Source organism: Aquimarina sp. EL_43 (assembly GCF_943422735.1).
GTDB classification, from domain to species: domain Bacteria; phylum Bacteroidota; class Bacteroidia; order Flavobacteriales; family Flavobacteriaceae; genus Aquimarina; species Aquimarina megaterium.
Genome location: NZ_CALSBR010000001.1, coordinates 3,575,629 through 4,498,374 on the forward strand (window position 1 = coordinate 3,575,629; position 922,746 = coordinate 4,498,374).

The window sequence follows — 922,746 nt, forward strand, 5'->3', positions numbered from 1 at the left end:
TTAAAGATTATATCCGGGTAAGTACACTAGAAGATACGTTTATGTCACATAAATCCTTAACAAGTATCAGTGAAGAACTTCCTTCAGAAAATTTTATAAGGATTCATAAATCGTATACCATAGCTATAGATAAAGTTAAATCTATAGAAGGAAACCTTGTCGAAGTGGGAGAAAAAAGAATTCCTATAGGGAGGAATTACGCGGCTCATGCCAAACAACGAATATTAAAAAACAAATCAAATTTATTAAAATAAAAATAATGGTTTTAACTACATTGGACTACATAATCATAGCCTCATTTTTCTTAACCACAATTATTATTGGAGTTGTGGTATCTAAAAGATCTGGAAAAGATACAGCAGAGTATTTTTTATCTGGACGTAATATGCCATGGTGGTTACTAGGTTTTTCGATGGTAGCAACTACATTTTCTACCGATACCCCAAATTTAGTTACTGATATTGTAAGGCAGGACGGTGTTGCTGGTAACTGGGTATGGTGGGCTTTTTTATTAACAGGCCTTCTAACCGTATTCGTGTATGCCAAGCTATGGCGTAAATCAAATGTTACGACAGACTTAGAATTTTATACATTGAGATATAGTGGAAAACCCGCTAAGTTTTTAAGGGGGTTTAGGTCGATATATCTTGGGGTGGTATTTAATATAATTGCCATGGCTGCCGTAAACCTTGCTGCCATTAAAATAGGGCAGATTATGCTTGGACTTTCGCCAATACAGACTGTTTTAATAGGTGGAGTGGTAACAGCTGTTTTTAGTTCTTTAGGAGGTTTTAGAGGAGTGATTTATACAGATTTTGTGCTTTTCTTTGTTGCAATAGTGGGTGCAGTAGGGGCCTCTTATTATTTGATTAATCTTCCTGAAGTGGGCGGGTTGAGCAATTTGGTCTCTCACCCAAATGTATCTGATAAACTTTCATTTTTTCCGGATTTTTCTAATACAGAAGCATTAATTGGAATTTTAATTATACCATTAGCAGTACAATGGTGGAGTTCATGGTATCCCGGTGCAGAACCAGGAGGTGGTGGATATATTGCACAACGTATGCTTGCTGCAAAAAATGAAAACCACGCAATAGGTGCTACTTTCTTTTTTAATATTATGCATTATGCACTACGACCTTGGCCATGGATTTTGGTAGCATTAGCATCTTTAGTAATGTATCCAGATATTGCTAGTATTCAAGAGGCTTTTCCTAATGTTGAATCTAGTAAATTAGGACATGATTTGGCTTATTCGGCGATGTTAACAAAACTCCCGGCAGGACTATTAGGACTTGTCTTAGCTTCTCTGGGCGCTGCATTTATGTCAACGTTATCTACACATCTTAATTGGGGATCATCATATATCGTTAATGATTTTTATAAGCAACAAATTAAAAAAGATGCAAGCGAAAAAGAACTGGTAAATGTTGGACGAATTACTACAATAGTTCTCATGGTGACTAGTGCTGTATTTGCACTTTATCTTACTAATGCCAAGCAGCTTTTTGACATTATTTTAATGTTTGGAGCGGGAACAGGATTAGTATATATTTTGCGTTGGTTTTGGTGGAGAATCAATGCATGGAGTGAAATATCCGTAATGTTTTCTGCAATGCTTATCCCATTAATTTTGACTTTTACGCCTCTTGGTGATTCATTATTTGGATATACCAATGATGCCGGAGAAATAATATCAGGTGTATTTCCTTCCTGGTTTAGATTTATAGCTATGGTGATTATAACTTCAATAGTTTGGATTGTGGCAACTTATCTAACTAAACCAGAATCAAAAGAGACTTTACGCTCTTTTTATAAAAGTATTCAACCTGGTGGGCCAGGCTGGAAAAAAATTGTTGATGAAGCTAATGCAGAGGGGATAAAAATAGTAGAATCTAATGAGAAATGGTCTGTACCTTCTGGAATTCTAGCAATGCTATTAGGTTGTGTATTGGTATATAGTTGTTTGTTTTCTGTAGGGAACTTGCTTTACGGAGAGTACATCATGGCGGGAATTATAGGGGTATTAGCCTTAGTTTCTGGTTTTTTATTGGCGAGAGTTTGGAAATCAATAGGAAAGAACCTAATGTCGTGAGGATAACTAAACGAATACAATCTGTTGATTTTTTAAGAGGACTTACTATTATGCTTATGATCCTGGTAAATACACCAGGAGATTGGTCTTATGTGTATACACCGTTGTTACATGCAGAATGGAATGGTCTTACTTTAGCAGATTTTGTGTTTCCTTTCTTTTTATTTATTGTAGGGATATCTATATCGTTTGTATACAAACATAAAAAGGCAGATTGGGCGATATATAAAAAAATCTTAATACGTAGTCTAAAATTAATTGTACTAGGCCTATTTATCAATGTATTTTTACCTTATTTCCCTTTCATAGAAACAGAATCTATACGTCTACCTGGAGTATTGCAGCGAATAGGAATTATATTTTGCGTAGCCTCGATATTGTATTTGAATTGTAATCGAAAACAGCTAATTTTTATAGCAGTTACTATTCTTGTTGGGTATTGGATATGGTTGGCATACATTCCATTGCCCGATGGGACTTCTCCTACTCAAGAAAGAGGACCAAATAACTGGGCTAATTATCTGGATTACGTATTGCTTAAAGGGCATATTTGGAAACCAGATTATGATCCAGAAGGTATACTTAGCACATTACCGGCTATTGTAACAACAATTACCGGAATTTTTGTTGGAGAGGTTTTGGCAAGTACAGCAAAACGAAAACTTGTTTTATTGGCGGCAATGGGAGGAGGTTTTATGATCATAGGGTATTTATGGGGTATCTTTTTTCCGATCAATAAAGTGTTGTGGAGCAGTAGTTTTGTATTGGTCACATCGGGATATGCCACTTTGTTTTTAGTACTATTTCATTATTTTATGGATCATAAAAAACATGATTTTGGTAGTCTTGCGAAATATGTAGGGGCAAATGCAATTATTATCTATTTTTCTTCTATGATATTTGCCAAATCTTTTTATCTGATTAAAATCGATTCTCAAACTTCGGTGCATCAATTTCTTTTTGAAACATTTTTTGTGTACCCGTCGATTGATAAACCATTGTCCTCTTTTTTTTATGCATTGGTTGTTGTTGGTTTTTATACACTTTTGGCATACTTTTTATACAAGAAAAAGATATTTATTAAAGTCTAGATTATAATAAAAACATTTATAAGGGTACTACAAGAAGTTAAGACAATTGATAATTAAAAATACTTCTTGTAGTGTCTTTACTATCAAATACTTTGTCTAAAAAAATTAATTAAAAAATAAACCTATCGAGGTCTAATATCTCCAATTAATTGATCTTTTTTTCTTCAAAAACGAACAATTATAAAATTGTATAATTAGATTAATCCAAAATTTCATTTATTGTCAATATGATGGTTTTTGTGTGCTAAAAAGTGTCACTCGTATAATTTATTTCTCCAAGAGGACGTAAAAGTAGTATTTTAAGATCAGGGTTTTAAATAACTAAAAGAAAGCCAACGACTTAACACAAATGTTGTAATAACAATGACACACAAACTCACTACTCCAAAAAACCAACAGGTTTTATGCAGGAAATCATGGATTATGATTTTTACTGTATTACTTTTTACTATTCATCTAACCTTTTCTAACGATGATAATACATATCCCGAGATATCAAAAACAACTGATTCTTTCTCTCTGGATAAGTTTTTACCTATACATCCACTATATCAAGTTAATGATTTGATAAATAAAGATTTATGGAACACCTTGTTTCCGTATCGTTTTGGTGCTAAAGACACCGGAGGTGGTGTTTGGGTACTAGACCCAAAAGATGATTTTTATACTTTCGAATCTTTTATCGAGGCCATTAATAGAATGAGTAAAATCGAAGTGATCTTTGAGAGAAGATGTGGTACGAACGCTTATAGAATTACACGTACTGATAAGACTACAGGAATATCAAAAGTGATTCGAACCGATGTAGATTTTGATGCACCAAGAAATACTGATAAAGAAATTGTTACCGAAAAAGTAGATTATGGATCTTTTTTAGGTGAAGGAAGCCTTGAAACCAGAAAAAGAGAAATCACAGCTTTTTTTGCTAATATCTCTCATGAGACTACTGGGGGGTGGTCAACTGCCCCGGGTGGACAGTTTTCTTGGGGCTTACATTTTCGTGAAGAGCCTACGAATGCTTCTTATGCTTCTCCAGATACAAATTATCCTCCAACTCCAGGAAAATCATATAAGGGAAGAGGCCCCATACAGTTATCATACAATTATAATTACGGTCCTGCCAGTGAATTCATTTTTGGAGACAAACAGATACTTTTAGATCATCCAGAAAAAGTAATCGAAGATGCTGCTTTGGCTTTTCAAACTGCTATTTGGTTTTGGATGACGCCTCAATACCCCAAACCATCGGCTCATGATGTAATGGTGAATAAATGGACTCCTAATGAGTTGGATAAAACCAAAAATAGAATTCCGGGACTAGGGATGACTGTAAATATTATTAATGGAGGTGTAGAATGTGGACAAGGTACAGAAAAACCTCAGGTATTAGATAGAATAGGATACTACGAAAGGTTTACAGATATTTATCAAATAGGGACAGATATGGATGGAGTTCATGATCTTTCTGATTGTGGATGTAAAGATATGGCTAGGTATGGCGGTGATACTGCCGATCTTACAGCAGAACCTTGTGCACAAAAACCTAAGGTAACATTTACAACTCCCAGAAATAACCAAATGTTTGAGCAATCTACATTTTCACCAATTTCCGTAAGCTTATCCATAGATGAAAAAAATACAAAATTGGTAAGCGTTACTACAACTGTGGAAAATCAAACTTTTGATGGAGTAACATTCAGTTGGACACCATCTAGCTATACAAACCATGTTTTAAGCGCTAATGCGGTATTTAAAAATGGTACTACGGCAACATCAGAAATTAAGGTTATTATTTGGGATGGAATAAATCTTGACTGCCAGGAAGTGCCCGAATGGAATGCATCGAGGATTTATAAAGACAAAAATAACTATGTAAAATATAATAATAACGTCTATAAAAACAAATGGTATGCAGATAGCAGTAATGTTCCTGGAAGTGATACCGTATGGGAGTTTGTAAAAGAATGCGGTGTTTCTAATGGAAGTAGCCCTGTAATAACATGGGAATCACCAGATAATGGGCAGGTCATAGAACAAAAAGAGCTTGCGCCGATTACTTTAAAAGCCAATGCTACCGATACCGATGGAACTGTTCAATCTTTTATTTTTAAGTATAATAATACTAGTATTACTCCTACCTCTTCAGGAAGTACCTATACGGCTAGTTTTACACCAACTGCATTTGGAGAAATTACGATTACAGCATCTGCCACAGATGATCAAAATAATACCTCAGAAAAAGCAATTTCTTTTACTGTGAAAGAAAAAACAACAGGAGGAAATAATAATGCTCCTACTGTTAGTATAACTTCTCCGGGAGATAATGCCACTTTTGAAGCAGGTACTTCGATTCCTATCACGGTAAATGCATCTGATAGCGACGGGACGATTGCGAAAGTAGAATTCTTTAATAATGATAATAAAATAGGAGAAAGTAGTGCTAGCCCTTTTAGTTATACATTCGAAAACGTTATAGTAGGAAATTACTCGTTAACGGCAAAAGCAACAGATAATAAAGGGGCATCTTCAACCTCTACTGCAATAACAGTTACGGTGACTAACGGTGGAGGAAATGGGAATTGTGCAAATATACAACAATATGTTGCAGGTACTTCTTATGGATTAAATGATGAGGTAGTAAATGAAGGAGAAAAATTTAGTTGTGATATTCCTGGGTGGTGTTCATCTACTGCAGCATGGGCATATGCCCCCGGTACAGGAGCACATTGGCAAACAGCTTGGACAAAAATCGGAGCTTGTGGTAAAAGTAATTTTGAAATAACTTCAAATAACTACTCTGTTTTTCCAACTATAACTCAGGATATTGTAAACTTTAGAATAAAAACAGATAATACATCATGGGTTAAGATCAACCTATATCATCTTTCTGGAAAATTGATAAGTACACAATCATTTAATGGAGTCCAGGCAAAGACACTAAAATCATTTACGCACGATCTGTCAAATCTCAAAAATGGTCTTTATCTATTTAAAATATATATAAATGACGATGTTTATTTTGAGAAAATCCTTAAAAATTAACTACTAAGGAACTATTTCGGGTAGTTTTTATTACTGATTTAACTACCCGATTATACATATAAAAACTCGAATTAATTAATCACACTAATCATGAAAAATTTTTATACATTTTTGTTTATGTTTTTTTGTGCGCTATTGATGCATGCACAATACACTTTTCCTACCTGTTCACCAGAGTGGGATGCAAGTAAAGTCCCTTATAAACAAGGGCAAGAAGTTTCTTATAATAATATTAATTATAAGTGTAAATACTATACTAATGATGCTCCGGGAGCCGGCTCCTGGGAACTAATAGGACCATGTGGAGATGGAGGATTAGGTCCAGATTACTCTGGTAAACAACGAATTATAGGATATTTGCCTACCTGGGTTGCTGATTATGATATCAAAAATAAATTTAATCCAGAGGTAGTAACACATCTAAATATTTCTTTTTTGATGTTTAAGCAAAATAATAATGATTATAATAGTTCAAATTTTGCTTCTATATCTTTTGATGAGTTTCAATCTAGAAAAGTAGATTCTGTTCTTAACGATTTGGGTGTTCTTCAAAAAGCCAAAGCCAAAGGAGTAAAAGTATCTGTTGCATTAGGAGGGGCTACTGATTATGCGTTCTTATGGTTAATGACCAAATATCAAAACAACGATAATAAATTAGATGAAATTGCAACATTGATTGCTAATTATGTTACTCAGAATGATTTGGATGGTGTTGATTTGGATATGGAATGTTGGTGGGCAGACCCAGCCATTAGCGGGACTTCAGATCAGGGAGGAAGAGTAAGAGGAAGCAAATGGGGGGATGCTGATAAAGGCCCTCATCCCGCAGGTATTGGGTTAACAAAATTAAGCCAGAAACTAAGAGCCAAAATACCTAATAAGTTAATTACAGCCGCTGTATTCGGAACATCTTGGTATGGAAATAACTATGATGATGGTATGGCAGACTATATGGATTGGATTGGTCTTATGTCTTATGATTTTACAGGATCATGGGATAAATCTCCAGAAGGACCTCATTCTTCTCTTTATAAAGTAGAACCAGGGACTTATCAAGGACAAACAGCAGATAATCCAATTTATTCTGCGCAAGATGCATTAGAATATTGGATGGGATTTGCTCCACCAGCCTGGAATCATGCAGGAGGATTTAATGTGCCAAAAGCCAAATTAGCTTTCGGACTACCTGTGTATGGTTACGATTTTTCTGAAAAAAAGCCTGATGGAGGGAATGGAGCTAAATTTGTTCCTTATAAGGATATCATAAAAGATTTTGCTAATGCAGCAACAAGTTATGATCCTAAGGATCCTAAAAATCTAAGAGGATACATAGGAGAAAATGGAAAAAAGATATACTATAACACACCAAAATTAGCTGGAGAAAAAATAAAATATTCTAAGCAGTATGGGCATCAGGGGTTAATCATATGGGAACTTACACAAGATACCGATTATAATTCACCTTCAAGTATTCTTAAAGCAGTAAATGAGGCTGCAGGAAACACCGACCCTATAAACAATTCACCAACAGTAGTGTGGGAAGCTCCTACAAATGGACAAATTATCGAATTAACAGAATTGTCTCCGATAACACTAAAAGCCAGTGCTACAGATTCCGATGGAACCATTCAATCTTTTATGTTTAAGCATAATACTACTAATATTAGCGCTACAGCAAATGGAAGTAGCTATACAGCCAGTTTTACTCCTGCAGCATTTGGTGAAGTAACGCTCATTGCTTCTGCTACAGATAATAAAAATGCAACTTCAGAAAAGACAATTGTTTTCACAGTAAAGGAGAAAGTAGTGGGAGGTAATACACCTCCATCAATAACTCTTATCGAACCAAAAGATGCAGATGTTATAGAACAAACAGCATTGTCATCAATTCAGTTAAAAGCTACGGTAACAGACGATACCCAGGTAAGCTCTGTGAAATTTATGGTAAACAATATTGAAATTACTCCATCTGCAAATGGTACTCAATATACTACAGACTGGACTCCTAGCGCCTTTGGTGAAGTATCTTATAAAATTATGGCTACAGATAATGAAGGACTATCTACCGAGACAGTTGTTACGTTTACTGTGAAAGAAAAAGTAGCGGGAGGAAGTTGTGATGGAATAGCAGAATGGCAAGCTGATAAGGTATATGCGACAGCAGGGCAAAAAGTAAGCTATAACGGTAACCTCTATACTAATAAATGGTGGACAAAGGGAGAAACTCCAGGAAGTAGCTCTGTATGGGAATTTGTTTCTAGTTGTGACGGAGGCTCTGGTGGTGGAGATTTTTGTGGATCTCCACAATGGATAACATCTATTGCATATAATAGTGGGGATCAAGTATACCATAGTCAAAAAATCTATAAAGCCAAATGGTGGACAGAAGGTGAAACTCCTGGTAGTAGTTCTGTGTGGGAGTTTGTTTCAGATTGTGTTCAGAGTAACCCAAATATGTCTTCTGTTGCATTTCAAACATTGGTAGATGATGTTATAAAATATCAGATAACAGTTCCTGAAGTGTGGTGGGTGAAAATTGATGTATATGATATCTATGGTAAGTTAATGCATACAAAATCTTTAAGAGAATATACAGGAAGCAGAGATTTTACACAAGATTTATCGACTCTTAAAAGTGGAATCTATATCTACAAAATTAATATCAGTGGAGAAGTAATCACCAAAAAAGTAATTAAAAAATAAAATTAAGTGATAGAAAATTGCCAAATGACGGGTCCTGAAACATTGATTTGCTAACACAAGCTCAACGATTTTTTTACAGGTGCATTCTAGGGCCCTGATTTGGCAGATTCATTGACTATAATATAAACGCTAAAACTTCATCGTTATGAAAATAACAAGTTCAGTATTCTTTTCGGTTCATTGCAAACTTGACAGGCGATGAAAATGAAGATTTAGTTAGGAAATACGGTGCTAAACAATATACCGATTAAAATTTTGTTTGTTATGTTGTGAATAGATGCTAGTCATTTATCCATACTAAAGATCCGGGTATATCTCGGATCTTTTTTTGATTTAAACGGTAACTCCATTTATGATTTTACCTTTAACTTTTTTTATATAATTTCTTCCCATAGGGAGCGATTTATCATCGATTTCGATACAATTTTTATCAATTGCCTTAATTTTATTAATGGCGATAGTATATGATCTGTGGATTCTTATAAAAAGATACTCTGGTAGTAGCCTGGTAATTGCAGATAAGTTGTAATGTGTTACATAATCTTTGTGATCTGTTTTTATAATAACATAATCCTTAAGACTTTTTATGTATAAAATATCTTCAAAATATATTTTTATCATTTTTTTATCTACTTTAATAAAAATGTGATCTTCTAATGAAGATGTATATGGCAGTTTGTTCACCATATTTAATGTCCTGGATATTTTGTGTAAAGATTTTACAAGCCTCTTCAAAGAGATTGGTTTTATTAAATAATCTATGACTCCTAACTCAAATCCTTGTACAGCATAATCTTCATCAGAAGAAGTTATAATAATAAGAGGAGGATTGTGTATGTTTTTAATAAATTCTAACCCATTAACCATAGGCGTATAAATATCGACAAAAACTAAATCAATCGAATTTTCACGAATAAAATTAAAAGCATCAACAGCATTATTACAAACAAAAACTACCTCGAAATGTTCAAAATGTGCCAAGTGTTTTTTTAAAGCACTGATAGCTAGCGGGTCATTGTCTACAAGTAAACATCTTACTTTCATTCTATAGTCTTTTAGAGATTATTCTATAAATAAATAGTTGTTATTTACTCCTTTTTTTTATGAATAAATCTTACTTCCTATCTGGGTATGTAACCTGATTTATTCTTTTTTATTGTTTTCTTTTTAAAAGGTTTTTGTTCGATAATCTCTTTTTCCTATAGAAATTATAGAATATGAGTAAAATGCATCTTATTCCTGTTTTTCTTCTGAAAATCTACAGTTTTAAGTCATTCAGCTAATTAGTTTTTTTAAACCCCGAGTTCTTTCTACTTTTTCATTGAAAACTACAACGTTTTCGTAAATAATAACACAAACCATTTATAACTTAAGGTAAGAAATTATGAAAAAATTAAACCAAACTTTTAAGGCTTGGTGTTTTCGAGATTTGTATCTGAAAACATCTTTGCTTTTTATTTTTATGTGCGTTTCGAGCATTGCTTATGCACAAGTGAACACAGGAGGAAGTGCTACCACTTCTGATCATCAAAAACAGATTATAGGATATATTACCAACTGGGACGCCTGGAAAACCAATACGGCAGGAGTACCTGAAGCAGGAGCTCTTACGCATTTAAATATTGATTATTCTAAATACACGATTCTAAATTATTCATTTTTTGGAGTAGCTCGTGATGGTTCTTTGCATAGTGGAGATCATAGAAATAAGAATATATATCAAGATGGTGTGACACAAGAACCTGCAGATTTGTTTTATACAGATTTGTACAGCAGTTGGGATTTACATCTTTTATTCGGAGAATTAGAATATGTAAACTATGTAAATGAAGATATAAAAAGACGTGCAGAAGCTCAAGGATTTCAAGTAGAGGTCGGAGCTAGTACCTGGACACACCCAGTTTGGGGACTAAGCGGTGGATTACCGTTACCTCTTAAAAAAGAAAACGGAGCTCTGGGATTACTGGATCTTGCACATCAAAAAGGAGTAAAAGTGATGGCATCGATTGGTGGATGGAGTATGTGTAAACATTTCCCAGAAATGGCTGCCGATCCTGTAAAAAGAGCAAAATTTATTGAAGACTGTAAAAGATTAATCAATATTGGTTTCGACGGAATTGATTTAGACTGGGAATATCCAGGACCATTTTCAGGAATGAATTTTACAGGTAGTCAGGCAGATTTTGCGAATTTTGAATCTTTACTACAAGAAATTCGTAATGCTATAGGACCTACAAAATTAATTACATCGGCTATGGCTGCAGATCCAAGAAAACTGGATGGATTTAATTGGTCTGGAGTAGTTGCTAATATGGATTACTTTAACATGATGACTTATGATTATAATGGTGGTTGGTCTAATAAAGCAGGACATAATGCTCCTGTTTACCCATATACCGATGCAGAAGTATCTTTTTTTAATTGGCAATCTACTTTACAGAAATTAATAGAGAAAGGTGTTCCTAAAAACAAAATATGTTTTGGAGCTCCATTCTATGGTAGAGGTGTTGTTACTGAAGGAAATGCAGATCTTAATGTAAAAACTGTAAAAAGAGCAGAAACTGTTCAACCCGATGGACCTATACAAACGGCAGCAGATTATACAAACTGGCCAAAAGAAGTATATGATGGTACACCAAATTATTTCTTTATCAAACAAAAAGCTTTATCCCCTAATAGCGGATGGACCAGAAAATGGGATGACGAAGCTAAGGTTCCTTATTTGGTGAATGGAAAGTATTTTTTAAGCTATGATGACGAAGAATCTATTGGTATTAAAGCTCAATTTATTAATGATAATGAGTTAGGAGGGACTATTATTTGGACAGTCTATGGTGATCTTGAATTTGGAGGTACAGCAACTTCTTTTGGTAGAAAACTTAAAAGATGGTCTAATGTAAAATCCCCTTTGGTGAATAAAATCAATGAAGTTTTTGCTAATGGAGGACCAGGAGGAAATGTTTCTCCTACAGTTAATATAACAGCGCCTGCTAATAATTCTACTTTTACAGAAGGAGACACAATACTTATTACTGCAAATGCAGCAGATAGTGATGGAACTATTGCTAAAGTCGAATTTTATAATGGTAGTACAAAATTAGGAGAAGACACAACATCACCTTATGAATATTCGTGGTCGAGTGTTTCTGCAGGTAATTATACTTTAACAGTAAAGGCAACTGATAACGGTAATGCTTCGACAACTTCTTCTGCGGTTTCTGTATCTGTAAACGGTAGTGGCACAAACACACCACCTGTAGTAAATATAACAGAACCAGCTAATAATGCTACTTTTACAGAAGGAACTACTATTGTTATAAAAGCAAATGCATCAGATCCTGATACTGATGGTAGTATTACAAAAGTTGAGTTTTATAATGGTACAACTCTGTTAGGAGAAGATACTACTGCACCATACGAATATTCATGGGCAAATGTCGCTAAAGGAAACTACACATTAACTGCAAAAGCAACAGATGATAAAAATGCAGCAACAGTATCTTCTGGTGTTTCTGTAACTGTGAATGGTAGTACCGGTGGGGGATGTGATAATATACCACAATATGTAGCAGGTACTTCGTATAGCAAAGATCAGGAAGTGCAAAATGAAGGAGAGAAGTTTACATGTAATATTCCTGGATGGTGTTCTTCTGCTGCAGCTTGGGCATATGCACCAGGTACCGGAGCTCACTGGCAGGATGCATGGTCAAAAACAGGAGACTGTACCGGAGGTACTCCTAATACGAGTCCTACGGTAAATATTACTTCTCCAAATAACAATAGTTCGTTTCAAGAAGGAGCATCTGTAACAATATCTGCTAATGCATCAGATGCAGATGGTACAGTATCTAAAGTTGAATTTTATAATGGTAATACAAAACTAGGAGAAGATGTTTCTAGTCCTTACGAATATGTTTGGCAAAATATCTCTGCAGGAAACTATGCAATAACTGCCAAAGCAACAGATAACCAGGGAGCATCGACCACATCTTCTGTAATAAGCATTACCGTTAATGGGGTTAATAATACTCCTCCAACAGTTACGATTACTTCGCCCAATAATAATGACTCTTTTAGCGAAGGGACTTCAATCTCTGTTACTGCAAATGCTTCTGATAGTGATGGAACTATTACTAAAGTAGAGTTCTTTAATGGAGCCACAAAACTGGGAGAAGATACTAGTAGTCCTTATGCATATACAATTTCTAACGCATCTGCAGGAAATTATACGTTGACAGCTAAAGCTACTGATAATGGTGGAGCTACTTCAACTTCTTCTGCGATATCAATTTCGGTGACTACAGTAGGAAATGGTAATTGTGATGGATTACCACAATATGTTGCAGGAACTTCATATAGTAAAGATCAGGAGGTACAAAACGAAGGAGAGAAGTTTACATGTAATATTCCTGGGTGGTGTTCTTCTGCAGCAGCATGGGCATATGCACCAGGTACTGGAGCTCATTGGCAATCTGCTTGGTCAAAGACAGGTGATTGTACAGTAAGAAATTCTGCGGTTAGCGTATTTCCGAATCCTACCGAAAATGGTATCATAAATGTGATGATAAATTCTGGAAAGTCTAACTCTAATTTTAGATTTGAAGTACATTCCCTTAACGGAACTAAGTTATTAGATTTTGAAAATAATGTGATGAATGGGAAGAATGGTAAAACATTTGATATTAGTTCTTTAAAAACTGGTTTGTACTTATATACGATTACTATAGGAAAAGAAAAAGAATATGGTAAGATGAAAGTATCAAATTAATTTAAAATAGTTTTTGTAACCATAAAAGAGTACTTCTTCTACTCTTTTATGGTTACTATTAAGAATCTTATTATATAAATTACGATTACAGATTTTTTGATGGGTTGAATTATTTATCAACCCGTTGTGCGTATTGATGTTTTTGAATCTTAAAATTCGTCAATTCGAGTGCTTGTATATTTCGATATAACACTTAAATAGTAAAACCATGTTTAAAACACACACAAACTCAGTAAATTTTATTAGAATTAATTGTTCATGGCGACAGTTAATTTGTACGACCCTATTTCTAACAGTAATTCTATCTGTTTTCCCCCATGGCACAGTAACATACCCACCAAGTCGTGTTTGGAATTGTTTTCAGGAAGACCCTGAAAGTCCAGATTCTGCGGCTTGTGTTGCAGCAGTAGCTTCTCATGGCACGCAGCCATTGTATGATTGGAGTGAAATTAATCAAGCGAATGCTAACGGTAATCATCAGCAATATGTGATGGATGGGAATCTGGCTAGCGGTGGCAGGCCTGAAAAATACGGAGGCATGGATCAAGTTAGATCCGATTGGGTGTCGACAAAAGTTTCTCCGGGCCCATTTACAGTAACTTGGACAAATCACGCTCCTCATGCAACTGCTTATTATGAAGTTTATATAACCAAAGCAAGCTGGACACCCGACCAGCCATTAACATGGGATAGTCTTGAACTTTTAGTACGAACACCTCCAAGTGCAGCAGAAAGGATTGTTAATATTCCGGTAACACTTCCTGTTAGGACAGGTAAACATGTTATTTATAGTATTTGGCAAAGATCAGACAGTCCAGAGGCATTTTATTCGACTAGTGATATCAATTTTGATGGAGGAGGTACCGATACACAGGCACCTTCTGTTCCTACTGGTCTAGGAGCATCAAATGCTACACAAACTACAGTAGATCTTGCCTGGAATGCTGCTACCGATAATGTAGCTGTAACGGGATATGATATATATCAAGGAAATACTATTGTTGCTACCGTAACTGGTACTTCTCATCAAGTAACTGGATTAACAGCAAACACTTCTTATTCTTTTAGAATAAAAGCGAAGGATGCTGCAAATAATCAATCTGGTTTTAGTAATACCACAACTGCAACTACACTTCCTGACACCGGAGGAGGAGACTGTGCAGGAATACCACAATATGTAGCAGGAACTTCTTATAGTAAAGATCAAGAAGTACAAAACGAAGGAGAAAAATTCACATGTAATATTCCTGGATGGTGTTCTTCTGCTGCAGCTTGGGCATATGCACCAGGTACTGGAGCTCACTGGCAGGATGCATGGTCAAAAACAGGAGACTGTACCGGAGGTACTCCTAATATGAGTCCTACCGTAAGTATTACTTCTCCAAATAACAATAGTTCGTTTCAAGAAGGAGCATCTGTAACAATATCTGCTAATGCATCAGATGCAGATGGTACAGTATCTAAAGTTGAATTTTATAATGGTAATACAAAACTAGGAGAAGATGTTTCTAGTCCTTATGAATATGTTTGGCAAAATATCTCTGCAGGAAACTATGCGATAACTGCCAAAGCAACAGATAACCAGGGAGCATCGACCACATCTTCTGTAATAAGCATTACCGTTAATGGGGTTAATAATACTCCTCCAACAGTTACGATTACTTCGCCCAATAATAATGACTCTTTTAACGAAGGGACTTCAATCTCTGTTACTGCAAATGCTTCTGATAGTGATGGAACTATTACTAAAGTAGAGTTCTTTAATGGAGCCACAAAACTGGGAGAAGATACTAGTAGTCCTTATGCATATACAATTTCTAACGCATCTGCAGGAAATTATACGTTGACAGCTAAAGCTACTGATAATGGTGGAGCTACTTCAACTTCTTCTGCGATATCAATTTCGGTGACTACAGTAGGAAATGGTAATTGTGATGGATTACCACAATATGTTGCAGGAACTTCATATAGTAAAGATCAGGAAGTACAAAACGAAGGAGAGAAATTTACATGTAATATTCCTGGGTGGTGTTCTTCTGCAGCAGCATGGGCATATGCACCAGGTACTGGAGCTCATTGGCAAGATGCTTGGTCAAAGACAGGTGATTGTGGAGGAGGAACAGGAGGTGCTCCTGTAGTAAATATCACATCTCCTTCAAATGGAGCAACATATACTGCTGGTAGTTCTGTTGTTGTTAATGCAACTGCAACCGATGATGGAACTGTTACTAAAGTAGAGTTCTTTAATGGTACTACAAAACTAGGAGAAGATACTACTAATCCGTATTCTTATACAATTACTAACGCACAATCTGGTAGTTATTCTTTAACTGCAGTAGCAACCGATAATGAGAATAATCAAACCACTTCTGATCCAGTTGTAATTAGAAGTAGTACAGGAGGAGGAAATAATAATTTACCAGGAAAAATATTGGTTGGGTACTGGCATAATTTTGACAATGGCTCTACTACTCCAAGACTGAGCGAAGTATCCAGAGATTGGGATGTGATTTGTGTTGCATTTGCAGAACCTAAAGCAGGAAGTACAGCCGATATGCAATTTAGTCCGTATAGTATTTATAATGGAAATACTCAGGCTTTTATAGATGATGTTGCTACTGTAAAGAGTAGAGGACAAAAGGTACTAATTTCTATCGGAGGTGCTAATGCAAGAGTAGAATTGAATAGTGAAGCTGAAAAGAATTTATTTATAAGTTCTATGACCAATATTATCAATACATATGGCTTCAATGGGTTGGATATAGATTTAGAAGGAAGCTCTCTTTCACTGGATAGCGGAGATTCTGATTTCAGGAATCCAACTACAGCAAAGATCAAAAATCTTATTGATGCTACAAAAGCTATTAGAACCAATATAGGTGCAAATAGATTTATATTAAGTATGGCTCCGGAAACAGCTTATGTACAAGGTGCTTATGGAAATTATTCTGGAATTTTTGGAGCATATTTGCCTGTAATTCATGCATTGCGTAATGAAATGGATTATATTCATGTTCAGCACTATAATACAGGTTCTATGTTTGGTAGAGATGGAAAAATATATCAACCAGCTACTGCAGATTTTCATGTTGCTATGGCAGAAATGTTAATTACTGGTTTCCCAGTTGCTCAAACAGGACTTACGTTCCCTGGTCTTAGAGCAGATCAGGTTGCTATTGGATTGCCTGCTACTACTCAAGCAGCAGGAAGCGGATATACTTCTGAAGCAGTTGTACAACAAGCCCTTGATTATTTGATTAAAGGAACTTCTTATCCTGGAAGAACATATACTACTAATTCTACATATCCTAGCTTTAGAGGTTTAATGACCTGGTCTATAAATTGGGATTTGGTAAATAACTCTACCTTCTCTTCAAGTCATAGAGCATATTTAGATGGATTAGGTGCCAGAGCTGCTAATACACAAAATAGTATAGGAAAAATATTTCCTAATCCTATTTCTGGAAATGTAATTAACATTGCCTTAGATAGTGCTATTTCTAAATCAGGTTCTGATTATTTCAGGTTCCAGATATTTAATACTAATGGAATTGAAGTTTATAGTTTTGAAAACGACAGACTTCAAAGAGGAGAAAGTGTTAAGAGTTTTGATATCGGTGAACTAGAATCGGGAATGTATTTTTATACGATTTCAGTTTCCAAAAACAAGACAACAGGTAAAATAATTAGAGAGTAATTTATTTTAATTTTCTAAGTGTATTACTTAAAATGGAGTCCAGATATCTGGACTCCATTGTTTTTGACTTAATTTTCTTAAAAAGGATTTACTCAACTCTACTGTAGTTTTCGGCAAGTGTATATTGCCCATTTTTATCTATATTAATTTGTTGATAAGAGTTAGAATCCATCATTAGTTCAAATCTAAAAACTTGAATGGTATCTACAATTTTCATCATTGGTCCCGAAGCATATTCTAAGCGTTCTTCGAGCACACCATCTTTAATTGAGTAGGTGCCATAACCAAACCATTCGTTATTATCTTTTGGATCAAAGCGAGTCCACATCACTTTTTCTTTGCTATACATTTTAACCTGGCGATATCCATTTTGATTTAATATAGTATCGCTTATTTGGTTATCTTCATAAAGAAATTGATGTTTAAGTTCCCAAACACCTTCAAGGTTATAAGGCTCAATATCGGTAGTTTTATTCTGCCGTGTAACAGTAGAAAAAAAGCACACCCCTAATAGAATCAGTACTAAGGTTTTCATGATTGAGAGGTTTAAAGTGAGTATCTTATTAAGTTACGAAAAAAAGACGAGATAAAAGAACTTGATTCGCTTTTGTGGTATTGTTAAAATATTGATTTTAAGTATTCTATATGTGTAGAGGTAGTTGGTTTTATTTATTTCGATATTTATGAAATACATCGATTTCTAAGAAAAATTGATACTTTTTTTTCGAAAATAATAGTTCTTCGGTTGTTATTTTTTTACCTGTATTATGTATCAGGAGTATTCAAATCTTTAATTTCTGACTAGGAATACGGATTCAAATTATTATTTTTAAGACCAGAATTAAATATTCTAAAGGAATATAGGCTATGATTCGGCGTGGAGGAGCTGAGGTAAAACAAGTAAACAAATCCATTATGAAAGGATTTTAGATTCAACTCCTGCCTAACGCCGAGATTATAGCCATATTTTAGTCCAATATCAATTCCATTTGGATATTACATCGCTCGTATGGAGTTGAGTGCCCCGCTACTTTATTAAACCCTAGTTTATGATACAGGTTAATTGCAGGTTCTAATACGGTATTACTTTCTAAATATATTTTTTGCGCATTTAACGATTGTGCTTTTTTAATTATAGCTTTTCCTAATAACCAACCTATACCTTTACCTTTTGCTTGTGGAGAAACAGCCATTTTGGCAAGTTCAAAATCGTAGTGAGGATCATCCATTTTTATCAAGGCACATACACCAACAGGTTTTTCCTCATATAATGCGACTACTATTTCACCTCCTTTGTCTAAAATGTACTCTTTTGGGTTATCCAGAGCTTTACGATCGGCTTCTTCCATCTTAAAAAAGGTAGTAATCCATTCTTCATTAAGGTTTTTGAATGGAATTTTATATTTAGACTCATAAGGAACGATCTCAACTTTTTTTATTTCTCTAAGTTTCTTTTCCTCTTTAACGCGATGAAACATTGATTTTTGATTCAAAAGAAATTCAAATTCTTCGATAGCATGCCACATATTGTGCCTACTCTGATTTAATGTAACTTCTACAGCTTTTTGTACATCGGTATATTGATCTTTAATATGATTTGCGATCTGCCTGCCTTTAGGAGCTAATGCGATATTATTCTTTCTCCCGTCATTTTTGTCTTTTTTTTCACATAAAATTTGTTCTTTAACCATCTCCCGAACAATTTTACTTACAGAGGGGTGAGAGTGGCCAATCTCATTAGCTATAGCGGTAATAGATTTTTCGCCATTCTGAGACAGAACATAAAACACAGGAAACCATTTTGGTTTTAAATCTACATTATACATTTCATAAATTTTTGTAGCATCTTCTGTCATTTTCTCACTTAACATTCTAAGCCTGGTGCCAATGGCTATAATACCAATATTATCAAAAAAATTCATTTGCATAATTAATTACGTAATCAGTTACGTAAATATAACAATTTACTTTCTTTTTTCAAAATAAATTCATTTCCCTGAAGATAGTAGGATGGGGTAGAACACTAAAAAACAGTTTGAAACCCTATATTTTTTAACGTTTTTGTACTAAAAGACCCGATCACAAGGATCGGGTCTTTTATATAAAATAGAAGTATTTTACTTTTTAGATCCGTTTTTCATATTCTCTTTAACAAGACCATAGAACTTATCAAATTTTGGATCAATTATGATTCTGGTAGCAGTTTCTATACTTTGCGAACCATATTCACTTTTTCCCAGAACATCCATTCTTTTAGGGTCTACTTTAAAATCATTTTGTAACGCTCTTACTACCGATGCAGCTTGCTTTGTACTAAGATCCCAATTATCGCTAATACTTTTGTCCTTAAAATTAATAGCATTGCTATTTCCTTCGACAATGATTTTTAAATCAGGTTTTGCGTTTAAGGCATTTGCTATCTTTCCTAAGATACCTTTTGCTTTATCTTCAATAACACAATTATTATCATCCTCACCAAACAATACCGTATTAGCCAGAGTGATTAACACAGCTCCGTTTTGTACGGCAATATTAGCATCACTACCAAGTGCATTTTTTAAAACCGTTAACGTGGCTAGTTTGGTAGAATCAGTTTTTCCAATTGCATCGTTTATGGTCTTAATTTGTTTATCTTTTTCCTGAAGACTTTTAAGAGAAGTTTCTAAGTTTTTAGCTTTCTGATTAGATAACTCGGTAAAACTACTCATGTTGGTCAAAAGAGAAGCATTAGTTTCTTTTAGATCCTTTACTTGCGCTTCCATCGTTTTTACCTGAGTTAATGTAGCTTTTTCCTTTTTACGAGAATCATTTAACTCGGCTTCGGTAGTTTTTAATTCCTTTCTTAGTTTATCTATCTCTTCAAGAAGGTCCTTTTTTTTCTGTGCATGAATAGACAAAGTCGAAATAAACAATACACAAACAAATAAAATAATTTTTTTCATCGATCTTTAATATGATTTGTTGCAATTGCTAAAGTAAAACATTTTTATAAATAACATGGCAACTGGTCGTTATGACTTTTCTAATAGTTGCTTAGCATTTTTAATACTAGAATTGATTTGATCCTTTAAAGAATTCACTTTAATTTCTTCTTCCTTAAGCAGTTTTATTTGTGAAGATACCTTTTCTGGATCTGTTGTACTGCCTTCTTCTTCATGAGGGAATTTATCACTAAAATCGCTCATCCAGGTCATCATAAAGTCATAAGCATCTTTTACATCTTGTTGTGCTTTTGCATACGATTTCCCTTGATCAGTGGTATCTATTTTAGTTTCTAATTCTTTAATAAGACTACTCATTTCTCCCATTTTTGGCATAACTTCGTCATGTACATCAATTACTTTTTGCATGAGAGTATCAAATTCTTGTTCTTCTTTAGAAAGTTGATTACAGGATATAAATACTAATAGGAGTAGTGAAGTTGTGTATAAAAATGATGATTTCATAATTGTAATTTTTAAGTTTTTATTTTTTAGATAGCCTAAACGTTTCAAAGATATTATTTTTCCTTTTTCTTATGAAGTTTAGCTGCTTTGTATTGCTGTCCGATTTTATTCATTTTATGCATTTGCATAATAATAAAAAGGAGGCAAAATGAAATTGCTGTAATTAGAATGAAAGCTAACATATACATTAGATTAAGACTTTTTTATTTTATTTCTTAGATATTCTGTACTAATGATCAAGAGAAGACTTGTTCCGAATAAAGGAAATACGATGGCTAAGATTCCTATCAGTATGATGATTCCATACCCGATTTTGAAGGTTACAGGTACTTTTGGGACTCCCCAATTTCCTTTACGTTTTCGTATTATATAAGAAACCAGTGCTGAGATGCTCATTATAGTTAATGCTATCGCAGTTAGTAACATCAACCACCAGCTCCAGGCTCCAAACTCTCCTTGATGAAATGCCATAACCCACATTCGACCACGCATCAAAACCCCAACATCATCCCAATTATTAGATAGAATTTGCCTGCCAGAATATTGATCAAAGTGAATCTTTTTTTGAGTATTTAGGTTTGACGGGTTTACATTAGACACGCTAAAAACACTTTTAGGGCCTTTTGGAAAATGAACGAGTACTGTTCCTGGGAGTTGAAGACCTTTTGCCTTTGCTACCATCTGATCTAATGTTAAAGCATCTCCTTTATCTTTTGATTGTAATTGATGTCCTTTCCATGTAGTGGGGTAGCCTGTATTGGTTATTTTCTGAAGGTTTTTAAAATTTTCACCAACTACATCTGTCCAGGGAAAACCACCGGCGAGAATAAGGAGTAATAACCCAGAAATCCAAAATCCTGTAATTGCATGCATATCTCTATAAAATGTTCTTTTCCCCTCGTTTGTTCTGGGAATAAAAACACCTTTTATTTTGCGACCACGGTCGGGCCACCAAACATATAATCCGGTGAGTATTAGAACCACCATCCAACTAGCAATAAGTTCAACGATTTTGGTTCCAAATTTACCTGCTAGCAATTCACCGTGCAGTTTTCTAATTTTAAACATGTTAGTATTTCTGGTGATGATTTCTCCAGAAACATCTCCCGAATATGGATTTACATATAAACTGCTTTTACCACCAAAACGCCCTGATATAAATTCAGTGGCCTGGTTAGCAGTAGAAGTTAGAACCATTGTATTGGGTTTCTTTACAGCATTTTTGTTTGCGATTTCCCACTGTTTTTGAAGAGAAATCGGAGCTCCTTGTACAACGACTTCTTTAATGTCTTTATGTTTCGAAGCTTCATAATCTGTTTTAAATAAATATATCCCGCCGGTTATAGAAAGTACAATGATAAATGGAAGCGATATTAATCCAGCAATGAAGTGCCATTTCCAAAGCCATTGATTTAATTTTTGATTTTTTTTCATTTCTTAACTAAATTTAATCCTCGCAGGTTTTTAAAACCTGCGAGGACTGGTTATTAGAAGGTATATTTCACTCCAAGATGAAAAGCTCTTGGGTTTCCAATCGTAAAACTGTTTTCTCCTCTAAATCTATTAAAAGAGGCTCTGGCGGCATACAACTCATCAAAAACATTAAGTGCATGACCCCATATTTCAAAACCTTTATAATGAATGGTAGTTCTTAGGTTAAAAATAGAATGCCCATCATAGGTTGCTGTATCAAAAGTGCCATCTTCATTTTCTATCTGATTTTCAAAACTGGTATTGTATTTACCTACCAATTCGTGTTCTGCCGTTATACTAAATCCAAAATTGTTTTCATAATTCTTACGATAAGTAATTAAAGAAGTCCCTAATAGATTGGGAGCTGTTTCTCTGTCGGTATCAGAATAGTCAATTCCTCTATCAAAAAACTCTACATAACGATGCTGTGCATAACTACCATTATGGGTTATCGATAATCCTTCTATAGGAATCCAGGTTATGCCATACTCAATACCATATGATCGAGTTTTACCAGCATTGGTGCTAAAAAAATTATCATCCTGATCTCTTAAGGTAATTAAGGTGTTTTGCCCTTCGAGAAGATAAATAGCAGCATCTAATTTTAATTTTGAAGGAATAGCAAAATAACCTCCAAGTTCGTAATTATGATAACGACTTGGTTTTATACCTAGTAGTTCATTTCGATTGCGATACAATGTAGAAACCTGAGGAGGTGCAAACCCTTGTGAATAGTTTGCATACATCCCGGTTTTTGTATTAAAATTATAATTGACACCTAACTTTGGAGTTAGATTATTAAAATTATCGACAGCATCATCTACGCCTACGGTTTCGACTTGATTGTCATAATCGTATTCAAAACCATCATACCGTAGTGCTGCGGTTACTTTTAAAGCTTCTACAGGTGATATTTCATATTGAAAAAAGCCAGCATAATTAAATATATTAGCTTTATAATTAAGAATAAAATCTCTGGAATTAACAGCATACTCCAGATTTCTTCCTGTTTCGGGATCCACAACGACTTGTATGGTCTCTGCTACATAATCTTGTGGTGAGTAATCTGCAGTAGTACCAATGATTAATGAAGAATTGGCAAAGTTGAAATCTAACTTATGCTGAATTAATCCTACAAAGCTTTTAAACCGATTAGAGTTTACTTCTCCCGAACCTAATCCTGTTAATTGCCCCTGATTTCTAAATTGACGTATTCTATAGGACGGAATTTGATCCATTCGATTATTTCTAACCATAAAATTGAATGAAGTTTTATTGGTATCGTTCCAAAATTTGTCTAGTGTAGTTCTAACTCTAAATGTAATTGCTTCTCTTTCGGTAAACGTTTGATCACTTTCATAATTTCCTTCATTGTAATCAGTTTCACTTAAAGAACCAGACATGTCTGACCGATAATCTACAAGATCAAAAACAGTTGTCCATCTTGCGGTTTCGGTAATGTCATACACTGTTTTAAAAGTAACAGCCAACTTTTCATAATCACTATGTTCTATGGGGCCATCTTTTCGCTGTACATGATGGCTACCCAAATAGAAGCCGAAGTTTTCACTGGTTTGATCAGAAACTTCAAACTCATATCGAGTTAGCCCTAAGTCATTAATTTGAAAACCAATACCACCACTAAGTTTTTCTGTTGGGTTTTTGGTAATAAAATTAAAGCTACCTCCGATAGCTTCGCTACCATAGATACTTGAAGCCGGGCCTTTTAATACTTCAACTCGACCAAAAGAGGTATTGTTCATCTCTAATAATGCGTTATGATTAAATACCGAAGTAGGTCGAATTTGCATACCGTCTTCCAGGTATAAGAACAACGCTTTTGTAGAAATAGGAGTACGAACAGCCATAAAATGTTGTTCATTACTTGCTGATCGTGAAGTAGACATAAATACTCCGGGCACCTGGTTTACCAATTGGTCAATACCAAAAGCTTTGGTTTCGGCAATTGCCTGCGTTTGTATTGAAGCAATAGATCCCGGTACTTCAGAACGTTTTTGAATTTCTCTACTGGCAGAGGTTACCAAAACTTCTTCTAAGGCTACATTATCTTCTGCTAATCTAATGGTATTAAAAGCATTTGTTAAATTTACTTTTTTGGGGATATATCCCAGAAAACTAATAGTGACTTCTGTAGAGTTTTCTAATGTAATTTTAAAAACTCCTTCCGAGTCACTCATTACTCCATTAGTGGTACTATTAGATTCAATAATAGTTGCCCCTGATAATGGATTGTTAGTATAGTCTACTATTTTTCCTTTATATGATTGTTGTGTATAGCCGTATACCCCTAAACATAGGGTAACTGCATAAACTAATATGTTTTTCATTGTATATAATGAGTTGCAATGACGATTCTTTCCTAATTATTAGGGTACCATTAAAAACACCACGCTTTTAAGCGTAGTAAGCCGAAAATAAATAGCCTGAACTCAAAAACCTTTTCATACAGAACCAAACAAAGAATCTAATTTTTTCTTTGTCGAGGTATATAGATTGATGATTTTTGAATTTTACTATGTATTTATTCAACTAAAAATCTTAGTACTGATAACAGAAAGTACCGCCTTTTTAATATTAAAAAATGTTGAATTTTTTGTAATAGTAATGTTTGAATAAGAACTAATGACCTATCCAAAAATTAAATTCAAAATATGGAGTGTAATTAAGAAAAGGTATATTCAGGAGGGTGATCAATATCTTTAGAAATAGTTTTTAAACGGCAGTCTTTTAATTTCCAATTCTGAGTATGTTCTGAAACAAACGGATTTGTGTTTTTTATTTGTATTGTGTTTTCCTGAAAAAATAGAGGAATAAAAGCTTCTGTTATAATGGTAGTATCAGAATTTTCTTTTGAAGGTTGTGTTTTTGCCTTCATTTGACTCATTAAATAACATTTACCATTACAATTAAGACGAGGGCGTTCTTTATTCACACAATATTTTTCTACAATAGTGTCGATATTAAGTTGGTAGTAGAGTACGGTACTGATTTCCATAGCAGGGCGTATGGCAAAAGAAAAAAATAATAATATGGAGAATAGAATTCTCATCAGTATGCATAAAATTTCGTGCAAAAATACAAATTTGGATTGTTCTTTTATTCTAAAAAACAAATAAGCTGTTGTTAAAAAGCCTATTCGTTGACCTTTAAAATTTTATGGAAATCATATAACATCTGTATGGACCACTTTAATGGTATTTTATTATTTTTTTAGAAGCTGTTCTAAGCTTTTGAGATAGACATTTTTCTTTGATCGTACTTCTACTGATTATAAGCCTATTTGATTTATGAAATACTATTTATACCATCAAAAAAGATAAACGATCAAATTAAGGTTAATATTAGATCGGTTTTGGATAATATACTATTGATATTCATTTTTTAAATCAACTAATTTTATATCAACTAAGAAACACAAACTTTAAAACAATGAAAAACAACCAACTACGTTCAATTTTCCCTGAACACAAGAACAAAATTATTTCTACACTTCAGCGTATTTATGAAGATACTGGCCCAGCATAATTGTTTGGATTCAGTTTATTTTTAAAAGACACTTGCTTTGATTTTTACATACAATTAAAAGGCAAAGAAACATCTAGTGACCGTAAATAATATATTCGTTCATATAGATGTTAAACGATTACTAATTTATGGTGTTGTATTATATATAGACAATATCATAAAGGGCTTATTACCTATTTTCGAGTATAAAGAATATCCTTTACTCTCGAGAAATACTTATTTATTTAAAACTTAACTTATTTATCCTAATCGATAAACCTATATAAAAGATCGAGGGATATTTTTACACAAATCTTATGAAATCTTTACAGTATTCTCTATTTGAGAAAAAAACAATGTGGCTGCTTTTTGGCCTTATAATGATAATCCAGTTATCATTTGCTCAACATCACAAACCTATACCGAAGTCATCAAATCATTCATCTGATCATTGCTCGAGAGTTTCTCATGAAGATGATGGCCCTATTCCGAATGCTAAAGCCAAAGACAATACTTTTGGAATCGCTAGAAAGGCTGCTTGCCAATATAGTACCAATGCAGAATGGGGAAGTTTATCTACTTCTGCATTAATTAGTGCTATGAGGCAAACTCATGATTATGATTGTTATAGGGATCTATTTAGCTATAGCTCTTATTCGACTAGTATTTTTTCTAATGCCAAAGTAAAAGCTGTTGCTAATGAAGTAAGAGGTTTGGCATCCTCTTATAATGGTACCAATAGCACGGGTATGTTTGGATTAACAATTTATTTACATATTGCTATTTATCTGGATTTTAATCAAACATCAATTGATTTAACTCCAGACACTTATAAGGCAATACATGAGGCAATCGCTGGTTTGGGAAGTAACTCATCACTTCTTAATCATAATGTATATGCTATGGATGTATTACAGGAAATACTAATCGTTGCAGGCGATTTAAAATCACGTCATAAAGCAGCTTCTATCAATCTTTTTGAGAGAGTGCTACGAGATTTTGCAGTTAATGAAACCTGGACATCTATTACTGATCCTGATATACAAAAAGCATATACAAAAGCAACTAATGCAGTTTACAATGCTTTTTATAATACAGTAACCGATGATTTCGTAAACGGATTGGTTAGTGACAAACAATCTATTGACCTGTTAGGAAAGGCAGCAGTAAATAGTGCATTAATTAATAAAGGAGGAGATTTTCAATATTTATGGCAAAATGCAACAGGTGCATTGGCCATATTAGCAGAATCAGATAAACTTATTGGAGATATACAAGGACACCTGGCAGCTATAACCAATTATTTTCCCAAATTATCTCCCAGTTGGGCAAAAGCAAAAATGGCCTTGAATAAATATGGAGATTGTAGTGCATATAACCTTTGTCAACATCCATTATCGATACGACAAGAAGTAGAAGAATATTTGTTTCCTAAGACAGTATCTTATGATGATGATAAAATGATCATTCGTACTCCTCTTAGTGATGAAAAAATACAAAACCTATATCATGCAGCTAAACAAGTGCAAAGTCAGTTTTTTAGATTAGTACAAACCGATGAACCGGTTGCAGGAGATACCAATACTACTATTAACATGATTGTTTTTGGTTCTAAACAGCAATACGATGATTATGCACCATTGTTATTTGGTATTCGTACCGATAATGGGGGGATGTACTTAGAAGGGATTGCGACTTTTTATACTTGGGATCGAACTGTAGGAGTAGAAAGCTCTTTATCTTTAGAATCATTATTTAGACATGAATATTGTCATTATTTGCAAGGAAGATATTTGGTGCCAGGTAACTGGGGATCATCAGAGATTTATAACAACAGTCGATTAGTTTGGTATGAAGAAGGTATGGCCGACTTTTTTGCCGGATCTACAGATACTAATGGAGTACAAATGCTAGCGCAAAATACCAGAGCGATTATCAATAGAGGATCGGGTTGGCCTTCTCTTAATACTGTTTTTAATTCGAGTTATGATAGTGGAAATTTTTATCATTATACCTACGGAAACGCGGCCTGGTATAATTGGTACCTTAATAATTTTGACTATTTAAAACGTTTTTTTGAGTATACCCGAAATAATGACATCTCTGGATTTGATAATTTTGTAAGTGAGCTTAGAAATAATGGAGAAACTTCGTATAATAATTTCTTAAATAAGGTAAAAAATGAAGAAGTTATAGGGTGGCAACCCACAACAAGTTGGTCTGATGATAATCAAATTAGTATAGGAAGTCCTGCTGCAATTCAAAATGAAATAGGAAACCTGCCCAATACCAGTAATATTTCGGTTTCGATCGATGCCGAAAAATCCTATAGACGTTTTAAAATAGAAGGTAAGATAACAGGAACAGGATCAGGAGCAGCTCCTAAAGATATTGCTCAACAACTTGATAATACTATATTAAAACTTAGAGAGAATGAACTCGTAAATAACTTTAAGTATACTGTTGGGTATTTTAAAAATTTAAACTCATCAGGTAGCCGTTCTGCCGATTTTATAATCACAGGACCACTTAAAGATGCCGATATTAGTGATAATCCTGTAGCAGGGTTTTCGGCTACAAATAAAACTACTATTGCAGGAGGAAAAATAAATTTTGTAAACGAATCTACAGGCCATATTACAGGTCTTGACTGGTCTTTCCCTTCTGGTGCTCCTTCTAGCGCTACTAACGAACAAAAACCACAGATAACATATAACTCTCCAGGAGAATATAATGTTACCTTAACAGCACAAGGAACAGGAGGAAGCAGCGATACAAAAACGATTCAGAATTATATTAAAGTATACCCGTCTAGTGCAAATACATATTGTAGTGCCACAAATAAAGAAGGAGGAGACGATGTTCATATCACAAAAATTCAATTAGGTGATTTTGAAAATACTTCAGGATACACAACATCTTATGTAGATTATACCTCGCTGGCAGCAATAATACGAACCAATCAAAGTACTACATTAGATATTACAGTACAAAATGAACATTGGACGTATAATGCATTAGGGGTATGGATTGATTGGAATCAAGATGGAGATTTTGTCGATGCTGGAGAAGAAGTTTTTCGTAAATATGCTGCGGGGCCTTATACGAAACAAATTACGCCTCCATCTGGTGCAAAATTAGGGACAACACGAATGAGAGTAAGAATGAGTTATGGAGCAGAAGATAATATAACTCCTTGCGGAACGCAAAACAGTATTGGAGAAATTGAAGATTACTCTATAATTGTTACTAATGATCCAGCTCCGGTTAATACTCCACCGGTAATTACATTGCTAAAACCTTCTAACGGACAGAATTTTGTTCAAAAAGAAAATATAGCTATAGAGACTGTTATAAAAGATGACGAGAAAGTCGAAAAAGCAGAATTAAAAGTAGACGGAGAATTAATTTCTACAGATTATGTAGCTCCTTATCAATGGACTCATATTAATAAATTAAACTTTCTGTCTCCAGGGCAACATGAATTAACGGTTACAGCATATGATAATGATGGTGCAACAGATTCTAAATCGATAACATTAAATATTGAAAAAGCACCTATAACGTTTTGTGACGCATCTAATGAAGATAGCTCGTTACACATTACTCAGGTAGTTTTTGGAGATATCAATAACAGTACTGCTCATAATCCCTATTCTGATCATACCAATTTATCTACAGTTGTTCAAAAAGGGGAGCAAATTGCATTAACAATAAAGACTATAAATGAACATTGGTCATATAATGCAATTGGAGCTTGGATCGATTGGAACCAGGATGGGGATTTTATAGATACAGATGAAGAAGTATTTTCTCTTTACGGTCCTGGGCCCTATAATGGCACAGTAACTGTACCTTCTTCTGCCTTAACGGGAACTCCATTACGAATGAGAGTGCGAATGGGATATGGATCTAAAGATAAAATAAATCCTTGCGGAAATGATACGTATTTGGGAGAAGTAGAAGATTATACGGTGTATGTTGGAAATAGCACAACGCCAACGTGTAATGATGGTATCCAAAATGGTGATGAAACCGGTGTAGATTGCGGAGGTTCATGTACTCCTTGCCAGACAACACCTACCTGTAATGATGGTATTCAAAACGGAGATGAAACTGGTGTAGATTGTGGTGGTTCATGTACTCCTTGTGCTACTTTAACTTACTGTGCAGCGAATGGTAATGACCCATCTGCAGAATATATTAGTCGAGTTCAATTAGGTACTATTGATAATACATCTGCAGTAGGAAGTGGAGGGTATAATGATTTTACCTCTGTATCAACAGCTTTGTCTAAAGGAATTGCTCATACGATTACGATAACTCCAAAATGGGCCAGTACAGTTTACTCTGAAGCTTATAGCGTATGGGTTGATTATAATCAAGATGGGGATTTTGAAGATCCTAATGAACAAGTGTGGAGCAAAGCGGCATCAAAAGATACTTCTGTAAGTGGAAGCTTCACAATTCCTGATGGAGCAAAAAATGGAAATACCAGAATGCGAGTATCAATGAGGTACAATACAATACCATCACCATGTGGCTCTTTTGATTATGGCGAAGTTGAAGATTATACGATCTCTATAGGAACAGGTTCTACACCTACTTGTAATGATGGTATCCAGAATGGAGATGAAACCGGAATAGATTGCGGTGGTTCTTGTACGCCTTGTAATACAGATACAGGAGTGGTCTATGTAGATATTAATGATATAACCGTTACCTCATCAAATACCTGGGAGTTCTTTAGAATAGAAACCGGAGATAATAAAGATTATGGTGCCTGGTATACTAGCAATTCTGTAAGATTGGTTACTTATGATAAAGATCTTGTCTGTGTAGATGCTAGTAAAAATGTGACATTAATAGGAGAGGGGATAGGAATTGATAGTGCTAGTAATTTTAGGGCAGAATCTAATAGTTACATTATAAGTTCTTCAGACTATACCGATTGGAAAGGAAAATCTGGCTTTGTAGGGTTTACTTTTAAGGTTAGTGGTAACACACATTATGGGTGGTTTCATATCTCTGTAGCTAATGATGGTTTATCTTACACTATTTTGGATTATGCATATCAGACAAATCCAAATCAGACGATTACTACCAAAGTAATGGGAGTTAAAAATCGCAATGATTATAGCTTAGGTAATACCATTACTATTTCTCCTAATCCATTTACCGAAAATTTTGTGATCAATACATCAACATTGGATAAAAAGGATTTAGTAGTAAAAGTTTACGATATACAAGGAAAATTGTTGATTGATAAAAAATATGGAAAAAACCCTGGACAAATAACTCTGGGTGAGCAGATCAAAATGTCTGGAAGTTATTTTGTGAAAATAATGACAGATACAAAAACAGAAACTTTACAAGTCCTTAAATATTAGTTTTAAGTATAAATAGGTTTGTTATTATAAAAGGCTGTCTGAAAAGACAGCCTTTTTTATAAACCATATAGATGTTAAACTTAAAAATGAAGTTTCATACCTTCATGAGAGGCTATAAATCCTAATTTTTCATAAAACCGTATGGATTCGGATCGTTTTTTATCTGTAGTAAGTTGTAATACATGTGCTCTTTTTTGTTTTGCTCGCGCTATGGCCCACTCAAACATTTTTTGCCCTATTCCTTTACCTCTTTGATCTTCCCGAATTCGTACAGCTTCAATTTGAGCTCGTATTCCTCCCTGGTACGTTAAGTATTGTATAAAAGATAATTGTAAAGTGCCAATAATTTCAAAATCATTATTTTCTACTACAATTAATTCCTGGTTTGGATCTGCATTAATAGCTGTAAAGGCTTCAAAATATTCTTTTGGGAGAGGGATTTGATAGTTTTCTCGGGTTTTTCCTAGATCATCATTAGCAATCATTTGTACGATGAAAGGAATATCTTCTTGGGTTGCTTTTCTGAAATTCATAGTGTATACGTATATAGAGCACTTTGACTCAAATAATCCTTTTATAAAGGTAATACTATCTTATATTTTGATAGTAAAATCTGTCTAGTTTTTAAATATATACTCTTGATATTCATTTTTTAAATCAATTAATTTTATATCAACTAAGAAATACAAACTTTAAAACATTGAAAAACAATCAACTACGTTCGGTTTTTTCTGAACTTAAGAACGAAGTTATTTCTGCAATTCGAGGTGTCTATGAGGATACTGAGTCGTCTAAAAAAGATATGCTTATAAAAAGTATAAACAGAGCACTATAAATACTCTCTTAACAAGCAGAATGATAGTGTAACAGTTTATGCGTTCTCAAGCTTTATGAACGATATAACTTTTAGATGGGAAGAAGAAACAAGAGTAGACAAGCCAGTAGAGGTGAAAATGAAGACCATAGAGTTCTTTGATAAAGAATCAAAGACAGGCTTTAGAGGAGCTTAAAATCGATCAGTTGATCTTTCAAATGGATTTCTTTACTCAAAGCAAGACAATAGCACAACAAGAATTTTTATTTAAAGTAGCAGATTTACAAAGTCATAACATACTTACGTTTGTTGAAATAGATAAGGTTATTGGTGTTATACGAAAGTAGGCAACCAAGATTACATAAGAGAAGTATCCCATTTTCGTATAACACCAATTTAATTATCTCCAGAAACCTTTATTCTCTAAACTTATTGAAGTACTTGGAAATGAGCCTTGCCTTTTTATTTTAACAATTATGCTTTGTTCTTTTATATTCCAAATTATAAATATTGGGTCTTCTTCAAATGTGCATTTCTTCATAGAGCCTTTTGAGCTTGTAGAACTTCCCCCGTCTTCATGAAATGAGGTTTTTGTCTCTAGAATTTCATCTATTTTATAAAGGGCAAAAGGATCACCATACTCTTCTACCATACGATTAAAAAAAGACTTGTCTATGGCGTGATTCATTCTAATGGAAAGCTCTTTAATCACATCGTTTTTATCTGTTACAATACTAAAAGATTGATATGGTTTTCCTAAATAAATACCTGTGTTTGGAGTGATTGTATAAGAGTTATAGCTAATCTCTTTTACGTTAAGTTTAGCACTAGGAATCTCACTTATATGTTTACCAATAAGCTCTGTGTTTAAAGGGCTTCCCATTAGAATAGTTATTATAGTTAATAATACTGTCATTTAAGTATTGCAGTTACCTGTTGTAATTAAACTGTGTACAAAAGGTGCTGGATTTTTAAAATTATATGGGTTTTGTTTTGATACGCTTCCTCCAATTTCTCTCATTCTATCCTTCATCCTATCAAAGAAGTAGTTCTCGACTTGTAACGCACTAGCCTTAGGATTTTGCTTAAAATATATTTCTGTATCTTCTTCTGCTAAGTGCATCATTGATGCTGTGGCTGTAGCTGCGTGTCCGTTTTTATAAGAGTTAGGGACAATAAAATAAAGTGTTGGAAAGTTAACAACTCTAGATTCAAGTCCAATACCACCTGTATCAGAATAAGCTGTAAAGAAGAAAGCTTGCATACCAGTAACCGAAGCTCCTTTAACTAAACCTCTTCGAGCATATTCCCAACTTGAGCAATGAGGTATTCTTGCTTGTCGTGAACCGTCGCCCGTACCAATACCACCACCTCCAGAGCCACCGCCGCCTCCAGAGCCACCGTCACATACTTCATAGCTATAGAGCACATCGATCTGAACAGGATTACCATCTACAGAGATTGTATTGATCACATAAAATGTTTGGCAATCTGCTTTTGCTGTGATCTGTGTTGACGTTATAGGATTGAGTATTTCTTTATGAGCCTCTGCGTTATTAGGTTGAAAAAATGAGGTGCTTTCAGAGGTAATATTGTTATTATAACTAGAGTATTTGTATTCTATATACGGTAACTTAAGCATTTGTTCAATATTCCTGAAATTATCTTTTGTATTAAGAAAAACTTTTAGTGACTCTTTGAATTCACTTTTATCTATAGTCAAAATTATATAAGACTTTGCGTAAATCTTGTTTGGTAAATTCTCTAGTTTTATTTTGTTTTTAGTCGTAGTTGTCTTAGATATTAAAGGGAAGTAGATATTATCTTCAACTAGGAAATAACCTTTCCAATCGGGAGCACCGTAATAATTTGGGTTTTCATCAAACTTTTGATTGTGATTCTCTTCATACCATGCTTTTGCCTTTTGGCTAATATGATTTTCTATAGATAGCTCTTCTTTTTGGCAACCAATCATCAATAAGATCATTGCAAAAAAGAATGTAAGCTTTAATAAATTTTTCATATAGTTAAAATTTAGAATTCAAAGCTAAGTAAAAGAAAGAAAACTAGTGTTACGGGATAACAGTAAACATTAAGAGGTAAAGAAGCGGATAGATATAAAAGGGTAAATATTCATGTGTTCTGTTGATAATTTTGTTGCTAATAGTTAGATTTTCAAATCTAACGAGATTAGTAAGATACACTGTTATCAGTATTTTGGGCCAAGACCAAATAAAGTGAAAAGATAAAATGATAGATCCTACTCCTAAGGTAAGTAATGCATTAAAAATATTACCTACATGTTTTTTTATACTTAAAAATTGAAAGAATTCTACCCACATCCCTGGTTGTAAAAAATGAGACAAACCAACTATTCCTAGATTTATTGCGGTAAATAATTCTATGGATTGAATGATACTCATTATACGATCTATTGATTTTTTTGAGCACAAACAATGAGGGTCTCTACTTTCATTGTTTTTCCGTCAATTTCTTGTCCCGGTTCCTCCTTTTCAATATGATTGGTAACGATAAAGTCATTATTGCGTAATAATTGAAATACTTCTGATTTAGTAAACATATCAAATCCATATTTCACAAAAGGATATGCTGCCATACTTGATTTTGGTCTTAAAGAAATAATCAATTTCCCATTGGGCTTTAAAACCCTTCTAATTTCTTCTAAAATACGTTGGGGGTCTTCCCAAAAATAAATGGTATTAATGGTGAAAACAGTATTAAACTCACCATCTTCAAAAGGAATCTTATCGGCATTGGCTAAGAAAAAACCAACTTTTCCTTCTTTTATTAACTTCTTATTTAGGGTAGTGGCCTTATTCACCATTTCTTTAGAATAATCACAACCCTTATATTGTACAGTATTTTCAAGAGTAAAAATGTCTTTCACAAAAAAACCATTTCCCATACCGATTTCTAATATTGCATCATTTGCCTTTGGGACCAATGCATTAATAGTGTGAAGGTTGATAAGTTTATTACCGACATTCATCTTTTTACCCATTTCTATTCCCCAATCTCCCTCGGGTTTTCGTAATTGTTGGGCTATGTTTTTAAGTTGTTCTTCTGTCATTTTTGGATTAAAAAAAAGGGATATAACAATTTATTCTATTTCTTATCAGGATTACTACTTTTCTGATCACTACTATTTTTAAGCTCAATTAATGTTAGTTGCGCGGCAGCACACAGTTTTTCTACACCATTCTTTATGATAAATACTTCTGATTTACAAATCGTTAAAGTTTTTCCATTTTTTAATACGCTTGATTTCCCTATTAACAATTCTCCGTCTCCGGGTGCTATTAAATTGATCTTAAACTCTACTGTTAGAACAGAGGAGTTTTCTTCCATCAATGAAAATCCAGCATATCCTGCTGCATTATCGGCAATTGTACTAATGATGCCAGCATGAAAAAAACCATGTTGTTGTGTTAAACTCGAATGATAAGGTACATGAATCTCGCAATATCCCGGTTGAACATCAATCAGTTGTGCATTGATTAGCTTCATGAACTCTTGACGTTCAAAGCTTTCTTTAACTTTTTTCTTATACGTATCTGATTTAGGCTCGAATTTCATTCTATGTGAAAAGTAACAAAATTATGCTTAATAAGAGACTAATTATCTAGAAAAATCAATTCGTAAGATCTTTGTTTGCTGTGGTGAATAAAGGTAATGATACTTTATATTTTACGACCAGTAATCGAATTATAATGATTAACATGGCAGTAGAGATATATGTGATATTTTGATCCAAATCAAACGAGTATAGCACCATAAAACAAACTCCACCTGCAATAGAAGCGGTAGCATATATTTCTTTTCTGAAGAGTACCGGTATTTCATTACATAAAATATCTCGTATTACACCTCCAAAACATCCAGTTGTAGCTCCCAGAGCAACCGAAACAATAGGTTCTAATCCTGCATTAATCCCAGTTTCAACCCCAATTATCGTAAATACTCCTAATCCAATAGTATCAAATAAGAAAATCGATCCTTTAAGGTAATCGAGCTTATTTCTAAAAATGATAGAAAATATAGTTACTCCTCCTATTAAATACATCGTGGTTGTATTTTGCATCCAGGAAACCGGGGTATTACCTATAAGAATATCTCGAATAGTACCTCCACCAATAGAAGTGACAAATGCAATGATAAAAATCCCAAAGAGATCTAATTTTCGGTGCATTGCACTTAATGACCCCGATATTACGAATGCAATGGTTCCTAAAATATCTAAGATATTAAAAATTGTCATTTCATTGATTTTGAGGTTAAATGTAATATAACTTATCTGATTTTAAAATATTAAAGTTTTGTGTTATTTACATAATAAAAAAGAAACATGTTTTTAAGAAGCAATTAATTATCTAAACTATTCACAAACTCAAATTACGATTCACAAATCGTTTTATTGGTCTGAAATCTTAACTGTTACTTTTAGTAAATAATATATTTAAGATACTTTAAAAATGAAAGAAAAATTACTTACACTAGGTTTATTTTTTATGGCTGTACATAGTTACTGTCAGATTATTAATTTTCCTGATGCAAACTTCAAAAATAATTTACTTAATCATTCTCCTGCAATCGATATAAACAATGATGGCGAAATTTATGTAGCAGAAGCGCAAAACTTTACGGGCAATCTTTGGGTTAGTTCGGCAAACAGCATAGTTGATTTAACCGGAATACATTTTTTTACCAATATTACCGGCTTTTACATGAGAAATAATTTGATAACCGAATTAGATTTGAGTAACAATAAATACCTAAGAGTTGTTCAGGTAGACGGAAATCAAATACATAAAATGAATTTGGGAAACAACCTTGTTTTAGAAGGATTGTATTGCTCTTTTAATGAATTAACCGATTTGGATGTAAGCAGATACCCATCTTTAAGTTTTCTAGATTGCCGTGGTAATCCAGACCTTAAGGCATTGGATATAGCAAATGGAAATAATCCCGTGACGAACTTTTATCTAATCGCTACTAATAATCCAAAATTAGCATGTATTAATATTGATCCAGGATTCACTCCTCCTGTAAATGGACATTGGCAAAAAGATACTTCGGCTAGTTATAGTCATGTTTGTCCGCAAAGTGCAAGTACTCAAATAGATTTGGGACCTCTTTCTGATGAGGTGCCAGAATCAGGTAAAAGAGTAAATAATGACATCATTGTATATCCAAATCCGGCAAATAACTTTGTTAATATTCGATCTGAAGAAATAGTAAAGAAACTCACTTTGTATACATTCGTTGGAGAAAATGTAACAGAGAAACAGAATACTAATGAACTAAATATTTCAGAGATAAAGAGAGGAATATATTGGCTTGTGATAGAGACAAAAAGTAAAACAATAAGAAAAAAGATTATAAAAGAATAATATACTTCGTAACCTATCTAAATCGCATACTATCATGAGAAACTACTTACACATATTAGTTTTAATACTCAACCTTTCTTTTTTTAACCAGTTCTATGCGCAAGATCAAATGGTTTATTTATTAGAACCCTCACGAGACGGGAAAAAACAACAAATTTTGCAAATTGGTGAAAACAATGGTGTAAAATTATTAGCTATGGCCTCTTGTAAACAATGTATGCCAGCTGTTTATACTTATAATCCAGACGCAAGTAAAGCTTCAGGGAAAACTATTTATGGTACTTCGGGTATCTATGTGATCCCTTATGATGAAAATAGCTATATATCTGTAGCTCCTAAAACACCGGCAGTAGCTATAGGAGAAGGTATTTGGGAGACTTTTTTATATGCCAATTTCTTTAGTGCAGATAAAGCTAAGGTCGCTGGTATGAATAAAAAGAAAGTAGAAGATTGGGCAATAGACTTTTCAAAACAGATTATGACAGGTGGGGTTGGCGCACAAGCTGTTGATAGTGATAGTAACCTTTATTATCCAGCCGCAAAAGAATTGCATAATGGAGAGTCGTTTAATTCGGTGAATATAGATGTTGAAAAAGGCAAAGAACTACTCTTAAAATTATCTAATGGTCATAGCGAAGATTATAGTTTTATGATAGAACTAAGTAAGGTTTTAGGAGTCGATGTTTATGATGTTGGAGGCAATAGACGAGAGTATATGTTTGTAGAAAGTCCGCTATCGATTATTTGGGCAAAATATAGTTCGGGAAGTGATTTAGGAAAATCTACATGGGGTACATACGAGACTTTTAATTATTTTCATAAAGATCAAAAAGTAATACGAAATTTACTGGTGAGTAAAGAAACTCAGGATAAAATAGATGCAAAACTGGAAGATTGGTCATTAAAGGCAAAGGAATACACAGAAAAGACATATGCTGCAAAGGAAGCCGAAGCCATAAAAAACAGACGTTTGCCAGCAAAAGGATTTAGTAACTTAGCATTAGAAAAACAAGCTACACTGGCGGCAAAATCCTGGGCAAGCCAATATCACTGGGAAGAAACGATTATCAAAGCTTATTTCACGGGTAACGATTGGAGCATTTACAGAAATACACTAACAGGTGTACAGCTTGGCAGACGAATATCGGGTGTTATTATTATGAAACGTAAGGATGGTAAATGTAGTTTTCAGTATGCGACATTTGCACAACAATACAATGGTAACGGGTATCAAAAAGTTTTTACAGAAGGTATTGTTAGAGGGCAGAATGTTTTAGAGTGTACCTATGTGAAGTAATAACCATGATCCTATCAGTATATAGTGTTTTTATGATAGAGTTAACTCTACCAGATTAGGCAATCTGGAAACATAAAACAGTTATTCGGAAACAATTTTATTTATATCGAAAAATTATTTTTATAATTGATAGTATAAAAAAATGGATGAAAGAAATTATAGCGCTATATAAAAAAATAATTGCGATTGGTACTGCCGATACATTCTCTGATATACAAAACAAACGAACAAGACTTGTAAATATTTATGTTTTAATTTGTTTACACACGTCAATGATTTTTTATGTAGGAGATTTAATTTTTGTTCAAAAACCGATATCAGACCATTTTACAGCGTACGTTTCTTACATTGCCTTAATAAGCATATTAGTATGTAACAAAAAACATCTTTTTGATTATGCAAAAATCATGTGGATTGCATATCTATTTGTCTTTATTAATTTATCGGCATTAAAAGTTAATCCCGGTATCTATACAGAGTATTATTTTCTTTTGATTCCGGGAATTTGTTTATCTATTTATCAAAAAAATAGCATTCCGATTATATGCACATTGTTAAGCATTATTTGTTTTTTTATCCCTTATTATTTTTTTGATATTTACCCAGTAGATCACCCTAATAGAATACAAGTTGTAGTTATTACTTGTTTGTTTTACAGTATTTATGCAATAGTAAATTATTTTAAAAAGCATAATATTGCTAACGAAGAAAAATTAGCATTGGCATATAAACAGTTAGAGGAGACAAAAAAAAGTGAGGTAGCACATTTACAGCTAAAATCTTTAAAAGCACAAATGAATCCTCATTTTATGTTTAATGCCATGAATTCGATTCAGAACCTGGTACTTAAGGGAGATAAACAAGAAGCATATGATTATCTAACTCAATTTGCCACTTTAATACGAGGTAACCTTAATATGAGCGAAAAGAGCTTTGTGTATTTTGAGGAAGAATTGTCTCTTTTAAAAAAGTACTTAGAATTAGAACGCCTTAGGTTTAGAGACTCTTTAGAATATAGTATTGAGGGAGCAGATACTATAGGAGATATAAAAATTCCATCTATGATTATTCAACCTTTTGTAGAGAATGCGATAAAACATGGGTTGTTACATAAACAGGAAGGTAAGAAAATATTAAAATTAGAATTTCAGCAAGATGAGGTTTTTAAGTGTATTATTACCGACAATGGTGTAGGGTTAAGAGCATCTAAAACCATAAATAAAGTAAATGAAGCAAATCAATCTTTTTCTACCAAAGCAATTGAAGATAGATTGTTATTATTAAAAGATTACTACAAGACAGATATTGGTTTTACCTACGAAAATGTGAAAGTAGGTACTAAAGTAATTTTAAAAATACCTTATACCATAATAAGTGACTAAGATGAATGCTATTATTGTTGATGATGAAATAAATGCAAGAGAAAATCTAGGCTATTTACTAGATTCCTTTTGCTCAGAAATTAATGTAGTAGCCGAAGCAACGCATGTAGATGAAGCTGTAAAATTGATAAATAAACACAAGCCAGAACTGGTGTTTTTAGATATCGAAATGCCTCAAAAGAACGGGTTTCAACTTTTGAATGCATTTGAAGACGTTCATTTCCATATTATTTTCGTCACTGCTTATGATCATTATGCCATAAGAGCATTTCAGATAGCAGCAATAGATTATTTGTTAAAGCCCATTGATGTTTCGCTTTTAAAGAAAGCAATAAAAAAGGTAATACGAGTACATAACAACTCGTTTGGTTATGATCGCATTGAAACCTTATTAGAAAACAGGAAAGGCTTAAAAAAAATAGCAATCCCTTATAAATCAGATTATGCTATTTTGGATATAGATAATATACTGTGTATAGAAGCAGATAGAATGTATACCATCTTATATACCGTAGATCATAAAAAGTATATGGTTGCCAAAAAATTAAGCTATTATGAAGAGCTATTATGTAAAGACACAGATTTTATAAGATTACACCGTTCTTGGATAGTGAATAGTAATAAAATAGAAACTTATTCTAAAAAAAATAAAGAAGTTGTGTTACAAACACAACTTGTAATACCCGTAAGTAAAGGTTATAAAGATAATTTTGAAGCCATTTTTTATACTTAAAACATAAGAGCTGCCACATATTATAAGTTGATTGCTTTTCATTTGTCTACAACCAAATCATAAAAATAGTTGCTCTCTATCCAACATTTCTTAAAATCACGTAGAAAAAATATTGTAATGGATTTAAGAAAGGTTTTCTATTTTTTTAGAAGAAAAAGTAGCAACTATTTTTCATTAGGAAATTAAAATGATCCATTCGGAAGTAAATTCTTAGTTCAAACTACCAAAATATTCAGTTTTGTGATGAATTTTAAAAACCCATTTCATGAAAACAAAAATATTTTTTTTAAAGAGTTTATTAGTAATTGGACTATTAATTTCTAGTTGTAATACAGATGATGATCAATTGATTAATTTAGCCCCAGTAATTAAAGCACAATCTTTTAGTGTATTAGAGTCAATTGCCGATACAGAAGTAATTGGTACAGTAACAGCAACAGATACAGAGAAAAATGAATTAAGCTATAGTATTACTGTAAACAACGATGACCTGTTCGAAATCACTAAGACAGGAGCATTAAGTCTTATTACGGGGAAAAACTTGGATTTTGAAACCAAAAAATCTCACGAAATTACAGTAGAGGTAACCGATGGCAACACTAAAACAAATGCAAAAATAACCATTAATGTAACTGATGTTGATGAAAATGTGGCTCCAGAGATAGCCAATCAGGATTTTTCATTTGCAGAAGATGCTTCTGGAGTGTTAGGAACTATTGTTGCTACAGATTCGAATAATGATGATCTTACATTTTCAATTACAAGCACCACTCCACAGAACACTAGTATTTTCGAGATATCAAACTCTGGTGAGATAAGCTTAAAGGCTAGTGAGAATCTTGATTATGAAACTCAAACCAGTTATACTTTAAATATAGAAGTATCAGACGGGAACTTAGCCACTACAGCTGTAATACAAATAGAAATAACCGATGTAAATGAAGCTCCGGTATTTGTTAATCAACCCGGGTTTATAGCAGCAGAAGATATTGCAGATACAGTATTGATAGGAACAGTAAGCGCAACTGATCCAGAAGGTAATAACCTTAGTTTTGGCTTGTCGGGTAATCCAAGTGGTCTTTTTGAGATTAGTAATGATGGTGATTTAAGTTTGGCACCAGGAAAAAATTTAGATTATGAGACAGATACTAGTCATACTATTCAGGTTCGTGTAACCGATGGGAACTCTACAGTATTTAAAAATATATCACTTATGGTAACCGATGTCCCAGAAGTTATAGCAGTGTTTTAAATATATTTTTAGTATCCTATTTACCATTGGTATTTAGACTACTTTAAAGTTTTACATGCCCTCACAAACAATTCTGAATCAAATTTAGAATGAACTTTGTGAGGGCTTGATATTATGATCTGTTTTTTAATGAAATAGAAAGGAAAAAAGAGTAATTATGATAGTTATACTTACTATTCATAAACTCAAACTATCGTTCGCAAACTGTTTCATGAGCACTAATTCTAAACTGCCTATTTTTGTTGCATGAATGTAATTAAAGCAATATTGGTAGATGATGAGCAAAGAGCAAGAAACGTTTTATCCAATTTGATAAAACGTTGTAATTTAAATATAGATATTCTTGCTCAGTGCAGTTGCCTTGAAGATGCTGTAAAAGAGATAAAAGAATTACAACCCGACGTTGTTTTTTTAGATGTACAAATGCCTAACTATGCTGGATATGAGATTGCAAATTTCTTTGAAGAAATGAATTTTGATATCATTTTTGTAACCGCTTTTGATGAGTATGCTATAAAAGCTTTTGAGTTATCGGCTATAGATTATCTGGTAAAACCTATTGATAGAAGACGATTAATAGAAGCTGTAGAAAAACTGCAAAGCAAAATAGAAAAACAAAAAAAGATCGAAGATTACCAGGTTTTACTAAACACTATAAAAGAAAAAGAGTATAAACAGATCATACTTCCCGAATTAGGCAATAGACGTATTATTGCTATTAATACTATAATTGCTATTGAAGCAGATGGGTCATATAGCAAAATTTATACAACCGAAAGTAAACCGGTGACCACAAGTAAAAATCTAAAATACTTTGAAAACCTACTTCCCGAAGGCACCTCTTTTTTTCGCTCTCACAGAACCTGGATGATAAATTTAAAGTATATTGAAGTCATAAATAAATCTAGTTTGACTATAACATTGGCACAAAATATAACCGCCAAAATCTCCAGAACTCGTTTTAGTTCTTTTGAGAATACAATACGATAAACTTTATGAATGTACTACTACAATTAATTAACCTCGGAATTACAGAAAACAGTACTCCGTTAGAGATAAAACGTTCTAAAGTTCTTAATTTTTGTTCTTTAATCTCTTTATTTGTTTCGTTGTTCTTTTTATGTTTTGATTTTGCAATACAACAATTGACAACATCCAGGGTAATGATTTTGATTGCAGAAATTGTTATATTTTGTGGAATACTGTACTTGCAAAAATTAGAACATCTTTTTATATCCAGATTAGCATTTATATCTGTAGTCATGCTAATTCTTTTCTTGCATGCAAACTTTACATTTAGAGGGTTTTATGCAGAGTACCAGTATATGGTAATTCCTTTGTTTTCATTATTGTTTTTTGATAAAAAGTATATTCATTATATCGCGCTTGTACTTTCTATAACTTTATTTTATCTACCCAATTATTTATACCCCATTTATCCCGAAAAATACTTTGGATATACCAATGTTGTATTTATGTTCATAGGCGTATTTTTTATTGTGAATCTCTTTAGGAATCTAAACATAAAAAATGAACTATCCTTAAAAGAGAATAATGATAAGTTACAGAAACAGAATAGCATTATAGAAACGCAAAAGCTACTGTTAGAAAAGGCGTACTCAGAATTAGAAGTAAGCAAAAAGAATGAGCTGGCATTTTTACAATTGAAGTCTTTAAAATCCCAAATGAATCCTCATTTCATATTCAATTCGCTTAATTCTATTCAGGATTTAATCCTTCAGCAAAATACAGACGCCTCTTATGACTATATCGTTTTATTTGCACAATTGGTAAGAAATACCTTAAACTATTCTAATAAAGACTTTATTGCTATTGATAAAGAATTAGAGTTTTTAGAAGTATATCTTGAACTAGAGAAATTAAGGTTCGAAGATGATTTTACATACACTATTCAGCATACAAATACAGAAGGTCTATCGGTTCCTTCATTAATTGTACAACCATTTATAGAAAATGCGCTAATCCATGGCTTACTACATAAGGCAGGTAAAAAACGACTTACCATAGATTTTATATTTACGGACCATCTTTTATGTACTATAACCGATAATGGTATTGGTAGAAAAGAAGCAAAGAAAATCCAGGAACGACAAGGAGTTCGTCATCAATCTTTTGCGCTAGAAGCTATACAACAACGATTAGAAATCTTAAAAGAGCAATATGGTGCAGGGGTAGGATATCATGTACAAGATTTATATGATAATGAGCTTACTACAGGAACAACAGTAGAAATCAGAATGCCTTTTCAGAAAAAATACTGATTAGTAGGAATATTTGAACTTATAATGGGATAAAGGATGATAAAAAGAATAACAGTCTGGTATAAAAAAATAATAGCTATTGGTATCCACGACGAATTTAGTGCGATACAAAATAAACATACAAGACTGGTAAATATTTATATACTGATTGCTTTACATACCAGTATACTTTTTTATATAGGGGATTTAATTTTTATTCAAAAGCCTCTAAGTTCGCATATCATAAGTTATATATCTCAGTTTTATTTAATTTCTGTATTGATATGTAATAAGAAAGGTTTTTTTGGGTTCGCAAAAATGTTGTGGATTTTATATTTATTCATTTTTATAAATTTATCTACCGTAATGGTTAACCCTGGGATTTATACAGAGTATTACTTCCTTCTAATCCCGGGAATTAGTTTATCGATTTATCAAAAAAAAACTTTACCAATAATATTTACATTGGTAAGTATAGCTTGCTTTTTTATTCCTTACTATTATCTTGATATATACTCTAAAGATCACCCGAACAGGATGAATGGTGTAGTGGTCATAATTTTATTTTATTGTATTTACGCAATAGTTAATTATTTTAAAAAACTTAATATCCGTAATGAGAAAAAATTGGAGTTAGCTTATAAAGAATTAAAAGAGTCTAAAAAAACAGAATTGGCCCTACTACAATTAAAATCGCTAAGGTCGCAGATGAACCCGCATTTTATCTTTAACTCTCTTAATTCTATTCAGGATTTAATCCTGCAACAAAATACAGATTCTTCTTATGATTATGTAGTATTGTTCTCACAACTGGTTAGAAATACCTTAAACTACTCTAATAAAAACTTTATTGCTATTGATAAAGAATTAGAGTTTTTAGAAGTATATCTTCAATTAGAGAAATTAAGATTCGAAGATGATTTTACATACACTATTCAACATACTAATACAGAAGGTTTATTGGTTCCTTCACTAATCGTACAACCTTTTATAGAAAATGCGTTAATACACGGACTTTTACATAAAGAAGGTAAAAAACAACTTACCATAGATTTTACATTTACAGACCATCTTTTATGTACTATAACTGATAATGGTATTGGTAGAAAAGAAGCAAAGAAAATCCAGGAGCGACAAGGAGGTCGTCATGAATCTTTTGCCCTAGAAGCTATAAAACAACGATTAGAAATCTTAAAAGAACAATATGGTACAGCGGTAGGATATCATGTACAGGACTTATATGATAATAAGCTCGCTACAGGTACAAAAGTTGAAATCAGAATGCCCTACAAAAAGAAATATTAATCCTGTTCACAAACCCAAATTGAGTTTCACAAACTCATTTGTACTCTTCTATATAGTCATCTGTATTCTTGTTGAAGATTATATGTAGATGAATTTAACCTACATCTATATAAACACTTAATATAAACTTCAAAAAAAGGTAAAACTTTTAGTAATTAATCCAGTGGCAATAATTTTTTTATGAAGGTTATTACAATTTCTTTACTACTCATTATTCAGATAACATACGCGCAAGAAAAAGAATTAGATAGTATCAAAAGGAGGGTAGATACTTATCTTCAAAGAGATTCTACAAGAGTTCAACTTTTAAACCAATTAACCAAGTATTACACACTTCGGGATATCTCAAAAAGTAAAGCTTTACTTCTAGAAGCTATAGAGATTAGCAAAGAGATTGGTTATATAAGTGGATTAGGTAGCTCATATACGGGTTATAGTATTTTTCATACTCAATCAGGTAACTATGATAAAGGTCTTGTTTATGCCTTAAAAGCAAAAAAAATTCAAGATAGTATTAATGATGTGTCTGGCTTATTATTAACCAATAATTGTATGGCTAGAATATACATTCATTTAAAAAAATCAAAAAAGGCAATCAAAATTCAATTAGAAAATTTAGAGCTTTTAAAAAACCAACCGTTAAGTCCTCAAAAAGCGGGAATACATTTTTATTTGGCTAATGCCTATGGCGAGATAAATAATTTTGATGAAGCAGAATTTCATTATAAGAAAGCCAAATATATTGCTGAGAAAACAAAATTTACAACAGGGGTTTACATTGCAAATTCGTCATTAGGTGTATTAGCAAATAGGAGAGGTAAGTTTAAAGAAGCAATTCTTTATTTGAAGCCAACTTTGAAATTTTATGAAGAAAATAATCAATCGGCCAATATTGCACATACTAATTTAGAAATGGCAAAGTCCTATGCCAATATAGGAAATGTTAATAAAGCAATAAAGCTTACTGACAAAGCAATACGTATTTATAAAGATCAAAAAAATCTAAAATCATTACAATCTGCATACTTAAACCAAAGTAACTTCTATAAACGAATTAATAACTATTTAAAAGCTAATAAATTTTTAGAAGATTACTATAAGATTAAGGATAGTCTTTTCTCTTATGACAATAAAGTCGTAATGGAAGAAATGCAAGTTAAGTATGAAACAGAAAAAATAAAAAAGGACAAAGAATTAGCTGAACAAAAAGCAATTGTGGTCATTGCCCAAAAAAGACAGAATAAAGAATATTTCATTATCACTTTGGCAGGGATAGGTTTCTTATTCCTACTTTCATTGTTTTATTTTGAAAGAACTAAAATAAAAAGAAAAGCAATATTTCTTTCGCGAGAATTAGAAGAAACCCAAAAACGACTAGAGATAGAAAAACAATATAAAGAAAGCGAATTAAAGGCTTTAAAATCTCAAATGAATCCTCATTTTATATTTAACTCCCTCAATTCTATTCAGGATTTAATCCTTCAGCAAAATACAGATTCTTCTTATGATTATATCGTTTTGTTTGCACAATTGGTTAGAAATACCTTAAACTATTCTAGTAAAAATTTTATAGTAATAGAGAAAGAACTAGAGTTTTTAGATGTATATCTTCAACTAGAGAAATTAAGATTTGAAGATGATTTTACATACACTATACAAAGCATAAATACAGAGGGTTTATCTGTACTTTCTCTAATAGTTCAACCTTTTATAGAAAATGCATTACTGCATGGTTTGCTGCATAAAGCTGGTAAAAAACAACTTACTATAGATTTTACTTTTACAGATCACTTGTTATGTACGATCATCGATAATGGTATTGGTAGAAAGGAAGCAAAGAAGATACAGGAGCGACAAGGTAATCACCATGAATCTTTTGCCTTAAATGCTATACAACAGCGATTAGAAATCTTAAAAGATCAGTATGGTACAGATGTGGGATATCAGATATTTGATTTATATAATGATCAATTGGCTATGGGTACCAGGGTAGAAATCAGAATGCCATATCAAAAAGAGTATTAATTGGTGATGTAGTTCTATGTACTGTAATAAAAAACGGATTATAGAAAATTAAAATCAGCTTGAGAGGTATGTACATGCATTATCAGGATAAGAACTAAATGGTATTATCCCATACAAAATAGGCTAAACCCCACTTGCCTAAGTGGAGGAGGGTACTTATATAAGTGGATAAGTTGATGGCATATATGTTATAGGGGTACTTATGGTAGTGGGTGCTGCTACCTGTAACTCTGGTTAGGGGTACTTCGATTAGTGGGAGGGGGTACTTAAAAGAGAGGTGTGTCCTATGTTTAACAGAGGAAGTACCTGTGTTGAACATAGGATGTCCCTGTGTTTGCACACGGGGAAGGGCACTTCTGCAGTAGGGGGAGGGTACTTGATAAGTACCCCCAGGTATCCTATTTTATCCTAAAAAAGTTTAAACGACTTCATTTTTTATAGCTTTTAAAATATAGATTGCCAATTCATTTATATAATGGTATACTTCATATTATCAGTAGCATACCTTCTTTTTTATAGCAAACTTTTCCATTCACAAACTCAAATAGCGTTTCACAAACTCATTTGTTTGCTTCTGCCTGGTTGTCTGTATTCTTGCCAATGATTAGTAATTCAAAAAATTAAAATATGGTAAAACAACTACTCCGATTTCAATATTTATTTCAGAATGTATTGCGCTTTTCTAAACCAAAACATAGCTATATCGCTGTTTTAGTAATTGGTAACTATTTGGAAACAAAACATTCTTAAAAAACTATTAGAAGGAATCCCTTCCTTTTCTAACACTCTCAAGTATACATCGAAAACAAACATCAAAAAAAGTAACCCATAATAATGAGAAACTGTACTATGAAAACAATTAAATTACTTTTGCTAGGTATAGTAATACTAGCACTATCTTGTAGTAAAGATGATGATGCTACACCACCAGTTAATAAAGCGCCAGAGATCAAGGCGCAATCCTTTACCGTATCAGAATCAGCGACAGATACAGATGTATTTGGTACCGTAAAAGCAACCGATCCAGACAAAGATGCATTAAGTTATAGTATTACCGCAAACAGTGATAACCTATTCGAGATCACAAAAGCAGGAGCACTAAGTTTGGTAGCAGGAAAAACATTAGATTTTGAAACCAAAACTTCTTATGAAATCACTGTAGAAGTGACTGATGGTAAAGCCAAAGCATCTGCAAAAATAACAATTACCGTGACAGATGTAAACGAAAATCAATCACCAGTAATTGATGATCAAACATTTACAGTAGCCGAAGATGTTACAAATTCTGTTATTGATGTCGTAACAGCAACAGATCCAGAAGGAGATACATTAACCTATAGAATTAAAGATAATGATGATAACCTATTTGAAATTGCAGGAGATGGGATACTAAGTCTTGCTCCTAATAAAGTTTTGGATTACGAATCAAGGACTAACTATGCAATTACCATAACAGTTTCTGATGGAAATGGAGGAGAAAGTTCTGCTAGAATATATATTAAAATAACCGATGTTTTAGAAACGGGAGATGAAGCATTTAGGGTTCGTACTCTAGCAGGTAATGGAACTCATGGTTTTACAAATGGTACGGGTACATCAGCGCAGTTTTCAACTCCAATAGGAGTAGATATAGATAGTAATGGTAATATCTATGTAGCAGATCGAAACAATAATGTTATTCGCAAAATTACTCCGGCAGGGGTAGTGAGTACTTTTGCAGGAAGTACTTTTGGATACGCAGATGGTACGGGTACTGCTGCTAAATTTAATAGCCCTTATGGCATAGCTATAGATGCAAATGATAATATATATGTAGGAGATTATATAAATCATCGCATTCGTAAAATTACTCCGGCAGGTGTGGTGACTACATTAGCAGGTTCTGGTGTTGCAGGTTCTGCAGATGGCACGGGTACCGCTGCACAGTTTAATGAACCTTATGGATTGGATGTAGATAGTAATGGCAATGTTTATGTAGCAGATTATGGAAACAACCGTATTCGTAAAATTACTCCCGCTGGTGTGGTGACTACCTTTGCAGGAAGCTCTCGTGGTTTCGCAGATGGCACAGGTACCGCAGCCATGTTTAAAGCTCCACATGATGTTGCAGTAGATAATAATGATAACGTATATGTAACAGATGGTTTCAATCACCGTATTCGTAAAATCACTCCGGCAGGTGTAGTTACTACGTTTGCAGGAACTAATCAAGGTTTTGCAGACGGTACAGGTACGCAAGCGAGGTTTAATACTCCAGAAGGTATAACTATTGATAATTCAGGAAATCTATACGTAACAGATCGGAGTAATCACTGTATCCGTAAGATTACATCTACAGGTGTTGTAAGTATTCTTGCAGGATCAAATGATTTTGGATTTGTAAATGGTACAGGAGCAACAGCGCGATTCAGACAACCTGCAGGGATTACAGTAAATGCATCCGGAGTTTTTTATGTCACAGATGAATCAAATCACAGTGTTCGTAAAATAGAACCTTTTTCAAATAATTAAAAAACATAGTATGAAAACAATAAAACTACTGTTGCTATGTACAGCAATATTACTACTATCCTGTAGTAAAGATGATGATGCAACGACCCCTCTGGTTAATAAAGCACCAGAGATTGCAGCACAATCCTTTAATGTATCAGAATCGGCAGCAGATGCAGATGTATTTGGTACCGTAAAAGCTACCGATGCAGACCAAGACGAGTTAAGTTATAGCATTACTGCAAACAGTGATGGTCTATTCGAAATCACTAAAGCGGGAGCATTAAGTTTGATAGCAGGAAAAACATTGGATTTTGAAACCAAAACTACTCATGAAATTACTGTAGAAGTAACTGATGGTAAAGCCAAAGCAACTGCAAAAATAACGATTACAGTTATCGATGTAGATGAAAATATGCCACCTGTTATTGCAGCACAAAGTTTTACTATTGCAGAAAACAGCTCTTTTAATACAGTTGTTGGTTCTGTGGTTGCTACAGATCCCGATGGTGATACGCTAACGTATACACTTACTAACTCTATTGGTACAGTAGCTACATTTGAAATTGTAGGTAATGAGATCAAACTAAAATCAGGTGTTTTAAATTATGAAGATTTTACAAAACATAATGTTACTATTACTGTAGACGATGGTACACTTACGGCATCGGCACAGGTTACCATAAATGTTACAGATGTAAATGAAGCGCCAACATTCCCGGATCGTAATTATAGCTTTACCAAAGCCGAAGATATTGATGATACGGTTATTATTGCTACAGTAACGGCTACAGATCCAGAAGGAGCTACACTATCCTATAGCCTTCAGGTAAATCCTGGTAGTCTTTTTGAGATCAATAGCTCTGGTGAGATAAGCCTGGTAACAGGAAAATCACTGGATTATGAAACAGTTACTACTCACAATGTAAAAGTAAGAGTTACAGATGGTAATCTAATCGATACTCAGGATATTATTATAAATGTAACCGATGTAAATGAAGATGAATATACCGTAAGTCCTTGGATGGGTAATGGTACTCCTGGTCTTGTAAATGCAGTAGGACAATCTGCAAGATTTGATAATCCAAAAGGGATGGTTGTTCTAGGGAACAACATTTATATAGCAGATGCAGATAATCATGTTATTAGACATATAGACATTACTACAGGAGCCGCTACCATTTTTGCAGGTTCAGGTGTTGCAGGTTCTGCCGACCATGCAACAAATAAGCTTAGTGCTCAATTTAGGAACCCTTCTAGTGTAGCAGTAGACCGTTTTGGTAATATATATGTTGCAGATACAGGTAATCACTCTATCAGGAAAATTACGGCAACATCAGTTACTACTATAGCAGGTGCAGGTATTATTGGATATACAGATGGTAATGCATCCATTGCTCGATTTAGATTTCCTACTGGCATTACTGTAGATGAGGATGGTTTTAATGTTTATGTAGCAGATCATGGAAATCACGCTATAAGAAGAATAAGCATCGCAGGAAATGGTACTACAACGGTAAGTACCATTGCAGGAAATGGATCCAGTGGAGATGTAGATGGTCAGCACGGTACCTCTAGGTTAAACTTACCAACGACCATAGCGCTTCACAAAACCCAAAACCTATTATACATAACAGACACTGGAAATAACAAGATCAAAACAATACCTCGTGGTGGATCGACCATAACTACTTTAGTATCAAACGGAACTGGTTTTGCACGTCCTTATGGTATTGTACTCGATCAAAACAACGACATTTTTTATACTGCAAATTATGATAATCACAAAGTTTATAAATCGGTTAAAGGTACTAATGGTGATTTTACCACCACAGCTATAGCTGGCTCATCGGCAGGGTTTGTTAATGGCCCGGGATCTACAGCCAAGTTTAGAGGACCTTGGGGTATTGGGTTAAATACTCAGGGAGTACTTTTTGTTAGCGAGTTCAACAATCATGCGATTCGCAAAATTACAAAAACACAAACGCCTTAAAACTAGACTAATTCAATCCACATCTCAGGTTTTAGGACTTGAGGTGTAGATTGATGTTTAGTAAAACGATGATATACCCAAAATTTAGACTATAATACAATGAAAAAAATTTCCAAAGCTCTCATGCTTTTTACTATTGGGATAGTATTACTTCTTAGTAGTTGTAGCAAAGATGATGAGGCAACAACGATTGTAACTCCGCCAACCAATACAGCACCAGAAATTAAGGCACAATCTTTTAACGTATCAGAAACTGCAGCCAATACAGATGTATTTGGTATGGTAAAAGCTACCGATGCAGACAAAGATGAGTTAAGCTATAGCATTACTGCAAATAGTGATGATGTATTTGAAATTACTAAAGCAGGAGCACTAAGCCTGGTAGCAGGAAAAACATTGGATTTTGAAACCAAAACTACTCATGAAATTACGGTAGAAGTAACCGATGGTAAAGCCAAAGCATCTGCAAAAATAACGATTACTGTTATTGATGTAGACGAAAACATGCCACCGGTAATTACGGCACAAAGTTTTACCATTGCAGAGAATAGCTCTTTTAATACAATTGTAGGTAGTGTAGTGGCTAGTGATCCTGATAATGATAACCTTACATATACCATGACTAATCTTGCAGGTGCTGTAGCCGAATTTGAAATGACGGGCAATGAGATCAAACTAAAATCAGGATTCTTGGATTATGAAACGCTTACCAGTCATACCGCAACAGTTACAGTAAACGATGGTACATTTACAACATCTGCGCAGGTTACTATTACAGTTACAAATGTAAATGAAGCGCCTGTTTTTGGGAATAGCTCTACTACATTTACTGCTGCCGAAAATATAGCAGAAACTGTTGTTATAGGTACTTTGAGTGCAATAGATCCAGAGGCTGATGCGGTTAGCTATAGGTTGGCTAATAATGTACACAGTGATAATTTTGAAATTGATGTGAATACTGGTGAAATAAGCCTAAAATCCAGAGGGAGCTTAGATTTTGAAACCAGGACAAGTTACTCATTCCAAGCCCATGTAAGTGATGGAACGTTAAACGCAACCCCTGTTACAGTAACCATAAACATTACCAATGTCTCTGATGTAAATGTAGAGAGTATTTTAGCTCTTAATAAACAGCAAACAGGAATAGTGGTAGATGCTTCGGGAAATATATATGTAGCAGATACTCGTAAAGATCGTATTCTTAAATATTTTTCTTCGGGAGGAACAACTGTTCTGGCAGGATCTGGCGTTGCAGGATTTGCAGATGGTCCTGGTATAACTGCTCAGTTTGATAACCCTAATGGTTTGGCAATAGATACAGCAGGAAACATTTATGTTGCTGATACTGGTAATCATCGAATTAGAAAAATTACTCCTGCCGGAGTAGTATCTACTATTGCAGGATCGGGTATTAGCGGTTTTGTAAATGGTACAGGTACTGTAGCTCAGTTTGATTCCCCGTATGGGATTGATGTACACACAAATGGTGATATATATGTAGCAGATACAGGTAATCATAGTATCCGTTATATTAATACTGCTGGTGTAGTATATACACATGCAGGGACAGGTAGTAGTGGTCTTGTTAATGGCAACACCACCACAGCCCAGTTTAATGAACCTATTGATGTAGTTATAGGTCTATCCACAAACCTATATATAGCAGATGCTTCTAATCATGTGATTCGCCAGATTACCGATACGGGATCAGTACTCACTCTTGCAGGGTCTTCACAGGGATATACAGATGGTGTTGGTACAGTGGCTCAATTTAGTTCTCCGTATGGAGTTACCCGAGATACCAATGGTAATATATATGTAGCCGATAAAGATAATCATCGTATTCGTAAAATTACTCCGGCAGGAGTCGTGTCGACCTATGCGGGTTCTGGTACTATGGGCTTAGTTAATGGTAATGCTGCAGTTGCCCAATTCAATGAATCTATCAACCTGTGTATAGATGGTTCGGGAACCATTTTTGTTACCGATTATAATAATGATTATATCCGAAAAATATTTGTTCAATAAATAATAACACAAATAGGGTTTACTGTAAAAGTTTTACAGTAAACCCTATTCAACTTAAATAAGATGATATTATGAAAACTATAAAACTACTGTTGCTATGTACAGCAATAATACTACTATCGTGTAGTAAAGATGATGACCCTGCTATTACACCGGTTAATAATGCCCCAGAGATCAAAGCACAATCTTTTAATGCTTCAGAGTCGGCAGCAGATACCGATGTATTTGGTACTGTAAAAGCTACCGATGCAGATAAAGAGGAGCTAAGCTATAGCATTACTGCAAACAGTGATAATCTATTCGAAATCACTAAAGCAGGAGCATTAAGCCTGGTAGCAGGAAAAACACTGGATTTTGAAACCAAAACTACTCATGAAATCACTGTAGAAGTAACCGATGGTAAAGCCAAAGCGGCTGCAAAAATAACGATTACGGTTATCGATGTAGATGAAAACATGCCTCCGGTTATTGCAGATCAAACATTTAGTGTGGCAGAAAATATAAATACAACAGATGTAATAGGTACTATTGTAGCAACTGATCCAGATGGCGATAATTTGACTTATACACTTACTAACCCAGATAATCCTACGACGGCATTTATTATTGAAGATGATAAGATAAAACTATCCCAAGGAGAGTCGTTAGATTTTGAAACTACAACTAGTCATGTTGTAACCATTACCGCAAGTGATGGAACACTTACGGCATCTGCACAGATTACTATTAATGTTACTGATGTAGTAGAAACAAGTACCGTAACAGTGAGTACTTTTGCTGGGAGCTTTTCTGGGTATGTAGATGCTACAGGTACCGCGGCAAGATTTGCTCTTCCTTCAGGGTGTGCAATAGATAGCCATGGTAATCTCTTTGTCGCAGATGTATCTAATCAACGTATTCGTAAAATTACCCCGGCAGGAGTAGTAACTACCTTTGCAGGGAGCACTTTTGGATATGCAGATGGTACAGGTACTGCGGCACAATTTAATGCCCCATATGATATTGCTATAGATGCAAATGATAATCTTTATATTGCAGATTCTAATAATAATCGTATTCGTAAAATTACTCCGGCAGGAGTAGTAACCACGCTTGCAGGTTCTGGGATATCTGGTTCTGCAAATGGTACAGGTACAGCAGCAAGATTTAATGGCCCTAGAGGGGTAGCAGTTGATGCTTCAGGAAATGTCTATGTTTCAGACTATGGTAATCATCGTATTCGTAAAGTTACTCCAACGGGAGTAGTAACAAATCTTGCAGGAGGGTCTCCAGGTTTTGCAGATGGTACAGGACTTAATGCAAGGTTTAATCACCCATCTGGATTAACAGTAAACAGTAACGGAGATATATACGTATGTGATAATGCTAATCATCGCGTTCGTAAAATTACTCCAGCAGGAGTAGTAGCTACTATTGTAGGGAATGGTACCGCAGGTTTTCTTGATAATACAGGTACTTCTGCAAGATTTAGCTACCCTAGAGATATCACCGTAGATGCCAATGATAATTTGTATGTGACAGATTTTGGTAATCGTAGAGTTCGTAAAATTACTCCTGCTAAAGTAGTTACTACTATTGCAGGTAATGGATCTACAGGTTCTACAGATGGTGATGGGACAGTTGCAACATTTAATTCGGCTTATGGTATTGCTTTTGCAGGTTCGGGAACTTTTTATGTAACCGATAATGGAAGTAGCCGTATTCGTAAAATTGTCATTTCTAATAATCATTAAAAAAAGATAAACCAGACACTATTCTAAATTCTAATATTTGGGATAGTGTTGCTATGTTACCTTATAATTTTGAATACAATAAATTACTATAAAGAAAACTAAAATGAAAAAAATCACAATCTTAGGATTATGCATATTATTTTTTAGCTATAACCTAAAAGCGCAAGGAGGGATAAAACATCAAACCGAAGAATTAGAATCTATACAGGCAGGAAATTATACCGCGTATTTAACACAGCAGAGCAGTAGTGGTACCTATGAAGGAGGCTTGGATGTATTGCTATATAAAATTACCAATTTTAAAGACTATAGAATTCAGCCAGGAGCACACAAAGAGGTGTACATGTTGTTCGGAGAAGATCCTGATCGCCCCGATGATCATAAAGAAACCATGTTTTTACCCGATAATGAAGCATTCCCGATAACCTATGTTCAAAAAGTTTTTGAAGGAAGCCCGGCAATGCAAAAAGAGATAGGATATTCTCCTAGAATTAATAGGCTGTCTGATGGAAATCGAATAGTTTTTATTGATGGTAAAATTTTTATGATTGAAGATTGGGTAGATAAGGATAATTATAAACTTGAAGCTGTTTTGGAGTTTCAAGCTAAAAAAATGGGAGGTTTAAAAAAGATGAAGGAAGTGATGAAATCTCCTAAAAAAATGAAGGCAATGCAGCCGCATAAGACGCTTCAGGAATATTTAGACAATGCATATCATAAACAACAAGAAGTATATGCAAAATGGATAAAGGATTCTAAAAACGCAGCACTTATTGAAAATATAGACCAGATTAGAGAATTTATAATAGGAGCGATTAATAAGCAAAGAGATGACTGGTATAATTCTGCAGAGTATAAGCGTATTAAAGAAAGAAATGCATCTGCAAGACAAAGCAGTCTCGAAAGCGAAGTGACTATTACTAACAATACAGGAAAGGACATTTATATTTATGCAGAAGGCTCTAGCAATGGATCACGAGTTTCAGCAAATGGAAGAGGTACTTTTAATTGTAAGAAAAACCAATACTATAGTTTTAGTGGAAACTCATCTGCAAGTAACGGGACTTTGGTTGTTACAGCAAATCAAAGCTGTGGTACAACGGTAAATGTAAATTAAAGACACTTGTTGTTGTCTTTACAAGTACTCATCCTACCCTGATTTGAATTTGTTTTTAGAAGATAAAACTTTTTCTAGAACGATTGAAATGGATAACCAGAGGCAGACGTAATAATCGTCTGCCTCTTTGTTGTTTATAATGAAAATATTTATGCTTTTTATGTTGATATACTATTGCAAAAGTAGTTGTTGTAATTGGTAGCTGTAGTAAATTCAATATATAAAGCTTAGATATAAGATGTCTATATAGATATAACAATTCTTAATAACTTTACTGTAAGGTTTATGATCAAATTGCTACTTTTACATCATATAAAATGATGAGAATATGTCTGATACAATAGAAAGAATAAAGTGTCTTATTATAGGTTCGGGTCCTGCAGGATATACTGCAGCAATATATGCAGCAAGAGCAGATCTTAAACCCATTATGTACACCGGTATGGAACCAGGTGGCCAATTAACAACTACAACAGAAGTAGATAATTTCCCCGGATACCCAGAAGGAATCGATGGGCCAACAATGATGGTACAATTACAACAACAAGCAGAGCGTTTTGGTACAGAGGTACGTATTGGGATGGTAACTGCTGTTGATTTTAGTAAAGAAGTTGGAGGAATCCATAAAGTAACCGTGGATAACGCTACGCAGATTGAAGCAGAGACCGTTATTATCTCTACGGGAGCTACGGCAAAATACCTGGGATTACCTAGCGAACAAAAATTACGAGGTGGTGGAGTATCGGCATGTGCGGTATGCGATGGGTTCTTTTACAAAGGACAGGATGTAGCAATTGTCGGAGCAGGGGATACTGCAGCAGAAGAGGCTACATACCTAGCTAATATATGTACTAATGTTACGATGTTGGTTCGTAAAGATCATATGAGAGCTTCTAAAGCTATGCAACATCGAGTAAATAATACATCCAATATTAAGGTGATGTATAATACTGAAGTTGATGAGGTATTAGGAGATCAGGTGGTAGAAGGATTACGAATGGTAAATAATCAGACAGGTAATAAAGAAGAGATCGAGATTACTGGTTTGTTTATCGCTATTGGTCATAAACCAAATACAGATATCTTTAAAGGACAATTAGATATGGATGATACCGGATATTTGATTACCGAAGGTAAGTCTACAAAGACGAATATTCCGGGAGTGTTTGCCTCAGGAGATGTTCAGGATAAAGAATACAGACAAGCTGTTACTGCTGCAGGAACAGGATGTATGGCAGCTCTGGATGCAGAACGATATCTGGCAACAGTAGAAACTAGTGACGAAGTTTCTGCCTAAGCCGAAAAAAATATAGCATTAAAAAAACATCTCGCTTAGCGAGATGTTTTTTTAATTTATCTTAAACCTACTAGGAACGTAGTCTATATTTTTCTTATACAAAATAGCTTCATTGGAAAAGGTGTTTATGATGACCTTTGGTTCACCAAGCAGGTAAATTTCGGTTTTATCTTTAGCTTCAATACTAATTTCTTCGTTGGTCAAAATATAACAATCACTGGCACCTTCTGCGATTAATGTAGTTTTGGCAACACTCAATTTTTCACCATAAAAATCGGTGTCGCTATCTACTCGTACTAACATCGATTTTACTTCTCCTTCAAGTTTAGCATATCCTTTTTGGTATAAATCTACTTTAAGACTATCGGTTGTAATAATTCCTTTTATTTCTGAACTTTCATTTATTTGATAAGTAACTTCCTGAGCTGTAACATGTAACTCTACTATCGATTTTCCATTGGTTATACAATCTACTTCATTGGCATCAGCTGTAAGAAATACTTCGGCATTATCATTTGCATTTACAATTAGTTTAGTAGTGTTTATAGGAGACAATGATCTAACATTTACTTTGTCATATAGTATAATTTTCTTTAATTCTGAAGCATAAGAGATATCGAGATTTAATGCTTTTGCACGTCGCATATCCCGATCCGACTTGATTGTTAAAACACTATCTACAACTTCTACCTGTATAACCTCTTGCAGATTACTATCTGCTTCGATCTTTACTTGATTATCATTACTTTCATCTAGTGTAACTTCGAAACCTTCATGAATTTCTATGGTATGGAAGTCTTCAACGTCTAGTTGTTCTGTGCTAACAATTTTGTTGCCTTTAATTTTTTCCTTTTGTCCATAGGTGTTTCCCAATACCAGAAATGCCAATAATAACAATAGTGCTCTCATATTTGTGCGAAATTTATATACTAATAAACAGTTTTTTTTGCCTTTAAGTATAGTTCTGTATAAAACTTGTTACAAATATAAATAGAGAAGTGGTTTAAATTATTTCAGATTTAAAAATAATAGAGCGTCATTCTTTGGTATTATATGTTTATGAAATATTTTGTTATTACTAAAAGAAGGTTGCTATATGGCAACCTTCTAAAATATCTAGTGTTTTTACCTAAAATGATTAATTATGAACATCGGTATACCCTTTCCAATGTTCTCCAAAAGGAGCGAAGCGATATGAACCTCTTCTTCTCGCCCAGCTACTATTTGTTGTTTTTCTTGCCCACCATCCCGGTTGTATAGTATGCTCCTTTTGTTTAGTCTTATTTTTACCATAGGTAAGGTGAGCAGTTATACTCCCATTACTATCATGAAAAACCGATGTATACATTTGTATATATTTCCACGTAGCAGAGGATTGATAACGTTTACTGCCAAATTTACTATTATAACATTGCTCTGCCCCTTGATGACTATCACAGAAAGCTTTGGTTTCTATATTAAGATTTGTTGTAGTCATTAACTTTGTAGGGAATTTTGCAATAGAAAAAACCGAGTGATCTAATTTTTCTACTACTGGTCTATTGCTTGATACCTTTGTTTTTTCATCAGAACTTGCAAAATCTAGTAGAGCTTTAGGTACAGGAGTGCCTTCTGGAGTAAGGGATAAGTACACCTTGAGCATAGAGTTATTTTTAAAATCAATAAACATCTTGGTGTCATTAGGACCAGATTCTAAAGTAGCGATATATGGGTCTGATTCTTCATATCCTTTACTCATGGTTAAACTAATTCCGTTAGAGAAATTGAAGGTTGCCAAATCAATTTCTTCGACTTCTGAGATGTCATTTGTTATAGTATCTTCTTGGATATCCTGATCTTCTTCTTGACAGGAGATAATAACAAGTGTAAAACATGCAATGAGCACGAATTTTGTGATATTTAAATACTTCATTTTGTGATTTTTTAAGTTTGTTAATATTTGAAGCAAACTTAATACTGTCAAATTATGAAGTGTCCTGATTTTTTGATTTTCAAAAAATCAGGACACTTTCTTGTATTTTTATACTCTATAAGAAGAGAGGAAGTATTTTTAACTAGATTTAAAAGGAACAGGGGTCTTATAAAAAAAACTGCCCGGAAAGCATTGGTTGGTTAGTGTTGCTTTCTCAGACAGCTTAGTTTTGGTTGATTATTGATTGGGTTGTTAGCTCTTAGTGGCCTCTAACATCTCCACCAGAGTTATCTGTTTCAGATACTTTTTCTGGATTTCCGTAGTAAACAACATCTGCACCACTTGTTGCTTTCCCGGTAAACTCATTTTTTGCATGGATTTTAATAGAAGCACCACTTGTTGCTCTTGCTTCGGATACTAAACTTAACAAATCTTCTGCACGAATATCTGCACCACTGGTAGCATTTGCTTTATGATTGTTTACTTTTCCGGCTAAATTCATCATGGCACCGCTGGTAACAGAAGTTGTTATTGTTTCGGCTTTTACCTTTAATTTAATATCTGCACCACTAGTAGCACTAAGATCAAGTTCTTTTTGAACTACAGGCTCATTAGAAGAGACACTTGCACCACTATTAACATGAACTTTATTGATTTTGTCATAGGACACAAATACATTTTTTTCGTCAGCAAAGTATATATTTTCATCAGAAGTAACGTATAGCGTATTGCCTTCTACATATACTTCGATATGATCGTGTAAGTTTTTATTGGCTTCTACGATTACTTTTTGATCAGAATCATCTACCAGGATAACATCTAAACCTCTACTTGCTTTAATAGCGTTAAAGTCCTGGTTAATAGTTCTTTCTTTTCTAATTACTTCTCCCTGGCCTTTAACCCCATTAAAGACAACATTACAAGAGCAGCATAAAGCTGATAAGCAAAAGGTGATAATAATTTTGGCTAGTGTGGTCATAATTGTTTGTTTTGATATGTTTAACTGTTTGTTTTTTGATTAGTCTGCCAGAAGCAGATTGATTTAATTTTCGGTTTTTATTTCTATTCCGTCCTCGTCTATTTTTACTTTTACGGGTTCATTATTTAGTTCTACTCCGTCTTCTCCGATTTTTAATTTAAAATCGTTGTCTTCAGAGTTTATATTTATGTTTACGCTATCATCGTCTTCGTCCCATTCGTTATATTCCCAATCATTATCATCTTCTGGGCATTCTTCACATTCGAATTTCCCATCAACTAATTTGATGTATTCTCCTTCTTTACCATCAATAGAGATATAATCATCGTATTTCCATGAGTTATTAAATCCAGAAGTGTTATCATTTGCATACACGGTAATTCCTTCTGGTAATGTTAGGGTTACTTTTATTTCCTGATCTCTGTATTTGTTAGCATAATCAGTAATTGCGTATCCATCTAATAAGAGTGTATTACCATGCACTTCATACCCGTATTTGAGTTCTTCGGCTCTTTTAGAAGCTTCTTCATAGGATCTTCCTTCTGCATTTTTTTCTATTGTAATTCGTACTGTCGAATCTCTTTTAGAAGCTTTTAAATATACTTCTATATCCTGGATAACGATTACTCGATTTCCTTGGTCATCTCTTTTGATTTTATAATCATTTCTATGATATAGATGTTTGGTATATCTGTTATTTCCCTCCATTTTAATGGTTAGCGTATCGTTGCTTGTGATAGGAAGTACTTTTTGCTCCATAATCACTTCTGCGTCATACGCTTCGAGTGTAGCTTGTCTAACTCCAAGAATTCCTAACCCGATAAGAGAAAATATCCATACACCTAATAAACCTAATTTGGCTGGTGTTCCGATAGATTTTAGGTTTTTTATCAGAATTTTTAGACCAAGAATAAACAGGAAGAAAAAAGGTATTCCTACGGCAAAAAATGTTACTAATGATACTAACCATAGTGGAACTTCGGGATGGCTGCCTACTTCAATATATTCTACCCAGGGAGCATCCATAAATCCAAATGTTCCTATCGTAAACAGACCAACAAATAAACTAATAAGAGTAACTCCGGCCACTATAATAAGAATCACACCTATAAATTTCACAAAAATCTTTAAGAAGAATAGTAATACATCGCCTAAGGCTTCAAAAAAAGTAGTAGAACTGCTTTTTACTTTGCTGCTATATTTTTGATAATCTACATTTTTTACAGTATCTGCTACACCATCAAATCCTTCTTTAATTTTCTTTTCTATATTACTAATATTAACAGCTTCACCTTTCATTGCCAAAAAATCGGCTGTTGTTTTTGCTTCTGGTACAAAAATCCAAAATGCGATATAGATCAGAACAAATGCTCCACTAGAGAAAACGGTAAACAATACCCAAGCTAATCTAATCCAAATTGGTTCAATCCCCAGATAGTGACTTAAACCAGAACTTACTCCTCCAACATAAGAGTTTGTTGTATCTCTAAATAGTTGTCTTGATGCTTTCGTTTTTTGATATGATGCTTTTGGTTCATCTTCGAAGATTTCTTCATCTAATCTATAATCTTCTGGCTGTCCCATTACAGTAATTACTTCTTCTACTTCTTTGTTTCCGATAACCTGTCGTTCATCCTTTATTTTTTCACTGAACAATTCTGCTATTCTGGCTTCTATATCAGATATAATCTCATCTCTCCCTTGTGAATCGGTAAATGAGCGTTTTATAGCGCTGAGATAGCGTTGCAGTTTTAAGTAAGCGTTTTCGTCTATATGAAAAAATATGCCTGCTAAATTTATATTAACTGTCTTATTCATTTTACTTCTTTTTTTGTTTGGTTACCAGATTTACAGCATTCCGTAATTCGTCCCAAGTGGTATTTAATTCGCTAAGAAACAATTTTCCTGTTTCTGTGAGTCCGTAATATTTTCGTGGTGGTCCCGACGTAGATTCTTCCCAGCGATAACTCAGTAATCCAGCGTTTTTGAGTCTAGTTAATAAGGGATATATCGTGCCTTCTACCACAAGCATCTTTGCGTCTTTAAGGGTTTCTAAAATTTCAGCTACATAGGCATCATCGTCCTTAAGGATAGAAAGTATGCAATATTCCAGAACACCTTTGCGCATTTGCGCTTTTGTGTTTTCGATCTTCATAAAACTAATTTTTAAAAGTTAAACTGTTCATTTTTTGATTGATGTTTGGTATTTGATGATTGATGATTATTTTAAAAAATATTGATCAGAGAGTACTACACCGGCAATAAAAACAGAGGTTAAAATATAATTGATTAGGTTAAATTTTGAACTATATCCCTGTTCTTTTGACGTTTTTATAATAAGAAAAAATAAAGTAAAACATACAATTAACGGTAGTATCCATTGTCCAAGTCCGAGCCATTGGCTTATTCGAGCTTCATCATTAGGGTTAAAAATTGATACAATCATGGCCATTAACCTAAATGAAAATGCAAAAAATAAGAATGGATACCAATATGTGTTTTTTGTATTTCTGATCACATAAAAAAACACAAATGCTGTTAGTATAGTAAAAATAGGCCCTGCTGCGCTTACCAAATATTCATGCCATACCGATGTATACTCTCCTTCTGCTAAGAAAGCCGAATTAAGTGTCATCTTCATAGGATATCCTAATAACTTTCCTGTAAGTAAATGTGCCAATTCATGAAAAAAGAAGGACAACAGAACAGCAAGAGCAGTTATCAAAATATATTTTATGTTAATTGTTTGCTTCATTATATTATTTTATAAATCGTATAGATAATGGGTATCTGTAACTTTCTCCTTTGTTTGCTTTTAAAGCAGCAGTGATAACAAAAATTATTTCCAGAAAAAAACCGATTAGTGCTATAATTCCGATAAACGATGCTCCCATAAGAGTTCTAAAACCTCCTGCATCAGAAAAATTGATAGAAAAATCATTAAAATGAAATAAATCTGTAATGGTAGCATCTCCAAAGACATGAAAGATAAAAAACGGAAAAGAAAATATTCCCAGTATTACAGTATATAATAGAATACTTAATTGAAAATTGATGGCTTCCTTACCATGATCATCTATAAAATCTGATTTATCCTTATTGGTAGTCCATAGTAATATCGGAACTATGTAATTTCCGAAAGGAATAAAGTATTTTGAGAATGCACCTAGATGCATAAACGTTGCGATATTTTTGTGATTTTTGATTGACATTGTAAAAGTATATAATAGTTTCTTATGCAAATATATGGTTAAAAAAAGGTATTATGCAAAACATAGTACCATAATTTAACATAAATTTAAGATTTTCTGCTCTTTTCTTGACTATTTCTTTTACCTATATTGTGAGAACTAAAAATAAAACTCATGGATATTACTCCTAGAAAACTTAATGCATTCTTATTATTTAAGTTACCCTCTGCATGGCTATGTGGTGTAAGGGTTAAAAATATAGATACAACAAGCTGTACTGTTAGTGTAAAACATCGATGGATAAACCAAAATCCTTTTAAATCTATGTTTTGGGCAGTGCAGGGAATGGCGGCAGAATTAACTACCGGAGCCTTGGTAACAGGATATATAAGAGACAGTGGAAAAAAAATATCAATGCTGGTAGCAAGCAATAATGCTACATATACTAAAAAGGCTACAGGTAGAATCACTTTTGTGTGTACCGATGGGCATTTGGTAGAAGACGCAATTAAAAAAACAATTGAAACAGGTGAGGGGCAAACGGTTTGGATGAAATCAATAGGAACAAATCAAGATGGGATTGAAGTTTCTACATTTAATTTTGAATGGACAGTTAAAGTGAAGAATGAAAAGTGAAAATTTTACTACAAAAAATAATTAGACTGTAACACTTTATGAAATTCGTTTACTCATAAAGAAACTATTCATTAATCATATACTATAAACATTTAAAAAAATATGACAGCACACGAAATCGACTACGAAATTATAGGAGAAGAAATGCAGTATGTAGAGATAGAGTTAGATCCACAAGAGGGGGTGATTGCAGAAGCAGGAAGTTTTATGATGATGGACGATGGCATAAAAATGGACACGATTTTTGGTGATGGCTCTGCAAAAGATACTGGAGTTCTAGGCAAAATATTTGGAGCTGGTAAACGATTGCTAACAGGGGAAAGCTTGTTTATGACGGCTTTTTATAATCAGGTGGGTGGAAAAAAGAAAGTAAGTTTTGCTTCTCCATATCCGGGAAAGATTATACCTGTAGATCTAACTAATTATGGAGGGAAATTTATTTGTCAAAAAGATGCATTTTTATGTGCGGCCAAAGGAGTTTCTGTAGGAATAGAGTTTTCTAGAAAATTAGGAAGAGGACTATTTGGTGGCGAAGGTTTTATTATGCAGAAATTAGAAGGCGATGGTATGGCCTTTGTTCATGCAGGTGGGACTACATCTAGAAAAGAACTACAACCAGGCGAAAAACTAAAGGTAGATACAGGCTGTATTATTGGATTTTCTAAGGGAGTACAATATGATATAGAATTTGTAGGAGGGATTAAGAATACTATTTTTGGAGGAGAAGGATTGTTTTTTGCTACATTAACTGGTCCAGGAGTTGTGTATATACAATCTTTACCATTTAGCAGACTTGCTAATAGAGTATTGGCTTTGGCCCCCAGAGGAGGAGGGAAAAGTAAAGGCGAAGGTAGTATTCTAGGTGGTTTGGGAGATCTTTTAGATGGCGATAACAGTTTTTAACAGTGTTAAATAAGCGCCAAAAGACTGTTTTTTTAGTTTTATTTACATATATTAGCTAGAACAACTTTAAAAACTATAAGATTATTCCTACAATTACTTGTTTAAACCTAACATTTTTTAAACCCCTATTAATTTATGGCTAGAGCAATGTTTGATTACACAAAAACTGTGCTTAAAAAAGTAAGTTTTGATGTTAATCTTTTTACTAAGGAAGTTTTAAAAGCACTAAACAGACTACTTCCTCACGAGATTGAAGAATTAAAAATCTGGATTCAATCATTAACAATGAAACAACCAGAATTACAATCTTGTTTAATCTATTTAAAATCATAAAAAAAAAGCGACTTTCTAGTCGCTTTTTATTTTTGCCATAGGGCTAATGATTTTTACATTTTGAAAAGTAATCGCTCCTTTTACAACGCCAGCAATAGTAGAATGCAAAGCATCAATAATTTGCATTTTTAGTTCACTTTTATTAAAAATTAAACTCACTTCTCTCGCAGGAGAAGGCTCGTTAAAGTAATGAAGATTACTTTTTTCACCATTCTTTATATCTAAAGTATGCAAATAGGGTAGAAGTGTCATTCCCAGACCTTCATTAGCAAGCTTTATAAGAGTCTCAAAACTACCGCTTTCTAATTGAAAATGATCTTCCTCATAACTTTTCTTAGTCTTACACAGGTTAATAATTCCATCTCTAAAACAATGACCGTCCTCAAGAAGAAGCATATCATCGATATCAAGATCAGTAATATCAATTTTATTCTTCTGATTTAGTCTATGAGTAGAAGGAATATATCCTACAAATGGTTCGTAGTATAAAACACGCTCTTTTATGTTTTCGTTTTCTAAAGGAGTTGCTGCAATTGCCGCATCCAGGTGACCATCTAGAAGACGTTCAATTATAGCTTCTGTATGTAACTCCTCTATTTTTAATTTTACCTTTGGATATTTTTTTATAAAATTGTTTAAAAACATAGGCAAAAGAGTAGGCATTACAGTAGGAATAACCCCTAATTTAAATTCACCACCAATGAACCCTTTTTGTTGATCTACTATATCCTGAATTCGTTCGCTCTCGTTTACGATATTTTTTGCTTGTTGAACAAGTTTGTTGCCAACTTCTGTAAGTTCAATAGGTTTTTTACTACGATCAAAGATGAGAATATCTAACTCTTCTTCAAGCTTTTGAATTTGCATACTTAGCGTAGGTTGAGTCACAAAAGTTTTCTCTGCAGCCTTCGTAAAATTTTTGTGTTCTGCTACCGCTAAAACATATTTTAATTGTGTTATGGTCATGGTCTGTGTTTTGGGGAACAAAAATATAAAAGCTATTGATATTATTTATTAAATAATTATTAAAAATTTGTTTTATCTATTGTTTTTTAAACAAAAAAGGAATAGCATAGATGAGATGCAATTCCTTTTTAAATATACCTGTTAGTTAGGTCTTGATTGATGAATATAGATTTCTAATTACATTCTAATTTCTAGTTCCAGGTTTTCTGAGTTTACTTCGAATTTGGCTTCACCCCATAATGGTGGACCATAACTCATATTGTTATTAGATACACCATAATCTTCTTTTGGCATTCCGCCAGGTTCAAAATCCATTCGATTATTTCCATTCACATCATGAAAACATGTAATAGCAAATACTCCTTCGGGAACATTAGAAAAAGTAATTTTTGCTACACCATCTACAATTGTGCTTTTTTCACCTTTGATTGGTGCAGCTTTCATAAAAGTATTTTCATCATAAAGCCCAAAAATAACTTCTCCTTCAGAACTTGTTATGTTGGGAACGGTTACTGTAATGGTTACTCCTTTAGTTTTTTCTTGAGCGTGAAGAAGAAAGTTAGAAACTAAAAGCGCGGCTAATAATGCTAGAGTTTTCATATGATAAAGTTTTATAGTTATTTGTTTTTTGATGAGTCAAAAGTCTATAAATCTTTATTTGAGAACAATAAGAAACTCCTCAGTTGTCATTTTTATAGGATGAAATGTAATTTAAAAATAACTATGTGGGATAAAGAGCTGTGAAATTATATGTCCAGTGGGTTGAAGATGGTAATCAGAAATCCAAAGTTTTATTTATCAAATAGCTTGTATTGCCCTTTTAATCGTATCGTTATGGTAATATCTTCTTTGTTGTTGTTTCTGAAATACCAACCGTGTTTACCTTCAAAAGGGGCTGTAAATGTTCCAGCCATATTGTTAGAGTATGCCAAAGTATAACTCTCATAAAATACATTTTCGGGAGGATTTTCTTGTTTTACTTCTCCATGAAAATCTATATAAACAATAGCATCACTTGCAGTACTCCATTCATATTTTATACTTCCATATTTTAATGCTTTAAACTTATATTCTATACCTTTTCCTGCAGGAACAGTAACATGAATAGTATCATTTTGTTCTGTAAATTGTTCTAATGGTGGTGGATTGTTTGCTTCTACAGGTTTAGGTACGTTAGGTGCAGAACCTAATTTTTCTAATTTCAGTTTCTTGAAATTTAATTGAGATACTGGTTCTGTATCGATTGTCTCTATTTTTTCAGTATCATTTACATACAATCGACTAAAACCAAAGAGTTTTCCTGTTCCTAGCGGGTCTATATTATATTCTGCAGGTAAAACTGCTGTTATAAGCACGACAAAACCAATAAACAACGCTATGAAAATTGATTTTATAAGTTGCTTTTTATTCATTATGTGAGTATTACTTGTTGTCATAATTTAGTGTTATGTCATAAAATATCCTGTCATTTGAAATCCAAACAATAGAAAACCTGCTGCCATGAGAAGTATATTAGTGAGATTAGAAAATTTAACATAACTGTTATATCTTCTCCAGATTCCTAAAAGTACAAGAACTAATCCTAAAGCCAAAAACTGCCCTATTTCTACCCCAATATTAAAACCGATTAGATTTACAAATAACCCTTCTTTATCAAACTTAAATTCTTGTAATTTGGTTGCTAGTCCAAAACCATGAAACAATCCAAAAATTAATACGGCTATTTTAGTATTGGGTTGTTTCTTAAAAAATTGTTTAAACCCTCCCAGGTTATCAAAGCCTTTATATACAATCGATAACGCGATAATAGCATCTATTAAAAAAGCATTTACATTAATATCTGCCATGACACCAAGTAATAGGGTAAGACTATGACCAATCGTAAAAAAACTTACGTATAATAGTATTTCTTTTGTTTTGTACAAAAAGAAAATGACCCCTACCAAAAAAAGTAGGTGGTCATATCCCGTTATCATATGTTTTGCGCCAATGTATAGAAAGGGACCAAAAGCGATTCCTTTATTTCCTAATAAAAAAGACTGTGTCTCATCATCAACACCATGTGCATTTGCTGTTATTGAAACCAACACAAGCACTAGAAATGTAAAGAATGTTGTAGTGTTTTTAAACATTGTTGCAATATAGATTAATGTGCGTGTCCGTGTTCTTTTACTTGTCGGATACTATCTAATCTTGCTTTTTCAGCTTCGTCAACCTCTGTTGTTGATTCTTGAGTAGCTTCTACTTTAGCAGGATCTGTGCTTTCTTCTTTTTTTTCTTTTTTCTCTGTACAAGCCCCTAAAATTGCTAAAGCTAAAACGGCTGTGATCATTGATTTTTTAATTGTCATGTTTGTGTTTTTTTAGATGAGTTAATTCTAATAAGTTTCTTTTAATTTTTTGAAGTAATACTATTTAGTTAACTTAATTTTTTGATTAAAAATGTATCTTCTCCTTAATTTCTAAAACAAAAAATCATCATTTTTAGTATGTATGATTTAATAAGTAAAAATAGTGTTGCTTACATGGTAAATATAGTTTTTTTCTAAGATTGCCACAAAGAATGTATATCTCTTAGTGGTATGAATATTCTATAAAAATAGAAAACATAAAATAATGATTTTATAGTTGCATAGGTAGTAAACAAATTCTAATTAAAGAAGCTTTTTTTGTATTGATTTAGAGTACCTATTTTTAGTATTACTCTCGAAATTTTTAATGCATATTTTGGGAGTATATAATTCAAATATATTCTATTTGGGAATTAAATAAGTTTCTTATTTAATTTTCATTAGTTCTTTAGTAATGATTTCTTTGTTAAGGTATTCACTATATAGATTCATAAAAAGTTCTGATGCTTTTTTACTATCATCATAAATAGCGCCAGCAGCAATAATGAGTGCAGCATTTTTTTCATTTTCGGCATAATAGAGAGGAGGGTGGCCATCATTATCTTTGATATTTAGATCGATCTCTTTTGTTTTGAGTATTTTTTTTAAAACCGATATGTTTCGGTTAAATGCTGCATGATGCATTATGGTTTTACCATTTGCATCAACTGCATTAATATTGGGAGCCGCATTTAGTAATTGGATTGTCAAAACATTATTTTGATCTTGAGCAGCAAGATGCAGAACAGATATTCCTTCACCATTCTTTAGCATTACATCTGCATTATTTGTTATAAGGTATTTTACCAAACTTTTACTATAAACATACCCACCATTAATTGCAAAATGTAAAGCCCCAATATCTTTATGATACATACTATTATATCTATTATCGATGTTGGCACCATTTGCTAATAAAATATCAGCACATTCTATTTGATTAAAACAAATGGCTTCATTAAAAGGTGTACTTTTATGATTACTCAACTCATCTACTTTTACACCATTTACCAGTAATAGTTTAACTAGATTATGTAACCCTTTACGGGCAGCATAATGAAGCGCAGAGAATCCATCATACTTTTTTCCTTCTTTACTAGTAACATTAGCACCGTTTTCAATAAGATATTGGCTAATTTCTTCATTTCTGTCTGAAGCTTTTATCAGTGCGGTTGCACCATTACTATTTATTGCATTGATATTAATACCTTCTTCAATAAGTAATTTAACAACATCTATTTCTTGATAATAAGCAGCTTTGTGAAGCATAGTTTCACCATAAGAGTCGGTTATATTAATATCAATTCCTTGAGCAATTTTCTCTTTAATTTGATTAATATCTGATATGTCTAAACTGTTAAATTCTGTCATAATTTTTTATAGATTAACACAGCGGTTATCCTTCTTTATTAGTATCTAATATCTGATCAAAAATTAATATAAAAATATTACATTTTGTAGAGAAGGTAGGTTTCTAAAATTATAATAACCCCCTGGCTTTGATCTCAAGGTATTTATTAATAGTATTAACGGTAAGGTTTTCTGGGGTAGTTAATACCGTTTGTATCCCATGTTTTTGTAATTCTTTTACCATTACTTTTTTGTCATATGCAAATTGTTGTGCAATAGTTTGATCATAAATGGTTTGTAGATCCTCGGCATTTTGTTCAATAAGATGATCAAGCTCTGTATTCTGAAAGAAAATCACTACCAATACATGTTTTTTTGCTAATGCCCGCAAATACGGAAGTTGCCTTTTTAAAGAGGATAGATGTTCAAAATTAGTATATAACAAAAGTAAACTTCTGTGATTTATTTGTCGTTTAACATGAGTATATAGCAATCCATAATCAGAATCAAGAAATTGGGTCTTAACATTATAAAGGGTTTCAGAAATCGTATTGATGTATGTTTTTTTTCCGCTAGACGGCAAAAAATCATTTACTGTATTAGAAAAAGATAACATCCCAACTTTATCATGTTTTTTTAAGGCAATATTAGAAAAAGCCAGTGTACTATTAACTGCATAATCCAGGAGACTTAATTCTTTAAAAGGCATTTTCATAACACGACTGGCATCGATTATAGAATATATAGGTTGAGATTTTTCATCCTGAAATTGATTAATCATTAAGTTACCGTGTTTTGCCGAAGCTTTCCAGTTAATGGTACGAACATCATCACCGATTACATATTCTTTGATTTGCTCAAACTCCATTGTATGTCCAATACGTCGTATTTTTTTAAGTCCTATTTGAGTCAACTTATTATCAATAGCCAAAAAATCATACTTTTTCATCTGGATAAAAGAAGGATATACTTTTACCATTGCAGCTTTATCAAAACTATAACGACGTTTTGCAAGGCCTATTCTGGTCATGGCATATACATATAAATTTCCGAAGATATATTCTCCTCGTTTTACAGGGCGTAATGAGTATTCGAAATCTAAAATTGACTTAGGAGAGATGCTTCCTTTTTTAAGGAAATCACGTTTTTGAAATTGCACAGGGATCTCATCGATAACCTCTACATAGGTCGAAAATTTATAATTACTTTTTATTCGTACAGGAACAGCATTAAAATCACTATTAGAAAACTTATTTGGTAAAATCCTATTGGCATGAATTCCATTTCTAGTATTATATAAAGCCACAATATCAAACAGAAAAACAATTATTAATCCCCATACCAATAACCAGACAATTGGATATATTGGAGTAAACCAGTATGATAATAAAAACAATACTGATATTAGCGTGAGTATATAAAATACTCTGGAGCTTAGATATAGTGATTTTAAAAATTGGATCAAAACTAGCGTGGTATTTCTACAGATTGCAGGATCATTTCTATAACATTTTCTGTTGTCATTCCTTCCATTTCACGTTCTGGTGATAAAATCAAACGATGACGTAACACAGGGAAAAGAGATTTTTTTATATCCTCTGGGGTAACAAAATCTCTCCCGTTAATTGCAGCAAAAGCTTTTGAGGCATTCATAACAGCAATTGATGCCCTTGGAGAACCTCCTAAATATAAATGTGGATGAGTTCTGGTTTTGGTGACAATCTCGGCAATATATCCCAGGATTTTCTCTTCGATGATTACATCTTGTGTTTTTGCTTTAAATTCTAGTAATTGCTTTGGAGTAATTACCGGATCAACCATCTCTAAAGGTTTTGCTGTTTTTCTCTCATGATGGGTTTTTAAGATATTTACTTCATCTTCAAAAGTAGGGTAATCTACCTTTATTTTAAATAAAAACCGATCTAATTGTGCTTCTGGTAAGGCATAAGTTCCTTCTTGTTCTACGGGATTTTGGGTTGCTAATACCATAAAAGGAGGATCCATAGGGTATCGAATACCATCTATAGTTACTTGTCTTTCTTCCATTACTTCAAACAAAGCTGCCTGAGTTTTGGCGGGAGCACGATTAATTTCATCAATAAGAACCATATTAGAAAAAATAGGCCCTTTTTTAAATTCAAAGTCACTTGTTTTCATATTAAGTACAGAAGTTCCTAATACATCACTTGGCATAAGATCTGGAGTGAATTGAATTCGATTAAAATCAGTCTTTAGTGTTTTTGCAAATAATTTGGCAGTTACCGTTTTTGCAATTCCAGGCACTCCTTCGATTAAAACATGACCATTAGATAACAGGGATACAATTAATAACTCGATAAAATCCTGCTGTCCCACAATTACCTTTGCCAATTCTGCCTTTAGTTTTTCTACAGATTGTTGTAGTTCACTAAGATCTATCCTGTTCTGAAAACTTAGGTTTTGCTCTTGAGAGGCTGCCTCAGGAGCTTGCTCCGGGTTTGTGTTATTTTTAATTTCTTCGTTTTCCATTTATGATTCGTTTAAATGATATATCGTTTTTTAAGATCGGCTTTTGAATATGCTTATTAACTCATAAAGCTTTAATAAATCTTCTTTTTCGATTTTTACTTTTTTATTTAGTTCATCAAAATATTTAAATAATATTTTGGTATCCTCTATGCTATTATTACTTCTGGCAGCAATATCGATTATTGTTTTTTCATTGAGTTCATTTGTCGGAATTCTAAGCACGTTACGTACATAATCCAAAAATAGGAGATTTTGCTTCGTAGCAATTTCTTTATGCTTCCCTTTTTCAAAATACATTCCGCTAATCGTCTTTGTAAAAGATAAAGTCTGATTTTTTAAAGGTTCTATAATCGGAATACTACGTTGTTTTCGTTTTCCTTCAAAAATTACAAAAAGTACTACTCCAATAAGCACAAAGTAGTATGCCCATTTGAGGTAGCGATTATTTAAAAGCAAGAAAAGTGGAGAGGTATAAAATGTTTTTCCTGATTTATAATAATTATCCCATAGTATTTTTTGATTGGGATTTATATATGCCAAAAGGTTTTGAGTATATTGATAATTCTTGTCTGTTAGCATAAAATAATTCCCAAAGGCCTCGGGAAAAGTATGTAATAGAATTTTCCCTTTACCAAAAGATTGTTGTATATAGTTTACTTTTGGGTCTTTGACCTTTAATGTATCATTATATAATTGTGTAACTCCTAAAATAGTGGCATTTATCGTATCTAATTCATTAAAATATGGATTGTAAATATCTTGATCATACAAAAAAGGTAACTGCGTTTTAAGCTCTTTATTAACCAATTCAATAAGAGGTTTAGTAGATATGTTATCTATAGATATAAGATTATCTGTCTCAATATTAAGAGTATCTAATAATCGATTTTCTATAGTTTTTGCCGATACAAATAATGTGTTCCCGTTTTCAACCCATTTTAATAGGGTATTTAGCTCATTTTTATCAAAGTTGATCGATCCATTAATAAAAAAGTAAGTTCCGGATATAGAATCATTATCGTTAAGAAACTCGTAAGGAGGTTGGTTTATATCTTGTAATCCTTGGGTATCAAAAGATTCCTTTATTAAATTATAAGATACAAAGGAGCCCAAAGGAATTTTATCTGTCTTTGCATAACTGGGATACCAGTTTACAGGTTCGGGTTCACTAGCTTCAATATAGGTGAGTATACCAATAGCTGCTATAATGATGATGATTAATATTTTAGAACTTTTGGTCATCACATTAACGTTGGATAAGATGGGTTATAGAAGTAAACTCTTTTTCAGCTTTCAGGTATAATTTTTCATTAACCTCAAAGCTACCGTACCAGATAAAATCATATAATTTGGTGATGGATTTAAATTGATGTTGTACCGAGTCGTCTGCTAACTCCTTGATATAATCGGTATTAGTTTTTTGAGCTTCCCATTGAATTAATTCTACATCGGATAACTTTTTTAGTACAAATAGATAATAATATCGAATTGCCAATCTATAATTTTTATGCTGCAAAGCCTGATCAATCAATTGTTGAATATCTTGATTTTGAATAATATCTTCATCTTCTGTTAGTTCTATCTGTGGGGCAAGTTGTTTTTCAAGAAGCATATCCGATGGATTCACTTTCATAAACAACCAACCTAATAAAAATAATACACCTATAATCAAAAGATAGGGGAGTAGTCTAAAAACTATAGCCCAGAATCCGGTTACTTTTTCTGTACCAAATAACCACGAGATAAATCGATTCCAGAGTTGAGTCACCCAGTTCTTAAACTGCGTCCACCAATTATCAGGTTCTTGATATTCGGTATAATCAAAATCATCTTGTGTTTTAAACTCCTCTATTTTTTGATGATCAAACTGTGGTGCTTTTTGCTGAGAGTCGAGATCATAAACTAACTCCTGGGGATTAGATATTGCAGTACTATCCTGAACTCTTGCTGATAAAAAGAGTGGTAGAAAAAATAAGACGTAGTAAAGAATTTTCAATTTATTCTGATTTACCTAAAGAATCAATTTGTTCTAATGCGCCTGTAGCGTGTTTTCTTTCATTCAAATTATAATATATAAATGCAGTAGAAATTGCGGTGATAATATATAATATATATTGAGCTGCTGATGATAAGGTGTTTAAGGCGATGAAAACCCAATCAAACATAGTAGATGGATCAGCCAAAGATCCTTCTGAAGCAGCAGTAAATGTTTTCGTAAAGGTATAGATTAATGCTGGAATAGAAAATACAAAGCCTATTACTCCTATAAGGATAGCAATAATAAAAAGTGTGGCAAAGGTAATCCACCATTCGTTTTTTACGAGAAGGAAACTATCATTGATCGCATCAGAAATACTAGTACCCCGAAATACCAGAATTGAAAAAACCAAGCTCATAGGGACATATAAATAAATACCAGGAATAGCACAAAGCATAAAACCAAAAAAGGTAATCAATCCCGAAAGAATTCCTAATCCGATAATATTTCCAAAATCTTTTTTTACTCCATGTAATATAACTTCAAGATCGACATTACCTTTGTTGTCTATATAATTTTTAATATAGTGTAAAACGGTACCAAAAAGTAATGCATAAAACACGAGTAACGTTGCCAACATTGCAAAAAGAGCAATAATAAGGGTTCCCGAATTATACATCCCACCATTTCTAATACTCACCGGATCAAAAAGATTGGCAGAAGAGTGCGTGTAATAAGCAGAAGCAAGTAAAAGCAATATAAATGAGATTCCCGAAGTTTTTAACAAAACAGATAGCAATGATTTACCATTTTGTCGTATAAAAGCAAAAGTATCTGTTAGGATATCTCCTAATTCTCTTTTTTTCTTAAATTCTATGTAGTTATTATTCATTTTTTAGTCTGTTATAAAGTTGTCTGGGGTAAATTACATAATAAAACAAGATTAGGGCTAACGACCCAGATATGATTAAAATAGCCAGCCAATCGGGCATTTCTGTATGTCTGGTGACAAAGCCTTCTAAAAACCCTGCTAATATAAAAAAGGGAACTGTGCTAATCACAATTTTTAACCCTGCTTTAATTCCTTTAACAAAAGAAGTAAGTCGAGTATACGTTTTTGGAAATAAAATAGAGTTTCCTACAACCAGACCTGCACATCCTGCAATAATAATCACAGAAATTTCAATCGTACCATGAATCCATATTGTGCGGGCACTTTCCCAAAGCAATCCTTTCTCGTAGAAAAAATACTGAAAAGAACCTAGCATTATAAAATTTTGCATCAGCATATATATAGTTCCTATCCCGAATAGTACTCCTAGAATAAAGCAATTAAGTGCTACTTTGATATTGTTAAGGGTTATCCCCAAAAACATATTAGTTTCTCCCATTTGTTTGTATACTGCCATGGGATCTTCGTTAGCAATATTCTCTAAGGTCATATTTACATAAGCATCACCTAAGATCGATCTTACAAAAGCCCCATCTGTGGCAGAAGAATATGCTCCTATAGCCGTAAATAAAACAGAAATTAGAAATGCAATGAGTAAGTGTTTTTGATATTGATAGAATTCTAAAGGGAATTCTTTAACCCAAAAAGAATACAATCGGTTTTTTTTCTCTTTTTTTGTTTTATAGATTTTTTGGTGAGCACTAGATGCTAAACCATTTAAATAATTAAGAGTTTGACTATTAGGATAAAATGTCTGAGCATAACTAAGGTGATCAGTTATCTCTATATATAAATTAGAAAGCTCATCTGGAGTTATTTGAGCATTATTAACCAGAACACTTTCAAATTTTAACCATTTATCTTTATTTTGCCTCACAAAAGCCGCCTCACGCATGTATCGAAGATTAAGAGGCTCAAAGAAACATAATTAATGGATAATTTTCAAATAGAAACTGCTCAAAATGTTAGTATACAGCAAAATGCTGCCGGAATTGGAGAGCGTATTCTAGCGTATCTTATTGATCTTTTGATTATCATAACATATTTTATCATTGCTATATTTATGATTGGAGCATTAAGCCTTGATTATGGAGATGAATGGGCTTTTTGGTTAATTTTAAGTTTACCTCCGTTCTTATATTTTATATTGTGGGAAACATTTTGGGATGGTAAAACTCCCGGTAAAGCAACGATGAAAATAAAAGTGGCCCGTATGGATGGGGCAAGACCTGCTTTTTCGAATTACCTGGTGCGATGGTTACTTCGTTTATTAGATATTACTTTGGCATTTGGTGGTGTTGCCGTTGTCTCTATTTTATTAAATGGTAAAGGACAACGCCTGGGAGATATGGCAGCAGGTACTACTGTGATTAGTGAGCGGCAACGTGTACGATTTAACCAAACCATATTAGTCGATATCCCAGAAGACTATGTGGCCATGTATCCCCAGGTTACTGTTTTTAGTGATGCAGAGATGCGTAAAATAAAAACTATTTATACAGAGGCAAGACGAGATGCAGATCATAATATCATTCTCGAACTTTCTAAAAAAGTAAGTGCTTTGATGGATGTTACTCCACAAGAAAAACCATTACAATTCGTAGATCGCGTAATTGCCGATTATAATTATTATACACAGAAGTTGTAATTTTTAGATAGCCTAATTAATGAAACTCTTAGAGCATATTGAGCTAGTTGTTTATCCCTTCAGCTTTCATAAAAATGCTTTCTTTTTCTAAGTACCTTTTTTTGTCTTGAATTACCCATAAGGATGTAATAAAAATAGAAGTTAAGATTTATAAATTGATAAGTTAAGATTTATAAATGCTTAGTACCACACCTTTCAATACAGTATACTGTTACCGTATCTTTATAACACACAACATGTTATGATGTTGTAAAATATTTTCGCGAAAATAGTCGTAAAAGTTGTAAGCGACTTTAAAAAACAACCAACAAATTAATTCTTAAAACAATAATCATGTTAAAATCTATTTTAAAAATTAATGGCGTTAAATCATTAACCAGAAGTAACCTAAAACGTGTATCAGGAGGAAAAATGAGAGGAACAGATTGTAGTGTAGTATTTGCTGCATGTGATGAACAACACCCGACAAATGATAATAAATTTGAAAAGTGTCTGAATTACAGTGGTTGTGGTCCTGCTTTCTAAGATGATAATACCAACGGTAATCATCATAAAAGAAGTATTTAAAACTTACTTTAAAAAGCCCTTTCAAAGGGCTTTTTCTTTTTTAATAAACAGGAATAAACTTAGGTCTAGCTAGATACTGCAAAACCAATTTCTCCTTTGTTTTATTCCTTCTCTTCAGTTTTTATCAAAATAGTTTCTTTTTTAGGGTAACAATTTTTTTTCTTGTTGATATGATGGTATAAATCATAAAACTTTTATAACATGAAAAAAATGAATTTTAAAAAATTAGAATTAAACAAAAAGACTATTGCACAGGTAAAAGGTGGGTTGGCGCATCCTATGGGGCCGTATAAAGAACGTGTAAAGTGGGCTGTGGGAACACACAATACATGTCAATGCGAAACCATTGCTGCACCGTGCTAAATTTTTAAAAGCGGACTTAGGTCCGCTTTTTTCTTTTTCTTGTTTGGGATTTTACTCGATAATCGAGATTTAAATGCTCCGAGGCTTGCCTCGAAATCTAAATCATTTTTCAATCCAATGCCTCATGGGCTTACCCTGAGGTAGTTTACTTAATCACTTCTGCTTTTATAAAAATATTTTCTTTTGGCCATTCGCTACCGTCTGTAGGAACGTTAGAAATCTTATCGGCCACATCCATTCCTTTTACAACTTTTCCAAAAATCGTATGCTCTCCATCTAGATGAAAAGCTCCATTTTTAGCAATTACAATAAAGAATTCGAATGGAGTGGAGCGATTTGATGGATTATCTACCCATTGTTTGGATAAAGCAACAGTTCCTCTGGTGTGTCTTAAACCTTTTACAGGTTCCTGCGGAATGGTATAGTCTCCAATTTCATGGCGTTTGTTTGCCATTTGTTGGCGATCACTATTACCTCCCTGGATCACAAAACCTTTGGCGACACGATAGAAAAAAGTTTCATCAAAATATTTCTGTTTTACCAGGTAAATAAAATTTGCTCTGTGTATAGGTGTCTTTTTGTATAATTTGATATGAATATCACCGTGTATAGTTTTTATATTAACTAATGTTTCTGGATTTTCTTTACCATAATTAGTCAGGAATTCCTCTAAATTATCATTAGTGAGTCTAAATGGCTCTTCTTCAGTATCTTTATTTTCGTTATCCGATTTTTTTTCATTCTGCGCTGCTGTGGTATCTTCTTTTCCCTTTTTGTCATTTACAGAAATTGAATCTGTATTTGTTTTTACATCCTGTTTATTTTTCTTAGAATGTGTATCTTCACAACTAGAGAATATGAAAATAGATACGCAAAAGCATAAAATTGATTTGGTAAATGACATTTGAAACATTTAAGAATTTAATCCCAAAAATAGAAAAAATGTCAGTACCGGGAGAATCTTCCCATTTTATTATGGCTCCAGAAGCTCGTATGAAAGCATTGAATCATCTTAAAATTGAAGAGAGAAGCCCTAGAAATGCAGCAGTGATGATGTTTTTTTACCCAAAGAATACCATAACTCATCTTGTACTGATTTTACGACCCGAATACGAAGGAGTACATTCGGGGCAGATTGCATTGCCGGGAGGAAAAGTAGAGATGTATGATGTAAACTATACAGAGACAGCACTACGAGAAACTCATGAAGAGGTGGGAGTACAGCCTAATACTGTTACTATTATTAAATCCCTAACCAAAGTATATATCCCTCCTTCTAATTTTTGGGTACATCCGTTTTTAGGGTTTTCTGACAGAAGACCCAATTTTATCCGCCAGAAAGAAGAAGTTGCAAAAGTTATCGAGGTTCCGTTAACAGAACTTCTTAATGAAGATAATGTTGTTTTTAAAAAATTAACTACTTCTTATGCAAAGAATATAGAGGTACCTTCCTTTGAACTAAACGGTTACGTAGTCTGGGGGGCAACTGCAATGATGTTAAGTGAGCTTAAAATGCTTTTAAAGACGTCAATAGCATTATGATTTTGTATATTTGGCATTCCTAATACAACCGGTTTTCTACATATGGGATTATTTAAAAGAAATCCATTTGGACATATATTATTTTTAAAAAAATGGCTTATCCGTATTATGGGTGGGTTAACGCATAGTCGTTATAGAGGTTTTAATGAATTACAAATTGAAGGAAGCGAAATTTTTAAAAACCTTCCTGATAATAATGTGTTATTTGTTTCTAATCATCAAACTTATTTTGCTGATGTAGTAGCAATGTTTCATGTTTTTAATGCAAGTCTAAGTGGTCGTACAGACTCTATTAAGAATGTAGGGTATTTATGGCAACCCAAGCTTAATTTATATTATGTGGCTGCAAAAGAAACGATGAGAGCCGGATTATTAGCAAGAATTCTTGCGTATGCCGGAGCTATAACCGTAGAGCGTACCTGGAGAGAGAAAGGGAAAGATGTGAATCGCCAGGTAAAAATGAGTGATATTACTAATATTTCTAGAGCATTAGATGATGGGTGGGTGATTACATTTCCGCAGGGAACTACAAAACCTTTTAAGCCTATTCGTAAAGGAACGGCTCATATTATTCGAAAATATAAACCCATAGTAATTCCTATTGTAATAGACGGTTTTAGAAGATCTTTTGATAAAAAAGGTATTCGTATTAAAAAACGAGGAATATTACAATCTATGGTGATAAAAAAACCACTGGATATTGATTATGAAAATGATTCTATCGATGATATCGTAAGTAAATTAGAGTTTGCTATAGAACAACATCCATCTTTTCTTAAAGTAATTCCGAAGGAAGAATTAGAAGCCGAGGAAGAACTTAATAAGAAAAGACAGTGGGAATACTAATCTTTTTAGTAGTTTATTACGCTCCCTCTCTCAAAAAAAGCCAAGAGATCATTCGACCTTTTGACTTTTTGTTAGTTCAATTTGCATGAAAAAATCTACTAGGCTATTTGGCACATTCCCCAAAAACAAAAGAATTCTTCGTGCTCAAAACCAGGTATCGAATTTAAAACATTACAATCAGCATGATTATAACAACGCATACCTGTGTTACCTCCATTAATAGATTTTTGCTCTTTTTTATTTAAAACTTGAGCTCCTTTTAATTGCATTATTTTTTTCATTTTGTTAAAAATTAGTTGTTTTATAGTAGCAAACATTTTAAGACAGTTGCAGTTTTCTGTCTATTATCCTGATAACTTCTTGTTTTTTAATCTTTACATGTTGTTCCAAAAATAGAACCAGGTGTTTAGGTAAATGAACATATAGAAAGTGTAACTACGTTTCCGTTTATAATTTTTTCTACTCCACAACTTCCTGAACAGCAATCATTATCCTCTGTACATTTTCTTGCTACATTTTGACATCCATAAGTACCACCATGAATCGATTTCTGATGCTGTTTTTTAAGTATCGTAACTCCTTTTACTTTTAAAATTTTAAGAATCATTTTTAGTGTTTTAAATTAGAAATACAATAAAAAACCTAAGGATTGGTCTTAGGAAAAGTAATATTTAATCTAACTGCTCAAAACAACGTCCAAAAGAACAATGACCGCCACAAAGGCTAAGACATTGATCGCCATAGTATGTACCAGCTTTGATTGTTTGTTGTTCGTTTTTGCTCAATTGAGTTGCTCCTTTTAAATCTAAAATGTTATTAATCATGATGATAAGTTTTAATTACCTACTCTGTTAGATAAGGTTTTCGGCTGCCCCTTTATCAAAATTGATCGCTGTGGATAATTTTGATTCTGAAACTAAAGTATGTAGCAATTAGGGAGATTAAAAATGAAGTATGGCCATTTTAAACAAAATAGCCATAAAAAAACCCTGCATATTAGCAGGGTAATACATATTTTGAAAAGTAATATTTATTTTTCGTTATAACAATAATCGATTATCCTTCCGTTTACTTCTGCAATATCACTTGTTAAAACACTGGATCCTCCTTCTATTTTTTTCATAGAACCTAAGTTGATCCTTGCTATTGTTAACTTTTTGAGATTAATTTTTCGTGTTACGTCTTTTTTCATTTTTAAGGTGATTTAGTTATTGATAAGCTTTTTTCTTAAGTATATAAGAATCTAGAAAAATGTATTTCATTAGAAATATATTTTATTTTAGGAGCTTATAATAATTACTTATGGCTAAATTGTTTAAAATAGCCATGAGTTATATACTAATTTTTGAGTCTAAATGTTGCTTATCTAAACTCTTAATATAATAGGACGGATTGATGCCTGTTTTTGCTTTAAAATGTTTCACCAGAGAGTAACTGCTTTTATATCCAATTTCTGAAGCAATGGATTGAATAGAAAATGACCTGAATTTTTTATCATCCTTTAATCTTTTTAGAACATATTCAATTCTAAGATCATTGATGTAATCCGTAAAGTTTTTTTCTTTGTGAATGTTTATTATTTTAGATAAATATGTGGCATTGGTTTTTAACTTTTTTGCCATGGACCGTAAATTACATTCAGATTTTAAAAAGTATTCTTGAATTTCTAATTTTTCTAGACCTTTAATGATCTCGTTGATTTTCTGATCGCCAATAATGATTTCTTTAGACGATTCTTTCTTGTTGATCGTAGTTTGTTTAATAAATTCTAAATCGTTAATTTCTTTCATTAATTTATTAAACAAAGTTTTATTGGATCGTTGTTTTTTGATATACATAAAAACAATACAAGCTAGTGTCGTTAATGTGATTAAAAGGATCCAGAATATTAGGTTTTTTGCTTGCTTATCTTTGGTTTGGCTTGCTTTAAGAGTTACTATTTCTTTTTGAAGCCTATTCGTTTCTTTTTCGTGAATAATATCTACTGTTTGATCCTTATCTTTTTGATAAGATTCATTTAGCTTAACATATTTGTTACTCCACAGATTTGCTTTTTTGTGTTCTTTTTTTTCATTGTAACAATGAGCTAGAAGTAAATGAGATCTAATCGCTGGAGGTTTTAAAGAATCATTTTCTGAAAAGTTGTTTATACTATTCGTTAATACATTAATTGCTTTATCATAAAATTTTTGCTGATAATAGCAACTTGCAATGAAATAATTAGTATTGATTACAGGATAAGTTTTGTTGTTAATCTCTTGTTGGGATAGAATATTTTTTGCTTTAAATAAAAAATCTAAAGATGTATCATATTTTTTTTGGTAATAATATACCATTCCTTTTTTTATGTATAAGTCCAAAATGGCCTCTTTATATCCTAGCTCTTTGCTTATATCTAGTCCTTTTTCTATATAATATAATGTAGAATCATATTGTTCTTTATCTAAATATACCTCGCTAGTAAGAATCAAAATACTAGCATGAGCCCCTTTTTTATAAAGATTAGTATTCGGAATTAATTTAAGTGAGCGACGTGCAGTTTTTAGAGCTTTGTCTAATCTGTTCATTCTTTTGAGAATAACAATGAGCCCCGAATTCGCCTTAATTTCAATTTCTTTATGCCCTGTTAATTCTGTAATATCTAATGCTTTTGAATAGGCATCAAGTGCATCTTTGTTTTTTCCATCTCTAAGATGTATATGACCTTTTCTAGCATATATAATAGATAATAAAGAGTCGTGGTGTGATTTTTTAGCTATTTGTTCGGCCTTGTCATAATAAAACATGCTTTTTTCATAATCTTCGTTGTCGTAAAGTAACCCAGCTTGTTTAATATATGCTATAGCATCTTGACTATCATTTTCTTGAGCAGAAATACAAAAGGGGTTGAATACAAGAATAAATGAGGGTAAAATAAGGTATTTACCTAATAAAGGTTTATAGTGGGTTGTCATTATGAAAGAATGTGTGCTATCAAATGTAAGTAATACTTTTATTTTTCCAGAATATTTACATCACATACTCATAAATGGTTAAATTTGGTGACAGACAAATAGTTAAACCAAGAGAAAATATTACTCTTGGTCTCTATCATTCTAACCACAATTTAAAATCTTTTACCCGTTCTCTAGCTACGATAATTTCTTGTTCGTTAAAATGATTAAGTTTGATTTGTAATCTCGAATTGGTATACGATATAATATCTTGTATCGCATTTATATTGATGTAAAACTTTCTGCTTGCTCTAAAAAACTGCTGTGGATTTAGTTCATCTTCAAGAGATTCTAGAGTGGTATCGATCAGATAATTTCTATTATCTGTTGTATGCAGATATGTTCCTTTGTTTTCAGAATAAAAACATTCGATATCTTCTACCGAAAATATTTTTAAATGCTGTCCAACCTTGGTTGTAAATCGCTTTTTATACGTGCGATCCATAGGATTTATGAGCAGCTTTTTAATATCTTCAAAATCTACCTGAAGCTGTTGTTTTTTTGGTAATTGCTCTTTGTATTTTTGTACAGCAACTTCTAATTCTTCGTCATCTATTGGTTTTAACAGGTAATCGATACTATTTAATTTAAAAGCTTTGAGCGCATATTCATCATAAGCAGTCGTAAATATGATGGAACTTTTTATGGTAATTGCATCAAATATTTCAAAAGATAACCCATCACTAAGTTGAATATCCAGAAAAATCAAATCTGGATGTTCGTTTGTACTAAACCATTCTATAGATTCTTGTACAGAATGTAACATAGTATGCACTTTTATATTTAACTCACCAAGCATTCTGTTAAGACGTCTGGCTGCAGGTTTTTCATCTTCAATAATTATAATGTTCATTCTTTTATAGTTAGTTTTAAAGTTTTAAAGAGGTAAAGAATTCATCCTTAGTGTATGTCACTTCTGATTTTACACTTAGATAGTATCATTTTTATTCCCAACGTTGTTGCTCCTGATTTTGTTCCTCGTCCATGTATTCTCTAATCTTACGTTCTTCCCAATTTTTATCAAACATAGGATTTATTCTATAGGCTTTGACTGCATGAAAAGCTAAACCAATTCCCCATCCAAATGCTGCCCATAAAAACCAAGCATAATGCCATTCATTTTGATAATAATTTAATCCGGCCAGAAACCCAATAACAATAATATAAGAGAATAGATTATTATAGAATTTTTTTAATTCTTCTACACGCTCTTTTGCTCGTTCATATCTTTTTTCTTTATCAAAATCTTTCATAATGTATTCGTTTTATAATTTGATACTATATTTTTTGACCTTCTTAATCATCATTTTTACCTAAAAGCAGAGATTCACCAAGAATTAGCAATCCATGAAGCAGTAAAATTATCCCCCAAAGTACTGGGATGATAAGCATGATCCTATCAAACCAACTTTTTATGATTTCTTGATTCTCTGTAGTAACCGTACTGCTAAAAACCAGATATTCTCCTTTTAAGAATAATAGTGCGATATTAACAAATACAAAAATCGATAGATGATAATAAAACCTTTTCTCTTTTTGTACCTTTATTTTGGCTAGATTAAATATGTTTTGTCTTTCAAAATCTTTCATGATGGTTTTACTTAAAAAGATTTAAAAATTATCATTATGCATAAATTCTTTGATCTTACGTTCTTCCCAATCTTTATTATATAAAGGGTTTATTCCGTATGTTTTTATAGCATGAATGATTAAACCGATTCCCCAACCAAATGCTACCCATAAAAACCATGCATGTCTCCATTCATTTTCGTAATAATTTAATCCTGCTAGAAAACTTATGACGATGATGTAAACGGATAGTTTGGTATAGAACTTTTTTAATCCTTCTACTCGTTCTTTTGCTCGTTCATATCTTTTTACTTTTTCGAAATCTTTCATAATCACTAATTTTAAAGTTCTTGATGGTTTTTTAAAGAATTAAAATTTATCCTTGTCCATAAATTCTTTGATTTTACGTTCTTCCCAATCTTTACTGAAAATAGATTTTTTAAAGAATTTTTTCAAAAAGAACCTCTCTTTAAATACCCATAATCCATGTCCGAGTAATGCTATTCCCCATACTACAGGAGTTAAAAAGGTGTTCCAGAATCTCCAGTTTTTAAAACCAGAATCATTAGGATCTGCTCCAATAAATACTGTTAGTTTAGACATAAAAAACAGTAGAGCAATATTGATTACAATATACACGGCAAGGTGAGAATAGAACCCTTTTTCTTCTTCAAGTCTTTTCTTTGCTTTTTCGTAAGCTTTTTCTTCGTTATAATCATTCATGATAGCTGTCATTTGATTCGTTCATATATTTTCTAATTTTTTTCTCCTCCCAGTCTTTTCCTAATATGGGATGATACCCATAAGCTTCAGAATAGTGAAATATGAGTCCAATTCCCCAACCTACAATAGGAAATATAACCCAGGGGATACCAAATCCGGTGGTTTTATAGTTTAATATTGCCAACCCGGGAATAACAATCATATAAGCAATCAGGTTTCCATAAAATTCTTTGATTTTTTGTACACGTTCTTTTGCTCTTTTATACTTTATACTTTTTGTGTGTTCTATATTTTGTGAAATTGTCATATCTGCTGATTTTATTTGTTTTGTTAATATTGGAAGTTCTGCGATAAATGCATTCTCTGTTTTATATACAGAAAACTTCCTTTTTGTCAATAAACCATATCGTTGTTGTACATTTCCTAATCCCACGCCACTACTTTGTTTAATGACTTCTTTGGGTTGAAGATTATTCTCGACGATGAGAAAATTATCTTTTTCATAAATTTTGATGTGCAACGGATTCTCTGGCATCACTATATTATGTTTTACAGTATTCTCAAGTAAAATTTGTAATGATAGTGGTACTACTCTGGCTTCAGGATTTAATGCTTGCTCAGGAATCTCAAAAATAATACTGTCTTCAAAGCGTAATTGTATCAAGGTCATATACGTTCGAGCAAACTTTAACTCTTCGTCTACAGTAACCAATTCTTTATCTTTTTGTTCTAAAACATATCGATATACTTTTGATAACGATGTTGTAAATTTTTGAGCCATTTTTGGATTCTCCTCAATTAGTGAGGTCAATACATTAAGGCTGTTAAACAAAAAATGAGGATCTAATTGATTCTTTAATGCCGCAAATTTTGCAGAAACAGTTCCTGCTATAATCTTTTGCTCGGTAACTTTATTCTCTTGTAATGCTTTATAGAAATATACCGTATGAAAGAATAGCGAAATAATAACTGTTAGTAATAATGGAAACAGGTAATCTTTAAAGGATTGATTGGCAATAAACTCTGAGCTTGTTTGGGTTTTAAGAATGACTACAGCAACAACAAATTGGCATATTGCATATCCCACCATTGTTATGATGATAGAACCTCCGGCTCCAATTAAAACTCTTTGTAACCCCTTGTTTTTCCATTCGAATTTATTATTTAAAATGCTAAAATAAAGAGAGTTTAGATAGGTTAGAATGAAACAATACATATAGGCAATGGTCCACCATTTTACAGTAAGGATTCGGTCAAAATTAAATCCATTTACTAATAAAGTTACTAATGCAACTATTGCAGAAACTACTAGTGAAACAATGGCTATTTTTTTTAAATCATTCATATACCTCTTTTTATTTTAATATGATCAAGGGCTAATTTTTGATTTTAAAATTATCCTTTACAGTTTTCCTGAACACGTTTTACCTGATCTTTGCCCCATTTTGGGTAAAATGGAATATCATGTGATTCGTTTTCAAAATACAAGATAGCTTTTTCTACCTCAGGACAAAAGACTTTTGGGTCTTTGCCGAAGAATTTTGCACCTCCCATTTTCCATTCGGCATGGTATAAAGTCGCTCTGGGGTTTTTAGGTTCTAATACCTTTGCCTTTTGGTATAGTTGTTCAACTTTGGCAGACAATGTCATCCCATATACCGAAGGATTATATGCAACATATGCTGTGTTAAGCAATGCTTCCATGATTAGTATTTCGGCATTGTCACTTGTGTATATTTTTGCTTCATTAAGATAATCCTGAGCTTTTTTTAATCTGGATTCTATAGCTTCTGCATCTTTTATACTAAAAGTAGTAATAATATGAACCTGAGCAGCATAATAATAAGGTAACCAATTTTCTTTTTCGGCTTTCGCAATACGTTCAAAAAGATTGATAGCTTCATCAGGGTTTTTATTTCCCCATAATTCAAAAGCTTTAGTCATTCCTTTTTCATATGATGATTGAGCGTTGGTAGCAGTAATAGTAAAAAAAGCAAGTATAATAACTATTGTTTTCATGATGGTTTAATTTTTAATTTATAGTGTAAAGATCATGAGGTAACTGATCTTTTTAAAGTATTTATGACCGAAGTGTATTTTTTAATGGATGAAATGTAAATGCATTTATAATTTGATAGATTGTACGATTGCTTTATCCGAAATAGAGAACCTGGCATCTTCCCATTTTGGAGGCCCGAACCTTCCTTTTGCATTATTACTAACCCCATAAGGTTCTGTAGGAATCCTAAGAAAGGTGTTAAGTCTTTGGTTCTCATCGGTATCATGATATAATGAAATAGCATATTCTCCTTTAGGGACATTTTTGAAAATAACCTCAACACTTCCGGTTTTGGCTTTTGTACTAATAGATTGGTATATTGTATTCAAGAAATTACCTTTACTGTTATAGAGTCCTACCTGTATTGTCCCCTGGTTAGATTCTATATTGGTGACAATAACGGTAAGAGAATGTTTCGATTCTTGAGCAATCCCTGTTTTTATGCATAACACAAGCAATAGAATAACTGTATATTTTAAAGTTTTCATAATAGTATAGATTATAGTTTTACTAAGTTTTATAGATTGTCTAATTGGTTATCGGTTTTATTATCACTGATGGTCCAGAAAAAACCAACGATAAAAAAGCGATCTGCATTAGGTCTTATAGCACGTCTGGAGAAGTTTCCATCGATATTAGGAGTATTTGCATATTGATAGTTAAAAACATTATCAAACCCCAGAACATTAGAAACCGAGAAGTATAGGATCTTTTGTTGACTAATAAGGTATGCCCAACTCAAATTGACTGAATTATAAGTTTTTGTCTTTTTATTTTGAAATACTGACTGATTAGGATCATTATAGGGTCTGCCAGAAGCAAAATTGTAGGTGGCACTCATTAATGATTTCCAATCTTCGATCCAGTATTTTGTGACCAGAGAAAGGTTGTGTTTTGCGGCAAAATTTGGAGTCGCTTTATTAGGATAATTTTTGTAATCTCTTTTGGTATCTAGATAAGAATAGCTAGCCCAATACTCAAGATTCTTGATAGACCTGTTATCTCTCCAGAAGATATCTAATCCAGCTGCATAACCACTTCCGTTATTAGTGTATAAACTGGTAAACTCTGGGAGATCTGTATCAAATTTAACGAGTTCTTCATAAGATTTATAATAGGCTTCGGCTCTAAAAGTCCTTCGATTATTTTGATATAAGTAATTAAAAATATAATGCGATGATTTTTCGGGTTCTAGAGTTTCATTATATTTTAAAACATCTTGTTGTGGTGCCTGGTAAAAATCACCATAGGCTAATGATACCTGAGATTTTGATGATGTTTTGTAGGCTAAAGAAGCTCTGGGTGAGATCTTGGTATACTCTAATAACGTATTATGAACTCCTCGAACTCCTATCTGCATCGCTAGTTTTTTGCTAAAAAACACATTAGCTTCAGTAAAGGCTGCAGTACTATTATTATCGAATGAGCTTTTAAAAGTATTGGTGTTAGGAACAGAAACATTTTCTGAAAATGCACTTACATATTGTTCTGCACCAAAATTTAATTTAAAACGATTGCTAAATCTCTTTCTTAATTTCAGTTTAAAATGAAAGCTATTCTCATTATTATCAACATTAGTATTTACAATTTTAATATCGTTATGATCATTTGCAAAACTAGTCCCGGTTGCAATAGTCCAATCGTTGCCCAGGCGTCCTTTATAGGAAGTATTGAGGTATAAATTTCTGTTTTTAAGTCCAAAATTAACTCCTTCAGGTGTATTGATATCTTCTTGAACAAGATCAAATTCGGCATAGTTTAAACCTCCGTATACCTTTAAAAGTCCTTTTTCAAATGTATGGCGGTATACCGCTTCTCCTGATAGTGATTCGTATGGTTTTTTCCAATCTACCCGTTGTGAAATGATTTCCTGATATGGTTTTAGGTTTAGATAAAAAGCATTAATACTTAGCGAGTTCTTTTTCCATTTTTGTGTATTCCCTACACCAAGACCAACACTAATAAACGATAAATCTGTTTTTTCCTGATCGGGTTCATCGATGGTATTTAATAATAAAACACTAGATAAAGCATCACCATATTCTGCAGAATAACCCCCGGTAGAAAAGTTAGTACCTTTAAAAAGAAAAGGCGAAAATCTTCCACGAGTAGGAATATTATTTGTGGTTGCTGCAAAGGGTTGAAAAACTCTAAGTCCGTCGATATAGATATTAGTTTCATTAGCATCTCCACCGCGTACAAAAAGCCTACCGTCTTCGGCAACGGTAGAAGTTCCTGGTAAGGTTTGGAAAGCACCAATATAATCCCCTGCGGCACCAGCAGTGGTAACAATATCGATAGGGGAGAGTACAGAAGCCTTGCTGTTATCACCCGCAGAAAATGTACCGGCATTAAGAACGACGCTACCCAAAGAATTTACATCTTCTCGTAGTACAATTTTTAAGTTATTCATTGCAGAGACGTCGGTTAACATCGTATACGTTTCAAAAGAAAGAAAAGAAACCAGTAAGGTTTGAGGCCCTGTTTCTGAAGTAGAGAAAGAAAAAGCTCCATTGGTATCAGAGGATCCTCCATCATAAGTTCCGTCTAGATAGACATTTGCTCCTTCGATAGGGATTCCCGATGCATCAGTCACATTTCCTGTAATAGCTGTTTGGGCGTTTGTTGATAATAGAATTGTGATAAAGACAAAGGTTAGTGCTAATTTCATGTATATAATAGTTTTTTGATTGTGAGGTCAAAAATGGTCTATCTATACAAAAACCGAAATTGAATTTTACCGAACTGTAGAATTTTAAGGATTAATTGTAATGTTGTTTTTTTCTTTTATGTCTTGTATTAAAATTTAAAGGAATAGTAACAACGGCTTGAAAAGTTAATGCTCCTATAGCATTTGCTCCCATGTCACCCCAGGACGCATAATGATTTGATGATGTACTATCAACAACTTCCTTTAAACTGCCTATAATTATGGTGGTAGAAAGAGAAATTAATCGTTTTTGCAATTCGGGAAGGTTTTTATGTTTTGGATGAATCGATAAATATGTATAAGTAATAGTACTTATACCAAAAGATCCAACACTATGCATAATTTTATCTTTTTGCCAAAAATCAGTGTTGTTTGTGTTTTGTGCCATCACTTCTGCACATAATAGGATAGTAATAAAAAGTAATATTCTTTTCATGATCTTTAGGTTTTAGGATGTTAGTAGCACTGCGAAGTCATATGAACTTCTGTATCACCATTCTGTTTTATGAAAAAGAGTATCGGATAGGCTTTTATAATAAATATCTCGAACTTAAAACAGGTATTTCGATATGGCTATAGATCCAAATTACTTATATAAGCAGTGAGATTCCTGAAGAATTCGTCGAGATGTTTTTTAGTATGGCTCAATGGTTTTCTATAAGCGATGAAGGTAAATTGCTTTATTGATTTATATTGTTCGAAAGCGATGATGCTTTTCATAAGATTGTTTATAGCTTTTTCTACTTTATTGTAGTTAATGCTATGAACACAAACATTGTCTTACCTACCGAAAGATTAGAGTATGGTGAAGAAGTTATGAAAAAGAAAATTAAAGTGCTTTTGTACTAATCAAACATTAAAGTACTAGAAACGTACTTGTCATTCTATTCTCAAGTATAGAGTATAACAGCATTACACTCGTTCTATAGTATTTTCCTTATTCTTAAAAGGTCTAACAATTAATCTTGCTGCTTTATCATAATTAATATAATTATATACCCAATTAAAAAAGGTAACAAATCGATTTCTAAAACCTACCAGGAACCATAAATGAATAAACATCCAGATAAACCAGGCAAAGAACCCTCCGAATTTAAATTTCCCGATATCGACTACAGCTTTATTACGACCAATGGTAGCCATAGATCCTTTGTCAAAATACTTAAAAGGGATCATGTCTTTGCCTCTAAGGTAGCGTTTTAAGTTTTTGGCAAGATGGCTTCCTTGTTGTATTGCTGGTTGTGCCACCATTGGATGCCCTTTGGGATATTTTTTAGTTTCCATTACAGAGATATCCCCAATAGCAAAAATATTTTTATACCCATCGACCTGATTGAATTCATTCACTTTATATCGATTGGCTCTTGGTATTAGAGATTCTGCATCTATTCCCGATACAGGAGCCCCGGTTACACCAGCAGACCATATAAAAGTTGCAGTTTTAAGAGATAAATCAGTATTCGTACTTACTATGTTATTTTCATAATGTTGTACTTGTGTATTGGTATGAATATGTACTCCTAATTTTTTTAAGAATTTAGCCGCTTTTTCTGATGCATGCTCGCTCATAGGAGGGAGTACACGAGGTGCACCTTCTATCAAATGAATTTCCATATCATCAAAATTCATATCGGGATAATCTCTGGGAAGCACATTTAATTTTAATTCTGCAATTCCTCCCGCTAGTTCAACCCCTGTTGGACCGGCACCTGCAAGTACAAAACGCAGAAGCTCTTTCCTTTCTTCTGGATCTGTGGTAATTACTGCCTGCTCAAGATTCTCAAGCATTAAACTACGTAAATTTAATGCTTGCGGTAGATTTTTCATTCGCATTGCATTATTTTCTATAGTAGTATTTCCAAAAAAATTGGTTCGTGCACCTGTAGCAATAACAAGATAATCATAAGAAATGCTACCGATATTGGTATGTATATTTTGAATATCTGGATCAATAGCTGTTACTTCTGCCATTCTAAAAAAAGTATTTTTACCTCTTTTTACAATTTTACGAAGTGGATATGCAATAGAATCTGGTTCTAATGATGATGTAGATACTTGATAAAGAAGTGGTTGAAAAGTGTGGTAATTATGTCTGTCTAGTAAGACCAGTTGTACATCTTCTTTAACCATTTTTCTTGCTAATGCAACTCCGGCAAAACCCCCGCCAATTACGACTAATCTGGGTAAATTGGTATGTGGAATATTCATAAGATATATGTTGTATTACAAAGATAAAGTGATAAAATTATATACCCTACAGAATACTTGGATTTATGACTAAAATTATCATACTTTTATTTTTATTTGTAACATAAATGTTTTCTTGACTACATATAAGAAGTAACCGACCAAAGTGAATAAAGAATTAGAACATAGTTTTGTAACCAATCTTGAGCAAAATCAGAATATTGTGCACAAGGTATGTCGAATATATACCAGTGATCCAGATTCACATAATGATTTGTTTCAGGAAATAACGATTCAGCTTTGGAAAGCATATCCTAAGTTTAGAGGAGACGCAAAATTTAGTACCTGGATGTATAGAGTTGCATTAAATACGGCTATAACATTATACAGAAGATCCAAAAGAAGTATTAAGACCGCAGATCTTGATACGATGAATTTTAAGATAAAAGCTGAAGAATATGATGACGAGGTAGAGCAACAACTTAAACTAATGTATGCAGCAGTAAAACAATTAAATGATATAGAGAAAGCTTTGGTTTTCTTATATCTTGAAGATAAATCATATCGAGAAATAGCTGATACCATGGGTATTAGCGAGGTAAATGCCCGAGTAAAGATGAATAGAGTAAAAACGAAGTTGAAAAAAATATTAAATCCGTAACCCCATGGATGAATTAGAACTATTAAAGAAAGACTGGAAGAAGCAGGAAGATGTGCTTCCTAGATTGTCTTATAAGGAAATATATAAAATGATACTAAAGAAATCTTCTTCTATTGTAAGATGGATTTTTATCATTAGTATTTTAGAATTTCTATTATGGGCTTCTTTGGATGTCGTATTTAGACTAAACGGAATGTATTCGAAGGTAGAAAAGGTAGATATGGGGTCATTCTCCTTGATAGCTTCGATTGTTTCTTACGGTATTTTGCTATATTTTATTACTCGTTTTTATATAAATTATAAGAAAATAAAGGCTACTGATTCTGCTAAAGTATTAATGGAAAATATTATAAAAACCAGAAGAACGGTAAAACGATATATCTGGGTAAACATTAGCTTTTTTGCATTAGCGATGATTGCTACTATGAGTTATGCGCTTATATTTACAGAAACATTTCAGAATAGATCTGCCGAAAATCAATTGCCAGTATGGTTGGTCGTAGTGGTTACTTTATTTGTTACTTCAATATTTATAGGAATAATAGCATTGTTTTACAGGGTTATTTATGGGATTTTTACCCGAAGATTGAAAAGGAATTATGGGGAACTTAAAAAACTTGAGATATAATTATTTATTCTCATTAAATGCAGATGGTAATAGTTGAGGAATAAATTTTACCAGTAAAGGCAATAGTAAACTTCCACCTGGTAGAATAAAAATAGCCAAAGAAGGTATCGTTTTGCAGATATCAAGGAGTTGTTTTTTTACTTGTTGTTTTTCTTCTTTAGATAAATCCCGCATAGTAGACTGCCCTAATAAAATCATTAGATCTTTACTTTCAGAGATTTCTTTAATTAATCTTTTTTTATTCCTTAATATCAATATACTTACCGTTCGCGAGGTTTGCTGATAAAAATGTAATGCAGGATTCGAGTAATTAAAAAATGAAATATCTTCTTTATGTTCATTAATGAACGATTGTACCAAATCGATCGATTCTGCTATTACTGTATGAGGTAGTTCAAGTTCTGTCCCAAGAGCCAGCATAAAACTCTGTTCTCCTGTATCTACTTCTCTATCATTCCAAACAGCTAAACTGGTAAGATCCAGGATATATTTTTTTTCAATTTCGTCTGTATATGGATCTAGTTCTATATAATCAAAACTAGCTTCTTCTTCTGTAGAAATACTAGTATACCGTACAGATGAGGAGAATAACTTAACCAAAAGCTTGTCATATTCATCTTGCTCTTTTTTAGAGTTTAGTGCAAGAAAAACAGTATTTGTTAAGGTTTCCTCTAATTTGGCAGCGTACCCAAAAGGATCTTTGTCATGTATAAGAAAATACTCAAAAGCTAATACATCAATAAATAATAATGCATTTGTTAATAAATGACTAAAGTTTTTCCTAAAAACAGATTCATTGGTTTGTATACGGGCATGTATAATTTTTTCGAGCTTTTCATTTTTATTCCCAGGAAGTATATTCCCCAAAGAAAAAATAGATTTTTTGGTATCTAAAAAACCATAGAACTGTACAAGTGCATCAACACAATCATTTTTATCAGCATTTTCGATTGTATCATAGTAGGTAATTACTAGTGCAGCAAATAAATTGATTTTTGTCTTTTCTTCTTCAGAATAAACAATATCAGAATCATTAACTATAATAGTATCTATAGAAGTACCATAGATAAAACCTATTCGTCTTAAATCGAGATATAGCTCATCAAATGACCATTGAGGTAAATTAGGGTCACTATCGAGATCTCGTAAAAATTTTTCTATCCAACCCGAAGTAGAAGGATTCATTGATTAATGATTTGTTACAAAGTTAATTTTATTTTAGTGAAATGCTATTTTGAAAAGTTATTAAAATGTATAAAGAAAAATGAAATTTCGAGAACACAATAATGGTACGGGAACAAGTCTTATGTAGCACGTAGCATATCAAAAGATAGTAAAATTGTATTAGAATACAAGATTATTAAGTTACAGCAGAACATTTATATTAATAACAACGCAAGAAACGGGTTTTGAGAACCTGATAATTATAAGAGTTTTACGATTTCAGAGAAAAGTATGAATAAAAACATGTAGAGGCACAAAAACGGTGAAAGAAATACAACGTAAAATAGAAACTATAGATTGGCAAATAATAATTGATAAAATGAATAAAAGAGGATATGCCATTATCCCAGAATTTCTTTCAGAAAACCAATGCAGTGAAATGGTAGGCCAATACGATAATCCGAAAGGTTATCGTAAAACAGTAGTGATGGAACGATACAGATTTGGTTTGGGAGAGTACAAATATTTTGATTACCCATTACCAGATGCCGTACAGGCTATAAGAGAAAAGATATATCCAAAACTTGTTCCAATTGCTAATTTGTGGATGAGAGTATTAAAAATAGATAAAACCTTTCCTAAAACACTTCGGGAGTTACGGGCACTATGCCATTCGAATAACCAGGTAAAACCGACGCCGTTGATTTTGAAATATGGAGTAGGAGGGTTTAATACGCTACATCAGGATATGTATGGAGACGTCTATTTTCCTCTCCAAACTGTTTTGTTTTTAAGCGAACCTGATGAAGATTATACAGGGGGAGAATTTGTAATAACACAACAAATCCCAAGAGCTCAGTCTAAAGCTATTGTTTTAAAACCTAAAAAAGGAGATATGCTTATTTTTACAACTAATTTTAGACCTGTAAAAGGAACAAAAGGGTATTATAGGGTAAATATGAAACATGGAGTGAGCGAGTTACATAGTGGTAAGAGGTATACCTTAGGAGTAATTTTTCATGATGCTGTTAGTTAGAAAATGATACAACACAAGGAAATAGGAAATATAGACTTACGAAAAAAAATAAAGCAAAAAGAAATTTGCTTTGGCGGTAACCGAAAACTTAAAATTTATGGAACTTTGAAATGTCGGTCGGGTAAGAGAATGAAACGAGAAAACCGAGTGTTTTTTGGGTCAGAAAATGAAGCAAAGAGTCATGGATACAGACCCTGCGGACATTGCATGAAAAATGAATATAAAAAATGGAAGAATGGATTTATTTAGTCATATTATAGATCATGAAAAAAATATATTGCCTTATGATGGAATTGTAAATTATTATGGGAAATTGATGTTATCACAGCAAGCACATCATTATTTTAATCGTTTATTAGAAAATATAGAATGGAAAAATGATGAGGCTATTATTTATGGTAAACGAATCATAACCAAACGTAAAGTGGCATGGTATGGAGAAAAACCATTTGAATATACATACTCAAATACTACAAAATTGGCATTACCCTGGATACCAGAATTGTTAGAGTTAAAAGGGCTTATCGAACAAAAAACTAGTGAAACATTCAATTCTTGCTTGCTTAATTTGTATCATACAGGTAGCGAAGGAATGGCTTGGCATAGTGATGCCGAAAAGGATCTTAAAAAGAACGGAGCAATTGCATCATTAAGCTTTGGAGCAGAGCGAAAATTTGCCTTTAAGCATAAGATTACAAAAGAAAAAAGAGCATTGGTTTTAGAAAATGGGAGCTTGTTAATAATGAAAGATACAACACAAACTAATTGGTTGCACCGTTTGCCTCCTACAAAAATGATAAACACCCCAAGGATTAATTTAACTTTTAGAACTATAATTGAAAAAGATGCATAAAACAAAAAGAGGCTATTTTATAAAATAGCCTCTTTTTGTTTTTATAAAATAAATTTTTATTGGATAATACCTCCACAACTCACTCTGCTACCAGCAGCACCAGAAGGTTGAGAAGTAAAATCATCGATACCTTGATGCACGATAATTGCTTTACCTACAATGTTCTTTTTATCATCATCACAACCAATACACCATTCGTTAGTAGCAAAAGTAATATTACCATTACCACTTGCATCAGCTTTAAAGTTTCCTATATCTCCCTTATGATATCCTTCTTTAGCACCCCATTTCCCATGTGGTTCCATAGTTGGATTCCAATGTCCTCCTGTAGATTTACCATCAGCCGACGTACAATCTGCTTTTTCATGAATATGGATAGCATGCTCTCCTTCGTCAAGCCCTGTTAATTCTGCTACCATATTTACCATACCTTCAGATTCGGTAAAAATAACTTTACCCGAAACCTTACTGTCACTTTTTGGTTCTAGAGCAAACGCTATAGTCTTTGTGATATTCTCTTCTTCTTTTTCCTGATCCGTAATAGTATCTACATTTTCTTTAGTATTCTCCTGATCTGTTGCTTCTTTCTTTTCTCCTTTACAACCAAATACAGCTATTGATAAGAAAGCTAACACTACCAATTTTAACGTTTTCATAATTTTATGATTTGTATGTCATTTACAAACGTAATATAATGCAGTTTTAGTTTATGACAAAAAAATTAAATAAGAAATCCCAAAGCATTATAAAATAAGTAAATTATATTCTTTTTACGAGTTCTTTATTATCCCGTATACCTCGTTTTAGATTTTCGGTAATAATTAGAGCTTTATCAATTCGAGACTGAGAGTTTTTTATTTTCAGAATATAGTAAATTAAGCTTCGCTTTTTCCCATCGGTTAAAGATTCGAAAATCTCAAAAGCTTCCAGATCACTTTGTAAAACAGCATCAAATTCTTCTGGCATTTCTACTCCATATTTGGTAGTGTCTTCGTGTAATGTAACTTCAAAAAAATCTGTAGGAAAGACTTCCAATTTTTTTTGATTTTGTTTGTTAAAAGTAATATAGTAATTATTTTTCCATTTTTGTAAAGCCGCATGATATTGTATCGACACCGTATTAAAAGTAATTTCTACAATCACCCTTTTATGTCCTTCTTCTATAAGGTATTGTGCAATTTTATTAGGTACAATAATGCTATGACTAGAATAGAGTGAAGTTTTAAAAATATGAGTTTTCATTGCTTTCGAATTTACCAAAAAAATAAAACAAAGTTTGTTTTATTTTTAGAATATCTTGTTTAATGTTTTTGTAATAGTGTTAATCAAATTTGATATTTAGTAAAGATAACTAACGTTAGTTTTAGAAAAAAATGATATTAAATTCGATGCTTTTTCCGTAATGCAGAAAAGGGATTCGTATCCTTCTCTTTTTTTAGGTAAATTTTTGGGTAAAAAATATTTTGATCTTAGAACCTGTATTTATAATAGCTAAGCAAAGTATTATGAATAACAAAAAGTGCTGCAATGTAGATATTGAACATATTTCAATAGAATTGTTAAATTTCGGGTATTTTATGAGGTATTTTCATTTGTTTTTATAGATGCTTTAATTTTTGTTAATTTTATAGAACACAAACTCAAAATTTTATTTTATGAAAAAAGGTTACTCGTTTGTCATTCTATTATTATTAATAGGGCAAACAATTCTTGCACAAAATTCGAACGCTCTCGTTCGAAATCACTTCAGTGATATTGCTAAAAATGAATCCTCAAAAACGTTCAATACTGATTTTTCAGAATGGAGAATAACAGATGAGGTTCCTTCATTAAAACCTGGTATTACACATGTATATGTTAATCAACTTTATAATGGGATTCCTATTGTAGACGGGGCATATAAGTTGACAGTTAATAATGGCAAAATTACTTATGAAATTGATCAATTTATTAAAGGAGTAAAATCAAAAGTAACTTCTACTAAAGCATCTTCTACAGAAATTTCGGCAATAAATGCAGTTATACGAGCACATAACCTGCCTTCTGCCAAAAGATTATCTAAGACGGTAAGTAAATCTAACGGAAATGATGTTTCGCATTTTATGGATTCTGGAATCACAGCAGATAATGAACCCATAAAAGTTAGCAAAGTCTATAAATTACACAATAATGAATTACGTCTTTGCTGGAATGTGAATTTATATGAAAAAAATGGTCATAATTGGTGGAGTAGTTATGTCGATACTAAAACAGGCGAAATTATTTATGAAGATAACTGGGTAGTAAAATGTACTTTTGAAGGTGCTGATCACAAATCACATAGTGATGAATCTGTACTTTTTGAAACTAAGCCACTAGTAACAGTTGCAGAAGCACCAACGGCAGCTTTGGCGCCTGATTCGTATAATGTACTTGCAATGCCAGTAGAAAGCCCAATACATGGTAGTCGTTCTATAGTTACAAATCCGGCAAATGCTACTGCATCTCCTTTTGGATGGCATGATACTAATGGAAGTAATGGAGCAGAATACACCATTACAAGAGGTAATAATGTATGGGCACAGGATGATATTAATGGAAATAATGGTACAGGTTCTTCTCCTGATGGAGGATCAAGCCTTGACTTTGATTTTCCATTAAATCTTAATCAGGATCCTAGCAATTATAGAGATGCAGCTATAACTAATTTATTTTACTGGAATAATATTATACATGATGTATTCTACCAATATGGTTTTAATGAAGCTAGTGGTAATTTTCAGGAAAATAATTATGGTAAAGGAGGAGCAGGAAGCGATTCTGTAAACGCCGATGCTCAGGATGGTAGTGTTACTTGTAATGATCCAAGAACCAATTGTATCAATAATGCAAATTTTGGTACTCCACCAGATGGAAGTAACCCAAGAATGCAAATGTTCTTATGGAATAGAACAACTCCTAAGAGAGATGGAGATTTTGATAATGGGATTATAGCTCATGAGTATGGACATGGAATTTCTACTCGATTAGTAGGAGGACCTTCTTCTAATGTTTTAGGAGGATCTGAGCAAATGGGAGAAGGCTGGTCTGACTTTTTTGGATTAATACTTACCATGAAAGCGGGTGACGTAGGTACAGATGGAAGAGGTGTTGGTACATATGCGCTTGGCCAACCAATTTCAGGAAACGGAATTCGACCAACTCGATATTCTACAGATACATCTATTAATAGTACAGATTATGGAGACATAAATAATCTACGTGTACCACATGGAGTTGGTTATGCATTCGCAACAATTCTTTGGGATATGACCTGGGCTTTAATAGATCAGGAAGGTTTTGATGCCGATTTTTATAATGGAACTGGTGGGAATAATATTGCTATGGCCCTTGTTATCGAAGGATTAAAGAATACCGCTAATAACCCAGGATTTGTTTCGGGTAGAGATGGAATTCTTCAAGCAGATAAAGACCTGTATAACGAAAAATATAAGTGTTTGATCTGGAAAGCTTTTGCAGCACGTGGAGTAGGACAAGATGCTAACGAAAATAATAATGGTGGATCTAATACTAATTCAGACCAAACCGTTTCTTTCGTAAATCCTTGTGATGATCCAGGTCCGGATCCAGGTAATTGCTCTGGTGATGTAACTTCATTCCCATTCTCAGAAAGTTTTGAAACTAATTTAGGAGAATGGGCACAGGCAACATCGGGAGATGATCTAAACTGGACCAGAAATTCTGGAACTACTCCTTCTACAGGAACAGGACCAAGTAGTGCTGCAGATGGTACGTTCTACCTGTATGTAGAAGCTTCAGGTAACGGAACAGGATATCCTAATAAAAGAGCTATTTTAAATTCTCCTTGTTTAAACTTTAGTAGTTTAACAACTCCTAAACTTGCATTCCGATACCATATGGTAGGAAGTGCCATAAATACTTTGGTTGTCGAAGCAAGAACCGATAATACAGGAAACTGGACAAGTGTATTCTCTAAAACAGGTGCTCAGGGTACCAATTGGAATACAGCAGATGTAGATCTATCTGCATATGCTGGTAACGCAAGTGTGCAATTACGATTTAATGTAGTTACAGGTAGTGGTACTAGCGGGTGGCAAAGTGATATTGCCATAGATGCCGTAAGTATTCAAAATGGCACCACAAATCCACCAGTGTGTGATGCATTGAATTTTAATGATTTCCAGATTAATGCATTCTCTAATCAAGATAGTGCAGGTAATTTCTCAATCGTAAGTGGTGGAGCTGGATTATCAATGCAGAATAATACATGGAAATATATTAGCCTTAACTATACTGTTACAGCAAATACAGTAATAGAATTTGATTTTAGCAGTACTTCTCAAGGTGAAATCCACGCAGTTGGTTTTGAAAATGATAATTCATTGACTTCTTCTAGATATTTTAAAGTTCACGGTACTCAAAATTATGGAGTAACCAACTTTGATAATTATGCTAGCGGAACCAAGAAATATGTTATTCCTGTGGGTGATTTTTATACAGGTAGCATGGATCGTTTAGTATTTATAAATGATAATGATGCTGGTAGCGGAAATAACTCAATATTCTCTAATGTTAAAATTTATGAAGGATCTTGTGGTGGATCGTTAGTAGCAGAAACACTTGCAGCATTTGGAAGTATGACTCCAATTTTAGGTGATGAAGATGAAGGTGAGGTATCGACCATTAGAATTGCACCAAACCCATTGAAGAAAGGAAACTTACTTCGAGTGTTTGTTCCTAGTAAAGAAATATCAAATACATCATACTCGATTATAAATATTATGGGGCAAGTAGTTGGAGAAGGAAGGCTTAATAATAATGGCTTTATCAATCTTGATCGTTTGGGTGCAGGTATGTATATACTTAAAATCCAAAATTCTGAAAGAAAAGAAAAAGATACAATAAAGCGTTTTATTATTGAATAACTGATTTGTAGAGTAATACTAAAGACCGTTCTTTCGAACGGTCTTTTTTGTTAGAGATGTATTAAATATTGTTTTGTCTTTTAAAACTAATATGGTAATAAATGGCACTAAACCATGAGGAAGACGATATAATACTTCGTAAAGGTTTTGATGAATAGATTGCAAAGGAAAATCCATATAAAAATTAGCGATAATTCTGGCAAATGCGGTAGCCAAACCCCATATTAGTGCATACCACAAAGTATATATAGCCGTTTTTGGAACAAAAATTAAAGCAGCAATTACAAAATCCAGAATACCGGCGATGTATAAAAAGGTGATAGCCGCAGATTCTGAGCACCCAATAATTTGAATAACCATATCTACAAATTTTCCGGGAACAGGATAAAACCCAAAAGCGTATAGTCCATGCGAAAAAAAAGTAACTGCAATTAATATTTTTAGAGTAAGGATAAACCTTTTAGAAGTAAAATTATCAGTATAGGTATAGAGTAAAACAAAAGGTAAACCAAATTGGATGCTATGTTCAAAAAATTGAGCCGTATGATAAAACTTTTCTTTAGTGAGAAGAACGGCCAGAATTATTAAAGAAACTCCTCCTGCCAGTATAGGAAAACGCACCCATTTTTTATTACTTATAGTAAAACCTAATGCGCAAAATGCAGCTATTAGATAGAGTATACCATTACTTCTAATAATAGCTTGAATAGTATTATCTGTCGTGCTACTTGTCACATAATCTTTCCATGAAATATTAAAAAACCCCTCGATCACAGGTTTTAAAAGAGCTTCATCCCAAAAGAAAGACCGATATGGAGCATCCCAGAACAAATGCTGCCATGCTCTGCCAATGAAAATCAGAAAAACTGATATTTTAAGAATACGTAATGCTTTAGGATTTTTCATGATACAAATTAAAAGTAATCAATGTTAATAGGATCTAAACTCATTGTTATGTTTTGTGAAAGCTTTTGTTACCTGATTTAATTCTTAATTAAGATTAAAGCAGGTTTAATTTGCAGCTTATCATTAGTTTAATTTTGTAATTCATTAACCAAATATTACACAGCCATGAAAAAAATCTATCTACTTATTGTAGCCCTTATTGGGTTGCAGACTTATGCTTCTAATGATAAATATCGTTTAACCCTACGCGATAACCCAGCCACTTCTATAGTTATTGGGTGGGATCAGATTTCAGGAAATAACCCTATGGTATATTTTGATACAGTAGACCACGGTACCAATTATACCAATTATAACTATTCGAAATCTCCAGATCGTATGGTTCATTATCGTGGGATGAATAATCATTTTGTTCGTTTATCAGGATTAACTCCAGGTACAGCATACTATTTTGTGATTAAAGATAGTGAAGGAGTGAGTAAACGATTTTGGTTTAAAACCGCTCCACAAGAGAATAGCAGATTTTCCTTTATTGCTGGCGGAGATTCTAGAAATAATAGAACACCCAGATTAAACGCAAACCGTCTGGTAGCAAAACTAAAACCGCATGCGGTACTTTTTGGGGGAGATATGACCGATAATGATAGTGATTCGCAGTGGAGAACGTGGTTTGATGATTGGCAGTTAACTATTGCCAACGATGGAAGAATGTTTCCTATTCTTGCAGCTAGAGGAAATCATGAAAAAAGTAATAGTACGATTATTAATCTATTCGATGTACCTTCTTCTGGAGTACATTACGCAATTACTTTTGGACGTAACCTTGTACGCACCTATACATTAAATTCTCTTACAGCCATTTCTGGAGATCAAACAAACTGGTTAAAGAATGATCTTAATGCCAATCAGGATATTATCTGGAAAATTGCGCAGTATCATTTTCCGATGCTTCCTCATGTATCTTCTAAGATAGATAACCTTATAGAATATGCAAATTGGGCTCAGTTATTTTATGATAAAGATGTAAAATTGGTAATAGAATGTGATGCACATACAGTAAAAAGCACATGGCCATTACGGCCTTCTACGAATTCTGGTAATGAAGGTGGATTTGTAAGAGATGAGGATGGAACAGTCTATGTAGGAGAAGGAGGTTGGGGAGCGCCATTACGAGATAATGATGATATCAAAAGTTGGACAAGGGATTCTGGTAAATTCAATCAATTTAAATGGATCTTTATTGATGAAGCAAAAATTGAAACACGAACTATAAAAGTTGATAACGCAATACAAGTAGGAGAAGTTTCTAACCATGATGTATTCGAAATCCCCAACAATCTTGATATCTGGAATCCCTCAAACGGAAGTGTAATTAAGATTATAAATAAAGCATTTAACGCACCTCAAATTTCTTTTACTACATTACAAGAGGGGCAGCATATTCCTGCGGGAAACACAACGATCGAAGTAAATGCAACAGATAGTGATGGAGAAATTGATAGAGTCGAATTTTATATAGATGAAAATTTGGCTGATGTGGATACTACTGCTCCGTATAGCATCCTGAAAAATTTAACTAATGGCATTCATAATATTAAAGTAATAGCATATGATGATCATGATCTATGTAGTGAAAAGGAAATAACAGTCAATGTCGGGCAGTTTTCAGGAAATCTTACTGTACCCGTATCAGATGGATATGATGATGTAGAAGAAAATTTTGTGGGTCAGCTTTATATAGATAGCAGTGATCTAGAATTGGTATATGATGCTACAAATCTTATAAGTTTTCAAAAAGTAGGTATTCGCTTTCAGAATATTGTAATACCACGAGGAGCAACTATTAATAGTGCATATATCCAGTTCACAGCCGATGAAAGTCATCATAAACAAGCAGAACTAGAGTTTTCCTTACATAATAGTGATAATTCCCCTCTGTTTTCTAATGAAAATAATGTATCAGGTAGAAATGTTGTATCTCATAAAGTACGATGGAAACCTAACCCATGGATTGCTGGGCAAAGTGGTAGTGCTCAACGAACTCCAAACCTTAAAGGGATGGTACAACAAATAGTAGATAAAGGAGGATGGAATCCCGGTAATAATATGAGTTTTATTATTCGTGGAAAAGGAAAAAGCTCCTGGAGAATTCAATATAAAAGAGTAGCAAGCGCTTATGAAAGTGGTTCGGATAAAGCGGCTAAATTGATAGTGAATTATACTTTTGGCAGAAATTCGAGAATCGCAGAGCGTAAAGAAGATAAAATTAGCACTATAACTACGACATCATTAGATACCGAATTACATAAAATTAAAGTATATCCTAATCCATTTGATGAAGCGTTAAATATCACGATTCCTATAGTACAAGATGTAATACATATTGAAATTTATAGTACTCAAGGAAAACTTGTATTTTCTAAGAAAACACAAATCAAAAATAATACAGTAAGTATTCGTCCCGAAATTCTGGATAAAGGAATATATGTTATTCAGGTGATAGATAAAAACGGATATTCTTTAATGACTAAAAGGGTAGTCAAAAAATAGTATACATATAGAAAATGAAGGTGACGCTTAGTTACCTATGTTAATTAATCTCTTGTTGTTTGTTATGATTTTTTAAAGTTTATGTTACCAAATTTAATTCTCAATTAATAGTAAATCATGATGTATTTAACGTATTCATAATAAAGTACTTTTGATTTCTTAATACACTAACCCTAACACACAAATAATGAAAAAACTTATTTTTCTTATTGTAATTCTTTTGGGATTACAAACTCAAGCTTCTAATGGGAAATACCGCCTAACTTTACGGGATAATCCGGCCACTTCAATAGTAATTGGGTGGGATCAGACATCGGGAAATAGTCCTGTTGTTTATTATGGAACTACTGATTATGGAACAAATTATAGTAGTTACCCAAATTCACAAGCTCCAGACAGAACAGTTTCTTATAAAGGAATGAATAATAATTTTGCTCGTCTTACAGGATTATCTCCTAACACAGCATATTATTTTGTAATTAGAGATAGCCAGGGAACCAGTGAGCGTTTTTGGTTTAAAACTGCTCCGGCAGATAATAGTCGATTATCTTTCATAGCAGGAGGTGATTCTCGTAACAATCGTACGCCAAGAAAAAATGCAAATCGCTTAGTCGCAAAACTAAAACCCCATGCAGTATTATTTGGTGGAGACATGACTAATGGAGATAGTAATTCTGAATGGATTGATTGGTTTAATGACTGGCAACTAACAATTGCGAATGATAACAGAATGTTTCCTATTATAGCTACTCGAGGAAATCATGAAGATAGTAACAACAGTATTTATAATCTTTTTGATGTACCGTCATCAAGCGTATATTATGCGCTAACTTTTGGGAATAATTTGGTAAGAACATATACACTTAATACAGAAATTTCTATTTCAGGAAGCCAAACCACATGGTTGCAAAGTGATCTAAATGCCAATCCCAATGTAATCTGGAAAATGGCACAATATCATAAACCCATGCGACCTCACGTTTCTTCTAAAAGAGAAGGAAATAGCCAATACAGTAACTGGGCACAACTTTTTTATGATAAAGGTGTAAAATTAGTGGTAGAATGTGATGCTCATACCGTAAAAACTACCTGGCCCGTTCGCCCATCTACCGGATCTGGTAATGACGAAGGATTTGTAAGAGATGATCAAAACGGAACTGTATACGCAGGAGAAGGTTGTTGGGGAGCTCCGTTACGTTCTAATAATGATAACAAAACCTGGACTCGTAATTCTGCAAAGTTTAATCAATTTAAATGGATCTTTGTAGACGAAAATAAAATTGAAACAAGAACAATTAAGGTGGATAATGCGTCTCAAGTTGGAGAAGTTTCAAACAATAATGTATTTCAAATACCTTCAAATCTAGACATATGGAATCCTTCTAATGGCTCTGTGATAACTATAAACAATACAAATGTACCAGATAATGAGGCACCTTCAGCACCAACAAACTTAACATCATCTAATATAACTGCAACTTCGGTATCTTTAAGCTGGAACGCATCAACCGATAATATAGCGGTTTCAGGATACGATGTATATCAAAATAATACTGTAATAGCTACTACAGCCTCTACAGGATATGCTGTAAACGGGTTATCTCCAAATTCTACTTACTCTTTCAAAATTAAAGCAAAAGATGCAGCAGGAAATGTTTCAGGATTTAGTACAACAAAAAGTATTACTACATTAGATGGATCTGCTACACTTTATACACTAGGGATAACAACTATTGGAACCAGCGATTCAAAACACGCTACCCGTAGAGCTATGCCATATACAATGAGTGAAGATGGTATTTTGCAAAGTATTACAATGCATATTGCAGGTGGAACCGGAGATGTGCAATTAGGTGTATATGCAGATAACAATGGAGTACCTGGCAATAAGGTGGGGCAAACCAATGTTACTATAGTAAGATCAACCAGGGGGTGGCAAACCGTTTCTTTACAAAGCCCGGTTACTGTAAATAATGGAGATACGATATGGTTGGCCTGGATATTCTCTAACAATCCTGGTATCGCTTATGTATCCGGAAGCCCGGGAAGATATCAGGCTACTGGATCAAGTTGGTCTGCAAACGGTAACAATATGCCATCAAGTTATGGTAGTGGATCTCAAAGTAATTACAGATACTCGGTGTATGCAAATTATATGCGTAATCAATCTTCTACGACCTATACCTTAACTACAAGTACAGTAGGGCAAGGCACTATAAGTGGAGGAGGAACTTATAATGATGGGAGTTTGGCTACTGCAACTGCAACTGCAGCATCTGGATGGCAGTTTGATGGATGGAGTGGAGCACTTGCAGGAACCACAAACCCTGCCACCATTACTATGAATGCTAATAAAAATATTACTGCTACTTTTAGCGAAACCTCTACAGGAGGGACGCAAACTATAGAAGTTGCTATTAGCAATGGTAGTGATGATGTAGAAGAGGACAAAAACGGAAGTTTATATACAAATAGTAGTGATTTAGAATTGGTTTATGATAGCAGTAATAATTCTAGTTACCAGGTTATTGGGTTACGATTCAGATCGATAGGAATACCCAAAAATGCAACCATAACCAATGCTTATCTACAGTTTACGGCAGACGAAAGTCATAGTGCGGGAGCTACATTAGAAATATCACTTCATGATAGTAGTAATTCACCCGCATTTTCATCATCTAATAATGTTTCAGGAAGAGTAGTGTTTTCAAATAAAGTTACCTGGAGTCCACAATCCTGGTCCCGTAATCAAAGTGGAAATGCGCAGCGTTCTCCTGACCTGAAAAATATGGTGCAAAGTTTGGTCAATAAAAACAATTGGTCATCTGGTAACAATGTAAGCTTTATCATTAGAGGGAAGGGAAGTAGTTTAACCAGTACATCAGCAAAGAGAGTAGCAGATTCATATGAAGGAGGTGCTGCCAAAGCAGCTAGATTAATAGTAGAATATACAACTGTTAGTGCCAGATCTTCTGAAGCTATTGTAATTGCACAAAAAGAATCTTTTATGGTGCATCCTAACCCCTTTACTACAACAATTAATATTTTTACATCTTTACCAGAAAAGAATACATCTTATACAGCTGTCATTTATAACCTGGAAGGAAAAATAATTTACAAGGAGAAAATTTTAACAACAGCATCAAATAAAACGATAACAATAACTCCAAAGAGCATTGATTCTGGGATTTACCTACTTTCAATAAAGAATCAAAACAGTGAGATTGTAAAAACACAACGATTAATAAAACAATGATATAATCTAAAAAAAGATTAAATATATATTGATAAGAGTCACTAATTTCATAATAAATTAGTGGCTCTTTCTGTTGTAGTTTTTAAATCAAAGTAGTAATTACCTGTGTTTCGCTATGCAATGTCTTATGAACCGGGCATTTATCTGCGATTTGTAAGATTCTGGTAATTTGTTTTTCGTCAAGATTTCCTTCTATCTTTATTTCTCTTTCGAAAGTATCGATTTTTGCTGTTGGATCTTCACAGTTTTCACAGTCTGCTATATGAGATTTACTATAGCTGGTATGAACTTCTACATGTTGCAAATCCCATCCTTTTCTGGCAACATACATTTTTATAGTCATAGCTGTACAAGCCGATAATCCGGCTGATACATACTCATAGGGTGATGGTCCAAAATCATGGCCTCCTACACTTTCTGGCTCATCTGCAATCATATAATGATTACCCACTTTCATTTGTGTAGTATATCCTTCAGCATTTCCTAAACTGGCAACTACATGATGTTGGCTTTTAAGTTTTGGTTCTTCAGGAATCTCAATGTATCGTGATGACCATTCGGCAATAACATTTCCTGCATATACAGAATCTTCTTTTCGCATCAGTAAGTGATCTGCTCCATCTAGTGTTACAAAACTTTTTGGATGTCTTGCTGCATGATAAATTTCTTCGGCATTTTTTATGCTTACTGTAGTATCCTGCGGAGAATGCATAACCAAAAGGGCTTTATTTAAATTCTTCGCAACATTAGGAAGCGATTTGGTTTCCAGGTCATCCAAAAATTGTTTTTTTATTGTGAAATCTCTTCCGCTTAGATTAATTGTGGCTTTTCCGTTTATTTGAATTTCTTCTAAACCGCTTTTTAATAGATGGGCGACATGCTTTGGATTAGAAGGAGCGCCAATAGTTGTTACCGCTTTGATACTATCTATTTTTGCTGCTGCAAATATTGAAGCGGCACCACCAAGAGAATGTCCGACAAGCAGGGAAGGAGCTTTATACTCTTTTGCTAAAAAATGTGCTGCAGCTACAAGATCTTCAACATTACCAGAAAAGTTAGTATCCTCAAAATCACCTTCGCTTTCTCCAAGCCCGGTAAAATCAAATCTCAATACACCAAACCCTTTAGAAGTAAGTCCTCGACTTATATTTCGTACCGCACCCAAGTTTTTATTACAAGTAAAACAATGCGCAAATAGCGCAAAATTATGGGGATGTTGATCTGCAGGAAGTTCTAAACGCCCAGATAGTACTTGACCTTCGGGATTGGTAAAAGTAACTTTAGAAAGACTCATATTAATGATAGTTTGTACTAAAGGTCGAACTTTTTGCTTTAAAATAACATTTTAAGTACTAATAATTTAAACCTGTCAGGAATTCGTAGACTGACAGGCTTTTTGATTTATACTTTTTTAATGTTGATCAACTAAAATAGGATTTCCATCAGGGTCGGTAATCATAAAAGATGCAGGTCCCTCGTTCTTATCTGTACCATTAGACATTGTAACTGTAATTCCTTCTCCATTTACCTTTTTATGAATGTCACGAGCATTTTCTGAATTAAAAGTAAGCGTGTTTTTAGGAAACATTCCCTGAAACAAACCAATTTTTGATGCTCCGTTTTTAAGGATAACCCATTTTTGATCCAAATTGCCATCGATCATTGTAAAGCCCAGTTTTTCATAAAAGTCTTTAGAAATTTTAATATCCTTTACTGCTAATGAAATTGAAAAAATACCGAGATCCATGATTTTTTTGTTTTTGGTTATATGCCAAATGTACGACCTTCTTTTTTTCCATGTTTTGTTGGGTTGAATGTCGAATGAGGTGGTGATAAGTTCACCTTCTCTTAAACTGGAAAGATGCTTGTGAATATTTTTATTACCATTAGGATTTGTAAATTCCTGAATCATTTCGGTTTGATTTTCTTCTTTTAGAGTCATAGGGCCGATTCCTACCGTACCATCACTTCCATATTGAACAACAATACCCTGGTTTTTGGTAAAATCCCAATATTGACGAAACTCCCAAAAAGTTCCTTGTTTTTTTCCTTTAATTAATCCGTAGAGTTTACCGGTGATACTTTGTTTTCCGATTCCCCATTTCCAATCCATACCGTATTGATCAAAGGGTTCATTTTTACTTTTATATGTTTTATTATCTGTAACCCAGCTACCGATTGATTGTTCCATATTTTCAAGAAACCAATCAGGGATTTTTTGTTGAGAAAATATCGTGTGTGTAGAGATTAAAAATATAAATATTGTGATATATGTTTTCATCATATTGCTTTTTGATTTTATTTTTCAGCTAATTTCTGCCAGTTGTTTAATAAAAATTCGGTGTCTTTTTCGGCTTGCTCTGTTCCCATTGATAAAAAATACCCACTTAGAAAAGGGCTTTTGAATTCGTAGGCAAAATCCAGAAAAAGACGGGTTTGCTTAGAACTTATAGCTTCTAATTTCCAGGAACCGGATAATGATTTTAGAGGAAAAGGGTAATCTTCTTTTTGAGTATTCACAACAAACTGAAACTCTTTACCAGGATTCCATAATGTACAGGTTTCTTCCCAACTACTTCCATCGGGTGCACTACAAACACGTTTCATCCCTAAACCTTCTCCTTCAACAATCTCTACATGATTAATATTAGGAGCCGTTACTTCGTGGTAGTTACCTACATCAGAAATTATTTCCCAAACTTGATCTTTGGGAGCGTTAATGACTCGCTCGGCAGTAAAGTGCTGTACACCTTTTGCCTTTGGATATTGAACAAAACCATATACCAGTATAATAACAATATCAAGTACCAGAAATAAAGCTATTCCTTTTAAAATTTTACGTATCATATCTATTTTTTTAATTGTTTTTACACTTTAAAAGTACCTAAGAAAATCATGGAAAGCCTTGAAAATAGGGTGCACTCAATTAATTGAAACTCATTCGTTATATATTCTGCGTGATTCGGTTTTTCATTTAATTAAGTAGTACTATTTTTATACTATGAATAGTATTGAGTCTTTTGCATTTATGGTTACTTTTCTGTTAGGAGGAGTTATTGTGGTTGGCGGTTTTGTTATTTTGGTAATTCTAAAAAGTACATCACTTAAACAATCGAGATATTTTCTGGCCATAACTCTTTTTGGTCTCATACAGCACTTATTTACTTACTTATTGTTTACTACTCAATTGATCAGGCAATGGCCACATATGTTAGGGGTTGGATATCCATTGTTATTTTTGGTAGGTCCCTGTTTTTATCTATTTGTGAAGAGTTATGCAGATTCTTCTTTTAAGCTAAAGAAAATAGACGTGATTCATATTTTACCTTTTTTAATAATGTTGATACTTCTTTTTCCTAGGTATTTAGGAAGTTCAGAAGAAAAACAGGAAATCATACAATATTATTACGATATTTTACCAGGTGGCGCAGTAGCCTTTTCTGATTGGTTGCAGGCAAGTTTACATTTGATTTTATTATTGATATATTCGGTAGTAACCTTAGTAATGATATATAAAAAGGACAAAAAGAATAGTATTTTACTAAAACGATTTGGTGTCTTGCTGGCGATTTTAGCTTTTACCGAAATCATATTACAAACAGGGTTTTTACTTACAGGTGCTTCTGCAATAACGGCAGAGATTATTCTTTCTGGACTAATGTCGATAACCATATTATTATTAGGGTATTGGATCGTGGATATAAAGCAAATTCTCCCGGTATTGGAAGGGAAAAAATATAAAACATCACCATTGTCTGAAATGCGATCACAGGAAATACAACAACAAATACAGGCTTTTTTTGAAAATGAAGACTGGTATGTAATACCTAACTTCAAAATTGCAGATTTGTCAAAGACTATTGATGTACCATCTCACCATATCTCGCAAGTATTGAGTGAGAAAATGAATTCTAATTTTTATGAAATTATCAATCATCATCGCATTAAAAAGGCTAAAAAAATGTTGCAATCGGGTGCGCTACAGAAAATATCAGTTCAAGCTATTGGAGAAGAGTGCGGATTTAGTAGTAAAACCAGTTTTTACAGAGCGTTTAAAAAAGTAACTTCGATGACGCCAACGGAATACCTAGATAAAGATTTTTAAATAAAATACTGCTATAAGTTAATTATTAATGATTTCAGAAAAGTAAAAGAGAATATAAATACCACTAGGGTATCATGCCTTTTACTACCACCCAGTTTCCTGTATCTTTAGATTCTTCAGAAGCCATTCCTATGGCTTGTAATTCTGCAACCAGATGTGCATTAGCAAAACTTGGATTTCCACTTTCTACTGCATCTAAAAAATGAGTAATCGATTCTCTCATTCCGGGCCAGTCTGCATATGGTTGCAGTGCAGGGAAATGTTCTGTTAAAGATTTTTCTTTAGTTCTTAATTTCAATTCTCCTGTTAAGATATCGATTAGAATCTCTCCTTTACTGCCAATAACCTCTATAGTAATGACCAGCTCATCTACACTATCTATATTAACTTTTAGTTCACCCCAAATACCGTTGTAATCAAAAAAACCAGAACTTCGGCTTTGTCTTCGTCCACTAGTTCCATGACCATCCATAATAAGAATCCGATTTGGACTGGCATTAAGTAATATGTTAAGGACATGAACATACCAGAGTGATAAACGATTGATATTTGTTGTATCCTGATCAGGTTCTGGTCCCCAATTAGATCTTAAATCAATAGTTGCAGTTTGGATTTTTCCAATAGCTTCATTTTTTATGAGTTCGGCAGCTTTTGCTATAACAGGAATAAGCCCTAGTTCTAAATCGGCATGTGTGATTTGTGAAGCATTTACTAACTTTTTCAACACTTTAGGTATCAGATCTCTGGTATGACCAATAGGAGGTTCATAAAAGATAGCTTTGCCAGAATCTAGTGCTTCCATTACAATTTTACCATGCAAGGCATCAGGTACAGCAATCATTACAGCATCAATCGAAGGTGAATGTAGTAAATCTTCGTAATTATTATATATATCTATGGTATTTCCAAATTGTGATTTGATAGCCGCGATGGTAGCATCACTTTTTGCAGAGATAGCAACAATATTAGCCCTGCCATCATATGTAAGAGCGGGTATATAAGCATCTTTGACCCAGTTGCCGTAGCCTATGATTCCTATCTTTATTTTAGACATGCTTATTTTTTTTATTTTTCTTAAAAACTATGATACATAAACCTATTTGTAGGAATAATGCAAGACTATTGGTTGTCCATAAAGCGATTGCTTCAAACCGAAGTCCATAGAGAGCCCAAAATGAATATACAAATAGCCAGCCCATAACATAACCCGGTGAAAGGCTACTAGATTGTTTTGATTTGTACTCCTTAATAATTTGAATGGCGGTTATAACACAAACAAAAAAACCAATAGAAAAACCGATAATTTCAAATATTGATTCTGGAATAGATTGTAAAAAGTTCATTTTTATATGGTTTTTATAATTGCACAGGGGTTTCCGAAAGCTAAGGTGTTATCAGGAATGTCTTTGGTTACTACAGAACCTGCTCCTATGGTAACATTATTACCGATAGTAACTCCAGGTAATATAACACTGTTTCCACCTATCCATACATTATCTCCTATATGTACAGGGCTTGTTAATGTTGTAAAGGGAGCATTACCCGATTTTTGTATTCTATCAGAGGCTTTTACAGGATGCTTTGCTGTATATATCTGAACAAAAGGCGCAATTAATCCATTTTTTCCAATGGTTATTGTATTATCATCGATAAACATGCAATTGGTATTTATTACTGTGTTTTCTCCCACAGAAATATGTACTCCATAATCACAAAAAAAAGGTGGTTCGATCCATGCACCATCTCCTATACGGCCTAATAAATCTGATAGTGTTTGTTTTTTACCTTCAGTATCAGTAGAATCCAAAGTATTATATACCTGCATTAATTTTCTAGCTTTATGATACATTTTGATTAATTCGGGATCCCTGGTATCATAGGACTCACCAGCCAGCATTTTTTCTTTTTCGGTCATATGCATGTTTTCTTAAATTAAATAACGACCGTACAAAATTAGCTTTGTTTGGGAAGAATATTTTTTACCTATGTTAAAAAATGTTGTTTAGCTCTTAATCTACTTAAAGTAACTTGAGTAACTCCCAGAAAAGAAGCAATATAGCCTAGCTTTACACGTTTAAATAAATCAAATTTCTCTTTGGTAAAAGTATCATAACGTTCTTTGGCAGACTGTGTAGCCAATGCAATATGACGTAATTCGAGATCAAGAAATGCTTTTTGATGTGCTATTCTGGACCAATTCGCAATTTCAATATTGGTTTTGTATAATAAGTTTAATTCATGTACAGGAATAGCATATATAATAGAATCTTCTAATAAATCCACACATTCGAATCCCGGTTTATTTTCATAACAACTTAACATAGAAAATGCTAATTCTCCTTCTTTACTAAACCATGTAGTAGCCTCTTCTCCATCAATAATACAATAAGAACGAGTCAACCCTTTTTCTATGAAATAGTAATTCTTGTCTACAACCCCGCTTTTAATGAGTACATGCTTTTTAGGAAGATGTAGTTCTGTCATCTTACTGGTTAAAGATGCTATAGAAGCATCGCTTACAGCATACATACTTTTTATACTAGATATAATTTTTTCCACGTCTTTAGGGTATAGTTCTTATGTTCAAAAGTAAGAATTTAGCTGTATCTCTTATCTTATTTTATATAATAAAGAAATTCTATATCTCTTTTATAGTTTTAAACTAAAGAAACTTCTATCAAAGATCTTGAATTATTAAAAACAGAAATGAAGCAATATCAATGATAATTATATATCTAAGTAGACTTTATATAGTTTTGAAAGGCTACTTTATAGGATTGTCCGATTGATAATTTAGTACCATTAATTGTTACCGAATTAGAATCAAAAGCCGAAATATGGCTTACTTTAATAATAGTTGATTTATGAATCTGTATAAACCCTTTTCCTAGTTCTTCCAGAGCATTTTTAATCGATTGCCTGGCCAGAATATTTTTATCTTTAGTAATGTAACTTATATAATTACCATCTTTTTGAAGATATAAAATATCATCGATATTGGTTTTAAATTGTTGTTGACCACTTTTTATATAAATGATACCATTAGCTATTTTTTGTGGTTCTGGTTCTTCAATAGTGTCCTTAATCTTAAGTACAGCTTTTAGAAAACGTTCAAACGAAATGGGTTTTAATAAATAATCAGCAACCTGATATTCATAACTCTCTACTGCATATTCAGAATATGCTGTTGTTAATATAATTTTAGGAGGGTTTTCTAATGTTTTTATAAAAGATATGCCAGATAATTGAGGCATATTGATATCTAGAAATATTAAATCTACATCACATTCTTTTAAAAACACCAATGCTTCGATAGGATTTCTAAAACTACGAATGCATTCTACAAAAGATAACTTTTTGATATAACCTTGTAATAACTCTATAGCATTAGGTTCATCATCTATAATTACAGCGGTAATCATATAGTAAGATTAATTTTTAATAGTACATAAAAGATATGCTCATCTTCTTTGATATCCAAATTATATTGATTTGGATAGATTAGATTCAAGCGTTTTTTTACATTTTCTAAACCGATACCAGAGTATTTTTTTTCGAATTCAGTTTTTTTAAGGTGATGTTTTGAGTTTTTAACTTCAAAATGTAGTAGGTTATCTTTAAACTCGAGTTTGATATGAATAAAAGATTTGGTCTGGATATCAAGACCATGTTTAAACGCATTCTCGACAAATGGAATTAATAGTGTAGGTGCGATTTTTGGATCTTCATCATTTGTTTCTGTAATCAATGAAATTTCAAAAGGATCTTCTGTACTATATTTTAATTTTTGAAGAGCAATGTAGTTTTCTATAAATTCAATTTCTTTGGAAAGTAATACTTGTTCCGCTTGAGTATCATAAATCATAAATCGCAACAGATCCGACAGTTTTGTTATCCCCGAAGAAGTCTCTGTATTTTCTGACCGTTCTGATATCGCTAATAAATTGTTTAATGCATTAAACATAAAGTGTGGATTGATCTGTGATTGCATCAATTGCAATTCGGCACTTATCTTTTCTTTTTCTAAAGCTTGTTGATGCGTTTCCATTTTTAGTTGATGTCTTATCATTCCATAGACCACTGCAGCAATAATAAAAAAGAGGTTATAAAATATAAAAAATCGTATCATGATAGGATGAAACGTCGTATTCTGAAGATATACAACTCCCAACTCAATTAACAGAAGATCGGCTAAACCTAAAAGGAGTAAGCCAGAAAAAATCAAATACTTTTTAGAGGAATAGTATCTTGGAGTTAAGTAAAAAGTAACGATATAAAAGAAAGGAATAATACTCATCATTCCTATAAAATTTGGAAGAATAAAAATCCCCATTTCTATGGTTTCCTGTATAACGACTCCATCTACATCTTCTACGGTGTTTTCAACTATTCCTACCTCGGTTGTCAATAGTAAAATAGCAATAGAGGCAATCCAAAATAGAATATTCAGGAAGACCTCGATCCATCGTTGTAAAGTTATTTGTCGTATGCTCACAATTCAAAAGTATAGATAATTGTTGGACCAATTCTGTAAAAGTGATGTACTCTTAATTTATGGTACAAAACAAAAAAATAAGGTAGGAATACGTTTGATAACCTGAGTTTTGATATATATAACTTAGTTTTTACCTAGGTAACATTTTGTTGTAAACTGTTGATAACCCTTTTAATATTGTCATTCAAAATCATAAAAAAAGGAACAGATGAAACATGTATTTAAGATGATAGTACTGATAAGTTTTCTACTATCTTGTAAACAAGAACCAACAGTAGCACAGGAAGTAGTTAGTAGTGCTACTGTAACCAATAAAGATAAATTATCAGACTATCTCAATGAATTAGAAAAATCAGGATTTTCTGGAAGTGTTTTGGTTGCTCAGAAAGGAAAAGTACTGCTGGAACAAGGATATGGGTATTCTAATCGAGAAAGCAAAACCAAAAGTACCTCTGAAACAGTTTTCGATATTGGCTCGATCACTAAGCAATTTACGGGAGCTGCTATTTTAAAATTAGAAATGCAGGGTAAACTTTCTGTAGAAGATAACCTTTCTAAATATATAGCTAACGTACCCGATGATAAAAAAGATATCACTTTACATCATCTACTTACGCATTCTTCTGGATTTCAATCAGCAATAGGAGATGATTATGAAGATATTTCTACTCAAGAGTTTATCGAAGAAGCTTTTAAAAGAAAATTAGTATTCAGACCAGGGACAAAGTATACATATTCTAATGTGGGATACAGTTTCTTAGGTATTATTATAGAAAAAGTTTCAGGAATGTCTTATGAAGAGTATTTGATGAAACATCTGTGGAAACCCTCTGGGATGCACCAAACGGGATACAAAAAACCTTTGTTTAAAGATATAGCAGTTGGATATCGCAAGAATAAACATTGGGGAAAGCCTACAGATAAAAAATGGGGTGTAGATGGGCCATACTGGCACTTAAAAGCAAATGGAGGAGTACTATCTACTACACAAGATATGTATAAATGGCACCAGGCATTGCTAGGAGATAAAATTCTGGATGCTACAGCAAAAACCAAGTACTATGGTAAACATATTGAAGAAGGAGAGGGGGCAGGGTCATATTACGGATATGGATGGGCTATTTTCCCTACACCTCGTAATACCGAATTGATTGCTCATAATGGAGGTAATGGAATTTTCTTTGCCGATATGTGGCGTTATCTTGATGAAGAGATTACTATTATTATAATGACCAATACGGTAGACCGAAAATTCGAAAATATTACTTCTCAGATTGCTGGAATACTTTTAAAACCTGATTTCAAGCCTACTGTTAATAAACAATCAAAGGGAACAATAATCGGAGAAATGGCAGATCAATTAGTAGATGAATTTATGAAGACAATACATCAAAATGACCAGGATATCTGGAAATCTTTTACAGAAAAGAGAATGACTCCAATGTTTAAAAATTCTTTTTCTATGCAAAGACATTTAGCGATGTTTAAACAATTACATGAGGATCTTAAAGGAGGAAAGATCGTGCAAATTATGGTAAAAGAAAATGAAGTAGCTCTTGGTGTTGAAACCAAAACCGGGGTAGAACAGATTCTATTTGATGTTACTCCCAATACTAAAGGAGAATTAAGGATAGAAGGTATACGATAAGGGTGTAATATTCTTTTCTAGTAACCAACTTTTCTAAATTTATTAATGAAAAAGGTGTAACACTATCTCTTTTAATGAATTTAGAAAAGTTGGTTATTACTTATAATAGTATCTGTTTAAGTATTGTCATTCCTAATTCTCCATTCAGGAAATTTCCCAAGCTTTACTATCTGTTCTATTTGTTTTTCTAAATCAGGAGTAAGTCTGAGCACCTTTCGAAAAGGAGTTGTTTGTATAGTATTGCAAATATTTATTACTTCGTTCTTTAATTTTTGATCTCCAGTTATATTGATGTTAGCTAAACATCTTGTAAAATATGCTTTATGTTTCTGCTCTCCTCTAAGTTCAAATTGCCAATTTCGAATTATTCCAATAGAAAGCTCCTTGAGTTTTTCCGGAAAACTTATATAGCTAATTGTAATGGAGTATAGCAAATTACGTTTCCAGCCAATCTGTTTTTTCCAATTACGGATTAAGTATTCAGTTTCATTTAACCAAGTTGAAATTTCAAAAAGCGGAATTTTTAATACCTCTCGGTATCTATGAAAACCTATTTTCTTATTATTAAAAACTTCTATTATAGTAAGATTTATTTCTTTTCTATAACTCGTTGAATTTTTGAGTATACGTAGTGAATGATAAACAATTCTCCAATCTTCATTTTGATGATTACGTATAATTTTTAAAGCATAATTTTCAAGATCATTATTTACTTCTAGTTCTCCTAATAACCGTAGAGCACTACTAAGTGTTTGATAATCATTGTGTAATTTTTCAGAGTTTAAGATGTTTCGTGCTACTTGTTTTGTAATTTCTTCATTCTTAAACAATTGTAAAGTAGTGGGAAACACTTCTTTATACAAATGAGGGTTTTCGGATTTTAGGAAATTTTGCGCTGCTTGTTTTGCAACCTTCTCTATTTTTAACAATTCTAGCGCACTTTTAAATGATTGTTGAATCTTATGAGGGTTTTTAGATTTCAGAAAATTTCGCCCAGCTTGTTTTGCAATTTCTTCTTCTTTAAGCAATTGTAAAGTAATACAGAATACTTCTTTATTTAAATGAGGGTTTTTAGATTTCAAGAAATTTCGTGCTGCTTGTTTTACAATTTCCTCTTCTTTAAATAATTGTAAACTAATACAAAATACTGCTTTGTTTAAATAAGGATTTTTAGATTTTAAGAAATTTCGTACAGTTTTTTTAACCATTTCTTCTTCTTTAAATAATTGTAAAACAATACAATATATCTCCTTATAAGAATGAGGATTTTCAGATTTCAGGAATTTTCGTACTGCTTTTCTAATAATTTCATCTTTTTTAAACAATTGTAGGACAATACAAAATATCTCCTTGTGTAAATGTGGGTTTTCCGACTTTAAAAACTTTTGTGTGGCTTGTTTTACAATTTCCTCTTCCTTTAATATATACAGACAACTTTTAAATAGCGAACGATTAGCATAAGGATTTTTAGATTTTAAGAAATTTCGTGCAGCCTGCTTTGCAATTTCTTCGGTTTTTAGTAATTCTAAGGAATTAAAAAATGATTGTTGAATTATATGAGGGTTTTCGGACTTTAAGAAATTTCGTGCAGCTTGCTTTGCAACCTCTTCTGTTTTTAATAATTCTAAAGAACTTTTAAATGATTGTTGAATCATGTGAGAACTTTCTGAACTCAAGAAATTTCGCGCTGCTTGTTTTGCAATTCCTTCAGTTTTTAAGAACTCTAGAGAACTTCTAAATGATTGTTGATTTACATGTGGATTTTCAGAATTCAAGAATTTTCGTGCAGCTTGTTTTGCAATTTCTTCAGTTCTTAACAATTCTAGAGAATCTTTAAATGATTGTTGATTTACATATGGGTTTTCAGAATTCAAGAAATTTCGTGCAGCTTGTTTCGCGATTTCTTGATTATGTAAGATCTTTAGAGAAGAGGAGAAAGCTCCTTCATATTTATGAGCATTTTCGATAGCGAGGAATTTCGTTGCAATTTTTTCCGAAATATTCCCTCCAATTCTAATTAATTGGTCACTTACAGTCGAAAAATCAAAATCAAGTTCATATTTATACTTCTTCAGGAATTCAAAAATGTCATATACCGTATTATTATGAAATGGAGAATCAAACACGTCACTTGCGACTGACCAACCATATTCTGCCATAGTATCATGGTTAAACATTACTCTATGGTATACTCCATATTTTTTAGATTCAAAGCTTTCAAAATGGAAGTATTTTTTTATTAAGATGTTTTCAGTTAAAATACTAATATCTATTTCATACATTTTAGGAATTGAATAGTTTCCAAAATAATAGCGAGGCCATTGAAGAATGGTTTTTATGGTTAACTTGCTTCCATATTGATAATAAAGATTGGCGTATTTATATAAAACAAAGGCTAAACCACTCCAGAATGGATCATTTTCGGTTTTTAACTTTTCAATATCACTTTTGATTATGTCTTTATAACGTTTAAGTAAATCTTTTTGGGCATCGTTATGGTCATAACAAAAAACGAAAAGTGCTATAAAAAGACTTGATTTAGATACATGTTCTAATTCTTTGGGGCTTAGATTTCTATATAAACTAGGTATGTTTCCAAATATATACTCAAGTAAAAACTTGTTTTCTGTGTTGCTTAGATCATAGATGTGATCAGAATATACGTAGTTATCATAAATTTTTTTGACTCTGTTTTTTCTATCTCCAATAACTAATTTTGCATTATTCACATCATTTAATGCGAGGAGTAATTTACGAACGACCAATATATTAGCACATTGTTCAACATTTCGATACCAATCCTCAAGAATGATCAAATATTTTTCATCTGAATTTTGCTTAATGTCATATATGAATTCATTATCTAAAAAAGATTCAATATCATCTTTTAACCAATATAAAGTAAAATCATTTCGGAGATCGTAACTAAGTCTTCTCAAGAAAACTGATTTTCCACTACCTCCTTGACCTCTAATTATTGTAGCCACAGATGTCCTTCTTTCAAAAGAAGATTTAATACTATCAATAACATTGTTATATATTTTACGAGGTGCATCCCATTGTTGAAAAATACCATACCATTGGATACGTTCTTGACCACTATAGTATTCTAGTTTACATTCTTTTGTTTTTCTGTTATTAAATTCCTCTGATTTTCTAATAACGAAATCATCATCTATCAAAATGGCACCCTCTTCAGTATTATAAAGATGTTTTAGTATAAATGGAGACTCTTCAATTCTTTCCTCTAGATATTCCCAATGCCAAACAACGATATTTATCTTGTTGGTAGATAGTTTGTTGCAAACATCTATTAAGCTTTCATTTTTTACTTTGGTTTCAACGACTTTGAGAGAAGCAGTTGTAGCAAAAATAAACTCTTTTAAATCTTCTTCGAAAACTTCTCTTGCTTTTTTAAAATCTTTTATTAATGCTTTTATTAATTCTGAAGCCTCAGGTTTTGTTCTTTGTTTACATTGAATCACATGATATTTACTGGCATTTGTCCAGTAGATATCAATACCATTTTGTTTATATTTCTTATATGTAAATACATTAGGTCCAAAATTCCCTCTAGCAACCCACTTACATAAATTTTCAAATGATTTACCATTATCTGGAGGAGATTTCATCTATAGTAATAAAAATGAGTTCGTATTCACTATAGCACACAATAGGGGGGGTAGTTAATGAAAAATAACTATAATTTGTACCATAATACTAAGTTAATTAATTTATCTGAATTTTCAATAAGAAAATTTTGTACCATCAATTATAGTGTCATCTATTCTTGTCATACTACGCCTGTCGAAGTACTCCTATTGTATTTTTAGATGTCTTCGATAGGTTTTAAGTATTGCCACTGGGAATATGCTCTAATGTATTTAAATATTCAATGTTAATTATACGATTAAATCTTTTTTGGTACTGTTTTTTGGGAAGAAATCTCAATAGTAAAAGGAGTAGCTTTTTTTGAAAATTATTATTTGTCATTGACATGCTACCAATTTTCCAGGATTGTTTCACAATATATTTAACTTTTTTAAATCTTATATTTTGATATTCAGAAAAAGCATTATCGGTATTGTTTTTTAAACAAAGCCCCAACGTGTATGCATCTTCGATAGCTTGACAAGCTCCCTGTGCAAGATTTGGTGTAGTAGCATGAATAGAATCACCAATAAAAACAGTATTGTTTTTAAACCAGTCTTTATAGCTGGGATTTATATCTGCCAGTTCATTTTGAAGGATATCACTTTCGGTTGTTTTGTTTAACATATCCAACACTATGGGAGCAAAATTTTGATACGTATCTAATAGGTATGATTTTAAAGATGTCGACACATCTTTATTGAAATTCTTTTTTTCCTGTACAGCTAACCAGAATATTTTAGTATCGTTTAACGGTAAGAATAAGAACCGTAATGTCCCTTCAAAAAGCTCATAATACGTATGTTTTAGATCAGAATTAATATCAAAATCAGTAATTCCTCTCCAAATTATTTGATGAGTATGTCTTATTCTAATTTCGGGGAAAATAGACTTTCTAACGGTAGAGTTAATTCCATCAGAAGCAATTAAAGTATCAAATTCTATAGCGGTATGATCTTTAAATGTAATCTTTACGCTTTCTTTATTTTCAATACTTTTAACTTCTTTACCTAGCTCATACGAGTTTTTATCTAATTTGCTAGAAATAACATCTATGATTGAAGCTCTGTGAATACAATAAACCTCTTCTGGGAAAGGAACTGTTTTTAGAGTTTTTAATTTTTCGGTTGCAAGTATTGTTCTTTTTAGTAAGTGCCCTTTTGTTCTTAATTCTTCGCCTATATTAAGTTTGTCAAATATTTTTAAGGCATTAGAAGCAAGTCCGATACCTGCTCCGACTTCTTTAAATTCATTAGATTTTTCAAAGAGCTTAAAATCCTGGTTATTCTTTTTTAGAGTTAGAGCCATTGTTAAGCCTCCGATTCCTCCTCCGACAATTGCAATCTTATCTTTTGTATCCATTTTTGGATCTCTTATTTTAGCCATAGTACTGATAATGTCTTTTATATGGTACATTTGTATCTCGAAGGGAGAGAAAATGGACTATACAAATTACTAATTATTTTTTATTTACTCGATGGCATAAACTAGTAACTTTACAATACCAAACAACGTTCAGTTAGAGTGAATAGGGCAATAGAATACTCTTAGTAATCTTATAGTATTCTATTGCCCATTTGTTTTATATGGGTTTGTTAAAAAGAATAAAATCCTACCAGAAATAATATTCTATTAATACCATACCAGGATTACCTGCTGCAGAATTGACCTCAAATACGTCAACACCATCACTTCCTGATCCAAAAACACCAAATGGTCCAATCTTACCGCTTTTATCGTCTGAGCCCGATAGACAACTACCACAACCACCGGCACCACCTGTTGCAGTTACTAATGTACCAACAGAACTGGTACCTCCTGGGTTTCCTGGACAACCATTGGTCCATGGGATCGAACAAGTAGCGGGAACCCCGCCAGTACCTACAGTAACTGCTAATGTAGCTCCTGGTGTAACGGCTACGATTTGATTTCTTACATAGTTTCCTGCTTCACCACCAGCTCCAAACTCTCCTCCAGGACCTCGAGAACCACCAGATCCACCACCGCCAATCATGGTTACCCTAATTGAGGTCACGTCTGAAGGTACTGTAAATGTACCACTGGTTTTAAATAGTTGTCGCTCTAAGGCTATAGTTGTCAGGCTAGATAGATCGGTTGTAATTGTTCCTCCTGCATCTGTGATTTCGAGATTTGTCCCATTAAGAGCAACACTAGTATTTAATTCGTTAGTTGTAGAGCCATCACTTAAATCAGAAATTTGACTTTCTGTGATAGTAATTCCTGTAGATTTGTCCCAGGCAGTAAAAGTTGGGTCTGTTTCGTTTAGGGTACCAGTTATATTTTCTGCTGTTTTAGCATGCAAAGCATAAGGTACACTCATTAGTTGACTTGTACCAGTAATGGTATAATTGGTTCCTCCTTCCGGATCTGTCTCAGTTTTTATAAAATAGGGGCCACCGCTCCAATTGATAGTAGAAAAATCGTCTGAAGTAGTTCCTGTACCAATTTCTAAACTTACCAAACCATTAACATTTGTCGAGGGGGCATGTGTTTCTGTATATACGGCGGTTCCGTTTACACTACCTTGCAAAATACTAATTTGCATACCTACTGGTTTTTGGGTTACAAGGGCGTTATCGGCATCTCTTACTACGGCCTGATAACTCATTTTTTCTGGACTTTGAGCCCATGATATTGTGGTTAATACAATTCCAATTAATAGAGTAATTTTTTTCTTCATACTTTGGTTGTTATTAATTCTTTATTATTTTAAATTTTGTTACTTCTCTATCTCCCATTAATATTTCCATAAAATAAGTCGCATTGGGTAGGTTACTGGTATTGATAGCGGTAGTTGTTGTAGCAATTGTATTGCTTGCTACCACTTTACCATGCGAATCATACAATTGATAACTCAACGCTTCAGGGGTATTTTGCACTTGTAGGTTAAGTATGTCTGTTGTGGGATTGGGATAAGCTGAATATGTAATGCTTATAGTTTCGTCATTTTCATCATTATCACTAATGTTGTAAATTTCATAGGGTTGTTGTACTCCCTGGGTTATACTTTTGTCGTTTCCGGTATGAGTAGAATAAACGATTTGTCCCAGGCTGTAACTAGCAGAGCCTCCTGTACCAGTAGTTTCACCGCCTGCGGGGATTAGACTTTCTTGTGCATGTAGTCCTCCTAATCCTAAAAGGAGAAACGCAGCACGTAGCATGTTTTTTTTGTGTTTCATAAGCTGTTTATATTTAATCTATTATGTGGGATAGTTTTATGAGGTTTACCTCGAAACCTGAAAACTATTTTTTGCAGAATGCCTTGTATAGTTCTATTAGGTGCTTGATTGTAAGGGAGTATAGTGATAACTTCCATTCGATTTTAAAGGTATGTTGTTGGTTGTTAGTCTTTTATTTAAAAATCTGCATAAATTGGTAATGTTAACGACAACCAAAGTAATTAAATAGAAAGAAATTTCCTATCAAAAAAATAAAAAATAACAAATAAGTATCGATAATTGGTTAATAAAATACGATAAAAGAAAATAAAATGTATGGAATTTGTTTTTATGAATAACACCATAGATGCTTTTTTATCGATCAGAAGTAGAGGAAGTCTCTCCCGGGCAATGGGTATTGCTTTATGAAAAAAGATTTTATGAACCCAATGATACATCTAAGGTGCAAATCCATACCATCGAGATATGATATTATTACAAATATTTGAGTAAGATAAGTAGGGAAACCTATAGTTATTGGTTTATAAAATAATCCCAGGTTGCTTTCGAAATATCAGATATCATTTTCTCGTTAGTTTCAAAGTTTTCTGTAGACTCTGTGATAAAAACACTTATGATAAAGTATTTTCCATTAGGTAGAAAAACAATTCCGATGTTGTTTACCGCGGCTGTTATCCCTGTTTCTTTATGTGCTCCTGACCAACCTGTTTTATGCGCTACTATTGTTTCTTTAGGTAATTGCCCTCTTAATCTGTTCTTACCTGTTTTAGTTCCTTTCATTACACTCCACACAAATTCGTGGCTTTCTTTAGAAAGTAGACCGTTACTGTTCGTATAAAATGTTTCTAGAATCTTGTTCGCTTCTTTTGGTGTTGTCCAATTTAAAAACTGCAGATCCCAATTATTTTGCATCGTTTCTTCGTTTATTTTAACAGAAAAATCTTTAAAACCGAGGTTAGAAAAATAATTTTCAACAGTTTGAGGTTTGCCAAGAAGTTTTAGTAATACATCGCAACCTACATTATCACTTAAAGCAACTGTATATTTTATAATTTCTGCTACAGTAAGTGTACCTCCTTCTGGATATTTTTTTCGTATAGGACTCCATAACCCAGGCAATAACTCACTTTTCTTGATATCAATTTTTTGCTCAAGAGAAAGATTGCCTTTATCTATTTCAGATAAAATAGTTAATGCAATCGGAAACTTGAATACGCTTTGCATTGGGAAGTGTCTTTGTCCATTGATGCTCAACGTGTCTTTAGTTTCCATTCCATTGATTGCAACTCCAACTACTGCATTTTTAGAATTTATAATATCCTCAATTTTCTGTTTTAATGTTTCAATCTTTTGCGAATATCCTTGTGTGAAAATTATTAAAAAGATTAAGAATGTTATAGGTCTTTTTTTTACCATAATTTTTCTTTTGCTTGTTGCTAATGGTCTTGTGTATGAAACGTAGCGCGTAAAAAGACGCTAACTTTTCGGATTAACACAGCACCGAATTTTTATATTTTGTTTTTAATTTTTAAAAGTCAAATCAACTATTTGACGAACCTGTTATGAAAACCAAATTTTCAATTTAGTAATGAACGCCTTATTGGGCATAACTATTGTTATGTGTTGGCTGTTCTACACTCAACCTATCAAAATACTCATTCATCTTATCCCAAATTGCATAGTATTCTAGTTCTTTAGAACGTTCATCATTTCCCATATCTGTATTAATCACAATATACCTTCCTGTTTTTTTCTCTTTATCAAAATACATCCACGTTCCAACCCCCGCATCACCTCCTGAGTGTCCTACGTACCCCAAAGCACTATGCCCAATAAAAATTGCAGGACTGTAATCTCCGTTGTACGGGTTACTTGCATTTCTTGATTCAAAGTTTTCTTCTTCTAATTGTTCTGTAAAGAGTTCTTTATAACTATTTTTTGAGAGTAATGTACCTTCACCACAATATCCTTTAACCAGTTCTGCTAAATATTTTGCCATATCGCTACTTGATGAAATAAGCATTCCATCGGGATAAGTTATTGCAGTATAAAATGGTAAAAGTGTATTGTCATTTCTATACAACCTAGAATGCTTTTTTATATTAACATCTTTTAAGGACCAACCTGTCGAATTCATACCTAATGGTTTAAGTATATGTTCTTTTGTAAATGAATCGAATGTTTTACCTGTTGCTTTTTCAATAACTAAAGCACACAAAGTAGCGCCTATATTTGAATAGTTATAACGTTCCCCTGGTTTGAAGTTTAGATAATTATCACCTTGATAAAATGTACCATTGATTTCTAAATATCCTTTCAAGTATTCTTCCATAGGGATATTGAATTCAGATGAATTTAATCGCTGTGCAGGGTAATCTGTACTCACATCTGTTAAATCTTGATTTTTTGTGAGAATCCAAGCTTTTTGCATATACTGCTCGGTATCATTAATACCTGATGTATGTGTGGCTAATTGTCTTATTGTTATTCTTTCATTTGGGTAATTAGGATTAATTACTTCGAATGGCAAATAATTGTGAATTGGGTCGTCAAGTTTTAATTTTCCAATTTCTTGTGCCTTCATTAATGAAATCCCTATTAAAGTTTTAGATACAGAAGCAATATGTTGAATTGTGTTTTCAGTATATTCTTCTTTTGTTTCTCGATTTGAATACCCAAAACCTTTTTCGTATAACACTCCGTTTTGGTTTACCATAGCAACAGCAAACCCGTTTATTAGTCCACTTTTCTGAATAGAATCTAATTCTGCTGTCAAGGAATCCCTTACAGTTTGGCTTTCACTTTTAGGATTATCGTTGTTTTTTTTACTTTGATTACAGGACGAAAATGCAATTCCTATGATTACTATTAAAGCTATTTTTCTCATTTGTTCTTTTGGTTTCCTTAAAAGATTAAAAAAATTGATTCTTGTTACAGTTTCGTTTTTTAGTTTGCCAATAATAACGTTATATATATTAGTACATATATACCCGATGGCGAATTTGCAATTTGTGTTTTTACAACTTCAAAATAAATTTAAAACAACAATTTCTAATTCATGATCTAAATCTGCATAATTTCTAGCAGAACTAAAAATATAACCCTCTGAATTTAAAACAATCTTATCTATAACCAAGTTATTGTGAATGTATTTTAACAAAAAAACAATCACATATAAGTGACTGTTTTGATATGTTTTATGGATTGCAAATCTCTGCCATCGGGGTTTTTACATTGACCTTTGTTTTAAGTTTATACTTTTTATCACTTAAACCGCGATTGCTTATACACATGGTTATCTACTGGCTACGATTGTCATATTATATTGCTGATTCGATCAATAATTATTTTATCTCCGTTGTTATTTATCAAATCTTCTTTTATTCTGAACACCCATTTTCTATAATCATTCGGGAATAGAACTTGTAAGCTCTCTACCGCATATTTTAAATCATATTCATCATAATGATATTTGATAATTTCTAGTAAAGTATTCTTAATTTTTTGGTGTTCAATTGTATACCTGGAAAGTAATTGTATGGCAGTTGTTCTAATTAGTTCCCTTTCGTCAAAAGCATAGATAAGTATTTCTTCTAACCCTTTTTGTAAAGGAAAATTAGTGGAGTATAATACATCCAAAATATTATGCAAATTATCCAGGTGGATATCTTCTCTTTTTATTTGATCTATTAATATATCTGTGACTTCACTTGCTTTTGCATTGACTCCAATATACCCTAAAAGATTATAGGCATATGTTCTGGTAGTTTCATTATTGTCATCTTTAATATAAGCTTTAAGCTCAGCAATTAGATTTGTGTCATTTAATTTTTCTGCAACTCGATACGCTTCCCATGATAATGTTTTGTTCCCTATCGGTTCATTACCGTCTTTTACACCAGACATATTTTCTATGAGTTCTTTTAATTCCATTATTGGTGATTCATTTCATATAACTCGACCGATTTTATATTTTTTATATAAACGATATATTCTTTTTCTTTGTTGTCTTCGGTATCAGTTGGAAAAATAGATTCTTCACAATGTTTAAAAATAACTCTGGGATCTTCTTCTTTGTAATTAAAACCTTTTACTTGTGTAACAAATGGTTTGTGAATTTTTGATTTTAAAGTAACCGTGATTTTATCGTCAAAAGTACTGTAGAGCACCAGATCTTGTTGTATTTCACTTTGTTTAGTAGATGACATAACGTATTGTTTTTTAGTAAAATGTAATCAATGTTGTGAATTTTTGACTTGTAAGTTACGGCAATATGTATGAGCAGTAGTGGGTTTTGCACAATTACTTTTTGGTTAGCAAGGTGCTTTGATTTAATGAAAAAACGATTAGAGTTAGCACCTAAGCTGTTATTGCTTATACAGATTGTTGTGTAGGGTTATTTATTTTTCTTTTTTAACCACCAATCAAGTCTCGTTTCTTGTTTATAATTTGTTAGTCTTGGTTTTGTTTCGGCTCTTTCAATTTTTAACTCGTTCAAATTTGCAACAACTGACCAAATGGTTCCAAATTTCTCCTTTTTTAAATTCAAACAGACACATTCATTAGATAAGATTTCTTTAGCTTTATTTAAATCTAAACTTCCTACAGACGAGAGGTTTTCTTTTATTCTGTTATAGCGTTCCGAACTTTTACTCCACTCTACATCACCTTTATCGTAAGGTTTCATTTCTTTTGATATGAACTGATTGGTTATGGATATGAAATTTTCGTTTTTTTTTGGTCTTCGGATGAAACTCTTTTGCGGAGCGGATTCAACTACTGCAATATCAAAATTTTTATCAGCAATTAGGAAATTGTTTGCGGAGGCAACGGTTGTTTGTTGAATTAGATTTATGGCTTGTTCGGTAGTACTACAATTTTCAAGTACTTTCCTAATTATAAAATGAAATCCAATTCCAGGTTGAACCTTTGTTCCATTTACAAACGACATTGCTATTGATAGCCCTTTTTCATTAATTCCATCTGAGCGTCCGATAAAAACATCAGATTGACTTATGTATGAAAACTTATCTTTTGGTGCTATCAAACTACTTTCGGTAAATTTTTTAAACTCAAAAAGCATATCATAGTTTCTACCAACAATTACAGAGTCATTATTTTTAAAAGCGAATACACTACATTGTCCGCTTGTTTCGAAAATACCAAGACTTAATAGGAAAGCTCCAAGGTTTTTAGGTTTGTCATTAATTCCTTTTGCAAAACCTTTTATTTCATCTATGACTTCAGGATAAAAATTTTGTAATTCTTTATATGAATCAAGTCCAAATTCTTTCTTTTTAGAACTTATTTCGGGAAGTACAAAATTTGCCTTTTCTTTAAGTAGTGTTCCATACTTAAGTCCCATTTCGTAAAATTCTCCATATAGTCTTGGATGATACATTCGTGTTATAAGCTTTTTTTACTTTTCAGATTCTAGCTTTTCAAGTCTTAATTGTAATTCAATAAGCTTTTTATTAATCGAGTTCAACTCTTCGTTTTTTCTTTCAAGATTTTTAATTTTTTTATCTTGCCGAATAGTATAAAGAGTCAACTCCTCAATTTTTTTAAGAAGATTCATATCCATTTCTGCTAGCATCACTCCGTTTTGTTCAAACTCTTTTGCAGATGGTATTTCTGGAAGGTGACTATTCTTTTTAATAAATCTTTCTACTTCTTCTATACTTCTTAAGTTATAATCTTTTTTAAAAACATAATCAGGAGCAGGAACATTCAGGTCAATTTTCACTTCTTCTGCATGAATATTTCCTTTTACAGTTAATTTCATATCTGGATTCATCGTGCCTATACCTACATATCCATTCGATTCAATTGTCATTCTTTCGACCAGGCTTGAAGATTGTCCGATACCATTATTTGCTAATGATGTATAAAATTTGATTTCACCATTACCTCCGCTGATTGAAGATGCTTTTACTGATGAATGGGTATTTATAAAACCATTTCTGTCAGCATTTGCTTGCGAAAACCAATTTATAAATCCATATCCTGACTTATTTCCAAAATTAAACCACTCTTGTTTATCTAGAGATAAAGTATTATTATATCCACTCGCAACAGATCCAACTACTTGTAGTTTCATACTAGGGTTTGATGTTCCAATTCCAACATTTCCATTACCTAATATTGTAAACTTTCTGCTCGAAGATCCACCATGAGTTCTAGTATCAATTCCTAAAGCATATTCATAATTACCAGCAGTCTGATAGTTAGGGCGGAAACCGTAGATTTTAACCCCAGATGTGTAAGTCCCAGATGAATTATATTTACTCCCAAATGATATTGTTCCTGTGATTCCATTAGAATTATATATTTGATCACTATACAAGCTTAGATTAAAATTTGTACCTGTGAAAAAAGCATTCGTTATACCTGTTGTTGATCCATGATTTCTATTCCCGATTTCAAGTTTAGCATTAGGTGTTGTTGTTCCAATTCCTACGTTACCCGTTGTAGGAAATGTGTTTTGAGCTTTAATTCCAAAGCTTATTCCAATAAGTCCAATCAATAAGATTGTTTTTTTCATAATTATTTTTGTTTCTCAGTTTACTATGTATGTCCTAGTAGTTGTATATGTTACTTAAATATTTTTTAAGATTCTGATTAACGTTAATTTTTTCTGTTTTAAAATTACCACAAAAATCGGCTCGTTAGTTCAAAAAATTAATAGAGTTTCTTTGTGTGAGAGAATTGCTTATAACAATGTTATATACGCAATAGTATACATATACCCGTTTGTATCTATTTATGACCGTTTGTAAATATTTGTTTTATCATGATGCTGTACATAAAGATGCTGCCATATATGTATAATAAAAATGTATGCGTCATGATATACCTCTGGTTTGTGACGAATAGTTATAAAAAAGTGATGATTTTAATGGGGTAGAACTCGATGGCGCAGATTTGTAATCCTCGCCATCGGGAGTGATGTATTATAAACCGAAAATATCTGATTTATTGTTTTGAGTTGATAAATTTGATAGCCACAATAATATTCTTATCTTTTGTTAAATCTTCAAAATTGTGTTGTTTTATAACCTCTATATCAGGAATAATAGTCTTAGTAAATTTAGCAGATCTATCTGTCCCATAACTTTCAGTAATTGCAGCCTTTGTATCATATGGTAATTCATATAAGTCATTTGCAGTCGTACTCCCATAACTTTCTTCTCCAATCACAATAGTATTTTTACGACCTCTAAAACCCAAAACTACAAATTCTCCTGCGCTGTTTGTCATAATTCCTGATATTAGAGCAACAGGAACCTGTGATATTGGTTTTAAGTTTGGTTTTACAGCTGTATTTATTTTATGATTTTTATATAAAGTACCATTATAAATACTGGTAAGAATTTTTACATTTTTATCAATATCCAGAGACAGGTGAGTGGTACCATTTCCTAATAAATGATACAATCCAGCAAGCATTACATTAGAATTACCACCAATATTTAAACGAAGATCAATTATCCAGCCTTTAATGTTGTGTGATTGATCTATTTTTGTAATGGCATCATAAATTTCTTGCGCCGCTTTATCCAATTCTTCTCTCGTGGCATCTTTTAACAGCATTCCTGGTATAAATACATAACCATATTCCTTCTCAATAACTTTTGCTTCAAAGGATTTTCCATTTTCATAGGCATCTGCAAGACTTTGATTAAATTGTTCTTGAGATAATTGTTTGCCAAGTGTACTTTTATACCAATCTTTTTCCGAAAAAAGAAGTAAATGATTTCCTTTAATGGTATCAAATAGTTTTACTGTAATTTTTAAAGACTCTTCAAAGGATTTACTTTTTAAGGCCTTCTCTTTTATATAAGGTTTCAGACCTAACCAATCTATATCTTTAGTATGTAAATAGTTCTCTTCTAGTTCTACAAATAGTTTATTATAAAATGTATTAATACTGTCTTTAACTGTTACATGTTCGTTTTGACTATAAGTGTTTAATGAGAAAAGTAAAAGACACATAGTAATACCTGCAAAGATTGATTTCATAATGTTATTTTTTTGTTTTTATGAAAACAAAACTAAAGGCAATCATAATGTTTTTTAAGAAAAATGGCCAAAAGGATGTCCAGAAAAAAGATACTGGACATATTAGTTTTTAAGACTTGCTTTGTATTGGGAAGGAGTTAAGCCAGTAAATTTCTTAAAAACAGCATTAAATGAAGATTTCGAACTAAAACCAGCATTTTCGGCTATGGCTAATAGTGTGTACTTTTTTTGATCTTCGGTTTTTAAAAGCGTTTTAACTTTTTCAATTCTAAACCTATTGATATACTCTGAGAACGACATTTCAAATGATTCGTAAATGAATACCGATAATTCTTTTTCATTTATTTCAATTAGATAGGCTAAGTCTGACAGTTTTAAATTTTTATTTTTAAAAACCTCTTCCACTTTCATATAATGTTCAAGTTTTTGGGCTAATATACTAGGTGTTTTATCTTCAATCGAATTTTGCTTTTTAAGTGTAAACGTATTGAATAAATAGTTTGATTTTGTAAGCGACTCGAATCCTACCCAATAGATGTATATTGAATTTAAAATTAAAATAATTGAATAGACTATTCCATTATATAGATCACCTACAATATGCACAATTACTGCTAATACTATGTTTAAAATTATGACAACTATAAATACATAAGAAAATTTTAAGAGCCATTCCCAGTTTTTTTGAGAAACCTTAGTTCCTCTTATTTGGGTTTTGTATCTCGTTAAAAATTTTATTGCCAGGCTTACTAAAAGAAGGTTAAAAATTAAATAGACGTATTCGTTATATGTAAAGAATCCCATTTTATATACATTCCAAAAGATATCTTTATCTAAACCTGTATGAAGTTTTATATACCAATAAATTCGTAATATACCATAAAAAAAAGCTGGTAAAAATAGGAGGTATTCATAGTTTGAAATGATTTTTTCTTCTTTGGATATTTGACTTCTTATAAAAAAATAAAAGCCAACTGCAATAAGATACTTATATGGAAAAGGGAAAGAAGTTAAAGGAATAAATCCCAGGGTTGAAATCTTCATATACATTAGTGCATATATGAAATTAAAAAAGGATAATGAGAATAAAAAAAGAATAAAATTATTGAATGCCTTTTTATTATCTTTTTTTTTGAAATATAAATACAAACAAAGTAAAAAACCTTGTATGGCTCCAAAAAGAACAATTATAGCAATTATATTTAGCATTCAGCAGTGTTTTAAGATTATTAACCGGGTAACGCAGATTTGCAATCCGTGCTATTAAAACTTCAAAATAAATTTAAAACAACAATTTCTAATTCATGATCTAAATCTGCATAATTTCTAGTAGAATTAAAAAAATATTCCTTCTGGATTTAAAACAATCGTACCTATAATTGGATTATTATAAATGTATTTTAACAAAAAAACAATCACATAATAAGTGACTGTTTTGATATTTTGATATGTTTCACGGATTATAAATCCGCATTATAAGACTACTCGGTATCATTAAGTAATTCATTGAGCTTTTTCTGAGAAAAATCCTGATCAGGGTTCATTTCCAGCGCTTTTTTGTACCATTGAATGGCCAGGTCAATACTGTCCATTTCTCTGTATGCATCAGCAACACTATCGAACCAACCAGAATCTTCTGGCTCGAGTTCGACATTAAATTTAAATAGGTCTAATGCTTTTTCGGGATAATTTCGATCTATTAACCAATAGCCTAACTCGTCTATATAGCCACCTCCGAATACATAGTTTTGATTAGGCTTTTGCTGCTCCCGAAGATAAACCGCTTTGGTTTTGGCAATCCCATCTTTAAGAATATGATCTTTGAGTTTTAAGTGGATGGGCGCTTTTGGTATTATGGAATCGTTAAAAATTAAGTTTTTTAGTATAGTTCCTGAAGCATAATTTGACCAGAAATAATCGGCGTTGACCATCATAGCAATAGCAGATTTTTTAGCTGGAATAAATGCAAAAAAGGTACTGTATCCCGTATCTCCTCCCTGGTGAAATACTATTTTATAATCGTTTATATTATTTAAAAACCAACTTAAGCCTACACTTTTAGTTTTATTAACTTTAGTTTGGGAGGTTGTGAGCAACTCATAGGAACTTTCTTTATAAATTCTTTTTTTATTGATGATTCCTTTATTCATATTGACTTCTGCCCATAACAACATATCTTCGATATTAGAATGTAGTGTAGAACTTCCGGCATGTTTCCTGTTATAAGGGTAGATCTTACTTACGACTATGTTTAGGCTGTCACCAATAACGTGGGGTTTTGTAGCCAAATTTTTTGGCACATCAGGTTTAAAAAAAGTACTGTTTTTCATTCCCACAGGCTCAAAAATATTTCCTTTCATATAATTTTCGAAGGTCATTCCGGAGACTTTTGAAATGACATCGCATAAAATATCAAAAGCAGCATTGCTGTAACTGTATTGATCGCCAGGAGCAAAGTCGAGTTTGATGGATTGCTGACTTCTGGAATACCGTTCGGCAGCTCTGTCATCATACTGCGGATTGTCCCATTCATAATCATCAACATTAGGTATTCCAGAGGTATGATTAAGCATGTGCCTAATAGTAATGTCTTTGTAGCGTTCATCAGCCATGACAAAATATGGCAGGTAATGTATTAGTTTTTCTTCTAAATCAATTTTTCCTTTCTCCATGAGCTGAATAATAGCAGTTGCCACAAAAGGTTTTGATACAGAAGCCATGTGAAATAATGATTTGGTGGTCAAGGAATCTCTTGTGTCTAATCCCTTAACTCCATGTGCATTGGCATAGATAATGTTACCATTTTTAATTACTCCCACGGCGATACCGGGGACATCGAATACTTTTTTTTGTTTAAGAACCGTAGTTTCAATTTTTAATACTTCTGGTGATAAAGCTTTTTGAGGTTTATCCTTACAACCGAACATCGTAGTAAAACAAATACCAACGAGTACTATCTTTTTCATAATGATTATGTTAGTGGTTAATGTATAGATAAAGGATTTAGGTCTTTGTTACACCAATAGTGTCATTTTTCACAAAACTGTAATGTTGTCTACATTCTACAGAAACGAATTGAGCTTGATTATATAAGAAGTAGTTCAAATATAATGTACTATAACAAAAAACAGTCAAATTATAGTGGCTGTTTTGATATTTTGCGATGTTTCTCGGATTACAAATCCACGTTATCAGATTCGAATTTAGTTCTAGGGCACTTAGGATCGTAACCGCGGTAGTACATTGTTGGTAATAATATTTTTTATTCAGAAATCACAGGTGTTTTTCCGATTAGTTCGTCTCTTTTCAGAGTGTTGACCATAAATTTAGCTACGTTTTTTCGGCTTATTGTCGGTTTTGGTATTGGCTTGTTATTATAACTTTCTATTACTTTTTTTTCTTTTTTAAAGTTAGTCAGCCCTACAGGTCTTACAATAGTCCAGTTTAATTTCGATTTTTTTAATTCGTTTTCTTGTCTTTCGTGGTCTTTGTATGCAATTCCTATATTACTATTTTTGATAAACCATCTAAACCAACTTGGGATTTCTTTTTCCGTTTCGGCAACTCCCCATGCAGAACATACTATGATTCTTTGAAGTCCGTCTTCTGTAGTTAGTGAAATTATGTTTTTAATAACATCTGAAAGAAATGTTGCCGGTGTTCTTAGTTTAGACCAAGGAAAATCAGATTTTCGAGAGATATTCAATGCGCTTATTATTGCATCACAGTCTTTTATTGCATTTTCTAAATCAGAAATTTGTTCAGGCGAACCTTTTAAGATTTTCAGGTTGTTGTGATTTTCTTTAATTTTTTTAGGTTCTCGAACTAAACAACATACTTTATAACCTTGATTCAAAGATTCTTCAAGGATTAATTTCCCAGTTCTTCCTGTTGCTCCAAGTATCAATATTTTCATTCTTAGCTTTAGGTTTAATATTGGCCAACGGTGAGTATAAGAAACGTACGGCAAGTAAAAATCGGTACATTTATAGTGTTAACTGTTGGTTTTTATCTTATTCTTTGGTCTAAATGGCTTTATAACATCTTCATTACATTCTAAAAATGGTCCATCCATTAAATCTATACAATATGGAATAGCAGGAAAAACGGCACTCAGACACTCTCTTATCGATTTTGGTTTTCCAGGAAGATTAATTATTAAACTTGATTTTCTTAGGCCGGCAGTTTGTCTTGAGAGGATAGCAGTAGGTACATATTTTAATGATTCTGATCTCATAAGCTCTCCAAATCCAGGCATCATGCGATCACATACGGCTTCAGTAGCTTCTGGTGTAACATCTCTTTTAGAAGGACCTGTACCTCCTGTCGTAATTACTAAACAGCAATTTTGATTATCAACCATATTAATGATTGTTTTTTCTATCAAGTCTTGTTCATCCGGAATAATTTCGTGCAAATCTGTCCATTCAGAATTCAAATATTCATTTAGAGTATCTATAATTGCTTTTCCACTCTCATCTTCATAAATCCCAGCGCTAGCTCTATCGCTAACTGTTATAATTCCTATTTTGGTTTTCAACATATCTTTAATATAAGCTTCTTTGTTTTTAATTATTGGCAAAAGCTAACAACTTGTATAAATCCTGTTTTAATAGGGTTTATACTTTGTTGTAGTGTGTTTAAATTCATTTTTATTCTGTTGTAATAGGCTCATTTTGATTGCTTTTTCAAGTAGTTTAGGTTCACTCCCAGGACCTATAGTTAGAAGTTTTGATCCTGTTATTGGTACCCCATTAAACGGTCTAACATGTACTTCACCATTTGGAGTTCGTTCAAAATAAGTGTACTCTTCTTCATTTCCAATTTGAGTACAGCCTTTCACACGTAAAACACTCTTTGGAATTGCATTACAAATATCATAAATGCAATTTGAATTCGGTAAACTTGGTAGATCAGTAGAGCAGGAAGACCAATGCGTTTTAAGATGTTCAAACTTTTGAGCATTGTTTTTAGATGGGGAGAGTTTAGGAATAAGTGAAACATCAATCTTATCCATGTTTATAATTTCTGCTAATGGGTTGAGTTTATGTAGTTCTTTAACTACAAAGGTTAACCTGTCTAATGGTATATTTTCAATATGCGTTAATACAATCAAAGAAGATACCTGAATCTGATTTGCTTCAAGTTCATTATGTTCTCCTCTTTTTTGCCAATTTCTAACATCAACAACCGATATTTGAACAGGTGGTAGAAACCGATCGTTGAGACCAACTCCAAGAAAGCTCATGAGTGAACAGGCATCAGAAGTACCGTTAGCTTCAATAAGCGTAATTCCATTAGTTCGCTTAGGAATTCTATTGACAAAATCTCTAAGTTCATTTATGCCACTACAACAAATACAACTACCACTAAGTGCTCTGACTTGTTTAGACTCTATTTGCTCGATAAATTGTTGGGCATCAAGGTTTGCATTTTCATAATCATTAAGAATAATAAAAGGCTTCCAACCTTTGTCAATATAACCGATCATCAAGTGTTTTAATAATGTGGTTTTTCCTGCTCCCAAAAAACCAACAACTGTAATAATAGCTTCCATGTCTTTTCAGTACGTGTTTTTATTATTTTTTGTGTACACTATACAACTATTTCTATTCCGATAGCACAGATTTGCAATCTATGCGATTAAAACTTTAAAATAAATTTAAAACAACAATTTCTAATTCATGATCTAAATCTGAATAATTTCTAGCAGAACTAAAAATATAATCCTCTGGATTTAAAACAATCGTATCTATAACTGGTTGTTATAAATGTATTTTAACAAAAAACAGTTATGAATTCTAAACCATGATTTAGCCAATCAATATGTTTTTTCCTTGTATTCATTTATTTTAATTGATGAGAACAACGTTATAGATGTAATAGTATACATATCCCGATAATGCAGATTTGTAGAGTGTTTTTTATCTTCCTATTTCCAAAATCTTTGCTAAACAAATTTCTGCTGTCAATTTCTTTAATTCCTGAACCTTTTCTGCCAAGTATTCTAGGTGATACTTAGAAATCTGAAACTCATCCATTTTGTATCTGGCATCTATATAAGCTCGCCGTAAAAGCTCAAATAGTTCTTTTTCTTCATCTGTTTGGCGAGGAAAAATATCAAAACGAACATCGCAGTTTCTAACTCTAATATCTAACTTGTTTAAATCATGTTCTTTTGGCCTGTAATCTGTAAAAACTAATAAAGTGGTAGTGTAAAGCCTTTCTGTCGTTTGATGTAACTGGAAAGCTGCTTCATTCCAGTACTTTTTTTCAAAGTTGAATTGAAAGTTCTCTAAAAAACGAGCTGAGCTCGTAAACCATTGATCAAAATGTTCTTGTGCTTTTTGTTTGGCTTCTTTTGGTGTTAGTTTTTTAGGGTTTTGCAGTTTAAACTTACCACTATCATATAAGATTATCCCTTCTTTTTTGATATCTTGAAAGAAATAATTCCCCATCGAAAGCGCTTGATTAAGTTGTTTAACCGAATGAAAGATGATATTAATAGTCGTTAACACTTTACCCGCAAGTTCTTTGTCTACTTTTTCTTCTATTTTGTGATTGTTTTTTAAGTCATCATGTGTGGTAGCTACAAGGATATCAAAATCACTTTTGTATTCATAGATAATTCCTTTTTCTATATACATATCTTCTACTTGCTCACCTCTGGCATAACTCCCAAATAAGATGATCATTTCTACTCCTTTGCAATTTTTTAAAAGCTCGGCAAGTAATTGTAGTTCTTCTTGTTTTTCTTTAGGTAAAAGATGTGTTATTTGCCCCATAAATGCAAGATAGGAAATTATTTAATTGGATAAGAATTGTTATACGATAATTGTCTATAACGTGTTTGTGTATGGTTTGTTGCGTGTTTTTATGGTGTGAATCTACTATTAGGTTGTTATGAATATAACATTATAGAATTATTAGTATGAGTTAATTAGAAAATAAGCATTAACCTAAGACTTAGGAAAATGCTTAACATAGTAGGATACGATGTTGTAGTTAGTACTTTATCTTGATTTTTGATTTAATTTATGTTAATTGTAATATATTTGATTGATTCTTTTGAATTTTCAATGCTTAAATCACTTAATACAATTCACAAACCAGATAAAATTTATCCAACAGCTGGAAGTCCAATGTTGGTTACTTGCGATGATTTACAATTTTGGGTTTGTAAGCATAGTAGGGAAGTTTCTAAATTAATAAATGAATTACTAGGTTCAAGGTTCGCTTATTTTTGGGAATTAAAAACACCAGAGATAGCTTTGATTAACGTTAAAAAAGAGCATATTCCGTCAGGTGTTCAAGGAATTAATTTTGACAAACCTTGTTTTGGTTCAAAGTATATTCAATCAAGTCAAGAGATAAATGATAGTGTTTTAGCTTCTTTCAAGGATGCAAGTTTTAGACGAAAACTAGCAAACAAAGACGACTTTTTAATGATAGCTTTTTTCGATATTTGGCTTTCAAATGAGGATAGAAATCATAATAATAGTAATTTGTTAATTGATTTTACAATTCCAAATGAAATTTATTTTACAGTCTTTGATCACGATGCTATTTTTAATTCAAATGCATTAAACAGAGGAATATATCAGATTAATAATTTTGAATCCTTGATTGATACTGAATTGGCGAACATCTTATTCAGCAGTGGCCGAAATCTTGTTAAAGTTGTTGATAACTTAGTTAAGAAGTTTTACATTTGTGCTGAATCTTGTGAAGACAATTTAAAAGATATTATCTCGTTAATTCCACCTGAATGGGATATTGATAAGGCTTCATTAATAGCTCAGTTAAGGGATAATTTATTTAATGAAAATTGGCTTGAAAGTTGTGAGAATAACTTTAGAACAATGATTCAGGAAAATATAAAGTAATGAGAACTTTTTTTAGCATAGTATATTTAACCATTAATCCTAGTCTTAAAGAAAAGATTGGTATTGGAATGATTATGTCTAATGGAAAGGATATAAAATTTAAATTCTCAGATACTAAACTAGGTATAATTAAACAATTAATTCCATCTCAAAACTATAGTTTTTTAAAGTCATATTTTAAGAACCTAAATAATGATTTGAATGATGAAGTTGTTCAAAATAATTTGATTGAATTTAAAAAAGAGAACGCTCATAGTTGGGTTAATGAAAAATATTTTAGTTACCTACATAGATATTCAAATAATATTGTGAAATTTTCAGAACCGAAAGAGATAGATATAGCTTTCGATGAAGTAACTTTTCAGAGTTTATATGAAAACTATATTTTTAATAATGATGCAGAATTTGTACCTAATAAGGTTAAGCAAGATATTGTTAAAATTGTCAAAACTAGGCTATATTCAAAAATCAAAACAAAGGTTGATTTGGATGTAGACGTTAGTCCAAATGATTTTAAAGAGTTGATTTCATCAGTGAATGTAAATTTTATTGGTAAAAATGGTCAGATTGTCTCAGGTCAGACAATAGATTTCTCAAAGAGATATGTTGATTTAGAAAGAGATTTGACTAAGTATATTTCTTTTACCAAAGCTGTTGATTATGAGAAAGGAAGTGGACATTATTTCTTAGTTGGAAAAGAACCAAAAAAGAAGATGGGTCAAAAAAATCATTCTATTTGGAAACATATTTATGAAAGCAATATTGTAGACTATGTTCCTTTAAATGAGACTGACAAAATAAAAGATTATATTGATTCTAAAGATGTTCAACCTTATTTTGAGAAGTAGTAAATTGTTATTTAGACCTTCGTTTTTTATTTTGAATCCTCTGGAGTTAAGTAAGTCTTTAACTGAAATGAGTTCTCGAAGATTAATTTGCTTAGATCTTATTATTTTTTTAAACGCCAAATTTTATATTTGTCAACTTTGCAAATAAATACAGACCTTTTACTAAGAGAAAAATCCGCACTATTGGATTGATTTAGTCTGCTCAAATTTTTAAGTTTACCAACATAACTAAAATGAACAACATCCTTAAAAAAGGCTAATGGAATAACTTTTTAAAAAATTATTGCCTTGTGTAGCGATTATCATTGTTTTGCTTAGTTTTTTCTTGTTCCATATATTCGTAAACTTGTTTCGCTTTCGGCCTCCATTGAATAGCCATATCATTAAGTTTGGTAAATTTTCCTTTAGAGTGGACTTTTATTTTTTCCAGTTTCAATTTAGTCTCAATGTTGGAAGTTGTAGTAGCTAAAATAATACTATTATCATCTTTAATTCCATCCTCAGACATCGTTTTCAAGTCATAATTAACTAGTTGATTTCCCTTTTTGTACTGTTTAGACTTATCAAAAAGAGTTCTTATGTAATGCTCAGATGCAGAATGATTAAAAAATATGTTATTTGTACAGTTTAAAAACTGTAAGATATTCAAAGAATCTATAGAATTTGTATCTGATAATTCAACAACGGATTCCTTTTTATTTCCAACTTTATAAATGTCGGAATCAAATATTATCAAGAGATATTGTTCATTTAAAGGAAAAAAGATTTGTTGTCCAATCCAACCACTACCGTTATAGTTTATTCCGTCAAACCAGTTTTGAGATTCCATAAATTGATTGTATTCCACTACTGGAAAGTCTGATGTGATAAAAGGATTGTTAGTGGTGTTTTTTAGTAATTTGAAATTTAAATCCATAGCTAACATTACTCTACCCTTTAAATTTTCAAGCATTATTTTATGAAGATTTCCGTTTTTTACAAACTGATTTAATACATCTTGTTTTTGCTTGTTATAGAAGGTTGGATCTATTTTGTCAATTCTATCTTTTTGGTTGAGTAGAGCTTGTCTCATAAGATTTATACGCATTGGATTTCTAGATTCCATTGTGAAAATCAAGTGTAACATATCTGATTGTTCCGATGAAAATTTTTTTGGGATACTTTCATTTTGAATATATTTTAACATCAAAGGAGATAATACATTTTCAAGATTTTGGTAAAAATCTTCGAGGACACCATCTTTACCATAAAAGTATTTTTTAGAAGCCTGTTTTTTTAATTTTCCATCTTTTATAAAAAATTCACTTTTAGTATTAAAAACACCTATTTGATTCAAGTTATTCAAATATGAAAAATGCCTTAAATAGAATTTAGGCACGTAGTGTTGGTTAGCTTTTTCTGTATTGGTTTTCAAAAGGTTAGTTTAAATTACACACGACAACCTTATACATGCAATAGTACACATATACCCGTTTGCAAATATTTGTATGTATCGTACAATAAAGATATCACCAAATTTCAAAAATAAAAATAGTATATATAACCATACACCAATCATTTTGCTTTAATCAAAAATTTATATTACACTTAATATATTTTGAATTCACCATAGATCATTTTATAACCACCAACATATATTTAATGAAAATCATATAATATTTTGTAATCACCATAATGTTGGTTTTTGTATCTTGTATGGTGGTCATTTATTTTTATACGGTGATTCCAAAATGTATTATGGGGATTATTATATCAAGCGCGGGGACCAATAATAATAGTATGTTAGGATTTTCTGTATGTGCTAATGTACCCTTTAAATCGATCTGGATTGCTTTTAAAAATATACTTGCCGGCATTACGTATTTCGTCTACAGCTTCTTTTAAATGCGTATACGACTGGTTCCTTGTTTTTACAACCTCACCACTCTGTTTTATGGCACTATTTACCTGGGCGAGTAGTTGTGCCATCTCTTTAGAAAGCTGTTCGGCATGATCTAATTTCTGTATATCAAAATTTATGCTTTTTAGCTTAGCGACATTAGCTTTCCCCAAAACACTAAGATTACTAAGATCCTGTATCAAATCTGCATAGCTTTTTCCTTTAGCAATATCTCTAATAGCACTTATAAGTTCTTTATGATTACGAAATGTATACCTAAAACCGGCTAATAGCTCTTTGCGCAATTCATAAGCTATAGGGAGCTTTTGTTTCCATTCTTTTTGGGATTCTTCCTGGCCGTTTTTTCTTCTTATCCATAAGGATTGTGCATATCGTAACGCCCCTGTACGTTTTGTGAGATCATCTACATAATGTTGCCAATCAAAGTTGATGTTAAGAAAATCCTCTTTATCCTCCTGTACCCATAGATATAGATCTTCAGCTTCCTGAAGGTATACGTCTATGGGAATATTAGCAATCTTAATATTAGCATGCGGGATCGCTTGTAATACTGCAAGCTTATTTTCATAATTGTGTTTAGACATCACCCAGGTTTTTGGCTTAACTTAGAGTATTAAGAAGTGTTTCTGTAGATACAATTGTAGCAAATTCATCTTTTAGACTTGCTATGGCTGTATCATGTATTAATTGTGCACTATACTCTTGCCCGTTAGCGCCTATCTTATTAAAAGTGGCAACAGCATCTTCTATCAAATAGGTGTTAAATCCAAAATTACCTGCCATTCTGGTTGTGGTAGATACACAATGATCTGTAGTTAACCCTATAATAACCAGAGTATCTATATTCTTGCGCTCTAATTGCTCTTTAAGATCGGTTCCTATAAAAGCACTATTCACATCCTTTTCGATAATAGGTTCATGGGTTAGCGGAGTATTAAAATCCATAAATTCATTACCTACATTACCTTTGGCCAGGGGAGAAGCAGGAGTAGTAGAGCAGTGCTTGATATGAAATACCGGAAGATTATGCGTTCTCCAAAATACCAGGAGCTTTTGCATATTGGTTTCGGCATCAAGATTGTTACGCTCTCCACCCCAATAAGCAATATCTTCAAACCCTTTCTGAATATCTATTAATAATAATGCCGGAGTATTATCTTTTGAAATACGCATTAGTTTTTTTCTTTTTTTCTAAAGTCAGTATTATAAATCACGCCTAACTGTAATCGATCATAATTAACACCGGTAAAATGATTTTTGAGATATCCCAGTTGTATACTAAAATTTGATTTTACATTATACCCTACAGCGCCGTATAATCTGTTTTGACCAAAAATTGGTTCTTGTAGATTAATAAATACTTCGTCATAAACATTTAGAAACCATTTTTGATTAATAGGATAGGTGAGTTGTAAACGATATCGTGCTCTATGTTCGGTAAAATCATCATTCTGTGTGCTTATAAATCGTTGCTCTAGGCGGTATCGATGTTCGAATTTAAATTTTCCTACAGTATTCTTCAAAATAAACTGCTCGAAGATTCGATGTTCATTTGTGTTTTCTTCACCAGGAGTATCTTCAAATGTACCATCGGTGCTAATAAAACCATATCCCAAGGTAGCTATTGCTTTATCGCTAATATGATAATTTAACCCTGTTCTTAATAGTAATTGATTAAAACTTGAAGCAACTTCATAAAACCGAAACTGCGCTTCAGAATGAATACTAAGTTTATCACTTACACGATTTGTCCCAAAATACATGTACCAGGCCCCCAACTCATTTTCACCGTTGTCCTGGGCATTAGAAAAATTAAATGTTGCAAATAGTAATAGAAAGAGAAATAAGATCTTTGTGTTCATAATGTAGAATACGTTTTGAGTTTTTTCCAAAATTAATAAAGTAATTCTGTTGAAAATCTAATTTAATGTGAAAACTAGCACAAATTTAAAATAAACAAATATCCTTTACCTGTTGTGTATTTTAAAACTAATACTATAAAAAGCGTCAATTCGAGTGGTTTTTCATAGTGACCTCTCGACTACGCTCGAGATGACACGAAGAAAAATTGTACTTCGGCAAGGCTTGTCCTGAGTTTATCGAAGGGCTCAGCAGGACTATCGAGAATAGCTTTTTTTATCCCAAATCCTTGTCATCCTGAGTGTATCAAAGGGCTCGATACACTTCTTCCTATGGTCGAAGCACTTAATTTGACGGCTTTTAAAAACTAAATCCTTACATCGAATTCACGTTAAACTAATATATCTTACAACTTTCTTTTGCTAATCATTTCAAAAAAGGCTTTGCGATAGGTATCGCTTATAGGCAGTGTCTTATCATAAATATAAACATGAAGAGAATCTGTCTTGATAATGTGATTAATCGAAACGATGTATGATTTATGAACCTTAATAAAGGTAGTAGAAGGGAGAGTACTTTCTATATGTTTTAAAGTACTATAGGTAATAATCTGTTTGTTTAATAAATGAATCGCGACATAGTTTTTTAATCCTTCTATATACAGGATATCGTCTAGATACACTTTTTCATAATTGTTTTTACCATCTGTCTTGATAAATACGTATTCTTTTGTAGTTGTAGTAGTATGAGATAACTCTTCTTTTTGTTTCACCTTGAGAACAGCCTGGTAAAAACGATCAAATTCGAAAGGTTTTAATAAATAGTCCACAGCATTTAGGTCATATCCTTCTATAGCAAATTGCGGATAGGCTGTAGTAAAAATAATCTGTACTTTATCTTTGATGATTTTTGATAATTGAATACCAGATAAATCTGGCATCTGAATATCCAGAAATACTAAATCAATAGCATCACTTTCGATATGTTTTAAAGCTTCCAGAGCCTTTGTGGTACTAGCAATACACTCCAAAAAAGATACTTTTTCTACATAATTTTCTAACAAACGTATCGCAGGCGGTTCATCATCTACAATAAGACAACGTAATGATGTATTCATAATGGTATTTTTAAATAGGCCTCAAAATAAGGCTTTTCTTCTTTACGGTATACTATGAAATCATTTTTGAAAAGAGCAGTTAACCTCTTATGAATACTTGCATATCCTATTCCTTGCTCCACATATTTTTCTGAAGTAGCAATTTTATTTTTAGTGCTGATTTCAATAGCATTTGGATGAATGGTAATGGTAATATTTGCCCTGGCAGAGGTATCATTAACAATCCCGTGTTTAAAAACATTCTCTATAAAATGAATCAATAACATGGCAGGTATTTCTTGATCTGTTATAGTACCACTTACCTGGTAATCTACTGCCAGATTATCTTCATAACGTTTTTGAAAAAAGTAAATATAGTCTGCAATAAACTTAAGATCCTTTTTTAAGAGTATTGTATCCTGCTGAGTTTCATAAGTCACAAATCGCAATAAATCTGACAGCCTGTGGATATCTGCTGCAATTTTGGGCTGACTTTCTATAAGTAGTTCAGAGTAAAAACTGTTAAGCGTATTAAAAAGAAAATGTGGCCCCAGTTGCGATTTAAGCAACCTTAACTCGGCCTTTTTATTTTCGATTTTTAATTGATGGATTGCTTCTTTATGATCTACAAATCGAAAGAAAAGGTATATGGCCGTACTAAACAGCAAACTTTTTGAAGCATAGTAGGAGTTGTCGAATACATAGTACCCAAAGTGGCGGAAATTGTCTCCGTAATTATGCAACCCGGTAATAGAGTAGAGTATCACTTCCTCTAACAAATAGCGAATACCTGCATATAAAAACACTAATACAATTATGCCAAAGCAGTATTGCATAATACGTTTTCGCGAAAGCATAAGCGGGCATAATATTTTATAATTTATCACATAAATACTGAAAAAGGTAAGGTAATTACTGATTCCTAACAAGAATATGGGGTATTCTAAATAGTCTGTCCAACTTGTTTTCTGCTTGTAGATATAGTCTCCATAGAGATCCATAATAATAATAAGGATGCCAAGCAGTAGGTGATATCTCCAACGGGATTTAAATACGATCATGGTTCAAAAATAATATTTTGAATAGGTAATCTATACGTTTCTGGTTACAATGCCCTTTTTTTTTATACCAAACCGGTAAACCATACAACCAAATATCAAATAGTGCTGTTATCCCTCTTTTGTCCTGTAAATCTCTGTAGAAGTGTAAACCTGTGATCTGTTATGCCAGTATGGTCTTTTTTTGCTTTAAAATCGAAGAACAATGAAATCACTTATCACCCTTAGTATTATAGTCTTATTACTATGCTTCTCTTGTAAAGAACAACCAGTAGATGTAGATGCTGTTGCGATCAAAGAAGAGAAAACAAGTCCGGCAGCTGTTATAGATGCGTCGTATATCGCTACAAAGACAGCGTATTTTACAGTTACAGATACCGCTATTGTAGGAGAAGGTCGTGCAATGCTAGATCGTATTATTTCTCAATCACAGTTTGTGATGTTTGGAGAACGCCACGGATCAAAAGCGACTTCGCAATTGATTACAAGACTTATCCCCATGTTACACAAGGCCGGATTTAATAACACCGTTTTTGAAGTAGGTCCATACTCGGCAAAAAAATTGGTGGACCTTTCTACACCGCCATCGGCTACAGTAGAGCATCTTAAGCAGTTTACCACGCAATATGCCCTAGAAGAAGATCATGAGATCCCGATCCCTTTCTTTGATGGTCTCGAAGATGCTTATTTTCTTCAGGCAATTCGCGAGCGTAATATGAACATCTGGGGGCTTGATCAGGAGTACTTTTCATCTACATTATATTTTATGGATGAGCTACTCACTTTTGTTGCCGATACTCCAGACTATGCCATCATCAAATCAGAAAAAGAACAAGCTTCTAAAATCATTGCCTCCTGGTATGCAAAAGATAATGTACCAGATGCAGAAATTAAGCTTTTTGAGGAAATTCAAAAAGAACCTGCTGTGCAACAATATTTAAATCGCTTTCGCGGAAATGAGAATACCCAAAAGATAATTAAAGACTTAGAAATTAGTTGGGATATTTATACCCGTTGGCGAGAAGATTCACATGCAGATCGAATAAGCTATATGCGTAATAACTTCTTAACACATTATAATAAGGCATTACAAACAGAGTCAAATCCTAAAGTATTCCTGAAATTCGGAAATCTGCATGCTTCAAAAATTTTAACCAATGGTTGTTATGACCTGGGAGACCTCGTTACTCAACTTGCCAAAGAGCAAGGGAGCAAAGCCACTATCATAAATACATGGCACCGTTTTTATATTAATGAAAAAGGAGAAGAAATTGATTACTTAGAAAAATACGCTTCTTACTATAAACGTCTACGAGATTTTATGAGCCTGGCAAAACGGGATCAATGGACCATCATTGATTTAGAAGCTATACGTAGTGACATCCAAGAAGGACGAATAGCGCTACCAATAAATGGCGATTACCACAAGATTAAGAGTTTAATTGATGGCTATGATTATCAACTCATTCTGCCTATCGACAAAAGAGTAACCCCAAACAAAAACTAGTACAAACCAGGGGTCGAGGTAAGAAAATGATGTCAATTCGAGTGATCTGATACTTCGACATAGCTCAGTACAGGCTGGAAGATTGTACTTCGGCAAGGCTTGTCCTGAGTTTATCGAAGGGCTCAGCAGGACTATCGAGAATAGTGATTTTCTTATGTTGAACCCTGGTTACAATACACTTAATTCAATAATTTAAAAATAATACTATTATGCGTAACCTCATTTTAATCTTTATTACTGTATTCACTCTATGTTTATCCTGTAACGCTCAGGATCAAAAACCTGTTATTAGTATTTTGGGTATGATGCATTTGCATAACCCGGGAGCCGATGAAGTAAATATGGATATGGGTAATATTCATTCTGATAAAAGACAGGCAGAATTAAAAGAACTTATTGATTTGATCGCTAAGTTTAAACCCACCAAGATTGCTATAGAATCGTCGTTAGGAGATACCTTATGGAGTCAGACCTATTATACCAAGTATCTAAATGGAGTATTAGAAAAAGAAATAAGTAAAGAAGATAAGTGGAGGTTATCTAGCGAAACTGTCCAGATATCTTACCCTTTGGCAAAACAGATGGGACATGATAAATTGTATCCTATAGATACCCATACAGAATTTGATACGGCTCCTGTTATTGCCTATGCCGAACAAAATAATCAACATGTACAATTAGCCGAGTTTAATGCGCTGATTAATAGTATGCAAAAGGATGTAGAATCTATATCCAAAGGCTCTGTTTTAGACATTGTAAAGTTTGCTAATTCTGAAAATTTTGATAAAAATTACAATCAAAAGTTTTACCTGAAACACCTGGTTTCTTTTGGTAAAGGAGATAACTATATTGGTGCCGATGTGGTTGCGAAATGGTATTTTAGAAATTTAAAGATTTTTACTAACCTTACTAGAATTGTTACTCCTAATGATAGAGTTTTAGTAATTTATGGTGCAGGTCATAAAGATATCTTGGTTGACCTTATTAAAGATAGAGCAGATTGGGAGTATTATGATATCAATACATTACTACATTTTAAAAAATAATATACTACGCAAAGGGTTTACCATAAGCAAAGAAGGTATAAAATATAATATGTTAACGCAATTGGTAAATAATACATCGTAACCTTTTTGGGATGGTTTTAAGTTTGTAACTTAGTGACACACAAACTATTTTGAATTTTTGCTGAGGATGGTTTATGGGGCCAGAATCATAACTACGTAAAGGTTCAAAACTTAAAACCAAAAAAATGAAACGTATATTAACAATCGCCATTGCCTTTTTTACGGTAATGAGCTTTGCACAAACTCAACCACAAAAACCCAGTGAACTAGTAGCCCAGCAAAAATCATCGGGCTCAAATTTTGAAACTACTCAGATTTTTACTGCAATTACTAAAAAAAGTAATGTACAAATTCCGAAACAACTTAAGGATTATGTGTTGCTTTCTTTAGATCAAAGTAAAATGAAATCTTTACAAGGTAATTTCCCGAATACGATGAACTTAAGTATTCCGGGGAAGAAATCAGCAATGTCACTAGACCTTGTTAAAGTAAGCATTAGAACAGACGATTTTTCGGCTATAGATATGCCTTCGGGCAAGGTGCTTTCTCGTGATAACGTAGCGCACTATCGAGGTGTAGTAAAAGGCCAGTCTAACTCTCTGGTCGCTCTAAGTTTTTATGAAGATAAGGTATCTGGTTTTATTAGTATCGATGGCCAGGATGGTAATATGGTAGTAGGACCTGTAGATAACAGTAAGAGCCATATTCTTTATAAGGATAAGGAAGTTAGTTATTTATATGATATTTCGTGCCAGGTAGAAGAGGATATCGAAAAAGGAGGATACACTATTGAAGAATTGGCAGATAACCCACAAAGCAAAGCAGCTGCAAAGTGTGTAAAAATATTCTTCGACATATGTACAGATGTTGTAAGTGATAAAGGAGGAGCTCAGGCGGCTTCTAATTATATCGAAGCTGTATTTAATCAAGTAGCTGCGTTATATGCCAATGATCAGATATCTCTTAAATTATCGGGTACCAAAGCCTGGACCTCTAATCAGCCTTTTAGCAATAATAGTCTTGATAGCTATATCAGCTATAAAAACCAAAACGGCCTTAATGGAGATTTAGCGCATATGGTAAATTATAGTTTTGGAGGAGGACTAGCAGGAGGAATCGGAACCCTGTGTAACTCATCTAGAAAAGCTGCAGTTTCTGGTATCAGAGGTAGTTATCAAAATATACCTACCTATTCTTTTGATGTATTCTTAATATCTCATGAGGTAGGACATAATGTAGGATCACGACATACACATGCATGTGTATGGAATGGTAATAATACTGCTATAGATGGTTGTGCCGGTTTTACAGAAGGAAGCTGTTCGATACCAGGAAACCCTGCTGGAGGAGGAACCATTATGAGCTATTGTCCTAATACTAGTGTTGGAGTAAATTTCAACAAAGGATTTGGTTCACAACCTGCTAATGTGATCCGTAATTATATCGCAGGATCAAGTTGTTTACAAACTTGTGATGGTGGTGGATGTAATACGGGAGATGCTGTATCGGTAACATTTACCAATAATACAGACTGTACCTTAGAGTATTACCAGAATAATTCTTTACAGGGATCTGCTAATGCCGGAGGCTCGTATAATGCAAATACTACAGTAGGAACTGCATGGCAAGCCAAAAAAGCTTCGGGAGGAGATACCGTAGATAATTTTACTATTGCTTGTGGTCAAGCAACCTATAATTCTACAGGAAATTGTAGTAGTGGTGGCGGTAATTGTGATGGTGTAGCGCCTTGGTCTCCAAATGTTAACTACAGTGTTGGTGATCGAGTAACCTATAACGGATCTCTGTATGAAAGAACTGCTACAGGATGGACTAATTTAGGACCATGTACTACAACAACCGATCCTTGTGCAGGAGTAGCACCATATTCTTCGGGTACTGTATATAATGTGGGTGACCGTGTAACGTATAATGGATATCTGTACGAAAGAACCGCTACAGGATGGACGAACTTAGGTGCTTGTGGAGGATCATTTAGTAGTGCTTTCAAAGGAGATGGACCAGCAGGAGGATTGCAATTGAAAGCATTCCCTAATCCAGCAAAAAATCTTTTAAATCTTGAAATTAGTAATGCAAAATCTTCTTCTCAGATCAATATCAAAGATATAAACGGAAGAACATTAGAGATCATAGATTTTAAAATGCCTCCAGAAGGAAATGTAGTAAGAAAGACTGTAGATATTAGTAAGTTATCTACCGGTATCTATTTTGTACAAATTACTACCGATAGTAAAACACTTACTCAAAAGATTTTTGTGAAATAATTTTTTAAATACCAATAAAAATTGGCCCTAATTAAAGGCTGCTCATATGGGCAGCCTTTTTTTTGTGATCTATTTACCGAGAAATAATATGATAATAAGAATAATTATAAAATACCCCTGAAAAACGGGTAGTGATAAATATAAAAAACCGATAGGTTTGTTGATGACTATTCAATTGTAAAAGTAAAAGTTGAAGGATTAACAGGAACTCCAAATTGGTAAAAAATAATTTGCAATACAATTATATAAAGAGATATCATTTAACCTTAAAATAAAATATAAAATGAAAACGATACGTGAGCATATTGGGGCACATCAGATTAACCTTTCGGGTTGCAATGTTTCTTCAAAATTAGAGGGAGAGATTCCAATTTTTGTTTTTGATTATCTGTCTATGAGTAAAACGCTGAGGTATCAGCTATCTACTCACACCTGTGAACTTTGTGGATATAATCCAGGTTCATTAGATATTATCTGGGTAGATGGGCAAGATGAACTTCTTAAAGAAGATGTATCTTCATTTTGGTTTTGGGATGATAATGGACTAATTCCGTTTGCGTATATCGGAAAAGGAGCAGAAAAAGGCCCTTTTAGCGAACACGAAGGTGTTTTGTTTTTGAATACAACGAATACCAAAGAATTTGATCAGATGTCGATTGTAGTACTCAATGTAGAAAAAGATAATGTTAAACTTACCACAATTGCCAATAATTTTGAAACTTTAAAGATTATCAAAAGTGAAACTAACCGTCAAATTTCAGAACAATTAAAACAAGAAGGAAACAGTTTTTTTGGCGAAGGTAACTTTGATGCAGCTGTCCAAAATTTTTGTAAGGCAATACAAGCAGATTATACAAACCCTAATCCGTATAATAACATAGGAATGATTTCGCAGGCAACCAATGACTATTTAGATAGGGGTGAAGCTTTTTTTCAATTATCTTATCTAGTAGATCCAGAATATACTAACGGAATGCGAGGATATAGTGGTATACTTGCTAGTAGAGGGAACCTGGAAAAAGCAATAGAAATTATGAAGGATTGTATTCAAATAGAAGAATCAGCAGTAAACTTTGCTATTTTGAGCCGTTATTGCTTAGATAACGGTGATAGAGAAAATGCAGAAAAGTTTTATTTAAAAGGAGCAAATATCGATCAAAATCATCCAGAGTTACAAAAGGTAAAAGATAGTTTGTAACGTTATTGATGACTATCATGAATAATAAAAGAGGCTGAATTCTTTGTTTTTAACTTAGGATTCAGCCTCTTTATGATATAAAATTTTAAACTCTTTTTTTAAGACTCCGAATCAATCTTAGTAGATTCGGTTTTACCGTCATTAATCATTTCGGTACCTGCACTTTTTAGATATTTATCTAAGAATTTCAAAATTCTACCATAAGCTTCGATTTGATTTTCTTTTTTTACAAATCCATGTCCCTCGTCTTCAAATAATACATATTCTACAGGAACACCACTTTTCTTAACTCCTTCTACAATTTCATCAGATTCTACTTTTAAAACTCTGGGATCTTTGGCTCCTTGAAGAACAATCAATGGTTTTGTAACTTTTTCAGTGTGAAAAAGTGGAGAAATTTGTCGTAAACGAACAGAATCAGCGGTATTTGGATCTCCCATTTCTGTGTACAACGCTTCTTTAAAAGATTCCCACCATGGCGGAATACTTTTTAGCGTTCTTAACCAATTTGTAACTCCAAAAATATTTACACCAACCTTAAACTCTTCTGGAGTATAAGTAAGGGCTGCCATAGTCATATACCCTCCATAAGAACCACCAATGATTCCTATTTTATCGGCGTCTACGATATCTTGTTTTGCCAGCCAGTCTTTTCCTGCAACACAATCTTTTAAATCCTTATCCCCGTGATTTCGGTCATCCATTTTGAAAAAAGTCTTACCATAACCACTACTACCTCTGTTGTTCACAGCCAGTACAGCATATCCATGATTTACCAAATACTGAATTATAGAACTAAACCCTTGTCTGGATTGTCCTCCGGGGCCACCATGAACCCAAACTAATGCAGGAACTTTATGATCAACAGTTGCTTGTTTAGGCTTATAATATATAGCAGGAATATCTAATCCATCAAAAGATTTAAAACGAACTACTTCTGAAGTAACCAAATGATCTGGATTGATATCTTTATTTAAAACATCTGTTAGCTTATGGTATTTTTTGGTTGCAAGATCATAAGAGTATGAATTGGTAGGCGTATTTGACCCTCCAACGCTAAGTAAAGCCATAGATTCATCTCTCGAAAAACGTGCCCTATTAATTTGTTGATTTTCTATAGAAGGGAAATCAACAATAGTACCTGTGGCTACTTCTTTTACCTCCATAACCGTCTTAGCATCTTCATTGGTAAACATTACCTGGTATTTTCCGTTTCGGGTAAAATAAAAACCAGAAATATCCCAGTTTTTTTCTAGAACCTTTTCTTTACTGCCATCTTCAAGATTATACTTCATTAGATAACTAAATTCTGCATTATCATCGGTAGTATAATAGAATGATTTACCATCTGGAGAAAAATCCTCTGGTGAGTTTCCACTTAAGTTATCATTAATCTTAACTTTTTCTTTGGTTTCGGTATTCAATAGGTAAAGATCATTATCATTAGTATTGATAGACTTAGAAAGTGCTATATACTTTCTATCTTCAGACATTCCGCCAAAATCCATCCCATCAGTATTCTGATAAATTAATTTGGAGGTAAAATCAGCAATATCCATCTCATAGTGATCCATATATTTAGGATCTCTTTCGTTACTACCATAAAAGAAACTCTTGCCATCTTTTGCCCATCCTCTAAATAAAGCTCTTACATTCTTTTCTGGAGTTAGACGTTTGATACCAGAGCTGTCTTTAACAAAGATTTTATAAATTTCATCACCATTACCATCCATTCTGAATAAGATTCTATCATCCTCGGGGAAATACGATATCCCAAAAACCGATGCACTATCAGATTTGGTTACAGGCATAAGTTCGCCACCATTGGTAGCAACTGTATACATATTATAAATCCCAGAACGGTTACTGGTCATAAGTACCTTGGATTTATCTGCAGAAAATCCATTCGAAAATGCATTTTCGTTATCCATAAATTGTTCTATCGAATACTGGTCGATCTTGATAGACTGAGCGATTTCTTCTTTTTTTTCTTGCTTACAAGAATAGAAGAGGAGCAGACCCATACTAAATGTGAGTAGTTTTTTCATGAGTGTTTATTTATTTATTCTAAAGTAAAATTCTTAATTTCTTTAAAAGGAGAAGCATCTAACTTCTCAATAGCTTCACGATAAGGTTTCCAATGGTTTATAAAAAATTCGTTGGTCTTTACCAGCGCATCTTGTAATGCATCTTTAGCTTGTTTTATCAAGGTGTTCTCTGTAGAAGTTAGTCCGTTTTGACGACTACCCACATACCATCCTGCTGTACCCATACGTTGCATCACCGTTACTTCTGGATTACGAGTGATTCCTTGACGCTTATCTTCCTTACCAAGATAGATAGCAATTACACTATCGATTTTTTTAGAAATATCTTTAGATAATTTAATCTGATCTTTATATTTCTTTTTATCTAATTTTTTAAGCTCTTTCTGGTATTTTGAGGCTATATCCTTACTCTCTACCAATTGTTTTACAGCATCTGCTGCAGACTGCCTCATTTTTTCCATGTTTTTTGAAGCAGCATAAATTTCGTTGATATTCTTCTGGGATATTTGTAATCTAGGATCAGATTTAACCTCGATCATGGTTTCAGATTTTTGATCCCCATATTCTAATACCAGTTTATATTTACCAGGTTTTACATCAGTACCACCAGGTTCTCTATCTTGTTTTTGGATTTTTCGCGAAGGTCGATCAACACCTTTTTCATTCATAAACCATTTTGTTTTATGAAATCCTGTAGAATCCGGGGTCTTTTCTTTTAAAGTTCTAATCAAACGATCACCATCATAGATTTTAAGATGAATAGAATCCCATTTTACCTTGGCTTCTTCTTTCTCACTATCAGACTCATCTTCATCGCTTTCCTTTTTATTCTCTTCTTTGCTAGGTTCTTCTTTTTTCTTTTCTTCTACTTTTATGTAATATGAAATAAGAGCTCCATAGTCACGATTTTCACCATTATATAAGGCGTCTCCTCCAAAACGACTACCTGTAGGTTGTTGATAAGCGGCCTGATATGCGATTGGAGGCTCAAAAAGATGTAATTTCTGACTTAAAATAGTACTGTTTTTTGCCAATGCTCTTAGTGGTCGTATATCATCTAATACCCATGCGGCTCTACCAAAAGTACCAATAACCAAATCATGTTCTCTGGGTTGTATTACCAAATCTTTTACCGATACGGTAGGAAAACCTTTGGTCCATTTTGTCCAACTGTTTCCTGCATTAAGAGAAATGTATAATCCATCATCTGTACCCAGGAATAATAGATTTTTTTCTATAGGATCTTCAACAATACTAAGCGTATAGCTTTTTACATCATTTTGGTCAACAATACGTTTCCAGGTCTTACCATAATCAGTAGTTCTAAATGCATATGGTGTATAGTTAAATCTTCTGTAATCATTAGCGACCAAAAGAGCTTCTCCTTTCTTTTTGTTTGAAGCTTTGATTTGCACAATCCAACTTCCTTTTGGCAATTCTTTTATGTTACTAGATACATCGGTCCAATTTGCTCCTCCGTTTTGAGTAATATGTACTTGCCCGTCATCTGTAGCTGCCCAAAGCATATTTTCCTCTAGCGGCGAAGGCTCAACAACCAAAACAGTACAGTGATTTTCTGCACCTGTAGCATCCATAGTTAATCCACCACTTTCTGCTTGTTTTAGCTTTTCGGGATCGTTTGTCGAAAGATCTGGTGATATTATTTTCCAGGTAAGTCCCTTATCTGTGCTCTTGTGTACAAACTGACTTCCGAAATAGATTGTATTATTATCGAATGGATCAATATTGATCGCTGCATTCCAGTTAAAACGCAATTTTACTTTAGGATCGGGGTGAGTAGGGCGCACAGTATAATTGTTACCCGTCATCCAATCATAGCGGCTTACATATCCTTGCTGGCTCATCGTCCATCCATATCTAGAGTCATCTTTATCGGGTACAACATCAAACCCATCACCAAAGGATATTTCTTGCCAGTATGAGTTTCTGATTCCTTGTGCTTTCCATACATAAGCTGGGCCTCTCCAGCTGCCATTATCCTGCATACCTCCGTATACATTATAAGGAAATTCATTATCTACATTAATATGATAAAATTGTGCGACAGGAAGATTTCCTATAAAACGCCAGGATTTACCTCCATCTCTTGTGATGTTTAATCCCCCATCATTACCATCGATCATATAACTCCCATCATTAGGATGAATCCACCATGCATGATGATCGGGGTGTACTCCATTATCAACACCATATGCAGGCATTAACTGTGTAAAGTTTTTACCACCATCTTCAGAAACATTTACATAGGTAAATACAGAATATACTCGATTCTCATTTTGTGGATCTACAAATATATCAGAGTAATAAAAAGGACGATTACCGATATCTTTTTTATCATTAATTTTTTTCCACTTAAACCCTCCGTCTGTTGATTTGTATAGTGCATTCTTTTTGGCCTCGACCAATGCATAAACAATATTAGGCTTATTAGCTGCTATTGCTAATCCTATTCTACCTAAATTACCTTTTGGAAGCCCATCTTTATCGGTACGTTCTTCCCAATTCTTTCCTCCATCATGAGTGATGTAGAGACCAGAACCCTCTCCTCCCGAATTAAAAAACCAGGGATCACGCTTATGTTCCCACATGGCAACTATTAACTTGTTAGGATTTGTAGGATCCATGACAAGGTCTGCAGCTCCGGTTTTATTATTATTGAATAGAATTTTGGTCCAGGTAGCACCGCCATCGGTAGTTTTAAAAACTCCTCTTTCTGGATGTTCTCCCCAGGGAGATCCAATTGCTGCAACATAAACGATATCAGGATTAGTAGGATCAATGATTACTTTATGTATATGACGGGTTTTCTCTAACCCCATAAGTTTCCAATTTTTACCACCATCCAGAGATCTATAGATACCATATCCACCGTTAAGACTATTTCTAGGATTTCCTTCTCCGGTACCTACCCAGATTACTGATGGATTTGATTGTTGAATAGCCACGGCTCCTATAGAAGCAGTAGCTTCATTATTAAAAATTGGAGCCCATTTGATTCCTCCAGAAGTAGATTTCCAGAGTCCACCAGAAGCGGTTCCTGCATATATAATATCAGGATTGGTAGTTACCACATCTATAGCAGTGACACGACCACTCATTCCCCCAGGACCTATATTACGTGGAGTATTATCTTTAATAAGGTCCATGGTGAATTTCTGAGCAGATAATGTAGAAATCACACCTAGTAGTAACAGTAAAAATATTCGTTTTTTCATTTTTTTGGTTGTGAATTAATTATAGTTGTATTTGTTGTTCTAATGTTGTGAGAAATGATATATCGGGATATCTGTTTTTTAAATCTAAAAGTTCTTTCTTCTTTATTTGGGGCGAAATATGGGTAGCGATTACCTTTTTCGGATTGATATATTTTTTGATCAATATTGATGCATCATCTTGTAAAAGCATCCAATACGGTAGAATAGCAACGTCGATACCAGCATCATGCAATTGTAGCTTACTAAATAATTCAATTTCTTCGAGCCAGTTGGTATCTCCTACATGCAGAAATTTCTTATTGTTTATTTTAATAATGTATCCTACATTTTGTACAGCAACATGTCTTTTGCCGGCATGATTTATTTTAAGCCCAGTAACCTTTACTTTACCAATATCTATAGTTTGTTTGGTATAGTCTTTTGTAGTGATTGTAAATACTCTACCTTTAAAATCAGAGAAATTCTTAGTGATTTGATTTGCTCCAAAAAGGACAGCATTTTTGTTTAGGACTAAATATTCCCGAGATAACGAGGCGCTAAAATGATCCCCATGATAGTGTGTGAATAAAATAGCATTAGGTTTAAATCTGGTATTGATTTTATGCACTACTTCTTTAGAAGGAAATAGATAATCATCTCCATATTTTGTGTGCAGACCATCAATTAGTACAGAAGATTGATGATCAGATATTAAAACACCCATATTACCTGTATAGGTAAGTGCTATATTTTCTTGTGAAATGCCAGAAATACTATAAAGAAGACCAGAGAGAAAGAAGAATATTTTTAACACGTTCTAATGGATTGATTTTGAAAAGCCTAAAGTAAATAAAATGAATACGCTAAAGTCTTAAAGCCGTGTTAAGGTAAAATGAGGTAAATTTGAAAGATTAAAAATCGTATTAGTAATGAAATTTATAGAACTCACACTCAAGAATCATACAATCCTTCATGGCTTTGATGCTCGAAATCGAGAGGTTACAGAAGAAGTAGAAGTAGAAGAGGCTTCAAAAAAAATAGTAGCGGTTAAGAGAATTTTATCGATCAGCGAAAAGTATATTTTAATAAAATATGCATATGATAGAGTTATATACTGGGAATATATGGAGGATTATGAAACTATAAAAAAGATGCTTGTATCATAAATGATTGCTATATTTTTTTAAATTCCTTTGGAAAAGAAGAAGGTTCAAAATCCCAGAAATAGGGAAGTAGATAGTAAGTGATTACTATAATTAAGATAATAGATATAATGTTTAACCAAAATCCTTTTTTCATCATATCGGGAATGGTTAAATAGCCCGACCCAAATACCACTGCGTTAGGCGGAGTAGCTACAGGAAGCATGAATGCACATGATGCTGCGATTGTTGCGCCTACCATAAGAATAAATGGATGTACATCAAGTGATAGCGCCATTGATGCCAAAACGGGTAATAACATTGAAGTAGTAGCAACATTTGAAGTGATTTCGGTTAAGAAATTTACAGCAGTAACAATAAAGGCCAAAAGAGTAATCAAATAAACTCCTTGCAATAATGTCATTTGCGTACCGATCCAAAGCGCTAATCCCGATTCTTTAAAACCAGATGCCAAAGCAAGACCACCACCAAATAGTAAAAGTACGCCCCATGGTAACTTTACTGCCGATTGCCAGTTCATTAATGGTTTTCCTTTTTCTCTACTGGGTAGAAGAAAAAGAAGTAATGCTGCAGTAATGGCAATTATGGTATCGTCTATAGCCGAAAAAATAGGCTGTAATAAAAAAGACCTTGTGATCCAGGCAAAAGCAGTGCATATAAATACTGCGAGTACTAGTTTTTCTTCAAAAGATATTGTACCTAATTCTTTCAGTTGTCTTTTTACCTCATTTTTCCCTCCAGGAAATTCTTTCTGTTTAAAAGAAAATGCGATTTGAACCAAATAACGCCAACAGATGAATAACATTACTAACGAGATGGGCAAACCTATAACAATCCAATTGGTAAATGTGATCTCAAAACCATAGATTTCTTTAACAATCCCAGCTAGAATAAGATTAGTAGGAGTTCCTATAAGTGAAGCAACTCCTCCGATAGATGCACTATACGCTATAGCCAGCATTAGCGCTTTTCCGAAGATTTTATTTTCATCTTCGATAGTGTTTGGATTATCGGTAAGTTGAGTAATTATGGCAATACCAATAGGTAACATCATTACAGATGTCGCAGTGTTAGAAATCCACATTGATAAAAATGCTGTAGCAATCATAAAACCAAGAATCATGGTTTTAACATTGGTACCAATAATATTTATAATACTTAACGCGATACGTTTATGTAGATTCCACCTCTCTATCCCAATAGCCAATATAAACCCACCTGCATATAAGAAAATATTATGATTGCCAAATGCTGCAGTTGTTGTTTTAATATCCAAACCACCAGATAACGGAAATAAAATAATGGGCAACAGTGAAGTGGCTGCAATAGGAATTGCCTCGGTAATCCACCATATAGCAATCCATAAAGTACTAGCCAGTATCGCATTGGCTTCTTTACTTAAACCCTCGGGGTGAAAAAAAAATAATACAAGAAAAAAAATTGCAGGGCCAGATATGGCTCCTATTTTTTTAATACTTACATTCATGCGATGCTGTTGTTAAGAAATCATAGGTTTAGTAAATGATTGATAAAAGTATAGATAAAAGAATTAAATCTTTATCCCAAAGCATAGAAATATTACTTTGGGAGTATAAGGTAATAGTTAGCGTGGTCTCCATAAATTCTATAAAAAGATATGGCAGAAAGAAAAAAGATGTATTGTATAAATGGGTTTTGTTAAGGTATCATAACCTTAGATTTGTCACTATTTCGTGCAGAAATAAGATGAAAGTTTTTATCAACTTTTACAATAATTATTTTACCAGTATGTAAATTAACCATCTTCCATCTAAAACCATAAGATGTTTCGAAAATCGCAGATCTAGCTGTTTTTCGTAAATCAATTTCATCAATGTTTTCGACGATTTGATTCGCCAAAAGATCAAGTCCTCTTTCTTTAACTTCTTCGGCAGAAAGTTTACGATCGCGAGGGTTTTGACTTTGATCAATAGTAATTTGGTATGAAGATGCTTCAATACTACTATTGGGAAATACTAAAAAAGAGAAAAATACTAAAAAAGAGAGTATGTAATTTTTCATAATCTAACGATTTTGTGAATTACATACTATATCACTGAATAATATGCAATTACGTTGGGTTTACGTGTATTGTCATAAGTATTTGTATAGTGCTTAACAATTATCTTAAAAAAGGGGTGTTGTAAAATTAACGTTTAAATACCTTTTTTAGGATATTATTATGTTAAAAAAATGATAATATCTCTTAAAATTTTGCTTTTCTACCTTTTATTGTTATAAAAATCCACATCCATAGTTTTAATATGGTGATTATTTCATTCTCATTTCTTATATAGTTTTTTACCAGCTTCATAATATTTATCTCCTTCTATCCAAAAAGGAGTTGTCTCGTTGTTAGCAATGTTTCTGCATGCTAAAACATAAGACTGAAAAAACTTAAATAAATAGTCGTAATCCAAGGTATCTGGATTGTCGGTAACCTGGTGGTAGTACTTTGTGATTTCTTCGTCAAAAGCTGTGAATCCCATACTAAAAGTAGGTGCAGGAATCCCTTTTGCAGCAAAGTTTACATTATCAGACCGATCAAATAATCCTTGCTCAGGAGCAGGATCATCGATGGCTTTTAGTCCAAATTTGGTAGCGGCGTCTTCGATATCTTTTTGTGCGGTTGTTCTGCTCAAACCAATAATCGTTGCCAGTGTTGTATCATTATAGCCTCCATTATCACTATTAAAACAATATACCATTTGATGTAAAGGAATTACCGGGTGGTCTACATACCATTTACTTCCTAACAACCCTTTTTCTTCTCCTGTGAACAGGATAAAAAGCGCTGACCTTTTGGTTGGATATTTTGCAATATTTTCTGCTGCAGAAAGTACAGTGACCGTACCTACTGCATTATCTCTAGCTCCATTATATATCGAATCATTTTCAACAGCTTTACCAATACCCACATGATCGTAATGAGCAGAATAAATGATGTATTCATTTTTAAGCTTAGGATCGGTACCTTCTACATAACCAACAACATTTTGCGAAGTAACTGTACTTTTCTTGATTCCCTCAATAGTAAATTCGATATCAATCTCTTTATTTGTTGCAAATAGTTTACTAATATCCTCATTCTTGTCATTTACCCATACATGAGAAAAGGTATCAGAATCATTTTTGTTATGATCAATGATAGACATCTTTTCACCATTTAAATTATGTTCAATTCTTGTCCACAAACGATCATCAACATTACAGATTTCGATAATACCAAGAGCACCTTTTTGCTTGGCTAGCTTCATTTTTTCTCTGGTTTTAGAAAAGGCCGGTCTAATCTCTTTATTTTCCTTAGATCCTATAATAGTTATTACATATTTTCCTTTTACATCAACAGCATTATAATCTTCTTCGAGACCATAATTTAAAAACACTGCTTTGCCTTTAAAATTGGCATTTTTTGGTATAAAAGCTGCTATTTTATTCAAAACCAAAGCTCCTGTCTTAAGCTCGGTCTTTTTAGCACTGGATGTTTTTTTTAGATTTACATTTTGAAAATAACTAGTGGTTTCGGGAATTGGCTGTACTCCGTACCCTCGTAGCATATTAGCAAGATATTGCGCAGCAATTTTATTTTCGGGGCTTCCGGTTTGCCTACCTTTTAGTTCATCTGAAGCCAGAAAATAAATATGCCCTTCAATTTCACTTTTAGAAACAGTAGATTTTACTTTTTCGACATCATCCTGTGCCGAAATAGAGATTGTAAAAAGAAAAAGTAACGAGAGTATAATAGATTTTTTCATGAGTGAGAATGATATAATTGTGTGATCAAATTAATGGTATAGCGTATAATTAAATATAGCTACCTTCTTTTCAAAGATAACAATTGTTTGTACTTTGTTATAATACAAGAAGTTGTTTTCTAATAAATATTGTCAAAAACAAATGTTAATTCTCATTTCTTCGATAGATAATAAGTTCTTATCTTTTATAAATTATACTAACTTTATCTAATGAAAAAAGAAAAAAAAGTATTTAGAAAAGGCTTTGCATTCAAAATCTTTGAGGCACCAGAACAGTCTCTGTTTGATAAGCTTTTTGATATTTTTCAGGAAGTTATCACTCATACTTCGGGAGATCTTGACGAGGCTTTAGACTGGATGAGAGAATTAGATAAAGAATATCAACTTACTGATGAGAATTACACGCTGGATGATTTTGTAGAGGATTTAAAAAAGAAGGGGTACATTCGAGAAGAGATCAAACCAGATGGTAAAGGAGGGATGTCTATTACAGCCAAAACCGAACAGGCAATTCGCAAAAGGGCATTAGATCAAATTTTTGGAAAGCTAAAACGAAGCGGAGCAGGGAATCACAGAACAAATTATATTGGTAAAGGGGATGAACACTCTGGGGAGTTTCGTAATTATCAGTATGGAGATTCGTTAGAGCAAATATCAATAACAGAAAGCCTTAAAAATGCACAGATCAATCATGGTATTGGTGATTTAAATCTTACCGAAGATGACCTTGTAGTCGAAGAAACTCAGTTTAAAGCACAAATGAGTACAGTACTAATGATTGATATTAGTCACAGTATGATTCTGTATGGTGAGGATCGTATAACTCCTGCCAAGAAAGTTGCAATGGCACTTGCAGAGCTTATTATTACCAAATACCCTAAAGACACATTGGATATCTTGGTTTTTGGTAATGATGCATGGCCAATTGCGATCAAAGATTTGCCTTACTTACAGGTAGGACCATATCATACGAATACTGTAGCAGGTTTACAGTTGGCTATGGACATGTTGCGAAGAAAGCGTAATACAAACAAGCAGATTTTTATGATTACCGATGGTAAACCCAGTTGTTTAAGAATGCCAGATGGACAATACTATAAAAATAGTAATGGATTAGATAGGTACATCGTAAGCAAATGTTATATGATGGCTCAACAAGCCAGGAAATTACATATCCCCATAACGACTTTTATGATTGCACAAGACCCCTATTTGATGCAATTTGTAAGAGAGTTTACCTATGCGAATCAAGGAAAAGCATTTTATACCGGCCTTAATGGTTTAGGTGAAATGATTTTTGAAGATTATGAAACGAATAGAAAAAAAAGGATACGAGGATAAACTCGTTTTGAATTTAAAAGTAATTGTAAGAACGAAAAAGAAAAGATGAAAATTTTAGATATAAAGACATTAGGCCAATTAAAAAAATCGGGATATAAAAGTATATCAATAAAAGATGAATTAAGAAATAATCTAAGAATTAAGATTAGTAATAACGAAGATACTTTTACAGGTATTCATGGGTATGAAAATACAGTGATTCCCGAATTAGAAAGAGCAATTCTTTCTAGGCATAATATTAATTTATTAGGGTTACGGGGTCAGGCAAAAACCCGTTTGGCAAGACAAATGATAAATCTGCTGGATGAATGGGTTCCTGTGATAGAGGGGTCAGAAATTAATGATGATCCGTTTCATCCTATTTCTAGATATGCGACTAACTTGATAGAAGAAAAAGGAGACAACACGCCCATTAGCTGGTTACATCGATCAGAACGTTTTGCAGAAAAATTAGCAACTCCAGATGTTACTGTAGCAGATATTATAGGAGATGTAGATCCAATAAAAGCCGCTAATCTAAAATTAAGCTATGCAGATGATCGTGTGATTCATTTTGGGATGATCCCAAGAGCAAACCGGAGTATTTTTGTTATTAATGAATTACCAGATTTACAAGCTCGTATACAAGTGGCATTATTTAATATTTTACAAGAAGGTGATATCCAGATTAGAGGATTTAAACTTCGATTACCATTAGATATACAGTTTGTGTTTACAGCAAATCCAGAAGATTATACGAATCGAGGAAGCATTGTAACACCTTTAAAAGATAGAATAGGATCACAGATTCTTACTCACTACCCCAAAACTGTAGCAATAGCAAAAACAATTACCCAGCAAGAGGCTAAATTAGATTCGAGGCAAGCCGATTTGGTTTATGTACCAGAGATTGCAAAGGATTTATTAGAACAAATTAGTTTTCAGGCTAGGGAAAGTGAGTTTATTGATCATAAAAGTGGTATAAGTGCCAGGATGAGTATTACTGCTTATGAAAATTTGTTAAGTATGGCAGAATACCGGGTATTGCGATCTGGCGATGATCAAACAGTATTGCGATTAAGTGATTTTACCGGGGTTATTCCTGCTATTACCGGCAAAGTAGAATTGGTATACGAAGGAGAGCAGGAGGGAGCTGCTTCTGTAGCAAATTCCTTAATTGCTGATGCTATCAAGACTTTATTTCCCGAATACTTTCCGAAAATCGAAAAACTAGAGAAAGAAGGTTATGAAAGCCCATATCAAAATCTGATAAATTGGTTTTTTGAAGAGAGCGGATTCGAATTACTAGATGATATATCAGATAAAGAGTATAAAGAAAAACTAGATGCCATTACGCCGCTTAAGAATCTGATTAATGAATATCATCCCGAAATGAGTACAGAAGAAACTTATTTTATGATGGAATTCTTATTGTGGGGATTGGTAGAATTTAAAAAACTAAGCAAACATAGATTATCAGAAGGATTTCATTTTAATGATCTTTATGGAAGTTATATAAGTGGGTTATAGTTGGTAACGTTTACCACCAAACTAAAAAAAAACATTAATAAGAATCTTCATTACTTCTCATCCAGAGTAATGGAGATTTTTTTGTGATAATAATATCTGCACCTGCTCTTTTATATCTTCAAAAGAAAACCAGGCGTCACTATATTTTGGATTAGTAACCCAATGTGTCTTCTCCTTTTTTATAGAATATTTAAAAACATCATTCAGCATTATAAAAATATGTAAAACTTAAGTAACATTTTAGATCATTAAGACATATATAGATACACAAAAAAAACTTAATTCAAATGATTAAAATATTCACATTACTATTAATGTTGTCATCATTTATTTCATTAGGGCAGCAAACAACAGAATTTATTATTTCCGGCGGTATACAGGATAACGATCCAAATATTAATAATGTTTTATCAGATGCGGTTACAAGTCTTAACGGAAACGGTACTATTACAATAAAAGGAGATATAGAAGTTCGTGTTGATTTCAATATTCCTGAAGGTATCGAACTAAAGTTTTTTAAAGGGAATAAATTTATAATAAAGGGTAATACTACACTAACCATAAATGGTAGTATTAATGCAGGTCAATATCAAATTTTCGAATTAGAGGATAATGGAACTGTCGAAGATTGTTTTTGGGATAGATGGGATTTTACTTTAGATGACGGTAAAGTTAGAGGTAATTTAAAAAACAATTATGTAATACCACAATGGTGGGATATTGATGATACTGGTGTTATTCCGTGTGGTCAAAATTTTCAAAAAGCAATTGAATCATTTCCAAGTGTTCAAAAATTTGTAGCAAATGGAAAATTTTTACTTGAAAAGACTTTACATTTAAATCAAAACAACCACTATTATGATTTTAGTGGTGCTACTTTTGTCGGGGTTAATGAAGATAGGGACGTATGTCAAGCTTTTAAGGATAGTTATCTATTATGGTATAATACTCCCGCACCTCATGGGTTGCCAACAACATTTCCAGCTACTGATACAGGAGGTTTAATTAATATAGGAAAACTTAGAGACTTAACAGAAACGTCTCCTTATTCGGTTGTAAATGTAACTTTATACGGAGGTATTTATATCCCTAAGAATAAATATGACAATGCACTAGGAATATTAAATGCCAAGAATATAAAAATTTTAAACGTAACTATAGACTGTTATAATGGACAAAGAGGAATTGCGCTCCAACCTCATAAAAACTGGAATGTCCCAACAAGGACAGACCATATAATTGTTAGAGACGTTATTCAACAAGGAGGAACTAACGTTTTCAATATAGATATTGACTCAAATAGTAATACATCTAATGTTATTGTTTCTAATGTTGTTGGACATGATATTGGAGGTCATACAGCTGACCCAAATGATAGTATTAGAGAAGCGGCTTTTAGAATTTCCTCTGGAGGTTCTATTCAAAAAATTCATAATATTACAATTTCTGAAGTAATACTTTCAAGCGTTTATAAAGCTTTTAATGTTAGTGGAGCTAGCGGTATTCTTTCAAATATTCAAGTTATTAATTCAGAAACGAATTGGTTAGAGGGAACTAATCCAGATTTAAAAGTTGAAAATGTTAGAATACATTGATTTACGATTTAATCTAAATCAAATAGAATAAATTACCACCAAACTACAAAAAAACGGTCATAAGAATCTTCATTACTTCTCATCCAGAGTAATGGAGATTTTTTTTGCGACAATGCTACCTGTACCTGCTCTTTTATATTTTCAAAAGAAAACCAGACATCACTATATTTTGGATCGGTAACCCAATCTTTTTTCTTCGGAATATTAAAATGACAACTACCATATTGTTCTGAAGTAAAACCCTTTAATGGTATCCAAAAACCAACAATGCATTGATTGTTTATAATAGGAAATAGCTCTTTTTTCATAGATAAAGGAACAAAAAGATTTGCCATATAACATACACATTGATGAATACTTTTTGGATCTATATGCAAGTCTTCTAGAATAGGTAGGGTCTCGTTTCTGTAGAGTAAGGGTAATTGTTTTGTTTTCAGTTTTTCTACTTTTTGAAGTAACGCATCTTTACGGTTTGGGCCAATCCATTGTAGAAGTTCACCTTGAATTAATGGGTCATACAGATAAAATTTGTATACAATTTCAATATGTAAAGTGTTATTATTTCTACGATCTTTTACCAGAAAATCTAATTCTCCGATGGTGATTTTATCCTGGTATACCTGAATATTCTTTGCTATAATCTCGTACTTATCAGTATTGGTAATACCATATTCAAAAAAAAATTCTATACGCTTACCTAATACTTCATTATCCCGAATATTAATTTCTGTTTCGTTAGGTAAAACATCGTTTTCTAGTACTTCTTCGATATCAAAAGGAGATAATCCTAAAAGAGTTTTGTCGGTCCATAAGGGTTTACTATTTAAAAACCCTAGATATTCATTTTTGATTGACATTTAAGCTTTAGGTAAATTTTGATTTTGAAAAAACCGAAAAGTATTTATTAATGATAGGTTTCAGTATTTTTCTATCTACAGGTTTAGAAACAAAATCATCGCATCCTGCATCTAATGCTTTTTGGATATCTTCTTCTGTAGAATACGCCGTTTGCGCTACAATAGGTAATCCGGGTCTCATTTTCTTTATCTTTCTTGTAGCTGTATACCCATCCATTACAGGCATTCTTATATCCATGAGAATTAAATCTATATGTTCATTTTTTTTACAAATCTCTACTGCTTTCTTACCATTTTCTGCACGATGAATTACAAATTTATACCCTTTCATTTTAAGTAATATCGTTTTAAGAAATAAAAAATTTACATCTCCGTCCTCTACAATTAAAATAACTTGTTTTATAGGAATATCCGGAATCTTTTCTTTATCTAAAGGAGTATCAGATGTCACAGGATTAACAATGGGATTGTATGGTACAGTTAATGTAAATATTGAACCTTTATTAACCATTGAAACAAAAGTAACATTACCACCGATTAGATTGGCGTTTTTCTGAGCAATTGATAAACCTAATCCAAGACCATCATAGCTTTTTGTAGCTTCTTTTTCAGATTGTGAGAAGTTTCTAAATATTAGTTCCTGATCTTCGGGTTTAATGCCGATTCCCGTATCTATTATGGTAATCACCAAAGAACTATTTTCAATTTCGCAAGAAATTTCTATCATACCTTTGGTTGTAAATTTAATTGCATTATCAATAAGATTTTGTAAAATCTTGTGGATTTTTAGTTTATCCATAAGTATGATCCCCTGATCATCTGTTAATTTATTATTGAGGTATATTGCAATATTTTTGCTAATCGCTTTACTCTGAAAATCGGAAAATAGTTTTTGCAACGTCTCATTAATATTTATTTCTTCAAAACGAACTTCGACCTGATTAGTCTCTAATTTTGAAATTTCGATGATATCATCGATAATGTTGATTAATTGATTACTACTATTTATAATAATTTTTGAATATTCTTTTTGTTGATCCGATGTAATTTGTGGGTCATTAAGTAATTCAGAAAAACCAATAATACCATTCATAGGCGTACGTACTTCATGAGAAATATTATGAATAAATGCGGTTTTTAATTTGTTACTCTCTTCGGCTCGTTCTTTAGCAATTTTTAATTCTTTTGTTTTTTGTTTGATTAAGTATTTAAGATATCTGTTAAGAAGAAGAATAACAATTAACGACAATAGAATAATTCCGGTAAGTGTAATCCAGAAGCTTGCTTTTTTATAAAAAGGAACGACGGCATTATATAGCCAATTGTCAAAAATGATTTCCTTTTCATGATCAGTAATATTATTAGTCGTCTTAGCAATAATATCACTAAGCATAGCATTACTTTTTTGAACTGCAAGGCTTGGAGCGTATGTATATGGAGTTTCTGAAACAATTTTAAGATTATCTAGGTTTTCTGTTTTTATAAGGTAATTGGCTACTGCTTTTGGTCCTATATAAGCATGGTATTTTCCGGAGCTAACTTTTTTTAAACAACTTAAATCATCTATTTCTGTAGAAATGTTGAGGTCTTTTTCATACTCTTTTAGGATCTCATATATCGCATAATCTTTAGGAACTGTAATTATTTTGTCGTTATAGTCTTTTAGATGTGTACCATAATCAACATCTTTTTGAGTTACAATAGTATGACTAGACTCAAAGAGTTGTGAGTAAAAATTAAAGTAAGCATCTCTTTTATTGGTTTGTTGGATTTCTAAAACGATTTCAATTTTATTATTTTTTGCATCATTTAGAAGTTGTTCCCAATTAGTATACAGTTTTCGTTGAAATTTGTGATTTGTTTTCTTTTCGATAAGGGAAAGATAATCGATTAAGATACCATCTATTTCGTTATTCTCATTAATAAATTGATATGGGGCATAATATGGAAAAAGCCCAACAGAAATACTATCATTGTTTTGTAGCCAATCTTTCTCTTTGTCACTTAAGACGGTAGATTTCGAACAAGAAAAAAATCCTATCCATATACTAAAGAAACAGAAAATATATAGTAATTTTTTTGCCATAGCTTTTTACTAGTTATCCCTTACTTTTCTTGCTCCTTATTAATAAAGATACTATTTAATAGTAACACTTTCAAGAAACACCAGGCTTATTTATAGAACAAAGTGAATTAATATAAATTCATAAATCATAAACTTTTATATCCTAAGACATTGTATTTCTTTTAGAAAGAATATATAGATAAATGTTTATGGATAACTTTTTTTAAAATTTCTGGATCAATAGGTTTAGCTATAAAATCATCACATCCAGCAGCAAAAACGTTTAGTATATCTTCTTTGTTAGCATAGGCTGTTTGTGCAATCACAGGAAGTTCTGGATGTAATTTTTTTATCAGTTTTGTAGCATCATATCCATCCATTTCTGGCATCTTCATGTCCATAAACACCAGGCTTATGGGATTGTTTTCTTTACAAAATATTACTGCTTCTTTTCCATTTTTAGCACGATGAATGGTAAAGTGATAATTTTCTATTTTTAGTAAGATTGTTTTAAGGACCAAAAAATTAACGTCGCCATCTTCTGCAATCAGGATGGTGTGTTGTCTGGTTTTTGTGTCTTTGTATAATGTAGATGATATTGTATTAAGAGGATTAGAAATGGTAATAGGGCGATAGGGCAACTCGACTCGAAATGTAGATCCTTTGTCAGGAATAGAAGAAAAAGATAACTCACCTTTCATCAGGTTAGTGTACTCTTTGGCGATAGTAAGCCCCAATCCTAATCCTCCATATTTTCTTGAAATTTGATTTTCTGATTGAGAAAAACTCTTAAATATAAGCTGTTGATTCTTAGGGTCAATTCCTATTCCAGAGTCCCGTACATTAATAACCAAAAGATCTGCTTGTAACATAACCGAAATAAGTACAGCTCCTCTTTGAGTGTATTTAACCGCATTTTTAACTAGACTAGTTATAATTTTGATAAGCTTAGATTTGTCAATATGCACATAACGTTGATTGTCTAACAGGTTATTATTAAGTATAAGGGAAATCCCTTTTTTCTTTGCTATTATTTCGAAAGTTGAAAAAACAATATCAAAAACTTCGTATAGGTCAGTCTCTTCCCGAGTAAGAATGACCTGTTTAGTTTGTAGTTTAGAAATTTCAAGTATGTTATCCATACTATCAATTAATTGTTTACTGCTGTCAACTATAATTTTGGTGTATTTTGCTTTTTGGTTATCTGTTGTGCTAGATTCTTTAAGAAGTCTCGAAAAACCAATAATACCATTCATTGGTGTTCGAATTTCATGGGATATGTTATAAATAAATGCTGTTTTTAATTGATTATCCTTTTCGGCATTATCTTTTGCTATTCTAAGTGCTTTTGTCCTATGTTTTACAGTGTAACCCAAATAAAAGTTGATCCCTAAAACAATGAGTAAGCCTAGCAATATAAAAAAGACAAGAGGAATCAAAAAATTGGGATTTTTATAAAATGGTTTTGTTTTAGTGTAAAGCCAATTTTCTACAATATTTTGTTTTTCGCTATCAGAAATATTGTTAATTGTTTTTTGAATGATTTTATTTAAAACAGTATTGTCTTTATCTACAGCAATACTTGGGATATAAGAATATTTAGTCTCGGCTATGATTTTAAGATTGTCGAAGTTTTTAGACTTTATTAAAAAATTAGCTACAGTTTTTGGACCAAAATACGCATCGTGTTTTCCTGTCTGCACCATTTGTAGTGCTATACTTTCGTTGAGATAAGTTTTCAGTTTGATTTCTGGATGCTTTTTTCTTAAGTATTCTTCTGAAGAATACCCAAGAGGAACTGTTATAGTTTTTGTGCTAAAATCTTTTAAAGTAAGTCCATCAGGAGTATCTTTTGAAGCTACAAGAACAAAAGGAGTGTTAAAGAATTCGGTATAAAAATTTAGATATTGACTTCGATCCCAGGTTTGTTGAGCTTCCAGAATCATATCAATCTTTTTACTCTTGGCATCCTTTACCAGTTGTGACCAATTAGAATAATACCTTTTTTTAAATTTATGATCTATTTTATCTTCAATCAGGTTAAAGTATTCAATAAAAATACCTTCAATAGTAGTGTTGTTATTTATAAATTGATACGGAGGGTAGTACGGAAATAAAGCAATTGTAATAGAATCATTTTGTTTTAACCAATCCGCTTCAGCGTTCGTTACTATTTTTTCTTTTGAACAAGAAAAAAATAAAATTGAACACAGAAAAAACAGAAAGGGTAAAAGAAATGTTTTTCGATTACGCATTTAAATCAAATCTTCTAAGGTGATGATAATGATGTTGTTAACATATGTTAGAATTAAAGATAAGCATTATTTGCCCAACTATTAAGATAAGATATGCTACTTTTTTATTTCTGTACCGTCGGGATATAAAGCGAACCTGCCTTTAGAAGGGGAATGCACATGATCATAACTATCCCAAGGCCAACCTCCAAATTCTGTTTGTTGATATTCTTGTATAGCTTCCCTGATTTCTATTTGGCTGTTCATAACAAATGGCCCATGTTTTACTACAGGTTCGTTAATAGGCTTACCTTGCAATAGTAATATATGAGCTTCTGTATTACCGTTTTTCAAAGTAAATTCCTGATCTGCGTTTAGAATAATTTCATGCTGTACAGGAATAGTATATCCTTCACTAGTAACTTCGGTTCCTTTAAAAAAATATAACGATCTGTTTATACCCTTAGAAGCTGTAGGAAGGTTAAACGTTGCATTAGCATCCATTTTGATAGTCCATATTGCTATTTCATTAAGAGGATCTGCTGCCCAGGAATCAGGAGCAGAAGCGGGAGCTGCTGTATCATCTAATTTTCCAGCAATTAGGGTAATCTCGGTATCCTGTCCAAACTCATCCTGTTTCTTTATTTTAGGAACTTCTTCACTCCATAACATTTTAAAATGTGGCTCTACCATTTTCTTATCCCTCGGAAGGTTGAGCCAAATCTGAAACAATAAAAAAGGATTTTCTTTTTCGGTATGTAACAATGGGAACATTTCAGAATGTTGAACACCTTTGCCCGCTGTCATCCATTGTACATCACCGTTACCAAAACGTCCTGCAGCCCCAAGTGAATCAGAGTGATCCACCAATCCTTTCTGGACAATTGTAACAGTTTCAAAACCACGATGCGGATGTGCCGGAAAACCAGGAATCTTGGTGCCATGATACATTCGCCATCCATCTTTAAGCGTAAAATCCTGACCGATATTACGTCCTTCTAACGATGCATCGGGACCTAATTCTCCGTTTCCTTTTGGATATTGATCCTCGTGATATGCACAAAATAAAAATGGATCACTGGTTTCCCAAGGGAAGCCTAACGGTTTGATTTTAATAATTGCAGCCATAAGCTTAATATTTTGATCCCTTATTTATATTAACAGATGATTTGGTAATAAATGCTCTAATATCATCATTCGCTTTAATCAGATCTTCATTTCGAAGGTACATCATGTGACCACTGCGATATCCTTTAAAACTTAGGCGATCTTTAAGTTTTCCATTTGCGTTAAGTTGCCACATCACATATTTAGCATTAAAATAGGTCGTAGCACCATCATAATAACCCGATTGGATCATCGTATGAAGGTTCGCATTCATGGCCATAGCTCTTCTTAGGTTTTCACCGGTATTATTACCTTTGGTTCTATCCCAGGGTCTAACAGGGCCAAACATATTGTATTTTAAATCGGTTTTAAATTTTAATTCCTGACTGTAATAATAGTTAATAGCAGGCGTAAAAGAATGAAGCCAGGAAGTTAATTCACTATTATAATCAGGATTATCCCCTGCGTCTTTTATATCCATTCCTTTATAGCGAGAATCCAATCGGCCAATTGTAAATCCTTCTTTATCTCGTAAAAGGTCTTTCCAGAAATATGATTTTGGAACTTCGAGATTATGTTGTCGTATTGTTTTTTTAGAAAGCCCAGAGTAGTACGCCATCTTGTTAATAACTTCTTCTTTTTTGGAAGCGTCCAGATATCCGCTTTTTACAATGGCTGGAAGCAGTTCATTAATGGTATAGTTCTCTACTTCTGGAAGTACTTCGAGTAAATCTTTATTCTGAAGCTCTGGAGACAACATCTTATGATACCATGCCGCTGCTGCAAAATAGGGTAATCGATTTGCTATTTCTACAGGGCCATCAAATTTAAAGCCTATTTCAGTAGGTGAGACTAATATTACTCCGTTAAGATACATCCACTGGCGATTTTGAAGCTCTAGAGCCAGACCAGAAACTCGTGTGGTTCCATAGCTTTCTCCGATAAGGTATTTTGGAGATCGCCAACGATTATTTCGCGTTACAAATGTATTGATCCAATCGGCCAGGTATTTTACATCTGCTTTTACCCCGAAGAATAATTTTTTATCAGGCATTTTTCCATCTTTTCTGGGGATCATTCTAGAATATCCTGTATTTACCGGGTTTACAAAAACAATATCTGCTACATCCAATACCGAATTTGGATTAGCTTTAATTCCGTAGGGTTGTACAGGAAATCCTTCATTATCGATCTTAAGAATACGAGGCCCTGTATAGGCAATATGCATCCAAACCGAAGCTGATCCCGGACCACCGTTAAATGAAATGAGTAAAGGTCGATTTTCATCATTTTTAATATCAGATCTTTTGTAATAGGTATAAGATAAAGAAGCTATAGGTACTCCTGTTTCATCCCAAACTGGTTGAAATCCCACCGTTGCTTTATAAGCAATGGCTTTTCCTTTTATCGTAGTTGTATGATTAGTTACTATAGTAGTATCAATAGGAACTTTAACGTTTTGTGCTTCGGCATAAAGCGAAATAACAAACACTGTAATGAATAAAGAAAATATGTTTTTCATTTTTATGGTATCGTAATTAGTATTTTTAGTTTTTACTGGCATTCTGAGCAATTTGTTGCAATTTTTGATCGATAGCTTCTTTAGATAACCAATGCCCTCTAATCATTACACCAGAAACCTGTGTTAAAGCTTTGATGTCTTCTAGTGGGTTTGCATCCAGAATAACAATGTCTGCATCCAATCCCTCTTTGATTTGCCCAAATGTATCTTCTTTACCAAAAAACAAGGCAGGATTCATTGTTCCTGATTGCAGCACATCTAATGGCGTTAACCCAGCTGCTATCATTCCGTTGATTTCGTGATGAATTGAGAATCCGGGAACATTAAATAATTGCGGGGCATCAGAACCTAATAATATTTGATGACCACTATCGTGTAATTTTTTTAATAATGTTCTTCTTATAGTATTAAATTGTTGCCATTGTTCTTTATTAAAATTGGGGTTCTCTTCGGTATATTGACCTTTTCGTTGCTTCCAATTTTGCAAGGTAGAAGCAGGCATATATTTCATTTCGGGATCTTTCAATAACTCATCGGCAGTGACCGGAGCAAACCATCTTTCGAATAAACTTTGAGTAGGAACAATCCAGGTATTATTGTCTTTTGCAAGTTGTACCAATTCATCAATTTTGGACTCATCTGCCAGAGGAGTGAAATTGTACCCAAAGAAACCATTATCTCCCGGGTTTACATTTTCAGATTCGGGAACCAGTCCTTCTAAAAAACCATCGATGTGATCAATAGAAGCGTATTTACTTTGTATAGCATGTCGTATACCAACATCAACAGGAACATGCCCAGAAAAAGGAATACCTACTTCGTTGGCAGTTTTTACCAATTGATCGAATACTTCTATCGTAATACCAGGATGGATTTTTAAGAAATCATACCCTTCTTTTTGATACGCTGTTATTTTGGCAACAGCTTCTTCTTTTGTCTTTATAGAATTTCCGTTAAGAGATGGGCTAGAGGTAAAAATTCTAGGACTTAGGAGATCACCGGTCTCTGCACGTTGTCTTAGTTTTAGATGAGAAGGATCACCAAGCATACCTCGTATTGTTGTTATCCCGTTAGAAAGGTATAAAAACAAAACCTCTTCGATACGTTCTTTTGATGTCGAAGGTTGTGGGATATGTGCATGCATTTCTGTTAATCCTGGAATGATGTATTTTCCTTTGGCATTGATTTTTGTAGTATATCCTTCTGGATTTTCTATACTACTAGTGACTCTTTTTATTTTTCCAGAATCGATTACAATCTGTTGTTTTTCGATAGTAGTACCATTACTTACATCTACAATAGTGGCATCTGTAACCAGGATAGCAGTTGTACTCACTTGTTTTTGAGGTTGAGCACAAGAGGTAATTAGTGCTGTAAGTAGTATGAAAAGATATGTTCTCATCACCAGAGTTTTAAAATTTGATTGTTGATCTTTTTAGCCCTTGCAAGGGCCATAGATCTAATTATGTCCTATGTGACATCCACATCCTGGTTTCATAAAGCTTTGTGCTTCTTTATGCCATGGGAAAGCTTGACTATAATTAGCATTCTCCCACCAGAATTTAGTTCGTGTTTTGGTTGTATTACCAATCTCATTCATGGTATCGGTATCATATAAGCGTCCGTTTACCATAGTATATTTTACAGTTTCTGTATTTCTGATATTTTCTAAAGGATTTTTATCAAGAACGATAAGGTCGGCTAGTTTTCCTTCTTTTAATGAACCAATATCATTTCCTGCACCAATATATTCTGCGCCATTTAGAGTTGCAGCTCTTAGTGCTTCGATATTAGTCATTCCTCCTTGCTGAAGTAACCATAACTCCCAATGCGCTCCCAGACCTTGTAATTGGCCATGTGCTCCCAGGTTTACTTTAACTCCGGCGTCGGTTAATGCTTTACATGTTTTCGAAACCAGGATATGTCCATTTTCATATTCTTCATCAGGAACCATAGTTCTATGTCTTGCGCGAGCATCTACAATAGCTCTGGGAGTATATTTAAGTAGTTTTTCATTTTCCCAAACCTTATCTTTCTGGTAGAAATAGTACTCCCCATTCATCCCGCCATAATTTACAATTAATGTAGGCGTATACCCTGTATTACTAGTTTTCCATAGTTCATTTACATCTTTATAAACCGGAGCAACAGGAATATTATGTTCAACTCCTGTATGTCCATCCATAATCATACTCATATTATGATAAAAAGTTGATCCTCCTTCGGGTACTACATTGATTTGAAGCTCTCTTGCTGCCTGTATCACTTGTTGACGCTGATCTCTACGTGGTTGGTTATAACTCTTCACAGATTTAGCGCCAAACGCTTTAGTTCTTCTTATAGAAGATCGTGCATCTTCCAGTTTATTGATCACTGCTTTAAAGTCTCCATCTGCTCCGTATAGGATAATTCCTGTAGAGTAGAGGCGTGGTCCCACCATTTCTCCACTTTTAATCATCTCAGACATAGTAAAAATCGACTCTGTATTGGCAGAGGGGTCATGAGATGTGGTTACCCCAAAAGCTAGATTGGCATATAATTGCCAATGTTTTTGAGTTGTTAGACCATATCTAAACCCTCCTACGTGTGCATGTGCATCTACTATACCTGGCATAATTGTTTTACCTTTTACATCATATACCTTTGCGTCGCCTGGTACGGGCACTTCAGAAGTAGTTCCGATTTTTTCAATACGGTTGTCTTTAATAATGATAGTTCCATCTTCGATTACCTTATCACCTTCCATCGTGATTATTCTGGCATTGGTAAATGCAATTCTACCTTGTGGTACATCTGTTTTTACCTCTAAACCGATTTTGATCCCTGTTGCGGTTACTTCTCCTACTTTTTCTGGAGAGTTAGGCAAAAATGTAAAGCGGTCTTTAACCTCATTAGAGAAGTACTCATCCCCAAGGGTCCATATTATTTTTTTACTATCTCTGGACCAATGAAGATTAACCCCTGCATCTTTAGAGACTTGAGATACTGGTACAGCCTTAGAGTTATTATCCAGGTCTATTTCTTTACCATTAAGGACGAGTGGAGCAATAAATGCTTTATGCAGATTGGTAAAAGCAATCCATTTATTATCAGGACTAGGTACTAATCGGTTGGCATATTTAGATTTTATATGTGTCTTTTTATCTTTTCCATTAAGATCAACAGATTTTAACTCCTTAGTAAGGTTTCCAAAGTATGTACCTCCGGTTTGATAAAAGATACGTTTTCCGTCTTTAGAAAACATAGGATATTCGCCTTCTTCTGTTATTAGTTTAGCATTACTACCAGAGGATGACATAGTATAAATACCAGTATTTTTAGTAAAACTTAAACCCTGATCACTATTTCCATCTTCTTTTCTGAAAGCGATCAAGTTATTTGTTGCATTAAATACCGGAGTTCTATAAATTCCTTTTTTTGTGGTTAGCTTGGTAGAAGTACCTCCCGAAGCAGGAATTTTATGTATTGCTCCCAGATTTTCATCATTCCAGGTGACATACACAATATGTTGACCATCTCTAGAGAAGCTAGGCTCAAACTCAAAATCAGAAGATTGGGTAGTAAGACGTTGCGGTTTCCCTTTGGGTAGACTTTTACTCCATAAATGCCCAAGAGCACTAAATACTATAGTGTTACCATCTGGAGAAGTAACTGCGTTACGAATTACTTTGGAGGTAAACTTTTCGGGAGAAACCGGAGTGTTAAAATGCAAAGTTTCGGCAATTTTGATAGTAGCATCTACCGTAAACGGGATATTAGTCACTTGCTGATTCTCTACATTGATTTTATTGATTTTTCCACCAGCCCAGAATATGATTTCTTTGTTGTTAGGCATCCAACTAAAATTAGGATATATCCCAAAAATCGCCCATGCCTCCTGTTGATCTTTGTTTAAATTATCATAGATTGGCCATTCTTCACCGGTTTCTAGATTATGAATATACAATACCGTTTTGGTACGAACTCTTTTTACGAAAGCGAGTTTTTTGCCATCCCTAGATACTTGTGGTCGTGCAGCGCCTCCTGGTCCCCCAGTAACAGTAATCGTTTTTCCGGTTTCGAATTCATATCTCTTAATAGCATAAATCTGTTTGTTTGGATCTTTATTGTACTGAAAAAATCCACCAGGATACATATCCTCTGCATAGTACATATATTTACCATCAGGAGAAATATGAGGTTCATTAACATCCTGTTGGTCATTTTTTCTCTTGGTTAATTGTAACCCAGAACCCCCCGTGATATGATACTGCCACATTTCACCTGCACCCAGGGAACGCTGAGAGGTAAAGTGTTTTCTTGCTACCAAATAATTACCATCGGGCATCCAGACAGCATTGTTTAATAATCTAAACTTTTCTTTGGTAATTTGTTTAGGCTGACTGCCATCACTATTCATCACCCAAATATTATCACCTCCACCGGCATCACTGGTAAAAGAGATTTTTTTACCATCTGGACTAAAACGAGGTTGTACCTCAAAAGGGATTCCTGTACGTAATACTTTAGCTTTTCCGCCAGAAACAGGGATACTATAAATATCTCCCAAAAGATCAAAAACAATAGTATTCCCATCAGGGCTAACATCCAGATTCATCCAGGTACCCTGATCTGTGGTAAATGTATGATCTTTATAATTAAATTCTCCTTTGGGATTAGAAACATCCCATTTCTCTTCTTCTTTTTTGTTTTTTTTTGTCCTTTTGAGCTTGAGTATTGAAGATTAAAAATACCCCGATAATCAGAGAGGTAACAATATGTTTGTGCATGATGAGTAATTTATATGATCCGAAAATAAGGATTTATCATACAAAATATCTTAAAGTGATGTTAATGCGATTTTGAAAAAAAATAGAATCTTAGATTCTATTTTTTTCATCTTCAATCCCTGTTTTACGTTTTCTGGATTTTTTTACTTCTTTACTTCCAAAAGTATAGGTTAAATTAAAATTAACCTGTCGGCTATCCCAACCTCCATTACCTTGTATGGATAAGTCTCCAAATCGAGTATCTCCTTTCCATGGAGAAGTATATAAGATATCATTAAAAGCTAAACGAGCATTTAATTTATTAGAGAAGAAACGTTTTTGAAAAGCAAGGTTTAATGAACCTAAACTTTTGATTTGATATGTTCCTCCCCAGATAGATGGTGAGTTAAACCATCCCGAGATTTCCATTTTGTAACCTTTGGGTAATGAAAACGTATTTTGACCATATAAACTTAACGTGTTTTGAGATACAGAAACAAAGTCTTCATTATTAGCTTCAAAAATGGTTCTGTATGCATTAAGACTGTAATATACATTCCACCAGTCGTTAATTTTGGTAGGGTAGGATATACTTAGATTAATAACTTTTTGATCTGCTACATTTCTGGTAATAATGAAGTTTTGATTTTCACCCTGGGATTCGGTTACTTGTGCAAAATAATCACCTATTATACTGTAACTTAAAGCGGTAGTTAGTCTATAGTTATAAGTATGTGCAAGTTTTATGTTATCGGTGTATTGTGGTTGTAAAAACGGGTTTCCTTTTCTAAAAGATAATTCATTAATTTTATATTCAAAAGGATTTAAATTTTGGTAGTTAGGTCGTTGTATTCTTCGACTATAGGTCAATGCAAAAGAATTCTTTTGATTCATTTGATAAGTGATACCTCCGCTAGGAAAAAAATCAACATAATCCCTTTTTACTCTGTCGTCAACTGTATTTTGACTACTAAATAATTGTCCATCAGATTTGGTTTGTTCTACTCGAAGACCAAATTGTATGTTTAGTTTTTTGAATTTACGGTTATAGTTAAAATATCCGGCATGAACCTGCTCATCATATGCAAAATCATTGCTTTGATCAAGATTAAGAATATCTTGCCCATTTATTCTATCGAAGAAATCAAATTCATTCTCAGTATTTATATTAGAATATTTAACACCCAATCCTAATTTTCCTTTAAGAAAGTCTTGTTCGTAATCTACTTTTGCTGTAAAAATGGTAATATCTATAGGCGTATTAAAGAAATTAACGGTTTCACTTTGTAGTTCGGTTTCGTCTCCGTTATAATACCGATTGGGTTGCAGGTTTGCCCTGTCATTATTATACTGCCCATAATCCAGATCTATATTCATGCTATATCCTAGAGTATCTTTATAGCGATAATTTAGATTAGCGTATAGATTACTGGTTTTGGTGTCGGTATCACTTCCGGCAACTAAAACTTCTTCTGGAGTACTATTTCCTGGAGGAATAATAAGCGTTCTGGAATCTGTATTTGAAATAGAATTATTAAAGTTTCCGGTAAGAATAACACCTAAAGTAGATTTACTATTCATGAAGTAATCATATCCTAATTTTAGGTTATTACTATTGTTTTCATTAACTGTTTCTGATTTGGCATCAAGAATAGTATTGTTTTGTGTTCTGTATAAGTCTATAAAGCTAAAACTCTTTCCAAAACGATTACTATACGTCCCAAATAGGTTAGATTTTTTATTTCTGGTATTAAAGGAAACAGAAGTAGTATATCTTGCATAATCTCCATAAGTGATTCCGGCATTTGCAGAACCATTCGTACCTAAGCTTTTATCCCTTTTTAGCTTAATATTGATAATCCCGGCATTACCTTCGGCGTCATATTTTGAAGATGGTTGTGTAATAATCTCAATGGCTTCGATATCGCTAGATTGAATAGTTTTTAAGTAGTTAATGAGATCTTCTCCTCTAAGTACAGAAGGTTTGTCATCTATATATATCAATACTCCGGTTTTACCCTCTACAATAAGATTATCATTATTATCAACGATAACTCCGGGAGCTTTTCGTAAAAGTTCATAACCAGATGTTCCTGCCGCGCTAAGGGTATTTTGTACGTTAAAAACAGTCTTATCTGCCATTACCTGTACAACTGGCTTTTCTGCAACTATAGTTATTTCATCCAGGTTTTCTGTTTTTATAGTAAGTGTAATCTGGTTTAGATCTATATCCTCTCCATTAACTATAATTGGAGCAGACGTATAGTCATCGAACCCAAGGCTGGAGATAATACCTTGATATGTTCCGTTTTTGACATTTTCGATATTAAACTCACCTTTTGTGTTGGTGATCACTCCTTTTATGAATTCTTTGTTAGAAACTCTGATAAGAGAAATTGTAGCAGCATCAATTGGCATTGATTGTTGATCCAGAACAATACCCTTTATCGTATTCTGGGCTTTTATAACATTTAAAGACATAAATACAAGGACGATACATACGATCCATTTGTTGTTTTTTCCACACATAATTGTTTTGTTTTTTTGTTTCGACAAATTTGAAAAATGAAACAATATGGAACATCTGTAAACCGACGAGTTGACTATTACTTCGTTAAACAGGAAAGGACAACTTATCTTGATATAGGACAATTCGTCGAAATATATATGCCGAAGAAGTGTTTTAGTTTTAGCTTTGTACTTATTAGAATACAATTATGAAAAAGCCTTTTTTACAAAGAAGAATTTTTGACATTCGGATTATCGAACTTATTGTTTTTAGCTCTATCTATTTATTTTTTGCATCTGCCTATCATATTGCATTGTGGATAAATCGTGGCGGATATCAGCAAGAGGATAACATACTGTTTGATCCAATAAGTTTTATGGATGATAGCGGATTAGGTTATACCTTAAAATTCATTATCACTCTTCCTATTTGGTGGCTTCTTTTTAGAAAATTAAGGACGTGGTCAATAAAAAAGAAGTTACTGCTACATCTAATATTGCTCCCTTTATTTGTTATCATATGGCAACAATTGTATAGTTTTTTTAGTACTATATTTGGTTTTTTCTATTTAAAAGGACCTGCACAAATTTGGGATATATACCTTCCTGCTTTATTTTATATTTTACAATTTGGAATCTTTCATTCTTATCAATATCATGTTGACAATCAGAAAAAGATAAAAATTGAAGGAGAATTAAGGGCTGTAGCGTTAAAAAGTGAGTTGTCGGCATTAAAAGCCCAGCTAAATCCACATTTTTTATATAACGTATTTAATACCATTAGTGCTTCAGTGCCTCCAGAAAATGAAAAGACGAGACACTTAATCGCAGAATTATCAGATTTGTTTAGATATCAATTACAAGCTTCTCAAGTCGAAAAAGTTCTTTTAAAAGAAGAGTTAGATTTTGTGAAAAAGTACCTAGCACTAGAAAAAGAACGTTTCGAAGAACGTTTACAGATAGAAATTGATGTAGATGAGAAGGTGATGGAAGAAATGATACCTCCTATGTTATTACAGCCACTGGTTGAAAACTCTGTAAAACACGGACTTGCTTCCCTGATAGATGGAGGAAAAGTATCAATTACAATTTCTAAGAATGATGATAAACTATTTTTTGAAATTGCGGATACAGGTGTTGGAATAAAGGACAAAGAACAAGTATATGGTAAAGGTATAGGATTAACCAATACCAAGATGCGAATAGAGAAGATGTACAATTCTACTCTTAAACTAAGTGATAATACACCACAAGGATTAAAAGTTAATTTTGTTATATAATAGATGAAACGAGCATTAAAAAAATTAAACGTGTGAAAAAAGTACTCATTATAGATGATGAAGCGGCTGCAAGGAAGCTGATTAAGGAATATTTGATTGATTTTCCAGAACTTATTCTGCTAGGAGAAGCTAATAACGGAGTAGACGCGGTTAAAATGATAAATGAATTTAAACCAGATCTTGTATTTATGGATGTACAAATGCCAGGAATGAGTGGGTTTGATGTATTAACGCATATCGAGGAAATACCACAAATCATTTTTTCGACAGCATATGATAAATATGCATTACAAGCTTTTGAAGTACATGCAATTGATTATTTACTTAAACCATATACCAAAAAAAGATTTAAAGTAGCTATCGAACGTTTAAATTCGTATATGGGTGAAAACAAAGTAAGACCTCTGGCAGAAAGTCTATTGATGGATCAACCTAAATATCCAGAACGAATACTCGTGCAGTCACAGGGAAAACTAATTACAATAGCCGTAAAAGATATTATTAGAGTAGAAGCTTATGGGGATTATTCTAAATTAATAACAGATACAGGAGTGTATCTTAGTAATTTTGGTATTTCGGTTCTGGAAGAAAAATTTAATAATACAATTCTAATTAGAGTGCATCGCTCTTCTATTATAAACCTCAACAAGGTAAAAGAGTTGAATAAGTATACAAAGAGTTATGATGTAATTATGCAAAACGAGGATGTGGTAAGAGTAAGCCGAGGTTATATGGATAATATAAAACGACTAATGTTTTAACTATATATTACCAATTCCCTCTGGATTTTATATTCGCTTCACAGAATTTAATAATCTCTACAATACGTTTATCACGGGTTTCTTGTCGTTTGGCTTGATTAATCCAATAGAGGTAACTTTTACGGTAGCTTTGTGCAAAGTTTTGGTAGTTTTCAAAAGCCAAAGGGTTTTGATCAAAGGCATGTTGTAAGTCTTTGGGAATGACACCATTTTCTACATCATCCAGAGCAACCCATGAACCGTTCTTTTTGGCTACTTCGATACTTATCAAACCACTTTGATGCATCAAATCATTTTTGATAAGATCTATGATGTAGGTTTTATTGACTTTGCTCCAAACACTTTTGGGTTTACGAGGACAGAAATATTGCTTGCGACGTTGATCATCTAATCTTTTTACCGTAGAATCTATCCAACCATAACATAGTGCTACTTTTACAGCTTCTTCCCATCGCATACTTGGTTGTTTGCTTTCTACTTTATAAAGTATAAGATAAACTCCCTGAGATTGATGATGATTTTCATGAAGCCAGGAACGCCATTCCTGATCATTTTTAAAATATAATTCGGGTTTGTCAGACATAAAAAAAGACCTTGATAAAATTACGTTTTCAAGGTAATAATTTTTTGGAATACAATATATATTCAAAATATAATCAGATTCCTTTTTGATGCCCTGCTTTTTTTTAGTTTTGCATTCTTAAATTAGAAAGATATGATTTCTGTAGACGGAATTGCTGTAGAGTTTAGTGGTGAAACATTATTTAGTAATGTTTCTTTTGTTATTAATGAAAATGATAAAATTGCCCTAATGGGTAAAAATGGTGCAGGTAAATCCACTATGATGAAAATTATTGCCGGAGTGCAGAAAGCAAACAAAGGGCATATTAGATGTCCTAAGGAAGCAGTGATTGCATATTTACCGCAACATCTATTAACAGATGATGATTGTACTGTGTTTGAAGAGGCATTAAAGGCGTTTAGCGATATTTTGGGGATGCAGGAAGAAATGGATCGGTTAAACAAAGAACTCGAAACTCGTACCGATTATGAATCTAGTGAGTATATGGCTATCATCGAAAAAGTAACCGATCTGGGAGAGAAATTTTATGCTGTAGAAGAGGTTAATTATGAAGCCGAAGTAGAGAAAGCACTAAAAGGACTTGGGTTTAAGAGAGAAGATTTTACACGACCTACTAGTGAGTTTAGTGGCGGGTGGAGAATGCGTATAGAGCTTGCTAAAATATTACTACAGAAACCAGACCTTATCCTTTTAGATGAACCTACCAATCATGTAGATATAGAATCTGTGATCTGGCTAGAGGACTTCTTGATCAATAAAGCCAAGGCAGTTATTGTGATCTCTCATGATAAAACGTTTATCGATACGATCACCAATAGAACTATAGAGGTGACAATGGGAAGAATCTATGACTATAAAGCAAATTATTCGCATTATCTTCAGCTACGAGAGGAAAGAAGAGCGAATCAAATAAAAGCATACCAGGAACAACAGAAATTTATTGCAGATACCAAAACATTTATCGAACGGTTTAAAGGAACCTACTCAAAAACCAATCAGGTAAACTCACGAGAACGTATGTTAGAGAAGTTAGAGATTATAGAGATTGATGAGATCGATACTTCATCTTTAAAACTTAGATTTCCCGCATCAGTTCGATCAGGAGATTATCCTGTAATAGCAAAAGATTTATCAAAAAGTTATGATGACCATGTAGTATTTAAAAACGCAAATTTATCGATTTCGAGAGGAGAAAAAGTATCATTTGTAGGACGTAACGGTGAAGGTAAATCTACAATGATCAAAGCAATTATGGGAGAGATTGAGTACGAAGGGGCTTGCAATCTGGGACATAATGTTAAAGTAGGATATTTTGCTCAAAATCAAGCAGCATTATTAGATCAGAACCTTACCGTGTTTCAGACAGTTGATGAGGTAGCAGAAGGAGAAGTACGAACACAGATCAAAAATATTTTGGGACAATTTATGTTCGGAGGCGATGATATCGATAAAAAAGTAAGTGTTCTTTCGGGAGGAGAACGAACACGACTGGCGATGGTTAAGTTACTTTTAGAGCCTGTTAATCTTTTAATTCTCGATGAACCTACAAATCACCTGGATTTAAAATCAAAAGATGTACTAAAGGAAGCTTTATTAAATTTTGATGGTACCTTAATTTTGGTTTCTCATGATCGTGACTTTTTACAAGGGCTATCACAAAAGGTATTTGAATTTAAAAATAAAAGAGTAATTGAGCATTTTGAAACTATAGACGATTTTCTTTCTAGAAACAAGATTGAAAACCTAAAAGAAATTGATCTTAAATCATAACGGCACGACTGTTATTGCTTTAAAAACCAATACATCACTCACCAAGGCGCTATAAATAATATACGATCTATCAAAAAATCCGTTAGATTTGTAGACCAATAATCTAAATGTAATCAAAGAAGGTTAGTTTTTTTTGAATGATAAAAGTATCGATGTATAAAATATATAGCGAATGGAAGTATTAGAAATCATATTATTGATTTTGGCATATTCCCTAATTATCATTGCATTATTTTTGGAGGTTATTTGCTATAAAAAAAACATTGAAACGCTTGAAACTATATATTTTACGATTTCACTACTTTTATTAATCGTTGCATTAACAGTGACCTATTTTTTTAGACCTTTTAACCATTCCGATAATACTAATATTTTTATTTTATTGGCGATGATATTGGTTGCACTTACTACTCCTTTGCATATTCTAGAAGAGAGACGTCACACCATAAAACCTATTTTCAGAAAAGTACTAATAGCCTTTTCTGGATTGCTAACCATACTTGTTATTGCGGGTCATTTTATTAAAATATTAAATGTTTTACAGTATGTAGTAGCACTATTTTTAGGGATTTCTGTTGTTTTATCTATGATTCTGATAAGAACGACCAAACCAAAAGTTAACATAGCACATCGTGAAAAAATAGAACGGTATATTGCTATTGCCGTCCTAATTATGATTCCACTTTCTTTATTAACCAATTATGCTGTAGACCTAAATGGCATAAACACAAAAATAGGATTTACACTTCCACTGATTTTTATTGTACTTGCAGGAAGCAAATTATGGAGTGATATAGAACGTCTGTCTCTTTTTAAACCCAAAAATACGGTGAAAGAGCAAAACCTAATTAATTACTCCTTGACCAATAGAGAAAAGGAAATTGCTTTACTTCTTATTAAAGGAAATACATATAAGCATATATCAGAACAGCTATTTATATCAATTCCTACTGTAAAAACACATGTTTCTAATATTTACAGAAAATGTAAAATAAATAACAGAATAGAACTTATTTCGTTGTTATCTAGTTGATTACTCTTGTATTTTGTCTCTAATACGGGTATCATACTTTTGTATGATATTTAGAATAACCTACTATTTAGTACAAATTCCCTATTGTTGCAATATCGTTTGTTATCCATTTTTGCGGTATTATTTTCATAAACATAATACCAAAACATGAGACAAATTTTTCTAATGACTTTCATCCTGTTCTATTCATTTAATGTGTCGGCGCAAGGAGATATACTACCTACTACAGATAAAAAAAGATTAGATTTTGCCAAAACCTATTTTGAATTGGGTGGAAACTTGCTCCCATCATTTACAGGGAAACGGCTCTCGGGAAATGAACTTATTAGTTTTAAACATCCAGAAACTCTAAATACAACCTTATATTGGGGTGGCTTTCATTTTTGGGGACATGCAGAATTCTACGTATCCTTTCCTTTAAAACAGTTTAATCTTAAATCGAATGAAGAAACAGATGTAGAATTTACACATTATACCGTTACCGGTGCCCGGTTTTTGCCTTGGGCATATCGAGAAAATAGACTCAGACCTTATGTTGGTATTGGTTGGTCTGCTTTAGATTTTAAACAAATTGTAAAGCCAGATGAAGATCAGCCTAAACTTGAAAAAAACTTTGCATGGACTGCCGATGCCGGAGTATTGTATGGGTACAAAAATTTTACGGCTAGATTAGGAGTCAATTATTATCCTGATAACGTATGGAATTACCCCATATCCAAAACTGAATTTCAAAAGATTAAGACTCCAAATTTTAGTTTACAACTAGGGCTACTCTATGCGATGGATCTTACCAAAGATAATGGAGATCCAACTATTAATAAAAGATGGAACAGTTATCCAGAAGTTTCAAGCCTGGGCTATAATGCTTCAAGTTTTGGTGATTTTTTTGCTGCTGTCGGACCCTCTGTTTCTTTTTCTCTTGCAGAATCTGAATACAACAATAGTGAATACCCCTATCTAAATAAAAAACAAGCATCTGGCGGCTATTTTGATATTGCTTTGGGATATCAGTTTAATACTGCTAATATGTTTACAGCAGTATCGTTTAGAAATCCAAAATTTGAACAACAAGCATATGGAACCAGACAAACCATTAAGAAAACTTCTATCGCATTAGAAACAGCTAAATTCTTAACCGATTATACTGGTTTTGCACCTTTTATCGGTTTAAATGTAGCCTATGATCATATCAAATATTCAGAAATTACAGATGAGGGAAGCAAAAAACTAACATTTAATAAAATTGAACCTGGTATCACTATTGGATGGGATATTGTTCCCGGGAAATCCGAAGAGTATTTAATTTTAAGAACAAATTTACGTTGGTATCCTCTCTCTTCTTTCGAAGTAGATGGGGAAAAATTTAATTTTAATCAATTAGAATACAATTTAATACAACTTGTTTTTTACCCCGAACGATTTTTGAGATCTAAAAAGAACATTTTTAAGTAACCTAATAAAACTTTCTTTAGTACACGATAAAAAACAAACCAACAAATATTTAAAATTATACGTTTTATTAGACCTCACAGGTTTTTAAAACCTGTGAGGTTTTGATAATAAATTAACGATATACTTAATTGGATCAAGAATAGTTATTTTTTGTCATGTACTGAGAAAATTTTCAAATCAGAAAGTATACTGACATAGGGTTGTCATTCCTCCACTTTATTTTTACTTCGAAATAAATAAAAGTAGAAATGAAAAATAATAAAATAAACTTTATAGAATTACAAGCAATAGATTTAAATGAAATCAAAAAATTCTATGGTAATACTTTTGGTTGGACCTTTACAGATTATGGAGATCAATACTGTGATTTTCATCAAGCGGGAATTGATGGAGGATTTGCCAAAGTAGAAAAAATTAGTACAGGAGGTACTCTAGTTGTTTTATATCATGATGACTTATCACATGCATTAGAAAATGTGCGAAAAAATGGTGGAAAAATATCCAAGGAAGTATTTTCCTTTCCTGGTGGGAGTCGATTTGAGTTTATAGATCCCAGCGGAAATAAACTGGCAGTTTGGACAGATAAGTAAAAAGGATAGATATAAAATAAAAAACATATAATGAAAAAAACATTAGTAGTAAGTTATGCCCCAAGAAGAGGATCATACACAAAAGAATTGGTAGATGAGTTTATTAAACTAGCCGATAGTAAAACAGAAATTACATTTTTAGATTTAGTAGCTTCTCCACCAGATTTATTGCTTGATGATAATCTAAATTTAATATTATACGGAGGACAACCAGAATATACAGCAGAAGAGAAAGAAAGACTTTCAAATCATTTTCAATTAATCCAACAAGTATTAGATGCAGATAACATTGTATTAGCTTCTCCTATGTATAATTTCTCGTTGCCAGCTACAGTAAAAGCCTGGATTGATACTATAGTAGTTATTGATAAAACGTTTGCCGTTACAGAAGACGGTAGCTTTAGAGGGCTTTGTGAAGGAAAAAAAGCATTAATATTAGCAGTGGCTGGGGGAGATTATTCTGAAGAAACTGCTCAGGAATACTTTTCTCCAACTATTAAAAGAAATTTTGAATTTATAGGAATTCCTTCTAAGCAAATTTCTGCTTTTGGAGTAACTCAGTATCCAGAAAAAGTAGATACCATTATGTTAAACGCAAAAACTGAAATTTCGAAAGTAGTAGAGCAATGGTATTGAGCCATTGTTAGGTTTGGTGTAACATTTTTGAAAGTTTTTGATCTATACATAAAACTTTTCAATTATGTCAAAAAAACAATCTAAAGCATTTTTTTACGTATTGCTTTTTCATATTGTGGTTACCATGAATTCATATGGTCAGACAGATACGCTGTTATTAAACTACGAACAGTATACATTAAAAAACGGACTTGATGTTATATTACAACCCGATCCTAATGTAGAAGATGTTTCTGTAGAATTTTGGCTTCGCAAGGGAATTAGCATGGATAAACCAAATCAGTATGGTTTTGCCCATTTTTTTGAACATGTTATGCCGTTTGGTATAATGGATAGTCTTAAACGTGCGCAATTAAAAACCTATCGAACAGGGAGCAATGCACAGGTTAAAAAGGATTATACTCGATTTTATGTAAAAGTAAAACCAAAAGGAGTTCGCCTTGCTTTAGCAATGGTAGCCGGACGATTAAAAGCAGGGACTGATCGTATTACAGAAAAGCGAGTAGAATTTCAAAGAAAAAGAGTACTGTCTGAAATTAGTAGAAATGCCAGAAATCCACAATGGAGCGCACCAGGAGGAATGGCGATTTATACAGGTACCTTTGGTAAAAACCACCCTTATGGCAGTAGTGGGTATGGGGTAATCGAAAATAACAAGAATTTTAAACTAAAAGAGTTTAAAGAACGCTATAACGAAATTGTATATGCAGATAACACAGTGCTTTTTCTGGTGGGTAATTTTGATATAGAAGATGTTAAAAAACAAATAGGCGTATATTTCAAAAACCTTCCATCAAAAGTAAGAGATCACAAAATAATAAAGCTGGCAAAACATGTAGAAGAAAATATAACGATGAAAGCTCCTCACCCTAAGGATACTATACAAACAATGGTGTTTTCCTGGGCAGTACCCAAATGGGGATCTCGCGATGATGGTACTTTAAAACTTATTGCAACTATACTCGATACTCGTCTTAATGACAAAAGTCGTTTTCCAAAATCATTTATAAAAAATACGGTGTCTACAGATATGTATGAGTTTGCAGGACAATTCGCAATACGCACTACTTTTACTGCTGTAAAAGATAGCACACAAATAGAACACCTCGTTTTGGATAAAGTAAATAAATTTATAGAAACTGGAGTTACAAAAGCAGAACTAATAAATGCCGAACAAAGTGAAATTAGTGACATAAAAGAAATGCAACAACGACTAGGTTTTCAATGGAGTAGGACAGAACTATTAGGAGAAAGCTTTTTGTTTACAGGAGATCCAGGATTTTATGTTAAGAGACTCGAAGGACAATTGCAGCTCACCAGGGAAGATGTGAAAAAAGGAGCAGAAAAATGGCTAAAGCAAAAACCGTTTAGAGTATTATTTGTTTCAGATACAAAAGAATAGATGTTTTTATAATAGTTAACTCTACAATTAAAGGGAAGGTTAGTTGTTTGTATGTGTGTTCGAGTATTTTGGGATCTCTGAATTCTTACATTACACACTTAGCGCCTTTATTGAAAACCTCAATGGAGAAATCAGAAAGTATACCAAAAACAAATTATCATTCCCTGCCGATCAGGCTGTAATGAAATCTGTATATTTGGCTACCAGAGAGGCTACTAAAAAATGGCCTATGCCAATTAGAAATTGGGGAATAATCCTCAATCAGTTCTTAATCATATATCAAAAAAGGGTAAGACTTTAAAAAAGTCAAACCCTCGATAGTTTAAGTTACACACTTAATGAAATAGTGTCTTACATTACAATTATTGGTTTGTATTATAATAGTACCTGTCTTTTTAGTGATCTTTCTTAAGAATAAACTCACTTTTCTAATTGTTAACAGAGTGAGTGGATTTTTTGTTTTCTTCCTAAATCTGTCTATCCTTGAAATAGTTTGTAAAAAACTGGTTTGCTTTTATATTTTGGTCTTTTCCAAATGTCTCTACAAAAATAGCAAAATCCTCCCAACAAGCTATATACTCCTTCCCGTTAATATCAATGAATAAGGAAGGGAAGAAGTCTCGAGATAGAAAAGATTTGAACCTTAAATCTAGATATTCGTTAAATGAAAGGGTTGAATGTTCTAATTCTCCTTGGCTATCCAGTGTAACTATGTTTGAACCATTTTTTAACATAGCACAGTTTGGGTCATCCATTGAAACACCGTCAAATACAATATCGAAATCGGTTATTTCATTATTGCCCCACCCTAGGTTTTCTCTCATGACAGGTACTCTTTCTAACTCTGGAATCCATAAATGAATTTCAAAGTCAGAATCGTTATAACCATTTATATAAGCCCCATTCATTTGTTTATACAGGTTCACCACTTCATCAGGGACATTTTCTATGTGTGAAAATGCTGCTTTTACGGACTCTTCTGTAACTGGTTCCCCAATCCAAAAATCACTTATTGTAAATTTACCATCTATTAAAAGAGCATGAGTCTGTTCTAATCGTTCTCTCCAATTTGTATTAATGCCCTTTTTAGTTGTTTTTAGTTTTTCAGTGCTATTAGCCAATGATTCTTTAACAACGGCTGTCGGTTCTTCATATATTATTTTTTGGGGTTCAGAAATAGTAATTTCTACTTTATCTTTAGAATCTAGACCTGGTATATCTGCAAAGGCCTTTAAAAAGAACTTTGAATTATTTCTATTAAACTTAATATCATTAATGGTCAATTCAAATTGCCAGATGTTAGTATACCCAGGCTTTATAATCATGCCATTCGTATCAATAATTACTTTTGCAATCTTTTCTTTTTTTGATACACTTTTTTCACTTTCAGTGTATGTCACTTTGTTTTTGTCTTCATGTATGTTTTTATGTACTTCTATACGTTTCTCTATGTAGCTTTGTTCTATATAAACAACAATTTCTTTAACAGGAGTTTCTATTTGTTTCCCTGTCAAAGATATTTTTCCAAAGACGTTGCTATTAACTGTAAAATTCCTAGTTGAAAGATCAATTTTTAGGTCTGGATTCCCTATTCCGACCATAGATTTCATTTTATTAAAGAAGCTCATTTTATTTATATATTTAATTTATTAGTTAATGATTTTTTAGGGAATGATCTTTTCTCTGTATAAAGAACCTAAGCTATATCCCTGTCGGATATAATTATCTATATTATCTAATTGTTTATATTTCAATAATCACAAGATGTGAGATATCTTTCTCTGTTTTATAAAGTATGTGTTTTTCAACATAAAGACCATTAAATGTATTCTCGTGTATTTGTTAAAAATACTGGGATACATAAGAGGGGTCAAAATTAGACAATAGTAAATTTATTAAAAAGCTCAAGTTTCTGAAGAGACAGTTATTATTGCTTGAATCCATTGTTTTTTATGAGATACTCATTTAGTTGAAGTTTTAAAGGGAGCAACTATAGTTCCCGCTTTTAATATTATATGCTTATCCCGATGTTTCCCCTAATCTTACCTAACCTCCCTGTAGGGCTTGATTTTTTATCTTGTAGCATAAATGATCATAAAAATTACGGTCCAGTGTGCCTAGTAATCACAAGAGGTTCAGGTTAATGAAAAATTATTGGGGAACTTAGCGGACAAGCATGTAATATTATCCTATTATAGGGTTACCCATTTAGTTCTCAAAACGTAGATTATGAGAAGTAATTTCGCTTTGCAAAATAGTGATCCTTTTAAACATAGTATCAATATTCATAACGCATGAGGTACATTACTAATCTAATACACGCGACTTAACTGGGAAGCCCTATTCTATTAATTTAAAAAGTATGTATATGCTAAGAATCGGAATATATAGGTGATCAAAATTAATTTCCAAATTCTGGATTCATTCATATGGTGGTATAATACCAGATAATGGTCTGAGTATCCAGCAAGGGGGCCAAAAATTCGTACCACCTACCATTATGCAATCTTTCTTGAGCATAGGAGGTTTTTAATTAAAACAACCCTAACTAAGTTATATGAGATCGCTTCGTTAACTTGATAATTTATAACCTTGTATGATAGTATTTCCTAAAAGCCTGTTTTCATTATGTCATCATATAATTCAATGTGTAAATGGTATTAAATCAAAAAGAATAAGTGTTTTTTATGAATTCGATAGCATCTTGTTTCAGTATTTTAGTAGTGTAGTATGAACAATACAAAAGAAATGCTGATACAAAACTATCAATCTGGTTGGACACATGATTTTAATAGTATCAAGAGAGTGATTAAAGAAGCACTTCGAGATACAGAAATTACAATCGAACATGTTGGCAGTACTGCAGTTAAAGACTTAGCCGCAAAACCCATTATAGATATTGATATTGTCTACGGTAAAAACGTGTCTTTTGATACAATAGAAACAGGATTAGAAAAACTGGGGTATTATCATACTGGGGATCAGGGAATAAAAGAAAGAGAAGCTTTTAAGCGAAAAAAAACACATACGAAGCATACCATATTAGATTGCATTACACATCACCTTTATGTTTGCCCGGTTCATAGCAGAGAATTGCAAAGACATATACTGTTTAGAGATTATTTGATAAAGAATACAAACGAAAGAGAAGCATATCAAAAAATTAAACTCGAAATAGCCAAAAAAGCGAATCAAGATCGAAAAGTATATGCCAAATTGAAAGAGACTATGGCAAAAGAGTTTATTGAATCGGTTCTTAAAAAAGCTAGAAAAGAAAAAGCATAAAGTACGATCATGTATAAATACTGTTGACATAGGGTTGTCATCATTGCATTTTATTTTTGTTTTATACGATTAGATAACTGCCTATTCTGGTTAGTCTAATTTTGTAAATGATACATAAAAAGAGAATATATGATGAAACACGAATGGAGAAAAAAAGAAAAAGGAGTGTATATACCCAAAAACACCCCCGAAATCATTGATATTCCTCAATACAATTTTCTCACTATCGAGGGAGAAGGCAATCCTAATAGTGAATTTTTTTCAGATTATATAGGTGTATTATATGCGGTTTCATATGCGATAAAAATGGGATTAAAAAAAGAAACTGTACCCAAAGGATATTTTGATTATACCGTTTACCCGCTAGAAGGCGTTTGGGATATTACTGAAGAAGCAAAGAAAGCATATAAAGGTACTATTAATAAAGATGACCTGGTTTTTAAATTAATGATCAGGCAACCCAACTTTGTTGATGATAAATTAACGAAACGTATGATTGATCAAACCAAGAAAAAGAAACCTCATGTATTATTAGAAAAAGTAAAATTCGAGAAAATATCAGAGGGCAAGTGTATACAAATGATGCATTTGGGAAGTTATGATAACGAACCCGAAAGTTTTAAGGTGATGGAAGAATTTGCTGAAAAAGAACATCTCTACAGACCGTCTAAAGCGCATAGAGAAATTTATCTATCTGATTTTAGAAAAGTACCCGCCGAAAAACTAAAAACAGTTTTACGATTTAAAGTAGTTTCAAAATAATTTATATATAACACAAAGCATCACCTTCAAAATTAAAAATCTAGGGATACATTATGGAGTTATAATATAATTTACTTTATCAACTCCTGTGTTTCCGGTAACTGGGTTATAGGCATATACGACAAGCTCATAACTTCCTGTAGTGTCTATATTGATTGTACCTTCAAATACGTTAGGTGAATTAATAATAAGATCTATTTCATCAATTTTGGCACCATCTTTTTTTAGGATTCCTTTTACTTCTATTGTATTGGCATCCCAAAGGCCACCATCACTAATGGTACAACCACACATCATTACAATATTAGATTGCACAGCAATACTTTTTTTGTCGAGAGCTTTTAATGAGATAAACTGATGTGTTCTTGGAGTCAGAATATCAACTACAAAACCTGGAATCTCGATTACAATTCCATCTCCCAAAATATCTTTTCCGGGAATTATCCATAACGCTGTTGATGCGTTTACTGTAGCCTGTTTTTTATTTACAGGAGCAAATACCTCTATGGTTACAAAAACAGGTTCTGATATGTCTAATTCTGCTAGAAACCCAGAGGTGTTATCATCTGTAATTCTTACATTTCGTTTTCGTGGTGTTTTCATGATTAGAGTTGTGTTTCCTGTACCACCACTGGTTTTACCTTGCGAAAGAATATCACCTGTAAGCTGATTACGTATGATGATATAAGCACCCCCGATAGAGGTGCCGATAAATTTTGCATCTTTTGCTTTTGCTCTTACCATGACTTTGGTAGGGGTAGCAAATGCAGTATAACTAAAAAGCGTTACTAAAATAGTCAATATTGTTTTTTGAAACATGATCATTTATGTTTTGAAGTGCGTATTGGGTATAACTTCTTATGGCTAATCAAAAATAATAAAGATTATGGCAAAGCGATATGTGTAACAGCTATAAAAATATCTTAAACTTATATCTCTTTTATCATAAGTATAATTGTTATATCAAGTACTTTTTTGAAGCGTAGCATAAAAAAAGTACCTTGATAAGTTTGGTTTGAGTTTGTTAAAATACTATATCACAGTATATCTCGAGATGCTATTGTAACAAAACCTGTAATGAGTCGTCGACACTAATACATCAAAAAACGTATCGTAATGAATTCAAATCAAAAAACAGGAAGAATTGCAGGACTACTATTTCTTACCATCATAGCCGCTGGCATGTTTGCAGAATTTTTTGTTCGCCAAAAGATTTTTGTGACCGATGATCCAGCTGTGACTGTAGCTAATATTGCTAATAACGGGTGGTTATATCGACTAGGAATTGTTAGTGATTTGGTGATGATTCTTGCATTTTTCTTCTATCCATTAGTTTTGGATAGAGTGTTTAAGCATGTTAATAAAGAATTGTCCAGACTTATGGTATCGTCGGTCATGATCTCTGTGGCGATATTATGTGTAACAATGCTTGCAATGATAGCACCATTGTTACTAACTAGTGGGGCTGATTATATGGAAGGATTTACTACTAATCAGATAAACGGCTTGGTTACGTTCTTTCTAAAACTACATACCAATGGTTACGTTATTTCACAGATATTTTATGGGTTGTATTTGTTTCCACTTGGGTATATGATTTTTAAATCTGGTCTTGCTCCAAAGATTATTGGTATGTTGTTGATACTTGGGTGTATTGGTGATCAGATCGATGTTATTCGATATTTTCTTTTCCCGAATAGCGAGTCGGTATTATTAGAAAACATAACTATACCAGCAGACCTGGGTGAGATGTCACTATGTTTATGGTTATTGATTATGGGACTGCGAAATAGGAAAGTAGAAACCGAAAGTGTTGCTTAATTACCAAAGGTATTAAAAGACATCGTTACCAAAAATTATTCAAACTGATTGAGTATGTAATAGAAAATCTACTTAGAAGTTAGCTTAGATGCTGTTTTTAATTCAATATTTATTAGTATAATTAAAATAATGATTTCTACTATAATATATCCCCAACCAAAAACAGTTATTTTCTGGTAATGTTGAAACGTTACACCTATTGAAATAAAGCAATATATAAGATTCATCAAAGCAATAGCAGTTAAAAAATACCTCTGGTTTTTCTTAACTCTTAGATAGCAATACAAATCATAGAGCGCAAAAAAGCAAGGAAAAAAAGCAAGAATGTAAAGTGCTTTTGCAGGAATCCCGAAAATGTTTTCGAGTTTCACTAAAACAACTCCTAATAAAAAAGCAGAAAGTAGTGCTCCTAAACCATCGATTAGAAAAAGTCGTTTAGGATGCACTACCATTTTATTGATAATCTGTCGAAAAACCATAGTTTTCTTGTCGTATTTAGCTTAAATAGCTTTGTATATAGTATAACCTGTTTATACAAGTATACAAAGAAATACTATATAGAATAAAATCTATTTGACAATTGTTAATAACCGATATTATCATACTATTACATCCGTTAGGTTTTCTATTATTCTTTTGCGAATAAAGGAATAGCTTAGGCTTAATTGTGCGTTTGTTTTCGATTAAAATATCGCCTTAGCACATAATTCCTTAAGATACTTAAAACAGTTAAGTAGATAGTTAGGATTATATTTTTACCAGAATTGTTTTCTATACCCAATATTGGAAATATAATATGCAATGAAATCATGGTGATACAAAAACCAATAGTTACATTCGCTAAACTTTCTATAAAAGATTGTTTTTTAGTTTGCATTGGGTAATAACTTGATTTTTGAAGTTGTGTTATACTTATCTATTTCGATAATCCTGTAACCAAAAACAGTAGTGTTTATTTCTATAGCATTTAGAGTTTTCTCTACTTGATAAGAAACAGCAGGAGTAATGTGTTGTGTAATATTTTTGTGAAGTATAGTACTCTCCATATGATAATGTCCGCAAAAAATGGTAATATCATTAGAGCTACCTTCAAGTAAGGAAATCACATCTTCCCGGTTTTTGAGTTTTCCAATTTCATCGACTTTCAGGTTAAGACCAATAATGGGGTGATGTACAAAAATGATAATTGGGGTTGTTGAAATAAGTTCTTTTTCAAGCCAAAGCAATTGTTTCTCATCAATTACTCCTTCAGAGGAATCTAAGTATATGAATTTGTAATACTCTTTTATAGTGCTGCTGTATAATTTTTCTGAATCGTAATCTGCCCCTTTGTTATAATACTTTGAAATTTCAGAAAATGTATCATGATTTCCCAGAGTAATGGATAAGGATTTAGTTTTAAGTTGTTCGAAAAAATATGAGACCCCTTTGTTTTCGCCAATATCTCCTGTACAAACAATCCGGGTAATCTTTTTATCTTCTATATCCTTTACAATACTGTCGAATTGTTTTCGAGCCAGTACACCATTTTTTAATGGGTATTCTTCATCTAAATGCAAATCGGTTATATGTGCTATTTTTTCATACATAAACTTTTGTTTTAATGAGAACAAAAATAGATATGTACTGTATGATGGATTTATAAAATCTTGCAGATTTTATAAATTTTTTCTGTATTGAGTAGGAGTAGAGCCTGTGTGTTTTTTAAATAGATTAGAGAAGTAAGATGTATTATCAAAACCACATTCGATGGCAATTTCAAAAATAGAATCTTTAGCATATCGTAATTTATGCTTTGCTTTTGCTAAACGAATAGCGGTTAGATATCCTAAAGGTGTAGTCCCGTTAATTTCGGTGAATAATCGGTGTAAATAATACTTGCTGATACCCATATCTCTACTCATACAGTCTAGCGAGATGTCTTCACCAATATTATCATTTAAATATTCTTTGGTTACCGAAATTAATTTAAACAGTTCTTTTTTTGTATTGTGTTTCACTATTTTTAATGTCGCAAACCCGGTATCAATATTAGCCTGTTCTTGTACAATTGTCTCAGAGATACGAATGAATAAATTCTCTATTTGTCGATTAAAATCGAGTGGACTATGCTCATAGAGATTAGTGATTTTATCCAATAAAAGCCCTACTTCATTATTTGATTTTTTTTGAGTCACTTCAAGAAATTCAAGTTGTGATGTATCACTAGTATGATACTTATATATTTCGCTGATTAGTTTGGGAGATAAGAAGAAGGATAATCCTTTTGTCCCTTTTTTTGCTTCGGTAGTAATGCAGCTATTATTATTTATAATTAAATATTGGTTTTTTGTAATCTTAATGTCTTGATTGCCGAAATTATAGTGTTTAGTTCCTTCGATTACATACTTTAAAGAATAAGTAGAGGTATATGATATAGAAATATCATCATGATGCTTAGCGTATAATATTTTATTTTCTAATTGATTCGTAAATGTTGGAGTAGTCGTTATTTCTTCAAGTTTTATCATAAAATCAATTATAAATCAAAAGATTTGGCGTGTAGGTTTAAAACTTTAAACTTAGGATTAATCACCAAAACTGTATTAACGATAGTCACTGTTACAGCGTGTTTTTTATTTTAAAATTTTGTCTATTACTTTATCATATCGTGTATCCATACAAACACTAATGTCTGTTGTCATAAATTTTCCATTATAAAAAAGACTAAAAATGGTTGCCGGACTCGGAGCAGATTGAGCTTGTTTCATGGTTTCTAATTTAATTATTTTTAATGGAATTTTTCTGTTTTTTGCAGTTTCGATCAGAGAGTTTTTTGCATGAAACTCTGCAAAAGGGCAACGATTAGAATAATAAACTACGATTCCATTTTTTTCAGAACATTCTCCACTTTTCACAGATTCATTAAATTTTGGTAATTCGGCTTTTGGATTTATTTTTTTTGCTAAAAGGCTAAATCCACTCGAAATTCTTTCAACCTCCTCAAATCCTTGTTTTAGAAACCATTTTGTATCACTCATAAAATGAAACTTCTTAGTTCCGACAACGGTGACTAATCCATCTTTTCCTTGACTCTTGGCGTCGTCAATTGCTGTTTTTAGCAATTTTTTTCCATACCCATTCTTTTTGAATTTTCCAGATACCCAAAAACAATTAATATTCAGGTAATTAGATGCTTTAATTGGGATCCAGGCATTTTCTGCAGGGCCATATTCTATAAATACTTTTGCTCTTTGATTAATTCGCCTAAATACATATCCGTTATTAAATTCCTTAGTTAACCAATCTTTTTTGGCCTGATAACTATCAGAACATTTCTTATCAGATATTGCACAGCAAATATGTTCTGCCGATATGTTTTCTGTATTTAAGTCAATTAATTGTTCCATTTTTGTTTTGTTGATGAAGCCTAATCTAAATGTATGTGTCTAATTAAGAAAAACACAGCCAGATCAATTGGCTATTCAGCATCTGTTTTATATGTCGACATAATCTCTTAATTTTTTTGAGTTAGGTGGGTTTTTTATATCTACAAATTTGGTTGATTTTTGATGATAAAGTTACCTCTTGCTTCCTCTTTTAATTAGAGTGTACTGATTTAAATTTGCCAAGAAATAGTGCGATGAGTAGTATTCCTATTCCAATCCCCGTAAATGCACCTTTAGCCAGATCAGGTAATTCTATATAATGCGAAAATATTTGTGTTAATGCTATTATCAATAAACCCATTGATAATAGCATTAACGATTTTTTTTTAGTAATACTAGTCATTTTATTGTTTTTATAATTAGTATTTCAATGGCACTATTTGTTACAGTATCTATTTCAAATTTTAGCTTGTTTATTAGTTCTTTTAAACCACCGAAAATTAGTGCTGTTAAAAGAACCTCTAAATGAGGAATAGAAATATTACCATCCATTTTCTGGTCCTCCTCCCGAGGATTGACCATTAGATAAATGTATTCGTCTTTCCTTAGTAACAGTTTGACCATTTTTGTATGCTCTAACATAAACTGTTACCAAGCCACTGGTGGTTGGAGTCATTAATACAGAGCTAGAATCAGAGTTATTTACCTGAGATCGTTTTAGAGAACCATTAGGATAGTCAATTCCCCAAACCCATCTGTCTACAGGTATATTACTAGACACCCAAAATTTGTGATACAAGTAACCTCCAATATGAGCATAATCAATATCAATGCTTATAGATGATAATGTTAAATTTATGGTTGGGATACACTCATTAACAGATAAAACTGTTGGGTTCGTAGATGTATTATTACCATTGTAAGATATACCTGATACCTGGTAGAGTTCTACGCTTCCGCTATTCATTAAGCCTACGATATCTACATTCTGGTTAGTATTAACAATTCCAGACATCCCACGCCAGCTATCTTTAATCACCCAACGAGAATCACCTGTCCAGCCTATAATTGTAAAAGCATGGTAGGATAACCCAGCGGCAGGTATATTGTAGTTTCTAAATTTTTTAGCATCATGAACTCCATTTTGGATACCTGATACTTTCACTACTATAGGGCCATCATTTAAGATCTTCATTTTAATATCATTAACAGAGTTAATGTCATTTGTACTTAATTGAGTGGCATTACCTACTGTGACATAATTACCTAAAGTACCTCCATCATCAACAGCCCAAACGGGTGGAGAAAAGTTGGTATCTAGAAACATCCTATATGATCTTTGACCGTTTGCATGATTTATGTAAGCTAATACGCTAGCTCTCGGGATACTACACCCATTTATATCGGGATTATTTACAGGACATGTTTCGGGTGCAAAGGCATTAATTCCTCCACCAGCTGCTGCTAATGGAATTTTAAAACTTGAATTTAAAACAGGAAGGTAATAAGGAGCATTCCATACTTTATAATCTAGATATGCATCAGAAAGTGAAAACAGACTAGAGCCATACACACTGTTCTCGATACCATAAGTTGTTTCTATAGCTGCATTAAAAGCAAAGGCTAAACATGGTCCCTGGTCAATTTGGGTTCTTGCCGATGTTACAAAATCTCGATTACCACCTGTTGTTGGGGCATTATTCCATGAGAAATCGCATGGGATATTTTGAGAAAATAACTGTGTTGAAAATAGTAAGAATAATAAGAGTAATGATTTTTTCATGATGGTGTGGTTTTAAAATTGAGTACTATTTACCTATACATAATTTATATATAAAATAGCATATAAAAGATGCTGGTTTTTCGATTAAATAAAGAACCGAATTTTTAATGTCTCTAAAATACTAAATTTTACTAGCATAGTTTCAATAGTCAGATTGATAGACATATAAGAGGAAAGAAAATAAAAATTTTAGAATGCTACTGTTTGAGTTAAATATTTGAAAATCAATTAAATAACAAGTGGTCTTTTAACCAGGCTCAAAACCTTACGTATCCCATAGCATATTGTTTTTCTTTACTCTGAAAAATAGAGTAGGAGGTGTAATTAGATAGTACGTCTTCTAAATATTGTGCTTCATTATATTCAAAACTGGTCGATTACTTACCATTTATCTAGTTGATACAATTCGACCATTTGCTTTTTCATGTATTTTTCTGGGGTATATTTTAGGATGAAATTCCTAATGATTTCACTAAATCGATTTGTTATTGCAATTTTTGATGTAATTCTGGATTGCTTAACTAATTTTTCGACTTTTGATTTTCTATAGGCATAAAAATCATCATAAGCCGTTTCTAGGGTATTCGATTTTTTAATAAAGTGTGCTATATAAAAAGCATCTTCGATGGCTTGAGCACCACCTTGCCCTAAATCGGGAGTCATACTATGTGCTGCATCTCCGATAAGGCAAATATTTTGATAGTTCCATTTTTGTAGTAACTCTAAATCCGAAAGATCACCTCTAATGATGTTGTCGATTGATGTATTTTTAATCAAGTCATTAACCAGGGGATGGTATCCCGAAAACATATTCGTTAATTTATTCTTTAGGTTTTCTCTATCATCCTGCAAATTAGGTTCGCTTAATTTTACGGCAAACCAATATACTTTTCCTTCAGATATTTTAGATATTCCGAATTGAAACTTTTGCCCCCATAATGTAAAACCAACTGATTCTAGTTCGCTACCTAAGTTATAATCCGAAATCCCTCTCCAGCAGGTTTGCCCGGTATACCTTATTTTACTATTAGGGAATAATTGCTTTCTTACACCAGAATGAATACCATCTGCACCAATAATAGACTTGGTTTGAATTGAAGTCCCGTCTGTAAAATTAACTTTTAGCGATTTGTCACTATTTTGGACATATTCTTTAAAAGTTTTATCCAGTACTATATTTTCCTGCTTTATGTATTTGTATAAAATTTGCTGTAGTTTCCCTCTATGAATCGCCATGGTAGTATATCCAAATTTTTCTTGAACAAACTTCTGATCAGAATCAGATATTGGTTTTAACTTGTGATTGGCCACTAAAATTCGGTTGAAACTATTTCCAGAATCCTGAATTTCTTTTAATAACTCGGGATTAATCCATTCTAATACTTGTAGTGCATTTGGTGATAGCCATATTCCTGCTCCCACTACTTTTAAACACGCTGCTCTTTCATATAATGTATAAGGGATATTCAATTTATCAAAGGATAGTGCTGTTACAAATCCTCCTATTCCTCCTCCAATGATTGATATAGTATTTGCCATTATTTTGTATTACCAGTAAAACATCACGTATTCGCTTTTTTTAACCCGAATTCTGCAATAGATTTTCTAATGCAAAACTCGGGTTTAGCTTACCAACTCTTATTTTGATATGCGTATGTTTCACCTTAGGTGTATGCAAAGATCAGTTTAAATTATTAGTTATCATTTGATATAGATCAAGTTTTACTATTAAATTAAAGTTTAATTTCTTCAACTTTTCGCACATTATTATTGTCATATTCTGCTATTGTTAAAGTTTTAACGGTTCCGATGATTTCAAATTCATCTTTGTTCCATTCATCAACCATTTTTTTGCAGTCTAATTTGTTTAACGAATTTCCGATTCCGATATGTGGTATAAAATCCAGGTCTAATCTGTGGTTTTCTTTTAGGGTTCCGCTATAAAGTTTATCATGGATTTTAACAATATTGCTATAGCCTTGATCTGGTACAAGGAATGTATGGTAATATTCGTTAAAAGCATCTTTGTTTATCGTAGCACAACGCAACACAAAATCGAAACTATTACATGTTGCTGCTTGTTTTTTTATTTCGGCTATAAAATCAATTTCTGTTTGATCAAATACAGGAAATACGATAGTAAAATGAGGTTTGACTACATGATAAAAAAGTTGGTCGTTTTCTTTTCGGTAGTTTTGTATTACATCAAAATCTGCATTTTTGATTTCGGGGTATGCCAGGACTAAATATGCCATTTTTTTGATTCAGATAGTTTTATAAAATGTGTTTTAATGGTTGTGTGGTGTATATGTATCCAGAACGAGATATATACAGTGTGTAAATGGTTACTCTAGTGCATTCTACCTTTAAATTTATGTTTTTCTCTACTAGGGATATACATAAATTTTCCCTTCTTGTCTATATAACGACTGGTTATAGAATTTTTCAACACCACTCTAGCCACACCATTAACAAAACTCTCTGCTTCTTGAAACTGAGGTTCAATCACAATTTCTCCTTTTAGATTCATATATCCATACTTATTAGAAGATAGGTTATCATCTTTTACTTGAAACGAAATCATTCCTTCAGAAACCTCGCCTAAGGCTATGTTTTTTTTGACTTTAAAAACAATCTCTCCTTTTGTATTAATGAACCCAGTTTCTGTTTTAGTAAAAAATCGTGCTACTCCTTCATTAAAATTATCAATAGTTTCAAATCTATCATCAGGTTTAATTATGATTTCTCCTTTTTTATTTACGAAGCCGTGACCTTTCTTTCCTTTTTGATTAAACATAGCAAGTCCGTCACTAAAATTATACCCGATATAATAACTATCAATCTCAAGTATTACCTCTCCTTTGGTATTTATGTATTTTGTTTCATTTTCGGTATCTCTTACAGCAGCTAATCCTTCTTTAAATTTGGTGGCAGAATAATATTTTGGTTCAATTGCTATTTCTCCTAATTTGTTTATATAGCCAAAATTGCTATTTATTTTTACTAATGCTAAGCCATTATAAAAATCTCCCACATTTTCATATTTGGGCTCTATTGCAATCTCACCATTTTTATTTACAAAACCATAAGTAGAACCATATCCGCTACCGAATTTTTCTATTCTTCCCATTCCATCCTTAAAAGGATAGCACATATCAAAATATTGATTAAGCAGTTGTCCATCTTTTTTAACGTAGGTATGTTTTCCTTCATTAGTTGTAACTTTTGCAAAGCCATCTTTAAAATCACCTGCTTTTCTAAAAATGGGTTTAATCACAATATCTCCTTGCTCATTGATGTAACCAAATTTGCGTTTCATTCGTACACAAGCTAAGTTTTCTGAATATTTTTTTGCAAGTTCATATTGTGGTTTTAAGATAGAATCACCTTTATGATTTATATACCCATAAAGTCCATTATTCATTTTAACAGGTAAAAAGTTTTCACTTTTTTTATTTTGTGAATTACAACTTGTTATAAATAGTAAGGTAACCGAAATTAGTAAAGTAATTTTTTTCATTTTTTGAATTAAATAGGATGCTAGAAGTATGTGTTACGGCAGAGCAAAATGTTACCGGGTTGTTGATATTTTATACTGTGTTGGTTACTGGTCTTTTCTATATTTCTATTCATTTCGAACTATATTTTTTTAGTTGATAAATCGAATACAATCCAATAAAAAACTCTGCAATTATTCCAAAAATATAACCTCCTGTGGGCAACCCGTCTATTACCATGCTCAATGCACGTCCGGCCGCAAGAGTGAGCATAAATAATATATTTAGCTCAGTAGCACGTTTCCAATATTTTTTTTTACAAACCCCCAAAATCCATACTATAGCAACCCCAATATATAAACACATTATAGCTTTTAGCATATTAGAAAGGTCAATTGTATTGACTTGAATATCTAATTGCTTAGACAAAATTGAAGGCGAACCGTAAATTATTCCTGTTGGTAATACAATTGATATAGAAACGAGAAGATGTAAGTTTTTTAAAATCCAATTTATTTTACCCGTCATATTTTTGATCCCGATTTCAGGTTTTTGATAGTTTATTTTTTGAGTTTATATGTTTAGCTAAATTAGTAAATCTTTAAGGATACTACGGTATTTAAATCCTTAACAGGATTAAGAGAGCCCAACGCGATGCTTATAACATCGTATTGAGCTACTCGATGGGATAATCGAATTTTTCTTAGTCTAACTCTTTTCCTTTCTTTTTGCTGTAGGTAGTTTTTTTAGCCTAATTACTACTACAATAAACATTAGTAAGCAGTAATAAATAAAAATATCACCTACAAGAGAATATACAGTCGTAGTTCCTTTTGTTGGTAGTTGCGTTATGAGAATCTTACTATTATCTGTGAAGTGATCCATTTCACTAAGTGTTTTTCCGGTATAATTAAAACTAGCTGATAATCCAAAACTTGTTTGACGTACCAGATTAAAACCTTGTTCTATGGCTCTAAATTTTGCCATGTTCGTATGAATGGGGTCAATGCCTTTCCAATCATTACTTGGTACCAACATAATATCAGTGCCTTTGGCTTGTTTTAGATATTCGGGAAAATCCATATCAAAACAAATAGCCGATCCAATTATTCCATATGGTGTTTTTGATGTTTGGATGGTAGAACCTTTTATATTACTCATAGCAGCTTCTCCACCAGGAACAGGAATCACTTTCCAATAATCGATAGTTTTTTTACCATTTGGGTCAAATAAAACAAATTTGTTTTCTAAAGGTTTGTCATTTGTAGGATCAATAACAGCAACAGCTGCGCCAAGATATATTTCATTTTCCTTAGCCATTAAACTAGCAGATTCATATAATTTGTTTTCATCTTCTTTTAAAACAAGAGCATTTCCCTCTGCCCAAAAGACTATTTTTGCTCCTGCTTTGGCTTCTTTTAAACTTCTATCTAATAAATTCTGATTTAAGTCGAGGGCTTGTTTTTTAAATTTTTCTTTACCACCTTCCAAATTAAGACCATAAAAATCGTTGTCGTAGATTCGTAAGTTATCTATGGCAGAAATAGAAGCTATTCTGATGGTCTCGGCATTAGATTTTTGAAATAATAAACGATAACTACCATACCCTAGCGTTAGCCCGATAGTTACACTATATATCAAAATCCCTTTTTTAACTTTTACCCATTGCAACTCTCGAATTAGTATCCAATTGATTATAGAAGCAAACCAGCCTATCAAAAAAGTAATATATCCCATTCCAAAAACAGAAACCGATTGTAATAAAACATTTTGTGATTGTTGTGTATAGGCTATGTGTCCCCAACTGCCATATGGTAGAAATAGACTACTTACATACTCAATAAGAACTAATGCTGTCGGAAAGATTAAGGTATGTAAAAACGTGTTCCGATTTTTTGAAAAAAGCAAATCTATAAGATAAGGTATTGCAGCTATCAATCCGTAGGGAGCCATTATAAGGGCATACATGAGAAAGGGAAATGGAAGAATCTCAGAATTCTGAAATAGAGTTGCAATTACTAACAGCACACATGCTAACAAAAAGCCTTTAATAACAGAGAGCTGGCGAACTGCATAAAGTAACATAGTGATTGAAATCCAGGGAGCAAAAAACATAGTGTAACCACCATTCGAAATGAGGAGTACTAATAGTAGTATTACTAAAAATGTTAATTTACCGAGTGTATTGTTTACTGTTTTCATTTGTTTTTATGGTATTGATTATAGGAAACAAAAGTAAATTGAACTACTCGTTAACCCCAGTGTTTTTAGGGTTTAGGTATAAAACTATCGTTTTTAGGGACAAAAATTTTAACGATAATTAGCACTGTTATAAAACAGTTGATTTTAGGTACAGAAAATTATAAGGATAATAATTGTTTCTTATAACTTTTAGAAACAGGAAGCTCTATTTCGGTCAAGTATATGGTGTTTTGATCCTTCCAGGATTTAAAATGAGATGGATTAATGAGATGTGAACGGTGTACCTGAAACAAAAAATCCAAATCTTCTTGTAGTGCTTTTAACGAAGACCGAATTAGTTTAGAATGCAATACATTGTTTTTTAGATAAAAAATCTCGACATAATTCTGTGCATTAGAAATACAAATTAATTCTGATTTTTTAATTTTTAAGATGTCTAACTTATTCTCTCCTTTAATCGTTACTATATCTTCTTTTATAGGTATTAATTTGATTAAATACCTTCTGGCTATAACAACAACAGGTAGCGCTACCAAAGCGACTCTTAAAGTAATGATAGTATTGAATTCAAAAAAAGTATAATTACCATTCAATAACGGACTTTTGTAAAAAATAAATGTTCCTATAGTATAGAGTACTTGATAAAAAACAATAGCTCCTATTTCATAACTAAAAGACCATTTCTTTGTTTTATCATAAATATATTTTTGAACCACACTTAAGCATCCATACACCAAAAATGCAATGAAGTTAAATCCTACACTTATTCTAATCCAACCCGTTAAACCTATGCTTCCATCATCAAATGGTCTTACAAAAAAAGCAAAAACAAAACCCCAAAGACCAATAAATATTCCTACTAATAAGTGATGTTTGATTGATGGGTTTAGTGTATTCATCTCCATTTTTTGCTTGTTACCAACGTGTAGTAAACTCAGTCTTAGCATTGTTGATTAAATCGTGTTTGTGTAGCGATCGCTAGAGCAAACTATTTGATCAATAGAGTTTACGAAGTGTTATGTTTAGTTTATTTGCTCAAAGCTAAGAAATTTTATTTTCCATCCACAGCGAAAGACAAACAGTGTTATAAAAGCAGGTCTGGGATGATAGCGTACCCCCATATCGACAAGGGTATACCCCCTCGTTGATATGGGGTCGAATGTATCAAAAGGTAGTTCGAGCTGATATTTTAATGCTTCGAAGAGTGATGATGACCTTTCGAAGGGATACAGTGAGAGATCGAACTGATATTATATGGCCTAGAGGGCTTGGCAGGAGGGATAAAAGTGATTTTTTTTGGGGTTCGATGCCATAAAAGGAGTCTTCGAAGGACTTCGGTAACGCTTCGAAAGATGTCTTTAAGGGGTAATAAGCATCCCAATAAGAGGTAACTGCTATAAGACAATTGTACCAGGTAATGCTTTGGGTTATGTTTCTGTATATAAAATGCTATAAAAAGCTATCTGTAAGGATAGCTTTTTTGATTACTATTTATAATTCTTACTATTAAAACTCTCTAACAAAACTTACGTTAGTTATCAATCCTTTCTCTATTTTATAAATAGAAACATATTTAGTCGGTTTTCCATCATTGGTAACTATTTCATGATTTATAACATAAGGGCCATTGGTGATTTGATTTTCTATTTTAACCGACACCAATTTATTTTCGAAATCTGTTTTAAAGATAGATGCTAACCTATCTGAACCGGTTCCCATTAATTTATCTGGATAAGTAAACACTTTTACATTTTTATGGTACAATTTTATAAATTCATCGTAATTATGGGCATTAAAAAGCCTCATTCGTTCATTTACTATTTCTAAAGGTGTTAAATTTGATTCAAATTGTTCGCTTGGATTTGAATCTACTGCGTTTTTTTCGGCTTCAGTATCACATCTTGTTATTAAAAGAAGTGCTAACAATAGTAGTAGTGGTGAATAAATAATTATCTTTTTTTTCATGATGAAGTATTTTAGTTTTTAGGGAAATTTTTATCGTTTTTTATCTCTTTAATTTGCTCAATATGGCGATTGGTATGCGAAGACATGTAGAGAAAAACCTGGTAAAGATCTATGCTTCCAAAGTTGGCAAAATGGTTTCTTAAGTCATCTTCTGTGGTCTTTATATAATTGATGTGTTTTTCTCTTTTTGCTTTAAATTCATTAATAGTTGTTTTGTGATTACCATACTTTCCTATGGGTTCAAAATCTTTTTGAGTTTTTGTTTTTTCTGTACGATTGTGTACATGTTCTATTAATTCTTTATCCGTGAATTTTAAGTCTTTCCGCCTTTCAGGATCCGAAGGAAGCTCCAAAGATTCTTTAAGTATTTCAAATACCTCATTTTCTAAAATTGTAATGTGTTCTGTGCATTGTAGTATTGACCAAGACGATTCATTAATTTTAAAATTGAGCTGTGCTTCACTTAATCCATTTAATATGTCTAATAAATTACCTTTAGAGTTATTTAATTCGTTGATTGCAAAATCTCGCTCTACTGGTGTCAATTTATTATTAGAAACCGAACAGTTTACTAGTAAAACAAACAGGATAATTAATTTTTTTTTCATTTTTTAACGGGTTTACATATTATCTGATTTTAATTATTCGCTCTGTTAAACCTTTATTTTTAAAATAATCTTCCAACTCCAAAGATTCTCCAACTTGAGCATGGTGTAGTAAAGTGAGTCCGTGTGGCCCTTTTGCAAAAAGCAATTCGGGATAAGCATCCAAAACTGGGGTTACTAATTCTGTTCTCCCTAGCATGGTAAGAGCAAAAAGGTTAGCTCTTGCACCTTTAGATATTAAATAGTTTACAATCTCCTTATTACCTAAATGAGAAGCACCTTCAATGGCTTCTTCAAAGTCACCATTACCCCAATCATAAGAGGCATAAATTAGATTTGGATATTCATTAAGCATTTCTTTAACCAGTCCTAATTTTGAATGTCCGGCAACAACAAAATCCTTTACTAATTTTTCATCTAATTGATTAGATTCTTTTTTTTGTTGGCTTGAACTACTTTTCTGTGCTTTTAAAAGTAGATAAGTAGGTATCGTAACAGCTGTTCCAATTCCTAAAAGCGATCCATATATAAATTTTTTTCTGTTCATTTATTTGAATATTATACAATGAACTCATCTTGGGTAATGCTTTTGCCTGCAAAATTCACATTTTGCACCCTAATTTTGCTATTTTTTTCACCGTAGCTAAGACTATGCTGAAAAAAAATAATTTTACTATGGTACAAAAGCCAAACTTTTCGGCTTAAAACCACTACTCAAGATGAGTTCAATACAATATTCTGTAATAAATGATAGAAATACTTTAAAATACATGTACCTTTTAACGAAAAATAGAAGTTTTTACCGCTTTCTATAGACCGAAGGAGTAAGTCCCGTTTTTTTCTTGAAAGCAATATTAAAAGAAGTCACATTACCAAAACCAGATTCGTAGGCAATAGTTGCAATTTTTTCATTAGAGTATTCGGCATCTTTTAATAGGACTTCAGCTTTTTCAATGCGATACTGATTTACAAACTCGTAAAAATTTTGTTGGGTGTTTTCGTTTATAGCTTGTGAAATTTCCCGTGCTTTTACATTTAATTTTTCAGCAACAATTTTTAACGTAATAGTATCATCTAAAAAAACATGTTCCTTTTCAAAGAGTTTCTTAATACTTTGAAATAATGCTCTAGAGCTGCTTTTGTCTAAACGCGAACTATCATATTTTTGGAGATTAAACTTATGTCTATTTAAAAAAAGATAGCTAAACGCATAAATTAGTAAAGAATAAAATATCGGTCCTCTTATATAATACATTCTAAAATCGAAAAGATTTCCTACATAATGCAGCCAAATGAGTGTAGAGCCTATTAATATATTACGATACCAATTTACAATACTGTTAGATGCATTCGAACTATTTTTTCGTAAATATGACCATGATAGTACCAGGTAAAAAAGCAAATGAAAAACGACAATCCCATAGTTCCAGAACGATTCAAAATTTCCGTTTCTAGGTATAAATGGGATCAAAAAAAGAAACAAAACGAAAGGCGTAAAATGGATGTAGTATGTATATGTAATTTCTTTATTCTTCTCAAAAAGAGTAATTCCATATAACCAAAGAGAAGGCGCGGCAAATAGAATACCAGAAACGCCAATATTATTTTGCCAATTCTCTAATGGTATGTAATAATTTAATACCGATTTACCAATTCTAATAGTAAGACCTAATAAAAAGAGTCCTAGAAAAATATTAGACTTTCTATGGTTATTCTTAAGGGTAATTAAATATATACTTAAAAAAATCCCCTGTGCTAAACCAAGGGATGCAAGAATTAGGATAAGACCTGTTGTTAACATTTAATTAATTTAAAACTTTTTAATCAGTAATAGACTTATTAACGACAAAAATCAATTTTTTTCAACTAAAATTCTTTAATGAACATGTTTATTTAAATAAATATTATGATCTAAATCGATCTAAATGTGCTACAACAAAGATATATATACCAGCATATATATTCGTTTGTAACCGATAGTACGGATTTGCAATCCGTACTATTAAAACTTTAAAATAAATTTAAAACAATTTTATCTATAACTGGACTGTAGCTTACCGATAGGCGATTATGATTTCATATACAGTATTATGAGATGTTCATTTCTTTTGGATCAATTGAAAGTACTTAATTGCTATATATCTTCTTCAATTTTTATTTCGCCAGTCTTTTTACCACAATTGATGACATTAATAATTGTTGGTTTTTCTGGTTCAGTCATATCAAATATTATAACCGGATACTTTCCTTGATTAGTCCAGGCAAAACAAATAGCATAATTTTCAAAAACACTAATTCTTGTCAAATAGAGTGTTTCATTAGGTTCTGTAAAAGAAAAAGCATAAACTGTTTCTTTTAATTTTGAATCTGTTACAACTATCCTGTATTTATCCATTGCCAGCGCATATCGGTCTGTTTTAGCTTGAAGCTTATTTATAATAGAGAACAACTCCTTATACTTTAAACTAAACACCTTTTTTGGATCGATTGCAACGATTGATTCATTTTTTCTTAAGGTAATAACATAAGGATTACCTGAAGAAACTGTGCCAACAATCTGCTGGTCTACTTTAAAAAGCTGTTTTGGCCCACTATTAATAGAGATAAAAGATGTCATGTGAGGAAATTCAGGAACAATAATTCCCATTTCTTCAATTGTATCACCTAATTTGAACCACCTGATTTGATTTTCTTCTTGAATTAAAAACAGCGTATCATCTATTATCTTTATAGATGAATACCACGGAGTTCTACCATCAACCTTAATTTTAACCTCAATTTTTTCTACCTCTTCTAAATCTGGATTGAGGATATAAAAACCATATGCCAATACGTTACATGCATACAATTTATCATCATGTATAAAAAATCCTCCCGTTTTTTCACGTTTTGTTTCTATTTCTAAGGAATTTTCATGAATGGCGATTTTCCATAAAGTAACTCCTGTTTTTTTTGCTGCTAGTAAATTATTAGCTAGTATTTCCTCTGATTCTTCACTATCATCCGAAACCTCTTTCCTAAAAGGTTTAGTTAAGACATATATATTCGATTGATATAACTCAACTTGTACCGGCTCTTGATCTAACCTAAGGGATAACAGCTTACTCGAGTTCAAGTATACCAACGAGATGTCTCCATTTTTTTGAGCTATTATCGCTTTCTCAGAGTCTAATGTCTCTGCCAAAGGTTGACTTTCAAGTTCCGTTTTTATTATATTCATTCGTTTTAGTTTATGCGCGAAACTAAATCTTTAAATTATTTATTTCATCCCTGTTTTCCGTGAAATTTATGAAGCATTTCTCATAACGTTTGGCTAAACTGCGTTTTAATGCAGTTTAGGTGTTGTTGTAGCGTGTTTTAATTTTTATTCATTTTTTATTCTCCAATTTTTTATTAGTTCAGTTCTTTGTTCTTCTTCAATAAAAGGCTTAATATTTCTTAGTTTAAATAAGTTCTTAAAATCTTTTGATATAAGATTTGATTGATCGTTTAAAAAGGTGTTAGAGTCTTTATTAAATTCAATTATTTCATCTGAGTTTAATTCTAAAATTAGATTTCCTTGAAAAAAACCTTCTTCATAATAGTAATCTATAAAAATTCTATTTTCAGCCATTGATTTATAGACAACACTATTAAAAGGTTTAATTAAGATAACTTCTAAGTCCTTTGGAATAGTATCTTTTTTCTTTATAGTTGTTTTCGTACTATTTGACTTTGAATTACAACTTATAAAAGTCATTAATCCAATGGTAATTAAAAGTCCGATTATTATATATGTTTTTATTTTCATTCGTGTTCGGTAATGTGCTGCAACAAAGATATATATGTGCCAGTAGATATATGATCGATAGTACGGATTTACAACTAATACCGATAGCGCAGATTTGCAATCTGTGCTATCGGGTTATGTTTCTGTATCTAAAATGCTATCTGCTAACTACTATAACCTTTTGTGCATTTTGACATTTTTGAATCCCAAATTTGTCAATTCGAGCCCTTAGATACATTCAGGACAGGCCTTGCCGAAGTACATTTTTCTTCGTTCACTATAAAAGACCACACCTTATATTATCTTAAACAAATTTCCTAATACTCATCATATAACCTAAATGTAGTCCTTCGTGATAATTATTGAATTCGAAGGCATCCATTAGTGAACTTAAATGAAATCCTGTTCCTGTCATTCGTTCATTGTAGGTATCAAAATTCCCTTTATGAAAATCATCTTCTGTTTTTTTAATCATAGACATTAATAAAACTTTTAGTTCCTCTACTTCGGATTTAGTTGTTAGCCCTGTTGGTTTTGTGCCAGGTTTATAAAGCCCATATAGTTCGACAGGAATATGACCATTAAGTCCAGAACCTTTATAGATTAACGCTTGTTGAGCAACTATTATATGCCCGATATTCCAAATCAGATTATTGTTAAACCCATTGGGTATAATATTTAATTGTTCTAGTGTGTGTGTTTCAAAATATTCTAAGTAGAGTTTTCGACTTGTTTTCCAAGCTTTAAATATGGACTCCATTTCTGTTTCTTTAGTTATTATACTCATCATTTTTTATGTGTGGTAACAAAGATATACATGTTCCAGTACATATATACCGATGGCGCAGATTTGCAATCTGTGCTATCGGGCAGTTTTTATTTTTTAGGTAAATACAATTTTAGTTTTCTAATTTCCAATTCGTCTACATGTCCCATTTTACTTTCGTCTTTTGTTATCAAGTGCATATGTACATATGAATCGTGATGTGTAAATACTCCTTTATGTTCGGTCGAGAAAAAACCAACTATTTCAACATTTTCATTAAACAATTCATAATTGGTTTGTCCTTGATGGGCTTCTTGAGGTGATGATACTTTTGTTCCTTCTGGCAAGTTCTGTATATGAATAGTTGCACTTGTTTGCCCGATTAATTTGAATACAAAAGGTCTTTTAAAATCAGTTGTTTTATTGTCAATGAATTTCTCTACATCTTTAATTGTCCTAACATTGGCAGGTAATTCAATTTCATTCCATTCTGTTACGTTTCCGTAAACCAAGAAAGGTGCAGAAACATCAAATGTTTTTTTAACGGTCATTGTCGAATCAGAAGTCACTTTTGATACATAACTTTTTCCATTATTAATCAGCAATTCTCCTGTTAAATAGCTTTCTGGTCCAATTGCATAGAGGCCATTTTTGTCAGCAATAGTATCAAGGTTAATACTGCTACCTAACTCTCCTTTCCACATCACATTTTTCATCGCTCCGACAATTTTAATATCGGTGTAGGTTTCTATTTTTTTAGAGCTATCTTTTTTGTGTGTAGAATTACAACTTATCAGTCCAATTGCCAGAAGTGTAAATGCTATTTGTTTTATATTCGAATTCAATTTTTTTCGTTTTGTCAAATTACCACCAACAAAGATATATATTCATCAGTAGATATATATCTGTTTATAATGATCGGTAAACGTTTGTTTGTGTTTTTTATACTGTAATTTCTCTAATACCGCTATTGGAGTCCCAAATTCGTCAATTCGAGTGCTTCGACCATAGGAAGAAGTGTATCGAGAATAGAATTTGGGATCAAAAAAGCTATTCTCGATACATTTTGTCTTTATTTCATTACGACAAAACACTCGAATTGACGCTTTTTTATTTTTTTGAACATGGTGATAATCTAATCCATTAGGCGTGCTTTATAACTCAAAAGTCGTATCTTCGCATTGCGAAACTTATCAAAATAATATTAATGATGCATTTATCATTCACTAGGTTTAAATAAAAATACTGGAGAGGCAAACGGGTGTAAGTCCCGAAGACCTTCAAGGCATCGCTTTGATGAGTTTCGCGGTGACCTCTCTTTTTTATTCATCTTAATCCATTAAATTATGCGAAACTCAAATGGTCAATGTCCTTGTACAACAAACGAGGCGAATGAAACAACACTCAACACACCTTTACATCCCAAAGAAGTAGATCTTTTAGGCTACCTTAGATACCATGGGGTTGATGATCTTATTAATTCCTTAAAAATGATTCATGACTTTGCATTGTATCATACCGATTTGTGTTTTGATACCGAAGAAAAACAAGCACTACTAGACCTAAAAATCTTATGGCAAGGATTAGAACAATTAGAAACTTTGTAGCGCTAGATTTTTTGAAATGGTATAAAAAGCTATCTGTAGGGGTAGCTTTTTTTGGTTCTAGTTTTGTGTAGTTGGTTTATTGTGGTTATCTGTACATGTTTCTCAATGATGACAAGGATTTAAGGTACAAATCCGCCTATCGGGTTATTATGTGTTAATATTCGTTTTTGACACTGACTTTAGCAATGATGAGTGGATTCGGATGTAGTCGAATCCGCCGTAATTGAGGATACATTGTTAGGTGCAGTTTTTTATTAATCAAATGTTGTTTTCCAATTTTCTGAAGAATTTGCTTTAAAACATAACCTTATTTGTTCTTCGGTATTTTTTTCAGTTGCGAGTAAAGGTAAATTATCTACAGCGAAGAAATTCCGTTCAGTTGTTTCAATATTTGGAATAAATTCTGCATTGTCTTCCAAAATATCGCATTGGACAAAAATTTTACAAACACCATATGCGTATAAAGGTTCATTGTGTTTATTCCTGTCTTGAACTGCAATTATACTTAAAGGTTTTACAGTAAATCCAGATTCTTCTTTTACTTCTTTTATCGTATTTGATTTTATTGATTCGTTAACATCAACCCAACCTCCTGGCATAGACCAAGTTCCATTTTTTTCTTTGACTAAAAGGATTTTATTATTGCGAAAAATAGCTGCCCTCGTATCAAGTTTAGGTGTCTGAAAACCTGTTTCATTACAAAATACGTCTTTTACTTTTTCTAAATTCCATCCAGATTTTAAACTCATTATTTCTGCTGAAATTTCTCTAATTCTTTCAAACCTTTCCAAGTCAAATGGGTCTTTTGAGTAGGTAATTCCAGTTTGTGAAATAAATTGAAGCTCTATTGCCCATTTTAACCAAGGATTTTCTTTGTCAGAATCATTGCTTTTATTCATATTTTTAAGCTTTGTTATTCAGATTGCACCTAACAAAGATATATATGTACTAGCACATATATATCCTTTTATAATTATTTGCAAACGTATGCTTGTGTTTTTACACTATAATTTCCTGGCGATGCTTTCTAATACCGCTATCGGTTAATCCTATCTCATAGGCTTCGGCATATACCTCGTCGCGGGCTTCTAATTCGTTCCAGGCATCGTTTAGTAGGCTCATTTCTATCCTATCCAGATCAAAGACATCATTATATTTTACGGTTTGATTTAATTCTTTCTTTTGATTTGGCTCTTGTAGTAATACACTAATAATCTTTCTTTGGATACCTTTAATAATCTGTTGATCTTCTTCGTGATGGTCTTTTAGGTTATATTTTACTTCGAGATGCTCTAATAATCCTTGTACTATTTTTTCTCGTTCGATATTCTTGTCTTCAGAAATTTCTCTGATTTTACGGCTCAATTTGTTCATTTTTTTAAATCCCTTGTTTTCTTGATGTAGCGATGTAATATACCGTAGGTATATTTTAGGTACTAAACTACTATTCCCTTTTTAGATATTTTTACGGGAACCCGCAGGAGTGAGATAAAAGTTTAGTTCTAATGTTATAGTGTTCTGTGAGCTATTACTTTTTGGGCATCACATAAGAAACATTAAGTAGAATTAGAGCATCGAAGTAAAAACTTGATTTGGATCAAAAGTTTGTGTTTGTTAAATCTATAATTTTGCTCTCGGGTGTTAAAAAAGAACTTACCAGCGGGAGAATATATCGGTTAGAAGATCTCGATGAGCTTTTACAAGGCATTAAGGATGATACCTATATCTGGAAAAAAGAGATTATAGAAGGAAAGTCTGAAAAAATTCACCTAATTGGATATCCAAAAGAGTAGGATATTGTATTTCGTAACCCAATCTTTTTTATGAATTATCTCAATGTATTTCTATAAAGATGTCTTTATTGTCATTCTCTAATGGAGATGGTTCGAGATGAGCATGCCCGATATCATAAATTTTACCCGATACTTTTTCTATTTTATACGATGATTCCTGAAATCGCGATACGACACTTACTGCATAATGATTCTCATGTTCTCTAATGATCATATCATCCTCAAAATCCTCTACATTAATAGAACCAACTTCACTACTCTTATTAATAGATTCGATTATAAATTGAGTATTTTTCTTTGTGTCTTCTGTATGTTTATAAAATAGGATTTCCTTTTTATGATCAAACGCTGTAGGGTTAGAAACCGGATGGCGAGAAGTTACTTTTTCTATTAGGAGTACCGTAGCATCAAAATAGAAAACAGTTTTTTGAGGTAGATATTTTATGGGATTACTAAAGGAAATAAAAACCTCTTTACCATCGGTAGTTACTCTAATTTTAGAGAAATTTTCTGTCCCAGCTCCTTTACCGACCAGCTGTAGAGCAGATTGCACGATAGTATTCTTTCCCGAAGCTATAATTTCTGTGACTTCTTTATTCATTGTAATATCTTGAGAAAAACATGTAGTATGGTGTAGTAGAACTAGAACTAGAGAGAATATGGTAAAACATTTCATTAACTCATTTTTTATGAGTACTAAACTACCGTAATGATTTTTATATTCCTAATGATAAGAAATAGGAATATACATTTGACACCGGCGCAAAACCCATTGTATATACCAATTATGATCCAATATGTTTTTTGGATTTTACTATTATATAATTAGTTTTTGATAATAGTTAACCTCTGGTGCTTCTATTAAAAAAGCAGTGAGCTTTGCCATGACCCCATTGTTAGAAATAAAAGCTATATAATCTGTATGGTGACTTTTACTTAGCCATTCCTCATAAAATACCATTTCATTAGCCTCTTTGTCAAAAAGTATTTTTACAGATAAACAACCATTAAACCCTCTTACATTAGGTAGATTCTCTTCAAGAAAATTCATGAGATTATTTACCATAGAATTTTTGACTTTTGATTTTAAAATTACTTCACAACTTGTTCTCATTCGTTTTTATTTAATCAATATTTGAAGCAAAAATAAAAAGCAAAGAGTTCAATATTCTTAATCTAAATTAAGAAATGAACTTAATGTGTAAAATTTACCTGTGCATTGAAAACGAGGGAAAAGAAAAAACCTCGACCTAGCGCTGAAACCTGCGCTCTTTTTGTTTATGTGATAGATGAATTTTAAATATTCTTAGCGAACAATTTATTCGATGGTTATTTGTTTATTATTCCGCGTATAAAGTGGAAAATATCGCTATTCATAAATTAATCCTTTTTGAGGTATCCCAGTTGCAGCCTATTTTTATGTGATCAAAACTAATATATTATGCTCAATAATGAATACTCCTATCTTCGATGTGATCACTGTGGAGAAATTTATAATAAGAACGAAGTACATAGCTTTTGCTTAAAAGATAATCAACCTTTGGTTGCGCATTATAATATGCGTAATCACTTCTCTAAAAATGATTTACAAGGTAGGCCGACAACGATGTGGCGATACCATGAGCTGTTACCAGTAGAAAAAGAAGAGAACCGCATTAGCCTGGGAGAAGGGTTTACACCACTTCTGGCATTATCAAAACTCGAATCTACCTATAACCAATCTCAATTATTGCTTAAGGACGAATCTGGTAATCCTACAGGTTCTTTTAAAGCTCGGGGAATTAGTATGGCAGTAAGTAAAGCAAAAGAACATGGGATTACAGCAATGTGTATCCCTACTGCCGGAAATGCAGGAAGCGCTCTTAGTGCGTATTGTGCTAAAGCAGGAATCAAAGCTCATATTTTTATGCCAGAAGAAACTCCTAAAACGTTTCAGCTAGATTGTGAAATCATGGGAGCTAATGTTACTAAGGTAAAAGGAAATATTGCAGATGCTGCCAGTATGATGAGATCAAAAAATGATGGATCCTGGTTTGACGTATCTACATTGCAAGAACCTTTTAGACTAGAGGGAAAAAAAACAATGGGGTACGAAATAGCAGAGCAGTTACAGTGGAAATTACCAGATGTAATTCTATACCCTACAGGGGGAGGTACCGGATTAATAGGAATCTGGAAAGCCTTTCTTGAAATGAAAGCCTTACAGTGGATAGATCAGATTCCTACCCGAATGGTAGCTGTTCAAGGAGATGGATGTAACCCTATTATTACTTCTTTTCGCAAAGAAATGGATCATATACCAAAACATGAGAACCCTGCCCCCACAATAGCCAATGGATTAAGAGTGCCAAAGCCGTTTGGAGATCGATTGATCATGAAAACATTATATGAAAGTAACGGAACAGCCATTTCTATTTCTGATCATGAAATAAAAGAAGGGATGCAGGAATTTGCAAAAATAGAAGGATTATTTATTTCTCCAGAGGGCTCTGCAGTATGGGCAGCATATAAAAAACTAAAGCAGACCCATTGGATAAAAGATAATGAATCGGTAGTACTACTTAATACTGGTTCTGTATATAAGTATACCGAAAATTTATATTCATAATTTATTATTTAAGAGAAAAACAACTTGTTACTGATCCAAAAAAACTGGTAACTACATAAGATAAATACTGTTTCACTGAAAACAGGGTAGTGTAAACAGTGTATGGCTTCTACTTTTGGATTAAATAATTGATTAGCAAACAGCCACCTAATACAGTGACTAGGGCTTACTATGCTCTGTATTGTACATTCAATTATTGATAATCACACATTTAATTCTTAAATAACAAACCATGAAAAAAACATTTTTTAAAACTCTTTCTGTTTTGATGCTAGTTATCTTTATAAGCAGCTGTGAAACCGATGACGGTACTCTTGATGCTATCCAGGAGCAATCAAAAGAGACGATAACCGATAACGCTACTACGAAGATGAGACCCTTTGAAGATCCTTTCTTTAAAATTACAGGATTTGATGGCCCTTATGATGTGATTAATGGTGAGTATGTACCTCATATAGGGACTTATGTAAAGGTAACGGCAAATAATCCTTTCGGGTTTTGGAAAACTACAGGATGTTTTAAACAAGTAGGATCACGATTTCTTAGAACAAATAAAGAAAAAGGCTCAATTATACATTATGTAAAAAGAGCAGAAGGAGGATTTAACAGTGTTGGGCGTAATTTTATTGCAATTCCTGTAGTATCGCTACCGCCACCGCCGCCGCCATGTCCTACCGGTGAACATACCAAAATGAGACAAAGCTTTTCTACATATGCTGCAGCCAGTAATTATGATGAGAGATATACATATAACTGGACAGTGGTTAATAAAGGAAATACATACCACGGAACGGGAAGTAGTATTAGACTGCGAGGTTATGGAAATTTTAATGTCACACTTTCGATTGCCCAGGATGGCTGTACTACCCAAACCAGGACTCAAAACTTTTATGTTAATATAGGAAGGTAATTAGGCAGCAGACTTGCCTTCAACATTTGAGTTATAAGCATACAAAATAGGTATATCTAATGTAGTATGGCCATGGCTTGCTATGTTCTGTATTGAATATTCTAATTATTTACAATTACAGATCTAATTCATAAAACAACAAATCATGAAAAAAACAATTTTAAAAATTGCTTCAATTCTAATGCTAACCATCTTTATTGGTAGTTGTGAAAAAAAAGATAGCAATCTTGATATATATGATCATGAAATGAAGGAAGTTCCTTCAGAAACAGTTTCAAATAAAAGAAATGAGAATAATAAAGCTACAAATGTTGCAGTTAATAAGTCTTCTAAATTATGGAAAATTCTGAAATATGTACCAGGTAAAGTTATTGTTGAAAATGGACAAACTATTCCGGAAGTAGGTGTTAATATAATTGCAGAAGGATATCACCCTAATTTTCTTTTTTGGATAGTAGACGGCTGTTTTGAAATTGTAGGGTCTGACGAAGAACAAAAGGTAACAATCAAAAGAGTCAATAAAAATGAGGGACATATTTATTATACATATATGGAAAATAATAATATCATGTCAAATTATAGAAAGTTTGTTGCTATTCCTCCAGATCATTCTTCAACACCATGTCCTACCAGCGAGCATACCAAAATGAGACAAAGTTTTTCTACATATACTGCGGCCAGTAATTATGATGAGAGATATACATATAACTGGACAGTCGTTAATAAAGGAAGTACATACCATGGAACAGGAAGCAATATTAGACTGCGAGGTTATGGAAATTTTAATGTCACGCTTACTGTTACCCTGGATGGTTGTACTACCCAAACCAGAACTCAAAACTTTTATGTGAATATTGGAAGGTAATTAGGCAGCAGACTTGCCTTCAACTTTGAGTTACATAGGCATATCTAATGTAGTATGACCATGACTTGCTATGCTCCGTATTGAGTATTCTAATTATTTACAATCACACATCTAATTCATAAAACAATAAATCATGAAAAAAACAATTTTAAAAATTACTTCAATTCTAATGCTAACCATCTTTATTGGTAGTTGCGAGACAGATGATGGTACTATTGATAATCTCGAAGGAGAATCAAAAAGCTTATTAACAGAAAATCAGTCAGAAGGTTATCTTAATGACAATGCCAACGAAGCAATGTCCCAAACCGACCCTGTTTATTTTAGGATTATAAGCTATGACAACCCTAATGGAAAAGCCTATTCGATTATAGACGGAAAAATCATAGTATATGTAGGAACATATATAACTGCAGAAGCAGAAGGCCCTGGATATTGGAAAGTTACTGGAGATTTTAAGATTATAGGAGACCCTACCAAAAGGAGAGTGCGAATTCTTCGAACTGGTAGAAAAGCTTCGTCTATCATATATATGTATCCAGTACCAAGTGGAGAGGCTGGTACTGTACTTACTTTTGTAGAAGTTCCATCATCGGTTCCACCTACAGCTTCATGTCCAAGCAGTGGACATACAATGATAGAGCAAGTTTTTAATTCTGTTCTTGATGCCAAGAATTATGATACCAAGTATACCTATAAGTGGAAAATTGTTCATAATGGCCGTACCACTTATAAAACAGGACGAAGTGTTTTGTTAAGTAAAGGAGGATCTACCATTACCCTTTCTGTATCTAAAAATGGATGCACTACTCAGTCAAGTGGACCTAAAAACTACTTTGTTAGATAAGAGTAGTCTAAATTTGATGTAAACAAAAATTACCCTATTAAACAGGCTGTCTTTTTAGACAGCCTGTTTTTATTATTTAGTAAAATTATGACAGGCAGACTGCTATGATAAATTAAACCGTTCTTTTAGAGCTTGTTTAACGCGTTCTAAACCCGCCAGGATATATTCTTTGCGTTCTCCAATCCCTATTCTGAAATGATGGTCCATCCCATAACAATCTCCTGCCAAAATAAATACACTTTTTTCTGTTCGTAACCATTCTGCCAGTTCGGTAGAATTAATATCTAAATTGTATTTTATAAATAACATTCCGCCACTCTTTGGGGGTACATATTCAAATAAATCCCCATATTGATCGAGCCATTGCTTTACTACTATTAAGTTTTCATTAAGCATGGTTCTGTTTCGGGTTAGTATTTCTTTACGTTTTTCGGGTCTTAATGCGATCTCACCAATATAATGACTCATAATACCTGCAGTAATAGAGGTATAATCATGGTATGCCCATGTATCTGCAATTAACGTTTCTGGTCCTATTAACCATCCCAAACGTAATCCGGGTAGGGCATAAGCTTTAGACAACCCACCATTAACCATAACCTTATCATACATCCCAATAAAGCTTTCTATGATTTCTCCGTTTAATTCTGCTCCACGATATACTTCATCACAATATACCCAGGCATCTACACTCTTTGCGATAGCTACGATTTCCTGCATTTCTTCAGAAGAGAGCGTATATCCCGTAGGATTATTAGGATTACATAGTGCAATCATTTTTGTTTTTGAAGTGACCAGGGTCTTTAATTCTTCGATATCGGGTCTCCATTTGTTTTCTTCACGTAAATGAAATGCTTTTGGGATGCACCCCATTTCTTCGGCAATACCCCAGATCTGCATATAGTTGGGGACCATCATAACCACTTCATCTCCTTTTTCTAATAAAGTATGGCAAGCAATAAAATTTGCTTCAGAAGAACCATTGGTAACCAATACATTTTCTTCATTGGCTCCATTATACATAGCACTAATCCTTTTACGCAATGGGATAGAACCGTTAGTTTGCCCATATCCTAAAACAGTATTGGTAAGTGTATCTATCTGATCCTTCTCTAATAGTTCATTAAGCGTATAAGGATGAAAACCACTTTCGGTAAGATTATAATCTACCGTGTTTTCAAATAAGGATTGTACTCTTTCGAGCTCAAAAATTGGAATATTCATTCTATTATATTTTAGTATTCATGTATGTTTTATAAACAGCTTTTGCAATCATTATATCTTGTACTGCAACTCCTGTAAGGTCTACTATTGTTATTTGATGATCATCGGTGCGTTGTAAGGCAGGGTCCTGAATTGCACTACCAAGCTCAACGATTTTTTCTTCGGAAATTGCTCCATCTTTAACGGCTCGATATATTTCGCCTCTACTTTTACTTTGCGGAATACTATCTGCAATAACGATATCTGCTTTTTGAAGCAATTCACTATCAAGTTCCTGCTTATCCGAAGTATCAGAGCCTACTGCTGTGATATGGGTGCCCGGCAAGATATCTTTTACATCGAGCAGCGCGACTTCAGAAGGAGTAGTAGTAACAATTAGAGTACTATTTTTTGCTACTTCTGCTGGAGTTTTGGCAATATAGATATCAAAATCAGTATTCAATTCTGCTTTAAATTTCTTTGCATTTTCGAGTGTTCTTCCCCATACCCATACGGTTTTACAAGGATTGTTTTTCTGCAGAAATTGCAACTGTAATTTGGCCTGTATCCCTGTACCTATAATACCAATGGCGTTTATTTTTTTTGAAGCAAAATATGTAGCTGCCAAAGCACCTGCTGCTGCAGTTCGAATATCGGTAAGGTACCCTTCGTCTAATAAAATGGCTACAGGTTGTCCTGTTTTCTGACTAAATATGAGCATCATTCCCTGGCTGGAAGCTATTCCTAATTTTGAATTGTTATAAAAACCAGAGGCAATTTTGATAACATAAAAATCATCATTCTTTATATATCCATATTTAATATGTACATCCCCGGGAGGATCTTCAAATAGTAATTCACCTACAGGCGGAACCACCGTTTTACCATTACTGTAGTGTATAAAACCTTCTTCCATAGCCGCAACTACATCTAATGATTGTATACTTTCTTTAATGTCTTTCAGATTAATAATAGTCGCCATATTTCACCATTATTTGGGTTAATAATTGATTATCTATTTTTCTTCCTGTTAGCACCAGAACCACATTTTTACCATCATACGCTTTGCTTTGTAATAATGCTGCTACCGGAAGAGCAGCGGTAGGTTCAATTTCTACCTTATGATATTTCACCATAAACGCTACGGCTTTTTTAATATCCTCTTCTTCGATGACTTCAAAACCAGACAAGTATTTTTTGCAAATATCAAAGGTGATGGCGTTATTTTCAATTCCGCCTGCAGATGCATCTGCAATAGTGGATAAAGTACTTGGAGGAACAATACTGTTTTTTAGTATCGATAAATGCATTTCTGATGCATTTTTAGGTTGACAACCAATGACCGAAACATTATTATGAGTACTAAAATAAGTACTTATGCCAGATGCCAGTCCACCACCACCAACAGGAGTTAAAATAACATCTACTTCTGGTACTTGTTCTTCTATTTCGACAGCGATAGTACCTTGCCCTTTAATAATTTCTTGGTCATTATAGGGATGAATTAAAACACCATTGATGTCTTTTGCATAGGCTGTTGCTTTTTCTTCGGTTTCCAGGCTATTTTCACCATAGAAAATAACCCTCATCCCATATTGCTCAAGAGCTTTTATTTTTGCGTCACTTGTTTTTTTCGGAAGGAATAAAACACCTTTAAATCCAAATTTTTCTGAGGCATAACCAAATGCTGCAGCATGATTCCCGGTAGATGCTGCTACAAAAGTTTTGTCAAAAACACTTTTGTCTAAACTATGTACCTTAGTAAGAACTCCTCGTATTTTAAACGATCCCGTATATTGTAAAAATTCCATTTTTAGAAAGACATTCGCCCCAGATATTTTACTTAATTCAGGAGAATACGCCATAGGTGTTCTATTCAAATCAGGCTTGCTGATTTTGTATGCATCAATTATATCTGTAGCCCGTATCATTATTTTGAATTTGGAAAATTTTGATCTATCGCTTCAATAGATTTCTGGATTAATTTTGCTACGTTTTTATAATATTCTGGATGTATTTCTTCGACATCATCGGTTGCCTGGTGATACCCTGGGTGATCTTCTTCGCTAAAAGTAATATTAGGGATTCCTTTCCTGAAAAAAGGACCATTATCAGAAGAAAACATCCAATAATCTTTGGTTTTATCTTCTGGATCGTCATGACCATAAGAAACAGTTAACGGGCTATCTTTTGCAATACTTTCGATTATAGGTTTAAACTGTGGATAAGGATAGGTACCAACCACATATATTTCGTTTTTAGGATTACGGCTAATCATATCCATATTGATATTGAGTTTGATATCGGATAACAAAACCGGCGGGTTATCTACAAAATATTTAGAACCAAATAGTCCTAATTCTTCGGCATCAAAAGCAGCAAAAAGAATAGAATGCTGAGGTTGGTTTTTAGAAAAATGCTTTGCTAAGATCAATAGGGCAGAAGTACCAGAGGCGTTATCATCTGCGCCATTGTATATAGTGTCGTTTATAATGCCAAGGTGATCATAATGCGCACCAATAACGATATATTTTTTGGGATACAATTTTCCTTTTACATAACCTATAAAATTAGTTCCTGTTCTCTCTTTTTTGGTTTTTCTATCTTTAAAAGTAAAATGAGAATCGTAATCAGTATCTAATTTTTCTAAACCGATGTTTTTAAAATATGACCTGATAAAATCTTGTGCTTTTTGATTATTTCCTGTACCTCTTCCCAAGTACTGATCTGATGATATTTGTTTTTGAATATCCAGTAATTCGGTTGTTTCTATTCCCGAATCTGTTACCACATCATACTTTTTTATTTCGTTAGCTGTCATCCAATGAATACTATCTGCAGGAGCTGCTTCTAAGGTATACCAGTAAAATGCTGTAGGAATATTCATTTCGGTATAGTAGTTTAGATATTTTTTATGCTCTTGATGATCTTTCGGAAAATCTAGTGCTACACTATCTTCTCCCGACCAGGAATGCACCCCCAGCTTGGCTGTAGCATGAATATCTCGTTTTTCTCCTGCCAAAAACATATCTGTTCCTCCAGAAGCCACCATTCCGTTTTCTGGGATGTAAGTGTTTATATGATGTTTCCTGATTTCACGAGAAGCAAGAAGATTTATCTCATCGTCTATAGACCCGGGAACCTCTTCCATTACCAATGTGGTTACTTTTGGGTTTTCGAACAGGATTTCTTTAATATCATATAGTGTATTAGAATAAATAACACCATTCATATATAGAGTGTCTTTGGTAGTCTGATTTTCTTTAAAATAAAATTCTGCTACTTGATCGCCTTCCATTTTCATCAATATCCTTTGCCCAAGAGATGTGGTATATAAAATTTGTGGAAAGAAATACAAAGTGACAATAAAAACAATGATGATTGCCACAAATGCGATGATAACTTTTTTCATAATAGTAATGTGTTAATTAATACCAGATGTAATAAAAAAAACCTCCGTACACCAAACCAACTTTTGTTGATTAAGGTATACGGAGGTTTTCCGTAAGAAATTCACTTGTTTTTCCGATGTTCTTCCTTAAGCTAAAAAACAAGAGTGTAACATACTGTTACTATATTTCTGTCTATACAAATATAGAAAAAAAATAATTCAGTAGATAAAAATTAGAAGTATAGCTCCTAAATGGCTGTTTAGATAAGTGAAATTTTGGAGGATATCATTTTTTTTGAATAAAATAAATATCTACATAATCGGTAACTTCACTACAAGGATTACTCATCTCCTGGAGTCTCCAGTATTTTCTATTTCCCTTTACTTTAAAATTGAATTCTCCTTCTCTTTTGCAAGGTTTTCCGTTGTTTATAAAATCTATCTGGGTCTCAATAGTTCCATTAAATACCAGGTGCTTTGCAGAACGTGGAGTAATAGTGCCTTTAATTTTTAAGAAATCACTATTTTCTTTACTATTTTGATGACCTTCTATTGTGTACACATTGTCTTTATCTGTTTTTTCGATTTTGACAGTTCCAAAATGGTCCCAAGAAATCCATTGAAGTGACAGATAATGATTACCTATCAAAATCTTATCCAAATTATTTTGCGAAAAAGAAAATAATGGCAAGGATACTAAAAGAATTAAAACTATTTTTTTCATACGTTCTCATGTTAATCAGTGATACACCTTTCGATTACTATATATCATTAGACCAAAGATAGATATCATAAATGATTTGTGTCACCTTGTTTTCAGTGAAATCTTTACGTCGATAACTTCTTGATAGTGTTATAGAATCGTTGTGATCATTTTCTTGAAAAAACTCAATACTCAAAAAACGGTTTGAAAAAAATAATCAAACCGCTATTACTTTTCTTTATAAGGTATTTATGGTTCGACTATTTGTTTCATAACGGGGATTACCATTTCCCATCCTTTTAGAGATTCTTCGTATCTCTTTTCTCCTAGAGCAACGGTAGCAAAATTTCCTTGAGTTAATTTTAGTGTAGTCTTATTGTTTTTTTCTTTCAGATAATATGTCAGGCTCAAATAATTTTCAGGAATGTCTTCAATTTCCATGTTTGGGTCAAACATTGTAAAAGTTACTAGTTCCCCTTTTTTATACTCTACTATCTTTCCTTTTACATAGATAACCTCTTTACTATCTTCGGTTAGCCCTTTCCAGAAGATAGGATTCCCTACTTTCCAATCTGATATGACTTCACAACCATACATGTATTGTTTGGTTATTGTTGGGTTTGTTAATAATTCCCATACTTTTTCTTTATTGACATTGAATTGAATTTCTTTTTCGATCATCATAATTGCAGTAGTGTTTTTTGATTTACAACCTATTAATAATAAAGAGGAGATTACTAATAAGGAAAATCTGGTTTTCATACATTTTAGTTTTACAATTTGAAACCAAAAATGCCACCATTTTCTTCTTTTAGATTGTACGATCGGGATAATTTCTAATACTATCGGGAGTAGTACCAAATTCTTTTTTAAATGCTTTTGAAAAATGTTGAGGAGAACTATAACCAGTTTTGTAAGCAATCTCTTTTGCAGATAAATCTGTTCCTAATAATAGTCTTTTGGCTAGATTCATTCGATTATTGTGAATGTATCCAAATACAGTAGTACCAAATAGTTCTTTAAATCCTTTCTTAAGTTTGTATTCGTTGAGACCAATTAGTTTTGATAATTGACTAATTGTTGGCGGGTTATCTATTTGCAGGGTTAAAATTTCTTTTGCCTCAAATAGTTTTTGTTTATCAGAATTAGATTTAATGAATTTGTTCGTGGTATTTAATTCATAGAGTTCTGCCTGTAATACGAGAAGTTCTATACTTTTAGATAACAGGAATAAGTCTTTGAGTTCATTGGTATATTGTGCATATAGAATCTCATTAATGACTTGCTGTATTTTAAAATTATTAGGCCTCCATTCATTAGATAAAATAGCATTTTCATTAAGGATTACTTTATCGGCAAGTTTTTTTAGTGACTCATTACCATTTTGAGCAATATGAATAAAGAAATCTGTATTGAAATTAACTCCAAAAGTCTCAATTCTTTTACTTTTGTTAGATACTTCGATTTCTATTCCTTTAGAATACATGATATTATTGTGTGATCCTACTAAATCGAAAGAAGAGTTTAGCTGTTTGTACTTAAAATTATAATTTCCACTTAATCCAAAATGTAGTCTTACCGATTCAGAATCGTTTTTAGAGATATAAGATCCAAATGTTTTATAATCAATAATATTGTGAGAAATTGAAATCTTATCCAATTCCCATTTTTTTGAGGTTACAATTTCGTTTTCGGATGTCACTCTAATTTTCTTTTATCAAAAAAAACAATTTACGATAATGTATTAATATACCTGTTAGTACATCTATCACATCATAATTGGTTGTTACTTTTATTTTATAGCATCTTTCCTAAAATCTCTTTCATCATTTTGGCAGCCAGAAATGCTGTCATATTCTGAAAATCTCTGTTAGGATTGTATTCTACGATATCGGCCCCAACAATTTCGCCTTTTATATTGTGAATTAAATCAATTACTTGCCTAGACGATAGACCTCCTGGTTCGTGATGCGAAACTCCGGGTGCATAGGCCGGGTCAAAACCATCCATATCCAGTGAGATATATACAGGATTATCAAATTGAGATATTTTGGTTAAGTCCAGGTTTTTCATTTGATGAATTTCGACATTAAATTTTTCTGCTTGCTCTGCTTGATGTGTGTTTAGTGTTCTAATCCCTACCTGAACTAACCTGGCAGCAAATCCGTTTTCCATAATTCTTGCAAAAGGACAAGCATGAGAATATTTATCACCTTCAAAGTTATCGTACAAATCAGAATGCGCATCGATATGTAAAATATCTAATTTTGGATATTTTTTATGATGTGCCTTAATGATAGGAAAAGTAATAGAGTGATCTCCTCCCAGGGTAAAAACTTTTGTTTCAGGTGCTAAATGATTCGAAGTTATGGTTTCGATATCGAAATAGTCTGAAATATCAAAATCTCCCTTATCGATTATTCGGGAATCTTCGATTGTGATTTCGTTTTCGGTAAATAAATTAAGCGAACCGCAGTGTAATGCTTCTCTAATTAGTGGGGGAGCAAGACCGGGACCTTGCTGAAAAGAAGATTTTTTATCAAATTGTATTCCTTGTATGACAATTTTACTCATTTGTTTTTTGGTATTAATTCTGATTTATTTGCCTGAGTAATTTACAAATAGTATCGTTAATTGGTGTTGCAATTCTATTTTGTAAAGCTATCTTTTCGATCGCCCCGTTTTTTGCGTTAACTTCTATGATGTTACCGATTAACCGATCTGATAACATCGAACTTCCTTTTGTTTTTGAGTAGGTCGCTATTTTATGTAATATTTCAGGTTCGAAACTACTTTCGATTATAGCTCCGTCTGATTTTGCAACTTCAATTCCTTCTCTCAATAAATTTTTAAAGAGATCAACTACTTCCTGATTTTCGAAAACAGAACATGTTCTTCCGGTTAAGCATAATATGGACCCCAATGTAGAACTTTCTATTAGTTTTTTCCAATTTTCAGTTTTGTAATCAAGTACTTCTATTATTTGCACATCATTTTTGGTAAAAAGCGCTCTAAATCGTTTAGCTAATTCGCTTTTTTGGACTTTAAGTGTTGGTTTTGAGAATTGTAAGTAATAATTATCCTCAATAGGTTGAGTAGGGCAATCAATCATACATTCCAAAATATTTTCATCTCTGGTAAAAGGTGTAATAGATGCTTTTAATTCTATACCGTTTCTTATAACAACAACTTTGGTATGTACTCCAATTAATTGAGCGAGCTGCTCTTTAGCTGCTTCAAAATGATATTCTTTTAAACATATTATTAGCCAATCGAGTTCTTCTGATCTTTCTTTTTTAGAGTCGATAGGTATTTCTATTTTTTCATCTTGATATTGTATTTTGATTTTTGATTTTGGGGTTCTCGTATAATAGAATATGTCGTTTTCAGGATGTGCTACTAATATCCGTGATATTACAGAACCTATTGCCCCCAAACCTAATACTCCAATTCTTTTCATTTATTCTTTTTGCGAGATGTTATGTTAACATGAAAGAAACTCATGTGCTTATATAATATGGTTTTAATATTCATGAAATTCTTTTATCGTAAAATCATTTATATTTTGTTTAGACCTAAGTAGTGCATTTAGATAGTATCTATGAAAATAACCATTTAAAACTACAATTCTTTGATTTCTATATTCTTCTGTGAAATGAAGAATGTTTTTAGACATTGTTTTATTTCTAAGCTGCCAAAAATCAGATGCTCGTTTATAACCTTCGAGATAGCTAATGCTGTCTCCATCTGCTTTTTTATGATATGTAGTTTTAAAAGCAGGGATATTAGCCATTATTTTTCCCAATTTTTTATATTGAAAATCCTGTCTGATACTAGATACACTATCGGTCTTTAGGTTGTTAAATGCTTTTGGACCCAAATAGGCAAAAGAATTTAGGGTATCATTTATGACTAAAAATTCTTTGTATACTTGTTCTTCTTGCGGATTAAGGACTCCATTTTTATATAGACTATCGAGCATTTTAAAAGCTTTACTATCTGTTGGTCTGGAGCCTATTTTGATTCGGTATTCATTTCGCCCTGTAAAATCATATGGTCTTACTTTTACATCAAAAGTGTTCATGTATTTTATCGTAGCGATATTCTCATTGCTATCCCAGGTCTTTTTGAATTTAAAATCTGTTGTAAAAAAAGAAGAATCACATTCATATAGGATGAGATCTGGTTTTATTTTGACCAGAATATTATATAGACTATCCGAATTAAAATTTTCTATGGGTTGATGAACGGTTCCCAAAAGAATTAATTCTGTGTTTTTCTTACTACAAGACAGTATTATGAAACAGCTAAGAATTATAATGATATTCTTATTCATGTGAATTTTGGTTTTTGATAAGGACCAACAATTAAATATAGACACCAATGTAATTATAATTTTTAAGTATTTTGCTTGTGGTTATAAGGTTTAGAAATATAAAACATCATAAATGATAACTTGGTAGTATGAGTTTTTTAAATACTAATGTTCTTGTTTTAAGATGTAGAGAAAAAATACACGAAGCAATTATTATTAATGGTAAGGGTTTATATATTTTTTGGTTAAGTAGTATCCTATTATAGTAATGACTTCATTAATAATAAATAGCAATCCAATTCCGATGATGGGCTGCGCTAAAAACTTTTTTTCAACCATTAAAAACTCAAGAATTCCAAATATTGGCCCCCACAATATATAAGGGAAAAGAACCAGGTAAAAAAGGAACCATATTAACTTATGTTTATTTTCTATTGATCGATACGCTTTTATAAGAGGAGGTAGGCAAATTAACCAAATAATGATAATTACTGACCAATATATAAACGAAGAGTCTCCGAAAAGCTTAGCTGTAGCATAAAATTCATCATTCATCTTAAAAAAAGGAGAGATCATTCTTTGAAGTGGTAATTGAGCAAAAATGATAGCAAAACCTAAATGTTTTTTATAATCTGATGATTTGTTCCTTAGAAAATGTGCTCCCAGGTACATCATGATAAAACTAAAAATTGGACCAATGTATGTTGCTATTAATGACTTTGAATCTTGCTCACATGCCGTCTCAAAATAATTGAATGTCTTTACTCCCCAATCTCCACAAATAAAATACCCAGAAAAATGATGCACTAGTTCATGTAATGATGCATATAACATTATGATACTATAAAAGGCTAGGCAATACTTCCAGGTTATTTTTATTTTGATCATGAATAAAAAATGTATGAGATGTAAAGAAAACTAATCATTACTTTTCTTTTGCTTACCAGTAATTAAAAACTCTAATAAAGCAGTATTAAGACTATCTCCTGTATTGCTATTGGTAAATACAACATATCCCATATTAAGATCACTATACAGTACAGCCTCACATCTAAAATCACCATTATTACCTCCATGCCCGAAACTAGACCCAAATGGTGTTTTTTGCATATGGATACTTAATCCAAAATAGTTTTCCCATCCTTCTGGACTAGGATCTTCTTTATCTTTAGGAATTCTGGTTTGTATTTTGAACATTTCTTTATAGGTTTCTGGTTTTAGTCCTTTTTTGTTCTGTAATCCTAATAAGAAATTGGTAAATGTTTTAGCCTCTGTATGCATACTCCAGGCCATACCTGGATTTTCTGGTAATGAAGCCTGTGATGGCAGGTTATCAAAATGACCATTAGATACTACTTTGGCCAGGTATTCGTTTTTAGAAAAATAGGTGTTTTCTAAACCTAATGGTGTAAGCACTTCTTCTTTTAGTATAGTATTGATATCCTTACCTGTTACTTTGGTAACGACTCTTTTTAAGTATTCAAAACCTTCACCAGAATATCGATATTTGGTCCCTGGTGTAAATTTAATATCAATCTTTCCATCTTCGTTCATCCAAGCCCAGTTTGGAAATCCTGTTTTGTGAGACATTACATGTCGAGCTGTTATAAGTTTATAGCGATCATCATGTGCAATGGCTTTAAATGGCAAATATTCATATAATGGTTTATCAAGATCAATAATACCGCGTTCTACCAATCGCATTACAGCAAAACCAAAAACAGGTTTGGTAATCGAAGCTGCTTCAAATAAGGTGTTGTGATCTACTTTCTTTTTTGTGAGTGTGTTCTTTACTCCATAGGTTTGATGATAGACGACTTTACCATTTTTAATCAAAGCAAGAGATACTCCGGGGATTTGATAATGTTCCTGATATGTTTTGATAAAGGTATCCACTATAGAAGCTTTTTTGATATCAAAATCGTGTAAAATTCCTTTGTCTGGAATTATATCTGGATCAGGAATGGTAGATAATTCAAATATTGGGGCAGTGATGGTTTTATTTGATACTGCTGTGATTTTGATATTGGTATCTTTTGTATTTATTCTAAAAAGCTTTTCGTCTCTAAATTCACTTTCATCTTGATAAAATAAACCTGATGCGGGTGAAATGATATACTCACCAGAAGGAAGATCTAAGGAGTAATTCCCTGTTGAATCTACTACAGTTTGTATCCAAAGGGCGGGATTATGAGTAGATGTAAATCGAATTCGGTTAGGATAGCCTTTCATAGCACTATTTTTCCATTTTAATTTTCCGCTGATTGTACCTGTTTTTTCTTTTTCTTTCATCAATATTACATCACCAAGTCTTCCTGGGGCACTACTTTTACCGCCACTATTTCCCCAGGCAATAAAAGAATTAGAGTTTTGATCATCGTCGGCATCTTTATCTATGAACACATGATCGATTCCAATAGATTTTCCTACAATCAAGGTACTATTCAGTTTTACTTTACATTCATAAATAGTAGTGTTTTTATTGCGTTTGGATTTAATCTCTATAGCATCCCAATTTGTGTTTTTCTTTGTGGGATCCCAGCTTATAGATTGATTATTGGTGTCTTTGTAATTTTCACCATATTGATATAAATCTACACCAGAACCATCGGGAGAGTGTTGCTGGTCGATATAAAAATTGAAGGTATCTTGTGTATTCCACTCTGATGCGTCGGTAGTATCTACAATATGAGAATCGTCTGTTATTACAACAACAATATAAAGTGCTTTTTCAGAGAGATTATATCCCACCTGAAAATAAGCATCAAAATCATTTTTGTCTTTAGGCCCACCACCATATGGCAGTTTATTGATAGGATAACGAGTAAAATCTTTTGGCCAATCTTGGGTATTTCCATCAATAGTTATGGAAGATACGGGATATGCATGGGCGATAGCGCCATTAGAGATTTCTATTAAACTTTCTGATTTTGTTTTTGTATCATTCAAATTACTGTATGCAGTATTGAAAAACACAAAAAAGAGTAGTGCTATATGCACTACTCTTTTTGAAATATTACGATGTTCGTTGGATTGATGATGAATGGTATCTGTAAGAGAATTAAAGCGCAAACCCATAATGATTGATTTAAAATGTGAATAAATAGCTATATTCCTTAAAAAAGATGACATTAAAGAACATCATCTTTTCTAAAGATACTATTGTTTAAAGATTGTTACAGTTTTGCAGTTATAAATTGAAATAAAAGTTAAACAAGGAGGTTTTAAACTGTGCTGTTATATAGATTGGTATTAATCACTTAGTTTATGAAATATTGTTTTTGGATGTTGTGAAGACGTATACCCTGTAACTTTTTTATTTTTATCTTTTATAAATGTGATCTTATGGTTTGCCAGGTTTATAAAAGTATTATTTTGCACATGAAAAATTGGATAGTTTCTATCGTCTATTATAGCATATAAGGCTTTTTCTCTAGAGTTAATTTTTAATTTCACCTTGGCTCCGTCCAGATACTCATAGGTTCCGGTATATGCTTCGAGAATTGTTATGTCATTATAATTTTTATAAGGATCATCTTCTGATAAAATTACCCCTTCTCCTGGTATCCATTTATCATATTCCATATGGTATGCTATTCTTCGCGCTTCATTAAACCCTTGGAGTTTTGCTACCAAATGTAAAGCACCATCAATACCGGCAGAAATACCAGCTGTGGTGATTACTTGTCCATTATCAACAAATCGGGCGTCTTTTATCACTGTTATATTTGGATAATTAGTTTCTAAGCCATTCAATGCGTTATGAAAAGTGGTTGCTGATTTACCATCAAGAATTCCGGCTTTTGCTAGTGCAAATACTCCTGTACATACAGAGAAATGGTATTTGATATTTTGTTGGGCTTTTATCCATTCAATTACTTGTGGATCATTAAAAGCACTCGAAGAATTTCCTCCAAAAAAAGCAAGTATATCTGCATTAGGACTATTAGCTATACTATAATCCGGGAGTATTTTCAGGATTCCCTGGGAAATAATAGGTTCTTTGGTTTTAGAAACCGTAAAAACTTCAAAATTTGCATAGGCAAATACTTCCATAGGTCCAGCAAAATCTAATACTTCTATACCAGGTTGTAAATAGAAAGCAATTGTCATTTTTTTGTTAGCTAGTTTTTGAAGCTCTTTTTCTGTAGTAAGTTTCATATTACAATGATGGCAGGTTCCAGGTTTATTAAATTTTAAAGTATCGCAACTACTATTGCAAGGAGGACAGACATAAATTTCATTAGAAGTTGCTGAGGGTTGTGATATAGCCGATATATTGATCAGAAATAGTAATACTAATAACTTTTGCATTATTTTTTGAGTAATGATTAATTTTTCAAAATTAAATGTCTTTTGAGAATCTTAAAAGGACAAGTGTGCGCAGTATTAGGACAGATAAATTATATATAAGTGAAGTTAACAGGTAAAATTTCTTTATGCTTTTTAAGTAAAGCTCGTAATTGGTTCGTACTTTTTAATCCACATTGGTTGGCAACATAGCTAACTTTATTACCATCGGCCAAAAGGTGTATGGCTTTATCTACTCTAAGTTTTTCGAGATAGGCACCAATGGTAATCCCCGTTGTTTTTTTAAAGAGCCGTGTAAGATTACGACTACTCATATGCACATACTCGGCCATATCTTCAAGAGTGAATGAAGTATGGAGATGTTTTGTCATATAATCTTGGGCATCATGAATTCGAGTATCCAGATGATTTCGATATTGTAAGAAAACACTTAATTGTGGATCGGATTCGCTACGGCGAAAATATATAACTACTTCTTTGGCTATATCTGTAGCAAATTTGGGACCATATTGTTGCTCAAGAATAAATAAGGAAAGGTCAATACCAGAACTAACTCCTGCACTAGAGTACAGACGATCATCTACAACGAATAATCTATTATTTACTAGATTGACTTCACCAAATTTATTTGCAAATTCGTTAAAGTATTTCCAGTGTGTTGTGCATTTATGCCCATCTAATAATCCTGATTCAGCAAGTAAAAAACTTCCGGTACATACAGAACAGATATTGACTCCATTAAAATGTTGAATATTTAACCAATCCAAAAATGCTTTACTTTTTTGTATAAATTCAGAATCAGAAAGTAATTGAAATTCTATCCCTGGTATAAAAATAAAATCACCCTCTGTTAATTTGAATTTCTCAAAATTAGAAAGCTTTGCAAAATACAATCCAGCACTGCTCTGTATTTCTTGTTCATTGCTTATGGTAACAAAATAAAGATTGATATCGGCTCCATATTCTTTTGCTTCATAAAAGATATGTGCTGGACCATTAATGTCTAATAAATGAACTTTGGGTGGTATGACAAAAATGATATCTTTGATAATCTTATTTTAAGCTAAAATACTAATAAATAGTATTATTTAAAGACTATTAAATGGGCAAAGAGAAGGTTTTTATGCTTCGTTTTCTTCAATGATTTTATTTTTTAACTCGATAATTTCTAAAAGAGTCCGTATTTCTTTTTGAATACTACTTCTAACGAACTTAATAAAGATAATAGCACCAATAACATAGGAAACGTCGATCAACACCATTTGCCATGTGGTAAAGTATAAGCTAAATTCTGGAGTGATCATATAAAAACCAATAGTGTACAATGCAATAATAGTGATCGTGATTGGTCCATGAATACGTTTTCTAAACTTATAAAATGCTATTGTATTATTGGTTGTTTTTAAGACATCGTCTATTATATCTATCTTTTTTGATTTTAAGACACTACCACACTCAATTAGTATTCGTAGTAGTAATCCTCCTATCATTAAAGCTACTCCAATTCTACTAAGTATTTCTTTTACCGGAGCTATATAGTAGAAAAAGGCAGATATTCCTACTATTGTGATTGATAGTATTATGATATTTCCGTAGTGAAAACGGGTATTAGAATTTTTCTTCGAAGTAATAGAAGATAGTGTCTCTTCTAATACTCCAGAATTACTCTCAATATCTTTTTTTCCTTTTTGCCACTTACGTTGCAAATCATCAAATTCATTACTCATGATCTAATATTTTTTTAAGTCGTTTCTTTATTCTGTGAATTTTTACTCTAACATTGGTGGGTTTAATACCTAAAACATGTGATATAGTTTCATAGTCCTGTCCTTCTAACACCATCATAATGATTAACCTATCCAGTTCTTCTAATTGGCCTATAGCTATATACAACCCTTGTTCTTGTTCTGCATCTTGATTTTGTGACTCATCAACCAGTACATGTTCAATTTTATCAAAGGATAATCTCTTTTTCTTTTTTTCTTTTCTTATGTATTGCAGGCATGTATTTACCGTGATTCTATACACCCAGGTTTTATGAGTGGATTGCCCTTTAAAGTTTTCGAGAGCATTCCAGATATTAATGAATACTTCTTGCGAAAGATCATTAGCCATATCGATATCTCCTTTCATAAAACCGAGACACATTTGCTGAACCATAGGATAGCACTGGTGATATACGGTCTCAAAAAGCTGTTGATTCTTTTTACTCATTTGCGAGGAAAGTGTTTACTGTTGTATAAAACCATTCGGGTTGATCAAACATAATAAAGTGTCTGCTGTTTGAAGCCATCTCGATAGATTTGTTTGCTAAAGTAGCATATTGTTTTTCATAATTAGACTTTGCAATTTCTACAGAAGGAAAAGATGCTCCCAGAATTAAGGTTTTTGCAGTCACTTTGTTTAAAATTTTTCTTAAATCAAGCTTCAATAAATCGGTATATCCATATACATAGGTTTCGCGATCAGCTTCCATAATCCAATTGATTAGAGTATCTACTTTATCTTTATTATTGGTCATGTTTTGTGCCATCATGGTAGCAGTCTGTTTAAACTGTGTATCTTCTGCCTGTAGCATTTGCTTGTTATATGGACTATCGTATTGTATTTGACTTTCTGGTACACCAGGCATCATTAATTCTCGCATACACGGGATAGAATCTACAATAACTAATCTGGTAATTGTATCGGGTAGTGCTGCAGCAAGATCAATAGCTAGATTTCCACCCATACTGTGCCCTATAATTGTTACATTGGTTAGGTTTTTATCTTTAATATATACGATCAACTCTTTTTTAATGGTATCATACCATGGCATTGCAATAGGCGGGTTACCATTAAAACCAGCGTAGGAAATAAGATGAGCCTCACTTTTTGTAGTTAAATGTTCAACAGTATCGTTCCATATCGATCCGGGAGTAGTAAAACCTGGTAAAAATAATACAGGATTTCCTTGTCCAACTATTTTGGTCGTAATAGCCGATGTTTGACTAAATCCCAGGTTAATGATAACTAATGCTAAGAGGGTAATTCTAAATGTTTTCATGTCTTTATTTTTATTGTATTTCTATTTTGATTTTCCCCTTTGATGCAGAAAGTTGTGAATTGTTACACGTGGGATAAAAAAAATAAAAATAAATACAAAAGACCTGTTAGAACTTAGTCAATAGTTGGTTGATAACATACAGAGGATATTAGAGTTATTGAATATATACATATAAGAAGAGAGATTAATGTTTGGAAGAATCGTTAAATTGCCAAAGGACATTTACAATTTTCCATGTGCCGTTTATTTTTACAATATGCATATAATCAATCCACTCATCGGCAATAAGTTTTACAGAAGCTGTTTTATCAAAAACATCTAATATAATAACCTCTTTTTTTGGTTTTTTGGGAAACTTATCTCCGTTACTATTATAAAACTCTGAGAGAATTACCATAAAGTCTGTAAACGTTTCTCGAAGGTATTCTTTGTTTGTAGCTTTGTTTTTCCAAAAAGTTCTTTTTACCATTCTAGGATGAGCAGCACGTTCAAACTGCTTAGGGTTTACATTGTGTTGTGCTTCTAGATAATCAAGAGCTACTTGTTTAATATCCAGAGAATCTTGTTTGGATTGTGCATTTGTTTGATAGGAAAGTAAACCGATACAACATAGTAAAACAATTTTAAACATATATTTCATGATAAAGACCTTTTATTTTTACTTCTAAAAATATAAGATATCTAATAATTAAATTTGAAAGTTTTCTTAAATATTAACGAACAATAAGTATTAATTTTTTATTGCTGAGAAGTAAAATATTCTTTTGGAGATGTTCCCATCAATTTTTTGAAAGACTTATTAAATGTAGTTTTAGAATTAAAACCTGCTTCCTGCGCCAGCCCAAAAAAAGTTAAGTTTTTTGCTTTATCTGTTTGTGCTAATTCTACAAATTCTTTAATCCGATGATAATTGATGTATTCAAAGAAATTCATGCCGATATTTTCGTTCAATAATCGTGCTATTTCGGGGCTACTTACTCCTAGCATATCGGCAAGTTCTGCTTTTAATAATTTTCTGTTGAGATATGGTTTTTTCTCTACCATTAATCGATCTAATTTGGCTTGTAACTGATCAAGATCGGATTTGGATAATTTGGATTGCGTATATTTTTTTTGAACTCCACTGGGGATGATTTTAAACAGATCAGGAGAAATCATACCGTAATAAGCAATAAAAAGAATGATTAATGCAATACTTAACCAAATCGTCTCTCTTGCTGTTCTTTCTATCATTTCGAATCCAAAAATACTAATGAAATAGACAACCACCCAAGATAGCAAGCAAATACCAATTGCGATTAGGAAATTAAGAAAAAACTGAGTTTTTACAGTATAACTTAATTCGTTACGTAACTCTTTTCTAAAAGAAAGAAATAATTGTAGACTCATTACCCAATATGTGATATTGAAGAGCAATCCAATGCCTATAAAAATAGTTATGGTACGAAATAATTCTCCACTTTTAATTCTTGCTCCTATGACTTCGTCTGTAGGAAGCATAAACATAAAAACAACAAAAATGATATAGAAAACCCCGGGGAGATAGTGTAACAAATCCTGGTACGAAAAGCGTTTGTTTAATAAAGAAGATTTGGTAAACAAGTAAATTGTAGATCCAAATAATAGTGTTGCAAACTCAGAAAATGCAATCAACCGAAAGTTTTTACCAAAGATATCAGATATATAAAGGACTCGCCCCGATAAACCAATCATAAGAACCAGAACCAAAAAAGCAACATATCCATTAATGTTTTTTCTGTTTTTTGGCGAAAAAAGATAAATACAGAGTAAAAATAAACTCTGGAAATAACCAAAATATACAAGTTGATTTAAAAGTGTTTGCATAATGATGTATTAAGCAGGTTATTTAATAACCTGCTTTTTATAGGTCTAAAATAGTTACTAAATCTGAAACTGGTTCACATGTTTCACCGAACTATGATCCATTTTTAGGTTTTCTTTATAAAATTGTTCAAAAGCGGCTTTATTTTCCCAGGTGGTAATAACCAAATAATCTGGATTGTAGTTATATCCAAAAGGAGATGCACCTTCTGTAAACTCAACTTGTGTTTGACCACCTGCTTTTTTCATTTTTTGTATCCATCTTTGTTTAAATTTTTGAAAAGACGACTTGTCTTTATGCCAATACGCAGTAACAATATTAAATTTCTCAGGATTAATACTAAAAGAAAGATCTTGTTTTAATTCGTAATAAGTAAGACCAAATGTAGACCAGATATTTCTTCTCTCTTCATGAAAATCAGGCATTATTTTTTGAATATCCTGTAAGAATTTTTCTCGCCCATTAAGGGTATCCCAATATCCAAAAATCATACTTTCGGGATGATAATTACCTTGAGTCGGACTTCCTTTTATTGCAATCCCCGGTAAATTATGATATCCCATTTTTTCGGCAACGGGAAATGCAGTTTTAAAATAATGCTGTAGTTTTTGTTTAGTGTCGGGTTTGGTATTCAGAAATATGATATCAAATACGTGCCCTTTTTTTAGGGTATATGATTTTGTCTTTGATTGCGCATTCAGGGATGTAAAATTAACAGTCAAAAAGAGTGTTAATAACGAGATTTTTAAAAGCTTCATATAGTTCTTCAGTTTTAATTAATGAATTTTTTTACAAGACAAATGTATATGCTATCATCTGGGAAATGAAGAATAATAGGGGGCGAAAGGTACATATACCGTATGTGTACTTTTATTTGAAGATAAAATCGCGAAAATCGATGATGTAGAGATGATCCGATTAAAACTTACTAACTCTTGGTATGAAGTATATACTTAATTAGTATTTGTTTTAGTATTGATTTGATCAACCAAATTACAGATGTATCGATTAAATTCAACATTTCTTGCACCATAACTGGCAAGCCCTATTAATTTTACTTCCTGGTTTTCTTTAGAATTTAATTTTATGATAAATAAAGAGTAGCCTTCTTTGGTTCTAAACCTAAGTTCTTGTTCTTCTCTTATAATTTCATAATCACTCAACTCATCAGAATAAGGTGATTCTTTTATTAGAATATAGTTTTCATAAAAAATGCAATTAGGGCTTGGCTTAATTTTACTCAAAAGGAAGACAAGAGTAACTATACTAATTACTACCATACTACCTATTATCATAACGATCATCTTTCTAGAGTTTTTATACATTGTTAACCACGCCTTATACTATCTAATGTACTAAAAATTATTTTCTTTTTCCTATCGTAAATTGCTTCTTGTTTCAAAAAACACTCCGAAAATCTACAAATTAGAGCCATTCAGCTAATTAGTTTTTTAGACCTTTTCCTTATTTCTATCTTTTAAGGAATCTCAATATATATTAATCCAACTTATTTAAAACGTAAACAATGAAACACAAACTCTTATTCGTCGTATGCTTACTCTTTACTTTATGTATGTATTCCCAAACATTTATTAGAGATTATAGTAATCCTACAGCAACTTATCAATTAAAAATGGAATTTTTACCACAATCCTGGGGAGATGTTTATCTTGATATAGAGATGAAAAACACGGGAAATAGCGGTATTAATGCCAGAAATGCGAAAATTCAGTTTTTATCGGATGGTACTCCAAGCCTTGTAAATTTTACACCAAATGGAAGTATTTCATACCCAACTGTAACTATGACCCATCTACAAGATGGAAATCAATTTATTAATTCCTTAAATATAGGACTTCCTGAAGCATCCTGGGTAGATCATATTTTATCTCCTAATGAAAGTTTTAAACTTAGAATTGATCTTAGAACAGTAACATCAACATACAGTGATCTTGCAGATTCTGTTAGATTTTATACAGAAGATGGAGTTCCTTCTTTATTTACAAATGTAACAACTACGGTAACAGGAAATGATACTAATGCTGTTGTGGTTAACTATAAAAATATGAGTTCTAATGCTCAATCCACAGAAACAATTACTACATCGAAAACTTCTTCGTTAAGAGTAAATCAGCAATACCAGATATGGGCAGATAATTTTGTTGTAGGTATGACTCAATACACCAGTGCATATTCAGAATTATCACCTTTATTATTTACTCCTTCTGAAACAAATACCGCTATTGCAATAGGATTTACTAAATCTACTATCCGAACAGAAAATGTAACTGTTAATGTATCTGGACTTCCCAGCGGAGTTTCTACAGCAATTACGCTTAAGAATAATGATATAAACGGTGTAGGTAAAAACACACAGATTGCTAATGGTAGTACTACTATATCACAGGTTCTCGAAGGAAACTATAGTGTTACAATATCTGCCTATACCGATAGTGCTAATAACCTAATTTATACTCCACAATACACTGCTAATCTTACAGTAGCAGCAGGAGGTAGCAATACTCTGGCTGTTTCTTTTACCGCTTCTTCTGTGCATGAGTTTACTGTTAAAGGGTTTCCTGAATACCTATCTCATGGAACTATAACAAATGCAGCGGCTTCTTTTGACGATAACTTTAAGAACTCGCCTTTAAGTGTTCTTTTTAAATATTCTGGATTAGATGGTGCAGGGGATAGAGGTAAAATTCCTGATATGACTCCTACAAAGAATACCATTGAGCAAGCACGAAGACTAGAAAATAATCAAGGTGGTAGAAAAATACTTCCCGTGATGGTACATTACACTGCCAACGCTAGTGGAGGAGGGTCTTTGGAAGCAATAAAAGATTTGTCTGAAAATCAGAACCTATATTTTCATTATAGAAATTTGATTCAGGAAATTAAAGTTATGTTAAGCTATGAAGATACCGATCATCCTAATCCCGGAGCTTTTGTAATTAGTCCAGATCTAATAGGTGCTATTCAACAAGATGTCGTTTTTGGAAATGATCATAATATCAGAACGATGAGAGTTGAGGTTAATCAGGATATCAAAAGAGCTTTTGAAGATGAAAATTTAAGTATTACGGGACTTCCTTCTTTTTCTGATAACCTAAAAGGTTATTTTCAATCGGTTAACTTCCTTATCCATCACGTCGGAGAATGTAAAATACCTTTTGGATATCAGCAAAATGTGTGGGCTGCTGGTTCTGCCCGTTGGGTGTTTGAAAAAGCAGGAGAGTTTAATGATCCTGTGAGTGAAGCAATAGAAGTAGCAGATTTTATGAATAGCCTTGAGCTTTATACAGGAGATTGGAAACCAGACTTTATAGCTTTTGATCGATATGAAAGAGATTGTTTTGGACCGGCTGCAATACAAAATTATGCATGGACTGCCAGACATTGGGATAAATATCTGATCTTTTGTAAAGAAATAGCAGAACGAGTAGGTAATGTACCTATTATGCTATGGCAAATCCCCGGTGGGCATATCCCTACTACAGATGAAAATATTGTTAATTTCGATATTGCTAATCATTCTTCGGGTTCTGCTCCTTATTTTCTTGGAGATAGTAGAATAGGAACGAATCTAAATAAAATTCATCCAGATTTAAAAAATATATCGTTAGCAGCACTTCCTCATTATGATGCAAATACGGTTGGAGAGCTTTTGGCTAAGGATAATGGTTATGATTGGGGAACCTCTAATCTGCAAAGATTAGCAGATATGAATGTTTTTGCAATTTTATGGGGTGGAGGATCTACCACAGGAATAGGTTCTATTGGTACTAATGGAGATGATGATCGGTGGTTAGCTACAAAAATAAGTGAGTATTACAACAATCCTCCCGTGTATAAAACCGTTGCGATTACACCATATCAAAATGCAGCATATTGCCAGAATGGAGCGAAATCCTCATTGCCACCTAATGAAAATAGTAGAGGGTTACAGGATATAAAAATATTTCCTAGTCCTGCAAAAGATCAATTACAGATAAGTAACTCTGTTGCCGGACAAGAATTTGTGATAATGATATTTGATATATATGGTAAAAAAGTAGGTGAATATAAAAAACAAAATGAGAATAGTATAGACGTATCTACTTTATCTAAAGGAGCCTACATTATTAAATTATACCCTCTATCTAAAGAAGAGAGCATCTCTAAAATATTTTACAAAGACTAACACTACCTGTTTAAAGAATAGATGTTAACTAAATTAGAAACCAAAGCCTATCAAAAGTATTTAATCATCATATATGATATAAAATACGGATAGGTTTTGGTTACTACTAAAAAAATATTTTTTGAATAGATAATTTTACACTATTTGTTTCTGGAAATAGAAAAAATAATATTATCTGGATTATCACTATCTATTCTATCTTCAATATGATTGAAATTATTTCTCATGAGTAGTTTTTTTGAAGGCTCATTGTTTTTATGTGTAAAAGCTTCTATATGATCTAACTCCAAAGTTTTAAACCCATAATTTAGGATACTTATCAGAGCTTCGTTCATGATTCCTTGCTTATAAAAATCTGGATGTAAATCGTAGCCTACTTCTGCTATTTTTTTGTCTTCAGAGAAATTCCACAGACAGATAGTACCAATAAGTTCGGGATTATTTTTTACCGTTATTCCCCAAAATAACCAATCTTGCTGATCAATACCTTTATTAATTTTGTTGATAAAACTAATAGCTTCTTCAGTTGTATTTGTTTTAGGTCTTTTTACAAATGTGTTAACGATTTCATTAGATCGTAAAAAGAGAATCACTTGGTCATCACTTTCTTTTAATTGTCTTAGGAATAATCTTTCGGTTTGTAGTTCTGGAAACATTATAAATTTAGTTTTTTGAAACTTTTATAAAGGCTAAAAATATTCAAAAGAATTGTATTCTCATACACATTTAAAATTACTGACAATCATTTTAATTATATACTATATAAAAACAGCCAAATATTTAAATATTTGGCTGTTTTATAGCTTTAAAAATAGCTTATCTTATTTAACAATCATTTCTATGCGAAATACATGTTCCTGTTGCGCAAGCAAAGTTGCAATTTGGAGCAATACTAGAATCACAATCCCCTGTACCAGTACCTCCTTTAATTTTTTGAGCACTAAACTTAGAAATTGTGTTTTTGTTGAGTTTAAGTTTTTTTAATTGCTTTTTCTTCATGATATATATTTAATTTTGATTAATATCTAAATGTACCAAATTAGCAGTGTTATTTTTTAGAGATCGAATTAATTAACTAAAAATTTAACTATGCAGGTATTAACCGATTAAATAAAACAGCGGTTTTTACTTAAAGTATTCTAACAATCATACCCCAAGAATCATTTGATATTACTATTGATTACTTGAATAAAATAACTAACCCTCCAATTGCTGTCATAATTAAAATAAATTTTCGGTATTGGTGATCTTTAAATTGTTTTACTACTTTAAGTCCAATAATGAATCCCAATATAACTCCCGGAATCAAATATAACTCCACAGTTAACGACTGAATAGTTATGGTATCCCAACTAAAAATATGAAAAGGTAGTTTAAACAGGTTAATGATAAAAAAAAGCCAGGCTGCAGTGCCGATAAACTCATTTTTTGGTATTCGGGTTGCCATAAAAAAGATATTGGTAAATGCTCCTGCCAGATTTCCAATCATTGTAGTGAAACCTGCTGCAAATCCAGTAGTGCCAATAAACCAAAGCTTATTAGGAATGTTTTTTTTGTCGTATCGTTCCCAAAAAAACATGATGATAACGCTGATAATGATAATGACTGCCATTCCTTTCTTAAATATATATTCGGGAAGATCTTTTCCTACGAAAACAGCTATTAGAACTCCACCGATCATCCATGGGAGCAATTGGAAGAGATATTTCCAACGGACATGTCGATTATAATAGAGTACAGCCAAAACGTCTGCAAAAATTAAAAGAGGCAGTAGTATTCCTGTAGATGCTTTTGCACCATGTGCCAATGCCATTAGAGTTACAACCACAATCCCCATTCCTTTGAGCCCTGATTTAGATACACCTAATATAAAAGCAGCGGTAAAGGGAATAAGGTAAGATGTCATTTTATAATACTATAGTTCTTTTACATTTACGTAAAAATTGGGATCTACAGTAAGCTTATTTCCTTTAACATCTTTTGTTTGCCAATTAGCATTAGGCTGTATCCATTCTGGATTACCATCTATAAAGAGACGTACAGGCATATCAAATTTATCTACGATATTGTTATAACGATATTTTAATTTGCCGTCTTTAAAATTATATTCGAGAACAGGTACTTTTATAGTTCTTAGATATTGATCAAAAAACTGAGTTAAATCGATGTTGGTTTCTTTGCTAATATAATCTTCGATCTGTTTTGTTGTGACTGTTTTATGATAAAATGTAGAATTAAGCCCTCTAAGGACAGACCTCCATTTTTCATCATCTTCTATAAGTTGCCTAAGTGTGTGTAACATGTTTGATCCCTTAAGGTACATATCACTTGACCCTTCATTATTTACGTTATATGTACCTATAATTGGAGAATCATTTTGTATTTTTTTTCTGGTACCTATTACATATTCTGCAGCGGCCTTTTTTCCATAATGATAATCAAGAAAAAGACTTTCAGAATATGCTGTAAAACCTTCATGAATCCACATATCTGCAGCATCCTTATAGGTGATGTTATTAGCAAACCATTCATGACCAGATTCGTGAATAATAATAAAATCAAATTTCAATCCCCATCCTGACCCAGAAAGGTCATTACCAAGATATCCATTTATATATTTGTTTCCATAAGTGACAGAGCTTTGATGTTCCATCCCCAGATAAGGTACTTCAACCAGTTTAAAACTATCTTCATAAAATGGGTAAGGACCAAACCAATGTTCAAAGGCTTTCATCATCTTTGGGGCATCTTTAAATTGTTTTTTTGCTTTTTCCAGATTGTCTCTTAATACATAATAATCCATATCGAGTTTACCTTTTTCACCTTCATATTGTTCTCCAAAATGCACATAATCTCCGATATTGATATTTACACCATAGTTATTGATTGGATTACTTACGAACCAATGATATGTTTTGGTATCATTGTCATGTTTTTCTGTTTTACGCAATCGACCATTAGATACATTCATAAGGGTAGATGGTACATTAACACTAATTAGTAAACTATCTACTTCATCATACATATGATCTTTGTTGGGCCACCAAACACTGGCTCCTAATCCCTGGCATGAGGAAGCTACAAAATGTTTCCCATTTTGATCTTTTTTCCATGAAATGCCACCATCCCATGGTGCCCGAACGGCTTCACGAGGCTTACCGCTATAGTATACTTCTATTGCATTTTTGCTATTTTCTTTTTGTGCTGTTGATAGTGTTATAAAATGAGCATTTCCTTCAGATGTTACTTGTAACGGTTTATTATTCTGAAGTACTTTTTCTATTTTTAAAGGCGGTTGTAGATCGATTTGCATTACGTTATGCTCTTTCAACACTTTATAATGAATTGTATTTTTTCCTGAAATAGTTTTTTTATCCGGATCTACAGCAATATCAAGATGGTAATAGGTTAAATCCCACCAAGCTCTTTCTGGAGTTATTGATCCTCGTAATGAATCTTGCCTGGTAAATTGTGATTCTTGCGCAGATAGTAGCGTAAGGCTTAAAATGCTAAAGACTATAGTATAGAATGTTTTCATCTATGGTATGTTTATTTCTCGATAATTATACTTAATGTCTAACCGTTGGATCAGTAGAATTCGCATAATAATCAATTTTGTATTAGTTTCGAAATTATTAGCAGACTCTTTTCTGTACTTTATCTAAAAGTTTCTGATGGAAATACAACTGGACTCTCATGACCGTTTTTTCCGACAGTGGCTATTCCGAAGAAGAAATTGTCAATAACAATGCCATCTAAAACAAAATTGTCTACATTTCCTACAAAACGGCTATGATCCCAGGTGGGAGAAGTCGTATCTCGCCAGTATATTTTGTAACCTTTGATGTTAGGGTCATTGGTTTTTTTCCATTTAAATTTTGCTGAAGGCTCTACAATACCACCTATTTTTACTTCGGATGGGGCAGGAGGAGCCCACGCAATACTTGCTAAATTTATAGCATTAACTGCGGTGAGTTTTGCAGCATAGTCAAAATTAACATGTTCTACAACATCTCCGTATTTGATTCCGTTTTCCTCACGAATGTTTTGATGTTGTTGTGTGTAATTTTCATGCGCTTCCATAATTCGAATTCCGGCGTAGCCTAAATCATTAAATGGTCTGTGATGCCCACCACGACCAAAACGATCTAATCGATAAATCATCATTGGGTTCATTTCTGGCATATAAGTTTTTACATTTTTATGGATATATCTGGCCAATTGACGTGAAATTCCATCAACTTCTCCACCATAAAAACGTCTACGTCTTACTGTTTTTTCGTCATCGGTAAGATTGGTAGGTTCAGAAAATATTCTAAAAGCTCGATTATCAATAACTCCGTCTACTCCTTTAATATTTCCAATCATATCATTATTAAGGATTCCTATAATATCCCAGCCTTTGTTTTTAGCGTATTTTGCTAATCCACCACCACCAAAGAGACCTTGTTCTTCTCCAGACAATCCAACATAAATAATACTGTTCTCAAAAGTGTATTTTGATAATACCCGTGCGGCTTCAATGGTTCCTGCCATCCCGCTAGCATTATCATTAGCACCAGGAGCATCGGTAGTAAAATCCATAGTATCACTGGCTCTAGAATCGATATCTCCACTCATAATAATATAACGATTAGGATACTTTGTTCCTTTTTGTATAGCTACTACATTTACAACCCAGGCATCATGAGGTACTCTGGATCCCATATCTTTAGTAACAAAATCTTTTTGATAAAATACATCTAAACAGTTTTTACAATCGGTAGAGATTTTCTCAAATTCTGTTTTGATCCACCTTCGGGCTGCTCCAATACCTCGTGTTTGAGAAATAGTATCACTAAATGTATTACGAGTTCCGAAATTTGCTAATTTTTTGATATCGGTTTCAATCCTATCTGCAGAGACTGCATTAATGATATCATAAATACGTTGATCTGTTTGTGCGGTTAAAATGGTAGATAATACAAGTAGGGTAGCGGTAAAAAATGTTTTCATTTGTGTGAATTTGATCGCCTAATTTAAAGAAAAGAGCCAAGTAATGATGATATCTTAACAAATTTATAAGATGTAGATATACATCACTGAATAAAAACAACTTTGGCTATTTTCTTATTTTTTACTTCATAAATGGCAACAGCACTATAATGTTGTTTATTAATGGTAAGAAACTCTTCATCAATAACAACATTACCCATAACAATCCTGTTTTTGACTTTACAATTAAGATCAGGTGTGTTGTTAAAGAAATCGGCATATCCTTCTTTGATTTTTTTATGACCCTCATATAAGAATTTATAAGGGAAATTGTAGACTTTTATATCTTCGGAATATGTAGCAACAAAAGCATCAATATCTCTTGTATTGTATGCATCGAGTTGTTCATCAATAATGTTTAGAGTACTTTTTTCAATAGTATTATCGTATTGAGGTCTAATAAAAGTCACCTTTGCAATCTTTCCGTTTTTAATTTCATATATAGAAATGACCCTTACTTTTCGATCACTATAAGTAACATATTCTTCGTCGATTACTTTATTGCCCAGTACAATACGATGTTTTATTTCACAAAAAAGATTAGGTTCATTCTTAAATTTTTTTGCATAATATGGACGCATAGCTTCTTTGCCTTTATATCGAACTGTATTTGGATAGTCATAAATTAATACATTGTCATTATATGTAGCTAAAAAAGCATCTATGTCTCTGGCATTATAGGCGTCTAATTGTTTTTGAACAATATGTTCTGGAGATACATCTGATACTACAGCGAGCATGTTTCCGGTAGTATTTGTTGCTATTCTGGAAATATTACCAACTTCTTTATTCATAAAAGTATAAAAGATGTTCCAGCCAGAATCTGTTTTTGGATTAAACTTAAAAATCTGATTTTGTTTTCCCATCAGGATAGTGCCATCTGGTAACCAACACATATCTTCGGATCCTGATATTGTATTTATGATTTTTTTGGTAGCTCCCGTTATAGGGTCAATCGATCTAATTTCCCAATTTTTATTTTCTTTACTGATATAACTGATTAGGTTTGAATTTGGCATTTTATGCAACGATCTTCCTACTTTTTTTTGAAAAGTATGATTGGTATTCTCTTTTATATTGGATATGACCAATGACATAGCATTATCTTCGAGCACAGATGAAACCAATATGTCTTGATTAAACCAGGTATGATACCCCACTTTAAGCCCTTCTAATAGAACTTTAGACTCCCCGGTTTTATAGTTGTAACGATACAAGAGTTGTTTACCATCTTGATCAAGACGAATAGAAGAAATTTCATTTTCCCCTGGGATTTTAGTAGGGGAGTATTCACTACCATTTTTGGTTTCTGTAATCCAATCTACTTTAGCTTTTTTACTGTCATATACAGCTATGTCTGTTTGTTTATTACGGGTAGAGGAAAACAAAACCATGGTATCATTAAAAATAGAAGGTTGATTATCATATCCTTTGTTGTTAGATATGTTTCTTTGGTTGTTAAGTTTTATTGTTTCTCCTTTTTTGATGATATCAAAAAGATATACCTCGGTGTCGGTTTGTGAGAAAGTAGGAATTGCAGCGAGTAATACTAAAAGAACAATTATGTGCTTCATTGTTTTTGTTTTCTAAAATACATTGAAATATTGACGTTATTCTTAAGTAAATGTTAATGAACGCATTTATACTTTTTCAATTTGCTAAAAAAAATGTTGTTTTCGCTTTTTTCTTTCTGTAGCTCTTCCTATGCAACTCAATCCCGAGTGGCTGGACACAACAGAGCTAAAACACAATTAGCTTTTACTTAAAACTAAAATTAATCAAAAAACCCAGAGCTAATGCTCCGGGTTTTCGAAAGTTGAGTTAGAAAGGCTATTGAGGGAACAATAGTCAGCTTTAAATATTTTTATATTTTAGAACCATACTCCATATACACTTAGTGATGGGTTTGACGTACTTAAGAAAGTCGCTGCTTCATTCGGAAAAGCATTAGTAGTTGACCTAAATGGGCCTCTACTAGTATAAATAAGACCATCTGGATCAGCATCTGCTGGATTAGGACTTCTAAGAAAATCAATCAATGATTGAATTCGACTTTCGATAAAGGCGTTATTGCCAGCATTACCTTGTGTTGTACTAGGTCCTTTATAATCTAAAATCAATTTTTTATTTACAATTTTTGCTTCAAAATCATAAAACAACGTAAAGTTAGGTAGTGATACACTTAAAACTGTATTATTACCAGATACACTAGGATCGGTAGTAAGTATAAAATTATTAAAAGATATACCAAATGGGGCAACATTTGTATTGATTTCTGCTACGATAGCATCAATTCCTGCTGAGGTTAGGGGATTAGACCCTAAGGCCGGACGATATAAAAATCTACTACCTGATGCGCTTTGACCAATAGTGAGAATATCATTATTGATATAAAGAGGCAAATTTGAAGGAGCTATAACAGCAGTATTTCCATCTACAGTTGAAGTGAATGTATTAGTCACTTCATCATATGTAAATACTTGAAACTCTATACCAGCAAACGTAACTGGATTAACGAATGTTATACCATTTTCTGTTAGTTCGATAGCAAGTTCATCTATTTTCTCATTATTATCTGCATCTTCGTATATAACTGTAGCTATTCTGGTAAGCTCATCATAAGAAAAGGATCCTGAAAATATAAGATCAGCGGCAGAATTGGTGATAGTGATTCCTCTAAAAAGAAGTGTAGTGTTATGACCATCTTTAACACGCTCATCTAGACCTTGAAGCTTTTCTACATTTTCTTTATCATCGGCTGTTGCTTTAACTAAAGTAAGAGTTGATTTATCTTCTCCTTGATCAGTTTTACTTTTTAGTTCAATCTTATCACTACTAACACTTACGATTATGAACTCAAATTCTGCTCCTAATCTAAATCGTTCAGCTTCAAATAAACTGTGTAATGTAGAGTGGTTTTCAAAAACTAACTCTGGAAATTGACTTTTTCCAACTCTATAAGTAGTTGGTGTATCATTTTCACCATTATTGTGATCAGATACTATAGTAGCACTATTATCTGTATTAAACTTAAAGTATATATTATAAACTCCTGTTATTTCATTTCCTGGACGGTAATCAGCTTTCCATCCAAATTCTGAATCGGTAAGTGTTTTTTTATAACTTTCTAAAAGAGCATCAACACGGCTATCGACGTCTTGATCAAATAACGGTTCTACTTCATTATCGGTACTACAGGCCATAAAACCCAAAGTAATCAATAGTAATGTATATATTTTTATGTTTTTTAACATGTCGTTCTAATGTTTAATTAGTTAATACTGTTTAAAAATTCGTCTCTTACAGTTAAAAGATCGATTCCTACATCTTCTTTCATGTATTTTACTACAGCATCATATTTTTGTTTAATACGAGCTTTACCCGTATTTATTTCGGCACAGTTAGCCGGAGCTCCCGCAGCAGAGCAATCAATAGGGGTAATATAAGTAGCTTCAAAAACAGCAGGATCAGTAGTAACAATGCGAGCTATGATTTCTGCAAAATCTTCTGCAACTGAAGAAGTACCATAAGGAGTTACCATTCCTCTTACAATTGCGTTGTTTATTGATGCAGTACTATTTTCATTTCCACCTTCAATTAGAGTTGTCCATGTTCCTTGTGATGTATAATCATCACTTGAGATTTTGAAAAAGGACTCTACATCAAAATTGAAATTCTGATCTACTATATGAGCAAACTCATGGTGTAAGGTTCTAAATGTTTGTATAATCCAAGCAGTATTATTTGGAGCATACTCATTAGCTTGTGTAAGTGTTACTCTTACTCCAGCATCTGCAACTCCAAGTGTGATTGTACCATCACCATTGAATAGAGGAGAACCTATTAATACAATTTCTGCAGGGAAATACGTCTTTAAGAAATCTTCTCCTTGGTCTGAAGCTTTGTTATAAGGCTCTATCCATGCTTGCTTGATTAATTCGGCAATAGGTTGCACTACATCTCTACGTGGTGGTACAGCAGATTTTGTAGGATCTATATATCGATCTACAAACTTATATATTACATCACACCCATAAGGATCTCTAAACTCTTGTTTAAGGAATATATCAAGCGGATCAGTTGATTCAGCTTCTCCTTCAAAAATAGTTGTTGGTTGTAATGTTTCTTCTCTATCACATCCAGATATTACTATTAAACCTAGGATGATAAATAATATTGGTTTTATTAAAATTTTTGATGTTTTCATAATTAATATTTTTTATCTAGGGTTTGGGGTTAATCCAAATGAAATAGCATCATCAGGAATTTGTATTGCTTTTCTTAGATCGTTTGCAGTAAGTTCGAGAGTTCCTCCTCCTTCACTTACAGGCAATACATGAGTAACAGGAAGATTAAATCTTTTGATATCGAACCAACGTAACCCATGATCTATGAATTCCTTTTTTCTCTCATCTAATAATAATTGAGTAATAGCATCGGTTTCACTACTTGCAGAATAAAATGTAACAAGAGCGGCAAGATCGGTATATTGATTTCCTGCATATCTATTATTGGCAATCAAATTAATATCTGCCAATGCTGCAGCTTGATCACCAAGGAACAGGTTCGCTTCAGCTCTGTTTAATATTACTTCTTCTCCTTTTAACTCTTGAGAAATATGATATGCTAATCCCGAATTAGAAGAAAGGTTTTCTCTAAAGAAATATTCTCTAAGTCTAGAAAGGTATCTCGCATCTGTACCTACGTTCCAGATTCCTGTAGATGTTCTTGCATCTGCTGCGTTAAAGATATTCGAAAAGGTATTGTTGATACCTGCACTATTTAATCTATACCCAATACTACGACGTTGGAATGTACTAAATTTTTGAACAACCAATACATTACTTTCGTCTTCTGGACTACCATATTTATCGGCAATATCATTATAACCTGATCCTGTAAGTGTTGCATAATCTTTAATATAAGTCTGTGGAGAACCTCCAAGAAATAAATCACTATATGTTTTACACTTAGCATAATCTCCTTTCCATAAGTAAAACCTCGATGCAAAAGCCTGAGCAGCTTTTTTAGTAAAATGATACTTTTTTGTCCCCGAGAAAAAATCATCCTTGATTAGGGCTAATCCTTCTAATAAATCTTTTTCAACAAGGTCGTAAACTTCAGCCACTGTATTACGCGTGTAAGTTGGTAGAAATTCGGTCTCAGGCTTTAATACATAAGGTACTCCTAAGTTTGAAGAAGCATTTTGATCGTAATGCATACCAAACATGTTCACTAACATGAAGTGGTTATATGCTCTAGAAAGAAGAGCCTCTCCTTTTACTGCATTTTTTAAATCTTGATCTCCTTCGAGATTATCAATTACTGCTAATACTTCATTGGTCTGTGCAATAGCTTCATAGGTTTGATCCCAAAAATATGTCGGAGTATCCTGAAAAATAGCGGTTACATTATCCCAAGTATATATCTGAGTATCCTGAAGCCTAATTGTATTTCCTCCCGAAGTTTGGATAACTCCTTCAGAATCTGGATTTCCTGTTGGTCCTACTAAGTCTGTATATGCATCTGTAAAAGCATAACTACCTTGTGAGTACGCATCTGCTACCACTTTGGCAGCTTTTTCAACAGTATCTAATTCTAATCTATCATCTGGGGTTTCATCCAAATAATTCTCACAACTTGAACCAATGGTTACAAGAAGTAGTAGTAATATATATGATGTTAATTTATAATTCTTCATAATTAATCTTTTTTTAGAATCCAACATTAAGTGAAAGAGATACAGTTTTAGGCACTGGTAATGCAGCTCCTCCAGAATTAAAGAATTCAGGATCCTGACCATTTAACCCTTTGTCAGAGTATATTAAGAATAAATTCTCTCCTTGTAAACGAATTCTCGCAGAGGTAAGACCTAATTTTTCAGCATATGAAGAAGGTACAGAGTATCCTAATGCTATAGATCTCATACGTGCATATGTTCCGTCTACTACTCTTAGGTCACTATTGTTATATAACTGATATGCATTATCTCCTGCAAATACAACTCCGTTATTTACAAAACCGTTAAGTTCACTTATTAAAACACGATTATCCAGTATAGCAGGGATATTTGTTACGTTTTCGTCTCCCGGAACAGCCCATCTGTTGATTAATTCTCCAGGAAGAGAGTTGAAATCTGTATATGCTGCATCGAAATTACTATTTAAACGAATCTTGTAATCGAATTTAAATGAAATGTTAGCTGATAAAGAAAAACCACCGTACTCAAAAGTATTGTTAAGCCCACCTGCTCCTCTAGGTTGGGTAGGTCCTTCATACTTTAATACTTTTTCAATATCTTCTCTACTTTGAAGATCAATATTGGTCACTCTATTATTGTCGGCATCAAAGAATGTTGGGATACCAAATTCATTTAAACCAGCAAATCGAACTGAGTATAGTGCAGAGATTTCACGACCCGTAAAAGGTGCTCCAGATGGTGATATTAAATCTACCATACGAGGATCAAATTTAAGTTCTTCTACTTCTTCAGTATTATAACCTACATTAATATTTGTAGACCATTCAAACTTACTTGTTTTTAGGTTTACTGTAGATAGGGCAAATTCATATCCTTCAACATTTAGGTCTGCATAATTCCCTGTTTTAAATGCTTCACCACCTACACCACTTGTTTTAATAGTTCCGATAAGATCAAAAGATTGACGAGTATAGTACCCTAATTCACCAGCAACACGGCTATTAAACATAGAAAATTCTAATCCAACACTAAATTCTTTAAGCTTTTCAAAAGTTAAATTAGAGTTTTCTAACGAATTAATTCTAATTACACTTTCTTGATCCTGAGGACGTAATGGTGTCTGACCTCTTAAGTCAAGAGAAGCACTTGTGTTTGATGGACCTCTACCTCCTGATAAACCATAGGTAGCTTTTAATTTTAAAAGATTTACCCATTCTGCTTTAAAGAAATCTTCTTTGTCAATATTCCATGCTCCACTTACATTATAGTTTGTAAGATATCTTGCATCTGGACTTGATCCTTGTAAGTTAGATCCATCATATCTTATTGTACCATTAATTGTATACTTGTTATTTAAAGTATATCCTGCATTGAAGAAGAAACCAGTAAAACGATCTCTAAAGTTTGCAATATCAAAATATTGATCGTTATTGTCAATTGCCTGATCAATAGCATCTGGATTGGTGTTAATTAGATATCCATTATCATAAGAGATACCAATACCATTGTATTCTCTACGTTGTCTTGTAGAAGATTTTATTTCTTGTCCTAAAAGGAATGTAAATTGATGATTGTCTCCAATATATGGATTCCAGGAAACAGAATTTCTCCAGTATACATAGTCTAAAATATCTTCATTAAAAATATTTATACCACCTTCTGGTAATATAGAGTATGGAGGTCTGGTTAAATTATCTCTATCTTGATATAAGAAAGGGTTTACATTTGCCAAAACGCCTTCATCTGCTCTAAATGCTTCTGCCTGATTAGATTTATCACCAATAATATGCTCTCTTTGAGTGATTGCTTTACGGTAGTTAAAGGTAGAAGTAGCTGTTAAATTATTAGTAATCTTATAATTTAAATCTGTTTGGAATGTAATGTCGGTTACATTAATATTAATATAGTTGTTTTCTAATTCATGAATGATGTTAAAAGGAGCATAGTTTTTTCTAAAGAACTCTAGGTTACCATTTTCATCGTATGGAGTAACACTTCTACTGTTGGTTAAAGAAAAACTATATGGGTTGATCTCGAATTCACGCTCAAATTCACCGGTTAATGGGTTTAATGATCTATCATTAGTACCCGGAGCTTTTTGCTTTCTAAAACTACCCGTTAATGATGTATTTATCGAGAATTTGTCAGAAAGGTTAAATTTGGTATTTAGTTTTGTGGTGTATCGCTGAGCGTTATCACCAATAGTTTGTCCTTGATCATTAAGGTAACTCGCAGAGAAATAATAAATTGCATCGTCACTTCCTCCGGATACACTTAAAGAATGTGTCTGTTGTAATGAAAAATCACTAAAAAGTGTTTTAAACCAATCTGTATTGGCTACCTGGTAACGTCTGAAAAAACTATCTGCTAATTCTCCGTTAGCTCCAATCTCTACATCATTAGTTCTTCTTAGGTTGTAATACTGACCTAAAACACCATAAGATTCTGCAAGCTGAGCTGTGGTAAGATCTATTAATCCTTTATCTACCAATTCTGCATATACAGATAATTCCTGTTGAGAATTTAATACATTAAAATTTGTATATCGAGGTCTTAAACGATAAGCAAAATTATTACTGTAGTTTACACTTAATCCTCCTCTTTTACCTTTTTTGGTTGTAATTACGATTACACCATTCTTGGCACGTGCTCCATATAAAGCTGTAGCAGAAGCATCTTTTAGGATAGAAAAACTCTCAATATCATCTGGGTTTAATCCAGCAATAGAAGAACCAATTAATGAATTGATATCTCCAGAAGCTAAATCCTGTTGATCTAATTCAACATTGTCTTCCAGAATTACTCCGTCAACTACCCAGATTGGGTTATTGTTACCATTAAGAGATGTGTTACCTCTAATTCTAATTCTTGGTGATGCACCAAATGAACCAGAAACATTATCTACAACAACACCTGCATCTCTACCTTCTAAAAGCCTTGAGGCATCAGAAACTCCTTCAATTTTAATGTCTTCTAGATTAAGTTTTGTAGCAACTCCGGCAAAAAGACGACGATCTACTTTTTTATAACCATCTGTGATTATAACTTCGTCTAGTGATTCTACAGATTCTTTTAATACGATATTAAATGTTTTTTTATTCTTATCTGTAATCGTAAGCGTTTGAGTTTCGTAACCTAAGTTTTCGATTTTAAGTATATCTGATACCGAAACTCGCATCGTAAAATTTCCATCAAAGTCTGTAACTACTCCTTGAGTAGTTCCCTGAATAGATACAGTAGACCCGGGGATGGGGAGACTGTTTTTATCAACTACCTGCCCGCTAATTTCAAACCCTTTTTGAGGTTTAACAAGCGCAGACTGTCGTTTTTTGATTGTTGGTATATTAGAATTAACTTCTTTTTTTACTAATACGATTTGCTTATCTACTATTTTATAAGAAACATTAGTGTTTCTAAATATTTTATCTAAAACATATTCTACTCTTTTGTTAGAAACTTTAAAAGATACCTTTCTTTTAGTATTTACCTCGGCATCTTTAAAAAATACTTTGAATTCAGTTTTTTGCTGTATTAAATCAAATACTCTCTCAATTGTAAAGTTTTTCACGTCTAGTGAAATCTTAGTGTTTTGAGAATACGTATTTGCGTTTATTCTAAATAGAGACAATATAATTAATAGTATTGTTAGCCTCATTTTCAAATTAAATATTAATTTTGCCACACCATTTGTGTGGTTTTGTCTAATTATTTTCATATTTTTAATATGATTTAATGATTGAACCATTGTTAAATTACGCTTACTCTAAATCGGGAGATGTTGCAGCATTTCTCGATTTTTTTGTTTTCTAATCATTTTGGAAACATACTTTTTTTGCTTTAGGGGTTAATAATTATTTCATTTTCTTTGATGGTGAAATTAAAGAAGGTATTGCTTTTAAACGTTTTTAGCACATCTTCTATATTTTCTACATCGAACTGACCTGTAAATTTTTCTTTCTTTATTTTTTGGTAATTAATTGTTATTTTCTTGTCGTAAGACCTCTCTAGTTTCTTAATGATATTCTCAAAACTTTCATTTTTAAAGAGTAATATCCCATCAACCCAAGCGGTATAATTTTCTGTTTTTACTGTAGAAATATTCAAATTCCGCTCTGATTTCAAAAGACTAGCCTTTTGATTTGGTTTAAGTATTTGATCGGTATCTTTATTAAATCGTCCTTTGTTTTTAAATACACCAACACTACCTTCTACCAGAACAACTTCAGAAAATGGATCATCAGCATAAGAAGAGACATTAAATTTTGTTCCTAAAACTTCAGTTTTAATACCATTGGTAGATACAACAAACGGAGCTTCTTCGTTTCTGGCAACTTCAAAATAGGCTTCACCAGATAATTCTACTTCACGAACCTGCCCGGCAACAAAATGCACAGGGAATTTTAATGTAGAACCTGCATTAACATGAACCGTCGTACCATCAGATAGTTCTAATTGAAATTTTCTTCCATAAGGAACTTTTAACGTATTGATCCTTGGCGTTACTTCAGCGATGTTATTTTTTTCGTTGTGATATACTATTTTACCTTTTTCCTGAACCCCTACTACAGTACCATCATTATTTTTAATTTCTTTAAATAACTCATTCTCTTGTATGGTTTCAAGAGTACCATCGCTTAACTGTAATGTTACTTCGTCTAGAGTAGAATCAGTACCAAAAAAAGTATTGTTGTAGTATAAAGTACTGCCAATTATAAGCCCTACAAAAACTGCAGCATATTTTAAATAATTATTGATTCTATTTTTGCGGATTTTAGTATGAGATTTTGTACTTTGTATATGTTTTTGGAATGATGATGCTGCTTTTTGATTATCAAAATCATTTTTGCCTAATTGGATGTAATGATCGGTGATAATGTATTTTTTAAATTCGTTTAAATTTTCTTCATCATTCAATAATTTTTTGAACTCGGTGAGTTCTCGTTCGGACATCTCATTATTTAGGTATTTAAGTATTTGATTTATATCCAAATCTTTATTTTTTTTCATGCGAATTATTGGCTTATTTATAGTTAAGACTTGAAAAAAATAAAAAACCCTTACTTCGGAAACTATTTTTTTTATTATTTATGTAAAGTTTTTGTTAATTGTTTTGCGAGAGGGTTTAAAAATGAGTTAAAAAAAGAATACTATAAAGAACGAGACCCAAATAAAGGAACTTAAGAAAGGTAATGAGTTTGTATATAGGCATTTGTATGAAATGTACTATAACGAATTGTGCTCCTATATCTATAGTTTATCAAGGAATAAACAACAGTCAGAAGACGTTGTTCAGAACGTAATGCTTAAGATTTGGAAGAATAAAAAAAAATTAAATATTAATACTTCTATCAAGAGTTATTTATATAAAGCATGTTATTATGAATTGATAGATACTTATAATAAAAATAAAAAAGAGTTAAGTTATATAGAACAAATACAAAAAAACACTTTAGATATTTTTGTAGAGGACGATACTGATTTTATCAAGAAGAAAATACACCTTGTTCAGGCAGAAATCGAAAAACTTCCTCCAAAATGTAAAGAAGTATTTGTTTTAAATAAAATTCAAGGGTTTAAATATAAAGAGGTAGCAGAACAATTGGATATTTCGATAAAAACTGTTGAAGCTCAAATGTCAAAAGCTATGTCAAGAATTAAAGAAGCTCTAGAGCCTATTGATTAGGATATCTCTTATTAAAAAGAATACTTTCAAACCTATTAATACTTAGATACTTATTTTCTTAATGTATATATTCCGAAAATAGGGCCTATACTTAAAAATACATATAGCATAGTGTTGTCTAATTTTCCTGTTAAAAAAGATAATAGCTGAATACTAATTATAGTAATGGCAAATCCAATACAATTGATAATTGTAAGAGCTGTGCCTCTTAATTCGGGTGGTACAGCAGCAGCTACCATTGTTGAGAATTGAGGAGAATCGGAAATGACTAACATCCCCCAAATACTTAAAGCAATTAAAAATAATTCGGGTGGTAATAGGAAAAGCAGGGGAGAAGCAAGGCAAAATATTCCAGAAAATAATAATGAATTATATGCTACTTTTCTACTCCCGGTTTTTAATGAAATCAAACCGCCTAGAATACAAGAAATAAAACCAACACCTATGATAATAAAAGACCAAAATGGCACCTGTAGTTGTATAGATTGTAGGCGAGAATACGTTTTAAGGATAATAGGGATAAACCCCCAAAATGCATAGAGTTCCCACATATGCCCAAAATATCCAAAAGCAGCTTTTTTAAAACTGGGGATGTTAAAAAGTTGTGTGACTATCCCAAGTTGAAGCTTAGAAACAAGTTTTCTATATGGACCATCAGGAACCAAAAACCACATTGCTGATCCTCCAACAAATGCTAAAATAGATGTACTAATAATGACTGCTTTATAATCACTACTCCATGAAAATTGATTAATTAAGTGAGGAAAAGCTGTTCCTAATACCAAAGCACCTACAAGATATCCAAGCGCTTTTCCGAGCCCATCTTTATAATAATCAGAAGCTATTTTCATACCAATAGGATATATTCCTGCAAGGAAAAAACCAGTACCAAATCTTGCTGTAAGTAAATTAAAAACTGTGATGTCAGGAATAAGCAATGATAGGTTGCTAAGCCCTCCTAAAAAAGCACAAATCATAAATATACGAGAAGGAGAAAACCGATCGGCTAATGTTAACAAAGCAAATGTAAGTGTTCCTACAATAAACCCGAATTGTACAAAGGATAAAAGATACCCCAGAATATTAAACCCCACATTAAACTGAGAGGCAAGGTCATCGATAACAGCATTACCAGCAAACCATAGCGAAGTACAAAAAAACTGCGAAATGATAATCACCGGGAGTATGTAGAATTTTGATTTCAATACATTATTCTTCTAAAATGATTGTGCCAAAAATATCGGCATTAATCCATCCCAGGTTTTTTTCTTCTCCCGGGATAAAAACAGAACCTATAAAATTTTCTCTTTCTTTGCTGCCATCATTATCATTATAAGCAATAGCAAAACCTAGTTTCTGATCTTTTTTTAAGATCATTGGGTCATTAACTTTTCCTTCTTCATAAGTGTCATCATATACGATAATCTCAAATTCCCATACCGATACATCACCATTAGTAACACGTTTAGAACTAACATGATTGTTATATAGTAAAGGTTTTTTATGCTTATCCAGATCCACCACATTTCCATCTAATGCCACATGGTATGCAAATGCATTATTAGAATATTGATGATCTCCGCCAGAGTTATCTGCGTCAATAAAAATTTCTACACAATCATCATCCCACCATAAACTTAACGGATCTTTGTTTTGATCAAATAAAACATCATCCTTGATTTCGACTAATACATATAAAGCCTCTGGAGTCCAGACCACTTTATATCTTCCAAAAAAATCATCAAAGGTATAAGGTGCCCCTAACCATCTTTGATCAAAACCATACCAGGTAGCTTCTTTCCATATAGGGTCATTCATCATGCCATCTAACTTAGGAACAATTACTGCTTTTTTAACTTTTCTGATTTGATGATCAATTTTAACGTTCTGTTTTCGTAAATCTTTTTGATCTAGGATTGCCAGTTCGTCGTTAGTCGAGTTAGGAAGGTTTTTTTTACAGCTTAGTATAAATAATAAAATGAATAATAAAAGTATTCTTTTCATAATGAGATTTAGTGACATAATCATGATAAATGTAGTGAACAAAATTTAAAAATTAGTTGTAGCATATAAATAAGTAATAATCATTTGTATTTCTAACGGTAGATTACGGGATAACCAGAAATGGATATTTTATATTCATATGATATTAAAAAGTGTATTAAGTTGAGTTTTGATTTTAGTAAGTATTCAATAAAACGTAATACTCATTTTTAAACAAAATACTAGGTTTTTCTTTTATTCTGTGTAAGTAATAAAAGGATGAGGTAAAAGATATATAGACAGAATTTAGGTGCTAAATAATAATAAGGAGCTCTTGGTTATTATTGTTTGGGACGAAAAAATATGGAATATCGTATATAAATACCATACATTTTTTGTCTATGTAAAGTGTATTACAATTGAAAAATAATTATTTCCATCCCACTATAATTATAACGTTTTACATTATATCCCCATAGAGTTGCAGTCGAAGATTGACAATTGTTATTTTCGATACATATTAAGAAATCCTTAAGGATTTGTAGTTTGTTAAAAGCAATTTTTGGAGCACCATGAGCACCATAGAGCGTATAATCAGAATCTAAAATAGAGATGAGATGATCAATACTTTCTCTATATACACTAAGATCATTGTTGTTAAATAAAAATAAAGCCCCATTATATAAGTAATCTCCTAAAAAAGCAATTTTGTTGGTCTTGTCAATAATTGCGGTAGATTCTATGGTATGACCAGGGATATTAACCAATTGTATAATTCTATTACCCAGATCTATATCCTCGTTAACTGGGAGCCATTCATTTACTTGTACTTGAGATGGATGTTCTCCTATAAACAGATCTCCGGTAGTAAAAGAAAATATATTATCCCCAGTGATACGTTCTTTTAAAAAAGGTAAATCTGGAAAAACAATGTTTTCGAATTCTGATATGTTTTGATTGTGGTCAAAATGAAAATGTGAGAGTAAAAGAGAAACCGGCAAATTGGTTAATTGGTCTGTGATATGCTTAATTTTAGTTCCATTTTCAGGTTCATTTTCACCAGAACCAGTATCATACATTATAGCTTTATTATCTCCGATTAATAAATAACTCACATTGGTCTGAGAACTTTTAGGCTCTTTAATAATATAAGTTTTATCTTTTAGATAATCTACGTCATACCAATTAGATGTTATTGTAATTCCTTCATTTTCAGTTTCAATGATAGGGTTTTCTGCAGTGTTGTCATTATCGGCACAAGCAACTACTACTACTACTACTACTATATAAAAGATGATCATTATAATCGGTGTTGTTGTTTTCATGTTTTAATAATATTAGTTGTATGCCTTGCTAAAGGTACAATAAGAAAATATTTTCTTTAAAAACAGGCGGTATACATGTCTTTTGGTTAACATGCTAGAATTTGACACTTCATTCTAGAATGAAATAAAAAAAATAAAGCTGTTTTACTTTTGCATTACACAGAAACCAATACGTAAAATGAAACACTCGGCAAGAATATTTTGGAAGAAAAATCAACATGAAATATTTAGGGATGGGAAATATAGCAGGGCGCATGCCTGGCATTTTGATGGAGGCGCAGAAGTACTAGCTTCTTCTTCTCCAGACATAATTCCTACTCCAATGTCTGATGCATCTGCTGTAGATCCTGAAGAAGCGTTTTTAGCATCTGTTTCGAGTTGTCATATGCTATTTTTTCTTTCTATTGCTTCAAAGAAAAAATACGTTGTAGAGCGTTATGAAGATCATCCTGTAGGGTTGTTAAAAGAAATAAATGGAAAAAAAGCAATTACTACGATTACGTTATTCCCTAAGGTAATTTTTAAAGAAAACTCTCCTTCAATAAAAACTATAGAGCAAATGCATAATCTAGCACATTCTAATTGCTATATCGCGAACTCTATTATAGCAAATATTCAAATTAAACTAATATAAAATCAAGTATGAGAAATTTAGCAATCAAATTAGACAATAAACCCGGAGCTTTGGCAGAAATGGGAGAGGTTTTAGGAAATGCAGGAGTGAGCCTCGAAGGGGGAGGTGTTTTTGTACATAACAATATAGGAATAGCCAATTTTTTGGTAGAGGATGCAGAGAAAGGAAAGAAAGCATTAGAATCTTATGGGGTAGAAGTCTTTGCAATTAATAAAGTATTAATTCAGAAATTAAATCAGGGAGTACCTGGGCAGTTAGGAAAAATTTGCCGTTTGATGGAAAAAAATAATATTAATATAATAACACAATATAGTGATCACGATAATCAGTTAATATTAGTTGTAGACGATCATGAAAAAGGTAAAGTCGTTTCAGAGAATTGGAGTAGAGGAATATATTAAAACACACATTATGAATTCGATAGAAATTATTTTATTAAACTGTATAGAGACAAGAAGGCGAAGTATTAAACTTTGGAATGGAATACCAGAAGAATATTTTGATTGGAAACCAGATAAAAATGCATTCTCAATTATTGAAATGATTAGACATGTATTAGAAACCGAACATTTATTTCATAAAATAATTGAAAATAGAGGAAATCTGGGTAATTATCATTCACCATGGCAAGAAATGAAGTATGAAGATCTGGAGTTTGAGCTAGAGATGGCAAAAAGTTATAGAAAGAATTTTCTTAATATGATAGAAGGGGTTACAGAGGCAGATCTTGAAAACATAAGAATAGAAAGAACAGAAGTAGGGCAGAGCAAAAAACTTGGTGACTATCTCAATAGAATTGTGTTTCATGAAGCAGTGCACATGGGACAGATGCTTGATTATTTAAGAACACTTGGAGTAAAAAGACCTAAAATATGGGATTGAAAATGATGATATCGGTTATATTATAGTAAATTCAATGCACAAATGTTATTGTATTAGTTTTGTGTATTGAAACCAGATCATATTGTGATAATAGTTAATGGAAGAGTTTGAAAATAAATTTGCTGAGATTGCCTCTTTATTAGGGGATAAATCTCGATCTGTGATGCTATGGTGTTTACTTGATGGTAGAGCATATACAGCTCTTGAGTTATCTGTATGTGCTAATATCTCTGCACAATCAGCGAGTAATCATTTAAAAAAAATGATTCTGGCTAATATATTGCAGGTAGAAAAACAAGGAAGACATCGGTATTATAGGTATGCAAGCTCAGAAGTAGCTCAAGTTATTGAATCTATGGCAGGGCTAGTATCTATTAATGATGAATATATCAGAACAAAAAAGCCAGAACTTAAAGGTATTACATATGCCAGAACCTGTTATGATCATTTGGCAGGAGAAATTGGTGTAAAAATTACTGATGCCTTGCTAGATAATGGTATGGTAGAAATTGTAGAGCGAACCTATAAAATTACTTCTATAGGAAAGAATTGGTTTCAAAATGTTGGTATTGATATCAATGATGTAATGTTGCAAAAACGATCTTTTGCTCATCCATGTTTAGATTGGAGTGAGCGTAGACACCACCTGGCAGGTGCATTGGGGGCCTCTTTTCTTACAATGATGTTACAAAATGACTGGATACGAAGGAAGAAAGATTCAAGAGAGATTTTGGTAACAGGAAAAGGAAAGCTAGAATTGAAAACAAGACTAAACCTAGAAATCTAGAGTAATCATCTTTTATATCAAGAAATATTATTTTTCACGGAAAAGAGGGGGGTGAAAAAAAACTTCGACCCCTAATTTTGATTTTAACAAAACATGTTTAGTGCCATATAGCTGGCCTATCATATATTTTGTTGTTTATCATGTGATTAATTATTAGCAATATCTTAAATTTTTAAAACAAATTATGAAAAAAACAATTCTTGAAACAATTATGGTATTAGTACTGGTTATTTTTATAGGTAGCTGTGAAAAAGATGACAGTATTCTTGACACTCCCAATAGAGAATCAAAAGAAGAAACTCTTGCAAAAAACAATAAAAATGATGAGAATAATGAAGATAATGAAAATAATATAGAAGAGACGACCTCTTTTAAGCAAGATGTATATGTATGGAAATAATTTCTGGCAATTTCTTTAGGAATATAAAAAGATCACCCTTTATCTAGGGAAGTGTAATTTAAACTCTGTTTGAATAAAATTATTTTTTTATTCAAACAGAGTTTAATGTATAATCTCTTTCTTTATATTCTAATGATTACCCAATAAAATACCCATTTTCTTTGGCAATTTTATCAGCAATTTTGGTTCTTAATGCAACTACATTTGGTTGATTCGCATATTTAGTAAAACGCTTAAGTCCCATTAACATCATTCGTTGTTCATCTCCTTCTGCAAAAGAAACTATTCCTTCTTTTCCTTTTCTAATAATGATATCTACCGCATTGTACAGATATAATTGAGACATTGCTATTTGAGTCTCCTGAGCTTCTTCACCAAAACGTTTTGCATTTTTCTCGGTACGTAAGATTGCAGATTCAGCCATGTAAATTTCAATTAAAATGTCTGAAGCAGCTAGTAACAACTGTTGATGATCCTCTAGTTGCGGTCCAAATTTTTGAACAGCAGCTCCTGCTACCATTAAGAATACCTTCTTAAGCTTAGCTATGATTTCTTTTTCTTCAGAAAATAAAACTGAATAATCAGGAGTGTCAAAAGATGGAATACCGGTAAGTTCATCTGCAACTTTCATGGCAGGTCCCAGAAGATCTACATGGCCTTTCATCGCTTTCTTTACTAACATCCCTACGGCAAGCATACGATTGATCTCGTTGGTACCTTCATAGATACGGGAGATACGAGCATCTCTCCATGCAGATTCCATTGGGGTATCTGCAGAGAATCCCATACCACCAAAAATCTGTACACCTTCATCAGTACAACTTTGTACGTCTTCAGAAACGGCAACTTTAAGAATAGAACATTCGATTGCATATTCTTCGACACCTTTTAGTTCTGCTTCCTGATGTGTGTTTCCTTCTGCTTGACGAATAGCAATTCTATCTTCGATATTTTTTGCCGCTCTGTAACTGGCAGATTCATCGGCATATGTATTAGTCGCCATTTCTGCAATTTTAGCTTTAATAGCACCAAAATTCATAATAGGTGTTTTGAACTGGATACGTTCATTAGCATATTTAGTTGCCTCACCAATCACACGACGTTGCGCATCAAGACAGGCAGCAGCAAGTTTGATACGGCCTACATTTAATGCGTTCATTGCAATTTTAAACCCATTACCTCTTTCTGATAACATGTTTTCTACCGGTACTTTGGTATCGCTAAAGAATACTTGGCGAGTAGAAGAAGAGTGAATACCTAACTTCTTTTCTTCGTCACCGAGAGAAATTCCATTAGATGGATCATTTTCTACAATAAATCCTGTAATATTTTTATCGTCTTCAATACGAGCAAAAACAATAAACAAACTACAGAAACCAGCATTAGATATCCACATTTTCTGTCCAGAAATCAAATAATGCGTTCCATCTTCAGAAAGAACGGCTTTTGTTTTACCAGAATTAGCATCTGATCCCGCACCTGGTTCTGTTAAGCAGTATGCTCCGAACCACTCACCAGTAGCAAGCTTAGGAACATATTTTTTCTTTTGCTCTTCATTACCATATAAGGTGATTGGCATAGTACCGATACCGGTATGAGCTCCAAAAGCAGTACTAAACGATCCGGTAGCTCCAGAGATATAATCACAAACTAACATTGTAGATACGAATCCCATTCCCAGACCATCATATGCTTCGGGTACAGAAACTCCTAAAAGTCCAAGTTCACCAGCTTTACGCATACACTCTTCTGTATATGCATAGTCTTTACTTTCGAATCGCTCCCAATGTGCCCATAGCTCACGATCTACAAATTCTCTAGCGCTATCACGCATCATTCTTTGCTCCTCAGAAAAATCTTCTGGAGTAAATACATCTTCACAATTTGTTTCTTTAACAAGGAATTGTCCTCCTCTAAGAATATCTTTATTTATAGTTTTATCACTCATTTTTTTAGTAAGGTTTTAGTAGTTAGTATTGAGGCCAATTAAAAATGTAATTTTTTAATACTTAGATCTCAATTCTAATTTTAATTTAAAAATTCATAAATACCTGCGGCACCTTGCCCTGTACCTACACACATGGTTACCATTCCGTATTTACCTTTCATATCACGTTTACGCATTTCGTCGAATAATTGAACCGAAAGTTTTGCTCCCGTACACCCTAGCGGGTGTCCTAATGCAATTGCACCTCCATTAACATTCACGATATCCTGATTGAGACCTAATTCTCTCATTACTGCAAGAGATTGAGAAGCAAAAGCTTCATTAAGTTCTATAAGTTCTACATCATCTTGTTTTAATCCGGCTTGTTTTAAAGCTTTCGGAATAGCTTTTACAGGGCCAATACCCATGATTCTTGGTTCTACACCGGCAGCGGCATAATTAACTAGTCTTGCAATAGGTTCAAGGTTTAGTTCTTTAACCATTTCTTCACTCATGACCATCACAAAAGCAGCACCATCACTCATTTGTGAAGAATTACCAGCAGTTACACTTCCTCCAGCTTCGAATACAGGTCTAAGTTTACCTAGCACTTCTTTACTGGTTCCGGCACGAGGTCCTTCATCTTTAGATACAGTATATGATTTTGTTGCCTTTTTCCCATTTTCATCAACGTAGATTTGCTCTACATTAATAGGAACAATTTGATCCTGAAAACGATTTTCTGCTTGAGCTTTTAAGGCCTTCATATGGGAGTTATATGCAAATTCATCTTGATCTTCTCGAGATACTTTGAATTGATGAGCAACTGCTTCTGCAGTATTACCCATTCCCCAGTAATAATCTTCGTGTCCTGATTTGGCTAAGTCGTAATTAAGTTCTGTCTTATACCCTGTCATAGGAACTGCACTCATGCTTTCTGCTCCACCTGCAATAATGCAATCTGCCATTCCAGATTGTATTTTGGCTGTTGCAATACCAATAGTTTCTATTCCTGATGAACAAAATCTATTTACCGTTACTCCGGGAACATCAACAGAATTTAATCCCATTAATGAGATTAAACGCGCCATATTTAATCCTTGAGACCCTTCGGGCATAGCATTACCAACAATTACATCGTCAATACGTGCTTTGTCAAAGTTAGGAAGCTCTTTCATCATATGTGCTATGGTTTCGGCTGCCAATTCATCTGTTCTTTTAAACCTGAACACCCCGCGAGGAGCTTTTCCTACGGCTGTTCTATATGCTTTTACTATATATGCTGTTTTCATTGTTTTCTTTTTCTAGTTTCTTAGAGGTTTTCCTTTTTTAAGCATATGCTCGATACGCTCAAGAGTCTTACGTTCTGTACAAAGTGACAAGAAAGCTTCACGTTCTAGATCCAATAAGTATTGTTCTGTAACCAATGTTGGTTCAGATAAATCTCCTCCTGCCATTACATATCCTAACTTATTAGCTATTTTATGATCATGCTCAGAAATATATTTACTAGCTTCCATAGAGTCAGTTCCTACCAAGAACATACCTAATGCTTGTTTCCCTAAGACTTTTACATCCTTACGTTTTACAGGTTGTGTATACCCTTGTTCTGCCATTAATTTTGCATGTGCTTTTGCTGTAGCAATCTGGCGATCTTTATTAACCACTACAATATCTTTTCCTTTTTGAAGAATATTGGTATCATATGCTTCATAAGCAGAAGTAGATACTTTGGCCATACCTATCGTTAAGAAATGTTCCTGTAGTACATTAAGTTCTACATCATTTTTCTTAAAAGTATCTGACGCTCTTAATGCCATTTCTTTTGATCCACCACCACCAGGGATAACACCAACACCAAATTCTACGAGTCCTATATATGTTTCTGCAGCAGCAACTACTTTATCGGCGTGCATAGAAAGCTCACATCCGCCACCAAGTGCCATCCCGTGAGGAGCTGCAATGGTTGGAATCGATGAGTAACGCATACGCATCATAGAATCCTGGAAATATTTAATAGCCATATTAAGCTCGTCATATTCTTGCTCGACAGCCATCATAAATATCATTCCGATATTTGCACCTACAGAGAAGTTTGCAGCTTGATTACCAACAACTAATCCCTGGAAATCTTTTTCGGCAATATCGATAGCTTTGTTTAATCCGGCTAGCACATCACCGCCAATAGTGTTCATCTTACTTTGAAACTCTACATTTAGGATTCCATCACCAAGATCTTCTACTACGACTCCGCTATTTTTAAATACTTCTGAAGATTTACGAATATTATCCAGAATGATAAATGCATCTTGTCCTGGTACTTTTACCTGTTCTTTTTTAGGAATATCATAGAAAAATGTAGCTCCGTTATTTACGGTATAAAAGGAAGTACTTCCTGATGCGATCATATCCAGTACCCATGAAGCAGGTTCATAACCTTCTGCACGCATCATTTCGATTCCTTTTTCTACTCCGACAGCATCCCAGATCTGAAAAGGACCATGTTCCCAGCCAAAACCAGCTTTCATTGCATCATCGATTTTATATAAATCGTCTGTAATTTCAGGAATACGATTGGAAACATATGCGAATAATGCAGATAAATTTTTACGATAAAATTCTCCAGCTTTATCTTTTCCAGATACTAATACTTTAAAACGATCTACTACTTTATCTATAGTTTTTGTCATTTCAAGAGTAGCAAAAGAGGCTCTTTTCTTTTCTCTATATTCTAAAGTATCTAAATCCAAAGACAAGATTTCTCTTTTTCCATCGGCACCAACATTCTTTTTATAAAATCCCTGCTTGGTTTTGCTTCCTAACCATTTGTTTTCCATCATAGAGTTGATGAAATCCGGAAGTTTGAATAACTCATGGCGTTCGTCATCTGGGCAATTATCGGCAATACCATTAGCCACATGAACCAGAGTATCGAGACCTACCACATCTACAGTACGGAATGTAGCCGATTTTGGACGACCGATTACAGGGCCAGTAAGTTTATCAACTTCTTCTATGGTTAACCCCATTTCTTTTACCATATGGAATAAACTCATAATACTAAAGATTCCTATTCTATTACCAATAAAAGCAGGAGTGTCTTTTGCAACTACAGAAGTTTTTCCCAGGTATTGTTCTCCATAACCATTTAGAAAATCCAAAACTTCTTGAGAAGTATTTGGGCCAGGAATGATTTCGAATAATTTAAGATAACGAGCAGGGTTAAAGAAATGAGTTCCACAGAAATGTTTTTGGAAATCTTCACTTCTTCCTTCACTCATAAAATGAATAGGAATACCAGAGGTATTAGAAGTAATTAATGTACCTGGTGTTCTGTGTTTTTCAAGATTCTCAAAAACTATTTTTTTGATATCTAATCTTTCTACAACAACTTCTATAATCCAATCTACATCTGCAACTTTTGCGATATCATCTTCCAGGTTTCCTGTAGTGATTCGATTTGCAAATTTTTGATGGTATATAGGAGAGGGTTTGGACTTAAGAGCAGCAGTAAGCGAATCATTTACTAATCGATTACGCACCACTTTGTTGTCAAGAGTAAGGCCTTTCGCTTTTTCTTTGTCGTTAAGTTCTCGAGGGACTATATCGAGTAATAGTACTTCGACACCAATATTAGCGAAATGACATGCAATACCGGATCCCATGATTCCTGAACCGATAACTGCAACTTTTTTAATGATTCTTTTCATTTTTTAACTTAGAGTTGTTAAGGTTTTATAGATTCTTGTTTTGAGTAAATTTTTTTGGATGATATCAGATCATTTATGGTCTGAAACACTTCTAAGAAAATATCTAATTTTTCTTGTGGTACATGTTTTCTTACTGTAGCATCAAAAGTAAAAACCACTTCTTTAGAGAAATTTCTCATTTCTAGACCAAACGGAGTGAGATAAATCAATACACCACGTCCATCCTGAGGGTTTTTCTTTCTGAAAATCAATCCTTTTTCCTCCATGGTTTTCAAAGTGCGTGATAAACTTGTAGCTTCCATTCCCATTTTGGGACCTAATGAAGTAGAAGGTGTACCGCTTTCTGGATCTATGCTTAGTAATGCAAATCCAGTAGCCATTGTACTTCCTTTTTTGCTGGCTTCCTCATTATACATCTTAGCAACTGCCATCCAGGTAGCTCTAAGTGCATAATCGATTGTCTTTTCTCTCATTCAAAAAAATTATTATAAATGTAAAGGTAAGAAAATTTATTATGCGTGCATAATAAATAAAGTAAAAAAATTGAGAAAAGTTGATGTAATTTACACTTTTTTGTTGAATTAATAAAAAAACTCCCCATAAAATGAGGAGTTTACTGATTAACAGTTAAAGCTTACATATGTTTTGCGTTGTAATCAGTTAATTGAATTAGCCATAAATTTTAGAATAAAGATCTTTGTATTTTTCTTTTATTATTTTTCTTTTTAATTTCATAGTAGGAGTGAGGTGACCCGCATCAATACTCCATTCATCTGCTGTAAGTTCGAATCGTTTAACACGTTCCCATTTTCCGAACTTTTTATTATGCTCGTCGATTTCTTCCTGGTAACGATCAATAATTGATTGATTTTTAAGAGCTTCTGACATAGAGTTTCCTATTTGTATGCCTTTACGCTCTGCCCATTCTTTTAAAAACTCGAAATTAGGTTGTATAAATGCTGCAGGCATTTTTTCTCCTTCACCAATTACCATTATTTGCTCGATAAAACGAGATTGTTTCATGGCGTTTTCTATTAATTGCGGAGCGACATATTTACCTCCAGAAGTTTTAAACATTTCTTTTTTACGATCGGTAATACGCAAAAAACCATCACTATCAACTTCACCAATATCTCCGGTATGAAAATACCCATTTTTTAATACCTCTTTGGTTTTTTCTTCATCTTTATAATATCCTAACATTACTTGAGGACCTTTTACCAGAATCTCACCATCTTCTGCTATTTTTACTTCGGTATCTGGGATCATTCTTCCTACAGTGCCTATTTTCATTCCTCTGTTTCCTGTTTCATTTACAGAGATTACAGGGGACGTTTCGGTAAGGCCATATCCTTCCATAACTCCCATTCCTGCCGCATTAAATATTCGTGCAAGTCTTGGCTGTAGTGCAGCACTACCAGAAGCAATTAATTTTAAATTACCTCCCAGAGCTTCTTGCCATTTGCTAAAAATAAGTTTTCGAGCGAGACCTAATTTTTTTTCATACCACCAGCCATTTGCTCCATAAGGTTCGTATTTTAACCCTAGATCTACTGCCCAAAAGAATAATTTCTTTTTAATACCTGTGAGATCAGCTCCTTTGGCAATAATTTTGTCATATACTTTCTCTAGTAATCTCGGTACCGCAGTCATAACCTCGGGTCTAACCTCTTTTAGGTTGTCACTAATAGTTTCTAAAGATTCTGCAAAATATATACCTACACCGCGATATTGATATAAATACATTAACATTCTTTCATAAATATGACATACGGGAAGAAAACTTAGAGCTTTTGTTTCTCCATCTACAATAGGGAACCGGGTAGAGCTGTTTATAGCATTGCTCACTACATTTTTATGACTTAGCATCACACCTTTAGGTCTTCCTGTAGTTCCTGAAGTATATATTAGAGTAGCAAGATCATCTTCTGTTACAGAAGCCATAATTTCTTCTACTTCGGATTGGTTACTGTTATCTTTACCTAATTCAAGAACTTCATTCCAACTTTTACAACCTGAAATATCATCATAAGAATAGACTTCTTTTAATGAAGGTACATTATCTTTAATGTTTTTAACTTTCTGAAATACTTCTTCATCGGAAACAAAACAGTATGTAGCTTCAGAATGATTTAAAACATATTCATAATCTTCTTGAGAAATTGTAGGATAAATAGGAACATCCTGTGCTCCAATTTGAAGAGCACCAATGTCTGTGATATTCCATTCTGTTCTGTTATTAGAAGATATAATTGCTATTTTATCATTGGGTTTTACTCCTAATCGTAACAAACCACGGCTAATTTGATTTGCTTTTTCTACATATTCCTTAGTAGAAGTAGCAATCCATTCACCATTATATTTAGTTATTAAAGCCTTGTCTAAATTAAATTTTTCTAATTGATAATGTGGGAAATCAAATAATCTCGTAATTTTTGTCATAAGTTGTTTAAAAATAATTTTTGTAGCCTTCTAAAGCTCTTTTTCGATGGTTGTTTTTAAGGTAATTGGGTAACTAATTTACAGATAAACAAATTAGAATACACCATTGCCTAAGAACTTAAAAGAACTATTATGCGCGCATAGTTTCGCAAATTATAAAAAATCTTATAATACACAACTCTAAGATATAAAAAAAAGGAGCTTTAATTTGTTAACTCCTCAATATTTTATCGTTTTTAATGAAATATTTATTGTTTAAAGGCCTAAAAATAGTATTAATAAAATTTATAGAAGAAGAAATTTAATGCCTTATTAGGTCATTTTTTATGCATTCAAAATTTTTAACCTCTACTTTTCCATTGGTTGGAATCATATTTTGCCAAACCCAATTATAATGCTCAATTACTTTTTTGGCTTTTAAGTGGGGTCTGTCTCCTGTGGTGTGACCATCTTCTATCACAGTTATATTATAGTCCTTTGTTAAAGCCGATTGGACAGTTGATGCGACACAAAAATCAGTCGCACAGCCTGTAATAAATAACTCGTTAATATTTAGGTTGTTTAGTTTTGATTGAAGCCTTGATTTATAAAATATATCATTTGCATATTTGTCTACAAAAAGATCTGTTGTTTTAGTTTCTAAATCATCTAATAATTCCCACTCTACTGTATTTGGTATAAACTCATTCATTTTTGTACCATCATGTTGAACAAAAAGCACAGGAAAATCAGAGGCTCTAAATAGTTGAGCAAGCGTATTAATTCTACCTACGACTCCTTTTGTATCATACCGTGGAGTTTTTGAAGTAAAAGACCCCTTTTGCATATCAATTATTAAGAGCGCTTTTCTGTTTTTCATTCAGAAGCACTTTTTTCTAACCATTTTCGGGCATTTACAAAGGCCTCGATCCATGGGGACACTTCGTCATGTCTATCTTGCGGGTAGTTGGCCCAGTTCCATTGAAAAATTGAACGCTCAATATGAGGCATCATTACCAAATGACGACCAGTTTTATCTGTCATCATAGCTGTATTATAATCCGAACCGTTAGGATTAGAAGGATATCCTTCATACCCATATTTTGCTACAATGTTGTATTGGTCTTCGGGAAGAGATAAATCAAATTTTCCTTCGCCATGAGAAATCCATACTCCCAGTGTACTTCCTGCCAAAGTAGATAGCATTACAGAGTTATTATCCTGTACTTTCACAGAAGTAAAACTACTTTCATGCTTGTGAGAATCATTATGGATTAGTTTACCATGTTTTTTATGTTCTGGATTAATAACCTCCAATTCCATAAATAACTGGCAACCGTTACAAATACCTACAGATAAAGTGTCTTCTCTTTTGAAGAAGTTTTTTAAGGCTGTATTTGCTTTTTCATTATATAAAAAGGCACCTGCCCATCCTTTGGCAGATCCTAAAACATCACTATTAGAAAAACCTCCTACGGCTCCAATAAACTGAATATCTTCTAATGTTTCACGACCAGAAATCAAATCGGTCATATGCACATCCTTTACATCAAAACCAGCCAGATACATGGCATTAGCCATTTCACGTTCAGAATTACTTCCTTTTTCACGTATGATAGCTGCTTTTGGTCTTTTAAACTCATTAGAAATCACAGGTCGTTTACCATCAAAGTGTTTTGGAAAAGAATAGTGTAGTGGTTGGTTTGCATAATTTTCAAACCGATCTTTTGCTAAATCATTTGCAGTTTGTTTTTGATCTAATAAGAAAGAAGTTGTATACCATGTATTTCTTAATTCTTCTATAGGAAGATCAAAAGAGTCGTTTTGATTTTTAATTGATAAAGAAGCTTCTTCTTTTATGGTACCGATATTGAAAAACTCAATATTGTTTTTAGAAAGAATAGACTCGATATCTGAGTTTGAAGCGCTCTGAAAAACAATTCCCGAATTTTCTGCAAACAATAACTTAACTGAATCAGGTTCTCCAATTTTGGTAAGATCAAGCTCTGCTCCAAGATTAAGATCTGCAAAACACAACTCTAATAATGTAGTGATCAATCCTCCTGAAGCTATATCATGACCTGCTACGATTTTATCTTCTCTAATTAGATCTTGAATCACATTAAAGGTGTTCTTAAAATTAGCAGCGTTCTTAATATTTGGTGCTTCAGAACCAATTTTATTTAATATTTGTGCAAATGAAGAGCCTCCAAGCTGATGTTTATCATTAGAAAGATTAATATAATAGATATCGCCACCATTTTTTTGTAAAACGGGTTCAACAATTTTGGTGATGTCATTACAATGTGCAGCTGCAGATATCACTACGGTTCCGGGGGCAATAACTTCTTCATTTGGGTATTTTTGCTTCATAGATAGTGAATCTTTACCCGTAGGCACATTGATTCCTAAATCAATTGCAAAATCTGAAATTGCTTTTACCGCTTTATATAATCTTGCATCTTCTCCTTCATTTTTACAAGGCCACATCCAGTTTGCAGATAAAGAGACAGATTGCAAACCTTCATGTAGTGGTGCCCATATGATATTAGTCAACGCTTCGGCAATAGAATTTTTGCTACCAGCTTCCGGGTTAATTAAACCTGAGATAGGAGAGTGCCCAATGCTAGTTGTAATACCTTCTTTACCATTATAATCAAGAGCCATAACTCCACAATTATTTAAAGGTAATTGTAATGGCCCAGCACATTGTTGTTTCGCAACTTTTCCTCCTACACATCGATCCACCTTATTGGTTAACCAATCTTTACAGGCAACAGCTTCTAATTGTAGTACTTGTTCGAGATAGTTTCGAAAATTTTCTTTGCTATAAGAAAGATTATCATATTTACGATCAATGGTTTTGTCGTTCATTATGGTTTTGGGAGAACTACCAAACATATCTTCTAATGCCAGATCCATTGGTGTATCTCCTTTGGTCTTGGATTGAAAGGTAAAACGATGATCTCCGGTAACATCTCCTACTTCGTACATAGGTGAGCGTTCACGCTCTGCAATACGTTGTAGTATATCTATATTTTGTTGACCGATCACTAATCCCATACGTTCCTGGGATTCGTTACCGATGATTTCTTTTGCAGATAATGTGGGGTCGCCTACAGGTAGTTTATCCAAATCGATTTTTCCTCCAGTTTCTTCTACCAATTCAGAAAGGCAATTAAGGTGCCCTCCTGCACCATGATCATGTATTGATACAATCGTATTTTCTTCGCTTTCTACCATACCTCTAATAGCATTAGAAGCACGCTTTTGCATTTCTGGATTAGAGCGCTGTATCGCATTTAATTCGATACCGCTGCTAAATTCTCCTGTATCTGCAGAAGATACGGCTGCACCTCCCATACCAATCCGATAATTTTCTCCTCCCAGAATTACAATTTTATCTCCTTTTTTTGGAGTGGCTTTAATAGCTTGTTCGGCTTTACCATATCCAATCCCACCTGCCTGCATAATTACCTTGTCGAAACCAAGTTTGCGAGCATCTTCTTCATGTTCAAAAGTAAGTACAGATCCTGTAATTAGAGGCTGACCAAATTTATTTCCAAAATCAGAAGCTCCGTTAGAAGCTTTTATTAAAATATCCATTGGGGTTTGGTATAGCCAATCTCTTTCTTTCATGGTATGTTCCCATGGGCGATTATCTTGTAATCGAGAATAAGAGGTCATATATACTGCGGTTCCGGCAAGAGGTAAAGATCCTTTTCCTCCGGCAAGACGATCTCTGATTTCTCCTCCAGATCCTGTTGCGGCCCCATTAAATGGTTCTACAGTAGTAGGGAAATTATGCGTTTCTGCTTTAAGAGAAATCACACTATTAAATTCGGTTTCCTGATAAAAATCAGGTTTATCAGCAGTTTTTGGGGCAAACTGAGTAACTTTTGGTCCTTTTATAAAGGCTACATTATCTTTATAAGCAGAAACAATATCGTTTGGATGTGTCTCTGATGTCTTTTTGATTAGTTTAAAAAGTGAAGTAGGTTGTTCTTCTCCATCAATCACAAAAGTCCCGTTAAATATTTTATGACGACAGTGCTCAGAATTTACTTGCGAAAACCCAAAAACTTCTGAGTCTGTAAGTTGTCTTCCTATTTTTTTGCTAACTCCTTCGAGATATTCAATCTCTTCATCACTAAGCGCTAAACCTTCAGCAATATTATAAGCAGCAATGTCATCAATTTCTATAATCGATTCTGGTTCTATATCTATGGTATAGATCTCCTGATCTAATTTGCTATACTTTTGAGAGAGCATAGGGTCAAAATCAGTATAATCTTTTGTAACACTATTAAATTCTTCTATTCGTATAATCCCTTCTATACCCATATTCTGAGTGATCTCTACGGCATTGGTACTCCATGGAGTAATCATTGCGGCACGAGGACCAACAAAAAAAGCGTCAATAGACGCCGCAGATAGTTGAGGTTGGTTGCCAAATAACCAGGTTAATTTTTTTATAGTTTCTGGGGAGATTTCATTAGCTGTTTGAACTGCAAATACTTTCTCGTTTTGGTTTCCGAAGAAGTGAATCATACTTCGATTATTTGTGTTGATTTTTATTAAGCTGCAAATTTACTACTTTCTTACTAAAATTTGGTAAAAAACTAAGATAGAATCCCAGAGTTATTCACCGAATTTTGAACAATGTTTCAGAAATCTAATTGTGAAACTATTTTTATTAGAATGAATTGTCCTAAACATTATCACTAGAACAACGAGTATTGTATTGTAGTCGATTTATTGTTTTCTTTCTAACAATGCCATATAAAACCCGTCATATCCGGATTGATGCGAAAGTACTTTCTTATCTTTGATTAAAGTGAAATCATTTCCTGTTTCTTTAGAAAGGAAATTCTTTACCTGATCCTGATTTTCTGACGGTAGAATAGAACAGGTTGCGTATACTAATTTCCCTCCGGGTTTTACCATTTTAGAATAATTCTCAAGTATTTCGGCTTGTGTATGTCTGATTTTATCTAAAAACTCTGGTTGTAATTTCCATTTAGCATCGGGATTTCGTCGCAATACTCCCAAACCACTACAAGGAGCATCGATAAGAACACGATCTGCTTTACCATGTAATTTTTTGATGTCTTTTGTGCTTTCAATAACTCGGGTTTCGATATTGTGTGCACCATCTCTACGTGCTCTTCTTTTAAGCTCTTTAAGCTTGTTGCCATAAATATCCATAGCAATAACCTGTCCTTTATTTTGCATTAATGCTGCTAAATGAAGGCTTTTACCACCTGCACCTGCACAGGTATCTACAACACGTTGCCCTGGCTGTACTTCTAGAAAATCGGCTACCAATTGAGAAGAAGCATCTTGTACTTCAAATAATCCATTTTTGAATGCTTCTGTGGTAAAGACATTCGTTCTTTCGGTAAGCCTAAGTGCGTTTGGATATCCTTTAATAAATTCAGTATCGATCTTTTCGTCTTCTAGCAGACTTCTAAGTTTTTCTTTTGATGTTTTTAAAGTATTTGCACGAAGAATTACGGGGGCCTGCTCATTAAGTGCACTAATTTCTTTATCCCACAATTTACCCAATTCCTGTTCTCCTAATTGATCCATCCAATCGGGAATAGATTCTTTAAATTTTCTTATTTTACTTAATTCATCAAAACGCCCTTTGATACGACGAGTAGGTGTAGGAGCAATTTGTTTCCAATCGGGTAAAGAAATCCCTCTTAGCGTAGCCCATACAGCAAAAACTCTCCATAAGTTTTCTCGTGAGAAAGGCTCTTTTACTTCAGCTATTTCGATATATAGGCGTTTCCATCGTACAATTTCATATACGGTCTCTGCAATAAAACTACGATCACGTGACCCCCATCTTTTGTCTCGTTTCAGTAATTTCTGAACCACTTTATCTGCATAGCTTCCTTCATTAAATATTTCGTGTAATCCATCTATAACAGCAAAGACAAGATTTCTATGTAAACGCATTGTATTATTTTTTAAGGTGTGCAAAGGTAGACCTTTGTGATCAAATACTATTATATTTGACTATAATTATTGATATCAGAACCTATGAAACTAATCTATGCCTTATTATTTGTTTTGACTTTTGTTTTTTGCACTACAGAAGAGAAAGTGGTTACTCATCATTTTTCTAAAGTTGAAATAGAAACTATTTTAAAAGATTCTATAAGTATACGAGCCTTAGATATATATAACGATACTTTGATTGGTTTTGGTTATAATAAAGGCTACGGTTTTATAAATCTTGCTACAGAAAAGAGGGCTATTATCGAGTTTTCGGAGGTTGATACTATAGAAAAAAAGAAAAACTGGATTGCAGAACAACGTGCGGTTGCTTTTACCGATAAGTCGTTTTTTAGTCTCGGAGTAAGTTCCCCCGCACGATTAAGAAAAATAGATAGAAAGAGTAAAGAGGAGAAAATAGTATATACCGAAATGCACGAAAAGGCGTTCTATGATGCAATTGCGTTTTGGAATGTTAACGAAGGAATTGCAATGGGAGATCCTACAGATACGTGTTTGTCTATACTTATTACAAAAGATGGGGGAGACACCTGGAAAAAGATTTCTTGTGAAGACCTACCCAAAACTTTTGATGGAGAAGCGGCATTTGCCGCAAGTAATGGAAACATTGCAATTATAGGTGATAAAACATGGATAGCTACAGGAGGAATGAAGTCGAGGGTGTTTTTCTCTCCTGATAAAGGAAAAACATGGGAAGTTTATGATACTCCTATCATTCAGGGAAAAGAAACTACGGGAGCGTATTCTATTGATTTTTATGATGAGAATAACGGTGTTATTTATGGAGGAGATTATACAGCTCCAGAAGGTAATGAGGCGAATAAAGCGATTACAAAAGATGGAGGGAAAACTTGGGAATTAGTATCAGATGGTAGTGGAGCAGGGTATAAGAGTTGTATACGATATATACCTAATGGCGGCGGTAAAGAAATGGTAGCTGTTGGGTTTACAGGAATATCGATTTCTAATGATCTGGGAAAAAGTTGGAAAGAATTAAGTAAAGAAGGTTTTTATACGGTAAGGTTTATAAATGATAGTACTGCAATAGCGGCAGGTAAAGGAAGAATTGCCAAACTGGTTTTTAAATAAAAAAGAGGTTTATAACAACCTCTTTTTCTGTTTTATTACAACGGTATTAGTGCCTTTTTCTTCGTTCCTTAATTCTTGCCAACATACGTTTATGAAAATCTGCTTCTGCTTTTATGAGTTTTAGAATTTTCTTATTAGGCATGATCTTCTTTAAATCGACAATTAATTTTTTTCGAGATTGTGATTTTTGTTCTTCCAACTCCAAAAAATTATCTATAGCATCTTCGGCTTGTTTATCACTTAAACCATTAGGGTTATCATTGGCTTCTTTTATACTCCTAATTAATTTACGTTCTTGACGTCTAAGTTTTCCAACGGTCTCTTCATGTGCATTATAAACTGGCCAGAATTGCTGTGCTTCTTTACTGGTTAAATCTAATTTTTCAGTAATATATGCGATTTTAAATGCCTTTATTTTTTCTCTTGACCCATGTTGAGCAAAAGCACCTATAGAAAAACAGGTAAGGCAAATAAGTAAAATTATCTTTTTCATGTGTTTATTTTATTGTTTTAGGGGGCACATGGAATCTTTGGCGATTAAAAGAATTATAGATTGATGTTTTAATAATTATTTTAATCGAGTCGGTTTCATGTGTTTATTTTATTCTGTAAATATAATATCATCATCTAAATCCTCTTCTGATAGATATTCTAATAAAGTTTCATCATCGATTAATTCTTTTTCGAATGTTTCCGAATATGTAATATCATCATCTAATAGCGCTGCTATTTCTGTAGTACTTAATTCAACATCTTCTTCATTAAAATAAGCATGTATATCAGCAATTTCAATAGAATCGAAATTTACTTCTGATTCTTTTGGTATGGATATAGATATGATAATAGCAATCATAGCGGCAATACCAGAGAAGTATAAAATATTTCTTCTGGTTTGTAATGAGATAAGTTTTCCTTTTGGTTTATCATCATCAATTTTTTGCAATATAGTATCTTCCAGAGTAGCAAAATAGTCTTCGGGAACTTTAAAACCCAAATTCATTTTGGGGCTCAGTTGGCTATCGGTATCAGAAGCTATTTTTTCAAAAAGTTTGTTTTCAAAACTTTCAAAATATCCTTCTGGTACTTTAAAACCGTCATTGTTTTTATGTGATTTATGTTTTTTCACTGATAGTAAGACTTTTTTAGTATAAAAAGGTTTAATCTTTTTTTAAAAATTCTTCAATTTTTTTTGAAGCTAAATGGTATGATGCTTTTAATGCTCCTTCACTGGTTTCTAGAATTTCTGACATCTCCCGATATTTTAGTTCCTGAAAATATTTCATATTAAAAACCTGTTGTTGTTTTTGTGGTAGCGTAGCTATTGCCTTTTGCAACATTAGTTGTATCTGATCTCCCTCATAATATACATCTGCTTCGAGGTTCTGAATTAGTTGTAAACTTAACTCTTCATTACTAATATTATATTTTTTAGCTTTTTGATTAAGAAAAGTAATAGACTCATTTGTTGCTATGCGATATAGCCATGAGTATAATTTACTATCTCCTTTAAATTTTTTTATATTCTTATATACTTTAATAAACACATTTTGTAATATGTCGTCTGTGTCATCATGATTTTTTACCATATTCCTGATATGCCAATAAAGCCGCTGTTGATATATAGCAACAAGCTTACCAAAAGCGATATTTATATGCTCTTCTGATTGTAAGGCAATGAGTAGGTCTTGTTCTTCCTGAGTGTTCAAAAGTAAAATTAGTTTTATTGAAAAGATCAATTATTTGATCTTAATACTACTATATGACTAATGTACATAAAAAAGGTTTAATTGGGGTAGTATAATATTTTTGTAAGAATTTTGTAGGAATAAATGTTAAATAATATGATTATTTACCTTTTTTATAGATAAAAAGCACTTTTTGTTTGGTTATCTGAAAATAATTACTATCTTTACAGTGTAATTAATAATTGAGTTCTTTCATTTCCCCCAAGATGAAAGTTTTTATAAAAGTGAGTTTTAATTTTAGAGTAAGCCCCTAAATTAAGATGATTTGTGTGAAGAGAAAGAGTGCGAAAGCACTCTTTTTTATGTTTTATACTTTTATATTTCACAACTAGGTTAAATTTCTTAAATTGTAGGTAAAAGATTACAAAAATGTAATTTATATTAGGTTTTTAATGTTAAAAAGCGTAATTATTAGATAAAATGCATTTTTTGTTTGGTAGATTAAAAATAATTACTATCTTTACAGTGTAATAATGATTGAGTTCTTTCATTCCCCCCAAGATGAAAGTTTTTATAAAAGTGAGTTTTAATTTTAGAGTAAGCCCCTAAATTAAGATGATTTGTGTGAAGAGAAAGAGTGCGAAAGCACTCTTTTTTTCTGTTTCATATTTTTTGTATCAAATTAACAATTGTAGGTTTATTACTACAAAATGTGATAATTTCCATCTTTGATAATGTTAAAAAACAAAATTATTAGATAAAATGCACCTTTTATTTGGTGGATTAAAAATAATTACTATCTTTACAGTGTAATAATGATTGAGTTCTTTCATTTCCCCCAAGATGAAAGTTTTTATAAAAGTGAGTTTTAATTTTAGAATAAGCCCCTAAATTAAGATGATTTGTGTGAAGAGAAAGAGTGCGAAAGCACTCTTTTTTATGCTTTATACTTTCGATAACCTTTACTTAAAGAAGATTTGTTGTTTATTTAATGAATAATATTGTAGGTTTTATACTACAAAAAAAACGACTATATTTTTAATTTGTGCTGATAAAAAGTACTTTTTATAGGTAAAATTCAATTTTTATTTGTGTGTACCGGATTTTTGCATTATATTTACACCATAATTAAAGAAAGTTAGTCTTTCCATCCCCCCCAAGATGGAAGATATTAATAAGAGTGAGTTTTAATTTTAGAATAAGCCCCTAAATTAAGATGATTTGTGTGAAGAAAAAGAGTGCGAAAGCACTCTTTTTTATTTATATAATAGCTATTATCGAGGATTTACCTATTCTAGTGATTGCATATTTACCAACTTTTGATAAATACCATCTTTAGAAATAAGCTCATCATGTGTTCCTTGTTCAACAATTTTTCCTTTTTGCATTACAACGATTAAATCTGAATTTTGTATTGTAGATAGCCTATGTGCAATTACAATACTTGTTCTATTTTTCATCATGTTCTCTAATGCAGATTGCACCAACCGTTCGCTTTCGGTATCCAAAGCAGAAGTGGCTTCATCCAAAATCATGATCGGAGGATTTTTTAATACCGCACGCGCTATAGATAAACGTTGCTTTTGTCCGCCACTAATTTTATTACCGCTATCTCCTATATTGGTTTCAATACCGGCCGGTAAATCTTTTACAAATTCCCAAGCATTAGCAATTTTTAAAGCTTTTATAATTTCTTCGTCAGATGCAGTTGGATCTCCAACCAGTAAATTATTTTTTATAGACTCATTAAATAAAATAGAATCCTGGGTAACCAACCCCATTAAATCTCTTAGGGAGTGTTTAGTGAGATCTTTGATATCAACACCATCTATTTTTATGTTTCCTTTATTTACATCATAAAAACGAGTAACCAGATTGGCGATGGTAGATTTACCACTACCAGATTGACCAACCAGAGCAACAGAACTACCTTTTGGTACTTTTAAAGAAAAATCGTTTAGCACATACTCATCTTCATATTTAAAAGAGATATTTTCTATACTAATATCAGAGGTAAACTCTTTTTTCTCTTTTGCATCAGGGTGATCTTGTAGAGGAGAGGTGGTATTTAGTATTTCTAGTACACGTTCTGCCGCTGCATTACCTCTTTTTACTCCATAACTCGCCTTAGAAATAGCTTTTGCTGGCGTAAGAATATTATAGGCAAGACCCATATATACAATAAAAAGCCCTGGATCTAATGATTTTTCAACCAGTACCATTTGCCCCCCATACCATAATAAAATAGAAATAACGGTTATACCCAAAAATTCACTTGTTGGAGATGCAAGATTTTGCCTGTTTAGTAGCGTATTAGAGAAATTATAGAAACGTGAAGTAGACTTTTGGAATTTTTTTCCAAATATTTTTTCAGCATTAAACCCTTTGATAACTTTTAATCCACCAAGAGTTTCTTCAACAATAGAAAGAAAAAAACCTTGTTCCTGTTGTACTTTATCCGAGTGTTTTTTTAATTTTTTTCCAATTAAGGAAATCAAAAACCCCGATATAGGAATAAAAATAAAGACAAATATTGTCAATTTTAGACTTATCAATAACATGGTGAGTATCGTAAATAGAATCATTAGAGGTTCTCTTACGATAAGTTCTAATATAGATAAAAAGGAATGTTGTATTTCTAAAACATCTGTAGATATTCTAGCCATAGTATCTCCTTTTCTTTTTTCTGAAAAATATGACAATGGTAATTCTACTGTCTTTTTGTATAATTCATTACGTATATCTTTTAGCACACCATTTCTTAGGAATGTAATAAAATACATGGCTAGATAATTAAAAATATTCTTAAGAAAGAACATACTAATTACCAGAACGACCATAAAAATTAGAACGTCCTCATTACCTTCATCGGCTTTTTGTGTTACAAAATAATTAAGGTAATCTTCACCGTATTCCTTAGCTTTTAATATGCCTTCCCATTTTGGTTTAACCCTAATCCTTTCAGTTTTGTCAAAAAGAACCTTCAGCATGGGAAATAAAGATACCATAGATAGTGTTCCGAAAAGGGCATAAAAAATATTAGAAATTATATTTAATATAGCATATACTTTATAGGGTTTCGCAAAGCGAAGAATTTGTTTAAAATAATTCATTAAAAATATACTGAACAGCTATCACTGTTGTTTAAGTTAATTGTAAGTCTTTTTTGATGGCTTCAATTTTACCATCTAATTGTTGTTGCACAGTGGTAAAGTCGGCACTGGTATGAAGTGATTCCTGTACACTGATATAAAATTTTATTTTTGGTTCTGTTCCGCTTGGTCTGGCTGCAATTTTACTTCCTGCTTCGGTATAAAATATCAAAACATTTGATTTTGGGATATCGATACTATATTCTGTATGATCCTGAATGTTTTTGGCAATACCCGTTTGATAATCCTCGATCAGTACTACTTTTTCTTCATTTAGAGATTCTGGAGGATTATTTCTTAAATCCACCATAGTTTGCTTAATCTCTGCAGCACCATCGATTCCTTTTTTCACTAATGAAACCAAATGCTCCTTATAAAAACCATGTTTTGTATATAAATCTAATAAAGTACTATAAAAAGAACTACCATTTGCTTTAGTAAAAGCAACAATCTCACAAGCAAGTAGGGTAGATGTTACTGCATCTTTATCTCTAACAAAATCACCAACCATAAATCCAAAACTTTCTTCGCCACCACCAATAAAGTGTTGCTCGGGGAAATCTTTGATTAATTTGGCAATCCATTTAAAACCGGTTAGCACTTCTTTATATTCTACACTGTAGGCCTGGGCCAGACTTTGCATCATAGGAGTAGATACTATGGTAGAGGCAATAAATTCATTACCCGTAAACCCTTGTTTTTTATAATTTTCTAACAAAAACCAGGTCATTACAATCATAGTCTGATTTCCGTTAAGTAACTGTAATTCTCCCTGGTCATTACGCACAGCTATTCCTAATCGATCACAATCAGGATCGGTACCGATTACAATATCTGCATCAACTTTGGCAGCAAGTTCCATGGCCATAGTTAGGGCTTCTGGTTCTTCTGGATTAGGAGATTTTACGGTAGGAAAATTACCATCGGGTTCTGCTTGTTCTTGTACAATATGTACATTTTTGTATCCTGCTTTTTCGAGAGTTTCGGGTACAGCAGTAATAGAAGTACCGTGTAAAGAAGTAAAAACAATTGTTGTATTGTCTTTTGCTTTCTGGGTAGCTGCAAAACTTCCGTTTTTTACACTTTGTTCAATAAAAACGGTATCAATCTCCTGATCTATTTTTTGAATAAGACTGGGATTGGTATCAAATTGAATATCTGAATATTTTAATGCGTTTATTTCTGAAATAATCTCACCATCCTGCGGCGGAACTAATTGTCCGCCATCCTGCCAGTATACTTTATAGCCATTATATTCTGGCGGATTATGACTTGCAGTAAGTACAATACCACAATGACATCCTAATTCTCGTACGGCAAAAGATAATTCTGGAGTAGGGCGAAGGCTAGAGAATAAATAGACTTTAACTCCATTAGCAGAAAATACATCTGCAACTACTTGTGCAAGCGTATCACTATTATGTCTACAATCATAAGCGATTACTGCTTTGGGCTGTTCTCCAGCAAATTGCTTGATCAGATAATTACTTAATCCTTGTGTGCTTTTTCCCAGGGTGTATTTATTGATTCGATTGGTACCTACGCCCATGATACCACGCATACCTCCGGTACCAAATTCGAGATCTTTATAAAAACTCTCTTTTAATTCTTCTGAATTAGTATCCTGTAAATTTTTAATTTCTTTTTGTGTAGCGGTATCAAAAACCGGAGTTAACCACTCGTCAACTCTTAGGTTTATAACAGAATCTGTGATTTGCATGCTTGTGATTTTAGTGCAAAAATACTATTTAATTTTGGTAAAAAAGTTTCGAAATACGCATAAACTGCTTCGATATATAATTCATCTTGATTTTTTATGTCTGCAAGATGAATTGAGTACATTAAAGATGTATCTTTTCTGCAATGCTATATCGCTCTTTACTTCGTTTACTGGTTAGGATAATTTCTCCTAAGAATCCTGCCAGGAAGAACTGTGTTCCCAGGATCATAGAGGTTAATGCTACATAAAACTCGGGGCGTTGTGCGATGAGTCTCCCTTTGGTTTCTATAAAAAGTTTATCGATTCCCAGGTATAACGAAAAACAGAACCCTATAATAAAAAGTAAGGTGCCGATAAGACCAAAAAAGTGCATGGGTCTTTTGCCAAAACGCGACATAAACCAAATGGTGATTAAATCTAGGAAACCGTTAATAAAACGACTCATCCCAAATTTGGTTTTACCATATTTTCGAGCCTGGTGTAGTACTACTTTCTCACCAATTTTTGCAAAACCGGCATTTTTGGCAAGTACCGGGATATAACGATGCATCTCGCCATGTACATCTATATTTTTTATTACGATATTTTTATACGCCTTTAGTCCACAGTTAAAATCATGTAATTTAACACCAGATGTTTTTCTGGCCGCAGCATTAAATAATTTTGAAGGTAGATTTTTGGCAATAACAGAATCATATCGTTTCTTTTTCCATCCGGAAATAAGATCATATCCTTCTTTGGTGATCATATCATACAATTCTGGGATTTCTTCAGGATTGTCCTGTAAATCAGCATCCATAGTGATCACTACATCACCTTGTGCTTCTTTGAATCCCGAGTGTAGCGCCTGAGATTTGCCAAAGTTTTTTAAAAAACGAATTCCTTTTACCTGTTGGTCTTTTGTGGATAACGCAGAGATGGTATCCCACGATCCATCGGTACTACCATCATCGATAAAGATAATTTCGTAAGAAAAAGAATTGGATTGCATAACTTTTGCAATCCAATTGTATAATTCGTTAAGTGATTCCTGCTCATTAAGCAGTGGTATGACCACAGATATATTCATATATTAATATAAGTCTTGTTTCTTTTGCATTGCTAATCCTGCAAATAGGGAAATGATAAATCCTATAAATAAACTCCAGATTAACGCAAATGCTGAAAGCATATATGGAGTTGTAAATTTCTTAGTCATCTCCAGGCTTTGATTTAGTTGTTCTTCTGGCATATCAGGAAAACGCTCGATCATTTGTTCGCGCTGTACTTCATTCATTTGGTTTACAATATCCGGCTCAATAACGCTCATTAACAGAATCGTCCAGATAACGCTTATAATACCACCAATAAGAGCAATACCTAGTCCAATTTTTATGGCTTCACCAAGTTTAAGAAATCCACCGTTAGCAGCTTTATATGCTTTTATTCCGTATACGGTAACACCGACCATAATTGCCAAACCGATAACAGAATGTACCCAGTTTTGCTCAGCATATCCATCCATAACATAGATTACTACTCCCATCAAAACAGAGAGAATTCCCAGGATTACCCCGTAATTGATTATAATTTTTTTGGTTGATGCTTTATCATTTTCCATATATACTATAGTTTTGGTTATTATAAACCATAAGTACACAAATATAGTAAATTGTTACAGGATGCGTAATAAATTTATAGTATTGATCACTAAGGTCTCCTTCGTATTTTTGGATATAATAGACATAAGTTTTAGAGTAATAAGTAGATAAATAGGTTTTTAGATTAAAAAACATCTCGTTTTTTTTGCATGATGGCTCCTCCAATTAAAGAAATGAGAAATCCTGCGAATAAATTCCAAATTAATGCAAATAGGGATGTTATAAATGGAGAGTTAAATTTTTTTATTACTTCCATACTTTGATTAATTTGTTCTTGAGACATATTTGGGTCACGTGTTATCATTTTATCTTGTTGATTATTAATCGTTTGATTGACAATGTCTGGTTCTATGACACTGGTTATAAGAATGTGCCAGATTACTCCAATTACTCCACCAATAAAAGCAATACCAATACCTGTTTTTAAAGCCTCATTTAACCTTAAAAAGCCATTATTTGCAGATTTGTAGGTGTATATACCATAGGTGGTTACACTTATTAATATGATTATGCTTATTATAGTATTTACTCGACTTTGATTTGTGTAACTATCAACCGCATAGAGAATGACACCATTTATGACAGATATAATTCCCAGAATTAAGCCATATTTTAATACGTGTCTATTGATAGAAGTAGTTACTTTTTCCATAATGTAAAATTGTTTTTTTTTGTCTAAAAACCATAAGTGTACAAATATAATAAAATGTTACAGCTGTTGTAAAAATAGCACTTTATCGATATAATTCATATTTTTATCGTATATTTACTAAATTATTACGGTTTTACCGTAGTTTAGATATGGTGTCAACAGGCGTAAAATATGGGGATTCGCTTAAAACGGTTGTAAATGATTAATCTGTTGATATCTTGTGTTTTAGGAGTGATACTGTTGTGGATTCTTGGTAAAACAAACTTTTTTAGAATTACTTACCCCAATTTAAATTGTATAAAAATATATTAACGAAACTAGTATTTATGAGAAAACTATTACTTTTTACATGTGTGATTTCTTTCCTTACTGTAGCTTCTTGTTCTCGAGATGTGGAGTCTACTGAAGTTTCATTGACGGAGAAAGAAAACCTGGTCAAACAAACCATTATTGAATTTAATAATAGTGCTATTAAAACTGGGAAGTATAATAGACTTGTTAGTTCTGTGTCACAGAAATCTGCGACGGGACAGCTAAGTGAGGTAGAATTAGAAGAGTTAGTTCAGGGTTTTCTAGCTTCCCAAAATCAAGCATTTTTGGATGTATATTATCAACTCGTAACTTTAAATATGACAGCTGAAGAATTTTATAGTATTGCTCACCAATTTGAACATTTAAGGTTAACTACAACAAACGGGTTAAGTAAAGGTTCTGATTGTTGTGAAGCGTCGGAGGCACTTGAACAGAATGGAAACCCTTTGGGGTTCTTGGGTAAATTTGTATGTGGCTGTGAAGAACAGTAATATCTTGATGCTATCCTCAATAGTTAATAGATGTTTACCACATCAATTAATTTACATTTCTTTATTTGCGAAATAATTTTGCATTTAAAAAAATAGTTGTAAATTTGCACCTCGAAAATAGAAAAGAATAATACAATGAGAAAAGGTATTCACCCAGAAAATTATAGATTAGTTGCTTTTAAAGATATGTCTAACGATGAAGTTTTTTTAACTAAATCTACAGCCAATACTAAAGAAACTTTAGAAGTAGATGGTGTAGAGTATCCGTTAGTGAAATTAGAAATTTCAAGAACATCACATCCTTTCTATACCGGTAAGTCAAAACTTATCGATACTGCAGGACGTATTGATAAATTCAAAAACAAATATGCTAAATTCAAAAAGTAATTTAGTAGTATACTATAATAAGAAGCCTTTCCATCTGGAAAGGCTTTTTTTATGCTAATTTATACCATTCCCAAAAATTCACATTAATTAAATCTGAGTTCAACGTAAATTATAATGCTTAAAAAGCGTCAATTCGATTTCTATGACGTAACCAAACGATTTTGATAAAAAGTTTGATTTTTGATTAATGCAAAAATGATGTGTATTATTTTGTTTCTTACAGCATTTAATACACTCATTTTGTTTTTTCCTTCATCTACTTTTCTATGGTAATATATGCTTAGATCATTCTCTAATCTAATTGCACTCATAGCTCCTAGATGTAGTAATCTTTTTAGTTCTTTATCTGCAAAATTAGATACTTTCGGTTTTCTAAAGATAGATGTTCCTGACGTATTTTCAAAAGGAGCTACTCCGGCATAACAAGCAAGTTTTCTAGGCTTGGTTATGGTTTTAAACTCATTGGTTTTTACTAACAAGTTCCAAGCTAAAATTTTTCCAACACCTGGAGTAGATACAAGCTGTTTATGTAAAGTTAATAGTTTTTGATCTTGCTTTACAATTTCTTGTATTGATAGCTCAAAATCTTTAATCTGTTTATCCAATTCTTTGATTAACCTATTATTCTTTGTTGTTAATTGCTTACTCATTTTTTTATTAGTTAAGCACAGATATTCCTTGTTCTTTATAACTAATGCTTTTCTTTGTTTAATTCTGTGCTTTCTCTCTGTTAGAAGCACTTGAAGGTCTTTTATTTTTAACCTTTGCGCAGTAAAGGGGGCTACTTCTGCATAATTGCTTTTAATGAATTTAGCAATTCTCAAAGCATCTATCTTATCATTTTTACCTCTAACTAATCCCATACTTTTCTTTAAATGCAGTGGATTAATAACATAAAACAAACACTCTAATTCTGATAATAATTCCATTAAGCTCCAACCATACTTTCCTGTATTTTCCATACAAACATAATTTACAGATTTGCTAGATAAATGTTTACTGAAAAAGCAACGAATGGATTTTGGCGTATTATCTATTTTAAAAGACTCTTGATGCTCTGATAAAACACAGATGTCTAAAGTAGATTTACTCACATCAATTCCAATAAATTTTAAATTGGTTTTCATAACTTTGATTTTAATGAATTATGTTATAACTCAACTCCTTAATAATGGGCTCTAATCCCTAATTTCTATTTGAGTTTATAACTGAACGGAAAAGGTCTGAATCAAATTATAAGCTTTAAAACTTAGAGTGAATAGATAGTGTACCTTTTCCGTTCTTTAAATTATAAAATATCTCAATGCTAATCTAAAGGAGTGTTTTGTCATAATGGAATGGAGACAAAATATACTTCGGCAAGCTCAGCAGGGCTATCGAGAATAGCTTTTTTAGCAAATCCTTGTCATTCTGAGTGTGTCGAAGGGCTTAATACACCACGTCCAAAAACGTGGCACTCGAGTCTATGTGATTTTCTTAGATCGAACTCAAATTATGACAAATTCATTTTACTATTTTAACGTGAATAATGGATATGAAATTTTTGTCAGTTTGAGTACCAGATCTCTGATTTGGTGTATCGAAAACAAGAAAATGTATAACTAAAAAGTACTTCTCGATACTAAGTTTTTATAGAATTTTACTCGAAGTGATGTATCTGCTCTTAAATATTATTTATGTTATTTTACAAATAAATTCGTCAAACAACACTATTTTTAATATTAACGTCTTTATTTTTGCAGCCGTATAACTAACTAATTTTTTGAAATCAAAACATGAATTATATTCTTTTTGACGGTGTCTCACGTAATGCGTTATTACCATTTACTTATACACGACCAGTTGCCGAGATTAGGATTGGGATATTAACCATTCGCGAGAAATGGGAGAAATATTTGGGATCTACTACTTCTACAGTAACTGAAGAATACCTAAGCGAAAAATTTCCTATGGTAGAGCTGGCAGAGAATATAATGATCAATGCTTCTTATTTACCATCAGAGCAGTTGGTGGCTGCTATCAAAAACCTGAAACCCGAACAGGCTATTTTTTGTAATGACGAACCTATCGCTTTTTATGTTAAAGAGGAGCAGGAGGTAGATTTTGAAGCCTACGAGATAATAACGTACGATACGGATGTGTTTACGGTACAGCATACCTGGGATATCTTTTCAAAAAATGAACAGGCGATTGCCGATGATTTTAAGCTGCTAACACAGGATAGGGTGAGTCAACCTATTCCTGAAAGTAATAATATCATTGCACCCGAAAATATTTTTATTGAAGAAGGAGCAACACTCGAATTTACAACACTTAATGCAAGTAAAGGACCGATATACATAGGAAAAGATACCGAAATCATGGAAGGTAGTATGATTAGAGGGCCTTTTGCGCTTTGTGATCGGGCTGTAGTAAAGATGGGAGCAAAGATTTATGGTGGTACTACTATTGGAGTACATTCTAAGGTAGGAGGAGAGATCAATAACTCTGTAATATTTGGGTGCTCTAATAAAGGACATGATGGGTATATGGGAAATTCTGTAATAGGAGAATGGTGTAACCTGGGAGCAGATACGAATACCTCTAATCTTAAAAATAATTATGCCGAAGTTCGCTTATGGAATTATGAAGCAGAAAGTTTTACAAAAACAGGATTGCGATTCTGTGGTTTGATGATGGGGGATCATTCTAAATGTGGTATCAATACCATGTTTAATACAGGGACTGTTGTAGGGGTAAATGCCAATATTTTTGGTACAGGTTTTCCACGTAATTTTGTGCCTAGCTATAGTTGGGGAGGAAGTGCCGGTTTTACGACCTATTTAACCAAAAAAGCTTTTGAAGTGGCTAAAGTAGTTATGTCGAGAAGAAAAGTTGAGTTTACAAAACAAGAAGAACAGATTCTTGAGCAGATCTTTGAAGATACCAGGCAATGGCGAAAGAGTTATGAGAAGTAATTTTTTGTACTGATCTAACTAAATGGTTTTGATCATCCCGATCCATCGACTTGACTAAGGGTAAACTAAAGGTTGGGATCCACTTTATGTAGTTGTTGTAATAGATTCCGTTCTTCAACGGAATGACAAATCAACTCATTTCTGTGTTCAATGAATTTTATTATGCCTTTAGGATTTTTACACATCAAACCTTAATTATTTAATAGGTTCTTTCCACACTCGTTTTAGTACCAGGAAATTTTGTGGGTTATTGGTGAGTCCTTTTACGTTTTTTTGAGTAAATCGAACTACTTGATCATAATATAGAGGAACGATAGGAGCATTCGCAATAATGATAGAGTCCATTTTTGCATAGTGCTGCTCTCTTATTTTGATATCGGTTATTAAGAAACTTTCTTCGTATAAGCGATCAAAAGTTTCATTTTTGAAATGTGTATAGTTAGGGCCGTGAGGAGTAAAATTTTTACTGTAATATGGTGATAGAAAATTCTCGGCATCGGGGTAATCTGCAATCCAGCTGGCACGAAAAGATTCTAATTTTCCTTTCCATTTCTTTTGACGTATCGTCGAAGATGGCATTACATCTACAATAATGTTTAATCCAACTTTCTCAAGTTCTCGCTGTATAAATTCGCAAATGCTCTGATAATTTGCATCTGTAGCAATTCGTATGGTTGGATTGTTGTTTCCTGTTTGCTTTTTATAGGTTTCTACTAACTTACGAGCTTTTACAGGGGCATACTCATATCCAGGAATTTTATTAAACCCGGGAATACCCTTTGGGATAAAACCGTGTATTGCAGGGGTTCCTATACCATTTTTTAAATAGGTGATCATCTTTTTCCTGTCGAAACCATGATTGATGGCTTTCCTCAGTAGTTTCGATTGTATTTCCTTTTTGTCTGTATCGAGGTAGAAACCCAGGTATTCAGAATTTAGATAAGAGCCTTTGCTTATATTGATACGTTCTCTGTATTTCTCTCTTAACTTTCCGCTAGGGGTTAATAATTCATCTTTATATGAGGCATCTAAGCTGTTTAATAAATCGATATTTCCTTTGGCAAACTGTAAAAATTCACTTTGCTTGTCGGGTAAAAAGGTAATGGCTACAGCCTCGAGATAGGGGAGTTGTTTGCCATTTTTGCCCTTTTCAAAATACAATTCATTTTTACGTAAAACGAGCTTGATGTTTTCTTCCCATAATTTAAATTTAAAAGGACCAGTACCAATAGGGTTCGCTCTAAACTCACTACCATAAAACGATACAACTTCCTTAGGAACCACAGAGCAATATCGCATACTCATTAATCCCAAAAATGCGGGAAAAGGTTTTTTTAGTTTGATTTCAAAAATAGTATCATTAATAGCTTTATAGGTGTCTACTGTTTTAAGAACCCAGTTACCAGGAGATGCTACTTTGGGATCAACTAATCTATTAAAACTATACACAAAATCCTCTGCAACAACATATCGAGTACTGTCTTTGGTTTTAAATTGTTCATGTTTATGAAACTTTACATCATCTCGAAGTATAAAGGTATAGGTAAGGGCGTCTTCAGAAATTTCCCACCTTTTTGCAATATCCGGCTTAATATGTAAAGAATCGTCTAGTTGTATCAAACTGTTAAATAACTGATTTGTAGACCAGATATTAGCAACATCCCTCGCAAATGCAGGATCTAATGAGCTTATGTTTTCATATTGATTATACCGAAATACCAAATGATCTCTGTTTTCTTGAGAAGAATCTTTACAGGATACGAGAGTAAGTAAAATATAAGCTATTGTTAAATAGCGAATTATGAAAAAATAATGAACACACTTCAATTTTAGTAAACGAATTATTGTTGGTATATTTGCACCCTGAAAATTTATTCTAGAGTGACTCAATATTTTTGAGTTTTGGTATGGGTAAATATAATGAGATTTCTGCCCCTGCGGAAATGACACTTATGTTTTATGAGAAAAAAAGTTGCTTTTTATACTTTGGGTTGTAAACTGAATTTTTCAGAAACCTCTACAATAGCAAGAAATTTTACAGATGAAGGCTTTGATCGTGTAGATTTTTCTGAGAATGCAGATATCTATGTCATTAATACATGTTCTGTTACCGAAAACGCAGATAAAAGATTTAAAACCATAGTTAAACAAGCGCAAAAGGTAAATCCAGATGCTTTTGTAGCTGCTGTGGGATGCTATGCCCAGTTAAAACCAGAAGAATTAGCTTCTGTAGATGGTGTAGATCTTGTTTTGGGAGCTACAGAAAAATTTAAGATCACCGATTATATTAATGATCTCTCTAAGAATGATTTTGGAGAAGTGCATTCTTGCGAAATCGAAGAAGCCGATTTTTATGTAGGTAGTTACTCTATAGGAGATCGTACCCGTGCATTCTTAAAAGTGCAGGACGGTTGTGATTATAAATGTACTTACTGTACAATCCCGCTTGCCAGAGGAATTTCACGAAGCGATACCCTGCAGAATGTATTAAAAAATGCTAAAGAAATTTCTGAAAAAGGAATTAAAGAGATTGTGCTTACCGGAGTTAATATAGGAGATTATGGTAAAGGTGAGTATGGAAATAAGAAACATGAACATACTTTTTTTGAACTTGTACAGGCATTGGATGAGGTTGAAGGTATTGAACGATTGCGAATTTCGTCTATAGAACCCAATTTACTTAAAAATGAAACTATAGATTTTGTGTCAGGTTCCAGGACTTTTGTGCCACATTTTCATATCCCTTTACAATCTGGGAATGATGATATATTAAAACTGATGCGTCGCAGATATCTTAGTGATCTATATGTTGATAGGGTACAAAAGATTAAAGAAGTAATGCCTCATACATGTATTGGGGTAGATGTTATTGTTGGTTTTCCTGGTGAGACCGATGATCACTTTTTAGACACCTATAACTTTTTATCTCGATTAGATATCTCATATTTACATGTATTTACCTATTCTGAAAGAGATAATACAGTAGCTGCAGCTTTAGATGGTGTGGTTTCTCTGGATGTTAGAAAGAAAAGAAGTAAAATGTTAAGAGGATTATCTGCAAAGAAAAGAAGAGCGTTTTATGAAAGCCAGTTAGGAACCGAAAGAACAGTTCTGTTTGAGTCTGAAAATAAAGAAGGATATATACATGGTTTTACCGAAAATTATGTGAAAGTAAAAATGCCATGGAATCCATTGTATGTGAATACCTTACATAAGGTGAGATTAAGAACTATTGATGAAGATGGGATGGTGAGATTTGATTTTATAGCATAAAAATCAAGCGAAGTTCAATATATAACACACAAAAGCCTGCTGTATAGCAGGCTTTTGTGTGTTATAATAGAGTAGTATACTATATATTTATTCCTACGGGAAGTAAATCTTTATATTTCCTTCGGTTTTTTCGCATAAATTTTGCAATAATAGGACTAGTAGGTACTAATCTAATATTACGTTCTTCAATTACATTAAATACTGCAACGATAAAATCTTGTTCGTAACCTTTTTCGAGGTGTTCTTCACTCATGATAAGTTTAGTAAGAAATATTTTTCTTTCTTGTAGCGCGTATTCGATCTTTGCTTTTTGACCGTCAATTGTAGTTTCGAATTGTCTTAGAAATTCGTTGTCGATAATTTCTAATTCAACAGCACTCATGTTCTCCATATTTTTTTAAATTATTGAGATATTTAATCAAATGTTTATAAGGAGCTAACCTTACTAATCATAACCATCTTAATTAGAGAAGGTTTTTCAGATACATATCTGAAATATAGGTTTTTAACCTAATAAAAATGAGGTTTTACCTTGTCTTATCTAACTAAAATTAGTTAGTTCTAAAATTCCCTTTTGCAAAAATTTAACTCAATGTTTCCTTTTTTCTAACAAAGGAATACTATAATTTTGATACGCAAAGATAAGAAAATTAGAGTTTTAAATTTAATACCCACTGTTAAAATACCTATGTCGCAGGAAGTTAGCCATGTTTACTTTGTTCCAGGGATGGCAGCAGATGTTTCGATATTCGAATATATTAAGCTTCCCAAGGATAAATTTGTAACTCAAACCCTACCTTGGAAAATCCCAAATAAGAATGAATCTATAGAGGATTATGCTAAACGTATGTGTGAAGAAATTGAGCATAAGAACTGTATTTTGATCGGGGTATCGTTTGGAGGTGTGATGGTGCAAGAGATGAGTAAGTATTTGATTTTAAAGAAACTTGTTATTATTTCGAGTGTAAAAAACAAGTTCGAATTACCTACCCGAATTAAAATTGCCAGAAAAACCAAGGCTTATAAACTGTTGCCAACAGCAATAGTTTCTAAGATAGATAATTGGGAAAAATTGGCTTTTGGTGATTTTGCAAAAAAACGTGCAGCCATGTATCAAAAATATTTATCTATAAATGATAAAAGGTATTTGGATTGGGCTATAGAAAATATGGTATGTTGGGATCAGGAAAAAACACCAGATAATCTTGTTCATATTCATGGGGATAAAGACATCGTTTTTCCTATCTCAAATATAAAAAAATGTATAACAGTTGATGGGGGAACTCATGTTATGATTGTAAATAGAGCAAGGTGGTTTAATAAAAATTTACCCGAAATAATTAGTGATAACTTACGTTAATCTAACTTTTTACGCTATATTGTACAATAAATTTTATTCCCCAATAAAATCAAAATCTACTTAAGTAATGAAAACAATTAAGAAATTTTTAGTTCTTCTAGGTGTGCTGTTCACCTTCGGAATTTTAGTAAACGCTACACAAGACCATCAGCCAGAAAAACCACTAGCTCAAGAAATTCTGGAAGAAAAATTAGTAAATGATTATAACGTATATGCTATTGCAATGCCAGATAATCTTAATTTTTCTGGAGAATTAGTTCCTATAGAAAATCCGGATATAAGAGAGCGAATGGATCGAGAATTGTTGGTTAACACCTACTGGCAATCTAATGGTTTACTCCTTTTTAAGAGAGCTAATAAGTATTTTCCTATTATAGAACCAATTCTTAAAGAACAGGGTGTTCCTGATGATTTTAAATACTTGGCAGTAATAGAAAGTAGCTTAACTCAAGCAGTATCTCCTGCAAGAGCAACAGGATTTTGGCAAATCTTAAAAGGTACTGCAAAAGAATATGGACTAGAGGTAAACGAAAATGTAGATGAGCGTTATCATATTGAAAAATCTACAGAAGTAGCTTGTAAATACCTTAAAAGTGCAAAAGAAAAATTTGGTTCCTGGACTTTGGCAGCAGCAGCATATAATGCAGGTAGAGCTGGGATTAATAGACGACTAGAAAAACAAAAAGCAGCCTCATATTATGATCTTTTGTTAGGAGAAGAAACGGGAAGATATGTGTTCAGAATTGTAGCAGTAAAAGAAATCTTGAGCAACCCAAAGAAATATGGCTTTAACTTTAGTAATGAAGATTTATATACTCATATTCCTACATTTAATGTTCTGGTAGATGAACCTATTGCAGATTTTACTGACTTTGCTGAGCAATATGATATCAATTATAAGATTCTAAAACTACATAATCCCTGGCTTAGAGAAGCCCGTTTAAATAATCATTCTGGTAAAGAATATCTTATAAAAATACCAAGAGAAGGATATTATAAAACAACAACCGGGCAATAAAAATTTGAGATTTTTTATTAAGTTAGCAACTTGTTTTAAAGTAGTTTTAACTCATATTTGAAACTGCTTTTAATAAGAGAACGTTGTGTAATTACACGTTCTTAATTTTATAATTAGTTACCAGGTGATTATTAAAATTTAAAGGTTTGAATACTTCAGTACTTATTTCGTTAATCTTAATTGGATTATTAGCTGGGTTTTTTAGTGGTACATTGGGGATAGGAGGAAGCGTGATTATGATTCCTCTTTTGATTTTGTGGATAAACTTTTCTCAACACGAAGCGCAAGGAACCAGTCTTGCTGTATTGGCGGTTCCTGTAACGTTATTGGCAGCATATAATTATTATCACGAGGGATTCGTAAATTGGAAATACGCGATTGTAATAGCCGTAACCTTTATTATTGGGGGATATTTGGGAAGCAAACTGGCAATTTCTATAAACCAGGAATTACTAAAAAAAATCTTTGGAGGTGTATTACTGCTGGTAGCTCTAAAAATGATAATGGGTAAATAGATAATTATTAATTATCCTTTTTGTTGCTTATAGAATCTCGTTCTCGCTTATATCTTTCGTATTCTTCGTCAATATTTCGCTCCTCATCTGTACGTCCGTCTTCATTTTCTTTTGCTTCAGCTTCGGTATTATTTATTTCAGTATTTAAATCCAGATCAGCAATTAAAAGAGAAACGCCTTTGGATAACGAATTAAAGTGAATATTGTAAGAGTTACTTAGTGTTTCACTAGAGTGATGAGTAACAATTTTTCTAATATCTAATATTTTTTTATTTCCATCCATAAAATACATCATAGGAAAACCTAATGCATGTTTTAGTTTATTGATAATATATGAATCCTGATTCGTCTTTTCATCAATATGAACTAAATGTATGTTACTATTGTATTCTTTTACTTTTTCTTTTAATTTCTCTTTATTATCCCAGAAGAGTACTACAAAATCAATCTGATCATGAAATCTATCTGCTAAATCATTTAGTGCAGGAATTTCTCCGATACCAGGAACACACCAAGAAGCATATGTGATAAGAAAAATTGGTTTTTCGTAATCTCTTAAAAGAATAGGATCTCCTTTTAGCGGATATACATTAAAGTTATCCATATAGGTTCCGCTAAGGTGATTAGTTACCAGGGAGTCAAATAAGAATTCTGCACGTTCCAGATCTTTATCTTTATAGGCAAGATCAATTTTTTGGTTATATTTTACGATATGCGCCGAAATAGCAACCGAAAATGGTATTTGTCTTTCTTCTTGAGCAAAGGAATTGCTAAAATATAAAGAGAGTATTCCTAATACTAATAATTTCTTCATTATAAATAGATTACGGTAGCTAATGTAATATAATGCCATCAAAAAAACATTTTTTAGGTGTAAAACTTTTTGATGTTCACTTAATTAAAAAACGTTCTAAAGATTGTATTAAACTATCATTAAACGTAATTTTCTGTACAATTAGTATGCCTAAATTTTCTTCATTTGCTGTTTCATCATAGTGATCTGATCCTTAAGCATATTGTGTTTATCTAATTTTTTGGCTTCTGTAAGCAACATTTGAGCTTCTCTTTTACGGCGTTTTGTCATTGCAATACCGGCAAGATTTAATTTTGCCACGGCAAGATCTTGATTCATCGATAACCCCAGTTTTATTGCCTTTTTAAGGTGTTTTTCGGCTTGTGTGATGTTGGTTTGAGATAACATAATACCGAGAAGATAATTGTAATACCCTTGTTGTTTTGTAGTAAGAGCACTTTCTGGGTTTTTGATTTTGTCTAACCATTTTCTGGCACCATCAAAATCTTGTTTACGTAATCTTAAGAAAGCCAGGAGGATTAATTCGTTTTTAAAATATAAAAAGACGAAAATTGCAGCTAATAAAATAAGCATAATTCCATTACCTACATATCCTTCTACTATCTGCCATATTGCTACTCCGGTAACGATTGCTGCGATTACTAATTTTATATTTTTGTTGTACATTTTTAACCTTATTTTATTGTTTTGTAGTTATTTTTAAATTTTATTGATGTCGGTATTTTGGTATCTGGCATAGTAGAGATTAGTGTGTTTCCTTTGCATATACCTTCTGAGCTTCCTTCTTGCATAAGCCCCGTTTTATTATTAACTGTGATCATTGCTTTTTGAGAACCAGATACTATTATAGTAGCACTGGCATTCGTATTTTCCATTTCTATTTCTGATGTGCCTGCAATTGTAGCACTCTCATCCATAATTGAAGCAATGTTCCATTTATTTTTGCTTTTCATTTTACCGGTATACTCATTTTCCCACTTGTCACCCGCAGTAGCATTATTATCACCATAGATATATGTCATTTGCTCAAAATTACCTAATAATTGGTTGTCTCCCCATTGTTGATCCAAACTAATGCGAACTTGTTTTATAGCATTAGGATCTGTAATACCAGCATTTTTAATCATATTATCGATAAGGGTTTCTGTTCCTTCTAAGGCATTAATCTTACCATTTTTTTGCATTACCATAGTAACAGGAGAATTGATTAGCCCTTGAAAAATACGTCCCTGTACATCTGTAGAATCTGGCGTTATAGAAGTATCCATATCCATAAGAACCCCTAGAGAAGGAGAGCTTGTTTTCATTTTTAATGTTTGGTATTTCATTTCTATATAAAACAAGCTGTTTTCTATTTTTGTCACTATAAAAGACATTTCTGCACTAATATCATTTGTGATTATTTGTTGCCCTCCAGAAATATCTTGCGTAATTATTTGTTCAGAATCCTGACGAATTGCAAAAGAATCTCCAACATTAAGATTATATTGCAAAGCAGTTTGAGAAAAACCAGTAATCGACAGTATCAATACTAGTATAAAAAGGATTGGTTTTTTCATAAAAACAGGATTGCGATTTTCTTGTGCAAAGAAACTAATTTTTTTGGATAAAAAATATTTGATATTTACGTTTGTCAAAGTAAAAACTCTTTGTATATTTGCCCGCAGTTTTGGGAAGAAATTCTCAGAAAAGATCGAATTAGATATTTCAAGAAGATTTATAAAGATATATAGCAATGAAAAGAACGTTTCAACCATCGAAGAGAAAGAGAAAAAACAAACACGGTTTCAGAGAGCGTATGGCTTCTGCAAATGGTAGAAAGGTGTTGGCTCGTAGAAGAGCAAAAGGAAGAAAGAAGATATCTGTTTCGTCTGAACTAAGACATAAGCACTAATGATAACGTTCATTAAAAATATTGAAGGTGTTACTTTATAGGTAACGCCTTTTTTTATATCTAATACATAATTTTATAGGAAAAGCAATACCGTTATTACATGCCAAAAAGAGAAAAACTAAAGAGTATACTTATTATAGGATCGGGACCAATTGTTATTGGTCAAGCGTGTGAGTTTGATTATTCTGGTACACAAGCCCTACGTTCTTTAAGAGAAGATGGGATAGAAACGATTCTGATCAATTCGAATCCAGCTACAATTATGACAGATCCTTCTATGGCGGATCATGTATACCTTAAGCCATTAAATACAAAATCAATAATAGGGATTCTAAAAGAACACCCTCAGATTGATGCTGTATTACCCACAATGGGAGGACAAACTGCTCTTAACCTTTGTATAGAAGCAGATGAAAAAGGAATATGGAAAGATTTTGATGTAGAGATCATAGGAGTAGATATTGATGCTATAAATATTACTGAGGATAGAGAGCAATTTAGAGAACTAATGCTTTCTATTGGGATTCCTATGGCTCCTCAGGCAACCGCCAATTCTTACCTAAAAGGAAAAGAGATCGCTCAGGAATTTGGATTTCCTCTTGTTATTAGAGCATCATATACACTTGGTGGTGCAGGGGCATCTTTTGTTTATAAAGAAGAAGACTTTGATACATTACTTACTCGCGGGTTAGAAGTTTCTCCGATTCACGAAGTGATGATCGATAAAGCTCTGATTGGGTGGAAAGAATATGAATTAGAACTGTTAAGAGATAATAATGATAATGTAGTTATTATTTGTACTATAGAGAATATGGATCCTATGGGAATCCATACCGGAGATTCGATTACGGTTGCTCCAGCAATGACGTTAAGTGATAAAACTTTTCAGCGTATGCGTGATATGGCAATCCATATGATGCGTAGTATTGGAGATTTTGCAGGAGGATGTAATGTGCAATTCGCAGTAAGTCCCGATGAAAATGAAGATATTATTGCTATCGAGATTAATCCTAGAGTTTCTCGTTCTTCTGCATTGGCATCAAAAGCGACAGGATATCCAATTGCAAAAATAGCTGCAAAACTGGCTATTGGATATAATCTGGATGAATTAGATAACCAGATTACCCAATCTACTTCGGCTTTATTCGAACCTACATTAGATTATGTAATTGTAAAAATACCACGATGGAATTTTGACAAATTCGAAGGGTCTGATCGTACATTAGGGCTTCAGATGAAATCTGTTGGAGAAGTTATGGCAATCGGTAGATCATTTCAAGAAGCATTACATAAAGCTACTCAGTCTTTAGAAATTAAAAGAAACGGACTTGGTGCCGATGGAAAAGGATATAAAGACTATGATCAAATTATAGATAAACTTACCTATGCCAGTTGGGATCGTGTGTTTGTAATCTATGACGCTATCCAAATGGGAATCCCATTAAGCAGAATACACGAAATCACAAAAATAGATATGTGGTTCCTAAAACAATATGAGGAATTATATAATCTTGAAAAAGAAATTTCAACATATACTATTCAATCCCTTACCAAAGAATTAATACTAGAAGCAAAACAAAAAGGTTTTGCAGATAGACAGATAGCTCATATGGTAGGGTGTTATGAAAGTGAAGTATACAATAAGAGAGATGAATTAGGGATAAAAAGAGTGTATAAATTAGTAGACACCTGTGCTGCAGAATTTAAAGCTCAAACCCCTTATTTTTATTCAACTTTTGAAGCAGAAATAGAAACACCAGAAGGAGAAATATCGGTCTCTAATGAGAGTGTTGTTAGTGATAAAAAGAAAATTGTTGTTTTAGGTTCGGGACCTAACAGGATTGGACAAGGAATAGAATTTGATTATTGTTGTGTGCATGGCGTTTTGGCATCTGCAGAGTGTGGATATGAAACGATAATGATCAATTGTAATCCAGAAACTGTATCTACCGATTTTGATACTGCCGATAAACTATATTTTGAACCTGTATTTTGGGAACATATTTATGATATTATCCGACATGAGAAGCCCGAAGGAGTAATTGTTCAACTTGGTGGGCAAACTGCATTAAAACTAGCCGAAAAGCTGGATCGCTATGGGATTAAGATTATAGGAACAAGTTACCAATCACTAGATCTTGCTGAAGATAGAGGGCATTTCTCTAAATTGTTACAAGAAAATAATATCCCATATCCCGAGTTTGATACTGCAGAAACTGCGGATCAAGCACTTGAGGTGGCTGACCGTTTAGATTTTCCAATTTTGGTGAGACCGTCTTATGTATTAGGAGGGCAAGGCATGAAGATTGTAATTAATAAGCAGGAACTAGAAGAACATGTGGTCGATTTATTACGTAAAATTCCTAATAATAAATTGCTATTAGATCACTATTTGGATGGTGCAATCGAAGCAGAAGCAGATGCAATATGTGATGGTGAAAATGTGTATATCATAGGAATTATGGAGCATATAGAACCATGTGGAATTCATTCTGGAGATTCTAATGCTACTTTACCTCCGTTTAATCTTGGAGAATTTGTAATGCAGCAGATTAAAGATCATACACATAAAATTGCATTAGCATTAAACACTGTGGGGCTAATAAATATTCAGTTTGCAATCAAAGATGATATGGTATATATCATTGAGGCGAACCCAAGAGCTTCGAGAACAGTACCTTTTATTGCTAAAGCATACGGAGAACCTTATGTAAATTATGCAACCAAAGTGATGCTGGGAGAAAAGAAAGTGACAGATTTTGACTTTAAACCCCACTTAGAGGGATATGCCATTAAGCAACCTGTATTCTCTTTCAATAAATTCCCTAATGTTAATAAGAAATTAGGTCCAGAAATGAAAAGTACCGGAGAGAGTATCTTGTTTATTGATGATCTTAAAGATGATCAATTTTATGATCTATATTCAAGACGTAAAATGTATTTGAGTAAATAGGATCTTATATATATAGAATTTATAAAAACCAGATTGTAGAATATACAATCTGGTTTTTTTATTTGTCATATACATTAAAACTGTAGAGTTGTATACATTCAGACCTATTTCTTAGCCTGGTTTTGTGTATTACTTTTTTTATTCATGTTCTTTGGTCTAGATAGATAACATAGTACAAATAAAACTTTTATAGCATGAAAAATTTAAATTTCAAAAAAATGGAAAAACAAGAATTACATTCTATTATGGGGGGAACAAGGAGAAGAGTAAGAAGAGTGGGAGTAGCATTAAGAAGAAGAAGGAGTAGTGGATTTATGGATGAAAATTCTGAAGAGATTGATTTTTAGTGATATAAATTATCGCTAGAAATTAGGGAAAGCTATTGTTTGATATGTAGATATCAGGCAATAGTTTTTTTAATTAAATACATCTACTAACTAATTTTTAATACATGAATATGAATTTTGAAATGTATGATTTTGTTGTTTTATAGGTATCTGGATTATGTAAAAAGTAATTTTTTGTTAGAATTTTAAAAAAAACACACATTTTAGTCCAAAAAGCATAATTTTTTTGATAATAATATTATAGAAATAGCACTAATTCTTATCGAATAAGATTCGTATATATGTTAATTTAAAGCTAATTATGTGTTAAATATAGTTAAATTCACTTTAATTCCTTTCAGTTTTTGATGCCGTTTTTCTGCTGAAATTTCCCCTAAATTGTCGGTTCTAGTTTTTCGTTTAATCCCTTGATTTTCAATAATGCAACACTGTTGCATTATTGAAAATCAAGGGATGGTTTATTTAGATTGAAGTTAAATAAATGAAATGTAACTATTTGTTTGTTACGTGTTTGCCGTATTTGTTTATTTGAATTTATCTCTACTTTTGAATAACAAATTTTAATGAGAGCTCAACATTTTTAATTTAAAATCTAGAATTAAACATTTAAATAGAAAAATCTAACACATAATGAAAACTCAACTGAAATTTTTAAGTATACTAACAGTCTTTTCTCTCTTCTTTTATAGTTGTGAAAAAGACGCCGATGGGGTTACCAATATAGAAACGGGAATAGAGACTACAGAAACTGTAGGAGCAGAACAGGCGATACCAGGAGAATATATTGTAATTTATAAAGAAGATAAATCTCTATTTGGTAAAAGTGCTGGTATGAAAGCTAAATCCCAGCAAACGTTATCCAAATATGCAATAGCAGAGGATAACATAAAACAAACCTATAGCAGTGCTATCCAGGGTTTTCATATAGAAAACTTATCTGAAGAGCAGGTAAATACGCTTAAAAATGATCCTGAAATTGCATATATCCAGCCTAATTATATTAGAACACTGGATGTTGAAATGGGAAAACCTGTGAGTCAACTTCCTGCAACTGTACAAGACAAAGCAGCGAACAAAGGTTCTTGGTTACCTAGTGGAGACTTTTTACCATGGGGTATAAATAGAGTGGGTAGAGCAAATGGTACTGGTAGAACTTGCTGGATTATTGATAGCGGAATCTCACCACATAGAGATTTAAACATTGATTCTAACCGAAGCAGAAGTTTTGTTGGTGGATCATGGCAAGATCAAAATGGACACGGAACTCATGTAGCAGGAACTGTTGCTGCAAAAAATAATGGTTCTGGAGTTATTGGGGTGGCTTATGGCGCTACAGTTGTTTCTGTGAGAGTTTTAAATGCACAAGGTAGTGGTAGTGATGCAGCTATACTTGGAGGTGTAGATTATGTTGCCAGAAATGCCAGAAATGGAGATACCTGGAATTACAGTATAGGGTATAGAAATCGTCATACTAATGTAGCTACAGATAATGCATTTAGAAACCTGGAACGAACAACTTATGGGGCAATGGCTGCAGGTAATAGTAATGATGATACACAGTATTATTCACCACAAAGATTACGAACTAGAAACTCTTGGAATGTTGGTAACATGACCAGAGGTGATCGCCCTGCAGGAACTTCTAATTACGGAAGAAGTGTAGATCGTTGGGCTCCTGGTACCCAAGTATGGTCTACATGGTTAAACGGACAATTTAATAGAATCTCTGGTACTTCTATGGCGTCACCACACGTGGCAGGAATATTATTACTAAGAGGTAACAGTACAGGAACAGATGGTTCCGTAAGTAAAGGTGGCCACTCGGCTCCTATAGCTACCACAAATTAATACGGTAGTTTCATATTTTGAGTATGTATTAGAGAGGCTGGGTGATTCCAGCCTCTTTTTTGTGTTTTAAGAGAGAGTTACAGTGTTATTTTTCTAAAAAACCATCAGCTTCCCAATCTAAAATAATATCTATTGTTGCCTGTGGTAACCTACCTTCTGGAGGCATTACATTAGCTCCTGTTGATTTAACTAAAAGAACAAGATCTCTATTTACTCCAACTATAGTTTCGGTGTAATTGCGCATAGGAAAAGGAGCTCCGTTTTGTGCAGGAACAGTGTGACAACGTACACATTGAGCATCTATAATTGCCTTAACATCTGCATCATAAGTTGTAATTTTATTCGGGTTTGGGTTTGTATCAGGATCCGGATTGGGATTAGGTTGCGGGCTATCATCACCACTGCTACAGTTAAAGCAAAGTAAGGCGATGAGCAGTATTGAAATTTTTTTGAATATACTTTCCATAACGGGGGTTTTTGTATGAAATATACAAAGATTTTGCTAATAGATAGTATGATGTAATGATCTTGACTTAATTATAAGTCGATCTTTACATTATATTGGTCAAGGATTTCCAGATGAGATTCGAGCTCAAATTCTGAATCTTTAAAACGATTACGCCTTGTAACCGCATCTTCTTTACGTATAATACTTCTTACAAATCGACGTATTGCAGTTTTGTTTTCTAAAATTAACCCTGGTATAGGCACACTTTTACCTTTGTCGTTTTTAGCCACCATAGTAAAGTAACTCGAATTACAATGTTTTACTTTACCGGTTTGTATGTTTTCTGCCTCGACTCGTACTCCAACAACCATAGAAGTATTGCCTACATGATTTACTGATGCTTTAAGCGTTACAAGTTCGCCAACTTCGATAGGTTTTAAGAAATCCACTTTATCTACACTGGCAGTCACGCAATAAGCCTCAGAATGTTTGGAAGCACATGCAAAAGCAATTTGATCCATCAAAGACAAGATATAACCACCATGTATTTTTCCACTAAAATTAGAATGAGAGGGAAGCATGAGTTCTGAAATAATTACTCTAGATTCTGTATTGGTTTTGTACTTTTTCATTCTATTATTCATTTAGTTGATAATGTGTGATGTAAGAACTATACTACTTATTTCTAAAGTGAGGAGAGTCTTCCTCAACGACATCGATCACAAAATACTTTGTATCTCCAAGCCAGGAAACTTTTGCAAAACGCTCTTTATATTTTAGTTTTACATATCTACCCTGAAATTTTTCGAGCTTCTTTATAATATCTTCTTTCTGGCTTTCAACAGAAAAACTAAAAATTTGTGCTCCAGAGATCCCCTGACTAATTTCGCCCTCCCAGGTTTTAAAAACCACACCTTTATTACTAAATTTTATAAGTTCACCACTTCGGGTTCCTTCACTATAAGATGCATAATATATAAATGCATACCATGCAGCAAAAAGCGTTAAAATTACAATAATGAGTATTGCGAGTATTTTTTTCATATTTAGAATGCGTTATATACTTTGGTCATAAATTCATCAATCTGATTGGGTTCGAGCCATCGCGTAACTATAACCAGATTTTGTTTTTGGTCAATCACAATAAAGTTACCACCAAAGCCTGCGGCGTAGCACAAATGTTCTGGTAATCCTTCCCAATGCCTGGATCCTTTTTGGTTAAGCCACCACATAAAACCATAGTTTGGGTTGGCCTGCGAAGGTTTGGTCGCTTCTTTGATCCATTCTTCAGATAATAATTGTGTTCCGTTCCAGTTTCCGTTGTTAAGAAAAAGTAATCCGAACCGGGCATGATCTAAGGTATTGATAAATAATCCACCACCAGAATGACCACCTCCGCTTACAGATTGCATATTGATACCATCAACTGCAACCCAAGAATTATCATACCCATACCACCTCCATGTGGTTGATGCACCAATAGGATTCATTATTTTTTCTTTTAGTACCTGTGGTAATGGAGTTCTCCAAACATGTAATAAGGAATATGCCAATACGTTAACACGAACATCGTTGTACTCAAAGACAGTTCCGGGTTCGCTGAGTTTTCTAAATTTCCAATCATCGATACCACCTTTTCTTGGGGGACGATCTGCCCAGTCATATCCACCCCATAGTTGTCCTGACCAATCTGAGGACTGTGTAAGTAAGTGTCTCCAGGTAATTTTCTTGTTATGCTTTCCATCAAAGGTATGATCCCATATGGTAGTATAGGTGTGATCATCAACAGAATGTATTAACTTATTATCTATAGCTAACCCAGCCATAGTAGATAGATAACTTTTGGTAACACTAAATGTCATATCTACTCTGTCTACGTCTCCCCATTTTGATATAATGTATCCGTCCTTAATGATGAGACCAGCAGGACCGCCTCTTTTTTTGGTAGGCCCCAGAATTTTGTGATAGGGTTCTCGCTCAAAACCTTTTACAATAGCTTCGCGTAGATCTTTTGATCCCGAGTATTCATGATCCAGAGCAAACTGTACCGCTTCCTGAAGCTTTTGTGCATTTATCTTAAATTCGGTTGGATTTTTTTCCTCCCAGTTTCCGCGTTCGGGAAAATAAATCTGTTGTGCAGTAGCAATATGAAAAACGTTTCCGAAAAGAACTACAAAGAAATATATTTTTATAAGTATAGATTTCATGTGTTTACATCTTTTAATTATTTGTAAATACCAGTTTCAATCTTTTAGTGTTGAACAAAGTACTTTATTGTTTTTTTAATCAATAAGAAAAAGCCAATTACAAAAAGAACTGACCCTAAAAAGGAAAAACCTTGTGTGAAATATATAAAGGTTACGTAAGAATCTACTCCTAATGTACTAATATATGTAGCACCCACAATATTCGAAATACCACATAATAAAGATATAATACTACCAGTGGTTAATAATACCCCTTCTGTTAAATACATAGTATAGCTATAACTAGTTGTGGTATTGAGGTTATAATGCCTAAAAAAATGTGTTTAATGATCTCTGTAATACCTTGCTCCATAATTGTTTTTATTCAGAAACCTTATTTTTAATAATTTTCAGGATCATTATATAGAAACCGATTATGAAAAGTATTGATCCAATGAATGAAATAGTATTTATTCCAGAGTTAATAATAAGGTATGCGTCAAACCCCCATGAATCTACAAACCTATAGATAAATTGATGTAAAATTGCTACAATAAGGATCAGGATGTTACCGATAAGTATAAGGACACCTTCTTTTGTTGTTCCTTTTTTGCTTATATAATAAATCGTAAGTATTATAAATAAAAGGATGGGTAGAATGTAAAACAGCCCCCCAATGATCCTATGTATAATTTCTGATACGTTAGAACTTGACTCCATGATTATTGATATATGTTTTGTTGATTATTCATTTTCTTCGGTAGCTCTTTTAATCACAGCTTCGGGTAATGATTTTTTGGCTTTGGCCCCCATTTTTTTGAGTTTTTCGACACTGGTAATCAGATTTCCTCTCCCTTCAACTAATTTATTCATTGCAGCAGAGTAATCTTTTTTTGCATCATCTATCTTTTTACCTACCCCAGTGAGATCTTTTACTAACCCTTCAAACTTATCATATAGAGCCCCAGCCTGCCGTGCAATCTCAATTGCATTACGTTGTTGTTTTTCATTATTCCACATAGTATCAATAGTACGCAAAGTAGCCAAAAGGGTAGAAGGAGTAACGATCACTATATTTTTTTCGAAAGCCTGGTTGTATAATTTATTATCCTGATTAATCGCTATCGCGAAAGCGGGTTCTATAGGAACAAACATCAAAATAAAATCTGGTGATTCGATATCATACAGATCTTGATAGTTTTTTTCTGAAAGTTGATCTACATGACGTTTTAATGATGTGATGTGTTCTTTAAGGTGAGTACCTCTTAGTTCTTCATTTTCTTCATTGATATAACGTTCATATGCAGTAAGTGCTACTTTAGAGTCAATAACCATCTTTTTACTGTCTGGCAGATAAATCACTACATCGGGCATCACTCGTTGCCCATTATCAAGAGTAAAACTTTGTTGTACAAAATACTCTCTATCTTTTTCTAATCCAGACTTCTCTAATACACGTTCTAACACCAATTCTCCCCAATTACCTTGCATTTTACTATCGCCTTTAAGTGCTTTGGTAAGATTAGTAGCTTCTTTGCTCATTTGTTCATTAAGGTCTTTAAGGCCTACTATTTGCTGACGTAGTGCTGCGTGATAATCGATACTTTCTTTATGAGTTTGTTCTACTTTTTTCTCAAAAGTATTGATCTTTTCTTGTAATGGATTCAGGATACTTTTAATATTCTCTTTGTTCTGTTCGGTAAATTTATTAGACTTCTCATCGAGGATTTTATTGGCGAGGTTCTCAAATTCTTTGGTGAATTTTTCCTGAAGTTTTTCTACTTCTTCTTTTTGCGATGTATTTTTAAGTTGAAGATTTTCGTATTCTGCATTACGACGGGTAAGTTCTGTATTGAGAAAATCTTTTTCTCTACGAATCTCTTCACGTTCTTTAATCAATTCTGATAGTTGTTTTTCGGTAGTGTTTTTAAACTCATCAAATTGAGATTGAAGCAAATTTGCCCTTTCATTAGTAGCACTTTTTTCACTGTTATGCTGTAATGAAACTACATATTTTCCAATAAAAAAACCTACGATAATTGATATGATGATTACCCCAACGGCAATGATAATCGGTGTGTATTCTGACATGTTAATATTTTTTTTGCAAAAAGTAAAGGTAATTATTTATATCAAAGTTAATCTTCCTTTTTGACATTTGAAAAATCATATTTTTTCATTGTTTGTTGAAGTATTTTCCAATGATTTTTTATTTGCCTTTTAATTTCAGGTGCATTCATTTCTTCTGAAGCCCTGTAAGCATACTTAATATAGTTACCTCTATATTTACGATAATATTTTTTACTTCTTGTTTTCCATCGACGTATTTAACTTTTTTAGCAGGAAGTAACCTTTTCTTTCTTCCTTTAAAGCTATACAGACGATAAATTTTTCTTTTAAAAATAGGAGCGTCATCCAATAAATATTTTTCTTTTATTTTCTCAACTCGCTTATGTTTTCGTCTTATAGTATCTTTCATGTCTCGATAAAATGAAGCCAAATTTTTCGACTTTAATAAAGTTTGATAGCCATAAAATTCAAAACCTAAATAATTAAGAGGAATATTCTTTTTTAATCCTGTATCGGTCATTTTAAAAGATTGTAATCTTCCATTGTCTATTTTAAAAAGTGTTTTTTCTGTTTTTTCTATTGATATATTAAGATTGATTTTTTCTATTTCTGATAAAACAACTTTTTGTATTTTCTTTACTTGATTTTTATTGCATATAACAATTATATCATCTGAATATCTTCTGTAAAAAATATTCTCCTTTGATGTAAGATTAATAATGGATTCATCAAATGGAAGCATGTATATGTTAGCAAGTAAGGCACTAATGGGTAAACCCTGTGGAATACCAACTATTTTACCATCTTTTCTTTTTTGATTTTTATGAATAATAATATCTGAATCAATAAGCTCCTTAATATTTTTAACTAAAGTATGTTTACCTTCTTTTTTTAAATGTGCTAATTTTTTCTCATCAAAATGACCATTTGCAGTTCTAAAATCATTAAGTTTTACGTATGAAAACCTAGTTATAGCCTTAAAGATATTGTAATGATCTTTTGGTAAAGATTTACATTTCAATATTTTTGCCCAAATTAACTTTAATTTTTTATGATTTAGACTTGGAAAAAAATTTTCAATATCTAGGGCTAAAACAACACAGTTCTCTCTCTTTTTGACTTCATCAAAAATGTCTTTTGCAAAATGAACGTTATTTTTAAATTTAACTTTACTTTCTGTCTGAATACGTCTGTAGGCGGTAATAGCATTTGACAGTTCTTCATTTTTGGATAAATACTCTTCATACTTAGGTGATATCAATTTTTGAGTATAATAAGAAAAGATATGAGAATCTATATGAGTCGCATATAGAATTTCTCTAATTTTTGTGTTATTCTTGTGTGATGGTCTTTCAATTCCATCAAAGTACGAAGATTTATATCTTCTTTGCTTCATCTGTTTAAAAATCAGAGGAGAGAAAGAATGTCTAGATACCTTTTCTGCATTAGTAAGGTATTTCTCAATACTTTTTTTTGATAATACTGGAATTTTGTTTGTAAAATGAGGATATCCTCGATCCTTAAACCAATCTTTTTGTTTTTTCATAAATAAAAGAAGTAAAGAAAGTCCTCATGCGAAAATTGATAACAAAATAGAACTTAACATCTCAATTGAGATTGAACCACTAACCGAGTTCTCGATTCCCGCTTCCTTGGTACGTTCAATAACTTTAATCCAATTGCCATAATGATAATAAATATCCTGACAGAATTACTGTTCAATGTAACAATTCCTATAGTTTGGAGTCTTATAAATAAGATACCCAAGTGGTACAGAATTTGCATTATCTTACTTGAATTAGTATTCACTCTTTCGAATGAGGGTATACTAATTAAAGTGATTACACTTTTCCTAATCTACATATTTTAATTAACCCTGTAAAACAGGTTTGATCAGGTGATACAATATTGTTAATATTTATCATTGGTTCAGCCAAATGTTCTATCTCTTTGGAGAACTTTCTTACTTCATATTAAAAGTAATCTTTTATCTTTATATAAAAACTTTATTATGGATAAAATATCTGCTTTTTCTATTGGTGAAATTGTAACCTTGAATTCACATCCTTTGTTTAAAGATTATTTAGTTAATTCTCATGCAGATCAAATTCCTCCCTTATTTGTTATTGGAGAGGTATTTTTTGAGAATGATAAAAAGAAGTTATTTAGTGATGAAATAGAAAATTCGCAAATCTCAGATTTAATAAAATATACTTGTGTATATTTCAATAATAAGAAAAGTGAATTCAATGAAGTAATGATATATCATTCTTTATTAAGAAGTTATGGGGATCTAAAGTACCATAATGAAATAGATAATTCTAAAAAGGATAAAATTGATTCAACTTTAATTACTGAAGTAAAAACAAAATATGTCGAATCGGAATATGTTTATGGAAAAGTAGTCCAATTTAAAACTAACAAATTAGAAAGTAGAAAAAAAATTAAAAAGGCAATGAAAGATAATAAGCCATACCCTTCGTTTACATCTCCTGATTTTATTTTATCAGGAGTTAAAAAGGAATCATCTGATGGATTGTTTTATGGAAACGGAAAACCAAAAAAAAAGGTTTCCGAGGTGCTGTATAAAGTAATGTGGTTTAATCATTTTCAACAAAAATTTAGTGAGAAATATCTTCCTAAGGAATGTTTTATTGAGGTTTTGGAAGAAAAGGAAACACCCCCTAAAAAGAAAAATAACGTATAATTGTGTTAATTTATTTCTTTCCCGAACAGGTTTTTGATTACTAAATCATAAGAGTCGTCTACTCCTTTCTTATTAATACAGTATTCTCGGTATTCTTCTATGTTCATGATCGTAAGAATTTAAAATAAAATATCGAGGCGTTTAACTTCGTACTTTATACCTTCCGGATTTAGAATCAAAAAGAATCAGGTCTTCGGGAAAAAGAGAAGAAAAAGCTCGGCATTGCACTAATTCTTTGGGTCTTCCAAATTCGAAACCGTCTTGATTCATTACAATCATTTTATCACATAATTGTATTGCAAAATCGATTTCATGAGTCGAAAAAAGAATAGTTTTTCTAGTTTCAAAAGCTAGACGTTTAAGTAGTTTCAATATATACGCCTTATGATATACATCTAAGTGAGTAGTGGGTTCATCCAGCATAATAAAAGGAGTGTCTTGAGCAATCGCGCGGGCGATAAGTACTTTTTGTAACTGCCCGTCACTAAGTTCAAAACATCTTTTGGCAACCAAATCACCAATATGTGTTACCTCGATCGCTTTTTTTATTTGCTCTATATCTTCTTCTGCCATTTTTCCTACCCAGTTCGTATAAGGTTGTCTGCCAAGGGCTACTAATTCCTGTACTGTTAGGTTTTTTGAAGCAATTTGTTCTGTTAATACAATACTTAACTGCGAAGCCAGTTCGACAGATTTGTAGGATTGAAGTTCTATATCAGATAACATGACTTTACCATGTAGAGCAGGTTGTACACGGGATAGAGTGCGTAGTAAGGTAGATTTACCGATACCATTGGCACCTACCAATCCTACTAGTTCTCCTTCGTGTAATTTTAGATTGATATCTGCTGCAATAACATTAAGTTCCTTTTTGGTGCGATAACCAATAGAGAGATCTTCTGTTTTAAGAACGATATTTAGGGCTTCACGATTAATAGATTTAAGGTTTTAGGGTTCAAAGTTTTCTATATCAAATATAAAGAATAGAATTTTAAACAATTTTTCTATACTTTTTCTTTCTGATAAACGAAAATAAAAACCCGAAAATGGCAAGGATAAATAAAGGAACCAATATATTGATAACTTGCCATAGCGTTTTACGGGCAACAACTTTTTCTACATTCAGAAATGAAATTTTGACTTCTTTACTCCTAATTTCGATAAGACCAGAATCATCTAACAAGTAATTTACTGCGTTTAATAGAAACTCTTTATTTCCATATTTTAGATTCATGGTAGGATCAAAACCTAACTCTATTGGTTGTCCTTTTCTCGTTTGGTTTTTAATAATATCACCATCGGCAATAACGATCATTTTTGTAGAAACACTCTTATCTTTGTGATCTTGTATTTTATATGGCTTTATTCGATCTTTATAGGTAGATTTAAAACTTCCCTCGAGTAACACCGCTAGGTTTTGAGGTCCTTCGTTATAGCTAGCAATATCTGGTTTTTTTCTAATAATATTTTCTAATCGTATTTCTTTGGGTACCCCTTCTATTTTTGATTTATCAGAACTTGTAAGTAGTATCGTCTTTTTTATACCATTTTTTAGGGTGTCAATCTGGTTCGAAAACTCGAATTTTACAGATTCTGTATTTTTAATAATAGGGTGGTTGCCAGTACTTTTGGTTAATGATCCATAAAACCAGGGATATGGAGTAAATTGAGTATTATTACCTTGCCCAGAAGCTAATACCAGTGGTGCAGAATATAAATCGTTTACCAAGACGGGATTAACTCTTAGTCCGTAAGAAAATAAAGCGTCCCCTAATCTTAGATCCTGCATAATCGCAACAGAGGATCCTTCAGGATTCATTAAACTATCGATTTCCATAGCTACAGATTCTAATAACCACAATGACTTTCCTCCGTTCATTACAAATTGATCCAATACATATTTTTCTTTTTCAGAAAAAGCTTTTGTGGGTTTAGCGTTGATAATCATATCAAATTTTTGCAACTCGTTTAATGTTTTTGTGGGATTGCTCGATACCGAATCCAAAGTAAATGCTCCAACAAAATAGTAATCTTGCAAGGTTTTGATAAAATCGGCAATTTTGATATCGGGTAATTGCCCATTTCCTTTAAGCACAGCAATTTTATGTTTTTTAGGATGTAGTAACTTGGTTAAACCATCTGCAAAAGCATATTCTAATTGTTGAATAGAACTATTTACTCTTTCTTCGGAAGTAGCTCCAATAGTATTTTTGATTAAAGAAATCTTTACGCTTCGGTTTTGATAGCTTAGAATAGCCCAGGGAACTAAGGTTTCGGTTTCGGTTTTTCCGTTTTGCTGTACGCTAACCTCCATTGGGGTTAGACCAAACTTTTGTAATTCTGTAATGGTTTGGGCACGTATTTCTTCTTCTTCTAGTGGATTAGTGAAAATGTGCTGGATATTAGGGTTTATGACATTAAACTCTTCTAAAATTTGTTTAGTTTCAGATTGTAAACGTCTAAACTCTGAAGGAAAATTTCCTTCTAGTAGTACATCGATAACAACAGGAGCAGCAGCTTCTTTAACTAGGTTTTTTGTAGCTTCAGAAAGTGTAAAACGACCATCTTGGGTAAGATCAAAACGATTGTATAATGAGTTTCCTGTCAAAAATAAAATGATGGTAAGGATTAGTGTAATACCAATAGGTTTGATTTTTTGCTTGGCAGTACCTTTTTTAAGAATGATAATAGTAAGAACTACAAATAATAGAATACTACTTAAAAAATAAAAGATATCTCTAGTGTCTAAAATACCTTGACTTATGCGTTCGTAATGCAATTGCATTCCTAGTTGTTCTAGGAAAGTATGTATTGCTTCTGGCAAGTTGTAATTTGCAAGTCCGCTAAAACCAAAATAAAAAACGAAACACAGAAACAGAGCAATCAAAAAGGCAACAATTTGATTGTTGGTAATCGAAGAAGAAAATATACCCATTGCAGTATAGGATGCTGCAAGTAATAGCAGTGCAATGTAAGAACCTATCGTGCTGCCGATATCGAGATTGCCTATTGGTTTTCCTAACTGATAAATAGTAAGTATATAAAGGAGACTAGGGATCAAGGCAATTAGGATTAAGGATAAACTACCCAGATATTTTCCTAATACCAGTTGCCAGTTTTTAATTGGTTTTGTAATCAAGACCTCTAAAGTTCCCTGTCTCTTTTCTTCTGCAAAACTTCTCATGGTTACAGCAGGGATAAGAAATAGCAATATCCATGGAGCAATCTGAAAAAATGGCGAAAGATCGGCAAACCCGCTATCCAAAATATTAAATTGCCCTTTAAAGACCCATAAAAAGAGTCCGTTAAGAATTAAAAATATAGCAATCACCAAATACCCTACGGCAGAGGAGAAAAAGGTATTGATTTCTTTTCGTATTAATGCAAACATAGTTTTTTTAGGATTGAGGTTTTTAAGTTTGTGGTATCAGGAAAATCTGAAACCAGATGTGATAAACTTTAAACTTCGGTTACGCTCCAAGCTTCGGGCCTTTGGCTAAATTTATTTTTGGTATTTGCCCAAACTCCTTTGAATAACGTAGAGTTTCTATAGTTATTGAGATGTTCTTCGGATTCCCAATGACTATAAGTGAAAAATTGATTGGTTTGACTTATATCTCTTATTAATTTTAGATGGCTACACCCTTCAAAATTTCTGATCTTCTCTTTATTTTGCTTAAAGTTTTCTAAAAAAGCATCAATTTGATCGGGTAAGAATCCCATTTTTACGATTCGTATTATCATTTTTTAATTTTCAAAAGTATACCTACAAGGGTTTTACAGTTTATTCTCGATTCTTTTTAGATATTAATTTATTCAAAACTAATGCTTACCGTATCCCTGTAATATAATCCAAAGAGACTAGAGGCTCCTCCAACAGTTTTAGGGTTACTCTTATAAATAGCTAGTTCTAAGTATCCTGAAGAATTAAAGACGGCTAATTTTTTACCATCTTCTTCTCGCTTACTTTTTTCGATATCAAAATTTATAGCATCACTATATCTATTATATACATTTTCAAATACCGCTGTACGTGCTGTGATTTTAAATTTTCGTCCTTTACCTATCTCATCAAATAACTTACGTGTAATGTTGGTAACCAAATTACCATAATTGTCGATATAGATAATGCTACCTACAATCTGCTTATCTCCAAGATTTACAATAGGAGTAATCCCTTTTATGGTTTTGATTTCTGAGATAGTTTTTCCAATAACTTCTAGTGTACCACCTCGGGCAATATGACAGGCCACAGCAACAAAAACATCTAACACAGGAAAATTAGAAACAATGGCATCATGAATATTTATTTCGACGACCTTCTCAGGATTAAATTCTGATGTGATTAAACCTACCAGTCCATTATTAGCGCATATAAAATAATGTTCATCTAGTTTTACAGCAATATGTTTATTTTCTGGATTAGGTTCACTATCGATCCCTATGATATGAATACTTCCTTTGGGAAAACTTTTATAAGCATTTTGTATGATATATGCGGCTTCTGTTATATGAAAAGGTGAGATTTCATGGGATATGTCAACAACTTTGGCATCTGGCAATTCGGTATAAATAGCCCCTTTAACCGCAGATACAAAATGATCTTTGATTCCAAAATCTGTAGTTAAGGTAATAATTGGCATGTATAAGAATTGTTAATATCTTTTAGTTGTAAGCACTTAAAAATATGTAAATTTGTTTTGAAGTTATTCAAAGCTTTTCTTTGGACAACAAAATGATGATAAAACCATCGTATTTACTGTTTTTTTGATCACTGATTCATATAGTGACGATATAAACATTTTGCTTCGTTTTAAATTTCTATTTTGTTTTCCCGACAAAAACTTGAACAACTTTAGCAAACTTAGTCAATCCTAAAAAAAAATCATACTAAAATTCGTATAGCTTTTGAACGAACTTATTATAGAACTTACAGAAATCAATCCGAGAGAGTTTTTCGGACTTCAGAATAGCAATATTCAATTATTAAAAAAATACTTCCCGAAGTTAAAAATTGTAGCAAGAGGCAGTAAAATGAAAGTATATGGAGATGAAGATATGCTCGAAGAGTTTGATATGCGTCTTAATATGCTTCTTGAACATTTTAGTAAATACAATAAACTGGATGAAAATGTAATCGAACGTGTACTCACTAGTGAAAGTAAAGCAGATTACGAAACATCGGCTAATAGTGGAGAAACGTTGGTGCATGGGGTAGGAGGTAAATTAATTAAAGCCCAAACAGCTAACCAGCGTAAACTAGTAGAATCCTGTAATAAAAATGATATGGTTTTTGCTATAGGACCAGCCGGTACCGGAAAAACGTATACAGGAGTTGCATTAGCCGTTAGAGCACTAAAAGAGAAACAGGTTAGACGTATTATTCTTACTCGTCCTGCAGTAGAAGCCGGCGAAAATCTTGGATTCTTACCAGGAGATCTTAAAGAGAAGCTGGATCCATATATGCAGCCTTTGTATGATGCTTTACGGGATATGATTCCTAATGAAAAACTAGATAGTTTTATAGAAAAAGGAGTTATACAAATTGCTCCTATGGCATTTATGCGTGGTAGAACATTAGATAATGCTTTTGTAATCCTTGATGAGGCTCAAAATACAACACATGCACAGATGAAGATGTTTCTGACACGTATGGGTAAGAATGCTAAGTTTATTATTACCGGAGACCCTGGGCAAATAGATTTACCAAGAAGAGTTACTTCTGGACTTAAAGAAGCTTTACTGGTACTTAAGAATATTCAGGGAATTGGTATGATTTATCTGGACGATAAAGATGTGATTCGTCATAGATTAGTGAAAAAGGTAATTGCAGCCTATAAAGAAATTGAAAATAGAAATGGATAAATAGTTTCAGGTTTTTAGTTTCTAATTGAAATTAAAGCCAGAAACCCGAAACCTAAGTAATGAATACAATTGTAGATACAAACTATAATTTTCCTAATCAAAAATCGGTATACAAGGGAAAAGTAAGAGAAGTATATAGTATAAATGATGAACTTTTGGTAATGATTGCTACTGATCGTTTATCTGCATTTGATGTAGTTATGCCAAGAGGAATTCCTTTTAAAGGGCAGATTCTTAATCAAATTGCAACCAAGATGATGAAAGAAACCGAAGATTTGGTGCCAAATTGGTTAATAGCCACTCCAGATCCTAATGTAGCAGTAGGGCACCTCTGTGACCCTTTTAAAGTAGAGATGGTAATTCGCGGATATTTATCTGGTCATGCAGCAAGAGAATATAAGGTCGGTAAACGAATACTATGTGGTGTTGCAATGCCAGATGGGATGAAAGAAAATGATAAATTTCCTGAACCTATTATAACACCTTCTACCAAAGCTGATAATGGAGAGCATGATGAGGATATTTCTAGAGAAGAGATTTTGTCAAAAGGAATCGTTTCTGAAGAAGATTATTTGATTCTTGAAGATTATACTCGTAAACTTTTTCAAAGAGGAACAGAGATCGCTGCCAAAAGAGGATTGATCCTTGTGGATACCAAATATGAGTTTGGGAAAACAAAAGAGGGTCAAATTGTATTGATTGATGAAATTCATACTCCGGATTCTTCTCGTTATTTTTATGCTGAAGGATATGAAGAACGACAACAGAATGGAGAATCACAAAAACAACTGTCTAAAGAATTCGTAAGACAATGGTTAATTAGTAATGGTTTTCAAGGTAAAGAAGGCCAACAGATTCCCGAAATGACAGATGAATATATTAGTTCTGTCTCTGAGCGATATATCGAATTATATGAAAATATAACAGGAGTATCTTTTATAAAAGAAGATGTCTCTGATATACAGGGAAGGATAGAAGAGAATGTACTTGATTATCTAAAGATAAAAAGTTAGATGTTAGCATCTAACTTTTTGTCCTTATTACGGATTAGCAAAATTTAATCTTTATTCATTACAATCTGGCTCTTGGCACTGTAATTCTCTGCAAAAAGAGCCACATCGATAACAAACGCCATTGTCATGTGGCATACATACAGGATCTATATCTCCTCCATTAATAGATGATTGTTGCTTTCTGTTTAACTGTTGAGCTCCTTCGAGATGTAAAATGTTTGTTAGCATGATTTTTGGATTTTTAAGATTAATAATTACCTAATTACTATGATGGCATACGGTGTATGTCATGCAATGTAAGGTAGTTGATTTTTGAAATAAAAAACCATGTCAATGATTTGAAAAAAGACTTGATAACCTATGATTTGAAGGTTTTTTATATGGTTTGTATTAAAATCAAGCCTATCATCAAAAATGAATTAAAACTTATCCTACGAAAGTCAGTTTTTTAAGAATGTTAAGATGTTAAGCCACCTTATATTCTAACAATTGTATATTATCTTGTAAGCGCTCTTTTACGATACTCATCATTCGTTTGTTTAACGCAGAAGAGTTTTTCATATAGATCTGGTATTCTTCTACAGTGAATTGCCCAATAATCATTCCTTTTAAACTATTTCTGAATTTCATATCCTTTTGGATAGCATTCTCTATAAAATCAAAGCGTTTTTCTAAGGATAACTCATAGAAAGTATTCTTTCTTTTTTTAATATAGTTTTTAAATACTTCGATCAATAGGTCTCCCTGTAATTTTATAATAGGTCTAATCGTTTTGTTCTGAAATTGTTCATCATTAGACATGTTTTCAGAAACTCTTGCATTTAATAACTGTGGTCGTATTGCCAATAAATTTGTTTCCCTGTTTTCCATAATAAAGAAGGTTTACTAAAAATAAGTATTTGTTATGCTTAAAAATCAAGACTATGTTTAGAGTTTTAAACGACTTATAAACAATAAAAGAGTTGCATATATGGAGTGTTTTGTTATACTAATCTAATCTTTTTATTTTCGTGCTACATTACCTTAACAATAAGTTATTTATAATAAAAGCCCTCTATATAGAGGGCTTTTGTATAACAGGGTGTTTTTTCGTTTATTTCTTTATGAATTCTTCTTTGCTTAAAATTTTGGCAGGAGTTTCACCAGATTTTTCAAGGTATTTGTTAAATTTTGCTACCTGCTTACCATTTATTTTTTCGTATGCAGCCTTAGCTTCATTTAATCTAGCCTCTAATACTTCCTGATTTTCTAATTGGGCAAAAGAAGGTTTTTCGAACTGTTCTGCCACTTCGCCATATAAATCAGATAATTTTTCTCTTAGTTGAGGTTCGGCTTCATCAACATAATTATCACCTGTAGTGACTACCAGAGTTTCTTTTAATGCATTTAATTCTTTAACAGCTGCAGAAGTAACTTTTTGTGAAGCTGGGTCTTTTTTTAATACTGCTTCGGCTTTCTTTATATTTTGATCAATTTTATGAACCAGATATGCCAGATCTTCCATATCGTTAAATAACTCTTGCGTTGTTTTATTATGAGCAATTCTGCCTTTTTCTGATATTAAAGAAGTTGGGTCATTTTGTAGCGTTATGGTACTTTCATATTGTTTTTTACCTTTCTTAAGTACTATTTTATAAGTGCCTTCAGAAGCTCTTGGCGCAGTAAATCCACCAAAGGTAAATGTTTTTCCAGCAGCTACTTTAGGTCCTTTTTTCCTGAAATTCCAGGTTACTATATTGATACCTTTAGCTTTTCCGGGAACAAGACTTACTATCTCGGTACCATTTTGATCTTGTACAGATAGCGTCATTTTTCCAAAAGTATGTCTCTTTTTGAGGTAGTAGATAATTTTTGCAGAAGAGCTTGGGTTATCTCCTGTAAATTGAAGTTCTGTACTTCCTCCACCAAAACCACCTTCTTCTTTGATTATTGAAGGTTTAGTATTAAAAAAGTGAACATCTTTGGCAAGAATTTCTTGATTTATTTGCCTTAGAGGGGAGATATCATCAATAATGATAACACCTCTACCGTGGGTCCCTAATACAAGATCATTAGTTTTTTTCTGTAGATCAATAAAATGAACAGCAGCAGCAGGCATATTATTGGTGAAGCGCGACCAGTTTTTACCACCATTTATGGATATAAATAATCCAAATTCGGTTCCTAAGTATAGTAGGTCTTCATTTACATAATCTTCCTGAATATTTCTTGCAAACCCTATGATTTCATCTGTCACCAGGGATTTCCATGTTTTTCCAAAATCAGAGGTTTTATATACATAGGTGTTCATATCTCCCGATGCATGACCATCAAACACAGCATATGCCGTTCCTTTATGATGTGAACTAGCTTCTATGTGATATACCCAGGTATTTTTTGGTAATCCTTGAATATTGGCTACTGTATTAATCCAGGTTGCTCCACCATCTTGAGTAACCTGCACATTACCATCATCGGTTCCTACCCAAATTACTTTTTGATCAATTGGGGATTCTGCAATTGTAAAAATTGTAGTATGTGTTTCGGCTCCCGACTTATCTGTAGAGATACCTCCTGATTCTTTATCTTGTTTTGCAGGATCATTGGTAGTAAGATCTGGTGATATTTTTTTCCAGTTGTCGCCCATATCATCACTTACATGAAGGAATTGACTACCCATATAAAACCGATCCGGTAGATGGTTACTCACTGCCATTGGAGCATTCCAGTTAAAGCGTAGATCAACTTCTCCCTTAATAGGTAGAGGAGCAATGTTTTTGGTGTAATTCTTATCTACATCATATCTCCATACATTTTGTGCTCCTTGCATTTCAGAATAAATAATATTCTTGGTTGGGTGTTTTAATACTCTGAATCCATCTCCATATCCAACGCGATTCCAATCACGTGCTTCTATACCTCCTGGAGAAGAAGATGGTCCCCACCAGGAACCATTATCTTGTAGGCCTCCATAGATATTGTAAGGCTCTTCATTATCTACACTAATATGATAGAACTGAGAAATTGGTAAATTATCTACCATATCCATTGTAGATCCACCATCCCAACTTCTGTATACTCCACCATCGGTTCCTACATACATTCGATCTGAGTTGTTGATGTCAAAAACAACATCATGTATATCTGCATGCATATTTCCCAGGTTTTTGAAGGTTTTTCCTCCGTCTCTAGAGATAGATCCAAACAACCCTCCTTTAACCAGAATATCCGGATTTTTTGGATCTACGACGATTCTTGAGAAATAGAAAGGTCTAACTACCAAACCAAAATCTCCATTTAATAATTTCCAACTGGCTCCTGCATCATCAGAGCGATATAGTCCTTTATCTTCTTTACTTTCTACTACTGCGTATACTATTTTGGGGTTAGAGGGGGCTATTGCCAATGCAAATCTCCCCAGATCACCTTTAGGAAAACCGTTATGGATTTTATTCCATGTTTTTCCGGCATCTGTAGATTTGTACAATGCGCTATTAGGTCCTCCTGAATTAAACCCCCAAGCGGTTCTTCTAAACTCCCACATCGCTGCATAAAGCGTATTAGGATCGTTGGGATCCATTATAAGGTCATTAACTCCTGTTTTTTCATTAACATAAAGTATCTTATTCCAGGTTTTTCCTCCATCTACCGTTTTGTATACTCCTCTTTCTTCACTATCTCCCCATAAAGCCCCTAAGACTCCAACATAAATTTCATTAGAGTTTTTGGGATTAATCTCTATACTACCAATTCGTTCTGAGTTTTCAAACCCCATTTTTTTCCAATTTGCCCCTCCATCTGTGGATTTATATAACCCATCACCGATAGAAACACTGTTTCTGGTCCATATTTCACCTGTTCCTACCCAGATAGTATTATCGGGATCATTAGGATCAATTTTTACTACTCCTATTGATTGTGCATGATCATCGAATACAGAGGAGAAGCTTGCTCCCCCATTCGAGGATTTCCAAACTCCACCACCAGCAGTACCGGCATATAGTATTCTATCGTTGGTAGGGTGATTTTCTAAATCTATAATCCGACCACTCATGAGGGCGGGTCCGATTTGTCGTGCTTCAAGGTTTCCGAATAGTTCTTTGCCTTTTAGAACAACTTCCTGTGCTTGCAAGTGTATGGAAAAGAGTATAGCCAAGCTTGCAATTATAAATTGTTTGTTCATAATTACTGGTTGTTTATTTAGAATAAAAAATCCCCAAATTTTTGATTTGGGGATTATAATTTGTGTTTATTTTCCTTCTGGGAAAGCGAATAATGCAGCTTCTACTTCTGGATTGAGATCAAACTCCTTGAAATCCATACTTTGGAATTGACTACTTTGTGAGAAAGGAAAGTATAGTCCTTCTACTTCCTGGTAATCACTAATAGACATTTTTATTTTCTGACCTTTCATTGGACCTTCCTGAATCTCTTCTTCAACTATGATAGGTACAAAATTTTCGGTATCAAAATAGTAATGAGAAATATTAGGTTGTGATTGACCATTAACAGTAATTGGATCTTTGGTTACCTTTATTTTAAAAGTCTCTGTTCCATCTACAGTTTCCTTACCTATAAGCTCTATTGCATACCCTTTTTCTTTATAATTTAAAAATGGAGAAGGCCAATCTTTGATTTGCTTCTTCATATTTTCTGTAGCTTCATTGTCACTCTTTTCAGCTTCCATAGTTTGCTGATTTCTAGACCATGAAGTTTTTCCGTCATATGCAGCCCAGATCATTTTATTTCCTTGTAGTTCGATTGTAGTAGACTGGCGTCCATCTTTCATCATAACCTGTTCAAAAGGAATTTCCATCCCTTGCATTTTCATTACTCCTTTCATAGTAATGCCTTCTAGTTTTTCCCAATTTTCTTTTCCCCCTGTATTTTCGAAGTAATTATTAACTATTTCATCTGCAGTTTGTGCATAGAACGATGTTGAGATAGCTAGTACAAGAGCTACTGTAATAGATTTTAAAGCATTCATTAGTTGTGATTTTTATGATGTTGTTGTAACAATTAGTCAATCTAGTAACATTTTTGTTACACTTTTTTAGATATTTTTATAGTTATAGGAGCAAAGTAATTGTTCAGAATCTTATTTTTTTAATTAATTTTCATCACATAAATATAAAAAAGCAAATGCATGAAATTTGGCAAAGTAGAACACCCTGATATCATAGATTTTAGCTTACCAGATGATCATAAGGATACGGTAAGAGTTTTAAATACTACAGCAAAAGGAAGTTTATCAACTTATGTTGGTTGTGCCAAGTGGAACAGGCAAGATTTAAAAGGATTTTACCCCAGAGGAACAAAGGATGAACTAGAGTATTATTCGAGACAGTTTAATAGTATTGAATTGAATGCTACATTTTATAGGATTTTTCCTGAAGATCAGTTTAAAAAATGGTACGATAAAACTCCAGAAGGATTTAAATTTTTTCCAAAACTCGTACAGAATATTTCTCATCTAAAAAGATTAAATGAAGATGTAGCGCCTTATGTAGATGAATATTTATCTAATGCAATTCACTTAAAAGAAAAGTTAGGAACCATATTTTTACAAATGCATGGTAATTTTGCTCCTAAAAATTTTGATAGAGTTATTCGATTTATAGAAAAATGGCCTAAAGAAATACGTTTGGCCGTAGAATTTAGGCATACAGATTGGTTTAATGATGTAACGGTAGCTGGTGAATTATATAGCCTTCTTGAAAGTAATAATATATCGAATATCATTACAGATACGGCGGGTAGAAGAGATTTACTTCATATGCGTTTAACCAATGATGAAGCTTTTGTGAGATATGTTGGAGCAAATCACAAAACAGATTATACAAGGCTAGATGACTGGATAAAGCGGCTTTCTACCTGGAAAGATGAAGGGATTAACCATATACACTTTTTTGTACATCAAAATTTGGAGGTAGAATCCCCCTTACTGTCTAAGTACTTCATTAAAGAATTAAATGATCATTTAGGAACACAATTAGGTTTGCCAAACCATTTATCAGACGATCTCAAATTATTTTAGCATAGAGCTATGGAGCTATCAGGTAGGTTTTACTTATGATTTAACGGTATTACCTTCTTTTGTAAATGTTAAAAGTTTAGTTTTTGTTGCTTTTAAGCGAACATATATGTATTTTGCCGATGAATTTAAAATTAATGTTGTAGGAAATTACTTAATATTATTGTTTTGAATTCAGTTATAATTACTCATGGTCCCTTAAATATCAACTGTATGAATAAACTTTTACGCTATCCTCTTATATTTGTTTTTTTGTTAATTGCTAATCTAGCTAATTCTCAATCTAGTACTACCATCAATCATTCTAATCACGAACAGGAAAATATATTTTCTTTTCTTACCGATCAGCCTATTTTAATCCAAAATCATGTATTTTCTAAAAAGAAGGTTTTTTCTTACGATTTTAATGTCGTTGAAACCGAAAATGATCATGCAGATCATGATCATGCTAATGACGTAGTTTTGTTAGATATCATATTCTCTGACGAAGGGTCTGATTTTAACTGCTCTGGTGGGTTTTGCATGAATAAATCTCATTTTCATAAAAAGGGATTAAGTATGAAAAAACAACTCTTTGATTATTTTATGAGTATTGCTTGTTAGTAGGATTTAACAATTAAGCTGGTTATTTTTTGATTAAGTTGAATTATGAATAGATATTCAATTACTTTTGCAACTTAAATCAAATATGTATGACGTTTTTAGAGTTAGGAGTACCCAAAGATCTTAATAAAGGTCTTAAGGAGATGGGAATTACAAATCCTACAAAGATTCAAGAACAGGCAATTCCTGTTTTAATGAGTCAGCAAACCGATTTTATTGGGAAAGCTCAAACCGGAACTGGAAAAACTGCAGCTTTTGGAATTCCATTATTATCCCGAATTAACCCTTCTAAAAAACATGTTCAGGCTTTAGTTTTGGCACCTACTCGCGAATTGGGTCAACAGATAGCAAAACAACTTTTTAAGTTCACTAAGTATACAGATAAGATTTTTACCGAATCGGTATATGGTGGCGAAAAAATTGAAAAACAACTTTCGAGATTAAAAAGACCTACACATATTATTGTAGCAACACCAGGCAGACTTATAGATTTGATGAATAGGAAAGCGGTCGATATTTCTGAAATAAAGACATTGGTTATGGATGAGGCCGATGAAATGTTAAGTATGGGGTTTAAGAAGGATCTAACTACAATTTTGTCCAAAACCAAAGGAAATAGAAATGTTTGGCTTTTTTCTGCTACGATGCCGTCTTCTCTAAACGAAATTATAAATTCTTATGTTAGTAAAAGTGCAGTACAAATAAGTATTGATAAAGATGATGCAGTTAATAAAGGGATACAACATCAATTTGTTGTAGGTGATGAGGTTAATAAATTAGATACGCTTGCGTATTTTCTGAAAACGCAAAAAGGGGGTAGGGGAATTATTTTCACAAAAACTAAAGCTGCCGCCCGAGTACTTCATAAACAACTAAAAGCTAAAAATTATGAAGTAGGCCTTCTCGAAGGAGAAATGACACAAAAAGATAGAGATAAAGTAATGAGAGCGTTTAGGAAAAAAACGTTACAATTACTAGTATCTACAGATGTTGCAGCAAGAGGTATCGATGTTGCTAATCTAGCTTTTGTTGTTCATTATCAATTGCCGGATCAAATAGAATATTATACACACAGAAGTGGTAGAACAGCCAGAGCAGGAAAAACAGGTTTATCCTTAGCTCTAATAACCAAATCAGAGGTGCAGGTTATAAGAGAACTAGAAAAACAACTTGGGATACGATTTAACCAGGTTAGATAATCAAAAACTATAGTTTTTGATTCTTATAATTCTTTCTACAATTATGTTGTTTGTGATGTACTTATTTTTGATATTACCGATAAAAGTTGGTCAAAATTTACAGGCTTAGAGAAGTAATCATCAAACCCGATATTAATAAAACGTTGCTCATCGCCAGGCATAGCATAAGCTGTTACTGCAAAAACAGGAATGTTTTTGAGGATATCCAGTTTGCGAAATCTTTGAAGTAATTCACAGCCATCCATTTGATTAAGGCCAAGATTAATATCAACCAGAATAAGATCCAGCACTTCTTCCTTCACAACTTTAAGGGCTTGTGAACCATTTTCTGCAATAATAACATTAGAATCATTTCTGGATAACATTTTATCCATTACCATTGCGTTTATTTTATTATCTTCTACGTAGAGAACATTCATAGGCATTTTGGAATTATAATATTAAATTCGGTACCCTTACCTATTTTACTTTTAACTTTTATTTTCCCTTCCAGGATTTCAATATATCGCTTAGATAAGCTTAGTCCGATACCGGTTCCTTCATATTTACGACTCATACCAATACTTTCTTGCATAAAAGGATCAAAAATTTTCTTAAGATTCTCGTTATCTATTCCAATACCAGTATCAGTTATTGAAATATAAACATTATTTTTTGAATTTTGAGAATTAACTTTAATAATTATGCTTCCTTTATTAGTGTATTTAATTGCATTATGGATAATATTATTTATCGCAGCCCTAAATAAATCTTTATCAATGTTAACCTGTGGACTGGTTTGATCGAGTTCTAATTGATACGTTAATTCCTTCGCTTCGGCCATATGTTTATATTCTCTGTACGAAGTTTCTATGGTATAGTTAATGTCTAATTTTTGTACGTTTATATTCTTTTTTATAGCTTCGATTTCGCTAAAATTAGATAAGTTATTGATAGTGTCGAGCAGTCTGTTTTTACTTTCTTCCAAATACTCCAGAAGTTTTTCTCTTTCATCAGGTTTTTCCTCGTCTAATAGGAGTTTACTTACTGTCATTATACCATTTAGCGGAGTTCTTATTTCATGGCTAAAATTGGATAATATATTTGATTTAAGACTATTCAACTCCTGTTCTTTAATATGTGATTCTTTAATTGCTATTTCTGCTAGTTTTCGTTCTGTAATATCCAGAAAACTAACAAGAACAGAGTTTACTTTCTTTTCATGATCAAAAACAGGAGTGTATTTGGCTTCTAGCCATTGTAAATCACCCTTATGAGTAATGCGCTCTATTTCTTTTTTTACAATATTTCCTTTTAGAGCTTCATTAAATTCATGAGCAAAGGAATTCTTGAAATTAAGGGGCATAACATCTATAAAACGACAAGAAACTTGATTTGGATTTACATTAAAGTCTCTTTTTATAATTTTTACCGATTTTTCATCAGTCATTAGGATTATCCCTTTTGTATCTAACAGAATTGTATATGCAAATCCGTTATTAACAATTGCTAGTAATCGGTTTTTACTTTCTACGATAGTCTTTTCATTAATCTTTTTTTGATGAACATCGATCAAATTACCAATCATTCGGGTTATTTCTCCCTTTGCGTTTTTTCTTTTGAAACCGTACACCTCATAATGACGATATCCTTCATTAATATGCTTAAGCCGATAATAATTATAATAGTAATTACCTTCTTGATTAAAGTTATCATGTCTCCTTTTAAGCATTTTTGCTACATCATCTGGATGTATCATTTTTCTAAACTCTTCTTCTGCTACAAAATCCTGATCCAAAGGTAATCCCAACATTTTTTTAAAATCCGAACTATAAAAAACTTCATTGTTCTTAACATGATAATCAAACAATCCAGATTGTATTCCTTTTAAAGCTAAATGTTTGGTTTCTTCACTGTATTTCAGCTTTTCAATGTAATTGTACCGATCTGTAACGTCTGTGATAGTTCCGTTTACGTATACGACTTCATCTTTATAAATAACAGGTTGCCCTACAACTCTAATCCATTTCTCATTTCCTTTTTCGGTAATAATTTTTTCTGTATACTCATAAGTTTCCTTGTCTTTGATAAGGTTGTCGAGGAAACTTTTTATTCTCACTCTGGCATCTTCGGGATAAAAACTAATTTCTTTTTCTCTTGTTATAGGAGTACAGGAACTTAATTCGCTTATTAAGTAACATCCATCTGACCAATACATTTCATTATTCTTGGGATTAAAATACCAGGCACCTGTTTTGGCTAATTTTGAAATGGTTAATAATGCCCTATGTTCTTTGTATTCTTCTGTAGTATCTATTCCTGTTGCATAAATTAAATCATTATGTAGTTTGAAATCAAATTTTATAGAGACTACTCCTTGATTTTCTGTAGGAAAGCTTAAAGATACATTGATAAGTGGATTACTATTAGATAAACCAGATGTCGAATTTAAAAATACAGATACATCTTTATCAATTATAAAATCGGTAATGAATTTTCCTTCAATTTTATTTTTATCAAGAGGAAATAATAGTTCGCACCTATTATTGAAAGAAATTATTTCTCCATCTTTTTTTAGAATAAAAAGAAATAGTAATGTTTTTTCTGATGAAATCCCAAATTTTTGTAAAGTTAAAGACATACGTACTGGTTAATTCTACTTAAAGTTACAAAATGATTTGTAATTTTCTGTTTGGAATTGACTTCAAAAAAATAATTTTCCTTGTATCATAGTTGAGATACCTTAAACTTTGCTCGTAGTGTTTCTTCATAAAATACAAGAATAATTACAGATATTTCTGATAATGTGAATATTAATGTTTTTGTAACTCATTGGAACGATAGAGATATTTTGAAGAATATAAAACAAAAATATTGTAACCTTGATCTTGAAAAATAAAGAAAAGCTCTCTAAAATTAGCTTTAGAGAGCTTACCATAAATAGTAAATACTACCTAACCCAAAAAAACAACCGACTTATTTTTAAGTGGATTCAGATACGATTACTATACCTCTCCAGATATATATGGAGCCTGTATATACTTAAAAAGGGAACATAAAAAAGGGTTTTTAATAAACGCATCAGATGCGCTATACCTACTTATTCTCTGATTCATTTATAAATTAAGTATTATGAGTAACGAGATTGTTGATATGATAAACCATGTCGATATTCCCAGAACTGCGGGTTTCCATCCAACCACTTTTATTTTAGAAATAGATAAATTCATTCCTACAAGAAAGAGAACTACTACAAATATTGATTTTGAAATCGTATATACCGAATTTGTAATTGTACTAGAGATAGATGAATAACTATTTATGATAATTGTTAAAACAAAGATTATTATAAACCAGGGTATTTTTTTTGAATGGAATTCACCCTTGAATAGCAGAGAAGAAAAAATAGCTACCGGGACAATCCACAACGTCTTAACCAACTTAATGATTGTAGCTATTTTTAAGGCTTCTTCTCCGTAGATTTGCGCAGCACCAACCACAGAACTGGTATCATGAATGGCAATAGCGCTCCATAAACCAAATTGATATTCAGATAAATTAAATATGTGCCCTAGAGTTGGAAAAACTAATAACGCTATTGCATTAAGGATAAAAACTATACTTAAAGCAATAGAAATATCTTCTTTTGGGGCATTTATTGTAGATGCTATTGCAGCAATAGCACTCCCACCGCAGATAGCAGTTCCAGAAGAAATTAGATGAGCTGTTTTTTGTTCGACTTTAAAGGTTTTCCCTAATACAATACCGATGCATAAAGCAAAAATCACAAAGAACATGATATACATAAAACCATTTTGGCCAATAACGAGGGTTTCTTGAATATTGAGGTTAAAACCAATTCCGATAATAGCAAGTTGTAGTAAAAAGCTAATGGCTTTGTTATTAAATACAAGAAATCGATTCCCGAATACATTGGTAAATATAAAACCTAATAATAAGGCTACAGAACTATTTATAACTGAAGATAAACATGCTATTATAATTAGAGAAAATATAATTATTCTGATTGGTCGAATCGCCTTTTCTTTCTTTAAAAAATTCATCTACGTCTTGTTAATACTGGATCGTAGATGCAAATTTGAACGTTTTCACAGAATAAATTTCATTACAATTTGTAATCCCTTATTCCATTAGGTTATAATGGGCAGCAAAGAAGCGCTTTGTTTTTTCTACAGTATTCGAATATTCTCCATGTAAATTCACCATATGAAAAACACGCTTAATAGTAAAAGAAGTAATATCAATGATTTTTAATTTATTATTCATTAACTCATCTGTAATACAATGAATAGATAGAAAAGAGTAGGAGCCTGAGTGCATTAAATATGTTTTGATACTTTCTGTACTTCCTAAGGTCATCTCAATTGTTAATTGGCTAATATCTACATTTACATTTTGCAGAGCATCTTTTATAATGTTTCTGGTGCCAGAACCTTTTTCTCGCAATATTAATGGTAGTTGTTTTAATTCTCTTAGAGTAATTTCTTGCTTTTTTAATGCGGTGTTATCTGCACTGGTGACCAAAACAATTTCGTCTAACACAAATGTTTCATAATGTAGAAGTGGATTAGAAGTATTTCCTTCTGTAAAACCAATATCTACCTGTTTATTAATAATTGATGATTCTATGTGTTCAGAATTATTATTGAGAAGAGTGATGTTGGTAGTGCTGTATTTTGCTTTAAATTTTGATAATATTTTTGGTAATATGTATTGAGAAATTGTGGTACTTGCTCCGATAGTGATCTTATCTGGGAATTTACTGTTTAGAGCTAAAAAATCATCTTCTAGTTGATTATATAAACTCAATATTTTGTTGGCATATTGTAATAGTAATTTTCCTTCTGGAGTTAAACTTATTTTGTTACCATGTCTGTTAAATAATGCTTTACCAAAATGTTTTTCTAATTCGTTAATATGTTTTGTTATCGCAGGTTGTGTGATAAAAAGCATTTTGGCAGCTTTGGTAAAACTTAGAAAATGTGCAACTTTTTTAAAAACTTTTAATCTGTAGATCATTAGATTATACTTAAGTGATTTGCTTTCGATAAAAAGACGTATTGAAAAAGTAAGTTTCGATACGTTAATCTCTTTCTTAGCAGTATTAATTATAACGTTTTACTTTGTATATTCCCTACCAGATATGCAATTTGCAATTGAAGTAATGAAAAATACACTTAAAAAAACCGTAAAATAAAATTACATTTTACGGTTTTTAAGATAATTAAACATTTAAGCTGCTAAAAATTTGTGTCCTAGAATTTACCAGACCAGAATTTTGATGAAGCATCAGCATCGTGGGGTCCATTACCTTTTGTATTTCTTTGTATTTTATGAGACCTACGTATATCGCGATATTTTGTTCTTCGTGTCCATCCACTTTCAATAGTTCTGGTGATTTTAGTCTTCCACTGTTTAAAACGTCTTACCTGTAACTTGTGTTGCCATCTACCATCACATGCTTTGGTTAATGCTTCCATATGACGCCTTTTATGGCCTCCGTCATTTACCCCAAAACTAGAAGTTTTGTTCCAACTACATTTTCTATAGGGGCCACCAGAATTACCTGATAAAGAATAACAGTCTAGAAAACAACTACTTTTTGTTTCACCTGTATTTTCTTTAGTTTCTATTTCAAAAGAAACAGATTTCATGTCTACCGATAGTGTTTTACCAATGTTGTTAGTAATTTTTCTTCCAGAGATTAGTTTTTGAGCGCCTTCACCATAATCTTCAATTAATTTATAAGGAATTTCGGCATTTTTCGGAGCTATTTTTAGATATAACTCCAAAAAGGATTCATTATCATCCATTTTAATCAAAGAATTTTCTGAACGGGTATATTCATCAATACCGATGCCTTTTTCTCCTTTAACTGCAAAAAAGTCTACTTCTGTTCCGTTAGAAATTAAAATCTTAGCCATAGAATATGTAGCGTCCTCTTCTTGGTCGATAGATTCAATTCTTTGTTCATCACCATCTTCATGCTGACAAGCAAAAAACATAAAAATGGATACAAGAACACATACAGGCACAGCCCATGATTTTGATTTCTTTTTTAAAAATGATCTTTTCATATTGTATTGTGAGTTTAAGTTTGAAATCCAAATGTATAGATCTTATATGTAAAAAGATTATTGCAATTTGTTATGGGGTATCATGTTATGTTATAACTCATTAGAAATTGGATGAGGTATTGGGAATTGAGTGATTTTAGAAATAATAGATATCTACTTTTAGTGTATTCTTATCAAAAAATATATTATCAATATCATTCATCTCTAAAATCAGAATATTTGCTTAAACTTAGATACTCATTTGTATCTATATAAAACACAATGATTAGCAGATTGGTTATAATATTTATAGGATCATGCATAATATGTATATCTTGCTCATCGAGCCATGTTACTCAAGAATCAGATATTAGAACTTCTGATCAGCAAGATGGTGGTAATGATATATCGCACGAAGAATATGATCTTTTGTTTGTAGGTAATAGTTTGACGTATAGTAATAATTTGCCCAGATTAGTAACACAAGAAGCAAAAAGAAAAGGGATTATGATTACGACTACCATGTTGGCTAAGCCTAATTATGCTATTGTAGATCATTGGACAGATAAAGAGGTTCAACGTCTGATTAAAACAAAGAAATATGATTTTGTGATTGTACAGCAGGGGCCTTCGTCCCAAACCGATGGGAGAGAGATGCTTCTTAATTCTGGAAAAGAATATAGTAACTTATGTATTGCAAATGGTGCAAAACTGGCTTATTTTATGGTATGGCCATCAAGAATATACTACCATACTTTTGATGGTGTTATTAAAAACTATACAGACGCAGCGATCAAAAATAAAGCAATATTATGTCCTGTAGGAAAAGTATGGAAACAACATTTTGATGAGACCAACGATTTTTCATATTACAGTCCAGATCAATTTCACCCTTCATTATCTGGTAGTAAAGTGGCGGCCAAAGTAATTGTAGAATCGCTGTTTTTGAAGTAGTTATTTGTATTGTAAAGCGTTAAGAGTGCTTACCTTGTTCAAAGATTCTCGGTATTTTTATACTATTGATCACTCCAGAATTTTTATTATTTCTAATATCAAATGAATAATTACCTTGATATAAGGTGTCTATTCGTTCTAAAACATTACTGATACCATTACCGAAAACAATTTTTTCTTGCTGTAATTGTGCTCCATTATTAGTTATTTCAAAAACAATATCATCATAGAGCATGAAAATTTTTATAGCAATTATAATGGTATCATGAGTATACGAAAAACCATGTTTTATAGAATTTTCTACAATTGGTTGTAAGATAAGTGGTGGTACTTTTTCGAATAGCATAAAATCGGCAATATCAATCTTAAAATTTAATTTTTCTCCAAATCGTAGTTTTTCAATACCTAAATATTTGTTTAAAATTGATAACTCTTCTTCTAAAGTAATATATTTTACATCTTTGATACTTAGTGTTTTTCTTAACATTTCACTTAAATCGGCTAATGCATCTTGCGATTTTTCAATATCAATATCCATTAAGGAAGAGATGTCATTTAATGCGTTAAATAGAAAATGTGGCTGTAGCTGTGATTGTAAGATTTTAATTTTTGAATCCAGTAATTGTGTTTTTAAATTAGATTCTTTTATTTCCTGATCTTTTTGTTTTTTAAAATAATAATAGGCATATAGAATGGTGATTAGCGTGAAATAGACAAAAAAGTTAAAGTTTGAACTATAAGCTAACCTTAATAAAATTAATTTAATATCAATAACATCGGTATATCCAAGAACATATTTCTCATATCCTAGTAGCAAAACAGAGCTATAGAGTGATAATAAAACTGAAATTAAAGTATGAATAATAATACTAATGGGTAGAGAGAATTTACGCATAATATATACTCTCGTAAATATGATCGATAGTATGATAAATATGAACTTAGTACCATAATTAAATAAATAATTCATGATAAGCCCAATCCAGGTAAATGATTTAAATGAAACTCCGCTTATTTTTTGAAAAAGAGCATTGACAAGACCAAAAAGACATGCTAAAATATAAAAGAGAACTATAAATCTAAAAAGTTTTTTATCTAGCATTTTAAGAATTCTTAATGTCAATTTTCTTTAAAAAAGATGTTTTGTACGTTTTTGTTAAAGAGAACGATTTTTCATCATTCATGGTAATACTATAATCCCCCATACCTTCTCCTATAACCTCTTTAATTTCTTTTAATCTAACGATAGTTGACCTGTTTATACGAATAAATTCTTTTGGATCTAATTTTTTAATAAAATCACTCATAGAAATACGATATACATGCTTTTGACCCGAATATGTGAAAATCTCGGCATAATATGCAGATGAAATGATGTATTTTACATCGCTAGTCTCAACAAAATAATACTTCTTTCCTAGTTTTAAAACAATTCGCTCTAAATAAGTGTTACGCTCCTCTAATATGTTTGTTTCTTCATTTTTTAGAAATTGAATCAAGCTACTCATTTTTGAAGAAAAGATTTCTTTTTCATTTATTTTAATACGATTGATACCTCTGTGTAAAGCTTCAAAAAACCGATCTTTTTTAAAAGGCTTTAATAAAAAATCAATTGCCTGCACCTCAAATGCTTTTACTGCAAAGCTATCAAAAGCAGTCACAAAAATAATAGTGGGAGTACATTCTGGATGCACTTTTTTTAGTACATCAAAACCAGTCATATCTGTCATTTGTATATCTAAAAAAACAAGATCGGGCTCTAACTCACGAATATATTGAATGGCTTCCTTACCAGATGATGCTTCAAAAATAGAATCGGTTACTTTGGCTTCAATAATTAATTTTAAAATCCTCTTTCTGGCCAAAGCTTCATCATCAACAATAAGTATTTTCATAATAATGGATCTAGGTAGTAAGTATGTAGTTTTATTAAGCTGTTTATAATTTAAACTTTTAATTCATAGTATCAAATCATTTTTTAAACACTTCGAAGTATAGAACTGACTGTAAGTAAACGAAACATTTACCAAATTGTCAAAAAAATGATATTTATGACCTATTTCATGATATTTTTGCTCAATTTTTTACATAGTAATTTATCATATTTGATGTATAGACTATCAAAAAATAACTTCTAGAGTTAATAGAAAGTGTTTTTGCAAAAAAAAAACATAACGATCATGAAATTTAAAATACTCATAATTCTTCTTTTGGTAACTTTAACGGGCTATACACAAAGCATAAATGAACTCTACAAAAAGAGTATCGAAGCGTATAAGAATAAAAACTTTGAAACTTTCGAAAAACTTAATTTAAAAGCTTTAGAGTTACACCCTTCGCAGCCTACCATATTGTTTAATTTGGCGGCTTCTTATGCGCTTAATGGTAAGGATGAACAAGCTTTTGAACTTTTGAGTACTTTGCTGAGTTGGAACTCAGAATTAAAATTTGAGGATGAAGATTTTAAATTTCTTTTAGCAGAGAAGAGGTTTGCAAATGGTTTAAAGAAAAAAGCTTCCTTTTTTTCAACTCAAAAAGAATCAAGTTCTATTCTTTTTGAAATATCAAACAAATACCATGTCGAAGACGTAGCAGTGATAGATAGTATGGCTTACTTAACAGATGTTAGAAATGGATTTATTATTAAATATAATCTAAAAACTAAAGAATCTGAAGAACTTCTATCTGTTGCAGGTGCTGCTTTTGCAATTATAAAAGGAATCGATGAGAATTCTATTTGGGTATCATCCTCTATGTTCCCAAACTATAGTAAATATGACAAAGAACAAAATAACAAATCATTGGTGTATAAGATAGATACCCAAAACGGAAGCATAATGACCAAAATAGAAATACCAGAAGAAGCTGTTATTGGGAGTATGGTTTTAGCTAAAAACAATAAAATATATGCTACTAATTCTGTATCCCCAAAAATATTTGTAATAGATGCCAATAAAGGAGTGCTCGAAAATTCTTTTGAAGTAAACGAAGCATTTAATCTACAAGGGATAACTCTTGATAATACGCATGAACATATATATGTAGCCGATTATATTAAAGGAATCATGAAATTGAGTTTAGCAGATTTTTCAGATAGAATGTGGTATGAATCTAAAGCATATTTATTAAAAGGCATAGACGGTTTAAATTATATTAATGATAATACATTAATTGCTATCCAAAATAATTCTAATCCTAAAAAGGTAATACAACTTACTACAGATGCTAATAAAGTAATTAAAGTCGAAATCTTGGATAATGCATTGCCACATAATGGAGAGCCTACTAACGGTAAATTTTATAAAGAAAAGGGGTATCTTTATGTTTCGAACAGTCAATGGCCTTTTTATGATAAAAAGAACACTCCATTAGTAGAGCAATGGGAGCCACAAAGAATTAGAATTTTAAATCCTTTCTAAAATGATTGAAGAAGAAATTATTAGATATAAAGAAGAACAGTTATCAGAAATCAAGAATGTTTTTTTTCTAAATGTCCCTGAGTATTTTGCAGAAGAAGAGTGGAGCGACTTTACAGAGTATTTAAAATTGCACAGTGCTACATATTTTCTTGCTAAGAATAAAAATGCTGTAATTGGTTGCGGGGGTTATCATAAAAGTAATGATATTACCGCAAGGCTTTCATGGGATTTTATTCACCCAGATTTCAAAGGTAAAGGGATAGGAAGAAAAATTATCTCACACTGCTTAGAAGAGATAGACAAAGACGCAGATATACATAATATTGAAGTTTGGACTTCGCAGCTTGCGTATCAATTTTATGCAAAATTTGGACTAGAAACGTACCATATCGAAGAACATTATTGGGGAAAGGATTTACATCTCTATAAAATGAAAACATGATTGTTTGTAGAATTCCTTTTTTTAAGAGGCACACGTATAGACCTTTAAAAGATAACCGATCATAATTAACTAAGGTATGAATGTTATAATAAAATACCTCAGCAATAATTTAGGGAATTTGTACTGTTGTGTATTTTTTTAATCGAAATAAAGAGTGTGATATCAAGTTTCTAATCCGATTAATTTTGGAAGGTATTTTAAGGCTTCTTTATCACGACTTTTAAAATAGGTATATGCATGTTCGGGTAACCAATGTTTGTCGACAAAATCTATAAATGTGGGAAGCAAATGATTCCTGTATTGTTTCACTTCTATTTCTTTACCATTTGGTAATCTATGAAGGTAGGTTTTAAATTCACGGTTATATTGTGGATAATTTTCTTCAAGATGTTTTTCAAAATGAATAGAAACACTAATATCAGGCCTTATTTCTTTACCGTCTAAAGCTTTGTTGGGTAAAATATACCCTTCTTGTTCAAACCGTCCATATAACCTAATAAAAAGTTCGCTTAATACCGAAAAATAGCCAGAAGATACGCGATCCCAATTATCATTAAACCGGATTACAAAATTGGGTATTTCTAATCGCTTTGTAGTATAATATCCTCTAACACGTATTAGCGGTAAAACCTGATTGGTGACCCATTTTCTAAATTTTTTAGCACTGTTTGTGGTACTTTTAAAAATTAAAGAATATAAACCACTTTCAGAAATCAGGTTCGCATTTTTTTGAGTTCCATTATAGAATGTTTCGGTAGCAAAACGTTCTTCTATATCCAGTGTACTCCATACTTCATCTGGATTTCCTAACTCTAGCACTTTCACTACTTCATCAACAATAAACCAAATTTGATTATTGATTTCTACAGACGTTAGCTGCTGAAAATAATTAGTTTCTTTTTTTACAATTTCTGATTTCATCACCATGGTTTTCCAGAGAAATAAAAATAATCACATATATATTATCTCACAATGATAATTGTCAGATTCTGAAATCTTTAAATACTTTCATAGCACTGGACTTATGAGTGAGTTTTAAAGAGTGCTCTAATGACATTGGTCATATTAAAAGAGAAGTGTAGTCTTTATATTTGAGATGGATCATATAAAAGTTTATTATGGACATATCTATATTTTTAGCAAAATTTTGGGGTTGGTATTTGATTATGTTTTTCTTTATATTGAGCTTTAACCCCAATAGGATTAAACAGATTTTTGAGGACCTGAAGGATCAAAAATTTGTAATAATAATCTCGTTTATAGCAATTATTGTGGGATTACTCAACATCCTTTTTCATAACATATGGGAACCAAGTTGGAAATTTATCATTACAGCCATAGGTTGGGCTTCATTAGGTATGGGGTTGTTGCTATTTGTCTTTCCGAAAGGAACCGCAAAATGGTTAGAATTTATCAATATAAAATTAGTACAAGTGTTATATGTACTACTGTTTTTAATAGGAGTTCTCTTACTGAATGCAGGATATGAACTGGTTCCGTATTAATCTTTTTAAAAAACATAATTACTGATAATGAAAAGAAGAAAAAGGATGATGATGGATATTCTGGTAGTATTAGGGTTAACATTGATTGTTTGGATAGTGCTTACTGTCATTGTGGGTAAAAAAGGGCCAGAAAAGTTTGCTATTGTAGGAGCAGCTAGTAGTGATCAGAAGGCACTTATCGTTTACGACCCTGATCCGATTTATAATCTTGATGAAAAGGTAAGCAAATCATTTGCAGAAGGCTTATCAGAGAAGGGGTGGGGGTCAAAAGTGGTAACAGTAGCTGCTGCCAAAAATTTTGAGAAAGAGTTTTTTGATTTATATGTATTCTGTGCAAATACTTATAATTGGGCCCCTGATAAAGCAATTCGTGACCATATAAAAAATATTGATTATTTACAGGGAAAGCATGTAGTTGCAATCACTTTAGGTAGTGGCTCTACAAAAAGATCTCAACGTTTGCTTGAAGAGTTGATCAAACAAAAAGAAGCTACACTTATTGATTCAAGAACATTTTGGTTAATGAAACCCAATACCGAATCAAAAACAAAAAGATCAAATAGTGAAATAGCTGTAGAAATGGCAAATAATTTTGGAAGAGAAATAGCTGAAAGAATTAGTAATTAACCTAAAATAGCCATGGTTTTTTTACTAGTTGATTTATACTTAGATAGATATTGTTTTTCTGTTTTTACAGTTTCCAAAATTTAAGTTGCTTTTCAAATAATTCTTACACAAAATGTACCATTATGAAAACTCTAATTGTTTACTTTTCCTTTTCTGGAAACAATGAATTATTGGCTAAAGATGTAGCCAAAGACCTAGAAGCCGATCTGTTGCAAATCACCGAACCCAAAAAGCGAGGGATTTTCAGGATTATGTTAGACATGTTGTTTAATCGTTTTCCTAAGATCAATGAACTAAACATTTTATGGGATGAATACCACCATATCGTTTTGATGGCTCCCATCTGGAACTATATTATAGCGCATCCGATGAAGACCTTCATCAAAAAAAGTAAAGAGGATCTTAAAAACTATTCATTTATAACGTTGTGTTCTGGGCGTGATACACAAAAAGAAAAGATTGCAGCTCAATTAGAAAAATTAGCACGCTATGAACCTAAAGTAATAATAGAATTCGAGACACGAACATTCATTACTCCAGAACAAGAGAGTAAAGGCGCTTATAAAGTAACTCAAGAAGATCTAACAAGATTAAAAAAAGCAGATGCGTATCATAACTTCTTAGAAACATATATAACCAAAAAAGAAACGGCATAAACGAGGTGTATTGTGAGGTTATTTTAATACTACTTCTACTTTTGGTAGAGTTCGTCTTGTTGAGTGGTAATCTTTATTGGGGTACAAGAATTAATAATGTTTGGATTAGATTTGATCTTGATCCAATTTTTGATGGTCTTCTTTAAAGAGTATAGAAAATGAAAAAGCTCATAAATATAATGTTTATGAGCTTTTATAGGAACTAAATAAATCCCTTGCGGAGAATGAGGGATTCGAACCCCCGGAGGTGTGACCCTCAACAGTTTTCAAGACTGCCGCATTCGACCACTCTGCCAATTCTCCAGTGTTTAGTCTCATCAGGTATTCCCTGAATGCGGGTGCAAATATAAAACCTTTTTTAATTCTAAAAAGAAAAATTTAAAATAATTTAAGAGATATTTTCTTTAAAGATGGTATTCCCTTAATCATATAAGATGAATTGAGTATATTGTGCTTTATTAATTAAATTGTTACATGAAAAATACTATAATACTAGTTGGCTCATTTATAGTCTGTTGTTGTGGAACTTCACAAAATTCTACATCTACTAATCCAAAAATAGATTCACATACTAGTGTGAATACAGAATTAACCGCGGTTACTTATGCCGAAAGCATTACGGCCAAAGAATTAAAAGAATATTTATACGTTTTTGCAGGTGATGACTTCGAAGGACGTGATACAGGAGAACCTGGTCAGAAAAAAGCCGCAGAATATTTAAAAAAGCAATACCAAAGAATGGGTATTCCTTCTCCTTTGGGAGGAGATGATTACTATCAGGAAATCCCAGAAAGCTATTTTAGAGGAGGTATTAAGTCTTCAGAGAATGTATTGGCATTTATTGAAGGTACAGAAAAACCCGATGAGATTGTAGTGATTTCTGCGCATTATGATCATGTAGGAACCGATAAAGAAGGTAATATTTATAATGGTGCCGATGATGATGGTTCTGGAACAGTAAGTATATTAGAAATAGCAGATGCCTTTATGAAAGCAAAGAAAGATGGGAAAGGACCAAAGAGATCTATTTTGTTTTTACATGTTACAGGTGAGGAAAAAGGACTGTATGGGTCAAAATTTTATACAGAGAACCCTGTTTTTCCTTTAGAAAATACAGTAACAGACCTCAACATAGATATGATAGGAAGAATTGATAAAAAACATGAGGGAGAGGATAAAAACAACTATGTATATTTAATCGGTAGTGATCGGTTAAGTACAGAATTACACAATATCAGCGAAAAAGTAAATGCAGAGCATACCAAATTAGATTTGGATTATACATATAATGCTGAAAACGATCCTAATCGATTTTATTTTAGAAGTGATCATTACAATTTTGCAAAACATAATATTCCTATCATATTTTATTTTAATGGAGTACATGAGGATTATCATAAATCAACCGATACACCAGATAAAATAGAATATGAACTCATGACTAAAAGAGCAAAATTAGTATTTTATACTGCTTGGGAAGTAGCGAATAGAACAGAGAGAATTATTGTTGATGGTGCTAAAGAAGGTGAATAACGAGATGTTAAAATAAAAACACCAAACTATAATAAAATAAAAAAAGCCCTTGAAAAAGGGCTTTTTTGTTTTTAGGGGTGGAAGACGGGATTCGAACCCGCGACCCTTGGTACCACAAACCAATGCTCTAACCAGCTGAGCTACAACCACCATTTAATTTCGGGTGCAAAAATAAAGTATTTCTATCTATCTACAAACATTTTTTTGAATTAAATTAAATCAAAAATAGAATCGACTGCTACATAGCGTTCTACGGTAAAGCCTTCGGCATGATGTACCCCTATTATTCGTCCTAAATCGGCAGCACGATACTTTACGCTTTCAATAAAATTCTTGCTTGAGATAGGAGTAACAGGCTCTTTACTTCCGGCATCGTAAAATTGGGAAGTATATGCCATAACGCTTTCTATCTTTTTATCTATATAACTACTAATATCTATTACAAAGTCGGGTTCAATATTGGCCCATTGTATATAGTGATATACTTGTTTGGGCCTCCATGGATCTTGATTTACACCATCTAGAGTGGTTTCAATTTTTTTCAATCCAGACAAAAAGCAAGAATCACTAGCTAGTTTACTTCCTTTGCCATGATCTATATGGCGATCTACAATTGCATTACAAAGTACAATTTCGGGTTTATATTTTCTTATTTTTTTTATAACCTCTAATTGGTGATCTTGATCATTTGTGAAAAAACCATCTTTAAAACCTAAATTTTCACGGGTAGCAACCCCTAAGATTTTAGAAGCATTTTTTGCTTCCTGATCTCTAATTTCGGGAGTACCTCTTGTTCCTAGTTCTCCCCGGGTAAGATCCAGTATTCCAACTTTTTTACCTCTACTAACTTCTTTGGCTATGGTTCCTGAGCAACTTAGTTCTACATCATCAGGATGAGCTCCTATGGCTAGAATATCTAACTTCATATTTTAATGTTCTAATTCTGGGACTTTTACTTTTTCTATAGCTTGTTGTATATCTTGCATTAAATCTTCTTTTTCTTCAATTCCTACGCTCAATCGTAACAATCCATTTTTAATTCCTTGTAAATTTCGTTCTTCTTCGGTGAGTAACGCATGTGAGGTAAGGGTAGGGGATAGCATAGTACTTTCAACTCCGGCAAGACTCATAGAGCTTTTAATTAGCTTTAATTCTTTTTGAAATTTACTGGCATCTATACCTTCTTTTAATTCAAAAGATAACATACCACCGTAACCTGTCATTTGTTTTTTAGCAATTTCATGGTCGGGATGTGATTTCAACCCAGGATAATAGACCATAGCGATATCTTCATGCTTTTTAAGCCATTTAGAAAGTTTTAGCGCATTCTTATTTTGGCGTTCTACTCTAATACCGAGTGTTTTTATACTTCTCTCTAACATCCATACTGTAAAGTCGCTTAAACTACCACCAAAGTTTTTTGCAACCTGAAAAATCTGATCGATATTTTTCTCGGTAGAGATAACAGCTCCAGCCAGAATATCACTATGACCTCCCAGGTATTTGGTAGCAGAGTGAATAACGATGTCTATACCAAATAGAATTGGGTTTTGATTTACAGGAGATGCAAAAGTGTTATCTATAATAGTAACGATGTTATTTTCTTTTGCTAAATCAGCAATAGATTTAATATCAATAATTGTTAATAGAGGATTAGAAGGTGTTTCTATATAGATTACCTTGGTATTAGCTTGTATTTTTTGTTTAAAACCTTCTGGGGTTTGAGCATCTACATAAGAAAATTCTATACCATGTTTTTTAAACTCTTCATTAATAAGATTAGCAGTTCCCCCATAGAGTGTACGTTGTAAAACAATATGATCTCCTTTCTGTAAAAATGCAAATAGTGTAGTACTTATCGCTGCCATACCACTACCAAAAATCAGAGAAGATTCTCCTTTTTCGAGCTTAGCTATTTTTTTAGATAAAGCTTCTTGATTGGGAGTGTTAAAATATCTGGGGTAACGTTTTACATCTACATCTTCAAAAGCATAGGAGGTAGACATATATATTGGTGATATAGCTCCTTTAAATTGTTCATCTTTAATTTCGCCATGATGAGTGCAGATGGTATTAAACCCTATATTTTTTGTATCCATAATGAGTGTAGTAAATCTTATAGTTATCGCATCTAAATTAAGATTTTCAGAAGAAATCAAATAAGATTTAACAGATTAAATGATCGAATATAACAGATTTCGTTTCACCCTTTTTGATTGGGTTATATCATTTTTACTTTTGAGATGTTTCTCATTATTGTCTGGAAGAATTGTTGAGTGTCATAAGGTTTTATGATTACATCATTCATGCCTACTGATAAGGCTTGATTTCTTATTTCTCCTTCTTCAACAGCTGTTAGTGCTATAATCGGAATATTGGTATTAAAAGTTCGTACTACTTTGGTGGCTTCAAGACCATTCATTTCGGGCATGTTTATGTCCATCAATACCAAATCAAACTTTTCATTTTTTAACATTTCGATCGCATCCATACCATTGTTTGCAATATTACAAGTGTATCCTTTCTTTTTAAGGATGTTTTGAGTGACAATTTGATTTATTTTATTGTCATCTACAATAAGAACATAGAAATTGCTTGTTCCGATACTTAAGTTTTCTCCTGTTTTTAATGAAATCTCTTGTTCTTTTACAGCTTTTTCATAATAGAGATCAAAATAGAATTCGGATCCCTGGTTTTCTTTACTTTTTATATGAATTTCACTATTATGAAGATGAATTAGTTTTTTAACAATTGCTAACCCTAATCCTGTACCTTCATATTCTTGATTTTCGTTCTTTACTTGAGCAAAGTTGTCAAAAATTGTTTGTTGCTTATTTTTAGGTATTCCTATTCCATCATCTCTAACAATAAAGCGTAAAATATAATTATCTTCTTTATTATCGATACATTTTACATTAACCCAAATGTTTCCATCTTTAGTAAATTTAAGAGCATTACCAATTAGATTTATTAAAATTTGTGACAATCTTACCGAGTCTCCTAGTAAAGTGGTATTTATTTTTTTGTCTATCTCAATATGAACCGTATTGTTGTTGCTTTTTTGTTTGGTATGAAGAGAATTAACAATTCCTTCTATTAGTGTTCTAATATCAAAAGATACTTTTTCGAGTTTAACTTCATTGGTTTCTATTTTACTTAACTGTAAAACATCATTAATTAAAGCTAAAAGGTAATCACCAGAAAACTTTAAGGATTCTAGATATTCATTAGTTTTCTTTTTATCAGGATTTTCCATTAATAGGGACGTAAGTCCAATTACGCCATATAACGGTGTTCTAAGTTCGTGACTCACAGTAGAGATAAACTGGGATTTTAAAGTAGATACTTGCTCTGCAGTTTCTTTGGCACTTATTAATTCTTTGTTTTTGTCTAGTAAGTCATTGTTAAGCCTTTTCTTTTGTATATTATTCTTATAAGAACTAATTAAAAAAGCTAGTGATATTAGAATTAGTATAATACCCAGAATAATACTGATCCTCCATTTTACGACTTCTGATTCACTTTCTTTTTTCTCAGATTCTGCTTTTTTTGCTCTTTTTTCAAAAATATCAACCTCATACTTAATATTGGCACGTCTAAGCTCTTTTAATTTCTTATGATTGTTTGCCTGTAATATATTTTGAAATTGTTTTTTCTGATAGCTGTATGCCTTTCGGTAATCATCTTGTTTAACGTATAAACCAGATTTGGTTTCGTAAGCAGAAGCTAACTCTTCATAATATCTAGAAATTAGCTCATCGTTATTTTCTTTATTTTTAGTTTCACCAATAGCATATGATATTGCTTTATCTGTGTATTCTTCTGATTTTATAAACTTTCGTACACTAAGGAAATATTTTCCTAAAAGACTATTTAATTTGGTTTTATCCAGATTTGAAGATTTTTGGTGAATCAACTTTCTTGCTGGTGCCAGATATTCATAAGAACTGTCAAAATCATTTCTGGAAATATAATATTCCCCAAGATTTAATAATGGGCGTATCATCCTTATGGTATCTTTTAATCTTACAGCAAACTCATAAGATTTTTTATAATATCCAACTCCTTGTTTACGTGTAAGATTGTGCTTAGTATATACTCGTGCGAGGTTATTATATAGATCTGTTTCTAATACTTCGCTCTTCGAGCTTCGGGCATAGGTTAATGCTCTTCTATAATATCTTCTGGCTTCATTATCGTCTTCACTGGTTTCATAATTTTTGGCAATAATATTATTTATATACCCAAGACTCTTATCATCATTATTGTATTGGGCATAATGAAGTGCAGCTTGGGCTATTTCCAAAGACTGTTCATACTTATATTCTTCCTGTAATTTTTCGGCCTTTTCGATATAACTTTGAATACTATCAGAAGTTATAGAAGATTGAGATTGTACAGAAAGAGTAAAGCTTACTAAAAATATTATAGTTATATGTTGAATAAAATATTTCAACGCTTAATAATTCTTGGTTTATTTACGTTGACGAAAATACAAAAATAGATTTAACACAGTGTAATTCACCGTAAAAAAAGTGCTATTTATCCGTAATTTTTGTAGGTAAACGGATGTTTGTGTAGGAATTTGACTCGTTTTGTAAAAAAACTTTCTATGATTAGAAAAAACTATTTAAATATAAATAATTAAAATTATAGAGTAATTATTGTTCTATAAGTAGGTGTATATTTGCGTTGTCAAAAATTAATCAATTATAAATTTTAAAAAATAAAAAAATGGCATTTGTAGGTAAAAAATTCCCTAATCTAGACGTTGATGCAATGAACGATATGGGAGATACTTTTAAACTTAATGTTTTAGAAGAAGCTAAAAATAAAAATAAAAAAGTATTGCTTTTTTGGTACCCTAAGGATTTTACATTTGTTTGTCCAACAGAATTACATGCTTTTCAAGAGGCTTTAAATGAATTTGAAAAAAGAAATACAATTGTAATTGGTGCTTCTTGTGATACTCCAGAAGTTCATTTTGCATGGTTAAATACATCTAAAGATAACGGAGGTATAGAAGGAGTAACCTATCCAATTCTTGCAGATTCTAACCGTAATCTTGCGAGTACATTAGGTATCCTTGATATCACAAATGAAACTTACAATGAAGAAACTGGTGTTGTAACTGTAGAGGGAGATAATGTAACGTATAGAGCTACTTATTTAATCGATGAAGAAGGTACAGTTTTTCATGAAGGAATAAACCACATGCCCGTTGGTCGAAATGTAGCTGAGTTTTTAAGGTTGATCGATGCATATACACATGTACAAAAAAATGGAGAAGTGTGTCCTGCAAACTGGGAAGAAGGAAAAGATGCAATGAACGCAGATAGAAAAGGAGTAGCTTCTTACCTAGCAACTCATTAATAGACAATCCTAATTAAAAATTTCTCTGGGCAGTAATCCCCAGAGAAATTTTTTCTAAACTTTAATTCAAATACTATGGTACAAGAACTAGCAGCAGATAATCTTTCACAGTTAATACAAGATAATGATACTGTGATTGTACAGTATTCTGCCACCTGGTGTGGTAACTGTCGGATTATGAAACCAAAATTTAAAAAACTGGCTTCAGAAAATAATGATACAACTTTTGTTATCGTTGATGCCGAAAAATATCCTGAATCCAGAAAACTAGCTACGGTAGATAATCTTCCGACATTTGCTGCATTCAAAAGCGGAGCTTTTGTGAATCAGGTTCAAACTAATAAATTTGATATTCTAAAAAATTTGGTAGATGAAGTTACCGGTAATTAAACACCTTACGAGCTTTATCGAAGAAAACGATGAAGATTTTATCGTAGAAACTATTGAAACTCTAGAAGCTTTAACAGAAGTACCTTCATTAAAAGATGAAGAGTTGGATGTTATCGGAGAGCTAATCTCTAATATGTATGGTGCCCTAGAGGTTGATAAAATGATCAAAGAAGGTACTCCAAAAAAAGAAGCTCTAAATAGCTTTATGAAAAGAGTCCTTGGATCTATAGATACCTGAAAAATAAAAAAACCTACCATAAGTAATTGTAGGTTTTTTTATTTTCTAAAAACTTTATTAATATTACAATATAATCTTACTAATTTTATAACTCTTAAAACAACAATCATTTATTATGGCTTCAATAACATTAAAAGGAAATACAATTCACACTAGTGGAAATTTACCAGAAGTAGGACAAAACGCACCAGATTTTGAAATGGTGAATGCTGATTTATCTACCGCAAAATTATCTGATTATAAAGGAAACAGAGTAGTTTTAAATGTTTTTCCTTCTATAGATACAGGAATTTGTGCAGCTTCAGTAAGAGCATTTAATAAGGAAGTAAGCAATTTATCAAATACTAAAGTATTGTGTATATCACGCGATTTACCCTTTGCCCAAGATCGTTTCTGTGGAGCAGAAGGATTAGAAAATGTGATTAATCATTCTGATTTTAAAACAGGAGAGTTTGGAAAAAACTATGGACTAGAAATTGTAGATGGACCATTACAGGGGTTACATTCTAGAGCAGTTATTGTTCTTGATGAGAATGGAACCGTTTTATATACAGAACAAGTGCCAGAAATAGTACAGGAACCAGATTATTCTGCTGCACTCGAAATATTGTCTTAGTATCTTATGAGTAAAGCATTAAAATTTGTAGTTGGCAGATTGCGAGGTTGTGGTTATGCTTTTAAAGGAGCTCTGTTGTTGATCAAAACAGAACCAAGTATACAAGTACAGGTTGGGATTGCAATAGTAATGACAATATTAGGTTTTTATTTCAATATTACTTCGATCGAATGGATTTTGCAAATTTTTGCTATTGGATTGGTAATGAGTGTTGAAGGGATAAATACCGCAATCGAAGCAATCGCAGATTTTGTTCATCCAGATTTTCATAATAAGATAGGGGTTATAAAAGATATAGCCGCGGGAGCTGTTTTTATTGCTGCAATTACAGCTATTATAATTGGATTGTTAATTTATATCCCTTATTTAGTTTAGAAAATTTTTTAGTCATTTTTACGTTCCAATATAGATATTCGTATTTTTGCGATAAGATACCCAAAAAATGGCCAAAAGAAAGGTAAGTACAAAAAGGAAAACAACAAAAAAACCAAAGACTTCGCTAAAAGAAAAATTTACGTTATCAAGACAACAGAAAGTTGTCTTAGGTAGCTTCTTATTCTTTTTGGGGATAGGATTATTTTTTGCTTTTGTTTCGTTTTTCTTTAATTGGAAAATTGATCAAAGTGAAATATCACAGTTTTATAATAGAACATCATCTCCAAAAAACTGGTTAAGTAAATTTGGAGCTACTGTAAGTCATTTCTTTATTTTTAAAGGATTTGGAATTTCTGCATTAATTATTCCCGTGTTAACCTCATTAACAGGAGTGTATTTATTCTTTGACCTCAATAAAAAGAAATTATTTGGGTTTTGGTTTTGGGGAGGACTAGTCATGCTATGGATATCCGTTGTTTTGGGTTTTGTAGAAAAAGGTGGCGGGTTATTAGCTGGTATTATAGGGTATGAAACTAATGATTTTTTAAGAGATTATATAGGTTTTATAGGTACTGTTCTGGTACTTGCCTTTTTTGCAATAGTATATATTGTAGTACGACTAAGATATACTCCCGAAAAAATATCTGATTCTTTAAAAAATACCCAAAAAGCTATAGCAAAGGATTTTGAAGTAACCCCAGAAACGAATAATAACCAAACTGTATCCACCACTCCTATCTCTGATAGCTCTAGTTCTAGTATTAAAGAAAAAATAGATTCAATCATTGCTAAATCCAAAGAGGTTACTAAAAAGAAAGAGGATAAAAAGCTAAATGAGAAGGAAGACACAATTAAAAAAGATAATAATACCGAGGAGATTACATTAAACCCTACAATTAATGATTTTTATGGAGATCCGAATAATCGAGATAATGAGGTCCCAGAAAAGCTAATCATAAAATCAGAAGATAATCCCGAGGATATCGCAATGGAAGTCGAAACTACAGTAGAAGAAGAAGTGGTTGGAGACCTAAGTGCTAAGCTGGTTAAAGATTTTGGTGAGTTTGATCCAAAACTAGAGTTAGGAAACTATAAATTTCCGGCAATTACTTTATTAAAAGATTATACCACACAATCGGGAGGAATTACCATTGACCAGGGAGAATTAGAAGAAAATAAAAACCGTATTGTAGAGACGCTTAAAAATTACAAAATTGAAATAGCGCAAATTAAAGCTACCGTTGGTCCTACAGTAACATTGTATGAGATTGTACCCGAAGCCGGAATTCGAATTTCTAAAATTAAAAACCTCGAGGATGATATCGCATTATCATTAGCAGCTCTGGGAATTCGTATCATTGCTCCTATACCTGGTAAAGGGACTATTGGTATAGAAGTACCTAATAAAAAAGCCACTATCGTATCGATGCGATCTGCAATCTCTTCTTCAAAATTTCAGAATGCAGAAATGGAATTACCATTATCTTTGGGTAAAACGATTTCGAACGAAACATTTGTAGTGGATCTTGCCAAAATGCCTCACCTTCTTATGGCAGGAGCTACAGGGCAAGGAAAATCTGTTGGGCTTAATGCGATACTTACATCGTTACTTTATAAGAAGCATCCCGCAGAAGTAAAATTTGTTTTAGTAGATCCGAAAAAAGTAGAACTTACATTGTTTAATAAGATAGAACGGCATTATCTGGCCAAACTTCCTGATACAGAAGAGGCTATTATTACAGATAATACTAAAGTAATTAATACACTTAATTCTTTATGTATTGAGATGGATGCTCGGTATGACCTGTTAAAACAGGCAATGGTTAGAAATATTAAAGAATATAATGTAAAGTTTAAAGCAAGAAAATTAAATCCTGAGAACGGACACAAGTTTTTACCCTATATTGTGCTTGTAGTAGATGAATTTGCAGATCTTATTATGACTGCAGGAAAAGAAGTAGAAACTCCTATAGCCCGACTGGCTCAATTAGCTCGTGCTATTGGGATACATCTTATTATAGCTACTCAACGACCATCTGTAAATGTAATAACAGGTATGATCAAAGCTAATTTCCCTGCCAGAATAGCATTTAGAGTGACTTCTAAAATAGATTCTCGTACAATTTTGGATACAGGAGGAGCAGATCAATTAATTGGTAGAGGAGATATGTTGTATACACAAGGAAATGATGTTGTAAGAATACAATGTGCCTTTGTAGATACTCCAGAAGTAGAACGAATAACAGATTATATTGGTAGTCAAAAAGCATACCCAGATGCACATCTGTTGCCAGAATATCTGGGTGAAGAAAGTGGCACAAGTCTTGATATAGATAAAAAAGATAGAGATAAACTTTTTGCTGAAGCTGCAGAAGTAATTGTAACAGCTCAACAAGGATCGGCGTCTTTATTACAAAGGAAATTAAAATTAGGGTACAATCGAGCAGGTAGATTAATAGATCAATTAGAAGCTGCAGGAATCGTTGGCCCTTTTGAAGGAAGTAAAGCAAGACAGGTTTTAGTACCTGATTTAATTTCGCTTCAGCAGTTACTGGATAATGAGTAATTGGTTGGTTTATAATATGATAATGGTAATTAGTAATTAAAGAAGAATAAATAAAATGATAAAAAAGGCTATATTTTTACTATTTGTATTGGGTATAACTACTGCACAAGCCCAAAGTGCCAAAAATCTTTTGGATGAGGTTTCCAAAAAAGTAAATAGCTACACCAATATTGTTATTAACTTTAAATATGCTATTAATAATAAGGCAGAACATGTTGCCCAGGAGACCAGAGGAGATGTAACGTTACAAGGAAATAAGTACTTACTTAATATCATGGGCACCAAACGTATGTATGATGGTAAAAAGTTGCATGTAATTGTTCCAGAAGATGAGGAAATTAATATTTCTTCTCAGGATGAAGATGATGGAACAAGCGTAACCCCTTCAAAAATGTTAACTTTCTATGAAGATGGATATACCTATAAAATGGATATTGTTCAGGATGTAAAAGGTAGAAAAATTCAATATGTAAAATTGATACCCATTGACTCAAAAAGCGATTTAAAAGAAATATTACTTGGTATTGATAAGCAAACAAAGCATATTTACAAAATGATTCAAAAACAAAATAATGGTACTAATGTTACAATTACGGTGAATAGTTTTAAAACGAATCAACCGCTTTCAGAAACATTATTTGTATTTGATAAATCAAAATATGAAAATTATTATATCAATCGCTTAGATTAGAAAGAATTAAGACATAAAGAAATATAGGTATAAAAAAGAACGGGTGTAAAAATTTACACACGTTCTTTGGTTTTAATTAATGTATATTTTTAGCGTTTAGAAAACAGAAAACGAGTGAAGATTTTAGATCGATATATTTTAACAACTTTTGTAAAGACATTTTTCCCGCTCTTTGTAATTATTATGTTTATCCTTTTATTGCAAACAATCTGGTTGTTTATATCAGAGTTGGCAGGAAAAGACCTCGATTTTTCAGTAATAATAAAATTTTTGACGTTTGCAACACCTAGATTGATTCCCATGGTTTTGCCACTAACTATTTTGTTAACGTCTATTATGATTTTTGGGAATTTTGCCGAGAATTATGAGTTTGCCGCGATGAAATCTTCAGGGATATCCTTACAGCGAGCTATGAGAACCTTATCTGTTTTTATCTTTTTTGTAGGGATAGGTGCGTTTTTATTTTCAAATACAGTGATCCCGTCCTCGGAGAAAAGATTTATAAATCTTCGTAAAAATATAGTTAAAGTAAAGCCCGCAATGGTAATAACCCCTAATCAGTTTAACGACTTAGGGGATATAAATATAAAAGTAGCAGAAAAATATGGTGATAATGATGAGTTTCTTAGAGATGTTATCATTCATAAGAAAGCTGCTAGACCCGGTAATTTTACAGTTATAAAAGCTGTAGGAGGGGAGTTAAAAGGTAATATCAATTCTGATTTAATCACCTTAATCCTTAATGATGGTAATTATTATGATGAGATTCAACAGAATTCGCCTCAAAAAAGAAATAGATTGCCTTTTGCCAAAACACATTTTAAAAAATATGTTCTTAATATAGATTTGTCATCCCTGGGTAATGTAGATATGGATGAACAACAATATAGCAAAGGGTATAACATGCTTAATGTTAATGAGCTAAAGGATCAGATAGATACATTATCTATTGAGGTTAATAAGAATGTGAAGAATATGACGGTTGAAATTGATAGAATGATTGGATTTGAAGGGTTAAATAGAAACATTAAAATAGTTGATTCTCTTCCAAAAACAAGTAATGATACATTGCAGATTATAGATTATTTTAATACACTTAAAAAAATACAGATATACCAGATTGCTTCGTCTACTGCCGATGGAGTAATAAGAAAACTAAATTCTACTCAAAAAAATCTAAGTTTTAGGAAAAGAGCATTGAATAAATACGAAATGTCATTGCATGATAAATTTGCTTTAGGAATTTCGTGTATCTTATTGTTCTTTGTTGGAGCTCCTTTGGGAGCTATCATTCGTAAAGGAGGGTTAGGGCTACCAATAGTTATCGGAGTAGTACTGTTTTTGACCTATCATTTTATTGGAATCTTCGCTAAAAATAGTGCCGAAGAGGGAGGAATCCCTCCATTTGTGGGCTCGTGGCTTTCTACATGTATTATATTTCCATTAAGTATATTTCTAACATATAGAGCAACTACAGATCAAGGAATTTTTAATCTGGACACTTTTATCCAGCCAATAAAGAATTTCTTTGCAAAACGATCTTCTAAAACCAAAAAATAGATTTCTTTTTAAATATCTTTGCCGGTAATAAATTTAAGAGTATGATTATGTCACAAGCAACTAATACCACAAACAAAACGAAACTGAATACCATTCAAGAAGCCATTGAAGACATTAGGCAGGGAAAGGTGATTATTGTGGTAGATGATGAAGATCGTGAAAATGAAGGAGATTTTATTGCTGCGGCAGAGAAAGTAACTCCAGAGATGATCAATTTTATGGCAACCCATGGCCGCGGATTGATTTGTGCTCCACTTACAAAAGATCGTTGTGAGGAGTTAAATCTCGATATGATGGTGCAGAACAATACTGTATTACACGAGACTCAATTTACTGTATCGGTAGATTTAATAGGGCATGGATGTACCACAGGAATTTCTGTGCACGATAGAGCCAAAACCATAAATGCATTAATCAAGGAAGATACAAAACCTCATGACCTGGGAAGACCAGGGCATATTTTCCCGCTCAAGGCGAAAAATGGAGGAGTATTAAGACGCACAGGACATACTGAAGCGGCTGTAGATTTAGCAAGACTTGCAGGTTTTAAACCGGCAGGGATTTTGGTCGAAATTTTGAACGAAGATGGTACTATGGCGCGTTTACCTCAATTAGTAGAGGTTGCCAAGAAATTTGATCTTAAATTAATATCGATAGAAGATCTGGTAGCATATCGTATGCAGCATGATTCTCTGATCGAGAAAAAAGAAGATTTTGATATTACTACACGTTTTGGGAATTATAGACTTAGGGCGTATAAGCAAACAACTAATGATCAAGTGCATATTGCCTTAACATTGGGTTCTTGGAAAGAAAATGAACCTGTACTTACCAGAATCAATTCTACATTATTTAATAATGATATTCTGGGGACACTAACCAATAATGCCGATAAACGCCTGGATGCTATGTTTCAGCGTATTAATAGCGAAGGTAAAGGAGCGATAATTTTTATTAATCAAGAAAGCCAATCGCTTAATCTTTTAGGGCGTTTAAGTGCTTTAAAAGAAATTCAAAATGGAAAAGATGTCGTAAAAGCACCAAAAATAGCTATGGATAGCAAAGATTTTGGTATTGGAGCACAAATTTTACATGATATTAATATTCATAAACTACGATTAGTTTCTAATACGGTACAACAAAAACGTGTCGGAATGATTGGATACGGATTAGAAATCGTAGACTATGTAGGGTATTAAATAGATACCTTATATCTTATAATACACTTTTTACAAGGACACCTTTTAAAGCTTCAACCATTTTTGAGGCTCTATTTGCTACTTCTGTTTCAGACCAATTTAACTTGATTAAGCAAGAAATAGTACGACCCATCCATAGATCGCTTGCATCAAACGGCCTATTGTTTTTTTTGTAGCCCTGATTGTATTTCCTGAGAAAACTTACTAAGAGATTTTTGTTCTAAAAGGTGCTCCCATTTTTTATAGTAATGCCAATTATTGTCGAACCAATAAAAACAAGCATCTACACCATTTTCTCCCAAGGCTTTATGTGCTTTTCTGGCTATATCTTCTGTAGGTAAAAATATATTTAGAAAGGAATAATTTTCTACCCCTGTTTCTGGCACTCTTCTAAAGGAAACTTCGGGAACTTCTGCCAGAGCATTGCGTAGTATAGTATAATTTTTTTCTTGGATTGTTAATGTATGATCTAATTTTCTTAGCTGTGCAATCCCCACTGCTGCATTTAATTCAGATAACCTATAGTTATATCCTAAGAAAGGATGTGTTTCTGCACCACGATCATTACCAACATGATCGTGACCATGATCCTGGTATTTGTGTGCTCGATCTGCAAATGTTTCAGAGTTGGTAATGATACCACCACCTTCACCGCAGGTAATTGTTTTAACGTAATCAAAAGAAAAACAACCCAAATCTCCATAACTTCCTAATGGTTTTCCATCGTAAGTAGCTCCGATAGCCTGGCAAGCATCTTCTAATAGAATAAGGTTATGTTTATCACTAATTGCTTTTAACGCGCCAAGATCTGCCATAGATCCGCACATATGCACAGGCATAATTGCTTTAGTTTTAGGAGTGATAGATGCTTCAACAGCTTTAGGGTCTAAGGTAAGTGTGTCGTCTATATCACATAGTACTGGGATCGCTCCAACAGATAATATAGCTTCAAAACTTGCTACAAAAGTAAATGTAGGCATGATTACCTCATCTCCAGATCCTATACCGGCACATGCCAATGCAACTGTTAAAGCCGCGGTTCCGCTAGAAACTACCTGAGCATATTTGGATTGCATTCTGTTTGCTAAATCTCTTTCTAATTCTAATGCTTTATAATGACCATTTCTCATAGGATCAAATCCATATCGCATTAAAACTCCATTATCTAAAACATCCTGAACTTCTTTTTGTTCTTCTGCACCAAATAACTCAAATCCTGGCATAAGTATAGTGTTAAATTAAAAACTCTTTCCAGCAAAAATACCGAAAAGAGTTTTGATTTTACAGTGGTTATTCTAGATTTTTTTGATTATACCGCTACTTAATATTTTTTGTAGTGTTAGTTTAAATATAAGAAACCAAAACTTAGAAGGTAATGATAGTATCTGTAATTGGGCGTCTTACTTTTTTTAACTCAGAAAACATATCATCTTCTGCTCGATACCCAATAGGTAATACCAGTACCGATGTTAACCCTAAGTCATTAAGATTAAGGAGTTCATCGTATTTTTCTGGTATAAAACCTTCCATAGGGCAAGAATCTATTTTTTCGATCGCACATACGGTAAGTATATTTCCCAGTGCCAAATATGCTTGTTTTGCAGCCCAGTTTGATATCTCTTCGGGAGACTTATAAGTAAAAGAATCTACGAGTTGTTCTTTAAAAGGTTTTAATATTTCTTCGGGAGTATCCCTTATTTCTTTTACAGTATCAAAATACTTGGATATGTATTGTTCTCCAATTGTTTTTTCGATACAAAATACTAATACATGAGACGCATCAGCAACTTGTTGTTGATTCCAGGAATGTGTGGTGAGTTCTTTTTGCAAGTCTTTATTCTTAATTACCACTAGTTTTAATGGTTGTAAGCCATATGAGGTGGCAGTAAGGTTAAAAGCTTCCGTTAGTGTATCTATTTTTTCCTGAGAAACAATTTGCTTAGTATCGAATTTTTTGGTGGCATAACGCCAATGTAAACTTTCTATAATATCCATTCGAAGTTTTTTTAAGTATAAGGCAAAGATAGTATGATAAGATTTACCTTTGACAGATAAAATGATAAGAAAAAACTATATCACAATTGTATGAATGCTATAGAAGAATTAATTAATAAATCTGAAACAAGAATCTTTAAAGCTGTGTTTCCTAATACGACCAACCATTACGAAACTTTGTTTGGTGGTACGGCATTACAGCTTATGGACGAAGTATCTTTTATTTGTGCTACTCGTTTTAGTAGAAAAAAAGTAGTTACCATATCTACAGATAAAATTGATTTTGAAAAACCAATACCCGAAGGAACCATTGTAGAACTTGTAGCAAGAATTGCAGAAGTAGGTAGAACCAGTTGTTTGGTGAAAGTCGATATTTACAAAGAAGATATGTATAGCTATGATAGAGAACTAGCAGTTACTGGGCACTTTAAGTTTGTGGCTATAGATAATAATAAAAATCCAATTCCTATAGTTGACAAATAGTACTTTTTGGACTAACTATTTTTAATTTCCAGATTCAAAAATAGAAAGATTGCATACGCATTCATCATAAAAAATCATAGCCGTTTCTATATGGTCTATGTAACTAAAGTTTGCTAATTTATCAAGAATAAAAGATCTAAGATCATCAGAATCTTTTACTCCAATGTGAATCATAAAGTCAGTATCTCCTGCCATATGATAAAACTTAATAACCCCTTTAAGTGTTCGTATTCTTTTGATAAAAGAATTTATAATTTCTCTTTCATGCTTTTTTAAACGTATAGCTACTATTACTTGTACATTGATTCCTAATTTTTTTAAATTAAGATCAGCGTTAAAAGCTTTAAAAAAACCTTCTCTGGTTAATCTTTTTAATCGTTCATGACAAGTAGAGGGGGCAATATCTAGCTCTGCAGCTACCTCTTTGTTTGAAAGCCGAGCATTATTTTGTAATAGGTTCAAAATCTGAATATCCTTCTGATCTAACTTCATATTTACTATCTATTTAGAATTTATTTCGTTTTTACTGAAATTTAATATGAATATAATTCATATAATTTGTAAATATAGTGAATTTTGTTCGTGAACTTGTAAAATTAAATTCAAAAATGAATATAGGTATAATAGGGTTGGGTACCGTAAGTAGAGGTTTTTTAGAAATTCTGGAACAAAAAACAGATTGGATTTCTCAAAAATTTGGAAGTGATATCAAGGTTGTAGCTGTCAAAGATATTGCAAGAGGAAACATATATAATCCCCAGGGAATAAATATTAGTGAACTTTTAGATAAACTAAATAATGGGGAAAAGATAAGTGATACTTCATTAAAAGATGGAGACTCTCTTTCTGAAATAGATAGTGTAGACCTTATTGTAGAGGCAACATATAGTGATTATACAACAGGAGATCCTGCATATACTTTTATCAAAGATGCTCTTACAAACGGTAAGCATGTAGTTACTACAAATAAAGGACCGGTTGCATTGCATTATACAGAGCTAAATAAGTTAGCAAATGATAATCAGGTGATGTTACGATATGAAGGTACTGTATTAAGTGGTACTCCTACATTTTCATTAATTGAAGAATGCCTTGCCGGAGATGATATCGTAAGTATACGAGGAATTCTTAATGGTACAAGTAATTATATACTATCAAAAATGTCTCAGGGAGACTCTTTTGAAAATGCGTTAGGAGTTGCTCAGGAAAAAGGATATGCAGAAGCAGACCCTACTAATGATGTTAAGGGATATGATGCAAGAGGAAAAGTAGCTATACTTTCTCATAAAGTTTTTGGTGTTGATCTGGGATTAGATAACATACCTACCGTAGGTATAGATACTATTTCTAAAGAACAGCTGGATACTGCAAAAAAAGAAGGGAAAAATATTCGCCTTGTAGGTAGCTTAACAAAAACTGGAAAAGCTATAGAGGCAAGAGTACAGCCAGAAGCTTTGGATAGCGAAGATGCGCTATCAAATATTGGAGGTGTTACTAATGCAATAGAAGTCTCTACTGCATATTTAGGAAAACTTATGGTCACAGGACCCGGAGCCGGGAAGCTTGAAACTGGTTACTCTGTATTCTCAGATGTATTATCTATAATTAAAAAATAGTTGAGGTATGATAAGCACTTTAGATAAGATTGATACCATGAAAATGTTGATTGGAGAAAATTGGATAGAAAGCTCAACAAAATTACCGGTATTAAATCCGTATTCAGGAAAAGAGATGTACGCTGTTTCTTGTGCTGATGCAGATCATGTGCAGAAGGCTTTAAAATCTGCAGAGTTAGGAAAAGAGATATCAAGAAATCTATCACCTTATGATAGAAGTGAAATTATCGCCAGAGTAGTTGTTTTCTTAAAAGAAAGGAAAGAAGAATTTACTCAAATCATAGTAAACGAGGGAGTTAAAACCAAAATTGAAGCTGCCAAAGAAGTAGATAGATGTATCAATACATTAACTCTTTGTAGTGAAGAGGCCAAAAGACTTACGGGAGAAACTGTGCCTTTTAGCGCATTTGCCGGGGCCGCTTCGAGAACAGGGTATTATGTACACGACCCAATTGGTATCATTACTGCAATTACACCGTTTAATGATCCCCTTAATTTGGTGGCTCATAAATTAGGCCCTGCAATAGCCTCGGGTAATGCGGTTATACTTAAACCGTCAGATTTCACTCCAATTTCTGCAATAAAACTAAGTGAGTTGTTTCTAGAGGCTGGTTTACCTTATCATATTCTAAATATCATAACCGGGCCGGTAAGTAATTTTGGGAATACATTAATTACAGACTCGCGTATTAACATGGTAAGTTTTACAGGGGGGACAAAATCCGGAGAGGCGATCATAAAAGCTGCTGGAATTAAAAAAGTAGCGATGGAACTTGGTTCGAGCTCTCCGGTAATAGTCATGGATGATGTTGATATAGATGCCGTTGCAGAAAACTGCATAGGAGGTATGATATGGGCAGCGGGCCAAAACTGTGTAGGCGTAAAACGAATGTATGTTCATGATGCGATCTATGATGCGTTCAAAGAAAAAGTAATTACCCTGGCAAAATCAGTAAAAATAGGTGACCCAAGTGATGCTAATACAGATATGGGACCTATTATTACTCAAGAAGCAATTGGTGTTATAGAGAACTCAATTTCCGATTTAAAAAATTCTGGTTACCAGGTTTTATGTGGAGGAAACCGGGTAGGTAACGCTTTTGAAGCAACACTCATCGAAGGAAACCATGACCATCCCCTAAATGGTAAACAAGAAATCTTTGGACCTGTAGCAACAATTTCCAGAATAAGCTCATTAGAAGAAGGTATTAAAGCAAGTAATGATTCTCCTTACGGATTACATGCAGGAATTTTTACAAATTCGATCGAAGCAGCATTTAAGGCAGTTAACCAATTGCAGTGCGGTGGAGTTATGGTTAATGATTCTTCTGATTACCGAATCGATATGATGCCTTTTGGCGGAATTAAACAAAGTGGTATTGGCCGGGAAGGCGTAAAATCTGCTATACGGGAAATGACCACAACTAAAATTGCATGTTTTAACCTTTAAATAAATAATAGATATGAATAGTATAGAAAACATAGAGATGTTATCAGATGAAACCGTAACCAAAAATGGAAACATGGATATGGCTAAGGTGTTATCACCTAGGAGAAAATCTACGGCAAGCACAACCATAGAAGAGTTGGCGATCGAGCAGTTAGAACATTTTCAAATTGATGTTGATAGTGCGTATGGAGAAGCTTTGAAAGGTGCTGCTATGGATATTTACCATGCACAATCAGATATTTCTAAATTACAGGAAATAACCAATAATACAATTGCAAAATTAGATCAGGGAGAAAAAGTAGCGTACTTTAATGCTAAACGTTTTTTATCTTTTCAGATAGCAAAAGTATTAGAAACATTACAAAATCCGCTAAGCAAAACCTATCAGTCTTTAGGGCAATCAGACGAATCTTTACAAGCCAAAGGACCTCATCCTTTATTTAATAATATTGCAGCCTTATTTTCTGCAACTCCAGTAATCGCACGTACTTCTACATACGATTACTCTTGTACAGAATGGGTTGATGATGCTTTTAATGGTAAAGAATCAATACACCATATATACTCTAGATTATTGAATCCTACCTCTATGGCTTTGGCTACTCATATGGTGCATATAGAAGCAGGTAAATATGCAGATGAGTATACCGCATGGAATTTTAATAGCGGTATGGCGGCTGTAGATGCGTTATTAAGTAATGTATTAAACCATGGAGATGTTCTTATACTTTCTAGAAATATCTACGGAGGGGTTTACCAGTTAATCGAAGATTTTTTTGCTAAAAAGAATAAGTTTGCCATTAATGTGGTTTGGTTTGATGGATATTCTATTGAAGATTTTAAACCAGTATTAGAAAAAGCAAAAGAGGATTATAAGGATATTCTTTCTTCTGGTAACAAATTGCATGTCTATATGGAATCCCCTTGTAACCCTCATGGTTATATGCTGGATGTGCCTGCTATTTGTAAAATTTCTAAACAAAATGGAGCAACGGTAATGTTAGATGGTACTGTAGCAACACCGTTTTTAATCAAACCATTACAACATGAAGATGAAGAATGTAGACCAGATTTTTTATTCCATAGCTATACCAAAGATATTACCGGATCTGGTAATGCAATAGCAGGAGGTATTATAGGTAAAAATAACTTAATGTTCTTGCCAAAAGGAGACGAAGTAGATGGAATAAAATGGGATGAAACTTTATTCTGGAATGTATACTATATTAAAGGCGCTTTCTTAGATTCTGATACCGCATTCGAGGTGTTGTCTGGTATGAAAACACTAAGCATGAGAATGGTTCAAAAATGTGTAAATACTTTGGTATTGGCTAAATTCTTTGACTCTAATCCTGGTATTACAGTACACTGTAATGGATTAGAAAACAACCATAATCATAGTATCATGAAGAAGATTAGTAAGTATCAATTAGCTTCGCCTTTATTTACTATTGATTTTGAAAAAGCAAAAGTATCAGATAAGTCATTTAAAATGTTCTTTGATACGTTAGCTCCCGCATTTGGTCTTCAGGTAAGTTTAGGGCAGATTAATACAACACTTCTATGCCCTGCATTTACATCTCATTCTGAGTTAAATAAAGATGCTCTTCTAGAGGCAGGTATCCATAAAACAACAATGAGAGTATCTGTAGGTAATGAAAACCCAAAAGAATTGATACAACACTTCATGCAATCTGTAAAATTAATGATAGATCCAGAAAAACCAGGATTCTCTAGTTCTTTCTTATCCCGAAATGAAGTAGATAAATTATATGCAGATACATATATGGAAGTACAACAACAATTAATAGATCACGGATACTTAAATTAAATACATTAACAATTAAAACTTTAAACAATTATGATTAACGGAATTAATTTAGAGGCCTTAGGGACGTATAAAAATACAGTTGAACAGGATCCTAAGAATGGAATGTATTCTGGAGGTATTAAAGCGACCTGGTTAGGAGGAACTAAAGTAGGGGTTGAAACCAATGCATTACAGCTTGGAGATGAGAAGATACCTCATAGTTTTTCTTTTGTTATAGACGAGCCAGAACAACTATTAGGAGAACATTCTTCTCCAACACCTCAAGACTATTTATTAGGAGGACTTTCGGGTTGTATGATGGTGACTTTTGTAGCTATGGCTTCAATAAAAGGAATCGAATTAGAAGGAGTTTCTTTAGAGATAAAATCAACTTTAGATTTACAAGGATTTTTGGGGATAAACGAAACTTCTCCTGTAGGATATGATGCAATAGAATATTGCTTTACTGTTGAAGGAAACGGTACAGAGCAGGATTTTAAAGAAATTGCAGATCAGGTTATCCAATTTTCACCAAACTATGCTACTGTATCAAACAAAGTGAAAATGATTTCTAGCCTGGTAGTTAACCCTACAATGGTAAAAAATTAGTTAGTTTAGTTTGAATTTACCCGTTTTTGGCGGTAAATAAGGAAAGGCTGTATGAAAATTTCATGCAGCCTTTTAATATATAGAAACCCAAGTATTATCTATTGTGCTATTAATGAGTAGATCCTGTTCTTCGACAGAATGACAAATTAGCTCATCTCTGTATCATGTAAATTTTTGTCGTGTACAAAGTGTAGAGCAGTAAATTGAAAAGATGAATTTATTATATGCCATAAGTAATAAAGAGAAAAGGCTGTTTAAAATTTTAAACAGCCTTTTACAGAATACACAAACAACCAAGTTTGCTTATTTACAATTAACCAATTTCTGAAATAAAAATGTCACTAGAATTAGAATGTTTTATTGCTTTGCTACTGCTATTGAGGCAGTATACCCTCCTTTAGTAACATTACCATCAGTAAAAATCTTACCAGTTCCATTAACAAGTAATATACCTGCCAAATGAGGAGAAGCCATTGAAGTACCAGATTTTAGTGCAAATTCGTTACCGCCTATACCACAAGACCAGATTCTTGTTCCCGGAGCCCATGCATGTACATTGTCTCCGTAGCTAGAACCACCTGCAGCAGCATCTGTATTAGTCATGTTTCCAACTACCCAGCATCCTTCGATATATGCTCTTTGTGGCGAGTAATATTGTACATCATCATTATTATTACCAGCAGCCATAGCGCCAAATGTAGTTCTTGCTAAGTTTCTAAAAGCCGTTTCGTAAGCTACACTAATTGTTCTGCTAGTAAACCCTATACTATAGTTCCATACATCACCATAACTAGCATTATTAGCAACATAATTGATTCCTGCAATGATTTGCGCTTGTGTTCCTGATCCGCTATCACTTAATACTTTTACCGCAACAATTGTAGCCCCTGGAGCAACTCCAACAACACCATCCCCATTATGCATTGCACCAATGGTTCCTGCCACGTGAGTACCATGACCATTTCTGTCTCCCCAATTGTTATCTACAAAAGTGGTACTACGATTATAATCGATGTTAAGATCAGGGTGAGCATACACACCGCTATCCAGAACCCAAGCCGTTTTTCCTGTAGAGTAGGTATACCCTCCAACTCTTACAACTCCCCAGTCTACATAATCTCCTCCGGTTTCATAATAACCAGTGGTAGCTGCAGCCTTATTAGAGTCTTTTCCTGTTGTTACAGTAGGCATTACTCCTTGTTCTACGGTAACATCTAATCTCTCGATGTAATTCGGCTCTACAGCAAGAATGTCAGGATCGTTTTTAAGTAACTCTACTTCTTTTGTAGAAATACCATCAACGTTAAATCCCTGTATCGCAGTTTCGTAAACAAATTTCATTTTATCCGAAGAAATTTTGTATTTAGATAAAATACCAGATGCTTTTTGGGTTACTTTTTGTTTGTTCTTTTTTAATTTTTCATCCTCTTTAAAAACAATAATATAGCTATTAGGAACAGCTTGTGCAGCACTAATATCTGTAGAAGGAATTTCTGTTGATACTTCCCCAGAGACTTCTTCTTTAGAACAAGAATTTAAAAAAGTTGCGATTCCAAACATGATTAGAACCATCTTAATGCGAATAATTTTTTGAATTGTTTTCATAATATTAAGTTTATGTTAAGGTTTCAAAAATCTATAAATACATATGTTTGGCAATTGTATTCTTAGTTTTTTTGTTAAAAACTGAAAACTATTCTAAAAAAGAAGGTTTTTTAATACGATATTCGAATTTTATTAGGGCTAAATGAGCCAAGGTGCTGCTATGTAATGTGTTGTTTAATAGGTTTTTACTTTTCTTCTATTTCGAATTTATTCTGAGTGAACATGCTTTATAAAACATATGGGAATAAAAAAAACACATTGAGAACAATGTGCTTTTTTTATATGTTGTTTAATAGTTGTTAGCTTTTAGCCAACTGCTTTATTTTAATTCTGAAAGCAGCAAAAAGTAGTGTCATAAATGGACTAAGCCAGTTAAAAATAGCAAAAAAGAAATAGTCTAATACTGGTACATTAAGCACTCCACTTTGATAAGCTCCACAAGTGTTCCAGGGAATTAAAACAGAAGTAACAGTTCCCGAATCCTCTAAAGTACGACTAAGGTTTTCTGGAGCTAGTCCTTTATCTTTATAGGCTTTGGCATACATTCTTCCTGGTACTACGATAGCTAAATATTGATCAGACGCAGTTACATTTAGCGCAAGGCAACTTACTACTGTACTGGCAAAAAGACCAAATACCGAATCAAATAAATTCAATAAAGCTTTACTAATTCTAGCTAGTGCTCCAATCGCATCCATCACACCACCAAATACCATTGCGCATAGTATTAACCAAATGGTGTTTAACATTCCGACCATTCCTTTAGAAGTAAAGAGCTTAGTAAGTTCGGCATTAGATGTCTGTATTGATGTTTTTGTTGTTATTGCATTCATCACTCCTTTATATGCAGAATTAAATGTGAATTCGTCACTACCGGCAACGGTCGTTACAATTTCTGGTTGAGCAATAACGGCAGCAATAGCGCCAAGCAACGTACCTATAAGTAAGGCAACCACTGGAGGTGTTTTTTTAATAATTAAACCGATAATCAAAACAGGAACAATAAATAACCAGGGAGAAATATTAAAAGCATTATCAATAACATGTAATTGCTCACTAATTTCCGGAGTTCCAGATGTATCAATTGTAAATCCTATAACAATAAAAACCAATAGTGTGATTACTATAGTTGGTATGGTTGTATACGCCATATATTTTATATGAGAAAATAATTCCCCACCAGCCATTGCAGGAGCTAAATTAGTAGTATCGGATAAGGGAGACATTTTATCTCCAAAATAAGCACCAGAGATTACAGCACCTGCTGTCATTCCGAGAGAGATTCCCAAGGTGTCACCAATACCAATAAGTGCAATACCTACAGTTGCAGAAGTAGTCCAGGAACTACCTGTTGCAATAGATATGATGGCACAAATAATTACACAGGCAGCCAGAAAAATAGTTGGATTAAGAATTTGTAAACCATAATAAATCATGGTTGGGATAATACCGCTAATCAACCAGGTTCCTGCTAATGATCCCACTAGTAATAGTATAATTAGTGCACTAGAGGTTGATTTTATATTTTTGGCAACTTCTTCCATCATTTGTTTATAAGTTACCTTATTATAAAACCCTACTATCGCTGCTACTGCAGCTCCCAAAAGCAAAACAAACTGATTACTTCCGCTAATTGCTTCATCTCCATAAATATAATAGACATTAAAGAATAGCATAATAACCAATGCTATAATTGGGATCAAAGCTTCCCAGATGTTTAATTCTTTATTCTCAATAATATCTTCGTTTTGGGGATCGGTAGGTGTGATGTTTTGACTTTCCATATGCTAAATTCGAAATTTTATGGATGTAATGTTACGATATTAATAAAAGCTATGCAACGTCTGCATTGAGTTTAATTACGTTCAAACCTAAAAATAAAAGGAGTAAGAGTATAAAATATTAATTTAAAATAACAGGAATGTGTTTTTTATCTTGTTTTTATGCATTTTGCCGATATTTTTAATTTTATCATATGTTGATTTTATCATAAAATTTGTAATGTGTTGTACTTTTGAAATGTGAAAGAAGAAGAGTAAGAGAAAAATTGGATTTTTTTTGATTGTTTTGCGACTTTTTTTGTCCCAATAAAATAATTCTTATGAGTTGTTTTATCCACTAAACCTAATAAGCCTCATACCCAGAGGCTTTTTGCTTTTTGTATATATTCATGTAAGATGTTTTATGAGTTTTATTTGATCATATTGATGTACTTGTTTCTTTGATTTTTTTAACCTTCATTTTAATTTACATACGATATTTAATGAGCTGATTATAATATAATTATAATTATATGTTAAATGAGATATGTATTTTGTCTTGTTTTTTGGTATTTTGTCGATATTTTATTATTTTTGATGAGGTTGTTTTGTAAGATTATGATGATAACAACATACTTTTGAAGTATCAAAAAGAAAAAATATAAAGAAGTTAAAATATTGATTAGCCCATTGAACTAGAATTAGTCTTTTTTGCCCAAATTAATTTCGCCCCAAACCCTAATAAGCCTCATACCCCAGAGGCTTTTTTTATTATGGATATAATATAATGTGTTGGTATAGTTAAAAAATCGTTATTTTAATTTCAATACGATTTTGATAGTGTAGGTTTCATTTTTTATATTGAAATTAGTCGAAAACTAATAGGATGGAAACTAACACATATAAAGGCTTAGAGTTATTTTGTTTTTTTGTATTACTACCGATAAGCTTTTTATTAGATTCTCACTTTCTTTTTAAAGTCATACCTACCGTTTTGGGGTTTGTTTATATTCTTGTCCTTCTTAAAAAGAAAGGACTGTTGAGATTGAAGTTTCCTGTTAAAGAATATTGGAAACCTTTTTGGAAAGAAATTATAGTTAAGTTTGGGATTATTGCGATAATAACTGGGCTATATGTCTTTCTAATTGCTCCAGATAAGTTGTTTTCTGTACTTATAAAAAGACCAGGGTTATGGATAATTATTCTTTTTGTATATACATTTTTGTCTGTTTGGCCACAGGAGATTATATATAGAACCTTTTTTTATGAGCGTTATGAAAATCTGATTAGTAATAAGTGGTTGTTTATTTTTATAAACGCAATCCTTTTTTCTTTAGCTCATCTTTTTTTGAGTAGCTTTTTAGTACAAGTATTAACTTTTGTTGGCGGTTTGTTATTTGCTTATACTTACCAAAAAACAAAATCCACTACCTTAGTCTCTATAGAACATGCTATTTATGGTAATTGGTTATTTACTGTTGGCATGGGAGAGATGTTAGCCTTTCCTGGCCCCGGATAAATCACAAAAAATACTCGATAAGCTGGCGTACTGCTTTTCCACGATGACCAATCTTGTTTTTTTCTGATAAAGAAAGTTCGGCAAATGTTTCGGTATACCCATCGGGTAAAAAAACTGGATCATACCCAAAACCTCCTTTTCCTCTTTTATCTTCGGTAATAAAACCAGGGCATATTCCTGTAAATGTTTTGACTTTTCCGTTTGATACCAAGGCGATTACAGTTTTAAACTGTGCCTTACGATTTTCTTTTTCTTTTAACTCTTTTAAAAGTTTATCCATATTTGCATTAGCATCTTTGGCTTCACCAGCATACCTTGCAGAGTATACTCCGGGAGCACCATGCAACGATTCGACTTCAAGCCCTGTATCATCGGCAAAACAATCAAATCCATAATGCTCTTTGATATAATTAGCTTTTTGCATTGCATTACCTTCAATAGTTGTAGAAGTTTCGGGGATATCTTCTATGCAACCTATATCACTAAGCCCTACTATTTGGATAGTAGGAGGCAGTAATGCTTGTACTTCTTTTATTTTGTTAAGATTATTGGTAGCAAATACGATTTTCATTTAGATGTGTAATTTCTAATGTATAGTTTTCAAAAAAATATGTTCTCGTTATGCTTTTGCATCAAAATCTAATACCCATTTCTCCTGGACTTTGAGCACCTGTTCGATAACATCTCTTGCACATCCTTTACCTCCTTTTTTATAGGACACATATTTAGAAGCTTCTTTTACTTCTGCCACTGCGTCTTGAGGGCAAGTTGGTAAGCCTACCATTTTCATAACTGGTAAATCAGGAATATCATCACCCATATATAATACATTTTTTATGTTGATATTATTAGTTTCGAGATATTCATTTAGTTGTTCTACTTTGTGATGCGCTCCAAGATATATATCTGTTATTCCTAAGCCTTTTAAGCGTTGACGAACACCTTCATTTTTTCCTCCAGAAATAATACATACTTTAAAACCCTGTTGTATTGCAGTTTTCAAAGCGTACCCATCTTTAATATTCATTGTTCTTAGCAGTTGTCCATCGGTATTGATAATGACAGTACCATCGGTAAGTACTCCATCTACATCAAAAATAAAGGTGGTAATATGCTGCAGGTATTCTTTATAACTTTTTTCCATATTTAGATTGTATTGCTTTGGTAAGGGTTTTATATAGTTTTTGTTGTGTAGTATCTGTTATTATTTTTAAATGCCTGTTTATCGTTTTAGAATCATTACGTATCCCTGGCCCTGTTTGAGCCAGATCAGGATTCATTTTTGTGATTTTTTGAGCAGTCTCCAAAATCAAAGGATGCAAAATTTCAAAAGGAACATCGTGTTCATTACAAATATCGTTTGCTGTTGAAAACAAATAATTTGTAAAATTATTTACGAATACAGCAGAAACATGAAGTATATTACGCTGTTCTGAAGAAATTTCATATACCTTTTCAGAAAGGGTAGTGCTTAATTTTTTTAATAGCGTAAGATCGGTTTCATTTTCAGCTTCCAAACAAAAGGGAATAGTGCTAAAATCAACAGCTTTATCTTTGCTAAATGTTTGTAAAGGATAAAAAACACCTCTTCTATTGGTATTTATCAGGGCATTCATAGGAACACTGCCAGAGGTATGAACAATAAGTTTATTTGTAAAAGGTAATAGATTAGAAACCTTTTCAATTGCATCATCACTCACCGCCAGAATATAAATATCAGCTTCTTGTATAGAGCTAAAATCTTGTGTAATAGTGTTTTCTTTCTGGTTAGGATGTAACAGTAACCCTTTACGATTATAACACTGTACAACTTCTACCGATTTTTGATTATAAAAAGCAGTATACAAGTGTTTAGCTACATTACCGGCACCAAGAATTATAACTCTAATCATTTGGCTAAAATAAGGAAGTTCCCTTAAAAAGCAGAGTAATCCATTTTTTCATTTTTATTTTAAATAAGTTCTATAGTAAAAGGCGGTATTCATAATAATCCATAATAAAAATATTTCGGGAGTATAACTCATCAAAATTAGGCCTGGTTTAAAAAAACGCAAAATTTTGTAACCTTTTTTACATGCATTTATCTAAGGTTTACAATAGATCCTCGTGTAGTTAATACAATAGTGAAAAACTCGTAAAAATCAATACTACATAAATGATTAAAAATTTTACATAATTCATTAAAAATGAACGCTATGAAACTAAGAAAAACAATATTCTTTCTGATGCTCTTTGGCATTAGTATACTTTTTACTCAATGTAAGGATGATGATTTAATTCCAATACCAAAAGAATTGGTAATACCACCTCCGATAGAACTTAATTTGGATCCGACTTTGGTTGCCGAGGGAAAAGAAATTTTTAGGCATGATACTTTTGGAAGTGAGGCGCAATGGACAGATTTATTAGAGTTAGATAAAGCTATTTTGGGAGCAGCCAATGGTGGGTTTGGGCCTGGTCTTGACCCAACTACAGCTTTAACAATAGGACTTAAAGTAGATGCAGAAGTATTACCACAAGCTGTAGTCGATGGTATTACAGATGGAAGTATTGATTTAACAGATCCAATGACCACAGTAGCTTTGTTAGATCTAGATGCTGTTGTTGGCGTAAAAGGAAGCTTTGATGAAAATAAAAAATTAACCTCTGTAGGAATCACATGTGCTTTATGTCATTCTACAGTAGATGACTCATTTACTTCTGGAATTGGAACAAGAAAAGATGGTTGGGCAAATACGGATCTTAACGTCGGAGCTATTCTGGGATTTGTTAAAAATGCTCCTCTTGCAGCTATTTTGAGTGTTGATGTAGAAGCTTTTAATAGTGTTGTTAACGCATGGGGCCCAGGAAGATTTGCTCCCACATTATTAATGGATGGAAAAGTAACAAAACCTAACGGAGAATTAGCAACATTGGTAATACCTCCAGCTTATGGGTTACAAGGAATAACTCATGAAACATATACTGGTTGGGGTGAGGTGTCCTATTGGAATAGATTTATTGGTGTTTTGGTCATGGGAGGACAAGGAAATTTTTCTGATCAAAGATTAAATGATCCCGAAAAATTTCCACTTGCAGTAGAAAGAGGACTGTTTGATGTTAGCGCACCCGTAGACATGGTAGATTCGAAACTGGAAAGCTTACGAGAATATCAATTATCAATACTAGCCCCGACTCCAGATCCTGATAGTTATGATGAGACTTCGGCGATTCGTGGTAAAATATTGTTTGAAGGCAAAGCAAATTGTATTTCTTGTCATTCTGGGCGTGCTTTTGCAGACAATATATTACATACTCCAGAAGAAATTGGGATTGATGACTTTGAAGCAAAGAGATCTCCCACAGAAATGTACAGAACACCACCATTAAGAGGAGTGTTTGTTAAATCTAATGGTAATGGATTTTTTCATGATGGGAGATTTACAACCCTAAATGATGTGGTTATACATTATAACGATCATTTTAGTTTAGGGTTATCAAATCAGGAACAAAATGATCTGGTCGAATATCTAAAAGCACTATAAAAGAAATAAAAAGGCCAAATTCTATATTCATAACAGATTTTGGTCTTGTTTTTTGATGTTTTTCCTAGAAGTAGCTAGCATTAAAAGTATATAGAATATGACATCTTTCTATAAAAAACGAAAAAGTAGTATCGGTTATACTTATACTTCTGTTAAAACCATAAAATCAAAAGGCGATCATGGTACATTATCCTTCTAAAAATAGTAAATTTGCCCAGCAAAAAAAGAAAGGTTACTATGCAAGATAAGCTAGCGAGTATTTTGTTCTCCACACGATTAATGGCAGTTTTATTTATTGTTTTTGCGTTTTCTATGGGAGTAGGAACGTTTTTAGAAGATGCACACGGAACCACAGCCGCCAGAATTTGGGTGTATAATACATGGTGGTTTGAGGCTATTATGGTGTTTTTTGTTATTAATTTCTGCGGAAATATTGTACGTTACAAATTATATAAGAAAGATAAATGGGCAACATTATTACTTCATTTATCTTTTATTTTAATTATCATAGGAGCTTTTGTTACTCGATATATAAGCTATGAAGGCGTTATGCCCATTAGGGAAGGTGAAACTACATCTACTTTTCTTTCTGAAAAAACATATTTATCTGTTTTTCTGGATGGAGAAATTAATGGAGAACCCCGAAGACGTATCATTACAGAAGCATTAGAGTTAGCAGAAGCAACTACTAATGATTTTACTATTCATACCGATTATAATAAGCAACCCGTTACAATAACATATCAAAACTATATCCAGGGAGCAGAAATGGGATTAGTTGAGACAGAAGATGGAGAGAACTATCTTAAAGTTGTAGAAGCAGGAGATGGTAATCGTCATGATCATTTTCTAAGAGAAGGAGAAGTTTCTAATATTCATAATATATTGGTTAGTTTTAATAAACCGACCAAAGGAGCAATAAATATTACCTATAAAAATGATGATTACTTTATAGAATCTCCTTTTGATGGATCATTTTTAAGAATGGCAGATCAGATGCAAGGATTAGTATTTAAAGATAGTCTTCAACCTTTAATGCTTAGATCACTGTACCAAACAGCCGGAATGCAATTTGTAATTCCTGATCCTGTAATTACTGGTAAGTATGATGTAGTTCCTATAGAAGTTAAAGACAAAGGACAGGAAGATGCCTTGGTATTAAGTATCTCTACCAATGGAGAAACTAAAGAAGTTAAGCTATTGGGAGGAAAAGGGTATAATAATGATATGACCAAAATCTCGTTAGGAGGTTTGGATATGTATTTTAGCTATGGCTCTAAGCAAATGGAATTGCCTTTTGCATTAAAATTAAATGACTTTATAGCCGAAAAATTTCCCGGGACACAGAATGTTTATAAATCTTTTAAGAGTAAGGTTGATATTGTAGAAGGAAATTCTTCTCAACCATATGATATTTATATGAACCATGTACTAGATCATAAAGGATATAGGTTTTTTCAAGCTTCTTTTGATCCAGATGAAAAGGGAACTGTGCTTTCTGTAAATCATGACCGTTGGGGTACATGGATTACTTACCTAGGGTATATGCTATTATATTTAGGATTAATGTTAATTCTTTTTACCAAAGGATCACGTTTTAAGGAAATAGAAGATAAATTGAGTAAAATAAAGAAAAAGAAAAAAGCATTAACCATATTTTTGGCATTAATAGTATCTACTTTTTCTTTTGCGCAAGACCAACCTCAGCCTGATCATGCAAATCACTTACCATCGTTACCTAGTAAGGCACAATTAGACTCGGTTATTTTAGCCAATGTTGTTCCTGCTGCTCATGCGGCTAAGTTTGGAAGTATAGTGATACAGGATGAAAGAGGGAGAATGAAACCTGTAAATACTTTTTCCTCAGAATTATTGCGTAAACTTAGTAAAAAAGATACCTATAAAGGTTTAAATGCAGACCAGGTGTTTGTATCGATGGTAGAAAATCCATTTATCTGGTACAGTATGCCAATTATAGAAATTAAAAGAGAAAATGATAGTATACGTAAGATATTAGGAGTTCCGAAAACCGAAAGAAGAGTATCTTTAATAGATCTTGTAGAACCAGACGGGTCGTATAAGCTAGCTCCTTATTTAGAAAAAGCAAGTAGCACAAATACCCCGAGTAGTTTTGAAAAAGATTTTCTTAAAACTCATGAAAAATTTTATTTACTTAATCAAGCTTTAGGAGGAGGGATTTTAAGAGTTTTTCCGGTTCCGGGTGATGAAGGAAACAAATGGGTTTCTATGCCCGAGCTAAATGAATTTAAATTTAGCGGAATGGATTCGGTATACACCAGACAGATCATTCCGATTTATCGTCAATCATTACGAGATGCAAGAAAAACAGGGGATTATAGCAAACCTGATCAATATATTGAAAGTATTAAAAGTTTTCAGAAAAAATTTGGAAACGAAGTACTACCAACAGATAAAAAAATCAAAGCAGAAATTGTACTGAATAAATATGATATTTTTAGAACACTATATCGATACTATGGAGTAATAGGCTTACTACTAATGATCTTTGTAATTGTTAGAATATTTAAGGATTCTAAAGTTGTAAGAGCTTTAGTAAATAGTGCAATTGGTATCGTTATTCTTCTTTTTATTCTACACACTGCGGGATTGATAATACGTTGGTATGTCTCGGGACATGCACCATGGAGTGATGCATATGAATCTATGATTTATGTTGGATGGACAACGCTGGCAATTGGTCTTGCTTTTGGAAAAAGAAGTAACCTTACCATTGCAGCTACCACTTTTGTGGCTGCAATCATCTTGTTTTTTGCTCATGAAAACTGGACAGATCCTGCAATTGCAAATTTACAACCTGTATTAGATTCATATTGGGTATTGATTCATGTATCTATTATTGTAGGTAGCTATGGACCATTCTTTGTTGGAGCAATTTTAGGAATCCTATCACTGTTATTAATGATATTAACGACAGAATCTAATAAGAAACGAATGGATCTTAATATTAAAGAGATAACCATTATTAATGAGATGGCACTTACTATTGGGTTAGTAATGCTTACTATTGGTAACTTTCTGGGAGGGATGTGGGCCAATGAGAGTTGGGGACGCTATTGGGGTTGGGATCCAAAAGAAACATGGGCTTTGATAAGTATTATGGTGTATGCCTTTGTGATACATATGAGATTAGTTCCTGGCCTGAGAGGAAGATGGTGGTTTAACCTGGCCTCTATTATCGCAGTATATAGTATTCTAATGACATACTTTGGTGTTAATTTTTACCTCAAAGGATTGCATTCATATGCTAGTGGTGATAAAGTAATTACGCCTAATGCAGTCTATTACTCTATCGCTTTTTTAGCTCTACTAGGCATAGTTTCATATTGGAGAAACAAGGTGCATTATAAGAAAAATAAAAAAGCAATTTCTACAGAAAAATAATCATGTCTTTTATTTTATAAGGTTCCCAAAATTCATTTCTGTGATATTTTGATACTCGTCTTGTGATTTTATATTAAAAGATAGAGTTACATATTCTCTGCGACTACTAAAAATAATTTTAAGAAGATTATGTGGTAAAACCCACTGTTTGCTAAGGTTTTTATGTTTTTTTTAAGATCATCTTAAAAAAAATAAAAAAAAATATTCCTCAGTCCCGAAAAATGGGACTCATTACTCGTATTCTTGTACTGTAATAAATAACTAAAGAGTATTACCTGGTATAGGAGAGGCAATTTTGAAGAAAGCTATTCATTTTATAAAGTAGCAAATTCAGAACTTCTTTGTTTAGATTAGACTTTGATATTGTAGTATTTAAAACTAATGTAATAACTCTTTCACTAATGAAAAGAAACTTTAGATAACAGGTAGAGTTTTTGTGCAGTGATGTTGGATTATTATTACTTAATAGATTTAAATAAAATTTTAAGAGATGAAGTGTTTAGCATTCAATTGTTTTACTGTCTTTTGCTTAAAAACACCAATTCTGTTAAAGATAAGTTAACCATAAATTGTTTTATTTTGATTTGAAAAAATAGTATGTTTGCCCGAGCAATAAAATTGATATAAACCCCATTAATTTTAATGCTAGTCCTACAAATAGTTTCATAAATATCTAAGAAAATATTGTTTGAAAAAAAATACTTAAGTATTTGATTTTGAGTGATTTGTTTGAGTGATAGCCGATAGCTTTAAGTTATCGGACAGGGAGATTTTTGGCTTATTTTTGAATCATTTTTTCACCTTAATTAAAAGTAACTAACTGACTAAAAATAAAAAATAAATGAAGCAAATAAAAGCACGTTTTGGTGATTCTATTGCATTTGTCTTAACAGTATTTTTAACATTTCCTTTATTGGCTCAGGTTTCTTCGACAGAACGCCAGGCATTAATAGATTTTTATAATGCCACTAATGGAAATAATTGGAAAAATACGATAGAGGGAACTCAACCTTGGTTGATCAATGACTCTAATTCTTTAGTAAGTGATTGGTATGGTGTTACAGTACTAAACGGTAAGGTTACCAAATTAAGTTTTTTTAAAAATAATCTAACTGGTACTCTGCCAAACTCTATAGGAGATTTATCTTCTATAAATCAATTAGTACTTAGTGGTAACAATATTGGAGGGGAATTACCTACAAGCTTGGGGCAAATGACAGGATTACAATCACTTCATTTGAGTGGTAATGAATTTTCTGGAGCAATACCAATAACAGCATTATTAAATGCACCAGGTTTGTCACGTTTATATTTTGATGGTAATAATTTTTCGGGTACGATTCCACCTCAATTAGGGCAATTAACAAATCTTACGTTTATTAATATGGGCTATAATCAGTTAACAGGAACAATTCCGGTTGAACTGGCGCAGCTTTCAAAATTAGGATCCTTATACTTATCAAATAATAAGCTTACAGGATCTATACCACAAGAATTAGGACAGTTAACTAGTCTTCAAAAACTTTCCTTGGCAAGTAATGAACTTACAGGAGGTATTCCTGAAAGTCTAGCTTTATTAACTAACCTTGGATCTTTATCACTGAGTGGTAACCAACTTACAGGAATTATTCCTCCACAATTAGGGCAGTTATCAAAATTATATGCTCTAAGCCTAAATAATAATAATTTAACCGGGACATTACCATCAGAACTTGGACAGTTAGTAAATATGAAGCGTTTGTATATTTCTGATAATCAAATATCTGGAAGCATTCCTTCTAGTTTTGGACAGATGTCAAAATTAGAAAATTTACAATTAGGAAAGAATCAACTTACCGGTAGTATTCCTTCAGAAATGAGTTTATTGTCTAATATGGTGAGAATTGGCTTGTCGAGTAATAAAATTAGTGGTGACATACCCTCAGAACTAGGTCAATTAACAAAAATAGAGCATATTCACTTTCATAATAATGACTTAACCGGTTCGATTCCAATATCATTTAAACAATTGGTTAATTTAAAAGCATTATACCTTTATAATAATAACCTTTCTGGGAAAATTCCTCCAGAAATGAGTACGTTACCCAAGTTAAGTAATTTTGGGATTTCAGGTAATCAATTTATATTTTCTGATTTCGAATCTGAATTCACTGCATATCAAGCAAACTTATCTAGTTTTACTTATAATAACCAAAAAAATGCAGATGTCGAAGAAACACTTAGCGCATCTATAGGAGGGAGCGTTACACTAACATCAAACGTATTTACAAATTCTAGTAATACATATCAGTGGTATAAAGGAACTACGATTATTCCTGGAGCAACCAATAAAGAGTATACAATTGCAAATGTAAGCGAAACTGATGCAGGAGTTTACAAGATGCTTGTTAAAAACAGTGTAGTAACAGGACTTAGTATCTATCGTAATGATATAGCGTTATTGGTAACCCAAGGAGAGAATACTTGTGGGGTCTCTGCTGCAGAACGTCAAGCGTTAATAGATTTCTATAATAGTACCGATGGCGCTAATTGGACAAACCATACCAATTGGTTAACTGATACTCCTGTATGTGATTGGGCTGGTGTTATTGTTGAGAATGGAAAAGTAACAAAATTAGCTTTATCATATAACGGGTTAAAGGGAGTAATTCCAGCATCTTTTGGAGACTTGATACACCTTACATCTGTTAACTTTGCTATTAATCAATTATCAGGATCTTTGCCAGGTTCAATAGGCAACTTGGTAAATGCAGAGACATTTACTGTTGAGCGTAATGCCATGACGGGTACTATCCCCACATCTATTGGTAGTATGGGGGCATTAAAGATTTTAAACTTAGGTTCTAATCAATTCTCAGGAGGAATCCCTGTTTCATTGCAAAATCTTACGAATCTAACTGCATTAAGTTTGTTTCGGAATCAACTTACTGGTTCTATTCCAGCCGAGTTAGGAAATCTATCTAATCTAGAATATCTTAATTTGTTCACTAATCAACTTACGGGAGTAATTCCTGCCTCCATTGGAAATTTATCCAAGTTAAAGAAGTTGATGTTATATATCAACGGTTTAGAAGGACCAATGCCTTCAGAATTGGGTAATTTATTGAGTTTAGAAGAGCTTCATTTTGAACGTAATGCTATTACAGGTTCAATTCCAATATCTTTTGGGAATTTGTCGTCTCTACAATACTTAAACCTTGGAAATAATTCATTAAGTGGTAGTATCCCAAAGGAATTAGGTAATTTATCTAATTTAACAAAATTATATCTTTTCTGGAATAAACTAGAAGGTGAGATTCCATTAGAATTAGGCAACTTAACGAAGATAGAAGTTTTAAGTTTTACTAGAAATTTACTTACCGGAGTAATTCCAGCTTCTATAGGTCAGTTACCTGGTTTAACAAACTTAGGGTTAGGTATAAATAGGTTTTCAGGAAGTATTCCCTCTGGATTATCGAGTTTGGCATCTTCAGATATTCTAAATTCATTAAGTTTTGAAAGTAATAGTTTTGTTTTTAGTGATTTTGAAGCAAATTTCACTACTTATAAAAGCAACTTAACTACATTTACTTACCTCACACAAGGTAAGGTAGATCAATCAGAGACTTTATCTGTAGCTGCCAATGGTAGTATTACATTGTCTAGTACAGCATTAACCAGTACAAATAACAGTTATCAATGGTATAAAGATGGAGCAGCAATTACAGGAGCAACCAATAAAGACTTGGTCATTTCTAATGCTACCGATGCTGATGCAGGAGTGTATCATTTTACGGCTACTAATAGTGTAATAACAGATCTTACACTAACCCGTAATCCCATAACCTTATCAATAGGCGCTGGAGATACATGCGGAGTATCTGCAGCTGAGCGTCAGGCATTGATCGATTTATATAATAGTACTGATGGTGCTAATTGGACGAATACGATAGCAAATAACAAACCTTGGTTAGTCAATGACCCTACTTCTAAAGTATGTGATTGGTTTGGTGTAACAGTGAGTGAAGGTAAGGTGAAAGGAATATCACTACCAGAAAATAACCTTACCGGAACTTTACCAAATTCTTTAGGAAGTTTGATAGAACTAAGGACAATATATTTACATTCGAATAATCTGTCGGGTAATATACCTTCAAGTTTTGGAAATTTATCCTTTCTAAGATTTTTGTTTTTACACTCTAATAATTTAGAGGGTAATATACCATCTGAATTAGGTATGCTTTCTAATCTAATTGATCTTTTGTTATTTAGTAATCAACTTACAGGAGTGATTCCTCCAGAGTTGGGTAATTTATCAAAATTACGTGATCTCAATTTATCTCGAAATAAATTGTCAGGTTCTATACCGAGCGAATTTGGACAATTCTCAAATACTCTTTTTAGGATAAATATTTCTTACAACTATAATCTAAAAGGAAAAATACCTTCTTCTATAAGTAATTTGACTGGTTTAACAATTTTTAGAATGAATACAAATAAGTTTGTGTTTTCAGATTTTGAAGCTGACTATAATAATTACATAAATAAATTAGGCACTTTTCAAGTTGCTCCCCAAGCCAAGGTAGATCAGGAAGGGACTTTATCTGTAGCTGCCAATGGTAGTATTACTTTATCGAGTACAGCATTAACCAGTACAAATAACAGTTATCAATGGTATAAAGATGGGGTAGCAATTACAGGAGCTACCAGTAAAGATTTGGTTATCTCTAATGCTACAGATGCTGATGCAGGGATATATCATTTTACAGCTACAAATAGTATAGTTACAGGTTTAACGTTAACCCGTAATCCCATAACCTTATCAATTGGTGCTGGAGATACATGTGGAGTATCTGCAGCTGAGCGTCAGGCATTGATCGATTTATATAATAGTACTGATGGTGCTAATTGGACGAATATAACAGTAAATAATGAACCTTGGTTGATTACTGACTCAGCTTCTAAAGTATGCGATTGGTATGGAGTTACCGTAACCGAAGGTAAAGTGACAGAATTAAAACTTGATAATAATAATTTGGTAGGTACGATTCCAAATTCCATATCTGATTTATCAAATTTGAAATCTTTGTCCTTAAATAAGAATACTATTTCGGGAAGTATTCCTAATACCATAGGAGGGCTGGTAAACTTAACGAATTTATCTATCGACAATAATAAGTTAACAGGTACAATTCCTGTATCTATTTCTGGTTTATCGAAACTAACAAACCTTTCTTTATATTTAAATAGATTAAGTGGAGCAATTCCTTCTGAGTTAGGTAGCTTGTCGGATTTGAAGGTTCTTCATATTGGTCTTAATCAATTTCAAGGTCAGATACCATCAAGTTTGGGAAATTTGTCTAAGCTTACGTATCTATATTTAAGTAACAATAAACTAGAAGGTGAAATTCCTTTAGAATTGGGTAATCTAATAAACCTACAAACCTTAGAGATTTCTAATAATAATTTTTCTGGTACAATCCCTAGTCAAATATCTAATTTTGCAAATCTTCTTCATTTAAGATTTAAGGGCAATGATTTTGTATTTAATAGTTTTGAAACAGAGCATCTTGCATACAAATCAAAACTTACAAATTATATATTTTCTCCCCAAGACAAAGTAGATCAAACAGAGACTTTATCTGTAGCTGCTAATGGAAGTATTACATTGTCTAGTACAGCATTAACCAGTACAAATAACAGTTATCAATGGTATAAAGGTGGAGCTGCAATTACAGGAGCAACCAATAAAGATTTGGTTATCTCTAATGCTACCGATGCTGATGCAGGAGTATACCATTTTACAGCTACTAATAGTGTAATAACAGATCTTACATTAACCCGTAACCCGATTACTCTAGAGGTTACAACGGCGGTAAATGAACTTGAGGTTACGATAAATACGAAAGACCTTCCAAATTCAGAGTTTGATATAGTATCGGGTAGTACAACAATACCAGGTGTAATAAGCGGGAACGCGGATAGCGAAACACTTGTTAATCTTGGAGCCAATACTGGAGAGAATAAAACGGTTCTTATTAATGTAAAACCTTCTCAAAATGCAGGAGCACTTCATCTAAGATTTATAGCAAATACCAGTGGTATTTCGAATGTACAGGTATCCAGTGGAGGTAATTGGCTGGATTTCTCACCCGATTTTTATCGTGTAGAAGGGAATACAATATATTTCATGAATAAAAAAACTACTCCGGTTGTACCGTTTACAATAAATCTAATTAATGGAGTACAATACGATTCTTCGGTACCATTAACCATTAATGTTAACAACAGTATTGATCTTATCGGAGCCACTGTAGAGATTTTCTCTCCCTCAAATGCTAATATAGTTGTTCAGCCAAGTGCTAGCATTAATGGTTTTGTCTTAGATACAACATTAACAGAAGTAGGATCCTATACGTTTATCATGAAAATTCAGAATAAATCCTTTAAAGGACATTTTCTGGTGGCTGGATCTGGTCAAACAGGAAATGGTTCATTTTAAAAAGCAATAATTCATAATTACTTATAAAATTAAATAAGGTGAAAATAAATAATAAAATACACTTTTTGATAACAATACTTATGCTGCTGGTCATAGTTTATTTATGCTTTCAGCAGTATAACGCCAAAAAAAACGTAATCGTAAATGCTCAAACAGTCTTAGAAAACTATCAGGGTTTTAAAGAAGCTCAGGACTTGTTCGAGATCAAAACCAAGGAGATGCAAGATACGTTCGAAAAGCAAAAAAGTATGTATGAATCCAAATCTAATGAGCTCGAGATTATTTCTGATAAATTATCCAATCAGGAAAAGATTGTAAAGAAAGGAGAACTAGAGGTTATTAAAGCCAAAACGGTTCAGTTAGGTAAGGCAATCGAACAGAAAGTGATAGCTCAGGAAGAAGAATTACTACAAGGCGTATATAATAAGATTAATGATTTTGTTAAACGCTATGCAGAAACTCATGATATTGATTTGATAGAAGGAATAACAAATTCTGGAAATATAATGTATGCATCAGATGCCATAGATATAACACAAGATATTATAGAAGGATTAAATAAAGAATATGTTGAAGGGATTAAAGAATAGTATATACATTTTTCTGTTGATTGCTATAGGTTGTAGCTCTTCAATTAATAGTGAAAAAGAGCTTTTAAAGTGGTTAGGAGATCCAGGTCATGGATTTATAAAAAAAACAAAAGCAAATGGCTTTTTGTTATCAATGAAATATTTACCAGCAGAGTATCTAGCACTTAATGAGATGAAAAAAGATAACAAAACTGATATGAAGGATTTTCAGGGATATGTAGATAAGTTTAAAAATTCTAAAACTTTTTTGTTGACCATAAGTCATGACGAAGAAACAGTAAATGTAAGCAATTATAATGTTGCTAATCTTAGTGAATACGGGCAGAGAATAAGGGATTTAAGTTTCAATATAAAAGAAGTATTGGTTTTAATGACAAACTCTGGTAAAAAATATAATCCTGTTTTAACCACTATGGAAAATGCATATGAAATAGCTAATAAAAAGTCAATTTATATGGTGTTTTCAGACGATCAAAAAGAAATATTGAATTCAGAACAATTAGACATTGTATTTCAGGATACTTTTTTAGATACCGGAATAAGTCATTTTGTTTTTGAAAACGAAAAAATAAATAATCTACCAAATTTAAACTTTTAATTAAGAGCACTTATGATTTCAATACGTAAGAAAAATATTAAGATCATTACATACTTTTTGTTATGTGATATGTTGATTGGAATTTTTGTACCATCAGTAGGTTCATTATATGCTTTAACATCAGGGCCTGGTTCACCAGAGTTTTCGAGTTTTGAACCTGTGGCAACTACAAATCTGGTGGATCCTTTGTCAGGTAATTTTACGTATAATCTACCTGTAATTCAAATTCCCGGACCTGATGGCGGAGGGTATGCAATGTCATTATCTTATCACAGCGGAACTTCATCAGAAGAAGAATCTTCATGGGTTGGGCATGGCTGGACTTTAAACCCAGGAGCAATAAATACAGGTGTTCGAGGCTACCCCGATGAGTATAACAATGCACCAATTGATGTGTATAACAAAACAAGGCCAAATTGGACAATGTCGGGTGCCGTAAAACTTAATGTTGAAGCTTTTAGTGTTGGTGTGGGGATTTCTGATTATGTACGATATAATAACTATCAAGGAGTTTCCAGAACTTCGTCGATAGGGTTGTCTAAAGGATTTGCTAGTTTATCTCTTAATCGATCAGCTACAGGAGTCACGTTTAGTGCGGCAATTAATCCTTACGCTCTTTTAAGTAATAATGGAGGTGGTGATAAGAATAAGAAAAAAACTAAAACAAAAAAGAAGGCAGAAAAAAATGATGCTGATAAAAATGCCAAAAAGAAAATGTCAGTAAAAGTTAATGCTAAGCCAAGAGGTTTAGGATCGACTTCACTTAATGCAGCATCTACCTTTGGATTACAAACATTTACCGATGTCGGGCAGTCAGTTTCTTTAACGAAACTTAAAGGAATGAATGTGAATTTAAGTTATGGATTACAGGTTAATCCAGCTGTTGCTCCTGTTGGAATTGAAGGAGGGTATATTGGTTCATTTTCTATAAACCATTCTATAGCACATCGTATTTTGAATGCTTCAGGATATATGAATGGCTCAAGTGCGAAATCTGATTATTTTACAGAAAAAGCTCAGCTTTTTGATAGACGAGATTTCTTTATTGGTATTCCTTTCAGTACACCCGACAATCATGCTCTATCTGGTGAAGGTCTGTCTGGCGGGTTTCGTGCTTTTGCAGATGGCCCAAGAACCTTTAGTAATGATGAAAATGTAAAGAATAGAATAAAAACCTATGGCGTTGGTATAGAAGGAATGATAGGTACTAATGTTGGAGTAGGGGTAAATCTTTCTTTTGGAAGGAGTAAATCAGAAATGAACTATTTCTCAGGAACGGGATCATATAGTAACCTAAAATACAGGTTTTATGGAGATATGGGAGGTAAGGTAAATTTTGCTAATAATGATATAGCAAATATAGAATTGGGTGCAAATCCAAATTTCCCCGGGGTAAAAAGAGTAAGTGCTGCTGTTAGAGATGAAGGAAAAGCGTTTTTAGACCCTGCTATTGATTCAAAAATCAATACCTCATCACATATCGAAAAATTAAGTACTGGAGGATACGAAATATTTAACGAAGCAGGAATTAAATACGGATATTCCCAACCAGTAATGGTTAGAAATACATCAAATCTTTCTTTTGGAATAGATGAAAATGATAACATAGAAAAAAATCATTTAGCATATACAACGACCTATTTATCTAATGACTATAAAGTAGATGTCTGTAAACAGGATAGAGTAGCCGGAGAGGTAAGAGCTCTCCCACATGAAAATATATCGTTATTAAAAGTCATTACGACTCCAGATTATATTGATCTTGGTACCGCTGGGGTAGATGACAGTGATTTTGGTGGATGGACTTCGTTTGAGTATCATAAAAAATACGGAGAGGCTAGTGAGAAAGGAAAATGGTATCGTTGGAGAACTCCTTACAATGGTCTTTTCTATAATAAAAATTCGATCTCTGATGTTAAAGATGATGCGGGTTTTGTGACTACAGGAGAGAAAGAAGTATTTTTTCTTAAAAAAGTAGAGACAAAAACTCATGTAGCCTATTTTGTTACCAATACATCTAACGCTGCTAGGTTTGGAGTTACGGGATCAGGAGCAAGTTATTTGCGAGGATCACAAACAGCAAGATTAGATGGTCTGGCTGCTCAGGATTTAACAACCGAAGAAGATCCTTCTTCTAAAAGTGCAACAGCAAAAGGAACAGATGAATTAGAATATCTTGAAAAAATAGTATTGTTTTCTAAAGCCAGACCAGATGTGCCATTGCAGGTAACTAATTTTCAGTATGATTATTCACTAGTTCAAAACTTACCGAATAATAAAAATGGAAATTATCCTAATAACAAAATCTCTGTAAATAGTGGGAAATTAACACTTAAAAAAGTATGGTCAGAATTTGAAGGAGTTGTAGACTCTAGAATCAGCTCATATAAATTTGGATATCAATATACATCTAATCATCAAATGGATGTCCAATATTCACTATCTGCTCAAAATCCTGATTACGGCCCGCATCTTTTGGATGCATGGGGATATAATCAATTTGATGTAAGAGGTAATGTAAATAGTGCAGAAAACAGACATCTTAATTTAATTACATGGCCATATCAGGGAGATATTCCACAAAAGCAATTTGACCCCGCTGCATGGCAGTTAAAACAAATAGTGCTACCATCTGGAGGAGAAATTCTAGTAGAATACGAAAGTAAAGATTATTCGTATGTTCAAGATAGAGATGCTATGGCAATGGTACGATTGTCAAGCGCTTCAAACACATATGATGACCCTACATATACTTTAGATTTATCTGATATAGGAGGGTATTCTGATGGGTTATGTGAAAAAATTAATGAATATTTCTTAGAAGGAAAACCTAACGCAGGTGGTGAAATTGATGTTCGTAAAAGGATATATTTTAAGCTACTATATGCATTAGAAGATAATAATCCCGATTTATTAGGATGCCAATCAGAGTACATAACAGGATATGCTAAGATCTCAAAAATTACTTGTAATGGAAGCTCAATTTCTATTACTCTAAAATCGAAAAATAGAAAAAATCACACAAAATATTCAGGAAATACATTTACAGAAGAGTCCCAAGAAGATCGAAACTATAGGCTAGTACCTAGACAAGCCTGTCATGATTATTATGTCACACAAAGATGGGGTAAATATTCTGCAGGTTGTGAGGGTAAAATAGAAAAAGAATATGAAGATGCAATTGCAGCCAGACTTTTAGACTGTAATGGAGATATTGGTAGTACAGATTTAGGAAAAGCTATCAAAACATTAAAATATGCGCAAAAAGGAATAGAAAAATTAGCAAACAGAGGGATAAATGTTTCATTTCCTGATAGAGGTGAAACATGTAAAAAGCTAAATCCTGGTTTATCATACCTTAAAATACCTATCAATAAAGCAAAACGCGGAGGAGGAGTTCGGGTTAAAAAAGTTTTGATGTATGATAAAGGTATAGAATCTGGAGATGAAGCTACCTATGGTCAAGTTTATAAATATGAACTAGAGGACGGAAGGTCTAGTGGTGTTGCGACTAATGAACCACAAGAAATGAGAGAAGAAAACCCTCTGGTAGAATTTCTTCCTAAAAAAAATCAATCCTGGATTAATAGGATGATTGCTGGTAAAGACAAAGAACAAACCGAAGGACCAATAGGAGAATCATTACTTCCGGCTGCTTCGGTAAGTCACTCAAGAGTGGTTGTAGAGAACATCCATACCGGCAAAACAGGTACAGGGCATACTATTCATGAATTTTATACATGTAAAGATTATCCATATGATAAGTTATATGATTATAAATTATATGAAGGAAATGAAAGAAAGTTTGATTTCGCTAATAAACATCCAGAACGTGGTGTTTCTTATTCTGTACTTCAAGAAAATATGCATCATGATAGACTTAACCTTCCCAGCCCTTATTTTGCATACGGTTTTGATAAAGCGTGGGCTTCTCAAGGATTTAGATTTATACAAAATGGGATGCATGGTGTTCCTAAATCGGTAAGAACATATGGGGGTAACTATACGCCTGGAAATACAAGCTATATCTCTTCTGGACAAGATTTTTATTACTATGAACCGGGAGAAAAAGTAAAACTATTTACAGGGTTTGATGGGCAAGATTCAGGTACTTATGTGTGGGATGTACCGGGTAAAGAAATGGATGTTACTCAAGAAGGATATAGTATTGAAAATGAGGATTTAGATTTTGAGTTTGAAATAGACGTAAGTGTTGGATTAACTATACCACCGCCAATATTTGTATCATTTGGCTTAGTATTTAGATACAAAGAACAATTATTAACCAAATACGCTACATCAAAGGTTATAAAATATCCAGCGATTCAAAAAAAGATAGTTTCATATACAGATAATATCGCATCTACTACAGAAAACCTTGCATTTGATTATGCTACCGGACGCTCTGTTTTAACAAAAACGTACGATGCATATCATGGTATTGATTTAACTGTTGCAAACCAAAAACACGATGGATCTATATATAACCTGAATATTCCTGCCCATTGGAATTACGATAAAATGGGGCAGAAGTCTAATATATCAAGTAATACAAATCAATTACTAGCTAGTGCAGGACAGTTTGTAACGTATGGAGCAGATGCTAACCCGATTAATGACAATGGTACTTGGAGTATTAAGTCGAATAAAATTATATCTGCGGGAGCAAGTACTTATAATGTATTGGCAGGAGTTTCTGAATGGACAAATAATCAAAGTGTAAATACTGAATATGGATCCTTAGGAAATCCATCAGTATATAGAATGCATGAAAATTATACATTTAAAGGAAACGTAAAGAAATCTTCAGACCGAAACACAAATTCTGGAAAAATTTATGAAGGTGGTATTGTAGAAAACTTTACCCCGTTTAATTATAATGCGAATTCACAGGACGAAAAATGGGTAAAACTCACAGAAGTTACTAAGTATTCACCTAATGGAGCAGCATTAGAAGAACAAGATGTTTTAGGAATATATAGCGCTTCTAAGTACGGGTATAATTTTACGCTTCCTACTATGATTGCTAAAAACTCAACCTATGAAGAAATGTATTTTGAGCATTTTGAAGATAAAGTAGGTGTCGAAACAGGCTTGGTAACAGATATAGCACACTCAGGAATATATTCAAAACAAATTGTATCTGGTGAGAGTTTACTAAAAAATGTTATCGCCGGAAACCTATTGTCAAGTACTGGGGGGTGGTTAAAATTTTGGACAAAATCTGATGAAAAACTGATTAATCCACAGATTCAAATCAATGGTAATACATTGACTCCAGAGTTTATGGCAAAAACAGGAGAGTGGTCCTTGTACAGAACTTACATAACGCCACAATCTTTTGTTTCTGGCCAGGCAGTTTCTGCAAGTCTAAGTTTTGAAAATCCGCAAGTATATATAGATGATATCAAATTTAATCCTAAAGAAGCACAAACAACGTGCTATGTGTATGATGTAAAATCACTTCGATTATTAACCTTATTTGATGATCAACATTTTGGGTTGTTCTATCAGTATAATGGAGAAGGACAATTGATTCGCAAGCTAATCGAGACAGAAAAAGGATTAAAAATAATAACAGAAACGCAATATAATTTACCAAAAGAAAGCCGTGAAAGAATTTAAAGTAATAGCCCTGATTGCATATTGTTGTTTTCATTTTAGTGGATATGCTCAAAATGAAACCTCAAATAAATGCAGAGATAGAATTTTAGAATATCTGGATGGTATGCAGGAAGTAATATCTCCAAAGAAAGGACAGGTGTATTATATGAAATATAGTACCAATACAACTTTTTTTAAAAAGCATAACCTACCTGTTTCTTCTACCAAAAGTGAAATGCTTATCTCAGAATATAAAATCTTTATGGATGATGAAAACATGAAGATATATGGAGATGATAAGGAAATGTTTGTGGTCTTACCCAAAATAGGAAAGATATACTGGAATGATTCTGATCCAAGGTTATTTACGGATAATAATGCACAACAAAAATTTTTAGAAATAGAGAGAACACTTTTAAAATCAATAGGCACGATTGATTGTGTAACTAATGGTAATAAACAGAAAATTACCATAGTACCTAATAAGGATTTTGAAAAAAAATCAGGGTTAATACGACAGGTTTTAGAATATGATGTGAATCAAAAACGAGTTACAAAAGTCGAAAATCGATTTAATGAAAAAAGTAAGATCAAAAAGCAGATGGTGCACTATGAGATTATTGACTACAAGAGCTCTAAAAAAATCAAAAAACCCTTGGAGTACATTTTTAATGGAACAGAATTAAAGGGAGTTTACAAGAATTTTGAAATTATAGATAACAGAAAAAATAAATGATGTTTTGTACACTAAAAAATCACCGAAATGAAATGTCATTTTTTAGTATATCAATCCTATCGGACAACTTTAAAAATAAAATTTACAGATGAAAATTAATTGGTCACTCACAAGAATCATCTTTTTACTTTTTCTAGCTAGCGGTACATTGTTTTCGCAAGATAAAGGAGTATACTTAGATAATGTTATGTTAAGTATTCCTGGCACAGGAGAATCAACTTCGGGCAGTTTAAATTTTATTACGCCGTGTTCTACTTTTAATGTTAATGAAGGAAAAGTATGGGTCAAAATTGACCTGGGAGAAAATTACGAATTTGGATATGATAATTTTGGGGTTCCATTTGAGATAGGAATGGATCTCGAAATAAAAGTCCTTACAGACAACCCGAGTATTGATCTGGCAATATCATTTAAAGTTGAATTGAATAATAACAAACCAGAAAGTGTCGTTTTTCTCGATCTTAACCAATATATAGATACAGATAATAATAGTACAGGACTCTCTTATCTCGGAAATAAAATTAATGGTGTTCGTGCTACCATTAGTAACCTTACGAATACTGCAGTTACAATTAATACAGGAACAGCGTTAAATGTTGGACTAAACTATGAAATGAATTATGGTATTGATGTAAGTGCAAACACGGTAAGTAATTTAACAAAAACAGCTGTAGCCAATAGCAAAGCAATAGTGTTTAATTGGACAGATAGTTGTAATGCTCCGGGATACGAATTACAGATTATTAGATTATATAACACAGATCCGGCAACATCATCTGATCAAAGAACAATAACAACAACTATTGATTGGGATAAGGCATTATCATTACATGTAGACGGAGCTACAACTTCTATCGATCTCACGATGGGAGAAGGACAAGGATATTATGCATGGCGAGTTAGACCAATAGGAACGTATTACGAAAATGGAATTGGTAATAATAAAAACTGGGGGAGTTGGAATGCTCTAGATTATACAGCATGTACTTCGTGTATATTTACACCTTCAACAAGCGCTAATCAGGTATTCTTTTTTACAGATACCGACGACCAAAAAAATTACCAGTACAGTAGAGTTTTTACCGAAAATAACAAAGTAAGTGAGCAAGTGACCTATGCTACTTCTTTAAACCAAGTTAAGCAAACACAACGATATATACCCTCAAAAGATTATAAGGTAATTACACAGACAATTCTAGATAATTCGGGAAGGCCTACTATAAACACATTACCAGTACCAATTGTTGGAGAAAAGATAAGTAATTATAAAGAAGGTTTTGTACAGACGAGTAAAAGTCTTTACAAAGCTAAGAATTTTGATGAAGAGGATAATTATAGTACTCCGGCAATGATAGATGCTACTGGTGCTTTTGAATACTATTCTGGTGCCAATGCAGATAAAAGAATACCAGATGCAGAAGGGTATCCTTTTACCAGAGTTATTTTTAGTAACGATGGTACTGATCGTGTTGTTGAACAATCAGGTGTTGGAAAAACACACATGATAGGTAATATAGCTGATGGAAAAACAAGAACTACAAGAACTTTATATTCTACACCTACAGAGGATGAATTGGTAAAATTATTTGGAGATGAAGCACCTAATCATCAGGATGTTGCAAAAATTGTAACCGTCGACCCTAATAGTACAAGATCGGTTTCTTATATCACTAAAGAAGGAAATACAATCGCTACAGGGCTTACTTTTAGTGAAGATGATACTGTGTTAGATAGTGTAAAAGATACAAATCCGGATAACACAGTTAAAGGGGTAACCGATAGAATAACTAATAATATAAAAACATCAACAGGATTTTTAGCATCTAAACGTATTACTATTTTAGAAGACGGAACAGATGTAAATATAAGTTATACAATTACAAGACCTGTATTAGATGGGTTATGCCATAATTTAGAATTAGATTTAGACTATAGTCTAAAAATTGAAGTTTTTGATATAGGTACAGGAAACGTAGTACATAGTTTTGAACAACCAACCTTAAAAGATTTAACAGATACAACAAATGACGGTATAGATAATGTTACTGTAGATTTCGGAAATGTAATTTTAAATACAGGTACATATTATATTCAAAAAACATTAGTACCTAGCGATTCTATAAAGCTTGATTTGGTTAATGCAGAGGATAGTATTAATAAACTTATAAAACCATTTTTTGATTGGATTATTGATTTTTCTAATGAAGTGGATTGTGAAGAAGAAATGGAATATCTGTATAATGATATTTTCCATTTTGGTAAACTAGTGTATAATAAGCAACTTGCAGCAAATATTGTTACCGATGCTACTACAGGAATAAGAATCGCTACTGTTAATTTTGATTGCGCAGGATGCTCTGATGAAAAAATAAGTTTTAGGAGTAAAGATCCTAATGATCCTGAAGCAGATGACGAATTTTTAGATTATTACCTAGGTAGAGAAGATCAATATAAAATCACAGTTTATTATTTTGACCCCAGTGGTGATTTAAAGGCTTTTAATTATGATACCGATACCTCAATTGAGGGAAGAAGACCTGTAAAAGTTGGATTTGAAACACCATGTTGTCAGTTTCAGGTACCTATAATATTTACACCCCCTTTCCGTACTCCAATTCCAAAAGCTTTAGAAGCATATCGAAATAATAAACAATTAGATGATCAGGTGGTAGAATCCATCTCATACTTTGGGACAGGAGCAACTCCGTTAACTACTCCAAACCCAGATAATCATATAAATCCAAATCCAAATTTCTTATTAGATACAGAAAACAACTTCACTTATGAGAAACTAAACGATGGTTCGGTAACGCTTAAGAATACTGATGCTTATCCTATTGATTTTGAAGGGTATGCTATCTCTATGCTTTACGAATGTAAAAGTGCAGTTAATACTGGATATACAAGAGAAAGAGCAGCAGAAGAAATTTATGCTCAACTAGTAGGATGGCAACGACCTGGGGTGTTTAATCAAATGGTTTATCATATGGCTACAGATCAATATGGTGATCAGGATTGCCCTAAAGTAGAAGAGGATATTCCTAATCATCCAGTTCCAAATGGAAACTACGAATCTTGTGATTACCCAAAACCTAAAGTGATATTACCAGGATCGCAGTACTCTGCACAAGAACTGGCAGAATGTTGGGAACCTATCGTAATAGAACTAGTAAATAAATTATGTGTTGGTGATTATGATTTGGACTCAAATGAAGAAAATAATGTAGCAGATAGTTATGACACAAGAGGTGGCGATAGTAGAGGGCATTTAAGAAAAAATATAAAAAACTTTATCGTACGATGGATCGCAAAGCGTAAACTGGTAAGAAGAATAAGAAGACAAAATGTAAGTACTAATGGTGTTGCTCAGGATCAGGCAGAGGCAGAGCTAGGTAGTGTAGTATATAAATTCTTTGAATGTACGGGTTACAAATTTGGAGATATCATAAATGAAGTACCTAAAGACAAAGCTCCTAAGGCTAATTTCCCAGTATTTCAACCCGACTTCGATACGTTGGTGAATTCAAAAACCAATCTAAAATATACAAAATATGATCGAAAAAGGCTAACGGGCCTTATAGGGGAATGGTTAGACCTTTTTGATCCGGAAACAAGAGAACATTATTATAATATTAAAGATCCTGTGTATGCTTTTAAGTATTTTGAATATAAAGAAGGAACATTTCCTATTCTTGAAGCAGAGACCTGTTTTAGAGATCCTAATATTTGTATTGAAGAAGTAGTTAATGAAACAACAGGAGAAATTGAAGAAAAAGAGTTCGGTTGTTGTGGTGAATATCCCGATGGAACTCCCATCCCCTGTAACTTTTGTGATGTAGGATATATACAGTGTGAACAAACTTCAAAAGATTGGAATTGTGATCAACGTCTTACTTTTTATAACCTGGTAAAAGACTTTAAAGAAGAAGTGGTACCCGATGTCGTACCCGTTAATTGTGGAAATTATTTTGAAGCAACCAGTTATGTGTTAAATCCGGATTATGAAAAAGAATCAGGTTTCATATTAACCTTTACCAGTGCAGATGTATTACCAGGAACATTATCTGGATTAGAATTTTTATCAGCAGATTTATTTGCAGAAAACGGAGGGTATATCACTAATAGTTTTGCAGATATGCCACCGATTCCTCAAGATAGATGGTTTATTGATCTGGCAGGTGAACCGCAAGCTACCGGAGTTAGTATGATTGAAAATGAAGTTTCATTATTGATGAAGGAATGTAATGAGAACTGTGATGACAAACGAGAATTCTTTAAGCGAAACTTAATAGAACTGTTTGAAAACAGGTGTTATGTAATTGGCAAATGTAAAATCGACCCTAATGATAATATAGTTCCCGAAGAAGATATTGAAGCATTAGTAGAACAGATTGTACAACAATGTAAAAAGCAATGCGAGGTAGATACCTATGCTTGTATAGATGAAACATGTAGACTTTTGGGAGCACCTACACGAGTAGATAGGTCAGATCCTAACGCTATTTCTAAATATACTATCGATCTTAGTTTCCCAGAATTAGGAGTGTCTGGACCTGTAGTCGCTGGATTGTCTACCAGAGAAGAACAGAAATTAAAATATTTTGATCCGTTAACCGGGATAACAACTCAAACAAACGAATCTCCTATAGAAGAAAACCTCCCTAGCGGATTGGTTAAGTACTCATATAACACATCGGCATATCCTTTTGTAACGATTTGGGATATTAGACAATCTCTTACCTATGCGCAATCTACCAGATCGAAACAGGCATTAGAATGGACAGTAAAATTAGATATTCCTAGTAAATGTGATAACACAGGAAATTATAATCCGGATTTGACATATGATACAAATAATTTACCTGTAGAACCTGTATACGTTTATAACAAGGATACCAAAAAATGGGAACAACAATCTTTTGAAATATGTACAGATCAGGCAGATTATATTACTCGCCAAAACCCTAATGGACCTGGAGATACTTTTGTAGATAGAGATAAGTATATCAAGACTACTAAAAAACCATTTTCTCCTACTGACCCTGATTTTGATCCGGTCGAGTCGCCAAAAACCGGAATAAATGTAGTCATTGATCCTAATAACTAAACCTATAGCAACGATGAAAAATAGAATCAAACATAGTATGATCCTGATTTTTGGGATGTTTTGTACGACACTTTTTTATGCGCAACAAAATACATTTGACTTTGAGGTTTATGAAAAAGAAAAAAATGTATTTGAAATCTCACTTCAGTTTTATGAAGTTGCGAATGTAAAGTTTATTCAGGTAGATCTAATTGAAGATGGGAATGTGTTAGATAACCAAGAAGCAATATTGAATAGAAAATCAGATAATAACTTCTATTTGTTTTATAATCAAAAAGAAACCTTAGTCTATTTAGATGATCTAAAAATGATCATAGAAAAGAAATGGGGTAAAGCAAAACCGAGATCTATAGCTCTAGAAGTTCGACTTTTAAATAACGAATTTCAGCTAATCACCAGGAACCGTAAACAAATCAGATAACCAACTCGAATACACACAAGATGAAAAAAATATATACTGCACTTTTTCTATTACTTACTGTAATAGGATATGCACAATCCAATGCTGATTTGTTGATAGAAACATCTACCAATGCTTCATTGGTAGTCTGCGGCGATGAAGTAACTTTTACCATTAAATTAACCAATAGAAGTAATGCTGTTTTATCTGGTATTGTATATAATTCTACATTACCGAATGGAATTACTTTGGTGAATTCGCAATATCCTAATAGTAGTAGTACAGCTGGCCAGGTAAAGTTTGCAATACCTAGTATTCAGGCTAATGAAGTTACTAATTTCACCTATACTGCAAAAGGAAGCTGTACGTTATTAACCGAGTTTGATTCTGCAACACAAACCAATGAGACATTTGTTGTAAGAAATACAAATTCAGTCGCATATAAGGTAAATGCTGGGGCAGAACAAACAGTAACTGGTACTTCAGAATCGTATAATGTTAATTTTCCAGAACTATTTGTAAAGGTAAAAGATCAGGATGTTAATATACAGGTAGGTATATTAGAAAAAGATGCTGATGGTTCTGTATTTGACAGAGAAATTGAAGTAAGTAATAGTGGTCTTGGAGCTGTGAGTGAGTTTAGATTATATGTAGACTACGATGCCAATATTGATTTTAATGAACTCAAACTATCTACGGGTCAGGTATTAACACCTGTTGGCCCAGCAGTCACTTCCCCTTTAGGAACGGGATTACAACGTCTAGAATATACGATTACCAATTTTTCAACAATAGGAAATGGTAATGCTGTTTTTGAACAAAATGAAAGATTGACATTGATAGATAATGTTTCCCTAAAGGCAGGAGATTGTTTTCCGTCTATGGCTACAAATTATACTGCGGTATATGGTTGTAATGCTACTTTTTGTGAAGCCATAGATGATAAAGATGCGACTTCTGTAAATTATTTGAGTTTTGTTCAAGGATCTCCACGAATAGCAGCAAGTAGTACTGTTATTAAATCTGGTGATTTATGTGGAGATCAAATAATTTTGGAATATAAATACAGTAATTCTGGTAATGGATCATCTTTTTCTGATGCAGATCATGCATATAATCTATCTCTTCGAGAAGTAAGCGAATTATTTAAAAACTCTAGTGTTAAGAAGGTTATCCTTAATAATGTAGAAATACCTATTTCGTTTATAGATTCACAGGATAATCTTCATTACGATTTTTCTCGTAATGATAATAATATTTTCTCTACAGATCCAGATGGAATCGGTGTAGGATTGGATGATATAGATAAAGATGGCGTTTATGATGATTTACCTGTAGGAGCGACATTAACTTTAAGAGTTGAGTTTAACTTAACATGGGATCCTCAATATTTTGTTGACCTAAGAGATCAAATAGCTTGGGCTGTACTTAATGGTTATAATAATGCATGCTCTAGGCCTGGTCGTTATTCTGGACAAAATGTAGTATCAATACTATCGTCCGAAATAAATCCTCCAAGAGATCAGATACCATCTGAATTAAAAACAGATGAAACAGCAATCTTTAAATTTTATGTTAACTATCGTAATTTATTAAATGATCAAAGTGGATCCGTTGTGATTCCTGATAATTACCTTTCTAGATTTAAGTTGCCCCAAGGATATTCGATTGAAAAAGTAGAATGGCATAGAATAGCTAGAGTACCAGAAATTCTTACGGTTATTCCAATTGCTAATGGTTTTGAAGTACGTGGAGGAGGTGCTAATGGTTGGTATGAAACTACTGTTTCTGTAGACTGTAGTGACAGTCTAGTAGAAACAATAGAAGATGTAGATTGGACCATGTATAGAGATGTCTGCAACGATTTTAGTAGTCTTGAACTTTTGGAAATAGCCAAAACTTCTTCTGCTATTTTTACTACATTCGATCGATGTACTACTGATCCCGGTGGCCCCGGAGGTGGAGGTGATACTTGTGATTTTGAAACAGAAATATTTGAAGTAAAAAGAAATACTTTTGGATATGTTGAAAACCAAAATGGAGCTAATTACTATTCCGCTAATGAATTAGCAGGGATACCTAAAGTTAATGCCAATTCTGCGGGGATTCAATTGAAAGCTGCTTATCCTAATGATAAGGCATTAATAGAGGCGAAGGGGCTTTTAAATACAGATGGAGCCGAATCTTATAATGAAATAACATTTGAATTTGCATTTAATTTACCCGAAAATTCTAACATTGAATTATTGAAACATACTGATGATGGAATTCTATCAGTAAATAGTACAAATTATCCACTAACATCTCCTCTGGTTTCAATAGATAATAGACAAAGAATTACATATTCATATACCGTTCCTATAACCCCGGTTTCAGGATCAAATATTGTTTTAGAAGTCAAAGAACTTCAATTACAATTAGAAAAAATGTCTAGTGTAGGTTTAGCAAAAGGTATATATGGTTTATCGGTGTTTAGAGGTAAATTTTTAGGAAAAACTACTTCTGGAGCAACAGGTTGTGGAAAATCTAAAGGAGATTCTTTTGATCTACTTATTCCAAAAACCAATGTACAATTATATCAATATAATAGTGTGCGATGTGACCTTGGTTATCTTTTAGTAAATAATAGATCAGAACCGGCTAATGGGAGTGATGATTTTCCAAATGAGTTTCGTCCTGTTTCTATTGAGACAAGTCTAGAATTTTCGTTTCCTAAAGGGTATCAATTTGATTCTAAAACAGATGTATTACCAATTTTTTATAGTTATTATATAGATAATGGAAATAGCGGAACTGGAAATGTTCTTTTAGATGTTGTTTCGCAATCATCATCTCTAAATACAGTAGACTTAAAAAATATTCCCTTATTAAGTGATAAAATATCGGGGTATTCTGTTAGAGGAAATTTAGAGCCTGTTTGCGACGCTAACTTTGAAATTCCAAGATTTGGTAATAACACCAATACATATTACTCTAATTTATTTTATAAAGACTTGTTAGAGAATCCTGATGTGACTATAGATTATTCTACACTTCCAAATTATCGTGAGAATAGCTCGTTTGTAGAATACTATAATGTGCCTTATAGTGTTTCGACAAATCAAGTTCAAGAAGGTTTTGAACGAACAACAGATTGGCCTGTACAGATATGTAATGAAGCACCTACTAATTCATCTTACTATACAATGTCGAATGCATGGATGGCATTAGAACTAAAAGTAGGTGATGAAAGCACTATTTTAGTGGGAGCCAAAGATCAGAATGGAAATATAATTCCTCAGGAAGATATCATATTCTATGGACCAATTAATCCTAGATCAGGTAAACCAACAAATATGTTGGTAAAGCTAAATAACTCTAAAGTTTCTCCAAAAACCTGTGTTTCCATTTATCCAATAGCAGAATATAGAGTTTGCGAAAATGATGTAGAACAGGATATAGATGTAATAGCTGGTTGGTATTGCGATTCATGGCCCCTTTCGGGAGAAGCATATGATGAAACTTCAGAGTTGACAGCAGTAACTTCAATAAATAACCCTGGTGTTTTAACTTGCCAATATGAGTACAAAAAAGATGTAGTAACCTTACGGTACAAAACCGGAGGAATTGATTGGGAAGTAAACCGAGTAGGCAATGAAGTAGACCTTTGTGAGGATATTGCTTTTGATGTAAAAGTAGTAAGCTCTAAGTTTGCCAATGTATATGACACCAATGTTACTGTTGATTTACCAGTTGGAGTTTCTGCTTCAGATGTAAGTACGATAACTTATACCTATAGTGGAGCATCAGCTACAGTACCTGCTTCTTTTATACAACAAAATGTATCAGGTACCCAAGATCTAATCATCAAAGCATCAGATTTAGTAACTTCTTTACTTGTAGCATCAGGAGATCTTACCGATGCAACAGAAAGTACGATCCCAGGAATTCGTTTACCCGGTAAAAATGAAATTAGCTTTAGAATAAGCCTGAATTCGGATTGTAACTATAACCCAGGAAAACCAGTTAAGTTTTTCCTAGAAGGAACTACCAACTGTTCAGAAAATATCAATCTTCAGTTTGATCGTTTTATTCCGCTTAAAGGATTAACTACTCCGGATATAACAGTAGACATTACAGGTAGTAACTTTTTGGTTTGTAATGATAGTAATGAAGTAACTATAGCAGTGGTAAATGCAAGTGTTAATCCTATTGCTCAACAACAATTGGTAGTTACATTACCAACCGGGGTTACTTATGCAAATGAGGTAAGTGGTTTTCCTGCACCTACAAGTACTACGGCAACTACAGTAACCTGGAGTCTAACGGATTTAGATACTAATAAAAATCAAACTTTTAAAATAAATACCCGTTTAACTAATCTATCGGGAACTAGTTTTGAGTATCAGGCAGAAACCATACAAAACGGGCAAGCTACTTGTATTTCAAATAATCAGGTTTGTGACCTTGAGGTTACTACAGCTAGTGATACTGTAGAAGTGGTAAACTCTCCGTTTCCGGGAATAACGATCAATACATTAAGCAGTTCTCCTGTGTGCGAAGGTGAAGATGTGGTGGTAGAAGTTGTACTTTCTGGAGCATTAGCAGGAGGAAGTTATACCTATACCTGGAATGTACAGCCTATATCTTCTAATGGTAATCAGTTTACTTTTAGACCATTAAATTCAACATCATTACAAGTTACTGTACAATCTGCAACAAACCCTGCGCCTAATTGTAGCGGTACTGCAACTGTAGATGTAGAAGTATACCCAAGTGCAGAGATAAACCTTACTTTGGTAGATGGTGTAAGTTGTTCTGGTAAGTCTGATGGTAAAGTTACCGTTAGCATTACAGGAGAACAAGGCACTGGGTATTTAGAGCAAGAGCCTTTCGAAATTGTAAATTCTACCTATCCTAACCTGGTTACTATTGGTCAACAATTAACAAATGGGCAGGAATTAACTATAGAAAATATACCCGAAGGAAATTTCAGTATTACATTCAAAGATAATTACGGTTGTCAATTTGAAAAATCAATAGCAATTGGTGTTGTAGATAAACCTATAGATGAATTATGTGTTTCGTTATTACCTTGTGATGTCACAAGTGGTAATGTAACGGTATCATTTAATACGCTAGATGTCCACCCATCTCTTACAGGAACAAATTATACAGGAAGGATATATAAAGTCACAGGAGGGACATCTGAAAATATTGTTACTTATACAGGAACATTTCCTGATGCACAAAGTCATGAGCTTATAAATGCAATAGTTGGGGATAGTTATTTTGTAGAAATCACTGCAGCTAATGGATGTATATTTTCTACTCCTTTTAGACCGAGAACTATTGGAGCTAGTGTAACTATTAAAGAAGATTCTCCTTATCTGGAAGTTTGTTTTGCTAATGACACTTTAGATGTAAACTTTGAATTAAAAAATAATGGGAATTCCTGTTCAATTTATACTGTTTCGGGGTATACTGTATTCTTTGGAAGCGTAGATAGTGAAGGAGAATTCGTAGGAACACCAGAAGTGTTTGATGATATTCCGTCATTAGGAAGTGACCCTACACCATTTCAATTACAGAATGTTGGCCCTGGTAATTACAAAATTTTTGTTCAACCAAGTGCCGTTACATCATATAATGGTGCTCTTGAAGCTTGTGGGACATCGAAATACTTCAATATAAAGGCGCTTTCTAACTTATCTGTAGATACGATCGCTAATAATCCACAATGTGCAGGAGAAGATTCTGGTAGTGCAGAGGTTGTGGTAACAGGAAATTCAGGAGCGGTTAGCTATGAATGGACCAATACTGCCGGCGAAGTGGTTTCGATAGGGTATATTGCTACAGGGCTTATAGCTGGTGAATATAGTGTAGTAGTTGCAGATGAGAGTGGATGCGGAGCAACAGATCCGGTTAAAGTAACCTTAGAAGATCCAACACCTTTAGATACTCCAATAATAGAAGATATCCAAACCAGCTGTGATGCAGTTTCTGGATCAGGAATAACGGGAGGTACAGTATCTGGATATACATCAGGAACTGCACCCTATACATTTACATGGTATTTGGTAACCGAAGAAGAAGTTCTTCCTCCAGACGGAGATCCCGTTATTGAATTGGTAGAAGAATTAAAATACCAAGAAATTGTTCAGGAAGGTGGTACTTCTAGTTATCCTGGTATTACACCAGGTAATTATAAGGTTGTCGTAACAGATGCTAATGGTTGTACTGCAGAAACAGTAGTTACAGCGGTAACACAACCTCCGGTAAGACGTAATTATAATATATGTTTAAGTTGGGTATCTCCGACTCAAAAAGAAAGAAATGATACAGAGCCAGATACTACTCGTACGGTTAAACCTATTGGTCCATCTACATTTAATCAAGCGATCGCATCCAAAGTAGAACTTTGTGTTGTTGAAAATATAGATAAGTTAGAGGCTAATGTAAATGAGGTTCTTTATAATACAGGAGGACTAGATGATGAGGTGACGTTAAAATATACTCAGGGAACAAGTGATACTTATCATTTCACTCTATACTATTATGATCGTGCAGGTAACCTGGTACGTACAGTACCACCAGAAGGAGTTCGTACGGTTAGCGATCGTAGTGCAACTGCACATACATATGTTACGGGATATGACTATAATAGTATTTCACAATTAGCTAGTCAAAATACACCAGATGGAGGTACTTCACAATTCGTATATAATGATATTGGTCAATTATGGTATTCTCAAAACGAGCGCCAGCAACGAGAAGGAGTATTCTCCTATGTAGTATATGATGAACTGGGGAGAGTGCGTGAAGGTGGAGAAGCCAAATTAAATGGAAAAATATTCCCTGCCGATTTCTTGATTAATAATCAGGCAAATCCACAAGTGGCAATCGATTTACCAATGATTGATAAAACTGAATATATTCAGACCACTTATAATGATAGAGTAGAAGAAATTTCTTATCGAGATCAAAAACAACGTTTTTTACGTAATAACGTAAGTTTTATTAATAATAAAGATAAAAACGGTAAGCTTACTAAAACATATTACAGCTATGATCCACATGGTAATGTAGAGTGGTGCGTACAGGAACTCCCAGGGATCGGAAGAACGACAGTTGCCTATACATATGACTTAGTATCGGGTAATGTAAACGAAGTTCATTTCAACAGAGGGCGAGTAGATGAATATCGTCATAAATATACCTATGATGAAGATAACAGAATCGTATCTGTAAAAACATCTAAAGATGGTTATGTATGGGATGAAGATGCCCGATATGATTATTATCTACATGGCCCTTTAGCAAGAACCGAACTAGGTGAAGATAAGGTACAGGGATTAGATTTTACCTATACCATTCATGGATGGCTAAAAGGTATCAATACACCAGATCTTGCACAGAATGCGTATAACCCAGATGCAAATAATAAACGTGGTGATGCCGCAACAAAACATGCCAAAGATGAATTTGGTATGGCATTAGGGTATTATCGTGGAGATTTTACTCGTGATGGAGTGTTAAATTCTGGACTTACAGCAGCCAATCCGTTTAATCTGGAAAATGCAGTAAACGGTGTACAACAAAATCTGTATAACGGTAATATTAGCACCTGGACTTCTCAGGTCGCAGAAGAAGCAAAAGAGAAAAACAGAGCGAGTTACCTTACCGGAAATAGCTACCGATATGACCAGTTAAACCGAATTAAATCATCAACTACACAATTATATAGTGATACCAATCAAACTTATGGTGCTATAGGAGGCAGTGCCAATGCCTTTAAAACATCTTATGAGTATGATAAAAATGGTAACCTGCAACGATTAAAGCGTCATAAAGATGACGGACAGCTAATAGATGATCTAACGTATCACTATAACCTTGAAGATCCAAACCTATCTAATCGTTTAACATATGTAGATGATGCTGCAGGACAAGTAAGTACAGTAATCAATGATTTACCTGATCAAAATGTAGGAAACTATGAATACGATGAAACAGGGCAGTTAATTCGCGATAATAGCGAAGGATTGCGTTACGTATGGACAGCCGCTGGTAAAGTATCAGAAATTATCCCGGATAATACGGGTAATCCTGATACGCAAAAAGTACACATGTCATTTACTTATGATGGTATGGGTATGCGTGCCATGAAGCAAGTAAACCGTATGCCATATAATGTAACAGGAGAAGGTCCGCAAATTCATAATCCGGCAGCAGTAGAAACAACCTATTACACTTGTGATGCTTCTGGTAATGTAATGGGAATCTATAAACGCGAGGATGTTAAGGTAAATCCAAATGATGCAACCGATAATACCTATACAGCAACGTTTAGCATCTCGGAGAGACCTATCTATGGTAGTGATCGTGTTGGACAGGATGTCTTTAGCGAAGTAATCTATACGCGTACCTATGGATTTGATACTATAGAAAACTATGAAGAGGTAGCAGTACAGTTTATGAGTAATATCACAAACGCACTAGACAATGTATTCTTAGTACAAAATGATAGTAAAGAGTTAACAGATACAAATGGTGCTGTAGTGCAGGTTCCTGGAACCAAAATGGCGAAAGCTAAAGCAGATCGAACGTTTAATGCATTACAGTATGAAGCTTTACAACAAGAAAATGAAGCTATTGTACCTATTGTAACAGATAATAATGTTTTCTTAATCGAGAATACACAGGGTGAAGTTATAAGTTACGGTGCAGTAGCGACGAATTACTTTAGTACTGATCCCGATCGTTCTGTATTATTGATCTACGATGCATCAGGTAATCTGGTATCAGGATTAGAAACTATTAATGTTGATACAGCTACATCAATTGATCCGCATGCAAAAACAGTAGTAGTAAAACACCCATCTAATCCTAGTGAGTATTTGATATTCTATAGAGATACAGCTTCAGGACTACATTGTGCTACCTTACGTAATAGTGGTGGAGTATCGATTACGGGTCACCAAAACTTTGCCTATAGCAATTATGGGCGTCATATGGCAGTGATCCAGGACGAACAACAAAAAAAGGCATATCTTTACGCCACCATGCATACCGATGGTACTGTAACGACGCCACCGGGAACCAACCTGGTTCGTTTTACAATTGGTGAAACGGGAACTGTAAGTTTTGATGGTACATTGCTACCAGCATACTTTGATAGTTTCGATGCAGCAGGTAATGGAGAGTTGCAGATCGCAACCGATGGTACCGCAATAAGTGTGTATCATAATATCTCATTACCCGCACAATGGACCGCAGCTACAGATGCAGAAATTCGCACCTGGCAGCTCGATCCGGATACGAAACTACCAGTAGTAGCAAGTGTATCGACTATTGCAGTAACCAACGGTAATATTGGTAAAGGTTCTTTGATAAACACAGGAGATGATATCTATTATACGCAGTATACGCAGGAGGTAACAACCAATGCAGATACTAAGGTCGTAAAACGAGCTTCAGATAACCAGGTAGTAGCTACTAACGCATTAGGGGACCTTAGAGTAAATAAGGATAATAAACTCTACCAGTTTGTAGGTACAACGAATAGTGGGCAGGAATGGAACCTAGATACTCAAACCAGTACAATACTAAATAATTTACCTGCCGCTACCGGAGGAGTAACAGGATACCAACCGTATCAACCGTATACTATTCTTACTACAGAAGATGAAGCAACCAGTGGGTTGGTATATCGTGATCTGGGTAATAAGTATTATGAGATTAAGGATCACCTTGGTAATGTACGAGTAGTGGTAAACGATCGTAAAAATCTGGACCCTGCTACAGGAGACTTAACGGCTAAGGTGGAAAGCTATAATGGTTACTATCCGTTTGGGATGCTACAACCTAATCGACATAAAGACTCTAAATCCTATCGATATGGATTCCAGGGACAAGAAAAAGACGATGAGATTAAAGGTGAAGGGAATAGTGTAAACTATAAGTATAGAATGCACGATCCTAGATTAGGGAGGTTTTTTGCAGTGGATCCGTTGGCTAGAAGATATTCATATAATTCACCTTATGCGTTTGGTGAAAATAGAATAATTGATGGAATAGAACTTGAAGGACTAGAATATATGCATTATTCAGTTTGGTTTGTGGATGATAGTGGTGATGTACGACTTCAGCGAGTACTGGATGATAATATTCCGAAGAAAACTTATGGTAATTGGTTATTGAATATTACGGATGGTTTTTGGGGTATGATGGATGATGGAATGGCAGATATTGCAGTTGTTTGGTATCAAGGAGAGAGAGATCAAATACCCATTGGATATTATATTCCAGTGGATGATTTAGTCAATGTAAATGTTAAAGATTTACATATTCGATCAAAGAAGTACTTAACAACTTATACAGTAAATTGGTTGCAAGATGTTTCGGGAGCTGTATCTTTTAGTAGACTTGCTACTAGCTTTCAGAGAGCTCACATTCAGGGGCTTAATAGGTTGTCTAGTTATAAGTTTAAAAAATTTAACCCTAATAAACCAGCATTAAAAAAGGCAGGTTTAGATATTCCGAAAAGTAAGAATGGAGGATCTCCTGATTTCGCAAATACAGATCACCTTTATAAAGCTGGAAAAGGAGAGAAATCAATAGTTGAAATAGAATTAACAGGTAGCAGAAAAGCAGATTATAAAGTCGCTAATGAAGCTGCAGGACTAGAAGCTAAACCAGATGGATATACATGGCATCATTTAGATGATTTTGATCCTAGCACAGGAAAGGCTACTATGCAACTAGTTAAAACTAAAATACATCAAAAATCGGTGCCTCATTCAGGAGGGGTTAAACAGTATGAAGTGTATAAAGATGTTGAATATAAAGAATAATATATGATTTTCAGAAAGACTAACAAGAGTATTGTAAAAAGTGACGTGAATTTTTTGGAAAAAAAATTTAATATAAAAATCCCTGATTCATTTGTTGATTTTATAATTAAAAATAATGGAGGGTATATAGAAAATAATACTTACACTGATGAGAAGATAAGTTTTACAATTGATGTTTTTTTAAGTATCAAATATGGAGAATTAACATTGGAAGAAACAATAGAAGATCATCAAGTTTTAGAAGATAATATACCTAAAGATTTAATGCCTTTCGCATTAGATGATGGAGGTAATTGTTATTGTATAGGTATTGATTCAAGTAACTATGATAAGGTTTATAAGTGGTATTTTGATACTGATAAGAATCAAAAAATACTTTTGGAGGATTGTTTTAATGATTTTTTATCTAAATTTTCATAGCCTCTATATGTTACTATAGAGTAAATTAGTGATACTTGGAAAGGACAACAAGAATATAATACTAGAAAAGATAGAAATGTTTTTTTTGTATTTCTTTTTATGTTGTTCAAGAAGTTACTAGTGAGATTTGTAATCTATACACTTAGTAATAATAACAATAATAAAGACAAAAGCTACCTATTTCTAGGTAGCTTTTGTCTTTATACTAAAGAGGATTTTATCTATATAAAATGTGTTTTATATAGATTAATATCAAAAAAAATAAAAAAAAAAATTCCCAGTCCCGAAAAATGAAACTCAGGACTCGTATTCTTGTACTGTGAAAAATGATGTAGTGCGAAGATTGAGTATGATTTTTGTAAGATTTAGGTTAATGTAAAAGCATGGTGACAAGTGATTTAATATGTTTGATTACACATGCCGAAAGGTGTGAAAAATAGTATAGAGAACTAGCTTTTTTTAAGAAAAATAGACCCCTTAAAGTAAAGCTAAATCTTAACTTTTTAACAACTTAAAAATGAATATATTTGCGACTTCATTTTTTATAAGTATACAGAGTTTATCTCTATGTGTTTATTCTGGAGTTTGATGTTTAGTGCATTGATATGTAGTTGGTTATGTTGATTTTTTAGTTTGGGTTTTTGACCTTTTATACTAATGGTTGATGTTACTTGCTAAGTACAATATACTATATAATAAATGACATGTTAAGAATAAAAATAGTATAGCAGTATAGCAATAAGTTTGCGCAAAAAAATAATAACCACGTTGGTTGGAAAAGTATCGTAAAGGAATGCAAAAAATAATATATATAAGTATCATATTCACCTGCCTGTTGAGTTGTAAAACTTCGCAGGAACTGTTTAATAAGAAAAATATTAGTACTACCGAATATAAAGAAAGCTTTCATATTACAGAGGATGAGCCAAAACCAAAATCGGGAGTAAAATACTATTGGTTTAAATCCAGAAAAGTACAGGCTACACAAAGTGATTATGCAGGAGAATTATTGGATGGGGTATATACCAAGTATTATTACTCTAATGAATTGGCAGAGAAAGGCAATTTTAATAAAGGAAAAAAGATTGGTGTCTGGAAATCCTGGTATAAAAATGGTCAATTAGCAACTACAGAAAACTGGAACAAAGGAATACTAAATGGCAAATGCGTATTCTATGATAGTATTGGTAATATAATATCAAAGGGTAAGTATACTAGTGGTAAACGATCTGGAAAATGGGTTTTCGTACAAAAAGGTGACACTATAGATTATAGTAAAAAAGTACGTAAAGAAAAAGATACACTAAAGTCAGGGTTCTTTGGTAGACTATTTAAAAAGAAAGCAAAAGATTCAGTAGCTCCTCAGGAGAAAAAATCAGGTTTCTTTAAAAGGCTTTTTTCTAAAAAAGATAAAAATAAAACAACTTCTAAAAAGACAAAGAATAATAACCCAAAGGTAAAAGGGAATACTAAAAGGGGAGTTGAAAAAGCAAAACAAAAAAAGACAACTAACGATAAACCAAATTTCTTTCAACGATTATTTGGTAAAAAAGAAAAGGATAATACGTGATAAAAGCTGGTTCTATAGCGTATGCGATACTAATTTGTATTGTAGTAGGGATATTTTGTTATTCACTGTTATTGATGAGTGGATATTCTAAAATACATCAGGGAATGCTTGATGCCCATGCCGAACTAGTATCTAACAATGAATCAGCACAAGAGTATTTTCTTGCAAAAATAGAAGATATCGAAGAGAAGAGAATTACCATAGATGTTTTTGATAATGGTATGGTTTCCTCTGGTAGTATAAAGCCATGGGGATTTTATAAGGTATTGTTAACCACTTCTGTTTTTAAGAAAGACACTATAAAAAGAGCAGCTTTGATAGGGCAGTGGCAAAAAGAAGATGCAATGGCACTATATCTTTCAGATGCATCTAAACCTTTATTTATGGTAGAAAAAGCCAAAATAACAGGTAATGTGTTTTTACCAAAATCAGGTATAAAAGCAGGGTATATCACTTCTAATGCATACCGAGATACAAAATTTTTGATAGGTACAAAACGTAATTCAAAAACGAGTTTACCAAAAATCGACCATGTAGATTTTGCATATGATATTGATAATGTACGCCAAATTATGCTAAATGAAATAAAAGACGATGTTCTTTTATATAACAGTTTTAGTAAGCAAACACTGGTTATAGAAAGCGATACTATAATCATAAATAATAAAAAGCTTTCGGGAAATATTGTTATAAAATCTAAAGACTCTATCTATATCAAAAAAAATAATGTATTAGAAGATATTATTATAGATGCTCCGAAAGTAGCTTTTGAATCTGGTTTTACTGGTAATGTACAGGTGTTAGCAGAGAAAGTAGTGGGACTTGAAGAAAATGTAGTTTTAAAATACCCATCGGGTATTTTGATGAATAGAGGTAATGTCGATAAAAGAGAAGTTACTATAGGAAAGAAAAGTAAGATTTTGGGAGGAGTGGTGATAAATGATATAAATAGAGGACTAGATAAGATAGTTACCGTAGAAGAAGATGCCGAAGTAATAGGTGATATCTACTGTAGTGGCAAGTTACAACTTAAAGGAAATGTAATAGGTACAGTATACACAAGTAACTTTTACCTTAGGACAGAAGCTTCTGCATATGATAATTATATTTTAAACGGAACAATTGATAGGAAAAGTCTTCCTGATGAATTTGTAAGGATACCGCTCTTTAAAAATAAAAGTGAATACTTTAAACCCTATGCAATTATTAAACAAATATAATGTTAAAGCGGGGTCTGTTATAGAATCGGTAATTGCCATGACTATCATTGCAATTTGCTTGTCTATGGCACTAATAATTTATAGTAGAGTGTTGGGCTCTGATCATAGTATTGCTCATTATCAGGCTCGGCAAAAAGTAAAAGAATTGTTTTGGGAAACAAAAAGTGAAAAACAATTTATAGATGAAGATTATGATTTTGAATCTTTTACCGTAGTAAAAAAAGTAGAGAAATTAGAAAATAACGCAGGATATAAAGTTGTATTTACGATAAAGGTACAATCAAAAAAAGAAACATATCAATACATTGTTAGAGAATAAAAAACATATACGATTACAAGCATTTACAATGCTAGAACTCGTTATTGGCATGGTGATATCATCATTGGTGATTACGATGGTATATGTTATTTATGATAATTTATCTAGACAAGTAGTGGTTTATGCAGATCAACAAGATGATTTAATGACATATAACCAGTTTCAAAACCTTTTTTCAAAAGATGTTCAACTTAGTACATCTATAGATATAGATGATGATAGACATATTGTATTAGAGAGTACTAATAAAGAGATACACTATTTTTTCAAAACAGAAAAAATCATTAGAAAAGCAGAAGCTGTAGATACTTTTAATATAAAAGTTCTGGAGGTTCAGTTTGACCAAAACGAAAAAATTGAGGAAAAATATCAACTCATAAAACTAAAGATTGAGATACTTGGAGCAAGTTTTGATTTTTTTGAATCAAAAGAAATTTCTCTTGCATCGAGAATGAATAATTATTTGCTGGATGAGTATTAATATTTCAACATATAAAACGAAAAATGTCACTAAGGCAAAGAAGAAAAACGATAGTTTTTTCTCTAAAGAAGTGAGTTTTGGTAATCGTTTTTCTGATAAAGATAAAATGGATTTCTATAAAGAACTTTCTGTTTTATTAAATTCTGGGGTAGATTTTAGAAAGGCACTTGAAATATTAAAAGACCAGCAAAAAAAGGAGAAACACAAGAATCTGATACAGGCTATAACAAAAGAAGTGGTGCAAGGTAAAGCCTTATTCGAGGCGTTACGAGACTCTGGGAAGTTTTCTCCGTATGAATACTTTAGTGTTAAAATTGGGGAAGAGACCAGAAAATTAGACGAAGTATTACTAGAATTATTTCAGTACTTCGATAGAAAAGTAAAAATGAGGAGGCAGTTGTTATCGGTTTTTACATATCCTTCGTTTGTATTGCTGTTAACTTTTGGAGTACTTTATTTTATGATGAAGTACGTCGTGCCTATGTTCGCTACTGTATTTAAACAGTTTGGAAAAGATTTACCAAACTTAACTAAAAAGATTATTTATGTTTCAGAGCACTTTTCGACCATAAGTATAGTTTTTGGTACTGCTTTGATCTCTATAATCGCTTTTCACTTTTACTTTAAAAACAGGACTTTTTATAGAAAAGCAATATCTAATGTAATTATACGAATCCCGTTTTTTGGTAAACTGGTAAGAAAAATATACATCACTCGTTTTTGTCAATCACTAAGCTTGTTATTATCTGCAAAAACTCCATTAGTAACTTCTTTGGATTTAGTGCAGCGTATGATATCCTTTTATCCGTTAGAATCAAGTTTAGATATGATCAAAAAAGAAGTAACAAAAGGAACTCTTTTTTCAAAAGCGTTAGCCAAACATTCTATATACGATTTTAAATTAGTTTCGCTTGTTAGCGTAGCCGAACAAGTAAATAAATTAGATGATATGTTTGAACGATTGGCTAAACAATATGATGAAGAAGTGCAGCACCAAACTAAGATGATTGGTGTTATTATGGAACCATTAATAATTGTAATCATAGGTTTGGTTGTGGGTACTGTATTAATTGCAATGTATTCACCTATGTTTGATTTAAGTAAAATTATTCAACCTTCTTAAAAAAGGAAAATGAAGATAAAAAAGAACACCAGTAAAAAGGTTTATGTAAAGGCATATTCGATGTCAGAATTGGTAATTGTACTATGTATTATTGGGATTTTAATACTATTGGTATTACCAAACCAAACGGCTGTAGTATCTCAAGCAAAAGCCATTGAAGCCCAGAGTATGCTTAACCATCTGTATGGATTAGAGAAGAGCTATTTTTATCGAAACTCTAAGTATACAACTGATTTTGAAGCCTTAGGCTTTGAACCAGCGCTATCTATTAGTGAAGGAGGACAGGCTGTGTATAGAATTGAGATCACAGAGGCGTCTACTAATTCTTTTAAAGCAAGAGCGGTTTCTCTATCCGATTTTGATGGCGATGGTACTTTTAATACCTGGGAGATTGATCATAATAAGTTATTAAAAGAAACGGTAAAGGACTAATGACATACGTATTAGTATCCATTTTATTCATCTCTTTGGGGATAATGTTATATCAAGATGTCAGGTATAGACATATACATATTGGGCTACCTATTTTGGTGTTTGTGGTGAGTATGTATATGAATAAAGATATCATAGTTCTTTTTGATGGTTTGAAATCATTGGCGTTTATTGGAATTAATTTTCTTTCAATAGTAACATATTTTTCCATTAAAAAATCAAAATTTCAAAATCCATTTCAACAATATATTGGTATAGGAGATTTGGTGTTTTTAATCGCCGTAATTCCTCTCTTTTCCTTTAGAAATTATATGTTGTTCTTTATTTCTGGGATGATATTGTCTTTAGTATTGTATGCGATATTTCAGAATAAAAGCGAACAGAAAACAATACCATTAGCAGGATATTTATCACTATATATCATTGGTTTGATGATTCCTAATCTATTTTTATCAACTAACATTTTTTACGACTTTATCATTTGAGCACTGATACCAACATACAAATATCTGTAGAACTAAAACAGCTTATTAATGCTGATTTAGCACATCATTATAGTATTATTCCTAAGAACAATACCGAAGATGTAATGGAACTCTATATTGACGCAGAAAAAGTAAATTCTCAGGTCAAGGAAGAGTTAGAATTGTATTTGGGAAAACCATTAAAGTTTGATGAGATTTCGTCAGAGAGACTAAATAAAGCATTGTTTGTCTATTACAGAAAGAATAATAGAGATCAGGAGGCAACACAAAGTATATCTACTGTAGAAAGTAGCTTTTTGGATACTTTGATTTTTGAAGCTAAATCTATTGGTAGTAGTGATATTCATTTCGAAGTGTATGAAGAAGAAGCAAGAGCAAGACTGCGTATTGATGGTGTTTTAGTTGAAAAATATAAAATTCCTAAAGAGAGTTATTTAGAATTAGTAAATAAGATCAAAATAGAATCTAATCTGGATATCACAGAAAAAAGATTACCACAAGACGGAAGGATCGATTATAAAGATTTTGATATTAGGGTTTCTATATTACCCACCTTACATGGTGAAAAAGTGGTGATGCGTCTGTTAGGAAAAGATGCTTCTAATATTAGATTAGAAGATCTGGGGTTAGAGTCAGAAGAAAAAGAAAAATATCTTGAAGCCGTAAAAAAGAATAATGGTATTGTATTAATTAGCGGACCTACCGGATCTGGTAAAACAACAACGCTATATGCTACGCTTAAACTCCTTAATGATGTAAAAAGAAATATAGTAACTGTAGAAGATCCGATTGAATATACGTTAAAAGGAATTAATCAAGTACAACTTAAAGAAGACATCGGACTTACTTTTTCTTCTGCATTACGGTCATTTTTACGGCAAGATCCAGACATAATCATGCTTGGAGAAATCAGGGATGCCGAGACAGCCAAAATGGCTATCAGGGCTTCATTAACAGGGCATTTAGTGTTGTCTACAATACATACTAATTCTGCACTGGGAACCATATCCAGATTAGTTGATATGGGAGTTCCTGCATTTTATATTGCAGAGACCTTAAACCTATCTGTTGCACAGCGATTGGTTAGAAAATTATGTCCACATTGTAAAAAAGAGACTCCTTTTAATGAAGAAGAACTTCCTAGGAATTATAAACTTCCTAGGGCCTTATCCACACATCATATGCCAGTAGGATGCACAGAATGTTACTATACCGGGTATAAGGGTAGAAGAGCAATTTATGAAATTGTATCGATCACAGATGATGTCGTGAATGCTATTAAAAATAATAGTCATAATCTAGAACAAAATATAAGTTATAAATACCAAAGCCTCGCGGATAAAGCTTTTAATTTATTAGAAGAAGGGGAAACTTCTCTCGAAGAAATTTATTCGCTGCTAATCAAAGCTTAATTATGAAGAAATTTTTATATTATATAGTATTAGTTTGTATAATTCCACTTTCGTATGGACAGCAGGACATGCAAAAGATCGAAGAACAAATTAATGCATATGCAGAGGAAACTCCCGAACTTAATGAAACGATACAGATTGATGTCTCGGGACTTACGCTATATGATTTTCTAACCTCTGTTGCAATAGAACACAAGCTAAATATAAGTGCAGATCAGGATCTTAACCAGATTGTTTCCAGTAGTTTTTTTAATGTTCCTGTTAAAGATGTGTTTCTTTTTGTGATCAAGAAATATAATCTAAGTATAGAGTTTATAAACAAAATCATTGTTTTTAAGAAAACTGTAAAACCAAAAGAACTTCCGAAACCAAAAGTGCTTAAAGAAATCGATGTTACTTATAATAGTCAAAATGATTTCTTGGCGATTAAACTTAAAAACGATTCTTTGCCTCGCGTAGCTAAAAAGATTACCGATGTATCTGGCAAAAATGTAATCTTAGGACCTAATGTAAAAAATGAAAAAGTTTCTGCTTATATCTTAAATAGACCATTTGATCAGGTAATGGAGATGATGGCTAAATCTAATAAATTAATAGTGACCAAAGATGATAATGGGTTTTACTATGTAGAAAAAGATCAAGCGCCAGCAGCAGGTACTGCTACTAGATCATCGAGGAAAGGTAAGAAAACCAGGGGCCCAGAATCATCTGCAGAAATAACGGTTCTTCCAAGTGGGTTTTTGAGTGTTCAGGCATTTGATGCCGATATTACTTCGTTGATATTAGAAGCAGCAGAAAAACTCAATGTAAACTATTTCATGTATGATAAACCTGCAGGAGCTACAACAACATTGGTAGTAAACGAAATTACTTTTGACGAGCTTTTGGATCATGTTTTTATGGGTAAAAATAGTACGTATAAAAAAACAGATGATTTTTATCTTATCGGAGATCAAAATGGAGAAGGACTTAGGAGTACAGAACTTATACAACTAGAAAATAGAACAATAGAAACTGTTTTAGAAACATTACCTAAGGACTTGATAGAAAATGTAGAACTTAAGGAGTTTATAGAACTTAATGGATTCGTGGTTTCTGGTTCAAGACCAAGAATATTAGAGTTAAAAGAATATATAAAACAAATTGATAAAGTAGTACCTATGATCCTTATAGAGGTGCTTATAGTACAATATCAAAAAGGGTACGACATTCAAACCGGGATTAAAGCAGGAATTGATAAAAAAGAGAGAGTTACTTCTGGGGCTTTATTTCCACAATCTGAAGTTACTATAAATTCATCTTCTGTAAATAAGTTGATCGATGCTTTTAATGGGTTTGGTATTTTTAACCTGGGTAAAGTTGCAAAAGACTTCTATCTTAGTTTAAAAGCTCTAGAAAATAATTCTATAATCCGATTGCAATCAACTCCCAAGATTTCTACACTAAGTGGCCATGAAGCAAAAATTTCTATCGGAGAAACTAATTATTACTTCGAACAAAATAATAGGTTGATTAATAATGGAGTAAGTAGTGATATTTTACAGTCAGGTCAATGGAAAGCTACAGATGCAAATTTAAGTGTTAATATAAAACCTTTTGTCTCTAAAGATGAACAAATAACACTAACTATTGTTGTAGAAAAGAGTGCCTTTTTAGGAAGAGCAGGAGAGAACGCTCCACCAGGAAAATCAACCCAGCAGTTTGAGTCCTTGGTTCGAGTACGAAATGGTGAAATGATCCTTCTGGGAGGATTGGATGAATTAGAAAAAGAAAACTCTGGGACCGGTACACCTGTTTTATCTAGAATACCAATAATAAAGTGGTTTTTTAGTAGTAAAACCAAGAAAAAGAAGAAGTCAAAGTTACACGTGTTTATTAAACCGACTGTTGTTTACTAATGTTAGAACAGATAAAAAATAATATTTTAAAGCCTTTTCAGGAAAAACAATACGCTATTGTAGGTGTAATATTGAGAGATACTCCAATATACAATGTGCTTATAGTAGATAAGAAATCTGATGCTTTGTCGGTAGAAACTTCTTTTTCTACAGAGGATTTTAACGTTGTTAAAGATAAAGTGAATACATCAGTTCCTTTACTTCTTAATTTTTATGGAAAAGGGATTATAAATAAACAAGTTTCTGCAAAAGGAAACTATTTAAAAGAAGTATTGTTTAATGCTTCTATTGATGATTTTTATATTTATGAACTACATCAAAATCAACAAAATTTTATTTCAATTGTAAGAAAAGACGTCTTAGAAAAATTCTTTGCACTGTTTTTAGAAAATAAATATTTGGTTGTAGATTATAGTATTGGCCCTTTTGTAGGGGTGCTATTTAAAGGGCTATCTAATACTTCATCAATTATTTCTGCCGATTATGAATTGAGTTTTGAAAATGATTACCTAATAGAAACCCAAAAACTGGATACTATTACCAAAGAATATATCTTGGGGGAGGAGAAGATTAACAATATCCAGGTTCCTTTATTTTCTACACTACTTCATTATTTATATCCATCAGATGATTTTAGCTACGATGCAGAATTTTTGAAAGAAAATAAAAAAGAAAATGTACTTAAAAAGGCATTTAATACCGTAGCTACAGTATTGGGAATTTTTTTCCTGTCTGCATTATTGATTAGCTATTTGTTATTGAATTACTATAATGACAAGTATGTAAGTTATGAATCTCAATTATATAACCTTAATGATACTTATAATCAAGTAAAAAAATTAGAAAACGAAAAAGAGAACAAAACAAAAATACTTCAGGAATCGGGTATTTTAAATCAGAACTTTCTTTCTTTTTATATGTACCGTATAGTAAATTCTATTCCTGATAATGTAGGACTTAATAGCTTGAAGGTAAACCCTGCACAGAAAAAGATCAAGAATTTTGAAAAGATAATATTTGAAACAAATACCATTATTATTAATGGTAATTCTAGTTCGAGTATGCCCATTAATTCTTGGGTTAAAGAATTGAAGAAGGAAAACTGGATTTCCAAAATAGAGATTTTGGATTTTAGTAAGAGTAGAAATAAAAAAAGTGAATTTACTTTAAAAATCATTGTAAAATAGTGTTTGCAAATCTAACATATAAACAAAAATTAATTGGGCTTATAGCGATTGGAATATTGCTATTCATGGCAGCGAATAAGAGGTCTTTTAAAATCACTCGACATGCCTATGATCAGGTTCGAGAATTAGAAGATAAGTTAGAATATGTAAACTCATCAACAACCGATGTTACTCAAACACAGACAGAATTAAAGTTTTATGATAAAATAATAGGAAAACAGGGAGTAGAACCTGAAGAAATACAACAACAAATATTGGATTTTGCATCTACATATGATAATGTATATGTTTTTAACTTAGATGAAATCCATATAGCAGAAAGTAATGGTTTTAATGTAATTAGTAACCAATTGACACTAGAAGGAGATTTTAATGGACTATTAGAAATAGTGTATGCATTTGAGAAAAAGTTTAAGTTTTCAAATATTGTTAGTATTTCATTTGTAAAAGAAAAAGAATTCCAAACACGAAAAAATAAATTAAGAGTAAAGATAATATTTCAGAATTATGAAAAAAATAGTTAATATAGGTATAGTTTTTAGCAGTTTGTTTCTGTTGATAGCGTGCGATGATGTCCTCGAAGAAGATATTACAGATGATTTGGTAACAACGGTAGCGCCAAAAGATAAAAGTAATCTCGATGGTAATTCGGTTCAGTTTAGATGGGACGAATTAGCAGATGCAGACGATTATAGAATACAGGTAGTAGAAGAGGCTACACAAAGAAGTGTGTTGGATTCATTAGTTAAGGGGAATAACTTTACATATGGGCTTAATCCTGGTGAATATAGCTGGAGGATACGAGGAGAAAATTTTGCGTATACCACAGCCTATAGTTTTCCTATTTCTTTTACTCTTTCTGTATCAGACGATTTAACAAACCAAACTGTATTTTTAACGTCACCATCAGAGAATTTTTATACGAATAAAGATGCTCTAATATTAACCTGGGATAGAATTCAGTCAGCGACTTCATATACTGTAGTTGTTGATAAGACCATTCAAGGAAATACAGCTACCGAAATCCAGACTCCTGATTTAACTAATAATAATTTTACACTTAATTCTACGGTCTTGAGTGAAGATGCGATATATACCTGGAAAGTAAAAGCTGTAAATGATAATAGTGAAACCAAATTCTCAACGAGAAAGATTTTTCTAGACACCCAGGCACCTAATCAACCCACATTGGCATCACCTAATAACGATGCAAAAGGATCATCGCCTATTACGTTTACCTGGAATATACCTAGTGATACCGGAGAAATACAATCTACATTGTCTAGCGTTATAGAAGTAGCAACAGATAGTGGTTTTGCAACCATAATTGAGACTGTCCCAACTAGTTCGAACTCTCAGGAAATAACATTTTCTAATTTAGGAGATTACTATTGGAGAGTGAGAATCTTAGATCAAGCCGGGAATAAAAGTATTTATAGCGAAGTTAGAAAAATAACGGTTGAGTAAATAAAACCTAATGAATTGTAATTTTTAGGCTAGTGAATAAGAAGATTTTAAATAGCGTTCTGATTTTTTTTATGCTTGTCATCTGGGCAATTGTTTTTAATAAAATTTTTAATTTTTTTGGAAACAATGTAGAAGAGAGCAACGTATCGGTTAATCCAATTACTATTGTGGATCCCAGGATGAATTTTTCGAAAGATACTTTTGATCTTAGAAAAGTTGAAAGAGATCCATTCTTAGGAAAATATGTTGTTTCTAGAGGACAAAAGCGTAAAACAAATACGAAACTAGTATCGAATAACAAGTCTAAGAAAACAAATGTAACTCCTAAAAATAGTGTTAAGAAACCATGGCCTAAATTAAGTTATCATGGTTATGTAAAAGGATCTAAAAGTACTTCAGAACTAATCTTGATTAGGATGAATAATAAATTTTATAAGATTAGAGAAGGGGATATGCTAGAAGATATTTCTGTAAAAAGGATATTTAGAGATTCTATAATTATAAAAAGAAGTAGAGAGAGTAAAACCGTACTAAAAAGTAAATAATAAACTGGGTATACTATTAAATTATACCCAGAATACTTTCCGTAATTTAGAAAATATACCACTTCATCACCTTGCTCTATATATCCTAAAAAGAATATTCTTAAACTCTTTAAAAAAAACTTCTATCGATTTTAATGATTAATATACTGTTGAGGTGTTATCTTTTGATTAAAATTTCGACGTACTATATACCAATCAAGTGATTATTGTGTTTATAGAATTTACACCAGAAATAAATAAAGTATACTTTATAGATCAATATACTTTTTTCCAGATTTTATCTGGTAGTGGTAGTATTCAGGTTGATTTTAAAAATTACTTCGATTGGAAAAACAAAGCCATTTATCTCGAAAAAGGACAGTATATAAAATTTCTTTCAGATAACTTCCTGATCCGAAAAATAGAATTTCCTGATGAATCGGTTATTAGAAATAAAGAATTTAGAGTATTATTTAAGCATCTTATTTCTCTTGGGTATATTAATTTTGATGAATCCAATGATTTTCATAAAATAACAAACCAAATAGCACATGATATAGAAGTAGATCGTATCATAGATGCTTCTGCAGAACAATGGTATTACCAAAATCCATTTCAGGCAAATAAGGAAGAGTACCGTGTTATTTTTGATACAAAGGATATCATTGATATGCAATATTCTAGTAATATTAACAATAGAGAACTCACCGCTTTGATTGATAAAAATGGATATAATATTCAGTCTCTAATTAAAAACAAAATAGGAATTTCTCTAAAATCTCTGTTATCTGGTAAAAAACTATTAGAAAGTAAAAAGGAGATTGCTTTTACCGATAAAAGTATTAAGGAAATATCTTATGATTTGGGATACAATGATCCGGCGTATTTTACCAGAGTTTTTAAAAATAATGTGGGTAGAAATCCGTTAGAATTTAGAGAAGATTTTGACTATCAAAATAGAGATCTTTTCTCTCAGAATATCCTCGAACTTCTTCAGCAATATCATACCAAAGAAAGAACACTTGACTTTTATGCTTCAAAAATGAATCTTTCTCCAAAAGTACTATCCCGAAAAGTGAAAGATAAAATGCAAACTTCTCTGGGGAAACTTATTAGATCTGAGATGATTAATACATCAAAGTCTCTTTTGATTAAAAACCTTACAATTAAAGAGATTTCGATAGAATTAGGTTTTGAAGAGCCTAACCATTTCTCGAACTTTTTTAAGCATTATACAGGGGAATCCCCATCGCATTTCAAGAATAAAAAGTACAAGAACTAGTGCCTTTTTTGTAGCCCTCTTTCCTCGACATATCCAGAAATTTGTAGTGTAATTACAAAACAATATTTGTTTAATCATTTAAAAATAAAACAATGGATATTAAAGCATTAGCTACAGAAATGGATAGTATTGTTACACAAGGAGCAATAGTAGATGCAGTAAAACAATTTTTTGCTGAGGATGCGACAACCTCTGATTATAATAACATTACTACCAAAAATAAAGCGCAAATGGTAGAAAAGATGGAAGGTTTTGCCAATTCTATTAAAAAAGTAAATGATATTACTCATCACCATACGATAGTAGATGGTAATGTTTCGGCTTCAGAATTTACATTTGATTTCGAGATGACCGATAATAGTACAATTTATTGGCATGAAATTATAAGACGAATATGGAACAATGACGGACTGGTTATACAAGAAGAATATTTTAACGCTTAAAATCAAAACATGAAATTAAGAATTATCACTCCCACATTGCATGGTGTGGCTGATTATTCGGCAGCAGTAGGCCTTATAATATTGCCAACGTTATTAAATCTAGGGAACTCTTCGGGAATAGCATTTTGGTTTTCGATTATAACTGGGCTTGCAGTAATTATAGTTAGTGTACTTACAAATTACAAATTAGGGATTGTAAGAGCAATTCCATATCAGGGACATCTAGCGATAGATCTTTTGGTAGCGATCACATTTATGATACTTCCCTTTTTGTTTGATCTAAAAGGAATTGACGGGTATTACTATTGGATAAATGCCGCTGTAATTTTTCTGGTCGTCTCTCTAAGTGAAAGTAAATAACAATTTTAAAATTATACATATGAAAACTTTAAAAAATATAAAAATAGTACTAGTAGTAATGATAATGACAACCATGACTACTATTGCGCAGGATAAGAAAGGAAATAATATTGATAACAGCAATATAGCGCTACAGGGATATAGTCCTGTATCTTATCTGGATCTCGGTATTGCACAACGAGGAAACAAAGAATATAAATCTGAACATGAGAAGGTTGTGTACTATTTTACTTCTAAAGAACAGAAGTCTAAATTTGATAAGAACCCTAAACAATACTTACCACAATATGGAGGATTCTGTGCATTTGGTGTATATGCTGGTGCTAAATTTAGACCTGATCCGAATAAGTTTGTAGTAAAAGATGGGAAGTACTTTTTGTTTTTGTATAATATAGAGTTAGATGCACAACAATTATGGCTTGCAGAAAACAATCACAAAAAATTAGTGGCAAAGGCTAATAGTAATTGGGAGAAACTTCGTAATACTTATAATTAAAGGTTTTGATACTTTTCTTTAGTCTAGTAGAAAAGTTCTAACCGGTGTTTAGTTTTTCTTTTGTAGAGCACCTTAGCTCATTGGTTAGGGTGTTCTTTGATGAATAGGATAAAGGATGAAACAAATCTTAAATAAGTTAAGTAAAACCATATTATTTTATAATTTACTAATCAGTTTATAAAACGCAGTATCTATTATGCAAAAATTATTGTCTTTGATTTCAAAATGTAGTGAGTGTGCAGCGCAATTAGAACTAGGACCAAGACCAATAGTTTCGGCACATGCGTATAGTAGAATAGTAATCATAGGGCAAGCTCCCGGAAGTATCGTTCATAAATCGGGAATTCCATGGGATGATAAGAGCGGGCAAAATTTAAGAGCCTGGATGGGGATAGATGATGAAACGTTCTATAATCCCAAAAAAATAGCACTTGTACCCATGGGGTTTTGTTACCCGGGAAAAGGGAAATCCGGAGATCTCCCCCCTATAAAAAAATGTGCTCCCTTGTGGCATCAAAAACTATTGACCAAAATAGAAAATGTAGAACTTGTTTTACTCATTGGGAAATATGCTCAAGAGTATTATTTGGGTGATCGATTAAAAAGAACGTTAACAGATACAGTAAAGAATTATAAAGAATATTTGCCAGATTATTTTGTGTTGCCACATCCTTCGCCAAGAAATAATATTTGGCAAGCAAAAAATGAATGGTATAAAAAAGAGGTTATACCACAGCTACAACTACAAGTTCGCTCAATACTTAAATAATTCATATAAGAGCTCTGATCTTGTCTATTAATCCTCTATTCTTAAACAGTGTCTTTAAAATGTAATTGCAATTTTCCCTATGGTTTTGCCTGATTCTAATTTTTGATGAGCTTCTTTAAAGTTCTCAGTAGTAAAACCATTAAGGGTACTATTGAGTGTTGATTTAATTTTATTGTTATCAAGCAATGCAGCTATTTTGTTTAAGATATGATGTTGTTCAATCATATCTTCTGTCTGATACATAGATCGTGTATACATTAACTCATAGGATAGGGTGATGCTCTTAGATTTAAAAGATCCTATATTGATTTGGTTATCGGGAGATTCTGCTATCGTGCATATATGCCCTTGTGGATCAATTAACTCGATTATGTTTTCCCAATGATCAGAAGTTCCCGAAAAATTTAGAATGTAGTTTACGGTGTTGATCCCTAAAGCATTTACTTCTTCAATAAGATTATGATGATTTACAACATGATCTGCTCCCATATTCTGGCACCATAAACGACTTTCGACACGAGAAGCAGTAGCTATAACGGTTAAATCGGTTAGTTTTTTGGCTAATTGAGTTGCAATAGAGCCAACACCACCTGCACCACTAATAATTAGTATCGTTTTTCCTTCCCCTTCTCCTGGGGTTAACTTAAGTCTGTCAAACAACGTCTCCCATGCGGTTAACGAAGTTAAAGGCATCACAGCAGCTTCGGCATCAGAAATAGTATTCGGTTTTTTACCTACTATGCGCTCATCCACTAATTGATATTCGGCATTAGATCCGGGACGTGTAATATCTCCTGCATAAAACACTTCGTCTCCCGTTTTAAATAAGGTTACTTTGTCACCTACAGCTTCAACGATACCTACAGCATCCCAACCTAATATTTTTGGAGAATCTAATTCTTGATTTAGCGCACTTTTTTGACGAACTTTATAATCCACAGGATTCATACCTACTACCTTGATTTTTATTAATAAATCATGTCCTTTTGGTACAGGCCGATCTGTTTCGAACTGAATTAAACTATTTTCTTCACTTATGGGTAATGATGTTTTGATTCCTATTGCTTTCATAAAAATATGTTTTAATAATTTAGAGCAAATTTATACCTTTGTGCACGTTTTTTAATAGTATATATTTTCGTTTTAAATGTAAAAATGTGTAATTATGAATAAAAAGAATTTATATGAACCTTTTTCGATTGCTTTTGAAACATTAGATCAATCTCCAGTACATGAGCATAAAAACAGTTTTTTTGAATTGGTTTATATTTTATCGGGTACAGGAATTCAACGTGTAAATAAGAACGAATTTCAATATCATCCCGGACATATGCTTTTATTAACCCCTACAGACATATCTTCTATAGAAATTAATACAACCACACAATTTTTCTTTTTGAGATTTAATGATATTTATATTAAATCAGGGAAAATAAGTGCTGATAATATTCAACGATTAGAATTTATTCTAAAAAATGCAAATCATCAACCGGGCTGTATTTTAAGAAACCTAACAGACAAAACATTGGTCAAACCTATGGTCGAAGCTATGATACGCGAATATGTTAACCGGGATTTATATAATAAAGAAATTATACAGCAGTTGGTAAATACATTAATCGTTATTGTGGCGAGAAATATTGCAAAATACCTTCCTGATGAGGTAGATGCAGGAACAGAAGAAAAAGCGATGAATATATTACAATATATACAAGAGAATATATACGACCCTAGCAAATTGAGAACTGAAGAAATTTGTGATCGGTTTGGTATTTCTAAAACATACCTTGGTCGTTATTTTAAAAAACATACAAGAGAAACATTACAGCAATATATTACGAATTACAGAGTTCGATTAATAGAAAACAGACTTCAATATAGTGATATGCGCATAACCGAAATTACTGATGAATTAGGATTTACAGATGTTAGTCACCTTAATAAATTCTTTAAAAAGAATAAAGGGATTAGTCCTACAAAGTATAGGAAAGAATTTATATAGGTTTGCAATTATTTTACCACATAAAGTCTATATCATTTTTTCTGAAATGTATACAAATTACAATTTCCGATAAAAAACATGAGCATCTACATACCCTTTTTCAAAATGTTTAAAACCTCCGGGTATGGTTCCTATAATCTCAAAACCATTTGCCAACCATACTTTTATAGCGGCTGCATTGGTACTAACGACCAGGTTAAACTGCATTGCATAATACCCTAGCTCTTTTGCAGCATCAATAGAATGAGCACAAAGCTGATGACCAAGACCCATTCCTCTTTTTTGACTGTCAACCATATATGAAGCATTAGCAATATGATTTCCATACCCAGGTTGATTGGGCTTTAAAATGTAAGCTCCTATGATTTCTTTTTCTAATTCTGCTACAAAACAATTATTGTTTAGATTGATCCAACTGTTTTCGATATGCTCTCGAGAAAAACTATCGTCATATGGAAAATAGATTTTTTGATCTACTACTACTTTCCACAGATTCCAAATTGCTTCAAGATCTTTTTTATTTGCAGGTCGAATATGTATTTCAGGAGATTTCATATTAGAAAGATTTTTTTAAAAGGTTAATAATATCCCTTACTACGGCTGCAGAGGTGGTTATAGGGTCTTCTTCATATATTTTCATAGATAATTCTTCATAATAATCGGTTTGTAAATGAATACCCATTTCCCATCCATCACAATTCCCTATAAAGGAACTGGCTTCTACCTTTGTGGGTCGAACCGATAAACTCCAGATACCTGCTTTTTTTTCTGCTACAGCTAATAATTTTATTCTTTTATTTTGTATTGCTGCCTGTTTAATGTCTTTAGAAGTAATAGCTCTGATACCTTCTATTTGTATGTCAGAAATAGTACCAGAGAATTCTGTAAAAGATTTCATGATGATATACAATTTGTTTGCGGTATCATATCCGTCAATATCCAGGGATGGATCGGTTTCTGCTGCACCTAATCTTTGTGCTTCTTTAATAGCTTCATCAAAAGATCCATCTTTTTCTAATGCTTCTAAAATAAAATTAGTGGTAGCATTAAAAATCCCTTTAAAGCCAATAAGGTTTGTCGCTTGCAGATCACGTTGTAAAATATTAATCACTGGTAATCCCCCGCATACTGTTGCGCTATATGCTAGTTTACTACCATGCTTTTTGGCCAGTTGATGCAATTCATCATAGGCTAATACCAAGGGAGCTTTATTTGCACTAACTACGGAGCATCCTTTACTAAGAGCGTTTCGAATTGCTTGTAATCCCGGATTTCCTGTTTTAAGATTAACTGGCGATCCATCGATCAGTACATCAGCATTTACATGGTTTGTGATTTGTTCTATAGGTATGCCCGAGAGATATCCTTCTAACTGGTTTACTTTATTTCCATTTGATTTTAAATGAATTAATTCTTCGTAGGTATATCCATTTTCTTTTATGGCAATTCCAGAAGAGTCAGCCACACCAATAATGTGTATTTCTAGGTTGTGACTTTTTGTGATTATAGCCTTTTTCTCTATCAAAATTTTAAGTACACCAATGTTTACGGTACCTAAACCTATCAGAACTGTTCTTATTTTTTGTATTGAAGTATGATCATTCATGTGCTATCTTATCACGTTATTCTTAATAAATATAAAAGTTGTTATTTTAAAAATTGGTAATCGTCCTTAACTGTTTTTAGATTTTAGTATTTGTTCTAATTTAGGTTATAATTTATTTTTTTAGATTGTCTATCCATTTATTTATGATAACTTTCTGAATTATCATTCTTACGGTATGCTAATTTAAATCTGTATTCTGTTTATAATGTTCTAAAATCATTTGGAAGAAAATTTTAGATGCTTTTTTTTGATAATTACCCTTAAGGTATCGTATTGCCGATCGTAATTTGAGTTTCTTTTTGTTTATAGGAATACTTTTAAGAGTAGGTAAATACTGTGTGGTCGATTTTGTAAGAACAGTTGCCCATTTTCCGGTTTCGATGAGTCGAATTAAGGTGGGAATATGATTTAATTCTATTTGATATTGATAAGAAAGTTCATGTGTTCTAAATGCTTTATCCAGGACTTTTCTGGTTGTAAACCCTTCTGCGGGTACGGCTAAATCTATTGTGTTAAGCTCTTCTATAGTGATTTGTTTTTTGCTGGCAAATGGATGGGATTCATGTATTACCAATGTTAAATAAGATTGAAATAAAGGAATAGTAGTAATCATTTGATCATCTGTTGCTTTATTAAAGGATAAAATAAAGTCTAACATACCTGATTTAAGTTTTTCTATTAACTCATCTGATGTACCGAAGAAAGCCTTAACCTGTATTAAAGGAAATTTTGTAGAAAAGGATATCAATGTTTCTGTAAACAAGTTGGTTAAACCATAGGTTACTCCAATATGTAAAGTCCCGGATTGTAAATTTTGTAAATCCTCTATCAATTGTTTGGCGTTTTCGGCATTTTTAAGCGTATGCCTCGCACGGGTTAAAAATAAAGAACCAGCCTCTGTAAGTTGTATTCTCTTTCCTATTCTATCAAAAAGAGGAACCCCTAATTCTTGCTCTAAAAGCTTTATTTGCTGCGAAAGCGCACTTTGTGTTATGAATACTTTGTGAGAAGCTTCAGTAAAATTTAAACACTCTGCCGCTTTAACAAAATAGTTTAACTGGCGTAACTCCATAATTAATAAGTTTTGCTAATGTATATGATAAGAAAATAATGTTTTACTAATGTAAAAATAATTTTAAACTTTGTACTTCAATTCCTTTATAACTTATAATAAAAGAGGGTGCCAATACCGTAATGAAAACAAAAGCAGAAAGAAATACTAGGCGTTATAAAGATATCCGAAAAGCGGTCTTTATCCCAGGTTTGGCTGCTTTCTCACAGTTTTATATGTTTCAGCCATTATTACCATCATTAAGCGAAAGTTTTTTGGTTTCTCCGGCTGTCAGTAGTTTGGTTGTTTCATCCTCTATGATTGGTATTGCTTTAGGCCTTTTTATGTTTGCGTTTTATGCAGATATACTACACCGTAAAAAATTAATGTTGATTGCTTTATTTCTGTCTTCGTTAATCACAATGCTCTCGGCAATCTCATGGAATTTTAATGTACTGGTCGTTTTTGGTTTTATAAAAGGGTTTTTGTTATCGGGAGTGATAGCAGTTGCCATTGTTTATATTTCTGAAGAAGTTGAGGTAAGATATGTTGGGGTTGTGATTGGGATATATTTAGCCGGAAATGTATTAGGTGGTATGTGGGGGCGTGTGGTAGCAGGTTTAATTTCTAGTTGGTATGATTGGAGAATAGCCACACTATTTATTGGAGGTGTAGGCATGGTATTAAGTACTTTCTTTATGAGACTTTTACCACAATCCTTAAACTTTAATCCACAAAAAATTCAAACATCTTTAAAGCTAATATACATGAAAAACTTCCTTAAAAATCCATTGTTTTTGGGAGTTTATATTTTGATGATCTTAATGATGGGTACTTTTGTGAGCATTTATAATTATTTAAGTTTTAGGCTAGAAATGCCTCCTTTTTCACTTCCGCATTATGTTATTTCCCTGTTATTCCTAATTTATATCACGGGAGTAGGAGGGACAATAACAATTGGAGCATTAACTCATCGAGTTCACTCTTTTCGTATGCTTAAAATTCTGTTAGTACTATTTCTAATAGGAACATTAGGGCTATTTGTAGAAGAGTTGTGGTTATTAGTATTAGGTCTAAGTTTACTTACGTTTAGTTTATTAGGGATCCAGACTGTAGTAAACAAGATAATATCTCAGTATGCTATTGAAGGAAAAAGTACAGCAAATTGCTTATACTTAATATGTCAGTATATGGGAGCAGGTGGTATCGGAAGTTCGACAGGGCATATAGTATCAAAATGGGGGTGGTCTAATTTTCTTTTTACTTTATTAGGATTCATTCTTTTTTCATTACTATTATTTATGCTGTGTGCCAGGCGGTATACCAATACATATAAATTAACAAAAGAGGTTTCTTAGAGAAGATCATAATTTAATTTTAAAGAATAAATTTATTTAACTATGCTAAAATCTAATCACTTATTGTTTATAATTCCAGCATTAATATGGGGATCTACATGGTACATCATTAAATACCAATTGGGAACTGTAGATCCTATAGTTTCTGTTGCCTATCGGTTTGGATTAGGTGGTATTATATTATTGGGATATTCTAAGATTAGAAAACTTCCGTTATCATTTACAAAGCAACAACACTTTTTTATTGCTTTACAGGGAGTTCTGCTATTTGGAACAAATTATTGGTTGGTATATTTATCAGAACAATATTTAAGTAGTGGATTAGTGGCTGTAGCATTTTCTACATTAATTTTTATGAATATAGTTTTTGGAGCGATATTTTTAGGAGATAAAATAAAAAAACAAATCATAATAGGAGCTGTCTTCGGACTTTTAGGAACAGTTCTGATATACCAGGCCGAGTTTAGAAGAATAGATTTAACCAATGATCAGCTTAAAGGATTGATATTTTGTATTTGCTCTATCATTTTTGCTTCTTTGGGAAATATTACTTCTTCAAATAATCAACGTAAATTTAAACTTCCTGTTATCCAAACCAATGGTTTCGGAATGCTATATGGTGCAACTGCTATGTTATTAATAGCCTTGTTTAGCGGAAAATCTATAGGTTTCGATACTTCATTTTCCTATATTTCATCACTCGCATATTTAACGGTTTTCGGATCTATTATAGCATTTACTTCTTATCTTACTTTAATAGGCAAAATAGGAGCAAGTAAAGCTGCCTATGTTATTGTGGTGATACCAGTAATTGCCTTAACCATTTCTACCATTTTTGAAGGATATAAACCCGATATATATGCTTTCATGGGAATTGTACTTATTATTTTCGGAAATGTACTAGCATTAAGAAACAAAAAAACAAGCTGATTAAATTCTTGGCAAACTAAAGGAAACTATATAAGCATATATAACTGTATACTAATCTATTGATTTATTGTATGAACCCGTCATTTGAAAAATATTTCATTTGGTCTTTTTTTATGAAGAAAATTGTAAAGAAATTTAATAAACAGGATAAAGAAAAATTTCTTGCAGAAATTAAAAAAAGGAAAGATTATATGGATTAAAAAAACGATTCAAACCTTTTAAAAATATTACTTTTGGTTAAAAAATAGTTCTTAATGTCTCGACATTACATTACCAAAATCATACATAAACCTTATCCTTATCTATTTTATTTCAAAAGAAATTTAATAATTGCTTTTGTACTGGGAATGTTAATCTACATTATTAATGTATTAGCTGTAGACGAAAATTATGTGAATACAAACTTTGTCTTTTCAAAACCGCTCCTCTGTATACTTGCAGGGTTAATGACTTTTTTCGGTATTCTCGTGGTACTCGAAGTTATACCTCGAATATTTTTTAAGCCTGATTTAAAAGAAAATTGGACTATAGGAAAAGAATGTCTTTTAATTGTTTCGCTTTTTTTTGTAATTACTATTTTTAATAATACCCTGTCTCTTGTAATTAGCAAAGAGCCCTCTAATAATATCATATTACATTTTTTAAACTCATCGCTATACGTTGTTCTACTTGGTATTGTTCCGGCTTTTCTTCTTGTATGGATCAACTACACCATTCTTTTAAAGGAAAACTTAAAAAAAGTCTCCTTATACAATGAACAACTTGAATCCAGAATTACATTTACAGAGAGTGAAGTATCCGATATTATAAGTATACAAACTAATAATAAAAACGAAGTTCTGGAACTAGATATTGGTTCCTTCTTATTCGCTAAATCCGAAGGAAATTATATAGATGTTTTTACCAAAATATCTGGTAAAGTACATTGTAAACCATATCGACTTACAATTCAAAAGCTTGAGGAAGAACTTGGTAATTATGCATTTATTATTAGTACCCATCGATCGTATGTTATTAATATAAGAAACATTAATACTACCTCTGGCAACGCCAGAAATTATCGCATTAGTTTTGAAGGAGTCCCTCATGAAGTTCCTGTGTCAAGAAATAAATTTCAGGCATTTAAAGATGCTTTTACGATTAAAAAAGTGTAATCTTATCAAAGATTACACTTTTAAAAATTGTGATTATTAAATATGTTTTCTACAAGGTATACCCCAGGCCTAATCCTAAGAAAAATCGAGAATCGAAATCTGCGGGTCTGTTTCTACCTTTATCTAAAAACCCTTTTAAGGAAACCCATGCAAATGCACTAATACTAAAATTATTAATGTTGTAACCTAGAGATTGAGAAAAGCCATAATTAAAATACACATATTCATTTTTGTACTTTTCGTATACCGAATATTGTGGGATTCTTAAAGTTCCTTTTGATTTTAAATGTGTTGCTCCTATAAAAGGTTCTAGCGATAGATAGAATTTTTTCTTGTTAAATGGGTAATAAGTAACATCAAAAATAGAATACAATCCTATATCTCTTGTATATCCTTCTACATAATCGGTAAACAAGTTATCTGTTTCGGCTATGTAACTATTTTGATGAGCCACACCATATGATAACGTAAAATGTTTGCTGTCTAGACACATTAACTTTCCTTTAAATATATACCCATAGTTTTTTCCGTAACTGGTATTTAATATATCCTGAGTGTATAAAAGTTCTAATTTCCATCGTTTTTGACCTGATTCTTTGTTTCCTTTTTGTCCCTGAACCAAAACCGGTAATGAAAGAAAAAACAAAAGTACTACTACATAGTTTTTCATGATGTTGTATTTATAGAATTATAGATAATCCTTTTTTAAAGGTTATTATTGGGCTGTTTCTATGCGAAGTATTCTTTAATCTCTCATGATGTAGAATTAAACCAGTATAAGACCGTTTATCCATTTTTTCCTTAAAGGCATTATAAAAAAGATTGATCGAAGCTCCTTCTAAATCACCAACAGTTATATAAAGATTTTTATCTAATGAATCGTGTGTGTCAAAATAGTGCTGTTCTAAATCAAATAGATATGCATTATACCACATGAAATTTGAACTTGCAGCAATAATATTATCAAAAGAATTGGGTTGATCTTGTTGAAATAATATATACAAAGCAAGATATCCACCTAGAGAATGACCAAATAATGTCCTTTCAACACTTTCAATTTCAAGTTCATTTTCGATATGAGGAATAAGTTCGTTATTTACAAAATTGATAAATTCTTTTGCACCTCCCGAAGTTCCGGGAAAATCTCTGTCTTCAGGATAAGAGTAATCTCTTCCTCTCTGGTTTTTATTGGCATATCCCACTCCTATAAGGATAATATCCTCTCTACCAGATTCTGCAACGATATCTGCTGCTTCTTTAAAATAATCATCTCCATCTAACATGTAAATTGTATGATAGCTATTTGAAGGATCATAAGCCTGAGGATACAAAATATTAATACTATATGTAGTATTTGTATGATCTGATGTAATCGCAAAGGGATGATTGTTTTTTATTGAAGAAAGGTTGTCTTTCTCGCAACTGTTTAGGCTCAATATGCCAATGATTAAACACAGAAAACTCATAGAGTTCTGAATAATTTTTTTCATAATGATTCTTATTTTTTAAATTTCTAATTCCAGCAAAAGTATTTTTGAAGCCTTTAAATACCGCTTATAGAAAGGTGATTGGTACGAAGTGTCATCTTTTTGTGATGTACTGGAGTCTTAGACAAAAGATAGATTCATTTAGAAAAAGGAGAGGGGATATGATAGAAGTATATTATTTGTGATCTCTTGTCATTTTCTTTTGTATGTAAATGTGACGTTTTCGGTATTCTTAGGTTTCATTGTCATCAGGTTGCCCTGAAACGAAACTATAAATACCTGAACATCGATAGCACGATTGTAGTCAATTAAATGTAGCTCGGGTTTGTGTGCATTCATATACCAATACCCATTTGATCTTGAAGTATCCGGATGTGTTTTACGGTATGTTCCTGTCCAGCGAATAAAAATAGCTTCTTTCCCTTCTGGATTGTAAGATTTTGTAATGTTTTTTTGATTCTTATATACAGAAACCAGTTGCCAGTTTCCGACAGCTTTATCTTTGGGAGACTTAGGTACATTAGAGATTCTGGATAAAGAAACTATTACTTTCATTCCATCTTCTATACGTATCCATTTCATTTTATCATTAGAAAACTCAACTTTAAAAGCTCCGTACTCATCTTTACCATTTTTACTTTCAGGAAGAAATTGCTTTTCTTTTTTACTGTATGTCCAGCTACCTTCGTCATTTTGTAACCATCCATTACCAGCCTGATAAGAGTGATCAGTATTGTATTTAAACCATTTAGCGATTGGAGTCATTTTTTTGTCACCTACACTTACTTGATCTACAGTCCATAACCCTGTTATAGATTGCCCATTTATAATGCTCGAAACAGACAAGATAATGCTTAGAAATAGTAATTTAGTTTTCATTTTCGTTAGTATATAGTATTGCTGTAATTTTTTTAGCAAGATCAAGTTCATTTGTTTGATCGCCTGTATTGGCAAGAAAAGCGATAATATACTCACCATTTTCGATATTTATAAGCATAGATTTATATCCTTCAGTAGCTCCTCCATGTATGATGTACTTTTTATCGACACCTATATTTCCTATACGATATTGCTTTTCTCCATCAAATACCACCCAACCGTAACCATAAGAGATTTCCTGGTTAATCTCTGATAAATGATTGGTTTGCATAAGTTTTATCTGTTTGTTATTAAAAAGAACAGGAGAACTCATTTCTTTTCCCCAACGATAGAGATCTTCTGCAGAAGAAAATATTCTTCTGCCAAGGGTTAGATCAATAAATTGATTTCGCATCCAGTCGTTAGTTGTTTCGTTATAATTATATCCTTCTACTACATTCTCAAAAACAATACGATTGTCAGAAGTACTAAAAGTATGTTCTAGCCTAAGTGGTTTTGTAATTTTTTGTTCTAAAAGCTCAGAAAAAGGAAGTTGATAAAGGTTTTCCAGAATGATAATAAGTATGTGATAACCGAAATTGCTGTAATAAAATTGCTGGTTTGGATCACCTATTGCAGGAATCTTACTAATGAAATCAATATATTCCTTATTATCAAAGTGTTTTCGCTTAAATTTTAAGTGTTTATTTTTTGAAAGATTTGGATGTACCTGGCCATAATCTGGTAAACCAGAAGTATGACTCAGTAAGTTGTGAATTGTGATATTCTGATTAAACTCTCCCAAGTACGAATATGTACTAATATGATCGGTAAGATGATCATTAAGAGATAATTTACCTTCTTCTACGGCTATAAGAATTAGTGCTGCGATAAATGACTTATTGATAGAACAAATGTCAAAACGATGATCTACTTGCATTGGGATGTTCCAGATTCTATTAGATATGCCTATCGATTTTTTATAGACTATTGTATCCTTAGTACCTATCACAACAGTGCCATCAAACCGGTTTTCGCGGTGTTCAATTTCAAATAAATTATCTAACTTGCTTGTTAGAAAATTAGTATCTGTGCTCTTTTGTTTAGAACAGGATGACGAAATAAGAACAATGCATGTAGCAATTACAATATATTTTTGCATATTTCTATTTGGTTGCGTTGTACAAAAGAATACATCAGGATAAACTTTCTCAATTAATTTTGGTGTTTTGGTACGAAATTTCTTAATGTGTGGCGAATAATTTGGGAAACTTCTCAACAAGTGATCTGGCATATTTTTTAGATACCGGAATGACCTCACCCGTAATACATACTTCTACCTTGTTGTTTAGTCGATTTACATGATCAATGTTATTAGAATTGATGATATAACTTCGATGGCATCTTATTAAAGATTGATTTGAACCAAACTCGTCTTCAATATCTTTTAAATTTTTACGCATTAGATGTATATTAACCTGTTGGTTCGACAAGTAGAATATTTCGATGTAATTGTCTGCTGATTTGATATAAAGTAAATCTTCTATACTGATTTGAAACCGTTGTTTTTGATTATTGGATACAATCACGATTGGCGAATTAGGAGAGTTGTGCAAATGACTTAAAAAGTGATCAATTAAAATGCTTAAAGTAACCGGAAATGCAATAATAAGAGGATATTCATAGAGAAAAGGCCAATAGCTTGTCCAGTATAATTCTGTCCACTGATAAAAATAATTAAATACAAGAAATGAAAGGTTAAGCCCAATAAAAGTAGCCATTAGTGCAGTTACAAAAGGTTTAATTTTTTTATCAATAATAAACCATGGACTTAAGTGAAATTCAACCAAATAAAATGAAAGAGAGGTTATAATTGCGTGCGATAGCGATCTAACAAACATGCTATGTCCGGTTATGGCCGGTATTTCATCAATATGGTAAGCTCGATAAACAAACAATACCAGAAAAATAAAAAAACCCGACAAAATTGTAACGATCCATTTGTAGTTGTTATTTCTAATATTTGATAATAATCTAATTTGCATGAGTTGCTAGAGTAATGGCTTGCTAAATACAATTCTGTATTTTTTAAGTAAATATAAAAAATCTGCTAACCATTATTTGATTCCATCCGATGTGCTTCAGCTTTTGTTTTATTGCTTTCTAAATATATTAATATCCTGGGTGCCCCTCTTTTAGTAGATTTATTTCTTTCCTTATTATTTTTTATTGGATATCTTGAGAATTCTACCTCGGTTTTTATTTATTATTAAAGTTGAACACATTTATTATTTGTAACTTTTCCTCCGGTCACAATATCAGATAGGATTACAGAAGTTGAAGGAGTCCCATATTGAGATAAAATATCGATAAACTGTTCTAAATGATAATTATCTCGTACTACGACTTTCATAATAAGACAATGAACTCCTGTTATTCTACTGCACTCCAGAATTTCAGAAAAATTACCAACTAATTCTAAAAAGGGGTAAAACTGGTTGTCTTTAAAACTCATAGAAATGTAAGAAGATAAAGAATATCCTAGTTTTACATAATTTAGTTCACTGGTATATGATAGTATTACTCCAGTATCTTCTAACCTTAGAACTCGTTCGCCCACTGCAGATGACGAAAGTCCAATTTCTCGACCTATTTGAGCATATGAAAACCTCGAGTTTTTTTTTAGTAATTGAATTATTTTTAAATCTAGATTGTCTTTTATCATTATTGGCGGGGTTTTAAAAATTTAGTGTAGAATTGGTAAAGAATTAAGCTAAATTTTATTAAAAATATATTATGGTTGTTTAAAATATAAACTTAACAATGAATTTGTAATATTCTTAGTTATAATTATCATAAAAAACCTAAATGTTTTCTTAAATAAAAAGCAAGGTAACGTATTGTTATTAAGCGATTTTGCCTGGTTTTGATAACATGTTTTGTGAGCTTTTTAGTGTCTGTTTGTAAATTCTTGGTTTGTTAACTAAAAAAAACTTAATTCATCGGATAATGGTTATTTTTTCAGGTTACTTCACTTAGATACGAACTTGATGTTTAGCTAATTTTGAATAAGAAAGTAAACCAATTTTAATTTTTAAGAATTGACACTTGTATTTATGATATTGTATGTCCGTTTTGATACTTGATATATTTTTATGAAAAGTTGAAAAAGCTTTTTTGGGTGAGTTTATAAGCAGATTTGTGATTTCAAAATGTATAAAGTTGCCAATAAAGCTAAAACGGATATACAATTTTAAAATCAGGTTATTTTTCGGAAGAACAAATTGATTTTTTCTCACTCTTTTCAGCACTAATGTAATACTAGTTACATGTTAGTCAAACATACAAAGAGTATTATGAATTTTAGAAGTTCTGTTTTCTTAGTGAAACGATGAAAATGTATATAAAAACTTACACGGTTTTCTCTCAAATTTAGACTATAGTTTTAAGTGATCCTAAGTAAATGGATATAGTTGAGTTTTTAAGTCTGGTTTTGAGTTTTTCTCCCTACAATACATTGTTGTGTAATGAATAATAAGGAGAAAAGGGTTTAGGATGAAGAGGTATGAGTAAATCCTCTTCACCTTGATCCTTAATGCAGAATGGTTACATAAATTTCTGGGCCAAATATGGTACTTAAATACAAATAAAAAGATAACCACTTGCTGCGTTGTAATATGTAAAAGTTAGAGGACCGTATTATTTTTTCTGCTCATTTACGTCTTCAGAATACTTCTAAAAAAGAATCAAAATTTAACGCCTTAACACAAATCAAATCTAAAATGAAAAAAAATGTATTTAAATGTATCATGATCATGATGATTATGATATTACCCCTCAATGTTGCGATGGCCCAAGATGCCCCAAGACCTGACGGTATCGTAATGCCTAGTAAAGCCCGGGACTTTACGTATCATGTACAGCAAAATAAAATGCAGTATTTAGATTTATCAGCAACCAGCCCACTTTTTAGCTATGGTCCTTTAACTAAAGAAACCGCAGCAACCTATGTAAGAGAAATTCCTATACGCATTGGTACAGGAAAAGATGCAGAAACTATTGGGTTTTCTGCGTTTAGCGATTGGGTTGTAAGTAAACTTCCAAATAACGGTAAACTGTATTATGAAGAAACCTTAATTACATCCCCAGGCAGTATCCCTAGTTCTAGAGGTTTGGTATATGTACCAAACCCAGGATTTACAGGTGAAGATACTATGACGTATCACGCAGTAGAAACTACAGGAAGTTCTACATCTACAGGAGCTATTACATTTAAGGTAAACAGTCCAGAAAACTATGTGATACCAGCAGGTTTTCCAAAGAATCAATGGGGGTTATTTATACCTACTCCCGAGGAGCCAGCAGAATGGCCAGATAGAGAAGCGCCTAATGCATGGTATGTCAATAACAAATGTAATCCTTGTGCTACTTCGGGTAAAGGAACTCCTAACTTGCCTCGTGCTACCTTACCTCCTCATAGAACAGTGTTTGGACCAGGAACTCTTATTAAGATTATTCCTTCAGAGACTCCTTATTATTTAAACAATTCAGGGCAACATATCTATACGTTTAATGGTGCTGCCGATAACCCTGTTTTTATAGTAGGAGCAGATAACCACCCCAATCAGCCTATCATAAGTACATTAGAGAGCCGTACTTCCACTACCTTATTAGCTATGGAGGCTAATAATTTGATAATTAGTGGTCTTAGGTTCTGGAATGTAAAAATAGGAGGAGCAAAGGATGCATCTAATACTAATGTTGTTGTGCGCCACTGTCAGGTAGCTTATTCAGAACAAACCAATGGTTCTGCTCTTAGCCCTCAAGGGCGTAGGGCATCTACAGATATCAGTATATTTTCTTGTTCGGTACGAGATAATGGGTTTCGAGATGATAAATTTGAAGAAATGGATATACATGGTATAGGGTTCTATAGCTGCACTGATTGTATGATTCTGGATATAATTTCTAGTGGTAATGGAGGCGATTCTTACCAACACCTTCAGAAAAATGCAAATGGCCAGGTCAATATAGGAAGACTTAAAGGTCATGGTGAAGGAGAAAACTGCGTGGATATCAAAGCTCAAAACGGAGTTGCTGTAGTAGATTCTGATTGCTGGGATTTACGAGCAATACGATGGGTTGGTGGCTCTGGAGGTAATGCCCAATGTTTCTTTACAAATGATGATGATATACCCCAACAAGTAGGAGATGTACTTTTTTATAATAATAGAGGATGGGATACCAACGGTAATGTGGTTGAATGTTCTGCAGGTGGAGGAAGGCATTTCCTTATAGGGAATCGTATCGAAGATGTGGCAGGATCGGGGATTAATTTAGAGAATTCTAATACGTCTGAGGTATATGTAGCCTTTAATACTACTAACAATGTATTTGATGCAATACATAGTAGACCTCACGGAGGCAATACAAAAACTTATATATTCGCCAATGCGCATAATGAAGCACAGGTTAATGGTTGGTTACTAAACAAACGAGATTATAGAACTTATGATTATAATTTTTATAGCGAAAACGAGGATGATATCATATTTTCATGTTGTAGCAACAGTAATCGTCGTTTTTATGAAGGATTAGCGGCCTGGCAGCAAGTTTCTGGTAAAGATGCTAATGCTGTGGCAGGGGTACAAATGGATTTAAACGATGACTTGTCTTTGGGGTCAGGGTCAGAACTAATAGATACTATAGATGAAGCACTTATTGACCAAATAGCCCCTGGCTTTTTTGACTTTATAGACCTTTTTGATCTAGGAGAATGGAGAGATGCTAACGGGGTAAATAGAGTAAGCCCTTATGATGCAGGAGCGGCAGAGTTTGGTTCTGTAGGACCTGTTAATCCTCGCCCTATAGCGAGAGATGATATAGCGATTATTAATGCTAATAGTTTCAATAATGAGATAGATGTATTGACTAACGATAATTATGGAAGAGATGGAGCGAGTGTAGATAATCCTATTGTAATTATAACACAACCGACTAACGGTGTTATTAGTATAAACGATAGAGGCACCAACATACAAGACGATGATCTCGTTGTGTATACTCCAAATATAGGTTATTTGGGTAGAGACTCCTTTGTATATGAAATTAAAGATAGCAATGGAGACACAAGCACGGCTGAGGTAGATATAAGTGTGTTTCTGGTTACTCCACCTCTAGCTAATGATGATAATGTAACTGTAAATCAAGATAGCAACAATAATGTTATTAATGTATTGGCTAATGATGTTAATTTTGATTTAGCAACTGGTACTATTACGATTGCTACATCACCCGCAAATGGTACAGCAACGGTTAATACTACAGATGGTACTATTGCATATACTCCTAATATAGGTTATTTGGGTAGAGACTCCTTTATATATGAAATTAAAAATAGTAATGGAGACACAAGCACCGCTAAGGTAGATATAAGTGTGTTTCTGGTTACTCCACCTCTGGCAAATGATGATAATGTAATTGTAGATCAAGATAGCAACAATAATGTTATTAATGTCTTGGCTAATGATGGTGATTTTGATTTAGCAACTGGAACTATTACAATTGCAACATTACCCGAAAATGGTACAGCAACGGTTAATACTACAGATGGTACTATTACATATACTCCTAATGCAGGGGTTAATGGTACTGATTCATTTACCTATACACTTACCGATGTAAATGATACCACAAGCTCTGCAACAGTAACAATAACGATTACTCCAACAGGTACTACGCCTCCAGTTGTATTAGAAAATGGAGTACCCGTAACCGGTATCAGTGGCCCTGATGAGGCAAAATTTTATTATACGTTAGAAGTACCTGCCGGAGCAACAGATTTGGTATTTGAGTTAACAACACCTGCAGGAGGTTCTGGAAATGGAGATTTATATATAGGTTTTGAAAAAATACCAACATTTACAGATAATATTTGTAAATCAGAGAGTAATTCTAGACCTACAAATGAACGATGTGAAATTGCAGATCCGGTACAGCCAGGAACATACTATATATTTGTAAACCCATATAAAGAAGCGATTAACAATTTAACATTAAAGGCTAGCTATGCTGTTCCTGAATCGTTAGTACCTATGTTGCAAAACGGAGTGCCAATTACAGATATCAATGCTACCGATATAGAAGAACTTCGTTATACCATGGTAGTACCTGCGGGGGCAACGGATTTATCATTTACATTGAGAAGAGATCCTAAGATACGTCCAGGAGATGCTGATTTATATGTAAACCTTGGCGTACCAGCAACATTTACAGAAAATATTTGCGCATCTGCAGGGAATACAAGTAACGAAGAGTGTTTAATCCCAGATCCAGTGCAGTCTGGAGTGTATCATGTATTAGTAAACCCTTCGGGTGGCCCTATTGCAGGGTTAACACTTGTAGGAAGTTATACCGAGCCATCGAATACTGCAGGAGTTGGTGTGGCAAATATTACAATTTCTCCAATTCCGGTAAATGATCATATTAATGTACGGTTACCTAACATAGAATCTGGTAAAATAGCTGTATTTGATCTTGTAGGAAATCTTTTGTTAAAAGAATCTTTTACAAATACATCAAAAATTATGCTAAATGTTAGTAGTCTTCCCAAAAGAAAATTATATGTCATGAAGATAACAACGAAAAATGGTAGAACCTATGTTAAGAAGATGATGAAGTAAAAAGAATATTAATTTTTAAGGCTAAAAAGTGACTAGTCCTAACAAAACTGTAAAGGTTTTTTAGGACTAGTTTTATTTTAAACCGAATTCTAAAAATAAACTACCAAAAAATAAAACCTACTCTGCTTATAATTATGACGAAAATACAGATCAAAGGTTTTATTGTTGATAAACACTTTATTTAATGGGTTTACGCTCTTTTTTTCAATAAAATGAGTTTTTTACACTTGTGTAAGTTGTATAATTTTATTCTCCCTTTGTTGCTTTTAACCTTGAAGTCTCTTCAGGTAGTACTTAAACTAAGAAGTTTTTTATTATGATAAAACCTTTTCTTATGAATTTACGTAGATACTATTGTTGCTGATATAGATGTGTCAAAAACGGTTATAGTATTTATTGAAAAATTATAAAATTAAATCTTAGTATATCGATTAAAGAGGTTACTATTATTTGCCCAAATCTTAAATATTTCTATGAGAATAAAATTATGCTTAGTACTATTTTGTGTTATACTTAATTCATTTTTTGTTATAGCAAATGAAAAAGATTCTTTATCAGTAATTAAAAAAGAAAAGATTAATGATGAGTTTGGCCATTTACAAAAGTTGAATGAAAAATTTCTGATACAAAATGTAGTAAAGGTAACCTCCCCAGAATTTAATTATACAACTATAGAAGAGGAGTTTTCTCCAACTCCAATAGACGTTAGCAAAGCCAAGGTAGTTGCAAAATCCTGGTTTGAAAAGATAAAAAAATTAAAAAAATGGGTGTCTTCGCTTAAAATAGATAAAGTCGAAGAATTCCCTGTAGGGATTCGAAAAGAATTAAATGGAGTTGAATATCAGTTAGGTTTTGTAAAAGCAAAATTTACAAAAGACTATACAGAGCTTACAGTTTTTGCACGACTTATTTTACCTCAAACAGATGAAGAAGGAAAGCCTATAGAGCTTTACTTTGGCGCCGATAATGTTAGACTTTCTCATGATGGAGGTATTGTAGGACAACCTAAACTTGTTTTGTTGGGAGACGTCTTCATGCCGTTCAATGCCGGGAACTGGTTGTTTGCTATGAAAGGAGGGTTGGATTATAAGACAGGGAACGTAAACAATAAAACATATGTTACCATTGATTGTGATGGTATAAATGAGATAGGAATAACAGGAGAAGTACAATTTTCTAGAAATATTATACTACCTGTTGATGAAAAAGGAAATACATTACCAGATACACGCCCATATATTGGGGCAGATAATAAAATGATTGAAGTTCCTAATCGAGTAAGAGGTAATATTAAAGCTATTGTTACTGATTGGAGTGATCTTCTTGTAGAAATTGATATTTCCCCTTTTGTATTAGCTAGTCAACCTGATAAGTTTGTGTTTACTGCAAGTAGAGCGGTTTTTGATTTCAGTGACCTAAGAACAGAAGGGGTACAATTTCCAAAATTCTATGAAGAAGATGGGTTGCTAGTCCCTGATAAAGAATCTTGGAGAGGAGTATACGTAAAATCCCTAAAAGTAGGATTGCCAGAAGTATTTAAAACTAAGCAAAGTATAGTAACCAATGATCGTGTTAAGTTTGAAGCATCAAATCTGATCATCGATAGCTATGGTGTTTCAGGGAGTTTTGAAGTAGAAAATCTTTTTACTATTGATGCTGGCCGTACTTCAAAATCAAAATCCTGGGCATACTCTGTAGATAAATTGAATATCGATATTGGAGCGAATCAACTGATAGGTGCTAATTTTGAAGGAGAAATAGTACTTCCAATTTCATCTCTGAATAAGAAAAAAAAGAACAATGATGACAAAATATCAGGATTAGCATATGTGGGATTAATTTCTGAAGATGAATACTCATTATCAGTATCGCCTGTAGAGACTTTAGATTTTGATATTTTTAGTGCAAAAGCACAGTTACTACCAAATTCTTCAGTAGAGCTAAAGGTGATAGATGGAAATTTTAGACCTAAAGCAGTTCTTAATGGCAATATGTCAATTTCCGCAAGTAATAAGACAATATTGCCTAAAGAAGGCAAAGAAACAGTCGATTTTAAAGGAATCAAATTTGAAAACCTGGTACTTCAGACAGAATCTCCCATTATCCAGGCTGATTATTTTGGATACAATGGCTCAGTAAAGCTAGCAAACTTTCCTGTCACTATTAATGATATTGCTTTTAAATCTACTGATGCAGAGGCAGGTATCGAATTTGATCTGTTAATTAATCTAATGGATAAAGGAAACAAAGGTTTTTCTGCAGATACACACCTTGGGATTTATGGTAAATATAAAGAAGAAGGGTATCGACAAGAATGGGATTATGACCGTATAGAACTTTCTAAAATTAATTTGGAAGCCAATTTAGGAGCGATTCAGGTTAAAGGTGCATTAGAACTTATGGAAGATGATGAGGTATATGGAGATGGATTCTTAGCAGATGTACAAGCCACTTTTGGCAGTTTTGGCCCAATAAAAAGTAAAGCAATTTTTGGAAAAAAAGACTTTAGATATTGGTATATAGATGCTGCGGTACATGGATTAAAAATACAAACAGGTCCATTTCAGATAAATGGTTTTGCAGGAGGAGCAACATATAAGATGAGTAGAAAACCTAATGCAGGATCGTTTTTTAATGATTCAGGACTTTCATATGTCCCAAATGAAGATAATAGACTAGGCGTCAAAGCGATGGTGTTTGGTGCGATAGGAGACGAAAGTGCCATGGCTATTTCTGCAGGATTTGATATAGAATTTAATGGTAATGCAGGTGTAAACAGAATGGGGTTTTATGGAGAAGCCCAAATAATGAAATCATTTAGCTTTTCTAATCCAACAAACATACTTAGAGAAAAGCTATCTAAGTTGGTCGAAAATGAAAAAATAAAGAAGGTATTAGATAATAAGATAGGTAGGTCTCTATTAAAAAAAGCATCAGAAGAGTATGAGCCAGATATTGTTGGCGAAGCAGAAATTAGTGCAAAAATAGGAATGGATTTCGACTTTGTTAATGATACCTTTCATGCAGCACTAGAGATTTATGTAGATACTGCCGGAGGTGTTATAAAAGGAAGAGCATCAAACGGAAGAGCAGGATATGGAGTCGTGCATGTCTCTCCTGATGAGTGGTATGTGCACATGGGAACGCCAACAGATCGATTGGGTTTAAAAATGGATGTAGGCCCCATATCAATAAAATCAGGAGGGTATTTTATGATGGGTGATTATATCCCAGGAAGCCCACCTCCACCTCCAATAGTAGCGAGTATACTTGGTGTAGATGCAAATAGTCTGGATTACAACAGAGATGAGAATGCCTTAGGAGAAGGAAGAGGATTCGCATTTGGAACAGATTTTAGTGTAGATACAGGAGATTTGAAATTTGCCATCTTATATGCTCGATTTCAGGCTGGACTTGGATTTGATATAATGCTTAAAAACTATGGGAAAGCACGCTGTAGAAATACAGGTGATGAAATAGGAATCAATGGATGGTATGCCAACGGGCAAGCGTATGCATATTTACAAGGTGAATTAGGGATTAGGTTTAAAGTCTTTGGTAAAAAGAAGAAAATCCCCATTATCAAAGGTAGCGCTGCTATCCTTATGCAAGGTAAAGGGCCTAATCCATATTGGTTTAAAGGGTATGCAGCAGGAAAATATAACTTGTTAGGAGGTTTAGTTAAAGGTAAATATAGATTTAAAGTTACTATAGGAGAGGAATGTGAAATCGATAATGCATCTCCTGTAGGAGGAATTAAAATGATAGCCGATTTAACTCCTAAAAATAGTGCAACAGATGTAGATGTATTTATGTCTCCTCAAGCAACTTTCTCTTTACCAGTGAATAGAGAAATAGTAATACCCGAAGATGGAGGAGATATGACCTATAAGGTGGTACTCGAAAAATTCACACTAACAGACGAATCAGGTATCGAGATTGTAGGTAGATTAGATTGGGGATCTAATATGGATAGAGTTACTTATGTATCAGATGATGTTTTGCCATCTGAAACCAAAATAAAAGCTTTGGTAGAAGTAAGTTTTCAAGAAAAAATAAATGGAGCATTTCAAACAATTCTGGAGAACGGACAAAAATTCACCGAGATAGAAGAAAGAACTTTCATCACAGGTAATGCGCCAAAAAATATTCCACTATCTAATATTCAATATTCATACCCTGTAGTAGATCAGCAATTGCTTTATTCAGATGAGCATCCAACGGGATATATTCAATTGATAAAGGGGCAAGATTACCTTTTTGATAATAACCAATGGAAAAGTACTCTGAGATATATAGATAGCAATGGTAATCAGGAGGAGTTTGATTTTAAATATTCTAATCAGGCTAATAGAATCACCTATGCCTTACCTAAGGTAAGTAAAGATACCAAATACCAGATGTCTATTGTAAGTGCCTCTAAAGGAGCAAAAGGAAAGGCTAACAATCAAAAATCAACTACCACAACAAATTTTGATGATGATAATACATTAAGTATTACTAAAAACATTGCTCAAAATGTGTTTAGAGAAGGAGAAATTGACCGATTAACATATGATTTTAAAACCAGTGTATATAAAACATTTAAAAGCAAAGTAAAAGATCTGGATATTAATAATAATAGCTACGAAAAAATAAACTCTTTAGTAATTAATCTTGTTTCTAGAATAGATACTTATGAAGGTTTTGGTTTAGTAGAATTGAAAGGGAATAAATTTTCAGAAAATAAACCTTTGATAACTATAGAATCTGATCTAAAAGATGCTTATTTCAACAGAGATATAAACCCGGTTTTATACCAAAAATATCCAGAGGGCAGTAAGTTTAGTGTTTCTAGAGATTATTCAATATATGGTTATGTGCCTAAAAAGGCAGTTCCGGTGATAGGAAGTTACCTTACTAGCTTAGAAAACAATGTGGATTCAGGTTTTATACAAACTAGTTTTCCATTCAGATATAATTTAGCTCAGGTATATTATGAAGATTTTGAAAGTATTCAAGATAGAGTACGGTGGGCATATGTTAAAGGCTTGGGAGTAACCCCACAAGAATTAAGTATTATCAGTGAGCGCTTTAAGTTTATACTATATGGTAAGTATGGTGTTAAGTTACAATACATTTTACCTGGAGGAATAAAAGGAACTTCTGCTACTTATAAATATACTAATCCTATTAAGTAAACTGATGATATCAACTAGAAACATAGACTTTTGTAGATGCAGATATTTGATATACCTGTTGTTTATTGCCATTTCTTTTGAAGGTCTTTCTCAAGATCTTCCAAAAGAAGAAATAAAGGTAATTGCAAGGGTTAATAAAGATAAAATCCTATTACGATGGGCGGTAACAACTCCATCAGCATGGCTCAAGGCTAATAAATATGGGTATGTTATAGAGCGATATACAATTATAAAAGAAGGGCAATTGCTCGATAAACCGGTAAAAAAACTAATTACACCAACCCCTTTACTTCCTAGACCCGTTGAAGAATGGGAAGTAATTTCAGAAACAAACGACTATGCTGCCATTTTGCTACAAGCATTATATGGAGATAGTTTTGAAGTAGAAGAAATGCAACAAGGAGGCATTGCAGCGATTATTAATAAATCCCGAGAGATAGAACAACGTTTTTCTTTTGGGTTATATTCGGCAGATATGAATTTTGAAGCCTCAAAAATGGCAGCTTTAGGATATGAAGATACAGATATTGTTGCAGGAGAAGAATATTTATATGAGGTAAAAACGGTTGTACCCGAATCAATATTGAACATCAAAAGTGGTACTATCTCTGTAAAATTAACAAATGTAGAACCATTACCACCTCCTATAGATTTAATAGCCATACCCAAAGACAAAAGCGTAATGCTTACTTGGGAATATGAACTTTTTAAATCTATATATAATTCATATTATATAGAACGCTCAGATGATGGTATAAATTTCAAAAGACTAGGAGGAGATACTCCACTGGTAAATTTAAATGACACTCCGGAGACTCCTGCAAAAAGGATGTTTTATATTGATACATTGCCTCAAAATGATAAACAGTATTATTATAGAGTATATGGAATATCTCCATTTGGAGAGAAGAGTGAACCTTCTAAAACAGTATCAGCAAAAGGAGTAAAAAAACTCGTAGCTATACCGTATATATCAAAACACGAAATAGATGTTTCTGGCAATATTGTGCTGTCATGGGATTTTAAGAAAGAAGCCGAAAAAGAAATCACAGGATTCGAACTCAATTGGGGGTCAACCGAAAAAGGACCATATAAAGTAGTACAATCAGAAATACCTCCCGGTGCAAGAGAAATAGTATATACACCTGTTGAATCGGCTAATTATTTTAGAATAGCGGCCATTGGTAAAAATAATCAAACAACGAGTTCATTAACGGCTTTTATACAAACCATAGATTCAATACCACCTAATGCTCCAATAAACATAGAAGGTGCCATTGATACATTAGGAGTTGTACGATTAAGGTGGAACCCTAATTTAGAGAGTGATTTGCTAGGGTACAGGGTTTTTAGAGGTAATAGAAAAGATGATGAATTATCACAAATTACAGTAGACCCAATAATTAAGAATAATTTTGTAGATACTGTACAGGTTAAATCTTTAAACACTTCTGTTTTTTATCAAATTGTAGCAGTTGATAAACGGTATAATATGTCAGAATATTCAAAGCTTCTGGAGCTTAAGAAACCAAATGTCATATTACCATCTTCTCCCGTATTTTCGGGTTATAAAGTCAATAAAAATGATATTTCTCTTACATGGATAAATAGCACAAGTTCTAGTGCCAAAAATCATATTTTATATAGGCAAGATGTAGAAAAGTCTAAGTGGAAATTGATTTTTAAAACTGATACTATATCTAAGTATATCGATACCGAAATTGCCCCAGGAATTAAATACCGATATGCGATATATGCAGAAAATGAAGAAGGAGTTAAATCTAAGATGTCTACTCCAATTACCATAACAAGTAAAATATCTGTAGATAAAGATTTTGTTAAAGGTTTTGTACTTATTCCAGATAGGGAAAATAACAAAATAGTATTGAGCTGGAAAAAAATGCCTCCCGAAGTTACAGAGGTTTTAATCTATAAATCAAAGAAAGAAGAAAAACCAATACTGTGGAAACAATTACGAGGATCAATTAATAAGCTGGTTGATGAATCCGTTTCTCCAAATAATACGTATGTATATCAACTAAAAGGCATTTCTAATAAAGGAAACCACTCTAGATTGAAGAAAAAAGAAGTGAAATTTTAACCCAAACAGTTAATTTCTTATTGCAAGAAGTGATGAAAAGAATGGATAATAACATGGATATGAACAATTTATTTATAAAAAATAGTTTTTGTGGCTTTAAAAGTATATTAGCTACGATTATTCTACTTGTTACAATTGCAAAAGTATCAGCTCAGGCCAGTGAACCAAAAACAAAAATAGTAATAGAAGATTTTACACGTGGACTAGGATTTGATCCCCGTACAGATCAAATATATGTTTATGCAGTATATAAAGACCCTACCAAAGGATATCCTATACCTGCTTTTGGAGGTAAAGGCCCGGCAAATGGTCAAGCCTTTATTTTTTGGAGTAAATTTTTCTATTATGATGTGTTTAAATATCCTTTTAATACGGCGGCTAATAATCCTTTACAAAAAGATTTTCTAACATTCTCTGATTTTAATGAGAATGTTCAAAAATCCATAAGTCATGATCAATCACTGGTGGCTCCTTTTGAACAATATTTGCAACGAGAGTTTTTCTTTGAACATGAAGTGAAAGAAATACGAATTCATTTCAATTATAAACGTAGAAAAGGTAGTAGTAAAGCGCATCAAATTGCATATTCTTTTCCTGTTGGAGGGTTAGACCCATGTGAGGTACAACTTATTAATAGAGATAAAGTTAATGCAACTCTCCCTCCTGCAGCAAGTATAAATCCACAAGATATTAATTTTAGATTTAGGATAATTCCTTTACCAGGAATAACACGAGGAGGATCTGGAGTTAATATTGCAGGATATGGAGATAAAATGCGAGTTAATGCTACAGGACCTAACCATCCTAATGCATATCATTGGAAATACAGGATAGAAGGTCAGGGAGGATCGAGGCAGCAACGTATAGCAAACTCTTTTAGACAAGGAGATCTTGGTAATGGTAATCTTGGGTTTATTAATAAAACCGATTATCAATGGATCGACATTCCTATTGCTCCTAATAGATCAATATTTGATTTAAGACCAAGTGATTTTCTAGGAGGAATTGGTAACGAAGATGCCTATGTAAATAAAACTATTATTATAGGAGCCTTTGCAAGAAATGGATGTGATAGTCATACCGTATACCATAATTTTACATCATTTAGGATCGTGCGATCAGCTCCTTATTTTGAAATGGCAATTAATACTCCTGTAACCTGTAAAGGAGGTAATGATGGCAAAGTAACTATTGATTTTGTTCCGTTTAAACCAGGAGATCAATTAAATTTTACGCTTCAGAAAAAACTTGCCAATGGTAATTATGATACGGGTATATCGTATTCGAATATAACACCTTCAGGAACAGTGTCAAGGATGACTTTTTCTAATCTTTCAGCGGGAGATTACAAGTTAGGTCAACTTATAGGAAAGTATGTAGAAGGAGGGGTTCTTCGTAATTTTTACACAGATGGAGAGTTTCATGAATTAGAGTTTACCATAACCGAACCGGAAGCGGTTGCTTTTACAAGGGAACCAGCCGATGATAAAACCGATGTTTGGTGTTTTGATGGAGCCGATGGTGAGATTTTGTTAACTGCTACAGGTGGCGTTGGTGGATATCAATATCTTTTGAGAAAAGAAGGAGATACTTTTGGAACCAATTGGGTCTCATTTGCTTCGGCAACAACACATTCTATTACAGGATTAGGAGTTAATACGTATTATATAAAGCTGAGAGATAGAAATGGTTGTATCGCAAAAGATCCTTTAAATAATGATGTAGTGAAACAAGTAACCATAGATAAGCCTGATACTCCGGTCGATGTTGAGGTAGAGCTTATTAACGAACCAAGAGCTTTTGGTTTTGAAGATGGAAGAATAAGCGCTAGAATTTTTAACGGAACTCCTTTTGCATATGGTACATATACATTTGTATGGAAAAATGAAAAAGGGGATGTACTCAATACAACTATAAATACTGTCCTATCCGGAGATCAGGGATATCAAACCATATTGCATTCGGTTGGTTCAGGAGTGTATACACTTGATGTATTTGATGCTAATTTTAATCCTGCTACAGACAAAAAAGGATGTTTTACGGTTAATGTACAATTCAATTTAGAACAACCAAAACCGTTACAAGTTACCATAGAGGTTTTTAATCCTATTTCTTGTCATATCGAAAACGAATATAGTGATGGGATAGATTTTATACATCCTATTGGTATTCCAGACCAGTTTCAGGATGGAGCATTAATAGCAACTGTAACAGGAGGAGTTCCTTTTGATACATCAACACTTGCTAGTGCAGGAGAGTGCCGAGAAAATTTTAGCCCATATTGTTATCGTTGGAAAAAAAATGTAGGAGGGATTTGGCAAGATATTAATGATAACGACAATAGTATAGAAAATTTAAGTGAAGGGACTTATGCATTAAATGTAGAAGATGCAAATGGTATTGTTTTAGGAACTTATGAAGAGTTTATAAATGTTGATGGTTCTAGAGAATATAGATTAGTTCAGGAAATTGATACCACAAAATACTTATCGCAACCGGATAAATTAGAAATTTCCTTTCAAAATACAGAAGTGACTTGTGCTAGCGGAGGTGATGCAACAGTAGAAGCAGTGGTTACAGGTGGAACAAAACCATATACTTACCAATGGAGTAATGGAGAGACAACATCTACAATAAATAATCTTATAGCGGGTACCTATCTTGTTTTTGTAACAGATGCTAAAGGATGCCAGATTGAAGGTAGGACAAAAATTGATCAACCTAACGGTATTGAAATAACCCCCATATCAGTAATATCACCAACATGTTTTGGAGGAAATGATGGAAGTATACGTGTAAATATCGAAGGAGGTAGCCCTCCTTATCGTTATCGTTGGAATACAAATAGTACATCTACTACGATTACTGATTTATCTTCGGGAGTCTATAGCATAGAAGTAACCGATAGTAAAGGGTGTAAAGCTATTTATGAAGAAATATTGAAAGATCCAGATCCTGTTATTGTTCGATTAGAGAATAAAAGAACTCTTTGCAAAGATCAATCATTTAATCTTGATATTACAATCAATGATCCTGGAGCGACGTATTCGTGGTCAAGTGATAATGGGTTTACCAGTTTGGATAGTAAAGTGGAACTTAATCAATCTGGTAGATACATTGCTACTATTACAAATAGTATAGGATGTGTTGGGATCGGAGAGATACAAGTAGAAGTTTTAGACACTCCTATAGATTCAGATTTTTTGATTACTACTCAGGCATATACGAATCAGGAGGTTATTCTGGTGAATATTAGTGAGCCGGTTGGAGAAAGAGTTGAATGGACAATCCCTGAAGGAGTAGAAGTAGTTTCTGAAACAGAGGATCAAATAATTCTCATGTTTGAAGAAGAAGGATCGTATGATGTTAACTTAAGGTCGATCCAAGGAGATTGTTATCAGGATTTTGTGAGGACCATTATAGTGCAGCCAGCCATAGTAGGCCCCACAGCCCCTTCTTCAGAAAGTGAATTTATAGAAGAGTTTATTGTATTTCCTAATCCTAACAACGGAACTTTTAAGACCAAGATTGGCCTGGCAGAAGAAGCTAATATAACCTTAAAGATCATAAGCCTAATGTCTGGAGCAATAGTAGATCAACGTGTCGAAAGTAGTAATGTTGACTTTTTATTAGATTATTCTCTTGCCTTACCTACAGGAGTATACTTAATGTTATTAGAAACCCCTAGAGGTTCAGAAACCCGTAAACTGGTATTTGAATAGACATTTCTATTTCTCTCTAAGTTTTGTAATATGAAAAACATAATATATATCATATCAATACTTTCTCTTTTTGGCTGCGCCAAAGAAGAGGCCATCCCTGTTATTGTTGATTTTGACGTTGAAGTTTTTAATGATGATTTTTCTATTCCTGTACAAGTTGTCTTTATTAATAAAACAGAAGGAGGAGAAGACTATGAATGGACTTTTGAAGGAGGAATTCCCTCTAGATCTGTTAACCGTAACCCAGGGGTTATACAGTATGGTCAAAAAGGTGCATATACAATAGAACTTACGGCAACTAATGAGGATGGCTCAAGAGATACCAAAACCTTAGAAATACAAATAGATGATCCTGTAATAGTAGATTTTGAGGTCACTAATTTGGTAGATAATTTTTCGCCGGCATCCTATCGTTTTCAAAATAATTCCTCTGGAGCAGATACTTTTTTATGGACTTTTGAAGGAGGTATCCCTGCAACATCTACAGAGCAAAATCCAGGAGAAATCGTTTTTAAAGAATCAGGAGATCATACGATTACATTACGGGTCAGTAATGGAAGAGAAACTTATGAGCAACAAAAAACAATTACTGTAGCCCCATTTTTGGTATCAGATTTTGATTTTGAAATAGCTTTTGATGATGATGATTTTCAAATCCCGGCACGTGTACACTTTAAGAATAGATCAGTTAGTGCTACATCGTATGAATGGAGATATGAAGGAGCTTCAAGTTTTATGTCAACAGAAGAAAATCCAGAAGTGATATTTGTTCAGGAAGGAGTTCAGACAATTCGCCTAACAGTTTCTAATGGAAAAGAAACTAAGACAATCAGTAAACAAATAGAGTTTTTTAAAAATACAAACCTCAGGGAACTAACAGATGTCAGGTTTGGTATTAATACCGCTCATATCACTAATAGTATTGGTGCTTTTTATAGTACTGCCGACCGAAAAATATACGCCAAGAATGAGATTACTTCTGATATAGATAAACGTATTGATCTTCCTTTTTTTGGGCTAAGTGATACGTTTACTCGCAATAGATTCGTGAGTCCTGATGCGTTATCAGGAACTACATTTGATGAGTTGATTGATCCTAAAAAAACCATTTTTATTAACTCTCAAGAATTGTGTGGCTGCTCTGCTTCGTTAACAGTAACAGAGTTTGATAATATGGCAGATGACACATTACTTGAAAGCCTAACCATACAAGAAACTCATGGAGGACTACAAGACTTTGATGATACATCGGTACCAAGAATTGTTCTTTTTCAGACTCAGGAAGGTAAAAAAGGAGCTATTAAAATCAAAAGTTTTATTAGGGATGGGCAGGATTCCTATATACTCACTGATATCAAAATCCAAAAAGAAAACAGATAATAAATCATGTATTTAAAAATGAAGGAGGTTTTTAGAAATTATAATATTATGCAAAAAAAATATAGATATTTCCTTTTATCGTTTGCAGTATTCTTTATAACTATTGCAAAGGCACAGGTATTTCCGGTAGATATTACACCCCAGGTAATACCGCCTTATAGTTTGCAATTATCAGAATATACAACTTCTGCTTCAGAAAAAGTATTGGTAAACCTATTACTAACAGATATCACAAGATCTAACTTAGAAATTCGGTTAAAACTTTATATAGAAAACAATGCAGGATTATCTATACAGAGTACTGATGTTGTGATTGGTGCAAATCCTATTTTTTTAGATGGAGGGATACCTTTGCGTTTAAGTAATATTGATCTTCAACCTTATTTTGCATTTCAAAACTTAACAGGAATAACTCCTCAAAAGTATGGCACAAGCCTACCAGAGGGCATGTATCGTTTTTGTTTTGAAGCCTATGAAGTTATATCTGGCAAACAGATTTCTCGTAAGAGTTGTGCGATGGCCTATTTGGTACTTAATGATCCGCCGTTTTTAAATCTACCTAATAATGGAGAACAGGTTGCAATGAGAGATCCACAAAATATTATATTTCAATGGACTCCAAGGCATCTTAATGCCACCAACGTAGAATATGAATTTACGCTTACAGAGCTTTGGGATAGTAAAATGGATCCTCAAGCGTTATTTTTGGCAAGCCAACCTTTATACCAAACGACTACTTCTGCAACAACACTGTTATACGGTCCATCAGAGACCACGTTATTACCAAATAAGAAATATGGTTGGCGTGTACGTGCCACAGTAAGTGATGGCATAAGTGAATCTTCAGTGTTTAAAAATAAGGGGTATAGTGAGATTCATAGTTTTACGTACTCAGGAGATTGTGCAGAGCCATCATTTGTATTGGCAGGATCACAAAGCCCGACTTCACAAGCGATCTATTGGAAAAGTGTAAATCACTTAAAATACAATGTGCAGTACCGTAAAAAAGGTGTTGAAAATGCAGTATGGTTCGAGAGAGAGACTTTAGATGAACCTATTACAGTATATAACCTAGAACCAGGTACAAGTTATGAATTTCGTGTTGGAGGGCAATGTATAGAGAATGGGCCATATACCTACTCTCAGATTTATGAATTTACTACAATTATTGCTTCTACTAATGATAAAGTTACTGTTATTAATTGTGGTATTACACCCGAAATAGTTATCACCAATCAAGACCCATTGGAAAACCTGAATAAAGGAGATGTATTTATGGCTGGAGATTTTGAGGTAGTAGTAGAGAATGTAAGTATATCAGGGCAAATGTTTTCGGGAAAAGGATACATAAAAATACCATATTTAAAGGGCTTAAAAGTAAAAGTAACCTTTGATAATATTGAGATCAATACAGATAAGCAATTACTAACAGGAGTGGTAGAAACTATTTATGATAAGAATAGTGAGGGGGTGGTTGATGTAGATGATATAGATGATGTAATAGATTCGGTAGTAGACACCGTGGTAGATATAATTAGAGAAGAAGAAAATGAGAACGTAGAGGAAGCTACTGGTGATGATTTAGTAAAACCTGATGAGAATGAAAATGAGGTGGTAGATGTATCTCCTATTTCAGAAAATCCTGATGTAACTGTTCCTAATGAAAATGAAGATGGAGGAGAGGCTCCTGTTGTACCTGATAATCCGGTAGCTACACCAGTTACAGAACCTAATCCAGTAGACAATAATAATATCGATACAGAAAGTTACGAAGGTAGTATTCCTATTGATGAAGATATAAATACTAAAATATGGTTTGAATCAGATGACACATTGTATGGAGATGGAGAAACTATTGATATTCAATACAATTCTGAAGAGTTACCAGTTATATTTCAATTAAAAGATTATCCAAAAGAGACAAAAGAATTTAAATGGCAAATTTTTAAAGAAGAAGAAGACCAAACCATAAATTTCATTATAGGACAGGGCATCAATGCTGATCAGGACACATTTAGTTTAGATCTCAAAAGGTGGAGTGGGACAACGAGATTGAGAATTACTTATGATGATAAGAAAATAGAAGTTAATCTAAATATAATTAAGAAAAGCTTTGATTTTGTAGAGTTAACCGCTACACATAATGGTAAGAGAACAGCAAAATCGGGTCAAACACTCTATGTGGTTAATGATTGGAGTATTCTTAAAGGTTTAGGTAATAAAGAAATTACCTATAAAGTTGATCTTGATCCAGACCCTAAATCAAACGAATATTATAAGGATATCACCTGGTCTTTTGATGAACAAAATGTATTAAATGATAAAAAAAAGATTACTAGAAAATTGAAGTATGCAGATTCTACTATAGTAGTTAATAATCAAAGAAAAGTAATCCCTAAATCTGTAATAACTAAGGTTAATGCAGGTTATCCTGAGAAAAAAGAAAAGAGTGTTACTGTTCAGTGGATACAGGAAAAAAGAAGGAGAAGAGATCTAGCTAAGAAGTTTAAACCTATATTAGAGTCATTTGACAAATTTAATAAGTTATCAGAAGCAATAAAAAAGATAGGATTTGGATGTGGCCTTACATTTTTTGATAACTATAAAGACTTGATACGAAGTAAGGAGTTTAAATATATTTTTGAACGTTATAAAGAAGAAAATCAGGAGAGTAGGTTTTATAATAAAGTAACGCAATTGAGACTGATGGCTAGTGGTGTTGATATAGCAAAACTAGAATGTGGAAAAAAAATTAAACTCCCTGTACCATTTCTTCCTGATCCCGAAGCTGAACTTAAACTTAAAATAGAAATAGGTTTGAGAGGAACAGCAGATATTAAATTTGAAGAAGAAGTTGAAACAGAAGTTGTATACTTTAATAATAGTTCAGTTTCTGGAGGTGGATATATCACTCCAACTATTGAATTTGGAGTTAAAAATATTGACATAATATCGAAACGAGATTCATCGGTAAAAATGGATCTTAATGCAGGTATAGCATTTAAGTATCCATATAAAGGAAATCCTGATTTATTGGGATTAGAAGCTTATATATCAGACGCTTATGCTTATGCTTCTTTAGAAAATCCATCCACGGGATCATCATATAGACATCATCTATTCCAAATTGATATACAATCAGAGTTCGAATTGTATGCATTTAATCTCAAAAAGCTTTTTGAAGAAGAAAGTAAAGAATAAACAACTTAAGGGTTATGAAAAATTTTTGGATTCTAATTTTATTTTTTGTTGTGTACGGGGTGGCTGGCCAAGAAAAATGTATAACAAGTATTCCCACATTTGGTTTTCCGGTTACAAATAATGTTTTCTATTATACAAAATATCCACAGGGCTTTAAAATTTATGCCGATTGTAATGCTGCTGCAACTTGTAAAAATAAATATCCCGAAAGTACACTGCGATCTGTCTTATCAAGTAAAAATTATGAATGGGATCAAAGCAACTATAATTATAAAATAAAAAATGATCCTAATCGGTATGAAACAAAAAGTAAACAAGATAAAAACTTAGTCTATGCAGAATTATTAAACAAGATCATGTATGAAACAAATGGACATGAATTTGCAATTATAAAGTATACTGTTACTATAAATAATGAAAAAATACCAGCCTGTAGTACGTTGATAAAAAAAAATGATCAGTGGTTTGTTTATGTAGCGACCAGAACCATGGCTAAGATGTATATGATGTTTAATTATCTGTCTTCTAGTTCTATAGATGCTATTTTTATGCATAAAAAAACAAATATACAATCATTAGACAATCAAATAGAAGAGATTTATACATCAGGAGTGCTAGACTTCTCCAAAGCTATATATTCTGAAAGCGCTGAGATGACTCGGGAAGAATTAGAAAAAGTCATCGATCCATTAATGACTCAACAATATTTTGGTATGAATAGATAAAAAGATAAAAAGTAGACACATTAAATAGTAACCACATGAAATATATAATTCCCCTATTTATTACATTTCAAATGTTTTCTCAAGAAATAGATTACAGCCAATTTGATAAAGGGATACCTATTAAAGTTAACTACCTAAAAGAAATATATGATCAGGTAATGTATACGTATAAAGATAGTTTATTTACCAATGCGAAATCAGATGATGATTTTAGATCAATTCTTAACGCTTTAGGGGTAGATAGAGATAAGGTACAGCCAATTTTTAGGTATATTTTTTATAGTAGTAATAAGCAATATTCTATTTTTAAATATAAAACAGCAGGAAATGAGTTAGAAACAAAAACAATGACAAAACTACTTGTTTTTGAAAAAGGTGTATTCAGCGTAGTAGATACCCCTACCAAAAATGTAAAACTCCTTTATGAAATTTTTAAAATGATCAACCTTGATTTTTATAAAGCTATTAAGAGTGAATCTAACAACTCTAAGTATTCAGAAATAAATAAGCTTAAATCGTTATTAAAAGATAATAACCAAATCATAGATACTAAGAAACTATTAGAAATTATAAATACGAATAGAGAAAGCCTAGATAAATATTTAGATGATAGTTTATAATAATAGATACGAAGACATTATCTACATTTTCTTATAGAAGCATATTCTTTGTTTTATCACCAATTGAGATATAAAAAATACATCAGGTGTATGTACTTCCACTTTTGAGTAACTATTATTCATCTGTTATACAAATTTACTATATCATATCAATGCTATCAATCTCTAAGAGAGTAAAATAAAAAGGATCATTAAAAGAAAATTAGCAAAATCTTAAAATACACAATATCAATATAATAATTTGACATTAGTTAGAATTATGAAAAAGAATAGGTTAACCAGAATAACATCCATATTAACACAATTACAGTCTAAAAAGGTAATAACAGCAAAAGAAATAGCCAATAGATTTGAAATTAGTTTACGTACTGTATATAGAGACATAAAAACTTTACAAGATGCCGGAGTACCCATTGGTTCAGAGAATGGAATAGGTTATTTTTTGGTTGATGGATATTCATTACCACCTATTATGATTACAGAAGAAGAAGCTAATGCTATACTTGTTGCCGAAAAGTTTATTCAAAACCAGGGTGATACATCTTTGATAAAAGATTTTACTTCATTATTGATTAAGATAAAATCGGTTCTACGTAATACTGAAAAAGAAAATATAGATAAACTTGAAAATAGAATAGTGCCATCTTATTTAAAAAAAACGATTAAAAGTAATTGGTTATCTATAGTACAAAAGGCAATAGCCAATACAATAGTGTTAGAAGTTATATATCACTCTCTATATAAAGATGAAAAAACAAAACGAGATATAGAACCTTTAGGCCTTTATTTTACAGATGATAAAGTCTGGGTAACTATTGCCCATTGCAGGTTAAGAAACGAAATAAGAGAGTTTAGACTAGATCGAATTGAAAATATAACAAGTAACGGGAAAACATTTAAGTATCAGCACAATTTTGATCTTCAAGAGTATTTTATAAATGTTTCCTGAACCTAGATGACATAAGGCTGTCACCCTACTATTTTACATTTGCCGTATACTAAAATTAAAAATAATAAACCATGAATCACAGTGAAATTACAGAAGTATCAAAAATGTATCCAAAAGCATTTAAAACCTTAGATACCAACCTAATTGATAAATATTTTGCCAAAAATGCCGTCAAAACAGGATTTATTTATGATTATGATGATAGCAAGTGGATGGATATATCTACCATTACGCTTAACGAAATCAAAGAATGGGCTTCTTCATACAACAAAGAGAATATTATGCCAGAATCTGAAATCAATGTTGAGATTTTAGATGTACAAGAAAAAATTGCAGTTGTTAAAATAGACATGTATTGGGCAGAGCATAAAAAAGGTTGCGACTACTTATTGCTTGTAAAAGAAAATGATTCCTGGATTATTGATAAGGTGATGTATCAGAGTGTGTTATAAATAAAGTGTTACAAAGGCTATTGCATTACGCCTAATAGAAGGATAACTACAAGGATTACGAATTCAAAATGCCAGGTTAGATGACTATACATTGAGAATTAAACAACTTTTAATTCTTAGCGAAAACCATGTCTAACCATAATTATTGAGGATTAGAGTTACTGCAATCACCTAAGATAAACAACAGAATGAAAATCAAATATATAAATCAGAAACTGAGAGAACCGTCTTTTTATTTTTTCCGTACGTACTTCTAGAAGTATATGATTAATACAAATAAAAAATATTTTGATTTTTAATAAGTGAGTACTATTAGCCCCACCAATGTAAAACATATATATAAATTACTAGCAATATTAGTATTACCTATGCTATCGATGAGTCAAACAATTGATTATGATAATATAAAGAGTAGCAACCCTTTTAAAATTACAGGGCAAATTTCTGCTAATGGAGTATATTACGAATCCAATCAAAATATGAATCGAGAACAATTTACTTATTTTTTACAAGGGGCTCTTAACATAAATATTTATAGCTTTTCAATTCCTGTTTCTTATAGTTTTTCAAATCAAGGAGAGAATTTAGGGTATGATTTACCTTTTGATTTTAACCGTATAAGCTTGCACCCAAAATACAAATGGGCTATAGGGCATATAGGAAATGTAAACATGAGTTTTTCACCTTTTACCTTAAATGGACATCAGTTTACGGGAGGAGGAATTGATCTTACTCCACCTGGTTCGCTAAAAATAAGCGCTATGGCAGGTAGATTGCTTAAGGCAGTAAATGATGATGGTGATCCAAGAACAATCCCTTCTTATGATCGTATGGGATATGGAATAAAAGCAAACTTTGAAAAAGAAAAATATAAAATAGGAGTGATTGGTTTTTATGCCAAAGATGATGAAAATTCTATAGACTCTATTCCGGAACAGAAACAAATATTACCTCAGGAAAACCTGGTAATAAGTGTAGAAGCCGAAGTTAAGTTAGGAAATAATTTTACTATCGAAGGTGAATATGCAACCTCTGCCATCACCAAGGACCTTAGAGCAGAAGAAATAGAAAATAATGATATTTCTCCGATAAGAATACTTTTTAATAATCGCACATCAACAGAATATTATAAAGCTATTAGTACCCGTTTGGGATATGCCATAGGAAAAATAAACTTTGGATTGGGGTATGAACGTATAGATCCGGGATATGAAACTCTGGGGGCATATTATTTTAATAATGATTTTGAGAATATAACCTTAGATATATCCAATACATTTTTTGGAGACCGACTTGCATTAGCATTTAATATTGGTTATCAAAGAGATGATTTAAACAATGTAAAGAACAGTAATACAAATCGTACAGTAGGAGCATTAAATGCAAATCTTAGCCTATCTGATAAGCTTAATATTTCTGGATCATATTCTAACTTTAGTACGTTTACCAATATCAAACCAAATCAATTTGATGACATTAATAATGGAAACCTTTTGACCGAACAAGTAGAAAATCTCGATTATAAGCAATTATCACAGACAGCCGCTTTGGGAATAAACTATGTACTCTCGGGTAAAAAATCTGCACGGCAAAACCTAACGATGAACTACACTCTAAATGATGTTTCTAATGAGCAGGGTGGAGTAGTAAGACTGGGAGATGCCTCTACTTTTCATAATGTAAACCTCGGACATACAATAGGTTTTTCTAAAAGAAACCTAAGTATTACAACCTCTCTTAACGGGACTTACAATACTATTGGGAGAGAAGACGCAACCACTTGGGGGCCTAACCTAAGTGTTATCAAAAAGTATTTCGAAAAAACATTACAAACAAGATTTTCTGTCGGGTATAATACCACTAACAACAGTACTTCAAATATTAGTATAATAAACCTTAGAGGCGGGATGACTTATGTGCTGAAGAAGAAACATAATTTTAATCTTAACCTCATACAATTATTTAGAAATGGTAGTAGTACTGGTAACCTAAGCGAGTTTACAGCGACTTTTGGATATAATTACTCTTTTGGACTTAAAAAACCAAAAATTAATTTCAATAAAAAACCAAAAGAACAAAACGATACTATTAGAGTACAATATAGAAAGTATCGCTATGAAGGTTTGCCTAAAGATATTACACCGCAGTTATTAGCACTTCCCAAAAAAGAAGGTTTTGCTAACCTTATAGAAGATAAAAAAGGAAAGTTGATAACATTAGGGAAACAACTGGTAGAAACCCAGAATAAGGATAAAAGGGTATACAGAGAGATAGCTGTCAACTATCTTAAATCAATGAACCTTTATTTTGATTTTATAGAATTTTATAACGAAAAAATCTATGAAGCTTATTTAAAACTAGTTCGTGAAGCTCAGGATGTTGATCGTGAAATACGAGATGAATATACCATCTTAACTGGTAAAATAAATAGTGCAGAACAAAAAGATCCAGAAGATCTAAAACGGCAAAAAATATTAGAGAAGAGATATGAATCTCATACCAAACTATTACAATCATTATTACTATGGAATCTAAAACCTGAAGATATAGAAAATACAGAAGGAGATATTATGATACTCAAAAAACGTAATGCAGTAAAAGTATTCTCTATGTATCAAAATAAAGAATCAGAAGAACAAATAGTTAATTTTATTGAAATTAGACTGGCTGATTTGTTTCATAAATTGCTCGAAGAGTAAGAATAAAAAAACAAAAGCAACTATCATTAACAGGGGCTTTTTTACTTAAATTAAAAACTTCACTAAATTATTTTAGTGATTCTTAAAACCAAATTGAATCATGGTAAAAGACAAGTTAGATCAGAAAATAATTAAATTACTTAAAAGTAACTCTAGATTTTCTTATGCTCAGATAGGGCGCGAAATTGGACTTTCATCATCTGCAGTAGGAGAGAGAATTCAGAGATTAGAAGAAACCGATGTAATCGAATTTTATACCACAATAGTAAACTACGAAAAACTCGGATACACTTTATCTACTTATATATCCATGCGTTTTAAAACTGTAGATAGGTTTTTTCACTTTCTAAAATTAATAGGAGATTTTTCTGAAATACTAGAGTGCAGTAGAATTACGGGAGAAAATTGCCTTATTATGAAAGTAATCATCTATGATCATCATCATCTAGAAGATTTTATCGATATTTTATCTCAATATGGAACACCTTCAACTTCTGTCATATTGTCGGATATTGTAAAAGAAGGTATCGTTATTAAAAAAAATATCGAAAGACATCATATATGAATGAGTTGTTAAGAGTTCATAAATTACCGTATTCTGTTTAAGCAATTTTTAAATATTGCATCAGGAAGAGTATCGGTATATGAGGATTGTAAATTCCTTGAAAAATCATTCATTCCAGAAGATGAGAAGACGTTAGTTTTTCATAGTCAAATAAAAAAAACTCACAGACCTTTATGATCTGTGAGGATATCATCAATCTCGTTTCGTTAAGCTTATAATTATCAATCAGAGTCTTTCGATAGACTCAGGATAATTCTGTGGAAGATATTTGAAAATGTACATTTGAAAGCATCTCGACAAGCTCAATGTGATATGAAATTTTAAACCTTATCTTTTAACTAGACCACATTGGGGTATCATGCAGACACAATAATGCAATGTCTGTATAAAATAGAATGTTTAATTTTTCAAGGGGAGTAATTAAGCAATAGGATATTTCAATGATGAATTAAAAAGGATCTACAGGAACGCCTACAGTACAGGTTTGTCTTACCGGTATGATGTGAGTTATAGTTTCTCCATAGTCAGTAGTTCCGGTTACTTTTACAACGCATTCTCGTAGTAATCCTATATCTACATTACAGTGCCAAGAATCAACAAATACAGAGAATCCTCCATTTCTGGATTTATCTACATTTAGTATGTGTGCCCATGGAAATGTATTGTTAGGGGTAACTATTTCTGCTCTCCAATCTGTTTTAAAAGAGTTGACAGCAACCTCATGCCTCCCTCCAAATGCGGCAAATTCGATAGTAGGACAGGTAGGAACTACAAAGAAGACAGGTTTCCCATATAATTCCCGTAGAGCTTTTTTGTCATTTTGGCTAAAATTGGTTAATTTCCTGGAGATATCATAGCATGCTAAAAAAACTGACTTACGATCTACACTCGTTAGATTTGGAGTCCCGGGAATATGTGCTACACCAAGAAAATCTACAGATTCTGCCCCTCCACTAGGACACGAAATTCGTCTATTGAAATAATCTGTATGTTTAAACCCTAAGGTGTGTCCTATTTCATGCATTATTATTATAAGAAGGTCTTTTTCATTATGAACACCCTCCTCTTTCATCTTATCAGTGTATAAGGTTACAAATTTTCCCGGATTTCTATTAAGGGGTTTTTGTGCGATAGCAAAAGGAGTACGCTCACCATCAGGTTTGTTTTCTGATGCTTTCACAATGACATCATGATCTCCGCCATTAGCAATATTACCAAAATCCAATTGAAAATCTAACCTTAGCTTTCTGGATTCATCTCTGTATTTTTCAACAGCTTCGACCAACGCCCTATGCATTTCATTTGTTAAAGATTCTTTTGGATCACTACTACCAGTTACTCCATATATTCTAATCGTCCGGTTTTGATTTTGAGGTATGCTGATCAATCGATCTTTCTCAATGGAAAACTGCTTACTATCAGTTTCAGGTGCGTTGGCTATCATTTCTTTTAACTCTCCTTTTGAAATTAACACATCGCCTTGCAATAGATAATATTCTTCTGTTTTTTTGGTAAAGGGATCTGTAAAAGTTGTAACCGTTAAGTCACTTGAGTCATACCCCAACTGGGCAAATTGCTCTTTTGCTTTGGCTAAATAACCAGATTCTGTCACTTGATCCAAATCTACGGGATTTGCACCATCATCTTTGGTACAGGAAAATATAAAAAATAGTACCATTACCCCTATACAGAGGTTTGCTAAATTAACTTTTTTCATTTTGATTTGTGTTTATGTTAATGAATATGTTTAGAAAATAAAAGAAGCTTTATTTTCTTCAAATAAGGTAGTGTAAAACCATAATTGCTTCTAAGTGGAATTATCTAAAAATGGAAGAGTTTGGAGAGTGAATTAACTGTTTTTTTGTTAAAAAACGAAGTTTTGAAGAATAAAGAAAAACTTTAAGGAGTTAGGTACTTATTCTAATTATCTATGATAGGGACCTTCCTTTAAAAATAGTACGCTATAATCCATAAATATTGGTTAAGGCAATTGCTTCAAGAAAAAATTAAAAAAGATACTTCCGGCATTAAAAGAAGGCTCTTTGCTTATGATAGTATCAACATTTTTGTGGTTTTTTTCCAAAAACTTCCTGTCTTTTAGAAAATAATCATTGCCTGATTTTTTGTTAAACTCTGGGTGAAATTGTGTTCCGAGAAGTTTTTGTTCATAATTGATATAAGCCTGAATTTTGGTATGTGTATTTGTAGCAAGGATTTCTGAACCTTTAGGTAATTCTATGACTTCATCAAAATGATGCTGCCATACTACTTCCTGCTCTCTAACTTTCAAGAAATTTCTTGCAGTATTGGTAAACGAAACCTGTTCCCATCCAACCTCAAAACCATTGGGAGAAGAGCGCACAACATGTTTTCCAACTAATGCTTTACATAGGAGTTGATGCCCATAACAAATTCCCATTTGCCAAATACCTTTTGCATTTATTTTTTGAATATAATCTATTGCTTTTTTTGTAAAGGGAGCCGTTTCTGTAATAGACAATGCAGATCCTGTATGGATTACATGTGTGAATGCCGTTTTTATTAAGTCACCAGGAAAAGATGCTTCTGTATCAATATATAATGAGGAAACCTCAATACCTTGGGGTAAACATTGTTTGATTACAGAGGTTTCACTTTGATCAACAGAATAATCTAAGATCAGTACTTTTTTTGTTCCATTTCTTTTGTTTGTGGTATTAGGTATCATAGCGTATTGATAATTCTTGTTATAGAACTCGTTTAAACTTTTTCGATTTGCTAAAAAATTGCTGTTTTCAGCCCTGTTTTTGTCTTTTTTTCTTTCCGTAGCTCTGCTATGCAACTCAAAAAAGCCTTCAACATCACTAAAAACATCTAATTTTCACTTAAAACCAAAAAGTTTAAACGAGTTCATAAGAAAGAGATAATATAAAAGTAATATTCTGATTTTTAAGTAGAGTACTTAATTGTAAATAAAAGAGACTATGAGTTTTTAATATCTGTGTGACCTATCATATAGAATATAGTAATTTACAGCTTTAAAATAGGATATCTAATTATTTCATCAGAATTTCTTTCTTTATAATGCGGATTAGAAAAACTTCTGGGAATGTACTAACCATTTCCCAGAAGCCTAACGTTTTTAAAAAGATTGTAATGAACTTATCTTGACTTTTTCTATTCTTCTATACGTGCCTCAAAAATAAGATTAAGTAGTCGCCCCATATCCGCATGACTTACTTCCCTATTGCGTCTCACCTGATGTACAACAACCAGATCATTTTCATTATCAACAATTATATATTGACCGCCAAATCCAAAAGCATGATATGAATTTTGTGGCATATCTACATTTGGAAAATGCGGAAATTCATTTTCTTCTTTACCATTCCAAATTCCAAACTTTCCAAATCCACCTCTATCATATATAGCTGCATTAGAATGATATCTTGTCATCTCTCTTACCCAATTTCGAGAAAGAACTTGTTCTCCTCCCCAGTCACCTTCACGCGATAACAATATACCAAATCGTAGTAAAGTAAATGCATTCATGTTAAGTGCGTAAACTGGGTGATCAGATTCCTGTCCGGTAATCAGCCTTCCATCACTAGTATTGAATCCCTTTACTCCTATTGGGGTTAAAATATCATTATTTAAAGCTCGAAAAAAAACGCTCACCGGTTTCATTTACAAAAATGGTATACAAAACATTGGCATCAAAGTTGTTATAATAGAAAAACTCACCTGGCACTTTTGAGTCTCTTGGAGGCTTAGTAGCTTTCATTTTTGGAGTTTCGAATAGACTTGTATGATATACGCCAGATCTATGTCGAATGACATCATTAAGAGTTGCTGATAATTCTAATTGAGATAGCCCATCTACGTCATTTATTCCATACTGCCCTAATGTTTTATTAAGATCAATAGTCCCATCAGCGACATATTTTTCATAAACTGCGCCCATAAAAGGTTTTCTCATAGAATTGATTGGACGCTTGGTCGCTGGTGTTCCAAATTCGACCAATATCTTCCCGCATTTAGAAACCAACAATGCATCGGTATCAAGTTGTCTGGCTAATTGTTCAACGCTTTCCAGTTTCTCTGGATCAAAACCAAAATCTCGAGGATTTTCAATACGCTCAAGGGTTTCACCAGGAGTAGTTGTACACCCTACTTTTGCAACATCTTTAATCTGTGATTTGTATTCTTCGGCAAAAATTTCGTTTTCTTCTTGTTGGGTACAAGAAGTAATACATAAACTAAAACTAGTTACTAATAAGGATAGTAACAGAATATTGTTTTTTTTCATAATAATTAATTTAATTGGGTTACGTTAATGTTCAAAATTACCTAAACATCTAAGCCATATCTAAATAGAATCATTTGAAAAAAATACAATTGTCCAATGAACTACGTTTTTTTGTGTTAATAAACCGGGAATTTCAACATTCTAATAAAAAGCACATGATATCAAACAAATAATTATTTTAGCGATGTCTTTTTTGTAATGTTGTCTTCTTGTTCCTGTAGATCAATTAACCTTATCATTTCTAGTGCTCTTTTTTCATCAATAAAAACTCCGGGGTATGATTCGGGATAATGTCTTGTAGTACCATAAAATTGTTGCCATTTACCTGCATGATACTCTTCTTTTTTCCACGAATCGGTTATAATAACTCTAATCAAAGAATACTTTTTTTTACCATTGCTATAGTATTGTTCTAAATGATAAAGAAGTATTTCTGATTTGTTAATCTCTGTTTTCATTGTTATAAAACAGTTTCATTGATTTGTCATGAACACGCTATATGAGTTATTGAAGTTCTAAATAACATCAAGGAAACAAAAGGATGCGCTTTCTGTTATGAATTTAAGACTATATTACGAATATATTAATGATGAATGTACTGAAAATCAAGTGCTTTTTCGATGAATTGAGTTTTTTTTCGTGTTTTTTCCTAAGGTTTTAAGGTAATCAATAACTAGTAGCGATATCCTTATTTGAGCTGTTGGTGTTTAAGTTCTATTTGTGATTATACATAAAGTTGCTTTTGATGATCGATTAATACCATTATTTCTACAGCTTCTTTTTCATTGATAAATATACCAGGGCATTGATTGCGGTAATAATTCTTAATATTTTGAATTGGATGCCATCTACCGTTATGATATTTTTCTCTTTTCCAATTGTCAAATACTTTAACTCTAATGAGAGAATATTCTTTTTTGTTATTTTCAGTATATTCTTCTAAATGATAGAAAAGTATTTCTGATTTACGTATTTGTTCTTCGGTCTTTATTAGACAATTTTGTTGATCTGTCATTAATATTCTAAATTGATTATAAAAGTTTTAAATCACATCAAGAGGATAACAGGATGTGTTTTTCTGTTATAAATTTATAGTTATGTTTTAAAAATAATGATGAGTGATTTCCTGAAAAACAGTAGCTTTTCAGGGAAATTAAGTTTTTTTGAAATGGTTTTTGCTTAAGCGGGCGAAGTAGGTACAGACAGGTTATTTCACGAAGTTAATTTTATATTTTAGTAAAAATTAAGGCTATAATGATTTGAATAAAATAATAGACCATTAAGAGAAACTCATTCATTGTAAATGATTTCTCTTAATGGAAACTATTCTACATTAAAAGGCACATATGCCCCAGTGAAGATGACATCTTCCTGAGCAGCAATCGCTATGCCTATCACAATCTATAATCTGTGGTATGCAACCGAACGACAAAGAACCACCATTAATGTGTTTCTGATCTGCTTTTTTTAAAACTTTAATTTTTTCTAGGTTTAAAATGTTTTTAATCATTGTATGAATATTTGAAGGTTAATTTATTATACTTTGTTAGCGAATCGGAGTATTTTTCTTAATCCTTTTTTTAAAAAATTGGGTTTTGGAGGCGAAACTAGGTTTGAGCTAAGCGATTCATTATTAGTCGGTATACAAACATAAGTTTGTAGGTCAACATGTTTTGTTTTGCCAGCATAGTTTTTTCTCGCAACCAGCATTGAATCTGCTTTGGAGTTACTGTACCAATCTTTATGTTTTTCACTTGGCGCAAGATTTGTATGTGCATGTAATGGCTCTAGAGATACATATCTAGCCAATGCTACCATTCCGTCAGTAAAAAAGCGATAGCAATCAACGGGGTATCTGTGTTCATCAAAACCATTAGGTACAATTACACACATAAGACCATCTTTCTTTAATACACGAGTCATTTCTGACATAGTAATCCAAAAGAACTCAATATGTTCAAAAGCTTGACCAGATATCACAATGTCAAATGAGTCTGTTTCTATCTCCTCCCAATAATAGGGGTTTTTTAGTGTTATATCAACATTTGGTCCAGCCTCCATGTCTAATCCAACATAATCAAAATCAACTTTAGAGAAAAGATGTTTATATGACCCATTTACATCGTAACTTCCAATATCAAGAACTTTTAATTTTTGATTGTTCTTTACTTTTGAAGCATAATGGTCTACAAACCACTTCATTCTTAAAATTGAACTTTTATGCATAATTGTTTATTTTGAGTTAGCTAATAGTTAGATTAATATTGTGTTTAGTTCTATAAGTTCACTAACTAAAAAGCACATAAACCTATAAATATACCGGTTGTATTACAGGTAGTACAGCAATCGTCATTGCTTCGGCATGGACGAATTTCGGGCAAACAATCAGATACAAAAGATCCGGCATTAACAGATTTTTGCTCTTCTTTTTTTAAAATTTTAATTTTTTCTACGTTTAAAATGTTTTTAATCATTGTGAAATATATTTAGGTTAATGTTTTACAATAGAATACTATAATACGAGATACTCATAGCCAATCCTGAAAAGTGTAAAACGAATAGTTTCTATTGTTATAAAGGTAGCCAAACAGCTTACTTATTTCTAAATGAAGTATCCCAAAAAACAGCTAAGAAGATAGGTATAACATGCGTTTTTTTGTTAAAAAACCACGAATCTTTAGAAATGAAGTAAAAACAGAGTAAAGGTAAATTCTTGAGTACTGTTTTTTCGATTACATCATATTTTCTTACTACGTTATTTGGTAGAATACCTCGTGATTTTACTTTAACAACATTTTAACGTTTCTAAGAAAACCATACGCTAATCACCTTCGTAAGTATGGGCGTAAACTTTTAAAATAAAAAAAATGAACATTATTAAAAAAACAAACTTGTTTATCATTGGCGGCCTCCTCTCATTAGGAGTGGTATTAATTGCTGCCGATCACTTAGATGCTCCAAGTGTTGCCGGGGGTACTGCAGACATTACTGATGTTTATGCTTTTGAAGGAGCAAATCCAGACAACACTGTTTTTGTAGCAAATGTGCAAGGGCTTTTGACACCGGGAACTTCTGCTCAGTTTGATGAAAATGTGTTAGTAGAGATCAACATTGATAATACTGGAGATCTGGTAGAAGATTTGGTGATACAAGCAATACCAAGAGATGGTGTGATGTATTTCTTTGGGCCTTATGCCCCAGGTACAACAGGATTAAACAGTACTATCGATGACAAAACTGAATATTTAGGTCAGGTAGAAATTAGTACGGGAGCCAACGCAACTACAGCAACCGCTAATGGGATCTCTTATTTTGCAGGTTTAAGAGAGGATGCGTTCTTCTTTGATTTTGCTCAATTTAATGCAGTTATCGGAGGAACATCTACTGCACCGGGAGGCGGATTTAACAATCCAGGGGTAGATGCATTTGATAATACCAATGTATTATCCATCGTAGTAGAAGTACCTAATGCATTGTTAGGAGGAACTTTTGACCATCCTGCAGGAACTGGGGTACAAGTATTTAATACCTGGGTAGAAGCAAAAAGAAAACAATAACATAAGGTATAAATTTTTAAAATATAAACATGATAAAATTAAATAATATAAAATATATAATAGCCACTCTTGTAGTAGCCATTGGAGTAAGTAGTTGTAATAAGGATGATGATGGTGGAGTAATAATTCAACCACCAGTACCACCAGTACAGGTAGATTTTTCTGGGACATTTGTTCAGGAAGATCAAATGGGAAGAGCAGCTATCAACACCGTATTAAATGGAGATTCTAGTGATAAAAATGATTTTAATGTTACTATTCCTTCAGAAATGGTAGCAAAATTTCAATCCAAGTTTTTGGATAGAGCTGTAGCATTGCACGATGCATTTGGCGTGAGCTATGAAAATAACATCTTAGGTCTTGATGCGGTTACATTAACTACTATTCTCGCAACAGATGTATTACAAGTAGCACCAGATGGGCCAACAACCTATTTTGATGCTGCGAATGTGCTTACCGGTAGAAATTTAACCGATGATGTTGTAGATATTTCCTTGATCCTTCTATTTGGAGGAAATAATGGAGATCGATTTAATGGTCAGGATCTTGACGGAGATGGTACACCAGATCTACCAATTTTGGTTTCTGATGGAGTAGATGCATCAGGAGAAACTCCTTTGGCTTCATTCCCATACTTAGAAGCGCCTCATATGTAAAATAGAACCCCTGCTTATCTAGTCATAATCGAACGAAGTCGAGAAATTACCCCGTATTATATTCTAAAACATCGACTTCGTTCTTTATGACAATCCCAAAATTGCCCCGAATACAAAAACTTCAAAAAACAAAAAGATGAAATTAATAAACATAATATATGTAATGGTTATGGTATGCATTCTTGTTTCTTGCCAGAAATCAAAAGATAGCATTACCAGCCCCCAGGATTATGAAGTATATCTTCAGAAAAAGCAAAATCCAAAAGCTCAACAAGCGCAAAAAGAACTCCAATTCTGGAATAACAGAATAAAAGAAGATAGTACACAAATTCTTGCGATGTCTCGTGCAGCAGGAGTCTACTCAAAGTTATTTCAATTTACAGGAGATATACAACATCTTAAAAAGGCAGAACAAGTACTCCTCAAATCTGTAGCTGTAGCTGTTATTAAAAAAGAAGGATACTTGTTGGCATTAGCACAGAATTTTATTTCTCAACATCGATTTAATGAGGCAAAAAAAGCGGTAGAAGGTGCTTTTATATTAAACCCTAATACCGCATCAAGATTAGTATTGTTTGATGTATCTATGGAATTGGGAGAATATGAGGAAGCAAAAAGGCATTTAGAAAGTTTTGCCAATCAAAGTGATTATCATTTTTTAATCCGACTAGCAAAATGGAATGATTATAAAGGTAATCTGGATGCAACGATACGCTATATGGAAAAAGCAAAATCGATCGCAGAAAGTAGTAAAAACCAAAGCTTACTCCTGTGGTCATATACAAACATAGCAGATTACTATGGTCATGCTGGTAGGATCAAGGACTCATACGATCATTATTTAAAAGCATTGAAACTTGACCCTACAAATGGATATGCCAAAAAAGGAATCGCATGGATTGCCTATTCATACGAGAAGAATCCAGAAGAAGCATTAAGAATTATGAATGCAGTGATAGAGACCCATAAAAGTCCGGATTACTATTTGTTAAAAGCTGAAATTGCTGAATTTCAAAATGACAAAAAAAACAAACACCAAAATATTGCTGCCTACCAGGAGGCTGTTGGTGATCATAGGTATGGAGAGATGTATAATACCTACAATGCACTGCTTTTGGCAGAAGAATATAAAGAATTTGATAAAGCTTTACAGATTGCAGAAAGAGAGCTTGCTAATCGGTCAACGCCAGAAACATATGATCTAAAAGCTTATATCCTTACGCTTAAGGGAGATTATAAACAGGCATTAGAAATTGCACAAGAACATATTATTAATAAAACCTTTGAACCTGAAGCTAATTATCATATCGCACAGATTTATAAGGCTAATGGTATGCTCGATAAAGTAAAACCTATAAAAGAAGAACTGCTGGAGAGTAGTTATGAATTAGGCCCCGTATTATCTAAAAGCATTATAGAACTATAACCAAACCCCATGAAGTACTATATTTATATACTAATGATTTTTAGTTTTGGTTATGTACAAAGCCAAACTATAAAAGGTAAAATTCAGGACACTTTTACTAATCCTCTGGATGGAGCATATGTTTTGAATACAACATCAGAAAATCATACACATACCCTCGAAAACGGAAGGTTTGTTTTGGACAATGTTTCTGTTGGGGATACACTAACTATTCGTTTATTGGGTTTCGAAACCCAACAATTAGTGGTTAGAGCAGAAGATTTTGCTAAAGAACAAACTATTACATTACAAGATAAGATATTTCAATTAGATGAATTAATAGTAAAACAGGAAGTAAATCCACTACAGCTGATCACTAAATTAGATATGAAGACCAGTCCTGTTAATTCTTCTCAGGAAGTACTCCGCAGGGTTCCTGGTTTATTTATTGGGCAACATGCCGGAGGAGGAAAAGCAGAACAAATATTTCTTAGAGGGTTTGATGTAGATCATGGTACCGATGTGGCCATTTCTGTAGATGGGATGCCGGTAAATATGGTTTCTCATGCTCATGGGCAAGGGTATGCAGATCTTCATTTTGTAATTCCGGAAACCATAGGTAAAGTTGATTTTGGAAAAGGTTCTTATTATGCAGATCAAGGTAATTTTAATACTGCAGGGTATGTTTCTTTCTATACTAAAGAAAGATTTAAGAACAATCAAATCAAGATAGAGGCTGGTGATTTCAATACCTTTAGAACGGTTGGTTTATTTAATCTTTTTGAAGCTTCGGTCAAAGAAAATATGATTTTGGCATTAGAATATCTCGAAAGTGATGGTCCTTTTGAGTCAGAACAGAATTTTAATAGAATTAATCTAGCTACAAAATATACAACACAGCTTTCTGATACTAATAAGTTATCGGTGTTAGGATCTCATTTTACCAGTAGGTGGGATGCATCAGGGCAGATTCCTGTTAGGGCAGTAGAGCAAGGTTTAATTAGTAGATTTGGCGCAATAGATGATACCGAGGGAGGTACCACATCGAGAACAAATTTTAAGGTAAATTACGACAAATTTATATCTGATAATACGACACTTCAAACCAATGCATATTATACTCATTATGATTTTGAACTGTATTCTAATTTCACTTTTTTTCTTAATGACCCAATTAATGGTGACCAGATTAGACAAAGAGAGGATCGCGACATTTTTGGGTTCAATAGTAGATTAAAATCATTTTTCTCCTGGAATGATATTAATATTAACATTAATGCAGGAATAGGAGTGCGTAATGATGCTATTTCAAACAATGAATTGTCCCGAACGCGTAATAGAACCGAAACAGTGCAAAACGTAAGTTTAGGAAATGTAAATGAAACCAATTCATATAGCTTTCTAGAAACTGTTTTTGACTTCGGAACACTAAAAATAACACCCGCATTACGTTGGGATTATTTCAAATATATATATGAAGATGCACTATTGTTAGATTATAGGACACAATCTAATACCAAAAGTATTCTTACTCCAAAACTTCAATTTTCATATGACCCTACAGATAACCTGAATGTTTTCTTAAAATCAGGGATTGGTTTTCATGGCAATGATACCAGGGTAGTAGTAGCACAGCAAGGTGAAAAAATCTTACCCAAAGCGTATTCGATGGATATCGGGCTAAACTGGAAACCGTTTTCAAAACTATTTCTGAACACAACATTTTGGTACTTAAAATTAGATCAGGAATTTGTGTATGTAGGAGATGAAGGTGTTGTAGAACCGAGTGGTAAAACAAGAAGACTAGGATTAGATCTAAGCGCTAGATATCAAATTAAGGATTGGTTGTATTTTGATACAGATTTTACCTATACAAAGTCGAGAAGTTTGGATGCGCCTGAGGCAGAACATTATATACCATTAGCTCCTAAATATACAGCCACAGGCGGAATTAGTTTTGATAAGATACACAACTTTTCTGGTGGGGTTCGGTACCGATATTTGGGAGATCGAGCTGCAAATGAAGATAATAGTATTGTAGCTGAAGGCTACACTATTGTAGATGCAAATGTTAATTATACATGGAATAGCTTTAACATTGGAATAACAATAGAAAACCTATTTGACCGTGAGTGGAACGAAACTCAATTTGCTACCCAATCCAGATTGTTTAATGAATCAGAGCCAGTAGAAGAGATACATTTTACCCCAGGCACACCTTTTTTTGCAAAACTGGGAATAACGTATAGTTTTTGAAGATAACTACTTCAATGTAACAATTGTTGTTTGTTTTTTGATGTGTAGAAAAGCTTGTTTGCAGGGGCGCAAACGGGCTTTTCTTATTTTGGTTTTGCTATTTATTCAGTGTTTGATCTAAGTATAATTAGCAATTTTTAATTGTAGAGAAATAAACATCGTTGTTGTTTGTGATATTTTTATGAAAGTATGAACTGCTCTTTTCGATATATTAATTTGAAATAAACAAAAACTAGAGATAAAGATATGCCCAGTATATCAAACCAAATTGAAGCAATAATCTAATAACTAAAACAAATTTTGGTAAGTTTAAACTTGCTTTTTTATGTACAAGCATATGTATATGAACCGGGAAAAACAAAATAAGTATAAAAATTATACTCCATGCAGAAAATGTTCTGGTTGTTGTAAATAATAAACCGCAACTCACAAGAATTTCAGCAATACCACTTATATAAACCAATAGTTTATGATACGGAATATACAAAGGCATAATTCTCATGAATGCCTTAGGACGAATTAGATGAAAAACTCCAGCAATACCGAAGATGAAGGATAAGATATATAAATGCCAGTTCATTAGGTTTTATTGTTTTTTTTCTCGACGTGTTATGTGTATAATTTTTGTTTGGAGTCATCATTTTAGTACAGTTTTTTCTTTAAGCTGTATGTTACAATCCGTATTAATATTCTGAAGTATATTTTTAGGATATACAAAACCAAAGTATAACGTTGCTTCTTAGTTTTGAATGTATAATTGCTATAGGTAGTACTATAATGAATAAAATATCGAATTAGAATTTTTACTTATTGATTTTACTGTTTTAAAATTACGACGCTACAGTCCCTAATGTGTATAATTGCTCCATAGTAGGAGACTCACTACCTCCTTCGGGTTCTAGAGTTATCCCAAAGGCTTCGGATTTGTTAGGATTTGTTAGCATGAAAATTTTGGTATCATCTTTATTAAATTCATCTAATGTTCCCATACTAGTAGGTGTTAATGGATCAAGTTTTAGTGACCATACTTGATATACTTTTCCTGGGGGGGGAGTTGGTAGACCAGCTACATCGATATAGGCGGTTTGTTTATCTTTATCCCAATATACAGCTGCATAGGCAGTAGGATCAATCTGTTGTGCCTGTAAAGGAACCTGTATAATATCTTTATTTCTTAATATACTTAATAAAGATTTAGTTTTAGAAAGATCTTCTTCGGTAACATTTATTTTTCCTTCTAAAAGTATTTTTTCTGTTTGAAAGGTTACTAGTTGTTGTTGTAATGTTCTATTCTTATTAAACTGAACAAATAACCCAATTAATAAAGCTACAGAGGCAGCCCAACCAATATATGCAGGTATGTTGTTACGTTTTCGAGTAATTGGGATTACATCGTTGGTGTTAGTAGATTCAATTTGATCTTTAATTTTAATATATGTTGATGCCGTAGAAGTAGGAGCGGCTCCACCAGAAAGCTGCTGTAAAGCTTTTTCTATACGATCTACCTCTCTCACTGCTTCAGGGTATTTTTGTAGTACTTTATATACTTCGGTATTCTCTTCTTCAGAGAGCGAACCATAAACATATAGTTCTAAAATACCTGATGCTATGTATGTTTTAATATCCATATAGTATTATACTTCTAATACTTGTTTTAGCTTATTGATACAAATTCTATTTCTTGTTTTCACTGTTCCCAAAGGGATATCAAGTTGTTCGGCAGTTTCTTTTTGTGTAAATCCTTTAAAAAATAGCAGATCTATTACTTTTATACAAAGAGGTTCTAATGCGGCTATATATTTTTTGATACCAATACTATCTATTTTACTGGTAAAATTAGTTTTATCTTCTAGTATATCTACGAAATAATCAGCAGTAAGGTTTTGCGAAGCATTCTTAAAATTTTTAGATCGCGTCTTATCAATAGCAGCATTACGCGCTATATTAAGAATCCAGGTAAAAAATCGTCCTTTTTTCTCAGAGTAAGAATTTGCATTATTCCATATTTTTATAAATACATCCTGTAGCACTTCTTCAGATAACACTTCGTCTCTTAATATATTATAAATAATACCAAAGACATTTTCAGAATACATATCATAAATACTTTTAAAAGCTGCTTGATTTTTATGTTGCAAAGCTATAATAAGTTCTGTAGGTTGCATACTACTCATAAACAATTGATTATTGAAAATACTATTTTTCATTGATCAAAACAAAAGAAGTTATCAAAAGCTAACTTTTTATTATATACATGTAACCCGTTGTGTACTTTAATTAAAATTCGTTAGTTTAATGAATCTTATCGAGTTTAGATCATAAAGAACTTACTAGAAACACTGTTCTTGATATCTACTTAGCACAAACAATTTTTTGATAAAAAACATCCATACTGTTCGAAATAATTAATTTGATATACAACGGGTTTGATTTAACATATGTTTTGATGATGTGTATTTATTATCGTTTTAAAATATTTATTTGTTATTTAAAAGTAATACGGTTTTTCATGACATTATAGTAGAGTCATAATATGGGAAATATAGTTTTATACATGTTTTTGAGAAAGCTACACAACCCTGGTTAGCTCTATAAACAATCAGCACATAAATCCTTTCGTTTTCGTCTTTATTATTCCAAATCAAATTTATATATCCGTTTTAACTTTCTGATAAGCAAGTTCTCTATTTTTAACCCCTTGTTAATTTGTAAAATTTACTTTCAAAAAGCTTTTCCACTTAACGATTATAAGAATAATAGTTAAGTATCTAAACGGATATACAATTTGAATACATCATGAAGCGAACAGATGTATATTCTTTGCTAAAGTAGCTATATAGTATAGGTTTGACTAAATGAAATGCCTTGAAAAAATGATGATTTATCGTTGATTTGAGTGTTTTTTTTGAATATAAACGATGGATTTCGGTTTGTGTACAAAAATGATAAGTATAGTAGCTCAATAAATTTATAGTTTACTATAAAAAAGCTAACATAACCAAACGAGTTACCTGTTTTTTTAGAATTAATATTCTATAACAGTATAAAAAAAGCACTGGTATATATATCGTTTGAGCATCTAAGGAGTATTATAATGTTAGTTTTTATACTGGCATTATCCCATAATATCTGTCTCTAAATGGCATTTACCAGAAGTATGTGGTATGGTTTTAATACAAGTCTACATTTTTCTACAGAAAAGAAACATGATTAATTACAATTCATTCTTCAAAATTCATTAAACAAGATTAAAAGTGATTTGATAGAAAGATAAAAAAATAATTTCCGCCAATATCAATATTTGACGGAAATCATTCAATAATACTATAGCTTCTAAACTAACTATAACTTTTTATTCCTTGTTAAAAGTCCAAATAGTATCGTCTCCTTGTGGGCTTTTTTTAGATACAACCAGTTTATTACTATCTATACTAATAATGGTCATATCTTCAGTTTTTCTACCATCTGTTGTGGTAATAGTTTTTCCATCCTCAGAAATACTCCAGGTTCCTTCAGTTTTCTTTTTCCCAGATAAAGAAGCTATAAAAACATTTTCTTCTTTAAATTCGAAGGATATTTTTCCTACAATTGCATTTTTTATGCTTTCAACAAATCCTTTTAGTTGTTCATTAGCATCGTCCATTTCGTATCCGACATCGACCAAAAGCCACTTTCCTTCTATGGATTTGGTGTTTGATTTTGATCCACAGGATATAACTAATGACAAGATAAATGTTGCTAAAAATATTTTTTTCATAATTTGATTTTTAATTCTATTTAATTTTTTTTGTAATACTTAGTACTTTTTTGGTTTTATATTAGAAGCTATTTGTTACTATTGATTTCTTTGTTTTATCTATATATTTATCTCGAAGAGACTTCTTATGGTGCCGAGTGGTAAATCATAGAATCATTTACTCAGTTTGTTTTTAGAAATACTTCAAAGAGCTCTTTTCTGCGAATAACGAAATTCATATTCTTCACAAGAACTTGTATCAGTATATCCTGGGTTAACTGTTTTGACGATTGTATTTTATCAGGGTTTTACTTTCTGGGCTATTGTTTGTTACATTATAGCCATTTGAAAATAGGTGGGGTGAAAAAATTATTGCAGGCACAAGATAGTTATAGGACTCAATAATGTCTAAGTTTAATGTCCTGAAAAAAACAATGATTAATCATTGAATTAAATGATTTTTATGTCATAAACATTTAAACCAGCTTTTGGTATAAAAATCAAAAACTATTGCATGAATTTATAATAATAGATTAATGAAGTAGAAGAGTTATAATAAAGCAAAAACCCTGATCTATTGATCAGAGTTTTTGAAGAATGTAGGGTTGGGGTAACCTTATTTTTTTACAAGTTGCTCAAAGACAAAAGCTACATTATTTTACAATAAAACTAGTTTTTGATTTTGCCTTATTACCTGCACTATCTATAACATCTATTTCTAGATAGTAACGTTTACCAGAAATAAGTGGTATGGCTTTTATACTGTTTACTGTTACTTTTTCTTTATATAAAGTAGGAGGATTTTTGTCTAATAGATAGATATTGTAATATGAAATATCTCCGTCTACATCTACAGCGCCCCAGAATAGATCAATAGTACTATTACCATTGTCCTGTACAGTTATCTCTGCAGGAAAAGGAACATGATTTGTAATCGCTTCTCCCTGGGTATAAAAATTCCAGGTCTCACTAACTGCTGTTTCAGAACCATTGATAGAAACTACTTTCCAGTTGTATTGAGTTCCCGGAGATAATTCAACAGTAGCTTTTGTATCTGTGGTCGGAATCAGTTTGCTCATTTCTGGAGAAGTTATTGAAGTAATTTCTAACCCATAACTAGTAGCTTTTTCACCTGTAGACCACTCAAAAGGGATAGTAATTACATCAGAGTTTATAATTTCACCTTCTTGACAAATTTGATTATTATCTGGAAATAGTAAATCTACTGCAGAGGGCTCTACTGGTGGTGGATCATCATCATTTGAGCAAGAACACAAAGCCAAAAAAGTTACTACTATGACTAAATTATTTAGATATTTCATTTTCTTATTTTTTAATTGCTTTAACATTAAAGGTTTGATGATTTGTTTTTAGAGAAATAAAGTATAATCCATTAGGGAGATTGTTAAAATTAAGTTTTACCTTTCCATTATTGGTTAGGAGATTAATTTCTTTTGCCAATACACCTGCCAGATTAAACACTTTTATTGCTACGGGTTCGGTACGAGATAATCCTTCAACATACATTTGATTCGTTACAAGGGTAGGATAGACCTTAATAGGATTAAAAATAATAGTATCTTTAAAAACGCCCTGACAATCTGATTTACCAACAATCTGTATGTTGTTGGAACCGCTTTTTAAAGGAATTTGTATACTAACAGGCGTTGTGGTTTCAAACTCAAAAGAATATAATTCCTCGTTTACCTTTACTTCATAAAATGTACTTCCTGCCACCTGATAGGATGCTGTTTTATCTTCGTTTTTTATTCCTTGTGCTTTTACAACAAGATCTTCATAAGCAACAATAGCTATTTCATAGCATTGTTTGTAATCAGGAAAACTATCAATGGTTAAACACACCTGATATGTGTTTTTTGCTAATTTTTCTAACAAAAAAGGAGTATTCCTATCTATTGTTTTACGAATTGGTGTACCCAACGAATTCCCGGTGACGGTTAGGTTAAAATTATAAGAAACACTTTGATCGATAGTTATTTCAAAACTACCATTGGCAACATTGGGACAAGTGGCGTTTTGTATTTTGATTTTTATATCACTTACTTCTATATTAGGTTGTGGGTTTACACTCACTTCTATGGTTACATTTGCCTGATCTTTATCACCATCTTTATCTGTGATTTCATAGATTAGGTTGTCTGTACCGATATAGCCTGTATTGGGAGTATACTTTATGGTATCGTCTTCGGGATTGGTAGTGCCATTGGTATCAACAATAGCTGTACCATTGGCAGGAGGATTTACAATAACGATTGCTCCTGGTTTCGCTCCATTAGCACCAAAGTTATCGTTAGATATTACATTAAGAATATTATCATTACTATCTTTTTGTATAGTAAAATTATCATCTTGTGCAATGGGCATATCATTTACAGGAGTTGCGTCTATAATGATAGTTACTGTGGCAGAATTTTTATCTCCGTTACTATCAGTAATCTCATAGGAAAAAGAGTCGGTACCACTGTATCCTGTACGGGGAGTATATTTGATAGTATCGTCTGTAGGGCTAGAAGTACCATTGGTGTCAACAGTTGCAGTACCATTACTTGGATTGCTTACCAAAGTTATGGCTCCAGAACTTGGTCCATCAGAACCAAAGTCATCATTTCTTAATACATCAATGATATTATCTCTACTATCTTGATCTACTGTTGAGGTGTCATTTCGTGCGATGGGAGATCCATTAGGTGGCGTACCGTCATTAAATTCGAAAGCACCTATATCTTCTGCTGTTCCACTGGGCCGAGGAGTGCCTGTAAAATCTTTTGAGATATCTTCTCCAAAATCTGCTCTATACCTATTATAAATACTTACCAGAGATGCTCCTGTATCAATTACAGGAGAACCATCCAGAGGCATTAGATTTATATTAAGTTTGGCATCACCTTCTAGGTTGTCTTTAGCAAATGGATCTTGATTTAATTCATTGGCACTGTCATATCGGGTGCCATCAAAACGCATAGAGAAATTTCCTTCTACAAAATTATTATTTACAGTCAAAATAGAAGGACCGCAACCAGTAAGGTCAACCTGTCGCCCACCTACATCTTTAAACAGGTTGTTGGTGACAACAAGATCATCTGGTTGGCATCCCCAGGCTCTGATCCCTACATTATCTATTCTTGTAAACGTATTGCCGGTTATAGAAATGATACGATGTTCTTTGGCATCAATTTGTACTCCCACATCCAGATCCTTAAAAATATTGCCTATTAACCATACATCTTGCGTCCCTTCGCAACGAAGACCAGTAGTACTATCCCTAAATTCATTAAAGAGAACCCATGCTCTTCTTGGCCCTTCATTGGTGGCATCATTAAAACCAGTACTGCCAATAACCACTGCATCACCATTTGATGTAGAAGAGGATTGATATCCATAAAATACGTTTTGCGAAATTACAATGTCATGAACTGACTTACAATCGACTGCATTTTCGCGATCATCATGCATTACATTTCCTCCTAGGTATATATGATGTGGGGGATTGGTATTACACTTATGGCAGGCTTGAAACGAATCTCCATTATTATTGTAGGTTTCATTATACAATAACCATACATGATGTGATCCAGAACTAGCTTGAAATGCATGAGAATCTCTATCATTGTTTCGGATATTGTTATATACCTTACTATCCTGTATAAGTACATCATGCCCAAAGATAGAGACCACAGGGTTAAAATCAATAAATGCATTTACCGGATTGGATACTTCGATATTTCTGAACGCAATATAATCTGCTTGTATGACATGACGGGATTTATGAAAAAATTTCAAGTTTTCAACGATAGCATATTGCCCTCGCCAGGTAATCTCTCTTCGGTTACCTCTACCATCATACAAAATCTGTCCTATTCCTTTTATGATTACAGGGTTGTTGGCAGTTCCGTTAAGATTAATAACCGCATTATTAGGGATGTTATAGGGACCTCCAGAAATTTCGACTATATCTCCTGCATTAAAAGTAGCTGTTCTTCCTCCTTTAAATAAGTCACACAAAGGTCGAGCAGCAGAGCCATCACTATTGCTACAATTTGGATTTGTATTGTCTACATAAATGGTTGGGGAGACATTAGAGTCAAAATTCCATCCAAAAGTAGGTGTGGGGATACCTATAGGTAGCTCTCTATCGGCTCTTATACTGCTTCGACTTGATTTGATTATGGTTTTTGGGTATGTATCACAGATATTATCTTGATTGTTCGCTTCTAGCGGCTTATTAACAGAGCCGTTTATTGCAAAGACACTTATCATCCCAATGAGCAATGGAATACATAAGGTTTTTAAAAATTGTATATTCATAATTGAGGGTTTTTTACGTTTTAGAGTAAGTGCTTACAGCAGTGTGTTTAGAGCATTGTAAAAGGTTATTTTCTTGCTTTATATGTCTAAATGATTATTCTTTGACCACTTTAAAAGTAGGTGCTGATCCCGAATCTAACTGGAGTTTGATATAGTAGACTCCGTTGGCCAATGTACTAAGGTCGATTTCTAATAGTTGTTGATTTTTAAACGTCTTAGAATTGTAAATTTTAGCTCCTTTTGCATCAATAACTCTAAAATTTCCGGATCGTTCTACCCTAAAATCTATATAGGTTATATCTGAAGTAGGGTTTGGTGTGATCACTGCAACAGGAAAAGAAGTAGTTTCTTTAGTAATATTTATATAGACTACCGCTTTATCAATCTCTCCCATAGCATTTGTAATGGTATAGTCAAAAATGTCATCACCATAAGCCTCGGGAAATGAAGTATACATCACAAAGTCATCTAACGGAGTATCAGTATTATTGGTATTAAGAGTTGCAATCCCTTTAAGTGGAAGTGTATTTCCCAGGGTAATTCCTTTATTACCTGGACCAACATTTCCAAAACTATCTTTACCATAGCCATTATCATGTAGTACATAAATCATTTGAGGGCCACTATCCATTTCGAAAGTTATAACATCGTTTTGTGCTATAGGATTACTATTCGTTTGGATAATATTTATAATTACTCTTGCAGTATCAGTATCTCCATTGATATCTGTGATTTGATATGTAAAACTATCCGTACCCGCAAAGTTTGGAAGAGGAGTATAAACAATACGATCATCTGTGGGATCGTTGGGGGTGTTATTATCATTTAGAATAGCTGTGCCATTTGTAGGTGCAGCTATAATAGTAATTGGAACAGTACCAGCTCCGTCACCTCCAAAGCTGTCATTGATTAATACATCTATTATAGTGGGCTCACTGTTTTCATCTATAGAAATACTATCATCTACCGCATTAGGGAGATCATTGACAGGATTAACAGTAATAGTTACTGTTGCAATATCGGTATCTCCATTAGCATCAGTGATTTGATAGGTAAATGTATCTGTACCATTAAAATCGGGAGAAGGAGTATAAATAATACTATCATCTGTAGGATTGGTAGGGGTGCCATTATCATTTAGAATAGCTGTACCATTTGTAGGTGCAGCTATAATAGTAATTGGAACAGTGCCAGCTCCATCACCTCCAAAACTATCATTGGTTAATACATTGATAAGGTTTGTTATAGAGTCTTCATCTACGGTAACGTTATCATCCACTGCATCAGGATGGTCGTTAACCGGATTAACAATAATCGTTACTATTGCTTCATCAATATCACCACTGGAATCTGCAATAATATAACTAAACCTGTCTGTACCATTAAAATCAGGAGAAGGAGTATAAGCAATAGTGTCATCTGTAGGATCATCTGGAGTTCCATTAGTATTAATGACTGCGGTACCGTTCCTCGGGCTTATAGCACCAAACTCAATAGGTCCGGTATCTGCTCCATCTCCTCCAAAAGTATCATTGGTTAATATAGTTATGATATGTGTTCCACTATCTTCGTCTATAGTAACATTGTCATCTACGGCATCAGGTAGATCATTCACAGGATTAACGGTAATAGTTACGGTTGCTATATCTGTAATTCCTGTGATATCTGTAATTTGATAGGTAAAACTATCGATACCATTATAATTAGGGGAAGGTATATAGTGGATAGTATTGTCTATAGGATTTACGAAAGCACTACCATTAGTTGGATCAGTTATTACTAAAACAGCACCAATAGGGTGAGGTCCTAAGAAAAAACTATCGTTGGCTAATACATCAAAAATATTATCAGTATCTTCATCTACAGTAAAAAAATCATCTACAGCATCTAATCCATGTAATATTCTGGTAATATCTATAATTACGGTACCAGTATCAGTATCTCCATCCTTATCTGTAATTATATAATTAAAACGATCAGGACCACTATATCCGGCATTTGGAGTGTATTCAAAATAATCATCGGTAGGATCGGTAAAGGTACCATTATCATTTAAAGTTACTGTTCCATTAGCGGGGAGTATCGCTCCCAAAGTAATTGGAGTGAGACTTGGACCGTTTTTTCCAAAATCATCAGGGCCATTACCATTATCATTTAACACATAAATAGCCGTAGCAGGGCTATCTTGAGTCATGGTTATATCATCGTCCTGTGCTTCTGGTTTATCATCATCTACGGTGATAACAACAGTACCTTCATCGATGTCTCCATCTGCATCTGTTATAATGTATGTAAAGGTGTCAATACCACCAAATCCAGGATTTGGGGTATACGTAATAAAGTCATCTGTAGGGTCTGTAGGAGTACCATTGTCGTTAATAGCTGCTACGCCTCCTGTAGGGGCGGTTGAACCAAAAACAATACTACCTGTATTAGGACCATCGCCTCCAAAACTATCTTCCCCATTACCATTATCTAACAATACCATGATATCGATAGATCCGCTACCAGGACCAACAGTAATAAGATCATTCTGGGCTATAGGAAAAGAATCGGGAGGAGTAGGAGTGCCAAACTCTGCAGCACCAATATCATATGTTGTATTAAAAGGTCTATTTACTCCTTTCCAATCTTGAAAAGTTATTCCCATTGCAGATAACATTTCATCGATACCAGGCATAAATCTGTCTACCTGATCCTGAGTGAGGATATCAATTAATTCTGAAGTAGGTTGTAATGAGAAATCTTCTACACTGGCTAAATTAAAATCAGGAGTTATCCCGGCCTCTCCATTAGTGTCATGCCCATAAGTTCTTCTCCAGGCATCTATACCGATACGATCCTGAGGAGTACCATTACCACAACATTGAAATCTTAGCGTATTAGGATCTCCTGTATAGTAATTGTAATCAAAAAGATTTACATTGTTTTTTGCCATTTTAACATTGATGTCAGCTTTGTCAATTACATTACCCACTACTTGTGTAAAATTCCCATTAGGTCTTATTATTCTCATCCCAAATCTTACGTCTGATACGGTATTAAAATAGATATGAGTACGGCCTCTTGCTCCATTTTCAACATTGACTCCTGTTCCTCTTGGTAAACCAAATAAGCGATTCCCTACGATATAATGACTACCTCCTTGTATTGCAGATTGCATAGCATCACCACTAGTATCCCAACCTCTGTTATTAAGAAAGATAATCTTACCATTAGGATCTTGTTCACTAGCATCATCATCATTTTGAAAAAATAATTGACCATTACCACCAGCTGATGCTCGTTGATCCCAGCAATCACAGTCAACCACCCATGTTCCTTTATGTGCTTTTATATCAACACAGTTTTCTCCTTCACTATGGCCTTTCATTCTTCCTATACGAATTAAACCATTACGGTTATGCTGAAGGCCCTGATAGGAATCCCCGGCATTTCCAGAAAACAAAGCGTCGAGGATCATACCATTCTCACATTTTGCAAATCCTGTACCATGCAAATCATTTTCATCTGCAGCATCGCGAAAGCCATTATCATGTACTGAGACAGCAAACAAAGAAATATCACGAGATAAACCTCTTCCGCCATCCATACGTATCGCCTGTCCATTTGTTGTTCTAAGGCCAAACACTTCAGAGTGTCGAACAACGATATTGTTTGAGGGAGTATCTTTATGATGTGATACTTTTAAATTTTCAAACCGAACTCCTGAAATTACAAAATATGAACCATTAAATTCTAGACGGGCAGTACTCCTAGAGGGAGTATTAACAATAGTTGGTTGTATAGGTGCATTGTCTTTTCCTACTATAAAAACAGGTTTACTTGCCGTACCATTTAGATTGATAATGTGAGTACTACCATTGTTACGAGTTGGGTATTTATTTATTGTTCCTGCCAGTACTATTTTTGCTCCGGCCTGGATATTAGCTCTGTTTCCAGGTAGGTTACGTCTGGGAGCGGCGGGATATCCCTTTCCTGTACTACAAGGGTTACAATTTGAGTCGATATACCAATGAATAGGAGATTCGGCATTAGGCCATTCTGGTGGATCAGCAGGAGGTTCTATAAATAGTCCCCACTGGGTCCTGGGAAATCCAAGAGGCATTTTATATGCACCGGGTTCATATACATGAAATGTAATTTTTGCACTTGAGCTTGATCCGCCTGTAGTTTCTACAGCATGATAACTAATTTCATCAACGCCTACATAATCCGGGCTTGGAATATATATAAAACCAGTTGATTTTCTTAAGCTACTTGGAGAGGTTATTTCAATTCCATTTTGATAAATTTTTCCATTTGTTGGGAGTGATTCTATTACCCACCTAGAAAAAGCAGATCTACTAGAACGAGATCCATTAGGCCCATTACGCCAAGGTATTTCTCTAACGTAACTCGTTACGTTTCCACCGTTCATTTGGTGGTAATCAAAAAGATCACTTAGTGCAGATAAATCAAAATATTGCATTTTATCTTTTACAACATAATAATCAAATGGTATAGCACTAGGATTACTTTGAGCAAGTGATGTATCAGGGTATAGTGTCAATAGTAGAATGACACATCGAAAAATAAATTTCATTTATAATTTTAGTTTACATTAATACAATTCTGTTTTATAAAAATCCAGGGGGAAACTTTAGTTTTTTAAAATATCTTAATTATATATATGTAAAGTATCTATTGGCTTTGTGCTTTTCTTATATATATTTAGTGTCTAAGTTTATTATTGGTTAATAAAAGGATCACAAATTTAGTTACAACCTAATTATATATATATTGCCAAATGGGTAGAATAAATGTGCTTTAACCAATGAATTAAGTGTTTTTTTTGATTTTTACAGAGAATTAGTTTAGAAGGCAAATACACTCTGTACGTTATTACGCAGTTTAGTTTAATTTTTTATAAAAATATTATCGTACTAATGAAAAGTTACCAGCAAAGACTCTATTACGCATATTTGGATCTCTGGGTTCATTAAACTCTACTTTAAACCAGTAATCAGAAGAAGGCATGTTTTTTCCATTATAAGTACCATCCCAACCAGGGCCACCAGCTCTTAATTGAATTAATAATTTACCATATCTGTCAAATATATAGATTAAAGCAGAGGGTTGATTCTCGATATTAATAAGACTCCAGGTATCATGAAAGCCATCTCCATTTGGTGTGAAATATTTAGGATATCCTAAAATCATAATAAGATTAGATATAATTTCACTATCTGGACAATCTGTATATCTGGCTGTAATGTAATAATCGCCAGGAGGAATATCTGAAAAAACTGGCGAAGATTGAAATGGTTTATATTCTTCTATTATTTGATTATTTAAAACCCTGTTTAGCCTATATTCAATAGTATCAAATCCTATAGTTTCAATAGTTGTAGAAGCAACTATTTCTGAAGTAATAGTGTATCTACCCGAAAAAGATTCTTCCTCAATATCATATCCGACAGAGATAATAGCATTAGAAACATCATACACTGCTAAGTCATAAGGAGATCCCGAAACTTCTGTACCTGTATTATCGTACCCTCTTAATTGATAAATTCCTTCTGAATTAGCATCTAAAAGAGGAAATATATTTTGAAGATCTGGAATATCTATAAAATTAGTTGTACCAATATCTGCTCTAGCCCATGTATAAGTAATAGCTCCTGGAAATCCTCCTTCTATGGTAACAGGAAATTCACCGCAGGTAGTAACATAAGATTCAGTAGAAAGTAGGGTGTTGCTTACTATTTCTGAATCATCATCCCAGAGAGCAGGTTTAGAAAAATTAGTTATATTTTTATGATGTATTTGACTATAATCAAAAATAGGGTTTACTATAGATAAATCAAGGTAAGGTATTTTATTTGGTGCCGTGTTATTCTTAAAAATAAATAACATAGTTATAGGTAATATCATTACTATGAGGCCACTTTGAAAAGTAAATTTCATTATATTTTAGTTTACGTTATTACAATTCTGTTTTAGTAAAAATCCAGGGGGAAGTTTTAATTTTTTAAAACACTTTACCATACCTCAGTAAGGTGTATAATTGTTTGTGTTTTCGTATTTTATACACTATTCTTTAAGTTTGAGTGATGCTGGTTAAAAAGAATGTTAAATGTAATCACATTCTGAGTATAGTCATATTGCTATATGCTTGTAAAATTGATGTTTTATCCGATGAATTAACTGTTTTTTTTGATTTTTACAATGAAATCAGGTTTCTCTTAAAGTATGCTTATTCTTAGCAAAAGAGTTTTGATAAAGAAAAAGGTGTAGTTTTTTAATACAGTTTTATGCTATTCTTGTTTTAAAGTAGTTTTGCTAATAAGAATAGGATGGTTTTTAAAGAATTTCTCTTTTTAGTATATGTTTATTCTTGTTCGTTTATTTTACTCTTTCTGTAATCTCTTTAACCCGTTGTTTTGATTTCTCTGCAAAATGTGGGTCAGCATTATCTATAAAGCTCTTATAAAATATCATTAAGGTATTTTTATCTGTATTATTATCAATGATTACACTAGCATTATATCTTAAACCTTCATCTTCGTTTGGGTTATGAAATAGGCTCAACATTTTTGAGTCCCAGATAATCAAATATCAGTTCTCTATCTTTCAAAAGTTGTTTTGTATCCATTTGTTCTTCTCGAACCCAACCCATTGGTTCTCCATCTATAGGATAGTAATCCCAAGAATAATTTGCAGTAATGTCACCAACTCAACATTGAAGTTTGATGATTTTGCAAGAGATCTCAACTTCTTTTTGGCAACTTCACTTTGGTTTATTTCTCGAAATGGTTTCATTTTCATAATAGGTTATTCACCAATAGTAAATATAGAGACTAGTTAAGGCTTAAGAAACAGGAAATTTATTTCCAGGATTTTAGAACCAAAAAACGTGATACTTAAAAAAAATCCGTAAAAACCAGGTTGAGTTTTATAGCTTTAATAGGAAAGGTTTTTTGTTTCCCATCCCGATGGTATCTTTAAAGCTTGTAGTTTAATTTTAATTCAGTACTTATTTGTAAAGCCGTTTCTATATCATTAGCTAATTCTTCTATAATCTTTATACTGGCTAATTTTCCGGATGGAAAAGAAAACAAACCGTTTTCGTTTTTTATAGCCAGGTACATTTGTTGATTTTGGAAAGATAAGAGTATAGGCTGGTTAAATTTTTCTTTTAAAGCAACTATTCGTTCCATAAGTGCTGTAGATAATACATAACGTGCTTCGATCTGATCGGTCCCATACACTATAAACTGATCGGTAAACCTGGGGTCTTCCAAGTGTATTTTTTGTTCTTCCTTAAAATGGGTACTAAAAAACCGATCTAATTTAGAACGTTGATTATTTGTTAAAATTACCGTATGTCCATTAAGAGATTTCTTCAACTTTAACCAGCAAAACATTCCTCTAAACGTATAATAGACATTATCTGCCGATTTGTTAGAGAATATATTCTTGAGTGCGTACTGGTATATTATTAGAACTATATTTAATATTGGAATATGCATTAAAGTACCCTTGGTTTTGTTCGAAATATTTTCTTCGACAATACCTATATCGGCAATGTTGATGACATTATCGTTTGTTGAACTTCGTAGTTGTCCATAACTATACATCAACGAGTTTACTTTTATCCAGGAAAAGAGTTTGCTTTTGGCTATTTCGTTGGCGGGAACAGCTGTGTTTTGGGCAAAACTTACCTTTGGAAATAACATTTTTACCATTTTGGCTATGGTTTGCATTTCCTTTATTTTGAATTTTTGAAATGCCCTTGCAAATCCATATGTGGTGGGGTATAATAAAATTACCAATCCTATAATGGGATATATATTTACATACGGATTATTAGGTGTGGCCTTAAACTGTTCGAAAAAGTTTAAAAAACTATTTTTTGAATTTGGAAAATAATTGACTGCTATATTCAATAGTATTAAAACAAAATATACCCCTGTGATAAGCCACATTATTTTTTGAAAGAACAAGACACGTTTTCTTTTTTGGTAAATAATAGAAAGCTCATTACTTACCTCGGCATATACCTTTTGTATTAAATGTTCCATAGTTTAACTATTGGGCCAATTAATAGTATTCCAGGGACTCACAGGGTTTTCTAATACTTGTTTGTAGAGATGGTATATTTCTTCTCTATAAGAACGCTCACGGTGTTGTTGATCAAAAGCAAAACCGAGAATAAAACTTTTCCCAAATTCTTCCCAAGAAGAGAAATGATGTATTGCAAGTTCTCTTGCAAATTTGATAACTTTAAAAGCTTCTTCTTCTGTAATTACGCCTGTGGTATAGGCTTTTCTGGCATGTCCTACCAGGATTGCTGCGTCATACCCGGCAATACCCAAATCCATTTCATCATCAAAGGTAAGAAGTCCGTTTTGTTTGAGTTCGTTTAGTGCTTTATTAGATGTTAACACTTTTAGATAATTGAAGGCTCTTTCATTATCACCAAAATAATCCTTCATTACTTTCTCCCAGTCTTCTTCAGGTAGAGTGTTCATCATATTATAAATGAAGTTATAGTACCAGCGTCTGCCATCTTTCATAAAATACTCCGTTAAGTCCCAATAACCTTCTTTAGTATCTATATGCCATCTTTTTAAGTATCGATTTGCAGATTTTTGGTTAAGAAATGTTAGAGCACTTGTATCTGCACCCCACCATTCTGCTATGGGTGTGTATAGTGCAATGGCAAACTGTTGTTCTCTGGTTAGAGTGCTGCCTTCTGATGTTTTAAATTTAACTTTTTTTAAATCGGCTTCATCATGACCTTCTTTGGCTGTTTTAAAATATTTATAAGCATAAGAAATAATTCCTATTGCCAGTATTACATAGCCGTACCATGGTAAATTTTGTAACATTTGCATATTTATATTCGATTTTAATTGTTTAGTAATTGGTTGATATTTACTTCTTTTTGTTCTGCTTTTGGGATTTCTAGCAGCGTTTCTGCTTTATCTTTTCTAATACCTGCTATAATGCTTGCCGGAAACATTTGTATCTTGTTATTATAACTTGTTACCGCAGCATTAAATGCTCTACGGGCTGCAGAAATCTGGTCTTCTATATCCGACAGTTCAAACTGAAGGTTTATAAATTGTGTGTCGGCTTTTAAATCTGGGTAGTTCTCTACATTAATGTTCAAACCACTCATAACTTTTGTTAATTCATTAGAGGCTTCGATCTTAGCTTTAGGCTCGATTGCCTTTTCTATTTGACCCCGAAGTTCTGTAACTTTTAGAAGGATCTCTTTTTCATGTGCTAGGTATTTATTGAGGGTTGCCACCAGGTTCGGAATTAAATCGAACCGTTTTTTAAGGTAAATTTCTATACTACCATAGGCTTGTGCCACTTGGTTTTTTTTAGCAATTATTTGGTTGTTAATTATAACTCCCACTATAAGAATTAGTAATACAACTGCTATTGCTACTATTATCGCTATTCCCATAATTTTTGTTTTTTAATGGTTATACTCTTTCTATTTGAGGTTTCTTTGCGTTTTACCAGATGATATGGTCACAAATAATAGAATGATGGTAGAAGGAAACTTCATTTTTCAATCTTGTTATTCTACTGGATCAATTCTTAACTGATTATACCTCCAGGCATACTCATTGGTCTTAGGATCTTTTTCAGGTATGGCATTTGTTATGCGCTCTAATGTGAATGATATCATAACATTTTCATCATATTTATGTAGCTTACCTTCATTGTCATATAGGACTAAATCTTCTGGAGTAAAAGAATTTGGTAAATAACAAGAGTTTTTATCTTCTTTTCCGAAAGGAAAGGGGAGGTGCTCTATATAAGTACCGTTAGGAGTAAGAAACATTAAGTTGAGGGGAGCCCCAATTCTTCTGGTAATATCAGCATTTGAAACAGATGCTCTACCTATAAATGCAATACGTTTACCGTCACTTGAAATCTGCTTTCTTAACTCTTTATAGGTTTCAATAGTTATAATTTCTCCCTTTTCCCCTGATCCTTGAAACAAATCTCCTCCGTTTTGAAACAGAAAAAATAATGCCACTGCAATAAATCCTCCTATGTATTGTAGGGTTTTGTTAATTTTCATAAGTTTTAATTTTTATTTAATTTCTTAGCATCTTCATCTATTCTTTTAAACATTTCTTTTCTCTTTTTTTCTGCTTCTTTTTCCTTTCTTTTTCTTTCCTTTTGTATTTCTTCTCTAGCCTCACTATCAAAAGCAAGTGATAGTTGTTTTAATTGTTCATTGTTGACTATTCCTATTTTCTGTAGAAAAATACCACCGCCTAAGAAAATTAGCATTACAGTAACTATGAGTTTTTTGAAACTAATAGTTTCTCCTTTTTTATAGGCTTTTATATTAAGATAAAGCCCCAGTGAACCTATCAATAGTATAATTGTTGGAAATATAAACCACATTGATTTTTAGTTTTAGGGTTATGAAATTATTTACTATAATGTGTCATTTTTGCACCAAAGTCATTTACGAACATATCGTCTAAATCATCTGCCTTTAAAGCCAATTGTGCGATGTCTTCAAGAAATTCTTCTTTGTTGACTGAATACAAATCACTTATATGTATGCGATAGGAGAGAAATATTTGATTATTAGAAATAGATAATCTATGCTTCCCTATATCGGCGGTTAAAATATATTTATATACTTCAGCTAAATTTTTACGTGGTAAATCGTTTAGTGGAGAGGTGGCAAATAAGTAATTGTTATCATATACAAACATTCGTATTTCTGCACTACCTTGATGAAAATACCAACGTTCTCTACCAGATCTTGCCAAAACCGGATCTAAATCTAATTTAGTAATGGCTTCTTCTACTTTTAAACTAAAATCTGAAAGCGGATTTTCTTCAAATAATTTTTCATCAATGTCGTTTCCGCAATTAGGGCAATAATCCGTTTTTTCTTCAATTAGACTATTGCAACTAGGACAACCTATAGTGTACTCACCAGATAATTCATTAACAATTTCCAGCTCTTCGCGCAGCGTTTCTATTGGGATTGCAAAGCCCATATTATCTGCATCCGAAAATTTGGATGTTGCGATACCTACTAATTCACCTTTTTCATTAATTACGGGACCACCACTATTTCCTGGATTGATAGCGGCATCCGTTTGTATAAAATTACTACCTCCTATGATCTGCCTGGGATTAGACACAATACCTTCTGTAACCGTAAAGGGCATGCCATACGGATACCCCAACACCAGCACTTTATCTCTAGAGGTAGTTTCACTATCGTGGTCTGTAAGTATGGTCTCGGCAGGTTTTGGTAAATTTTCTGCTTGTAAAAAGGCAATGTCTTTTCCTTGATTTATATACACAACCCTTGCCAAATATCTATTCTTATCTTGCCCTTCTATACTTACCGTTAAGCAGCCAGATACTACGTGATAATTGGTTACAATAATATTATCTTGTAGGCTATAAAAGCCTGTTCCGGAACCATTGGAAGTATTAATTCTATAAACTGAATTTTCTATGTTATTTACGATATTCATTGTTTAGTTTACTTTAAAGTTTTTCATCATTTGCTGCATTGCCGCCATGGATTGTTGCATTTGTTCTCCCATTATTTTTGATAAATCCATTCCATAATCATTATCCAAGAAATTATCTTCCATAACGGCTTCCATTCCTTTCAATAAAATATGCGCTGCCTGGTTCCAATCCAGTCCATTTGCTTGGGCCAAAGCGTCGGTAATGGGTTTACTGATGCTTTCATCAACCAGATTATAGTAGAACAGACCATAGAAGCAGGATTGCAACAAATTTGTAGCATCTTCAAACCTGGCATTAGCTATCATTTCCCGAGCATCTATATAACTGTCTTCCCAATTTTCTCTGATATTCTCCTTTTTACCACTATACTTATGAGGAATGAATGTCTCTACCTGATATAAATCTTCTGAAAATTTATCGATTGAATAGCTTTGTAACTTTTCTAAACTTGCCTTACCGTTTAGCAATCGATTCTGAAAAGGAGTATTTCTGTCAAAAATGCCATCTATGGCTTTTTCAATTACAGTACGTAAATAACCTTGTGGTTCTGCATAAAATTCTATTCTTTTTAAAGTAATGTTTAGTGCGTACCAGGCATTGTTTTCGTGGCGATTTTCCATATAATGATCAAAGCGCCGTATACCTTCTTCTATAATTTTTTGATAGTTAGAATATGCTTCTTCCTTTACGTTGCCTGGTAAAGGTGTTATGTTTGGTTCTTGAAGATGTGTTGCATCAAACTTTTCTATAAACTCATCATCATAACTGTCTGCATAGTAACAAATTTCTCTAAGTACACCGTAAATTTTATAGGGTTCACATAAATTTATGGGGCAAGAAAAAGAAAAATAAACCAGATCATTCTCTAACGTAACATTGGTAAGGTTAAGCGGATGCATACGTATTTCTGCCAACTTACGCATCAATGGTACTTTTTTAGCATTTTCGATGTTTAGAAAAGGACATTTTATCAACAGTTCTTCTGCTGTTTGCGTAATCGTGATGACCACAGATCCATGCGCTATTTCATAGGTATTACCATTTTTTTTGCTTTGTAAATGACTGCCAACATAATCCAATATTGTGGGTAAGACTTTATTGTATTGTTTGCTGTTAAACAAAGTTATTGCTTCATCCCACTTTTCATCTTGCCGGGTAGCTGCTTTTTTTGCATGTATTGGCGGGAAATAAGTATTGTTTTTATTCATTTTATTTAGATTTAGTAGTGGATGAACTGTCTTATGATGTTTTTTTAAATAAAGAACCTAATCCGGTATCAAGCCTGACTTCAATGTTTGGTCTTTGGAAGGATGTAATACTAATAGGTACCTTTTAGTGATAAGCAAACCACCTTGTTTTAAAAGTGATTTGCTTTTTTGAATCAAAAATTTTAGAAAGCTCTTACTGCTCGCATTTTTATGTTGCTCCCTGCTGTTCCTTTATTTAGGAAAAATGCCGCTCCATTGTTGTCGAAATAAATTGACCAAGCCGTATTACTATCATTTTGTGATGAAGTCCAATAAAAAACACCAGAAGCTAAATTTGATCCTCCATTTAAAGTTGCAGTACTATTTATTGTTGCTCTGTGGGTATGTATTTCCTGTAATGCATCTTTACTTGGTAAAAACCAATCCGTATAACCTCCAGAAGTACTGTTTGATGCAAGATCTGCTGCTATACCAGCTGTAGAGCACCCAGCTAAAATTGCAGTTGTATTGGTTTGACCTTGCCCTATCTGTGTTGCAATAGCTCCAGCTATATTTGTGCCTTGACAACCCCAACCCGGAATTATTGGAGTAGTTGGATCGTCACTAACTGCACAGACCAAACCGTGGTTACTATCAGATGGGTTTAACCAAAAAATAATGCCTCCAAACTTGAACTCACCAATTTCATTTATATCATTTAGATTAACTGTAGCTGTAGCTGTTTCGGTACTTTCGGAGTTATTTACAGAGATATTTGCTGTAATCGTAGGGTTGGTCTCAAAATCGAACAAGGTAGCATCGGCTATTGTTAATTCTCCAGTACTGGCATTTATACTTAAAGCCCCAGCTGGTGTTTGTGAGGCAATACTAAAACTTAAGACACCAGTACCATTGGCCTGAACGGTACCCAGCGATTGTCCATTGGTTGGGTTTTCATCAGTAGTTGTATTGAATTGCTGGATACTTAATTCATTTACATTATTAAGGTTGATTGTCGCATTTGTATTCTGGATATTTCCAGCATTATCAACAGCAACAGTTGCTGTAATTGTTGGATTTGTTTCAAAATCAAACAAGGTAGCATCTGCAACGGTTAACTCTCCTGTACTTGTATTTATGCTTAATGCTCCCGTTGGTGTTTGAGAAGTGATACTGTAACTTAATGTCGCATCTCCTGTGGCTTGTACTGTACCTAGGGATTGCCCATTGGTTGGGTTTTCATCTATGGTAGCTGTAAAATCCAGAATATTTAACTCATTAATGTTATTTATACTAATTGTTACAGTAGCTTTGTTTAAAGCTCCATTCGCAGAAACAGTAGCCGTAATTGTAGGGTTTGTTTCAAAATCGAACAATGTCGCATCGGCAACGGTTAGTTCCCCTGTGTTTTTATTTATACTCAGCGCTCCTGCTGGTGTTTGCGTTGTTATACTAAAAGTTAATGAACTGCTGTTATCGCTTTCAACTTTACCAAGAACCTGTCCGTTTGCAGGATTTTCATCGATAGTTACTTTTACATCTTTAAGATTAATTGCCAGAACTTCATCGTCTTTACTACAGCTAAAATTAAGTAACAATATTGCTATTAATAAGGATGTTGTTTTTAATGCTCTTTTCATGTTTTTTTACTTTTATTCTTTTAGTTTTTATTTTTAGTAGTTCATGTTTATAAAATCGCCGTTTAGCTTGTAGTAAAATGTGAAGCTGGTTCCTCCATTCTCTGGTTCAAGCGTAACTACATATTCAGTTTTTGAGTTATCTCCGTTTTTAGGAAACTTTACAAAAGCCATTTTTAACGTAGGGTTTTTGATATCTTTTTCGGTGGTTAATCGTTTACAGGATTGTTCGGTTAACTCACCTAATTTTTTAAGGTTTATTTTCTCATTTAACTGAAACATAAAATCAGCAGCTTTTGTACCTTCAGGAATTTCAACAGTAATCTCTGAGTTTTGTTCCCAAGAGGCATTTACAAAATTCCATTGTCCCATTTTTAAGGATTCTGGGGCTTCAGTAACGGTTAATGAAATTGTGTTCCCTATAGATTTGTTGTGCATTATAGTTATGTTTGTAAAATGCGCATGTTCACCAAATTTGTTTTCTATTTCTTTTGCGATAGCAGAAAAACCATCTGCATTAGCGGGTTGGTTGCTTATGCTTCCTCCGCAGGATATTAGAGTTGCTACTGCAACCGCAACTATTGCTATACATTGTATTGTTTTCATATGTTTTATTTGTATTGTTCTTGAGAAGTGGGGTATAGATTTTCATTGATTTATTCTTCATTTCTTCCAAAAAGAATGAACAATGCAGCTCCTACAAGTATGAGAAGAAACCTAATAATCCAACCCATGGTATTTCCCCATAGATCTACCCAGGAGAGTAACTTGATGTTGTAATTGAAAATGGAGAGCAGGATAGACATGATGCCCATTGCTGCGAGTAATAATCCACCTTGACTTAATTTTGTTTTAATGTTTTCCATATGCTTTTATCGATTATTTGTGATAAAAGTATATGGTATGAGTGGAGTAAGAAATAGGTAATCTATTTCTGAAGCTTTAGAACAAATAAACGTGATACTTAAAAAAATATTCGCAATGGATAGAACATTTATTAATTATAATACGTTAAGTACCCCTTTTCTGAAATACCCTTTATCTTCTATGAGTACTGTTTTTTTGGGGTACGGTATTAGGGTTTTTGTAAAATGTAGGGGATTATCAAAGTGACTACTGTCCCTTTTTCGTTATATTTTTTTCGGTCTTCAACCATAACCGAACCTCTCATTTTAAAATCTTTTGATAACATTTCTAACCGCTCTGAAGTTATAGTAGTAGATAATGATTTTTTATCTTGGTTTTTATTCTTTTTCACAGCATCAATGCCAACGCCATTGTCTGAGATCTTACAAATTAAATCATTATTCAGATATGACAAATGTATATCAATGATTTTCTCTTCTTGTTGATTTGTAAAGGCATGTTCTATAGCATTTTCAGCAAAGGGTTGAATAAGCATAGGAGATATTTTAAATAAGGTTTCATCTATCGTATCTTCTACAGAAACAGTGTATTTGCAGGATTTACTCTCTAAAGTTTGAAGTGCTAGATAATTTCTCACTGCTTTTAATTCTTGAGATAGTAAAACGGTTTTATCTCTCGAATTTTCTAATATAATACGAAGTAGTTTTGAAAATTTGGACAGATATGAAACCGACTTTTTTTCTTCTTTATTTAATATCATTCCTTGTAAAACAGAGAGTGAATTGAATATAAAATGAGGGGTCATTTGCGAGCGTAACAGTTTTTGTTCGATCACAATGTTTTGAGTTTTGGATTTTTCGTTTCTCAATTTTAAAAAGAAAATGATGGCCGCCAAAAGTAACGTTGTTATTAAAAAAGCAATTACACCCAACAATAAATCACGTTGTGACTTTGCTAGATTTTGAGAAGTTGTTTTTACGGTTTTTGTTAATGTTAATTCTCTTTTTTCTGCAGATTCTAACTCGTTTTTGTATTTATATTCGTATTCTAATTGTACAATTTTTTCTATATTTTCTTTATTAAAAATACTATCATTGAATATTTTATATTGCTGATGATTTTCAAATGCCTTTTTATATTGCCTAGTATTTTTATAAATTTTGAAGAGAAGTTCAGATGCTTTTTTTTGAGCTTCTAGTAATTCTAGTTCTTCTGCTATTTCCTTACCTTTTTCAATGAAAGGAAGTGCTTTTTGATATTGTTTTTCAAATGAATAAGTTTCTCCAATTCCTAAAAGGCATTCAGATAAGATATATTGGTTATTTGTTTTCTCACTAATATTTTTAGCTTTCACAAAATTTTCTCGTGCTATTAAAGGTTTGTTAAGTGATAAATTAACTCTTCCAATACGATGAAAACATATAGAAGTCTGTTTTAAATTGTTAATTTCTTGACTTGTTTCTAAAGACATACGATAATATTGGAGAGATGTTAAATACTCTTTTTTACGTAAATATATATCACCGATACTGCTATTATTTATGGCTATTTGATTCTTGTTTTCTATTTTTAATGAAAAGCTTAAAGATTGTTTATAGTACTCTAAAGCCTTATTGTATTTTTTTAAGGAATTATAAACGTTTCCTAAATTATTAAGTGTATTCGTTATACTCAAAGTATTATCGACTTTTTGATAATAATCTAAAGCTTTATTATAATGATCTATTGCTAATGGGTAGTTACCTTGCACTGTATAAACAACACCCAAATTAAGGTGTACATACGCAGCACCATCTTCATCATTAATCGCTTTACTTAGTTTTAAAGCTCTTTTATAATTTGAAATTGCTTTGTTATATTCTCCTGTTTCAGAATATACATTTGCAATGTTTATTAAGATAGTAATAAGTTCTCTTTTATAACCTAAACCTTCATAGGTTTCTAATGCTTTTTTATATGCTTTGAGGGATTCGTTGTATTGTGATTGGTCAAAATGAGTTATCCCAAATGCAGTATAAATATTTGCAATTCCTTTTTGGTCTTTAATAGATTCATAATGCTTTAGTGAGCGATTAAAAAAAATTAAGCTTTTTGCATAATTTGATTTTATATTTTCCAGTATCCCTTTTAGGTATAATACTTTTGCTTTTCCTTTTGTATAGTTTAGCGTGTTACTTAATTCCTCTGCTTTCTCCAGGTATAATTCGGTAGAATTCATATCTTTTTGAAAAGAAGAAAACGCTATATCATATAATAAATTTACTCGAATTGTATCATTTGTTTTATGTTTTTCTAATTCAATTATTAGACTATCAATCTTTTTATTTTGAGCTTCTATGTCTTTTGAAAAAAGAAAAAAAACAACTGTTATGAAAATGTATTTAATAGAATTCATAAAACGAATTTACAGTTTCTTATAGTAATAAATATCAATTGTTAAATCTACTAATTTATTTGAATGAAGTTCACTTGCCTAGTTTTATCTTTTACTAAAACAGTTCTTAAAAACCGTATTATTTCTGTATTCACACAAACTATCTATGTCTACTAAAATCCTACGCCACGAATATTTAACCTAAAGTCACACTTATTTATTCTAAGACCTCGGAAATAGATTACCTATTTCTTATTTCGCTTACTGCATATACCTTTAGTTTTAATTAAAGGAAGCTAATTTTTACCTAAATAAAAGTAGTATTAATCAGAAAATGAGTTGTTCTCAACAATCTATTATCACACGCAAATCATCTATGTTCTTCTTTTCTAGCTACAGCCAGAAAAGGATTAACATTTCTTTTCAAAATTTTTAAATGCGGAACCTGAAAAGCATATAAGAATAGAGTAGGGAAACTAAAATTAATTAATCATGTTAAAATCAATTTCAAATTTATGTACCGTTTTAAACAAAGCAGAACAAAAGAAAATCATGGGGAGGACAAATAAACGTGTTCCTTGCCATATAGAAGGTTCAGATTGGGGCGATAACCCAGAGCATTGTATAAATGGGGTAGGAGTATTTAGTGATGAATTAGGGCATTGCGTTTGTATGGTTACGGCTAGATAATCTAGTTTTATATAATTAGGAAAACTTGTGTTTACTTTTCCTCTTTATTAGATACAACTTATTAAAAGTGCTAACCAGCATACAACCTGGTTAGCATTTTTATTTCTTTCGCTTTATTGCCTATACACCATGTTGTATAATGACCGATATCTAGAAATTATTTGAATGAACACTGTATCCATTTTTCATATCGAAAATCATTTCAATTAAACTAATATGATATGGAATAAATTCTTTATTTCGAATCATTCGAATTATCTCATCTTTGCCAGCCCATTTAACATTTTTTACTTCTGATTTTTGTAATTTCAGTTTACTTATGTCTATGTCTGCTATTATAATATAATAGTCATCAAACCCTCTTTCGAAATTAATCGTAAAAGTTGGTCTAACAAAGCTTAAATCAACCGTATATCCAATTTCTTCGAACACTTCTCTTTCTGCCGCATTGTAACTATTTTCACCAGAGTGAACACTTCCTCCAACTGTTAAATCCCACATATTTGACCATCCTTTTTTGAAAGATTGTCTTTGTTGGATTAGCAGCTGATTGTTCGAATTTATTATACAAACGTGTATAACCAAATGAAATTCATTAAAACTGAAAGATGCATCTCGTTTTACTACTTTATTCGTTTTGATTCTATTTTTATCATAAATATCCCATTTCTCCATTTAAGATACTATTTTCTGGTTTATACACAACGAACGTCATATATGTCGTTGTAAGCTGTATTATTTTTTCTTTGTGTCTATCCAATTCTCTATCTGTTCAAATGTTTTCAATTGCTGAATTTTCTTTCTATGGGAACCATTAATGTAATTCAATACCTTCCTTTTTACTATTTCTATATTCTCATATTCAACAAACTTCAGTTCTATATCAGTTTCTTTTTCCAAGAATCTATAATATTCTTTTAATGGCTCAATAATTTCTAAATGTTTTTCGAAATTTCTTCGTTTCCTTGTTTTGTCCTTTTCTTTTCGAACATGCAGCAATTTTTCATCGCAATAAAATACTATGTATAAATCAGGAAAAGCAATTTCACCTTCCGATAATTTAGTTCTATAGAATTCATGAGTTTCTTTTTTGGATGCAAAACTTGAAGGGTAATTACAAACCCAATTGTACCATATTGGCTGGAAGATGTCTCCATCCAAGATTGATTTTTTATTTGAATTTTCACAAAATCGATACCTGTCTAGCTGTCTTTCATAATACCAGAGTTTTGGTTCATTATCAGTTCTTTCAAATAGAAAATTTACTTCAGGGATTATGTTGTACTTGTTTAAAAGTAAATTACACATTGTTGTTTTTCCTATTCCACTTGGACCTTCAAAACAAATGATTGGTTGATTCATTTTTAATTATAGAGAATATGATAGATTTAATTTTCATGGTTTCTTTTTTATTCTTCATAACCTACAACATTGAGATAAAGGATACATATCCTTCATTTTCAAAATATAAAAGTAACAATAACCTATAAAAAAGCCAGACAATAATTGTCTGGCTTTGGTAAATATTTACAATTTTGTGATCGCGACAAGATTCGAACCTGTGATGGTCCCGATTAGAAAATCGGGATGCTCTATCTGCTAGAGTTGATTAAATTTTCGACGTACTTTCTGGGTTTCTTTTTTAATTTTTTTTAGAAAAACAGGGGTTTATACTCTTTTGGAAAACAATGAAATATGGTAAATTTAAGTGTATGAAACATTTTATTAAGTAACTACAATGGTTTCGTGTATTTTCAAGAATTTATTATAAACTCTTAAAACCAATATTATGAGAAGTATAGTAGGAAAATGGCAATTATTTGTTGACTGGGGAAACAGTGGAAATCCAATAACAGCAAGCGAGCTTACCTTTAAATCAGATGGCACCTGGAGTTATCAGTATGGAGGAGGGACATGGGTACAAGCTGGTTCAATCGTTACTTTTGATTTTAGTAACGCATCTGGATTAATGTATTCGGGTACCATCAATTCAATATCAATGGGAGGAGGAATGGGCTATACCGGTCAATCAGGCAATAATAGTTTTTATTGCTTACCTTCTGATACAAAACACATATCTATAGAAAAGAGTAAAGCAGAAAAAGATGATAGAGCTATTGGTTAATATTCATTTTTAGTTCAAGCACGTTAATGCATCTATAGATTAAATTCATACTAAAGCCCATTTTTGGGCTTTAGTTGTTTATTTTAATATTTATCTATCCAGTATAATAAGTATCAATAGATTCACTAAAAAGAATATAAACGATAAACATATTTATAAAGAATTGTAAAACAAAAAAGCCTTACAGAAGTAAGGCTTTTTGTGATCGCGACAGGATTCGAACCTGTGACCGTCTGCTTAGAAGGCAGATGCTCTATCCAGCTGAGCTACGCGACCAGTATTGTAATTTATTTTTATTGTCGGGGTGGCAGGATTCGAACCTGCGACCTCCGCGTCCCAAACGCGGCGCGATAACCGGGCTACGCTACACCCCGAATCATAAAAATAAAGCGGAGAGACTGGGATTCGAACCCAGGCAACACTTGCGCGTTGACAGATTAGCAATCTGCTCCATTACCACTCTGGCACCTCTCCTGTACATTCTGTTATGAACATCGCATTAGTATTTCAAATGCGGATGCAAATGTAGGTTTTATGAGTCTATGATGCAACATTTTTTTACCATTATTTTTTATTTAACGTAACCTTCTTTTTAAAAACTTGAAAATCAGTTTTTTCTTTACACATAAATTGGTCTGAATTTTGACCAATATGCTACAGAAACCTTAAATACTTCTTTTATATATTTGTATACTATTGACCTATTATAGTATGTTATGAAGATTTATAAAAACAATAAAAAAATGAATAGTAGATACCTTTTAGTTTTTGCCTTACTTATCTCTAGCTATACATTTGCACAGAAACCTATCTTGCTTGAAGATTTTTCTTTTAAAATAGGAGAAAAATATAAACGAATACGAAATATAAATACGTATCAGGTAGCTTCAGGAAATCGACTTGTTTCTATTAAGAAAGGCCGCAATTCTATGACTATACAGCGGTATTCTCTAGATGACCTTAAAGAAGATGTAAAGAAACGACAAGTTGTAGATGATAAAGGAAATTTTGAAACTGTCATGAAACTAGGAGGAAAAGCAGTGGTGTTTTATTCTATAAAAGATAAAGCATACGCACAAAAAGTATCTCTTACGGGTATAGTGGTAGAAAAACCTATTCAGCTTGTTAATGATAGAGAAAATGTGAATAGAGATTTTGGTTTTAAGAGTACTTATGGATTTGATGCAGGAGGAAGAATTAACAAATTTGTATTTAAAAAATCTGCAGATCAAAAAAAGTTATTGATTTTATATCGCATAGAGACAAGTTCGGGAAAAGGAGATAAAATAGGGATCGCAGTGTATAACGATGATCTAAGCCTTCTATGGAAAAGAAAAGTGACATTACCATATTCGTCCGACAGAATTCAGAATGAAGATTTTGCGATTGGTAATGATGGTCATTTTTATATGACAGCGTCTATTTTTAATTCAGAATCAAAGGACAAAAATAAATTAGAAAATACATACCACACTGAAGTTTTTAAAATTACCGAAGAAAGTGGCAGTGAAATTATAAAAAGTAAGATTGATATCTCTGGTAGATCAATTACCGATGCTGTGATTGAAGTTGACGGAGCAGGAAAAGTAAAAGTATCTGGTTTTTATGCTAATTCAAACAATAAAGAAGAGGTCTCAGGAGTCTTTTCTACTACCTTGTCTGATAGTGGTATAGTAAGCTCTACAATAAAAAGTGATATTCCTTTAGAAACATTACAAAGTCTTGCTCTAAAAAGAGAAGAACGGGTTAATGAAGGAACACAAAAAGAAAACGATCTAAAAGACCTAGAAAGACTTAAAATAAATGATGTCATATTTAATAGTGATGGTAGTACAACCTTTCTGGCAGAGCAACGTTTTGTAGAATCATTTACTACCTCTAGTTCTTCGGGATCCAGAACAACATATAAGTATTATTACAGGGATATTTTTGTTTTAAAATTAGGATCAGATAATACTATGATATGGATGCATAAACTCCCAAAGTATCAGATGGGAACAAAAAGTAAACGAAGTATGTCTTATCTTAATTTTGAAAATGATGGTAAATTATATTTATTCTATATGGATGACTTTACTAATCTTAAACGATCATTTGACGAGACTCCTACAAGATATTTTGATGGTAAAAAAGAGTTCATATACCTTACATCCTATGTTATTGATAATGCTACAGGAGAGGTTACCAAAGAAGCTATTCTTACCGGAAGTGACATCAGGAATGCACGTTTAGATGTTTTAGAACTTACTAAAGCTGCAATGTTACCTAATAAAAGTATGATTATGGAAGCTTATGATGGTAAAAAGAATAACTTGTTGCTTAAAATATCATTGGCCAAATAATAAATCGGCTTTTTTTGCGATAAAAAAGTAATGAAGGTTTTATTAATCATAGTAACTTTTTTTTTCTTAGTAGGTGATACTGTTCGTATTGAAGATATACGAAATGCCTATAAGACGTGTAATGAGTCTAAAGAAAAAACAGAACAGTTCTATGAGCTTACACAAAAAGGGTTGCAAAATAAAGGAGCAATTTATCGAGCATATCACGGTGCAGCACTCGCATTAAAAGCTTCATTTTCTTGGAACCCATTTAGTAAAATATCGTATTTCAACAAAGCAAAGAAGATGATAGAGGAAGCCATATTGTCTGAACCAAATAATATAGAGTTGAGGATGATCAGACTAAGTATTCAAGCCAATACTCCTAAAATAGCGGATTATTATAAAAATTTAGAAGAAGATAAAGATTATATATTTGATAATATCGATAAGGTTGATGATAAAGAGCTAAAGCTATATATAGAAAATTTTATAGCACAGTCTTCTATTTTTTCTGATTAATTAAATGCCTCATTGTTTTAAGAACTAAGTTTTTTACAATGGATTATTACTTTTTTGTTGTCATAACCCGTTGTGAAAAAGAGATAATCATCGCCTCCTTCTTTAATTTTAAACTTTTTTCTTAGAGTAGCAACCGATTCCTGAAAGTTACGTATTGTAATATTGGCTTTGGTGATCCCTATTTTGTACAGTACCTTTTTTTGATAAGGATATACTGTTATGATTTCAAACTTTCTTCCGGGGAAATCAATTTTATGATCAGAAGTATATAAATGCGAATTAATATGAAGTTTTGTTAGCTTAAAAGCAGTAGCAATACTTTGAAAACTTCCACTTTTTAGGATTGCGGCATTGGGTTCATAAAGGTAGGTCATAGGTAGCCCCATGCTTGCAGATTGCCTGGTTTCATCTTTTAGAAAAAAAGAAAACTCCTGATGTACCGTTTTTTGAATGTTGGCAGTCACAATTTTGATATCTCCAGTATAGGTTTTATCAAGAATCCATATCAATTCTTTAACTTCATTTTCTACAGCAACAACATGAATTTCTTTTATGTTTTGCAATGTTTTGCTCCCCATTTGAATATCTAATAATGGAGAAGTTTTGATTAAGATATTTTTACTTTTCTTAAAAAGTAAATCTAAATTAGAAGGCACATCGGGTAAACAGTCTTCTAGAAAGAATACTTTTCCTTTGCTATCATGTCTTCTAGAGGGGTCGATGTAAATCCAATCCAGAGTATTGTGATTTTTCAAAATGTCTAACCCATCTCCGATAATAGTTTGGATATTTTTCTGCTCGAGTATTTCAAAATTATGTGAAGCAATTTCGCTTAATGATGCATTTAATTCACAATGAATTACTGTTGTGATATGTTTGGCAAAAAAATAATCATCAATTCCAAAACCACCTGTTAGGTCGATTAAAGATGCTCCCGAAACAAGCTTACTTTTATACAATGCTGTTATTTCAGAAGAGGTTTGCTCCAGGTTAAGTGTTGGCGGGTAGTAGATTTTGTTTTTAGCATACCAGGTGGGTAACTTTCTTTTTACTTTACGTTTTCCCTGGATTTGTTGCGCTAACTCTTTGCTAGAGATCCTTTCAAAAGGGCTTTTGCTTAAAATCAGGGTACTTATATCGAGTGTACTCTCAGATTTTTCAGCAATAAACTCCTGAACTTCTTTATGTAGCAGTAGAGGATTCAATTAGAGATCTTTGGTAAGTGTTTTTACAATTTTATATTCAGAAAGAAATTCTTTAGCAATTACTTTAATCGCAGTATAAAAAGGTACCGCAACGATAAGTCCGCCGATCCCAAAAAGTAATCCGAAAATAAGAATAGCCAAAAAGATCTCTAGCGGATGAGATTTTACGCTGTTTCCAAAAATCAAGGGTTGGTTTAAGAAATTATCAATCAATTGAATGATCAGATAACCAATTAGAATGTAAGTTAGTTTTGGCAAAATCACAGTCTGAAAATCAAATCCTAAGTTACTGGTGATTGCTAGTATAATCACAAATACTCCCCCAAATAATGGGCCTACGTATGGAATTAGGTTACAAATTGCTGCAATTAAAGCGACTGCAATGGCATTATGAACTCCAAATATCAATAAGAGTATGGTGTATAAGATAAAGAGAATAATTACCTGTAATAGTAGCCCAACAAAGTAGCGTGAGAGTAAATCTTTAATTTTAGTAAATGCTCTCATAAATCTGTTTTCATCTTCTTTTTTTGCAAGCACTAATAAGCTATTTTCGAGAAGGAGACTATCTTTCAATAAAAAGAAAGAAATAAATAAAACCGAGAATAACCCAATTAAAACTGCTCCAAAACCACTTAAAAACGAGTTTATGGCATTGGGGATAGCTTTTAAATCAAAAAATTGCATTAGATCGGTTTGTTTCATCAGTTCTACAAAATTTAGTTTTTCTATTTTAAAATAAGCACTAACCTCCTGATTAAATCTATTGATATCGTCCCCTAATTTATTGATATCAATTTCACCAATTAATTGCCCTTGTTCACTAATAATAGGAACAAACAACATAAAAATACTTAGAAATAACCCAATAACAATTAGTAGTGTGGTGACCACTGCCAACGAATTTTTAAATTTCAGTTTCTTTTTAAGAAATAGGACCAAGGGCCTACCCATTAGAGAAATTACAGAAGCAAAGGCAATGTATATAAGAACAGACTGTATTTTATAGAGAAACCAGAGTAATCCTAAGACACCGATAATAATAGCTACTGCTCTTAAGATTCCGTATGCAATTGTTTTTGAATTCATATTTTAAAATTTCGAAGATTCAAAGTTACAAAGTTTTGATTTGTCCTTTATTGCTATCCTTATGGAGTATTATTTTCTACTGTTCAATATTTGTTTTGTAATCTCATATAGAGCAATTCCCGTTGCTGTTGCAACATTCATACTACTATTATTGCCATACATATTGATGTGTACACTGTTTTTTGTTAAAGCCAAAACTTCATTAGATACTCCAAAATTTTCTTCACCGATCACAAGTGCTATTTTTTCCTGGGGAGATGGTTTATAATCAGCAACAGGAATACTTGTATCGGTAATTTCTAATGCCAGAATGGTATACCCATCAGATTTAAATTGCTGTACGGTATGTATAATATCATTAGCTTGATGATAAGGTATGATCTCGTGTGTAGCTCTTGCTGTACGTTGCATACGTTTACTAATCACGGTAATATCTTCTCCGCAAAAATAGATTTGCTCTATACCAAAACTATCTGCGATTCTAAATATACTTCCAATATTTGCGGGCGAATTCACCCGATCACAGATAAGCGTTATCTGAAATTGATTTTTTACAAACCGGTTATGATGATGATGTAATTGCTCTGACATTAATTCTCAAAAGCGTATTTAATAATATTAGCTCCCATTTTTAGTGCTTTGGATCTTACTTCTTGTGGGTCATTATGGACCTCTGGGTTTTCCCAACCATCACCAAGGTCACTTTCAAAAGTAAAGAGTAATATCAGGCGATTTTCATGAATAATTCCCAGTGCTTGTGGTCGTTTCCCATCATGTTCATGGATTTTGGGCAATCCTTGCGGGAAATTATATTTTGATGAAAAGATAGGATGTGTTACGGGTAATTCTACCAGTTCTTTATCAGGAAAAACCTTAACGAGTTCTTTTCGAATGTATGGTTCCATACCATAGTTATCATCAATATGTAAAAAACCACCACTTAAGAGATAATCTCTTAAGTTTTGGGCATCTACATCTGTAAAAAAAACATTACCGTGCCCTGTCATATGAATGTATGGGTACTGAAATATATCAACACTTTCTGGCTTAACTGTTTTTGGCTTAGCACTTATTGCAGTATTAATATTTTGATTACAAAATGTAATAAGATTAGGAAGAGCCGTAGGATTACTATACCAATCACCACCTCCTTTATATTGTAAAATGGCAATATCTTGCCCATAAATTGATATGGTTACCAAAAAAAAGAAGATATATCCAGTAAGTTTTATCATCATGCTCGTCTAAAATAAAGCCTAAAAGTACTAAAATTATGCAGATGTTACAGAAGCTTATGATGCTATTAACGCTTATTGTTTTGATACCTATAAATGCTCAGAAAAGCAATGAATCAGCAATAGTATTAGAATTATTTACCTCACAAGGGTGTAGTAGCTGTCCGTCGGCAGATGAATTACTCGAGAATATTAAGAAAAAACACCAAGATCAAAATGTAGTTGTGCTATCATATCATGTAGATTACTGGAATAGATTGGGGTGGAAAGACCCATTTAGTTCGGCAAGATTTAGTGACTATCAAAGAGCGTATGCACAACAATTTAACAGCAGATCTATTTATACTCCGCAATTAGTAGTCAACGGAAGCGAACATTTTACCGGATCAGATCGATATAAGGCAAATATTGCTTTAAAAAAGTATTCAAAAACTAGGGTTAATTCTACTATTTTGATAAAGGATATGCGACAAGAGCCTTCTCAGATTGTTTTTAATTATAAGGTAGATGGAGCTCCATTTAATACGATTACACTAGCTTTGGTAGTTTCTGAGCGTATTACTAATATATCGAGAGGAGAAAACAGAAATAGAACATTAAAAAACACCAATATTGTAGCGAATCGAGTGGTTAAACAAGAAGAATCGGGGAATATCTCGATGACCATTCCTGATTGGGTTTCAGAAAATGATGAACTATCCGTAATTGCATATACCCAAGATGATACTTTAAAAACAACAGGAGCTACAAAATTGGCGGTTCTTAGGTGATTGTTTGGGTATAGTATATTTAGAATTAGAACTTCTTATAAGTTTAATATTATTCAAAATCATTATAGTAACTTTGGATGAATGCGTTTTAATCTTAACTTTTAGTAAAGATTATACCTAGATCAATGAAGTTATGGAAATAAAGGATATACATAGTTTTCTTAGGTATTACACCAGGATAAAAGATCGTACCAGAAGATTATTTGAACATATTCCAACAGAAAAAATAGAATGGACCACTAGTAAGGGAAAATTTACTATTGGTGATATCATACGTCATCTGGCACTTACAGAGAGGTTTATGTATGTCGAAAATGTTCGGCTAAAACCTAGTTTATATACTGGTTGTGGAGAAAGCTATGCAAAAGGATATCAAAAGACAATTAATCTGTATAATGAACTACATCTTGAATCGGTAGCAATTCTTTCGCAGCTTAAGTCCGAAGATTTACTTGAAAAATGTGAAACACCAGGAGGCCACAAAATAACAATATGGAAATTACTACGAGCTATGGTAGAACATGAAATCCACCATAGAGGAGTACTATACACGTATCTGGCACTATTAGAGATAAAGACTCCACCTATATTTGGATTAACCTCAGAAGAAGTAATACAAAAAAGGTAACTATATGAAATTCGAAAATATCTGGGAAGAACATAAAAAACCGTTATTAAACTTCATTAAGACAAGAGTTGATGATAACAATATTGGCGAGGATATAGTACAAGATGTGGGTATAAAACTACATACTGCCTTATACAAAAATCAAGAAATCAATAATTACAAATCCTGGCTTTTTCAAGTAGCAAGAAATACGATTGCAGACTATTATAGAAAAAATAAAATACCGACTACTATTATAAAAGATCAACCAGAGATTGCCGAAACATCAATGTCTGGTACTTGTGTATGTGATTTATCGGGATTTGTTATCCAAAATTACCTTCCAAAGCAATATGCAGATGCACTCTATCTAAGTGATATCGAACAAAAGCCTCAAAAAGAGATTGCAAAAATTTTAGACCTAAGCTTAACAGCTACCAAATCCAGAATACAAAGAGGGCGAAAAAAGCTAAAGGAATTAGTGACCGATTGTATAGAGATATCATACAATAATAAAGGGCAGATAACTGGGTTTCTACTTAAAGATGATTGCGAATTACCACCAGAACTGATAACCCAGATAGATAAATTAAATTTAACGATATAAAGCTGCATCTTTTTGTTCTATTTGTACGACTATAGGTTAAAATAGAATAATGAAGCAACATAAAATTTTATCCGTTTTAACCGTTCCCGCTCTACTGTTAATAACCGGCATAATTGCATCCTTAACGATTAGTAAGCGTTGGAGTTTTGAAATATCGTCTTACGCTATCTTTCTTTTTACGGCAATTTATATTTTAATATTCGAACAAATTATTCCCTTAAAAATAGATTGGAAAACCAAACGAAATAACCTTTTTACAGATATAAAACACTTTATATTTTCGACAGCATTATTTGATGCATTAGGTAAAACAGTATCACTTTCTTTTGTACTATATCTTCAACAAAATTTCTTTATAGCATCAGAAATATGGGACGATGTTCCTCTCGTACTAATATTTGTGGTCGCAAATATAATAGGAGAATTTCTACCTTATTTCTACCATAGAATTAGCCATATCGGAAACCTTAATTCTATCCTAAGTTTATTGCTATGGAAAATACACTCGATTCATCATTTACCAACTTCGTTAAATTGGTTTAAGACAAATTGGATACATCCAATTAATATCTTCTTAAATACTGTATTTAAAATGGTACCTCTTTTGCTTTTAGGGTTTAATAAAGATATGATCTTTCTGGTAGGAGTAACACATGTGGTGATAGCATATATTTCTCATGCTAATATCAAAACCAAAACAGGCTTTTTGGATTATTTGATCGTTACACCACGACTACATCATTTTCATCATAGTAAACTACTGCATGAAGCTAAAAATTATGGGAATATTCTACCCTATTGGGATTTGGTTTTTGGAACTTATTATAATCGTAAAGGAGAAGTCGATGATGTAGGAGTCATAGAAAACCATATGTTATATCCAAAACAGAAAAACTACCTCCAACAGCTATTATTTCCATTTAAACGAGTTTTTAAGGAATGTTGTCAAGTAAAATGATTCTATTATTCAATTCAAAAATGATTGCAATATATACATTTGTAAATGTAGATAAGTACAATTGCCTTTTGTAACTTTGATACAACAGTCTGATCATATACAATAGTCAAAAATGCAAATATCTGAAATAACACAGAAACTTAGTCATCTATTAGAAAAGGGAGCAAAGCTAATACATGATAGCAGTGAAAACGAACTTAAATCCAAACCTTCTCCAAATAAATGGTCGAAAAAAGAAATTTTAGGCCACCTGATAGATTCTGGAATAAATAACTTGCAAAGGTTTACAGAAATCCAATTTGAAACCAAACCCTACAAAATTCGAAAATATAACCAAAATGAACTCGTTAATGCCAATCATTATAACGGAGCTAATACAGATGAAATAATAAGTTTTTGGTTAGCTATTAATGAGCGAATTAAAAAAGTGATCGAATTGCAAGATGAGTATACTTTAGCATATCAAATTGAAATCAATGAAGGAGAAAAATCTGATTTTAAGTTTTTAATTGTAGACTATATAAATCATATGAAACATCATTTAGATCAAATAGAAAAATCGCACAACTAATAAAATAAAAAATGGAATATTTCACTTTGGCACGAGTACTACACGTTCTAGCTGTGATTTTATGGATAGGTGGAGTGGCTATGGTAACAACTGTAATTATCCCCGCTGTTAAAAAATTAAAATCGAAGGAAGATCAGATAAAAACCTTCGAACAGATAGAAGGTAAATTTGCCTTGCAAGCCAAAATTACAACTTTAATAACTGGTATAACAGGGTTTTATATGTTGTATGTACTGGATGCGTGGGATAGATATTTTGATTATAGATTTTGGTGGATCCATGCAATGACACTGGTTTGGATATTATTCTCACTAATTCTGTATGTTTTAGAACCACTCGTATTGCATAAATTGTTTAAAAAGTATGCAGAGGATAATCCCGCAAAAACGTTCAGATTTATGCATCGTATGCATTGGATTTTGCTGGTATTAAGTTTGATTACTACAGCAGGAGCAGTGGCAGGTAGTCATGGATGGTTTTTCTTGAAATAATCAATGAGAAATAATGAATACTAACGATCAATTTTATTTCGATAAGCATGAACCCAACAAAAGCTGTTTGTTGACCATGCGTAGTATTATTCTTAATCAAGATGAAGATATTATCGAAACACGTAAATATGGGATGCCGTGTTTTTGTTATAAAGGGAAAATGTTCTGTTACTTATGGGTTGATAAAAAAACCGACGAACCCTATTTTCTCATGGTAGAAGGAAAATATCTTGACCATCCTCAATTAGAAACAGGTGATCGCGCAAGAATGAAAATTTTTAGGATAGACCCAAACAAAGATCTACCCGTAACGACAATCAAGTTAATTTTAAATCAGGCATTAGATTTATATAGAAACGGTACCATTATAATTGCTAAGAAGTAGCGTCAAAAATCAAAATAGATGAAGCAGTATCGAGATCAAGGAGCTGTAGGAGCATTATTAGATGAGTATGAAAAAGCAGTAACAGAAGTTATCACCGTTTTGTCTGATGTTAGTGACCAAAAATTGACCACTATTGTAGATGATAAGACCACAGACCCTGATTGTAGATCAATACAAACTATTTTGACCCATGTGATAAGAGCTGGATATTGTTATGTTATTGAAATAAGAAAATCATTAGGGGAGCAGATTGATTTTGTAGAACGTAAACCATTGAATAGAGTAAAAGAATATCAAACAGGTTTACAAGAAATGTTTATATACAATGAACAATTTTTTGAAGATTACCCTGATTTACATCTTGAAGAAAAAGATCCTGATAAAAAAATAGTAGTAGCATGGGGACAACGGTATAATATAGAGCAGTTATTAGAACATGCTATTGTACATATTTTAAGACACAGAAGGCAAATCGAAAGGTTTTTAATAAAACTAAATACTTAGTATTATATAGAGTATCGCTATGGTATCACTTTTAAAACAATAAATTGATTAAGTTGTGGAAAAAAGGAATTAAAGTTATTGTCAGAAATTACAACGATCGTTCGACTACCATCTTTTAATTTTGGCCCAAACGAAAAACCTTCAAGGTTATCTACAGTATTATTAGTAAGTTGACTTCGAATACTATCAAAAGTAAAAAGTAAAGTTTTTGTTGCTGCAGTATAGGAGGTAGTTGCTAATATTTCTGTAGACAACGTATCTGTAGCATTTGTAGCGTCTACCTTATATATTTTTACTGTATTTCCTCCGTCTATATATCCAGAAGAGAAAGAACGTTCTAGTGCCAGAAATTTGTTAGTGTCGTATTCCAGAATTTCTACCAAACCATTCACTTCAAATGTAGTACCTAGTGTGGCTTCACGTGCTACAGGATCAAGCTCATAAGCAAATTGTCGTTCGGCAATTCCTGATATTTTGTTTATATAGGTGACTCTTACAGGAGATTGTGTGTCTGTAGTGGTGGGTTCTGGACCATCTTCAATAAGAGGTAACTCAAAAGAGATCCAGTATCCTTTATTCTCAAAACTCAATGAAAGACCTTCTAAAACTCCGTTATGCCTTGGTCCAGAAGAAGTATCCACTGTATTGGCCTTAAAATTATCAGGCAATGTAAAACGTTTGATTTGATTTCCTTCGGGAGCTATTTCGATCAAAGCCGGATCCACATCATTAGTAATAGAACCCTCACTAGTATACACAATCGTACCTGTACCGGTATCAAAGCGTATAGCTTCGGGATCAACAGCTCCCTGCACCAAAGGAGCACCTGCCTCATCTTTAATTTCTACCATAGTGGTAATCCCAACCGAAGTAAAACCATCTTTGGTATAAGTTATATCTGCCTCATAATATCGTATAGGGGGTGTAGAAGTATCGCAGATGATGTACCACTTACCATTTTGATAATCAATTCCCGAAAAGCCCCCTATAGGGACACCATCAATTTCCTGGTCTGCAAGTACAGATTCATCGATATACTCAAGAGCACTAATTGTATTTTGTTCATTTACAGGAAGTATTGGTGTAGGCTCATCGCCTGTAACTGGTGCCGTATCACTTGTACTCGAAGAACAACACCAACATACCAAAACAATCAAAAATACTTTTTTTATTACCTGTACCATAATGAACTGGATTGAGCGATAAAGATATCAATTTGTAATGAAAAATACTGTTATAAACGTATAAATACTGTCTTGTAATCTACTAGTAAATATATAAAATAAAACAGGCTTTTACCCCTGTATTTATGGGGTGTAACCACTTGATAGTCATTGTGTTGTTTTGTAAATTAGTAGTGATGGGTTAATGTAGAAAAACACAGAGACAGGTCTTTGATTTCTCGTTATGAGATACGTTAAAAAATCAATAGACAAAGGACGCAGGTTGTTTAAACCCATAGCTATGCAATTGCATAGGAGAATATGTTTTTAACCAATTTAAATATAAATCATCATGAAAACAATTTTATGTAGTGTAGCCTTTTGCTTTATTACAAGTATGGGCTTTTCACAATTTCAACACACGTTCGGAACAGAAAAATCAGAGATGGGTAGATCTCTTACTCAGCTACAGCAAGTTGAAAAGGGGTATTTGATAGCAGGATATACTTCAAAAAACTTTATTGGTAGTCTTGAAGCAACCTTGGTCAAAACAGATCTTAATGGTAATCAAATATGGTCTAGAGTATACGGAGGACAAGATTACGAATATTTTAATTCAGTAAGACAATCCACCTTTTTTAGCCCCAACAACAGAACAGCTTATGTGGCTGCAGGAGTTACTCGTAGTTTTGGTTTTGGAGGCGGAGACGCATATCTTATGGGAGCAGATACTAATGGTGCTCTCGTTTTTTCTGCAGTATATGGGGGGCAACAATATGATGCTGCTCACTGTGTGCAAAATAATAGGGAAGTAACAGGAAAACCGGGCTATATTCTTGTTGGTGAAACTAGAAGCTATACAGCATTCCCCGGAGCCAATGTATATGTTGTTAAAACAGATTTGCAAGGAAACCTAATAAGAGCTACAGTAATAGGAGGTAGAGGAGACCAACGAGGTATGTGGATAGAACAAACAAGAGATGGAGGGTACATCATTGCAGGATCGACTACAAATTACTGGTGTGGTGTTAGTACTACGTTGGCCAACCCACCTACAGATCTTTTTGTGATAAAACTAAAACCTGATCTTACCATAGAATGGAACAGAATATTGGGGTATCCTAATGAGCTAGACCCTACAATGGGATATAGAAATGTAGCTACTTGTGTAAAACAAGATAGAAATGGTAATTATGTTCTTACCGGATATACCAATAGTTTTGGGATTAATAATTCTTATGATGCATTTTTATTATACCTGGATGGAGGAGGTAACTTCATGGGGATGAAAACATATGGAACAGAGAGAACAGAGCTAGGATTTAGTTTAGAAGAAACTTTTGACGGAGCAGGAAACCAGCGATTTACAGTAGTTGGTCAACAGGTTATTTCATCACGTAAAGCTATGCTGTTTCAAACAGACGCTGGGGGTACTTTACAATGGGCACGTGAGTATGGCTATGATAAACAAGAAGGAGGAATGGAAATGGTAACCGATACTTATGATAAAGGATTTGCCTTTACAGGATATACAACTTCTTTTGGAGCCGGGGCTACAGAAATTTACCTGGTAGAAACCACAGATACAGGCAAGACAGGTACAATTTGTGAAAAAGAAATAGATCTAAAAGAAATAAAGCACGAACCTTGTATTGCTAAAAGTGCGCAACAAATCTTTGTAGATGAGTATAGAAGAATAGAGCATCCTGTGATTAGAGTAGAATACAAAGAAGACCTGTGCAAAAAAAGTAAAGTTGGCCTTACAACAGAAGAGGCTAAGCCATTAGAAACAGATGTAGTCCTATTCCCTAATCCCGTTAATAATCTCCTTACATTAGATGTTGAAAAAACATTTGCAGTATCCAAAGTTGAGGTTTTTGATGTGCATGGTAAGATGGTTATTCAAAATGCAGAATCAGGTCAAAAAGGCAAAATAGTACTAGCCACAGAAGGTCTGCAACCAGGAATGTATATCGTTAAGCTACGAACTCAAAACGGAGAAACTCGTATGATGAAATTCCTTAAAAAATAAAACTATTAGTACTGTAATTAAATAATTAAAAATGAGCTGCTTCTATTGTGTTGAGGTAGCTCATTTAATTATTTATAAAAGCTATACTATGTACCGCAACGATTGCTGCAGTCTCGGTACGTAATCGGGTTTCTCCCAATGTAACTGGTGTATACCCCGAGCTTAACGCTATATCAATTTCTTTTGTCGAAAAATCCCCCTCGGGACCGATAAGAATGGTAGTATTTACTTCTGGCAGAAGAACACTTTTTAAAGATTGCTTTTTGGTTTCTTCGCAATGTGCGATTAATAATTGATCTTCATTTTCCTGTTTTATAAACTCAGAAAATGTAATAGCTGGGTTTAGCTTTGGTAAATAACATTGCAGCGATTGTTTCATCGCACTTTGAAGGATACGTTCGAATCGTTCTGCCTTGATGATTTTTCGTTCACTGTGATCACAAATAATAGGAGTAATTTCATCGATACCAATTTCAGTAGCTTTTTCCAAAAACCATTCAAATCGATCATTCATTTTAGTAGGAGCTACAGCTAGATGTACTTTATACTTTCTATGCTGTTGCTGGTCATAGCTTTCAATTTTGGCAATACATTGGGATGGGTTAGAAAATATAATGCGAGCAATAAATAAAAAACCATAACCATTGGTAATATGCAATTGATCTCCTTCCTTTTTTCGTAATACTTTGGCAATATGTTTGCTTTCTTCTCTCGAAAATTTTATTTCACTACTAGATGTTGTTAAAGTATGGTTATAGAATAATTGCATTTTATATTTTATAGTCAAAAATCAGGTTATACATTTATAAAACACTATAGATTAGAATTGTATTCGGGCTTTGGCTACGACACTCATATCCGTAAAATCTTTCTTCAGGTATTTTAAATAGCCTACAATTCCGATCATTGCAGCATTATCTGTAGTATACTCGAATTTGGGAACAAAAGTTTTCCATCCATACTTTTGTTCTCCTTCTTTTAGTGCTTTTCTAATTCCCGAATTTGCCGAAACGCCACCACCAATTGCGATACTTTTAATACCGGTTTGTTTAGAAGCTTTTTTAAGTTTATCGATTAGGATATTAATAATTGTATATTGTAGAGATGCACATATATCATTAAGATTTTCGGCTACAAAATCAGGGTTCTCTTTTACTTTTTTCTGAACGAAATAGAGAACAGAAGTCTTAAGCCCGCTAAAGCTAAAATTGAGATCACCAACTTTTGGCTTAGGAAAAGGAAACGCTTTTGGATTTCCCATCTGTGCATATTTATCAATTAATGGTCCTCCAGGATATGGCAATCCAAATATCTTTGCGCTTTTGTCAAAAGCTTCTCCAACAGCATCATCGATAGTCTCACCAATAATTTCCATATCAAAATGCGCGTTAACTTTAACAATCTGTGTATGTCCACCACTTATTGTCATTGCCAAAAAAGGAAATTTTGGGATATCAAACTCATCTTCTTCAATAAAATGAGCCAAAATATGCGCTTGCATATGATTAACATCTATTAAAGGGATATCCAGAGCCAGGGCTAATGACTTGGCAAATGAAGTGCCCACTAATAGAGATCCCATTAACCCGGGGCCTCGGGTAAAGGCAATGGCATGTAAATCTTCTTTCTTTATATTTGCTTGTTTAATTGCCTGATCGATTACTGGAACAATATTTTGCTGATGTGCTCTAGAAGCTAATTCGGGCACAACGCCACCATATAACTCATGTATTTTTTGCGATGCAACAACATTGGATAAAACCTGTCCATTACATAATACAGCAGCAGAAGTATCATCGCATGAAGACTCAATACCGAGGATGTATATTTTTTGTGGATTCATTATGAGGAAAAAGGCATAGAAATTGTTAATATTGTCAACAAAGTTAAAACAATAAAACGTATCAGGAAATTTAGGAAAATATTGTTAAGGACATTTCTTGTCCTTTTGTCGCTATTTGCATTTTTGGTAGTGCTGTTTTCTATTCCTGCGGTTCAAACCTATTTTGCAGAAAAAGTTACCAATTATCTTAATGAAACCTATGGTGTTGATATCCATATTGACCGAATAGGATTAACCTATGCAGGTAATGTATATCTCGAGGAAATCTTAGTCAGAGACCATCATCAGGATACATTAATATATGCCGGGAGTATAAAAACTTCTATAGGAAGTATTACACAAGTGACCAAAGGCAGACCCGAGTTAGGGCAAGTTGCTATAGAAGACCTGATCTTTGATATGAAAATATATAAAGATGAAAGTAGTGATAACCTGATGACGTTTGTTAGAAAATTCAATACAGGGAAAAAACCACCTTCTGGAGAAAAATTTATCCTTTCAACAAAAAATATCGACCTGCAGCGAGGAAAATATAGTTTTACTAATGAGAATTTAAGAAACCCGAAAGCCGTAGAGTATACCGATATCGTTCTTGATGCAGAGAGCCTTTTGGTAGATGGCGATGATGTATATATTACTATAGATGCCTTATCGTTTAAAGATTTTAGAGGATTAGATGTTTCCAAGCTTCAAACTTGTTTTACGATAACTTCTACAGATATGAAGTTTCAGGAATTGGTTATAGAAACCAACGACTCTAAGATCGAAGGTGAAATTCTATTCTCTTATGATGTTGGAGGGTTAGACGATTTTGAAAATAAGGTAAATATTACCGCAGATTTTGATAATGCAACTATTTCTACCAATGATTTGATTCCTTTTTACCGTGAATTCGGAAAAAACCAAATGCTTAGGATGCAAAATACCTCGGTTAGAGGAGTGCTTAATGATTTTAAAATAGTTAATGCTAACATATCGGGATTAGATAGATCCATAATACAAGGAAATATAAGAATTAAAAATGCAGTTAGCGATGCCTCAAAATTTGAGCTCGAAGGAGATTTTAAAAACTTAACCAGCAATTATTATGATCTGGTGAATTTATTACCAGATGTGCTAGGCACCTCTTTACCACGGCAATTATATCAATTTGGTAGTGTGCGTGCCGTTGGTAATGCTATTGTAACTACAAAAGCTGTAGATATAGATATGGATCTGTTTTCACAACTAGGGAAGATTAATGCCTTTGTTTTGTTAGAAAACCTTAATGATATAGAACGTGCATCCTATAACGGAAATATTATTTCTAATAATTTTAATGTAGGACAGCTATTAGGTAGAAAATCAATAGGAAATTCTGTTTTTGATATTCATGTAGACGGAACAGGTTTTACTTTAAAAAGCCTGAATACCAAGATAGAAGGAGATATTAGCAAACTTGATTTTAATGGGTATACCTATACAGGTTTAAAAGCACAGGGAAACCTTAAAGACCGTGTGTTTGATGGTAATCTTAATTCTAAAGATCCTAACATAAGGTTTAGTTTTAATGGGGTAGCAGATTTATCACAAGAAATACATAATTACAATTTTAAGGCTTATGTAGATCATATGGATCTTAATAAGCTAAACTTATTTACCCGAGACAGTATTTCTGTTTTTAATGGCGATGTATACATGAATATGAAAGGAACGGGGATTAATGATGCTTTTGGTACAATTGCTTTTGAAAAAACCCTGTATACCAATCAGGATGCAGGATTTTATTTCGAAGATTTTGAGATCAGATCAAGTTTTGATGATAAAAATATACGCACCATTACAATCAATAGCCCAGATATTGTAGAAGGTAATGTAAAGGGAATTTTTAGATTCGAAAATGTTTATGACCTGTTTAGAAATTCTATTGGAAGTCTGTATACCAATTTTGAAGCCACCGAAATTACCGATGATGAGTTTATGGAGTTTAATTTCAATATTTATAATAAAATAGTTGATGTATTCTTTCCAGAAGTCCAATTTGCACCAAACACCAGTATTAAAGGAAAAGTAGAGAGTAATGAATCAGAGTTTAAACTTACGTTTAAATCACCATCGATTCAGGCTTTTGATAATTTTATGGAGGATGTCGATATCCAGATAGATAATAAAAACCCATTATTTAATACCTATATCGCTATTGATAGTATCGATTCAAAATATTATGATGTTTCTGAGTTTAGTTTGATTAATGTTACCTTAAAAGATACCTTATTTATGCACTCAGAATTTAAGGGGGGAGAAAACAATAAAGATAATTTTAACTTGGAGTTCTATCATACGATAAACGAAGATAATAATTCTGTAGTAGGGATAAAAAAATCTGATTTCACATATAAAGGCCATACCTGGTATGCCAATAGAGAAAAGAGTAAAGCAAACAATAAGATTATTTTTGATAATGATTTTAAAAATATAGATATACGATCGGTAATCTTTAGTTATCTGGATGAAGAGATCAAGCTTAATGGAGTTACCAGAGGTAAAGATTATAAGGATCTAAAAGCAACCTTTGAAAATGTAGATCTTAATAAAATAACACCCAGGATTGATAGTTTAAATTTTAAAGGGAGAGTAGATGGAGAATTATCGGTTCTTCAGGAAAGTGGTAATTACCTTCCGACTTCTACTGTAGTGATTCGGGATTTAGAAGTTAATAAGACACTGCTGGGAGAATTAAGATTTAATGTTTCCGGAAACGAAGATCTTACACAATATAACGTGAATACACGGTTGATTAATAACCAAAAACAAAAAACATTATCTGCCATAGGAGGAATTAATGTTTCAAAAACAAACCCATCAATAGATGTAGATCTAGAATTAGATGATTTCGATATTTCAGAATTTAGTGCACTCGGGGGAATCGTACTTACCAATATACGAGGGTTTGTTTCGGGAGAAGCAAAAATATCGGGTAGTTATAAAAACCCCTCTATGGATGGAGTATTGACATTAGATCAGGCTGGTCTTACAGTACCCTACCTTAATATTGACCTCGATTTAGGCGATAACTCAAAAGTTATTTTAAAGCAACAACGTTTTAACTTTGATAATGTTGATATTACAGATACAAAATATAAAACCAAAGGTATTCTGAGGGGATACATTGCACATCGAAGGTTTTCTAAATGGGAACTTGGATTAGAAGTATTGGCTAATGAAAGACTCCTGGTTCTGGATACCGAAGAAGACGAAGAATCCCTGTATTACGGTACCGGCTTTATAAGTGGTGATGCAACTATCAAAGGGCCAACCGATGAATTGGTTATCGATGTTAATGCAAAAACAGAAAGAGGCACTATTTTTAAAATTCCGTTAAACGAAACAGAATCTATAGGAGATAATTCATATATCCACTTTTTAAGCCCCGATGAGAAACGAGCCCGACTAGAAGGAAAAGAAATTGTACTAGATGATATAAAAGGACTCGAACTTAATTTTGAACTTGATGTAAATGATAATGCCGAAGTAGAGGTTGTCGTAGATAAAAGTACAGGAAGTTCGTTAAAAGGGCGTGGAGCCGGGACATTACTTATTGAGATTAATACCAATGGTAAATTTAATATGTGGGGTGATTTTGTAGCGTATGAGGGAACGTATAATTTTAGATATGGAGCCTTTGTAGAAAAACTGTTTACTGTTAGAGAAGGAGGGACAATTAATTGGGATGGAAGCCCTACAAGAGCACTTTTGGACCTTAGTGCAGTATACAAAACAGAAGCAAATCCTGCAATATTGTTAGAAAACTCTTCTATAAACCGTAAAATCCCGGTAGAAGTAGTAATAGACCTTCAGGGAGAATTAATTCAACCTAATGTTAATTTTAATATAGAATTTCCCAACTTAAGCTCTGTGATAAAAAGTGAGTTGGATTATAAACTAAGCGATCAGTCTAATAAAGAATTACAAGCACTCTCTTTGGTCTCTTCTGGGCAGTTTTATAACGGAACCCTTGATGCCAACGCACTTACTGGTGGTTTGGTGGCAGAAAGAGCATCCAACCTTTTTAATAATGTTTTCTCTGATAAAGATGATAAGTTTCAGGTAGGGTTAAATTATGTTCAGGGTGTTAAAAGCTTGGATCAGGAAGATGCAGATCAGTTTGGGTTAACCCTTTCTACCCAGATTAGTAACAGAATTCTGATTAACGGGAGAGTAGGAGTTCCTATTGGAGGAGTTAACGAATCTAGTGTCGTTGGAGATGTTGAGGTAGAATACCTTTTTAATGAAGATGGATCCCTGAGAGGAAAGATTTTTAACCGGGAAAATACAATTCAATTTGTAGGTGCAGGAAATCAGGGATATGAACAAGGGATTGGACTTTCATACTCAGTTGATTTTGATAATTTTAATGAATTATGGACTAAGATTTTCAAAAATAAAAAAGCAAAAGATTCTATTGCAAAACCCAAGGATACGACCAAAATTGAAACTCCGAATTTTATTAACTTTACCGAAAAGAACAACTAATCTGTTAAGCAAAGATTTTATTTCAATGGCAGATCAATTCATCTACTAAATATTTAATTATGGCAAAAGAGATAAGAACCATTGGTGTTATGACTTCGGGAGGAGATGCTCCCGGAATGAATGCAGCAATACGTGCTGTGGCGAGAGCATGCGCTTATTATAATGTAAAATGCATAGGGTTTTATCGGGGATACCAAGGGATGATAGAAGGAGATCATACCGTAATGAATGCCAGAAGTGTTCGCAATATCATTAGTAGAGGAGGAACAATACTTAAATCTGCCCGATCTGTAGATTTTAAAACTTCCGAGGGAAGAAAAAAAGCAGCAGATCAGCTTAAAAAAATAGGAGTAGATGCTATGGTTCTTATTGGTGGTGATGGGACATTTAGAGGAGGACAGATTTTTAGCGAAGAATATGATATTCCTGTTATTGGTGTCCCGGGTACTATAGATAATGATATTGCAGGGACAAACTATACGATTGGTTATGATACTGCCTTAAATACAGTGATCAATGCGATAGATAAAATACGAGATACGGCCAGCTCACATAATCGATTGTTTTTTGTAGAGGTAATGGGCCGTGATGCCGGATTTATTGCTCTAAATAGTGGAGTAGGCGCAGGAGCAGAAGAAATTCTGATTCCCGAAGAAGACCTAGGGCTTGACCGATTATTAGAATCACTAAAACGTAGTAAACGATCGGGTAAATCGTCGAGCATAGTCGTAGTAAGTGAAGGTGATAAAACAGGGAAAAATGTATATGAATTGGCAGACTATGTAACCGAAAACTTACCAGATTATGAAGTAAGAGTCACTGTCTTAGGACATATGCAGCGCGGTGGCTCCCCATCATGTTTTGATAGAACACTGGCTAGTCGATTATGTGTTAAAGCAGTAGAATTACTTCTAGACGGAGAGAAAAATGTAATGGTAGGTATTATTAATAATGAAATTACAGCAACCAGTTTTGATGTTGGGCTAAAAGAAGGCCATGAAATTAATAAAGAATTACTTCGTATTTCTGATATTCTTTCTACTTAACTTGAATTCGATGTAAGAATTTAGTTTGAAAAAACCGTCAAATTGAGACATCCAATAAAAATTTTATCTAGTGTTTAAGCTTGACGTTCCAAAGCAGGGCTTTGAAATCTTTTTTCACCAGTATAAGATTTGTTTTGCGTTAAAAAATCTTGAAGCCTTGGAAAGATTTTAGCAAAATAAATCTGGTTTTCAATGAAATTGAAAAATACCTTGAAAAAGCGCCTTTTCTTTTGGTTCGTTTTCTTTGGGCGAGCAAAGAAAATGAATAGAAGGACAAATCAAAGGAAATTAGATGAAATATAAGAATGTTTAAGTTTATGAAAAACAAACCCTAATGAAATACGCCAATGGTAGTGATTTTTCATAATGACCTCTCGACTGTGCTCGAGATGACGTGGAGAAAAGTTGTATCGATCCTTCGACGAAGCTCAGAATGACAAGGTTTTTGCTTAAAAATTTATCCTTCACTTCAAAATGTAAATTTTATCAAGACTACAATTAAGATTGTAACATGAGGCTTTTAAAAATTTGATGCATTAGTATCATTTTTTTTTCTCATTTCATTGCAAAAACCTTTCAGATTTTTGTTTTTTCTGCAATACTAGTTTTTGGATAAGAGTTGTGTTTAAGTGGTTTAAAAATAGTGTTTTACATATGTTGAAGTAAGTCGTATTTGATAAATACCGACTTACTTTTCTTGTTTTTGATTGCGTTGTAACCGTACATTTGAGAAAACAAAAAAATAGTAAGATGACCCAATACAAAGGATACCAAAAGAAACAAAATTATAGCGAATATTCTAAAAGAATGTATATAACAAAATACCTTTTTTAGCCCCATTACGTACCTAATGTAAACTACCCCATAATTGCATTAAACAATGACTAATATTCTCATTACTTTACCTTAGATAATGCATTAGGAAATGTATGCTGTGTTAAGCGTATAGCAAAATATTCGGTATGCTTTTAGAGATAGCATATTGTGTTTATGTCGATGTTTAGAAAACATCTTTCCTTACTTTTTAGCACTTATATTAAAGTTCTAGTGCACTATCTGGGTTTAATCTGCAACTCATCATGAATAGTATTATCAAACAAATCGAACTTATAGAACGTATTGATCAACTTATTCGATTGCAAGCAACAGGAGCACCAGATGAACTGACTTCTAAATTAGGAATTTCAAAAACCAAACTGTATCGCATTATTAATACAATGAAAAGTTTAAATGCTCCTATCGAGTACGATATCACGATACAGAGTTTTGTGTATGCCGAGCCTGTTGATTTTACTTTTGGGTTCTACACAAAAGATAGAAAAACGAATATAATCAACCCTTTTATAGGGTAATTAAGGGAGTAGTTAACCCGAAATCCAAGACCCAAAATCTGTAACCAAAAACCCCCTTCAAATTTATTTCTAAAAAAACTTTCACTTTTTTTTCTCAGTCCCGAAAAACGAAACTGGGATAGTTTAATATTGCATCGGGAATATGATTAAAAAATAAAAAGCAAGTTCATTTATAGTGCTTTATCCATGTTTATAAACGCTTACTAAAAGTTGCAAATCGGTATACAATTTCTGATTTGTTTTCATACTTGGTTGGAGAGGTATTTATGGGTTTTGCACCGGGAAAATAAAATATATACAACCTAAATAGTAATAAGTCATCAGTAAATTATATTCAATCATGAAAAAATTTCTAGTTTTCAATGTGTTGTTATTTCTTTTAAATATCAATACATTCTATGGGCAGACCGATTTGCCTAATGTAATTTCTCCATCACCAGAAGCTTCAAGTATCACCAAATTTGTTGATATGAAAATCAATGAGTATCAGGGGATGATACAACAACAAATACCATTATATCAAATTAGTGATGGTACAATAAATCTTCCCATCAGTTTAAATTACCAATCTGGTGGTTTTAAAGTGGTTGAATCTTCTAGTTCTATTGGGTTAGGCTGGTCATTATATGCTGGAGGTGCAGTAACCAGAAGTGTAAATGGTTTACCCGATGATAACTCAGGAACAACAAAAGGATTTCTTACCGTAAGCTCAGAAGTCGACTATGATTATCTTAGTCATGGAGAAAAAAACCAAACTCGTTATAGTTATTTACAAAGTATAGCCCAAGGGTGTTATGATTCTCAACCCGATATTTTTAATTTTAATTTCAATGGGTATTCAGGTAAATTTCATTTTGATTGGGATAGAAATATTATTATTTCTTCAGAATCTGAGGTTACCATTACACCTATTCAGAATAATGGAAATTTATCAAAAATAGAAGGATGGATATTTAAAACCCCGAATGGTTTTACTTATACCTTTAGAGCTAATGAAACTACTACAAATATTAAATCGGGAACGAATTTATGTTATTTAGCTCAGGATGGTTTTAATTCTTCATGGTATCTCACCAAGATTACAGATGCTATAGGAAAGAGAAGCTTGTTCTTTGAATATGATACCTACACTATTCAAGATCATAATATCATTAAAAGTCAATCAAGAACACACCCAACAGGAGGAAACTCACAATGTGGAGGTACTATATCCGGGACACTACAATACAACTCTACCAATATAGATATTGGTGGACGTGCTCTTCGCAGAATTTATTCTGATACTTCTCCTGTAGAAGTGCTTTTTGTTGCGGGAACTAACAAAGTTATGGATACCAGTACAGATTTTTATGCAATTGCAGAAATTCAAATTAAAAACCGTGTTCAAAATACAATGATTAAGAAGTTTAAACTTACTCATTCTTATGAGACAGGAAGATTAACATTAAAATCGATACAAGAGTTTGGAAAAACTAATGTTGGTTTACCTCCATATACATTTTTCTACCACGGTTCATTACCCTCCAGAGGATCTACAAAGAAAGATCACTGGGGATATCCTAATGCTAATAGTGGACAGGATTTGCTTCCTCCATATTTTATTCATACTTCAGGGAATAAATTCGCTAGTTTTGGAACAGCAGATAGATCACCAAATTTTGAAGGATCAAGGAACGGAATTTTATATAAAGTTGTGTATCCAACTGGGGGCTATGATGTGTATACCTATGAACAAAATACGTATGGACATATAGGAGGGCTTCAAATTGATGAGTTCGAAGTTAATAAAGCTAACCCACAAGTAAATGCAACAGGAGATTCAGCACATGGATGTACATCGGTAGTTACTGATACGGATACCAAATCATTTACCATACCAGCAAATCCGGCAAATCCACAAGCTAAAATACTAACTAAGGTATCCGGGCATGTAAAAAAGTATACCGAAGACTATTTTTCTGCAGGTAAAACACCTAAAGCAAAATTAACCGACAGCCAAGGAAATATAATTTATCAGGTTAGCTTAACTCATAATAATATTAATGAATATATAGAACTATTACCTGGGCAATATACTCTAAGTGCAGAAGCTACCTGGAGAGACTGTGATATTACTTCAATAGATATTGCTAGGATGTCGGTTTTATATGATGAACCTACAAATATTCGATTATACGAAAAACCTGCCGGCGGTGTTCGGGTTGCATCGATTAGCAAGTATAACAGTAATGATGAATTAGTGTTATCTCAAACATATGATTATAAAGATGAGCAAGGGTATTCTTCAGGTTTTGTACATAAAGAACCTAACTATCTTTTTGATCAGGAGTCTTTAGTCTGGGTGGCTTCAGGAAGTGGTGGGTATAATATTATATGTCAATCTATTGTTGCTCTGGATGCAGATAGGTCAAATTCAGGAATGACTACAGGAGGGCATTTAGGATATAAAAAAGTAACGATCATTCAAAAAGATGGAGCAAATGGTAAAACTGAGCTTAATTTTGTAGGAGCTTCTAATATAGTTTCAGAGGCTTTTCCTTTTCCACCTTCTATAGATAGAAATCATTCTAATGGTAAAATTATAGTATCCAAAACTAAAGATCGTAATGGTAAAACTCAAAAACAACTTACAAAAGCATATAAAATAAAGGAAGTATTTACAAACGCTTTAAAAATAAGTTTTAAAGGAGGTACTCTTTTTGATGAAGGTAATTTTGTATTTGGGAGATATCGTATTCTAATAGGGCATAGCCAAACAGAAAATGAACAAACCATAACCAAATTGCATAATGAAGATTTCATTACCACTACAGCGTACAAGTACAATTCATCTTTACAGAAATTAAAAGAGCAGACCACTCAAAGTACCAATAAGGTAGAGAGGCAAGTCTTTTTCTATCCAGAAGATTATACACAATTAACAGGACTAACTCAAAAAGAGATTAATGCATATCAAAGTCTAGTTAATGATCACAGGATTTCAAAACCTATTCAAAACGAGTTATACACAAAAGTTGGAACTGATGCTGAAAGATTAAGTGCCACTAGCCGGATCACATATGTAAATACTATTTCTACTTTTCACCAAACGCTTCAAGCTTCGATTGCAACGGCAAAAAATAACGGGACATTACAAACTGATATTGAATTTGATAAATATGATGACAAAGGAAATATTCTTCAATACAAAAAGACAGATGGTATAACCACTAGTTTTGTCTGGAGTTATGATAAGATGTACCCGGTAGCTAAAGTAGAGAATGCAACATTTCTGGAAATTTCGGTAGCATTAGGAATCACAGAGACAGCTTTGAAAAATTTTGGTACAGGATCTCTAAATACTTTAGACAATTTGCGAACAGCTTTACCTAATGCTATGGTATCTACGTATACCTATGACCCGTTGATAGGAAAAATAAGTGAAACAGATCCCAAAGGGTATACCATGTATTATCAATATGATGATTTAAATCGTCTACGATATGTTGTAGATAATGATGATAAAGTAATCGAAAGAATTAACTATAATTATATAGGGCAACATCCTGATCCTTATGATGGAATTATATTTAGCATCACCAGTTCGGGTGCTGTTAGTCCCGGGAAACCTATTACATTTACTGCTGGTGCTCTTCAGAATCCTAATGACTACTTATACACCTGGTTTGTAAATGGTAATCAGGAACAGTGCGATAGTGCTACATCTTTTACCAAAACATTTACTAATGAAGGTAGCTATAGTATTACTTTGGTAGCATATAACACCAAGACCAAAAGGTTATTAAAAAGTAAGCCAACACCTGTTATTATACGGTATTCTCCGCTTGTTACCCCTATAATTAGTGCAAACCATACCAATATTTTAAAAGGAACAGTAACCACCTTCACCGCTTCAAGTGTAGGAGGCGGTACAGAGAACCTAAGATACGAATGGTATGTAAACAATGTAAAACAAGCCAGTACGGCAACCACATTTGCATATACTCCTGATACCGCAGGAACCTATAATGTATATTTTAAAGTTATCGATAATGTAAGCGGAAGATCTGTAGATAGTGCTATAAGAAAGCTATACGCATATAATCCGTTAACTGCAGCTAATGTAAGCGCTTCAAACGAACATATTGTACGAGGAACCACAACAACATTCTTTGCTTCTGGTATAGGAGGTGGTACAGAATTATATGGATTTGAATGGTTTATAAACGATGTACAACAGCCTGTTACAGGAACGACACTTTCATACAATTTCCCTAATTCAGGAACATATACAGTTAAATTCCGATTAGTGGATCGGGGACTAGAGAATGGATATTATCAGTGGGGTGCTAATGCTCCTGTTTTAAAATCATATCCTGGTATGGTGGCGAGCACCAGTCAATCTCATACTTCTATTTCTGGGACTAATCCGAGCGTGTCGTTTAGCATCACCAGTTTAACAGGAGGTTCGGGATCACGTCAGATTTCATGGAAAGCTTATAAGAGTACAAACCTTTCTCATGCCTTAGGATCAGGTAGTGGTACAAACTTTGGTTTTTCTAACTTTTCAAATGGCACTCATGAATATACCATTAAGGCGACTATAACAGATAATCTTACAGGTCAACAAATCACCAAAGTGATGATCGTTCTTGCTACGGTTACTACAGGCGGCGGTGGCGGTGGTAATACAGGAGAACAACATTAATCCCATAAACAATATAACAAGATGAAAAAACAAATTATATACAGTATTATAGTACTGCTTATGGGACTCAAACTTCAGGCCCAGGTAGTATTATCAGACAAGAACTATGTACATATAACAGTTCCGCAAACGGCTTTGACCACTGCAGAGATGGAGAATGTAAACTGCTCTACTATTAATGATCTAGACAGGGCTATAGAGAGTATAACCTACTATGATGGGTTAGGCAGACCTATACAAGAAAGAGCTATTCAGGCCTCACCTAGTGGTAATGATATTGTAACTCATATCACCTATGATGATTTTGGTAGACAAGCAAAGCAATACTTGCCTTTTGAATCTGATAAAACCATAGGAAGTTATCAAAATGTGGATATAAACATGGATATCAACCAGTATTATAAGGATACCTATACTAGTGATTTTTCTGGCATCACCGATCTTAATCAGATCAATGCCTACTCAGAGAATCTTTTTGATGGTTCGCCACTTAATCGAGTAATAAAAGTAGGTGCTCCTGGTGCAGCTTGGAAAGTTACTAATAGCGATAATGATCATGCTATTAAAATAAATCAGTATACTAATAGGGCTAATGAGGTGTTATATCATAAGGTAGATTTTGCTAATCCAAATGATACCGAAACCCCTAGCCTGGTACAAGATGGGTATTACGCTGCAAATGAGTTACATATCACGATTACCCATGATGAGAACTGGACTACAGCAGATAGTAATAATCGTACGACTAAAGAGTATAAGGATAAGGAAGGTAGAGTGATATTAAAGAGAACCTTTAATGCAGGATCAGCACACGATACCCATTATGTGTATGATAGATTTGGGAATTTAACATATGTTATCCCTCCTAAAGTAACTGCTAGTGATGGGGTAAGCCAGAGTGAGCTTGCAGAACTCTGTTATCAATACAAGTATGACAACCGTAATAGACTAATTGAAAAGAAAATCCCTGGTAAAGGAGATGCTAATACTTTTGAATCTATTGTCTATAACAAGCTAGATCAACCGATCTTAACCCAGGATGCGAACTTAAAAACAAGCAATGCCTGGCTCTTTACCAAATATGATGTTTTTGGCAGGGTTACCTATACAGGTAAGATTACTGATAACCGAGATAGAAAGACCATACAACAAGCTGTAAATACAGAATCTACCTTATGGGAGCAGCGCGGTGCCGCTGCCCAGATCGATGGTACTACTATTTATTATAGCAATACAGCATTCCCAAAAACAAACCTGGAGTTACATACCATCAACTATTATGATGACTATGGGTTTGATCTTGCAGGCTTAACCAATCCCGGTACGGTATATGGTGAGACTATATCAGATCAAACCAAGACACTGCCTACAGGAAGCAAGGTACGAGTACTAGATACCTTTGATTGGATTACTACGGTTACCTATTATGATAAAAAATCAAGACCTATCTACGTAGCTAGTAAAAATGAATATCTTAACACTACCGATATGGTAGCAACCCAATTGGATTTTGTAGGTAAGGTAGAACAAACCAAAAGTACCCATACCAAAGACAACAATACACCGATTATAACCATAGATAGTTTTACCTATGATCATATGGGTAGGATGCTCACCCAGCGACAATGTATAGAAGATGCTTCTGGGGTAAATTGTAATGGTAATACTGGGGTTACGCCAGCAGTAACCTTATCACAACCGATTACCCAAACTACAACTACTGTAGCAGGTAATACCATTACCTTATCTAATGGTTTTCATTTTGCAGCTACAGCTAGTACCTCTTTCTTTGCTACGATCCAGAACGAGGAATTCCCGGGAGAATTAATTGTATCTAATACCTATGATAAGTTAGGGCAATTAATTTCTAAAGAAGTTGGGGGAGGATTACAAGAAGTTGATTATACCTATAATGTAAGGGGATGGTTGACTAAAATCAATGATCCTGATATAGCTCTTGGTAACAAACTGTTTGCTTTTAAGATCAATTATAACACCACTACAGAAAACCTGGGAGCAACGGCTTTGTACAATGGTAATATTAGTGAAACCACTTGGAAAACAGCAAATGACAATACCAAACGTGCCTATGGATATCAGTATGATCATCTAAATCGAATTACTCAAGGACGCAGTACTAGTGGTCATTATGATGTAAGTGGTATCACCTACGATAGAGTTGGTAATATCCTCTCTTTAAATCGAAAGGGGCATTTAAATACTGCAGCTAATTCTTTTGGGGATATAGATATGCTAGCATACACCTATGATAGTGGCAATAAACTCTTAAGAGTGACTGATACCGGAAATACAACTTTTGGTTTTAAAGATGGTAGTAATACCAATGATGATTATACCTATGATGCCAATGGAAACATGATTATAGATCAAAACAAAGGGATCACAAGCATTACCTATAATCATTTAAACTTACCAAAAACAGTAACTGTAAATAATGCTTCTCATACCGGAAATATTACCTATATTTACGATGCCACTGGGGTAAAACTAAAAAAGATTACCACAGAGGGAAGTTCATCAACAACAGAGTATGCTGGTAATTATGCGTATAAGAATGGAGTTTTAGAGTTCTTTAATCATGCAGAAGGGATTGTAGAGCATGAAGCCGATGGGTATAAGTATGTATATCAGTTTAAAGACCACTTAGGGAATATTAGGCTCTCCTATAAAGATGCGGATAAGAATGGTACTATAACGCAAAGTGAAATTGTGCAGGAGAAGAACTATTATCCTTTTGGGCTCGAACATCAAGGGTACAACTTCGCTGTAAATGGTAGAAAGCATAATTATGGATATAATGGTATTGAGTTAAATGAAGATTTAGGTCTTTATGAAATGGATCTTCGACAATATGATCCTGCAATTGCAAGATGGACTGCTATTGATCCTGTTACTCATCATTCGATGTCTACCTATAATGCTTTTGATAACAACCCGGTATTTTGGGCGGATCCAAGTGGAGCTGATTCCTCACCGCATGATCTCTACCAACAAGGAATTAACCCTTATGACACATTTGGAAATCTTCCAGGAAATGTATTTGCATCTGGAGAGGCAGGAAAAAGTAGCGGGAATAGTGGTTGTCCTAGTGGTTGTGATGGTGTTGCAAACCCAGATAATCCTATTGAATTAGATACAGTAGTTATTAATGGTTCTTCTACTCCTAGTAATTATGTAAGTAATGATTATTCTTATTATGGATCAGAATCTTCTTATGAAGCGGATTATCCTGAATTTGGAGGATTAAGTTTTGTAGAGAAAGCAACTTTATGGAATAAAAAATATTCTAAAAGTTTTGATATATATGCAACTCAACTTGAAGCACATTTTCAAGAAATAGAAAGGCAAAGACGAGGAGAACATTTATTGCATTTTGGTAAGTTTATGGCCATGATGTGGGGATTTGGAGGTAACTATAGCCTTGCAGGGCCAAGCTTATCTATACGAAGATTTAATTATACTCCTAGAGGTTACAACCCTATAAATCAAGGCGACGATATAGCTCTGGGGCTTCGAGATAATCTTTTTAGTTTTGCTAAATCTAATGGTTTTAAAACTTATAAAGATTTTAGTACTGGAATTCAATTAGATAAAATTAAATCTGCCATTAGTAATCCTTCTAATAGACTTCATTTTGATTTGACTGGATTTTCAAGATATCAATTTTCAAAATTTAATCCTAGCGGTCCTATTAGGCATGGTAATATAACTAATTGGGAATTGCATACGATACTTAATACTCCAGGAGCTCTTCAAAGAACGACATTTTATAGTAATGGTTCAATAACAACATTTTAATAAAAAACAATGATGAAATATATCTCAGATAGACGTTTTAAACTATGGGCATACTCTATTGGTCATGGTTCAATGATAATACGAAGTGAAATGCAATATCCTGATGTTGAATACACTACAAAATATGATCCTAATTGTACTATTGATATTGAATTTTGGGGGGTGAGATATTTAGATATAAAAACTGATTTCAGTAATTTGGTACTTAGCCAAGAATTATCTAATATACCTAAAAGGTTTTTGAGTATAATCTCAGAAGAAGATTTAAAAGTCTTTAAATTGGAGTCATCTAATGAAACAAATTATGTCGTTGCAGCAGGTTGTTTAGTAGGAAAATCCATGTGGACTAATGAAGATAGGTTACATAATATAGACTTGAGTTATCAAGAAGAATTGTTCAATATTTAATTAGGTAATGAGGATAATGTCCCAAACTGGTGCTTTTGAAAAGAAGCATTATAAAGTTTGATTATCAAATAAATTATTAGATCAGACCGCGACAATGATGGAAAAATTGACTTAGAAGGTACAGGGGAAGATTTAGATAATGATAATCGTGTAGAAGAATATGAGGTTGTAGAAGTTAAAGATTACTACCCTTTTGGGATGAGAATCAATTACGGAGCAAGCCATCCTAACTCTATGGTTAATGGTAGAAAACATAACTATGGGTTTAACGGTATGGAACTTACGGAGAGTTTAGATTTAAATCTCTATGAGATGGACTTACGTAAGTACGATCCTGCAATTGCACGTTGGACAGGAATTGACCCTATTACACATTATTCCATGTCTACATATAATGCTTTTGATAATAATCCAGTATTTTGGGCTGACCCTAGTGGAGCTGATGCAGCTTGTAATACTTGTGGAGAAGCTACCGATATGTATGGAAGAAACAGGTATGACCAAAATGGAATGTATATACCACCTCATGAGAGAAAAGAAAAAACAAATTCTTCTAATGATCCTGCTGTAAATAAAGATGAATTTACACAGAAATATCCAGAGAAAATTAATTTCAATAATGTTGTTAAAAAGAAAGATGTAAAAAAGTTTTTAGATCAAACCATAGAATGGTTTGGGTTTGTAGATAAATTTGGAAACAAGTCATTAAGTCCAGGAAGTATTATAGATTTTTTTGCAGAACCTGTAACAAAAAGGTCATGGGGACAGGAACTATTCGATGATTTAAATGCTATGCTAGGAGGAGAAAAGAAGAATGAGGTTAATTTAAACGATGGGAATGGAAATTTTGTGAGAATTGGATATTGGACACATATAAAAGATAATGTAAAAGTATATAGTGCAAGTAGTGTTACATTTCAAGATGATATAGGAAATAATAATTATAGAATAGCAATAAGATCTCATGATACTGGAACAGGAAGACCACAAGCTATTATTTTTATGCATTTTACAGGGAAAAACAAAAAATTCTATAACAAAATATATAACAGAATTAAATCTTATAAATATGAAAAAGTTAAGATTATACCACATAATAAACAATAACATGAAATATATTAAGATAACTATACTAGTTGTATTATTTTTTTCATGTAACAAAGAGAAAGAGTATAATTCAGATAATGTTTTAGTAGTTGGTAATTGGTATGATTTAAAGAAAGAAAGTTATCAAGAGTATTATTTTGATGATAAAAGCATGTATACTTATGACCCATATTCTGGTAATGTTTCAGAATATCATTACATAACAAGAAACGATTCTATTTTCAGATATTTTGTTCATCCAGAACTTAGTTCAGAATACAAGTTTTATGATAGAATTATAGAACAAGGTTCTTTACAGATTAAGTTAGAAAATACAACTTTAATTAAAGTAAAAGAAGATTCAAATACTTTAGAAATGTTCATTAATAATAAAATAGATGAAAAAAAATATTATACTTCATGCATGGATCGAGAAAAAAATACTATACCACCTGACTCAAAAACAAGTTTTAAGATAAATCTTGATGATATTTAGGAGTAATGGGAAATAAGGGTAATGGGTCAAACTGGTGCTTTTGAGAAAATCCGATTGCTCGGATATGATAGCGCAGAAATGTTTTCTGTGCTAGACATAAGTAAATGATAAGAATATATAAATGATAAGAACCAGTTACAGTGATGTAGCTGGTTTTTTTATTTAGATTAAAATATTCTAGTTTCATTTTTTGAAACTGTACTATTGTATTTTGGCAAGATGAGCAGGAATTATAATATTTCATAATACATCTGGTTATATGTGTTTAGTTTCGCTATGGTGTATTGTAAATATAGTAGTGTAAAAAAATATTAGGATGACTATAATACAGTGTAGAGATCGATATTTTTTGGGTTGTCTAAAACTGTAGTGCCACTAGCGAGACGCTAGCGGGAGCGGGGATTGATAAGCTCTGATGAATCAATATCAAGGAGCAAAGGTATTCCTGTATATATGTCTAACCAATTAGGACAATTAAAAGTATTAAATTATAAAACAGGGCGTAATGAAACATTACCTAAAAGAATTCCAACAAAAAAAAGAAACTAGTATATGAGTTTTAAATATTTATTATTTTTTATAGTTTTTTGTCTAATCGGATGCCAAGATAGGCATGATCCATTGCATAAGACTATTGAGGAAATAGAATCTTCATGGACTGAAGAACAACTGAAAGAATTTTCTGAAAAACCAGACAGTGTAGCTTTAGCAGAAATACATTTTGGTTACGGTATGGACTTTAGAAATAAAAAATTCAGAAATGAAAAGGATACGACATTGGTTAATTATTTTCATTCATTAGATATTTATCATGAGGATTATATGTCAAGTATTATTTTTGCTTCTTTACATAGAAAATTAAACAATAAACCGATAGATTTAGATGAACAATTGAAATTGATACACTCTATCGTTACTGAAGTTAAGACTAAAGAAGATAAAAACACAAAAAGAGCTATCAGATATTATAAGAAGTATTTTAAAGGTGACACTATTTTAGTAAGAATGCCTCTAAGAAACAAAGAGTATGCAACACGTTATTCGTATCCAGAAGACAGTGAATGGGTTTATAACGATAGTATAGATTTATTAATAAGAGGAGTAATTAAAGAAAAACCTAAGTTAAAAGATACTATGGATATGTATTTTAAATTACAAATATTATCGATGAATCATGATAATATTAAATTTGTATCTGATAATATTGGTATAGGGGATATAATAGACTCAGATTTTAGACTTGATATAATTGAAGATGTTCCCCGCTCTCGCTAGTGGCGTCAAAGCTTTAAGGATAAGAATATATAAATGATAAGGACCAGTTACAGTGATGTAGCTGGTTTTTTTATTTGGATTAAAATATTCTAGTTTCATTTTTTGAAACTGTACTGTTGTATTTTGGTTAGATAAACAGGAATTATAATATTTCATAATACATCTGGTTATATGTGTTTAGTTTCGCTATGGTGTATTGTAAATATAGTAGTGTAAAAAAATATTAGGATGACTATAATACAGTGTAGAGATTGATGTTTTTTTGGGTTATCTAAAACTGTAGTGCCACTAGCGAGACGCTAGCGGGAGCGGGGGTTGTTAGTCTTGATTTTACAAAATAATTTAAAATATTATGAATATAATTTCAGTAGTTTCAACTCCTTCAAAATCATTATATAATAAATTGAACAATTTATTTGAAGGTTATAAAATTATTTATTTTTCTGAATTGATAAGAAATAATGTGTCAAATAAAAGCGATTTATGGACTTCAATTAACAATGATATATTATCTGGTAAGCCTATAAAGGATGAAGATATTTGCAATCTAATTTTGGAACAGTTTGTTGAAAACATTATTGAAAATTATATACTATTAGGTTTTCCTAGAACTGCACAACAATTAAAGTATTTAGAAAACTTATTAGACACCGGAAAAATAAAATATAAATTAATAGGTGTTTTTAGTAAAACAGAAAATAATATTACTCTTAAAGAATCATTTAAAGAGAGAAATGATGTAATTGAAGTGACTAATTTCGATGATTTACTCGCTCTCCAAAGAGCGATTACTCTGCGAATTTCTGTGACTTCATAGAGGTAAATGAGTAATACATATAATAAACAGTTACAGGCCTATGGTTTGTAGCTGTTTTTATGCGATATAGTTACCAAGAAATTAGATTCGTAAGATTATCTTTTAGTTTTTTCTTAGAGATAGAGGTTTTTTTATGCATAAACCTCTTGGGTTATGTATATCAGTTTAAAGATCACTTAGGAAACATACGATTAGTCTTATAAAGATGCTAACAAAGATGGTGCTATAACGCAAAGTGAGATTATACCCAATGGCACGGATTTGCAATCCGTGAAACACACCAAAATACAAAAACAGTCATATCATGAATGACTGTTTTTTTATTATCATAAATTATTAATAATTGTTCAGTTCCGAAAAATGAAACTGGCGGGACGTATTATTGTAGCATCAAACAATAATTAGATACCGTTATGACCAGACAAGAACATTTACAATTTTGTAAAATCTGTACAAATCAAAAATTTGATGCAAAACAAGGTATAGTTTGCAGATTAACCGATGCAATTGCAAATTTTGAAAATACCTGCACTACATTTGAAGAGGACCCGATACTTGCAGAAAAAGAAAAGCAACTTGAGACAACAAGAACAGTAGCGGGTAAAGAAGCAAGTCAGGGAAAAAGATTTACCAACTATATCCTGGATTCTATATGTATTTTGGTATTTGGTTTTATGTTTGGTGTTGTTGTAGCCTTTATTTTTCCGTCTATGCTATCGATTTTAGAAACAGATAGCCGAATTATAGACTATGGATTAGGTTTTATATTAGGAATGATTTATTATTCTTTTTTTGAAATTACCACAGGTAGAACCATTGGTAAGTTGATTACAGGAACAAAAGTAGTTGATGAGTATGGAAATAATCCTGATATACAAACCATATTAGTACGTAGTCTATGCAGGTATATTCCTTTTAATGCATTTTCGTTTTTGGGTGACGGTTCGGGCTGGCATGATACATTGTCTAAAACAAAAGTAATAGAAGTATAAATAAACAAGTTTGATCATTTTAATAGAGAGGTATGGTGTATAGAAATTGTTGTTTTAAATTTATTTTAAAGTTTTAAAAACACGGATTGCAAATCCGCGTTATCGTGTTTTTAGAATATTTCTCAAAAAATTAAATTATGAAAAACCTTATAGTAATTTTTTTATTAGCATTACATATAGGATGTAATAGTCAAAATAAAAATATGAAAGAAACACCTTTAGTTTCAGTTATTAAATTAAAATCTGCTGAAGCAGTATTAAACTTCGAAGAGGCAAAGAAATATATTGATTTAGATAAAGTTTTTGAAAAATCTCCTGAACTTCGTGATGTGGAAAAACAATGGAAAGAAATGGTTACGCTTTTTTATAACCTAGGAAATGATAAGAAATTCACGAATCATTTTAAGTATTTTAATTATAGAATTAGTGAAGTAGTCAAACAATCAAAAGCAGAAGTTATATTTGCTAAAATTAACAAAGAATCTCAAGTAAAAGAAATTGTTTATTCTTTAGAAAACCGAGAAGAAAATTGGGTTGTTGTTGATATAGAGTATACTAATTAAATTTTGACTGAAACCCCTATCACTCGGAGTATAAATAAACGAGTTTGATCACTTAAATGGAGGTGTATAGAAATTGTTGTTTTAAATTTATTTTGAAGTTTTAAAAACACGGATTGCAAATCCGTACCATCGTGTTCATTTTTTAATAAAGAAAAATTAAATATGAAAAAGCTAGAGGTTTTTTGTTTAGATGATACTGAGTCCAGAGAAATTGATTCAATACATAGAGGTTTTAGAGGAGATATTTATGTCAAAGTTAAAGAAGAATATTTTAACTTGAACTTTTATGATATAATACGTTTAAAACAAGATTTTGAAACAGAAATAGAAGTTTACGGTGTTTTCTCCTCAGAACCCAATATGATAATAGTAGAAGAAGTTAAAAAAGAGTTAATAATTAGAAGTGTTAAAAATTTGTTTAAACGGAAGTATTTTGATCAAATTAAGCCATTATCTAATGCAAAACTTCAAAACTTAGAACTTTTCTTATTTTCGAAATGATAAGGTGTTTCTCGATGACACAGATTTGCAAACCCGATAGCGCGGATTTGCAATCCGTGAAACATAACAAAATATAAAACAGTTACAGTAATGTAACTGTTTTTTTATATAAAAGTGAACTACCAGATTAGCATACAAAAAAACTGATCACTATCAACTACTACTAGGATGAATTAATAGTTTGTAAAGCCATTTTTAGGATAAAACAGGCAAAACAGGGCGAGACCCCACTTATACAAGTGGGGGTAGGTACTTATAGAAGTAGGTATGTTAATGATATACATGCTACAGGGGGTACTTATGGTAGTGGGTATAGTCCGCTGTGATCTCGGTTAGGGGTACTTCCATTAGAGGGGTGGGGTACTAAAAACAGAGGTAGCACTTGTGTTCAACAGAGGTGCCGCCTCTGTTTTATATAGGATTGGCCTGTGTTTGCACAGGGGGAGGGTACTTACGAAGTACCCTCTGGATCTCTCTCTGTATTAGATATGTAAGAACTATGAATACTTATCTAAACCAAAATAAAGACAGATTTAAGAAAAGATTTAGAAAAAGATGCAACCTATTGTTTTTCCGGTTGTCATTAGATGAACAACATACATTCATATCATTACATCATTAAAAATTAAAACTAACGCCTAAATGATAAGAAAAAATAGAATTGTCATTGTGCTGTTACTGTTTATGTCGGTAGCAGGTATTTCACAAACAGAAAATCCAGAGCTTTCTAAGAAAGAAAAAAGAAAAAACAGACCTGCTTATATAGGGTTTACAGCGGGACTAGGGAAATCATCTTTTAGAGATTTTGCAACCTCTCCACTTTTTTATAAAGGTACACCAAGAAACATAGTGCTATCATATACTAAAGCTGATATAGAAAGAGAATCCGAAATTGGAGCATCCTACCTTTTTGGGCAGTTCCACAATAACTTTAATAGCCATTCCCAAAGTAGTAAGCTACATAGTGTATCCTTGTTCTATTCTAGGTTATACAGGTTAAACATGCTTAGTTCTCCTAAGTTAAATGTAAAAGTGGGTGGATTATTTAATACCACTACTAATTTTAGAACGAATGAAGGATTTGGTAATAACGGAGTAGGAGTCGAAATTATTCCAACTCTATTTGGCTCTGTTAAAATCGAAAAAGATATAAGCCGTAAAGAAGAAAAGAGTAAAAAATTCTTATTTATTAAATATAAACTAAAGAAAAGAACAAGGAATTTGGCATTTAGGCTAAATGTCGGATTGGTTAATAGCTCATTTCGAAATGGATATGTGTATAATGGGCAATCTGGCTTGTTAAACGAAGCAAATATATTTGATGAGTATGAGTTCGATATATTTTCTGGGTTTAGGGTGAATAGTTCTTTAGACTATACAATTTCGCTTCAGAACAAAAATGCATTACGATTTTCGTATGTATGGGATGCGTATAAAACAGGGGGAGATTTTGATAAATTCGAGATGTCTGCCCATCTTTTAAAACTCACTTTTCTATTTAATACCAATAATAAGTAATGAGAAAGTTATATAGTATATTATTAATAAGTCTATCTCTTACCTCTTGTGAGAAAGCACTTTTTGAAAACGACCTGGCCTCTACAAATCCAAAAGATAATTTTGAATATCTATGGAACGAATGCAATGAAAAATATTCCTATTTTGATGTAAAAAATATTGATTGGGATGTTGTAAAATCTGAATATGCTGCCAAAATTTATGATGGAATGAGTGAGGATTCCCTATTTAACGTATTGGGAGGGATGTTAACAGAATTAAGAGATGATCATACGAATCTAATATCTAACTTTAATGTCTCTACTTTTAGAGTAGATTACCTAGGGCAGGATAATTTTGACTGGCGTATCATCGAGGACCACTATTTAAATCGGGACTATTACATTACAGGGCCATTTTTGCATAATTTTCTTGACAATAAAGAAATAGGATACGTACGGTTTCCCTCTTTTCCTGGTACTGTAGATGCCGATAACCTGAATTTTGTTCTAAACAGATATAAAAATACAAAAGGACTAATTTTAGATATGCGAGAAAACGGAGGAGGAGCTGTAACCGATATTTTTGCAATTTTAAGCCGTTTTGTAGAGCGCAAAACGCTGGTTAACTATTCTAGAATAAAAAGTGGCCCGGGGCGAAATGATTTTTCTGCAGCAGAGCCGGTATATGTCTCTCCATATAGTGGAATACGATATAAAAATAAGATTGTCGTATTAGTAGATCGGGGAACATATAGTGCCGGTTCATTTTTCTCACTTGCGACCAAAGCGCTTCCAAATATTACACTTATTGGGGATACTACAGGCGGAGGACTTGGCCTACCCAATGGTGGACAGTTGCCTAATGGTTGGACCTATAGATTCTCTATTACACAAGCATTAACATTAGATAAGAATCCTGATTACGAAAATGGAGTTCCACCAGATATTGAAGCCTTGATAGATTGGAGTGATTTGACAAAAGATGAAGTTCTGGAGCGTGCAATTTTAGAACTACAATAAGGCATGATTGTAATCATGTTTTCAGCTTAGATTTACAAGTTATAAAACATAACGAAAGAAGAAAACAGTCACATTGTAGTGACTGTTTTTTGTTTTCACTTCTATTTAAAGTTTATTGATCGGTTACTTTTTGTACCCTCTCTATAGAATCATTTTTAGAAAGCGAAAGCCGAACAATACTATCCTCTAATGCGATTAAATTATGCATGATGCTAGGCTCCAGAGAAATTAGATCTCCTTTTTTAAGCTTATGTTCGGTATTGTCGACTCCAAAATTAATTTCACCTTCAAAAATAGAAACAGTAATAGGGAATGGGGTTTTATGACTTTTCATTTCCTGTCCTTTTTTAAAAACGATCCTAATTTCTTTGGTCGCATCATTTTCTATTAATTTGGTGATTACTGGTTTTGTATCCCCGTAGGTAAGATCCTTGAGTAATGAGGTTAATTGCATAGTAATTGTTTTTTATACAACAAAACTAATGATATTCTTCTGCTTGTTTTATGAGTTAAATCATAAGGTAAAGTAAACTCCTAATCGTAATTTGCAGGCATAATCAAATATAATGTATACGATAAATGTCATAGATACTATTGGGGAAGCTCATCTTTTAGAGTTTAAAAAATTTGAGTATCGTAACCTTATGGAGTTATTAGTAAACAGGCTACATGATGAAATAGGAGATTGTAAGGGTAGAGGACTATGTGGTACCTGTCATATTCGGGTACATTCATCTAATACTACAATGCAATTTTTTGAAGGACTAGAGGAGAATATATTAAAAAATCAATTAGACTATTATCCCAACAGTAGATTGGCCTGCCAAATTCTTTTAGACGAACATATTGATATGATGCAAATAGAAATTATAGGAGGGGATTAACTCTAGTTAGCGGCATGTTAAAATGCTGGCAACTAAAACTATACGTTTTCACCATATCCAAGGTAATCCCAAATTTATAAAGTGTTTATTCCAAACTAAATATTTCCCAATTGCTTTTTCCGCCTTTTGATACTTTATATCCATTACCAAATTTTCTGTATATATCTGTTTCCCCATTATTATCAAGATCTGCAGAAAATAAGTTTTCTCTTTTTTCGCTACTAGTATTTAATACCTGCCAATTATTTCCAGAAGTATAGTCTGCGTAAAACCATTTCACTTCGTTAGATACAAATACATCTGTTGTTATATTATTATTGAAATTTCCTGTTAGTAATTGACTTAGGTCATAATCAGATGACCCTATCTCGATCCAGGTTGTTTTTGCTCCTTTAGAGATAGACCAATTTGTACCATTAGATTTAAAAGTATCGGTTTTACCATCTCCATCAAAATCACCAAATTTTAGGTTTGTAAGGTTATAAGATGGTGAGTAGTTAACTTTTTCCCATCCAACTATTGGAGAATATGCTATTTGCCAATCATTACCTGTAGTAGAAAAAATATCGGTTTTGCCATCTCCGTTAAAATCGGCTATTTTCAAATTATTTGGTTGATAACCAGAACCACCCAGGTCGACCCATTTATACTTATCGAATTCTGCTCTGATATGCATTGTTTCTGGTTTCGGATAATTTATGGTATACCACCTGTTATTTCTGTTTACAAAAATTTCGGATCTTCCATTTCCATCAAAATCACCGCATCCAACTTGCATCATATTTAAAATACTAGCTCCTGTGTTCATCATAGGTAAATAAGTGATATCTGAAACATTGTGATGATAGTTTTCTGGAAAAATATGACCTTTCACATATCCGCCATAAGAATTATTAAAAGCAAAAACATTAGTGCCATCAGCCAATCTGCTTGCATCAATAGCAAATACATCTCCCATGTTATCATATACAAATTTGTTTTTTTCTGCTAAGAACATGATTTCAGGAATACCCCGAATTAAAATATTTCGTGCTGTTTGTGGGCTATTTATAAAGGTATTATGATGTACATAAAAAAAGGAACCTGCTATTTTATAGGAGTCTCCTTCGCCGCCAAAATCTTGTCCACCATGTACATCTATATTAGGATGAACATTATTTCCTCGTATTTCATTATATGAGAACTCATAACCACTTCCTTTGTGTCCGCTACAGGTAATATCGTGCCTGTTTTTATCAAAAATATTATGTGTTACCAGAGAAAAAGCAGCTTCTCCACCTATAGCAACTCCATATCCATAATCACTTTGTCTATTGTTGTGAAAATGATTGTGCTTTATGATGATTTTATTATTTACATTTTTTTCTACACCTATGGCATAATACGGAAAATCATAAAGTTCGCAATTATCGATAACTACATTTTCGGATGCATTAGCGATGTTTATCCCTTTTTTAACTTTTAATCTGGCTCTGTTACTTTCTATATTTCCATAAGGCCCTTGAAATCGAATTCCTGTAATTCGTACTCCAGAAGATTGGATAACCAAAATTGGAAGATGAGATGAATAACTGTTGTTTACCCATTGACTAGGACTTGTAGTAGCATTTACAAGACCGTAAGCATCAGTTTTTATAAGAGCACCACATTTTTCGTGTATTCCTCTGCCACTTGCCAAAGTGATCGATTTGTTAATGACTATTGTATCAAACTCCGCAACATTAATAGTAGCGTTGTCTTCTATATAAATAATATTACCATCGACTGCTTGATGAATAGCATCTTTCAATTCACTCAAGTTTTTTACCCTAAAATTGGCATTGTTACTATCAATAGGATCATTGTTTGGTATTGCTGTAGAGCAGCTGTTTAACGATTTTGTGTGTGAATCCTGTTCTGTAAAATCATCACTTTTAGAACATCCTATTAGTGTTAGAGTCAGTATTACTAAGTTGATTGTTTTTATTACCCCTGATAGTTTCATGAAAAAATGACTTTATGTTTATACTGTATCGAAAATGTTTAAATGAATTTGCTGTATATGTATGTGTCATAGCAAAGCAAAATGTTACTGTATAGCATGAAAATAATTTCTTAATCTATATGGTTACGGAAGAACAGTAAAACAATTATGCGTGCATAATAAATTAATAAGATTAATCGATTAGTAAAAGGTTAATTTTTCTTTTTGAAATCTCCAACAGATTGTTACCCAAATTAAGATTCTATTAAATAGAAAATTGCTTCTGTTTTTTGTTTGATCATTCCTATAATTTCGTGAAAATCATCTAATACTAACTTAAACAAAACTCACATGAAATTATTCTTACAAAAACTAATGGTGTTATTTTTTATAACACAATGTTTCTATGCTCAACATATAGAAACCAGGTTAACAAAAATTGATCGTACCACCAATAACAAAGCTATCGATGATTATTTTGATGTCAACCTTGCTCCCTTTTATCATGGAGTTGCATCTGGAGATCCATTAGAAGATGCTGTTATTATCTGGACAAGAGTTACAACAAACGATGCTTCGGTACCTGTACGTTGGACAATAGCAACGGATTCAAAAATGACTCAAATCGTAAAACAAGGCCAGGTAATTACTAATCAGAATAAAGATTATACAGTTAAGATTGATGTAAAGGATCTGGATGCTTTTAGAACGTATTATTACCAATTTGAAGCGCTGGGAATAAAATCAATTATTGGTAAAACGAGAACTGCTCCGGCAAAAGAAGATCTTGTAAATAATCTAAGATTTGCTGTAGTATCATGCTCTAATTATCAAAATGGATATTTTAATGCATATAATCAGATTGCAAGTCGTAGTGATATCGATGCAGTTATTCATCTTGGAGATTATATTTATGAATATGAGTCCGGAGGATATGGATACAGCGACGAAATAGGGCGAGGGCACCTTCCTGAAAATGAGATTATTACGCTAGAAGATTATCGTGTACGCTACTCTTATTACCGATTAGATCCAATGCTTCGTAATGTTCATCAACAACATCCTTTTATTAATATTTGGGATGACCATGAGTTTGCAAATGATGCTAATAAATATGGAGCACAAAATCACAGTCCTGAAACAGAAGGTAGCTGGGAGGTAAGAAAAAATAATGCCCATAAAGCCTATTTCGAATGGATGCCTGTTCGTGCCAATACAATAGAACAATACAGGTTATATCGTACCATATCTTATGGTAAACTTATGGATCTTATTATGTTGGATACTCGTATTGAAGGTAGGGATACCCAGGTAAATAGTTCAAAAAACCTGATCAGTGCGGCGGCTTCTAATAGAGAATTTAAGCAATATGCTAAAAATGTTATTGCTAAAAAAGACCTTACGAATAAGGGAGATGTAAAAGAAATTTTGACCACTGTGCTTCCGATGATACTTACAATATCAAATGATTCAAAGAAAAATCAGGTTGGATTATCCAAAGAAGAATTTAAGGCCGTCGTGCATAGCTTTGCCGATTTTATTGTCGAGAAAAAAACTATCGGTATAGAGAGCAAACAGCAAACAGAATTAGAAGCATTACTAAGAAAAGGCGTAGTGTATGATGAGCAATTTAATAGTAAAGAAAATAAAGCTACCTATAAATCGATACTTGGATCAGAACAATTTGATTGGCTAACAGATCAGTTGTCAATTTCTACTGCAAAATGGAGAATTATTGGGAACCAGGTAATGGTGATGCCATGGAATGGGGTACCTTCTAATGATGCCTGGGATGGATATGCAGAAGAAAGAGATCGGTTATTAAACTATGTAAAAACAAATGCTATAACTAATGTAGTGGTTCTTACAGGAGATATTCATAGTACTTTTGCAGGAGAAATTAGATATAAAGGCGAATGTGAAATGTGTGAGTTTGTAGTTCCTAGTGTTACATCACAGAACTTAGATTTTTTAGGTGGATTTGCCTCTGGAGTAGTAGAATTTTATACAAAATTACTGAATAAACATATCAAAGATGTAGATATGGATAACCACGGATATTTTGTGCTGGATGTGACAGAAAATAAGGTGCAGGCAGATTGGTTTGATATCGATGATTTGTCAAAACCTGTTATCGGCGAAAAAAGATCAAGAAGTTGGTATGTAAGTACTAATGATTGTAGAATAAAAGAAGCTTCAAACGCAGCTGTAGCAACAACCAGAAGTGTACACCAGGAACTATCTAACACCAAAGAACCTACGATAGAAACTCCTAAAGAAGATTTTATAGTAATAGGAGTGTACCCAAATCCAATGGAAAATGAAGGGAATATTCATTATTTAGTTAATAAACCAATTTCCAAACTGCTCATTTCTCTTTATGATATAAACGGAAAGCGAATACAGCAACTGCAAAATCAACAAGTGGCCAAAGGGATTTATAATCTGGCTTTTGATGTAAGCAATGTTAAAAAGGGAAATTATGTGGTGGTTATTGAAGCAGGAAACATAAAGACAAGTAGAAAGATCATAATTAGATAAGAATACATACGATCACCTAAAAAAAAGAAACCCCAGACTATCTAGTCTGGGGTCTTTACTAGTATTGAAAAAATGTTATTTTACAGCAATTACAGAAATCTCTACATTCACAGATTTTGGTAGAGTTAATACCGCTACAGTCTCTCTTGCAGGTGCAGTCTCTTCATTAAAATAACTGCCATATACAGCATTTACTTCAGCAAAATTATTCATGTCACTTAAAAAAATAGTGGTTTTAATCACATTTTCGAATGTCATTCCGGCTTCATCCAACACAGCTTTTAGATTCTGCATTACCTGTTTGGCTTCAGTAGTGATATCATCCAGAACTAATGCTCCTGTTTCTGGGTTAATTGCAATCTGACCTGATGTATATAATGTATTTCCGGTTAAAATAGCCTGACTATAAGGACCAATAGGAGCAGGGGCTTTGGTCGTAGTTATGATTTTTTTCATGTGATAGGATATAATATTAATTTATAATTTTATTGCTAATCTGAAACTTGAAACCAGAAACTTAACTCGAAACCAGAAAATTATAGTTGTCTATCTGGCTCACGTCGTTTGTCCCATTTAATATCACTAAGCATCGATGATTTGATACCTATAAAGAAATTCCATGATGTTCTTTCACTAAAAGGAATCCAATTAAAATTCATCACCCAACTTTCCAGATCTCGTTGAAATCTTAGATTCGTATAGGTAAACCCGGGGTTCTTTAGATCATATCCCGAAGATACTCCAACCGACCATCGCGGTGCGAGTTCTACATCACCAGAAAACATGATAGAGTGCGATGATATTTCATTTTGCCGGGCGCTATTGCTATAATTAACATTGTATGACAATCGCAATGTCCAGGGGATTTTATAATTATAGTTTTTTATGTCTTTATCAGTATCTTTACTCTTGTCTTTATCAAAAGAACGATTCTCCCCAAAATCAGTAACTCCGCCAAATAGATTATCAGGTCGACCTTCGTTTCTAAAGTTTTGATTGTCTAATGGGTCTTCATTAACTTTTCCTTTTTCAAAATCTTTACTCGAAAACGAATACCCAAAATTAGCACTAGCTCTGGTTAAACGAAAAAGACTACCTCCATTATCGATGTTCCATACATCGATTTTGCGATTATTGTTATCTAATGCATAAGGATCTAATTGTGCATTAAAGTTAATATCCAGTTTATTTTGGATTATCGGAATATTACCGGTAATGGATAGCGGACTTAATTTTAAAGAATCTCCCGCCACATTATAAGATGTACTAAAGTTAAGGTTGTTTAATAAGGTTATTTTTTTAGCTTCTGTAGCCGTACTGTCCTTACTTTTTACCTTCATTTCTACATTGTTACTAAGAGAAAATCCAATGCTGCTAGAAAATGTATTGCTAGGTGCTCCAAAATAGCCTCCTTCAAATCTGGAGTATTCTACAACTTCTGTTTCATCAATATTAGTCGTATTGGGGTCATCGGTAACCGTATAGCTATCATAAAACTCACTAAATGCGGGGTTGATACTATAGCTAATAGATGGCCTCATAGTATGGCGAATAGCTTCTATTTTTTTGCCTTTCTTAAACTTAAAAGTACCATAAATAGTGGTACCCAGACTTGTTGAAAAATTATACGTACGAAAAGCATCAAAACCTTTTATAGTATCCCGTACCACTTCGCCAGCACCATCATTAGCACTAGAATCATAACTTTGCTTTATCGTTTCAAATACCCAATTTTCCTGAAAATTTGTTCCCGCAGTAGCACTAAGATATTTAAACAGCTTAAAATTTGTAGTCAAAGGAATTGTATGTTGCATTCCTACTTTGGCGCCTTTAAACATATTAGACGAGAATAAATCATCATCGGTAGTTTGTATTCTGTTTTCTCCTTTAAAATTATATTGTGTATTTATATTCTGTATGATTCCTTTTTTTGCACCTACTTTTGGAGCAAACGGAAATACCCTGGATACACTCACATTCATATTAGGAAGCGATAAATTTACAGTTCCGGTATTGGTATTAGAGTTATGAGTAGCTGCAAGATTAACATTAACCTGTGGATCTCCCTGAAATGTCTTTGCATAGGATATATTAGAACTAATTTGATTATTCAGGAAATTACCTGTATTAAGTTGATTAGTAGACTGCTGAAAAAAGTCACTACTACCAAAATTTACAGAGGCCGAGAACCTGGAATTTGGATTGGCTTTTGCATCCTGGCTATGTGTCCATTGAATATTGTATGTAGTGGTTTTGGCAAAATCGGGAAATCCTCTTTCACTACGCAAGTTATTTTCATATCTAAACCTAAGACTTCCTCTATATTTATAGCGTAAGGCATAGGCCGATTCTGCAGCAAAAGTATAACTACCATTAGTATAATAATCTCCCATAAGGGTTAGATCTAAATAATCACTAATGGCAAAATAATACCCACCATTTTGAAGGAAATATCCACGATTATTCTCCTCTCCCGGACTGGGAATAATAAATCCCGAAGTTCTATCCTCTGTTAAAGGAAAATACCCAAAGGGTAATCCTAACGGTGTAGGGACATCGGCAATAAACATATTCACAAGTCCTGTTACAATTTTCTTTTTAGGTACAAACTTAATTCTACGAGCATAGAAATAATATTCTGGATCTTCAATATTTTCTGAAGTAGTGAATTTTACATTTTTCATGTAAATCACAGAGTCATTCTCCCGTTTTGAAATCTCATTTTTAATTCTAAAGCCGTTCTGTTCTGTTCTAGAATTGTATATCAGTGCTTTTTCGGTATCAAAATTAAAACGAATAGAATCTGGCTCTACTACATTTTGTGCCTGTTTAAAAACAGGAGTTTGTACATATTCGCCCAGCGAATCTTTAATTCCATAAGCATATACTTCATTTTTGCTATTGTCTACTACAATAAACCCCGCATTAATCTGCATCTCTCCATATACGATTTCAGCATTGTCATAAAGATACATTTTGTTCTCTTTACGACTCAATCTCATATAATCAGTAGCTTTGTAGACCACTTTGTCTGTTAATAGTTGAGGTTCTGCAAGTGTGTCTTTTTTAACCGTATCCTGAGCTTTTTCATTAAGTAATTCCTCTGGATTGATTTGAACAGGTTTTATAGTGTCCTGATTAGCAGGAATGGGCACCTCCTTAGTTTCGTTTATTTCCTGTGCTGTAATTTGATAAATACAAAGCAGTGAAAAACTTAGTGAATAAAGTATGTAACGTACCGTTGTTTGCAATGGTTTAAATCCTATTTTTGTATAACTATGGCTCAGTTTTTGAAGTGCCAAAATTACATATATTTTTTATGCTTAGATTGTAATTCAGAAAAAAATAAAAAATTATGTCAAAAGCATACCTTCTAAGCTGTATAAACATAGAAGATATAGGTTTATTATATAAATCACAATCTTTAGATTTTTAACTTGTTATATTAAATACTGAAACATAACAAAAATGTTTCAAAATTAGTAGTAAAATTATTTATAGTTGATGAGACGAAGTATAGTATGTAGTGTTTTTTTACTGGTCTTTATGTTTGTTATATCTGTTTTTAACACAGATGTGGTTGCCCAGGAAAAAGAAAAGTTTATTGTTGTTTTGGATGCTGGACATGGCGGTCATGATCCCGGTAACCGAGGAAATGGCTATAAAGAAAAAGAAATTGCACTAGATGTAGTTTTGGCCGTAGGTGCGGCTTTAGAAGATGATGGTAGGTTTAAAGTAGTGTATACCCGAAAAACAGATACCTTTATAGAATTACATGAGAGAGGAAGTATTGCTAATAAGGCGGGAGCAAATCTTTTTGTATCTGTACATTGCAACTCACATCGCTCTCAGGCTTTTGGTACAGAAACCTTTGTTTTAGGGTTACATGCTAACAATGAAAATTTTAATGTAGCAAAAAACGAAAACTCGGTAATCCTTCTGGAAGATAATTACGAAGCTAATTATGATGGGTTTGATCCTAATTCTCCAGAATCAATTATCGGACTTACTTTAATGCAGGAAGAATATCTGGATCAGAGCCTTACACTAGCTAGTTTTGTGCAGAATAGATTTAAAAAAGCATTAGACAGAAAGAGTAGAGGAGTAAAACAAGCTGGTTTTGTTGTTTTACATCAAACCTATATGCCTAGTGTTCTTATCGAACTAGGTTTTCTAACTAACAATAGCGAAGGAAAATATCTTAACTCTAAAAAAGGACAGGGAGAGATGGCAAAATCTATCACTACCTCGATTATAGATTATAAAGAGAGCCTCGATGCTATCTATAAAGTAGATCCTCCTAAAACTCCCGAAGTATCAAAAGTAACTGCCAAAATGGATGGAGATCGCGTGTTTGATGATATTACGTTTAAGGTGCAAATAGCAGCCGGATCCAGTGATATAGAGTTACAATCGTTTAATTTTAATGGCTTGGATCAACTGTCTAAAAATAAAACGGGAGACCTCTATAAGTATTACTTCGGAAATACGTCTAATTATACTTTAATACAGGAATTAAGAGAAATTGCAGTTGGTAAAGGATTTGATTCTAGCTTTATCGTTGCTTTTCGTAATAGTGAATCGATTCCTTTAACCGAAGCTTTAAAAGCTGATACATCTTCGAATTAATCTAAATAAATACTGATAATTCCTTAGGAAATTACCAGTAGAAATGTATTTTTATTCTAAATTTGTGTCCTAAAATGTAATCTATTTTGAAATTTACTCGAGAAGTCAAAACAGGAATATTAGCAATCTGCGCAATAGCACTTTTAATCTTTGGCTATAGTTTCCTGAAGGGAAAAAATCTCTTAGAAAACGATAGAACCTTTTATGCCGTTTATGAAAATGTAGAAGGCTTAATACCTTCTTCTCCTGTAACCATAAATGGTATGGTTGTAGGGCAGGTGGTTTCTATAAGTTTTGCAGACACCAAGGGTAACCTTGTTGTAGAGTTTAATGTAGATAGCGATTTTTCGTTTTCAAAGAATAGCCTGGCCAAAGTATATGGAGGCGGGTTAATAGGCGGAAAATCCCTTGCGATAATGCCTAAATATGAACAAGGTCTTGAAGCAAAAGATAAAGACACACTACCCGGTAGAATAGAAGCAGGTTTACTAGAATTGGTAAATGATAAACTCGCTCCTTTACAAGAAAAACTTGAAGCTGCAATTACAGATGCAGATACACTTCTAAACTCGGTTAATGGAATTCTTAATGTAGATAATAAAAACAATCTGAATTCTATTTTTAAAGATTTAAGCATAACAGTTAAGAATTTTAAAGGAGCTTCAAACTCTTTAAACACAATTCTTTCTGGTAATGAAGAAAAGCTAAACAATACATTTACAAACCTGGATAAAATGTCGACTAATCTTAACAAGGTTTCAGATTCTCTGGCTCAGATAAATGTAGCCAAATTAGGAAAAGACCTGGAAAAGGTATTAGCTAATTTTGAGAAAATTTCTAAAGACATTAATTCGGGAAGAGGAACAGTTGGAAAATTACTGAAAGACGATAAATTATATGATAATTTAGAAAAAACCAGTAAACAGCTAGAGTTGCTGATACAGGATTTGCGATTAAATCCTAAACGATATGTTCATATTTCGGTTTTCGGAAAGAAAAATACGCCTTACGAAAAACCAACAGATTCTATAAATTAAAAAATTATGCAATACATCCCTAATATCCTGTTTATACTTGTTTTGATAGCAGGTATTGGATATTTTACAAAAAATGTCCGTAAAGTCATTCGTAATATCCGATTAGGAAAAGACGTAGATCGTTCTGATAATAAAGGAGAACGATTTAAAAATATGGCTATGATCGCATTAGGACAGTCTAAGATGGTACGACGTCCTGTAGCAGGAATATTGCATATTGTTGTATACCTGGGATTTATAATCATAAATATAGAAGTACTAGAGATTATCATCGATGGTATTTTTGGTACACATAGGATTTTTGCCTTTTTAGGAGGGTTGTATGATTTCTTAATAGGAGCGTTTGAGATTTTGGCGTTTCTCGTATTTGTAGGGGTAGTTTTATTTTGGATTCGTCGTAATGTGATTAAATTAAAACGTTTCTGGAACCCAGAAATGAAAGGATGGCCAAAAAATGATGGAAACTTCATCCTGTATTTCGAGATGGTTTTGATGACTTTGTTTTTGGTAATGAATGCATCAGATCTTCAACTACAAACGTTAGGAGCAGATCATTATAGTAAGGCTGGAGCATATCCGGTTAGTCAGTTTCTATTACCACTTTTTGATGGGATGTCAGAAACTGCTTTAATAGTATTAGAAAGAACCTGTTGGTGGTTGCATATTATAGGGATATTAGTGTTTTTAAATTATTTATATTTTTCAAAACATTTACATATCCTGTTGGCATTTCCGAATACATATTATGGAGACTTAAACCCCAAAGGAGAGCTTGATAACCTCGAGGCTGTTACCAAAGAAGTGCAACTAATGATGGACCCAAGTGCAGACCCTTTTGCTGCTCCTGCAGATGATCAACAAGAAGGAGAACCCGAGAAATTTGGAGCATCAGATGTTGCAGATCTAAACTGGGTTCAATTACTAAATGCATACACATGTACCGAGTGTGGTCGTTGTACAAGCGAATGTCCTGCAAATCAAACAGGAAAAAAACTATCTCCGCGTAAAATTATGATGGATACCAGAGATCGTTTAAAAGAAGTAGGAGACAATATTGATAAGAATGGTAGTTTTGTAGATGATGGAAAGCAATTGCTGAATGACTACATCACTCCCGAAGAATTATGGGCTTGTACCAGTTGTAATGCCTGTGTAGAAACTTGCCCGGTAAGTATTAGCCCATTATCTATTATCATAGATATGAGACGTTATTTGGTAATGGAGCAAAGTGCAGCACCATCTGATCTAAATAATATGATGACCAATATAGAAAATAATGGAGCTCCATGGCCATTTAATCAAATGGATAGATTAAACTGGAGCAACGAATAATTTTTATTAAATAACCAACCAGAATACAATAAATTTTAACCAAAACTTTTAACCAATTAAACCACAAATTAATAGAAATTATGAAAAAGGAAGAAGTAGAAAAATTATTGCATGATAAAATAGAAGAAGGAGAGCATGTAAGTCCGGTCTTGCCAGAAGGTGTCAAGAATTACCTTATTGATATTGACGGAACCATAACCGAAGATGTACCCAATGAAGAACCAGAACGAATGGTTACTTGCGAACCTTTTCCTGATGCATTGATTACATTAAACAAGTGGTATGATCAGGGACATATTATATGTTTCTTTACTTCAAGAACCGAAGAACACAGAGATGTGACCGAAACATGGTTAAGGAAATGTGGCTTTAAGTATCATAGCCTTTTGATGGGAAAACCAAGAGGAGGAAACTATCATTGGATTGATAATCACCTGGTAAAAGCAACACGATATACTGGTAAATTTACAGAACTGGTAGAAAGAGTTGTGACCATCGAAGTTTTTGATGATGGAAAACATGATTAAAATATGAGTTTTGGGAGTGTATTCCTAAACTTTAAATAGTATAATATGAGTGAGACAGTAAAGGTGCCAACAATGGCAGAATATATGGCAGAAGGCAAAAAACCAGAAGTTTTATTTTGGGTGGGTTGTGCTGGTAGTTTTGATGACAGAGCTAAAAAAATTACAAAAGCTTTTGTGAAATTACTTCATAATGCAAATGTGGATTTTGCTGTATTAGGTACCGAAGAAAGCTGTACGGGAGACCCAGCAAAAAGAGCAGGTAATGAATTCTTGTTTCAAATGCAGGCCGTTACAAATATAGAAGTAATGAATGCTTACGAAATTAAAAAAGTAGTTACTGCATGTCCTCACTGTTTTAATACTTTAAAAAATGAATATCCTGTACTAGGAGGAGATTATGAAGTAATGCACCATACTCAATTCTTAAAATCCCTTCTTGATGAAGGTAGATTAAAAGTTGAAGGAGGGAAATTTAAAGGTAAACGAATTACATTTCACGATCCCTGCTATCTCGGTAGAGCAAATAATGTATACGAGGCACCAAGAGATTTACTTAGAAAATTAGAAGTAGAACTTGTAGAAATGAAACGCTGTAAGCGAAATGGCTTATGTTGTGGAGCAGGTGGTGCACAGATGTTTAAAGAACCAGAACCTGGAAATAAGGATGTTAATGTCGAAAGAACAGAAGATGCCTTAGAAACCAAACCAGATATTATTGCCGCCGGATGTCCTTTTTGTAATACAATGATGACAGATGGGGTAAAAAGTAAAGAAAAAGAAGAGAGTGTACAAGTGATGGATGTGGCCGAACTTATTGCCAACGCTCAGGATTTGTAGATTTTTTCTTAATTATATTACAATTTTATTAGAGTTAATATGTTTTTTCATATTAACTCTTTTCTATAACCGTAAATAGCAATAGTTTTTGTTATTTTAGTAAAAAATAGCTCATGTTGGTAGATTTTAATGACCTTCCGGAAACATCTCGAGTATGGATTTATCAGGCAAATCGGTCATTCACTTTGGATGAACTGGAAGAGATCGAGGAAAAAATAAAGGAATTTATAACTCAGTGGACAGCCCACGGTGCTGATCTAAAAGCGGGTTATGAAATAAAGTATAAGCGATTTATAACCATAGGACTAGATCAAGGAGTGAACCAGGCAACCGGATGCTCTATAGATGCTTCTGTTCGTTTTATTCAGGAACTAGAACAAGTATATAATGTAGACTTAATGGACAAGATGAACGTGTCTTTTAAGCAAGGAGAATTTGTAGCCTATAAACCTCTTGCAGATTTTAAGAAAATGGCTAAAAATAGATCAGTATCCCCAAATACTATCGTTTTCAATAACCTGGTTACTAATATTGCCGAATATCGAATCAATTGGGAAATCCCTGCAAAAGATAGTTGGCATAACCGTTTTTTAAATTAAAATTTACGTGCGGCAGATCATAAAAAAGTATTTTTATTTTATATTTTTTCTAATAACTTTTGGCGTTGATGCTCAATCAGAAAATCCTTTATTAGTAGAAGATTTTGAGACCCAAAGAAGATGGGTGGATAGTATTTACAATAGAATGACCCTTAAGGAAAAAGTGGGGCAATTGTTTATGGTAAATGTGTCTTCTTCTGATTCCCAAAAAGAAACAGATAAAATAAAACGACTCATTGATGAGTTTATGATCGGAGGCGTTATTTTTTCTAAAGGAGGACCTAAACGACAGGTTAAACTAAATAATGAATATCAGCAATTATCCAAAATACCATTGTTAATAGGTATTGATGCAGAGTGGGGACTTGGTATGCGATTAGATTCGACACAAGCTTTCCCTTGGAATATGACTCTTGGAGCAATACAAGATGATCATTTAATAGAAGAAACCGGAAGACAGGTAGCACGGCATTGTAAACGAATGGGAGTGCATATTAATTTTGCCCCTGTAGTAGATATTAATACAAACCCCAAAAACCCGATAATTGGTAACCGTTCTTTTGGAGAAGATAAAGAAAAGGTAGCTCAAAAAGCACTGGCTTTTATGAAAGGTATGCAACGAGAAGGTATTCTGGCTGCCGCTAAGCATTTTCCTGGTCATGGAGATACCGATACCGATTCGCATAATACATTACCTACTATTAATTTTGATGCCAAAAGAATTGATAGTATAGAATTATACCCATATAAAAAGCTTATTAATGAAGGGCTATCTAGTATTATGGTGGCTCATCTTAATATTCCTAGTTTAGAATATAGATCAGACTACCCGTCTTCTGTTTCTAAAAAAGTAGTTTCTGGAGTATTAAAAGATAGCTTAAAGTTTGAAGGTTTAATTTTTACAGATGCTCTTAATATGAAAGGAGCTTCAGATTTTAAAGCACCTGGAGATATTGATTTGGCAGCTTTTTTGGCAGGAAATGATATTCTTTTAATGTCTGAAGATGTACCGTTGGCATCTCAGAAAATAGTATCTGCATATTACTCTGGAGCTCTAACAGAAGAGCGTTTATCTTATTCTGTTAGAAAGATCTTATTTGCCAAATATAAAGCTGGTCTTAATGCCTATAAGCCTGTAGAAACAGATTTTCTTTATGAGGAACTAAATAGTGTTAAAAATAAAGTATTGCTTCATGATTTGGTCGAAAATTCTTTGACCGTTATAAAGAATGAAAGAGCAACACTGCCAATTAAAAACCTTGACCTGAAAAAAATTGCTTATGTTTCTCTTGGTGATGACTCTGGAGAAGCTTTTTATGAAGAATTAAGTAAATACACACAGGTCGAATGGGTAAAGGCTAATCAATTGGGTGAAATGGTAGAACAATTGAAAAACTATAATTATGTTATTGTAGGTTTTCATAAATCAAATGATTCACCCTGGGCAGAATATAAGTTTAAGGATAAAGAATTAGTTTGGTTATACGAGATTGCCAGGTTAAATACTACAGTTCTTAGTGTATTTGCAAGACCTTATGCAATGTTAGATATGTTAACCACTACGAATTTTGAAGGTATAGTGATGTCTTATCAAAATAGTAAAGTGGCTCAGGAAAAAACGGCACAATTACTTTTTGGAGCGTTAGAAGCCAAAGGAAAACTTCCTGTTAGCATCGGAGAAGAGTTTCCTGCTGGTACAGGGCATCATACCAGGATTTTAAATAGATTATCTTATGGGTTACCCGAAAGTGTTGGGATGAATTCTTATAAGCTTAATAGAATTGATTCTATAGTAGATTTTGCACTAAAAGAAAAAATGACACCTGGTGTGCAACTCATTGTTGCAAGAAAAGGAAAAGTAGTATTTAATAAAAATTATGGGTATCATACCTATAGTAAATTTAGAAAAGTTAAAGGGTCTGATGTTTATGATTTGGCATCTTTAACCAAAATATTGGCCACTTTACCACTTACTATAGAGTTAAAGGATAAGGGAATAATTTCCTTAAATACAAAGGTAGGAAAGATGTTGCCTTCCTTTAAAGGTTCTAATAAAGAGCATATTACCATAAGATCAATGCTGTCGCATTATGCAAAATTAAAGGCCTGGATTCCTTTTTATTTGCAAACAATGGATTCTATTACCCGAAAACCAGATAAGAAGTATTATCGAAATAGTCGCTCTAAAGATTTTAATATAGAAGTTACTAATAACCTTTATTTCAGAAGTGATATGAAGGATTCTTTACTGCTAAGAATTAGAGATAGTGAATTGAGAGATAGGTTAAAATATAAGTATAGTGATTTACCGTACTATCTTTTAAAAGCGTATATAGAAGGCCATTATAGCAATACATTGCATAAGCTAACCCAACAACATTTTTATAAACCATTGGGAGCTAATAATACCTCGTATTTACCTCTAACACGTTTCAGGAAAAAAAGAATAGTTCCTACAGAATATGATAAGATCTTTAGAGACGAAGTTGTTCATGGATATGTTCATGATCAGGGAGCCGCTATGTTAGGAGGAATCGCTGGGCATGCAGGACTATTTGCTAATGCTAATGATGTTGCCAAGATAATGCAAATGTATCTCAATAAGGGGTATTATGGAGGTAAGCAATATTTTAGAGAAGAAACATTAGATGAGTTTAATACATGTCATTATTGTCATCGAAATGTTCGCCGGGGAATAGGTTTTGATAAACCACAGTTAGGAGATATAGGCCCGACTTGTGGGTGTATATCAATGACTAGTTTCGGGCATAGTGGATTTACAGGAACATTTACCTGGGCAGATCCAGAACAGGAAATGATATATGTCTTTTTAAGTAATCGTACTTTTCCTAATGCTGCAAATAGAAAACTCATATCACATGATATTCGCTCAGAGATACAAAGGTTGATCTATGAAGCAATAGACTATTGATTGTATCAAAAGAAAAACAATAATTTTCAAAAGTTAAGAATTATGAGTGTCAGGGTTTCGAATCAAGATGCTATATGCTCACGTATAATAGCCGGGTGTATGAATTGGGGAGAATGGGGAGCTAATTTAACCATAAATCAGGCTCAGGAATTGATAGAGGATTGTCTTGCTATAAATGTTACCACTTTTGATCATGCAGATATCTATGGGCATTATACTACAGAAACATTATTTGGTAAAGCACTTAAAAAACGACCTTCTCTTCGAGAAAAAATGCAACTCGTTACCAAATGTGGTATTAAACTAGTAACACCTAATCGTCCTGATACTACTATTAAGTCATACAATACTAGTAAAGATTATATTATACGTTCTGCAGAACAATCTTTGCAGAATCTAAATACAGATTATATAGACCTGTTTTTGATTCATAGACCAAGTCCGTTAATGAACCCTGAAGAGATTGCAGAGGCTTTTACCCAACTTAAAAATGATGGTAAGGTTTTGCATTTTGGAGTATCAAACTTTACGATACACCAATTTGAAATGTTACATAAGTTTATATCTCTGGTAACAAATCAGATTGAAGTATCTCCTCTTCATCTGGATCCTTTTGTAGATGGTACTTTAGATCAGTGTATTACCAAGCATATTATACCCATGGGATATTCTACATTAGCAGGAGGAAAATTCTTTGCCAAACAGCCAGAAGATAGGGTTATGAGGATTAATAAGGTGGTAAATGCATTGGCAGAAAAATATAATGTTGCACCCGATCAGATTCTAACATCCTGGATCATAAAACACCCTTCTGGTATTCTCCCAATTATCGGTTCAACCAAAATCAATCGTATTAAATCTGCAAAAGATGCTTTAGCTATTCACATTACAGACGAGGAATGGTTTATGATTTGGGAAGCTTCTAAAGGGAAAGAAGTAGCTTAGAAGAAGGCTGCTTTAGCTATAAAGTATGCTTTAATGTATATATAATTGATTGTCGGTTTCTTTGCTTTACATACATGTGAGAGCATGTTAATTAGATCTACACATAATGTTAAAATACTTGTAAATTGCTGCAAGTTGGTGTTTTTTACTATATATTTAATATTGAAAATCAAACGTTTATTTACAATTTCATGTAGTATTTGTAAACCGTAACATTTAAATTCTTCACAAATCGTTATCCCCCTAACCCCTAACCCTAAACTAATGAATAAGTATAAACTAACATGTATCGGATTAGTGTTGTCTATTTTTATTTATGTAACAACTATTGTTTTAGAATTAGAATTGTTTGAAAAAGCTATCGCATTATTGGAGAGTATAGAGCAATTTGAGTTTGACGAAATGATAATCCCATTAATAGTATTTTTTGTATTTCTATTTATAGATACACAACAAAATGCTAAAAAAGTAAAGATGGAAAACGCTAAATTAAATATTTATAAAGCTATGCTTTCTTCTAGTCATCATATCCTAAATAATTTTATTTATCAAATGGATATATTTAAAATCACGGCAGAAGATACTCCTGGTTTTGATGTAAAAGTTTTGGCTTTTTATGAAGATATTATTAGTAATGCTGCTCATCAAATTAATTCTTTAAGCAACCTTACTACTATTGATGAATTTTCAATACGAACTTCGGTAATGAATGAGACTTAATATCTAGCATGCAGGTTTTTACGTAGATTTATATTTCAAAAAAGCTAAAAACAGATCCACCATATTTTCTCGAATTGCTAAAATATGGCGATTCCTCGAGAGAGGTATGTTTAGAGTGCTCAATGATCAAAACCCCATGCTCATTTAATAATTCATTTTCAAAAACTAATGCTGCAATTTTATGAAACTGATCTGTTGTAAAATCATATGGGGGATCAGCAAAAATAATGTCTACTTTTCGTTTTACTTTTTCGAGGTAACTGTACACATCACTTTTTATAGTTTCAATAGGAGCATCTAGTTCTTTTGCTACGCTTTTGATATACCCAAGACAGGCATAGTGAACATCTACTGCAGTTATATCCTCTGTTCCTCTGGATAAGAATTCATAGCTTATGTTTCCTGTACCTGCAAAAAGATCTAGAAACGATATCTGAGAGAAGTTATATTGATTTCTTAGGATATTAAATAATGCTTCTTTTGCCATATCGGTAGTAGGGCGTACAGGCAGTTTTTTAGGTGCTGTAAGTCTTTTTCCTTTATATTTTCCTGAAATAATACGCATATTTAAAAATGGCTAAGTAGTACAAAATGTTTATGAGGCTCAAAAGATGTTATATCCTCTGTTGTTTGTGGTTTCTTAAGAAGGTTCCCGAAACGTATATGACGAATATAAGTATATGCAATATTGAAAAACTCACTATCTCTAGAAATATCTCCCAAAAACACTAAACTAAATTCTTCTGGATTTAGTTGTAGTTGTTCTGTAGTGTACAATAGATAATACAAAAAATCTTCTTTAGTTTGATATTTATATGTATTACTTAATATCAAATTCCCTTTATTGATTACTATAATGTCGAAAGAAGCATCATTTATATTCGCAAAAACGGTGATAGATTCACTGTTCTTTTCTTGAGTAAGTAAAGAATTTATTAAAATGGTACTAGAATGCTTATAAGTAAAAGAACCAAATGTGTCAAAAAAGAAGTTATTGATGTTGGTATAAGGAATGTAGACCGTTACCATATTATGAGGGTGTAATTCATCATAGGCAATAAAATCATTTTGAAGCACCTTTGTATTAAATTTAAGGTATTCCTTTAATGAATCTTCGTTAAATAGAGCTTTAGGAACAACAGTATATAGATCATTTTGATGAATTACTTCGATGGTATCAAAAGTCCCTTTTAGATTATGATTGTGATCAAAAGCATATTTGATTTTATCAAGTACTTGTGTAGGCGTTAATTGTATACCAAAGGGTTCATGCGCTATCGACGTTATTTGATTATTAGTATTTACAGTACAAAAAGAAAGTCCATTCAAGCTTACCTGAATGGACAATGTTTTTGATGTATTATCAATTGTATTATTGATCGTTTGCACCATAAGTTCTTGGCCAGTTACCAGAAGTCATTACTTCTGTCATTGATCCTACCGAAAGGAATCCTCCATTAACTTCATCAACAGAACGCACTTCTTTCTCTTGAGCTAATAAATCTTTATCTTGATCGTGTAGTAGTACATCTTTAGCTACTTTAGCTTCAAAAACCGGAATTCGTAGATCATTTTTGTTAATATAACCTGCATCCATTTCAAAATTAGATTCAACACCTTCGATTGGTATTTTAATCATATTTTTATGATTTCCTGTTTTAAATAAGGAATCTTTTACCGATGCATATCCAAGGGTATCAACAATAACTGTATCTCTTGGCTCATCAATTTTTAGGATCTTATTAAATGCAATATAACTAGAATCTCTTCTTTGGGTTAGTGTAAATTTAGCAGTATCTATAAAAGCAACTAATTTAACAGGATCTTTAGCAAATTTTCCAGTTACTGATCTGTATGCCAATTGAGCTGTACGAATATCTCTTAAATTTTCAACAGCCTTTGCATATCTAGCTTGCTTTATTTTATTGAACTTTACAGGACCATTAACAGAATTGAATACCAAGTATCCTAAAACTCCTATAATAACCCACAGAACTAATTGAACAACAATTTTCATTTTATGATTTAGCTTTAAACATTAGTGTATACGCAAATCTACAATTTTTTTTTAATCGTAAAAGTTTATTGCCAAAAAATCATCCCTATCTTTGATTTATTAATAGCGATATGAATCATATAGACAAGTTTTTTTAATGAAGGAAAAAGAATTTTATGAATTATTAAAAGAAGATTTTCCTTTTGAACCTACTATAAAACAAGATATTGTCCTACAAAAACTATCTTATTTTGTGTTATCAGGGGCAAAAGAATCACTTTTTCTACTAAAAGGATATGCAGGTACCGGAAAAACTACTTTGATAGGATCTTTGGTAAAAAACCTTTGGAAAGCTAAATTAAATGCTGTTTTACTTGCTCCGACCGGTCGTGCGGCTAAAGTAATTAGTAATTTTTCGGGAAAGCAGGCTCAAACCATACATAGAAATATTTATTATCCCAAAAAGGATAAAAGTGGTGGATTAGCTTTTCAACTAAAACAAAATAAAAGCCGTAATACTATTTTTATTGTAGATGAAGCTTCTATGATACCAGACACACCTAGTGATAGTAAATTGTTTGAAAACGGATCTTTACTAGATGACCTAATGATGTATGTGTATTCTGGGTATAATTGTAAAATCCTTTTTATTGGGGATACTGCACAATTACCACCAGTAAAACTAGAAGTAAGCCCGGCACTCGATCCCAATAACCTTGCAATGGGATTTAATAAAGAGGTTACCCAGATAGAGTTAGACGAAGTAGTGCGACAAGCAGAGAATAGTGGTATTTTAATGAATGCTACCCAGCTAAGAGAAACTATTAATGACGGTTTTTACAACTCTTTTCAGTTTCAAGTGTCAGGATATCCAGATGTAGTTAGGTTTTTTGATGGCCATGAGATTATGGATGCATTAAATGAAGCATATGCTAGTGTGGGACACGAAGAATCTGTGATTATACTTCGTTCTAATAAAAGAGCTAATATTTATAATCAGCAGATTCGCTCAAGGATACTTTTTCAGGAAGAAGAACTGTCACCCGGTGATTATTTAATGGTGGTTAAGAATAATTATTTTTGGCTAGATAACAAAAGCGAAGCTGGTTTCATTGCTAATGGAGATATAATTAAAATTTTGGAGATTTTTTCCATAAAAGAATTATATGGATTTCGGTTTGCGATAGTTAATGTTAGTATGGTTGATTATCCAAATCAAAAACCTTTTGAAACGGTATTGTTACTAGATACGTTAACATCAGAAACCCCATCTTTATCCTATGAAGAATCAAACAAGTTGTACCAGGAAGTATTAAAAGATTTTGAAGATGAGAAATCGAAGTACAAACGATTTATGGGAGTAAAGAATAATAAGTTTTTTAATAGTTTGCAGGTTAAATTTTCTTATGCTATTACATGTCATAAGTCACAAGGAGGACAATGGGATAATGTTTTTATAGAGCAGCCTTATCTTCCGGATGGGATCAATAAAGATTATTTGAGATGGTTGTATACCGCTGTTACCAGAGCTAAGAAAAAGTTATATTTAATAGGGTTTAAAGATGATTTTTTTATTGAAAATTAAAATTAACAGAAAGTGTGTAAGGCATATTTTAAGATTTCTTTAAGAAAGAAATGTGAAACTAAATATAATGGTTGGCCCGAAAATTGATTTAAAAAAGTTATTTTTGCAATTCTAGAAAAGCAACAAATTTTGAACAAAAATACTCTAAAAACTATCGCAATGATACCTGCGAGGTATGCTGCCACGCGTTTTCCTGGCAAGCTAATGCAGGATCTCGAAGGGAAAAGCGTTATAAGAAGAACGTATGAAGCGACCCTAAATTCTGGACTTTTTGATGCTGTATACGTTGTTACCGATAGCGATGTTATATATAAAGAAATTACTTCTCATGGTGGTATAGCTATTATGAGTAAGAAGGAACATAGCTGCGGTAGTGATAGAATAGCCGAAGCGGTCGAAGATATGGATGTTGACATTGTAGTAAATGTCCAGGGAGATGAACCCTTTACCGATAGAGAAAGCTTAGAAAAAGTACTAAACGTATTTTACCAAGAAGATTCTGATCGTATAGACTTAGCCAGTCTAATGACTCCTATGGATGACTGGGATGATATCATGAATCCTAATAGTGTAAAGGTTATTGTAGATGAAAACAATTACGCATTATATTTTTCTCGTGCACCTATACCATACCCAAGAGATAAAGAAATAAACCACGTTTACCATAAGCACAAAGGTGTTTATGCATTTAAGAAACAAGCTATTTTAGATTTTTACCGTTTATCAATGCGTTCTTTGGAAGCTTCAGAGAAAATAGAATGTATTCGATATCTCGAATATGGTAAAAATATTAAAATGGTTGAAACGCACCATGAAGGTGTAGAAATTGATACCCCGGAAGATTTAGAAAGAGCAAAAAGAATAATAAATAAAGAAAATCTATTGAATCCAAAATCTATAATTACTCCAGAAGAATCTACTTCTACGCATAAAAATTTCCCAATGGTACCAAAAGTAGTATTTGGGAAAGGAGCTTTTAATCAGATTTATGATATTATTTCGCCCGAACGAAATGGTGTTGCTCCTTTTATCTTTTTAGTAGATGACGTTTTTAAGAACAATACCTCGTTTATAGAGGATAGAATACCATTATCTTATACAGATGAGATAATTTATGTATCAACTGTTGAAGAACCTAAAACATCTCAGGTAGATGATATCGTTACTAAAATAAGAAATGATTATCAATATGTTCCCAGCGGAATTATTGGAATAGGAGGGGGCTCTATATTGGATCTGTCCAAGGCTGTAGCAATCATGCTTACCAATCCGGGAAGTGCTGCAGAATACCAGGGATGGGATCTGGTAAAAAATAAAGCTGTATTTCATGTTGGGGTTCCTACAATCTCAGGAACAGGAGCAGAAGTGTCTCGCACTACTGTGCTTACAGGGCCCGAACGTAAATTAGGAATCAATTCTGATTTTACACCCTTTGATCAGGTTGTATTAGATCCAGAATTAATAAAAGATGTTCCTAAAGACCAATGGTTCTATACAGGTATGGATTGTTACATTCACTGTATTGAATCACTAGACGGAACGTATTTAAATGCATTTAGCCAGAGTTATGGCGAAAAAGCCTTAGACTTATGCAAAGAGATTTTTCTCGAAAATAACCTAAGCAAAGAAGAGGTAGATGCAAAACTAATGATGGCTTCCTGGCATGGCGGAATGAGTATTGCGTACTCTCAGGTTGGTGTTGCTCATGCGATGAGTTATGGACTGGCATATGTGTTAGGAACAAAGCATGGAATAGGTAACTGCATTGTATTTGATAAATTAGAAAAATACTATCCTGAAGGTGTAGCTGTGTTTAAAAAAATGAAAGAGTATCATAATATCAATTTACCCACAGGAGTTTGTGCTAATGTAACCGAAGAGCAATTAGATGTAATGACTAAGGTTGCACTAAGTCTAGAACCGCTCTGGGAAAATGCCCTTGGGTGCGATTGGAAATCTAAAATAAATGCAGATATATTGAAAGAACTTTATCGTTCTTTGTAAATTGTTTTTCAATCTTTTATTTTCATGCGATACTTTTCTTCCTTCATATATCATAAAATTATTGGTTGGAAGTTTATCGGTGATTTCAGTGCTGATACTGTAAAAAAATGTATCGTTATCGTAGTACCTCATACAAGCTGGCACGATTTTTATATTGGCCTTTTGGTACGACAATTAGCCGGAATTAAGATAAGTTTTTTGGCTAAAAAAGAACTTTTTAAATGGCCATTAGGTTGGTACCTTAGAAGAGTAGGGGGGATTTCTTTGGATAGAACCCCTGGCCAGAATAAGGTTGAAGCTATTGCAGAGTTATTTGAAAAAAAGGATGAATTGCGTTTAACTATTGCCCCCGAAGGAACAAGGAAAAAAGTTAAAGAGTGGAAAACAGGGTTTTACCATATCGCCAAAGCTGCAAATATTCCTATTATTATGGTTGCTTTTGATTTTGGAAAAAAACAATGTGTGGTCTCTGATCCTTATTATCCTACAGAGGATGTTAAAAAGGATTTTGAATATATGTATCGTTTCTTTAAAGACGTTAAAGGCAAAGTCCCTGAAAACAGCTTTGACGAAACTTAAAATTTATGAATTTTTTCTTCTGGGGTAGCATCTTTAGGTTTTTCCTTTACGCTTCCGGCTCCAAAAATAAGCTCTGTACTAGAAAAAGTAGTACCAAAAGTTTTTGCAGCATAATATACTTGTGATATGGCACTGTTTACCTGATCAGTTGTAAGTTCTTTTAACGGATGGATATAAACCGACCATAAAATTTTATTGGTAATAGCATACTTTACATCAAGAGCAGAATGAAAATTAGCGGTCATTGCATCAAGTAATAAGTCTTTATCAAGACGATCTGATGCTGTGATAGGAGAGATAATTCTCATTCGATTATTGGTTTCATCGGTAACACAAAGCATAGGAGTGTCTTTGTATATAAATTTCCAGTTCCCGGGAATACCATCTAGAGTATCTGCATTTTTTTTGATAATTAACTCTAGTTTGGCATTATCCATATGTTGAGCATGCACTATACCTGCAAAGGAAAATAGAAGAAGTATGGCTAATCTTTTCATAGCTTATATTTTATCTATAGTCGAGGTATTATAGTAAACATAACAAAAAAAAGAGTTTAGCATAGCTAAACTCTTTTTTATAATAATAAGAAATGTCTTTATTCTTCAGAAGAAGATTCTTCCATGGTATGATAAACGTTCTGCACGTCATCATCTTCTTCTATTTTTTCTAGTAATTTTTCTACATCTGCAGCTTGCTCTGGAGTTATTTTTTTAGTAACCTGTGGGATACGTTCAAATCCAGAGGATAGAATTTCGATTTCACGGCTTTCTAATTCCTTTTGTATCGTTCCAAAACTTCCAAAAGGAGCATAGATCAATATTCCATCATCATCCTGAAAAACTTCTTCTGCTCCAAAATCAATAAATTCAAGTTCGAGCTCTTCTGGATCTAATCCTTCACCATTAATTCTAAAATTGCACGTATGATCAAACATAAACTCTACAGAACCAGATGTTCCCAGGTTACCATCGCATTTATTAAAATAGGATCGAATATTGGCAACTGTTCTGTTATTGTTATCTGTCGCAGTTTCTACCAAAATTGCAATTCCGTGAGGAGCATACCCTTCAAAAAGAACTTCTTTGTAATCTCCTTGTTCTTTATCCGATGCTTTTTTAATTGCCCTTTCGATATTATCTTTTGGCATGTTCACAGATTTGGCATTCTGGATCACTGCTCTTAGACGAGAGTTAGAAGCTGGGTCAGGCCCACCTTCTTTTACTGCCATTACAATATCTTTACCAATTCGAGTAAACGCTTTTGCCATTGCCGACCAGCGTTTCATCTTACGTGCTTTTCTAAATTCAAAAGCTCTTCCCATATGCTAATTTTAAAATCTAAATACAAACATAAGTAGAAACCAAGTTTTTGACAAATGTTTGTATACTATCAATTTTGATTAAAATAAGTTCTACGCCTAAAATACCAAAATTCAAAAAGTAAAACAAGAAGTTTTGGCCTTAGAATTTGATATTTATTTTTTGATTTAAAATGGATTTAATGACTATTCTCCTTCGATAATGTTATCTATGGTTTTTGCAAGATTAAAATCGTTTTCGGTTATACCACCAGCATCATGAGTAGAAAGGCTAATGTGTAATTTATTATAAACATTCGACCAGTCTGGATGATGTTGTTGCGCTTCGGCTTCAAAAGCAATACGAGTCATAACAGAGAACGCATCTTTAAAATCGTTAAATTCAAAAGTGGTATGAAGAGCATTATCATGGTATTCCCAACCATCTATGTCGTTTAATTTTTCTTTTATCTCAGATTCTGATAATTTTACCATTAGTATTGTATTAGTTAGTTGTAAGTTACTTAATGTTTATTTTTGATTTGTAAGCCCTAATTCTTCACGCAAGACTTCATCTTTATTACTGTTTTTACCCCAATAAGCAGATTTAATGCTTTTGATTTTAGTTGCTTTTGTAGTGAGCTTCTTTGCATTTGGACCAAACCCACTTTTATAGGTTTCTGTCCAATGCTCAATTTCATACGGAAAAGAGGCATTAAAAGTAATACTGATACTTCTATCGAGTTCTGGGTATTCTAGAGTATATGTATTAGTATCAGTACCTTTTTGTATAGATGCTTTAGCCGAGTATGCTTTAATATCTTTGTGCCTTAATCTAGAATACTCAAAAGAAGGAATGATTTGTAGATCTCCTTGCGGTAATGCATCAGGATTAATTCTGATTTTTGTCCAAAGTTCATTTTCTAAAATAGCTTTGTCTAATTTAAAATCCTGATCTGCTTCATTTTCAAAATAGGAATGCGAGGTAATCTCGAATTGTTTTCTGTTATTTAATTGCGCATATACATGACCACACCATTCTTGCATCGAATTAGATACTTTAATAGCATGTCGATTATCTGCCACAGGATAAAATGTACTCTGCATCACAGAATATGGGTAGATTCCTGTATTAAATTTTTTGGTAGCATTAAGTTTTAAAACGGGTATGTTACTTGTATTTTGGCGATCTGCTTTTACCTGTTTTTTGGGTAAAAAATCCTCAGTAACATAAATAAGAACCGCAGTTCCTTTTCTTATTTCACCATATCGAGCTTGTTCTAGTTGATATGATGATATTTCGGCTTCACCAGCATACCAGTATTTCTTAAAATCTTCAGAGAGCGTTTTTGCAGGTGGTATATTTTCTTTAATAATCTCTTCTGTTGTAGAAACTTTGCTCACTTCGTCTGCCTTAATATTGCTACAAGCAATAAAGACTAATACGCCTAATAAAGCGAACAGTAGTATTGACTTTTTCATGATAACGTTTTTATATAGCAAATTACAATAAACCTTGGATTTGGCAAGTGCTGTTAACGTTTCAGTAACGATCTAATCCTTATAATTGACAGATGAATGAGAAATGATCTATTGTTATAGGTAGTTAAGAACGTTTTTTGGTATAGAGAAATCTACTTATAAGAATAAGGAAGAGAGAACAGGTACAAGTTAATAAAGACAATTTAGGAAATACTTCAAAATCTAAAAATTAAAAACGGGATACTGAGAACCCGTTTTTTAATTTTTTAAATGGTATTAGTTAGGCCCACAAAAAACCTGATTCATACATACATATCCTGGTGGTAAATATTGATCACAAGAGTGACACATAACATAAGTCCATCCTCCTTTTAGAGATTTTTGTTCTGTTTTGTTCAGTGTTTTGATACCATCTAGGTTTAAGAGATGCTTTAGCATAATATTAAGTTTTAAAAATGATTTAAGAAATATAAACAAAATAAAAACCAGGTAATTACGGAAAAACCTCATTTAACATTTTGTTACTATAAGAAATATCAATAGAAAAGTTAATCTATATGCTATGCTCTAAATTTGTTGAGATGGTTCTTTTAGGCTAACTGCCTCAACGTTTCGTATACAAGATGTGTAGGAAGCCCCATTACATTAAAATGACTCCCTTCTATGTTGGTTATACCAATAAAACCTATCCATTCTTGTATACCATAAGCTCCGGCTTTATCCAGAGGCTTATAAGTTTGTACATAGTATTCGATTTCTTCTGCAGATAACTCCTTAAAAGTAACCTTGGTAGTTTGATGTACTACAATGATCTGATTGATTGTTTTAAAACACACCGAAGTAATAACCTTATGCGTATCTCCAGATAGAGAATTAATCATTTCTGAAGCTTTTATCAGGTTTTTTGGCTTACCTAAGGCTTTGTTATTATGCCAAACAATGGTGTCACTGGTGATCAAAATATCTTTTGGATGTAAATCTGTAAATACATTTGCTTTAAGCTTAGCGAGATAATCCGAAATTTCTTCGGCTTTAAGATGATCAGGATAAACCTCGTCGACCTCTTTTATTTGTATTGAAAAATCCAGGTCCAGATCCTTAAAAAATTGTTGCCTTCTAGGAGAACCAGATGCAAGAATTATATTTTTATCTTTTAATATATCTTTTAACATATGTTATACTAAAACAAATTGATAAAATAACAATGAGATAGATGCCCCAATTAAAATTATCTTTAGAAGCAATACTAACCTTTTAAACTGCTGATCTGATTCGGCACTAAAGCTTTTGATCATAAAATAGAGTAATGGAGCAACAATAAGTATCAAAACAAAAATAACAGCTTTACTATTCGAAAAAAGATAAGTGTATATGTAATAAATTACAGATATAATTGGAAGCAATGTTAATGCTCCGATTAATTTTGTTGTTCGATTTTTTCCCAGAACTATTGGGATGGTTCTAATGCCTAAATTATGATCTCGATCTATGTGCAGACAATCTTTTATAATTTCTCTTAAGAGTATAATCATAAATGCAAATATTGAATAATCTAAAATAATAGAAAAAATAACGGTTTGTGATTCTCTATTCTTTTCGGTGATAGCAGGAAGAAGATCAAAAATCCCAACGACAATCAAACTTAGCCCTACAAGTAGTGCGAGAATACAATTTTTAAGAACAATAATTTCTTTTAAATAAGAAGCGTAGATGTAAAATACTCCAGAAATTACTATAAATAATGCAGCAAAACCTGGTCTGTTAATAAGGTTAGCTAAGTAAAATCCAATAAGAACACCGATTACATTAAGAATAATAAATAATCGATTGGCCGATTTTTCGGTTATAGAATCATATAATATCCCTTTTACACCGGTATCTTCTTGATTGTAAATTTCGATAATTATGTTTCCTGCAGCAGCAATACAAAATGTTGCTGCCATTAAAATAGCAATACCCAAGCCATTTAAGGTAATAGCAATATTAAAGGGTTCAAAAAGTCCATATTTAAGACATAATTGTGCAAAGGCTATTATTAGTAAGTTATCAAATTTTATAAGCTTCAGATAAGATAGCATAGAGGTGATTGGTTAATTAGTCAGCAAATGTAATAATTAATACCAATTTTTGCCCTATTAACATAGATACTTAAAAGCCTTGTATTTATAGTAATGAAGAGGTGTATTAACGTTAATAGAGGGTTAATGGAGGCTGATTCTATTGAATAAAAGGATGTTTGCTATACTTTTGGAATCATCATCAATCAAAAAACGAATAGGTATTAAAAAACAAATAAGCTGTATATCACTATAATGAAGAAAAAGATAAACATACTCATTATTACATCTATTTTAACCTTATTGGCATTGTCTGGTATTCAAGGGTATTTGATTTATAACACGTATCAGCTTAAAAAGGATGTATTTATTAAAGAAACCAAGAAGGCCGTTTCGAGTATAGATAATACTAAAGAAATGGATTCTATAGCAGAGCTTTGGTATAATCAACTAACAAAGAATCTGATAGAGTATAGAAAGAATAATCTTCTTAAAAATGAAACTATAGAACGTTTCAAGCCTTTTACAGATTCGTTAAATGATACATTTAATGAATACTATAAAAAAGAAATTGGTAAGGCTAATCTGGGGTACGAGTTAAAATATAAGAAAACAATAAAAAGTATTGTTATTCATGACAATAACCTTTTAGATACTGTATTTAATGCAAAAGGACAGAGCAATTATTTTTTGTTCGGAGAAGATTTTCCTGATCAAGAAGGTAATGTAATAAGTAGTGGTAGATGGTTTACAGAACAAGATATAGAAGATGATAGTGGTAGTGAAATTATAAAAACCCAGCTTAATCTCGAAATTCGAACAGTAGATGCTGTCAGTATTATTGGATGGAATAGAATAGTTTTTGGGCAAATGGCAAGTCTGTTTTTATTCTCTGTTATATTGTTACTATTTGTAGTTGTCTTACTTTTTTATTCGATTAAAACTGTAATTAGACAAAAAAAAATAGCCGATGTGCGTAATGATTTTATAAATAACATTACTCATGAGCTTAAAACTCCTTTGGCAACTTTAGGTATTGCTTCGAAAAGTTTAAGGAGTAAAGAGACCCAAAATTCACCAAAAATATTCTCTAGTGCATTAGATATATTAGATCGACAAAATAACCGATTGCAGAAACTAATTGATCAGGTAATGAATAATACTTTAGGATCTGAAGAAATCATTTTGAGCAAAGAACAGGTTCTGGATACTAAGTATTTTAAAGAAGTTGTAGAGGATTTTAAGGTATCTGTTAAAGATAAGCAAGTTGACGTAAATATGAAGATAGAATTTAGAGATGTAAATCTTTATATCGATAAATTTCTATTTACCACAGCATTATTTAATGTATTAGAAAATGCTGTGAAATACGGGAAAGAAAAAGTTGAAATTAGAATACGAACAGAACGTAAAAACGATACGTATACAATTTCGATTCGTGATAATGGGATTGGGATTTCTGAAAAAGAACATCATAAGATTTTTGAAAAATTTTATAGAGTAACAACAGGAAACGTACATGATGTAAAGGGATTAGGTCTGGGATTGTTCTATACCAATCAAATCATTAAAGCACACCAGGGAGAAATTAATATTGAAAGTAAACCCGAAGAAGGAACAGATTTTAAAATAACCATACCAATAATTTAATAGTTATGAAGCATATACTACTCGCAGAAGATGATTTTGATTTTGGAAGTATATTAAAGCAATATCTCGAAATACATAATTATAAGGTGACCTGGGCAAAAGACGGTAAAGAAGCGCTATCGATATTTTCTGAAGGAAAATTTGATATATGTGTCTTTGATGTGATGATGCCAAAAATGGATGGGTTTACATTAGCAGAGCAAGTAGTAGAAATAGATCCCGAAATTCCATTCGTTTTCCTTACTGCTAAGAAAATGAAAGAAGATAAAATAAGAGGATTAAAATTAGGTGCAGATGATTATATCGTGAAACCATTTGAAGCAGATATTCTAGTCCTTAAACTTCAGAATATTTTAAAGCGAACACAGAAAATAGAATCCTTAAAAGACGAGGTGGTAAAAATTGGAAAGTATGAGTTTGATATTGTTAATCATCAATTAAAATTGAATGGAGAATCACAACGATTAACCGAAAAAGAAACATTACTTATTCAATATTTATGGGAACATAGAAATAGAATGATTAAAAGAGAAGATGTGTTAAAAGATGTTTGGGGTAATGATGATTTCTTCTCTGGTCGAAGTATGGATGTATTCATAAGTCGATTAAGAAAATATTTTAAAGAAGACAACAATGTAAATATAGAAAGTGTACGTGGGGTTGGCCTCACATTTAGTATAGCTTAAATCATCAATCAAAAAACGAATAGTATGAAAACATTAATCACCATTTTGGTAAACCTGCTAATAGGATTATTAACCATGAATGCACAAACAAGTTCTACAAGTTCTTCTAAATCATCATCACAAGTAACCATAAGTATTAGTGATGATTCTGGAGAGAAAAGTTATTCTAGATCCTTTGCGATCATTGATATGGAAGAGAGTTTTAGGATCAAAATAAGATTTATGAAATATATGAAGGGCGATGTAAAATCTTATCTGATCGATCAATTTGGAAAAGAAAATATGATCATCGACGATGAAGCCTATCTGTGGAGAAAAGAAATAGAAGATGATGAATTATATGAAGTGCGGCTCAAAGACAATAAATTAAGAATCAATGTAGATAAAGAACTGGCCTCGAATAAATTGATTAAGAAATTTGAACGAATCGGCAAAGAATTAAAATCAATTACATCAAAAAACGAAAATTAAATCAATCATCAATCAAAAAACAGAAATTATGAAAACAATCATTTGTACATTAAGTCTTGTATTTGCTCTTTCTTTGAGCAATGCTCAAACAACTTCAACTTCAAACTCTAAAGTATCTATTAGTTACTCTAGTGATGAACCAGGAGAAGGTAATTATAGAGTTAATATTTCTATCTCTAATACAGAAGACATGTATACCTTAAAAGCTAGTTTTCCATCATCAAAAACAGGAAAATTAAAACAATTCTTAAAAGATCATTTAACCCCAAAAATGACCAAAAACGGAACGACATCTACCTGGAAATATAATGCCAAAGGAGAAACAGGATATGTTGTGAAATTGAAAAGAGGAAAGCTAAATGTTTTTATGGATAAAGAATTTGTATCTGCCGACTTAGTAGAAGATTTGATAGATATGTTTAGCGATCTTAAAGATATCGTAAAAGAATAACCAGATCTTTTATAACAATTTGTATATGAAAATAATAATAGTATTTACAGTTGTTTTATTAGGACTAGTGAGTTGTAAAAAAAAACGATTCTGATTTAATCTGTGAAAGAATCAATTACCTGGTAGATACAAAAAGTAATGTGGCAAAAAAATATTGGAAAGATTTTGATAAGCAGTTACTTTTTGGCCCTATGTTATATTATACAAAAGATGGTCTTTTTACAATAGATGCTAATGAAGCATTAAAAGAAAAAATAAACCTAGTAGCATATAACTGTGATGATTCTAATGTATCTGTAGAGTTTACTCCCATAATTGACACCACAAATTTTTATATGAATGTGTCTTATGAAGATAAAAACACATCTGCATTAGAGTATAAAAATACATTAGGAATGTTTAGTGATGTAGAATTAACAGAAAAATTCATCACCGATGTTAAGGATACAGAAGAATGGATGACAATGGTTATTCATGAAATATTTCATCAATATCAAAAAAAAATCAAAAAGTTTCGAGAAAAACAGATATCGAGCCAAAGAGATTTTGATAGAGATACATTAAATTATTTCTTTAAAAACGAGAATTGGTTTACTACAACAGTTAAGAACGAAAATCAACTTCTTCTTAAGATAATACAAGAAGATAATAATGATAGTGTTAAGAATTACATTTCAGGGTATTTAAAAAGTAAAGAGCAAAGATATGCTAGGATTAAGAATGAATTCAGAATTGATATATCGGCATTAGAATCTAGCTTGTCTAAATCAGAAGGTACTGCCAGGTATATTGAATACTGTACCAAATTAGCGTTATCGACGAGTTCTAATAATCATACCTTATCCGAAATAGACAATAAATATGTTGCTAATCGATTTAAAGATTATAATTTAGAACAAGACGAGTGGATGTATAACTTAGGAGGAGGATATTATTATTCTTTAGGATTTAATTTAACTCGAGTTCTGGAAAAATTAAAAATAAAGTATCAAGAAGATATTTTTATAGAAAACAAATCATTTGATCAATATCTAAAAGAATACCTTGAGTAATGCTATAATTAGCTTTAACAGTACATGTTAACCTAAAATTGTAATTGTATAATATGATGAACCTTATCTGTGATGGTAAGGTTCATTTTTTAATATGGTAAATCCACGATATAATTGTTCTACAAAAAATAAACGTATCATTTGATGCGAAAATGTCATTTTGGATAACGATAGTTTGCTATTAGCCCGACTGTACACCTCGGGGCTAAAGCCATAGGGCCCTCCTATAACAAAAATCAACTGTTTGATTCCGCTATTCATATGTTTTTGCAATACCTCAGAAAATAGTACAGAATCATATTGCTTTCCATTTTCATCGAGTAATATCAATACATCAGAATTTTCTACATGATTAAGGATTAATTTTCCTTCTTTTTCCTTTTGTTGAGCTTCGCTTAAGTTTTTGGCATTTTTAATATCCGGAATAATTTCAAAACTAAATTTAATATAAAACTGTAACCTTTTGATATAGTTGTTAATAAGGTCATTGAGTTGCTTGTCATCTGTTTTGCCAACCGCAAGTAATTTAATATTCATATGTATTTAATATTATAATAGTTTTTACTCAAAAACCAGATAGAATATAGATTTGTGATGTAAAGTAAATAAAAATACGATGTGCTTCTCACTTCGTACTTCCGACTTCTTTTTTTACATTAGCAAAAATAACCATTCAATATGATTAGCGAAACCCAATTCAATAAAGAAATTGATTTGATAATTACCAATGCCATACGCGAAGATGTAGGAGATGGTGATCATAGTTCATTAGCTTGTATCCCAGAATCAATCACCGGAAAAGCAAAACTTTTAGTAAAGGATGAAGGGATCCTGGCGGGAGTAGAATTTGCAAAAAGAGTATTTAATTATGTAGACCCAAATATGAAGGTCGAAGTATTATTAGAAGATGGGGCCAGGGTGAAATATGGAGATATAGCTTTTTATGTTTCAGGAAGCTCGCAGTCTATTCTTAAAGCCGAACGATTAGTGCTTAATGCTATGCAAAGAATGAGTGCAATTGCTACCAAAACGAATCATTTTGTGACCCTTTTAAAAGGTACAGGAACAAAGATTTTAGATACCCGAAAAACAACTCCGGGAATACGAGCATTAGAAAAATGGGCGGTAAAGATTGGAGGAGGAGAGAACCATAGATTTGCCTTATACGATATGGTAATGCTAAAAGATAACCATATCGATTTTGCCGGGGGAATTACTAAAGCTATAGAAAAAACCAAACAATATCTTTCTAATCAAAACCTTGATCTCAAAATTATTGTTGAAGCCCGAGACCTTAATGAGATCAAAGAAATACTTCAAACACCAGGAGTATATCGAATATTAATTGATAATTTTAATTATGAAGATACTCGGGAAGCTGTAAAATTAATTGGTGATTCGTGTCTTACTGAATCCAGCGGAGGGATTAATGAAGAAACAGTACGCAAGTATGCAGAATGTGGTGTAGATTATATTAGTAGTGGCGCGCTAACACATTCTGTATATAATCTGGATTTGAGCTTGAAAGCCGTATAATATATGTCGAAACCCGTAGAAGATAAGCTTAATAAGATTCCTGTGATCAATATATTGGTTAAAATAGGGAAGAAACTTATTCTTCCTGGTTTTGAGGGACTGTCGATATACGACCTAATAGAGATTTATGTAATCGGGATTATAAAAGGTACTTTTTCGGCTAGAGCCAGCGCAATATCATGGAGTTTTTTTTCTTTCTCTATTTCCATTCTTATTATTTCTTCTTAATTTGATTCCTTACGTCCCAATAGATGGGTTTGAGGAGAATTTTTTTGAATTTGTTAACGGAGCATTACCTAAACAATCTTCAGATTTTTTCTCCGGGATATTTGAAGATATTGCATCTAATCCTCGAGGGGGGTTACTATCAACTGTTTTTGTACTATCTATACTTTTTATGACTAATGGGATCAATGCAGTTTTCTCTGGTTTTGAATATTCGTATCATGTAACGCTTAATAGAAATTTTGTACGGCAGTATGTAGTAGCATTAGGGGTGTCTATTATCGTGGCATCGTTATTGTTAATTACAGTTATAGGAACTTTATACTTTTCGTATTTGGTAGATGATTTAAATAAAATGGGTGTAGTTGATGATACTGTTTTTTGGTTAACATTAGGTAAATATGCGCTATTTGTCTTTATGATATTTGTAATTATTGCTACTTTATTTTATTTCGGTACCTCAGAAGGAAAACAAAATAAATTCTTTTCACCTGGTGCATTTATGACCACTTTTTTGATTATTATTACAACATATCTATTTGGAGTATATATAGATAACTTCTCTAATTATAATCAATTGTACGGTTCTATTGGAGCAATGTTGATATTAATGTTATATATATGGCTTAATGCTAATTTGTTATTGCTGGGTTTTGAACTTAATGCATCATTAAATCAATTAAGAAAAAATTTTAATACATAATTTTACTAACATAGATTTCTAATAATTTTTTAAAATGAAAAAACTAAGTATATTATTTATAGCACTTTTAACTATTGTATCTGTTCAGGCTCAAACCAAAATTGGTGATGCTACATTACCTAATACGGTAAAATTTAATGAAGAAGATTTGACGATTAATGGAGGAGGTCTTAGAGAAAAATTCTTTTTTGATATTTATGCGGGAGCCTTATATCTTAAGAAAAAAAATAGCAATGCCAGTGCAATAGCTAAAGCAGACGAAACTATGGCAATTAAATTGCATATTCTTTCTGGCATGATGTCTAGAAGTAAAATGGCTAATGCATTACGTGAAGGGTTTAAAAAATCAACTAACGGAAATATGAAGCCTTATAACGAAAGAATAGAAAAATTTATAGGCTTTATTAATAATGAAATAGAGGTTGGTCAAATCTATGATATGGTATATGAAAAAGGAAAAGGAAGTGTGATTTATAAAGATGGAAAAGAAAAAGGATACGTAACAGGTTTGGATTTTAAAACAGCACTTTTTAATATCTGGTTAGGAAGTAAACCAGCAGACAAAGGACTCAAAAAAGAAATGTTAGGTCTTCAGTAATCAATAAGATATAATCGTATTTTTGTTAAAAATTTAAGTAAATGTATTTCAGAATGTTGTGCATGCATAATATTTTTTATATTTGTGCGCTTTGAAAATTAAGTTTAAACAAATATTAATACCCCAAATACCTTTAGTTATAATGAAAAAAATTACTTTAGTACTGGTAGCACTAATTTCCTTGTCTACCGCTACTGCGCAAATTAGAGTTGGTAAAGCTATTTTGCCTTATGAAGAAAATTTTGGTGATACCGATTTGAAATTGAATGGTGCCGGAATGAGAAAAGTACTCTGGATTGATATGTATGCAGGAGGACTTTATTTAACAAAAAAGAGCAAAGACCCTAAAGAAGTTCTTGATGCAGATGAAACTATGGCTATAAAACTGAATATTGTTTCTGGTTTTGTAACCCAAAAGAAAATGATAAAAGCGGTAAAAGATGGCTTTAACAGAGCCACTTTTGGTAATACCAAAGCATTGGATGGGAGAATAAATAAATTTATTAAATTTTTCTCAGAGCCTATAGTAAAGAACGACATCTTTGATATCGTATATATTAAAGGTAAAGGAGTAACTGCTTTTAAAAATGAAAAAGAACTTGGAGTAATCAAGGGGCGTGATTTTAAATATGCATTATTCAAAATTTGGCTAGGAGACGAACCAGCAAGTGAAGAAATTAAAAATGGAATGTTAGGTATACAATAATCTAATATCATTAATTTAATACGCAAAAAGCTACCGGTTTAAATCGGTAGCTTTTTGTTTTTACCATATTTTTTTATCTTAGAATCTATAAACACAAATTATCATGAAAATTATGAATTTTCGCAATATACTTTTTGTAGCAATAGTATTGGTGTCTGTAACAGCGAGTGCGCAACAACAAATAGTAGGACAATGGAAAACTATTGATGATACTACTGGCGAACCACGATCTATTGTAGAAATTTATAAGAAAGGCAACAAACTGTTTGGGAAGATTTTACAGGTATTAGATGAAGCAGAAAGAAATAAGTTATGCATCGAATGTAAAGGGAATGACCATAATAAACCTATAGAGGGAATGGTAATTATTAAAGAACTTGAAAAAGATGGGAATCAATACGAGGATGGTACTATTATGGACCCCGAGAATGGCAAGGTATATCGATGTAAAATCTGGATTGATGAAGATAATCCAAATGTGCTTAATGTAAGAGGATATATAGCTTTTTTATATAGAACACAAAAGTGGATTCGAGTATAATAATCACAACATATTTCTTTCTTGAAATTTAGAGAATTATAAATTTTAACAATTCTTTTGGTTAGGTTTTAAAAGATTTAGGACTAACTCCTTGAAATTTTAAAAATCTAAACCATGAAAAAAATAATTACATTAATAGTTGTAGTCCTTATATCTACCTTCGCAATGGCACAGGTAAGAGTAGGGGATATTGTATTGCCTTATAAAGTTAGTTTTGACGGAGAAGAACTGTCTTTAAATGGAGCAGGAATGAGAAGTATACTTGGATTTGACACCTATTCTGGTGGTCTATATACCAAGAAAAAATATAATGATCCGGGAGTAGTTTTGGATTCTGATGAGAGTATGTCTATTCGTTTAAATATAGTATCTAAGAAAGTAACAAATAAACGAATGATTAAAGTTTTTAGAAAAGGCTTTGATGATGCAATGTTTGGTAATACCCAAACCTTAGATGTAAGAATAGAAAAGTTTTTAAAATTATTTGCTTCGCCAATGCAGATCAATGATTACTTTGATTTGGTGTACATAAAAGGAAAAGGAATCAAAACCTATAAAAACGGTGAAGAACTTGGTTTTATAAAAGGTAGAGATTTTAAATATGCCCTGTTTAAGATCTGGTTAGGAAATGAACCTGCTTGCAAACTTATTAAAGGAGGAATGTTAGGGTTGAGTAAGTAAGGAATACAAATTTATATAAGCGAGTCTGATTTATTATTTAAATCGGACTTTTTTTATTCTTAAAAATTAAACTTTATTCTATGGGTTAAACTTGTATTTTTGTTGTTTTACACTAAACTATTCCGAATTTTGTTATAATTGGTAATGTCATACTTTATAAATGTAATTCTTCCTATACCTCTTGATAAAGAGTTTACCTATAGTATTAATAAAACTGAAGCTGCATTTTTGCAACCAGGAATGCGTGTGGCTGTTCAATTTGGAAAAAGTAAGATATATGCTGCTTTGGTAACCAAGGTGCATCAAAACCCACCTTTGGTATATGAAGCAAAAGAAATAGAACATATTCTTGATGAATCACCAATAGTTACTCAACATCAATTAGAACTATGGTCCTGGATTTCTAACTATTATATGTGTACAAAAGGAGAGGTAATGAGAGCAGCACTTCCCGGGGCCTTCTTACTAGAAAGCGAAACTATAATTCTGAAAAATGAAAAATCTCTTTTTGATGAATCCTTGTTAAAAGATGATGAGTTTTTGATTTATGAAGCATTACAATATCAGAGCTTACTTCGCATACAAGAAGTGATGAATATTGTAGGTAAGAAAAATGTACTCCCCGTTATAAAACGACTAATAGAAAAAGAAGTCATTACGGTTCAGGAAGAAATTTATGAGCAATATAAACCCAAAATAGTTCGGTATATTCGATTAAACACAACATATACTAAAGAAGAAGCACTAAGGGATTTGCTAGATACAATGACCAGAGCACCTAAACAACGAGAGGTGTTGATGCATTTATTTACGTTACAGGCACAAGCTACTAAGCCAATTAAAGTAAATGAGCTTGTAAAAACTTCTAATAGTTCTGCAGCTGTAATACGAGCATTAGTAGATAAGAATATCTTAGATGAATACCATTTGCAAACAGATCGTGTTCAATATACAGGAGAGACAACAGGAAATACCAAACAGCTTAATGAATATCAACATAAGGCTTATGAAGAAATAAAAGATTCTTTTGAAAATAAAGATGTATGCCTTTTTCATGGGGTTACTTCATCTGGCAAAACAGAAGTATATGTAAAGCTTATAGAGCAAGCTATCCAGAAAGGAGAACAGGTATTGTATTTGCTACCAGAAATTGCTCTAACAACACAACTTATTACTCGATTACAGGAATATTTCGGAGAAAAACTCACGGTATATCATTCTAAGTATTCTGTTAATGAAAGAGTAGAGGCATGGAACAATGTAAAGACCAAAAAATCAAAAGCACAAGTAGTTATTGGTGCTAGGTCGGCCATATTTTTGCCGTTTGCCAATTTGGGATTAATTATTGTAGATGAAGAACACGAGAATACCTTCAAGCAATATGACCCTGCGCCTAGATATCATGCCAGAGATACAGCAATCGTCTTAGCAAAAATGTTTTACGCCAAAGTGGTACTAGGATCTGCGACTCCGGCTCTTGAAACGTACTATAATGCCCGACAAAAAAAGTACGGATTTGTACAATTGACCAGAAGATATGGTGATGTACTAATGCCAGATATTAGTTTAGTAGATATAAAGACAAAATATCGAAAAAAAGAAATGACGGGTCATTTTAGTGACACCTTGTTAACAGGTATTCACAACGCTTTAAAAGAAGGAGAGCAAGTTATTCTTTTTCAAAACAGAAGAGGATATTCTCCTGTGGTAGAGTGTAATACTTGTGGGCACTCTCCGCAATGTCCAAACTGCGATGTTAGTCTTACGTTTCATAGCTTTAGAAATCAATTACGATGTCATTACTGTGGGTATCATATAGCAATGCCTCAAAAGTGTATGGCTTGTGATAGTGTTGATTTAACGACAAAAGGTTTCGGAACAGAGCAAATAGAGAAAGAGTTACAAGAGCTTTTTCCTGATCATAATATTGGAAGAATGGATCAGGATACAACCAGAGGGAAACATGGATATGAAAAGATTATAAATCGGTTTGAAGAAGGGGATATTGATATTATGGTGGGTACACAAATGCTCTCTAAGGGATTAGATTTTAGAAATGTGAGTCTGGTTGGTATAATGAATGCTGATAACTTACTTAATTTTCCGGATTTTAGAGCGCATGAACGTAGTTTTCAATTAATGCAGCAGGTAGCGGGTAGGGCAGGTAGAACCAAAAAAAGAGGTAAAGTTCTGATCCAAACTTATAATCCTTTTCATCAGATTTTACAACAGGTATCTGTTAATGATTATTCTGGAATGTTTACCGATCAAATTGAGGAAAGACATCAATATAAATACCCTCCTTTTTATAAAATAATAAAGATTACTGGTAAACATAAAGATTATAATAGAGTAAATGAAGCTACAAATTGGTTAGCTAAATCATTTAGAAACGTATTTAATGATAATGTTCTGGGACCAGAATTCCCTCCAATTTCAAGAATACGAAATCAATATCATAAAAATATAGTAATAAAAATACCGCAAGGTCAATCTTTAAATAAAACAAAAGAGGTGATAAAAAAAATCAGCACTTCTTTTAAGAGTATTAAAGAATTTTCGGGGGTAAGAGTTATAATTAATGTAGATAACTACTAATTATTTAAAGCTTCTATCAGAGAATGTTTTTTATGCCTGCTAAGTGGTATTTTTTCATCCGCTATTTCTATATTACGACTATTGTAACGCTCTACTTTATCCAGATTCACAATATAAGATTTATGAATTCTTAAAAAACGATCACTAGGTAGTTGGGCTTCAAAAGATTTCATCGTAGCTAATACAACAATAGGATCACCTTCTTCCATTATAAGTTTTACATAATCTCCTAAAGCTTCTACATACTTTAATTGATTAAGGAAAATTTTTCTTTTTTTTAGATTACTCTTTACAAAAATATAATCGTCATCTTCTACAGTAGTATTTTCTCCTCCTATACGAGACATACTCAAAGCTTTATCCACAGCAGCGTTAAAACGATCTTTTTTTAATGGTTTTCTTAAATAATCTATAGCATCATAGTCGAAAGCTTTAAATGCATATTTCGTTTTTCCTGTGACAAAAATAATATGAGGTTTGTTCTCTAAATCATCCAAAAGATCAAAGCCAGTAAGAATTGGCATTTCAATATCTAAGAATAATAAGTCAACTTGAGTGTCGAGTAAACCATTTTTTGTTTCAATAGCATTATTCCACTCAGCCACTAATTCTAGTGAAGAATGTTCGTCTATTAGCTTTACAATAGCTAGTCTTTGGAGGCGGGAATCATCTACTACCGCACATTTTAATTGAGATTGCTCCACTTGTTTAGTGTTATATATTCCAATACAATATTAATGAATATATCTTATCTGCACAAACAATTTCGGCTTTTTATCGATAAAAATAGTGTTTCGTCGAAATGATATTAGGGTTTGAAAATCCAAAAAATAGTCTTACTTTTGCACCCAATTTTAATTTAAATATAGATTTTTATGAATCAATACGAAACTGTTTTCATCTTGAATCCCGTTTTATCTGAAGATCAGATAAAGGAAACAGTTAAGAAATACGAAGACATTCTTGTTTCTAATGGTGCCAAGATGATATCAAAAGAGGATTGGGGGCTTAAAAAGCTTGCTTATGCAATCCAACACAAAAAAAGTGGATTTTACCACTTATTCGAATACCAGGTACCTGGTGAAGCTATCAATGCTTTAGAAGTTGAGTACAGAAGAGATGAACGAGTAATGCGTTACCTTACTGTACGCCTTGATAAGCATGCAATTGCTTGGGCAGAGAAGAGAAGAAATAGAAACAAACAAAAAGCTTAATTATGTCATCTATAGAACAACAAGCGAAAGGAAAAAAAGACGGAGAGATCAGATATCTTACTCCTCTTAATATAGATACATCAAAAACGAAGAAATATTGTCGTTTCAAAAAATCTGGTATCAAGTATATTGATTATAAAGATCCAGATTTCTTAATGGCATTTGTAAATGAACAAGGTAAGTTATTACCTCGTCGTCTTACAGGAACTTCATTAAAATATCAACGTAAAGTAAGTGTTGCTGTAAAAAGAGCAAGACACCTAGCTTTAATGCCATACGTTGGTGATTTATTAAAATAAAACTCGTCATAACATATTATGGAACTTATATTAAAGAAAGACGTTGAGAATCTAGGATTCGCAGACGATGTAGTAGAAGTTAAGAATGGTTATGGTCGTAACTATTTAATTCCTAATGGACTTGCATTATTAGCAACTCCTTCTGCAAAAAAAGTACTTGCCGAAACATTAAAGCAACGTGCTTTTAAAGAAAAGAAAGAGATCGAAGATGCAGAAAAAGTAGGGAAGAAACTTAGTGGATTAGAGATCAAAATTTTAGCAAAAGCTGGAGCTGGAGACAAGTTATTTGGTTCTGTATCTAATGCTGATGTTGCAGAAGCATTTGCTAAAGAAGGAGTTGAATTAGAAAAGAAATTTATTACTGTACCAGGTGGAACCATTAAACGTCTAGGTCAGTACGAAGCTTCTGTTCGCCTTCATAGAGAAGTGATTGTTCCTATTACTTTTGAAGTAATCACTCAGGCTAAATAGATAAATAACAGTTGATAACTGTTTTATAATATTATAAAAAATCGCTCTTATGAGCGATTTTTTTATTTTATTTTTATTCTTAATCAATTAATTAAAAGTTATTATTACATGAAAAAAATTATTCTATTAATTTTGGTATTGATAGGGGGTACGATCAATGCTCAGGTTACTACTTCTAATATTTCGGGGATAGTACGTGATAGTGGAAATCAATTACTGCCAGGGGCTAATGTTACCGCAGTGCATGGACCTACAGGCACTTCGTATGGTGGAGTGACTGATTTTGACGGACGTTTTAATCTTAATAATTTACGTGTAGGAGGGCCATATAGAATAACAATAAGTTATGTAGGTTTTAAAAAGCAACTTATTGATGAAGTGTTTTTACAATTAGGGCAAACCTTCAACCTTAATATAACATTGGTCGAAGATAGTAATCAATTAGAAGAAGTTGTAATTACGACGAATAAAAATTCTACATTTAGTAGTGATCGCACTGGTGCAGAAACCAGTGTAGGTAGAAGAGAATTACGAACATTACCTACAATATCACGTTCTGCAGCCGATTTTACAAGGCTGGAACCTACCGCAAGCGGAAATTCTTTTGGAGGAAGAAATGATCAGTTTAATAATTTTAGCTTAGATGGTGCTGTATTTAATAATCCTTTTGGGTTAGATGCTGCAACTCCCGGAGGCCAAACCGATGCACAACCAATCTCGTTAGATGCTATCGATCAGATTCAGGTGTCTACAGCTCCATATGATGTAACATTATCGGGGTTTACAGGAGCATCTGTTAATGCAGTTACAAAAAGTGGAACTAATACTTTTAAGGGAACTGCTTATGGATTCTTTAGAAATGAAAGTCTTACCGGAGGAAAAGTAAAGGGAGAAGATGTGTTTAAGTCTGATCTCGAGCAAACACAATACGGATTTAGTATTGGCGGACCTATCATAGAAAATAAACTATTCTTTTTTGCGAATGCAGAAAGAGATCAACGTACCGATTTAGGTTCATCCTGGTTACCTAATACAGGTAGTGGAGCAATAAATGAATCTCGTGTATTAGAGTCTGATATGATTGCAGTTAGTAATGCACTCTCAAATTTGGGGTATATTACTGGCGCATACCAAGGATTTACGTATGATTCTGAATCTACCAAAGGAATTCTTAAATTAGATTGGAATATTAATGATAAACATAGAGCAGCTATTATTTATAATTTTTTAAGAGCTTCTAAAGAAAAACCTGCACACCCAACAGCATTAGGAATTCGAGGACCTAGTGCTTCTACATTACAGTTTGAAAATTCGGGCTATGAGATTAATAATAATATAAATTCTTTCCAGTTAGAAGTCAATTCTACGTTCTCTAGTAAGTTTGCTAATAAATTTCAGGCGGGTTACACGCATTTTGATGATTTTAGAAATCCATTATCAACACCTGCACCTGTAATTACAATTCAGGATGGTGCTGGATCAAATTATATCATTGCTGGTCACGAACCATTTTCTATCAATAATAAATTAGATCAAAAAGTAATTCAGGCAACTAATAATCTTAATATCTTCTTAGGTGATCATACCATTACGGTTGGAGCATCTTTCGAGATGTTTAGATTTAAGAATTCGTTTAATTTAACTGCATATGAAGACTTTGCTAATTTTGGTTCGACATATCGAGGATTATTTTCACCCTATGGTTCGGTAAGTTCTTTTTTAGATGATGCAAATAATGGTGTAGTTGCTGCTAACCTACAATTTGCGCAAGATCGTTTTGCTGCTCTAAACGCTGCGGGAGATGGTAATGACGGGGGATGGAAATTGGCAGAATTAAATGTAGGGCAATTGGCTTTTTATATTCAGGAAGAATGGAATATTACAGAGCGATTTAAGTTTAGTTATGGACTTAGACTTGATAAGCCATTATATTTTGATACCGATGAACGTATACAGGAGTATATAGATACAGATAATGGAGCTAGTAGAGATGAGAGTGTTGTGTATTTTGATCCGAATGGAGGAGCCGTAACTTTAAACTCTACTACTTTACCAACAGATAGGATTTTAATATCACCAAGATTAGGGTTTAATTATGATGTAAGAGGAGACAAAACTTTTCAACTACGAGGAGGTACAGGTATATTTACAGGTAGATTGCCATTTGTATGGATAGGAAACCAGGTGAGTGGGGCAGATGATGGTTTCTTTCAAATTGTAGATCCAGATTTTCAGTTTCCACAAGTATGGAGATCTAGCTTAGGAGTTGATTATCGATTAAGTAATGGCATAATCCTAACAGGTGATTTTGCTTATACAGAAGATATTAATGGAATTCATGTTCAGAATTGGGGATTACGCGAACCAACACAGACGCTGTCGGGAGTTGACAATAGACAAATATATGGAGTAACAGATAGGGGAGCTAATAATGCTTTTGTACTAACCAATTCTAATCAGGGAAGAATTGTAAATGCCTCTTTTAAGGCAGCCAAGAATTTTAAAAATAACTTATATGCGAGTATTGCTTATAGTTATTTGGATTCTAAAGATGTAAATTCTATTGAAGCAGAAATTACCGGAGATGCATTCGCAGGCAATCCTGCTTTAGGGAATGTAAATAATGATGTTCTGTCATACTCTAAATATGGAGATCGACACAGAATTATTGCTATTGCTTCTAAGAAATGGACATATGGTAACGAGAAATTTGCTACTACTATTTCTGCTTTTGCTGAGTTTGCACAAGGAGGCAGGTTTAATTATACATATGCAGGTGATATTAATGGAGATGGGTCTTCTTTGAATGATTTAATTTATATTCCTACACAGACCGAATTGGCAACATATGCATTTAGCGGTGCTTCATTTAATGAAAGAGAGGCGCAAAGAGCTGCTTTTGAAGCCTATATAAGACAAGATGATTATTTAAGTGAAAATAGAGGAAGTTATGCAAAACGATATGGAGCTATTGCTCCGTGGAGAAATAAAGTTGATTTTAAATTACTCCAGGATTTTAATATTAATGTTGGAGAAAGAACAAATACAATACAGTTGAGCTTAGATGTTTTAAATTTAGGTAATTTAATCAATTCGGATTGGGGATTAGTGCAACAACCAAATAATGTGCAAGTGTTGGGGGTTAATGTAGATACATCAAATAATACTCCAACATATTCTTTTGATCCTAATTTGGTTGATACTTTTGGATATGACGCTAGCCTTCAATCAAGATGGCAGGCTCAGGTAGGACTACGATATATATTCTAAAAAAAGAATTTATACTTCTTTTAAAGCATAAAAAAGCCTTCTAAATGAAGGCTTTTTTATTTTATTGGAAACTATTGATTGATTAATCGATAGATAAGTATTGCGGTACGTTTGGTCAAAGCTTCAAAAGTGGTTAGATCTAATGTTTCTTTTGGAGTATGTGCTCCGGTACCCATGGTTCCTAATCCATCCAGACAATCCACATGCTCTGCTACAAAAGAAGTATCTGCAGCTCCACGTTTACCAGGGTCATAGGCTTCAACTACTCCTTGATCCAGAGCCTTACTTACTTCATTTAGCAATGCTAATAATTTGTGATTGCCTTTAGTTGGTTGCATTGCAGGATAACTATCAGTAAAAGTGATAGACGCACTGGTGTGAGGTAAGTTTTCTTCAGTAATTTTTTTCATTTTTGAACGGGCTCTTTCTTTTTGTTCTTCAGAGATAAAACGCAATCCTCCTTTTACCATAACAGTTTGTGGTACAACATTACTTTTTCCGAAGGCTTCTCCTTCACTTATTGAGCTGTCAAATTTAACCTCTGTTCCTCCCAGAATTACTCCAGGGTTAAAGGTTAAAAATTCTTCTCCTTTAACATCGGTATAGAAGCTATTTAAAATTCTGGAAGCTTCAAAAATAGCACCTGCACCTACACGTTCATTAAAAACACCAGACGAATGTGCTCTTTTTCCCTTAACTTCTAGTTTCCATCCAGAAGATCCTCTACGGGCAACGGTAGCATAATTAAACCCTGTAGAGGTCTCAAAGCCCAGAGCAACTTCACTATTTTTTGCTGCATCAATTAAATCTTTTCTACTAATATCTAATGGTTGTCCTGTGCTTTCTTCATCGCCGGTAAAAGCAACTATAATTTGGGCATTATTAAGTAATTTATTTTCGTGTAAGGCTTTTAGGGCATATAGTACAACAACATCTCCGCCTTTCATATCATTAGTCCCGGGCCCATATGCAATATCACCATCTTTCTTAAATTTCTGAAAAGGGCTATCTTTTTCAAATACTGTATCCAGGTGCCCAATGAGTAGTATTTTTTTTCCTTTACTTCCAGAAGTTTCGGCAAACAAATGTCCGGCTCGATTTACTTCTGCAGGCATATCAATCCATCGAGTATTAAAATCAATTGCATCAAATTGCTCTTTAAACACCATTCCTACCTCTTTTACACCTTCATGATGCATTGTTCCGCTATTAATATTTACAACCTTCTCTAAAAACTGAATCGCTGATTCATGATTAGCTTCTATTGATTTAATAATTTTTTTTTCTGTTTTAGAAAGTTTTTGAGCATTCATAGTTAATGTTATGAAAAGAAATAAAAAGAGATGTGAGATACGTATGGTAAAAAAAGTATTCATGTTGGTGATGTTATTTGTTGAAGGATAAATATAAGGACTTTAGTAGTTGTAGATTTTGTATTTTGATGTAAAGGCAAAATAGAAGGTAGAAGACAGTGTTTATTGTTTTAAAATCATCTTTTTATAATTACTTTTGCAGTCAATTTTTTTACAATGAAATATCAAAGATTAAGTAAGGAACAATTAGAGGAATTACATGTAGAATTCATTAACTTTTTGGCAACACAATCTATTACAGCAGAAGAGTGGAGTGATATTAAAGAAAATAAACCCCAGGTTGCCGAAGAAGAGATTGATATTTTTAGTGATTTGGTATGGGAAAAAGTACTTACTAACGCACAATATCTGGAACATTTTTCGAAAGATCAGATACATTTGTTCGAATTGCTGGACAATGAGATGTGTCTTATTGCAGTAAAGGTAAATAATGATGCTATTGATATCACTACACAAGAAGGGTATCAATGGTTACAAAGTAATTTACTAAATGACGAAGTGGTATTTTATAATGCGTCTAAGCAATATAGTGATGATAAAAATCTGGATAAATTTACACTAATCCAAAAAGGAGCAAATATCACTAAAGGAGAGTTATATCAGTATTTTGCTAATATGATCGAAAACAGAGAATAATAGCAACTGTTTTAAAACAATAATTTATAATCACAGTATCATAAGAAATGTCTTATATATTGTGAAAGCTAATATGTAGTTAATTAACTATTCGTATCTCAAAGATTCTATAGGGTCTTGTTTTGCTGCTTTTACAGCGGGGTATAATCCAGAAACAACTGCAATAACAAAAGAAATAGTAGTGGCCGCAAATATGGCGAGCCAGGGAGTACTAAAAGAAAAATTAGCAGCAGCCGAAATTCCTCCACCAATCAGGATTCCCAGAATAATACCTACAAGGCCACCAATTTGACCAATAATTATGGTTTCCATAAAAAACTGACCTGCAATAGTATGTTTTTTAGCCCCCAACGCTTTTCTTACCCCAATTTCCCGAGTTCGTTCGGTAACAGAAACCAACATAATATTCATTAAAGCAATTGAAGAACCAAATATGGTAATGATACTAATAATCCAAGCAGCATAATATAAGTAAACAGTAATACTAGCTATTCGGTTTAATAAGTCATCACTACGTTCAAGTCCAAAATTATTTTCTTCGATTGGATTTAACTTTCTGATGTTTCTAAAAGTGAGAATAGCTTCATCCTGAGCACCTTCTAGAAATTGTTTGTCATCTACCTTTACACTAATACCATAATTAATATTAGGGAGTGTAAAAATGGATCTCGCTATCTGCAAAGGAATAAGGACTCGTAAATCCTGATTATTTCTAAATGTAGCTCCTTTACTCTCCAGAAGCCCAATTACTTTAAATTTTACTCCTCGAATACTTATTGTTTTTCCCAAAGGATTTGTATCCTTAAATAAATTCTTTTTGAAATCAGATCCTATGAGACACACATGATTATTGTTTTCTACATCAAAAAAAGTAAAATTTCTACCATTGTCTATTTCAGTTCCTGTGTTTTCAAGATAATTTTCATTAATCCCTACTACAGATACTTCGGGATCGGTTTTTTCACTTTCATATTTTACTTCGGCATTACGTGTACCAGTAAAGTGAATAGAGGTTTTTGAAAAAGGATAACTAAATTTATCTTTAAAATCTTTTACATTACGATAACTAATAATAGGATTGATTTTGTCTCGATCTCTACTATTTCTTGTGTTAAATTCGTAACGCTGGATATTAAAAGTATTAGCACCCATCGAAGCAAAATCTCCAGAAATTGTATTTTCTAAAGCACCAACCAAAGTAAGTATTCCAACCAATGATGTAATACCAATTGCAATGATTAATATAGTAAGAACAGTTCGTAGAACTTGCCCTTTTATAGAGTCCATTGCGATCCTGATATTTTCTCTAAAAAGTGAAAACATAATAGTTTTTAATAGTGTGTTCTTTATATAGGACTACAAAACGTGTTTAAAGTTACTTAAAAAACCAGATTTTTTATAAGTATTGATCCACGTCTTTATACTTTTTTTAGATATTTGCAGCTCGAAATAGCAGGTAGGTATTAAGAGTGAGGTAATGGTTTGTAGCTATAGTGTTGATCCTTAATTATCTAATTGCTTCTTGTATACAGATTAAAATGATATATGAGTACTGTATAGAATACTATATTTGCACGCTTTACAAATTTGATAAACACTGTGATATATCTTCTATCGGCTCTTAATAAAAACTAGATAATGGCACAAAAACCATCAATACCAAAAGGAACCCGTGACTTTTCTCCCATAGAAGTGGCTAAGAGAAGTTATATTATGAATGTTATCAAATCACAGTTTCAATTATTTGGTTTTCATCCTATCGAAACTCCTAGTTTTGAGAATAGTGATACTTTGATGGGCAAATATGGAGAAGAAGGAGATCGATTGATTTTTAAAATATTAAATAGTGGTGATTATCTAAATAAAGTGGATGAAGCTTTATATTCATCTAAAAATAGTACTAAAATAACTACCAAGATCAGCGAAAAAGCGCTTCGTTATGATCTTACGGTACCATTTGCACGTTATGTTGTGCAACACCAAAATGAAATTGATTTTCCGTTTAAAAGATATCAAATGCAGCCGGTATGGAGGGCAGATAGACCACAAAAAGGACGTTTTAGAGAATTTTATCAATGTGATGCCGATGTGGTAGGAAGTACTTCTTTATGGCAAGAAGTTGATTTTGTTAAACTATACGATGCTGTTTTTACCAAATTAAAACTTGAAGGAGTAACCATTAAAATTAATAATCGTAAAATCCTATCTGGTATTGCAGAAGTAATAGGGGCAAGCGATAAATTAATTGATTTTACAGTTGCCCTGGATAAACTAGATAAAATTGGTGAAGATGGAGTAAAAAAGGAGATGTTAAATAAAGGGATTTCTGAAACTGCTATAGAAAGCGTAAAACCACTTTTCAATTTTACAGGAACAACTTCAGAAAAGCTAGATAAATTGCGAAATATGTTGGCTTCTTCTGAAGAAGGAATGCAAGGAGTAGAAGAATTACAATTTATAATTAATGCTTTTAAGGAGATTCCTTTGGAGACTGCAACTTTAGATCTTGATGTTACCCTGGCAAGAGGATTAAATTATTATACAGGGGCTATTTTTGAAGTATCGGCACCAGATACTGTAAAAATGGGATCTATTGGAGGAGGAGGTCGATATGACGATCTAACGGGAATTTTTGGACTAAAAAATATAAGTGGTGTAGGGATTTCTTTTGGTTTGGATAGAATTTATCTTGTTCTTGAAGAATTAGGATTGTTTCCAAAAACTGTTGCTCCTTCGACCAAAGTACTATTCATAAATTTTGGAGAAGAAGAAGCATTTTATTGCTTAAAAACAGTTAATGTGCTTAGAAATGATGACATAATTGCTGAGCTATATCCCGATAATGCCAAAATGAAAAAACAAATGGGGTATGCGAATAAAAGAGCGATACCTTATGTCGTACTTGCTGGATCTTCTGAGATGAATAATAATACATTTACGGTCAAGGATATGCAATCCGGAACTCAAAAAGAAATGGATTTAAAGGAGTTAAAAGAGCTTTTACGATAATTTTTTTCTTATTTTTAAGAAATAAAATACTAAATTAACGTTACTACTTATAACATTAATTTAACTATATATTGTCTTAAAACTAGAATTATGAAAACCCCTATTTTGTCCATTTTACTTTGTATGATGCTATTATCTGTAGTTTCTTGTAAAAAAGATCCTAAAACAGATACCATAGATCCTGTAGAAATCCCTAGAGGTGATACCTCTAATTTTATCGAAGAAACTGAAGAAGAAAAAAAACCTGTAGTTAAAAAGAAGAAAAAAGCGACTAAAGATAAAACGACTACAAAAGATGATAATACACTACACATACCAGGAATTTTTGATACTACAGATAACTCTTATTCTAAAAAGTATATAAAAGATTATGAACGATATGTGGCAAACTATAAGAAAGCTGTAGAAGCAAATGATATGGATTCTTTTCTTAAACTAAGTGATGCAAGTGATGATCTTAGTAAGCAATATAATCGTCTTATGAATATACTTCCAGGCGAGGAAATACAAAAACTAAGTGAATATATGCAAGTTAAATCAGAACAACTTGCAGAACTATCTTCTAAAATGTAACTTCTTAAATTCAGTGTTTTCAAAAAGGGAATAAGTAATCTCCATTTCTCTTTTGACTCATAATATAACCTATTAAAACAACAAAATTGTTAGGTGTAAAGAATTAAATAAAATTCTTTACACCTAAACTTTTATATTCAATTTTAACAATATTGTTTATGTTGTGTCCTTTTGATTCTAATTTCTAAACATAACCAATACATTAAATAATCTGATTTTTTTACTGAATTTATTTATTATTGATGTAATATACCGTGCGAATTGGCTAATCAAGGGAAATAAGATGCTAAAATTGGTTTTGAAGAAAACCAGAAGATATCGAGTATCCAGAAGAGGATATCAAAGTACTAAAATGGCAAAATGCATCAAAAATGCTCTCTATGTATCAAAATGATAACCCAGAAAAAGATATTGTAAAGTTTATAGAAATACGATTGGCAGATGTATTTCATAAACTATTAAAAGAAGAATAGTTTTCTTCTAGTCTTAATCTCGTATTGAAATTTCCTTATAATTAGATAACAATTACTCATTTTTATAAAATATATTTAGAATATAACTGAAATACATTTCTAAGTTTAAAAAACCGTCACTAATTTAAAGGTATTCGTCACAAAATGTAAATTACTCTTCATTTTCTCTACGACTGAAGATAAGTTTGTACTCATAAACTATAATTAATTTACTGATAACACATAGTCAATTTACTGGTGATGTATAATATTTTTTGTGAGATACTAATTTCTTTAATTAAAATATAATAGAGACTTTACCTCATGCATTGGAGTATTCTTAAATTACTAGTTCACAAATAATGTACACCCAAGTATGTATTGTGAACTAGTATAATCAATGAAAGTACTTAAATGTTTTTAAACTATAGTTTTTGCGTGAATTAGTTAATACTGATTTTTTATTAGAGTCCCAATAACTCGCTTAAATTATAATTTATGAAATTGCCCTCGGTCTTATTATTATGGATAACTCCAATACTATTTTATGCACATAATAATGAAAAAGATTCTCTCTCAGTTAAAAAAGAGAATTCAATACTAGAAGATCAACCAGTTTCAAATTTTTATCAATTTCCTGAACTCGATAAAAACTTTCCTGTCAAAAAATCCATTACTATTTCTTCTGCACCAGAATTTACTACAGAAAGTATTCAGAGAGAATATGGGACTCCAAGTACCTGGGTTAATGATAAAAGGTCAATAGCTATAGAAAGTTTTGCAATAATAGATAAAGAAGATAATTGGGTTACTTCTTTTTCAAATACCCATATTGATGCATTACCTGTTGGAGTCAAACATACAATAAGTGAAATTGAATATCAACTGGGGTTTGTAAAAGCAAAATTCTATAAAGAATATACAGAACTTACTGTATTTGTAAAAGTAGTCTTGCCACAATCTGATGATAAAGGTGATCCTATAGAACTTTTTTTTGGAGCAGATAATGTAAAGCTTTCTCATGAAGGAGGGATAATAGGGGACGCCAATTTGGTATTACTAGGAGATATATTTATTCCTTTTAATGGCGGTAATTGGATGCTTTTTTTAAAAGGAGGTTTAGATTTTAAAACAGGAAATGTTCAAAACAAAACTTTCGCCACAATTAATTGTGATGGGGTTAAGGAAATGGGAATCGAAGGAGGTATTGAGTTTTCGAGAAATCTTTTACTACCAGTAGGAGAAAATGGAGAAAGCTTACCAAAAACAAGACCATGGCCCAATGGTAATAAAACATCAATGGTACCTAATCGAGTACGAGGAGATTTTAAAGCAGTTGCTTCAAACTGGAATGATCTTGTTGTAGGAGTGGGAATTACCCCTTTTGTCTTAGCAAATCAAGAAGATGGATTTATGTTTTCTGTTAGTAAAGCCATTCTTGATTTTAGTGATTTAAGAACTCCGGATGTTCCTTTTCCAGGATATTATCATGAAAACGGATTGTTATTACCTAACAGAGAATCATGGCGGGGAGTATATATAGAATCTATACAGGTAGGGATGCCAGAAGCATTTAAAACAACCAATAGTGTTTCTAAAAATAAGAGAGTGACTTTTGAGGCTGCTAATCTTATTATTGATAGTCATGGAGTTTCAGGAGAATTTTCGATAAAAAATATAATTCCGTTAGAAATCGGAATTACTTCTTCACAAAATGCCTGGGCATATTCTGTAGATGAATTGGGGGTAGTCTATGCAGCAAACAATTTCATGGGTGCAAAGTTTGCAGGAAGCATAAGACTACCCACTTCTGGTGTCAAAGACAAAGGATTGAAATACAAAGGTATTATTACTGATGAAGAGTATATGATGGCAGTATCTCCTGTAGAAACCGTTAGTTTTGATATTCTTCAGGCCAAAGTGCAGTTACTTCCAAATTCTGGAGTATTAATGAGAGTAAAAAACAGTGACGATCAAGGAAGTGATATCGAAACAGAAGGAGCTACAACAAATAATAAAAAGGAATTTTTTATGCAGGCCAGGCTTAATGGAAGAATGGCTATTTCTGCTAGTCAAAAACAATCCATACTGGATGAAGGAAAGAAAGTTGATGATGCTATTGTAAAATTTAAGGGAATTACTTTCGAAAATTTGGTTTTGCAAACCGAAAGCCCACTCATTAGTGTTAAATATTTTGGTTATGAAGATCAGGTTAAAGTAGCAGGATTTCCTGTATCTATAGACAGAATAGGAATTGTAGCACAAGATCGAGAGATTGGGATAAAGTTTGATATTGGTGTATCGCTAATGAAAGATGCATTTGCAGCAAAAGGAGGGGTTGGGATTTTTGCAAAACAAAAACAAGCTTCTTCAGGATTAGGAAATGGTAAAGAAGACTACCGATATAAGCAACGATGGCAATATGACCGCTTAGAGTTATCCAGAATGATTGTAAAGGCTAATATGGGAGCGATAGCTTTTGAAGGCGCCCTTGATCTTATGGATAATGACCCCATATACGGTGATGGATTTCAAGCCAAAGTAAAAGCGACATTCTTTAAAAAAGAAGGAAGTGAAGGAAGTGATAAAGGAATCTCCTGTGCCGCTATTTTTGGTAAAACAAGAACTAAACAAAATGTTGATAATGAGGAAGCAGGAACCAAAGAAACTGTTACTACAGAAGGATATAGATATTGGTATATAGACGCAGCGGTTACAGGGTTGAAGATACCTGTATTTCCAGGCCTTAATATAACGGGATTTGCGGGAGGGGCATTTTATAAAATGTCAAGAAAACCAGAAGGAAATATTTCAGAATTCTCTCCATCAGGACTTACTTATATCCCTGATAACCAAACAGGGTTAGGAGTTAAAGCAATGGTATTTGGTGCAATGCCTGATGAAAAAGCGATGAGTGTTAGTGCAGGGTTCGAAATTGATTTCAATAAAAATTATGGGGTTAATAGGTTAGGATTCTTTGGCGAAGTTCATGCGATGAAAGCTTTTGATTTTCCAAATCCGATGGGTAAAATAACAGGAAAACTTCAGGGATTAGCAAACAGTGAATCTCTTGGAAATAAAGTTGTAAAAACGTTTTCGGAAAAAGCAGAATCTGAATACCCTTCAGAAATTACAGGACAAGCAGGAGTTAATGCTAAAGTAGGAATGCAGTATGATTTTACTAACAACACTTTTCATGCAGATATGGATTTATATGTTAATGTAGCAGGAGGTCTTGTTCAAGGAAGAGCTTCTAAAGGTCGTGCAGGATGGGGAGTAATTCATATCTCCCCAGATGAATGGTATGTACATATGGGAACGCCTACTGACCGTTTGGGGCTAAAAATGGGAGTAGGTCCTGTTTCTGTTGAAAGTGGCGGTTATTTTATGATGGGTGATGGCTTGCCAGGAAGCCCACCGCCACCATCAGAAGTTGCAACAATGTTAGGTGTAGATGTAGATAAATTAGATTATATGAGAGATGAAAACTCATTAAAATCAGGAAAAGGACTTGCATTTGGATCAGATTTTAAGATTGATACTGGAAATATTAGTTTTTTATTGCTGTACGCACGTTTTCGAGCAGGCCTGGGGTTTGATATCATGCTAAAAGACTATCAGCAAGCTATGTGTGTGAATACAGGAGATCAGGTAGGAATTAATGGGTGGTATGCTAATGGGCAAGCCTATGCTTATCTACAAGGAGAACTAGGGATTAAGGTAAAACTATTTGCGGTTAGTAAAAAAGTACCTATAATTCAGGGAGGTGCTGCTATTCTTATGCAGGCAAAAGGACCAAATCCATTCTGGATGCGTGGATATGCTGCCGGATATTATGATCTTCTGGGTGGGGCAGTAAAAGGAGCCTATAGATTTAAGGTAGAAGTGGGTGAGATGTGTGAATTTCAGGATGATACTCCAGTGGGAGATATCAAAATGATCAGTGATCTTACTCCAGCTGATAATGATCAGAATGTTGATGTATTTATGGCGCCACAGGCAACGTTTGTAATGAAAGTAGGAGAACCCATTACCATCTCAGAAAATGGAGGAGATAAAACGTATAAGATACTACTGGATAAATTTACTGTGACCGATGAATCTGGGAAAGTAACATCTGGAAAACTTGAATGGGCACATACCAAGGATCGAGTAACCTTTATGCCAGATGATATTTTACCTCCCGAAACCAGATTAAAAGCAATAGTAGAAATCAGTTTCCAGGAAAAAATAAGTGGAGTATATCGTGATGTTATGCTAAATGGAAAAAAAGCACTGGAAACTTTAGAAAGAAACTTTACCACTGCAACTGCACCAGATTATATACCATTAAATAACATTAAATATGCTTATCCTGTTGTGAACCAAAAGCAATTTTATAAAGGAGAATCTACTAGTGGATATATACAATTACAAAAAGGGCAGGATTATCTTTTTGATAATTCACAATGGCAAAGTACAGTGAAATTTATAGATCAAAATGGAAAATTATCACTAGCAAAATTCAACTATAATACTGCCGAAAATAAGGTGATATATACATTACCTAAAGTAGATAAAGAAGTTACATACACAATGTCTATTGTTAGTACTTCTATAACTTCAGGAAATTCTTCAGAGGGTACCGAAGTTACAGAAACTACAAATTATGATGAAGATAATACAATGGAGATCAAGAAAAATTCTGCAGTAAATGTATTGAAAGAAGGAGAGATAGAAAGAATTACCTATGAATTCAAAACCAGTAAATATAAAAAGTTTGCAGATAAAATAAAGGCAATGTCTGTGACTCATAATAATGTGGGAGCAGTGGGGGCAAGTTCGGATATGATTTACCTATACAGTTATATAACTCCGAATGAAGGTTTTGATTTGGTAGAACTATTAGGAAATACATACACAGCAAATAAACCATTGGTATCCTATGAAGCTACATTAGTTGATACCTATTATCAAAAAGATATAGAACCTTTGGTATATGCTAATTATCCTATTTCAGGAACTTATCTTCTTAGGAATAGAGATCCAGGTATTTTGGGAATTTCTCCTAAAAAAGCATTGTCGATAAAATCAAGTTATCTAACGAGCTTAGAAAAAAATCAAAATAAAACTTTAATACAGACACATTTTCCATTTGAATATGATCTGCCACGAATATATAAACAAGATTTTATAGATCTGAGAAATCAAGTACTTAAAGATTTTACGAATAATGTAATTAGTGGGGCACACCCTGCTATGCGATTGCTAGATGGAGATTATCTCTTTATGCGATATGGTAAATATGAAATGGTACTAAAGTACGTGCTTCCGGGAGGAATTGAAGCATCACAAGCCAAATTTGATTTTAAGAACCCATTGGAATATAGAATGTAATGTATAAAATACGATTTTTCATGTATAGTTGTATCGTTCTGGCCAATATATCCCTATATGCTCAGGACTCTATTCCTGCAATAAAAATAATTTCTCATACAGATGGAAATACTGTTATGTTACGGTGGGCTGTATCAAACCCAATTACTTGGGAAAAGGCAAATACTTATGGGTATAGTATAGAGCGTTATACTATAGAAAAAGATGGAGCAAAGTTATCTCAACCAGAGAAAACAGTAATTACATCAACTCCAATAGTACCAGAGCCTTTAGAAACCTGGGAGAATATTGTAGTATCCAATAATCACGCTGCTATTATGGCGCAAGCGCTATATGGAGAAAAGTTTGAAGTCGGAAATATGCAAGAAGGCGGCTTTGCACAGATTGTTAATCAAGCTAAAGAAGCAGAGCAACGTTTTTCTTTTGCCCTCCTAGCTGCAGATATGGACTTTAAAGTAGCTATAAAAGCCGGGTTAGGTTTTATAGATACAGAGATACAAGAGGGGGAGACTTATTTTTATACTATAAAAACAGAAATCCCAAAAGAGATATTGAACGTAGAAGAAGGCAATGTGTATGTGGATTTCAATAAAAGTCAAAAACTTCCAAAACCAATAGATCTTATAGCAGTTAATGAAGATAAAAGCATATTACTAACCTGGGAATATGAAAGATTAAAAGCAGTGTTCAATTCTTATTATGTAGAACGCTCTGATGATGGAACCGATTTTAAAAGATTAGGGGATGCTCCATTAGTAAACATGAATGGTAAACCAGGAACGCCCAGAAGGATGTATTATACGGATACCTTGTCTCAAAATAATAAAACCTATCATTATAGAGTAGTTGGGATTTCTCCTTTTGGAAAACACAGTCCTCCTTCAGAAATTGTTGCTGGTCAGGGAATCAAAAAACTAGAGGTAACTCCTCATATCTCTAAAACAGAATTTGATACTTCTGGAGCGATACAGATACATTGGGACTTTGAAAAAGTAGCAGAATCCGAAATTACAGGATTTGAACTCAATTGGGCATCACAGGAAAAAGGACCATATACTGTGGTCAAAAAAAATATACAACCTCATGCTAGGCAAACTACTTTCAATGAAGTAGATCCGTCTAACTACTTTACAGTATCGGCTTTGGGTAAAAATAATCAAAAAACCACTTCTTTTGCTGCATTCGCACAAACCATAGATAGTATTCCACCTCATAGTCCTGTAGGATTGAGAGGGGCTGTTGATACATTGGGGGTCGTAAAATTGCAATGGACAGCCAATACAGAACGTGATATATTAGGGTATCGGGTATATAGAGGAAATCTTGAAAAAGAAGAATTGGTACAGATCACAGTGTCTCCCGTATCAAAAACAACATATACAGACACCGTACAGGTAAAATCTTTAAATAAAAAAGTGTTTTATCAGGTAGCTGCCGTAGATAGACGGTATAACATGTCTAAGTATTCAAAAAAGATAACATTAAAGAAGCCAGATATAGTACCCCCTTCATCTCCAATTTTTTCGGCGTATGAAGTGAAAGAAAATGGTGTATACCTATCCTGGATCAATAGCAGTAGTAATGATGTATCTGGTCATCGATTATATCGCAAGCATATCGCGGAAGAAAATAAGGGCTGGAAGTTGATTTTTAAAACCGACACTATAACCTCCTATATCGATGTTAATGCCAAATCAGGAGAATACTATCAATACGCCATATTTGCCATAGATGAATCAGGGTTACAATCATCCCCATCTACTCCACTAACGATAACTATGCAGTTTAATGTTCCACAACAAGTAATAAAAAATTTTAAAGGAGTAGTCGATAGATTGGTAGAGAAGATTGATCTATCATGGAAAATTTCAGGCGAACAAGTCTCTGAGGTCTGGATTTATAAAAATATAAAAGATAGTATGCCTGTTCTTTGGAAACAGTTGCCCGCCAGTATCACCATGATTACGGATACACATGTGAGCCCCAACACAGAATATACATACCTGTTAAAAGCAATACTAAAAAAGGGATACAGTACCCTGAAAACTGTGAATATAACATATTAACTTATGAAAAACGTAATAGTAATACTAGGATGCGTATTGATCACTGTAATATCCTATGGACAAAAGCATATAGCTACCATAACAGGACATTTGGGAGGGAATGAAGATAATGTGGGGTTATATTATCGAATGACTATGGGAGGTAAAACAATAGCTACCAATAGTATATCAGGAGGAATATCAATTGAGGTAGATGTACAAAACCAAGAAATAGAAGCGTCTGCAGATGAGATATACATTTTTCTTAGCTGGCAGGGAACTTTTGATGGTACTGGAAAACCTGGTTCTGCAGAGGGGACATTAAAAATTTCGAGTTGTTATCAGGCCAGTAATCTTGCGATACCTCTAAAAGATTTAGGTAACGGAATTGGAGGATATGCTCGACTGGATATCAATATTCGCCCTGAAGTCAAAATTCTTCCTCCGGATGATAATGAATATTTTTTACCTCTAGACCAGAAGGTAATCATAAAAGCACCAGAAGGATTCTCTTCTGATGTATATAATTGGGAATATAAGTTGGAAGATAGCAATTGGGCTACTATTAAGACTACTCACAATGGACGATATATTTTGGGTGAAAATGAAAATGGAGCTAGTGCATTAGATCTTTTTCCCAGCGCCCAGAATTTTCTTGGGGAGACAGTAAGATTCAGAATTAAATACTGTGGTAGTAGTTATGCTCCAGAAGTTATTTATCGGGTAGTCCCTTCTGCACCTACTATTATTGCTACACAAGTCACTAATCCAGATTGTATTGGGGATACAGGAAGTATAGAGTTTACCTTCTCTAGAGCTTTGTACACAAGTGAGAAATTATCCATAATTTCTGCACATAAAGATAATGGTGTTGTAATATATAACGAATCTCCTACTATAGAAGAGTTGACATTAACACCTAATAATACATATACGCTAACAGGTATTACTCCTCAAACACAATATGATGGTAAGTATAGAATAAAACTTTTAGGGTTTTATGATGGACATTCTACATATTCAGGTTCTGATGCACATTTTAGCATATTTTCTATAGAAAACCCTACTCCAGTAGTTTTTGATCCCATATTGCCAGAGCATGTTACCGATCTAAGTTGCCAAAATACAAAAGATGGAACGATTACAATATCGGCTTCAGGAGGAGGAGGAACATACCAATACTTAATAAAAAAAAATAGTGACCCTTGGGGAATTGTTTGGAATAACTTTACAGCAGGAAATCAATCTATAATCACAGGACTTTCAGCAGATACATATCAAATTCAGATACGTGATGGTAAAGGTTGCATTGCCTTAATAAATGGAAATCCTATCATAAAAGAAGCAACTATAAAGTCACCAATAGCTATAGATGCTCAAGTTACCGATTTAAAAGAGCCTATAGCTAATGGTAGCAGTGATGGGAGTATTACAGCAATTATAAAAGGAGGAACCCCATACACTAATGGTACCTATACGTTTAAGTGGATAAATAAAAATAATCCAGGTCAGGTTTTTACAACGATAGAAACAGAAGTCTTGCCTAATAATCTGGGATATGTAGTAAGATTACATAGTATACCTTCGGGAATGTATGCATTAGAAATTTCGGATAAATCAAATTGTTCTGCACTCATTGATAATATTTTCTTAGATCAACCCGAAATGTTAGAAGTTGCATTAGAAATTACCTCGACTATTTCCTGCTCAGGAGGAAGTGATGGGGTATTACTAGCTACTGCCAAAGGAGGAGTACCTTATACTCCAAACTTAGATACAAATTTTCTACTATATTATTATTCCTGGAAAAAATTAGAAAATGGAGTTTGGGTAGATTTACCACAACTAGAGAATACCAAAACAATTAGCTCACTTCAAGCAGGGACTTATGCTGTATTTGTAAAAGATAAAAATAATATTGAAGTGATGATGCCAATTGATATATCATCACCAGAAGCATTACATCTAGAATTTGAAACAACAATACCTTTATGTCATGGAGGAGCTAATGGTTCTGCTACAGTAAGAGTTACCGGTGGAACAGGAAAAGATACATACACCTATGAATGGAAAAATAGTGACGGTCTAGTCATATCTGAGCAGGCAACTGTAACAAATTTGTATGCTGGAAACTATACAATAACTGTTACAGACGCAAATGGATGTACCCTAGAAGATATAGTAGATATTATCGAACCCCAAATATTAAGTGTCACATTTGATACCACAAGAGCTACTTGTGGTGGATCAAATGGTTCTGCGACAGTACAGGTAAATGGCGGGACAGCAGGATACACCTATTTATGGAACACAGGAGAAACTACTCAGAAAATAGAAGGCTTAAAAGCAGATACATATACGGTAACAGTTACAGATGCTAAAAATTGTAAAATAACAGATACAGTTGTGATACAAGAACCAGATCCAATTACCATAGAACGTATTGAGACTACGAGAACCAATTGTGGAGGCGCAATAGGTACTGCAGAAGTGGTCATGTCTGGGGATACAGCTCCATATACGTATCTCTGGAGCACGGGAGCAACTACTCAGAAAATAGAGAATTTACCTTATGGAGAATATACCGTAATTGTAAAAGATAAAAATAATTGTATTGTAGAAGGTAGTACTATCATACAAGAACCCGATCCTATTGTTGTAGAACGTTTTGAAACTATACCAGGAACATGTGATGAACCCAATGGTACAGCAAAAGTAATCATGTCTGGTGCTACAGGACCATATACATATGAGTGGAGTACAGGGGCAACTACCCAGGAGATAACCAATGTTCGTGCTGGTAAATATTTTGTGGTGGTAACAGATTCTAATTATTGTACTACTACAGGAAAAGTGATCATTGAAGAAATTAGCGGGATCGAGATAGATGTTATTTCTCATGTAGACCCTCTATGCGCAACTAGTAAAGATGGTTCGATAACAGTATTACCCAAAGGAGGAACAGAACCATATACCTATATGTGGACCAAAAAAGGAACGTCTGAAGTTATTGCTACTTCAGCAGATATTAGCGGATTATCATCAGGAACATATGTAGTAGAAGTAAATGATGCTATAGGATGCACAAAAGTGTACGAAGAGACATTGATTGCCCCCGAAGTTGTTGAGGTCGTCTTGGGTAATGACCTTTCAATTTGCAGGGGGCAATCTGTAGTATTTGATATTACTATCGATGATCCTAATGCAACGTATTCGTGGGTTTCTGATACAGGGTATAGTAGTAATACACCTACTGTAGAACTAATAGATTCGGGAACGTATACCGCTACAGTAACCACAGGAATTGGATGTATAGGTACAGATGAGGTTGTAATCACAGTATCGGATAACCCAATAGATGCAGATTTTTTGTATTCTACATATTCATTTTCGGACCAGCAGGTCGAAGTAATAAATACAAGTAATCCTATCGGAGAACGTATTGAGTGGGTTGTTTCTGAAGGAGCAAATATTGTTGAAGAAACTAAAGAAAAAATCATTTTAAGTTTTGAAGAATCTGATATTCCTAAGACATACTATACCACATTAACTTCTTATAATAAAAATGAGGAATGTTCTATATCCTTAACTAAACCCATCATCATAGAGCCAGGACAAGGCTTTTCTGAAGATTTTGGAAATGAAAAATTTATAGAAGAGTTTTTAATATTTCCCAATGCAAGTAATGGAGATTTTTCTATTAAAGTCAATCTGGCAGAACCATCAAATATACGTGTAAAAATAATGAATCTTATATCTACAATAATAGATCAGCAAGAAGCAAAAGGAGCAGATGGTTATGAATTTAAACATAGTCTAAGTATGGCTCCAGGAATATATTTGGTTGTATTAGAAACTTCTCATGGATCAGAAACCAGAAAATTAGTGGTCGAATAAAAGAAAATCAAACTCTAACTCAAAATGATTGGTATGATAAAGAAAATACTGCTATATAGTGTTGGAATAATATTAATTAGTTGCGCTAAGGAGACTGCTATTCCTGTTACAGTCGACTTTGATTTTGAAGTAGCAAAAGACGATTATTCTGTACCTGTAAAAGTATTAATTAACAATAAGACAGAGGGTGCCGAATTGTACGAATGGCATTTTGAAGGAGGAGAACCATCTTTTTCAAACTCTCGTAATCCTGGAGTGATTAGTTATACTAATAAAGGAGAATATGTCATAGAGCTCACTGCCACTAATCAAGATGGTTCTAATGATACCAAAAGCATCCCAATACAAGTAGATGAACCTATTTATATTGGTTTTGAAATAACTAATATCAAAAATAATTTTTCGCCGGCAGCTTATACTTTTAAAAATACTACCACGGGGGCAAATCAGTTTTACTGGACTTTTGAAGGAGGAATACCAGAAAACTCTACAAAAGAAGATCCAGGACAAATACTATTTAAAACACCAGGAGAACATAAGGTTAAACTAGAAGCCAGTAGTGATCGGGAGAGTTATAATTTCGAAAAAACAATAATTGTATCTCCATATCTTGATGTTGATTTTACCTATACTGTAGCATATAACGATGATGATTATCAGGTGCCAGTACATGTAAATATAGAAAAAACAGCAATTAGCACTACTACATACCAATGGGATTTCCCGGGAGCGATACCATCAATTTCTAATCAAGAAGATCCAGAGGAAATAGTATATACAATACCAGGGATATATCCTATTGCGGTAACAGCTTCAAATGGTAAAGAGGTAAAAATAATAACAAAAGAAATAGAAGTCTTTAAGAATACAAACCTTAGAACTTTTTCAGATGTTAAACTAGGAATTAATACAGCGCACCTTAACCATACTATAGGTAGTTTTTATAGTATAGCAGATCGACGAGTATATACTGCGAATGAGATTGATGATAAAACAGCCGCTACAATCGATTTAGTATACTATGGATTTAGTAATAGTTTTAATACCAATCGATTTACTAGCCCAGACGATCTTTCAGATACTACATTTCCCGATATCGAGAACGCAAAAAAAACAAAATTTATCAATTCACAAGAATCTTGTAATTGTAGTGCATCATTTACAGCGTTACAATTTGATACTATAGAGGACGATACTTTATTTCAAAATTTAATAGTAGATGAAACTCCTGAGGGATTAAAAGATTTTGATAACAGTACTGTACCAAGGATTGTTTTGTTCCAGACACAAGAAGGAAAGAAAGGCGCTATAAAAATCAAAAAATACGTAGAAGCAGGACAGGAATCTTACATTTTGGTTGATATAAAAGTACAGAAAGAAGCACAGTAATACTTAAAGGAGTATAGACAAAATTAGTTGAGGTTAGAAAAAGAGGGATACAAAAGTTTATGAAAAAAATGATATCAAAAATGGGTAATAAATTTGAGTGTTTACTGGTATTTCTTGTAGTGTCATGGAGTGCAGTTTCACAACAAAAACCTGTGCAGGTTACACCTCAATTAATTCCTCCTTATAGTCTTAGATTATCAGAATACGAAACGATTACTACAGAAAAACTAATAGTAAACTTATACCTTACCGATATTAACACGTTTAATCGGCAGGTTCGTTTAAAATTATTTATAGAGAATAATGCGGGATTATCGATTCAAAGTAGTGATGTGGTATTAGGAGCGCCTCCTATTTTTTTGGATGGAGGGACTTCATTACGACTAAGCAATCTAGATTTACGTCCTTATTTTTCTCTTCAGAATCTAAGAGGGGTTACTCTACAACAATATAATACCCCTTTACCAGAAGGTTTATACCGTTTCTGTTTTGAAGTGTATGATATAAAATCAGGACAACAACTTTCTCGCAAAAGTTGTGTTGCTGCATATCTGTTACTTAATGATCCTCCTTTTTTAAATCTCCCCAAACGAGATGAACAAGTAGTGGTTCGCGATCCACAAAATATCATTTTTCAGTGGACTCCTCGTCATCTTAACGCTACTAATGTAGAGTATGAGTTTACACTAGCAGAATTATGGGATAATGGTATGAATCCCCAGGCTGCTTTTTTAGCAAGTCGTCCTATTTACCATACCACTACCTATGCAACAACTTTACTCTATGGTCCTGGCGAGACCATGCTACTACCCGATAAGAAATATGGATGGCGGGTTCGAGCTATTGTAAGTGATGGAATTACTAAAAGTGCAGTTTTTAAAAATGATGGATATAGTGAGATTTTTCATTTTACTTATGCTGGGGATTGTGTAGATCCTCAATTTATCATGGCCAAAGGAGTAAGCTCTGTTCAGGAAAAAATTACCTGGCAAGGTGTACAACACAAGCAATATATAGTAGAATATCGTAAGAAAGATGTAGAAAATGCGGTATGGTTTGGTAGTGAAAGACCCATCTTAGAAGAAGAAACGACGATTTATAAACTAACCCCAGGTACTACGTATGAGTTTAGAGTAGGAGGGCAATGCCAGGAAAATGGTCCATACACCTATTCACAGATTTATGAATTCACAACCCAGATAGAAGATGGGGAGAGCACTTATAATTGTGGGATCACACCAGAGATCAAGATTGAAAATCAGAAACTATTACCAGAGTTAGTATCAGGAGATACGTTTACAGCAGGAGATTTTCCTGTATTGGTTCATGAGGCATCTGGTAGTAATGGCAATTTTACTGGGATGGGGTGGATCAAAATCCCATACCTTAATGATATTAATGTAGGTGTGGTTTTTAAAGGAATTGCTATTAATACGGATTATGAGTTAATCAAAGGAATGGTAGAGACCACCTATGATGTAACCTGGAGTAATGTAGATGATATTGGGGATGAGATAGAAGTGATTAAAGATTTAGCAAACACAACAGGTAAGCTTATTACAGAATTGATAGAAAATATGGATGAATTATTATCCTCTGGAGAGTGGCATGAATATCACGATCAATTGATGAATAATCTGAATGAAAATTTACCAGTCACACTAGAAAACAATTTGATTTCTGCAGATGACAAACTACAAAATGCCCAATCGGCATTAGAAGATGCAAAAGAGTCGGGAGATAAAGAAGCTATAAAAGAAGCAGAAGAGGCATTAGAAGATGCAAAAGAAGAGTACGAAGTTGCTATCCAGGATGTAAAAGAATTCTTATCAGAAGCCTCAAAAATTCTTAAGGAAGCTCTCAAATCAATCTCTAAAGAGAATGAAGAAAATAACATTATTATTTATCAGGAAGCGTTGGATAAGGCATATAAACAAGCAATAGCTGATGTAGAGATAACGCAAGATGTTATTGCTTCTGTAGAAGAAGACGAACTTGATATAACGATAGAAATGATAGGAGAACCACAGTTAATTTCTGAGATAGAAATTCCTGAAAAAACACAGCAAAAACTTCGAGAATATTTTAATGTAGAAATAGACTATAACAAAGCAATTGTATCCAGGTATTTTTCAGAGCATTATAGTAATGAAGGAGAACGTGAAAAACTAGCATTGTCATTAAAAAAATCAAACGAAGCTATAGGAGTATATATCTACAATCAAAAAAAAGCTTCAACTCCTCGATCAGAAATTATAATAGTAGTAAAAGAGATATTGTATAAAGAAATTTCAGAAATCGTACAACAAGCGGCTTATGCTGTAGAAAAAGGAAATTAAAATGACTAAAATGAGTATGAGTATAATGAAGATTTTAGATCATCAAAATAATATAAACAATAGATACAGGCCAATGAAGAGACATGTTATCATATCTCTTTTGATATGGAGCTTTGGATTTATCTATGCTTATAGTTCAGAGTCATTACCCAAAGGAAAATTATTTAGCCAGGAAGAAATTATCGTCTACGGAAAACAGCAGTTAAACAGTTTGTTAGATACTAATGAATTGAATCGAAGCAATGGAGACACTTCTTGCAATCAGTATATTTATTTTACTAAAAATATTGATCTTCCAATAGAAAAGGTACAAGAATATGTGTGGGCAGAAAATTACCAGAATAAACAAGAGCAGTTCAAAAAATTGAATGATGAACTGAAAAGAATAAATCAGGGTTTGGTTGCTCCAATGTATATTGGTATTAACCTGGATATAGGTAGAGTAGTTGTAGATACAAAAATTAGTTCTAGTACCAAGCTAAGTGTCTTAAATAATATCCAACTCGAAGAACATCAAAGAGATCTTAAAAAAGAGGTCCCCGAAGCATTAAATAAGCTATATGGTACCATTAATAAATCAATTAGTACAGGAACCAAAAAACCTATATCGATTCATGTGCTTGGTTTTTTTCAGATTTTTTATTCAGAAGGGGTAAAGGATCAAGTATTTCTTAATACCTGGCGTGCTCAATCCCTCACCATGAAAAATTTTGAGAAAGAACAAAGGGCACGTATTAAAAAAGCACTGAAACAAGGAGGAGCTATTGGTTTTTTTATAGATGACAAAAAAAATATCAATCAAGAATCTGCCCGAGATTATCTAAATCGATATAAAGCAGCAGTAAAAAAATATTGGGACGATGACGCTCCTAATATTGATTATGTATATACATACAATAACATAGAAGTTCTAGAGAAATGGTATCAACAAGATCGTAATAATAAAGAATTAAACCCATTTGTACCCAGTACAAATAATGATCAGAGAGTATATGATTATACGGGGCTTTTTTATAGTTATAAAAGTCAGCTTGAAGAACACTTAAGCGGATATAAAAATGTAAAAGATAACTATAAAGTAGTATTAACAGATGCGTATACACCTAATAAACGTATAGCAGAGATTGATAAAGTATTAAGTGAAGGAAATTATAGAGGTTCTATTATTAGGATTCATATTGATGATGAAGAGAAAGTTATCCAACAAAATATATATCGTAATGGTACTATACTTAATCTTGATCCTACACTAAGCAGACGTATTCAGGAATTTGGAGATCTTGTTTTTAGTGAAGGATTTTCCTCAGAGAAAGCATTGTTGATCATGTTAGAGATGGAAATCATCATAACACAGTTTGGTAGTGTTGTTTTTGGTGGGCTTGCCGATGGAATAAAAGCAACAAAGATTCCTAAAGAATTCTGGGATAGCGCTTCGCCGGGTTATTATTTTAAAGAAATCGAAAGCCTGGTAGAAGGAATTCCTATTATAGAAACCCAAGTAGCATATATTCAACACTCTCTTGCTCTAATTACTGGTGCTTATAATGGATTGGTTGATACTTTGGCTACCGTACCAGATCTCGCAGGAAAGATTATGGATTTGAAGCTTTTTGCAAAACGTATTCTCTCTGACGATGGATACAGAAAAGAAGTAACAGAAACAGTACATAAAATAACTGGTCTGTTAAAACAACCCGAAATACGTGATTTTGTATGGATGCTGGCAAGTAATCAATTACAAGCGATGTGGGATAAAGAATACAATAAAGTAGCAGAACTAGGGGATTATACAGGAGTCTATTATTTTACAGGAAATATTGTTTTTGCGGTTGCTGTAGGAATACTCTCTGGAGGAGCCAGTACAATCCCAAAAGTAGCCAAAGACTTTTTAACTTTTCTTAGATGGGTACTCGAACCCATGGATTTTTTACGAAAAATAACAGGTAAAAAACTAAATATAACAAAGCCGATTGTAAAGCTGATGAAAAAAGGATACACCATTACCAAAGATGGGGTGGTGATGATTGGCAAAGAAATATTATTTACGATTAAAATAACAGGAAAAATTATCAAAGTAGCTCATGATGCCATTATAAAACCAGGAAACAGTGGTATGTATGCTCCCGAACTATCATTGGCAATCCCAGAAGGATATACTGTAGAAGGAATCTCTCCAAAAGATCGATGGATTCATATCATGAAAGGTAGTGATGGTAGCCACGGAGTGAGTGGTGATGCAGGAGACGATTGGTTACGATTTACAGAAGATTTGGGTGATGATTGGGACAAGCTCACAAAACAAGAATTTATAGATAAGGTTACTACCACCAATGAATTAAAAGAACTGTTTATCGAAGCTGATTATGATGAACAGATTGCTTATGCTGAAGTGTGGAAAAAATTATATAAATACCCTCAGTTTAGATCACGAAGTAAAGTTTTAAAATCTCATATTAAAGTAAAACGTATAGGAGTATATGATGAATCTATAGAACTAGTTGAAATTGATAATCTCACACTAATGCATCCTGTCCCAGGAATAGGTAAAGAAAAAGATATTTCTAAATTAGAAGCAAGTTTTTTAAGAAACGGATATAGTTTAGATGAACCCCCAATAGAAGTATTTAAATTACCAGATGGAACTTTATTAATGAAGGACGGTCATCACAGACTACAAGCAATGAAAAACCTTGGTCAAATTGATATTCCAATTTCAATTATTCCGTATGAATCTGTGCAACCTTCACTTAGAAACCAAATTTTCTATTATATAGAAGTTTCTATGTTATCTGGTTACTACAAAGGAACTTTCAGAGAAACTTCAGAAACAATTATATCAGAAATCAGACTTAGAGCTGTTAGAATGATGGATAAAGAATTTCCTGGATGGAGAGATCGACATATTAATGATTTAGTGGATAGTGTGTTGGATGATGATATGACTAAAACTGTATTAAAAAAAGAGTTGGAACATACTGAAAACTCAGTATTGTTTGACCTATTATGCATTTATCCTCTTAGTATAGAAATATGGGAAGTTTTTAGAAAGACAGAATTATTTAAAAATATTACTGTAGAAGACAAAGTAAAATATTATAGTTTACTTAATCTCTATCTTAAAAATAACCCTGAAATAAAAATAACTGAAATAGTCAGAGATATTGAGATAAAAGGACTGCAAAAATGGATTAATACTTTAGAAAATATACTTAATAATGTAGATGAAACTATAACAATAGGTGGAGTAAAATATATAGTTAAAAAATTAGGAAAGGAGAAGGTAGAAATGTATATCCTCTCAGAAAATAATGGATTACGATATTTTTCAGATCCGGATGCTTTCATGCCGATGGCAGAATTTAAAATAAATTACCAAGTATTTACAGCAGTATTGAATATCTCTGGAGATGCTCAAAAAATAAATTTTGATGTATTTAAAGATGCTTTTAATAGACTGAATAGTGGTTCTGAATTTGATAAAATAAAACTAGTGTTAAGACAGACTACTGAAAAGGATAATGATTTTAATACGATTAAAGATGCTCTTAATAATAATATTGATTTTAATACAAGTATTCTTTCTACAGAAATTGGACAATTTATAAATAAGCTTGGTTATAAAATTGAAAGAATATCTCAAGAAACTATTGAGAAAATTAAAAATGGAACTATAAATATTGAAATACATTTTACGAAGGGAAATATTAGTGTAGATAATTCTTTTGCTTTTTTAAATAATGTAGAAGGCTGGGACTCCGATTTAATACAAGAATTACAAGATTTTGTAGCAAAAACTCCCGAGATAGCAAAACTATTTGAAGATGCTGTAGATGATATAGAGAAAATAAAATTAGCTAATGCTTGGAAAAAAAATCTAACAGCAGTAGCAGATGACGATTATAAGAATATCATAAAATTAGGAAAAAATAATACCCCTATTATTATTGATGACTCTGCAAAAAATGTAATTACATTCTCAATAGATTTTGAAAATGAGATTCATGAAATAGCCAGTTTCGAACTAAGAAATGGAAGACTTATTCAATTCGTAAATATTGAAGATAAATTTAAGTTAAAAAATCAAGGAATTGGTAAAGGGATGTTTCACTATGCTTTTGACAGGCTGGGAGGAACCAATACGATTGATAGAGTCCCCGATAAGTTTATTAATCGCGAACTTTCTGACAATTTTGATAGTTTTAAAGAGAACTTGTTAAATGGTTTAACACCAGAACAAGCAGCCCTATCAACACCAACAGGCAAATGGGTAAAAGATAAATACCCATTTGTAAAGATTGCCCCCAGTATTGTTGATAAAATCAAAAATTCCTCACCAACCGATTTAATTGTTGTTAAACCAGAATTTGTTAAAACTCCTATAGAATCAGTAAGACCAGAATATATAGAATCATTAAGAAAAGATGTAGAAAAGTTTCCTGGTTATTTTGTCGATAACGAAGCACTTGAAGGGTGGAAGGTATTACATGATTTAAAAATCGAATGTACTAAAGAAAATCTGGATTTTCTACAAAATTATAGTCAACAAAATCCTGATAAAAAATGGAATTGGATTTCAAATGATATTCATCAAAAAGGTAATTGGGAGACATGGGTAGCCTCATTAGAAGGCAATTCTTCTACAGGGCCTTTATGGAAGATTTCTAAGTTAAAACCAGGAGAAAAATCATATAAAGATGTAAAACTCCTTGATAGAATTGGATATGGAGAATATAAAGAAGTTTTTTCGATTAAGGGAGAGCCGGATAAGGTTATTTCAATATTGAAGGATAAAAATTCTACCAGTATTCTTAATAAAGAATTAAAAGCACTAAAAATATTATCAGAGAAGGGATATCCCATAGTAGAAATCTTACAGAAAACAACACATAATAGTAAGCCTGCTATAGTGATGAAACGTTATGAGGAGTCTAGCAATCATGTTCTTAAATCAAGTGAATCTAATATGCTTAATGCTACAAGTATAGAGGAGTTACAAACAATTCGGGAAAAAATAGATGAAAAAGAGTTTGTAATTACAGATTTACAATTTTTAATAGCCAAAAATGGAACAGTTGTTATCGCAGATCCGATCCTATTTTTTAATGTTTCTTCTCCGGAGTTTATTGAAGCAAATATAGCGAACAATTATAACGTTATTGACGAGCTAATATATATAGCCAAAAGAAATATGGGTATAGAATTAGAAAACCCTGTTTGGGAGTATACAAATGATATTGAAGGTTGGACCAAAAAAGTAAATGACGAATTCGTAAATTTTGTAGACAAGAATTCGGATATAGGAGATTTATTTAGAACAGCAGATAATGATTTAGAGCGAAAAAAATTAGCTCAATCCTGGTTAATGTTAAAAGATTATCCCGAATATTCTAAGAATCCTGAGATAATAAAATCACATGCACTGATAACTATTATTGGAAGTTATGATGATACCCGAAAACCTCTCCACATTGACAAACTTTCTTTTTCTGGATTTGAAGACGATATGTCTAAAATAAAAAAGCAACAAGAAAACTTCTCATTGATCGGTTTTTTTATGGATAATGCTATTAAAATAATCGAATTACCTGATAATACTTTCAAAATTTTTGACAAGAGTAGTTACTACAGGTATAGAGCACTGCAAGAAATGGGACTACACTTTGTACCCGTAAGAATAATAACTTATGACTCTATTTTAGAATTAGTTGAAGAGGTTTATAGAAATGCTTTAGAGATTGATTTTAAAAATGTTCAGAGCCAAAAGCTCATTTTTGAGTTGATAGGAGATTCAAAAAATGTAAGTATTTGGAAAATTTTATATAACGCAGAAGTTGATGAGTCTATACGATTAAATCAGAACAATGAGTTCTTTGTGGTTAGTAAGTTTATGGAAGAAAATCCAGAAATATTACCTGATAAAATTTCAACAGATATTAGAAATATAGGCTGGGAAAGATGGAAAAGAGGAGACATTGCTATAGATACAGGTGATTATACAAAGATAAATCTCAAAGGACTTGAGCTGTACCGAAAAGTAGTAGTAGAAACACAGCAGTACGAAAAAATACTATCATATGCGATGATGGACCCTCACGGGAAACCTAAAGCCCCTTTTATGTTATGTTACCTTAATGAGCGAAAACTTGTTGCAGATCTTAAAGAATATACTCCTGCGATATTAGAAAAATCATTAGATATAAAAACGATCGATAATGCTTTTACAAGGTTAGGAGGTGTGAATGCAATAGATATAGTACAAATCGTATGGAAAAAAGAACATCCCGATTATGATGTTTTTAAAAGTATGATTGAAGAAAAAATGACTATAAAAGAGGCTTTAAGTCATACTACTGCAGAGCATTGGGCATATATACCCGAATTTGAGCATATTGTGCTTACTAAAATAGATGATGATAGTATCGAAATTTCTGTACGAAAAGAAATCTCAGGTAATGATATCTTTAATATGGTTCCTGGCCATGAGTATGAAGATGATTTAGTAGATGACGTTATAGAATATGTAGATCTTCGGGATGCCTTAGAAGTTACCCCTGATCTCATAGATGCCTGGGTGATTCTTAAAAATGCAAAAGTACAGGAAGAGATACGGTGTCATATTGCAATTTTGTCGTTAATAGATAATCATTTTGACGAGAAATATATTAGAATTGGTTCTCAAAACCTATCAAAAGAAATAAAAGATATGGGGTGGGATAAATGGATAGATACCTATTATAGATATGAGAACCCTATACTTATAGAAAAAATAAGACAGCAAATAAATGAATATACCCAATTCTCTCAAGACTCTGAAAATAAAATCTGTATCAATTGGGTGGAAGCTGTAACTAGAGAAAAGAACGTACAGAAACTAGCTAGAATATTTGGGTTAGATCCTGCTATAAAAGGTGAAAAAATGTGGTCTTCGGGGGAAAAATATATAGCCGATTACCCAAATATTCATACAGAATTGGATGAATTACTACCAAATTTAATACAATTATCAAATAGAACAGAGCGAAAACCTTACGAAGTGTACTTAGAAAATGGAGAATTATATAATCAAAAACTAGGGAGATTATCTAATCATGATGGATTAAATAAAAAAGACCCTCTCATTTTTGTAATGGAAGCAAATGGTAAAATTTATGCAGGAATACATAAAAAAAATATAATGCAACATTCTAGTTTTCTACAGGGAGGAAAAGTGGTAACTGCAGGGCAATTTCATTTTTACCGAGGTGACTTAATTATTGATAGAAGAAGTGGGCATTATGAGCCTAGTGTAAATTCATTAAGTAGAATTGTAGAAGAACTTACTACGAGAGGCTTTAATATATGGAATATAGTAATTAGTGCAAAAGGATATTGATATACATCTTTTTTAACAGATAAGATTGATTGTGAATCTATAAAACTAGAGGTCTGGTAATGATGTATAAAATAACTTTTAGTAGAAACAAAATAGGGTTCATTTTTTTAATCTGGTTATTTTTTATTAACATCTCATGTTAGGCTTCGTTAGTAATAAAGAAGATATCACAGAAAATCTACTACAATTAATTTTGTATAATCTCAATTATAGAAAGCGTTCATGGGGCTTATTAGTGTTTTTGGTATTTCCATTTTTATCTATTGCACAAACACTGGATTATGAAACGATCACTCAGAGTAAGCCTTTAAAAGTAAGTGGCCAGATTTCTGCCAGTGGTGTGTATTACAATTCGAACCAAAATAATAACAGAGAGCCTTTTACTTATTTTTTACAAGGAGCCCTTAATATTAATATTTATAGTTTTTCTATTCCGATTTCGTATAGTTTTTCGAATCAAGGGGAGAATTTAGGCTATCAATTGCCGTTTGATTTTAATCGTATTAGTTTACATCCTAAGTACAAATGGATTACGGGCCATATCGGTAATATAAGTATGACCTTTTCTCCTTACACCTTAAGCGGCCATCAGTTTACAGGTGGGGGTATAGATCTTACCCCACCAGGAGCGTTTAAAATCAGTGCTATGAGTGGCCGTTTATTAAAAGCAGTAGAGGATAATGCAGATGCCAGAACGGTTCCTTCATATAACCGTATGGGGTACGGGTTAAAAACAAGTTTTGAAAAGGAAAGATATAAAATAGGTGTTATAGGTTTTTATGCCAAGGATGATCAAAACTCTATTGATTCTATTCCCGTAGCCAAAGATGTATTACCCCAGGAGAACCTGGTGGTAAGTTTAGCAGGAGAGGCTAAATTAGGCAAAAGTTTTAATCTTCAGGGCGAATATGCATCTACAGCGATTACCAAAGATTCCCGAGCCGAGGAGGTTGATAATACTGAAATCTCTCCAATGGCTGTTTTGTTTAATAATCGAGCTTCTACAGAATATTATACTGCTATCAAAATGCGTTTAGGCTATGGTGTAGGACGAGTAAATCTTGGTTTGGGATACGAACGTATTGATCCGGGATATGAAACTCTGGGTGCCTATTATTTTAATAACGATTTCGAAAATATCACATTAGATGCTTCTAACACTTTTTTTAATGACAAATTGGGCTTAGCTCTTAATATAGGATATCAAAGAGATGATCTGGATAATTTGAAAGCTAATAATACCAATCGTACGGTGGGCTCCTTAAATGCGATTCTTTCTGTATCAGATCGGTTGAATTTTTCTGGAGCATATTCTAATTTTAGTACGTTTACTAACATCAAGCCTAATCAGTTTGATGAGATTAATGATGTAGATCTTTTGGACGAACAGATCGAGGATTTGGATTACAAACAGTTATCACAAACGGCAACATTAACGATTAATTATGTACTTTCTAGTCAAAAAACATCCCGCCAGAATCTCACAATGAATTATGCATTAAATGATGTTTCGAATGAACAGGGAGGAGTGGTAAGACTTGGCGATGCCTCTACTTTTCATAATATGAATTTGGGGCATACGATAGATTTTTCAGAAAGGAACCTAAATATAAGTACATCGATTAATGGGACTTATAATACTATTGGAAAAGAAGAAGCAACAACCTGGGGTCCTACCATAAGTATTGGTAAACGATATTTTAAAAAAACCTTAAATGCGCGACTATCAGCAGGATATAATAGTTCTAGTAGCGTTACATCTACAACACGTGTAACCAATCTTCGGGGAGCCGTGACGTATACCTTAAAAGAGAGACATAATTTTAATCTTAATGCTGTGCAATTGTTTAGGAATGGAGGTAGTACAGGAGGTTTAAGTGAGTTTACAGCTACTTTTAGTTATAACTATGCATTTGGACTAAAAAAACCTAAAATTAATTTCAATAAGAAACCAAAGAAAGCTAAAAGGCCAAAAGAAACGAATGATTCTATCAAAATTCAGTATAGGAAATATCGTTATGAAGGGCTCCCTACAGATATCACTCCAGAGTTATTAGCATTACCAGAAAAAGAAGGCTTTGCCCATCTTATCATGGATAAACGAGGAAAATTAAGTGATCTGGGAGGACAATTAGAAGAAACCCAAGATAAGGATAAACGAGTTTACAAAGAAGTGGCTATTAACTACCTAAAGGCGATGAATCTTTATTTTGACTTTGCAGCGTTTTACAATGAGAAAATATATGAATCCTACTTAAAACTAGTTCAGGAAGCGCAGGATATTGATCGACAGATACGAGATGAGTTTACAGTGCTAAGTGCAAGAATCAATAGTGCCGAAGAAAAAAACCAGGAAGACCTAGATAGACAGAAAGTATTAGAGAAGCGATATGAATCACATACCGAACTTTTGACATCGTTATTAAAGTGGAATTTAAAACCAGAAGATATCGAATATCCAGAAGGAGATATTAAAGTACTAAAACGGAAAAATGCCTCAAAAGTGTTTTCTATGTATCAAAATGATACCCCAGAAAGAGATATTGTAAAGTTTATAGAAATACGATTGGCAGATGTATTTCATAAACTATTAAAAGAAGAACATTAGTGTATACTACTATTTAGGTTTTATTTTATGATTTAAAGAAAAAATTCTGTAAAAAGTACAGAAACAACCGTATTCTTTATACACATATATAAACTGCCTATCTCTAATTTTGAATATTAATACTGACAATACAGTAAAAAATTAAAATTATGAGTACAAAGTATATTGCAGAAATTAATATTGCCAAAATGAAAGCTCCGCTGGATTCTCCTCTACTAAAAGAATTCGTAGATTTTCTGGAGCCAATTAATAAACTAGCCGATGAGAGTGCAGGATTTGTGTGGAGATTGAAGGATGAGGATGGCAGTTCTGCCGCAAATATAGAATCTCCTTTAGAAGATGATATGATGCTCATTAATATGTCTGTTTGGGAAGATCTTAGATCTCTTAAAGATTTTGCCTATGGCACTGTGCATAGCTATTTTGTAAGGGATGGTAGAAAATGGTTCGAAAGAATGAAGAGTCCACATATGGTCCTATGGTGGGTAGATAGTGATCATATACCAACAACAGAAGAAGCCTTATCTAAATTGAGACATATAGAAGAATATGGACCAACTTCTGATGCATTTAATTTTAAAAAAGTTTTTAATAGCATAGGAGAAGAAATTTAAGTTTATGATATTATGCTTATATTGATAGAAAGAATAAAGTAATTAACCTGGATACATGAGGCCTGTAAAAGCAATAGAAAAGGTGCCAAATTATCATTTGTATGGTAATAAGATAGAAGGCGAAGTTGCCTCATTTTTTAATATGAGACGCTTAGAAGAATTATCCAACGGCGTTAATAATGTAGTACATCACCCTCATCGACACTTTAATCTCTTTCAAATCATATGGGTAACCCATGGTCGTGGAAACATTATGATAGATGAAAAAATGTATGAAATGAAGAAGGGAACACTATTTTATATTCACCCCGGTGTAGTTCATGCATGCGAAAATTCTAACGACTTTAAAGGGTTTGTACTACACTTTTCTCCAGATGTTTTGCTATCGCAAATCGGAGCTAATACCAGTTTTGAAATTATAAATGCTGCCATACATAATACATTTTTAGCAGTACGAACTAATGAAGAAGAAAAAGCAATTAGTAGTAGTATTATAGAACTGTGGAAAGAATTTACCAATGATTATGTAGAGAAAGATCAGATTATTAAAAATCATCTTAATATTTTGATGATCCATATTCAACGGCAGATGCATAATGATCAGGATTTTGGAGTTAGCACATCGGGAAATATGATTGTAAAATCTTTTAGAGCGTTAATCGAACAAGAGTATAAAAAAGAAAGAAGCGTTAGTTATTATTCTTCATTATTACATATTACACCAACTTATCTAAACGATACAGTAAAGAAATCAACAGGAAAAACAGCAGGAGAATTGATTAGAGAACGTGTCATTTTAGAAGCTAAACGACTTTTGATTTTTGGTAGACAAAGTATATCTGAGATTGCTTTTGAGTTACACTTTGAAGATTCTGCCTATTTCTGGAAGTTTTTTAAGAAATATGTATCTATTTCTCCAAAATCTTTTAGAGAACAATATAAATGATTAATAGTATGTGTTTTCTGAACTAAATAAAAAAGGTTGTCTTAATAAGACAACCTTTTTTTGTAGCGAGAGGGGGGCACGATCCCCCGACCTCCGGGTTATGAATCCGACGCTCTAACCAACTGAGCTACCTCGCCATCTTCCTTTATTTCTATGTAACCAAACCATTAAAAAAGGTCTGATATATTAGAATACTTTTTACAGTACTGCTAAGGAGGGTGCAAATATAAAAACAAAATAGAATGACACAAACAATAATGCATAATTAATTTTTTTTTCAATGTACTTTTAAAGTCGGTAATTAATCTATATATTGGCTTACCAACAATTAATGATATGTCTGAAAAAACTAAATATGAACTTGAATTTGTGGTACAGTCATCACCGCAACTATTATATCAATATATATCTACACCTTCGGGACTCTCAGAGTGGTTTGCAGATAATGTAAACTCCAGAGGAGAGTTGTTTACATTTATCTGGGATGATTCTGAAGAAGATGCAAAACTTTTAAGTAAAAAAAGTGGTGAACGGGTAAAGTTTAGATGGGTAGAAGATGAAGATGATGGAAATGATTACTTCTTTGAAATGCGTATTCAGGTTGATGAAATAACCAAGGATGTTTCTCTTATGGTTACCGATTATTCTGAAGAGGATGAAATGGATGAAAATAAAATGCTATGGGATAATATGATTGGAAACCTAAAACATGTATTAGGTTCGGCATAATTCTTCTTTTTATAATACAAATCTTTATACCCCATAAACATTAAAATTTATGGGAATTTTTTATGGTTAATATCAACGGAAATTTACTAGAAGATCATAAAGCTGTATTGGCTATTGATAATAGAGGGTATGCATACGGAGATGCTTTATTTGAAACTATCAGAGTTAATTCTGGAACTATTTTATTTTGGGAAGATCATTATTTTCGGCTAATGGCTTCGATGCGTATTCTTAGAATGCAAATCCCTATGTCATTTACCCCAGAATTTTTGGAAAAGGAAATTATCGATCTTATCACTGCAAATGAGTTAATGAATGCTTCGGTAAGGATAAAAATAATGGTAAATAGGGTAGCTGGCGGGTTATATACGCCCGCTTCTAGTGATATAGAATACAATATATTGGTTTCTCAATTACAATCTAACTTTTATACGATTTCTGATCAGAAGTATGAAGTTACTCTGTTTAAAGACCATTATGTAAGTACAGATATGCTGTCTACTCTAAAATCAACAAATAAACTGGTTAATGTTCTTGGTGGGATTTTTGCCAGGGAAAATGGTTTTGATAATTGTTTGCTGATCAATTCTGACAAAATGGTTATAGAAGCTTTAAATGGAAACTTATTTCTTGTAAAGGGCAATACGATAAAAACGCCTCCAATAACAGATGGGTGTCTAAAAGGTATATTAAGAACTCAATTGTTAAGAATTCTTGAGAAATTACCAGAATATCAATTAGAGGAAGCTTCTATTTCTCCTTTTGAGTTACAAAAAGCAGATGAATTATTTGTTACTAATGTAATTACAGGAATTTTACCCATTACCAAGTTTAGAAAAAAGGAGTATACTTCTAAGACGAGTAAGAGATTATTAGGGATATTAAATACCAGGATAAGATTAGGAAATTAATTGTAAGTAGGATTCTCTGGAGCGTTAGACCAAAGGACATATTCTCCTCCTAGTTCTATCATTTTTTCTTTCCAGAAAGTATCACAGGATTTTCCGAAAATATTCTTTTTGTAACTGTTTTCGACAATTACCCATGAGTTGGCTTCAAGTTCCTGGTTAAGTTGCTTAGAATCCCACCCAGAATATCCTAGGAAAAATCTGATTTCATTTGGAGTGATTTTATCTTCAACAATAAGTCTGGAGACAATAGAAAAATCTCCTCCCCAATAAATACCACCAGATATTTCTACACTGTTAGGAATTAGATCAGGAACTTTGTGTATAAAATACAGGTTATCTTGTTCAACCGGGCCGCCATTATAAATCTTAAATTCCATTTCAATTTCAGGAACCAGATCAGCAAGGAAATACTCAAGAGGTTTGTTCATTATAAAACCAATAGACCCTTGCTCACTATGATCCGCCAAAAGAACAACCGAACGATTAAAAGACACATCTCCTATAATAGATGGCTCAGCGATTAATAAATGTCCTTTTGATGGTTGTAGTGATATCATACTAACAATTTTACTTATCTTAAATCTAAATAATTATTTCTAATAATCAAAGGAGTTAGGTGTTTTTTGCCAAAAAATCATAAAAAAAACTCCCAATTTTGGGAGCTTTTAGATAATATCGAAAACGAACTGATTAGTTTACCGAACTTGATAAATCAGCACCAGCCTTAAACTTAACAACGTTTTTAGCAGCGATTTTAATAGTCTTACCAGTTTGTGGATTTCTACCTTCTCTTGCAGCTCTTCTAGAAACTGACCAAGATCCAAATCCTACTAAAGAAACACGTCCTCCTTTTTTAAGAGTACCTTCAACGTTTCCTAAGAAAGATTCTAAGGCTTTTTTAGCCGCTGCTTTAGTAATTCCAGCGTCAGCTGCCATTGCATCGATTAATTCTGTTTTGTTCATAATTCTGTTTTTAAATTAATTGTTGGTTAAACCAATCTTTTATGTTAAACGCTTTACAAATTTATACGGATTTATGATTCATGCAAGGATTGGCCCAGTAAATACAGGGATTTGTTGATAACTCAATGCGATTGTTAATAACCAATGTTGTTTTAGATAGATTTTTAAACCCTATACTACATAGGGGCTAACACATTTTTGCATCTCTGTAAAAGACATAACCATTCAACAATGCTTTTGACTCCATTGCTTTTTTACCAGGGAGTTGAAGTTTTTTCAATATAATGTACCCGTTTTTTACGGCTACTTTGATTGTAGAATCTTCAATAATAATTTTACCTATATCAAAGGTATGGGCTTCTTCGATAGGTTGAGCATCGTATACCTTTATATTTTCAGACACTCCTTTATTATACAATTCACACCAGGCGGCAGGATAAGGACTTAGTCCTCTAATCAGGTTATGAATAGTATATAGATCGTCTTTCCAATTAATTTTGGTGTTCTCACGATTTAGCTTATATGCAGTTTTAAAAGTACTGTCTTTGGGTTGGGGGTTTACCGTTACCGAATCATTTTCTATTGCTTTTATGGTATCTAATACCAAATCAGCACCTTTTTCCATTAATTTATCATGTAATATTCCCGCAGTATCATCATTTTTTATTTCAACTTCTTTCTGAAAAATAAGATGACCAGTATCTATTTTTTCATCAATGAAGAAAGTCGTAATTCCGGTTTTTTGCTCTCCATTAATAACAGCCCAGTTAATTGGTGCCGCACCTCTATAATCCGGAAGCAGAGATGCATGTAAATTAAAAGTACCATACTCTGGCATATCCCAAACTACTTTAGGGAGCATTCTAAAAGCAACAACTATATTAAGATTAGCGTCCAAAGCTCTTAACTCTTCAATAAATCCCTCATCTTTTAGATTTGTTGGTTGAAGAACTTTTAGATTTTTGGATAGTGCATATTCCTTAACAGCAGATGCTTTAAGTTTTCTACCTCTTCCCGCTGGTCTATCTGGAGCAGTAATAACACCAACGACATGATACTTGTTTTCTATTATGGTTTTTAGGGTTTCAACGGCAAAATCCGGTGTCCCCATAAACAGGATTCGTAAGTCTCTCATTATTTTTGTGCTAATTGATAGTGATTATCGTGATTGATCCTTATAATTTGATGTTCGTTCATTTCCCGTAACACTCGTAAGGTTAATTTTTCGGGATATGCTAACTGTGCCAGTAAATCTCTTGAAGATAAGTTTTTTCTTTCTAAAAGTCTTATAATATCCTTTTGTATTTTATTAAGATCTATTGGTGTAGTATTGTTTTTTTTGGTAATACAAAAACTACATATGCCACAATCTGTAGTTTCTTTTTCTCCAAAATAATGAAGTAACTGCCTGCTTTTGCATTTCGTATTATTTTCTGTAAATCTTAATATCGCTTCTACCTTCTTTACTTTTGAAGTATTTTGCTTTATTAAATGGTGCTTAATGCTATTGATAGTATGATCATCTTCACGTGGCAATAAGAAGATGATTTCTGCATCAGAAATTTTGTATATAAATTCTACTAATTCGGCTTCGTGTAGTTTATGTAATACAGTAACAACTTCTGATTCGGGTTTTCCTACTTTAGAAGCAATCAAAGGTAGATTAATTGTTACTTTTTCGTCAAAAATACCGCCATATGTTCTTAGGATAGCCTTGGTAATTAGTTGGTATTCTTTATTGTTTTCAAGGAACTCTAAAAGGTGATTTCCGGTTGTAAGAATATGAACACTACTTTTTTTGGTATATCGTTGCATAAATCTAATTACACCACAACGATCTAAAAATTGTAATGTATTATAGGTAATGAGTGTATTTAGCTCATACGTTTTACAAAATGTATTGAATTCAAAATTATGAACGGTCTGTTCACCTTCACCATATGATATTTGAAAATAGTTACATAGTTTTCTATAGACTAGTTTTACTTCATCTATATCCGGCAATACTTTTATAAATTGATTGTGTAACCTCTGATTATCATTCGTGTTTTTTAAAAGATAGGCAAAAGATGGTTTGCCATCACGACCAGCTCTGCCTGCTTCCTGAAAATAGCTTTCTATACTTTCTGGAATCGTATAATGAATTACTGTACGTACATTGGGCTTATCGATCCCCATACCAAAGGCATTTGTAGCAACCATTACTCTAATTTCTTCTTTTAACCACTGGTTAAATCGTTTGGTTTTTTCTTGTGCATCTACACCACCATGATAGTATGTTGCTAAATAACCACTTGTATTAAGAAAATCACTCAATTCAACTGCAGATTTTCTATTTCGAACATAAACGATCGAAGTTCCCGGGTATTTATCTAAAACCTGAGTGAGTTTATACTTTTTGTCGATTACATTTTCTACCCTATACCCAAGATTAGGTCTAAAAAATGATTGTTTAAGTATTTTGGGTTGAAAAAGATCGAGTTCTGCCACAATATCATCTACTACTTCTTTGGTGGCAGAAGCGGTTAGTGCAATAACAGGTACCGCAGGATGTATTTTTCTCAGCACTTCTATTTTTTTATAAGAGGGCCTAAAGTCATTTCCCCATTGCGAAATACAGTGAGCTTCATCTACTGCAATAAGATTAATATTCATTTGCTTTAATCGTTCCTGTACAATGTCTTGCTGAAGACGTTCTGGAGAAAGATAAAGGAATTTATAATTGCCATAAATACAATTATCGAGCAAAGTATCTAATTCTGAATATTTAATGCCACTAGGTAGTGCAATTGCTTTTATATTTTTTTGCTGAAGGTGTAATACCTGATCTTGCATTAATGCAATTAATGGAGAAATAACAATACAAATACCTTCCATTATTAGAGCAGGCACCTGAAAACAAATTGATTTCCCTCCACCAGTAGGGAGTAATGCAAAAGTATCTTCACCTTCCAGTACCGAAGCTATAATCTCTTCCTGCAATGGCTTAAAGCTATTGTATTTCCAATATTGCTGTAATATTTTAAGAGGAGATTTTAGCAATTTATTTTATGTTTTTGAGAATAAAATCATAACGTTCCTGTACAGTTCCAAAAGGCACTTCGATACAATCATAACCTAATTGGCTATAAGTTTCAAGCAGATGATGATGGATTTCTTTTGCTTGTTCAAAGCTTTCATAGCGCTCATTGTCTGATATATAGATATCTTCCCACGGCGGCAGTAAAAAAACCTGATCATACATATGATTCTTACAAGCATTTATAAAATTGTCGTCGTATGATTGATCAAAATAGTTCATATAGGCCAAAACATCTGGTATACCTCTATCATAAAATGTAAGATCTTCTTTTTGGGATATGGCATCTTTAAATTGATCAACCCTTCCGTTAAGGATTTGTGTATTAAATTGATAGGGATCAGAGACAGAAATTATGGGATTAGAAACAATAGCCTTAGAGTCATTACTTTTTAATGCTTCCTGAGTCATACTTCGTATAATCTCATGAAAACAGAAAAATTTTGCTTCTTCAAGTTTATGGATAACCGAGGTCTTGCCTGTTCCCGGTGCTCCGGTAATTACAATTCTTTTCTTTCTCAAAGGAATAATTTTGATGCAAATTTCGGAATTATAAAAGGATTTTGAAAAGAAGTTGTTTAAAGTTTTCTATTCTAATAAACCAAAACACTTTGATGTGTAGTAAGGTAATTGCAGAAATTAGATATAAAAAAATATATTTTCTATGTATTAAGGTAAAACTGATTATTATACACTCTGAATAACATCTATGTCTCGATGAAATACAAATATTCAGTTTTTTACAAGATATCGAGGTAGATATTCAATTTGAAGGAGTAATCGAGTTATTCAGCAAAAAGATTTCATACAAAGAATATGATTGTCTTACTTTAATACTAAACATAGTATATTATACAAACGTGAAAAAGAAGTTATTTTTATTACATGGATGGATTGGGAGACAACTAGGACTGCTTTTTTTTATAATATGTTTTTCAGGAACAATCTCAACTGTTAGTCATGAGTTAGATTGGTTAATACAATCAGATTATAGAGCCACACCACAATCGACTTATATCTCGAGAAATGTTATTTCAAATAATTTTGCAAAGACATATCCAAAAGCCAAAATAACTTATTGGATACGACATGATGAACCTTACCTATGTGATTTATTGTATAAAGAAGAGAATGAGAAACTTTCGTTTGTATTTGCAAACCCTTATACGGGAGAAATTCAGGGAGAGACAAGTCTTACGGCTCAACTCTATCTAAGAGATTTGCATTATTACCTTTTTATACCTTTTCAAATTGGAAATTACATCGTTTTACTTTTTGGATTTCTTATCCTTGTTTCTGTAGTCTCAGCACTTTATTTTTATAAATCCTGGTGGAAGAAATTTTTTGTACTCGATGTAAAAAATGGAGGAAACAAGTTTAGTAGAAGTTCGCACAGGTTCTTTGGCTTATGGGCTATTCCTTTTATCTTTCTTATTGTGATTATTAATAGCTGGTATTTTATAGAACGCACAAATATTGCAGGTATTAAACCACTGGTAAATCCTAAGCATATAAAATTAGAAATCCTCAATTATCAAAATAAGAAGAAGAGTTTGTTCCCTTTTAATATAGATTATGATAAGGCAGTTAAGATTGCAGAAAAAGCTATTCCTCATTTTAAAGTAAAAAACATTTCTCCTGCTATTGATTCTACAGAAACAATATATGTAATGGGAAATAGTAATGTCCCATTAGTTAGGCAAAGGGCTAACCGCGTATATATTAATCCATATAACTATAAAATAGAACATATTCAAAGTGCAGCAAAGAGCAGTACTATTATGTGGATTAATGATATAGCAGATCCTTTGCATTTTGGATATTGGGGTGGGATAACAACCAAAATAATTTGGTTCATTTTTGGGTTAATTATCTCAATCTTGATACTTTCTGGTATTTATATCTCTTTAAAAAGGAAGCATAGATCAAAACAGAAAAGTAGGATTGAAAAAATATTTCTAAATGTTAGTAATACATTAGTTATTTGTTGCGTGTTTTACTTTATGCTGAAACGATTACATACAAGATATGAAGCTACTGTTTTGGCTCATTTTGTAGTTTTCATTTCCTGGGCTCTATTATTTGCTTTATGGTATTATGTGTTAGTTTACAGTATCAGAAAAACCAGAAACTAAAAAACTAAATCAATAAGGTTATTTTAGATAGTGTAGTAAGCATCAGAACTAAAATAAATGGATTTTACTACAACCAAGTTTTATATGAACAAAAAGACAGTATATAAGATATTAATAAAAGCAGATATTATCTATTTAATTCGATTTTCGGGAATCATAATTAATTTGTAATGATCTGTTAAAGTTGAATCAACATAGTGAATTTTTAGTAACTTCAATAGCAATTGATACGCATTTGCTTTATTTAGACTAGTTAAACACAAATCTTTAAAAATTAAAACTCATGCCTGTTTATAATTTAAAAATTAATGGTCAATCTCATAGTGTCGAGGCTGATCAGGATACTCCTCTTTTATGGATATTAAGAGATCACCTTGATATGGTTGGTACCAAATTTGGCTGTGGTATAGGTCAATGTGGTGCATGTACCATACATGTAGATGGTTCTGCTAACAGAAGCTGCTTACTTCAGGTTTCTATGGTAGAAAATATGGAAATTACTACAATCGAAGGCTTATCTGAAGATGCTTCACATCCTGTTCAACAAGCCTGGAAAGAAGTAGATGTACCACAATGCGGATACTGCCAGGCGGGGCAAATGATGTCTGCCGCTGCTTTCTTACAGCAAAATGCAAACCCTAATAAATCAGAAATCAGGGATGCAATGAGTGGCAATATATGTAGATGCGCTTCGTACAACAGAATAGAAGAAGCTGTAGAAGTTGCTGCCAGTAAAATGAGTTAACCCTTTTAAATTTTAAACGTATGAAAGATAATGTATCACCTTCATTTAGCAGAAGGTCATTTATAAAAACATCGGCATTGGCTGGTGGCGGAATGTTAATTGGGTTTAATTTATTTCAGGCATGTAAACCTGAAGCGAAACCACCTGTTGATATACCTATCGATATTTCTCAATTAAACTTCAATGATTTTAATGCCTTTATCAAAATAGCCGATAACGGTATGGTAACTATCTTCTCTCCAAATCCAGAAATAGGTCAGGGGGTTAAAACATCTATGCCAATGCTTATTGCAGAAGAGCTTGATGTATCATGGGATAATGTTCATGTAGCGCAAGGGGCATTAGATACCAAAAATTTTACACGACAAGTAGCCGGAGGAAGCCAATCCTTAAGGCAGGGGTGGGAACCTCTACGCCAAACGGGAGCTACAGCAAGACAGATGCTAATTAATGCAGCCGCAGCCAAATGGGGAGTGGATGCTTCAGAATGTAAAACAGAAAACGGAGTAATTATCAATGCCAATGGTGATAAACTTGGATACGGAGATGTAGTGAAAGCAGCAGCAGCTCTTGAAGTTCCAGAAAATATAACACTAAAAGACCCTAAAGATTTTAAAATCATAGGAAAAAATATTTCTAATGTAGATGTAGATAAGATTATTGTTGGAAAACCTCTTTACGGAATGGATTATAAAGAGGAAGGAATGGCATATGCATCAGTATTAAGACCTCCTGCTTTTGGAAAAAAACTGGTTGATTTTGATGATACTGCAGTTAGAGCTATTTCGGGAGTACATGATGTAGTTAAGTTTGGTGATAAAATTGCAGTCCTGGCAAAAGATACTTGGACAGCAATGAAAGGAAAAAAGGCATTGAAAGCTAATTGGACTTCGGATTCAAAATTAGAAAATACAGAAGATCATGATAAAATACTGATGGATCTTCTTAATGGAAAGGAGTTTAATACACTACGTGCCGATGGAGATGTAAAAAAAGCATTTGCTCAGGCAGATCAGGTGATCGAGAGAACTTATGAGTCACCATTCTTACCTCATAATTGTATGGAACCGATGAACTTCTTTGCAGATGTTACTCCAGAAAAAATTCGTTTGGTTGGCCCTATACAAACACCAGCAGGTACAGCACGTAGAGTTGCTAATTTGTTAGAGCGCGATCCAGAAGATGTTTCTGTAGAAATGACCAGAATGGGAGGAGGTTTTGGAAGACGACTCTATGGTGATTTTGCTTTGGAAGCAGCAGAAATATCAAAAATTGCCCAAAAACCAGTTAAAGTAGTATATTCTAGAGAAGATGATATGTCTGCAGGGATATATCGTCCGGCAATAAAATATAAAATTAGTGCATCAATTAAAGATGGTAAAATTAGTGGATATCACCTTAAAGAAGCCTCTGTAAATTCGAATATGTATGGGTTAATCCCTAATTTTTTTCCAGCTGGAGCTATTGAAAATTACCAGGTAGATGTTGCTAATTATAATAGTAAAATTACAACAGGAGCCTGGAGAGCTCCGTATACTAATTTCTTGTCTTTTGCAGAACAAAGCTTCTTTGATGAATTGGCAGAGTTACTAGAAATTGATCGTATTCAACTTCGCTTAGACTTACTACAGAAAGTAAAAGGAACTGCAGATGATAGAATCCAGTATTCTCCAGAACGATTAGAGAAAGTAATAAAAGTAGCTGTAGATAAATCAGGATGGGGAAAAGCAAAAGAAGGAACGTACCAGGGGTTTAGTGCATATTATTGCCATAATACTCATGTAGCAGAAGTAGCAGATGTAGTATTAGAGAATGATATACCTGTGGTAAAAAAAGTTACTTGTGTGGTAGATTGCGGAATCGTAGTGAACCCACTCGGAGCCAAAAACCAGATCGAGGGTGGAGTTATTGATGGTGTTGGCCATGCGATGTATGGTGATTTTTCATTTAAAGATGGAGTACCGCAAGACAAGAATTTTAATACTTATCGTTTAATTCGTATTAATGAAACTCCTGTGGTCGAAACACACTTTATAGAAAACGATATCGCCCCAACAGGGTTAGGAGAACCCACATTACCTCCTGCAGGAGCAGCTGTAGCAAATGCAATTAAGGCAGCAAAAGGGATACGATTGTATAAGCAACCTTTTATTAAAAACATGAACTCCAAAGCACCATTGGGATAGTACGTTTATGACACACGAATTCAAAGAAATAATAGCATCTTATCATAAAGCCAAACAGCAGGAGATACCTGCTGTTATGGCTACAGTAGTAGATGTAGAAGGATCTTCTTATAGAAGACCAGGAGTGGGTATGCTTATTCTTCAAAATGGAAAAATGACAGGTGCCGTAAGTGGGGGATGTGTTGAAAAAGAAGTGTTACGACAAGCACAATCTGTTTTCGTTTCCGGGAAACCTAAAATGATGACCTACGATGGTAAATATAGGCTGGGATGCGAAGGACTATTGTATATTTTGATTGAAACTTTTGATATTAGTACTATTGAGATTGCGACAATACAAAGGCACTTAAAATCCAGAGTACCGTTTGAAATTAAATCATGGTACTCAAAAACAGAACAGGAAATCTCTACTATGGGGTCTATTGTTCAATTTAAAGGAGATCAGGCATTTTGTTTTTCGCAAGATACCAAGCCAGATGATTATTTAGAGAGTTTTGTGAGGGAAATACAACCTTGTTTCAGATTAATAATTATTGGTACAGAGCACGATGCAGTGCAGTTATGCAAACTGGCATCAACTACTGGCTGGGAAGTAGATATTGTAGGTTCACCACAACATTCTAAAAAACTTGAAGATTTTCCGGGAGCAAAAGAGGTAATTCATAGTGCTCCAGAAGATTTGAGTATAGATCATATAGATGATCAGACAGCTATTATTCTAATGTCTCATAATTTTGCCAAAGATTTATTATATCTTCAGGCGTTAAAAGAAACCAGTCCGGTGTATATCGGATTATTGGGACCCGCGCAGCGTAGGGAAAAATTATTGTCTGCTTTTATAGAGTATTTTCCAGAGGTTACCGATGGATTTCTCGATGCTATTCATGGTCCTGCTGGTTTAAATCTGGGGGCAGAAACTCCTCAGGAAATAGCTATTTCTATAATTGCTGAAATATTGTCTGTGATCAGAGGCCAAAATCCGATACCATTGCAGGAGAAGAAAGGAGCGATTCATGATGATCCTAAAAGGAAAAAAATAAATGCCATTCCTACCAAAACCTAAAATAGCACAACTTATCCTGGCAGCAGGTTCCTCTAGTAGAATGGGAGAACCAAAACAGGTATTGCCATGGCACAATACTACATTTATTGGTCACGCTATACAGAGGGCACTGCTACTACAAGAAACATCAATCTATGTGGTTTTGGGAGCACATTATGATACTGTATATAAAGAGATTTGCCATTTTCCTGTTACCATACTCATAAATACAGAATGGCAATCGGGAATGGGATCTACAATACGTTCTGGAATTAAGGCTATACAACAAGACAAATTGTCGTATGACGGAGTGTTAATTTCATTGGTAGATCAACCACTATTAGATACAGTTCATTTTAATGCATTAATCACTCAATTTAGTAAAGAACCAAGTGTTATTACCGCTACAGATTTGGGCCCTGGTATTGGGGTCCCTGCAATTATTCCATCTAAATATTTCTATGAGTTATTGCAATTACAGGCAGATTTTGGTGCACGATACATTATTAAAAAACATATAGATCATATAAATACAGTTGATGCTCTTGACAAAGGAGTAGATATTGATACGATAGCACAATATCATGCTATGATAAAAAGCAATTTTTCTTCTTAAAAAAAGCAAAAGGAGTTTCTAGTATAACTTCGTTTTTATAAATCGTAAGATGTATCTTTGGCCTAAATTTTGATTTGATACATGTTACTATGAAAGACCCTGAAGAATTTTATAAAAAATTAAAAGAGCAGTTGGCAGATACATCACTATGGCCAACTTCATATTTATATAAATTTATTGTACCTACAAATACAGAAAAGATTGAACAGATCGAATCAATTTTTGATAACCTGGGTTCGGTAATTCAAACAAAACAATCTAAAAATGGTAAATATACTAGTGTATCTATCAATGTTAGAATGAAAAATCCAGATCAGGTGATTGCTAAATATAAAGAAGTTGCCGAAAAAGTAGAAGGGGTAATTTCATTGTAATACTTAGGTTGTACCAGATATTGTAAAGAAGTAAAACAACCGATTTATAGGTAGGTATAAAAGTTGAGATGACTTTATTACCTGTTTTTGTTTGTTAAATACCATTGATTAATAAATAAAATATAGTATTGACAGTAGCTTACTTATTTTATTTTAGTATTTTGCGAAACGAATTATAGAATAGTCCGAAAAGTAATCAATTGTCAAACTGAATCTAAAGAAGTTATACATAATTACTTATAAATAGTTTTCAAGAGCTTATATTCACAACAAACTTACATATTGATTTTTTAGGCTATCTCTACACAATTTTCACATACATTTTATGGATATATATAATATAGAATACAATACCGAGCGCGAAAAGCTCATTATCCCGGAATATGGTCGTCATATGCAGAAAATGATAAACCATACGGTTACTATCGAAGATCGTGAAGAACGTAATAAGGTTGCAAAATCGATTATAGCAGTAATGGGTAATCTGCAGCCGCATTTACGAGATGTACCTGAGTTTCAGCATAAATTATGGGATCAGTTGTTTATAATGAGTGATTTTAAATTAGATGTAGATACTCCTTTTCCTGTATTGACTAAAGAAAAATTGCAGGAAAGACCAGAACCTCTAAAATATCCTCAGAATTTTCCAAAATATCGCTTTTACGGAAACAATATTAAGCGAATGATAGATGTCGCAAATAGTTGGGAAGATGGAGATTTAAAAAATGCACTTACTTTAACGATTGCTAATCACATGAAAAAATGCTATCTGAACTGGAATAAAGATACAGTAGAAGATAGTGTTATTTTTAACCATTTGTTTGAATTGAGTGATGGTAAGATCGATCTTAAAGGAAGCAATGAAGATCTTACGGACTCCTCTAATCTGATGAGAGGAAAAAAGAAAAAACACAATTCTAATAATAGCGGTAAAAAGAATTACCGAAACAATCGTGGTAAAAAACGCTATTAAAATTAATTAACTACCAATTACTAACCGCTAACGACTAACGATTACATGGGTACTTTTCAGATAGAAGGAGGGCATCAGCTCAAAGGGGAAATTACACCTCAGGGCGCCAAAAATGAAGCCTTACAAATTCTTTGCGCAGTATTATTAACACCAGAAGAAGTTATAATTTCTAATATTCCTGATATACGAGATGTAAATAAATTAATAGACATTCTCAGAAATTTAGGAGTGAAAATTCAAAAATTAGGAAAAGGAAAATACTCTTTTAAGAGTGATGAACTTAATTTAGAATACCTGGAGAGTGAACAGTTTAAGAAAGAAGGAAGTGGTCTTAGAGGTTCTATTATGATTGTTGGACCTTTGTTAGCAAGGTTTGGTAAAGGATATATTCCTCGTCCGGGAGGTGATAAAATAGGAAGAAGACGTTTGGATACCCACTTTGAAGGGTTTATTAATCTTGGTGCAGAATTTAGATATAATAAAGAAGAACGTTTTTATGGTGTCGAGGCACCAGAAGGTTTAACAGGTACCTATATGTTACTTGATGAAGCTTCGGTAACCGGTACTGCAAATATTGTAATGGCAGCTGTACTTGCCAAAGGTACAACTACAATTTATAATGCAGCCTGCGAACCTTATTTACAGCAGTTATGTAAGATGCTTAATGCTATGGGAGCAAAAATCTCTGGTGTGGGCTCTAATTTGTTAGTGATTGATGGAGTTAAAGCTTTAGGTGGATGTGAACACCGTGTACTACCTGATATGATTGAGATTGGATCATGGATAGGATTAGCTGCTATGACAAAAAGTGAAATTACTATTAAAAATGTAAGCTGGGAAAACCTGGGATTGATCCCAAACACATTTAGAAAATTAGGAATTACCCTGGAGCGGGTAGGGGATGATATTTATATCCCTGCACATACGAATGGATACCAGATCGAAAGTTATATTGATGGTTCATTTATGACCATTGCAGATGCTCCATGGCCTGGATTTACCCCCGATTTATTGAGTATCGTTTTGGTTATAGCTACTCAAGCAAGAGGAGAAGTAATGGTGCACCAAAAAATGTTCGAGAGTCGTTTATTCTTTGTAGATAAGCTTATTGATATGGGAGCAAAAATTATTTTATGTGACCCGCATAGAGCTACAATTATTGGTCATGATTTTCAGTCTACATTAAAAGCAACTACAATGGTGTCTCCCGATATTAGAGCCGGAATATCATTATTAATTGCTGCATTAAGTGCTAAAGGAACATCAACTATTCATAATATCGAACAAATTGATCGTGGATATGAAAATATTGACGAACGCCTTAGAGCAATAGGAGCTAAGATTATTAGGGTTGAGGTGTAATATATGCGTGTTTTTGATGTAAGAGATTAGATAACTAGCTGCAGACCTTTGATTCATATGTCATTTCTTATGGTTTGAACGATTGCATAAAGGCCAAAAAAGAATTTTGAATATCTTTTATTTCTTTGAAATGTATTGTTTTTAATGCTAAGAATTAGACTGTTGTTTGAGATACTTTGGTGTATGGAATAGTAAAATAAAATGTAGATCCTTTACCTTTTTTACTTTCTAACCAAATTTTTCCTGTTAGCATTTCGACATAGGCTTTGGCAATAGATAATCCAATACCTGCACCTTCTAGCGCATAGCGATCTTCGAGATCTGCCTGTACAAATCGTTCAAAAATAGCTTTCTGACGATCTTTTGCAATCCCCATACCAGTATCTTTTACATAAAATTGAAGAATATCTTTATCTCTTAGATATCCAAATTCAATTCCTCCTTCATTCGTGTACTTAATAGCATTTTTTATTAAGTTAGAAAGGATTGCATTAAATTTTTCTTTATCGGTTTTGATGGTTGCATCTTCTGTTGATAAATCATTTGATAATGATAGAACAATATCTTTTTTATCTGTTTGCGGTTTAAAGAGGTTAAATAAATACTTGGTTTGTTTGTTGATGTCAACCTCTTCGATATTGACTTTAACCTGATCTGCGGCTATTCTGGAGATATCGATAATATCCCTGATAATATTAAGCATGCGTGCTCCACTTTCTTTGATAAGATCCAGATACAGCTGTTGTTCGTCACCGGTAAGTTTAGGTTCGTTTAAGAGTTCTGCAAGACCAAGAATACCATTCATAGGAGTTCTTATTTCGTGGCTCATATTAGCAAGAAAAGCAGATTTAAGGCGATCACTTTCTTCGGCTTTTTCCTTTAATCGACTTAGCTCAATTTCATATAACTTAATATCTGTGATATCTGTTAGAGTACCGACATACCCAATAATTTGATGTTTATCATTGTACTCGGGTATAGCACGACCTAATACCCAAGTTACCGTACCGTCGGGTTTAAGAAATCGGTATTCGGCATCAGAGGTTTCTTTTTTATCTGTAGCCGAATACCATCCTTGTTTTAGTCTTTTTCTATCCTCTGGATGTACTGCATTAAGCCATCCATCATTTAAGGCTTCTTCTTGTGATAACCCCGAGATAGAACACCATTTGGGATTAACAAATATGGTCTTTCCATCACTTTGAGTCATAAATACACCTACCGGTATCAGATTGGTTAATGTTTGATATCTGCCTTTGGTGAATTGAGCTGCTTTTTCGGCTACTTCATATTTTTGTTTGTACGTTAGGGAATGAAAAATATCTTTAAAAGTAAGATAATTTACATGGTAGGTTTCTTTTTCAAAATACTTTAGATATAACGTAAATATTGCACTATAAAAAATAGCCATAGATCCCTTTGATAATAACCCTGATAACAAGAGTTTTGGTATGTTTTCAAAATACCAAAACGAGCCTAGTGTAAAAAAGATAGCATCAAAACTAAGTACTAGTACCATAGTAAACATTACTCTAAGAAATAAGCTAGAAGTATGTTTTGAGATAAATTCGTATAAAAATATGATCAATATGGCATCCAGGTAAAGTACTCCTGTTCCTACAAATAGTACCAGTACATTCGTATAGAAGAAATCTGTAGAAATTTCGAAAGGATTATAGCTATAAGCTCCTTCCATATTCATTCTAAAAGCAAGTAAAAGAAAGCATAATACAATATTGGCTATAACTAATGCGTAAATTAGTTTTCGAGCTGTAGTTGCATCTTCTTTGATGTATATTAAAAGTATGGCAAAAAGTGTAGCAGAAAATAAAACAGATGAACCCGGAGAAACTACAATAGCATCAGAGATTTTAAAGTAAAGCGTACTGGCCATAAAAACCTGTACAAACTGAAATAATCCCAAAGAAGCGAATAGCACTCCTAAGCCTATTATCGTTCGCAAACGAAACAGTAGTAATATTAGGAAGGCAACAACAAATCCTTGAAAAAGAAAAATTAAGATTTGATAGAAAATTAGTGTGTCCATAAGAGTCTAATGCTACATTTAATAGGCGTTTTTAGATTCTTTGGTTAACCTATTTGTGTATAACATATAATTTTTAAGCCCCTTAAAGCTACGAACAATTGTTAAAACATTAGATATATAAACCCTTAAAAAACGATTTTTAATTAGTAATTATTACTTGTGATTACACAAAAAAAAGGGATTAAGATGTATATTATGTTGATTTACAGTTTGTTTTTACTTTAGTTAGGTTTGTTTTGATTTTTTTTTAAATGAGAAGATATACTTGTAATTGGTATAAGTGCTTAAAATAGAACTTAGGATTTGATATAGATAAAAAAAAACCTGTCATTTTTGACAGGTTATAGTGCTTTAAAAAATTAAGTAGTATATATTAAATTACTTTTACATTTACTGCGTTTAATCCTTTTTTGCCTTCTTGCAAATCAAATTCTACTACATCCCCTTCTCGAATTTCGTCGATTAGTCCAGAGATGTGTACAAAATGTTCTTTGTTAGAATCTTCTTCAGTGATAAATCCAAATCCTTTGGCATCGTTGAAAAATTTTACTGTTCCTTTGTTCATTGTTAAAATTTAAATTAGTTAATAAAAATCAAAGATAACGCCAAATATCTAAATGATCATCATCAAGATGTTTTTTACTTTACTTGTTAACACAATTTTTAAGTGTTTATTGCTAATATAGGTATAAAATAATTAATTTGACAAATCTCAAAGACTCCTGAATACATATAATACGGAGTTATAAATGATTGTATATTATGTAATTACTTAAAAAAGTAGTTTTTGTAATTCTAATGTATAGTCGTACTGTAAATCTTCGTGCAGTACTGTAATCTTATTTTTAATAGCCGATGTTTCGCGATGATAGATGTTTTTGAGAACTGTATTGTTTTGTATAGAAGGAGTGAAGTTTTTTAACTTTTTGCAAAAATAAAGGAGCAATTCTATTTCGGTTTCTTTGTTTTTAGAATATCGAATATATTTCTTTATTGTACGCAAAATTTTTCGAATACTCTTTTTAATATAATAATATGATGTGGTGTTGATCATTTCGAATTGCTCATCAATTTCTCTATGTATGCTTATGATATATTCTTCTTCATGGGTTGATTCGAATAATAAATAGGTAAGTAATTCTTTATTTTCTTTTTTAAATCGGGATAGACGAAGACATAATTCTGTAAGCTCCTGGTGCGAACGATCTGTTAATTCGGTTTTTAGTTCTTTTACGGTAGCAGTTTTCATCTATACGTTGTGCTTGTTTTATGGTGATACTTTTCCTGTATGCAATTTAAATAAAACAATAGTTTCTAACCGCTAACTCATTTTTAACTTATAACAATAGTATATCGGCACTTTGATCCTTTTATACCAAGATAACTTTATGTTTTTTGTACTTTTTTTGATAACTGTTTGATATGTAAAGCGTTGATGGATAAGGCTTGTTAGAGTTATTAACATAGTTATTAACAATAAAAGTAGGTTTTTACGTGTTAATTATTGATAAAAATAGATAAATAAGGTATTATATCGTTATTATTGTGGTTTTAAACAAATTATTAACATTAAATCAACAAATAATTTGGAATATTGTTAATAACTTGTTATATTACAGGTAATTAACCTTAAATCACACAATCATGAATCATTTTTATTCCACTTTTGGGTTGAATTTTAAGAGTATTGTAAATTTTTTAAGAGAACTCCCTAAGGCTTCTAGTTATGCAATTCGTAAGTAATAGAGATATAACAAATTTTGGGCATTTGTTTTTTAAATCTATCAAAGGGATTATTTTTTGGTAATCCCTTTTTTATGTTTGTATATATAAGAAGTAAGGTAAATGAGAAGATTTTACTTAGAATTATCCTTAGGTAATAGTATATATCTTTATAGAATACACTTCTAATAGGTTTTGATTATCTTCTTTTATCACTAGATTACATGCTTTTAATCTAAGATCAAGACTAATCTATGAACTCACCCCATTTTTAAATTTAGCTAAAAATAGGATGAGTATGTTTACATAGAACTATCCATAAACTGGGTAACATTTCCATCCATGGTTTATAAGAAAGTCAGCATTTTTAACATCCTGTTCTAAAGTTCTTCCATTAACAGTTTTTTCACAAGTCCAACTTGTAGGTTTAGGATCAAGGGTTGAGCTCATGTTTCCGGCATTAATAGCGGATAGGTTAGATAATTTGAATTTTTTGAGATCTTTAAGAGTATTTTTCATAATATATTTTAAAATTAAACATACTTCTAAAGTATAATTATTAAGCGACCATATTGTGGGTAGTTTATAAGTGTAAGGAAAATTTGGCTAAATGAAATAGCTAAATTTATAAGCGCAAGAAACATGATTTCAGAATGGAAACTATTTTAATTTAATAAGCTCTATGGAAAATTACAAGAACATAAAATAACCCTATTGTATCTTAGAGTTATAATAAAAAATGGCTGGCATATTGATTCTTCAATTACAGATCAAAAAAGAACAATCTGTGTATTTGTAACCCTATAAAATTATTAACCCCAGAAAGTAAGTGTTGTCTTAAGTGTGGAAGGAAAGTTTATAATTGGTAGATTTACTTGGGGAAAAATTAAATAATGTTTTATTATGAATCTTGGTTTCAAGGAATCAATAGATGCTCTTATTTTTAAAAAGATATTAGAAATAAAAAGCAAACGTCTAAAAGGATATATTATCATAAACGTAGAGAACAAAATATGTAGACATCTAAAATCTGATCTAAAAAAAGAAGGCATAATAATCAAAGAAAATAAACTAGATATGATTTCTAATAATCTGATGCAGTATAAGTTTGAGTGGGGTTAAAATTTACTGATAAAGAATTTAACTTGATTGCGGATTACCGTAAAGAAAAAATAAAGAGTAATTATAGATTTGTTTATTGATAAAATCACTTTAATAAAGTAACAGTAAATGATATATAAAATACTCTCTGATTCATCTGAAGAAAAACTAGAAAAAAAGGTTAATATTTATTTAGATGATGAATGGAAACCTACAGGAGGAGTATCTGCTTTATTTTACGGAGGGCAATTAGGTGTTAGATATTTTCAATCTATTATTAAGAAAGAGAAATAAAATAGAATGGAATATAAGTTTGAATGGTGGCATTTAATCATTATGATTCACCTATGGTTATTATGTTTATGGTATATTGAGTACGTAAGAAATAGAAGGAATAAAAATAAATTTCAATAAATAAAAATGGACGAGTTAACAAAAAATGACATCGTACAACTAGAAACAGATAGTCCAAAAATGACTGTTAGCGGAGTTGATACAAACGGTTATGTTTTTTGTTCCTGGATTAATAGATTAGGAGCAGAGATGCGTGGTTCTTTTCCAATACATTTATTAAAAAATGAATAAAAAAAAGCTACCCATAAATAGGTAGCTTTTTTTTATATTGTTAGCGAACAATAAAACACTCCCCTTTTGGCACCAGGGATTCCCATCTTTGGACATCTTTTATATGATGAAATGTGGTAGGATGTAATGAAGACCTTGAATGCCAACATTTGTATGTAATTTTTGCTGCAGAAATAGTTTGTATACCTCCTCCATAAATGGTTTTTAATTTCTTTTTTTCAATTTTGAAATTGCTGAATTTTTGTTGTAATGTTTTCATGTTATATTTTTAAGTTATGTAGATCTATATTAATTGATTTTATTTAGACAATCTTGTTTGATTGGTAATTGTAATTAATTTAAGCATAAACGTATGTAGTAAATTTGTAAACGTTTATTGTGGAAACCATAAAATCAATAGTTAAGCACATTATAACATAATGTATTTTTGAGAATTTAAGTCTAAAACTAAAGGTTCTCTGAAACATCCTTTTAGAGAGTTTTACCTTTTCTATTTAGTTAAACAGCCTTTCAATTATCAATGATGAAAAATAATTCACTCCTGTTTTAATACAATTTTCATCAACTTGAAAATTGGGTGCATGTGGCATAGAGAGTATTCCTTTTTGAAAATTTGAACCCCCTAAATAAAAATACACTCCTGGTACTTTCTCTTGATAATATGCAAAATCATCTCCTCGATAATCAGCCATTATTCCGTGTAAAAGAATAATGTTTTCTGCTCCGTAAATTTGAGCTATGTGAGCTAAAGAATTTTGAGTTAGAGTTTTGTCATTGTATAGATTTGCTCTTTCGTAAGTATACTCAACTTCAATTAGGTTTTTTGCAAATTTAGAGTTGCTTATCTTTTGTTTTAATTGTGGAGGTATAGAATCAAACTTCTCCTTTACGCTTGATCCGATATAAGCCTTTATAGATATTTCATTCTCGGTTTTCTCTACGTTAAAACTGTCTTGATTTACAAAGGTATAGTTCTTGAAAATGGTGTTTGGACTTGCAAGACCTATATTAGGATCTGATAAACTTTGGGGATTCCAAAATTTGCTCGAGGGCTCTACATTTTGTAGACTCATAATGAGTTCTCTACCATATGCTATGATTGATTCATTTTCACTTGAATTTTTAAATGATATGTTAAGTACTTTGTAATCGGCAAACATCCATTCGGGTTTTGTTGAAATCATAGTTGTTGCCATAGGTGCAATATGCGAACCATAAATTTCATCAGGAGTAATCATCTCGAATAAACCATCATCGATCATTGCTTTTGCGCCCGTATAAGGCTCTTCTGAAGGTTGGAAAATAAAATATACAACACCTGTCAATTCTTCTTTCTGGCTAGCTATTACGTTGGCTATACCAAGTGCGATTGTTGTATTTACATCATGCCCGCAAATATGACGAACACCTTCGTTTTTTGATGCAAAATCTACTACATCAGGTATATCCGATGGCATTGCATCAATATCTGCTCTCCAGGCAATTCGCTTTCCTTTTTTTCCGGTATTTAAGATACCAACAACACCGTAACCACCAATACCTCTTTTCACTTCGTATCCTAAGGACAATAAATATTTAGCAATCTTATCTGACGTTCTTTTCTCTTTTCCAGACACTTCAGGATTCATATGAAAGTCTCGACGGATGGTGACAAGACTATCGAAAATTTTATGGGTCTGTTCCTGGATCTTTGCATGTATAGAAGGTTGAGAATTTGTGCTTTGACCACAAGAAACCAATCCAAGAAGTAGAAATTGTACGGTTAGGGTAAGTCTAATTATTTTTATTTTTGAAGTCATATTTTACAATTCTTTAAAATGGATACTGCAAAAATGTGATATTGTAGTATGATTTACCTGTCACATTTGTGACAAAATCATTTTTTGGCAATTTTACTTCTTATTCTGCTCAATGATTGGCGCTCGATACCAAGGTGAGACGCTAAATGGGATAGACTAATTCTATTAATAATGTCTTTATTTTGCTCAATAAAGTTAAGATACCTTTCTTCGGCATTTTCGAATAAAAAACTTTCAACCCTGTCGGTTTGTACTGTTAATACATATTCGGCGATTAACCTTCCGTACATTTCGCTAACCTTAAATTTGCTGTATCCTTCCTGGATTTTATCATAGGGCAACTTTATTATAACAGATGGTTCTAAACATTCAATAAAATACTTAGATGGTTTTTGTCTTATAAATGAAGGATAATCGGTTGCGTATTTGTTTTCATTAATAAACCCAGTTGTTATTTTATTCCCTTTTTCGTTTATGTAATATCTTCTTAAGAGCCCTTTACACACAAACCCAACCTCTTTTTGCACTTCTCCGCTTTTGAATAAAAACTCCTTTTTGGCATACTTGGCTATGGTTAGATATGAATTCATAAAAGCTATTTCTTCTGAGTTTAAATCGGGAAATAATTTGATATAGTCTTCGATATATTTTTTATACTCTTGTTGCATTTTTTCTTTAGCTTGTTGCCAACAAAAGGATATATGTGCCGGTACACATATATCCTTTTTGTATCCTCAATGTTTATTTAACACTCCAAATTACTAAGTTTATCTTAATATTCATGGTAGAAAACCGCATATTTTAGCCTAGAATTTTAGAAAACGCTTTGCATAGGATATTAGCTGCTTTTATTTTTCCTTTTCGCTGTTTTCATACGACTATAATCGCAAGCTCCATTCTCTAAATATTCAATTTTGTGTTCAGATAACAGTCGAACAATGATTTCTCTTGTTTCCTTTTCATCAAATCCGAATTTTTCTCCAAGGTCGATTTCGTTTAACCGGCCATTATTTTCAATTAATGCGTTATAATATTTTTCTTTATTTTCCATACGTTGTTTGTTTTTTTACGGCTATCATCATATGTGGGCTAAAAGGTAAAAGATAGCTGTCGTTTTCTGTAATCTTTGTAAGTTCTAACAATGTTTCTTTCTTTTTGTCATTTAGCATATTAGTAAAATAATTTTTGTCTAACCAGGCCATTCCCTCAACTGCATAAGTAGTAAGATACGTTAATTCTTGACTTATGAATTCGTTTTTAAGCTGTTTTGGTGTATGATAATATGCTTCTACCAAAAGCCAGGGGAAATCATCAGGGGGATTGTGTATTCCACTTGTTAATTCGTCTTTACACATTTCAAAAAACGATTTTTTATGAATAAGACCATTTAAAAGACCGACCAGGGTAGATGCAGTATAATTAATGGCAAAACCCAAAATGATTCCGTTATTCTTCAAAACACGTTTTGCTTCGCGGATACTTAACGCTCTATCTTCTTTTTTTTGAAGATGATACAAAGGGCCGTGCAGCAGTATTAGATCGGCAAAATTATTAGGAAATTTTAAATTTCTAGACTCCCCCAAATGAACCGAATACTTATTTTTTAATTTATGAGCTCTGTTTTGGGCTATTTTTATATGTTTAGGAATAGGTTCGACCAAATGTACCTGGTGTCCTTTGTTGGCAAGCCATTCTGAATATTTTCCTGTTCCGCCACCAATGTCAATTATTTTTGATGGTGAGGTCGAAATGTATTTTTCTATGAGTGATTTGATTCTCTCAAATTCAAAAATACCCATTCCTTTGTTAAGCCTGGTTTCTTCGGATGCTGTATTATAAAATAGCTCTATATTTCTGCTTATTAACTGTTTACTATTCATTTTTAATCACTGTATTATCATCACATTTCGAAATGCAACATGCATTGCATAGTGATAAAGCAATTGATTTCTAATCGATTACTAGTATTAAAATTTGATAAAATAATTGGATATGCTTATCTGTGCATTAAAAAATCAGAAGAATTTTTATGCATTAATTTCTCGTTGTATAGAGAATGTCTTTTTTAGAAAGACTCAGATCATATGTCGAATTAGTATAACAGATGATAAAGATATTAATTCTGAATTAATTTTTTTGTAGTAGTTGGTTTAATTACTACTAATGTTTAATATTTGTGTCGTAACCGGGTAATTGTTACTTTGTTTTTTGATTTTTCTTGTGCATTGATTGCTAACTTTTGCTCCCAACGAGTATACGTCAATATTTTAGTTATGTACCTGCCTTTTTTTCCTATAAAACACATAAGATATGATCAACAAGACAAGCGGAATAGCTGGGCCAATAGCACCGCCGTCACCAGCATTTAAATGGGCAATTATCGCAAAGACGAGATCAAGCGCGAATCCCAGGTAGGCTAACGTTTTGATTACCGGGTTTTTGATCAGCCAAATCGCCAATACCCCCAGTATTTTTACTATAGCCAGAGGATATATTATTTCGGTGGGAACACCTAAGCTAATGAACATTTTACTTACCATTTCGTATTGGACGAAATAGGTGATAGCCCCGGCTAGAAGCATTAAACTAAATAAGGCTGTTGCCACACGGTAGATTATTAAATCTCTTTTTTTCATCTTAAAATTTATTTACTGTTTTATTTGGCAAATTTAGCCCGATTGCTTTAATTTGGAAAGTAACTATATAAAATATAGTGGTATCCAAAAGTATAGTGATATGAAAAACAAAGAAGTGAAGGATATAAAGATTCCTATGAAGGAGCATTTTGGTAATTATATGGTACCCGTTCGAGATGCACTTGAGGTTTTTAGTGGTAAGTGGAAGATCCCAATTATTACGGCACTTACTTTTTACGAGACTTGCGGTTTTAAAGAGTTGGAGCGTATTGTAGAAGGGATAACACCGAAAATGTTGTCGAAAGAATTAAAGTTTCTCGAGGAGAATTTATTGATCATCAGAAAGGTAGAAGATACCCGTCCGATTACTGTTACTTACAGCATTACAGAATACGGAAAAACGTGTAAATCTGTGATGAGTGAATTGTATCGTTGGGGTGTAGAACACCGAAAAAAGGTATTTAATATAGAAGGACAAACCTGGGACAAATGCTAGAGAATTACTACAAACAAAGGTATGTGTGTGCTAGTACACATAGATTCATTATAAATTAGCCTGTAACTGAAACTACTAAAATAACTAATTCGATGGTTATGAAAAAACCGTAAAATCACTCAAATTAACGTTTTTCTGCTATTAATATCAAAAAAGTTTAAATGAGTTCTATATATATATTATATATATTCTTTATTTTATTTGACCGATCTGTTTGAGTGCTTTAATTTCTTGTTGTAGCATATTTAAAAGATATTCACTAAAAGAATTAGCCCAAAGGGTTGGACCTTTTTCTAGCCATTCTCCTTGTTCTACAAAAATATATACGGGCGGATTGTCTCCTTCATTGGTTTTGATATATTCAATCGAATAGCCTTGATGACTCATAAATAAAATAGTATCTTTTAATAATTCTTTACCATTAAAATTGTTTTCGTTTAACAAGTCTATTCCTACATTTTTAAACGTATAGTTTTGAGATAAGATTTCTTCTTCTTTTAAATCCTCATATACTTCCCCAGATAAGTATTCATAATAGTAATCGGTTCCTCTAAGAATTTTTCCTCCGCTTTTTCCAAACCATCTTAAAAACTCTTTAAAAGCTTCAGGTATTTCCTCATCAAGTATTGAAGCTAATTTATTTATTTCTTGCTCGGAGCAACCTCTGAATTTTGAAGTTATCTTAGGGTAATCTTTTAAGAAGTTTTTTGATTCTTGCAGATACATGCATGCTGTTTTTAGTTTAGTCATTTTCCAAAGACCAAATTACAAAAATACTAACCCCCAAAATAGTTAACGATCCCAAATAGTGAAGCTAAAACTACAATGACAATCACTATTATAAAAGCCATACCTCCTTTATATTCTTCTTCCTCTAGTTGTTCCTGTTTCTTTTACCATTTATTCTCCTATTTCTATTTTAGATATCGGTTATATTATTTCAGGAAATGAGGTAATATATAGGTGTACATTATATCAAAAGGTTGCTTGTTTATGATAGGTTTACCATAATTACTTCCTGTAAAAACAACGACCAAGTCATCTAATTTGGGAACGAGTATAATATAGTTACCTCCGTTTCCGAAAGTGAATTTCAATGTAATTTCCCGGCCATCTATTTTTGCTTTTTCAGTGTACCAATAATAGCCATAAGTAGCAGCATCTTGCCCTTCCCAGGAATTGCCAGCTGTATTAAAAAAAGAATAATTTTGCGGTAATTCTACCTTTTCGCTTAAAATTTCGCTGATCATTTTCTCCGAAATCACCTGCTTTCCGTTATACTTTCCTTTATTGATAACCATATGACCTATAGTAAGCATATTTCTTGGTGATATTCTTAGATTACCGGCAGTAAAATATCTTCCTGTCATTTTATTCTTTGCCCATCGATAATGGTTTGTAATATCTAAAGGAGTAAATAAATTGTCTGATGCAAATTCTGCAATATTAACATGAGATGCATCACTAATTACAGCTCCCATAATCATTGGAGCCGTTCCTGTGTATAACCATTTTTCTTTTGGAGAAAAAGCCATTTTTTGATCAAGTCCGTATTTAACCCAGTCTTTTTGGTCAAACATTTTATCTTCACAATCCGGAAATCCCATATCTCCAAAAAACTGCTCACAACCAATTCCGGTTCGCATAGTCAGTAAATCTTCAACGGTTATCAAAGATTTTCTATCGTCCCAATTGTCGAGATTATCTTTGTTGTACTGCGAAAGATAGGTAAAAATGGGCTCGTCTACTTTCAGGATTCCTTTATCTACAGCAATTCCTGTCAATAGGGCTGTTATTGATTTGGTGGTTGATCGAACATCTTGCAGGCTATCTTTTCCATAACCATTAAAGTACTTTTCAAAAAGAAGACTATCATTTTGGGAAATAAGAATGGCATTAGTTGCAGGGTATTTCCCGTTTTCTATTTCTGAAAATAACTGTTCAATAGAGTTTTTTTCTCTTGTGTTTTCCTGTTGCTTTTTAACATTAGAATTGCACGAATAACATAGTGAAAAAAACAGGAAAAGATAAAGTGGTTGTTTCATATAACTTATTATTTCGATGATTGGTTATCACAATTTATACATAGTTTGGTTGTATGAAAATCTATTTAGATTTTTCAATAGAGGAACTAAGATAGTTATTTACGTTAAAATTCATAGTAAGAGTTTCAGAAGCAATACACTATACTTTTCATTAGTTATAGTTTCTATTTTCCAGTTTAAAGAATAATGTGGTTTTTTCATTTATTACTCTTTCTTCAATTAATTCCATATTTAATCTTTTGCAAACATGAACCGAATTATGATTGGGTTTATCCATTGTTGCAATTAGATGTTTAAAACGTAACTTTTTAAAGGCATAATCAATAATTTCATGTGAAGCTTCAGTTGCATAACCATTTCCAGTAAATTCTGGTAATAAAGCATATAAAAGCTGAGGCAATTTTTCATCAAAAAAGAACCAAAACCCAATATATCCCATGTATTCTTCATTGTCTAAATTAATAATTTTCCAAAGGCCCCACTTTTCGGTTTTAAACTTTGTTTCGGTTTTGTTAAGAATATCTATAGAGACTAATTTTGGAATATCCTGATTGTCCCACAAATATTTTTTTACAAATGGATTCGTATTTGTATTGTGAAAAACATCCAAATCTTTATTTGTGATTGGGGTAAGCTCTAATCTTTTTGTTTTTAAGTTCATTATGTTCTTTATTTATTGTAATATGGGTATTCTATTTTTATATAAGCTCCTCGCATTGGTAACCTAACTTTTTAAATTCTTTGACGACTTGTTGTATGATATTTGACTGTGACTCTATTCTAAGAATATTATCATCATCTTCAAGATCAAAATTCCATTTTAATATTTGAGGTAAATCATCTAAATGAGATTTTATAATCGAAATATCTGTTTCATTTGTTACCGAAGTTTTAAATACAAAAACTTTAATGTTTTCTTTTTTGAACCAGTTCATTGGATTCAGTTGTTTTTTAAATTTTATAATAAGTTGTTTACCAATGATCAGTATAGCAATCCATTGTATAACTTCTCCGCATACAATTAGTATACTTACAAAAAGTGCATTTTGCGTTGCTGTAAGAGAAAAATACGGAAGTAGTAGAACGAACCCGTACGGCGCGATCGAGAATACCAACAAAGCGATGGCAAGTACACTATAAAACTTAGATTCTTTTTTTCTTTGCATCTTTATTTTTTTACGATGCAAATTTCTGAAAGAGATTGGTGAATCTGCTGAACCCAAGTTAAGTAATTCGTCTTCTTATTCTACTCAATGCTTGCGGAGTAATACCAATAAATGATGCAATATATTTTAGAGGAATTTCCCTAATTAATTCTGGCTGTTGGGATAATAAATCCAAATAAAGTTCTTCAGCAGTTTTTGTTAATAAAGATAATTCTCTATTGCTTTTTTCAAGATAAATCTTTTCTGTGGCAACTCGTCCTATTAAGTTTCCGATTGGAAATTTGTTATAAATGGTTTGCAGCTCATTATAATGGATTCGCCAAATTACGGTTGGTGTGATTGCCTGCACATTGATTAGAGAATTAGTTTGCAGTAAAAAGGAATCGTAAGCACTAAATATGGTTTCTTCAAAAGAAAATTCTAAAGTAACTTCACTTTCATTTCTATCTACATAAGACCTCAAAACTCCTTTTTCAATAAAGTAAAGGTATTTTTCGACTTCACCGACATTTAGAATATGTTCATTTTTTGAATATTGCTTTCGTTTAAAAAGAGGTTCAATAAATTTCCATTCACTTTCTGAAAGAGGGTGTATAGTTTCTAGTGTATAGCGAATTATTGAATTCATGTTTTTTAGAGAATTTTCGATTTTGTGATGAAATTACATACAATCTATTTGTATGTAGTTATTGTTGTATAACGTTGTCTTTTACGTTTCTGCTATTCCTCCAATAGCAATTATTTTATTGTTTTCTAATCTTATTTCAAGGCCGTGTTCTATATCTAATTCATAACGAATTAGAATTTTAATATTTCCGTTATCAAGTATTCTTATATAAATAATGTTCTTGACTTTTTCAAAATGTTTTTCTTTTGAATCAATATTTAAAGGTTTTTCCCCTGATTTTTCTTCATTTTCATAATAATGAGCATACAATTTAAGATACCTTTCAAATGTCTTGTTCATTATTTTATCTATGATTGTATCGATGTTAGTAATAAACTTTACATAAGTATTTTTAAAATTGTTTAATTCAACTTCATTTGGGATGGTTTCAATTTCTTCCCCATCATCATCAAATTCACTACCTAAGAATATGGTGACTTTATTATTATCAAAATATTGAGAATTAAAAACTATTTCTGCCGAAAATCCAGCCCAGTCCTCTTCGATTTTCCCCCAATATTTATGTTTTTTCATATTTCTGTTCTAATGATGCGCGACTTCTATTGTATGGTAGATATGGCTTATATGAATTGTTGTAGAGTGTTTTATTTGTTTTTTACCTTATTCTTCTTAACAGTTATACATTGTTGGTAGTAGTTTGTTTTTCATAGCTCAATCTACCATAATATACTAAATCAATAATTTTACCTGAAGTTGTCATATAATCATTTCGAATAACTCCCTCAATTTTGAATCCACACTTTTCAGCTAGCTTCCGTGTTGAGAAGTTGTCAGGATGAGTCCTTAAAAATAATTTGTTGAATTGAATTTTTTCAAAATAATAATCACAAAAACAATTAAGTGCTTTGGTCATAATACCTTTTCTAGCATAGTTCTCATCCATATAAAATCCTAATTCGGCTTTTTTGATATTATAGTCAATATTTTTTAAATCAATAAATCCAACAAACCTGTTGTCAGATTCATCTATAATGACATACGGGAAGTATGATTTATCTTTTATTCGTTCTAAATTCTTGAGCATAAAGACTTTGGTTGATTCAATAGTTTTTGTCTCAAGAACAGTTCCAGTAAATATTTCTTCAAGTCGTTTTCGATTATCATTGATAAGATGAAAATAATTATTTAAATCATTTATCTTTAATAATCGTATTGCATATTTTTCGAAATTCAATTTATTACATTTTTTTAAAAAAGTTCGATTTAACTAAATTACTGCAATGCCTAGTATAAGAAACGTAGAGTAGGTGATAAGCAAATACGTTTCGGATTGATACTAAGCCAAATATAGTATTTTACTTTTATCTTTTTAGAAATGTAAATTTTGTATTTAACGACTTTGTAAATGAACTAGACTTTTTGATTAAGCGCAAAAGCCTTATGTTTTCTTGCATTGTTATACATATGTGTGTATGTTTTTAATATTAAATCCACCCATAATATATAAATAGAAAAGCAACAGTGTCAATAAATCCGTGAACAGCAACATTAAACCACAAATCGTTCTTACGAATATGAAAAATAATTGCTAAAAGCATACCAGTTATACCTGCTACGATTTGACCAGTTATACCTTGATATGCGTGTACCCAACCAAAAATAAATCCAAATAATAAAATATTGATTACAAGGCTTATGTTGCTTGAGCCAAAAAACTTGGTAAACTGTCTCATTAAATATCCCCTAAACACAATTTCTTCGCCGAATGCTGCTGCTGCCCACATAAAAACAAGTAAATTCAATATACCAGGTAGATTCCCTTTATAAGGTTCGAATACAGAAAAGTCTATAGGTTGCCCTGTAATATAAGTAACACTTGGCACCATGATGTAGTAATAAAATAGAAAAAAAGTTGTACCCAATAGAGGTGCTATAACTAAGAGGCTTTTTATATTTAACCTTTTTCGTTGAAAACCTAATGATTTAAAGAGGTCTTTTTTGTATTCTATTGCACTCGCAATTAATACTAAAAAAGCAGCTGTAATCATTTGAAAATAGCCTGATAAGTATAAAAGGCAGAAAAGAATTATAGTGATTATAGGAGTCAAATTTGTTTTTAAAGAAGTTTTGTTCATTTTTTTCGTTTTTAAATTTTAAACGAAGTAACAATGATCAAGTAAGAAAAACTCCTGAAAAACAGCAACTTTTACCGAATGGTATCAAAAAAGTACCTGAATAATCAACCTTAATTTATAATTTCTTATTAAACCAATCCATAAACGCTTGTCTCTTATATCTACTTATAGTTATTTGAGAAGTTTTTTTATCTGAAAAAATAGATTTAAGTAGTATAGATAGTTTTCCATTTTCTATTGATTGTACTTGTTCTATAGAACGAGCATGAAGAATTATTTGTCTATTCGCTCTAAAAAAACTCTGTTCGCTAATTTTACTTTCAACTTCATTTAAAGTAAAATCTGTACTAATTGTAGTTCCGTCAGTTTTTACAATATATACTATTTTGTTTTCACTATATATAAAGGCAATTTCAGGATACTTAACCAAGGTTATTTTACCTCCTTGCCGAACTTTAAGTGTACCTTCTATAGAGGTAAGTTTGTGAAGTTTATAAATATCTTTTGAAAATAAAAGAGCAATTCCAAGAGTGCACATTAGCAGGGAGATTGAAAATCCCGTTAGTAGATGATAAATACTGTATGATTCAGTGCCATTAATCAAACCATTTAAACCATAATATAAAGGGATATATAGTATGGTAATATAACCTAAAGTTGAAAATAGGAAGCGTAATAATATTTGTGTGTTAATTTTTTTAGTGAAATATTTGTTTTTGAAATATTTAAAATTAAAGCTAGCGATAATAAGTACTATACCTCCTACAATAATTGAAGCAACAATAGGAAACCAAGGGAATTTGTAGGATTTATTTAGTGGAAAATTTTCTGGCTCAGTAAGGTGGTTAATCAAAATAGAAAGTACTACAATTATAAAGCCGTTTCTAACCCAAAAATTTATTTTTTTATTTTTAAAAAAGTTAATAATTATTTCCATTGAAAACTTGAATCTATCTTTTTGGATTATTTAGCTTATGTACAACAAAGCTATAATAGTAATTGCTATTATATACTTCCTAAGCAATACGATCAGATACAAATCTAAGTGATTTTAATCAATTCAGAATTACTAACTATAGACTCTTGCTTTAAGGCCCGAGAAAGAGGTTTACATAGAGTATGTTGTTACCAAAAATCGTTACTTTATTAACTCTTGTCATGTTAAAAAAGAAGTAAGATTGTTCCTGAAATTTTCACCAATGGGGATTTCGATGTTACCAATTTCAATATCATTTTTTGTGTAGGCCGCGATTTTATCTTTATTAATGATATATGAGCGATGTACTCTTATAAACCGTTCGTCTAACTTTTCTTCAAAAGTCTTATTCCAATACCTATTCCTAAAATAATTTTCATTTTTCTTTATTCAACTTGTAGCTAACGGCCTTTTGTATGAGTAGTAGTGGATTTTTACTCACAAACCTTTCGGTTTAGAACAGACCTTTGTTTTATGTTTACACTTTTTGTTTTATCATTTAAACCGCTATTAGGTATACACTATGTTGCGGTGTGATATTTATCTTTTTTGTATCTCGTCTATTTTGTTGATCGTTACATTTATTAAATCAATATCCATTTTAGTACTCATCTTTATAAGATAGATAAGTATGTCTGCCATTTCTTTACCTATCTCATTTTTATTCTTACTTAGAGCCTTCTGACCTCTAAATCTAATGGTGTCATCCCACTGAAAATGCTCCAGTAATTCAGCACTCTCAAGCATTATAGATTTTGCTAAATCTCCTGGTTGTCCATCTGACCAACCTTTATTTTCATCCATTTGGATGATTTTACCTTTTAAATCTTCAAATGTCATTTATTTAATCTTAATTTTTCGTAGTGGTAGGAATGCACCATAACAAAGCTATAACGGCAATTGTTATTATATCCCTCGTAATCGATATGAACATGTACAAATCTAAGTGATTTTTGATCAATTCAGAATAACTAACTATAGACTCTTGTCTTAAGACTCGGGAAAGAGGTTTACATAGGGCGTGTTGTTACCAAAAACTGCTACTTTATTAACTCTTGTCATGTTAAAAAAGAAGCAAGATTGTTCCTGAAATTTTCACCAATGGGGATTTCGATGTTACCAATTTCAATATCATTTTTTGTGTAGGCCGCAATTTTATCTTTATTAATGATATATGAGCGATGTACTCTTATAAACCGTTCGTCTAACTTTTCTTCAAAAGCCGATATACTAGACTTGGTTATGTGATTTTCTTTCTCTAAATGTATTTTGACATAATCTTTTAAACTTTCTATATATAAAATAGCATCTAAGTACACTTTTACCTGTTTTCTGTCTTTTCGTATATAGATAAAAGCATCTTTATTTTCTGGGGTAGAGACTGGCTCAGAACTACTGACTCTTTGTAACGTTCTAAATTTTTCTATAGCATTAAAGAAACGCTGAAAAGTTATAGGTTTTAGAATATAATCAACGGCATTTAGCTCAAACCCTTCAACAGCATAATCTCTATAAGCTGTGGTAAAAATAACTTTGGGTTTGTGTACCAGGTTTTTAAAAAAATCAGTGCCCTTTAAAACAGGCATCTCGATATCTAAAAACAATAAATCTATGGTTTCCTTTTGGAGTATCATGCTAGCCTCAATGGCACTACCACAAGAAGCCACCAATTCGAAATCCTCTAATTGAGACAAATGTGTTTTTATAAGCCCTCTAGCCAACTTTTCATCATCAATTATTAAACATTTGTATGTCATTTTACAGGCAATTTTAAACGTACATTAAAGCAATTGTTTTCTTTGTTAATATCTAATGAATAATCATCAAAATATAATAATTCCAGCTGTTTTTTTACGTTCGTTAATCCAATGGTTTCTTTATTCGCAGAAACCACATTTTTTGCTATAGAGTTTGTAATGTCAAATCGTATAAACTTTCCTTCTACTGCTATCGTTATCTGGATATATGCTTTCTTAAGTTCATGCGCAACCCCATGTTTAAACGTATTTTCTATAAAAGTTAACAAAATTAGCGGCGCAATGTTAACATCGGTTTCTACATTTTTATTAAAACTAATATCTACCCGATCATCATATCTCACTTTTTCTAAATCGAGATAGTTTTCTATGAGTTCAATTTCCTTTTTCAACGATACATATTTGTCATTACACCCATACAGGATATAATCTAAGATCTCAGATAGTTTTGCAATGACCTCAGGAGCTTTGTCAGATTTGTCTATAGATAAAGCATATAAATTGTTTAAGGTATTAAACAAGAAGTGTGGATTTAACTGATGTTTTAATACCGATAATTCTGTAGCTATTTTTTGCTCTTTGAGCTGTAGATAATCCTGCTTTTCTTTATAAAAATTTGCGACGACTAATAATATTGTTGGTGTTAAAATTATTGTAGACTTACCAAAAAAGATACGAGGATCTAATAATTTCTCCCAAAATATGGTATTAGAATCATAGATAGCATTATCACCAGACTTAAAATATCTAGGGATATGATAATATTCATGAAACCCTACAAAAATGATAAATACACCAGCTAATAACAACAATAAGCTTATTACAAACCGAATATTCTTTTTCGGTATTAAGAAACGTGGTATCAAAAAATACAGGCATATGTACGCCACAATAACCTGACATATAATATAGATAGCAAAATGCTCTATAACCTCTTTGTAACCAATGTAATACGTCATGTTTACAGTGCCGACAAAATAGATGTAAATACCAAGCCAAAACAAAAAATGTTTGACTATAGGAATATTAAAAAATGCCGATGTTTTTTTAAAACTACTCATATACGCACTAAAGTACAATTTTAAAGAGGATGAGAATTAAAAGTAGCTTAAAACTGGTTTTTTGTAGCTAAAAGTAGAAATATAATAGACTAAACTTTGTTTCTTTCAAATACAACTTTCCAGACGTGAAAATTACCTCTTAGTCTATTTTTTAAAATATGAATACATACTTCGGATAGCTTTACTTCCTAAATGTGTTTTGAAATATAAACACCTTGTTAAACTTTTTAATTTAAGTAAATGAAGAGAATTGTAATTCTTTTAATATCAGTTTTTGTGATGTTTCATGTTCAGGCTCAGTCTGAGTTAGGGAAGGGGAAAATAGTTTTTAGCGACAGTAGTATTCAATTAGATGGGGAGCTAAACGAATCTGTATGGAATACTCTGGTTCCTGAAGGAGGATTCCTTAATTATATACCCAATAATGGAGATTTGGCGTCTAATACAACTGAAGTAAAAATGTTTCATAATGGAAAAAAATTGTACATAAGTGCTGTGTATCATGATACAGTTCCCGATGTTCAAATAGGATCTTTAAAACGAGATGATATCGGAACTTCTGGAGCAGAAAGTGATTCGTTTGCTATCATTATAGATACCTATAACCAACAACAATCTGGTTATTTCTTTATTGTTAATATGGGAGGTGCATTAATAGACGCATTAGTAGCCAGGCGTAGAGATGGTTTTAGAATAAGTACGAGTTGGAATACGGTGTGGAATGCCAGGACTTCTGCAAAAGGGAATTTAAAAACATACGAAGTGGAAATCCCGTTAAAGGCATTGGGCTATAAGGCAGATACTCCAGAATGGGGAGTCATGTTTCACACCAGAAATATTAAATTAAATGAGTGGACAACCAGCACACCAATAGATCGTAATTATAGACAGTTCGATTTACGATTTGCTAAAACCTTTGATGTAGAAAATCTGTCAGAGAATAAATCGTCTCGATTTGCTGTAACGCCATCGGTTACTATGAATCATTCAGAAGATGTTGCTAATGATACCGAAAAGACCAAGGTAAAACCAAGTGTAGATGTACAATTTAATGTAAGTTCTTCTTTAAAATTAGATGCCACCATAAACCCCGATTTTTCACAAATAGATGTAGATAGACAAGTAACTAATTTAAGTCGCTTTTCGGTGTTTTTTCCCGAACGACGTAATTTCTTTTTAGAGAATAGCGACCTTTTTACGGGCTTGGGAGTAAGTGGAGTAAATCCTTTTTATTCTAGACGAATAGGGGCAGATAGCGAAATATCCTTCGGATTAAAATTATCTGGAAACATTACTAAAACAACACGATTGGGGGTACTTAATGTGGCAACAAAAGCCAAAGATGATACTCCTGCCCAGAATTATGGAGCCCTGGTGGTGCAACAACAATTATCCAAATCTTTTACAACAACAGGGTTTATTATCAATAGACAGGAAACAGATGATTTTTCTTTTAGAGATGATTATAATAGAGTAGCAGGAATCAACTTAAATTATCAATCAAAAAATAATAAATGGACAGGACTTGCAAATTTTGCGGGTAGTAATACCAATGATACTTCGGGAGATACTAATTTTTATAATTTGGGAATTTGGTACAATACCATAAATGTATCTGGTTATGCAGGGATTAGAAAAGTAGAAAAAAACTATATTACAGATGTTGGTTTTGTACCACGTTTATATAATTATGATGCGATTTTAGAAAGCACTATACGAGAAGGGTACACGCAAGCTAGTGGTCGTATTACTTTCACTAAATTTTATAAAGATTCTAAAACCATCGATAATCACCGCTATTTAAATATGTATAATCAAACCTATTGGGACGATCAGGGCAATGTTACACAAGCGACCATAGGAGTAAATAATGATTTAGTATTTAAAAACCAGTCATTGTTATATGGTGGATTGCGATATGAGTATGTGAACCTGAAATATGCGTTTGACCCATTGAATAACGGAAATCCTATTATAGCAGATAAATATAGATATGTAGATGCTGGTTTGGGGTATGCTTCTGCCGATAATAAAAAGTTTCAATATGGAGGTAATGTTAGTTACGGTAGTTATTATAATGGATATAAAAACCAAGTTAGTGTTAATGCCCAATATAGATTAATGCCTTTAGCGCGGTTACAAGTTCGATATGAACGAAATGGTATAGATTTAAAAGCATTAGGAACAGAGACATTTCATTTAGCACGCTTTACAGGTGAAATTTTCTTTTCTAATCGGTTAAACTGGACTACCTATTTACAGTACAACACTCAGTTTGATAATTTTAATATCAATAGCCGTTTGCAATGGGAGTACAAACCCTTGTCGTATATCTATTTGGTAATTTCAGATAATTATAATCAGGATATTATACGCAACAATTGGGGTGTAGCTTTTAAAATGAATTATAGGTTTGATTTTTAAGGATTACTATTTGTGAACTGGTAAAGTTTAATCAGTTCACAAATAGATTACATAACTATTTTTATGCGTTCTCGTATTCTGTCTGATTTGTGGGATATTTTAACTTAATGCGATTTATTATTTCCATCCGATTTTGAGCCCACTGAGGATATTCAGTCCATTCATTTTCGGTTTTGAAATAGATAACATGACTCACTTTTCCAAGTAACATTTCTCCATCAACCTCTATGCGCTTCCATTTTCCATCAACTTTTTGGGTATAAGTAATTCCATTCCTTCCATTTCTATAGACATTCCAACCTAACCTTTCTTGCCATAATTTTTTAATAAATCCTATTAACAGTAGAATGGCAATCAACCCAAAAACTATTACTACTCCAATAAGTAAGATATTCATGTTTTTAACTTCCTTTTTTCAAAATTAACGTTAAAGATATGTGTAGTAGTGGATTTTTACTCACGAACCTTTAGGTTTTTTACTGACCTTGGTTTTATTTTAATACTTTCGTTTTATCGCTTAAACCGCTATTATTTATACACATTGTTGTTGGCAGTTTGTTATTTCGTTTGTGTAGTATAAAAGTCATATGTAGCTTTTGCAATATCCGCTATAATTTTTGCATTTGTTTTAAAATCTTCTTGAGAATCTGTTACAAAAACACTAACAACAAAGTAATTCCCATTTGGCAAAAAGACAATCCCAATATCGTTTACTGCAGCAGTAATTCCTGTTTCTTTGTTAGTACCTGACCAACCTGTCTTATTGGCTACAATTATTTCCTTTGGCAATTGTCCTCTTATTCTATTTTTTCCTGTTTTTGTATCTATATTAGTTTCCCAAAAGAAATCATAACTGCTTTTTGAAAGTAAGTTATTTTTATTTTCAAAGAATAGTTTTAGTGTTTCACTTGCTGCATTCGGTGTTGTCCAATTTTGGAATATATTTTCCCACTTTGCTTGTAATCCTTCTTCATTGAAAGTAATCTGTATATCATCTATACCACTCTTTTTTATATACTCTTCAACTGTTTTAGGTGTTCCGATAAGTCGTATTAAAATGTCACAGGCTGTGTTGTCGCTATGAGATACATTGTACTGAATTAACCTTTTAATTGTAAAGCTGCCTCCATTCGGGTTTTCATCTCTAAGTGGGCTCCAAAAGTCCTCTGGCAAAAGTTCATCTTTACCTATTACTACTGTTTGGTCCAATGACAATGTCCCCTTATCAACCTCTGCCAATACAGCTAATGCAATATGAAACTTAAACACACTTTGCATTGGAAATCGTTTGTCTCCGTTTAGCGAAAGAGTATCTGTTCCATTATTTCCGATTATTGAAACGCCAACTACCGCATTTTTATCCGATACGATTTGTTCAATAGTTTTGCGTAACGGTTCAGTTTTGCTGTTTGGTATCTTGTCCAATACGATTTGCTTATTTTCTTTTCGTAACAAATCACTTTTGCTTTTTGATGTCGTACAACTTGTTAAAAGCAATAATAGTAAAGCTGTTAATTGGAATATTCTATTCATTCTTTAATTTTATATTTTGTCTTTGAAAATTGTTACCAACAAAGATATAATAGCATTTGTTATTATATTATTTCTATATAGGATCATTCACAAATCTAAATGATTTTTAACCCATTTAGAAGTACTAACATACATATTCTTATGATAGTTACAACACCCTATTTTTTTTCTAATACCCAAAAAATAAGTCGTTCGATAAGTTATAATAATTTAATTTATCAAAATATGCTAGTGTAATAAACATGCTATCGATAAGCCCATGAAGTAGTATTGTTACCCACAAATTATAATTTGATTTCACATATACTGTTGCAAAGATGATCCCAAATATAAATGTCATAATCAAACCACTAGGACCTTGATAAAGATGTGGCAGGCTAAAAAATATAGCAGACAGAACAATAATTAATATGGTTTTAAATTTAAATTCTGGTATAATTATTTTCAATTGTCTGAACAGAAAACCACGAAACAATATTTCCTCTCCGAATCCTGCACTGATCAAAATAAAAAGAAAATACTTAGAATATTTAGGAAAATTACCGGCAATTGACTTAAATGCAGAGTAATCAGCTATTTCGCCAGTGATTTTGTTGACCAGTGGTTGAATAATAAAATCTAAAATAGGTATTGTTACAACAAAAAGAAGCAGCGCTATCCCAATTGTTTTAAAAAAACTAAAGTTAGGTTGTAGTCCAATTCGAGTTAAACTTTTGTCATTCCAATAGGTGAATAATAGTATAGTAATAATAATTATTATAAATGTATAAGGAAAAGAAGTCCAGGGATTGAAAATAAAACTATATACCAAAATTAACTGAATAAGAGCAAGTATTTTTGATTCGATAGTCTCGTTTTTAATTAAGTTCATTAATGTTTTGTTTTTTTAATAGTGTACAAGAATTACACATACTAGATCGGGTATATTTCTCTTATGTCCTTCGCAAATCTAACTTATTTTTGACCAACATGACATTACCCAATCATGTATTTATAGCCTATAATTTTGATGTGAGCTATATAGAAATACTCATGGTTTGATACTCAGTGTTCTAGTTGTATTCATAAATAATTATTTAACAAAAGTTTGTCAATTCGAGAGTTGTGCCATACTCATCTGATTTAAAAAAACTATTCTCGATAGTTACAATTAGGTGTTAAAATTATACTTTTTAAGCATTAATTACACCTATTGCGGAAACCCGTAAGAATCGTATTATTTAGTACAGTATCTTTATACTAAGTTGAGTTTATATGATTGTAATTTAAGTGGTTAAATGTGTAAAACCCTCTAGTGAAATCTTAGAGGGTTTTATATGTGAAGTATATATGTTAGGCTGTTGTGGATTTAAATGTTTTTTGCCATAATCCAATTCTCGATACACCACCCTCAAAAGCGCGGCACTCGAATTGACGTTTTATGGTGAAAAAAAGCTACTTTCAATACCGCACAACAGATTACGCTAATCAGAAATATCACCTGTTTTTTAGTGCATCGATGGTTTTAGCAAACTTTTCTTTTATCTCATGGTACTTTATATGATTTTGGTTTGCTACAATCATCTCTCCATTGGCAATAGTTCCTAATTGCATATTAGAATCGGTAGCATATACTATAGTCGATGCCAGGTTTTGTGTAGCTGTAGTAGCTAATAATGGTGACGAAGCATCAATAATGCAGGCGTTTAGTGGTTCTCCCACCTTAAAGAAATCTGCAGTAAAATTATTCATTGCTTTTCTTCCTGTTTTTGTTGCCATTTCTATTGCATACATTCCAGAATCTCCTTGTTGATGAGAAGAGTACGTATTTCTTTTATGAGAAATTAAACGTTGCCCATAATCCAAAATGCGTAGTTCTTCTAATGGATTAAGCCCTACATGACTATCTGTACCAATACTCCATTTTCCACCATTTTCCTGGTATTTTCTTAACGGAAATAATCCATCACCCAAATTACCTTCTGTACTGGGGCAGAGTACTACATTGGCTTTGCTTTTTGCAATACCCTCGATTTCGTTATCTGTTAGGTGTGTTGCGTGTACCAGATGAAACCTATCATTCATATCTACATGATCTAACAGCCATTCTACGGGGCGTTTCCCCAGGTATTTTACAGAATCTTCGATCTCTTTTAGTTGTTCTGAAACATGAATATGAAATGGAATACCCTGAGGTCCGGATTTTGCAATCTCGGCAATATCAGACGGTTCAACTCCTCTCATAGAATGAATGCCAATAGCAATATTAGCGTACTGGTAGTGTTTACAAGCTGCTTTACTCGATTCTAATAAGGTAAGATACTTATCAATCGTAGGAGAGATAAACCTTCGTTGTCTATCGTTTGGTTCTTTTCCAAAACCACCTTTTTGATAAAAAATAGGAATTAAGGTAATCCCAATACCTGCATTTTTTGCTGCGGAAATAAGACTATTTCCCATTTCTGAAAGGTTAGCGTAGGGAACTCCATTTTTATCGTGATGTACATAATGAAACTCGGCTACATTGGTATATCCATGACGAGCCATTTCTGCATAGAGCATAGTTGCTATGGCTTCCATTTGCTCTGGATTCATCGTTAATGCCAATTGGTACATCGCTTCTCGCCATCCCCAGAAATCATCCGGGGTAGAAGTAGTGTTTTCATGTCTTTCTGCCAAACCAGCCATTGCATATTGAAAGGCATGGGAATGTGCATTTTGAAACCCGGGAATTGCAAAGCCATCAATAATTTTATTGGATGTATGTTGTGGATCAAAAGAAGAGATATCGGTAATGATACCTTCATTATTCACCGTAACCCCTGTATGTTCTTTCCAACCGGTATTTTGTAATATTCCCTTAAAATGATAGGTTTTCATTTGTTTAAGTTTGTTGTTTATTAGATCAAAGTTTCAGTTTGAAGCTCGATGCCTGAGGTCGAGTGTCGGAAGCTTGATGTTTGATTGACAAAAACTTGTCTAACCTCCAACCTCTGATTTTTCTGATTATGCATTCAACGTTTCAATTAAACGCTCCATGGTGTTTTGTAATATGTGCTGCACCTCTTTTGCTCTGTCCACATTATACGTAATTTCATTATCGTCCATATATAAAATCTTATTCATTTCGAGCTGAAGCGTATGAATGTCGTTTTCCGGATTTCCGAAGTAACGGGTAATGTGCCCTCCTTTAAAAGGGGAGTTGTAATTAACTTTAAAAGCCCCAGATTTTAATCCGCTTAATGCAGCGGTAATGAGTTCTGGCGATGCGGTTTTCTCATCGTTATTTCCCAAAATCATATCGGGAAAAGGATCTTTTTGAATAGTACTTACTTTATGGCGAATAGAATGTGCATCCCAAAGTAAAACCTTGCCAAACTGCTTTTTTCTATCTTCTATCAGAGTCTTAACTTGCTCGTAGTAGGGCCAGTAATAGGTCTCTAATCTTCTTTTAATTTCGGTTTGATCGGGTTCGAATTCTTGAGATTTATAAATTTTATTACCATAGAAATCTGTAACAGGTGTATTACTGGTAATAAGCCTATTATCATTATATAAGGGTACACTTTTGGGATCTCTATTAAGATCGATGACCCATCGGCTTAGATTTGCCTTAATTACAGTGATACCCATAGCTGGTGCGAATTCATACAGTCGATGCACAAACCAATCGGTATCATCAAGGTGCTTACGCATTCTTTTTTTATACTGTTTTTTTATCGCTACAGGAAACTTTGTTCCCGAATGAGGTACACTTATAATTATAGGAACTATAGGTGCTTTGGCTTCTGTAATCTTAAATAGATTCACACGTTTACATTTTTATCATTAGTTGTTACTTCAGAAAAAACTAAGGTACTATCTTTTATGGCATTAATATGCATAATCGTTGCTATTGGCTGGCGTATCATCAATACATCAGATTGACTAATCGTATATGCTTTATCATTGATATCGATGGTAACTTCTCCAGAATACGTATAGATAAACACCCAATCTCGCTTATTTTGAATAGGGTATGAGGTGTTCTCATTTTGGGTAACATTACGAGCATTTAGTGTACCAACCGTATTACCTGTGGTCATCAGATTAAAATCTGTACATATCCCTATAGAGGATGTTTTCCAACCTCCTTCAAATATATCACTATCTAATTTAGAAAGTTGTTTCGTATATTGGTTTTGGTGTTGTAATGTTATTTCTCCGTCCAAAACCAATAATGTTCTCGATACCCCGGGAAGCGAAGTAAAAACAGATTTTTCTACTGCAACAGTTGCCATACTTAACCTGAAATCAAAATTTAATTCCTTGTAATTTGCCGTTGGCGGATGCATAAAAAATTGCGTTGTTGTGCCTCCCGACCAGGCATTGGTCTTAAATGTATCTGCTGTTATGACAGTAATTTCCATATATGATGAACTTATATAAAACCTTCTAAGAACTCTTCATCTACCAAATTAGGTAATGTTACTTTAAGTTGTGGAGTTCTTTCCATTTCACGTTTTATAGCAAACAATGCTTCTTCATTTCGGGCCCAACTTCTTCTTGAAATTCCGTTATTTACATCATAAAATAGCATGCGTTCCAGTTTTTCTGAAGCTTCTGCGGTTCCATCAAGTAACATCCCGAATCCACCGTTGATTACTTCTCCCCAGCCAACACCACCACCATTGTGGATAGATACCCAGGTAGCTCCTCTAAAACTATCTCCGATCACATTATGAATTGCCATATCTGCAGTAAATTTACTACCGTCATAAATATTACTGGTTTCGCGATAAGGAGAATCGGTACCGCTCACATCGTGGTGATCTCTCCCCAGAACAACCGGCGCCGAAATTTTTCCACTTTCAATTGCTTTGTTAAACGCTTCAGCAATTTTGATTCTTCCTTCGGCATCGGCATATAAAATACGAGCTTGAGAACCAACTACAAGTTTATTTTGTTTGGCTTCTCTGATCCAGGTAATATTATCCTGCATCTGCTGTTGAATTTCTTTTGGAGAAACTTTCTTGATAGTTTCCATCACTTCTAGAGCAATCTGATCTGTAGTATCCAGGTCTTCTGGTTTCCCAGAGGTACATACCCATCTAAAAGGTCCAAACCCATAATCAAAACACATAGGTCCCAAAATATCCTGTACATAAGAAGGATATTTAAAATCAATACCGTTTTTTGCCATGATATCTGCTCCTGCACGAGAAGCTTCGAGTAAGAACGCGTTTCCGTAATCAAAGAAATAAGTACCTCTTGCCGTATGTTTATTAATGGCATTAGCATGCCTGCGAAGCGATTCCTGAACTTTGTTTTTAAATGCTTCGGGATCGTTGCTAATCAGGGTATTGGCTTCTTCATAACTTAGTCCCACAGGATAATACCCTCCAGACCAGGGATTATGCAATGATGTTTGATCAGATCCTAATTGAATGTAGATATTTTCATCATAAAAACGTTCCCAGATATCTACAACATTACCTTGATAGGCAATAGAAACAGTTTCTTTTTGCTCCATTGCTTTTTGAACCCTGGTTACCAAATCATTTAGATCATCAAGGATTTCATCTACCCAGCCTTGTTCATGGCGTTTTTGGGCAGCTTTTGGGTTTACTTCTGCACATATGGTAATACATCCTGCAATATTTCCCGCTTTTGGCTGTGCACCACTCATTCCTCCTAATCCAGAAGTTAAGAAGATTTTACCAGCAGGTGTTTCTTTGGGTTTCAATGTTTTTCTAAAAGCGTTCATTACGGTAATAGTAGTACCATGAACAATACCTTGAGGACCAATATACATATAGCTCCCTGCGGTCATTTGCCCGTATTGTGTTACCCCCAGGGCATTGTATTTTTCCCAATCATCGGGTTTTGAATAATTAGGAATCATCATTCCGTTGGTTACAACCACTCTGGGCGCATCTTTTGAAGAAGGAAATAATCCCATGGGATGCCCCGAGTACATATGCAACGTTTGTGCTTCGGTCATTGTAGCCAGATACTGCATCGTGAGTATATACTGCGCCCAATTTTGAAATACAGCACCGTTACCTCCATAAGTAATTAGTTCGTACGGGTGCTGTGCGACCGCGTGATCCAGGTTATTCTGAATCATAAGCATGATTCCTGCTGCTTGTTTTGTTTTTGCAGGATATTCATCGATAGGACGAGCATACATCGTATATTCTGGCATAAAACGATACATATAGATACGACCGAATGTATTTAGTTCGTCTAAAAACTCACTGGCAAGTTCTTTATGCCAGTCTTTTGGGAAATAGCGTAATGCGTTTTTAAGCGCGAGTTTTTTTTCTTCGTTAGAAAGGATTTGTTTTCTCTTTGGGGCACGGCTAATTTTAGAATCCAAAGATCTCTTTGGAGGCATTGTTTTAGGAATCCCTTGAAGTATTTGTTCTTTGAAATTCATATTTATTTTTTTTAGCTTCATGGTTGTTACAGAATCGAATTCGGTACAAGCCATTGAAATTTGATTTTATACCATTTGTAGTTATACTAACTTTCCACGTTTCCATACCTGGGAAGGAACAAGTTTTCCCTGGTGATAAAAAATTTCATGTACATGCTCTGTTTCAAACAGATTAAAATCTGCAAGCATTCCAGAAACCAATCTTCCTCTGTCGTCTAGGTTAAGTGCCGCTGCCGCTCTACAGGTAATTCCGGCAAGAACTTCGGCATTACTTAGTTTTTGAAATGTTCCCAGAATAGATGCCTGGGTTAGTAAATCACCCATTGGTGCCGAACCAGGATTCCAGTCACTGGCAATAGCTAATGCTCCTCCAGCATCCAAAATTTTTCGGGCAGGAGTAAAATCACATCCTAAACCTATTGAAGCACCTGGTAACGCTACCGAAATCACATTACTTTGGGCTAGCATTTGTATTTCATTCTCGGTACTGGCTTCTAAATGATCTGCACTAATAGCTCCTACTTTTACAGCTACTTCGCTACCTCCGGTATTAAACTGATCTGCATGTACCGTAATATCGAATCCCATCTGTTTTGCTTTTTCAAAATAGGGATAGATATCAGAAGGGAGAAATGCGCCTTGCTCAACAAAAGCATCAATTCGGTTGGTGAGCTGTTCTTCTTTTAATATAGGAAAAAGGGTAGTGCTCATCTCTTCGAGGTATGCTTTGTGATCTCCATCAAAATCCTTCGGCAGTATATGCCCTGCAAGACAGGTAGAGACTAAATCTGCTGCTGTACTGATATTTGCAGTTTTTATAGCGCGTAGCATTTTAAGCTCTTCTGTAACCGAAAGCCCATATCCGCTTTTTACTTCTGCAGTTGTGATTCCTCTTTTTAATAAGGTATTAGCTCGCTGTATAACTCCATCGGTAAGTATCTGTTGTTCTGCTTTTCTGGTTTGGGTAACAGTATCCCAGATACCTCCACCAGCTTCGGCTATTTCTAAATAGGATCTTCCTGCATTTCGCATGGCATAATCATTAGCCCTGGATCCAGAAAAACAGATATGCGTATGAGCATCTATAAATCCGGGAGTACATACGTAATTGGTATGCAATTCTATAATTTCTGCATGTAACGCATGGGCCTTTTCTTTTAAATCAGAGAACACTCCAATGGTATGAATGTTTTCACCTTCAATAAGAATACCAGCATTCTCAATAATTTCGAGATCCTGATCTTTTATCGCGCCTTTATTACCCGTTTTTTGTAGCGGTATAAGCTGCGTGATCGGGCCTATTAATGTATATGTTGTCATATTATATTTTTTTCCTTTACATCGAGCTAAGGGAACTACTTAATTTTTGGACTAATACTTTTCAAATTCACTAGAAAACTGTGTTTCCAGAGATACGTGTTCTTTTAAGGATACTTGATTAGCAGTAGTAATTATAGTTTTGTTTTGGATGATTTTGATTCCTTTCTCAATATCGTCTGCAAATACCCTGTCTTTATCTGCAAAAGATACGGCTTCTCGTACTTTTTTATGAATTTCATCTAGAATGACCCCTGATTTTAAAGGTTTTCTGTACTCGAATGCCTGAGCGGCAGTTAATAACTCTATGGCTAGGATTTTTTCCAAATTTTCGATTACTCTTAGTGCTTTTCTACCACCGATCGATCCCATACTTACATGATCTTCCTGGCCAAGAGAAGTAGGAATACTATCTGCACTAGATGGAAAACATAATCCTTTGTTTTCACTAGCTAAAGCAGCTGTAGTGTATTGTAGTATCATATATCCAGAATTGATACCTGTATCTTGCATTAATAATTTAGGAACTCCAGGAGAATTACCTTCTAATGCCAGGTAAATTCTTCTATCCGAAATATTGCCCAGTTCTGAAGCTGCTAAACATGCATAATCAATAGCCATAGCTAGCGGTTGCCCATGAAAACTACCCCCGCTAATAGTTAACTCTTCGTTGATTATTATTGGATTGTCGGTTACCGAGTTTAGCTCTACTTCGAGAAGTTCTTTTAAATGTAGCCATGCATTTCTAGATGAACCATGCACTTGTGGCATACAGCGTAAAGAATACGGATCCTGAACCCGATCACAATCGATATGATCTTCCATAATTTCAGAACCTTTTAATAGAGACTTTATTCTTGAAGCGACATGGATATTTCCTTTATAGGGACGTAATTGATGTAGTTCTTTAAAAAATGGTTTTACAGAACCTTGCAATCCCTCGATCATCATTGCTCCAATAATATCTGCTTGTGTAAGACAGCTATGTAATTTTGCAACTACCTGTACTGCATGTGCTGCAATAAATTGAGTTCCGTTGATTAAAGCTAATCCTTCTTTTGGACCAAGATCAAGAGGTTTTAAGCCTGTGATGTCAAACAACTCTTTTGTGGTGATTACTTTATTTTGATATTCGACTTTCCCTAATCCCAGTAAAGGTAAAAACAGGTGAGAGAGCGGAGCCAAGTCTCCGGATGCTCCAACAGATCCCTGACTGGGAACAATAGGTATGGCATCATTATTAATATGCCACAGAATCCTGTCTAATGTTTTTTCTGCAATACCAGAATATCCTTTTGCCAAAGATTGAATTTTGAGAATGAGCATGAGCTTAGCAATCTCGATGTCTATGGGTTCGCCAACACCTACACTATGACTTTGTAAGATGTTACTTTGTAAAATATTGGTTTCTTCTTTAGATATTTTTGTAGTACAAAGTGGTCCAAAACCTGTATTAATACCATATACAGGTTCTCCTTTTTCTACAATATTTTCTACTACCTGCTGACTTTTTTTTACGCTATTGCGAGAAGTTTCAGAGATAACTCCGGTGGTTTCTCCACGAGCAATTTGTATTGCTATACCTGCAGTTAGGTAATCTTCTCCAAATGAAAAATGGTTTGTTATCGTTGACATATGCGTATTTCTATTTTTTTACTAAAATAATACCTATTTTTGATAATTAGAAATACTAATTTGATCATTAATTAATAACTATGAGTTATCAAATAGAACTTCGACACTTCACTTATTTTATGGCAGTAGCCGAGGAGTTACATTTCAGAAAAGCTGCAGATCGATTGTTTATTTCTCAACCGGGATTAAGTAGGCAAATCAAGCAAATGGAAGAAATAATAGGTGTTGCTCTTTTTGTGAGAAATAAAAGAAAGGTAACACTAACGGCTGCGGGAGTATATCTTAAGAAGGAGTTAGATTATATTTTTAACCATATTGATTTTACAATACGACAAACTCGTTTGATTGATCAGGGGAGTAATGGGGAGATTAGAATTGGTTTTTTGGGATCTGCTATGCAAACGGTTATTCCAGAACTATTGGTTATGGTTAATAAAGAACTCCCCGATATACAATTTAGTTTAGAAGAAATGTCTAATCATCTGCAGGTAGAAGCTGTAGAAAAAGATCAGCTAGATCTTGGTTTTGTACGATTAGCACGTGTGCCCGAAGGTATACAAAAGAAAACAGTTCATACAGATTCATTTTCTTTGGTAGTACCATTAGAGCATCAGCTTACCTCAAAAACTTTTAAAAGTATTGCGCAAGTATCTGATGAGCATTTTATTTTGTTTTCATCAGATTATAGTTCTTTGTATTATGATAAAATTATGAGTATCTGCGAGGATAAAGGATTTACTCCCAAGGTGACACATAAGTCGGTACATGCACAGACTATCTTTAAATTGGTAGAGAGTGGGTTAGGAGTTGCTATTGTTCCTACCTCGTTACAACGGGGTTTTGATCTGGGCGTAAAGTTTTTAGAGATCCCAAAAATACCTCAAAAAGCAATACTTTCTGTTATTTGGAAAAAAGACAATCGGAATCCTGCGCTACAGCAAATTTTGAAATTCTTATAGCAATATGTGCGAAACATTTTTACATATTATCTATTAAGATATTCTTAACAAAAAGGAGTGATATACACCTATTTAACTTTATAAGTCCCCTATCTGGTGGTTGATGTCGATAGAGGGTACTTAGTATAGTGGGGGTGCTGTAGTGAATACCCGGTTTGGGGTACTTCAAATGTAGGCCAGGGGTACTTCAAACAGAGGTGTCACCTCTGTTCAACACAAGTGTATCCTGTGTTTAACACAGGATACACTTGTCTTTGTACTGGGGGGAGGGTAGTCCCGAAGTAGGGAGGGGGTACTTATGAAGTACCCTACTAAAGATCATGAAATGTTAATTTTTTAACAAATAAAATATATCTATAGTTATAAAAAAGTATGTTTTAAACACACATTTTTGATGTATACGACTATGTAAATCAAAGAAATATGGTCTCAATTATTTCCCGATAAAAAGATCAACTATATATAGTATCAGATTTTTGAAATTTGTAGGGTATTAATTTGGCATAGAATAGAAGAACTGCTCTTCAGTAATTTTACCATCATTTACTTGATAGACACAAACTTCTTCTATTTGCATACGACCTTGCTCTTTAAAAGTGCAATCCATTTTCATGGCACAGCTAAAATGATTTTCTGCAACTACGGGTTCAGATATTTCTCCACCATGATACTCTTCGACAGAAGCAAACCAATCCTCACTTTTTTTAATCACAGCATCAATACCCGAAGTTACTTCATTAGGTGTTCCTGGCATTTCTTTACTTACTATATTCTGAGCGTATAATTCTTTAAGAGCTTGCATATTTTCTCCCTGGCGACAGAGTTCTACTAGACGTTTGGCCACTTCTTGTGTGTTCATGATGTTAAAATTATTGGTTTATGAATAACTTGTGATATGTGTAAAATACAAAAAAAACGGCATCGGTAATTTTAAAAAAATGTTATAATTTTTTTACCTAACCAACGGCTTTCTTATAAATTGTAAGACAACGCTCACGTGCCATTTTATGTTCTACCATAGGTTGTGGATAGGTAAGCTCGTTAATGTTATTAACCCAGGTATGGATATAGGAAAGTTGTTTATCGAATTTGGTGATTTGTGTAGTAGGATTGAAGATTCTAAAATAAGGAGCTGCATCAACACCAGAACCGGCTGCCCATTGCCAGTTGCCTACATTTGCAGACATATCATAGTCTACTAGTTTTTCTGCAAAATAAGCCTCACCCCACCGCCAGTCGATCAATAAATGCTTGCATAGAAAACTAGCAACCACCATGCGTACACGATTATGCATATATCCTGTTTGATTAAGTTGACGCATCCCTGCATCTACTAATGGATACCCTGTTTGACCATTCATCCATTTTTCGAATTCTTGTTCGTTATTTCTCCATTCGATTCGATCATATTTCGGTTTAAAAGAAGAATCCTTTGTATACGGATAATGCCATAGGATTTGCATGAAAAACTCTCTCCAGATAAGCTCTGACCAAAATACCTGATTATCTTCGGCAATAGCTTTTTTGATAATTGATCGAATTCCTACTGTTCCAAAACGTAGATGAGGGCCAATTTTTGAAGTTCCGTTTTCTTTTGACGGGAAATTTCGGGTCGCCTCATAGTTTTGAATAAGATGAGATGAGATATCATAATCCAGAACCTTGATAGATGAGGTTACAAATCCCATTTCCTGTAATGTTACATTAGCAAGATCGGTATCCTTAACCAAATTGTTAAGATATAGTTTTGTAGAATGAATTTTTAATAAGGTGGGGTCAAATATTTCTTTCCACTTGTTTTTATAGGGAGTGTATACCACATATGGATTACCATCTTTTTTTACAATTTCATTTTTTTCAAATATCACCTGATCTTTAAAAGTATGTAATTGAATGCTATGCTTTTGTAAAAGATTTTTAATTAGAGTATCTCTCTCTTTTGCATAGGGTTCGTAATCATGATTGGTGTATACCTGCTGTATTTCGTATTGAGAAATTAGTGTTTCAAAAACTGTTTTAGGAGTGCCGTAATAGAGCGATAAAGAACTTTTGTATTGATGTTGAAGTGCTAACCTCATTTTTTGCAGCGTTTCAAAAATAAAGGTTACCCGGGCATCATTTTTTGGTAAATGATCTAAAATATGTGTATCAAAAATAAAAATAGGTAAGACTGGATACTTTCCTTTTAGTGCTTTAAGAAACCCTGTATTGTCATCTAATCTAAGATCTCTTCTAAACCAGAATACAGTGACTTTCTCTTTCATAAATTAGTTTACATTAAGAGTAGACATACCACCATCTACACCTATAATCTGACCTGTAATCCAGCTACTATCATCACTTAACAAAAAACGCGCAATATTTGCGATATCTTCTGCTTGTCCTACACGTTTCATAGGATGGCGATTATTCATGAGTTCTTTCTTTTTTTCATTACTTAATAACCCTTTTGCAAGAGGAGTATTGGTTAGTGATGGTGCGATAACATTTACTCTAAATTTTGGAGCATATTCTGCAGCTAATGCTTTTGCAAATCCTTCTATTGCACCTTTTGCAGCTGCAATACTGGTATGAAAAGGCATTCCGACCTTTACAGCTACCGTACTAAAAAATACTAAACTTGCTTGTTCAGAATTTTTTAATTTTGGGAGTAGGGTGTGTATGATTTTGACCAAAAACATAAAGTTAATCTGCATGTCTTCTTCAAATACTTTTGGAGTTAGCATTTTGAAAGGCTTGAGATTGATACTACCCGGACAATATACAAAACCATCGATTCTTTCGGGAAGAACAGAAGTGTCGATTTCATCCTTTGAGGCATCATAAGGAATATGAGTTACTTCTAGATTACCCAGATTTTCTGAAGTCCTTGAAGCAATAAATACAGTATGCTCATTATATAGTTTAAGAGCAATTTCAAAACCAATTCCGTGACTTCCACCTATAAGAAGAATATTTTTTCTCATTATTTAAGTTTTACACAAATATAATTTCATTATTTGCTTTGGTTTCTATTGTTCCGAATAATTCGATTAATTTCTTTTTGCGATATTCAAACACTTCCTTTAATCTTGGTTTTACAATCATAGGGTGAATTAATTGGCCTAATATCCCGAACGGTATTTTATAGTCTATAATATCTTCCATTTCAATACCACCAGGAATTTCTTTAATAAAGTGTTTATGGTGCCATAACGAGTAGGGACCAAATCGTTGTTCGTCTACAAAATATTCTTTGTTCTTTACGTGTGTTATTTCTGTAACCCATTTGTTTTTGATTCCTGCGATTGGAGTAACAATATATTGTATGATTTGACCAGGATACATTTTACGATCAGCACCCGATAAGACCTCAAATTTCATATACTCTGGTGTTATGGTTTTTAGGTTTTTTGGATCAGAAAGAAACTCCCAGGCTTTTTCTATAGATATAGGAAGGTGTTGTTTCGTTTTTAATGTATAGATTTTCATAGCTTACGAAAGTATACCAACAAATGTATGAATTTTTTGTTTAACTTATGGTGGTTTTTGTTAAACAGGATAAAAATAAGCTTTGTCAGAAAAAACTTTTTGCCCAGGCTTTTGCTTCTTCGAGCGTACTAAAAAACGCAAAGGATTTACCGTATAATGGCTGTTCTAGAATGGCTTTATCCCTTTCTTTATCATTACTAGATACAATTGCCAATCCTATCATATTATCTAATACCCCTTGTTTATATATCTCTGGAGAGACTTTGTGCTCAAACTTGCGATGGCTAATCATTATAAAATTCTTTGATTCATAATGCTTTTTAAGTTTGTCTCTTAGTATTGAAGCTCTATTAAGTGAAAATTCTACATTTTCATTAATAGTAAGTATAGCATATTGATCGTATAGGTCTATTTTACAAAATTCATTAGAAAAATGCTCCATTGGGGGATATGGGTATTGTTTATGAATTGTAAATATATGTTAAAAAGAATGACTTTTATAGGGTATAATACCAAAAAATCAGTTTATGTGGATAAAGTAACTGGTAATAAAACTTAAATTGGCTTTGCTTAATTTTGATAATAACCAAAAATAGACAAGTTAATTATTAGAAAACACTAGAATTGATGCTTTTTTCGTAATAATCTTCCTGGATACACAACGGGTAAAGCTTATTATTCTTTAGCAATCTTTACAACAATTATCGGGTTTTACCAGTTTACAGGTTAGAACAGCTAATAGTGCACCTAGAACAGGAGCAATAAAATACAACCATTGATGTTCCCAATGACCAGATAATAGAGCGGGCCCCAGTGACCTGGCTGGATTCATTGAAGCATTAGTCATCGGACCGGCAAACATGGCTTCTAGCAATACGACACCGCCAACTGCAATCCCGGCCATTGTACCGGTTTCTTTTGAGCCAGTAGAAACATTAATGATAACAACCATAAGAAAATAAGTGAGTAATGTCTCTAGAACGAATGCTCTTAGATCATCGAAAGCTGGTAGGGTACCGCCAAGGAACTCACTTTCAGGAAATAAAAAGAGTAGAATACTACTAGCTGCTATAGCACCAATACATTGAGCAACAATATACTTAGGTACTTCTTCCCATTCAAATTTTTTGGCATATGCAAATGCAATGGTAACTGCAGGGTTAAAATGTGCTCCGGATATTTCTCCAAAAGCATAAATCATTGCCATTACAATAAGCCCCCAGGTAATGGCTACACCAACGTGAGTGATATCTCCACCGGTTACTTCATTAATAGTCATAGCACCAGTACCGCAAAATACCATACTAAAGGTTCCTATGCTCTCAGAAATATATTTTCTCATTACTTTTTTAAAATGATGACAAATATACTATTACTTATTTTAAGTTTTTGTTAACCTTTAATGTATGTTGTAATCCTTATTTTCGTCATTAAGTAATTTAAACCAAACTAAACTAACTACAATGAAAAAGATCATCTTATTTCTTTCTATGGCTTTATTTTCTTTAGGAATTGAAGCTCAGGTAAAAGCACCACAACCAAGTCCTACTTCTAAAATAGAGCAGGTTATTGGGTTGACAGATGTTTCTGTTGAATATTCTCGTCCTAGTATGCGAGGAAGAGCTATTTTTGGAAATTTAGTGCCTTATGATAAGCTATGGAGAACAGGAGCTAATAAAAATACTCAAATTACATTTAGCGATGATGTAAAAGTTGCTGGTAAAGAGTTAAAAAAAGGAACATATGCAATTTTCACAAAACCAGGTAAAGAAAATTGGGAAGTGATTTTTTATAGTGATGCAAACAATTGGGGGACTCCACAAAAATGGGATGATACCAAAGTAGCAGCTACCGCAACTGTAAAATCAAATACATTACCTATGAATGTAGAGACATTTACAATCATGTTTAGTGATTTTAAAATGGATTCTGCAGTTATGAATTTTATTTGGGCAAACACAGAAGCCGCAGTTACGATAACAACTGCTGCAAAAGCACAAACTATTGCCAGTATCGAAAAAACTATGGCAGGACCAACCGACAGAGATCATTATCTTGCGGCTACTTTCTATAAAGATTCTGGAGATTTTGCAAAAGCGAAAGAGCATATTGATAAAGCAATATCACTACGTAAAGAGCCTGCTTTTTGGTACCATAGACAACAATCTTTGATTTATTCTCTGGCTGGAGATAAAGATGGGGCAATAAAAGCAGCAAAAACTTCGTTAGAGTTAGCAGAGAAGGCAGGAAATGCCGACTATGTTAAAATGAATAAAGATTCCCTTGCAGAGTGGGGAGCCAAATAAACACTCTTTTTCACACACAAATCATAAAAGCGTTCCATTTGGAACGCTTTTTTGTTTTCTAATCTTCTTCTTCTAAAAAGAAGATATCTTCTACAGGTTTTTTGAACAGTCTGGCAATTTTTAACGCCAGAACTGTTGATGGGACATATTTATCCTTTTCCATAGCATTAATCGTTTGCCTGCTAACTCCAATTTTTTTTGCTAAATCGGCTTGTGTTAAATCATGAATGGCTCTTTCGACTTTTATATTATTCTTCATGACCAGTTTTTTTATATACTACATAATTAAAACGAAGAATAAAAATGAGTAAAGGAGTAAACATGTTATAGATCATTATATTCAGGAAATTGTTATGGTACAAAAATAAGGTTGCAAATAATAGTACCCCATAGTTAACCAAAATAGCCCACTTTAATGAGTTTAATCTAATCCTGGCAATAAACTCATCTTCGATTTTTTCTTTAGAAAAGCCAACAAGTAAACCTCCAACAATAATCATGATAGAGATTAGCTCGTCTACAATACTATCTTCGATAATACTAATAAACCCGTTGTTTTCAGAAAAAATGGCATCATCATGAAATAAAGAAATTACGTTAACCGTAAATACATCAGACTCGTAGTCATTAATGGCGTGCAGTATTCCTAACGTAATCCCGATAATAAGTAAAACCCATCCAGGCCTTTTAAACTTGTTTGATAATAAGTATTTCATCTTGTTCGATTTTTGATTGATGGTATAAAAGTAAACTAAAATTTACAAAAAGTCAAGTTTGTTTTACTTTTTGTAATATAAAATTTACTAATTTTAGTTTTTACTGACTTAAAACTATCATGCAATAGTATTACTAGCTATACTTTATAGAGTAGGGTGTTTTCTAGATCTTTTAGCTTGTTCTTTCAGACCTTCATAACCTTGATTATCGAATTGATGAATCAATTTATAGGCTGTTGGTCTGGAGATTCCAAAACTTTTGTATAATTCTGTGAGGGTATATTTTTAGGTACGCCATTTACAGATAAATTCAATTTTTTGTTCCATAGTTGTTGTGGTTTTCCAAGTCATGATCATTTGATTTTGATCTCAAATTACAACTTAAAAAGTATAAACCATGTTCCTTTAACGTACCTTTATGTTCGTTAAGATACATAGTTTACACAAGTTAAAGATTAGGTGTTTACACTAAATTAGTTTCTAACCTTGTTGATTGTTGTTTATGTCTTAGATTTCTTTGATCAAAGAAACCTAAAAATACATTTCTATAATAGACTTTCCAAATACCATTACCTAGCTCTTGGATTCCTACATATTTTCCTTTTAATGCTGCAGTTAAATACACCCAATAATAGGACTTCCATCTTATAGCTCCGCTCTTCGTTACTTTTAGAATTTTATACTTAGAATCATAGTCAAAATCTTTTATTTTTTCAGGGAATGGTCTACAGGAAAAATCGTGTACATCCGCTGGTGTTTTCATATCTAAAGCTTCGTGTGGTCTTATGTGATTATATTCCTTTACAAAGTGGTTTAAACGCCTTTGTTGTGCTTTTAGATCAAAGGCTGAAGGTTTGGCACAAGCCGCTTTTAAATCGCGATGCATACGTTCATGTCTACCATTTTGTTCTGGGTGTGCTGGGTCAGAAAATACAGGGATAATACCTAGTTCTATAAACCAATAAGAGAGTTGTGTAAATCGTTGTATGGCTCTTACAGATCCAAAGGGGCTTCCATTATCAGTATGTATTTGTTTTGGGATGCCGTAGGTTCTAAAAACCTTTGTGAATGCTGTCTTGGCAGCTTTTAGTGTTTCTTTGTAATGTCCTTTGGCGGCGAATAAGAATCGACTTTTAGAGTCCGCTATAGTTAGTGGATGACAGTAGATTTTATTACCCATTAAGAACTTACCTTTATAATCGGCACTCCATACTTCATTACAGTTTTTGGGGTCAAAAATAGGGTGTATAGGCTTTACTCTACGCATTCGTTTTTGAGGGGATACCAAACCGTTTTTTCGAAGAATATTATGAACCGTAACCACAGAAGGGATTTGCTCTTTTGGAAATTCTTTAAACAATAAAACCCTAATTTTCTTCGCCCCCCATAACTTATATTTTTCTTTTAACTTAAGAATACTTTCAATGATTTTTTGATCCGTTGTATTAGGATGTTTTCCAGGCTTTCTGGATAGTTCTTTTAGACCTTCAAAGCCTTGATTTTCGAATCGATGAATCAATTTATAGGCTGTTGGTCTGGAGACTCCAAAACTCTTACATAATTCTGTGATGGTATACTTTCCTGTTCGCCATTCACAGATAAATTCAATTTTTTGTTTCATAGTTGTTGTCGTTTTCCAAGGCATGATAATTTGATTTTTCCCTCAAATTATACCTTAAAAAGTGTAAACTATGTTTCTTTAACTTTGTAAAGGATGTTTGTTTAACGTACCTTATTGTAGCTAACGTTTAGTATAAGAATGGTAGCGGATTTTAGATACTTATTATTCCGTTTGTTATTGAAGTTTAATTTATAAAATTCATTTTCATTTTAGCGATTAAATCACTATTATTTTTATACATTGTTACCAAACGTATGTACAATCAGCATCAAAATAATGCACACTAAATTTATTGTTATTGCCTAAAATCATCTGGCCGTACTTTATCAATAGCTTCTGTACTTACCCAATACAGATTTTCACTTCTAACGAAAAACAAGTATCTGCCATTCGGAGTGATTCTCGGGCTTACTTCATCAAAATCTGAATTTATCGTGCTACCCAGATTAATTGGTTTTGTCCATGTTCCGTCTTGCCTCTTGAAATAGACATAAATATCGTTGTCTTTTCTACTTTCATCTTCTTCGTTTTGACCGGTCACCAGTAAATAGTCCTGACTTGGAGAAATGAATGCGTGATGACCAAATCCAATTTCAATTTCCTGCACTTCGGGATATTTACCGTTTTTATTGGGTGCATAATTGGTTTTTATATTTCTTCCTGATATTTCTGTATAAAAAAGGTCTCCGTTTTTTGCTTGATTGGGAGCAAATACCACTCCATCATTGATAGGTGAATCAAGTTCTATGGCATTACTCCAGGAATCTTCTATACGGTTTACGTACCAAATTTTCTCATCCACAAAGCTAGAGTCCAAAGCTGTGAAATAAATTCTTTTACCGTTAGGGCTGACGAATGGATGCATTTCTGTTTGTTTTTTCCCATTTGTAAAATTTGCTCTTTTAACGGGGGTCCATTTATTGCCTTCGAGCTTTGAGAAGTAAATAGATGTGTTTTCGCCTTCAGAATAAGCTGAAAAATATATTTCATCTAAATCAGGAGAAAACGAAACGGCACTTTCAAATCTTCCATTTATCGAAACAATATCAGGCGCAAAAATTTCAGGAATTAAGCCTGGTGTTTTTTGTCCGATATATGGGCCTTCCAAGACTGGAAATTCATTTTGACCATAATTTTGAGTAATAATTATTATAAAGAATAGTATGTAAATGTGAGTATTAACATATTTCATAATGTATCCTCATTAATATTATTTATGTACTTTTGACCATGCGTGGGTTTTGTACCTTTAGTTATATTTTTTTACTGAAGAACTATCGGTATTCATAATATAAATATTCTAGTCTCCATTCCTGTAGTCTCCATCCTTGTTCGTGTTTGATCCAAAAAGTAGTTGAGTACCATCATTATACCAAGATGGGCGCCAATCATCAACATCATTATTTGTTAATCGTTTTTGATTAGAACCATCTATATTCATCACATAAATTTCAAAATTTCCATCTCTCTTAGATATAAAAGCGATTTGCTTGCCATTAGGTCAAACTGCAGGATCCACTCACCAGCTTCATTATTTGGTCCTGACTAACGTAGAAATGTCGCTTTTCTACCATGAGAGAGAATCTTTTTTACTGAAGAACCATCGTTATTCATAATATAAATATGTGATTTTTTATCCTTGTTGGTTGATGAAAAAATTATTTTAGAACCATCAGGGGACCAGGATGGGTGCCAATCATCAACATCATTATTTGTTATTCGTTTTTGATTAGAACCATCTATATTCATCACATAAATTTCAAAATTTCCATCTCTATTAGACATAAAAACGATTTGTTTACCATCAGTAGAAACCTCGGGATGCCATTCTTCAGCTTCATTATCTGTCAAATGGATAATGTTGGTACCATCAATATCTGCTATGCTTATCTCACCTTTTTTATCTTTGTATTCTGAAGTAAATACTATTCTTCCATCTGGAGTAAAATAAGGATTACTACCTTTCAATGATTTTATTTGAGTCCTTTCGCTACCATCTGGATTCATAATCCAAATTTCTGCCTTCCAAACGTCTTCCGAATCTTTATATTCTCTTGCAAAAGCAATTTTTTTTCCATCGGGAGTCCATTCAGGTGCACTATCCCATTTGTTTTTTGCATGAGTTAATCGTTTGCTATTCGTACCATCACTGTTCATTGTATGAATAGACCAAGTCTTTCCGTCATCATGATATACTCGAAAAGCAAATGTTTTTCCATCAGGAGACAACGCTAAGTAATCACCCTTCGTATTTATACTTTTAATATTTGATTTACCTTCTTTATCGCTTGAATAAATTTTTGCTACTCCCTTTGAAGTATAGGCAATTGTATGGGACGATGATTTAGATGTGTCATTTTCCTTATTTTCTTGAGCAAAGATTGTGTTTAGCGATAAAGCACATGTCAATATTAATAATTTCGTTGTTTTCATGTTTTCTTCTTTGTGTTTGCAATTTATAATTTCAACCCGCCAGCGGCTCGTTCACTAAAAAGGTCTATTTTGAATTGATGTTTATGAATTAAAAAGACAAACATACTTTTTGAGAGATTACCAGTCTTGTAAAATCTTGCTATTCTTTTTATAATTACCAGGAGTTACTCCAACGTATTTTTTGAAACTATGAGTAAAATGACTTTGGTCATAAAACCCTGATTCAAGCGCAATTTCTACCAAAGGAACATCACCATAAAAAAGCTTTTTTGAGTTTTCTATTCTAATGGTAGTTAGATATTCCAAAGGTGTTAAACCAATGTTCTTTTTAAAGCTTTTTTGTAGTTTAAATTTATTCACTTTAAACTTTTTTTGTAGTGTTTCTAAAGTGATTGATTGGTTATAATTTAGAGACAAATAATTTAGGATATCGTCAAAAGGTTCGTTAGCATATTTTTTAAAATAAGGTTGATGAACATCATTCAAAGTATCCAGAAAAAGGTTTTCAATGATTTTAAAAATTGATGCTTCGTTTATGTCAAACTCACTGTTACGATATGAGATAAAATATGGAAAGCTTGCCAGATAAGAATAATCCGCATTTATTTTTTTTGCAACATTTTTGATTACGTCATCGCTTATATAAAGCGCCTTATAGGCCCAGGCATTGTTTTTATTGCCCCAGTTTTTATGAATTGAATAAGGGGGAATTAATTGCAAAGCATTCTTGCTAACCAAAAACTCCGAATTGTTAAACGCTATGTTTTCGCTTCCGTATTCTACATAAGCCAGACTCCAAGATTGATGAAAATGCGAAGGAAAATTTTTATCGATGAACACAGCAGACTTAAGCTCAATACCGTCTAACATTGATAGTTTTGTTGTCTTTACTTTGTTTATTTTGATCATTTAAATTTTCAATTAAGTATTTGTTTTCTTGAACAAAGACAATATTTAGCGATATAACAATTATTAATATTACTAATTTAGTAGTATTTATATTTCCTCCTTTTGTCTATATGTTTGGTAACGTCTCTTTTATGGTGCGTTTGCTTCCCAAAGGGTGCATATGCACTATACAAATTGTTAGCTATTGTTTTAATTCTTCAGTTATATTCTTTTCTACTTTTTCAATTACTTGTATAATCAAATCATATCTTCCTAATTTAAATTTTCTATTATTTCTAATTCTCCATAAATAACTAAGGATTTCCTTCTTTTGATTTGTGTCTAATTCATTCAAATTATTAATACTTATCAATTCTCCATTCTTATTAAATTCCATAAACGGATATATAATAGTATTAATTCTTGGAAAATAATTTTTATAGGATTTCATTTCGGGTACATCATATTCTAATTTCTCAATTATGCTGTAATAATAATCGTATAGTGAAATGATTTGAAGTCTTAAAGAGTCGGTTGAAATGATTTTTAAATTATTTGCTTTTAAAGATTCATAAGCAGATTTGTTAATGATTGGGATATAATCTCTAAATAAGATTGTGTAATAAATTCCTATTGAATCTTGTGAAACTTTTTTTCCATTGATTAGTTCCCTAAAAATAGAATCAGCTTTTAAGCTCATTTTATTTCCGTAAATGTTGTTGTTGAAATCTTTAATATCAATCTTAATACTATTCTTTATTTCAGTTAGTATTTTTTGCTCGGAATGTCTATTATTTCTATTATCATTCCAATTATTTAATGCGAATGCTGCAATTACTGCAATGAATATTGATAGAAATTCAAATGCATATTTTTTCCACTTTCTTTTTTTCATTCGACTTTATATTCTTTCTTTCGATTGCTTTTAAATAATAGCTAACGCTAAATATATGAATCGGAGCAAGGCAAGCAAGCCTGAACCAATCAATTTATCTGCACATCTTATTTCTTATTCAATTTATAAAAATTTAGCACCATGGCAAAAGGGAAATAACCTTTTGATCTAGTACTAAATTGCTCTGATTTCATATATAGTGTTGTAAATAGTTTTTATTTAGTTTTAAATTTATGTTCAAGCCAATAGTTTGCTGAAATTCGCATACTATTTTCACTTTCCAACATCTTTTTCAGAGTTAGATTATCCCAATAAGTACATCCAGAACAGACAGAAACAAACGCGTTTGATTTGTAAATTATCGAAATTTTGTCCTTCAGTTCATCAGAAATAGCGAGTTTTTTCAGTTCACTTAGTTTTTCACAAACCACAACTGCTAAAAACCTTTCAGCATTATTATCCGAATCAAGAAGCTTGACTATTTTATCATATTTTTCTTTATCAATTAGTTTTGAAACTTTTTTGACGGATTTGGATGGTTCTCCTCCAAAAGCACAACCAAATCCAACCATTTCTTCATAATTGATATGCGATTGAGCATTTCCTGTAATAGGAATTCCAGTCAAAAGTGTCAATACAATTAGTATCCGCTTCATTTTTGTAATTGTTTACAACAACAGGATATAGGACATATGTCCTATATATTCCACGTATTTTTATTTACAAATCTAGAGGATTTATAATTAACCTAAAATTATCTATATCTATCTTGATATGATAAAAATAGACCTCTATGCTTTTGTTTTTGAACAATAGAACTAAGCAAGAAATTCAATTTAATTGTAATGCAAATCTATTTTTTCTCTAACCGTATCTAACAGGTTGATTAACTGGATGCTTTTTTCGAAACTCATAAATGTACTTTCTGTACGGTTTTGTAGCAACATTTCCTGTACATGAATAGCTTCATAATTATAACCGTTTGTAATAACATTAAATTCTATATGTTCTGATTTTCCTTCTTTTTGAATAGTAATAGAAGAGGGCTCATGAAAACGACTATTAATGATGAGTACTCCTTTTTCAAATTCGAGAGTAGCAGTTGTATCGGTTTCTTGGGTAACGGCACTAAATAGAGAAGCTGTAGCTCCATTTTTATAATGAAGCTGAATACTACAATCTTCATCGACTCCTGTTTTTCCTATAGTAGCCTGGGCATTCACTTCTTCGGGATACCCTAAAATACTTAAAGCAGCAAACAACGGGTATATACCTACATCGAGCAAACTACCCCCTCCCAGTTTTTTGTTAAATACCCTTCCGTTGGGATCAAAAGCAGTTGTGAAGCCAAAATCGGCTTTCAGTGTTTTTACTTTCCCAAGCGCATTAGATTTAACAACATCTAAAACATAGGTGTAATGCGGAAGAAAATACGTCCAAAGCGCTTCCATTAAGAATATCTTGTTCTTTTTAGCAACCGCGATCATTTCTTCTACTTGGGCAGTATCCATAGCAAACGGTTTTTCGCAAAGAACCGCTTTCTTATGGGTAAGGCACATCAACGTATTTTCATAGTGAAATACATGTGGCGTTGCAATATATATAACATCAATATCGGGATCCAGACTTAAGGCTTCATAGTTATCATAACAGGTCGAGGCGTGATGCTCCTTCCCAAACTCCTGAGCTTTTTTTAGACTCCTGCTTGCAACGGCATGAAGTTTTGCATTAGGAACCGATTTTAGGTCATCGGCAAACTTATGCGCTATTTTGCCACAACCAATGATCCCCCATTTTATGATTCTTTCAACACTCATTAGGTTGTTATTTTGGGTTTAGATCCCATTAACGGTTGTATAAATATCGCGATGGTCATTACCAGAACACATCCAAATAAATTGAGCCATAGATATGGCATCCAGTCATAATACCAGCCAAGAATAACAATTACCTGGGTAATAAGTGCTGCTACAAAGGTAGCGTTGCTATGTACAAATTTTACAAAGAACGCTAATAAGAATATGCCTAGCACATTTCCGTAAAAAATAGAACCAATGATGTTTACTAATTGAATAAGATTGTCGAATAAATCGGCAAAGCATGCTACTATGATTGCTAAAATACCCCATCCTAGAGTGAAAAATTTGGAAGCTGATACATAATGTTGATCGCTTTTTTCTTCGGCTACATTTCGTTTATATAAATCAATTGCTGTAGTTGATGCTAAGGCATTTAATTCTGAAGCTGTAGAAGACATGGCGGCAGATAAGATAACAGCGAGAAGCAGGCCAATAAGCCCTCTGGGTAGATTATTTAAAATGAAATGGATAAATACATAATCCTTATCATTTGTCTCTACTGCGGTATTTGCTTTTTTGATTACTGTTTTTGCAGTTTCGCGGATTTCTTTTTCTTTTTTGTTTAGTTCCTGAATTCGACTTTTATTTTCTGGTTTTTGTTCGGTCAGATATCCTTTAATTATGGCATCTTTTGCATCATGAATTTCTGCAAGTTCGTTTTCTAATGCTGTATATTGTGCTGCATATTCTGTATTAAGTACAGCTTCTTTTCCCTTTGGATTAAAATTTAGAGGAGATGCATTAAATTGATAAAAAACAAATACCATCACTCCAACTAAGAGAATAAAAAACTGCATAGGTACTTTGAGCAATCCATTAAACAAAAGTCCTAGCTGACTTTCTTTTATAGATTTACCCGTTAAATACCGTTGTACCTGACTTTGATCTGTGCCAAAATAGGAGAGAGCCAAAAATGTTCCTCCAATGATTCCACTCCAGAACGTATACCGATTATCGAGATCAAACGAGAAGTCAAGTATTTCCATTTTTCCGCTGGCGCCTGCAATATCTAATGCTTTAGAAAAAGTAATTCCCTCTGGGAGGTAACTTATGATAATAAAAAAGGCAACCAACATCCCAATAAAAATAATACCCATCTGTTGTTTCTGAGTAATATTAACTGCTTTTGTTCCTCCAGAAACAGTGTATATAATTACGAGTATACCTATGATAATATTTAATGTAATTAGATCCCAACCTAGTACAGACGATAATATTATAGCTGGCGCAAAAATAGTAATCCCAGCAGCTAATCCTCTTTGAACCAAAAATAGAATAGCGGTTAAACTTCTGGTCTTGAGATCGAATCGACTTTCGAGGTATTCATATGCTGTATAGACATTTAGCTTATGATACATTGGGATAAATACCATGCAAATAACAACCATAGCAATAGGAACCCCAAAATAAAATTGCACAAAGCCCATTCCGTCATGAAAGGCTTGCCCCGGTGCAGAAAGAAAAGTGATAGCACTTGCTTGTGTTGCCATTACCGATAGACCAATAGTCCACCAATGTGCATCGTTTCCTCCTCGAATATAATCTTTTACATTTTTACTGCCTTTGGTTTTCCAGGCACCATATAGTACTATAAATAGTAAGGTTCCTAGTAGTACGATCCAATCTATGGTTTGCATAAGTTGATTGATTAAATTAGTTTATTGATTGATGATTGAGGTTGTTTTCTGTACAGAAGAATTATGAATAGGAATTAGTGATAAAATAAAACAGTAGTATATAAACTGCATTAGCGATTAATACTGCACTATATAATTTTTTCCACTCTCTTTTTTCGTCTTTCTTTTCCATAATAAAAATTGCTAGATTAGATATATTTGATATTTATTTTCCTAAGGAAAGCATATTCGCAAAAAGTCGATATGCACCCGATACTCCTGCCGGAAACTCTCTAAAAAAACTAAGTCCGGTATATACATAATGTCCTTTACCATATTTGGCAATTAATAAGGGGCCTTTTTTTTCAGACTCTCCTTTATCATTGGCCGCCAAAATAGGGGTGTATTCTTTTGACCATTCATTAGGGAAATATAACCCTCTTTCCTGCACCCATCCTTTAAAATCATTAGCAGTGATTTTATTGGGTGAATTTAATACCTGATGCTCTGCTGCCAAAAAGGTAATTTTTGCATTTTCATCGGTTACCCGATCTCTGGATAATTTAATGGGGTATGGACCTAAGTTATCAGTCACTTTTAATCTATGACTGGTATTGTATTGAATGATAAGGTTTCCTCCGTTTTTTACATACTCTAATAAGTATTGTTGTTTAAATTTTAGCTGCTCTACAGTATTATAAGCCCTAATTCCTACCACGATAGCATCAAAAGGTTGCAAACTTTCTGTAGAAATAGATTCTGGATCAATTGTGGTTACTTTATACCCGATTTGCTGTAAACTTTCTGGTACTACATCTCCGGCACCCTCGATATATCCTATGTTTTCCCCTTTCTTTTTAATATCCAAACGCACAACTTTGGTCTCAGACGGTAATACTACAGTTTGGTATGGGATATGGTCATAATCAATAGTAATAACTTCTTTTGAATATAGATTTCCATTGATTTCTATTTTTGGTGAAATGTAACCTTCACTTTGAGTCTGGGGTGATGTAAGGGTAAAAATGATTGTTTTTTCTTCTCCTTTTTGAGAGAGATTAAAATTAATAGCAGCAGGAGTCACTTGCCAACCTTTTGGATGTGCTAATGTAACTTTTCCATTTAAGTTGGCTTTTCCGGCTTTTATAGTAACAGGAATTTGTTTTGAAGCGCCATTTGCATAGATAATTACTTTATCCTTGATACTTGCAGAAATAGTAGGGATGATCTCGAATGGCTTATATACTTCTCCTTTAACCGGGTCGTTTGTCTTGTAGACAACATCTTTAGAAAAAGGGATAGAAACCCCATCGATTACTACTGTAAACAAAGCTTTGACTTTATGATCGGTTTCTGGTTTTCCGATTAGTTTTTGATCACTAACATTATACATTCCCAGTGTACCTTTATTGGTAAGCCAATAAGGATTGGTAAAATCAAAATTGGATGGGATACTACCTTTAAATTCGAAGTTATTTCGGATATTATTTTTTAGAACTTTTTCAGAAACATCATTAATATTAACTGCAGCAATTTTGATAGATTGCAGAGTCATAGTATTTGTACTTCTATTAATTGCTTCTACTTTTAGTGTAATTTCACTCCCTTTAGTAGTGTTTGCTTCGGTTGCAACAGCTTCTAGGTAAAGACCAGAAGCAGCAGCAATGATTTCCTGAATCTCTTTAGTTTTAACTGCTTTCCAATGTTTATTTTCTAATTGTTGAATTAGTTGGTATGCTTTTACTAGTTGAGGAATACTAGCAGAAGGGACCTTGAAATCAAAATCTTTTTCTACCTGATATAGAATATCACCAATAGCTTTACCTCCTTTAACACGATTCCAAGAAGTGTCAATTCCTTCAAAAATATTGGTTTTATCTTTTGGTAGATCCCCTTTAATGAGTTCTATATATTCACTTTGTTGCCCACGACTACCTGTACTACCAAATCCCTGGGATTTGTGCTGGCTACGACTTAATGATGCTATTTCGGTGTTAGAAAGCCCCAGAGAAGGATAATATATTCCTGTATCAAACGCTAATAAATTAGTTTTATCTGCTTTTGCGAAATTTTCTCTACTACCATAAAACCACCAAGAAGTATTAAAGAATAGTCTTTTTGGTTGCCAGGTTTCTGTATAGTTAAGCTGATCTGGGTATACTGTTTTATCTCCGGTTATATCAAAAGCTTCTACACTTAACATTGCCGAAGAAGTATGATGACCATGAGTACTACCGGGTGTTCTGTGATTAAAACGATTGATGATTACATCTGGTTTAAAATTTCGTATTGCCCAAACGACATCGCCCAGTACTTCTTTTTTATCCCAGATAGAAAGTGTTTCGTTGGGGTGTTTAGAATATCCAAAATCATTAGCACGGGTAAACAATTGTTCCCCTCCATCGGTCCTACGGGCAGCTAATAATTCCTGGGTTCTAATTACTCCTAATAATTCTCTAATTTCGGGGCCTATCAAATTTTGCCCACCATCTCCTCGGGTAAGGGATAAATATGCTGTTCTTGCTTTTACCTGATTAGACATATAAGATATAAGTCGAGTATTTTCATCATCAGGATGAGCTGCAACATACAATACAGATCCTAAAAAATTAAGTTTTTTTATAGCTTGATGAATTTCTGCTGCATTGGGTTTATTAGGTTGTTGTCCTTGTATAACATATGGAAATAGTATACCAATACAGGCTATAAAAAATAATTTTCGCATAATTTCTCGGTGCAATTTTTAATTGAGTTTCTCCAAATATAAAAAGATAAAATTCTCAGAATTGTGGTTTAAGGATACTTTAACAGGAAGTCCTTATCAATTATCTTTTGGGTAGACAATTTTATATAACTACACTTCTTTTGGGGTTTTGGATCTATAAATTAGCCCTAATAACGACCCTAAAAGCACAGTAATAGCAATGGTAGGAGTGGGGCCAAAGACAAGTATACCAGCTATTAATCCTAACAGACCTCCTAAGGCACTGGCCAGAAATCTTCCACTATTTCTTTTTTGTTGGATAACATAGATCATCGCTATAGAAAGTGTCATTCGTAATGCAGCACCTACAATAGTTATATCTACAATACTTCTCCAAAACAAAGCTACTATAAAAGCAACTATAACTGTAATAATAGTAGCATATCGTAAAGATTTTACTTTTTGTTCTTTTTTGGTAGTAGAAACAATATGAGAAGCCACGGCAAAAACAGAGGTATCTGCAGTACTCATTAAACCTGCAAAAAAAAGGACTAGTAAAAGCGGTAGCCATGATTGTGCTATAAAGTTTTGCATAGCATAAACAAATACGGTATCGGGATCTAAATTAGGGTTTTGAATATAGGTGTACAATCCAATTAAAAGCAATAGAAAAACGATACATAAAACAGGGATAATGGCAAGACTCAATCCTCTCTTTAATGATTTTTCATCTTTAGCGGCATAACAAAGCTGGTATCGATCTGCTAATCCAAAAACAGATAAGCCTCCATATAAAACTAAACCTACAACACTACCTATAGTCACATTTTTGTCTGTAGTACTACTAAGGATCATACCAAAATCCTTACTATCAAACATGCCATAAATTAGTATGCAGAGAAATACTATTATTATTACTGCCTGAAAAATATCAGTAACAATTACAGCTTTAAAACCAGAAAATAAAACATATACCATAACTACAATTGCTGTAATCAATAATGCGGTTTCGTAAGGTAGAATTTCGAAGAATGCAATGATCTTTGCACCACCAGCCAGAGATAATAGTATCCAAAAAAACTGAACTGCTATAGTTATAAAATTGGTAACAGTTGCCGTATTTTTATTACTTGTAACAAAAGCAGGTAGATCTCCCTGTGTATAGAACTTACCTTGTTTAGATAACCTTTTTATTTTTGGCGCTGCCCAAAATGCAAATAAAAAATAACCAACTACTGACCCCAGAGACATGGCAAAAAGTCCCCAACCAAATTTATAGGCATAGCCAGTATATGTAATTAGAGTACTAACTCCAATTGCACCTGCGAATTTAGAGAATAAAATGGCGTAAGCACTTTTATTCCTTCCTCCGATAAGAAAATCTTCACTTGATGATGATCTGGATATATAGATCGACAAACCAATGATTAGGATGATGTAAGCACTTAGATAAAGATAGATTTCCATACAGAGTTTATTTTTTTCTTTCTACAAATTCTAATTGATCAATACTTACATTGGTAGTAAAAACTCCGTAATTAACAATAGCTTTTTCTTTTTCTATGGTGTCTATAGTACCTATAGATTTTCCATCAATCATTCGTACTCGATCACCAATTTTTAACGTTACTTTTGGTTTTGCAGCTTCGATTTTTTCTTCTTTCTTTTTTTCTTCCTTTTTCTTTTTACGAATTACCTGTACTTTTTCTATAACTTCTTTTACGACTTTTTTCTCTTTGGCTTTTTCTACTTTTCGTTGCTTAGGGCTTTGTTTTTTTCGTTTGGAGTTTTCTACCTCAACGATTTTTATGAACTCATTGATTAGCTCTCTTTTTTTCTTATTGTTAAAGTATTTTTCGCTAAGATCATCAATTTTTTGACCCAGATAGATCATTCTTTGATTGCTATCATATAACTCCTGGTAGCTTTCGAGCTTACGCTGAATACGCTGATTTGTCTTTTCTAAGCGTTCTTTTTCTTCTTCTGCTTTTTGCTCTTTGGTTTTGAGTCCAGCAGTAGTTTTTTGTAGTTTTGATCTTTCTTTTTGAAGATTAGCAATACTTTTATCAAAACGAATTTTACCGCGTTCTACTTTTTTCTTTGCTTTGTTAATAAGACTATACGGGATTCCGTTTTTTTGAGCTACTTCAAAAGTAAAAGAACTTCCTGCTTCACCTAAGTGTAATTTAAATAGAGGTTCTAGTGTTTTTGAATCGAATAGCATATTAGCATTACTCATATTTGGTAACTCATTAGCCAACATTTTTAAATTAGCGTAATGTGTTGTGATAATCCCAAAAGACCCTCTTTCATAGAACACCTCTAGAAAGGCTTCAGCTAGAGCTCCACCAAGTTCGGGATCACTACCAGTTCCAAACTCATCAATTAGAAATAGTGTTTTGTTATTACATTTTCGTAAGAAATAATTCATGTTTTTCAAACGATAACTGTATGTACTTAAGTGGTTTTCTATAGATTGATTATCACCGATATCGGTAAGAATAACATCGAATAGACACATTCTACTATATTCGTGTACCGGAATAAGCATTCCGCTTTGCAACATTATCTGTAGTAACCCAATAGTTTTTAAGGTAATACTTTTTCCACCGGCATTAGGGCCGGATATAACAATAATTTGATTCTTCTCGTTTAATGTTATGGTCTGCGGGAAGGTTTTCTCTCCTTTTATTTTATTGGTATGATATAATAATGGGTGATATGCGTCTTTAAGTGTTAGCTCTCTATCTGTAGTGATTTTTGGTAACACTGCATTAAGTTGACCTGCGTATTTTGATTTTGCAGAAACAACATCAACATCACTTAAGTATTCTTGATAGTGCTCAAATAATTCGGTAAACGGACGTAATTTGTTAGTGAGTGCTTTTAGTATTTTTACGACTTCTTCTCGTTCTTCGTATTGAAGGTTACTGAGCTCACGACTAAATTGTAAAGTAGCTTCGGGTTCTATATAAACAATACTTCCGGTCTTAGAATTACCCATAATGGCACCTTTTACTTTACGTCGGTACATGGCCGTTACTGCTAAAACTCTTCGGTTATCTACGACACTTTCTTTAATTTCATCCAGGTAGCCCAAGCTGTTATATCGAGATAAATCTTTTCCGAAACTTCCATTTAGTTTTCCTTGTACACTATGAATATCTTTTCGAAGACGTTGTAGCACAGGAGAAGCATTGTCTTTAACTTCTCCGAATTTATCAATTACCATTTCGATTAGATGAATAACCTCTTTGGTAAATGTTACTCTAGAAGATGTTTGATGTAATGTAGGGTATAGCTCTGCGTTTTTTCTAAAAAAATATAATAAATCATTAGTAGTAGTACTAATAGAAATCAATCGTTTTAGATTTGAAGCTTCTAAAAATGTGTTTTCAATATTCAATAATTGAATTTCTTTATTAATACTATCGAATCCATGATTGGGTATACGAGCATCATTGAATAATGAAGATTTATATTCGAATACTTCTTGTAAAGCAATATGAAGTTGCTCTTCGGTATGGAAGGGAGCAATTTGTAATGCTTTCAACTTACCAAAATCTGTATTGCACTGTTCTGCAATATGTTTCTGCACAGTATCAAATTCTAGATCGTCTAGTGTTTTTTTAGAAATACGAATCATACTTTTTTTTACCCTATTTTTGGGTTATATTCGGTCAGTTTTAGAACAGGGCAAAAGTACACAATTGCTATAATTTTTTGACATCTATATGAATGTAAATATTGAACCTTCTTGGAATCAACAACTTAAAGATGAATTTGACAAGCCGTATTTTGCTTCATTAGTAGGTTTTGTGAAAACAGAATATAAAAATAACACATGTTATCCAAAAGGAAATGATATATTTTCTGCTTTTGATCATTGTAGTTTTGATGATGTTAAAGTAGTTGTGATTGGTCAGGATCCTTATCATGGAGTAGGGCAAGCCAATGGTTTGTGTTTTTCTGTTAATAATGGTATTGATATGCCTCCATCATTGATAAATATTTTTAAGGAAATTGAAACAGACTTGAAACTACCTTTTCCTTCAAATGGAAATTTAGAGCGTTGGGCAAAACAAGGTGTTTTATTATTGAATGCTACGCTTACCGTTAGAGCGCATCAAGCTGGATCTCATCAAAACAAAGGATGGGAACAATTTACGGATGCAGTTATCCAAACGATATCGGATACAAAAAAGAATGTTGTTTTTTTGTTGTGGGGTGGTTATGCTAAGAAAAAAGGAGCTAAAATAGATAGATCAAAACATCATGTTTTAACTAGTGGGCATCCTTCTCCGCTAAGTGCTAATAGAGGGTATTGGTTTGGGAATAAACATTTTAGTAAGACCAATTCATACTTGCTTGAAACGAATCAAACCGAAATAAATTGGTAAATATGCTTATGCCGCGTTAGGTATCTCGGAAGATTTCGACTTATCAGATACCGAGTTAATCTGAACTTTTTGTGTTTTTGATTTCTTTTTGTTTGTATCAACAGATTGCATACTTAATTTAAGCAGGACAAAATTGAAGACAATAAGACTTGCGAGAATTATTAGAAAAGTTACCATAATAGATTTGTTAGTTAATTATTAGATGCAATGCACTTAAAAAGGTTGCGTATGCGCTAATAATTAGTTCATTTTATTGGGGGTAGGCTCGGCAAATGTACAATTTTTTTTATTTGTATATACGCTTGCGTTATAGATATTTAAGAATTAATTATTTGCTAAGCGTTTTTCATGTGCATTTTATATATTATATTTTTGATCTTAATTTTTTAAAATATCCTTTATGAAGTAACGTTTTAGATTAAGATATCCCTACCTTAAATTTTCACTTTTTTTAACCTAATATGGGTATATGCAGATCCTAGATGTTATGAATTAGTTTTTCGGGAGCTATTTTTTTGTTAATGATTTGTAGGTTAAATAAATAATCCTGGACCTCTATAAGTGTTTCTTTTTTGATAAGAGACTGGCTCCATTCTGTATGTTGTAACCATTTCTGTATATCTTCTAATTGTTGATCATACCTATAAGCAAGAGTTCTATCTATACTAGGGATATGTTTAAAATCTGTTGTGGTAGTGTTTATAATGTCTAGAATAGCTTTTATTTCTTCTTTTTTGGTATCGAGTATATCTTCTCTTACGGCTATAACAAAACAAGGCCAGGGGGTAGGACAGTCTACAACTCTTCTAAAAACTCCATTATCGACCAATGGTTTTGTAGTAAAATGTTCCCACATAAAATAATCAGCTTTCCCATTAGTTAATGCTTCAACTGCTCCATCCAGGTTTTTTACAACTTCAAATTGTAGGTCGGAGGTATCCCAATTTTGGTTTTGAGCATTTACATAAGCCATTAAATGTGAGCCAGATCCATATCTACTAATAGCAGCTTTTGTATTTTGAAGCTCAGAAAGATTAGTATAGTTAGAATGAACACTTACATGAATCCCCCATATAAGAGGTGTTTGAATATATGTTTGTACAATTTTACTAGGATTACCGGCAATAATATCTTTTACGATTCCTTCTGTAAGGATTATTGCCATGTCGATATCCCGATTTCTTAACGCTTCGCACATTGCTCCTGTACCACCAGGATATTCTGTCCACTCTAATTGTATATTGTTTTTTAGATAGCTTCCGTCTTCAATAGTTAAATGCCAGGGTAGATTGAAGTGCTCAGGAACACCACCTATTTTTATAGTATGCATGCTATCTGAAATTAATAAATGTGTATTTCATCGATTATTTGTGTTTTTTAACGATAAAAATAAATGATTTTTGTATATTTGAACCATTACTACTTTAAAGAATTTTATATTTAAAAAGTTTTAACCCCAAATAAAAACAATATTGCTATGAAAAAGAATTTTTTAAAAAATAAAAATACATATGTAAAGGTTGCGAAGTTAAAAAATAATTCTCTAGAGAATGGTATCGTAGTCTTTATTGCAGTATTGTTGCTTACTAATTTATTAATTAGTCTTAAAATATTATTTGGTTAATATGTTTAGAAATAGCTAATTATTAACCAAATAATAAAAAAAGAATGAGGACCTACTACTCATTCTTTTTTATTTTATATAATTATTATTTATGGGTGATAACTTGCTATTTTTTCTAAAGTATATTTGATAAGCTTCTCTACGGTTTCTTTTGGATTTTGACTAAACTCTCCGGTAGCACGATTAGCCACAATAGCATTCATAGATACAGCTTTATGCCCTAGTAATTTTGCCAATCCGTATATACCAGCAGTTTCCATTTCTAAATTGGTTATTTTTTTATTCTCATATACAAAAGAGGCTATTTTTGTATTGAGGTCATGATCTTGTAGTGGTAATCTCAAAATTCTTCCTTGCGGACCATAAAAACCTACATTGGTCACTGTATGTCCTTTTTGAACAATACTACTTAACATATGCTCTCCTAATTTTTTATCATATGCTACTGTATATGGCTTTGATTTATTTTGATCCAGATCTATATGTTTTGCCAAAGCCTCTGAGATTTCTGGTAATTGTACATGGTGACTTTTATAGAAATGTAAAAGGCTATCAAAACCAGTAGCAATTTCTGAAACCACAAAACTATCTATAGGAATATCTTGCTGTATGGATCCAGAGGTTCCTATGCGAATAATATGTAATGTGGTGTGCTCTGTTTTGTTTTTACGAGTGGTAAGATCAATATTTACTAAGGCATCTAGTTCATTACATACAATGTCTATGTTGTCTGTACCGATACCTGTAGAAATTACAGTAATTCTATGGCCTTTATAAATTCCTGTTTGTGTATGAAATTCTCGTTTACGAATTTTGCACTCGATAGTGTCAAAATATTGTGTTACCTGGTCAACCCGATCAGGATCCCCAACAGTTATTATAGTTTGGGCAAGATGTTCTGGTTTAAGGTTTAGATGGTAAATACTTCCATCTTTATTAAGAATAAGTTCAGATTCGGCTATAGCCATATTATAGTTTTAACAGTGTGTGTGTTTCATTATTATACAAGTAATCGTATTTCTTGACACCTCCATAATACCAATCTAATATTTGTGTATTATAAAAGTTTTTTTTTGTGTTGTAACGCTAGCTTTCCTCTTTCGGATAATAAAAGTCTATCTTTTGTTTGATCTAAAAACTGAAAAAGTCTTGCAAGCACACGTTTCATTTGCATATCACCATATCCATAATATCCTTGATACTCTAGAGCATATCCCATAAGTTGTTTGATATTCTTGATGTGATAATTATCTACCATTTCCAGAATATTATGTTCTAGGATATTAAGCCCAGTTAGCATATTAGGAAAACGTTGTAAATGCGCTCTTAGGCATATAGACATATATTCGAAAGAAGAATCTCGTTTAATCTGCCCTGCCATTTTCTGTGGTTTTGATTCGCAGTATAATGTCCAGATATGAGAAGCAAATTCAAGGTCATCTATGGTTAATAAAACCTTATTTTTATAATGTTCTTTTAGTTGTTTTTCAGATAATTCGCAAAGTCCAAATAGTTTTTTTTCGTGCTCAATTCTACCACTACAAACCAAATAAACGGGAATGTCTTTAATTCCTTTACGAAGTAATAAACTAATTGCGGCAATCATATTAATATGGCAGAATAAGTCATATTCAAACCATAGTATGATTTCGCTATAGTTTGTAAGGTGATCTACTTTTTTGAGTTGAGAAACAAATTTTTCTTCATAATCAGAAGAACCGATTCTATAGTATTTTTTCAGAAAAGCTTCTCGTGTTTTGATAGCATCTTCTGTTTCTACTTCAATTTTGGTAGGCCCCTCGCAAAGCATTTCACGCCAAGTCATAAATTCTCCTGTAGCAAGATCTAACTCTTTCATTCTATTAGTTAGACTATCCCCATTAGTGATATGTAATGTGTTTTTCCCCAAAATAGTTATTGATTTATTATCCTCCTACACGTTTTACTTTAAATCCTTTTTCTTTAAGAATATCCATAATTTGATCTCTATAATCACCTTGTATAATTATAGCATCATTTTTAAAACTCCCACCAACACTTAAACGAGTTTTTAATTCTTTAGCAAGTTTTTTAAAATCTTCATCGGCACCAGTATATCCCTCGAGTATAGTGATGGGTTTTCCTTTTCGCTTTTCGTATTTGCAAAGTATTGGATCATTCTGCATCCATATTTGATCCTGATCATCTTGTACATTTTCTTCTGTCTCTTCTGGTTGATGATCAGGAAATAATTTTTTTAATTGATCTTGTATATCCATACAGAGTTTATTTTTTTATTAATCCAATTTCTACAAGTCTTTGATGTAAGAATTCTCCAGCGGTAATATCCTCATAGTGCTTAGGATTACTCTCTGTAATACACTCTTCTAAGCAATTTAGCTTCATGTCACTTCTTGGATGCATAAAGAAAGGAATAGAATATCTTGGTTTTTCCCATTGATCTTTAGGAGGGTTTACCACTCGATGTATTGTAGATCGAAGTTTATTATTAGTATGTCGTTCTAGCATATCTCCAACATTAATAACTAGTTCATCCTCTTCAGGGAGCGCATCAATCCATTGTCCGTCTCTATGTTGTACCTGTAGTCCTCCTGTAGAAGCTCCCATTAGTAATGTAATAAGGTTAATATCTCCATGTGCTCCTGCTCTAACTGCACCTTTAGGTTCTTCTTTAATAGGAGGATAGTGAATAGGGCGCAGGATACTATTACCATTACTTGCCCAATGATCAAAATAATGTTCATCAAGACCTATATATATAGCTAATGCTCTAAGGACATATATTCCTGTCTTTTCTAGCATTTTATAAGCTTCCATTCCTGTGGTGTTAAAGTCTTTCAATTCGTCAACAATAACATTGTCTGGATATTCTTCAATTAAGTTAGCATCTGCATCTGGTTCTTGTCCAAAATGCCAAAACTCTTTAAGGTCTCCTTCTTTTTTACCCTTGGCATGTTCTTTACCAAAAGAAGTATAGCCTCTTTGCCCGCCTAATCCTTCGATTTCATATTTTTCTTTAGTGTCTGTAGGTAATGCAAAAAAGTCTTTGATCTCCTTATATAAACCTTCTACAAGTTTGTCACTCAAAAAGTGATTTTTCAATGCTACAAAGCCTATTTCTTCATAAGCTTTTCCTATTTCGTTGACAAATTTTTGTTTTCGTGAAGGGTCATTTGATAAAAAATCTGCCAAATCTACGCTTGGTATATTATTCATTAGTCTATTCATTTGTGTATTGAAGAACTAAAATAGGTGTATTTGACCGAAAATTCCTAATAGGACTTCAAATTTATTTATAGCTGTAAAATATCGGTCAAATTTGTTAATTATGGACGTTTAATCCTTAATTCATGGTAAATTTAACTAATTCGTAGAATTGTTTAGGGTAAATTAACAACTACTTAATAATATTGTAATTGGGATGCGAGTTGTGAAGTAAAAATAAGTATTTTTACCTAACAAATTTTCTGCTATGGAGCACATTTCAAAGGAAAAAATAGAACTACATTTTGACCGAAAAGAATACAAAGATGATCAGCTGATCTCATTATACCTCAAAATGCTTAAACCCAGGCTTATTGAAGAGAAAATGCTTGTGTTATTACGACAAGGAAAAATATCTAAATGGTTTAGTGGTATAGGGCAAGAAGCAATATCTGTGGGGATAACAGCTGCTTTAGAAAACGAAGAATACATTTTACCAATGCATCGTAATTTGGGAGTATTTACAACAAGAGACATTCCCTTATATCGATTGTTTAGTCAATGGCAAGGAAAAGCAAATGGGTTTACCAAAGGGCGTGATCGTTCTTTTCATTTCGGAACACAAGATTATAATATTGTAGGTATGATTTCTCACCTGGGACCGCAAATGGGTATAGCGTGTGGTATCGCTATGGGAAATCTTTTAAAAAAGAACAATAAAGTTACTGCGGTTTTTACAGGAGAAGGAGGAACCAGTGAAGGAGATTTTCATGAAGCACTTAATGTAGCTTCGGTATGGAACTTACCTGTGATGTTCTGTATAGAAAATAATGGTTACGGGTTATCTACTCCAACCAGCGAACAATATAATTGTAAACACCTTGCAGATCGAGGCTTAGGATATGGTATGGAGTCTCATATTATTGATGGAAATAATATATTAGAAGTATACGATAAGATAAGCAAACTAGCCAAAAGTATTAGGATCAATCCGCGACCGGTTTTATTAGAGTTTAAAACTTTTAGAATGCGAGGACATGAAGAAGCAAGTGGAACCAAATATGTGCCTAAGGAATTGATGGAGCATTGGAGTGTTAAAGATCCTATTAAAAATTATAAGGACTACCTGATTGATCAGGGAATACTTTCTGATGAAGATGATAGAGAAAAAAAGTCCATTCTAAAAAAGGAAATAGAATCCAATTGGGAACGTGCAAATACTGAAGAAGCGATTGATGTTAATTTGGATAAAGAGTTAGATGATGTGTATACATCGTTTGATTATAAAGAAATAAAACCCAGTACCGATACAAAAGAACAAAGGTTGATCGATGCTATTTCTGATGGTCTAAAGGAAAGTATGCATCGGTATGATGAGCTTGTGATTATGGGGCAGGATATTGCAGAATATGGAGGGGTTTTTAAAATTACCGAAGGCTTTTTAGATGCATTCGGAAAAGAACGAGTGCGTAATACTCCAATTTGTGAATCAGGAATTGTCTCTGCAGGGTACGGTCTGTCTATTAATGATTATAAGGCTGTTGTCGAAATGCAATTTGCCGATTTTGTGTCTTCGGGATTTAATCCAATTGTTAATCTGTTAGCAAAATCAAATTATCGATGGAGTCAATCTGCAGATGTTGTGATTAGAATGCCTTGTGGTGCAGGTGTTGCGGCGGGGCCGTTTCATAGCCAGACTAATGAAGCGTGGTTTACCAAAACACCAGGACTTAAAGTTGTCTATCCAGCATTTCCGTATGATGCAAAAGGCTTGTTGACTACAGCAATAGAGGATCCAAATCCAGTATTGTTTTTTGAACATAAAGCACTATATAGAAGTATTCGCCAAGAAGTTCCCGAAGGGTATTATAATTTACCATTAGGTAAAGCTTCTGTATTAAAGGAAGGAAAAGATATTACTGTTATAAGTTATGGAGCAGGTGTGCATTGGGCATTAGATGTGTTAGAAAAACACACACAAATCAATGCAGACCTTATCGATCTAAGAACATTGCAACCTCTGGATACAGATACTATATACCAATCGGTGAAAAAAACAGGTAAAGCTATCATTTTACAGGAAGACTCACTTTTTGGAGGTATAGCTTCAGATATTTCGGCATTAATTATGGAAAATTGCTTTACATTTCTTGATGCACCAGTAAAACGAGTAGCAAGTTTACAGACTCCGATTCCATTTGATACGAATCTTGAAACTCAATATTTAGGAAAAAACCGATTTGAAGAAGAATTACTATTGTTATTAGAATTCTAGTTTTGATACAAGCTGTTTCTGGTAATAGATATTAGAAAGATATCTGTATAGAACCTTATATTTTATTTTTTTTAACCATTGTAAAATTGTAGTTACTAAAATTTTATAATGGTTTTTTGTTTGTAATTGGTTGTTTATTAGTGATTTGTGTCTGGTTATTGTGCTTGTTGAAGATTTTTAAGGTTAACAAAATATTATAAATTTTAAATAGGGGTAAAATCCCCTTTAACATATGTTGTATGTTCTATAAGTAAATCTTAATTTCGCGCTGACTATGCAAAAGTATGGTCTTTTGGACTAAAATACAGGGGGTTAAAATATAATTCATGAACGCGAAACAACTAGAACATCTTCGTTCTTCAACAATACTAGTAACTGGTGCAGCTGGGTTTATAGGGTCTAATCTTTGCGAAGCACTTTTAGAAATTGGAAGTACTGTAATAGGATTAGACAATTTTGCAACGGGGCACCAAAAAAATATCGATCCACTTTTAAAGAATTCTAACTTTACTTTTATTGAAGCAGATATCAGAAATCTTGATGACTGCCGTAAAGCATGTAATGGGGTTGATTTTGTGTTACACCAGGCCGCATTAGGTTCTGTACCGAGATCAATTAATGACCCTATTACGACTAACGATGTTAATGTAGGAGGATTTCTTAATATGCTGGTAGCCTCTAGGGATGCAGGGGTAAAACGTTTTATCTATGCTGCAAGCTCTTCGACATACGGTGATTCTGAAGCTTTGCCTAAAGTAGAAGAAAAAATAGGGAAACCATTATCACCCTATGCCATAACCAAATATGTTAATGAGCTGTATGCCGATAATTTTAAAAGAACATATGATTTAAATACAATAGGATTACGATACTTTAATGTATTTGGTCGTAAACAAGATCCTAATGGAGCATATGCTGCAGTTATTCCAAAATTTGTAATGCAGTTTATGAAATATGAATCTCCGGTAATTAATGGGGATGGCTTATTCTCAAGAGACTTTACCTATATTGATAATGTAATCCAAATGAACTTATTGGCAATAGTTTCTGATAATGAAGAAGCTATAAATAATGTTTATAATACAGCATACGGAGAAAGAACAACACTGAACGAATTAACGATTTTGTTAAAAGAATATTTATCTACATATGACGCCGCTATTGCAGACGTAGATATTGTATACGGACCAGAACGTAAAGGTGATATACCGCATTCTTTAGCATCTGTAGATAAAGCAAAAACACTTCTGGGGTATGCTCCAAAATTTGATATCAAATCAGGATTAAAAGAAGCTGTAAAATGGTATTGGAAACATTTAAAATAGACTCTAAATTTCTAGTAAATAAAGAATAACTATGCAAAATATTAAGATTGCCATCATTGGATTAGGATATGTAGGGTTGCCTTTAGCCAGGTTATTTGGAACCAAATATCCAGTAATAGGTTTTGATATCAATGAAAAAAGAATCAAAGAATTACGTTCGGGAACCGATTCTACCTTAGAAGTAGAAGATGAATTATTAAAATCGGTATTAAAGGATAATAGTGGTTTGGATAAAAAAGGACTTTATTGCTCTTCTGATATAGAAGATATAAAAGGTTGTAATTATTATGTAATCACCGTACCTACTCCGGTAGATAAAAATAATAGGCCCGATCTTACACCTTTGTATAAGTCTAGTGAGACTGTTGGCAAAGTATTAAAAAAAGGAGATATTGTCGTTTATGAATCTACAGTATATCCAGGAGTTACCGAAGAAGAATGTGTTCCCGTGCTAGAACAAATAAGCGGGCTAAAATTTAATGAAGACTTTTTTGCAGGATACTCACCAGAACGAATCAATCCGGGAGATAAGAAACATACAGTAGAGAAAATTCTGAAAGTTACAGCGGGGTCTACTCCAGAAGTTGGGAAAAAAGTAGATGATTTATATGCTTCTATTATTACAGCAGGAACTCACCTTGCCCCAACTATAAAAGTGGCAGAAGCAGCAAAAGTTATCGAAAATTCACAAAGAGATATTAATATAGCTTTTGTTAATGAGTTGGCTAAGATCTTTAACTTAATGGATATAGATACCAATGATGTATTAGAAGCAGCTGGAACCAAATGGAATTTTCTTCCCTTTAAACCAGGGCTTGTAGGTGGTCATTGTATTGGTGTTGATCCATATTACCTGGCTCAACGTGCACAAGAATTTGGATATCATCCAGAAATTATTTTGGCAGGACGTAGATTAAATGATAGTATGGGACAGTATGTATCATCAGAAGTGATTAAGCTTATGGTGAAACATGATATTCATATAAAAGGTGCTAAGGTATTGGTGCTCGGTGTGACATTTAAAGAAAATTGTCCCGATGTGCGTAATACAAGAGCAGTTGATGTTATTAGACAATTAGGCGATTTTGGAACCGATGTTACCATATATGACCCATGGGCAAATCCTGCAGAAGTAATGCATGAATATAACTTGGAAACAACAACTGATTTACCAAAAGAAAAATATAATGCAGTAGTATTAACAGTTGCGCATAAAGAATTTTTAGATATAGATTTAAAATCTATGCTTTTACCAAACGGTATTCTATACGATGTTAAAGGAATACTGAAAGAAAAAGTACACGGAAGATTATAATAAAATAATCAATCGGTAGCATAACAAAATAACAACTTAAGACCAATTATTTTGAGTCAATTAAAAAAAGGGGCATTACTAACTTATCTAAAGATTTTCCTTACTAATGTTATAGGTATTGTGATTACACCTTTGATCGTTAGTTATTTGGGAAAAGATGAATATGGTATTTTTAATGCAATAGGAGCATTAATAGGTACCATTGCTCTTTTGGATTTTGGTCTTACCAATACAGTTGTTCGGTTTATAGCTAAATATAGAGCAGAAAAAGATAGAACGGGAGAAGAAAATTTTTTAGCCACCATTGGAATATTATATTTTGTTATTTCTCTACTCGTTATTATTCTCGGAATTGTTTTCTATTTCTTTATAGACTCATATTTTACCAAGTTTAGTATCGAAGAACTCAAAATAGCCAAAGTAATGTTTGTTATTTTGATTTTTAATCTGGCAATTCAACTTCCGGGAATGATCTTTACAGGAATTTGTAAAGGATACGAAGCATTTGTATTTCCAGAATCTGTTAGTGTTATCAGGTACCTTTTAAGATCAGTGACAGTAGTAGCTGTACTTTTTTTAGGAGGTCGCGCTATATCGTTGGTAATAGTTGATTCGGTATTTAATATTCTTACCATTTCGGTATCTGCTTATTACGTGATTAAAAAACTTAATGTACGATTTAAATTGCATAAACTCTCTAAAGCATTTATCAAACAGATACTAAAATATTCTAGTTGGATTTTTGTGTTTTCTATTGTAGGAATGTTACAGTGGAAATCTGGTAGTTGGGTGTTGGGGGCTATGAGTGTACCAAAAGTTTTAGGTATTTATGGCATTGGAATCGCCCTTGGAACCTATTACGGAGCTTTTTCTACCGCAATATCCAGTGTTTTTTTACCTAGAGCAACACAAATGACAGTAAGAAATGCAACAGGTGAAGAGTTAACCGATATGATGATCAAACTAGGTAGGTTGTCTTTTATTGTACTAATGTATGTACTTAGTGCTTTTATATTGTATGGAGAACAATTTATTAATTTATGGGTAGGAGGAGAGTTAGAAACCGATGGTAGGTATAATACGCAAGAATGTAGAGAGATATACAGTATTGCATTGATCATCATGATAGGATATACTTTGCCATTACTGCAAGCATTTGGGAATTCTATTCTCGAAGCAAAAAACAAATTGTCTTTTAAAGCAATTCTATATCTTGTGTTTATGATTTTAGGTGCTGTACTGGGAGGATTTCTGGCAATAAAATATAGTGCATTAGGAATGATCTCTGGGTTGGTCGCAGGATGGTTAGTCGTACAAAATGTGATGAATTTTTATTATCATAAAAAAATAGGCTTAAATATCTTTCGGTTTTTTAAAGAGCTATTTCGTAAAACATTATTGGTCGTATTTGTTGTAATTTTTATTGGCTATTTTATTAATTATATTCCTGGAGATGGATGGTTGAATTTTGTGATAAAAGGAAGTATATATACTGTGATTTTTGGGATACTTATGTATTTTGTAGGAATGCTTAACTACGAGAGAGAATTATTTTCAAAACCAATAGCTGCAGTACTAAAACGAAAATAAATTGTAATGGGAAAACTAACACTTGATACAATATCATATTCTGACGAAGGAAAGAAAATCGTTTACGATTATTCTGCCGAGGTTAATGTGCAGAAATATTTGGTGCAAGATAAGCCGCTTTACTCTACATATGGTATTGATGTAAGTAATGTGCCTGATAGTATAGCAGTAATCCCGTTTTTGTCTAATATTATGCCTATCGCATGGTATGCAGGATTTACTGTTGAGGTAGAAGAAGTTGATGAAGATTTTTATAAAGCCCTAGAACTAGTACACAAAGAGTTTCTAAAGAGAGATTCATTACATACAGTAAAAGGTAAATTAGAAGCTAAAAAACTCATTAAAAACAAAATCATAGGAGATAAATCATCTATGTTGTTTAGTGGCGGAGTAGATGCTTATGCAACGTATATAAGAATTTTTGAAAAGAAACCCGATCTGATAACAATTCATGGAGCCGATATTGAGATAGATGACCATTCTCAATGGGAAGATTTTACCAACTTTATTGAGACAGAGAAACTATTAGAAAAAAATAATCAAGAATATATAGAAACAAATCTTAGAGAATTTTATACCTATCAGGTAGAACTTCTGCTTAAAGATATAGGATGGTGGGGTAAAGTGCAACATGGCCTTGCTCTAATTGGTTCATTGGCACCATTGTCGTTTATATACAAATATTCTTCTATCTACATAGCATCATCATACACAGATCATATTGATATTGATTGGGGATCTACTCCAGAAATAGATGAAAAGATTACATGGGGAGGTGGAGTAAAGGTATTTCATGACGGATATGAACTAAAAAGGCAAGATAAAGTAGATTTGATAGCACAGTTTGCTTCGAATACCAATAATAAGTTTAAACTTAGAGTATGCTATTCTGAACTAAGAACAGAGTTTAATTGTAGCAATTGCGAAAAATGTTTTAGAACAATCTTAGGACTTATTTTAAATGGAAAGAATCCTAATGATTATGGTTTTAATGTCGATGAGACTGTATATGACAAATTTTATCAAGTATTAGAAATCGGTTCAGGAAGCAAAGGAGTAAAATACTTTTGGTGGGAACTCATGGAGAAAGCAAAAAATACAGATCAGTTTTATGTCTTTAAGGATAAAGAAGAAGAAACTTCTCAAATCAATAAAATTAGAGATGGTAAGATCGATCAACTTTTAGAACAAAAAATAAATACCTCTAACAAAGGAAAACAAAGGATTAGGTTTATTATAAGAAATAAATTCCCCTGGTTACAAAAGTTATATAGAAAAATAAGATACTAAACAAAACAAAATTTAAACGTATGAAATACGGACTACTGACATATGTTGAGAATAAGCGGTTTTTTAATGTTGGAGACAATATTCAAAGTTTGGCTGCAAAACAATTTTTACCAAACATCGATGTTTTTCTAAATAGAGAGAAATTAGGCGATTATAAAGGAGAGCCGGTAAAACTTATCATGAATGGTTGGTTTACTCATAATACTCATAATTGGGTTCCTTCAGAAGATATTGATCCAGTATTTGTTTCTTTTCATATGAACAATACAGCTGCACCTGCAATGCTTAGTGAAAAAGGAATTGCTTACCTAAAAAAACACGAACCCATTGGATGTAGAGATCAGTTTACTGCAGATACATTAAAAGCTAAAGGAATTGATGCCTATTTTACAGGTTGCTTAACCTTAACCTTAGATTCTTATAAGGTTGATGATAGTGAACGAGGAGAGGATATCTATATTGTAGACCCTTTATATAGCTACCCCAGACCTGAAAAAGTTTTTTATAGTGCTAAACATACTATAAAAAATATCCTTAACGGTACTGTTTTTCAGTTAAATAAAAAGAATAAACATCTTAAAAATTTTATCAGTAAAGATATTTTAGACAAAGCAGAATTCATTAATCAAGAACCACCTTCTAATCAATATTCTGATGAAGAAAAGTTCGAAATGGCAGAAGCACTTTTACGTAAATATGCAAAAGCTAAACTGGTTATTACTTCTAGAATTCACTGTGCATTACCATGTTTAGCCTTAGGTACTCCCGTAATTTTTGTAAATGGTTTTGATAGTTTTGTAGATTCTTGCCGATTTGATGGGATTTTAGAACTCTTTAATCGAATTGATATCAGTAGTAAAACAGGAGAGTTTACAACTAATTTTAATTTAGAAGGGAAAATAGACAAAAATACTTCAGTGCAGAACCTTGAAAAACATCATGAATTAGCAAATGCATTAAAAGAAAAGGTAAGAAACCAATTAAATAAATAAATTTTCCAAAGGGGCTATGGACAAAAGTGTTAGTAATAAGATACGTATTCTTTCTTTCTATTCTATTTTTATGGTAGTGGTTTGCCATGCTTATAATTTAACGAATTTGAGCATCGAAACCAATAGAGAGGTAGTTTATTATATTGAGTACTTATTTGCTTTAGAGTTATCAAACATCTTTATACCGATGTTCTTTTTTATCTCGGGTTTTCTTTTTTTTAGAAATCATGACCTATCGGTATTTACATTTAAAAGAAAGATTAAAAATAGGTTTAAAACACTGGTGATTCCTTATTTTTTGTGGTGTGGATTGTGGTTTTTAATTGTATATGCTATCCAATTTATCCCGATGCTGTCTCATTTTTTTGAAGAACCATTGCATCAAATGCCTTTATGGAAACAAGCATGGTTGGCATTTGTTGATCCTATAAATTATACATTTTGGTTTATTAGAGAACTCATATTTTATATTTGGGTAACACCACTTATTTATCTGGCAATAAAATATTTAAAGTTTTATTTCTTGATTTTTTTATGTGCCTTACTCTTTTTAGAACAACCTAGCTTGTTTTATGCTAATAATGTTTATTTATTTCAATACCTGGGGTTGTTTTCTTTTACCTGCGGAGCATATACTTCTATTACAAAACTTAACATAATATCAAATTTTAAGACATCAACACATATACTGTCGGTAGTAATCTGGGGTATATGTATTTTCCTTAATTTTTATGTTCGTGATGCTTATGAAGAAACACATATGATTGCTATACTCTGTAAACGAATAACCATGTTTGTTGGATTTTTTACAGTCTGGACAATGTATGATTTTATTAATAAAAGGTATGAACTTACAAATAAACCACTTTATGGGTATCGTTTTTTTATATATGCAGCCCATGGTGTAGCATTAACCTATTTTACTAAGATATATGTAAAATACATTGGAGAAAATGATATTATTTTACTGATATTATTTTTTATAAGTTCAGTATTAGCAACCTTGGCTTGCGTATGGTGTGCAAAGTTGCTTCAAAAAACAACACCAAAAGTATATGCACTTTTAACAGGAAGTAGATAAATGATTAAATTACTCTACATAACTAATAAAACATTTGGCCCAGGAGGTTTAGAACGTGTATTATCTATTAAAGCCAGCTATCTGGCTGATCATTTAGATTATGAAGTGCATATCGTAACATTAGATCAGGAAGATGAAGAAATGTTTTATGACTTTAGTCCAAATATCATTCATCATGATATTGTTACTAGTAGCAATCCGATTCGATTTTTGCGAAGCTATGTAAAAGGACTTAGAAAAGTTGTAAAAGAGATTAATCCTGATGTAATCTCTGTATGTGACGATGGTTTAAAAGGGTTTTTAGTACCATTATTGATCGGGAAACCATGTTCGATGATTTATGAAAGACATGTGTCTAAAAATATCGAGATTAAAAGTGTTACCCCATCCTTGAAAAGTAGGATGTTTACAAAACTGAAATTCGGACTTATGAATTTTGGAGGAAAAAAATATGATCATTTTGTAGTATTAACCAATGGAAATTTAAAAGAATGGAATTTTAAAAACCTTAAAGTAATTCCTAATCCATTGTCGTTCTATCCCGAAGGAAAAAGTACATTAAATAATAAAAAAGTATTAGCTGTAGGCAAACAGAGTTACCAAAAAGGATACGATAGATTATTGCAAAGCTGGAAATTGGTTACAGATACATATCCCGATTGGACATTAGATATTTATGGAACCATCAATGCAAATGAAAGGTTAGATAAAATAGCTAGTGATCTAAAAATAACAGAAAAAATAAATTTTTACGAACCCGTAAGAAATATAGCCGACAAATATCAGGAAGCTTCAATTTATGTAATGTCTTCTAGATATGAAGGTTTTGGAATGGTTTTAACCGAAGCAATGGCGTATGGTGTTCCTTGTGTCTCATTTGATTGTCCTCATGGACCATCAGATATTATTTCAGATAAAGAAAATGGCATTTTGATTGAAAAAGATAATATAGAGGATTTTGCAGAAGGTATTATGTTTTTGATACATAATGAAGAAGATAGAAAAAGAATGGGCGATAAAGCCCGAAATTCAGTAAAACGATATCTCCCAGAATCTGTTGTAAACGAATGGGATCAATTGTTTGTTAATCTAACGCGTAAGAATTAATGAAAAATATTTTACTAATCATACCGTATGGCGGTGTTGGAGGGATGGAAAGATTAGCATTTTCTTTTTATAACTTTTATAAAAAAGAAGGGCATTTTGTAAAAGCGGTGAAATTTATAAAACTCCAAAATGATATCATTAATTTTGATGAAGACGAGTTGTATTTTTCAGATCGTGATTTTAGCGAGATGTCAAAAGCCGAACGATTAAAATTCTATGTTTCGGTTCCTTATAAGCTTAGAAAAGTAATCAAAAAACATAAAATCACACATTCGATTGCATTTGGTGCTATGCCCAATGTTTATAGTTCATTAACTTTTACCAAAGATTATAAGGTAGCCAGTATTCATGCATTAAAAAGTGTTGAGCTTAGTAACAACTCCTTACTAAGTAAAATGACCAGATTTGGTTATAAGTATACCTATAAGAATTTAGATAAAGTAGTTTGTATTAGTAATGCGATTAAAGAAGATTTAATAGAAAAATGTGATTTTAAATTTGCCAACAAATTAACGGTTATATACAACCCTCATGACGTCGATGAAATACAAAAACGATCGTTAGAAGATATTACAGAAAAAAATGAAGTAGCATTATTAGCATCGAATTCTGTACTTTTTATAGGAAGATTATCTACGCAAAAGTCCCCGTGGCACTTGATAAAAGCATTTTCTTTGGTGATAAAAAATATGCCAGATGCAAAACTCATTTTTATTGGCGATGGAGATGCAGGAGTATTAAAACATCTTGAAAACTTAATCGATGACCTTGGTATAAATGAGTATATAAGTTTCTTAGGAAGAAAAAAGAATCCATATAAATATTTAGCTAATGCAAAAATGTTAGCGTTGGCTTCTCATTATGAAGGTACTCCTAATGTAATTGTAGAAGCAATGTGTTTAGCTACTCCGGTTGTTTCTTCTTGTTGTACGTATGGTATTGTAGAGTTGATGAGTCTTCATGCTCAAAAAATTGAAGATAAAATGGTAGAAGTAGAAGCCGGGATAATTACTCCAAACTTGTATAAAGATAAGCTTGGAATTCCTTTGACAGATGAGTTTATCGATGAGGAATATGTACTTGCAGAAGCGATAGAATTAGTACTAAAATCTTCTAAATACAAACAAAATTTAGAAGCTAATAAAAATGAATTATTAGTAAAATTTAATTTAGAAAGAGTAGCTAACGAGTATTTGAGTTAAGACAACAGCAGTATAGCAGAACCACTGTGATGTTATTATTAACCTAATAATAAATTGAAATGAATTTAGTTTTTGACATACAAAAATCTATAGAAAATAATTATAATAATAACGCTTTTTACTTTGGTGATACTTATTATAGTTATAAAGATTTTGCTCAGGTAATATCAGATATAAGAAAAGAGATTCAATCCTCAATAAAAGAGAACGAAATTAACATTGGACTAATTACTAATGATGATGTTCAAACCTATGCTTCAATAATCGCTTTATGGATGGAAGGTAAAGCCTATGTACCACTAAATCCAGAATTTCCTATTAGCAGAAATAGTACAGTTATCGATCAAGCAGATATTAAAACTATTCTTGATTCCTCAGAGACTAAAGTCTTCACCGAGTTTAATGTTATTCTTACAAGAAAATGTGATACTTCTGAAATTGACTTAACACCGGTAGAAGTGACTAAGGATGATCTTGGATATATATTCTTTACTTCTGGTACAACAGGAACTCCAAAAGGAGTTCCCATTACTTTTGAGAATCTATCTGGTTTTATGGATGCATTCTGGGAATTAAATTATACCATTACAGATACAGATAGGTGTTTACAAATGTTTGAGTTGACATTTGATTTATCGGTAGTATCATACTTGGCCCCAATACTCAAAGGTGCCTGTATATATACAATACCAAAAGACGAAATTAAGTACAGCTATATATTTGAGTTAATGGAAGATCATGAGCTAACTTTTGCATTAATGGTTCCTTCTATACTTCATTATTTAAGACCTTATTTTGATGAAATCGATTGTCCGGCTATGAAATACAGCCTTTTTTGCGGAGAAGCTTTACCCTTAGATGTCACCGAAGAATGGAGTAAATGTGTCCCAAATGCTACAATTGCTAATGTATATGGCCCTACAGAATGTACTATATTTTGTACCGATTATACTTATATAAGAAATGGGGATAACAAAACGCATAATGGCGTTTTGACGATTGGTAAGGATATGAAGAATACCAAAACTATTATTGTCGATGACGATAATAACGAAGTGAGAGAAGGAGAAAATGGAGAGCTATGCTTAAGTGGTATACAGCTAACTCCTGGGTATTGGAAAAATGAAAAAAAGAATAAAGAAGTTTTTTTTACCAAAAAATATGGCGGAGAAAAGACAAGGTTTTATAGAACAGGAGATTTGTGTACTGTAGATAGTGATGGAGATATACTATATTTGGGTAGAGTTGATTTTCAGGCTAAGATTCAGGGGTTTAGAGTAGAATTATCAGAAATTGAATTTCACGCTAAAGCAGCTTTAGATAAATTAAATGTCGTAGCCATCGCTTTTACAAATAGTATCCAGAATACAGAAATTGGATTGGTAATAGAGGCTACAGAATTTGAAACAAAACAACTGTTGGATGATTTAAAAACTAAACTTCCGCAGTATATGGTTCCTACACAAATCAAATTTATTAATAGTTTTCCTTTAAATACAAATGGAAAGACAGATAGAAAAAAATTAAATAAACTATTCAGCTAACATTAGAGAGCTAATTATATTATTATGGAAGTAGATGTAATAAAGAGTAAAATAAGTGATGCATTGGTATCTATATTAGAACATGATAACTTTGAGTTGCATGATGAATTAACAGCAAAAGATGTAGATGGTTGGGATTCTCTATCGCATATGATGATTATCACCAAAATCGAAGAAGAATTTAGTATTCGGTTTAAGCTAAGAGATCTTAATAAACTAAAAAATTTGGGTTCACTAGTTTCGGTAATTCAAAATAAAATTTAATTTATAAGAAGTGGTTTTTAATTCATTAGATTTTGTTGTCTTTATAATTCCGGTATTTTTATTGTACTGGCTGGTTTTTAATAGATCCAAAGTATATCAGAACATCTTTTTGTTAGGAGCAAGTTTGTTTTTTTATACATGGGCAGATTGGAGGTTTTTGGCCCTACTAATTGGTAGCACACTTATTAATTATTATTTGGGATTAAAAATCTTTCGCACTCCTGAAGATCGTAAAAAAAGCATTTTCTTATATATCGGTTTAGTATTTAATGTTGGGCTTTTGCTGTATTTTAAATATTTTAATTTTTTCTATGAAGGGTTTTATGAAATTTTAAATGCTTTTGGAAGTGAATCGACATATAACTCTCTGGTAATATTACTACCATTAGGGATTAGTTTCTTTACATTTCAAACTCTAGGATATCTAATAGATGTTTATAATGAAGAGATAGAACCAAGTGAAAATCTTTTAGAGTTTTCTGTATTTGTAACGTTTTTTCCTAAAATTCTTTCTGGTCCTATAGAAAGAGCGTCGAGTTTGATTCCACAAATTCAAGAAAAAAGAGTTATCTCATATGAGGTTTCAGTAGATGGATTACGTCAAATATTATGGGGATTATTCGCTAAAATTGTTGTTGCAGAAAATTGTGCATTAATAGCCAATCCGATTTTTAATAATTATGAAAATGAATCAGGTAGTACATTACTTTTAGGAACTTTTTTCTATGCCATACAATTATATGCCGATTTTTCTGGGTACTCTAATATGGCGATAGGTGTTTCTAAGCTATTTGGTATACAATTAATGCGTAATTTTTCTACTCCGTTTTTTTCGACGAATATTAGCGATTTTTGGAGAAAATGGCATATGTCGTTAACAACATGGATGATGGATTATGTGTTTACTCCATTATCATTTACTTTAAGAAGACATCAGAAAAAGGGATTAATCATCTCAATAATTACCACTTTTGTTTTAGTCGGGTTCTGGCATGGGGCTAATTGGACATTTGTTGTTTATGGACTTCTTCATGGTATTTATTTTGTACCATTAGTGTTTTCTGGAAAGATGAATACATCAGAAATTGTAGCAAAAGGAAAAATGCTTCCTTCTGTAAAAGAAATTATTAAAATGATCCTTTTGTTTGTTTTAATTATGCTTACCGATGTTTTCTTTAGGGTAGAAAGTGTTTCTGTAGGATTTGAATATCTGCAAGGGGTTTTTTCTTTAAGTATTATTGATTTGCCTTCTGTGCTATTTACGTCTACTACATTAATTACTATTGCACTAATTGGTTTTTTTATGTTGATAGAATGGATAAACAGAGAAAAGAAACATGATTTTGAGATAGGTAATTATAATATTTATCTTAGATGGATTTCTTATATATCCATTTTTGTTTTGATATTAATTTTTGGAAAAAGTGCTGAAACATTTATATACTTTCAATTTTAAATGATTATGAAACGATTACTTTTAAAGTTGTGTCTTTTCTTTATTTGCTGCTTGGCAATAACCACTTTTGTGTTAGTAGAATATGGAGGAAATGTAGATTATTTTTATCAAAAATTTACTACCCCAAAAGCTGTATCTATGGTGATAGGAGATTCTAGAAGTATGCAAGGGATACAACCAAGAGTGATAAACGAAAGGTTAAAAGAATTAAAATATGAATTACCCATTTTTAATTATAGTTTGACAATTGCAGAAACTCCGATTGGCCCTTTATATAATAAAAGTATAGGAAAGAAATTAGATGAAACTTCAGAAAATGGAGTTTTTATTATTTCGGTTACACCATGGATGTTTGGATCTGATAAGAATAATGATAATAATAAAGGAGAATTTAGAGAGGCAGATAGACCGCCTCATAATATGAGATTTGTTAACATGAATCCTAATTATGAATACCTTTTCAAAAATTTAACTTATTTTCATTTTAAAGCGCTTTTTAGAAAAACATCAACAATGCATAAAGACGGGTGGCTTGAAGAAAATAACTTACCTACAAATCCAAAAGTTTTTGATGAATGGAAGAAAAGGCAAGGAAGATTATTTGATAAAATGATAAGGAATTATGAAGTTTCTTCTTTGCGATTAAACAGTTTGGATGTTTTAATTAAAAAGTTAAAGAAACATGGTAATGTTTATATGGTACGTATGCCTATTGATCTTGATTTTGTAGCTGTAGAGAATTCATTTTATAAAAATTTTGATAAGGATATGAGTACCGTAGCAACATCTAATCAAATAGAGTACTTTAATTTTAATGTATCGAGTACGCATACAAATTTTAAAACCTATGACGGTCACCATCTGGATAAGCACGGAGGGTTAGAGTTTACTAATATACTTTGCGATTCTATTATAAGAAGTGCAAACACTGTAAAATAAGATAGTATATGAAATCAATACTTATAGCCATTTATAAAATATTTCTTATTCCACACATATTTGTATACAAATTGAGTAAAAATAGAAATAAGATTGATATGGATATAGAGCGGTGGGCCTCTGTAAAAGGAATGAATATGAGTAAAAATGCGTTACTTCTTGATTTTTTGGCAAATTCACCAGATTTTAGAACTATATTTTATTTTAGAACGAGAAGTTTGGTGTCACATATTCTTAACCTATATTGTAGAAAACAGAAAAATTTTATTATTGATATTACTACCAAACTGGGAGGAGGAGTTATTACAGGGCATCCATATTGTACAATCCTAAATGCCGATGCCATAGGAGATAATTTCTATGTAAATCATTTGGTAACCATTGGAGAGGAAAAAGGAAAAAGGCCTACTATAGGCAATAATGTATCTATTTATACAGGAGCAATTGTAATAGGAGATATTACTATAGGAGATAATTGTGTTATTGGAGCTGGTAGTGTAGTCACCAAGAGTATACCCGATAACTGTACCGCGGTGGGTAATCCTGCTAGAATACTGGATAAGAAATAAGAAGAGTTATGAAACAAACAATAAAATAAGAGAGTATGTTTGATTTTATTCCAGTAGAGCAATATTTTCCGGTATATATAAATTTATTTCTTTTCCTGGTTTTATTTACTCTTTTACATACTCGTCTATTAAAAATAGATGACCCAAAAAATATTGGGTTTATTAATATAGCTGGTTTCGTGTTAATGGCATATATAATATTATATATGGGACAAAGACCATTAAGCGGTAAGTTTTTTGGTGATATGAGAACGTATACCAGATACTTTAATTACTATAGATTAGGAGGAGTAGTAACATCAGATACAGATGTGCTTTTTCACCTATATATGAAAAGTTTGTCTTATGTGGCTTCTTCTCGTACATTTTTTACTGTCACAGCAGCAATATATGTATTACCCTTATATAGAATTTCTAAACAACTTTTTAAGGAGTATTGGTATTACGCGTTTTTAATGTTTGCGGTTTCTTTCTCCTTTTATACGTATGGAGTAAATGGTATTAGAAATGGGGCTGCTACATCTTTATTTTTATTAGGAGTAAGTTTTAGAAAAAATACGATAGCTATGATACTTTGCTTTTTGTTATCGGTTTCTTTTCATAAAACGATGTCACTACCTATAATAGCTTTTACCATAACAAGATTCTATAATGATCCCAAAGTGTTTCTAAAAGGATGGTTAGCCTGTATTCCGCTTTCATTGGCAATGGGAGGTTTTTGGGTGTCTATTTTTAGTAGCTTGGGGTTTGATGATAGACTTTCTGATTATTTGACAGCTCAGGCAGAAGAAGGTACTTTTGCCAGTACCGGTTTTCGCTGGGATTTTTTATTTCATAGCGCATTTGCAGTTTTTGCAGGGTGGTACGTTATTTATAAGAAAAATTTTGAAGACCCCTTTTATTTTAGACTTCTAAATACTTATCTAATTTGTAATGGATTTTGGATTTTGGTAATCAAAGCAAATTACTCTAATAGGTTTGCTTATTTATCATGGTTTATGATGGGATTAGTTGTCATTTACCCATTTCTTAAAGAACGATTTTTTAAAGATCACCATTTTATGATAGGAAAAATAACACTTGTTTATTTTATGTTTACCTATGCTATGTATTACGTATATTCTGGATAACAAATTAACCAATAAAAAAGCATGAAATGAGCCATAACAATTAATGTGATACTAACCGAGATGTTCAATGGCGAATTCCATCTGACAACTAAAAAACAATAAAAAAGAACAGATGAAAACGATTACAGTATTTACTCCTACATATAACAGAGCGTATTGCTTACATAAATGCTATGAAAGCCTTATTAAACAATCAAATCAGGATTTTGTATGGCTAATTATTGATGACGGCTCTTCTGATAATACCAAAGAATTGGTAACGTCCTGGATTAATGAAAATAAAATAGATATACAGTATCACTATCAAAAAAATCTGGGAATGCACGGGGGGCATAATGCGGCCTATAGACTTATTGAAACTACACTTAATGTTTGTATTGATAGTGATGATTTTGTGGGAGAGGAAGCAATTCAAAAAATACTGGATTCCTGGGAAACTATTAAAGGTAAACCAGAATATGCAGGTTTGGTTGGATTAGATGCAGACGAAAGCGGAGCTATTATTGGAACCAAAATCCCAGAGGGGATTAAAGAAACTACAATGTATGAGTTATATAATACTCATAAAGTATTGGGGGATAAAAAACTGGTATATAGAACCGAAGTAGTCAAGAAATACCCTCCATATCCAATTTTTGAAGGAGAACGTTTTGTTCCACTTGGATATCTATATCAATTGATTGATCAAGATTATAAGCTATTACCAGTTAACGAAGTTTTTTGTGTGGTAGAGTATATGGTGGATGGCTCTAGTATGAATATGTTAAAACAATATCGACGACACCCCAGAGGTTTTGCATTTTCAAGAAAGAGCAGAATGCAATTGGCAACAAACTTTAAGGATAAGTTTAAAAATGCAATTCATTATGTATCAAGTTCATTATTTATAAAGAATGGTTCTTTTTTAAAAGAATCTCCAAAAAAAATCACTACTATTCTCGCAATTCCTTTCGGAATAGTACTAAATCTCTATATAAGATATAAAACTAAAGAAGGAATTTAATGGGGCCAATTAGAGTATTACAGATTTTTACTATTATGAATCGGGGAGGAGCAGAATCCATGATCATGAACTATTATCGTAATATAGATAGAGATAAAGTTCAGTTTGACTTTTTGGTGCATCGAAAAGGAAAAGCGGCTTTTGATGATGAAATCAAAAGTTTAGGAGGAAAGATCTATATCATGGATCCAATTAACCCTTTTTTTCCAAAAGAATATTATCATAAACTTAGAATATTTTTTAATGAACATAAAGGGTATACAATAGTACATTCTCATTTAAATACATTTAGCAGTTTTCCTCTAAAAATAGCAAAAGAGTTTAATATCCCTTGTAGAATTGCCCATGCACATACTGCGTTCGAAAATATTAAACTTAGAAATTTTGTACCTAATAAAGAAAACGTCACAGAAACGGTAAAAAAACTCATAAAATTTAGATTGAGAAAAAAGGTGAGTACTTATGCAACGCATCGTTTTTCATGTGGAGAAAAAGCTGGGCAATGGCTTTTTGGTAAAAAGAATGATTTTTACACAATGAATAATGCCATAGATACCAAAAAATTTGTCTACAACCCTGATACAGATACGAAATATAGAAAGGAATTGAACCTAGAGGGTAAAGTATTAATCGGGCATGTGGGACGTCTTAATAATGCAAAAAATCATTCATATTTACTTCGAATATTCGCAAATATTCTGGAAAAAAGACCAGATTGTATTTTAGTACTTGTAGGAAATGGAGAATTACAACAGGCTATAGAGCAAGAAATTGATGATCTGGGAATTCAGGATCAAGTTAAAATGTTAGGGGTTAGGTCTGATATTTCAGAATTGCTTCAGATGATGGATATTTTTGTTTTTCCTTCATTTTATGAAGGCCTTCCTGTTACTTTAATTGAAGCTCAAGCTGCAGGACTTAAGATTTTGGCATCCGATACGATTACTCAAGAAGTAAAACTAACCGATGATATCGAATTTGTTTCGATTCAAAAACCAACTAGTTTTTGGGTACATAGGATATTCGATATTTTACCATATAAAAAACAAGATAACAGCGATAAAATCGCAAAAGCAGGGTATGATATCGGATCTAATACAGAAAAAATACAAAACTTTTATCTAAATAATAAATAGTTATGGGAAATATGCAGGACAAGATTTATGAACAATCTCCGCATTTTATACAAAATTGGATTGTTTCTATTTATAATCTTTTAGCATATAAAAAAAGGTATTCTGGGAAATATAAATATTTCCTGAATGCGTATTTACAAAAAAGAAATTTGTCATTAGACGAACTGAAAGAGTTGCAAATTGAAAAATACAAAGAGCTTGTATTACATACAAAAAATCATTCTGAGTATTATAGAAATATTTTCTCTACGATAGAGTCTCCCGAAGATCTTGCTAATATAAAACAACTGCCAATAATTGATAAAGAGACCTTAAGGAATAATCTGTCAGATATTTATACAGTTGAAAAAAGCGAAGGTATACTTTCTAAAACAGGGGGTACAACTGGGAAATCTTTAGAAGTAGTATATACTCACGACGATATACAGGAACGATTTGCACTACTCGATAATTTTAGAAATGAATTTGGATACAAACTCGGTAAGAAAACAGCGTGGTTTAGTGGTAAAAATCTTTTAAATAATAGAGATCTGAAAAAAAACAGATTTTGGAAAACAGATCATATCCATAAAGTGAGATATTACTCTACGTTTCATATCCATGGAAAATATCTAAAACATTATATTAACGATCTGATGACATATAAGCCTCAATATATGGTTGGTTTTCCTTCAACGATGTATGAAATTGCAAAATATGGAGTAGCTCATAATATAGATTTTCCTGCAAATATTATAAAAGCAATATTTCCAACAGCAGAAACAATCACAGACGATATTAGAGATGTTCTTGAAAATTATTTTAAAACAAATCTATACAATCAATATGCCTCTTCTGAAGGAGCTCCATTTATTTTTGAATGCAAAAATAAAAAGCTACACATGGATTTAAAAAGTGGAGTTTTTGAAGTTTTGAATGAAAATAATGAGCCTAGTAAAAAAGGAAGACTTGTAGTAACTTCTTTTACTACTTATGGTACCCCGTTAATACGATACGATATAGGTGATCAAATTGAGTTAGCAGATGATAATGATACATGTAATTGTGGGAATAATAATCCATTAGTTAAAGAAGTTTTGGGACGTATCTCAGATTATATATACTCTGAAGAAATTGGTAAGATTAATCTTGGTAATATCTCTAATTGTTTAAAAGGAGTAAAGGGAATTATTAAATTCCAAATTCAGCAAGATGTAATCGATAGCCTTTTGGTTTTAATAGAGAAAGATGATCAAATATACTCACCTGAGTATGAAAAGGTGTTTTTAAAAAACTTAAGAGATCGTGTCGGATCTAGTATTGCTATTGATTTAAAGCATGTTGCCGAAATACCAGTAGAGAAAAGTGGAAAATATAGATTGATAAAAAATAACATTAAAGAAGAAATTGGTAGCTAATGTGATATAGCTGGTAAGAATATAGTGTTGTTGTGATAACAGATAATTATATTATAAAATGATCAAAGTTTTACAGGTTTTTACGATGATGGATAGGGGAGGTTCAGAATCTATGATTATGAACTATTATAGGAAGATAGATAGAGAAAAAATTCAGTTTGATTTTCTGGTACATAGAAAAGAGAAATGTGATTTTGATGATGAAATTGAAAGCCTTGGAGGAAAAATTTATAGATTATCATCAATAAACCCAATATTTCCGGGAAAGTACTATGAAGAATTAAGAGCATTTTTTAAAACCCATACAGAGTACACTATTATTCACTCTCATCTCAATACATTTAGTTGTTTTCCTATTAAAATAGCTAAAGAATTTACTATTCCGATTAGGATTGTTCATGCACATATTGCAATTGAAAAAATTAAATTTTCAGACCTAGTCCCTAGTAAAGAAAACCTTATCGATACGGTTAAAAAGTTGATAAAATTTCGATTGAAAAACAAAAATCGTAAGGATGCTACTCATTATTTTTCGTGTGGAGATAAAGCGGGTCGATGGCTTTTTGGTAAAAACACAGAATTTTTAACCATGAACAATGCTATTGATACCGAAAAATTTGTTTTCGACCCAAAAACAAGAAAAGAATACAGGAAAGAACTGAGAATTGAAGATAAATTTGTGATCGGCCATGTTGGAAGATTGGATACTCAAAAAAATCATGTATTCTTAATACAAATATTTGCCCGTATTATAGAAAAACATCCCAATGCTAAATTGATGCTTGTTGGGGAAGGCCCCTTGAGAGAGAAAATTGCTGCTGAAGCCAAACGTCTTGGTGTAGAGGATGACGTTATGATTTTAGGAGTTCGATCAGATATCCCAGAATTATTACAAGCATTTGATTCTTTTGTATTTCCTTCGTTTTATGAAGGGCTACCAGTAACACTTATCGAAGCTCAGGCAGCCGGACTTAAGATTTTTGCTTCTGATACTATTACAACCGAAGTAAGTTTAACCAATGATATCGAATTTTTGTCAATTAAAGACACAGCAGAGTTTTGGGCAAATAAAGTGGTAAAAGCAATGTCATATACCAGAATAAATAATAAACCTCAAATCGTTAAAGGAGGATATGATATTATTTCGAATACAAAACGAATTGAAGAATTTTACCTTCAACAAATAAACCATTAATTCTTATGCTAAAATCAATATAGATATATGCTTTTTAATTCGATAGATTTTTTCGTATTTCTTTCTTTAGTTTTTATAGGCTATTGGTTCGTTACGTATAAAAGTCTAAAGATGCAGAATGTACTATTACTTCTAGCTAGCTATGTGTTTTATGGTTGGTGGGATTGGCGTTTTTTGTCTTTGATAGCCTTAAGTACGATTATTGATTATACAGCGGGGTCTCGAATATATGAGTCTAAAGAGGTTTTGGTCAAAAAGAGATGGCTTTGGGTAAGTATTGTGTTTAACTTGGGAATGTTAGGTTTTTTTAAGTACTATAACTTTTTTATAGATTCCTGGATTGATCTTTTTGCTTCTGTAGGTTATGAACTTCAAAGTACATGGACATTACAAATTATTCTGCCTGTTGGTATTTCGTTTTACACTTTTCAGACATTATCATACTCGATAGATATTTATAAAGAAAAGTTACAACCCACTAAGAATTTTATTGCTTTTGCCGCATTTGTAGCTTTCTTTCCGCAGTTAGTTGCAGGACCTATAGAAAGAGCGACAAATCTGGTACCACAGTTTTTAAAGAAAAGAACGTTTACATACCAAACTTTTTCTTACGGAATAAAGTTAATGATTTGGGGATTCTTTCTGAAATTGGTTGTAGCAGACAGAGCAGCTATTTATGTAAATGCGGTATATAACAATACAGAAAATCATGATGGCTTAAGTTTTATTGCAGCAACAGTATTGTTTGCATTTCAGATTTATGGGGATTTTGCTGGGTATTCGTTAATTGCTATAGGAACATCCAAACTTTTTGGGTTTGATTTGATGACCAACTTTAGGCGGCCCTATTTTTCGGCATCAGTAAGTGAGTTTTGGACCAGGTGGCATATTTCATTATCAACATGGTTTAGAGATTATTTGTACATACCGTTAGGAGGAAATCGAGTAGCAAAACCAAGGTGGTTATTTAATCTTTTTATTACGTTTTTAATTAGCGGATTATGGCATGGAGCGAATTGGACCTTTGTAGTTTGGGGAGCTTTAAACGGCCTCTATCTTATTGCAGAAGTTCTTGTATTCAAGAAAAGAAGAAAAGGAGTATTTAATGTATTGCTCACATTTATATTAATCAATTTTGCCTGGGTGTTCTTTAGAGCAAATAGTATTGAAGATGCTTTTTTTATTATAAAAAAAATCTGTACGGCGCCAGGAAGATTATACATAGGGAGTGGAGATGATATTACTGCCTCATTATATGCAACCTTGGCAATTGCTATTCTGGTCGTAGTAGAATTGAAAAAAGAATACTTCAATACTATGTTTTCGATTTCTAATCATAAGTATGAATTTGTACGATTAACAGGATATGCTGTTTTGATTTATATAATTATGTACTTTGGAGTATTTGGTAAAAGTCAGTTTATTTATTTTCAGTTTTAAATTATGATTAGAAAAGAATATAAGACATCTTTAATCAAGCTTGGAAAATTTCTTGTGATTTTTCTCATAGTTGATTTTGCTTTAGGAATGATCTCTAAACAATTGTTTTTTAGTCAAGAAACCGGAAAATATGCCAGATCTACTTATGCTATACAAGAAACAAATGCAAAAGTATTAATCTTCGGAAGTTCTCATGCCCACCGACATTATGTGCCCGAGGTTATAGAAACAGAATTGAAAAAGTCTTGTTATAACGCAGGGGCAGAGGGACAGCAATTATTATATCATATGGCGCTTCAAAAAATGATTATTAAACGAATGGAGCCAGAGTTAATGATCTTAAATATCGATGAGGATTTTTTATATCATACTAAAGAAGCATATGATAGGCTTAGTGATCTGCATCCATATTATTCGGATTATAGAGATGATTTAAAACCTATATTAGGATTACAATCTAAGCTGGTAGATTTTAAATTATTTTTCAGGGGATACCAAACCAATTCAACAATTATGCATGTTATTCGTTATTATGCATCACCCCAGCTGGATTATAAAGGATACCGACCATTATTTGGAAAAGTTAAACTTTCTAAGCATATAAACGAAGAAGTTCAATCAAAAATTGAAAAAGGAGTAGAGGATATAGATCAAAATTTTGTAGCTGCGCTCCAGATGTTTATTGCAATCGCTAAGGATCATAATATAGATTTGGTTTTTGTTACTTCCCCAACTTATTTTACTGTAGATCATTCTATGAATACTTCTTTTAACAGGATTAAGACGATAGCCGAAAAAGAAAATATCCCTTTTGTAGATTTTTTTAATGATCAACAATTTATGGGTAAACCAACATTGTTTCATGATCCATCACATTTAAATAATGATGGAGCCAAGCTATTTACCAAAAAATTAGCAGACCAGATTAAAAAGTTTAAATAGCGCGAGTTCGATGTTATTATATTAGTCAGAGTGACTTTTTATAGTGAGACGCTTTGTTAAAACTAAAACTTTCTTTTTTTTATAAAGTTCAGAATTTAAGCTCATTTTAATCCTTGCAATTGCAGCAAGCACATAGAAATTTATTCATTGAAATTTTTATGCACTTGCTTGATTTTACCTTATTAAGATCTGTTTATTGTTTTATTATTTTTAAGAATATAGGAGTCTCTCTTTCTATTTTTATAAAATATATTCCATTAGGAACATCCCTTAACGAAACTTCTATTCCACTATTTTGAATGGAATATGTTTTAGTTAAAACCAATTTTTGCTGTAGATCATAAACATATACATCAACTTTAGTCTCATCTATTTTGATATCAGGAATACTAATTGATATCTTATCTTTAGAAGGGTTTGGGTAAACAATTGACGATTGTTGAATAATTACAGGACATCCTTCATTATCTACTTCTATATCTAAGGAAGTATTAGCACATAAATCTCTATCATTAGTAACACCATCATTATCATCATCTAATTGGCTTTGTGAACATCCATCCGTATTTACTTGTTCTCCCGCAGGAGTACTGGTACATAAATCTTTATCATTAGTAACACCATCATTATCATCATCTAATTGGCTTTGTGAACATCCATCCGTATTTACTTGTTCTCCTGTAGGCGTACTGGCACATAAATCTTTATCATTAGTAACACCATCATTATCATCATCTAATTGACTTTGTGAACATCCATCCGTATTTACTTGTTCTCCTGTAGGCGTACTGGCACATAAATCTTTATCATTAGTAACACCATCATTATCATCATCTAATTGACTTTGTGAACATCCATCTGTATTTACTTGTTCTCCTGTAGGTGTACTGGCACATAAATCTTTATCATTAGTAACACCATCATTATCATCATCTAATTGGTTTTGTGAACATCCATCTATATTTACTTGTTCTCCTGCAGGTGTACTGGCACATAAATCTTTATCATTAGTAACGCCATCATTATCATCATCTAATTGGCTTTGTGAACATCCATCTATATTTACTTGCTCTCCTGCTGGAGTATTGGCACATAAATCTATATCATTATTTACTCCATCATTATCCAAGTCTGACATATTAACCACAGTATTCCCTAACCAAGCTATTTTTTTATCTTTACTAGAGGCAGATACAATATCAATTTTGTTATCATTATTAACATAAGATAAATTTAAGTACTCTACTTTATCCATGTTTTCAGAAATTATTTGACCATTGTCAAAATTTCCTTTTCCATCTATATTTTCGTACCAAACTATTTTATTTAAGAAATCTGTAGTTCCAACTGGCCAACTACTTTTATTGTACAAAGATGAAGCAGCTATTAGATCTTTATCTCCATCATTATCAATATCTCCTGAAACCACAAAATTAGGTCCGGTTAGATCAGATGAAATTACCGTTGCAGAACCGAAGCTTCCTTTTCCATCTAAATTTTCACTCCAATATATCTTGTCTTCTTTACTAGAAACGGATAAAATATCTAAATCATTGTCCCCATCTATATCTTCTACAACAAAAGATTCTATACTGTCTAAAACTAAAACTAATGAATTATCACTATTAAAAGTAAAATTTCCTTTTCCATCTATATTTTCATACCAATATAAACGGCTATCTGTATCAAATATAATGTCTAAATCATTATCACCATCAATATCCGATACCATAACCTGATTTGTTTCATGAAGATCTAATAGACTAGTTACTTCATTAGGATATTCTGCAAATTTTCCTTTTCCATCTACATTTTCATACCATAATATTCTATTTTGTCCAAAACCAGAAGGAGCTATAATCAAATCATTGTCATCATCTCCATCGATATCGGCAATAACAATTGCTTTGACTTGTTTATTAGTAATAGGTCGTCTATCCTCACTAAAATTTCCTTTTCCATCTATATTTTCATACCAAACTATATGCCTTCCATGAGTGGCAGCGATATCAATGTCGTTATCGCCATCAATATCTCCAGTTGCAACAACAACAGCTTTGGTTCCATAGGCATCCAAAATCCCCAAATCTGACGAAATTAATTTTTGAGAAAAATGAATTCCATTACCATCAGTGTTTTCGTACCATGATAAAATACCATCAGTATTAGAAAAAATTGGGTTTTCCGAAATAGAAATCAAGTCTTGATCTCCATCATTATCAAAATCTGCACTAAGAGCTTGATATGGTTCAAAAGATTTTATGTTTAAAACATTATGATTAGTAAACATACCATTACCCATATTTCTTTGCCAAGCAATTGCATAATAACTTATAGTATTAAAAGATATGATGTCTTCATATCCATCGTCATCCAAATGTGCCGGAATTAAGGTTACTCCTCTAAAACCTTTAGAGATTAAATGGTTTTGGTCAAAATTTTGTCCATCAATATTTTCAATCCACATAGTTCTCTCAAATGATCTATATAAAATATCTAGATCTCCATCTTTATCAATATCTGAAGAAAAAATTTGTCTAGGTACATCTTTTCCATCTGTAGAAACTAAAATTTCTTGATCTATAAAGTTTCCTCCAATATGATTTCGAGATAGAACAATTCGCTCATCATTTCTTCCCACTTTAATAGCAGTTAAAACATCAATATCCTTGTCGTTATCGATATCTAATGCAGTGATTGATCTAATATCATTTGTATAAGTCCCTATATTTCGATCAATAAAAGAAGTTGCGCTATCCATATTCTCTATCCAAAAGACTTCATTATTTGTATGAGCAATTATATCTATATCATTATCAAAATCGACATCTTCTGCTATCATATATTCTGCTGTTTTTGTAGACATCCTCAATACATTTGCCCCATCAAAACTTCCTTTTCCATCTATATTTTTGATCCAAAAAATGCCACTAGTAAATGCCAAAGCTATATCATTGTCATTATCACCATCTACATCTGTAGCGATCAGATGTTTTAAATCCCCTAGATTGATTGGGTACTCTCCTATATCTATTCTTTTTTCATCTCCTAAAATTCCATTCCCTAAATTTTCATATACACGTAATGTAGTAGTAAATCTACTAGAGATAAAAATAATAATGTCTAAGTCATTGTCATTGTCCAAATCCTTAGCTTCTATAACTTTTATATCTCTAATATTTTCTATTAAAACTTTAGACTTGTCAAAATCTCCTTTATTATTTGTGTTTTCATACCATCTTAATTTAGAAGATGCTTCAAAAATGATATCAGTATCGTTATCACCATCTAAATCAAATGCAGTTACTATATCAGTATATGAAAATGGAGGGGTGTTTGAATCAAAAACAGTAGTTTCATCAAACTGAGAATAGCTATTACTATAAAATATAAGCATTAATAAAATTGTGATTTTTTTTATACAATTCATAGATATAAATATAATTGGTGATCCGTAATTTTTGTAATTGTTAATTTTATTTTGAGTGAGTATTATAAAATTATTTCTTTAAGTAAAATTTAAAAAATGGATAACTTAAGTGCATTTAGGTATAAAAAAAATAATTTGATTCTGAATGTCATATTTGTTAGTGTCATTAATAAACAAAATGTTACCATAAAAAATTAAATTTAATTTTAATCAACCTATTCCACACACACACACACACATTCCTTCTAATCTCATACTGTTGTTTTGGTTAATAAGTGTTTCATTAATTTTTTTCGTCTACGGCTCAGAAATTTTCAAACATTCTATTTTTTTGCGCTGTTCGTTAAGATACATAGTTTACACAAGTTAAAGATTAGGTGTTTACACTAAATTAGTTTCTAACCTTGTTGATTGTTGTTTATGTCTTAGATTTCTTTGATCAAAGAAACCTAAAAATACATTTCTATAATAGACTTTCCAAATACCATTACCTAGCTCTTGGATTCCTACATATTTTCCTTTTAATGCTGCAGTTAAATACACCCAATAATAGGACTTCCATCTTATAGCTCCGCTCTTCGTTACTTTTAGAATTTTATACTTAGAATCATAGTCAAAATCTTTTATTTTTTCAGGGAATGGTCTACAGGAAAAATCGTGTACATCCGCTGGTGTTTTCATATCTAAAGCTTCGTGTGGTCTTATGTGATTATATTCCTTTACAAAGTGGTTTAAACGCCTTTGTTGTGCTTTTAGATCAAAGGCTGAAGGTTTGGCACAAGCCGCTTTTAAATCGCGATGCATACGTTCATGTCTACCATTTTGTTCTGGGTGTGCTGGGTCAGAAAATACAGGGATAATACCTAGTTCTATAAACCAATAAGAGAGTTGTGTAAATCGTTGTATGGCTCTTACAGATCCAAAGGGGCTTCCATTATCAGTATGTATTTGTTTTGGGATGCCGTAGGTTCTAAAAACCTTTGTGAATGCTGTCTTGGCAGCTTTTAGTGTTTCTTTGTAATGTCCTTTGGCGGCGAATAAGAATCGACTTTTAGAGTCCGCTATAGTTAGTGGATGACAGTAGATTTTATTACCCATTAAGAACTTACCTTTATAATCGGCACTCCATACTTCATTACAGTTTTTGGGGTCAAAAATAGGGTGTATAGGCTTTACTCTACGCATTCGTTTTTGAGGGGATACCAAACCGTTTTTTCGAAGAATATTATGAACCGTAACCACAGAAGGGATTTGCTCTTTTGGAAATTCTTTAAACAATAAAACCCTAATTTTCTTCGCCCCCCATAACTTATATTTTTCTTTTAACTTAAGAATACTTTCAATGATTTTTTGATCCGTTGTATTAGGATGTTTTCCAGGCTTTCTGGATAGTTCTTTTAGACCTTCAAAGCCTTGATTTTCGAATCGATGAATCAATTTATAGGCTGTTGGTCTGGAGACTCCAAAACTCTTACATAATTCTGTGATGGTATACTTTCCTGTTCGCCATTCACAGATAAATTCAATTTTTTGTTTCATAGTTGTTGTCGTTTTCCAAGGCATGATAATTTGATTTTTCCCTCAAATTATACCTTAAAAAGTGTAAACTATGTTTCTTTAACTTTGTAAAGGATGTTTGTTTAACGTACCCGCTTGTAGGTAACGTTTAATATATGTGTCGTAGCAGAGTAAAATGTTACCAAACCATCGACATTTCTGCGCATTGGTTGCTAACTTTTACTTTTTGCAAGCATTGCGCTTTACCAAAAAAATACAACAACCATTCAATTCATCACTTAGCTGCTATGATCACATATATAGTGTTGTACACAGGTTTTATTCTAATAAATTATTTTTAATCAGCGAGTCTAATTCCGCTTCGTATTTTTTACGCCAATCTTTTCCGTTTCTTTTATTCAGATACTTTTCAATTTGGGCGTTATACGAGTCAATTCCACGTAATTGAGGTCCAGTTACTAAACAGCCAACATTGGATTCATGAAATCCGTATTCCTCATTCAACCCGATACAAGGAACTCCGCAAGGATAGGAAGGTATTCCAACCATTGCAATTCTAGGAGAATCACGCCAAATGTCAATTTTTGCAGTCAAATAATTAAATCTATTAAATAGCCCGAATTGCCAAAATGAAATTCCAATTATTAAGATTCCGATTCCAATTCTTATTTTCTTTTTAAGTGTCATTTGTCAACTTGTGTACAAAAATGTTGTAATAACAATTGCTATTATATTCCATTTATAAATTTTGAATTTATAAAAATATAAGTTCTAGAATTCTATATAAAACCATTCTTTAAAAATGTGACGAACTTAATCTTATAGAGGATGAATTTTAAATAAATTTACATTAAAGAAATATTTCACTTTTAATAATACCATGATATTATTAAAATAGGTTATAAAATAAAAAAAACCAGAGTATAACAACTCTGGTTTTTTATAAAATATTTTAGACTAATTAGTTACATGTATTACCTGTATCGGTCACCGCCCCTGGATTAGTAGAATTATTATTTATACATACAAATCTTGCCGCACCTGTTGGTTCAAAGATGGTATTATTAAGCAACGTTACTGATGAGTTATCTCCGAATAATCGAATTCCATCACTCTCTGTAGGGCTAATTTTAGTATTTCCAGAAACTTCTATATTAGAAGCATCTCCAATTTGTAAACCACCATCAACCTTATTGTTTTTAAATATAATACCATTGGTCTTTGTGAAGTTTACAGCTTTAGAAGTCGTAAATGTATTATCTTCTAAGGTTACACGATAGTCACTATATTCTGGCTTATTATTAAGCTGTGCAAAATATACATGAAAACGACCACCATTAACTGTATTACGCTTTAAGGAGATGTTTTTTGCAAAAGAATTTGTAGCGCTTATAGCATTACCAGATGTAGTAATGTTATTATCATTAAATTCAGAATTCTTAGATTTTCCAAATTGTAATCCTATAGCACAATCGGTTATCGTATTATTAGTGATATCCGTATCATCGGCATTGGTAGCAATTGCCAGGTCATATCCAGAGATGTTATTACCAGAAATTATATTGTTAAAAGCAGTTTCACCACCATCTGCTGCAAATATGGCAAATCGCTCTTTAGCCTTTTCAGATAATGCTTTAAACGTATTATTAATGATTTTTGTACCGTTGGTGTGTGTAAACACTAATTGGGTTTCAAAATTATTTTCCTCAACAGTTACGGTCTGACCAATAGTAATAGAAACACATCCGCCTCTACTACCAGTTTCGGTATTTCCTTTGATAAGGACATCAAAAACTCTTTCAAATTCTCTAAGCTCTCCTGTATCAGGATCTCTTCTTCTTGTGGCTTCAATATTAATAGCATATCCAACTTCACCACCATCAGAATTTGTAGAAACGTTACCAGTATTGGTAAACGTATTATTTAATATTTTGATATCTCTACCTTCTGTCAAAGCGATACTCATTCTTCTACTATTCTCGAATATACAGTTTTGTACAGTTACGTTAGTAGTAGGATTATAGGTATCTGGATTAAAAGAAAAACCAATAGAGTTAATATTAAGAGAACCACTGGATCCATCAATAAATCGAACACCATCTATGGTAACATTTCTTCCAGCATTGATTAACAAAGTATGTGAGCCATACTGTCCTGCTAATTCGCCAGGAGGGTAGGCTCGTATATTTCTATCACCAATTAAATTTCCTCCAGATATAGTAATATTTTCTGCATCACGTACAGCTAATAGGGCTCCTCTTTCATTTTCTGCAACACCAGGAAAAACACGTAGGTTAGTATTATCAGACATGACCAGATTAAAATCAGAAGGGACATTAACTGCTTCAATAGCCTTATGATGAACTATAGTATAAGGTGCTGTTGGATAGTGTATCTGGAAAAAAGCATCAAACTTACCAATCTGAAAAGTCTTAGCTCCATAGCTTTTTGTATACTCAAATAATCGTTCTAGCTCAAAAGTATTTTCTTGAGCAATCTCAGAAGTGGTAGTTCCTTCGACAATACCGTTCCACCGCGAAGCAAAAAATTTAAAGGTAGGTTCTTTAAGTTGTACATCTCCTTCGATTTCTATACTAGAACTTAAAAGTTCACCAGCGATAGTACCACCGGCAAAAATTAATTTTCCATTTTTAACATCACCACCGTCAAATTCAAATTTAACATTAGCTGGTAGTGTGATCGTTTCTCCTTTAAGATCTAAAACACAATTAAATACGATTGTAGAATTGGCAGCAACAGTAGATAGGTCGAAATCACAAGGAGTAGTAACCACATTTGGTGGTGTATCAGCTATTGGATCAATAACAGGAACTTCTCCTTCAGTATCTGGCGGAGCAACTTCATCAACATTTTCTTTGCTACAGGAAATAGCAATACAGCTCATAAAAATAAGTAGGTAATAAGGTAACTTTTTCATTGGGGGGATATTTATTTGGGTTAATTATTATTCTGTTTTTAAGTTATTTACCATTTTTTTTGAGTTTGTTGTTACTTTTTTGAGTTAGTTATTAAGTGCACTAACGTAAGATTGAGAAATTAATTGTGTAAATTTTATTTGGAAATGTTAAATTTTCTTCAAAAAACGTAAATACTTGATTTTAATAGCGTAAACCTTACTTTTTTTGTTGATTTTCCGCAGAAAACAACAGCATTTTTACTAGTTATTTTGCCTGGCGATTAAAAAATAAAAGAAACCATAATTTAAAGTTTTCAAACACTCACATATAACTATATTTGTATCCGAAAATATTTTAGAATCAACTCATTGTTATTGTAATTACAAATTGATAATGAGTTTACTAGTTATACTTTTTAAGTCTGGGGAAAATGCAAAAAATAATTAGGGTTACTACCGTACCTATATCATTAGGGAAATTATTACAGGGACAATTAAAATTTATGTCTCAATATTATGATATCATTGGAGTATCGGGAAAAGGAGAAGGGCAATTAGATATGGTGTCACAGAATGAAGGGGTGCGTGTGATCCCGGTTGAGATGACTCGTAAGATTACTCCGATCAAAGATTTAAAAGCGGTCTACAGGTTATATAAAGTTTTTAAAAAAGAAAAACCGCAAATAGTTCATAGTCATACTCCTAAGGCGGGAACATTGTCTATGTTGGCTGCAAAGCTGGCAGGTGTGCCTCATCGTTTACATACGATTGCCGGATTGCCATTACTAGAAGCTACAGGAGCAAAGAGAGTACTGTTGGATACAGTAGAAAAAGCTACTTATACCTGTGCTACCAAAATTTACCCCAATTCATCTGGGCTTAATGACATTATTATAGCTAATAAATATACGTCATCAAAAAAATTAAAAGTTATCGCCAATGGGAGTTCTAACGGGATAGATACTTCGTTCTTTGATCCGGGACTTTATACTAAAGAAGAAAATCTTAAATTATCTGAGAGTCTTGGTATTAAATCTACAGATACAGTAATTATATATGTTGGTAGACTGGTAAAAGATAAAGGTATACATGAGCTTATTGATGCGTTTAAGAAATTAAATACAGCGTCTGCTACTGTCAAATTATTGTTGGTAGGTACCTATGAAAAGGATTTAGATCCATTATCCCCAGATACCGAAGAAGAAATTAATACCAATCCAAATATCATTACCGTAGGCTGGCAGAATGATGTACGGCCTTATTTTGCAATTTCTGATATATTGGCATTTCCCAGTTATCGCGAAGGGTTTCCTAACGTAGTGATGCAAGCTGCATCTATGGGATTAGCAAGTGTTGTTACTGATATTAATGGCTGTAATGAGATTATAACAGAGGGTATAAATGGCAAAATCATCCCGGTAAAAGATGCAGAACAGTTGTTTCAGAATTTAAAAATGCTGGTAGAAGACAAGCCTCAACGAGATACCTTGGCCGGCAATGCGCGAGAATCGATCACTAGTCGATATGAACGAAAGGTAGTTTGGGAAGCGCTGCTGGAAGAGTATCGCACGTTGTAATTATGGAGGACAGATACAAACTTATATATAAAAATTGTATCTGTTTTTGCACATAATTTTTTAATAACAATTCCTTGTTAAAAAAAGTTAATTCAATGAGGTAAAAACCGAAATATTGATTGTATATTTACTCTCGATTTTAGATATAGAATCATAGACAAATTATTAGCTTCATTCCCTGGTAGTATAAATAATATTTGTCTGTTTATTCCCCCAATTTTTAGTGTTATGTGATTGTCCTGGATACATTTTTAGGATCATATCATTTTGTTGTTAATATTAATGATTGTAAAGGAGATAGTAATTCTTTTATTTCACTTTTTAACAAATGGTTTATACATTTGTTGGAGTAAATAATAGAGTCCCTTTTATGGCCGTCTAAACTTTAAAAAGGTGTATAAGTTTTTTATAAAAAGAAGTCTTGATTTTAGTGTGTCGCTACTATTCCTGATCTTTATTTTACCTGTATTTATATTATTGATTCTTTTTCTGGCTATTGCAAATCGAGGCAAACCATTTTTTGTTCAAAGAAGACCAGGTAAAAATGAAAAGATTTTTAGCATCATTAAGTTTAAGACTATGAATGATAGAAGAGATGCACAAGGAAATTTATTGCCAGATAAGGATAGAATAACCAGAGTAGGAGCATTTGTAAGAAAAACTTCTTTAGACGAAATTCCACAATTGATTAATGTAGTACTAGGAGAAATGTCCCTGATAGGGCCTCGCCCCTTGATAATAGAATATTTACCTGTGTATAATGATGTTCAAAAAAAGAGACATAATGTAAGACCGGGTATTACCGGATTGGCCCAGGTTAATGGAAGAAATTCTATTACCTGGAAAAAAAAGTTCGAATATGATGTATGGTATGTAGAAAATTATAATTTTTTGTTAGATCTAAAAATAATCGGATTAACCTTAAAAAAGGTAATACAAAAAGAAGATGTGAATCTATCCAACGATCTGACATCAGAATATTTTGACGGTACAAACTAGTTATATTTCTTAGGAATAATAGATGAATAAAAATTTAAACATAGTAGCCTTAACCAAAAAAATGCTTAGAGAAGGTATAGAAAAAAATACCTATTGGAAAGGAAATCTTACTCCATTACCAAAAAGTAAAGCATTATGGTTAGTTTCGAATTCGAGAATAGAAGAGGAGGACTATTGTGGAGTTATTGGTTACGAAGGCGAAAAAATGATCTCTTTTGTTTTTATGTTCCCCGATCTACTTAATAATGGAATTGGAGAACCATCAAAAGTGTATTGGATGATCTCCTGGTGGGTGCATAAGGATTATAAAGATACAGTTCTGGGAACCTATATCTATAATGAAGCTGTAAATCTAACAGGAAAACAAATACTCATAAAATCGTATGCAGAAAATGTAACTACGTTTTACGAAAAACAACCTTTTACTGTAATAGCATCAAGATTAAGACATACTATCTTCCTTAGTCTCGATGCATCTATGCTTATAGGAAGGTTTCGGTTTTTAAAATCAATTAAATTTATCTTAGATAGAATTGATAATACAGTAGCATCATGTATTAGGTTACTAAATAGACCTAAAGCTAGAAAAAGAACTAAAACACTTTCTTATGAGTATATTAATCAGTTGGATGATGCGACCTGGCAGTTTATAGATCCGCTTTGCAAAAATGACCTGATCTATAAAACAAAGGAATATGTGAACTGGCAGATTAATGGGATGCAGTATATGCAAACTCCAATTGCAACAAAACATCCATATACATCATTGCAAACAGGAACCAGTAATAATATTTATATTCATAATCTTAAAATTATAAAAGAAAATGAAATTATTGGTTTTTTATCTTATGTGATAAATTATAATGAGTTTAATGTTAAATATTTTTTGGTAAAAGATGAGAAAAATTATGATGTATGTATCGATGCTTTAATAGAGAATTTTATCCAAAAGAAAACGAAATTCATTTTTACAGACGATACCAAATTATCAGATAATATAACGAAACGATATAGGACTATTTTTACCCATAAAGTAATAAAAAAAGGATTAGCACACGATGAGACTAGTCTCGATTTTGAAAATTCAAATATGTTAAATAGAGATGGTCATTTTTATTAAATCAAAAAGATGAAATTTGTAAAAACACTACAAGAATCGATAGAAAACCATTCTGATCATAATGCATTATGTATAAATCATACGTTTTATACATATCATGATTTTGCTATTGAAATATCTAAAATAAGAAATGCCATAGCTAATACTGTAGAAGATTCTGAAAAACTAATTGGTTTAGTTACTAATGATGATCTTCAGACCTATGCAAGTATCCTTGCACTTTGGCTCGAAGGGAAAGCATACGTTCCTGTAAATCCATCAACACCAATTGAGCGTAATAGTAAAGTTTTTGAATTAACAGAAACACAATATGTTATTGATTCTTCTGAAACCTCAATTTATAAGAATTATAAAGTTATTACTTCGGGAGCATTAGATACTACAGATATTAACCTGAAGCCTAAGGATGTTTCTGGAGATCAGTTAGCATATATATTATTTACATCAGGTACTACTGGGCTTCCTAAAGGGGTTCCTATTACTTTTGATAATGTTAATGCACTTGTAAATGCGATTGATGCTGAACCAGAATTTAATCTGGTTCCTTCAGATCGATGTTTACAAATGTTCGAACTTACTTTTGATTTTTCTGTAGTAACCTATTTATTTCCTTTCTTATCAGGTTCTTGTATCTATACGATACCAAAAGGAGCAATTAAGTACTTTTATATTTTTAAACTTATTAAGGAACAGAAACTTACGGTTCTTACGATGGTACCTTCGATCATAAATTATCTAAGGCCGTATTTCCCCGAAATTAATGCTCCCGATGTGAGATATTGTAGTTTTGGCGGAGGAGCACTACATAGTGATATTGCTAAAGAATGGAGCGAATGCCTTCCTAATTGTAAAATATTTAATTATTACGGCCCTACAGAGTTTACTGTTTATAGCGGCTTTTATCCATATCATAAAGAAACTCACCAAAAAGCTCATAATGGAATAATAGCTATAGGGACGCCGCAAAAAGATACATTGTATCTTGTTGTAAATAAAGATAATGAAGAAGTGCCGGTAAATGTAACAGGAGAACTGTCCTTGGGAGGACCACAGATAACTCCTGGATATTGGAAAAATGAAGAGCGAAATGCTCAAAGTTTTTTTGTGAGAGAAGAAAATGGAAAAAAACAACGTTACTATAAAACCGGAGACCTTTGTTTTAAAGATGAAGAAGGAGATTTTTTATATGTTGGTAGAGCAGATTTTCAGGTAAAAATTAGAGGATATCGAGTAGAGCTGGCAGAAGTAGAATTTCATGCAAAAACAAAATCAGAGAGAAAGGTGAATATGGTTGCTTTAGATATTACCAATGCATTAGGTAATGCAGAGTTAGGCTTGGCTATAGAATCTGAAGAATTTGATACTGAAGAGATATTCAATTATATGAAAACTAAAATGCCTGATTATATGATTCCGGGACATGTACGATTTATAAAAGAGTTTCCGCACAGTATCAACGGAAAAATTAACAGAAAAGAATTAAGAACATATTTTGACATAAATTAAATAATCAATAATGAGTAAAGAAGAGATTTTATCAAAAGTAAAAGAAGCTTTTATATCTGTATTAGAACATGATAATTTTCAGCTTGCCGATGAAACTACAGCAGATGATGTTGATGGGTGGGAATCTGTAACGCATATGATGATTATTTCTGAAGTCGAAAAATCTTTTGGGATTAAATTTAAACTAATGGATTTAATGAATATGAATAATGTTGGGGATTTAATAAGAACCATAGAATCAGAATTATAACTATATAAAGTACTTTTGTAGGTATACCAAGGAATAATTTATAAAAAAACATGGATGGATAAAGTTTTGATAATTGGTGCTTCGGGTCACGCTAAAGTGATTATAGAAACTATTGAGTTGAATGCAAATTATCAAATTCATGGTCTTATAGATACGTTTAAACCAAAAGGCGAAAAATTACTGGGTTATGAGATTCTTGGTACAGAAGATTATATTAAAGATCTTGTAGAACAAGGGATCAATAAAGGAGTTATTGCAATAGGAGATAATTGGACTAGGTTTTTAATGCAAGCGAGGATAAAAAAAATATCTCCGGATTTTGAATTTATTACAGTAATTCATCCTTCAGCAATAATTAGTCCGACTGTTGTGATAGGTAAGGGAAGTATAATACTGGCTTCTGTTACTATTAATGCGCATGCAAGGATTGGAGATTTTTGTATCATGAATACCGATGCTAATTTTGATCATGATAGCGATATACAGGACTTTTCTAGCTTAGCGCCAGGAGTTACTGTTGGAGGAAATGTTAGTATAGGTACATGTACTGCAATATCATTGGGCGCAAATATTATTCAAGGTATTACTATTGGAAAACATAGTATTATTGGAGCAGGTTCTTTACTTCTAAACGATGTGGATGATTTTAAACTAGTGTATGGTGTCCCTGGGAAAGAAATAAGAACTGTTGTAAAAGGAGAAAACTATTTGTCTAAGTCCTAAGAAAAGAGATTGTGATTTTAGAAATAACGATAAGTTTAAAGAAATAAAGCGTTGTTAATTAAATTTATAAAAGCAATAAAAAATATATGTACAACCCATATGTAAAACGATTATTAGATTTTGTACTTTCCTTTTTGGGTATAGTAATGTTATCTCCCATTATACTAGTGTTGGTTCTAATATTAATTGTAGTTAATAGTGGTAAGCCATTTTTTTTTCAGTTAAGACCGGGAAAAAATGGTCGACTTTTTAAAATCATTAAATTTAAAACAATGTCTGATTTAAGATCAGAAGATAAAGGTGATGTGCACAATGTTTCTCGTATAACAAAAGCAGGAGCATTTATTAGAAAATACTCCTTAGATGAGATTTTACAACTTATTAATGTTTTAAAAGGAGATATGAGTTTAATAGGTCCAAGACCTCTTTTGGTCGAATATTTACCTTTGTATAATGAGACGCAAAAGAAAAGACATGATGTAAGGCCAGGTATAACAGGATGGGCGCAGGTAAAAGGTAGAAATACAATATCCTGGAGTCAGAAATTTGAATATGATGTATGGTATGTAGAAAATCTAAGTTTTATCTTAGATATTAAAATTTTATTTTTAACCATAAAGAAAGTAATTAAAAAAGAGGGTGTAAACATAGATCAAAACACCATTATGCCTGCTTGGAAAGGAAATAACTAACAAAAAAACTTTTATAAAAGTTCTGTAGAACGACATAATTCACACAACCAACAAATCAACTTAAATTTAGTAATGAGTAAAATGAAAATAACTGAAGACCCCAAAAAAATAAGGATTTATGGAGCTGGTGGGCATTCTCAAGTCATACGAGAAGTATTAGAAGAGAACGGTTATGAAGTAACCGAAACTTTTGACGATAAACCTTCTGGACGCCATCATGCGTCTAAGAATGTAACTTCTGGAGCAAGAAGAAATCTAAAAGAATTTCCACATAAAGGATATCCTGTAATTGTGGCAGTAGGTATAAATGCAGAAAGAGCAGAAATAGCTGGTTTCCTAAAAAGTGATTTTGAAAAGGCGATACACCACTCAGCAATTATAGCCCCAACTGCAAAAATAGGAGAAGGTACCGTTGTTTTTGCGGGAGCGATAATTCAACCCAATACGGTTATCGGAGAACATGTAATTATAAATACAGCGGCAAGCATAGACCATGATAATATTATAGGAAATTTTGCACACATCTCGCCAAAAGCTGCTTTATGTGGCCATGTTGAAGTTGGAGAAGGTTCACATGTTGGAGTTGGTGCTGTTGTAATACCAAAAGTTAAAATAGGAAAATGGTGTACCATTGGCGCAGGAACCGTAGTTTTAAAAGACGTTCCTGATTATTCTACAGTTGTTGGTAACCCTGGTAAAATTATAAAAACAAAACTTACAGACTTGAAGCTTAATAACAAACCAAAATCGTCAGATATCACTTTTATTGGTTCGGGAATTTCATCATCCTTCACTATTTTGCATTTCTTGGATCTTATCGAAAACCATAAGACAAAAAGAAAGATTAATATTAATATAATCGATAAATATCGAGAGTTTCACTCAGGGATACCATATGGGTCAAGATCTGGTTTTTCGGTTCATCTTATAACATCTTTAAAAAACTTTTTACCAGAGCCAGAGTTGGGGAAATTTATTAAATGGCTTAATAACAATAAGAATTGGTTATTAGATGAATTAAAAAAAGATGGAGGTACCTTATCTTCCGAATGGATTACCAAACATGAGGATAAAATTAAAAATAATGAGTGGGAGGATCTTTTTATTCCTCGCCGCTTTTTTGGATGGTATATCAATGAAAAAGTAAAAAACAGATTAGAAGAATTTAAAATCAAAGGTGCTATTGATGTTAATTACATCAATGCAGAAGTGATAGATATAGAAAAATTAGAAAATACATATGAATTGCTTCTAGATAACAAAGACACTGTTTTTTCTGAAAAAGTTATCTTATCTGTTGGTTCTCTACCCGTTAATCACCTTTGGAAAAATGAAGATATAATAGAAGAGGATAAATTACTTTTTGTAAATGATCCTTACAGTTCTGAGTTAAAGACAACTTTAGAGAAAATAGATAGCTTTCTTGAAAAACAGTCAGAAAAGAAAACTAATGTGCTTATAGTAGGAGCCAATGCGAGTGGATTAGAGTTGCTGTATAAGTTAAATGACGTCGAAAATATAAAGTCCAGAATTAATAAATTCATTATTCTTTCTACTCAGGGATTATTGCCAGATGCTGTTATTGATGAAGAACGAAAAAAAGAATACACACCTTTTAACTTACAGGCATTAACCAAAGAAAAAAATATAACTGCAAAAATTATAGCAGAAGCAACATTTAAAGATTTGGATTATGCCGATCAGATTGATCTGGGAGCAGCTTCTACGGTAGATATTATATCAAAAGCTTTTGGTGCTTTATTAAATAAGTTAAACCCAGAAGAATTAAAAAAGTTTGCTTGCTATTATGGTAATGAAATAGGAAGAAGACAACGATGTGCCGGTTTTCATTATTCTAAAACCGTTGATGAATTGAAGGAGGAAAATCGTTTTGATCATATTGCAGGACGATTTAGAGATATTGATAATACAACTACGGGAGAATATTCTCTAGAATATTTAGATACAAAATCTGGGAAAAACAAAATCTATGAAGATTCTGTTGGGATAGTAATTAATTGTGTGGGTAGTACAAATCTAACCAAACAAAATATCCCAGAATTGTTAAAGAAATTAATAGAGAAAGGATATTGCAAACCTAATGATTCTAAGATAGGATTTGAGGTTAATGAGCAATTAGAAGCTTCTGATAATTTACATATTGTTGGACCACTACTAGCGGGAAATGTGTTTGATGGAAAAGCTGTGTGGCATGTAGAACATTGTGGTAGAATTATTTGGTTATCACAAGTGTTATCTGAAAAAATAAATGATTACTTTTTAAAAAAAACAGAATTAAAAGAAAAACCTATATAGTACTAATAAACAACCATACCTAACTAATATTTTTACAATTGGAGCAAAATTACAAACTGTTAATTAAAAACCTTGATGAAAATTCAGACATCATAGAATATAAGACGCTCCTTCAAAAAAAATGGAACAATAATGTATATTATTCGGCCGAACATTTGTTACATTTTGAGAAGGACTCTGATACGCTAAAATACTTTTTGTTTGAAAAAGATAATGAGCCTGTTATTCTAATGCCTTTTGTTTTTAGAGAAATAAAGATAAAAGATAAGAAACATCCGTATTTTGATGTTACAAGCCCATATGGCTATAGTGGACCTTTGTTTAATGATACTGTGACAGAAGAAGATATTGTTCAATTTTGGAACAATGTTGATCAATGGTATATGGATCATAATGTAGTAACAGAGTTTATTCGATTTAGTTTAAATGGAAACCACAAAAAATATTCGGGATGTGTAACCAATACATTATCAAATGTAAGAGGGCATCTTTTAGAAAATTTTGACGATCAATGGGTGGCATTTTTACCTAAAGTTAGAAACAACTATAGAAAGGCAGTAAATCACAATTTAGTGTTTAAAATCTTTCATAAGCATGAAATAACAAAAGATATCATTAAAATCTTTAATGATATCTATGTGAATACGATGAATCGCAATAATGCAGATCGTATTTATTTTTTCTCCAATACTTATTTTGAAAACCTGATATTATCAAATTTAGATAATTTTTCTATTGCCATTGCATATTATGAGGGTACCCCAATTTCTATAGAACTTATCATTGGTTATAAGGATACTATTTTTGCATTTCTTGGAGGAACAAATGCAGAGTATTTTAGTTATAGGCCCAATGATTTTCTTAGAGTGAAAATTATAGAGTGGGCGATCAATAATAAGATCAAGTGTTATGTCTTAGGAGGAGGTATGAAAGATGGTGATGGATTGTACAGACATAAAAAATCACTTTTTCCAAAAGATGAGGATGTAATTTTTCATACCGGCAGAAAAATTATTAATGAAAAAATTTATGATGAGCTATGTCTCTCTGCCAATCTAGAATATTCTCATGTTCATAAAGAGAATGTAAAAGATTACTTTTTTCCCTTTTATAGATTAAGTATATGAAAAAGGTCCAGATAGATTATTTTTTTGAGCTTTTTGAAAAAGGATTGATTCCAAAAATCTTTCCTAAGATTGGTACTTTAGAAAGTGAAGAAGGATTAATTAATCCAGATTATGATGAAAAACTAATAAACAATCCCGATACGGTTTACTCGGTTTTCTTTATAGCTGATTATCTGAAGCCAGAACTTAATAAAAGAGTGTTTAATCTAAAAAAAATTGATCAGTTTTTTAAAGGGTATGCTATTTTACTGGAAGGTTTTGCTAGTGCAGATGCTTATGTAAAATATCGTTTCAGAAGTAATGCAAAAGGAATAAGAAGGAGAGTAAAACGACTCGAATCGTGTTTTCAGATTTCATATAGAACATATTATGGTGGAATAGAAGAGGAGGAATACGATCTATTGATGGATTGTTTAGAAAAAATGTTGATCAGAAGATTTAAACAGCGTAATGATGTGAGTCAAAGTCTTATTCGATGGGATCACTATAAAAGCATATATTTTTCTTTAATCAATCAAAAAAAAGCATCATTGTTTGTTGTTTATGACAATGATAATCCAATAGTTATATCACTTAATAATCATTTTTACGGACAACTATTTAGTGCAATATCATCATATGATATTGATTACCGAAAATTTAGTTTAGGGAGTGTAGAGATTTATAAGAAATTAGATTGGTGTATTGCAAATAATCATAAGTCTTATGAGATGGGGATGGGAGATCTTACTTACAAAAGAGAATGGTGCAACCATATCTATAATTTTGAACACCAAATAATCTATCCCAAAAAATCTATTTCTGCTGCTGTTACTGCCGCTATTGAATATTTGAAAGTAAGTTTTAAAGAACTTGTTTTTAAAATAGCCTATGTTCGATATAAAAAATATAAAGCAAAACGAAAAAAGAATACTGTTGCCTTACAGGAACCAACATATCAGGCATTACCTATAATAGAAGTACAGGATGATAAGCAATATCCTATAATAGATTATAATAGTGCCGAGTATAATTTTTTACGGAAAATTGTGTTTGACTTTTTGTATACGAGTATTGAAAAAGTATCAGATGTTAAAGTGTTAAAAGTTTTAGAAGAAGAAAATACATATTTGATTATAGGGAAATCGAAGATGCAAAAAATTGTTTTTGAGACCAATTCACATGTGTCCTAATTGATGTCGTTTTTTTACAATCCAGACATTGTATATCGGTATATATTTGTGATATGAAAAAAACAATTATAGCACGATTAAGTGTACAGAAAGAAAGTACTGATCAATTTTTGATACATGCAAAAAAGATGGTTCGGGAAAGTAATTTAGAAGATGGTTGTATGACCTATCGTTTATATCAAGAAATAGATGTCGATACAGAGTTTATTTTTTATGAAGAATATACAAATATGAATGCAGTTGATGCTCATAATTCTTCGAATCACTTTAAAGAGTTTATCTCACTAGTATCTTCAATGCTTACATTAGAACCAGTAATAGAAGTCTTCTAAATTGTTAATCAATAAAACGTCATATAAACCTAATAAAAGTTTGGCAACGTATGTTGATCGAATTTATGTGCTAAAACATTCGGGAGCATTTAAATTGCCTGCGATTTTGCCTGGCACTGGTTTAGAATTGTTGTTTCATACTCATGAACCACTGCTAATAAATAATTATAAATGTGATAATGGGCATATTATTTGCCCTAGAAATTCAATATTACATATAGATGAGTTTAGTGATGTTTCTTTTATATCGGTTCGATTTAAAAGTGGGGCTTTTCGTCACTTTTCTTCAATTCCATATATAGAGCTAAACAATCAGTTTGCTTCTGTCGAAGATATTTGGGGTTTCAGAGGTAAAGATTTTTTAGAGAAACTAAATGAGCACCATACTATTGATAACAAAATTAAATGTATAGAATCCTTTTTGCTTAAGTGTTTGTATGATTATCATGATAAACAAAATGACAAATGGGATACTATCATGCATTCTTTGTATAAGCAGTATAATTCAATTTCTTTAAAAGAATTAGCTGCTTATACTAATTTGAGTTACCGCCAGTTTGAAAGAAATTTTAAATCTCAATTTGGGATTACACCAAAGAAAATCCAACGAATTATACGGTTTGAAGCTACAGTAAAAAAAATACTATTAAACAGAAATCCTGGGTATTTGTCTACTGCATTAGATCATGGCTATTATGATCAAAGTCATTTTATTAACGAATTTCAGTTTTTTACAAAAGAAAAGCCTTCTAACTATTTTGTAACAAAAAATTATGATCATCATTTTTATGATAAATCAATAAAAACACTAGAATGATATTAGTTTTTTACAAAGTTGGTATCTCTTAAATATTGGGTAATATCTTTTGCTATGATATCTCTACCGTGATTGTTCCAGTGTCTGTCATAGATCAAAGTGGTAGAACGATCAGAAGTTTCAAAAGAAGCAGAGAAATCAATGTAATTAAATTCATTTTTTTCTAAATACGATAAAAATAGAGGATTTGTTATTCTGGAGTCTAAAAGAAGCGTAAATCGTTTTTTATCATATCCATATTTAGAAATCAAACTTTTGAAGTTGGCCAGGTATTTTTCTTCATTTTCTTTTTTAATTCTTAAAATTTCGGCATCATCTATCGAAACTGTCTTTTTTTTAGGTTTAAGCATATTAAGGAATCGATACATTAGTTCCTGAGGAGGATCTAAAACCCCAATGCTTTTACAGTATACTATTAGTTTACTTTTTTTAAGCATTTTGTTTATGGGAGATTCTAAAGCTAATCGACTATTAACAACCCGATATTCTGCACGGGTTAAATCGTTAGAGAATTTTATGCCCAAAATAACGTGGTCAATAAGGTCGAATTGAGAAGCATACGAATGTATCAGGTGCAGTTGATCTGCAAAATCATAGCCGGCATAACCATATTCATATACTTCAATTTCAGGAATAGCATTTTCAATCTTTTTACCAATAGAGTTATAGTAGTTTTGATGAAACCCTTCTATAAATGAATCCCCAACCAATGCTACTTCTATTTTATCTTTTGTTGGAGTAAATTCTCTATAAGAATTATACCCTGTTGTATTAATATGATATTCTGAAAAATTTTGCCTTCTGTTTCCGGTAACCGAAAAACCATTTTGGTTTGGTTTCCATTTTTCTACTTTATATTCGTCGAGAAATCGGGTAGGAGTGTCTTTTCCTAAATGAAAAACACGCACTAATCCTTCTAATACGATGAGTATTAAAAAAACATATAAGATACTTTTGATTATAAGTTTTTTCATGCGACTTTAAAATTATATCATAACGCTTTTTTTATTGTCATTGCCTATTTTTAATTAGAATTGGAAATAGATAAATGATCTGTCTATGTTGTCATCAAAGAACAGTAACATTCCTAAAATTACTAAAGTATATGCAACAAATCTCACGATTCTAGACTTAAATTTAAAAGGAGCACGCTCGTCTCTTCTAATTCTAAATTCATATAAAATAAAAAGACCTAACAAGATAAAATAATCTATCATACGATACCCTAAAGGATGTTGATAGGTTTCATAAGAAAAATTGACATATATCTGTTCTAAAAAACCAAAAGCATCTGTGATGGACTCAGATCTAAAGAATACTCTAGAAAATGTGACTAATAAAAAAGTGAGTAAAATTTGTGAGATTTCTGTTAAAGAGGGGAACCAACGATTTTCTGCTACCACAGTATTCATATAAATACGATTTCGCCCCATTAAAAAAACAGGAATGTATAAAACAGCATGAATTGCTCCCCATACGATAAAAGTCCAGTTTGCACCATGCCAAAAACCACTCACTAAGAAAATGATAATAATATTTCTAACCGATTTAAGTTTACTTACTCTGCTTCCGCCAAGAGGGATGTATACGTAATGTCTAAACCAGGTAGATAAAGAAACGTGCCATCGCTGCCAATATTCGGCAACATTTCTAGAAAATGTTGGAAACTTAAAGTTAGACATTAGTTCTATTCCAAATAGTTTGGCGGTTCCTATAGCAATATCAGAATATCCACTAAAATCTCCATAAACCTGAAAACTAAAAAGCGACACACCAAGGATTAAAGTAGAAGCAGAATAATCGTTATAATTAAGAAAGATGTCATCTACAATTGGTGCAATAGAATCTGCAATAACTACTTTTTTAAATAATCCCCAAAGTATAAGTCTTAGACCTTCTGTACATTGTGTGTAATTAAAAATTCTTTTGGTGGTGATTTGTGATAAGAGATTAGAAGCTCTTTCTATGGGACCAGCAACCAATTGAGGGAAAAAGCTAACAAATGTAGCAAAAGCAATAAAATTCTTGGTTGGAGTTAATCTTTTGTAATAAATATCTAATGAATACGACATGGTCTGAAACGTATAAAAAGATATCCCTACAGGTAAAATAATCTGTAATGTCCACGTGCTTTTAAGTTCGTATCCGAAAACAGAAAGAAAATCTACCCAGGATCCTATAAAGAAATTGTAGTATTTAAAGAAGCCTAAAAGACCGATGTTAAAAATTACACTTACCCATAACCAGGCTTTTCTTTTTGAAGTAGAATCATTGGCGTGAATAGTTTGACCAATAAAAAAGTCAACAACTGTACTTGCCAGTATAAGAAATAGAAATCTCCAATCCCATAATCCATAAAAGATATAACTGGCGATAAGTATAAATAAATTCTGAACCTGAATTTTTTTATAGAACACAAACCAGTAAAGAACAAAAACGACTGGCAGGAATATAAAAAAATCTAAAGAATTGAATAACATCTATACTGTATATAATTATAAAATTCGGAGAAGGGGTATATAAAGAAATATTGCAAAAATATCTCATTGCTATTGAAGGGCATAAATTTTGTGTATTTAATTTTATAAATCAAATATTTATGAGATTATTTTTTATTTCATGCCAAATAATAGGTTTTGTTATAAAAAAAATGATGATAAGTGGGGGAAATCCCCCTATTCATAAATAGGTGTTATCCCCATGAAATTAATTTATTATTAAGCTATACTTGTAATACCCAAAATAGTTTACAAAAAAGTAATACAAAAAATGAATTTTGGTTATGCATTATGTATAATTTTGCGGTGAATTATGATTTTAGGTATAAATTCGTTTTTTATTACAAGTAGTTTTATGGAGTATCTATAATACTTTTCTTACGGGATTTCCGTATTGTAAGACAATATTTAGGCAAACGTGAGTCATTGAACGTTTTTTTTAAGTATTCTGTCTAAAAAATTAAATTTTGAATTGTTAATTGATTTAACTAGACTATTTTAGCTTTGGAAAACAAATTTAGAGTAAGTTCAAAAAAGGAAGTTCTACCCCCCTTCTTCCAGCGTTTTTTAGATTGTCATCAAAAAGATTTGACTAATTATTATACATGTTGTGTAATTGTTATGTCAATAGGAAATTATTGTTCATTATTAATGGGAAAATTATGAATATAATTGATTCAAAAAAAATATGGCTTTCTTCACCGCATATGGGTGGATCAGAGCAGAAATTTGTGAAAGAAGCATTTGACACAAACTGGGTAGCACCTTTGGGTCCAAACGTTAATGGATTTGAGAGTGATATCGAAAGTTATCTTGGAGAAGATGTTTATGCCGCAGCATTAAGCTCTGGTACAGCTGCATTGCACCTCGGGTTAAAACTACTTGGTGTTACAGTGGGTGATGAAGTGTTATGCCAAAGTATGACATTTGCTGCTTCGGCCAATCCAATAGTATATCTTGGTGCTAAACCTATATTTATAGATAGCGAAAGAAGTACCTGGAATCTATGTCCAGATCAACTAGAAATAGCAATAAAAGATAGAATTTCAAAAGGTAAAAAGCCTAAAGCAATTATTGCTGTCCATTTATATGGAATGCCATATAATGTAGAAGCTATCCATAAGATTGCTTCAGAATACAAAATCCCAATATTAGAAGATAGTGCAGAAGCTTTAGGGAGTTCTTATCAAGGAATTAACTGTGGAACTTTTGGTGATATTGCAATCCTTTCATTTAATGGGAATAAGATTATAACTACATCTGGTGGTGGAGCACTTGTTTCAAAAAAACAACAATATAAAAATAAGGCCATTTTCTTGGCAACTCAAGCCAGAGATAATGCACCTCATTATGAGCATTCTGAAATAGGATATAATTACAGGATGAGCAATATTACTGCAGGTATAGGAAGAGGGCAGATGGAAGTTTTAGACGCCCATGTAGCCAATAGACGTAGTAATTATGAATTTTACAAAAAGAATCTTGAAGATTCATCTGAAATAAAGTTTTTAGAAGAGCCTTCGGGATATCATTCTAATAGATGGTTAACTTGTATAGAAACCAGTTCTTATAAATTAAGAGAAGGAATACGGTTATCATTAGCAGAAGAAAACATAGAATCAAGACCGTTATGGAAGCCCATGCATCAACAAGCTGTATTTGCAGATTGTGATGCGTACCTCAATGGAATTTCTGATGACCTATTTGATCGAGGCCTTTGCTTACCCAGCGGGTCTAATCTTGAAGAAGATGATTTATATAGAATTGTATCAGTAATTAAAAATGTATTGAGATGATAAAGAGCTACCTTATAAATAATTCGCATAAACACGCATCTAAATGGCTTGTTTTATCAATTGATGTGTTAATTACGATCTTTAATTTCTTTTTGGCGTATGTAATTAGATTTGGAATCACTTTAAATTTTGATACTACTAATTTAATATACCAATTACCAATTATAGCGGGGTTATCTACCTTAAGTTTTCTAATGATAGGCTCCTATAAAGGAGTGGTTAGACATACAGGAATGAGAGATGCTTATAACCTGTTTCTTGCTGTAACTATCTTAATTTGTTTAATGGGATTCTTTATGGCATCCAGTAGATTAGCACTAATGCCAGAATTGCTAAATATCCCTGTGTCTATAATTTGTGTGCATTATTTATTAAACATTATAACACTTACTACAAGTCGTTTGGTGTTTAAATATTGCTATTACTATGTGAAATCAAAAATAGGAGAGACTTCAAGAATATTGATTTATGGAGCAGGAGACTCTGGATTAATAACCCTTGCTGCAGTAACTAATGATTCTAATAGATCTTTGTCTGTAGTTGGTTTTATTGATGATAATTCTCAAAAAATTGGAAAAACCATTAATGGGATTAAGGTATATCCTTCGGGAATGATTGATCAAAGCTTTATCACAAAAAATAATATTAAGGAGATTGTTGTATCAATTCCGCATATAAGTAAGAAAAGGCTTTCAGAAATTTCTGATAACTTGCTTAAGCTAAAAGTTACCGTTAAAATAATCCCTGCAGTAAATGATTGGATTGATGGTAAACTAAAAGTTTCTCAGATTAAAGAAATTCAAATAGAAGACTTATTAGAAAGGGCTCCTATTAGTATGGATAATCAGAATATCACACAAGAACTTAATGATAAAGTGATTTTGATAACAGGAGCAGCTGGATCAATAGGAAGCGAAATAGTAAGACAAGCTTCATTTTATAACTATAGACATCTTGTTTTGGTTGATCAGGCAGAATCTCCATTATATGATTTACAACAAGAACTTTTAAGTAAAGGAGTAACTAATTTTACGCCAATTGTTGCCGATATAAGAGATCATCAAAGAGTAGAAACTATATTTGAAAAATATAGACCTAATATGGTCTTTCATGCAGCTGCTTATAAGCATGTACCTCTTATGGAGAATAATCCTTGTGAGGCAATTAAAATTAATGTACTTGGAACCAGGAAACTGGCAGATTTGTCATCTGAGTTTGGTGTAGATAAGTTTGTTTTTGTATCTACAGATAAAGCAGTGAATCCTACAAATGTAATGGGAGCAACCAAGAGAGTTGCCGAAATGTATATAAAATGTATTAATGGAACCAGTAAAACTAAATTTATTACCACTAGATTCGGAAATGTACTGGGGTCGAATGGATCTGTTATTCCATTATTTAAAAAACAAATTCAAAAAGGAGGACCGTTAACAGTTACTCATAAAGATGTAACTCGCTTTTTTATGACTATACCAGAAGCTTCTCAATTGGTTATAGAAGCAGGAACAATGGGTAATGGAGGCGAAATATTTATCTTTGATATGGGAGAATCTGTAAAGATTTTTGACCTCGCAAAGAAAATGATACGATTATCTGGCCTTAGATATCCAGAAGATATAGATATAAAAATAACAGGCCTTAGACCTGGAGAGAAATTGTATGAAGAACTCCTGGCTGATACAGAAAATACGTTGCCAACATATCACAAGAAAATAATGATAAGTAGATTTGATGATAATGATTGTGTATTGGTAAAAGATAAAATTGATGACCTTTGTATTATGAATTTACTAAGTCAGGATCATCAAATTGTAGGGAAATTAAAAGAGATAGTTCCAGAATTTATCTCCAATAATTCTACGTTCGAAAGTATTGATAAAATTAATAAAAAAAGTATTCAAGGCAAGCGAGAAGTTCTTGCATAGAGCTTGATGTAACAAAAAAGTAGGGTATTATATAGTAAGGGAAAAAATACCTTCAAAATATTTTAGTAAGAAGAGATAGGCTTGTTTAGGGGAATAAACTTGCCTAAATGTTTTATGGTGTTCTTTTAGAACACATGAAAGGAAAATAGTATAGATAAAGCAAAATCTTATTGCTAAACTAAATAAAGTTATATTTTTGTAACTCATTAAAAGGCTTACTTATAAAGTATTAAAATATGCGATGTAGATTTTTGTTATTATTTGTGGTATTAATATCAGTTTTTTCCTGTAAAGTACCTGAAAATGTGGTTTATTTTCAAAATTCTGCAAATTTGGAGAAGATTTCTTCTACAAATTCTTTCACCTCTGTTTTTAAAGTTGATGATATTGTTGGCATACAGGTTTCTGCAGCAGATATGGATGCGGCAAGACCATTTAATTTGATGCAAGGTTCTTCTATATCGCTAGGAGAAGGTGGAGGAGGAAATACAGCAAGTTCTGCTGGGTCAAGTGAACCTACGTATCTAATAAACGAAGAAGGAAATATTGATTTCCCTGTTTTGGGGGAGCTAAAAATTGCTGGCCTAACTCGAATCGAGGTTAAGGAAATGATTAAAGAAAAATTAAAAATTTATATCAATGATCCTATAGTAAGTGTACGGCTTAAAAATTTTAAAATTACCGTTATGGGAGAAGTGTCAAGACCTGGTTCTTATACAATACCCAATGAGAGAATTACTATTATTGAAGCCCTTGGTTTAGCAGGAGATATGACTATTAAAGGAAGAAGAGAAAACCTAATGGTTATTAGAGAAAATGAAGGAGTAAATACATATCATCGTGTAGATCTTACTTCTAAATCAATTTTTGAATCCCCTGTATATTATCTAGCACAAAATGACGTTGTTTATGTTGAGCCAAATAACTCAAGAATAAAAGAATCCAAAACACGTAATAATACCCTTGGTGTCATTATTAGTATTGTTGGTGTAATTATATCTGTAGTAACTCTAGTTGTAAGATAATAAGTATATGATTTCTAATACCAATAATACCTCTACAAAGAATACTAATTTTGATTCGTCTTCTGGATTTAGTTTTAATCTTAGAGATCAAATTTTAAAATACCTTAAACGTTGGTATTGGTTTGTATTAAGTGTCTTTATTTTTGTTGGTTTAGCATATCTTAAAGTAAGGTATACAATTCCTCAATATAATGTGTCTTCTAGTATTGTGATCTCTCAGGATGAAAGTATGAGTGAATCAGAGTTATCGGCATTTAAAGATCTTGGTTTATTAGATGATGGGCAGAATAAAATTGAAAATGAGATTCAGATTCTAAAATCAAGAACACTATTAACTAATGTGGTTAATAATTTAAAACTTAATGTTCGATATTTTAGTGAAGGAAGAATTCTGGAAGTAGAGAATTATCCAAAATCACTTATTGAAATCAATTTTTTATCAGATGATTCTATTGTACATAAAAAATCAAAAGTTTTTCATGTGCAAATTGATTCTGATACCTCTTTCTCTTTTCTAGATGAAAAAAAGCAAAAAGTAAGTAATCATTCCTTCGGAAATACTATTAGTACTAGTATTGGTGATATTATTATTACCCCAAGTATGGATACTATGAATGCTAGTATTGGCAAAATCATCAAAATTGTAGTGACGCCAGTAAAGTTTGTTGCCGAGTCATATAGAAATAGGTTATCCATTATTTCGGTTAAAAATTCAGGTATTGTTAGATTGTCGTTAAACGACCCGGTCAAGGAAAAAGCAAAAGATATTATTAATAACCTTGTCGAAGAATACAACAAGGCAACTATAGAGAATAAAAAACAAGCTTCGGCAAGAACAGCAGATTTTATAAATGATCGTTTAGAACTTATTTCGGGAGATTTGACCCAGGTAGATGATCAAGCAGCGACATATCAATCCAGTAGAGGATTAACTAGTAGTGATGTGGCAGTTCAAGCGCAGCAATTTTCAGATTTAGATACAAAAAACTCTCAAGAAATAGCACGATTAAATACGCAGCTTTACTTTATAGAGTCCATGCGAAAGTTTGTACTTAGCCAAGAGGGTAAGTTTGATCTTGTACCACAATCTAATTCTGGATTTAGTGATCCAACAGTTGCTAGTACGATATCAAGATATAATGGATTAATTCTTCAGAGACAACGTTTATTAAAAACGTCGAGTATAAAGAATCCCGTTGTTGTAAATATAGATCAACAAATTGGTGGATTAAGACAGGTTCTAACAGGAAGTTTGAATAGCCTTAAAAACTCTATCAATGGGCAATTACGAAGCTTAAATACCCAGAATCAATATTTTGGAGGTCAAATATATAGCGCACCAACACGACAGAAAGATATTAGAGCTATTGAGAGGGAGCAGACCATAAAAGAACAATTATATCTTTATCTACTTCAAAAAAGAGAAGAAGCAGAGATAAAGAGCCATATTACGCTTTCTAATGCCAGAGTAATCGATAAAGCATCTACATTAGGTTCATATCCAGTATCTCCAAATAAGAAAACAATATATGCAGGAGCTTTCTTTCTTGGTTTGATATTGCCTTTTCTTATTATTTATACTTCAGATTTGTTGAATGTAAAAGTAAGCTCAAGAGAAGATCTGGAAAAAGTGCTTTCTATGCCAATTATTGGATCTATACCAAAAGTGAAATCTAAAAATAAAATCATGATTTCGCAAAATGACAGATCAGGAATAGCGGAAGCATTTAGGATCTTAAGAACAAATTTAGACTTCTTAATGGCAGGAATTAACAAAGCTAAAGGGAAAGTTATTTTTGTTACATCTACTATTTCTGGGGAAGGAAAGACCTTAATCTCTTCAAATTTGGCTAAAACTTTGGCCATTTCAGGAAAAAAAGTAGCCTTTTTGGGTACAGATTTAAGAGATCCAAAATTGCATAAGTTTTTTGAGCTGCCTAATGGGAAAGATTCTAAAGGACTTACTAATTTTATAATGAATGAAGACTTAACTCCAGAAGATATCATATATAAATATAAAAAAGAAGATGCATTTGATATTGTACCATCTGGAGCAATACCACCTAACCCGGCAGAACTTTTAATGCAAGAAAGAGTAAATGTAATGTTTAAGTATCTAGAAGAACACTATGATTATATTATTGTAGATACTGCTCCTGTTAGCCTTGTAACCGATACACTTTTAATAGCAAAACACGCAGATTTAAGTATTTATATAGTAAGAGAAAATTACTCTGATAAAAGAGTATTACAGGTTCCAGAAAATTTTTATAGAGAAAAACGTTTACCAAATATTGCAGTTTTACTTAATGCAGCTGGTAATAAGACTGGTTACAACTATGGATATGGTTACGGGAAAAAGAATTAAGAAAACTCGATATTGTTTTTCATTAATGAAGTAATCTTTTTAGCAATTTTAAAATCAAATCCTTTCTCAAGAATCTCTAGTTGATGATAATTGTGAACATCTGTACCCGTAAAGTCAATATAGTCCTGATCTATCAGTTTTTTTGTAAAAGATTTGATTTGCTCACCATAATATCCAGATATTGATAATAGGTTAACCTGAAACAGAAACCCTGATGCTTTTAACTCATCATATTTTTTTAGGTCATTTAGATAAAAAGAATATCGTTCTGGATGTGCCAAAATAGGAATGTATCCTGCTAATTTAATTTCGAATAAGATTTCGTTAAGATTAATAGGAGGAGCAAAAGTAGACATTTCGACCAGGATATAATTTTGGTGTAATGGTAAAATGTCATTGCTTTTTATACGTTCATAAAACAAATCGTCCATCATATATTCTGCACTTGCCTGTAATTCGATTTTTGTTATTCCCAAAGGAACAAGAACTTCTTTAAGCTTTTTAAAAGTACTAGTTATAGTTTGCGAAGAATTTGGCCATATATCTTGCATTATATGAGGAGTAGTAATTACTTTTTTAAAGCCAAAATTTTGAAATTGTTCCAAGATATAACCCGATTGATAAATTGTCTTTACTCCATCATCAATACCCGGAAGTAAATGTGAATGAATATCAATGTAACCATCGGGTACAATTTCTTTAAAAGGAACATCTTTTCTTGATAGGAACCGCAATTTGATTTTTGTTTTGGGGTGAACGTAAAATAATATATCTGTTATAATAACATTATTAGTGCATTATAACAAATAAAATGTGAAAATATAGATTTATTATACATAAAAAACTGTTTAAGAACAGAGATTCTTAAACAGTTTGATGTATTTAATAGTTATCTTAATGCTATCTTTTTGTAATATCTCCTGACCCAGATACCTTTTTATCTTCTTTTTGAGGGTCTCCTTTATAAAATATATCACCAGATCCTGATACACGAGCCTTTAAGTAGGTAGTGGCCATTACTTCAATATCACCAGAGCCAGATACGGTTGCTGTTACATTTTTTGCATTTAAGTCATATGCAGAAAGGTCACCAGATCCAGATACATTTCCGTTAAAACTACCAGCACTTCCTTTTAAAGCCAGATCACCAGACCCAGATACTTGTCCCCATATATTTTCGGCATCAACAACAAGTTGAACATCACCAGACCCAGATACTCCGGTTTTAAAATCAGAAGCCTTAATTGTATCAGAACTATACACATCTCCTGATCCTGATAATGTAACTTGAGTTAGATCTTTAAAAGGAACGGTAATAATTAATTTTTTTCCTACAGAAGGTTTTAGGTAATACCCTTTTTTTACATAAATTCTAAGAGCATCTCCTTGGATCTCGGTTACTATATAATCAATAAGGTTACTTTCTCCTTTGATTGTGATTTTTCCTTCTGTACCTGATATTAAGGATACATCTAGACTTCCTTTTACTTTTACTTGATCATAGTCTGATGTCGTTCTATTTTTGGTAACAGAATTGCCATTACCATTAATTTTTTTTCCATTTCCCCACCATTGTGCTTGTAAAGAAGTTATACTGCATAATGTAAGTCCTATAATAAATGCTGCTGTTCTCATTGTATTGATGTATTAATGTTTTGTATATATTAGTTTTTTCTTAATTTGATCCCACCATAGCTAGAGGTTATATTAATTGTTTTCCCGCTATTAGCTTGGCCATTATATCCCTGATAATCCTTTTTAGAATCCTTAACGTATTTCTTTTGCACATTTATATTGTCATCTAGTTTAATGCCTCCATACGAAGTTTTGATTGCAAAATCAAAAGTACATCCGTCCTCATATCCTATATTCACACTGGTATAATCTGTTTTGATTCTTACGCTTTTAAAGGTTGGTTGTAGTGAACGAACTTCGATAGATCCATAATCAGAATCAATACTTAGTTCTTCAGAAATACTTCCAAATTTGGTATTTACATAATCTGAAAAGCCTATTATTTTTCCTCCATTTTCTATTCGAATCCCGCCATAATCGCAGTTGTAGTTTAAGTTTTTTATAGATTTAAATTTTGATTGTGTATAATCTGCATTAAGATCAATCTTATCACCATTACCAACTTCAAAATCAGAATAATCGGCGTTTATTTTTCCATTTTTCATGTAAGAAATAGTACTGTTATTAGTGTAATCTATGTTGATATAATTATTGTCGCCTAATAGTTCTCCAATAATGATTTGACCATAATCGCAGTTAATTTTAGCATTACCTTTTATTTTATCCAGAGTGATGCTTCCGTAATCATTATTAAAATCTACACTATTAGTCACAGGAACTTTTACGGTATAATTGATTTTCATATTCATATTGTTGTTCCACCCACTTGTCCATTTATCCCACCAGGAGCTATTATTTTTATTAAAAGTGGTTTTGGCACTAACCATTTGAGAAGAAGAATCAAACTCAACATCGATAGATTCTAGTTTTTTGATCACTTTTTCTTCATTGTTTCCACTTACTTTAATGGTAATCTCCATAACAATTCGATTTTCATTCCAGGAAGTAATATCCAGATTACCATAATCGTTACTAATTTTTAATAAAGCATCTGCGTTAACCGAGAAATCTTTTTTTAATGTTTTTTCTTTGGTGTATTTTCCTTTCAGGTCTCCGTTATTGGCTAATGCCAAAGCAGGGATCATCAATAGGAGGATTATTTTATAGTATAAAGTTTTCATTTTCTGATAATTTAAATTCATTAATGCTGTTAATTTTTTGTAGTACCTCTTCTAATAAATTTGCACGTTTCTGAAAGTTCTTAATCATAGCGCTAATTACACGTTTATCGTTTCCACTATGAAAAAGGTCTTTTTTTAGTATTTCATAATCAGATTCCAGCTTTTCTAATTGATTCATAGCATCCAAAACCAATTCTTTGGTTTCTGCAGAAGAAACTTTGTCGATTTCTTCGAGTTGCAATTGAATGGCAGAGGTAAAAAAGCTTTGAGTTTCCTTCATTTGAGGAGATACATTTGCTAGATCTACTTCTTCTTTTGGATTAAACATAAAAGTCATTGCTGCCATTCCAAATACTATAGCAATCGAAGCGGCTATTGCAAGTGGGGTATACCAATTCACCTTTTTAGGCTGCAATTGTACAACTTTGTTTTGTTGCTGCAACTTTTCTAAAAACCGAATTTGGTGATTAGCAGAAGGTTCGTGTATGTCTAATTGATCTTGCATACGTTTAAATAACTTTTCTATTTTATCGGTACTCATACAAATTGTATTTTTTTTCGTAAACTTTCTTTTGCGCGCGAAATAAGCGTACGACAATTAGAATATGATATATTCATAATTTGACAGATTTCTTCATAATCATAACCTTCTATAAGGTGTAATGATAATGCAGTACTATAGCTGTCTTTAAGTTGAGTTAGTGTATTTAGCACTGTTTTTACTTTTACAGAAGAAAGGTCTTCTTCTACAATTCCGTTACTATCTGTAAGAGCATACTCAACAGTTTCTAGGGCTATTTCACGATGAACATCTTTTTTACGTGCTGCGGTTAAACTGGCGTTAATTACAATCCTTTTTAACCAAGCCCCAAACATATTATTGTCTTCTAGCATTGATAATTTTGTAAAAGCAGTTAAAAAGGCTTCTTGCATAATATCTTCAGCTTCTGCTGTGTCCTTTATGATTCTCAATGCTGTATTGTACATTGCCTTATAATAACGATTATATGTTTCGAGCTGCGCATTTTGATCTCGCTCGCGACATTTCGCAATTAATTGCTCTGTATTTAGTTGGGTTAGTGACAAAAAAATAATTTACTTTAACATAAAGATATATATTGCAACGCATTGTTACAGTTTTTTAATTTTTTTTTTAAAACTTGTGGCATAACAATTGAAATGTAAATAATGAATCTATAATAAAGCCACTGTATTAATGGGTTTTATAAGGTTTTTAATCAGTTTCATTAAATTCTAAAAAAAAATGTTGTTTTGTCGTGATGACAAAATGACTTTGATATATACTTATGGCTAAAACCAAATTTACAACACTTGACAGTTTGTCATTTCAAGGGATAGATGAAGATGCAGAATTAATTCCTTTAATGACGCCAGAAGATGAAGAAGAAATAGACAAAGAAGATTTACCCGAAATATTACCGATATTACCTTTAAGAAATACTGTATTATTTCCTGGAGTTGTTATCCCTATTACTGCCGGAAGAGATAAATCGATTAAACTTCTTAACGAAGCTAATAATGGTAACAAAACAATTGGTGTAGTTTCTCAGAAAGAAGAGGGTATAGAAAACCCATCTTTAAAAGATATTAATAGAGTAGGTGTAGTAGCTCGTATTCTAAGAGTTTTAAAAATGCCTGACGGTAATACTACGGTAATATTACAAGGAAAAAAACGATTTCATATAGACGAAGTTGTAGAAGAAGTACCTTATATTAAAGCTAAGGTTAGAGAAGTTCCCGAAGCCAGACCGGCAAAAGAAAATAAAGAGTTTAGTGCTATAATTGATTCTATCAAAGATTTGGCTCTAGAAATTATAAAAGAAAGCCCAACAATACCTTCTGAAGCTTCGTTTGCTATAAAGAATATAGAGAGTAATTCTTTTCTTATCAATTTTGTGTCTTCTAATTTAAACCTTCCTGTAGAAGAAAAACAAAAGTTATTAGAGATTAATGATCTTAAGAAAAGAGCTTTAGCTACTCTAAAATATATGAATGTAGAGTTTCAGAAACTGGAACTCAAAAATGTCATTCAAAGTAAGGTTCAGCATGACATGAGTCAGCAACAGCGAGAATATTTCTTACATCAACAGATGAAAACCATACAAGAAGAACTTGGTGGTGTTTCACATGAAGATGAAATCGAAGAAATGCGTGTACGCAGCAAGGATAAGAAATGGGACGAAAAAGTGAAGAAACACTTTGATAAAGAGCTATCCAAAATGCAACGTATGAATCCTCAGGTTGCAGAATATTCTATACAACGTAATTATTTAGATCTATTTCTGGATTTACCATGGAATGAGTTTAGTACAGATAAATTTGATCTAAAAAGAGCTATGAAGATTTTGGATAGAGATCATTATGGTTTAGATGAAGTAAAGCGCAGAATTATAGAATATCTCGCAGTGTTAAAACTGCGTAATGATATGAAATCACCTATATTATGCCTATATGGCCCTCCTGGTGTAGGTAAGACTTCATTAGGAAAATCTATTGCAGAAGCTCTGGGAAGAGAATATGTAAGAATATCATTAGGGGGATTGCGTGATGAAGCAGAAATAAGAGGCCACCGAAAAACGTATATAGGAGCAATGCCAGGTAGAATTATCCAAAGTCTTAAAAAAGCAGGAACCAGTAACCCTGTATTTGTATTAGACGAAATAGATAAATTATCTGTCGGTAATCAAGGTGATCCATCTTCTGCTTTATTAGAGGTTTTAGATCCTGAGCAAAATTCTGAATTTCATGATAATTTCCTTGAAATGGGATTTGATCTCTCTAAAGTAATGTTTATAGCCACTTCTAATAGCTTAGGAACAATACAACCTGCTCTTAGAGATCGTATGGAGATTATTAATGTTACAGGATATACAATTGAAGAAAAAATAGAGATCGCTAAGCAACATTTGTTACCAAAACAGTTAGAAGAGCACGGGCTGGATAAGTCTCATATTAAAATAGGAAAACAGCAACTAGAAAAAATAGTTGAAGGATATACAAGAGAATCTGGAGTACGAGGCCTAGAAAAACAAATTGCTAAAATGGTACGTTATGCTGCGAAAAATATAGCAATGGAGGAGGAGTATAATGTAAAAATTAGTAATGAAGATATTGTAGAAGTTCTTGGAGCACCAAAGTTAGAACGCGATAAGTATGAAAATAATGATGTTGCAGGTGTAGTAACAGGACTTGCGTGGACAAGTGTAGGTGGAGATATTCTATTTATAGAATCAATTCTGTCTAAAGGAAAAGGAAACCTAACTATTACAGGAAACTTAGGAAAGGTGATGAAAGAATCTGCTACCATTGCCATGGAATATATTAAAGCTAATGCTGCAGAACTGAGTATTAATCCAGACATTTTTGATACTTACAATGTACACATACATGTGCCAGAAGGAGCTACACCAAAAGATGGTCCTAGTGCAGGAGTTACCATGCTAACATCTCTGGTTTCTTTATTTACACAACGTAAAGTTAAGAAAAGCCTGGCGATGACAGGAGAGATTACACTACGTGGAAAAGTATTACCTGTTGGTGGAATTAAAGAAAAGATCCTTGCTGCAAAAAGAGCGCATATAAAAGAAATATTACTTTGTGAAGATAATAGAAGAGATATTAATGAAATTAAAGAAGAATATTTGAAAGGACTTAAATTTCATTATGTTAAAGATATGGAAGATGTATTAAAACTTGCAATTACCAATACCAAGGTTAAGAATGCAAAGAAATTATAAGAATATAGCTTAACATGATTACAAAAACAAAGCAGCATTTTTAAATGCTGCTTTGTTTTTAAATTATCTTCTCTTTTTAATCAGGACATCTTTATACAATTCCATATTTTTTAAAACAATGTCACTTCCTTTTACCACAGTTTTTAGTGGCTGATCTCCAAGATGTATTGGGAGTTCTGTAGCTCTGGATAATCGATCATCTAACCCTCTTAACATTGACCCACCGCCTGTTAAATAGATTCCAGAATTATAAATATCAGCAGAGATTTCTGGTGGGATTTCAGAAAGCGTTTCCATAATTGCATTTTCTATCTGTATGATAGATTTGTCCAGGCTTTTTTCTATCTCTTTATATGATAACTGTATTTGCTTAGGTTTTCCGGTAAGAATATCTCTTCCTTCTACCCGCATTTTTTCTGGAGGTGATGCCAAAGTATCAATTGCAGAACCGATCTTAATTTTTATTTTCTCTGCCATAGATTCACCAATATGTAGATTTCGAGATTCTCGCACATATTGAGTAATATCTTCATTAAAAACATTTCCGGCAATTTTTACAGATTGCCCACTAATTATTCTACCCAAAGAGATTACTGCAATTTCTGTAGTTCCTCCACCTATATCTACAACCATGTTTCCTTTTGGCTCTAAAACATCTATCCCTCCACCTATAGCTGCTGCTATAGGTTCTGGTATAAGAAATATATTTTTTGCATTGAGTCGTTTTGCAGATTCTTGCACAGCTCGCATTTCAACTTCGGTACTTCCGCAGGGGATAGATATAATCATATTATAAGAAGTAGAAAAAGCAGAAGTATTAAAAACAGATAATCCTTTAATAAATGTTTTGAGCATTTTCTCTGCTGCATCAAAATTAGAAATAACGCCATTGTTAAACGGAGATATTGTTTTTATGTTCTTGTTAATTTTGCCACGCATCATACCAGCTTCTTTACCTACTGCAATAATTTTTCCGGTAATTTGATGAATTGATATGATAGAAGGATTGTCTACTGCTATTTTTCCTTTATAGGTAATAAGCGTATTTGAGGTGCCAAGATCTATTGCTATTTTTTCGTTTAAAAAATCAAAAAAGCCCATGATTTGTGTGTACTTATTAGATTAGTGTGTGATGATTTAAGGTGTGATAAAGTAGCTTATATTCATGCAGTTATGGTTTAAAGGTAAATAACTTCGATAAAACGTAATTATTGTATTTATAAATAAGTTTTACATTATTTCTTGTAGTGTCAAATGATAACATGCCCTTGCTGTAGCACAGTAACCCTGTATATTTTAATAAATAATTTATAAGATATCATGCGATATAATTATTTTATTAATAATAACTTTTTTTGTATAATCTGTATTTTCCAAATAGTTTGGTTTATTTTTGATTTTTAATACAAATAGTATTTCTCGTAAATTGGAAGACAATAAGATAATAATAGCTATAGATGGACATTCCTCTACAGGAAAAAGTACCGTCGCGAAACAATTGGCCAAAGCATTAGGGTATATTTATGTAGATACTGGAGCAATGTATCGAGCGGTTTCTTTATATGCTATGAGGAAAAAAATTATTGATGAGTTTCATTTTGATCAAGAAGAACTAGAAAAAGATCTTTCTGAAATAGATCTTAGATTTATGATAAACCCAGAAACAGGCTTGGCAGAAATCTTACTTAATGGGGAAAATGTAGAAAGAGAAATCAGAACCCTTAAAGTTTCTAAATATGTAAGCAAAATTGCTGCTATCTCGAGTGTTCGTAAAAAATTAGTCGAACAACAACAAAAAATGGGGATAGATAAAGGGATTGTTATGGACGGAAGAGATATAGGAACTGTTGTTTTTCCAAATGCCGAACTTAAACTATTCATGACAGCAACCGCCAAGGATCGTGCAGAACGTAGATTTCTAGAACTTAGAGAAAGGGGAGAAGATGTAACTTATGAAGATGTTTTAAAAAATGTCGTAAATCGAGATCACATAGATAGTACAAGAAAAGATTCACCACTTAAGAAAGCAGAAGATGCTATCAAAATTGATAATTCTAATCTTACCTTAAAAGAACAATTTGAACAGATTATAGAATTGGCAAATAGTACAATACTAAAGGTTAGTTTTTAAGTCTTTTTTCTTTGATAATTGAAATAGAAATTTTTTTTGCGGCTATATTATTTACATCTCTGTATTCATAGTATTTATAACCTTTCTCTGTCCATTCAACTAATCTTTTGAATCTCTGATTATTTTTAAGTAATAAAACACGGTTAATTCTTAATACTTGATTTTTCGCCGAAATGTACTTAGGAATTGAAGGATCGTTAACCCTATAGAAAGGTTTGATTGTTGATATTTGATATTGCTCGCCATTATTCATAACTATTAGACTCGTATCTTCAAAGATTAATTGTACTTTAGAAAGACACTGGGCATAGTTATTAAATGAGAACAATAAAAATAATAATAGTATAATTTTTATCATAACTCATTGATTTAGTTGTTTTAACGTAATTAATTTACGGTTTTAAAGTAAGAAATCAAAAAATAATATGATAAATTTTATTTGTGATAATGTAACCGATGTATACAAGGCAGAAGAGTAAGAAGTAGGTTTTTACCAAATTACATGATTAAAATATGAACATAGATTTTATTTATTATGTAACTGTTAACCAGTATTTTATGTGTCTAGCTCTTTGTTAGAAATAAAAATATTTATTTTGATTAACTAATACTCGTATGTATTAATCAATAAAATAGTCTTTTGGTAAATTCTATACCTATTTAAAACTGATATTATAATAAGAAATTAATTTCTTGGAGCAACAAGAGAACCCGAGATATTATTTTCCTGTAAATTTAAATCAGAAAGCTCACGAGATTCGTATAATTTCATTTCTTCTTTTACCCATTCGATTAATTGTATATACTCTTCATCATTACTAAGAATAAGGACACGATTTAATCGTAAAAGATGGTGATTTGCATATTGCTTGTATTTTTTTATCGTAGTATCAGAAACTGAATAAAATGGTTTGTTGACCAGGATTTTATATTGTTTTCCATTATTCATTACTATTTGATCCTTATGCTCATATATAATCCTTGTTTTGGATAAGGATTGTGCGTAATTATGTAATGAAATAAATAAGAAAACTAAAAGTAATAATTTTTTCATATAAATATTCTATCGATTCAGAAAGCAAAAATACGGTAAAACCGTAAAAACACAAGGTTTTGTAGTGCTTAGATCGCTATTTTTTCGATGAAATGCACGATTTTATCTTTTAACTCACTTAAAATGGAAAAAAAGCCATTAAAAAATATTCTTTAATGGCTTTTTATTCATGTTATATTACTGGAATTGATTCATAATTAGTTCATAATTAGCTTATGAACAGATGTTTTATGATCAGTTTTTAGCTTAACCAAATATGCTCCATTGGCAAGATTTCCAGGATTAAATGATTTATTATTTACATTATCATTTTTGTATACACTTCTTCCAAATAGATCGAAAATGATAACCGAAATATTATCTGTAGGAGCAGTAACTCTAAGGATTGTGTTAGTACCACTTACTACTGGATTTGGTGCTATTGAAACCTGAGAAGCTTTTGTAGTATTAAAACTCTCTACTGTTACACCTCTAGCAGTACCACCTATCGTGAATGAAGTACTTTCTGAACTACCAAAAGAACCACCAGATGCTAATGTTGTACTACCTGCTGTTAATGAGTACGATCCGTTACCATATTGACAGCAAATACCATCTCCATAAACATCACTTATTGTAAATGTATAAGTACCAGCAGCCAAACATTCTGTAAGAGTTAATGTAGAACCATCGGCCTGAGAACCATATGTTCCTCCAGAAGCTACAACTTGATTGCTACTATTAGTAATTTGCCAGCTTGTTTCTTCTGGGTAATTATCGAATGTAAAAGATAAATTTACATCAGTACAAGAAGGGGTTGTTCCTGTAGATAGTTTAACGTCATCAAAAGTGATATCACCACTCCAGGATGTGCTGGTAATACCATTAAATCTTAATTTTACTGTAGCTCCGGTATAGGATGCTAAATCAACACTTGCTGATTTCCAAGAATTACCTTGATTACCAGATTTGGTCCATAAAGAAGTCCAATTAGATCCATTATCTGTACTCGCTTCTAGTGTTAATGTTCCTATGCTAGTACCATACATATGATATTGAAAAGTAAATGTTGCTTGAGAAGCAGCACTAAGATCAAAACAAGGAGAGTTTAATATTGCTCTTTTGTTAGGGAATCCTGAACCGTTTCCTGAAGCTTCTGTATATACATAGTATGTACCTTCTGCCGCACTTGATGGCCCTGTGTTATTTGATGGAGTTCCGTTAGCATCTATAGTCCAGTTAATATCATCACTAGTAGCTTGAGACCATGCTCCAAGTGTATTTTCGAATCCTTCAGCATAAGGGAAAGACGAAATCTCTCCTGTACATCCTCCGCCAGTATTTCCTGGTAGTGTAGTTGCAGTTGCAGTATTACTAAAACCAGATTGGTTTCCTGCAGCATCTTTAGCTTTTACTCTAAAAGAATATGATGTATTAGCAGATAATCCAGTAGCTTGATAGGTTGTAGTTGTAGCTGTTCCTATAACTGTATTACCTTGATAAACATCGTATCCACTTACTCCAACATTATCTGTAGAAGCGCTCCAGGATAGATCAATGGTAGTTTGCGTTGCGTTAGAAGTAGCCAAACTTGCAGGAGTAGTAGGTGCTTGTGTATCTCCACCTGTTCCTCCGGTAATTTCGAAGTTAGCATTAGAGATATCAAAGAATATGTTTCCAGATCCTCTTACCATGATTCTGTTTTGTGTTCCTTGAGAATTCGGAACTGTTATGCTATGCGAACCGTCGTTTGGTACTGCTGTAGCAATAACGGTTGGATATGTATTTCCTCCATCTGTAGATAATAAAATATCTACATTAGCAGCATTAATTCCATTTCCAGTTGTACCAGCAACATCCCAGGTTACAGTTTGCGTAGAACCTGCAGACCAGCTAACATTAGTATTCGGAGTGTTAACTACAAAAGGCCCAGCAGAAGCAGTAACATTAACTTTCATGTTATCACTATTATTTGCTCCACCACCAGCTTTGTTATCTCTAACAGTTAACCTGAAGTTTAAAGCTCTCGTTACATCTGGTACAGCTTCCCATTTCCATGAGGTAGCACCAGTTTTAATAGTTTGTAATCTTGGAAAATACCTTTGATTAGATGCGGTAGGAGTATAAGATCTGAAAGCAACACCAGAAGTTACAGTTGGTCCAGGATATGTTCCTACACGATTATCCATTTGTTCCCAGCAGTAGGTAAGTGCGTCTCCACTATTAGCATCAGTACTTTGTCCAGTTAATACAAATGGAGTTCCTTTTGGAACCGTATAATCTGCTCCTGCATTAGCAGTAGGAACAGCATTACCTGTATTGGTATTGGTCTGACAGCTTGTTGATTTTACATAATTTGTAATCTGCTGGATTGTTGCTGCATGAAAATAAGGATCACTATTCTGTTGTACATCCGTAGCACCAGTAATTCCTGCATACCCCATTATAGTAGTACCACTTCCTGGTTCCATTTGTACGTTTGTTCCTTCACTACGGAATGTATACGTATGATTTCCTCCAAACTGATGTCCCATTTCGTGTGCTACATAATCTACATCATAAATATCTCCCTGAGGCGTATTTCTTGAAGAAAACGCACTTCCTTTTTTTCCATCTACACATACACATCCGATACATCCGGCATTACCATTTTTTGGAGCAAGAACAAATACATGGCCAACATCATAATTAGCTTCTCCAATTACACTGGTTAATGTAGATTGTAATTGGCTGTTGTAACTTCCTGTATAGGGATCTGTATTTGCATTTGTATACACAACATCATCATTGTTTGCAATGAGAACCATTGTAACTCCAAAATCGGTTTCATATATCCCGTTTACACGAGTCATAGTAGCATTAATTGCTGCCATGGCTCCAGCCTTAGTACCTCCGTGAAATTGAGCATACTCCCCAGTAGTCGAAACGGCTAATCTATACGTTCTTAAAACACCATCATCGGCATTTTTTTGATTAATTGCACCACTATTAGAAAAGTTAGGTGTATTCTCATTAACAGAACAATTTAACCTATCAACAGTACCTGATCTCTGATCTCTAGAGTAAATAGTATATACAGAACCACTGGTTGTATAAGGCTCTATAAATACAGTTTTAGAATTACCAGATAGACGCATACTTTGTAACCCAGAAGGAGCAACACTAAATCTGATTGTAGCTGTTGGGTCGTCAATTCCCTGGCCAGCATACGATTTAATCTCAGGATATTTGGCTGCAAGATCAGGGTGCATTACAGGAGCTTCTACTATTCTAAAAGATTCCATAGCACCTTCCGCATTCGGAAACTGCATAATAACAGTAGAGCCATTTGATGATTTTCCTCGCAATTGAGAGTTCTGAAGTGCTTTTTTCAGAGCTTCGATATTAAGATCAAAAAGAGTGTTTGATGGTAAATCGGTCTTTGTTTTTATAACATTAAGACTTTTTGAGGAATTAGTTCTTTGCCAAGGATTATTACCTTGTGCGAATACGTGGCCTACAATAAATAAGCCCACGAATAAAAATAATCGCGTTTTCATATAAGTTGAGTTTGAGTTAGGGGGCAAAAGTAGAAATATTATCTAAATTTTTGCTAAATGTTTGAGGATTTGTTGGTGTTATGTTGTTATTTATGGTTTTTGCGTAATCAGTTAACGGTTTTAGTGAAGAATTTTGCAATAAATGCGATTCTGTAATAGGCTTGTAGTACGCAAAATTTGGAAAGATTAATTTAGGAAGGAGAATTTTTAAAAAAAGCAGAGTTCAAAAAGAAGAATAAAAAAAGACCACTATAATAAGTGGTCTTTTTTTATTTTAAATATGTATAATATTATAAATTAGGAATAACAAGCTCCTGATCTGGGTGAATAACGTCAGGATTTTTAAGAATATTTGTATTTGCTTCAAAAATAGCCTTGTATTTCATTGCATCACCATAATAGTGCTTTGCAATTTTGCTTAATGATTCACCGCTTTTTACTGTATGTCTATGATATACAGAAGTATCAGCAACTTTAATATCCGCCATAATATCAGAAGGAGAATTACCACCTATTTCTTTTATTTTATCCCAAAGTTGGTTTTTTTCATACTGTGTTTTTGCAGTACCTTTTATCTTAAGAGTTCCATTTTCTTCAGATACATCACCATCCTGGATATTTAATTCTTGTCCTAAATCCAGAACACTTTGATATTTTGACTTCACCATAACTAAGTTGATTTTAAATTATTAATTAGCTTTACCCAAATATAACAAATAATAGAATGGTGTTCACATAATTTTAGGATTAAAAATTGATCAATTATCGTTGAAATGCATAATTTATCTATATCCGGACACTTTTTAATACTATATTCAATGTTCCGTAAACGTTATTATTATATCATTCAGTTGCAATACCTTGGTTTTAGATATCATGGTTGGCAGAAACAACCTACAGTAAATACTCTTCAGCGAATGGTAGAGCGAACAATCGCTTTTGTTCTGGAACATAAAGACTTTAAGGTCTTGGCTACAGGAAGAACAGATGCCAAGGTATCGGCTAATGAAACCTATATTGAGTTATTTGTAGACCATCAACCTTTGGATATTGAAGTGTTTTATCCTTTATTGAATCAAAATCTTCCTCAGGATATTAGGGCTTTGGGTATTGAAGAAACTAATGAGCAGTTTAATATTATTCAATCCCCAAAGAGTAAAGAATATTTGTATTTATTCTCCTTTGGAGAGAAATTTCATCCCTTTTGCGCTCCGTTTATGTACAATATTGCAGAAGAACTTGATATAAATTTAATGCAAGAAGCAGCCGCGCTATTTGTAGGAAAACATAATTTTAGATCGTATTGTCACAGACCTACAAAAAATACGATTTTAGAAGGTGAGGTAACACATTGCGAAATTGAAAAAAATGAAGTGTATACTGCTAGTTTTTTCCCTAAAGAAAGTTATCTTTTACGAGTAAAAGGTGAAGGGTTTAAAAGAAACCAAATTCGCTTAATGATGGGAGCATTATTGGATTTAGGAAAAGGAAAAATAAATCTTGATTTCATTAGACAAACCCTGGATCCTGAATCAGAAGAAATTATATTAGAGCATATAGTTCCTGGCTCCGGATTAATATTAAACTCTGTTGAATTTAAAACATAAAATATGAAAGTTTTATCTACTAATATCGCAACACCACGCAGTATACTTTGGAAAGGAAGAGAAGAAAAAACAGGGATCTATAAACTTCCTGTAGAAGATCCTATATATTTAGAAAAAGAAGATGTTCGAAATGATCATGTTGTAGATAGAAAATATCATGGTGGCGTTGATAAAGCTTGTTATTTATATTCGGCAGATCATTATCCCTATTGGAAAACAAAATATCCAGATTTAGAATGGAATTACGGAATGTTTGGTGAGAATGTTACAGTAAAAGGGTTTGACGAAAAAAATATAAAAATAGGATCTATTTATCAACTTGGAAGCGCTACAATACAGATTTCACGCCCCAGGCAACCTTGTTACAAACTAGGTATTCGTTTTGGTAATCAAGCAGTGTTAAAGCAAATGATAGACTCATTGCTTTCTGGAGTTTATGTAAGAGTCATTCACCCGGGATCTGTTACTGCCAATGATGAATTACAGCTAACAAAAGAAAATGATGATGGAATATCTATTGCCGAATTAAATACATTATTATTTCATTATGATGAAAACACACACTTAGAACTTGCTAAGAAAGCACTTAGTGATACTTTGGTTTCTGATAGTGATAAAAAATATTTTAGAAAAAAAATAAAAGCTTATTAGCATATGCCAGATAAGACAAGATTGTATAGTCCTGATAAAAATACTATAGTTACTATTGATAATGGAGAGTTAATAAGTTACCAGGTCGATGGTATAGAAGTAATGCACCAAAAAGGAGATTTAGGATGGGGAAATACAGAAATCGAAATGTTTCCTACGATTGGCTCGACTAAAGAAAATCAATTTTGGGTACAAACTCCAAAAGGAGAAGCAAAACTGGATCAGCACGGGATTTTAAGAGTTATGGACTATCTTCCTTTAGCAATTGAGAAAAGTAGTGCTTGTTTTCATAAAAAATACGTAGCGAATACCCAGTTGTCTAATCATAAATTTCCTAATAAATCTTCACAACAATGGCTTAATTGGCCATATGATTTTGAGTTTATTAAAACTTTTGAATTATCGAATGAAGCTTTAAAAATTGTCTTTGAGATAAAATCAGAAAAAAATATGCCATTGATGTTAGGGTTTCATCCTGCATTTAAGATTTATAACCAGAATATCATATTGAAAACTGCAGATCAGCATATTTCTTTGGATACGATTTTAAAAGCAGGAGCATCTGCTTTTTTATTAGAAGATTGTAAAGAAATATCTATCACCAACAATGGTAGTCTTGCTATTAATATAAAGACAAATGGTTTTAGACATATCATGCTATGGAGTGAAGTAACAAATATGGTTTGTATAGAACCCATTACTTTTTATCCTGCCAGCGTTCCTGTACACAAATTACATACAGGGTTTGATTATAGTTCTGGGTATGAAAAATATGAAGTTATTATTTCTCAAGACTCTAATTAGTATTTCTTTTGTGTTAAATTTGTAAATACATTATAAAAATTGTGATTTGCGATTTTTGAATAGTAAAACACAATTAATTCATAAAATTTTAGTTACTATAGGGTTGATTCTTAAAAAATTAAGTTTTATTAACGCTCCAAAATTTTACAATAGAGATCGCTCTATAATTGTTAATATTTTAGTTTAACTATTTCAAGAGTCTTAACTATGATACATTACAGCCCTTCTATTTTTGTAATGATTATATGGTAGGCTATAAAAAGTAATAACACAAACTCAGTACTTTTGAAAAGGGGCCTTTACATACTAATTTTAATCTATACTATTCTCCTATCCTGTAGTAATGATGATAAACTTTTAGACGATAAATATGTTCGTGGTGTTCGGCTAACGAATAATTATGCAGAAAAAACAAATGATGATACCTTTTTAAGGTACATACTTAATGATGATTATATAATTACAGGGGTGCATAAAGTTAGAATAAAACCGAGTGTCTCAAAAAAAGAAGATACTATATCGGTAAAGAAAGAAAAATCTCCTGAAAAAAAGCCAAAGGAAAAAACTAAAAAAATAAAGAAGAAAGTAAAGAAAGAAATAGAAAGTGATTCTATCGAAATTAAGTATAGAAGGTATCATTTTATTGGGTTACCACAAGAAGTCACGAACCAAATAGTAACGCTACCCAAAAGAGAAGGCTTTGACAGGTTGATACAACAACAAGAAGCAACATTAGAAATATTAGAAGAAAAGTTAATAAGCAGAGAAGATATTGGTGGTAAAGTATATAAAGATATAGCAATTGACTACCTCGTAGAAATTGACAATCATTTAAAATTTGTAGAATTTTATAATGAAAGATTGTACGATGCATATTTAAAATTGGTAATAGAAGCAAAACAACTCGATCGTTCGATAGAAGAAGAATACAATACTGTATATGGGAGAATCAATAGCAGTACCGTTAAAGATTCTTTAGATGTAGAAAAACTGGTAATTTTAGAAAAAAAATATACATCACATAAAGAATTATTACAGACGCTCTTGGACTGGAATTTGAAGTTAGAAGATTTTCAAAATTCTACTAATGACTTTAAGATATTAAAAGATCGTAATATTGCAGAGACATTCGAGATGTACAAAAATAAAACTTCGCAAAAAGAAGTAATTCATTATTTAGAAATACGATTAGCAGATTTATTTCATAATGCTATGCGATCTCCAGAATAACATTAAGATTTTGAGTTTTCTTCTTCCAAAATTGTTAGTACTAATTTAATAGTATTGTACGCTATAGCCCCTTCAAAATGTTCAAAATATGGTTTTAAGGTTTCTGGGTTGTCCAATTCTTTTTTAGCATTTTTTACGGCATTAATATCTTCTTTATTTACAAATTGTTTTAAATCAATACTTTCACCATTTTCATAGAGTTTCATTATATGTGAGAAGATAGTAGATTGTGCCAATTGGCGTTGCAGTGCTATTTCTTCTATAGAAAGTCCTTGTTGATACAAGGTTAAAGTTTCTAAATGTGTATTTCCTTTTTTAGTGCTTTTCTTTTTTTTCTTTTTTGTTTTTTCGGCAGAAAAATCAATAATAGCTTTAATAAATTGGTATCCGTAGTTTTGCATCTTTTGTCGTCCAACCCCATTAATCTGCATAAATTCTTCATCACTCATCGGGCGAAACTTCTCCATTTCTTTAAGAGTTGCATCACTAAAAATCTGATAGGCAGGAATACCAGCTTCTTTTGCTAATTCTAACCGCAGTTGACGTAATTTCTCAAATAGGTTAGGTGCGGCTCCCTGATCTACCTGCTTTACAACAGCCGCTTGTTTTGCTTTTTCAAACTCTTTTAAATGTGCCAGACTTACTTTTTCTCCTTCGAATAGTACTTTTTTAGAAAGTGAAGTAAGTTTTAATTTGTTATTTTGATGAAAAGCAATTTCCAGATATCCTTGATTGATTAATTGTATAATGTATTGTTGCCAATCTCTCCACGCTATATCCTTACCAATACCATATGTTTTTATATTTTGATATTCTTTATCATATACAGCTGCATTTTGAGCACCTCTTAATATATCAATCACAGTACCGATAGGTTCCTGTTCTTTGATTCGGGTTACTGTAGATAATGCTTTTTGGGTAATAATAGTTCCATCTATAAAAGTTGGAGGATTTTTACACACATCACAATTACCACAATTTTCTTCGATTAATTCTCCAAAATAACTAAGCAGAATTTTACGTCGACAACTCAGCGAATCAGCATATTGTTTCATGCGATCCAATTTCGCTAATTGTACTTCTTGATTACCAGACATGTTAGCAAATTTTTGTAATTGTACTACATCTGCATAGCTATGAAAGAGTAGAGTAGAGGATGGTAAACTATCTCGACCGGCACGTCCGATTTCCTGATAATACCCTTCGATATTCTTTGGTAAATTATAATGAATCACCCAGCGTACATTAGATTTATCTATACCCATACCAAAAGCGATGGTAGCACAAACAATTTGAATAGTATCATTAATAAAACCTTCTTGCACATAGGATCTCTTTTGATGATCTACTCCTGCATGATATGCTTCTGCATTAAATCCCTGGTTTTGCAGTTTTTCTGATAGCATTTCGGTAGTTTTTCTACTTAAGCAGTAGATAATCCCACTATCATTAGGTTTATCTTTTAGAAATTCGATGATTTGCTCAATTCTTTTGTTTCCTGGTCGTACTTCGAGGCTAAGGTTTTTACGATCAAAAGAAGCAAGATGTTGTTTGGCATTAGAAATATTTAACTGGTCACAAATATCTTGACGTGTCGCTTTATCCGCGGTAGCGGTTAGAGCGATAACCGGAGTTTTAGGAAACCTGTTTTTAAGATACCCCAGTTGTGTATATGCAGGTCTAAAATCATGACCCCAGGCAGAAATACAATGCGCTTCATCTATTGCAATTAAGCTAATTTCTATTTGTGAGAATATTACATCTAAAAAAGATAAACTCTCTGGAGCGATATATAATAGTTTGATTTCTTTATCCGATAATTGTTGATAAATTTCCTGTTGCTCGGTTTCGGTTTGGCTGCTATTGATAAAAGCTGCTTTAATACCGTTTGCCAATAAGCCATCTACCTGATCTTTCATTAAAGCAATTAAAGGAGAAATAACCAAAGTCACCCCAGGCAATAATAGCGCTGGTAGCTGGTAACATATAGATTTACCACCTCCTGTAGGCATAATAACAAGGTTATCATCTCCGGCAAAAACAGAGGTAATGATATCTTGCTGTAATGGACGAAAGCTGTCGTACCCAAAATATTCTTTTAAGGTATGTGAAATGAGTTGTTGATCTGGCATAACTACAAAGAAAAGAAAATAGCATGTGAAAATGAATTTGTATGTATTATATGTTAATTGCTTTATAAAAAACATTAAAAGAATAAAAAAAGAGATTACATTTTTAGTAATCTCTTTTTAACTATTATGTCTGATTAAATAATTTCTGCTTTACTTTAATAAAACACTTCCAAAAATAGGAGCATTGTTATTACAATTGGTATATCGTCTGGTTTCAAAACTAAATTGTAATACAAAATCAGAAGGGATATTACCATTTATAGATAATCGAACTAATCCGTTTCGAGTTTGCCCAGCAGTCTGAAATGTTCCTAGGGACCCTCCATTAGCATTAATATTAAGCCCAGAAGGGAGGTTTAAAAATTTAAAATTCCTCGCTTGAGGATATACTGCATTAACACCTGATATGTTTGTGGTGGTCAATTGTAGAAACGCAAACCCATTTCCATAATTCTGAAAAGAAGTTTGATCCAAAGTAATACAGTTACCATTACTGTTTTTTTCGAAAACTTTTGTTTGTGGTAATTCTTTAGATACATTATTTTTTTCGCATGCTATAATAATAGTAGCTAAAAAGAATAATGAAATCACTTTTTTAAATGCATTGTAGTTCATGTGTGTAAGTTTTAAAAGTTTAAAACTAAGTTAGTTATGTTTTGCTTGGAAATTTTACACAAAAAAACAAAACAGTTACACTTTTTGAAGAAAAGAGTTATTTGTCCGATATCTTCTTCAAGGATGATATGAAACCCTTATTCTACAATAAAGATATTATTTCCTTATTCCTAATCTTTTCTAGAAGAAAGGTTAGAATAATATGTGTTGCAATTAAATTGGTTACAAATCTATTCTTATAAGTCGCAAGTAGTTTATTTTAATAATACATTTCCGGAAATTGAATTATAACAACTGGTGTCTCTATGACAGATATTAAAACTAAATTGTAATACGAATCCAGGGGGGATATCACCTCTTATCTGAATTGGTATTATTTCGGTTTTATTCTGTCCAGAATTTTGAAGTATGTTTAGTGATTCTTGTGAATATTTGGTAGTGATAGAAAGTCCTAGTGGAAGATTTAGAAATTTAAAATCTTTCGCTCTTAAGTATGAAATATCAATATCCGGAATATTTGTGATGCTTAGTTTTATATATGTTAGGTCGTTTCCTAATTTTATAAATGAAGTTTGATCTAGCAAATAACAGCTGTTGTTGCAATTCTTTTTAAATATTTTGGGAACTTGTTCTGTTGCAGAATAACTATATGTACAGGCTATAGTACATACCATAATAATAGTTAATAAGGAACATAGTAAAATTCCTCTTTTCAGCGTATTGTTAATCATTATAAAGATTTTGGGGTTTATATTATATAGAACAGTTTAAAATATATTTACCCTACTTTTTATAAAAAGAAAATGTTTATTTCTAATTCTTTTTCAGCAATGCTTACATAGTTTTTAATGTAGTTTGGAGAGATTTCCCCTTAATGCTCGTTACCTTTATAAATCCACATAGGTTCGGTTTCACCGGCTCTAACGAATCCTACTTTTTGATAAAAATCAATTGCTTTGCCATCTGCTGTTAACATCTGCATATGAAAATGGCCATATTTTTCCTGCATTTTATCTACTATCATTTTCCCAATACCTTTTCCCTGATAATCAGGATGGATAAGTAAATGAGGATAATACACAACCAAATATCCATCAGAAATTGCATTACCCAGTCCAACCAGATGATCTCCGCTCCAGGCAGAAACTAATGAATGGGAATTCAGTAAGGCATTATGTAATTCTATAGGCTTATCTGCAGAACTCCATTTATTAGCTTTATATAAATCAATGATTTGTTTTAACTCAATATTTTTTGTTTCTGAGATTTTTATTTCCATTTTATTTGTACTAGTATTCTACAGTGTTATTTGTTTATTTTTTCTACGATAAGTATAGTATGAATTTCTTCAATATCATCTGCTTTTTTATATTTTTTTTGAAATGATTCTTTGATCTCTAAGGATGCTGTCGTTAAATCTTTTTCAATATTTTTTAAATCATGATAGTAAAAATATACTCTATCTCCACTACTTCCTGATAGATATCCTGAGTCACTTGGGTTTCCGGCAATAAAACTTATATAAAATATTCCTGAATTATTAAGTAACTTATTACAATCCATTATCATTTTCGTACAATCTGATTGTGATAAATAGGGGATACAAAAACCACAAATAATGGCATCAAATTTATTTGGTATGGTATGTAGATCTCTGCTATCCATTACCTGTACTTTGGCTGTTGGATTATTTTTTTTAGCCAGCTCGATCATATTTGCCGAATTATCTATGGCTGTTATTCTAAAATTAGGATTTTTAGTTAGAAGATACTGGGTAATATTCCCCGGGCCACAACCAATTTCGAGAATATTAGGATTAATTTTAGGAATTAATTCGCAGAATATGTCATAGGTATCATTGTACAAATCCAGATTCATGAATTTATCTTCATAAACCTGAGCTATTTTATCCCAAGTTTTAAATGTTTCCTGGTATCTATCCATTTTTTCTTTTTAGAAGTACATGAAGAATACTTTCATTTCAAATCTCGATTATGGTAGATTCTCCAGAACTAAAATCGTTACAAGTCCATTGCCAAAATTCGTTTAATTTTATTTTTCCCTCTTCCATATATTCAATGTATGATTTGCATTTTCCTGTCATTAATTCATGCTCTTTGTTTATGTGTTGATATACAAATTCTAAGTGATCATTAACCCATTTTCCTACCAAATGCCCTTTTATAATTTGCCCACCGTCATAATTAGCCCAAATGATGTTTTCATTTTGGTTATATCTAAAAATAGTTTCATCTGATACTTCTCCATTATTGGTATTAGACTGTGTCTTGAATTTTTTATTGTTTAAATCAATCTTCATTGTTTTACTTTATCGTGTTCATGAGTGGCAATATATCTGATACAAAGTATTACTTACTCTGTTTTTACGTTTTAAAATTTGTCGATTAGAGAGGGTAACTTTAGGTGAAATGTATTGAAAATAGATTTTTGGAATAAAAAAACTATTCATGATGAGACGACTTACTTTTCTATTAATCGATATCTTTTTCTGTCAAATTCATCTTTCATTTCATTTTGATTATAAACTTTCAAAAGTTCAATAAAGCCATTTTTGCACAATCGATCTAAATCATTTTGAGAAATATCGTTTGCCGTAAAATACATCGATTCTCCATTTACTTCAATAAACCATGGCATCCACAAAACGCCCCACATTTCCCAAAAATATTCAAATTCACTACTATTATTTTCAGAACACCTTTCTTTTAATTCACTCAAGAATAATTCTAAACGATCATCCATAAATAATTTGAATTTTTAAAATTATCAACATCAATAGTATCAATTCCTATTTGTATCCTAAGGGTAATCTAAGATAATGAAAGAGAAGTATATGTAGCATGTTATAATTCTAATTTTTTGGCCCCTATTTCTTATTTTTTAGAACTAAAGAAATTAGGCGTGATATGCATCTAAACTAGAAAAACTTATATAAAAAAATTATGAAGTATATGATAAGAAAAAACAGGTATTACTCAAATAAATCAGAACTTAGATACCTATCTCCACGATCACAAATAATAGCAACGAGCACGCCGCTTTTTAGCGTTTTTGCTAATTTTATAGCAGCAGTAACAGCTCCGCCGCTACTCATGCCAGAGAAAACACCTTCTTCTTTTGCTAATCGTTTTGCCATATCAGTGGCTTCTTCCTGGCTTACTTCGATAACCTGGTCTACTTTATTTGGATTAAAGATTTTAGGAAGATATTCTTTTGGCCATTTACGTATTCCGGGAATTCTGGATTCGTCTGTAGGTTGTACTCCAACAATTTGTATATCTTTTGATTGTTCTTTGAGATAAGTCGATGTTCCCATAATTGTTCCTGTAGTTCCCATGGAGGATACAAAATGTGTAATTTTACCTTGCGTATCTTTCCAGATTTCTGGTCCGGTAGTTTTATAATGAGCACGCCAATTATCATCGTTAGCAAATTGATTAAGCATTACATACCCTTCTTTATTAACTTTATCTTCTGCATAATCTCTAGAACCTTCTATTCCTATATCTGATGAGGTAAGTGTTACCTTTGCACCAAAAGCACGCATAGTCTGTACTCGTTCTTTGGTAGAATTTTCGGGCATTACCAATTCAATATCCAGTTTAAAAATTCCTGCAATCATCGCCAAAGCAATTCCTGTGTTACCACTTGTTGCTTCGATAAGCTTAGTATTTTGATTAATATCACCACGATCCAGTGCAGATTTAATCATATTATAAGCGGCACGATCTTTAACACTTCCTCCTGGGTTATGCCCTTCTAGTTTTATATATAATGTAATATTGGGATTGTCTATTAGGGAAGTAACCTTTACCAAAGGGGTATTTCCTATCAGGTCTAAAATACGATGTGACATTAGATAACTTTTTTGATCTTAATTTCTGCTGTATTTGAAATAATTGAATTTTCGGAAACCGAAGAGGTAATCCATGCATTACCACCAATGGTACTATTGGCTCCAATAATAGTACTTCCACCTAGTATTGTTGCATTAGCATAGATAGTTACATTGTTTTCTACAGTTGGGTGACGTTTTACATTACGAAGTTTTCTGTCTACATATAATCCACCAAGAGTTACACCTTGATATATCTTAACATTGTCTTTTATGATTACCGTTTCTCCGATAACAATACCAGTTGCATGATCAATAAAAAACGATTCTCCGATTTCTGCTCCTGGGTTAATGTCAGTACCTGTTAATCGATGTGAATATTCTGTCATTAATCGAGGGACAAGGGGTAAACCAAATTTAAGAAGCTCGTGACTTAATCTATAGATTGCTATAGCATAAAACCCAGGATAGGCCATATATATTTCTTCTATAGAATTTGCTGCCGGATCACTTTTCATAAAGGCCTGAGCATCCAGATTTAATTTTTCTAGTATACCAGGTAACTTCTCTAGATAGGATTGCCATAGTTTACTACATGGTTTATCGGTTTCCCAACACGATAGATCAACAAGCGTTTCGAAAGTTTTTTCAAGACGATCTATATTCTTAGCTACTTCTGTGTCTGTATCGAATAATGTATAGAAAAGTAATTTCGTAAAATATTCGGTTTTTTCCTTTAGCTCAAGCTTAAGATTCGGATTCTTTTTCAGCTCTTTTATCTCATCGATAATTTGATCTCTTTCTTTAGTCATTGTAGTTTGTTTGAAAACTCTAGTAAATATATAGAATAAAAGGTATAAAAGTCTTTTTAAACGATAAATACTTACATTTTTAAAATAATAATAACATTAGAAGGGTATAATTGGTTGTATTCTGTAATTTTTAGTTAAACTTTCATCAGTATAGGATATGTGAATAATGAATCATTATTGATCGGTTTATGATTTAAATCATATTTGGAGGCATTGTGTTTATTTATTTTTACATCAATAAAAGATAAAAAGATCTTTTTATAATAAATTAAATTAATTATCACTATGTTATCTAAAAAACAAGCGCGAAATTTCTTTCTGGGAGGAACATTGGTCACTTTTTTGGCATTTATTGGGTTAACGATCTATTCTTTTAGTGAAGAACAAGATCAATCCAACTATACCAACATAACAGAACAAGTTGTGCGTGGAAAACAGTTATGGGAGACAAATAATTGTATGGGATGTCATACTCTTTTAGGAGAAGGAGGATATTATGCTCCAGAACTAACCAAGGTTCTCGATAGAAGAGGAGAAGGGTATGTAAAAGCAGTGTTAATGACTCCTGTTCCCTGGGCACCAAATGGCAGAAAGATGGTAGCTTATGGTTTCTCTGAAGAAGAAGCAAAAGATCTTATCGCCTTTTTTGATTGGATTGATGATATTGATCTAAATGGCTTTGATAGAGTTGTGTCTCCATTAGCAAAAGATGAAAACTAAATAACTTAAAAATATAAATAGATGAAATACAAATCTCAAAAAGTAGCATACTGGTTCTTTGCCTTATCCATGTTACTATTGGTCTTACAAATTACCTATGGATTTATTATGGGTTTTGCTCGTATTGGTATGGATGGGTTACATGATTTTATTCCCTTTAATACAGCTAGAGCTGTACATACAAATTTATTAGTAGTCTGGTTATTATCAGGCTTTATGGGGGCTGCATATTATATTATTCCCGAAGAAGCTCAACGTGAACTTGTAAATGTAAAATTGGCTTATGTACAATTAATTTCACTAGCACTGGTTGGTGTTACTGCCATTATAGGATATCACTTTAATTGGTGGGAAGGACGTAAATTTTTAGAAATACCAAGACAATTAGATTTTTTGGTTGTTATTAATGTTCTATTATTTTTAGGATTAATACTCATAACTCTTTTTAAAGGAAAACGTAGGACAACTACAGCATTAGTACTTTCTATGGGATTACTGTTTGCTGCCTTATTGTATTTGCCAGGAATGTTACCATTCGATAGCCAGGTGACGGATTCATTTTTTCGCTGGTGGGTAGTACATTTATGGGTAGAAGGAGTTTGGGAACTTATTATGGGAGGTATTCTTTCCTTCTTGCTAATAAAACTTACCGGAGTTGATAGAGAGGTTATAGAGAAATGGTTGTATGTTATTGTGGGGTTAACTTTTTTATCAGGAGTATTAGGTACTGGTCACCATTATTATTACATAGGAGTTAACAAAATATGGTTAATTGTTGGAGGTATATTTTCTGCTTTAGAGCCTCTGGCCTTTTTAGCAATGGCACTTTTTGCAGTAAATATGTATCGAAAAGGAGAGAAAAAACACCCTAATACCATAGCGTTATTCTGGACGATAGGATCGGCAATTGTGTCTTTTGTAGGAGCAGGGCTATTAGGTTTCGCTCATACATTACCTCAAACTAATTTATATACGCATGGTACTCTGGTTACGGCCATGCATGGTCACCTTGCTTTTTGGGGAGCATATGCAATGATTGTACTTGCAATTATTAGTTATTCTTTACCAAATCTAACAGGTAGAAAATTGTACAATAGTGTAAGAGGAAGAACTTCATTCTGGACATCAAATATAGGTATGATAGGTATGACAGTTGCTTTTGGTGTCGCTGGTGTTGCTCAGGTATATTTAGAACGTAAGTTTAAAATGGAATTTATGGCTGTACAAAAAGAGATTAGCATTCACTTCGTTGTATTGATTCTCTGTGCATCATTATTTACTATCGGAATCATATTATATATAATTGATTTCATAAAGCATGGTCGCCCTAATGATGAAGCTATGGAAGTTCGAGAAGTCTAATTGATATAAAATATAGTTTTCTTTTTTCAAGATAAGGTCTAAAAAGACATGTTGCGTTTATGTATCTACCTTTCCCCCATATACTGTAGATGTACGATTGATGTTACAGTGATAAAACGATTCGAAAGACTTCATTTATTACTACTCATAACTTTTTAGGCCTTTTTCAATTTAAAAAACAATAAAATTATGGATCATAATGCTACCAACGGAAACAAAACAATACTATCTAAAATAGGTGTAGAAGTACCACTAAATCCACCTTTTTATAAGCCCATTGCCAAGGAGATAGAAGTTTTTGAGCATACTTATAAAAATAAACTTCCTGTTCTTTTAAAAGGACCTACAGGAACAGGAAAGACAAGATTTATTGAATATATGGCATATCAATTAGGGAAAAAGCTAATTACGATTTCTTGTCATGAAGAGACGTCATCTACAGATTTGATAGGCCGTTACATAATTAAAGGAGCAGAAACTATATGGATAGATGGTCCTTTGACAAAAGCGGTAAAAGAAGGAGCTATTATTTATCTCGACGAAATAGCAGAAGCCAGGCCAGATGTTATCGTGGCAATTCATGCATTAACAGACCATCGAAGAGAGTTGTTTATTGATAAATTAGGAGAGACTATAAAAGCACATCGGGATTTTATGTTGGTTGCCTCTTTTAATCCAGGGTATCAAAAAGGATTTAAAGAGTTAAAACCATCTACAAGACAACGATTTATTGCAGTATCATTTCAATATCCATCTCCAAAGATAGAGTCTGAAATTATAGAAAATGAAACAGGGGTTACCGAGGCATTAGCAAGAAAACTGGTGAATATTGCCAATAAGATCAGAAATCTTACAGAATTAGGGTTAACAGAAACGGTTTCAACACGATTATTGGTTGATGCTGCAAAATTGATTCATTCTGGATTGCCAAAACGATTATCGGTTAAGGTAGCTGTAGTAGAACCACTAACAGATGATGAGGAAATAACGACTGCATTGACAGACCTATGTGATTTAATGATATAACAGAATCTTATGTTTGAGCCCGATGAATACATATATAGCAAAGTAGTTAGTTTTTTAAAAAGACGGAAAAAAAAGTCTCAGGAAAAAAATCAATTTGCAGTAAAGTTAGAAGATATAAAACCACGATTAACGATTCTGGCTCGAGCAATAACTGGAGAAGCAATAGAGCTTTTTGAGGCCGAAAGAGAAGGCGGATATAAGAATAATAATTTCTTTCTGCCAACTCGTTTTTCAGAATTTTTAACGATAGAAGAAAATATTTCATTTTATGTATTTAGAACAGTCTATTTATCGATGCAAAAAAAACTGGGGTTTAATTTTACTCCAGCAGATGAATATGCTATAGAAGAGGCTCAAAAAAAAGCAAGAGAAACCTCTGATAAGGTTTTGATTGAAGTACAGGGTCAATTTCCTTTTGTACTAGAGATATATCAGAAACTAAAAACCTGTTTTGAAGCAATAACACCAAAAGAAAAACAGCCAGATTTTACCTATATCTATGGAAAATGGATGAGCAATGATCCATTTTTAAAACCAAAATATGAGCTAAAGAATTTTTCTGAGAAAGCAAAAGAAGCAATTCTGGATGAAATCAAAACTACGCTAAAGGCTAATGCCGTAGAAGAGATCGTAAATATAGAAGTAGACAAAAAGACACAGGAAGATTATGTACTTACCCATAATTTTGAAAAAGTAGAAACAGCAGAGGAGTATGACGGGGGATGGCGTGATTTTGATGGAGATGATGAACTAGAGGAGCATGCCAATGCACTAGAAGAGCTTACTATGAAACATACGGTAAGGGTTGATGATCCCACACACTCTGTATATCAGGCTGATTTTATAGAAAATACAACAATTTCAGAAAGCATTGAAGCAGATACCAAAGGATACCATATATCTTATGACGAATGGGATTGTTCTAAACGAAACTATAAACCAGATTTTTGTAAGGTTTATCCTAAAAATCAAATCGAAACCGACATTGAGTATTATAAAAAAACATTAAAAGAAAATGCTTCGACTTTAATGGGACTTCGTAAAATGCTTACCTCTGTTAATAATAAATACCAACAACAACGAAGACAGGTACAAGGAGAAGAATTCGACTTAGACATGATTACAGACTTATTTACCGATGTGCATTCTGGACATACACCTTCGGATAAAGTGTATGTGTCTAAACGGAAAAAAGAAAAAGATCTTTCTATTTTATTATTGTTAGATGTTAGCTTATCTAGTGATGGATATGCTGCTGGGAATAAAGTAATTGATGTAGAAAAACAGGTGTCCATAATTTTTGGAGAAATCCTGAATGAGTTTGGAGTCGATTTTTCTATACAATGTTTTTATTCTAAAACCAGAAACTATTCTACTTATATCACTCTAAAAGGATTTGAAGATGACTGGAATACATCCAAGTTTAAGATAGGAGCAGTATCGCCTTGTGGATATACTCGTATTGGTGCTGCACTAAGACATTCTGGAATGCTAATGGATCAGCGTACTACCAAAAATAAATGGGTAATTCTTATTTCTGATGGGAAACCTAATGATTATGACAAATACGAAGGGAAATATGGCATTAACGATGTGAAACAAGCACTTAGAGAACTAAACCAAAGACAAATAAATTCGTATGCATTAGCTATAGAAGCTCAGGCAAAATACTACCTACCACAAATGTTCGGGCAGAATCATTATCAGATTTTAACAACACCGGTAGAACTCTTACAATCATTAGTACAGCTTTATGAAAAAATAAAATACCAAAATTAAATGAATTCTTTTTTACCAGAAGTAGAGAAATTACCCGAGGGACACCCGGTAAAAGTGTATTATCAGGAAAGTGAACTCATCCAGGAATTACTATCAGAATTATATGAAGCAGATGCGATAGAAGACTTTCAACAGTACTTCAATATATTTAACCAATTAACAACTATAGAAAAACGATTTGCTCGAAAAGAGAACCAGCTATTTCCGTATTTAGAGAAACATGGTTGGAATGGCCCCAGTAGGGGTATGTGGTCTTTTCATGACAATTTAAGAGACCAGATTAGGCTACTGAATACACATAATGCAGAGAGAAATACTACTAAAATCATAGAAAACCTTCCGTATTTGATAGAAGGAATAAAGCGCCTTCTCACTCTTGAAGATATGAGATTGTTTCCTATTGCCATGCAAATACTTAGTGAAGAAGATTGGAAAGAATTTTATGAAGGAGATGAAGAAATGGGGTGGATGTTACCCCAGAAACCAAAGCCATATCCCGCAATAGAAACAGCATATATTCACCCAAGCGAAGATTTTACCGAACGTGATTTACCATTTTCTTTAGAAGATACCTTTCATTATGATGAGGGTTACATGACCCCAAATCAGGTAAACCTATTGCTTCGCTATTTACCGGTTGATATTACTTATGTAGACGAAAACGACAAAGTCATTTTTTATAATCGGGGAGAAGATCGCGTTTTTCCCAGAAGCAAAGGAATTATAGGAAGAGAAGTTCGTTTTTGTCACCCTCCCAAAAGTGTAGATATGGTACTACGTATAGTAGATGAGTTTAGAGCTGGTACAAAAGACGTGGCAGAATTCTGGTTTAATTACAGAGGTCAGGTAATTCATATCCGATACTTTGCCATTAGAGATAAACACAAAAATTATAAAGGAGTTATCGAAATGTCCCAGGATGTAACCGAAATTCAAAAACTGAAAGGAGAAAAACGACTGTTGGATTGGGATTAAAAATATAAAGAAAAGTACAATTGTTAGATAGAACTCTATACAAGTAGTGAAGGATTAAAGAAGATAAATGAAACAAACAACTATTAACTATAGCAATATATACTACCCGCCAGGAGGAATTCTTATGTGGATCATAATTTCTTTAGAATTAATAACTTTTGGAATGGCTATAATAGCAATGGTATATTGTGGCAAACAAGAACCTGATCTTTTTCATCAATCAAGGATGCTGTTAAATCCGGTTTATGGAATTCTTAATACTATTCTTTTGCTTACCAGCGGTTTTTGTATGGCAATTTCGGTTCATTATCTAAAAATTAATATCCCACAAAAATCTAAAATACTGTTATTAGTAACCATGCTGTTTGGAATACTATTTTTACTAATAAAGACCTTTGAATATAACGAGAAAATAAATCTAGGCCTTGATATTAATCATAATTTGTTTTTTACATTTTATTGGTTACTCACTTTATTTCATGTCATACATGTTATTGTTGGTTTGGTGATATTAGGCTCTGTTTACTTCGGACTAAGAAAAGAGAAAACAAATATAGAAGATGTTGAAGCAAGTGCTTCATTTTGGCATATGTGTGATTTGATATGGTTATTTATTTTTCCTATAATTTATTTATTTTTTTGATAAAAAAGAGACATGTCTGTTTTAAGTGATGTACACTAATTTTAAAAGATATCCCATGAAAAAAAGTATAACTATTACCTATGTGTTTTTAATATTGCTAACCGTTATTTCGGGAATAATATCAGGTGCAATAAATAAAAATATTTCTTTTATCATTTTACTATTATCTGCATTAAAATTTATTGGCGTATCGTTTTATTTTATGGACTTAAAAAAAGCACATACTTTTTGGCAATCTATTATAATAGGTTATGCAATAGCATTGGTTATCATTGTTTTAATGATTTAATGATGTTATCATTTTATAACTGTGAATCGATCTGCAATTGATAGGAATAATGTATTGAAATATCGACACAAATTTTGAATACATGAACTGATATTTATCATAATTTTTTTATGAGTTTGATCCTATCTTTAGTATAGAATTTAAACCTAATAGAATGAAAAAAAGAACACCTGTTTCCAAAATTATGACTTCCGATGTAATTACCTTAAATCACACTAATGGTTTAGAAACAGCGGAAAAGCTATTTAAAGAAAATAATATTCGTCATATTCCTGTAGTTAGTGGCGATGCCATTATTGGTATGTTAAGTTATACAGATTTACTACGTATAAGTTTTGCCGATGCCGTAGAAATAGATGAGCAAGATGTTGACACGGTAGTTTACGAAATGTTTACTATAGAACAGGTAATGGCAAAAAATCTGATAAGTGTAAGTTCTAGTACAACAATCAAAGAAGTTGCAGAAATATTGTCAAAAAAAGAATTTCATGCATTACCCGTAGTAGATAATGATAAACTGGTAGGTATAGTAACCACAACAGATTTGATAAATTATTTATTAGATCAATTCTAATAACCCAGTTTTTAGAAAATGCAAAAAAGGGAAGCAATGTGCTTCTCTTTTTTGTTGAAATAAAGTAAAGTTTGATCTACTGTATTCCATAAAATTTAGTTAAACTTCTATAGAGAAAACAGATTTTAGTATTTTTAAGATCAAAGTATATTATATGAGTACCATACCAAAAACAATATTTGAATTTTTAAAAGATCTAAAAGAAAACAATCATCGAGATTGGATGACAGAAAATAAGAAACAGTATCAAAGTAATGAAAAAATACTCAAAGCATTTTATGCATCTGTTGCAGAACGATTAAATGAGAAAGACGAGATCGAAAAAACTAAAGTATTTAGAATTAATCGAGATGTTCGTTTTAGTAAAAATAAAACACCGTATAATGTGCATCGCAGCGCAAGTTTTAGTAGGGCAGGAGCACATAGGAGAGGAGGGTATTATTTGCGATTAGAACCAGGTAATTCACTTATGGCAGGAGGTTTTTTTAGCCCAGAACCAGCAGATTTATTACGAGTTAGGAAAGAATTCGAAATGGATGACCAAGAGATTCGTGAAATATTATCAAATGCAGATTTCAAGAAAGCATTTAATGGTTTTGACTCTTCAAACCAGGTAAAAACAGCTCCAAAAGGATTTAGTAAAGATCACCCTAATATTGATTTGATCAAAAACAAATCATTTTTTGTCGCTCATAACTTTACAGATGATGAGGTTTTTGCACCTGATTTTCTAGATAAAGTAGTATACCATTATGAATTGCTAAGACCATTTTTTGATTACATGAGTGATGTGCTTACTACGGACCTTAATGGTGTTTCTTTAATTGATTAGAGAATAATGGAAATACGAATCATAAAAGATAATAGAAGAAATGTATTGTCTTGTATTAGAGAAGATGGCAGTATAACCAGTACTGGTTTAGGCCCTGATCTTCCTAATCATGATATGGCACATTTTGTTGTAGAATCTTATTTTGGTTTAAAACAAGGGTTTTATGGAATGATAAAATCAGGGATGACTATAGAAGACCTTTCTAATAAAGAAATTATTAAAACCTTAGGAAAAGAATCTTGGCTTGCCGAGGTCTTAGCAAGAAATCTTCAAGCATTAGGTTCGGGTTCTAGTACAATAGAAGAATTTATTTCTTTGGTTATTTGGGAAACAAATACGATGTCAATTCAACCTCCAAAAATGAAATTATCCGATGTTAAAAAAATCAAATCCAGTTTTAATGAGCTATGTAAACAATGGAAACAATTATCTGATCAGGACTGTCTGAGCTTGACGTTTTAAAAAATTATATTATTAACATTGGAAAATTCTGTGAGGTTTTTAAACTTAAAATGATTTATTAATAAAACCTCACAGATATATTGATCAGTAAACAACAAACTCTTCGATCTTGATTTAATGTAGTTTATGTCGTGATAGAATAGATAAAGGAAATTAAACCTGAGTCATTCCTCCATCAACTTCTAATTCTATACCATTAATATAAGATGCATCATCAGATGCCAGAAATAAAGCAGATTTAGCTATTTCTTCTGGAGTCCCAAAACGACCTAAAGGTACTTGACTGGCAAAACCTTTTCCCATTTCTTCTGAAACATCTTTTGGTAGTCCCATTTTACTAAAAATAGGAGTTGTAATAGGCCCTGGAGAAATAGAATTAACGCGAATACTTCTGGACTTTACTTCTGATGTTAAAACCCTTTGGTAAGCACGTAATGCACCCTTGGTGGCAGAATATATCGCTAGACCGTCAAAAGCTCGATGTGTTACTACAGAGTTATTAAAAAGGATTGTTCCTTCATCATTAATATGTGGTAATGCTTCTTTAACGGCTAATATTGGTCCTTTTACATTAATATTAAAAATCTCTTCATAATGTGCTTCTGTGATTTCATGAGTTGGAGTGGGACGTAAAACAACGCCAGCATTAAGGAATAGAATATCAATTTTACCATATTTATTTATAGCTTCTTTAATCAATCTTTTATTATCTTCTGGTTTGGCTACATCTGCTGTAACGGTTATAAAATCCCCTACAAGTGTTTCTGAAACTTCATCCAATGCTTCCTGGCGTCTTCCTGAGAGTACCACTTTGGCACCTTCTTGTAAATACAGCTTGGCCGTTGCTAATCCGATTCCGCTGTTTGCTCCTGTAATAACAGCTACTTTGTTGTGCAGTTTTTTCATCTTAATTGATTTTTTGTTAATAAATTTTACTTGAGGCAATTATTTCGAATATGCTAAACGATATATATGACAATCCGATAACTCCTTTATAGGGTTTCTACTGGAGAAGTAGAACTAGAATTATTTTTATCGAATATACGGTAGAAATCATCATTGTAGTAATATACATGATGTATACCATTAGAATTATGTGTATGTGTTAAGAAATTTTTAGAATTGAAGAATAAACGATATCCCGAAAAGAATATATCTGAGGTTGACTTGTTATTTTGAAGCGTTATTGCTTTATGATAAGTATAGCTATGTCTATTTGTAGTAACAGGTATTATTTTTTTGAAGAAATTTCTATATAATTCTGTTTGACAGAACCATTTGCGAGTATCATTTTTTTCTCCCATAGTATAGTGGTTTTAAGAAGTGTATACCAGATGGGATTTGTCTGGAAATTACGCAAAAAAAGTAGGTTTTTTTTATACGTATCATTAATTTTCGGATGATAATATACAAATAATCAATGTGTTATGCAAAACCTAATATTTTGAGTTTTATAGAGTTTTGATACTAAAAAGAACGATAAAAGAATTGAGACATATTTAAAAAGGCTGATTTTGATAGAAATCAGCCTTTTTTTTTACGAAGAAGTATTTTATATTTGACTTAGTCCACCATCAATTTCTAAATCCACACCATTAATAAAAGATGCATCTTCTGAGGCTAGAAATAAAGCTGATTTTGCAACTTCTTCAGAAGTTCCGAAACGGCCTAATGGTACTTGTTGAGCAAAACCTTTACCCATTTCTTCTACAACATCTTCTGGTAGTCCCATTTTACCATAAAGAGGTGTTTCGATAGGTCCCGGCGCAATAGAATTAACACGAATACCTCTAGATTTCACCTCAGAGGTTAAAACACGTTGATAGGCTCGTAATGCTCCTTTGGTCGCAGAATAAACACCTAATCCATCAAACCCTTTTTGAGAAACAATAGAGTTTGTAAATAATATAGCCCCACCGTCATTGATATGAGGTAATGCTTCTTTGGTAGCTAATATTGGCCCTTTTACATTGGTATTAAATAAAGTATCGTAATGCTCTTCTGTTATTTCGTGTGTAGGAGCTACCGGTGCAATTCCGGCATTTAGAAATAACACATCAATTTTTCCATATTTAGTGGTTGCTTCTTCAATTAATCTTTTGTTATCTTCTGCTTTTGCTACATCTGCTTTTACGGTAATTAAATCGCCTTCAAGTGCTTTTGCAGCTTCGTCTAGTGCTTCTTGACGCCTTCCCGAAAGTACCACTTTGGCTCCTTCCTGTAAATATAGCTTTGCTGTTGCCAATCCTATTCCGCTATTGGCCCCTGTAATAACTGCAACTTTGTTTTGTAACTTTTTCATTGTATTATTTTTGTATTTATAAATAGTTTATTTGAAACAATCGTTTCAAAATAGGTTAAAAAAAATTAGTATAGTACTTTGAGTACAGTACGAGTGAGATTCCTTAAATCATTTTCATTTTTATTTAGTATTCCTGTCATTCTAAGTCCTTGTATAGACGAAAAGAGGTATAATGCATATTGGCCAGCTGTCTGATTCTGGTTAAATATCTTTTCCATTTGCCCTTTGGTCACAATATCTTCGAGCATTGCAATCATTCTATCTTGATTTTTTTCCATAAAGGATTTAATCAAAGGCTCCTGGTTTGTCATTTCTGATTTACAATTAATAACCAAACAACCTTTACGATCATTATCATTAATAATTTCGTGAATATATAAATCAAAAATAGCTTCAATGGCTTCGGTTGCATTATAAGATTGTGCTAACTTTTGGCTAAAACTGTTTCCGTATATAGATTGATAATGCGAAAGAACTTCGAGAAACATATTTAATTTACTTCCAAAAGAGTTGTAAATACTAGATCGATTTAAATCAGTAGCATCTACCAAATCTTGCATAGAAGTACCATTATATCCCTTTTTATGAAATACTTCGGTAGCTTTTTGCAAAACTGTGTTTCTATTAAATGTTTCTACTTTTGGCATACTTATAATGAAATGATCGTTTCAAAAATAATTAAAATTAGCAATGTGTATTGTTATAAAAATCATAAAGTTTATAAAATGAGTTTCATCATCATATCTGTTTGAAGATCTGTTCCTAACATAAATCTGTGAGTATCAAAGATTTTAAAACCATTTCTTTTATAAAACTTGATAGCCCCGGGATTTTTCTCCCAGACACCTAACCAGATAAACTCTATAGATTTTTCTTTTGCTATTTGTAAGGTTTTTTGAAATAGCAATTGCCCAATTTTTTTGCCCTGATGCTCCTTTACGACATATATTCGTTCTATTTCTAGAGTGTTACCTTCTACGGGTTCTGTTTGAGCATTACTAAAATTTATTTTAATATACCCAGCTATATCATTATTTATTGTCGCAAAGTAAAACTTAGAGTTTGGATTTTGAAGTTCTTGTGTAATGTTATCCAAGGTGAATTTTTCATTAAGGTACCCATTGATATTTTCTTCTGTGTTATGAGGAGGACCAAAGGCATCATAAAATGTCTGACGTCCGATATCCAATAACTTACGGTTATCTTCTGGTTGCACTGGTTTGATTAGAACTTCTGGTAATTCCATTTTGATACTGAATTAATTGGATACTAATTTTTTAAAAACCTAGATAAGATCATCACTACATTTACAGCTATCAAGTTCTGGGAACTTAGAAAATAAAGATTATGATTGCAGCAATTAATTAATAAGTATAAAAGATCAAAGCGAATGTATCTTAACTAGATAATTCGTTTGATTACTCTTAATTTATGCGTGTGTGTACGTTTCTCGGCATTATAAATCCCAGTATGATCGATACGATCTACACGTACTTTACCATGCGCATGAATGATATAGTTGTCCTTCATTATAATACCTACATGGGTAATTGCCCCTTCTTCATTATCAAAAAATGCAAGATCTCCAGGTTCACTTTCTTCTATAAAACTTAACGGATCTCCTTGAGTTGCTTGTTGAGATGCGTCTCGTAATAATTTATACCCATTAAGTTTATATACCATTTGAGAAAAGCCACTACAATCAATACCAAAATTTGTTTTTCCACCCCATAGGTACGGCGCATTAAGAAATAGAAAAGCGGTATTTATGATATTATCTTTAGGTTGTTTTTCTGTAATTCGAGCCCCTTCATAGTGATGTTTAAAAAAGTCTAATGCTTTCAGAGAAGATCCAAGAGGAATAAGCATTAGTTGGTTCTCATCACAGCTTACAAATTCGACCATATCTCCCACCATGCAAAGCGGTTTTTTATCGAAATTAGTATATTCTTCTTCGGTGATTTCTATATATTGTTTGTTATCAATCCAGCCTTCATAACGATCAAAAGCCAATCGAATTTTACTCCATTTTTTACGTTTTTCTAACACTTTAAAATGTTCACCGTATAATATCTGGGAAACCATTTCACTAGGGTCTTGAGGTTCAAAACGTAACGGGACAATACTTAAATTACAAATACCGTATTGCATGAATTTTTTATAGGAAAAAGACGAATAAACGTCAGATTATTATATGATTAGATTGAAATTCAGAAAATCGAAGTTAAGGGGAATAGCTTTCGGCCCTTAACTTCGGTTTTCTAATGTACAACTATACTCTTTCGATTACCATAGCCGATGCACCACCACCACCATTACAGATAGCTGCAGCACCGATTTTGGCGTCGTTTTGTTCTAATACGTTGATTAAGGTAATTAATATTCGTACACCAGAACATCCTAGTGGATGTCCTAAAGAAACAGCACCCCCATTTACATTGGTATTGGTGTCATTAAGTCCCAGAATTTTTTGATTTGCTAGCCCAACAACAGAGAAAGCTTCATTAAATTCAAAGAAATCTACATCATCAAGAGAGATTCCTGCTTTTTCTATTGCTTTTGGTAATGCTTTTGCTGGCGCAGTAGTAAACCATTTCGGCTCTTGTGCAGCATCTGCATAACTTTTTATTCTTACAAGAGGCTCTAATCCAAGTTCTTGAGCTTTTTCGGCACTCATAACAACAACAGCTCCTGCACCATCATTAATTGTAGAAGCATTTGCAGCAGTAACTGTTCCTTCTTTAGAAAAAGCAGGACGTAAAGCAGGTATTTTTTCCATTTTTACGTTTTTATACTCTTCGTCTTCTGTAATCATAATAGGCTCTCCACGACGTTGTGGTACTGCTACAGGTACTACTTCATTATTGAATTTACCATCTGCCCAAGCTTTTGCAGAACGTTCATAAGATTGAATAGCAAAAGCATCCTGATCTTCTCTGCTAAAATTATGTTCTGTAGCACAAAGATCTGCACAAACTCCCATTGCATTATGATCATAAGCATCTACTAATCCATCTTTTTGCATACCATCATCCATAGTCTGAGGTCCAAATTTATGCCCTGCTCTTAATCGCACATAATGAGGTATTAAACTCATATTTTCCATCCCTCCAGCAACTACAATATCTGCATCACCCAAAGCAATAGTTTGTGCAGCATGCATAACAGCTTTCATACCACTCGAGCATACTTTATTTACGGTTGTACAAGGAACAGTGTCGTTGATACCTGCTCCTAATGCAGCTTGCCTGGCAGGAGCTTGTCCATTTCCAGCCTGAACTGCATTACCCATATATACCTCTTGAACTAGTGAAGGATCCAGATTTATTTTATCTAATGCACCTTTGATTGCAGTAGCTCCCAATTGGGTAGCCGGAACAGTAGATAAGCTTCCCATAAAACTTCCTATTGGTGTACGTGCTGCAGATACGATTACTACTTCTTTACTCATTATTTATGTTTTAAAAATGTGTGTATTGTTTTTTGCGAATTTAGTGATTTTTAAAGGATATGCATAGTGAAGTTACTAACAAGAGTTATAATGAGGTGCTGACTTATTTTTTATTACTTTTGAGTAATTTATATAATACTACTTGTAGGGTACATAAATAAAGTTTTAGTTATTGGATTTTATGAATTATGAACTAAAATGTTTGATAGAGAAACAATGCTGAAAAGACATTACAAGTAATATTGAATTTTTAATCAGTGAATTGGGATTGATTAAAAAAAAATAGGATCATGAAAAGTTTTTTGAACAAATTATATAAAAGACAATCCTCTATATATAGGATTTTTCTTTTTATATGCACTACAGCACTCATTGTATATTTATTTCCTAAAGGGGGGATATTTAAATATGAATTTACAAAAGGTAAACCTTGGCAATATGAGAATTTATACGCTCCTTTTGATTTTGCTATTGCAAAAACTGAAGCAGAAATAGAGGAAGAGAAAAAACGAATTAATGATAATGTAATTCCCTATTTTGAGTATGATACTATAATTGCTAATTCTGCTAAAGAATCTTATGATACTACATTTTCTAATTATTTAAAAGTACTTGATCAAAGTAGCAGCAGAGACCAAGCAAAGCTTTTTGGTAGAATATTGTTAAATGATATATATAGACATGGAGTGCTGCAAGAAAAATACTCTTATGGCAGTGATAGACAAATTTTTTTAAATAAAGGAAATACTGCAGAAGCAATAACATATGGCCAAATTCTAACCTCTGATGCCTTAACTAAAACTATTAATTCTCGTATTGATAAAAGTGAATATACAAAGTTTAAAAGCGATTACGTCGCACTGTTTTATGATTTGATAAAGCCAAATGTAAGATTAAACAAAAGACTAACAGAGAGTACTTTAGAAATTGAACTAGAGAAAGTTCTTACTACAAGAGGAGGAGTGTCTAGGGGGAGCAGAATTATAGCCAAAGGAGAGGTAGTAGAAGGAGATAAATTACAAATATTAAATTCGTTAAAAGCAGAATATGAATCCCAGGTATGGAGCGATAAAAACTTCTACTGGATTGTATTAGGATATTGCTTATTGGTTTCATTAGCGCTTATGATGCTCCTATTGTTTATTAAAAAATATAGAACAGATATATATGAAAACAATACTCAGGTAACTTTTATTTTTTTCAATGTTCTTTTTCTGGTATTGATAACCACTTTGGTGGTTAAATATCGATCAGAATATATATATGTTGTTCCTTTGTGTATTCTTCCTCTGGTTCTTAAAGCATTTTTTGACTCGAGATTGGGGTTGTTTACTCATGTTATTACAGTACTTATATTGGGATTTGTTGTTCCTAATAGTTATGAGTATACCTTTTTACAGATTATTGCAGGAATTGTAACGATATTAACAATTTCAGAATCTTTTAAGAGAGCTAATTTGTTTATTTCTGTGGGCCAGATCACATTAATTTATATCCTGGCGTATATTGCATTTCATATTATTCATGAAGGAAGTATAAGTAATATCGACTGGGTAACGGTGGGGTTGTTTGTGATAAGTGGATTTGCAACTCTTATAGTGCACCCTTTAATCTATGCTTATGAAAAGGTTTTTGGATTGATTTCTGATGTTTCATTATTAGAACTTAGTGATACAAATTCGGTTTTACTTAAAGAATTGTCTAATAAAGCACCAGGAACATTTCACCATTCACTTAATGTGGCCAATATTGCAGAGGCTGCTGCTAATGAAATAGGGGCTAATGCTATGCTGGTAAGAGTAGGAGCGTTATATCATGATATTGGTAAAATGGCCAACCCTACATATTTTACCGAAAATCAATCTGCCTCTGGTAATGCGCATGATGTATTATCTCCAAGAGAGAGTGCCAAAATTATTATTAATCATGTGATACGAGGCATAGAGATTGCCAAAAAAAATAATTTACCCGATCGTGTTATTGATTTTATTAGAACTCATCATGGTACTAGTACTGTTTACTATTTTTATAGTAAGGAAAAAGAAACTAATGAAAATGTGAATATCGAGGATTTTAGGTACCCTGGTCCGAAACCATTTTCTAAAGAAACTGCTATTTTGATGATGAGTGATAGTGTAGAGGCTGCTTCAAAAAGCCTTAAAAATCCTACAAGTAGTTTGATCGATTCTTTTGTAGAAAAAATAGTGAGTAAACAAATGGAAGATGATCAGTTTCTGAATGCCAATATTACTTTTAAAGAAATCCAACAGATCAAAAAAGTCTTTAAACGTAAACTAACCAATATTTACCATCTTAGAATAGAATATCCAGAGTAATATTGATTTACGTAAGACTTTGCCAATAAGAAGGGTATCTTTTATATTGATTCTATGCTTTTATTGTTTTACCAAGGTATTTTCGATCCATCCAAAAAGTTCCGAAAGGGATAATAGAGCAAACTAAGACAATCATAAGTGTTTTGGTGTTCCATTGTTTTTCTGGTTTCACAAGAAATGCAAATACAATATAAATTAGAAAAAGAAATCCATGAGCCATTCCTATTATTTTATTAGGCTCTGGAGATTCGAAAATATATTTTAAAGGCATGGTTACAAAGAGAATAAGTAGGTATGAAATACCCTCAAGATAGCTGATTATTCTAAAGCTTGAAATCATAAAATTATTGGTGTTACGTTATTTTTCAGGAGTATAATTTAGTTCGAATACCTCTAGATTAAAATAGGGTATTGCAGATAGTAAATGATCAAAAATATCTGCCATTATCTGTTCATAGTTTTTCCAAACTTTGTTATTACTAAAGGCATATATTTCTAAAGGTGTTCCTTGTGCAGAAGGTGGTAATTGACGACTCATAATTGTCATTTCCTTATTGATAAACGGGTGGTTTTCTAGGTATAACTCTACATACATTCTAAAAACGCCCATGTTGGTCAGGTTTCTTCCGTTCATCAACACGCTTTTATCAATCTTAGATTCTTGATTGTAAGAGTCTATTTTTTGTTGAGTTGTAGTAAGATACCCTTCAATAAGTTCAATTTTTTTTAATTTATTGAGATCATCTTCAGATAAAAATGAAATACTCGATGTTTTGATTAACAATGCTCTTTTAATTCTTCTTCCACCAGAATTCATCATACCTCGCCAGTTTTTAAATGATTGCGATGTAAGATAATACGTTGGGATTGTAGTGATCGTTTTATCAAAATTCTGAACTTTTACCGAAGATAGGTTAATCTCGATCACATCTCCATCTGCTCCATATTTTTGCATAGTGATCCAATCCCCAATTCTCACGGTGTCATTTACTGCTACTTGTATACTTGCAACAAACCCCAGGATAGTATCTTTAAAAATTAGAAGGATAACGGCAGACATAGCTCCAAGTGCTGTTAAAAATGTCCATATTGATTTCCCCGTCATTGATGAGAATACCAGAATAGCCCCTATAAACCATACAAATATCATAAACACCTGTACATAACTGTCAATAGGTTTATCTTTAAAGGAGTCTAAAGATTTTAAAAAATCTCTAAACGTTCTAAGGATACTTCTTAAAATCCATATCGTTAAAACAATAACCATAATATTGAATAGGGTTTCCAGATATTTTTCTGCTGTAGGAAAAGCAATAAACAGCATGGGAACAATCCATATGGTTAGCGATAATGGTACTATATGTGCTAGGTAATCAAAGGTTTTATTTTTAACCAAATAATCGTCAAAAGTATTTTTAGATTTTGAAGCATAGCTTTTAAAGATCGTTACAATAACTTTTTTCATTACAAAATCTAATACAAAAAGAACAACTACCAGGATACATATCCCAATAAGAAGGTTTAAGTATTCTGCTGTATGTTCTGAAATACCTTTTGAAACCAAAAGGTTGTAAAAGTAACGGGTTAAATCTTTCATGAATATCTATTACTAAAATTCATGCAAAAATAGGATTCTAGCTTTTGATACAATACATAAAGTGAAAGATTTAACTTTTTTAAAAGATATAGAGCAAATAAGAGGGGCAGAAAAGTTTATTTTTTTGACATGTAAAGCAGAGCCGAAAGACAATCATCTTTTACTTTAGGTATGTTTCGACTCTGCTTTATATGACAGAATGGATGTTTTTTAGCTGTTATTTAAACAATCCATTCTAATTTAATTAACTATAGTTTATAGTTTAGTGATACATTAAACATAGTACCTAATTGACTAAAATGAAAACCATTATACGTCATTTGAGAATACCTTTGATTAAAAGTGATTAAATTAGAACGGGTTTTTAATTCTGCCGGATCATTAAGAAGTGCATCACCAGCAGCGTTAAGAGATTTAAATTCCCATTCTGGTAAAACGTTTAATAGATTGTTAACGTTTACAGACACAGTAAATTTATCTGTTGCATTAAAATCAATACCTAAATCCGTAACAATTTTTGGGATAAACTCAGTTTTTAAATTAGGACCTAAACCTTGTTGTCTAAATTCTGTTTTTCCGAAATATGTATTATTTAGGTTAAACCCAAATTTACCGATAATGTAATTGGTTCCCAAAATCCATTTGGTCTTAGGCCTAGAGGTAAAGAATAAAGCTTCCTGAGTTAGGTTAACGACAGATTGTCCTGCATTCGCAACAATTGCCGGATTCTTAACATCTCCATCTCTTTCGTTTTCTATTGTATAATTACCAGATAAACTAAACCCAAGAGAACCACCGGCAAGATCTATATTTTTATAATTTGCAACGACATCTATACCAGAAGTTCTGGTGTCTAATGCATTAACAAAAAAGCTTAGATCATTTAGATTATTATTATTTAGTAATTGATCAAGGTTTGTATTACCAATACTATTACCAACGGCATCGGTGGCAGTTTTTCCAATTTCGGTACTAAGTACAATTCTATCTTCAACCTGAATATTGTAATAATCAATTGTGAAGTTTATATTGTTGTTGATTTTAGCCCCAATACCTACAGTTATATTTGTAGATTCTTCTGCATCTAATTGTGGAATATCTAATAATTTTGCTTGAGGAGAAACATTATTTATTAGTCCGCCAACTTGAATTCCTGCTCCCGGAACAAAACTATACTGCGCTTTTTGAGTATAAATTTGATGAAGTGTTGGTGCTCTAAATCCTGTAGAGATAGAGGCTCTTAACGTTAATTTATCTTCTAAAAATTTGTAGCGTGAACTCAATTTCCACACAAAAGCGTCACCAAAATCACTATAATCTTCTAATCTAACTGTACCGTTAACCAAAAAATCTTCGGTAATATCATACGCTATATCCAAATATCCTCCAAAATTATAACGGTTAAAAGTTCCTGAATTTTCGGGACTATTCCCGGCAAATGAATCAGCACCACCGCCATCATACGAGGCAAGATCTCCTTCAATAATTTCAAAGGTTTCTGTTCTAAATTCTGCTCCAAAAGCAATACTGATTTTATCGGTAAGTAATTTTGCGATATCAATATTTCCTACACTATGTCTGAATCCAGTTCCTCCGGGATCAAATGATATAGGGCTATTTTCTCTATACAATTCAGAACCTTGTGTGAGTTCACCAGGATCTACAGTACCATTGTCATTAGAGTCAATCCATGTAGATGGAGAATATACCGTATTACGATTGTGGGAGTTATTTACTTTATAGGTTTGTGTGTTACCCCCAGTAGTATAACTTAGATCATAATTCCAACCATTTCTTTTAGTTTTAAAACCAATGGTTGCATTATAATCATTAAGATCTCCTTCAAAAGTAGGTACATACCCTATATATTGACCATTTGGCCCATCAGGGAAAAAATCTGCCAGATACGGAAAGTCTGTCAATGTTCTCCAATATGGAGTCCTATAATTAGCAAAACTATTTACTTTTTTATACACATAAGCGGCATTCATATAGATCTGTGTATTTTTACTGATATCATATCCACCGTTTACCAAAAATTTTGCTGCAGATGTTTCTGGTGACCCGTTAATATTTCCGGCATCTGGTTTAAGAGCCAAAAATTGATCAACATCTGCTCTTCCTTGTGTATTGGCAGCATTGATTTCTGCAAGCCTGGTAGTATGATTAGGAGTGCCTACATAGTTATCAATAAATTCTTGCTGAGCTTGCTCTGCCGTAAGACCTGTTAGTGTAGCACCCCCGTCTAAAGCTTGTCCTCCAGCATCTAAATAGCTGCTATAGCTATCTGGATTTGTGAATACAAAATCATCAAATTCCCCTTGTGCATCTACAGTTCCTGGTCTGTTAGCCAAGCTTACCTTAGAGAAATCTACAGTATAGTTAAAAAAACCTTTATCTTCTCCTATAGAACTACCATTATTTAAACTAATACCAATCGTTTCTCCGTCTCCTTCAGATGTAATTCCTGATCTAATGGTCACCGAACCTTCTTCGGGATTGTCTTTTAGAATAATATTCATCACACCTGCGATAGCATCAGAACCATATTGTGCAGATGCACCATCTCTTAATATTTCTACTCGTTTTATAGCATCTGTTGGTATTGCAGAAATATCTGAGCCGGTTTCCCCTCTTCCCGGAGAGGTTTGAGTATATAATAAAGCACTTAAGTTTTTACGTTTTCCGTTAATAAGAATTAAGGTCCTACTCGGTCCCATATTTCTAATCTCGTAAGGATCTAATAATGAAGTAGCATCATTTACTGGTGTTTGAACGGTATTAAATGATGGTATTTTATATTGTAACGCTTTATCGAATGTAATTTGACCAGTAGAAGTTAGTTCTTTTGCTGGTAATACATCAACAGGAAGCGAAGAAGTAGTATTACTTCTTGGTAGGGCTCTGGATCCTACTAAGATAATCTCTTCTAGTTCTGCTCCACTATTTAGTGAGATATTGATGATCGTTTGAGAATTTACAGATACTTCTTTAGAATTAAAGCCTACATAGCTGAAAACCAGAATGCTTTCTGGATTAACTTCGATGCTGTATTTACCATCAAAATCGGTTGTAGAACCATTACTGGTTCCTTTTTCAATAATATTTACTCCAGGTAAAGGAGAACCATCTGCATCCGAGACGACTCCAGTTACTGTCTGTTGCGAAAAGCACAGACTTGTGGATAGTACGATTAAAATAAATGCGAGTTTTTTCATGTAATAATTTGTGTTTAAATGAATGTTGGTTTAAAATGATTGTCGGCTAAATATATTTAAAAATGATAGTATTTAACATAAAGTATTATGAATTTTTCAAAATATATGTGAAAAAATCATAAAAAAATGTGTTTTTTTTACTTTGAAAACCTTAAGAATTGATACTTAAAATATGTAGTAATAGAAGTTGTTCTGGTGGGATGTTAGCCAAATTCGGCTGCTATATTTTAGGCTCAAAACGATGAGCAGATGTAGGAAAACACTATAAGTTATTATTAAGAAGATAAGAGTTATGTTGTATTTAAGAAAGTTCTAGTTTTATGTTTAAACAAGAAAAAAAGAAAGGATGTACAAATGAAAAGTAAAAAGACCGCTTTAAGCGGTCTTTTAGTATATACTTTTAGGTGTTTTGTTGTTTTAGAAATTAAAATCTAATCTAGCATAGTAATAAGCTCCACCAAATCCCATTTGAACAGCATCCCAGTATCCACCAGCTTCTGTTTCTCCGTCATTCTGTTGATCAGGATACTCATTAAAGATATTGTTTCCTCCAATAGTAAATTTTAGATTTTCTGTTAACTTGTATCCTAGATTTAGATCAGCAGTAATTTTAGCACCATATACATCTTCTGTATCTGCAAAATCGATAAGAACAATCTCACTAAAATGTGTCAAGCCAAGTCCTGCATTAAATTTGTTTTTGCTATAATTAGCATTAAAAGCAAATTTACTTTCTGGAGCAGAGGCTAATAAGAATGCTTTTTCTCTTTCTCCGAAGAAGGTAGCTTCGTCTAGGCTTCCATTGTTTACATCTTCAATAGTCATATTATTAATATTTCCGGCTAATGTTGCTGATATATTACCAAAATCAAAGTTTCCTTTCCAGGATAGTATTAAATCTAAACCAATAGTTTCTGTATCCACACCATTGGCGAAGAACTGTGCTTCTGCTACATTTGGTATTTGAGGAGCCGCAAATGTTCCTGTCAATACAATTCTATCTTTAACATTAATATAGTACCCATCTACTGTAGCTGTAAACCCTCCAAAAGTTGCTGTTGCACCTAAGGCTCCATTTAGCGCTGTTTCTTCATCGAGTTGGTCAATTCCAAAAGAAGCTGTTACAGGGCTATTATTAGCAGATAATAAGGTTTCGGTTGCAATACCCCCCTGGAAATCAGTGAACCTAAGGTTGTAATATATCTGAGCTAGGGAAGGAGCTCTAAAACCGGTACTTACAGATCCACGAATATTAATAGCTTCTGTAGCTTTAATTCTAAAAGCTAATTTACCATTAGTGGTACTTCCAAAATCACTATATTCTTCAAACCTTCCTGCAACTCCTAATAAAAAACTGTCAGAAATATCTAATTCTGCATCTGCATATATAGAAAGGTTAGACCTTGAGCGATCCACCTCGTTTGCAGGACTATATCCTGGGAACCCTTGTGACCCACCAGGCCTCAATTCTCCAGAAAGAGGATCTGTAGGCTGTGTTTGATTTGCAGGATCTGTAATCGGCAGACCATTTACATCATACGTTGCATAAGATCCTTCTTCACCAGCAAAAATTACGAAATTTTCGGTTCTGTATTCTGTACCAAAAGCAATGTTTAATCCTTTAAGGATGTTTGGATAATATCTAGAAAGGTCAAGACTGGTTGTATTTTGACTTAAACTATGTCCACCAGCATCAAAATCTGTTGGTGAAGAACCTTGTAACGATGCATTTAAAGTTCCTTTGATGAAATAGTGAAAATTATTTTTACCCCATGTATTATTAATATCAATTTTCCAACCGTCTTTGGTTTCGGTTCTAACACCGGCAGAAACAGAGTTATCGATGATATTTGATGTTATCCTTGGTGTAAAGCCATTCGAATAAATTGATGGTATCACACGCTCTCCGTCGTTACGCGTAAATGCAAAAGCGTCTGTGTCACGATAATTTCTTCCTCCAAAAGCATATATCTCAGTTTTTTCAGATATTGGGATTGCGGCATTAGCAAAGAAATTAAAACCATCTATAGCAGCTTCACCAAAACCTCTTCTGAAATCAAAACCAGGACGTAATGTTTTGTGTTTACTAAGATATTCTGTAGTAAAGTTTGCATAGCCTCTTTCTCCAATCTCTACCCCATAATTGGCAGTTATTTTTACAGATCCTCCATCAAAATTTTTATCATCAGCAATCATATTTCCATCATTTTCTGTATCCAAACGATTTCCATCGGTATTAGGTGTTCCTGCTGGAAAATCTCCTTTGGCATTCGCATTATAAGCGCCATAACTAATACTTCCTGTTAATTTATTAACATTATCTTTTAGAACAATATTAATAACACCAGCGATAGCATCAGAACCATATTGTGCAGCAGCACCGTCTCTTAAGACTTCAATTCTTTTAATAGCAGATGCAGGAATAGCATTAAGATCTGTTCCAGAGTTTCCCCTTCCACGGGTTCCAAAAACATTAATTAAAGAAGAAGAATGTCTTCTTTTTCCGTTTATTAAAACCAAAGTTTGATCTGGTCCAAGACCACGTAATGTTGCCGGGTCGATATGATCAGCTCCATCTGATCCTGATTGCTTATTTGCATTAAAAGAAGGAGCAGTATATTGCAGAAGTTCATTAATTTCTATTTTACCACTTTTGGTAATAATATCTTGCATATCGATAATATCAATTGCTACAGGAGTATCGGTTGCAGTTCTTTTTGGGCTTCTGGACCCAACCACAATAATTGTGCTTAGTGATTCTCCTTCGAGGAGGGTGACATCTATTTTTTCTTGTGTTCCTACTTCTATTTCTTGTGTCTCAAAACCAATAAAGCTAAATACAAGAATAGCATTTGCGTCTACAGCAATTGAGTAGTTTCCTTGATTATCTGTTGTCGTACCTTTTGCAGATCCTTTTTCTATAATATTTACATAAGGTAACGGAGATCCCGAAGAGTCAGTAACTGTCCCTGTTATTACTTGTTGGCTAAAGCACCAACTAGTGAATAAGCAAAATAAAATGAGTGTGATTTTTTTCATAAAAAATGTTTATTTAAGGTGATTGTGTCCTTAAATATATCTAAAAGGTTGGTATTTAGCATAAACTCTCACATGTTTTTTAATTGAATCCCTAGTTTCATTGGCGATTGCAGTTAAAAAAAAGAAGTATTAAAATTGCTTATAAAACCAAAAAAGATGAACATTATTTATAAATTAAGGGTGTAAGGATTTACGTCGATATTTTACACCCTTAAGTTTCGAAATATTTAATTACTTTTACTACTTATGCACATGGAGAATTCCATGGTAGTGCACATAAGGGAGCACTCCATTCACCACCACAAGCTAGGCAATCTTGTTCGTTTCTAGGCCATCCAGAACCCTTAATAACCTGAAGTTGTTTTCTGTTAAGTTTCTGGACTCCTTTAAAATTTAAAATTGTTTGTAACATAATTTTTGGTTTTAAGATTTATACTATGATTTTAAATCATCACCTAAATTTAGGTTTTTCAAATAAAGCTGTGCCTATTATTTATCATAAATTATTTATAAATAGAAGTTTACATAGAAAGATCTATGGTATACATCATAAAAAAACCGAATCTTATTAGAGATCCGGTTTTAATTGTAAATTAATATTGTTTAATATTTAGTTTTCTTGATATTTATATACAATTTTGGTTACCTCATCTATTTTGGAATCATACATTTCTAGGATGAAATTTTTGTTTTCATCAAAATACCCTAGACAGTTATCATTACCTCCAGAGTTCACAATATAAAGTCCCTTTCTAAGTGGTCTTACTTTAGCTACTTTATCTCCTGATTTATTTAAAAAAGTCATTATAAAACCTTTTTCATCAGCAACTTTAGTATAACCTACCATATCAGAAGTGGTTTCAAACTTTTGTACTACTACTTCATCATCTTCATAAATAGCAGATTGATTAATTTGATCTTCACCGTCAGGGCTAAACTTTATTTTGCCTTTTTTAGTAATAACTTCTTGTTTTTTAATAACTTTTTCTTCACCATTAGGCCCTTTGATACGAATCGTCTTAGTTACTGTTTCTTGTGAAGAATTTTGTTGGTCTTTTTTTTCGTCAGATTGCGCGTGGTTAACAGCGGTAAACATCAAAAATACCACTACGATTAGAGTTTTTAAAGTTTTCATTTGTGTATTTATTAGTTATAAATTTACAAAAAAACTAAAATATGCTAAAATCTAAATATCTTAATTGGTAATTTTTGCTATAAACTATTTATTAAATAATCTTATGAATCTGTACTTGTTTACTATAGATGAATAGCATTATCTTTGCACTCTTAAAAATTGGGAGCGAACTATAGAATATATCCCAACCATTATTAATATACGTACCATGAAAGCAGGAATCGTAGGGTTACCAAATGTTGGAAAATCAACATTGTTTAATTGTTTATCTAATGCAAAAGCACAAAGTGCAAATTTTCCATTTTGTACCATAGAACCCAATATTGGGGTGGTGAATGTACCAGACCCCAGGCTAGAGAAACTAGAGGAATTAGTAGTGCCCGAACGAGTAATCCCCGCAACGGTAGAAATTGTGGATATTGCAGGTTTAGTAAAAGGAGCAAGTAAAGGAGAAGGATTAGGGAATCAGTTTTTAGGCAATATTAGAGAAACAGATGCTATAATACATGTATTACGTTGTTTTGATAATGATAATATTGTTCATGTAGATGGCTCGGTAGATCCAATTAGAGATAAGGAAACGATCGATATAGAATTGCAGCTTAAAGATCTGGAAAGTGTAGAGAAAAAACTAGATAAAGTAAAAAGGGCAGCCAAAACTGGTAATAAAGAAGCACAAAAGGAAGAAGCAATTTTACTAAAACTTAGAGAAGGACTAGAAGCTGGGATATCGATTAGAGCAATCGACATCTCTGAAGATGATCATACTGCATATGTTAAACCATTACAGTTTATAACAGATAAACCAGTACTTTATGTCTGTAACGTTGATGAAGGGGCTGCGGTCGATGGAAATGATTATGTAAAAAAAGTAAAAGAAACTGTAGCATCAGAAAGAGCAGAAGTAATAGTATTAGCCGTAGGTACCGAAGCTGATATCACCGAGTTAGATGATTATGAAGAGCGCCAATTATTTTTACAGGATATGGGGTTAGAAGAAGCGGGGGCATCAGTATTAATTCGCGCAGCATATAAATTATTAAACCAGCAAACTTATTTTACTGCTGGCGAGAAAGAAGTAAGAGCATGGACGGTTAATATAGGAGCTACAGCACCACAAGCTGCAGGAGTGATTCATACCGATTTTGAGAAAGGTTTTATACGAGCAGAAGTTATTAAATACGATGATTTTGTAAAGTATGGTAGCGAATCCAAGGTGAGAGAAGCCGGAAAGCTAGGAGTAGAAGGAAAGGCATATGTCGTAAATGATGGAGATGTAATGCATTTCTTATTTAATGTATAAAAATATCTTGTTGATTTATAAAACCCTTTCTGGTATTACTAGAAAGGGTTTTTTGTTGGGTATCGTAATTAGAAAGTACTTAGATTTTTCAAAAATAACAATACTACTATTTTTGAAAAATGCAAAATAGTAAGTTATCCTCCTACGGAATTGTACTGGCAATTGTTGGTATCGTTTTATTCTCTGCAAAAGCAGTATTAGTCAAATTAGCGTATAAATTTGAAATAAGCTCAGAGCACCTATTATTGTTTAGAATGTTGTTTTCTTTACCAATATACATTGTATTGGCCTTGTATAAAAAGCCAGTCGAGAAAAATAAAATTAGAAGAATAGATTACCTGTGGATTTTATTTTTTGGGTTCGTTGGGTATTATTTAGCGAGTTATTTTGATTTCCTTGGATTGCAATACATTAAGGCAGGATTAGAACGAATAATTCTTTTTATTTACCCAACACTGGTTATTATTATTTCACGTATTTTTTTGAAGAATATAATAACGAAGCAACAACTATTGGCTATTTTGCTAACATATATAGGTGTAATCGTTACATTTTGGGGAGAGCTTCAAATTGAAACTACGCATGTCATTCTTGGTGGCACTTTGGTTTTCTTAAGTGCATTAACCTATGCTATTTATCTCGTGGGGAGCGGATGGTTAATTCCTAAGTTTGGTGTTGTAACTTTTACTTCATACGCAATGATAGTTTCATCTCTATGTATAATTATTCAATATTTGGTTTTTGATAGGCAAAATATAATGAACTATCCCTTAGAAGTATATTTTATTTGTATTGTCATGGCAGTCTTTTCTACAATTATACCTTCTTATTTGGTATCTGCAGCTATTGCTAAACTTGGGGCTTCTAATTTTTCGATTATAGCAAGTTTGGGGCCTGTATCTACAATTTTATTAGCTTATTTCCTTTTAGGAGAAAATTTGTCAATGATTCAGATAATTGGTGCTACAATAGTGATTCTTGGTGTATATGTAATCTCAAAGAAAAAATAAGATATGGTAAAATCTATTCACCTATAAAAAGTTTCAATGTTATTTTTGAGCTTTTTTCAATGTTTTTTCATTAATTTAACACTCTAATTAGTAAGTGTTTACTTACGTTGAAGGGGATTACTTTCCAAAGAAAAGATTGGATAAGTAAATTAGATTTGTAATATTTATGGGTAAAGGGGGCTTAAGGATAGTAGTACTGTACTGCTTTGTATATGTTAGTATTGTTGGTTATGGACGAATAAACGATAATATTGGTGATAACAAAGTGGCATCACTAGAGAAATCCAGTAAAGGAAAATCAAAACCGGTAGAGGTTAAAAAAGTAAACTTTGATGAAGATATATATCAAAGAGCGCTTGAAAACAATAAACAAGAAGCATATTTAGAAGAGATAGCCAGAAAAAATACTATTATTAATATACTATGGGCTAGTCTTGTTCTATTATTAATCATTTTGCTTTTATTGTATCGAAAATATAGAGTGAGGGAAAAAAATAGTGATGCCTTAAAAGAAAAAAATGAAGAGCTTATTGAAGCAAAGGCAGAAGCAGAAAAACTTACCAATACAAAATCTCAATTTATTTCTACTGTAAGTCATGAACTAAGAACTCCTCTTTATGGAGTGGTTGGGATTACCACATTATTGTTAGAAGAAAAAGATATTTCGCCAAAGCACAAGAAATTACTTAGTTCATTAAAATTTTCTGGAGACTATCTTCTGGATTTAATAAATAAAGTATTGAAAATAAGTAAGATTGAGTCTAATAATGAAAAACTTACAAAGACTCCTACAAATCTACTTAAGCTTTCTCAAAACTTATTGTATTCTTTTGATTACCAGGCAAAAAACAAGAATAATGAGCTTATTTTAGAAATACCTAATGAACTACCAGATGTACTAAATGTGGATTCTCTTAAAATATCAGAAGTTCTAATTAATCTGATCGGAAATTCATCAAAGTTTACTGAAAATGGTAAGATATGGCTTAGAATAAAAATCCTCTCTATAGAGAATGAGATGATTACCATTAGGTATGAAGTAGAAGATAATGGTGTAGGAATCCCAGAAGACAAAAAAGAGTTTGTATTCGAGAAATTTTCCCAGGTAGGTAGAGAGTTTAATAAATCTGAAGGAACAGGATTAGGTTTATCTATTGTTAAAAACCTTTTAGAGATGATGGATAGCAAAATTTATTTAGACAGTAAAGAAGGGAGAGGGACAAAGTTTCATTTTGATTTACAATTAGAAATTATAGATGAAAAGGAAGAGAAAGAAATAGATTCAAATAGCAATAACATCAATACCGTTTATAGACGAATATTGGTGGCAGAGGATAATAAAATAAATCAAATTGTTACCAAAAACCTTTTAAATATAATAGGGTATGACTGTACTATTGTAGAGAATGGCTTTAATGCTTTGCAAATGGTTAAAAAAGAAGATTTTGATCTTATCCTGATGGATTTAAATATGCCTTATCTTAATGGAACAGAAGCTACTAGACGTATACGAGAATTTAATGAGATCACACCTATTATTGCTCTTACAGCTGCAGAATTAAGTGAAGTGCAAGAAGAATGTATGGAAATAGGAATGAATGATATTATTAATAAGCCATTAAATAAGAATGATCTTAAAAACATTATAACAAAGCATTTGTTGCCTTAGTTTTTAATGAGAAGGATATATCTTATTAATAAATGAAATGACGTTTTTAACCACAATTTCTGTACTCTCTTTATGAGGTGTATGTCCAATATCAGAAATTAGTAAAGCTTCAGAGTAACCCGATGTATTTTTTACAATAGAATTTACCTGATCCAGTGTTCCATACTCATCTTTTTTGCCCTGAATTATTAGAGAAGGACATTTAATCTTAGGTAAATATTCTTCAATATTCCAGGATTGATACGTTTCAGAAAGCCATGTCTCTGTCCACATTCTAAAAACAGCTTCAGTTTTATCTCCATGGTATTTATATAGCTTTTCTTTAAGAGAAGTATTTTGATATGCAAGGACTGCCGCCTTAATACCATCAATGGTCTCTTGTTCTACAAATACATGGGCTCCTTCGGTAATAATACCTGTAATTTTTTCTGGAAACAAAGCTGCAGTTAATAAGGCAATACTACCACCATCACTATGACCAAATAATATCACATTTCTCAATCCTAGATTTTGTATTATTTTTTCTAGAATATAAGCCTCTTCTTTTAAGTAATCATTATTTCTTTTAGAAGTAATAAAAGGAGCAGATTTACCATACCCCTGGCGATCATAAGAAAGAATATTGCACTCCGTTTTTGATGCTATTTGTTTGGGGAAATCTTTCCACAATTCAATACATCCTAAAGAATCATGTAAAAAAATAATGGTTACCTTTTCTGGTGCTAGTGACTCAGGGTATTTAGAGAATTGTAACCGATGTTTATCAATTATTAAATTCAAAATAATGGTTTTGTTATAAAAAGTGCTAAAAATAAGCTAAAGTCTATGCAAATTGTATATTTTGCATCATCAAAATTGACACACTAGACATTTTTTTAAGTCTAGCTAAAGTAAATAGTTAATCCAATACAATGAAAAAAACATTAGCCAAGATTTCCATTGGTGTATTATTAATTGGTTGTGGAACCAGTAATCCTACAAATGATATAGCAACAAATGTACCTATAGCAACAGCTATAGATTTAACCCAGGTAAAAGACGATAAAGTTCCGGTTACTATAGATCCAGGACGCTTTATTCAGGATACCGTAAAATATCGTATTCCCAAAGTGGTGCAGGGTACTTATGCGGTAAGTGATTTTGGGAAATTTGTAGATGATTTCAAGGCTTTTGACTATCAGGGGAATGAAATTAAAACAGAAAAAGAAGACACCAATACATGGTTGATTGTAAATGCCAAGCAGCTTGATAAAATTAGCTACCTGGTTAATGATACTTATGATATAGAAAACACAGATGTCGGTACACCTTTCTCTCCTTCTGGGACCAATATAGAGCCAGAAAATTATGTGTTAAATCTTCATGGATTTATAGGATATTTTGATGTACTGAAAAATAATCAGTATGCATTAGAGGTAAAAGCACCATCAGAAATGAAGAGAACCTCTGCTTTACCCAATGCAGGATCAACAGTTAGTGAAGATAAAGCAGTTACTACAGATAAATATTTGGCAACACGGTATTTCGAAATTACAGATAACCCAATGATGTATGGAAATCTTGATGTCGAAGAATTTATGGTTGGGGATATCAAAATTGTGCTAAGTATATATTCTCCAAATAAAGTACATACAGCGGCTAAGATAAAAGAAACGGTATTTAAAATGATGAAAGGGCAAAAGGCATACCTTGGAGACATAAATAGTACGCCTCGTTATGATATATACTTATATTTAGCGCCTAGCACAGAAAATGCTCCTACAGGATTTGGGGCATTAGAGCATCATACATCTACAGTAGTAGTATTGCCAGAGCAAATGCCTGATGAAGCATTGGCGTCTGCAATGATTGATGTAGTTTCTCATGAATTCTTTCATATTGTAACCCCACTTAGTGTGCATTCTGAAGATGTACATTACTTCGATTATGACAAACCCACTTTTTCAAAACATTTATGGATGTATGAAGGAGTAACCGAATATTTTGCGACCTTATTTCAGGTTAATCAGGGATTGGTAGAAGAACAGGAGTTTTATGATAAAATCATGGGTAAAATTCAGAGTGCAAGTGGATTTGATGATACCATGAGTTTTACAGTAATGAGTGAAAACATATTGGATCAACCCTATGCTTCTAACTATGTTAATGTATATGAAAAAGGAGCATTAATAGGAATGTGTATCGATATTCTAATGCGTGAAGAAAGTAACGGAAATCGAGGAATTTTATCTTTAATGAAAGAATTATCTCTTAAATATGGTAAAAACAAACCTTTTAATGATGATAACATTATAGAAGAAATTACAGCAATGACTTATCCTGCTATAGGTGAGTTTTTGAAAACTCATGTTGTAGGGAAAACTCCTATTAACTATGAAGAATTCTTTAAAAAAGTTGGACTATCTGTAGAATCAGAGCGGGTAGAAACAAATTATATTCAAAACTCTGGAGTTTTAATCGTAGCCGGAAACCAAGAAAAAGGGACAATATTTTTTACAGATTTAGTTTCTGAAAATAGTTTCTGGGCAGAAAACGGCGCCAAAGCTAATGATGATATTGTAGAGGTAAATGGTACTAAATTGACATTGCAGAATGCTAATAATATATTAGGCTCAACTTTTCAATGGCAAGAAGGTGATGATATTGAAGTTAAACTTAATAGGGCAGGAGAAGAAGTTATTATTAAAACTAAAGTAACTAAATCCTTCACCAAAGGAAAAAAACTTAAAGTGATTGATAATTCTACAAAAGAGCAAACAGAGCTTAGAAAAGCTTGGTTAAAAGGGTAGGTATTTATAAAACAAAACTAAAAAAGCCCCTTGTACAAGGGGCTTTTTTAGTTTTAAATAACTTCCTCATCTTTATAAGGAATCGTATTTAAAACATATTGTATGGCTTTAATTCTTGCCTCAGTTTTACGATCAGCCTCGATAATAACCCAGGGAGAAAGTTCTGTATTCGTTTTTTCAAACATTTTAACCTTATACTTTGTATATTCTTCCCAGAGCTCTTGGGCCTTTTCATCTACCGGAGTCATTTTCCATTTTTTTAAAGGGCTTGATTTAATATCTTTAAAACGAGCAGCTTGTTCTTCTTTGGTGATAGAAAAATAAAACTTAATGAGGTATGTATCAGATTCTAATATCATTCTTTCAAAATCATTTACCTGACCCATAAATGTTGTATACTGATTTTCGCTGCAAAACCCATTAACAGGTTCTACAACCGCCCGATTATACCAGCTACGATCAAAAAGAACCATTTCTCCTGGTGTAGGTAGTTGGTTAACATAACGCTGAAAATACCATTGCCCTTCTTCTTCGCTAGTAGGTTTTGGTAATGCCACAATTCGAAAATGCCTGGGGTTTATATGAGAGGTAATTCGGCGAATTGCCCCACCTTTTCCTGCAGCATCACGACCTTCAAAAATAATTACTATTTTCTTCCTGTTTTTTATGGTCCAGTTTTGTAATTTGATAAGTTCTGCCTGTAGTTCTTTTAATTGTATTTCATATTTAACCATTCTCAATACCTTTTCAACATCGGTCTTTTTATCCATAAACAGATATTTTAGACCAATAGGAGAATTTAGTATTTCCAGATCTTCTTTAGAAAGATTAATATGTTTTGTTTTTTGAGTTGTCTTCATTCATCAAATATCTATCTGTTCAATATATCTATAATACCTTAGGATCACATTAGGATCAGGAAGTAATGTAGTTTTTGCCTTGGATTTACCTGTATAGTCAAATCTCGATAACACATATCTCATACTTTCTAAACGAGCCGTTTTCTTGCTGTTGGTTTTTACAATTACCCATGGGCTAAATGTTGTATGGGTTTTCGAGAACATTTGTTCCTTGTACTTAGTGTATTTATTCCAGAGTTGTTGCCCTTTCATATCTACAGGGCTAAATTTCCATACTTTTAATGGGTTTTGTAGTCTTGCATCAAAACGTTTTTTCTGCTCTTCTTTCGATATCGAGAACCAAAACTTGATTACTATAATTCCATCTTCATATAGCATATGTTCAAATTCGGGAACCTGTACCATAAAATTTTTATATTGTTTATTGGTACAAAACCCCATTACAGGTTCTACAACAGCACGGTTATACCAGCTACGATCAAAAAAAAACAATCTCTCCCGGATTAGGCAATTCTTTAATGTACCTTCTAAAATACCATTGCCCTTTTTCGACTTCGGTAGGTTTTGATAACGCAACAATACGCATAGAACGAGGGTTAAGATGCTCTGTAAATCGTTTTATAGATCCTCCTTTACCAGCAGCATCTCTCCCTTCAAAAATTACTGCAACGCGTAGCTTCTTTTTTGCAATCCATTGCTGAAGATTTACCAATTCTCCTTGTAGGGAACGTAATTCTTCTTCATATCGAAGTTTCTGTAATATTTTTTTGATATTGATGTTTTTTTGATCTGCAAGATTGATCAAATGTTTCCGTTTTTTGACTTGATTTAACTCTTCAAGTGTAAACATAAAGTTTGTAATTTGTTATTCTGTAAGTAGCGATTAAAGGTAAAAATAAAATGAATTTTATCGCACTATAGTAACAATTCTTTAGCATAAAAAAACTTGAAGAATATATTTATATCGTTTTTAGGGTTACACTTTCCAGAAAAACCTTTCTTTAGTTTTTGATTTTGCTCCTATTTTTTTATAAAAGTTGATAGCATCGGTATTAAAATCGGGAGTTTGCCACTGAATAATAGTACAGCCTTCTGATATAGCAAATTCTTTTACCAAAGCCATTATTTTTGTGCCAACTCCTTTTCCCCGCGTTTCTTCTTTAAGATATAAACAATCGAGATAGATATAAAAATGAGCATCCCAGGTAGAGAACTGTTTCATAAAAGTTGAATATCCCAAAAGCTCGTTATTTTGCTCTACAACAACACATTTTAAGACATTCTCTGAACCGAAAAGATATTGCAAAAGTAATGTTGCTTTCTCATTAGAATCAAAGGTTGCTTTTTCATATAGAGCATGAGCTTTACACAGTAAAACAATTTGTTTGATATCTTCTTCTTTTGCAAATCTAATAATCATAATTTCATTTTAACATGCACATTGAATTAAGGAACCTTTAGAAGGTTTGGTTCCCTGGGTGGCATATCCATCAAATTTCCACCATTCAATACCGCCGATTAATTCTTTTACTTTAAATCCAAGTTTGGCCATATGTAATGCTCCTTTGGTAGAAGCATTACAACCAATACCATCGCAATAACAAATATAAGTTTTTGTTTTATCAAGATGAGTGGTGTTTTCTGCTGTCATTTCCTGATGAGGTAGGTTAATAGCGGTCGGGATATGTTCTTTTTCATACCCAAAAGATTGTCTGGTATCGACCACTACGATATTTTCTTCTTTTTCGAGAGCATCAAATAAGTCAGAAGGATCCATTTCATAAGCTAATTTGTTTTCGTAAAATTTAATTTGATTTTCCATAATACTGTGTCTTTATTTTGTCAAATGTACTATCAATTTATAGTCTATTCCTACCAGGTTAGATGAATGATTCGAGGCTGTAATTGAAATATTTTCACATTCGTTACACTAGTATTATTGTAGCTTTGTAGGTATGGATATTAAGTATTTTAGACTCATAAAAACTATTACTGAAGAAGGTAATATTGCCAACTCATCAGAGCGATTATTTTTAACGCAATCGGCATTAAGTCATCAATTAAAAGAATTAGAAACAAGATTAGGTTTTAAAGTATTTCATAGAACAAGAAATAAATGGAAACTAACAGAAGAAGGTATAGAATTATATAAGATAGCTAATAATGTGCTTGAAACTATTGAACAGGGGTTTAATACGATCCAACAAATAAAAACAGGATCTAAAGGAAATATTAAAGTAAGTACAGAATGTTATTCTTTTTATCAGGGATTACCGGGATTCATTCAAAAAATGGGAATGCTATATCCTCAGATTGATGTAGATCTTATTCTTGAAGCGACACATCAACCGATTTCAAAACTATTATCAAACGAAATTGATATTGCTTTGGTAACTTCTATACCCGCAAATGATCGATTATCAAGTATTACATTGTTTGAGGATGAAACGTATGCTATTATGCACAAAGAACATAGGTATGGCAAAACCAAATATTTAAGTGCTAGTGACTTTGCAGATATTCATTTGATTATTCATTCTTTCCCTTTAGAAACAGTATCTGTTTATGAGCAATTCTTAAAACCCAATAACATAACACCAATAAAAATTTCTGCTATCCCGCTTACCGAAGTTTCTTTAGAAATGGTGAATGCCAATATGGGAATTATATGCATGCCGAAATGGGCATTAAAATCACTAAAAATACCTACAGATTTAATATTTAAAAGCATTGGAAAGTATGGAGTAAAACGAACCCATTATTTGGTCGTTAGAAAAGAAGATATGCATAAAAAATACATTAATGATTTTGTTTTAAGTTTTAAAGAGGAATTTCTGGGTATCTGATTTGTATTTTTTATTTAAAAACGGTCTAATTAAATGCATCAAATGGCTGCATACCAAATAATCAACAAAATTCACTGTCGATTTGTTAATTACTTTGTAGAAAGGCTGTTTTAATTTTGTAAGTGAAACCTTATATTAGCAGGCATTCTACCCTATATTTATGAGCAAAGAAACCAAATATACCGAAGATAATATACGATCCCTCGACTGGAAAGAACATATACGTATGCGACCCGGAATGTATATCGGGAAACTAGGTGATGGTTCTTCTGCGGATGATGGTATCTATATTTTATTAAAAGAAGTGCTAGACAATTCTATTGATGAATATGTAATGGGCGCCGGTAAAACGATTGAAATCTCTATTCAAGGAGATAAAGTAAATGTAAGAGACTACGGTCGTGGGATTCCATTAGGTAAGGTGGTGGATGTAGTTTCTAAAATGAATACCGGAGGTAAATATGATTCTCGAGCATTTAAAAAATCTGTAGGGCTAAACGGTGTAGGTACAAAAGCAGTTAATGCATTATCTACATTTTTTAGAGTAGAGTCTACGCGAGATGGCAAATCAGCTTCGGCAGAATTCGAAAAAGGAAACCTCACCAATCAGGATACATTAGAAGAAACTTCTCGTAGAAGAGGAACCAAAGTATCTTTTGTACCAGATAGCACTATATTTAAGCATTACAAGTATCGTTCTGAGTATGTAGCCAAAATGCTTAAAAACTATGTGTATCTTAACCCTGGTTTGACCATTATCTTTAATGGAGAAAAATATTTTTCAGAAAATGGATTAAGAGATCTTTTGTCCGACAATATAAAAGAAGAGGATAGACTATATGATATTGTTCATCTTAAAGGTGATGATATAGAAATTGCGATTACACATAGTAAAACACAATATAGTGAAGAGTACCATTCTTTTGTAAATGGGCAACATACAACTCAAGGAGGAACACATCAGGCAGCATTTAGAGAGGCCGTAGTGAAAACAATTAGAGAGTTTTATGGTAAAAATTATGAAGCCAGTGATATTCGTAAATCGATTGTATCTGCGATAAGCATTAAAGTGATGGAACCTGTTTTTGAAAGTCAGACCAAGACAAAATTAGGTTCTACAGAAATGGGAGGAGATTTACCAACGGTTCGAACCTATATTAATGATTTTGTAAAAACTAAATTAGATAACTTTCTTCATAAAAATACCAGTACGGCAGAAAGCTTACAGCGAAAAATATTACAGGCAGAACGTGAACGTAAAGATTTATCTGGAATTCGAAAACTAGCAAAAGAGAGAGCTAAGAAAGCTAGTTTGCATAATAAAAAATTAAGAGATTGCCGTATCCATCTTACCGATAGTAAGAAAGATCGTAATCTCGAAAGTACACTGTTTATTACCGAGGGAGATTCTGCAAGTGGATCTATTACCAAATCCAGGGATGTAAATACCCAGGCTGTTTTTAGCTTACGCGGAAAACCGTTGAATAGCTATAACATGAGCAAAAAGATCGTGTATGAAAATGAAGAATTTAATCTATTACAAGCAGCACTTAATATAGAAGAGTCCTTAGAAGATTTACGTTATAACAATATTGTAATTGCTACTGATGCCGATGTAGATGGTATGCACATACGATTATTACTGATTACTTTCTTTCTGCAATTTTTTCCAGAGGTAATAAAAGAAGGGCATTTATATATATTACAAACTCCATTATTTAGAGTACGTAATAAAAAAGAAACCATTTATTGCTACTCAGAACAAGAAAGAAGAGATGCCATAGCAAAATTATCGGGTAAACCAGAAATTACACGATTTAAGGGATTAGGGGAGATTTCTCCAGACGAATTTGTGCATTTTATAGGAGATGATATACGTTTAGATCCTGTGATGTTAGATAAAGAAAAGTCGATCGAAGAATTATTGTCTTTCTATATGGGGAAAAACACACCGCAAAGACAAGAATTTATTATTGATAACCTTAAAGTAGAACTGGATTCAGTAGAGGAAGAATTATAATTATTAGAAGCCCCAGAAGTTATATATGGATTTGGAAAACGAAAACGAAGAATTACATCACGATTTAAACCCTGAAGATCACGAACCGCAAGAGGTTATTACAAAGGTCACAGGAATGTACAAAGACTGGTTTCTGGATTATGCATCTTATGTAATCCTGGAACGGGCAGTACCTGCAATTGAAGATGGTCTAAAACCGGTACAACGTCGTATTCTTCATTCTATGAAGGATTTAGATGATGGTCGATATAATAAGGTGGCCAATATTGTTGGGCATACGATGCAATATCATCCCCATGGAGATGCCAGTATTTCTGATGCAATGGTACAAGTGGGACAAAAGGAGTTACTAATCGATATGCAAGGAAACTGGGGTAATATTCTTACCGGGGATAGAGCAGCGGCTTCGAGATATATAGAAGCTCGATTATCTAAATTTGCATTAGATGTAGTATATAACCCTAAAGTTACCGATTGGCAATTATCCTATGATGGAAGGAAGAAAGAACCGATTAATCTTCCGGTTAAATTTCCCCTATTATTAGCACAAGGCGCAGAAGGAATAGCCGTTGGGTTAAGTACTAAGATTCTTCCTCATAATTTTATAGAACTAATAGATGCATCTATAAAGCATTTACAAGGTAAACGATTTACGATCTTACCCGATTTTCCTACATCTGGTATTGCAGATTTTACAAATTATAATGATGGTAATCGAGGAGGTAAGGTAAGAGTACGTGCAGAAATATCCCAATATGACAAAAATACTTTGGTCATAAATGAAATACCGTTTTCTACAACAACTACTTCTTTAATAGATTCTATTCTTAAAGCGAATGAGAAAGGAAAGATAAAAGTAAAAAAAATAGAAGATAATACCGCTGCAGAAGTAGAGATATTAGTGCATCTTCCTTCTGGTATTTCTCCAGATAAAACAATTGATGCCCTATATGCATTTACGAATTGTGAAGTATCTATTTCTCCTCTTGGTTGTGTTATAGAAGATAATAAGCCAAACTTTATTGGTGTTTCAGAAATGTTACGTCGTTCTACAGACAATACTGTGGAGTTATTGAAAAAAGAACTCGAAATTCAATTAGATGAATTACAGGAACAATGGCACTTTGCTTCGTTAGAAAGAATTTTTATAGAAAATCGTATTTATCGTGATATCGAGGAAGTAGATACATGGGAAGGAGTGATACAAGCAATTGATAAAGGATTGAAGCCTCACATAAAACACCTGAAACGAGCAGTTACTGAAGAAGATATTGTACGTCTAACAGAAATTCGAATTAAGCGTATTTCTAAATTTGATATTGATAAAGCGCAACAAAAAATAGAAGCACTTGAAGAAGATATAGCCCAGGTAAAATATAATCTCGAACACCTTATAGAGTTTGCTATAGATTATTTTAAAAGGCTAAAAACTACTTATGGTAAAGGAAAAGAGCGTAAGACCGAAATCAAGATCTTTGATGATATTGAAGCGACCAAAGTAGTAATTCGAAATACAAAATTATATGTAAATCGAGAAGAAGGATTTATTGGAACTTCACTTCGTAGAGATGAATATGTAGCAGATTGTTCTGATATTGATGATATTATATGTTTTACAGGAGAAGGAAAATTGATGATTACCAAAGTTGGATCAAAGACTTTTATTGGTAAAAATATAATTCATGTTGCTGTCTTTAAGAAAAAAGATAAGCGTACCATTTATAATTTGATTTATCAAGATGGTAGAGGAGGAGCTTCATATGTAAAGCGTTTTGCCGTTACTGGAGTAACTAGAGATAAAGAATATGATCTTACCCAAGGTAAAAAAGCATCTAAAATCTCATACTTTTCGGCAAATCCGAATGGAGAAGCCGAGGTAATTACTATATATCTAAGACAAGCTGGAAGTATCAAAAAATTAAAATTTGATTTAGATTTTGCAGATTTGTTAATCAAAGGTAGAGGAGTAAAAGGAAATATTGTTACCAAGTATAATATTAAGAAAATTGAACTAAAAGAGCAGGGAGTATCTACTCTAAAACCGCGAAAAATATGGTTTGATGATTCAGTACAACGACTTAATGTAGATGGAAGAGGAGAATTATTAGGCGAGTTTAGAGGAGAAGACCGTATTTTGGTTATAAATCAAAATGGTATGGTGAAGACAATTATCCCCGAGATGACATTGCATTTTAGTTCGGATATGATTGTTTTAGAAAAATGGAAACCTAAAAAACCAATATCTGCAATATATTGGGATGGAGAGAAAGAAAAATATTATGTAAAACGGTTTTTAATTGAAAACTCAGAACGCGAAGAGACTTTTATTACAGAACATCAAAAATCTTTCTTAGAAGTTATCTCTACCGATTATAGACCGATGGCAGAAATAGTATTTACTAAGCTTAGAGGCAAAGATCAACGACCGAATGAAGAAATAAACCTAGAGGAGTTTATATCGATCAAAGGAATAAAAGCATTAGGAAATCAGCTAACTACACATAAAGTAAAACAAATCAATCTACTGGATCCATTACCATATGAAGAACAAGAATCTCTTCCTGCAGAAGAAATTGAAGTGATTGAAGAAGAGAATGTATCTCCAGAAAAAATAGATACTAAAACTTCTGCAAAACCTTCTGATGATGATACTGATGCTGGTGGAGAAGGAGAACAAGCTAGTTTATTCTAGATTTTGATGGAAAGCATAAATATGCTGATATAGATAGACTTAATTAAGAAACTAACTTCTTCAGAAATGAAAGAAGAAAAAATATTTTAATTTGTTAATCTGTAAAACTCAAGAAATAGATATTGATACGGTAGTATCGATAGAAGCTGATACTGAAAACTCACAGTTCATATTGCCTAACTCCAAAGAAGAACATTTACATCTGATAACAGATAGTGATATAGAACATTTGATACTGAAATCTGAAAATAACATAACTATTGGTTTTGTAATATTGGCAGGATTGCAAAATAATAACAGGAGTATTGAATTTCGAAGAATCGTTATAAACTCAAAAGGAAGAGGGTATGGTAGAATGGCAATTAAAGAACTAAAACAGTATTGTTTTAAAAAATTAGACTGTCATCGCTTGTGGTTAGATGTATTCGAAACGAATAAAAGAGCCAGATATTTATATCAATCTGAGGGATTTAAAGAGGAAGGGATATTAAGAGATAGTATATGTGTTAATGGTGAATTTAAAAACTTAATAATCATGTCGATGCTTGAAAACGAATACATAAACACTACTACCAACAAAATATAGAGCTATTTATCTTAAGATTTCTTTACAAACTTTGTAAGAATAACTATATGTTGCCCATTTGCACGACCTTCGATATGCTCTGGGTTATCATGAACTAATGAAATATTTCTAACATGAGTCCCTCGTTTAGCAGTAAAATTAGCACCTTTTACATCTAGATCTTTAATTAAAACAACAGAGTCTCCAGCTTGTAATAGCGCACCATTAGCATCTAAATGCTTAATTGCATTTTCTTTATCATCCCCGTCTCCAGAGGCATTTGCCCATGCTGTCATATCCTCATCCAGATAAAGCATATCTAATAAGTCTTGTGGCCAACCTTCAGATTTTAATCTATGTAACATTCTCCAAGCCATTACTTGTACTGCAGGAACTTCACTCCACATACTATCATTAAGACAACGCCAGTGATTTATATCTACTTTCTCTGGGTCTTCTATTTGTTCTAAACACACTTGAGAAATAAGAATATGTGAGTCTAGACCTGTCCCAGGAGATTTAGGCACTTCATAGACTTTCAAATTTTCAGTTACCCCTGATAATTCACATACAGATCCGCTACGCTTGTGTAATTCTCTTTCTAGACTCATTATAATGATACGTTTATGGTGTAGATTGTTTAATACTGCAAAAGTGCATTAAAATTTATAATTATGAAATAGCAGATAACCTATTTATTGATGATGACAGATAATAATAAAGACCCATTAGAATTCAAAAATGTAATGAGCCTTTATTATCGAAATTTTAATACCTACACATTGATTAATCTGGTAAGCGGTCACGATCAGATTTTTTACGATTAAATCGGTATGTGAGCGTTGCAGTAACCCTTCTACCACTTCTAATAGTAGAGGAAACCAAATTGTAGTTTTGTCCTGTAACTGTAGATTTATCAATTCTCGAATCAAAAATATTATTTGCATTAAGTGTTAGAGAGACTTTATCTTTAAACAGGTCTTTACTAATCCCAAAATTTGCCCAATACTGTGATTTGATAAGCCTTTGTCCGCTATTACTTTTTCCTTGGTAGGTAAAATTTGTTTGTATAGAAAACCCTTTTGAAAACTTCATTCTAGAATTTACTCGTGTAGACCATTTTGTATCTTCGGTATCATAATTGATATTTTCATGAGTTCCTTCTTGTGTAAAAGTATAATAATTAAATTCACCAGATAAACGCCACCATTTAAATGGGTTGTATGTCGTTGCCAACTCAAACCCAAGACGTTTTTCACGAGATAAATTTACTGGTGTTGTTATAAAACCACCTTCAGCAGTAGGTGAGGTAATAAATTGAAAGAAATCGGTATGATATTGATAGTAGATTGATGGGTTGAGTGTTATTTTGGTCCACCTTTTTAATAGTGCAAGTTCAAGAATATTAGCATATGCAGGATTTAAATCAGGGTTTCCTGCAAAGAGATCTCTGGGGTCAGAAAGTCCTCCAAAAGGATTTAATTGCCAAAATCTAGGCCTGTTAATTCTTCTGCTATAACTTAATTGAAGATTGGTTCTTTCTGTAAAATTATAGGTAAGATGGGTGGTAGGAAATATATCTGTGTATTTTTTGGTATTGCTAAAAAGTGCTTCACGATCACTAATACCAATATCAGAATGTTCTAATCTAGCTCCAAGAAGGTAATTAAACTTTTTTCTATTGTTACCATATTGCATATATGCTCCATAAATACGCTCGTCATAGTCCAAACGATTGTCAAAACCTTCTAATATTTGATCGTCTATCCATGCGGTATAGTCACTGGTAATTCTCCTGATTTCTGCCCTAAGACCTGTTTCTAATCTTGATTTTTCGGTTAATGGCGATATGAAGTCAGATAATATGAGCAAATCTTTACTACTTTCTACGTCTCGGGTTCTTATTCTTGATAAATTTCCTTCAGTTGGAAAAATACGTTGTTGAGTAATCATTTCATTTTCATCATCATTCCAAAAATCATACTGAACATTAGCTGTGAATTTTTGTCCCTTTTTATCAAATGTCTTTACATAATTGATCTCTAGTTGATTAAAATTTTGAGGCTCTTTATAATCCTCTTTTCGAGATAGTATACTATCTGTTTCTTTATTGGTATTTAGATAGGTGTATATGAAATCGGTTTCATCTGTATTTTTTAATTTGTTATGATAAAAGCTTGCTGTAAGTGTATTTTTATCATTAATGTAATAATCCCCACCAAAATAAATATTGTAATTGTCGTCATTTCTCTTGGTGTCTGCGTTAAGATTTACACTATTAGTTATAGGACCTATTTGAGTCGTTTGTGTTTGTTGTTCTTCTCCAAAAAAATTAGCATATCTGTACCCTAGGTTAGCGAATACATTAATTTTTTCTGTTTTATAGTTTAGATTAACATTAGCATTATGGTTTGCAGGAATTCCTGAAGTAAACTGTAAAGAACCTCCAAAACCAGAACGTTTATTCTTTTTAAGAATAATATTAATAATACCTGCTGCACCTTCAGATTCATATCTAGCTGAAGGATTCGTAATCACTTCTACTTTTTCAATATTTTCTGCCGGGATTTGTTCAAGCCCATTGTTTGCAGTAAGTACAGATGGTTTGCCGTTAATTAATATTCTAACACTTGGATTCCCTCTAAGGCTAACACCTCCAGCGGCATCTACACTTACAGAAGGTACGTTGTCTAATACATCACTTATTGTTCCTCCCTTATGAATAAGATCTTTTCCTACATTAAATACCTTTTTATCCAATTTATACTCTACAGTAGTTTTTTCTGATACTATTGTTACTTCTGCCAATTGCTCATTATCTTCTTCGAGCTCTATAGTATTAAGAGTATGATCTGCATCGATGGTTATATTATTTATGTGATAGGATTTAAAAGAGATATATTCTACTTTGATATGGTATTTCCCAGGAGAAACTTCTATCGCAAAGCTTCCTTCTGCATTGGTGATTCCGCCAGTGATAGTTTTTTGATCTGTAGCGTTTATAATTGTTATTGTTGCAAATTCTAAGGGTTGTTTATATACTTTTTCTATTATCTTACCGCTAAGCGTTAGTTGTTTTGACATTTGGGCTTGTAATGACATAAAACCACTTAACAAGCATATAAATGCTATTTTTTTCATTCTGATTCGTTTTTTGATTCTTGCCAAAAGTGCTTGTTTTGTTGATACCGATTTTGAGTTATCGACAAACACTATCAAGAAATCGTCAAATGATGAAAAACATATACTCAGTATATATTCGTCTTTTATTTTACCTGATTCAGGTGGTTTTTTTAAGGATTGGTCTACTTCAGTACTTTAGACTCATAACAAGACATATTTTTGTTTAAATATATTTTCTGAAATAAGGAATTAAATGAATTTTTTAAACCCTTATATGTATATAGAATAATCAAAATAAATAGTAATGATATGTTTGACAAACGATTAATTGTTTTAAGTTTTTTGCTTTTAATTTGGAATAATACTTATGCTCAAGATTCCTTTGAGCAACCCAAAAACCTTGCTAAAGCGATGATAGAAAAATTGATGGATTTACCAAATACACCTCCAGGAATGTCAATTGCAATAAGTCAGAAAGGAAAAATTATTTTTGCTGAAGGATTTGGGTATGCGAATCTGGAAACAAAAAGACGGGTAACACCAAATACTCAATTTAGAGCAGCATCAGTATCTAAAGTTATAGCTGCAACTTCGTTAGCCAAATTAATTCAAGACAAAAAAATAGATTTGGATGAACCTGTATATTCCTATGTACCCATGTTTCCAAAGAAAAAATATTCGTTTAGTACAAGACAACTTGCTGGACATATTGCAGGTATTCCCCATTACTCATATAAAGATAAAATTGAACAACGTTTTTATAAATCTGTAGAAGAAGCATTAGGTGTATTTGCCCATATAGAACTTTTACATGAACCGGGTTCAGAATATCAATACAGTACACATGGATACACTTTATTATCTAAGGTAATTGAAGGAGCATCGAATCAAAACTTTCTTGATTATCTAAATAATAAGGTATTGAAACCTTTATCTATGCAAGCAACTCAGCCCGATTTTCGATCCAATCCATCTATTGAAATGACAGAGTTATATGATTTTTATAAAGAAGGAATAAATAAAGGACTTCCAGTAAAGATCAGTAATCCAGAAGACCCTAGTTATAAATGGGCAGGAGGAGGAATGGTTTCTACTCCAACTGATTTAACCAAAATGGGCGATTCCTATATAAATGGATTTATAAAACCAAGTATTGTTAAAACAATGTTTGAAAGTCAAAAACTAAGTTCAGGTAAAAAAACAGGAGTGGGGATAGGATGGCGTGAAAATTGGGATATAGATGGACGGCGAATTCACGAACATGCAGGCTCGATGGGAGGAACTCGAAGTGTAATTAGTATTTTTCCAGATGAAAAACTTACAATTTCTATCATGGCAAATGCCCAAAGAATATGGGCTATTGAAGAAACTGCACATATGATTGCTTTACTTTTTTTGACTCCATCCACTCCAATTACTCAACCTAAAGGAAAAGCAGAAGTTATTCTTAAAGTCAGAAATAAAGGAAAAGAAATTGGTAAAAAAGGCATTCTCATTCTTGACGGTGAAAATGACAGGCTTATTATTGAACCAAATACAGGCAACATGAAAATATACCCTCTTATTTATTTACAAATAAAAAATAAATACGCACTAATACATCCTCATGGAATTTTAAATACAATAATTGATTTTAATAACAATACTATTTCTGGAAAAACCATGTATTATAGGAGTCCAGGACTTGTAAAACCGTCACAGGGTTTACCATTACTTAGATTTTCTGGTTCTTTTACAAGCGAAAACTAACCTTTTTTAATTATAACAAAAACTATAGTATAACCTCTTAAACGAGATATTAAACTTTAGTAGAATAATATGTATAATTACTTAATGAACAAATAGATGGAAACCAAACCAATTTTTCTACTTATCATAGTTCTAATTTTTACTTCTTTTGAAAATCAAATAGAGGACTATGTCTGCAAACCTTGTGAGTTATCCTGTGATGAATTAACTTTTTCTAAACCGGGAATTTGCCCACATTGTAAAATGAAACTCATAAAGAAAAGCGATCTAGAAAAAAAGCTGGTTTTGAATGAAATCAACATTCAAAACGGCTCAGGAGAATTTCTTATTGATGGAGGAAATCAAAATAAAGACAAGACTATAAAAGTGTTTTATCATAAACCAAAAAATTATCAACCAGAATCACAAATCTTGATTGTTGTTCCGGGAGCAGGAAGAAATGGTGATAGTTATAGAGATGCCTGGATTTCGGCTTCAGAAAAATATGGGATTCTTATTCTTTCACCAATGTATTCTGAAAAAGAATTTGGATTCGGTGCTTATCATATGTGTGGATTGATGTATGATTTGAATCTAAAGAATAATATAGAGTATGTAAAAAACTCTAATATTGTAAAACTAAAAGAGGATGGCTTTACTTTTAAAGTAAATTCTAATCCCGAAAAATGGATTTTTAATGATTTCGACAGGATATTTGATCTTGTTGTTGATGCTCTAGGTGCAACCCAAACACAATATGATCTTTTTGGGCATTCTGCAGGTGGTCAAATTTTACATCGTATGGCAATCTTTCAGCAAAATTCTAAAGCCAACAGGATTTTAGCATCTAATTCTGGTTTTTATACGTTGCCAGATTTTGAATCAGAACTTCCTTTTGGAATAAAAAACACAAAACTTACAGAGCAAGATTTGAAATCTTCGTTTAGAAAAAAATTAATTTTATGTATTGGAGAATTAGATAATGAACACGAAAAGGGAGGTACGTTGTTGAGATCTGTGTCTGCTGATAAACAAGGAAAACATAGATTAGAAAGAGGAAACTTCTTTTTTAATGAGGCAAAAACAAAAGCGAAGAAAATGAATCTTGATTTTAATTGGGAATTGAAAATAATACCTAATATTGGTCATAATCATCGAAAAATGGGAGCATCTGCCGCCGAATTTCTATATAAAAAACAGTAAAACCTATAGTAAAGAATCTCCTCAAAAAAGTAGTACTTTGGAATAAAATAAATAATTTCTTTTTTGAGAAAGAATCATACATAACAGCATATTTAGATTATGGATTTTAAAAAAATAAAAAAAGATTTCAAACAGTCAAAATTATCTTTTCATATTATATTTTGGTTGGTTGTTTTATTATTTTTTATGGTTAGAGATGATTTTGAAGAAAATCATACAATGGTAGCTTCTTTGGTGTATAAGATTTGTATTATGATTCCTCAGGTATTGGCTTCTTATTCTTTAGCATACGTTTTGGTTCCCAAATTTATTTATACAAAAAGATATGTGAGTTTTACTGTTCTAATTATCCTTAGTGCCTACATATTTAGTGCATTAAGTAGAGTATTGATAGTTCATGTGGCAGAACCTTTGGTAAGAATACCACCATTTACTCAAGAATCAATAGCAGAGATTTTTCTGGATCCAAAATTCTTAATGGCCCATTATTTTCCTAGTATTTATATAGCTGCGTTAATTTTCCTGGCAGTTCGGTTTATAGTTGATATTTCTAAAGTGAAACAACAAAATTTGTTATTAGAAAAAGAGAAAGTGGGAGCAGAGTTAAAAATGCTTAAGACCCAATTACACCCTCATTTTCTATTTAATACACTTAATAATATCTATATGTTGTCTTTGGAGAATTCTCCAAAAACTCCAGAATCAATAAGTAAGTTATCAGAGATATTAGATTATGTACTATATAGATGTAATACTAAATTTGTTTCAGTTACAAACGAAATTTCTTTTTTAGAAAATTATATTGCTCTCGAAAAACTACGATATGATGATCGTTTACAAGTAACATTTAATACATCATTAGAGAAGGATATTGAAATAGCCCCGCTTATATTACTTCCATTAGTAGAAAATGCCTTTAAGCACGGAGCAGGAGAGGACAGCGGATCTCCAAAAATTGATATCTCTATTCGTTATCAAAACACTATTTTTACCTTTGTAGTCGCTAATTCTATTGCAAATGCTATACAAGAGGGAGTTAAGGAATCTATAGGACTTAATAATATCACTCAACAATTGGATTTGATTTATCCTCATGGTTATGTCCTTAATATAGATGAAAAAGAAGATGTATTTACTGTAACACTAGAAATTGAAATATGAATACAAGTACAACAAAGACAAGGTGTTTGATTGTAGATGATGAACCTTTAGCCACAAGACTTATAGAAAAGCATATTTCTCAAATAGAATCTTTAGAAGTAGTGGCTTCTTGTAATAATGCATTAAAAGCATTTGAAATTCTTAATAATGAAACCATTGATTTACTTTTTTTGGATGTAAAGATGCCTTCGGTTACAGGGATAGATCTTTTAAAAACGATAAAACATCCTCCTAGCACTATCTTAACAACGGCTTATAGGGATTATGCATTAGAAGGCTATGATCTGGATATAGTAGATTATATTTTGAAACCTGTAACTTTTGATCGGTTTTTTAAAGCGGTAGAACGTTATTTCAGAATAAAAAATGGAATTCAGAGAGACGCAGAAGCGCCTGCTAATGCGTTAACAAGTGAAAATCCCTATATTGTTATCAAATCAGGTAATAAACATCACAAAATACATTTAAATACCATTTTATACATTGAAAGTCTAAAAGATTATATAAAAATACATACCAATAAGAAATGTATTGTGGCGAAGTATAAAATCGGTGATATAGAGCTCGAATTAGCAGATAAAGAATTCTTAAGAACACACCGATCTTATATTATTAATCTAAAAAAAGTAACAGCTTTTACAACAAATGATATTGATATCGATACTGTAGAAATTCCTATAGGTGTTAGTTACAGAGATAAGGTATTTCCTTTCCTCGAGAAAATATAAACACTCTCTTCATTCACATATTAAAATTTCAGCTTATATGTATTATTGAATGGGAACCCAGATTTCTTCTTCAGATTTTGGATGATGCGGGCCATGATATTTATCTCCCATAATGGCAAAATGATTTCTTTGATCTAATTCATATCCAGAGTTAGGAAGCCATTTTCCGTGTATATAATCCATTGTCTTATTAAAAGTATCTACAGGGCCTTTGTGAATGAATATAGCATATTTACCACCAGGTAGTACATAAGAGGTCATACCTTCTGGAATATGATCAAAATCTGTGACTTCAACGGCAGCCCATTTTTCGAACACCACATCTTCTGTAAAAGTATCAAAAGTGATGTCTTCATCAAAAGTCTGTACAGAATAATACCCTGTGTTTTTATTGTTTTTAATTTCAAATCTTCTGGGCATAAATTGTTGCCACATTTGTGAAGTTGTATCATTTGCTAGAGAGGTCTTTATTCGCATCCCTATTAATTTTCTGTCTGTAATCGTAATAATTTTTGGCTCCATAGAAACAAAATCGTTTTGTAATTTGTTGATATCTGTTGGTGATAAAGTATACCGTTCAAAAGCTACAAATCGATGCCCTTTTTTTCGATATTTTCCAGGACTTGTCTTAAAAACAGATTGAAAAGCTCGTGTATATGCTTGTTGAGAATCAAACTGATAACGTTCTGCAATAGCTACAATAGGTTGTTGAGTAAGAATTAACTCATGTGCAGACTCAGATACCCTTCGTTTTCTTACATAGTTTACTACTGTTTCTCCTGTAACTGCTGCAAAAAGACGAATGAAATGATATTTAGAATAACACGCTTCCTGTGCAATACGATCTAGTGTAAGCACATTCTTCAGGTTATCTTCTATAAAAGTAATAGCTTTAGAAATCCTAAGCTGATATGAATCTTTTATGTTTTCAGACATAATTTGCTTTTTGAACACTACAATAGTACATCTAAAACCCGATTATTTTTTGACCGGTATTGCGAAAGTATACGTTCAGAAAAAACAAACCAAAATATTATATACTGTATAGCTCAAAACACAAGGCTTGTCTGGCAATTTGAAAATATTTTACACTACTACTAAGTAGTCCCTTGTCTTTATAGGGGCAAAATTATCTGGTTAATTAAAAGTCACTTAACTAACTTAATTGAGGTTTAAATTTACCTTTACTTTTTCTTATCCTCACAGCGACAACCTTGTATTCTGGACACATTGCCTCTGAATCATGAATGTCCCCAGTTAAATTATTAATCATAATTTCTGGAAAATGAAAAGTAGTACTTAAAACACCCTTTTTTACTTCGTCTGTAATTCTGGCTTTTACATCTACCTTTCCTCGGGGAGATTCCAGACAAACATAATCACCTTCATTTACCAAGTTTTCCTGGGCATCCTCGGGATGAATCATCAAATAATCATCTGATAATATCTGTTCATTTGATGTTCTGCGTGTCATTGCACCACAATTATAGTGCTCTAATTCTCTATTTGTTGTCAAAATATACGGGTAATCTTTGGCATGCGAAGTTAATTCTTTGGTTTCTTCCCAAGGATTAAATTCAAAGTACCCTTTTCCTCGTTTAAAATCAGTTTTATGAAGAATCTGGGTGTCTGTGCCATCTTTGGCAACTGGCCATTGCAATCCATTTTCACCTAATCGATCCCATTTAATTCCGGCAAAGAAAGGAACGATTTGAGATATTTCTTCCAGCATTCCATCAGGTGTATAATCTGGTTGTGCATATCCCATTTTATTCATGATATCTACAATGATTTGTCCATCAGGCTTAGAACCTTCAATAGGATCAACAACTTTGTGTACTGCTTGCACACGTCGCTCTCCATTAGTAAAGGTTCCGCTTTTCTCTAAGAACGATGCTCCTGGTAATATAACATCTGCATATTTTGCAGTTTCTGTCATGAATAATTCCTGTACAATTACTAAGTCTGTAGCTTGAAGTGCTCTAATAACTTTTTGAGTATTTGGATCGGTTTGCACTACATCTTCTCCGATAATCCAAATAGCTTTGAGGTTACCTTTTAGAGCGGCATCAAACATTTCTGGGATTTTATACCCAATATTTTTAGGCACATTAACACCGTAAAATTCATTATATGTTTTATTAACCTGATCATTTGTAACATCCAGATATCCGGCTCCCTGATGTGGCTGTACCCCCATATCTGCAGAACCTTGAACATTATTTTGACCACGTAAAGGGTTTACACCAACACCACGTCTACCAATGTTTCCTGTAAGTAAAGCCAAATCGGCAATTTGCATTACAGTAAATGTTCCTTGAGAATGTTCTGTTACCCCTAATCCATGAAAAGACATAGCATTTGGAGCAGATGCATATGCAATAGCTGCTTCACGCACCTGGTTACGATCTACACCAGAAACGGCTTCTAGTTTGTCTATATTTATAGCAAGAATTTCTTTTTTATAATCTTCGAACCCTTCAGTCCTGCTTTCGATAAAAGAAGTGTCTGCTAATCCTTCGGTGATGATATAATACATCATCATATTAAGAACAGCTACATTAGTTCCTGGTCGTAATGCTAAGTGATGTGTTGCATATTTAGCCAATTCGGTACGTCTTGGATCAATAACAATAGATACATTGTCACTTTTCATGGCAAATTGCTTTAATTTAGCACCTGTAACGGGGTGTGCATCGGTTGGGTTGGCCCCAATAACCATAATACAATTTGTATCTTTTAAATCATCGATAGAATTTGTAGCAGCACCAGTACCAAAAGTACGTTGCATCCCTAAGGCAGTAGGAGAGTGGCATACCCGTGCACAACCATCAATATTATTGGTTTGGATTACAGCTCTAAAGAATTTTTGCATTAAATAATTCTCCTCATTGGTACATCGTGAAGAAGAAATCCCTGCCATAGAATCAGACCCAAATTCATTTTTATAAGCAGTTAACTTTGAAGCTATATAGTCATATACTTCATCCCAGCTAACCTTTTCAAAAGTTCCATTTCTTTTGATCATAGGAGAGTTTAAGCGCTCTGGGTGATCATAGAACTTAAATGCATACCTACCTTTTAGACAAGTATGCCCTTGATTTACCTCGGCATCATAAGGAGCTTGTATGCTTAAAATTTCTCCATTACTCGTAGCGACTTCAAGGTTACATCCCACACCACAATAGGTACAAATAGTTCTTGTTGTATCGGTTGCTTTAATAGCTTTTGACTGAAAAACATCTGAAATAGCAGAAGTTGGACATGCTTGAGAACAAGCACCACAGCTTACACAATCAGAATCCATAAAAGATTGATCCAGCCCTTTGATAATTGAAGAATCAAAACCACGACCAGACATGCTCAATACAAATTGTCCTTGTACTTCATCGCAGGCACGTACGCATCGATAACAATTAATACATTTAGACAAATCTGAAGTCATATATGGATGACTTAAATCTTTTGTTTTATAAAGGTGATTATCTCCTTCGGGATATCGTACTTCTCTAATTCCTACCTGAGCCGCAACTGTTTGTAATTCACAATTTCCATTTACTTCACAAGTCAAGCAATCAAGAGGGTGATCGGTGAGTACCAGCTCAACGATATTTTTTCGTAATTCTTTTACTGATTCAGAATTTGTGTATATATATTGTCCTTCTACTACAGGAGTATGACAAGAAGCCATAGTTTTAACGGCTCCATTCTCTTCTAATGCTACTTCTACACTACACACACGGCAAGAACCAAAAGGATCTAAGTTGGGTGCGTCGCATAAAGTGGGAACAAGATTTCTTTCCTTATACCTCCTTATAAAGGTGAGCATGGTTTCTCCTTCAACTATTTCAAAAGCCTGATTATCTATATATGCTGTTTTCATGGTATCAAATATTTAGTTGAAGTACATTTTCAATTCATCTTCAAAATAATGTAATGTGTTTCGGATAGGTAACGGAATACCTCCTCCGTGTGCACATAATGACCCTTGTTCGAGGGTTGTTAAAAGGTCTGTGAACAGTTTTTGATCTATTTTATGGCCAGCATGTAGCGCTTTGGTAGAAAGTTCATGTCCTCGTTTCGTTCCTAACCTACAAGGAAAGCATTTTCCACAGCTTTCATAAGCAGCAAAATCAAATAAATGTTCAATAAATTTCATCATTGGAAAGCTAGAAGGAATACAAATAATAGATGCATGACCCAGTAAGAAACCTTCTTTTGAAAAAGATTCAAAATCTATTGTTAAATCATTAATTTTTGAAACAGGTACCACTCCACCAAGAGGGCCACCAATCTGAAGCGCCTTTACTTCGGATTTAAATCCACCTCCCAGATCATTAATAACGACAGAAAGAGGTGTTCCCATTTCTACTTCATATAGACCAGGTTTGTTAAAAAAGCTATCTAAAGATACTAGTTTTGTTCCAGAAGAGCGCTCGGTTCCGATTTGTTTCCAGGTACTTCCTCCATTGCTAATGATATAATGTAAGGCTGCCAATGTTTCCACATTATTGACCACGGTTGGCTTATTAAATAGACCTTTTTGAGCAGGATACGGTGGACGAACACGAACTTCTGGTCGTTGTCCTTCTATTGAATTTATAAGAGCGGTTTCTTCTCCGCAAATGTATGATCCTTGTGCTTGTATAATTTTAAAATCAAAGCTAAACCCACTATCATTAATATTATTACCTATCAATCCCTCATTTCGAAGATCATCAATAGCATCTTGTACAATTTTTACCGCTTCTGGATATTCTGCACGGATATATACAATCCCATAACTTGCATGTGTAACATATCCAGAAATAAGCATTCCGAATAGTACCGAATGCGGTCTGTGTTCTAGTAAATATCGATCTGAAAAAGCTCCAGGATCTCCTTCATCTGCATTGCAAATGATGAATTTTGTAGTGTTTTCTACATTTCTGCAAAACTCTAACTTTAACCCCATCGGGAAACCAGCACCACCACGACCTCGAACATTTGAAGTTTTAATTTCTTCTAGTATTTCTTCAGAATCCTTTTGTAGTGCACCTATAAACGGTTTGTAAAAATCAGCAATAGTAGTAAATGACTCAGTAAGTACTGCTTTTCCACTAGCTTTCACATTATAGCTATCTTGATTTAGTTCATTTTTTGAGTTAATAATAATATCAAGATTTTGAAGCGCATCACCAGAGTAATTTTTTCCGTTATAATGAAAAGCGTTATTTTCATGACATCTTCCCAGGCAAGTCATATGTCCGATTTCTTCTTCTTTAAAATGATTTTTAAGTGTTTTATTTACAGTGTCTTGTGTGCCGGCACAAACACATGCGGTTCCATTACATACATATACTTTTTTGCCTTTGTTTTCAGGTTTCAAAAAGTCATAAAAACTGGCCGTACCGAATGCATTGGCTTTTCCAATTAAAAAATCATCAGCCAATATTGCTAATTCTTCATCACTTGGAGCCCCTGTAGGTTTTGCCAGCTCTCCCATTTTATTGAAGAGGCTTTGATCTACTTTTTTTCTACCTAATAATTCACTTAAATTATCTGACATATATTTTTTTTAACTTGCTTTTATATCGATGTTTCGAAATCCTTTATTTGTTTTGGTTCGATGAGGATTAGAGTAGCAGGTTGCTCTATGATTACGACAAAACGCTAACAATGTGATTCCTAGTTCTTTAGAGTAGTCTACTGCTAAAGAAGATGGAGCAGAAACAGCTGCTAAAAACGGAATTTTTGCTTTAAAACATTTAACAACAATTTCATAAGAAACACGTCCGCTTACAGTAATTATTTTTGCCTGATCCAATTTGCGCATCAAAATTAGTTTACCAATAACTTTATCTACGGCATTATGACGACCAATATCCTCCATCGAGCATAGCAATTCTCCGGTAATAGTAAACGCTGCTGCTGCATGTGCACCACCAGATTGATTGAAATTATGTTGTAAGGCACTCATTTTTATAAATAATTGATGAATAAGATCAACATCGATTATTTCGGTATCATCAATAGTTTTTCCTAGGAAGGATAAATCTCCAAGTTCTGTTCGGCCACAAATACCACAAGAAGAGACAGATAATAAACTTCTACTGTTAGCATATCCATCACCTAATTCTTCTTTAGGAATAGTGAGATTTACCACAGTTACTATACCATCATCATTTTCTTTTTTTAAAACGATATCGGGAAGAAAATTTTTATTTTTAATGATATCTTCAGAATGAAGCATGCCACGAATTAAGCTAATATCTTCTCCCGGAGTCCTCATAGACACCGTAAAAGGTTTATCGTTGATATTTATTTGCAATGCTTCTTCAATAGTAAGTGAATCTAATGTTTTATTCACTGAATCTACTTCATATTTCTTGCCTTCATAATTTCTAATTGCCATAACGAACTATTAATTAATAAAGAGCTATTTACACAAAGTTAATAGAAATAATTGTATTACGTTAAACATTAACTATAATGTAAAAGGGCGTATTTATTACTATTGACTTCTAAAATAACCCAGTAATATTACCATCATTATCAATATTGATGTTTTCTGATGCCGGATGTGCAGGAAGACCAGGCATTCTCATCATATCTCCGGTAATTGGCACTAAGAATCCTGCACCTGCAGCAATTTCTATTTCTCTAATCGTTATTGTGAAATTTTTAGGACGACCAATTAATTTCGGATTATCGGATAATGATTTTTGAGTTTTGGCAATACAAACCGGAAGATTTTCTAGTCCTAATGCTTCAATTGTTTTTAGATTTTTTTTTGCTTTTGCAGTATAATCAACACGATTTGCACCATATATTTTTGTAGCAATGGTTTCGATCTTAGTAGTTACATCTGTTTCCCAATTGTATAAAGGAGTAAAGTTTGATTCACCCGACTCTACAATCTCTATAACATGTTTTGCAAGTTCTAGAGCGCCTTTACCTCCTTTGGCCCAAACTTCGACTAAAGCAACTCTCACGTTATTGTTTTTTGCAAACTCTTGAATAGCTGCAATTTCTTCATCACTGTCTGATACAAATCTATTAATAGCAATAACAGGAGTGATTCCAAACTGCTTTACATTTTCTAAGTGTTTTTCAAGATTTGGTATTCCGTTTTTCAAAGCTTCTACATTAGGATCGGTCAATGATTTTAAATCCGCTCCTCCATGATATTTTAATGCTCGTATTGTAGTAGTGATTACAATTGCTTTTGGTGATATTCCTGCGCTTTGACATTTAATATCTAAAAATTTCTCTGCACCTAAATCGGCACCAAAACCTGCCTCGGTTACGGTGTAATCAGAAAGTGACATTCCCATTCGCGTAGCAATTACAGAGTTGGTACCTTGTGCTATATTTGCAAAGGGGCCGCCATGAATAATTGCAGGATTACCTTCTATAGTTTGCACCAGATTTGGTTTAACAGCATCTTTAAGAAGTGCTGCCATGGCTCCTTCTACTTTTAAATCCTTGGCATAGATTGGTTTTTTACCAAAAGTATAGCCAATAAAGATGTTTCCTAATCGTTGTTTTAGATTTTCTAAATCATCAGCAAGACATAGGATTGCCATTATTTCTGATGCAGCTGTGATATCAAAACCTGTTTCTCTTGGTACACCAGAAGTTGTTCCTCCCAGGCCAACAACAATATGTCGAAGGGCTCTGTCGTTCATATCCATTACTCTTTTCCAGGTAACTGTTCTGGCATCTATCCCTAATGAATTCGTTTTGCTTTGAATATTATTGTCAATAACAGCAGAGAGTAAATTATGTGCTTTTTCAATAGCAGAAAAATCACCTGTAAAATGCAAGTTAATATCTTCCATAGGAAGTACTTGTGAATAACCACCTCCTGTTGCTCCACCTTTAATTCCGAAAACTGGACCTAATGATGGTTCTCTTAAAACCACTGTGGTTTGTTTTCCAAGTTGATTTAATCCTTCAGACAACCCAATAGACATTGTCGTTTTTCCTTCACCTGCAGGTGTTGGAGAAATAGCAGTAACAAGAATTAAGTTACTTTTGTTAGCCTTATCTTTATCAATAACAGAATGTGGTAATTTAGCTTTATGCTTACCATACATTTCAATATCGTCTGAGTTTAATCCCAGTTTTTCGGCAATAGTACTTATGTGTTTAAGTTGTATCTGTTTTGCTATTTCTAAATCATTCATGTGAAAATCATTTTTTTAGGAGTATAATATTAATTAAATTATTTTGATTCTAATATTATACTTGTGAAAAACATCTTCAAATAATACTAATTTGTGTTGATTATAATTAAGAATAAGAATGGATTCTAAGCCGGATTATTTAGAAGTATAATTGCTTATAAATTTGATTGTTTTAGCAATGAATGTTCTTTTATTTTACATTCATTCTTTTGATATCAAAGAAGCCTGCAATCGCAAAAACAAGAAAATATCCCAAACTATACCATGTTACAGTAGGGAACCACCAAAAGAGATTTAGATCAGAAGTTTTTTCGTCTAATGGGTTCATGCTTATCATAGAATAGGAATACGGAAAATAAATAGATTCTGGTGCTCTTGCAGCGATTAAACCTACAATTACTAATACCATACCAACACCTAAAGGAATAATAAAATTTTTAAATCGAAAACTTAACCAGAATTGAATGGCTAGAATACCTAAAACAGAAACAAAAGAGCGAAATAGTATTTTTATATGAAATACATATTCTGGAGAAAATTCTGAAAAATTTAATTGTGGACGCATGCCACCTAATAAATTTCCATTTAGTAAAATTAAACCATAATACATAGCATATGTAGCAAATACAGCAGCAATAATTATGCTTAGTTTACCAAAATAAACACTCCATTTTGGGATTGGTAAAGCAAACAAATGTTTAATAGCTGTAGCTTTATGTTCAATTTGAATAATTAGACTTGTAATAAGGACAATAAATAAAGGAACCAATGCAGGAAGGCTGTTCACAATTTGCTCATTTGCGAATTTATTCCAGGGGTTAACTCCTTCGGCGGGAATCAGTTTTTCCCACTTTACGATATAAACTATAAAAAATAATAAGGGAATTAATAATGCACAAATAGCTGTTAGCCATAAGGCAAACGTATGTTTTAATTTTAGTGTTTCGTTTCTTAAACTATTGAAATAGAATGCTGTAGTTGTCATTTTAATTAATTTTCGGTGAGATTAAGAAACAATTCTTCTAAGTTATTTTTAATCGTTACCTGATAAATACCAATGTTATTTTTCCGAAGCGAATCGACCAATACAGGGATTTGGGACTTTTCTTTTACAGAAACAGAAAGAAGGTGTTCTTCATGTTCTATCTTTTTTATTTCGAAGCCCATTTGAATCAGTTGATCATATGTACGATGTTTATCGTCTGTTTCAAGTTCGATCTGTAATTGATCTGATTGCGAATCGGTTAAAGCCTTAACAGTATCTTGAAAAAGCATCTTTCCTTCTCTAATAATGCCAACATGAGTACATGTTTTTTCAATTTCACTTAATAAATGACTTGATATAAAAATGGTAATACCATCTTTGTTCAATTTTTTTATTAATTCCCTCATTTCGATAATTCCCTTTGGGTCCAATCCATTTGTTGGCTCATCTAATATCAATAACTCTGGTTGTGAAAGTAGTGCTATTGCTAACCCTAAACGTTGTTTCATTCCTAAAGAAAAAGTTTTAACCTTTTTGTTTTTTACATGTAAAAGATTGACTGTTTCTAAAACTTCATCTATTCGATCTTTCTTGATATTTTCCCGATATGTAGAGGCAATACGCAAATTTTGTTTTGCACTTAAATGGTTGTAAAGAGATGGGTTTTCTATTAATGCCCCAATTTTTGATAGTGCATCAATTCTATGGTTTGCAAAAGGTTTTTCAAAAACTCTAATATTTCCTGAGTTTTTATTGAGTAAACCTAAGAGAAGTCTTATGGTAGTTGTTTTTCCTGAACCATTTGGACCTAAAAAACCATATATACTTCCTTTAGGAACTTCTAAGTCTAAACTATCGATATCTTTTTTAGATTTCGAATATGAGAAGTTAAGCTTTTCTGTTTGGACTATTAATTGACTCATTATCTATACATTTCCCAGAAGACGAATCAATGGGTAAGTTGTTACACTTATCATAATCACTTCAAGGAAATGTATAGTTTTATAAGTAGTATCAATTCATTCTTTTGATTTTCTTGTAGCAATCTCAATAAATAAAACTATTTCTTGTTTTTTAGTTGCTTTTTGGATAACCTGATAAAGTTTGATTGCTTTGCTATAATTTTTATTTTTTTCATATAACCAACCTAAAAAAAACATACTTGGAATATGATTTGGTTCCATTTTTAAGCATTCCAAATAATCAATTTCTGCATTTTTCAATTCGCTATTAGCGAAATACAAATTTGCTCTTTCCCAAAGTAATTCAGTTGTTTTATTTTTTGAAATAAGAGTAGTGATAGAATCTACTTTTGATTGACTATATTTCTTTTTCATGGCGAGAATAGATTGCTCCCTTAAGTTTTCAAAGAAAAGAAAATAGGCATCACATTTTTGAATTAAATTCTGTTGCATTTCAAAGAATATTTTTTTGCCAATGACCTTGCCTTGTTCATACTCAGAAATAGAAGAATTTTTATCAATAAGTTTATCTAATTCATTTCGATAATTACCAATATTTTGGCTAAAACAGTTTTCTAGCGTATTGATCCCTTTTTTATTGTTTTCTGTAAAACAGTTACAAACATCATTGCTGAGTTTTTCTTTATATTCTTGTCCATATATGGAAATAGAAATAAATAATAGAGATACAATAGAGAGAAAATTATTCATATTTTATTTTTGATACGTTCAAACGATTTACCTTTTGAATCGGTTTATACTATTACAGATTATATTTTATACTTTTTGTTTAGCTGCTTTTTGCTTTTTTCGTAATTTAAAATTTAAAAACTCTACTAATAATGAGAACGCAATGGTAAAATAGAGGTATCCTTTTGGTATAGTACCAACTTCGCTTTCAAATATCTGAAGATGCGCTAGGTGTGCAGCTTCGGCGATAAGCATAAATCCAATAAGGATTAAAAATGAAAGCCCAAGTATCTGAATTGACGGGTGTTTGTTTACAAAGCGTCCTACAGGAGTTGCAAATATCATCATAATTAGTACGGATACTACTACAGCAATAATCATTATTATTAAAGCATCATTAGGATTATCACTTAATCCGTTTGTCATTCCTACTGCTGTAAGGATAGAATCAAAAGAAAAGACAACATTAATTAAGGTGATTTGTACAATCGCATTAGAAAGAGAAGAAGAACTTTTAGCTTGAATTTCTTTTTCTTCTTCACCTTTTTCATCGACTTTTTCATGAATTTCATGAACACTCTTATATAGAAGAAACATCCCACCTGCAAATAAAATTAAAGCCTGACCGCTAATACCAGCTTCTATCCAGGGAAGATTGATATGCCAGAAAGGGGCTTCCATGGCAACTAATAGTGATATACCAAATAATAGAACAACACGCATAAGCATAGCTAATAGTAATCCAATATTGGTTGCTTTTTTTTGTTGCTGATCCGGTAATTTGCTAGAGGCCAATGAAATAAATATGATATTGTCAATACCAAGAACAATTTCTAAAAATGTTAGTGTTAATAAGGCGACCCAGGCATCTGCAGATGTAAAAATTTCGAACATTATTTTATTTTTTTTGCGGTTCCACGTTGTTTATTAGTTGAATCTACTAATCCGTATTCAAAAGTGTAGATGTTTTTATCGGTTGTTAAGATTTTCATATGTATAGCTTTTTTCTCTGCCATATTTTTGGGAGACAATTTTTGTACAATATATTCACAATCATTAATCCATCGAATACTGGCTGTGTCAACCTTACCTCTGAAATAATCAATTTCTATAGAATCATTGCGAATAAAAGTGGTTGTAACCAATTCACCATCCAGAAAAGTTTCAAATTCAAAAGTCCCTGTATGAAAATCTGTACAGTTGCGTTCTTGTTGGTAACAACTACTCATAAGTAGAGTAGAGAAAAATAGTAAAGCAAATCGCTTCATAATTGTTATAAATGAAAAACGAAAATAATTCTATTTCCATAAAGTTAATAGAAAGGAAGAAAAAAGTTGTTAAGATTTTTTCATGTGATATGAACTAAAGGTACCATCGGTATAAAAAATAACAATTCTATCTATTTCATTTTCTGTAGAAATTACTCGAGAAATTTTTTCTAGTGGAGGAGTATTTGGGTCAGCTATTTTTTCTTCTGGTGATGACTGTGAAAATAAATCTTGTTTAGAAACTGTAACTGGAGGAGGTGTAGGTTGAGAAACAGTAGAGGTGTTTGACAAAGGAGTTTTTTTCCCAACAGAAACATTCTCAGATTTAGGAAATGTTCCTTTTCCATATAACAACCATTGTAAATCTACATCGGTATATGCATCAACAATCTTCATTACAAAATCAAGACTAGGTTTGTTTCGTCCGCTAAGAATATGAGAAATAGAGGAACGACCTACACCCATGTAATCTGCAAAGGATGAGGCAGATACAGCATGGTAATCCATTATTTTTTGGATTCTTTTGCCAAAATCTTTATTGTTTACCATTGTAAACTAGTTTAAGAGTAAATATTGGTTACAAAGGTAAACAAATTTGTTGAAAACACTGGTTTACAATTGTAAACTAGCAATGTGTAATATTAAATTATCTGTTTATGTAAATACACATAAATATCTGAATATTAGACTATTGATTGGTATAAATAATTACCATTATTTTTTCTGTTAATAACTGAAATACATTTGGAAACGTAGTAAGTATTACTGTTTAACTATGTAAACAAATAGATGTATTTTGAATGTTTACAAATGTAAATTGATTGTTGTTACACTTGTAAACAGCACTCTAGTTTACAAGTGTAAATATTAATCTGATTTGTTATGAATCTTCGGTAAACTGTAGTAATTTCGTAGCTTTCTAAAACAAATTAATGGATACGCATATATTACAGAACTGGTTCGATACCTATAAAGAAGTTTCCTTATTTGGGCGTTATATTACTCTGGATCATATTTCTCCTTTATTAGATCTCTTGTCTTTAAAAACAGAAATTGAACAGATAGGATTTTCTGAGAATAATGCATCTATAGATCTCATTAAATTAGGTAGCGGATCTAAAAAACTTTTGTTTTGGTCGCAGATGCATGGTAATGAAAGTACAACAACAAAAGCTGTATTTGATCTCTTAAACTTCTTTACAGACGTCTCAAATGATTTGGCAAAAACTATTTTAAAAGAGTGTACAATATATATAATACCTATTTTAAGTCCCGATGGAGCAAAGGCATATACCAGACTTAATTTTAACCAGGTAGATCTTAATAGGGATGCACAGCAAAAAACACAAAAGGAGAGTATAGTATTTAGTAAACTAGTCGAGCGTATTCAACCAGATTTTGCGTTTAATCTTCATGGGCAACGTACTATTTTTAGTGCAGGAGAAACTAATTATCCTGCTACTGTGTCTTTTTTATCTCCTGCAAGTGATTTAGAACGATCAATAACCCCAAGTCGTAAGATAGCTATGGAAATCATTGCTAAGATGAATACAGTGCTTCAACAATTTATTCCGAATCAAGTAGGGCGGTATGACGATGGTTTTAATTTAAATTGTGTAGGAGATACTTTAGCGAGTATGGGAATACCTACTATATTATTTGAAGCAGGGCACTACTCAAATGATTATGATCGTGAAATAACCAGAGAATATATATTTTATTCTCTTATAGCCTCGATAGAATATATAACGACTACTCAAATTACAGGAGATAGATATAAAGATTATTTTTCAATACCAGAAAATGGAAAATGCTTCTATGATGTCATTATAAGAGATGTGATGTTAAAGGGTGAAAATGTAGATATAGCGGTTCAATACAGTGAAGAATTGATCAAAAATAGTGTGAAATTTATACCAAAAATTGTTAAAATTGGGGATCTTCAAAAATTTTATGGTCATAGAGAGATTATTGGCAAAAAAAGGGCAATATATAACGAAAACGTTACAGTAGAGATAGTTCCAGAGGCTATGCTGTTAAAATTTCACCTAAACTCTGAATTATTCTTAATAGAATCAACAAAAAGTTAAAATAAAATGTATGGAAACTGTATTTTTCTGCTAAATTTGCAATGTAAATAATCGGGAAAAATAATAAAAAAACAATATGGCAAAGTTTAAATTAGACGAAGTTGACCACCAAATTCTAGACATGTTGATCGAGAATACTCGTACACCATTTACAGATATCGCAAAAAAATTGTTGATTTCTGCGGGTACGGTACATGTGCGAGTTAAAAAAATGGAAGAAGCAGGTATTATTGAAGGATCTTCTTTAACATTAGACTATAAGAAATTGGGATATTCATTTATAGCATATGTTGGAATTTATCTTCAAAATACTTCGCAAACCAAATTCGTCTTAGAAAGGATTAATGAAATACCATTTGTAACGGTTGCTCATATTACAACAGGAAAGTTTAATATTTTCTGTAAAGTAAGAGCTAAAGATACGAATCATGCTAAGGAGATCATTTTTAAACTAGATGATATTGATGGCGTATATCGTACCGAAACTATGATTTCATTAGAAGAGAGTATTAATGATAAGAAACGATTAATGCACTCTATTTTTCAGGATTTATAAAGGGAATGTACTAAACAAATATAGAATAAGCCCTTTAAGAAAACCTTAAAGGGCTTATTAATTAATAACCTTTTAATAACCCATATGGCAAGATGTGCTAAACAAGTTTTATCTGCTATATCACTAACAAGAATACATATTAACCATAAACAAGTACCACCACACCAATGGCTAGAAAACCAAAAATTGAACGTTTTAATGAAAACGTTCTTGCTAAGTACCAGATATACAATAGTATATTTATAACATTACCTTTTGATACTATAAGTAACACCGGGGTTTTATTACCACTGTTTAAAGAAGTATGCGAAAAAGGCTATGATCAACACAAAAATCCTACAGAAATCGTAGAAGACTTTTTTTTATTATACCAGGATAATCCTGAGTCAAAAGAAAAGCATGATTTGCTATTTAGGTTTATTCAGTATATCGAACGTCAAGTTGTATTGTTTGATGCAATAGAAGATGCTGCCTTTCCTATAGTGAACAATATGGATGGTAGAGGGACTTTAAGAAGTATCAAAGAAGAAGCCCAGGCAAAAGGTAAATTAGAAGAGTTAAAAGATTATCTAAGGAGGTTTAAGATTCGTCCTACCTTAACAGCCCATCCTACACAGTTTTATCCAGGAACAGTACTCGGGATTATTCATGATTTAGACGCGGCAATTCGTAATAATGATTCACCTAGAATAAAAAAACTACTAGCTCAGCTAGGTAAAACAGCTTTTTTTAAGAAAGAAAAACCAACACCTTATGATGAAGCAGTAAGCTTGATCTGGTATTTAGAAAACGTATTTTATCATTCTGCAGGAACCATATATAATTATGTCCAGCAAAATATATTTGAAGGAGAAGATCTCGAAAATGACTTAATTAATTTAGGATTCTGGCCAGGAGGAGATAGAGACGGAAACCCATTTGTAACCACAGAGATTACTTTAAAAGTAGCAAAACGATTACGAAAAACAATTTTGATCAATTATTACCGTGATATCCGAGCATTAAAACGAAGAATTACTTTTGGTAACCTTCAGGATAAAATAGCGGTCTTAGAAAATGCATTGTATGATAACTTTTATTATGCAAAAACCGCAGAACCATTATCGATAGAAACATTAATGAATGGATTGCTCGAGATTAGAGAAGAATTAATAAAAGAGCATCAATCTTTATTTCTTGAGGACCTGCAAGATCTAATTAATAAGGTGAAAATTTTTGGTTTTCATTTCGGAACACTTGATGTTCGACAAGATTCAAGAGTTCATCATAAAGTACTTACAGAAGTTGTACAGAAAACGAATGAATTGGGACTAGATATTTTCCCCAAACAGTATGAATCTCTTTCTGAAAAAGAACAGGTTAGTGTGCTTTCTACTATTAAAGGAAAATTAGACCCTTCTGTTTTTGATGATGATATAACAAGAGCAACAATAGAATCTATTTATGCGATAAAAACGATACAGCAAAATAATGGAGAACGAGCAGCGAATCGTTATATTATTAGTAATAATGGAAGTGAACTTAATATCGTAGAGACATTTGCTTTAATAAAGCTTTGTGATTGGGAGTTCCCTACGGTAGATGTAATTCCTCTTTTTGAAACAGTACCAGATTTACAGGTTTCGCACCAGGTAATGGAGTCTTTATATACTAATCCAGAATATATGGAGCACTTAAAACGCCGTGGAATGAAACAAACTATTATGCTTGGTTTTTCTGATGGAACCAAGGATGGAGGATATCTTATGGCGAATTGGGGAATCTTTAAAGCAAAAGAAGCATTAACTGAAATTTCTAGAAAATATAATGTAAAAGTTATATTTTTTGATGGTAGAGGTGGACCACCTGCAAGAGGAGGAGGAAATACAAATCAGTTTTATGCATCTCTTGGCCCAACAATCGAAGATGAGGAAATTCAATTAACTGTTCAGGGGCAGACGATTAGTTCTAATTTTGGGACACTGGATTCTTGTCAGTATAATTTAGAACAATTATTAGGAGCCGGAGTAGAAAATGAATTAACAAGTAACGAGGGTAATCTTTTTTCTGCAGAGAATAAGCAAACTATGCAAAAGCTTGCTGATATAAGTTATCAAACTTATGTTGATTTTAAAAATCACCCTAAATTTCTTCCGTACCTGGAGCATATGAGTACATTAAAGTATTATGGGAAAGCAAATATTGGTAGCCGACCTTCTAAAAGAAGTAAAAGCGCAACTTTAGATTTTGGTGATTTAAGAGCAATACCTTTTGTTGGAAGTTGGAGCCAGTTAAAACAAAATGTCCCTGGCTTTTATGGAGTAGGAACAGCTCTAAAAGTATTTGAAGAAAAAGGAGAATTTGATAAAGTAATGTCTCTGTATAAAGGTTCACCATTTTTTAGAACGTTGATAGGTAATAGTATGATGAGTCTTACTAAGTCCTTTTTTGAATTAACTTCTTATATGAAAGAAGATGAAGAGTATGGTGCATTTTGGGATATCATTCATAACGAATACTTGTTAACCAAACGATTGTTATTTAAGTTAACGGGGTATTCAGAGTTAATGCAAAACGAGCCGGCAGGAAAAGCATCTATCGATATTAGAGAAAATATCGTATTGCCTCTGCTCACGATACAGCAATATGCATTGAAGAAAATTCAGGATTTAAATAAAAATAAAGACGCAAAACCAGAAGATGTTGCAATTTATGAGAAGATGGTAACTCGCTCTTTGTTTGGGAATATTAATGCTAGTCGTAATTCGGCATGATTTTTTAATAAAGTACTGTTAAGGATATTATATTATGAAGCTGGAATGATTAAATTTCAGCTTCATTGTTTAACTCATATTATACTTTATGGCAAAGTTTTATAGTGTAATGTGAGTTTATATATTATTACAAATAAATTTAAATTTAATCTATATCTAATACACTATGGTATCACAGTTAAAAGAAGGAGAATTTAACCCGTATTATGAAACATATATTAATAAAGCCGAATCACCAGATATTGTAAAGGGGTTAGAAAGTAGTCAAAAAGAATTTGTTGATTTTGTACAATCCATTCCTGATGAAAAACTTACTCATGCCTATGCAAAAGATAAATGGACTGTAGCAGAGGTGTTGCAACATGTAATTGATGGAGAACGTATTTTTGCATATCGTGCTTTGCGTTTTGCAAGGAATGATAAAACACCAATTATGGGTTTTGAACAAGATGATTATGTTCCGTATTCAAATGCGAATAATTATAGTAAAGAAGAATTGATTTCAGATTTTCAATCTGCGAGAAATAACTCTATTTCATTATTCAAAAGCTTCACTGGTGAAATGTTAACCAGAATTGGAGAGGCGAGTGGTAGCCCTATGAGTTCAAGAGCTGCAGGATATATATTAATAGGACATCAAAAACATCATTTTGAGGTTATAAAAGAAAGATATTTATAAGTATGACAAAAGAAGAAGTTGCTCAGAATTACTTATCGTTTTTAGAAAAAAATGAAGTGAATAAAGTTGTTGGTTTATTTGCCGACGACGGAATTGTTGAATCTCCATTGTATGGAACAATGCCAGCCAGTAAATTTTATAAGGCTTTGGCAGATGATACCACTACTTCAAAATTAAAATTTGATGGTTTGTTTTTTGAAAAAAACTCTAATAGAATTTCACTGCTCTTTGATTTTGACTGGGAATTAAAAGACGGAAAAAGAGTGATCTTCAAAGTAGTAGATATTATAGTGCTTAATTCAGAAAATGAGATTCAAAAACTTACTATTATTTATGATACCGTTCATAGTAGGTCAGCAATAGAAGCGTTAAAAAAGTAGGGTAATAGATTTATAATAAGTTGATTAGAGTTTTTGGTTCTAGCTCGTGTCCTCCTGGATGAGTTCTAAATTCAATCTGAGGTAATATTTGCTGCACCCGTACTTTCTCGGCTTCAACTTTTTCGATTTCAAAAAAGGGATCTTTTTCTCCCAAGATATGAGTGATTCTTGTCTTATCAGTTAGAAAAGAAAAATCTTCTCTGGATAATTCTTTAGGAAAACCACCAGATATCATAACCAGGGCGTCACAATTTATTTTACGGCTGGCAACCCATCTACTGGCGATACTTACGCCTTGGGAGTACCCTAAGACAATTAGCCTGGCATGCTCAGGGACTTCTTCAGATGACAATATTGCATCAACATATCGTAATACATTTTTGGTCTCTACCATAGTGTTTTCTTTGGTTAGCCAACTAGAGCCGACTCTTCTGTAATTATCACCTTTGTAATATTTAGAAGGAGCTTGCGGTGCAATAAAATAATTATCTTCTTTATTAAGGCTTTCAAACAACCGTATAAAATATCTACTTAAGTATCCGATCCCATGAAAAACTAGCCAAACATTTTTAGTACCAGGGTGTAAATTATTAAGTGTAGAATATGTGTTTGTAGCAGTATAAGAAATTTCTTTTTCAGTAGCACTCATGTGATATATGATAATAGATCTTTTGTATTTAATTAAGATGAAACCAATCGTCGATAATCGGCCACAAGATATCTCGATTTTTTGTCCTAAAAAAATCAAAGTGGCCAATAGTTTTTAGGTTAAAATCACTTGGTTTTAGATGTTTTCTAGTCACTTTAGCATTTTTGTATACGCGTTCACCCAAAATGTCTACCGATTTTTTGGGAGCAAACAAGTCATCATCAATACTTAATAAAAGCATAGGTTCTTTGATTTCTTTATAATATGTGCTAGTATCTTTTTGGGTAAAATACAGCATCGAATCCGGGTGCAATAAAAAAATAGCCCAATCTTTGGCTACTCTGGTGGTTAAGGGGTTTCCTAATCCAAACCAACCAGAAGGGTAGTACTCTAAGAGTGATGTGGTAAGCGGTACAAAGAACTTAAAATTAAGGTAGATGAGTATTCTCATTTTTAAAGTGAAATGCTTGTAAAATCCAAATTGAGAAGCTACAGTAAAGTATTTATCGTAATATTGATATGCATCACTAAAGCCTACACTATTACCACCATAACTATGGCCGATCATGTATTGTTCGTTTTTAGGGAATTCTTCTTTGGCATGTTTAGAAACTGATTTAAAATCCTGTGCCCAGAATAAAAAACCATGTTCTTTTAAAGATTGAATGCTTTGAGAAAGAGAATCTCCAATTCCGCGATAGTCAAAAGTAAATACATTACATCCCTTGGTAGCGAGATATTTTGCAAGAGGAAAATAAATTTTTTGAGGAACTGCCACCGCAGGAGCAAAAACTACTGTTTTGCGATTAGGAGATCTAGGAACAAACTCATGTACCGAAATAGGGTAGCCGTCAAAAGAACGAATAGTGTATGATTCCATGTTTTACTGATTTAATATTGCCGTTTCTGTTCTTTCCATGGCATTGTTAAGGTACTTTGGATCGTCATAAATCTGCGTTAATAAGATACCTCCTTCGATATCCTGTACCATTTGTTCTGCCAGTAGTAATGCTTTTTCTGTTGAGTGATGTACTTCAAACAGTTGTTGTAGACCTAAAATAAAATCCTTAAAAAATGATTGTATTTCTTTTTTATATATGGGGTCGAGGTGAATGGTTTCTAATGCTGTATTTGCCATAATACATCCACCATCTGAAGCTCTGAATAATTTGTCCAGAAGTAGCTTCATTTTTAACACTTTTTCGTTAAGAGTTAAAGTATTACTTTCAATAATCCTAAATAGATTGTAATTAAAATAACTGTGAACAGTTGCAAGAACTTCTCTAATTAGATCTTCTTTATTGCTGAAATAATAATAAAAATGAGACTTCTGTATACCGCAAGCTTTAGAAAGTTCACTCATACTGCTGTTTTGAACTCCTCGAGAGCGCAGGATAGGGATTATCTTTTTTAGAACTTCTTCTTTGGATGTTTTTGATTTCGGCATTTTATTGAACGTTCGTTAAAATAATAATCAAATATAGTTAGAATTATTAAATAGCATTGTATATTTTTGGTTTAAATTATTAAGCTTATGAATTTGACACAGACAGAAGTGCTGGAACAATGCGCTAAGATGTGTAAAAACACTTTAATGGAAACTTTAGAGATTTCTTTCTGTGAAGTTGGTAAAGACTACCTTGTTGCTAAAATGCCAGTGACTCCCAGGGTGCATCAGCCAGATGGTGTTTTACACGGGGGAGCTATGGTAGCACTTGCAGAGAGTGTAGGGAGTGCAGCATCATTTATTTTTCTTAATGCTAAAGATTTTTATATAAGAGGAATAGAGATTTCTGCAAATCATGTAAAGAGTGTTAAGCAGGGCTATGTGTTTGCGAAAGCAGAAATTCTACATCAAGGCCGTACTACTCAGTTATGGGATATAAAGATAAAGGATGAAGAAGGTAACTTGGTTTCCATAGTTAAGTTGACGACTATTGCGCTTCCTAAAACCAAATAGTATGGACATAGGGGATGTTTATGCTAAAATTGAAGAGCAGTTAGGTCAAAATCTACCTTTTGTGGTATATAGAAAAGCTGATTCTATGACGCTACATGCTGTTTTTCAAGAAAATAATCAGGTATACGAAGTAGAAGATTATACTGTTTCGGGATTTGTTTTTGCTCCTTTTGATAATGCTCATAAAGCCGTTATTATTCCTTCAGAAAAAAGTGACTATTGCACTGCTACCATTTTATCACAAACCATAAGTAGTGAAAAAAGAACTTCAGGAACAATAGATAATGCTCTTTTGGTAGAATCTGAAGCTCAAAAAAAACATATTGAGCTTGTAAAAAAGGGTATTGAGGCAATACAATCTGATCGTTTTAAAAAAGTAGTATTATCTCGAAAAGAGGAGGTTTCGATATCAGATTCTTTTAGTAGTCTACATATATTTAAAAATCTAATACACTATTATCCAAAAGCTTTTGTGTACCTATGGTACCATCCAAAAATTGGTACATGGATGGGAGCGACTCCAGAAACCTTGATTCGGGTAAAAAATAATAATTTTTTCACTATGGCTCTGGCCGGTACTCAACCTTACATAAATACTATAAATGTCGATTGGGGGACTAAAGAATTAGTAGAACAGGAAATGGTTACTTCTTTTGTTACGAATAAATTATCTTCAATTATTAATGATATACAACACTCTAAAACTTATACGCATAAAGCCGGTACACTTTTGCATCTGCGTACCGATATTAGTGGGGTTTTGGATAATGAAAACTCAAGAATTGAAAAAATAATTGAAGTATTGCATCCCACTCCTGCGGTTTGCGGGCTTCCTAAAGACGAGGCTAAATCTTTTATTCTAGCTACAGAAGGGTATAATCGTAAGTATTATACTGGTTTTATGGGAGAACTAAATATGAATGAAGATGGTATTATTAAATCAAATTTGTTTGTAAACCTTCGTTGTATGGAGTTGAGTAATGGTAAAGCTATTCTTTATGTGGGAGGAGGAATCACAAAAGATTCTGATCCAGAGAAAGAATGGGAGGAAACTGTGAAGAAAACAGAGACAATGAAAAGAGTTTTGTTGTAATCAGGGTTAAATTATTTAAAATTCTGGTGTAAATTAGATCGATATTGTAATTTAGCGATTCGAATGAAGAAACGCTTATATTCAAAAATTCCTTTAGCACAATCTATTGTTACCTTATGCGAAGCAAAAGGAATTACCCATATTGTTATTTCGCCGGGATCTCGTAATGCACCGCTAATAATTGGTTTTAGTGAACATCCCGATATGCAATGTTATAGTATCGTAGATGAACGATGTGCTGCATTTTTTGCATTAGGTATTGCACAACAAATCCAAAAACCAGTTGCTTTGATCTGTTCTTCGGGTAGCGCGTTGTTAAACTATTATCCAGCAATTTCAGAAGCATTTTATAGCGATATACCATTAGTGGTTCTAAGTGCAGATCGCCCTATTGAAAGAATTGATATTGGAGACGGACAAACGATTCGTCAAAAAAATGTATTTGAAAACCATATTTTGTACTCGGCCAATTTATATTCTGAAGTTGTTGCAGAAACAAAAATTGATGACCCCAAAGTACGCCAAAAACACCATGAAGCTCAAAAACATAATGAAAGAGAAATCAATCTGGCGCTAAATAAAGCGATAGAACGAAAAGGACCAGTGCATATTAATGTACCTTTTTATGAGCCTTTATATGATAAACTAGAGCATCCTACTATTGTTTCTAGAAATATCCCGGTAGAAAAGCCACATCATCAGTTTTCTGAAGATTTACAATCAGAAATGCGTGAAGAGTGGAACCTGGCAAAACGTAAAATGGTACTGATAGGTGTTAATTCACCAGGTACAGTTGAGCAAAAATGGATAGAATATTTTGCCGATGATCCTTCGGTCTTAGTACTCACAGAGACAACGTCTAATATTCATCATGAGTCTCATATTAATTGTATTGATCAATTGATTTCTACTTTGAATGAGAACGAATTTAAAGCATTGCAGCCAGATATTCTTTTAACTATTGGAGGCATGGTTGTTTCTAAACGAATCAAAGCATTTTTGCGACAATATCAACCAAAATCGCACTGGCATATTGATTCGAAAAAGGCATACGATACCTATTTTTGTCTTACAGAGCACATAAAATTGCAACCTAATGTATTTTTCTCGCGTTTTTTTCAAAAAAAGAAGAGCGTCGATAGTACTTATAAATCTTTTTGGATTTCTATTAGAGATCATCGCAGATTGAAACATGCAGCATATCTTGATAAAATCCCTTTTACCGATCTTAAAGCGTTTGAAGTTATTTTTAATAGTATTACAGATGGGCAGATGATACAGTTAAGTAATAGTTCTACTGTTCGTTATGCGCAACTATTTACACTAAATCCAACTTTTCAGGTGTTTTGTAATAGAGGAACAAGCGGTATCGATGGAAGTACATCTACTGCCATTGGTGCAGCTCTTGCTTCGGGGGCGCCTACAACTTTGATAACGGGAGATCTAAGCTTTTTTTACGATAGTAATGGGTTATGGAATGAGTATATTCCTTCAAATTTCAAAATCATTGTTATTAATAATGAAGGAGGAGGGATATTCAGAATTTTACCCGGAAAAGAAGAAAGTGTTAATTTTGAAACATATTTTGAAACGACACATCATCTTACAGCAATACATTTATGTAAAATGTTTGGTTTTGAATATCATACTGCGCATACGCTTGAAGAATTAATTCATGAATCTAAAAAAGTATACGAAAATGACCATATGCCTCAACTGCTTGAAGTTTTTACGCCTCGAAAAGAAAATGATAGTACTTTGATCGATTATTTTAGGCATTTTGTCTAATTTCCTTGTTTTAATATACTTTGCAGATGAATTATTAATGAATAATTCATCTATATTTGATCTGGAAAAAAAAGTGAACTAAAAACCTAAAAACACATTTATCCTATGAGTAAAAGAGATGAATTAATCACAAAATACGCCGCAGATATCAAAGATAAAATTGGTCAGACTCCAGATATGGATCTTTTAACCAAGGTTACTATTGGATGTGGGCCTTCAATTTACAATGCAGATGCTGCTACAGTATCTGGTTCGGATCAAAGTGAATTAGATACCGTAAAGAAAAACTTTTTAATCAATAAACTTGGTCTTTCTGACGGACCCAAATTAGATGAAGGTATTGCTTCTGTCATTGATGCTTATGGTAAATCAAATCGTAATAAGTATAGAGCGGTTGTTTATTATCTTTTGACAAAACATTTCGGAAAAGAATCTGTTTATAAATAATATACGATTTTTACTGCAGAAAAAGGTGTCCATGATCATGGGCACCTTTTTTTGTTGAATTTAGATAAACAGGAGAATTAAAGAATTATCTTTGCGCAAAAAAATAGAGACATGCTTAAGCTTGGGGAATACAATATGTTAGAGATTGTTAGGGAAAGAGAACAAGGAATTTACCTTTGTGACGAAGAAGGGGATGAAGTGTTATTACCTAATAAGTATGTGCCAGAACAATTTCAAATAAGAGATGTTTTAAAGGTGTTTGTGTATTTGGATAGCTCAGAACGTATTGTTGCTACTACCTTAGAACCTTTTGCGACTGTAAAATCTTTTGCTTATTTAAAATGTACAAACGTATCAGGAATTGGTGCTTTTCTGGATTGGGGATTAGAAAAAGATCTTTTTGTTCCGTTTAGAGAACAATCTTCAAAAATGAGAGTAGGTAGCTGGTATCTCGTTTATGTTTACCTCGATGAAGAAACTAATCGACTTGTTGCATCAAGTAAGACCAATGCTTTTTTAGATAATTCTTTGGTTTTACTATCATCGTATGATGAGGTTGATCTTATCGCTTCTCATCCTTCGCCACAAGGATGGAACATGATTGTAAATCAAAAACATTTGGGGTTAGTATATAGCGATGAAATTTTTCAAAAGATCACACCGGGGGATCAGCTTAAAGGGTTTGTGAAAAAAGTTCGCCCTGATGGTAAAATAGATCTTACATTACAACGACATGGATTTAGAGGAATAGAACCAAATGCAGAGCAGATTTTAAAAGAATTAAAATTGAGTGGTGGTTTTATTGATCTGAATGATAAATCTGATCCAGAAGATATTAAAGAAGTTTTTCAATTAAGTAAGAAAAGTTTTAAAAAAGCTATCGGATCGTTGTATAAACTCAGAAAAATTGTTATCGAGAAAGAAGGAATACGTTTGGTAGAGTAGAACAAAAATATACACTACAGTTATAGTTAAAGGAAAAGCTAATTTTTATTTGTTTTATTTGGATTAAATCTAAATAAAAAGTATTTTAGCCGCCGTTAATTATGGAATTAATTTTTTCTTCAACATACTACTCCTCTTATCAATCATCAACAGAGCGATGTTATTATATCGATTTTGGCCATAAAGTGGTTAAAATTTCTTTCTGTCAATTGCTTAGCTTAAGATATAAGGCAAAACAAATGTCTACATTTGACTATATAGACGATTTGCTTAATCATAATGACACCGTATTATTATCGTTATGCGATAAAGAACATTTAATTTTATTAGACACATTAATGGTGCTGGATTTTGTAGATCTTATGAAAGGAACATTTGCAATGATAGAATTAAATGCTATGCTGGTGTCATGATATTTTAATATTAGATTTAGACTTACTATAAATTGAGTGCCGATTAAGTTTTACATCTAGATTTTCTATACTTTTATTAAAAATATTGGAAATGGAAAATCTAACACGACAAGAAATAAGCATTAATCTAGAAGTAATGGATATGCTTAATAAGCAAATTGAGAAAGAACAAAAGGCCTCGTCACTGTATTTAGCAATGGCTTCATGGTGTGATCAGAAAACGCTTGTAAATAGTGCTTCCTTTTTTTATAAACAAGCAGAAGAGGAAAGAGAGCATATGATGAAAATTTTTAAATTCATTAATGATACTGGTGGGTCTGCTTATTCTCCAAATGTCTCTAATATTACTCATGAATTTTCTTCACTTCGAGAAATTTTCGAAATGACACTTAATCATGAGATATCTATTACACAATCAATATACAAAATTGTTGCAAAATGCAGACAGGTAAATGATTTTGGTTCAGAGAACTTTTTGATGTGGTTTGTAGAAGAACAACTAGAAGAAGAAGAGACTATCAAAGATATTTTAGATATGTTTGATTTATCTGGAGATATGCCACTTCAATTTATCGACGAAAGAATTCCTGTTGGTAAATAACCGCATAAAAAGATTTTAAGCCAAAGTGATATAGTGGTTTCAGGTTCTTTTTAGAATAATAAATTAGTATGCTAAACCTGTGATAGGACAGAAAGCACCACTGTACAAACTAGCATCTTTATAAGCCGTGTTTTTTATACCTCCTCTATTAGTATTGGGGGTATAGCCGTTACCGTATACTCTAAAACCAGATGTTTTAGGTTGCGGAATTGCAACATTGTATTTTGATGAAATATCTTTATATTTTGGAGTATCGATATACATCGTATAGCTTTTTTTAAAAGCTTGTTCTCTTAAATCTATAGCCAAATCTACTTCTTGTAATTGATATTTTTGAGTTTTAACCTCTTTTTCATGCATTACCAGTGGAGCACTTAGTTGTTCCCATTCTATGGCTATGGTTTGTATTGCATCCTCTTGTCCATATGATAAAAAGCTGATGCTTCCGATAAGTATTACTAAAAAAACTTTCATAATGGTAAATATATTATCAATTCAGAATAAAACTATCAAAAACTATACTAAAATCTATTTTTTATTTGAAATAAAATTAAAAATTAGGGGATTTACCCTGTAATTGATGCAGTGAGATATAGTATATTGTAGTATTTTTGAGGATACAAAAAAACATATTAATGAGTTCAATAGATTGGAAAACTGTAAAGGAATACAAAGATATTACCTATAAAAAATCGGGAGGTGTTGCAAGAATAGCATTTAACAGACCAAATGTACGTAATGCTTTTAGGCCAAATACAACAAGCGAACTTTATGATGCTTTTTATGATGTGCAAGAAGATACATCTATAGGTGTGGTTTTGCTTTCTGCAGAAGGACCTTCGACAAAAGACGGAGTATATAGTTTTTGTAGTGGAGGAGATCAAAAATCTAGAGGTCACCAGGGGTATGTGGGAGATGATGGTAGACACAGGTTAAATATCTTAGAAGTACAAAGACTTATTAGATTCATGCCAAAAGTTGTTATTGCAGTTGTGCCAGGATGGGCTGTAGGAGGAGGGCATAGCCTACATGTAGTTTGTGATCTTACTCTGGCAAGTAAAGAACATGCTATTTTTAAACAAACCGATGCAGACGTTACAAGTTTTGATGGAGGATATGGTTCTGCATATCTGGCAAAGATGGTTGGGCAAAAAAAAGCACGTGAAATTTTCTTTTTAGGAAGAAATTACTCAGCGCAAGATGCTTATGAAATGGGAATGGTAAATGCAGTGATTCCTCATGATGACCTTGAAGATACGGCATACGAATGGGCGCAAGAAATACTTGAGAAATCACCAACATCTATCAAAATGTTAAAATTTGCAATGAACCTTACAGATGATGGTATGGTAGGGCAACAGGTATTTGCAGGAGAAGCAACACGACTAGCGTATATGACAGACGAAGCCAAAGAAGGAAGAGATGCGTTTCTTGAAAAGAGAAAACCAGATTTTAAAAACATTAAATGGATGCCTTAGTTTATGTAATTATCAATCTTTCCTAAAATAAGAATTACCTTAGCTATACAATGGATAAGAAAGAAGAAGAGCTTATATCGATGCATTATCAGATGGAAAAAACTGATATCAAACAGCAACGGCTGGAGGATCGACTTATCTCTATTTCTGAAGATTTAAAGAGAAGTAAAAGAAGACGTAATTTTTATTTTATATTTATTCTTGTTTTGATGTTGTTGCTAACTGCAGGGAGTTTCTATATGATTCTCGGGAAAAAGGAAAATATTACCAAAATTGATTCTTTAGAAGGAGGAATGGATGTTCAGCAGCTTGTATTTGAAAATGATTCTTTACAAAAGGAAGTGAATAAACTTAAAACTGATATTTCTAAGTATCAAAATGAAGAATTATCAAATAATGCAAATTCGACAACTTCTCTTTCGGTTGGTATAGGAGATGTAAAGAAAGAAGAAGAGGGTACTAAAGATGGTAAATCTAAATTAAAATTTGAAAGGAAATATTGTTACATAAATAAGGTGTATAAAAGCAATGATGTTGTTTTTATAGAAGCAGATATTATAGAGTATTATCAGGGTAGAAAAGCAGTTAAAAAAGCTAAAGAATTAGGCAAAGCTGAGTATGATTTGGATAAAAATGGAGATACATTGTATTTTTTATATAATAATTATTATATTCATAACCAGAGTTCTAAGTCTAAAATATTGGAGCTCGACGATAAGGCGAGGGTGAAGATTGAAAATATTAATCAGATTTCTTCCGGTTTTCCATTAAAGGCCTTCCAGAAAGTAATTACAGATAGACCTGTTTTGATTTTGGAAATTAGTAATGGGATAGTGTATAAAATAACCGAACAGAAACTCCCTTAAGCATTGTTTAAAAAATATCTTTAGAAATAACTAACTAAACTTTTGAAGCTATCCCCCACAATGAAAGTTATGAAAGATGAGGATCTTCTATCTTTACATTACCAGATAGAAAAAGCCGAAATTAAACAGAAAAAGCTCGAAGACCTTCTGGATGAAGAGTCTGATAAGCTGAAAAAAAGTAAGAAATCTAATAGGCTATTTGGGTCTTTCTCATTAGTTCTATTTTTATTAGCCATTTTTCTTGTAGCGAATGCTTTTTATTTTAGCAAATCACAATCAAAAAGCAGTGAAGTAGAAAATAATGAGATTTCTGTAATAAAGCAAGAACTAGTCTCTGCTAAGAAGGAGTTAGAAACATTAAAAAAAGAAAAAATTAGCTTAAAAGAAATCAAAGATTTATATCTATATAGAAGTTTGATTAAAAAGGATACTGTGTATTCGGTGCAGTTAAAAGCATTTAGTGCAAAAAACACACCAGCTATTTCTGAGAAATATACAAATGCCCTTATTTATAGTGATACTTCTTTCTATAAAATGAGTTTAGGTATTTTTGAAACCCTGGGTGAAGCTCAGGATTTTAGAAAAACACTTATAGCTTCCGGATTTGATAAAAGAATATTTGTAATATCTTATAAAGACGGAAAACGATTAAAAATAGAAGACTTTCAGTAGTTAGTTACCTTAATTTCGGAAAATTAGCTGGATTCGCTTCATTTATAATAGCATACACTTTTTCGAAAATATCTTCTGTAGAAGGCTTACTAAAATAATCTCCATCAGTTCCAAAAGCAGGTCTATGCGGTTGTGCACTTAAAGTCTGTGGTTTGCTGTCAAGATATTGATACACATTTTGTTCATCAATCAATTTGTGTAAAATATATCCTGTAGCACCACCAGGCACATCTTCATCTATAATCAATAATCGGTTGGTCTTGGCAACACTTTTAACAATATCATGATTTAGATCAAAAGGAAGTAAAGACTGTACATCGATTATTTCGGCATTAATTCCTACGGTTAATAGTTCTTTTGCGGCTTGCTCAACCAATCGTAAAGTAGAACCGTATGATACCAAAGTGATGTCTGTTCCTTCTTTAACCGTTTCAACAATACCAATTGGTGTTCTTATTTCAGATAAATTAGAAGGCATCTTTTCTTTTAAGCGATATCCATTAAGGCATTCTACAACTAGGGCGGGTTCATCGCTATCCATTAGTGTGTTATAAAAACCTGCGGCTTTGGTCATATTTCGAGGCACAAGAATATGAATACCTCTTAGTAAATGAATAAGGCCACCCATTTGAGAACCAGAATGCCATATTCCTTCTAGTCTGTGCCCTCGGGTTCTTATAATTAAAGGGGCTTTTTGTTTTGCAAAAGTTCTATATCGCAGTGTAGCAAGATCGTCACTTAACCCTTGAATGCAATATAAAATATAATCCAAATATTGAATTTCTGCAATGGGTCTAAGTCCTCGCATAGCCATCCCAATTCCTTGCCCTATTATTGTAGCTTCTCTAATACCTGTATCAGATACTCTGGTTTCTCCAAACTTTTCCTGAAGCCCTTCAAGTCCTTGATTTACATCACCAATTTTACCACTATCCTCTCCGAAAATAAGAGCTTCGGGGATTCTGCTAAACAGCTTTTCGAAGTTATCTCTTAAAATAACTCTACCATCAACTTGTGGTGTATTGGTATCGTATTGAGCTTTTACTTCCTTTACATGAATAGCGCTAGAATCATTTTCATTATATAAATGACTACTATATTTTGGTTGAATACGAGAAATGTAATTATTTATCCATTCCTGAAGTGTAGATTTTTCTACAAAATTTTCTTTTGTAATGTATTGCAATGTTTTTCTTGTAGCTTCAAGAATATCTCTGCGTATAGGTTCTTCTTTTGAAGCTAAAATATTAACCAGAGAAGAGATGAAGTTTTTATTAGCACTTTTGTTTTCAACAGATTTAAGAATTTCTAATGCTTCTTTTTGTTCTGATTTAATTTCTGACAAATATGCATTCCAGGCTTCGGTTTTTCCTTTTCTTACTTCTTTTTTTGCAGTTTTTTCAAAATCAAGAAGCTCTTCTGCTGTTGCAATATTATGTTCAATGATCCATTCTTTAAACTTTTTGTTGCAATCGTATTCGCGTTCCCAATTTAATCGCTCTTCACTTTTGTATCTTTCGTGAGACCCAGAAGTAGAGTGTCCTTGCGGTTGTGTTAATTCTTTAACATGAATAATAACAGGGATATGTTTTTCGCGTGCTAATTTTTCGGCTTTTTCATAAGCGTCCATTAGTGCAGGGTAGTCCCAGCCATTAACTTTTAAGATTTCATAACCTTCGTGATTTTCATCACGTCTAAAGCCTTCTAAAATTAGAGAAATATCTTCTTTGGTTGTTTGGTGCTTTGCATGAACAGAGATACCATATTCATCGTCCCAAACACTAACCACCATAGGCACTTGTAGTACACCTCCTGCATTAATAGTTTCCCAAAACAAACCTTCACTCGTACTTGCATTGCCAATAGTTCCCCAAGCTACTTCGTTTCCTTTACTTGAGAAGTTAGAATGATTAGTAATTCCTTTTTCGTTACGATATACCTTTGATGCCTGAGCAAGACCTAATAATCTTGGCATTTGTCCGGCGGTAGGAGAAATATCTGCACTCGAGTTCTTTTGTTGCATCAGGTTTTTCCATGTACCATCTTCATTAAGACTGTGAGTAGAAAAATGACCTCCCATTTGTCTTCCCGCAGCAAAAGGTTCTTTATTGATATCTGTATGAGCGTATAATCCGGCAAAGAATTGTTCTACCGTATATTGATCAATAGCCATCATAAATGTTTGATCCCTGTAGTATCCTGATCTAAAATCACCATCACGAAAAACTCTGGCCATTGCAAGTTGCGGTAACTCTTTTCCTCCTCCAAAAATTCCAAACTTAGATTTACCGGTCAATACTTCTCGTCTTCCCAGCAAACTACATTCTCTACTAATCAATGCTATTTTGTAGTCTCTAAGTATTTGATCTCTATATTCTTCGAATGAAATATTAGATGAAGTAATGGTTTCAGGCTGCATGTGAACGGTGTTTTAATGTTTTGCAAATTTAGCTAAAATCCTAGCCATTTGCAAGGTCGAAACTCTTAATTTTTTTGAATATAATTCATTAAAAATGTGTTTTTATTGATGAATTATAGTTTTTGGACAGTATTTTAAGGATTGGTTAACAAATGTTCAAAATTTTCACATTTATTTTTCAATATAACTTTTTGTAAGAACATTAATACCATTCTCTGGTAAAAAGGCCTATTAATGTTTCTGGACTTAATGTTATGATAAATCGAATTTGTTCTTCGTAATTTGGCTGTGATATTTCCCACCCTTTATTAGACACTACAGGAAAAAAGACCTCGAAGTAATCAGCTACTAAACTAAGTCTAACTCCTGCATCATAGACAAATTTTGGGGAGATGTTTTTATTTTTTACCAATCCTACATCACCATATGCATAAATCCATTTCCATATATTGGTATTTGCATTAAAGGTGGTAATCCATTGATTAGCAAAAGGATATTCGAGTTGTGATTTAAACCCTCCTTCTGCCAAAATAATCTGTTGGCTTACCAAACCAGTATCTTCACTACGCCCAAGGTAATTATAATCGAATAAATAATCTGTGGGTCTGTCTAGCGCAAAGCTAAAGAAATTGCCATCTTTTTCTGTATCATTAAAAAGAAAAGACCCCGCAAATAGACGTAAATTTAATTGCCGATTATTAAGAAACAACTTCCTGTAATTTATGGTAGCGGATAGTTTACTAAAGTTTTTTGATATTTGATAATCAATAGTGTATCCTAGAAAATTAATAAGATTAAAATCAGAATATCGATATCTTACATTAAATACGTTATAATCTGGGGTGGTAACAGGATTCTCTTTATCTCGATCTCTAAATACATTAATGTTTCTAATGAGAAGCCTCTGTTTTTTATTAGACCTTAGATCTTCTGGCCTAAAATAGAAACTTAGAGATGATGAGAATCGTTTAAACAACAGGTCGGGAGCATAGCTAAACATACTACCATTTATTCCATATCGCATTTTGTATAATCCATAATCTGAAAGTTGTTGTCTATAGAAAATAGATGCTGATCCCAATAATTTATTGGATTTGAAACCGTAAGCAGGGGAGAAATTATATTCTAAGTTTCTTTTTATAAAAGACTTGTTGTAAAATTTTGAAGCTAATGTAAAACCATCATATACATTAAACTCGATTTCTGGGATAAAAAATACTTGGGCATATCTGGGATCTTCTATATCCTGTAAAAATCTAAACTGTATAGGTTTGTTAAATATCCATTTTAGGTTTCTGTAATTATTACGTCTGTTTACTTCTGGAATGTTCTGGTCATAATCCAATACCAGTTTACTAATATCTTCATTGGCAATTTTTACTTTTTTGGTCCCAGTGATCCCCATAACCCAGGTTTTAGAAACCATGTCTTTTTTTCTAAATCCGTAGAGAGAAACCGGCATTGTATTATTACCATTATTCTTAATCGTAACTTCAATAGAATCTTTTCCTTTTTTTACAGATTTGATTTTAAAATCAAGTTTTTCATTAGTTTGTACATAATCCTCAAAAAACCATTCTATGTCGAGAGGAGCTATATCGATAAGTGCCTTTTTATATTTTTCAGAATTTGTATATTTTAATACATTTTGAGTGTAGAAATCTTTAATACTCTGGTCGACAATATTGTCATCGCCCAAGTAATCTTCTAAATATTTAAATCCTACTCCTGCCTTATATGCATTTGCTATATTTTTATTAAATTTTACCAATTCATCTTGTGGCTGCAATAAAGGCTGATCTAAAAACAATCGAGCCATGTTTTTATAAGCTAAGAAATATTGATCATTAAAGTCCAGGTCGGCAGCATGAAACCACCGTATACCAATTACTTTACTCAGTTTACCGATAATTTTCATTTCGGGATAATACTGTTCTGTGTATGCCATCATTAAATAGATGTGTATCGCATCTTTTATCCAGGCATCGTATCTGGGGTTTATAATAATAGTTTTTTCAAGATAATTTTCGGTAATTGTTTTAAGTTGTTTGATTTCAAACTGAAAACCATCAGGGAAAGGCCTTAATATATCGGGTAATTGATTTAGCCCATATACAGGATTGCTTTTGTAATCATTTTCAGAAATTACAATCTTGTCAAAAGGATACGGCCCTAACTTTTTTTGTAAAAATCCAATAATTCTATCGGTTGCTACCGATTTCATTTCTGGCATTAAATCATTGTCATCTATATTGCTTATAAATTGAACACCATCAGAAGGGAAACTATAGAAAGAAGATGTTTTTTCTAAGTATAAGTTTGCTTCATTTCTTTTGTTGCCTTCGAGTTGTATAGTTTTGGTTGTTTCATCCTTTGATAGAATGCTATTTTTTTGTTTTAGATCACTAACTATTTCATAGGCAGAAGGCAACGTGAAATGAATTTGATAATCTGCTATAGGAGCATATAAGTCATCCAGGTTTTTATGGCTATAGATATTCCATTTTGTATCATATACGGCCGGAAGGATATACCAATATTTTAAACTAAAATTTCCGTTTGGATGATATCCGTACCTGGTAAATTTACTGCTTGCAATTTTAATTTGATATTTTAAAAGAAAGGTTTGACTTTCTCCTGGATAAATAGGTTTAGAAGATTTTACCCATAATATATCCTGGATTCCATCGTGTCGTCCCCACTGTAGAGGTTGTAATTCTTTATCACTGACATTTTGGATTATAGTTCCTCCTCGTTCTTCGTCTTTGGCAAAATAAAAACGTTTTATAAAATCTTCTGCAAATCTTTTACCAAGGGGAGTGGTCTTATCAGAGAAGCTATTGGCCCAATCATGAAAGAATATTTGTGTAAGCGTATCTTTTGATAAATTCGTATAGGTAACTTCCTGCTCTATAGTTATTGTCTTTTTTTTGGCATCTAGATTAGCATTTATAATGATGTTATGCTGTGCAGACCCCGCGGTAAGCGCAAAAAAGAAAATTATAAAACTATATATTTTTAAAATATTCAACTTTTATGTTTAATTAAAAGACGTTTTTAAGATATAAATCAAAAAGGAATATTGTTACCTATCTGGTCTTATCTATTAAAACTTTATTAGCTATAGGCAGAGCCTTATTATGATATTCTTCAAAATCGATTTTATATTAATAATTGATTTGATAACAAAATGAATTAGAAATTCGGACTTAAATTATACTGAGTATAAAATTTATCTAAAATATCTAATACTTCACCTGGGGTATCTACAATATGTATTAGGTTTAAATCCTCGGGACTTATATTTCCGAATTTTTGGAGTAATGTACTTTTTACCCAATCGATTAGTCCACCCCAAAACTCTGTACTTACCAGTATAATTGGAAATTTTGCAATTTTTTTGGTTTGTATTAATGTTATTGCTTCGAATAATTCATCCAAAGTTCCAAACCCTCCTGGCATAACTACAAATCCCTGAGAATATTTTACAAACATCACTTTACGTACAAAAAAATAGTCAAAATCCAGGCTTTTATCACTGTCGATGTACGGATTGTCATGTTGTTCAAAAGGTAAATCTATATTAAGTCCTACAGAGGTTCCTCCTCCCAGATGTGCTCCTTTATTTCCTGCTTCCATTATACCAGGACCACCGCCAGTAATAACTCCGTAACCCTGATCCACAATTTCTTTGGCAACATCTACAGCTAATTGGTAGTATTTGTCATCTGTTTTTGTACGTGCAGATCCAAAAATAGATACACAAGGCCCTATTTTACTCATTTTTTCAAACCCATTAACAAATTCTCCCATAATCTTGAAGATTGCCCATGAATCATTTGTTTTTATTTCATTCCAGCCTTTATGGTGTTGCTCTTTTCTCATAATTTATTTTTTAAATATTGTTACTTACAGCTCGTTCTTTAAAAACTGAGCAGTATAGCTTTTTTTATCTTTTATAATTTCTTCTGGTGTACCTGTAGCTACAATTTTTCCTCCATTTTTCCCTCCTTCATATCCGATATCAACGATATAATCAGCCATTTTGATTACATCCAGATTATGTTCTATAATTAAAACTGTATTTCCTTTATTTACCAACTCATTTAGTACTTCCATCAAAACACGAATGTCTTCAAAATGCAGCCCTGTCGTAGGTTCATCCAGAATATAAAAAGTATTACCGGTATCTCTTTTTGATAATTCTGTCGCTAGTTTAATACGTTGTGCTTCACCACCAGATAGCGTAGTTGATTGTTGCCCAAGAGTAATATATCCTAAACCAACATTTTGGATAGTTTTCAATTTTCTTGAAATCTTGGGGATATGTTCAAAGAATACACAGGATTCATTGATTGTCATTTCTAAGACATCAGAAATAGATTTTCCTTTATATCGAATCTCTAAAGTTTCTCTATTGAATCGTTTCCCCTGGCAAGTTTCGCATTCTACATATACATCGGGTAAGAAATTCATTTCTATTACTCTTAATCCACCACCTTTGCAGGTTTCACATCTTCCTCCTTGAACATTAAAGCTAAAACGTCCCGGTTTATATCCACGAATCATAGCTTCGGGAGTTTTGGCAAATAAACTTCTTATTTCAGAAAAAACACCTGTATATGTTGCAGGGTTTGACCTTGGTGTACGGCCAATAGGAGATTGATTAATATCAATTACTTTATCTGAATGTTCGAGGCCTTTAATGCTTTTATATGGCATTGGTTTTTTTACACCATTAAAATAATATGCATTTAAAATAGGGTAGAGTGTCTCGTTGATGAGTGTAGATTTTCCGCTACCCGAAACCCCGGTAACAGCAATCATTTTACCTAAAGGAATATCAATAGATACGTTTTTTAAGTTATTTCCTGTAGCTCCCTTTAGTGAAATGGTTTTCCCGTTTCCTTTTCTGCGTTTTGCAGGAGTCTCAATTTGTCTTTTACCACTTAAATAATCTGCTGTAAGTGTATCGTGTTGTTGTAATTCTTCTGGAGTACCCTCGCTAATAATTTCTCCACCGTGTTTCCCGGCCAATGGTCCAATATCGATAACATGATCAGCGCGTTCTATCATATCCTTATCGTGCTCTACAACGATAACAGAATTACCTATATCTCGCAACTGGACTAGTGAATTGATTAGTTTTTGATTATCTCTCTGATGTAAACCAATACTGGGTTCGTCTAGAATGTATAAAACTCCAACCAGTTGCGAACCGATTTGAGTAGCTAATCGTATACGTTGTGCTTCGCCACCAGAGAGTGATTTGCTACTTCGGTTTAAAGATAAATATGTAAGCCCTACATCTACCAAAAATTGAAGTCTGGCATTAATTTCCTTTAATATTTCTCCCGAAATCTTATTTTGTTTTTCACTTAAATGCTCGGGAAGAGATTTAAACCATTCAGAAAGCTCACTAATATCCATTGCAGATAATTCGGCAATATTCTTAGTATTTACTTTGAAATATAAAGATTCTTTACGCAGTCTTGACCCTTTACATGATGGACATTGAATATTATCCATAAAATCTTTGGCCCATCTTCTTAATGAGGTCGAATCATTATTTTTATATGTATTATCGATAAACGAAGCTACACCTTCAAAATCAATTTTATAATCTCTGGTAACTCCAAGAGATTTGCTATTTACAGTAAACTTTTCTTTTCCACCATGAAGGATAATTTGCATGGCTTCTTCGGGGATTTTTTTTATAGGATCACTTAATTTAAAATCATAGCGTTGTGCGATTAATTCTAATTGTTTAAAAATCCAATTATTTTTTTGAGGTCCCTGAGGAGCTAAGCCTCCATTTTTTATAGATATAGTATCATCTGGGATGATTTTTTTTAGGTTTACTTCATATAAATTTCCTATACCATTACATTTAGGGCAGGCTCCTTTTGGGGAGTTAAATGAAAAGTTATTGGGTTCTGGGTTAGGATAAGAAATACCACTAGATGGGCACATTAAATTTCGACTAAAGAAGCGTACTTCCTGAGATTCTTGTTCGATCACCATCAATACATCATTACCGTGGTACATTGCAGTATTGATCGTCTCCATTAGACGTTTTGAATTATCCTGATCTTTGGTGACCTTTAATCGATCAATAACGATTTCGATATCGTGAGTTTTATAACGATCGAGCTTCATACCTTTGGTGATATCTTTAATTTCTCCATTGGTACGCACTTTTACAAACCCTTGTTTTGCAATTTGCTCAAATAACTCTCGATAGTGCCCTTTTCTAGAACGAACAATAGGGGCCAGAATACTTATCTTTTTTTCGGCAAAATCTTTTAAAATTAGATTCTTGATCTGCTCATCACTATAGCTTACCATTTTTTCTCCAGTATTAAAGCTATAAGCATCACTTCCTCTTGAGAATAATAACCTGAGAAAGTCATAAATTTCGGTAATGGTTCCAACTGTACTACGCGGACTTTTACTGGTCGTTTTTTGCTCGATTGCAATAACAGGAGAGAGTCCATCAATCTTATCGACATCTGGTCGCTCTAATCCTCCTAAAAACTGTCTTGCATAGGCAGAAAAGGTTTCTATATAACGCCGTTGCCCTTCTGCATAAATAGTGTCAAAAGCCAAAGAAGATTTACCAGATCCCGATAAACCTGTAATCACTACTAATTTTTCACGAGGTATGGTAACGTCGATATTTTTCAAGTTGTGAACACGTGCTCCTAAAACCTCAATATTTTCTTCTGATGTAACCATAAATTCTAAACCAAGATTGCAAATGTAGTTATTTGACAGCGTTTTGTGAAATTGGAAAAGTTTCAGTCATGTTAAATCAACATTTTTGTTAGAGATATATGTTTTGAATCTTGTGAAAATATTTTTAATCAACTGAAAAACAGTATTTTGTATATGTGTAAAACATAAAACCAGCGTATTAATTTTCTTTCAATATAAAGTACATGTAAGAATTTTGTTTTAACAAGTAAGAAGTTTCATGAAATTTTGGATATCAGCATTCTAAAAAAAAATAATTACGGATTATTAGACATTTATTTGAAATTAAGGCTAATTTTTAGAAATAAATATATCTAACAATATGTTCTTTTTTAAGGTTTTTTTTGATTAAAATGATTTTATTAATGATGTTTTTTTAGTTTTTTAACTAAAATATTGAATGATTTATATTTTTCAGAACTGCTTATGAACTTTTTTAAATCGGTATGTAGAATTAGTAACTTAATTATTCACAAACTCTTTGAAGTTTTTACTATTGATAGTATAAATAGCCCAATGTAGTCAATAGAGGAATTCTTCAAAATTAAAACTAATCACGATGAAAAACATGTTCAAAATTGCAATTACCTTTTTTATGGTAATAAATTTTATGCAGGCTCAACAGTCGCAGCATAGACCTAGTGAGTTGGTAAAACAACAAAAAACACAGGGTTCAGATTTTCAAGACGTTAAATTGTTTAGTTTAATGACAGCTAAGCAAAAATCGAATGTACAATTACCAAAAGAGGTTAAAGATTATACTTTATTTTCTTTAGATGCCAAAAAAATGGCTTCTATGAAGTCTAATGCTCCCAAAACTATGAATTTGGAAATCCCAGGGCAAAAATCTTCTATGGTACTAGAGTTGGTTAAAGTAGATATTGCTACAGATGATTTTAAAATTGTAGAAATGCCTTCTGGTAACGTTGTTAAATCGGATAAAACTGTTTCTCATTATAGAGGAGTAGTAAGAGGTAAAACAAACTCTATTGCCGCCATTAGTTTATTGGATGGTGAAGTCTCGGGTGTCATAAGTATAGGTGGCGAAAACGGAAACCTTGTTATGGGGCGATTAGAAAACAGTTCGAAACATATCATGTATGAGGATAATAACTTAATTCATCTACAGGACTTTACCTGTAATACCGAAGCGAATTATGAAGGTTATACAAAAGAAGAGCTTTCTGATAACCCTTCTACCAGTAAAGCGGCAGAAAAGTGTGTTAAGGTGTACTTCGATATAGGGAATGATGTTGTAAGAGACAAGGGAGGAAGCCAGCAAGCATCTGATTATTTGCAATCTATATTTAATCAGGTAGCTATATTGTATTCTAATGATAATGTGACTGTAAAAATATCACAGATAAATGCGTGGACTTCTCAAAACCCATTTAGTGGGTTGTCTGATTATTCGCGTTATAGAAGGCAAAATGGTCTTAATGGAGCAGACCTGGGACATTTTGTAACTTATGATTTCTCTGGTGGAGTAGCATATTTAAGTGGTGTTTGTCAATCTAATTACAGATTTGCAGTTTCTGGTATTAATAAAACTTTTAATAATGTACCTACATACTCATTTTCTGTAATGGTAATTGCACATGAGATGGGACATAACTTAGGTTCAAATCATACCCAGGCATGTGTTTGGAACGGTAATAATACTGCGATTGATGGTTGTTATAATGTAGAAGGTAGTTGTTCTAGACCAGCGATCCCATCAGATGGAGGAACTATTATGAGTTACTGTCACCTTACTAGTGCAGGAATTAACTTTACTAAAGGATTTGGTCCACAACCGGGTAATGTGATTCGTAATACGATTAGTTCTTCTAGTTGTCTTCAAACATGTAGCACTACTGGATGTAATACTGGTGATTCTGCAACGGTAACATTTAACAATAATACAGATTGTACTTTAGAGTATTTTACAAACAATAGTTCTCAGTTTTCAATTAATTCTGGTCAAACCAGACAGGTTTCAACGACTAGAGGAGCGAGTTGGGAAGCTAAAAATTCATCTAATGCTACTGTAGATTCTTTTACGGTTCAATGTAGCCAGGATAGTTATGCTTCTACTGGTAACTGTACAGATGGAGGAATCACCTGCGAAGGAGTACAACCCTATTCTAGTGGTACTGTATATTCTGTAGGAGATCGTGTAACTTATCAAGGAAATTTATATGAGAGAACATCTACTGGTTGGAAAAACCTGGGGCCATGCCCAACTGATCCAAATGATCCATGTGCAGGAGTACAGCCCTATTCTAGTGGTACAGTATATTCTGTAGGAGATCGTGTAACCTATCAAGGAAGTTTATACGAAAGAACATCTACTGGTTGGAGGAACCTCGGACCTTGTGGTTCTGCAACTCAAGCTTCTCTACAAAGAGGTGGGATTTCTGGTGAACTAAGTATTAAAGCGTATCCTAATCCAGCTGATGAAGTTCTTACCATTGAAGTTAGTAATGTATTAAATACTTCTTCTACATTATCTATTAAAGATATTAATGGTAGAGTACTAAAAGTTGTTGATTTAGATACTACTCCGGGAGGAAAAGATCGTCATACGATTGATATTAGTACATTCTCTCCTGGAATGTATTTTGTTCAGGTAACAGATTCTAAAAAAACAATTACCAAAAAAATATCTATAAAATAATTAGAATATAATATTTGGGCTATTAGGGGGTGAAACTTTATGTTTCACCCTTTTTTATGTCTTTTAATCATTCCACGTTTTAAGGTCGCTAATTGGAATCCCGAAACCAAGTAATTTATGATGTTGAGAGAGGTGGGCTCCTGTTTTTGTAGTTGTCCAGTTTTTCCAGGTAGCTTCAAGCCCTCCAATCGGAATGATAGATACCCACATTTTATAACTTGTAGGTCTGTAATTCTTATCAACTTTCCAGAGGTAAGAATCTCCAGGAGTAGTCCCTCCAGATTGATAGGTAACCAATAATCCTTTAGTGTCGTCTTCTAAAGTTACTAATTTACGCACTGTTCCTTTGTCAAATATCTTATGAGGAGCAACCAACCAAAAAGAATCATTGTTAAAATTTACCAATGCATTTTCTATCATTTTTTTCTTTTTATGATCACTAAGGTAGGCTGTACTAAGTACTCGGTTTTTTTCTGGAAAATCCAAATGTAAAAGCACCGAGTGACCATCTATTTTTACAGTTACAGTATTTGATTTTTTATCCCAGAGATAATGGTTTTTATTTCTAAAAGTCCATTGTAAATAATCAGTATTTAGATAGTTGTCATGCTTAACAGCATCTAGTATTTTTAATGCAAATTTATCAGCTTCAGGGCCAGGTTTTCCTTCAGGAAGTTTTTCATGTAAAGCAAAATACAAGGTCGCAACCGTGATAACTACCAAGGTGAGTATGCTTAGTAGTAGTATTTTAAAAAGCTTTATAAGTTTTTTTCTCAAGAGGTTATGATTTTTAATAAGTGTTGTCTTTTGCTAATGTAATGAAATGCTAAGAATGTAGCTTCTCAATATTATGATTAATAGCCGTCTATTACAGAAGTAGAGATCCCCGTTTAAAGAAAAAGAATAGTTCGTGTTGTCTCTCTAGTTAATCATAAAATATAAAACCATTACACCTTAATATCCTATATCATAAAGAAGCATAATACTCAAAAGATGTAAGAATCAATTCATCCGATACAATACAGTTGTATTTTGCTTCACCAATAGTATTTAACAGAACAAAGTAAACATTTCCGTTCTCATTCTTTTTATCATGAATAAGAAGTTTCATGATTCTTTTATAATCTCCAGCATCAATATCTATTTTTGGAAATGTAGCCAAAATTACAGAGCTAATATATTCTAAATCTTCTTTGGTTAAGGAAAGTAATTCTGTAGATATATAAGCTTCCATAATCATCCCTATTGCTATAGCTTCACCATGAAGCAATGTTGGTTTTTCGGGATGAGTGAGATAAAAAGATTCGATAGCATGACCTAGTGTATGACCATAATTAAGATACTTACGAACATTTTGCTCGGTAGGATCTTCAGAAACAATTTTGTTTTTGATCACTACAGAGTCATAAATCATTTGGTCCAGATCTTCAAAATTAAGTTGAGAAAGATCACTTATCTTTTCCCAATATTCACGATCTTGAATGAGTCCGTGTTTTAGCATTTCGGCAAATCCACTACACATTTGATTTACTGGTAAAGTAGCCAGGTATTCTGTGTCAACAAGAACCATTTCTGATTCACTGATCACACCTACCATATTTTTTAAGTTACCCAAATCAACACCGGTTTTTCCTCCTACAGAGGCATCTACCATTGCCAGTAATGAAGTTGGGATGTTAATATAGTTAATTCCTCTTTTATAAGTACAAGCTATAAAACCACCCAGATCTGTAATAACACCACCTCCCAGATTAATCATTAGGCTTTTTCGATCCATACCTAATTCTGAGAACGCATTCCAGATGCCACTACATGTTTCGATATTTTTATGGATTTCGCCACTCTCTATTTCAATCACTTCGATATCATATTCTTTTTCAATCTTGCTCATTAATAAAGATAAACAATGCTCATGGGTATTATCATCCACGAGGATACATATTTTTGAATGGTTGGCTTTTTCGAGATATGCGTTCAATGCTGTATAGCATTCTTCACCAAAATATACAACAGAGTCTTTTGAAACTATGGGCTTCATATAGTATTAAATTATAGGGAGCGAAATTAAGCAGAATTTATAATAAAATAAACTCGCAAGTTCTATATTTGCAGATATCTTAAAATAAGTGCAATGTATGCATAAGAATTAATGATATTTCTATGTGCATATTTTTAAAATTAACTTTTGATGAACCAAAACAATTTGTTTGATAATACTGAGACTGCATTTAGCTTAAAAAGCGACTCAGAGCTAGAAAGAGCGTACTTTCTATTTAAAATGATTTCTAATGAACCTTTGGTTAGAATAGGAACTGCGGTTACAAATTTTGCTATAAAAGCACATTTACCTGTTCAGGGATTAATAAGAGCTACTGTTTTTGATCATTTTTGTGGAGGAGTTAGTGAAGAAGATTGTTTGTCTGTGGTTGATAAAATGTATGACAAGAGAGTATGTTCTGTATTGGACTATTCGGTTGAAGGAAAAGAAGAAGAAGCGCAATTCGATGCAGTATTAGAAAAAACAATGAAACTTCTTGAGTTTGCTGATCAAAAAGATGCAATGCCCTTTGGAGTATTTAAACCTACAGGGTTTGGCCGGTTTTTGGTTTGGCAAAAGAAAACCGAAGGCACTCCTTTAAATGCAGAAGAGGAAAAAGAATGGGAGCGTATCGAAGAACGTTTTGATATGGTGTGTAAAAAAGCCTATGATTGCGATGTAGCTTTACTGATTGATGGAGAAGAAAGCTGGATGCAGGATGCTGCTGATGAATTGGTGGCAAAAATGATGAGAAAATACAATAAAGAAAAAGCTATAGTATATAATACATTGCAACTTTATAGACACGATCGCCTAGAGTACTTACAAAAATTACATGAAGAAGCACGAGTTTATGATTTTAAGATTGGTGTAAAAATTGTACGCGGTGCTTATATGGAAAAGGAAAACGAGCGTGCTAAGGAAAAAGGATATCCAACTCCTATTTGTAAAGATAAACAACATACAGATCAGAATTTTGATACTACTATGAAATATATTCTTGAAAACATAGACGATATCTCTGTTTTTATAGGAACGCATAATGAAGATAGTAGTTACCTGGCGATGAAGCTAATGGCAGAACTTAATATTGCTAAAGATGATTTTAGAGTTTGGTTTGGTCAATTGTATGGAATGAGTGATCATATAAGTTTTAATCAGGCTGCAGAGGGATATAATGTGGCAAAATATTTGCCTTTTGGTCCTGTACGGGATGTAATGCCATATCTAATTCGAAGAGCAGAAGAAAATACTTCGGTTGCTGGACAAACCAGTAGAGAATTGAATCTACTTTCTCAGGAGAAAAAAAGAAGAAGATTATAGGATACCTTTAGAAGTTTTGAAACATGCGATAGAATAGGAGGTATAGCATTATAGTGCAAGTTTTATAATTTAAAGAATATAAAATGAATCTAAACCAGGTTACCATACCATCTCTTGATGTTTCTACCTCTATTTCTTTTTATAAGAAACTAGGATTACATCTTATTGTTGAATCATTACCACAGTATGCACGTTTTGAATGTGTAGAAGGTGATGCTACTTTTTCTATTCACCTGGTTGATGTATTGCCCGAAAATAATGGTGTACATGTATATTTTGAAACTGAAAAATTAGATAAAGAAGTAGAACGCCTTATTAACGAAGGGCTGCAATTTGATCTATTGCCTACAGATCAACGCTGGTTATGGAGGGAGGCAAGGCTTAAAGATCCCGATGGAAACCTAATCATTTTATATTTTGCAGGAGATAATAGAAAAAATCCACCTTGGAGAATAAACTAACGTATTGATATCTATTTTTATGAGTCATCCAATCATCGATAAAACTTTTGAAAACAAAGATTTTTCTAATCAAAAATTACCATCAAAAGAATATGATAATTGCACATTCGTAAACTGTAATTTTTCTAAGACAGACATGTCTGTGGTTACTTTTTTAGAATGTAGATTTGATACTTGTAATTTTAATACAATAATGATGAAAGAGACTTCTTTTCAAGAAGTTGTTTTTGATGCTTGTAAAATGCTGGGATTAGATTTTAGTACATGCAATGATTTTCTGTTTGAAGTAGAATTTAATCATTGTAACCTTGATTATGTATCTTTTTATGGCTTTTCTATGAAAAATACTACGTTTAATGATTGTAGCTTAAAAGAAGCAGATTTTACTGATGCTGACCTTGCAGGTTCGATCTTGTCTAATTGTAATTTATCTGGAGCAATTTTTGAAAGAACTATTGCAGAGAAAGTTGATTTTAGAACTGCCAAAAATTTTATAATAGATCCAGAAATCAACAAACTAAAGAAAGCAAAATTTAGTACATCGGGACTTATAGGGCTGTTAACAAAATATGATTTGACGATAGAGTGATTTTGTGTAGTCTTTGTCAGATTATCAATTTGTTTTGTTTGACGAATTCGAATACTTTTACTAGTCGCTCGATAACTTCAAGAATCTCTTCTTCATTTAATGAAGCAAATCCCATTCTGATTCCGTTGTGTCTTGAGTTATCATTATCATAACGACGCCAGTCCGGATTAAGCTCTATATCTAGTTTTTCGGCTTCATTACATATTACATCCCAATTATATGCTTTGTTTAGCTTTACCCATATTGCCATTCCTCCTTTTGGAATTTCAAAATCAAAATAATTACCTAGTTTCTCTTTCAATAAAGAACAAAATAGATCTCGTCGTGTTTTATAAATTTTAAGAACCTTGTTGCAATGTCGTTGTACATCTCCTGTACTAATCATTTGAGCTAAGGTTTGTTCTAGCAGTGTATCTCCTTGTCTATCAATAATACGCCTTAATCTGGCAGCTTCATCAACAAAATCTTTCGAGGCGACTAAATATCCAATTCGAATTGCTGGGGCAATAATTTTGGTGAACCCTCCGATATAGATTACATTTCCGTGGTCATCATTACTGGCTAATGGTAAAATCGGAGCATTGTTATAATGAAAATCATAGTCATAATCGTCTTCGATAATTGCAAAATTGTAGTATTGAGCTAATTGTAGTAAGTGCATACGTCGTTCTGCAGAAAGTGTTACAGTAGTTGGGTGATGATGATGAGAAGTAGTATAAACAGCATTAATCTGTTTGATTTTACAAAGCTTTTCGATAGCATTAGTATCTAAACCCTGATCATCAACAGGTACTTGTTCTATACGGGCTCCTGCTTCTTTAAACGTATTGTCTGCTGTCATATAGTTAGTATTGCCAACAACAATAACCTTATTCTTTGCAGAAAGGAGTAATTGACTATTTAAATAAATCCCCATCTGACTCCCACGGGTAATCAAAATATTATCAACAGTAATGTGTAAACCTCTGGTTTGATTAAGATAAGTAACCAGGTTTTTTCTCAATTCTAAATTCCCATATGTAGAACCATAAGTGAGTAAATTTTCATGATGACTTTTTTTGGTAATATTTCGGTATACTTTTGCAATCTCTTCTATTGGTGCTAATCTATGATCAGGGCAACCGTCATCAACAACGAGCATTTTTTTATCGGTCTTATGCTTAGGTTTACGCACCAAATGTGATCGGGTGAGAAAAGAGAAACCACTTTTTTCTTTCGTACTGTTTTTTAGAACTGGTCGAACAAAGTTTTTAGGGTTAATGATTGGTAAAGAGCTGGTGACAAAAGTGCCTTTTGTAGGAATGGTTTCGACCCACCCCTGGGAGATAAGTTCTTCATATGCCGAAATTACTGTTTTGCGATGAACATTAAGAGCTTCAGCTAATTTTCGGGATCCCGGTAATTTGGTAGAAGGTGGTAGTTTTCCAGATTTTATGAAACCAATAATTTGATCACATAACTGAAGGTATAGATTACGGTTACTATCTCTAACAAGAACTATATTATTTTTAAATGGAAACAAAACTGGACTACTAATTATTTATAAACTGGATTGCTTTAGCACACCATAAAACTATTATTTTTGAGTAAGAAATAAAATAAATTATGGCAGAATATTCAACTTCCGCGCTCAATAAGGTAGTTCGTGGACCAAAAAGAGCAAATTACGATGTAGATACTATTAATACCATATTAGACGATGCATTTTTGTGTCATGTTGGATATGTGTATAAAAACCAGGCTATTGTGATTCCTATGGCTTATGCCAGAAAGGATGATAAGATCTATTTACATGGATCACTTAAAAATAGAATGATGTTGAGTTTATTAGAAGCAGGAGAGGCGAGTATATCGGTAACACATCTTGATGGATTAGTATTAGCAAGGTCGGCTTTTCATCATTCTGCGAATTATAGATCAGTAAATGTATTTGGTAAGGTAAAAAAAGTAGAAGACCCACAAGAAAAAATGGAAGCTCTGGAGTATATACTTAATCATATGGTTCCTGGTCATTGGGATAATGTAAGACAGCCAAACGAAAAAGAATTTAAAGGAACTTTAGTTCTTGAAATTAGTATAGAAACGGCTTCGGCAAAAGTAAGGGCAGAAGGAGTAAATGATGAACCTGGCGATCTGGATTTGCCAATATGGGCAGGGGTAGTTCCTATTAAACAAGTAGCTTTTGATGCTATTTCGGATAATGATCTGCAAAAGGATATTAAAGTACCAAATGCAGTATTAAATTATGTGACGAACAATAAAAAATAATAATCGAAATGCTCACTCCAGAAATAAAGAGGTATATTGATAAAAGTGTTTTATGTTGGTTAGCCACATCTTCATTAGATAATATTCCGAATGTATCGCCCAAAGAAGTTTTTACATATTATAGCGATACTACTATTATTATTGCCAATATTGCTTCTCCGCAAACCGTAAAAAACATTAAAGAGAATAATAATGTATGTGTTAGCTTTATAGATGTTTTTGTTCAAAAAGGATTTCAGCTAAAAGGAGTGGCTAAGATTGTAGCAAAAAATGATCCCGAATATGCTGCTATGCAGACTCCTTTGTTGCAGTTAACCGGGGGTAAGTTTCCATTTGCAACAATCACAAATATTATTGTTAAAGATGTAAAACGAATAATAGCCCCAAAATATGTTTTATATCCAGAAACAACCGAAGAACAGCAGATACAAAGTGCACTAAAACAATACAAACCATAAAAAAACAAAGGATATGCTAGAAATAAGACCTAATTGTGAACATTGTAATAAAACACTACCTAATGATAGTGATGAGGCAATGATTTGTTCTTATGAATGTACTTTTTGCATTAGCTGTGTGGATAATGTTTTACATAATGTGTGTCCTAATTGCGGAGGTGGTTTTGAAAAAAGACCAACTCGACCGGTAAATTGCCTGACGGGTAATTGCATAGAAAAACACCCTGTTGGTACAAGAATAGTATATAAACCAATTGATGAAAATGCTTTTAAAGAGATTTTGAAAGAATTTAGCAACATAGAACCACGAAAAAGATAAGAACAAATCTAAGTAACATACCACAAAAAAATGAATATTAAAATTATTGAAACTACTGTTGAAGAATTAGATGTTTTGACAGAATTATTTGATCAATATATGGTTTTTTATAAGAAGCCTTCAGATAAAAAAAAGTACAGGTCTTACCTAAAAGAAAGGCTTCAAAATAAGGAGGCAACAGCCTATTTAGCTTTAGATGATAACACTAGTAACCTTGCAGGTTTTGTGTTAAATTATCACTCATTTAGTTCAGTATCACAGGGGAAAATAGTGATTTTGAATGATTTATTTGTGGTACCTGAGTATCGTAAAAAAGGAATTGCAGAACGTTTAATTAATTCAGCTTTTGATTTAGCAAAACAAGTTGGAGCTATAAGAGTAGATTTAGGAACAGGAAAAGATAATGCTACAGCCCAAAGATTGTATGAAAAGATTGGATTTGTAAAGGATGAAGATTTTTATGCATACAGTTACGCTATCAGAAATAATTAAGATACTAAAATAATAACTTAAATAAGCTTACTGAAGAAAAGATGGTAAAAAATGAAGATGATTGACATAAGAAGAGCAACTATAAAGGATGCAGAAAAAATTTCATCTTTAGGAAGAAAGACCTTTGATGAATCCTATGGAGAGTTTTTTAATAATAAAAGCAACCTGATCAATTACCTGGATTGGGCTTTTTCTATTGATAAAATCAAAAATAGCTTGACAAAACCCGAGAATTTATATTGGTTGGTTACAGATACCTATAATTCACTGCCCATAGGATATGCCAAATTGAAATTAGATTCTCCTTCAGAGTTTATAGATGAAGAGCATGTTTGTAAGCTTCAGCGTATATATTTGCTACAAGGGTATGAAGCAAGAGGTATAGGAGGGAAGTTGCATCAGTGTATTGTAAAGGCAGCTGTTGATAACAAAAATAATTACATATGGTTGTCTAACTTAAAACTAAAAAAACAGGCCGTTGCTTTTTATAAAAAGAAAGGCTACCAAATTGCTGGAGAACATAACTTTACTGTTGGCGATGAAACTTTTGAGTTTTGGGCAATGCAAACTAAACTGAAATAGCCATATATGAATATGAGTTTGAAATATAGAGAAGCTAATGCTAATGACCTTGAGGGATTACGGCAATTAGGGAAAATTTCATATGCAGAGTTTTCAGATGTATTAAGTCCAGAGAACTGGAAAACATTGAGTACTATTTTAGAAAGCGAAGAAAATGTATTAAATCTTATAGAAATTAGTAAAATTTTTATTTGTGAAATCGATTCAGATATAATTGGGATGATTTATTTTATTCCGAAAGGAAATCCAACAGAGTTGTACGAATCTGATTGGTGTTATATACGATTCTTAGGAGTTGATCCAAAATATCGAGGTTTTGGGATTGGAAAAGAATTGGTTAACTCTTGTTTAAGGTATGCGAAAAAAAGTGGAGAAAAAACTATTGCTCTGCACACATCAGAGTTTATGAACCCAGCTCGAATCATGTATGAAAAAATAGGATTTGAAAAAATAAAAGAAATTGAACGATTAGGAAAAAAGTATTGGGTGTATACCATGAAATTACCCTTTATTGTTTAATTTAATTTAAAAACCTGGGATTAAAGATCAAAATACATATTGTTCTACTTAGTGAAATAGCAGTATTAGTTATTTGAAAACTCTTCTTTTATTTTAAGTTAATTAGTTTTTTACAACTTTCATCTTCTATATTTTTATGATTTTACTCAAATTTTGGATATTAATTTGTAAAAATTCATTTTTTATCGGATATTTTTATCCGAATTATTTTTATACATAAACAATTAGTATATTACCTACCTAACTCATTAATTTCTTTTTTTGAGTGTAACCGCAATGTCAATAAACCTAACCTTATTTTTGTGTCATGAATTATATTCATAACCATATTCTTGCCCTAATTTTTGCCCTTTTTGCTTTTCATGTATATAGTCAGCAGAATTACTTTGAAACTCTAGAGAGGCAATTTGATAGTATTGAGAACGAATCGTCTGATAAAGCATTGCTACATGCTCAAGAGATGATAAGCTATAGTATAGATTCTAAAAACAAAACCTACATAGTTAGTAGTTATGTAAAACTAGCTACTGCTTATGAAAATTTAGCGAAGTCTGATTCTGCAGTTGTATTTTATGACAAGGCTCTTGGTATAAGTAGAACTGTTGATAGTGATACCTTATTTGCTTTTGCAGTGATAGGAATGAGTCGATTAAATAGTATACGTGGGGATCAAGAAAGAATTGTAGAGTTAATTTTCGAAGCATTAAAAAAAATAGAAAATGACCCAAACCCAAAACAAAAGCATGAGTTGTATTATAAACTTTCTGAAGTACATAGAGAATTAGGGAGTTTTGATAAAGCAAAATATTACTTACAGCTCATTATTGAAGAAACAGAATTAGATTATTTATTAGCAGCTGCATATAACTCTTTGGGATTGATTCAATACAGTAATAAAGAGTATAATAAAGGAAAAGCTAACCTTTTGAAAAGTATGGAGTTGTATAAGGAGCAGAAAGACAACCATAATATTTGTAAGATTTTAATAAATCTAGGGGCGATGCATTACAAATTAAAAAAGCTTGAAAAATCTAAAGAATACCTAATTGAAGCAAGTAAATTAACTAAAGAATTTGGCTATATAAATTTATATAGTATGGTTTTGATTAACCTATCTGTTATATATCATAAAGAAAAGGATTATGAAAAGGAACTAGTTTATTTAAAAAAGGCAGAAGAATTAGCAAAAGAAACTGGTAATTATCAATCACTTTCTGTAGTGGCTAATAACATGATGTTTGCATATGCTTTACAATCTGATATGAAAAATGTTCAACGATATGCTAAGCGTTATAGAAATGCAATTGATAGTTTATATAAGACAGAACAGAATAAGAAAATATTTGAAATTGAAACCAAATATGAAACTTCAAAAAAAGAATTAGAAATAGCTCGCCAAAAAGAGTTGGTGCTTACACAGAGAACACATATTGTTATTGCTATAGTGTTGGTTCTATTATTAAGTATAATATTGTTTATGTATATACAACGTTTGAAGAGTCAAAAACTGTTATATGCGAATCAGAAAGAATTAAACGAAGAAAAGATTAGTAACCTATTAGATACACATAAGCTACAAAAAATTAAAGCCTATGTCGATGGTCAGAATAAAGAACGGGAAAGAATTTCTAAAGACTTACATGATGGTATTGGAGGCAATTTGGCTGCTATCAAAATGCGATTGAATCGTATAAAAAATAGGTTACCTTTAGAATTAGAACCTATAATTACTAGTGTAGATTCTACTTATAATGAGATTCGATCTATTTCTCATGATCTAATGCCAAAAAATATTAATCATCTGTATTTTACAGATTTAATGAAAGAACTTGTAGGTTTTTCTACCAGTAAAGATATAGAGTACAAATATTATATTCATCCAGAAAAAGAACTAAACAATATATCAGAGAGTTTGCAATTAACAATTTATAGAATTATTCAGGAATTGATAACTAATATAAATAAGCACGCTCGGGCAACCGAAGTATCTATAAATATAACTATTCATGAAGAAACGAATATTGTGAATATGATAGTAGAAGATAATGGCAGTGGTTTTAATACTAAAAAAGCCAACTCTGGAGTAGGGTTAAGAAGTATAAAACAAAGAATATCGGATAATAGCGGACTTATAAAAATAGATTCTAACTATGGTATTGGTACAGTAGTTTGTGTAGAGCTTCCAATAGGGTAAATAAGTATAATTAGTTTATTGAATAACATTCAGTACATTAATTTTGGCAATAGAATCACAATTTTCGATAAGCATATTAATATTTTTTTCTTTAATAGCTCCTTCAATAAAATAGGTTTTACAAGAATCTAATTTAGTATTGCTTTTAGAAAAAATAACATCCCCATTTGTTAATAAAAAAGAAACATCTGCAGTATCTATTTTGTATTTCGTCATATTACTTGATACTTGTTCAGAAAAAGCTTTTTTCTTTATTCTAATACTTTTTAACACCCTGGCCGAAGGGCCATAATCACAAGAAGCTTTTTTTCCGCCAAGAAAGAAAAATAAAAGAATAAGACCGATGGCAAATCCACCTAAGTAATAAAATAACCGTTGTGCTAATTTCATAAACAGAATGCAATATTATGACGCCAAAAGTAAGCAAAGTTTTAAAAAATCATACGCTTAGCGTTGCAAAGTTTACTATAAAAAGAGTAATACTGTATTACTATAAAATTAGCAGGTTTATATCTCTATAAGAAAGGTCAAACCAATCTGCAATAGGTTTGCTGGTCAAAATCCCATGATAGAAATATAGACCATTCTTAAGTCCACGATCAAAACGTACAGCATTTTCTATTCCTCCTTCATCACCAATTTGCAATAAATAAGGTGTAAAAATATTACTTATCGATAATGAGGACGTTCTGGCATATCGAGAAGGGATGTTAGGTACGCAATAATGTATAATCCCATGTTTTTCAAAAGTGGGGTGGTCGTGAGAAGTAACTTCGCTTGTTTCAAAGCATCCTCCCATATCTATGCTTACATCAATGATTACTGCGCCAGATTTCATACGTTCTACCATAGTTTCAGTAACTATAATCGGAGCGCGGTTTTTTCCTCTTACGGCACCAATTACTACATCACAACGACGTAGAGCTTTTAATAAATTTTTTGGCTGAATAGTAGATGTGTATAAAGGACGCCCCACATTGGTTTGTATACAACGAAGTTTGGTAATAGAATTGTCAAAAACTTTTACATTTGCACCTAATCCAATAGCCGAACGTGCAGCAAACTCACCAACAGTACCAGCACCAAGAATAACAACTTCTACAGGGGGAACACCACTAATATTACCCATCATTAATCCCGAACCCATAGTTGTAGCACTACTCATCAATTCTGAAGCAATAAGTACCGCTGCTGTTCCTGCAATCTCGCTAAGTGCTCTTACAGCTGGGTAGGCACCATCCATATCTCGAATAAACTCAAAACCAAGAGCGGTGATTCTTTTTTTGGCAAGTCCCTGAAAATATTCTTTGGACTGCGTTTTAAGCTGTAGAGCAGAAATTAATACAGTTTGTGGGTTTATATATTCGAGCTCCTCTAAGGAAGGTGGTTCTACTTTTAAAATAATTGGGCACCCAAAAACTTTTCTCTTATCATTCGTGATCTCTGCACCTGCCTCGCTATAATCTCTATCAGTAAAACTTGCTCCAATACCGGCATTGGTTTCTAATAAAACTCGATGACCATGCGCTGTTAATGCAGCTACAGCATCTGGTGTAAGACATACTCGTTTTTCTTGATAATGGGTTTCTTTAGGGATACCAATAAAAAGTTTTCCTTTTTTGCGGGCTACTTCTATCATTTCTTCCTGCGGTAGCAGCTGCTCTTTGGTAAAAGGAGATTTTGGTGTACTCATTTGTGTGAAATTCTGTATCTCAAATTACGAATAAAAATGCCAAGAAAACAAATAGGATTAATTATTTGATGGTATAACTTTGATTATCAGTGTTTCTAAAATGAAAGAATACGTTTTTCATTATCAAGTAAATTAATAGTAATACTAACACTATTTTCTGGTAATAATCCTGAAATTTTTTCGGGCCATTCTATAAATATCCATGCATCAGAGTCCAAATATTCTTCAAATCCTATTTGATACGCTTCTTCTTCTTCTTTTATTCTATAAAAATCAAAATGATATATAACTCCATCATTGCTTTCATATTCGTTTACCAAAGAATAAGTGGGGCTAGAGATGATATCTTCTACCCCCAGGTGTTTACATATTTCTTTTATTAATGTAGTTTTACCAACTCCCATCTCGGCATTAAAGAGAATTATTTTATTCGCTACATTCGAGATTATTTTTTCTGCCACATCAGGAAGATCCTGCAAGGTATATTCTATTGTCATTTTAATAATTCTATATTCTAAAACCAGAATACTATATAATTTTTGAAACTATCTAGGATTTAATACTATAAAAGGAATGATCATTTCTTCTAAAGATACTCCACCATGTTGGTATGTATTTCTATAATAACTAACATAATGATTATAGTTATTTGGATAGGCAAAGAAATAATCTCCTTTTGCAAAAATAAAAGAACTACTCATATTTATTGATGGTAAATGTACCGCTTTTGGGTTTGTTGCTTCCAAAACTTCCTTTCTTTCATAAGTAAGACTTTTTCCTGTCTTATATCGTAGATTAAGACTGGTGTTTTTATCACCTATCACCTTAGAAGGATTTTTTACATTTATTGTGCCGTGATCTGTAGTCAACAGTAGTTTAAATCCAAGTTGTTGCGCTTGCTGAATCATTTCTAGTAAAGGAGAGTTTTTGAACCAACTTTGAGTCAAAGATCTGTATGATTTGTCATTTGATGCAAGTTCCTTGATAACTTCCATTTCTGTCTTGCTATGAGAAAGCATATCCACAAAATTATATACTACAACTGTTAAATCGTTGTTTTTTAGTCCTTTAAAATTTGCAGCTAAGGTTTTTCCAGATTTTTCGTTAGTGATTTTATAATATTCATGTTTGATATCCATCCCTAATCGCTTTAATTGTGCGGTTAGAAATTCATTTTCATTCATGTTTTTCCCTCCCTCATCTGTGTCGTCTAACCAGAGATCAGGATGCATTTTTTTCATTTCAGAAGGCATAAGTCCAGAAAAAATTGAATTTCTGGCGTATTGTGTTGCCGTTGGAAGAATACTACAATATGAGATTTCTTGTTCTTTTTTGTAATAATTATTTATGGTAGGTTCAAAAGCTTTCCATTGATCATATCGCAGATTATCAATTACTACCAAAAGAGTAGGTTGATTTTTACTAATTTCAGGCACTACTTTTTCTCTAAATAAAGTATGAGACATTACCGGAGCTTCCCTGTTTTTGTCAAACCAATTGGGATAGTTTTTGTCAATAAATTTGCAGAATTGAGAATTTGCCTCTACTTTTTGTGATTCTAAAATCTCAAACATCCCGGTATCCTCAATGTTCTCTAGTTGTAATTCCCAGTAAATTAGTCTTTGGTACAAATCAGACCACTCTTCGTATGAATTTACCATAGCCATATCCATAGCTATTTTTCTAAACTCTTGTTGGTAGTTTGCTGTAGTTTTTTCTGAAACCAAACGAGAATTGTCTAAGTTTTTCTTTAAACTTAAAAGTATTTGATTAGGATTAACAGGCTTAATTAAATAATCAGCAATCTTACTACCAATTGCTTCTTCCATAATATATTCCTCTTCACTTTTGGTAATCATTACTACAGGAATACTATCTTCTTTTTCCTTAATTTCTGATAATGTTTCTATTCCAGAAAGGCCTGGCATGTTTTCATCCAAAAAAATGATATCAAAATTATCATCATCAATTATATCTAATGCTTCAGTTCCACTTTGACACTTGGTTACGTCATAGTTTTTTTGTTCTAAAAATAATATATGTGGTTTAAGCAAATCAATTTCATCATCTACCCAAAGTATCTTTATTTTACTCATCAAATTTTATTTTTTTTATTTATAAACTTAATATATAGCCTATTTATTCACTTTACTAAGAAAACTTTAATAATTTAAATTCATTTTGAAATGTTTTATATGCCTAGCATATATGTATATTTGCTTCCGTAAATGTAAGATGAACTTGAAAAAAAGAAATAAGCTTAAAATATTAAACGATCCAATTTACGGTTTTATTACGATACCTAATGAACTAATTTTCGATCTTATCGAACATAAGTATTTTCAGAGGTTACGTCGCATATCTCAGATGGGGCTCTCATATTTGGTATATCCGGGAGCGCATCATACTAGATTTCATCATGCTTTAGGATGTATGCATCTTATGCAAAAAGCTGTGAGAGTTCTTAGTTTTAAAGGGGTTAGCATTTCTGAAGAGGAAGAAGAAGCCCTTTATGTAGCGATCTTATTACACGATATTGGCCATGGTCCTTTTTCTCATGCAATGGAACATAGTATCGTAAATGAGGTAAATCATGAATCTATTTCTCTCATGTTTATGGAAAAGATTAATGAAGAATTTAACGGTAGTTTAACGCTGGCAATTCAGATTTTTAAAGGAGAATATCATCGTAATTTTTTGCATCAGTTGATTTCGAGCCAATTGGATATGGATCGTTTGGACTATCTGAAACGCGATAGTTTTTATACCGGTGTGGCCGAAGGAAATATTAATAGTGAACGCTTAATTACCATGCTTACTGTTGTTAATGATGAATTGGTAGTAGAAGAAAAGGGGATTTATTCTGTAGAAAAGTTTTTATTGGCCAGGCGCTTGATGTATTGGCAGGTATATCTTCATAAAACAAGTTTGGTAGCAGAGAATTTATTGATTAGAGTATTGAAAAGAGCTAAAGAATTGGTAGAGAAGGGGGTAGAACTAAAAGCTAGTGAAGCATTAACATTTTTTCTCGAAAATAAGATAACAGCAGAAAATTTTACTACAGAAGTTTTAGAAACATTTTCTAGATTAGACGATTATGATATTATTTCTGCAATGAAAGAATGGTCTCGTTCAGAAGATTTTGTTTTAAGCATGCTGTCTTCAATGATTATTGATAGAGATCTTTTAAAAATAAAAATTAAAAAGAAACCTTTTCAGAGTCATAAAAAAGAAAATCATATCGAAAAATTTAAGAAACAATATAAAATTTCTGATGAAGAAGCCCGTTATTTTATTTTTGAAGGGACTATTTCTAACCAGGCCTACCACCTTAATAAGCAGAATATAAATATTTTATATAAATCAAGAAAAATTGTAGATGTAGTTAAAGCTACAGATGAGTTTAATCTTGAAGCCCTATCAAAACCAGTAACCAAATATTTTATGTGCTATCCAAAGCACAAACATTAACACATTTTTTATACTTTTGCTAGAATGATTTTTACAGCCACACAAATTGCGGGTATTTTGAACGGGGAAATCGAGGGAGATGAAACCGTCGAAGTATCTAAACTAGCTAAAATTGAAGAAGGAACTAAAGGTTCATTAACCTTTTTGTCAAATCCTAAATACACCCAATATATCTATTCTACTGATGCATCAATAACTATTGTAGATAAAAACTTTGAGGCAGAGTCTACAATTAAAACAACTCTTATTAGAGTAGATGATGCATATAAAGCTTTTTCTCAACTGCTAGAGTACTATAATATGGTAAAGATGAATAAAGCAGGGATAGAACAACCGAGTTTTATTTCTGAAACAGCATCTTTTGGAGAAAATATTTATTTCGGAGCATTTTCGTACATAGGAGATAATGTGAAAATTGGTGAAAATGCTAAAATTTTTCCTAATGTATATATAGGAGATAATGTAACTATTGGTGATAATGTAATTGTTTTTGCTGGTGCAAAAATATATTCAGAGACCATAATCGGAAATAATTGTGTAATTCATAGTGGAGCAATAGTAGGAGCAGACGGTTTTGGATTTACACCTAACGAAAAAGGAGAATATAGTAAAGTACCTCAAACCGGTAATGTTATAATAGAAAATAATGTTGATGTAGGAGCAGGTACAACTATTGATAGAGCTACACTAGGATCTACAATCATACGTACAGGAGTAAAACTAGATAATCAAATACAAATTGCTCATAATGTAGAAATAGGAGAGCATACAGCAATTGCTGCTCAGACAGGAATTGCAGGATCTACCAAAATAGGTAAACATTGTCTTATTGGTGGGCAAGTTGGTATTGCAGGACATCTTGTTATAGGTAATAATGTGAAAATACAAGCACAATCAGGTATAGGAAGAAATATAAAAGACGGAGAAGCTATTCAGGGTTCCCCTGCTTTAGGATACTCTGACTTTAATAAATCTTATGTACATTTTAAAAATCTTCCCAAAATTGTGGATAGAGTATACAAACTAGAGAAAAAGATAAACAATAATGAGTGATATTGTCGTAGGAAAACAAAGAACCATTAAAAAGGAAATAAAGCTTACAGGTGTGGGCTTACATACCGGAAAAGAAGTAACATTAACTTTTAAACCGGCACCAGAGAATCATGGCTATGCTTTTTGCAGAATTGATCTTGAAGGCAATCCAATTATTGAAGCTGATGCTAACTATGTTGTAAATACACAACGTGGGACAAATCTAGAGAAAAACGGAGTTAGCATTCAGACATCAGAACATGTGCTTGCAGCTTGTGTTGGATTAGAAATCGATAATCTTTTGATAGAGTTAAACGCATCAGAACCTCCTATTATGGATGGTTCTAGTAAGTTTTTTATCGAAGCTCTTGAGCAGGCAGGAATTGTAGAACAAGAATCAGAAAGAGAAGAATACATTGTAAAAGATGTAATTTCTTATGTAGACGAAGAGTCTGGTAGTGAAATTATTGTAATGCCATCTGATGAATATCAGGTGACTACAATGGTTGATTTTGGAACCAAAGTATTAGGAACTCAAAATGCTTCTTTAAAACGTCTTTCAGATTTTAAAAAGGAAATAGCAGATGCTAGAACTTTTAGTTTTTTACACGAATTAGAAATGCTGTTAGAACATGGCTTGATTAAAGGAGGAGATTTAAATAATGCTATAGTGTATGTGGATAAAGAATTAAGTCCAAGTACGATGGAAAAACTTAAAGTAGCATTTGGAAAAGAATCTATCGCTATAAAACCTAATGGTATTTTGGATAATTTAACTTTACATTATCCAAACGAGGCTGCACGTCATAAACTATTAGATGTTATAGGGGATATTGCATTAATAGGAACAAGGATTAGAGGAAAAATCATAGCTAATAAGCCTGGACACTATGTAAATACCCAGTTTGCTAAAAAGCTTTCTAAGATTATAAAAATAGAAAAGCGTAATAAAGTTCCGCAATTTGATCTTTCTAAAGAACCTTTAATGGATATTAATAAGATCATGGGGATGCTTCCACACAGGCCTCCTTTCTTGTTGATAGATAGAATTTTAGAAATGTCTGATAAACATGTGGTTGGTCTTAAGAATGTAACCATGAATGAGCCGTTTTTTGTAGGACATTTTCCGGGAGCACCAGTAATGCCAGGAGTGCTTCAGATTGAAGCTATGGCTCAAACAGGCGGGATTTTAGCATTGAGTACAGTACCTGATCCAGAGAATTATCTTACCTATTTCATGAAAATAGATAAAGTAAAATTTAAGCAGCAAGTATTACCAGGTGATACCTTGATATTTAAATTAGAATTGATAACACCCATTCGTCGTGGTATTTGTCATATGCAGGCTTTTGCTTATGCCAATGGCAAATTAGTTACCGAAGCAGAGCTTATGGCGCAAATTGTAAAATCAAAATAATCAATAAAATAGATGAATCAACCATTAGCATACGTTCATCCAGGAGCAAAAATTGCAAAAAACGTTGTAATAGAACCTTTTACGACCATACATAATAATGTGGTAATAGGAGAAGGAACCTGGATAGGTTCTAATGTTACCATTATGGAAGGAGCGCGCATAGGAAAAAACTGTAGTATTTTTCCGGGAGCTGTTATTTCTGCTACTCCTCAGGATAAAAAATTTAATGATGAAGATACTATAACCGAAATCGGAGATAATACTACGATTCGAGAATGTGTTACAATCAATAGAGGGACTGCAGACAGAATGAAAACCAAAATTGGAAAAAATTGTTGGATTATGGCGTATTGCCATATCGCTCATGATTGTATTGTTGGTGATAATTGTATATTTTCTAATAATAGTACATTGGCTGGCCATATTAATGTTGGTGATTATGTTGTTTTAGCTGGTATGGCTGCGGTACAACAATTTTGCAGTATTGGTAATCATGCATTTGTAACAGGAGGATCATTAGTACGTAAAGATGTACCTCCATTTGTTAAAGCTGCCAGAGAGCCTTTATCATATGTTGGAATTAACTCTATAGGTCTGCGCCGAAGAGGATTTACAACAGAAAAAATAAGAGAAGTACAGAATATATATCGAATTTTATATCAACAGAACTATAACAATACTCAGGCAGTTGCAATTATCGAAGCAGAAATGGAAGCAACACCAGAGCGTGATGAGGTTTTAGAGTTTATTAAGAACTCTCAGAGAGGAATCATGAAAGGATATTTTTCTAATTAAGTAATTCGATACAGGTAATAATCATAAGAAATTAAAGAATAATGGCAAGTACTAGTGATATCAGAAATGGATTGTGTATCAAATACAATCACGACATCTATAAGATTATTGAATTTTTACACGTAAAACCAGGTAAAGGACCTGCTTTTGTACGTACAAAGTTAAAAAGTGTCACTACAGGAAAAGTAATTGATAATACATTTTCTGCGGGTCATAAGATTGACGATGTGCGGGTAGAAACACATAAGTTTCAGTATTTATATGCCGAAGGTGATACTTTTCATTTTATGAATACCGAAGATTATAATCAAATAACTTTAGAAAAATCTACCTTGGATGCTCCTGGATTGTTAAAAGAAGGAGAAGTAGTGACCGTTATTATTAATTCTGAGGATCAAATGCCTCTTTCTGTAGAAATGCCTGCTAGCGTTATTCTTGAAGTAACAGCTACAGAGCCAGGTGTTAAAGGAAATACGGCTACCAATGCTACTAAACCAGCTACTGTAGAAACCGGAGCAGAGGTAATGGTACCTCTTTTTATCAATGAAGGAGATAAAATTAAAGTTGAAACAGAAAAAGGGACGTATAAAGAAAGAATAAAAGAATAATATTTTATATCCCAAATTTTTATAATGAAATTTCCACAAGCGCATACCTTACAGCAAATAGCTACTATTATATCGTCAGAGTATGTAGGGGACTCTAATTTCCCGGTTTTAGGGATGAATGAAATTCATGTGGTTTCTTCAGGAGATATAGTTTTTGTTGATCACCCAAAGTATTACGATAAAGCATTACAAAGTGCTGCAACAGTAATTTTGATTAATAAAGAAGTAGAATGCCCAGAAGGTAAGGCACTCCTTATTTCTGAAGATCCTTTTAGAGATTTCAATATACTTACAACATATTTTAGACCCTTCAAAAAAGCAGATTCTTTAATTTCGGAAACCGCTAAAATTGGTAGAAATACAATTATACAGCCAGGTAGTTTTATTGGAAATAATGTAAGTATTGGTGATAATTGTATTATTCATGCCAATGTAAGTATTTATGATAATACTAGTATTGGTAATAATGTTACTATACATGCAGGTACTATTTTAGGAACCGATGCTTTCTATTATCAGAAAAGACCTCATGGATTTGATAAATTAATTTCTGGAGGACGTGTAGTAATAGAAGATAATGTAGATTTAGGGGCATCCTGTACAATAGATAAAGGAGTTACCGGCGATACTATTATAAAAGAAGGAACCAAAATAGATAACCAGGTACATGTTGGTCATGATACTGTAATAGGCAAGAAATGCTTGATTGCATCTCAAGTAGGAATTTCGGGCTGTGTTGTTATTGAAGATGAAGTGACGATCTGGGGACAGGTTGGTATTACCAGTGCTATTACAATTGGTAGTAAAGCTATTATTTCTGCACAATCAGGGGTGAGTAAATCATTAGAGGCTAATAAGAGTTATTTTGGTACTCCTGCAGATGATTTTAGGAAAAAATATAAGGAGATTGCATCAATACGGCTAATTCCTGATTTAATAGATAAATTGAAAAAAAATGAGTAAAACAGTTAAGGATATAGTACGATCTTTTTATGAAACAGATCTTATTCATAATACTGAAGCCTTTTCTGAGTATTTACATCCCGAAATTGAATTATATTGGAATAGTAGTTTTGGGTTTAATAAGAAAGATTTTAATGATATTAAGACCATGTTTAATGAAATGGCATTGTCTTTTGAAGCTCTGAGATGTGAAATTAGTCACCTAATAGTCGAAGGAAATACAGCGACTATACGATATACATATTTTGTTCAAACTATCGAAGCGCCAGATAAAGAAGAGCCTATAGCTCATTTTATTACAATTTGGGAACTTAAAAATGATAAATTATATAGAGGATATCAAATAAGTCAACAAGGAGATAATGCTCCAGAAAGTATAATGTCATTTATTTCAAAATAATTAGTTTTTCATTTCAACCATAATTTTCAAAAGCTTACTTTTGGAGCTCTAAAAAAAATAAAAAATCATAACGCAATGAGTGTTTTAGTTAATAAAGATTCAAAAATTATTGTACAAGGGTTTACAGGTAGTGAAGGTACTTTTCATGCAGGCCAAATGATCGAGTACGGAACAAATGTTGTAGGAGGGGTTACTCCCGGAAAAGGAGGACAAACTCATTTAGATAAACCCGTTTTTAATACTGTAGAAGATGCAGTTAGAGAAGTAGGTGCAGATACTACAATTATTTTTGTACCACCAGCTTTTGCTGCAGATGCAATTATGGAAGCTGCAGATGCAGGAATAAAAGTAATTATTACAATTACAGAAGGTATTCCCGTTGCAGATATGATTACGGCATCAAACTATATTAGCGATAAAGGATGTAGACTTATTGGTCCAAATTGCCCAGGGGTAATTACTCCGGGAGAAGCAAAAGTTGGTATTATGCCAGGGTTTGTATTTAAGAAAGGTAATGTAGGTATTGTATCAAAATCAGGTACGCTAACCTACGAAGCAGCAGATCAAGTTGTAAAACAAGGACTTGGGATAACTACTGCAATAGGAATAGGTGGTGACCCAATTATTGGTACCACTACAAAAGAAGCGGTTGAACTATTGATCAATGATTCAGAAACAGATTGTGTGGTTATGATTGGTGAAATTGGAGGTCAATTAGAAGCAGATGCTGCAAAATGGATAAAAGAAAGCGGAACTTCTAAGCCTGTTGTAGGTTTTATTGCTGGAGAAACTGCTCCTGCCGGACGTACTATGGGACATGCCGGAGCTATTGTTGGCGGTAGTGAAGATACTGCAGCTGCCAAAAAAGCAATTATGAGAGAATGCGGAATTCATGTTGTAGACTCTCCTGCAGAAATAGGTAAAAAAGTTGCCGAAGTACTCGGTTAGAAATTATACGATTAATCTCAAAAAAATGAGATTAGTTTATTGCTTATAAAAAAACTTATAATGAATTTTCATTATAAGTTTTTTTTTATAGCTTACTTAAAAGCTCTGATGCTTCTTTAAATTTATAATTACTTGAAGACTCTGTTATTTGAAATAATATATTCTTTGCTTTTGACACATCATTCTTTTTAAGAAATAATAAAGCTTTATACCATTTACCTTTGGGGCTATCTATAAACTTGTTTTCTATTAATGTATTAAAACTAATTTCTGCCTTGTCAAATTGCCCTAGTTCCATTTGAGAAATTCCAGTATAAAGATATATGATTGCTTTATTCTTTTGAGCAGTAGAAAGCTGCTGCTCTAAAATACTTAATGATTGATCGTATTCTTTAGCTTCAAATAATTTTTGCGCTTTGATTAGTAATTTTTGTTCGCTATTTCCTCGGTCTATTAAAGATGGTAATTCGGATAAATTTAAATAATTGGCATATAATTCATTAGTAGAAGTTTTAAAAGGCGAAAAAATAGTGAGACCAATGATAATTAAAATGACAGCGATACCTGCGTATAAAAACCAAGATTGACTTCTTTTCTTTTGTTGTAGCTGATATTTAGAATTTACTATATGTAATGTGTTTTTTAATGTTTGGGTTGATTCACTTCTAAATAATACTTCATACTCATCAATTTCAGAATGGCTGGTATTGCTGCTAATACTCCATTCAGAATCATTTAAATTAAGAAAGAGCTGTTTCTCAAAATTCACTTTTTCACGAAAGTCTTTATCGTTTTCCATTCTCGATAAAACGAGATCTCTTTCTTTTTCTGTGAGTTTATTGTTTAGAAAATCCTGAATTAATATATGTTCATCTATACTCATAGTTTTTTTAGAGAATTATAACGCTTATCGTTTTTGATTACTTCAGATAATTTTGCTTTACATTTAAAAACACGCTGCCTGGCAACAGTTTCAGAATTGTACCCCATTGTTTTTACAATATCTTTATAAGAGATATTATTAAAAAACATGGTTAATACTTTTTTGCAGTTATCCGAGATTAAACTCAATTTTTCGGTAAACAATTCCCATCTTTTTTGCTCTAGAATTGATAATGCGAGATTACGTTCGGCAGGTACTAGTTCAATAATCTCACTATTTGTTACCCTGTTTTTTGATATTTTTAACTCTCTACGCCATAAATTCTTACAAGTGGTAAATAAATAGGCTTCAAAACTACTCTTGATTTCGAATTTTTCTCTCTGGTAACGTACGGTAATCTGTAACAAAGCTTTTTGAAAAATATCTTCAGCATCTTGTTGCTGTCCTTTATTTTGTAAAATAAACTTTCTAACTCTAGGAAACACCAAATTATAGATGTTCATAATTCCTTTAGAATCATTGTTTAGTAAACTAGTAAGGTGTTGTATTTTTTCGGCCATTAAGAGATTGTAAATCCATTATACGAAAATAATTTTTTTATCTTCATTTGGGTAACAAAATTGATGTTTTGGTAACTTATAAAGTGAAATTAAATTAATTTGTAAAAATTATAACGATGAAAAGAAGTTTTTTTTTAAACATAGTGTTAACTATATGTACATTCTTTTGTATTGTAAGTTGTACATACGATACTGATATCCCTGAACGTGTTGTTACTAAAAATGTAAATACTAAATTAATTAGTGTAGATAATACAATGGAACTTTTAGTTGAATATAGAAAAGGAACTTCTGCATCTACAAAAAAGAGAATACGAAGTAATTATATTATTACAGGTCTGTTGTTAGGATGGGAACAATGTAAAATAAAGGATAATGAAAATGTAGAAGTTTGGATAGTGAATCCCGAAATATATTATGCAAAGGATCCTGCGCCAATTACTGATAGTGATAAGGAAGATATGGAAAGATTAATGGAGAACGCTAATTGTAAAGATTATAAGAAAAATTAATATTGAAATCGTCGTATAAATTTCTTTGGATTGGTTTCTTGTGTATAACGGTAAATAGTAATGCTCAGGATCTATACAGATACTATGAATCCTTATGGAGCCGTAATGATATCACTATTTCTAGTGTACAAAAAGAAGTTGATAGTATTATAAAAATTTATGAAACTAAAGGAGAGGTTTTGAATAGCATTAGAATTGCTCACGAATTTTCTAAAAAACTTTATACAGAAGATTTATATGAAAAGGGAATTAAGTATGTAGAATATGAAATATCGTTATACAGAAAGCTACATTTAAAAAATAGTAAGTATGCAAAAGCTCTATATAACTTAGGGCTTTTTTATGCTCTAATAGGAAATTTTGAAAAATCTATATCGTGTTATCAAGAAGTAGTAACTATTGATGTAGATGAATATACTACCGCCAAAGCCTTTTGTGAATTAGGGAAATATTATTTTAAAAAAGGAGATTTTTTTAGATCAAACGACTACTATTCTCGTGGTCTTTCTGAGCTAGAAAAATTTGACAAAAAAAAGCTTTTGATTAAAAAGTATATTGATTATTCTCATGTTTTATATGAAATGAGGACTAGAAATAGTTTAGACCGAATGTTAGAAGTACTAAATAAAGCCAATCAACTTTTTAGTCTAATTTCTAATTATTCATTAAAGGATTATAATACCTTAAATAATGATTACGTAAATTATTACAATACCCAAGAAAGATTAGATTTTTATAAAGCCAGATATTATTGTTCTAGAAATTTAAATAAAGCCATACAAAACAATGATTCTACTTTTATCTATGCATCATATACTAATCTGGGAATTTTGTATACAGATGCTAAGGATCAAAAACAAAAAGACAGCGTTCTTTTCTTTTTAAATAATGGATTAAGATATTCTCGAGGAAGAAAAGAGAAATCTATAGTATATCATCAATTCAGTAATTATTTTTTTGAAAATAAAAAGTATCAAAATGCACTTGATAATATCCAAAAATCTCTAGTCGCCAGTACTCATTTAGATGGGGGTATTAAAGCATTACCCAAGCTTAATGATTTAACAATTTCTGATAATAAGTATAATATTTTATTAGCATTGATTCAGAAAGCAACGATTCTTATAAAATTATATGAGAAAGAAAACAATAGTAAACATATTGAACTTGCTCTTTCTAATTTGTTATCAGCAGATAAATTAGTAGATATTTTACTCAATGTTAGTAAGGAAGAAGAATCAAGACTAAATTGGCGAAAAAAAGCTTCAGAAATTTATCTAAAGGGAATATTGGTATGTGAAATTCTTGATGAAAAAGAAAAGGCCTTTTACTTTTCAGAAAAAAAGAAAGCATTACTCTTAACAGAAGATATCCTCAAGAATACAAATAAATGGCAATTACCTGATGAAGTATTAGAGCGTGAAAATGAACTTAAAAAACAGATTCTAGATCTAGAAAACTTAATTTCTTCTCAGAAAAATAGAGATAGTATTAAGAAGTTGGAGTATAATCGTTTTGAATTAAAACAACAATACCAGAAAGAAGAAGACTCTTTACAAATAATTTTTCCAGATTATTACAAAGAGAAAGAAACGACTAGCATAATTGATTTAAAGAATATTCAGGAAACTTTAGATAAGGACAGTGTTGTTATATCTTATGTTAGTAATATGGGTGATGATGATGATGATTCTTTTAGTGAATTGTATGCTGTTTTGGTTTCTAATACCAAAACAGAAATAATAAGAATAGGTGAATTAAAAGTTGTAGAAAAATTGATTAGAACATACAGAAATCAATTGTCTAAACCTTTTGAGGTAGAAGAAGATCGATTAAGATTTCAAGAAATAGCTTCTCAATTATATGCTTTATTGATTCCAAAAGGCAAAATCTCAATGTCTTTGAATCAAAAACATCTCATTATAATTCCTGATGGTAAACTACAATATATTCCTTTTGAATCTTTAGTAGTAGATAAGAATACAAATCGATATCTTATAGAAGAAAACGAAATAAGTTATGGATATTCTATGTCTTTTTTACGACATAATGCTACAGTGCATAGAAAACCATCTATGGATTTGGTAGCCTTTGCTCCAATAACTTTTGCACATAGTGATTTAGAGGATATTGCCAATAGTATCAATGAAATTAATGCTATTAGTGATTATATACCTATAAAAAGTTATATAGAAGCTGAAGCTTCTAAACAAAATTTTTTATCCAAAACAGAGAATCATAAAATAATCCATCTGGCTACGCATGCTAATTTTTCGGATAACCTTCAAATAGCATTTAATGATACTAATCTAGAATATCATGAGTTATATACGTCCAGAAATCAAGCAGAATTAGTGGTATTAAGTGCTTGTAATACATCTTTAGGAGAAATAGCTAAAGGTGAGGGTGTTATGAGTTTGGCTAGAGGGTTTTTCTATGCAGGGACTAATACGGTGATTTCATCTCTATGGAATGCTAATGATAAATCTACAGCTCTGATAATGGAAAACTTTTATAGTAATTTAGACAAAGGTCAAACCAAATCAGAGGCTTTACATAATGCAAAAATTAAATATCTAAACTCGGCTTCTTTATCAGATGCATCACCTCATTATTGGGCAACATTTGTGCTAATAGGTGATTCAGAAACTAAATTATTTTCATCAAACGTTCTCTTTTATGAGATCATGTTTTTTCTTCTTTTAATGCTGATAATCAGTGTTCTAATAGCTCTTGCCAAAAAAAAATAATTTTTTTGGGTAACAAATTAATGATTATAGTCACAGGACAGGGTAATTATTAAAAGAGTGTCGCTTTCCTTTCTTAATTATACCATAAAAATTCTTTCGCGAAGAATAGACATAAACTATGAGTGTCTTTAAATGTTTATAGTATTAATACAATTAAAATTATAATAAATATGTTACACAAATCAAAAATTATAATAACGTTACTTTTAGGTTTTTTACTGTTTTCTTGTACAGAAGAGAATAATACAGACTTACAAAAAAATGAAATAGAGAACGTATTAGATAGTTCTAAAAATGCTTTAAAATATTGTAATGGATCAGAAGATTCAAAAAATCCATATAATTATGTAGGCGAAATACATAATGAAATAGTTAACGCGTTTGTGATAAATCATTCTAATGAAAAACTAGACGTTGATGAAATTGTTGCTGTTGTAGAAAATTTGGCGAATGTTAATCAGAATTTTTTAAGAATTAAAGATGAAGAGTACACTCCTGTAGATTCATCAATCATATTAAAAGGAGCTAATGATTTTGAAAATAATTTTCATACCATCATAAATTCTCTGGATTTGTCTTCGCAAGCAAAAGATAAATTAGTAACTGTAGTTGATTATCTATTCGATAAAGCATATTCAAGTAGAGAACCTAATCTAGAAGATGTTCAGAAAAATTTAATAAAATTCGAAAATGATATTTTAAGCAACAAAGGTTTCAATGAATTGGAAAAAAGAACAATTTTATCAGCTATTTCTACAGCAAGATATTCTACATGTTATTGGTATAATTATTACGGTGCTATAAAAGTAGCTGATAATTCCATTACAAAGAAAAGAAAATGGTGGCAGTGGCTTATAGTTGGGGTTGCAGATGTCGGAGGTGCTATCGCTGGTAGTGCAGGAGGACCAGCTACTGCTGTGACAACAGGAGCATCAGCAAGTACTACTGCTTATAATTTGACAAACCCAAGAAATAAATAAAAAGTTTGGGTTTTGTTCGTAATAGCATAGCCCCATTTTAGTATAGTGTGAGTTCGAATTGTGAAAATTAATGGTTTTCATGAATTATTTATAAATAGAACTCATGCTATGAAGTGATTTAAACTTTTTGAAACCATTTAAAAAAAGTTTAAATCACTTCTATGTTAAAAATTTTGGTATAGTAAAGCAAACCGCAATAATTTTAATTTGTATTTATAGATAAATATGAAGTTTTCTTCAACTAATATATTTACTTTCTTTCTAATTACTTTTATGTTATTAAGTTGTGATAATATAAGTTATGATGGATGTGTATATATAGTATCACGAAATTCGAAAAGTAAAGAAGGGGATTTAGTTTTAAAATATAATTCTACTTCTAATAATATTTCACACATTGGTATTGCACTAAGTAAAGGTGTTGATGCATATGTATATAATGTTAGTTATGACAGTATTAATAGTTTTGGTTCTTCATTAATAAAAGAAAAATTAGATCTTTTTTGGTCTTCCCCAAATAAAGAAGATAATAGAATATGGTCATTACCAGTTAGTAAGGAAGATTTCGAAAAAGCAAAAACATACATACGCAAACTAGAAAAGGAAAAAATCTTTTTTGATTTTAACTCTAAAACAGATCTAGGGTTGTATTGCTCAGAATTCGTTCACAATGTTTTACTTTATGCTAATGATAAAAAATTTCAGGTAAAACCTATTAGTAAAAAATTAAAAGGTTATGAAAGGTTAATAACCAATGAAGAATACTTATCTTATTATCCAGCAGATTTTTTTCTTGAATATTTAAAAATAAAAGAATTGTGAATAATCTATTTAGTGTATTTAATGATTTTTCTCTTCCCTAATTACATATATCTTCAATACCAGTATTTCCTTTTTTAAAAATCCTACAATGTAATCTAATTGTACTACAGAAGCCTTTTGAAAAACTTCTCTTTTAATCTCCTATGGCCTACTTTACGATGCTTTGCCTCTTAGAGAAGAAAAGTTTGAGTACCTAAGGTTTTTTAATAAAAACCTTTCTTTTATTGAATACTTGGTTATATCTGTATCAAGGCAGTTTACTATTTATAATTTACTCTTCTTATATAATTCTATTCCTGTTAAAATATTCTTAATGTTTGTAACATTGATAATAACTACACGTATTATAGTACATTAATTATAAACTAACTCATATAATCACTCTGGTGTTATAAAGACACTATAAAATAATTAAAATAACGTATGAAATTAATTAAAACGATTTTGTTACTGCTGTCAGTCATTTGTCTTAGCAATTGTAAAAAATCATCACCAGAAACGAATGTTTCGCAAGAAATTAAAGTCGAACAACATACCGACGCAGCAGGTTTCAACTATGAAACTGTAACCAATGATCCAACAGGGTTAAGATTATATACCCTTGAGAATGGCTTAAAAGTATATTTGGCTAAAAATGAGGAAGAACCAAAAATTCAAACTTTTATAGCTGTACGAGCTGGTTCTAATTATGATCCAAAAGAAGCTACCGGGCTTGCTCATTATTTAGAGCATATGGTTTTTAAAGGTACTGATGAGATAGGTACTCAGGATTTTGAAAAAGAAAAAGTACTGCTACAGCAGATTTCTGATTTATATGAACAGCATAAAGTAGAAACAGATGCAGATAAAAAGAAAGAGATCTATAAGAAGATAGATGAAATTTCTTTCGAAGCTTCAAAGATTTCGATATCGAATGAATATGATAAAATGATAAGCTCTTTGGGAGCAGAAGGAACCAATGCACATACGTGGTTTGAAGAGACCGTATATAAAAACAAAATCCCAGCTAATGAATTAGATAAGTGGCTTACTGTAGAAAGCGAGCGATTTAGCCAGTTGGTGTTACGTTTGTTTCATACAGAGTTAGAAGCAGTTTATGAAGAATTTAATAGAGGACAAGATAATGATGGGTGGAAATCATACGCAGCAATGCTAGAAGGCTTGTTTCCCAATCATCCATATGGGCAACAAAAAACAATTGGAACCTCTGAGCACCTTAAGAACCCTTCAATGGTAGCGATACATAATTATTTTGATAAATATTATGTTCCTAATAATATGGCGATGGTATTAGTTGGAGATATTGATTTTGATCAAACCATACAAAAAGTGAACAAAGCTTTTGGCGGTTTCGAGAAAAAAGAAGTAGTTCACCCTGTATTACCAAAAGAAGACCCAATAACCAGTCCGGTTATTAAAGAAGTATTTGGACCTACTGCCGAATCTGTTTCTATAGCATTTCGTTCTGCTGCTATAGGTACAAAAGAAGAAAAATTACTCACATTAGCAGATATGTTACTGGCTAACGGTAATGCTGGTCTAATTGATTTGAATTTAAATCAGAAACAAGTCGTTCAAAATGCAGGTTGTTCACCTACATTTTTAAATGATTATGGGTACCACCAATTTTATGGATCACCAAAAGCAGAGCAAACTCTGGATGAAGTAAAAGATTTATTACTTTCTCAAATTGATAAATTAAAAAAAGGGGAGTTTGAAGATTGGATGATCTCTGCAGTGGTTAATGATTTAAAACTTAGTCAAACAAGAGAATATGAAAATAATTCTGCATTAGCCTCTGCATATTATAACGCATTTATTCATAGAGAAGATTGGAAAGATAAAGTCGAATTCTTAAATGAACTTAAAAAAGTTTCGAAGCAAGAATTAGTAGATTTTGCAAATTCTTTTTATAAGGATAATTATGTAGTGATATATAAGCGTAAAGGAGAAGATAAAAATATTACCAAGGTAGAAAACCCTGGTATTACACCAGTAGAGTTAAATAGAGATAAACAATCAGAATTTATCAAGGCATTTGCTCAGCAAGAAACACCTCCTTTAACACCCAAGTTTATTGATTATAAATCGGCAATTAAAGAAACTAAAACCGATAGCGAATTAAAAGTATCTTATATTGATAATCCTAATAATGATTTATTTAATCTTAGTATCATTTTTGATATGGGAAGAGATAATGATCGTAAGGTTTCTCTGGCAACAGGATATCTAGATTATTTAGGTACAGATAAATACTCTCCCGAAGAGTTAAAGAAAGAGTTCTATAAACTCGGAATTGATTATTATGTAAATGCAGGTTCTGATAAAACGTATGTTGGTATTTCTGGATTAAAAGAAAACCTTGATGCAGGCTTGGCTTTATTAGAACATTTATGGACTAATGCAGTTCCTAACCAGGAAACATATGCAAAATATGTAGATCAGATCGCAAAAGGACGTCAGGATGCGAAAACGCAAAAAGGAAACATTTTGTGGAATGGATTGATGAATTATGGTATGTATGGCGATAATTCTCCTTTACGTAATATTTATACAATAGGAGAGTTGCAAGCTGTTAATCCACAGGAATTGGTAGATAAAATCAAAGAACTTCGTAATTTTAAACAACGCATATTTTATTATGGTAAGGATATAGATGCTGCAATTGCATCAATAAACAAAAACCATAAAGTACAAAATGAATTGTTAGACTATCCAGAAGAAGTTAAATATGTCGAAAAAGAAACAGGAGGTAATGTCTACTTTGTTGATTATGATATGGTGCAAAGTGAAATGATATTTTTGGCAAAAGGATCAGAGTTTGATCCAGATAAAATGGCAGCTTCAAGATTGTTTAATACATACTTCGGGAGTGGATTGTCATCTATAGTATTTCAAGAAATAAGAGAGTCAAAATCACTGGCATATTCTGCGTTTTCTGCATATTCGACGGCATCAGAAAAAGGAGATTCGAATTATGTATACGCGTATATAGGTACTCAGGCAAATAAAATGCCTCAGGCAGTAGATGCAATGATGGATTTAATGACAAATATGCCAGAAGCAGAAGAACAGTTTAATGCTGCAAAAGAAGCAACATTAAAGAAAATTGCTGCCCAGCGTATAACCAAATCTAATATTTTCTGGACTTATGAAGGGTTAAAGAAAAGAGGGATCGATAATGATAATCGAGAAGAGATGTATAATACTATTAAAGATATGACTCTAGATGATCTTAAATCTTTCTTTAATGAAAATATAAAAGGAGAAACCTATAACGTACTTGTAGTAGGTAACAAAAAAGATGTAAATATGGATGCGTTATCTAAATTAGGTGTGGTTAAAGAAATGGATATTGATTATCTTTTCAACTATGAGAAGAAAAATGAAGATATAAAACTGTAAAATCAGATAAACGATTATTAATTTATAAACCCTGTGAGAAATCACAGGGTTTATTGCTGTTGACCTGTTTGTAATTCTTATATTTGAATTCACAATGCAAATTATAAATGGTTTAGATACCACAAAAATTAGAAACATAACGAATGAATCTTTTACAAGGTAAAACAGCTATTATCACTGGAGCTACTCGTGGTATTGGCAAAGGAATAGCAGAGATTTTTGCACAACAAGGAGCAAATATTGCTTTCACTTATAGTTCTTCTGTTGAAGCAGCTAAAACATTAGAAAAAGAATTAAACGGATTAGGAATAAAAGCTAAAGGATATCAAAGTAATGCAGCAAGTTACGATCAGGCACAGGAATTAGCCGCAGATGTCTTAGAAACATTTGGTAGTATTGATATTTTAGTAAATAATGCAGGTATTACTAAGGATAACCTTTTAATGCGCATGAGCGAGGAAGACTTTGATAAAGTTATCGAGGTAAACCTGAAAAGCGTATTTAATATGACAAAAGCAGTTCAAAGAACTATGCTTAAGCAACGTAAAGGAAGTATAATAAATATGAGCTCGGTGGTTGGAGTAAAAGGTAATGCTGGCCAAGCTAATTATGCAGCTTCAAAAGCAGGAATTATTGGTTTTTCAAAATCTGTTGCGCTAGAACTTGGCTCTAGAAATATTAGAAGTAATGTAGTTGCACCTGGTTTTATTGAAACCGAAATGACAGAAAAACTTGATGAAAAAGTTGTAGAAGGATGGCGTAATGCAATTCCGCTAAAACGAGGAGGTAGTCCCGAAGATATTGCAAATACATGCCTATTTCTGGCAAGTGATTTAAGCGCATATATTACTGGGCAAGTACTTAATGTGGATGGAGGAATGCTTACTTAATTTTAGAATTACGATTAACGATTTAAGAATCATTTTTTTTGAATATTTTAATATTTTTTGATGCTAAAAGTCATTAAATTTCAACTTGTATGAAAAGAGTTGCACTTAACACTCTAAAATAAATTGTTATTCGTAACTCAACCATCGTATATCGTAATTAATAGAATGCAAACACACACAATCTTATTGATCATAGCCGCTTTTATAACAGCATTAATTGTTGCATTGTTTCAATATTGGTATAAAACAAAAAACAGGAAAAAAAACATCCTGTTTTTTGCTTTTTTACGCTTCCTTAGTGTTTTTGCACTACTAGTGTTATTAATTAATCCTACTTTCAAACAGAATACTTATTATATAGAGAAACCTGCTCTGGTAGTTGCAGTGGATAATTCTTCTTCAATAAAATATCTTAAACAAGATCAGAAAGTTACTCAGTTCGCAAACCAAATTGCGGATAATGAAGAGCTTAATGAAAGATTTGATATTACTTACTACTCATTTTCTGATAAATTAAATGATTCCCTGCGCTTTTCTTTTGATCAGAAGCAGACTAATATATCAAAAGCGTTAGAAGAACTTGAGCAAATTCATAAAAATACAATTGCTCCTACAATTGTGATCACCGATGGAAATCAAACTTATGGTAAAGACTATCAATTTAGTAGCATAGGGTATAAGCAAGCGGTGTATCCGATTATTTCTGGGGACACAATTAAAGTACTGGATACCAAAATACAGCAACTCAATGTTAACCGTTATGCATACTTAAAAAATAAATTTCCTGTAGAAGTAATTCTTACATATTCTGGTAATGAGGAAATTACAACCACATTTCAGGTAAGGTCAGACAGTGGTACAGTTTTTTCTCAGCCCGTTTCTTTCTCAGGAACAAATAACTCTACAGTAGTTAATTTTACCCTGCCAGCAAATACGGTAGGTGTAAATCAATACGTTGCCGCATTGACACCTTTGGATATAGAAAAAAATACAATAAATAATTCAAAAACTTTTGCTGTCGAGGTAATTGATCAAAAAACCAATGTGTTGTTAATTAGTGACATAGTACACCCAGATCTTGGAGCTATAAAGAAAAGCGTCGAAAGTAATGAAAGGCGAAGCATAACGATTAGTAAACCTAATGAAAATAAGGAATTAAATGATTATCAGTTGGTTATATTGTATCAGCCCAATACCAGATATAGGGCGGTATATGAAAAATTAAATACCCTGAAAAAAAACTATTTTACGATTACCGGCTCAAAAACAGATTGGGTTTTTCTTAATAGGATACAAAATAAATATACCCAGGAAATTACACGACAGAATGAATATTACGTTCCTAGGTATAACAATAATTATGGAGCATTTCTTCTAGAAGATATTGGTTTTCAAGGTTACCCTCCTTTAATAGGAACTTTTGGAGAAATTAGAATGAATTCGAACCATGACCCTTTATTATATAGGACAGTAAGTAATATTGATACAGATGAAATGTTGCTTGCAACCATAGAGCAAGGAGGAATAAGAGAAGCCGTTTTGTTTGGAGAGGGAATATGGAGATGGAGGGCTCAAAGTTATTTAGATACTCAAAAATTTGAAGATTTTGATGAGTTTTTTGGTAAACTGATCCAGTATCTGGCTTCAAATAAAAGAAAGAGTAGGTTAAATACCATCTCAGAGTCATTTTATTACGGTAATGCCAGTGTTGTTATTAAAGCAGAATATTTTACCAAGAATTATGAATTTGATAGGAGAGGAAATTTAAGGATTTCGATTAAAAATAAAGAAACAGAAGCTACTCAAACTATACCTATGTTATTGAAAAATAATTCATACGAAGTTGATTTGAGTAATCTTGATGCAGGAAATTATGACTATACAGTAACTGTGTTAGGTGAAAATATAGCACGTTCTGGAAGTTTTGCAATTCTAGAATATGATGTAGAACAACAATTTCTTAATGCAGATGTAACAAAACTGAAGCAAGTAGCTACTAATACTAATGGTAAGTCATATTATTTAAACCAAAAAGATACACTTATAAAAGAATTACTAGAAGATCAAAGATATCAAACGATACAAAAAAATAAGGAAAATGTAGTATCTTTAATAGACTGGAAATATCTTTTAGCAATAGTTATTTTGTTACTTACTATAGAATGGTTTGCACGAAAATATAACGGACTTATTTAAAATTAAAAACTCAAAATTATTATGGAAAAATTACCAAAAATAGGATTGCCTATTCTAATTCTATTAGTATTAGCAATCGTCTTTATTTCAAAATCTACAGAAACTATTGGTTCAGGAGAAGCCGGTGTACTTTATAAAACATTTGGAGGCGGTGTCGTTACAGATGCCCCACCTCTGGGAGAAGGGTTTCATTTAATTGCTCCCTGGAATAAAGTAATCGTTTATGAAGTACGACAGCAAGAAGTTTTTGAAAAAATGCAGGTACTTTCTTCTAACGGATTAGAAATTAAATTAGATGCTTCTGCGTGGTTTCAGCCAGATTATGACAAATTAGGACTATTACATCAACAAAAAGGAGAAAATTATGTGGCAAGAGTTTTATTGCCAACGATACGATCGGCAGCCCGTAGTGTAGTGGGAAGGTATACACCAGAACAATTATATTCTAGTAAACGAGATGCAATCCAAAAAGAAATTTTTGAAGAAACAAAAAAGATAGTAGGTAATCAATACATTCAGCTTAATGAAGTACTGGTACGTGATGTAACGTTACCGCCTACGATCAAAGAAGCAATCGAGCGTAAACTAAAACAAGAGCAAGAAGCTTTAGAATACGAATTTAGATTAGAAAAAGCCAAAAAAGAGGCCGAAAGACAAAAAATCGATGCAGAAGGTAAAGCAGTAGCGAATCAAATTTTAAGCGCTTCATTAACAGATAAAATTCTTACAGAAAAAGGAATAGAAGCAACATTACAATTAGCTAAATCACCTAATGCTAAGGTAGTAGTTGTAGGATCAGGAAAAAACGGAATGCCAATAATTCTTGGTAATCAATAAAAAAACAAGATCGTATGATTAGGCTTACAGGCACTCTAGAGTGCCTGTCTTTTTATGAATTTAAATACGTGTAAAAACCTCTTGGTGATCATAAAACGGTAAAGAATTATTGCAGATGCTGTACTATGAAGATCGTAAGTACAAAAAATCATTCAAATGGAGATAAAAAATAAGGAGGATTCTTCGTTTTACATAAATAATCCGGATAATACATTTGTAGATAATGTAACTACTGCTATTCTGGAGAAATGTGATGATACAAAGGCATTTCATGCATCTTTACCAGGATATAAACCAACACCTTTAATTCCTTTACCTAACCTATCCAAAAAGTATAATGTTGGTAATATTTATATCAAAGATGAATCATTTCGTTTTGGTTTAAATGCATTTAAAGGGTTAGGTGCTTCGTATGCTATACATCAGATCCTTAAAAAGAAACCACAGATAGAAACTTTTTGTACCGCTACAGATGGTAATCATGGAAGAGCCGTGGCATGGTCTGCTAATTTTTTTAATAAAAAAGCAGTAGTTTTTGTTCCAAAAGGCACGACAAATCAACGTATTAAAGCTATTGAAAAGGAAGGAGCTATAGTTGAACAAGTAGATGGTAATTATGATAAAACCTGCGCCTATGCTAAAGCAGTAAGTGAAAAAAATGGATGGGAGTTAGTACAAGATACGGCCTGGGAGAATTATGAAGAAATACCAGCATATATTATGGGAGGGTATTTAACACTCTTTCAAGAAATGGAAAATAGCCTTCATCTTGCGTCGGACCCAAAAATAGATCTTGTTTTTCTACAAGCCGGAGTAGGGAGTTTTGCAGGAACAGGGATTAGATATTACTTAGAAAGGTATGGAGCAAACCGTCCTAAGATTATCATTGTAGAACCAACAGAAGCAGATGCAATTCTTGCTTCCTTTAAAAAAGGAAAAATAACTACTTCGTTAGGAAATAGTGAAACAATAATGGCGGGACTTAATTGTGGAACACCTTCTCTGGGAGCATGGGATTTAATAAAAAATGGTAGTGATGTCTCGATCAAAATTGATGATAAGTATTCTAGAGAAGCAATTCGAGAACTTTATTTCTCTAGTGGTTCGGATACAAAAATAATTTCTGGAGAATCTGGTGCTAGTGGTTTAGCAGGTTTTATTGCGATCATGAAAGAACAAGAATGCAAACCGATAAAAGAAACGCTACGTATAAATGAAACCACTAATATTCTTTTTATAAGTACCGAAGGTGCAACAGATATGGATATGTTTGATAGTATTATAAGTGAGAAATAATTAATAGAACATTAGAATACAAATGAGAAAAATATTAGAAACCGAAAGATTATCTCTTCGTGAATTTAATCTAGAAGATTCTGACTTTGTTTTAAAATTGATGAACTCTCCAAAGTGGATAGAATTTATAGGAGATAGGAATATTAAAACAAATGTTGAAGCAGAGGAATACCTAAAAAGTAACTTAATAAAAAGTTACAAAGAAAATGGGTTCGGTTTATGGGTAGTGGTATTAAAAGAAACCAGTGTTTCTATAGGAATGTGTGGATTAGTAAATAGAGAAACACTAGAGGATATTGATATTGGATTTGCAATGCTTCCAGAATATTTAGGATTTGGGTATGGGTATGAAATAGCCAATGCAACAATGAAATATGCTAAAAACACTTTACGTCTTGATAAAATTGTTGGAATTACAAACCCTAATAACATTGCTTCAATTAAATTGTTAAACAAAATAGGATTGCGTTTTGTGAAAACAATAGAATTATCAGAAAAGGATACGGTTCTATTTTTTTCTACCCCTACAAACACTAAAGAAGAAAATGAACTAAACAAACTAACAACTAGATTTTTTAGCCTGTTTACCAATGCAGAAGGGAAGACTCCTAATGTTGAAGAAATTGAGAATATCTTTATTTCTAATGGCATCATAATAAATAACACTCATGGTGTTCCAGAAATCTATGATCTTAATGAGTTTATATCCCCGAGGAAAAAAATGCTAAGCGATGGGACACTTACGGATTTCAGAGAAAGTGAAATTTTACATAGGACAGAGATATATGGTAATGTAGCACAACGATTTAGTTTTTATAAAAAATCTGGTAAATTAAACGGCGTGTATTTTGAGTCTCGAGGAATGAAAACTATTCAATTTATCAAAAAGGGACTTGATTGGAAAATGTCTTCTGTTGCTTGGAGCGATGAAAAATAAGATATCATTAGTATTGAGTGTGTTAAGGGTAAGAAAGTGATACAATATGTGTTAAATTTAACTTATTTTTATGTTAAATTAGGTAAAAAACCATAATTACACTACTTTTATACCTCAAACTCAACTAATGCTAACATGAAAAAAAGAATGACCCGCCCGGTTCTACTGGGCCTGGGATTAGTCGCCCTATCAGTACTTGTCATAAACTCTGTAAAGAAAGACAATTTAGAACAAAGTACAAATGAGACTGAAATTACCAATTTACGAAAACAACATGCTTCGTATTTAAAAAACAGCCCCTATAAAGAGACTTTAAAACTAACAAAGTCTGAGAGAAAAGCTAAAGGACTTCCACCAAATAAGTATTTTGAACAGATGTGGGAGTTAACCATAAACCCTGCAACAGGTAAAACAGAACCTGAGAAAATCTACGCAGTTCAAAAACAATTGGCAAATACATCAAAAAGAGCTCCAGGAGATGCTCAGAATAACCCTTGGGTAGAAAGAGGTCCTAATGATATTGGAGGACGTACCAGAGCTATTTTATTTGATCCCAATGATGCTAATAATAGAAGAGTTTATGCCGGTGGTGTAAGTGGTGGATTATGGGTTAATAATGATATCACATCTGCCGCTTCACAGTGGAGTCGAGTGCAGAATGTTCCTGGAAATCTTTCGGTAACCTCAATAACTGTAGATCCTAGAAACTCAAATACATGGTATGTGGGTACAGGAGAACAATATACAGCAGGAGATGTTGTGGGTAGTGGTGTGTACCGATCAACAGACGGAGGAACGACCTGGCAGGCGGTAAATATCCCACCTGCTGGAGGAGGTAATATTAATTTTAATGCTTCAAATCTTTTCCTTTCAGGAATTTATTATGTGAATGATATTGTAGCCTGGAATAATACAGCACAGAATCGTACTGAATTATTTGTTGGAGTAGGAGCACATGTATATGGAGATTCTTCTGGACCAGCAAATTGGCTAGGAATCCAGTCTGCAGGAATTTACCGATCAATAGATGGTGGAGCTAACTGGAATAGAATAGAATCTGCTAATATGCAGTATCAAAGAAATAATGTAAATTATTACTATGTACCTAATGATTTCGAAATAGGAGCAAACAACAGATTATGGGTTGGTACGATCAATTCGCCATTAGGAAATGGAGGAGGACGTGTATTTAGTTCTGATGATGGTGCAACATGGACAGAAGCAGCAGCTTCTCCTCTTAATGATTCTAATAGAGTAGAATTAGAAACATCTGAAACCAATGCTAATAAGATATATGCATTAACTCAAGGAGTTGCAAGAGATGCAAATAATAAAGTTATAGATCCTGTTCATATTTATCGTAGTTTGGATGGTTTTGCAACTGCTCCAACCGCAACAGCATTACCTAATGATGTAGATAATGGTATTCCTGCAAAAGATTTTACCAGAGGGCAAGCTTTTTATGATTTAATGATAGAATCAGACCCTAATAATGATGATATCGTATATGTCGGTGGAATTGACCTTTTTAGATCTACAAATAGTGGTAATGTATGGAGCCAGATTTCTAAATGGTCTAACAATAATAATTTAGCTGGATTAGGAGCTTCTATTGTACATGCAGATCAACATGCAATGGCATTCAGACCAGGAAATTCAAATCAAGCAATTTTTGGTAATGATGGAGGGATATTCTATGCAAATAGTTTATCTACTGCGGCTAATAATAATGTTTTTGGAGCAAGAAATAATAATTATAATGTAACACAATATGTAAAAGCGGGTATAGGTCCGAATGGAGTGGGTGATGTTAATGGGATTTTCTCTGCAGGAGCTCAGGATAACGGATCACAGGCATTTAGAAATGTAGTGCTAGGGATAAACGGATCCGAACCACTAACAGGTGGGGATGGGTTTTATACATTTGTTGATAAGGATGGTCAATATATGATAGCCACCTATGTTCGCAATGTTATTTATAGATTTAATTTACCATGGGATGGACGTAGTAGAATCCAAGGAGGAGCAACAACGCTTGTAAATGATGATTCTAAGGGAGATTTTGTAAACCAAATGGGGTATGATAGTGACGCAAATTTTCTTTTATCAAATAATACGCATAGAGTAAATAACAATACAGTTTATTCTATAAAAACGGTTGATGTAGCAAGAAATAGAAATGCAGATATTACAAATGCTTTATTAACAAGCAAACCTACTGCCTTTATAGCTTCTTCTTTTGCTAATAATACGTGGTATGTGGGTACAGCTTCCGGAGGTTTATTAAGATTAACAAATGTAGGTTTAGGAGCAGCTAATTGGGCAGAAATAAACACACCTTTTGTTGGATCTGTTTCCTCTGTTAGATTAGGTGCAACAGCAAATGATATTATGGTAACTATTCATAACTACGGAGTTACAAGTATATGGTACTCGTCTGATGCCGGAGTAAATTGGTCAAGTAAAGAAGGAGATCTTCCTGATATCCCTGTTAGAGATATTTTACAAAATCCATTAGATAGAACAGAAGTTATTGTTGGAACACAACTGGGTGTATGGGTTACTACTAATTTTGATGCAGCAAATCCAAATTGGGTTCGATCACAAAACGGAATGAGTGATGCTAGTGTAACTTCTTTCGACTATTGGGAAGTAAATGGAGATCAAAATAATAATAAAATTATTGCCTCTACCTACGGACGAGGAGTGTTTACAGGTTCATTTACAGCTAATGGTGCACAAGATAACGAAGCACCAACTGCACCAACAAACCTTATTGCCTCAAATATTACACAGACAACTATAGATTTGGCATGGACAGCGTCTAATGATAATATTGGAGTTACAGAATATGATGTATATCAAGATGGAGTTGTTATTGCAACTATAAACGCTACAAATAGAACAGTAACCGGTCTAATAGCAAATACTTCTTATACATTTAAAGTAAGAGCTAAAGATGCAGCAGGAAATGTATCTGCCGATAGTAATATAATTAATGCTACAACAAGTGCTGCTGCTTCTGACCCTTGTAATGGAGGAGCTACACTAACAGCAAACTCTGGCAATTTTGAAGATGGTAGTGGTGCCCAAAATTATGCGAATAACAGAAATTGTACATGGTTAATAAAACCAGGAAACGGAGGCACTGTAACATTAAACTTTGATAGCTATAACACAGAATCTAATTATGATTTTGTTACAGTATATGATGGAGAGAATGCTAATGCAGCGCAATTGGGTAGATTCTCTGGAGCAACAGTACCAAATCAAATGGTTTCTACAGGCAATGCAATGTTTGTTCAGTTTACATCTGATGGATCAGTTACTGCATCTGGATGGGCAGCTAGATATACTTCTACAGTTCAGGGAGTACCAACTTGTAATGATGGTATTCAAAATGGAAATGAAACCGGAATAGATTGTGGAGGAGATTGTGCACCTTGTAATGCTGTAGATCCTGGTTGCGCAAATGGTATTAGTGCTTTTCCTTATAATGAAGGGTTTGAAGCTGGTATAGGAAGCTGGACCCAAGGTGCTGGGGACGATTTTGATTGGACTCGTCAATCAGGAGGAACACGCTCAAGAGATACAGGACCATCAGGAGCACAAGAAGGTAGTTTTTATGTGTATGTTGAAACTTCTGTTCCGAACAGCCCTAATAAAACAACAATTCTTAACTCTCCATGTTTTGATTTGAACGGAGTAAACTCACCAAGTTTTGCATTTAGGTATCATATGCTAGGGAATGCAGTAGGAGAGCTTAAATTAGAAGTAAGTGGTGATGATGGAGCAAGCTGGGCATCGATCTGGAGTAAAACAGGTACTCAAGGCAATGCTTGGAATAATGCTAATGTTGATTTAAATGCTTACGTAGGAAGATCAATAAAAATGCGTTTTGTAGGTACTTCAGGAAATTCTTGGCAAGGAGATATGGCTGTCGATAATATCTCATTAACTACCTCAAATGTGGGAGCTGTAGCTGATAGATCAACAGGAGACTTAACAGATTTAGGACTTAATAACCCAGAAAGTAAAGCTTTTGATGTGAGTTTTTACCCTAATCCGGTAGAAGGCGTTATGTATATTAATGCAACTAAGACAACATCTTTGATCAATTATAAAGTAATGAATATCACTGGTCAAATTGTTAATCAGGGAGTTATTAATAATAATAGTATTGATCTACAAAACTTAACCAAAGGAGTATATATTCTGGAATTGAAGTCAGAAAAAAATAAAAGCATTAAACAATTTATAAAAAAATAATAATTTTTATAACAGTGATTTGTTTAGGAGGCTGTCTGAAAAGACAGTCTTCTTTTTTTTAATACGTTATTTTACCTCTGCTTATAATTTATAAATA

Annotated in this window: 786 protein-coding genes, 6 tRNA genes and 5 pseudogenes (1 of these 797 only partly in view); 369 read left to right on the forward strand and 428 right to left on the reverse strand. The window is 32.7% G+C overall.

Features of this window, described 5'->3' with window-relative positions; translation table 11 throughout:
* From NNL09_RS15365 to NNL09_RS15385, 5 genes are all read left to right on the forward strand, one after another.
* Positions 1 to 254, forward strand: partial view of a LytTR family DNA-binding domain-containing protein gene (locus NNL09_RS15365; RefSeq protein WP_025666393.1) — the end only. It extends 472 nt beyond the left edge of the window; 254 of the gene's 726 nt are visible here — the last part of the coding sequence; the start codon falls outside the window, past its left edge; its stop codon occupies positions 252 to 254.
* A 5-nt stretch (positions 255 to 259) separates the two neighbouring features.
* Positions 260 to 2,095 (forward strand): sodium:solute symporter family protein, encoded by a 1,836-nt coding sequence (locus tag NNL09_RS15370; protein ID WP_196909763.1) that lies wholly within the window; start codon positions 260 to 262, stop codon positions 2,093 to 2,095.
* The gene (locus tag NNL09_RS15375; RefSeq protein ID WP_317193919.1) at positions 2,092 to 3,186 is read left to right on the forward strand and encodes a DUF5009 domain-containing protein; all 1,095 of its coding nucleotides are present in this window, start codon (positions 2,092 to 2,094) and stop codon (positions 3,184 to 3,186) included. The genes NNL09_RS15370 and NNL09_RS15375 overlap by 4 nt, the downstream gene beginning before the upstream one ends.
* 363 nt (positions 3,187 to 3,549) lie before the next feature.
* Positions 3,550 to 6,228 (forward strand): glycoside hydrolase family 19 protein, encoded by a 2,679-nt coding sequence (locus NNL09_RS15380; RefSeq protein ID WP_196909764.1) that lies wholly within the window; start codon positions 3,550 to 3,552, stop codon positions 6,226 to 6,228.
* Between the two features lie 90 nt (positions 6,229 to 6,318).
* Complete coding sequence (locus NNL09_RS15385; RefSeq protein WP_196909765.1) at positions 6,319 to 8,931, forward strand: glycosyl hydrolase family 18 protein; 2,613 nt, start codon at positions 6,319 to 6,321, stop codon at positions 8,929 to 8,931.
* 333 nt (positions 8,932 to 9,264) lie between these two features.
* Here the strand turns inward: NNL09_RS15385 and NNL09_RS15390 are convergent, their stop codons facing one another.
* Entirely contained in the window at positions 9,265 to 9,975 is a 711-nt protein-coding gene (locus NNL09_RS15390) for a LytTR family DNA-binding domain-containing protein (RefSeq protein WP_196909766.1), read from the reverse strand.
* Positions 9,976 to 10,315: 340 nt separating this feature from the next.
* Between NNL09_RS15390 and NNL09_RS15395 the strand changes: the two genes are divergently transcribed.
* Together NNL09_RS15395 and NNL09_RS15400 are read left to right on the forward strand one after the other, a co-directional pair.
* Positions 10,316 to 13,699 (forward strand): Ig-like domain-containing protein, encoded by a 3,384-nt coding sequence (locus NNL09_RS15395; protein ID WP_196909767.1) that lies wholly within the window; start codon positions 10,316 to 10,318, stop codon positions 13,697 to 13,699.
* A 208-nt stretch (positions 13,700 to 13,907) separates the two neighbouring features.
* Positions 13,908 to 17,396 (forward strand): Ig-like domain-containing protein, encoded by a 3,489-nt coding sequence (locus tag NNL09_RS15400; protein WP_196909768.1) that lies wholly within the window; start codon positions 13,908 to 13,910, stop codon positions 17,394 to 17,396.
* Positions 17,397 to 17,484: 88 nt separating this feature from the next.
* On the opposite strand, the gene NNL09_RS15405 is transcribed toward NNL09_RS15400, so the two are convergent.
* From NNL09_RS15405 to NNL09_RS15435, 7 genes are all read right to left on the reverse strand, one after another.
* Entirely contained in the window at positions 17,485 to 17,931 is a 447-nt protein-coding gene (locus tag NNL09_RS15405; RefSeq protein ID WP_025668003.1) for a hypothetical protein, read from the reverse strand.
* Positions 17,932 to 18,364: 433 nt separating this feature from the next.
* Positions 18,365 to 19,318 carry a bifunctional helix-turn-helix transcriptional regulator/GNAT family N-acetyltransferase gene (locus NNL09_RS15410; protein WP_025668001.1) on the reverse strand — a complete coding sequence of 318 codons (954 nt, stop codon included), beginning with the start codon at positions 19,316 to 19,318 and terminating at the stop codon, positions 18,365 to 18,367.
* 195 nt (positions 19,319 to 19,513) lie between these two features.
* Positions 19,514 to 20,338 carry an OmpA family protein gene (locus NNL09_RS15415; RefSeq protein ID WP_196909769.1) on the reverse strand — a complete coding sequence of 275 codons (825 nt, stop codon included), beginning with the start codon at positions 20,336 to 20,338 and terminating at the stop codon, positions 19,514 to 19,516.
* A gap of 69 nt (positions 20,339 to 20,407) precedes the next feature.
* Positions 20,408 to 20,842 (reverse strand): hypothetical protein, encoded by a 435-nt coding sequence (locus NNL09_RS15420; RefSeq protein WP_196909770.1) that lies wholly within the window; start codon positions 20,840 to 20,842, stop codon positions 20,408 to 20,410.
* 192 nt (positions 20,843 to 21,034) lie between these two features.
* The gene (locus NNL09_RS15425) at positions 21,035 to 22,276 is read right to left on the reverse strand and encodes a PepSY domain-containing protein (protein ID WP_196909771.1); all 1,242 of its coding nucleotides are present in this window, start codon (positions 22,274 to 22,276) and stop codon (positions 21,035 to 21,037) included.
* A gap of 53 nt (positions 22,277 to 22,329) precedes the next feature.
* Positions 22,330 to 24,663, reverse strand: a complete 2,334-nt coding sequence (locus NNL09_RS15430; RefSeq protein WP_196909772.1) for a TonB-dependent receptor domain-containing protein — start codon at positions 24,661 to 24,663, stop codon at positions 22,330 to 22,332.
* A 335-nt stretch (positions 24,664 to 24,998) separates the two neighbouring features.
* Positions 24,999 to 25,331 (reverse strand): hypothetical protein, encoded by a 333-nt coding sequence (locus tag NNL09_RS15435; protein WP_196909773.1) that lies wholly within the window; start codon positions 25,329 to 25,331, stop codon positions 24,999 to 25,001.
* Between the two features lie 826 nt (positions 25,332 to 26,157).
* On the opposite strand from NNL09_RS15435, the gene NNL09_RS15440 reads away from it, so the two are divergent.
* Positions 26,158 to 31,230 (forward strand): GEVED domain-containing protein, encoded by a 5,073-nt coding sequence (locus NNL09_RS15440; protein ID WP_196909774.1) that lies wholly within the window; start codon positions 26,158 to 26,160, stop codon positions 31,228 to 31,230.
* An 80-nt stretch (positions 31,231 to 31,310) separates the two neighbouring features.
* Here the strand turns inward: NNL09_RS15440 and NNL09_RS15445 are convergent, their stop codons facing one another.
* Positions 31,311 to 31,763 (reverse strand): GNAT family N-acetyltransferase, encoded by a 453-nt coding sequence (locus NNL09_RS15445; RefSeq protein WP_196909775.1) that lies wholly within the window; start codon positions 31,761 to 31,763, stop codon positions 31,311 to 31,313.
* 167 nt (positions 31,764 to 31,930) lie between these two features.
* Between NNL09_RS15445 and NNL09_RS26195 the strand changes: the two genes are divergently transcribed.
* Complete coding sequence (locus tag NNL09_RS26195; RefSeq protein WP_255518897.1) at positions 31,931 to 32,065, forward strand: hypothetical protein; 135 nt, start codon at positions 31,931 to 31,933, stop codon at positions 32,063 to 32,065.
* 379 nt (positions 32,066 to 32,444) lie between these two features.
* Here the strand turns inward: NNL09_RS26195 and NNL09_RS15450 are convergent, their stop codons facing one another.
* From NNL09_RS15450 to NNL09_RS15475, 6 genes are read right to left on the reverse strand one after another with little or no spacing between them, the layout of a single operon-like run.
* Complete coding sequence (locus NNL09_RS15450) at positions 32,445 to 32,960, reverse strand: hypothetical protein (RefSeq protein WP_196909776.1); 516 nt, start codon at positions 32,958 to 32,960, stop codon at positions 32,445 to 32,447.
* The gene (locus tag NNL09_RS15455; protein WP_196909777.1) at positions 32,961 to 34,067 is read right to left on the reverse strand and encodes a hypothetical protein; all 1,107 of its coding nucleotides are present in this window, start codon (positions 34,065 to 34,067) and stop codon (positions 32,961 to 32,963) included. It abuts the gene before it with no gap.
* Between the two features lie 49 nt (positions 34,068 to 34,116).
* Positions 34,117 to 34,467, reverse strand: coding sequence for a hypothetical protein (locus NNL09_RS15460; protein ID WP_196909778.1), 351 nt, complete (start codon positions 34,465 to 34,467; stop codon positions 34,117 to 34,119).
* 8 nt (positions 34,468 to 34,475) lie between these two features.
* Positions 34,476 to 35,135: a class I SAM-dependent methyltransferase gene (locus NNL09_RS15465; RefSeq protein WP_196909779.1), complete on the reverse strand. Its 660-nt coding sequence runs from the start codon at positions 35,133 to 35,135 to the stop codon at positions 34,476 to 34,478.
* Positions 35,136 to 35,170: 35 nt separating this feature from the next.
* On the reverse strand, positions 35,171 to 35,641 hold the full coding sequence (locus tag NNL09_RS15470) for a PaaI family thioesterase (RefSeq protein ID WP_196909780.1): 471 nt from the start codon (positions 35,639 to 35,641) through the stop codon (positions 35,171 to 35,173).
* Between the two features lie 55 nt (positions 35,642 to 35,696).
* Positions 35,697 to 36,323, reverse strand: a complete 627-nt coding sequence (locus NNL09_RS15475; protein WP_051476154.1) for a trimeric intracellular cation channel family protein — start codon at positions 36,321 to 36,323, stop codon at positions 35,697 to 35,699.
* A gap of 214 nt (positions 36,324 to 36,537) precedes the next feature.
* Between NNL09_RS15475 and NNL09_RS15480 the strand changes: the two genes are divergently transcribed.
* The 15 genes from NNL09_RS15480 (at position 36,538) to trxB (ending at position 58,368) form a co-directional block, all read left to right on the forward strand.
* Positions 36,538 to 37,455: a T9SS type A sorting domain-containing protein gene (locus tag NNL09_RS15480; RefSeq protein ID WP_025667986.1), complete on the forward strand. Its 918-nt coding sequence runs from the start codon at positions 36,538 to 36,540 to the stop codon at positions 37,453 to 37,455.
* A 34-nt stretch (positions 37,456 to 37,489) separates the two neighbouring features.
* Positions 37,490 to 38,752 (forward strand): hypothetical protein, encoded by a 1,263-nt coding sequence (locus NNL09_RS15485; protein ID WP_196909781.1) that lies wholly within the window; start codon positions 37,490 to 37,492, stop codon positions 38,750 to 38,752.
* Positions 38,753 to 38,898: 146 nt separating this feature from the next.
* The gene (locus tag NNL09_RS15490) at positions 38,899 to 40,134 is read left to right on the forward strand and encodes a sensor histidine kinase (protein WP_196909782.1); all 1,236 of its coding nucleotides are present in this window, start codon (positions 38,899 to 38,901) and stop codon (positions 40,132 to 40,134) included.
* Between the two features lies 1 nt (position 40,135).
* Positions 40,136 to 40,867, forward strand: coding sequence for a LytTR family DNA-binding domain-containing protein (locus tag NNL09_RS15495; RefSeq protein ID WP_196909783.1), 732 nt, complete (start codon positions 40,136 to 40,138; stop codon positions 40,865 to 40,867).
* Between the two features lie 265 nt (positions 40,868 to 41,132).
* The gene (locus tag NNL09_RS15500; RefSeq protein WP_196909784.1) at positions 41,133 to 42,119 is read left to right on the forward strand and encodes a cadherin repeat domain-containing protein; all 987 of its coding nucleotides are present in this window, start codon (positions 41,133 to 41,135) and stop codon (positions 42,117 to 42,119) included.
* 246 nt (positions 42,120 to 42,365) lie between these two features.
* Positions 42,366 to 43,109 (forward strand): LytTR family DNA-binding domain-containing protein, encoded by a 744-nt coding sequence (locus NNL09_RS15505; protein ID WP_025667979.1) that lies wholly within the window; start codon positions 42,366 to 42,368, stop codon positions 43,107 to 43,109.
* Positions 43,110 to 43,114: 5 nt separating this feature from the next.
* On the forward strand, positions 43,115 to 44,401 hold the full coding sequence (locus NNL09_RS15510) for a sensor histidine kinase (protein ID WP_196909785.1): 1,287 nt from the start codon (positions 43,115 to 43,117) through the stop codon (positions 44,399 to 44,401).
* A gap of 36 nt (positions 44,402 to 44,437) precedes the next feature.
* A complete protein-coding gene (locus NNL09_RS15515) occupies positions 44,438 to 45,685 on the forward strand; it encodes a sensor histidine kinase (protein WP_196909786.1) in 1,248 nt (415 codons plus the stop codon).
* A gap of 180 nt (positions 45,686 to 45,865) precedes the next feature.
* The gene (locus NNL09_RS15520) at positions 45,866 to 47,710 is read left to right on the forward strand and encodes a histidine kinase (RefSeq protein ID WP_196909787.1); all 1,845 of its coding nucleotides are present in this window, start codon (positions 45,866 to 45,868) and stop codon (positions 47,708 to 47,710) included.
* Between the two features lie 849 nt (positions 47,711 to 48,559).
* Positions 48,560 to 50,221, forward strand: a complete 1,662-nt coding sequence (locus NNL09_RS15525) for a cadherin domain-containing protein (RefSeq protein ID WP_196909788.1) — start codon at positions 48,560 to 48,562, stop codon at positions 50,219 to 50,221.
* Positions 50,222 to 50,231: 10 nt separating this feature from the next.
* Positions 50,232 to 52,193 (forward strand): cadherin domain-containing protein, encoded by a 1,962-nt coding sequence (locus tag NNL09_RS15530; RefSeq protein WP_196909789.1) that lies wholly within the window; start codon positions 50,232 to 50,234, stop codon positions 52,191 to 52,193.
* A 99-nt stretch (positions 52,194 to 52,292) separates the two neighbouring features.
* Positions 52,293 to 54,221: an NHL repeat-containing protein gene (locus NNL09_RS15535; RefSeq protein ID WP_196909790.1), complete on the forward strand. Its 1,929-nt coding sequence runs from the start codon at positions 52,293 to 52,295 to the stop codon at positions 54,219 to 54,221.
* 71 nt (positions 54,222 to 54,292) lie between these two features.
* Positions 54,293 to 55,954: a cadherin domain-containing protein gene (locus tag NNL09_RS15540; RefSeq protein ID WP_196909791.1), complete on the forward strand. Its 1,662-nt coding sequence runs from the start codon at positions 54,293 to 54,295 to the stop codon at positions 55,952 to 55,954.
* 103 nt (positions 55,955 to 56,057) lie between these two features.
* Complete coding sequence (locus NNL09_RS15545) at positions 56,058 to 57,071, forward strand: hypothetical protein (RefSeq protein WP_196909792.1); 1,014 nt, start codon at positions 56,058 to 56,060, stop codon at positions 57,069 to 57,071.
* A gap of 328 nt (positions 57,072 to 57,399) precedes the next feature.
* The gene (gene trxB, locus NNL09_RS15550) at positions 57,400 to 58,368 is read left to right on the forward strand and encodes a thioredoxin-disulfide reductase (protein WP_025664654.1); all 969 of its coding nucleotides are present in this window, start codon (positions 57,400 to 57,402) and stop codon (positions 58,366 to 58,368) included.
* 51 nt (positions 58,369 to 58,419) lie between these two features.
* On the opposite strand, the gene NNL09_RS15555 is transcribed toward trxB, so the two are convergent.
* The 7 genes from NNL09_RS15555 to NNL09_RS15585 form a co-directional block, all read right to left on the reverse strand.
* Positions 58,420 to 59,277, reverse strand: a complete 858-nt coding sequence (locus NNL09_RS15555; protein ID WP_196909793.1) for a GIN domain-containing protein — start codon at positions 59,275 to 59,277, stop codon at positions 58,420 to 58,422.
* A 229-nt stretch (positions 59,278 to 59,506) separates the two neighbouring features.
* Positions 59,507 to 60,280 carry a hypothetical protein gene (locus NNL09_RS15560; protein WP_196909794.1) on the reverse strand — a complete coding sequence of 258 codons (774 nt, stop codon included), beginning with the start codon at positions 60,278 to 60,280 and terminating at the stop codon, positions 59,507 to 59,509.
* Between the two features lie 259 nt (positions 60,281 to 60,539).
* Positions 60,540 to 61,259, reverse strand: a complete 720-nt coding sequence (locus tag NNL09_RS15565) for a head GIN domain-containing protein (RefSeq protein ID WP_196909795.1) — start codon at positions 61,257 to 61,259, stop codon at positions 60,540 to 60,542.
* Between the two features lie 63 nt (positions 61,260 to 61,322).
* Entirely contained in the window at positions 61,323 to 63,077 is a 1,755-nt protein-coding gene (locus NNL09_RS15570) for a PspC domain-containing protein (RefSeq protein WP_025664658.1), read from the reverse strand.
* 1 nt (position 63,078) lies between these two features.
* Positions 63,079 to 63,414: a PadR family transcriptional regulator gene (locus NNL09_RS15575; protein ID WP_025664659.1), complete on the reverse strand. Its 336-nt coding sequence runs from the start codon at positions 63,412 to 63,414 to the stop codon at positions 63,079 to 63,081.
* Between the two features lie 66 nt (positions 63,415 to 63,480).
* A complete protein-coding gene (locus tag NNL09_RS15580) occupies positions 63,481 to 64,014 on the reverse strand; it encodes a hypothetical protein (protein WP_196909796.1) in 534 nt (177 codons plus the stop codon).
* A 4-nt stretch (positions 64,015 to 64,018) separates the two neighbouring features.
* Positions 64,019 to 64,471, reverse strand: a complete 453-nt coding sequence (locus NNL09_RS15585) for a DUF4870 domain-containing protein (protein ID WP_025664661.1) — start codon at positions 64,469 to 64,471, stop codon at positions 64,019 to 64,021.
* A 153-nt stretch (positions 64,472 to 64,624) separates the two neighbouring features.
* Between NNL09_RS15585 and NNL09_RS15590 the strand changes: the two genes are divergently transcribed.
* The 3 genes from NNL09_RS15590 (at position 64,625) to NNL09_RS15600 (ending at position 66,322) form a co-directional block, all read left to right on the forward strand.
* Complete coding sequence (locus tag NNL09_RS15590) at positions 64,625 to 65,086, forward strand: DUF4442 domain-containing protein (RefSeq protein WP_196909797.1); 462 nt, start codon at positions 64,625 to 64,627, stop codon at positions 65,084 to 65,086.
* Between the two features lie 102 nt (positions 65,087 to 65,188).
* A complete protein-coding gene (locus tag NNL09_RS15595) occupies positions 65,189 to 65,989 on the forward strand; it encodes a TIGR00266 family protein (RefSeq protein ID WP_025664663.1) in 801 nt (266 codons plus the stop codon).
* A gap of 135 nt (positions 65,990 to 66,124) precedes the next feature.
* Positions 66,125 to 66,322: a hypothetical protein gene (locus tag NNL09_RS15600; RefSeq protein WP_024770269.1), complete on the forward strand. Its 198-nt coding sequence runs from the start codon at positions 66,125 to 66,127 to the stop codon at positions 66,320 to 66,322.
* A 15-nt stretch (positions 66,323 to 66,337) separates the two neighbouring features.
* On the opposite strand, the gene NNL09_RS15605 is transcribed toward NNL09_RS15600, so the two are convergent.
* The 12 genes from NNL09_RS15605 to NNL09_RS15660 form a co-directional block, all read right to left on the reverse strand.
* Positions 66,338 to 67,288 carry a LysR substrate-binding domain-containing protein gene (locus NNL09_RS15605; RefSeq protein WP_025664665.1) on the reverse strand — a complete coding sequence of 317 codons (951 nt, stop codon included), beginning with the start codon at positions 67,286 to 67,288 and terminating at the stop codon, positions 66,338 to 66,340.
* Between the two features lie 177 nt (positions 67,289 to 67,465).
* Positions 67,466 to 67,888, reverse strand: a complete 423-nt coding sequence (locus NNL09_RS15610; protein WP_025664666.1) for a DUF2141 domain-containing protein — start codon at positions 67,886 to 67,888, stop codon at positions 67,466 to 67,468.
* 191 nt (positions 67,889 to 68,079) lie between these two features.
* Positions 68,080 to 68,700, reverse strand: a complete 621-nt coding sequence (locus NNL09_RS15615) for a hypothetical protein (protein ID WP_231389076.1) — start codon at positions 68,698 to 68,700, stop codon at positions 68,080 to 68,082.
* Between the two features lie 33 nt (positions 68,701 to 68,733).
* Entirely contained in the window at positions 68,734 to 69,420 is a 687-nt protein-coding gene (locus NNL09_RS15620; protein WP_196909799.1) for a HupE/UreJ family protein, read from the reverse strand.
* 14 nt (positions 69,421 to 69,434) lie between these two features.
* Positions 69,435 to 69,638 (reverse strand): hypothetical protein, encoded by a 204-nt coding sequence (locus tag NNL09_RS15625; protein ID WP_025664669.1) that lies wholly within the window; start codon positions 69,636 to 69,638, stop codon positions 69,435 to 69,437.
* A 426-nt stretch (positions 69,639 to 70,064) separates the two neighbouring features.
* Positions 70,065 to 71,048, reverse strand: coding sequence for an ankyrin repeat domain-containing protein (locus NNL09_RS15630; protein ID WP_196909800.1), 984 nt, complete (start codon positions 71,046 to 71,048; stop codon positions 70,065 to 70,067).
* Positions 71,049 to 71,157: 109 nt separating this feature from the next.
* Positions 71,158 to 72,489 (reverse strand): DUF58 domain-containing protein, encoded by a 1,332-nt coding sequence (locus tag NNL09_RS15635; protein ID WP_025664671.1) that lies wholly within the window; start codon positions 72,487 to 72,489, stop codon positions 71,158 to 71,160.
* Between the two features lie 5 nt (positions 72,490 to 72,494).
* Complete coding sequence (locus NNL09_RS15640; protein ID WP_196909801.1) at positions 72,495 to 73,535, reverse strand: MoxR family ATPase; 1,041 nt, start codon at positions 73,533 to 73,535, stop codon at positions 72,495 to 72,497.
* 30 nt (positions 73,536 to 73,565) lie between these two features.
* Positions 73,566 to 74,777, reverse strand: a complete 1,212-nt coding sequence (locus tag NNL09_RS15645) for a DUF4350 domain-containing protein (protein ID WP_196909802.1) — start codon at positions 74,775 to 74,777, stop codon at positions 73,566 to 73,568.
* A 4-nt stretch (positions 74,778 to 74,781) separates the two neighbouring features.
* On the reverse strand, positions 74,782 to 75,531 hold the full coding sequence (locus NNL09_RS15650; RefSeq protein ID WP_196909803.1) for a DUF4129 domain-containing protein: 750 nt from the start codon (positions 75,529 to 75,531) through the stop codon (positions 74,782 to 74,784).
* 1 nt (position 75,532) lies between these two features.
* Positions 75,533 to 76,405, reverse strand: a complete 873-nt coding sequence (locus tag NNL09_RS15655) for a hypothetical protein (RefSeq protein WP_196909804.1) — start codon at positions 76,403 to 76,405, stop codon at positions 75,533 to 75,535.
* The gene (locus NNL09_RS15660) at positions 76,398 to 77,360 is read right to left on the reverse strand and encodes a stage II sporulation protein M (RefSeq protein ID WP_035095604.1); all 963 of its coding nucleotides are present in this window, start codon (positions 77,358 to 77,360) and stop codon (positions 76,398 to 76,400) included. Before NNL09_RS15660 ends, NNL09_RS15655 begins: the two co-directional genes overlap by 8 nt.
* A 36-nt stretch (positions 77,361 to 77,396) precedes the next feature.
* On the opposite strand from NNL09_RS15660, the gene NNL09_RS15665 reads away from it, so the two are divergent.
* From NNL09_RS15665 to NNL09_RS15675, 3 genes are all read left to right on the forward strand, one after another.
* Complete coding sequence (locus NNL09_RS15665; RefSeq protein WP_025664676.1) at positions 77,397 to 78,113, forward strand: RDD family protein; 717 nt, start codon at positions 77,397 to 77,399, stop codon at positions 78,111 to 78,113.
* A 333-nt stretch (positions 78,114 to 78,446) separates the two neighbouring features.
* A complete protein-coding gene (locus tag NNL09_RS15670; RefSeq protein ID WP_025664677.1) occupies positions 78,447 to 78,638 on the forward strand; it encodes a hypothetical protein in 192 nt (63 codons plus the stop codon).
* Positions 78,639 to 78,881: 243 nt separating this feature from the next.
* A complete protein-coding gene (locus NNL09_RS15675; RefSeq protein WP_158237238.1) occupies positions 78,882 to 79,043 on the forward strand; it encodes a hypothetical protein in 162 nt (53 codons plus the stop codon).
* A gap of 145 nt (positions 79,044 to 79,188) precedes the next feature.
* Here NNL09_RS15675 and NNL09_RS15680 read toward each other — a convergent pair whose 3' ends face one another.
* The gene (locus NNL09_RS15680) at positions 79,189 to 79,947 is read right to left on the reverse strand and encodes a peptidylprolyl isomerase (protein WP_025664678.1); all 759 of its coding nucleotides are present in this window, start codon (positions 79,945 to 79,947) and stop codon (positions 79,189 to 79,191) included.
* Between NNL09_RS15680 and NNL09_RS15685 the strand changes: the two genes are divergently transcribed.
* Both NNL09_RS15685 and NNL09_RS15690 read left to right on the forward strand, forming a co-directional pair.
* A complete protein-coding gene (locus NNL09_RS15685) occupies positions 79,941 to 80,585 on the forward strand; it encodes a CoA pyrophosphatase (protein WP_196909805.1) in 645 nt (214 codons plus the stop codon). The genes NNL09_RS15680 and NNL09_RS15685 overlap by 7 nt on opposite strands.
* Before the next feature lie 42 nt (positions 80,586 to 80,627).
* Entirely contained in the window at positions 80,628 to 81,431 is an 804-nt protein-coding gene (locus tag NNL09_RS15690; protein ID WP_025664679.1) for a 1-acyl-sn-glycerol-3-phosphate acyltransferase, read from the forward strand.
* 98 nt (positions 81,432 to 81,529) lie between these two features.
* On the opposite strand, the gene NNL09_RS15695 is transcribed toward NNL09_RS15690, so the two are convergent.
* The 16 genes from NNL09_RS15695 to NNL09_RS15770 form a co-directional block, all read right to left on the reverse strand.
* On the reverse strand, positions 81,530 to 81,712 hold the full coding sequence (locus NNL09_RS15695) for a hypothetical protein (RefSeq protein WP_160112188.1): 183 nt from the start codon (positions 81,710 to 81,712) through the stop codon (positions 81,530 to 81,532).
* 125 nt (positions 81,713 to 81,837) lie between these two features.
* Positions 81,838 to 82,038, reverse strand: a complete 201-nt coding sequence (locus NNL09_RS15700) for a hypothetical protein (RefSeq protein WP_025664681.1) — start codon at positions 82,036 to 82,038, stop codon at positions 81,838 to 81,840.
* 64 nt (positions 82,039 to 82,102) lie between these two features.
* Positions 82,103 to 82,255, reverse strand: coding sequence for a hypothetical protein (locus NNL09_RS15705; protein ID WP_160170071.1), 153 nt, complete (start codon positions 82,253 to 82,255; stop codon positions 82,103 to 82,105).
* 206 nt (positions 82,256 to 82,461) lie between these two features.
* Positions 82,462 to 82,623 carry a hypothetical protein gene (locus NNL09_RS15710; protein WP_160170072.1) on the reverse strand — a complete coding sequence of 54 codons (162 nt, stop codon included), beginning with the start codon at positions 82,621 to 82,623 and terminating at the stop codon, positions 82,462 to 82,464.
* 139 nt (positions 82,624 to 82,762) lie between these two features.
* On the reverse strand, positions 82,763 to 84,385 hold the full coding sequence (locus tag NNL09_RS15715; RefSeq protein ID WP_196909806.1) for a helix-turn-helix domain-containing protein: 1,623 nt from the start codon (positions 84,383 to 84,385) through the stop codon (positions 82,763 to 82,765).
* A 136-nt stretch (positions 84,386 to 84,521) separates the two neighbouring features.
* A complete protein-coding gene (locus NNL09_RS15720) occupies positions 84,522 to 85,277 on the reverse strand; it encodes a LytTR family DNA-binding domain-containing protein (RefSeq protein WP_025664683.1) in 756 nt (251 codons plus the stop codon).
* A 91-nt stretch (positions 85,278 to 85,368) separates the two neighbouring features.
* Positions 85,369 to 85,677: a 2TM domain-containing protein gene (locus NNL09_RS15725; protein ID WP_025664684.1), complete on the reverse strand. Its 309-nt coding sequence runs from the start codon at positions 85,675 to 85,677 to the stop codon at positions 85,369 to 85,371.
* 43 nt (positions 85,678 to 85,720) lie between these two features.
* Positions 85,721 to 86,014 (reverse strand): 2TM domain-containing protein, encoded by a 294-nt coding sequence (locus NNL09_RS15730; protein ID WP_196909807.1) that lies wholly within the window; start codon positions 86,012 to 86,014, stop codon positions 85,721 to 85,723.
* A 21-nt stretch (positions 86,015 to 86,035) separates the two neighbouring features.
* Positions 86,036 to 86,323: a 2TM domain-containing protein gene (locus NNL09_RS15735; protein WP_196909808.1), complete on the reverse strand. Its 288-nt coding sequence runs from the start codon at positions 86,321 to 86,323 to the stop codon at positions 86,036 to 86,038.
* A 39-nt stretch (positions 86,324 to 86,362) separates the two neighbouring features.
* Positions 86,363 to 86,716, reverse strand: coding sequence for a 2TM domain-containing protein (locus tag NNL09_RS15740; protein WP_025664687.1), 354 nt, complete (start codon positions 86,714 to 86,716; stop codon positions 86,363 to 86,365).
* A complete protein-coding gene (locus tag NNL09_RS15745) occupies positions 86,709 to 88,061 on the reverse strand; it encodes a 2TM domain-containing protein (protein ID WP_025664688.1) in 1,353 nt (450 codons plus the stop codon). Before NNL09_RS15745 ends, NNL09_RS15740 begins: the two co-directional genes overlap by 8 nt.
* Before the next feature lie 50 nt (positions 88,062 to 88,111).
* Positions 88,112 to 88,735: a hypothetical protein gene (locus NNL09_RS15750; RefSeq protein WP_025664689.1), complete on the reverse strand. Its 624-nt coding sequence runs from the start codon at positions 88,733 to 88,735 to the stop codon at positions 88,112 to 88,114.
* A 105-nt stretch (positions 88,736 to 88,840) separates the two neighbouring features.
* Entirely contained in the window at positions 88,841 to 89,263 is a 423-nt protein-coding gene (locus NNL09_RS15755) for a DUF2141 domain-containing protein (RefSeq protein ID WP_025664690.1), read from the reverse strand.
* A 29-nt stretch (positions 89,264 to 89,292) separates the two neighbouring features.
* Positions 89,293 to 91,446, reverse strand: a complete 2,154-nt coding sequence (locus NNL09_RS15760) for a TonB-dependent receptor (protein WP_196909809.1) — start codon at positions 91,444 to 91,446, stop codon at positions 89,293 to 89,295.
* A gap of 91 nt (positions 91,447 to 91,537) precedes the next feature.
* Positions 91,538 to 91,921 (reverse strand): hypothetical protein, encoded by a 384-nt coding sequence (locus NNL09_RS15765; protein WP_231389078.1) that lies wholly within the window; start codon positions 91,919 to 91,921, stop codon positions 91,538 to 91,540.
* A 476-nt stretch (positions 91,922 to 92,397) separates the two neighbouring features.
* Positions 92,398 to 93,693 carry an NAD(P)/FAD-dependent oxidoreductase gene (locus NNL09_RS15770; RefSeq protein WP_196909810.1) on the reverse strand — a complete coding sequence of 432 codons (1,296 nt, stop codon included), beginning with the start codon at positions 93,691 to 93,693 and terminating at the stop codon, positions 92,398 to 92,400.
* A 145-nt stretch (positions 93,694 to 93,838) separates the two neighbouring features.
* Here NNL09_RS15770 and NNL09_RS15775 point away from each other — a divergent pair, with 145 nt between their 5' ends.
* Complete coding sequence (locus tag NNL09_RS15775) at positions 93,839 to 94,333, forward strand: RNA polymerase sigma factor (protein ID WP_025664694.1); 495 nt, start codon at positions 93,839 to 93,841, stop codon at positions 94,331 to 94,333.
* 4 nt (positions 94,334 to 94,337) lie between these two features.
* Positions 94,338 to 94,961, forward strand: a complete 624-nt coding sequence (locus NNL09_RS15780; RefSeq protein ID WP_025664695.1) for a hypothetical protein — start codon at positions 94,338 to 94,340, stop codon at positions 94,959 to 94,961.
* Here the strand turns inward: NNL09_RS15780 and NNL09_RS15785 are convergent, their stop codons facing one another.
* Positions 94,962 to 96,146 carry an LETM1-related biofilm-associated protein gene (locus tag NNL09_RS15785; RefSeq protein WP_196909811.1) on the reverse strand — a complete coding sequence of 395 codons (1,185 nt, stop codon included), beginning with the start codon at positions 96,144 to 96,146 and terminating at the stop codon, positions 94,962 to 94,964.
* Positions 96,147 to 96,447: 301 nt separating this feature from the next.
* Between NNL09_RS15785 and NNL09_RS15790 the strand changes: the two genes are divergently transcribed.
* From NNL09_RS15790 to NNL09_RS15800, 3 genes are read left to right on the forward strand one after another with little or no spacing between them, the layout of a single operon-like run.
* Positions 96,448 to 97,161: a 2OG-Fe(II) oxygenase gene (locus NNL09_RS15790; RefSeq protein ID WP_196909812.1), complete on the forward strand. Its 714-nt coding sequence runs from the start codon at positions 96,448 to 96,450 to the stop codon at positions 97,159 to 97,161.
* 3 nt (positions 97,162 to 97,164) lie between these two features.
* Positions 97,165 to 97,410: an Ada metal-binding domain-containing protein gene (locus NNL09_RS15795; protein ID WP_025664698.1), complete on the forward strand. Its 246-nt coding sequence runs from the start codon at positions 97,165 to 97,167 to the stop codon at positions 97,408 to 97,410.
* Complete coding sequence (locus NNL09_RS15800) at positions 97,397 to 98,014, forward strand: alpha-ketoglutarate-dependent dioxygenase AlkB (RefSeq protein ID WP_196909813.1); 618 nt, start codon at positions 97,397 to 97,399, stop codon at positions 98,012 to 98,014. The genes NNL09_RS15795 and NNL09_RS15800 overlap by 14 nt, the downstream gene beginning before the upstream one ends.
* A 56-nt stretch (positions 98,015 to 98,070) precedes the next feature.
* Here NNL09_RS15800 and NNL09_RS15805 read toward each other — a convergent pair whose 3' ends face one another.
* Positions 98,071 to 98,670, reverse strand: a complete 600-nt coding sequence (locus tag NNL09_RS15805) for a superoxide dismutase family protein (RefSeq protein WP_025664700.1) — start codon at positions 98,668 to 98,670, stop codon at positions 98,071 to 98,073.
* Between the two features lie 103 nt (positions 98,671 to 98,773).
* A complete protein-coding gene (locus NNL09_RS15810) occupies positions 98,774 to 99,256 on the reverse strand; it encodes a YdeI/OmpD-associated family protein (protein ID WP_196909814.1) in 483 nt (160 codons plus the stop codon).
* A 413-nt stretch (positions 99,257 to 99,669) separates the two neighbouring features.
* Between NNL09_RS15810 and NNL09_RS15815 the strand changes: the two genes are divergently transcribed.
* Positions 99,670 to 102,939, forward strand: a complete 3,270-nt coding sequence (locus NNL09_RS15815; protein WP_196909815.1) for a M36 family metallopeptidase — start codon at positions 99,670 to 99,672, stop codon at positions 102,937 to 102,939.
* Between the two features lie 18 nt (positions 102,940 to 102,957).
* On the opposite strand, the gene NNL09_RS15820 is transcribed toward NNL09_RS15815, so the two are convergent.
* Entirely contained in the window at positions 102,958 to 103,845 is an 888-nt protein-coding gene (locus NNL09_RS15820) for a hypothetical protein (RefSeq protein ID WP_196909816.1), read from the reverse strand.
* A gap of 165 nt (positions 103,846 to 104,010) precedes the next feature.
* On the opposite strand from NNL09_RS15820, the gene NNL09_RS15825 reads away from it, so the two are divergent.
* Entirely contained in the window at positions 104,011 to 106,395 is a 2,385-nt protein-coding gene (locus tag NNL09_RS15825) for an Ig-like domain-containing protein (protein ID WP_196909817.1), read from the forward strand.
* 187 nt (positions 106,396 to 106,582) lie between these two features.
* Positions 106,583 to 109,651, forward strand: coding sequence for a fibronectin type III domain-containing protein (locus NNL09_RS15830; protein WP_196909818.1), 3,069 nt, complete (start codon positions 106,583 to 106,585; stop codon positions 109,649 to 109,651).
* A gap of 82 nt (positions 109,652 to 109,733) precedes the next feature.
* On the opposite strand, the gene NNL09_RS15835 is transcribed toward NNL09_RS15830, so the two are convergent.
* From NNL09_RS15835 to NNL09_RS15845, 3 genes are all read right to left on the reverse strand, one after another.
* Complete coding sequence (locus NNL09_RS15835) at positions 109,734 to 110,945, reverse strand: bifunctional alpha/beta hydrolase/OsmC family protein (RefSeq protein ID WP_025664706.1); 1,212 nt, start codon at positions 110,943 to 110,945, stop codon at positions 109,734 to 109,736.
* Positions 110,946 to 111,062: 117 nt separating this feature from the next.
* A complete protein-coding gene (locus tag NNL09_RS26295; RefSeq protein ID WP_317193920.1) occupies positions 111,063 to 111,932 on the reverse strand; it encodes a VOC family protein in 870 nt (289 codons plus the stop codon).
* A gap of 17 nt (positions 111,933 to 111,949) precedes the next feature.
* Positions 111,950 to 112,498, reverse strand: coding sequence for a type II toxin-antitoxin system RatA family toxin (locus tag NNL09_RS15845; protein WP_025664708.1), 549 nt, complete (start codon positions 112,496 to 112,498; stop codon positions 111,950 to 111,952).
* Positions 112,499 to 112,652: 154 nt separating this feature from the next.
* Here NNL09_RS15845 and NNL09_RS15850 point away from each other — a divergent pair, with 154 nt between their 5' ends.
* Positions 112,653 to 113,756, forward strand: coding sequence for a helix-turn-helix domain-containing protein (locus NNL09_RS15850; protein WP_025664709.1), 1,104 nt, complete (start codon positions 112,653 to 112,655; stop codon positions 113,754 to 113,756).
* Positions 113,757 to 113,820: 64 nt separating this feature from the next.
* On the opposite strand, the gene NNL09_RS15855 is transcribed toward NNL09_RS15850, so the two are convergent.
* From NNL09_RS15855 to NNL09_RS15880, 6 genes are all read right to left on the reverse strand, one after another.
* A complete protein-coding gene (locus NNL09_RS15855; protein WP_196909819.1) occupies positions 113,821 to 114,810 on the reverse strand; it encodes a Gfo/Idh/MocA family protein in 990 nt (329 codons plus the stop codon).
* Positions 114,803 to 115,099: a SemiSWEET family transporter gene (locus tag NNL09_RS15860; protein WP_025664711.1), complete on the reverse strand. Its 297-nt coding sequence runs from the start codon at positions 115,097 to 115,099 to the stop codon at positions 114,803 to 114,805. The genes NNL09_RS15855 and NNL09_RS15860 overlap by 8 nt, the downstream gene beginning before the upstream one ends.
* Before the next feature lie 2 nt (positions 115,100 to 115,101).
* The gene (locus tag NNL09_RS15865; protein ID WP_025664712.1) at positions 115,102 to 115,671 is read right to left on the reverse strand and encodes a sugar O-acetyltransferase; all 570 of its coding nucleotides are present in this window, start codon (positions 115,669 to 115,671) and stop codon (positions 115,102 to 115,104) included.
* 68 nt (positions 115,672 to 115,739) lie between these two features.
* Positions 115,740 to 116,315, reverse strand: coding sequence for a Crp/Fnr family transcriptional regulator (locus NNL09_RS15870; RefSeq protein ID WP_025664713.1), 576 nt, complete (start codon positions 116,313 to 116,315; stop codon positions 115,740 to 115,742).
* 176 nt (positions 116,316 to 116,491) lie between these two features.
* Complete coding sequence (locus NNL09_RS15875; RefSeq protein WP_196909820.1) at positions 116,492 to 117,178, reverse strand: LytTR family DNA-binding domain-containing protein; 687 nt, start codon at positions 117,176 to 117,178, stop codon at positions 116,492 to 116,494.
* The gene (locus NNL09_RS15880; RefSeq protein WP_196909821.1) at positions 117,175 to 118,251 is read right to left on the reverse strand and encodes a sensor histidine kinase; all 1,077 of its coding nucleotides are present in this window, start codon (positions 118,249 to 118,251) and stop codon (positions 117,175 to 117,177) included. Before NNL09_RS15880 ends, NNL09_RS15875 begins: the two co-directional genes overlap by 4 nt.
* 208 nt (positions 118,252 to 118,459) lie before the next feature.
* On the opposite strand from NNL09_RS15880, the gene NNL09_RS15885 reads away from it, so the two are divergent.
* Positions 118,460 to 119,899 carry a serine hydrolase gene (locus NNL09_RS15885; protein ID WP_196909822.1) on the forward strand — a complete coding sequence of 480 codons (1,440 nt, stop codon included), beginning with the start codon at positions 118,460 to 118,462 and terminating at the stop codon, positions 119,897 to 119,899.
* 116 nt (positions 119,900 to 120,015) lie between these two features.
* Here the strand turns inward: NNL09_RS15885 and NNL09_RS15890 are convergent, their stop codons facing one another.
* The 4 genes from NNL09_RS15890 to NNL09_RS15905 form a co-directional block, all read right to left on the reverse strand.
* The gene (locus NNL09_RS15890) at positions 120,016 to 123,531 is read right to left on the reverse strand and encodes a hypothetical protein (protein WP_196909823.1); all 3,516 of its coding nucleotides are present in this window, start codon (positions 123,529 to 123,531) and stop codon (positions 120,016 to 120,018) included.
* A gap of 217 nt (positions 123,532 to 123,748) precedes the next feature.
* Positions 123,749 to 124,936: an FAD-dependent monooxygenase gene (locus NNL09_RS15895; protein WP_196909824.1), complete on the reverse strand. Its 1,188-nt coding sequence runs from the start codon at positions 124,934 to 124,936 to the stop codon at positions 123,749 to 123,751.
* Positions 124,937 to 125,162: 226 nt separating this feature from the next.
* Entirely contained in the window at positions 125,163 to 126,251 is a 1,089-nt protein-coding gene (locus NNL09_RS15900; RefSeq protein ID WP_196909825.1) for a glycine-rich domain-containing protein, read from the reverse strand.
* Between the two features lie 13 nt (positions 126,252 to 126,264).
* Positions 126,265 to 126,750 carry a T9SS type A sorting domain-containing protein gene (locus NNL09_RS15905; RefSeq protein ID WP_196909826.1) on the reverse strand — a complete coding sequence of 162 codons (486 nt, stop codon included), beginning with the start codon at positions 126,748 to 126,750 and terminating at the stop codon, positions 126,265 to 126,267.
* Positions 126,751 to 127,096: 346 nt separating this feature from the next.
* On the opposite strand from NNL09_RS15905, the gene NNL09_RS26200 reads away from it, so the two are divergent.
* Positions 127,097 to 127,219: a hypothetical protein gene (locus NNL09_RS26200; protein ID WP_255518896.1), complete on the forward strand. Its 123-nt coding sequence runs from the start codon at positions 127,097 to 127,099 to the stop codon at positions 127,217 to 127,219.
* A 44-nt stretch (positions 127,220 to 127,263) separates the two neighbouring features.
* On the opposite strand, the gene bla (NNL09_RS15910) is transcribed toward NNL09_RS26200, so the two are convergent.
* From bla (NNL09_RS15910) to NNL09_RS15970, 13 genes are all read right to left on the reverse strand, one after another.
* Complete coding sequence (gene bla, locus NNL09_RS15910) at positions 127,264 to 128,169, reverse strand: class A beta-lactamase, subclass A2 (protein WP_370540754.1); 906 nt, start codon at positions 128,167 to 128,169, stop codon at positions 127,264 to 127,266.
* Between the two features lie 178 nt (positions 128,170 to 128,347).
* The gene (locus tag NNL09_RS15915) at positions 128,348 to 129,637 is read right to left on the reverse strand and encodes a serine hydrolase (protein WP_196909828.1); all 1,290 of its coding nucleotides are present in this window, start codon (positions 129,635 to 129,637) and stop codon (positions 128,348 to 128,350) included.
* A gap of 428 nt (positions 129,638 to 130,065) precedes the next feature.
* The gene (locus NNL09_RS15920; RefSeq protein ID WP_196909829.1) at positions 130,066 to 130,683 is read right to left on the reverse strand and encodes a hypothetical protein; all 618 of its coding nucleotides are present in this window, start codon (positions 130,681 to 130,683) and stop codon (positions 130,066 to 130,068) included.
* Positions 130,683 to 130,958 carry a hypothetical protein gene (locus tag NNL09_RS15925; RefSeq protein ID WP_196909830.1) on the reverse strand — a complete coding sequence of 92 codons (276 nt, stop codon included), beginning with the start codon at positions 130,956 to 130,958 and terminating at the stop codon, positions 130,683 to 130,685. Before NNL09_RS15925 ends, NNL09_RS15920 begins: the two co-directional genes overlap by 1 nt.
* Positions 130,959 to 131,146: 188 nt before the next feature.
* Complete coding sequence (locus NNL09_RS15930) at positions 131,147 to 132,151, reverse strand: C45 family autoproteolytic acyltransferase/hydolase (RefSeq protein WP_196909831.1); 1,005 nt, start codon at positions 132,149 to 132,151, stop codon at positions 131,147 to 131,149.
* A gap of 18 nt (positions 132,152 to 132,169) precedes the next feature.
* A complete protein-coding gene (locus NNL09_RS15935; protein WP_196909832.1) occupies positions 132,170 to 133,294 on the reverse strand; it encodes a tail fiber protein in 1,125 nt (374 codons plus the stop codon).
* A gap of 431 nt (positions 133,295 to 133,725) precedes the next feature.
* Positions 133,726 to 134,772, reverse strand: a complete 1,047-nt coding sequence (locus NNL09_RS15940; RefSeq protein ID WP_196909833.1) for a S41 family peptidase — start codon at positions 134,770 to 134,772, stop codon at positions 133,726 to 133,728.
* 102 nt (positions 134,773 to 134,874) lie between these two features.
* Complete coding sequence (locus tag NNL09_RS15945; protein WP_196909834.1) at positions 134,875 to 135,816, reverse strand: AraC family transcriptional regulator; 942 nt, start codon at positions 135,814 to 135,816, stop codon at positions 134,875 to 134,877.
* Between the two features lie 437 nt (positions 135,817 to 136,253).
* On the reverse strand, positions 136,254 to 137,738 hold the full coding sequence (locus NNL09_RS15950) for a serine hydrolase (RefSeq protein WP_196909835.1): 1,485 nt from the start codon (positions 137,736 to 137,738) through the stop codon (positions 136,254 to 136,256).
* 296 nt (positions 137,739 to 138,034) lie between these two features.
* Complete coding sequence (locus tag NNL09_RS15955) at positions 138,035 to 138,688, reverse strand: NAD(P)-dependent oxidoreductase (RefSeq protein ID WP_196909836.1); 654 nt, start codon at positions 138,686 to 138,688, stop codon at positions 138,035 to 138,037.
* A 78-nt stretch (positions 138,689 to 138,766) separates the two neighbouring features.
* Entirely contained in the window at positions 138,767 to 139,354 is a 588-nt protein-coding gene (gene mog, locus NNL09_RS15960; RefSeq protein WP_231389079.1) for a molybdopterin adenylyltransferase, read from the reverse strand.
* Between the two features lie 27 nt (positions 139,355 to 139,381).
* Positions 139,382 to 140,329, reverse strand: coding sequence for a GTP-binding protein (locus NNL09_RS15965; protein ID WP_196909838.1), 948 nt, complete (start codon positions 140,327 to 140,329; stop codon positions 139,382 to 139,384).
* 367 nt (positions 140,330 to 140,696) lie between these two features.
* Positions 140,697 to 141,557, reverse strand: coding sequence for a HEPN domain-containing protein (locus NNL09_RS15970; protein ID WP_196909839.1), 861 nt, complete (start codon positions 141,555 to 141,557; stop codon positions 140,697 to 140,699).
* Positions 141,558 to 141,809: 252 nt separating this feature from the next.
* On the opposite strand from NNL09_RS15970, the gene NNL09_RS15975 reads away from it, so the two are divergent.
* Entirely contained in the window at positions 141,810 to 142,658 is an 849-nt protein-coding gene (locus NNL09_RS15975) for a HipA family kinase (RefSeq protein WP_196909840.1), read from the forward strand.
* Complete coding sequence (locus NNL09_RS15980; RefSeq protein ID WP_196909841.1) at positions 142,658 to 143,506, forward strand: hypothetical protein; 849 nt, start codon at positions 142,658 to 142,660, stop codon at positions 143,504 to 143,506. The genes NNL09_RS15975 and NNL09_RS15980 overlap by 1 nt, the downstream gene beginning before the upstream one ends.
* Before the next feature lie 280 nt (positions 143,507 to 143,786).
* On the opposite strand, the gene NNL09_RS15985 is transcribed toward NNL09_RS15980, so the two are convergent.
* The 6 genes from NNL09_RS15985 to NNL09_RS16010 form a co-directional block, all read right to left on the reverse strand.
* Positions 143,787 to 144,920 carry a DUF4238 domain-containing protein gene (locus NNL09_RS15985; protein WP_196909842.1) on the reverse strand — a complete coding sequence of 378 codons (1,134 nt, stop codon included), beginning with the start codon at positions 144,918 to 144,920 and terminating at the stop codon, positions 143,787 to 143,789.
* Between the two features lie 368 nt (positions 144,921 to 145,288).
* Positions 145,289 to 145,990 carry a hypothetical protein gene (locus NNL09_RS15990; protein ID WP_196909843.1) on the reverse strand — a complete coding sequence of 234 codons (702 nt, stop codon included), beginning with the start codon at positions 145,988 to 145,990 and terminating at the stop codon, positions 145,289 to 145,291.
* 16 nt (positions 145,991 to 146,006) lie between these two features.
* The gene (locus NNL09_RS15995; protein WP_196909844.1) at positions 146,007 to 146,579 is read right to left on the reverse strand and encodes a cysteine hydrolase family protein; all 573 of its coding nucleotides are present in this window, start codon (positions 146,577 to 146,579) and stop codon (positions 146,007 to 146,009) included.
* Positions 146,579 to 147,268 (reverse strand): DUF2490 domain-containing protein, encoded by a 690-nt coding sequence (locus NNL09_RS16000; RefSeq protein ID WP_025664736.1) that lies wholly within the window; start codon positions 147,266 to 147,268, stop codon positions 146,579 to 146,581. Before NNL09_RS16000 ends, NNL09_RS15995 begins: the two co-directional genes overlap by 1 nt.
* Before the next feature lie 404 nt (positions 147,269 to 147,672).
* Entirely contained in the window at positions 147,673 to 148,383 is a 711-nt protein-coding gene (locus NNL09_RS16005; RefSeq protein ID WP_196909845.1) for a LytTR family DNA-binding domain-containing protein, read from the reverse strand.
* Positions 148,380 to 149,423: a sensor histidine kinase gene (locus tag NNL09_RS16010; RefSeq protein ID WP_196909846.1), complete on the reverse strand. Its 1,044-nt coding sequence runs from the start codon at positions 149,421 to 149,423 to the stop codon at positions 148,380 to 148,382. Before NNL09_RS16010 ends, NNL09_RS16005 begins: the two co-directional genes overlap by 4 nt.
* A 202-nt stretch (positions 149,424 to 149,625) precedes the next feature.
* Here NNL09_RS16010 and NNL09_RS16015 point away from each other — a divergent pair, with 202 nt between their 5' ends.
* The 4 genes from NNL09_RS16015 to NNL09_RS16030 all read left to right on the forward strand — a co-directional run bounded on the left by NNL09_RS16015 (position 149,626) and on the right by NNL09_RS16030 (position 155,474).
* Positions 149,626 to 150,927: a hypothetical protein gene (locus NNL09_RS16015; protein ID WP_196909847.1), complete on the forward strand. Its 1,302-nt coding sequence runs from the start codon at positions 149,626 to 149,628 to the stop codon at positions 150,925 to 150,927.
* A 209-nt stretch (positions 150,928 to 151,136) separates the two neighbouring features.
* Positions 151,137 to 151,973, forward strand: a complete 837-nt coding sequence (locus NNL09_RS16020) for a DUF5694 domain-containing protein (protein WP_196909848.1) — start codon at positions 151,137 to 151,139, stop codon at positions 151,971 to 151,973.
* Positions 151,974 to 152,179: 206 nt separating this feature from the next.
* Positions 152,180 to 154,276 carry a M12 family metallo-peptidase gene (locus NNL09_RS16025; RefSeq protein ID WP_196909849.1) on the forward strand — a complete coding sequence of 699 codons (2,097 nt, stop codon included), beginning with the start codon at positions 152,180 to 152,182 and terminating at the stop codon, positions 154,274 to 154,276.
* A 283-nt stretch (positions 154,277 to 154,559) separates the two neighbouring features.
* Entirely contained in the window at positions 154,560 to 155,474 is a 915-nt protein-coding gene (locus NNL09_RS16030; protein WP_196909850.1) for a M48 family metallopeptidase, read from the forward strand.
* 98 nt (positions 155,475 to 155,572) lie between these two features.
* On the opposite strand, the gene NNL09_RS16035 is transcribed toward NNL09_RS16030, so the two are convergent.
* Genes NNL09_RS16035 through NNL09_RS16045 form a run of 3 tightly spaced genes read right to left on the reverse strand, consistent with a single transcriptional unit; the run spans position 155,573 to position 161,551 of the window.
* Positions 155,573 to 157,522, reverse strand: coding sequence for a S9 family peptidase (locus NNL09_RS16035; RefSeq protein ID WP_196909851.1), 1,950 nt, complete (start codon positions 157,520 to 157,522; stop codon positions 155,573 to 155,575).
* A gap of 14 nt (positions 157,523 to 157,536) precedes the next feature.
* Positions 157,537 to 160,758, reverse strand: a complete 3,222-nt coding sequence (locus NNL09_RS16040) for a hypothetical protein (protein ID WP_196909852.1) — start codon at positions 160,756 to 160,758, stop codon at positions 157,537 to 157,539.
* 19 nt (positions 160,759 to 160,777) lie between these two features.
* Entirely contained in the window at positions 160,778 to 161,551 is a 774-nt protein-coding gene (locus NNL09_RS16045; RefSeq protein WP_196909853.1) for an MBL fold metallo-hydrolase, read from the reverse strand.
* A gap of 115 nt (positions 161,552 to 161,666) precedes the next feature.
* Here NNL09_RS16045 and NNL09_RS16050 point away from each other — a divergent pair, with 115 nt between their 5' ends.
* Positions 161,667 to 161,903 carry a hypothetical protein gene (locus NNL09_RS16050; protein ID WP_025664746.1) on the forward strand — a complete coding sequence of 79 codons (237 nt, stop codon included), beginning with the start codon at positions 161,667 to 161,669 and terminating at the stop codon, positions 161,901 to 161,903.
* A gap of 7 nt (positions 161,904 to 161,910) precedes the next feature.
* On the opposite strand, the gene NNL09_RS16055 is transcribed toward NNL09_RS16050, so the two are convergent.
* From NNL09_RS16055 to NNL09_RS16065, 3 genes are all read right to left on the reverse strand, one after another.
* Positions 161,911 to 163,386 carry a DASS family sodium-coupled anion symporter gene (locus NNL09_RS16055; protein ID WP_025664747.1) on the reverse strand — a complete coding sequence of 492 codons (1,476 nt, stop codon included), beginning with the start codon at positions 163,384 to 163,386 and terminating at the stop codon, positions 161,911 to 161,913.
* A gap of 191 nt (positions 163,387 to 163,577) precedes the next feature.
* Positions 163,578 to 163,940 (reverse strand): hypothetical protein, encoded by a 363-nt coding sequence (locus NNL09_RS16060; protein ID WP_025664748.1) that lies wholly within the window; start codon positions 163,938 to 163,940, stop codon positions 163,578 to 163,580.
* A gap of 260 nt (positions 163,941 to 164,200) precedes the next feature.
* Entirely contained in the window at positions 164,201 to 165,673 is a 1,473-nt protein-coding gene (locus tag NNL09_RS16065; RefSeq protein WP_196909854.1) for a M28 family peptidase, read from the reverse strand.
* Between the two features lie 210 nt (positions 165,674 to 165,883).
* Here NNL09_RS16065 and NNL09_RS16070 point away from each other — a divergent pair, with 210 nt between their 5' ends.
* The 3 genes from NNL09_RS16070 to NNL09_RS16080 all read left to right on the forward strand — a co-directional run bounded on the left by NNL09_RS16070 (position 165,884) and on the right by NNL09_RS16080 (position 170,118).
* A complete protein-coding gene (locus NNL09_RS16070) occupies positions 165,884 to 167,014 on the forward strand; it encodes a VWA domain-containing protein (protein ID WP_025664750.1) in 1,131 nt (376 codons plus the stop codon).
* Between the two features lie 45 nt (positions 167,015 to 167,059).
* Positions 167,060 to 168,523: a sigma 54-interacting transcriptional regulator gene (locus tag NNL09_RS16075; RefSeq protein WP_196909855.1), complete on the forward strand. Its 1,464-nt coding sequence runs from the start codon at positions 167,060 to 167,062 to the stop codon at positions 168,521 to 168,523.
* A 287-nt stretch (positions 168,524 to 168,810) separates the two neighbouring features.
* Positions 168,811 to 170,118, forward strand: a complete 1,308-nt coding sequence (locus tag NNL09_RS16080) for a hypothetical protein (RefSeq protein WP_196909856.1) — start codon at positions 168,811 to 168,813, stop codon at positions 170,116 to 170,118.
* Between the two features lie 32 nt (positions 170,119 to 170,150).
* On the opposite strand, the gene NNL09_RS16085 is transcribed toward NNL09_RS16080, so the two are convergent.
* The 8 genes from NNL09_RS16085 to NNL09_RS16120 all read right to left on the reverse strand — a co-directional run bounded on the left by NNL09_RS16085 (position 170,151) and on the right by NNL09_RS16120 (position 185,180).
* Positions 170,151 to 170,975, reverse strand: a complete 825-nt coding sequence (locus NNL09_RS16085; protein WP_196909857.1) for a DUF1853 family protein — start codon at positions 170,973 to 170,975, stop codon at positions 170,151 to 170,153.
* Between the two features lie 7 nt (positions 170,976 to 170,982).
* Positions 170,983 to 173,061: a response regulator gene (locus NNL09_RS16090; RefSeq protein ID WP_196909858.1), complete on the reverse strand. Its 2,079-nt coding sequence runs from the start codon at positions 173,059 to 173,061 to the stop codon at positions 170,983 to 170,985.
* Positions 173,062 to 173,222: 161 nt separating this feature from the next.
* A complete protein-coding gene (locus tag NNL09_RS16095) occupies positions 173,223 to 175,295 on the reverse strand; it encodes an ATP-binding protein (protein ID WP_025664755.1) in 2,073 nt (690 codons plus the stop codon).
* Positions 175,296 to 175,391: 96 nt separating this feature from the next.
* The gene (locus NNL09_RS16100; protein WP_196909859.1) at positions 175,392 to 176,402 is read right to left on the reverse strand and encodes a pirin family protein; all 1,011 of its coding nucleotides are present in this window, start codon (positions 176,400 to 176,402) and stop codon (positions 175,392 to 175,394) included.
* Positions 176,403 to 176,406: 4 nt separating this feature from the next.
* Positions 176,407 to 177,903, reverse strand: coding sequence for a S10 family peptidase (locus NNL09_RS16105; protein WP_196909949.1), 1,497 nt, complete (start codon positions 177,901 to 177,903; stop codon positions 176,407 to 176,409).
* Positions 177,904 to 177,928: 25 nt separating this feature from the next.
* Positions 177,929 to 179,305, reverse strand: a complete 1,377-nt coding sequence (locus NNL09_RS16110) for an amidohydrolase family protein (protein WP_196909860.1) — start codon at positions 179,303 to 179,305, stop codon at positions 177,929 to 177,931.
* A gap of 57 nt (positions 179,306 to 179,362) precedes the next feature.
* On the reverse strand, positions 179,363 to 182,500 hold the full coding sequence (locus NNL09_RS16115) for an amidohydrolase family protein (RefSeq protein ID WP_254514259.1): 3,138 nt from the start codon (positions 182,498 to 182,500) through the stop codon (positions 179,363 to 179,365).
* A gap of 262 nt (positions 182,501 to 182,762) precedes the next feature.
* Positions 182,763 to 185,180: a TonB-dependent receptor domain-containing protein gene (locus NNL09_RS16120; RefSeq protein ID WP_196909862.1), complete on the reverse strand. Its 2,418-nt coding sequence runs from the start codon at positions 185,178 to 185,180 to the stop codon at positions 182,763 to 182,765.
* Between the two features lie 188 nt (positions 185,181 to 185,368).
* On the opposite strand from NNL09_RS16120, the gene NNL09_RS16125 reads away from it, so the two are divergent.
* Together NNL09_RS16125 and NNL09_RS16130 are read left to right on the forward strand one after the other, a co-directional pair.
* Positions 185,369 to 186,439, forward strand: a complete 1,071-nt coding sequence (locus NNL09_RS16125) for a sensor histidine kinase (RefSeq protein WP_025664761.1) — start codon at positions 185,369 to 185,371, stop codon at positions 186,437 to 186,439.
* A 32-nt stretch (positions 186,440 to 186,471) separates the two neighbouring features.
* Positions 186,472 to 187,200, forward strand: a complete 729-nt coding sequence (locus NNL09_RS16130) for a LytTR family DNA-binding domain-containing protein (RefSeq protein ID WP_025664762.1) — start codon at positions 186,472 to 186,474, stop codon at positions 187,198 to 187,200.
* Positions 187,201 to 187,207: 7 nt separating this feature from the next.
* Here the strand turns inward: NNL09_RS16130 and NNL09_RS16135 are convergent, their stop codons facing one another.
* Positions 187,208 to 187,783 carry a YdeI family protein gene (locus NNL09_RS16135; protein WP_025664763.1) on the reverse strand — a complete coding sequence of 192 codons (576 nt, stop codon included), beginning with the start codon at positions 187,781 to 187,783 and terminating at the stop codon, positions 187,208 to 187,210.
* 132 nt (positions 187,784 to 187,915) lie between these two features.
* Between NNL09_RS16135 and NNL09_RS16140 the strand changes: the two genes are divergently transcribed.
* The 7 genes and pseudogenes from NNL09_RS16140 to NNL09_RS16170 all read left to right on the forward strand — a co-directional run.
* A complete protein-coding gene (locus NNL09_RS16140; RefSeq protein ID WP_196909863.1) occupies positions 187,916 to 189,553 on the forward strand; it encodes an ABC-F family ATP-binding cassette domain-containing protein in 1,638 nt (545 codons plus the stop codon).
* A gap of 172 nt (positions 189,554 to 189,725) precedes the next feature.
* Positions 189,726 to 190,586 carry a response regulator transcription factor gene (locus tag NNL09_RS16145; protein WP_196909864.1) on the forward strand — a complete coding sequence of 287 codons (861 nt, stop codon included), beginning with the start codon at positions 189,726 to 189,728 and terminating at the stop codon, positions 190,584 to 190,586.
* A 147-nt stretch (positions 190,587 to 190,733) separates the two neighbouring features.
* Complete coding sequence (locus tag NNL09_RS16150) at positions 190,734 to 192,038, forward strand: hypothetical protein (RefSeq protein WP_196909865.1); 1,305 nt, start codon at positions 190,734 to 190,736, stop codon at positions 192,036 to 192,038.
* A gap of 248 nt (positions 192,039 to 192,286) precedes the next feature.
* Positions 192,287 to 192,628, forward strand: a complete 342-nt coding sequence (locus tag NNL09_RS16155; protein WP_196909866.1) for a VOC family protein — start codon at positions 192,287 to 192,289, stop codon at positions 192,626 to 192,628.
* 30 nt (positions 192,629 to 192,658) lie between these two features.
* Positions 192,659 to 193,264, forward strand: coding sequence for an FMN-dependent NADH-azoreductase (locus tag NNL09_RS16160; RefSeq protein WP_196909867.1), 606 nt, complete (start codon positions 192,659 to 192,661; stop codon positions 193,262 to 193,264).
* 64 nt (positions 193,265 to 193,328) lie between these two features.
* Positions 193,329 to 194,666, forward strand: a complete 1,338-nt coding sequence (locus NNL09_RS16165) for a pitrilysin family protein (protein ID WP_196909868.1) — start codon at positions 193,329 to 193,331, stop codon at positions 194,664 to 194,666.
* A 109-nt stretch (positions 194,667 to 194,775) separates the two neighbouring features.
* Positions 194,776 to 194,967, forward strand: a pseudogene (locus NNL09_RS16170) (transposase); the annotation flags it as partial.
* A gap of 166 nt (positions 194,968 to 195,133) precedes the next feature.
* Here NNL09_RS16170 and NNL09_RS16175 read toward each other — a convergent pair.
* Positions 195,134 to 196,294 carry a sporulation protein gene (locus NNL09_RS16175; RefSeq protein WP_317193921.1) on the reverse strand — a complete coding sequence of 387 codons (1,161 nt, stop codon included), beginning with the start codon at positions 196,292 to 196,294 and terminating at the stop codon, positions 195,134 to 195,136.
* A 1,102-nt stretch (positions 196,295 to 197,396) separates the two neighbouring features.
* Between NNL09_RS16175 and NNL09_RS16180 the strand changes: the two genes are divergently transcribed.
* Together NNL09_RS16180 and NNL09_RS16185 are read left to right on the forward strand one after the other, a co-directional pair.
* Positions 197,397 to 197,951 (forward strand): GrpB family protein, encoded by a 555-nt coding sequence (locus NNL09_RS16180; RefSeq protein WP_196909870.1) that lies wholly within the window; start codon positions 197,397 to 197,399, stop codon positions 197,949 to 197,951.
* Between the two features lie 129 nt (positions 197,952 to 198,080).
* Entirely contained in the window at positions 198,081 to 198,713 is a 633-nt protein-coding gene (locus NNL09_RS16185; protein ID WP_196909871.1) for a GyrI-like domain-containing protein, read from the forward strand.
* Positions 198,714 to 198,764: 51 nt separating this feature from the next.
* Here NNL09_RS16185 and NNL09_RS16190 read toward each other — a convergent pair whose 3' ends face one another.
* Complete coding sequence (locus NNL09_RS16190) at positions 198,765 to 199,532, reverse strand: hypothetical protein (protein ID WP_196909872.1); 768 nt, start codon at positions 199,530 to 199,532, stop codon at positions 198,765 to 198,767.
* Between the two features lie 297 nt (positions 199,533 to 199,829).
* On the opposite strand from NNL09_RS16190, the gene NNL09_RS16195 reads away from it, so the two are divergent.
* The gene (locus tag NNL09_RS16195) at positions 199,830 to 200,534 is read left to right on the forward strand and encodes a DUF4386 domain-containing protein (protein WP_196909873.1); all 705 of its coding nucleotides are present in this window, start codon (positions 199,830 to 199,832) and stop codon (positions 200,532 to 200,534) included.
* 68 nt (positions 200,535 to 200,602) lie between these two features.
* On the opposite strand, the gene NNL09_RS16200 is transcribed toward NNL09_RS16195, so the two are convergent.
* The 20 genes from NNL09_RS16200 to NNL09_RS16295 form a co-directional block, all read right to left on the reverse strand.
* On the reverse strand, positions 200,603 to 201,013 hold the full coding sequence (locus tag NNL09_RS16200) for a hypothetical protein (RefSeq protein ID WP_025664774.1): 411 nt from the start codon (positions 201,011 to 201,013) through the stop codon (positions 200,603 to 200,605).
* Between the two features lie 387 nt (positions 201,014 to 201,400).
* Positions 201,401 to 202,123: a metallophosphoesterase gene (locus NNL09_RS16205; protein ID WP_196909874.1), complete on the reverse strand. Its 723-nt coding sequence runs from the start codon at positions 202,121 to 202,123 to the stop codon at positions 201,401 to 201,403.
* 69 nt (positions 202,124 to 202,192) lie between these two features.
* Complete coding sequence (locus tag NNL09_RS16210; protein ID WP_196909875.1) at positions 202,193 to 203,044, reverse strand: AraC family transcriptional regulator; 852 nt, start codon at positions 203,042 to 203,044, stop codon at positions 202,193 to 202,195.
* 105 nt (positions 203,045 to 203,149) lie between these two features.
* On the reverse strand, positions 203,150 to 203,923 hold the full coding sequence (locus tag NNL09_RS16215; protein ID WP_025664777.1) for an N-acetyltransferase: 774 nt from the start codon (positions 203,921 to 203,923) through the stop codon (positions 203,150 to 203,152).
* Between the two features lie 190 nt (positions 203,924 to 204,113).
* On the reverse strand, positions 204,114 to 204,305 hold the full coding sequence (locus tag NNL09_RS16220; protein ID WP_025664778.1) for a hypothetical protein: 192 nt from the start codon (positions 204,303 to 204,305) through the stop codon (positions 204,114 to 204,116).
* Positions 204,306 to 204,443: 138 nt separating this feature from the next.
* Positions 204,444 to 205,685 (reverse strand): hypothetical protein, encoded by a 1,242-nt coding sequence (locus NNL09_RS16225; protein WP_196909876.1) that lies wholly within the window; start codon positions 205,683 to 205,685, stop codon positions 204,444 to 204,446.
* A gap of 381 nt (positions 205,686 to 206,066) precedes the next feature.
* Positions 206,067 to 207,224, reverse strand: a complete 1,158-nt coding sequence (locus NNL09_RS16230; RefSeq protein WP_196909877.1) for an FAD-dependent monooxygenase — start codon at positions 207,222 to 207,224, stop codon at positions 206,067 to 206,069.
* A gap of 194 nt (positions 207,225 to 207,418) precedes the next feature.
* Positions 207,419 to 207,940, reverse strand: coding sequence for a 2'-5' RNA ligase family protein (locus NNL09_RS16235; protein WP_196909878.1), 522 nt, complete (start codon positions 207,938 to 207,940; stop codon positions 207,419 to 207,421).
* Positions 207,941 to 208,035: 95 nt separating this feature from the next.
* Complete coding sequence (locus NNL09_RS16240; RefSeq protein ID WP_196909879.1) at positions 208,036 to 209,205, reverse strand: WG repeat-containing protein; 1,170 nt, start codon at positions 209,203 to 209,205, stop codon at positions 208,036 to 208,038.
* A gap of 109 nt (positions 209,206 to 209,314) precedes the next feature.
* Positions 209,315 to 209,710: a DUF4345 domain-containing protein gene (locus tag NNL09_RS16245; protein WP_196909880.1), complete on the reverse strand. Its 396-nt coding sequence runs from the start codon at positions 209,708 to 209,710 to the stop codon at positions 209,315 to 209,317.
* A gap of 180 nt (positions 209,711 to 209,890) precedes the next feature.
* The gene (locus tag NNL09_RS16250) at positions 209,891 to 211,384 is read right to left on the reverse strand and encodes a nitrilase-related carbon-nitrogen hydrolase (protein ID WP_196909881.1); all 1,494 of its coding nucleotides are present in this window, start codon (positions 211,382 to 211,384) and stop codon (positions 209,891 to 209,893) included.
* 158 nt (positions 211,385 to 211,542) lie between these two features.
* Positions 211,543 to 212,283, reverse strand: a complete 741-nt coding sequence (locus NNL09_RS16255; protein WP_196909882.1) for a LytTR family DNA-binding domain-containing protein — start codon at positions 212,281 to 212,283, stop codon at positions 211,543 to 211,545.
* Positions 212,284 to 212,890: 607 nt separating this feature from the next.
* Positions 212,891 to 213,349, reverse strand: a complete 459-nt coding sequence (locus NNL09_RS16260; RefSeq protein WP_196909883.1) for a nuclear transport factor 2 family protein — start codon at positions 213,347 to 213,349, stop codon at positions 212,891 to 212,893.
* 11 nt (positions 213,350 to 213,360) lie between these two features.
* On the reverse strand, positions 213,361 to 213,957 hold the full coding sequence (locus NNL09_RS16265) for a DinB family protein (RefSeq protein ID WP_025664788.1): 597 nt from the start codon (positions 213,955 to 213,957) through the stop codon (positions 213,361 to 213,363).
* Positions 213,958 to 213,976: 19 nt separating this feature from the next.
* Entirely contained in the window at positions 213,977 to 214,501 is a 525-nt protein-coding gene (locus NNL09_RS16270) for a hypothetical protein (protein ID WP_109852272.1), read from the reverse strand.
* Between the two features lie 252 nt (positions 214,502 to 214,753).
* Positions 214,754 to 215,755, reverse strand: a complete 1,002-nt coding sequence (locus NNL09_RS16275) for an AraC family transcriptional regulator (RefSeq protein ID WP_196909884.1) — start codon at positions 215,753 to 215,755, stop codon at positions 214,754 to 214,756.
* A 333-nt stretch (positions 215,756 to 216,088) separates the two neighbouring features.
* Positions 216,089 to 217,174 (reverse strand): hypothetical protein, encoded by a 1,086-nt coding sequence (locus NNL09_RS16280; RefSeq protein WP_196909885.1) that lies wholly within the window; start codon positions 217,172 to 217,174, stop codon positions 216,089 to 216,091.
* A 144-nt stretch (positions 217,175 to 217,318) separates the two neighbouring features.
* Positions 217,319 to 217,744, reverse strand: coding sequence for a hypothetical protein (locus NNL09_RS16285; RefSeq protein ID WP_196909886.1), 426 nt, complete (start codon positions 217,742 to 217,744; stop codon positions 217,319 to 217,321).
* 283 nt (positions 217,745 to 218,027) lie between these two features.
* A complete protein-coding gene (locus NNL09_RS16290) occupies positions 218,028 to 218,513 on the reverse strand; it encodes a DinB family protein (RefSeq protein WP_231389080.1) in 486 nt (161 codons plus the stop codon).
* A gap of 86 nt (positions 218,514 to 218,599) precedes the next feature.
* A complete protein-coding gene (locus tag NNL09_RS16295; protein ID WP_231389081.1) occupies positions 218,600 to 219,334 on the reverse strand; it encodes an acetolactate decarboxylase in 735 nt (244 codons plus the stop codon).
* Positions 219,335 to 219,835: 501 nt separating this feature from the next.
* Between NNL09_RS16295 and NNL09_RS16300 the strand changes: the two genes are divergently transcribed.
* The gene (locus NNL09_RS16300) at positions 219,836 to 220,096 is read left to right on the forward strand and encodes a hypothetical protein (RefSeq protein WP_196909887.1); all 261 of its coding nucleotides are present in this window, start codon (positions 219,836 to 219,838) and stop codon (positions 220,094 to 220,096) included.
* A 254-nt stretch (positions 220,097 to 220,350) separates the two neighbouring features.
* Here the strand turns inward: NNL09_RS16300 and NNL09_RS16305 are convergent, their stop codons facing one another.
* Together NNL09_RS16305 and NNL09_RS16310 are read right to left on the reverse strand one after the other, a co-directional pair.
* The gene (locus NNL09_RS16305; protein WP_196909888.1) at positions 220,351 to 220,995 is read right to left on the reverse strand and encodes an NUDIX hydrolase; all 645 of its coding nucleotides are present in this window, start codon (positions 220,993 to 220,995) and stop codon (positions 220,351 to 220,353) included.
* Positions 220,996 to 221,095: 100 nt separating this feature from the next.
* Positions 221,096 to 221,470 carry a hypothetical protein gene (locus tag NNL09_RS16310; protein WP_196909889.1) on the reverse strand — a complete coding sequence of 125 codons (375 nt, stop codon included), beginning with the start codon at positions 221,468 to 221,470 and terminating at the stop codon, positions 221,096 to 221,098.
* Positions 221,471 to 221,688: 218 nt separating this feature from the next.
* Between NNL09_RS16310 and NNL09_RS16315 the strand changes: the two genes are divergently transcribed.
* A complete protein-coding gene (locus NNL09_RS16315) occupies positions 221,689 to 221,889 on the forward strand; it encodes a hypothetical protein (RefSeq protein ID WP_196909890.1) in 201 nt (66 codons plus the stop codon).
* 40 nt (positions 221,890 to 221,929) lie between these two features.
* Here NNL09_RS16315 and NNL09_RS16320 read toward each other — a convergent pair whose 3' ends face one another.
* Entirely contained in the window at positions 221,930 to 222,490 is a 561-nt protein-coding gene (locus NNL09_RS16320; RefSeq protein ID WP_196909891.1) for a hypothetical protein, read from the reverse strand.
* A 216-nt stretch (positions 222,491 to 222,706) separates the two neighbouring features.
* Positions 222,707 to 223,003 (reverse strand): putative quinol monooxygenase, encoded by a 297-nt coding sequence (locus NNL09_RS16325; RefSeq protein ID WP_196909892.1) that lies wholly within the window; start codon positions 223,001 to 223,003, stop codon positions 222,707 to 222,709.
* A 327-nt stretch (positions 223,004 to 223,330) separates the two neighbouring features.
* Between NNL09_RS16325 and NNL09_RS16330 the strand changes: the two genes are divergently transcribed.
* The 4 genes from NNL09_RS16330 (at position 223,331) to NNL09_RS16345 (ending at position 227,119) form a co-directional block, all read left to right on the forward strand.
* A complete protein-coding gene (locus NNL09_RS16330; RefSeq protein ID WP_196909893.1) occupies positions 223,331 to 224,497 on the forward strand; it encodes a threonine synthase in 1,167 nt (388 codons plus the stop codon).
* 232 nt (positions 224,498 to 224,729) lie between these two features.
* Entirely contained in the window at positions 224,730 to 225,407 is a 678-nt protein-coding gene (locus NNL09_RS16335; protein WP_196909894.1) for a hypothetical protein, read from the forward strand.
* 145 nt (positions 225,408 to 225,552) lie between these two features.
* Positions 225,553 to 226,272, forward strand: coding sequence for a hypothetical protein (locus NNL09_RS16340; RefSeq protein WP_196909895.1), 720 nt, complete (start codon positions 225,553 to 225,555; stop codon positions 226,270 to 226,272).
* Between the two features lie 133 nt (positions 226,273 to 226,405).
* Positions 226,406 to 227,119, forward strand: coding sequence for a hypothetical protein (locus tag NNL09_RS16345; protein WP_196909896.1), 714 nt, complete (start codon positions 226,406 to 226,408; stop codon positions 227,117 to 227,119).
* 102 nt (positions 227,120 to 227,221) lie between these two features.
* Here the strand turns inward: NNL09_RS16345 and NNL09_RS16350 are convergent, their stop codons facing one another.
* The 21 genes from NNL09_RS16350 to NNL09_RS16450 form a co-directional block, all read right to left on the reverse strand.
* Positions 227,222 to 228,343 (reverse strand): aminotransferase class I/II-fold pyridoxal phosphate-dependent enzyme, encoded by a 1,122-nt coding sequence (locus tag NNL09_RS16350; protein WP_025664808.1) that lies wholly within the window; start codon positions 228,341 to 228,343, stop codon positions 227,222 to 227,224.
* A 4-nt stretch (positions 228,344 to 228,347) separates the two neighbouring features.
* Positions 228,348 to 229,304: a hypothetical protein gene (locus NNL09_RS16355; protein WP_196909897.1), complete on the reverse strand. Its 957-nt coding sequence runs from the start codon at positions 229,302 to 229,304 to the stop codon at positions 228,348 to 228,350.
* Positions 229,288 to 230,253 carry a threonine/serine dehydratase gene (locus NNL09_RS16360; RefSeq protein WP_196909898.1) on the reverse strand — a complete coding sequence of 322 codons (966 nt, stop codon included), beginning with the start codon at positions 230,251 to 230,253 and terminating at the stop codon, positions 229,288 to 229,290. Before NNL09_RS16360 ends, NNL09_RS16355 begins: the two co-directional genes overlap by 17 nt.
* On the reverse strand, positions 230,253 to 231,734 hold the full coding sequence (locus NNL09_RS16365) for a M28 family peptidase (RefSeq protein WP_196909899.1): 1,482 nt from the start codon (positions 231,732 to 231,734) through the stop codon (positions 230,253 to 230,255). Before NNL09_RS16365 ends, NNL09_RS16360 begins: the two co-directional genes overlap by 1 nt.
* A gap of 265 nt (positions 231,735 to 231,999) precedes the next feature.
* Complete coding sequence (locus NNL09_RS16370) at positions 232,000 to 232,437, reverse strand: hypothetical protein (RefSeq protein WP_025664812.1); 438 nt, start codon at positions 232,435 to 232,437, stop codon at positions 232,000 to 232,002.
* A 228-nt stretch (positions 232,438 to 232,665) separates the two neighbouring features.
* The gene (locus NNL09_RS16375) at positions 232,666 to 233,178 is read right to left on the reverse strand and encodes an SRPBCC domain-containing protein (protein ID WP_196909900.1); all 513 of its coding nucleotides are present in this window, start codon (positions 233,176 to 233,178) and stop codon (positions 232,666 to 232,668) included.
* Positions 233,179 to 233,227: 49 nt separating this feature from the next.
* A complete protein-coding gene (locus NNL09_RS16380) occupies positions 233,228 to 234,118 on the reverse strand; it encodes an AraC family transcriptional regulator (RefSeq protein ID WP_025664814.1) in 891 nt (296 codons plus the stop codon).
* A 95-nt stretch (positions 234,119 to 234,213) separates the two neighbouring features.
* Positions 234,214 to 234,990, reverse strand: a complete 777-nt coding sequence (gene speB / locus NNL09_RS16385) for an agmatinase (RefSeq protein ID WP_196909901.1) — start codon at positions 234,988 to 234,990, stop codon at positions 234,214 to 234,216.
* Between the two features lie 13 nt (positions 234,991 to 235,003).
* A complete protein-coding gene (locus NNL09_RS16390; protein ID WP_196909902.1) occupies positions 235,004 to 235,876 on the reverse strand; it encodes a ketopantoate reductase C-terminal domain-containing protein in 873 nt (290 codons plus the stop codon).
* Between the two features lie 63 nt (positions 235,877 to 235,939).
* Entirely contained in the window at positions 235,940 to 236,752 is an 813-nt protein-coding gene (locus NNL09_RS16395) for a hypothetical protein (protein WP_196909903.1), read from the reverse strand.
* Between the two features lie 195 nt (positions 236,753 to 236,947).
* A complete protein-coding gene (locus NNL09_RS16400; protein ID WP_196909904.1) occupies positions 236,948 to 237,619 on the reverse strand; it encodes a hypothetical protein in 672 nt (223 codons plus the stop codon).
* Between the two features lie 30 nt (positions 237,620 to 237,649).
* Positions 237,650 to 239,809 carry a serine hydrolase gene (locus NNL09_RS16405; RefSeq protein WP_196909905.1) on the reverse strand — a complete coding sequence of 720 codons (2,160 nt, stop codon included), beginning with the start codon at positions 239,807 to 239,809 and terminating at the stop codon, positions 237,650 to 237,652.
* Between the two features lie 174 nt (positions 239,810 to 239,983).
* Positions 239,984 to 241,045, reverse strand: coding sequence for a DJ-1/PfpI family protein (locus NNL09_RS16410; protein WP_196909906.1), 1,062 nt, complete (start codon positions 241,043 to 241,045; stop codon positions 239,984 to 239,986).
* A gap of 89 nt (positions 241,046 to 241,134) precedes the next feature.
* The gene (locus tag NNL09_RS16415) at positions 241,135 to 242,094 is read right to left on the reverse strand and encodes a DJ-1/PfpI family protein (RefSeq protein WP_317193922.1); all 960 of its coding nucleotides are present in this window, start codon (positions 242,092 to 242,094) and stop codon (positions 241,135 to 241,137) included.
* A 69-nt stretch (positions 242,095 to 242,163) separates the two neighbouring features.
* Positions 242,164 to 242,769, reverse strand: a complete 606-nt coding sequence (locus NNL09_RS16420) for a hypothetical protein (protein WP_196909908.1) — start codon at positions 242,767 to 242,769, stop codon at positions 242,164 to 242,166.
* The gene (locus tag NNL09_RS16425; protein ID WP_196909909.1) at positions 242,762 to 243,256 is read right to left on the reverse strand and encodes an RNA polymerase sigma factor; all 495 of its coding nucleotides are present in this window, start codon (positions 243,254 to 243,256) and stop codon (positions 242,762 to 242,764) included. The genes NNL09_RS16420 and NNL09_RS16425 overlap by 8 nt, the downstream gene beginning before the upstream one ends.
* Entirely contained in the window at positions 243,249 to 244,088 is an 840-nt protein-coding gene (locus NNL09_RS16430) for an alpha/beta fold hydrolase (RefSeq protein ID WP_196909910.1), read from the reverse strand. The genes NNL09_RS16425 and NNL09_RS16430 overlap by 8 nt, the downstream gene beginning before the upstream one ends.
* Positions 244,089 to 244,272: 184 nt before the next feature.
* On the reverse strand, positions 244,273 to 244,728 hold the full coding sequence (locus NNL09_RS16435; protein WP_025664824.1) for a nuclear transport factor 2 family protein: 456 nt from the start codon (positions 244,726 to 244,728) through the stop codon (positions 244,273 to 244,275).
* Between the two features lie 98 nt (positions 244,729 to 244,826).
* Positions 244,827 to 245,933, reverse strand: a complete 1,107-nt coding sequence (locus NNL09_RS16440; protein WP_025664826.1) for a helix-turn-helix domain-containing protein — start codon at positions 245,931 to 245,933, stop codon at positions 244,827 to 244,829.
* A 57-nt stretch (positions 245,934 to 245,990) separates the two neighbouring features.
* Complete coding sequence (locus NNL09_RS16445) at positions 245,991 to 246,689, reverse strand: hypothetical protein (RefSeq protein WP_025664827.1); 699 nt, start codon at positions 246,687 to 246,689, stop codon at positions 245,991 to 245,993.
* A 195-nt stretch (positions 246,690 to 246,884) separates the two neighbouring features.
* Entirely contained in the window at positions 246,885 to 247,235 is a 351-nt protein-coding gene (locus NNL09_RS16450) for a hypothetical protein (RefSeq protein ID WP_035095716.1), read from the reverse strand.
* 221 nt (positions 247,236 to 247,456) lie between these two features.
* Between NNL09_RS16450 and NNL09_RS16455 the strand changes: the two genes are divergently transcribed.
* Positions 247,457 to 250,117 carry a T9SS type A sorting domain-containing protein gene (locus NNL09_RS16455; RefSeq protein WP_196909911.1) on the forward strand — a complete coding sequence of 887 codons (2,661 nt, stop codon included), beginning with the start codon at positions 247,457 to 247,459 and terminating at the stop codon, positions 250,115 to 250,117.
* A gap of 140 nt (positions 250,118 to 250,257) precedes the next feature.
* On the opposite strand, the gene NNL09_RS16460 is transcribed toward NNL09_RS16455, so the two are convergent.
* The 11 genes from NNL09_RS16460 to NNL09_RS16510 form a co-directional block, all read right to left on the reverse strand.
* Positions 250,258 to 250,773: a GNAT family N-acetyltransferase gene (locus NNL09_RS16460; protein ID WP_025664830.1), complete on the reverse strand. Its 516-nt coding sequence runs from the start codon at positions 250,771 to 250,773 to the stop codon at positions 250,258 to 250,260.
* Between the two features lie 169 nt (positions 250,774 to 250,942).
* Positions 250,943 to 251,116 carry a hypothetical protein gene (locus NNL09_RS16465; protein ID WP_159025625.1) on the reverse strand — a complete coding sequence of 58 codons (174 nt, stop codon included), beginning with the start codon at positions 251,114 to 251,116 and terminating at the stop codon, positions 250,943 to 250,945.
* A gap of 181 nt (positions 251,117 to 251,297) precedes the next feature.
* Entirely contained in the window at positions 251,298 to 252,023 is a 726-nt protein-coding gene (locus NNL09_RS16470) for a sulfite exporter TauE/SafE family protein (RefSeq protein WP_196909912.1), read from the reverse strand.
* Between the two features lie 9 nt (positions 252,024 to 252,032).
* Positions 252,033 to 253,655 carry a M1 family metallopeptidase gene (locus NNL09_RS16475; protein WP_196909913.1) on the reverse strand — a complete coding sequence of 541 codons (1,623 nt, stop codon included), beginning with the start codon at positions 253,653 to 253,655 and terminating at the stop codon, positions 252,033 to 252,035.
* Positions 253,656 to 253,774: 119 nt separating this feature from the next.
* Entirely contained in the window at positions 253,775 to 255,112 is a 1,338-nt protein-coding gene (locus tag NNL09_RS16480) for a M28 family peptidase (protein WP_025664833.1), read from the reverse strand.
* An 83-nt stretch (positions 255,113 to 255,195) separates the two neighbouring features.
* On the reverse strand, positions 255,196 to 256,725 hold the full coding sequence (locus NNL09_RS16485; protein WP_196909914.1) for a nuclear transport factor 2 family protein: 1,530 nt from the start codon (positions 256,723 to 256,725) through the stop codon (positions 255,196 to 255,198).
* A 297-nt stretch (positions 256,726 to 257,022) separates the two neighbouring features.
* Positions 257,023 to 258,405, reverse strand: coding sequence for a DUF4302 domain-containing protein (locus NNL09_RS16490; protein WP_196909915.1), 1,383 nt, complete (start codon positions 258,403 to 258,405; stop codon positions 257,023 to 257,025).
* A gap of 17 nt (positions 258,406 to 258,422) precedes the next feature.
* A complete protein-coding gene (locus NNL09_RS16495) occupies positions 258,423 to 259,358 on the reverse strand; it encodes a substrate import-associated zinc metallohydrolase lipoprotein (RefSeq protein ID WP_196909916.1) in 936 nt (311 codons plus the stop codon).
* 12 nt (positions 259,359 to 259,370) lie between these two features.
* A complete protein-coding gene (locus tag NNL09_RS16500; protein ID WP_196909917.1) occupies positions 259,371 to 260,852 on the reverse strand; it encodes a RagB/SusD family nutrient uptake outer membrane protein in 1,482 nt (493 codons plus the stop codon).
* Between the two features lie 13 nt (positions 260,853 to 260,865).
* Positions 260,866 to 264,567: a SusC/RagA family TonB-linked outer membrane protein gene (locus NNL09_RS16505; protein WP_196909918.1), complete on the reverse strand. Its 3,702-nt coding sequence runs from the start codon at positions 264,565 to 264,567 to the stop codon at positions 260,866 to 260,868.
* Positions 264,568 to 264,689: 122 nt separating this feature from the next.
* On the reverse strand, positions 264,690 to 265,859 hold the full coding sequence (locus tag NNL09_RS16510) for a FecR family protein (RefSeq protein ID WP_025664840.1): 1,170 nt from the start codon (positions 265,857 to 265,859) through the stop codon (positions 264,690 to 264,692).
* A gap of 202 nt (positions 265,860 to 266,061) precedes the next feature.
* On the opposite strand from NNL09_RS16510, the gene NNL09_RS16515 reads away from it, so the two are divergent.
* Positions 266,062 to 266,535 (forward strand): RNA polymerase sigma factor, encoded by a 474-nt coding sequence (locus NNL09_RS16515; RefSeq protein WP_255518894.1) that lies wholly within the window; start codon positions 266,062 to 266,064, stop codon positions 266,533 to 266,535.
* Positions 266,536 to 266,585: 50 nt separating this feature from the next.
* Here the strand turns inward: NNL09_RS16515 and NNL09_RS16520 are convergent, their stop codons facing one another.
* The 3 genes from NNL09_RS16520 to NNL09_RS16530 form a co-directional block, all read right to left on the reverse strand.
* Positions 266,586 to 267,740 (reverse strand): MFS transporter, encoded by a 1,155-nt coding sequence (locus NNL09_RS16520; protein ID WP_196909919.1) that lies wholly within the window; start codon positions 267,738 to 267,740, stop codon positions 266,586 to 266,588.
* Positions 267,741 to 267,744: 4 nt separating this feature from the next.
* A complete protein-coding gene (locus NNL09_RS16525; RefSeq protein ID WP_035095724.1) occupies positions 267,745 to 268,539 on the reverse strand; it encodes a sugar-binding protein in 795 nt (264 codons plus the stop codon).
* 392 nt (positions 268,540 to 268,931) lie between these two features.
* On the reverse strand, positions 268,932 to 269,843 hold the full coding sequence (locus NNL09_RS16530; protein ID WP_196909920.1) for an MBL fold metallo-hydrolase: 912 nt from the start codon (positions 269,841 to 269,843) through the stop codon (positions 268,932 to 268,934).
* 178 nt (positions 269,844 to 270,021) lie between these two features.
* Here NNL09_RS16530 and NNL09_RS16535 point away from each other — a divergent pair, with 178 nt between their 5' ends.
* The 5 genes from NNL09_RS16535 to NNL09_RS16555 all read left to right on the forward strand — a co-directional run bounded on the left by NNL09_RS16535 (position 270,022) and on the right by NNL09_RS16555 (position 272,546).
* Positions 270,022 to 270,477 (forward strand): OsmC family protein, encoded by a 456-nt coding sequence (locus NNL09_RS16535; protein WP_196909921.1) that lies wholly within the window; start codon positions 270,022 to 270,024, stop codon positions 270,475 to 270,477.
* 8 nt (positions 270,478 to 270,485) lie between these two features.
* Entirely contained in the window at positions 270,486 to 270,878 is a 393-nt protein-coding gene (locus tag NNL09_RS16540) for an amino acid-binding ACT domain-containing protein (protein ID WP_196909922.1), read from the forward strand.
* A gap of 10 nt (positions 270,879 to 270,888) precedes the next feature.
* A complete protein-coding gene (locus NNL09_RS16545) occupies positions 270,889 to 271,359 on the forward strand; it encodes a DinB family protein (protein WP_196909923.1) in 471 nt (156 codons plus the stop codon).
* 97 nt (positions 271,360 to 271,456) lie between these two features.
* Complete coding sequence (locus NNL09_RS16550) at positions 271,457 to 272,146, forward strand: helix-turn-helix transcriptional regulator (RefSeq protein WP_025664847.1); 690 nt, start codon at positions 271,457 to 271,459, stop codon at positions 272,144 to 272,146.
* A gap of 184 nt (positions 272,147 to 272,330) precedes the next feature.
* Complete coding sequence (locus NNL09_RS16555; RefSeq protein WP_025664848.1) at positions 272,331 to 272,546, forward strand: hypothetical protein; 216 nt, start codon at positions 272,331 to 272,333, stop codon at positions 272,544 to 272,546.
* Positions 272,547 to 272,682: 136 nt separating this feature from the next.
* Here NNL09_RS16555 and NNL09_RS16560 read toward each other — a convergent pair whose 3' ends face one another.
* From NNL09_RS16560 to NNL09_RS16595, 8 genes are all read right to left on the reverse strand, one after another.
* Complete coding sequence (locus NNL09_RS16560; RefSeq protein ID WP_025664849.1) at positions 272,683 to 274,494, reverse strand: acyl-CoA dehydrogenase family protein; 1,812 nt, start codon at positions 274,492 to 274,494, stop codon at positions 272,683 to 272,685.
* Between the two features lie 80 nt (positions 274,495 to 274,574).
* Positions 274,575 to 275,765 carry an acetyl-CoA C-acyltransferase gene (locus NNL09_RS16565; protein WP_196909924.1) on the reverse strand — a complete coding sequence of 397 codons (1,191 nt, stop codon included), beginning with the start codon at positions 275,763 to 275,765 and terminating at the stop codon, positions 274,575 to 274,577.
* 12 nt (positions 275,766 to 275,777) lie between these two features.
* Entirely contained in the window at positions 275,778 to 278,183 is a 2,406-nt protein-coding gene (locus NNL09_RS16570; RefSeq protein WP_196909925.1) for a 3-hydroxyacyl-CoA dehydrogenase/enoyl-CoA hydratase family protein, read from the reverse strand.
* Positions 278,184 to 278,200: 17 nt separating this feature from the next.
* On the reverse strand, positions 278,201 to 278,656 hold the full coding sequence (locus NNL09_RS16575; RefSeq protein WP_025664852.1) for a MarR family winged helix-turn-helix transcriptional regulator: 456 nt from the start codon (positions 278,654 to 278,656) through the stop codon (positions 278,201 to 278,203).
* Positions 278,657 to 278,852: 196 nt separating this feature from the next.
* Positions 278,853 to 280,625: a long-chain fatty acid--CoA ligase gene (locus NNL09_RS16580; RefSeq protein WP_196909926.1), complete on the reverse strand. Its 1,773-nt coding sequence runs from the start codon at positions 280,623 to 280,625 to the stop codon at positions 278,853 to 278,855.
* Between the two features lie 301 nt (positions 280,626 to 280,926).
* The gene (locus tag NNL09_RS16585; RefSeq protein WP_196909927.1) at positions 280,927 to 281,484 is read right to left on the reverse strand and encodes an isochorismatase family protein; all 558 of its coding nucleotides are present in this window, start codon (positions 281,482 to 281,484) and stop codon (positions 280,927 to 280,929) included.
* Positions 281,481 to 285,155, reverse strand: a complete 3,675-nt coding sequence (gene purL / locus NNL09_RS16590) for a phosphoribosylformylglycinamidine synthase (protein ID WP_196909928.1) — start codon at positions 285,153 to 285,155, stop codon at positions 281,481 to 281,483. Before purL ends, NNL09_RS16585 begins: the two co-directional genes overlap by 4 nt.
* A gap of 204 nt (positions 285,156 to 285,359) precedes the next feature.
* On the reverse strand, positions 285,360 to 286,571 hold the full coding sequence (locus tag NNL09_RS16595) for an RsmB/NOP family class I SAM-dependent RNA methyltransferase (RefSeq protein ID WP_196909929.1): 1,212 nt from the start codon (positions 286,569 to 286,571) through the stop codon (positions 285,360 to 285,362).
* A gap of 84 nt (positions 286,572 to 286,655) precedes the next feature.
* On the opposite strand from NNL09_RS16595, the gene NNL09_RS16600 reads away from it, so the two are divergent.
* Complete coding sequence (locus NNL09_RS16600; RefSeq protein ID WP_196909930.1) at positions 286,656 to 287,720, forward strand: oxidoreductase; 1,065 nt, start codon at positions 286,656 to 286,658, stop codon at positions 287,718 to 287,720.
* Positions 287,721 to 287,766: 46 nt separating this feature from the next.
* On the opposite strand, the gene NNL09_RS16605 is transcribed toward NNL09_RS16600, so the two are convergent.
* From NNL09_RS16605 to NNL09_RS16640, 8 genes are all read right to left on the reverse strand, one after another.
* Positions 287,767 to 288,213, reverse strand: a complete 447-nt coding sequence (locus tag NNL09_RS16605) for a hypothetical protein (RefSeq protein ID WP_196909931.1) — start codon at positions 288,211 to 288,213, stop codon at positions 287,767 to 287,769.
* Between the two features lie 108 nt (positions 288,214 to 288,321).
* Positions 288,322 to 288,846, reverse strand: coding sequence for a hypothetical protein (locus tag NNL09_RS16610; protein WP_196909932.1), 525 nt, complete (start codon positions 288,844 to 288,846; stop codon positions 288,322 to 288,324).
* Positions 288,847 to 288,877: 31 nt separating this feature from the next.
* Entirely contained in the window at positions 288,878 to 289,426 is a 549-nt protein-coding gene (locus NNL09_RS16615) for an RNA polymerase sigma factor (RefSeq protein WP_074410127.1), read from the reverse strand.
* 1,268 nt (positions 289,427 to 290,694) lie between these two features.
* Positions 290,695 to 292,518, reverse strand: coding sequence for an ABC transporter ATP-binding protein (locus NNL09_RS16620; RefSeq protein ID WP_025664861.1), 1,824 nt, complete (start codon positions 292,516 to 292,518; stop codon positions 290,695 to 290,697).
* Between the two features lie 31 nt (positions 292,519 to 292,549).
* The gene (locus NNL09_RS16625; RefSeq protein WP_196909933.1) at positions 292,550 to 294,277 is read right to left on the reverse strand and encodes a phospho-sugar mutase; all 1,728 of its coding nucleotides are present in this window, start codon (positions 294,275 to 294,277) and stop codon (positions 292,550 to 292,552) included.
* Between the two features lie 121 nt (positions 294,278 to 294,398).
* Positions 294,399 to 295,346, reverse strand: coding sequence for a glycosyltransferase family 2 protein (locus NNL09_RS16630; protein ID WP_196909934.1), 948 nt, complete (start codon positions 295,344 to 295,346; stop codon positions 294,399 to 294,401).
* Between the two features lie 3 nt (positions 295,347 to 295,349).
* On the reverse strand, positions 295,350 to 295,877 hold the full coding sequence (locus NNL09_RS16635) for a DUF4199 domain-containing protein (RefSeq protein ID WP_196909935.1): 528 nt from the start codon (positions 295,875 to 295,877) through the stop codon (positions 295,350 to 295,352).
* A gap of 164 nt (positions 295,878 to 296,041) precedes the next feature.
* A complete protein-coding gene (locus NNL09_RS16640) occupies positions 296,042 to 296,569 on the reverse strand; it encodes a DUF4199 domain-containing protein (protein ID WP_196909936.1) in 528 nt (175 codons plus the stop codon).
* 326 nt (positions 296,570 to 296,895) lie between these two features.
* On the opposite strand from NNL09_RS16640, the gene NNL09_RS16645 reads away from it, so the two are divergent.
* On the forward strand, positions 296,896 to 297,372 hold the full coding sequence (locus NNL09_RS16645) for a hypothetical protein (RefSeq protein ID WP_196909937.1): 477 nt from the start codon (positions 296,896 to 296,898) through the stop codon (positions 297,370 to 297,372).
* 135 nt (positions 297,373 to 297,507) lie between these two features.
* Positions 297,508 to 297,759, forward strand: coding sequence for a type B 50S ribosomal protein L31 (locus tag NNL09_RS16650; protein ID WP_025664866.1), 252 nt, complete (start codon positions 297,508 to 297,510; stop codon positions 297,757 to 297,759).
* A 140-nt stretch (positions 297,760 to 297,899) separates the two neighbouring features.
* Here the strand turns inward: NNL09_RS16650 and NNL09_RS16655 are convergent, their stop codons facing one another.
* Complete coding sequence (locus NNL09_RS16655) at positions 297,900 to 298,886, reverse strand: IS110 family transposase (protein ID WP_196912087.1); 987 nt, start codon at positions 298,884 to 298,886, stop codon at positions 297,900 to 297,902.
* A gap of 648 nt (positions 298,887 to 299,534) precedes the next feature.
* On the opposite strand from NNL09_RS16655, the gene NNL09_RS16660 reads away from it, so the two are divergent.
* Positions 299,535 to 300,716 (forward strand): GlmU family protein, encoded by a 1,182-nt coding sequence (locus NNL09_RS16660; RefSeq protein WP_196910549.1) that lies wholly within the window; start codon positions 299,535 to 299,537, stop codon positions 300,714 to 300,716.
* Between the two features lie 195 nt (positions 300,717 to 300,911).
* On the opposite strand, the gene NNL09_RS16665 is transcribed toward NNL09_RS16660, so the two are convergent.
* On the reverse strand, positions 300,912 to 302,543 hold the full coding sequence (locus tag NNL09_RS16665) for an ABC transporter substrate-binding protein (protein WP_231389374.1): 1,632 nt from the start codon (positions 302,541 to 302,543) through the stop codon (positions 300,912 to 300,914).
* Between the two features lie 132 nt (positions 302,544 to 302,675).
* Between NNL09_RS16665 and mtaB the strand changes: the two genes are divergently transcribed.
* Positions 302,676 to 303,989, forward strand: coding sequence for a tRNA (N(6)-L-threonylcarbamoyladenosine(37)-C(2))-methylthiotransferase MtaB (gene mtaB, locus NNL09_RS16670; protein WP_196910548.1), 1,314 nt, complete (start codon positions 302,676 to 302,678; stop codon positions 303,987 to 303,989).
* Between the two features lie 79 nt (positions 303,990 to 304,068).
* On the opposite strand, the gene NNL09_RS16675 is transcribed toward mtaB, so the two are convergent.
* Positions 304,069 to 304,371: a GNAT family N-acetyltransferase gene (locus NNL09_RS16675; RefSeq protein ID WP_025664871.1), complete on the reverse strand. Its 303-nt coding sequence runs from the start codon at positions 304,369 to 304,371 to the stop codon at positions 304,069 to 304,071.
* A gap of 306 nt (positions 304,372 to 304,677) precedes the next feature.
* Between NNL09_RS16675 and NNL09_RS16680 the strand changes: the two genes are divergently transcribed.
* From NNL09_RS16680 to NNL09_RS16690, 3 genes are all read left to right on the forward strand, one after another.
* Positions 304,678 to 305,349, forward strand: coding sequence for an alpha/beta hydrolase (locus NNL09_RS16680; RefSeq protein WP_196910547.1), 672 nt, complete (start codon positions 304,678 to 304,680; stop codon positions 305,347 to 305,349).
* A gap of 67 nt (positions 305,350 to 305,416) precedes the next feature.
* Positions 305,417 to 306,367 carry a lytic transglycosylase domain-containing protein gene (locus NNL09_RS16685; RefSeq protein ID WP_025664873.1) on the forward strand — a complete coding sequence of 317 codons (951 nt, stop codon included), beginning with the start codon at positions 305,417 to 305,419 and terminating at the stop codon, positions 306,365 to 306,367.
* Between the two features lie 146 nt (positions 306,368 to 306,513).
* On the forward strand, positions 306,514 to 306,882 hold the full coding sequence (locus tag NNL09_RS16690; protein ID WP_196910546.1) for a sulfite exporter TauE/SafE family protein: 369 nt from the start codon (positions 306,514 to 306,516) through the stop codon (positions 306,880 to 306,882).
* 7 nt (positions 306,883 to 306,889) lie between these two features.
* Here the strand turns inward: NNL09_RS16690 and NNL09_RS16695 are convergent, their stop codons facing one another.
* The 3 genes from NNL09_RS16695 to NNL09_RS16705 form a co-directional block, all read right to left on the reverse strand.
* Positions 306,890 to 307,696 (reverse strand): redoxin domain-containing protein, encoded by an 807-nt coding sequence (locus NNL09_RS16695; RefSeq protein WP_025664875.1) that lies wholly within the window; start codon positions 307,694 to 307,696, stop codon positions 306,890 to 306,892.
* Positions 307,697 to 307,846: 150 nt separating this feature from the next.
* Positions 307,847 to 308,362, reverse strand: coding sequence for a hypothetical protein (locus tag NNL09_RS16700; RefSeq protein WP_025664876.1), 516 nt, complete (start codon positions 308,360 to 308,362; stop codon positions 307,847 to 307,849).
* An 8-nt stretch (positions 308,363 to 308,370) separates the two neighbouring features.
* Positions 308,371 to 309,255, reverse strand: a complete 885-nt coding sequence (locus NNL09_RS16705; protein ID WP_196910545.1) for a DUF6263 family protein — start codon at positions 309,253 to 309,255, stop codon at positions 308,371 to 308,373.
* Positions 309,256 to 309,431: 176 nt separating this feature from the next.
* On the opposite strand from NNL09_RS16705, the gene rpmH reads away from it, so the two are divergent.
* The 4 genes from rpmH to NNL09_RS16720 all read left to right on the forward strand — a co-directional run bounded on the left by rpmH (position 309,432) and on the right by NNL09_RS16720 (position 314,738).
* Complete coding sequence (gene rpmH / locus NNL09_RS16710) at positions 309,432 to 309,590, forward strand: 50S ribosomal protein L34 (RefSeq protein ID WP_074410140.1); 159 nt, start codon at positions 309,432 to 309,434, stop codon at positions 309,588 to 309,590.
* A gap of 100 nt (positions 309,591 to 309,690) precedes the next feature.
* A complete protein-coding gene (carB, locus tag NNL09_RS16715; RefSeq protein WP_025664878.1) occupies positions 309,691 to 312,543 on the forward strand; it encodes a carbamoyl-phosphate synthase large subunit in 2,853 nt (950 codons plus the stop codon).
* Positions 312,544 to 312,761: 218 nt separating this feature from the next.
* Positions 312,762 to 312,890, forward strand: a complete 129-nt coding sequence (locus NNL09_RS26205; RefSeq protein ID WP_255518909.1) for a hypothetical protein — start codon at positions 312,762 to 312,764, stop codon at positions 312,888 to 312,890.
* Between the two features lie 630 nt (positions 312,891 to 313,520).
* Positions 313,521 to 314,738 (forward strand): S8 family serine peptidase, encoded by a 1,218-nt coding sequence (locus tag NNL09_RS16720; protein ID WP_196910544.1) that lies wholly within the window; start codon positions 313,521 to 313,523, stop codon positions 314,736 to 314,738.
* An 85-nt stretch (positions 314,739 to 314,823) separates the two neighbouring features.
* Here the strand turns inward: NNL09_RS16720 and NNL09_RS16725 are convergent, their stop codons facing one another.
* From NNL09_RS16725 to NNL09_RS16755, 7 genes are all read right to left on the reverse strand, one after another.
* Entirely contained in the window at positions 314,824 to 315,204 is a 381-nt protein-coding gene (locus NNL09_RS16725) for a cytochrome c (RefSeq protein WP_196910543.1), read from the reverse strand.
* Between the two features lie 71 nt (positions 315,205 to 315,275).
* Positions 315,276 to 315,818 carry an acyl-CoA thioesterase gene (locus NNL09_RS16730; RefSeq protein ID WP_025664881.1) on the reverse strand — a complete coding sequence of 181 codons (543 nt, stop codon included), beginning with the start codon at positions 315,816 to 315,818 and terminating at the stop codon, positions 315,276 to 315,278.
* Positions 315,819 to 315,861: 43 nt separating this feature from the next.
* Positions 315,862 to 316,230, reverse strand: a complete 369-nt coding sequence (locus tag NNL09_RS16735; protein WP_025664882.1) for a hypothetical protein — start codon at positions 316,228 to 316,230, stop codon at positions 315,862 to 315,864.
* A 2-nt stretch (positions 316,231 to 316,232) separates the two neighbouring features.
* Positions 316,233 to 317,393, reverse strand: a complete 1,161-nt coding sequence (locus NNL09_RS16740) for a serine hydrolase (RefSeq protein ID WP_196910542.1) — start codon at positions 317,391 to 317,393, stop codon at positions 316,233 to 316,235.
* 360 nt (positions 317,394 to 317,753) lie between these two features.
* Complete coding sequence (locus tag NNL09_RS16745) at positions 317,754 to 318,092, reverse strand: hypothetical protein (RefSeq protein ID WP_196910541.1); 339 nt, start codon at positions 318,090 to 318,092, stop codon at positions 317,754 to 317,756.
* Between the two features lie 24 nt (positions 318,093 to 318,116).
* A complete protein-coding gene (rmuC, locus tag NNL09_RS16750; RefSeq protein ID WP_196910540.1) occupies positions 318,117 to 319,463 on the reverse strand; it encodes a DNA recombination protein RmuC in 1,347 nt (448 codons plus the stop codon).
* Between the two features lie 145 nt (positions 319,464 to 319,608).
* A complete protein-coding gene (locus NNL09_RS16755; protein ID WP_231389169.1) occupies positions 319,609 to 320,988 on the reverse strand; it encodes a reverse transcriptase domain-containing protein in 1,380 nt (459 codons plus the stop codon).
* A 465-nt stretch (positions 320,989 to 321,453) separates the two neighbouring features.
* Between NNL09_RS16755 and NNL09_RS16760 the strand changes: the two genes are divergently transcribed.
* A complete protein-coding gene (locus NNL09_RS16760) occupies positions 321,454 to 322,149 on the forward strand; it encodes a hypothetical protein (protein ID WP_196910539.1) in 696 nt (231 codons plus the stop codon).
* A gap of 141 nt (positions 322,150 to 322,290) precedes the next feature.
* Here the strand turns inward: NNL09_RS16760 and NNL09_RS16765 are convergent, their stop codons facing one another.
* Entirely contained in the window at positions 322,291 to 322,938 is a 648-nt protein-coding gene (locus NNL09_RS16765; protein WP_316930173.1) for an ABC transporter ATP-binding protein, read from the reverse strand.
* Between NNL09_RS16765 and NNL09_RS26300 the strand changes: the two genes are divergently transcribed.
* Positions 322,874 to 323,032 (forward strand): hypothetical protein, encoded by a 159-nt coding sequence (locus tag NNL09_RS26300; RefSeq protein WP_316930174.1) that lies wholly within the window; start codon positions 322,874 to 322,876, stop codon positions 323,030 to 323,032. The genes NNL09_RS16765 and NNL09_RS26300 overlap by 65 nt on opposite strands.
* Positions 323,033 to 323,140: 108 nt before the next feature.
* Here NNL09_RS26300 and gldG read toward each other — a convergent pair whose 3' ends face one another.
* The 3 genes from gldG to NNL09_RS16780 all read right to left on the reverse strand — a co-directional run bounded on the left by gldG (position 323,141) and on the right by NNL09_RS16780 (position 326,792).
* A complete protein-coding gene (gene gldG / locus NNL09_RS16770; protein WP_196910538.1) occupies positions 323,141 to 325,540 on the reverse strand; it encodes a gliding motility-associated ABC transporter substrate-binding protein GldG in 2,400 nt (799 codons plus the stop codon).
* 68 nt (positions 325,541 to 325,608) lie between these two features.
* Complete coding sequence (locus NNL09_RS16775; RefSeq protein ID WP_035095772.1) at positions 325,609 to 325,893, reverse strand: putative quinol monooxygenase; 285 nt, start codon at positions 325,891 to 325,893, stop codon at positions 325,609 to 325,611.
* A gap of 68 nt (positions 325,894 to 325,961) precedes the next feature.
* Positions 325,962 to 326,792, reverse strand: coding sequence for an S-adenosyl-l-methionine hydroxide adenosyltransferase family protein (locus tag NNL09_RS16780; RefSeq protein ID WP_025664890.1), 831 nt, complete (start codon positions 326,790 to 326,792; stop codon positions 325,962 to 325,964).
* Between the two features lie 265 nt (positions 326,793 to 327,057).
* On the opposite strand from NNL09_RS16780, the gene NNL09_RS16785 reads away from it, so the two are divergent.
* Both NNL09_RS16785 and NNL09_RS16790 read left to right on the forward strand, forming a co-directional pair.
* Positions 327,058 to 328,014: a PhoH family protein gene (locus tag NNL09_RS16785; RefSeq protein WP_025664891.1), complete on the forward strand. Its 957-nt coding sequence runs from the start codon at positions 327,058 to 327,060 to the stop codon at positions 328,012 to 328,014.
* A 59-nt stretch (positions 328,015 to 328,073) separates the two neighbouring features.
* Positions 328,074 to 329,027 carry a phosphoribosylaminoimidazolesuccinocarboxamide synthase gene (locus NNL09_RS16790; protein WP_196910537.1) on the forward strand — a complete coding sequence of 318 codons (954 nt, stop codon included), beginning with the start codon at positions 328,074 to 328,076 and terminating at the stop codon, positions 329,025 to 329,027.
* 51 nt (positions 329,028 to 329,078) lie between these two features.
* Here the strand turns inward: NNL09_RS16790 and NNL09_RS16795 are convergent, their stop codons facing one another.
* The 4 genes from NNL09_RS16795 to NNL09_RS16810 form a co-directional block, all read right to left on the reverse strand.
* Positions 329,079 to 329,255: a hypothetical protein gene (locus tag NNL09_RS16795; RefSeq protein ID WP_160112203.1), complete on the reverse strand. Its 177-nt coding sequence runs from the start codon at positions 329,253 to 329,255 to the stop codon at positions 329,079 to 329,081.
* Between the two features lie 237 nt (positions 329,256 to 329,492).
* A complete protein-coding gene (locus NNL09_RS16800; RefSeq protein WP_025664893.1) occupies positions 329,493 to 329,897 on the reverse strand; it encodes a hypothetical protein in 405 nt (134 codons plus the stop codon).
* A gap of 223 nt (positions 329,898 to 330,120) precedes the next feature.
* Positions 330,121 to 333,189 carry a hypothetical protein gene (locus NNL09_RS16805; protein WP_196910536.1) on the reverse strand — a complete coding sequence of 1,023 codons (3,069 nt, stop codon included), beginning with the start codon at positions 333,187 to 333,189 and terminating at the stop codon, positions 330,121 to 330,123.
* A gap of 66 nt (positions 333,190 to 333,255) precedes the next feature.
* On the reverse strand, positions 333,256 to 333,993 hold the full coding sequence (locus tag NNL09_RS16810) for a hypothetical protein (protein WP_025664895.1): 738 nt from the start codon (positions 333,991 to 333,993) through the stop codon (positions 333,256 to 333,258).
* 159 nt (positions 333,994 to 334,152) lie between these two features.
* Here NNL09_RS16810 and NNL09_RS16815 point away from each other — a divergent pair, with 159 nt between their 5' ends.
* From NNL09_RS16815 to NNL09_RS16825, 3 genes are all read left to right on the forward strand, one after another.
* Positions 334,153 to 335,043, forward strand: coding sequence for a DUF72 domain-containing protein (locus NNL09_RS16815; RefSeq protein ID WP_196910535.1), 891 nt, complete (start codon positions 334,153 to 334,155; stop codon positions 335,041 to 335,043).
* Positions 335,044 to 335,253: 210 nt separating this feature from the next.
* The gene (locus tag NNL09_RS16820; RefSeq protein WP_025664897.1) at positions 335,254 to 335,643 is read left to right on the forward strand and encodes a hypothetical protein; all 390 of its coding nucleotides are present in this window, start codon (positions 335,254 to 335,256) and stop codon (positions 335,641 to 335,643) included.
* 89 nt (positions 335,644 to 335,732) lie between these two features.
* On the forward strand, positions 335,733 to 336,842 hold the full coding sequence (locus tag NNL09_RS16825) for a DEAD/DEAH box helicase (RefSeq protein WP_196910534.1): 1,110 nt from the start codon (positions 335,733 to 335,735) through the stop codon (positions 336,840 to 336,842).
* Between the two features lie 41 nt (positions 336,843 to 336,883).
* Here the strand turns inward: NNL09_RS16825 and NNL09_RS16830 are convergent, their stop codons facing one another.
* The 5 genes from NNL09_RS16830 to NNL09_RS16850 all read right to left on the reverse strand — a co-directional run bounded on the left by NNL09_RS16830 (position 336,884) and on the right by NNL09_RS16850 (position 342,919).
* Positions 336,884 to 337,261: a response regulator gene (locus tag NNL09_RS16830; RefSeq protein WP_025664899.1), complete on the reverse strand. Its 378-nt coding sequence runs from the start codon at positions 337,259 to 337,261 to the stop codon at positions 336,884 to 336,886.
* Complete coding sequence (locus tag NNL09_RS16835; RefSeq protein ID WP_196910533.1) at positions 337,258 to 339,462, reverse strand: PAS domain-containing sensor histidine kinase; 2,205 nt, start codon at positions 339,460 to 339,462, stop codon at positions 337,258 to 337,260. Before NNL09_RS16835 ends, NNL09_RS16830 begins: the two co-directional genes overlap by 4 nt.
* 475 nt (positions 339,463 to 339,937) lie before the next feature.
* On the reverse strand, positions 339,938 to 340,885 hold the full coding sequence (locus NNL09_RS16840) for a YeiH family protein (RefSeq protein ID WP_196910532.1): 948 nt from the start codon (positions 340,883 to 340,885) through the stop codon (positions 339,938 to 339,940).
* A gap of 79 nt (positions 340,886 to 340,964) precedes the next feature.
* Complete coding sequence (locus NNL09_RS16845) at positions 340,965 to 341,861, reverse strand: LysR family transcriptional regulator (protein WP_196910531.1); 897 nt, start codon at positions 341,859 to 341,861, stop codon at positions 340,965 to 340,967.
* Between the two features lie 236 nt (positions 341,862 to 342,097).
* Positions 342,098 to 342,919: a hypothetical protein gene (locus tag NNL09_RS16850; RefSeq protein ID WP_196910530.1), complete on the reverse strand. Its 822-nt coding sequence runs from the start codon at positions 342,917 to 342,919 to the stop codon at positions 342,098 to 342,100.
* 261 nt (positions 342,920 to 343,180) lie between these two features.
* Here NNL09_RS16850 and NNL09_RS16855 point away from each other — a divergent pair, with 261 nt between their 5' ends.
* Positions 343,181 to 343,852: an SGNH/GDSL hydrolase family protein gene (locus NNL09_RS16855; protein WP_196910529.1), complete on the forward strand. Its 672-nt coding sequence runs from the start codon at positions 343,181 to 343,183 to the stop codon at positions 343,850 to 343,852.
* 19 nt (positions 343,853 to 343,871) lie between these two features.
* Here the strand turns inward: NNL09_RS16855 and NNL09_RS16860 are convergent, their stop codons facing one another.
* Both NNL09_RS16860 and NNL09_RS16865 read right to left on the reverse strand, forming a co-directional pair.
* On the reverse strand, positions 343,872 to 344,954 hold the full coding sequence (locus tag NNL09_RS16860; RefSeq protein ID WP_196910528.1) for a sensor histidine kinase: 1,083 nt from the start codon (positions 344,952 to 344,954) through the stop codon (positions 343,872 to 343,874).
* Between the two features lies 1 nt (position 344,955).
* Positions 344,956 to 345,747, reverse strand: coding sequence for a LytTR family DNA-binding domain-containing protein (locus NNL09_RS16865; protein WP_196910527.1), 792 nt, complete (start codon positions 345,745 to 345,747; stop codon positions 344,956 to 344,958).
* A gap of 285 nt (positions 345,748 to 346,032) precedes the next feature.
* On the opposite strand from NNL09_RS16865, the gene NNL09_RS16870 reads away from it, so the two are divergent.
* Both NNL09_RS16870 and NNL09_RS16875 read left to right on the forward strand, forming a co-directional pair.
* Positions 346,033 to 347,271, forward strand: a complete 1,239-nt coding sequence (locus tag NNL09_RS16870) for a hypothetical protein (RefSeq protein ID WP_196910526.1) — start codon at positions 346,033 to 346,035, stop codon at positions 347,269 to 347,271.
* A 1-nt stretch (position 347,272) separates the two neighbouring features.
* On the forward strand, positions 347,273 to 347,713 hold the full coding sequence (locus tag NNL09_RS16875; RefSeq protein WP_196910525.1) for a GNAT family N-acetyltransferase: 441 nt from the start codon (positions 347,273 to 347,275) through the stop codon (positions 347,711 to 347,713).
* Between the two features lie 162 nt (positions 347,714 to 347,875).
* Here NNL09_RS16875 and NNL09_RS16880 read toward each other — a convergent pair whose 3' ends face one another.
* On the reverse strand, positions 347,876 to 348,634 hold the full coding sequence (locus tag NNL09_RS16880; protein ID WP_196910524.1) for a Bro-N domain-containing protein: 759 nt from the start codon (positions 348,632 to 348,634) through the stop codon (positions 347,876 to 347,878).
* Between the two features lie 197 nt (positions 348,635 to 348,831).
* Here NNL09_RS16880 and NNL09_RS16885 point away from each other — a divergent pair, with 197 nt between their 5' ends.
* The 3 genes from NNL09_RS16885 to NNL09_RS16895 all read left to right on the forward strand — a co-directional run bounded on the left by NNL09_RS16885 (position 348,832) and on the right by NNL09_RS16895 (position 350,501).
* A complete protein-coding gene (locus tag NNL09_RS16885; protein ID WP_025664910.1) occupies positions 348,832 to 349,218 on the forward strand; it encodes a hypothetical protein in 387 nt (128 codons plus the stop codon).
* Positions 349,219 to 349,245: 27 nt separating this feature from the next.
* Entirely contained in the window at positions 349,246 to 349,845 is a 600-nt protein-coding gene (locus tag NNL09_RS16890; RefSeq protein WP_196910523.1) for a hypothetical protein, read from the forward strand.
* Between the two features lie 122 nt (positions 349,846 to 349,967).
* The gene (locus NNL09_RS16895; protein WP_025664912.1) at positions 349,968 to 350,501 is read left to right on the forward strand and encodes a hypothetical protein; all 534 of its coding nucleotides are present in this window, start codon (positions 349,968 to 349,970) and stop codon (positions 350,499 to 350,501) included.
* A gap of 218 nt (positions 350,502 to 350,719) precedes the next feature.
* Here the strand turns inward: NNL09_RS16895 and NNL09_RS16900 are convergent.
* Positions 350,720 to 350,804, reverse strand: a tRNA-Ser gene (locus tag NNL09_RS16900).
* Between the two features lie 171 nt (positions 350,805 to 350,975).
* Between NNL09_RS16900 and NNL09_RS16905 the strand changes: the two genes are divergently transcribed.
* The gene (locus tag NNL09_RS16905) at positions 350,976 to 352,034 is read left to right on the forward strand and encodes a M28 family metallopeptidase (protein ID WP_025664913.1); all 1,059 of its coding nucleotides are present in this window, start codon (positions 350,976 to 350,978) and stop codon (positions 352,032 to 352,034) included.
* A 75-nt stretch (positions 352,035 to 352,109) separates the two neighbouring features.
* Here the strand turns inward: NNL09_RS16905 and NNL09_RS16910 are convergent.
* The 4 genes from NNL09_RS16910 to NNL09_RS16925 all read right to left on the reverse strand — a co-directional run bounded on the left by NNL09_RS16910 (position 352,110) and on the right by NNL09_RS16925 (position 356,490).
* Positions 352,110 to 352,185 (reverse strand) — tRNA-His (locus NNL09_RS16910).
* A 58-nt stretch (positions 352,186 to 352,243) separates the two neighbouring features.
* A complete protein-coding gene (gene bshB1 / locus NNL09_RS16915; RefSeq protein WP_196910521.1) occupies positions 352,244 to 352,960 on the reverse strand; it encodes a bacillithiol biosynthesis deacetylase BshB1 in 717 nt (238 codons plus the stop codon).
* A gap of 3 nt (positions 352,961 to 352,963) precedes the next feature.
* The gene (locus NNL09_RS16920; RefSeq protein ID WP_196910519.1) at positions 352,964 to 354,133 is read right to left on the reverse strand and encodes a PLP-dependent aspartate aminotransferase family protein; all 1,170 of its coding nucleotides are present in this window, start codon (positions 354,131 to 354,133) and stop codon (positions 352,964 to 352,966) included.
* A 122-nt stretch (positions 354,134 to 354,255) separates the two neighbouring features.
* Positions 354,256 to 356,490, reverse strand: coding sequence for a response regulator (locus NNL09_RS16925; protein WP_196910517.1), 2,235 nt, complete (start codon positions 356,488 to 356,490; stop codon positions 354,256 to 354,258).
* A gap of 278 nt (positions 356,491 to 356,768) precedes the next feature.
* On the opposite strand from NNL09_RS16925, the gene NNL09_RS16930 reads away from it, so the two are divergent.
* From NNL09_RS16930 to ribB, 9 genes are all read left to right on the forward strand, one after another.
* Positions 356,769 to 357,407, forward strand: coding sequence for a peroxiredoxin (locus tag NNL09_RS16930; RefSeq protein WP_025664917.1), 639 nt, complete (start codon positions 356,769 to 356,771; stop codon positions 357,405 to 357,407).
* A gap of 75 nt (positions 357,408 to 357,482) precedes the next feature.
* Positions 357,483 to 357,797, forward strand: a complete 315-nt coding sequence (locus tag NNL09_RS16935) for a co-chaperone YbbN (protein ID WP_025664918.1) — start codon at positions 357,483 to 357,485, stop codon at positions 357,795 to 357,797.
* Positions 357,778 to 358,035: a hypothetical protein gene (locus NNL09_RS16940; RefSeq protein ID WP_025664919.1), complete on the forward strand. Its 258-nt coding sequence runs from the start codon at positions 357,778 to 357,780 to the stop codon at positions 358,033 to 358,035. Before NNL09_RS16935 ends, NNL09_RS16940 begins: the two co-directional genes overlap by 20 nt.
* A 115-nt stretch (positions 358,036 to 358,150) precedes the next feature.
* Entirely contained in the window at positions 358,151 to 358,651 is a 501-nt protein-coding gene (tpx, locus tag NNL09_RS16945; RefSeq protein ID WP_196910515.1) for a thiol peroxidase, read from the forward strand.
* Between the two features lie 6 nt (positions 358,652 to 358,657).
* Complete coding sequence (locus tag NNL09_RS16950) at positions 358,658 to 359,026, forward strand: diacylglycerol kinase (RefSeq protein ID WP_025664921.1); 369 nt, start codon at positions 358,658 to 358,660, stop codon at positions 359,024 to 359,026.
* 67 nt (positions 359,027 to 359,093) lie between these two features.
* Complete coding sequence (locus NNL09_RS16955) at positions 359,094 to 361,592, forward strand: DNA translocase FtsK (RefSeq protein WP_196910514.1); 2,499 nt, start codon at positions 359,094 to 359,096, stop codon at positions 361,590 to 361,592.
* Positions 361,593 to 361,650: 58 nt separating this feature from the next.
* Entirely contained in the window at positions 361,651 to 362,283 is a 633-nt protein-coding gene (locus NNL09_RS16960; protein ID WP_370540759.1) for an outer membrane lipoprotein carrier protein LolA, read from the forward strand.
* A 114-nt stretch (positions 362,284 to 362,397) separates the two neighbouring features.
* A complete protein-coding gene (locus NNL09_RS16965) occupies positions 362,398 to 363,843 on the forward strand; it encodes an LptF/LptG family permease (RefSeq protein WP_035095782.1) in 1,446 nt (481 codons plus the stop codon).
* Between the two features lie 47 nt (positions 363,844 to 363,890).
* Positions 363,891 to 365,042 (forward strand): 3,4-dihydroxy-2-butanone-4-phosphate synthase, encoded by a 1,152-nt coding sequence (ribB, locus tag NNL09_RS16970; RefSeq protein WP_025664925.1) that lies wholly within the window; start codon positions 363,891 to 363,893, stop codon positions 365,040 to 365,042.
* A gap of 16 nt (positions 365,043 to 365,058) precedes the next feature.
* Here ribB and NNL09_RS16975 read toward each other — a convergent pair.
* Positions 365,059 to 366,265, reverse strand: a pseudogene (locus NNL09_RS16975) (DegT/DnrJ/EryC1/StrS family aminotransferase).
* Between the two features lie 142 nt (positions 366,266 to 366,407).
* A complete protein-coding gene (locus tag NNL09_RS16980) occupies positions 366,408 to 367,037 on the reverse strand; it encodes an NAD(P)H-dependent oxidoreductase (protein ID WP_025664927.1) in 630 nt (209 codons plus the stop codon).
* 90 nt (positions 367,038 to 367,127) lie between these two features.
* Here NNL09_RS16980 and NNL09_RS16985 point away from each other — a divergent pair, with 90 nt between their 5' ends.
* A complete protein-coding gene (locus NNL09_RS16985) occupies positions 367,128 to 367,520 on the forward strand; it encodes an acyl-CoA thioesterase (RefSeq protein WP_025664928.1) in 393 nt (130 codons plus the stop codon).
* 21 nt (positions 367,521 to 367,541) lie between these two features.
* Here the strand turns inward: NNL09_RS16985 and NNL09_RS16990 are convergent, their stop codons facing one another.
* Positions 367,542 to 368,012, reverse strand: coding sequence for an Lrp/AsnC family transcriptional regulator (locus NNL09_RS16990; RefSeq protein ID WP_025664929.1), 471 nt, complete (start codon positions 368,010 to 368,012; stop codon positions 367,542 to 367,544).
* Between the two features lie 116 nt (positions 368,013 to 368,128).
* On the opposite strand from NNL09_RS16990, the gene NNL09_RS16995 reads away from it, so the two are divergent.
* From NNL09_RS16995 to NNL09_RS17010, 4 genes are read left to right on the forward strand one after another with little or no spacing between them, the layout of a single operon-like run.
* On the forward strand, positions 368,129 to 369,136 hold the full coding sequence (locus NNL09_RS16995; RefSeq protein WP_196910509.1) for a homoserine dehydrogenase: 1,008 nt from the start codon (positions 368,129 to 368,131) through the stop codon (positions 369,134 to 369,136).
* A gap of 7 nt (positions 369,137 to 369,143) precedes the next feature.
* Positions 369,144 to 370,586 carry an aldehyde dehydrogenase family protein gene (locus tag NNL09_RS17000; protein WP_196910508.1) on the forward strand — a complete coding sequence of 481 codons (1,443 nt, stop codon included), beginning with the start codon at positions 369,144 to 369,146 and terminating at the stop codon, positions 370,584 to 370,586.
* 13 nt (positions 370,587 to 370,599) lie between these two features.
* Positions 370,600 to 372,417 (forward strand): PLP-dependent aspartate aminotransferase family protein, encoded by a 1,818-nt coding sequence (locus tag NNL09_RS17005; RefSeq protein WP_025664932.1) that lies wholly within the window; start codon positions 370,600 to 370,602, stop codon positions 372,415 to 372,417.
* A 30-nt stretch (positions 372,418 to 372,447) separates the two neighbouring features.
* Positions 372,448 to 373,005 (forward strand): OsmC family protein, encoded by a 558-nt coding sequence (locus tag NNL09_RS17010; RefSeq protein ID WP_025664933.1) that lies wholly within the window; start codon positions 372,448 to 372,450, stop codon positions 373,003 to 373,005.
* Positions 373,006 to 373,362: 357 nt separating this feature from the next.
* Here NNL09_RS17010 and NNL09_RS17015 read toward each other — a convergent pair whose 3' ends face one another.
* Complete coding sequence (locus tag NNL09_RS17015) at positions 373,363 to 374,610, reverse strand: S8 family serine peptidase (protein ID WP_196910507.1); 1,248 nt, start codon at positions 374,608 to 374,610, stop codon at positions 373,363 to 373,365.
* 299 nt (positions 374,611 to 374,909) lie between these two features.
* The gene (gene nhaC / locus NNL09_RS17020; RefSeq protein ID WP_025664935.1) at positions 374,910 to 376,394 is read right to left on the reverse strand and encodes a Na+/H+ antiporter NhaC; all 1,485 of its coding nucleotides are present in this window, start codon (positions 376,392 to 376,394) and stop codon (positions 374,910 to 374,912) included.
* Between the two features lie 862 nt (positions 376,395 to 377,256).
* Here nhaC and NNL09_RS17025 point away from each other — a divergent pair.
* Entirely contained in the window at positions 377,257 to 377,889 is a 633-nt protein-coding gene (locus NNL09_RS17025) for a CPBP family intramembrane glutamic endopeptidase (RefSeq protein ID WP_025664936.1), read from the forward strand.
* A gap of 1 nt (position 377,890) precedes the next feature.
* On the opposite strand, the gene NNL09_RS17030 is transcribed toward NNL09_RS17025, so the two are convergent.
* From NNL09_RS17030 to NNL09_RS17040, 3 genes are read right to left on the reverse strand one after another with little or no spacing between them, the layout of a single operon-like run.
* The gene (locus NNL09_RS17030; RefSeq protein WP_025664937.1) at positions 377,891 to 378,460 is read right to left on the reverse strand and encodes a non-canonical purine NTP diphosphatase; all 570 of its coding nucleotides are present in this window, start codon (positions 378,458 to 378,460) and stop codon (positions 377,891 to 377,893) included.
* 48 nt (positions 378,461 to 378,508) lie between these two features.
* Complete coding sequence (locus NNL09_RS17035) at positions 378,509 to 379,033, reverse strand: HAD family hydrolase (RefSeq protein WP_025664938.1); 525 nt, start codon at positions 379,031 to 379,033, stop codon at positions 378,509 to 378,511.
* Entirely contained in the window at positions 379,017 to 379,781 is a 765-nt protein-coding gene (locus NNL09_RS17040) for a Rossmann-like and DUF2520 domain-containing protein (RefSeq protein WP_196910506.1), read from the reverse strand. Before NNL09_RS17040 ends, NNL09_RS17035 begins: the two co-directional genes overlap by 17 nt.
* Positions 379,782 to 380,084: 303 nt before the next feature.
* On the opposite strand from NNL09_RS17040, the gene NNL09_RS17045 reads away from it, so the two are divergent.
* The 29 genes from NNL09_RS17045 (at position 380,085) to NNL09_RS17185 (ending at position 431,075) form a co-directional block, all read left to right on the forward strand.
* The gene (locus NNL09_RS17045) at positions 380,085 to 381,413 is read left to right on the forward strand and encodes a hypothetical protein (protein WP_196910505.1); all 1,329 of its coding nucleotides are present in this window, start codon (positions 380,085 to 380,087) and stop codon (positions 381,411 to 381,413) included.
* 237 nt (positions 381,414 to 381,650) lie between these two features.
* Positions 381,651 to 384,836, forward strand: coding sequence for a cytochrome c biogenesis protein (ccsA, locus tag NNL09_RS17050; protein ID WP_196910504.1), 3,186 nt, complete (start codon positions 381,651 to 381,653; stop codon positions 384,834 to 384,836).
* An 841-nt stretch (positions 384,837 to 385,677) separates the two neighbouring features.
* Positions 385,678 to 391,317 (forward strand): leucine-rich repeat domain-containing protein, encoded by a 5,640-nt coding sequence (locus NNL09_RS17055; protein ID WP_196910502.1) that lies wholly within the window; start codon positions 385,678 to 385,680, stop codon positions 391,315 to 391,317.
* A 65-nt stretch (positions 391,318 to 391,382) separates the two neighbouring features.
* On the forward strand, positions 391,383 to 391,907 hold the full coding sequence (locus NNL09_RS17060; RefSeq protein WP_196910501.1) for an OmpH family outer membrane protein: 525 nt from the start codon (positions 391,383 to 391,385) through the stop codon (positions 391,905 to 391,907).
* A complete protein-coding gene (locus NNL09_RS17065) occupies positions 391,885 to 392,505 on the forward strand; it encodes a hypothetical protein (protein WP_196910500.1) in 621 nt (206 codons plus the stop codon). Before NNL09_RS17060 ends, NNL09_RS17065 begins: the two co-directional genes overlap by 23 nt.
* Positions 392,506 to 392,517: 12 nt before the next feature.
* On the forward strand, positions 392,518 to 398,130 hold the full coding sequence (locus tag NNL09_RS17070; RefSeq protein ID WP_196910498.1) for a hypothetical protein: 5,613 nt from the start codon (positions 392,518 to 392,520) through the stop codon (positions 398,128 to 398,130).
* On the forward strand, positions 398,117 to 398,845 hold the full coding sequence (locus tag NNL09_RS17075) for a hypothetical protein (RefSeq protein ID WP_196910495.1): 729 nt from the start codon (positions 398,117 to 398,119) through the stop codon (positions 398,843 to 398,845). The genes NNL09_RS17070 and NNL09_RS17075 overlap by 14 nt, the downstream gene beginning before the upstream one ends.
* Positions 398,846 to 398,933: 88 nt before the next feature.
* Positions 398,934 to 403,952, forward strand: coding sequence for a hypothetical protein (locus NNL09_RS17080; RefSeq protein WP_196910494.1), 5,019 nt, complete (start codon positions 398,934 to 398,936; stop codon positions 403,950 to 403,952).
* A 13-nt stretch (positions 403,953 to 403,965) separates the two neighbouring features.
* A complete protein-coding gene (locus NNL09_RS17085) occupies positions 403,966 to 404,373 on the forward strand; it encodes a hypothetical protein (protein WP_196910492.1) in 408 nt (135 codons plus the stop codon).
* 20 nt (positions 404,374 to 404,393) lie between these two features.
* Entirely contained in the window at positions 404,394 to 415,187 is a 10,794-nt protein-coding gene (locus NNL09_RS17090; RefSeq protein WP_196910490.1) for an HNH endonuclease, read from the forward strand.
* A 3-nt stretch (positions 415,188 to 415,190) separates the two neighbouring features.
* On the forward strand, positions 415,191 to 415,607 hold the full coding sequence (locus NNL09_RS17095; RefSeq protein ID WP_255518910.1) for an SMI1/KNR4 family protein: 417 nt from the start codon (positions 415,191 to 415,193) through the stop codon (positions 415,605 to 415,607).
* 793 nt (positions 415,608 to 416,400) lie between these two features.
* Entirely contained in the window at positions 416,401 to 417,177 is a 777-nt protein-coding gene (locus NNL09_RS17100) for a toxin-antitoxin system YwqK family antitoxin (protein ID WP_196910487.1), read from the forward strand.
* On the forward strand, positions 417,174 to 418,397 hold the full coding sequence (locus NNL09_RS17105) for a hypothetical protein (protein ID WP_196910485.1): 1,224 nt from the start codon (positions 417,174 to 417,176) through the stop codon (positions 418,395 to 418,397). Before NNL09_RS17100 ends, NNL09_RS17105 begins: the two co-directional genes overlap by 4 nt.
* Entirely contained in the window at positions 418,375 to 418,716 is a 342-nt protein-coding gene (locus tag NNL09_RS17110) for a hypothetical protein (RefSeq protein WP_196910484.1), read from the forward strand. The genes NNL09_RS17105 and NNL09_RS17110 overlap by 23 nt, the downstream gene beginning before the upstream one ends.
* A complete protein-coding gene (locus tag NNL09_RS17115; protein ID WP_035096534.1) occupies positions 418,703 to 419,197 on the forward strand; it encodes a type II secretion system protein J in 495 nt (164 codons plus the stop codon). Before NNL09_RS17110 ends, NNL09_RS17115 begins: the two co-directional genes overlap by 14 nt.
* A complete protein-coding gene (locus tag NNL09_RS17120; protein ID WP_196910482.1) occupies positions 419,187 to 420,320 on the forward strand; it encodes a type II secretion system F family protein in 1,134 nt (377 codons plus the stop codon). The genes NNL09_RS17115 and NNL09_RS17120 overlap by 11 nt, the downstream gene beginning before the upstream one ends.
* Before the next feature lie 9 nt (positions 420,321 to 420,329).
* Positions 420,330 to 420,752: a hypothetical protein gene (locus tag NNL09_RS17125; RefSeq protein ID WP_035096536.1), complete on the forward strand. Its 423-nt coding sequence runs from the start codon at positions 420,330 to 420,332 to the stop codon at positions 420,750 to 420,752.
* Positions 420,752 to 421,237 carry a hypothetical protein gene (locus NNL09_RS17130; protein ID WP_035096537.1) on the forward strand — a complete coding sequence of 162 codons (486 nt, stop codon included), beginning with the start codon at positions 420,752 to 420,754 and terminating at the stop codon, positions 421,235 to 421,237. Before NNL09_RS17125 ends, NNL09_RS17130 begins: the two co-directional genes overlap by 1 nt.
* The gene (locus NNL09_RS17135) at positions 421,234 to 422,649 is read left to right on the forward strand and encodes a GspE/PulE family protein (RefSeq protein WP_109852427.1); all 1,416 of its coding nucleotides are present in this window, start codon (positions 421,234 to 421,236) and stop codon (positions 422,647 to 422,649) included. Before NNL09_RS17130 ends, NNL09_RS17135 begins: the two co-directional genes overlap by 4 nt.
* Before the next feature lie 2 nt (positions 422,650 to 422,651).
* Positions 422,652 to 424,547 carry a type II secretion system protein GspD gene (locus NNL09_RS17140; protein WP_196910481.1) on the forward strand — a complete coding sequence of 632 codons (1,896 nt, stop codon included), beginning with the start codon at positions 422,652 to 422,654 and terminating at the stop codon, positions 424,545 to 424,547.
* Positions 424,547 to 425,734 carry a PilN domain-containing protein gene (locus NNL09_RS17145; RefSeq protein WP_196910480.1) on the forward strand — a complete coding sequence of 396 codons (1,188 nt, stop codon included), beginning with the start codon at positions 424,547 to 424,549 and terminating at the stop codon, positions 425,732 to 425,734. Before NNL09_RS17140 ends, NNL09_RS17145 begins: the two co-directional genes overlap by 1 nt.
* Positions 425,735 to 425,799: 65 nt before the next feature.
* Positions 425,800 to 426,258 carry a hypothetical protein gene (locus NNL09_RS17150; protein ID WP_196910479.1) on the forward strand — a complete coding sequence of 153 codons (459 nt, stop codon included), beginning with the start codon at positions 425,800 to 425,802 and terminating at the stop codon, positions 426,256 to 426,258.
* Positions 426,242 to 427,201, forward strand: a complete 960-nt coding sequence (locus NNL09_RS17155; RefSeq protein ID WP_196910478.1) for a hypothetical protein — start codon at positions 426,242 to 426,244, stop codon at positions 427,199 to 427,201. The genes NNL09_RS17150 and NNL09_RS17155 overlap by 17 nt, the downstream gene beginning before the upstream one ends.
* 32 nt (positions 427,202 to 427,233) lie before the next feature.
* Positions 427,234 to 427,746 carry a hypothetical protein gene (locus tag NNL09_RS17160; protein ID WP_152538369.1) on the forward strand — a complete coding sequence of 171 codons (513 nt, stop codon included), beginning with the start codon at positions 427,234 to 427,236 and terminating at the stop codon, positions 427,744 to 427,746.
* A 208-nt stretch (positions 427,747 to 427,954) separates the two neighbouring features.
* Entirely contained in the window at positions 427,955 to 429,007 is a 1,053-nt protein-coding gene (locus tag NNL09_RS17165; RefSeq protein WP_035096538.1) for an AraC family transcriptional regulator, read from the forward strand.
* Positions 429,008 to 429,099: 92 nt separating this feature from the next.
* On the forward strand, positions 429,100 to 429,450 hold the full coding sequence (locus NNL09_RS17170; RefSeq protein ID WP_196910477.1) for a hypothetical protein: 351 nt from the start codon (positions 429,100 to 429,102) through the stop codon (positions 429,448 to 429,450).
* A gap of 9 nt (positions 429,451 to 429,459) precedes the next feature.
* A complete protein-coding gene (locus tag NNL09_RS17175; RefSeq protein ID WP_025667044.1) occupies positions 429,460 to 429,810 on the forward strand; it encodes a hypothetical protein in 351 nt (116 codons plus the stop codon).
* 19 nt (positions 429,811 to 429,829) lie between these two features.
* Positions 429,830 to 430,306: a YHS domain-containing (seleno)protein gene (locus NNL09_RS17180; RefSeq protein WP_025667045.1), complete on the forward strand. Its 477-nt coding sequence runs from the start codon at positions 429,830 to 429,832 to the stop codon at positions 430,304 to 430,306.
* Between the two features lie 196 nt (positions 430,307 to 430,502).
* Entirely contained in the window at positions 430,503 to 431,075 is a 573-nt protein-coding gene (locus NNL09_RS17185; RefSeq protein ID WP_196910476.1) for a uracil-DNA glycosylase family protein, read from the forward strand.
* Positions 431,076 to 431,129: 54 nt separating this feature from the next.
* Here the strand turns inward: NNL09_RS17185 and NNL09_RS17190 are convergent, their stop codons facing one another.
* Positions 431,130 to 432,146 carry a zinc-binding alcohol dehydrogenase family protein gene (locus NNL09_RS17190; protein WP_196910475.1) on the reverse strand — a complete coding sequence of 339 codons (1,017 nt, stop codon included), beginning with the start codon at positions 432,144 to 432,146 and terminating at the stop codon, positions 431,130 to 431,132.
* Positions 432,147 to 432,240: 94 nt separating this feature from the next.
* On the opposite strand from NNL09_RS17190, the gene NNL09_RS17195 reads away from it, so the two are divergent.
* The gene (locus NNL09_RS17195; protein WP_025667048.1) at positions 432,241 to 433,077 is read left to right on the forward strand and encodes an AraC family transcriptional regulator; all 837 of its coding nucleotides are present in this window, start codon (positions 432,241 to 432,243) and stop codon (positions 433,075 to 433,077) included.
* Between the two features lie 57 nt (positions 433,078 to 433,134).
* Here the strand turns inward: NNL09_RS17195 and NNL09_RS17200 are convergent, their stop codons facing one another.
* From NNL09_RS17200 to NNL09_RS17210, 3 genes are all read right to left on the reverse strand, one after another.
* Positions 433,135 to 433,632, reverse strand: coding sequence for a GNAT family N-acetyltransferase (locus tag NNL09_RS17200; protein ID WP_196910474.1), 498 nt, complete (start codon positions 433,630 to 433,632; stop codon positions 433,135 to 433,137).
* Position 433,633: 1 nt separating this feature from the next.
* Positions 433,634 to 434,683: a hypothetical protein gene (locus tag NNL09_RS17205; protein WP_196910473.1), complete on the reverse strand. Its 1,050-nt coding sequence runs from the start codon at positions 434,681 to 434,683 to the stop codon at positions 433,634 to 433,636.
* A gap of 178 nt (positions 434,684 to 434,861) precedes the next feature.
* Positions 434,862 to 435,755, reverse strand: coding sequence for a LysR family transcriptional regulator (locus NNL09_RS17210; RefSeq protein ID WP_025667051.1), 894 nt, complete (start codon positions 435,753 to 435,755; stop codon positions 434,862 to 434,864).
* 122 nt (positions 435,756 to 435,877) lie between these two features.
* Between NNL09_RS17210 and NNL09_RS17215 the strand changes: the two genes are divergently transcribed.
* The 3 genes from NNL09_RS17215 (at position 435,878) to NNL09_RS17225 (ending at position 439,176) form a co-directional block, all read left to right on the forward strand.
* A complete protein-coding gene (locus tag NNL09_RS17215; RefSeq protein ID WP_025667052.1) occupies positions 435,878 to 437,092 on the forward strand; it encodes an MFS transporter in 1,215 nt (404 codons plus the stop codon).
* Positions 437,093 to 437,134: 42 nt separating this feature from the next.
* Positions 437,135 to 438,022, forward strand: coding sequence for a DMT family transporter (locus NNL09_RS17220; RefSeq protein WP_025667053.1), 888 nt, complete (start codon positions 437,135 to 437,137; stop codon positions 438,020 to 438,022).
* Positions 438,023 to 438,276: 254 nt separating this feature from the next.
* Entirely contained in the window at positions 438,277 to 439,176 is a 900-nt protein-coding gene (locus NNL09_RS17225) for a LytTR family DNA-binding domain-containing protein (protein ID WP_196910472.1), read from the forward strand.
* A gap of 49 nt (positions 439,177 to 439,225) precedes the next feature.
* On the opposite strand, the gene NNL09_RS17230 is transcribed toward NNL09_RS17225, so the two are convergent.
* The 6 genes from NNL09_RS17230 to NNL09_RS17255 form a co-directional block, all read right to left on the reverse strand.
* Entirely contained in the window at positions 439,226 to 439,846 is a 621-nt protein-coding gene (locus tag NNL09_RS17230) for a hypothetical protein (protein ID WP_196910471.1), read from the reverse strand.
* A gap of 10 nt (positions 439,847 to 439,856) precedes the next feature.
* Positions 439,857 to 440,666: an alpha/beta hydrolase gene (locus tag NNL09_RS17235; protein ID WP_196910470.1), complete on the reverse strand. Its 810-nt coding sequence runs from the start codon at positions 440,664 to 440,666 to the stop codon at positions 439,857 to 439,859.
* 189 nt (positions 440,667 to 440,855) lie between these two features.
* The gene (locus NNL09_RS17240; protein ID WP_196910469.1) at positions 440,856 to 441,542 is read right to left on the reverse strand and encodes a hypothetical protein; all 687 of its coding nucleotides are present in this window, start codon (positions 441,540 to 441,542) and stop codon (positions 440,856 to 440,858) included.
* Positions 441,532 to 442,683, reverse strand: coding sequence for a serine hydrolase (locus NNL09_RS17245; RefSeq protein ID WP_196910468.1), 1,152 nt, complete (start codon positions 442,681 to 442,683; stop codon positions 441,532 to 441,534). Before NNL09_RS17245 ends, NNL09_RS17240 begins: the two co-directional genes overlap by 11 nt.
* Positions 442,684 to 442,765: 82 nt before the next feature.
* Positions 442,766 to 443,566, reverse strand: a complete 801-nt coding sequence (locus tag NNL09_RS17250; protein ID WP_196910467.1) for a LytTR family DNA-binding domain-containing protein — start codon at positions 443,564 to 443,566, stop codon at positions 442,766 to 442,768.
* A 224-nt stretch (positions 443,567 to 443,790) separates the two neighbouring features.
* On the reverse strand, positions 443,791 to 444,246 hold the full coding sequence (locus NNL09_RS17255; RefSeq protein ID WP_231389170.1) for an Lrp/AsnC family transcriptional regulator: 456 nt from the start codon (positions 444,244 to 444,246) through the stop codon (positions 443,791 to 443,793).
* 1,057 nt (positions 444,247 to 445,303) lie between these two features.
* Here NNL09_RS17255 and NNL09_RS17260 point away from each other — a divergent pair.
* The 12 genes from NNL09_RS17260 (at position 445,304) to NNL09_RS17315 (ending at position 470,797) form a co-directional block, all read left to right on the forward strand.
* Positions 445,304 to 449,203, forward strand: a complete 3,900-nt coding sequence (locus NNL09_RS17260; RefSeq protein WP_196910466.1) for an Ig-like domain-containing protein — start codon at positions 445,304 to 445,306, stop codon at positions 449,201 to 449,203.
* A gap of 473 nt (positions 449,204 to 449,676) precedes the next feature.
* Positions 449,677 to 454,383 carry a hypothetical protein gene (locus NNL09_RS17265; protein WP_231389171.1) on the forward strand — a complete coding sequence of 1,569 codons (4,707 nt, stop codon included), beginning with the start codon at positions 449,677 to 449,679 and terminating at the stop codon, positions 454,381 to 454,383.
* 46 nt (positions 454,384 to 454,429) lie between these two features.
* On the forward strand, positions 454,430 to 456,484 hold the full coding sequence (locus tag NNL09_RS17270) for a fibronectin type III domain-containing protein (RefSeq protein ID WP_231389172.1): 2,055 nt from the start codon (positions 454,430 to 454,432) through the stop codon (positions 456,482 to 456,484).
* Between the two features lie 59 nt (positions 456,485 to 456,543).
* Positions 456,544 to 460,206 (forward strand): T9SS type A sorting domain-containing protein, encoded by a 3,663-nt coding sequence (locus NNL09_RS17275; protein WP_196910464.1) that lies wholly within the window; start codon positions 456,544 to 456,546, stop codon positions 460,204 to 460,206.
* 30 nt (positions 460,207 to 460,236) lie between these two features.
* Positions 460,237 to 461,586, forward strand: coding sequence for a PKD domain-containing protein (locus NNL09_RS17280; RefSeq protein WP_196910463.1), 1,350 nt, complete (start codon positions 460,237 to 460,239; stop codon positions 461,584 to 461,586).
* Positions 461,587 to 461,634: 48 nt separating this feature from the next.
* The gene (locus NNL09_RS17285; RefSeq protein WP_196910462.1) at positions 461,635 to 464,787 is read left to right on the forward strand and encodes a fibronectin type III domain-containing protein; all 3,153 of its coding nucleotides are present in this window, start codon (positions 461,635 to 461,637) and stop codon (positions 464,785 to 464,787) included.
* Between the two features lie 14 nt (positions 464,788 to 464,801).
* Positions 464,802 to 465,512, forward strand: coding sequence for a hypothetical protein (locus NNL09_RS17290; protein ID WP_196910461.1), 711 nt, complete (start codon positions 464,802 to 464,804; stop codon positions 465,510 to 465,512).
* A gap of 35 nt (positions 465,513 to 465,547) precedes the next feature.
* Complete coding sequence (locus NNL09_RS17295) at positions 465,548 to 466,132, forward strand: hypothetical protein (protein ID WP_196910460.1); 585 nt, start codon at positions 465,548 to 465,550, stop codon at positions 466,130 to 466,132.
* 259 nt (positions 466,133 to 466,391) lie between these two features.
* Positions 466,392 to 467,081: a YafY family protein gene (locus tag NNL09_RS17300; RefSeq protein WP_196910459.1), complete on the forward strand. Its 690-nt coding sequence runs from the start codon at positions 466,392 to 466,394 to the stop codon at positions 467,079 to 467,081.
* Between the two features lie 71 nt (positions 467,082 to 467,152).
* The gene (locus NNL09_RS17305; RefSeq protein WP_196910458.1) at positions 467,153 to 467,533 is read left to right on the forward strand and encodes a nuclear transport factor 2 family protein; all 381 of its coding nucleotides are present in this window, start codon (positions 467,153 to 467,155) and stop codon (positions 467,531 to 467,533) included.
* Between the two features lie 377 nt (positions 467,534 to 467,910).
* Complete coding sequence (locus NNL09_RS17310; RefSeq protein ID WP_231389173.1) at positions 467,911 to 470,232, forward strand: hypothetical protein; 2,322 nt, start codon at positions 467,911 to 467,913, stop codon at positions 470,230 to 470,232.
* A gap of 100 nt (positions 470,233 to 470,332) precedes the next feature.
* Positions 470,333 to 470,797, forward strand: a complete 465-nt coding sequence (locus NNL09_RS17315) for an Lrp/AsnC family transcriptional regulator (RefSeq protein WP_196910457.1) — start codon at positions 470,333 to 470,335, stop codon at positions 470,795 to 470,797.
* 448 nt (positions 470,798 to 471,245) lie between these two features.
* Here NNL09_RS17315 and NNL09_RS17320 read toward each other — a convergent pair whose 3' ends face one another.
* The 8 genes from NNL09_RS17320 to NNL09_RS17355 all read right to left on the reverse strand — a co-directional run bounded on the left by NNL09_RS17320 (position 471,246) and on the right by NNL09_RS17355 (position 477,559).
* On the reverse strand, positions 471,246 to 472,514 hold the full coding sequence (locus tag NNL09_RS17320) for a M57 family metalloprotease (protein ID WP_196910456.1): 1,269 nt from the start codon (positions 472,512 to 472,514) through the stop codon (positions 471,246 to 471,248).
* Between the two features lie 264 nt (positions 472,515 to 472,778).
* Positions 472,779 to 473,504: a type 1 glutamine amidotransferase gene (locus NNL09_RS17325; protein WP_196910455.1), complete on the reverse strand. Its 726-nt coding sequence runs from the start codon at positions 473,502 to 473,504 to the stop codon at positions 472,779 to 472,781.
* 449 nt (positions 473,505 to 473,953) lie between these two features.
* Positions 473,954 to 474,454 carry a serine hydrolase gene (locus NNL09_RS17330; protein ID WP_254514260.1) on the reverse strand — a complete coding sequence of 167 codons (501 nt, stop codon included), beginning with the start codon at positions 474,452 to 474,454 and terminating at the stop codon, positions 473,954 to 473,956.
* Complete coding sequence (locus tag NNL09_RS17335) at positions 474,426 to 475,085, reverse strand: serine hydrolase (protein WP_254514261.1); 660 nt, start codon at positions 475,083 to 475,085, stop codon at positions 474,426 to 474,428. The genes NNL09_RS17330 and NNL09_RS17335 overlap by 29 nt, the downstream gene beginning before the upstream one ends.
* A gap of 173 nt (positions 475,086 to 475,258) precedes the next feature.
* A complete protein-coding gene (locus tag NNL09_RS17340; protein ID WP_196910453.1) occupies positions 475,259 to 475,543 on the reverse strand; it encodes a hypothetical protein in 285 nt (94 codons plus the stop codon).
* Positions 475,544 to 475,809: 266 nt separating this feature from the next.
* Complete coding sequence (locus NNL09_RS17345) at positions 475,810 to 476,100, reverse strand: hypothetical protein (RefSeq protein WP_196910452.1); 291 nt, start codon at positions 476,098 to 476,100, stop codon at positions 475,810 to 475,812.
* 521 nt (positions 476,101 to 476,621) lie between these two features.
* On the reverse strand, positions 476,622 to 477,311 hold the full coding sequence (locus tag NNL09_RS17350; protein ID WP_196910451.1) for a methyltransferase domain-containing protein: 690 nt from the start codon (positions 477,309 to 477,311) through the stop codon (positions 476,622 to 476,624).
* A gap of 65 nt (positions 477,312 to 477,376) precedes the next feature.
* Positions 477,377 to 477,559, reverse strand: a complete 183-nt coding sequence (locus NNL09_RS17355) for a hypothetical protein (protein WP_196910450.1) — start codon at positions 477,557 to 477,559, stop codon at positions 477,377 to 477,379.
* Positions 477,560 to 477,961: 402 nt separating this feature from the next.
* Between NNL09_RS17355 and NNL09_RS17360 the strand changes: the two genes are divergently transcribed.
* The 4 genes from NNL09_RS17360 (at position 477,962) to NNL09_RS17375 (ending at position 482,959) form a co-directional block, all read left to right on the forward strand.
* Positions 477,962 to 478,642, forward strand: a complete 681-nt coding sequence (locus NNL09_RS17360) for a DUF4331 family protein (protein WP_196910556.1) — start codon at positions 477,962 to 477,964, stop codon at positions 478,640 to 478,642.
* A gap of 29 nt (positions 478,643 to 478,671) precedes the next feature.
* Entirely contained in the window at positions 478,672 to 479,298 is a 627-nt protein-coding gene (locus NNL09_RS17365) for a DUF4331 family protein (RefSeq protein ID WP_196910449.1), read from the forward strand.
* Positions 479,299 to 479,434: 136 nt separating this feature from the next.
* Positions 479,435 to 480,724 carry a lipopolysaccharide assembly protein LapB gene (locus NNL09_RS17370; RefSeq protein WP_196910448.1) on the forward strand — a complete coding sequence of 430 codons (1,290 nt, stop codon included), beginning with the start codon at positions 479,435 to 479,437 and terminating at the stop codon, positions 480,722 to 480,724.
* A 9-nt stretch (positions 480,725 to 480,733) separates the two neighbouring features.
* On the forward strand, positions 480,734 to 482,959 hold the full coding sequence (locus NNL09_RS17375) for a TonB-dependent receptor domain-containing protein (protein WP_196910447.1): 2,226 nt from the start codon (positions 480,734 to 480,736) through the stop codon (positions 482,957 to 482,959).
* A gap of 232 nt (positions 482,960 to 483,191) precedes the next feature.
* Here NNL09_RS17375 and NNL09_RS17380 read toward each other — a convergent pair whose 3' ends face one another.
* From NNL09_RS17380 to NNL09_RS17475, 21 genes are all read right to left on the reverse strand, one after another.
* Positions 483,192 to 483,539: a MauE/DoxX family redox-associated membrane protein gene (locus tag NNL09_RS17380; protein WP_196910446.1), complete on the reverse strand. Its 348-nt coding sequence runs from the start codon at positions 483,537 to 483,539 to the stop codon at positions 483,192 to 483,194.
* A 250-nt stretch (positions 483,540 to 483,789) separates the two neighbouring features.
* Positions 483,790 to 484,587: an anti-sigma factor domain-containing protein gene (locus tag NNL09_RS17385; protein ID WP_196910445.1), complete on the reverse strand. Its 798-nt coding sequence runs from the start codon at positions 484,585 to 484,587 to the stop codon at positions 483,790 to 483,792.
* A 6-nt stretch (positions 484,588 to 484,593) separates the two neighbouring features.
* Positions 484,594 to 485,124 (reverse strand): RNA polymerase sigma factor, encoded by a 531-nt coding sequence (locus NNL09_RS17390; RefSeq protein WP_196910555.1) that lies wholly within the window; start codon positions 485,122 to 485,124, stop codon positions 484,594 to 484,596.
* A gap of 1,187 nt (positions 485,125 to 486,311) precedes the next feature.
* Complete coding sequence (locus tag NNL09_RS17395) at positions 486,312 to 486,716, reverse strand: lipocalin family protein (protein ID WP_196910444.1); 405 nt, start codon at positions 486,714 to 486,716, stop codon at positions 486,312 to 486,314.
* Positions 486,717 to 487,348: 632 nt separating this feature from the next.
* Positions 487,349 to 488,017: a hypothetical protein gene (locus tag NNL09_RS17400; protein ID WP_196910443.1), complete on the reverse strand. Its 669-nt coding sequence runs from the start codon at positions 488,015 to 488,017 to the stop codon at positions 487,349 to 487,351.
* 4 nt (positions 488,018 to 488,021) lie between these two features.
* A complete protein-coding gene (locus tag NNL09_RS17405) occupies positions 488,022 to 491,021 on the reverse strand; it encodes an Ig-like domain-containing protein (RefSeq protein WP_196910442.1) in 3,000 nt (999 codons plus the stop codon).
* Positions 491,022 to 491,115: 94 nt separating this feature from the next.
* Complete coding sequence (locus NNL09_RS17410; protein ID WP_196910441.1) at positions 491,116 to 495,606, reverse strand: Ig-like domain-containing protein; 4,491 nt, start codon at positions 495,604 to 495,606, stop codon at positions 491,116 to 491,118.
* A gap of 332 nt (positions 495,607 to 495,938) precedes the next feature.
* A complete protein-coding gene (locus NNL09_RS17415; protein ID WP_196910440.1) occupies positions 495,939 to 496,970 on the reverse strand; it encodes a T9SS type B sorting domain-containing protein in 1,032 nt (343 codons plus the stop codon).
* Positions 496,971 to 497,408: 438 nt separating this feature from the next.
* Positions 497,409 to 497,597 (reverse strand): hypothetical protein, encoded by a 189-nt coding sequence (locus NNL09_RS17420; protein WP_025667780.1) that lies wholly within the window; start codon positions 497,595 to 497,597, stop codon positions 497,409 to 497,411.
* Between the two features lie 96 nt (positions 497,598 to 497,693).
* The gene (locus tag NNL09_RS26210; RefSeq protein WP_255518911.1) at positions 497,694 to 497,825 is read right to left on the reverse strand and encodes a hypothetical protein; all 132 of its coding nucleotides are present in this window, start codon (positions 497,823 to 497,825) and stop codon (positions 497,694 to 497,696) included.
* 182 nt (positions 497,826 to 498,007) lie between these two features.
* Positions 498,008 to 499,087 carry a DUF3137 domain-containing protein gene (locus NNL09_RS17425; RefSeq protein WP_196910439.1) on the reverse strand — a complete coding sequence of 360 codons (1,080 nt, stop codon included), beginning with the start codon at positions 499,085 to 499,087 and terminating at the stop codon, positions 498,008 to 498,010.
* A gap of 3 nt (positions 499,088 to 499,090) precedes the next feature.
* Complete coding sequence (locus NNL09_RS17430) at positions 499,091 to 499,897, reverse strand: DUF1266 domain-containing protein (protein WP_196910438.1); 807 nt, start codon at positions 499,895 to 499,897, stop codon at positions 499,091 to 499,093.
* Between the two features lie 20 nt (positions 499,898 to 499,917).
* Positions 499,918 to 500,484 carry a LemA family protein gene (locus NNL09_RS17435; protein ID WP_196910437.1) on the reverse strand — a complete coding sequence of 189 codons (567 nt, stop codon included), beginning with the start codon at positions 500,482 to 500,484 and terminating at the stop codon, positions 499,918 to 499,920.
* A gap of 117 nt (positions 500,485 to 500,601) precedes the next feature.
* Positions 500,602 to 501,111, reverse strand: a complete 510-nt coding sequence (locus NNL09_RS17440) for a hypothetical protein (protein WP_196910436.1) — start codon at positions 501,109 to 501,111, stop codon at positions 500,602 to 500,604.
* Between the two features lie 5 nt (positions 501,112 to 501,116).
* On the reverse strand, positions 501,117 to 501,443 hold the full coding sequence (locus NNL09_RS17445) for a hypothetical protein (RefSeq protein ID WP_196910435.1): 327 nt from the start codon (positions 501,441 to 501,443) through the stop codon (positions 501,117 to 501,119).
* A 26-nt stretch (positions 501,444 to 501,469) separates the two neighbouring features.
* Complete coding sequence (locus NNL09_RS17450) at positions 501,470 to 502,543, reverse strand: trypsin-like peptidase domain-containing protein (protein WP_196910434.1); 1,074 nt, start codon at positions 502,541 to 502,543, stop codon at positions 501,470 to 501,472.
* A gap of 3 nt (positions 502,544 to 502,546) precedes the next feature.
* Positions 502,547 to 503,752, reverse strand: a complete 1,206-nt coding sequence (locus tag NNL09_RS17455) for a hypothetical protein (RefSeq protein WP_196910433.1) — start codon at positions 503,750 to 503,752, stop codon at positions 502,547 to 502,549.
* Positions 503,753 to 503,934: 182 nt separating this feature from the next.
* Positions 503,935 to 505,371 carry a DUF1566 domain-containing protein gene (locus NNL09_RS17460; protein WP_196910432.1) on the reverse strand — a complete coding sequence of 479 codons (1,437 nt, stop codon included), beginning with the start codon at positions 505,369 to 505,371 and terminating at the stop codon, positions 503,935 to 503,937.
* A gap of 33 nt (positions 505,372 to 505,404) precedes the next feature.
* Entirely contained in the window at positions 505,405 to 505,974 is a 570-nt protein-coding gene (locus tag NNL09_RS17465; protein WP_025667771.1) for a hypothetical protein, read from the reverse strand.
* Positions 505,975 to 506,024: 50 nt separating this feature from the next.
* Positions 506,025 to 506,234: a hypothetical protein gene (locus NNL09_RS17470; protein WP_196910431.1), complete on the reverse strand. Its 210-nt coding sequence runs from the start codon at positions 506,232 to 506,234 to the stop codon at positions 506,025 to 506,027.
* A 209-nt stretch (positions 506,235 to 506,443) separates the two neighbouring features.
* Positions 506,444 to 508,630, reverse strand: coding sequence for a tetratricopeptide repeat protein (locus NNL09_RS17475; protein ID WP_196910430.1), 2,187 nt, complete (start codon positions 508,628 to 508,630; stop codon positions 506,444 to 506,446).
* 471 nt (positions 508,631 to 509,101) lie between these two features.
* Between NNL09_RS17475 and NNL09_RS17480 the strand changes: the two genes are divergently transcribed.
* On the forward strand, positions 509,102 to 509,299 hold the full coding sequence (locus tag NNL09_RS17480; protein ID WP_035096846.1) for a hypothetical protein: 198 nt from the start codon (positions 509,102 to 509,104) through the stop codon (positions 509,297 to 509,299).
* A 150-nt stretch (positions 509,300 to 509,449) separates the two neighbouring features.
* On the opposite strand, the gene NNL09_RS17485 is transcribed toward NNL09_RS17480, so the two are convergent.
* Both NNL09_RS17485 and NNL09_RS17490 read right to left on the reverse strand, forming a co-directional pair.
* On the reverse strand, positions 509,450 to 509,974 hold the full coding sequence (locus NNL09_RS17485; protein WP_025667768.1) for an NUDIX domain-containing protein: 525 nt from the start codon (positions 509,972 to 509,974) through the stop codon (positions 509,450 to 509,452).
* Between the two features lie 60 nt (positions 509,975 to 510,034).
* Complete coding sequence (locus NNL09_RS17490) at positions 510,035 to 510,661, reverse strand: ATP-binding protein (protein ID WP_196910429.1); 627 nt, start codon at positions 510,659 to 510,661, stop codon at positions 510,035 to 510,037.
* A 427-nt stretch (positions 510,662 to 511,088) separates the two neighbouring features.
* Between NNL09_RS17490 and NNL09_RS17495 the strand changes: the two genes are divergently transcribed.
* The gene (locus NNL09_RS17495; RefSeq protein WP_196910428.1) at positions 511,089 to 511,424 is read left to right on the forward strand and encodes a hypothetical protein; all 336 of its coding nucleotides are present in this window, start codon (positions 511,089 to 511,091) and stop codon (positions 511,422 to 511,424) included.
* A gap of 202 nt (positions 511,425 to 511,626) precedes the next feature.
* On the opposite strand, the gene NNL09_RS17500 is transcribed toward NNL09_RS17495, so the two are convergent.
* The 3 genes from NNL09_RS17500 to NNL09_RS17510 all read right to left on the reverse strand — a co-directional run bounded on the left by NNL09_RS17500 (position 511,627) and on the right by NNL09_RS17510 (position 511,898).
* Positions 511,627 to 511,700: transfer RNA gene (locus tag NNL09_RS17500), tRNA-Arg, on the reverse strand.
* A gap of 23 nt (positions 511,701 to 511,723) precedes the next feature.
* Positions 511,724 to 511,798, reverse strand: a tRNA-Pro gene (locus NNL09_RS17505).
* A 16-nt stretch (positions 511,799 to 511,814) separates the two neighbouring features.
* Positions 511,815 to 511,898: transfer RNA gene (locus NNL09_RS17510), tRNA-Ser, on the reverse strand.
* 269 nt (positions 511,899 to 512,167) lie between these two features.
* On the opposite strand from NNL09_RS17510, the gene NNL09_RS17515 reads away from it, so the two are divergent.
* Both NNL09_RS17515 and NNL09_RS17520 read left to right on the forward strand, forming a co-directional pair.
* Positions 512,168 to 513,766: a hypothetical protein gene (locus tag NNL09_RS17515; RefSeq protein WP_196910427.1), complete on the forward strand. Its 1,599-nt coding sequence runs from the start codon at positions 512,168 to 512,170 to the stop codon at positions 513,764 to 513,766.
* A gap of 30 nt (positions 513,767 to 513,796) precedes the next feature.
* Complete coding sequence (locus tag NNL09_RS17520; protein WP_025667764.1) at positions 513,797 to 514,267, forward strand: hypothetical protein; 471 nt, start codon at positions 513,797 to 513,799, stop codon at positions 514,265 to 514,267.
* A gap of 17 nt (positions 514,268 to 514,284) precedes the next feature.
* Here the strand turns inward: NNL09_RS17520 and NNL09_RS17525 are convergent, their stop codons facing one another.
* The 4 genes from NNL09_RS17525 to NNL09_RS17540 form a co-directional block, all read right to left on the reverse strand.
* Positions 514,285 to 515,472, reverse strand: coding sequence for a class I SAM-dependent methyltransferase (locus NNL09_RS17525; RefSeq protein WP_196910426.1), 1,188 nt, complete (start codon positions 515,470 to 515,472; stop codon positions 514,285 to 514,287).
* The gene (locus NNL09_RS17530; RefSeq protein ID WP_025667762.1) at positions 515,473 to 516,561 is read right to left on the reverse strand and encodes an AI-2E family transporter; all 1,089 of its coding nucleotides are present in this window, start codon (positions 516,559 to 516,561) and stop codon (positions 515,473 to 515,475) included.
* 69 nt (positions 516,562 to 516,630) lie between these two features.
* Positions 516,631 to 517,152 carry a TrmH family RNA methyltransferase gene (locus NNL09_RS17535; protein ID WP_196910425.1) on the reverse strand — a complete coding sequence of 174 codons (522 nt, stop codon included), beginning with the start codon at positions 517,150 to 517,152 and terminating at the stop codon, positions 516,631 to 516,633.
* The gene (locus tag NNL09_RS17540; protein WP_196910554.1) at positions 517,152 to 517,796 is read right to left on the reverse strand and encodes a DUF4159 domain-containing protein; all 645 of its coding nucleotides are present in this window, start codon (positions 517,794 to 517,796) and stop codon (positions 517,152 to 517,154) included. The genes NNL09_RS17535 and NNL09_RS17540 overlap by 1 nt, the downstream gene beginning before the upstream one ends.
* 44 nt (positions 517,797 to 517,840) lie before the next feature.
* Here NNL09_RS17540 and NNL09_RS17545 point away from each other — a divergent pair, with 44 nt between their 5' ends.
* The 8 genes from NNL09_RS17545 to NNL09_RS17580 all read left to right on the forward strand — a co-directional run bounded on the left by NNL09_RS17545 (position 517,841) and on the right by NNL09_RS17580 (position 522,689).
* Positions 517,841 to 518,566: a thioredoxin family protein gene (locus tag NNL09_RS17545; RefSeq protein WP_196910424.1), complete on the forward strand. Its 726-nt coding sequence runs from the start codon at positions 517,841 to 517,843 to the stop codon at positions 518,564 to 518,566.
* Between the two features lie 133 nt (positions 518,567 to 518,699).
* The gene (locus NNL09_RS17550) at positions 518,700 to 519,194 is read left to right on the forward strand and encodes a DinB family protein (RefSeq protein ID WP_196910423.1); all 495 of its coding nucleotides are present in this window, start codon (positions 518,700 to 518,702) and stop codon (positions 519,192 to 519,194) included.
* Positions 519,195 to 519,198: 4 nt separating this feature from the next.
* The gene (locus NNL09_RS17555) at positions 519,199 to 519,780 is read left to right on the forward strand and encodes a sigma-70 family RNA polymerase sigma factor (protein WP_025667757.1); all 582 of its coding nucleotides are present in this window, start codon (positions 519,199 to 519,201) and stop codon (positions 519,778 to 519,780) included.
* A 49-nt stretch (positions 519,781 to 519,829) separates the two neighbouring features.
* Positions 519,830 to 520,738, forward strand: a complete 909-nt coding sequence (locus tag NNL09_RS17560) for a sterol desaturase family protein (protein WP_025667756.1) — start codon at positions 519,830 to 519,832, stop codon at positions 520,736 to 520,738.
* A 112-nt stretch (positions 520,739 to 520,850) separates the two neighbouring features.
* Positions 520,851 to 521,309: a DinB family protein gene (locus NNL09_RS17565; protein WP_196910422.1), complete on the forward strand. Its 459-nt coding sequence runs from the start codon at positions 520,851 to 520,853 to the stop codon at positions 521,307 to 521,309.
* 11 nt (positions 521,310 to 521,320) lie between these two features.
* Entirely contained in the window at positions 521,321 to 521,800 is a 480-nt protein-coding gene (locus NNL09_RS17570; RefSeq protein WP_109852597.1) for a hypothetical protein, read from the forward strand.
* A gap of 13 nt (positions 521,801 to 521,813) precedes the next feature.
* Positions 521,814 to 522,185 carry a DUF1801 domain-containing protein gene (locus NNL09_RS17575; protein ID WP_196910421.1) on the forward strand — a complete coding sequence of 124 codons (372 nt, stop codon included), beginning with the start codon at positions 521,814 to 521,816 and terminating at the stop codon, positions 522,183 to 522,185.
* A gap of 18 nt (positions 522,186 to 522,203) precedes the next feature.
* Complete coding sequence (locus tag NNL09_RS17580; RefSeq protein WP_196910420.1) at positions 522,204 to 522,689, forward strand: DinB family protein; 486 nt, start codon at positions 522,204 to 522,206, stop codon at positions 522,687 to 522,689.
* 17 nt (positions 522,690 to 522,706) lie between these two features.
* Here the strand turns inward: NNL09_RS17580 and NNL09_RS17585 are convergent, their stop codons facing one another.
* Complete coding sequence (locus tag NNL09_RS17585) at positions 522,707 to 523,873, reverse strand: esterase-like activity of phytase family protein (RefSeq protein ID WP_196910419.1); 1,167 nt, start codon at positions 523,871 to 523,873, stop codon at positions 522,707 to 522,709.
* A gap of 331 nt (positions 523,874 to 524,204) precedes the next feature.
* On the opposite strand from NNL09_RS17585, the gene NNL09_RS17590 reads away from it, so the two are divergent.
* Positions 524,205 to 525,884, forward strand: a complete 1,680-nt coding sequence (locus NNL09_RS17590; protein WP_196910418.1) for a T9SS type A sorting domain-containing protein — start codon at positions 524,205 to 524,207, stop codon at positions 525,882 to 525,884.
* Between the two features lie 64 nt (positions 525,885 to 525,948).
* Here the strand turns inward: NNL09_RS17590 and NNL09_RS17595 are convergent, their stop codons facing one another.
* Both NNL09_RS17595 and tsaD read right to left on the reverse strand, forming a co-directional pair.
* Positions 525,949 to 526,653: a 16S rRNA (uracil(1498)-N(3))-methyltransferase gene (locus NNL09_RS17595; protein WP_025667750.1), complete on the reverse strand. Its 705-nt coding sequence runs from the start codon at positions 526,651 to 526,653 to the stop codon at positions 525,949 to 525,951.
* Positions 526,654 to 526,704: 51 nt separating this feature from the next.
* Positions 526,705 to 527,727 carry a tRNA (adenosine(37)-N6)-threonylcarbamoyltransferase complex transferase subunit TsaD gene (gene tsaD / locus NNL09_RS17600; protein ID WP_196910417.1) on the reverse strand — a complete coding sequence of 341 codons (1,023 nt, stop codon included), beginning with the start codon at positions 527,725 to 527,727 and terminating at the stop codon, positions 526,705 to 526,707.
* A gap of 105 nt (positions 527,728 to 527,832) precedes the next feature.
* Here tsaD and NNL09_RS17605 point away from each other — a divergent pair, with 105 nt between their 5' ends.
* The 15 genes from NNL09_RS17605 (at position 527,833) to NNL09_RS17675 (ending at position 551,800) form a co-directional block, all read left to right on the forward strand.
* Complete coding sequence (locus NNL09_RS17605) at positions 527,833 to 532,239, forward strand: translocation/assembly module TamB domain-containing protein (RefSeq protein WP_231389175.1); 4,407 nt, start codon at positions 527,833 to 527,835, stop codon at positions 532,237 to 532,239.
* A gap of 59 nt (positions 532,240 to 532,298) precedes the next feature.
* A complete protein-coding gene (gene pfkA, locus NNL09_RS17610; protein ID WP_196910415.1) occupies positions 532,299 to 533,285 on the forward strand; it encodes a 6-phosphofructokinase in 987 nt (328 codons plus the stop codon).
* 1,079 nt (positions 533,286 to 534,364) lie between these two features.
* Entirely contained in the window at positions 534,365 to 534,637 is a 273-nt protein-coding gene (locus NNL09_RS17615) for a hypothetical protein (protein ID WP_025667746.1), read from the forward strand.
* Between the two features lie 340 nt (positions 534,638 to 534,977).
* The gene (locus tag NNL09_RS17620; RefSeq protein ID WP_196910414.1) at positions 534,978 to 539,324 is read left to right on the forward strand and encodes a PKD domain-containing protein; all 4,347 of its coding nucleotides are present in this window, start codon (positions 534,978 to 534,980) and stop codon (positions 539,322 to 539,324) included.
* Between the two features lie 21 nt (positions 539,325 to 539,345).
* Positions 539,346 to 543,143, forward strand: coding sequence for a DUF6443 domain-containing protein (locus NNL09_RS17625; protein WP_196926481.1), 3,798 nt, complete (start codon positions 539,346 to 539,348; stop codon positions 543,141 to 543,143).
* 9 nt (positions 543,144 to 543,152) lie between these two features.
* Entirely contained in the window at positions 543,153 to 543,551 is a 399-nt protein-coding gene (locus NNL09_RS17630) for a hypothetical protein (RefSeq protein ID WP_196910401.1), read from the forward strand.
* A gap of 105 nt (positions 543,552 to 543,656) precedes the next feature.
* Positions 543,657 to 544,658 carry an RHS repeat domain-containing protein gene (locus tag NNL09_RS17635; RefSeq protein ID WP_256525698.1) on the forward strand — a complete coding sequence of 334 codons (1,002 nt, stop codon included), beginning with the start codon at positions 543,657 to 543,659 and terminating at the stop codon, positions 544,656 to 544,658.
* Position 544,659: 1 nt separating this feature from the next.
* On the forward strand, positions 544,660 to 545,133 hold the full coding sequence (locus tag NNL09_RS17640) for a hypothetical protein (protein ID WP_196910399.1): 474 nt from the start codon (positions 544,660 to 544,662) through the stop codon (positions 545,131 to 545,133).
* 552 nt (positions 545,134 to 545,685) lie between these two features.
* Positions 545,686 to 546,408 (forward strand): DUF6794 domain-containing protein, encoded by a 723-nt coding sequence (locus NNL09_RS17645; RefSeq protein WP_196910398.1) that lies wholly within the window; start codon positions 545,686 to 545,688, stop codon positions 546,406 to 546,408.
* Positions 546,409 to 546,760: 352 nt separating this feature from the next.
* Positions 546,761 to 547,225 (forward strand): nucleoside monophosphate kinase, encoded by a 465-nt coding sequence (locus NNL09_RS17650; RefSeq protein WP_025666920.1) that lies wholly within the window; start codon positions 546,761 to 546,763, stop codon positions 547,223 to 547,225.
* Between the two features lie 413 nt (positions 547,226 to 547,638).
* Entirely contained in the window at positions 547,639 to 548,217 is a 579-nt protein-coding gene (locus NNL09_RS17655) for an RDD family protein (RefSeq protein WP_196910397.1), read from the forward strand.
* 137 nt (positions 548,218 to 548,354) lie between these two features.
* Positions 548,355 to 548,780, forward strand: coding sequence for a hypothetical protein (locus NNL09_RS17660; RefSeq protein ID WP_025666924.1), 426 nt, complete (start codon positions 548,355 to 548,357; stop codon positions 548,778 to 548,780).
* A 162-nt stretch (positions 548,781 to 548,942) separates the two neighbouring features.
* Positions 548,943 to 549,281: a hypothetical protein gene (locus tag NNL09_RS17665; RefSeq protein WP_196910396.1), complete on the forward strand. Its 339-nt coding sequence runs from the start codon at positions 548,943 to 548,945 to the stop codon at positions 549,279 to 549,281.
* A gap of 642 nt (positions 549,282 to 549,923) precedes the next feature.
* Positions 549,924 to 550,799 (forward strand): hypothetical protein, encoded by an 876-nt coding sequence (locus NNL09_RS17670; RefSeq protein WP_152538360.1) that lies wholly within the window; start codon positions 549,924 to 549,926, stop codon positions 550,797 to 550,799.
* Positions 550,799 to 551,800, forward strand: a complete 1,002-nt coding sequence (locus tag NNL09_RS17675; RefSeq protein ID WP_196910395.1) for a S41 family peptidase — start codon at positions 550,799 to 550,801, stop codon at positions 551,798 to 551,800. The genes NNL09_RS17670 and NNL09_RS17675 overlap by 1 nt, the downstream gene beginning before the upstream one ends.
* 112 nt (positions 551,801 to 551,912) lie before the next feature.
* Here NNL09_RS17675 and NNL09_RS17680 read toward each other — a convergent pair whose 3' ends face one another.
* On the reverse strand, positions 551,913 to 552,254 hold the full coding sequence (locus NNL09_RS17680) for a cupin domain-containing protein (RefSeq protein WP_196910394.1): 342 nt from the start codon (positions 552,252 to 552,254) through the stop codon (positions 551,913 to 551,915).
* Positions 552,255 to 552,366: 112 nt separating this feature from the next.
* Here NNL09_RS17680 and NNL09_RS17685 point away from each other — a divergent pair, with 112 nt between their 5' ends.
* A complete protein-coding gene (locus tag NNL09_RS17685; protein WP_025666929.1) occupies positions 552,367 to 552,684 on the forward strand; it encodes a 2Fe-2S iron-sulfur cluster-binding protein in 318 nt (105 codons plus the stop codon).
* A gap of 85 nt (positions 552,685 to 552,769) precedes the next feature.
* Here NNL09_RS17685 and NNL09_RS17690 read toward each other — a convergent pair whose 3' ends face one another.
* Positions 552,770 to 554,668, reverse strand: coding sequence for a VCBS repeat-containing protein (locus NNL09_RS17690; protein WP_196910393.1), 1,899 nt, complete (start codon positions 554,666 to 554,668; stop codon positions 552,770 to 552,772).
* 330 nt (positions 554,669 to 554,998) lie between these two features.
* Here NNL09_RS17690 and NNL09_RS17695 point away from each other — a divergent pair, with 330 nt between their 5' ends.
* Complete coding sequence (locus NNL09_RS17695) at positions 554,999 to 557,188, forward strand: alkaline phosphatase D family protein (protein WP_196910392.1); 2,190 nt, start codon at positions 554,999 to 555,001, stop codon at positions 557,186 to 557,188.
* Between the two features lie 75 nt (positions 557,189 to 557,263).
* On the opposite strand, the gene NNL09_RS17700 is transcribed toward NNL09_RS17695, so the two are convergent.
* Positions 557,264 to 557,644, reverse strand: a complete 381-nt coding sequence (locus NNL09_RS17700) for a RidA family protein (protein ID WP_025666932.1) — start codon at positions 557,642 to 557,644, stop codon at positions 557,264 to 557,266.
* 80 nt (positions 557,645 to 557,724) lie between these two features.
* On the reverse strand, positions 557,725 to 560,490 hold the full coding sequence (locus NNL09_RS17705; RefSeq protein WP_196910391.1) for a putative LPS assembly protein LptD: 2,766 nt from the start codon (positions 560,488 to 560,490) through the stop codon (positions 557,725 to 557,727).
* 202 nt (positions 560,491 to 560,692) lie between these two features.
* Here NNL09_RS17705 and NNL09_RS17710 point away from each other — a divergent pair, with 202 nt between their 5' ends.
* The 9 genes from NNL09_RS17710 (at position 560,693) to NNL09_RS17750 (ending at position 570,746) form a co-directional block, all read left to right on the forward strand.
* On the forward strand, positions 560,693 to 561,817 hold the full coding sequence (locus NNL09_RS17710; protein WP_196910390.1) for an N-acetylmuramoyl-L-alanine amidase: 1,125 nt from the start codon (positions 560,693 to 560,695) through the stop codon (positions 561,815 to 561,817).
* 86 nt (positions 561,818 to 561,903) lie between these two features.
* The gene (locus tag NNL09_RS17715; protein ID WP_196910389.1) at positions 561,904 to 562,854 is read left to right on the forward strand and encodes an MlaD family protein; all 951 of its coding nucleotides are present in this window, start codon (positions 561,904 to 561,906) and stop codon (positions 562,852 to 562,854) included.
* Between the two features lie 6 nt (positions 562,855 to 562,860).
* Complete coding sequence (locus NNL09_RS17720) at positions 562,861 to 564,186, forward strand: (Fe-S)-binding protein (RefSeq protein ID WP_025666936.1); 1,326 nt, start codon at positions 562,861 to 562,863, stop codon at positions 564,184 to 564,186.
* A gap of 80 nt (positions 564,187 to 564,266) precedes the next feature.
* Entirely contained in the window at positions 564,267 to 564,713 is a 447-nt protein-coding gene (locus NNL09_RS17725) for a phosphoheptose isomerase (protein WP_025666937.1), read from the forward strand.
* A 45-nt stretch (positions 564,714 to 564,758) separates the two neighbouring features.
* The gene (locus NNL09_RS17730; protein ID WP_025666938.1) at positions 564,759 to 565,550 is read left to right on the forward strand and encodes a (Fe-S)-binding protein; all 792 of its coding nucleotides are present in this window, start codon (positions 564,759 to 564,761) and stop codon (positions 565,548 to 565,550) included.
* A gap of 113 nt (positions 565,551 to 565,663) precedes the next feature.
* Positions 565,664 to 566,149, forward strand: a complete 486-nt coding sequence (locus NNL09_RS17735; RefSeq protein ID WP_196910388.1) for an ABC transporter ATPase — start codon at positions 565,664 to 565,666, stop codon at positions 566,147 to 566,149.
* Positions 566,150 to 566,156: 7 nt separating this feature from the next.
* Positions 566,157 to 569,081: a glycoside hydrolase family 3 N-terminal domain-containing protein gene (locus NNL09_RS17740; RefSeq protein WP_370540757.1), complete on the forward strand. Its 2,925-nt coding sequence runs from the start codon at positions 566,157 to 566,159 to the stop codon at positions 569,079 to 569,081.
* A 42-nt stretch (positions 569,082 to 569,123) separates the two neighbouring features.
* Entirely contained in the window at positions 569,124 to 570,026 is a 903-nt protein-coding gene (locus NNL09_RS17745; protein WP_035096515.1) for an aldo/keto reductase family oxidoreductase, read from the forward strand.
* A 264-nt stretch (positions 570,027 to 570,290) separates the two neighbouring features.
* Positions 570,291 to 570,746 (forward strand): hypothetical protein, encoded by a 456-nt coding sequence (locus NNL09_RS17750; protein ID WP_025666942.1) that lies wholly within the window; start codon positions 570,291 to 570,293, stop codon positions 570,744 to 570,746.
* Positions 570,747 to 570,774: 28 nt separating this feature from the next.
* Here NNL09_RS17750 and rsmD read toward each other — a convergent pair whose 3' ends face one another.
* From rsmD to NNL09_RS17765, 3 genes are read right to left on the reverse strand one after another with little or no spacing between them, the layout of a single operon-like run.
* Entirely contained in the window at positions 570,775 to 571,311 is a 537-nt protein-coding gene (gene rsmD / locus NNL09_RS17755; RefSeq protein ID WP_025666943.1) for a 16S rRNA (guanine(966)-N(2))-methyltransferase RsmD, read from the reverse strand.
* A gap of 2 nt (positions 571,312 to 571,313) precedes the next feature.
* Positions 571,314 to 572,138, reverse strand: coding sequence for a DUF3822 family protein (locus NNL09_RS17760; protein ID WP_196910387.1), 825 nt, complete (start codon positions 572,136 to 572,138; stop codon positions 571,314 to 571,316).
* Entirely contained in the window at positions 572,119 to 572,763 is a 645-nt protein-coding gene (locus tag NNL09_RS17765; RefSeq protein WP_025666945.1) for a type II secretion system protein, read from the reverse strand. The genes NNL09_RS17760 and NNL09_RS17765 overlap by 20 nt, the downstream gene beginning before the upstream one ends.
* 136 nt (positions 572,764 to 572,899) lie before the next feature.
* Between NNL09_RS17765 and NNL09_RS17770 the strand changes: the two genes are divergently transcribed.
* The 4 genes and pseudogenes from NNL09_RS17770 (at position 572,900) to NNL09_RS17785 (ending at position 576,910) form a co-directional block, all read left to right on the forward strand.
* Positions 572,900 to 574,327 carry an ATP-dependent RecD-like DNA helicase gene (locus NNL09_RS17770; RefSeq protein WP_196910386.1) on the forward strand — a complete coding sequence of 476 codons (1,428 nt, stop codon included), beginning with the start codon at positions 572,900 to 572,902 and terminating at the stop codon, positions 574,325 to 574,327.
* 159 nt (positions 574,328 to 574,486) lie between these two features.
* Positions 574,487 to 575,191: pseudogene (kdsB, locus tag NNL09_RS17775) on the forward strand (3-deoxy-manno-octulosonate cytidylyltransferase); the annotation flags it as partial.
* A gap of 78 nt (positions 575,192 to 575,269) precedes the next feature.
* Complete coding sequence (locus NNL09_RS17780) at positions 575,270 to 576,331, forward strand: iron-containing alcohol dehydrogenase family protein (RefSeq protein WP_025666947.1); 1,062 nt, start codon at positions 575,270 to 575,272, stop codon at positions 576,329 to 576,331.
* Between the two features lie 24 nt (positions 576,332 to 576,355).
* Positions 576,356 to 576,910, forward strand: a complete 555-nt coding sequence (locus NNL09_RS17785; protein ID WP_025666948.1) for a 1-acyl-sn-glycerol-3-phosphate acyltransferase — start codon at positions 576,356 to 576,358, stop codon at positions 576,908 to 576,910.
* Here the strand turns inward: NNL09_RS17785 and NNL09_RS17790 are convergent.
* From NNL09_RS17790 to NNL09_RS17820, 7 genes are all read right to left on the reverse strand, one after another.
* Entirely contained in the window at positions 576,907 to 577,407 is a 501-nt protein-coding gene (locus NNL09_RS17790) for a hypothetical protein (RefSeq protein WP_231389176.1), read from the reverse strand. The genes NNL09_RS17785 and NNL09_RS17790 overlap by 4 nt on opposite strands.
* Positions 577,408 to 577,505: 98 nt before the next feature.
* Entirely contained in the window at positions 577,506 to 578,231 is a 726-nt protein-coding gene (locus tag NNL09_RS17795) for a YebC/PmpR family DNA-binding transcriptional regulator (protein WP_196910385.1), read from the reverse strand.
* A 183-nt stretch (positions 578,232 to 578,414) separates the two neighbouring features.
* Positions 578,415 to 578,702, reverse strand: coding sequence for a 4a-hydroxytetrahydrobiopterin dehydratase (locus NNL09_RS17800; protein ID WP_025666951.1), 288 nt, complete (start codon positions 578,700 to 578,702; stop codon positions 578,415 to 578,417).
* 36 nt (positions 578,703 to 578,738) lie between these two features.
* Positions 578,739 to 579,689: a septum formation inhibitor Maf gene (locus NNL09_RS17805; RefSeq protein ID WP_196910384.1), complete on the reverse strand. Its 951-nt coding sequence runs from the start codon at positions 579,687 to 579,689 to the stop codon at positions 578,739 to 578,741.
* Between the two features lie 276 nt (positions 579,690 to 579,965).
* The gene (locus NNL09_RS17810; protein ID WP_160170130.1) at positions 579,966 to 580,127 is read right to left on the reverse strand and encodes a hypothetical protein; all 162 of its coding nucleotides are present in this window, start codon (positions 580,125 to 580,127) and stop codon (positions 579,966 to 579,968) included.
* Positions 580,128 to 580,279: 152 nt separating this feature from the next.
* The gene (locus NNL09_RS17815; RefSeq protein ID WP_196910383.1) at positions 580,280 to 580,861 is read right to left on the reverse strand and encodes a Maf-like protein; all 582 of its coding nucleotides are present in this window, start codon (positions 580,859 to 580,861) and stop codon (positions 580,280 to 580,282) included.
* A gap of 3 nt (positions 580,862 to 580,864) precedes the next feature.
* Positions 580,865 to 581,767 carry a geranylgeranylglycerol-phosphate geranylgeranyltransferase gene (locus NNL09_RS17820; RefSeq protein ID WP_196910382.1) on the reverse strand — a complete coding sequence of 301 codons (903 nt, stop codon included), beginning with the start codon at positions 581,765 to 581,767 and terminating at the stop codon, positions 580,865 to 580,867.
* Between the two features lie 234 nt (positions 581,768 to 582,001).
* Between NNL09_RS17820 and NNL09_RS17825 the strand changes: the two genes are divergently transcribed.
* The 5 genes from NNL09_RS17825 to NNL09_RS17845 all read left to right on the forward strand — a co-directional run bounded on the left by NNL09_RS17825 (position 582,002) and on the right by NNL09_RS17845 (position 586,056).
* Positions 582,002 to 583,396, forward strand: a complete 1,395-nt coding sequence (locus NNL09_RS17825) for a sensor histidine kinase KdpD (protein WP_196910381.1) — start codon at positions 582,002 to 582,004, stop codon at positions 583,394 to 583,396.
* Between the two features lie 5 nt (positions 583,397 to 583,401).
* The gene (locus tag NNL09_RS17830; RefSeq protein WP_025666956.1) at positions 583,402 to 584,082 is read left to right on the forward strand and encodes a response regulator transcription factor; all 681 of its coding nucleotides are present in this window, start codon (positions 583,402 to 583,404) and stop codon (positions 584,080 to 584,082) included.
* Between the two features lie 24 nt (positions 584,083 to 584,106).
* Positions 584,107 to 584,553: a hypothetical protein gene (locus tag NNL09_RS17835; RefSeq protein ID WP_025666957.1), complete on the forward strand. Its 447-nt coding sequence runs from the start codon at positions 584,107 to 584,109 to the stop codon at positions 584,551 to 584,553.
* 28 nt (positions 584,554 to 584,581) lie between these two features.
* Positions 584,582 to 585,004, forward strand: a complete 423-nt coding sequence (locus NNL09_RS17840) for a hypothetical protein (protein ID WP_025666958.1) — start codon at positions 584,582 to 584,584, stop codon at positions 585,002 to 585,004.
* 140 nt (positions 585,005 to 585,144) lie between these two features.
* Positions 585,145 to 586,056, forward strand: a complete 912-nt coding sequence (locus NNL09_RS17845; RefSeq protein WP_254514262.1) for a hypothetical protein — start codon at positions 585,145 to 585,147, stop codon at positions 586,054 to 586,056.
* A 63-nt stretch (positions 586,057 to 586,119) separates the two neighbouring features.
* Here the strand turns inward: NNL09_RS17845 and rlmH are convergent, their stop codons facing one another.
* Complete coding sequence (rlmH, locus tag NNL09_RS17850) at positions 586,120 to 586,593, reverse strand: 23S rRNA (pseudouridine(1915)-N(3))-methyltransferase RlmH (RefSeq protein ID WP_025666960.1); 474 nt, start codon at positions 586,591 to 586,593, stop codon at positions 586,120 to 586,122.
* A gap of 141 nt (positions 586,594 to 586,734) precedes the next feature.
* Between rlmH and nadC the strand changes: the two genes are divergently transcribed.
* The 8 genes from nadC to priA all read left to right on the forward strand — a co-directional run bounded on the left by nadC (position 586,735) and on the right by priA (position 593,644).
* The gene (nadC, locus tag NNL09_RS17855; protein WP_196910379.1) at positions 586,735 to 587,592 is read left to right on the forward strand and encodes a carboxylating nicotinate-nucleotide diphosphorylase; all 858 of its coding nucleotides are present in this window, start codon (positions 586,735 to 586,737) and stop codon (positions 587,590 to 587,592) included.
* Positions 587,593 to 587,595: 3 nt separating this feature from the next.
* Positions 587,596 to 587,820, forward strand: a complete 225-nt coding sequence (locus NNL09_RS26305; protein WP_371877860.1) for a hypothetical protein — start codon at positions 587,596 to 587,598, stop codon at positions 587,818 to 587,820.
* Position 587,821: 1 nt separating this feature from the next.
* Positions 587,822 to 588,520, forward strand: a complete 699-nt coding sequence (locus NNL09_RS17860; RefSeq protein ID WP_371877861.1) for a YihY/virulence factor BrkB family protein — start codon at positions 587,822 to 587,824, stop codon at positions 588,518 to 588,520.
* Positions 588,521 to 588,554: 34 nt separating this feature from the next.
* On the forward strand, positions 588,555 to 589,118 hold the full coding sequence (locus NNL09_RS17865) for a chalcone isomerase family protein (RefSeq protein WP_025666963.1): 564 nt from the start codon (positions 588,555 to 588,557) through the stop codon (positions 589,116 to 589,118).
* Between the two features lie 142 nt (positions 589,119 to 589,260).
* Positions 589,261 to 589,824, forward strand: a complete 564-nt coding sequence (locus NNL09_RS17870) for a chalcone isomerase family protein (RefSeq protein WP_025666964.1) — start codon at positions 589,261 to 589,263, stop codon at positions 589,822 to 589,824.
* 103 nt (positions 589,825 to 589,927) lie between these two features.
* Entirely contained in the window at positions 589,928 to 590,365 is a 438-nt protein-coding gene (locus NNL09_RS17875) for a DUF2147 domain-containing protein (RefSeq protein ID WP_196910378.1), read from the forward strand.
* A 114-nt stretch (positions 590,366 to 590,479) separates the two neighbouring features.
* Entirely contained in the window at positions 590,480 to 591,046 is a 567-nt protein-coding gene (locus NNL09_RS17880; RefSeq protein ID WP_025666966.1) for a chalcone isomerase family protein, read from the forward strand.
* 144 nt (positions 591,047 to 591,190) lie between these two features.
* On the forward strand, positions 591,191 to 593,644 hold the full coding sequence (gene priA / locus NNL09_RS17885) for a primosomal protein N' (RefSeq protein WP_196910377.1): 2,454 nt from the start codon (positions 591,191 to 591,193) through the stop codon (positions 593,642 to 593,644).
* Here priA and NNL09_RS17890 read toward each other — a convergent pair.
* Positions 593,641 to 594,348 (reverse strand): LytTR family DNA-binding domain-containing protein, encoded by a 708-nt coding sequence (locus NNL09_RS17890; RefSeq protein WP_025666968.1) that lies wholly within the window; start codon positions 594,346 to 594,348, stop codon positions 593,641 to 593,643. The two genes, priA and NNL09_RS17890, sit on opposite strands and share 4 nt — an antisense overlap.
* Positions 594,349 to 594,519: 171 nt before the next feature.
* On the opposite strand from NNL09_RS17890, the gene rpsF reads away from it, so the two are divergent.
* The 4 genes from rpsF (at position 594,520) to NNL09_RS17910 (ending at position 598,898) form a co-directional block, all read left to right on the forward strand.
* Positions 594,520 to 594,858 (forward strand): 30S ribosomal protein S6, encoded by a 339-nt coding sequence (gene rpsF / locus NNL09_RS17895; RefSeq protein WP_024769054.1) that lies wholly within the window; start codon positions 594,520 to 594,522, stop codon positions 594,856 to 594,858.
* Positions 594,858 to 595,157 (forward strand): 30S ribosomal protein S18, encoded by a 300-nt coding sequence (rpsR, locus tag NNL09_RS17900; RefSeq protein ID WP_174412104.1) that lies wholly within the window; start codon positions 594,858 to 594,860, stop codon positions 595,155 to 595,157. The genes rpsF and rpsR overlap by 1 nt, the downstream gene beginning before the upstream one ends.
* An 18-nt stretch (positions 595,158 to 595,175) precedes the next feature.
* Positions 595,176 to 595,628 (forward strand): 50S ribosomal protein L9, encoded by a 453-nt coding sequence (rplI, locus tag NNL09_RS17905; protein ID WP_196910376.1) that lies wholly within the window; start codon positions 595,176 to 595,178, stop codon positions 595,626 to 595,628.
* Between the two features lie 108 nt (positions 595,629 to 595,736).
* Entirely contained in the window at positions 595,737 to 598,898 is a 3,162-nt protein-coding gene (locus NNL09_RS17910) for a carboxypeptidase regulatory-like domain-containing protein (protein WP_196910375.1), read from the forward strand.
* Between the two features lie 71 nt (positions 598,899 to 598,969).
* Here NNL09_RS17910 and NNL09_RS17915 read toward each other — a convergent pair whose 3' ends face one another.
* Positions 598,970 to 600,211: a M20/M25/M40 family metallo-hydrolase gene (locus tag NNL09_RS17915; RefSeq protein ID WP_231389177.1), complete on the reverse strand. Its 1,242-nt coding sequence runs from the start codon at positions 600,209 to 600,211 to the stop codon at positions 598,970 to 598,972.
* A gap of 216 nt (positions 600,212 to 600,427) precedes the next feature.
* Here NNL09_RS17915 and NNL09_RS17920 point away from each other — a divergent pair, with 216 nt between their 5' ends.
* Entirely contained in the window at positions 600,428 to 600,907 is a 480-nt protein-coding gene (locus NNL09_RS17920; RefSeq protein WP_196910373.1) for a DUF6495 family protein, read from the forward strand.
* Positions 600,908 to 600,994: 87 nt separating this feature from the next.
* Here NNL09_RS17920 and NNL09_RS17925 read toward each other — a convergent pair whose 3' ends face one another.
* A complete protein-coding gene (locus NNL09_RS17925; RefSeq protein WP_025666974.1) occupies positions 600,995 to 602,230 on the reverse strand; it encodes an ABC transporter permease in 1,236 nt (411 codons plus the stop codon).
* A gap of 315 nt (positions 602,231 to 602,545) precedes the next feature.
* Between NNL09_RS17925 and hisS the strand changes: the two genes are divergently transcribed.
* The 11 genes from hisS (at position 602,546) to NNL09_RS17980 (ending at position 631,527) form a co-directional block, all read left to right on the forward strand.
* Positions 602,546 to 603,916, forward strand: a complete 1,371-nt coding sequence (hisS, locus tag NNL09_RS17930) for a histidine--tRNA ligase (RefSeq protein WP_196910372.1) — start codon at positions 602,546 to 602,548, stop codon at positions 603,914 to 603,916.
* A 90-nt stretch (positions 603,917 to 604,006) separates the two neighbouring features.
* Positions 604,007 to 604,489: a hypothetical protein gene (locus NNL09_RS17935; protein WP_152538361.1), complete on the forward strand. Its 483-nt coding sequence runs from the start codon at positions 604,007 to 604,009 to the stop codon at positions 604,487 to 604,489.
* Positions 604,490 to 605,439: 950 nt separating this feature from the next.
* Complete coding sequence (locus tag NNL09_RS17940; RefSeq protein ID WP_196910371.1) at positions 605,440 to 610,317, forward strand: hypothetical protein; 4,878 nt, start codon at positions 605,440 to 605,442, stop codon at positions 610,315 to 610,317.
* Between the two features lie 20 nt (positions 610,318 to 610,337).
* Positions 610,338 to 612,383 (forward strand): hypothetical protein, encoded by a 2,046-nt coding sequence (locus NNL09_RS17945; protein WP_231389178.1) that lies wholly within the window; start codon positions 610,338 to 610,340, stop codon positions 612,381 to 612,383.
* A gap of 3 nt (positions 612,384 to 612,386) precedes the next feature.
* Positions 612,387 to 616,259, forward strand: a complete 3,873-nt coding sequence (locus NNL09_RS17950; protein WP_196910369.1) for a T9SS type A sorting domain-containing protein — start codon at positions 612,387 to 612,389, stop codon at positions 616,257 to 616,259.
* Between the two features lie 33 nt (positions 616,260 to 616,292).
* Complete coding sequence (locus NNL09_RS17955; protein WP_196910368.1) at positions 616,293 to 617,648, forward strand: PKD domain-containing protein; 1,356 nt, start codon at positions 616,293 to 616,295, stop codon at positions 617,646 to 617,648.
* Between the two features lie 80 nt (positions 617,649 to 617,728).
* Positions 617,729 to 619,987 carry a hypothetical protein gene (locus NNL09_RS17960; RefSeq protein WP_196910367.1) on the forward strand — a complete coding sequence of 753 codons (2,259 nt, stop codon included), beginning with the start codon at positions 617,729 to 617,731 and terminating at the stop codon, positions 619,985 to 619,987.
* Between the two features lie 10 nt (positions 619,988 to 619,997).
* Positions 619,998 to 627,359, forward strand: a complete 7,362-nt coding sequence (locus NNL09_RS17965; protein ID WP_196910366.1) for a hypothetical protein — start codon at positions 619,998 to 620,000, stop codon at positions 627,357 to 627,359.
* A 136-nt stretch (positions 627,360 to 627,495) separates the two neighbouring features.
* Positions 627,496 to 629,967: a hypothetical protein gene (locus tag NNL09_RS17970; protein ID WP_231389179.1), complete on the forward strand. Its 2,472-nt coding sequence runs from the start codon at positions 627,496 to 627,498 to the stop codon at positions 629,965 to 629,967.
* A gap of 149 nt (positions 629,968 to 630,116) precedes the next feature.
* Positions 630,117 to 630,581, forward strand: a complete 465-nt coding sequence (locus NNL09_RS17975; protein WP_035096518.1) for a DUF3291 domain-containing protein — start codon at positions 630,117 to 630,119, stop codon at positions 630,579 to 630,581.
* Between the two features lie 55 nt (positions 630,582 to 630,636).
* On the forward strand, positions 630,637 to 631,527 hold the full coding sequence (locus tag NNL09_RS17980) for an AraC family transcriptional regulator (protein ID WP_196910365.1): 891 nt from the start codon (positions 630,637 to 630,639) through the stop codon (positions 631,525 to 631,527).
* Between the two features lie 63 nt (positions 631,528 to 631,590).
* Here the strand turns inward: NNL09_RS17980 and NNL09_RS17985 are convergent.
* Positions 631,591 to 631,664: transfer RNA gene (locus tag NNL09_RS17985), tRNA-Met, on the reverse strand.
* Positions 631,665 to 631,863: 199 nt separating this feature from the next.
* On the opposite strand from NNL09_RS17985, the gene NNL09_RS17990 reads away from it, so the two are divergent.
* Both NNL09_RS17990 and NNL09_RS17995 read left to right on the forward strand, forming a co-directional pair.
* Positions 631,864 to 632,256 carry an START-like domain-containing protein gene (locus NNL09_RS17990; RefSeq protein ID WP_025666981.1) on the forward strand — a complete coding sequence of 131 codons (393 nt, stop codon included), beginning with the start codon at positions 631,864 to 631,866 and terminating at the stop codon, positions 632,254 to 632,256.
* 62 nt (positions 632,257 to 632,318) lie between these two features.
* Complete coding sequence (locus NNL09_RS17995; protein ID WP_025666982.1) at positions 632,319 to 633,167, forward strand: aminotransferase class IV; 849 nt, start codon at positions 632,319 to 632,321, stop codon at positions 633,165 to 633,167.
* Here NNL09_RS17995 and NNL09_RS18000 read toward each other — a convergent pair.
* The 5 genes from NNL09_RS18000 to NNL09_RS18020 all read right to left on the reverse strand — a co-directional run bounded on the left by NNL09_RS18000 (position 633,164) and on the right by NNL09_RS18020 (position 637,731).
* Positions 633,164 to 633,724 (reverse strand): YqgE/AlgH family protein, encoded by a 561-nt coding sequence (locus NNL09_RS18000; RefSeq protein ID WP_025666983.1) that lies wholly within the window; start codon positions 633,722 to 633,724, stop codon positions 633,164 to 633,166. The two genes, NNL09_RS17995 and NNL09_RS18000, sit on opposite strands and share 4 nt — an antisense overlap.
* 133 nt (positions 633,725 to 633,857) lie before the next feature.
* Positions 633,858 to 634,130, reverse strand: coding sequence for an HU family DNA-binding protein (locus tag NNL09_RS18005; protein WP_024769076.1), 273 nt, complete (start codon positions 634,128 to 634,130; stop codon positions 633,858 to 633,860).
* A gap of 187 nt (positions 634,131 to 634,317) precedes the next feature.
* Positions 634,318 to 635,265, reverse strand: a complete 948-nt coding sequence (gene fmt / locus NNL09_RS18010; RefSeq protein WP_025666984.1) for a methionyl-tRNA formyltransferase — start codon at positions 635,263 to 635,265, stop codon at positions 634,318 to 634,320.
* Positions 635,265 to 637,172, reverse strand: a complete 1,908-nt coding sequence (locus tag NNL09_RS18015; protein ID WP_025666985.1) for an ATP-dependent DNA helicase RecQ — start codon at positions 637,170 to 637,172, stop codon at positions 635,265 to 635,267. The genes fmt and NNL09_RS18015 overlap by 1 nt, the downstream gene beginning before the upstream one ends.
* Before the next feature lies 1 nt (position 637,173).
* Entirely contained in the window at positions 637,174 to 637,731 is a 558-nt protein-coding gene (locus tag NNL09_RS18020; protein ID WP_025666986.1) for an AAA family ATPase, read from the reverse strand.
* Positions 637,732 to 638,069: 338 nt separating this feature from the next.
* Here NNL09_RS18020 and NNL09_RS18025 point away from each other — a divergent pair, with 338 nt between their 5' ends.
* The 8 genes from NNL09_RS18025 (at position 638,070) to murA (ending at position 646,642) form a co-directional block, all read left to right on the forward strand.
* On the forward strand, positions 638,070 to 639,344 hold the full coding sequence (locus tag NNL09_RS18025; protein ID WP_196910364.1) for a PepSY domain-containing protein: 1,275 nt from the start codon (positions 638,070 to 638,072) through the stop codon (positions 639,342 to 639,344).
* A gap of 283 nt (positions 639,345 to 639,627) precedes the next feature.
* A complete protein-coding gene (locus NNL09_RS18030) occupies positions 639,628 to 640,089 on the forward strand; it encodes a (2Fe-2S)-binding protein (RefSeq protein ID WP_025666988.1) in 462 nt (153 codons plus the stop codon).
* A 20-nt stretch (positions 640,090 to 640,109) separates the two neighbouring features.
* Positions 640,110 to 642,275, forward strand: a complete 2,166-nt coding sequence (locus NNL09_RS18035; RefSeq protein WP_196910363.1) for a xanthine dehydrogenase family protein molybdopterin-binding subunit — start codon at positions 640,110 to 640,112, stop codon at positions 642,273 to 642,275.
* Between the two features lie 7 nt (positions 642,276 to 642,282).
* A complete protein-coding gene (locus NNL09_RS18040; RefSeq protein ID WP_196910362.1) occupies positions 642,283 to 643,338 on the forward strand; it encodes an XdhC family protein in 1,056 nt (351 codons plus the stop codon).
* Positions 643,316 to 643,933: an NTP transferase domain-containing protein gene (locus NNL09_RS18045; protein WP_196910361.1), complete on the forward strand. Its 618-nt coding sequence runs from the start codon at positions 643,316 to 643,318 to the stop codon at positions 643,931 to 643,933. The genes NNL09_RS18040 and NNL09_RS18045 overlap by 23 nt, the downstream gene beginning before the upstream one ends.
* A gap of 89 nt (positions 643,934 to 644,022) precedes the next feature.
* Complete coding sequence (locus NNL09_RS18050; RefSeq protein WP_025666992.1) at positions 644,023 to 644,307, forward strand: DUF493 family protein; 285 nt, start codon at positions 644,023 to 644,025, stop codon at positions 644,305 to 644,307.
* A gap of 325 nt (positions 644,308 to 644,632) precedes the next feature.
* The gene (locus NNL09_RS18055; protein ID WP_025666993.1) at positions 644,633 to 645,280 is read left to right on the forward strand and encodes a DUF4290 domain-containing protein; all 648 of its coding nucleotides are present in this window, start codon (positions 644,633 to 644,635) and stop codon (positions 645,278 to 645,280) included.
* Positions 645,281 to 645,325: 45 nt separating this feature from the next.
* Positions 645,326 to 646,642 (forward strand): UDP-N-acetylglucosamine 1-carboxyvinyltransferase, encoded by a 1,317-nt coding sequence (gene murA, locus NNL09_RS18060; protein WP_025666994.1) that lies wholly within the window; start codon positions 645,326 to 645,328, stop codon positions 646,640 to 646,642.
* 154 nt (positions 646,643 to 646,796) lie between these two features.
* Here murA and NNL09_RS18065 read toward each other — a convergent pair whose 3' ends face one another.
* The 4 genes from NNL09_RS18065 to NNL09_RS18080 all read right to left on the reverse strand — a co-directional run bounded on the left by NNL09_RS18065 (position 646,797) and on the right by NNL09_RS18080 (position 650,930).
* Positions 646,797 to 648,689: an ATP-binding protein gene (locus NNL09_RS18065; RefSeq protein WP_370540756.1), complete on the reverse strand. Its 1,893-nt coding sequence runs from the start codon at positions 648,687 to 648,689 to the stop codon at positions 646,797 to 646,799.
* A 373-nt stretch (positions 648,690 to 649,062) separates the two neighbouring features.
* A complete protein-coding gene (locus NNL09_RS18070) occupies positions 649,063 to 649,254 on the reverse strand; it encodes a cold-shock protein (protein ID WP_025666996.1) in 192 nt (63 codons plus the stop codon).
* A gap of 207 nt (positions 649,255 to 649,461) precedes the next feature.
* Complete coding sequence (locus NNL09_RS18075; RefSeq protein ID WP_196910359.1) at positions 649,462 to 649,938, reverse strand: hypothetical protein; 477 nt, start codon at positions 649,936 to 649,938, stop codon at positions 649,462 to 649,464.
* 785 nt (positions 649,939 to 650,723) lie between these two features.
* A complete protein-coding gene (locus NNL09_RS18080) occupies positions 650,724 to 650,930 on the reverse strand; it encodes a hypothetical protein (protein ID WP_196910358.1) in 207 nt (68 codons plus the stop codon).
* 384 nt (positions 650,931 to 651,314) lie between these two features.
* Here NNL09_RS18080 and NNL09_RS18085 point away from each other — a divergent pair, with 384 nt between their 5' ends.
* The 3 genes from NNL09_RS18085 (at position 651,315) to NNL09_RS18095 (ending at position 652,097) form a co-directional block, all read left to right on the forward strand.
* On the forward strand, positions 651,315 to 651,533 hold the full coding sequence (locus NNL09_RS18085; RefSeq protein WP_025666999.1) for a hypothetical protein: 219 nt from the start codon (positions 651,315 to 651,317) through the stop codon (positions 651,531 to 651,533).
* 108 nt (positions 651,534 to 651,641) lie between these two features.
* The gene (locus NNL09_RS18090; protein ID WP_081748312.1) at positions 651,642 to 651,806 is read left to right on the forward strand and encodes a DUF1737 domain-containing protein; all 165 of its coding nucleotides are present in this window, start codon (positions 651,642 to 651,644) and stop codon (positions 651,804 to 651,806) included.
* A gap of 126 nt (positions 651,807 to 651,932) precedes the next feature.
* Positions 651,933 to 652,097 (forward strand): DUF2158 domain-containing protein, encoded by a 165-nt coding sequence (locus tag NNL09_RS18095; protein ID WP_152538362.1) that lies wholly within the window; start codon positions 651,933 to 651,935, stop codon positions 652,095 to 652,097.
* A 40-nt stretch (positions 652,098 to 652,137) separates the two neighbouring features.
* Here the strand turns inward: NNL09_RS18095 and NNL09_RS18100 are convergent, their stop codons facing one another.
* The 6 genes from NNL09_RS18100 to NNL09_RS18125 form a co-directional block, all read right to left on the reverse strand.
* Entirely contained in the window at positions 652,138 to 652,356 is a 219-nt protein-coding gene (locus tag NNL09_RS18100) for a hypothetical protein (protein ID WP_196910357.1), read from the reverse strand.
* A 235-nt stretch (positions 652,357 to 652,591) separates the two neighbouring features.
* On the reverse strand, positions 652,592 to 653,896 hold the full coding sequence (locus NNL09_RS18105; protein ID WP_196910356.1) for a M20 family metallopeptidase: 1,305 nt from the start codon (positions 653,894 to 653,896) through the stop codon (positions 652,592 to 652,594).
* Between the two features lie 77 nt (positions 653,897 to 653,973).
* On the reverse strand, positions 653,974 to 654,564 hold the full coding sequence (locus NNL09_RS18110) for a Crp/Fnr family transcriptional regulator (RefSeq protein WP_025667002.1): 591 nt from the start codon (positions 654,562 to 654,564) through the stop codon (positions 653,974 to 653,976).
* Between the two features lie 170 nt (positions 654,565 to 654,734).
* Positions 654,735 to 654,947, reverse strand: coding sequence for a hypothetical protein (locus tag NNL09_RS18115; RefSeq protein WP_196910355.1), 213 nt, complete (start codon positions 654,945 to 654,947; stop codon positions 654,735 to 654,737).
* Entirely contained in the window at positions 654,937 to 655,776 is an 840-nt protein-coding gene (locus NNL09_RS18120; RefSeq protein WP_196910354.1) for a bifunctional 2-polyprenyl-6-hydroxyphenol methylase/3-demethylubiquinol 3-O-methyltransferase UbiG, read from the reverse strand. The genes NNL09_RS18115 and NNL09_RS18120 overlap by 11 nt, the downstream gene beginning before the upstream one ends.
* 387 nt (positions 655,777 to 656,163) lie before the next feature.
* Positions 656,164 to 656,532 (reverse strand): DoxX family protein, encoded by a 369-nt coding sequence (locus NNL09_RS18125; RefSeq protein ID WP_196910353.1) that lies wholly within the window; start codon positions 656,530 to 656,532, stop codon positions 656,164 to 656,166.
* Positions 656,533 to 656,632: 100 nt separating this feature from the next.
* Between NNL09_RS18125 and NNL09_RS18130 the strand changes: the two genes are divergently transcribed.
* Entirely contained in the window at positions 656,633 to 657,028 is a 396-nt protein-coding gene (locus NNL09_RS18130; protein WP_231389180.1) for a helix-turn-helix domain-containing protein, read from the forward strand.
* Positions 657,029 to 657,220: 192 nt separating this feature from the next.
* Here the strand turns inward: NNL09_RS18130 and NNL09_RS18135 are convergent, their stop codons facing one another.
* The 13 genes from NNL09_RS18135 to NNL09_RS18195 all read right to left on the reverse strand — a co-directional run bounded on the left by NNL09_RS18135 (position 657,221) and on the right by NNL09_RS18195 (position 666,796).
* A complete protein-coding gene (locus NNL09_RS18135) occupies positions 657,221 to 657,754 on the reverse strand; it encodes an SMI1/KNR4 family protein (protein WP_196910352.1) in 534 nt (177 codons plus the stop codon).
* 209 nt (positions 657,755 to 657,963) lie between these two features.
* Positions 657,964 to 659,073 (reverse strand): serine hydrolase, encoded by a 1,110-nt coding sequence (locus NNL09_RS18140; RefSeq protein WP_196910351.1) that lies wholly within the window; start codon positions 659,071 to 659,073, stop codon positions 657,964 to 657,966.
* Positions 659,074 to 659,224: 151 nt separating this feature from the next.
* On the reverse strand, positions 659,225 to 659,734 hold the full coding sequence (locus tag NNL09_RS18145) for a GNAT family N-acetyltransferase (protein ID WP_196910350.1): 510 nt from the start codon (positions 659,732 to 659,734) through the stop codon (positions 659,225 to 659,227).
* Positions 659,735 to 659,771: 37 nt separating this feature from the next.
* Complete coding sequence (locus NNL09_RS18150) at positions 659,772 to 660,239, reverse strand: transporter suffix domain-containing protein (RefSeq protein WP_196910349.1); 468 nt, start codon at positions 660,237 to 660,239, stop codon at positions 659,772 to 659,774.
* 58 nt (positions 660,240 to 660,297) lie between these two features.
* Positions 660,298 to 660,867, reverse strand: coding sequence for a Crp/Fnr family transcriptional regulator (locus tag NNL09_RS18155; protein ID WP_025667015.1), 570 nt, complete (start codon positions 660,865 to 660,867; stop codon positions 660,298 to 660,300).
* 81 nt (positions 660,868 to 660,948) lie between these two features.
* On the reverse strand, positions 660,949 to 661,440 hold the full coding sequence (locus NNL09_RS18160; protein WP_196910348.1) for a hypothetical protein: 492 nt from the start codon (positions 661,438 to 661,440) through the stop codon (positions 660,949 to 660,951).
* Positions 661,441 to 661,543: 103 nt separating this feature from the next.
* On the reverse strand, positions 661,544 to 662,101 hold the full coding sequence (locus NNL09_RS18165; RefSeq protein ID WP_196910347.1) for a GNAT family N-acetyltransferase: 558 nt from the start codon (positions 662,099 to 662,101) through the stop codon (positions 661,544 to 661,546).
* Between the two features lie 250 nt (positions 662,102 to 662,351).
* A complete protein-coding gene (locus NNL09_RS18170; protein ID WP_025667018.1) occupies positions 662,352 to 663,002 on the reverse strand; it encodes a CPBP family intramembrane glutamic endopeptidase in 651 nt (216 codons plus the stop codon).
* Positions 663,003 to 663,117: 115 nt separating this feature from the next.
* A complete protein-coding gene (locus tag NNL09_RS18175) occupies positions 663,118 to 663,939 on the reverse strand; it encodes a LytTR family DNA-binding domain-containing protein (protein WP_025667019.1) in 822 nt (273 codons plus the stop codon).
* A gap of 219 nt (positions 663,940 to 664,158) precedes the next feature.
* Positions 664,159 to 664,368: a LytTR family DNA-binding domain-containing protein gene (locus tag NNL09_RS26215; protein WP_196910551.1), complete on the reverse strand. Its 210-nt coding sequence runs from the start codon at positions 664,366 to 664,368 to the stop codon at positions 664,159 to 664,161.
* Positions 664,369 to 664,518: 150 nt separating this feature from the next.
* Positions 664,519 to 664,818: a MazG-like family protein gene (locus NNL09_RS18185; protein WP_196910346.1), complete on the reverse strand. Its 300-nt coding sequence runs from the start codon at positions 664,816 to 664,818 to the stop codon at positions 664,519 to 664,521.
* Between the two features lie 218 nt (positions 664,819 to 665,036).
* Positions 665,037 to 665,735, reverse strand: a complete 699-nt coding sequence (locus tag NNL09_RS18190; protein ID WP_196910345.1) for a LytTR family DNA-binding domain-containing protein — start codon at positions 665,733 to 665,735, stop codon at positions 665,037 to 665,039.
* Positions 665,732 to 666,796, reverse strand: coding sequence for a sensor histidine kinase (locus NNL09_RS18195; RefSeq protein ID WP_254514263.1), 1,065 nt, complete (start codon positions 666,794 to 666,796; stop codon positions 665,732 to 665,734). Before NNL09_RS18195 ends, NNL09_RS18190 begins: the two co-directional genes overlap by 4 nt.
* A 240-nt stretch (positions 666,797 to 667,036) precedes the next feature.
* Here NNL09_RS18195 and NNL09_RS18200 point away from each other — a divergent pair, with 240 nt between their 5' ends.
* A complete protein-coding gene (locus NNL09_RS18200; protein WP_196910343.1) occupies positions 667,037 to 669,220 on the forward strand; it encodes a DUF5916 domain-containing protein in 2,184 nt (727 codons plus the stop codon).
* A 61-nt stretch (positions 669,221 to 669,281) separates the two neighbouring features.
* Here NNL09_RS18200 and NNL09_RS18205 read toward each other — a convergent pair whose 3' ends face one another.
* From NNL09_RS18205 to hutH, 9 genes are all read right to left on the reverse strand, one after another.
* Positions 669,282 to 669,617, reverse strand: coding sequence for a hypothetical protein (locus tag NNL09_RS18205; RefSeq protein WP_196910342.1), 336 nt, complete (start codon positions 669,615 to 669,617; stop codon positions 669,282 to 669,284).
* Positions 669,618 to 669,778: 161 nt separating this feature from the next.
* A complete protein-coding gene (bla, locus tag NNL09_RS18210) occupies positions 669,779 to 670,753 on the reverse strand; it encodes a class A beta-lactamase, subclass A2 (RefSeq protein WP_196910341.1) in 975 nt (324 codons plus the stop codon).
* Between the two features lie 169 nt (positions 670,754 to 670,922).
* Positions 670,923 to 671,624, reverse strand: coding sequence for a CPBP family intramembrane glutamic endopeptidase (locus NNL09_RS18215; RefSeq protein ID WP_196910340.1), 702 nt, complete (start codon positions 671,622 to 671,624; stop codon positions 670,923 to 670,925).
* Positions 671,625 to 672,229: 605 nt separating this feature from the next.
* Positions 672,230 to 673,612, reverse strand: a complete 1,383-nt coding sequence (gene hutF / locus NNL09_RS18220) for a formimidoylglutamate deiminase (protein WP_196910339.1) — start codon at positions 673,610 to 673,612, stop codon at positions 672,230 to 672,232.
* A gap of 126 nt (positions 673,613 to 673,738) precedes the next feature.
* Positions 673,739 to 674,542 (reverse strand): N-formylglutamate amidohydrolase, encoded by an 804-nt coding sequence (locus NNL09_RS18225; RefSeq protein WP_196910338.1) that lies wholly within the window; start codon positions 674,540 to 674,542, stop codon positions 673,739 to 673,741.
* A complete protein-coding gene (locus tag NNL09_RS18230; RefSeq protein ID WP_196910337.1) occupies positions 674,539 to 675,141 on the reverse strand; it encodes a HutD family protein in 603 nt (200 codons plus the stop codon). Before NNL09_RS18230 ends, NNL09_RS18225 begins: the two co-directional genes overlap by 4 nt.
* A gap of 11 nt (positions 675,142 to 675,152) precedes the next feature.
* Complete coding sequence (locus NNL09_RS18235; protein ID WP_196910550.1) at positions 675,153 to 677,153, reverse strand: urocanate hydratase; 2,001 nt, start codon at positions 677,151 to 677,153, stop codon at positions 675,153 to 675,155.
* A gap of 81 nt (positions 677,154 to 677,234) precedes the next feature.
* Positions 677,235 to 678,473 (reverse strand): imidazolonepropionase, encoded by a 1,239-nt coding sequence (gene hutI, locus NNL09_RS18240; RefSeq protein WP_196910336.1) that lies wholly within the window; start codon positions 678,471 to 678,473, stop codon positions 677,235 to 677,237.
* 51 nt (positions 678,474 to 678,524) lie between these two features.
* A complete protein-coding gene (gene hutH / locus NNL09_RS18245) occupies positions 678,525 to 680,105 on the reverse strand; it encodes a histidine ammonia-lyase (RefSeq protein ID WP_196910335.1) in 1,581 nt (526 codons plus the stop codon).
* 80 nt (positions 680,106 to 680,185) lie between these two features.
* Between hutH and NNL09_RS18250 the strand changes: the two genes are divergently transcribed.
* Positions 680,186 to 681,064 (forward strand): LysR family transcriptional regulator, encoded by an 879-nt coding sequence (locus NNL09_RS18250; RefSeq protein WP_025663506.1) that lies wholly within the window; start codon positions 680,186 to 680,188, stop codon positions 681,062 to 681,064.
* A gap of 493 nt (positions 681,065 to 681,557) precedes the next feature.
* Here NNL09_RS18250 and NNL09_RS18255 read toward each other — a convergent pair whose 3' ends face one another.
* From NNL09_RS18255 to NNL09_RS18280, 6 genes are all read right to left on the reverse strand, one after another.
* Complete coding sequence (locus NNL09_RS18255; protein WP_025663507.1) at positions 681,558 to 681,923, reverse strand: nuclear transport factor 2 family protein; 366 nt, start codon at positions 681,921 to 681,923, stop codon at positions 681,558 to 681,560.
* A gap of 97 nt (positions 681,924 to 682,020) precedes the next feature.
* The gene (locus NNL09_RS18260; protein ID WP_196910334.1) at positions 682,021 to 683,328 is read right to left on the reverse strand and encodes a deoxyribodipyrimidine photo-lyase; all 1,308 of its coding nucleotides are present in this window, start codon (positions 683,326 to 683,328) and stop codon (positions 682,021 to 682,023) included.
* 3 nt (positions 683,329 to 683,331) lie between these two features.
* Positions 683,332 to 684,030 carry an SDR family NAD(P)-dependent oxidoreductase gene (locus tag NNL09_RS18265; protein ID WP_196910333.1) on the reverse strand — a complete coding sequence of 233 codons (699 nt, stop codon included), beginning with the start codon at positions 684,028 to 684,030 and terminating at the stop codon, positions 683,332 to 683,334.
* Positions 684,031 to 684,040: 10 nt separating this feature from the next.
* On the reverse strand, positions 684,041 to 684,535 hold the full coding sequence (locus NNL09_RS18270; RefSeq protein ID WP_025663510.1) for an SRPBCC family protein: 495 nt from the start codon (positions 684,533 to 684,535) through the stop codon (positions 684,041 to 684,043).
* A gap of 85 nt (positions 684,536 to 684,620) precedes the next feature.
* Positions 684,621 to 684,977, reverse strand: a complete 357-nt coding sequence (locus NNL09_RS18275; RefSeq protein WP_025663511.1) for a hypothetical protein — start codon at positions 684,975 to 684,977, stop codon at positions 684,621 to 684,623.
* A 240-nt stretch (positions 684,978 to 685,217) separates the two neighbouring features.
* Positions 685,218 to 685,877 (reverse strand): MIP/aquaporin family protein, encoded by a 660-nt coding sequence (locus NNL09_RS18280; RefSeq protein WP_025663512.1) that lies wholly within the window; start codon positions 685,875 to 685,877, stop codon positions 685,218 to 685,220.
* Positions 685,878 to 685,998: 121 nt separating this feature from the next.
* Here NNL09_RS18280 and NNL09_RS18285 point away from each other — a divergent pair, with 121 nt between their 5' ends.
* The gene (locus NNL09_RS18285) at positions 685,999 to 686,841 is read left to right on the forward strand and encodes a DUF2911 domain-containing protein (protein WP_025663513.1); all 843 of its coding nucleotides are present in this window, start codon (positions 685,999 to 686,001) and stop codon (positions 686,839 to 686,841) included.
* 58 nt (positions 686,842 to 686,899) lie between these two features.
* On the opposite strand, the gene NNL09_RS18290 is transcribed toward NNL09_RS18285, so the two are convergent.
* From NNL09_RS18290 to NNL09_RS18355, 15 genes and pseudogenes are all read right to left on the reverse strand, one after another.
* Positions 686,900 to 687,100 (reverse strand): helix-turn-helix transcriptional regulator, encoded by a 201-nt coding sequence (locus NNL09_RS18290; protein ID WP_196910332.1) that lies wholly within the window; start codon positions 687,098 to 687,100, stop codon positions 686,900 to 686,902.
* Complete coding sequence (locus tag NNL09_RS18295) at positions 687,090 to 687,557, reverse strand: hypothetical protein (RefSeq protein WP_196910331.1); 468 nt, start codon at positions 687,555 to 687,557, stop codon at positions 687,090 to 687,092. Before NNL09_RS18295 ends, NNL09_RS18290 begins: the two co-directional genes overlap by 11 nt.
* A 144-nt stretch (positions 687,558 to 687,701) precedes the next feature.
* Positions 687,702 to 687,827: pseudogene (locus NNL09_RS26310) on the reverse strand (helix-turn-helix domain-containing protein); the annotation flags it as partial.
* A 193-nt stretch (positions 687,828 to 688,020) separates the two neighbouring features.
* Positions 688,021 to 689,178 (reverse strand): integrase core domain-containing protein, encoded by a 1,158-nt coding sequence (locus NNL09_RS18300; RefSeq protein WP_196912086.1) that lies wholly within the window; start codon positions 689,176 to 689,178, stop codon positions 688,021 to 688,023.
* Positions 689,179 to 689,473: 295 nt separating this feature from the next.
* On the reverse strand, positions 689,474 to 690,370 hold the full coding sequence (locus NNL09_RS18305; RefSeq protein WP_196911991.1) for a PD40 domain-containing protein: 897 nt from the start codon (positions 690,368 to 690,370) through the stop codon (positions 689,474 to 689,476).
* Between the two features lie 108 nt (positions 690,371 to 690,478).
* Positions 690,479 to 690,619 (reverse strand): hypothetical protein, encoded by a 141-nt coding sequence (locus NNL09_RS18310; protein WP_196911992.1) that lies wholly within the window; start codon positions 690,617 to 690,619, stop codon positions 690,479 to 690,481.
* Positions 690,620 to 690,723: 104 nt separating this feature from the next.
* The gene (locus NNL09_RS18315; protein WP_196911993.1) at positions 690,724 to 691,611 is read right to left on the reverse strand and encodes a DUF5050 domain-containing protein; all 888 of its coding nucleotides are present in this window, start codon (positions 691,609 to 691,611) and stop codon (positions 690,724 to 690,726) included.
* Positions 691,612 to 691,728: 117 nt separating this feature from the next.
* A complete protein-coding gene (locus tag NNL09_RS18320) occupies positions 691,729 to 692,520 on the reverse strand; it encodes an AraC family transcriptional regulator (RefSeq protein ID WP_196911994.1) in 792 nt (263 codons plus the stop codon).
* A gap of 181 nt (positions 692,521 to 692,701) precedes the next feature.
* On the reverse strand, positions 692,702 to 693,394 hold the full coding sequence (locus NNL09_RS18325) for a hypothetical protein (protein WP_025663521.1): 693 nt from the start codon (positions 693,392 to 693,394) through the stop codon (positions 692,702 to 692,704).
* Between the two features lie 215 nt (positions 693,395 to 693,609).
* Positions 693,610 to 694,050, reverse strand: a complete 441-nt coding sequence (locus NNL09_RS18330; protein ID WP_196911995.1) for a hypothetical protein — start codon at positions 694,048 to 694,050, stop codon at positions 693,610 to 693,612.
* 180 nt (positions 694,051 to 694,230) lie between these two features.
* Positions 694,231 to 695,211 carry a Gfo/Idh/MocA family protein gene (locus NNL09_RS18335; protein WP_196911996.1) on the reverse strand — a complete coding sequence of 327 codons (981 nt, stop codon included), beginning with the start codon at positions 695,209 to 695,211 and terminating at the stop codon, positions 694,231 to 694,233.
* The gene (locus NNL09_RS18340; RefSeq protein ID WP_196911997.1) at positions 695,211 to 696,890 is read right to left on the reverse strand and encodes a sodium:solute symporter; all 1,680 of its coding nucleotides are present in this window, start codon (positions 696,888 to 696,890) and stop codon (positions 695,211 to 695,213) included. Before NNL09_RS18340 ends, NNL09_RS18335 begins: the two co-directional genes overlap by 1 nt.
* A gap of 205 nt (positions 696,891 to 697,095) precedes the next feature.
* Positions 697,096 to 699,594, reverse strand: a complete 2,499-nt coding sequence (locus tag NNL09_RS18345) for a PIG-L family deacetylase (RefSeq protein WP_196911998.1) — start codon at positions 699,592 to 699,594, stop codon at positions 697,096 to 697,098.
* Between the two features lie 129 nt (positions 699,595 to 699,723).
* Positions 699,724 to 701,040 carry a sodium:solute symporter gene (locus NNL09_RS18350; protein ID WP_196911999.1) on the reverse strand — a complete coding sequence of 439 codons (1,317 nt, stop codon included), beginning with the start codon at positions 701,038 to 701,040 and terminating at the stop codon, positions 699,724 to 699,726.
* A 7-nt stretch (positions 701,041 to 701,047) separates the two neighbouring features.
* On the reverse strand, positions 701,048 to 703,219 hold the full coding sequence (locus NNL09_RS18355) for a DNA mismatch repair protein MutS (protein ID WP_196912000.1): 2,172 nt from the start codon (positions 703,217 to 703,219) through the stop codon (positions 701,048 to 701,050).
* A gap of 88 nt (positions 703,220 to 703,307) precedes the next feature.
* On the opposite strand from NNL09_RS18355, the gene NNL09_RS18360 reads away from it, so the two are divergent.
* On the forward strand, positions 703,308 to 703,973 hold the full coding sequence (locus NNL09_RS18360) for a uracil-DNA glycosylase (RefSeq protein ID WP_196912001.1): 666 nt from the start codon (positions 703,308 to 703,310) through the stop codon (positions 703,971 to 703,973).
* A gap of 478 nt (positions 703,974 to 704,451) precedes the next feature.
* Here the strand turns inward: NNL09_RS18360 and NNL09_RS18365 are convergent, their stop codons facing one another.
* Entirely contained in the window at positions 704,452 to 705,303 is an 852-nt protein-coding gene (locus NNL09_RS18365; protein ID WP_196912002.1) for a substrate-binding domain-containing protein, read from the reverse strand.
* Between the two features lie 147 nt (positions 705,304 to 705,450).
* Between NNL09_RS18365 and NNL09_RS18370 the strand changes: the two genes are divergently transcribed.
* The gene (locus NNL09_RS18370; RefSeq protein ID WP_159099305.1) at positions 705,451 to 705,597 is read left to right on the forward strand and encodes a hypothetical protein; all 147 of its coding nucleotides are present in this window, start codon (positions 705,451 to 705,453) and stop codon (positions 705,595 to 705,597) included.
* Positions 705,598 to 705,686: 89 nt separating this feature from the next.
* On the opposite strand, the gene NNL09_RS18375 is transcribed toward NNL09_RS18370, so the two are convergent.
* The 4 genes from NNL09_RS18375 to NNL09_RS18390 all read right to left on the reverse strand — a co-directional run bounded on the left by NNL09_RS18375 (position 705,687) and on the right by NNL09_RS18390 (position 708,813).
* Positions 705,687 to 706,565, reverse strand: a complete 879-nt coding sequence (locus NNL09_RS18375) for a nucleoside phosphorylase (RefSeq protein ID WP_025663530.1) — start codon at positions 706,563 to 706,565, stop codon at positions 705,687 to 705,689.
* 89 nt (positions 706,566 to 706,654) lie between these two features.
* Positions 706,655 to 707,506, reverse strand: a complete 852-nt coding sequence (locus NNL09_RS18380; protein ID WP_254514264.1) for a DUF1835 domain-containing protein — start codon at positions 707,504 to 707,506, stop codon at positions 706,655 to 706,657.
* Positions 707,507 to 707,522: 16 nt separating this feature from the next.
* Positions 707,523 to 707,855, reverse strand: a complete 333-nt coding sequence (locus tag NNL09_RS18385) for a translation initiation factor (protein WP_025663532.1) — start codon at positions 707,853 to 707,855, stop codon at positions 707,523 to 707,525.
* A gap of 7 nt (positions 707,856 to 707,862) precedes the next feature.
* Positions 707,863 to 708,813, reverse strand: a complete 951-nt coding sequence (locus tag NNL09_RS18390; protein ID WP_196912003.1) for an isopenicillin N synthase family oxygenase — start codon at positions 708,811 to 708,813, stop codon at positions 707,863 to 707,865.
* A 256-nt stretch (positions 708,814 to 709,069) separates the two neighbouring features.
* On the opposite strand from NNL09_RS18390, the gene NNL09_RS18395 reads away from it, so the two are divergent.
* The 21 genes from NNL09_RS18395 (at position 709,070) to NNL09_RS18495 (ending at position 733,993) form a co-directional block, all read left to right on the forward strand.
* Positions 709,070 to 711,076 (forward strand): thiamine pyrophosphate-dependent enzyme, encoded by a 2,007-nt coding sequence (locus tag NNL09_RS18395; RefSeq protein ID WP_196912004.1) that lies wholly within the window; start codon positions 709,070 to 709,072, stop codon positions 711,074 to 711,076.
* A gap of 326 nt (positions 711,077 to 711,402) precedes the next feature.
* Positions 711,403 to 712,401, forward strand: a complete 999-nt coding sequence (locus NNL09_RS18400; protein ID WP_196912005.1) for an SDR family oxidoreductase — start codon at positions 711,403 to 711,405, stop codon at positions 712,399 to 712,401.
* A 31-nt stretch (positions 712,402 to 712,432) separates the two neighbouring features.
* The gene (locus NNL09_RS18405; RefSeq protein ID WP_025663536.1) at positions 712,433 to 713,716 is read left to right on the forward strand and encodes a nucleotide sugar dehydrogenase; all 1,284 of its coding nucleotides are present in this window, start codon (positions 712,433 to 712,435) and stop codon (positions 713,714 to 713,716) included.
* Between the two features lie 51 nt (positions 713,717 to 713,767).
* Positions 713,768 to 715,306 carry an oligosaccharide flippase family protein gene (locus NNL09_RS18410; protein WP_196912006.1) on the forward strand — a complete coding sequence of 513 codons (1,539 nt, stop codon included), beginning with the start codon at positions 713,768 to 713,770 and terminating at the stop codon, positions 715,304 to 715,306.
* Positions 715,307 to 715,312: 6 nt separating this feature from the next.
* On the forward strand, positions 715,313 to 716,596 hold the full coding sequence (locus NNL09_RS18415; RefSeq protein ID WP_025663538.1) for a hypothetical protein: 1,284 nt from the start codon (positions 715,313 to 715,315) through the stop codon (positions 716,594 to 716,596).
* A 20-nt stretch (positions 716,597 to 716,616) separates the two neighbouring features.
* Positions 716,617 to 717,588 (forward strand): polysaccharide pyruvyl transferase family protein, encoded by a 972-nt coding sequence (locus NNL09_RS18420; protein ID WP_196912007.1) that lies wholly within the window; start codon positions 716,617 to 716,619, stop codon positions 717,586 to 717,588.
* Between the two features lie 16 nt (positions 717,589 to 717,604).
* Entirely contained in the window at positions 717,605 to 718,669 is a 1,065-nt protein-coding gene (locus tag NNL09_RS18425; protein WP_025663540.1) for an acyltransferase family protein, read from the forward strand.
* Complete coding sequence (locus NNL09_RS18430; RefSeq protein ID WP_196912008.1) at positions 718,670 to 719,776, forward strand: glycosyltransferase family 4 protein; 1,107 nt, start codon at positions 718,670 to 718,672, stop codon at positions 719,774 to 719,776.
* On the forward strand, positions 719,776 to 720,978 hold the full coding sequence (locus NNL09_RS18435; protein ID WP_196912009.1) for a glycosyltransferase: 1,203 nt from the start codon (positions 719,776 to 719,778) through the stop codon (positions 720,976 to 720,978). Before NNL09_RS18430 ends, NNL09_RS18435 begins: the two co-directional genes overlap by 1 nt.
* A 59-nt stretch (positions 720,979 to 721,037) precedes the next feature.
* A complete protein-coding gene (locus NNL09_RS18440) occupies positions 721,038 to 722,522 on the forward strand; it encodes an AMP-binding protein (RefSeq protein WP_196912010.1) in 1,485 nt (494 codons plus the stop codon).
* Between the two features lie 24 nt (positions 722,523 to 722,546).
* Positions 722,547 to 722,786, forward strand: coding sequence for an acyl carrier protein (locus NNL09_RS18445; RefSeq protein ID WP_025663544.1), 240 nt, complete (start codon positions 722,547 to 722,549; stop codon positions 722,784 to 722,786).
* 10 nt (positions 722,787 to 722,796) lie between these two features.
* Positions 722,797 to 724,242 (forward strand): MBOAT family protein, encoded by a 1,446-nt coding sequence (locus tag NNL09_RS18450; RefSeq protein ID WP_196912011.1) that lies wholly within the window; start codon positions 722,797 to 722,799, stop codon positions 724,240 to 724,242.
* A gap of 6 nt (positions 724,243 to 724,248) precedes the next feature.
* Complete coding sequence (locus NNL09_RS18455; RefSeq protein WP_152538251.1) at positions 724,249 to 725,181, forward strand: hypothetical protein; 933 nt, start codon at positions 724,249 to 724,251, stop codon at positions 725,179 to 725,181.
* A gap of 8 nt (positions 725,182 to 725,189) precedes the next feature.
* Positions 725,190 to 725,750 (forward strand): serine O-acetyltransferase, encoded by a 561-nt coding sequence (locus NNL09_RS18460; RefSeq protein WP_051475981.1) that lies wholly within the window; start codon positions 725,190 to 725,192, stop codon positions 725,748 to 725,750.
* Positions 725,751 to 725,785: 35 nt separating this feature from the next.
* A complete protein-coding gene (locus tag NNL09_RS18465; RefSeq protein ID WP_025663548.1) occupies positions 725,786 to 726,880 on the forward strand; it encodes an EpsG family protein in 1,095 nt (364 codons plus the stop codon).
* Between the two features lie 112 nt (positions 726,881 to 726,992).
* Positions 726,993 to 727,883, forward strand: a complete 891-nt coding sequence (locus tag NNL09_RS18470; protein ID WP_196912012.1) for a glycosyltransferase family A protein — start codon at positions 726,993 to 726,995, stop codon at positions 727,881 to 727,883.
* Positions 727,883 to 729,019 (forward strand): glycosyltransferase family 1 protein, encoded by a 1,137-nt coding sequence (locus tag NNL09_RS18475; RefSeq protein WP_196912013.1) that lies wholly within the window; start codon positions 727,883 to 727,885, stop codon positions 729,017 to 729,019. Before NNL09_RS18470 ends, NNL09_RS18475 begins: the two co-directional genes overlap by 1 nt.
* 2 nt (positions 729,020 to 729,021) lie before the next feature.
* Positions 729,022 to 730,416, forward strand: coding sequence for a phenylacetate--CoA ligase family protein (locus NNL09_RS18480; RefSeq protein ID WP_035094865.1), 1,395 nt, complete (start codon positions 729,022 to 729,024; stop codon positions 730,414 to 730,416).
* 58 nt (positions 730,417 to 730,474) lie between these two features.
* Positions 730,475 to 731,611 carry a glycosyltransferase family 1 protein gene (locus NNL09_RS26270; RefSeq protein ID WP_196918877.1) on the forward strand — a complete coding sequence of 379 codons (1,137 nt, stop codon included), beginning with the start codon at positions 730,475 to 730,477 and terminating at the stop codon, positions 731,609 to 731,611.
* A gap of 111 nt (positions 731,612 to 731,722) precedes the next feature.
* Positions 731,723 to 733,051, forward strand: coding sequence for an MBOAT family O-acyltransferase (locus NNL09_RS18490; RefSeq protein ID WP_317193942.1), 1,329 nt, complete (start codon positions 731,723 to 731,725; stop codon positions 733,049 to 733,051).
* A gap of 3 nt (positions 733,052 to 733,054) precedes the next feature.
* Complete coding sequence (locus tag NNL09_RS18495; protein ID WP_196912015.1) at positions 733,055 to 733,993, forward strand: hypothetical protein; 939 nt, start codon at positions 733,055 to 733,057, stop codon at positions 733,991 to 733,993.
* A 193-nt stretch (positions 733,994 to 734,186) separates the two neighbouring features.
* Here the strand turns inward: NNL09_RS18495 and NNL09_RS18500 are convergent, their stop codons facing one another.
* The 4 genes from NNL09_RS18500 to NNL09_RS18515 form a co-directional block, all read right to left on the reverse strand.
* Positions 734,187 to 737,423, reverse strand: a complete 3,237-nt coding sequence (locus tag NNL09_RS18500; RefSeq protein ID WP_196912016.1) for a T9SS type A sorting domain-containing protein — start codon at positions 737,421 to 737,423, stop codon at positions 734,187 to 734,189.
* Between the two features lie 381 nt (positions 737,424 to 737,804).
* Entirely contained in the window at positions 737,805 to 738,962 is a 1,158-nt protein-coding gene (locus NNL09_RS18505) for an integrase core domain-containing protein (RefSeq protein WP_196912086.1), read from the reverse strand.
* A 297-nt stretch (positions 738,963 to 739,259) separates the two neighbouring features.
* Positions 739,260 to 739,628: a hypothetical protein gene (locus tag NNL09_RS18510; RefSeq protein WP_196910317.1), complete on the reverse strand. Its 369-nt coding sequence runs from the start codon at positions 739,626 to 739,628 to the stop codon at positions 739,260 to 739,262.
* A gap of 274 nt (positions 739,629 to 739,902) precedes the next feature.
* A complete protein-coding gene (locus NNL09_RS18515) occupies positions 739,903 to 741,879 on the reverse strand; it encodes a right-handed parallel beta-helix repeat-containing protein (RefSeq protein ID WP_081748205.1) in 1,977 nt (658 codons plus the stop codon).
* 410 nt (positions 741,880 to 742,289) lie between these two features.
* Here NNL09_RS18515 and NNL09_RS18520 point away from each other — a divergent pair, with 410 nt between their 5' ends.
* From NNL09_RS18520 to NNL09_RS18575, 12 genes are all read left to right on the forward strand, one after another.
* A complete protein-coding gene (locus NNL09_RS18520) occupies positions 742,290 to 743,435 on the forward strand; it encodes a glycosyltransferase family 4 protein (RefSeq protein WP_196910316.1) in 1,146 nt (381 codons plus the stop codon).
* A 393-nt stretch (positions 743,436 to 743,828) separates the two neighbouring features.
* Positions 743,829 to 744,434 (forward strand): sugar transferase, encoded by a 606-nt coding sequence (locus NNL09_RS18525; protein WP_196910315.1) that lies wholly within the window; start codon positions 743,829 to 743,831, stop codon positions 744,432 to 744,434.
* A gap of 22 nt (positions 744,435 to 744,456) precedes the next feature.
* Positions 744,457 to 745,554 carry a hypothetical protein gene (locus NNL09_RS18530; protein ID WP_196910314.1) on the forward strand — a complete coding sequence of 366 codons (1,098 nt, stop codon included), beginning with the start codon at positions 744,457 to 744,459 and terminating at the stop codon, positions 745,552 to 745,554.
* 9 nt (positions 745,555 to 745,563) lie between these two features.
* On the forward strand, positions 745,564 to 747,060 hold the full coding sequence (locus NNL09_RS18535) for an AMP-binding protein (protein WP_196910313.1): 1,497 nt from the start codon (positions 745,564 to 745,566) through the stop codon (positions 747,058 to 747,060).
* 10 nt (positions 747,061 to 747,070) lie between these two features.
* The gene (locus NNL09_RS18540; RefSeq protein ID WP_025663562.1) at positions 747,071 to 747,310 is read left to right on the forward strand and encodes an acyl carrier protein; all 240 of its coding nucleotides are present in this window, start codon (positions 747,071 to 747,073) and stop codon (positions 747,308 to 747,310) included.
* Between the two features lie 54 nt (positions 747,311 to 747,364).
* The gene (locus NNL09_RS18545; RefSeq protein ID WP_025663563.1) at positions 747,365 to 748,033 is read left to right on the forward strand and encodes an acetyltransferase; all 669 of its coding nucleotides are present in this window, start codon (positions 747,365 to 747,367) and stop codon (positions 748,031 to 748,033) included.
* 86 nt (positions 748,034 to 748,119) lie between these two features.
* The gene (locus NNL09_RS18550) at positions 748,120 to 748,725 is read left to right on the forward strand and encodes a sugar transferase (protein ID WP_196910312.1); all 606 of its coding nucleotides are present in this window, start codon (positions 748,120 to 748,122) and stop codon (positions 748,723 to 748,725) included.
* 81 nt (positions 748,726 to 748,806) lie between these two features.
* A complete protein-coding gene (locus tag NNL09_RS18555; RefSeq protein ID WP_160170044.1) occupies positions 748,807 to 751,041 on the forward strand; it encodes a NeuD/PglB/VioB family sugar acetyltransferase in 2,235 nt (744 codons plus the stop codon).
* Between the two features lie 38 nt (positions 751,042 to 751,079).
* Positions 751,080 to 752,168 (forward strand): GNAT family N-acetyltransferase, encoded by a 1,089-nt coding sequence (locus NNL09_RS18560; protein ID WP_025663566.1) that lies wholly within the window; start codon positions 751,080 to 751,082, stop codon positions 752,166 to 752,168.
* Positions 752,165 to 753,340, forward strand: a complete 1,176-nt coding sequence (locus NNL09_RS18565; RefSeq protein ID WP_196910311.1) for a GNAT family N-acetyltransferase — start codon at positions 752,165 to 752,167, stop codon at positions 753,338 to 753,340. Before NNL09_RS18560 ends, NNL09_RS18565 begins: the two co-directional genes overlap by 4 nt.
* 53 nt (positions 753,341 to 753,393) lie before the next feature.
* A complete protein-coding gene (locus tag NNL09_RS18570) occupies positions 753,394 to 753,672 on the forward strand; it encodes a putative quinol monooxygenase (protein WP_025663568.1) in 279 nt (92 codons plus the stop codon).
* Between the two features lies 1 nt (position 753,673).
* Positions 753,674 to 754,489 carry an AraC family transcriptional regulator gene (locus NNL09_RS18575; protein WP_317193923.1) on the forward strand — a complete coding sequence of 272 codons (816 nt, stop codon included), beginning with the start codon at positions 753,674 to 753,676 and terminating at the stop codon, positions 754,487 to 754,489.
* Between the two features lie 2 nt (positions 754,490 to 754,491).
* Here the strand turns inward: NNL09_RS18575 and NNL09_RS18580 are convergent, their stop codons facing one another.
* The gene (locus NNL09_RS18580) at positions 754,492 to 755,463 is read right to left on the reverse strand and encodes a hypothetical protein (RefSeq protein WP_196910309.1); all 972 of its coding nucleotides are present in this window, start codon (positions 755,461 to 755,463) and stop codon (positions 754,492 to 754,494) included.
* 54 nt (positions 755,464 to 755,517) lie between these two features.
* A complete protein-coding gene (locus tag NNL09_RS18585; protein ID WP_196910308.1) occupies positions 755,518 to 756,969 on the reverse strand; it encodes an MBOAT family protein in 1,452 nt (483 codons plus the stop codon).
* A gap of 680 nt (positions 756,970 to 757,649) precedes the next feature.
* Here NNL09_RS18585 and NNL09_RS18590 point away from each other — a divergent pair.
* From NNL09_RS18590 to NNL09_RS18605, 4 genes are all read left to right on the forward strand, one after another.
* On the forward strand, positions 757,650 to 758,783 hold the full coding sequence (locus NNL09_RS18590) for a DegT/DnrJ/EryC1/StrS aminotransferase family protein (protein WP_196910307.1): 1,134 nt from the start codon (positions 757,650 to 757,652) through the stop codon (positions 758,781 to 758,783).
* Positions 758,780 to 760,708, forward strand: a complete 1,929-nt coding sequence (locus tag NNL09_RS18595) for a nucleoside-diphosphate sugar epimerase/dehydratase (RefSeq protein ID WP_025663573.1) — start codon at positions 758,780 to 758,782, stop codon at positions 760,706 to 760,708. Before NNL09_RS18590 ends, NNL09_RS18595 begins: the two co-directional genes overlap by 4 nt.
* A gap of 332 nt (positions 760,709 to 761,040) precedes the next feature.
* Positions 761,041 to 761,733, forward strand: coding sequence for a polysaccharide biosynthesis/export family protein (locus NNL09_RS18600; protein ID WP_231389118.1), 693 nt, complete (start codon positions 761,041 to 761,043; stop codon positions 761,731 to 761,733).
* Between the two features lie 7 nt (positions 761,734 to 761,740).
* Positions 761,741 to 764,101, forward strand: a complete 2,361-nt coding sequence (locus NNL09_RS18605; RefSeq protein WP_196910306.1) for a polysaccharide biosynthesis tyrosine autokinase — start codon at positions 761,741 to 761,743, stop codon at positions 764,099 to 764,101.
* Here NNL09_RS18605 and NNL09_RS18610 read toward each other — a convergent pair.
* The 5 genes from NNL09_RS18610 to NNL09_RS18630 form a co-directional block, all read right to left on the reverse strand.
* A complete protein-coding gene (locus NNL09_RS18610) occupies positions 764,098 to 764,835 on the reverse strand; it encodes a tyrosine-protein phosphatase (RefSeq protein WP_196910305.1) in 738 nt (245 codons plus the stop codon). The two genes, NNL09_RS18605 and NNL09_RS18610, sit on opposite strands and share 4 nt — an antisense overlap.
* A 166-nt stretch (positions 764,836 to 765,001) precedes the next feature.
* Entirely contained in the window at positions 765,002 to 765,736 is a 735-nt protein-coding gene (locus NNL09_RS18615) for a head GIN domain-containing protein (RefSeq protein WP_025663577.1), read from the reverse strand.
* 29 nt (positions 765,737 to 765,765) lie between these two features.
* Complete coding sequence (locus tag NNL09_RS18620) at positions 765,766 to 766,857, reverse strand: hypothetical protein (protein ID WP_025663578.1); 1,092 nt, start codon at positions 766,855 to 766,857, stop codon at positions 765,766 to 765,768.
* Positions 766,838 to 767,398: a hypothetical protein gene (locus NNL09_RS18625; protein ID WP_025663579.1), complete on the reverse strand. Its 561-nt coding sequence runs from the start codon at positions 767,396 to 767,398 to the stop codon at positions 766,838 to 766,840. Before NNL09_RS18625 ends, NNL09_RS18620 begins: the two co-directional genes overlap by 20 nt.
* Positions 767,395 to 767,943: an RNA polymerase sigma factor gene (locus NNL09_RS18630; RefSeq protein WP_025663580.1), complete on the reverse strand. Its 549-nt coding sequence runs from the start codon at positions 767,941 to 767,943 to the stop codon at positions 767,395 to 767,397. The genes NNL09_RS18625 and NNL09_RS18630 overlap by 4 nt, the downstream gene beginning before the upstream one ends.
* A gap of 221 nt (positions 767,944 to 768,164) precedes the next feature.
* Here NNL09_RS18630 and lon point away from each other — a divergent pair, with 221 nt between their 5' ends.
* Positions 768,165 to 770,615, forward strand: coding sequence for an endopeptidase La (lon, locus tag NNL09_RS18635; RefSeq protein WP_025663581.1), 2,451 nt, complete (start codon positions 768,165 to 768,167; stop codon positions 770,613 to 770,615).
* A 63-nt stretch (positions 770,616 to 770,678) separates the two neighbouring features.
* On the opposite strand, the gene NNL09_RS18640 is transcribed toward lon, so the two are convergent.
* A complete protein-coding gene (locus tag NNL09_RS18640; protein WP_196910304.1) occupies positions 770,679 to 771,716 on the reverse strand; it encodes a rod shape-determining protein in 1,038 nt (345 codons plus the stop codon).
* A gap of 325 nt (positions 771,717 to 772,041) precedes the next feature.
* On the opposite strand from NNL09_RS18640, the gene cmk reads away from it, so the two are divergent.
* Positions 772,042 to 772,746 carry a (d)CMP kinase gene (gene cmk, locus NNL09_RS18645; RefSeq protein WP_196910303.1) on the forward strand — a complete coding sequence of 235 codons (705 nt, stop codon included), beginning with the start codon at positions 772,042 to 772,044 and terminating at the stop codon, positions 772,744 to 772,746.
* Here the strand turns inward: cmk and NNL09_RS18650 are convergent.
* The 4 genes from NNL09_RS18650 to NNL09_RS18665 all read right to left on the reverse strand — a co-directional run bounded on the left by NNL09_RS18650 (position 772,736) and on the right by NNL09_RS18665 (position 777,986).
* Entirely contained in the window at positions 772,736 to 773,104 is a 369-nt protein-coding gene (locus tag NNL09_RS18650) for a hypothetical protein (protein ID WP_035094881.1), read from the reverse strand. The two genes, cmk and NNL09_RS18650, sit on opposite strands and share 11 nt — an antisense overlap.
* 327 nt (positions 773,105 to 773,431) lie before the next feature.
* Positions 773,432 to 773,800, reverse strand: coding sequence for a hypothetical protein (locus tag NNL09_RS18655; RefSeq protein ID WP_196910302.1), 369 nt, complete (start codon positions 773,798 to 773,800; stop codon positions 773,432 to 773,434).
* A 197-nt stretch (positions 773,801 to 773,997) separates the two neighbouring features.
* Positions 773,998 to 777,318 carry a reprolysin-like metallopeptidase gene (locus tag NNL09_RS18660; RefSeq protein ID WP_196910301.1) on the reverse strand — a complete coding sequence of 1,107 codons (3,321 nt, stop codon included), beginning with the start codon at positions 777,316 to 777,318 and terminating at the stop codon, positions 773,998 to 774,000.
* A gap of 290 nt (positions 777,319 to 777,608) precedes the next feature.
* Positions 777,609 to 777,986 carry a LysM peptidoglycan-binding domain-containing protein gene (locus tag NNL09_RS18665; protein WP_025663587.1) on the reverse strand — a complete coding sequence of 126 codons (378 nt, stop codon included), beginning with the start codon at positions 777,984 to 777,986 and terminating at the stop codon, positions 777,609 to 777,611.
* Between the two features lie 150 nt (positions 777,987 to 778,136).
* Here NNL09_RS18665 and NNL09_RS18670 point away from each other — a divergent pair, with 150 nt between their 5' ends.
* The 4 genes from NNL09_RS18670 to NNL09_RS18685 all read left to right on the forward strand — a co-directional run bounded on the left by NNL09_RS18670 (position 778,137) and on the right by NNL09_RS18685 (position 781,610).
* Positions 778,137 to 778,925 (forward strand): tRNA pseudouridine(38-40) synthase TruA, encoded by a 789-nt coding sequence (locus tag NNL09_RS18670; RefSeq protein WP_025663588.1) that lies wholly within the window; start codon positions 778,137 to 778,139, stop codon positions 778,923 to 778,925.
* Between the two features lie 3 nt (positions 778,926 to 778,928).
* Positions 778,929 to 779,576: an MOSC domain-containing protein gene (locus NNL09_RS18675; RefSeq protein WP_196910300.1), complete on the forward strand. Its 648-nt coding sequence runs from the start codon at positions 778,929 to 778,931 to the stop codon at positions 779,574 to 779,576.
* A gap of 3 nt (positions 779,577 to 779,579) precedes the next feature.
* Positions 779,580 to 780,380 (forward strand): aldose 1-epimerase, encoded by an 801-nt coding sequence (locus tag NNL09_RS18680; protein ID WP_196910299.1) that lies wholly within the window; start codon positions 779,580 to 779,582, stop codon positions 780,378 to 780,380.
* A 285-nt stretch (positions 780,381 to 780,665) separates the two neighbouring features.
* Positions 780,666 to 781,610: a hypothetical protein gene (locus NNL09_RS18685; protein WP_196910298.1), complete on the forward strand. Its 945-nt coding sequence runs from the start codon at positions 780,666 to 780,668 to the stop codon at positions 781,608 to 781,610.
* 2 nt (positions 781,611 to 781,612) lie between these two features.
* On the opposite strand, the gene recQ is transcribed toward NNL09_RS18685, so the two are convergent.
* The 9 genes from recQ to epsC all read right to left on the reverse strand — a co-directional run bounded on the left by recQ (position 781,613) and on the right by epsC (position 789,025).
* The gene (gene recQ / locus NNL09_RS18690; protein WP_196910297.1) at positions 781,613 to 783,742 is read right to left on the reverse strand and encodes a DNA helicase RecQ; all 2,130 of its coding nucleotides are present in this window, start codon (positions 783,740 to 783,742) and stop codon (positions 781,613 to 781,615) included.
* A gap of 150 nt (positions 783,743 to 783,892) precedes the next feature.
* Positions 783,893 to 784,357, reverse strand: coding sequence for a hypothetical protein (locus NNL09_RS18695; protein WP_196910296.1), 465 nt, complete (start codon positions 784,355 to 784,357; stop codon positions 783,893 to 783,895).
* A 254-nt stretch (positions 784,358 to 784,611) separates the two neighbouring features.
* Positions 784,612 to 785,088: a hypothetical protein gene (locus tag NNL09_RS18700; RefSeq protein WP_035094886.1), complete on the reverse strand. Its 477-nt coding sequence runs from the start codon at positions 785,086 to 785,088 to the stop codon at positions 784,612 to 784,614.
* 140 nt (positions 785,089 to 785,228) lie between these two features.
* Complete coding sequence (locus NNL09_RS18705) at positions 785,229 to 785,636, reverse strand: GNAT family N-acetyltransferase (protein ID WP_196910295.1); 408 nt, start codon at positions 785,634 to 785,636, stop codon at positions 785,229 to 785,231.
* Between the two features lie 26 nt (positions 785,637 to 785,662).
* Entirely contained in the window at positions 785,663 to 786,301 is a 639-nt protein-coding gene (locus NNL09_RS18710; protein WP_196910294.1) for a class I SAM-dependent methyltransferase, read from the reverse strand.
* A gap of 37 nt (positions 786,302 to 786,338) precedes the next feature.
* On the reverse strand, positions 786,339 to 786,677 hold the full coding sequence (locus NNL09_RS18715; RefSeq protein WP_025663598.1) for a hypothetical protein: 339 nt from the start codon (positions 786,675 to 786,677) through the stop codon (positions 786,339 to 786,341).
* Between the two features lie 161 nt (positions 786,678 to 786,838).
* The gene (locus NNL09_RS18720; protein WP_025663599.1) at positions 786,839 to 787,120 is read right to left on the reverse strand and encodes a hypothetical protein; all 282 of its coding nucleotides are present in this window, start codon (positions 787,118 to 787,120) and stop codon (positions 786,839 to 786,841) included.
* 229 nt (positions 787,121 to 787,349) lie between these two features.
* Positions 787,350 to 788,234, reverse strand: coding sequence for a cysteine synthase CysM (gene cysM, locus NNL09_RS18725; RefSeq protein WP_196910293.1), 885 nt, complete (start codon positions 788,232 to 788,234; stop codon positions 787,350 to 787,352).
* Positions 788,234 to 789,025: a serine O-acetyltransferase EpsC gene (gene epsC, locus NNL09_RS18730; protein ID WP_196910292.1), complete on the reverse strand. Its 792-nt coding sequence runs from the start codon at positions 789,023 to 789,025 to the stop codon at positions 788,234 to 788,236. The genes cysM and epsC overlap by 1 nt, the downstream gene beginning before the upstream one ends.
* A gap of 285 nt (positions 789,026 to 789,310) precedes the next feature.
* Between epsC and NNL09_RS18735 the strand changes: the two genes are divergently transcribed.
* The 10 genes from NNL09_RS18735 (at position 789,311) to NNL09_RS18780 (ending at position 797,687) form a co-directional block, all read left to right on the forward strand.
* The gene (locus NNL09_RS18735) at positions 789,311 to 789,745 is read left to right on the forward strand and encodes a cytochrome c (protein WP_025663602.1); all 435 of its coding nucleotides are present in this window, start codon (positions 789,311 to 789,313) and stop codon (positions 789,743 to 789,745) included.
* 21 nt (positions 789,746 to 789,766) lie between these two features.
* Positions 789,767 to 791,107 carry a cbb3-type cytochrome c oxidase subunit I gene (locus NNL09_RS18740; protein ID WP_025663603.1) on the forward strand — a complete coding sequence of 447 codons (1,341 nt, stop codon included), beginning with the start codon at positions 789,767 to 789,769 and terminating at the stop codon, positions 791,105 to 791,107.
* A gap of 189 nt (positions 791,108 to 791,296) precedes the next feature.
* Positions 791,297 to 792,133 (forward strand): CbbQ/NirQ/NorQ/GpvN family protein, encoded by an 837-nt coding sequence (locus NNL09_RS18745; RefSeq protein ID WP_196910291.1) that lies wholly within the window; start codon positions 791,297 to 791,299, stop codon positions 792,131 to 792,133.
* A 9-nt stretch (positions 792,134 to 792,142) separates the two neighbouring features.
* Complete coding sequence (locus NNL09_RS18750) at positions 792,143 to 793,912, forward strand: nitric oxide reductase activation protein NorD (protein WP_196910290.1); 1,770 nt, start codon at positions 792,143 to 792,145, stop codon at positions 793,910 to 793,912.
* Positions 793,913 to 794,887, forward strand: a complete 975-nt coding sequence (locus NNL09_RS18755) for a DUF438 domain-containing protein (RefSeq protein WP_196910289.1) — start codon at positions 793,913 to 793,915, stop codon at positions 794,885 to 794,887.
* A gap of 67 nt (positions 794,888 to 794,954) precedes the next feature.
* On the forward strand, positions 794,955 to 795,530 hold the full coding sequence (locus NNL09_RS18760; protein WP_025663607.1) for a cytochrome c oxidase subunit 3: 576 nt from the start codon (positions 794,955 to 794,957) through the stop codon (positions 795,528 to 795,530).
* 55 nt (positions 795,531 to 795,585) lie between these two features.
* Entirely contained in the window at positions 795,586 to 795,819 is a 234-nt protein-coding gene (locus NNL09_RS18765) for a cytochrome C oxidase subunit IV family protein (protein ID WP_035094890.1), read from the forward strand.
* A gap of 154 nt (positions 795,820 to 795,973) precedes the next feature.
* On the forward strand, positions 795,974 to 796,393 hold the full coding sequence (locus NNL09_RS18770; protein ID WP_025663609.1) for a CBS domain-containing protein: 420 nt from the start codon (positions 795,974 to 795,976) through the stop codon (positions 796,391 to 796,393).
* Positions 796,394 to 796,547: 154 nt separating this feature from the next.
* Positions 796,548 to 797,225: a DUF2461 domain-containing protein gene (locus NNL09_RS18775; RefSeq protein WP_025663610.1), complete on the forward strand. Its 678-nt coding sequence runs from the start codon at positions 796,548 to 796,550 to the stop codon at positions 797,223 to 797,225.
* Between the two features lie 6 nt (positions 797,226 to 797,231).
* On the forward strand, positions 797,232 to 797,687 hold the full coding sequence (locus NNL09_RS18780; protein ID WP_025663611.1) for a hypothetical protein: 456 nt from the start codon (positions 797,232 to 797,234) through the stop codon (positions 797,685 to 797,687).
* A gap of 153 nt (positions 797,688 to 797,840) precedes the next feature.
* Here NNL09_RS18780 and NNL09_RS18785 read toward each other — a convergent pair whose 3' ends face one another.
* From NNL09_RS18785 to NNL09_RS18815, 7 genes are all read right to left on the reverse strand, one after another.
* A complete protein-coding gene (locus NNL09_RS18785) occupies positions 797,841 to 798,593 on the reverse strand; it encodes an SDR family NAD(P)-dependent oxidoreductase (protein ID WP_025663612.1) in 753 nt (250 codons plus the stop codon).
* Between the two features lie 86 nt (positions 798,594 to 798,679).
* On the reverse strand, positions 798,680 to 798,991 hold the full coding sequence (locus NNL09_RS18790; protein WP_035094892.1) for a hypothetical protein: 312 nt from the start codon (positions 798,989 to 798,991) through the stop codon (positions 798,680 to 798,682).
* A 248-nt stretch (positions 798,992 to 799,239) separates the two neighbouring features.
* The gene (locus tag NNL09_RS18795) at positions 799,240 to 799,989 is read right to left on the reverse strand and encodes an SDR family NAD(P)-dependent oxidoreductase (protein ID WP_196910288.1); all 750 of its coding nucleotides are present in this window, start codon (positions 799,987 to 799,989) and stop codon (positions 799,240 to 799,242) included.
* 65 nt (positions 799,990 to 800,054) lie between these two features.
* Positions 800,055 to 800,636: a TetR/AcrR family transcriptional regulator gene (locus tag NNL09_RS18800; RefSeq protein WP_025663614.1), complete on the reverse strand. Its 582-nt coding sequence runs from the start codon at positions 800,634 to 800,636 to the stop codon at positions 800,055 to 800,057.
* 71 nt (positions 800,637 to 800,707) lie between these two features.
* A complete protein-coding gene (locus tag NNL09_RS18805; RefSeq protein WP_196910287.1) occupies positions 800,708 to 801,235 on the reverse strand; it encodes a GNAT family N-acetyltransferase in 528 nt (175 codons plus the stop codon).
* 155 nt (positions 801,236 to 801,390) lie between these two features.
* Positions 801,391 to 802,140: a C40 family peptidase gene (locus tag NNL09_RS18810; RefSeq protein WP_025663616.1), complete on the reverse strand. Its 750-nt coding sequence runs from the start codon at positions 802,138 to 802,140 to the stop codon at positions 801,391 to 801,393.
* A gap of 121 nt (positions 802,141 to 802,261) precedes the next feature.
* Complete coding sequence (locus NNL09_RS18815) at positions 802,262 to 803,440, reverse strand: acetyl-CoA C-acyltransferase (RefSeq protein WP_025663617.1); 1,179 nt, start codon at positions 803,438 to 803,440, stop codon at positions 802,262 to 802,264.
* Between the two features lie 290 nt (positions 803,441 to 803,730).
* On the opposite strand from NNL09_RS18815, the gene NNL09_RS18820 reads away from it, so the two are divergent.
* Entirely contained in the window at positions 803,731 to 805,776 is a 2,046-nt protein-coding gene (locus NNL09_RS18820; RefSeq protein ID WP_196910286.1) for an HD family phosphohydrolase, read from the forward strand.
* 52 nt (positions 805,777 to 805,828) lie between these two features.
* On the opposite strand, the gene NNL09_RS18825 is transcribed toward NNL09_RS18820, so the two are convergent.
* The 6 genes from NNL09_RS18825 to NNL09_RS18850 form a co-directional block, all read right to left on the reverse strand.
* Positions 805,829 to 806,116 carry a DUF3817 domain-containing protein gene (locus NNL09_RS18825; protein ID WP_196910285.1) on the reverse strand — a complete coding sequence of 96 codons (288 nt, stop codon included), beginning with the start codon at positions 806,114 to 806,116 and terminating at the stop codon, positions 805,829 to 805,831.
* Positions 806,117 to 806,134: 18 nt separating this feature from the next.
* A complete protein-coding gene (locus tag NNL09_RS18830; RefSeq protein WP_196910284.1) occupies positions 806,135 to 807,373 on the reverse strand; it encodes a mechanosensitive ion channel family protein in 1,239 nt (412 codons plus the stop codon).
* Positions 807,374 to 807,621: 248 nt separating this feature from the next.
* A complete protein-coding gene (locus NNL09_RS18835) occupies positions 807,622 to 810,591 on the reverse strand; it encodes a TonB-dependent receptor domain-containing protein (RefSeq protein WP_196910283.1) in 2,970 nt (989 codons plus the stop codon).
* A 417-nt stretch (positions 810,592 to 811,008) separates the two neighbouring features.
* Positions 811,009 to 813,630 (reverse strand): TonB-dependent receptor domain-containing protein, encoded by a 2,622-nt coding sequence (locus tag NNL09_RS18840; RefSeq protein ID WP_025663623.1) that lies wholly within the window; start codon positions 813,628 to 813,630, stop codon positions 811,009 to 811,011.
* A gap of 244 nt (positions 813,631 to 813,874) precedes the next feature.
* Positions 813,875 to 814,042 carry a hypothetical protein gene (locus tag NNL09_RS18845; RefSeq protein WP_165944061.1) on the reverse strand — a complete coding sequence of 56 codons (168 nt, stop codon included), beginning with the start codon at positions 814,040 to 814,042 and terminating at the stop codon, positions 813,875 to 813,877.
* A 198-nt stretch (positions 814,043 to 814,240) separates the two neighbouring features.
* Entirely contained in the window at positions 814,241 to 814,765 is a 525-nt protein-coding gene (locus NNL09_RS18850) for a hypothetical protein (protein WP_025663624.1), read from the reverse strand.
* 208 nt (positions 814,766 to 814,973) lie between these two features.
* On the opposite strand from NNL09_RS18850, the gene ychF reads away from it, so the two are divergent.
* The 3 genes from ychF to NNL09_RS18865 all read left to right on the forward strand — a co-directional run bounded on the left by ychF (position 814,974) and on the right by NNL09_RS18865 (position 818,747).
* Positions 814,974 to 816,068 (forward strand): redox-regulated ATPase YchF, encoded by a 1,095-nt coding sequence (gene ychF, locus NNL09_RS18855; protein ID WP_025663625.1) that lies wholly within the window; start codon positions 814,974 to 814,976, stop codon positions 816,066 to 816,068.
* 119 nt (positions 816,069 to 816,187) lie between these two features.
* Positions 816,188 to 817,078 (forward strand): DMT family transporter, encoded by an 891-nt coding sequence (locus NNL09_RS18860; protein ID WP_025663626.1) that lies wholly within the window; start codon positions 816,188 to 816,190, stop codon positions 817,076 to 817,078.
* A gap of 166 nt (positions 817,079 to 817,244) precedes the next feature.
* Entirely contained in the window at positions 817,245 to 818,747 is a 1,503-nt protein-coding gene (locus NNL09_RS18865) for a response regulator (protein WP_196910282.1), read from the forward strand.
* A 3-nt stretch (positions 818,748 to 818,750) separates the two neighbouring features.
* Here NNL09_RS18865 and NNL09_RS18870 read toward each other — a convergent pair whose 3' ends face one another.
* Positions 818,751 to 819,527: an alpha/beta fold hydrolase gene (locus tag NNL09_RS18870; protein WP_231389117.1), complete on the reverse strand. Its 777-nt coding sequence runs from the start codon at positions 819,525 to 819,527 to the stop codon at positions 818,751 to 818,753.
* Between the two features lie 131 nt (positions 819,528 to 819,658).
* Between NNL09_RS18870 and NNL09_RS18875 the strand changes: the two genes are divergently transcribed.
* A complete protein-coding gene (locus NNL09_RS18875; RefSeq protein WP_196910281.1) occupies positions 819,659 to 821,536 on the forward strand; it encodes a peptidase M61 in 1,878 nt (625 codons plus the stop codon).
* 53 nt (positions 821,537 to 821,589) lie between these two features.
* Here NNL09_RS18875 and ppk2 (NNL09_RS18880) read toward each other — a convergent pair whose 3' ends face one another.
* The 4 genes and pseudogenes from ppk2 (NNL09_RS18880) to NNL09_RS18895 all read right to left on the reverse strand — a co-directional run bounded on the left by ppk2 (NNL09_RS18880) (position 821,590) and on the right by NNL09_RS18895 (position 824,218).
* Positions 821,590 to 822,396: a polyphosphate kinase 2 gene (ppk2, locus tag NNL09_RS18880; protein ID WP_035094902.1), complete on the reverse strand. Its 807-nt coding sequence runs from the start codon at positions 822,394 to 822,396 to the stop codon at positions 821,590 to 821,592.
* A gap of 3 nt (positions 822,397 to 822,399) precedes the next feature.
* A pseudogene (gene ppk2 / locus NNL09_RS18885) lies at positions 822,400 to 823,246 on the reverse strand (polyphosphate kinase 2).
* A 126-nt stretch (positions 823,247 to 823,372) separates the two neighbouring features.
* Complete coding sequence (locus NNL09_RS18890) at positions 823,373 to 823,816, reverse strand: GNAT family N-acetyltransferase (protein WP_025663632.1); 444 nt, start codon at positions 823,814 to 823,816, stop codon at positions 823,373 to 823,375.
* Between the two features lie 9 nt (positions 823,817 to 823,825).
* Positions 823,826 to 824,218, reverse strand: a complete 393-nt coding sequence (locus tag NNL09_RS18895; protein WP_196910280.1) for a rhodanese-like domain-containing protein — start codon at positions 824,216 to 824,218, stop codon at positions 823,826 to 823,828.
* Positions 824,219 to 824,351: 133 nt separating this feature from the next.
* Between NNL09_RS18895 and NNL09_RS18900 the strand changes: the two genes are divergently transcribed.
* The 4 genes from NNL09_RS18900 (at position 824,352) to NNL09_RS18915 (ending at position 830,540) form a co-directional block, all read left to right on the forward strand.
* A complete protein-coding gene (locus NNL09_RS18900) occupies positions 824,352 to 825,242 on the forward strand; it encodes a LysR family transcriptional regulator (protein WP_025663634.1) in 891 nt (296 codons plus the stop codon).
* Between the two features lie 160 nt (positions 825,243 to 825,402).
* A complete protein-coding gene (locus NNL09_RS18905; protein ID WP_025663635.1) occupies positions 825,403 to 827,262 on the forward strand; it encodes a DNA topoisomerase IV subunit B in 1,860 nt (619 codons plus the stop codon).
* A 25-nt stretch (positions 827,263 to 827,287) separates the two neighbouring features.
* Complete coding sequence (locus NNL09_RS18910; RefSeq protein WP_196910279.1) at positions 827,288 to 829,954, forward strand: DNA gyrase/topoisomerase IV subunit A; 2,667 nt, start codon at positions 827,288 to 827,290, stop codon at positions 829,952 to 829,954.
* A 91-nt stretch (positions 829,955 to 830,045) separates the two neighbouring features.
* Positions 830,046 to 830,540 carry a GNAT family N-acetyltransferase gene (locus NNL09_RS18915; protein ID WP_196910278.1) on the forward strand — a complete coding sequence of 165 codons (495 nt, stop codon included), beginning with the start codon at positions 830,046 to 830,048 and terminating at the stop codon, positions 830,538 to 830,540.
* Between the two features lie 11 nt (positions 830,541 to 830,551).
* On the opposite strand, the gene NNL09_RS18920 is transcribed toward NNL09_RS18915, so the two are convergent.
* Both NNL09_RS18920 and NNL09_RS18925 read right to left on the reverse strand, forming a co-directional pair.
* Positions 830,552 to 831,130: an alkylphosphonate utilization protein gene (locus NNL09_RS18920; protein ID WP_025663638.1), complete on the reverse strand. Its 579-nt coding sequence runs from the start codon at positions 831,128 to 831,130 to the stop codon at positions 830,552 to 830,554.
* A 175-nt stretch (positions 831,131 to 831,305) separates the two neighbouring features.
* Positions 831,306 to 833,660 carry an outer membrane beta-barrel family protein gene (locus NNL09_RS18925; protein WP_196910277.1) on the reverse strand — a complete coding sequence of 785 codons (2,355 nt, stop codon included), beginning with the start codon at positions 833,658 to 833,660 and terminating at the stop codon, positions 831,306 to 831,308.
* 291 nt (positions 833,661 to 833,951) lie between these two features.
* On the opposite strand from NNL09_RS18925, the gene NNL09_RS18930 reads away from it, so the two are divergent.
* From NNL09_RS18930 to NNL09_RS18945, 4 genes are all read left to right on the forward strand, one after another.
* Positions 833,952 to 835,391, forward strand: a complete 1,440-nt coding sequence (locus NNL09_RS18930; RefSeq protein WP_196910276.1) for a serine hydrolase — start codon at positions 833,952 to 833,954, stop codon at positions 835,389 to 835,391.
* Between the two features lie 96 nt (positions 835,392 to 835,487).
* Positions 835,488 to 836,573 (forward strand): hypothetical protein, encoded by a 1,086-nt coding sequence (locus NNL09_RS18935; RefSeq protein ID WP_196910275.1) that lies wholly within the window; start codon positions 835,488 to 835,490, stop codon positions 836,571 to 836,573.
* Positions 836,574 to 836,672: 99 nt separating this feature from the next.
* On the forward strand, positions 836,673 to 837,734 hold the full coding sequence (locus tag NNL09_RS18940; protein WP_231389116.1) for a sensor histidine kinase: 1,062 nt from the start codon (positions 836,673 to 836,675) through the stop codon (positions 837,732 to 837,734).
* Complete coding sequence (locus NNL09_RS18945; RefSeq protein WP_025663643.1) at positions 837,731 to 838,462, forward strand: LytTR family DNA-binding domain-containing protein; 732 nt, start codon at positions 837,731 to 837,733, stop codon at positions 838,460 to 838,462. Before NNL09_RS18940 ends, NNL09_RS18945 begins: the two co-directional genes overlap by 4 nt.
* Before the next feature lie 42 nt (positions 838,463 to 838,504).
* Here NNL09_RS18945 and NNL09_RS18950 read toward each other — a convergent pair whose 3' ends face one another.
* The 11 genes from NNL09_RS18950 to NNL09_RS19000 all read right to left on the reverse strand — a co-directional run bounded on the left by NNL09_RS18950 (position 838,505) and on the right by NNL09_RS19000 (position 851,087).
* Positions 838,505 to 839,398 (reverse strand): GyrI-like domain-containing protein, encoded by an 894-nt coding sequence (locus tag NNL09_RS18950; RefSeq protein WP_196910274.1) that lies wholly within the window; start codon positions 839,396 to 839,398, stop codon positions 838,505 to 838,507.
* A gap of 220 nt (positions 839,399 to 839,618) precedes the next feature.
* Positions 839,619 to 842,345 (reverse strand): formate dehydrogenase subunit alpha, encoded by a 2,727-nt coding sequence (fdhF, locus tag NNL09_RS18955; RefSeq protein WP_196910273.1) that lies wholly within the window; start codon positions 842,343 to 842,345, stop codon positions 839,619 to 839,621.
* Between the two features lie 12 nt (positions 842,346 to 842,357).
* Entirely contained in the window at positions 842,358 to 844,010 is a 1,653-nt protein-coding gene (locus tag NNL09_RS18960) for an NADH-ubiquinone oxidoreductase-F iron-sulfur binding region domain-containing protein (protein WP_025663646.1), read from the reverse strand.
* 9 nt (positions 844,011 to 844,019) lie between these two features.
* Positions 844,020 to 844,856, reverse strand: a complete 837-nt coding sequence (gene fdhD / locus NNL09_RS18965; protein WP_025663647.1) for a formate dehydrogenase accessory sulfurtransferase FdhD — start codon at positions 844,854 to 844,856, stop codon at positions 844,020 to 844,022.
* Between the two features lie 109 nt (positions 844,857 to 844,965).
* Complete coding sequence (locus tag NNL09_RS18970; RefSeq protein WP_196910272.1) at positions 844,966 to 846,633, reverse strand: formate--tetrahydrofolate ligase; 1,668 nt, start codon at positions 846,631 to 846,633, stop codon at positions 844,966 to 844,968.
* A gap of 190 nt (positions 846,634 to 846,823) precedes the next feature.
* Complete coding sequence (locus NNL09_RS18975) at positions 846,824 to 847,618, reverse strand: ABC transporter permease (protein ID WP_025663649.1); 795 nt, start codon at positions 847,616 to 847,618, stop codon at positions 846,824 to 846,826.
* 5 nt (positions 847,619 to 847,623) lie between these two features.
* On the reverse strand, positions 847,624 to 848,541 hold the full coding sequence (locus NNL09_RS18980) for an ABC transporter ATP-binding protein (RefSeq protein ID WP_025663650.1): 918 nt from the start codon (positions 848,539 to 848,541) through the stop codon (positions 847,624 to 847,626).
* 96 nt (positions 848,542 to 848,637) lie between these two features.
* Entirely contained in the window at positions 848,638 to 849,291 is a 654-nt protein-coding gene (locus NNL09_RS18985) for a hypothetical protein (RefSeq protein WP_025663651.1), read from the reverse strand.
* 66 nt (positions 849,292 to 849,357) lie between these two features.
* The gene (locus NNL09_RS18990) at positions 849,358 to 850,164 is read right to left on the reverse strand and encodes a TerC family protein (RefSeq protein ID WP_025663652.1); all 807 of its coding nucleotides are present in this window, start codon (positions 850,162 to 850,164) and stop codon (positions 849,358 to 849,360) included.
* Positions 850,164 to 850,538 carry a DNA topoisomerase IV gene (locus NNL09_RS18995; protein ID WP_196910271.1) on the reverse strand — a complete coding sequence of 125 codons (375 nt, stop codon included), beginning with the start codon at positions 850,536 to 850,538 and terminating at the stop codon, positions 850,164 to 850,166. Before NNL09_RS18995 ends, NNL09_RS18990 begins: the two co-directional genes overlap by 1 nt.
* 69 nt (positions 850,539 to 850,607) lie before the next feature.
* Positions 850,608 to 851,087 (reverse strand): helix-turn-helix domain-containing protein, encoded by a 480-nt coding sequence (locus tag NNL09_RS19000; RefSeq protein ID WP_196910270.1) that lies wholly within the window; start codon positions 851,085 to 851,087, stop codon positions 850,608 to 850,610.
* Between the two features lie 383 nt (positions 851,088 to 851,470).
* Here NNL09_RS19000 and NNL09_RS19005 point away from each other — a divergent pair, with 383 nt between their 5' ends.
* From NNL09_RS19005 to NNL09_RS19020, 4 genes are all read left to right on the forward strand, one after another.
* A complete protein-coding gene (locus NNL09_RS19005; RefSeq protein ID WP_196910269.1) occupies positions 851,471 to 852,628 on the forward strand; it encodes a M14 family zinc carboxypeptidase in 1,158 nt (385 codons plus the stop codon).
* Between the two features lie 76 nt (positions 852,629 to 852,704).
* A complete protein-coding gene (locus NNL09_RS19010; RefSeq protein WP_025663656.1) occupies positions 852,705 to 853,184 on the forward strand; it encodes an Lrp/AsnC family transcriptional regulator in 480 nt (159 codons plus the stop codon).
* Between the two features lie 167 nt (positions 853,185 to 853,351).
* Positions 853,352 to 855,937 carry a phosphoenolpyruvate carboxylase gene (locus tag NNL09_RS19015; protein WP_196910268.1) on the forward strand — a complete coding sequence of 862 codons (2,586 nt, stop codon included), beginning with the start codon at positions 853,352 to 853,354 and terminating at the stop codon, positions 855,935 to 855,937.
* A gap of 166 nt (positions 855,938 to 856,103) precedes the next feature.
* On the forward strand, positions 856,104 to 856,616 hold the full coding sequence (locus NNL09_RS19020) for a DinB family protein (RefSeq protein ID WP_196910267.1): 513 nt from the start codon (positions 856,104 to 856,106) through the stop codon (positions 856,614 to 856,616).
* Positions 856,617 to 856,752: 136 nt separating this feature from the next.
* Here NNL09_RS19020 and NNL09_RS26315 read toward each other — a convergent pair whose 3' ends face one another.
* From NNL09_RS26315 to NNL09_RS19040, 4 genes are all read right to left on the reverse strand, one after another.
* The gene (locus NNL09_RS26315; protein WP_196910266.1) at positions 856,753 to 856,890 is read right to left on the reverse strand and encodes a hypothetical protein; all 138 of its coding nucleotides are present in this window, start codon (positions 856,888 to 856,890) and stop codon (positions 856,753 to 856,755) included.
* 116 nt (positions 856,891 to 857,006) lie between these two features.
* On the reverse strand, positions 857,007 to 857,645 hold the full coding sequence (locus NNL09_RS19030) for an alpha/beta hydrolase (RefSeq protein ID WP_196910265.1): 639 nt from the start codon (positions 857,643 to 857,645) through the stop codon (positions 857,007 to 857,009).
* A 28-nt stretch (positions 857,646 to 857,673) separates the two neighbouring features.
* Positions 857,674 to 858,525, reverse strand: coding sequence for a serine aminopeptidase domain-containing protein (locus NNL09_RS19035; protein ID WP_196910264.1), 852 nt, complete (start codon positions 858,523 to 858,525; stop codon positions 857,674 to 857,676).
* Positions 858,526 to 858,528: 3 nt separating this feature from the next.
* Entirely contained in the window at positions 858,529 to 859,092 is a 564-nt protein-coding gene (locus tag NNL09_RS19040; RefSeq protein ID WP_025663662.1) for a TetR/AcrR family transcriptional regulator, read from the reverse strand.
* An 87-nt stretch (positions 859,093 to 859,179) separates the two neighbouring features.
* On the opposite strand from NNL09_RS19040, the gene NNL09_RS19045 reads away from it, so the two are divergent.
* The 7 genes from NNL09_RS19045 (at position 859,180) to NNL09_RS19075 (ending at position 864,892) form a co-directional block, all read left to right on the forward strand.
* A complete protein-coding gene (locus NNL09_RS19045; protein WP_025663663.1) occupies positions 859,180 to 859,605 on the forward strand; it encodes a PaaI family thioesterase in 426 nt (141 codons plus the stop codon).
* A gap of 1 nt (position 859,606) precedes the next feature.
* Complete coding sequence (locus tag NNL09_RS19050; protein ID WP_196910263.1) at positions 859,607 to 860,698, forward strand: chorismate-binding protein; 1,092 nt, start codon at positions 859,607 to 859,609, stop codon at positions 860,696 to 860,698.
* A gap of 63 nt (positions 860,699 to 860,761) precedes the next feature.
* Positions 860,762 to 862,486 (forward strand): 2-succinyl-5-enolpyruvyl-6-hydroxy-3-cyclohexene-1-carboxylic-acid synthase, encoded by a 1,725-nt coding sequence (gene menD / locus NNL09_RS19055; RefSeq protein WP_196910262.1) that lies wholly within the window; start codon positions 860,762 to 860,764, stop codon positions 862,484 to 862,486.
* Positions 862,487 to 862,591: 105 nt separating this feature from the next.
* Positions 862,592 to 862,933: a DUF2853 family protein gene (locus NNL09_RS19060; RefSeq protein WP_196910261.1), complete on the forward strand. Its 342-nt coding sequence runs from the start codon at positions 862,592 to 862,594 to the stop codon at positions 862,931 to 862,933.
* A gap of 111 nt (positions 862,934 to 863,044) precedes the next feature.
* Positions 863,045 to 863,878, forward strand: coding sequence for a S1 RNA-binding domain-containing protein (locus tag NNL09_RS19065; protein WP_025663667.1), 834 nt, complete (start codon positions 863,045 to 863,047; stop codon positions 863,876 to 863,878).
* 101 nt (positions 863,879 to 863,979) lie between these two features.
* Positions 863,980 to 864,291, forward strand: coding sequence for a hypothetical protein (locus NNL09_RS19070; protein WP_196910260.1), 312 nt, complete (start codon positions 863,980 to 863,982; stop codon positions 864,289 to 864,291).
* Positions 864,292 to 864,382: 91 nt separating this feature from the next.
* A complete protein-coding gene (locus NNL09_RS19075; protein WP_025663669.1) occupies positions 864,383 to 864,892 on the forward strand; it encodes a ferritin in 510 nt (169 codons plus the stop codon).
* A 63-nt stretch (positions 864,893 to 864,955) separates the two neighbouring features.
* On the opposite strand, the gene NNL09_RS19080 is transcribed toward NNL09_RS19075, so the two are convergent.
* Positions 864,956 to 865,366, reverse strand: a complete 411-nt coding sequence (locus NNL09_RS19080) for a hypothetical protein (protein WP_025663670.1) — start codon at positions 865,364 to 865,366, stop codon at positions 864,956 to 864,958.
* A gap of 161 nt (positions 865,367 to 865,527) precedes the next feature.
* Between NNL09_RS19080 and NNL09_RS19085 the strand changes: the two genes are divergently transcribed.
* From NNL09_RS19085 to NNL09_RS19095, 3 genes are all read left to right on the forward strand, one after another.
* Positions 865,528 to 866,370, forward strand: coding sequence for a 1,4-dihydroxy-2-naphthoyl-CoA synthase (locus NNL09_RS19085; protein WP_025663671.1), 843 nt, complete (start codon positions 865,528 to 865,530; stop codon positions 866,368 to 866,370).
* 50 nt (positions 866,371 to 866,420) lie between these two features.
* Positions 866,421 to 867,236 carry a hypothetical protein gene (locus tag NNL09_RS19090; protein ID WP_025663672.1) on the forward strand — a complete coding sequence of 272 codons (816 nt, stop codon included), beginning with the start codon at positions 866,421 to 866,423 and terminating at the stop codon, positions 867,234 to 867,236.
* 69 nt (positions 867,237 to 867,305) lie between these two features.
* Positions 867,306 to 867,908 (forward strand): hypothetical protein, encoded by a 603-nt coding sequence (locus NNL09_RS19095; RefSeq protein WP_152538252.1) that lies wholly within the window; start codon positions 867,306 to 867,308, stop codon positions 867,906 to 867,908.
* Positions 867,909 to 867,912: 4 nt separating this feature from the next.
* On the opposite strand, the gene NNL09_RS19100 is transcribed toward NNL09_RS19095, so the two are convergent.
* From NNL09_RS19100 to uvrA, 4 genes are all read right to left on the reverse strand, one after another.
* Positions 867,913 to 870,327 carry a thiamine pyrophosphate-dependent enzyme gene (locus NNL09_RS19100; RefSeq protein ID WP_196910259.1) on the reverse strand — a complete coding sequence of 805 codons (2,415 nt, stop codon included), beginning with the start codon at positions 870,325 to 870,327 and terminating at the stop codon, positions 867,913 to 867,915.
* A gap of 202 nt (positions 870,328 to 870,529) precedes the next feature.
* Complete coding sequence (locus NNL09_RS19105; protein WP_196910258.1) at positions 870,530 to 873,358, reverse strand: metalloprotease; 2,829 nt, start codon at positions 873,356 to 873,358, stop codon at positions 870,530 to 870,532.
* A 164-nt stretch (positions 873,359 to 873,522) separates the two neighbouring features.
* Entirely contained in the window at positions 873,523 to 874,212 is a 690-nt protein-coding gene (locus tag NNL09_RS19110; RefSeq protein WP_196910257.1) for a TIGR00730 family Rossman fold protein, read from the reverse strand.
* Positions 874,213 to 874,236: 24 nt separating this feature from the next.
* A complete protein-coding gene (gene uvrA, locus NNL09_RS19115; RefSeq protein ID WP_196910256.1) occupies positions 874,237 to 877,065 on the reverse strand; it encodes an excinuclease ABC subunit UvrA in 2,829 nt (942 codons plus the stop codon).
* Between the two features lie 577 nt (positions 877,066 to 877,642).
* On the opposite strand from uvrA, the gene NNL09_RS19120 reads away from it, so the two are divergent.
* Positions 877,643 to 879,742 (forward strand): M12 family metallo-peptidase, encoded by a 2,100-nt coding sequence (locus tag NNL09_RS19120; protein ID WP_196910255.1) that lies wholly within the window; start codon positions 877,643 to 877,645, stop codon positions 879,740 to 879,742.
* 63 nt (positions 879,743 to 879,805) lie between these two features.
* On the opposite strand, the gene NNL09_RS19125 is transcribed toward NNL09_RS19120, so the two are convergent.
* Complete coding sequence (locus NNL09_RS19125; protein WP_196910254.1) at positions 879,806 to 880,519, reverse strand: hypothetical protein; 714 nt, start codon at positions 880,517 to 880,519, stop codon at positions 879,806 to 879,808.
* A 190-nt stretch (positions 880,520 to 880,709) separates the two neighbouring features.
* The gene (aroB, locus tag NNL09_RS19130; RefSeq protein ID WP_196910253.1) at positions 880,710 to 881,780 is read right to left on the reverse strand and encodes a 3-dehydroquinate synthase; all 1,071 of its coding nucleotides are present in this window, start codon (positions 881,778 to 881,780) and stop codon (positions 880,710 to 880,712) included.
* Positions 881,781 to 881,930: 150 nt separating this feature from the next.
* Here aroB and NNL09_RS19135 point away from each other — a divergent pair, with 150 nt between their 5' ends.
* The 3 genes from NNL09_RS19135 (at position 881,931) to NNL09_RS19145 (ending at position 884,153) form a co-directional block, all read left to right on the forward strand.
* Complete coding sequence (locus NNL09_RS19135) at positions 881,931 to 883,103, forward strand: proline dehydrogenase family protein (protein ID WP_025663681.1); 1,173 nt, start codon at positions 881,931 to 881,933, stop codon at positions 883,101 to 883,103.
* An 83-nt stretch (positions 883,104 to 883,186) separates the two neighbouring features.
* Positions 883,187 to 883,564: a VOC family protein gene (locus NNL09_RS19140; protein ID WP_025663682.1), complete on the forward strand. Its 378-nt coding sequence runs from the start codon at positions 883,187 to 883,189 to the stop codon at positions 883,562 to 883,564.
* Between the two features lie 19 nt (positions 883,565 to 883,583).
* Complete coding sequence (locus NNL09_RS19145; protein ID WP_196910252.1) at positions 883,584 to 884,153, forward strand: pentapeptide repeat-containing protein; 570 nt, start codon at positions 883,584 to 883,586, stop codon at positions 884,151 to 884,153.
* 16 nt (positions 884,154 to 884,169) lie between these two features.
* Here NNL09_RS19145 and NNL09_RS19150 read toward each other — a convergent pair whose 3' ends face one another.
* A complete protein-coding gene (locus tag NNL09_RS19150) occupies positions 884,170 to 885,675 on the reverse strand; it encodes a PLP-dependent aminotransferase family protein (RefSeq protein ID WP_196910251.1) in 1,506 nt (501 codons plus the stop codon).
* Positions 885,676 to 885,758: 83 nt separating this feature from the next.
* Between NNL09_RS19150 and NNL09_RS19155 the strand changes: the two genes are divergently transcribed.
* The 7 genes from NNL09_RS19155 (at position 885,759) to NNL09_RS19185 (ending at position 890,985) form a co-directional block, all read left to right on the forward strand.
* Positions 885,759 to 886,421, forward strand: coding sequence for a pyridoxamine 5'-phosphate oxidase family protein (locus NNL09_RS19155; protein WP_109853008.1), 663 nt, complete (start codon positions 885,759 to 885,761; stop codon positions 886,419 to 886,421).
* A gap of 8 nt (positions 886,422 to 886,429) precedes the next feature.
* Entirely contained in the window at positions 886,430 to 886,879 is a 450-nt protein-coding gene (locus tag NNL09_RS19160) for a pyridoxamine 5'-phosphate oxidase family protein (RefSeq protein ID WP_196910250.1), read from the forward strand.
* A gap of 13 nt (positions 886,880 to 886,892) precedes the next feature.
* Positions 886,893 to 887,198 carry a DUF1272 domain-containing protein gene (locus NNL09_RS19165; RefSeq protein ID WP_196910249.1) on the forward strand — a complete coding sequence of 102 codons (306 nt, stop codon included), beginning with the start codon at positions 886,893 to 886,895 and terminating at the stop codon, positions 887,196 to 887,198.
* 30 nt (positions 887,199 to 887,228) lie between these two features.
* Positions 887,229 to 887,690, forward strand: coding sequence for a GNAT family N-acetyltransferase (locus NNL09_RS19170; protein ID WP_196910248.1), 462 nt, complete (start codon positions 887,229 to 887,231; stop codon positions 887,688 to 887,690).
* A 57-nt stretch (positions 887,691 to 887,747) separates the two neighbouring features.
* The gene (locus tag NNL09_RS19175) at positions 887,748 to 888,272 is read left to right on the forward strand and encodes a GNAT family N-acetyltransferase (RefSeq protein ID WP_196918852.1); all 525 of its coding nucleotides are present in this window, start codon (positions 887,748 to 887,750) and stop codon (positions 888,270 to 888,272) included.
* Between the two features lie 12 nt (positions 888,273 to 888,284).
* Positions 888,285 to 888,791, forward strand: a complete 507-nt coding sequence (locus tag NNL09_RS19180) for a GNAT family N-acetyltransferase (RefSeq protein WP_196918851.1) — start codon at positions 888,285 to 888,287, stop codon at positions 888,789 to 888,791.
* Positions 888,792 to 889,098: 307 nt separating this feature from the next.
* Entirely contained in the window at positions 889,099 to 890,985 is a 1,887-nt protein-coding gene (locus NNL09_RS19185) for a tetratricopeptide repeat protein (protein ID WP_196910245.1), read from the forward strand.
* Positions 890,986 to 891,000: 15 nt separating this feature from the next.
* On the opposite strand, the gene NNL09_RS19190 is transcribed toward NNL09_RS19185, so the two are convergent.
* From NNL09_RS19190 to NNL09_RS19205, 4 genes are all read right to left on the reverse strand, one after another.
* Positions 891,001 to 891,375, reverse strand: a complete 375-nt coding sequence (locus NNL09_RS19190) for a DUF4258 domain-containing protein (protein ID WP_025663692.1) — start codon at positions 891,373 to 891,375, stop codon at positions 891,001 to 891,003.
* Between the two features lie 100 nt (positions 891,376 to 891,475).
* Complete coding sequence (locus NNL09_RS19195; RefSeq protein WP_025663693.1) at positions 891,476 to 892,678, reverse strand: alanine dehydrogenase; 1,203 nt, start codon at positions 892,676 to 892,678, stop codon at positions 891,476 to 891,478.
* 95 nt (positions 892,679 to 892,773) lie between these two features.
* On the reverse strand, positions 892,774 to 893,175 hold the full coding sequence (gene tsaE, locus NNL09_RS19200) for a tRNA (adenosine(37)-N6)-threonylcarbamoyltransferase complex ATPase subunit type 1 TsaE (protein ID WP_025663694.1): 402 nt from the start codon (positions 893,173 to 893,175) through the stop codon (positions 892,774 to 892,776).
* Positions 893,176 to 893,223: 48 nt separating this feature from the next.
* On the reverse strand, positions 893,224 to 894,774 hold the full coding sequence (locus NNL09_RS19205; RefSeq protein WP_025663695.1) for a bifunctional response regulator/alkaline phosphatase family protein: 1,551 nt from the start codon (positions 894,772 to 894,774) through the stop codon (positions 893,224 to 893,226).
* Between the two features lie 145 nt (positions 894,775 to 894,919).
* On the opposite strand from NNL09_RS19205, the gene NNL09_RS19210 reads away from it, so the two are divergent.
* The 8 genes from NNL09_RS19210 to sucD all read left to right on the forward strand — a co-directional run bounded on the left by NNL09_RS19210 (position 894,920) and on the right by sucD (position 902,312).
* A complete protein-coding gene (locus NNL09_RS19210; RefSeq protein ID WP_196910329.1) occupies positions 894,920 to 896,149 on the forward strand; it encodes an HD domain-containing protein in 1,230 nt (409 codons plus the stop codon).
* Positions 896,150 to 896,173: 24 nt separating this feature from the next.
* Positions 896,174 to 897,202: a UDP-3-O-(3-hydroxymyristoyl)glucosamine N-acyltransferase gene (lpxD, locus tag NNL09_RS19215; protein WP_025663697.1), complete on the forward strand. Its 1,029-nt coding sequence runs from the start codon at positions 896,174 to 896,176 to the stop codon at positions 897,200 to 897,202.
* Positions 897,195 to 898,598, forward strand: a complete 1,404-nt coding sequence (locus NNL09_RS19220) for a bifunctional UDP-3-O-[3-hydroxymyristoyl] N-acetylglucosamine deacetylase/3-hydroxyacyl-ACP dehydratase (protein WP_025663698.1) — start codon at positions 897,195 to 897,197, stop codon at positions 898,596 to 898,598. Before lpxD ends, NNL09_RS19220 begins: the two co-directional genes overlap by 8 nt.
* A gap of 12 nt (positions 898,599 to 898,610) precedes the next feature.
* The gene (gene lpxA, locus NNL09_RS19225; protein ID WP_025663699.1) at positions 898,611 to 899,393 is read left to right on the forward strand and encodes an acyl-ACP--UDP-N-acetylglucosamine O-acyltransferase; all 783 of its coding nucleotides are present in this window, start codon (positions 898,611 to 898,613) and stop codon (positions 899,391 to 899,393) included.
* Between the two features lie 41 nt (positions 899,394 to 899,434).
* The gene (gene efp / locus NNL09_RS19230; RefSeq protein WP_196910244.1) at positions 899,435 to 900,001 is read left to right on the forward strand and encodes an elongation factor P; all 567 of its coding nucleotides are present in this window, start codon (positions 899,435 to 899,437) and stop codon (positions 899,999 to 900,001) included.
* Between the two features lie 24 nt (positions 900,002 to 900,025).
* Positions 900,026 to 900,964, forward strand: coding sequence for a UDP-3-O-(3-hydroxymyristoyl)glucosamine N-acyltransferase (locus tag NNL09_RS19235; RefSeq protein ID WP_196910243.1), 939 nt, complete (start codon positions 900,026 to 900,028; stop codon positions 900,962 to 900,964).
* Complete coding sequence (locus NNL09_RS19240; protein ID WP_025663702.1) at positions 900,957 to 901,364, forward strand: nuclear transport factor 2 family protein; 408 nt, start codon at positions 900,957 to 900,959, stop codon at positions 901,362 to 901,364. Before NNL09_RS19235 ends, NNL09_RS19240 begins: the two co-directional genes overlap by 8 nt.
* Positions 901,365 to 901,439: 75 nt before the next feature.
* Positions 901,440 to 902,312, forward strand: coding sequence for a succinate--CoA ligase subunit alpha (sucD, locus tag NNL09_RS19245; protein WP_025663703.1), 873 nt, complete (start codon positions 901,440 to 901,442; stop codon positions 902,310 to 902,312).
* An 85-nt stretch (positions 902,313 to 902,397) separates the two neighbouring features.
* Here the strand turns inward: sucD and NNL09_RS19250 are convergent, their stop codons facing one another.
* Both NNL09_RS19250 and NNL09_RS19255 read right to left on the reverse strand, forming a co-directional pair.
* Entirely contained in the window at positions 902,398 to 903,195 is a 798-nt protein-coding gene (locus NNL09_RS19250) for a tol-pal system YbgF family protein (protein ID WP_196910242.1), read from the reverse strand.
* Positions 903,192 to 903,755 (reverse strand): RNA polymerase sigma factor, encoded by a 564-nt coding sequence (locus tag NNL09_RS19255; RefSeq protein ID WP_025663705.1) that lies wholly within the window; start codon positions 903,753 to 903,755, stop codon positions 903,192 to 903,194. The genes NNL09_RS19250 and NNL09_RS19255 overlap by 4 nt, the downstream gene beginning before the upstream one ends.
* Positions 903,756 to 903,871: 116 nt before the next feature.
* Here NNL09_RS19255 and NNL09_RS19260 point away from each other — a divergent pair, with 116 nt between their 5' ends.
* The 11 genes from NNL09_RS19260 to NNL09_RS19310 all read left to right on the forward strand — a co-directional run bounded on the left by NNL09_RS19260 (position 903,872) and on the right by NNL09_RS19310 (position 922,649).
* On the forward strand, positions 903,872 to 904,267 hold the full coding sequence (locus NNL09_RS19260; RefSeq protein WP_196910241.1) for a hypothetical protein: 396 nt from the start codon (positions 903,872 to 903,874) through the stop codon (positions 904,265 to 904,267).
* 2 nt (positions 904,268 to 904,269) lie between these two features.
* A complete protein-coding gene (locus NNL09_RS19265) occupies positions 904,270 to 907,017 on the forward strand; it encodes a CHAT domain-containing protein (RefSeq protein ID WP_196910240.1) in 2,748 nt (915 codons plus the stop codon).
* Between the two features lie 170 nt (positions 907,018 to 907,187).
* Complete coding sequence (locus NNL09_RS19270; RefSeq protein WP_196910239.1) at positions 907,188 to 907,997, forward strand: hypothetical protein; 810 nt, start codon at positions 907,188 to 907,190, stop codon at positions 907,995 to 907,997.
* Between the two features lie 225 nt (positions 907,998 to 908,222).
* Positions 908,223 to 908,819 (forward strand): hypothetical protein, encoded by a 597-nt coding sequence (locus NNL09_RS19275; RefSeq protein ID WP_196926477.1) that lies wholly within the window; start codon positions 908,223 to 908,225, stop codon positions 908,817 to 908,819.
* Positions 908,820 to 909,242: 423 nt separating this feature from the next.
* Positions 909,243 to 912,224, forward strand: coding sequence for a pitrilysin family protein (locus NNL09_RS19280; RefSeq protein WP_196910237.1), 2,982 nt, complete (start codon positions 909,243 to 909,245; stop codon positions 912,222 to 912,224).
* 143 nt (positions 912,225 to 912,367) lie between these two features.
* The gene (fabG, locus tag NNL09_RS19285) at positions 912,368 to 913,114 is read left to right on the forward strand and encodes a 3-oxoacyl-[acyl-carrier-protein] reductase (protein ID WP_025663711.1); all 747 of its coding nucleotides are present in this window, start codon (positions 912,368 to 912,370) and stop codon (positions 913,112 to 913,114) included.
* A gap of 165 nt (positions 913,115 to 913,279) precedes the next feature.
* On the forward strand, positions 913,280 to 915,310 hold the full coding sequence (locus NNL09_RS19290; RefSeq protein ID WP_196910236.1) for a VWA domain-containing protein: 2,031 nt from the start codon (positions 913,280 to 913,282) through the stop codon (positions 915,308 to 915,310).
* A 21-nt stretch (positions 915,311 to 915,331) separates the two neighbouring features.
* The gene (locus tag NNL09_RS19295; RefSeq protein ID WP_025663713.1) at positions 915,332 to 916,147 is read left to right on the forward strand and encodes a prohibitin family protein; all 816 of its coding nucleotides are present in this window, start codon (positions 915,332 to 915,334) and stop codon (positions 916,145 to 916,147) included.
* A 156-nt stretch (positions 916,148 to 916,303) separates the two neighbouring features.
* Positions 916,304 to 917,443, forward strand: a complete 1,140-nt coding sequence (locus NNL09_RS19300; RefSeq protein ID WP_196910235.1) for a diaminopropionate ammonia-lyase — start codon at positions 916,304 to 916,306, stop codon at positions 917,441 to 917,443.
* A gap of 22 nt (positions 917,444 to 917,465) precedes the next feature.
* Positions 917,466 to 918,380 carry a GNAT family N-acetyltransferase gene (locus NNL09_RS19305; RefSeq protein WP_196910234.1) on the forward strand — a complete coding sequence of 305 codons (915 nt, stop codon included), beginning with the start codon at positions 917,466 to 917,468 and terminating at the stop codon, positions 918,378 to 918,380.
* 135 nt (positions 918,381 to 918,515) lie between these two features.
* Positions 918,516 to 922,649: a CUB domain-containing protein gene (locus tag NNL09_RS19310; RefSeq protein ID WP_196910233.1), complete on the forward strand. Its 4,134-nt coding sequence runs from the start codon at positions 918,516 to 918,518 to the stop codon at positions 922,647 to 922,649.
* The last annotated feature ends 97 nt before the right edge of the window (positions 922,650 to 922,746 follow it).

Excerpts from the sequence above, each read along its gene's own strand:
- NNL09_RS15370 (WP_196909763.1), top strand. The coding sequence starts at position 260 with ATGGTTTTAACTACATTGGACTACATAATCATAGCCTCATTTTTCTTA.
- NNL09_RS15380 (WP_196909764.1), top strand. The coding sequence starts at position 3,550 with ATGACACACAAACTCACTACTCCAAAAAACCAACAGGTTTTATGCAGG.
- NNL09_RS15385 (WP_196909765.1), top strand. The coding sequence starts at position 6,319 with ATGAAAAATTTTTATACATTTTTGTTTATGTTTTTTTGTGCGCTATTG.
- NNL09_RS15390 (WP_196909766.1), bottom strand. The coding sequence starts at position 9,975 with ATGAAAGTAAGATGTTTACTTGTAGACAATGACCCGCTAGCTATCAGT.
- NNL09_RS15395 (WP_196909767.1), top strand. The coding sequence starts at position 10,316 with ATGAAAAAATTAAACCAAACTTTTAAGGCTTGGTGTTTTCGAGATTTG.
- NNL09_RS15400 (WP_196909768.1), top strand. The coding sequence starts at position 13,908 with ATGTTTAAAACACACACAAACTCAGTAAATTTTATTAGAATTAATTGT.
- NNL09_RS15405 (WP_025668003.1), bottom strand. The coding sequence starts at position 17,931 with ATGAAAACCTTAGTACTGATTCTATTAGGGGTGTGCTTTTTTTCTACT.
- NNL09_RS15410 (WP_025668001.1), bottom strand. The coding sequence starts at position 19,318 with ATGAATTTTTTTGATAATATTGGTATTATAGCCATTGGCACCAGGCTT.
- NNL09_RS15415 (WP_196909769.1), bottom strand. The coding sequence starts at position 20,338 with ATGAAAAAAATTATTTTATTTGTTTGTGTATTGTTTATTTCGACTTTG.
- NNL09_RS15420 (WP_196909770.1), bottom strand. The coding sequence starts at position 20,842 with ATGAAATCATCATTTTTATACACAACTTCACTACTCCTATTAGTATTT.
- NNL09_RS15425 (WP_196909771.1), bottom strand. The coding sequence starts at position 22,276 with ATGAAAAAAAATCAAAAATTAAATCAATGGCTTTGGAAATGGCACTTC.
- NNL09_RS15430 (WP_196909772.1), bottom strand. The coding sequence starts at position 24,663 with ATGAAAAACATATTAGTTTATGCAGTTACCCTATGTTTAGGGGTATAC.
- NNL09_RS15435 (WP_196909773.1), bottom strand. The coding sequence starts at position 25,331 with ATGGAAATCAGTACCGTACTCTACTACCAACTTAATATCGACACTATT.
- NNL09_RS15440 (WP_196909774.1), top strand. The coding sequence starts at position 26,158 with ATGAAATCTTTACAGTATTCTCTATTTGAGAAAAAAACAATGTGGCTG.
- NNL09_RS15445 (WP_196909775.1), bottom strand. The coding sequence starts at position 31,763 with ATGAATTTCAGAAAAGCAACCCAAGAAGATATTCCTTTCATCGTACAA.
- NNL09_RS15450 (WP_196909776.1), bottom strand. The coding sequence starts at position 32,960 with ATGACAGTATTATTAACTATAATAACTATTCTAATGGGAAGCCCTTTA.
- NNL09_RS15455 (WP_196909777.1), bottom strand. The coding sequence starts at position 34,067 with ATGAAAAATTTATTAAAGCTTACATTCTTTTTTGCAATGATCTTATTG.
- NNL09_RS15460 (WP_196909778.1), bottom strand. The coding sequence starts at position 34,467 with ATGAGTATCATTCAATCCATAGAATTATTTACCGCAATAAATCTAGGA.
- NNL09_RS15465 (WP_196909779.1), bottom strand. The coding sequence starts at position 35,135 with ATGACAGAAGAACAACTTAAAAACATAGCCCAACAATTACGAAAACCC.
- NNL09_RS15470 (WP_196909780.1), bottom strand. The coding sequence starts at position 35,641 with ATGAAATTCGAGCCTAAATCAGATACGTATAAGAAAAAAGTTAAAGAA.
- NNL09_RS15475 (WP_051476154.1), bottom strand. The coding sequence starts at position 36,323 with ATGACAATTTTTAATATCTTAGATATTTTAGGAACCATTGCATTCGTA.
- NNL09_RS15480 (WP_025667986.1), top strand. The coding sequence starts at position 36,538 with ATGAAAGAAAAATTACTTACACTAGGTTTATTTTTTATGGCTGTACAT.
- NNL09_RS15485 (WP_196909781.1), top strand. The coding sequence starts at position 37,490 with ATGAGAAACTACTTACACATATTAGTTTTAATACTCAACCTTTCTTTT.
- NNL09_RS15490 (WP_196909782.1), top strand. The coding sequence starts at position 38,899 with ATGAAAGAAATTATAGCGCTATATAAAAAAATAATTGCGATTGGTACT.
- NNL09_RS15495 (WP_196909783.1), top strand. The coding sequence starts at position 40,136 with ATGAATGCTATTATTGTTGATGATGAAATAAATGCAAGAGAAAATCTA.
- NNL09_RS15500 (WP_196909784.1), top strand. The coding sequence starts at position 41,133 with ATGAAAACAAAAATATTTTTTTTAAAGAGTTTATTAGTAATTGGACTA.
- NNL09_RS15505 (WP_025667979.1), top strand. The coding sequence starts at position 42,366 with ATGAATGTAATTAAAGCAATATTGGTAGATGATGAGCAAAGAGCAAGA.
- NNL09_RS15510 (WP_196909785.1), top strand. The coding sequence starts at position 43,115 with ATGAATGTACTACTACAATTAATTAACCTCGGAATTACAGAAAACAGT.
- NNL09_RS15515 (WP_196909786.1), top strand. The coding sequence starts at position 44,438 with ATGATAAAAAGAATAACAGTCTGGTATAAAAAAATAATAGCTATTGGT.
- NNL09_RS15520 (WP_196909787.1), top strand. The coding sequence starts at position 45,866 with ATGAAGGTTATTACAATTTCTTTACTACTCATTATTCAGATAACATAC.
- NNL09_RS15525 (WP_196909788.1), top strand. The coding sequence starts at position 48,560 with ATGAAAACAATTAAATTACTTTTGCTAGGTATAGTAATACTAGCACTA.
- NNL09_RS15530 (WP_196909789.1), top strand. The coding sequence starts at position 50,232 with ATGAAAACAATAAAACTACTGTTGCTATGTACAGCAATATTACTACTA.
- NNL09_RS15535 (WP_196909790.1), top strand. The coding sequence starts at position 52,293 with ATGAAAAAAATTTCCAAAGCTCTCATGCTTTTTACTATTGGGATAGTA.
- NNL09_RS15540 (WP_196909791.1), top strand. The coding sequence starts at position 54,293 with ATGAAAACTATAAAACTACTGTTGCTATGTACAGCAATAATACTACTA.
- NNL09_RS15545 (WP_196909792.1), top strand. The coding sequence starts at position 56,058 with ATGAAAAAAATCACAATCTTAGGATTATGCATATTATTTTTTAGCTAT.
- trxB (WP_025664654.1), top strand. The coding sequence starts at position 57,400 with ATGTCTGATACAATAGAAAGAATAAAGTGTCTTATTATAGGTTCGGGT.
- NNL09_RS15555 (WP_196909793.1), bottom strand. The coding sequence starts at position 59,277 with ATGAGAGCACTATTGTTATTATTGGCATTTCTGGTATTGGGAAACACC.
- NNL09_RS15560 (WP_196909794.1), bottom strand. The coding sequence starts at position 60,280 with ATGAAGTATTTAAATATCACAAAATTCGTGCTCATTGCATGTTTTACA.
- NNL09_RS15565 (WP_196909795.1), bottom strand. The coding sequence starts at position 61,259 with ATGACCACACTAGCCAAAATTATTATCACCTTTTGCTTATCAGCTTTA.
- NNL09_RS15570 (WP_025664658.1), bottom strand. The coding sequence starts at position 63,077 with ATGAATAAGACAGTTAATATAAATTTAGCAGGCATATTTTTTCATATA.
- NNL09_RS15575 (WP_025664659.1), bottom strand. The coding sequence starts at position 63,414 with ATGAAGATCGAAAACACAAAAGCGCAAATGCGCAAAGGTGTTCTGGAA.
- NNL09_RS15580 (WP_196909796.1), bottom strand. The coding sequence starts at position 64,014 with ATGAAGCAAACAATTAACATAAAATATATTTTGATAACTGCTCTTGCT.
- NNL09_RS15585 (WP_025664661.1), bottom strand. The coding sequence starts at position 64,471 with ATGTCAATCAAAAATCACAAAAATATCGCAACGTTTATGCATCTAGGT.
- NNL09_RS15590 (WP_196909797.1), top strand. The coding sequence starts at position 64,625 with ATGGATATTACTCCTAGAAAACTTAATGCATTCTTATTATTTAAGTTA.
- NNL09_RS15595 (WP_025664663.1), top strand. The coding sequence starts at position 65,189 with ATGACAGCACACGAAATCGACTACGAAATTATAGGAGAAGAAATGCAG.
- NNL09_RS15600 (WP_024770269.1), top strand. The coding sequence starts at position 66,125 with ATGGCTAGAGCAATGTTTGATTACACAAAAACTGTGCTTAAAAAAGTA.
- NNL09_RS15605 (WP_025664665.1), bottom strand. The coding sequence starts at position 67,288 with ATGACCATAACACAATTAAAATATGTTTTAGCGGTAGCAGAACACAAA.
- NNL09_RS15610 (WP_025664666.1), bottom strand. The coding sequence starts at position 67,888 with ATGAAAACTCTAGCATTATTAGCCGCGCTTTTAGTTTCTAACTTTCTT.
- NNL09_RS15615 (WP_231389076.1), bottom strand. The coding sequence starts at position 68,700 with ATGAATAAAAAGCAACTTATAAAATCAATTTTCATAGCGTTGTTTATT.
- NNL09_RS15620 (WP_196909799.1), bottom strand. The coding sequence starts at position 69,420 with ATGTTTAAAAACACTACAACATTCTTTACATTTCTAGTGCTTGTGTTG.
- NNL09_RS15625 (WP_025664669.1), bottom strand. The coding sequence starts at position 69,638 with ATGACAATTAAAAAATCAATGATCACAGCCGTTTTAGCTTTAGCAATT.
- NNL09_RS15630 (WP_196909800.1), bottom strand. The coding sequence starts at position 71,048 with ATGACAGAATTTAACAGTTTAGACATATCAGATATTAATCAAATTAAA.
- NNL09_RS15640 (WP_196909801.1), bottom strand. The coding sequence starts at position 73,535 with ATGGAAAACGAAGAAATTAAAAATAACACAAACCCGGAGCAAGCTCCT.
- NNL09_RS15645 (WP_196909802.1), bottom strand. The coding sequence starts at position 74,777 with ATGACCAAAAGTTCTAAAATATTAATCATCATCATTATAGCAGCTATT.
- NNL09_RS15655 (WP_196909804.1), bottom strand. The coding sequence starts at position 76,405 with ATGAATAATAACTACATAGAATTTAAGAAAAAAAGAGAATTAGGAGAT.
- NNL09_RS15660 (WP_035095604.1), bottom strand. The coding sequence starts at position 77,360 with ATGCGTGAGGCGGCTTTTGTGAGGCAAAATAAAGATAAATGGTTAAAA.
- NNL09_RS15665 (WP_025664676.1), top strand. The coding sequence starts at position 77,397 with ATGGATAATTTTCAAATAGAAACTGCTCAAAATGTTAGTATACAGCAA.
- NNL09_RS15670 (WP_025664677.1), top strand. The coding sequence starts at position 78,447 with ATGTTAAAATCTATTTTAAAAATTAATGGCGTTAAATCATTAACCAGA.
- NNL09_RS15675 (WP_158237238.1), top strand. The coding sequence starts at position 78,882 with ATGAAAAAAATGAATTTTAAAAAATTAGAATTAAACAAAAAGACTATT.
- NNL09_RS15685 (WP_196909805.1), top strand. The coding sequence starts at position 79,941 with ATGACATTTGAAACATTTAAGAATTTAATCCCAAAAATAGAAAAAATG.
- NNL09_RS15680 (WP_025664678.1), bottom strand. The coding sequence starts at position 79,947 with ATGTCATTTACCAAATCAATTTTATGCTTTTGCGTATCTATTTTCATA.
- NNL09_RS15690 (WP_025664679.1), top strand. The coding sequence starts at position 80,628 with ATGGGATTATTTAAAAGAAATCCATTTGGACATATATTATTTTTAAAA.
- NNL09_RS15695 (WP_160112188.1), bottom strand. The coding sequence starts at position 81,712 with ATGAAAAAAATAATGCAATTAAAAGGAGCTCAAGTTTTAAATAAAAAA.
- NNL09_RS15700 (WP_025664681.1), bottom strand. The coding sequence starts at position 82,038 with ATGATTCTTAAAATTTTAAAAGTAAAAGGAGTTACGATACTTAAAAAA.
- NNL09_RS15705 (WP_160170071.1), bottom strand. The coding sequence starts at position 82,255 with ATGATTAATAACATTTTAGATTTAAAAGGAGCAACTCAATTGAGCAAA.
- NNL09_RS15710 (WP_160170072.1), bottom strand. The coding sequence starts at position 82,623 with ATGAAAAAAGACGTAACACGAAAAATTAATCTCAAAAAGTTAACAATA.
- NNL09_RS15715 (WP_196909806.1), bottom strand. The coding sequence starts at position 84,385 with ATGACAACCCACTATAAACCTTTATTAGGTAAATACCTTATTTTACCC.
- NNL09_RS15720 (WP_025664683.1), bottom strand. The coding sequence starts at position 85,277 with ATGAACATTATAATTATTGAAGATGAAAAACCTGCAGCCAGACGTCTT.
- NNL09_RS15725 (WP_025664684.1), bottom strand. The coding sequence starts at position 85,677 with ATGAAAGATTTTGATAAAGAAAAAAGATATGAACGAGCAAAAGAGCGT.
- NNL09_RS15730 (WP_196909807.1), bottom strand. The coding sequence starts at position 86,014 with ATGAAAGATTTTGAAAGACAAAACATATTTAATCTAGCCAAAATAAAG.
- NNL09_RS15735 (WP_196909808.1), bottom strand. The coding sequence starts at position 86,323 with ATGAAAGATTTCGAAAAAGTAAAAAGATATGAACGAGCAAAAGAACGA.
- NNL09_RS15740 (WP_025664687.1), bottom strand. The coding sequence starts at position 86,716 with ATGAATGATTATAACGAAGAAAAAGCTTACGAAAAAGCAAAGAAAAGA.
- NNL09_RS15745 (WP_025664688.1), bottom strand. The coding sequence starts at position 88,061 with ATGAATGATTTAAAAAAAATAGCCATTGTTTCACTAGTAGTTTCTGCA.
- NNL09_RS15750 (WP_025664689.1), bottom strand. The coding sequence starts at position 88,735 with ATGAAAACAATAGTTATTATACTTGCTTTTTTTACTATTACTGCTACC.
- NNL09_RS15755 (WP_025664690.1), bottom strand. The coding sequence starts at position 89,263 with ATGAAAACTTTAAAATATACAGTTATTCTATTGCTTGTGTTATGCATA.
- NNL09_RS15760 (WP_196909809.1), bottom strand. The coding sequence starts at position 91,446 with ATGAAATTAGCACTAACCTTTGTCTTTATCACAATTCTATTATCAACA.
- NNL09_RS15765 (WP_231389078.1), bottom strand. The coding sequence starts at position 91,921 with ATGAAAAGAATATTACTTTTTATTACTATCCTATTATGTGCAGAAGTG.
- NNL09_RS15770 (WP_196909810.1), bottom strand. The coding sequence starts at position 93,693 with ATGAATATTCCACATACCAATTTACCCAGATTAGTCGTAATTGGCGGG.
- NNL09_RS15780 (WP_025664695.1), top strand. The coding sequence starts at position 94,338 with ATGGATGAATTAGAACTATTAAAGAAAGACTGGAAGAAGCAGGAAGAT.
- NNL09_RS15785 (WP_196909811.1), bottom strand. The coding sequence starts at position 96,146 with ATGAATCCTTCTACTTCGGGTTGGATAGAAAAATTTTTACGAGATCTC.
- NNL09_RS15795 (WP_025664698.1), top strand. The coding sequence starts at position 97,165 with ATGATACAACACAAGGAAATAGGAAATATAGACTTACGAAAAAAAATA.
- NNL09_RS15800 (WP_196909813.1), top strand. The coding sequence starts at position 97,397 with ATGGATTTATTTAGTCATATTATAGATCATGAAAAAAATATATTGCCT.
- NNL09_RS15805 (WP_025664700.1), bottom strand. The coding sequence starts at position 98,670 with ATGAAAACGTTAAAATTGGTAGTGTTAGCTTTCTTATCAATAGCTGTA.
- NNL09_RS15810 (WP_196909814.1), bottom strand. The coding sequence starts at position 99,256 with ATGAAAACTCATATTTTTAAAACTTCACTCTATTCTAGTCATAGCATT.
- NNL09_RS15815 (WP_196909815.1), top strand. The coding sequence starts at position 99,670 with ATGAAAAAAGGTTACTCGTTTGTCATTCTATTATTATTAATAGGGCAA.
- NNL09_RS15820 (WP_196909816.1), bottom strand. The coding sequence starts at position 103,845 with ATGAAAAATCCTAAAGCATTACGTATTCTTAAAATATCAGTTTTTCTG.
- NNL09_RS15825 (WP_196909817.1), top strand. The coding sequence starts at position 104,011 with ATGAAAAAAATCTATCTACTTATTGTAGCCCTTATTGGGTTGCAGACT.
- NNL09_RS15830 (WP_196909818.1), top strand. The coding sequence starts at position 106,583 with ATGAAAAAACTTATTTTTCTTATTGTAATTCTTTTGGGATTACAAACT.
- NNL09_RS15835 (WP_025664706.1), bottom strand. The coding sequence starts at position 110,945 with ATGAGTCTTTCTAAAGTTACTTTTACCAATCCCGAAGGTCAAGTACTA.
- NNL09_RS26295 (WP_317193920.1), bottom strand. The coding sequence starts at position 111,932 with ATGAAAACATATATCACAATATTTATATTTTTAATCTCTACACACACG.
- NNL09_RS15845 (WP_025664708.1), bottom strand. The coding sequence starts at position 112,498 with ATGATACGTAAAATTTTAAAAGGAATAGCTTTATTTCTGGTACTTGAT.
- NNL09_RS15850 (WP_025664709.1), top strand. The coding sequence starts at position 112,653 with ATGAATAGTATTGAGTCTTTTGCATTTATGGTTACTTTTCTGTTAGGA.
- NNL09_RS15855 (WP_196909819.1), bottom strand. The coding sequence starts at position 114,810 with ATGTCTAAAATAAAGATAGGAATCATAGGCTACGGCAACTGGGTCAAA.
- NNL09_RS15860 (WP_025664711.1), bottom strand. The coding sequence starts at position 115,099 with ATGAACTTTTTACAATCTATTCCAGAATCAATATTTGAAATTATCGGT.
- NNL09_RS15865 (WP_025664712.1), bottom strand. The coding sequence starts at position 115,671 with ATGACCGAAAAAGAAAAAATGCTGGCTGGTGAGTCCTATGATACCAGG.
- NNL09_RS15875 (WP_196909820.1), bottom strand. The coding sequence starts at position 117,178 with ATGATTACCGCTGTAATTATAGATGATGAACCTAATGCTATAGAGTTA.
- NNL09_RS15885 (WP_196909822.1), top strand. The coding sequence starts at position 118,460 with ATGAAACATGTATTTAAGATGATAGTACTGATAAGTTTTCTACTATCT.
- NNL09_RS15890 (WP_196909823.1), bottom strand. The coding sequence starts at position 123,531 with ATGAAATCTCCTCCAGATAATGGTAAATCATTTGAAAATTTATGTAAG.
- NNL09_RS15895 (WP_196909824.1), bottom strand. The coding sequence starts at position 124,936 with ATGGCTAAAATAAGAGATCCAAAAATGGATACAAAAGATAAGATTGCA.
- NNL09_RS15900 (WP_196909825.1), bottom strand. The coding sequence starts at position 126,251 with ATGAAGAAAAAAATTACTCTATTAATTGGAATTGTATTAACCACAATA.
- NNL09_RS15905 (WP_196909826.1), bottom strand. The coding sequence starts at position 126,750 with ATGAAACACAAAAAAAACATGCTACGTGCTGCGTTTCTCCTTTTAGGA.
- NNL09_RS26200 (WP_255518896.1), top strand. The coding sequence starts at position 127,097 with ATGCTTTTTTATCGATCAGAAGTAGAGGAAGTCTCTCCCGGGCAATGG.
- NNL09_RS15915 (WP_196909828.1), bottom strand. The coding sequence starts at position 129,637 with ATGAGAAAAATAGCTTTAATAGTAATCATAGGAATTGCATTTTCGTCC.
- NNL09_RS15920 (WP_196909829.1), bottom strand. The coding sequence starts at position 130,683 with ATGGAATTAAAAGAACTCATAGAAAATATGTCTGGTGTAAAAGACGGT.
- NNL09_RS15925 (WP_196909830.1), bottom strand. The coding sequence starts at position 130,958 with ATGTCATCTACTAAACAAAGTGAAATACAACAAGATCTGGTGCTCTAC.
- NNL09_RS15930 (WP_196909831.1), bottom strand. The coding sequence starts at position 132,151 with ATGTATCATCCAAGACTATATGGAGAATTTTACGAAATGGGACTTAAG.
- NNL09_RS15935 (WP_196909832.1), bottom strand. The coding sequence starts at position 133,294 with ATGAAAAAAACAATCTTATTGATTGGACTTATTGGAATAAGCTTTGGA.
- NNL09_RS15940 (WP_196909833.1), bottom strand. The coding sequence starts at position 134,772 with ATGAAATCAATCTTTGCAGGTATTACTATGTGTCTTTTACTTTTCTCA.
- NNL09_RS15945 (WP_196909834.1), bottom strand. The coding sequence starts at position 135,816 with ATGAAGATTTCAACCCTGGGATTTATTCCTTTAACTTCTTTCCCTTTT.
- NNL09_RS15950 (WP_196909835.1), bottom strand. The coding sequence starts at position 137,738 with ATGAAAAAGATAGTACTCGTTGGTATTTGTTTTACTACGATGTTCGGT.
- NNL09_RS15955 (WP_196909836.1), bottom strand. The coding sequence starts at position 138,688 with ATGAAAATATTGATACTTGGAGCAACAGGAAGAACTGGGAAATTAATC.
- NNL09_RS15965 (WP_196909838.1), bottom strand. The coding sequence starts at position 140,329 with ATGGAAGCTATTATTACAGTTGTTGGTTTTTTGGGAGCAGGAAAAACC.
- NNL09_RS15970 (WP_196909839.1), bottom strand. The coding sequence starts at position 141,557 with ATGGGGCAAATAACACATCTTTTACCTAAAGAAAAACAAGAAGAACTA.
- NNL09_RS15975 (WP_196909840.1), top strand. The coding sequence starts at position 141,810 with ATGTTAATTGTAATATATTTGATTGATTCTTTTGAATTTTCAATGCTT.
- NNL09_RS15980 (WP_196909841.1), top strand. The coding sequence starts at position 142,658 with ATGAGAACTTTTTTTAGCATAGTATATTTAACCATTAATCCTAGTCTT.
- NNL09_RS15990 (WP_196909843.1), bottom strand. The coding sequence starts at position 145,990 with ATGTCTAAACACAATTATGAAAATAAGCTTGCAGTATTACAAGCGATC.
- NNL09_RS15995 (WP_196909844.1), bottom strand. The coding sequence starts at position 146,579 with ATGCGTATTTCAAAAGATAATACTCCGGCATTATTATTAATAGATATT.
- NNL09_RS16000 (WP_025664736.1), bottom strand. The coding sequence starts at position 147,268 with ATGAACACAAAGATCTTATTTCTCTTTCTATTACTATTTGCAACATTT.
- NNL09_RS16005 (WP_196909845.1), bottom strand. The coding sequence starts at position 148,383 with ATGAATACATCATTACGTTGTCTTATTGTAGATGATGAACCGCCTGCG.
- NNL09_RS16010 (WP_196909846.1), bottom strand. The coding sequence starts at position 149,423 with ATGATCGTATTTAAATCCCGTTGGAGATATCACCTACTGCTTGGCATC.
- NNL09_RS16015 (WP_196909847.1), top strand. The coding sequence starts at position 149,626 with ATGAAATCACTTATCACCCTTAGTATTATAGTCTTATTACTATGCTTC.
- NNL09_RS16020 (WP_196909848.1), top strand. The coding sequence starts at position 151,137 with ATGCGTAACCTCATTTTAATCTTTATTACTGTATTCACTCTATGTTTA.
- NNL09_RS16025 (WP_196909849.1), top strand. The coding sequence starts at position 152,180 with ATGAAACGTATATTAACAATCGCCATTGCCTTTTTTACGGTAATGAGC.
- NNL09_RS16030 (WP_196909850.1), top strand. The coding sequence starts at position 154,560 with ATGAAAACGATACGTGAGCATATTGGGGCACATCAGATTAACCTTTCG.
- NNL09_RS16035 (WP_196909851.1), bottom strand. The coding sequence starts at position 157,522 with ATGAAAAAACTACTCACATTTAGTATGGGTCTGCTCCTCTTCTATTCT.
- NNL09_RS16040 (WP_196909852.1), bottom strand. The coding sequence starts at position 160,758 with ATGAAAAAACGAATATTTTTACTGTTACTACTAGGTGTGATTTCTACA.
- NNL09_RS16050 (WP_025664746.1), top strand. The coding sequence starts at position 161,667 with ATGAAATTTATAGAACTCACACTCAAGAATCATACAATCCTTCATGGC.
- NNL09_RS16055 (WP_025664747.1), bottom strand. The coding sequence starts at position 163,386 with ATGAATGTAAGTATTAAAAAAATAGGAGCCATATCTGGCCCTGCAATT.
- NNL09_RS16060 (WP_025664748.1), bottom strand. The coding sequence starts at position 163,940 with ATGAAAAATTACATACTCTCTTTTTTAGTATTTTTCTCTTTTTTAGTA.
- NNL09_RS16065 (WP_196909854.1), bottom strand. The coding sequence starts at position 165,673 with ATGAAAAAATCTATTATACTCTCGTTACTTTTTCTTTTTACAATCTCT.
- NNL09_RS16070 (WP_025664750.1), top strand. The coding sequence starts at position 165,884 with ATGAAAAAAGAAAAAAAAGTATTTAGAAAAGGCTTTGCATTCAAAATC.
- NNL09_RS16075 (WP_196909855.1), top strand. The coding sequence starts at position 167,060 with ATGAAAATTTTAGATATAAAGACATTAGGCCAATTAAAAAAATCGGGA.
- NNL09_RS16080 (WP_196909856.1), top strand. The coding sequence starts at position 168,811 with ATGATTAAAATATTCACATTACTATTAATGTTGTCATCATTTATTTCA.
- NNL09_RS16085 (WP_196909857.1), bottom strand. The coding sequence starts at position 170,975 with ATGTCAATCAAAAATGAATATCTAGGGTTTTTAAATAGTAAACCCTTA.
- NNL09_RS16090 (WP_196909858.1), bottom strand. The coding sequence starts at position 173,061 with ATGGCAAAAAAATTACTATATATTTTCTGTTTCTTTAGTATATGGATA.
- NNL09_RS16095 (WP_025664755.1), bottom strand. The coding sequence starts at position 175,295 with ATGCGTAATCGAAAAACATTTCTTTTACCCTTTCTGTTTTTTCTGTGT.
- NNL09_RS16100 (WP_196909859.1), bottom strand. The coding sequence starts at position 176,402 with ATGGCTGCAATTATTAAAATCAAACCGTTAGGCTTCCCTTGGGAAACC.
- NNL09_RS16105 (WP_196909949.1), bottom strand. The coding sequence starts at position 177,903 with ATGAAAAACATATTTTCTTTATTCATTACAGTGTTTGTTATTTCGCTT.
- NNL09_RS16110 (WP_196909860.1), bottom strand. The coding sequence starts at position 179,305 with ATGAGAACATATCTTTTCATACTACTTACAGCACTAATTACCTCTTGT.
- NNL09_RS16115 (WP_254514259.1), bottom strand. The coding sequence starts at position 182,500 with ATGAATCTGGATGTTAGCCCTGATGGGAATACTATTGTTTTTGATCTT.
- NNL09_RS16120 (WP_196909862.1), bottom strand. The coding sequence starts at position 185,180 with ATGTGTGGAAAAAACAACAAATGGATCGTATGTATCGTCCTTGTATTT.
- NNL09_RS16125 (WP_025664761.1), top strand. The coding sequence starts at position 185,369 with ATGAAAAAGCCTTTTTTACAAAGAAGAATTTTTGACATTCGGATTATC.
- NNL09_RS16135 (WP_025664763.1), bottom strand. The coding sequence starts at position 187,783 with ATGTCTGACAAACCCGAATTATATTTTAAAAATGATCAGGAATGGCGT.
- NNL09_RS16140 (WP_196909863.1), top strand. The coding sequence starts at position 187,916 with ATGATTTCTGTAGACGGAATTGCTGTAGAGTTTAGTGGTGAAACATTA.
- NNL09_RS16145 (WP_196909864.1), top strand. The coding sequence starts at position 189,726 with ATGGAAGTATTAGAAATCATATTATTGATTTTGGCATATTCCCTAATT.
- NNL09_RS16150 (WP_196909865.1), top strand. The coding sequence starts at position 190,734 with ATGAGACAAATTTTTCTAATGACTTTCATCCTGTTCTATTCATTTAAT.
- NNL09_RS16155 (WP_196909866.1), top strand. The coding sequence starts at position 192,287 with ATGAAAAATAATAAAATAAACTTTATAGAATTACAAGCAATAGATTTA.
- NNL09_RS16160 (WP_196909867.1), top strand. The coding sequence starts at position 192,659 with ATGAAAAAAACATTAGTAGTAAGTTATGCCCCAAGAAGAGGATCATAC.
- NNL09_RS16165 (WP_196909868.1), top strand. The coding sequence starts at position 193,329 with ATGTCAAAAAAACAATCTAAAGCATTTTTTTACGTATTGCTTTTTCAT.
- NNL09_RS16175 (WP_317193921.1), bottom strand. The coding sequence starts at position 196,294 with ATGAGCTTCTTTAATAAAATGAAATCTATGGTCGGAATAGGGAATCCA.
- NNL09_RS16180 (WP_196909870.1), top strand. The coding sequence starts at position 197,397 with ATGAACAATACAAAAGAAATGCTGATACAAAACTATCAATCTGGTTGG.
- NNL09_RS16185 (WP_196909871.1), top strand. The coding sequence starts at position 198,081 with ATGATGAAACACGAATGGAGAAAAAAAGAAAAAGGAGTGTATATACCC.
- NNL09_RS16190 (WP_196909872.1), bottom strand. The coding sequence starts at position 199,532 with ATGTTTCAAAAAACAATATTGACTATTTTAGTAACGCTTTTTAGTTAT.
- NNL09_RS16195 (WP_196909873.1), top strand. The coding sequence starts at position 199,830 with ATGAATTCAAATCAAAAAACAGGAAGAATTGCAGGACTACTATTTCTT.
- NNL09_RS16200 (WP_025664774.1), bottom strand. The coding sequence starts at position 201,013 with ATGGTTTTTCGACAGATTATCAATAAAATGGTAGTGCATCCTAAACGA.
- NNL09_RS16205 (WP_196909874.1), bottom strand. The coding sequence starts at position 202,123 with ATGTATGAAAAAATAGCACATATAACCGATTTGCATTTAGATGAAGAA.
- NNL09_RS16210 (WP_196909875.1), bottom strand. The coding sequence starts at position 203,044 with ATGATAAAACTTGAAGAAATAACGACTACTCCAACATTTACGAATCAA.
- NNL09_RS16215 (WP_025664777.1), bottom strand. The coding sequence starts at position 203,923 with ATGGAACAATTAATTGACTTAAATACAGAAAACATATCGGCAGAACAT.
- NNL09_RS16220 (WP_025664778.1), bottom strand. The coding sequence starts at position 204,305 with ATGACTAGTATTACTAAAAAAAAATCGTTAATGCTATTATCAATGGGT.
- NNL09_RS16225 (WP_196909876.1), bottom strand. The coding sequence starts at position 205,685 with ATGAAAAAATCATTACTCTTATTATTCTTACTATTTTCAACACAGTTA.
- NNL09_RS16230 (WP_196909877.1), bottom strand. The coding sequence starts at position 207,224 with ATGGCAAATACTATATCAATCATTGGAGGAGGAATAGGAGGATTTGTA.
- NNL09_RS16235 (WP_196909878.1), bottom strand. The coding sequence starts at position 207,940 with ATGGCATATTTAGTCCTGGCATACCCCGAAATCAAAAATGCAGATTTT.
- NNL09_RS16240 (WP_196909879.1), bottom strand. The coding sequence starts at position 209,205 with ATGAAAAAAATTACTTTACTAATTTCGGTTACCTTACTATTTATAACA.
- NNL09_RS16245 (WP_196909880.1), bottom strand. The coding sequence starts at position 209,710 with ATGACGGGTAAAATAAATTGGATTTTAAAAAACTTACATCTTCTCGTT.
- NNL09_RS16250 (WP_196909881.1), bottom strand. The coding sequence starts at position 211,384 with ATGAAAACAGTAAACAATACACTCGGTAAATTAACATTTTTAGTAATA.
- NNL09_RS16255 (WP_196909882.1), bottom strand. The coding sequence starts at position 212,283 with ATGAATACACTAAACCCATCAATCAAACATCACTTATTAGTAGGAATA.
- NNL09_RS16260 (WP_196909883.1), bottom strand. The coding sequence starts at position 213,349 with ATGAAAAAAAAGATAATTATTTATTCACCACTACTACTATTGTTAGCA.
- NNL09_RS16265 (WP_025664788.1), bottom strand. The coding sequence starts at position 213,957 with ATGAAAAAAAAATTAATTATCCTGTTTGTTTTACTAGTAAACTGTTCG.
- NNL09_RS16270 (WP_109852272.1), bottom strand. The coding sequence starts at position 214,501 with ATGAACAGAAAAAAATTTATATATGGATCGCTTTTAGGAATTGGAACA.
- NNL09_RS16275 (WP_196909884.1), bottom strand. The coding sequence starts at position 215,755 with ATGTTAACAACAGGTCTTATCCTAATTCTTGCATCCCTTGGTTTAGCA.
- NNL09_RS16280 (WP_196909885.1), bottom strand. The coding sequence starts at position 217,174 with ATGAATATAATAAAAACGGAACTTGAAAGTCAACCTTTGGCAGAGACA.
- NNL09_RS16285 (WP_196909886.1), bottom strand. The coding sequence starts at position 217,744 with ATGAAAATAAAAACATATATAATAATCGGACTTTTAATTACCATTGGA.
- NNL09_RS16290 (WP_231389080.1), bottom strand. The coding sequence starts at position 218,513 with ATGATGAGTATAATAACTAAAGAAACAGAAATGGAGTCCATATTTAAA.
- NNL09_RS16300 (WP_196909887.1), top strand. The coding sequence starts at position 219,836 with ATGCGAAACTCAAATGGTCAATGTCCTTGTACAACAAACGAGGCGAAT.
- NNL09_RS16305 (WP_196909888.1), bottom strand. The coding sequence starts at position 220,995 with ATGAATAAAAGCAATGATTCTGACAAAGAAAATCCTTGGTTAAAATGG.
- NNL09_RS16310 (WP_196909889.1), bottom strand. The coding sequence starts at position 221,470 with ATGAACAAATTGAGCCGTAAAATCAGAGAAATTTCTGAAGACAAGAAT.
- NNL09_RS16320 (WP_196909891.1), bottom strand. The coding sequence starts at position 222,490 with ATGAATAAAGAAGTCACAGAAATTATAGCTTCGGGAAAGAATACTATC.
- NNL09_RS16325 (WP_196909892.1), bottom strand. The coding sequence starts at position 223,003 with ATGAGAACAAGTTGTGAAGTAATTTTAAAATCAAAAGTCAAAAATTCT.
- NNL09_RS16330 (WP_196909893.1), top strand. The coding sequence starts at position 223,331 with ATGCTCAATAATGAATACTCCTATCTTCGATGTGATCACTGTGGAGAA.
- NNL09_RS16335 (WP_196909894.1), top strand. The coding sequence starts at position 224,730 with ATGAAAAAAACATTTTTTAAAACTCTTTCTGTTTTGATGCTAGTTATC.
- NNL09_RS16340 (WP_196909895.1), top strand. The coding sequence starts at position 225,553 with ATGAAAAAAACAATTTTAAAAATTGCTTCAATTCTAATGCTAACCATC.
- NNL09_RS16345 (WP_196909896.1), top strand. The coding sequence starts at position 226,406 with ATGAAAAAAACAATTTTAAAAATTACTTCAATTCTAATGCTAACCATC.
- NNL09_RS16350 (WP_025664808.1), bottom strand. The coding sequence starts at position 228,343 with ATGAATATTCCAATTTTTGAGCTCGAAAGAGTACAATCCTTATTTGAA.
- NNL09_RS16355 (WP_196909897.1), bottom strand. The coding sequence starts at position 229,304 with ATGGCGACTATTATTAATCTGAAAGACATTAAAGAAAGTATACAATCA.
- NNL09_RS16360 (WP_196909898.1), bottom strand. The coding sequence starts at position 230,253 with ATGATACGGGCTACAGATATAATTGATGCATACAAAATCAGCAAGCCT.
- NNL09_RS16365 (WP_196909899.1), bottom strand. The coding sequence starts at position 231,734 with ATGAAAAAAGTTATCATCGCATTTGTGGCAATCATCATTGTTTTTATT.
- NNL09_RS16370 (WP_025664812.1), bottom strand. The coding sequence starts at position 232,437 with ATGAAAAAAATAGTTTTAATTCTTTTAGTATCCTTGCCATTATTTTCT.
- NNL09_RS16375 (WP_196909900.1), bottom strand. The coding sequence starts at position 233,178 with ATGAAAACCAGATTTTCCTTATTAGTAATCTCCTCTTTATTATTAATA.
- speB (WP_196909901.1), bottom strand. The coding sequence starts at position 234,990 with ATGAGTAAAATTGTCATACAAGGAATACAATTTGATAAAAAATCTTCT.
- NNL09_RS16390 (WP_196909902.1), bottom strand. The coding sequence starts at position 235,876 with ATGAAAAGAATTGGAGTATTAGGTTTGGGGGCAATAGGTTCTGTAATA.
- NNL09_RS16395 (WP_196909903.1), bottom strand. The coding sequence starts at position 236,752 with ATGAATAAGAATATCATTATAATTCTTAGCTGTTTCATAATACTGTCT.
- NNL09_RS16400 (WP_196909904.1), bottom strand. The coding sequence starts at position 237,619 with ATGATCAAAATAAAAATAACCTGGAAGTATTGCCTAGCCTTTTATAGT.
- NNL09_RS16405 (WP_196909905.1), bottom strand. The coding sequence starts at position 239,809 with ATGGGTTTGCGCTTTAATTCTCTTACAGATACCATTCATCATCAATCC.
- NNL09_RS16410 (WP_196909906.1), bottom strand. The coding sequence starts at position 241,045 with ATGCAAAAGTTATTAGTATTACTATTTCTGATCAATATATCGGCTATA.
- NNL09_RS16420 (WP_196909908.1), bottom strand. The coding sequence starts at position 242,769 with ATGAGTAATGAATTTGATGATTTGCAACGTAAGTGGCAAAAAGGAAAA.
- NNL09_RS16425 (WP_196909909.1), bottom strand. The coding sequence starts at position 243,256 with ATGAGTAAAAAGAATCAACAGCTTTTTGAGACCGTATATCACCAGTGC.
- NNL09_RS16430 (WP_196909910.1), bottom strand. The coding sequence starts at position 244,088 with ATGAAAACATTTAGAATTACCCTCTTAGCATTAGTTATCATTAACCTG.
- NNL09_RS16435 (WP_025664824.1), bottom strand. The coding sequence starts at position 244,728 with ATGAAATATATGTTTAAAATTGTTTTACTATGTTGTATCGGTTTACTT.
- NNL09_RS16440 (WP_025664826.1), bottom strand. The coding sequence starts at position 245,933 with ATGCAAACACTTTTAAATCAACTTGTATATTTTGGTTATTTCCAGAGT.
- NNL09_RS16445 (WP_025664827.1), bottom strand. The coding sequence starts at position 246,689 with ATGAAGCTTTTAAAAATCTCGTTATTAACACTCTTTTTGACTGTTAAT.
- NNL09_RS16450 (WP_035095716.1), bottom strand. The coding sequence starts at position 247,235 with ATGATCGTTATGATAATAGGTAGTATGGTAGTAATTAGTATAGTTACT.
- NNL09_RS16455 (WP_196909911.1), top strand. The coding sequence starts at position 247,457 with ATGAAACACAAACTCTTATTCGTCGTATGCTTACTCTTTACTTTATGT.
- NNL09_RS16460 (WP_025664830.1), bottom strand. The coding sequence starts at position 250,773 with ATGTTTCCAGAACTACAAACCGAAAGATTATTCCTAAGACAATTAAAA.
- NNL09_RS16465 (WP_159025625.1), bottom strand. The coding sequence starts at position 251,116 with ATGAAGAAAAAGCAATTAAAAAAACTTAAACTCAACAAAAACACAATT.
- NNL09_RS16470 (WP_196909912.1), bottom strand. The coding sequence starts at position 252,023 with ATGACATCTTACCTTATTCCCTTTACCGCTGCTTTTATATTAGGTGTA.
- NNL09_RS16475 (WP_196909913.1), bottom strand. The coding sequence starts at position 253,655 with ATGAAAACATTCTATACTATAGTCTTTAGCATTTTAAGCCTTACGCTA.
- NNL09_RS16480 (WP_025664833.1), bottom strand. The coding sequence starts at position 255,112 with ATGAAAACATTTTTTACCGCTACCCTACTTGTATTATCTACCATTTTA.
- NNL09_RS16485 (WP_196909914.1), bottom strand. The coding sequence starts at position 256,725 with ATGAAGCACATAATTGTTCTTTTAGTATTACTCGCTGCAATTCCTACT.
- NNL09_RS16490 (WP_196909915.1), bottom strand. The coding sequence starts at position 258,405 with ATGTTAAAAAACATAAAAATATATACATTACTATTGATTACTTTGGGT.
- NNL09_RS16495 (WP_196909916.1), bottom strand. The coding sequence starts at position 259,358 with ATGAAAACATCAAAAATTTTAATAAAACCAATATTATTTATCATCCTA.
- NNL09_RS16500 (WP_196909917.1), bottom strand. The coding sequence starts at position 260,852 with ATGAAGAATTATAAATTAACATCATATATATTACTACTACTTCTTGTA.
- NNL09_RS16505 (WP_196909918.1), bottom strand. The coding sequence starts at position 264,567 with ATGAAAATAATTAGACAAAACCACACAAATGGTGTGGCAAAATTAATA.
- NNL09_RS16510 (WP_025664840.1), bottom strand. The coding sequence starts at position 265,859 with ATGAAAAAAAATAAAGATTTGGATATAAATCAAATACTTAAATACCTA.
- NNL09_RS16525 (WP_035095724.1), bottom strand. The coding sequence starts at position 268,539 with ATGAAAAGAATACTTTTATTATTCATTTTATTATTTATACTAAGCTGT.
- NNL09_RS16530 (WP_196909920.1), bottom strand. The coding sequence starts at position 269,843 with ATGAAAACAACAACACCGATTATAATGATCATCTTTTATATAGTAGTA.
- NNL09_RS16535 (WP_196909921.1), top strand. The coding sequence starts at position 270,022 with ATGAAACACTCGGCAAGAATATTTTGGAAGAAAAATCAACATGAAATA.
- NNL09_RS16540 (WP_196909922.1), top strand. The coding sequence starts at position 270,486 with ATGAGAAATTTAGCAATCAAATTAGACAATAAACCCGGAGCTTTGGCA.
- NNL09_RS16545 (WP_196909923.1), top strand. The coding sequence starts at position 270,889 with ATGAATTCGATAGAAATTATTTTATTAAACTGTATAGAGACAAGAAGG.
- NNL09_RS16550 (WP_025664847.1), top strand. The coding sequence starts at position 271,457 with ATGGAAGAGTTTGAAAATAAATTTGCTGAGATTGCCTCTTTATTAGGG.
- NNL09_RS16555 (WP_025664848.1), top strand. The coding sequence starts at position 272,331 with ATGAAAAAAACAATTCTTGAAACAATTATGGTATTAGTACTGGTTATT.
- NNL09_RS16560 (WP_025664849.1), bottom strand. The coding sequence starts at position 274,494 with ATGAGTGATAAAACTATAAATAAAGATATTCTTAGAGGAGGACAATTC.
- NNL09_RS16565 (WP_196909924.1), bottom strand. The coding sequence starts at position 275,765 with ATGAAAACAGCATATATAGTAAAAGCATATAGAACAGCCGTAGGAAAA.
- NNL09_RS16570 (WP_196909925.1), bottom strand. The coding sequence starts at position 278,183 with ATGAAAAGAATCATTAAAAAAGTTGCAGTTATCGGTTCAGGAATCATG.
- NNL09_RS16575 (WP_025664852.1), bottom strand. The coding sequence starts at position 278,656 with ATGAGAGAAAAGACAATCGATTATGCACTTAGAGCTACCTGGATGGCA.
- NNL09_RS16580 (WP_196909926.1), bottom strand. The coding sequence starts at position 280,625 with ATGACAAAAATTACGAGATTATTTGATTTCCCACATTATCAATTAGAA.
- NNL09_RS16585 (WP_196909927.1), bottom strand. The coding sequence starts at position 281,484 with ATGAAAAACAGAAAAGCGCTCTTAATAATTGATATGCAAAAGGGGTCT.
- purL (WP_196909928.1), bottom strand. The coding sequence starts at position 285,155 with ATGATTCACTTCTTCGGAAACCAAAACGAGAAAGTATTTGCAGTTCAA.
- NNL09_RS16595 (WP_196909929.1), bottom strand. The coding sequence starts at position 286,571 with ATGCGTTTACATAGAAATCTTGTCTTTGCTGTTATAGATGGATTACAC.
- NNL09_RS16600 (WP_196909930.1), top strand. The coding sequence starts at position 286,656 with ATGAAACTAATCTATGCCTTATTATTTGTTTTGACTTTTGTTTTTTGC.
- NNL09_RS16605 (WP_196909931.1), bottom strand. The coding sequence starts at position 288,213 with ATGAAAAAGATAATTTTACTTATTTGCCTTACCTGTTTTTCTATAGGT.
- NNL09_RS16620 (WP_025664861.1), bottom strand. The coding sequence starts at position 292,518 with ATGAATTATTTTAAACAAATTCTTCGCTTTGCGAAACCCTATAAAGTA.
- NNL09_RS16625 (WP_196909933.1), bottom strand. The coding sequence starts at position 294,277 with ATGCAAATCACAGATTCTGTTATAAACCTAAGAGTTGACGAGTGGTTA.
- NNL09_RS16630 (WP_196909934.1), bottom strand. The coding sequence starts at position 295,346 with ATGAATATATCTGTGGTCATACCACTGCTTAATGAGCAGGAATCACTT.
- NNL09_RS16635 (WP_196909935.1), bottom strand. The coding sequence starts at position 295,877 with ATGGAAAATGATAAAGCATCAACCAAAAAAATTATAATCAATTACGGG.
- NNL09_RS16640 (WP_196909936.1), bottom strand. The coding sequence starts at position 296,569 with ATGGAAAAAGTAACTACTTCTATCAATAGACACGTATTAAAATATGGC.
- NNL09_RS16645 (WP_196909937.1), top strand. The coding sequence starts at position 296,896 with ATGAGAAAACTATTACTTTTTACATGTGTGATTTCTTTCCTTACTGTA.
- NNL09_RS16650 (WP_025664866.1), top strand. The coding sequence starts at position 297,508 with ATGAGAAAAGGTATTCACCCAGAAAATTATAGATTAGTTGCTTTTAAA.
- NNL09_RS16655 (WP_196912087.1), bottom strand. The coding sequence starts at position 298,886 with ATGAAAACCAATTTAAAATTTATTGGAATTGATGTGAGTAAATCTACT.
- NNL09_RS16660 (WP_196910549.1), top strand. The coding sequence starts at position 299,535 with ATGAATTATATTCTTTTTGACGGTGTCTCACGTAATGCGTTATTACCA.
- mtaB (WP_196910548.1), top strand. The coding sequence starts at position 302,676 with ATGAGAAAAAAAGTTGCTTTTTATACTTTGGGTTGTAAACTGAATTTT.
- NNL09_RS16675 (WP_025664871.1), bottom strand. The coding sequence starts at position 304,371 with ATGAGTGCTGTTGAATTAGAAATTATCGACAACGAATTTCTAAGACAA.
- NNL09_RS16680 (WP_196910547.1), top strand. The coding sequence starts at position 304,678 with ATGTCGCAGGAAGTTAGCCATGTTTACTTTGTTCCAGGGATGGCAGCA.
- NNL09_RS16685 (WP_025664873.1), top strand. The coding sequence starts at position 305,417 with ATGAAAACAATTAAGAAATTTTTAGTTCTTCTAGGTGTGCTGTTCACC.
- NNL09_RS16695 (WP_025664875.1), bottom strand. The coding sequence starts at position 307,696 with ATGAAGAAATTATTAGTATTAGGAATACTCTCTTTATATTTTAGCAAT.
- NNL09_RS16700 (WP_025664876.1), bottom strand. The coding sequence starts at position 308,362 with ATGTACAACAAAAATATAAAATTAGTAATCGCAGCAATCGTTACCGGA.
- NNL09_RS16705 (WP_196910545.1), bottom strand. The coding sequence starts at position 309,255 with ATGAAAAAACCAATCCTTTTTATACTAGTATTGATACTGTCGATTACT.
- rpmH (WP_074410140.1), top strand. The coding sequence starts at position 309,432 with ATGAAAAGAACGTTTCAACCATCGAAGAGAAAGAGAAAAAACAAACAC.
- carB (WP_025664878.1), top strand. The coding sequence starts at position 309,691 with ATGCCAAAAAGAGAAAAACTAAAGAGTATACTTATTATAGGATCGGGA.
- NNL09_RS26205 (WP_255518909.1), top strand. The coding sequence starts at position 312,762 with ATGGAAAAACAAGAATTACATTCTATTATGGGGGGAACAAGGAGAAGA.
- NNL09_RS16720 (WP_196910544.1), top strand. The coding sequence starts at position 313,521 with ATGAAAACTCAACTGAAATTTTTAAGTATACTAACAGTCTTTTCTCTC.
- NNL09_RS16725 (WP_196910543.1), bottom strand. The coding sequence starts at position 315,204 with ATGGAAAGTATATTCAAAAAAATTTCAATACTGCTCATCGCCTTACTT.
- NNL09_RS16730 (WP_025664881.1), bottom strand. The coding sequence starts at position 315,818 with ATGAAAAAGTACAAAACCAATACAGAATCTAGAGTAATTATTTCAGAA.
- NNL09_RS16735 (WP_025664882.1), bottom strand. The coding sequence starts at position 316,230 with ATGAAAAAAATACTCGCAATACTCATTATTGTAATTTTAACGCTTTTT.
- NNL09_RS16740 (WP_196910542.1), bottom strand. The coding sequence starts at position 317,393 with ATGAAATCTATACTTATAAAAATATATTTCTTTGTAGTTCTTTTCGGA.
- NNL09_RS16745 (WP_196910541.1), bottom strand. The coding sequence starts at position 318,092 with ATGGAGTCAAGTTCTAACGTATCAGAAATTATACATAGGATCATTGGG.
- rmuC (WP_196910540.1), bottom strand. The coding sequence starts at position 319,463 with ATGTCAGAATACACACCGATTATCATTGCCGTTGGGGTAATCATCATA.
- NNL09_RS16755 (WP_231389169.1), bottom strand. The coding sequence starts at position 320,988 with ATGAAAAAACAAAAAGATTGGTTTAAGGATCGAGGATATCCTCATTTT.
- NNL09_RS16760 (WP_196910539.1), top strand. The coding sequence starts at position 321,454 with ATGGATAAAATATCTGCTTTTTCTATTGGTGAAATTGTAACCTTGAAT.
- NNL09_RS26300 (WP_316930174.1), top strand. The coding sequence starts at position 322,874 with ATGACTTTACCATGTAGAGCAGGTTGTACACGGGATAGAGTGCGTAGT.
- gldG (WP_196910538.1), bottom strand. The coding sequence starts at position 325,540 with ATGTTTGCATTAATACGAAAAGAAATCAATACCTTTTTCTCCTCTGCC.
- NNL09_RS16775 (WP_035095772.1), bottom strand. The coding sequence starts at position 325,893 with ATGATAATACGAATCGTAAAAATGGGATTCTTACCCGATCAAATTGAT.
- NNL09_RS16780 (WP_025664890.1), bottom strand. The coding sequence starts at position 326,792 with ATGCCAATTATTACCTTAACTACAGATTTTGGAATCAAAGATCATTTT.
- NNL09_RS16790 (WP_196910537.1), top strand. The coding sequence starts at position 328,074 with ATGAATACAATTGTAGATACAAACTATAATTTTCCTAATCAAAAATCG.
- NNL09_RS16795 (WP_160112203.1), bottom strand. The coding sequence starts at position 329,255 with ATGCTAACAAACATTTTACATCTCGAAGGAGCTCAACAGTTAAACAGA.
- NNL09_RS16800 (WP_025664893.1), bottom strand. The coding sequence starts at position 329,897 with ATGGAAAACAGGGAAACAAATTTATTGGCAATACGACCACAGTTATTA.
- NNL09_RS16805 (WP_196910536.1), bottom strand. The coding sequence starts at position 333,189 with ATGAACAAACAATTTATAATTGCAAGCTTGGCTATACTCTTTTCCATA.
- NNL09_RS16810 (WP_025664895.1), bottom strand. The coding sequence starts at position 333,993 with ATGAATGCTTTAAAATCTATTACAGTAGCTCTTGTACTAGCTATCTCA.
- NNL09_RS16815 (WP_196910535.1), top strand. The coding sequence starts at position 334,153 with ATGAAATTTGGCAAAGTAGAACACCCTGATATCATAGATTTTAGCTTA.
- NNL09_RS16820 (WP_025664897.1), top strand. The coding sequence starts at position 335,254 with ATGAATAAACTTTTACGCTATCCTCTTATATTTGTTTTTTTGTTAATT.
- NNL09_RS16825 (WP_196910534.1), top strand. The coding sequence starts at position 335,733 with ATGACGTTTTTAGAGTTAGGAGTACCCAAAGATCTTAATAAAGGTCTT.
- NNL09_RS16830 (WP_025664899.1), bottom strand. The coding sequence starts at position 337,261 with ATGAATGTTCTCTACGTAGAAGATAATAAAATAAACGCAATGGTAATG.
- NNL09_RS16835 (WP_196910533.1), bottom strand. The coding sequence starts at position 339,462 with ATGTCTTTAACTTTACAAAAATTTGGGATTTCATCAGAAAAAACATTA.
- NNL09_RS16840 (WP_196910532.1), bottom strand. The coding sequence starts at position 340,885 with ATGAATTTTTTAAAGAAAGAAAAGGCGATTCGACCAATCAGAATAATT.
- NNL09_RS16845 (WP_196910531.1), bottom strand. The coding sequence starts at position 341,861 with ATGATCTACAGATTAAAAGTTTTTAAAAAAGTTGCACATTTTCTAAGT.
- NNL09_RS16850 (WP_196910530.1), bottom strand. The coding sequence starts at position 342,919 with ATGAAAAGATCATTTTTAAAAAAGAAATCAAAATCATGGGCTGTGCCT.
- NNL09_RS16855 (WP_196910529.1), top strand. The coding sequence starts at position 343,181 with ATGATTAGCAGATTGGTTATAATATTTATAGGATCATGCATAATATGT.
- NNL09_RS16860 (WP_196910528.1), bottom strand. The coding sequence starts at position 344,954 with ATGCTAGATAAAAAACTTTTTAGATTTATAGTTCTCTTTTATATTTTA.
- NNL09_RS16865 (WP_196910527.1), bottom strand. The coding sequence starts at position 345,747 with ATGAAAATACTTATTGTTGATGATGAAGCTTTGGCCAGAAAGAGGATT.
- NNL09_RS16870 (WP_196910526.1), top strand. The coding sequence starts at position 346,033 with ATGAAATTTAAAATACTCATAATTCTTCTTTTGGTAACTTTAACGGGC.
- NNL09_RS16875 (WP_196910525.1), top strand. The coding sequence starts at position 347,273 with ATGATTGAAGAAGAAATTATTAGATATAAAGAAGAACAGTTATCAGAA.
- NNL09_RS16880 (WP_196910524.1), bottom strand. The coding sequence starts at position 348,634 with ATGAAATCAGAAATTGTAAAAAAAGAAACTAATTATTTTCAGCAGCTA.
- NNL09_RS16885 (WP_025664910.1), top strand. The coding sequence starts at position 348,832 with ATGGACATATCTATATTTTTAGCAAAATTTTGGGGTTGGTATTTGATT.
- NNL09_RS16890 (WP_196910523.1), top strand. The coding sequence starts at position 349,246 with ATGAAAAGAAGAAAAAGGATGATGATGGATATTCTGGTAGTATTAGGG.
- NNL09_RS16895 (WP_025664912.1), top strand. The coding sequence starts at position 349,968 with ATGAAAACTCTAATTGTTTACTTTTCCTTTTCTGGAAACAATGAATTA.
- NNL09_RS16905 (WP_025664913.1), top strand. The coding sequence starts at position 350,976 with ATGAAAAATACTATAATACTAGTTGGCTCATTTATAGTCTGTTGTTGT.
- bshB1 (WP_196910521.1), bottom strand. The coding sequence starts at position 352,960 with ATGAAGTTAGATATTCTAGCCATAGGAGCTCATCCTGATGATGTAGAA.
- NNL09_RS16920 (WP_196910519.1), bottom strand. The coding sequence starts at position 354,133 with ATGGATACAAAAAATATAGGGTTTAATACCATCTGCACTCATCATGGC.
- NNL09_RS16930 (WP_025664917.1), top strand. The coding sequence starts at position 356,769 with ATGGCATTTGTAGGTAAAAAATTCCCTAATCTAGACGTTGATGCAATG.
- NNL09_RS16935 (WP_025664918.1), top strand. The coding sequence starts at position 357,483 with ATGGTACAAGAACTAGCAGCAGATAATCTTTCACAGTTAATACAAGAT.
- NNL09_RS16940 (WP_025664919.1), top strand. The coding sequence starts at position 357,778 with ATGAAGTTACCGGTAATTAAACACCTTACGAGCTTTATCGAAGAAAAC.
- tpx (WP_196910515.1), top strand. The coding sequence starts at position 358,151 with ATGGCTTCAATAACATTAAAAGGAAATACAATTCACACTAGTGGAAAT.
- NNL09_RS16950 (WP_025664921.1), top strand. The coding sequence starts at position 358,658 with ATGAGTAAAGCATTAAAATTTGTAGTTGGCAGATTGCGAGGTTGTGGT.
- NNL09_RS16955 (WP_196910514.1), top strand. The coding sequence starts at position 359,094 with ATGGCCAAAAGAAAGGTAAGTACAAAAAGGAAAACAACAAAAAAACCA.
- ribB (WP_025664925.1), top strand. The coding sequence starts at position 363,891 with ATGTCACAAGCAACTAATACCACAAACAAAACGAAACTGAATACCATT.
- NNL09_RS16980 (WP_025664927.1), bottom strand. The coding sequence starts at position 367,037 with ATGGATATTATAGAAAGTTTACATTGGCGTTATGCCACCAAAAAATTC.
- NNL09_RS16985 (WP_025664928.1), top strand. The coding sequence starts at position 367,128 with ATGAATGCTATAGAAGAATTAATTAATAAATCTGAAACAAGAATCTTT.
- NNL09_RS16990 (WP_025664929.1), bottom strand. The coding sequence starts at position 368,012 with ATGAAGTTAGATCAGAAGGATATTCAGATTTTGAACCTATTACAAAAT.
- NNL09_RS16995 (WP_196910509.1), top strand. The coding sequence starts at position 368,129 with ATGAATATAGGTATAATAGGGTTGGGTACCGTAAGTAGAGGTTTTTTA.
- NNL09_RS17000 (WP_196910508.1), top strand. The coding sequence starts at position 369,144 with ATGATAAGCACTTTAGATAAGATTGATACCATGAAAATGTTGATTGGA.
- NNL09_RS17005 (WP_025664932.1), top strand. The coding sequence starts at position 370,600 with ATGAATAGTATAGAAAACATAGAGATGTTATCAGATGAAACCGTAACC.
- NNL09_RS17010 (WP_025664933.1), top strand. The coding sequence starts at position 372,448 with ATGATTAACGGAATTAATTTAGAGGCCTTAGGGACGTATAAAAATACA.
- NNL09_RS17015 (WP_196910507.1), bottom strand. The coding sequence starts at position 374,610 with ATGAAAACAATTCAAAAAATTATTCGCATTAAGATGGTTCTAATCATG.
- nhaC (WP_025664935.1), bottom strand. The coding sequence starts at position 376,394 with ATGGAAAGTCAAAACATCACACCTACCGATCCCCAAAACGAAGATATT.
- NNL09_RS17025 (WP_025664936.1), top strand. The coding sequence starts at position 377,257 with ATGGAAACTAACACATATAAAGGCTTAGAGTTATTTTGTTTTTTTGTA.
- NNL09_RS17030 (WP_025664937.1), bottom strand. The coding sequence starts at position 378,460 with ATGAAAATCGTATTTGCTACCAATAATCTTAACAAAATAAAAGAAGTA.
- NNL09_RS17035 (WP_025664938.1), bottom strand. The coding sequence starts at position 379,033 with ATGGAAAAAAGTTATAAAGAATACCTGCAGCATATTACCACCTTTATT.
- NNL09_RS17040 (WP_196910506.1), bottom strand. The coding sequence starts at position 379,781 with ATGATTAGAGTTATAATTCTTGGTGCCGGTAATGTAGCTAAACACTTG.
- NNL09_RS17045 (WP_196910505.1), top strand. The coding sequence starts at position 380,085 with ATGAAACTAAGAAAAACAATATTCTTTCTGATGCTCTTTGGCATTAGT.
- ccsA (WP_196910504.1), top strand. The coding sequence starts at position 381,651 with ATGCAAGATAAGCTAGCGAGTATTTTGTTCTCCACACGATTAATGGCA.
- NNL09_RS17055 (WP_196910502.1), top strand. The coding sequence starts at position 385,678 with ATGAAGCAAATAAAAGCACGTTTTGGTGATTCTATTGCATTTGTCTTA.
- NNL09_RS17065 (WP_196910500.1), top strand. The coding sequence starts at position 391,885 with ATGTTGAAGGGATTAAAGAATAGTATATACATTTTTCTGTTGATTGCT.
- NNL09_RS17070 (WP_196910498.1), top strand. The coding sequence starts at position 392,518 with ATGATTTCAATACGTAAGAAAAATATTAAGATCATTACATACTTTTTG.
- NNL09_RS17080 (WP_196910494.1), top strand. The coding sequence starts at position 398,934 with ATGAAAATTAATTGGTCACTCACAAGAATCATCTTTTTACTTTTTCTA.
- NNL09_RS17085 (WP_196910492.1), top strand. The coding sequence starts at position 403,966 with ATGAAAAATAGAATCAAACATAGTATGATCCTGATTTTTGGGATGTTT.
- NNL09_RS17090 (WP_196910490.1), top strand. The coding sequence starts at position 404,394 with ATGAAAAAAATATATACTGCACTTTTTCTATTACTTACTGTAATAGGA.
- NNL09_RS17095 (WP_255518910.1), top strand. The coding sequence starts at position 415,191 with ATGATTTTCAGAAAGACTAACAAGAGTATTGTAAAAAGTGACGTGAAT.
- NNL09_RS17100 (WP_196910487.1), top strand. The coding sequence starts at position 416,401 with ATGCAAAAAATAATATATATAAGTATCATATTCACCTGCCTGTTGAGT.
- NNL09_RS17110 (WP_196910484.1), top strand. The coding sequence starts at position 418,375 with ATGCAATTATTAAACAAATATAATGTTAAAGCGGGGTCTGTTATAGAA.
- NNL09_RS17120 (WP_196910482.1), top strand. The coding sequence starts at position 419,187 with ATGAGTATTAATATTTCAACATATAAAACGAAAAATGTCACTAAGGCA.
- NNL09_RS17125 (WP_035096536.1), top strand. The coding sequence starts at position 420,330 with ATGAAGATAAAAAAGAACACCAGTAAAAAGGTTTATGTAAAGGCATAT.
- NNL09_RS17130 (WP_035096537.1), top strand. The coding sequence starts at position 420,752 with ATGACATACGTATTAGTATCCATTTTATTCATCTCTTTGGGGATAATG.
- NNL09_RS17140 (WP_196910481.1), top strand. The coding sequence starts at position 422,652 with ATGAAGAAATTTTTATATTATATAGTATTAGTTTGTATAATTCCACTT.
- NNL09_RS17145 (WP_196910480.1), top strand. The coding sequence starts at position 424,547 with ATGTTAGAACAGATAAAAAATAATATTTTAAAGCCTTTTCAGGAAAAA.
- NNL09_RS17150 (WP_196910479.1), top strand. The coding sequence starts at position 425,800 with ATGGCAGCGAATAAGAGGTCTTTTAAAATCACTCGACATGCCTATGAT.
- NNL09_RS17155 (WP_196910478.1), top strand. The coding sequence starts at position 426,242 with ATGAAAAAAATAGTTAATATAGGTATAGTTTTTAGCAGTTTGTTTCTG.
- NNL09_RS17170 (WP_196910477.1), top strand. The coding sequence starts at position 429,100 with ATGGATATTAAAGCATTAGCTACAGAAATGGATAGTATTGTTACACAA.
- NNL09_RS17175 (WP_025667044.1), top strand. The coding sequence starts at position 429,460 with ATGAAATTAAGAATTATCACTCCCACATTGCATGGTGTGGCTGATTAT.
- NNL09_RS17180 (WP_025667045.1), top strand. The coding sequence starts at position 429,830 with ATGAAAACTTTAAAAAATATAAAAATAGTACTAGTAGTAATGATAATG.
- NNL09_RS17185 (WP_196910476.1), top strand. The coding sequence starts at position 430,503 with ATGCAAAAATTATTGTCTTTGATTTCAAAATGTAGTGAGTGTGCAGCG.
- NNL09_RS17190 (WP_196910475.1), bottom strand. The coding sequence starts at position 432,146 with ATGAAAGCAATAGGAATCAAAACATCATTACCCATAAGTGAAGAAAAT.
- NNL09_RS17195 (WP_025667048.1), top strand. The coding sequence starts at position 432,241 with ATGAATAAAAAGAATTTATATGAACCTTTTTCGATTGCTTTTGAAACA.
- NNL09_RS17200 (WP_196910474.1), bottom strand. The coding sequence starts at position 433,632 with ATGAAATCTCCTGAAATACATATTCGACCTGCAAATAAAAAAGATCTT.
- NNL09_RS17205 (WP_196910473.1), bottom strand. The coding sequence starts at position 434,683 with ATGAATGATCATACTTCAATACAAAAAATAAGAACAGTTCTGATAGGT.
- NNL09_RS17210 (WP_025667051.1), bottom strand. The coding sequence starts at position 435,755 with ATGGAGTTACGCCAGTTAAACTATTTTGTTAAAGCGGCAGAGTGTTTA.
- NNL09_RS17215 (WP_025667052.1), top strand. The coding sequence starts at position 435,878 with ATGAAAACAAAAGCAGAAAGAAATACTAGGCGTTATAAAGATATCCGA.
- NNL09_RS17220 (WP_025667053.1), top strand. The coding sequence starts at position 437,135 with ATGCTAAAATCTAATCACTTATTGTTTATAATTCCAGCATTAATATGG.
- NNL09_RS17225 (WP_196910472.1), top strand. The coding sequence starts at position 438,277 with ATGTCTCGACATTACATTACCAAAATCATACATAAACCTTATCCTTAT.
- NNL09_RS17230 (WP_196910471.1), bottom strand. The coding sequence starts at position 439,846 with ATGAAAAACTATGTAGTAGTACTTTTGTTTTTTCTTTCATTACCGGTT.
- NNL09_RS17235 (WP_196910470.1), bottom strand. The coding sequence starts at position 440,666 with ATGAAAAAAATTATTCAGAACTCTATGAGTTTTCTGTGTTTAATCATT.
- NNL09_RS17240 (WP_196910469.1), bottom strand. The coding sequence starts at position 441,542 with ATGAAAACTAAATTACTATTTCTAAGCATTATCTTGTCTGTTTCGAGC.
- NNL09_RS17245 (WP_196910468.1), bottom strand. The coding sequence starts at position 442,683 with ATGCAAAAATATATTGTAATTGCTACATGCATTGTTCTTATTTCGTCA.
- NNL09_RS17250 (WP_196910467.1), bottom strand. The coding sequence starts at position 443,566 with ATGCAAATTAGATTATTATCAAATATTAGAAATAACAACTACAAATGG.
- NNL09_RS17255 (WP_231389170.1), bottom strand. The coding sequence starts at position 444,246 with ATGATAAAAGACAATCTAGATTTAAAAATAATTCAATTACTAAAAAAA.
- NNL09_RS17260 (WP_196910466.1), top strand. The coding sequence starts at position 445,304 with ATGAAAAAAAATGTATTTAAATGTATCATGATCATGATGATTATGATA.
- NNL09_RS17265 (WP_231389171.1), top strand. The coding sequence starts at position 449,677 with ATGAGAATAAAATTATGCTTAGTACTATTTTGTGTTATACTTAATTCA.
- NNL09_RS17275 (WP_196910464.1), top strand. The coding sequence starts at position 456,544 with ATGAACAATTTATTTATAAAAAATAGTTTTTGTGGCTTTAAAAGTATA.
- NNL09_RS17280 (WP_196910463.1), top strand. The coding sequence starts at position 460,237 with ATGAAAAACATAATATATATCATATCAATACTTTCTCTTTTTGGCTGC.
- NNL09_RS17285 (WP_196910462.1), top strand. The coding sequence starts at position 461,635 with ATGCAAAAAAAATATAGATATTTCCTTTTATCGTTTGCAGTATTCTTT.
- NNL09_RS17290 (WP_196910461.1), top strand. The coding sequence starts at position 464,802 with ATGAAAAATTTTTGGATTCTAATTTTATTTTTTGTTGTGTACGGGGTG.
- NNL09_RS17295 (WP_196910460.1), top strand. The coding sequence starts at position 465,548 with ATGAAATATATAATTCCCCTATTTATTACATTTCAAATGTTTTCTCAA.
- NNL09_RS17300 (WP_196910459.1), top strand. The coding sequence starts at position 466,392 with ATGAAAAAGAATAGGTTAACCAGAATAACATCCATATTAACACAATTA.
- NNL09_RS17305 (WP_196910458.1), top strand. The coding sequence starts at position 467,153 with ATGAATCACAGTGAAATTACAGAAGTATCAAAAATGTATCCAAAAGCA.
- NNL09_RS17310 (WP_231389173.1), top strand. The coding sequence starts at position 467,911 with ATGAGTCAAACAATTGATTATGATAATATAAAGAGTAGCAACCCTTTT.
- NNL09_RS17315 (WP_196910457.1), top strand. The coding sequence starts at position 470,333 with ATGGTAAAAGACAAGTTAGATCAGAAAATAATTAAATTACTTAAAAGT.
- NNL09_RS17320 (WP_196910456.1), bottom strand. The coding sequence starts at position 472,514 with ATGAAAAAAGTTAATTTAGCAAACCTCTGTATAGGGGTAATGGTACTA.
- NNL09_RS17325 (WP_196910455.1), bottom strand. The coding sequence starts at position 473,504 with ATGATACCTAATACCACAAACAAAAGAAATGGAACAAAAAAAGTACTG.
- NNL09_RS17335 (WP_254514261.1), bottom strand. The coding sequence starts at position 475,085 with ATGAAAAAAAACAATATTCTGTTACTATCCTTATTAGTAACTAGTTTT.
- NNL09_RS17340 (WP_196910453.1), bottom strand. The coding sequence starts at position 475,543 with ATGAAAACAGAGATTAACAAATCAGAAATACTTCTTTATCATTTAGAA.
- NNL09_RS17345 (WP_196910452.1), bottom strand. The coding sequence starts at position 476,100 with ATGACAGATCAACAAAATTGTCTAATAAAGACCGAAGAACAAATACGT.
- NNL09_RS17350 (WP_196910451.1), bottom strand. The coding sequence starts at position 477,311 with ATGCATAAAAGTTCAATTTTAAGAATGAAGTGGTTTGTAGACCATTAT.
- NNL09_RS17355 (WP_196910450.1), bottom strand. The coding sequence starts at position 477,559 with ATGATTAAAAACATTTTAAACGTAGAAAAAATTAAAATTTTAAAAAAA.
- NNL09_RS17365 (WP_196910449.1), top strand. The coding sequence starts at position 478,672 with ATGATAAAATTAAATAATATAAAATATATAATAGCCACTCTTGTAGTA.
- NNL09_RS17370 (WP_196910448.1), top strand. The coding sequence starts at position 479,435 with ATGAAATTAATAAACATAATATATGTAATGGTTATGGTATGCATTCTT.
- NNL09_RS17375 (WP_196910447.1), top strand. The coding sequence starts at position 480,734 with ATGAAGTACTATATTTATATACTAATGATTTTTAGTTTTGGTTATGTA.
- NNL09_RS17380 (WP_196910446.1), bottom strand. The coding sequence starts at position 483,539 with ATGAACTGGCATTTATATATCTTATCCTTCATCTTCGGTATTGCTGGA.
- NNL09_RS17385 (WP_196910445.1), bottom strand. The coding sequence starts at position 484,587 with ATGGATATTAAAACATACATAGCATCAGGTATTTTAGAACTATATGTT.
- NNL09_RS17390 (WP_196910555.1), bottom strand. The coding sequence starts at position 485,124 with ATGCAACCTACAGAACTTATTATAGCTTTGCAACATAAAAATCAAGCA.
- NNL09_RS17395 (WP_196910444.1), bottom strand. The coding sequence starts at position 486,716 with ATGAAAAAAATATTTTTAGCAACATTTATCTTGTCATTAGTTATATCC.
- NNL09_RS17400 (WP_196910443.1), bottom strand. The coding sequence starts at position 488,017 with ATGAAATATCTAAATAATTTAGTCATAGTAGTAACTTTTTTGGCTTTG.
- NNL09_RS17405 (WP_196910442.1), bottom strand. The coding sequence starts at position 491,021 with ATGAATATACAATTTTTAAAAACCTTATGTATTCCATTGCTCATTGGG.
- NNL09_RS17410 (WP_196910441.1), bottom strand. The coding sequence starts at position 495,606 with ATGAAATTTATTTTTCGATGTGTCATTCTACTATTGACACTATACCCT.
- NNL09_RS17415 (WP_196910440.1), bottom strand. The coding sequence starts at position 496,970 with ATGAAATTTACTTTTCAAAGTGGCCTCATAGTAATGATATTACCTATA.
- NNL09_RS17420 (WP_025667780.1), bottom strand. The coding sequence starts at position 497,597 with ATGTTGAGCCTATTTCATAACCCAAACGAAGATGAAGGTTTAAGATAT.
- NNL09_RS26210 (WP_255518911.1), bottom strand. The coding sequence starts at position 497,825 with ATGAAACCATTTCGAGAAATAAACCAAAGTGAAGTTGCCAAAAAGAAG.
- NNL09_RS17425 (WP_196910439.1), bottom strand. The coding sequence starts at position 499,087 with ATGGAACATTTAATACAAAAGGTATATGCCGAGGTAAGTAATGAGCTT.
- NNL09_RS17430 (WP_196910438.1), bottom strand. The coding sequence starts at position 499,897 with ATGTTACAAAATTTACCATGGTACGGCTATGTAATACTGGCAATAGGA.
- NNL09_RS17435 (WP_196910437.1), bottom strand. The coding sequence starts at position 500,484 with ATGGGAATAGCGATAATAGTAGCAATAGCAGTTGTATTACTAATTCTT.
- NNL09_RS17440 (WP_196910436.1), bottom strand. The coding sequence starts at position 501,111 with ATGAAAATTAACAAAACCCTACAATACATAGGAGGATTTATTGCAGTG.
- NNL09_RS17445 (WP_196910435.1), bottom strand. The coding sequence starts at position 501,443 with ATGTGGTTTATATTTCCAACAATTATACTATTGATAGGTTCACTGGGG.
- NNL09_RS17450 (WP_196910434.1), bottom strand. The coding sequence starts at position 502,543 with ATGAATATCGTAAATAACATAGAAAATTCAGTTTATAGAATTAATACT.
- NNL09_RS17455 (WP_196910433.1), bottom strand. The coding sequence starts at position 503,752 with ATGAATAAAAACAATACTTATTTCCCGCCAATACATGCAAAAAAAGCA.
- NNL09_RS17460 (WP_196910432.1), bottom strand. The coding sequence starts at position 505,371 with ATGAAAAGAGCATTAAAAACAACATCCTTATTAATAGCAATATTGTTA.
- NNL09_RS17465 (WP_025667771.1), bottom strand. The coding sequence starts at position 505,974 with ATGAAAACAATACAATGTATAGCAATAGTTGCGGTTGCAGTAGCAACT.
- NNL09_RS17470 (WP_196910431.1), bottom strand. The coding sequence starts at position 506,234 with ATGGAAAACATTAAAACAAAATTAAGTCAAGGTGGATTATTACTCGCA.
- NNL09_RS17475 (WP_196910430.1), bottom strand. The coding sequence starts at position 508,630 with ATGAATTCTATTAAATACATTTTCATAACAGTTGTTTTTTTTCTTTTT.
- NNL09_RS17480 (WP_035096846.1), top strand. The coding sequence starts at position 509,102 with ATGTTAAAATCAATTTCAAATTTATGTACCGTTTTAAACAAAGCAGAA.
- NNL09_RS17485 (WP_025667768.1), bottom strand. The coding sequence starts at position 509,974 with ATGGAGAAATGGGATATTTATGATAAAAATAGAATCAAAACGAATAAA.
- NNL09_RS17490 (WP_196910429.1), bottom strand. The coding sequence starts at position 510,661 with ATGAATCAACCAATCATTTGTTTTGAAGGTCCAAGTGGAATAGGAAAA.
- NNL09_RS17495 (WP_196910428.1), top strand. The coding sequence starts at position 511,089 with ATGAGAAGTATAGTAGGAAAATGGCAATTATTTGTTGACTGGGGAAAC.
- NNL09_RS17515 (WP_196910427.1), top strand. The coding sequence starts at position 512,168 with ATGAATAGTAGATACCTTTTAGTTTTTGCCTTACTTATCTCTAGCTAT.
- NNL09_RS17520 (WP_025667764.1), top strand. The coding sequence starts at position 513,797 with ATGAAGGTTTTATTAATCATAGTAACTTTTTTTTTCTTAGTAGGTGAT.
- NNL09_RS17530 (WP_025667762.1), bottom strand. The coding sequence starts at position 516,561 with ATGAATTCAAAAACAATTGCATACGGAATCTTAAGAGCAGTAGCTATT.
- NNL09_RS17535 (WP_196910425.1), bottom strand. The coding sequence starts at position 517,152 with ATGTCAGAGCAATTACATCATCATCATAACCGGTTTGTAAAAAATCAA.
- NNL09_RS17540 (WP_196910554.1), bottom strand. The coding sequence starts at position 517,796 with ATGATAAAACTTACTGGATATATCTTCTTTTTTTTGGTAACCATATCA.
- NNL09_RS17545 (WP_196910424.1), top strand. The coding sequence starts at position 517,841 with ATGTTACAGAAGCTTATGATGCTATTAACGCTTATTGTTTTGATACCT.
- NNL09_RS17550 (WP_196910423.1), top strand. The coding sequence starts at position 518,700 with ATGGAAATAAAGGATATACATAGTTTTCTTAGGTATTACACCAGGATA.
- NNL09_RS17555 (WP_025667757.1), top strand. The coding sequence starts at position 519,199 with ATGAAATTCGAAAATATCTGGGAAGAACATAAAAAACCGTTATTAAAC.
- NNL09_RS17560 (WP_025667756.1), top strand. The coding sequence starts at position 519,830 with ATGAAGCAACATAAAATTTTATCCGTTTTAACCGTTCCCGCTCTACTG.
- NNL09_RS17565 (WP_196910422.1), top strand. The coding sequence starts at position 520,851 with ATGCAAATATCTGAAATAACACAGAAACTTAGTCATCTATTAGAAAAG.
- NNL09_RS17570 (WP_109852597.1), top strand. The coding sequence starts at position 521,321 with ATGGAATATTTCACTTTGGCACGAGTACTACACGTTCTAGCTGTGATT.
- NNL09_RS17575 (WP_196910421.1), top strand. The coding sequence starts at position 521,814 with ATGAATACTAACGATCAATTTTATTTCGATAAGCATGAACCCAACAAA.
- NNL09_RS17580 (WP_196910420.1), top strand. The coding sequence starts at position 522,204 with ATGAAGCAGTATCGAGATCAAGGAGCTGTAGGAGCATTATTAGATGAG.
- NNL09_RS17585 (WP_196910419.1), bottom strand. The coding sequence starts at position 523,873 with ATGGTACAGGTAATAAAAAAAGTATTTTTGATTGTTTTGGTATGTTGG.
- NNL09_RS17590 (WP_196910418.1), top strand. The coding sequence starts at position 524,205 with ATGAAAACAATTTTATGTAGTGTAGCCTTTTGCTTTATTACAAGTATG.
- NNL09_RS17595 (WP_025667750.1), bottom strand. The coding sequence starts at position 526,653 with ATGCAATTATTCTATAACCATACTTTAACAACATCTAGTAGTGAAATA.
- tsaD (WP_196910417.1), bottom strand. The coding sequence starts at position 527,727 with ATGAATCCACAAAAAATATACATCCTCGGTATTGAGTCTTCATGCGAT.
- pfkA (WP_196910415.1), top strand. The coding sequence starts at position 532,299 with ATGGCAAAAGAGATAAGAACCATTGGTGTTATGACTTCGGGAGGAGAT.
- NNL09_RS17615 (WP_025667746.1), top strand. The coding sequence starts at position 534,365 with ATGAATAGTATTATCAAACAAATCGAACTTATAGAACGTATTGATCAA.
- NNL09_RS17620 (WP_196910414.1), top strand. The coding sequence starts at position 534,978 with ATGAAAAAATTTCTAGTTTTCAATGTGTTGTTATTTCTTTTAAATATC.
- NNL09_RS17625 (WP_196926481.1), top strand. The coding sequence starts at position 539,346 with ATGAAAAAACAAATTATATACAGTATTATAGTACTGCTTATGGGACTC.
- NNL09_RS17630 (WP_196910401.1), top strand. The coding sequence starts at position 543,153 with ATGATGAAATATATCTCAGATAGACGTTTTAAACTATGGGCATACTCT.
- NNL09_RS17640 (WP_196910399.1), top strand. The coding sequence starts at position 544,660 with ATGAAATATATTAAGATAACTATACTAGTTGTATTATTTTTTTCATGT.
- NNL09_RS17645 (WP_196910398.1), top strand. The coding sequence starts at position 545,686 with ATGAGTTTTAAATATTTATTATTTTTTATAGTTTTTTGTCTAATCGGA.
- NNL09_RS17650 (WP_025666920.1), top strand. The coding sequence starts at position 546,761 with ATGAATATAATTTCAGTAGTTTCAACTCCTTCAAAATCATTATATAAT.
- NNL09_RS17655 (WP_196910397.1), top strand. The coding sequence starts at position 547,639 with ATGACCAGACAAGAACATTTACAATTTTGTAAAATCTGTACAAATCAA.
- NNL09_RS17660 (WP_025666924.1), top strand. The coding sequence starts at position 548,355 with ATGAAAAACCTTATAGTAATTTTTTTATTAGCATTACATATAGGATGT.
- NNL09_RS17665 (WP_196910396.1), top strand. The coding sequence starts at position 548,943 with ATGAAAAAGCTAGAGGTTTTTTGTTTAGATGATACTGAGTCCAGAGAA.
- NNL09_RS17670 (WP_152538360.1), top strand. The coding sequence starts at position 549,924 with ATGATAAGAAAAAATAGAATTGTCATTGTGCTGTTACTGTTTATGTCG.
- NNL09_RS17675 (WP_196910395.1), top strand. The coding sequence starts at position 550,799 with ATGAGAAAGTTATATAGTATATTATTAATAAGTCTATCTCTTACCTCT.
- NNL09_RS17680 (WP_196910394.1), bottom strand. The coding sequence starts at position 552,254 with ATGCAATTAACCTCATTACTCAAGGATCTTACCTACGGGGATACAAAA.
- NNL09_RS17685 (WP_025666929.1), top strand. The coding sequence starts at position 552,367 with ATGTATACGATAAATGTCATAGATACTATTGGGGAAGCTCATCTTTTA.
- NNL09_RS17690 (WP_196910393.1), bottom strand. The coding sequence starts at position 554,668 with ATGAAACTATCAGGGGTAATAAAAACAATCAACTTAGTAATACTGACT.
- NNL09_RS17695 (WP_196910392.1), top strand. The coding sequence starts at position 554,999 with ATGAAATTATTCTTACAAAAACTAATGGTGTTATTTTTTATAACACAA.
- NNL09_RS17700 (WP_025666932.1), bottom strand. The coding sequence starts at position 557,644 with ATGAAAAAAATCATAACTACGACCAAAGCCCCTGCTCCTATTGGTCCT.
- NNL09_RS17710 (WP_196910390.1), top strand. The coding sequence starts at position 560,693 with ATGAGACGAAGTATAGTATGTAGTGTTTTTTTACTGGTCTTTATGTTT.
- NNL09_RS17720 (WP_025666936.1), top strand. The coding sequence starts at position 562,861 with ATGCAATACATCCCTAATATCCTGTTTATACTTGTTTTGATAGCAGGT.
- NNL09_RS17725 (WP_025666937.1), top strand. The coding sequence starts at position 564,267 with ATGAAAAAGGAAGAAGTAGAAAAATTATTGCATGATAAAATAGAAGAA.
- NNL09_RS17730 (WP_025666938.1), top strand. The coding sequence starts at position 564,759 with ATGAGTGAGACAGTAAAGGTGCCAACAATGGCAGAATATATGGCAGAA.
- NNL09_RS17735 (WP_196910388.1), top strand. The coding sequence starts at position 565,664 with ATGTTGGTAGATTTTAATGACCTTCCGGAAACATCTCGAGTATGGATT.
- NNL09_RS17745 (WP_035096515.1), top strand. The coding sequence starts at position 569,124 with ATGAGTGTCAGGGTTTCGAATCAAGATGCTATATGCTCACGTATAATA.
- NNL09_RS17750 (WP_025666942.1), top strand. The coding sequence starts at position 570,291 with ATGAATAAGTATAAACTAACATGTATCGGATTAGTGTTGTCTATTTTT.
- rsmD (WP_025666943.1), bottom strand. The coding sequence starts at position 571,311 with ATGCGTATTATTTCAGGAAAATATAAAGGAAAAAGACTTACAGCACCT.
- NNL09_RS17760 (WP_196910387.1), bottom strand. The coding sequence starts at position 572,138 with ATGGTGCAAACGATCAATAATACAATTGATAATACATCAAAAACATTG.
- NNL09_RS17765 (WP_025666945.1), bottom strand. The coding sequence starts at position 572,763 with ATGAAAATTGTTGTTCAATTAGTTCTGTGGGTTATTATAGGAGTTTTA.
- NNL09_RS17770 (WP_196910386.1), top strand. The coding sequence starts at position 572,900 with ATGAAGGAAAAAGAATTTTATGAATTATTAAAAGAAGATTTTCCTTTT.
- NNL09_RS17780 (WP_025666947.1), top strand. The coding sequence starts at position 575,270 with ATGGTACCAAAAGTAGTATTTGGGAAAGGAGCTTTTAATCAGATTTAT.
- NNL09_RS17785 (WP_025666948.1), top strand. The coding sequence starts at position 576,356 with ATGCGATACTTTTCTTCCTTCATATATCATAAAATTATTGGTTGGAAG.
- NNL09_RS17790 (WP_231389176.1), bottom strand. The coding sequence starts at position 577,407 with ATGAAAAGATTAGCCATACTTCTTCTATTTTCCTTTGCAGGTATAGTG.
- NNL09_RS17795 (WP_196910385.1), bottom strand. The coding sequence starts at position 578,231 with ATGGGAAGAGCTTTTGAATTTAGAAAAGCACGTAAGATGAAACGCTGG.
- NNL09_RS17800 (WP_025666951.1), bottom strand. The coding sequence starts at position 578,702 with ATGGTAAAATTATCAGAATCTGAGATAAAAGAAAAATTAAACGACATA.
- NNL09_RS17805 (WP_196910384.1), bottom strand. The coding sequence starts at position 579,689 with ATGAAAAAGTCAATACTACTGTTCGCTTTATTAGGCGTATTAGTCTTT.
- NNL09_RS17810 (WP_160170130.1), bottom strand. The coding sequence starts at position 580,127 with ATGCTAAAGCATCTCTTAAACCTAGATGGTATCAAAACACTGAACAAA.
- NNL09_RS17815 (WP_196910383.1), bottom strand. The coding sequence starts at position 580,861 with ATGTTAAAAGATATATTAAAAGATAAAAATATAATTCTTGCATCTGGT.
- NNL09_RS17820 (WP_196910382.1), bottom strand. The coding sequence starts at position 581,767 with ATGCTATCTTATCTGAAGCTTATAAAATTTGATAACTTACTAATAATA.
- NNL09_RS17825 (WP_196910381.1), top strand. The coding sequence starts at position 582,002 with ATGAAGAAAAAGATAAACATACTCATTATTACATCTATTTTAACCTTA.
- NNL09_RS17830 (WP_025666956.1), top strand. The coding sequence starts at position 583,402 with ATGAAGCATATACTACTCGCAGAAGATGATTTTGATTTTGGAAGTATA.
- NNL09_RS17835 (WP_025666957.1), top strand. The coding sequence starts at position 584,107 with ATGAAAACATTAATCACCATTTTGGTAAACCTGCTAATAGGATTATTA.
- NNL09_RS17840 (WP_025666958.1), top strand. The coding sequence starts at position 584,582 with ATGAAAACAATCATTTGTACATTAAGTCTTGTATTTGCTCTTTCTTTG.
- rlmH (WP_025666960.1), bottom strand. The coding sequence starts at position 586,593 with ATGAATATTAAATTACTTGCGGTTGGCAAAACAGATGACAAGCAACTC.
- nadC (WP_196910379.1), top strand. The coding sequence starts at position 586,735 with ATGATTAGCGAAACCCAATTCAATAAAGAAATTGATTTGATAATTACC.
- NNL09_RS26305 (WP_371877860.1), top strand. The coding sequence starts at position 587,596 with ATGTCGAAACCCGTAGAAGATAAGCTTAATAAGATTCCTGTGATCAAT.
- NNL09_RS17865 (WP_025666963.1), top strand. The coding sequence starts at position 588,555 with ATGAAAAAACTAAGTATATTATTTATAGCACTTTTAACTATTGTATCT.
- NNL09_RS17870 (WP_025666964.1), top strand. The coding sequence starts at position 589,261 with ATGAAAAAAATTACTTTAGTACTGGTAGCACTAATTTCCTTGTCTACC.
- NNL09_RS17875 (WP_196910378.1), top strand. The coding sequence starts at position 589,928 with ATGAAAATTATGAATTTTCGCAATATACTTTTTGTAGCAATAGTATTG.
- NNL09_RS17880 (WP_025666966.1), top strand. The coding sequence starts at position 590,480 with ATGAAAAAAATAATTACATTAATAGTTGTAGTCCTTATATCTACCTTC.
- priA (WP_196910377.1), top strand. The coding sequence starts at position 591,191 with ATGTCATACTTTATAAATGTAATTCTTCCTATACCTCTTGATAAAGAG.
- rpsF (WP_024769054.1), top strand. The coding sequence starts at position 594,520 with ATGAATCAATACGAAACTGTTTTCATCTTGAATCCCGTTTTATCTGAA.
- rplI (WP_196910376.1), top strand. The coding sequence starts at position 595,176 with ATGGAACTTATATTAAAGAAAGACGTTGAGAATCTAGGATTCGCAGAC.
- NNL09_RS17910 (WP_196910375.1), top strand. The coding sequence starts at position 595,737 with ATGAAAAAAATTATTCTATTAATTTTGGTATTGATAGGGGGTACGATC.
- NNL09_RS17915 (WP_231389177.1), bottom strand. The coding sequence starts at position 600,211 with ATGAATGCTCAAAAACTTTCTAAAACAGAAAAAAAAATTATTAAATCA.
- NNL09_RS17920 (WP_196910373.1), top strand. The coding sequence starts at position 600,428 with ATGAAATATCAAAGATTAAGTAAGGAACAATTAGAGGAATTACATGTA.
- NNL09_RS17925 (WP_025666974.1), bottom strand. The coding sequence starts at position 602,230 with ATGTTTTCACTTTTTAGAGAAAATATCAGGATCGCAATGGACTCTATA.
- hisS (WP_196910372.1), top strand. The coding sequence starts at position 602,546 with ATGGCACAAAAACCATCAATACCAAAAGGAACCCGTGACTTTTCTCCC.
- NNL09_RS17935 (WP_152538361.1), top strand. The coding sequence starts at position 604,007 with ATGAAAACCCCTATTTTGTCCATTTTACTTTGTATGATGCTATTATCT.
- NNL09_RS17940 (WP_196910371.1), top strand. The coding sequence starts at position 605,440 with ATGAAATTGCCCTCGGTCTTATTATTATGGATAACTCCAATACTATTT.
- NNL09_RS17945 (WP_231389178.1), top strand. The coding sequence starts at position 610,338 with ATGTATAGTTGTATCGTTCTGGCCAATATATCCCTATATGCTCAGGAC.
- NNL09_RS17950 (WP_196910369.1), top strand. The coding sequence starts at position 612,387 with ATGAAAAACGTAATAGTAATACTAGGATGCGTATTGATCACTGTAATA.
- NNL09_RS17955 (WP_196910368.1), top strand. The coding sequence starts at position 616,293 with ATGATAAAGAAAATACTGCTATATAGTGTTGGAATAATATTAATTAGT.
- NNL09_RS17960 (WP_196910367.1), top strand. The coding sequence starts at position 617,729 with ATGGGTAATAAATTTGAGTGTTTACTGGTATTTCTTGTAGTGTCATGG.
- NNL09_RS17965 (WP_196910366.1), top strand. The coding sequence starts at position 619,998 with ATGAGTATGAGTATAATGAAGATTTTAGATCATCAAAATAATATAAAC.
- NNL09_RS17970 (WP_231389179.1), top strand. The coding sequence starts at position 627,496 with ATGTTAGGCTTCGTTAGTAATAAAGAAGATATCACAGAAAATCTACTA.
- NNL09_RS17975 (WP_035096518.1), top strand. The coding sequence starts at position 630,117 with ATGAGTACAAAGTATATTGCAGAAATTAATATTGCCAAAATGAAAGCT.
- NNL09_RS17980 (WP_196910365.1), top strand. The coding sequence starts at position 630,637 with ATGAGGCCTGTAAAAGCAATAGAAAAGGTGCCAAATTATCATTTGTAT.
- NNL09_RS17990 (WP_025666981.1), top strand. The coding sequence starts at position 631,864 with ATGTCTGAAAAAACTAAATATGAACTTGAATTTGTGGTACAGTCATCA.
- NNL09_RS17995 (WP_025666982.1), top strand. The coding sequence starts at position 632,319 with ATGGTTAATATCAACGGAAATTTACTAGAAGATCATAAAGCTGTATTG.
- NNL09_RS18000 (WP_025666983.1), bottom strand. The coding sequence starts at position 633,724 with ATGATATCACTACAACCATCAAAAGGACATTTATTAATCGCTGAGCCA.
- NNL09_RS18005 (WP_024769076.1), bottom strand. The coding sequence starts at position 634,130 with ATGAACAAAACAGAATTAATCGATGCAATGGCAGCTGACGCTGGAATT.
- fmt (WP_025666984.1), bottom strand. The coding sequence starts at position 635,265 with ATGAGAGACTTACGAATCCTGTTTATGGGGACACCGGATTTTGCCGTT.
- NNL09_RS18030 (WP_025666988.1), top strand. The coding sequence starts at position 639,628 with ATGCCTGTTTATAATTTAAAAATTAATGGTCAATCTCATAGTGTCGAG.
- NNL09_RS18035 (WP_196910363.1), top strand. The coding sequence starts at position 640,110 with ATGAAAGATAATGTATCACCTTCATTTAGCAGAAGGTCATTTATAAAA.
- NNL09_RS18040 (WP_196910362.1), top strand. The coding sequence starts at position 642,283 with ATGACACACGAATTCAAAGAAATAATAGCATCTTATCATAAAGCCAAA.
- NNL09_RS18045 (WP_196910361.1), top strand. The coding sequence starts at position 643,316 with ATGCCATTCCTACCAAAACCTAAAATAGCACAACTTATCCTGGCAGCA.
- NNL09_RS18050 (WP_025666992.1), top strand. The coding sequence starts at position 644,023 with ATGAAAGACCCTGAAGAATTTTATAAAAAATTAAAAGAGCAGTTGGCA.
- NNL09_RS18055 (WP_025666993.1), top strand. The coding sequence starts at position 644,633 with ATGGATATATATAATATAGAATACAATACCGAGCGCGAAAAGCTCATT.
- murA (WP_025666994.1), top strand. The coding sequence starts at position 645,326 with ATGGGTACTTTTCAGATAGAAGGAGGGCATCAGCTCAAAGGGGAAATT.
- NNL09_RS18065 (WP_370540756.1), bottom strand. The coding sequence starts at position 648,689 with ATGGACACACTAATTTTCTATCAAATCTTAATTTTTCTTTTTCAAGGA.
- NNL09_RS18070 (WP_025666996.1), bottom strand. The coding sequence starts at position 649,254 with ATGAACAAAGGAACAGTAAAATTTTTCAACGATGCCAAAGGATTTGGA.
- NNL09_RS18075 (WP_196910359.1), bottom strand. The coding sequence starts at position 649,938 with ATGAAAACTGCTACCGTAAAAGAACTAAAAACCGAATTAACAGATCGT.
- NNL09_RS18080 (WP_196910358.1), bottom strand. The coding sequence starts at position 650,930 with ATGAAAAATACTCTTAAAGATCTCAAAAAATTCAAATTATCTAACCTA.
- NNL09_RS18085 (WP_025666999.1), top strand. The coding sequence starts at position 651,315 with ATGAATCTTGGTTTCAAGGAATCAATAGATGCTCTTATTTTTAAAAAG.
- NNL09_RS18090 (WP_081748312.1), top strand. The coding sequence starts at position 651,642 with ATGATATATAAAATACTCTCTGATTCATCTGAAGAAAAACTAGAAAAA.
- NNL09_RS18095 (WP_152538362.1), top strand. The coding sequence starts at position 651,933 with ATGGACGAGTTAACAAAAAATGACATCGTACAACTAGAAACAGATAGT.
- NNL09_RS18100 (WP_196910357.1), bottom strand. The coding sequence starts at position 652,356 with ATGAAAACATTACAACAAAAATTCAGCAATTTCAAAATTGAAAAAAAG.
- NNL09_RS18105 (WP_196910356.1), bottom strand. The coding sequence starts at position 653,896 with ATGACTTCAAAAATAAAAATAATTAGACTTACCCTAACCGTACAATTT.
- NNL09_RS18110 (WP_025667002.1), bottom strand. The coding sequence starts at position 654,564 with ATGCAACAAGAGTATAAAAAATATATCGAAGACTATATCAAATTATTT.
- NNL09_RS18115 (WP_196910355.1), bottom strand. The coding sequence starts at position 654,947 with ATGGAAAATAAAGAAAAATATTATAACGCATTAATTGAAAATAATGGC.
- NNL09_RS18120 (WP_196910354.1), bottom strand. The coding sequence starts at position 655,776 with ATGAATAGTAAACAGTTAATAAGCAGAAATATAGAGCTATTTTATAAT.
- NNL09_RS18125 (WP_196910353.1), bottom strand. The coding sequence starts at position 656,532 with ATGAAAAAAAGAGATTTAATAATCTACCGTGTGGCAACAGCCTTATTT.
- NNL09_RS18130 (WP_231389180.1), top strand. The coding sequence starts at position 656,633 with ATGAAAAACAAAGAAGTGAAGGATATAAAGATTCCTATGAAGGAGCAT.
- NNL09_RS18135 (WP_196910352.1), bottom strand. The coding sequence starts at position 657,754 with ATGTATCTGCAAGAATCAAAAAACTTCTTAAAAGATTACCCTAAGATA.
- NNL09_RS18140 (WP_196910351.1), bottom strand. The coding sequence starts at position 659,073 with ATGAAACAACCACTTTATCTTTTCCTGTTTTTTTCACTATGTTATTCG.
- NNL09_RS18145 (WP_196910350.1), bottom strand. The coding sequence starts at position 659,734 with ATGAACTTAAAAACAAAAAGATTAGAGCTTACCCCAATCACAAATAAA.
- NNL09_RS18150 (WP_196910349.1), bottom strand. The coding sequence starts at position 660,239 with ATGCAAAGAAAAAAAGAATCTAAGTTTTATAGTGTACTTGCCATCGCT.
- NNL09_RS18155 (WP_025667015.1), bottom strand. The coding sequence starts at position 660,867 with ATGAATTCAATAATTCGCTATACACTAGAAACTATACACCCTCTTTCA.
- NNL09_RS18160 (WP_196910348.1), bottom strand. The coding sequence starts at position 661,440 with ATGAAAAAACATAAATATTGGGGGAAAATCGAAGAGGACTGGGCTGGA.
- NNL09_RS18170 (WP_025667018.1), bottom strand. The coding sequence starts at position 663,002 with ATGAACAAAACTTCTTTAAAAACAAATTTGACTCCTATAATCACTATA.
- NNL09_RS18175 (WP_025667019.1), bottom strand. The coding sequence starts at position 663,939 with ATGGAAATAATTATTAACTTTTTTAAAAATAAAAAAATAAATTTTTGG.
- NNL09_RS18185 (WP_196910346.1), bottom strand. The coding sequence starts at position 664,818 with ATGACATTTGAAGATTTAAAAGGTAAAATCATCCAAATGGATGAAAAT.
- NNL09_RS18190 (WP_196910345.1), bottom strand. The coding sequence starts at position 665,735 with ATGACATACAAATGTTTAATAATTGATGATGAAAAGTTGGCTAGAGGG.
- NNL09_RS18195 (WP_254514263.1), bottom strand. The coding sequence starts at position 666,796 with ATGAGTAGTTTTAAAAAAACATCGGCATTTTTTAATATTCCTATAGTC.
- NNL09_RS18200 (WP_196910343.1), top strand. The coding sequence starts at position 667,037 with ATGAAGAGAATTGTAATTCTTTTAATATCAGTTTTTGTGATGTTTCAT.
- NNL09_RS18205 (WP_196910342.1), bottom strand. The coding sequence starts at position 669,617 with ATGAATATCTTACTTATTGGAGTAGTAATAGTTTTTGGGTTGATTGCC.
- bla (WP_196910341.1), bottom strand. The coding sequence starts at position 670,753 with ATGAATAGAATATTCCAATTAACAGCTTTACTATTATTGCTTTTAACA.
- NNL09_RS18215 (WP_196910340.1), bottom strand. The coding sequence starts at position 671,624 with ATGAACTTAATTAAAAACGAGACTATCGAATCAAAAATACTTGCTCTT.
- hutF (WP_196910339.1), bottom strand. The coding sequence starts at position 673,612 with ATGAAAACCTATCATTTTAAGGGAATATTACAAAATACCGGTTGGAAA.
- NNL09_RS18230 (WP_196910337.1), bottom strand. The coding sequence starts at position 675,141 with ATGGAAATTACTGTCATAACAGCAGATACATTTAAGACCAATGCCTGG.
- NNL09_RS18235 (WP_196910550.1), bottom strand. The coding sequence starts at position 677,153 with ATGAATTTCAAAGAACAAATACTTCAAGGGATTCCTAAAACAATGCCT.
- hutI (WP_196910336.1), bottom strand. The coding sequence starts at position 678,473 with ATGACAACATATACATTAATAGGCCCGATCACGCAGCTTATACCGCTA.
- hutH (WP_196910335.1), bottom strand. The coding sequence starts at position 680,105 with ATGTCAACGATAACAAACCATTTTTCATTTGGAGAAGATTACCTAACT.
- NNL09_RS18250 (WP_025663506.1), top strand. The coding sequence starts at position 680,186 with ATGAGTTATCAAATAGAACTTCGACACTTCACTTATTTTATGGCAGTA.
- NNL09_RS18255 (WP_025663507.1), bottom strand. The coding sequence starts at position 681,923 with ATGAACACACAAGAAGTGGCCAAACGTCTAGTAGAACTCTGTCGCCAG.
- NNL09_RS18260 (WP_196910334.1), bottom strand. The coding sequence starts at position 683,328 with ATGAAAGAGAAAGTCACTGTATTCTGGTTTAGAAGAGATCTTAGATTA.
- NNL09_RS18265 (WP_196910333.1), bottom strand. The coding sequence starts at position 684,030 with ATGAGAAAAAATATTCTTCTTATAGGTGGAAGTCACGGAATTGGTTTT.
- NNL09_RS18270 (WP_025663510.1), bottom strand. The coding sequence starts at position 684,535 with ATGAAAATCTATACATTAAAAACGAAACAACACCTTCCTATATCTATA.
- NNL09_RS18275 (WP_025663511.1), bottom strand. The coding sequence starts at position 684,977 with ATGGAGCATTTTTCTAATGAATTTTGTAAAATAGACCTATACGATCAA.
- NNL09_RS18280 (WP_025663512.1), bottom strand. The coding sequence starts at position 685,877 with ATGAGAAAATATATTTCTGAGAGCATAGGAACCTTTAGTATGGTATTT.
- NNL09_RS18285 (WP_025663513.1), top strand. The coding sequence starts at position 685,999 with ATGAAAAAGATCATCTTATTTCTTTCTATGGCTTTATTTTCTTTAGGA.
- NNL09_RS18290 (WP_196910332.1), bottom strand. The coding sequence starts at position 687,100 with ATGAAGAATAATATAAAAGTCGAAAGAGCCATTCATGATTTAACACAA.
- NNL09_RS18295 (WP_196910331.1), bottom strand. The coding sequence starts at position 687,557 with ATGAAATACTTATTATCAAACAAGTTTAAAAGGCCTGGATGGGTTTTA.
- NNL09_RS18300 (WP_196912086.1), bottom strand. The coding sequence starts at position 689,178 with ATGAAACAAAAAATTGAATTTATCTGTGAATGGCGAACAGGAAAGTAT.
- NNL09_RS18305 (WP_196911991.1), bottom strand. The coding sequence starts at position 690,370 with ATGAAATATGTTAATACTCACATTTACATACTATTCTTTATAATAATT.
- NNL09_RS18310 (WP_196911992.1), bottom strand. The coding sequence starts at position 690,619 with ATGAATATAGATGGTTCTAATCAAAAACGATTAACAAATAATGATGTT.
- NNL09_RS18315 (WP_196911993.1), bottom strand. The coding sequence starts at position 691,611 with ATGAAAACAACGAAATTATTAATATTGACATGTGCTTTATCGCTAAAC.
- NNL09_RS18320 (WP_196911994.1), bottom strand. The coding sequence starts at position 692,520 with ATGATCAAAATAAACAAAGTAAAGACAACAAAACTATCAATGTTAGAC.
- NNL09_RS18325 (WP_025663521.1), bottom strand. The coding sequence starts at position 693,394 with ATGAAAAAAAGAAAGTGGAAAAAATATGCATTTGAATTTCTATCAATA.
- NNL09_RS18330 (WP_196911995.1), bottom strand. The coding sequence starts at position 694,050 with ATGAAGCGGATACTAATTGTATTGACACTTTTGACTGGAATTCCTATT.
- NNL09_RS18335 (WP_196911996.1), bottom strand. The coding sequence starts at position 695,211 with ATGAGTGTTGAAAGAATCATAAAATGGGGGATCATTGGTTGTGGCAAA.
- NNL09_RS18340 (WP_196911997.1), bottom strand. The coding sequence starts at position 696,890 with ATGCAAACCATAGATTGGATCGTACTACTAGGAACCTTACTATTTATA.
- NNL09_RS18345 (WP_196911998.1), bottom strand. The coding sequence starts at position 699,594 with ATGCGAAAATTATTTTTTATAGCCTGTATTGGTATACTATTTCCATAT.
- NNL09_RS18350 (WP_196911999.1), bottom strand. The coding sequence starts at position 701,040 with ATGGAAATCTATCTTTATCTAAGTGCTTACATCATCCTAATCATTGGT.
- NNL09_RS18355 (WP_196912000.1), bottom strand. The coding sequence starts at position 703,219 with ATGATTCGTATTTCTAAAAAAACACTAGACGATCTAGAATTTGATACT.
- NNL09_RS18360 (WP_196912001.1), top strand. The coding sequence starts at position 703,308 with ATGAATGTAAATATTGAACCTTCTTGGAATCAACAACTTAAAGATGAA.
- NNL09_RS18365 (WP_196912002.1), bottom strand. The coding sequence starts at position 705,303 with ATGCATACTATAAAAATAGGTGGTGTTCCTGAGCACTTCAATCTACCC.
- NNL09_RS18370 (WP_159099305.1), top strand. The coding sequence starts at position 705,451 with ATGAAAAAGAATTTTTTAAAAAATAAAAATACATATGTAAAGGTTGCG.
- NNL09_RS18375 (WP_025663530.1), bottom strand. The coding sequence starts at position 706,565 with ATGGCTATAGCCGAATCTGAACTTATTCTTAATAAAGATGGAAGTATT.
- NNL09_RS18385 (WP_025663532.1), bottom strand. The coding sequence starts at position 707,855 with ATGGATATACAAGATCAATTAAAAAAATTATTTCCTGATCATCAACCA.
- NNL09_RS18390 (WP_196912003.1), bottom strand. The coding sequence starts at position 708,813 with ATGAATAATATACCAAGCGTAGATTTGGCAGATTTTTTATCAAATGAC.
- NNL09_RS18395 (WP_196912004.1), top strand. The coding sequence starts at position 709,070 with ATGGAGCACATTTCAAAGGAAAAAATAGAACTACATTTTGACCGAAAA.
- NNL09_RS18400 (WP_196912005.1), top strand. The coding sequence starts at position 711,403 with ATGAACGCGAAACAACTAGAACATCTTCGTTCTTCAACAATACTAGTA.
- NNL09_RS18405 (WP_025663536.1), top strand. The coding sequence starts at position 712,433 with ATGCAAAATATTAAGATTGCCATCATTGGATTAGGATATGTAGGGTTG.
- NNL09_RS18415 (WP_025663538.1), top strand. The coding sequence starts at position 715,313 with ATGGGAAAACTAACACTTGATACAATATCATATTCTGACGAAGGAAAG.
- NNL09_RS18420 (WP_196912007.1), top strand. The coding sequence starts at position 716,617 with ATGAAATACGGACTACTGACATATGTTGAGAATAAGCGGTTTTTTAAT.
- NNL09_RS18425 (WP_025663540.1), top strand. The coding sequence starts at position 717,605 with ATGGACAAAAGTGTTAGTAATAAGATACGTATTCTTTCTTTCTATTCT.
- NNL09_RS18430 (WP_196912008.1), top strand. The coding sequence starts at position 718,670 with ATGATTAAATTACTCTACATAACTAATAAAACATTTGGCCCAGGAGGT.
- NNL09_RS18435 (WP_196912009.1), top strand. The coding sequence starts at position 719,776 with ATGAAAAATATTTTACTAATCATACCGTATGGCGGTGTTGGAGGGATG.
- NNL09_RS18440 (WP_196912010.1), top strand. The coding sequence starts at position 721,038 with ATGAATTTAGTTTTTGACATACAAAAATCTATAGAAAATAATTATAAT.
- NNL09_RS18445 (WP_025663544.1), top strand. The coding sequence starts at position 722,547 with ATGGAAGTAGATGTAATAAAGAGTAAAATAAGTGATGCATTGGTATCT.
- NNL09_RS18455 (WP_152538251.1), top strand. The coding sequence starts at position 724,249 with ATGAAACGATTACTTTTAAAGTTGTGTCTTTTCTTTATTTGCTGCTTG.
- NNL09_RS18460 (WP_051475981.1), top strand. The coding sequence starts at position 725,190 with ATGAAATCAATACTTATAGCCATTTATAAAATATTTCTTATTCCACAC.
- NNL09_RS18465 (WP_025663548.1), top strand. The coding sequence starts at position 725,786 with ATGTTTGATTTTATTCCAGTAGAGCAATATTTTCCGGTATATATAAAT.
- NNL09_RS18470 (WP_196912012.1), top strand. The coding sequence starts at position 726,993 with ATGAAAACGATTACAGTATTTACTCCTACATATAACAGAGCGTATTGC.
- NNL09_RS18475 (WP_196912013.1), top strand. The coding sequence starts at position 727,883 with ATGGGGCCAATTAGAGTATTACAGATTTTTACTATTATGAATCGGGGA.
- NNL09_RS18480 (WP_035094865.1), top strand. The coding sequence starts at position 729,022 with ATGGGAAATATGCAGGACAAGATTTATGAACAATCTCCGCATTTTATA.
- NNL09_RS26270 (WP_196918877.1), top strand. The coding sequence starts at position 730,475 with ATGATCAAAGTTTTACAGGTTTTTACGATGATGGATAGGGGAGGTTCA.
- NNL09_RS18490 (WP_317193942.1), top strand. The coding sequence starts at position 731,723 with ATGCAGAATGTACTATTACTTCTAGCTAGCTATGTGTTTTATGGTTGG.
- NNL09_RS18495 (WP_196912015.1), top strand. The coding sequence starts at position 733,055 with ATGATTAGAAAAGAATATAAGACATCTTTAATCAAGCTTGGAAAATTT.
- NNL09_RS18500 (WP_196912016.1), bottom strand. The coding sequence starts at position 737,423 with ATGAATTGTATAAAAAAAATCACAATTTTATTAATGCTTATATTTTAT.
- NNL09_RS18505 (WP_196912086.1), bottom strand. The coding sequence starts at position 738,962 with ATGAAACAAAAAATTGAATTTATCTGTGAATGGCGAACAGGAAAGTAT.
- NNL09_RS18510 (WP_196910317.1), bottom strand. The coding sequence starts at position 739,628 with ATGACACTTAAAAAGAAAATAAGAATTGGAATCGGAATCTTAATAATT.
- NNL09_RS18515 (WP_081748205.1), bottom strand. The coding sequence starts at position 741,879 with ATGAAAAAGTTACCTTATTACCTACTTATTTTTATGAGCTGTATTGCT.
- NNL09_RS18520 (WP_196910316.1), top strand. The coding sequence starts at position 742,290 with ATGCAAAAAATAATTAGGGTTACTACCGTACCTATATCATTAGGGAAA.
- NNL09_RS18530 (WP_196910314.1), top strand. The coding sequence starts at position 744,457 with ATGAATAAAAATTTAAACATAGTAGCCTTAACCAAAAAAATGCTTAGA.
- NNL09_RS18535 (WP_196910313.1), top strand. The coding sequence starts at position 745,564 with ATGAAATTTGTAAAAACACTACAAGAATCGATAGAAAACCATTCTGAT.
- NNL09_RS18540 (WP_025663562.1), top strand. The coding sequence starts at position 747,071 with ATGAGTAAAGAAGAGATTTTATCAAAAGTAAAAGAAGCTTTTATATCT.
- NNL09_RS18545 (WP_025663563.1), top strand. The coding sequence starts at position 747,365 with ATGGATAAAGTTTTGATAATTGGTGCTTCGGGTCACGCTAAAGTGATT.
- NNL09_RS18550 (WP_196910312.1), top strand. The coding sequence starts at position 748,120 with ATGTACAACCCATATGTAAAACGATTATTAGATTTTGTACTTTCCTTT.
- NNL09_RS18555 (WP_160170044.1), top strand. The coding sequence starts at position 748,807 with ATGAAAATAACTGAAGACCCCAAAAAAATAAGGATTTATGGAGCTGGT.
- NNL09_RS18565 (WP_196910311.1), top strand. The coding sequence starts at position 752,165 with ATGAAAAAGGTCCAGATAGATTATTTTTTTGAGCTTTTTGAAAAAGGA.
- NNL09_RS18570 (WP_025663568.1), top strand. The coding sequence starts at position 753,394 with ATGAAAAAAACAATTATAGCACGATTAAGTGTACAGAAAGAAAGTACT.
- NNL09_RS18580 (WP_196910309.1), bottom strand. The coding sequence starts at position 755,463 with ATGAAAAAACTTATAATCAAAAGTATCTTATATGTTTTTTTAATACTC.
- NNL09_RS18585 (WP_196910308.1), bottom strand. The coding sequence starts at position 756,969 with ATGTTATTCAATTCTTTAGATTTTTTTATATTCCTGCCAGTCGTTTTT.
- NNL09_RS18590 (WP_196910307.1), top strand. The coding sequence starts at position 757,650 with ATGAATATAATTGATTCAAAAAAAATATGGCTTTCTTCACCGCATATG.
- NNL09_RS18595 (WP_025663573.1), top strand. The coding sequence starts at position 758,780 with ATGATAAAGAGCTACCTTATAAATAATTCGCATAAACACGCATCTAAA.
- NNL09_RS18605 (WP_196910306.1), top strand. The coding sequence starts at position 761,741 with ATGATTTCTAATACCAATAATACCTCTACAAAGAATACTAATTTTGAT.
- NNL09_RS18615 (WP_025663577.1), bottom strand. The coding sequence starts at position 765,736 with ATGAGAACAGCAGCATTTATTATAGGACTTACATTATGCAGTATAACT.
- NNL09_RS18620 (WP_025663578.1), bottom strand. The coding sequence starts at position 766,857 with ATGAAAACTTTATACTATAAAATAATCCTCCTATTGATGATCCCTGCT.
- NNL09_RS18625 (WP_025663579.1), bottom strand. The coding sequence starts at position 767,398 with ATGAGTACCGATAAAATAGAAAAGTTATTTAAACGTATGCAAGATCAA.
- lon (WP_025663581.1), top strand. The coding sequence starts at position 768,165 with ATGGCTAAAACCAAATTTACAACACTTGACAGTTTGTCATTTCAAGGG.
- NNL09_RS18640 (WP_196910304.1), bottom strand. The coding sequence starts at position 771,716 with ATGGGCTTTTTTGATTTTTTAAACGAAAAAATAGCAATAGATCTTGGC.
- NNL09_RS18650 (WP_035094881.1), bottom strand. The coding sequence starts at position 773,104 with ATGATAAAAATTATACTATTATTATTTTTATTGTTCTCATTTAATAAC.
- NNL09_RS18655 (WP_196910302.1), bottom strand. The coding sequence starts at position 773,800 with ATGAAAAAATTATTACTTTTAGTTTTCTTATTTATTTCATTACATAAT.
- NNL09_RS18660 (WP_196910301.1), bottom strand. The coding sequence starts at position 777,318 with ATGAAAACGCGATTATTTTTATTCGTGGGCTTATTTATTGTAGGCCAC.
- NNL09_RS18665 (WP_025663587.1), bottom strand. The coding sequence starts at position 777,986 with ATGGTGAAGTCAAAATATCAAAGTGTTCTGGATTTAGGACAAGAATTA.
- NNL09_RS18670 (WP_025663588.1), top strand. The coding sequence starts at position 778,137 with ATGTTCCGTAAACGTTATTATTATATCATTCAGTTGCAATACCTTGGT.
- NNL09_RS18675 (WP_196910300.1), top strand. The coding sequence starts at position 778,929 with ATGAAAGTTTTATCTACTAATATCGCAACACCACGCAGTATACTTTGG.
- NNL09_RS18680 (WP_196910299.1), top strand. The coding sequence starts at position 779,580 with ATGCCAGATAAGACAAGATTGTATAGTCCTGATAAAAATACTATAGTT.
- recQ (WP_196910297.1), bottom strand. The coding sequence starts at position 783,742 with ATGCCAGATCAACAACTCATTTCACATACCTTAAAAGAATATTTTGGG.
- NNL09_RS18695 (WP_196910296.1), bottom strand. The coding sequence starts at position 784,357 with ATGAACTACAATGCATTTAAAAAAGTGATTTCATTATTCTTTTTAGCT.
- NNL09_RS18700 (WP_035094886.1), bottom strand. The coding sequence starts at position 785,088 with ATGATTAACAATACGCTGAAAAGAGGAATTTTACTATGTTCCTTATTA.
- NNL09_RS18705 (WP_196910295.1), bottom strand. The coding sequence starts at position 785,636 with ATGGAAATAAAAATCTCAGAAACAAAAAATATTGAGTTAAAACAAATC.
- NNL09_RS18710 (WP_196910294.1), bottom strand. The coding sequence starts at position 786,301 with ATGGATAGATACCAGGAAACATTTAAAACTTGGGATAAAATAGCTCAG.
- NNL09_RS18715 (WP_025663598.1), bottom strand. The coding sequence starts at position 786,677 with ATGAAGATTGATTTAAACAATAAAAAATTCAAGACACAGTCTAATACC.
- NNL09_RS18720 (WP_025663599.1), bottom strand. The coding sequence starts at position 787,120 with ATGGATGATCGTTTAGAATTATTCTTGAGTGAATTAAAAGAAAGGTGT.
- cysM (WP_196910293.1), bottom strand. The coding sequence starts at position 788,234 with ATGTCACATCGTATTTTAGACCTGATAGGAAATACCCCTTTGGTAAAG.
- epsC (WP_196910292.1), bottom strand. The coding sequence starts at position 789,025 with ATGACTAAAGAAAGAGATCAAATTATCGATGAGATAAAAGAGCTGAAA.
- NNL09_RS18735 (WP_025663602.1), top strand. The coding sequence starts at position 789,311 with ATGTTATCTAAAAAACAAGCGCGAAATTTCTTTCTGGGAGGAACATTG.
- NNL09_RS18740 (WP_025663603.1), top strand. The coding sequence starts at position 789,767 with ATGAAATACAAATCTCAAAAAGTAGCATACTGGTTCTTTGCCTTATCC.
- NNL09_RS18745 (WP_196910291.1), top strand. The coding sequence starts at position 791,297 with ATGGATCATAATGCTACCAACGGAAACAAAACAATACTATCTAAAATA.
- NNL09_RS18750 (WP_196910290.1), top strand. The coding sequence starts at position 792,143 with ATGTTTGAGCCCGATGAATACATATATAGCAAAGTAGTTAGTTTTTTA.
- NNL09_RS18755 (WP_196910289.1), top strand. The coding sequence starts at position 793,913 with ATGAATTCTTTTTTACCAGAAGTAGAGAAATTACCCGAGGGACACCCG.
- NNL09_RS18760 (WP_025663607.1), top strand. The coding sequence starts at position 794,955 with ATGAAACAAACAACTATTAACTATAGCAATATATACTACCCGCCAGGA.
- NNL09_RS18765 (WP_035094890.1), top strand. The coding sequence starts at position 795,586 with ATGAAAAAAAGTATAACTATTACCTATGTGTTTTTAATATTGCTAACC.
- NNL09_RS18770 (WP_025663609.1), top strand. The coding sequence starts at position 795,974 with ATGAAAAAAAGAACACCTGTTTCCAAAATTATGACTTCCGATGTAATT.
- NNL09_RS18775 (WP_025663610.1), top strand. The coding sequence starts at position 796,548 with ATGAGTACCATACCAAAAACAATATTTGAATTTTTAAAAGATCTAAAA.
- NNL09_RS18780 (WP_025663611.1), top strand. The coding sequence starts at position 797,232 with ATGGAAATACGAATCATAAAAGATAATAGAAGAAATGTATTGTCTTGT.
- NNL09_RS18785 (WP_025663612.1), bottom strand. The coding sequence starts at position 798,593 with ATGAAAAAACTGCACAACAAAGTAGCTGTTATTACAGGAGCAAACAGC.
- NNL09_RS18790 (WP_035094892.1), bottom strand. The coding sequence starts at position 798,991 with ATGGGAGAAAAAAATGATACTCGCAAATGGTTCTGTCAAACAGAATTA.
- NNL09_RS18795 (WP_196910288.1), bottom strand. The coding sequence starts at position 799,989 with ATGAAAAAGTTACAAAACAAAGTTGCAGTTATTACAGGGGCCAATAGC.
- NNL09_RS18800 (WP_025663614.1), bottom strand. The coding sequence starts at position 800,636 with ATGCCAAAAGTAGAAACATTTAATAGAAACACAGTTTTGCAAAAAGCT.
- NNL09_RS18805 (WP_196910287.1), bottom strand. The coding sequence starts at position 801,235 with ATGGAATTACCAGAAGTTCTAATCAAACCAGTGCAACCAGAAGATAAC.
- NNL09_RS18810 (WP_025663616.1), bottom strand. The coding sequence starts at position 802,140 with ATGCAATACGGTATTTGTAATTTAAGTATTGTCCCGTTACGTTTTGAA.
- NNL09_RS18815 (WP_025663617.1), bottom strand. The coding sequence starts at position 803,440 with ATGAGTAAAGAAGTAGTAATCGTATCTGCAGCACGTACACCAATAGGA.
- NNL09_RS18820 (WP_196910286.1), top strand. The coding sequence starts at position 803,731 with ATGAAAAGTTTTTTGAACAAATTATATAAAAGACAATCCTCTATATAT.
- NNL09_RS18825 (WP_196910285.1), bottom strand. The coding sequence starts at position 806,116 with ATGATTTCAAGCTTTAGAATAATCAGCTATCTTGAGGGTATTTCATAC.
- NNL09_RS18830 (WP_196910284.1), bottom strand. The coding sequence starts at position 807,373 with ATGAAAGATTTAACCCGTTACTTTTACAACCTTTTGGTTTCAAAAGGT.
- NNL09_RS18835 (WP_196910283.1), bottom strand. The coding sequence starts at position 810,591 with ATGAAAAAACTCGCATTTATTTTAATCGTACTATCCACAAGTCTGTGC.
- NNL09_RS18840 (WP_025663623.1), bottom strand. The coding sequence starts at position 813,630 with ATGAAAAAAATCACACTCATTTTATTTTGCTTATTCACTAGTTGGTGC.
- NNL09_RS18845 (WP_165944061.1), bottom strand. The coding sequence starts at position 814,042 with ATGTTACAAACAATTTTAAATTTTAAAGGAGTCCAGAAACTTAACAGA.
- NNL09_RS18850 (WP_025663624.1), bottom strand. The coding sequence starts at position 814,765 with ATGAAAACTTTAAAAACTCTAATCGTAGTGGTATTTTTGATGTTTACC.
- ychF (WP_025663625.1), top strand. The coding sequence starts at position 814,974 with ATGAAAGCAGGAATCGTAGGGTTACCAAATGTTGGAAAATCAACATTG.
- NNL09_RS18860 (WP_025663626.1), top strand. The coding sequence starts at position 816,188 with ATGCAAAATAGTAAGTTATCCTCCTACGGAATTGTACTGGCAATTGTT.
- NNL09_RS18865 (WP_196910282.1), top strand. The coding sequence starts at position 817,245 with ATGGGTAAAGGGGGCTTAAGGATAGTAGTACTGTACTGCTTTGTATAT.
- NNL09_RS18875 (WP_196910281.1), top strand. The coding sequence starts at position 819,659 with ATGAAAAAAACATTAGCCAAGATTTCCATTGGTGTATTATTAATTGGT.
- ppk2 (WP_035094902.1), bottom strand. The coding sequence starts at position 822,396 with ATGAAGACAACTCAAAAAACAAAACATATTAATCTTTCTAAAGAAGAT.
- NNL09_RS18890 (WP_025663632.1), bottom strand. The coding sequence starts at position 823,816 with ATGATTATTAGATTTGCAAAAGAAGAAGATATCAAACAAATTGTTTTA.
- NNL09_RS18895 (WP_196910280.1), bottom strand. The coding sequence starts at position 824,218 with ATGGAAAATCAAATTAAATTTTACGAAAACAAATTAGCTTATGAAATG.
- NNL09_RS18900 (WP_025663634.1), top strand. The coding sequence starts at position 824,352 with ATGGATATTAAGTATTTTAGACTCATAAAAACTATTACTGAAGAAGGT.
- NNL09_RS18905 (WP_025663635.1), top strand. The coding sequence starts at position 825,403 with ATGAGCAAAGAAACCAAATATACCGAAGATAATATACGATCCCTCGAC.
- NNL09_RS18910 (WP_196910279.1), top strand. The coding sequence starts at position 827,288 with ATGGATTTGGAAAACGAAAACGAAGAATTACATCACGATTTAAACCCT.
- NNL09_RS18920 (WP_025663638.1), bottom strand. The coding sequence starts at position 831,130 with ATGAGTCTAGAAAGAGAATTACACAAGCGTAGCGGATCTGTATGTGAA.
- NNL09_RS18925 (WP_196910277.1), bottom strand. The coding sequence starts at position 833,660 with ATGAAAAAAATAGCATTTATATGCTTGTTAAGTGGTTTTATGTCATTA.
- NNL09_RS18930 (WP_196910276.1), top strand. The coding sequence starts at position 833,952 with ATGTTTGACAAACGATTAATTGTTTTAAGTTTTTTGCTTTTAATTTGG.
- NNL09_RS18935 (WP_196910275.1), top strand. The coding sequence starts at position 835,488 with ATGGAAACCAAACCAATTTTTCTACTTATCATAGTTCTAATTTTTACT.
- NNL09_RS18940 (WP_231389116.1), top strand. The coding sequence starts at position 836,673 with ATGGATTTTAAAAAAATAAAAAAAGATTTCAAACAGTCAAAATTATCT.
- NNL09_RS18945 (WP_025663643.1), top strand. The coding sequence starts at position 837,731 with ATGAATACAAGTACAACAAAGACAAGGTGTTTGATTGTAGATGATGAA.
- NNL09_RS18950 (WP_196910274.1), bottom strand. The coding sequence starts at position 839,398 with ATGTCTGAAAACATAAAAGATTCATATCAGCTTAGGATTTCTAAAGCT.
- fdhF (WP_196910273.1), bottom strand. The coding sequence starts at position 842,345 with ATGAAAACAGCATATATAGATAATCAGGCTTTTGAAATAGTTGAAGGA.
- NNL09_RS18960 (WP_025663646.1), bottom strand. The coding sequence starts at position 844,010 with ATGTCAGATAATTTAAGTGAATTATTAGGTAGAAAAAAAGTAGATCAA.
- fdhD (WP_025663647.1), bottom strand. The coding sequence starts at position 844,856 with ATGGCAATTAGAAATTATGAAGGCAAGAAATATGAAGTAGATTCAGTG.
- NNL09_RS18970 (WP_196910272.1), bottom strand. The coding sequence starts at position 846,633 with ATGAATGATTTAGAAATAGCAAAACAGATACAACTTAAACACATAAGT.
- NNL09_RS18975 (WP_025663649.1), bottom strand. The coding sequence starts at position 847,618 with ATGACAACTACAGCATTCTATTTCAATAGTTTAAGAAACGAAACACTA.
- NNL09_RS18980 (WP_025663650.1), bottom strand. The coding sequence starts at position 848,541 with ATGAGTCAATTAATAGTCCAAACAGAAAAGCTTAACTTCTCATATTCG.
- NNL09_RS18985 (WP_025663651.1), bottom strand. The coding sequence starts at position 849,291 with ATGAATAATTTTCTCTCTATTGTATCTCTATTATTTATTTCTATTTCC.
- NNL09_RS18990 (WP_025663652.1), bottom strand. The coding sequence starts at position 850,164 with ATGTTCGAAATTTTTACATCTGCAGATGCCTGGGTCGCCTTATTAACA.
- NNL09_RS18995 (WP_196910271.1), bottom strand. The coding sequence starts at position 850,538 with ATGAAGCGATTTGCTTTACTATTTTTCTCTACTCTACTTATGAGTAGT.
- NNL09_RS19000 (WP_196910270.1), bottom strand. The coding sequence starts at position 851,087 with ATGGTAAACAATAAAGATTTTGGCAAAAGAATCCAAAAAATAATGGAT.
- NNL09_RS19005 (WP_196910269.1), top strand. The coding sequence starts at position 851,471 with ATGGATACGCATATATTACAGAACTGGTTCGATACCTATAAAGAAGTT.
- NNL09_RS19010 (WP_025663656.1), top strand. The coding sequence starts at position 852,705 with ATGGCAAAGTTTAAATTAGACGAAGTTGACCACCAAATTCTAGACATG.
- NNL09_RS19015 (WP_196910268.1), top strand. The coding sequence starts at position 853,352 with ATGGCTAGAAAACCAAAAATTGAACGTTTTAATGAAAACGTTCTTGCT.
- NNL09_RS19020 (WP_196910267.1), top strand. The coding sequence starts at position 856,104 with ATGGTATCACAGTTAAAAGAAGGAGAATTTAACCCGTATTATGAAACA.
- NNL09_RS19030 (WP_196910265.1), bottom strand. The coding sequence starts at position 857,645 with ATGAGTGCTACTGAAAAAGAAATTTCTTATACTGCTACAAACACATAT.
- NNL09_RS19035 (WP_196910264.1), bottom strand. The coding sequence starts at position 858,525 with ATGGAATCATACACTATTCGTTCTTTTGACGGCTACCCTATTTCGGTA.
- NNL09_RS19040 (WP_025663662.1), bottom strand. The coding sequence starts at position 859,092 with ATGCCGAAATCAAAAACATCCAAAGAAGAAGTTCTAAAAAAGATAATC.
- NNL09_RS19045 (WP_025663663.1), top strand. The coding sequence starts at position 859,180 with ATGAATTTGACACAGACAGAAGTGCTGGAACAATGCGCTAAGATGTGT.
- NNL09_RS19050 (WP_196910263.1), top strand. The coding sequence starts at position 859,607 with ATGGACATAGGGGATGTTTATGCTAAAATTGAAGAGCAGTTAGGTCAA.
- menD (WP_196910262.1), top strand. The coding sequence starts at position 860,762 with ATGAAGAAACGCTTATATTCAAAAATTCCTTTAGCACAATCTATTGTT.
- NNL09_RS19060 (WP_196910261.1), top strand. The coding sequence starts at position 862,592 with ATGAGTAAAAGAGATGAATTAATCACAAAATACGCCGCAGATATCAAA.
- NNL09_RS19065 (WP_025663667.1), top strand. The coding sequence starts at position 863,045 with ATGCTTAAGCTTGGGGAATACAATATGTTAGAGATTGTTAGGGAAAGA.
- NNL09_RS19070 (WP_196910260.1), top strand. The coding sequence starts at position 863,980 with ATGGAATTAATTTTTTCTTCAACATACTACTCCTCTTATCAATCATCA.
- NNL09_RS19075 (WP_025663669.1), top strand. The coding sequence starts at position 864,383 with ATGGAAAATCTAACACGACAAGAAATAAGCATTAATCTAGAAGTAATG.
- NNL09_RS19080 (WP_025663670.1), bottom strand. The coding sequence starts at position 865,366 with ATGAAAGTTTTTTTAGTAATACTTATCGGAAGCATCAGCTTTTTATCA.
- NNL09_RS19085 (WP_025663671.1), top strand. The coding sequence starts at position 865,528 with ATGAGTTCAATAGATTGGAAAACTGTAAAGGAATACAAAGATATTACC.
- NNL09_RS19090 (WP_025663672.1), top strand. The coding sequence starts at position 866,421 with ATGGATAAGAAAGAAGAAGAGCTTATATCGATGCATTATCAGATGGAA.
- NNL09_RS19095 (WP_152538252.1), top strand. The coding sequence starts at position 867,306 with ATGAAAGATGAGGATCTTCTATCTTTACATTACCAGATAGAAAAAGCC.
- NNL09_RS19100 (WP_196910259.1), bottom strand. The coding sequence starts at position 870,327 with ATGCAGCCTGAAACCATTACTTCATCTAATATTTCATTCGAAGAATAT.
- NNL09_RS19110 (WP_196910257.1), bottom strand. The coding sequence starts at position 874,212 with ATGAGAAAAGAGCAACACCATAAAGGCTGGAATGAAATAAAAACAAAT.
- uvrA (WP_196910256.1), bottom strand. The coding sequence starts at position 877,065 with ATGGTTACATCAGAAGAAAATATTGAGGTTTTAGGAGCACGTGTTCAC.
- NNL09_RS19120 (WP_196910255.1), top strand. The coding sequence starts at position 877,643 with ATGAAAAACATGTTCAAAATTGCAATTACCTTTTTTATGGTAATAAAT.
- aroB (WP_196910253.1), bottom strand. The coding sequence starts at position 881,780 with ATGAAGCCCATAGTTTCAAAAGACTCTGTTGTATATTTTGGTGAAGAA.
- NNL09_RS19135 (WP_025663681.1), top strand. The coding sequence starts at position 881,931 with ATGAACCAAAACAATTTGTTTGATAATACTGAGACTGCATTTAGCTTA.
- NNL09_RS19140 (WP_025663682.1), top strand. The coding sequence starts at position 883,187 with ATGAATCTAAACCAGGTTACCATACCATCTCTTGATGTTTCTACCTCT.
- NNL09_RS19145 (WP_196910252.1), top strand. The coding sequence starts at position 883,584 with ATGAGTCATCCAATCATCGATAAAACTTTTGAAAACAAAGATTTTTCT.
- NNL09_RS19155 (WP_109853008.1), top strand. The coding sequence starts at position 885,759 with ATGGCAGAATATTCAACTTCCGCGCTCAATAAGGTAGTTCGTGGACCA.
- NNL09_RS19160 (WP_196910250.1), top strand. The coding sequence starts at position 886,430 with ATGCTCACTCCAGAAATAAAGAGGTATATTGATAAAAGTGTTTTATGT.
- NNL09_RS19165 (WP_196910249.1), top strand. The coding sequence starts at position 886,893 with ATGCTAGAAATAAGACCTAATTGTGAACATTGTAATAAAACACTACCT.
- NNL09_RS19170 (WP_196910248.1), top strand. The coding sequence starts at position 887,229 with ATGAATATTAAAATTATTGAAACTACTGTTGAAGAATTAGATGTTTTG.
- NNL09_RS19175 (WP_196918852.1), top strand. The coding sequence starts at position 887,748 with ATGATTGACATAAGAAGAGCAACTATAAAGGATGCAGAAAAAATTTCA.
- NNL09_RS19180 (WP_196918851.1), top strand. The coding sequence starts at position 888,285 with ATGAGTTTGAAATATAGAGAAGCTAATGCTAATGACCTTGAGGGATTA.
- NNL09_RS19185 (WP_196910245.1), top strand. The coding sequence starts at position 889,099 with ATGAATTATATTCATAACCATATTCTTGCCCTAATTTTTGCCCTTTTT.
- NNL09_RS19190 (WP_025663692.1), bottom strand. The coding sequence starts at position 891,375 with ATGAAATTAGCACAACGGTTATTTTATTACTTAGGTGGATTTGCCATC.
- NNL09_RS19195 (WP_025663693.1), bottom strand. The coding sequence starts at position 892,678 with ATGAGTACACCAAAATCTCCTTTTACCAAAGAGCAGCTGCTACCGCAG.
- tsaE (WP_025663694.1), bottom strand. The coding sequence starts at position 893,175 with ATGACAATAGAATATACCTTGCAGGATCTTCCTGATGTGGCAGAAAAA.
- NNL09_RS19205 (WP_025663695.1), bottom strand. The coding sequence starts at position 894,774 with ATGAGTAAAATAAAGATACTTTGGGTAGATGATGAAATTGATTTGCTT.
- lpxD (WP_025663697.1), top strand. The coding sequence starts at position 896,174 with ATGATTTTTACAGCCACACAAATTGCGGGTATTTTGAACGGGGAAATC.
- NNL09_RS19220 (WP_025663698.1), top strand. The coding sequence starts at position 897,195 with ATGAGTGATATTGTCGTAGGAAAACAAAGAACCATTAAAAAGGAAATA.
- lpxA (WP_025663699.1), top strand. The coding sequence starts at position 898,611 with ATGAATCAACCATTAGCATACGTTCATCCAGGAGCAAAAATTGCAAAA.
- efp (WP_196910244.1), top strand. The coding sequence starts at position 899,435 with ATGGCAAGTACTAGTGATATCAGAAATGGATTGTGTATCAAATACAAT.
- NNL09_RS19235 (WP_196910243.1), top strand. The coding sequence starts at position 900,026 with ATGAAATTTCCACAAGCGCATACCTTACAGCAAATAGCTACTATTATA.
- NNL09_RS19240 (WP_025663702.1), top strand. The coding sequence starts at position 900,957 with ATGAGTAAAACAGTTAAGGATATAGTACGATCTTTTTATGAAACAGAT.
- sucD (WP_025663703.1), top strand. The coding sequence starts at position 901,440 with ATGAGTGTTTTAGTTAATAAAGATTCAAAAATTATTGTACAAGGGTTT.
- NNL09_RS19250 (WP_196910242.1), bottom strand. The coding sequence starts at position 903,195 with ATGAGTATAGATGAACATATATTAATTCAGGATTTTCTAAACAATAAA.
- NNL09_RS19255 (WP_025663705.1), bottom strand. The coding sequence starts at position 903,755 with ATGGCCGAAAAAATACAACACCTTACTAGTTTACTAAACAATGATTCT.
- NNL09_RS19260 (WP_196910241.1), top strand. The coding sequence starts at position 903,872 with ATGAAAAGAAGTTTTTTTTTAAACATAGTGTTAACTATATGTACATTC.
- NNL09_RS19270 (WP_196910239.1), top strand. The coding sequence starts at position 907,188 with ATGTTACACAAATCAAAAATTATAATAACGTTACTTTTAGGTTTTTTA.
- NNL09_RS19275 (WP_196926477.1), top strand. The coding sequence starts at position 908,223 with ATGAAGTTTTCTTCAACTAATATATTTACTTTCTTTCTAATTACTTTT.
- NNL09_RS19280 (WP_196910237.1), top strand. The coding sequence starts at position 909,243 with ATGAAATTAATTAAAACGATTTTGTTACTGCTGTCAGTCATTTGTCTT.
- fabG (WP_025663711.1), top strand. The coding sequence starts at position 912,368 with ATGAATCTTTTACAAGGTAAAACAGCTATTATCACTGGAGCTACTCGT.
- NNL09_RS19290 (WP_196910236.1), top strand. The coding sequence starts at position 913,280 with ATGCAAACACACACAATCTTATTGATCATAGCCGCTTTTATAACAGCA.
- NNL09_RS19295 (WP_025663713.1), top strand. The coding sequence starts at position 915,332 with ATGGAAAAATTACCAAAAATAGGATTGCCTATTCTAATTCTATTAGTA.
- NNL09_RS19300 (WP_196910235.1), top strand. The coding sequence starts at position 916,304 with ATGGAGATAAAAAATAAGGAGGATTCTTCGTTTTACATAAATAATCCG.
- NNL09_RS19305 (WP_196910234.1), top strand. The coding sequence starts at position 917,466 with ATGAGAAAAATATTAGAAACCGAAAGATTATCTCTTCGTGAATTTAAT.
- NNL09_RS19310 (WP_196910233.1), top strand. The coding sequence starts at position 918,516 with ATGAAAAAAAGAATGACCCGCCCGGTTCTACTGGGCCTGGGATTAGTC.